The sequence below is a fragment of the Actinomadura coerulea genome (assembly GCF_014208105.1).
GTDB lineage: Bacteria > Actinomycetota > Actinomycetes > Streptosporangiales > Streptosporangiaceae > Spirillospora > Spirillospora coerulea.
This window is the reverse complement of the sequence record NZ_JACHMQ010000001.1, coordinates 842,494-1,757,051: the sequence shown is the minus strand read 5'-3', so window position 1 is coordinate 1,757,051 and position 914,558 is coordinate 842,494. Positions and strand designations below refer to the sequence as shown.

The window sequence follows — 914,558 nt, the reverse complement described above, 5'->3', positions numbered from 1 at the left end:
GCCGCAGCTCAGCTCCTGCAACTTCTTCGACGTCGGCACGCACGGCGCGATGTCCGGGACGTACGCGCTGAAGGTCGCGACGCGACCGGTCGCCGGGCACACCGGCGTCGCGATCCGGCGGCTCACGATGGCCGGACGGGGGCGCGTGCAGTTCGAGGCGTACCTGACGTTCAAGACCGAGGCGGCCTCGGAGGAGAACCAGGCGGCGCACAAGGCGGGCGCCGGCGAGTGGGACGCGAACCTGCACCCGTCCGAGCAGCAGTTCGGCGCCTTCACCATCGCGACCGACATCTGCGACGGCGTCCGCTACCACTGCGTCGCCCGCTACCTGAACACCGACCTGGACAACCGGATGCGGCGCGAGTGGGTGTACCCGACGGTGCCCGAGCCGACCCCGCGCGAGCACTTCGAAGGCAAGCTCAAGCTGCCGCCGACGGCCGACTTCACCGCCCCGGACCCGGACGACTGGAAGCCGTTCGGCGGTCCCCAGGAACTCTGCTACAACGAAGTGCCCACGAAGGTGAACTGGCACTACGTGCGCTGGGTGATCGACACCAGCACGCGCTCGAACGTCGAACTGCAGGTCAACGACACCGTCTACGACATGCGCGACGTGCCGGTGCCGCCGTACGAGGAGGAGTACGGCTCCCTCGGAAACCTGCTGAACTTCTACGTCTCGGTCAGGACGCACACCGACGTGCGCAACTTCCTGTACCTGGACTCCGTCCTGATCTCGGTCGACTGGTGAGGAGCCCCCAGAGCATGCGCGAGTCGTTCACGGCGGTCCTGGAACGCAACCGCACCCTCGCGGGCGGTTTCGCCACGGAACCGTACGAGGTGGCGTGGGCCGCGGAGGCCCGCTGGTTCGTCCGGACGCTGGAGCGGACCGGGACGGGCGCCCTGATGAGGGTCACCACGCAGGTCTCCCCCGACGGCCTGCACTGGTGCGACCTCGACGCCGAGCGGGAGCTGACCGGCGACCTCGTCACCTGGGAGTCGTCCGGCTTCGGCGGCTGGCTGCGGCTGAAGGGCGCCGTCGAGGGCGAGGCCGGCGGCGAGGCGTCGGCGAAGGTCATGATCTACCTCGCGCTGAAGAGCTGAGAGAGGAGCCGTCATGGACGTGCGCAGGCGCGAGTTCCTCGCCCTGACCGGTCTGGCCGCCTCCGCCGTGGCGCTCGGCGGCTGCGCGGCGCCCGGTGCGGCGGCCGGGCCGGACGGGTCGCTGCGCGCCGCGTTCGGGCAGCCGGTCACCGACCTCGACCCCTACAACGCGGGGACGGCGGTCGACGAGGCGTCGCTGATCGTCAAGCGGCTGGTGTTCGACACGCTCGTCCGCTACGAGGGCGGGCGGCTCGCGCCCGGCCTGGCGACGTCGTGGCGGCGGACGGACGACACGACGTGGGTGTTCGACCTGCGCCCCGGCGTCCGCTTCCACGACGGGAGCCCGCTGACCGCGCGGGACGTCGTCGCCTGCGTGGAGCGCACCAAGGCCGTGAAGTCGGCGCAGTCCGCGCTGTGGGCCACGGTGAAGTCCGCGCGGGCGGACGGCGACCACCGCGTCACGTTCGTGACGGACGGCCCCATGGGCACCCTGCCGGTGAACCTGACGCTGCTGTTCATCGTGCCGGCCCGGCGCGTGGCCGACCCGGCGCAGAAGCGCCGACCCGTGGGATCGGGCCCGTTCCGCGTGACGGGGTTCACCCCGTCGACCAACGTGGAGCTGGCCCGGTTCGAGGGGTACTGGGGAGGCCGCGCCGGGCTGCCCGGCATCTCGATGCCGTTCATCGCCGAGACCTCCAGCGCGATCACGGCGCTGCGCAACGGGGACGTGGACCTGCTGTGGCCCGTCCCGTCCGACCAGCTCGGCGAGGTGCGGGGACGGCGCGGCGTCAGGGTCCAGACCGTGCCGAGCTGGACCTACTACCTCACGTGGTTCAACTGCGGCCGCAAGCCGTTCACCGATCCGCGGGTCCGGCGGGCGATGTGGCAGGCGCTCGACATGGAGGAGATCGTCGGGAAGCTGTTCGGCGCGGGCGCCGAGCGGATGCGGGCGCCGATTCCCTCGACCGTCTTCGGCTACGCCGAGCAGGCGCCCTACCGGTACGACCCGGCCGCGGCCCGCGCGGCGCTGCGCGCCGCCGGTCTCGGGGACGGCTTCGAGACCACGATGATGTGGTTCGACGCCACCGGTCCCCTCGCCCGGGAGCTGGCCCAGTCGATGATCTCGGCGTGGGCGCGGATCGGGGTCGAGGTCAGGCCGCAGAGCATCGAGAAGGCCCAGTGGCTGCAGCGCCTCAACTCCCTCGACTGGGACATGGAGCTGCAGACCAACACCGTGACGACCGGCGACGCCGCGTTCACCCTCGGCCGGCTCTACACCTCCAAGGCCAACCGGATGGGCTACCGCAACCCCGGGCTGGACGCGGTGCTCGCCGAGGCCGGGCAGGCCGCCGACCCCGGGCGGCGCGAGGAGCTGTACGCGCGGGCCTGCAAGACGATCTGGGACGACGCGGTCGGGGTCTTCCCGGCCGCGCTCACCACCGCCTACGGGCTGCGGACCGGGCTCTCCGGCTTCACCCCGGCGGCGAACAACCAGCCGGACCTGTCCGCGGTCAGGAGGAACCCATGACACCCCGCCGCAGGGCCACCCTGCGGGACATCGCCGCCGCCCTCGACCTGTCGGTCAACACGGTGTCCCGCGCCCTGGCCGGCAAGGACGCGGTCAGCCCCGAGACCCGCGAGCGGGTGCGGGCCGAGGCCGAGCGCCTCGGGTACGTGCCCAACACCATGGCGCGGTCCCTCGTCCAGGGCAACGCGATGACCCTCGGGCTGGTCATCACCAACCCGTCCAACCCCTTCTACACGCGTCTGATCAGTGCGATCGAGGAGCGCGGCCGGGTCCGCGGCTACTCGCTGATGCTGATGGTCACCGAGGACAGCGTCGACAACGAGCGGCGCGTCGTGGACGAGCTGATGCGCTGGGGCGTGGACGGCGTCCTGGCGGTGCCCGTCCAGCACGGGATCGACCACTGGGACCGGCTCCGCAAGTCCGGGACGCCCGTCGTCCTGGTGAACCGCGACCTGCCGGGGCTCGACACCGACCTCGTCGGCGTCGACTACTACGACAGCGCGCGGCGCGCCACCGAGCACCTCGTCTCCGAGGGGGCCCGCGACCTGTACCTGGTCGAGGAGGACCTGGACATCTCGCCGGTCGCGGAACGCGTCCGGGGGTTCCGGTCCGTGCTCGAGGAGCACGGCATCGCGGTCCGCGACGACCACATGGTGAAGGTGCCGACCCGGCGCCGGGAGGCCAGCTCGCAGCCGTGGGACCCGGTGGACTCCTACGAGATCGGGCGCGGGCTCGCCGCCCGCGTCGGGCCGGGCGCCGCCGTCCTGGCCGGCAACGACTACTTCGCGCTCGGCGTGTACCGGGCGCTCACCGAGCACGGGCTGAGCATCCCCGGCGACGTCCGCGTCGCGGGGCACGGCGACCACCCGTTCGCCGCCTACCTCGCGCCGCCGCTCACCACGGTGCGGCTGCCGGCCGCGGACGTCGGCGCCGCCGCGGTGGACCGGCTCCTCGAACGGATGTCGGGCGAGTCCGGCGCGGGCTCCCCGCGGCAGACCCTGCTGCCCGCGGAACTGGTCGTCCGCGCCTCGTCGCGGACCGCGAACGGAGGCGGCTGATGGGACGGTTCCTGCTGAGGCGCGCCGGTCAGGCCCTCATCGTGGCGTGGGGGGCCATCACGGTCGTTTTCCTCGTCGTGCGCGTCGTCCCCGGCGACCCCGCGACGCTGATCCTCGGGCCGGACGCCAGCCCGGCGCAGCTCGCCTCCGTCCGTGCCGACTTCGGGCTGGACGAGCCGCTGTGGCGGCAGTACCTCGCGCACATGGGCGAGATACTGCGCGGCGACTTCGGCGACTCGTGGCGGCTCGGCGGCGGCGCGATGGGCGCCGTCCTGGACCGGTTCCCCGCCACCCTGACGCTGGCCTCCCTCGCGCTGGTCATCACCCTCGCCGCCGGCTACCCGCTCGGCATGATGTGCGCGCGGCGGCCCGGCAGAATCCTCGACCTGCTGGTCTCCACGGGTTCGCTGGTCGGGCAGGCGGTGCCGTCGTTCTGGCTCGGCATCGTGCTGATCCTGCTGTTCGCCCGCCAGCTGAACTGGCTGCCGAGCACGGCCGGGGGCGGCCCGGAGGCGGTGATCCTGCCCTCGGTGACGCTGGCGCTGCCGTTCGTCGGATGGCTGGCCCGGCTCGTCCGCAACGGCGCGCTGGAGGAGAGCGGGAAGGACTACGTCCGCACCGCCCGCGCGAAGGGGACGGGCGAGGGCGCCGTGATGTACGTGCACGTGGCGCGCAACATCGCGCTGCCCGTCGTCACCGTCCTCGGGCTGCTGATGGGCAACTTCATCGCCAACGCGGTGATCATCGAGGTCGTGTTCTCCTGGCCGGGCATCGGCTCGCTGATGGTGGACGCGATCACCAACCGCGACTACGCCGTCGTCGAGGCCGCGATCGTGACGATCACCGTCTCCTACATCGCGCTGAACCTCCTCGTGGACGTCCTGTGCGTCGCCCTCGATCCACGACTCACTCCGGAGAACGCATGAGCGCAGCGAACCGGGGGGTGTGGGGGGTCGCCCCCCCACCCGGAGAACGCATGAGCGCAGCGAACCGGGGGGCGTGGGGGGTCGCCCCCCCACCCGGAGAACGCATGAGCGCAGCGAACCAGGGGGCGTGGGGGGTCGCCCCCCCACCCGGAGAACGCATGAGCGCAGCGAACCAGGGGGCGTGGGGGATCGTCCCCCACAAGGAGGAAGCATGAGTGCCATCGCTCCCGCCGCGGTCGCGGTCCCCGCGGCCCGGCGGCGCAGGAGGCTGCCCGCGCGGGCGTGGGCGGGCCTCGCAGTCGTCGGGCTGTTCGTCCTGGCGGCCGTGTTCGGGCCGCTGCTGATGCCCTACGACCCGGCCGCGACGGACCTGCCGCACCGGCTGCTGGCGCCGGGGGCCCGGCTCGGGGACGGGTCGGTCGCCTGGCTCGGCACCGACCAGGTCGGGCGCGACATGCTGTCGGCGCTGCTCGCCGGAAGCCGCGTGTCACTGCTGGTCGGCGCCGCCACCGTGCTCATCGGCGGCGCCGCGGGACTGGTGGCGGGGCTCGTGTCCGGCTACTTCGGCGGCTGGACCGACGCCGTCCTGTCCCGGTTCGGGGACGTGCAGCTGGCGTTCCCGTCGATCCTGCTCGCCATCCTCATCGCGGGCGTCCTCGGCCCGAGCGTCACCAACATCGTCATCACGCTGGCGGTGACCCGCTGGGTGATCTTCGCCCGGGTGGTGCGGGCGTCCGCGCTCGCGACCCGGGACCTGGAGTTCGTCGACTCGGCGCGGGTGCTCGGCGCGGGGCACGCGCGGATCCTGTTCCGGCACGTGCTGCCGTCGTGCTGGCAGCCGCTGCTGGTCGCCGCGACCGTGCAGATCGGCCTGGTCATGGTGGCGGAGGCGTCGCTGAGCTTCCTCGGCCTCGGCATCCCGCCGGACCAGGCGTCGTGGGGCGCGACCGTCTCGGCGGGCCGCGACTACCTCGGCTCGGCGTGGTGGATCTCCACGATGCCGGCGATCGCGCTGGCCGCCGTCGTCACCGGCGTCGGCCTCGTGGGCGACGCCTTCCGCGACCTGTCCGACCCGCGCTCGCAGATCTGATGGCGCACATCCCTTGGAGGCGCACATGACCGTTCAAGCCGTCGATCACGCGCACGCCCCGGCGTCCGGGGACGTGGCCGCGGAGCTGCGCGACGTGCACATCGGGTTCCGCTCCGGCCGGCACGTCACGCCGGTCGTGCGGGGCGTCGACCTGCGGCTGCGGCGCGGCCGCGTCCTCGCCCTGGTCGGCGAGTCGGGCAGCGGCAAGAGCCTGACCTCCCTCGCCCTCATCGGGCTGCTGCCGCCCGGCGCGCGCGTCACCTCCGGCGCCGTCGTCCTGGACGGCGAGGACACGGGCGGCTTCTCGGCCCGGCGCTGGCGCGAGACCCGCGGCAGCCGCGTCGCGATGATCTTCCAGGATCCGATGGCGGCGCTGAACCCCGGCTTCGCCGTCGGCCCGCAGATCGCCGAGCCCTTCCGGCGGCGCCTCGGCCTCGGCCGGCGGGAGGCCCGGGAGCGGGCGGTCGCGCTGATGCGCGAGGTCGGCATCGCCGGTGCCGAGTCACGCTACGGCGACCACCCGCACGAGTTCTCCGGCGGCATGCGGCAGCGCGCCGTGATCGCGATGGCGCTGGCGCTGGGCCCGTCGGTGCTGCTCGCCGACGAGCCCACCACCGCGCTCGACGTCACGGTGCAGGCGCAGATCCTGCGGCTGCTGGCACGGCGGCAGCGCGAGGCGGACCTCGCGACGCTGCTGGTCTCGCACGACCTCGGCGTCGTGGCGCGGGTCGCGCAGGACGTCGCGGTGATGTACGCCGGACGGATCGTGGAGCGGGGCCCGCTGGACGCCGTCTACACGCGTCCCGCCCACCCGTACACGCTCGGCCTGCTGGAGGCCATGCCGGACGCCGGGTCCGGCGGGCGCCTCAAGCCGATCGACGGCGTCCCGCCGGACCCGCGGAACCGTCCCGGCGGCTGCGCGTTCCACCCGCGCTGCCCGTTCGCGACCGACAGGTGCCGCACCGAGGACCCGCCGCTCACCGGGGACGGCGACCGCGCCGTCGCCTGCCACCACTCCGCGGAGGTCGTCGCCTCCCAGCACAGCGAGGAGCCCCGATGACGGCCACCGCGCAGGACACCGAGGTCGTGCTCAGGGTCAGCGGCCTGGAGGCGGGGTACGAGCGCCCCGGCCGCCACGGGTTCGGGCGGCGGCGGGTGCCCGTCGTCGCCGGGCTCGACCTGACCGTGCGGGCCGGGCGGACGCTCGGCGTCGTCGGCGAGTCGGGCTGCGGCAAGTCGACGCTCGCGCGGGCCGTGGTGGGGCTGCGCCCCGCGTTCGCGGGGTCGATCGAGTTCGCGGGCGCGGACCTGGCGTCCGTCCCGCCCCGCCGGCGCCGCCGCATGAGCCGCGACCTGCAGATGGTGTTCCAGGACCCCTACACGTCGCTGAACCCGAGGATGACCGTCGCCGACGTCGTCGCCGAGGGCTGGCGCGTCCATCCGGGGATCGTGCCGCGCGACCGGGAGGACGCCGAGGTGGCCCGGCTCCTCGACCTCGTGGGCCTCGGCCCCGAGCACGGCCCCCGGCACCTGCACCAGCTGTCGGGCGGCCAGTGCCAGCGCGTCGCGATCGCGCGCGCCCTGGCGCTGCGGCCGAAGCTGCTGGTGTGCGACGAGGCGGTGTCCGCGCTGGACGTGTCGGTCCGCGCGCAGATCCTCAACCTGCTGGCCGACCTGCAGTCCGAGCTGGGCGTGGCGTACCTGTTCATCTCCCACGACCTGGACGTCGTCCGGCACATCGCCCACGACGTCGCCGTCATGTACCTGGGCACGATCGTGGAGCAGGGGCCGGCCGCCGAGGTGTTCGGGGACCCGCAGCACCCCTACACGCGGGCGCTGCTGTCGGCGGCGCCGTCCGTCCACGACCGGCCCGGCGACGACGCGGGGGAGATCGTGCTGCGCGGGGAGGTGCCGTCGCCGGCCGAGCCGCCCGGCGGGTGCCGGTTCCGGACCCGCTGCTACATGGCCGCCGACGTCTGCGAGCGGGAGACGCCGGCGCTCGTCCCGCGGGACGGGCTGCCCCAGGCGGTGGCCTGCCACTTCGCCGACGGCGCCGGGACGACGGCCCCGCCCGCGGGGGGACGGGCGCCGGACGACGGCGCCCGCGGGGGTCAGGCGCGGCCGTAGGCGTCCTCGATGCGCTCGATGTCGTCCTCGTCGAACCGGCCGAAGGCGATCTCCATGACGCGCACGGCCGGGCCGTCGGAGCCGAGCCGGTGGGCGTCGCCGGCGCGGATCAGGACCCGCTCCCCCACCTCCGGGAGGATGCGGCGCCCGGCCACCTCGAACACCGCGCCGGGGTCGAGCGCGACCCACAGCTCGTCGCGGTCGCGGTGCCGCTGCAGGCTGAGCCGCTGCCCCGGCTCCACATGAATGATCTTCACGGTGGACGGCTCGTTGAGGGTGAAGCGCTCGAAGCGCCCCCAGGGCCGCCGCTCGGTCCGCACGGCCGGCTCGGGCCGCGGGCCGCCGCGGGCCTGGGTCTGCGCGCTGGTCTGCGCGCCGGTCGGCACGTCGGTCTGCACGGTCACCTCGGGGGTCGCGGGTCGTCGGGCGGCCGGAGACCGCGGGCTTCGGACGCGGCGGCGGGCAGCCCGCCGAGGACGAGGTCGACGAGGCCGTCGACGACGGCCTCGCGCGGCACGTCGTCGGCGTGGTCCAGCCACCAGTCGCCGGCCGTCTGCACCATGCCGACGATCGCGTGCCCCCACACGTAGGCGCGGGTGCGGTCCGCCATCTCCCCCTCGGCGATCATCACCTCGGCCAGCTCCCGGCTCACGTCCCGGATCATGGTGCTCATCGCGCTGTGGGTGGCCGTGTCCTCGGCGCTCGCCCGGTGCATGAGGAACCGGTAGAGGTTGAGGTTCTTGGAGATCGTCGCCAGGTAGGTGTCGATGGTGGTGCGGGTGCGGTCGCGGATCGGGTCGCCGCGGGAGAACTCGTCCCGGATGCCCTCGATCAGCTTGCGCGTGTGCCGCTCGGCCAGCGCCTGGTAGAGGCCGCTCTTGTCGCCGAAGTGGCGGTACAGGATCGGCTTGCTGATCCCCGCCTCCGCGGCGATCGCGGCCATGGACGCCTCGGGCCCCTCGCGCTGGATGACCCGGTCGGCCGCCTCCAGCAGGGCGCGGCGGCGGCCGGGGTCGCGCCGTGGTCCGGGCCGGCCCGCCGCACTCGTCATGACAGCACGGTATCCGGGGGTGTTACCCGGTGACAACACCGGCCGGCCCGCGGGCGGGGAGGCGCGCCCGCCGCGGGCCGGCCGCCCGCGGGCGGGTCAGCCGAAGTCGAGGTCAGAGCACTGGTAGAAGGCGTTGCCGGTGTCGGCGATGTCCCACACGGCGAGCATGAGGTGCCGTCCGTGCCTCTGCGGGAGCGTCCCGGTGTGGGTGGTCTGGCCGGAGGGCGGCCGCCCGTTGTAGTTCTGCTGGAGGAACGGCGTGAGTTCCAGAGCGTCCCGGGTCAGCGGCCTGGTGGCGTCCCACCCGTCCTTGGTGAGGAAGTAGCGGAAGGACGTGGTGGCGTGCGCCGCGGTGAACTGCCAGCTGATGGCGAACGACTGGCCGGCGGTCACCCTCGTCGCGGGCCACCCGGTACCGCCGCGCTGGTCGTCGAGCGGCGCCCAGCGCCCGTCGGCGCCGGCGCAGATCCTCCCGTCGCCCGGTCCGCGCTGGGGAACCCCTTCGGGCCCTCGACGCCGTCGGGGTCCCACTGGATCTGGCCGCAGTTGCGGACCTGGTGCGTCCCGCACAGGTAGCTGCGGCTCGGGGGCGAGGTGGTGTACCCGTGGGACCAGGCCGGCACGGCGAGCGCCAGCGGCAGCCCGGCGGTCACGGCGGCGGCCACGGCGAGGCTGGTCTTCCTTGGCATCCTGCTTCTCCTTGGCGGGGGAGGTACGGCGTACCTGGAGGCGGAGGGGAGCCGGCCCGGAGGCTAACTCTAAGGAAACCTTCCTTTTAGAAAATCGCGGCGCCCTCCCGCTCCGTCAACCGGACCGGTCGGGTCCCGGCACGCGGAGACAAGCCCCTGGCAGGCATCGCAAAGCCGCGGGCCTCCCCCGCCGCACACGGCGAGGCGGGGGGCGGACGCTCGCCGCCCCCCGCCTCGCCCGGCCGCTCCTACCGGGCGAACGCCTGGAGCTCGGCGGTCCGCACGATGCCCGCGCTCGGGCTCGCGGTGCCGCAGTCGGTGGCCGACCGCGGGTCGGCGTCCTGCTCCCCCGCGTAGGCCGGCGCGCCGGTGCACTGGCTGGAGACCACCTCGAGGCGCAGGTGCGTCGCGGTGACGTCCCGCAGGTCGAACGAGCGCATGATCAGGTCGGGCGCCGTGGGCCGCGGCCGGTCGGCCGGGAAGGCGTCGGACGGGCTGGTGTAGACGGTGCGGTACGAGGCGTTCTGAGCGCAGTCCCCCTTGGAGGCGTCGCAGGCCAGCAGCCGGAAGGCGCGCAGCGCCGTGAACCGGTTCTGCGTGCCGCCCGCGCCCTCCGGGTCGCCCGCCACCGCTGGCCGCAGCAGCGCGCTCACCTGCACCCGGCCGACCCTGACCGGGCGGTCGCCTGCCAGGTCCACGGTGACCTGGCGTCCGGCGACCGGAGCCGTCACCGACTGCCAGTTGGTCGCCTCCGTCTCGTCCAGCAGCGCGGCCTGCGACGCGCCGTCGCCGGCCGCCGTCGCGCCGTTGGCGCCCGCGGCCTCGTTGCGGGACATCGCCACCGGCAGGGTCCGCTGCGACGCGCCGATCGCGGCGGTGAACCTCCGGTGCCCGACGCCCGCGCCCACCGCGACGAAGGAGTACCGGCCCGGGGTGAGCGCGACGGTGTCGCCGAGCGGGGTCGCCGGGTCGGTGTCGGCGACCGGGACCGCGCGGGCCTCGTAGTCGCCCACGTACAGGCGCACCTTGCCGCCCTTGGCGTCCCCGAGGGGCGTGAGCCGGACCTGGGCGTTGCGCGACAGGGGCGAGGCGAAGCTCGGCGCCGGGTCGGCGTCGGCCGGGCCGTTGCTGGCGGCGTCCTTCCCGAGGCCGTGCTCGGCGAAGACCTTCCACATCATCTCGTGGTTTCGGCCGCCGAAGCGGAGGGTGTCGGCGGCCAGCAGGGCGTCGCGGTGGTCGACGTAGCTGACCGCGCCGCCGGCCATGAGCAGCAGCGCGTCGAACGACAGCTGCGCCCAGCGCCGGTTGCCCGGGCACTTCGCCACCGGCACCGTCCCGTCGGCGCACCCGCGCTGCGACGCGGCGCTGCCGTCGCCGTACCTCCGGACGAACGCCTGGCGCAGGTCGAACTGGGTGGCCGTCCAGATCTCGCCGTCGGCGTGGACCTGGGTGCCCACGAGGTCGTATCCGAGGTCGGCGTAGTTCAGCGGGCTCCGGCTCATGTCGTAGTTGCGGATCCCGGCGCGCCGGTCTCCGGTGACGTACCCGCCGATGACGTACGGCGTGCGGCCGGGCTGGCGCAGCCCGTACTCGTTGAGGTACTCCATGGCGAACAGGTCGGAGGTGCTCTCGTTCATGGCGCCCGCCTGCGGCCCGCTCCACCCGGCGTCCGGTCCGGCGATCATGCGGCCGGAGATGGCGTGGGTGTACTCGTGGCCGATGACGCTCATGTCGAAGTCGCCGTCGACGCACGGCGGGTAGAACGAGCCCGCGATCGGCTGCCACAGGTACATGTTGGTGATGGCGGGCGTCCCGTCCGGCGGGGTGATCTGGTTGGCGTTGTCGCGGACGGTCGGGAAGCGCGCCCCGGCCTGCGCGTTGCCCTGCTCGGGGTCGCCGCCGAGCCCGCCGCGCTCACCGTTGTCGGCCTGCATGTTCCAGGCCGACTCGGTGAACCCGAGCCGGTACGACCAGTCGTGCATCCGGTTGTGCTGGACGAACAGGTTGGACATGGCCGCTTCCAGGTCCGCCTCCTGCGGGCTGTCCAACGTCGCGGGGTCGCACTTGCCCGTGTGCCACTGGTTGGTCCACGGGTAGGTGTAGTTCCGGTCGGGCTTCGGCGCGCTGGTGCGGGTCCCCACCGTGAAGGGGTCGCTGCTCGCGCGGTTCTCGTACGACCTCGCCGCGTTGCCCACGGTCGTCGCGCTGGGCGCGCCGGTCGCGGGGTCGACGTCCCAGGGCCGTCCGCTGGAGGGGTCGCCGCCGACGGCGCGGCACCCCGCCGCGGGCGCGAAGCACCAGGTCTCCCGGGTGTCGCGGGAGGAGTAGTCGCCGGACGGGGTCGCGGGGAACACCGCCCAGCGCGGGTTGTCGCTGTCGTGGTCGACGAGGTTCTCCCGGACGAGCACCGAGCCGGTCCGGGCGTCGACGTAGGAGGTGACGGCCTTCGGCTCCGCCCCGGAGGCGTCCATCAGCGTGACCTGGTAGGCGCTGCGGACGCCCTCGGCCGTGGGCACCGCGACGAGCCGCGCCTTGCGGGGGTCGCCGGCCGAGGCGGAGATGCCCGCGTCCCGCCCGGCCGCGGCCACCGCGTCCTTCGGGGAGAGCACGGCGGGCGCCGGGGCGGCGCCGTCCCGGGAGAGGGTCGAGGTGACCGAGACGACCTCGCCGCCGGCCACCCCCACCGCCACCAGCCCGTCGTAGCCGGCGGGAAGGCCGCCGAACCGCTGGCGCAGCAGCACGGCCGCGCCGCCGCCGACCGGGTTGACGGCGACCTTCTCCAGGGCGCCGACGGCGGCGGCGTCGAGGCCGAACAGGTCCCGGTGCCCGGCCAGGTACGCGCGGGCGGCCTTCTCCGGATCCCCGGGCAGCCCGCCGGCCAGGGGCTCGGCATCGGTCACCGAGGCGGGGGTGCCGAGCCCGTTCCACCGCACGGTCACGCCGCGGGCGGCGCCCACCTGGCGGCTCGTCGGGGCCAGCCGCCCCGGCCGGGCGTCCTTGTCGGCCGGTTCGGTGCCCTCTCCCGGCGGGCGCGGGCGGGGAGGTGGCGGTTCGGCCCGTCCGGGAACCGCGAGGGCGGCGGTGAGGAGTGTTCCGGTGGCCGCCAGAGCGGTCACGGTGGTCCAGCGCTTCCTGGGCACCATTGCCTCCTGGAGGCGGGCCGAAGGGCCCGGTCTCGGGGGGATCGGCCGGGGGGACACCCGGCCGATCTAGAGACAAGCAGCGCTCACACCACTCACCTATGGCGAATCACCACATTTACGACGTGTCGCCGTGCGGCGGTCTTCGCCCTTGACACCGCCGTTTCCTCGAAAATCCCACGTCAGGCGCCTGGTCGCCCCCGGTCGGCCACGGCCGCCGCGACCGCCCGACCGGTTGACCGGGCCCGGCCACCGCTCGTCGCGACGCCGATGCCCCCTCACCGGGTCGAGAACAGACCCTGACCTGCCTGTGGTCTTCGCCCACCCGGCGCCGGGGAGGGAGCAGGATGATCGCCGCGTTCAACACGCCGCGCCGGAACCCGCGCGCGACGCGGCGCCGGGAGAACCATGAACTGGACACGATCGCGCCGGACGGCCGCGCTGGGGGTGCTCGCCGGATCGGTCGCCGTGGCCCCGGCGGCCGCGGGGCCCGCCCACGCCTCCCCGGTCGGGCCTCGACCGTCAGGCGACGCCGCGGCCGCGAAGGGGGCCGGCCCGCGCACGCCCCCGCCGCCTCGACTCCCGCGAGACTTCCACGGCACCGGCGAATGGATCGTCCGGGATCTCGGTATCACGGTCCCGTTCACCTGGGCGGGCAGGGACGGGAACAGCCAGATGATCGCGGGCGGCCCGGGATACCCGATCTGGTTCACGAACCTCATCTACGAGAACTCCCTCTACACCCTGACCTATAAATGGCCCGGCCTCAGCGACCACCGGTGCTCGCGGATCCCGGGATTCGACCTCGGCGTCCTCAACCGGAAACTCAGGACGGCGCGGTTCGTCGGGCGGGAGATCCTGCAGCGCAGGCCGCAGCGGTACGTCGACCACTGGCGGGTCGGTGTCGTCGCACCGCAACTGCCTCCGGGGAAGCACCTCAGGTTCCCGATCGCGCTCGGCGACGTCTACGTCGACCAACGCGATCCGACGACCTTCTGGCAGGTGCTGCAGTTCGGCCTCCAGAACCTGTACGACCCCGAACTGGACGAGTGGCTGGTGATGTCGAGCTTCGAGCACGGCCCGGGCAGGGTCGCGCTGCCCCGCCGCTGCCCGCCGCCCGCACCGTGACGCCGCCGGGCCCCGGCGCGGAGCCGGCGGGCTAGTCCCGGGCCGGGGCGACGGCCCGGATGATCAGGGCCGTCGACGGCAGGGCGAACGCGCCGCCGCTGGACCGGTAGGGCTTGGTGGCGTCGGCGAAGGCCTGCCAGGTGCCGGGGTCGTCCGCGGACCCGAAGCGCTCCGCGACCTTCCCCAGCAGCATCGGCGGCGTCACGGCCTTGGTGAACGCGACGCACTGCTCGACGGAGTCGAACGGGAACCGCACGGCGAACTCGGTCACCGACACGTCGGTGAACCCCGCCGCGGCGACCTCGGCGGTGAGGCGCTCCGGGTCGGCCATGCTGAACGGGCCCGGCATGCCCGGCGGCGGGGGCGGCAGTCCGAGCCGCTCGCTCAGCACCCGGAAGCCCAGCGAGATCGCCGGCGCGCTGGGCGCCTCGCTCCAGACCGCCGCGGCGAGCACGCCGCCGGGGACCAGGAGCCGGGCGAGGCCGCGGAAGGCGGCGACGCGGTCCACCGCGAACATCAGCCCCCAGCGGCTGAGCACGACGTCGAACGAGCCCGCGGGCAGGTCGATGGACTCCACGTCCGCCTCGGCGAACCCGATGTTGGGCGTGCCCTCGGCCCGGCGCCTGGCCAGGTCGAGCATCGCCGGGGAGATGTCCACCCCGGTCACCCTCCCGGTGGGCCCCACCCGCCGGGCCGCCGTCAGAGCGGGCTCCCCGTGGCCGGTCCCGACGTCGAGGACCGCGTGGCCCGCCCGCACGCCGCCGAGGTCGAGCAGCAGCCGCGTCACCGCGGCCGCCCCGAGCTCGAACCTGTCCTGCGCCGCCGCCCAGTTCGAGCTGAGGGCGTCCCAGGAGGCCCGCTGCCCCTGCTTGACGGCGGCCGGGTCGATGTCCGCGGCCGTCACGAGTTCACCTCCACGTCCCGCGGCACGTGCATCGTGAGCGGCTCCCACCACTCGCGGTTGTCCCGGTACCAGGCGACGGTCTCCGCGAGGCCGGCCCCGAGGTCCCGGCGCGGCCGGAACCCGAGCTCTTTGGCGATCTTCGTGCAGTCCATCGCGTACCGGCGGTCGTGCCCCTTGCGGTCCCGGACGTACGACACCGCGTCCCAGCCCGCGCCGCACTGGGCGAGCAGCCGGCCGGTCAGCTCGCGGTTGGTCAGCGGGACGCCGCCGACGTTGTAGACCTCGCCCGCCCGGCCCCTCGTCAGCGCCAGGTGCACGGCGCGGCAGTGGTCGTCGACGTGGAGCCACTCGCGGACGTGGAGCCCGTCGCCGTACAGCGGGACCTTCCCCCCGTCGAGCAGCTCGGTGACGAACAGCGGGACGATCTTCTCGGGGAACTGGTACGGGCCGTAGGTGTTGGAGCCCCGCGTGATCCGGACGTCCATCCCGAAGGTCCGGTGGCAGGCGAGCACGACGAGGTCGGCCGCGGCCTTGGACGCCGCGTACGGGTTCCCGGGCGACAGCGGGTCCCGCTCGCTCCAGCGCCCCGTCCCGATCGGCCCGTACACCTCGTCGGTCGACACGTGCACGAACGGGGCGGTGCCGTGGCGCCGCGCCGCCTCCAGCAGCGTCTGCGTGCCGAGGACGTTGGTGACGACGAAGTCCTGCGCGCACCGGATCGACCGGTCGACGTGGGACTCCGCGGCGAAGTGGACGATCGCGTCGTGGCCGGCGACGAGATCGTCGACCACCGCGGCGTCCGCGACGTCCCCGTGGACGAAGGCGAAGCCCGGCGCGCGGCGCACCGGGTCGAGGTTGGCCGGGTTGCCGGCGTAGGTGAGCTTGTCCAGGACGGTGACCTGGTGCGCGCCGCCTCCGGCCCGCCCCGGGCCGAGGAGCCGGCGCACGTAGTGGGACCCGACGAAGCCGGCGCCGCCGGTCACGAGGATCCTCATGAGCCGGTCCGCGCCCGGCCGGGGGCGCCGCGGACCCTCACCGCCCGCTCCGCGCCAGCCGGTCGCGGGCCGCGGCCAGATGCTCCGGCGTCGTGCCGCAGCAGCCGCCGACCACGTCCAGGGCGAACTCCGCGTCCCAGCGGGCGATCAGGTCGGCGAACTCGTCCGGCCCGAGCGCGGCGGGGACGTGCCGGTCGACGTGCGCCGAACGGGGGATGCCCGCGCGGTCCTCGATGTTGGGGTAGGCGCCGATCGGGCCGGAGCAGGCGTCCCGCAGCGCCCGCAGCGCCGTCTCGCTGCCCGCGGGAGCGGTGCAGTTGACGAGCACGGCCTCGGCGCCGTCCCGTTCGGCGGCGGCGGCCGCCTCGGCCAGCTTCTCCCCCGACAGCAGCCGGGCGTCGGCGTCGCACACGAAGCCGACCCAGGCGCGGGCGCCCGCCCGCCGCACCTCCTCCAGCGCGATGCGCGCCTCGCGCTCGGAGTTCATCGTCTCGATCAGCACGAGGTCCACGCCCACCCGCATCAGCTCCGTCGCCAGCCAGCGGTGCTCGGCGCGCAGCTCGTCGTCGGAGGGGACCAGGTCGGGCCGGTAGCAGTCCTCGACCGGCCCCACCGAACCCGCGACCAGCGGGCCGCCCGCGTCCCGCGGCCCGTCCGCCCGCCCGTCCTGGACGGCGCGCACCGCCGACTGGGCCACGCCGACGGCGGCGTGCACCATCCACGCCAGGCCGGCGTCGAAGAGGCCGAGGCGGGTGAGCGCCCGCAGGTTGCACCGGAAGGTGTTGGCGGTGATCACCTGCGCTCCGGCGTCCAGGTAGCCCTGGTGGATCCCGCGCAGCCGCGTGCGGTCGGCCTCGGTGTTCATGGCCCGGTTGGTCCACCAGGGGCCGTCGACGCTCATACCCGCGCGCTGCAGCTCGGTCGCGGTCGCGCCGTCCAGCCACAGGGGCCCGCCGCCTCCGGACCGGCGTCCGCCGGATAGCTCGTTCATGTGTCCGTCCCTCCGCAGTTCAGAGCGCGTCCATCAGGTCCCGCACCAGGTCGGCGGGGTCCTCGATGCCCGCCGACACCCGAATGAGGTCGTCCGAGATGCCCAGCCGCCCCCGGACCTCGCGGGGGACGGAGGCGTGGGTCATCATGGCGGGGCACTCGATGAGCGAGCGCACGCCGCCGAGGCTGACCGCGCACGCGTACAGCCGCACCCGGTCCAGGAGCTTCTCCGGATCGCCGAGGTACTCGAAGCTCAGGATCGACCCGGGCGCCGACATCTGCCGGGCCGCCACCTCGTGCTGCGGGTGCTCGGGCAGCCCCGGGTAGTGGAGGGCGCCCACCCGCGCGGACCCCCGCAGGGCCTCCGCGATCGCCTCCGCGTTGCCGACCTGCCGCGCCGTGCGGAGCGACAGCGTCTTGAGCCCGCGATGCACCAGGAAGCAGTCGAAGCCGCCGGGCACGCCGCCCGTGGTGGTGCGGTGGGACGACAGCTCGCGGTGCAGTTCCTCGTCGTCGTAGACCAGGGCGCCGCCGACGACGTCGGAGTGGCCGGCGATCGACTTGGTGGTGCTGTACAGGGTGATGTCGGCGCCGAACCGCAGCGGCCGCTGCAGCGCCGGCCCGGCGAGGGTGTTGTCCACCACCACGCGGGCGCCCGCCCGCCGGGCCCGCTCGCACACCACCGAGAGGTCGGCGACCTTGAGCAGCGGGTTGGTCGGCGCCTCCACCCAGATCATGTCCACGTCGTCGCCGAGCGCGGCGTCGAGGGCGCGCGCGTCGGTGAGGTCGACGTGGTCCACGGTGATGCCGTACCGGCCGAGCAGCGCGAACAGGGACCGGGTGCCGCCGTACACGTCGTCCGAGGCGATCAGCCTCCGGCCGGCGCGGAGCAGGGACAGCGCCGCGGTCCCCGCCGCCTGCCCCGAGCTGAAGGCGAGGGCGAAGCGCGCGTCCTCCAGCCCCGCCAGGCAGCGTTCGAGGGCCTCCCGCGTCGGGTTCTCGCCGCGCGAGTAGAAGTAGCGCAGCGGGTCCTGGACCCGCCGCTCGAACGTGGCCGCGACATGGACGGGCGGCACCACGTCTCCGGTGACGCCGTCGGGTTCCTGGCCGAGGTGGACCAGCCTGGTGTCGAAGCGCATGTCACAGGAACCGCGTGGTCGGGTGGTCGGTGGTCCAGGTGCCGGGCCGCACCGTGCGCAGTGCCTCCGCCACGACGTCGATCTCGTGAGCGGTGTTGTAGACGGCGAAGGACATCCGCACGGTCCCGAGCAGGCCCATCTCGTCCAGGAAGGTGCTGGCGCAGTGGACGCCGCTGCGCACGGCCACGCCGTGGCCGTCCAGATGCCCGCCGACGTCGTAGGGGTGGACGCCGTCGACGACGAACGACACGATCCCGCTGGGCTCCGCGGCGGGGTCGCCGACGACCCGCACGCCGCCGATCCGCCGCAGCGACTCGACCGCGTACCGCACCAGCGCCTCGTCGTGCCGCCGCACGGCGTCCCAGCCGAGATCGCGGACGTACCGCAGCGCGGCGGCCAGGCCGACGGCTCCGGCGACGTTCGGGGTACCCGCCTCGAAGCGGGCGGGCCCGGGGACGTAGCGGACGGGCTCGGTGTGGCTCACCCCCTTCACCGTCCCTCCGCCGACCTGGTAGGGCGGCAGCTCCGCGAGCAGGTCCCGCCTGCCGTACAGGGCGCCGGTGCCCATCGGGCCGTAGGCCTTGTGCCCCGAGAAGCAGTAGAAGTCGGCGTCGAGTTCGCGCACGTCCACCGGCGCGTGCGGCACCGCCTGGGCGCCGTCCACAACGACCGGGACACCGCGCCGGTGCGCCTCGGCGATCATCGCGCGCACCGGGTTGACGGTGCCCAGCACGTTGGACACGTGGGCGACGGCCGCGATCCGGACCCGGGGGCCGAGGACGGCGGCGAAGGCCGCGGCGTCGACGGCGCCCCGCTCGTCCACGGGGGCGACCACCAGTTCCGCCCCCGCCCGCTCGCAGAGCCGCCGCCACGGCAGCAGGTTGGAGTTGTGCTCCATGCCCGTGACGACGACCTGGTCCCCCCGGCCGACGAGCCGGGCGCCGAAGCCGTCCGCGACCAGGTTCACCGCGTCCGTGGTGCCCCGGGTGAACACGATCTCGTCGGCGTGCTCGGCGCCGAGCGCCTGCCGCACGGTCTCGCGCGCCTCCTCGTAGCGGTCGGTGGAGGCCATGCTCAGCCGGTAGTACCCGCGGCCCACGTTGCTGTTCGCCGTCGAGTAGTAGTCGACGAGCGCGTCGAGGACCGCCCGCGGCTTCTGCGCCGTCGCGGCGTTGTCGAGGTAGACGAGCGGCTCGCCGCCCTGCGCGGTCGCCAGGATCGGGAAGTCGTCCCTGATGGATCTGGGGAGGAACGCCTGCTCCGCGAGCCGTGCCGGAGATCCCCCTCCCTGCGGCATCACGTCAGTCATCCGGACTCCTCTCGGGCTGGAACAGGCTCGTGAACGCGTCGAGGAACCGCGCCGGGAACGCGAAGACCTTCTGCTCGGGGTACGGGCGGCGGGCCGGCGGCAGGTGGCCGGGGTCGCCGGGGGCCGGCAGCCGGCCCGCGCCGTCCAGGAGGTGCGGGCCGTAGAAGAACCAGCAGATCTGACCGATCTGCTCGGTGAACAGGATCGGGCGCACGTCCCGCGAGTACGTGTGCATGTGGCAGAAGGCCGCGAGGAACTCCCCCTTGGGGCCGAAGCCGTTGCCCAGCATCACGTGCCCGAAGATGTCGTGCACGGCGCGGAACAGGTCGTTGTGGCAGAACTCCACGCCGTCGACCACGACGCCCGACGGCCCGGACAGCGGGTGGTCGCCGGCGGCCGGGGACGGCCCGTGGCCCGCGCTGGTCAGGTAGACGTGGAGCCGTCCGGTCCGGTGCACGCTCTCGCGCAGGTGCCGCGACCCCTCGTACGGCTGCCCTTCCCCGAGCCACGGGGCGATCTCGATGCCGGCCTCCACGATCGACCGGAACTGCCGGAGGTTCTGGCGCTTCAACCGGTCGTAGCGCCGGCGCAGGCCCGCGTCGCCGCCCCGCATGGGCGCGCGGTCGTAGTACGCCGCCACGGCCCGGCAGTAGTCCTCGTCCAGCCGGACGGCGGTGCGGGCCAGCCGGGCGATCGAGGGGCCGTGCCCGCCCGCGGGGGCCCACTGGTCGGCATAGCGCTGCGCCAGCGAGGACAGGTCGACGCCGGCAGGGCGTTCCTCGGTCACCATCTCCCGTTCCGGAGGTCACGAGCGCGAGGTCACTCACTTAACTATCATATAGCAAGTGATCGGGCGACTCCAACGGCCATGTCGGGAAGCTCCCTCAAGGACGGGCAGTCGGCACCCGTGCGAGCGGCTGGCGTCGCAGGCCAGCCCGGGACAACATCACTTTACTAATATATTGTAACTAAGCCCGGCAGCGCCGAAGGCGCGGAGAACGACGAGGAAGGCGACCATGGAATTCTTGTCAGATTCTCCAAGCCCGCGGATCGCGATCCTGGGGTTCGGCTACATCGGCTCGTGCCTCGGGGTGGCGCTGGCGGGGCGCGGGATGAGCGTCGTCGGCATCGACAGCGACGCGGCGATGGTCGCCGAGCTGCGGGCCGGCCGCTGCGCGATCCCCGAGCCGGGGCTGGCCGAGGCGCTGGCCCCTCTCGTCGCGAGCGGGCGGCTGGCGTGCACGACCGACTACGGCGTCCTCGCGGACGCCGACGTCGTGCTCATCACGGTCGGCACGCCCGTCGACGGGAACGGCGCCCTGCTGACCGCGCAGCTGGAGGAGGTGTGCCGGCAGCTCGCGCTCCGGCTGCGGACCGGCCAGCTGGTCATCCTGAAGAGCACCGTCGCCCCCGGGACCACGCGCACGCTGGTGGTCCCGCTGCTGGAGAGCGGCGGACTGGTCGAGGGCCGGGACTTCGGCCTCGCCTACTGCCCGGAGCGGCTGGCCGAGGGGGACGCGCTCGCCCAGCTGCGCGAACTGGCGGTCGTCGTCGGCGGGTGCGGACCCGCCGGCACGGCGGCGGCGGCGCGGTTCTGGAAGGCGGCGCTGGGCGTGCCCGTCCGGATCGTGCCCACGGCCGACATCGCCGAGATCGTCAAGCTGGCCAACAACTGGTGGATCGACGCGAACGTCGCGATGGCCAACGAACTGGCCCGGTTCTGCGCGCTGTTCGAGGTCGACGTGATGGAGGTGATCGCGGCGGCGAACTCGCTGCCCAAGGGGGACGGACGGGTCAACATCCTGCGGCCCGGCGCGGGCGTCGGCGGACCGTGCCTGACCAAGGACCCGTGGATGACCTGGCGCACCGCCCGGGACCGCGGCGTCCGGCTGCGGACGGTGGAGACGGCGCGGCACGTCAACGACGCCATGCCCGGGTACGCCTACGAGGTCATCAGGGACGGCCTCGCCAAGATGGGCAAGGACCTGGCGTCGGCGAGGATCGCCGTTCTCGGCGCCGCCTTCAAGAACGACACCGGCGACCTGCGCAACACCCCCGCCAGGGGGGTGGTCCAGGCCCTCCAGGCGGCCGGGGCGGAGGTACGGGTCTTCGACCCGCTCGCCGACAGGGAGCGGATCCGGGCGGAGGTGGGCGGCTCCCCCGCCGACGACCTCGACCAGGCGGTGGAGGGCGCCGACTCCGTCGCCTTCCTCGCCGGGCACCGGCAGTTCCGCCGCATCGACCTTGAGAGGCTGCGGCGGCTGGTCGCGATGCCGTGCCTGGTCTTCGACGGGCGCATGCACTACCGGGCGGAGACGATCCAGCGGCTCCGCGACCTCGGGTTCGGCTACCGCGGGATCGGGCGGTGAGCCGTGACGCGGACGCCGCCCCAATGCTATGTTTTTATATAGTTTCTGCTCGATGAGAACCATCGTCTACGGGATGGCGCTGTGGCGGACCACGAGACGGCGTTGCGCGGCGGAGCGGAGACCGGGGAGTCGGTCCTCGTCGAAGGGGCGGCCTTCCGGCTCGGATCGCCGGAGTGGGTGCTCGACTGGCTGGCCGAGCAGGACCAGCCCTTCCCCACGCCCTGGTTCCGCGACGAGACACCGCAGGCGCTCGTGGAGGTCGCGCCCTTCGTGATCGACCGCCACCCGGTCACCTGCGGCCGGTACGCGGCCTTCGTGGAGGCCACCGGGTACCGGACGGTCGCCGAGCGCCGCGGCTGGAGCCTGGTCTACGGGGCCGACTACTGGCAGGCGGCTCCCGGCGCGTCCTGGCGCCGTCCGGCCGGGCGGGACACCGGTTACGTCCCGCCGGACGACCACCCCGCCGTCCACATCGCGGTCGAGGACGCCGAGGCCTTCGCCGCGTGGGCGGGCGGGCGGCTGCCGACGGAGGCGGAGTGGGAGCTCGCCGCGCGCGGCCCCGGGTACCGGCTGTGGCCGTGGGGCGACGAGTGGTCGCGCGAGCGGACCAACACCACCGAGCTGCGGCTGGGGGACGCCACCCGCAGCGCCGCCGAATGGCGCGCGTGGTGGAGGGAGCTCCAGGACGAGCGGGGCCCGGTCCCTTTGACCACCCCCGTCGGGAGTTTCAGCCCGCACGGCGACAGCCCCTACGGGGTGGCGGACATGGCGGGCAACGTCTACGAGTGGACGGCCTCGCCGAGCCGGCTCTACGGCCCGTCGCCCGACTGCGACGAGTCGCTGCTGAGCGTGATGGGCCGCTTCCGCGTCATCCGCGGCGGCTCCTGGATGAACCTGCGCTTCCAGGCCCGCACCAGCGAGCGCCTGCACGGCGACCCGACCGGATGGGCCTGCTTCGCCAGTGGTTTCCGATGCGTCCGCGACCCGTGAGGATGCCCCATGCCCCACCTCATCGTCCCCGGCAGCTGGCACAACGTGACCTCCGGCAAGGTGCGCTCGGAGCTGCCCGCGGCCACCCTGCGCGAGCTCCTGGAGACGTTCGTGCGCTCGCACCCGGAGGCCGGCTACCGGCTCTACTCCCCGGCCGGCGACCTGCTGCCCTACCACCTGTTCCTCGTCGACGGCGAGCAGGTGCCCCGCGCGACGCCGCCGGGCGACGTCGCGCTCGCGCCCGGCAGCCGCGTCGAGATCATCCCGCCGCTGGCGGGAGGCTAGGCCTCCCGCCGGGCCCGGCCCGCCGCGGCGGTCACCAGCCCGACCTGATCGTGTCCGCGATGTGGGCGCGCTCCTCCTCGGACAGCCACCAGCCGACGGGCACGTAGACCACGCGGTCGTGCACGCCGTCCAGGCCCGGCAGCTCCTCCCGGGCCGCGGCGACGCAGCTGTGGGCGTCGTTGCGCCGGGAGATGACGCTCGTCATGATCCCGGCGTCGGCCATCTTCCGCATGAAGGACGCGCGGTCGGCCACCTTCAGCGGGTACGCCCAGAACGAGGGCTCCCGGTCGTCGGCCCGCTCGGTGTGCTCGACGCCCGCGATCCCCGACAGCTCCTTGTCGTAGAAGGCGGCGTTCCGGCGCGTCCGTGCGAGCAGGCCGTCGACGATCTCCAGATTGGACAGCCCGATCGCGGCGGAGATGTCGTTCATCGGGAACCGGTAGCCCCACTCGGCGACGTCGTAGTCGCCGTGCACCCGGTCGGCCTGCCGCTCGATGCCGAGCCAGCGGCGCAGCCGGGCCCGCCGGTGCAGGTCGTCGTCGGGCAGCACGATCAGCCCGCCGCTTCCGGCGGTGAGGACCTTGATGGCGCCGAAGCTGTACACGCAGACGTTCCCGTGGTTGCCGAGCGGCGCCCCCCGGTAGGTGGCGCCCCAGGCCTGCGCGCAGTCCTCGATCACCACGGGACGGAACCCGTGGGCCTCCTCGGCCCGGTCGACGATCTCGCGCAGCCGGTTGAGGTCCACCGGATAGCCCAGCCAGTGGACGACGACGATCGCGCGGGTGGCCGGCGAGATCTTCGCGGCGAGGTCGTCGAGGTCGATCGTCAGCGTGGCCGGATCGACGTCGACCCAGCGCACGCGCAGCCCGTGGGCCAGGATCGGCCAGTTCGTGGCCTCGAAGGTCAGCGGCGTGCTCAGCACCTCGCCCGGCCCGCCGGCGCCGCCGGGTGGCTGGACGGTCGCGGGGAACCGGTCGGGGTCGGCCACCATGCTGAACGCGAGGTGGAGACCGGAGGTGCCGCAGTTGACGGCCAGGACGCGCGGGTTGCCGAGGCGCAGCGCCAGGGCCTTCTCGAACTCGACCACCTTGGGTCCGTGCTCCAGGCGGCCGCTGCCGAGCACCTCGGAGACGCGGCCGGGGGCGTCCGGCGCCATCGCGACCTTGAACAGCGGAATCATCGCGGACTCCCTCTCGTCGGGGCGACGCCCGGCCGATCTTAGTACCTTTTTTTAAAGTTACGGCGCGGCCTTCCTCCCGGTCAACGCTCCCGTGCGAGATAGGCCTCCAGCACATCGGCGGCGCGGGCGGCGCCGCCGGCCCGGACCGCGTTCTCCCGCATGCGGCGCACCCGTTCCCGCGTGGCCCGGTCGCCCGCCAGCTCCTCCACCGCCTCGCGCAGCCGCGCGCCGGTGAACTCCGACGCGGGGACCACCGTCCCCAGCCCGAGCTCCCCCACCCGCCGGGCCATCGGCTTGACGTCGAACGTGAACGGCACGACGACCATGGGCCGGCCCGCGGTCAGCGCGTCCATCACCGCTCCGATGCCCCCGTGGGTGACGAGCAGGCGCGCGTGTTCGAGCACGGCGGGGAGGGAGACCCACGGGTGCGCCTCGACGTTCGGGGGCAGGGGGCCGAGATCGCCCGTCTCGACCCGGTCCCCCAGGGCCATCACCACGTGCCACGGCGTGCCCGCGAACGCCTCCGCGCACTGCCGGTAGAAGTCGGGGTGGTCGTTGAAGGTCGTCCCCAGCGAGATCACCACCACCGGCGCGCCGTCCCGCGGGGGCCGCCACGTGCCGGGCCGCTCCTCCCGCGCGGCCGAGCGCCCGACGAACGCGAAGCGCTCGTCGAAGGTGTCCTGCGCGATCTGGAACTCGCGGGGCACGAGGACCAGGTTGAGGTCCTCGACGCGGTCGGCGAACTCCCCCGCCCGGTCCCCCAGGCCGTACTCGGCGAGCAGGCCGGCCAGCCTCGCGTCGACGACGCCCCGCGTGCGCTCGTCGACGCCGCCGGTCTCCTCGATCATCTCCCGGGAGTAGGAGTACGCGTGGTTGGAGGCGAAGCCCGGGTTGATCCGGCACGCGGGGCGCTTCCAGACGGCCGCCAGCGCCTGGCCGGCGATGATCGGCACTTCCCCGTACAGCACCAGGTCCGGCGCGTCCTCGCCGTAGTGCGCGTGCGCCGCCCGCAGGATCGCCTCGTTCTCGGCGAGGTACAGCAGGTGCGGCCGGGCGGGGTCGTCGTCCGCGAACGCCTCGGCCGCGCCGGAGGCCCCCGATTCGTAGGGGATGACCGCCGCACCGGTCCGCTCGACCAGTTCCGCGTACTCCGGCGATGTCACGTACCCGACCCCGTGCCCGCGCCGGACCAGCTCCGACACCACGGGAAGGGTGGGAAGCACGCTGCCGTGATTGGCGACGTTGGCAAGGACGATCCGGTAGGGCGCTGCGCTCCGCATGGCGGTAGCATCGAGCGACAACTATATCTAAGTCAAGTACTGAGGTCCGCTCTGGTCGGCGAACCCGCGCGGACGCCGACGAAGAGCCCGGGGCTGTTCGGGCGGCCGTCGGCCAGCGAGAAGCCGGGCACGAACTCGGCGGTGCAGCCGGCCCGCTCGAAGGCGGCCTCGTACTGCTCCCGGGTGAGCAGGTACTTGACGACGACGTCGCTGAACTCCCGGAACCCGGCCGAGTCCACGATCGTGAACCTGATCTCCACCCGGCTCCTGTCCCCGTGTCTCGCCGAGTGCGTCAGCCGGGAGACCACCCGCCCGTCCTCCCTGAACAGATGCCCTGCGGCGTGCCCGTCGAGGAAGTTGTCGGGGAAGTACCACGGTTCGACGATGAGGACCCCGCCCGGGGCGAGGTGCGCCGACATCCTGGCGACCGAGCCGGCCACCTGCTCGGGCGACTCCGCCTCGGCGAGGCCGCTGCCCATGCAGACGACCACGTCGAAGGTCCGGTCGAGCTCGAAGTCCCGCATGTCGCCGGCGTGCACCGCGACGCCGGGCAGCCGTCCGCGCGCGACGTCCCGCATGGCGGGCGAGTGGTCGAGCCCTTCCACGTGCTCGAAGTGCTCGGCGAGCCTCTCCAGATGGGCGCCGGTGCCGCACGCGACGTCGAGCAGGGACCGCGCTCCCGGAAACCGGGAGCGGACCAGGCGGTTCAGCCCCTCGGCCTCCGCCTCGAAGTCCTTCCCGCGGCTGCGGAACACGGAATCGTAGAGTTCGGCGTGCGCCGCTCCGTAGCTCATCGGCGGGCCTCCCGGCGTCAACCTTGATCCACCCCCCGTTGCATGCACCCCAAAGTACTTTATATTCATAGAGTAACTCTCCGGCCGGGCCGGACCACGGCGGGCTGCCGCCGGAAGGGAGCAGGGGCCGATGGACGCGCAGCAGTCCGCGCTCTTCCTCTTCGAGGAGGCGATGGGGTTCACCTACTCGGCCGCGCTGCGCGCGGCGGCCGAACTCGGAGTGGCCGACCACCTGGCCGACGGCCCGCGCACGACGGCCGAGCTCGCCGCCGCAACCGGGACGGCGCAGGGCGCGCTGTACCGGATCCTGCGCCTGCTCGCCGCACGGGACGTGGTGCGCGAGGAGGAGCCCAGGCGGTTCCGGCTGACCGCCAGGGGCGACGCGCTGCGCGCCGGAGCGCCGATGTCCGCCCGCGCGGGGATCCTGATGTTCACCGACCGGATGTTCTGGACCGTCGCCCACGAGGCCGCGACCGTCGCCCGGGACGAGGCGACGACGTTCGAGCAGCTCTTCGGCACGACGATCGGCGGGTACTTCGCGGAGAACGCCGACACCGAGGCGCTCTTCTACGACGGCATGGCGACGGTCTCCGAGGCCGAGAACGCCCTCGTCGCCGGAAGCTACGCGTTCCCCTCGACCGGCACGGTCGTCGACGTCGGCGGCGGGAAGGGCGGGTTCCTGCGCGCCGTGCTGCGCGAGAACCCGGGGCTGCACGGGGTCCTCCTCGACCGGGAGGAGCACGTGCTCGGCCACCACCTGCTGGGCGGCGACGACATCGCCGGCCGCTGGCAGATCGCCGACGGGGACTTCTTCTCCTCCGTCCCCGCCGCGGACGTCTACCTGATCAAGCGGATCCTGCACAACTGGGACGACGAGAAGTGCGTGTCGATCCTGCGCAACTGCCGCCGGGCGATGAAGCCGGACGGGCGGGTCCTCGCCGTCGACGCGATCATCCCGGCCGGCAACGGGGCCCACCAGAGCAAGCCGATGGACTTCATGATGCTCGCGGCGCGCACCGGGCAGGAGCGCACCGAGGCGGAACTGCACCCGCTCTTCGAGGCCGCCGGCCTGCGGCTCGCCCGCGTCGTGCCCACCGCCTCGGTCATGTCGATCGCCGAGGGCGTGCCGCGCTGACCGCCGCCCGGGCGGGCGGGCCGGTCAGTCGGGCGGGTCGAGCCAGATGCAGGCCGCGTCGAGCCAGCGGTCCACCTGCGGCAGCGGCAGGCCGTTGCGCACGCGCGCGCTGGTCATGTGGGGGATGGTCGGCTCGCAGGCCAGGACGGGCACGATCGCGGCGTCCTCGATGACCTGCCGGTCGATCCGGTGCCACAGCTCCTCCGCCCGCACCGGGTCCTGTTCGGACAGGGCCTCCTCGATGAGCCGGTCGACCTCGGGGTTGCGGTACCCGCCGTAGTTGCTGGTGCCGGCGGCGAAGTTGGACTGGAACATCGGCTGGACGTAGGCGCGGCCGTTGTTCCCGAACCAGTCGGGCGTCCACGCCGCCGCCGTGATGTCCCACTCGCCCGCCTCGGCCATGGCCGGGTTCTGCAGGAACCGGTAGTACTCGTCGGGCTGGCTGATCAACCGCAGCTCGACCGTGAACCCCGCCTTCTCCAGGTCGGCGGCGTAGTACCGCGCGATGTCGGCGTGGGGGGCGTCGGCACGGTAGAGGGCCTTGAGGGTGAGCCCGTCGGGGTACCCGGCCTCGGCGAGCAGCGCCCGCGCCCTCGCCGGGTCGCCGTGGTCGCCCGGCGTCGGATAGCGGTCGTACTCGCGGTGCCCGAAGTTTCCCGGCGGGATCGCCGTGTGCGCCGTCCGGGTCACCGTCCCGAGGTCCATGTCGTCGAGCAGCCTGACCATGGACGCCTTGTCGACGGCGTACGCGACGGCTCTGCGCACCCTGACGTCGCGCAGCGCCCCGCCCTCGTTCGGGCTCCTCATGTTGAACACCAGATAGGGGTTCATCGCGTACCCGAGATGCCGGTCCGCGTCCGGGGGGCGGCGGTCCTCGCTGATGACCGGCGCGCCCCACGAGAGATCGGCCTCGCCGCTCCGGATCGCCTCCCGCACCCGGTCGTCGTCGACGCGCGCCATCCGCACGTCCAGGCCGTCGACGTACTGGTGCCGCAGCGGATCGGTGTCCTGCCGCCACACCGGGTTCCGCTCCATCGTCAGGAAGCGGCCGTTCTCGTAGCCGGTGAGGCGGTAGGGGCCGTTGGAGCGGATGTTCGCGACGAACTCGGCGCTGTCCGGAACGAACGCGTCGTACTCGCGCGGCGCGGCGGACGCGAACATCATCGACAGGAGGTTCAGCAGGTCGTTGGCGGGCCGCACCAGCTCGACGACCAGGGTGCGGTCGCCGTCGGCGCGCAGTCCGGAGATGTCGTGCGCGTTCTGGTAGCCGGCCAGGTCGGCGGCCGAGGGAATGCGTCCGGCGAACTCCCGCCGGTAGCCCTCGGCGAACTCGGCCATCCCCTTGATCGTGCTCGTGTAGTAGGCGATCGCTCCCGCGCCGGCCACCGGATTGCACATCCGCTTGAAGCCGCGCACGAAGTCCTCCGCCGCCACCTCGCGCGGCGGGTCGGTGTCCCACATGACGCCCTCGCGCAGGCGGATGCGGTACACGAGCCCGTCCGGGCTCTTGCCGCCGTTGGCGACCGTCGGGGACTCCGCGGCGACGTCGGGGACCGGGGTCAGGGCGCTCTCGTCCACCGCCGTCGGGTAGCCGAACAACTGCCGGGCGAACAGCCTGATGATCTGATGCGAAAAGGCGTAATAGGCGCACGCGGGATCGACATGGTCCATTCCGCCCGGTCCGAAGTAGCGGAGTACACCGCCGTAACGAGGCTCCACACCGATCCCCTTCCCGCACGTCGCCGGGCCCCGCGGCAGCCGGCGCCCCACCTGTCCCACGCCGGAGATTACCATCGTTTCTTAAAGCTCCATAGGGACGCCGTGCCCCTGCCGGCCCAGCCCGCGACTCCCCCGCGGACAGGCAGGTCGCCCTTCCCGGCAGCCGCCGGCCACCGCGCACACCTCGGCCCATGGCAGCGGACCGCCCGTCGGGCGGGGCCCCGTGCACGGTTCCGGCGTCGGCGGCCGGAATGCCCTCATCCGGGACCCAATGGCCAAGTAACTTCAAAAACATATTGTATTGTGAGGGGGACTGGTCATCCGCACGTGGAGGGGGTCACTCGTGACACAGTCCGTGAAGCCCGGCGAGCGCAGCGTCCCGGGCCCGGCCGCGACGGCGAACGGCGGATCGCCGCGGCGGCTCCGCGACGCGCCATGGGAGAGCATCCGCGAGCTGTTCGCGCTGGATCCGACCACGACCCACCTCAACACCGGCACCGTGGGCGCGATGCCCTACGAGGTGCTCGACACGATGGACCGGGTGACCCGCGAGTGGACCGGCGGGCTCGCCGACGTCTACAAGCCGTCCGGCTACTACGAGCACCGCGCCCTCATCGGCCGGGCGTTCGGCGTCGACCAGGACGAGATCGTGATCTGCCACAACGCCACCGAGGGCGTCGCCCGCATCATCCAGGGGCTCGACCTGCACGAGGGCGACGAGGTGGTCACCACGAGCCACGAGTGCTACTCGGTGCTCTCGAACTTCAACCTCGTCCGGAACCGGTACGGCCTGACGATCAAGACGCTGACCATGCCGACCGGCTACGACGTCACGGCCGACGAGATCGTCGAGCTCTTCGAGGCGGCCATCACCCCCCGCACCAAGGTGCTCGCGTTCGCCGGGATCACCCTGTTCACCGGCACGATGATGCCGATGCGCAGGCTGTGCGAGCTGGCGCAGCGGCACGGCCTCACCACAGTGATCGACGGCGCGCTGCTCCCCGGCCTCGTGAACCTGGACATGCGGGCGCTCGGCGCCGACTTCATCGCGTGCTCGGGGTCGAAGTTCCAGTGCGGCCCGCTGGGCACCGGCATCCTCTACCTCCGCAACAAGGTCTTCCCCGAGTACAACCCGCTACCGCTGCCGACGTTCTGGCCGGTGATCTCCACCTGGTACCCGATGATCGGCAGTCCCCCACCGCGGACGAGGACGTCGGTCGAGAGCGACGACACCGCCCTGTACGTGCAGAGCGCCGGCAGCGCGAGCATCGCCAGGGGCGCCGCGCTGGCGCGGGCCTGCGAGATCTGGGACGAGATCGGCCGGGACCGCATCGAGAGGCGCGCGATGGAGCTCGGCGACCACGCCCGGGGGCGCCTCGTCGAGGCCTTCGGCAAGGAATCGATCTTCTCGCCCGGGGAGGATCCGCTGCTGAAGTCCCCCCTCATCGCCTTCAACCCGTTCCGCGACCCCGAGGCCGCCTGGAACATCAAGAAGTTCACCGCGTTCACCGACCGGCTGGAGCGCGAGCACCGCATCTGGATCCGGTGGACCGAGTTCGACGTCCCGGGCTCGCCGCACCAGCACTACGCGGCCCGGGTCTGCACCCACCTGTTCAACACCCGCGAGGAGATCGACCAGGCGATCGGCATCATGGCCCGCCTCGGCGAGGAGATGTCATGACCGTCTCCGACCGCCCCCAGGCCGCCCTCCGGAGCCAGGACGGGCCGCGGGTCGGCGGAACGCTCCGCCTCCGCGGCCCGGCCCCCGTGCACCGCCTCGACCCCTCGGCCTCCCACCAGGCGCCCGCCGACCAGGTCATCAGGCTTTTCGCCCGGCAGCTGTTCGGCTACGCGCCCGCGCCCGACCTGCGCGACTGGCGGGCCATCGCCCCGGCGCCCGACCTCGCGACCGACGTCCCGTCCACCTACAACACCGGGATGGGCGCGCGGCACACGAACTACGTGGTCCACCTGCGCCGCGGCGTGTTCTGGGACACCGAGCCCGCCCGGGAGGTCACGGCCCACGACGTCGTGCGCGGGCTGAAGCGGCTGGCCAACCCGCTCACGAGGCCCGCCGCCCTGCCCTACTTCACCAGCACGATCAGGGGCATGGCGCAATACTGCGAGGACTACGCCGCGGCGATCCGCCGCGACGACCCGACCGCCGAGGAACTCGCCGCCTTCCAGAACTCCCACGACATCCCCGGCGTCCTCGTCCTGGACGACGAGTCGCTGGTCATCGAGCTCGTGCGGCCCGCCATCGACTTCGCCGCCATCATGGCCCTGCCGTGCGCATCGCCCGCCCCGGTCGAGTACGACGCGTTCTTGCCCGGCAGCCCGGAGCTGCACCGCAACCTCCGGAGCAACGGGCCGTACCGGCCGGTCCGCCTGGTTCCGGGCCGTGAGCTGCGGCTCGAACCCAATCCCGTCTGGCGGCAGGAGTCCGATCCGCTCCGGCACCGGTACCTGGACGGCATCGAGGTCGCCGTCGAGGACGCGGCGCCCGAGCACGTCGCCGCGCGGGTCGCGTCGGGCGCGGCCGACCTGCCGTGGGGCGTGCGGGTCGCCGAGCCGCACGGCGCCGAGCCGGCCGATCCGGGCGACGGCCTCGGCCTCTCCCTCGACCCCTACCTCGTCTTCAACCTGCGGAGTCCCGCCGCGGGCGGCGCGCTGGCCGACGTCAGGGTGCGCCGGGCGCTGTCGTACGCGATCGACAAGGCGGCGATCGCCGACCTGTACCGGCGGTCCGGCCGCGGCGCGCTGGTGCGGACCGCGGGCTCCGTCGTGCCGCCGGGCAACGACGCGCACCAGGAGCTCGACCTCTACGCGACACCCGGGAGCCGCGGAGACGCGTCCAGGTGCCGGGCGCTGCTCGCCGAGGCGGGCCACGGGAGCGGCCTGGCGCTCACCGCGGTCCATCTCGACACCGGCCTGGACGCCGCGGTCGCGCGCTCGTACGCGTCCGACCTGGAGAAGGCGGGCGTCGCCGTCCGGCTCGTGGCGCTCGACCACGACGCCCGCGACGCTCTCCTCGGGGATCCGCGCCGGGCGGCGGCGGGCGAGTGGGACGTCGCGGCCGCGGCGTGGTCGCCGGACTGGTACCCGGCCAACGGCCGGGTCTTCCTCCAGCCGATGTTCCAGTCGAGCGACTCCCGCAACTCCGCGAACCGCGGCCGCTACCGCCGTCCGGAGGTCGACAGCCTCATCGAGCGGGCGCTCGCCACGATCGAGGAGCCGGCGCGGTCGACCGCGGCGTGGAACGAGGCCGAGCGGACGGTGCTGGAGGACGCCGCGGTCGTGCCCGTGCTGTTCCAGCGGCCGGCCGTCCCGGGCCTGCGCGGCCCGCGGGTTCGGGGCGCGGTCCCGATGCCCGCGCTCGGCCATGCCTACGACCTCGCCGGCGTCTGGCTCGACCCGCCGGACGACCCGCCGGACGACCCCGCGGAGTGACGGCGGCGGACCGAACGGCGGCGACCAGGGAGCACGGAATGCGTGAAGAGGTGGTGACCGAGTACCTCAGCCTCGGGCTGCGGTTCGGCAGGCTCGCCGACGGGTTCGTCGACTCCTGGTACGGCGACCCCGAGCTGTCGCGCCGGGTGGACGCCGAACCGAGGCCGGACGCGTCCGGGCTGGCCGCGCAGTCGGCCGACCTGCTGGCCGCACTCGCGGACAGCGGTCTGGCCGAGCCGCGGCGCCGGTTCCTGTCCGCGCAGCTCGCCGCGCTGAACTGCGCGGCCCGCCGGATGGCCGGGGAGGAGATCCCGTTCCGGGACGAGGTCCGGACCTACTTCGAGGTCGACATCGAACCGGGCGAACCCGACCGCTACGCGGAGATCCACGACGCGATCGGCGCGCTGCTGCCGGGGCCGGGCGACTTGCGCGCCCGGACCGCGGCGTTCTACGAGCGCAACGCCGTCCCCCCGGAGCGGCTGGCGCGGGCCGTCCAGGCGGTGTCCGACGAACTGCGCGCCATGACCCGCACGGTGTTCGGCCTGCCGGAGCGGGAGAGCGTCGAATACGTGGTGGTGCGCGACAAGCCCTGGAACGCCTACAACCGCTACCTCGGCGGTTTCCGCTCCAGGGTGGAGCTCAACGCGGAGGCGGGGCGCACCATCGCCGCCCTGCCGCTGCTGGCGATCCACGAGGCCTACCCCGGCCACCACACCGAGCACTGCCGCAAGGAGGCCGGGCTCGTCGACGGCGCGGGCCACGGGGAGCACCTGATCTCGCTGGTCAACACCCCGCAGTGCCTCATGGCCGAGGGGACGGCCGAGATGGCCGACGCGGCGGTGCCGGGCCCGGGCTGGGGCCGCTGGACGGCCGGCATCCTGGCCGACGCGGGCGTCCGGGTCGAGGGAGAGCTCGTGGAGGAGGTCCTGCGGCTGATCCGGCTGCTGATGCCCGCCCGCCAGGACGCGGCCCTCATGCTCCACGACCGCGGAGCAGACCCCGACGAGGTCACCGGGTATCTGGAACGGTGGCTCCTGGTGCCTCCCGACCACGCCCGGCGGATGACGCGGTTCCTCACCGACCCGCTCTGGCGCGCCTACTCGGTGACGTACATCGAGGGCCCGCGGCTCGTGGGCGCGTGGCTCGACGCCGGGACGGGCGGCACCTCCCTCGTCGAGCGGTACCGGAGGCTCCTGGACGAACCGCTGCTGCCGTCCGATCTGCGCGCCGACCTGGAGGCCGCGGACCCCCCGGGCGTCAGAACAGGTGCTCGATGATGCGCTGAACGGTCGCGGCGGGGGTGGGCAGCGCCGCCATCTCCTGCCGTACCTCCGCCGTGGCGGCGCGTACGCCCTCGTCGGTCATCAGCCGGGTCAGCAGGGCGGAGTCGACGTCCTCGCGTTCGCTGACGAACCCGATGCCCCGCTTCCGCACCGCCTCCAGGGTCGTGTGCTGGAACAGGTCCCTGGGGTCGGGGGTGATGAGCTGCGGGATGCCGGCGTCGATCGCGGTCAGGGCCGTTCCGCCGCCGCCGTGGTGGACGATGGCGGTGCACGTGCCCAGCAGGAAGTGCAGCGGGATCCAGCCGACGGAGCTGACGTTGTCCGGCAGCGGGCCGAGCGAGGCGATGTCGACCCCGCCGAGCGCCAGCACGAACTCCGCGTCGACGCCGGCGGCCGCGTCGATGATCGTGCGCATGGTCCCGGTGCCGAGCATCTGCAACTCGACCGTGCCCATGCTCACGGCGACGCGCGGCCGCTCCGGGCGGCGGAGCAGCCGGTCTCCGACGACCGACCCCCCGCTGTGCGGCAGCCAGCGCATGAACCAGCCCTCCGGCTGCTCCCCCGCGAGCATGCTGGGCGGGAACTCCTCGATGGTGACGGCGGGCTTGGAGATGGACACGCCGTACCGCTCGCAGACGTCGGGCAGGTAGGCCGCGGCCGCCTCGTGCATGCCCCGGGTGCGCCAGGCGCTCACGTTCCGCTGAACGGCGGGCGCCCCGGCGCGCGCCGCCGCGAACAGGCCGGCGGTGGTGCCCTGGTCGTAGACCACCAGGTCCGGGCCCCAGTCGTCGGTCAACGCCATGATCCCGTCGATCAGAGGCCGGTTGATCGCGGCGAACCCGGGCCCCCACTCGTCGAGGTCGATCGCCGGCTTGGTCGCGACCGTCCGGACGAACTCCGGGTGCTCGCGGGCCAGCCGCTCGTTGACGGCCTCCATGCTGAAGCCGGGCGCGGCGTCGACGATCTCCACACCGGAGCCCGCCGCGCCCTCGGTGGGCCCCGCGATCGTGGCGATCACCTCGTGGCCCGCCGTACGGAACGCCCAGGCGAGGTGGACGAGCGGGAAGAAGTGACCGAGACCTGGGTGAGAACAGAACATCACGCGCATATTCGGAAGATCCCTTCTGCCCCGTGCCCCCGCCCCCGACGGGACCGGACGGCGCCCGGGTACCGTGGCAACGCGGACTTACTACATGAATTTAAACTACGATCTTCCTCGGTTCAATATCCGCGGCGGCACGGGGGCCGCTCACCAGGTGACCGGGAGCTCGCGCACCCCGTAGATGTTCGCCTTCTCCTTGAACGACAGCGCGCCGAACGGCACCGCCGGCCGCAGGCCCGGCAGGCGCCGGAAGAGGGCGTCGAAGACGATCTGCAGCTCCATCCTCGCCAGGCGGTGCCCGAGGCACCGGTGCCGGCCGACGCCGAACGCCAGGTGCCGCCCGCCGCCGCGCCCGGGGTCGAACTCGTCGGGGCGCTCGAACACCTCCGGGTCTCGGTTGGCGGCCGGGCCGACCACGACCACGCCCTCCCCCGCCCGCACCGTGACGCCGCCCACCTCGACGTCCGCCAGCGCCGTGCGCGCGGTCGAGGCGTTGACGACCGTCAGGTACCGCAGCAGCTCGTCGACGGCGAGCGGCGTCCTGGCGGGGTCGGCGAGCATCCACGCGAGCTGGTCCGGATGCTCCAGCAGGGTCAGGGCGCCGAGCGCGATCATGTCGGCGGTGGTGGAGTGCCCGGCGACGAGCAGCACGAACGCCATGCTCACGACCGCCTCGCGGTCGGGCGCGCCCTCCCGTCGCCCCCGGAGGATGAGGCGGCCGAGGAGGTCGTCGGGCGGATCGCGCTCCTTGTCGGCCACCAGCTCGGCCAGCAGCGACCGTATCTCGTGCGCCGCCCGGGTGCGCTCCGCGGCCGGGGTGGCGTGGCTGAACATCCGCCCGGTGCGCTCCTCGAAGTGGCCGTGCACGCGGTAGGGCAGCCCGAGAAGCTCGCAGATCACCAGCGACGGCACCGGGACCGCGAGTTCGCGCACCAGGTCGACCGGGCGCGGGGCGGCCGCCATCAGCTCCAGCCGCCGGTCGACGATCTCCTGGACGCGCGGGCGCAGCGCCTCCGTCCGCCCGGGCGAGAACTCGGCGCGGACGGACCGCCGGGCGGCCGTGTGCTCGGGCGGGTCCATCCAGTTCATCGGCGGCCGGAAGTCCTGGAAGGACGCCTGCCGCTCCTCCTCGGTGACGGGGGCGAACCGGGGGAAGCCCTCGCGGCGGCGGTCGACGCTCATCCTCGGGTCGGCGAGGACCCGCCGCGCGTCCTCGTGCCGCGCGACCAGCCACGCCGAGTTCCCCCCGGCCATGCGGACGCGGACCGCGCGCCCGTGCGATCGCAGCCGCTCGTACTCCGGCGGCAGGTTGAACGGGCACGCGCGCGGGACGGGGAAGACGCCGCCGGCGGCCGCGGGCTCGGTCGTCATCGGAACCCCCGATCGACTCGGTACTATGAAAATATATACCGAGTGGGCTCCGGAGTCGGGTGCGGAACCCGATCGACCGTGCGGAGAGGTCGGGCTCAGTCGCGCCCGGCGTAGGCGTTTCCGGCGTACCAGTCGCCGCGTCCGCCGGGAAGCAGGTCGAGCACGTTCCAGACCGGGGAGAGCAGGTCGATGCCGCGCTGGGCGCCGTCGAGGAAGTCGGCCGGAAGCGTGTAGAAGTGGCGGACCTCCCCGTCCTCGCGGGCCAGGACGCTGATCATGGGCCGCTGCGCGCCGTCCGGGCGCTCGGCCTGCATGTCGGCGTTGAACGACGTGCCGTGGCTGGACAGGACGCGCACGTCGCCCCACCCCCTCCGCCGGGCCCAGGCGCGCAGCTTCGGCAGGGGCGCCTTGCCGATGACGGCGAAGGCGGTGTGCTGCGCCAGGTGCGCGGCGACGCCGTTGAATCCGTCCACCCACATCGAGCACATCGGGCAGGCGGCCTCGTCGTCGGGGTGGTACATGAGGTGGTAGACGACCAGGGTCTCGTGGTCGCCGAACAGGTCGCGGAGGGACACCGGCTCGGCCGGCTCGTCCTTCTCGAGGTCCGCAGGGCCCTCGGTGAGGGTGTAGTCGCCGAGCACGGCGCCCCGGGGCATCCGGCGCCGCGCGGCGGCGACCTCCTCGACCCGGTCGCGCAGCAGCCTTTCGGCTCTCGCCAGTTCGACCCGCGCGTCGATGTACTCCCGGCTCGTCCCGACCGGCCACATCGGCGCGATCTCCGGCTCGTCGTCGCTCATCACTGGCCCCTTCGAGTCCGTCGGCGGCAAGGGTCAATTCGACATCGGACTCTACGATAATGAGCCCGCCGGCGCGCGCGGTTCCGTCCCATCCGGCGGCGAGGCGGCCGAGCGGAACACGCCGCCCCGGCCGCCCCGGCGCGGCTAATACAGGACAGGATCCGCCGATACGCCGCGAACTGCGACAAAGCAACTGGTTCGCATAACCACCACGGAATGCCTCTCGGCAGGGCCCGGGAGAGTTGAAGGGAAACGCACTGGATGTTAAGCTCGCTATTACGACAATTGTCGACTAAGCCAATATTCTCAGACGCCCGAATGCGAGGCACAGGAGGCGGGGATGGCCGGGACCGCGGTGGCCGAGGTGATGGCCGAGCTGGCCGGACTGGAGGACCCCAAGGCGCGCGAGGTGAACGAGAAGCGCGGCGACGACCACGCCGTGAACCTCGGCAAGCTGCGCGCGCTCGCGAAACGGCTGAAGACGCAGCAGGACCTCGCGCGCGAGCTCTGGAAGACCGATGACAGTTCGGCGAGGCTGCTGGCGACCCTGGTCTGCCGCCCCAAGGAGTTCGAGCGCGACGAGCTGGACGCCATGCTGCGCGAGTCGCGCACCCCCAAGGTGCAGGACTGGCTCGTGAACTACGTGGTGAAGAAGAGCCCGCACGCCGAGGAGCTGCGCCTGGCGTGGCTCGACGACGCGGATCCGGTGGTCGCGAGCGCCGGCTGGGCGCTGACCACCGAGCGCGTGATGCGCAGGCCCGACGGCCTCGACCTCGGCAAGCTGCTCGACGTCATCGAGGCGGAGATGAAGGACGCCCCGGACCGCCTGCAGTGGGCGATGAACGACTGCCTGGGCAACATCGGGATCAAGCACGAGGAGCACCGCGCCCGCGCGATCGAGATCGGCGAGCGCCTGGAGGTGCTCAAGGACTACCCCACTCCCCCGAACTGCACGTCTCCCTTCGTGCCCATCTGGATCAACGAAGTGGTGGGCAGGAAGAAGGGGAAGTAGGAGGTCCGCGCCTCCGGGCCCCGCTCAGGCGGCGAGGACCGCCGACAGCTCCAGGGGACGGATCGCGCGCGCGGGGAAGTCGCAGTACCAGAGACGGCGGCCGTCCCACGTCAGCCCGGTGGGGCGGCCGGGGACGGGCAGGGCCCCCAGATGCTCCCCCGTCTTCGGGTCCATGGCGCGGAGCACGGCGTCGTCGAAGTCGCCGTAGACGACCACCCCGTCGGCGTACGTGAGGCCGGAAGGCGACTCCCCGCCCGCCGGGAACTCCCGCAGAACGGTCATGGTGTCGCGGTCGCGGACCTGCACCACGGTCGGACCGCGCAGGCACATGTACACGCCCTCCGGCCCGTACTCGATCCCGGTCAGCCTGCCGCTCGCGGGGAGCACCTCCTTCTCCCCGGTGATCCGGCCGTCCTCGGGGTCGATCAGGACGATCCGCTTGGGGCGGCCGCCGACCTGGCACAGGCGGGCGCCGTCGTAGGCCAGGTCCGCCCGCACCCTCTCGCACGCGAACGTCCTGCGCACCCCGCCGGTCGCCGGGTCGATCGCGAAGATCTTCTCCGCGTCCTGGTCGGAGTGCCACAGCAGGGCGCCGTCCCAGGTCAGCCCGCACATGTAGGCGGCAGGGGCGGGCAGGGCGCCGGTGCCCGCGGCCGTCGCCGCCGTCTCACCCGATGTCATGTCCCCTCGCTTTCCGGCCGTCCGCGGCCGTCGTGACGCCTGTGGGTACCAGCGACCGCCGGGGCGCGCCCGCGACGGCGTCCAGCCACCACGGGCTCTCCCTCGCCCACGCGATCGTCCTGCCGAGGCCGGCCCGCAGCGGGGTGCGGCTGCGCCAGCCGAGCAGCTCCCCGGCCTTCCCGACGTCCGGGACGCGCCGGGGGATGTCCTCGTAGGCGCTGCCCAGCGCCGAGTCCGTGCTCACGCGGATCGGGGCGAACTCCGTCCCGGCCAGCCGGGTCACCAGCCGGACGGCGTCGGCCACGGAGGTCTCCCGGTCGCTGCCGACGTTGAAGCACTCGCCGTCGGCGATCTCGGCGGCGCCCACCCGCAGCGTGGCGTCCACCGCGTCCTCGACGTAGGTGAAGCAGCGCGTCTGGGCGCCGTCGTCGTACAGCAGCGGCGGCAGCCCGCGCAGCACCCGGTGCACGGTCTTGCTGATCACGTAGGCCGGGCGCTGCCGCGGCCCGTAGACGTTGAAGTACCGCACGACCGAGGCGCGCAGGCCCCGGTGGCGGGCGTAGGCGACGACCATGTGCTCGGCGACGGACTTGCTCGCGGAGTAGGACCATCGGTCGGCGGTGACGCTGCCCAGCACCCGGTCCGCGTCCTCCGCCCAGGGGACGTCGGGGTTCTTGCCGTAGATCTCGCTGGTGCTGGAGACCACGACCTTCACGCCGGCGTCCGCCGCCGCGCGCAGCACGTTGCGGGTGCCGGAGACGGCGACGTCGATCACTTCGAGCGGGTCGTCGAGGTACTGGTCCACCCCGACCATCGCGCTGAGGTGGTAGACGGTGCGCACGTCCGGGCCGATGGCGCCGGCGAGCGCCCGCTCGTCGCGGATGTCGGCCCTGATGTGGCGGACGGGGGTCTCGCCGCAGTCCAGGTCGGGCGGCAGGGCCGCGGGGTCGTAGACGACGACGTCCTCACCCTGGCGCGCGAGGCGCTCCACGAGGTGGCTGCCGATGAAGCCACAGCCGCCGGTGACCACGACCGCCATCGGTCATCCGCCCTTCGCTACGGCCGCCCCGGAACGGGGCGGCCACCGTCCTGTCAGCGGACGGCGCCGAACGCGCCGCCCGGCCGGGACCCGGCCCGCCGCGCGTACGAGTCGATCGCCTCCGCGGCCCGGGCGGCGCCTCCGGCGTCGCGGGCCTCGTCGCGCATCCGCGAGATCCGCCGCCGGACGGCGTCGTCGGCGACCAGGTCCTCCACCGCCGAAACGAGGCCGCCGCCGTCGACCTGCTCGGGCCGGAGCACATGGCCGAGGCCGAGTTCGACGGACCGCTCGGCGAACGGCCTGGCCTCGACCGCGTACTCGGTGAAGAAGAGCATCGGGCGGCCCCAGTGGACCGCCTCCATGGTGGCGCCGAGGGTGCCCTGGAAAATGAACGCCTTCGCGTGGCGAAGGACCTCCATGAACGAGATGTACTGGTGCGCCTCGACGTTGGGAGGCAGTGGCTCCAGCGCTTTCGGGTCGGTGCCGCTGCCCGTCGCGATGACGACATGCCAGGGGGTGCCCGCGAACGCCCGCGCGCAGCTGCGGAAGAATTCCGGATGCCCGTTGAACGTCGAGCCCAGCGAAATGAGCAGGACGTCGCCGTCCTCGCTGGGAGGACTCCATCCCGGCCGGAGCCGCCCTTGCGAGAAACTCGGCCCGACGAAGACGAAACGGTCGTCGAATGTCTCGTTCTTCACCTGGAACGATCGCGGCAGGAAGATGACGTTCAGATCCTCGATCGCGTTCCAGAACTCCGCCGGGGACCGGTCGATGCCGTATTCCGGGAGGAGTTCGGACATCATCCGCTGGAAGGTCTCGGTCTCGACTATCGGCCGGTGCCCGTGCACCGCGCTGAGCGCCTCCCACACCGAGTAGTGCTCGTTCGAGGCGAAGCCCCCGTTGATGCACACGGCCGGGCGCTGCCACCGGGCGGCCAGCAGGCGCCCGGCGATCAGGGGGAAGATGTCGTAGACGACCAGGTCCGGCGGGTCGTCGTCCAGTGCGCTCTCCGCCGCCCTGAGCATCGCGAGGTTCTCGTTGATGAACGCGCTCACCGTCAGCGCCTCGGCGTCCTCCTGCTCGACGATCTCCGGCAGGTCGACGCCGTCCTCGAATATCGACCGGTGCCGGATCTGCCGGGCCCCGACCTCGGCGAGGTCGTCGACGTAGTCGCCGGAGGTCACAAAACTGATCCGGTGTCCCCGGGCGGAGAGTTCGTCGAGAACGCCGTAGGTCGGGCGGATGTGCCCGGACCCGCCGGTGACGGCGAAAAGAATGTGGTGTGGTCGCATCACGATTCCCCGGACCGAGCGAGATGAGCCATGGAAACGGACACTACTATGGCTTTTTCAAGTTGACAAGGGAGTGATCATCAGCGCGCAGCCGCCGCCCGGCGCGCTAGGGGCGCCTCTCGCGCCGCCCCCGCCGGACGAGGTCCTTAGGCATTGACTTATATAAGCTGCTGCTTTAGGATGAGCTTGATCTTCTGGTGGCGACGGGAGGCATAACCGTGGGATCGAATTCGACCCTCGCTGTCGAGACGTCCGGGCTGGTCAGGACCTTCGGCGAGACCCGGGCGGTGGACGGTGTCGACCTGGCCGTCCCCACCGGCATCGTCCACAGCCTGCTGGGGCCGAACGGCGCCGGCAAGACCACGCTCCTCCGGATCCTGACGACGCTGCTGCGTCCGACGGAGGGCACGGCCAGGGTGCTCGGCCACGACGTGGTGCGGGAGGCCGACGCGGTGCGGTCGCGCGTGAGCGTCACGGGGCAGTCCACCTCCATCGACGAGGACCTCACCGGCAGGGAGAACCTCGCGATGGTGGGGCGGCTGCTCGGGCACCGCGGGGCCGCGGCGCGGCGGCGGGCCGACGACCTGGTGGACGCCTTCGAGCTGTCGGAGGTGGCGGACCGCCCGGTGAAGACCTGCTCCGGCGGCGAGCGGCGCCGGATCGACATCGCCGCGAGCATCATCGTCACCCCGGATCTGCTCTTCCTCGACGAGCCGACCACGGGCCTCGACCCGCGTGCGCGGAACCAGGTGTGGGACATCATCCGCACACTGGTGGCCGGGGGCACGACCGTGCTGCTCACGACGCAGTACCTCGACGAGGCCGACCGGCTCTCCGACCGGGTCGCGGTCCTGGACCACGGCAGGGTCATCGCGGAGGACGCGCCCGGGAAGCTCAAGTCCCAGGTCGGCACCGGCGCGCTGAAGCTGCGGCTCCAGGACCCCGGGCAGCGCGCCGTGGCGGCGGAGACGCTCTCCCGCGAACTGACCGTGGAGCCGGGCGCGGACTCCGATCCGCACAGGCTGTCGGTGCGGGTCTCCGACGCCCAGCAGGCGGCGCGGGCCGTCACCGCGCTGGCCGACGCCGGGATCGCCCTCGACGACTTCTCGATGGCCCAGTCGAGCCTGGACGACGTCTTCCTCGCCCTGACCGGCCACCCGGTGGCGGACGACGGGCGAGCGGCGAAGGACGGGGCCGAGGACGGGGCCGAGGACGACCAGCCGCAGACGGTCAAGTGAGGAGGCGGGCGAGATGACGACGTCCCAGCCCATGACTCGCGCGCGGGGGCCGCTGGCGGCGCCCGGCGAGCGTCCCCCGAGGGCCGGCGCGCTGTCGGCGTCGATGACGTTCGGGTGGCGCGCGCTGCTGAAGATCAAGCACTCACCGAACCAGCTGGTGGATGCCCTGATGCTCCCGGTCATCTTCACGCTCTCGTTCACCTATCTGGTGGGCGGCGCGATCGCCGGGTCGCCCGGCCGCTACCTGCACTTCTTCCTGCCCGGCGTCATGGTCATGGCGGTGGCCCTGACGACGGCGTACACCGGGATCGTGCTGAACCAGGACGTCGACCAGGGGGTGTTCGACCGGGTGCGGTCGCTGCCGGTGTGGCAGTCGTCGGTGCTGGTCGGGGCGATGCTGGGGGACGTGGTCCGGTACGCGGTGGCGTCGGTCGTGCCTCTGCTGCTGGGGCTGGCGCTGGGGTTCCGCCCGGACGGCGGCGTGGGCGGCGTGGTGCTGGCGCTGCTGTTCCTCCAGCTGTTCGCCTTCTGCCTCGCCTGGATCGGAACCTTCGTCGGGGTCAGCGTGCGGACGCCGACCGCGGCGCAGACGCTGAGCTGGACGCTCCTGTTCATCCTCGTCGTCGCCAGCAACGTCATGGTGCCGCAGCAGACGATGCCGGGCTGGCTGGAGGGGCTGATCAAGGTCAATCCGATCAGCGTCGCGACGACCGCCATGCGGGGGCTGATGGACGGCACCGCGACCGCCGGCCAGATGGGCTGGGCGTTCCTGGCCTGCGCCGTCCTCGTCGCGGTCTTCGCGCCCCTGACCATGTACCGGTACGGCCGCGGCCGGCACTGAGCGCCCTCACATCGCGTGCAGGCAGAGCAGCAGGCTGCGGGCCTCGATGTTGACCTGGTAGCTCTGGCGGGCCAGCGCCATCGCCTGGGGCACCGTGAGCCAGCAGAAGTCGGGAGGCGGCTGGAGCGGGAAGCCGCCGCCGACCTCGACCACGAGGTGGCGGGTCAGGGCCCGCCGGAACCGGCCGCCCTCCTCTGACTGCACCACGTCGTACTTCACCTGGACGGCCCTGGAGAGGACGAGGTCGAGATACCGGGGGCGCCGCTCGGCGGGCGCCTCCGCGTAGTTCTCGGGGGTGCACTGCACGGTGGGGCCGAGCTCCACGGTGTCGCGGCATCCCGGGCGCAGGTCGGCGCGGGCGAGAAGGTGCCGGACGCCGTGGATGCGGCGGACGACGAGGGCGGCCAGCCCGGTACCGCAGGGTTCGAGCAGCGGCTGGCACCAGTCCGACACCTCCCGGTTGCCCGCGTGGACCTCCACCCCGACGACGCTGAAGTACCTGCCGTCGGGACGGCGGATCGCCTCGGCGCCCCGCTCCCATCCGTCCACGGAGTCGAGGGGGACCGCGCGCGTCGTGAGCGTGTACGCGGACTTGCGCTCGGTGAGCCAGCTCCTCACCTGCGCCGGCGAGAGGAGGGGGTCGCCGCCGGAGGCGTACGCCTCCGCGAAGACGGCCGAGGCTCCGTCGTCCGGCCGCGCGCCCATGGACGGGGCCGCGGACAGCAGGCAGGCCAGGACGGTCCTGGAGTCCATGTTCACGATGTTGGGGTGGTGCAGGAGGTCGAGGATCTGGCCGAGCGTCATCCAGGCGAAGTCCTCGTGCGGCTCCACCTCGCCGGTGACCTCCATGACGACGTTCCGGTTGCGCTTGGCCCAGAACCACGCCCCCTGCTCGGACTGCAGGACGTCGACCAGCACCCGGGCCCGCCCGGGCTCGGTGAAGTACTCGACGAACCGGGACCGGGCGCCGCGGTGCGTGCGCAGGTAGTTGCTCGACGTGGACTGGACGGTGGGAGACAGCTGCACCGTGTTCACGTTCCCGGGCTCGATCTTGGCCTGCATCAGGAAGTGCAGGACGCCGTCGATCTCCTTGGCGAGGATGCCCACGATCGCGACGTCCTGCTGGTAGATGATCGGCTGCCGCCACTCGGGGGTGGCGCCGTAGTCGGTGCGGGCGTGGATGCCGCCCACGGTGAAGAAGCGGCCGCTCTCGTGCACGAGGTCGCCCGACTCCGGGGCGAACGACCATCCGGCCATGCGCTCGAACGGGATGCGCGTCACCTGGACCGGGACGCGGCGGCGGCGCTCGTCCAGCCATTCGAGGACGTCCTCGGCCGGGCGGTGCCGGCATTCGGCCGACGCCGCGAGCCGCCGGCCCAGCTCGGACTCCTCGCTCGGCGCCGCCCTCAGCGCAGAGCCCGCGTTCGCACCCGCCATGCCCGCCTCCGTCCGCGGCCGCCTGATCCGGCTGCCGTTCACGCCCGGCTGTATCATCTACTTAAATTACATATAGCATTAGCAGCCGGGAAGGGAGACCCCGTGTCCGCCTCGGAGCGCGACGCCGCCTTCGGCCCGAAGCACGCCGAGGTCTACGAGCTGACGTACCGGCACCGCGGCAAGGACTGGGGCGAGGAGGCGGCGGCGGTCGCGCGGCGCATCCGGGCGCGCCGCCCCGGCGCGCGGTCCCTCCTCGACGTCGCCTGCGGCACCGGGGCCCACCTGGAGGCGTTCCGGGCGGGCTTCGACCACGTCGAGGGCCTGGAGCTCTCGCCCGCGATGCGCGAGCGCGCCGTGCGGCGGCTGCCGGGAGTGGCCGTCCACGGCGGCGACATGCGGGACTTCGCCCTCGGCCGCGCCTTCGACGCCGTGACGTGCCTCTACACCGCGATCGCCTATCTGCCGACCGTCGCCGCCATGCGCGCCGCGGTCAGGACCATGGCGGGCCATCTCCTCCCCGGCGGGGTGCTCGTCGTCGAACCCTGGTGGCCGCCGGAGAGGTTCATCGAGGGGTACGTCGGGGCCGACCTGGTACGAGACGGCGACACCGTGGTCGCGCGGGTCTCCCACTCGACCCGGCGGGACCGCGCGGCGCTGATGGACGTGCGCTGGCTGGTGGGACGCCCCGCGGGCGTCAGCGAGTTCCGCACCCTGGAGGCCTTCACCATGTTCACCGCGGACGAGTTCACCGCGGCGTTCGAGGACGCCGGATGCGGCGTCGAGCACGAGGAGGCCGGCCTGAACGGCTACGGCCTGTTCGTCGGGGTCCGCCGCGGCTGACCCGCGGCCGGGCGCCGGGGGGCGCTACTCGCCCCAGCGCAGGTACGTGACGGGCGGCTCCCGGCCGGGAAGGGTGCGCAGCGTCACCGCGTCGAGGCCGACGGCCTCGCGCAGCGCGGCCGTCTCCCCCGGCCACTTGGAATAGGCGATCTCGTCGAAGGCGAGCACGCTGCCCTTGGTCAGGTAGGGCCGGATCGCCTCCAGCGCGGCGCGGGTCGGCGCGTGGAGGTCGAGGTCGAAATAGGCCAGCGCGATCACGGTCTCCGGGTTGTCGGCGAGGTAGCGCGGCAGGGTCTCGCGGACGTCGCCCTCGACCACCGCGGTCCGCCGGACGTGCGCGAAGGGTTCTCCCGACTCGTGCGCGTCGAGCACCTCGCGCAGGTGGTCGGGGTACCCCTCGCCCACCGCGAACCGGCCGGCCACCGCGTTCGGCCCGGCCCGGTCGACGTCGGCGACGTCGGGGAAGCCGGTGAAGGTGTCGAACCCGATGACCCTCCGCACCGAGGTGTAGGGCTCGTGGCAGCCGCGCAGCGCGGTCAGCGTGGCCAGGTGCCGCCCGTGCAGCACGCCGAACTCCATGATCACGCCGGGGACGTCGAGGATCATGCGGTAGAGCGCGTCCATGCACAGCAGATCGGTGAGCTGGTGGCGCCGCAGGTACAGGGCCAGGTTGTCGATCAGGTACTCGGGCGGGATGGGGGTGTCGCGCAGCAGCCGCGTGAGCCGCTCGCGCACGTCGCGCTCCTGGTCCGACTCGCGTGCCAGCGAGCGCGGGTCCCTGTGGTTCGTCGAGGTCACCTGTCTCGTCCTCCAGCGGCAGAGATCGCGTCCAGACGGGGGGTCAGCTCATCCACGCGGCGGGCGCCGGTCCGCCCCGGCCGACGGGCGGGAAGAGGACGTCCAGCCGGTCGGTCTCCTCCTCGGTCAGGGGCTTTTCCAGGGCCCGGACCGCGCCGTCGACGTGGGCCGGGGTGCGCGGGCCGATGAGGACTCCGGTCACCCCCGGCCTGGACAGCGTCCAGGCGAGGCCGACCTCGGCGGGGTCCCGCCCGATGTCCGCGCAGAACCGCTCGTACTCGGCGATGGCCGCCGCGTGCTCCTGCAGCGCCTCGACCGCGCGCCCCTGGGCGGACTTGACCGCGGTTCCCTCCGCCTTCTTGCGCAGTACGCCGCCGAGCAGGCCGCCGTGCAGCGGCGACCAGACCAGCACCCCGAGCCCGAGGGCCGTCGCCGCGGGGATCACCTCGAGCTCCGCGTGCCGGGTGACGAGGTTGTAGACGCACTGCTCCGAGGCGAGCCCAGGAACGCGGCGGCGGGCGGCGGTCTCCTGGGCGAGGGCGATGTCCCAGCCGGCGAAGTTGGAGGAGCCGACGTGGCGGATCTTCCCCTGGCCGAGCAGCAGTTCCATGGCCAGCCAGATCTCGTCCCAGGGGACCGACCGGTCCACCTGGTGCATCTGGTACAGGTCGATCCGGTCGGTGTTCAGCCGGCGCAGGGAGGCCTCGCACGCCGCGACGATGTGCCGCGCCGACAGGCCGCGGTCGCCCGGGTCGTCGCTCATCGGGCCCCCGACCTTGGTGGCCACGACGACCTCGTCCCGGCGGTCCGGACGCGCCGCGAGCCAGTTCCCGATCACCTCTTCGGTGTGCCCCTTGTAGACGCGCCAGCCGTAGATGTCCGCGGTGTCGACGAGGTTGATCCCGCTCGCCAGCGCGTGGTCCATGAGGCGGCGGGCGTCCGCCCCGTCGACGCGGCCGCCGAAGTTCACGGTGCCGAGGCCGAGGCGGCCGATCCGCAGATCGGTGGAACCCAGCGGTACGCGGAACTCTCCGGGATGGGGCATCGACCGCCTCCTCAGGCTCTCGAACGGCTTTCACGATACTAGTTATTCAAGTCAGATTCCCCTATGTCCCCTACTATCGCGTCCTGCGACGTCAATGCTATCGTTTTCTCAAGTGTAGGACCTTTGGCGGGTAAAGGTGGTCCACATGGCCCCGAGGGCGGTACCGCATCGGCGCGGGACGGCGATCCGGTCCACGGCGGACGACCCGCCGAGCGTGTCCGGCGACAGATCCTCGGTGACCCCGCCGAGGAAACCGGGGGGTGGGGATCGTCAATGACTCCGACGGCAACCCACGCGTGACGACAGCACGGTGACGGGGAGCGCGCGGCCGTTCCCGGCGGCGCCGGCCTTCTGATCGTCCCCGCGCGCCGCCGGACCGCGCCCGACATCCGCCGGTGCGAGACCGCGGCCGGCCTCGACGGACCGTCCGACCCGATCCGCTCTTCGCTTCGACCCGACGATCCAGGGTCGTGCGAGATGGGAGAAACGCCCATGGTAACGAAGGCATCCAGCGGGGATGCTGTGGGAGCCGCCGCACCCGATCCGGCATCGGACCGGCCTCGGAAGTTCATCCCGGAGCTCGAAGGACTGCGCGGCGCCGTCGTGCTGCTCGTCGTCCTCGGCCACACCGGAGTGGCGACCAGCGTGCAGGGCTGGAGCTACATGCACTCCACGGGGAACGGCATCTGGGCCATCATGCTGAACCGGGTGGCCGTCGCCTTCCCGATCTGGTTCGTGATGACCGGCTACCTGCTGTACCGCGCGTTCGCGCTGTACACGCTCACCGGTGAGCGCAGGCCGAACGTCAAGCGCTACTTCTGGCGCCGGGCGCTGCGGATCCTGCCCGCCTACTGGGTACTGACGATCACCGCTCTCCTCGTGCTCAACCGGGACAGCATCCACGGCGCCTGGGAAGTGATCCGCCCGCTGCTCCTGCTCCAGATCTGGGAGCACGGCGCCATTCCCATGGGGATGATGCACACCTGGAGCAACGCCAACGACTTCCTGTTCTACCTGGCCATGCCGGTGTTCGCCTGGCTCCTCCACCGGTACGCGCGGCGCGCCGAGACGCACGAGGCCCGCATACGGCGGCTGCTCGTGCCGCTGGCCGTCCCGGTGTTCATCGGCTTCGGCTTCTTCACCTGGCTCCATTTCCCGCAGTTCCGGGACGACCCGATGAAGCTGTGGCCGACGCAGTACTTCTGGCCGATGAGCTACATGGGCTGGCTCTCCGTCGGCATGATGCTGGCCGTGCTGTCCGCCGCCGCGGAGACGCGCCCCGACGCGGTGCCGCGGGTGTACCGCCTGATCGGCCGGCATCCGGGCAAGCTCTGGCTGGGGGCCCTCGGCATCTTCGTCCTGGCCTGCCTCTCCCCGCTCGCGGACTACCGCCTGGTGGACTACGTGCCGGCGCCGGCCGCGGCCGCCGACTACTGGCTCTTCCTCGCGTTCTCGGTGGCCGTCTTCGCGCCGCTGACCGTGCCGGGCGTCCGCTTCAAGGTGGCGGGCGCCATGCTGGACAACTCGCTGCTGCGGTTCTTCGGCCGGATCTCCTACAGCGTCTACCTCTGGCACATCTTCGTGTACGCCAAGTTCGTCGGGCCGCTGTTCGCACCCGAGATCGGCGGCTACTGGGAAGTCCTGGGCGTCGAACTGGCGCTGTGCGTGATGGTCGGCTACGCGAGCTACATCGTGGTCGAGAAGCCGTTCCACATGCTCCGGCCGCGGCTGGGCAAGGCGCCGGTCGAGTTGAGCGTCGCCGTCAGCACGCCCGCCGAGGCGCGCGCCGCGGCGCCCGCCGAGGCGGGCGCGGTGCGCGCCCCCCGGGACGCGCAAGCCTGACCGACGCCCGCGGCGGGTGAGACGGCGCCCCGGCCCGTCCCGCCCGCCGCGGGCGCGCAGACCACCAGGGAACGCCGAGGAGGCGGGGCGATGAGACTCCTGGTCACCGGGGGCGCCGGGTTCATCGGCTCGGAGTTCGTGCGGGCGACGCTGCGCGGCGAGCTGCCGGGCACGGCGGGCGCGCACGTCACCGTGCTGGACGCGCTCACGTACTCGGGGAACCCGCAGAACCTGGCCCCGGTCGCCGGGCACCCCCGCTACCAGTTCGTGCACGGCGACACCTGCGATCCGGACGCGGTCGACGCGGCCGTGGCCGGTCAGGACGCGATCGTCCATCTCGCCGCCGAATCGCACGTGGACCGCTCGATCGACACCGCCACGCCCTTCGTGCGGACCAATGTGCTGGGCACGCAGAACATGCTGGAGGCGGCCCAGCGGCACGGCGTCGGCAGGTTCGTGCACGTGTCCACCGACGAGGTCTACGGCTCGATAGCCCAGGGGTCGTGGACGGAGGACGCCCCGCTGCTGCCCAACGGGCCCTACGCGTCGGCCAAGGCCGGGTCGGACCTGCTGGCGCTGGCCTGGCACCGGACCCGCGGCCTTGAGGTCGTGGTCACGCGGTGCACCAACAACTACGGCCACCACCAGTTCCCGGAGAAGGTGATCCCGCTGTTCGTGACCAACCTGCTCGACGGCCGGCGGGTGCCGCTGTACGGCGACGGGCGCCACCGGCGCGGCTGGCTGCACGTGTCGGACCACTGCCGCGCGCTCGACCTGGTGCTGCGGTCCGGCCGTCCGGGCGAGGTGTACCACGTCGGCGGCGGCAAGGAACTGTCCAACGAGGACCTGACGTCCCTGCTGCTGGAGGCGTGCGGCGCCGGATGGGAGATGGTCGACCACGTCCCCGACCGGCAGGGCCACGACCGCCGGTACGCGCTCGACACCACCAAGATCGAGGAACGGCTCGGCTTTGCTCCGCGCGTGCGCTTCGAGGACGGGCTGGAGGCGACCGTCGAGTGGTACCGCGCGAACCGCGCCTGGTGGGAACCGCTGAAAGCCGGTCTCCGGAAGACGCCGGGGCCGATGCTCAGGTCGCCTCGCTGACCGCCGACATCGTGAAGCCGTCCACCCGGAGAGCGGGCATGGCGGTCCGGGGGGTGGAGTCGTCCCGTTCCCTGGGCAGGGCGGGTTCGGTGCGGCCGATCTCCGCCACCCGGCCCAGCACGCCGACCGGGCTCTCGTCGAAGCGGAAGTTGTTCGCCTCCCCCACCACTTCGCCGTCCTCCACCAGGTAGACGCCGTCGCGGGTGAGCCCGGTGAGCAGCAGCGTCCGGGGGTCGACGTCGCGGACGTACCACAGCGACGTGACCAGGAGCCCGCGCCTGGTGGCCGCGACGAGGTCGGCGAGTGCCCGGCCCTCCCCCGGGCCCTCCAGCACCAGGTTGCCGACCTGCGGCGTGACCGGCAGCCCGGTGAGCTCGGCGGAGTGGCGCGTCTGGACCAGGCCGGTGAGGACGCCGTCGCGGATCCACTCGGTCGGCCGGAGCGGCAACCCGTTGTCGAACACCGAGACGGTGTCCGCGAACACCTGCGCGACGTCCGCGGAGCCCCGGGCGGCGACGAAGGGCGCGCAGCGCAGGCCCGGCTCCCCCGGGTCGCTGCGCAGCGTGAGCGGCGCGCCGGTCAGGCGCTCGCCGATCCGGGTCCCGCCGTCAGGGCCGCGGAACACGGTGCGCGCGTCGACGGCGTCCTTCGCCCCGGCCGCGCGGTACAGCCGCAGCATGAGATCGGCGACGCACGACGGGGACAGCAGCACCTCGTAGCGTCCGGCGGGGAGCTCGACGCGCCTGCGCGCCCAGCCGAGACGCTCGCCCAGGCCCTCGTACGCGGCGAGTGGATCGATCCCGCCGAGGTCGGCCGCCCCGGTGCCGCTCCACGTCGAGGCGACGCCGTCCTCGGACTTGGCGGTCAGGTCCACCAGGCCCGCGGTCTGGACGTGGCGCAGCCGCAGTCCGGTGGAGGACGCCAGCCAGGTCGTGTGCTGCCGCTGCTCGGCGTAGCCGTACAGCAGGCGGCGTTCCGCGCGGGCCCGCTCGAACGTCGCGGCGAGGCCGCCGGCGAACCGGGCGAGGCCGCCGGCCGACTCCGCGGGCGCCGGCGCGGGCTCACCCCAGTCCGGGGAGGGCGGCACGGCGTCGCCGGTCAGCAGGGGACGGGCGTCGGCGGCGGGCGTCGCCGTGCGCGCGGCCCGTTCGGCCGCCGCCACGACGGCCCGCACCGCGTCCTCGTCCACCGCGCCGCGGTGCGTGACGACGCCGGCCGCGGTGCCGCTCCCGTCCGAGGTCACAGCGATCACCGTCAGCCTCGTGTCGGCGGTGAGGCCGCTCGACGTCAGCGCGTTGCCCGCCCACCGCGCGTGCGCCGTGGCGGCCTCGTCGACGACCGCCACGTAGGCGTCGGCGTCCTTCCCGGCCTCCACGGCCAGCTCCGCGAGCCTCACGACAGCCCCTCCGCGCCGGTGTCGACGACCTCGATCCCCTCGAACACGGCCGCGGGGCAGCCGTGGCTGGCCGCGGCCACCTGCATCGGCTGGCCCTTGCCGCACAGGTCGGCGCCGAAGAGCCGGTAGGTGTCCTCGCCGCCGAGCGCGGTCAGCGCCGACCAGAACTCCGTCGTGGAGGCCCGGTAGGCGACCCCGCTCAGCTGGCCGTCCAGCCTGCCGTTGCGGATCCGGTGGCACCGCTGGGCGGTCATCTGGAAGTTCTGGCGCCGCATGTCGATCGACCAGCTGTCGGAGCCGGCGAGGTAGATCCCGTCCTCGATCCCCGCGATGAGGTCGCCGGTGGACGGTCCGCCGGGCGCGGGCCGGAGCCCGACGTTGGGCATCCGCGGCAGCGGCACGTGCATCGCGGACTCGGCGAACGAGCAGCCGTTGGAGCGCCCCAGGCCCGCCAGCCCCGCGGTGCGCCGGTCGTGCTGGAAGCCGGTGAGCACCCCGTCCCGCACGAGGCTCCAGGACTGCGCCGCGACGCCCTCGTCGTCGAAGCCCACCGTCGCGAGGCCGTGCTCGGCCGTGCGGTCCGCGGTGACGTTCATCAGCGGCGAGCCGTACCGGTGGGAGCCGAGCCCGTCCGGGGTGAGGAACGTCGTGCCGGTCGAGGACGCCTCGTGGCCCAGCGCGCGGTCCATCTCCGTGGTGTGGCCGACCGACTCGTGCACGGTCAGCCAGAGGTTGGACGGGTCGATGACCAGGTCGTAGCGGCCCGGCCGGACCGGGCGGGCGCGGAGCTTGGCGGCCAGGTGCGCGGGCAGCTCGGCCAGCTCGCGCTCCCAGTCCCAGCCGTCGCCGCCCAGGTACTCCCAGCCCCGGGCCGTCGGTGGTCCGAGGGTGCGCAGCGTCGCCGTCCCGCCGCCGCGCGGGTCCGCGCCCTGGACGAAGAACAGCGGGTGGACCCGGACCCGCTGCTGGGCGGTCACCGTGCCCGCGAGATCGGCGTAGAACTTGTTCTCCCGGACGAGGGTGAGGAAGGCCAGCACGTGCTCGACGCCGGGCGCGGCCAGCAGCCGCCGGCTCCAGTCGGCCAGCAGCGCGATGCGGTCCCGCTCGGGCACCTCGAAGGGATCGACCCGGTACGAGGAGATCCACGCGGTGTCGCGGTGCACCGGCTCGCCGACCGGCTCACCGGAGCCGCCGCCGACCGCCGAGCACGCGCGCGCGACGGCCACGGCCTGCTCGGCGGCCCCGGCGGCGGCGCGCGGCGTCAGCTCGGGGGCGGCGGCGAAGCCGGGCACGCCGCGGTGCCACAGCCGCACGGCCAGGCCCGTCTCCGTGGTGTCCTGCCCGCCGCCGAGGACGCCGTCGCGCAGCAGCAGCCGCGCCGTGCGGACGCGGTCGAGGCGGAAGGACGCGTGCCCGGCCCCCAGCCCGGCCGCGCGGCCGAGCGCCGCGTCGGCCAGGGATTCCAGCGGGAGGGCGGAGAACGAGGCGTCCATTCCACGTCGCACGCTGCCTCACTTTCCACGCCGGGCACGTCCTACTAGAAAAACATATTGCCTCGCGGTGGAAAAGGTCGGCCGCGGACTCCGATTCACGCGCCTGCTCGGGGAACTCAATCCGCCGATCTGGGCGATAACTATAGTTTTTGATAGCATTAGTGTCGACGGCGTCCGGTGCGGAGGGAACCAGGTCCGCCACGGGACGACCGGGACCGGTGCGACGCCGAGGGGACGCGATGGACGATGCCGCGGCTGCTGCCGTGGGGGGCAAGGTCTGCGACGCGGCGACCGCCGCCGCCCTCGTCGAGGACGGGCAGGCCGTCGCCAGCACCGGCGTCATCGGGTGGATCACGCCGGACGCGGTCCTGCGCGCCGTCGGCGAGCGCTTCGAGCGGTCCGGCTCCCCCCGCGACCTGACCTTCTTCTTCCCGTGCGCCACCGGCGACGCCATGGACATCCGCGGCATGGACGGCGTGGCGCGCGAGGGGCTGATGCGCCGCGTCGTCGCGGGCTCCTACATCAATCCGCGGCATCCGCGCACCGGCGCCCGCCCCGCGCTCACCGGACTGATCCGCGACGATCTCGTCGAGGCCTACAGCTGGCCGATCGGCGCCGCCATGCACTGGCTGCGGGAGGTCGCGCGGCGGAGCCCGGGCTACCTCACCCGCATCGGCCTCGGCACCTTCGCCGACCCGCGCCACGGCGGCGGCCGCCTCACCGGGCGGGCCAAGGAGGACCTGGTGGAGGTGGTCGAGCTCCGCGGCGAGGAGCTCCTGCTCTACCCCACCTGGCCGCTGGACGTGGGGGTCATCCGGGCCAGCAGCTCCGACGCCCAGGGCAACCTGTCCTTCGAGGACCTGCCGATCACCTCCGCCGCCCTCGCCCTCGCCCTCGCCGTCAAGGCGAGCGGCGGCACCGTGATCGCCCAGGTGTCGCGGATCGTGCCGCGCGGCTCCCGCCCCGCGCGCGACGTGCAGGTCCCCGGAGTGCTCGTCGACCGCGTCGTGGTCGCCCCGAGCGAGCTGGTCGGGACGGAGGTGCGCGACGATCCCGGCTACCTGCGGCCGGTGGCGGACCCGGTCGGGCGCCTGCCGCGCCTGCGGCCCGGGCCGGGAAAGGTCATCGCGCGCCGGGTCGCGCGGGAGATCCGCCCCGGCGAGACCACGATCCTCGGGTTCGGCGCGGCGTCCAGCGCGATCCTGGCCATGGCGGAGGACGGCGCCTTCCAGGACGGCCGGCTGGGCGACTACACCTTCACCACCGAGCACGGCTCCTTCGGCGGCGTCGTCATGGGCGGCTGGCAGTTCTCGGCCAACTACTCACCCGAGGCGCTGGTCGACGGCACCTACCAGTTCGACTTCATCGACGGCGGCGGCTGCGCCCTCGCCGCGCTGTCCTTCGCCCAGCTCGACGCCGCGGGGAACGTCAACGTCAGCCGGTTCGCGGGCACGAGCCCGGGCGGCGGCGGGTTCGTCGACATCGCGCACAACGCGCGGCGGATCGTCCTCGGAGGCACCCTCACCACCGGGGGGCTCGAGGTCTCCTGCGACGACGGCAGGCTGGACATCCTGCGCGAAGGCGAGATCCAGAAGTTCGTGCCCGAGGCCGACCACGTCACCTACGCGGTCCGCTCCGGTCTGCAACGCGGCCAGCGCGCCGTCGTCGTCACCGAGCGCGCCGTGTTCGAGATGACCTCCGAGGGACTCGTGCTGACGGAGGTGGCGCCCGGCGTCGACGTCCGGCGGGACGTCCTCGGGCAGATCGGCTTCCCGGTGCGTACCGCCGCCGGCGTCACCACCATGGCCGCCGAACTTTTCCGTCCGTAGCCGCGCACCGGGGAGACCGATGAACCGAATGGCCGAGTCCGACGAGCCGCACGGCCGCCGCTCCCGGGGCCCCGCCCGACCGCGCCACGACGCGGGACTCGTGTCGGCGGCGGCGGACGACGCCGTCCCCGCGCTGTGGGCGATGGCGCAGCTCGCGACCCCGATGGCGGTGCGGGCGGCGGCGACCCTGCGCGTCGCCGACCACATCGCGTCCGGGCTGCGGACCGTGCCCGAACTGGCGGAGGCGACCGGCGCCGACGCCGACGGGCTCGCCCGCCTGCTGCGCTACCTCGCGGTGCGCGGGGTGCTGCGCCGGGACGGCTCCGACCGGTACGGGCTGACCGCGCTGGGCGAGGCGCTGCGCGACGACCACCCGGGCGGTCTGCGCGCCTGCCTCGACGTCGAGGAGGGCGGCCGGGCCGAGCTCTGCTACGTCGAGCTGCTGCACAGCGTCCGCACGGGCGGGCCCGCCTACCCGCGGCGCTTCGGCCTCTCCTTCTGGGACGACCTGGCCGCCGAGCCCCGGCACGAGGCCGCCTTCCGCGCGATGCTCCGCCCGGGCGGAGTGGACCGGGCGCGCCGGATCGCGTCGGCGTACGACTGGGCGTCCCTCGGCAGCGTGGTGGACGTCGGCGGCGGGGAGGGCACACTCCTCGCCGCGCTTCTCACCGCGCATCCGGACCTCCGGGGCGTGCTCGTCGAACGGCCTCCCGCCACCGACGCGGCGCGCAAGGCGCTGGCCGCGGCGGGCGTCGCCGACCGCGCCCAGGTCGAGACGGGCGACATGTTCGGCCCGCTCCCGCCGGGGGCCGGAGGCTACGTGCTGTCCCTGGTCGTCCACAACTGGGGCGACGACCCGGCACGCGCCATCCTGGCGCGCTGCGCGGAGGCCGCGGGCGCGGCCGGCTCGGTCCTCGTCGTGGAGAACGTCGGCCCGGACGGCGCCGGGCCGACCGGGCTCGACCTGCGGATGCTCGCGTACTGCGGGGGGAAGGTGCGGTCGCTGCCGGAGCTGTCGGCGCTCGCCGCCGAGGCCGGGCTCGGCGTCGCCTCCGTCCACCCCGCGGGAGCGGTGTCGATCGTCGAGCTACACCCCGGCGGGTGACCACCGGCGGAACGCGGCGGGCCGCGGCGGGCAGAAGAGCCCCGCGCAGCGGCGACCACGAGGAATATCGCGGAAGGGACGAGGCGATGGCCACGGGGACGATGCAGCCGCGCGAGGCGCTCGCGGCGCTGGTGGGCGAGGGACTCCGGGATCCGTATCCCCTGTACGAGGAGATACGGGCGCACGGCGACCTCGTCAGGATCAAACCGGGGGTGATGGCCGCCGTCGGGTACGACGAGTGCGACCGGGTGCTCCGGGATCCGCGGCTGCGCGTCCAGGACGGTGACAGCTTCGACCTCTTCTACCCGCAGTGGCGGGCGCACTCCTCGCTGCGCGCCTACACCGACTCCATGCTCTACAGCAATCCGCCGGCGCACACCCGGCTGCGGCGGCTGCTGCGGGGCGAGTTCACGCCCCGGCGGGTGGCGGGCTACGAGACGGCGATCGAGCAGATCACCGACCGGCTCCTGGACTCGCTGGCGGAGGCCGGCGCGGGCGGCGCGGCGGTCGACTTCATCGCCGAGTTCGCCTCGCGGCTGCCGATCGCGGTGATCAGCGGGCTGCTCGGGGTGCCCGAGCGCGACCAGGCGTGGTTCCGGGCCATCGCGGCGGACGTGACGACGGCACTGGAGGGGATCACGAACGCCTCCCGGCTCGCCCCGGCGGACGCGGCCATGGACGACCTGGCGGTGTACTTCGACGAGCTGATCGAGCGGCGCCGCCGCTGCCCCGAGGCGGACCTGGTCAGCTCGCTGGTGGGGGTGCACGACGGCGGAGGCGGGCTCGGCCGCGACGAGCTGGTCGGCAACATGATGCTGCTGCTGACCGCCGGGTTCGAGACGACGAACTTCTTCATGGCGCACGCGCTCCTGCTGTCCTTCGAGCATCCCGGCCTCGCCGACCGCCTCCGCGCCGAGCCCGGCTTCGCCTCCGCCTACGCCGAGGAGGTGCTGCGGTTCGAGCCGCCGGTGCAGGCGACGAGCCGCTGGGCCGGGGCGGACGTGGAGCTCCTCGGGACGACGATCCCGGCGGGCACGAAGGTCGTCGCCATCCTGGCCGCCGGCAACCGCGACCCCCGCCGCTACCGCGAGCCCGGCCGCTTCGACCCGGACCGCCCCTACACCGCGCCGCTCACCTTCGGGGCCGGCGGCCACTTCTGCCTCGGGGCGCCGCTGTCGCGCCTGGAGGCCCGGATCGCGCTTCCCCGGCTGCTGCGCCGCTTCCCCCGCATCCGGCCCGCCGGGGAGCCCGTCCGCCGCGACTCGTGGGTGGGCCGCGGCATCGACCACTTCCCCATCGCGGTCGACTAGCCCCGCGCCCGCCCCGGCTCTCGGCCCTCCGCCGGGACTAAGGCGTCGTCCAGGTGCTCTCGCACGCGGTGAGGCGGAGCAGCCGGAACCCCACGGCGTCACCGAGGCCGGGCTGCTTCTCCAGGCGCATGAGCAGCCGGGCCAGGGCCTCGATCCAGCGGCTGGCGGGAAGGCCGCCCGCGTCGGCGACGTCGAGCCCGGCGGGCTCGATGATCGACCGGACCGCCTGCTTGGCGCGGGGGTCGTCTCCGGCGATGGGGACCGTCAGCGAGAGGCCGTCGCGCGCCACGCCGGCGAGCTGCCGCGCGGAGACGCAGTTGAGCGCCTTGACCACGGCGCCGCCGGGCAGCAGGCGGGCGACCAGCTCGGCGGCGGAGCCGTGGCCGAGCAGGTCGTGCCCGCACGGGTTGGACATGTCGATGATCGGCTTGCCGGCCACATGGGCGCGGATGCGCGGTGCGATCTCGGCGTGGACGGCGTCCAGGGGGCTGGCCAGGGCCACGATGTCGGCCTCGCGCGCCACCCGCTCCAGGGTGGCGGCGCGGGCGTCCGGCAGCCGTTTCGCGAGGCCGCTCGCGGAACGGCCGCCCCGGCTGGCCAGCAGCACCGGCCGTCGCTGCGCCGCGAGGGCCTCCGCGAGCGCCGTGCCCATCCGCCCGCAGCCGACGACGCCGACCACCGGCGCGCGGGCCCGCCCGCCCGCGGCGGGTTCGCCCGGCCTCATCGCGGCGGCGTCTCCGGTCGCGGCGGGAGGGCCCCGTCCGGGTCCGGCGCGTAGGCGTCGAGGGCCGTCCGGAGTTCGCCGGGGACCTCGACGGGGGTCAGGCCGCCGTTCTCCTCCCGCAGCGTGCAGGAGACGGTCTGCTCGCCGCGCGCCACGAGCCGCGCCGGCCCGTCGGTCACCCGGTAGTACTCGAAGCCCATGGTGATCTGATGGAAGTCGATTCCGGCCAGGGACATCCGCACGGACACGGTGTCGAGCGCATAGAGCTCGGAGAAGAACTCGCACGAGCACGACGAGGTGACGAGCGCGAGGTCGTCGTTCAGGCGCGCCACGGTCTTCGGTGCCTTCTCCGCGAGAAAGCGCTCCCGGCAGGCGCCCTGCCACGACAGGTAGTTCGTGAAGTAGACGTTCCCCACGAGGTTGGTGTCGGCGAACGTGACGAGGTGCCGGTATTCGAAGTACGCCCTCACGATGCCCCCTTGACGGGGATCGCCATCGCCGTCGGCCCGGCTTCCCCGTCGACGGAGAGGACCACGGAGACGATGTCCGATCCCCCGGCCTGGAGGACCACCCATCCGTTCTCGTAAACGCCCTGGACGGCGAGCCCGGGCGGGCCCGGCGGCCCGGACAGGCATGCGCCGACCGCCCGCAGCCGCGTCCGGACCAGCCGGTCCGGCTCACCGACGAGGCGGCCGAGCCGGTCGGCGAGGCCGGTCCAGTGCGTGGGCGGCTCCGGCGCCGGATCAGAGGTCCGCGCGCAGGCGACGGGCTCCCCCTCCACCAGGACGGCCCAGGGTCTGCCGTTCGCCCGGCCGCCGGAGGCGAGGCCGTCGCCGGGCCCGCCGGCCTCGACGGTCAACCGGATGTCGCGCTCCGGGAGCAGGGCGGTGAGGGTGCGCTGCAGGTAGGGCCCGACGAGCACCGGGTGCAGGGTCGTGACCGGCAGCGGGCCCACGTCGCGAAGGCGGAGGCCGCTCCAGCTCACGACCGGCCGGCCGGAGCCGTCCCGCACGGCGACGTCGTAGGTGTAGTCGGCGCCGGAGTGCTCGCGTTCGACCGCGGCGAGCGTCAGCTCGCCCTCCCCGGCCCCACCCTGGTGGACGGTGAACCGCGCGCACCCGACCGGCAGCAGCCGCCGGTGGGGGACGCACGCCTGGAGGACGTGGATCGAGGCGTCGTTGCGGGCGGGGTCACCGAACAGGAGGTTCGCCGGGAGGCCGTCCCCGAAGCGCCAGTGCCGGTCCCCGTCCAGCACGGCCGTGCACGCGGTGGCCTCCAGGTGCGTGTAGCCGCGGAGTCTGCGGAAGCGCCGGCCGTGGAAGAACAGCGGCCCGTACATGTCGTCCCCGGTGTGGGCCGGTATCCGCGCCGTCGCGGCCGGGTTCTCCGGGGGCTCGGCGTCCGCCGAGGTGACGGTCCCGGTGAAGTGGTCGACCGCGAAGCCAGTCTCGTCACTGCGCACCGCGACGTCCACGTCCCCGTCCTCGCGGACGAGCGCGCACACCCGGACGGTACGGGTCCCGTGCTCGGGGACCACCACGGGGCGGTCGAAGCGGGAGTCCGCCACCCCCGCCGCGGGCCGGCCGGTCAGCGCGGACGCCGCCTGGGCCATCGCCTCGAGCACGCACACCGCGGGCAGCACGGCCACACCGTCGATGCGGTGGTCGTCCAGGTACGGATCGCCGGACAGGCTCAGCTCGGCCTCGGCCACCAGTTCGACGCCCGGGGTCCACGCGCGCACCCGGCGCAGGAAGCGGTGCCCGTCCAGGACCGGCTCCCCCGCGCGGCCGAGCTGCGGCAGCCGCCCGCTGATCACCATGGAGTGCGACGGCGGCCGCGCCTCGGCCGCCTGGGCGAGCAGCTCGGTCCCGCGGTCGGCGGGCACCGGTGACACGCCCGCGCGGGCGAGGTCGTCGAGCACCTTGAGGCGCTCCCCCATGCCGGCACCCGACCAGACCGTCCAGTCGAGGTTGGCGACGCGGCAGTCCGGCAGGTCGCGGGCGAGGATCCGGACCAGCTCCCGCATGCGGCCGTTGGCCAGGGCGTAGTGCGCCTCCCCGGCGAGGCCGAACCGGCCGATCACGGAGCCGAAGGTGAGGACCAGCCGCAGTCCCTCCGCGCCGGCGGCGTCCAGCAGCGCGCGGAGCCCGTGGTGCTTCGGCGCCGCGTGCTCGGCGTAGGCGTCACCGATCTCGCTGAACCGCGCCGGGCGGTTCAGGCCGCTGGCGTGGATCACTCCTCTGACCGGTCCGAGCCGGCCGGCGATCGCGGCGACGCCGTGGTGGAGCGACTCCGGATCGGTGACGTCCGCGGCCTGGTAGCAGAAGTCGACGCCGGCCTCCCGCAGCCGGGAGAGGTTGTCCCGCAGCTCGGCGTCGGTGTCCGGCGCGCTGCGTCCGATCAGTCCCAGCCGCACCCCCCAGCGCCGTGCCAGGAAGTGGGCGCTCGCGAAGCCGATGCCTTTCCCGCCTCCGGTCACCACGAGCACTTCGCCGGGAGACAGCGGGGGCTCGGCGGTGTCCGGAGCCCTGCCGGACGTGCCCAGGCCGGCGGCCCGGTAGGCGGGGACGCGGGTGCGGCCCTCCTCGTCCACGACGAGCTCGGCATGCCCGTCCCACGAGGCCGTGAGCACGTCGCCGACCGCGTCCGGGGGGGCGTCCGCCAGCACCCGGACCCAGCGGACCGGCAGGGAGGGGTACTCGGCGGCGATCGTCCCGACGAAGCCCGACGCCGTGTCGCCGGAGTCCACGACGGTGAAGGGCGCGTCGGTGTCCACCGCGAGGCGGGCGGCTTCGATCAGCGCGTCGACCGCCCGGTCGTCCGGGTCCTCGGGGAGGAACGCGACGACCGCCGGGCGCGCCTCCCCCTCGGGCGGAGGGGTCAGGCGCGGCTCGACAAGCGCGCGGAACCGCCCGCCGCCGAAGACGTGCCAGGCGCGGGACGCGGCTTCGGCGGCCGGCTCGACCGGGCGGGCGTATTCGACCAGCACGCGATGCCATTCGCGGACGCCCTCCGGCGGCCCGTGCGAACCGGCCCCGCCCTCGGCGGCGGGCAGCTCCTCGATCGCCTGGGCGAACGAGGCGACCGTGGCCTCGGCGAAGATCGGCGGGGCGGCCGGTACGGCCCGCCGGGTCCGTTCGGCGGCCTCGGCGGCGAGCTGGACGACCCGGAGCGAGTTGAGATGGAGGTCGCCGAGGAGCCGGTCTCCGTCGCCGATCACGTCGGGCGGCAGCTCCAGGGCTTCGGCGATGAGCCCGCGCACCACGGCGGGCACGTCGGAGTCCGCCTCGGGCCGCGGCTCCGCCGCGGGCGCCGGGGCCCCGGCGGGAGCGGCCGGGGCCGCGGCGGCCGCCGCGGCACGGCCGAGCCGATCGTCGAGGACACCCGCCGGGGCGCTCTCGCAGGGGCTGGCGAGGAACTCCGGATCCCGCCAGAGGTCGAACGGGCGGTGGAACCGCTCGGCGGACAGGGCCGTGAGATCGCAGACGGCGCCGACGGCGAACAGCGCGGCGGTGGCGTCGCCGAGGGCGGCGGCCGACTCCGCGCCCGCGTCCAGCGTGCGGACCGGCACGCCCGTGACCGACTGGGCCATCGCCGTGAGGGTGTGGCCGGGGCCGGCCTCGACGAGCAGGTCGCAGTCCGCGGCGAGGAGCTCCAGCGCCTCGCGGAAGCGCACGGGCGCGGTGAGCTGCCGGGCGAGCAGCGCGCGGACGTCGTCGGCGGCGGTCAGCTCCCGGCCGGCGACCGTGGAGTACACGCGCCCGGCGGGGGCCGCCACCGCGAGGTCGCCGAGGTGGCGCGCGAGCACCGGCTCGGCCGCGGCGACAGCCGGGGAGTGGAAGGCGTGGCTGACCCTCAGCCTGCCCGCGGTGATCCCCTTCGCGCGGGCCCTCTTGACGACGCGGTCGACCTCGGTGAGGGGGCCGGCGACGACCTGGACGGCGCCGTTGTCGGCGGCGATCACCAGGTCGGCGTCGTCGATGAGGCCGGCGACGGCGGCGGCCGGCGCGGCGAGGGAGGCCATCCCGGTCCCCGCCTCGCAGTTGTCGGCCATGATGCGCCCGCGCCTGGTCACCAGGTGCAGGGCGTCCGGGCGGCTCAGCGCGCCGGCCCAGTGCAGGGCGGTGATCTCGCCGAGGCTGTGCCCGACCGCCGCGGCCGCCGTGACGCCGAGCCGGTCGAGCCAGCGCAGCGCCGCCGCGGAGGCGCGGAAGACGGCGGGCTGGGCGACGGCGGTGTCGACCGGGTCCGCCGCGAGCCCCTCCTCGAAGTACTCCCCCGCCTCCGGGAGGACCACGCCGAGGGCACCGGCGCGCTCCCGCACGGGGGCGCCCTGCCCCGGGAACAGCAGCCCGACCCGGCCCGGAGCGCCGCGGCCGACGTAGACGCCGGGCCGGGCGGCGAACCCGGACGCGCCGAGCCCGGCGAGGAGCTCGCCCGCCCGTTCCGCGCGCGCGGCAAGCTCCGCGGGGTCGCGGGCGACGATGGCCGCCCGCACCGGCGCGTCACCGTGAGCGCGCTCCGCCAGGGCGGCCGCCAGGTCGGCGTGCTCGGCGAGCGACATCGTCCTCGCCCGCACGGCCACGCGTTCCAGGACGGCGGCGAGGTCGGCGTCCGTGCCGGCGGAGAGCGCGAAGACCTCGCAGTCGAGCGGCTCCCGCGCCGCCCGGCGGTCCCGGGCCGCCAGCCGCGCCGTGGTGCGGCGGACGCTCGCGGCCTCCAGGACGACGTGGGTGTTGATGCCGCCGAACCCCATCGCGCTGACGCCGGCCCGCAGCGGGGCGTCCGGCCAGGGCTCGGCCTCGCGGACGATGCGCAGCGGCGCGCCCGGGTCGCGCAGGAGCGGGTGGGGCTCGTCGCAGCCGGTGGTCGGCGGGATGACCTGCCGCCGCAGCGCCAGCACCGCTTTGATCAGCCCGGCGGCGCCGGCGGCCGCCTTCGTGTGCCCGATGTTGGCCTTGATGGATCCGAGCGCCGCCGGGCGCTGCCTGCGCCGTCCCTCATGGACCTCGGCGAGCGCGTGCAGTTCGGTGCGGTCGCCGACCTCGGTGCCGGTGCCGTGGCCCTCGAACAGCGCCACGGTCTCCGGTCCGAAGCCCGCGCGCGCGTAGGCGCGCTCCAGAGCGAGCCGCTGCCCGGAGACGTCCGGCCGGGTCAGCCCGCCGTTGCCGTCCGAGGACATGCCCCAGCCCCTGATCAGGGCGATCGGCCGCCGCCCCGCGGCGACGGCGTCCCGGGCGCGCATCAGGGCGACCATCGAGCAGCCCTCACCGGGCAGGAAGCCGGTGGGCCGCGCATCGTACACCCGCATCGCCGAGCCGGCCAGCGCGCCGAGCCGGGAGAACCCCACCAGCTCGAACGGGTCGAGGCTGAGGTCGACGCCGCCCGCGAGCGCGAAGTCGAGGTCGCCGTCGCGCAGGTAGGTGCAGGCCGTGATGACGGCGAGCAGGGACGACGAGCAGGCGCCGTCGACCGTGTAGCCCGCGCCGCGGAAGTCGAAGTGGTTGCACACCCGGCCCGCGATGGCGTTGGCCAGACCGCCGACGAGGCTCTCGTCGTTGGGTTCGGCGAACGGCTCCTTGTAGGACTCCTCGACCTCCCGCAGCAGGCCGCCCAGCTCCTCGGCCTCCCAGCCTCGCGCGGCGAGGGCGGCCACCAGGTTCCTGCGGACGTAGGGCCAGCGCAGCCGCATCAGCGCGGCGCGGCTGAACTCGCCCGTCAGCGTGTTCCCGAGGATCACGCCGGCGCGCCGCCGGTCCAGCCCGTGCCCCTCGGCGAAGCCGGCGGCGGCCAGCGTGTCGCCGGCGACGTCCAGGGCGAGCCAGTGCGCGAGGTCGGTCACCCGGTACGCCGGTCCGGGCACCCGGTAGCGCGAGCGGTCGAAGGACCAGCCGTCGAGGACCGCCGCGTAGCGCAGGTCGGTCGCGTCGGGGCCCGCCGCCGGGTCTCCGTAGTCGGCGAGGTCGAGGCGCTCGCGCGGGAGCGGCCGGAAGGCGCGCCGCCGCGCCAGGACCGTCTCCCACAACTGCTCGGGCGTGGAGGCGTCGGGATGGCGGCATCCGAGGCCGACGACGGCGATCGCGTCGCTCGCGACGGTCACTTCGCCTCCTCGCCGGTCGCCAGCACGCCGCCGCGGGCGGGCGCCGGGCGGGGCACGGCCTTGGGCTCGGCCAGGGGCACCGTCCGCGCGGCGGCGCGCTGCCGGACGTCCATGACCGCCAGGGCGGCGCCGCGCAGCACGCACACGATGACGAGCGCGAAGAACAGGCCGTACACCACGTGGAGGTGGACCAGGAGCGCGTACACGAGGGCGGTCGACGCGCCGAAGAGGAACTGGTTGCGCGGCCGCACCGGCGTGGTCCCCGGGTCAGTGATCATGTAGTTGGTGAACAGGACGAACGCCACGCCGCTCATGGCCAGCAGCGCGCTGAGCGTCGCCGTCCCCTCGATGGGGGTCCGGACCAGCGCCTGGAGAGCGAACACGCCGATCCAGCCGAGGATCAGGGGCATCTTCTTGGTGAGCTTGGCGTTCAGCATCGTCCCCGCGGCGAGGATGAGCGCCGGGATCGCCAGGTCGAGCGGTGTGCCCACCCACTCGGTGAACTGGTAGGGAGGCGCGATCCCGACCCAGGGGAACAGCACGAGGACGACCGCGATGCCGAAGTTGGAGGGGTTCAGCACGTGCCGCGGGCGCCCGCCGATCCGGACCCTGATCAGGTACTTCGAGGCGACGGCCACGATGACCGCGAAGATGACCGGCCCCAGCCGCGCGTTGGCGTACAGGAGCATCGCGCAGGCCAGCGCGGTGATGTGGGCGGGCATGAGGAAGTTCACCAGCGCGGCCGGGCCGCCCGCGTACTTGACCGGCCGTCGCGTCGCCCAGGCGTCCAGGGTCTCCAGCCCCAGCTCCATCACGTACGCGACGGCCATCGCGGCAAGGGGGGTCGCCCATGACGGCTCGAACCCGAGGACCGTGTGCCCGAGGATGTTGAAGACCGTGATCGAGATCGCGAACCGGCGCAGCGCGATGATCCGCGGATCCTTGGCGGGCCTGTCCGGGGCGGCGGACGCCGGGTTGGTCGTGGATTCCACGTTCGCCGAGTTCACGAGCCCATCTCCCTGATCGAACCGTCGGCGCCGAGCAGCATGCTGTGCCAGCCCGGAGTCGCCTGGACCTTGCCGGTGTGCCGGCGTCCGCAGGAGTCGCGCCAGGTGACCGTGACGGGGACCGGCGCCGCGGCCCCGTCCAGCGCGAACAGCAGCTCGGGCGAGGAGACGCCGGCATGGCCGTTGGCCGGGTAGACCTGGCCCGTCCGCTGGCCCTTGGCTCCGGAGTCCACGACGGCCTTCGCGCCGATCGCCGGTACTCCGCCGGCCGCCGGCCGCGCCGCGCCGGCATCGCCGGGCCGCGCACCGCAGCCCTCCGGCGAGCGGAGGAGCCTCAGCCCGAGGTAGGGCCGCTGCGCGCTGCGGACGTTGCGGTAGAAGGACGACTGCCCCCACTGGTTCGCGACGGCGAAGTCGAGCCGCCCGTCGTGGTCCACGTCGGCGAGCGCGATGCCCCGCGACACTCCGCGGTCGCCGACACCGAGCCGGCCCGCGACGTCGTGGTACCGGCCGTCCGAGCCGCGGACGAAGAACCGGTTGGGGTTGTTGCCCGAAATATCATCCTTCTTCTGCACGTTGGGCCACAGGCGCGGGTGCGCCAGGACCTCGTCGTTGGACATCGCGAGCTCCTGCAACTGGGCCCAGCGGTTGTCCTTGCCCTCGACGAACCCGGTGGCCTGGATGATCTGGTCGCGCCCCTCGCCCGCGAAGTCGCCGGCCTTGATGTCCCAGCCCCAGCCCGACCGGGACAGCCCCAGCCGCTCGCTGTGGTCGTCGTAGTAGGCGCGCCCGTCGGGCCCCACGACCTTCTTGCGGGTGCTCACCCAGGCGAAGTTGCTCTCCAGGAGCCCGTACTCCTGGGTGATGTTGCTGACCACGATGTCGGGCACGCCGTCGACGTTGATGTCGGTGAACCCCACGCCCATGCCCTTGAAGGAGTCCCTGCCCAGCTGCATCGACTTGGGCGTCGTGAGGTGGCGCACGCCCTTGAGCAGGCGGAGCTTGATCTTCCCGGGGCGGGACTCGTTGTAGAGCAGGCGGTCGGGGCCGAAGTCGTTGGCGAAGTACAGTTCCGGCAGCCCGTCGCCGTCGAGGTCCTGCGCCCCGGTCGCCAGCGTCCAGCCCTTGGCGACCTGGTCGGAGAAGGGCCGGAGCTCCTCGCCGTAGACCGCCGAGGGACGGGAGCCGCCCTGCGCGGACCGGAACCGCAGGACCCGGTTGACGCCGCCGTTGTACCCCGCGGACATCGAACTCTGCATCTGCAGTTCGCTCTGGCTCGCCGTCGGGTCGAGGACCCGCGCCCGGTCCGGGAAGTAGTTCCCGACCACGATGTCGGTGTGGCCGTCGCCGTCCAGGTCGGCGAGCGACACGGCGTTGCTGTTCCACACCTTGTACGGACGGACCAGCTCCTGCGGAGCGAAGGCGTCGTTCCTGCCGAGAGCCGCCGGAGTGCGCAGGAAGAGCACCGGCGAACGGCCCCAGTAGTAGACGAGGACGTCCATGCGGCCGTCCTCGTTGTAGTCGCCGGGCACGCACCCCATCGGCGCCATCGTCCTGTCGTACGGGAGTCCGTGCGGAGCCAGGCTCGTCGCCGGGAACCGCGCCCCGGTGCCCGGCGCCGGGCTCAGCATGACGCTGTCGTCGCGCGGATCGACCAGGCAGACGTCGTCCGCACGGCCGCCGCCGTCGATGTCGGCCAGCGCCACCGCGGCGCCGACCGAGGAGATCCAGTGGTCGATTCCCTTGTAGGCGGGGGCGACCGTGCGTATGTCGCGCGGCGAGGCCGTACCGTTCAGCGGCTGCCGCTGGAACGCGAACCCGCTCGCCAGGCGCTCGTTCTCCGCCTGCGCCACCGACGGAAGCCGGGCGTTGTACCAGCCCGCCACGATGAGCAGCGCCGCGCAGATCGGGGCCAGCAGCACCCGAATCCTCCTGGTCATGCCCTCACCCCTCGTTGTGCTTCCGCCACGCCTGGCGCACCCTCGCGCGCCACACCTCGTAACCCTCAGGACCGCTGCCGCAGCGCTCGGCGGTCACGGCCGCCTCGTCCGTCCACGCCGCGGCGACCGCGGGAGCGGCTCCGGTCAGAACCTCGATCGCGGCCGCCGACCGCTCCGGCACCTCCTGCGACACCACGTGCGCCTTCGCCGCGAACGCGGCGCCCTGGGCGATGTGCTCCTCGAAGCCCGCGCCCCGGTCCAGCAGCTCGCCCAACCGCTCCGGGGGCAGCGCACCGGTGTACGCGGCGGCCAGCCCGATGCCCGCCCACACGTCCGACCGCCGGGCGGCCGGAAAGGCGCCGATCCTCTCGGCCACCCCGGCCGGGTCGCCGCCGGCGTAGAACCACAGCGCCCGCCCGACGCCCTGGTCCCGGATCGTGCGCACGTTCCCGCGCGCCGGCCGCTCGACCCAGTGCCGGACCAGGACCCGCTGGGACTTGAAAAAAGCTTGGTGGAATCCCCAGCCGTCCCACGCGAGCCAGCGCAGCAGCGGCCGCCCGAAGCGAATGCCCGTCCACGGGTGCACGTGCGTGCGCGCGTACGCCCACCCCACCCCGACATGGATCAGGTGGACGTACCGTGCGCCGGCCCCCTCGGCCAGCGCGCGCACTCGGCGGCCTCCGGAGAAGGTGGCCAGGTCGACCAGGGCCACGCCCATGGCCGCGCCCTCGAAGGCGAACCCGCGTAACTCGTGCGGCAGCGTCCCGAAATCCAGGCTCGCCGGATCCGCGCCAAGAGCGGTATTGAAACCGGTAGCGAAGCTCTGGACCACGTCCGCCAGCAGGGCGCGAGCCCGCGGGTCGCCCGGCGGGAAGCCCAGGCGATCGACGTCGAGGGTTTTGGGATCGATTTCCAGAAAGCCGCGCAACGGCGGCGTCAGCAGATTTCCTACAGCGGCCATTCCAACCCCACAGTGGCAATACCGACCGGTGGCGTTCAGCCAATGACTTTCTTTCGTACCAGCGAGGACCGTCATGGCCTTCGGCCAATGCGGTGCGTGGCGCTTCGCGGTCGAAAGTCGACCGGCCGACGCCCTCTCGCCTACTGCGCAGTGCGCGTGAGGGGCCTTACGCCCCTTCTACTCATACACTCGGCCCGGCGAAAAGTCACGCCTCTTCTTCGTTCCCCGTGACGTCCCCGGCGGCCTGGCCCGCAGCCTGGTCGAGAATGACCACGATCCATTCCGCCAGGCTGAGCTCCGCCGCTTCGGCGGCCTCCTGCCAGCGGCGTTGTCGCTCAGCGAGCACATCGATGCGGACGGTGGCCTCATCGGGCTTCCTGTCTTCGCCGCCGTTACGGATTTCCCGCAGGCGCTTTCTGAGCTCTCTTCTCGTCCATCCCAGTTCTGCCGCCTGGCGCAGCCAGTGCTCCTGCTCGGACGGCGGGAGGGCGGCCACCTCGGCGTGGTGCTGGAGACTGAGTTGGTCCCGCCGGCGGGACCTCGGAATGCGGCGCGCGATCCAAGCGTAGTTCTTGAGTGTCTGGTAGTCGAGCGAGGTGGCCTCTATGGCCATCCGGTACCGGTTCGGGTAATGCCGCTCCCCGTAGATGAGCCAGTCGCCGAGCCACCAGCGCGAGCAGTCCGAAATAAGGGATATCTGGCGTCCGATCCGCTGCCATGTCTCGAAGGGGAGTCGAGGGGGCAGCTCCAAACCGCTCCGCCGCGGCCTCGCCGACTGGTCGAGCACCATTCTTGCCGCGGAGACCCGATTCGCCTCTTCAATCGGGGACCGATGAGGCGAGGTGTAATGCTGCCCATTCTCGGAGCCGGACACGAATATCCTCCCGAACCGTCGCGAGACGCTGAGTTATGCCGAATCAAGTCACTGGGTGGAGATGGGTCTTCCGACCACGGCCTGCGCGGATCTCCCGGGCCGTGGCGATGCGAATTCTCCGACAGAATTGATTTCGGCCCCCTCGGATCGCCCGCCACCGCCGGCCGCCCCCCTTCGATCCGCCTTACGCCCGTCGGCCGCCCGCCTGCGATCGTCTCCAGCCGTCGGAGTGAGCGGCAATGATGGTCATCGTCAAACTATTTCAGCAGGTTGTCAATAGGGCGTATCGGTTATTAACGCCTTGCCGGGGTGATCTCACCGAGATGCGCCCCGGACATTGACCTTTCAAGCGTGTCTCATGTGGAAGATACGTTCTCCCACGCGGACGGCGGCGGTCAGGTCGCCGCTTCTCCGGCGCGGGCCATGGCGGCCGAAACGATCGCGGACGCCCAGGCGAGCTGCCCGCTCGCCCCGGGCTCCGCCAGGACGGCGCCGTGCAGGCGCGGCCACAGCCCCGCCCTGGTCCACGCCGCGAAACGCCGATGGGCGGTGGGCACGCTGACGCCGAACCCGGCCGGCAGGTGCCGCCAGGCGCACCCGCTGGTCAGCACGTACACGATCGCGGTGAACACCGTCCGATCGTCCACCGGCGCGGTCCCCCCGCCCTGCCGCCGCGGCGCGAACTCCGGGATCAGGGGGCCGACGATCTCCCACAGCTCATCCGGCACCAGCCGGATCGAAAGGTCCGAGGACACGAACACCGATCATGCCCCATCCGCAGCCGATCCACATGAGACATGCTCTTAGTAGTCTCGAACAGGGTGGCCCGGGAAGCGGCGCGGGCGGTTCACGTCGGCTCGAACAGCGCGAAGCCACGCTATGAAGTTGCTTCACCACAAAAGATCAGCTCAATGGCGTTCGGCTCTGCGTGATCCCGCTCATCGCGCCCATGCGCGATCTCCCCCGAGAACTCGTGCGCTCCGGAGCCCGGCCCGGCGCGGTCGGCACCGCCGGGCCGGCCTTCGGGCCGGCCGCCGGGGCGCGGACCTGCCCCGGCGGCCGATGCCGGTGTCGCGCCAGACCCATGGCGGCGGGCCGCGGGCCGCCTCGGGACGGACCACGAATTCCTCCGCCGGACCACCTGGTTCCGCTCAAAGGGCGGCCTCGCCCGGGAGAGAATGCGCACCGCCGCCAATGCCCGCCGCCGCACCTACCGTGACCGGCGATCCGCGAACATAAAGTGGGTGAGATGACGCCGCAGTGGCATGCCATTCACGACCGGACCCGTGCGGCCCGCGCGACGCGGAAGGGCCCTGGACGGCCACCAGCGGGTTCTCACCCCGCGTGCGCCCGCCGCGACGGCCGCCTCAGCCGGTCGCGCCGCTCGTCACGAGGAGGCCGTGCATCACGAAAGGCGCGGCCTCCAATTGGAAGTCCATCATCGGATGGTGACGCTTGACCAATCCCTGCAATGTGAGCAGGCTGAGCATGGGGAAGATGAACTCGGGCTCGGCATAGAGGCGGTGTTTCCGCTGGAGGTCGAACAGGTCCAGGCAGAACGCGGGGAGATCGAAATCCCGGGCAACCATTCCAACATTTCGCACGACCAGCTCGGACACCTCGGAGCGAAAGGCCGCGACATCCGTTTCCGGTTCCCTGCGCCGCACCGTTGACAGCAGGATGTCGGCGCACGCCTCCCCGTCCCCCTGGATCATGCCGGCGAAGAACCCGGTGAACCTCTCCCGGGCCTCCCGGCTCATGCGGAAGACCAGGCCGGCGTCCAGGATCACCACGGTGCCGTCGGGCATGAAATAGGTGTTCCCCTGATGCAGGTCGACGTGGACGAAGCCCTCGACGAACAGCATCCGGTAGACGGCCTGCACGAGCGAGGTGACCTGCTCCTCGCGGACCCGCGCGGGGACGGCCTCGATCGCGCCGCGATCGAGGCCCTCGATGAACTCCATGGCGATGACCCCGTCCCCGCTCAGTTCGGGGACGGGCCTCGGAACGACGACGTCCGGAAGGTCGGCCAGGTCGTCGTGCAGGCGCCGCAGGTTCTCCGCCTCCGCGCCGAAGTCGAGCTGGGCCATGAGGCAGTCGCCGACCTGGTCGACGATCTCCGTCAACGGCACCCGGCGGAGCGCCGGGATCCGTGCGGCGACGCCGGCGGCGAACCGCAGCACGGCCAGGTCCGCCGCGATCGCGGCGCCCGCGCCGGGGCGGCGCACCTTCACCGCCACCGCCCGGCCCCCGACCTGCGCGCGGTACACGCAGGCGATCGACCCGCCGGCCACCGACGGCCCCCCGACCGCCCTCACGAACTCGGGCGGGATCGGGCCGAGCCCGGCGCGGATGGTCCGCAGCGCCTCCGCGGGGGTCATCGGCTCCACGCTGTCGTGCAGCCTGCCGAGCGCGGTCGCGACCGTCTCCCCCACGAGGTCCACGCGGGTTCCGAGAATCTGCCCGGCTTTCACGAAGGCCCCGCCCAGCCGTTCCAGGAGGCGCGCGAGCTCGGCTGCCAGCCGCACCCCGCGGGCGCCTCCGGGAGACGTCGCGGCGATGGCCGCCATGCGGACCGCGGCCGTTCCTCCCAACGCGCCCATCCGGAAGGTCCGGGTCGCCAGGGACAGCGCAGTGGCACGATCCACCACGGTCAGGCCGCCTTTCCGGAAAGCCCTCGCTCGAGGGTCTCCCTCAGTCGCGCGGGCCCGGCGTCGAAGGCCTCCTGCGGGACGGGGACCGGCTCCCCGACACGGCGGAAGTCCGTCCAGCCGCCGTTGCGCACGCGGGAGGCCCGGACCCGCTCGGGCAGCCCGCCCACCTCCGGACCGCCCATCTCCACGACCTCCCAGCGGCGAAGCGGTTGGCGGAGACGCTCGACGGCACGCGCGACGACCATGCCGGTCTCGTGGTCGACCGCCTCGGTGACGGTGAGGCCGGGCGTGGTGACCGGCCCCAGATAGCACCGCGGCTCGGCCGCCGGCCACCGGCTCCAGGACATGTCGACCTCGACGTCCTCGGGTGTGGCGCCCAGTCCGGGATAGCGCCAGGCCATGAGATCCAGATATCCGATGTCGGTCAGCGGAAGGCAGTCGAACAGATAGCGTTCGACCAGGCGTACCGAATTCCTCATCGTCGGTATGTGTGTTTCCACATCGCATTCCCGCCGAGCGGAGTCTTCGGTTATCCACACATGACTTCCGGCAAGTATCTGCGGTTGGAGAACAAATAGAGCCGTCACTGCCGAGTGGTCGATAAAGCGGCGGCCGACCAGATAGCGCATGGGCCTGCGACCGATCGCGGCCTGGATGGCGAAGCCGTATGAGGTCAGGGCGCCCGCACCGAGGTTCGGACGAACCGGCCTGGTCATGCGCGCATGCTCCACTGATGGCACCTTCCCGATGACGGCCGCGTCCGCGCTCTTCACTTTCTGTCCCATCGGCGCTCAGAATCGGCTGGCGGTTTCATGTCGATGGCGATCACGTAGTGGTCTCATCACTCTGTGCCGGTGCAACGCCCTCGTCATGCCGTCACGGAATTAGAGGCGCCCGCCGCCAGTAAAAGCTATCGCCGCGACGGCGTCAAGATAGGACGTCCAAGTCCGGCGCGCGGCAGGCGGCGCGCCGGCGTAAGATCCGCCGTAGAACGCGGCAACGAGGACCGGGTCTCCGGTCGCAGGCGTTATTACCGGCACTGGGTGCGGGCTATCGAGATCTGCCTTTGGAGAGCGGAGCGCGGCCGCCGGCGTCCCGGGGAGGGTGCTCTCTCAGGCCACCAGGCCGAGCAGGCGCGAGCAGCGGATGATCGCGTCCTCGTCGCCCTCCATGACGATGCGCTTGGTGAGCGTCGCCTCCAGCGGGTCCAGGCGCCCGGCACCGATGTCGACGAAGGTCACGGCGTCCGTGTGGACCACGAGCGCCGGTTCGGCGGTCGCCTTCCCATGGGCGACCGAGACCTTGCCCTCCAGCACCGTGATGTGGAAGACGTCGTCGTCGATGCGGAACTCGTACTGCTCGTCGGGGCCGTCCACGGTCGGGGCCGCCATCGCCTCCACCGCGAGCACCGCCCACCGGGGGCGCACGATGTACTCGGCCTTGGGCTCGGTGAGCACGCCGAGGCCCCAGCGCGCGAGCACGAGCACCGCCTCGCGCAGGCCCTGCCCCTGCTCCGTGAGCTCGTACACCCGGACTTTCGAACCCTCGCGAGCCCGCTGTCGAATGATCCCGACCTCGGTGAGAAACTTCAACCGGTCCGCCAGCAGGTTCGTCCCGAGGCCGGGCAGGTTGGCCAGAAGCTCGTTGTAGCGGCAGGGGCCGGTGAGCAGTTCCCGGATGATCAGCAGCGTCCAGCGCTCGCCGACGATGTCCAGCGCACCGGCGAGGCCGCAGTACTGCCCGTAGTTCCGACGCTGATTCACGTGCCCGTACCGCCTCCCAGGTTCACTTTAGAAGTGTATACCCAGTTGGCCGCGCGTCGCGGAACCTCGGCCGGGCGGGGGCGGCGCCTCTCCGCCGCCGCCCCGCCCACGGCGGACCACCGGGCGGCCGGCACCGCGCGAGGCCCGTCAGCTCTCCGTCGCGGCCCACGCCTTCTTCGCGTTCTTCCACGTCGGGGAGTTGACCTCCTCCCACGCCCGGCCGCGCAACTCCTCGAGGACGTGCGCCGGCACGACCGTTCCCGACATGTTCGCGCGGTAGATGTTCATCGTGTCCGGATCGAAGTCGCTCCGGAGATGCCCCTCGGAAATCGCGGTGTCGAACAGCGGCGTCCCCGGAAGCGGGACCACGATGAAGAAGTTCGCGGCGTCCAGACCGAAGGAGACGTGGTCGCGGGCCATCCTGATCGTGGTCTCGATCTCTTCCAGGGTCTCGTCCGGGTAACCCATCATGTAGTTGCCGAAGATCTTGAAACCGTAGTCCTTCAACGCCACGATCAGCGATTCGATGTCGGCCATCTCGATGTTCAGCTTGTTGCTCGCGTACTTGCGCAGGATCCGGAGATTGCCCGACTCGAAGGGAAGGTTGAGCTGGGTGAAGCCCGCCTCGGCCAAAGCCTCCAGCACCTCGTGGTCGGGTTTCCACCGCTTGAGAAGGTGGATGATGTTGATGCCGTTCAGATCGCAGATGTCGACTCCGGCGCCCTGGATCTTCTTCAGCAGCCGCAGAGCGCGCTTCTTGTTCCCCAGGAGCGAGTCGTCCTCGATCATCACGTGCTCCACGCCCAGCCCCGTGAGGACGTCCAGCTCCCGCAGCACGCGATCGTCCGACTTGGTGCGGTAGCGCCCGATCGGGCCGCTCATGCTCCCTTCCTGCTCCCCCGCTATGTGGCAGTAGGCGCAGTGAAAGGGGCAGCCGAGCGAGGTCATCATGTCCGCGTAGCGCAGCTCAACGCCGGACTCCCACACCCCCGAGTGCGGCCGGGCGAGGGTCCAGTACCGCTCGTTCGGCAGCAGGTCCCAGGCCGGCATGGGAAGGGCGTCCAGATCCCAGACGACGTCGTCCGGTCGCGCGGGGTTGACGCGGATCCCGCCGGAGTCCTGGAACGCGACGCCCCCGATCCCCGAGAAGTCCGGCCTGGCCGACCTGCGCACCTCGTCGACGATCTTCGTGATCGTCCCCTCGGCCTCGGAGAGGCAGACGACGTCGAAGCCGGCCCGGAAGAACTGCGGCAGCCGCGACCGGGCGTTCACCCCTCCCGAGACGAGGATCTTCTCCGGGAAGGCCGCCCTGAGCAGCCGCGCGCAGTGCAGGACCATCGTCTCCTGGTCGGTGAAGATCGAGGTGATCCCCACGATGTCGTACGCCGCCGCCTCCTCCAGGATGCGCTGGTCGCTGACGCCCGTGCGGAGGAACCCGCTCGGCAGCTGGGCGGGCCGGCCGAATATCCCCTCCAGCTCGTCGGAGTCGTCGCCGACGCACGCGTCGAACACGCGCACGTCGACGCCGTGGTCGCGCAGGGCGCCGCCGAGGTTGGGGTAGGCGAGCGACCCGTTCGGCTTGCACACCGTCCCCGGGGCGCTCTGGTTCGGCGGGTACAGAAGCAGGACACGTACATCACGCAAGGCCATGTGTGACTCCTCAACCGACGGCGTCCCGTGCGTCCCGCGCTCCGCCGGCGGACTCACCGCCGCCGCCCGCCGCGGACGCGGCCCTGGGGACCGCCCGGGCCCGCCAAGGCACCTCACTGTACTATATGCTTCTAAAGTTAACAGCGCGGTGGTGTCCGTCTTCTCTGGAGGTACGTCGATGTCCCACGGGTCCTCCCCCGCCTCGCGGGGCCCCGCCCTGACCGAGATCGACCGGTCCGCCGCCCCGGTGTACGTCAGGTGGGAGCGACAGCTCCCGGGACTGATGGACCGGCTCGGCGTCGCACCGGTGGGAGTGGTGCAGGTCGGGGCGCATGTCGGACAGGAAGTCCCCGCGCTCGTCCGGTGCGGTTTCCGGCGGCTCGTCATGGTCGAGCCCAATCGCGACCACTCCGCGGCGCTCGCCCGCGAGCTCGGGCGCCACCTGGCCGGCCGGCCGGAGCCGGAGGGGGGCCGGCCCTCCCAGGAGGTCGTCATGGCCGCGGCGGGGCGGGAGCGCGGAACGGCCACCCTGCACGTCACGGAGTACGACCAGCAGGCCAGCCTGCTCGCGCCGCTGCCGCCGATGACGGTGACCCGGCTGGACACCACCGAGGTCATCCCGGTGCGCGAGGTCCAGGACGGCTGCAACGTGCTCGTGGTGGACGCCCAGGGCGCGGAACTGGACGTGCTGGCGGGCGCGGACCTGGACCGGCTGGACCTGGCCGTGATCGAGGGCAGCGCGGAGGCCCGCTACCGCCGCGGGGCGACCCGGCAGGCCGTGGCGGCCTTCATGCAGGCCCGCGGCTGGCGGCTGGTGGCGAACTGGACCCACGCGCGCGCCAACGTCGCCGACATGGCCTGGCTGGCCCCCACGACCACCCTGCGTGCGGCGTACCGCGCCGACCGGAGCTGAGGACGGCCCCGCCATGCGACTGCCACGATCGGCGCACCATGCGCGTCAGTGAGACGGCCGTTCCCGGGGCCTACCTCTTCACGTCCGACCACAACTCGGACCGGCGGGGCGGCTTCTTCGAGGCCATGCGCGCCGACGTCCTGGAGGCCGCGCTGGGGCGCCCCTTCGTCCCGCGTCAGATCAACTGTTCCACGTCGCGGCGCAACACGCTCCGCGGCATCCGCGGCGTGGCCGTCCCGCCCGGGCAGGCCAAATACGTCACCTGCGTCAGCGGCGCGGTACGCGACATCGTGGTCGATCTGCGGATCGGCTCCCCCGCCTTCGGGCACCACGCGGTCAACGAGCTGTACGCCGGATCGGGCCGGAGCGTCTACATCCCCGAAGGCGCCGGTCACGCCTTCCTGGCACTCGCCGACGACACATGCGTCTGCTACGCGCTGTCCAGCACCTACGCGCCCGAAGCCCAGATCTCCATCGACCCGCTGGACCCCGATCTCGCGCTGCCCTGGGGCATCACGGAGCCCCCGCTGCTCTCCGACGGGGACGCGGCGGCGCCCACCCTGGCCGAAACCGTCTCCGCCGGCCTCCTGTCCCCTTGGCGGGAGGCCGGCGCTCCTTCTACGCGCCTGTGAGGAAGCAACCGATGAAAGCTCTGGTGCTGTCGGGTGGATCGGGAATGCGGCTGCGTCCGTTCAGCCACTCCATGGCCAAGCAGCTGATGCCGATCGCCAACAGGCCGGTCCTGGAGTACGTCCTCGCCAACATCCGCGCCCTCGGCGTCACGGAGATCGGCATCATCGTCGGCGACCGCGCCCAGGAGATCATCGATTTCGCGGGTGACGGCTCCCGTTTCGGCGCGCGGGTGACCTACATCCACCAGGAGAGGCCGCTGGGTCTGGCGCACTGCGTACTTCTGGCCCGCCCGTTCCTGGGCGACGACGACTTCGTGATGTACCTGGGCGACAACATGCTGCCCCAGGGCGTCGCCGACATCGCCGAGGACTTCGCCGCGCGGCGGCCCGACGCCCAGGTGCTGGTGCACAAGGTGGCGGACCCGCGCGCCTTCGGGGTGGTGGAGCTGGACGTCGAGGGCCGGGTCGAGCGGCTGGTGGAGAAGCCGGAGGAGCCCCGCAGCGACCTCGGACTGATCGGGGTGTACTTCTTCACCCCGGCCGTCCACGAGGCGGTGGCGTCGATCGAGCCGAGCGCGCGGGGGGAGCTCGAGATCACGGACGCCGTCCAGTGGCTGGTGGCCCGGGGCGCGGACGTGCGGGCCAGCGAGTACGGAGGCTACTGGAAGGACACCGGCCGCGCGGAGGACGTCCTGGACTGCAACCGCCGGCTCCTGGAGTCGCTGGAGCCCCGGATCGCCGGTGAGGTCGGCGCGGACTGCGTGGTCGACGGCGCGGTCGTCGTCGAGGCCGGAGCGCGGGTCGTGCGCTCCCGCATCGAGGGCCCCGTGATCGTCGGCGCGGACTCGATCATCGAGGACAGCCACATCGGCCCCCGCACGTCGATCGGCCGGGGCTGCGTCCTGCGGCGCGCCGGCGTGGCCGGCTCCATCGTCCTCGACAACGCGTCCGTCTCCGGCCTCGCCGGGCTGCACGACTCGATCATCGGCCGCAACGCCAGCGTGAGCGCCTCGGCCCGCCCCAGGCTGGTGATCGGCGACGACGCGCGCGTCGAGATTCCGGCCTAGCCCGGCCGACGCGCGCTGGGCCGGGCCGGTGTTCGCGGGCTCGGGCCGTGCTCTCAGGCCCGGGCGGCGGACCGCCGGGCCCTCGCCTCGAGCCAGGCCTCGTGGGCGCCCCGGACCTTCTCCCACAACGCGGTCCGCTCCCGCGGGCCAACATCCGCCAGCGGGAGACCGAAGACCTCGGCGAGCGCCTCGTACCACTCCTCGGAGGTACCGAGCTCCCTGGTCGTCGTGCCGGAGTCGTCGACGTGCCGCAGCATGCATCCCGTGAGGCCGTCGACGCTCACCGCGTCGCGCCGCATGACCGCGACCGTCCGCACCAGGCGCGACTCGGGGTCGGTCGCCAGGTAGGGGTGCCACTCGGCGAAGTCCGCCGGGCCGGCGGGCGCCGTGGAGAAGTCGAGCCCGGCGATCGCGCCGCCGCGGTCGTGGTCGAAGCGCCAGCCGCCGGACTCGAACCGCGAGGGGCTCAGGTGGAAGGTGAACGGCCCCTGGCGGTACGCCCCCGGGCGCAGCGGCAGCGGCTCGTGCAGGCCGTCGCCGAGGCCGACGTCCACCATCCAGTCCTCGCCGCCGATGCTGACGGTGAGAACCAGGTGCGGAGCCGGTTCGGCCGGGCCGACCGGCGGCAGCTTCCGGGCGGCGTGCACGCCGGCCCGGTGCCAGGTGACGTCGTATCCGAGCGCGCCCAGCAGAGTGGAGAACGCGCCGTTGAGCTGCACGCAGTACCCGCCGCGTCCCTTCAGCACCTGACCGGCCGCGTAACGCGGGTCGGCGGTGGTCGGCCGCCCCAGCTGGATCTCCAGCACTTCGTAGGGCACCCGCTCGACGTGGGCCCGGTGCAGTGCGAAGAGTCCGCCGAGCGAGGGCTCGCCCGGGTCGCCGATGCCGAGGCGCTCCAGGTAGGCGGCGACGTACCGGGGCCCGCCGGGCTCCTCGGTGACGGGCGCGGAATCCGATGTGTGCTCGCCGGCCATGACCCTCCGTCCGCAACCGGGTGCGGTCGCGCCACCGCTCCACCGAGATCACTTTAAATTAAAGTAGCATAAGCCCGCCGACGCTAGCCGCGGCCGCGCCGCGCGTACGCGTACGCCGTGAGCGGCGCGAAGACCGCGACGAGGATCGCGCAGGCCAGGAACGCCCGGCCCATCTGGCCCGCGGTCTCGGTGCCCTGCATCAGCCCGCGCACGGCCGTCGCCGCGTGCGTGATCGGGTTGAACCCGATGACGGTCTGCAGCCACGACGGCATGGTCTCGCGCGGGGCGATGATGTTGCTGCCGAACAGCAGGACCGAGTCCAGCGTGATGATGAGCATCTGCGCCGACGCCGCCGTCCGCACCGCGACGCCGACCAGGGCCCAGATCCAGGCGAGGCTGAAGGCGAACAGCTGGAGGAACAGCAGCGCCAGCACCACGCCGCCCACGCCGCCGTCCGGGCGGAACCCCAGCGCCAGCCCCAGCATCAGAGGCACGACCGACGCCACCGCGTACCGGACCACGTCCCCCAGCATCGCCCCGACCAGCACCGACGACTGCCACACCGGCAGCGACCGCACCCGGTCGAACACCCCCTGGTCGATGTCCACGTTCAGCACGAACCCGGTGTTCATGCTCGCGAGCACGACCGCGATGACCGAGACCCCGGGCAGGAAGAAGTCCAGGTACTCACCGGGCGACCCCGCGATCGCCCCGCCGAACAAGTAGGTGAAGAGCAGGGTGAACATGACCGCCTGGAGCAGGGCGCCGAACAGCCCCTCGGGGGCCCGCTTGATCTTCAGGAGCGAGCGGGACGCGAAGGTCAGCGACGCCGAGAGCACGCCCGCCCTCGGCGGGCGCTCGCCGGGCGCCAGCAGGGGTCCGCGCACTCTCTCGCCCGCCACCGGCTGGGACGTCGTCATCTCGCCCGCCTCCTCACTCCGCGCTCGAGCAGTCAGGGCAAATAATAAACCCGCAACTTATATAAGGCAAGTCTAATGACCTGCCCCGCCCCGCGGACCCGCCGCCGGACCGGTCAGGCGCCGTCCCGGTCAGGCGCCGTCCCGGTCAGGCGCCGTCCCGGTCAGGCGCCGTCCCGGTGGTAGAAGTCCTCGATGTACTTCACGAAGGGGTCCCTGTCGAGGTAGCCGTCCCCGTCCTCGTCGAGCCGCTGGAACCCCTCCAGGCTCTCCATCTGCGGGTAGCCCGTCGCCGAATGGGTCGTCATCCACACCTGGAGGGACACTCGCCTGTCGGCGTCCGCGCCCATGTCGAACACCGCGACGCCCCAGGGGATGGCGACGTCCTCGATGAAGCCCGGCTGCTCGTGGGAGTCGACCCACTCCCGCCTGGTCACCTTCTTGTCCCCGGGCTCGTCGACGGTCCCCTCCAACCGCTGCCACAGCCTGTTGGACGGCCGCGTTATCGCCAGCCACTGGGGCGAGCCGGGCGGTACGTGCAGCGCGCGGCACCACCGCTGCACGAGCAGGTCGACGTCGGCCTGTTCGATGACGCCGTCGCCGTCGTGGTCGAAAGCTTTGAAGAGCGCCTCGTACTCTTCTGCAGTGGCCATGCGGAACACTCCTCGGATCGGGGACGCGCGGCGCGCGTCGCCACCGGTCAGGCCCGCCCCTCCCGCAGCACGGGATCGAGGCGGTTCAGGAGAATCGATCTCCACGCGGTCTCGTGCTCTTCCCTCGTCCTGTCGTCCGGGAAGCCCGCGTGCGTCAGGTGCAGCAGGGTGCCGCCGGGGCGCGGTGCCAGCTCGACGGTCAGCACCGTCTCGACCCCGCGGGTACCCGCCTCGTTGAGCCAGGTGAGTTCGATCAGCCGGTCCGGGACGACCCTCAGGAACCGGCCGTAGTGCGGATGCCTCCGCCCCTCGTGGAACGTCTGGAAGAAGTAGGGCTCGTCGACCTCGGCCCTCATCACGATCTCACCCGGCTCGGCGAACCACCGGTCGAACCGCTCCGTCCAGGCGCGGAACACCGCGCCGGCGGGCGCGTCCGCGGCATGGTCCACGATCGCGCGGTACGGCCTGGCCGACAGGTCGGGCGGGCAGATCGGCGGCGTCACGAACCCCTCCAGCTCGCTAGACACTTGAACTATATATAGTAATCTCCTGCAGGAGTAGACCGGGGAACGCCTCGCCGGCGCTCGGTCCCTGCCCTCGGGAGGATCCCACCATGCGCGTGCTGTTCATCTCCGTTCCCGCGGCCGGCCACGTCTTCACGCTCGTGCCCCTGGCATGGGCCTTCCGCTCCGCGGGCCACGAGGTGCTCGTGGCGCTCGCGGAGCGCCCCGAGTGGGCGGCCGGGGCAGGGCTGCCCGTGGTCGACGTGGCGCCGGGCTACAGCGCCGTGACGATCGCGCAGAAGGTACTCGAGGACGATCCCGGGTTCGCGGAGACGTGGTTCCGGAGCGTCGGGCCGGACAGGGACATCTCCCCCCGGGCGCCCATGTTCGCCGGGTTCAACCGGCCGCTGGTCCCCGGGACCATGGAGGTGGTCGACCAGTGGCGCCCGGACCTCGTCGTCTACGAGCAGACGACCACGGTCGGGGCGATGGCGGCGGCCAGGCTCGGCGTCCCGGCCGTCCAGCGGAACCTGGGGCCCTTCACCACCGGGCGGACCCACCAGCTGACGGCCGGACTGCTGTCGGACCTGTGCGAGGAGTACGGGGTTCCGGCCATCCCGCGGCCCGCGATGATCCTGGAGCGGCTGCCGCCGAGCATGCTGCACGCCAGGCCCGAGGGCGGGTTCATGGGCGGGCACTCCTACGACGGCGGCGGCGTCCTCGGCGGGCTGTGGCGGGAGCGGCCGCAGCGGCCGAGAGTCGTGCTCTCGCTCGGCGGCGGCTTCTCGGCCAGGTTCTTCGGCCTCGGCACCCTGCCGCCGGTCATCGAGGCCGCGTCGAAGGTCGACGCCGACTTCGTGCTCGCGCTCGGCAACGTCGACACCTCCGCCCTGGGGACGCTGCCGCCGAACGTCCGGCCCGCCGACGGCTGGGTCCCCTTCGGCGAGCTGTTCCGGACGTGCTCGGCGGTCGTGCACCACGGCGGCGCCAACACCGTCATGTCCGCGGTCGAGGCCGGCATCCCCCAGATGGTCGCCCTGGACCCGCAGGACGTGGCCTCGGAAGCCATCGGGCAGGACGTGCGCGACCGGGGCATCGGCCTCACGGCGCCCGCGGAGGAGATCACCGCGACGATGCTGGAGCGCCTGCTGGAGGACGGGACGCTGCGGACGGCGACCGCCGAGGTCCACACCGAGGTCGCGGGCCTGCCGTCGCCCACGGCGGTCGCCGCCGAGCTGTCCGGCCTGGTCGCGCGCCTGTAGCCCGTCCGCTCGCCCGCCCGTCGCCGGCCCCGGAACGGGCGGGCGGGCGGTCCGGCGGTTTCACGCCTTTCGCGGCGCCTGGTCCCCCACCGTGCCGCGGGCCTCGCGCCGGCCCCTGGCGACCTCCGTGGCCAGGGCGTCGAGGGGCTGGGACCAGAACCGGCGGAACTGCTCCAGCCACGTGTCGACCTCGCGCAGGGGCGCGGGGTCGATCGCGTAGAGCCGCCTCGTCCCCTCGGCCCGGACCGAGGCGAACCCGTGGTCGCGCAGCACCTTCAGGTGCTGCGACACCGCCGGCTGGGAGATCCCGAACTCGTCCTGGATGACGGCGCAGATCTCCCCGGAGGAGTGTCCGCCACCGGACAGCAGCTCCAGGATGCGGCGGCGGACCGGATCGCCGAGAACATCGAACGCGTGCACGAATTAATAATAGCAAACTTATATAACTCGGCCTCGGCCGCGTGCCGGCGACCGGGCGCGCGCCCGGGCCTGACACCAACCTCATGACCCAGTACAGCTAGCGGGCGCCGAACAGGCCGCGGTTCAGGACGGGCTTCGCGGTCTCCTGGAAGTCGATCTCCGGATCGAGTTCGCGGATCGTCCCCTCGATGACGAGCAGGGACAGCAGCGGGAAGATCAGCTCGGGCGCCGCGTGGATGCCGAACCGGCGCTGCAGGTCGAACATCTCGGTGGCGAAGGCGATCAGGCTGAACTCCTTGGCCGGCAGTCCGTGGCTGCGCTCGACCAGGTCGGCCATCCGGACGATGAAGCCGTCGAGGTCTGCGTCGTCGCGCACCCCCGCCGAGCTCTGGATGACGATCTCGGCGCAGCGGCGGCCCCGGCCGGTGGACATGTTCATGAAGAACTCGGCGAACAGGCGGCGCAATCGCTCGGTCAGCCGCACGCTGAACCCGGCGTCGAGCACGACGACCTGCCCCTGGCGGGTGAAGTAGAGGTTCCCCGGGTGCATGTCGCAGTGCACGAAGCCGTCGACGAACAGCATCTGGTAGATCGCCGTCAGCGCCGACACCGCGAACCGCCTGCGCATCGCCGGCGGGCATTTCGCCGCGGCGCCCACGTCCAGGTCCGGGATGAACTCCATGACGATGCAGCGCGGCCGCGACTCGGCCTGGTGCACCTGCGGAACCCACACCCTGGGCACGGGCGCCAGGTTGTCGCGCAGCCGCGTCAGGCTGTCGGCCTCGCGGGCGAAGTCCAGCTGCCCGAGGACGGCGGCGCACATGCTGTCCACTACGGCGGTGACCGGCACGCCGCGGAACACCGGCAGGCGGGCGGCCAGCGCGGCGCCCGCCCTCATCAGCGCGAGGTCCTGCCTCATCACCCGGTCGATGCCGGGCCGGCGCAGCTTGATCGCCACCTGGCCGCCGGACTCGAGCGTGCCCCGGTAGACGGACGCGACGCTCCCGCTGGCGACCGGCCGCTCCTCGACGTGCGCGAAGCGCCCTTCGGCCGCCCGCATGCCGTAGGCCTCCGCGAAGGCGCGGCGGGTCTCGGCGCGGTTCAGCGGCGCCACCGAGTCCTGGAGGACGGACAACTCGTCGCAGAGGGCCGCGGGAAGCACGTCCCGCCGGGTGCCGAGCACCTGGCCGGCCTTGATGAAGGTGGGGCCGAGCCTCATCAGCAGGACGGCCGTCCGCCGGTAGAGGTACCGGCGTCCCTCCGCGCGGCCGCGCAGCACCGTCCGGACGAGTCCGGCGATCCCGGCCGGCACCAGGGTCACGGCGACGATCGCAGCCACGCGCGCGCCCCGGCCCGCGAGCGCGAGCGGGGCGGGGGCCTCACGTCCGGCGGGGGTCGAGCGGATCCGCCGCTCAGCGCCTGTCGTCGTCATCGGTCTGCCTGCCTCCGGTGATTCCGGGTACCTCGATCGCCCGCAGCTGGAGGGTCGCGTGGTCGCAGTACCAGATCAGCTGGCCGTCCCAGGCGATCCCGGTGGGACTGCCGTTGACCGTGATCGACGCCACCTCGCGCCCCTGGTTCAGATCGACCAGGTTGATGGAGCATCCGCGGTAGTCGGCGTACGCCAGGTAGTCGTCGGAGACGGTGACCCCGGCGACCGGCCGGTGCACCGGGTAGCTGGCGATCAGCCGCAGGTCCTCGACGCTTCGCAGGTCGACGACCTGGAGGTCTTCGTATCCGGTCCACACGCCCTGGCTCGTGGCCTCCAGCCCGCACAGCTGCCGGCCGGGCCGCGGGTTGGGCAGTTCGCCGACGACGTCCCCGGACTCGGGGTCGATGACGCGCAGGGTCCGCCGCTCGCCCACCACCTGGACGAGGCTGCCGCCGAGCGTGGTCAGGTCCGTGCGGACGCCGGGGCACGGGATCCTCCGCACCACCTCTCCGGTCCGGGGGTCCATCGCCGCGATCTGGTTCTGCACGGCTTCGGAGTACCAGAGGTACTGCCCGGTCCAGGTGAGCCCGCACAGTTTCAGGCCGCCGCGAACCGGTATGTCGCGCACCGACCCCGCCGCGTAAGGCATCAGCGCCCTCCCTTCCTGCTGAGGCCGCACTCAAGCCGCCAGTCGGTGGCCACCCGTACGTCTTCGGGCCGGTGCATCCGGACGTGCAGCACGTCTCCCGCCGACACCGCGGTGTGCCGCAGCGGCCAGATCCAGACCGCCCAGTTGCAGCCCGGGTACGAGGGGAGGTTCGACAGCGTCACGCCGGGTGCGAGGGTGGCGGTGAAGTATCCGGCGATGGCATGCAGCCGGCCGGCCCGGTTGATGGTCAGCCGCCGGCTCGGCCGCTGCTGCTCCCCCTTGGCGCCGCGCTGGTCGGCGATGGCCGCCGGCTCGCTGAGCATCGCGGGCGGGCGCTGGAAGAAGTGCAGCTGGGCGGCGGGGGCTACGCATTCCTGAACCGCGTCCAGCCGGTAGCCGAGGAAGTCCTCGTCCCAGATCCCCCAGCCCTCGCCGTCGAACTCGATGGCCGCCAGCCGGGTGACCAGCCGCTCCGGGACGATCCTTCCGCCGGGAGCGAGGTTGCGCCGCGCGAAGGAGCCGAGGACCTCCATCATCTGCTCCTCCGGCCCGAGGTTGCCCATCATCTCCGAGACCACGACGTCCGCCTTGACCGGCAGCCGGACCCGGCGGGCGTCGCCGTGGACGAGGGTGAGCCTGCCCTTGAGGTCGTTCTGCTCGGCGATCCTGGCCGCGACCTGGGCCATCTCAGGGTCGGCCTCGACGGCGTAGACGTGCTCGGCGCCGCACCGCAGCGCGAGCATGGACAGCGCCAGCGCGCCGGCCCCGATGTCGGCCACGACGCCGCCGGGCGGGATCGCGTCCTCGAGCGCCCGCTCGTAGGCCTCCAGCCGGGGCCGGTCGGCGAGCATGGCCTGGTGCATCAGCAGCAGTCGCTGGTCCACGACGCCTCCCCCTTCGCAGGTACCCGGAACGGCCGGCGGGGCGGGCCGCAGGCACGTCCCGGCGGGACCGGAACTAGTGGAATTTCCATCAGATCCAGTCCCGCCGGTCGCGTCAAGAGGCTCGCGGGAAACCTCAGATGTTGACCGCCGCCGTCTCGCCGACGTGGGCGTCGCGCATCGCCAGCCGGACGCCGGTCAGCCGTGCCTTGACCGTGCCGTCGGTGGTGACGAGCGGCGAGTCCGCGCCGACCATGCGCAGCTCGCTGCCGGTGGCCTCGAGGTCCCTGAGCTTGCCGGACACGTGGGCCGGCCTGGCCGCGTACAGGTTGCCGTGCGGCGTCACGAGCTCGAACTCGGCGTCGATGTTCAGCTCACTCGGGAACCTGACCCGGCTGAGGCTGTCCTCGGTGCCGTCGCCCAGCGTGCCGCCCGACGGCCGCGGCCAGCTCGCCCGCAGCATCACGCGGCCGCCGAGGGCCTCGTTGTGGCCGACCATGGCGACCCGCGCCATCTGCGCGAGCACGCCCTGGCCCTCGTCGTGCTTGTCGGGGCCGAACAGGAGGATCTCCGTGCCGGCGGCCTTGCGGTAGTCGCCCTCCAGCTCGATGACCTCGGTCTTGCCGTTGACCTCGACCTCGATCTGCCCCTCCAGGGAGACCTGCATGATCATGGAGGGGTCGACCAGCATCGACATGCAGGGGCCAGCGCTCGCGGCGAAGAACACCGTGGGCGTCAGGCCGACCGGCTCGTTCTGGTCGTTGGCCGGGTACCAGGCCTCGGGCAGGGTGGTCCCGCGGACCACGTTGGGGGCCTGCACCACGTCGAACGGGCCGTCGCCGCGCGGGCTGCCCAGGTACGGGCCGGTCAGCGGCTTCTTGTAGGGCGGGATGCTGTCCACCACGCCGTAGATGTCGATGACGTTGCGGTGGGCCAGCCGCAGGGTGCTGGTCTCCAGGATGCCGAAGCGCCGGATGTAGAACTCGGCCGGGAAGTTCTTGCCCGGGACGATCTGGCGCACGTGGCCGGAGTTGGGGAGGAACGGGTTGGACAGGACCTGGATGCGGTCGTCCAGCTCGTAGCTGTACCCCTTGATGCCGACCTCGGGCGCGCTGATCAGTTCGGTCTCCAGCTCGGCGTGGCCCTTCTCGTCCACCCGGTGCTCGAAGCCCGGCATCGGCCACTTGTTCAGCTGGACGAAGCCGGACAGGTTGATGGTCTCCCGCCGGCCGGCGTAGTAGTCGTCGCCGAAGACGACGGTGGCCGCGGCGAGGATGTGCGGACGAATCGGCTTGGGTTCGAGGTTGAGGGACTCGTACGTCTCACGGAGAGAGCTCAAACCAGACACCTCCAGCGTCTGTCGAGAACGTGTGGTGGGCCACTGCCTGGTCCGCGGATCGATGACGGGGCCCTGTCGCTGAAGTTTTATATAGCGATTCGCCACCGTCAACCCCTCCTCCGCGCACCTCTCCGAGCCTCGGGACGGCCGAGGATTTCAGTGGCCACTTAACTGACCAGCTCAAAGCAAGCAAGACGAAGAGGCGGAGGCCGTGCGGACGCCTTGGAAATGAGAAGGATGTTGCTACAATTTATTAAAGTTTCTGGGAGCATCACGGAGAGGCCGGTGCCATGTGCGCGCTCAAGACCACGCCGGTGACGGCGGAACTGTACGACTACCTCACCGCTCACAGCCTCCCGGCGGACGACGCGCAGCGCCGCCTCATGGAGCGGACCGCCCGGCTCGGCCCGGTGGCGCGGATGCAGATCGGCCCGGACGAGGGAGCCTTCCTGACCCTGCTGGCCAGGCTCATGGGCGCCCGCCGGGCGATCGAGATCGGCACTTTCACCGGCTACTCGTCGCTGTGCATCGCCCGCGGGCTCGCCCCCGGCGGCCACCTCCTGTGCTGCGACGTCGACCAGGAGTGGGGCCGCATCGCCCGCGAGGCATGGGCGCAGGCAGGCGTGGCGGACCGGATCGAGCTGCGGCTCGGCCCGGCGCTGGAGACGCTGCGGGCGCTCGCCCCGGACCCGGTCGTCGATCTCGCCTTCATCGACGCCGACAAGGAGAACTACGTCGCCTACTACGAGGAACTGCTCCCGCGCATGCGTCCGGGCGGCGCCGTCCTGGCCGACAACGTCCTGTGGCGCGGCCACGTCGTCGACCCCGTCGTCGACGCTCCCCCCGCGGAGCTCTCCGCGACCAGGCGCGCGAGGGACGCCGACACCCGGGCGATCCGCGAGTTCAACGCCCATGTCGCCGCAGACGGCCGGGTCGAGGCGGTCATCCTGTCGATCGGGGACGGCGTCACGCTGATCCGCAAACGGGACTGACCGCGCTCGGGACGCTCATGCCCGGCGCCCACCCGGCGCCGAGGGAGGACGGGGCCGCGCGGCGGCCCCGGTCGCGGGGCGACCGCGACGCCGCCGGGCGGAGCCCCGGCCGGCTCCGCCGGTACTCGTGCGGGCCGTCGGGCCGATCGGCGGGCCCCGGAACCAGCGCGTCGACCATGGGGTGGTTTTCGAGAGACATGGGTCCCTTCCAGGTCGGGGCCGGCATGCGGACGGCCGGCCGGACCGGGGCCTCCCCGGCTCTTACGCCCATTGCGAACAGCCGCCGATCCTCGCCAATTCACTTTAGAATCTGATAGTAACCGGCACCCCCGGGAGGAGCGAGGAGATGTTCGAGAGGTTCACCGACCGCGCGCGGCGGGTTGTCGTTCTGGCTCAGGAAGAGGCCAGGATGCTCAACCACAACTACATCGGCACCGAGCACATCCTCCTGGGTCTGATCCACGAGGGTGAGGGTGTTGCGGCCAAGGCTCTGGAGAGTCTGGGGATCAGTCTTGAGGCCGTGCGTCAGCAGGTCGAGGAGATCATTGGTCAGGGGCAGCAGGCTCCCTCTGGTCATATCCCGTTCACTCCGCGGGCGAAGAAGGTTTTGGAGCTGTCGCTGCGTGAGGCGTTGCAGCTGGGTCACAACTACATCGGTACCGAGCACATTCTTCTGGGGTTGATCCGGGAGGGTGAGGGTGTCGCGGCGCAGGTGCTGGTGAAGTTGGGTGCGGATCTGAACCGGGTGCGGCAGCAGGTGATCCAGTTGCTGCACGGGTACCAGGGCAAGGAGCCGGCGGCTTCGGGTGGTCCGTCGGAGGCGGCTCCGTCGACGTCGTTGGTGCTGGATCAGTTCGGTCGGAATCTGACGCAGGCGGCGCGTGAGGGCAAGCTCGACCCGGTGATCGGCCGGGACAAGGAGATCGAGCGGGTCATGCAGGTGCTGTCGCGGCGTACCAAGAACAATCCGGTGCTGGTGGGTGAGCCGGGTGTGGGTAAGACCGCGGTGGTGGAGGGGCTGGCGCAGAAGATCGTCAAGGGTGAGGTGCCCGAGACGCTCAAGGACAAGCAGCTCTACACCCTGGATCTGGGTGCTTTGGTGGCGGGTTCGCGGTATCGGGGTGATTTCGAGGAGCGTCTGAAGAAGGTGCTCAAGGAGATCCGGACCCGCGGTGACATCATCTTGTTCATCGATGAGCTGCACACGTTGGTGGGTGCGGGTGCGGCGGAGGGCGCGATCGACGCGGCGTCGATCCTGAAGCCGATGCTGGCGCGTGGTGAGCTGCAGACGATCGGCGCGACGACGCTGGATGAGTACCGCAAGCATCTGGAGAAGGACGCGGCGCTGGAGCGGCGGTTCCAGCCGATTCAGGTGGCCGAGCCGTCGTTGTCGCACACGATCGAGATCTTGAAGGGGTTGCGGGACCGGTACGAGGCGCATCACCGGGTGTCGATCACCGACAGTGCGCTGGTGGCCGCGGCGCAGTTGGCCGACCGCTACATCTCCGATCGGTTCCTGCCGGACAAGGCGATCGATCTGATCGATGAGGCGGGGTCGCGGATGCGGATCCGGCGGATGACGGCGCCGCCGGACCTGCGCGAGTACGACGAGAAGATCGCTGATGTGCGTCGTGACAAGGAGTCGGCGATCGACGCGCAGGACTTCGAGAAGGCGGCGGCGCTGCGTGATTCGGAGAAGCAGCTGCTGGGGCAGAAGGCGCAGCGGGAGAAGGAGTGGAAGGCCGGCGACATGGACGTGGTGGCCGAGGTCACCGACGAGCTGATCGCCGAGGTGCTGGCCACCGCGACGGGGATCCCGGTGTTCAAGCTGACCGAGGAGGAGTCGACCCGGCTGCTGCGGATGGAGGACGAGCTCCACAAGCGGGTGATCGGGCAGGAGGACGCGATCCGGGCGCTGTCGCAGTCGATCCGGCGGACGCGTGCGGGGTTGAAGGACCCCAAGCGGCCGGGTGGGTCGTTCATCTTCGCGGGGCCGTCGGGGGTGGGCAAGACCGAGTTGTCCAAGACGCTGGCGGAGTTCCTGTTCGGTGACGAGGACGCGCTGATCCAGCTGGACATGTCGGAGTTCATGGAGAAGCACACGGTGTCGCGGCTGTTCGGTTCTCCGCCCGGCTATGTCGGGTATGAGGAGGGCGGTCAGCTGACCGAGAAGGTGCGGCGCAAGCCGTTCTCGGTGGTGCTGTTCGACGAGATCGAGAAGGCCCACCAGGACATCTTCAACTCGCTGCTGCAGATCCTGGAGGACGGCCGGCTCACCGACGCCCAGGGCCGGGTGGTGGACTTCAAGAACACCGTCATCATCATGACGACCAACCTTGGGTCCAAGGACATCTCCAAGGGCGTGTCGATGGGGTTCGCGCGGCAGAACGACGAGCAGGGCTCCTACGAGCGGATGAAGGCCAAGGTGTCGGAGGAGCTCAAGCAGCACTTCCGGCCCGAGTTCCTCAACCGTGTCGATGACACGGTGGTGTTCCACCAGCTCACGCCCAAGGAGATCATCCAGATCGTGGATCTGATGATCGCCAAGGTCGACCAGCGGCTCCACGACCGCGACATGGGCATCGAGCTGCGGCAGGAGGCCAAGGACCTGCTCGCGATCCGCGGCTACGACCCGGTGCTGGGCGCCCGGCCGCTGCGCCGCACCATCCAGCGCGAGATCGAGGACAACCTGTCGGAGAAGATCCTCTACAACGAGCTCAAGCCCGGCCAGATCGTCATCGTCGGCACCGAGGGCTTCGACCCCGACAACACCGACTCGGCCGAGAACGCCAAGTTCACCTTCAAGGGCGTGCCCGAGTCCACGTCAGTGCCCGACGCGCCGCCCCCGGGCGCGGTCGCGCGTTAGCCCGCACGGTGCAGGACCAGGAAGGGAACCCGCGGCGGGCGCTCGTGATCGGGGGGCTGGGAGCGATCGGCGGCGCCGTGGTCCGGCGGTTGGGGAGCGACGGCTGGGAGTGCCTGTCGGCGTCCCGGTCGCCGCGCGCCGACATCGTCCTCGACATCGGGGACGAGGCGTCGGTCGTGGCGGCGTCGGCGGCGTGCCCGCCGCTGGACGCGCTCGTCATCGCCACCAATCTGGAGCCGAGCGCATCGCTCTCGGAGCTGACCGGCCGGCACGCGGCGGCGATGTTCGCCACGCATGTCACCGGACCGCTCCTGTTCATCCGGAGTGCGCGTCATCTGCTGGCGAAGGGGTCGAGCATCGTCTTCCTCTCGTCCCCGGCCGCCTGCCGCGGAAGCTACGACCCGTGCTACGCGGCGGCGAAAGGGGCCACGAACGCTCTCGCCCGGACGCTGGCGAAGGAGCTCGCACCGGACGTGCGCGTCAACGCGCTGTCCCCCAGCATCGTCGAGGACTCACCCGTGGCCCGGCGCATGACACCCGACTTCCGCGCCCGCCACCGCGACGCCTCCCTTCTGGAGCGGACCCTCTCGATGGACGAGTGCGCGGAAGCCGTCTCCTTCCTCGTCTCCCACCCGCACGTGACCGGGGCGATCCTGCATCTCAACGGCGGCGAGTTCCTCGGCGCGTAGCGGGTTCACTTGTCCTCGAACTCCGCGCCCAGCGCGTCCAGGTGCTGGGTCCAGAACCTGCGGAAGCGCTCCAGCCACGTGTCGATCTCCCGCAGGGTCGCGGAGTCCACGGCGTAGAGGCGGTGCGCGCCCCTCGCCCGGACCGTCGCGAGCCCGCTCTCCCGCAGGACGCGCAGGTGCTGGGACACCCCCGGCTGGGAGATCCCGAACTCCGCCTGGATGACCGCGGCGATGGCTCCGGAGGTCTGCTCGCCGTCGGCGAGCAGCTCCAGGATCCGGCGCCTCACCGGGTCCCCCAGGACATCGAACACGTGCATCACGCCATTATTTCGACGTGACTTATATAAGTCAATGCCTAAACAACGCGCCGCCCCTCGCCCCGCGGCCGGGCCGGAGGCCGGTAGCGGCCAGGGCCGGCGGCACGGGACACCGCGGGCCGGGGCGCGGGTCACTACCACCACATGCCCGGGTGCAGCTATATTTTTTTGTAGCGCACTCTCTGACCGCGCTCATTCCAGCGCGATACCTCCGGCACACCGGCCGGAGCGTTCGCCCGCCTTGGATGGAGAGGTGGCCCGATGGAGCTCAGCGCCTCCGCGCACGTCGACACGTTCTGCCGCGACAACCTGCCTCCCCACGACGAATGGCCCGAGTTCGACCTCGCGCTTCCGGAGGTCGCCTACCCCGAGCGGCTCAACTGCGCGCACGTCCTGCTGGACGAGACGGCGAAGGCGGTGGGCGCCGACCGGCCCTGCCTGCGCACACCCGGCGGCCTCCTGTGGACCTATGGCGACGTGCTGCGGCGGGCGAACCAGGTGGCCAGGGTGCTGGTCGACGACCTCGGGCTGGTGCCCGGCAACCGGGTGCTGCTGCGCGGGCCGAACAACCCGTGGCTCGCCGCGGCCTGGCTCGGCGTGCTGAAGGCGGGCGGCGTGGTGGTCACGACCATGCCGATGCTGCGGGCCCGGGAGCTGACCGCCATCGCCGAGCTGGCCGAGCCGAGCCTGGCGCTGTGCGACCACCGCTACCTGGAGGACCTGGCGGCGGCGCGGACCCCCGGAATGCGGACCGTGCCCTACGGCTCGGACGACGCCGGCGACCTGGTGTCCCGGGCGGCGGGCAAGGACGGCGTCTTCGAGGACGTCGACACCGCGGCCGACGACGTCGCGCTGCTGGCGTTCACCTCCGGCACCACCGGACGCCCCAAGGCCACGATGCACTTCCACCGCGACGTGCTGGCGATCGCCGACACCTTCTCCCGGCACCTCCTCAGGCCCGTTCCGGACGACGTCTTCGCCGCGTCGCCGCCGCTGGGGTTCACCTACGGGCTGGGCGGGCTGCTGGTGTTCCCGCTCCGCGCCGGCGCCTCCGCCCTGCTGATCGAGAAGGCGACCCCGGCCGAACTCGCCGAGATAGCGGCCGGGCACGGCGTGACGGTGCTGTCCACCGCGCCGACGACCTACCGCGCGATCCTGGCCGCCGGGCTGGCCGGGCGGCTGGCCGGGGTGCGGCGCTGCGTCTCGGCGGGCGAGCACCTTCCGGCCGCGGTGTGGAGGGCGTTCCACGAGCAGACGGGAGTGCGGATCATCGACGGGATCGGCTCGACGGAGATGCTGCACATCTTCGTCGCGGCCGCCGACGACGACATCAGGCCGGGCGCGACGGGCGTCCCGGTCCCCGGCTACCGGGCGGCCGTGGTCGACGCCGCCGGCCGGCCGGTGCCGGACGGGACCCCCGGGCAGCTCGCGGTCCGCGGCCCGACGGGCTGCCGCTACCTCGCCGACGCCCGGCAGAAGACCTACGTCCAGGACGGGTGGAACATCACCGGCGACACCTACGTCCGCGACGCCGACGGCTACTTCTGGTACCAGGCCCGCAGCGACGACATGATCATCTCGTCCGGCTACAACATCGCCGGTCCCGAGGTCGAGCAGGCGCTGATCGAGCATCCGGACGTGCTCGAATGCGGCGTGGTCGGCGCCCCCGACCCCGACCGCGGAGCCGTGGTGACGGCGTTCGTGGTGCTGCGCGAGGGGGTCGAGGGCGACGCGGACAAGGCCGCCGAGCTGCAGTCCTTCACCAAGCGGACGATCGCCCCGTACAAGTACCCGAGGTCGGTCCGGTTCGTCCGGGCACTCCCCCGCACCACCACCGGCAAGCTGCAGCGCTTCCCCCTGCGCGAGATCGCCGGAGGCGCCCGGTAGCGGCCGGCGCGGCGCACGCCGGGGCCCGCATCCGGTCATCCGCCCACCCGGCTGCGCGGTCTCCATGTCGCCCTGGCTGCGGATCAGCCTGCTGCCGTCGGCCTCCTCGGGCCGGGCCGGGCGTGTCCGGCCCGGCCCGGCCCGAAGGCTCCTACAGGCCCCGGCTGCGGCGGTAGTCGGCCACGACCAGGTCGGTCAGCTCCTGGAGAGAGGTCTCCGACGTGGGCTTGTCGAAGGAGATCCGGCCGTGCTGCAGCAGGTTGACCCGGTCGCAGACGTCCAGGACCTGGGCGTAGTTGTGCGCGATGATGATGATCGAGACCTCGCCTCGCTCCTTGAGGTCGCGGACCAGGTCGAGGATCATCGTGCCCTCCTTGGCGCCCATCGCCGCCAGCGGCTCGTCGAGCAGCAGGATGCGGGCGTCGGAGTACACCGAGCGGGCGACCGCGATGGCCTGCCGCTGGCCGCCGGACAGCTTGGCGACCTCGACGTCCACCGACGGGATCCGCACCCCCATGTCCGCGAGGTGCTCGGCGGCACGCCGGCGCATCGCGCGGTTGCTGAGCAGCGGCCAGCGCACCAGCTCCCGGTTGAGGAACATGTTGTGGTAGACGCTGAGCTCGTTGACCAGGGCGAGGTCCTGGTAGACGGTGTCGACGCCGAGCGAGCGGGCGTGGTCCACCGAGCGCGGGCTCACCTCGGCGCCGTCGATGAGGATGCGTCCGGAGTCCGGCCGCTGGAAGCCGCTGATGATCTTTATGAGCGTGGACTTCCCGGCGCCGTTGTCGCCGATGAGGCCGAGCACCTCGCCCTTGCCGAGGCGCAGCGTGACGTCGGCGAGGGCCTCCACGCCGCCGAAGCGCTTGCTGATGCCCTCCACCCGCAGAGCCTCGCTCATGAGCGCCCCGCCCTTCGCAACCGGGCCAGGTGGACGTTCAGCACCATCGAGATGATGATCGCCGACCCGAGGATGATGTTGAACGGGTTGGCGCTGATCCCGATGAGGTTGAAGCCGTTCTGCATCTCGGCCAGCACCAGCGCTCCGAGCAGCGCGCCGACGACGGTCCCCGAGCCCCCGGCCAGGGCGGTGCCGCCGATGACCGCCGCCGACACCGCGAAGAACATCGCGTTCGACCCGCCCGAGCTCGGGTCGATGGAGCCGACCCGGAAGGCCTCCAGGATGCCGGCGAACGCGCCGAGCGCTCCGGTCAGCATGAAGTTGCCGATCTTGATCCGGCCGGTGCGGATGCCCGCCTCCGCGGCACCGAGCGGGTTGCCGCCGGTCGCGACCGTGTGCAGTCCCCACCGGGTGCGGGTGAGCACCAGGTGGAAGAAGACCACGATCACCAGGCACCACGTCAGCTCCGCCCAGGGGGCGCGCCCGAACCAGCCGGCCAGGCCGTCCGCCGCCTCGGGGGTCTGCGCCGGGTAGGCGTGGGAGGTGGTCAGCATGATGCCCTGCACCAGGAACATCGAGCCCAGTGTGGCGACGAACGACGGCACCCGCAGCACGACGGTCACCAGTCCGTTGCCGAGCCCGATGAGCGCGCCGGCCAGGACCGACAGCACGATCGCGATGATCGGATAGACGCCGGAGAAGTCGACCATGTAGTGCATGAGGAAGGGCGCCAGCGCGAAGACCATCCCGACCGACAGGTCGATCTCGCCGCTGACGAGCAGGAACACCTCGCCGACCGCGATGATGGCGTACGGCGCCGTGCCCTGCGAGACGTTGACCAGGTTGTCGTGGGACAGGAAGACCGACTTGGCGGTCTGGAAGTAGATCAGCAGTCCGAGCGCCACCAGGAGGATCGTCGCCTCCCGGCGGCGCAGGAACGCGTCGGTGGCGAGGCCGGGCAGCCCCCGGGCACGCCGCGGTGGCGTGCCGGGGGTTGCCGCCTTGTCCCGTACGGTGCTTTCGCTCACTCCGCTCCTCCTCGTCAGACGTGAGCGATGGCGCCGGACCGCGGCACCAGCTGCTGGGCCGGGCTGGAGCCCTCGTACCGGGTCTTGGTCGTGAGGTACGGGCCGACGGTCTGCTTGTTGACGAAGGTCAGGCCGGTGTTGGTCACCGGGGGGAAGACCAGGCCGCCGGACAGCTTGTAGAACCAGAGGGCCATCACGGGCAGGAACCCCTGGAGGTAGGGCTGCTGGTCGATGGTGAAGTCAAGGTCGCCGGACTTGACGGCGCCGAGCGTGCCCGGGGTGAGGTCGAACCCGCCCGCGGCCACGCCCTTGCCCTTGAGGCCGTACTTCTGGATGACCTTGCCGATGGCCTCGGTGGAGCCCGCGTCCACCGCGAACATGCCCTTGACGTCCTTGTGGCCCTGGGCGTAGGCGTCGACGGTCGAGAGTTCCTTGGGCACCTCGGCGCCGGTCGCCACCGACGTGAACTTGATCGGCTTGCCGGAGGCCTTGATGGCGTCCTGCGCGCCGTCGATGCGCGGCTGGATGTTGAGCGAGCCCGGCGTGGCGATGAAGCCGACCGCGTCTCCCCCGGTCATCAGCGCCGCGATCTTGGCGCCGAGCTGGTAGCCGGAGGTGTACAGGTCCTGGCCGATGTAGGCGAGCCGGTTGGTGCCGGGGTCGTCCTTGGCGCCGTCGGCGTTGTAGGAGACCACGGGGATCCCGGCGTCCAGCGCCTTGTCCACCGGCTGCCGGAAGGCGGTCTTGTCCACCACGGCGACCGCGAGCCCGTCGGCCTTGCCGGAGATGGCCGCGTTGGCGGCGCTGACCATCTCGGGCACCGCCGAGTTCTGCGAGCCCGTCCACTGGAACGAGCAGCCCAGCAGGGCGCAGGCGTCCTGCGCGCCGTACTGCGTCGGCGTGAAGAACGGGTTCGTGGTGACGTGGTTGACGAACACGAACTTCCAGTTCGGCGTCTTCGGGAAGTGCCCGGGCCCGCCCTTGGCCGAGGACGTGCTCTTGTTGTCCGAGGAGCAGGCGGCCAGCAGCGCGGACGCGGCCGCCGTCGCGCTGACCAGGCCGGCGCCGCTGAGCAGCCGGCGCCGGGTGGGCTCGCTCAGGCCGAGAGTGTCGACGGCCTCTTCGACCGCCGGATCGATGCGCTCCATGTCAGGCTCCGAACTGGTAGACGGTCGTGGAGTGGTAGGTCCGGCCGGGGTCCAGCTCCGTCGAGGGGAAGTCCGCGTGGTTCGGCGAGTCGGGGAAGTGCTGGGTCTCCAGTGCGAACCCGTCGCCCTGCCGGTAGACGCGGCCGCCGGTTCCGACCAGGGTCCCGTCGAGGAAGTTGCCCGAGTAGAACTGGAGCCCGGGCTGGTCGGTGGAGATGGCGAGGGTGCGGCCGCTGGCGGGGTCATGGACGCGCGCGGCGACCTTCCAGCCGGAGCCGTCGAGGGCGAAGTTGTGGTCGTAGCCCTGGCCGTAGAGCAGCTGGTCGAAGCCGGTGCGGATGCGGGCGCCGATCGCGGCGGGCCGGGTGAAGTCGAGCGGGGTGCCGCGCACCGGGGCGATCCGGCCGGTCGGGATCAGCTCCGACGAGCCGACGGGGGTGTACCGGGAGCCGTTGATCTGGAGCCGGTGGTCGTAGACCGTGCCGCTGCCCTCGCCCGACAGGTTGAAGTAGGAGTGGTTGGTGAGGTTGACGACGGTCGGCTTGTCGGTGGTGGCGCCGTAGTCGAACCGGATGGCGTTGTGCCGCGTGACGGAGATGGTCACGTCGGTCTTGAGGGTGCCGGGGAAGCCCTGGTCGCCGTCCGGGCTGGTGTGGGACAGCCGGAGCGCGACGCCGCCGCCGCCCGTGATCGGGGTCGCGGACCAGACGCGCTGGTCGAAGCCGGTCGTGCCGCCGTGCAGGGTGTTCCCGTTGTTGTTGGTGGTCAGCTGGTACTCGTGCCCGTCGAGCGCGAACCGGCCCTTGGCGATGCGGTTGCCGTACCGGCCGATGAGCGCCCCGAAGTACGTGCTGTTCTTGGTGAGGTAGTCGGACAGGGTCGGGAAGCCCAGCGTGACGTTGGCGAGCCTGCCGTGCCGGTCGGGCGTCTCGATGGTCTGGATGATGCCGCCGTAGGTGATCACCCGGACGCGCATCGAGCCGTTGGTCAGGGTGTAGCGCCAGACCTTGGTGCCGTCGGGCATCGTGCCGAACAGGTCCTTGCCGACCCCGGGCTTCAGGGGACGGCCGGACGCCGTGGAGGAGGGGGCGAATCCGCCGATCGCGGCGCCGGCGAGCACGGCCAGCGCGACCAGCCTTACTGCGAAGCGTGATCTGGTCATGGGACGGGTTTCCTCACAGATCTCGGGGGTGGGGTGTCCTGGCGGCTAGAAGCCTTGCGCCAGGCGGTGGTACGCCTGGTTCCAGCGCATCTCGCGGCGGAACCGGGCGACCTCGGTGTCGCCGTCGATGACGAGCAGTTCCACGCCCGTCATCTCGGCGAGGTCGGCCAGGATCTCGGTGGTGACCGCCTGGGACAGCACCGTGTGGTGCGGTCCCCCGGCCGACAGCCATGCCTCGGTGGAGGTACGGAAGTCCGGGCGGGGCGCCCATACGGCCCGGGCCACCGGCAGCCGGGGCAGCGGTTCGGGGGGCGCCACCAGGTCGATCTCGTTGGCGACCAGCCGGAACCGGTCGCCGAGGTCGGCCAGTCCGACGACGAGACCCGGTCCCGGCGCCGCGTCGAACACGAGCCGGACCGGGTCCTGCCGTCCCCCGATGGACAGCGGGTGCACCTCGCAGCGGGGCACGCCGGCGGCGATGGAGGGGCAGACCTCCAGCATGTGGGCGCCCAGGATGAGCTCCCGGCCCGGGACGAGGTGGTAGGTGTAGTCCTCCATGAAGGAGGTGCCGCCGGGCAGTCCCGCGGCGGCGCTCTTGAGGGCCCGCAGCAGCAGGGCCGTCTTCCAGTCGCCCTCCGCGCCGAAGCCGTGGCCGTCGGCCATCAGGCGCTGGACGGCGATGCCCGGCAGCTGCGTCAGCCCGCCGAGATCCTCGAAGTTGGTGGTGAACGCCTGGTAGGACCCGGCGGCGAGGAAGTCGCGCAGCCCGAGCTCGATGCGCGCGGCGTCGCGCAGCGCCGGATGCCGTTCGCCGCCGGACCGCAGCTCCGGCACGACGGAGTACGTCTGCTCGTACTCCTCGGCGAGCTCGCCGACCCGGTGGTCCGGCACCGCGCCGACGGCCGCGGCGAGGTCGTTCACGCCGAAGGCGCTGACCGAGGCGCCGAACCGGATCTGCGCCTCGACCTTGTCGCCCTCGGTGACGGCGACGTCCCGCATGTTGTCTCCGAACCGGGCGAGCCGCAGCGTCCGCAGCTCGGCGCGACCGCGGGCGGCCCTGACCCACGAGGCGATCCGCGCGCGTACCGCGGGATCGGTGGTGTGCCCGGCCACCGTGGTGCGCGCCATGCCGAGCCGGGTCTGGAGGTGGGCGTGTTCGCGGTCCCCATGCGCGGCCTGGTTGAGGTTCATGAAGTCCATGTCGATGCTCGCCCACGGCAGCGCCACGTTCTCCTGGGTGTGCAGGTGCAGCAGCGGCTTGAGCAGGGCGTTCAACCCGGCGATCCACATCTTGGCGGGCGAGAACGTGTGCATCCAGGTGATGACCCCGACGCAGTCGTCGTCCGCGCCCGCCTGGAGCATCGTCCGCCGGATGGCCTCGGCATCGGTGAGCACCGGGCGCCACCGCACTGCCGCCGGGATGCCCGGATCCTCGTCCAGGGCCCGGGCGATCCGCCGTGACTGCTCGGCGACCTGGCGGAGCGTGTCCTCGCCGTACAAGGACTGGCTTCCGGTGAGGAACCAGATGGTCGGTGCCATCGCGGGGCTGCTCCCTTCGCGGGTCACGGACGCTGTCCGTAGGCGTTCTGGTAGCGCTGGTACAGGCGGTCGACGTCCTCGGGCCGCAGCGGGACGGGGTCGCCGAGCTGGCGGGCGAGGTGCACCGCCCGCGCCGCGTCCTCGCACATCACCGCCGCCTTGACCGCGGCCCGCGCGTCCGCGCCGATGGTGAAGACGCCGTGGTTGCGCATGATCACCGCGGGCGAGCGGTGGCCGCGGAGCGTGCCGACGATGCCGCGCCCGATCGAGTCGTCGCCGATCGGCGCGAACGGGCCGAGGGGGATCTCCGCGCCGAACTCGTCGGCCATGGCCGTCAGGACGCAGGGCACCGGCTCCCCGCGGGCGGCCCAGGCGCAGGCGTAGGCGGAGTGCGTGTGCACCACTCCGCCGACCTCGGGCATGTGCCGGTAGACGTAGGCGTGCGCGGCGGTGTCGCTCGAAGGACGCAGGCCGCCCTCGACGACCGTCCCTTCGAGGTCGCAGACCACCATCGCCTCCGGGGACAGCTCGTCGTAGGACACGCCACTGGGTTTGATCACCATCAGGTCGCGGCCGGGCACCCGGGCGGAGATGTTGCCCGCCGTCCACACGACCAGCCCGTACCTGACGAGCTCGGCGTGCAGGTCGCTGACGGTCCGCCGCAGCGCGCGGACCCGCTCGTCGGTCGTGCCGGGCATCACAGGCTCCCTTCCGAGCCGAGCGCGTCGTTGCGCAGCCGGCGCAGCCGGTGCAGGACCTCGCTGCTCGCGCCGCCCCGGGCCGCGAAGTGGTCGTGCAGTTCGCGGTACTCCGCGTAGAGGAGGTCATAGGTGTCAGCCCGGGCCGGATCCGGCACGTAGGCGGCGGTGACCACCCGGCCCATCGCCGCCGCGGCCTCCGGCACGTCTGGGTGGGCGCCCGCCGCGACGGCGGCGTGGATGGCGGCGCCGAGCGCCGGAGCCTGGTCGGAGGCGGCGATGGAGACCGGCCGGCGCAGGACGTCGGCGTAGGTCCGCATCAGCGCCGCGTTGCGTTTCAGCCCGCCGGCGACGACGAACTCCTCGACCGGGACCCCGGCCGCCTCGAAGGCCTCGACGATGATCCGGGTCCCGTAGGCCGTCGCCTCCATGAGCGCGCGGTAGACCTCCTCCGGCCGGGTGGCCAGGGTCATCCCGGCGATCACGCCCGACAGGTGGTGGTCGACCAGGACCGAGCGGTTGCCGCCCATCCAGTCCAGGGCCACCAGCCCGTGCGAGCCGACGGGCGCGTCCGCCGATCCCGCCGCCAGTTCGTCGTGGTCCCGTCCGGTCATGCGCGTCCACCAGGCGAAGACGTCGCCGACCGCGCTCTGCCCGGCCTCGTAGCCGTAGGCCCCGGCGGTGATGCCGCCGTCCACGACGCCGCAGATCCCCGGCACCTCGGCGAGGACCGCGCTGTTGACCACGTGGCAGGTCGACGTCCCCATGATCGCCAGCAGCCGGCCGTGCCCGACCGCGCGGGCGGCCGGCGCGGTCACATGGGCGTCGACGTTGCCGGCGGCCACCGCGATGCCCTCCGGCAGGCCGGTCCGGCGGGCCGCCTCGGCGGTCAGCGCCCCGGCCCGCGACCCCAGCGGGGAGAGCGGATGGGCCAGCCGCGTGGCCGCGAAGTCGGCGAAGCCGGGGTGCAGCGCGGCCAGGTAGCCGGCGGAGGGGTAGCCGCCGTCCTGGTGGAGGCCCTTGTAGCCGGCCGTGCAGGCGTTGCGCGTCTCGCGGCCGGTCAGCTGCCAGACGATCCAGTCCGCCGCCTCGATCCAGCGCTCCGAGCGCCGGTAGGTGTCCGGGTCCTCCTCCAGGACCTGCAGCGCCTTCGCGAACTGCCATTCCGAGGAGACCCGCCCGCCGTACCGCTTGATCCACTTCTCTCCGCGCTCGTGCGCCAGCGCGGTGATGCGGTCGGCCTGCGGCTGCGCCGCATGGTGCTTCCACAGCTTCGGCCAGGCGTGCGGCCGGGCGGCCCCCTCCGGGAGCTCGCACAGGGGGGTGCCGTCCGACCGGACGGGAAGCACCGTGCAGGACGTGAAGTCGGTGCCGATCCCGACGATCCGGGCCGGATCCACCCCGGCCTCGGCGAGGGCCGCGGGAACGGCGGTGCGCAGCACCTCCCGCCAGTCCGCGGGGTTCTGCAGCGCCCAGTCGGGCGGGAGCGGCTCCCCCGTGCCGGGCAGGGCCCGCTCGATCACCGCGTCGGCGTAGTCGTGGACGGCGCCGCCGAGCTCGGCGCCGTCGGCGACCCGGACGACGACCGCCCGGCCCGACAGCGTGCCGAAGTCGACGCCGACGACGCAGGCGTCCCGGTCGATGTTAGCGCTCACAATTTCCTCATCGCTGGGATACGGGGGCATCGGAAGGTCAGGAGCGCGGGGCCGGCCGGGCGCTGGACCTGACCACCAGCTCCGGCGGGATCAGCACATTCCCCGGCGGCCCCGGGGATCCGCCCAGGCGCTGCACCAGCAGCTCCAGCGAGCGGCGGCCGAGCTCGCCGAAGTCCTGGCGCACCGTGGACAACGGCGGGACGAAGTAGGCGGCCTCCGGGATGTCGTCGAAGCCGACCAGGCCGACGTCCTCGGGGACCCGGCGGCCGGCCTCGTGCAGGGCGCGCAGGACGCCCAGGGCCATGTGGTCGTTGGCGCAGAACACCGCCGTGACCGCGGGGTCCTCCGCGAGCCGTCGGCCGGCCTCGTACCCCGATCGGGCGCTCCAGTCACCGGTGAGCATCTCCGGAACCGCCGCCCCGGCCTCGGCCAGGGTCGCGCGCCACCCGTCGGCCCGGCCGACCGCGTCGAGCCAGGTCGCGGGCCCCGCGACGTGGTGGACGGTGCGGTGCCCGAGGTCGAGCAGGTGGCGGGTGGCCGCCACGGCGCCGGCGCGCTGGTCGATGGCCGCCATCGGAACCCCCGCGGTCAGGCCGCACCCGGCCCCCACCAGCGGTACGAGCCGGCCGGCCTGGGCCAGCACGTCGTTGGTCGAGGTGTGCGGGGCGATCACCACGACGCCCTCGACGGCCTGCTCGGCCAGCCGTCCGACCGCGTCCAGCAGGGCGCGCTGCGTGATCGCCCGCAGGCTGACGATGCTGACGAAGAAGTCGGCGTTCCGGGCGGCCTGCTCGATGCCGTGCAGCATCGACGCCGGGCCGTAGAGCGTGGACTCGAAGCTGACCACGCCGAGTGTCCTGGAGCGCCGGGTCACCAGGGTCCGGGCCGCCGAGTTCGGCCGGTAGCCGAGCTCGGCGATCGCCGCCAGCACGCGGGCGCGGGTCCGCGCCGAGACGTTCGGATGGTCGTTGACCACCCGCGACACCGTCTGGTGCGACACCCCCGCCAGCTGGGCGACGTCGGCCATGATCGGCGGATTCGACGAGCCGTGGTCCGCCACCGTCTCCTCCTCCGCGCTCGCGCCGGTGCCCGGCTTGATGCGTACGGCCGATTGTGAGCGCGAACATTTCACCCGTCAAGACCCCGGACGCGACGAGCCTCAAGGCTCATCAGGAGTTCCCGCCTCCGCCGCCCGCCGGCGCGCCGCCCGCGCGACCGCCCGCGGCCGGGAAGAGGCCTCGTCCGAACCGGACTAATAGCACGAAATCGGGTACATCTCAGACATACGCATCATGGACACCCGTGACGTCCGAGGACGGGGGCGACGAGCACGGGCCGCCGTTCCGGACGCCTGCGAGCCGACTCTCTATGAGGGGAGAGGACGTGGCGGACACCAACCGAGGCGTCGTGTACCAGGGACCGGGCGAGGTCACGGTCGAGGACCTCGACTTCCCCAAGCTCGAACTGGCCGAACAGGGCGGGCGCAAGCTGGAGCACGGCGTCATCCTGAAGGTACTGGCCACCAACATCTGCGGTTCCGACCAGCACATGGTGCGCGGCCGGACGACCGCGCCCGCCGGGCTCACGCTCGGCCACGAGATCACCGGCGAGGTGATCGAGACGGGCAGGGACGTCGAGTTCATCAAAAAGGGCGACCTCGTCAGCGTCCCGTTCAACATCGCGTGCGGCCGCTGCCGCAACTGCAAGGAGCGCCACACCGGCGTGTGCGAGAACGTCAACCGGGAACGGCCGGGCGCGGCCTACGGGTACGTCGACATGGGCGGCTGGCACGGCGGCCAGGCCGCGTACGCGGTCGTCCCGTACGCCGACTTCAACCTGCTGAAGTTCCCGGCCGACCGCGACACCGTGATGGAGAAGCTGCCCGACCTGGCCATGCTGTCGGACATCTTCCCGACCGGCTACCACGGCGCCTACACCGCGGGCGTCACGACCGGGTCGACCGTGTACGTGGCGGGCGCGGGACCGGTCGGCCTCGCGAGCGCGAGCGCGAGCCTGCTGCTCGGCGCCGCCGTCGTGATCGTCGGCGACATGAACGCGCAGCGGCTGGAGCAGGCCCGCGGCTTCGGCTGCGAGACCATCGACCTGTCGGAGCACGCCGACGTCGCCGCGCAGATCGAGCAGATCCTCGGCGTACCCGAGGTGGACGCCTCCGTCGACTGCGTCGGGTTCGAGGCGCGCGGCCAGGGGCACGAGGGGGCGAGGACGGAGCAGCCCGCGACCGTCCTCAACACGCTCATGGACGTCACCCGCACCGCCGCCGGGCTCGGCATCCCCGGCCTGTACGTCACCGGCGACCCGGGCGCGGCGGACGAGAACGCGAAGGAGGGGCAGCTCGGGCTGCGGATCGGCCTCGGCTGGGCCAAGTCGCAGTACCTCGTCACGGGCCAGTGCCCGGTCATGAGGTACAACCGGCAGCTGATGATGGCGATCCTGCACGACCGGACCCAGATCGCCCAGAACGTCAACGCGTCGGTCATCCCGCTCGAGCGGGCGCCGCAGGGCTACGCCGAGTTCGACCGGGGCGCGGCGCGCAAGTACATCCTCGACCCGCACGGCACGCTGGGGGCGGCGGCCTGAGCCGGGCACCCCGCTCTCAGAGATCTGCTCGGCGCACTCCGGGCGACGACCGGCCGCCGGCCGTCGCCCGAACCCCGCCCGGTGCACCGGGGACCGTCCCGCCGGCCGGGTACTACCGCACCGGCAGGCCCGTGACGGTGCGGCCGATCACCAGGCGCTGGATCTCCGAGGTGCCCTCGAAGATCGTGAAGATCTTGGAGTCGCGGTGCATGCGCTCCACGGGGTACTCGCGGGTGTAGCCGTTGCCGCCGAGGATCTGGATGGCCTCCTCGGTGACGTTGACCGACATCTCGCTGGCCATCAGCTTGGCCATCGAGCCCTCGGCGTTCTCGAAGTCCTTGCCGGTGCGGGCCATCCAGGCGGCCCGCCACACCATGAGGCGGGCGGCGTCCAGGCGGCACTTCATGTCGGCCAGCTTGAAGGCGACGGCCTGGAAGTCGCCGATCTTCCTGCCGAACTGCTCGCGCTCCCGCGCGTACTGGAGGGCGTAGTCGTAGGCGGCGCGGCCGACGCCGAGGGCCATCGCCCCGACGGCCGGGCGGGTCGTCTCGAAGGTCTTCATCGCGGCCTGGCCCTTGGAGCTCTTGCCCTCGCGGCTGCGCGCGATGCGCTCGTCGAACCGGTCCTTGCCGCCGACGACCAGGTGGGACGGGATCCGGACGTCCTCCAGGATCACCTCGGCGGTGTGCGAGGCGCGGATGCCGTGCTTCCTGAACTTCTGGCCCTGCCGCAGGCCCGGGGTGTTCGGCGGGACGATGAAGCTGGCCTGGCCGCGGCTGCCGAGGTCGGGGTGGACCGAGGCGACGATCACGTGGACGTCGGCGATGCCGCCGTTGGTCGCCCAGGTCTTGGTGCCGTTCAGCACCCACTCGTCCTTGGCCTCGTCGAACACGGCGCGGGTGCGGATGGAGCCGACGTCGCTGCCGGCGTCGGGCTCGGAGGCGCAGAAGGCGCCGAGCTTGATGTCGTCGGTGGTGCCGAACATCTGCGGCACCCACTCGCTGACCTGCTCCGGCGTGCCCACGGCGGCGACGGACGCGGCGGCGAGGCCGGTCCCCACGATCGACAGGGCGATGCCCGCGTCGCCCCAGAAGAGCTCCTCGAACGCCACCGGGATGCCGAGCCCCGTCGGCTCCAGCCACTGGGTGGCGAAGAAGTCGAGGGAGTAGATGCCGACCTTGGACGCCTCCTGGATCAGCGGCCAGGGGGTCTCCTCGCGCTCGTCCCACTCCTCCGCGGCGGGACGGATGACGTCCTTGGCGAACTCGTGCACCCAGTCCCTGACCTCGCGAACGTCCTCGCTGGGCTCCAGCGAGAACGGCGTCTGCTCCGCGCTCGTCATGATTAATTGACCCTCTCTCCAATATCGCGTGTTACCAACGGTAGCACCATCCGGAGTTACCACAGGTAACACGCGGGGCGGCGTTCGCGGCGGCCGGCGCCGCGAACACCGCCGTCCAGGGGAGGGACGCGCGGGCACGGCCCGTCATTCGGCGGCGTGCCGGTCCAGGAACTCGTAGACGTCGGCCTCGTCGACGCCGGGGAACGCTCCCGGCGGAAGCACCGACAGGACGTGCGAATGGGCGCGCGCCGACGGCCACGCCATCCCCTCCCACCGGTCCGACAGCGCCTTCGGGGGCCGCTGGCAGCAGTCGCCGTCCGGGCATGCCGACCTCACCCGCCGGGTCGTCTCCCGGCCGCGGAACCAGCGGGAGTCCTCGAACCGGACTCCCAGCGTGATCGCGAAGTCGCGCTCGTGGCTGGGGTCGATGTGCGACAGGCACCAGTAGGTCCCGTTGGGGGTGTCGGTGTACTGGTAGTAGACGGAGAAGCGGTCCGCGGCGCCGAACACGTGCCGCCCGGCCCACTCCCGGCACATCCGCTGGCCCTCGATCGCGCCGTCCTCGTCCTGCGGGAAGGCCAGGCCGTCGTTGGCGTACGCCTTGTAGATCGTGCCGTTCTCGTCGTTCTTGGTGAAGTGCAGCTGCAGGTCGAGGTGGTGGGTCGCGACGTTGGTGAAGCGGTGCGCGGCCATCTCGTAGGAGACGGAGAAGACGTCGGCCAGGTCCTCCACCGACAGCTCGCGGGCGGCCTTGGCCTCCTGCAGGAACGGGACGACGCTGCGCTCGGGCATCAGGATCGCCGCGCCGAAGTAGTTGGCCTCGACGCGCTGGCGCAGGAAGTCGGCGAAGTCGCGCGGCTGGTCGTGGTCGAGGGCGATGTGCCCGAGGGTCTGCAGCAGGATCGTCCGCGGCGTGTGCATGCCGAGCTGCTCGCGCTCCAGGTAGATCCGCCGGTTGCGCAGGTCGGTGATCGACCGGACCGAGCGCGGCAGGTCCTGGACGTACTGGAGGCTGAAGCCGAAGTGCCCGACCAGCGTCATCAGCAGCCCCTGCGAGACCGCGCCGCGACGGTAGCCGACGGCGTCGAGGGTCTGGGACGCGACGTGCTCGATCTCGGCGAAGTGGTTGCCGCGCTCGTGCATCTGGCGGCGCAGCTCGGCGTTGGCCTTGCGGGCCTCCTCGGGACTCGCGGTGGGCTTGGTGCGGCTGCGCCTGAGCTCCCCGTACAGCGCGAGGATGTGCTCGATGACCTCGTTCGGCATCCGCTTGCCGACCTTCAGGTGCGACAGGCCGAGCGTCCGGTACAGCGGGTCGCGCTGCGCCTCCTCCAGCTGGATCTCCAGCTGGGCGCGCCGGCTGGGGGGCTGGCGGCGCAGGAGCTCCTCCACCGGGCATTCCAGCGCGCCGGCGAGGGCCTGCAGCAGCGACAGCTTGGGCTCGCGCCGCCCGTTCTCCAGCAGGGAGAGCTGGGAGGGGGCGCGGCCCACGCGCTCGCCGAGCTCCGACAGCGTCAGGCCGCGGGCGCGCCGCAGATGGCGGAGCCGCTGCCCGAACGTGACGAGGTCCACGTCAGTCGTCAAGTTAAGGGGTTCTTCTGCCCGCAAGGTCGTCACGGCTTCATCGTAGCGGAAATTTCGCACTTCTTCTGTTACTCGTCAGTTCATAACCGGCTTGCCCCGGGGGCATAGTCGTGAACAAGCACCCAGGGGACGACACGGAAGGGCGAGATGATGAGTGACAGTCGCCTCAAGGGCGCAGCCGAGGAGCTGCAGCGGCAGTGGGAGTCCGACCCGCGCTGGAATGGCGTCGAGCGGACCTACACGGCCGAGGACGTCGTCCGGATCCGCGGATCCGTCCAGGAGGAGCACACCCTCGCGCGCCTCGGCGCCGAGCGGCTCTGGACCCTCCTGCACGAGGAGGACTACGTCCACTCGCTCGGCGCGCTGACCGGCTTGCAGGCCGTCCAGCAGGTCAAGGCGGGCCTGAAGGCCATCTACCTGTCCGGCTGGCAGGTCGCTGCCGACGCCAACCTGGCGGGCCAGACCTACCCCGACCAGAGCATCTACCCGGCGAACTCGGTCCCGGCCGTCGTGCGCCGGATCAACAACGCGCTGCTGCGCGCCGACCAGGTGCAGTGGGCCGAGGGCGAGGGCGACACGCACTTCCTCGCCCCGATCGTGGCCGACGCCGAGGCCGGCTTCGGCGGCGTGCTGAACGCCTTCGAGCTGATGAAGGGCATGATCGCCGCGGGCGCCGCGGGCGTGCACTGGGAGGACCAGCTGGCCTCCGAGAAGAAGTGCGGCCACCTCGGCGGCAAGGTCCTCATCCCGACCTCGCAGCACATCAAGACCCTCAACACCGCCCGCCTCGCCGCGGACATCTCGAACGTGCCGTCTCTGATCATCGCGCGGACCGACGCCGAGGCCGCGACCCTGATCACGACGGACGTGGACGAGCGCGACCGCGAGTTCACCACCGGCGAGCGCACCGCGGAGGGCTTCTACCGCGTCCGCAACGGCATCGAGCCCTGCATCGCCCGCGCCAAGGCCTACGCGCCGTACTCCGACCTCATCTGGATGGAGACCGGCACCCCGGACCTGGAGCAGGCGCGCAGGTTCGCCGAGGCCGTGAAGGCCGAGTACCCGGACCAGATGCTGGCCTACAACTGCTCGCCCTCCTTCAACTGGAAGGCGCACCTGGACGACGCGACCATCGCCAAGTTCCAGCGCGAACTCGGCCACATGGGCTTCAAGTTCCAGTTCATTACCCTGGCCGGGTTCCACGCGCTCAACTACGGGATGTTCGACCTGGCGCACGGCTACGCCCGCGAGGGCATGACGGCCTACGTCGAGCTGCAGGAGCGCGAGTTCGCGGCGGCCGAGAGGGGCTTCACCGCGGTCAAGCACCAGCGCGAGGCCGGCACCGGCTACTTCGACATGGTCAGCACCGCGATCAACCCCGACTCCTCCACCACCGCCCTGAAGGGCTCGACGGAAGAGGGCCAGTTCCACTGACCCGCGCCGGCCGGCGCCGCCGGCCCCGCTCTCCGGCCTGATCCCCAGGACCCCTAAGGCCCCCGCGTCCCTACACCCGCGGGGGCCTTACGGCGTCCCGGCACACCCCGCGCCGCCCCTCCCACCTCCCTCGTCCGCCCCTCACGTTCCGGCCACATTTGGCAATGGATCTCGACAAACGCCGCCGGAGGGGCGCATCGTGAGCCCGCTAGTCGATCTCTGCGAGAGAGGACCCCTGATGGCGCGTCACCCCCGGTTCATCCGGTCCCGGGCGATCCCCGGCCGGATGCTGCCGCTCGCCGTCGCCGCGGTGAGCGTCGTCGCGCTCGCGCCCGCCGCCTCGGCGGACGGGCAGGACCACGGGCGCTTCACCCCCGGCGCCCCCGGTGTCGGCGACCCCTACTTCCCGCTCGAGGGCAACGGCGGCTACGACGTCCGCCACTACTCGCTGAACCTGAGCTACGACCCCGACTTCGACCAGCTCGACGGCACCGTGACCGTCACCGCGCGTGCCACCCAGAACCTGTCGCGGTTCAACCTCGACCTGTCCGGGATGGACGTCGACAAGGTCTGGGTCGACCGGCGCCAGGCCGGCTACCAGCGGCGCGGCCAGGAGCTGGTCATCACGCCGCGGCAGGGGCTGCGCAAGGGCCGGACCTTCACCGCGGTCATCAGGTACGGCGGCGTGCCGCAGACCATCGTGGGCTCGCCGATCGTCTTCGGGTCCCCCTACGGCTTCCTGCACACCCCCGACGGCGCGTTCGTCGGCGGCGAGCCGAACGGTGCCAGCACCTGGTTCCCCGTCAACGACCACCCGAGCGACAAGGCCACCTACGACTACACGATCACGGTGCCGAAGGGCCTGACGGCCGTCGCCAACGGCCGCCCGGCGGGGCACCGCTCCGCCGTCGCGAACTTCAGCCGCCGCGCGTCCAAGACCCGCGCCGAGGTGTTCAGGTGGCGCGAGGACAGCCCGATGGCCAGCTACCTCACCACGATCGACATCGGCAAGTGGGACGTGAAGCAGGGCAGGACGCCGCGCGGCGTCCTCAACTACACGGCCGTCGACCCCGAGCTGCTCGCCGCCCAGCCGGACGCGGTGAGCTTCTTCTACGACACCACCAGCGAGGTCACCGACCTCTGGTCGAAGACGTTCGGGGAGTACGCGTTCGGCAGCACCGGCGCGATCGCCGACGACGCCCGCTTCAACGGCCAGCCGCTCGGGTTCTCCCTGGAGACGCAGAGCAAACCCGTCTACTCGGCCGTGCGCAGCACCGGCACGATCGCGCACGAGCTGGCGCACCAGTGGTACGGCGACGCGGTCTCGCCCGCGCAGTGGAAGGACGTGTGGCTGAACGAGAGCTTCGCCACCTGGGCCGCGTGGTACTACACCGAGGTGCACGGCGGCCGCTCCGTGCACGACGCGGCCCGCGCCACCTACGCCGCCCGCCCGTTCCCCGACCGTGAGGGCCGCCCGTACTGGTCGGTGCTGACCGCCGACCCGCAGCGCGACACCATGTTCAACGACCGCGTGTACAGCGGCGGCGGCATGATGCTGCAGTTCCTCCGGGAGAAGATCGGTGACGACAGGTTCTTCACCCTCCTCCGGACGTGGTACGCGCAGCACAAGTACGGCAACGCCAGGACCGACCAGTTCACGGCGCTGGCGCAGCGGACCGCCGGGCAGGACCTGAGCGGGTTCTTCAAGGACTGGCTCTACTCCCCCGTCAAGCCCGACATCCCCCAGGACTGAGCTCGTCCCGCACACGGCCGGGCCCCCGGTGCGACCCGCCGGGGGCCGCCTGTGTGCGAAAGTACGTGGTCGCAGGCGGGCCGCAGGTCTAGGCTTCCGGCGAGTGGGCGTTCTTCCGTGGGTGTGGTGGTACGGGTTCCGCCGCCACACCGCCTATCCGTTCGGATCCCTGACCGAGTCGCTCACGAACACGATCTTCGGCTTCCTGCGCGCCTACGTCCTGCTGGCGCTCTGGGACGTCCGGCCGTCGCTCGGCGGGTACGCGGCCGCCGACGCCGTGACGTTCTGCTTCGTCACCCAGGCACTGATCGGCCCGGTGCAGATCTTCGGCGGGATGGAGCTGACCGAGCGCATCCGCAACGGGGACGTCGCGATCGACCTGCACCGGCCCGCCGGGCTGCAGAGCTGGTGGCTGGCCCACGACCTCGGCCGCGCGGCGAGCTCGCTGGTGCTGCGCGCGGGACCGCCGCTGCTGGCCGGCGCCCTGGCGTTCCCCTTCCGGTGGCCGGCCCCGGCGCACCTGGCGGCGTTCGCGGTGGCGCTGGTCCTCGCGGCGGTGGTGAGCTTCGGGCTGCGCTACCTGGTGGCGATGGGCATGTTCTGGCTGCACGACGACCGGGGCCTCAGCGCCGTCACGCTCGTGATGTCGCTGTTCTTCTCCGGGATGATCCTTCCGCTCGTCGTGTTCCCCGGACGGCTCGGCCGGGCCGCCGAGCTCCTGCCGTGGGCGGCGCAGATCCAGGTGCCGGCGGACGTGTTCCTCGGCCGGTACGGCGGCGCCGGCCTGGCCGGCGCGCTGGCGTTCCAGGCGGGGTGGGCGGCCGTCCTGCTCGGGGCGGGCGCGCTGGCCACGCGGGCGGCCCGGCGCAGGCTGGTGGTGCACGGTGGCTGAGCCCGCGGCGCCCGGCGCGCTGCGCGTGTACGGGTTGCTCGCCTGGACGTGGATCCGGGCGGCGGCGCAGTACCCGGTGTCGATGGTGCTGCTCGGCCTGGCCACGGCGGTCGTCTCCGTCCTGGACGCGGTCGCCATCATGGTGCTGTTCTCGCGGGCGCCGCGCATCGCCGGGTTCGGCGTGTCCGAGGTCCTGTTCCTCTACGGCACCTCGGCCCTGTCCTTCGCGCTCTCCGACATCGTCCTCGGGTCCACCGAGCGGCTCGGGGCGCACGTGCGGGAGGGGACGCTGGACGCGATGCTGGTGCGCCCGGTGAGCCCGCTGGTCCAGATCGCGACGGAGGGCTTCACGCCGCGCCGGCTCGGCAAGCTCGTCCCGGCGGTGCTGGTGCTCGGGTACGCGATCGGCCGGGTGGACGTCCACTGGACCGCGGGCCGGCTCGCGATGGTCCCCGTCATGGTGCTGTCCGGGGCCGCGATCTTCGGGGGGCTGTGGGTGCTGACGGCCGCGGTGCAGTTCGTGCTCGTCGACAGCCACGGGGCGAGCAAGTCGGTCACCTACGGCGGCGCGTTCCTCACCCAGTACCCGATGACCGTTTTCGCCCGCGACCTCGTCCGCGGGGTGACGTTCGCCGTACCGCTGGCGTTCGTCAACTGGCAGCCCGCGCTGTACGTCCTGGACCGTCCGGACCCGCTCGGGCTGCCGGGCGCGGCGCGGTTCGCCTCCCCGGCGGTCGCCGCGGCGCTGTGCGCGGCGGCGGCGGCCGCGTGGCGGGCCGGCCTGCGGCACTACCGATCGACAGGGAGCTGATGCCGGTGCCGATGATCGAGGCCGAGGACGTGGCCAAGACCTTCACCGTGCGGGCGCGCTCGGGCGTCCTGCGGCGGGCGCGCGTGCCGGTGCGCGCGGTGGACGGCGTGTCGTTCACGGTGGAGCGGGGCGAGTTCGTCGGCTACCTCGGCCCGAACGGGGCGGGGAAGTCGACGACGATCAAGATGCTGACCGGGATCCTCACCGCGTCCTCGGGCACCCTGCGGGTGTGCGGGCTGGACCCCTCGCGGCGCCGCACGGCGCTCGCCCGCCGCATCGGGGTGGTGTTCGGGCAGCGGACGACCCTGTGGTGGGACCTCCCGCTGCGCGCCAGCCTGGCGCTCGTCCGGCGGCTCTACCGGGTCGAGGCGTCCGCGCACCGGGCGCGCCTCGCGGAGCTGACCGCGCTGCTGGAGCTGGAGCCGTTCCTGGACACCCCGGTCCGGCAGCTCAGCCTCGGCCAGCGGATGCGGGGCGACCTCGCGGCGGCGCTGCTGCACGACCCGGAACTGCTCGTGCTGGACGAGCCGACGATCGGCCTGGACGTGGTGAGCAAGGCGACCGTCCGCGACTTCCTGGCACGCGTCAACGCCGAGCGCGGCACCACGATCCTGCTGACCACGCACGACCTCGGCGACATCGAGCGGCTCTGCCGCCGCGTCCTGATCATCGACCACGGCCGGCTCGCCTACGACGGCGGGCTGGAGGAGCTGCGCCGCACCGTGGACGCCGACCGGATGCTGGTCGTGGAGCTCGCGCGGCCGGCCCCGCCGATCACGCTGGACGGGATCGAGGCCGAGCGGGTGGAGGGGCCGCGGCAGTGGCTCCGGCTGCCGAACGCGGCGAACGCGGCCGCGGTGGTCGCCGCGCTGGCGCGCGACCACGACATCCGCGACATCTCGCTGCGGGAGGCGGGCATCGAGGACGTCCTCGCCGGCCTCTACCGGGGCGACCACGCGTACTGGTGCTCGGGGCGGCCCGTGGCGCCGTAGCGCAGCGTCACCACGACCCGCCCGGCCTCGGCGAGCGCCGCGAGGTAGCGCTGGGCGGTGGCGCGGGAGATGCCGACCTCGTCGGCGATCTCGGCCGCGGACCGCGGCGCGTCCGCCCGCCGCAGCGCGTCGCCGACCAGCCGCGTCGTCACCGGCGACCGGCCCTTGGGCGCGGGGGCGCCGGCGTGCAGCGGCGCGTACAGGGCTCGGACCGCGCCGTCGAGGTCCGCCTGGGACAGCTCGCTCCCGCCCGACAGCGCGTCCCGGTACCGGGCGTAGGCGGTGAGGCGCTCGTTCAGCGCGGCGGCGGTGAACGGCTTGATCAGGTAGTGCAGGGCGCCGTGCCGGAACGCCTCGCACACGGCGCGGGGGTCGGCGGCCGCCGTCGCCATGATGACGTCGGCGTCCAGCTCGGGCAGCAGGGTGAGGCCCGAGGCGTCCGGCAGGTAGACGTCCAGCAGGACGAGGGCGGGCCGCAGCTCGGCGGCCATGGACCTGGCCTCGCCGGCGGAGTGCGCGAGCCCGGCGACCGCGAACCCCCGCAGCGCCGCCACGAACCCGGCGTGGACCTGCGCCACGCGGAAGTCGTCGTCCACCACGAGCACGTCGATCATCGCATCGCCTCCGCGCCCAGCACCCCGGGGAGCCGGGCGACCGCCACGGCCCCGCAGCCCGCGGGACCGCCCGTCCCCGCGTCCACGAACGTCACGTCGCCGCCGCGGGCGCGGGCGGTGCGGCGCGCCAGGCCGAGCCCGAGGCCGCGCGAGCGGCCCCCCGCGGTGTCCCGGGTGGAGACGCCGTCGTCGAACACGGCGTCGCGCAGGCCGTCCGGCAGCCCGTCGCCGGAGTCGGTGACGGTGGCGTGCAGGTCGCGGCCGTCGCCGAGCAGCTCGACCTCGACGCGGGCGGGCCGCCGCCGCCCGAGCCGCGCGGCCTCGACGGCGTTGTCGACGAGGTTGCCGACGACGGTCGTCACGTCCAGGGCGTCGGCGACCCGGCCCGGCACGTAGCTGCCCGCGCCGATGTCGAGCCGGACGCCCTTCTCGGCGGCGACGGCGGACTTGGCCGACAGGAACGCGCGCAGGTACGGGTCCGACAGCGGGTCGGGCAGGGTGTCGGGGGCCGGCGCGCGGCGCGCGGCGTCCTCCATGAGGGTGCCGACGTAGTCGGCGGCTTCCTCGCTGTGGCCGAGCTGGAGCAGGCCCGACAGGGTGTGCAGCCGGTTGGCGTACTCGTGGCGCTGCGCGCGGAGGGCGTCGAAGAGGGTGCTGACCGAGTCCAGCTCGCGGGCGAGGGTCTCCAGGTCGGTGCGGTCGCGCAGCGTGACGACGGCGCCGAGGTCGCGGCGGTGCCTGCGGACCTCACGCCGGTTGACGACGAGGACGCGCTCCCCGGCCGTGACGAACAGGTTCGCGGCGTCGCGCCGTCCCGTGAGGACGTCGCGCAGCGTCCCCTCCGCGGCGAGGCCCCCGGCGGGGGCGCCGCGCTCCAGGGCGACGCCGAGCAGCCGGGCCGCCTCGTCGTTGCAGACCGCGATCCGGCCCGCGGCGTCGACGGCCACGACGCCCTCGCCGACGCCGTGCAGCACCGCCTCCCGCTCGTGGACGAGCTCCACCAGCTCGTACGGTTCGAGGCCGAGCGTCTGCCGCTTCAGCCTGCGGCCGATCGCCGCCGAGGCGACCACACCGAGCAGGACGGCGCCCGCGACGAACAGCGACATCTCGCGCAGCACGCGGCCGAGCTCCCGGTCGATGGCGCGGGCGTCGAACCCGACGCTGACCTCGCCGAGGATCCGCCCGTCCGGGCCGTACAGGGGCACCTTGCCGCGCGCGGACAGCCCGAGCGTGCCGCGCTCGACGCGGACGACCTCCCGCCCGGCCAGGGCGTCGGAGGGGTCGGTGCTCACGTGCCTGCCGAGCTCCAGCGGGTTCGGGTGGGACAGGCGCAGGCCGCGGTTGTCGGTCACCACGACGAACAGGGCCCCCGTCCGGGCCCGGACGCGTTCGGCGCGGTCCTGCACGAGCCCGCCGGGATCGTCGGCCGCGACCGCCGCCGCGACCCCCGGATCGGCGGCGACGCTGCGCGCCACCGTGAGGGCCCGCTGGCCGTACTGGTCGCGGAGCCGGCCGTCGAGCATCCAGGCGACCAGCCCGTATCCGAGGACCGCCACCACCACGACCACGCCGACCTGCAGGATCAGCACCTGGCGGGCGAAGGTGATGCGGGGCCGGACGGACATGACGTGCACCGTAGACCATGCCGGCCCGCCCGCCCAGGCCCCGTGCGAGCAGAACGCGCAGAACCCGGGGTATCGCGCTTAACGTGGGAATTCGCGGCTTGCGAGCACATCGCGGGCAAGGGTTCCGGTGACGCGCGCCACATCCGTACGGTGCCGCCGTGTCCACATCAGCATCACCCAAGCGAGACAGCGCCGGGCCGCCCGCCGGGCCCGTGATCGAACTGGACGGCGCCACCAAGCGCTTCCGGTCGGCGGGCGGCGTCCACACGGCGGTCAGGGACCTGCACATGACCGTGGGGCCGGGCGAGTTCGTCGCCGTGGTCGGCCCGACCGGCTGCGGCAAGTCGACCACCCTGTCCCTGGTCTCCGGACTGGAGCCGGCGTCCGCGGGCCGGGTCCTGGTCCACGGCCGGCCCGTGGAGGGGATCCCCGACGGGGTCGGCTACATGTTCCAGAACGACGCCGTCCTGCCGTGGCGGTCCGTCCTGGACAACGTCGCGGCGGGCCCCCGCTACCGGGGCGCCTCCAGGCGCGAGGCGCGCGACCGCGCCCGGGACTGGGTGGCGCGGGTCGGCCTCGCCGGATTCGAGGGCTACTACCCCCACCAGCTGTCGGGCGGGATGCGCAAGCGCGCCGCCCTGGCGCAGACCCTCGTCAACGAGCCCTCCGTGCTGCTCATGGACGAGCCCTTCTCCGCCCTGGACGTGCAGACCCGCGGCCTTATGCAGGACGAGTTGCTGCGCCTGTGGTCGGGGTCCGGCGCCGCCGTCGTGTTCGTCACGCACGACCTGGAGGAGGCGCTCGTGCTGTCCGACCGGGTCGTGGTCATGACCGCGGGGCCCGCGACGGTGAAGGGCGTGTTCGAGGTACCGCTGGAGCGGCCGCGCGACGCCGAGGAGGTCCGGCTCACCGGCGGGTTCCTCGACATCTACCGCGAGGTGTGGGAGTCGCTGCGCGAAGAGGTCCAGATCACCCGCGAGAGAGGAGCCGGCCATGCGGCGTGAGACGAGGACCCGCGAGGCGGAGACCGCCCCGGCCGCGGCCGGCCGGGCCCCGGCCGCGCCGGACGCCGCCGCGCCGGACCGGCGGGGCGACGACGGCGACCGGGCCGCGATCGCGCGGCTGCGCAGCGCCGGGCTGCGCCGCACCCTCGGCATCACCGCCGTCCGGGTCGCGCTCGTGGCGGTCTGGCTCGCGTCGTGGGAGCTGGCCGCGCGCACCTGGATCGACCCGTTCTACTACTCGATGCCGTCGAAGATCTGGGAGCGGCTCGTCGACTGGTTCACCGAGGGCACCTCGCAGGGGTCGATCTGGGAGCAGATCTCGGTCACGCTCCAGGAGGCGGTCGCGGGCTTCGCGCTCGGCGCCGCGGGCGGCGTCGTGCTCGGCATCGTGCTCGGCCGGAGCCGGTTCCTGTCGGACGTGTGCGCGCCGTTCATCAAGGCCGTCAACGCGATCCCGCGCATCATCCTCGCCTCGCTGTTCATCATCTGGTTCGGGCTCGGCATGCAGTCCAAGATCGCCACGGCGTTCGTGCTGGTGTTCTTCGCGGTCTTCTTCAACGCCTTCCAGGGCGCCCGGGAGGTCGACCGGAACCTCGTGAACAACGCGCGGATCCTCGGCGCGGGCCGGACGCAGGTGCTGTGGACGATCGTGGTGCCGAGCGCCGCCTCGTGGATCCTCGCCTCGCTGCACTCGGCGTTCGGGTTCGCCATCATCGGCGCGATCGTCGGCGAGTACACCGGCGCCGACAAGGGCCTCGGCCTGCTCATCAACCATTCCCAGGGCACCTTCGACGCCGCCGGGATCTACGCCGGGATGATCATCATCACCGTGCTCGCCCTGCTCGCCGAGTACCTGCTCACGCTGCTGGAGGGCCGGCTTCTGCGCTGGCGCCCCGCCGCGGCCGGGCACGACGTCCAGCTCTGACCCGCCCCGCCCGGTTCCCGCTCCCGGGCCTTCCCACCCCCACCAGCCCCACCAGGAGATCCGTCATGTCCAGTACCGCCGTCCGGGCGGGCGCCGCCGCGCTCGCCGCCCTCACCGCACTGTCGTCCCTGTCCGCCTGCCGCGACTCCCGTTCCGGGTCCGGGGCGGACGGCTCGGACGGGACAGTCAAGATCATGGTCGGCGGGATCGACAAGGTCATCTACCTGCCCGCCAAGCTGACCGAGCAGCTCGGGTACTTCAAGGAGCAGGGCCTGGACGTCCAGCTGCTCACCGAGCCCGCCGGGGCGCAGGCCGAGAACGTGCTCATCTCCGGGGACGTCCAGGGCGTCGTCGGCTTCTACGACCACGCCATCCACCTGCAGACCAAGGGCAAGTGCGTGCAGAGCGTCGTGCAGATGGCGGACGTGCCCGGCGAGGCGGAGATGGTCTCGGCGTCCAAGGCGGGCTCCCTGACCTCCCCGGCCGGATTCAAGGGCAAGAAGCTCGGCGTGACCAGCCCGGGGTCGTCCACCGACTTCATCACCCGCGCGCTGGCCGTGCGCAACGGCGTGAAGACGTCCGACTACACGACGGTGAAGGCGGGTGCGGGCCAGACGTTCATCTCCACGATGGAGAACGGCGGCATCGACGCCGGCATGACGACCGACCCGACCATCGCCAAGCTCGTGAGCACCGGCAAGGCCAAGGTCATGGTCGAGATGCGCACCGAGGAGGGCACCCGCCGGGCGCTCGGAGGGCTGTATCCGTCGAGTTCGCTCTACATGGACTGCGCGTACGTGAAGTCGCACGGCGAGACCGTGCAGAAGCTCGCCGACGCCTTCGTCAAGACGCTCGGGTGGATCCGGGCGCACAGGCCCGCGGAGATCGCGGCGAAGATGCCGAAGGACTACGCGGGCGGCGACCCGGCTCTGTACGAGAAGGCGGTCGGCGACTCGATCAGCATGTTCAACGGGGACGGGGTGATGAAGCCGGAGGCCGCCGAGAACGTCCTGAAGGTGCTGGCGCAGTTCTCCCCGGAGGTCGCGGAGAAGAAGGGGCAGATCGACCTGGCCGAGACCTACACCACGCGTTTCGCCGTCAACGCGAAGCAGGGCTGACCGGCCCTGCCGCACCCGGCCGGACGCGGTGACGCGGGCCGGGCCCCGCGCGGAGGCCCGGCCCGTCAGCGTCCCGCGATGGAGGAGAAGTCCGCGTCGGCCGGGTCCTCCCGGCGGCCCGAGCCCCAGCGCCGCGGCGTCCAGGCGGGCACCAGCAGCGCGAGCCCCATCATCCCGTACACGCCGGACCCGAGCAGCATGCGCAGGCCGATGTCCATCTCGCCCGCGGGCGGCACGCTGCCGGGCAGGTCGAGCGCGCGGCCGGGGTCGGCCAGGAAGTAGGCGGACGCGCCGAGCAGCGCCAGCGCCGGCACCAGCGAGACCAGCGGCGACGCCCACCGCGCGACGATGACCGCGCCCGTCACCAGGCCCACGGCCGCGAGCAGGGCGAACGCGCCGTAGATGCGCGTGCGGTCGGTGATCTCCTGCCCGGTGCCGTCGAAGGACCGGCCGGCCTGGACGTACCCCCAGGCGGCGCCGTACACCAGCGCGGGGGTGAGCAGGACGCCGAGGACGAGGCCGAACGCGTGGCGCACCGCGCATCACATCCATTCGAACGCGCCCGCCGCGGGGCGCGGGGTTCCGGTAGCGCCCCAATCAGAACACGGGGGCCGGGGACGCCGCAGGAAATCCGTACCGTTTTATGGTGGTTCGTTTTGAACGCCTTTGGCTGGGCATCGCGGTCTCATTCGATCCGACAGCAGTTGGAGGAAACAATGTCGACCGCGATTTGGGTCGTCGTCGCCCTGGTGGTCGTCGCCGTTCTCGCCGCGGCCGGGTACCTCGCCATGACCCGGTCCCGCACGGCGCGGCTCAGGCGGCGGTTCGGCCCCGAGTACGACCGGGTCCTGGAGCGCCAGGGCGGCCGCGCGGCCGCCGAGCGGGAGCTGCGCTCCCGCGAGGAGCGGCACCAGGAGCTGGAGCTGCGCGACCTCGATCCCCGGCGCCGCGAGGAGTACCGCGAGCAGTGGGTCCGCGTCCAGGAACGCTTCGTCGACGCCCCCGAGGCGGCGGTCGAGCAGGCCGACCAGCTCGTCACGGTGGTGATGGGCGAGCGCGGTTACCCGACGCACGGCTTCGAGGAGAAGGTCGCCCACCTGTCGGTCGAGCACGGCCGCACGCTGGACCACTACCGGCGGGCCCACACCATCAGCGGGAAGGCCGCCACCAAGGAGGCCTCCACCGAGGACCTGCGCCAGGCCATGGTCCACTACCGCGCCCTGTTCGAGGAGCTGCTCGCCCCGCACGGCGAGGCCCACCCCGGCAGGGGCGAGGAGCGCACCACGGGGAACCCCGCCAGGCACGCCGCTCCGCACACCGAGCGGCACGCCGCGGAGCGCACCGACGAACACGCCGCCGAGCACACCGCCGCGCCCGCCGGCCCGCCCGCCGGGCACCGCGGCGACGACCGAACCATGAGGAGCTGACCCGATGGAGCACAGGCGACCCGAGACCGGAGCGCCCGCGGCCGCCGGGCCGCTCACCGGCGAGCGCGCACGCGCCGCGGGGACGGCGGAACCCGGGACCACCGACGACCGGCACGTCGCCGGAGCCGCCCCGGCCGCCCCCGGCGGGCAGGCGCCGGAGACCGTGCCCGACACGGTCCCCGACGCGGTTCCGGCCCACCGCGGCACGGACCGCGCCAGGACCCCCGTCAAGGACGCGGGCGCGATCAAGACCCCGAGCCAGGAGGCCAACCAGGTCAAGGCCTCCAGCCGGGACACCGACCCCATCGGTACCCCCGTCCAGGGCGGGGAGCCCCGGCATGCCGCTCCGCAGCGGCAGGGCGCGGCCCCCGGCGCCCCCGGCACCGCGTCCGGCGGCGTTCAGGAGAAGCTGATCGCCTCGGCCGAGGCCGAGCGGTTCCGGGAGCGGTGGCACGAGGTCCAGGCCGCCTTCGTCGACGACCCCGGCGAGTCGGTGCGCAAGGCGGACGGCCTGGCCTCCGAGGCGGTCGACGCCCTCGGGCGCGCGCTGGCCGCGCACCGGCGGACGCTCACCGAGGCATTGGACGGCGGCGAGGCCGCCGACACCGAGCGCCTCCGGCTGGCGCTGCGCGGCTACCGCGACCTGCTGGACCGCATCTTCGCCGCCTGACCCCCTCGAAACGGGCGCCCCCGCGGGATCGCGGGGGCGCCCGTCGCCGTCCGGGGTCAGCCGTTCAGGAACCTGTAGACCGTCCCCGGGGGTCGCGGTGGTCGAGCGGAACCGGTCATGTCGCCGCCGCCGGTCCCGGGCCGCCCGCCCCGCCGGGGCACCCCGGCCGCTCTCGTCAGGAGGGCGCCGAGGGTGAATACTGAATCCCGTTCGGTAATCCCGTGAGCGGAGGATCCAGGTGTCGGAGAACTTCTCGATGACCATCGACGGCCGGGCCGTGGCGGCGCCCGGCACCTTCGGCGTGATCGATCCGGCGACCGGCGAGGTGGCCGAGCAGGCGCCGGACGCGTCCCGGGAGCAGCTCGACGCGGCGATGGCCTCGGCCCAGGCCGCCTTCACCGGATGGCGCCGCGACGAGGCCGCGCGCCGCAAGGCCCTGCTCGCGGCGGCCGAGGTCATGTTCGCCAGGTCCGAGGAGATCGGCCGGATCCTCACGCTGGAGCAGGGCAAGCCCCTGGCCGACGCGACCATGGAGGTCGTCGGCGCGGGCGTGTGGCTGAAGTACTTCGCCGACCTCGAACTGCCCCGCGAGGTCATCCAGGACGACGCCCATGCCCGGGTGGAGGTCGTGCGCCGCCCGATGGGCGTGGTCGCCGCGATCACACCGTGGAACTACCCGCTGCTCCTGGCGGTCTGGAAGCTGGCCCCGGCGCTGCTCGCGGGCAACACGATGGTGCTCAAGCCGTCCCCGTTCACCCCGCTGTCCAGCCTGAAGCTCGGCGAGGTGCTGCGCGACGTCCTGCCGCCGGGCGTGCTGAACGTCGTCACCGGCGGCGACGGGCTCGGCGCCTGGATGACCGGGCACCAGACCCCCCGCAAGATCAGCTTCACCGGCAGCGTCGCGACCGGCAAGCGGGTCGCGGCCGCGGCGGCGCCCGACCTCAAGCGCGTCACGCTGGAGCTCGGCGGCAACGACCCCGCGATCCTGCTCGACGACGCCGACCCGGCCGCGGTCGCCGACCGGCTGTTCGGCGCCGCGTTCCAGAACAACGGGCAGGTCTGCTCGGCGATCAAGCGCGTGTACGTCCCCGAGGCGCTCTACGGGGACGTGGTGGACGCCCTCGCAGAGCGGGCCCGGGCCGCGCGGGTCGGCAACGGGATGGACGAGGGCGTCCAGTACGGGCCGATCAACAACCGGCCGCAGTACGAGCGGGTCGGCGAGCTGGTCGCCGACGCGCTCGCGGGCGGCGCCCGCGCGGCGGCGGGCGGCGGGCCGATGGACGGGCCCGGCTACTTCTTCGAGCCGACGATCCTCGCCGACGTCCCCGACGGCGCCCGGATCGTGGACGAGGAGCAGTTCGGCCCCGCACTGCCGATCATCAAGTACACCGACCTGGAGGACGCCGTCGCGCGCGCCAACGGCACCCACTTCGGGCTGTCCGGATCGGTGTGGGGAGCCGACGCCGACCGCGCCGCGGAGGTCGCCGGGCGGCTGGAGTGCGGCACCGCGTGGGTCAACACCCACCTGGCCCTCGCCCCCCATCAGCCGTTCGGCGGCTTCAAGTGGAGCGGCGTCGGCGTGGAGAACGGCCCGTGGGGCCTGTACGGGTTCACCGAGCTCCAGGTGATCCACCGCTCGAAGGGCTGAGCACGTCCGGCGGGGGCCCGGCGGGCCTCCGCCGGACGTGGGACACTCTCCGGACGGGGGGCGTGGATCACCGCACCGACCCTGGAGGACCCGGATGCACACCTGGGACGTCATGCGGCAGGACGACCTCGGCAACGTCTTCCGCGTCGCGGCGCACGACTCCCGCGTCTCCGCACTGGCCCAGGCCATGGTCCTGGAGAGCGGCGCCCGGCACGGGCAGACGTACTGGGTGGACGGCCCGCCGGGCCCCGCCGTGCGCACCAACCGCGACCTGTACCTGGTGTTCCTCCAGCTGGGGCAGGAGGCGAGGGCGGCCTCCTGGTCGCTGTCGGCGTTCCTGCGCTCGCTGTGGAAGGTCGGCGCCGTGCTCGCCGACCGGGCGCGGCTGGAACCCGACGACGTGGCGGCGGTGTTCGCGGCGGCCGCCGCCACGCCGCCCGCCGCCTTCGATCCCGCCTGGAGCGGCAAGGACCTGTCGCTGCCCGGGGACCGGCCGGAGGGGTACGCCGACTGGGAGCGCGTCCTGCTCTCCCAGATCGCCGACCTGGAGGACTTCCTGGCCGCTCCCCCGGGCCCGCGGGCCCGGTTCGGCGTGGAGGCGCCCCGGCCGCCGGGCTCGGGCGCCCGCGCCACCCCGGCCCGCTGGTACAACTTCGACCCGGCGACCTACCTGGAGTGCGCCGTGGCGGGCAGCCTCGGCGGGTGGGACGCGGACGACGGCGCCCGCGTGCCGCTGCCGGCCGGCCCCGGCGAGCCGCCTGCGCGCTCCTATGTCCGCACGATCACCACGATGAGCTGGGCCGACCTGGCCCGCATCGCGGTCTGCGGGCAGATGTACGAGTAGTCCGTCCTGTCGGTGCCACGTGGTAGGACTGGCACCATGAGCGACAGGCCGGTCGAGTTCAGCGACCGGGGCGGCTGGTGCCTGGCGCGTGCCCGCCCCCACCCCGCGCTGCGCCCGTTCCTTCGCTCCTACGACGGCTACTGGGAGACGGAGGCGGTGCCGTCCCGGATGAGGACCCTCCCCGCCCGCACCACCGTGGTGATCCTCAACCTGGGCCCGCCGCTCCATCTGGAGGTCCCCGACCCGGGGGTACGCGACCGCGCGTACGGGTCGTTCGTCGCGGGGATGCACGACGGCCACGGCCTGTACCTCAGCCCCGGCGGGCAGCGCGGCATCCAGCTCGACGTGACGCCGCTCGGCGCCTACACGCTGCTCGGCGTCCCGATGGCGCGGCTCACCAACACCGCCGCCGACCTGCCCGACCTGCTGGGCCGGGAGGCGCGGACGCTGGTCGAGCGGCTCGCCGACGCGCGGACCTGGGGCGCGCGGTTCGCCGTCCTGGACGCCTTCCTGCTGCGCCGCCTCGGCACCGGCCCGGTCCCCGACCGGGAGGTGGCCCGGGCGTGGCGGCTGCTGGACGGGGATCCCGGCCTGTCGGTCGCCGACCTCGCCGCCGACGTCGGCTGGAGCCGCAAGCACCTGACCCACCGGTTCCGGGAGCAGGCCGGGCTGCCGCCCAAGGTGATGGCGCGGGTGCTGCGCTTCCAGCGCGCCGTCGGGCTGCTGCGCGGCGGCGCCGGGCTCGCCGAGGCCGCGTTCACCTGCGGCTACTACGACCAGGCCCATCTGAACCGCGACTTCCGCACCCTGGCGGGCTGCACGCCCACCGAGCTGGTCGGCGGACGGCCGCAGCGGCGGAGCGCCTCCGCGGCGGCCGGGGCCTCCGCCTGAGCGGCCCCCGGGTCAGCTCTGGTGCACGCCGCCGCCCAGGTTCATCACGACGACGCCGAGCACGATGATGACGGCGCCGGCGATGGTCACCGGTTTGACCGGCTCGTCGAACAGCAGGACGCCGCCCGCGAAGGCGCCGATCGTGCCGAGCGCGGACCAGATGGCGTAGACGGGCCCGACGTTCAGCGACGTCAGCGCCTTGGCCATGAAGACGAAGGAGATCAGGTACCCGGCCACCACGATCAGCGAGGGCGCGAGCCGGGTGAAGCCGTCGGAGGCGCGCATCGCCAGCGTCGCCGTGACCTCGAAGGCGATCGCCAGGCCGAGCAGGACGAACGGCATCAGCGGGCCTCGCCGTGCTCGGCGGCGATCGCCTCGAAGACCTTCATGTCCGCCTCGAACGGCGAGCCGGGGCGGGGCCAGTGCAGCGCGATCTCGGTGATGCCGAGTTCGGCGTAGCGGCCGGCCAGGTCGGCGAACGCGCCGGTCGACTCCAGCCAGGGCTCCTCGTTGAAGCCGGTCAGCAGAACGAGGTCGTCGACGCGGCGGCCCTCGGCGTCGCACGCGGCGCGCAGGGCCTCCAGCCGGGAGCGGACGATGCCGTACGGCTCGTCCCCCTCGCCGTGGGCGCTGGTCACCCAGCCGGTGCCGTACCGGGCGGCGAGCCGCATCCCGCGCGGCCCGTCCCCCGCGATGACGAACGGCACGCGGGGGCGCTGGACGCAGCCCGGTTCCTGCACGACCTCGCGCGCGGTGTAGTACTCGCCCTCGAAGGAGGTCTCGGGGTCGGTCAGCAGGCGGTCCAGCAGTTCCACCCACTCGGCGAAGCGGGAGGCGCGCTCGCCCGGGGTCCAGTCGCCGCCGAGGATCCCGGCGTCGGACGCGCGGCGCGTGCCGCCCGCCCCGACGCCGACGGTCAGGCGCCCGCCGCTCACGTGGTCGATGGTCTTGATGGCGTGCGCGGTCGGCACGGGATGCCGGAAGTTCGGCGAGGTCACCAGCGTGCCGATCCGGACGCGGGAGGTGACCGCCGCGGCGGCGGCGAGCGTGGTGTAGGCGTCGTACCAGGGCGTCGTGCCGCGCCAGGCGATGTGGTCGTACACCCACGCGTGCCGGAACCCGAGGTCCTCGGCACGCCGCCACGGCTCCCCGGCCTCCGGCCAGGACCGCATGGGCCACATCACGGCGCCGATCCTCGGTGCGGTCACCGGCTCCTCCGTTCTCTCCGGCGCCCCTCGCTGAACGCCTCCACCAATTGATACATGCCGCCGCGGCGCTTCACGCACCGGACTGCGCAAGCCACCGGTGCAGGGCCCACCACCAGTTCGCGGTCCGCGACACGGCCGCGCCCGCGCCGGGGTCGGACAGCGGCCGCCCGGTCAGCTCCTGGAAGCGGCGGATCCGGTACTTCACGGTGTTCCCGTGGACGTGCAGCGCCGCGGCCGTCGGCTCGATCCGGCCGCCGTGGTCGAGGTAGGCCAGCGCGGTCCCGGCCAGTTCCCGGTGGAACGGCTCTCCGGGGTCGAGGCCCGCCAGCAGCGCGCCGGCGAGCAGCCCGCCGAGCTCCGGCTCGGCCTCGGTGGCGGTGAGCAGCGCGAGGTCGGCCAGCTCCCGCATCCCGGCGAGCCCGGCGGCGGCGCCCGCCCGCAGCGCCCGCCGTCCGAGCGCGTACATCGGGGCGACCTCGCCGGGACGGGCGGGCGGGGCCGCCACCAGCAGCGGGCCGGAGGGCCCGGCGGCGGGCTCCCGCGGTCCGGGCAGCCGGGCGACGAGGGCCGCGAGCCGCCCGTCGACGAGCCCGCACAGGCCGGGCCCGGCGGCCGTCAGCGCCGCCTCCAGCCGTCCCGCCACGGCGGGGTCGCTGAGGTCGGAGACCACGCAGTGGTAGGCGGCGCGGGGGTCCAGCGGGGCGAGCACGGGGACGGACTCTCCGTGCAGCAACTGCCGGAGCATCTGGAGGCGCCCCTCGCGGACGGTCCGCGCCATCTCCAGCTCGGCGACCCGGTGCGCGTGGACCATCCGCCGCACCAGCGCGGTGGTGATCTCGTCGATGCGGGTCACGCCGTCGAGCAGCGCCGCGTCCGGGACGCCCCGGCGGCGGCCGTCGGCGACGAGCGCCCGGACGAGGTGGGCCCGGCCGGCCTGGAAGCCGTCCAGGAAGGCCGCGACGGGCACGCCCTGCCGGGCCCGGTCCGAGCCGAGCCGCTCCGCCGCCGCGAGCACCTCCTCGCTCGGCTCGCCGTCCTCCAGCGCGGCGAGCACCCCGTGGACCAGGGCGCGGGTGTGCCGCCTGGTCTCCTCCTCCGGGAGCGCGGCCACCAGCTCCGACCGGCCGCGGGCGGCGCGGACCGTCGCCTCCAGCAGCACCGGGTCGTCGGTGTGCTCGATCAGCAACCGCAGGAAGCGGTCGTCCGCGCTGGGCTCCATGCCTTCATTGTGCGGCCTCGTTGTCCGTTCCGGACAACCCGGCCCCTGGGCGTTGGGCGCCGCCGGTCTAGCCGGGAGGGCCGGCCCTGGTGTTCGGTGGTCGGGAGACGAGTCAAGGAGTACGCGATGTCCGACGAGGAAGAGTTCCTGGAGAAGCTGCCGACCGACCTGATCTTCCGGCTGCCGCCCACGTTCGACGACGTCGCGGACGAGCGCCGGCACCGCAAGGAGCGGCTCACCGCCGCGCTGCGCATCTTCGGCAAGTTCGGGTTCGAGGAGGGCGTGGCCGGGCACATCACCGCCCGCGACCCCGAGCGCACCGACCATTTCTGGGTGAACCCGTTCGGCATGTCGTTCAAGCACATCCGGGTCAGCGACCTGATCCTGGTGAACCACGAGGGCAAGGTCGTCGAGGGCCGCTACCCGGTCAACGAGGCGGCGTTCGCGATCCACTCGCAGGTGCACCAGGCGCGCCCGGACGTGGTCGCGGCCGCGCACAGCCACTCCACCTACGGGCGGGCGATCTCCGCGCTCGGGCAGAAACTGGAGCCGATCACGCAGGACGTGTGCGCCTTCTACCAGGACCACGGCCTGTTCGACGACTACACCGGCGTCGTCACCGACCTGGAGGAGGGCAAGCGCATCGCCGCCGCCCTCGGGGGCCACAAGGCCGTGATCCTGCGCAACCACGGCCTGCTCACCGTCGGCGACACCGTGGACGCCGCCGCGTGGTGGTTCATCACGATGGAGCGCTCCTGCCAGGTGCAGCTGCTGGCCAAGGCCGCGGGGCAGGTCGTCCCGATCGAGCACGACAACGCCGTCCTGACCCACGAGCAGATCGGCAACGACCTGGTCGGCTGGATCAACTACCAGCCCCTCTACGACCAGATCACCCGCGAGCAGCCCGACCTGTTCGAGTAGGCCGCTCCTCCCCCGGCCCCGGCGCGCTCGGCGGCGCCGGGGCCTTCGCGTGCCCCGGCCGCGCCCGCGGATCGTGGTGGGCGAGCAGGACGCGGGCGATGCGCTCGAGGGCGGCCCGGTCGTCCGGGGCGAGCGGCGCCAGCATCTCGGCGTCCAGCGCCGCCGCGCGGCGGGTGACCTCGTCCAGCTCCGCGCGGCCCTCGGCGGTCAGCTCGACCACGTAGCGGCGGCGGTCGGCCGGGTCGCGTTCGCGGCGGACGAGCCCGGCCCCCTCCAGCCGGCCCACGACCTCGACGAGGTCGCTCGGGTCGATGCGCAGCCGGACGCCCAGGTCGCGCTGCGAGGCGGGCGCGTCGTCGTCCAGCGCGGACAGGACGGCGAAGTGCCAGAGGCCGAGGCCGTGCTCGTCCATCATGCGGCCCATCCGCGCCCGTCCGGCCCGCCCCACCTGGGCGAGCACGAACGTGGTGATCCCGAGCAGGCGGGGCGGCAGCGGCCCGGCGGTGTCGTGCATCCGCCTATTGTAGGGTTGCCCCAATCATTGGTGAACACCCATGAATCGAGGACGGCATGGACGCGCTGTATCCGCGCCTTCTGGTGGACGACTTCGAAGCCTGCGCGGGCTTCTACGAGGCGGCGCTGCGCGCGCTGCTCGGGATCGAGCCGGTCAAGCTGGTCCCGGATGCCGCGTACGCGAACTGGGACCTGCGGGGCGAGGCCGCGCTGTCGGTGATGGGGCGCGCGCGGATGGCGGAGGCCGTCGGCACCGCCGATCTGCCCGCGCCGTCCGGGCAGGACGGCTCGATGCTCGTGCTGCGCGTGGACGACGTGGACGCGGCGGCCGGGACGCTCCGCGGGCTCGGCGCCGTCCAGGTCGCCGGGCCGCGGGACCGCCCCGAGTGGGGGCCGGGGCTGCGCACCGCCCATCTGCGCGACCCCGGCGGCAACCTGCTGGAGCTCCAGTCCTACTGAGCGGGCTCCTCTGCCGGCTCCTCGGCGGGCTCGGTGAGCGGGAGCAGGACCTGGAACCGGGTGTCGCCGGGCAGCGACTCCACCCGGATGTCGCCGCCGTGCCGGCCCGCGACGATGCGCCAGGAGATGTCGAGGCCGAGCCCCGTGCCCTGCCCCACCGGCTTCGTGGTGAAGAACGGCGTGAAGATGCGGTCGAGGTCCTCCTCGGGGATGCCGGTCCCGGTGTCGGCGATCTCCACCAGCGCGTAGTCGTTCTCGCGGGCGGTGCGGATCGTCAGCGTGCCGCTGCCCCGCATCGCCTGCAGCGCGTTCACGATCAGGTTCGTCCACACCTGGTTCAGCTCGGCCGCGTAGACCGGGACGGGCGGCAGCGTCTCGTCGTAGACGGTCTTCACCGTCACGCCGTCCCCGAACTTGCGCTTGAGCATGGTGAGCGTGCTGTCCAGGAGCTCGCGCAGGTCGGTGCGCTGGTAGGGCGCGCGGTCGAGCTGGGAGTACTGGCGGGCCGAGTCCAGCAGCGCGGTGATGCGGCCCATCGCCTCGGAGATCTCCGCCTGGAGCTGGGTCACCTCCAGCACTTCGGCCAGCCAGCGCACCGCGCCCGGCAGATGGCCGCCCGCCGCCCGCTCGACCTCCTCCGCCTGCTCGATGCCGATCCCGGCGGCCACCAGGCCGGGCGCGAGGTCCCAGGCGTCGTCGACGCCGTGCTCCTCCAGCCAGTCGCCCAGCTCGTCCTCGGCGTCGCTGACCTCCAGCGGGCTGCGGCGCCCGCCGGGCGCGGCGGGCAGCACCGGGCGCAGCGACACGAGCGCGCTCAGATGCGTGCAGTCGACGCCCTGCGCGGCGAGGCCGGCCAGGCTCTTCTGCGCGCCGATCAGCCGGTCGCCGAGTTCGGCGCTGGCCCGTGCCGCGGCGGCGGCCGGGTTGTTCAGCTCGTGGGTGAGGCCCGCGGTGATCGTGCCGAGCGCGGTAAGGCGCTCGCGCTGGTCGACGACGCGCCGCGCGTTGGTCATCCCGAAGAAGACGCCCTCCAGCAGGTGCGTGGCCATCGGGAACCACTTGCGGACCATCTTGCCGAACTTGTAGGCCGGCAGCACGAAGACCCGCGTGGGGCACGTCGCGCGCAGCGAGTGCTGGTACCTCTGATCGATCTTGTCGCCCAGGTACGCCTGCACGGCCCCGCCATAGGTGCCGGGACGGTCGGTCCGGCTGACCTGCGCCACGTGGCCCCGGACGTTCTGGGTCATCACCATCTCGCCGTCGAGGAGCACGTAGAGGAACTCGGCCGCGTCACCCTGCGCGCAGATCATCGCGTCCCGCGGGTACTCCGCGACCGTCCCGCAGGCAGACAGCCAGCCGAGCTTCTCGTCGTCGAGGTCCTCGAAGAGGAACAGCTCCCGCAGCTGCTCCGGTGACGCGGTGCTCATGACTGCTCCAGATACCGGTGGACCAACGCGACGGCCATGGCGCCGTCGCCGACCGCGGACGCCACCCGCTTCATCGACTCCGAGCGGACGTCGCCCGCCGCGAACACCCCGGGGACGCTGGTCTCCAGGTGGTAGGGCTGGCGGGCGAGCGGCCACCCGGCGGGGCGGCGGCCCCCGCCGACGAGGTCGGGCCCGGTCACGACGTACCCGCGCGCGTCGCGCTCGACGAAGCCGTCCAGCCACCCCGTGCCCGGTTCCGCGCCGATGAACACGAACAGCCAGTGCGCGTCGATGGTCTTCCTGCCGCCCGGCCACGCGAAGGTGAGCCGTTCCAGCCGGTCGGCGCCCTCCGCCGCGCACACCGTCTTGCCGGTGTGCACCTCGATGTTGGGCGTCGCCGCGATCTGCTCGACCAGGTAGTGCGACATCGACTTCTCCAGGCCGTCGGCCCGGACGATGATGTGCACCTTCTTCGCGTACTTGGCCAGGTGCACGGCCGCCTGGCCCGCGGAGTTGGCGCCGCCGACGACGGCGACCTCCTCGCCCGCGCAGGACGGCGCCTCGGTGAGCGCGGCGCCGTAGTACACGCCGCGCCCGACGAAGTCGTCCACGCCCTCCGCGTTGAGGCGCCGGTAGGAGACGCCGGTGGCGAGGATGACGGCGTGCGCGGCGATCTCGGTGCCGTCCGACAGCCGCGCCACCCGGGCCGTGCCCCGCGACTCCAGCGCGGTGACCTCGCCGGCCTGCAGCAGCTCGGCGCCGAACCGGTCGGCCTGGCGGCGGGCCCGGTCGGCGAGCTGGGCGCCGCTCACCCCGTCGGGGAAGCCGAGGTAGTTCTCGATGCGGGAGCTCTGCCCGGCCTGGCCGCCGAGGGCGCGGCGCTCCACGACCACCGTCTTCAGGCCCTCGGACGCCCCGTACACGGCCGCCCCGAGCCCGGACGGGCCGCCGCCGACGACGATCAGGTCGTAGAAGCCGGTGGACGGGGTGCTCGGCAGGCCGACCGCGGCGGCCAGCTCGGCGTCGGACGGGGCCGACAGCGTCCCCCCGTCCGCGGTCACGATCAGCGGCAGCTCCGGGCACGCGGCCGCCGCGACCAGCTCGGCGCCCTCGGGGTCGCCGTCCATCAGCCAGGTGTAGGGAACCTGGTGGCGGGCCAGGAAGTCGCGGACCTCGTAGCAGCGGGCCGACCAGCGGTGCCCCACCACCCGCAGCTCGCCCGGCGGGCGGCGGTCGACGCGCGCCCAGGCGTCCAGCTGCTCGTCGATCACCGGGTAGAACTTCTCCTCCGGCGGGTTCCACGGCTTCAGCATGTAGTGGTCGAGGTCGACGTCGTTGATGGCGCGGATCGCCGCGTCGGTGTCGGCGTAGGCGGTGAGGAGGATCCGGCGCGCGAACGGGAACAGGTCCATGGCGCGCTCCAGGAACTCCACGCCGTCCATCCCGGGCATCCGGTAGTCGGCGAGCAGCACGGCCGTGTCGTCGCCGCGCAGCCGCAGTTCGCCCAGCGCCTCCAGGGCCTGACCGCCCGACTCGGCGCGCACGATCCGGTACGCCTCGGCGTAGCGGCGGCGCAGGTCCCGCGCCACGGCCCGGGACACCCCCGGGTCGTCGTCGACCGTCAGCAGCACTGGTTTGGACAACATGTCCCCCTCGTTCCGGACCAACCCATACGAAAGCCTACGTGGATCCGGCCCCGGCCGCGCGGGGCCGGAACCGCCGATCGGGGCCCCGCCGCCCGGCCGCCGCCGCGCCATCGGTCATGATCGGGACATGGACCTGCGTGTTGCTCTGATCGGATACGGCACCGGCGGCTCGGTGTTCCACGCCCCGCTGATCTCGTCCGTGCCGGGGATGCGGCTGGCCGCGGTCGTCACCGGCGCCCCAGAGCGGCAGCGGGCCGTGCGCGAGCGGTACCCCGAGGCCGAGGTCCTCGACAGCGTGGACCGGCTGTGGGGGGCCTCGGGCGCCTGCGACCTGGTGGTGGTCACCGCCCCCAACCGGCAGCACGTGCCGCTGGCCCGGACCGCGCTGACCTCGGGCCTGCCCGTCGTCGTGGACAAGCCCGTCGCGGCCACCTCGGCCGACGCCCGCTCCCTCGCCGCGCTGAGCGCCGTCCGGGGCCTGCCGGTCTTCCCCTTCCACAACCGCCGCTGGGACGGCGACTTCCAGACGGTGCGGCGGCTGGCCTCCTCGGGCGCCCTCGGCGACGTCCTGCGCCTGGAGTCCCGCTTCGAGCGCTGGCGGCCGCGGGTCAGGGAGAGCTGGAAGGAGAGCGCCGACCCCCGCGACGCGGGCGGCATCCTGTTCGACCTCGGGTCGCATCTCGTCGACCAGGCCATCGCGCTGCTCGGCCCCCCGGACCGGGTCTACGCCGAGATCGACACCCGCCGCCCGGGAGCCACGGCCGCCGACGACGTGTTCGTGGCCCTGACCCACCCGGGCGGCGCCCGGTCGCATCTCTGGATGAGCGCCACCGCGGCCGCCCCCGGGCCGCGCTTCCGGGTGCTCGGCAGCGGCGCGGCGTACGCGGTCTCGGGCATGGACGTCCAGGAGGAGCAGCTCCGCGCGGGCCTCACCCCCAAGGACCCCGGCTACGGCATCGCCCCGCCCGGGTCCAGCGGCACGCTCGGCGCCCCCGGGCACGAGGCGCCGGAGCCCACGGCCGCCGGGGCGTACCACGACTTCTACGCCGGTGTCCTGCGCACCCTGCGGGACGGCGCGCCGCCCCCGGTCACCCTCGCCGAGGCGATCACCGGGCTGGAGGTCATCGAGGCCGCCGCCCGCTCCGCCCGCGAGTCCGCCGTCGTCGAACCCGGCGAGCGGCGAGAGTAGGGGCGGGCGGACGCGGACCCGTCAGAGCACGGAGACGTGGACGTGGTCGAAGTGGTTCTGGGTGACGCTGCCGCGGTCCTCCATCTGGCTCCAGCCGCCGCTGCCGCGCATGTCGTAGATGCGCTGCTTCCAGATGACGTACTTGATGCCGAGGCGGGACGCGTTGTCGATCACGTACTGGGCGACCCGGTCGCCGTGCGCCTGGGCCGACGCGCTCGGCATCTTGCCGCCGGTGCTCTCCATGAAGTCGCAGGCCCGGCCCGAGCCGTGGTCCTGCGGGTCGCCGGGGCGCGCGCAGCCGATGGTGGGGAAGGCGCCGAACTTGCCGTCGATCTCCAGTAGCGCGGTCCGCATCCGCGCGGTCATGGAGTTGCCGACGATCGGGGACTTGGTGCCGCTCGCCCCGTCCGGGCGTCCGCCGCCGGCGGGGGCGGTGGTGCGGGTCGTCTCCGGCTTGTACTTGGCGAGCAGCTTCTTGACGCGGGCGCGCTGGCCCTCCAGGTCGTCGATCTCCTTCTTGACCTCGTCCAGCTTCTTCCTGGCCGTCGCGTTCGACTGGACCGCCCTGGTGTTCAGGGCCTCCAGGTTCTGGATGCGGCGCCCGTTGTTGCGGGTGATGTGCTCGATCACGGCGGCGTCGCGGACGGCGGCGCCCGGCTCGGCCGAGGACATCATCGGGATGACGTCGAGGCGGCCGGTCATGTAGGTGGTGGACGCCAGGCGGGCCACGTCGACGCGGGCGGCGTCGTACTCGCGGCCGGCCCTCGTCGCGTCGGCGCCTGCGCGTTCGGCGGCCTTCTTCGCCTCCTCCAGGGAGACCAGTTCGCCCCGGTACTCCTTGGAGAGCTTCTCCGAGCGCGCCTTGAGCTTGGCGTACTCCTTCTTCAGGTCCTTCGGCTGCTGTGGGAGGGCCGCCGCGCTGCCCGACACCGGCGGCAGCGCCGCCGAGACGCCCGCCGCGAGCGCCAGCGCCGCGAGTCGCTTCGCCGTCCCGCGCCCGCGCGGGGGGCGGGGATTCCTGCCGGGGGGATCGAGGGCCGCCACAGATCTCTCCTAGATAACAAAGCTCAAGATTGGCGGCACATTACCACAATCGCCCTATTTACCTCACAAGCTTCACAAAACACGCACCGTCACACCCGCACTACCGGACGGCGCCGTCCGCCAGAGGCCGAGGGGCCGGACCGCCCCGCTGCGGTCCGGCCCCTCCCCCGCGCCCGCCGGGCGAACCCGGCGGGCGCGTCACGTCCCGACGAGCTCCTCCCAGCGCGGCACCCGCGGCGGCGACGGCAGCCGCAGCCCGGCCTCGGCGAGCGTCCGGTCGCCCTTGCGGTTGTTGCACCTGCCGCACGCCAGGACGGTGTTCTCCCAGGTGTCCGCGCCGCCGCGGGACTGCGGGTGGACGTGGTCGATCGTGTTGCCGCGCTTCCCGCAGTAGAGGCAGCGGCCCCCGTCGCGCAGGTACACGCCGCGCTTGCTCCACGGCGGGCGCCTGCCGTGCCTCCAGCGCATCGCGACGTAGCGGACGAGCCGCAGGACCCGCGGGACCGGGAAGCTGCCGAAGGTGCGCCCCTCCTCCGCCTCCTCAACCACGGCCACCTCGCGCACCAGCATGCGGATGGCGTGCCGCAGATCGACCCTCTGCATGGGTTCGTACGACGCGTTCAGGACGAGCACGTTCACCGGGTCACCTCCCTAGCCCGTGCCGCTCCCCCGCCAGGATTCGAACCTGGATATCCGCATTAACAGTGCGGCGTTCTGCCGTTGAACTACAAGGAAATGCTTCGGCAATTCTCCGCCTTCCGGGCATTTCCCGGAAGACCTCCATGAGAATGCCCAGCGGCGGGCCGCGGGGGCAACGTGTTTTCCGGTCAGCGACCGGAGGCGGGGAGAGCCGACACGGCGGCCTGGTACTCCAGGGACTCGCGCTCCAGGCGGAAGCCGAGCTCCTCGTTCACGGCGAGCATGTGGGCGTTGTCGCCGGAATTGTCCGTTTCGATTTCCCGGACGCCGGGGCACTCCTCCCCCAGCCAGCGCAGCATCGCCGCCTTCACCCAGATGCCGAGCCGCCTGCCGCGGTGCTCGGGCAGCACCGCCGTGTCGTACTGCGCCGCGCGCCCGGCGCACCCCGCCGGCACCACGACCTCGGTGAACCCGGCGATCACGCCTCCGGACAGCGCCGCCACCGTGTAGAGGTCGTCGCCGCGCTTGGCGACGATCTCGGCCATCTCGCGGACGCGGAGCGCGTCCCAGGGCGTCCCCTCGTACTCGGCGAAATCGGCCATGGCGTGCTTGGCGCGGGCCAGGGCGTCGGCGTGCTCGTCCGGCACCACGCCCCGCCAGCGCACGAGCCGGTACCCGGCGGGCGACTCGGCCAGCAGCCGCGCCACGCGCTCGGCGGGGACGTCGTCCAGCCGCAGCAGCATGCCGCGCAGGGTCAGCACGCACTCGAAGCCGTGCGACTCCAGGAACGGGACGGCCGGGGTGCCCGCGAGAACCTGGGCGATCACGCTGGAGCGGCCGTCGGCGCGCAGGCCCTCCGCGGCCGCGGCCAGGAGCCGGCCGCCGAGGCCGCGGCGCCGGTGCTCGGGGCGGACCTGGATGTCGACCTCGCCGGGACGCCCGGCGCCCGGCTCGCCGGGCAGCCGCAGCGCCGCCACCGCGACCAGGGCGCCGCCGGCCCCCGGCCCGCCGGCGGCCGCGGCCCACAGCCGCTGCCGCGCGCCCGCCTCCGCGCCGAGCAGCAGCCGCGCCGTCCGCTCCGGATCGGGCGCGGGCTCGCCGTCCGGTTCGGCGGCGTGGACGGCGGCGAGCACCGAGTGCCACTCCCGGATCTGCGCGTCCGTCGGATCATCGAGTGCGATGACGTCCATCCGACTTTTGTACCTGATCCCCGCGCGCCGTGACCGGGACCTGGGACAACCCAAGGTTTCGGGCATACGGGAACCCCGTTCAGCGGTCCCGCGAGAACGCCTCCAGGATGCGCTCGGCGGCCAGAGCGGGCGTCAGCGTCCCCTCCGCGACCTCCCGCTCCAGGCCGGGCGCCGCCGCCCGGACGCCGGGATGCCCGCGCAGGTCCGACAGCAGCCGGTCGCGGACCAGCTCCCACGTCCAGCCGACCTGCTGGCGGCGCCGGCGGGCCTCCAGTTCGCCGGACTCGCGGAGCCGGTCCTGGTGCTCGGCGAGCGCGCCCCACACCTCCTCCAGCCCGGTGCCCTCCCTGGCGCTGCACGTCAGGACCGGGGTGCCGCGGACGCGCTCGTCGCTGCGCAGCAGCCGCAGCGCGCCCGCCAGCTCGCGGGCGGCGCGCTCGGCCTCCCCGCGGTGCTCCCCGTCGGCCTTGTTCACCGCGATGACGTCGGCCAGCTCCAGCACGCCCTTCTTGATCCCCTGGAGCTGGTCGCCTGTGCGGGCGAGGGTGAGGAACAGGAAGGAGTCGACCATCTCGGCGACGGCCGTCTCGGACTGCCCGACGCCGACCGTCTCGACCAGGACGACGTCGTACCCGGCGGCCTCCATGACCACCATCGCCTCGCGGGTGGCCTTCGCGACGCCTCCGAGCGTCCCGGCGGTGGGCGAGGGGCGGATGAACGCGGCCGGGTCGGTGGCGAGGCGGTGCATGCGGGTCTTGTCGCCGAGGATGCTGCCGCCCGTCCGGGTGGAGGACGGGTCCACGGCGAGGACCGCGACCCGGTGGCCCTCCCCCGTCAGCCGGGTGCCGAGCGCGTCGATGAACGTCGACTTGCCGACCCCGGGCACGCCGGTGATCCCGACGCGGCGGGCGTTCCCGGCGTGCGGGGTCAGCTCGACCAGCAGTTTCTGCGCCAGCTCCCGGTGGTCCGGGCGCGCCGACTCCACGAGCGTGATCGCCCGCGCGATCCACGCCCGCGACCCGTCCCGCACCCCGGCCGCGTAGTCGTCGAGGCCCGGCGCGCTCACGGCGCCGTCCGCGCGCCCGCCGGGCGCCCCGCGGCGCCGTCTTCCCTCGTCATCCCGCGCCGCCCTCAGGCGCGCTCGGGCGCGCCGTGCCCGAGCGCGGCGGTGAGCTCCTCCAGCAGTCCGATCGCCGCGTCCGCCAGGACGGTGCCGGGCCCGAAGATCGCCGAGGCGCCGGCCGCGCGCAGCTCCTCGAAGTCGCCGGGCGGGATGACGCCGCCGACGACGATCATGATGTCGTCGCGGCCCAGCGCGGCCAGCTCCTCGCGCAGCGCGGGGACCAGCGTCAGGTGCCCGGCGGCGAGCGAGTTGACGCCGACGACGTGCACGTCGGCCTCGACGGCCTGCAGGGCCACCTCGCCGGGCGTCTGGAACAGCGGGCCCACGTCGACGTCGAAGCCGAGGTCGGCGAACCCGGTCGCGATCACCTTCTGGCCGCGGTCGTGCCCGTCCTGCCCCATCTTGGCCACGAGGATCCGGGGCCGGCGGCCCTCGGCCTCCTCGAACGCGGCGGCCGCGGCCCGCGCCTTCTCGATGCTCGCCACCCGCCCCGCCTCCTCCCGGTACACACCGGAGATCGTACGGATCTGCGCCGCGTGCCGCCCGTAGGCCCGCTCCAGGGCGTCGGAGATCTCGCCGACGGTCGCCTCGGCCCGGGCGGCGTCGATGGCGAGCGCGAGCAGGTTGTGCTCCAGGCCCCGCGGGCGGGTGCCGTCCTCGGCGGCCTCGGCGGCGCGGGTCAGCGCCTCCAGCGCGGCCCGCGTGGCGGTCTCGTCGCGCTCCTCGCGCAGCCGGCGCAGCTTGTCGATCTGCTGCGCGCGGACGGAGGCGTTGTCGACCTTCAGGACCTCGATCTCCTGCTCGACGTCGGGCCGGTACTTGTTGACGCCGATGACGGGCTGCCGCCCCGAGTCGATGCGGGCCTGGGTGCGGGCCGCGGCCTCCTCGATGCGCAGCTTGGGCAGCCCCTCGTCGATCGCCTTGGCCATGCCTCCGGCCCGCTCGACCTCGGTGATGTGGCCCCAGGCGCGGCGGGCGAGGTCGTAGGTGAGCCGCTCCACGTAGGCGCTGCCGCCCCAGGGGTCGATGGTCCGGGTGGTCCCGGACTCCTGCTGGAGGAGGAGCTGGGTGTTGCGGGCGATGCGGGCCGAGAAGTCCGTCGGCAGCGCGAGGGCCTCGTCCAGCGCGTTGGTGTGCAGGGACTGGGTGTGGCCCTGCGTGGCGGCCATGGCCTCGACGCAGGTGCGGGCGACGTTGTTGAACACGTCCTGCGCGGTCAGCGACCAGCCGGACGTCTGCGAGTGCGTCCGCAGCGACAGCGACTTGGGGTTGCGCGGCTCGAACGTCTTCACCAGCCGCGCCCACAGCAGCCGCGCGGCGCGGAGCTTGGCGACCTCCATGAAGAAGTTCATCCCGATCGCCCAGAAGAACGACAGGCGCGGCGCGAACGCGTCGATGTCGAGGCCCGCCTCGCGCCCGGCGCGGATGTACTCGACTCCGTCGGCGAGGGTGTAGGCGAGCTCCAGGTCGGCGGTGGCCCCGGCCTCCTGGATGTGGTAGCCGGAGATCGAGATGGAGTTGTACTTCGGCATCCGCTGCGAGGTGTACGCGAAGATGTCGGAGATGATCCGCATGGACGGCTGCGGCGGATAGATGTAGGTGTTGCGGACCATGAACTCCTTGAGGATGTCGTTCTGGATCGTCCCCGCGAGCGCCTCCGGCTCCACCCCCTGCTCCTGCGCGGCGGCGATGTAGAGCGCGAGGACGGGCAGGACGGCGCCGTTCATGGTCATCGACACGCTCATCCTGTCCAGCGGGATGCCGTCGAACAGCTGGCGCATGTCGTAGATGGAGTCGATCGCGACCCCGGCCATGCCGACGTCGCCGGCCACGCGCGGGTGGTCGGAGTCGTAGCCGCGGTGCGTGGCCAGGTCGAAGGCGACCGACAGGCCCTTCTGCCCGGCCGCGAGGTTGCGGCGGTAGAAGGCGTTGGACTCCTCCGCGGTGGAGAAGCCGGCGTACTGCCGGATCGTCCACGGCTGGGTCGCGTACATCGCGGGGTAGGGGCCGCGCAGGAACGGCGCGATGCCCGGATAGGTCCCGAGGAAGTCGAGCCCGGCGAGGTCGTCGCCGGTGTAGAGGGGTTTGACGCCGATGCCCTCCGGGGTGTCCCAGGTCTGGGCCTCGGGGTCGGCTCCGGTGGCGTCGGCGACCGCGGCGCGCCAACGCTTGGCGGCCTCGTCGGCGGGGGGCGCCGTCCCGAGGTCCACCTCGGTGAAGTCGGGGATCATTCGTTCACTCCCAGATCGTGGAGGGTGGTCTCCAGCACCTCGACCGCGTCGCATCCCGCGTGCACGCGGGCGTCGACCCCCTCGTAGGTTCCCTTACCCGCCAGCCAGACCTTCACCGCGCCCGCGTCGCGCAGGAGCCGTGCCGCCTCCGCGGCCTGCTCCTCGTAGAGGGCGTCGCTGGAGCAGACGCAGGCGACCGCGGCGCCGGACGCCCCGAACTCCTCCGGGGCGCCGGTGACCGTCTCGATGCCGCCCGCCTGGAAGAGGTTGGCGGCGAAGGACGCGCGCGCCGTGTGGACGGCGATCGGCCCGAGCGTCGCGAGGAAGACCTTCGGACGGGCTCCGGTGGCCTCGGCGTGGGCGTCGGAGCGGTCGCGGAGCGCCTCGAAGTCCTGGGCGTAGGCGACGACCGGGAGGCCGCCGCCGGGCGCGGGCGGCGCCGGGTCGCGGGCCGGCGGCGTCTCGGCGAGGTCGGGGTACTCGCTGACGCCGGTGAGCGGCGCCCTGCGGCGGGCGATGTCCTCGCGGCGCCGCTCCCAGGTGGCGGCGAGGCGGCGGGCGACCAGGCCCGAGTCGAGGGCGGCGGCCAGGCCCCCGGCCTTCTCGATCTCGGTGAACCACGCCCAGGCGGCCTGGGCGAGGCCCTCGGTGAGACTCTCGGCGTACCAGGAGCCGCCCGCCGGGTCGACGACGCGCGCCAGGCTCGACTCCTCCAGCAGCAGCGTCTGGGTGTTGCGGGCGATGCGCCGGGCGAAGCCGTCGGGCAGGCCGAGGCGGGCGTCGAACGGCTGGACGGTGACCGCGTCCGCGCCGCCGACCCCGGCGGCGAACGCCGCGACGGTGGTGCGCAGCATGTTCACCCACGGGTCGCGCCGCGTCATCATCGCCGAGGAGGTGACCGCGTGGACGCGCGCGGCGGTGCCCTCGGCGGCGCCGCAGACCTCCGCCACCCGCGCCCACAGGCGGCGCGCGGCGCGGAGCTTGGCGATCGAGGAGAACTGGTCGGCGTTGACGGCGAGGCGGAACTCGATCTGCCCGAACGCCTCGTCCACGCTCAGCCCGGCGCCGGTCAGGGCGCGCAGGTACGCGACGCCGGCGGCGACGGCGGCGCCCAGTTCCTCGGCGTCGCCGCCGCCCGCGTCGTGGTACGGGGTCCCGTCGGCGACGACCGCGCGCAGCCGGGGGAACCCGCGGACGCAGCGGACGGCGAGCTCGGCGGCCTCGTCCAGTGACCCGGGCGTGCCGGTGCGCGCCGCGAGGCCGAGCGGATCGGCGCCGAGGTTGCCGGACGCCTCGGCCGCGTTCCCGCGCTCGGCGACCAGGGCCAGGAACGCCTGGGCGGCCTCGCCCGCCGACGCGCCCGCGTCCAGCACCACCGGGGCCAGATCGAGCAGGACGCCGCGCAGCGCCTCGGGCAGCGCGGCCACCGGCGGACCGCCCTCGCCGAGCCGCAGCCAGACGGAGGTGGCCCCGTTCTCCAGGTCGGCGAGGATCGCCTCGCGGGTGACGGCCGGGTCGGGGTGGGCGTGCCGCTGGCGGACGTCCCATCCGGCGATGCCCTCGCCGTCGGGGCGCACCTCGCGCACGTAGGGGGCCAGCCCGGGACGTCCCGGCGGCGCGTCGTCGCGCGTGTAGAGCGCGGCGATCGGCACTCCGTCGTAGGACTCCCGGGTCAGCAGACCCTCGATCTCGCCGAGGGGGGTGTCCTCGCCCGCCGCGCCGGACCTGCGCAGCACCCCCTTCACCATCTCCCGCCACCGGTCGCGGTCGGCCGCGGGGAAGGCGGCGGCCAGTTCGAGTTCTTCAGGCGGCACCGTCATGTCCTGGATGGTAGGTGAGCGGCCGAATCCGGCTCGGAACCGGGTCCCGCTGACCAGTACGCGGCGCGGCGCGCGGGGCGCGGGTTAGCGGTGCGCCGTCCGGGAAGAGGGGTGGTCATGACCCTGGACCCACTCCCCGGCGACCTCTACCACATGCAGGAACTCCTCGACGGGCGGGAGAAGGAGATCCTCGGGAGGGTGCGCGGCTTCCTGGAGGCGAAGGTCGCGCCGATCGCGAACGACTGCTGGGCGCGGGCGGAGTTCCCGTTCGACCTGATCCCGCAGTACGGGGAGCTCGGAATCGCGGGCCTGGCCTACGACGAGTGCCCGGGCGACCGGCCGAGCAGCCTGCTCACCGGGTTCCTCGCGATGGACATGGCCCGGGTGGACCCGTCCATGGCGACGTTCTTCGGGGTGCACGCCGGGCTCGCGATGGGCAGCATCGGGCGGTGCGGGTCCCCGGAGCAGCGCGAGCGGTGGCTGCCCGCGATGGGGCGGATGGAGAAGATCGGCGCGTTCGCGCTGACCGAGCCGGACGGCGGCTCGGACGTCGCGCTGGGCCTGCGGACCACCGCGCGGCGCGACGGCGACCACTGGGTGCTGAACGGCGCCAAGCGCTGGATCGGCAACGCCACCTTCGCCGACCACACCGTCGTGTGGGCCAGGGACGAGGCCGACGACCAGGTGAAGGGGTTCGTCGTCGCGAAGGGCACGCCCGGGTTCAGCGCGACCCGGATCGAGAACAAGATCGCGCTGCGGACCGTGCAGAACGCCGACATCGTGCTGGAGGACTGCCGGGTCCCCGAGTCCGACCGGCTGGCCGGGGCGAACGGCTTCCGGGACACCGCCGCGATCCTGCGCCAGACGCGCAGCGGCGTCGCGTGGCAGGCCGTCGGGGTGATGCTCGCCGCCTACGAGATCGCCCGCGACTACGCGGTGGGCCGCGAGCAGTTCGGGCGGCCGATCGCCAAGTTCCAACTCGTCCAGGACCTCCTGGTCAGGATGCTCGGCAACGCCACCGCCTCGCTCGGCATGGTGGTGCGGCTCGCCCAGCTCCAGGACGAGGGCCTCTACCGCGACGAGCACTCCGCGCTCGCCAAGGCCTACTGCACCAGCCGCATGCGCGAGGCGGTCGGCTGGGCGCGCGAGCTGATGGCGGGCAACGGGATCGTCCTCGACTACGGCATCGGCCGGTTCGTCGCCGACGCCGAGGCGCTCTACTCCTACGAGGGCACACGGGAGATCAACACTCTGATCGTCGGACGCGCCGCGACCGGTATGGGGGCGTTCGTCTAATCCGTCCCCGCCTCGCGGCCGCCCTCCCCGGCCACGGCTGATCTTCGGGTACCCCCGAAGGCCCCGTGGCTAGGGGCGTTGCTAGAGTTCGGCGTCGTAGCCCCCAGCCCCCGAACCACGCAAGGGAAGACGAACGCATGTCGACTGGCAGCCACGCCGGGCGCCCCAAGTCCTGGGTCGCCGTGGCCATCATCTTCATCGGTTTCGCCATCGGCGGCGTCGGCATCACCCTGGGCCCCGACTGGGTCGTGTTCGGAGTGGGCGCCGCGCTCGTCGCGATCGGCGGCGTCATCGCGCTGGCCGTCGACATCATGACCGACGTCGTCGTCGACGAGCCCCGGGCGTAGCGGTGTTCGGCCGGCCTCCGATCGAGGAGCGGATCGCCGCGCGCCAGCGCGAGCGCGGACCCCTCAAGCCGGGGACCGTCTTCCCGCACGGCCCCGCCAAGATGCTGTTCTTCTTCGGCATCGGCGTGGTCGTCGTCACGCACATCATCGCGCTGTCGATGTACTTCGTGGACCCCGGTCCCTGAGGGCGGCCGGGGGTCCGCGCGGCACGCGCCGGCGGCCCGCCTCAGCGGCCGCGATCGGAGCCGTTGGGCGGGCCGTTCCGCTTGTCACCGAGGTAGAACAGCCCCGCCAGGACGAACACGGCGACGGCCACCAGGATGACGAGCACGCCGATCGGAGTCGAGCCAGGCACCGAGTCTCACCTCTTCCCTTCCACTGCGTCTCCCCGGACGGTGCCCGCTGCGCGGCGGGTCAAAAGAGGGTCAAGAAGATCCTTTACTACCCATTCGGGCCGTCCGGCAGGTGCGCGCGGCGCGGCGGCGACGTAGCTTCGAAGTCCCGAGCCCGAGGTGGTGGGATGGCCCTGCGATTCGGAATCGAGGAAGAGTACTTCGTCGTCGATCCCGTCTCCCGGGAGGTCGTCCCCCGTGCCGCCGCCGTGGTGCGCCGGGCGGGCGCTGCGCTGGGCGAGCGCGCCTCCACCGAACTCGTCGCCTACCTCGCCGAGGCCAAGACCTCGCCCTGCGACGACCTGGACAAGCTCGGCGAGCAGATCCGCTCGATGCGCGCGGTGATGGCCGCCGCCGCGGCGGCCGAGGGCGTCCGGCTCGCCGCGACCGGGACGCCCGTGCTGGGGGACCTCGTGCCCGCCCCGATCACCCGCGGCGCCCGCTACGCCGAGAGCCTCGCCTTCTACCGCGGCCTGGACGACGAGCAGAGCATCTGCTCGTGCCACGTCCACGTGGAGATGCCGGACCGCGAGCGCGCCGTCCAGGTCAGCAACCATCTGCGCCCCTGGCTGCCGACGCTGCTGGCCCTCGCGGCGAACTCGCCGTACTGGGTGGGACGCGACACAGGCCACGCCTGCTGGCGGGCGCTGGCCTGGGCCCGGTGGCCGGTGGCGGGGCCCCCGCCCTACTTCGCGTCCGCGGGCCACTACGACGACCTCGTCGGGGCGCTGCTCGAATGCGGGGCCCTGATGGACTCCGGAACGATCTTCTGGGACGTCCGGCCGTCGGCGCGGCTGCCCACGATCGAGGTCCGGCTCGCGGACGTCGCCCCGACGGCCGGGGAGGCGTCGGTGTTCGCCGCGCTGGTCCGGGCGCTGGTACAGATGTCGTCCGACGCCGTGGACGCCGGCGAGCGTGCGCCCGACCCGCCCCCGGAGATGCTGCGCGCGGCCTACTGGATGGCGGCGCGGCACGGCCTGGCCGGGCGGGGCCTGGACGTGCGCACGGGCCGGCCCGCGACCTTCGGCGCGCAGGCCGGGGACCTGCTCGCGCACGTGCGGCCCGCGCTGCGCGGCACCGGCGACCTGGACGCAGTCGCCCGCGGGGTCCGGCGCCTGGTCGCCGGGGGGACGGGCGCGGACCTCCAGCGCGGCGCCCACCGCAGGCGCGGGCGGCTGACCGATGTCGTGGACGCGGTCCTGCTGCCCGGCCAATGACCCCCCGGTCACCTGACGGCGGACGGGCGGCGCGAGGCTCTCGTCCCCAATTGGTCCGGATATTGTCTGTTTTCGGAGGGCGCCTCGCGGGTACCGCTGGTTCGGAACATCAGATCGGCTGACCTCGGGGGATGTCCGCATGGGCCTGCTCGTACGGCTTCCCTCCGGCGCGTATTCTCGATCGAATGCACGGGACAGCGGCACCGGACGGAGCGACCGAACGATGAGCCTCAGGCGCGGTGGAGGGGGCGAGGCACGCGAGGACGCGTTCGTCCACCCCGCGCTCTTCTACCGCGGCGACGAGGAGTACCTGGCGGGCACCCTGCCGTTCATCCGCGCCGGGCTCGACGCGAGGGAGCCGGTGGCCGTGGCGGTGCCCGGCGTGCGCGTGGCCCAGCTCAGCGACGCCCTGGGCGCGGCAGCCGACCGGGTGAGCTGGATCGACATGGCGAAGGCGGGCCGCAACCCCGGGCGCATCATCCCGGGAGTGCTGCGGCACTTCGCCGACCGGCACACCGGAGGCCGGGTGCGGATCATCGGCGAGCCGATCTGGCCCGGCCGCTCGGCGACCGAGTACCCGGCCTGCGCGCAGCACGAGGCCCTGATCAACCTTGCTTTCGCCGGGCGCGAGGCGACCATCCTGTGCCCCTACGACGTGGTCCGGCTCGACCCGGTGGCGATCGCCGACGCCCGCGCCACCCATCCGGTCGTGATCGACCGCTTCGGGGCGCACCCGAGCGGCGACTACGCCCCGCACCGCGTCATCGGCGACTACAACCTGCCGCTGCCCGAGCCGGCCGAGGCCGCCGGTGCGGTCGCGATCAGCTTCGACATCGACGCGCTCCCCCTCGTCCGCGAGTTCGCCTGCCACTGGGGGGCTCGGTTCGGCCTCGGCGCCGGCGCCGTCGGCGACCTGGAGCTCGCCGTGAACGAGCTGGCCGCCAACTCCTGCCTGCACGGCGGCGGCACGGGCACCGCGCGGCTCTGGGCGGAGAAGGAGCACGTGGTCTGCGAGGTCAGCGACGCGGGGACGATCAGCGACCCGCTCGCCGGGCGGCGCCCGGCGGACATGAGCCCGAACGGCGGCCGCGGCATCCTCATGGTCAACCACCTCGCCGACCTGGTCCGCGTCCACACCGGACCGGAGGGCACCACGATCCGCGTCTACATGCGCACCCTGAGCCCCGGCCTCAGCTGAGCGCCCGTCCGATCCCGGCGATCGCCTCGGCGGGCGCCACCTGCCCCCACTGCCGCCCGGCCGTGGCCGCCCCGCCCGGGGCAGGCGCCCGCCGGGCGCCTGCTCCCCGCGTGGTATCCCGCCTCCGCTCCGGCAGGCCGAGACTTGACCTGGCGATCAGATGAAGAGGCGAATCGGGGGGAATGATGCCCTTCGCCCGTCTTCCGATCGCTTTGGGGACACGATGCGTCTTCTTGCTCGCGCTCACCAGATGCCCGTCCGGCTGGCCGTCGGCGCGTTCGTCCTGAACTCGGGCCTGTCGAAGCTCCAGGGGCTGGACGAGGCGGCCGACGAGATCCACGGGACGGCCAAGACCGCCTACCCGTTCCTGGATTCGCAGGACCCGCGGGACTTCACCCGCAACCTCGGCAGGGCGGAGGTCGCCCTCGGCACCGTGCTGCTGGTGCCGCTGGTGCCCTCCCTCGTCGCGGGCGCGGCGCTCACCGCGTTCTCGGCCGGGCTGACCGGCCTGTACCTGCGGCTGCCCGGCACCCGGCAGGAGGGCGGGCTGCGCCCCTCCCCGCAGGGCATCCCGCTCGCCAAGGACACCTGGCTGGTCGGGATCGGCGCCTCGCTCGTGCTGGAGGAACTGGCCAGGTCGCGCGCCGAGCGCCGCGGCCGCAAGTGACCCGTCCTTGACGCGGGGCCGCGGCCCCGGTGAGGATCGGCGCGTCCCCCGAGGAGACCGCGCCATGACGTCCGAGCCCCGTCCGTCCCCCCTCGTCCGCGTGGCGGACGACGCCGACACCGCGCCGCTCGCGGGCGTGCTCGGGCGCGCCTTCGGCGACGACCCGGTCTGGCGCTGGCTCCTGCCCGACGACGCCTCCCGGGTGCGGCGGATGACCGCGCTGTTCGACATCCTGCTGCGGAGGGTGCACCTCCCCCACGGAGCGACCGAGACCACCGGGCGCGGGGACGGGGCGGAGGCCGCCGCGCTGTGGGACCCGCCCGGTCTGTGGAGCGTGCCGCTGCGGTTGCAGGCCGCGTACGCCGTGCCGCTGCTGCGCATCCTGGGCGCCAGGACGCCGGCCACCCTCCGCACGCTCAGCGCGATCGAGAAGCACCACCCGCGCGAGCCGCACTGGTACCTGGCCGTGCTCGGCACCGATCCCCCGGCCCAGGGCAACGGCCTGGGCGCGGCCCTGCTGCGGTCGCGGCTCGACCGCTGCGACGCCGAGGGCCTGCCCGCCTACCTGGAGTCGTCCAAGGAACAGAACGTGCCCTACTACGAGCGGTTCGGCTTCCGGGTGACGCGCGAACTGCCGCTGCCGGGCAGGGGGTGCCCGGCGGTCTGGCTCATGTGGCGCGACCCCGAGGGGTGACCCGCCTCCACCGGGAAACGGCGTCTTCGGTTAAGTGCTTGTCATGGCCGGAAAAGGCCAGTCGCAGGCCGGTGCCCGCGCGCGGGCGCGCCCGCGCCCCGGCGGTGCGTCGCAGTACCGGACGATGATGGGCCAAACCCGGCTGTCCCCATGCGGCCATGTGTCCGGCGGGTTTCGGACGGCCTACCGGACGCCGCCGTCTCCGGGCCCGCCGCGGCCGCCTACCGTCGTAAGCGAGCCATTGCACCGATCCCCTCTGGTGAAGGCGACAGGTGAAGCACCATGCCCATGGCCGGCACGAGGGCGCCGGAGACCACCCCTCTCGCCCTGCACAGGCCGGGTTCGGCGCGCGTCCAGGACTACCTCCTCGGCGGCAAGGACAACTACGCGTCCGACCGCGACCTCGCCCAGCGGATCCTGCGGGTCCTGCCGCAGGCGGCGGCGGCCGCCCGCGCCGCCCGCCGCTTCCTCGCCGCCTCGGCCGCGCTGCTCGCCGGACGCGGCGTGCGGCAGTTCGTCGACCTCGGCTGCGGCCTGCCGCGGACCGCCAACCTGCACCAGATGGCCGCGGGCCGCGACGGCGGCGCCCGCGTCGTCTACGTCGACCACGACCCGCTCGTCATCGCCCACGCCCGCGCGCTGCTCATCGACGGCGGCAACGTCGCGGCGCTGCGGGCCGACATCCGCGACCCGGCCGCCGTCATGGGCAGTCCCGAGGTGCGGCGGCTCATCGATCCGGCCGAACCGGTCGCGCTGGTGTTCTCCAGCGTCCTGCACTTCGTGGAGGGCGCCGGGGACCTCGTCGCCGACCTCGCGGCGGCCACCGCGCCCGGCAGCGCGCTGGTCGTCTCGCACGCCACGGCCGACTTCGCCCCCGGCTCCGTCACCGAGGCCGCGCGGCTCTACGGCGAGGCGACCTCGGTCCCGGTGCATCCGCGCGGCGGCGCCGAGATCGCGCGGCTCCTCGGGCCGTTCCGCCCGCTGCCGCCCGGCGTGACGCCGCTCACCGCCGGCGGACCCGCCGGCCCCGGCGACGCGCCGGTCATGTACGGAGCCGTCGGCGTCCGCTGACGCCGATGTGGGGTTGATCACATTTCTCCGATAAGCCGCGTTCCGGCGAGGTCCTCCGGTTCGCCGTGCCCGCCCTGGTCTCGCCGCTCATCCGGCGTCCGCGTCCCGTGACGCTGCGTCAGCCGACGGCTGGCGCTGTTAAGAGAAATCTCATTTGCCCGTTAGAAACGGTAACGGTTCGGCCCCTATCGTGGCCCGGATGCCGACGAACACCCTGACTCCGCCTGACACGACGATCGGCGCTCCCCCGGCGAAGGCACCGCGCATGGGGTGGCTGGACGCGCTGCGCGGCCTCGCCGCCCTGGTGGTGGTGTTCGAGCACTCCCTGGACGTGCTGCTGCCCGAGGTCCGCCAGGCGACCGGCCCGTGGTTCGACTTCGGCCGGTACGGGGTCTTCGTGTTCTTCCTCGTCAGCGGCTACGTCGTGCCGTTCTCCCTGGAGCGGCGCGGCAGCGTCCGGCAGTTCTGGCTGGGGCGGTTCTTCCGGCTGTACCCGGCGTGGGGCGTGTCGGTGGTCCTGGCGCTGCTGCTCGGCGCGGCCGGCCTGTCCTACGGCGTGCCCGCGGCGATCGGCGACCGGCCCTGGGCGTCCGCGCTGGCGCACCTGACGATGCTGCAGGACCTGCTGGGCGTCCCGAACGTCGTCAACGTCTTCTGGACGCTGTCCTACGAGATGGTCTTCTACCTGCTCGTGACCGCGATGTTCGTCGCCGGCGTGCACCGCGCCAGCGCCCGGGTCGCCCTCGGCTTCGGCGTGGGCGCCGCCATCCTCGGGGTCGCGCTGCCGTCCGGGCTGCTGGCCTCCCGGTGGCCGGGCGGGACGGTCCTCGCCGCCGCGCTGCTGCTCGCCGGCGGGCTGGCCGCCATGGTCAGCCGGAACCGCGGGCTGCGGCGGACGGGCGTCGCGGTGGCGGCCGCGCTGGCCCTCGTCCTGCTCGTGCTGAACAGCCGCATCGGCGCGATCGAGAGCCTGTGCATCATCGCCACCATGTTCGCCGGGACCGCGATCCGCGGCATCCAGGACGGGCGGCTCCGGCCCGGGCCCGCCGCGGCGATGGTGGCGATCGTCCCCGCCCTGACGCTGGCGGCGGGCCTGCGCGCGCCGACCAGCTGGGCGCTGCACGCCAACCCGAACCCCCTCGGCCTGGACTGGTCCATCGCCGTGGGCGCCGCATGGCTGACGTTCCTGGCCGGGCTCGCCCTGCGGAACCGCTCCATGCCGCGCGTGTTCGTGTGGCTGGGCCTGGTCAGCTACTCGGTCTACCTGCTGCACCCGCTGGTCATCCAGGCGATCTGGCACGCCGCCGGACGCGACACCTGGGGGCTGTCGGCGCCGGTCCGGGCGGTCTGGGGCGTGGTGCTGCTGGCGACCGTCCTCACCTCGGCGGCGCTGGCGCACCGCTACGTCGAGCGGCCCGCGCAGAACCTCGGCCGCCGCCTGACGGCCCGCCGACGCTCCTCCGCGGCCCCCGCGCCCTCCGCGGCCTCCGCACCGCAGCCCGCGCATCCCTGACCGCCCGGTCCGGGGGGTGATGACAGGGTTCGCTTTCTTGCCTAGGGTGATTCGCCCGAGCCCACCCCGCCGATCGGACAACGGATGACCGAAGGGCCGATGCCCGCCGAGGTGCCCGACGTTCTGCGGCAGCACCTCCAGGCCGCCGTGGACGAGATGGAGCGGGAGATCCGCGACCAGGTCCCCGAGTACGCGGGCGCCGACGGCGGCGAGTACGCCCGGAAGGTGGAGCGGACGGTCAGCGACACCGTCGCGTTCTTCGTGGACTCCGTCGACCATCCGACCGCGGACGCGCGCAAGATCACCGAGCTGTACATGCGGCTCGGCGAGGAGGAGGCGCGGCAGGGCGGGAGCCTGGCCGCGCTGCAGAACGCGATGCGCGTGAGCAGCCAGGTCGCCTGCCGCAGGTTCATCAAGGACGCCTACCGGCTCGGCTGGTCGCGCGAGACGCTCGGCCGGCTCACCGACTCGCTGTTCCTGCTGCTGGCGCGCGCCGCCGACGCCGCCGCGCAGGGGTACGCCCGCGAGCAGGGCCAGCTGGCGACCGAGCGGGAGCGCCGCCGCGACCGGCTCCGCGACCTGCTGGTCGCCGAGCCCCCGCCCGGGCACGAGGCGGTCGCCGAGCTGGCGGTCGCGGCCCGCTGGGAGCTGCCGAGGAGCATCGCGCTGGTGGCGCTGCCGGCGGGGGCGCCCGCCGGCGCCCGGATCCTGCCGCCCGCGGTGCTGGCCGACTGGGAGGCGCCGGTCCCCTTCCTCGTGGTGCCCGACCCGGAGGGCCCCGGCCAGGACCGGCTGTGGCCGGCGCTGCGCAGGCTCGGCACCTCGGCGCTCGGCCCGACCGTCCCGATCGGGCAGGGCGCGCTCTCGCTGCGCTGGGCCCGGCACGCCCTGACCCTGGCGGAACGGGGGCTGCTGCCGGGCGAGGGCCCGGTCCGGTGCGTGGACCACGTCGCGTCCCTGGCCACGCTCGCGGCGGACGAACTGGTCGGCGCGACCGCCGAGGCCCTCCTCGGGCCGCTGCTGGAGCTGCCCCCGGCGCGGCGGCAGCCGCTCGCCGAGACGCTGCTGACCTACCTGCAGTGCGGCGACAACGCGGTGATCGCCGCGGAGCGGCTGCACATCCACGAGCAGACCGTCCGGTACCGGCTGCGCCGCATCACGGAGCTGACGGGCGGCCGATTCACCGAGCCGGACGGCCGGCTCGACCTCATGCTGATGCTGAGCTGGCTGGTGCGGACGGGCCGCGCCGACCGGACGGGACGGGACGGGACGACGGCGTAGCCGCGGCTCACAGGAACGCCGCGACGCGGGCGGCGAACTCCTCCGGCGTGACGGTCTCGATGCCGAGCCGCTCGGCCTTGGCCTTCTTGGACCCGGCCTTCTCCCCCGCGACCAGCAGGGACGTGCGGGACGACACCGACGAGGACGCCGTGCCCCCGGCGCGTTCGATCAGCTCGTTCACCTGGCCGCGCGACAGGCCGTCGAGCGGGCCGGACATCGCTCCGGTGACGACGACGGACATCCCGGCGAGGGGCGGGTCGGCGGCGCCGGCCCCGGCGGCCTGCCCGGCCTCCCGCCCGGCGGGGACCCCGGCGCCCGGCTCGGTCATCGCGACCCCGGCGGCGGCGAGCTTGTCGATCAGGGGGGCCAGCTCGGCGATCTCCGCGACCAGGACCGCGGCGCGCTCCGGCCCGACGCCCTCGACCTCCTGGAGCGCCTCGGCGTCCGCGGCGCGGATCGCGTCCATCGTGCCGAAGTGGCGGGCGATGCGGCGCGACATCGACCGGCCGGTGCCGCGCACCCCGAGCGCGCAGAACACCTTGCTCAGCGGCTTGGCCTTGGCGCCCTCGATCGCGGCGAGAAGGGCGGTGGTGCTGGTCTCGCCCATCCGATCCAGGGCGATGACCTGGTCGTAGGTGAGGGTGAACAGGTCGGCGAAGTCGGTGATCAGCCCCTCGGCGATGAGCTGGTCGATGCGGCCCTCGCCGAGGCCCTCGATGTCGAACTGGTCGCGGGCCACCGCGTAGCGGACGGAGACGACGGCGTGGCAGGCGCGGCCCCGGACGCACCTCCAGCGCTGCTGGGAGGCATCGATGCCGTCGCCGCAGCGCGGGCAGGCCGCGGGGATCTCGACGGGCCGCTCCCGCCCGGTGCGCAGGTGCGTGACGGGCGCCTCCACGCGCGGGATGACGTCGCCCGCCTTGTAGACGGTGACGTGGTCGCCGATCATGAGTCCGCGCCGCTCGATGTCGGCGGCGTTGTGCAGGGTCGCGTAGGTGACGGTGGAGCCGTCCACCTCGACGGGCTCCAGGACGGCGCGGGGCGCGATGACCCCGGTGCGGCCGACGTTCCACTCGACGTCCAGCAGCCGGGTGATCTTCTCGACCGCGGGCAGCTTGTAGGCGACCGCCCAGCGCGGGGCGCGCGAGGACAGGCCGGCGTCGGCCTGGTCGGCCGCCGCGTCCGCCTTGATCACGATGCCGTCGATGCCGAAGTCGAGCCCGGCGCGCAGCGCGGCGATCTCCTCGACCCGCTCCAGCACCCGCTCCAGCGACGTCGCGGTGATCCCCGGGGCGGACGTCGCGGCCGTGGTGTTCGCGCCGAGGCCGGCGACCAGCTCCATGATCTGGCTGTGCGGCAGGCCGCGCAGGCGCGCGGCCGTCTCGCCGTCGGTGCCGTCCATCGGGAGCGCCCCGTAGGCGAAGAAGGTCATCTCCACCTCGTAGGGGTGGTCCCTGGTGCGCAGGGATCCGGCGGCGGCGCTGCGCGGGTTGGCGAACGTCGTTCCCACGGCGGCGGTGCGGGCGGCGTTGGCGGCCTCGAACTGGGCCCGCGTCATCAGCACCTCGCCGCGCAGCTCGACGGTGAGCGGGCGGGCGAGGCGACCCGGCAGGCCGAGGATCATGCCGGTGCAGTGCGACACGTCGTCCCCGGCGGCGCCGTCGCCCCGCGTCACCAGCTGGACGAGCCGCCCGCCCCGGTAGCGGGCGGAGATCGCCATGCCGTCCAGCTTCGGCTCCACGCTCCACGCCGCGACCTCGCGGCCGAGCCTGCGGGCCAGGCGCGCCGCCCACGTCCGCAGGCCCTCGGCGGAGAACACGTTGTCCAGGCTCAGCATCGGGACGGTGTGCGGGACGTCGCCGACCACCGCTCCCCCGGCGACCTTGCCCGTCGGGGACTCGGGCAGCACGTCGTCCGGATGGCCGGCCTCGTAGGCGGCGATGCCGCGCACCAGCCGGTCGTAGGCGTCGTCGTCGAGCGGCGAGTCGCCCTCGCCGTAGTAGGCGGCGGAGGCGGCGACCGCGGTCTGGACGGCGGCGGCGTAGGCCGCCCGGTCGCCGATCTCGGTGCTGGCCGGGGTGTCGCTCATGACGACATCATGCCTGGTCCCACCGACGTTCCCAGGCGGTCAGCCGGTGCCCAGGCGATGCCCGAGAAACGCCAGTTCGCGGCGGAGCTGCCGCCGCCAGAAGGCCGCGTCGTGGCATCCGCCCTCCAGCCCGCCCGCGGGCCGGACCCTGTCGCGGAACTCCCGCACCCGGTCGGCGAACGGGTCGCTCGTGCCGCAGTCGACGCGCAGCGGGACGCCCTTCAGCTCCTCCAGCGCGCCGAAGACGTCGTGGCGGTCGTAGTCCGCCGCGCCGTCGAACGAGCGGCGGTTGGCGGCGACCGCGTCCTCGTAGGAGGCGAACAGGGCCGGGGACGAGGCGACCACGGCGGCCGTGCGGGCGCGGCCGAGGCGGCGGGCCAGCACGAGGGCGCCGTAGCCGCCCATCGACCAGCCGATGGCGCCCACGCGGCCGGTGCGGGCGCCGCGGTCGCGCAGCCGCGGCAGCAGCTCGTCCACGATCATGCCGAGGGGGTCGTCGCCGGAGGCGCGGGGATGCCAGTAGGTGTCGGGCCCGCCGTCCACGCTCACCAGGGTGAACGGAGGGACGCCGCCGCGGGCGACGGCGTCGGGCAGGTAGTGGTCCAGGGCCAGTTTCCGCACGAGGGAGGCGCCGTCCTCACCGGTGCCGTGCAGCGCGACGACCACCGGCAGGCCGCGCGGCGGCCGGTCCGCGGCGGGTGGGACGACGGTCGCGGTGACGGTCGCGCGGCGGTGCGCGGAACGCCAGGTCATCGTCTCGGTCCGGACGGACGCGGGCGGCGGCGCGGGCACGTCCCCGCACCTGCCGAGCGCGCGGTCCAGCGGGACCTTGCCGGGGAGCACCTCGCTCTCCACCAGCGCGTAGCCGGTGCCGCCCGCGGCGGCGGCGGCGCCGATGCCGCCGAGCCCGCCGAGGACGAGGGCGCGTCGGGTGATCAAAGAGGGTCCTAATCAGTTCTGGGAGTAAGCCATCCGGCAGACTCCTGGGTTGGTGGACTGGCCAGAGCCCGGTTGCCTGAAAGGGGTGGCCGGTATGGCCCGGCTGCACGCGGTCCTTGGAGAGTTGGCGGGAGACGACGCCGACGAGGTCGAGGTGGTGGTCGGGATCGAGACCGACCGCGGGCCGTGGGTGGGGGCGCTGGTCGCGGCCGGCTACCGGGTGCTGGCGGTCAACCCGCTGCAGGCCGCCCGGTTCCGGGACCGGCTCGGGGTCTCCGGCGCCAAGAGCGACGCCGGAGACGCTCATGTGCTGGCCGATATGGTCCGTACCCATGCCCACCAGCTGCGGCCGGTCGCGGGCGACAGCGCCCTGGCCGAGGCGATCAAGGTCGTGGCCCGCACCCACAAGACACTGATCTGGGAACGGACCCGCCACACCCAGCGGCTGCGGCACGCGCTGCGCGACTACTTCCCCGCCGCGCTGACCGCGTTCGAGGACCTGGACGCCGCCGACACCCTGGAGCTGCTGGCCAAAGCCCCCTCCCCCGATCAGGCGGCCCGGCTGACCATCGGCCGGATCAGCGCCGCGCTCAGGCGGGCACACCGCCGCGACATCGCCGGCAAGGCCGCCGCCCTCCAATCGGCGCTGCGCACCGAGCACCTCGACCAACCCGAGGTCGTCACCGCCGCCTACGCCGCGTCCGTCCAGGCGCTCATCGCTGTCCTGACCGTCCTCAACCAGCAGATCAAGACCATGGAAAAGCAGGTCGAAGCTCATTTTGGGCAGCACCCGGCCGCTGAGATCATCCTGTCCCAGCCCGGGCTGGGACAGGTCCTGGGCGCCCGGGTACTCGCAGAATTCGGCGACGACCCCGACCGCTACACCTCGGCCAAGGCCCGTAAGAACTACGCCGGAACATCCCCCATCACCCGCGCGTCCGGGAAGAAGAAGACCGCCCTGGCCCGGTTCGTCCACAACGACCGGCTCATCGACGCCCTCCTCACCCAGGCCTACTGCGCCCTGCTCAGATCGCCCGGCGCACGCGCCTACTACGACCGGCAACGAGCCCGCGGCAGCAGCCACAACGCTGCCCTGCGCCAACTCGCCAACCGACTCGTCGGCATCCTTCACGGATGCCTTAAAACCGGTACGTCCTATGACGAGACGACCGCTTGGTCCCATCACACCGAGAACGTCGCAGCTTGACATCTACGCTCCTGGGATGTCTTTCAGGAGGGTCCGGGCACCGTATCGCCCTCGCGGGACGCGTGCGCGGACCGCGACAGCAGCGCGACTCCCCCGGTGAGCAGGAGCACGCTGAACGACAGGGCCGTCAGCGCCGCGGCCGTCCGGGGCGGCAGCGTCTGGAAGGCGAAGGCGGCCACCAGGTAGGACGCGATGGGGTTCGTCATCGTCATCGCGGTCATGGCGGCGGGCAGCGATCCGGCGGCGAACGCCCGCTGCTCGATGACCAGGCCGAGCAGCGTGCTGCCCGCCAGCGCGTAGCCGGGCCAGTCCACCGCGGTGGCCGCGACCCCGCGGTCGACCAGGTCGGCGGTGGTGAGCTTGATGAGCACGGCGGTCGCGGCGAAGCACAGGCCGGCGCAGACGCCGAGCAGCGCGGCCCGCACGGGCCCCTTGCGCAGCCATGCCGCCCGCGACAGGGCGACGATGACCGGCGCGGCGATGAGCCCGGCGAGCAGGATCCGCGGCCGGGACGGCTCCCCCTGGGGCGGGATCGCTCCCGGAACCGTGAACAGGACGGCGAGGCCGGCGGTCACGGCGATGCCGCCGAACAGGTCCAGCCGCGCGGGCCGGCGTCCCGTGCCGATCGTGCCGAGCACGATCGTGAAGACCAGCTGGGTGACCAGCAGCGGCTGGACGACGGCCGTCGAGCCGAAGTGCAGGGCGACGGCCTGCGCGCAGAACCCGCCGAGGTTGACCCCCCACCCGGTCAGCCACACGGGATCGCGGACCAGCCGGCGGGTCAGCCCGTGGGCGGCGGACGCGTCCGAGACGCCGTGCACGGCCCGTCTCGCGGCCCGGTACTGCAGGGCCGCCGCCGCGGCGAACAGGAACGCCGCGAGCAGGCTGAAGCAGACCGCCCAGGCCATCACACCGCCCCCTCACGCCGCCCGCCGCCCGCCGCCCGCCACAGATCATCCTTCCCGTGATCGGACGAGACGACCATGGCCGGCCGCCCGCCCGCGACCTGGACGCGAACTCGAACGGAAGGAGGCCGCAGGTGGCCGGGAGCGGTCGGCGCGTACCCGGCCGCCGTCCCGCGCCGGGGACGCGCGGGACGGCGGGACTCCTCAGCCCGCGGCGGGGATGCCGTTGGCGGGCGCCTGCGGCTGCGGGGTCGTGTAGGGCTGGATCGGGCCGTCGCCGTCGTCGGTGGTCAGCGGCTGCCCCTGGGGCACGACGTTCTGCCCCTTGACCGTGCCGATGACCGCTCCGGTGTACCCGGCGTGCGAATCCGCGCCGTAGGCGAACGGGACGACGCCCGGCCCGGTGAAGCGCGACTTCTCCAGCGCCTCGACGACGCCCTTGCGGGTCGGGTTCTTCCCGGCCGCCTGCAGCGCCTGCGCGAAGGTGTAGGCGACCGACATCCCGTAGACGATGTTGCCGTTGAACGGCAGCTTCGGGATGTACTGGGCATGGATCTTCTTGAACAGCGCCGTCCAGCTGTTGGAGGCGTCGCCCGGCGCGGCGAGGTAGCCGTCGGTCACCATGCCCTGGATGAGCGGGCTGCCCTCGACCTCGCTGCCGCCCTTCTTGGCGAAGCTCTCCAGCAGCCCCGTGAGGGTGATCGGATCGGACCCGACGTTGCTGACGACGAACGTCGGCTTGTAGTTCAGCTTCAGCGCGGCCAGGCGGAACAGCGCCGTGTAGGTGGGGATGCTGAACAGCACGACGACGTCGGCCTTGGACTGCGCGATCGCCTGAGCCTGCGCGCCGATGTCGGTGCTGCCCGGCTGGTAGGACTGCCGGGAGACGACCTGGTCCTTCGGGATGTACTTGTCGAGGCCCTTCACCCCGTCCTGCCCGAAGTCGTCGTTCTGGAAGAAGTAGGCGACCTTCCTGCCCGCGTAGGCCTTCTTGACGTGATCGCCGAGGATCTTGCCCTCGCGGATGTAGTCGACCTGCCAGCCGAACGTCTGCGGGTGCTTGCCCGGCTGGTCCCAGCAGCCGCAGCCGGACGCGACGAACAAGTCAGGGACGCGCTGGGCGTTCAGGTAGTCGACCACCTTGGAGTGCGTGGGCGTGCCCAGCCCGTTGAAGATCGCGAAGACCTTGTCCTGGAGGACGAGCTTCTGCGTCACGCTCACGGTCTGCGTCGGGTTGTAGGCGTCGTCCACGTACTTGTAGACGATCTTTCGTCCGTGCACGCCGCCGTTCGCGTTCACGTAGTCGAAGAACGCCTTGGAGGCCGCGGAGTTGGCGCTGTAGCCGGGCGCGGCCGGCCCGGTCAGCGGCTGGTGGCTGCCGATCGTGACGGTGGTGGCGGTCACGCCGGGCGCCGCCGACCCGCCGCCCCCTCCGTCACCGCCGCAGCCGCTCGCCGCGACCGCCAGCGTCGCCGCGGTCGTCAGGGCGAGCGCCCGCATCGTCCGGGGTCGCTTCATCTGCTCCTCCTGCGTGCGTTGTGGTGGGCCCCGATGTGTCGCTCGGCGCGGGCCCGCGCGACCCGGGAGCCCGGTCGCGCCTCCCGCGCGCCCGGCGCCGGACGGCGCCGCCGATGTCGCGCAGCCCACCCTGGACGCCGCGCGGGAAGGCCAGCGTCACCGCGATGAGCACGAGCCCGTAGACGGCGAGGGGCAGGTTCGACGCGATGTTGTGCGAGAGGCCGGACGAGGACGACAGGTCCGCCGCCCATGTCGGCACGTAGACCAGGATCAGCGCGCCCCACATGGCCCCCGCCAGGCTGCCGAGCCCGCCGATGACGATCGCGGCGATGAGCTGGAGGGACAGCGTGAGCGGGAACGCGCCCGGCGCGGCCAGCGTGGCGACCAGGGCGAGCAGCCCGCCGGCGAGCCCGGCGCAGGCCGCCGAGACGACGGTCGCGGCGATCCGCAGCCGGGCGACGCGGACCCCGCTCAGCGCCGCGGCGATCTCGTCGTCGCGGCTGGCGCGCAGCGTCCGCCCGAACCGGCCGCGGGTCAGGTTGGCGAGCAGGAACAGGGTGGCGACGGCGCCGAGGCAGCAGATCCACGCCTGCCAGCGCTCCAGCGGGAACGTCTCGCCGAGCGCGGCGGGCGGGACCGGCGGGACGATCGTCAGCCCGTTCTGGCCGCCGAGCACGCCGGTGAGCGGCTTGTAGTTGGCGAGGCCGGGCAGCCCGACGGCGAAGGCGAGGGTGGCGCCCGCCAGGTACGGGCCGTGCAGCCGGGCCGCTACGGCGCCGACCACCGCGCCCGCGAGGGCGGTGGCCCCGGCCGCCGCCGGCAGGACCGCCGCGAGCGGCCAGCCCCAGTGACCGATGACCAGCGCGGCGGTGTAGGCGCCGACGGCCATGAACGCGCCGTGCCCGAGGGAGATCTGCCCGCCGAGGCCCGTCAGCACCGTCAGGCCCGCGACCGCGCAGGTGAGGTAGGCGGCCTGCGCGATCTGCAGGTCCCGGTAGGGGCCCGCGGCCGTCGTCAGGACGTACAGCGCGGCGAGCGCGAGGACGGCGCCGGACGCGTGCCGGGCCAGGGTGGAGCGCTGCTGGACGCGTCGCGCGAAGGCGGTCACGGGGTCACACCCTCCGTCCGGTGCTCGCCGCGAACAGGCCGTTCGGTCTGACCATCAGGACGGCGATGAGGGCCGCGAGCGCTCCGAGGGCGACCAGCTCGGAGCCGAGGTAGCCGGACACGTAGCTGAGGGCGCAGCCGAGCAGGAGCCCGCCGGTCACGGCGCCCGCGGGGCTGTCCAGCCCGCCGATCACGGCGGCGGTGAACCCGAAGACGAGCATGGCGTCGAACTGCGCGGGCCCGACGAACACCGACGGGGCGATCAGCACCCCGGCGAGGGAGCCGACGAGCGCGGCGAGCGCCCAGCCGAGGGTCAGCATCCGGCCGACGCGGACGCCCTGCAGCCGGGCGATCTCCGGCGCGAACGCCGACGCCCGCAGCCGCAGCCCGAGGTCGGTGCGGACGAACAGCAGCGTCAGCAGCACCATGACCGCGGCGACGGCGCCGATGACGAACAGGTCGAACGGCGACAGCAGCAGCCGCGTCCCGCCGGCGGACAGGCCCTTGATCGTGAAGGCGGGCGGGTAGGAGTGCGGCGTGTCGCCCCAGATCATGCCCGCGGCGGCCTGGAGCAGCACCAGCAGGCCGAGGGTGACGATCACCGCGTTCAGCGGCGGCTTGTCCTCCACGGGGCGCACCACGACCCGCTCGACGACGGCGCCCAGCACCAGCCCGGACGCCAGGGCGGCGCCGAGCGCGAGCCAGTAGGAGCCGCCCGCGTCGATGACGCTCCAGGCGAGGAAGGTCGTGAACATCAGCATGCCGCCCTGCGCGAAGTTCACGACGCGGGTGGAGCGCCAGATCAGCACCAGGGCCAGCGCGACCGCCGCGAACACCGCCCCGGAGGTGATCCCGGCGAGCGTGAGATTGAGGAAGCGCACCATCAGAACCCCAGGTAGGCGTGGCGGAGACGGTCGTCGGCGGCGATGGCGGAGGCGGTCTCGTCCGCCACGACGCGGCCGAGGTCCAGGACGACGGCGCGGTCGGCGACCGACAGCGCGCTGCGCGCGTTCTGCTCCACGAGCAGCACGGTCCGGCCGTCCTCGTCGCACAGCCGCCGCAGCACGGCCATCAGCTGGGCGACCACCCGCGGCGCGAGGCCGAGGGACGGCTCGTCCACCAGCAGCAGCCGCGGCGCCCCGGTGAGCGCCCGGGCCAGCGCGAGCATCTGCCGCTCGCCGCCGGACAGGGTGGCGGCGGCGCGGGACCGGCGCTGCGCGAGCGGCGGGAACAGCTCGTACATCTCGGCGACGCGGCGCCCGAGCGCCGCCCGGTCGCGCCGCCACAGCCCGCCGAGCCGCAGGTTGTCCCGCACGGTCAGTTCGGTGATGACGCCGCCGCTCTGCGGGACGTGCGCGACGCCGAGCCGGACGATCTCCTCGACCGCCCGCCCGGTGATGTCCGCGCCGTCCAGCTCGACGCGTCCCGCGCGGGGCCGCAGGAGGCCCGAGACGGCGCGCAGGAGCGTGGTCTTCCCCGCGCCGTTCGCGCCGAGCACGGCGGTGAGCGAGCCCTCCTCGACCGCCAGATCGACGCCGCCGAGCGCGCGGACCGCGCCGTAGGAGACCGTGAGGTCCTTCACCTCAAGCACCGCCGACCTCCTCGCCGAGGTAGGCGTCGAGGACGGCCGGGTCGTCGCGCACGCGCTCCGGCGGGCCGCTCGCGATGACCCTGCCGAAGTCCAGCACGACGACCTGGTCGCAGACGCCCATGACGAGGTCCATGTGGTGCTCGACGAGGACGACGGCGGGCCCGCCGCGCAGCCCGCGGATCAGCCCGGCGAGCTCGTCGATCTCGGCCGCGGACAGCCCGGCGGCGGGCTCGTCCAGCAGCAGCAGGTCGGGCTCGGCCACGAGCGCGCGGGCCAGCGCGACCCGCTTCTGCACGCCGTAGGGCAGCTCCCCCGGCGGCCGCGCGGCCTCGCCGGCGACGCCCAGCTCCGCGAGCCGGGCCATGGCCCGCTCGCGCAGGGCCGCCTCGTCGCGGTCGGCGCGCGGCAGCGCGAACAGGCCGCTCCAGAACCCGGCCCTGGCGTGCGGGTCCGCGCCGACCATCACGTTCTCCAGCACGGTCAGCCCCGGGAACAGCCCGAGGCCCTGGAGGGTCCGGGCGATTCCCAGCCGCGTCAGGTCGTGGGGCCGGTGGCGGCCGAGGACCCGGCCCCGCCAGCGCACCTCACCGGACTCCGGCCGGACGAATCCGCACACGACGTTGAAGAGCGTCGTCTTGCCCGCGCCGTTCGGGCCGATCACGCCGGTGACCCGCCCTTGGGGCGCCGTGAGCGACACCCCGTCCAATGCGACCAGCCCGGCGAAGCGGACGGTCACTTCTCGAAGTTCCAGGATCGCGGAGGAGCCGGACATGTCGCCTCACCTCGCCGATGAATCAGCGCGAATCCCCCGAGGCCCAAATGCACATACCGACTGGTCGGATTAACCGAAGATAGAATCACCGGGCGCTCCGGTCAACAGCCGGATTCGCGCGCTCCCGGCGCGCACCGCGCCCGATCCCCGCCGGGAGGTAGGCTGATCGCCGATCTGCGGGCGGCCGCGCCGGGGCGGCACGGGACCGCGGGGGTCTCCCGGACGGAGGTGGAGTGATGGCGCGGGCGCCCGCGAGCCGGACCGCCGGCACCCTGCCCCTGCCCGACCGGCTGCTGGCCGTGGCGACGCGGATGTTCGCCGAGAAGGGCTTCGAGAACACCTCGGTGCAGGAGATCGTGAACGCCGCCGGGGTGACCAAGGGCGCCATGTACCACTACTTCGGCTCCAAGGACGACCTGCTCTACGAGATCTACCACCGGCTCCTCGGCCTGCAGACGTCCCGGCTGGAGCAGATCGCGGGCGGCCCCGGGACGGCCGCCGAGCGGCTCCGCGCCGCCGCCGTCGACGTCCTCAACACCTCGTTCCTCTACCTGGACGACTTCACCGTCTTCTTCCGCTCGACGCACCTGCTCTCCCGCGACCGCCGGGAGGCCGTCCGCGCCGAACGGCGCCGCTACCACGAGCGCTTCCGCGCCCTGGTCGAGGAGGGCCAGCGCGAGGGCACGTTCCGCACCGAGACGCCCGCCGACATCGCGGTCCACTTCTTCTTCGGCACCGTCCACCAGATCGGCGCCTGGTACCGCCCGGGCGGCCGCCTCAAGACGGCCGCCATCAGCGAGCACTACGTGGACCTGTTCCTCCACGGCCTGGAGAACTAGCGGCCGGCGGGCCGGCCGTCAGCGCTCCACGTGCTCGATCTCGAGCGCCGCGTCCCTGTGCCGGGCACGAAGGGGCTTCTTGTCGAACTTCCCGACCGTGGTCTTGGGGATCTCGTCCAGGAACGTCCAGTACTCGGGGACCTGCCAGCGGGCGACCTTGTCCGCGAGGAACGACGCCAGTTCCGCGGGGGCTGCGGACGCCTCCGGGCGCAGGACGACGCAGGCGAGGGGGCGCTCGTCCCAGCGGGCGTCGGGGACGCCGATGACGGCGGCCTCCGCCACGGCGGGATGGGCCATGAGGTGGTTCTCCAGCTCCACCGAGGAGATCCACTCGCCGCCCGACTTGATGACGTCCTTCGCGCGGTCGGTGATCTGGTAGAAGCCGCGGTCGTCGATCGTGCCGATGTCGCCGGTGCGCAGCCAGCCGTCGTCGAACTTCCCGGGCGCGGGGTCGCGGTGGTAGGCGCCGGTGATCCACGGGCCGCGCACCTCGATCTCGCCGACGGACTCGCCGTCCCACGGCAGCTCGGCCCCGGAGTCGTCCACGATGCGCATCTCGACGCCCGCGGCGACGCGGCCGGACTTCAGCCGCCAGTACATGTCCTCGTCGGTGCCGGGCTCGACGCCGGGCGGCGGGAACGCCATGCCGCCGAGCGGGCTCGTCTCCGTCATGCCCCAGCCCTGGATGATGCGCAGCCCGTACCGCCGCTCGAAGCGCTCCAGCAGGACGCGGGGCGCGGCGGCGCCGCCGGAGGTGCCCGCCCGCAGCGACGACAGGTCGATCTCCTCCCGCTCCCCGAGGGCCAGGATCCCGTTCCAGATCGTCGGGACGGCGGAGGCGAGCGTGCTCCGCTCGGCGGCGATGAACTTCGCGAGGTGCTCCGGCTGCATGAACGGCCCCGGCATGTGCAGCGTCGCCCCGGACAGGAACGCCCCGTACGGAAGGCCCCAGGCGTTGACGTGGAACATCGGCACGATGGTCAGGACCCGGTCGGCCTCGGTGATGCCCACCAGTGACGCCGACTGCACGGCCATCGCGTGCAGGAACGTGGAGCGGTGCGAGTACACCACGCCCTTGGGGTCGCCCGTGGTGCCGCTGGTGTAGCACATGGACGCGGCGGAGCGCTCGTCCACCTCCGGCCATGCGTAACCGGGCTCCTCCGCGGCGAGCAGCGTGTGGTAGCGCAGGACGGGCGCCCCGTTGGCGTTGGCCTCCAGGGCCGAGGCGTCGCCGTCCCCGACGACGACGAACGCCTCGACGGCGGGAAGTTCGTGCACGACGCGCGCCAGCAGCGGGACAAGGGTGTCGTCGACGATGACGACCTGGTCGTCGGCGTGGTTGATGATGTGCGACAGCTGCTCGGGGAACAGCCGGATGTTCAGCGTGTGCAGGACCGCCCCCATGGCGGGCACCGCGAAGTACGCCTCCAGGTGCTCCTGGTTGTTCCAGCAGAACGTCGCCACCCGGTCGCCGGGACGGACGCCCAGCCCGGCCAGGGCGGACGCGAGCCGCTCGGCGTTGCCGGCGATCTGCGCGAACGTCGCGCGCCGGGGCGCGCCGCCGCCCGTCCACGTCACGCACTCGCTGCGCCCGTAGACGCGCGCCCCGTGCCGCAGGATCGCGGCGACGGACAGCGGAAAGTCCTGCATCGTGCTGAGGATCATGGCATTTCTCCGAGAGGCCCGCGGCGGCGACAGGAACGGCCGGCCGCATGGAATTGTGCACATACCGACCGGTCGGTTCACCATATTTTCGACAACGCCCCGCAGTCAATGATCCATCGCGGGGCGGCCCGGGCGGCGCCGCGTTCCGCCCGCGGACGGGGCCCCGAGCCGGCCGCGGCGCGGGCCGCCGTGCGCGCCCGCCGCCAAAAAGGGCCGGACTTTTCTGCGCGCCGGTGCGTAGCCCGGCGGGGCGCGGCGGGCGTTAGATCACGCTATGAAGATCGCCGTGCGGGCGGCGATGATCGTGGCGCTCCTCGCGACGCTCATCGCCCACCCCCTGCCCGCCGGAGCGTCCGACGACGCCCCGGGAACGTCGAAGCACACCATTCCCATGGGCGACTGGAACCGCCCCTACCTGCTGCACGTCCCGCCGGGACGCGAGGGCGGCGCGCCGCCGCCGCTCATCGTGGCGCTGCACGGCGGCCTGAACGACTCCGAGTACGTCCGCAGGCAGAGCGGGCTCGACGAGGTCGCCGACCGCCACGGCTACGCCGTCGCCTACCCCGACGGGCTCCTCGGCACCTGGAACGCCGGGGCCTGCTGCTGGTTCGCCCGCTGGACCGGCGTCGACGACGTCGCGTTCCTCGACAAGCTGATCGACACGCTGGTGCGGCAGGGCGTCGCCGACCCCCGCCGGGTCTTCGTGACCGGTTTCTCCAACGGCGGCGGCATGGCGTACCGGTACGCGTGCGAACGGTCGGACAGGATCGCCGGGATAGCCGTGGTGTCCGGGGCGCTCGCGATCGGATGCACGCCGAGAAAGCCGGTGTCGGTACTGGCCTTCCACGGGACGTGGGACCCGTCCGTCCCCTATGAGGGCGGCGGGAACATGGACGCGGACGTCCATTTCCCCTTCATCCCGGTCAAGTTCCTCATGGAGTTCTGGAGGTGGGTGGACAGGCTTCCCGCGCTCTCGCAGCCGGTGCCGGACGGGCCGGACGACTGCGTCGGCACGGGACCGGGCCCCGTCGTCGTCGCGCTGTGCACCAGGCAGCGCGGCGGGCACGAATGGCCGGATTACGCCAGCGAGCTCATGGCCAGGTTCTTCGCGGACAGGCCGTCCCTGCCGAAGACCTGATCTCCGTTCAGTTCAAGTCGGCCCGCTGCAGAGCGCTGAACAACATCACCGCCGCCTCGGTCAGGGCCAACATCCTGGTCTCCATGGCGGAGGCGGCGGGCTCACGGCGCCTCGGCGGCCAGGCTCCGCGGGCGGATGTCCTTCCAGTTGTCCGTGACGTACCCGATGCAGCCGGACCGGGACTCGGGGCCGTGGACCGTCGTCCAGCCGGCGGGGACGTCGGCGAACGCGGGCCACAGGGAGTGCTGGCCCTCGGCGTTGGCGAGGACGAGGAACGTGCCGTCGGGGTCGTCGAACGGGTTGGTCGTCATGCTCTTTCCTTCCTCTAGACGCCGGGGGTGACGCGGGCGGACCGCCGCGCCATGGACCGGACGATCTCCCCGGTGCGCACGGCGGTCATGGACAGCAGCGAGGAGGCGATCCCGTGGCTGTGCTCGGTCGCCCCCTGCAGGTAGACGCCCCACTCGGGGCCGGGTTCGGTGGCGATGCGGTAGTCGCGCTCGACGACGGGGCGCCCGTCCGGGCCGGTGCGGCAGTGCGCGCCCGCCTCGCCGAGCAGGTCGAACGGGTCGCGTTCGCGGTATCCGGTGGCGTAGACGACGGCGTCGGCGTCCAGGTCCGCGACCTCTCCGGTCGGCAGGAACGCGACCCGGACCCGCGCCCCGCCGGCGCCGCCGCCGGCGACGTCCAGGACGCGGGAGACGTTGAGGATGCGCAGCCGCTCGGCGCCCGCGACCTTCTCGGCGTAGGCGCGCCGGTACAGCTCGTCGATGAGGTCGAGGTCCACCACGGAGTAGTTGGTGTTGCGCGAGTACTCGAACAGCATGCGCTTCACGTCGCCGGGCGCGGCGTAGTAGTGGTCGACCGCCTCGGGGTCGAAGATGCGGTTGGCGAACGCGCTGTCGTCGGCGGGCGAGTACCCGTACCGCGCGAAGACCGCGCACACCTCGGTGCGGGGGAAGGTGCGGTGCAGGTACTCGACGGCCTCGGCGGCGCTCTGCCCGGCGCCCACCACGACGACGCGGCGCGGGTCCCAGTCGCCGCGCTCGGCGAGCCGGGTGAGCAGGTCCTCGGTGTGCCAGATCCGCTCCCCCGCCTGGACGCCCTCCGGCAGGAAGGGTTCGAGCCCCGCGCCGATGACGACGTTGCGGGCGAGGTGCGTCTCCAGTTCGTCGCCGCGCCGCACGACGACCTCCAGGGCCTCGTCGTCGTGCGGGCGGAGCGCGACGACCTCCGTCCCGTAGCGGACGCGGTTCTCGAACGCGGCGGCGGCCCATTCGAGGTAGTCGTGGAACTCCAGCCGCGTCGGGAACATCGTCTTGTGGTTGACGAAGTCGACCAGGCGGCCCCGGGCGTGCAGGTAGGCCAGGAACGAGTACGGGCTGGCGGGGTTCCGCAGCGACGCGAGGTCCTTGAGGAAGTGCACCTGCATGGTGGCGCCGTCGATCAGCATGCCGCGGTGCCAGCCGAACGCGGGCTGCTTCTCGAAGAACACCGCGTCCGCGCCGCCGTGCTCCTCCTCCAGTGCGACGGCGAGCGCCAGGTTGGACGGGCCGAACCCGATGCCGACCACGTCGCGGACGGGGGTGTTCATGCGCTCCTCCGGCATCAGGCGGGCCCGGCCGCGCCCGCGGCCTTGGCGATCCGCGGGACGACCTGGTCGATCACGTAGGGGACGGCGAGCGGGGTGGGGGTGCGCAGCGGCCAGAACGACTTGAGGTCCAGCGGCACGTAGGAGCCGCGCTCGACGGCGCCGAGCCCGGCGAACAGCTTGTTCGCCTCGATCTTCCTCTGCGTGGCGGGGTCGTCGTTGTAGTGGCTGAGCAGGACGTCCACGTCCAGGACGGAGACCTTCTCCATGCTCAGCTCGGCGGCGAACCCGTCGCCGGGCAGCTTCTTCAGCGACTCGGGCAGCGTCATGCCGAACTGCTGGAGCAGCTTCACGCTCGTGTCGTCGCCGGACTTCATCACGGCGACGTTCCCGTTGGGGAAGACGCTGGTGAAGGCGAACTCCTTGCCGGCCAGCCCGGGGTGCTTCGCCTTCACCCCCGCGATCTTCGTCTCGACGTCGGCGACGAGCTTCCTGCCGTCGTCGGGACGGCCGATCGCGGTGGCGACCTGCTGGGTGATCTGCTGCCAGGAGTCCTCGGCGGGGCCGTTCTGGTAGGCGAGGGTCGGCGCGAGCTTGGAGAGCTTGTCGTACTCCTTGTCGATGGCGAAGTCGCCGGCGGCCAGGATCAGGTCGGGCCGCAGCGCGGCGATCTCCTCCAGGTTGAAGCCCGCCTCGTTCTCCTTGAGGAGCTTGGGCTTGCCCCCGGTCAGCTTCGGCGCGCTCCAAGGGGCCAGGCCGTCGGGCTGGACGCCGGTGAGCTCGGCCATGCCGACGGGCGTGACGCCGAGGGCGAGCAGCGCGTCCTGGTCGACCTCGCCGAGCGCGACGATCCGCTTCGGCGCGGACTTCACCTCGGCCGAGCCGAGCTTGTGGGCGACGGTGACCGGGAACGCCCCGGTCGTGCCGCCGGAGCCGCCGGAGCCGCCGGCGGGCTCGTCGTCGCCGCAGGCGGCGGCCGTGGCGAGTCCCAGGACGAGCGCGGCGGCGACGGTGAGGCGCCGCATCGTGGTGCGCATGGCGGACCTTCCATGGTTGGGGGGCGGGGAAGCCGGGGAGTGTTGATCAGGAATATTAGGTTAGCCTTGCCTAACTAGGCAATGGCCGGACGGGTATGAGCCGCCTCACTCGCGCGAAGCCGTCTCACTTCCACCGGCCGGGTCTCCCCCGCCGGCCGGTGCGAGCCGGGCGAGCAGGCCCGCCACGGTCGGCGCGGCCATCAGAGTCGCGATCTTCAGGTCGGCGCAGCCGGGCTCCCGGCGGAGCCGCCGCACCAGCCGCATCGCGAGCAGCGAGTGCCCGCCGAGGTCGAAGAAGTCGTCGTCCGGGCCGGCCTCGGGCACCCCGAGCTCCTCGGCGAAGATCCGGCACAGGGCCGCCTCCCGGTCGTCGTCCCGGCGCGCCGGCTCCGGGGAGGCCTCGGCGGTCACCGCTCGGGCGGTCAGGACGGCCGGCAGCGCGCCGACCCTGACGCCGGGGTCGTCGGCGACGTCGGCGAGCAGCTCGATCAGGCCTTCCGCCAGCGCGGCGACCGTCGCGCGGTCGAACAGGTCGGCGGAGTAGTCGACGACGAGCCGCAGCCCGTCCGGGCCCTCCCGGAAGATGAAGTCCAGGTCGAACTTCGCCGCGCCCGGCCCGAACAGCGCCTCCCGCTGCTCCAGGCCGGGGAACCGCACGTCGCCGACGCCCTGGTTCTCGTACCCGACCATCACCTGGAACAACGGGTTGCGGCCCGGCACGCGGCGCGGGCGCAGCGCCTCCACGACCGCCTCGAACGGCAGGTCCTGGTGGGCGAGCCCGGCGAGGACGGCCTCCCGGACGCGGGCGAGCAGCTCGGCGAACGCCGGGTCGCCGGACACGTCGGCGCGCAGGACGAGCGTGTTCACGAAGAAGCCGACGAGGTCCCGCGCGGCCTCCTCGGCGCGTCCCGCGACGGGGCTGCCGAGGGGGATGTCGTCGCCCGCGCCCGTGCGGTGCAGCAGCGCCGCGACGGCGGCCTGGCAGACCATGAACATGCTGGCGTTCGCGTCCCGCGCGAGGCGCCCGAGCCGGCCGGTGAGGCCGGGCGGCAGGTCGGCGGCGAAGGTGCCGCCGCGCTGCCCGACCGAGCCGGGCCGCGGCCGGTCCACCGGCAGGGGGATCTCCTCGGGCAGGCCCGCGAGGACCCGCGCCCAGTGGGCGAGCTGCCGGGCGTGGACGCTGCCGGGGTCGGCCGGGTCGCCGAGCAGCTCCCGCTGCCACAGGGCGTGGTCGGCGTACTGGACGGGCGGCGGCTCCCAGGCGGGCGCCTCGCCGTCCAGCCGCGCCGCGTACGCCTCGGCCACGTCTCGGGCGAACGGCCCGAACGACCACTCGTCGAACGCGATGTGGTGGAAGACGGCGAGGAGCAGGTGCTCCCGCTCGCCCTCCGGGAAGACGGCGACCCGCAGGGGGATCTGTTCGGCGAGGTCGAACGGCCTGGCGATGACGTCCTCGGGCGCGCAGGCCGCCACTTCCAGGACGGGCCGCGCCTCGTCCGGGTCGAGGATCCGCTGGCAGGGCACCCCGTCGTGCTCGGCGAAGACCGTCCGGAGGCTCTCGTGCCGGGCGGTGACGTCGCCGATCGCCGCCTCCAGCGCCGCGAGGTCGAGGTCGCCTCGCAGGCGGACCGCGAGCGGCAGGTGGTAGGCGTCGCGGGGCCCGTCGTCCTCGCGCAGAAGCTGGTCGAGCATCCACAGCCGCCGCTGGGCGGACGACAGCGGCACCCGCTCGGGCCGGTCCCTCGGTTCCAGGCGGGGCCGGGCCCGCGCCTCGGCGCCGCGGTGCAGGCGCCCGGCCAGTTCCGCGACGGTCGGCGCCTCGAACAGGTCGCGGATGGCGAGCTCGGCGCCGAGCACCGCCCGCGCCCTGCCGACGAGCCTCGTCGCGAGCAGCGAGTGGCCGCCGAGGTCGAAGAAGTCGTCGTCGATCCCGGCGCCCGGCGCGTCCAGGACCTCGGCGAACAGCGTGCACAGCAGGCGCTCCACGGGGGTGCGCGGGGCGCGCCCCGTGCGGCGCGTTCCGTCCTGCCCGGGATCGGGCAGGGCGCGCCGGTCGAGCTTGCCGTTCACCGTGAGCGGCAGCGCGTCCAGCGTCATGATCGCGCTCGGCACCATGTACCCGGGCAGGCGCGCCTTCAGGCTCTCGCGGACCCGCGCGGCCAGCACGCCGTGGTCGCGCGCGGCGACCGGATCGTTCGCGTACGAGGCGGGCGCGCGTCCGGGCTCGGCTGGCGGGCACGCCGCTCCCCCGCCGAACACGGCGTCGTAGCGGCCGGACCGGTCGGACGGCGTGAGCACGACGTCCGGGAACAGCTCGTGCAGCGTCTCGGGCTCGATGCCCTCCGGGGCCGAGGCCAGCGCCGCGCGCGCCTCGTCCGCCGAGGCCCCCGCGCGCAGTGCCCGCAGCGCCGCGGCCTCGCCCGACGACCTCGGGTCGGGGATGCCCCGGACGCGCAGCGGTCCCGCCGGCCTGCTCCTGAGATCGTCGAGGGTGGTCCAGTCGACGGCGGGGGTCGGCGGGGCGGAGGCGGCCCCCTTGCGCAGGACGACGTCGTAGCGGTGGCGGGTCAGCTCGTTGTGGCGGGTGCCGCGCTTGATGAGGACGTCCACGCGGGCGGGGACGTCCAGCGCGGCGAAGAAGGCGGGGTCGAGGAGGAGCTCCTTCTCCAGGCGGACGGCGCGCTCGATCGCGTCCAGGTCGCCGCCGCCGCGTCCGAGCTGCACCGCGGCGTGCAGGAGGCGGACCGTGCGCAGGTCGCGGACGTCCCCGACGAACAGCGCGCCGCCGGGGGCGAGCAGGCGCATCGCCTTGGCGACGACGTCCTCCAGGTAGGCGGCGCCGGGGAAGTACTGCACCACCGAGTTGATCACGATGGTGTCGAAGTGGCCTTCGGGCAGGCCGCCGGTGTCGTGGGCGGGCCGGCAGCTCAGGCGGACGGGCGAGCCGGGGCCCACCGCCTGCCAGTCCCGGGGCGCGGGCTCCGCGGCGCCGCCGCCGAGGTCCGCGCGGAGCTTGGCGATGACCGGCTCGGAGAAGTCGCTCCCCCAGTACTCCTCGCTGCCGGGCGCGAGGCGGGTGAGGAGGAGGCCCGCGCCGACGCCGATCTCCAGGACGCGGCGGGGCCGGAGCGCGCGGATGCGCTCGACCGTGGTCTCCCGCCACTCGCGCATGTCGTCGAGCGGGATGGGGGCGCCGTCGTAGCTGCTGTCCCAGCCCGCGAACTCCTCGGCGTGGACGACCGTGCCGACCTCGGTGTACTCGGTGTCGTAGATCTGCCGCCATTCGGCGAGCTGCTCTGCGGCGGCGCCCTCGCGGGAGCCGTCCGGGACGACGTAGCCGATGAGGCGCCTCACGCCGGGGACATCGGTCTCGGCCGCGACGACGGCGGCCTGGCCGACGCCGGGCTCGGCGGCGAGCGCGGACTCGACCTCTTCCAGCTCGACCCGGTAGCCGCGGATCTTCACCTGGTCGTCGGTGCGGCCGAGGAAGTCGATGTTCCCGTCGCCGCGGACGCGCACGAGGTCGCCCGTCCGGTACATGCGGGATCCGGGCGGGCCGGACGGGTCGGCGACGAAGCGCTCGGCGGTCAGGTCGGCACGGCCGAGGTAGCCGCGCGCCAGCCCGTCGCCCGCGATGTACAGCTCGCCGGGCGCGCCAGGCGGGACGGGGCGCAGCCAGGCGTCCAGGACGTACCCGCGGGTGTTCCAGATCGGCTTGCCGACGGTCGGGGTCGCGCTGTCCTCCGTCCCGCCGCCGAGGGTGTTGATCGTGTACTCGGTCGGGCCGTAGAGGTTGTAGCCGAGGACGCCGTCGGCGCGCGCGAGCCGCTCCCACACCGCCGTCGGGACGGCCTCGCCGCCGAGGAGGACGAGGGACGGCCGGTGCCCGCCGTCGAGGAGTCCCTCCTCCAGGAGCTGCTGGGCGTAGGTCGGCGTCACGTTGATGACGTCGATCTCGTGCCGCCGCAGGTAGGCGGTGAGGGCCTGGGCGTCGCGGCGGAGGTCCTCGTCGCAGACGTGCACCTCGTGGCCCTCGATGAGCCAGAGCAGCTCCTCCCACGACATGTCGAAGGAGAAGGAGACGGTGTGGGCGATGCGGAGGCGCCGTCCCGCCGACGCGACCACCGGGTCGAAGATGTTGGCGCGATGGTTGAACTGCATGTTGGTGAGGCCCCGGTAGGGCGTCACCACGCCCTTGGGCCGTCCGGTGGAGCCCGACGTGTAGATGACGTAGGCGGGGTGGTCGAGCCTGCCGGGCGTGCCGGGCGCGAAGCCCGGAGCCTCGCCTGGTTCCAGGTCGTGGGCGGGCTGCGCGGCGAGGGCCGTCGCGGTCGCCGGGTCGTCCAGCGCCAGGGTGGTCCCGGAGTGGGTGAGGCCGGCGGCGATGTCGCGGTGCGAGACGAGGCAGACCGGTGCCGCGTCCTGGAGCATGTAGTCGAGCCGGTCGGCCGGGTAGTCGAGTTCCAGCGGCAGGTAGGCGGCGCCCGTGCGCAGGACGGCGAACAGCGCGACGACCATCCGCGCCGTGCGCGGCAGGGCGAGCGCGACGACCTTCTCGGGACCGGCGCCGTTGGCCAGCAGGAGCCGCGCGAGCCGGTTGACCTCGGCGTTCAGCTCGCCGTAGGTCAGGCGGACGTCCGGGAGCGAGACGAGCGCGGGGGCGCCGGGCCGCTCGGCCGCGCGCTCGGCGAGCAGTTCCGCGACCGTCAGCTCCGGCACGGGGTGCCGTGCCTCGTCCCAGTCGCGCCGGAGCCGGTCGTGCTCCTGCGGGAGGAGAAGGCCGAGGCGGTTGCAGGGGGTTTCGGGCGCCTGGGCGAGCCGCCCGAGGACCTGGACGTAGCGGTCGGTGACGCGCTCGGCCTCGGCCTCGGTGAACGCGTCGCCCCGGTACATGACGCGCAGCCCGGCGTCCGGCTCGACGACCATCGTGATCGGGTAGTGGGTGGCGTCGCGGACCTCGCGCCCGAGGACCCGCAGGTCGCCGTCCGGGCCGAAGGCGCCGCCGGTCGGCATGCCGGGGAAGTTCTGGAAGACGAACAGCGTGTCGAAGAGGGTGCCGAGCCCGGTGGCGCGCTGGACGTCGGCGAGCGCGACGAAGGAGTGGTCGAACAGGTCGGACTGCGCCGCCTGGACCCGGTCGAGGACCGCGGCGAGGGCGTCCGCCGGGCCCGCCTGGACGCGGACGGGGACGGTGTTGAACAGCAGGCCGACCATCGACTCGACGCCGTCCACGTCGGGGTGGCGTCCGGAGACCGAGGCGCCGAAGACGACGTCGTCGCGTCCGGTCAGGCCCATGAGGACCAGGCCCCACGCGGTCTGGCAGAGGGTTCCGGGTGTGACGCCCCGGTCCCGTGCGACCTCGTCCAGGCGTTCGGCGAGCCCGGCGGGCAGCGCCCGGTGCACCTCTCCGGCGCCCGCGAGGTCGGCGGGCGCGCCGGCCAGGCCCGGCCGCACGAGGGCGGGCTCGTCGAAGCCGTCGAGCGCGCGGCGCCAGGCGTCCGCCGCGGCGTCCCTGTCGCGGCCGTTCACCCAGTCGAGGAACGCGCGGAAGGGCGGGACGGGGCGGCGGGCCTCGGCGGCGGCGTCGGTGTAGGCGCCGAGCAGCGAGGTGACGAGCAGGCCGCCGGACCAGCCGTCCAGCAGGATCAGCTCGGAGGTGAGGACGAGCCGGTGGTCGTCCTCGGCCAGCCGGGCGAGCGCGAACCGGATCAGCGGCGGCGCGGCGGGGTCGAACGGCGCGGCGCGCTGGGCGTCGACGAACGCCTCCAGGTCCCGCGGGGCCACGTCGGCGTGCGTCCATGGCGTCTCGAAGTCGTCCGGGACGAACTGGACCGCGCGGTCGCCGTCCGTCCGGAACCCGGCGCGGAGGTTGGGGAACTTCTCCAGCGTGGCGCGCACCGCCCGCGCCATCCGCTCGGGGTCGACCGGGCCGGACAGCGTCACCACGGCCTGCTGGACGTAGACGTCGCGGCCCTCGCCGGCCAGCATCAGGTGGTAGAGCAGGCCTTCCTGGAGCGGCGAGAGCGGGAGCCCGCCGGCGGAGTCCGGCGTCTCGGCGGAGTCCCTCTCCTCGGAGGGCGCCGCGGTGCGGGCGAGGGCTTCGACGGTCCGCAGCCGGAAGACGTCCCGGACGGTGAACGACAGGCCGGCGCGGCGTGCGCGGGCGACGAGGAGCGCCGCGCTGATGCTGTCGCCTCCGGTGCGGAAGAAGTCGTCGCCGGCGCCCACGGCCTCGCGGCCGAGGACGGTCGCGGCGAGGCGGGCGAGGACGCGTTCGGGCCCGGTGGCGGGGGCCCGCCCGCCCGCCGGGAGCCCGGGCGCGGGAAGGGCGCGCCGGTCGACCTTCCCGTTGGGACTGAGGGGGAGCTCGTCCAGCACCACCAGTTCGGCGGGGACGAGATAGTCGGGCAGCAGCGCGCGCAGCGCGGTGCCGAGCGCCTCCGGTTCGACGTCGCCCGTGACGTAGCCGACGAGGCGGGATCCGTGCGCGGCGACGGCGGCGCGCCGCACCCCGGGCTGGGCGGCGAGCGCGGACTCGACCTCCCCCGGCTCGATCCGGAAGCCGCGGATCTTGAGCTGCTCGTCGGCGCGGCCGAGGAAGTCCAGCCCGCCGTCCGGGCGGCGCCGGACGCGGTCCCCGGTGCGGTAGAGGCGGGAGCCGGGCGGGCCGAACGGGTTCGCGACGAAACGCTCGGCCGTGCGGGCCGGGTCGCCGAGGTACCCGCGCGCCAGCCCGTCGCCCGCGAGGTACAGCTCCCCGACGGGGACCTCGCGGAGCGCGGCGTCCAGGACGTGGGCGCGGGTGTTGGCGACGGGCCGCAGCCCGCCCTCCTCGGCGACGAGGCTGTCCCCGGCGGCCTCCGAGCACCCGTACAGGTCGACCAGCCGCGCCGGCACCCGGTCGGCGAGCGCGCCGGGCAGCGCCTCGCCGCTGCTGATCCACGTGGTGACCGAGGGGGGCAGGCCGTTGTCGGCGAGGACCGCCAGCAGGCTCGGGACCAGGGTGACGGTGCCGATGCCGTGGCGGTCGATGAAGTCGGCGAGCGCGACGGCGTCGGCGGCGGTCTCGGCGTCGGCGATGACGACCGTGTCGCCCGCGACGAGGCCGCCGAGCAGTTCGGTCGTCCCGTCGATGAACGCGGGCGAGCTCTTGGCGGCGCGGATGCCGGGCGCGGCGAGCCCGGCGCCCCACGCGAGCCGGTTGGCCAGGGCGCGCTGGGTGCCGGCGACGGCCTTCGGCGTGCCTGTCGAGCCGGAGGTGAAGACGACGTAGGACGTTTGGTCGGGGTGGACGGCCGGGCGTTCGCGGCGGGGCGCGTCCGGCGGCGGCTCGTCGCGTCCGAGCACCAGCAGCGGCCGGACGGCGTCGAGCATCGCGGCGATGCGGGCGGGCGGGTAGGACAGGTCGATCGGCAGGTAGGCGGCGCCCGTCTTGAGCACGGCGTACAGCGCCACGGCGAACTCGTCCGAGCGCGGCAGCGCGAGCGCCACGACCTGCTCGGGGCCCGCCCCGGCGGCGGCGAGCCGGTCGGCGAGGGCCTCGGCGCGCCGGTCGAGGTCGGCATAGGTGAGGGCGGTGTCGCCGAACATCACGGCGGTCCGGTTCGGGGTCCGCGCCACCTGCGCCTCGATGAGCCCGGCGGCCGTCCGGACGGGGAGCTCTCGCGCGGTGTCGGGGTGCTCGACGGGCGCGCCGAGGGAGGACAACCGGAGGCCGGGATCGGCGGTGACCCGGGCGAGCAGCGCGCCGAGGTCGTCCACCAGCCGCTCCACGGTCGACGCGTCGAACAGGTCGGCGGCGAACGCGGCGAATCCCTCGACCTCGTCGCCGCCCTCCGCGAAGTAGAGGTCGAGGTCGAACTTCACGCCGCCGGTCTCCGGCAGGAACGGCTCCGCGCGCACGCCGGGCAGCGCGAGCCGCACGTCGTCCAGCCGCTGGTGGACGATCATCACCTGGAACAGCGGGCTGCGGGCGAGGGAGCGTTCGGGGGCGAGCCGGTCCACGACCCGCTCGAACGGGACGCCGGCGTGGGAGAACGCGGCGAGGTCGGCGGCCCGGACGCGCCGGAGCAGCTCGGCGAACGTCGGGTCGCCGGACAGGTCGGTGCGCAGCACCAGCGGGTTGACGAAGACGCCGACCAGGTCGGCGAGGTCCTCGTCGGTGCGTCCGGCGATCGGGGAGCCGAGGGCGATGTCGTCGCCCGCGCCGGACCGCTGGAGCAGCGCGGCGACGGCGGCGTGCAGCACCATGAACACACTGGCGCCGGTGTCGCGGGCGAGGCGCCGCGCCCCGGCCGCCGGAAGCCGGAACGGCACCAGCCCGCCGCGCCGGCTCGCCTCGGCGGTGCGGGGCCGGTCGAACGGCAGGACCGTCTCCTCGGGAAGCCCGGCGAGCGTCTCCTCCCAGAAGTCGAGCTGCGGCGCCGTGCCGGGGGCCGCCTCGCGCTGCCAGGCCGCGTATTCGGCGTACTGGACGGGCAGCGGCTCCCAGCCGGGGGCCTGTCCGTCCCGGCGGGCCTCGTAGGCGCGGGCGAGGTCGGCCAGCAGCGGCGTGAACGACCATTCGTCGGCGGCGGCGTGGTGCAGGAGCAGGATCAGCGACCACTCGGCGTCGCCCGTCCGGACGAGGGTGCCGCGGACGGGGAGGTCGCGTCCGATGTCGAAGACGTGCGCCGTGGCCGCCTTCTCGATGGCCGCGCGCCCCTCCGGTGTCTCCTCTCGCGCGTCGACGACGGCGAGGCGGACGGGGACGTCCGGGGCGAGGACGCGCTGGACGGGCAGGCCGTCGGGTCCCTCGACGAGGAGCGTGCGCAGCGCCTCGTGCCGGGCGACGACGTCGGCGAACGCCCGGTCGAGGGCCGCCTCGTCGACCGGGCCGCGCAGGCGGATCCCGAGCGGCAGCGAGTAGGAGGCGGACGGGCCGCGGAGCCGCTCCTCCAGCCAGAGGCCGCGCTGCGCCGCCGACGCCGGGACGACCTCGGGCCGCGCGACGTCGCGGACGCGGACGGCGTCGGTCGCGGCCAGGCGGGGCGCGAGCGCGGCGACGGTCGGCGCCTCGAAGACGTCCGCGATGGAGGGCTCCGCGCCGAGGACGGTACGGGCCTTGGCCGCGAGGCGCGCCGCCAGCAGAGAGTGCCCGCCGAGCGCGAAGAAGTCGTCGTCGATGCCGACCCCCTCGACGCCGAGCAGCTCGGCGAAGATCGCGCAGAGGGCCGCCTCGCGGGCGTCGCGCGGCGCCCGTCCCGACACCCCGGCCTCGGGCGCGGGCAGCGCGGCGCGGTCGAGCTTGCCGTTGACCGTCCGGGGCAGTTCCTCCAGGGCGATGAGGGCGGACGGAACCATGTACTCGGGCAGTGCCTGGGCGAGCGCGTCGCGCAGGGCCGCGTCGTCCAGGTCTTCGGCGGGGACGTAGTAGCCGACCAGCCCGGGGTCGCCGGGGCGGTCCTCGCGGACGACGACCGCGGCCTGCGCCACGCCGGGCTGCGCGGACAGCACGGCCTGCGCCTCGGCGGGCTCGATCCGGAACCCGCGGATCTTCACCTGGTCGTCGGTGCGGCCGAGGTACTCGATGGACCCGTCGCGGGCGCGCCGCGCGAGGTCGCCCGTCCTGTACATGCGGGACCCGGGCGGGCCGGAGGGGTCGGCGACGAAGCGCTCGGCGGTCAGGTCGGGGCGGCCGACGTAGCCGCGGGCGAGCTGCGCGCCCGCCAGGTACAGCTCGCCCGGGACACCTGGCGGGACCGGGCGGAGGGCGGCGTCCAGGATGTGGGCGCGCGTGTTCCAGAAGGGGGTGCCGATGCCGTCCGCGGGAAGGTCGGTGGACGTCGCCCAGATCGTCGCCTCGGTCGGCCCGTACATGTTGGTCGCGAGCGACGCCGACTCCGCGAGCGACGCGGCGAGGGCGGGTGGCAGCGCCTCACCGCCGACCAGGACGCGCAGGCCCTTCAGCGCCCGCGGGTCGAGGGTGCCGAGCAGCGACGGGGTGCCTTGGACGATCGTCGCGTCCGCCAGGAGCCCGGCGAGGGCGGCCGGGTCGCGGACCGCGGCGCGGCCGGCGAGGACGACCGTCGCGCCGCTGGTCAGCGGGACCAGCAGCTCCAGGGCGGCGATGTCGAACGCGACGGTCGTGACGGCGACGAGCCGGTCGCCGGTACCGAGGCCCAGCCGGGCGCGCGTGGTGAGCAGGAAGTTCGTGAGCGCGCCGTGCGGGATCGCCACGCCCTTGGGGCGGCCGGTGGACCCGGAGGTGTAGATGACGTAGGCGAGGTCGTCCGGGCGCGGGGGCACCGTGCGGATGCTTCCGCCGTCGCGCCGGACGTCGTCGAGGATGAGGCGCTCGACGTTCTCGGGGATCAGCGGCGCGGTGTCGCGGGTGACGATCGCGCAGAGCGGCCGGGCGTCGTCCAGCATGGAGGCGAGCCGGCCGGCGGGGTGGTCGAGGTCCAGCGGCAGGTAGGCGGCACCCGCCTTGAGGACGCCGAGGAGAGCGGCGACGAGATCGGGAGTCCGCGGCAGCGCCAGCGCGACGACGCTCTCCGGCCCCGCGCCACGGGCCCGCAGCTCTGCCGCCAGCGCCGACGCGCGCCCGTCGAGCTCGGCGTAGGTGAGGGCGGCGCCGCCCGCCTCCACCGCCTTGGCGTCCGGCGTCCGGGCCGCCTGCTCCTCGAACAGCGCGACGACGTCGGTCGGCGCGAGGGCGCGGTCGGTGGCGTTCGCCTGACCGATCAGGGCGCGCTCGTCCGCGGTCATGACCTCCAGGGCGCCGATGGGCCGGTCGGGGTCGGCCAGCGCCTCGCGGAGAAGCGTCTCCAGGTGGGCCAGCAGCGCGTCGATGCGCTCGTGCTCGAACAGCTCGCGCCGGAACGTCGCCTCGACCGTCATCCCATGCGGCCGGACGAACGCCTCCAGCGACAGGTCGAAGTGCGTGGTGCCGTTGTGGACGTGCGTCCAGCCCGACGCGACGCCCGGCAGGTCCAGCTCGCCGATCTCCTGGGCGAGGAACAGCAGCATCGTGTCGAAGAACGCCGAGCGCCCCCGTCCGCGCGGGGGCCTCAGCTCCTGGACGAGCCGGTCGTACGGCAGCGCCTGGTGCGCGAAGGCCTCGGTGACCGTGCGGCCCACCCGGCGCAGCGCCTCCCGGAACGTCGGCGTCCCGGACAGGTCGGCGCGCAGCACGAGCGTGTTGCCGAAGTTTCCGACGAGCCGCTCCACCTCGGCGTGCTCGCGGTTCATCACCGACGAGCCGATCGCCACGTCGCCGGAGCCGGTGTAGCGGTGCAGCAGGACCGCGTACGCGGCCGTCATCACCATGTACGGGGTGAGGTTCTCCTCGGCGGCGAGCTTCCGCATGCCCTCGGTCACGTCGTCTCCGAAGCGGCGCGCCCGCCGTCCACCGCGCTCGGACACGACCGCGCCGCGCGGACGGTCCGCGGGCAGGTCGAGCGGGGCGGGGGGCGGATCGAGGCGCTTCCGCCAGTACTCCAGGTCGTCCTCTGCGACGGGCCGCCGCTGCTCCCACTCGGCGTAGTCGGCGTACTGGACGCCGAGCGGTGGCAGCCCGTCCGGGGCACCGGTGAGGGCGGCGCGGTAGAGCGCGGAGAGGTCGCGCGAGAGCGAACCCCAGGTCATACCGTCCCAGGCGATGTGATGCACGACGAGCACCAGTGCGTGCTCGTCCTCGGCGAGCCTGAGCAGCTCCAGCCGGACGGGCCGCTCGGCGCGCAGGTCGAACGGGAGCGCCGCCAACTCCGCCGCCCGCGCGTCGGCGTCCGCGCACCGGACCGGCGCCAGGTCGAGCGAGTCGTCCTCCGTGACGATCTGCACGGCCCGCTGGCCGGGCCCGTCCGCGTAGACGGTGCGGAGGACGGCGTGCCGCCGGATCAGCGCCCGCAGCGCCTCGCGGAGGGCCTCGGCGTCGAGCGGGCCGGACATGCGTACGAGCAGGCAGACGTTGTAGGCGGGGCTGTCCGGGAAGGCGCGGTGGTGCAGCCACATGCTCTGCTGCGCGTAGGACAGGGGAGCCGGTCCGTCCGATCCTCGGGGGGCGAGCCGGGCGGCGTCCGCGCCCAGTCCGGCCTCGGCCATCATCCGCCGCATCAGTTCGCGCCGCCGCGCCGCCGTCGTCTGCTCCACGCTCAACTCTTTCGTCGTCGGCTTCGCCACCGCGAGTTAGGTTAGCCTTGCCTATAAAAATCATGCAAGGTTAGCCTTACCTAAGTTTGACCTTCCGGCCGCGAAAGGGAGCTGCCTTGTCCACTGGTCTGCGCACCGATGCGAACCCCGTCGAGCTGGTCGTCGAGCATGCCTCGGCGCCGCTCGCCCTCATGGCCCGCCTGGCCGGATCGGGCCTTTTCGGCGACTACGTCGTCTATGAGCGGCCCGGCTCATGGACGTTCGCGGGGGGCGTGCTGGCCGAGGTCGTCCTCGACGCCGGCGCCGTCCGCGCCCACTGGCCGGGCCAGGCTCCGGTCACCCGCCCCTGGACGGGACGCCCCGCCGACGCGCTCCGCCGCGCGTTCGCCGACGCGCCCCTGCCCGCCTGGAACGCCTACGGCTGGATCGCCTTCGAGTGCGCCGCGGCCCGCCCCTCCGGACGTCTCGCGCACCTGGTCGTCCCCCGCACCGAGGTGCGGGCCGAGAACGGCCGCGTCACCGTCACCGGGACAGACGAAACGGACATCGAGCAGGTCGCCGAACTCCTGGCCAAGCCCGGCGGCCACCCCGTCGGCGAGCCCTCGCCGGTCGACGTCAGCGTCGGCGGCGCCCCCTACCGGGCGCGCGTCGCCGAGGCCGTGGCCGAGATCCACGCGGGCCTCTACCAGAAGGTCATCGTGTCGCGCCGCCTGGACGTCCCCCACCCGGTCGACGTCGTCTCGACCTACGTCCGGGGCCGCGAGGCCAACACCCCGGCCCGCTCGTTCCTGCTCGACCTGGGCGGATTCGAGGCCACCGGATTCAGCCCCGAGGTGCTCGCCAGCGTCGACTCCGCAGGGCGCGTCATGACCCAGCCCCTGGCCGGCACCCGCGCCTTCGGCCTCGGCCCCGACACCGACGCACGCACCCGCCACGACCTGGAGACCGACCCCAAGGAGATCTACGAGCACGCCGTCTCCGTCAGGACGTCCCAGGAGGAGCTTTACCGGGTCTGCGAACAGGACAGCGTCCGCGTGACCGGCTTCATGACGGTGAAGGAGCGAGGCAGCGTCCAGCACCTGGGTTCCAGCGTCAGCGGCACCCTCTCCCCCGGCCGCACCGCGTGGGACGCCTTGGACGCACTCTTCCCCGGCGTCACCGCGTCCGGCATCCCGAAGCCCGAGGCGATCGACGCCATCACCCGCCTGGAGGAGCGCCGCGGCCTCTACTCGGGGGCCGTCGTCACCGTCTCCCACGACGGCGCACTGGACTCCGCCCTCGTCCTCCGCGCCCTCTACGCCGAGAACGGCCGGGCATGGCTGCGCGCCGGCGCGGGAATCGTCAGCGCCTCGACCCCCGACCGCGAATACGAGGAGACCTGCGAGAAGCTCTCCAGCATCGCGCCGCACGTCGTCCCGCGAACCTGAGGCACCGGCGGGTAAGGACCCGCCATGCCCGAACTTCCCGACGTCGAAGGCTTCCGCCGGGTGCTCGCCGAGCACACCGGCGAGCCGGTCGCCTCAGTGTCGGTGCTCGACCCCGGCGTCCTGCGCGGAGTCACCGCCCGGCGCCTGAGCACAGCGCTGCGAGGCCACCGCTTCGAACAGCCGCACCGCCGCGGCAAGTGGCTCCTCGCCCCGGCGCACGGCCCGGTCGTCCTGCTGCACTTCGGCATGACGGGCTCGCTCACCTGGCACGACCCGGACGAGCCGCGCCATCGCCACGACCGTGTCGTCTGGGAACTCCCCGACGGCGAACTCCGCTTCCGCGACATGCGCAAACTCCAGGGCGTCCACCTGGCCGCCGACCGCGAGGAGGCGGACGAGACCCTCCGAGACCTCGGCCCGGACGCCCTGGACCTCTCCCGCGACGACCTGGCCGCCACCCTCGGCGCCCACCGAGGCCGTCTCAAGACGACCCTCACCGACCAAACGGTCATCGCCGGCCTGGGCAACCTCCTGGCAGACGAGATCTGCTGGCGAGCCCGTATCAACCCCCTGCGCCCGGCCCGCGACCTGACGGCTTCCGAGCTCACCACCCTCCACCGAGCGATGCACCGCGTCCTCCGCGCGTCCATCAAGGCAGAGCGCGTCCCACCCAGAAAAACCTGGCTAACCGGAGCCCGAGACACGCAGACCCCTACCTGCCCCCGCTGCGGCACCCCCCTAGAAGCCCACCGCCTCTCCGCCCGCCGAACGCTCTGGTGCCCGACGTGCCAACCCAACTGATCTCTTCAGGGCATCCGGCTGTGGGCCGGTTCGCAGTCGATCCCGTCCTGATCTCGATCGGTGTACCAGTGGTATTCAGGATCGGTTCCCTTCACGTACGGGCCGTAGCCGTGGGCGTTGGCCTCCTTGCAGGTGCCGAACCGGGGATCGAGATCCGAGTCCGGCTGCTTGCTTGGCTGCGGCTCTTCACTGGGCGTCTCCTCGCCCGACGACCCCCCGGCTCGTGGGCCTTCCGCTGGCGGCGTCTCCGTTGGACTCGGTTCTTGAGTGACCGGTGGCTCTTCAGTCGTGGGGCGCGGTGAAGCCACCTTGCGGGACGTGCGCGGCCCCTCGGGCGCGGTCGATGCTGAACTGGTAGAAGGGACGGTGGCCTTCCTTTTCGGCTGCGGCAGACCACTGGGAGCGGCGCTCGTCGGAGACTCACCTTGCGATCCAGACGAAGCAGCAGAGGGAGTTTGACCCTGGTGCTGCGCTCGCTGGGACGGCGATGTGAGCAAGGGAGCGATGATGAGCGCTGCGAGAAGCAGGGTCAGCGCTCCGAGTAGCACAGCCCGCAAAGCCCGACGGTGAGCGGAATGGGTAGGAGGACCGAGATACACACGTTCGACGGCCCGTACCGGTCTGAATCGTCCAGGCATCGCGAATGACCCTTCGCAGAGGCCTCTGCCGCATCGCTCTCTTCCACCACACCGCCGAATGGGTCATACGGAAATAGAGGAGGACTCGAAAGTGGGCAAATACTTCGCCAGGTCGCGTGGGCGCAGGCCTACGTGCCCCGGGCGATCAACTGTCCTCAACCTGTAGAAGTTGGTCAATCCGCACCCAAGAGCGCCTCCCTGGTAGTCGCGGGACTTGGTCGCGAGCGTGCCGGTGTCCAGCGGGGGCCACTCGGTGCGCTCGCATGGGTTGCGGCATCCCGGAGGCGCGGCTTCCCCTCCCGCCTTGCAAGCAGACACATCCGTTTCTCGGATCATTTACTCGCCGACATATGGAGACAGGCCATGGCCGTGACCTATGAGCAGGCTCGCGAACTCATCCTTGCGCATTTCGAGCCCGGGTGGACACACGGGACATTCTGTCTCGACGATCGCCTGATAGTCGAGAATGATGAATTCTATGTTTTCGGCGTCGGGGCGCGTGAGTTCATTATTGGCGGGGACATCTCGTACGCGATCGCAGGGGGCGTTCCCGTCGTGTTCAAGGAGGATGGCCGTCTGGGGTCTCGTCCCTCTGTCCTGGTCGCCACGGACCCTTCGATCAGAAGCAGGCCTAACCCGAACGCGACGTTGACGTGACCGCTGGCGGTCAGCGGTCTCGATCGCGACCGCCTCGCCGTCGAGGGGCGTGATCCGGGGGAGGCGATGAACGCCGCCGCTGCCTGGGTGGCAGCGGTGGCGGGCGCGTTGGAAGCCACGCCGGCGCTGGTGGCCTATCCGCTCGGCTTCGACTGGATGTTCCTGTACTGGTACTGGACGAGATTCGCCCAGGGCGGGGCTCCGTTCGGGCACTCCCGGCACCTGGATCTCAAGAGCATGTACGCCACCAAGGCCGGCGCTCCGATCACCCGGTCGACCAAACGCCAGATGCCCGCCGCGCTGCTGTCCGATCGACCGCACACGCACAACGCGCTGGACGATGCGATCGAGCAGGCAGAACTGTTCCACAACCTGGTCGGCTGGGCCGGGCACCCGCGCGAGTAGTGCCACCGATATTCAGGTGCGGAGGGCCCCGGGGCAGGTTAGGTTCTGATCAGCGCGTCGGGTTCGGTGCGCGCACGGGTCGAAGGCCATCGGTTATCTCTTTCGAATAGATGCGACCCGGTGGTCGTCTCCACATCCGTGCGAGTACCCGGCCCTACGGGTCGAGCTGGACGCTCAGGGGAAGGGCGGGTCGAAGCCCGTCGGTTATCCGGATCCAAAGGTCGCAGGTTCGATTCCTGCCCAGCCGACATAGTCGGGTGGTAGCGCAGCCAGGTAGCGCATTGGACAAAAAGCCCGGTTGGCACAACCACATCCGCCCTTCCCCGGGCGCGCCGGCCGCTCCCCTCACATCCGCCCCAGCGGCGGGTCGATATTCCTGGAGGCCCTCGATGGCCCGTGACCCTCTTGCCGCGGTGTCCAGCATTCGGACGCCGCAGAGCCGACCGATTCCCGGCCGTGAGACCGAGCAGGTCCGCAACAACGCCGGCGGCTACGGGTTCGCCAAGGACCTGTGGGCCCGGCTGGAGGACTTCCTTATCCTCGGCACGACCGGCGGCACCTACTACGTCGGTGAAGACACGCTCACCGCGGACAACGCACAGGTCGTGTTCGAGGCGGTCGCCGCGGACGGCGTCCGGGCGGTCAAGCTCGCGACGGACGTCTCCACGGCGCGTCCGCCGCGCGCTCCGAAGAACCGTCCCGCGCTGTTCGTCCTGGCCGCCGCTGCGGCGCATGGCGACGCCGAGACGCGGCAGGCCGTGAAGGCGTCGCTGGCACAGGTCGCGCGGACCACGGACCATCTCGCGTCGTTCTTCGGATACTGGAAGAACCTCGGCGGCAAGGCCACCGCCAGGGGGACCGCGCCGGTGATCGGGCGGGCGATGCGGACCGCGCTCGCGTCATGGTTCCTCAACGGCGACGTCGACCAGGTCGCGTGGCGGGTCTGCAAGGCCCGGCAGCGCAGGACCCCGGCCGGGGAGGCGTTCGCGCTGCGGGACGCGCTCCGCGTCGCGCACCCCAAGGCCGACTCGCCCGCGCGGCGCGCCCTCTTCGGGTGGATCGCCGGGAATGTCTCCGATGATGCCGCCCGCGCGCAGGTGCCCGCGGTCGACGCGTTCCTCACCGCGCGGGCCGTCACCGGCCCGGCCGACGCGATCGGCGTGGTGCGAGATCGAGGCGTGCCGTGGGAGTTCCTCCCGGACGCGGTACTCACCGAGCCGGGCGTGTGGGACGAGCTCGTCGACACGATCGGCATGACCGCGCTGCTCCGGAACCTGTCCCGGATGACCCGGATCGGGACGCTGACGCCGATGGGTGACGCGACCCGGCGCGCCGCGGCGCGGCTCACGGACGCGGGCGCGCTCGCGAAGGCGCGGGTCCACCCGATGGACCTGTTCCTCGCCCTGCGCGTGTACGGGTCCGGTCGCGCGCAGCCGCACCCGCGCGCCGACCCGCAGCACTGGTCGCCGGTCCCGGCCATCGCCGACGCGCTCGAGGAGGCGTACGAGCTGTCGTTCGGGCACATGGAGCCGTCCGGCCGGCGCCTGCTGGTGGCGGTCGACTCCTCGGGGTCCATGAGTTTCCGCCACGTCACCTCGGGTGGTGCGCCGCTCGGATCCTGCTACGAGGTCGCGAACGCGATGGCGGTCATCCTCAAGCGGATCGAGCGCGGCAACTGCCACGTCATCGACGTCGACACCCAGGTCCACGCGTCCCAGGTGACGGCGCGCACGAACCTGCGGGAGATCTCCCGGTGGCGGCCCTCGGGCGGCGGCACGGATCTGTCGCTGCCGTTCCAGTGGGCGCAGCGGCAGGGGCTCGCGGTGGACGGGACGGTGGTGCTCACCGACAACGAGACGTGGGCTGGACGCCGGCACCCGTCGCAGGCGCTCGCCGCCTACCGCCAGGCGGTGAACGGCGACGTGCGGGTCGTGCTCGCGGCGATGGCCGCGAACGGGCACACCGTCGGCGACCCCCGCGACGAGGGCGTGCTGAACATGGCGGGCCTGGACGCGTCGCTGCCGATGGTCGTGAACGGCTACATCCGCTGAATCCGACCTGATCCAGAGCCAGAAACATTCGCATTCTGCGATCAGCGACCTTGATCCCCCGATATGACATTTGATATAGGCCTGAATCTTCTCTGGTAGGATAATGGCGAAACCTTCAAACTGAAGAGCCGTCCCGGCTCTTGAGTTGCTCCGCATAGCGGGCGCAACCGAGGACCGGGGCGAACACCTCGAGATCCTTTGGTGCGCCCCACAGACCAAGGGGATCTCGTGAATAACAAGAAAGGGCGCCTGCGAGTCTCGCTCGCGGCGCTCCGCGCGCGTGGGCGGTCGCTGAGAAGCGATCTCCGCGGCGCGGACGGAAAAGTGCTCAGGATGGCGGTCTTCGCCAATTCGGTGGGCGCTGTCAACGGCTATCTGCTGGTGGCCGTCGGCGTGACCGAGCATGTCGGACCGACGACGGCGGCGCTTGTGATGTCCATTTCCGGGACGATGGTCTCCTGGTATTTCTTCAGGCCGTCGTTGTGGAGTCGCTGGGCCATCTGGAAGCAGGCCATCCTGCTGGGCGCCGCTCTGGGAGCGAACGGCATGACCTTCCAGTTCGTTCTCCGATGGGTTCGGCTGGAGGTCGTGCAACCGCTCTCGTTCTTGTTCAGCGCGGCTTTCACGCTCGGTGGCGTGGTCTACCGGGACATCCGGGAGAAGACCTACTCGACCGCCTTGTGGCCGGTTCTCGCCGTGCTGGGAACCTGGATCCTCGCGAGGGACACGACCGGCGGCTGGGGTGGAGGGTTCTTCTCGGACTCCATCCCGCGGTTCCGTGTCCTGGGGCAGCGGATTCCCGGCTGGATCCCGGGTTTCGGCGTCCTGACCGCCACGGCGGCCACGTACGCCTTCTTGCAGAAGCGAATGGAGGTGCTCGATGAGGGGATCAAGGCAAAGGCGAACACCCTTTCCGGGATTCCCTCTTTCGGCATCCTCGCAGTGGGCGCGTGGACCCTGGAAGGTGGTTGGGACGGCATGACCGCCGGCCGTTGGCCGTATCTGCTGCTCTGCGCGGCCGGCGGGATCATCGGTGCGCTGTTCAGCGGCGTCGTTCTGGTGAAGGCCTATGAGCAGGGGCTCCTTGCCTCCACGAACGCGATGCTCCTACCGCTGCGGAACCTCCTCGGGACCGCGGTGGGAATGCTCGTGGCGCTAACGGCCCCCGGCCCCTTCGGGTTGGCGGCGATCAGCCTGATCCTCATCGCCTCCTGCGGGACGGTGAGCATCCAGAACCGGAAGTCCGGCTCTGCGTGACCTGGCGGCGGGGAGGCCCCCTCCCCGCCGTTCGATCGTCTCCGAAGCGGACGGCGGTCAGTCACCGCGGGCGACGCCGGGGTCGGGGGCGGTCATGTCGCCCGTCGCGGGGGTGCCGTCGGCCAAGCCGTAGCGCAGGTGGACGGTGCCGTTCGGGGCGGCCGACGGTGGTTCCAGGAGTGTGAGGTTCGTGGGGACCTCGCCGCCGTCGAAGACCTTCTTGCCGACGCCGAGCACGATCGGGTGCACCCACAGGTCGAGGCGGTCGAAGAGCTTCTCGCGCAGAAGCGTCTGCACGAGGTTCAGGCTCCCGACGACCTTCACGTGCTCGTGCCGGTCACGGACCTCGCGCACCGCGGCGGCCAGGTCCCGGCCGAGCCGCGTGGACCCGGCCCAGGAGAGTTCGGGCCTGCCGCGCGAGGCCACGTACTTCGGGACGCGGTTGAAGATCGCGGCGATCTCGTCGTCCCCGCCGCCCTGCTGGTGCGGCCAGTAGGCGGCGAAGATGTCGTAGGTCCGCCTGCCGAGCAGGAGGGCGTCCGTGCCCTCGTACGCGGCGCCCACCTGCGCGCCGGTGACCTCGTCCAGCAGGGGCGCCTGCCAGCCGCCGAACGGGAACCCCGCCGGGTCCTCGTCGGGCCCGCCGGGCGACTGCCCGACGAGGTCCAGGGTCGCGAACAGCTCTATGTGGATGAGGCCCATGTAGTGCTCCCGAAGATCGGCCGAGTGGTGGTGCGGGTCGGGAGGTAGACCTGCGGGCGCCGGCGGACTCATCGCCGGGCGTCCCCAGCCGTCTCTACCCGCACGCGCCCTGGTCATCCGGGGCTCAGTGGGGGCAGGTGGGGCGGTAGTCGAGGGTGGGGAGGTTCTGGTTCCACTCCTTCTCCGTCAGGCCGCCGCCGGTGTTCTGGCAGAGGGCCGCCCTGGTGAGGGCGGGGGCGAGGTCGTGGGTGAGGATGGTGCCGCCTTCGGCGGCGCTGGTGAGGGTCTTTCCGTCCGGGGAGAACGCCAGAGCGCCGATCTCGGTCTGGTGGCCGGTCAGGGGCAGGGCGTAGGGGCGGCCGGATTCGACCTCCCACAGGCGGATCTGTCCCAGCGCGTCGCCGGTGGCGAGGAGGGTGCCGTCCGGAGAGAGGGCGGCGGTCCTGACGTAGCTCTTGTGGCCCCGCAGGATCAGGCCGCGCGAGCGGAGCGTCCTGCCGTCGGTGAGGAGGACTTTCTGATCCGCCTCGGTTCCCTCGGCGCTCACGATCGTGCGTCCGTCCCGGCTCGTGGTGAGAACGGTGGTGAGAAAGGTGTCGTCGGTTCTGGCGAGGACCCGGCCGGACGGGTACTCGATCAGACCGGACCTGCCGTCCGTTATCAGCGCCTTGCCGTCCGGGCGGAAGACGATGCGTTTGACGAAGGTGCCGGCGGACGATGGCAGCGCGCGGATCTGCCGGAACGTCTTCGCGTCCCAGAACTGGAGTTCCGCAGCGGTGCCACGACGCACCAGGAGGGCCAGGCCGCGGCCGTCCGGTGACATGGCCATGGCCTGGATCCTGTCGGCGGGTTGGGGCAGCGTCACGTCGCCGAGCTTCGTGAACTTCTCGGCGTCGGTGATGGTGACCGTGCGGGGGTCCTTGTAGACGGCGAGGCGCCCGCCGTCCGCGCTGAGGGCGAGATCGTTGCCGTTGCCGGAGTACAGGTAGCCGGACGAGAGGCCGAAGCCCCGGTTGACGGCGCGCTTGCGCCGGACGTCCCAGAAGTGCACCGAGCCTCCGCCGCGGTACGCCATGGTCGAGGCGTCCGCCGAGATGGTCGTGTTCTGGACCAGGCCGCTTCCCTGGATGACCTGGGTGCTCAGGAAGGTGCTGATGTCGAGGGACGACACTTGGCCGGTCGCCGGTTCGATGCAGCGCAGGGCCCGCTTCTCCACGAATCGGACCAGGGCGCAGTCCGCGTTCGGCGCGTAGCGGATCACGGGTTCGGCGGGGGTGGACTGGGTGGTGCCGCCGTCCTTGAGCCGCCACATGGTCCTGGACTGCGCAAGGAAGCGGCCGTCCTGGCTGAAGGCGAGGGCGGAGTAGGCGTTCGCGGGCGCGAGCCTGAGGAACTGCTCGTCCGCGCCCAGCTTCCAGAGCAGGATCTCTGCCTTCCTGCCCGTGGCCGGGGTGGCCGCGACGGCGAGCAGCGATCCGTCCGGGCTCATCTTCGCCGCGCTGACGTATCTTCCCTTGAGCGCCTTGTTGAGGTGGGGCAGCGCGATCGTCGTCTTGGCCGCGAGCTGGTCGACGTGCACCGCTCCCTCGGGCGTGACGCCCGCGATGAGCTGGTCGCCCGCGTCGGTCGCCAGGATCTCGACGCCGTCCTTGGGGCGCGTCCAGCTCAGCGGTACCTGCCGGAGGGTCCGCAGGTCCCAGACGGTGCGGGCGTCGCGGTTGCCGGCGAGCAGGAGGTGCCCGGACGGGCTCAGGTCGATCCCGTCGAAGACGGTCGCGTTGGGACCGGCCTTGCCGATGGGGAGCCTGCCGCGTTCCTTGCCGGACGCGGTGTCCCAGACGCGGGCCGTCCCGTCGTCCGCCCAGGTGACCATGGTGCGGGCGTCGTCGGTGACGACGAGATCGATGGTGCCGGCGCCGGTGATGCCGAAGGCGTGCAGTCTCGCGTGGGTGTCGATGTTCCAGACGCTGGCCTTTCCTCCGTCCACGACGGCGAGGACGCGGCCGTCCGGCGACGGCTGGCGCCGGGTCGTCGCGCTCACGCCGGGCGGCATGAAGACGTCGCTCTCCCACTGGTACCGCAGCGCGACCAGCGCCTCCCTGGTCTCCCTGGTGTCGGAGAGGGCACCGGCGGCGATGGCCAGCCGGCGGGCGGTCCTCGGATCGCTCTTGCGGACGGCCGTCGCCACGGCCGCCAGGCGCCGCGCCTCCGCGTCGTCGCGCTGCCGCGCGACCGTGCGGCCCTGCTGGTAGACGAGCACGCCCGCCAGGAGCGTCGCCAGCAGCAGGACGGCGAGCACACCGGAGACCACCGTCCGCAGGGTGGAGCGGCGGCGGACGGACGCGCGCCCGGCGTCCAGGAACGCCTGCTCCAGCGTGTTCGGCCGCAGCGCGCGGCCGCCGCCGACGGCCCAGGTCATCGCGCGTTCGAGCCGGGTCCCCTGGAGGAGGTCGCCGGTCCTGCGGCCGTGCGCGTCCCACAGCCGCGCCCCTTCGGCGAGTTCCTGGTGGACGTCCAGGCCCGGACTTTCCGCGGCGGCCCAGTCGCGCAGCCGGGGCCAGGCGCGCAGCAGCGCCGGTGAGGCGAGGATGGCGCGCCGCCCGTCCCAGGCGAGCAGCCCCGCTCCCGTGAACGCCGACAGGACGGCGTCGATCACGGGCTCCGGTGTGCGGCCGTCGCTGAACTCGGCGCGCGCCGCCGGGCGGACGAGGTCGTCTCCGGCCGCCACCATCCGCAGCAGGATCTGCGGGACGGCCTGCCGCGCCTCCGGATCGAGGCTCCGCAACACCGCTTCGGCGCGCTCGCCCAGCGGCGGGGACGCGGCCTCGGGCGCCCGGACGGCGCCGGCCTCCCGCTCCCCCTGCTCCAGGAGGTCCGCGTCGGGCGGCCCGCCGAGCAGGTCGAGCAGCAGTTCCGGCGCGTCGGGACGCCGCCCCGGGTCCTTGGACAGCGCGGCCTCGACCATCGGCCTCAGCCGCTCGGGCACCATCGAGGTGTCCGGTTCGGTGTTCAGCACGGCGTGCATCAGCTTGGGCAGGGACTCGCCGTCGAACGGTGTGCGGCCGGACGCGGCGAACAGGATCGTGGCGCCCCAGGCCCAGACGTCCACGGCGGGCCCGGGGGTCTTCCCCCGGAACACCTCGGGCGCCATGTACCGGGGCGTCCCCTTCATCCCGGTCGCACTCTGCGACATGTCCTCGGTACGGGCGATGCCGAAGTCGATGACGCGGGGGCCGTCCGGGCCCAGCAGCACGTTCGCGGGTTTCAGGTCGCGGTGGACGACGCCGGCCCGGTGGACGGTGGTCAGCGCGGTCGCGATCCCGACCGCCAGCCGGTAGAGGTCGTCCGGCTTGTGGGGGCCGTCCGCGTCGACCGCCTGCTGGAGGTTCGGACCCGCGACGTACTCGCTGACCACGTACGGGAGCGGACCGTCCAGGTCGACGGCGAGGACGCGCGCCGTGCAGAACTGCGCGACGCGCCGCACCGCCTCGACCTCGCGGGCGAACAGGTCGCGGTGCAGGGCGGAGTAGTCGCCGTGGAGGGCCTTGACCGCGACCCGCGCGCCGTCCGGCCCGTACCCTTCGTACACGACCCCCTGGCCGCCGGCGCCGAGCCGCCCCGCGAGGAGGTAGTCGCCGAGCCTCGTCGGATCACCGGGTCCCAGCGGATCGGGTGCCACAGACGTCTCCCCCACCTAATAGACATAATTGTCTATTAGGATGCCGATTCCTCCGGCGGTGTTCGCGTGAAACGGTGAACACCGGGCGACGAGCCGGCGACGGCCTCAGGGGAGGCGGGCGGCGAGCGCCTTCTTGCTGATCTTGCCGACCGGGGTCCGGGGGAACGCGGCGGCCGTCTCCAGCCGGTCGGGGTGCTTGTAGGCGGCGACGCCCCGCACGCGGAGGAAGTCCTTCACCTCGCGCAGGCCGGGGGTCTTCTCGCCCTTTCTGATGATCAGGAAGGCGCAGGTGCGCTCGCCCATGACCGCGTCGGGGACACCGACCACGGCCGCGTCGTGGACCGCCGGGTGGGCCAGGAGGTGGTTCTCCAGCTCCTCGGCGGAGATCTTGTCACCGCCCCGGTTGATCTGGTCCTTCTCGCGGCCCTCGACGATGAGGTGGCCTGAGGGCAGTCGCCTGACCAGGTCGCCCGTGCGGTAGAAGCCGTCGGGGGTGAAGGAGCGGGCGTTGTGCTCGGGGGCCCGGTAGTAGCCGCGCAGGGTGTACGGGCCCCGGGTGAGGAGTTCGCCCACGTCGCCCGGAGCCACCTGCTTGCCGTCCTCGTCCACGACACGGATCTCGTCGGCCGGGGACAGGGGGCGGCCCTGGGTGCGTTCGACCAGGTCGCGCGGGTCGTCCAGGCGGGTGTAGTTCAGGAGGCCCTCGGCCATGCCGAAGACCTGCTGGACCTGGCAGCCCAGGGCGTCCGGGATCTCGGCGGCGCGTTCGGCGGCGAGTTTCGCACCGCCGACCTGGAGGAGCCCGAGGGAGGAGATGTCCTCGTCCGACCAGGTCACCGCGTCCAGCCAGAGGAGGGCGATCGGGGGGACGACCGCGCAGACGGTGGCGCGCTCGCGTTCGATGAGGGGGAACGCCTCGTCCGGGGAACCGGAGGGCGCGAGGACGACCGTGCCGCCGGTGGCGAAGACGCCGAGGATCCCGGGGCAGGCCAGGGCGAAGTTGTGCGCGGCCGGGAGGACGACCAGGTAGACGGTGTCGCGGTCGAAGCCGCACAGTCCGGCGCTGGCCTCCAGGTTGTAGACGTAGTCGCGCTGCGTCCGGGGTATCAGTTTCGGGAGGCCGGTGGTCCCGCCGGACAGGAGGAAGACGCCCACGTCGGAGGGATCGGGGCGGGGGGCCGCCACCGGATCGGCCTCGACGGAGGCCAACGGGGTGAACTCCTCGGCCTCGCCTTCGACGATCACGTGCTCTACGGGGAGTGTCCGGGCCAGCTCGCGGTAGTCGAAGTCGCCGTCGCGGTCGGCGCAGATGTAGGCCCGGGCCTCGGAGAGCTCGCAGAGGTAGCGGATCTCGCTCTCCCGGTGCGCGGGCAGCGCCAGCACGGGCGCGGCGCCGATGCGGACGAGGGCGAGGAACGCGACGACGAAGCCCGTGGTGTTCGGGAGCTGGACGACCGCGCGGTCGCCGCGGCGGAGGCCGAGGGCGAGCAGGCCGGCGGCGGTGCGGGAGGCGCGGGCGTCCAGGTCGGCGTAGGTGAGGCGGTCGCCGCCCGCGACGAGGGCGAGGTCGGACGGGTCGCCGCGCAGGACGCCGCCGAGGAGGCGGTCGGTCCAGTAGCCCTCGGCCTGGTAGCGGGCTTCGAGGTCGGCGGGCCAGGGGGTGAGGCCGTCCACGGTCACCGCCCCGCGAGCTGGGCGGGGGCGCCGGGCACCGGCTCGGACGGGTCGGAGCCGAGGGCGACGACGCGGTTCGCGGCGTCGACGTGGACGACGCGGGGCTCGTGCCGGGAGGGGTCCTCCACGCCCGCGTAGGTGATGATGATCACCAGGTCGCCGGGCTGGACGAGGCGGGCCGCCGCGCCGTTGACGCCGATGACGCCGCTGCCCGCCTCGCCGGTGATGGCGTAGGTGACGAGCCGGGCGCCGTTGTCGATGTCGACGAGGTGGACCTGCTCGCCCTCCACGATGTCGGCCGCGGCCATCAGGTCGGCGTCGATCGTCAGCGAGCCCACGTAGTGCAGGTCCGCCTGGGTGACGGTCGCCCGGTGGATCTTCCCGTTCATCAGCGTCCGCTGCACGGCTCCCCTTTTCTCACGATCAACTAAGGCTAGGCTAACCTTAGCTACTCGATCGGCAGAGGAGAACCCCGAGGATGCTCCGGCGACTGGTCATCGACGTCGGGCCGCTGCGCGACAGCAGGCCGTTCCGCAACGTGTTCATCGCCCGCACCGTCTCGGTCTTCGGGATCGGCATGCTGGCCGTGGCCCTCCCGGTGCAGGTGTACGGCCTCACCCGCTCCACCGTGCACGTGGGCGGGGTCTCGGCCGCCGAGGGGTTCGCGCTCCTCGCCGGGTTCCTGTGGGGCGGCGTGCTGGCCGACCGGCACGACCGGCGCCGCCTGATGCTGCGGGCGCGCGCGGCGGCCGGGATCGGGTTCGTCCTGCTGGCGCTCAACGCGTTCCTGCCCTCCCCCTCGCTGGCCGCCCTGTACGCGCTGGCGGCATGGGACGGGCTGATGACCGGCGTCAGCATCACCGCGCTGCTGGCCGCGACGCCCGCGCTGGTCGCACCCGACAAGCTCGTCGCCGCGGGGGCGCTCAACGCGCTGACCGTCCGGCTCGGGTCGATGGCCTCCCCCGCGCTCGGCGGGCTCGTGGTGTCGGCGTTCGGCGTCGGCTGGAACTACGCGGCCGCGGCCGCGGGGACGCTCGGCACGCTCGCGCTGCTGACCGGGTTGCCGCAGCTCAGGCCCGCCGCCACGGAGGAGACGGACGCCGGTCCGCTGAAGGCCGTCTGGGACGGGTTCCGCTTCGTCGCCTCGCACCGGGTCGTCGGTTCGCTGATGCTCCTCGGCCTGCTGTTCATGGTCGCGGGCGGCATCCCCGTCCTGATGCCGGCGTTCGCGAACCGGAGCCTGGACGGAGGCGCCACCACGGTCGGGCTGCTGTTCGCGGCGCCCGCCTGCGGCGCGGTGCTGGCCTCCCTGACCAGCGGCTGGGCCGGGCAGGCCCGGGCGCCGGGCCTGGCGCTGCTCGCCGCGTCCGTCTCCGGGTTCGCGGCGCTCGCGTGCCTCGGTCTCGCCCGCCATCCCGCGCTCGCCGTCGCGATCCTGTTCGTGTACGGGTTCGTCCAGTCGATCGAGGAGATCCTGCGGTACGGGCTCATCCAGTCCCACACGCCCGACTCGCACCTCGGACGGGTGAACGCGCTGTGGTCGGCGCAGGAGACGGGCGGCGGCGCCATCGGCTCGCTCGGCGCCGGCGCGCTCGGCCGGTACCTCGCCCCGGGCGCCGCGATCGTCCTGTACGGGACGGTCAGCGCCGTCCTCGCCCTGGCGCTGGCCCTCACCCTCACCGGGCTCCGGACCGCGACGCTGCGGCCGGAGCCCGAGCCCGGCTGACCCGCCTCACCCGAGGCGCGCCGTCAGCTCCTCTTCCGTCAGGGCCTCGACCTCCAGCCGGATGGCGGCGACGGCCTCCAGGCGTCCCGGCGTCTCCTCCAGCTCGGTGAGGCGGCGGCAGATCCGCGCGACCGTCCGTTCGGCGAACAGGACGCGGACGGGCAGCGCCGCCGTGTCGAGCGCCTCGCGCAGCCGCGCGATCACCGTGGTGGCGAGAACGGAGTCGCCGCCGAGGGCGAAGAAGTCGGCGTCCGCGCCGACGCGCTCCCTCCCCAGCACCTCGGCGACGATCCGGGCCAGCACCTTCTCCAGGGACGTTCCGGGCTCGGCGTCGTCGGCGGCCGCCTCGCCGGCCTCGGCGGCGGCGAGGGCCGTGAGCGCCCTGCGGTCGACCTTGCCGTTCGCGGTGAGCGGCAGCTCGTCCACGCGCACGAGCAGCTCCGGGACCATGTGCGGCGGCAGCAGGTCGCGGACGCGGGCGAGCACGGCGTCCCGGTCGGTCCCCGCGGGCGCCGCCACGGCGGCGGCGAGCCGGCCGTCGGCGAGGAGCGCGACCGCGCGCTCCACCGCGGGATGGTCGCGCAGCGCGGCCTCGACCTCGCCGAGCTCGATGCGGAAACCGCGCACCTTGACCTGGTGGTCGCGGCGGCCCAGGAACTCGATCGTCCCGCCCGGGCGGTAGCGGGCCAGGTCGCCGGTCCGGTACCAGCGCGTGCCATCCCGGACGACGAACCGGTCGGCGGTCCGGGAGGGGTCGCCGACGTAGCCGTCCGCGACGCCGGCACCGCCGATCCACAGCTCTCCCGTCGCCCAGTCGGGGCGGTCGCGGCCCCGCTCGTCCACCACCCGGCACGCGACCCCGCGCAGCGGCACCCCGTACGGGACGGCGTGCCAGTCGGCCGGGACGTCGCCCGCGACCTCCTGCACCGTCGAGTGGATCGCCGTCTCGGTCGTGCCGCCGAGCGCCGCGAAGCGGCAGCCCGGGGCGCGCTCGCGGAGCAGGCCGGGCAGGTGCGTCCCCACCCAGTCGCCGCCGAGCAGGACGAGCCGCAGGCTCTCGGCCCGGCCCGCGCGCAGAAGCATCTCCAGGACGGACGGGACGCAGTTCAGCACGGTCACCGACCAGCGCCGCACCAGCTCGCTCCACCGTGCGGCGTCGCGCCGCTCGTCCTCGTCCGGGACGACGGCCGCGCCGCCCGCGTGCCAGGCGGCGAACAGGTCGAACACCGACAGGTCGAAGTCGAGCGCCGACACGGCGAACGTGACGTCGTCCTCCCCGATCGCGAACCGCTCGACGAGGTCGCCGATGGTGTTCATCGCCGCCCCGTGCGAGACCTCCACGCCCTTCGGCTCGCCCGTCGAACCGGACGTGAACAGCACGTAGGCGGCCTGGTCGGGACGCACCGGGACCGGTCCGGGCAGCGGGTCGGCCTCGGCGACGCCGTCCGGGGTGAGCGAGGCGGCGACGCCGGCGATCGCGCGGATCCTCGCGCGCCGCGCCTCCGGCTGCTCGGGGCCGATCGGGACGTAGGCGGCGCCGGCCGCCAGCACCCCGAGCGCGGCGGCGGCCTGGCCGGGGCCCTTCGGAAGTTCGATCGAGACCCGGTCGCCGGGGCGGACGCCTCCGGCCGCCAGCGCCGACGCGATCCGCAGGGCGCGGCCGGCGAGCTCGCCGTAGGTCATCGTCCCGTCGCCGCCCCAGTGCAGGGCCGGGGCCCCGGGGCGGCGCGCGGCGTGCGCGAAGAAGCCCTCGGTCAGCGTGCGCGGCGGCGGCGCGGGCGTGGCGTTCAGCCCGTGCCTGACGCGGAGCTGGGCGGGTGTGGCGGCGATGGCGAGGGGCGCGTCCCAGTCGGCGCCGGGCGCGCCGAGACGGGCGATCGCGGCGGTGTAGGCGCCGAACATCGCCTCCGCGACGCCGTCCGGGAAGGCGGGCAGGCGCACGTCCCAGTTCAGCAGCAGGCCGCCGGACACCTCGGTCACCTGGGCGTCCAGCAGCACCTGCGGACCCTGCGAGATGATCCATCCGGGCTCGCCGAACAACTCGCGGACGCGGTCGCCGAACAGCTCGCCGAGGTTGAGGGCGCTGGTGTAGACGATCGGGGCGAGCACCTGCTCCCCGCGCAGCCGCGACAGGTCCCGCAGCACCTCGAGCCCCGAGTAGTCGCTGTGCGCGCCGGCCGTGTGCAGGTTCGCCTGGAGCGCGCGGGCGCGCTCGGCGAACGGGAGGTCCTCGGTGAGGTCGGCCTCCAGCATGAGGGACCCGGTGAAGTCGCCGACGACCTTGTCGACGTCGGGGTGGACGGGCTCGCGGTGGAACAGCGGCAGGTTGAGCAGGAACCGCGGCGTCGCCGACCAGGCTCCGACCACCTCGGCGAACACCGCCGCGAGCGCCATGGCAGGGGTGACGCCCTCGGCGTGGGCGCGGGCGATGAGCCGGTCCTTGCCGTCCGGCGGCAGCCAGTGGTGCCTGCGCTCGACGCGGTTCCCCGGCCGCGGGACGACCGGCAGCTCGGGCGGTCCTGGGAGGTCGGCGAGCCGCTCGGCCCACCAGCGGCGGTCCTCGGCGCGGGCCCCCGCGCGGGGGTCGTCGGCGAGGTAGCGGGCGTAGCCGTAGCGGATCGGCGCGAGGGTCTCGCCCTCGTACAGCGCGGCGAGGTCGGCCAGCATGACGCGGTAGCTCATCGCGTCGGCGGCGACCATGTCGACGTCGAGGTGGAGGCGCGCGGCTCCGTCCGGGAGGAGGCTGAGCCGGGCGTCGAAGACGCGGCCGTCTGCGATGGGGAGCCGCTGCCGCGACATCTCGTCCCGGAGGCGCTCCAGCTCGGCGTCCGGGTCGTCCGACGAGCGCAGGTCGTGGACGGTGACGAGCGGACCGGGACGCTCGGGCAGGATCCGCTGCGTCCCGTCGTCGCGGACGGCCGCGCGCAGCATCGGATGCCGCCGCACCAGCGCGCCCACGGCCGACTCGAAGCGGGACGGGTCGATCGCGCGCCCGTCCAGTTCGACGTACAGGTGGGCGGCGACGAAGCCGAGCTCCTGGCCGGAGTCGCGGCCGATCCAGTACGCGTGCTGCATCAGCCCGAGCGCGAAGGGCCCGTCCGGTTCGGCGGTGGCCTCGCCGTTCTCCAGGCCCGTCTCCGCGCCCGTCTCCGGGGCGGGCCCGGCCGAAGCCTCCACCTGGCCCTTCTCGGCGAGCAGCTCCCACCACCCGGCGAGCGTCGGACGTTCGGCCAGCTCGGCGAAGCGGATCTCGATTCCCCTGCGCCGGAGCCGGCCGGTGAGCTGCATGAGCCGGATCGAGTCCATGCCCAGCTCGATGAGGTTGTCGTCCGCCTCCGCGCGCTCGCCCAGCACCTCGGTCAGCGCGGCGTGGAGCTCATCCCAGGTCAGCACGGAACTCCTCTCAACTTAGGTAAGGCTAACCTAATTGCGATGATCCGCTCCGTCAACGCCGCCCGGAGACCGACAGCAGCCACGCCAGGTACACCCCGCCGAGGACTCCGGTGACGACGCCGACCGGCACCGCGACCGGCAGGTGCAGGGCGACGAGGTCCGCGCTCGCCAGCAGGGCCGCGCCGGTCAGCGCGGCGGGCAGCAGCTGCGCGCCGGGGCGCCTGGTCAGCCGCCGCGCGAGCTGCGGCGCGGCGAGCGCCACGAACGGGACGGGCCCGGCCGCCGCGGTCGCCGCCGCGACGAGGCCCACCCCGGCGACCGTCAGCAGCGCCCGCGTGCGCTGGACGGGAACGCCGAGCGCCCGCGCGGCGTCGTCGCCGAGCTCGCCCATGCCGAGGGGCCGGGCCAGCAGCAGCGCCGCGGGGACGAGCACGGCCAGCGCGAGCGCCAGCGGGACGGCCTGGTCCCAGTCCCGCCCGTTCAGGCTGCCGGTCAGCCAGAACGCGGCCTCGTAGGCCTCGCGCAGTTCGGCGCGGGTGATGAGATAGGAGTTGAGCGCCTCCAGCATCGCCGCCGCGGCGACGCCGATCAGCACCAGCCGGACGCCGTGCACACCGCCGCCCCGGCGGTAGGCGACCAGGTAGACCGCGAGGGCGGTCAGCACCGCGCCCGCGACCGAGCTGGCGGTGATCGCGACCGCGCCGCCGCCGAACACCAGGATCTGCAGCAGCGCGCCGGTCGCCGAGCCGGTGGTGAAGCCGATGAGGTCGGGGCTGCCGAGCGGGTTGCGGGAGACGCTCTGGAAGACGGCCCCGGAAAGACCGAGCGCCAGGCCGGCGAGCAGTCCGGTGACGGCGCGGGGCAGGCGCAGGGTCGTGACGATGAACTCGGTGGCCTGGTCGCCCCTGCCGAGCAGGACGCGCACCACGTCCGGCGGCGCGATGGGGAACTCCCCCGAGCCGACCACGAGGACGGCGGAGCACACCGCGACCACCGCCAGCGCCCCGCACACCGCCGCCGCGCGCGGCTCCCATCGCAGCGACATCCCGGCCGCACGGACGACTCTCATAGGTCGCGCGTCCTCCCCCTCCGGACCATCACCGCGAACAGCGGCGCACCGAGGAACGCGGTGACGATGCCGGTCTCCAGCTCTCCGGGCGCGACGACGCGGCCGAGGATGTCCGCGCCGAGCAGCAGGACGGGCGCGAGCAGCAGCGAGTAGGGCAGGACGAGCCTCTGGTCCGGGCCGACCGCCGTCCGGACGATGAAGGGGACGGCCAGCCCGAGGAACGTGATGGGCCCGGCCGCCGCCGTCGCGGCCCCGCACAGCAGCACCACCGCGAGCGCCCCGAGCGCCCGCGTCCGGCCGGGGCGGGAGCCGAGGGCGCGGCCCGCGTCGTCGCCGAGGCCGAGGGCGTTCAGCGGGCGGGCGAGCGCCAGCGCGAGCAGCGTCCCGGCGACGACGAACGGCAGCACGCGCAGGAAGACCTGCACGTCCCGGCCGCCGAGCGAGCCGACCTGCCAGAACCGGAAGCCGCCGAAGGTGCGCGGGGTGAACAGCATCACGCCGGCCGTCATAGCGCTGAAGACGGCGTTGACGGCCGCGCCCGCGAGCACCAGCCGCGCCGGGGAGGCGCCGCCGCGCCCCCGGGCGCCGATCAGGTAGACCAGGGCCGCCGCGCCCGCCGCTCCGAGGAAGGCCGCCCACACGTAGACGAGCAGGTCGTCCACACGGAACGCGCCGATGACCAGGACGACCGCGAGGGCCGCGCCGCCGTTCACGCCCAGCAGGCCCGGCTCGGCGAGCGGGTTGCGGGTGAGCGCCTGCATCACGGCGCCCGCCAGTCCGAGCGCCGTGCCGACGGCGAGGCCGAGGAGCGTGCGGGGCAGCCGCAGCTCGTGGACGATCAGCTGCGCCCGGGAGCCGTCGTCCGGGGAGAGGACGCCGGGAAGCACGTCCCCGAAAGGGACATCTCCGGCGCCGATCGCGAGGCTCGCCCCGACCGTCAGCAGGAGCACCGCCGCGAGCAGGGCGAGCCACCACGGATGCGCGCCGCGCGGCAGCCCCCGCCGTTCCGGGGATCTCGGCGGGCGTTCTCGCGCGAGGGGAAGCACCAGGTAAGGCTAGCCTAAGCTAACTCACCCGCTCAACGGCCTCGCCCACCTCTCTTCCGCCCAGCGACAATACAAGCGTATGCTATACATCCATATTGGAAATTGGACGCTTGTATTGGAGCCTTGCATGGCGAGGACCGGCCGGGCCGCGGGCCCGGCATCCGAGGACCTGACGGCGCGGGCCAAGATCCGGGACGCGGCGCTGCTGCAGTTCGCCGAGCACGGCACGAAGGGCGCGACGTTCCGCGGGATCGCCGAGGCCGCCGGGGTCTCGGTGGGGCTCGTCCAGCACCACTTCGGCTCGAAGGAGGAACTGCGCGAGGCCTGCGACGCCTACGCGCTCGACACGGTCCGCCGGCTCAGCTCGACGGCCGCCGGAGAGGCGATGGGCGACCCCGGTTTCCTGGCCGCGGCCGTCCAGGCCGACCTGCCCGTCCGGCGCTACCTGGCCCGCGCGCTCGTCGACGGCTCGGCGGCGGCGGCCCGCATGTTCGACGACCTGGTCGCCGTGACCGAGCGGTACATGGCGGACCCGCCGCCCGGAACCCTCCCGCCCACCACCCGCGACGCCCGGGCCTACGCCGCCGCGACCGTCGCGATGACAACGGGGATCGAGGTGCTGCACCAGCACCTCAGCCGCGTCCTCGGCGTCGACACCTTCACCCCCGAGGGGTCGCTGCGGCTGCGCCGCGCGGTCCTGGAGATCTTCGACGACCGGCTGCTCGACCGGGAGACCGTCGCGCGCGCCCACGCGGCGATGGACCGGTACGAGACCGGTCTCAAGGGAGACGACGATGAATGACGTGGTCCGGGCCGAGGGCCTGGTCAAGACGTTCGGCCCGACGCGCGCGCTCGACGGCCTCGACCTGCGCGTGGCGCCCGGCGAGGTGCACGGGTTCCTCGGCCCCAACGGCGCCGGGAAGTCCACCGCCATCCGCATCCTGCTCGGGCTGATGCGCGCCGACTCCGGCGCCGCGCGCCTGCTCGGCGGCGACCCGTGGCGCGACGCCACCGCCCTGCACCGCCGCATCGCCTACGTCCCCGGCGACGTCACGCTGTGGCCGAACCTGTCCGGCGGCGAGGTCATCGACCTGCTCGGACGGCTGCGCGGCGGGCTCGACGGGAACCGGCGCGACGAACTGCTCGGCCGCTTCGAGCTCGACCCGAAGAAGAAGGGCCGCGCCTACTCCAAGGGCAACCGGCAGAAGGTCGCCCTCGTCGCGGCGTTCGCGTCCGACGCGGAACTGCTCATCCTGGACGAGCCCACCTCCGGCCTCGACCCGCTCATGGAGGAGGTGTTCCAGGAGTGCGTCCGGGAGGAGCGGCGCGGCGGGCGCACCGTCCTGCTGTCGAGCCACATCCTCAGTGAGGTCGAGGTGCTCTGCGACCGCGTCACGATCATCCGCAAGGGCCGGACGGTCGAGACCGGCACGCTCGACGAACTGCGGCACCTGACCCGCACGTCCATCCACGCCGAACTCGCCGCCGCCCCGGACGGCGTCCCGCTGCCCGGGGCGCACGACGTCCGTATCGACGGCACCACCATCACGTTCGAGGTGGAGACCCCCGAGCTGGACTCCGCGCTCAAGGAGCTCACGAGGATCGGGGTGCGGACCCTGACCAGCAGGCCTCCCACGCTCGAAGAGCTGTTCCTGCGCCACTACGAGGACGACCTCGCCGGGGAGACCGCGTCATGACCGCCACGACCCTGCGCGCCCCGGCGCGCGCCGCCGGACGCGGCGTCGGCCTCGCGGGCACCGGCACGCTGATGAGGATCTGGCTGCGCCGCGACCGCGTCATGATGCCGGCGTGGATCTACGGGCTGACCGCGCTCGTCTCCAGCACCGTCTACAGCTTCGAGCACGAGTACGACACGCCCTCGGCGCTCGCGGGCTTCGCGCGCGGCATCAACGGCAACCCGTCCACGCGGGCGCTCTACGGACCCGTCCTGAACGACGGCAGCGTCGCGGGGCTCAGCGCGTGGCGCATCGGCGCGACCGGCGCCGCGCTCACCTCGGTGATGTGCGTCCTGCTGGTCGTCCGGCACACCCGCGCCGAGGAGGAGGCCGGCCGGCTGGAGCTGGTCGGCGCCGCCGCCGTCGGGCGCCGCGCGCCGCTCACCGCGGCGCTGCTGACCGCCGCGACCGCCGCCGGGACCCTCGCGGCCGCGGCCGCGCTCGTCATGATCCTCTTCGGGATGCCGGCGGCCGGTTCGGTCGCGTTCGGGCTGTCCTGGTTCGGCGCCGGGCTGGTGTTCTCCGGCGTCGCGGCGCTCACCGCCCAGCTCGCCGAGACCTCGCGGCTGGCCAACGGCCTGGCGTTCGCCGTCCTCGGCGCGTCCTACCTCCTGCGCGGCGTCGCCGACGCCGGCTCGGCGCACTGGCTGTCGTGGCTGTCGCCGATCGGCTGGGCGCAGCGCGTCCGGCCGTGCGCGGACGAGCAGTGGGCCGTCCTGCTGCTCCCCCTCCTCGCGTCCGCCGTGCTGGTCGCCGCCGCCCACCTGCTGACCGGGCGCCGCGACCTCGGCGCCGGGATCATCGCCCCCTCCCTCGGCCCCGCACACGCCCCGCCGTCCCTGCGCGGCCCCTTCACCCTGTGGTGGCGGCTGCAGCGCGGGACGACGCTCGGCTGGTCCGCCGGGTTCCTGGTGTACGGGCTGGCGATCGGCGGCGTCGCGGACGGCGTCGGGGATCTCGTCAACGGCAGCGACGCCGTGCTGAACGACATCCGCAAGATGGGCGGCCAGCAGGACATCGCGGACGCGTTCCTCGCCACCGCCATGGGCCTCATGGCGCTGTTCACCGCGGCCTACGCGGTGCAGAGCGTCCTGCGGCTGCGCGCCGAGGAGAGCGGCGGGCGCCTGGAGCCCGTCCTCGCGACCGCCGTCGGCCGCACGCGCTGGGCCGTCGCCGCCCTGGCGAACACCGTCGCGGGGACGGTGGTCATGCTCACCGCCACCGGCCTGGCCGTCGGCCTGGTCCACGGAGCACGCTCGGACGACCTGGCCGGTCAGCTGCCTCGCCAGCTCGGCGCGGCACTGGCCCAGCTCCCGTCGGTCTGGGTCGTCGCCGCCACCACGGTGCTCCTGTTCGGCGCGCTCCCCCGCGCGGCGTCCGCCGGGTGGGGCGTCCTCGCCGTCTTCCTGCTCCTCGGCCAGGTGGGACCGCTGCTGGGCCTCCCGCAGGCGGTGATGGACCTGTCCCCCTTCACCCACACCCCGAAGCTGCCCGGCGGTGACGCCGACCCGCTCCCCCTCCTCGTGCTCACCGCGGCGGCGGCCGCGCTCGCCGCGGCCGGGCTGGCCGCCTTCCGCCGCCGCGACACCCCCTGATCCGCGCCCTGCCAGGGGTTCCCGGGCGGGCGCCTGCGGGCCCGCCCGGGAACCCGCATGACCTCCCCTTTCACGGGTACTCCGCAACCTTGCGACTACGGGAGGTGATCGTCATGTCCATCGGAGCCGGCCAGACGCCGGAGGGAACCCCCATCGATCCGCTGCGGGTCCGCAGCGACGTCCGCGGCCCCTGCCTGCTGGTGGAGGCGGAGGGGGAGCTCACGATCCTCACCGCCGACGCGCTGCGCGAGCACGTCCTGGCCGACATGCGGGCGATGAGCCGGCCACCGCTGATCGTCCTGGACGTCGGGGAGGTGAGCTTCTGCGACTCCTCGGGGCTGAACGCGATGATCACTCTCTGGAAGGCCGCCCATGCGGCCGGGGGCGAGTTCGTCCTCGCCCGTCCGGAGCGCCGGTTCCGCACGATCATCGAACGCAGCGGCCTGGACCGCCACCTCATCGCCCACCCGACCACCGAGCAGGCCCTCGACGCGCTCTCCGCACGCTGAACCCGCCGGCCGAGCCAAGGCCCCCACTCCCGCTCCCGCTCCTCGCAGCCTGCCCACCGGCGGCTCTCCGCCAGCAGCCGCCGCCCCCTCCTGACCGCGCGGCCCACGACCGCGGAGTCAGGCGCCCTCTCCGGACGGCAGGACGATGCGCACCGAGGTGCCCTCACCGGGCGGGCTGTCGACGGTGACCCGGCCCCGCAGCGCGCGGACGCGGTCGGTGAGGCCCGCCAGGCCGCCGCCCGGGTCCGGGGCGGCGCCGCCGACGCCGTCGTCGCGGACCTCGGCGGCGATCCCGTCGGGCCCCGGGCTGACGCTCAGGTGGATCGCGTCCGCCCGGGCGTGCTTGACGGCGTTGGTGAGCGCCTCGCAGAGCGCGAAGTAGAGCGTCGACTCGATCTCGGGCGGGAACCGGCCCGCGGGCATGTCGAGATGGACGGGCACGGGCGTGCGGGTGGCGACCAGCCGCATCGCCGGGGCCAGCCCGGCGTCGGCGAGGATCGCCGGGTGCATGCCGCGGGCCAGCGCCTCCAGCTCGGCGACCGCCTCGGCCAGCTCGCGGCGGCAGGTCCGGGCCTGCTCGCGGGCCCGCGGGTCCGCCGCCGCGGCCTCCAGCCGGGCGAGCATCTCCTCCAGCGCGTGGAGCCGCCGCTGCGCGCTGTACTTCAGGTCGGCGGCGAGCCGCTCGCGCTCGGCCGCCTGGATCCGCACCAGCCGCTCGCGCGCCTCGCGGGCCCGTTCCAGGTTGGCCTGCGCGGCGGCCTGGAGCCGCACGGTCTCCAGCGCGCGGCCGCCCGCGACCAGCGCCGCCTCGACGAGCGGCTCGTGGCCCCGGAGCGCGGCGGCGAGGTCGACGGTGGCGAGGGGCTCGCCGCCGGACGCGCGGACCTGGTGCCGCCAGCGGTCCGCCGCGCCTCCGGGCGCGTCGCGCACGCGGCGGCCGTCCACGTCGACGTAGCCGCCGTCCGCCCACATCCACAGGTCCAGCGCGGTGTCGCCCAGGACGGTGCGGAGCGCGTCGCGGACGCGCGCCACCGAGACCGGGGCGACCAGCAGGCGCTGCATCCGCTCGGCGACGGTCAGCTCGGCCAGCCGGGCGCGCAGCGCGGTGCCGAGGAACGCCAGCGGCAGCACCGTCGCGAAGACGCCCTGGAAGAGGTAGACGTCCAGCACGTCCGCGAGGTCCGCGTCGCTGCCGATGAGCGTGCTCTGGACCGCCAGGGCGCCGGAGACGCCGAACGCCACGGCGACGGCCACGGGGACGATGAGCGCACGGTCCAGCCGCCCCGTGCGCGGCAGCCGGGCCACCAGGATCACCACCAGGGCGCCGGCCAGCACCGTCATCGCGCCGGCCAGGCCCCGCTGGACGCCGTGGAACACCTCGTGCTCGGCGCGCAGCACCGGCCACGCCGCCGACGCCGCGAAGCCGTTCCAGGCCGGACGGGAGACGGCGCACAGCAGCGCCTGCCCGCCGACCATGATCACAACGGCGGCGGCGGTCCACAGCCTCGCGGCGGCGCCCTCCAGCCGCCCGGCCGGGTACAGCAGCACGCCGACGCCGACGGCGAGGAAGAACACCGACTGGGCGAACACCGACACCAGCGGTGCCGCGCCGGTGTTCCAGGCCGCCGCCCAGGTGACGGCCCACGCCGCGGCGGCGGCGACGAACGCCGCGCCGGTGCGCCGGGCGGTCCGCCCCGCCGCGAACAGCCCGCCCGCGACGGCGAATCCGCCGCAGCAGACGAGGGTGACGGCGGCGGCGGCGGGCTGGTCGCGCCAGTGCGGCCAGCCGAAGGCCAGCGCCGCGGCCGCGACCGCCGCGCCCGCGGCCAGGGCGCGGCGGACCCGCGCGCCGAGCCACGGCGGCCACCGGGGAACGGGCCTCACCGCGATCCTTCCGTGTCGTCCCGGGAAACCACCGTCCGGGCCGGGGGTTTTCCCGGATGCGCGCGCAGGGCGGCGCAGGGAGCATGGGACCGTGCCGGGAACGGCCGCGTCACGAGCCCGCGGACGGGCCCGGGGCGCCTCGCGGTGGCGTGCGGGGGCCACCACCGGGTCACCTGACGCGACCGGACTCGCACAGGCAGTTTTCCCCACCGCCGCCGTGCGGCGCGAGGGTCCGTTACCCGATCGATGCGCGGGACGAGGCGCACGCGAGGACCGCGGGCCGCGGCGCCCGGTCGTGGTCAGCGGGTCTCGGCGGCGCGCAGCCAGGTCAGGACGGCGAGCACGCGCTTGTTGCTGTCCTGGGGGCCGGGCGGCCCGCCGGGCGTGGTGATCTTGAGCTTGGCGAAGATGGCCCGCACATGGTCCTCGACCGTCCGGGCCGACAGGTGCAGCCGCTTGCCGATGCCGGCGTTGGAGTGCCCCTCCGCCATCAGCGCCAGGACCTCCCGCTCGCGCCCCGACAGCCGGGACAGCTCCTGCTCGCGGTGCCGCGCCTCGACCAGCCTGGTCACCACGTCGGGGTCGATGACGACCTCGCCGCGGCCGACCCGCTCCAGCGCCGAGCGCAGGTTCTCCACGTCCGTGACGTGGTCCTTCAGCAGGTACCCGACGCCGCGCGGACGGCCGCGGAACAGCTCCATCGCCTGCGGGGTCTCGTTGAAGGCCGACAGGACCAGCACGCCGAGGCCGGGGTGGCGCTCCAGGAGCCGCCGCGCCGCGACGACGCCCTCGTTGGTGAACGTGGGCGGCATGTGCAGGTCGAGGATGGCGACGTCGGGCGGGTCGTCCGCGACGCGGGCCACCAGCTCCTCGCCCGAGCCGGCGGACGCCACCACGTCGATCCCGACCGTGGTGAGGAGGGTGACCAGAGCCTGCCGGAAGATCCCGCTGTCCTCCGCCACGGCTACTCGCATGGCAGGTCCATCCTTACCGTCAGGCCCGCGCGGGGGCCGCCGCCGACTTCCATCTCACCGCGCAGCGCCCTGATCCGGCCGGACGGACCGGCCAGATCGGCGGCGGGATCCGCGGCGGGGGCACCGGGGCGGGCGCCGTCGAGCCCGACCTCGGCGACCACCCGTCCGCCCTCCTCGCCGACCCGCACGAGGATCCGGGTGGCACGCGCGCCCTCGACAGCGTACGACAGCGTCTCGCACAGCGCGGAGTAAAGCGTGGACTCGATCTCGCGGGAGAAGCGGCGCGACGTGATGTCGAGCGCGACCCGGGTGCCGAGCCGTTCGGCGACGACCTCCAGCGCCGGGCCGAGGCCGTCCTGGACGAGCAGCGCCGGCTGCACCTCCCGGGCCAGCGCCCGCAGCTGGGCGAGGGCCTCCTTCAGCTCGGCGCGGCAGGCGCGGGCGTGCTCCTTGACCGCCGGGTCGCCGGTGACGGCCTCCAGCGTGCCGAGCATCGCGCCGAGCGCGAGCAGCCGCTGCTGCGCGCCGTCGTGCAGGTCGCGGGCGAGGCGCTCGCGCTCGGCGGCCTCGGCCCGCACGAGGCGCCGGTAGGCGGCCCTGACCTGTTCGAGGCCCGCCTGCACGCCGACCTGGAGCCGCGCGGTCTCCAGCGCCCGGCCGCCCGCGACGAGCGCGGCCTCCACGAGGGAGCCGTGGTCGCGCAGCGCGCCGCCGAGCTCGACCACGGCGAGCGGCTCCCCGGACGCGCCGCGCACCCGGTGCCGCCAGCGCCCGCCCTCCCCCGCGGGACCGTCCGGCGCCGCCTCGTCCGCGCCGCCGGTCTCCGGGCCGAGGTCGACGGGGCGCCCGCAGGTGTCGACGTAGCCGCCCTCCGCCGGCGCCCAGAACCAGAGCTCGAGGGTCGGGTCGTGCAGAACGTCGCGCAGGGCGTCGCGGATCCTCTCCACCGACACCGGGGCGGTCAGCCGGAGCATCCGCCCCGCGACGGTCAGCTCGGCGATGCGGACCCGCAGCCCGGACGCCAGCAGCGTCAGCGGGACCAGGACGACGACCGCGCCCTGGATCACGTAGACATGCAGCAGGTCGTCCAGCGGTATCGACGCCTCCATGATCGGCTTCTGGGTGAACGCCGCCGAGACGCCGACGAACCCGATCGCGACCGTCACGGGCAGGGCGAGCACGCGCCGCAGCCGGCCCATCCGCGGCAGCCGCAGCAGGAGGACGACGGCGAACGACAGGGCGAGGAGGAGGTACAGCGCGGCGGACACCTGAAGGACGGCCTTGAAGACCTCCAGGTCGGGGTAGAGGGCGGGCCACCACACCGACTCGCCCCGGAACGCCGCCCATTCCGGCTCGGAGGTGACCCACAGCGCTGTGGGGCAGCCCCACAGGACCAGGCACGCCATGCCCGTCCAGATCCGGTCGCCCAGATATTCGAGTCGCCCGCCCGGGTAGAGCAGGACTCCGACGGCGAGGGCGAGGTAGAAGTCGGCCTGGGCGTAGGGCGACATGATGGGTCCGATGGTCGCGTCCCAGCTCGCGGCCCAGTTGACCGCCCAGAACACCGACGCGGCCGCGAACAGCAGCCCGGTGCGGCGGGTGCGGGGCCCGGTCGCGAGCAGCACGCCCACCACGGCGATGGCGGCGCAGCTGGCCATCGTGGCGGCGGCCGCGGCCGGGTGGTCGCGCCAGTACGGCCAGCCCGCGAGGAGCGCCAGCCCCGCGACCGCCGCGCCGGCGACGAGGGCGCGCCTCGTCTCCGTCCCGAACCACGGCGGCGACCTGCGCCTGCGTGGCGCGGAAATCACCACGACCATCCTTTCCATGCTGGGGCCCCGGCCCGCTCACCGCCACCGCGAACCCACGGGACGCGACCCCGTGCTTTCCCGGGCCGCGGCGGCCGCGCGCCCGTCGGCGGACGCACCGGCATCCTCCCGACGCGGGGCGCTCCCCCGCACCGGCGTTATCCGATCGATGCGCGAGGCCTTCCGGTGACCGCCGCGGGATCCGGCGAGACGGGGCGCGCTGTGCCTGCGCGGCACCGACGAGCTGACCCACCACTCCCTCGTCCTGCGGTCCGGGCCCGTCGCCGCCCTGGACCACATCGCCTACCGGGTGCGGACGGCCTCGGGATCGTCGAGCCGTCCTGACCGCGCGGCCGGGACGGCTCAGTCGGGCGGCAGCGGTGCCGAGACGCCCTGGTCGCGGCCGAGCAGCACGGCGCGGGTGATGGCCGAGGAGCCGAACCGGTCCCGGACGTCGTCGACGGCGCCGTCCACCGCCATCGCCTGGTCGAACGGCAGGGTGAGCTGGACGGCGCCGTCGTCGTGCAGGTTGCCGAGCGAGAGGCCGATCAGCGTGAGCCCGCGCTCGTCGATCACCGGCCCGGCGGCGGCGAGCAGGCCCCGCGCCGCCGCCAGGACCACCGGGGTCTCGGCGGTGGCCTGGGCCAGCGTGTGCGAGCGCGTGGCCCGGGCGTAGTCGCCGAACCGGAGCCGGAGGGTGACCGTCCGGCAGACGCGGCGGGCCTTGCGCAGCCGCCCGCCGAGCCGGTCGACCAGCCCGACGAGCATCGCGTCGAGCTCCGCCGCCGACCGGGGGCGGCGGCCGAGCGCCCGCTGCGCCCCCATCGACCGCCGCCGCACGCCCGTCCGCACGGGGCGCGGGTCGCGGTTGTGCGCCAGCGCGTACAGGTGGCGGCCCGCCCCCGGGCCGAGCACCGACACCAGCGTCGACTCCGGCATGCCGGCCACGTCCCCGACCGTCCTCACGCCGAACCCGGCGAGCCTCGCGGCGGTCGCGGGCCCCACGCCCCACAGCCGCCGCACCGGCAGCGGGCGCAGGAACTCGAGCTCCCCGTCCGGCGGCACCACCAGCAGCCCGTCGGGCTTGGCGACGCCGCTGGCGACCTTGGCGAGGAACTTGGTGCGCGCGACCCCGACCGTGATCGGCAGCCCGACCTCCTCGGCGATCTCGCGCCGCAGCCGGGCGGCCACCTCCGCCGGCGGGCGGCGCAGCCCGTGCGCGTCGAGGAACGCCTCGTCGATCGAGAGCCCCTCCACCAGCGGCGTCGTGGCCCGGAACACCGCGAAGACCGCCTTGCTCGCCGCGCTGTAGGCGCTCATCCGCGGCCGGACGACGACCGCCCGCGGGCACAGCCGGCGGGCCTGCCCGCCGCTCATCGCCGTCCGCACGCCGCAGGCCTTGGCCTCGTAGCTCGCGGCCAGCACCACGCCCGTCCCGACGATCACCGGCCGCCCCCGCAGGGCGGGGTCGTCCCGCTGCTCGACCGACGCGTAGAACGCGTCCAGGTCGGCATGCAGGATCGTCGCACCGGCGGACACGAACATATGTTCGCATACACGGGGGTCGCTCCTGGTGGCGGGCCCCGCGGACGCGCGGAGGGCCCGCCGCGGCAGACGTCGCGACGGGCCCTCGGGCGGGTGGGTCACTCGTTGAAGAGGCGGCCGTAGTCGGCCATGGCCAGGGCTATGTCTGCCTGGGCCCAGAAGCGGTGGTAGGTGAACACCGGCGCCGTCGAACTCTGGCCGCTGGCGTACGCCCACGCACGCGCGTAATCGGGGTCGCTCTTGTAGAAGGAGCGGATGGACATGAAGGTCGAGCTGGAGTTGATCGGGTCGCCGTTCGGCATCTTGCCGCTCCAGCCGGAGGGGACGTAGACCGGGTCGGCGAGGCGCTTGTAGTCGGACCTGGTCTCCTGGACCGAGACGCCCTTGGCGTCGGTGTGCTTCCAGATGGCGTCGAGCAGGTCCTTCGCGGCCTGCTTGGCGCCGGCGTCACCGGACTTGGCGGCGTAGTACGTCAGGGTCTTGGCGTACGCGGCGGCCACGCCGACGTCGTCGGTGTAGTCCTGCACGGAGACGTGCAGACCGGTGTTGGCGGGCGGCATCCCGGTGGCGGTCGCCCAGTTCGCGTCCGGCTGCCCCGTCCACTTGAGGGTGGAGGGGATCCTGATCCCGCCCGTGGAGGGGTCGACCGTCGTCTGCGACAGCGCCCAGGCGACCCACTTGTCGAGGATCGCCTTGGCGGACGCGTCGCCGGTGACCTGGTAGTACTCGGCCACGCGCTCCATCGACCACGCCTGGAAGCCGAACCACTGGTTGCTCGGCGGGTCGTGGTAGACGGGCTGCCAGTCGTAGGCCATGCCGAAGAACTCGGTCAGGCCGGCCGGGGGCGTGCTGTAGCTGCCCTCCCAGCTGTTGGTGACGCCTCCGGCGATCGCGCCCTCGGCGGACTGGAGCCACTTGTAGAGCTGGAGCTGCCGGGTGAGGCTCTTGCCCCAGTCGGCCTTGGCCGTCGCGCCCTTGGGCGCGAGCGCGGCGTCGTTGACCAGCGCGTAGGCGGCCAGGGGGTTCTGGTAGCCGAAGTGCGAGGCGCCGTCGCCGATGCGCCACGCCCAGCCGGCGTTGGTGTCGTTCGCGCCGCCCCACGCGTAGTACCAGGACAGCAGGTAGTGCTCGCTGTCCTTGCCCGTCCCGGCCGGGCAGGACGAGGGCGAGTGGCAGTCGCCGATCTTCTTGAAGTACTTGTCGAAGAACGAGTAGCGCAGGTAGTCGCCCATCTTGCCCGCCTTGGCCACGGTGGCCGAGACGTCGCCGGACCTGCCCTGGTCCTTGGCCCAGGCGTTCGCCCAGTACGCGGCCTGGATGGCGCGCGCGTCGGCGTCCGGAGCGTCGGTGAACTTCCACTGCTTGGCGTAGGAGGAGTCCTTGATGAACAGGTCGAGGTAGCCGTTGGTGCCGCCGAAGGCGAACTTGTCGCACGTCGGCTGCGGGACGGTCTCGAACACCGACTCCTGGGAACCGCGCTGGTAGGTGTTGATGTAGGAGGGGCCGTCCGCGCCCGGACCCTGCTCGCAGCCGCCGCCGGGCGTGTTGCCGTACCCGTAGACGTTGTCCACGTCCTGCAGCCAGTGCATGCCGTAGATGTCGTCGGTCCCGTAGGCGGACTTCAGCTCGCTCGCGATCGGGTCCTGGCCGACCGGGACGCTCCCGTCGATCAGCGACGGGTAGTCGCTCACCGCGGGGTGCTCGGCGGCGTAGGTGGCGGGCTTGGACGCGTTGTAGAAGGAGTTCGTCGGCTGGTCCGCGTGCGTCGGGATCATGTACTTCTCCATCAGCGCCCAGGAGGCGTTGAAGGGGGCCCAGTTCTGCGTGACCTTGCCGTACATGGCCTCCAGCCAGATGAGGTAGCTGTAGGCCTCCGACGTCGTCTCGTGCCCGTGGTCGGGGGCCTCGACCATGAACGTCTCCACCGAGTGGTACGGGATGCCCTCGGGGCTGAAGTAGCCGTTCGCCGGGTCCTTGATCTTGTTGTACTGGTCGAGGAACCGCTGGGTGTAGGCGTCCCCGGAGGTGGCCACCTCGGTCGCGGTGACCTTGGCCGCCGCGTAGCCGGGCGCGGCGGAGGTGAAGGTCGCCTGGCCCGTCCCGGACGCGTCCGCGCTGATCGTCACGTTCTGGGCGGTGGACCAGTTCTGCGGCGTGAAGGTCAGCGTGCCGCCGCCCGTCACCGACAGCCCGGAGTTGCCCGCGGTGCGGGTCGTCGTCACGGTCACCGTCGCGGACGGGGCCTGCGACAGCTTCACCGCGTACGTCGCCTTGGCGCCCTGCGCGACGGTCAGCGCGGCCGGGCTCGCCACGACGCTCGCCGCCGCCGTCACCGTCACGCCCACCGGCGCGGACTCGGCCGTCGCGCCGGTGCTGTCGGTCACCCTGGCGTAGACCGAGTACGACCCGGCCGCGGCGGGGGTCCAGGTCAGCCCGTACGGGGCGGTGGTGTCCGCGGCGCCGAGCGACCCGTCCTGGTCGAAGAACTCGACCTTGGAGACGGTCGCGCCGGAGCCGGCCGCCGCGGTGGCGGCGATCGGCACCGCGGCGCCCACCGAGTACGTCGCGCCGGCGGACGGGCTCGTCAGCGCCACCGTCGGGGCGGACGAGCTCCGGTTGCACGGCGTGCCGTTGAGGCTGAACGCGGTGGGGTCGGTGTTCGTCCCGCTGTAGGTGAACTGCGCGCCGACGTTGACCGAGGCACCGGACGCGAGCGTCCTGTTCCAGCTCTCGTTCTCGACGGTGACCTGCCGGCCCGACTGCGACCACTTCCCCGACCAGCCGCTCGCCAGCTTCTGGTCGCCCGAGTACGAGTAGGTCAGCTTCCAGCCGTCGAGCGCGTCACCCTGGTTGGTGATGTCGATGCTCGCGGTGAAGCCGCTGCCCCAGTCGTTCTTCTTGTAGACGACCTTGCACGCCGCCGCTGCGGCGTGCGCCGGGGCCATCACGCCCAGGCCGCCGCATAGGAGGGCCAGCGTCGCGCCCACTGCCGTTAAGCCGCGCCATCGTTGCTGTCTTCTCACCTGTGTTCCTTCCTGTCGCGCCCGATGTCCGGGCATGGCGGTCTCCACCACCGGCGGAGCACGGCGGTGGTGACGGGGAGGGCGGGGGCCGCGCCGGCCCCGGTCCGTCAGCCGGACTCCCGAATGATCAACTTGGTGCGCAGCACGACGCCGCGCTCGGTGTTGGGCCTGCCTCCGGTGCAGGCGCGCAGTTCGCGCGCCAGGCGGGCGCCGAGGTCCTCGGCGGGCTGCCGGACGGTCGTCAGCCGGGGGCGGACCTGCTGGGCCACCGGAGCGTCGTCGAACCCGACGACCGCGACGTCGTCGGGGACGCGGCGTCCCGCCCGGCGCAGCGCGCTCAGCGCGCCGACCGCCATCTGGTCGGACGCGGCGAGCACGGCGTCGACGTCCGGCCGGCGCTCCAGCAGGCGGTGCATCGCCCGCTCGCCGGACAGCCGGCCGAAGTCGCCCTGGCAGACCAGCCCGTTGACGCCGATCCCGGCCTCGCGCGCCGCGAGCCGGTAGCCGGCGAGCCGGTCCACGGCGGCGCCCATGTCGGCGGGCCCGGCGATGGTGCCGATCCGGCGGCGGCCCGAGGCCAGCAGGTGCCGGACGGCGGCGTGCGCGCCGCCCCGGTTGTCGACGTCGACGTACGGCAGCGCCACCTCGTCGAGGGGGCGCCCGGCGAGCACCACGGGAGCACCGGCGGCGGCCTGCACGAGCGGGGCGACCTGGTCGCGGCGGGCGCCGACGAGCAGCACGCCCTCGGCCCGCCCGCCGCGCAGGTAGCCGGTGGTCGCCCGCCACTCGTCGGCCCGGCCGGCCATGAGGACGACGAGCGGCGCGCGGCCGCGGAGCTCGCGGCGCACGCCCCACAGCAGGCGCGCGAAGAACGGGTCGCCGAGGACGCGGCAGCCGTCCTCGCAGACGACGGTGGCGACGGTGCCGGACGACTCCCGGTCGGGAGGGCCGCTGCGGCGCCGGACGTAGCCGAGCCGCTCGACCGCCGCCTCGACCTGGAGGCGGGCCGCCCTGCTGACGCGCGCCGACCCGTTCAGCACGCGGGACACCGTGGCCGGCGACACGCCGGCCAGCTGCGCGACGTGGGCGAGGGTGGGCGGTCGGTCGGGGAGGGCGGGGTCGTGCGGGGGGTGGGTGACGGTCACGCTTGCGGCACTCCCTTCGGGGGTTCCCGGCCTTTCGAGGGGGCGGACCGGGTCGGGAGTAGTGGGAGCGCTCCCAAGAATCTGATCGGACGCGCATCGTGTCAAGGGTCGCGGCGAAACCGAATTCGGGGCGGCCCCCACCCGCCGCTCACCGCGCGCGCAAGGCGCCGTGAAAGTTCGTGAAAGGAATGGAACAAGGCTTCCCTCCCGCGTCCGAGGCGTTCTACGTTCACCGCAGTCCAGGAGTGGGAGCGCTCCCAAGCCCAATCTTCCGACGTGAAGGCGGAGATCCATGAGATCGCTTTCCCCGCGCACCGCAGCGGTGGCCGCGCTGACCGGCGCGATCTGCGCCGCGGGCTCGCTCGCCGCGGGCACCGGGACCGTGTTCGGCGCGCCGCCGGCCCGCGCCGCCGTCGCCTGCGAGGTCGGCTACACCACCAACGACTGGGGCACCGGCTTCACCGCCGCCGTCACGATCACCAACCGGGGCCCCGCCGTGAACGGCTGGACGCTGACCTACTCCTACACAGGGAACCAGCAGCTCACCAACGGCTGGAACGGCCGGTGGACGCAGTCGGGCAAGACCGTCACCGTCACCGGCGAGAGCTGGAACGCGGCCCTCGCCACGGGCGCGTCCGTGCAGGCCGGGGCGCAGTTCGCCTACAGCGGCACGAACGCCGCGCCGACCGCCTTCACGCTCAACGGGACGGCCTGCAACGGCGGCGGCGAGCCCACCACCGAGCCCCCGACGACTCCCCCGCCCGGAGGCCCGGCGCCCACGCTGAAGGTCTCCGGCAACAGGTTCGTGGACGCCGCCGGCGCGGCGGTGCGCCTGCGCGGGGTGAACCGATCCGGCGGCGAGTTCGCCTGCGTGCAGGGAAACGGCATCTGGGACGGCCCGATGGACGCCGCCTCCGTGGCCGCGATCAAGAAATGGAATGTCAACGCCGTACGCGTCCCGCTCAACTCCGACTGCTGGCTGGGCTTGGACAACGTCGATCCCGCCTACCGCGGAACCGCCTACCGGAACGCCGTCAAGAATTACGTCGGGCTGCTCGAGGAGAACGGCATCACGCCCATTCTGGAACTGCACTGGAGCCGCGGATCGTGGACCGGCTACGACAGCCATTGCCAGACCGCGGCCGCGGAATGCCAGAAACCGATGCCGGACGCCCAGTACGCGCCGGAATTCTGGAAGCAGCTCGCCACCGCCTACAAGGGCGACACGGCGGTCGTGTTCGACCTGTTCAACGAGCCGTACCCGAACAACCTCCAGGTCATGGACTACGCACAGTCGTGGAAGTGCTGGCGTGACGGCGGCCCGGCCTGCACGGGCCTCACCTACGAGGCGGCCGGGATGCAGGACCTCCTCGACGCCGTCCGCTCGACCGGCGCGCAGAACGTCGTCATGGTCGCGGGCAGCAGCTACTCCAACGACCTCGGGCAGTGGCTCGCGCAGAAGCCGTCCGACCCCACCGGGAACCTGGCGGCCGCATGGCACTCCTACAACTTCAACTACTGCAAGGACGCGTCCTGCTGGGACCAGCAGATCGCACCCGTCGCCGCGCAGGTCCCGCTCGTCGCGGGCGAGATCGGTGAGAACACCTGCGGCCACTCCTACGTGGACTCGCTCATGACCTGGCTGGACGCCCGCGGAGCGTCCTACCTCGGCTGGACGTGGAACACCTGGGACTGCTCCAGCGGTCCGTCGCTCATCAGCTCCTACGACGGCACCCCGACCGCGTACGGCGCCGGACTGCGCGACCACCTGCGCTCCGCTCCCTGACCCCCCGCGAGAAGCCCACCCCAACCAGATGGAGGAATCCGGATGAAACACCCCCCCGCGCGCAGCGGCCGCGGCGCCCGGCGCCGCGGCGCGGCCGCCGCCTCGGCGGCCGTGCTGCTCGCCTCAGGCATGGTCGCGCTGGCCCAGGCCCAGGCCAGCGCGGCCGCCGGCTGCAAGGTCGACTACACAACCAATGACTGGGGCACGGGGTTCACCGCGTCCGTGACGGTCACCAACCTCGGCGACCCGATCAGCGGCGGCTGGACGCTGGAGTGGGACTTCGCCGGTGACCAGCAGGTGACCTCGGGCTGGAACGGGACGTTCTCCCAGTCCGGCAAGCACGTCACCGTGAAGAGCCCGAGCTGGGCCCAGACGCTGGCGACCAACGCGACGGCCAACCCCGGCTTCCAGGGAACCTACTCCGGCACCAACCAGAAACCCGCCCAGTTCAAGCTGAACGGGACCGTCTGCACCGGGTCGGCGGGACCGACCGACCCGCCCACGGACCCGCCCACCGATCCGCCTCCGGGCAACCGCGTCGACAACCCCTACGCCGGGGTGAAGGCGTACGTGAACCCCGAGTGGTCGGCCAAGGCCGCCGCCGAGCCCGGCGGCGGCGCGGTCTCCAACCAGCCGACCGGAGTGTGGCTGGACAGGATCGCCGCGATCCAGGGAGCGAACGGCTCCATGGGCCTGCGCGCCCACCTCGACAAGGCCCTCGAACAGGGCGCCGGCGTGGTCCAGCTCGTCGTCTACGACCTGCCCGGCCGCGACTGCTCCGCGCTGGCGTCCAACGGCGAGCTCGGGCCGGACGACCTCGACAAGTACAAGGCGCAGTTCATCGACCCGATCGCGCAGATCCTCGGCGACGCCAAGTACGCCGGCCTGCGCATCGTCACGGTCGTGGAGATCGACTCGCTGCCGAACCTCATCACCAACGCCGGGGGCCGGCCGACCGCCACCCCGGACTGCGACACGATGAAGGCCAACGGCAACTACGAGAAGGGCATCGCGTACGCGCTGCAGAAGCTCGGCGCCATCTCCAACGTCTACAACTACCTCGACGTCGGCCACCACGGCTGGATCGGCTGGGACGACAACTTCGCCCCGACCGCCCAGTTGCTCGCCACCGTCGCGCAGGCGTCCGGCTCGAAGAACAACGTCGCCGGGTTCATCACCAACACCGCCAACTACGGGGCCTTGCAGGAGCCCTACTTCACCATCAACGACACCGTGAACGGCACGTCCGTCCGGCAGTCCAAGTGGGTCGACTGGAACCGGTACGTCGACGAGCTGTCCTACGCGCAGGCGTTCCGCCAGGAACTCATCAAGGACGGATTCGACTCGGGCATCGGCATGCTCGTCGACACGAGCCGCAACGGCTGGGGCGGCGCGGACCGCCCGACGGGTCCCGGCCCGAAGACCGGCGTGGACGCCTACGTGGACGGCAGCCGGACCGACCGGCGCATCCACCTCGGCAACTGGTGCAACCAGGCGGGTGCGGGCCTCGGCGAGCGGCCCAAGGCGGCCCCCGCGGCGGGCATCGACGCCTACGTGTGGATGAAGCCCCCGGGTGAGTCGGACGGCGCCAGCAAGGAGATCCCGAACGACGAGGGCAAGGGCTTCGACCGGATGTGCGACCCCACGTACACCGGCAACCCGCGCAACAACAACAACATGAGCGGCGCGCTGGCGGACGCCCCGCTGTCCGGGCACTGGTTCTCCGCCCAGTTCCAGGAGCTGCTCAAGAACGCCAACCCGCCCGTCCGGTAACCGGCCACCACGGAAACGGCCCCGTGACCCGCTCCGGTCACGGGGCCTCTTCCCGTCCTGGCGGCGGAGGCGCGGAAAGAGCGCGGCCCGCGGCGTCCCCTGTCGGACGCCGCGGGCCGCGTGCTGCTCGGGCCTCAGGAGGTCATGCAGTGCGGTGCGAGTGCGGTGGGCGAGCCCGGCGCCTTCACCGTGAACCCGAACGTGGTCGACGCGCCCACGGCGAGGGCGCCGTTGTAGTTCGCGTTCTTGACCGTGACGTCCGGGCCGGACTGCGTGTAGCCGCCGTTCCACAGGCTGTCGACCGTCTCACCGTTGGCGAAGGTGAAGTGGGCCATCCAGCCGGCGAGCGGAAGCGTCCCGGTGTTGGTGACGGTGATCTCGCCCTGGTAGCCGCCGTTCCAGCTGCCGACGGAGCGGTACCCGGCCTTGCAGACCTTGCCCGGGTCGCCGGGCGGGTCGGTCGGCGGGGCGGTCGGGCCGCCGCCGTCCTCGCCGATGCCCGTCACCTCGCCGTTGCCGCCGTCGAAGACCACGTCGGAGCAGCCGTAGAACGTCTCGCTGCTGTCCGAGCGCTGCCACACGGTGTACAGGAGGTGGCGGCCGCTCTTGCCGGACGGCAGCTTCGCGTTCCAGTGGTAGTAGGCGTCCTCGCTTCCCGGCGAGCCGACGCTCGGCGGGTCGGTGACGCTGTAGAAGGGCTGGTCCTCCAGGTCGTCCCAGCTGAGGGGCCTGGTCGGGCTCCAGCCGTCCTTCGTGACGTAGGTGCGGAACGTTCCGGGGTGGGCCGCCCACTTGTTGTACCGGAACTCGATGTCGGCGCCGGAGGTCAGGTGCGTGACCGGCCAGTCGTCGCGGGCGAGGTCGTAGCCGCCGAAGTCGTAGACGACCGCGCCGCCGCTGCACAGCTTCCCGTCGGGGATGAAGCCGCGGGTGCGGCCGGCCCCGTCCGAGCGCAGGACGGCGAACCAGTTGTAGAGCGAGTTGGGGCCGCTCTGCGCGACCGCCGCCGCGCAGGCCGGGTTGTGCGGGACGATCTGCCCGGTCGGGCTCAGGCCGTCCTTCCAGCACAGGTAGGTGCGGCTGCCGGGCACCATCATCGCGCCGTGCGCGGACGCCGGCGCGGCCGTCAGCAGCGCACCGGCGATCATCGCGGGGCCGAGCACCGCCCCCGCGGCCAGTGCCCGTCGCCTTCGCTCGCCCATGTTCCTCCCGTCACCGGTCCGAGGAGAGTGCTTTCCAGCGGAAGCTAACTCCGCCGCGGACGGCTCGTGAACGGGCCTTTCAGGCTTTCATCGGCCGCCGGGGCGGAGGGGCGCGGGCGCGGGCGGCGGGCACGGGCGAGGGGTTCAGCCCTTCGTCGCGCCCGCGGTGAGGCCTCCGATCAGCTGGCGCTCGGCCACCGCGTAGAAGGCGATGGCGGGGACCATCGCCAGCACGATGTAGGCGATGACGAGCGCGTAGTTCGTCGAGTACTGCCCCTGGAACTGCTGGATCCCCACGGGGATCGTCTGCCATTTCGGATCGGCCAGCACCAGCAGCGGGAGGAAGAAGTTGTTCCAGCTCGTCACGATCGCCAGGACCGACACGGTGCCGAGGGCCGGCCTCGCCATCGGCAGCAGGATGCGCCAGAAGAACCCGAACCGGCTGCAGCCGTCCATGATGGCGGCCTCCTCCAGCTCTGCCGGGATCGTCCGGAAGAACGATCGCAGGATGATGATCGTGATGGGCAGCGCGAACGCGGCCTGCGGCAGGATCACGCCGAGCGGGTGATCCAGCAGGCCGAACGAGCGCAGGAGGACGAACAGCGGCAGCACGGCCACGGCCGGGGGGAACATCAGCCCGGCTGCGAACAGCGTGAAGAAGAACTCCCGGCCCCGGAAGGCGTAGCGGGCGAACGCGAACGCCGCGAGCGCCGACGCCGCGACGGTGAGCAGCGTGGTGGCGACCGCGATCATCACGCTGTTGCCGATCTGCCGCCAGAAGTCGCCGGACGACAGGATGCCGGTGTAGTTCGACACCTTCCACGGCGAGGGCAGCCCGACCGGGTCGGTGGTGAGGGCGCCCGTGGTCTTGAAGCCGGAGACGACCGCGTACAGCAGCGGGACGACGATGAAGGAGCCGAGCGCCCACACCAGCGCGTGCCGGGACGCGCTCCGCGCGAGGCCCGCCCTCATCGGCGGCCTCCCGCGGAGGTGACGGCGCCCTGGAGGTCGCGGCGCAGGGCGTAGCGCTGGTAGAGCAGGGAGAAGACCATGCTGATGAGGAACATGGCCACGCTGATCGCGCCCGCGTAGCCCATCTGGTACCGCTTGAACCCGAACTGGAACATGGTGACGGCCATCGTCTCCGTGGAATTCGTCGGCCCGCCGGTCGTGGTGACCCACACGAGGTCGAACAGCTGGATCGCGCCGATGACGGACAGGAACACGCTGATCCGCAGCGTCGGCGCGAGCAGCGGCAGCGTGACGCCGCGGAACCGCCGCCACGGCCCGGCCCCGTCGATCGAGGCCGCCTCCAGCACCTCGGCGGGGATGCCCTGCAGCCCGGCGAGGTAGATCATCATGTGGAAGCCGAAGTACTTCCAGGTCATGACGGCGAACAGGGTGGGCAGCGCGGTGCTCGGGTCGGAGAACCACTTCCCGGCGAGGCCGCCGACGAGCGGCAGGTCCCCGACGAGCGTGTCGGCGAGCCCGGTGCCCGGCAGGAAGATGATGCCGAACAGGACACCGGCGATCACCTCGGACAGGATGTAGGGCGCGAAGAAGACCGCCCGGTAGACCGCGCGGCCGCGCATCCGCTGGTTCAGCAGGACGGCCGTTCCGAGCGCGACCGGCAGCTGGACGGCGATCGACAGCACGACGAGGACCAGGCCGCGCCACAGGTCGCCGCGGAAGACGGGGTCGCCCGCCAGCTTCCGGTAGTTGTCCAGGCCGGCGAAGTCCTCGGGCCGGCCGAAGCCGCCCCAGGTGAAGAGGCTCGTGTAGAACGCGACGAAGATCGGGACCAGGACGAAGAAGAGGAACAGCAGCAGCGCCGGGAGCAGGAACCAGGTGGCGGACATCCAGCCGCGCAGCCGCCGCCCCGCCGGCGCGCCGCGGGCCCGCCCCCGCGGGGCCCTCACGGCGGGCCGCGGCCGGTCGTCGGTCGTGGCGGACAGCGTCATTGGCTCTTGGCCGCCTTGGTCACCTGCTGGGCGACCTCTTCCGGGGTGCCCTTGCCGCCGACGAGGGCCGCGACGCTGTCGTTGACCTGCTGCCCGACGGCGGGCGGGAAGGCCTGGTCCAGGTAGAGCTGGAATCCGCTGGAGCCGTCCAGCGCCTGGGCGACCTGCTTGCGGTTCGGGTCGTCGAGCGCGCTCTCGGCGCCCTTGACGACCGGCATGAAGGCCCCCGAGGAGACGAGCCTGCGCTCGTTCTCGTCGTTCATCAGGAACCTGAGGAAGTCCAGCGCCTCCTTGGGGGCGTTCTTGCTGAGCGAGTGGCCGTTGCCGCCGCCGAACACGTCGGTGATGGTGCCCTGGCCTCCGTCGACGGTCGGGAAGGGGAACCAGCCGAGGTCGTCGCCGATGCCCTTGCCGGAGGCGTCCTTCTCCACCGAGGGGGCCCACTGCCCCATCAGCTCCATGCCGGCCTTCCCCGCGCCCATGGTCGCGGCTTGGCCTCCCGGCGCGTCATAGCCGGCGTTCTGGAAGCCGCTCTGGAAGGGCTGGAGGTCGACCAGTTCCTTGAGGTGCTGTCCGGCCTGGACGAAAGCCGGGGTGGTGAAGTCGTCGGACTTGGCGGCCTGCTCCATCGCGGGCATGCCGCCGACGCGCATCGCCAGATAGGCCCAGTAGTAGTGGCCTGGCCACTTGTCCTTGCCGCCCAGAGCGATGGGAGTGACCCCGGCGCCCTTGAGCTTGCGGACGGCGTCCAGGAACTCCGCCCAGGTCTTCGGGGTGTCCTTGATCCCGGCCTTGGTGAAGTGCCGCTTGTTGTACCAGAAGCCCACCATGCCCATGTCGTACGGGATGGCGTAGGTCTTGCCGTCGAACTGGTACGCCTTCTGCGACACCGGTGTGATCGTGCCGAGCAGGCTCGACCCGTCGGAGGTGAGGTCCTTCACCAGCCCCGCGTCGACCTGCTGCTTGAGCACGCCGCCGCCCCAGGTCACGAAGACGTCCGGCAGCTTCCCGGAGGCGACCAGCGCCGTCATCTTCGACTTGTAGGCCTCGTTCTCCAGGTTGGTGAGCTTGATCCTGACGTTGGGGTGCGCCGCCTCGTAGGCCTTGGCGATCTGCGGATAGAGCGTCTTGGACGGCTCGGTGGTCGCGATGTCCATCCACTCGACGGTCACCCTCCCTCCCGAGCCGGAGTCGCCGTCGCCGCAGGCGGCGAGCAGGGGCGCGGCGGCGGCCAGCGCGGTGCCCGCGGAGACCGCGGTGAGGAGGGAACGGCGCGACAGCGGTGGGATGCCCATGATGGCCTCCTGGATCGGGGGGTGGGCTCGGCCTGGAGCGGCGGGGCGGGACCGCTCCTCTCGAAACATTTCGAAATTCTTCGGGCTTGCCGTTGCCGTGGAACTCTAAGAAAGGGCCCCTTCACGGTCAAGACTTCTGCCGCGAGTGACCTAAATGAAACGGCCGGGAGGCCATGGACGGGGACTAGGACCTAGCGAAACATTGCGATACTGTTCGCAATCGTTTCCTCGGGGAGGAGAGAAGCGTGCCCGTGCGCACCACCGACGAGATGCCGGACCCGCCGTCCCGGCCGACCCTGGCGCTGATCGCCTCCGAGGCGGGGGTCTCCCCCGCCACGGTCTCCAAGGTCCTCAACGGCCGCACCGACGTGGCCGCCGCGACCCGCGAGCGCGTGGAGGCGCTGCTGCGCACCCACAACTACCCGGGCCCCGGCGGGTCCCGGCGCGCCCGCAGGTCCGGCCTGATCGACCTGGTCCTGGCCGGGCTGGACAGCCCGTGGGCGGTGGAGATCCTGCGCGGGGTGGAGGCCGAGTGCGCCGAGCACGGCACCGGCGTCGTCGTCTCGCTGGTGCGCGAGGACGACGCCCGCCCGCCGAGCTGGCAGAACCTGCCCGCGCTGCACCACAGCGACGGGGTCATCCTGGTGACGTCCCGGATGACGCGGCGCCAGCGCGAGCAGCTGGAGCGGGCCGGCGTCGGGCTCGTCCTGGTCGACCCGGTGAACCTGCCTGACGCCGAGATCGCCAGCGTCGGCGCCACCAACTGGGCGGGCGGGCTCGCCGCGACCGAGCACCTCATCGGGCTCGGCCACCGCCGCATCGCGATGATCGGCGGCCCCGCCGACATGCTCTGCACGCAGGCCCGGGTGGACGGCTACCGGACCGCGCTGGAGCGCGCCGGGATCGAGGTCGACCGCGACCTCGTCCGGTACGGCGACTTCCACCACCGGGGCGGGTACGCCCGCACCCGCGAGCTGCTGGCGCTGCCCGAGCCGCCCACCGCGGTCTTCGCGGGGAGCGACGAGCAGGCCATGGGCGCCTACCAGGCGGCCCGGCTCGCCGGGCTGCGCATCCCCGAGGACCTGAGCGTCGTCGGCTTCGACGACCTGCCGACCTGCGAGTGGCTGTCACCTCCGCTGACGACCGTCCGGCAGCCGCTGGAGGAGATGGGCCGCGTCGCGGCCCGCACCCTGCTCCAGTTGCTGGACGGACGGCCGCCGCTGACCCCCCGCGTGGAACTGGCCACCGACCTGCGCGTGCGCGCCTCCACCGCGCCGCCGCCCACGACCCCGCCGTCCCGCACCTCGCCGTCCCCCACGGAGGAGCGATGACCGAAGCCGTTCCGGCCCCGAGCGCGATCCGCGGGCCCTGGCAGGACCCCGGGCTGCCGGTCGCCGAGCGGGTCGCCGACCTGCTGTCCCGGATGACGCCCGAGGAGAAGGCGGGGCAGCTCGCCGGCTTCTGGGCGATGCCGGCCGAGCCGGGCGAGCCCGTGGCCCCGATGGAGGACGACTCCCGCGAGTCCGCCCCGCGCCTGGAGGAGATCCTGGACCGCGGCCTCGGCCAGCTCACCCGCGTGTTCGGCACCCTGCCGGTGACGGCGCCCGAGGGAGCCGCCCGGCTCCGCGAGCTGCAGCGCCGCGTCGCCGCCGGCAACCGGTTCGGCGTCCCGGCGATCGCGCACGAGGAGTGCCTCAACGGCTTCATGACGTGGGGCGCCACCGTGTTCCCCAGCCCGCCCGCGTGGGGCGCCACCTTCGACCCCGAGCTGGTCGGCGAGATGGCCGCCGCGATCGGCGCGAGCCTGCGGGCGGCGGGCGTCCACCAGGGGCTCGCGCCGGTGCTGGACGTCGTCCGCGACGCCCGCTGGGGCCGCACGGAGGAGTGCATCGGCGAGGACCCGTACCTCGTCGGGGTCCTGGGCACGGCCTACGTGAGGGCCTTGGAGGAATCCGGCGTCGTCGCCACGCTCAAGCACTTCGCCGGCTACTCCGCCTCACGCGCCGGCCGGAACATGGCGCCGACGCCGATCGGCCCGCGCGAGTTCGCCGACATCGTGCTGGAGCCGTTCGTGATGGCGCTGCGCGACGGCGGGGCCCGCTCGGTCATGCACTCCTACACCGACGTGGACGGGATGCCCGCCGCCGCCGACGAGCGCCTGCTGACCGGCCTGCTGCGCGAGGAGCTCGGCTTCGCGGGCGTCGTCGTCGCCGACTACTTCGGCATCTCGTTCCTGGAGAGCCGGCACCGCGTCGCCGGGTCGCGCGGCGAGGCCGCCGCGCTGGCGCTGCGCGCCGGGATCGACATGGAGCTGCCGACCGTCCGCTGCTACGGCGCACCGCTGATCGAGATGATCCTGCGGGGGGACGTGCCCGGGGAACTGCTCGACCGCGCCGCCGGCCGCGTCCTGACGCTGAAGGCCGAGCTCGGCCTGCTGGACGGCACGCCCGCCGGGAGCGAGGGGGCGGAGCCGGACTTCGACCCGCCGGAGCACAGGGCGCTGGCGCGGCGGCTGGCCGAGGAGTCGGTCGTCCTGCTGGCGAACGACGGCGTGCTTCCGCTGCGCTCCGGCGACGGCGTCGTGCTGGCCGGGCCTCTGGCGGACGACCCGTTCGCGATGCTGGGCTGCTACACGTTCCCGAGCCATGTGGGCCGCCGGCATCCGGAGATGCCGCTCGGCGTGCCGATCCCGACGCTGGCGGACGCGCTGCGCGCCGAGCTTCCCGGCGTGCGGGTCGCGGGCTCCCGCGACGTGCTCGTCGACGAGGACTCCGACATCGAGGCCGCCGTCGCGGCGGCGCGCGAGGCCGGGGTGTGCGTGCTCGCCCTCGGCGACCGGGCGGGGCTCTTCGGCCGCGGCACGTCCGGCGAGGGCTGCGACGCCGAGACGCTCGCGCTGCCGGGACGGCAGGCCGAGCTGGCCGCGGCCGTCCTGGACACCGGCACCCCCACGGTCATCGTGATGCTGACCGGGCGCCCGTACGCGATCGAGTCCCTCGCCGACCGGGCCGCCGCCGTCGTGCAGGCGTTCTTCCCCGGCGAGGAGGGCGGCGGGGCCGTCGCGGGGGTCCTGTCGGGCCGCGTCGAGCCGTCGGGGCGGATGCCGGTCAGCGTGCCGCGCCGCGCGTCCGGGCCGCCGGTCACCTACCTGCGGTCGCTGATGGACGGCGGGCACGACTGGAGCGTGGTCGACCCCGTCCCGCTCTACCCGTTCGGCCACGGCCTGACCTGGACGTCGTTCGAGTACGAGGACCTGCGTGCGGACGAGCGGGCGGCGACCGACGGGACGGTGACGGTCAGCGCGGTCGTCCGCAACACCGGGGAACACGCCGGAACGGAGGTGGCGCAGCTGTACCTGTCCGACCCGGTCGCCTCGGTGGTGCGGCCCGCCCGCTGGCTCGCCGGGTGGGCCAGGGTCCGGCTGGAGCCGGGCGAGGCGGCGCGGGTCGCGTTCCGGGTGCACGCCGACCGGACCTCCTTCACTGGCCCGGACCTGCGGCGCATCGTCGAGCCGGGCGTCGTCGAGGTCTCCGTGGGGCGGTCGAGCGCCGACCTGCCGCTGCGCGGCGCGTTCACGCTCGACGGGCCCGTCCGCGAGCTCGGCCCGGACCGGGTCCTCACCGTCCCGGTGGGGGTCACGCCGCTGTGACCGCGTTCCGCAATCCCGTGCTGCCGGGCTGCCACCCCGACCCGTCGGTCTGCCGCGTGGGCGGCGACTTCTACCTCGTGGCCTCGACCTTCGAGTGGTTCCCCGGGCTGCCGGTGTTCCACAGCCGCGACCTCGTGCACTGGCGCCAGGTCGGGCACGCGCTGGACCGGGCCGGCCAGCTGCCGCTGGACGGCGTCCCGGCCTCCGGCGGCCTGTACGCGCCGACCCTGCGCCACCACGGCGGCACCTTCTACCTGGTCTGCACGCTGGTGGACGGGACGCGGTGGTCCGGGCACTTCGTGATGACCGCGTCCGATCCCGCCGGGCCGTGGTCGGACGCGCACCGGCTGGACGGCGACGGCATCGACCCGTCCCTGTTCTTCGACGACGACGGCCGCGCGTGGTGCACCGGCACCCGGCCGACGGGGCGCTACGAGGGCCACACCGAGATCTGGCTGCGCGAGTTCGACCCGTCCGCCCTCGCCCTGACCGGCGAGGAGCACGTGATCTGGGACGGGGCGGTGAAGGGCGCGATCTGGTCGGAGGGCTCCCACCTCTACAAGATCGACGGCCGGTACGTGCTGCTCACGGCCGAGGGCGGGACCGCCCACGACCATGCGGTGATGGTCGCCCGCGCCGGCGCCGTCACGGGCCCCTACGAGGGGAACCCGCGCAACCCCGTGCTCACCCACCGCAACCTCGGGGCCGGGCACCCGGTCGTCGGCGCCGGGCACGCCGACCTCGTCGACACGCCCGACGGCGAGTGTTGGATGGTGCTGCTCGCGATGCGCCCGCATCACCTCGACCGGTGCGTACTCGGGCGGGAGACGTTCCTGGCACCGGTCGCCTGGGAGGACGGCTGGCCGGTGACCGGCGGGCGGATCGAGCCGGTCCATCCCGCCCCGTCGCCGCCGCCGCACCCGTGGCCCGCCGCCCCGGCGTGCGACCACTTCGACGGGCCCGATCTGGACCCGGCGTGGAACATGCTTCGGACGCCGCGCGAACGCTGGTGGAGCCTGACGGAGCGCCCCGGGCACCTGCGGCTGCGCGCCCGTCCGGAGACCCTCGCGGACGTGGCGAACCCGTCGTTCCTCGGGCGGCGCCAGCAGCACCCGGACTTCGCCGCGTTCACCTCGCTCGACTTCGCACCGGCCGACGAGGAGTGGGCCGGGCTCGCCCTCGTGCAGAACAACGACTTCCACGTCCTGCTCGTGTCGACGGGCCAAGGGCTGCAACTGGTCAAACGCGAGCAGGGGGTCGAGACCGTGCTCGCCGCGGTCCCCGCCGTCTCGGGGCCCGTCAGGCTGGGCTTCGAGGCGCACGGGCGCTGGTACCAGGCGTACCACGGGTCTGCGCCGGGCGAATGGACGCCGCTCGGCGGCCCGGTGGACGGCGACGTCCTCAGCAGCCAGGTCGCGGGCGGTTTCACCGGCGTCTACGTCGGCCTCTACGCCACGTCCAACGGCCGGGCGGGCGGCGGCCACGCCGACTTCGCCTGGTTCGAGTACCGCCCGCTCTAGAGGAGCAGCGCGGGGTCGGCGATCACGCGTTCCACGACGAGGCCCGCGGCGCCGAGGACGGCGGCGCCCTCCGCCAGGCCGGAGACCTCGACCGGCGGCACGCCGCGCCGCAGCGAGCCCGGCCCCTCCGCGAGGACGCCTTCCAGCGGGGGCCGGATCCAGGCGGCCAGCGGGGAGAACACGCCGCCGAGCACGATGGTGTCCGGGTCGATCAGGTTGACGGCCGAGGCCAGCGCGCCGCCGAGCGCCCGGCCCGCCCGGGCCACCGCGTCGAGCGCCGCCGCGTCGCCGGCGCTGAGCCGTTCGACCAGCCTGCCCACCGAGCCCTCGGGCCCGGCGGCCGGCCGCGTCACCGGCAGGCCCGCCGCGCGCAGCATCGCCTCCTGGCCGGCGATCTGCTCCAGGCAGCCGCGCCCGCCGCAGGAGCAGGCGGGGCCGGACGGGTCGGCGACCAGGTGCCCGAGTTCGCCCGCGAAGCCGTGGGCGCCGCGGAAGACCCGTCCGTCCACGACGATCCCGGCACCGATCCCGATCTCGCCCGAGACGTGCACGAAGTCGCCGAACCGGGCGCCGCCGCCGAACCACAGCTCGCCGAGGGCGGCGAGGTTGGCCTCGTTGTCGTATTCGGCGGGCAGCGCCGCGGCGAGGCCGGGGGCCCCCGTGACGGGGACGTCCGTCCAGCCGAGGTTCGGCGCGTGCCGCACCACCCCGTTCTCGCGGTCGAGCAGGCCGGGCAGGGCGACCGCGGCGCCGGCGACGGTCAGGCCCTGCCCGGCGGCCGCGGCGACCGCCTCGCCCGCGAGCGCGGACAGCGCGGCGAGCACGGCGCCGGGCTCGCGTCCGCGGTTGTCGGAGCTGACGACGTGCCGGTAGCGGACCTGCTTGGCGAGGTCGAGGACGCAGGCGGCGAGGTAGTCGACGTTGACCTCCAGCCCGAGCCCGGCTGCGCCGTCGCCGTGGACGGACACGCCCACGCCTGGACGTCCGCGCTCCCCCTCGCGCACCGGCGCGCCGTCCCGCACCAGGCCCGCGCCCTCCAGCAGGGAGACGAGGTTGGACACCGTCGTCTTGGTGAAGCCGGTGAGCTCGGCCAGCCGCGCCCGCGTCACGGGCTGGTGGCGGGCCACGTGCTCCAGGACGACGGCGAGGTTCCGCTCGCGCATCGTCGCGTGCCGGACGGGGGCGTTGGCGGAGTTCGTCATGGAAGAACCCTAAATGAATCACGTGTATAGGCAGGGCGGAAGCCCTCTGCTAGGTTAATTAGTCCAAGCTCTTTACGAAAGGCGGGACGCGGATGCCCGAGAGCCTGGTCGCGGGCGTCGACTCCTCGACGCAGTCGACGAAGGTCGTGCTGTGCCGCGCCGGAGACGGCGCCGTGGTCGCGACCGCCTCCGCCCCGCATCCGGACGGCACCGAATGCCACCCCGACCACTGGTGGCACGCGCTGGGGCAGGTCCGGGACCTGCTCGAACGCGCCGACGCGGTGGCGGTCGCCGCCCAGCAGCACGGCATGGTCGCGCTCGACGCCGCCGGCGAGCCCGTCCGGCCCGCCCTGCTCTGGAACGACACGCGCTCGGCGCCGCAGGCCCGCGCCCTCGTCGAGGAGCTCGGAGGCGCGGAGGCCTGGGCGAAGCGGACCGGGAGCGTCCCGCTGGCGTCGTTCACGGTGACCAAGCTCCGCTGGATGGCCGAGAACGAGCCCGGCCACGCGCGCCGCACCGAGCAGGTCGTGCTCCCCCACGACTGGCTGACGCTGCGGCTCGGCGCGTCCGAGCCGGTGACCGACCGCGGCGACGCGTCCGGAACCGGCTACTGGTCCCCCGCGACCGGCGCTTACCTGCCGGACCTGCTGCGCGCGGCGCTCGGCCACGACGCCGCGACGCCCCGCGTCGCCGCGCCCGGGGAGCGCGTCGGCGAGACGGCCTGGGGCGCCGCGCTCGGCCCCGGCACCGGCGACAACATGGGCGCCGCGCTCGGACTCGGGCTGGGGCCCGGCGACGTCGTCGTGTCGATCGGCACCTCGGGGACGGCCTTCGCGGTCGCCGGGGAGCCCGCGGCCGACGCCTCCGGGCTGGTCGCGGGGTTCGCCGACGCGACCGGCCGGTTCCTGCCCCTGGTCTGCACGCTGAACGCCGCCCGGATCCTGTCTGCCGCCGCGGCGATGACCGGCGCCTCGCTGGAGGAGCTGTCCGCGCTGGCCCTCGCCGCCGAACCCGGCGCGGGCGGCCTGACGCTGCTCCCCTACCTCGACGGCGAGCGCACCCCCGACCGGCCGGGAGCCAGCGGCGTGCTCGCGGGGCTCACCACGTCCAACGCGACGCGGGAGAACCTCGCGCGGGCCGCCGTGGAGGCGCTGCTGTGCTCGCTCGCCGACGCCGTCGACCACCTCGCCGCGCAGGGCGTCCGGCCGCGCCGCGTCCTGCTGATCGGCGGCGGCGCCCGCGCCGGGGCCGTCCGCGCCCTCGCCCCCGCGATCCTCGGGACGCCGGTGACCGTCCCCGAGCCCGCCGAGTACGTCGCGCTCGGCGCCGCCCGCCAGGCGGCCTGGGCCCTGGCCGGGACGCCGGAGCCGCCCGCCTGGCCGGCGCCGCCCGCGACCGAGCACACCGCCGACCGCACCGATGCCGGGGTCCGCGCACGCTACGCGGCGCTGCGCGACACCGCCCCGGAGATCTGAGGAGGAACCCATGAGCGACTACACGCCCACGCCCGAGGACCGCTTCTCGTTCGGCGTCTGGACGGTCGGCTGGCAGGGCGTCGACGTGTTCGGCCCCGGCACCCGGCCGCCGATGCCCGCCGACCGCGCCGTCCGCGAGCTCGCCGAGATCGGCGCCTACGGCGTCAACTTCCACGACAACGACGTGTTCGACTTCGACGCCACGCCCGCCGAGAGGCAGGGGGCGATCGACGCGTTCCGCAAGGCCCTGGACGAGACGGGCCTGGTCGTCACCACCGCCACCACGAACCTGTTCGGCCACCCGGTCTTCAAGGACGGGGCCTTCACCGCCAACGACCGCGACGTCCGCCGGTTCGCGCTGCGCAAGGTCATGGACAACCTGGACCTGGCCGCCGAACTGGGCGCCCGCACCTACGTGTGCTGGGGCGGGCGGGAGGGCGCCGAGTCCGGGGCGGCCAAGGACGTCCAGGCGGCGCTGGACCGCTACAAGGAGGCGTTCGACGTCCTCGGCGCCTACGTCGCCGACCAGGGCTACGACCTGCGCTTCGCGATCGAGCCGAAGCCGAACGAGCCGCGCGGCGACATCCTGCTCCCCACGATCGGCCACGCGCTCGCGTTCATCCAGACCCTGGAGCGCCCCGACACCGTCGGCCTGAACCCCGAGGTCGGGCATGAGGAGATGGCCGGGCTGAACTACGCGCACGGCCTGGCCCAGGCGCTGTGGCAGGGCAAGCTGTTCCACATCGACCTCAACGGGCAGCACGGCCCCCGCTACGACCAGGACCTGCGCTTCGGCGCCGGCAACGCGCGCGGCGCCTTCTGGGTCGTCGACCTGATCGACCAGAGCGACTACGACGGCCCCGTCCACTTCGACTTCAAGCCGCCCCGCACCGAGGACGACCGGGGCGTGTGGGAGTCGGCGGCCGCGTGCATGCGCAACTGGCTGATCCTGCGCGAGAAGGCCCGCGCGTTCCGCGCCGACCCCGACGTCCAGGACGCCCTGCGCGAGGCCAAGCTGGAGGAGCTCGCCCAGCCGACCCTGGCCGACGGCGAGGACTGGCGCTCCGTCCGCGACACCACCGTCGACGCCGAAGCCCTCGGCGCCCGCCGCACCGCCTTCGAGCATCTCGACCAGCTCGCCCTGGAGCACCTCTACGGCGTGCGGTAGGCGTGTCCTCCCAGGGGCCGTCCCTGGGAGGACAGCTGCCTCCTCACTGCCCTACGGGGCCGCCAGTGCTTCGGTGGGGGCCAGGCGGGCTGCGCGTAGGGCGGGGTACAGGCCCGCGACGCCGCCTATGAGGAGAGTGGCGAGGATGCCGCCCGCCATCGCCCAGACCGGGACGACGGTCGGCCAGCCCTGGATCACGGCGAAGACGGCGGTGACCGCGATGCCCGCCGCCACGCCGCCGACGCCGCCCAGCACGGCCAGCATCTGCGACTCGGCGAGGAACTGGAGCCGGATCTGGCCCCGGGTCGCGCCGAGGCTGCGGCGCAGGCCGATCTCGGCGCGGCGCTCCAGCACGGAGATCACCATCGTGTTGGCGACGCCGACGCCGCCGACCAGCAGCGCGACGCCGCCGAGGCCGAGGAGCAGGCCGGTGAACGCCCGGTCGCCGGCCTGCCGCGCGGCCAGCGCGTCCGAGGGCCGGCTGACCTCGACCTCGTTCGGCGCCCGCGGGTTCGCGGTCGCGGCGAGCAGGTCCCGCACCTTCGCCACGGCGTCCTCGCGGGCCCGCGTGTAGACGGTGGTCGGGTGGCCGTCGAAGCCGAGGCGGGACGCGGCGGCGTCCCAGCCGACGAGCGCGGCCGAGTCCAGCTCCGGCGCCAGCCCGTTCGGTTCCAGGACGCCCACGACGGTGAACCACTGGGAGCCGAGCCACACCTGCGCGTTCGGCGTCGAGACGCCGAGCCGGTCGGCCGCCGCCGACCCCAGGACGACGGCCGGGTACTTCGCCGTGCCCGCGTTCAGCCAGGTGCCGGAGGCCATGGTGAGGCCGACGGTCCGCGGCAGGTCCAGGCGGGCCGCCAGGACGCTGATGCCGCCGCTCTCCCCCTCCGGGATGTGGTCGTTGCGGTAGACGGCGGTGTCCTCCAGCTTCGCCGTCGCCGACGCCGACCGCACGTCCGGCATCCGCGCCACCATCGCGACGGACTCCTCGGGCAGCTCGGCGTCCCCGCCGAACAGGTCGCGGCCCGGTCCGACCGTGAGCAGGTTCGTGCCGAGCCGGTCGAGGGCGGCCTGCAGCTGCGCCCGGCTCGACGTCGAGATGCCGACCACGCCGACCATCGCGGCGATGCCGATCGCGATGCCGAGGGCGGACAGGAACACCCGCGTCGGCCGCGACCGCAGGCCGGCGGCACCGACGCGCAGCACGTCGCCGGGGCCGAGCCTCGCCGCGGCGTCCAGGGACGCGTTCCTCCCGCTCACGGCGCCCCCACCCGTGCGTCGTCGTGCACGATCCGGCCGTCGCGCATCCGCACCTGCCGGGGCAGCAGCGCGGCGATGTCCCGGTCGTGCGTGATCAGGACGACGGTCGTGCCGCCGCCGGACAGCTCGCGCAGCAGGTCGAGGACGCCCGCGCCCGACGCCGAGTCCAGCGCGCCGGTCGGCTCGTCGGCCAGCAGCAGCGCGGGCTCCCCGACCACGGCGCGGGCGATCGCGACGCGCTGCCGCTCGCCGCCCGACAGCTGGTGCGGCCGGTGGCCGAGGCGGTGCCCGAGCCCGACGCGCTCCAGCGCGCGGCGGGCCAGGCGGCGCCGCTGCGGCAGCGGCACGCCCCCGTACAGGAGCCCGTCGGCGACGTTGTCGAGCGCGCTGACGCCCGCCGCGAGGTGGAACTGCTGGAACACGAAGCCGATCCGCCGGGCGCGCAGCGCGGACAGGCGCCGGTCCGTGAGCCGCGACACGTCCCCGCCCTCGACGAGGACGGTCCCGGCGCTCGGCCGGTCGAGGGTGCCGAGCAGGTGCAGCATCGTCGACTTCCCCGATCCGGACGGCCCGACGATCGCGAGGAGCTCGCGCTCCCCGACGGTCAGCGACACTCCGTCCAGCGCGGTGACCCCGCCCGGGTAGGTCTTGGTGACCTCCCTGAGCTCCACTACCGGGCTCATGACGGCACCCCGACCTTCATGCCCTCCGCGAGGCCCGGGCCGGAGACCTCGACCCGGCCCTCGGTGAACACGCCGGTCTCCACCGGCACCGTGCGGACCCGCCCGTCCTGGACGACCTGGACGGCGTAGCCGCCGTCGCCCCGGGCGAGCAGCGCGCCGACCGGCACGGCGAGGACGTCGGGATGCCGGTTCGCGGTGAGGCATACCACGACGGGCGCCTTGTCGTAGGAGCCGAGCTTTACGCGCCCGGCGACCGCGATCTCGACCTCCACGGTGGTCGGCTGATCCTGCGCCCCCTCCTTGGCGACCTTCCCGACCGAGGAGACCCGCCCGGTGGCGGTGTCGCCGGATGGCAGCTCGATCTCCACTCGCGCACCCTTCTTCGCCAGCCGCTGGTACTCGACGTCCAGGTCGACGGACACGACCCGGGTCGTGCCGGTGTAGGTGAGGACAGGGCCGCCGGCGCGGTCCCCGACGTTCGCCTTGCGCTCGGCGACCCGGATGCGGCCGGACGCGACGACGGCCGCGCCGGGAGCGACCCGGCCGGTCTCGTCGACGCCGAGCGCGTCCTGCCAGCGCCGCACGGCCGCGGCGGTGGCGGCGTCGTAGGTCCTGTCGACGGTGAAACCGGTATAGCCGAGGGCTCGCAGGTTGCGTTCCAGCTGCAGGGCGTCGGCGCCCTTCGTCCCCTCGGCGAGCGTCCTGTACAGCGGAAGGCTGCCGTACAGCAGCGGTACCGGCCTGTCGTCGACCCGGTACACCGCCCTGCCCCTGGAGACGACCGCCCCGGGCCCGGCGAGCCAGGTGATGGTGCCGCGCCCGGCGCCGGCGACGGTGCGGGTCCCGCCGTAGCCGAGCGTGCCGTCCACGTCCTGCGTCTCGGTGAGCGTGGTGCGCTCGACCGCCGCCGTCGCGGGCGGCAGGGCTCCGCGTGCGGCGGCGGGATCGGCGCCGCCGCCGAGCCCGACCGTCGCGAGCCCCGCGCCGCCGGCCACGGCGACCCCGGCCGCGCCGAGGACGACGGTGCGCGTCCTGGCCACTAGTCGCCGCCCCGGGTCGTCGCCGCGAAGCCTCCGCCGCCGGGCGAGAGCTTGGCACAGGCCTTCTGGGCGCTCTTGAACGTCCGGCTCTCCGGGTCCGGCCCCGTGCCCTTCCCCTCCTTGATCTTGATGCCGCCGTCCGGCTCGGGGTCGGGGAACGCGCCGACACCGTGGTCGCGCATGCACTTGGCGAACGCGCGCATCTTCGCCAGTTCCTCGGGCTTGGGCTTGGGCGGCTTCCCGCCGTTCGGCATCAGGTGCGCGCACTTCTTCTGCGCCGCCTGGACACCGCCGTCGGCCTCCGGTCCATCCTTGCCGGGGCCGCCCGGCTTGGCGGACGCCCGGATCTCGATCCGGCCGTTCTTCGGGTCCGGCATGTCCACCCCGTTGGCGCGCATGCAGCGGGCGAACTCCCGCATCTTCTGGTCGTCGCTGGCGGCCTTGGCGGTGCCGCCCCCGCCGGCGCCCTCGTCCCCGCAGCCCTGCAGGCCGAGGGCCAGGGCAGGGGCGAGCGCCAGCACGGCGAGCGTACGTCGTCGCATCGGGTCGTCTCCTCGTCGTCCCCGCCGGACGGTGCTCCGGCGGCGACCGCAAGTCCAGCCGTCGGCCGGTAACCCCGGCGTAACCGGATCGCGTTATGCCGGCGTTACGCCCGTTCCCCGAAGCTGGGGCGGCGGGACGCGCAGGAGGGCGGGTCCCGCGGGAGCGGCAGGGGTGGGGCACGTGCGTGTACTGGTCGCCGAGGACGAGCGGATGCTCGCCGACTCGATCGCCGAGGGGCTGCGGGCGGAGGCCCTCGCCGTGGACGTGGTCTACGACGGGGACGCCGCGCTGGAGCGGCTCGGCGTGCACGACTACGACGTGGTCGTCCTGGACCGGGACCTGCCGGTCGTGCACGGCGACGACGTGTGCCGCGCGGTGGTGGAGTCCGGCGCGCTCGTGCGGGTGCTGATGCTCACCGCCGCCGTCACCGTCCCGGCCCGGGTCGACGGGCTGCGCCTCGGCGCCGACGACTACCTCACCAAGCCGTTCGCGTTCGAGGAGCTGGTGGCGCGGATCCTCGCGCTCGGTCGGCGGGCCCGCCCGGCGGCGCCGCCGGCACTGGAGCGCGCCGGGATCCGGGCCGACCCGTCCCGCCAGGAGGTGTACCGCGACGGGCGGTACGTGCACCTGGCGCGCAAGGAGTTCGGGCTGCTGGCCGAGCTGCTGCGCGCGGACGGGACGATCGTGTCCGCCGAGCGGCTGCTGGAGAAGGTGTGGGACGAGCACACCGACCCGTTCACCAACACCGTCCGGGTGACGCTGATGAAGCTGCGCCGCAAACTCGGCGATCCCCCGGTCATCGAGACCGTCCCGGGAGTGGGGTACCGGATCCCATGAGCGCTGCGAGGACCGCGGGGTTCGCCGGCCGGCTGCGGCCGACGATCCGGCTGCGGCTGACCATCCTCTACACGGGCCTGTTCCTCGGCGCGGGCATCGTGCTGCTCGGCCTGACCTATCTCCTCGTCCAGAACAACCTGCAGAGGCAGGGAGAACCCGCGGACGACCGCGTCTTCACAGCCGCGGGACCCGCGTTGAAGGGGACGGCGCCGATGCCCGGCGAGGCGTCGGAGCTCACCGTGCAGCGGGTGCAGGGCGCGCTGATCAAGGGCCGCGAGGACTACCGGCGGAAGACCCTCAACGCGCTGCTCACCCAGGGCGGGATCGCGCTCGGGCTGGTGGGCGCGGCGGGGCTCGGCTTCGGCTGGCTGCTCGCCGACCGGGCGCTGCGCCCCGTGCACGCGATCACCGAGACGGCGCGCCGCGTCGCGCGCAGCCACGACCTCACCGAGCGGATCGCCTACGAGGGCCCGCGCGACGACGTCAAGGAGCTGGCCGACACCTTCGACACCATGCTCGGCCGGCTGGCGCGGGCGTTCGACGGGCAGCGCCGGTTCGTCGCGAACGCCTCGCACGAGCTGCGCACCCCCCTCGCCATCAACCGGACGCTGGTGGACGTGGCGGTGCGGCGGCCGGACGCCACCGACGACGTCAAGCGGCTCGGCGAGTCGCTGCTGGTCGTCAACGGCAGGCACGAGCGGCTCATCGACGGGCTGCTCACCCTCGCCGGGACCGAGAACGCCGTGGTCGACGCCGGACCGCTCGACCTGGCGGACGTCGCCGGGCACGTCCTGCGGCAGGCCGCCGCCGAGGCGGAGGCCCGCGGCGTGACCGCGGACCGCCTGCTCGGCCCGGCCCCCGCCTCCGGCGATCCGGTGCTGGTGGAGCGGCTCGTGCAGAACCTGGTGGAGAACGCGATCCGGCACAACCGCGACGGCGGCGAGGTGCGCGTCGCGACCCGGGGCCGGGACGGCTGGGCCGAGCTCACCGTCGCCAACACCGGTCCCCCGGTCCCCGCCTACGAGATCGAGACGATCTTCGAGCCGTTCCGGAGGCTCGGCAACGACCGGGTGCGCTCCGACCGCGGCTCGGGTCTCGGGCTGTCGATCGTCCGGGCGACCGCGACGGCCCACGGCGGCACGGTGACCGCGGCGCCGCGCCCGGGAGGCGGCCTCGTGGTGACCGTCCGCCTGCCGGCGTCAGCCTCCCCGGGCTGAGGCGGTCGCCTCGGCCGGGGCGGTCGTGCGCGGGCGCAGCGCGGACACCGCCAGGGCGACGGCCGCCCCGGCGAGGGCCCACCCGGCCAGCACCCACAGCGCGTGCGCCGTGGCGTTGCCGGAGAAGTAGACGGTGTTGCGCACGGCCGTCGTCGCCGCGCCCGTCGGCAGCCAGCCGCCGATCGAGCGCCAGAACGACGGCAGCAGCGCGACCGGGTAGGCGCCGCCGGCGCTGGGGTTGCCGAGCACGACGAACAGCAGGATCGCCAGACCGATCCCGATGAGCCCGAACAGGGTCTGGAGCGCGGCCGTGGCGGCCGCCGCGGCGAAGACCACGAGCGCGCCGATCCCCCACACCGGGAAGAAGTGGCCCGGCAGCGCGCCGAGGAGCGGACCGGCGATGAGGGCGCCGCCGAGCCCCGACACGACCGCGTACAGGGCGAGCGCGCCCAGCCGGACGACCGTGCGGCGCGCGTTGGCCGGGCGGGCGCCGCCCGCGACCGCGAGGATCGCGGCGGCCAGGTAGCCGCCCACGACCCAGCCGATGACGAGGTAGAAGGAGGACAGGCCCCGGCCGTCCTTGGGGCCCGGCGGCCGGATGTCGACGACCCTCACCTGCCGGCCCTGGGCGGTCTCCAGACGGTGCGCCACGTCGGTCGCGGTGCCGGCGAGCGCGGGGCCGGCGGCGGAGGCGACCAGGAGCGTGTCGGTGCCGCCGCGCGGGTCGACGATGATCGCCGCGTCGACGTCGCGGCGCAGGATGTCCCGGCGGGCCTGCTGCGCGCCGGGCGACGTGCGCGCCTTCAGCGGTGCGCCCTCCAGCGCGTTCACCCGCGCGACGACCTGTCCCGCGACCGCGGGCGGCGCGACCACCGCGACGGGGACGCGGTGCGGGGCCGGCGAGTGGAACGCGCCGATGTAGGAAAGGATGAACCCGAACTGCAGCAGCATGACCCCGGTGATCAGGGCGAACGCGCGCAGCGTCACCGCGTCTCGGAGTTCGGCCGCGAACCCGCGGTCGGGCGGACGCCGGTCGGGCGCGCGAGTGCTCATGCCGGTCGCCTACCCAATCGGCGGCCCGCCAACTGCGCGGGGGCCGGGCTCAGGCACCGGCGCCGCCGTCGTCGTCGCTGGAGTAGACGCAGCCTTGGTGCACGAACGCGGAGCCGTCCACCCCCGGTCCCCCTCTTCCAACGGCACCGGTGCGTGCCGTTACGCCGTGGCCCGCGGGCACGCCCCGGGGGGCGGGGCGTCGCCGCGGCGGATGACCTGCCGATCGACTACAGTCAGGATCGTATCGATCACAGGGAGTATCAAGCCGAACATCGAAACACCCTTCCCGTCGCGTCCGGATGCGGAGGCGCGGGGGCCTGAAACCCGGGCCGGACCAAGGTAGCGTCGGACCAATGACCAGTGCTGAACTGCTCACCGACGCGTTCGACCGGATCCGCGACGTCGTCCACGGGGCGGTCGGCGGCCTCAGCGGGCCGCAGCTCGCCCGCCGGCCCGCCGAGGGCGCCAACTCGATCGCGTGGCTCGTCTGGCACCTCACCCGCATCCAGGACGACCACGTCGCCGGGGCCGCCGGCACCGACCAGGTGTGGACGCGGGACGGCTGGGCCGACCGGTTCGCCCTTCCGTTCGACGCCTCCGACACCGGGTACGGCCACACTCCGGACGACGTCGCCGCCGTCCGGGTGGACTCGGCGGACCTGCTCACGGGCTATCACGACGCCGTCCACGCCAGTACCGTCCGGTACGTGTCCGCGCTGACCGACGCCGACCTCTCCCGGATCGTCGACCGGGCGTGGGATCCGCCGGTCACGCTGGCGGTACGGCTGGTCAGCGTGGTCTCCGACGACCTCCAGCACGCGGGGCAGGCCGCCTACGTGCGCGGCCTGCTCAGGGACTGACCTCGGCCGGCCGGGCCCGTTCCGGGGGCGGGCCCGCGGGGACGAGATCGCGGATCAGGCGGGACCACCGGGGGCCGATGCGGTCCAGGTCATGGGCCCGCGCGGACAGCAGGGCCGCCTCGCCCAGCCGGTCCCGCAGGCCGGGGTCCGCGATCACCGCGCGGAGCGCCGCGGTCAGGGCGTCCACGTCCCCGGCGGTGACGAGGAGCCCGTCACGGCCGTGGGCGATCATCTCGGCCGGCCCGGTGGGGCAGTCGAACGCCACGACCGCCAGCCCCATGCCCATGGCCTCGATCACGACCATGGGCATGCCCTCGCGGCGCGACGACAGCGCGTAGACCGACGCCCGCCCCATCTCCGCGTGCAGGTCGCGGGTGCGGGGGCACAGCTCGGCCCGCCCGCCGAGGCCGAGGTCGTCGATCAGCGCGCGGAGCCGGTCGCGCCGGGGCCCGCCTCCGAAGACCCGCAGGGTCCAGTCGGGGTGCTCGGCGGCGATCGGCGCGAACGCGCGCAGGAGCAGGTCGAAGCCCTTGGCGTGCACGAGCCTCCCGGCGGCCACGACGACCTTGTGCGCGCGCCGGGACGGCCGCTCCGGCAGCGCCGGCGCGGCGTTCGGGATGCGGACGACGCGCACGGGGGATCCCGCCAGCGCGGCCTCGTACTCGGCGCGGTCGGCCTCGGTGAGCGTGGTGACGACGTCGAGCCGGCGGTAGGCGCGGACGATCTGCCGCCGGAGCGCGGGCCGGTAGGCCCCGAGGTGCATGTGGTCCTGGCCGATCGTCGCGACCCCGGCCGGCGCCAGCTCGGCCGCCAGGAGGTTGAGGGACGGCCTGGACCCGATGAGCACGTCGGGCGGCGCCGCACGCCAGACCGCGCGGCGCAGCAGGCACACGTCCGTCCAGAGGCTCATGTGGCGGAACGACGCCTCGTCCGCGGGCGTCAGGAGGCTCGGCAGCCCGGCCAGCAGGCGGGCCGAGCGCCCCTTGGGAGCCAGGCGGTCGTCGGCGTAGGTGACCGTGACCCCGGCGGGGAGGGCGAAGAACGGCCTCCTGCTCCGCTTCAGCACGCTGACGATCTCGACGTCGTGATCGCGGGCCAGATGGCCGCACAGGTTCAGGACCGTGCGGATCGTCCCGCCCGTCCCGTGCGCGTTCTGCAGCAGGACGCGGACGCGGAGCCGGTCACCGGGCGGCGGGACGCGCCGTCGCCGCAGCGGGCGCAGCGCCGTGAGCGCCGTCCGGCGCAGGACGCGGTGCGCCCTGCGCCGGACGCGGCGCCGCAGTCGCAGCGGGTGAGCTGGCTCGTTCACCGGGTCCCCGTTCGCCGACGGCCGTGTCCGGGCCGTTCCCGGAGCGGGACCCGGTCATGGTCAGCCGGTGGTCACGGTTCGGTTGAGGGCGCCGCCCTTGACCCACCGGTCCCACGACATCTGGTAGTAGCTCCAGCCGTTGAGCGGGTCCAGCTTCCGCTTGCTGCCGGTGATGACCACCGGGTCGCCGCGGTAGGACCACTCGTAGTACCAGCGGGCGTCGGCGGGCGGGGAGTTCACGCAGCCGTGGCTGACGTTCTGGCGGCCCTGCGCCCAGGTGGTGGCGGCCATCGAGTGGATGTACTCGCCGCTGTTGGAGATCCGCACCGCGTGCGGGATGACCTCCTTGTAGCCGCCGTTCTTCTTGTCGTCGGGCTTGACCCCCATCCACTCCGACGTCATGATCGCCGGATTCTCCTTGCCCATGGTCAGGTGGATGCCGCTGGTGGTGAGGTAGGTGTCGACGCCGTTGACGACGCGGCCGCCGCGGCCCGCGCTGATCGGCCAGCTGCGGACCTTCTTGCCGTTCTTGGTGACGACCAGCTTGTGCTTCTTGGTGCTGACCGTGACCATGTGCGCGTCGCCGATGCGGAACCCGCGGGTGTAGTCCGTCACGCCGTAGGTCTTCTTGCCCGACCTCACGCCGGCCAGCTTGGCGGTGAACATCACCTTCTGGTTGGGCCCCCACCAGGTGCCGTTCTTCGTACGGAAGATCACCGTGGTGTCGTTCAGCCAGTACCAGGCGCCGGTGGCGGGCGTGGTCGACTTGACCTCGAGGGCGCCCTCGACGGCCTTCTTGTCGGCCACCGGGCGGTTGAAGACCACCTGGATCGGCATGCCGACGCCGACCTTCTCGTTCTTGCTCGGCGTGATGTCGACGATGCTGAGCTCGCTGGCGGCCCTGAGCGTGGCGAACGCGGCGTTGACGGTGGCCGTCTTGCCCTTGGGGCTCTTGGCGACCGCCGTGACCTGGTACTTGGCCCCGGGACGCAGCGTGCGCGACTTCCAGCTGGTCTTGTCGGCGGCCATCGCGCCGTCGACGGGCTTGCCCTTGAGCGTGACCGAGACCTGTTCGAGCGTCCCGCCCGCGGCGGTGACGACGACGCCGTCCTCGGGCTTGGCCTTGGTGTTGCCGTTGCCCGGGTTGATCGTCACCTGCGGGGCGCTCGCGTCGCCCTTCTCTCCGACGGTGACGCCGGAGTCCTTCTCTCCTCCGCTGCAGGCCGTCGTGAAGAGGAGGACGACCCCCGCCATTCCCGCGCCAGCCCGAACCCCTGCGGAAAGCCTCCGCTGCACCGTTGACCTCCAGAACCCCGCCGTCTACCAGAGCGACATTAGCGACAAAAGTCGACGATCATGCCATGTCCCGGGGTTTTTGCAGGTGCCTGAGATCAAAGCGTTGCAAGACGGAGGTTTCGTCGCCCCTCCCCCGCCCCCGGCAGCCGTCTCAGCGGAGAGCGCTGCCCTCCCGCCACTTGTCGAAGGAGAGCTGCCAGACGCTCCAGCCGTTGTCCCACTCGACCTCGCGGTCGGTCCCGGTCAGGTCGATCACGTCGCCGCGCTGCATGACGTCGTAGAACCACTTGGCGTTGGCCGGGCTGACGTTCAGGCAGCCGTGGCTGACGTTCGTCGAGCCCTGCGAGCCGACCGACCACGGCGCCGAGTGCACGTACTCGCCGCTGTTGGAGAAGCGGACCGCGTAGTTCACGACCGTCTTGTAGTAGCCCGGGTCCCCCTCCTTGCGCCCGGGGGACGTCATCGTGACCGGGTTGCCCTTCTCCATCAGGAGGTGCACGCCGCTGGTGGTGGTGAACTCCCGCGTCTGGCCGTTGCCGGCGCTGAACGGGACGGTGCGCAGCTTCTTGCCGTCCCGCGTCACCGTCATGTGGTGGTCGCCGATGTCGCCGGTGGTGATCTGCGCGGCGCCGATGCTGATGGTCGCCTGCGCGTCCTTGGCCCCGTACACGCCGCCGCCCGCGTTCACCCCGGCGAGGTCCGCCTGGAAGCGGACGGTCTGGTGCGGCTGCCAGTACGTCTTCGTCCGGTAGATGACCTGGTCGGATCCGACCCAGCGCCACGCGCCCTCGACCGGCTTCTCCGGGGTGACGCGCAGCGTCCGCTCCACCGCGGCCTTGTCGGTGACCGGCCGGTTGAACCGGACGAAGATCGGCATGCCGACGCCGACCTTCTCCCCGGTGACGTTCGGCGTGACGTCCGCGATCGACAGCGTCTGGGCGGGCTTCAGCGTCGTGAACGAGCTGGTGGCCGTGCGGGTCTTGCCGCCGTCGCCGGCCTGCGCCGTGACCGTGTAGGACGTCCCGGGGGTCAGGGTGCGGGTGGACCGCCACGTCTTGCGGCCGTCCCCGTAGCTCCCGGAGATCGCCGCGCCCCCGCCCTGGACGGTGACGTCGCGCAGCTTCGCGCCGGAGGCCTTGACCTCGATCGTGCCGTCCGGCTTGACCTGGGCGGTCCCGTTCGCCGGCGTGATCGTCACGGTCGTGTCCGACCCGCCCGAGGCGAGCTTGCCCTCGCCCCCGATCGAGCAGCCGGTCACGAGCAGCGCCAGCGCTCCCGTCCCGCCGGCCACCACAGGTCCCAACCGACCCTTTGTCACCACTGACTCCCCCAACCTCAAACATTCACCCCGTATAGGTGAAATCTATCTAAGGATGGAGACGCCCTGAATCACGCCCAAGTTCGGACATCAGCGAAGATTCGCTGCTCAGAGAGGGTCAGAGGAGGGCAGAGGGGACGAACGGGGGTCAAGGCCTGGCAGTTCAGACGCCGGCGGCGGGGGCGGGGGCCGTCGCGGGCTCGCGGTTGACGTGCCCCACCACGCGCTTGAAGCCCCAGACCGAGATCGCGATGCCGATCGCTCCGAGGCCCGCGACGATGCCGGTGCGGATCCACAGGTACATGCTGATCGACTCGTTGAAGAGCATCCAGAGGCTGACGGCCACGTTGGTGAGCAGCACCGCCGACCACAGCAGCGAGATGCGCAGGAAGAACTGGTGGACCCGGGCGTTCTTGTAGAACGCGTCGGGGATCGGCGCCATGTCCTTGGCGAGCTTCATCGCGAGCGGCCGCCGGAGCGGTACCGAGGCGAGGAAGGCGATGCTGACGGCGAGCGTGCCGAGGGTCGGCTGGAGGAAGTAGATGACGGCGCTGTGCGTCGCGGCGGCGAGGGCCGCGCGGACGGTGACGCCGACCGCGGCGAGCATGAGCATCCCCGAGACCGGGTGCCCGCGCACGTACCGGTAGACGATCCCGCCGTACACCCAGGCGACGGCGGCGACGAGCGCGCCGTTCAGACCGAGGATCATGAGGGCGGCGTAGAAGACCGCGACGGGGGCGATGACACCCTCGATGAAGCGTGGGAGCGCGTGCATCAGCAACGCGGTCACCCGCGGCAGTTCGAAGATGTGGTGGCCGCCCGCGTGCTGGCCGTCCTGCGGCTTCGGTGCCCGCACCAGGCCTGGCGGTTCTTCCGCGTTCATGGTCCCCGGTCGTTCCATCGAGCGCTGCGCTCCCCGATCGGTGTTCATGGTCTCGGATGTGCTCACGATTCGCCCCACCGTACGTGATGATCCGCGCGCGTCCGTCTGGTTTAGACGGATTCGTCCCCGCACGGCCGTTCCCCTGTTAGTTCGGCCCCGACGCCCGTGTGGTGCGCCTCAAGGCCGCATGCGGCCAGGTCCGAATCCCGTCTCCTCGGCTTATTGCCGAGTTTCCGCAGAGGTCACAACGGGACGCTTCCGGGTATCCCCAAACCCTTTTCAGGACTCGGGCGCGGTGATCTGGACCTCTTTCGCGGCTGCGTAGATCGCGCGTAGCGTGACCGCCACGGACGGCCTGCGTACGCTGGCGGTGCGAGTCACGGCGTAGACCTCTCGGGCCAGCGTGCATTCGGGGATGCGCCGGACCGCCACTCCCTGGTCGCCGGCGGCGAGCGCCAGCGCCGGCACCGCGGTGATACCGATGCCGCGGGCCACGAGGCTCAGGATCGTGTGGAGGCCTTCGAACTCCCAGGGTACAGGACGGGCGCCGCCGACCGTGTCCAGAAGCCGCTCCACGGCCTGCCGCGACGGCTCCCCGGCCGGCGCCGCCATCCACGGCTCGTCCCGCAGCCGCTGCAGTTCCACCGGCCGGTCCGGCCGGGCCATGGGGTGGGTGTCCGGGACGACCAGGACGAGGGGGTCGCGGCGCAGGTGGAAGAACTCCAGCGCAGCGGGCGACTGGTCCGGGACCTTGCCCGTCCAGTCGTCGATCAGCGCGATGTCGACCTCGCCGTTCTGCACCTGGCGGATACCGGTGCCGGGGGCGGTCTGGCGCAGCACGAACGTGAGCCCGGGATGGTCGCCGAGGCTCTGCGCCAGCGCGGGGGCGAACGCGACGGCCGCGGTCGGGAACGCGGTCACCACGACCCGGCCCATGGGGGCGTCGGCCTGGGCGGACAGCTCCGCCTCGGCCGTCTCCACAAGACCGAGGATCTCCTCGGCGCGCTCGGCGAGGCGGCGCCCGGCGTCGGTCAGCTCCGCGCTGCGCGCCGTCCGGTCCAGCAGCGGGACGCGGGCCTCCCGTTCGAGGGCGGCCAGTTGCTGGGAGACGGCCGAGGGCGTATAGCCGAGGGCGGCGGCGGTGGCCGCGATGCTCCCGCGGCGGGAGAACTCGGCGAGAAGCCGCAGGCGGCGCAGCTCTAGCATCAGCCCATCTTACGGTCAGCATCGGCGAGACTCGCTTGTAATGATGCTCGATGGGGGCAAGAGTTAGTCGAACCCGGCCGGGTCGCAACACACGGGGATTCCACGATCACCCTCCGTGATTCAGCCATGCCCTTTTGGAGTGCTCATGCCCCAGAACCTGCCCTCAGCCGTCCGGCCGCTGTCGTTCGAGCCGCGCCCCATCCCCCTGTCCGCAACGCTCGCGGTCAACGAGGCCCTGGCGGCCAAACGCAGGCGGGGTGAGCGCGTGCTTCCCCTCGGCTTCGGAGAGGCCGGTATACCGATACATCCCGCCCTGACCCGCGAGCTCGGCGCGGCCGCGGGCCGGGGCGGCTACGGGCCGGTGGCCGGAAGCGCCGCGCTGCGCGCCGCCGCGGCCGGGTACTGGGCCCGCCGCGGGCTGCCCACCGACCCCGCCGCGGTCGTCGCCGGCCCCGGCAGCAAGCCGCTGCTGTTCGCCCTGCTGACCGCGCTGGGCGGCGACGTCGTCGTGGCGGCCCCGAGCTGGGTGAGCTACGCGGCGCAGGCGTCGCTGGCGGGCGTGGACCCGATCCGGGTGGCGACGCCTCCGGGCGAGGGGGGCGTCCCGAGCCCGGCGCTGCTGGCCGACGCGGTGGTCCGGGCCCGCGCGCGGGGCCGCGACGTGCGGGCCGTCGTGGTGACGCTGCCGGACAACCCGACGGGGACCATCGCCTCCGAGGCCACCGTGCGGCGGCTGTGCGCGGTCGCGCGCGAGCAGGACCTGGTCGTCATCTCCGACGAGATCTACCGCGACCTGGTGCACGCGCCGGGCGTGACGGTGCCGAGCCCGGCGCGGTACGCGCCCGAGCGGACCGTCGTGACGACCGCGCTGAGCAAGAGCCTGGCCGCCGGCGGGTGGCGGATCGGGGTGGCGCGGCTGCCGGAGGGCCCGTTCGGACGGGCACTGCGCGACAGCCTGCTGGGCGTGGCCAGCGAGATCTGGTCCAGCGCCCCGGCCCCGATGCAGCACGCCGCCGCGTTCGCGTTCGCCGAGCCCCCCGAGCTGGTCGAGCACGTCGACCGCAGCAGGCGCCTGCACGGCGCCGTCGCCGGCGCGGTCGCCGACCGGTTCGCCGCGGCCGGCGCGCGGGTGGTGCGGCCGGAAGCGGCCTTCTACCTCTACCCCGACTTCGGCCCGATGCGGGACGAACTGGAGGCGGCGCACGGCATCCGCACGGGCGCCGACCTCACGCACCTCCTTCTGGAACGGTACGGAATGGGCGTGCTGCCCGGCAGCTCGTTCGGCGACGCCCCGGCGGCGCTGCGCATGCGGGTGGCGCCGAGCCTGCTCTACGGGGAGGACGACGAGCAGCGCCTCGCCGCGCTGGCCTCCCCCGCCCCGGCCACCCTGCCGTGGATCGCGGAGTCCCTGGACCGGCTGAGCGAAGTGCTCGCAGACCTGTCGGCGAGCGCCACGGTGGGTGAGCCGGCGCTCGTCTGAGGGGGGAGCACGGTCCGCGGGCCGCCCGGTCGCCGGGCGGCCCGCGGACCGCTGCGTGAGGCGCCGGGCGCGCACCGTCACGGCGCCTCGTCCGGGGCGGGAAAAGGATCAGCGCCCGGCCCGACCGGCGCGTATAAGCGTGGTGTAAGGTCCAACGACGCACGGGGCGAACGTCGCGAATCGACCAGCGGCAGGCCATCGGGGGTCCTGTCCGCCTCGCCCGTGGTAAACCCAGGACGAGCGCGAAGTCACGCGGTGATGGAAGAAGGCGAGGGGGCCCGCCATGAGGCATGCACGGGACGGGGCTGCCGCGGCGATGAGCGCCGCTTCCAGGATTCTGGTCGCGCGGGGCAAGAACGAGCCCCAGGAGATGGAGAACCCCGACGTCGCCTGGGGGCAGCGCGCCCGTGACGGAGTGTGGGTGCCGACCAGGGACGGGCAGCGGATCCACCTCGGAATCGACGTCGCCGCGGCCGACACCGTCGCCCAGGTGCTGCGCCCGAGCCTGCGGGTGTTCGTCGGAGTGGACGTCGACACCGACATCGTCGCGCAGACGACGGCCGGCGGGGTGCGCCTGCTCACCGTGATCCACGGCCCCGACGCGCCCACCGAGTTCCGGTTCGCGGTCTCCCTCGCCGACGGGCTCGCGCTGGAGTCGATGCCGTCCGGCGGCTACGACGTCGTGCACCTGCGGTACGGCGCCACGGTGGGGCGCCTCTACAACCCGTGGGCGAGCGACTCGATGTTCCGCCAGGTGAAGGCCGACTACGCGCTTGACGGCTCGGCGGTCACGATGCGCATCCAGCACACCGACGCCTACTACCCCGTCGTCGCCGACCCCCACTACGAGCGCTGACGCCCGGCGGGGGCGGCGTAACGGATCTCAGGAGGGCGGCCTCCTCACCGCCACGGGGTCCTCGAAGTCGAGCTCCCTGCCGATCTCGCGGAGCGTCTCGGCCCCGATCCTGCCCTTGCGGTAGAGCACCTGGAGCCTGGCGCGCTGCGCCCTGACCAGCTCGCTGCGGACGCGGCCGCTGTCGGGCGGGCGCCGCCCCTCCCCGCCCTCCCGGTCCAGGAAGTACCGGACGCGTTCGAGCCGCAGTTCGAGCATCTGCCGGAAGGCCTCGGCGGTCTGCTCGTCGACGTCCTCCTCCTCCGCGAGCTCGTCCAGCCGGGCCAGGGCCGCCTGGAGCCCCGCCTTGCGGGCGAGCATCGACTCCGTGCGCCGCCGCTCCGGCTCGATCAGCCCGAGCCGGAGCAGCAGGAGCGGCAGCAGCGGCGCCTGCCCGACCAGCGTCACCAGCACGACGAGCGCGGCGAGCAGGACCAGCAGCCCGCGCTCGTTCCCGAGGCCGACGGGCAGCGACAGCGCGATGGCCAGCGAGATCGCGCCGCGCATGCCGCCGAGGCCGATGACCAGCCGCTCCCGCGGGCCGAGGTCCGCCCGGCTGCGCCGGCCGCCGGGCACCAGCCGGGCGAGCGGCCCGTTGCCGAGCTGCCAGAGCAGCCGGACGCCGATCGCCACGGCCGACACCGCGAGCGCGACCGCCACCACCGTCCCCCACGTCCGGCCGCCCGGGGCGCGGACGATCTCCCGGATCTCCAGGCCGAGCAGGACGAACAGCGCCGACTCCAGCAGGAAGGTGAGGATCCGCCAGAAGGTGGTGCCGGCGAGCCGCGAGGCGGGCTGCAGGAAGCCCTCCCCGTGCGTGCCGATGGAGAACCCCGCGACGACCGTCGCGAGCACTCCGGACGCGCCGAACCGGTCCGCGGGGATGAACGCGACGTAGGGCGTGACGAGGGAGACGATGATCTGGCTGACGGGGTCGCCGATCCAGCGCCGGATCCGGCGGACGACGATGCCGACGACCAGCCCGTAGGCCACGCCGCCGAGCACGATCTGCGCCACCCGGGCCGCGCCGTGCGCCACGGTGAAGTCGGTGCCGAGCGCCTCCACCGCCAGCCCGAAGATCGTCAGCGCGGCGCCGTCGTTGATCAGGCTCTCGCCCTCCAGGATGGTGACCATCCGCGGGGGCGCGCCCAGCCGCTGCATCACCGCCGTCGCCGCCACCGGGTCGGTGGGCGACACCGCGGCGCCGAACGCCAGCGCGGCGGTCCAGCCGACGTCCGGCACCAGGACGTGCAGCGTCGCGGCCACCGCGACGGTCGTGACGGTGGTCAGTCCGAACGCCAGGGCGAAGATGGGGACGGCGTCGTCGCGGGCCTCGCGCGGGGCGGTGAAGAACGCCGCGTGGTAGAGCAGCGGCGGCAGGAACCCGAGCAGCACCACCTCGGGCGGGACGACGACCGCGGGCAGCGCCGGCACGAACCCGGCCGCCAGGCCCAGCAGGACGAGCACGATGGCGTCCGGCACGCGCAGCCGCCCGGCCAGCCCGCGGGCCAGCAGGACCACGACGGCGACGGCCAGGAAGACGATGAAGAGCCGGTCCTCCTCCACGGCGGTGGTCCTTGCCGGAAAGCGGCGGGGTAGTCGCGGGAGCGGCCCACGGTATGGAACGTTCCGCTCGGATGCGGGCGCCGTGGGCGCCAGCGTGTCCTGGCGGGGTGGGCGCCGACGTGCGCCGTTCCCGTCATATGGTGGGGGCCACGGGCCGCGTTCCGGCCCCGGCGACGCCGCCGGGCACCCGACCGCCCGGGTCCCCCGAGACTGGAGTCATCGTGATCTTCACTCATGACACCGAGCACGCGCTCGCCGTCGTCGTCGACCTGATCAACACGAGCGAGGCGGCGTCCGGCGCGGAGGAGCTCGGCGGGCTGCCCGGCCTGCGAGAGTTCGTGGAACGCAACTCGTTCAGCGACGTGGGCGAGCTCACCGCCGCCGACCTCGCCCGCGTCCTGGACCTGCGCGGCCGCTTCCACGCGGTGTTCCGCTCCGGGGACGTCCCCTCCGCCGTGCGGCGGATCAACGAGATCGTCGGCGAGGTCCGCCCGACGCCGCACCTGACCGACCACGACGGCTACCACTGGCACGTGCACTTCTTCGCGCCGGGCGCGCCCCTCGGCGAGCATCTGGCCGCCGACTGCGGCATGGCGCTGGCCTACGTCGTCGCGGCGGGCGAACTCGACCGGCTGCGCACCTGCGAGGCGCCGGACTGCTCACGCGTCCTGGTGGACCTGTCCCGCAACCGCTGCCGCCGCTACTGCGACAGCCGCACCTGCGGCAACCGCATGCACGTCGCCGCCTACCGCGCCCGCCAACGCGAGGCGGGTTGAATCGATCGCTGCATCGCTCCGGCTCGCCCGCAGGGCTCGCTTCGCGAAGAGGGGAAGGGTCGCCGCACGAGGTCCTTGTTGGACGCTGTGACCAGTACCGGTCGGGCGGGGACGGGCGGACCAGAAGGGAATTCGGTTCAAACGGTGCCCTCCCTCGTCATGAACGTGGCCTGGTCGGTAACCTCATAAATCACGCTCGTTGCGGGTTTCGGCCCGTGGTGGGCCCGCGTCGGACCTATTTCAGCCATGGAGGATCCGCTGTCCAGGCGAGCACTCATCACCGGCATCACCGGACAGGACGGCTCGTATCTGGCCGAGCATCTGCTTGAGCTGGGATACGAGGTCTGGGGCCTGGTGCGGGGGCAGGCGAACCCCCATGTGTCGCGACTGCGCAAGCACATCGGCGACGTGCAGATCACCACCGGGGACCTGCTGGATCAGGGCAGCCTGATCTCGGCGGTGGAGCGGGTGCGGCCCGACGAGGTCTACAACCTGGGCGCGATCTCCTACGTGCCGATGTCGTGGCAGCAGGCGGAGCTGACCGCCGAGGTCACCGGGATGGGCGTGCTGCGCATGCTGGAGGCCATCCGGGTGGTGTCGGGGATCAGCCCGTCCCGCACGCCGGGCGACGGGCAGATCCGCTTCTACCAGGCGTCGTCCTCGGAGATGTTCGGGATGGTGCGCGAGACGCCGCAGAACGAGAAGACCCCGTTCCACCCGCGCAGCCCCTACGGGGTGGCGAAGAGCTACGGCCACTACATCACGCAGAACTACCGCGAGTCCTACGGGATGTTCGCGGTGAGCGGGATCCTGTTCAACCACGAGTCGCCGCGCAGGGGCGCGGAGTTCGTGACGCGGAAGGTGTCGCTGGGCGCCGCCCGCATCAAGCTGGGCCTGGCCACCGAACTGCGCCTCGGCAACCTGGAGGCCCGCCGCGACTGGGGCTACGCGGGCGACTACGCCCGCGCGATGCGGATGATGCTGGCGCAGGACTCCCCGGAGGACTATGTCATCGGGACGGGCCAGACCCAGTCGGTGCGGGAGCTGGTGGAGTTCGCCTTCCGCACCGCGGGCCTGGACTGGCAGGAACACGTCGTCCTGGACGCCAGGTACACGCGCCCGGCCGAGGTCGACCTGCTGTGCGCCGACCCGAAGAAGGCCCGCGAGCAGCTCGGCTGGGAGCCCGAGGTGACCTTCGAGGGGCTGGTGACCATGATGGTCGAGTCGGACCTGCGGCTGCTGTCGCGGTCCGCGCGCCCCGAGGACGAGCCGTTCAGCCCCGACCATTGGTAATCCGCTTACGGCGGCCGTGGCACGATTCAGGTATGGCCACATGTGAGCACGTGCAGTCCCTCCCGGTGGAGGACCCCTCCCCCAACACACCGCAGGGGTGTGAGGACTGCCTCCGAGAGGGCACACGCTGGGTCCACCTGCGGCTCTGCCTGGGCTGCGGGCATGTCGGATGCTGCGACTCCTCGCCCAGACGGCACGCCAGCGCGCACTTCGACAAGGAGCGGCACCCGGTCGTCCGGTCGTTCGAGCCGGGCGAGGACTGGCGCTGGTGCTTCGTCGACCAGCTGATCGTCTGATGCCGGACGTCCGGCTGGGCACCGGCCCAGGGCGCTGGATCCTGCTGGCGACGGTGCTCGGGTCGAGCGTGGCGTTCCTCGACTCCACCGTCGTGAACGTGGCGCTGCCCAGGCTGGCCCGCGACCTGAACGCCGACATGGCCGACCTGCAGTGGACGGTGAACGCCTACACGCTGACGCTCGCGGGGTTCATCCTTCTGGGCGGCTCCCTCGGGGACCGGTTCGGGCGCCGCCGGATCTTCCTCGTCGGCGTGGTGTGGTTCGCGGTCGCCTCGGTGCTGTGCGGCGCGGCGCCGAACGTCGAGACGCTGGTCATGGCGCGGGCGCTGCAGGGCGTGGGCGGGGCGCTGCTCACCCCGGGCTCGCTGGCGATCATCCAGGCGTCGTTCGCGGCCGACGACCGCCCCCGCGCCGTCGGCGCCTGGTCGGGCCTCGGCGGCGTCGCCGGCGCGATCGGCCCGTTCGTGGGCGGCTGGCTGGTGGAGGCGGCCGGATGGCGGTGGGTGTTCCTGCTGAACGTGCCGCTCGCCGCCGTCGTGGTGCTGGTCGCGGTCCGGCACGTCCCGGAGAGCGTCGACCCGCAGGCCCACGGACGCTTCGACGTGTCCGGCGCGGCCCTCGCGGCGCTGGCCCTGGCGGGGACGACGTACGCGCTGACCGAGGCGCCGGGCGGGGGCGCACCCGCGCCCGTCATCGCCGCCGCCGCGATCGGGGGCCTGGCGGCTGCCGTCGCGTTCGTGCTGCTCGAACGCCTGCGCGGGCGGCCGCGCAGGCGGGCCGGCCGGGAGGCGCCGCAGCCGATGCTGCCGCTGGACGTGTTCTCCTCGCGGCAGTTCTCGGCCGTCAACGTCGTCACGTTCATCATGTACGGCGGGATGGGCGTGATGTTCTTCCTGTTCGTCCTGAACCTCCAGGTCGTCACCGGGTTCTCGCCCATCGCGGCCGGGACGGCGCTGCTGCCGGTCACCGTGCTGATGCTGCTGCTCTCGGCCCGGGCGGGCGCGCTCGCGCAGAAGATCGGCCCTCGGCTGCCGATGACCGTGGGCCTGCTCGTGGCGGCCCTCGGCATGCTCCTGGTGGGCCGGATCGGTGCGGACGCCTCCTACGTCCGGGACGTCCTGCCGGCCGTGGTGGTGTTCGGGCTGGGGCTGGCGGCGGTGGTCGCGCCGCTGACCGCCACGGTCCTGGCCACCGCCGACGTCCGCCACGCGGGGGTGGCCAGCGGCGTCAACAACGCGGTGGCGCGGGCCGCCGGGCTGCTGGCGGTGGCGGCGATCCCGCCGCTGGCGGGGCTGACGGGCGACGCGTTCAACAACCCCGCGGACTTCTCGCACGGGTTCCGGCTCGCGATGATCACATGTGCCGCGCTCCTGGCGGCGGGGGCCGTGCTGTCCTTCCTCACCGTCGGCGACGACGCGCTGCGGACGCCGTCCGGGGCGGCGGTCGAGCCGGAGTGCCGGCGCCAGTGCGGGGTGGGCGCGCCGCAGTTGCAGCCCGAGCCGGAGACCGTTCCGGCCGAGCGCGCCGGGAGGGCTCCGGGCGAGTCCGGAGCCTGACCGCCGGACCGGTCCGCTGATTCCCGGTCCTAATCCGGCTATGTCCAGGACCGGAGCGGTTCGTTGGCATACGGTCGGTGCATGAATCTGCGGCAGCTGCGCTATGTCGTGGCGACCGCCGACCATGGCACGATGACGTCGGCGGCACAAGCCCTCTACGTGGCCCAGCCCGCGCTTTCGCGGGCCGTGCGCGAACTGGAGCGCGAGCTCGGCCTGGAGCTGTTCGCGCGGTCCGGCCGGGGGGTCGTCCTCACCCCCGCCGGGGAGCAGGTCGTCCGGCAGGCCAGGGTCGCCCTGGACGCCGTCGACGCCATCGAGGGGCTGGCGGTCACGCGCGCCGACGGGCGCGGCGCGGAGCTGCGCATCGCGGTCACCGCGTCGCTGGAGCCGGAGCTGACCGGTGGGCTCATCCCCCGCTTCGCGCGCGACCAGCCCACCGTGCGGGTCCGGGTGGTGCGCTGCGCGGCCCGCGAGCAGATCGCCGCGGTGCTGCGCGCGGGCCGCGCCGACCTGGCGCTGACCGACCTCCCCGTCCCCGGCGACATGACCGCGCACCCGTTCGAGCAGCGCGAGGTGGTGCTGATCTCCCCGCCCGCGCTGAAGGTCCGCGAACCGGTGCCGCCCGCCGCGCTGGACGGGATGCGGCTCGTGCTGCCCGCCCGCGGCGGCGCCCGGCGCGCGGAGATCGACACGATGCTGCGGCGGATCGGCGCGCGGCCGGTCGCCGCGGTGGAGTCCGACGAGCGCGGCGCCTGGCTCGGCTGGGTCCGCGCCGGACGGGGCTCCTTACTCTGGTACCGCAACCAGATCGACGACACCGAAGGGGTGACGGTCCGCTCGTTCATGCCGCCGCTCACCCGCATGATCGGCCTCGTGCACGCGCACCGCCGGCTGCCGCCCGCCGCCCGCGACTTCCTGACCTTCGCCAAGCAGGCGCCGCCCCGCGACGACCACCCCCGCTGACCGCGCCCCGGACCGGCCGCGCGACGCCCGTCCTGCCCGGTCATGCCATGATTCGGCGGTGGGAACGACGCACGCACTCTGGCTGCTGGCCGTACCGGTCGGCGCCCTGATGGTGGCCGCGGCGGCGCGGCGCCTCGGCCTGTCGGCACCGCTGGTCCTGGTGATCGCGGGGCTCGCCTTCTCCTTCGTCCCGGGGGTACCGGAGTTCGAGCTCGAACCCGAGTTCGTGCTGTTCGTGTTCCTGCCGCCGCTGCTGTTCTCCGCGGCGTGGAACAGCTCGTTCACCAACCTCCGGCAGAACGGCTGGTCCATCGGCCTGCTGTCGGTGGGGCTGGTGCTGTTCACGACGTTCGCCGTCGGATACGTGGCGCACCTGATCGTCCCCGACCTGCCGCTGGCGGCGGCGTTCGTGCTCGGCGCGATCGTGGCGCCGCCCGACGCGGTGGCGGCGGTGAGCATCGCGCAGCGCCTCGGCCTGCCGCGCCGCACGGTGACGGTCCTGGTCGGGGAGAGCCTGTTCAACGACGCGACCGCGCTGACCGCGTTCCGGGTGGCGCTGATCGCGGCGACGGGCGCCGGGTTCACCCTCCTGGACGGCGTGGGCCGCTTCCTGTTCGCCGCCGTCGTGGGCGCGGCGGTCGGGCTGCTGCTCGGACCGCCGCTGCACTGGCTGCGGACCCGGCTGAACGACCCCCTGGTGGAGAACGGCGTCGCGCTGGTGGCACCGTTCGCCGCCTACCTCATCGCCGAGAGCGTGCACGCCTCCGGGGTGATCGCCGTGGTGGTCAGCGGCCTGTACCTGGGGAACCGGGAGACCGAGTCTGCGGCGGTGACCCGTCTGATCGGGCACTCCTTCTGGAAGGTCATGGTCTTCCTCCTGGAGTCGGTGGTCTTCCTGCTCATCGGCCTCCAGCTGCCCCCGATCGTGCACGAGATGTCGGGACGGAGCTGGCAGGAGCTGGCCTGGTGGTCGACCGCCGTGTTCGCCGTCACGGTCGCGGCCCGGTTCGTGTGGGTGTTCCCCGCCTCGCAGGTTCCGCGGCTGCTGTCGCGGCGGGAGCGGGCGCTGCCGAACGTCGGCTGGCGCGGGCTGGTCGTGGTGTCGTGGGCCGGGATGCGCGGGGTGGTCTCGCTCGCGGCCGCGTTCGCGGTCCCGTTCGTCGCCTCGGGCGACAGGCCGTTCCCGGGGCGCGACCTGATCCTGTTCCTGACGTTCACCACCGTGCTCGGGACGCTGCTGGTGCAGGGGCTGACGTTCCCGGCTCTGATCCGCGCGCTCGGCATCGGCGGGGACCAGGAGCGCTACGCCGACACCGTCGCTCTGGCGGGCGCGCAGCACGCCGCCGCGCAGGCCGCGCTGGAGCGGCTGGAGGAGCTGAACGCCGAGGAGCGGCTCGACGCGTCGGTGGTGGAGCGGCTCCGGCAGCTCGCCGAGCACCGGCAGCTGCGCGCCTGGGAGCGGCTCGGAGGCGGGACGGGCCCGGAGGGCGAGGAGGTGCCGACGGCGACGTACCGGCGCCTGCGGCGGGAGATGCTGATGGCCGAGCGCCGGGTGTTCGTGCGGATGCGGGACGAGCGCCGCATCGACGACGAGGTCCTGGCCCGCGTCATGCACGAGCTGGACCTGGAAGAGGTCGCCCTCAGCCGCGACTAGCGGGCGCCGCGCCCCGGCCACGGTCGTGCCGTGGCCGGGGAGCGAGCCGCGTTCAGACCGCCCCGTTGAGGGGCTGCTCGGGCAGTTGGACGGCGTAGGACTCCTTCACCACGTCGAGGTGGTGCCAGGACTCCCGTACCGTCACCCCGGACACCGACCGGATGGCGTCGAACACGGCCACCAGCTCGGCGCGGGAGGCCGCCTCGACCTGCCCGACGATGTCGTAGCGGCCGAAGCCGGTCGCCAGGTAGCGGACGCCGTCCTGGGCGGCGACCGCGTCGGCGACCTTGCGCAGCCCGCCCGTCACCACCAGCCCGAACCCGCCGAGCTCCGCGGCGCCGAGCGCCAGGGGGTCGGCGAGCCCGGTCACCTGGATGACGCCCGTGCGCATGAGCCTGACCACCCGGGCCCGGGTGGCGGCCTGCGAGAGGCCGATGACGTGCGCGAGCCGGGTGTAGGGGGCGCGGCCGTCGCGCTGCAGCTCGTGCAGCAGCCGCCAGTCGATGTCGTCGAGGGTGACCTCGCCGAGCTCGCGCACCACCGCGTGCGTGTCGCGCACGGTGGACACCGACCGGAACACCTCGGCCGCGCGGACGCCGGCGACGGACCTGATGTGGTCCACCTCGGCCGCGAGCGCGGCGTCGTCGCGGGTGCGCACCTGGGCGACCAGGTCGTACGGGCCCGCGGTCAGCGCGGTGAAGCTGACCGCGGCGCGTTCGGCGACGGTCTCGGCCACCTCCCTCGCCGAACCGGCCACGGTGACCGAGACGTGCCCGATCGCCTCCGCGCCGACGACGGCGGCGTGCACGATGCCGACGACGCGGACGACCTGGGTTTCGAGAAGGTGCTGCACCCGTGCCCGCACAGCCGTGCGGGAAAGCCCGACGCGATCGGCCAGCGCCTGGAACGTCGCCCTGCCATCCCGCTGGAGCTCGCGGACGAGCACGGCGTCGACCGCATCCAGCACGGCTCTCCTCCTCGACATGTGATGAATCGTTTTGCCAGCAACTGCAAGATCATTCCATTTCAGGACGGTATGACGTCAAATATTGATCTTGCTCGTGTTCGCCATGCCCGACGACCGTCGAAGCGTCGGTGACCGGTTCCGGGCGGCGACGTTTTAAATGCCGCAGAAACCGGTACGAAAGCGCAACGCTGCCGAGCCCGCGCCGCGCGCGCGGCGCGGCGCGGCGCGGGCGGTGGACGCGCCGGACGGCCGTGACCGCTCCGGCGATCGCCGCCCGGCCGGGGCGGCCGACGGCGCGGGCGGGCATGGCCGACCGGGACGACGTGCGTGACCTGCATGCGCTTCTCCCGGTGTTCTTCTGACCCACCCCCTACGGCGGATCCGCCGTCCGCGCGAGGCACATGTAAGAAAAGTGCATCGGGGGCGCAGTTACGTCAAGAGGTAACTTTACAGAGAGCCAAGCCTCACGTTGCACCGTTTTGCATCAGGTGCACGCGCTCACTTTCGTTATCCCTGGAAGGAGGGGGGAAGACGAGCGGAGACGACACTCGACGCCCTCCCGGGACACAGTGTCATCACCCCTGGTCACGGGCTCTGCCCGCGGCGACGGGGCGGTCCGGGCGTCCGGCCGCCGGCCATGGCGGGAGCACGGCCGGGTATCGCCGAGAATGTACGGTGGCCCAGCCACTGCGAACGCGATTGGTGTGTAGTACTGCCGTGCACCTGCTGAACGGTGAGCGTTCCGCTCACGACCTCACCTACAACGACGTCTTCATGGTCCCCCGCCGTTCCTCCGTCGGGTCGCGCCTCGAGGTCGACCTGGCCACCGCGGACGGCAGCGGGACGACCATCCCGCTCGTGGTGGCCAACATGACGGCCGTGTCCGGCCGCCGGATGGCCGAGACCGCCGCCCGGCGCGGCGGCGTCGCGGTGCTCCCGCAGGACATCCCGGTCGACGTCGTCGCCGAGGTCATCGAGTGGGTCAAGGGCCGCGACCTGGTGGTGGACACCGCGATCCGGCTCGACCCCTCCAGCACGGCCGGGGACGCGCTGGCGCTGCTGCCGAAACGCGCGCACAACGCCGTGATCGTCGTCGAGGACGACCGTCCGGTGGGCGTCGTCACCGAGGCCGACTGCATGGGCGTGGACCGGTTCGCCCAGCTCCGCGACATCATGTCCCGCGACCTGGTCACGCTGCCCGCCGGCGTCGACCCGCGGGAGGCGTTCAACCGGCTGCACGAGCGCGGCCACCGGCTCGCGCCCGTCGTGGACGCCGAGGGCCGCCTCGCCGGCGTCCTCACCCGCACCGGCGCGCTGCGCGCCACGCTCTACCGCCCGGCCGTGGACGCCGCCGGCCGGCTGCGCGTCGCCGCGGCGGTCGGCGTGAACGGCGACGTCGCGGGCAAGGCCAAGGCGCTGCTGGAGGCGGGCGCCGACCTGCTCGTCGTCGACACCGCGCACGGCCACCAGGACAAGATGATCAGCGCGCTCGCCGCGGTCCGGGCGCTCGACCCCGCCGTCCCGGTCGTCGCCGGGAACGTGGTGACCGCCGAGGGCACCCGCGAGCTCATCGAGGCGGGCGCCGACATCGTCAAGGTCGGGGTGGGCCCCGGCGCGATGTGCACCACCCGGATGATGACCGGCGTCGGCCGCCCGCAGTTCTCCGCGGTGCTGGAGTGCGCCGCCGAGGCGCGCCGGCTCGGCCGCCACGTGTGGGCGGACGGCGGCGTCCGGCACCCGCGCGACGTCGCGCTGGCGCTCGCGGCCGGCGCCGCGAACGTGATGGTGGGCTCGTGGTTCGCCGGCACCTACGAGTCGCCGGGCGACCTGCAGCGCGCCGCGGACGGGCGGCTCTACAAGGAGAGCTTCGGCATGGCCTCTGCCCGAGCGGTGCGGCTGCGCACCGCCGAGGACTCCCCCTTCGACCGCGCCCGCAAGGCCCTGTTCGAGGAGGGCATCTCCACCTCCCGGATGTTCCTGGACCCGCAGCGGCCCGGCGTGGAGGACCTGATCGACTCGATCGTGGCGGGGCTGCGCAGCTCGTGCACCTACGCGGGCGCGCGGACCCTGGAGGAGTTCCACGAGCGCGCCCTGGTGGGAATCCAGAGCCCGTCCGGCTACGCCGAGGGCAAGCCGCTGTCCAGCAGCTGGTAAAGCGCGCCTCCTCCACAGCGCCAGGCGTCGCCGCATTTCGCGACACGCCGCCGCCTTCGCCCCCCGTTCAGCCCGCTGACCTGCACTCTCTTACGTCGGGAACGGAGAGGGGTCTCCGTCCCCCGAAGGGGGCGCAGCATGGTCGACGGCGGGCCGACCGGGGCCGGGACGCGGCCGCCGGCGGAGGGCGCGACGGGTCCGGCGGCCCGGGACCGCGAACGGGGCCGCCGGGCGCGGAAGGCGGCGCTGCGGGAGCTGGCCGAGGCGCTGGTGATCGCCGCGGTCTCCCCGGCCCTGCCGGGCATCGCGCACCTGCGGTCCGGACGCGTCCGGCTCGGGGCGGCGCTGCTGACCGTCCAGGCGCTGGCGCTGACCGCGGCGGCCCTCGCCGCCGGGTACGGGCGCCCGCTCCTGCTGGAGGCGGCGGCGCGGCCCGCGTGGCCCGCGGCGATGGCGGCCGGCTGCGTGGTCGTCGCGGCCCTGTGGGCGGGTCTGATCGTCCACTCCTACGCCGTGCTGCTCCCGGCCGGGCTGGCGCCGCTGTGGCGGCTCGCGGGCGGCACCACGGTGTCGGTCCTCTGCCTGCTGGTGATCGTCCCGCCGCTGTCGGCCGCCCACGCGCTGGCGCCCTGCCCGCTACGTGATCATCCGTACGGGCCCCCGGACGGCGGCGGATTCACTATCCTGACGATCTGCACCAAAGGCCACACCCGCTCGCATGCGATCGACTCTTACGCAACCTTTGCCCGGTTCGACGCGTCCATAATGTGAGCCGAGGCTTAATTCACTGTGGGTGGGAATCGGAGCGTACATGGGTCGGTCGCCGAGTGGGCGTACCCGGAACAGGGACGATGCGGGTACCTCCGGCGGAGCCGGGGGCCTTCCCCGCGCGCTGGCGCTGACGCTCGCGTCCGCCCTGGTCTGGGGCGTCGCGCATTTCGTCACGGGCCGCCGGGTCGCCGGCGGGCTGCTGCTCGCGCTGTACGTGGCGATCGTCGCCGCCCTCGCGGGCGCCGCCACGCTCTACCGCTCCGACCTCGTCCACTACGCCGTCCAGCCCGCGGTGCTCCAGCGGACCTCCGCCGCGATCATCGCGCTCGGCGTGCTGTGGATCCTCGTCGTCGTCCGCTCCTACCTGCTGCTGCGCCCGGTCCGCCTCGCCGCGGGCGCCCGGACGCTCGGCGCGGCCGCCGTCGCGGTGATGTGCTTCGCCGTCGCGGTGCCGGTGGCATGGTCGGCGCACAGCACCTACGTGTACCGGGACGCGCTGACCAGCATCTTCCGCACCGGCAGTGAGAACGGCAAGCCCGTCGACGCCAAGGACCCCTTCAACGGCGAGTCGCGCGTCAACATCCTGCTGCTCGGCGGCGACTCCGCCGCCGACCGCACCGGCGTGCGCACCGACAGCGTGACGCTCGCCAGCGTCGACACCAAGACGGGCGACACGGTGCTGCTGAGCCTGCCGCGGAACCTGGAGCGGTTCCCGATGCCTCCCGGCCCGGCCCGCGACCGGTTCCCCTACGGCTTCACCGGCGACGGACCGCAGAACCCGGGCCTGCTCAACGAGGTCTACGAGTACGCCGAGAACCACCCCGACGTGGTGCCCGGCGTCGCCAAGAAGCGCCGCGGCCCCGAACTCCTGAAGGCCACCGTCGCCGGAGTCCTCGGCCTGCGCGTGGACTACTACATCCTCGTCGACATGTTCGGCTTCGCCGACATCGTCGACGCCATGGGCGGCGTCAAGCTCAAGATCACCGAGCCGATCCCGTACGGCCTGCAGGGGGGCGTCCTGCAGCCCGGGGACCGCACGCTGAAGGGCAAGGAGGCCCTCTGGTACGGGCGGTCCCGCACCAACAGCAGCGACTACGTGCGGATGAGCCGGCAGAAGTGCCTGATGCGGGCGATCGCCGAGCAGGCCGACCCGCAGACCGTGCTCACCAGCTTCGACAAGCTCGCCGCGGCGGCCAAGCGGACGCTGTCGACCGACATCCCGCAGGAGCTGCTGCCCGCGCTGATGAAGCTGTCGAACCGGGTCAAGAACGGCGCGCAGATCAGGAGCCTGCAGTTCGTCCCGCCGCTGATCTACACCGGGAACCCGGACTTCGACAAGATCCGCAGCCTGGCGGCCGACGCCGTCAACAGCGAGCCGCGCCAGGTCAGCGCCAAGCCGAGCGGCACCCCGACCGCCTCGCCCACCGCCTCGCCCACCGAGTCGCCCGACGGGCAGGACGGCGGCGAGCCGTCCAAGCCGAGCTCCAAGCCGGTGTCACTGGAGAGCAGCTGCCCCTGACGGGGCGGCCACGCCCGCGGCCGGCGTCCGTCCCGCCGCGGCGGCCCTGGCCCGCGTGGTTTGTCCTCCCTGCTCCGGGGAGGGGGGATCATTGAGGAACGACCCCTACTGGGAAGGGCTGGTGCGGTGCCTCGGATCCACGGCTGCGACGCCTTCCGCGTGACGATGCCGCGCGGGCGGCGGCCGGAGAGCGTCCTCGTCCGCCTGGCCGGCGGCGACGCCGTCGGCTGGGGCGAGATGGCCGTCCGGAACGGGGCCGGCGACCCCGGCGCGGCATGGGCGGACATCGAGACGCGCATGGGGCCGGCCCTCATCGGGCTCGACTGGGACCGCCCCGAGGACGTGTCCGCCGCCGCCGACCTCGGCGCGCGCGAGGCCGCGGCGGCCGTCGACACGGCCTGCTGGGACCTGTGGTGCCGGACGCGGGGGCTGCCGCTCGCGCACGCGCTCGGCGGCACCCGCACCTCGATCGTGACGGGGGCGCGGATCTCCCCCGAGCCCGCGATCGACACGGTCACGGCCCGGGTCAACAAGGCCGTTGGAGCGGGCCACACCCGTGTCACGCTGGACGTACGGCCGGGATGGGACGTCGAGCCCGTCCGGGCGATCCGGCAGGCCTACCCGGCGCTGGCGCTCGTCGCCGACGCGGGCCACTCCTACACCGAGTCGCCGGAGCACCTGGCGGTGCTGGAGGCCCTGGACTCCTACGGCCTGGCGGCGATCGAACGGCCGTTCCCCGGTGGCGACCTGGCCGCGCACGCCCGGCTCCAGGCGCGGGTGGGCACCGCCGTGGCCCCGGACGTGGGCGATCTGGAGACGCTGGACGCGGCCCTGTCGCTGGAGGCGGGCCGCGCGCTGCACCTGCGCCTCGACCGGCTCGGCGGGCTGACCGCGGCCCGCAGCGCCCACGACCTCGCCTACGCGGCGGGATGGGACGTGTGGTGCAGCGGCTCCGGCGCGTTCGGCATCGGGCAGGCCGCGGCGGTGGCGCTCGCGGCCCTGCCGGGGTGCACGCTGCCCAGCGACGTGTCCGACCCGGCCGGCGGCCCGGTGTTCGTGACGCCGCCGGTGCGCTCGTCCGGCGGCGTCGTCGGCGTCCCGCTCACGCAGCCGGGCCTCGGACACGAGATCGACGAGGCGCGCATCGAGCGGCTGGCGACCCGCCGCCTGCGCCTGTCGACGTGACGCCCGCCCCGGCCTGGGTGGTGGCGGGGCCGCCCGGCTCCGGCAAGACCACGGTCTCGGACCTGCTGCTGCGGCGGCTGCGTCCCGTGCCGGCGCTGCTGGACAAGGACACGATGTTCGGGCCGTTCGTGGAGGCGACGCTCGCGGCGTCCTCCCGCGATCCGGGCGAGCGCGAGGGCCCCTGGTACGACGAGCACGTCAAGCCGTACGAGTACGCGGGGATGACCGCCACGGCGCGGGAGATCCGGTCGCACGGCTGCCCGGTGCTGCTGAGCGGCCCGTTCACCGGCCACATCCGGGACGTGGCGCGCTGGACCGAGTGGGTCGCGAGCCTGGGCGGGCCGCCGGTGCGTCTCGTCTGGATCCGGACGGACCCCGAGACTCTCCGGCACCGGCTGGAGCGGCGGGGCTCGCCCCGCGACACCGGCAAACTGGCGGCGTTCGACGCCTTCGTCGCCCGGATGCTGCCCGGCACGCCGCCCCCGGTGCCCCACACGGCCGTGGACAACCGCCTCGGCGCGCCCGTGCCGCTGGAGGCGCAGTTGGACGCCCTGGCCGAGTGACGGTCTGGCGGAGACCGCGCGGTCTCCGCCAGATGGCCGCCCGGCGGAGGACCGCCGGACGGGAACGGCCGTCAGCCGTTGATGTTGATGTTCACGTTCTTGTTGACGTTGTGCTCACAGCAGCAGTGGTGGTCGTGGCCCTTCATCGGCTCGCCGGACGCCGTGGCGGCCGACGCCGTGGCGGACAGGCCGGTCATCCCGGCCACCGTCGTCCCGGCGGCGAGAACCAGAACCGCTAGACACCTCTTCATGATCATCCCTTTCGCTCCGGCATCCGGTACTTGCGTAGCGATACTCCCCGCCACTTGCCCTATGTAACGTAATGACTGCTAACAGTGAGCAAAGGACGGAGTTGGGTGATTCAGTAGGACTTCGGCAGTTCCGGGGCCCTCGGTGACTACTGCTGCGGCGGCATGTACTGCGGCGGCGGCTCGTACCGGCCAGGCTGGCCGGGCTGGATGTGCTGGCCGGGCGGAATGTACTGCCCGGGCTGCGCGTAGGGGTCGTAGTGGGGTGCGGGCGGCGGGAGCGCGGGCTGCTCCTGCGGTGGAGGCAGCGGCTGCCGGCGGGCGGCCCGGCGATCCTGGTAGGCGTTCCTGAGCCGTCCTCCGACGCGCTTGCCCGCGTCGCCGACCTGCTGCGCCCGTTCGCTCTGCATCGCGTCCTGCATGCGGGCGGCGGACCGCCGGCCGAGCTCCTGCATCTGCCGGGCACGCTCCGACTGGAGGGCACGCTGCATCGATTCGGCCTGCGCGATGCGGGCGGCGTTGTCACGGACGGCCTGTCCCGCGATCTGGCCGGCCGCGTGCGTGCCGTCCCAGGCCATGACGGCGCCCGTCCGCGCGGCCTCGGCGGCGCGGCGGTAGCCGTCCGCGCGGACGAGGGACGTCCCCGCCAGGAGGTCGGCGAGGGCCCGGCGGCGGGCGCCGACGAGGGTCGGCGCGCTGTTGGCCAGGAACACCGCGACGGCGGCCAGCCACGTGACGAGGGACAGGAGGAAGAGCCCGTGCAGGAGAAGGATCCACGCGGTGCAGTACAGGCCGGTGCCGCCCGCCGTGGTCACCAGGGAACGGCGCAGCGCCCTGGACTTGGCGGACCTGGCGTTCTCCACGCGCAGGTCGAGCACGGCCTTGCCGACGGTCCGGCCGGCGAAGGCCTGCCCCGCGAACTGGTGCAGGAACTCGATCAGGATGAGCAGGAGCAGCGCCTGCTCGACGGCGCTGACGGCCGTGTTCCAGATGCCCGTGCCGAAGTTCTCGGCGGCCTGCCGGACGTCGCCGCCGGACAGCAGGAGCCCGCCCGCCGCCGACAGCGCGTCGCCCCAGAGGCCGTCCCCGAGGAGGCCGTTCAGCCGTCCCCACGTCATCATGCCGAGCAGGATCGCGGCGCCGGCGAGGAGGGCGGTGTCGATGCCCCAGGCCGCCAGGCGGCGGCCGCGCGGGGCGGCGGCGGGCGGCGGCGCGGACGGGACGGGCTCGGCGGCGGGCGGTGGAACGGGCGGCGGACCGTACACGTGAGTCCCTCTGGTCGCGATCTTCATTTTTGATCAAAGCGCGGGAACGGCAGGAGTCTAGGCCGCCCGGCCCCGCCGCCGCCACCGGACCGGTCAGTAGGACTTGGGCAGCCCCAGGGAGTGCTGCGCGACGTAGTTCAGGATCATCTCGCGGCTGACCGGGGCGATGCGCATGAGCCGGACGACCCCCGCGAGCATCCCGACGCCGTACTCGGTGGTGAGGCCGTTGCCGCCGTGGGTCTGGATGGCCTGGTCGACGCAGTGGATCGCGGCCTCGGCGGTGGCGTACTTGGCCATGTTCGCGGCCTCGCCGGCGCCGGTGTCGTCGCCCTCGTCGTAGAGCCAGGCGGCCTTCTGCCCCATCAGCCGGGCCAGCTCCAGCTCGATCTTGGCGGCGGCGAGCGGGTGCGCGATGCCCTGGTGCGCGCCGATCGGCGTCCTGAACACCTGCCGGGACCCGGCGTAGCCGATCGCCTTGCCGAGCGCGAGGCGGCCGATCCCGGCGCCCATCGCGGCGGCCATGATGCGCTCGGGGTTGAGGCCCGCGAACAGCTGGAGGAGGCCGCCGTCCTCGTCGCCGACGAGCGCGTCGTAGGGCAGCCGGACGTCGTCGAGGTGGCAGACGAACTGCTTCTCCGGCGACACGATCTCCATGTCGATGGGGGTGAAGGTGAAGCCGGGCGCGGTGGTCGGGACGATGAACAGCGACGGCCGCAGGTTGCCCTTCTGGTCCTGCGTGCGGGAGACGAACAGCACGGCGTCCGACTCGTCCACGCCGGAGATGAACGTCTTCTGCCCGTTCAGCACCCACCCGTCGCCGTCGCGGCGCGCCGTGGTGGTGATGCGGTGCGCGTTGGAGCCGGCGTCGGGCTCGGTGATGGCGAACGCCATCTTCACCGAGCCGTCGGCGAAGCGCGGCAGCCAGTGCTTCTTCTGGTCCCCGGTGCCGGACCGGGCGATGATCGTCGCGCAGATCGCCGGGGACACGACCATGAGCAGCAGCGGGCAGCCCGCGGCGGCCAGCTCCTCGCACACGGCGGCGAGGTCGCCGATGCCCCCGCCTCCGCCGCCGTACTCCTCCGGCACGTTGACGCCCAGGTAGCCGAGCCGCCCGGCATCGGCCCACAGCTCGTCGGTCTTCTCCCCGGACCTGGCCTTCTCCACGTAGTAGGAGGAGCCGTACTTGCCGCCCAGTTCGGCGACCGCGGCGCGCAGGGCCCGCCGCTCCTCGGTCTCGACGAAGCTCATTCGGGGGTCCCTTCGATGACGGCGAGGACGGCGCCGGACTCGACCTGCTGCCCCGCGGTGACGTTCAGTTCGGCGACCGTCCCGGCGGACGGCGCGGCGATGCGGTGCTCCATCTTCATCGCCTCCAGGACGACGAGGGTCCGCCCTTCGGCGACCTCCGCGCCCGGCTCGGTCTCGACGCGGACGACGGTGCCGGGCATGGGGGCCAGGAGGGAGCCCGGGGCGATCCGCCCGCTCGGGTCGGCGAACCGCGGGACGGCGACGAGCGTGACCGGGCCGAGGCGGGAGTCGACGTGCACCGCGTCCCCGGCGGCGGTCACGGTGAAGGTCTCGCGGAGGCCGTCGTGGTCGAGGACGACGCCGTCCGGCGCGGCGGACAGCAGCGACGTTCCCGGGCACAGCTCGGAGGTCAGGCCGTTCCTGTCCAGCCGGTAGTCGACGTCCACCGGGCCGCCGGGCCCCTGGAACGTCCGGCGCTGCGGCTGGGACCGCACGTTGCGCCAGCCCGACGGGAGCCCGCCGAGCACCGCGGCGCCCGCCCGGCTCGCGGCCGCCTGCGCGAGCGCGGCCGCCAGCGCGCTGACCCGGACCGCCGCCTCGTCCGCCAGCGGCGCGGCCAGGGTGTCCAGGCCGACGCGGTCGAGGTATCCGGTGTCGGTGGCGCCGTCCAGGAAGCCCGGCTCCTCCAGGATCCGGACGAGCAGGTCGCGGTTGGTGGTGAGGCCGTGGATGCGGGCGCCGCGCAGCGCCGCCGCCAGCCGGCGCGCGGCGGCCGCCCGGGACGGCGCCCACGCGATCACCTTGGCGAGCATCGGGTCGTAGTGGACGCCGACCTCGGAGCCGCTCTCCACGCCGCTGTCCAGCCGCAGCCCGTACGCCGCCGGAACGGCGAACTCGGCGTCGGCATCCGGCACCTCGAAGGTGTGCAGCGTCCCGCTGGCGGGCCGCCAGTCCTGTGCGGGGTCCTCGGCGTAGAGGCGCACCTCGACGGCGTGGCCGCGCGGTTCCGGCGGCGCGGCCGGAAGGCGGGCGCCCTCGGCGACCTCGATCTGCAGCCGGACGAGGTCCACCCCGTACACGCACTCGGTGACCGGGTGCTCGACCTGGAGCCGGGTGTTGACCTCCAGGAAGTAGAAGCGGCCGTCGCGCGCCAGCATGAACTCGACCGTGCCCGCGCCGGCGTACCCGATGGCGCGGGCGGCGCTCGCCGCCGCCCCGCACAGCCGCGCGCGCAGCTCGGGGCCGACGGCAGGGGACGGCGCCTCCTCGATGATCTTCTGGTGGCGGCGCTGGATCGAGCACTCGCGCTCGCCGAGCGTCCAGACCGTCCCGTGCGCGTCGGCGAGGATCTGCACCTCGATGTGGCGGGCGTCCTCCAGCAGCGGCTCGCAGAACACGGTTGGGTCGCCGAACGCCGACTCCGCCTCCCGGCGCGCCCCCGCGACGGCGTCCCGCAGCTCCTCGGGCGTCCGGACGACGCGCATGCCGCGCCCGCCGCCGCCCGCGGACGCCTTGACCAGCAGCGGCAGGTCGGCGTCCCCGACCCGGGCGGGATCGATCTCGGGCAGCACCGGGACGTCGGCCGCGGCCATCAGCTTCTTCGCCTCGATCTTGGAACCCATCGCGGCGATCGCCTCGGGGGGCGGGCCGATCCAGGTCAGGCCGGCGTCGGCGACCGCCCGCGCGAAGTCCGCGTTCTCCGACAGGAACCCGTAGCCCGGGTGGACGGCGTCGGCCCCGGCGCGCTTCGCCACGGCGAGGAGCCGCTCCACCGACAGGTAGGTCTCCGCCGGGGACGCGCCGGGCAGCCGCCCGGCGACGTCCGCCTCCCGGACGTGCGGCGCGGCGGCGTCGGGGTCGGAGTGGACGGCGACCGTCCCGACGCCGAGGTCCCGGCAGGCCCGCAGGACGCGGCGGGCGATCTCGCCGCGGTTGGCGACCAGTACTCTGTTGATCATTGTTCGACACTCACATCCGGAAGACGCCGAAGCCCTCGGCGCCGCGCACGGGCGCGTTGTGGACGACGGACAGGCACAGGCCGAGGACGGTCCGGGTGTCGCGGGGGTCGATCACCCCGTCGTCGTAGAGCCGCCCGGACAGGAAGAACGGCAGCGACTCGGCCTCGATCTGCGCCTCGACCATCTCCCGCATCGCGCGGTCCTGGTCCTCGTCGTAGGCCTGCCCGCGCGCCTGCGTCGCCTGGCGCGCGACGATGGACAGCACTCCCGCGAGCTGCTGCGGCCCCATCACCGCCGACTTGGCGCTCGGCCACGAGAACAGGAACCGCGGGTCGTAGGCGCGGCCGCACATGCCGTAGTTGCCCGCCCCGTACGAGGCGCCCATGACGATCGAGATGTGCGGGACCCCGCTGTTGGCCACCGCGTTGATCATCAGCGCGCCGTGCTTGATGATCCCCGCCTGCTCGTACTCCCTGCCGACCATGTAGCCGGTCGTGTTGTGCAGGAAGAGCAGCGGGGTGTCGCTCTGGTTGGCGAGCTGGATGAACTGCGCCGCCTTCTGCGCCTCGTCCCCGAACAGGACGCCCTGGGCGTTGGCGAGGATCCCGATCGGGTAGCCGTGGACGCGCGTCCAGCCGGTGACCAGGCTCGTCCCGTACAGCGGCTTGAACTCGTCGAACCGCGACCCGTCGGCGATCCGCGCGATGACCTCGCGCGGATCGAAGGGGACCTTCAGGTCCTCGGGAACGATCCCGGCCAGCTCCTCGGCGTCGTACAGCGGTTCCTCGACCGGGCCCGGCGCGGGGCCGAGCCTGCGGTGGTTGAGGTTCGCGACGATCTGGCGCCCGAGGCGCAGCGCGTCCGCCTCGTCCGCGGCCATGTAGTCGGCGAGGCCGGAGGCGCGCGCGTGCATCTCGGCGCCGCCGAGCTCCTCGTCGCCCGCCTCCTCGCCGGTCGCCATCTTCACCAGCGGCGGCCCCCCGAGGAACACCTTCGCGCGCTCCTTGACCATGACGACGTGGTCGCACATGCCCGGAATGTAGGCGCCGCCCGCAGTGGAGTTGCCGAACACGAGCGCGATCGTGGGGATCCCCGCGGCCGACAGCCGGGTGAGGTCGCGGAACATGCGGCCGCCCGGGATGAAGATCTCCTTCTGCGTCGGCAGGTCAGCGCCGCCCGACTCGACCAGGTTGATGACGGGCAGCCGGTTCTCCAGCGCGATGTCGGACGCCCGGAAGCTCTTCTTCACCGTCCACGGGTTGCTGGACCCGCCCCGCACCGTCGGGTCGTTCGCCACGATCATGCACTCGACGCCCTCGACGACGCCGATGCCGGTGACGACGCTCGCGCCGACCGGGAAGTCGCTGCCCCACGCGGCGAGCGGGCTCAGTTCGAGGAACGGCGAATCCGGGTCGAGCAGCAGCTCGATCCGCTCGCGCGCCAGCAGCTTGCCGCGCCGGCGGTGCCGCTCGACGTACTTCTCGCCGCCTCCCTCCAGCGCCCTGGCGTGCTCGGCGTCCAGGGCCGCCAGCTTCTCCAGCATGGCCGCGCGGCGCTCCCGGTACTCCGGGCTCCGCGTGTCCAGCGTGCTCCTCAGGGTCACAGGACTGCCTCCGGGATGTCGACGAGGCGGGACCGCAGCCACTCCCCCAGGGCCTTGCCCTGCGGGTCGAACCGGGTCGAGGCGGACACACCCTCCTGCAGCAGCCCTTCGATCACGAAGTTCACCGCACGGAGGTTCGGCAGGACATGCCGGCGGACGGTGTGCTCGCGGGTCTCCGGCAGCAGCTCGCGAAGCCTTTCGGTGGTCAGGAAGGGCTCCAGCCAGTGCCACTGCGCGGCGGTCCGGGCCCACACGCCGATGTTGGCGTCCCCGCCCTTGTCCCCGCTCCGCGCCCCGGCGACACGGCCGAGCGGTGCGCGAACGGCGGCGCCCGGCGGAACTCCCCCGGCAGGTGGAGACTCGCCGGGGGTGTCGAGTTCGCATACGAGAGGCGCGGCCGGGATGGTCACGCGCTCGCCCTCGTGGGTCACCGCGACGTGCTCGACGGCCTCGTTCGGGACGTAAGCGGGCGTGTAGACGCCGTAGGGGCCGCCCTTCCCCGGCGGGGAGGTCATGGTGAAGCCCGGATAGCCGGCGAGGGCGAGTTCCACGACGGCGCCGCTGAACGCGCGGCCGACCTTCTCCGGGTCCGGGTCGAGGACGGCGCAGCGGAGCAGGGCGGTGGCCTCCCCCTGCGTGGCCGGGTCCGGCCGGGGGGCGCCGATGAGCGTCCATTCGACGCGGGACGGCCGGGCGTCCGCGAAGGCTGCCTCCAGCTGCGCCTTCGCAAGCTCCGCCTTGGCCTCGATGTCCAGTCCGGTGAGAACGAAGGTCATCTCGTTGCGGTGGCCGCCGAGGTGGTTCAGGCACACCTTGGTGGTCGGCGGCGGCGGGAGGCCCCGGACGCCGCTGATCCGCACCCGGTCGGGCCCGTCCTGCGCCAGGGCGATCGTGTCGAACCGCGTCGTCACGTCGGGTCCGGCGTAGGACGGCGCGCCGATCTCGTACAGGAGCTGGGCCGTCACGGTCTCGGCCGTTACGGCGCCGCCCGTTCCGTCGTGCTTGGTGATCACGCTGGACCCGTCGGCACGGATCTCGGCGATCGGAAAGCCCGGCGCCTTTACATTGTAGATTTCTTGGAAGAAGGCGTAGTTGCCGCCGGTCGCCTGCGCGCCGCACTCGAGGACGTGCCCGGCGACCGTCGCGCCCGCGAGCGCGTCCCAGTCGTCGCGCGCCCAGCCGAAGTGCGCGGCGGCGGGGCCCACGACCAGGGAAGCATCGGTGACGCGGCCGGTCACCACCACGTCCGCACCGGCCCGCAGGCACTCGGCGATCCCCCAGGCGCCCAGGTAGGCGTTGGCGGTGAGCGGCCCTCCGCGGCGGCCGTCGGCCAGGCCGAGCTCCTTCGCCCTGGGCAGCAGGTCGTCGCCCTCCACGTGGGCGATCCGCACGTCGATCCCGAGCCGGGCGGCCAGCTCGCGCAGCCGGTCCGCCAGCCCCCGCGGGTTGAGCCCGCCGGCGTTCGCGACGATCGCGGTGCCGCGCTCCGCGGCCAGGCCGAGGGACTCCTCCATCTGCCGCAGGAACGTCGCGGCGTACCCGGCGTCCGGGTCCTTCATCCTCCCGCGCCCGAGGATCAGCATCGTCAGCTCGGCGAGGTAGTCGCCGGTGAGGACGTCCAGCGGCCCGCCCTCCAGCATCTCCCGCACCGCGGAGAAGCGGTCGCCGTAGAAGCCCGAGGCGTTACCGACCCGCAGCGGTTGGCTCATGGCCAGAACCCTGCCAGCCCGCCTCTAAAAAATCAATCGTGCATGATTGTTTCTTCGCCTGATCGTTTGGTTGACTGGAGGGCCACCGACTTCGAGGACCTCATGACCGCCCAGGCAGTCCCCCGCGAACCGCAGCAGGACCGCAGCCGCGCCACGCGGCGGCGCCTCCTGGAGGCCGCCATCGGCTGCCTGGCCTCCGTTGGCTGGGCGGGCACGACGGTGGCGGTGGTCGCCGAGCGAGCGGGCGTCTCCCGGGGCGCCGCCCAGCACCATTTCCGCACGCGCGAGGAACTGGTGACGGCGGCGGTCGAGTACGGCTCGGACGTGCGGATGGCGCAGATGCGCGAACGCCTGGACGCGCTCGCCGACCGCCGCCCCTCCACCCTGGACGTCGTCACGCTGCTCGGCGAGATGTACACGACCCCGCTCTTCCGTGCCGCGCTCCAGCTGTGGGTCGCGGCCAGTTCGGACGAGCAGCTCCGCGCACAGGTCGTCCCCCTGGAGGCGCGGGTCGGGCGCGAGGCCCACCGCCTCACCGTGGAGGCCCTGGGCGCGGACGAGTCGGTACCCGGTGTCCGGGAAACGGTCCAGGCGACGCTCGACCTGGTCCGCGGTCTGGGACTGGCCGATCTCCTCACCGACGACTCGGCACGCCGCGCCCGTCTGCTCGGCCAGTGGGCCGCCACGCTCGACCGGGCGCTCGGCCGCTGATCCGCCCCCTCCCCGAAGTCAGGGGGTGATCTCCCGCAGGGGGTCGCCTCCGTCGATGAAGACGCGGCCGCCGGGACCGAGGACCGCGGCGATGCGCCGCAGGGCGTCGCGGCCGGCTCGGGGATGGCGGCCGTCGAGCGCCCCCACCCGGACGGCGAAGACGAGGTCGAAGGGTGCTTCGCCGGCGTCGAGCGTGAAATCCTCGACGGCGGCCTGCCGGACGCTCATCCGCCCTGCAAGGATCTCTCCGGCCGAGGCCGCCTCCGCCTGGGCGACCGCCCTGGGCGAGCGGTCGATCGCGACGATGTGCCCGCCGTCGAGGCGGGCGGCGACGGCACGCGCGGCCGCGCCCGGTCCGCATCCGATCTCCAGCACCCTCATGCCGGCCGCGAGCGGCAACGCGTCCACGATCTCGGCAAGCCGGGGTGAGAGCGACGCCATCCACCGAGCCTAGCCATCGGCCTCAGGCGACATGTGCCCGATGCGGTTTCTCCCCCGTTCGGGCAGAACACCCGCCGCTACGGCCTCGCCGACGAGTCCCGGGCGAGGAGGCTCGGCTACAGCACGCCGGAGATCAGCAAGCGTCCGGCGAGGCCCGGCCTGCCGGCGAAGGCACGGCAGGCCGCCTGGGGAGAGGGCCCCGCCAGACTTCACGGGCGTGACGTGCCAGACGGCGGGTGCGTGGCCGAAGCGGCCCGGACGCTCCGCTCCGCGCCCAGACGAGCGGGAATCTCGCCGATCGGCTCGCTCACGACCCTGGAGATGTCGGCGAAGGACCGCCGCGTCGGCGCCGCGTTCGCGCGGTGGAGCGCCTGTATGAAGCGCGCCGGCCGCTTCTACGCGAATCCGAGAGATGCCACCCGTGACCGGCGCTTCCTGGACAGACCCGAACACCGGGTCGGCCCTCTTGAGACGGCGACGGCCGTGGCCGATGTGCACTGCGAACGCGAGGTGCGCCTCGTGGACGTCTGGGCCGGCGTGGAGGCCGCTCACCAGAAACGCGCCATCGCGCGGAACAGGCCGGCGCTCGACGCCGAGCGCCAAGCCCGCGACGCACCCCTGAAGAAGGCCACCGAGGTGCCGGCTCGCCCGGGACGATAAGGAACCGCGGAAATGAGAAAGGCCCCGCCGTGACGGCGGGGCCTTTCTGCAATATGTGTCCGGCGGTGTCCTACTCTCCCACACGGTCTCCCATGCAGTACCATCGGCGCTGAAGGGCTTAACTTCCGGGTTCGGGATGGGACCGGGTGTTTCCCCCTCGCCAAAACCACCGAACGTCTTAACGCACCACCCCCCACAAAACCAAGGGGGCGTGCAAATCCACGTCCGAACCATTCGGCTCAGAATTCACTTATCAAAACAGCGGTCACCCAGTTGTTTCCTGGGAACCACACAGGGACGCGAACATCGTCTCGCAGCGACTCACTCTGAACGTTCAGTGTGTTCAAGCCACTCGGCCTATTAGTACCGGTCGACTCCACACGTTACCGCGCTTCCATCTCCGGCCTATCAACCCGGTCGTCTACCGGGGGCCTTACACCCACAAAGGGGTGGGAGAACTCATCTCGAGGAAGGCTTCCCGCTTAGATGCTTTCAGCGGTTATCCCGACCGAACGTAGCCAACCAGCCGTGCCCCTGGCGGGACAACTGGCACACCAGAGGTTCGTCCGTCCCGGTCCTCTCGTACTAGGGACAGACCCTCACAATTCTCCTACGCGCACAGCGGATAGGGACCGAACTGTCTCGCGACGTTCTAAACCCAGCTCGCGTGCCGCTTTAATGGGCGAACAGCCCAACCCTTGGGACCTACTCCAGCCCCAGGATGCGACGAGCCGACATCGAGGTGCCAAACCATCCCGTCGATATGGACTCTTGGGGAAGATCAGCCTGTTATCCCCGGGGTACCTTTTAGCCGTTGAGCGACACCACTTCCACACGTAGGTGCCGGATCACTAGGCCCTGCTTTCGCACCTGCTCGACACGTCCGTCTCACAGTCAAGCTCCCTTGTGCCCTTGCACTCGCCACCTGATTGCCAACCAGGCTGAGGGAACCTTTGGGCGCCTCCGTTACATTTTGGGAGGCAACCGCCCCAGTTAAACTACCCACCAGGCACTGTCCCCCACCCGGATACACGGGTGCGGGTTAGACGCTCAAAACGACCAGAGTGGTATTTCACCAACGACTCCACCCAGACTGGCGTCTGAGCTTCACAGTCTCCCACCTATCCTACACAAGACGCTCCAAGCGCCAATGCCAAGCTATAGTGAAGGTCCCGGGGTCTTTCCGTCCTGCTGCGCGAAACGAGCATCTTTACTCGTACTGCAATTTCGCCGGGCCTGTGGTTGAGACAGCGGGGAAGTCGTTACGCCATTCGTGCAGGTCGGAACTTACCCGACAAGGAATTTCGCTACCTTAGGATGGTTATAGTTACCACCGCCGTTTACCGGCGCTTAGATTCTCAGCTTCGAAGGAACAAGTCCCCCTAACCGGTCCTCTTAACGTTCCGGCACCGGGCAGGCGTCAGTCCGTATACAGCGTCTTACGACTTCGCACGGACCTGTGTTTTTAGTAAACAGTCGCTTCCCCCTGGCCTCTGCGACCCCACCCAGCTCAGGCAGCAAGTGCCATCACCGAGCGAGGTCCCCCTTCTCCCAAAGTTACGGGGGCAATTTGCCGAGTTCCTTAACCACAGTTCACCCGATCGCCTTGGTATTCTCTACCTGACCACCTGAGTCGGTTTGGGGTACGGGCCGCCGGTACACTCGCTAGAGGCTTTTCTCGGCAGCATGGGATCACTCACTTCACCTAAAACGGCTCGGCATCAGCTCTCAGGATACGCGAGAGACGGATTTACCTGTCTCTCTCCCTACAGCCTTACCCCGGGACAACCATCGCCCGGGCTGAGCTACCCTCCTGCGTCACCCCATCACTCACCTACTACCCCCTCGGGTCCCACGCTCCCCATCCAACAGGCCCGAAGGCCTCAAGAATGGTTCGGGTGGTTAGCATCAGAGGATTCAGCGTTGGCGCATACCAGCGGGTACGGGAATATCAACCCGTTGTCCATCGACTACGCCTGTCGGCCTCGCCTTAGGTCCCGACTTACCCTGGGCGGATTAGCCTGCCCCAGGAACCCTTGGTCATCCGGCGCACACGTTTCTCACGTGTGATTCGCTACTCATGCCTGCATTCTCACTCCCGCACCCTCCACCCCTGGGTCACCCCGAGGCTTCACCGGATACAGGACGCTCCCCTACCCATCAACACTTACGTGTCAATGCCACGGCTTCGGCGGTGTGCTTGAGCCCCGCTACATTGTCGGCGCGGAATCACTTGACCAGTGAGCTATTACGCACTCTTTCAAGGGTGGCTGCTTCTAAGCCAACCTCCTGGTTGTCACAGCAACTCCACATCCTTTCCCACTTAGCACACGCTTAGGGGCCTTAGCCGATGATCTGGGCTGTTTCCCTCTCGACTACGAAGCTTATCCCCCGCAGTCTCACTGCCGCGCTCTCACTTACCGGCATTCGGAGTTTGGCTGACGTCAGTAACCTGGTAGGGCCCATCAGCCATCCAGTAGCTCTACCTCCGGCAAGAAACACGCGACGCTGCACCTAAATGCATTTCGGGGAGAACCAGCTATCACGGAGTTTGATTGGCCTTTCACCCCTAACCACAGGTCATCCCCCAGGTTTTCAACCCTGGTGGGTTCGGGCCTCCACACCGTCTTACCGGCGCTTCACCCTGCCCATGGCTAGATCACTCCGCTTCGGGTCTACAGCATGCGACTAAAAACGCCCTATTCAGACTCGCTTTCGCTACGGCTACCCGCCACCGGTTAACCTCGCCACACACCATAACTCGCAGGCTCATTCTTCAAAAGGCACGCCATCACCAACAGAAACCCCGAAAGGTAACTGAGGAGGCTCTGACGGCTTGTAGGCACACGGTTTCAGGTACTATTTCACGACCCCTCACCGGGGCACTTTTCACCTTTCCCTCACGGTACTGGTCCGCTATCGGTCATCAGGAAGTATTCAGCCTTACCACGTGGTCGTGGCAGATTCACACGGGATTTCACGGGCCCCGTGCTACTCGGGAACACACCCAGAAGCCACTGAAATTTCGTCTACCGGACTCTCACCGTCTACGGTCGGCCATCCCAAGCCATTCGACTATCCCAGCGGTTTATAACTCCTCGGCCCAGCGGCAGCTGGACCAGGGTGGTCCCACAACCCCGCACACGCAACGCCTGCCGGCTATCACACGCGCACGGTTTAGGCTCCTCCGCTTTCGCTCACCACTACTCACGGAATCACTATTGTTTTCTCTTCCTGCGGGTACTGAGATGTTTCACTTCCCCGCGTTCCCACCAACCTGCCTATACATTCAGCAGGCGGCGACACCCCATGACGGGTGCCAGGTTTCCCCATTCGGAAATCCCCGGATCAAAGTCTGGTTGCCGACTCCCCGAGGCATATCGCAGGCTCCCACGTCCTTCATCGGCTCCTGATGCCAAGGCATCCACCGTATGCCCTTAAAAACTTGAACACACAAAACGATCAGAACAAATCGCAGATAAACAACAAGACCAACCCGAAGACACCCTCCCGAAGAAGGGTCCCTTCAAAGCGGCTCTCATCGTTCACCAGAGATGCTCGCGTCCACTGTGCAGTTCTCAAAAAACAACCGGGCCCACCAAAACCACACCACCTTCCGGTGATGCGGTCCTGGTCCCGCAGTCCGAGGTCACCCGGGCTCGCGCCCGTTCCCTCAGGACTCAACAGCGTGTCCAACCCCCCGCCTGCCTGAAACCGCCGTTCCCCTTCCTCCAGCCGAAGCCGCAGGACGGTACTTGCCGGCTCACACACGCGGTGAGCTGAGTAGCCAGTGCTCCACATCTATGAGCAGCCACCTGACAGACATTCGCTGTCAACGGCAGCCACCGACCACGATCCCTCTTGCGAGGCGATCCCGGCCAGTTGGTGCTCCTTAGAAAGGAGGTGATCCAGCCGCACCTTCCGGTACGGCTACCTTGTTACGACTTCGTCCCAATCGCCGGCCCCACCTTCGACCGCTCCCCCCACACAAGGTGGTTGGGCCACGGGCTTCGGGTGTTGCCGACTTTCGTGACGTGACGGGCGGTGTGTACAAGGCCCGGGAACGTATTCACCGCAGCGTTGCTGATCTGCGATTACTAGCGACTCCGACTTCACGAAGTCGAGTTGCAGACTTCGATCCGAACTGAGACCGGCTTTAAGGGATTCGCTCCACCTCACGGTATCGCAGCCCTCTGTACCGGCCATTGTAGCATGTTTGCAGCCCAAGACATAAGGGGCATGATGACTTGACGTCATCCCCACCTTCCTCCGAGTTGACCCCGGCGGTCTCCCATGAGTCCCCACCCGAAGTGCTGGCAACATGGAACGAGGGTTGCGCTCGTTGCGGGACTTAACCCAACATCTCACGACACGAGCTGACGACAGCCATGCACCACCTGTCACCGGCCCAAAAGGACCCACCATCTCTGATGGTTTTCCGGCGATGTCAAGCCTTGGTAAGGTTCTTCGCGTTGCGTCGAATTAAGCAACATGCTCCGCCGCTTGTGCGGGCCCCCGTCAATTCCTTTGAGTTTTAGCCTTGCGGCCGTACTCCCCAGGCGGGGCGCTTAATGCGTTAGCTGCGGCGCGGAATCCGTGGAAGGACCCCACACCTAGCGCCCAACGTTTACGGCGTGGACTACCAGGGTATCTAATCCTGTTCGCTCCCCACGCTTTCGCTCCTCAGCGTCAGTACAGGCCCAGAGAACCGCCTTCGCCACCGGTGTTCCTCCCGATATCTGCGCATTTCACCGCTACACCGGGAATTCCATTCTCCCCTACCTGCCTCTAGTCTGCCCGTATCCACCGCAGACCCACGGTTAAGCCGTGGGCTTTCACGACAGACGCGACAAACCGCCTACGAGCTCTTTACGCCCAATAATTCCGGACAACGCTTGCGCCCTACGTATTACCGCGGCTGCTGGCACGTAGTTAGCCGGCGCTTCTTCTGCAGGTACCGTCACGTTAGCTTCGTCCCTGCTGAAAGAGGTTTACAACCCGAAGGCCGTCATCCCTCACGCGGCGTCGCTGCGTCAGGCTTCCGCCCATTGCGCAATATTCCCCACTGCTGCCTCCCGTAGGAGTCTGGGCCGTGTCTCAGTCCCAGTGTGACCGGTCGCCCTCTCAGGCCGGTTACCCGTCGTCGCCTTGGTAGGCCATCACCCCACCAACAAGCTGATAGGCCGCGAGCCCATCCCCAACCGAAAAACTTTCCACCACACGATCATGCGACCAGTGGTCATATCCGGTATTAGACCCAGTTTCCCGGGCTTATCCCAGAGTCAGGGGCAGGTTGCTCACGTGTTACTCACCCGTTCGCCGCTCGAGTACCCCCGAAGGGGCCTTTCCGCTCGACTTGCATGTGTTAAGCACGCCGCCAGCGTTCGTCCTGAGCCAGGATCAAACTCTCCATCAAGGTCCAACGACCAACCAGGGGGCGAACCCCAGCCGGCCAAACCTCAGGAAACAATCCCGGCATCACCATCCCCAAGGGGATGGCATTGCCTCAAAGAAATCCCCACCACCCCACAAAGTGGAGCGGCACGGGGCGACCCGGCCAAAACATGGCCGAGCCGATAAAGGCACTGGCTTTTAACACGCTGTTGAGTTCTCAAGAAACGGACACCCACCGCGCCGGACCCGCTCTCGCGGTCCCCGGCTCCGGGGCAACCCCTCCAGCTTACCCGATCCATCCCGGTTTAACCAACTTCGGGCGGTTCGGCCTCGCTAGTCCCTTTTGCGCACAACGTAGTGCACCCATCCGGGTCTGTGGAGGTTTCCCCTCGGGGCCGGCCGCCTCTCGGCGTCCCGCTCCCCCGTGGGGCGTGTAGAACACTAGGTCCCGCCGCCAGGACCGTCAAATCAGCCGGGGCGGGGCATGAATCCGCAGGTCATCTGCTGTTTTCAGTCCTCCCACCATGCCCGGTCACCGGCCGTCGTAACCGCACTGTGACGTGTATCTACCGAAGTTTGCCGTCCTCATGACGACCGCCCGCCCGGAAGGGTCCGGGCGGGCGGTCGGAAGGCGCTTCAGGACGCGGTCACCTCGACGCCGCCCACGTTGCGCTTGCCGCGCCGCAGGACGAGGAAGCGGCCGTGGAGCAGGTCGGCGGACGCCGGTACCGCCTCCTCCGACTCGACCTTGGCGTTGTTGAGGTAGGCGCCGCCCTGGGCGATGGCACGGCGGGCCTCCGACTTGCTCTTGCACAGGCCGGAAGCCGTCAGCAGGTCCACCACGGAAGGCAGCTCTCCCACGGGCACCTCCGCGCGGGGCACCTCGGAGAGGGCCGCGTGCAGCGTCCGCTCGTCCAGTTCCTCCAGCGAGCCCTGCCCGAACAGGGCGCGGGAGGCCGCGATGACCCGGGCGGTCTCGTCCGCCCCGTGCACGAGCGTGGTCATCTCCTCGGCGAGCGCCCGCTGCGGGGCCCGCGCGGCCGGGCGGTCGGCGCCCTGCTTGGCGAGGTCCTCGATCTCCTCGCGGGAACGGAAGCTGAAGAACTTCAGGAACTTCTCCACGTCCCGGTCGTCGGCGTTGATCCAGAACTGGTAGAACGCGTAGGGCGACGTCAGCTCGGGGTCGAGCCAGTAGGTCTCGCCGCCCGCGGTCTTGCCGAACTTGGACCCGTCCGCCTTGGTCAGCAGCGGCGTGGTCAGCGCGTGCGCGCTTCCCCCCTCCACGCGGCGGATCAGGTCGACGCCCGCGGTGAGGTTGCCCCACTGGTCGCTTCCGCCGGTCTGAAGCCGGCACCCGTGGCGCCGGTACAGCTCAAGGAAGTCCATGGACTGGAGCAGGACGTAGCTGAACTCCGTGTAGCTCATCCCGGTGGAGTCGAGCCGGGCCCTGACGGTCTCGCGGGCCAGCATCCGGTTGACCGGGAAGTGCTTGCCGATGTCGCGCAGGAACTCGATGGCCGACATGGGGCCGGTCCAGTCGAGGTTGCTGACCATCGTCGCGGCGGTCGGGCCCTCGTCGAAGTCGAGGAACGCCGACACCTGGCCGCGGACCCGCTCGACCCAGCCGGCGACGGTCTCCTCGGAGTTCAGCACGCGTTCGGCGCTCTTGCCGCTCGGGTCGCCGATCAGGCCCGTGGCGCCGCCGACCAGGCCGATCGGCCGGTGCCCGGCCTTCTGGAAGCGGCGCAGCGTGAGGATCTGGATGAGGTTGCCGAGATGCAGCGAGGGCGCCGTCGGGTCGAAGCCGCAATAGAGGGTGACCGGTCCCGCGGCGAGCATGGCCCGCAGTTCGTCCAGGTCGGTGGACTGCGCGATCAGGCCGCGCCACGCGAGATCATCCAAAATGTCGGTCACGGTCTCCCTCGTCTCCGGCTTGCTTTCGGTGTACGCCCCCAGGCTGCACTGGCGGGCGGCTGTCACGCCAACGATATTCAACGTCCGCCGTGGCGGGGCGGCTACCGGCCGACCAGGGTGGCCGCGGCGGGTCAGCCCTCGGCGGTGATCTTCCCGCGCCGCCTCGGGACGTGCGGGCGGTAGGGGGAGACGGTGGGGTCGCCGTCGATCCAGAACCGCCACGGGACCTCCTTGGCGCCGTTGACGCCGGTCCGGGGACCGTTGCGGATCAGCGCGGGGTCGGCGGGCTCGCCTCTCCGGACCGTCATCGGTCCCCCCGGCGCGCACACGTCCAGGCCGTTCTGCTCGCGGGCGACGCCGAGGGCCTGGCAGAGCCGGGCCGGGCCGCGGGCCAGGTCGCGGACGGTCGAGCGCGGGCGGCGCGCCCGGGCGACATCCTCCCCCGCGATGATCTCACCGGCGCGGAGCAGCACCGCCATGGACGTCCCGTCCGGCCCGCACACGAGGTTCATGCAGAAGTGCATGCCGTAGGTGAAGTAGACGTAGACGTGCCCGGGCGGCCCGAACATGACCTCGTTGCGCCGCGTCCGGCCCCGGTAGGCGTGCGAGGCCGGGTCGAGCGGGCCCGCGTAGGCCTCCACCTCGGTCAGCCGGGCCGCCACCTCCCCCTCCGGGGTGCGGTGGCTGATCACGTGCCCGAGCAGCGCGGGCGCGACCTCCTCCACCGGGCCGTCGAAGAACGCCCGGGGCAGCAACGCTCCGTCCATCGCCTCACCGTGGTCTAGGGGACAGCTCCGCCGGTCGACCAGCCTAGGGGGCGGCCCGCACCGCGGCGGCCGCCCCCGTCCCGCCGGGTCAGGAGTCCGAGCCGGCGGCCCACGCGGCGTGGCCGTTGACGAGCGTGCGCAGCGCGCCGATCTGCTCGCGGACGCGGTCGGGCGCCGTCCCCCCGTAGGCCTTGCGGGACGCGAGGGCGCCCTGGACGTTCAGCACCTCGCGGACGTCCGGCGTCAGGTGCGGCGACACCTTGCCGAGCTCCTCGTCGGTGAGGTCGTCGAAGTCCTTGTCGTTGACCTGGCACCAGACGACGAGGTGCCCGACGACCTCGTGGGCGTCGCGGAACGCCACGCCGCGGCGGACCAGCAGCTCGGCGAGGTCGGTGGCGAGGGCGAAGCCGTCCGGGGCGAGGGCCTCCAGCCGCTCGGTGTTGACCCGCATCGTCGCGATGAGCCCGGACACGGCGGGCAGCACGAGCAGCAGCGTCTCGACGGCGTCGAACGCGCCCTCCTTGTCCTCCTGGAGGTCGCGGTTGTAGGTGAGCGGGAGGCCCTTGAGGGTCGTGAGCAGGCCGACCAGGTGCCCGATGAGGCGGCCGGCCTTGCCGCGCGCCAGCTCGGCGACGTCGGGGTTCTTCTTCTGCGGCATGATCGACGACCCGGTGGCGTAGGTGTCGTCCATCTCGATCCAGCGGAACTCCTGGGAGGCCCAGAGGCACACCTCCTCGCCGAGGCGGGACAGGTGCACGCCGATCAGCGCGGCCGCGAAGAGGAACTCGGCGACGAAGTCGCGGTCGGCGACGGCGTCCATGGAGTTGGGCGCGGCGGAGTCGAAGCCGAGCTCGGCGGCGGTGGCCTGCGGGTCCAGCGGCAGGGAGGAGCCGGCGAGGGCACCGGAGCCGAGCGGGGAGACCGCGGCGCGCCGGTCCCAGTCGCGCAGCCGGTCGATGTCGCGGGTGAGCGGCTGGACGTGCGCGAGGAGCTGGTGGGAGAACAGCACGGGCTGGGCGTGCTGCAGGTGGGTCATGCCGGGCGCGGCGACGCCGAGGTTGTGCTCGGCCTGCGCGATCAGCGCGGTCTCCAGCTCGACCAGCCGGGACACGATCTGGCGGACGTGGTCGCGCAGGTACAGGCGCAGGTCGGTGGCGACCTGGTCGTTGCGGCTGCGGCCGGCGCGCAGCTTGCCGCCGAGGGCGCCGAGGCGCTCCAGCAGGCCCCGCTCAAGGGCGGTGTGGACGTCCTCATCGGCGACCGTGGGGCGGAACTCGCCGCTGCGGCACGCCTCCTCGAGGTCGTCCAGGGCACCGATCATGCGCTCCAGCTCGTCGTCGGTGAGCAGGCCCGCCCGGTTGAGGACGCGGGCGTGCGCGCGCGATCCCATCAGGTCGTACGGGGCGAGCCGCCAGTCGAACTGGACGCTCACCGACAGCCTCGCGAGCGCGTCCGACGGGCCGCCTTCGAACCGGCCGCCCCACAGCCGCGTCGGTGCCTTGGTCACGGAGAATCCTCTACTTCCCACCACTGGTCGTTCGGTCAACTGCCATCTCACCATGCCGCCCTCTGCCGGGCACGGCACGGACGCCCCCGCGGGGGGAACACGGCGGTGCCGTCGTCCGCAACAGCGTACGGCGGATCCGCCTCGTCCCGCGGATCAGGACGGGTCGGGGTCGGGGCCGCCCGGCGGCCCCTGGGTTCGTCGCTCGCGCGTGCCGGCCAGCCGCAGCAGCGCCTGGGCGAGGTCCTCCCCGCCGTGCGGGTCGCGGGCGATGACCAGGATCGAGTCGTCGCCCGCGACGGTGCCGAGGACGGACGCCCATTCGGCGTGGTCGATCGCCGAGGCCAGGTACTGGGCGGCGCCCGGCGGGGTGCGCACCATGACCAGGTTCGCCGACGCCTCGGCCGACACGAGCAGTTCGGCGGCGAGCCGGGACAGCCGGCCGGTGAAGGTCTCGGCGGCGCCGGTGCGGGCGCGGCGGATCCGCTCGCCGCCCTCGCCGGGGACGGCGTAGATCAGGCTGCCGTCGTCGGCGCGCAGCTTCACCGCGCCGATCTCGACCAGGTCGCGGGAGAGCGTGGCCTGGGTGACCTCGACGCCCTCGTCGCCGAGGAGCTTGGCGAGCTCGCCCTGCGAGTGCACGGGGTGCCGGGTCAGCAGGTCGATCACCCGGGCGTGCCGCGCGGCCTTGGTCATGGGGGTGGTCACCGGGCGCGCTCCAGCAGCCACACGAGCAGCGCCTTCTGGGCGTGCAGCCGGTTCTCGGCCTCGTCCCACACGCGGCTGCGCGGGCCGTCGAGGACGGACGCGGCGATCTCCTTGCCGCGGTAGGCGGGCAGGCAGTGCAGGACGACCGCCTCGGGATCGGCGAGGGCCAGCAGGTCCTCGGTCACCGAGTACGGCTCGTACAGCGAGGTGTCCTTGCCGTCCTGGCCCATCGACACCCACGTGTCGGTGGCGAGGACGTCGGCTCCGGCGGCGGCTCCGGCGGCGTCGGCGGTGACCGTCACGGACCCGCCGGTGGCGGCGGCGATCTCCTCCGCGCGCCCGACGACCGCGGGGTCGGGCGGCTGGGAGGCGGGGGCGCCGATCCGGACGTGCATCCCCGCGGTGGCGCAGCCGAGCAGGTAGGAGTGCGCCATGTTGTTCGCGCCGTCGCCGAAGTAGGCGAGGGTGGCGCCGGCGAGGCCGCCCTTCTCCTCCCGGACGGTCTGCAGGTCGGCGAGGATCTGGCAGGGGTGGAACTCGTCGGTGAGCGCGTTGACGACCGGGACCGCGGTGCCGGCGGCCATCTCCTCGATGCGCTCCTGCCCGCCCGTCCGCCACACGATGGCGCTGACCTGGCGTTCGAGGACGCGGGCGGTGTCGGCGATGGTCTCGCCGCGGCCGAGCTGGCTGGTGCCCGCGTCCATCACCAGGGGGTTGCCGCCGAGCTCGGCGATGCCGGCGGCGAACGACAGCCGGGTCCGGGTGGAGGGCTTGTCGAACAGCACGGCCACCGAGCGGGGGCCCTCCAGCGGCCGGTGGCCGAAGCGGTCCTTCTTCACCCGCGCGGCGAGGTCGAGGACCTCTGCCTGCTCGCCGGGGCTGAGGTCGTCGTCCCGCAGAAAGTGCCTGGTCACGGTCAGTTCTCCTGCTCGGGGGAGGCGGCGTCGAGGATACCGGGGAACGCTTCGGCGAACGAGCCCGCCTGCTCGGCGGTCAGGATCAGCGGGGGCGCGATGCGCAGCGCGTCCGGCTGGACCGCGTTGACGAGGAACCCGGCGTCGCGTGCGGCGGCCTCCACGGCGGCCGCGTGCGGCCCGGTCAGCACGGCGCCCCGCCACAGGCCGCGGCCCCGCACGCCCGCGAACAGCGGGTGGTCGACGGCGTCGAGCCCGGCGGCCAGGGCCTCCCCCACGGAGGCGGCGTTGGCGAGCAGGCCGTCCTTCTCGATGGTGGTGAGGACCGCGAGGGCCGCCGCCGCGGCGACCGGGTTGCCGCCGAACGTGCTGCCGTGGTCGCCCTTGGCGAACAGGCGGCCGTGCGGGCCGAACGCGACGCACGCCCCGACCGGCAGGCCGCCGCCGAGGCCCTTGGCGAGGGTGATGACGTCGGGCCTGGCGTTCTCGTGCTCGAACGCGAACCAGGTGCCGGTGCGGCCGATGGCGGACTGGATCTCGTCGGCGACGAACAGCGCGCCCGCCGCGTCGCAGATCCGGCGGACGGCGGCGAAGTACCCGTCCGGTGGCGGGACGACCCCGGCCTCGCCCTGCGTGGGCTCCAGGAACACCGCCGCGCAGTGCTCGTCCACCGCGGCGTCGAGCGCGTCCGCGTCCCCGTACGGGACGAACCGGACGTCGATCGCGAAGGGCCCGAACGGCTCCCGGATCGCGGCCTTGCCCGTCAGGCTCAGGGCACCGAGCGTGCGGCCGTGGAAGCCGTTCTCGGCCGCGACGAAGTACGGGCGCCCGTTCGCCTTCCCGTACTTGAGGGCGAGTTTGAGCGCGCACTCGTTCGCCTCGGCGCCGCTGTTGGCGAGGAAGACCTTCCCGTCGCCGCCCAGCAGTTCCCGCAGCCGCTCGGCGAGCAGCACCTCCGGCTCGTTCAGGAACAGGTTGGACGTGTGCGCGAGGGCGGCGGCCTGGGACGAGACCGCCTCGACGAGCGCGGGGTGGGCGTGCCCGAGCGAGCTGACCGCGATCCCCGCGATGAGGTCGAGGTACTCGCGGCCGCCGGTGTCCCACACCCGGCAGCCCTCGCCGCGCGCGAGCGCCACGGGCGGGACGCCGTAGTTCGGCATGAACGCCGCCTCGAACCGCTCTCCGAGACCGCTCATGAGACTTCCTCCCTGTGGGGGGCGCCCGTCCGCGACCCCCTGGTCCGCCGCGCTCATTTCTCCTCCGCCGGGGCTCCGGGGAGGCTGGGCAGCACCATCGTTCCGATTCCCTCGTCGGTGAAGATCTCCAGCAGCAGCGAGTGCAGGACCCGGCCGTCCAGGACGTGGGCCTGCGGGACGCCGCCGCGCACGGCCGCCAGGCAGGCCTCCATCTTGGGCACCATCCCCGCCGACAGGCCGGGCAGCAGGACGGCCAGCTCGTCGGTGGTGAGCCGGTCGATGACGTCGTCGCTTTCCGGCCAGTCCGCGTACAGGCCCTCGACGTCGGTGAGGACGACGAGCTTCGCCGCGTCCAGCGCCACGGCCAGCGCGGCCGCGGCGGTGTCGGCGTTGACGTTGTAGACCTCGCCGTCGTCGCCGCGGGCGACGCTGGAGATGACGGGGATGCGGCCGTCGTCCAGCAGCGCCCGCACGGCCCCGACCTGCACCTCGACGATCTCGCCGACCTGGCCGATGTCGACGGGCGCGCCGTCCACGACCGCGTGCTTGCGCTCGGCGGTGAACAGGTGCGCGTCCTCGCCGGACATGCCGAGCGCGAACGGGCCGTGCCGGTTGATCAGGCCGACCACGTCGCGCTGGACCTGCCCGGTCAGCACCATCCGGACGACCTCCATGGCCTCCGGGGTGGTGACCCGCAGCCCGGCGGTGAACGTCGAGTCGATGCCGTTGCGGGCCAGCGCCGCGTTGATCTGCGGGCCGCCGCCGTGCACGACGACCGGCCTCAGCCCGGCGTAGCGCAGGAACACCACGTCCTCGGCGAAGGAGTGCCGCAGCCGCTCGTCGGTCATCGCGTGCCCGCCGTACTTGATCACGACGGTCGTGCCGTGGAAGCGCTCCAGCCACGGCAGCGCCTTGATCAGGGTCTCGGCCTTGCCCATCACGCCCTGCCGGTTCTTGCGCATCTGCGCGCCCGGGGTGACGGCGCTCATGTGGAGTACGCCGAGTTCTCGTGGACGTACTCGGCCGTGAGGTCGGTCGTCCAGACGGTGGCGCTGTGCGGCCCGGCGGACAGGTCCACGGTGATCGTCACGTCGCGGGGGCGCAGGTCGACCTTGTCGCGGTCGTCGCCGAACGAGCCGTTCCGGCACACCCACACGCCGTTGATGGCGACGTTGAGGTGGTCGGGCTCGAACACCGCGTCGGTGGTGCCGACGGCCGATAGCACCCGCCCCCAGTTGGGGTCCTCGCCGTGGATGGCGCACTTGAGCAGGTTGTTGCGGGCGACGGAGCGGCCGACCGTGACCGCGTCGTCCTCGGAGGCGGCGCCGACGACCTCGATCGCGATGGCCTTGGAGGCGCCCTCGGCGTCCACGAGCAGCTGCCGGGTGAGGTCGCCGCACACCTCGGTGAGCAGCGCCGTGAACTCCTCCTCGTCCGGGACGACCTCGGCGGCGCCGGAGGCGAGCAGCAGCACGGTGTCGTTGGTGGACATGCACCCGTCGGCGTCGAGCCGGTCGAGGGTGGTGCCGGTGGCCGCGCGCAGCGCCCGGTCCAGCGCGTCGGCGGGCAGGTCGGCGTCGGTGGTGACGACGCACAGCATGGTGGCCAGCGACGGGGCGAGCATGCCCGCGCCCTTGGCCATCGCGCCGATCATGTAGCCGCCGGCGCCCTGCCGGAAGGAGATCTTGGCGACGGTGTCGGTGGTGCGGATGGCGTCGGCCGCGGCGAGCCCGCCGTCCCCGCGCGACAGCTCGGCGGCGGCCTTGTCGACGCCGGACAGCAGCAGGTCCATCGGCAGCCGCTCGCCGATCAGCCCGGTGGAGCAGACGGCGATCTCGCCCGCCGAGTCCTCCAGCACCTCGGCGGCCTTCTCTGCGGTGGCGTGGGTGTCCTGGAAGCCGGCGGCGCCGGTGCAGGCGTTGGCGCCGCCCGCGTTCAGCACGACGGCGCGGACGCGGGCTCCCTTGAGGACCTGCTCGGACCACAGCACGGGCGCGGCCCGCACGCGGTTGCGGGTGAAGACGCCGGCGGCCGCGCGGGACGGCCCGTCGTTGACGACGAGGGCCAGGTCGCGGTTGCCGCTGTCCTTCAGCCCGGCGACGACGCCGGCGGCGCGGAAACCCCGGGGGGCGGTGACGCTCAAGGGGACACTCCGATCGTGGTCAGCCCGAGTTCTTCCGGGAGGCCGAGGGCGAGGTTGGCGCTCTGCACCGCGCCGCCCGCGGTGCCCTTGGTGAGGTTGTCGACGGCGGCGACCACGACGACGCGGCCGGCCGCCTCGTCCAGTGCGACCTGGACGAGGACGGTGTTCGCGCCGAGGGTCATGGACGTGGCGGGCCACTGCCCCTCCGGCAGCAGCCCGAGGAACGGCTCGCCCGCGTACGCCTGCGCGTAGGCGGCGCGCAGCGAGGCGGCGGTGACGCCGGGACGCGCCTTCGCCGAGCAGGTGGCGAGGATTCCGCGGCTCATCGGCGCGAGCGTCGGGGTGAAGGAGACCGAGACCGGCTCCCCCGCCGCCGCGCTGAGGTTCTGGATCATCTCGGGCGTATGCCTATGCGTGCCGCCGACGGCGTAGGCGGACACCGAGCCCATCACCTCGCTGCCCAGCAGGTGCGGTTTGAGGGCCCGCCCCGCGCCGGAGGTGCCCGAGGCCGCCACCACGACGACGTCGGGTTCGGCGAGGCCCGCGGCGAGCGCGGGGAACATCGCGAGCGAGACCGCCGTCGGGTAGCAGCCCGGGACCGCCACGCGCCTCGCGGAGCGCAGCGCGTCGCGCCGGCCGGGCAGTTCGGGCAGGCCGTAGGGCCAAGTGCCCGCGTGGGGGGTGCCGTAGAACCGCTCCCAGTCGCCGGGGTCGGCGAGGCGGTGGTCGGCGCCGCAGTCGATGACCAGGACGTCCCCGCCCAGCTGCTCGGCGAGCGGCCCGGACCGGCCGTGCGGCAGCGCCAGGAACACCACGTCGTGGCCGGAGAGCGTGCCGGGGGTGGTCTCCTCCAGGACGCGTCCGGCCAGGGATCGCAGGTGGGGCTGGTGCGCGCCGAGCTCGGTGCCCGCGTTGGAGCCCGCCGTGAGCGCGCCGATCTCGAACTCTGGATGCCCCGCCAGGATGCGCAGCACCTCGCCGCCCGCGTAACCGCTGGCGCCGGCGACCGCCGTCCGGATTCCCATGTCCACTCTGCCCTTCGCTGACGTCAAGCAAGAGTATGCATGAGGCTGGATGTCTATTCAACGACGGGTAACGTCTTTCACACCGTTGAGACGAGCGCCACAGTGAGAGGTAGTTAGGTATCTAATGATTTGCTATCTAAACATCAGGGCCCTAACATCGCTCGCATGGAGAACCCCGGCCTCGACGACCTGAAGACGTTCGGTCCCGTGGAGGAGTGGCCGATCGGGCGGCTCTTCGGCGCCGCCTCACGGCTGTCGGGCCCCATCGTGTGGCGCATCATCGAGCGGCACGGCATCAGCCCGGCGGGCTTCTTCCTGCTCCGCCTGCTCATCGTCGAGGACGGCCTGCGCCCCGGGGAGGTCGCCAAGCGCCTGATGGTCACCCCCGCCACGGTCACCTCGGTCGTCGACACGCTGGAGCGCAACGGCCACGTCCGGCGCGAGCGCTCCTACCGTGACCGGCGCGGCGTGATGCTGCTCATCACCGACTCCGGCCGCCGGTTCCTCGCCGAGAAGTCCGGCCCCATCGGCCGCGACCTCTCCGGCCTCTACGACGTCGTCGGCGAGGACGACGAGGCGGCCGTCCGCCGGTTCCTGCTCAAGCTGATCCACAAGTTCGAGAACTACTCCCCCGACGAAGAAGGAAAGGGAGACGGCGCGTGACCAATCCCCCCGAAACCGCCGTTCGCACAGTCGACCTGAAGAAGACCTATCCCGCGTCCGGCCCGCGTCCGGCGGTGCCCGCCGTCCAGGGCATCGACCTGGAGGTCCCGCGCGGCGAGTTCTTCGGCCTGCTCGGCCCGAACGGCGCGGGCAAGTCGACCACCATCGGCATGCTCACCACGCTCGTCGTCCCGACCGGCGGCACCGCCAGCGTGTCCGGCCTGGACGTGGTCCGCGACGCGGTCGAGATCAAGCGCCGCATCGGCGTCGTCTCGCAGAACAACACGCTCGACAGCGACCTCACCGTCGCCGAGAACCTGGAGTTCCGCGGCCGGTACTTCGGGCTCGGCGCGCGGGACGCCCGCAAGCGCGCCGCCGAGCTGCTGGAGCTGTTCGGGCTGACCGAGCAGCGCGGCGGCAACCCGTTCGAGATCTCCGGCGGGCAGGCCAAGCGCGTGATGATCTGCCGCGCCCTCATGCACGGCCCCGAGGTGCTGTTCCTGGACGAGCCGACCGCCGGGCTCGACCCGCAGACCCGCACCAACCTCTGGGACGTTCTGCGGGGGCTCCAGGCGGGCGGGCAGACGATCCTGCTCACCACCCACTACATGGAGGAGGCCGAGGCGCTCTGCGACCGGGTCGCCGTCGTCGACCACGGCAAGGTCCTCGCCAGCGGCACGGTGGACCAGCTGAAGTCCAGCGCCGGCGCGGACACGGTCATCACCGTGGCCTACGACTCCCCCGCCCCCGACGGGATCAAGGCCCTCGCCGACCGGGAGGGCATCAGCAAGGTCGAGGTCAACGACGGCCAGGTGCGCGTGTTCGCCGCCGAGCCCGAGGGGATCCTCGGCGAGCTCGTGGAAATCGGGTCCGTGGCCGGCGTCGGAGTCACCGACGCCAGCCAACTGCGTCCCAGTCTGGAGACCGTCTTCCTCTCCCTCACCGGAAGGGACTACCGCGATTGACCCCGTCCCTGCCCAAGCAACGGGTTTCAACCCAGCCCAGCGGTAGACCCGGTCGGTTCAGTTCTCACCGACCGGGCGTCACCAGAAGCATCACTCCTGCCACGATTCGTGGCCGCGATGGAGGAAAGCAATGAGCGTCACCGTTCTGGCACCGCCGCCGCCGGCGCGGGCCACCGTCCCCCGCACGTTCGCCGCGATGATGGCGCGCGAGGCGCGGGTGATGCGCAAGAACTTCCTGTCCACGTTCGTCCGGGTGCTGGTGCAGCCGGTCATGTTCGTGTTCGTGTTCGCCTACGTGCTGCCGAAGCTCGGCGGCGGCGCCATGGCGGGCGGGCCTGGCGGGCCCACGTTCTCCACCATCCTGCTGCCCGGGCTCGTCGGGTCGTCGATCATCATGCAGGCGATGATGGCGGTGATCTTCCCGCTGATGATGGAGCTGAACTGGCAGAAGTCGATCACCGACCGTGCGCTGGCGCCGGTCCCGGTGCCGCTGCTGGCCGTCCAGAAGATCATCGCGGCGGCGGTGCAGGGCCTGATCGGCGGGCTGCTGGTGTTCCCCGCGGTGCTGTTCATCCACGCCGACGGGCAGTCGCCCGAGGTGCACGTGGACAACTGGCCGGTGCTGATCGCCGTGATGGTGGTCGGGGCGCTGATGTCGGCGTCCGGCGGGCTGCTCCTCGGAACGCTGATGAACCCGCAGAAGGTCCAGATGCTGTTCGCGATGGTCCTGCTGCCGATGACGATGCTCGGCTGCGTCTACTACCCCTGGTCGGCGCTGGACAACATCCGCTGGCTCCAGATCCTCAGCCTGTTCAACCCGCTCGTGTACGTGAGCGAGGGGCTGCGCAGCGCGCTCACGCCGGAGATCCCGCACATGCCGGTGTGGGCGTTCATGCTCGCCATCGTCGGCGGGACGGTCCTGCTGACGTGGGGGGCGACCCGCACCTTCACCAAGCGCGTGCTGACCTGACCGGCACCGCGGCGGCCCCCGCGCGGAACCCTCCGCGCGGGGGCCGCCGTGTGCGCTACATCGGCTCGACCTCCGTGAGGCCGCACGAGCGGTCCATCCGCAACCAGCGGGTGATGCCGAGAGTGCGCAGGAACGGCACGTCGTGGCTGACCACGATCAGAGCCCCCTCGTAGGCCGCGAGCGCCTGCCCGAGCTGCGCGGCGCTGGCCATGTCGAGGTTGTTCGTCGGCTCGTCCAGCAGGAGCAGCTGCGGGGCCGGCTCGGCGAGCAGCAGCGACGCCAGCACGGCGCGGAACCGCTCGCCGCCCGACAGGGTCCCGGCCGGCTGGTCGGCCCGCGCGCCGCGGAACAGGAACCGCGCCAGCCCCGCCCGGATCCGCGCCGGCGGCGCGGACGGCGCCTGCGCCCGGACGTTCTCGGCCACGCTGAGGTCACCGTCCAGGACGTCCAGCCGCTGCGGCAGATACCGCACCCCGTCCACCCCGATCTTCACGGCCGCGCCCTCGGGGACGCCGTCGCCGACGAGCATCCGCAGGAACGTGGTCTTGCCCGAGCCGTTGGGCCCGACCAGCGCGATCCGCTCCGGTCCCCGGACGATCAGCTCCTCCAGCGTGCCGGGTTCCGGCTCGGGGGCGGCGAGACCCGTGACGGTGAGCACCGTCCGCCCCGCCGGGACGCGGGTGGCGGGCAACTCGACGCGGATCTCGGCGTCCTCGCGGACGGCCCCCTCGGCCTCGGTGAGCCGCGTGCGGGCGCCGGCGAGCCGCTCCTCGTGCATGATGCGGTGCTTGCCGGCCGAGACCTGCGCCTGCCGCTTGCGCTCGCCCATCACGATCTTCGGCTCGCGCTTGCTCTCCTGCATCTTGTTGCCGTAGCGCTTACGGCGGGCAAGCTTGACCTGCGCCTCCTCCAGCTCGCGCTTCTGGCGGCGCAGGTCGGTCTCGGCGGCCCGGACCGTCCGCTCCGCGGCCTCCCGCTCCACCGCGAGCAGGTCCTCGTAGCCCGACAGGTTGCCGCCGAAGGACCGGACGGAGCCCTCCCGCAGGTCGGCGATCTCGTCGACCCGGTCGAGCAGCTCCCGGTCGTGGCTGACGACGACGAGCACGCCCGTCCAGGTCTCCACCGCCTCGTACAGGCGGTCGCGCGCGTCCAGGTCCAGGTTGTTGGTCGGCTCGTCGAGCAGCAGGACGTCGGGGCGGGCCAGGAACCGCGCGGCCAGCCCGACCATCACGGCCTCACCGCCCGACAGCGTGGGGACCGTGCGGTCGAGCCCCAGGTGGCCGAGGCCGAGCCGGTCGAGCTCGGCGGCGGCGCGCTCCTCGACGTCCCAGTCGTCCCCGACGGCGGCGAAGTTCTCCTCGGTGGCCTCGCCGCGCTCGATCGCGTGCAGGGCCGCGCGGGTCGCGGTGACGCCGAGCAGGTCCGAGACCGTGGCGGTGTCGTCGAGGACGAGGTTCTGCGGCAGGTAGCCGGTCTCCCCGTCGACGCTGACGGTGCCCGACCCGGCGCGCAGCTCGCCGGCGATGATCCTCAGCAGGGTCGACTTGCCGGAGCCGTTGACGCCGATCAGGCCGGTCCTGCCGGTGCCGAACGCGGCGTCCAGCCCGTCCAGCACGACGGTGCCGTCCTCCCACGCGAACGACAGGTCCGAGCACACGATGGCGAATGACATTGGGCGGCCTCCATGGTGGTGAAAAAGATGCGGAACGCATGGAGACACCGCGGAACGCGCGACGCGCCGGCGGGCATGGCAAAGCCCGGCGGGGAAGAGTCCGCACTGAGGTCACGTGCGCGGGCCGGAGAGCGGCCACTGCGCGGTGTCGGACCTCAGATCCTCAATGGACTCCCCTACCGGGCGGCGATGTGACGCGGTCGAGACTACCCGACGGCCTATCGCAACACAAGTAGCGTTAGGACTTGGTCTCGGCCGGGACGCGAGCGTGCCCCGGACCCCGCGCGAGGATCCGGGGCACGCCCGCGTTCCGTCAGGCGCCGCGCAGGGCGGCTCCGGTCCGCTCGGAGGCGGCGGCCACGGCGGAGTCGCGGGCCTGCGACGCCTCCTCGGCCGTCAGCGTCCGGTCCGGGGCGCGGAACCGCAGCGAGTACGCCAGCGACTTGCGGCCCTCGCCCACCTGCTCGCCCGTGTAGACGTCGAACAGCCGGATCGCCTCCAGGAGCCCGCCCGCCCCGTCGCGCAGGGCCGCCTCGACCTCCGCGGCCGGCACCGCGGAGTCCACGACCAGCGCGACGTCCTGCATCGCGACCGGGTAGGACGACACGTGCGGCGCGCGGACGGTCGCCGGCTCGCCGAGGCGGCGCAGCTCCAGCTCCATCGCGCACGACCGCGCGGGCAGCCCGTACGCCTTCGTGACGCGCGGGTGCAGCTCGCCGGCGTGCCCGACGAGGGTGTCGCCCGCGTACAGCGCGGCGCAGCGGCCGGGATGCCAGGGCGCGTGCTGGTCGGCCTTCACCGCCAGCTCGACGCCGACCTCGCGGGCCACCGTGCGGGCGGCCTCCACCGCGTCCGCCCACAGCGCCGGACGGCCCCCGCCCCACCAGCCCGACGGCTCGCGGTCGCCCGACAGCACCACCGCGACGCGGTACGGCTGGTCGGGCAGCGCGGCCTCCAGCCCGGCGACCTCCTCGGCCGTCGGGCCGCGGTCCACGGCGAGCCGAGGCGCCCGCTCCGGGGCGTCCGGGCGCGGGCGGAACACCACACCGATCTCGAACAGGGCGGTGTCGCCGAAGCCGCGCCCCGTGTTGAGCGCCAGCACCTTGAGCAGGCCCGGCAGCAGCGTGGTGCGCAGCAGCGGCTCCTCCTCCGACATCGGGTTCGCGAGCCGCAGCGTCCGACGCCGCGCGTCGTCCGCCGGGAGCTGGAGGCCGTCCAGGTCCTTCTCGGCGACGAACGGGAAGGCGAGCGCCTCCACGTACCCGGCGCCGGCGAGCGCGCGGCCGACCCGGCGGCGCAGCCGCTGCTCGGCGGTCAGGCCCTTGCCCGCCGCCGGGCGCGGCGCCCGGGCCGGGATGTCCTCGTACCCCTCGAGGCGGATGACCTCCTCGGCGAGGTCGTTGGGCGCGGTGAGGTCGGGACGCCAGGACGGCGGCGTCACCGTCAGCACGTCGTCGCCGGACACCGCGCAGCCGACCTGCTCCAGGCGCCGGACGACCGCGTCGCGGCCGTAGACCACGCCCGCCACCCGGTCGGGGTGCCCGGCCGGCATCGTCACCACGGGCCGCTCGACCGGCGCCTCGGCGTGCGTGACACCGGCCACGATCTTCGCGCCGCCCAGCTCGGCGAGCATCCGCACCGCCCGGTACGAGGCGTACAGCGGCAGCTCGCGGTCGACGCCGCGCTCGAACCGGTGGGACGCCTCGCTGTGCAGCCGGTGCCGGCGGCTCATCCGGGCGGTGCCCATGGCGTCGAAGTGCGCGGCCTCGACGACCATGTCGGTCGACCGGTCGTCGATCTCGGTGGCGAGGCCGCCCATCGTCCCGGCCATCGAGATCGGCCCCGACGCGTCGGTGATGAGGATGTCGTCGGGGTCGAGGGTCCGCTTGACGTGGTCCAGCGTCTCCAGCCGCTCGCCGGGTTCGGCGCGCCGCACGACGATCGGGCCGGTCAGCTTGTTCCGGTCGAACGCGTGCAGCGGCTGCCCGAGCTCCAGCATCAGGTAGTTGGTGATGTCGACCGCCAGCGACACCGGCCGCATCCCCGCGCGGTACAGGCGCACCTGCATCCACACCGGGGTCCGCGCGTCCGGGTCGAAGCCGCTGACCTCGCGCAGGACGAACCGGTCGCACACGGACGGGTCGCCGATGCTCGCCGGGTAGCTCGGCGCGTCCTCGGGGGGCGGTTCCACGGCCGCCGGGTCCTTGAACGGCACGCCGTAGGCGATGGCCGCCTCGCGGGCGATGCCGCGGATGGACAGCGCGTAGCCGCGGTCGGGCGTCACGGCGATGTCGAGGACGTCGTCGCGCAGCCCGAGCAGCTCGATCGCGTCCGTGCCGACGGGGGTGTCCGGCGGCAGGACGAGGATCCCGCCGTGGTCTTCGCCGATCCCGAGTTCGTCCACCGAGCAGATCATGCCCGCCGACATCCGGCCGTAGGTCTTGCGGGCGCCGATCTCGAAACCGCCGGGCAGCACGCCCCCCGGCAGGATGACCACGACGCGGTCGCCGACCGAGAAGTTGACGGCGCCGCAGACGATGCTCTGCGGCTCCCCCGTGCCGTTGGCGTCGCCGACGTCCACCTGGCAGTGCCGGATCGGCTTCTTGAAGCCGGTCAGCTCCTCGATCGCCAGGACCTCGCCGACCACGAGCGGGCCGGCGATGTCGGCGCCGGGCGACTCGACCGTCTCGACCTCCAGGCCCGCCGCGATCAGCTCGGCGGCCAGCGCGCGGCCCGTGACGTCGGCCGGAAGCTCGACGTGCTCGCGCAGCCAGGAAAGCGGGGCCCGCATCAGATCTCCGTCCCGAACGGGAGGGTGAACCGGACGTCACCCTCCACCATGTCGTACATGTCCTCCACGCCGTGCCGGAACATCAGCGTCCGCTCGACGCCCAGCCCGAACGCCCAGCCGCTGTAGCGGTCCGGGTCGACCCCGCAGGCCACCAGCACCCGCGGGTTGACCATGCCGCAGCCGCCGAGCTCGATCCAGCCCTCCGAACCGCAGGTGCGGCACGGGTCGCCGCCCGGCTCCGCGGACGCGCCCCGGCACACGAAGCACTGCATGTCCACCTCGGCGGACGGCTCGGTGAACGGGAAGAACGACGGCCTGAACCGCGTCTTCAGCCCCTCGCCGAACATCCCGGTGACGAACGCGTCGATGCCGCCCCGCAGGTCGGCCATCGTCAGCCCCTCGTCGACGGCGAGGCCCTCCAGCTGGTGGAACACCGGGCTGTGCGTGGCGTCGAGCTCGTCGGTGCGGAACGTGCGGCCCGGCGCCACCACGTACACCGGCAGCGGCCGCGACAGCAGCGACCTGATCTGCATCGGCGAGGTGTGGGTGCGCATCACCAGCCCGGAGTCCTCCGACTCGACGAAGAAGGTGTCCTGCATGGTGCGGGCCGGGTGGTCGGGCAGGAAGTTCAGGGCGTCGAAGTTGAACCACTCCGCCTCGACCTCGGGCCCCTCGGAGACCTCGAAGCCCATCGAGACGAAGACGTCGGCCATCCGCTCCTGCATCGTGGTCAGCGGGTGGCGGGCGCCGCGCGGAGCGCGGTCCCACGGGAGGGTGACGTCGACGGTCTCCTCGACGAGGACGCGGCGGTCGCGCTCGTCCTCCAGCTCGGCCTGGCGCTCCTTGAGCGCCTTCGCCACCGCCCCCCGGGCGGCGCCGATGCGCTTGCCGGCCTCGGCCCGTGCCGCGGGCGGCAGCGCGCCGATCTCGCGGTTGGCCAGGGCCAGCGGGGAGCGGTCGCCGGCGTGCGCCAGCCGGACCTGCTTCAGTGCGTCGAGGTCGGCGGCCGCGGCGATCGCCGCGAGCGCCTCGGCGCGGGCCCGCTCCAGCTCATCGGGCTGCAGCGCGGACACCTCGACGGGGTCATAGGACTTGTTGGGTGCAGACATGTGGTGTGATCGACTCCGGTCGGCGTGGGACGCCCGCAGTCTAGTGCGCGGGCGGAGAACATCCGGAAAGCGTGCGCGTGACGCGCTGGCCCGACCAGGGGCCCGATGCCGTGCCGCGGCGTGGACCGCGGGTCAGCCGGCGTAGTCGGGGGCCCCTGCGGGCACGGTAAATCGGAACTCGGCGCCGCCGCCGGGCGCCCGCCGCACGGTGATCACACCGCCGTGCGCCTCGACCAGCCCCTTGACGATGTAGAGCCCGAGCCCGGTGCCGCCGCGGCGGCTGCCGCCGGGGCCGCGCCAGAACTGCCGGAAGACGCGCTGGACGGCCTCGGGCGGAATGCCCTCGCCCTCGTCGCGCACCGACACGGCCGCCCCCTCCTTGTGTGCGTCCGGCTCCACCACAATGGTGACAGTGCCCGCCCCGTGGCGCACCGCGTTTTCGACGAGGTTGCCGAGGATTTGATCCATCTTGTCGGGATCGAGCCACATCTCGGGCAGCTCGCCGCGCGTCTCGAAGCGGAAGCGGTCCTCCGGCTCCCCGGCCGCGACGCGGCCCGCGATGACCTTGCGGACCTCGTCGGGGAGATCGACGACCTGGCGGCGCATCTCCAGCCGCCCCGACTCGATGCGGGACACGTCCAGCAGCTCGGTGATCAGCCGGGTGACCCGGTCGGCGTCGGCGTTGACGGTCTCCAGCATCACCCGCTTCTGGTCGTCGTTGAAGCGGTGCCACTTGGCCAGCAGCGTCGCGGTGAACCCCTTGACGCTGGTGAGCGGGGAGCGCAGCTCGTGGGCGACGGTGGAGACGAGGTCGGCGCGGTCGCGCTCCTGCCGGGCGCGGTGCAGGGCGTCGCGCAGGCACACGGTGAAGCGTTCCACACGGCGGTCGGCGTCGCGCCGGTACGCCGCGGTCACGAGCACCTCGGTGCCGCCGGGGAGGAACAGCACGCGCTCGGGATGGCGCGTCCGGGTGGACAGGCCGTCGTAGGGGGCCAGGCACTTCCACCAGTCGCGGCCCTCGGCGTCGTGCAGGGGCAGGACGTCGCGGAAGTCGCGGCCCACCGCCGATCCGGCGGGAACCCCGGTGATCCGCGCGGCGGCGGCGTTGAACACGATGACGCGGGCGTCCCGGCCGGCGACCATCAGCCCGTCGGGCAGGTCGTCCGGGCCGCCCCCCTCGAGGCCCGGCCCGGACCCCGTCCCGGGTCCGCGCGCGGCCACGAGAGGGGATTCCTCTCCGCCCACAGCGGCCTCCAGACACCGATGGGAACGCGGCCTGTCGGAAAGAGACTCTAGCCGGAGTCGGGCCCCTAACGGGACCCGGAAACCGCCTCGCGGCAAGGCATGTGTAGCCTCCCGGCCGGGTGTCGCCGTCTCCCCCGGAGGGCCTCATCAGCGGTTCGCGCCCTCATCCGGACCTCGTGGGCGAGTCATGACCGGACAGCGCGGCCTCGACGTCGCGGTGGATCGCGAACAGCCGGTGCAGGCCGGTGATCCTCAGCAGCCGCAGCTGGGCGGGCCGCACACCGGCGAGCGCGATCTCGCCGCCGTCGGCGGAGATCTGGTTGTGCGCGGCGACCAGCGCGCCGAGCCCGGCCGCGTCGCAGAACGGGACGGCGGCGAAGTCGGCCACCAGGCGGCGCGGCCCCGTCCCCGGCAGCCGCCCGTGCGTCTCGACGAGCCGGTCGCGCAGCGGGCCGGCCGTGCGCAGGTCGATCTCCCCCGCCACCGCGACGACGGCCGTGCCGGCCGCGACCCGGGAGGTCTCGATGCGGAGCCCGTCGCCGGCGTGCGCGCCGGAAACGCCGGGGGCGGCGTCCGGGACGGCGGAGGCCCGGACCGCTCCGGCCCGGCACCGCACCGCCGGTGGACGCCGGCCCGCCCTTCCGGCCCGCCTGCTGTCCTCGGTCATACGCTCGCCCCCACTCTGTGCGGCCCCATCGCCGCCCTGGTCAACCCACTGATCAACACGTTAGGCGCGGTTCCGCGACGGCGTGATCCCCCGCCGGTCGCGGTTCTCGCTCCTACCCGCGGACGAGCCCCGCGCGGCGGCGGGCCCCCGTGCCCCCGCGTCCACGCGGAGACCATCTTCCCAGCTCACCTGTCACGAGGCGGCGCCAATGGCGACCGCATGCGGCCATTCGATCACAGAATGCAGTGAAACACCGCGACCTCGCCGTGCGTCACGTACGGCGCGGGCCCTCACCCTGGGAGCCGCGCTGGGCGCGGGCGGACGCGTAGAGGCATACGGCCGCGGCCGTCGCGAGGTTCAGGCTCTCGGCATGCCCGTAGATCGGCACGCGGACGACCTCGTCCACATGCCGCAGGATCTCCTCGGGCAGCCCCCACGCCTCGTTCCCGAACACCCAGGCGGTGGGGCGCGCGAGCACCCCCTCGTCGATCGCCTCGTCGAGGGTGCGGTCGCCCGCGCCGTCGGCGGCGAGGACCGTCAGGCCCGCGCCCTTCAGCTCGGGGATCAGCGTGTCGAACCGGGGGCCGACGACGACCGGCAGGTGGAACAGACTGCCCGCGGAGGCGCGGACGCACTTGCCGTTGTAGGGGTCGACGGACGCGTCGGTGAACACGACCGTCTCCGAGCCCGCGGCGTCGGCGGTGCGCAGGACGGTTCCCGCGTTGCCGGGGTCGCGGACGTGCGCCAGCACGGTCACCAGCCGCGGGCCGTTCTCCAGCGCCCGCTCCAGCGGGACGTCGACGAACTCGCAGACCGCCAGCAGCCCCTGCGGGGTGACGGTCTGGGCGAGTTCCGCCATGATCTCGCCGCTGACGCGCAGCACCGGCGCGCCGGCGCGCTCGGCGGCGAGCACCAGCTCGGGGTGGCGGGCCTCCGCCTCGGCCGTGGTGAAAAGCTCGGCGAGCCCGCCGGGGATCCGCAGCGCCTCCCGCACCGCCTGCGGCCCCTCGGCGAGGAACCGGTTCTCACGGCGCCGGAACGCGCGTTTGGCGAGCCGCCGAGCGGCCTTCACCCGTGGTGATCGGAGAGAGGTCAGCTCGCGGCCCGCCATGTCGCTGTGATCGCCCGTGTGCCGGCCCCCCGGCTCAGGCCGCCTCCGAACCCTCGGCCGGCAGCGCGTCCTTGGCCACCTTGACCAGGGCGGCGAAAGCCGGGGCGTCGTTGACGGCGAGCTCGGCGAGCATGCGCCGGTCGACCTCGACCTCGGCGGCCTTCAGGCCCTGGATGAACCGGTTGTAGGTGATGCCGTTGGCGCGGGCCGCGGCGTTGATCCGCTGGATCCACAGCCGGCGGAACTGGCCCTTGCGGTCCTTGCGGTCCCGGAAGGCGTAGGTCATCGAGTGGAGCTGCTGCTCCTTGGCCTTGCGGTACAGGCGCGAGCGCTGCCCGCGGTAGCCGCTCGACCGCTCCAGGACGACCCGACGCTTCTTGGCGGCGTTGACCGCCCGCTTCACGCGTGCCACGTGCTGACTCCTTCGTGGGGGCCGGGGCCGTGCTGGCCTCGGCCGGTCGGCTGATGTTCCTGGTCGAGTGCTACTTGCGCAGCAGCTTCTTGATGTTCTTGGCGTCGGCGTCGGCCACCACGGCGGGGCCGGACAGCCGGCGCGTCCGCTTGGTCGGCTTGTGCTCGAGCAGGTGGTTCTTGTTGGCGCGGCGGCGCATCACCTTGCCGGAGCCGGTCAGCTTGAAGCGCTTCTTGGCACCGCTGTGGGTCTTGGTCTTCGGCATGGTCGCCGTCGTCTCCCTCTTTCCGGCCTCCGTGCCGACCGGCACGGAGGCGCGCCTGATCGGCGCATCGCACGACGATGCGTGGACGCGCCAGGTCAGGCTTCAATGTACGTACGCCGCGACTTCGCTCGACCGCGAGGCCGCGATGGGGACCGCCGCGAGGCCGGCCCCGGAAACGGCCGTCAGACGGTGGTCTCCGACTCCTGCCCGCGGGCCGTCTTCTTCTTGTGCGGACCGAGCACCATGATCATGTTTCGGCCGTCCTGCTTGGGCCGCGACTCGACGAAGCCGAGCTCCTCGACATCGTCGGCGAGCCGCTGCAGCAGCCGGAAACCGAGCTCGGGACGGGACTGCTCACGACCACGGAACATGATCGTGACCTTCACCTTGTCCCCGGCCTTCAGGAACCGCACCACGTGACCCTTCTTGGTCTCGTAGTCGTGCGGGTCGATCTTCGGGCGGAGCTTGATCTCCTTGATGACCGTGTGCGCCTGGTTCTTCCGCGCCTCACGCGCCTTCATCGCGGACTCGTACTTGAACTTGCCGTAGTCCATGAGCTTCGCGACGGGCGGACGCGCGGTGGGCGCCACCTCGACGAGGTCGAGGTCCGACTCACGCGCGAGTTCAAGGGCCTTGGCGATGGGCACGATGCCCACCTGTTCGCCGTTCGGGCCGACGAGCCGGACCTCGGGCACGCGAATGCGGTCGTTGATACGCGGTTCGGCGCTGATGGGACCTCCTAGGGGCCGTTCGCAAGTTCATTGGACCGGTCGTACCCCGAGGCTTCCACGAGAAAAGCCCCGCACGACTCACGCACGGGGCCACCTTCGGTCTCCCGGGACGGACACGCCGCCCGGAAACGACGACGGGACGGGCTCAGCGCCCGTTCGCCGGACCGAGACCCACCGGCCTTGCAGCCGGTCAGGTGGGAGGTGGCCTCCGCTTGAGCGCCCGGCACGCGCCACCATCTGGTCGCGCGCACAAGGCCGGTCGACCACCAAGAATACCACCCAGTGGGGCCGGGTGCGTCATGCCGGACGCTCTCCCGCCGCATACCGCGCGAGAGCCCGGATGAGGGTACGCCTTCCGGTACAACAGGCAGGGAGGCGGCGCCATTCCCGGTGCCCGCGGCCCGCGGACAAGTGAGAGTGTTCTGGCCGGGCGGGCGTCTCGGCGCGCGGGCCGCCGATTGTTACGGTAGAGCCGAGACGGCCCGGTGGGGCCGGCACCAGGGAGGTTTCCCCGCGATGCCCTCGGTCGACGCCGGCGCCGCCGGCCCGCTCACCGCCACGCCGCCGGCCCGGCTCCAGTTCGCGCAGAAGGCGTTCATCGTCTCGGGCGGGCGGCTGCTGCTGGTCCGCAAGGCCGCCACGGACCCGTTCCACCCCGGCCGCTGGGAGGTGCCCGGCGGGCGGCTGGAGGAGGAGGCCGACCTCGATCTCGACGACCACATCCGCCGCGAGGTCTGGGAGGAGGTCGGTCTGAAGATCGATCCGGGGCCGCCGTTCCACCTGTGGCAGTGGTTCATGCCCGACCGCGGGCATCCCGGCGGGCAGATCCGGGTGGTGGCGGCGGCGCGCCGCTGCCGGCCCGTGACCCTGGACGCCACCCTGGAGAACCAGGACGTCAGCGACCATCTGGACCGGTGCGCCTGGGTGCCGCTGCGCGAGGCCGGCGGGTACGACCTCATCCCGAGCCTGCGCCCGGTGATGCGGGCCTTCCTGCTTCCGATCGGCTGAGCCGGGTGACGGCGCCGTTCCGATCGCCCCTCGAATGGCCGGGTCTCGACGGCGCCGCCGAGCGCCGCTTCGCGCTCTTCGTCATCGGGGACGCGGTGATCGAGGTGCGCGCGAGCCTGTCGGGCGTCCGCTTCGCCGAACTCGACGCCGACCGGCTCTGCTACGCGCCGGCCCGCGTGCTCGCCGCGGGGACCGCGGTCAACCTCGCCCGCTGCGCGGTGCGCCACTTCCGCCGGGTCGGCGTGCTGGCCAAGGTCGGCGACGACGACTACACGGAGGCGATCCGCCGCGAACTGGGCCGGATCGGCGCGGCCCACCGCCTGGTCGTCGAGCCCGGCGTCCCGAACGGCGTGTCGGTGATGCTGCTCGACGGCTCCGCCGCGGACGGCGGCGGACCCGGCGTCCGGCTGCTGGTCGTCCAGGACGAGCCGCCCGCCCGGCGGCTCACCGCGGCGGACGTGCGCGCGGCCGCGGACGGGATCGAGGACGCCGACGTGCTGGCCGTGGACGGATACTCGCTGCTGGCCCCCGGGTCCCGGGAGGCGGTCCACGAGGCGGTGCGCACGGCGCGCGCGGCGGGCACGCGGGTCGCGTTCGACGTCGTCCCCCACGACATGGACGCGCGGGTCCCGGCGTCCTGCGTACTGCCGGTCCTGCGGCGGGCCGATCTCGTCGTCTCGGAGGCGCACACCCTCGCGCGCCTGCTCGGGCAGCCGCCGCCGGAGGGCGGCCGGGAACCGCGGGATCTGCTGCCGGTCCTCGACCGCGCCGTCCCCGGAGGCCCCCTGTGGCTGCTGCGGTTCGGTCCGACGTCCCTGGAACGGGTGCTCGCCCACCAGCGGGGACGGCCGCCGGTGGTGTACTCCACCGGCTACGGAGACGGGGCGCCGCGGGCGGGGTACGGGGACCGGCTGACCTCGTGCGAGCTCTACTGGTGGCTGTCGGGAGGCTGATCCGTGCCGGACGGGGCGGCCGCCGCCCGCATCGCCCGCAGCGTGCGCAGGAAGCGTCGCCTGGTGGTGGGCAGCCCGAAGGTCTCCTGCCACCGCCAGGCCCGGCCCGGGTCGGCCGACGCCACGGCCCAGCGCAGGAACTGGCTCGGCACGCCGTCGCCCGGGTGGACGGTCGCGACGCCGTCCTCCTCGATCAGCAGGTAGGAGCGACCGGCGCGGTAGCGGGCCCGGAGAGCCGCATGATCAGCCGGAACACCCGGGTGCCCCTGCCCCTCCACGACCGCGCGTACGCCCGTCATGCCGGGGAGGAAGTGCCAGTGCGCGTGGTCGATGCACGCGCCGCCGCCCTGGGAGCTCGCCGGTCCGTGCTCCAACAGCAGCAGGCCACCGGATCCGTACGCCTCCCGGTAGAGGCGGGCCACGCGGTCGCGCCACCCCAGCGCGCGCTCCCACATCGGCCCGGAGAAGTCTCCGGCGCACTGGTGGTGCTCGCGCGTCACCAGCAGGAGGTGCCCGTCGGCGAGCGGCGCGACGTCCGGGATCAGGAAGAAGTCGCGGTCACCGGCGATGACGCCCGCCTCGCCGGGCAGGCCGGCCATGGCGTTGAAGCGGAACCGCAGCGGGGGGCACAGGACGCAGTCGTGATCGGGCTCGTTCTGGACGGTCGGTTCGGCCAAGCCACCTCCAGCATCGCGGAACGTGGGAGCGGTCTTCCTCAAGCGTGCCCGGTACCGCACCCCCGCGCTCGCTGCGGCGGCGGATACAGACGCGGAACGGGCGAGGTACAAATCCTGGCCCGCCGGGAATAACAAGAGCAGAAGGCAAGAACGTGAACCAGACACCCCCGCTCCCTTCCCGTGCGCCCCGTGCGCCCCGCGCCGCCCGCTCCGCCGCCTGGCGCCGCGGCGCCGACGCCCCGGGCATCGACCTGGCCGTCCTCGACGCCCGCCTGAACGAGTCCCTGGACGTCCTGCGCGACACCTACGCCCCCGCGCTCGGCGCCGGCGGGGGCTGGTACCACGAGCTCGCCCGGCCGGAGCCCGGCACCACCGCCACCGCCCTCGGACTGATGGCGTTCGCCGAGGCGGGACGGCCGTTCGAGCACTTCGACGACGGCCTGGAACTCCTCGCCGCCCGGCAGACCCGGTCCGACGACCCGCTGCGCGACGGCGGCTGGGCCACCAAGACCAGCCTCGGCATGCCGGTGGTCGAGGCCACCGGCTGGATCGCGCGCTTCCTCGCCCGCGCCCGCTGCGGCCTGCGCGAGGACGCTCCCGACCTGGAGCGCGCCTACCGGTGGCTGCTGTACAACCAGAACCCCGACGGCGGATGGGGCTCGCTGCACGGCTGCCCGTCCCGGGTGTGGCTGACCTGCCTGGCGCTGCGCGCGCTCAGCGCGCTCAACCCCTACGACCCCGCCGTCGACCGCGGCGTGGAGTGGCTGACGGCGGACCGGACCGCGCACCGTCCCGCCTGGGGCCCGACGCAGGCGTCCCGGCCCACCGTCACGCACACCGCGTTCGCGCTGGTGACGCTGGCCGAGGCGCGCCCGGACCTGAGGACCGAGCGGCTGATGGACGCCTACGACTGGCTGCTGAGGAACCTCGACCCCGACGACGACCACACCTGGATAGAGACCTACGGCGTCTCGCCGAGCACCCTGTCGGGACGCGGCGCCGGGCCGGAGCCGGTGTGGCGGCTCGCCCTGTGGCACTACGGGCTGCCGATCGCGCTCACCGCGCTGCTGCGGGACCCGCGCGGACCGCACGGGCCGACCGTCGCCCGCGCGTTCCGGACGCTGGTGCGCGGCGAGGTCGCCGACCCGCGCTGGAACGGCTACCCGGGCAGCGGGCTCACGTCGCTGTGGACGCTGTGGTGGCGGCTGGAGACGCTGGTCGCGCTCTCCCGGGTCCCGCTCGCCGGGAACGCCGACGTCCTGCACTGGCTTCCGGACGCGATGGTCGTGCAGCGCGCCCACGCCCGGGAGCGTCCGCTGGCCGACCTGCTCCCGCACCGCCCCATCGTCGACCCGGTCGGGATGGTCCAGCGGCACTGGGCGGCGTGCCTGCTGAGCCTGGTGTGCGCCGGCAGCGCGCTCGGCGTCGCCGCCGGCGTGTGGGGCTGGAAGGACTTCTGGCTCAGCGTGATCCTGCCCATCGTCCTCACCAGCATCGACGAGTCGGTGAAGCGGCGCCGTGCCCAGCGCGCCCCGCCCTGAGGCGGGTCAGGCGCGGCGGGCGAGCTCCGCCTCGCCCGCGGCGCGCATCGCCTCCACCGGCACGTCGTCGCGGCCGGTCATCAGGGCCACCTGCCGGACGGCCTGGTGCAGGAGCATCGCGAACCCGCCGACGACCGTGCCGCCCGCTCGCTCGACGGCCACCGCGAGCGCCGTCGGCCACGGCGCGTACACGACGTCGAAGACGGCCGCGCCGGACTCGGCGACCGGGGCGGCGAACGCGTCGGCGGCCCGCCCGGGCAGCGTCGACACCACGAGCTCCGCCGGGAGGTGCGCCGGCGCCTCGTCGAGCTTCACGACCCGGACCGCGAGCCCGAACCGCTCCCCCACCCCGGCCGCGCCCGCGGCGCGCTCCGGGGTGCGCGCCGCGAGGACCGCCTCGCGCGTGCCGAGCCGGGCGAGCGCCGCCAGCGCGGACGCGGCCGTCGCGCCGCCGCCCAGCACCAGCGCCGTGGCCGGAGCCTTCAGCCCCGCCTCGGCGAGCGCGGTCTCGATGCCGTGCACGTCGGTGTTGTCGCCGTGCCGCCGCCCGTCCCGAAGAACGATCGTGTTCGCGCCCCCGACCTTCACCGCGAGGTCCGAGACCGTGTCCACGAGGCCGAGCGCGACGCGCTTGAGCGGCATGGTCAGCGACAGGCCCGCCCATTCGGGCCCGAGCCCCTCCAGCACCGCGGCCAGGCCGTCCTCGCCGCACTCGACCGCGTCGTAGGACCAGTCGTCCAGCCCCATCGCCGCGTACGCCGCCCGGTGCAGCACCGGCGACAGCGAATGGGCGATCGGCGACCCCAGCACCGCCGCGCGGCGGCCCGCCCCGCCGGTCACTGGCCCGGGTGCGCCTTCTGCCATGCCCGGAACTCCTTCTCGATCGCCAGCCGCTGCTGCTCCGTCGTGGCGAACTTGGTGACCTTGTTCGTCGGGTCGGTGGCGATGAAGTACAGCCACGTCCCCTCCTCCGGGGCCAGCGCCGCCTCGATCGCGTCCGGGCCCGGATTGGAGATCGGGCCGGGCGGCAGACCCGCGTGCAGGTAGGTGTTGTAGGGCGAGGGGGTCAGCAGGTCCTTCTCGGTGACGGTGAGCCGACGCTCGTTCAGCGCGTACAGGACCGTGGTGTCGAACTGCAGCTTCATGCCCTTCTCCACCCGGTTGTAGATGACCCGGGAGATCTTCGGCAGGTCGCTGGGCTTGCCGCCCTCGGCCTGGACCAGGCTGGCGAGCGTGATGACCGTCGCCGGGTTCATGTTCGCCTTGCGCGCCTCGGCGACGAGGTCGACGCCGGCGGCCTCCTTGTTGAAGCGCCCCACCATCTCCTTGAGGATCTGCTCCGCGGTGCCGTTCGGGTCAAGGTCGTAGCGCCCCGGGTACAGGTACCCCTCGACCTTGCCCCGCGCGTAGGCGGGCAGCCCGAGGCTCTTCGGCCGCTTCGCCACCGCCTGGAACTCCTTGACGGAGATGCCGGTCTTCTTCGCCAGCAGCTCGTAGACCTCGACGGCCCGGCGGCCCTCGGGGATCACGACCTGGTTCCCGGCCCGCGACTTCGGGTCCAGCAGCAGCGCCACCGCCGCGGCCGACGACATCCGCAGCCGCATCTGGTAGAAGCCCGGCTGGATGCTGGAGGCGCGCGTCTCCTTGTTGTAGGTCTTCACGAACGCCTCGGAGCTCTTGACCACCTGGTGCTGCTCCAGCGTCGTCCCGATCACCGACCCGGTCGCGCCGTCCTTGATCTGGACGGTGACCTTGCCGGACCCCGCGCCGTCGTAGTCCGGCGGATGCCACTTGTTGTCGAGCCACGCGTACCCGAGGACGCCGCCGGTACCGAACACGGCCACGAGGAACGCCATCGCGAACAGCGCGGCGGCGCGCCCGCTGCGCTTGCGGCGCTTCTGGCGCTTGCGCCGCCGCCGCTGGTCCCGCCTGCCGCGCGGCTCCTCGGACGGAGGCCCGTCGCCGTACGGGTCGGAGAAGAGGTCCAAGTCGTTCATGGGCTCCCCTGGACGATCTCGCCCGGGGGGCGTCCGGTCAACCGCTCGGCGTCGAGGGCCGCCTGGAGCAGGACCGCCGCGGCGGCCTGGTCGACCACCTTGCGCCGGGCCTGGCCGTGCACGCCGCCGGCCCGCAGGCCGCTCTCGGCGGTGACGGTGGTGAGCCGCTCGTCGTGCAGCCGCACGGTCTCCGGGGGGAGGCGGTCGGCGAGCCTGGCCGCGAACCTGCGGGCCGACCGCGCCGCGGGCCCCTCCCGGCCCGACAGCGACGTCGGCAGCCCCACGACGACCTCGATCGCCCCGTGCTCGGCGACCAGGTCGACGAGCCGGTCGACGTCGCCCTTGCCGCTCTTCACGGTCTCCAGGGGAGAAGCGAGGATCCCGCCCGGATCGCACCGGGCGACCCCGACGCGCACGCTCCCGACATCGACCCCCAGTCGCACGCCCTGCCTCATCGCCTCGCCTCCGCTCGGCGGCTCGGAGCGCAACCCGGCACCGGCTTCCCTCGTCGCGTGCTCACTCCTCCGTCGCTCCGCGCGCTCCTCAGTCCACCCGGCGCCGCGCTCCTCACGGGCCTCATCGCCTCGCCTCCGCTCGGCGGCTCGGAGCGCAACCCGGCACCGGCTTCCCTCGTCGCGTGCTCACTCCTCCGTCGCTCCGCGCGCTCCTCAGTCCACCCGGCGCCGCGCTCCTCACGGGCCTCATCGCCTCGCCTCCGCTCGGCGGCGAGACTCGTTTCTCCTGTCCCGTCGTGCCGGGCTCACGCCGCCCCTACCGCCTGCTCGACGGCGGCGAGGGCGTCGCCGATCGCGGCGGGGTTGGCGCCGCCCCCCTGGGCCAGGTCGTCCTTGCCGCCGCCGCCCCCGCCGAGCGCCTTGGCGGCCAGGCCGACGAGGGCGCCGGCCTTGAGGCCGCGGTCGCGCGCGCCCTGGGTGACGGCGACGACCACGACGGGGCGGTCCTTCGGCACGCCCGCGACCATCACGACCGCGGGGCGCGAGGTGAGGCGGCCGCGGATGTCGACGGCGAGCTTGCGCAGGTCGTCGGCGCCGGTGCCGTCGGGGGCGCGGTGCCCCACGAACGCGGTGCCCGCCACGTCCTTGGCGCCCTCGGCGAGGGACCCGGCGATCGCGAGGACCTGCTGGGAGCGGAGCTTCTCCAGCTCCTTCTCGGCGTCCCGCAGCCGGGCGACCACGCCGGAGACGCGCTCGGGCAGCTCCTCCTTGCGGGTCTTCATCTGCTCGGCGAGCTGCGCCACGAGGACGCTCTCGCGGGCCAGGAAGCGGAAGGCGTCGATGCCGACGAGCGCCTCGACGCGGCGGACGCCGGCGCCGATGGACGACTCGCCCAGCACCTTGACCAGGCCGAGCTGCCCGCTGCGGGCGACGTGGGTGCCGCCGCACAGCTCGCGGGAGTAGTCGCCGACCTCGACGACCCGGACCTCGTCGCCGTACTTCTCGCCGAACAGCGCGAGCGCGCCCATCGCGCGGGCCTCGTCGATCGAGGTGTGGAAGGCGCGCACGTCCAGATCGCCGACCAGGACCTCGTTGACCTCGTCCTCGACGTCGCGCAGCACGCTCGCGGGGACGGCGCCGGACGCGGTGAAGTCGAACCGGAACCGGCCGGGCGAGTTCTCCGACCCGGCCTGCGCGGCGGACTCGCCGAGCGCGCGGCGGAACCCGGCGTGCACCAGGTGGGTCGCGGTGTGCGAGCGGGAGATCGCCCGGCGCCGCTCCACGTCGACCTCGGCGTAGGCGGTGTCGCCGGCCTGCGCCTCGCCGCTGCGGACCCGCCCGCGGTGCACGATGAGCCCGGCGAGGGGCGCCTGCACGTCGGTCACCTCGACCACGGCGCCGTTGCCGAACCTGATCAGGCCGTGGTCGGCGAGCTGGCCGCCGCCCTCGGCGTAGAACGGGGTGCGGTCGAGGACGACCTCGACGTCGGTTCCCTCGCCGGCGGCGGGCGCGTTGGCGCCGTTCACCAGCAGCCCCACGAGGCGGGCGTCGCCGGCCAGGCTGCCGTAGCCGGTGAAGTCGACCCTGCCGCCGGCGCCGGTGAGCAGCTCGTCCAGGACGGAGACGTCGAGGTTGCCGGTCTTCTTGTCGCGGGCGTCCTTCTTCGCGCGGTCCCGCTGCTCCTTCATGAGCCGGCGGAAGCCCTCCTCGTCCACCTGGAGGCCCTGCTCGGACGCCATCTCCAGGGTGAGGTCGATCGGGAAGCCGTAGGTGTCGTGCAGCTTGAACGCCTGCTCGCCCGCCAGGGTCGCGCCGCCGGAGCGCTTGGTGTCGTCGACGGCGGTGTCGAAGATCGCGGTGCCGGTGCGCAGGGTCTGGAGGAAGGACTCCTCCTCCGCGTCGATGACGGTGTGGATGTTCGCGGCGGTGCGCACCAGCTCCGGGTACTGCTCGCCCATCGCCTGGATCGAGACGGCGGTCAGCTCGTGCATGAGCCCGGCGTCCTGCCCGCCGAGCAGGCGCAGGTTGCGGATGGAGCGGCGCAGGATGCGGCGCAGCACGTAGCCGCGGCCCTCGTTGCCGGGCCGGATGCCGTCGGCGACCATCATCGTGCCGCTGCGGACGTGGTCGGCGACGACGCGCAGCGACACGTCCGCGCGGTGGTCGCGGCCGTAGGAGGTGCCGGTGAGCCCGGCGGCGCGGTCGAGGACCCGCCAGAGGGTGTCGGTCTCGTAGATGTTGTCGACACCCTGCAGGATCGCCGCCATGCGCTCCAGGCCCATGCCGGTGTCGATGTTCTTGGCCGGCAGGTCGCCGAGGATCGGGAAGTCGGTCTTGCTCTCCCCGGGGCCCCGCTCGAACTGCATGAAGACGAGGTTCCAGACCTCCAGGTACCGGTCCTCGTCGGCGACCGGGCCACCCTCGCGGCCGTACTCGGGGCCGCGGTCGTAGTAGATCTCCGAGCAGGGGCCGCACGGGCCGGGCACGCCCATCGACCAGAAGTTGTCCTCCATGCCGCGCCGCTGGATGCGGTCGAGGGGGACGCCGACCTTCTCGTGCCAGATGCCGCGGGCCTCGTCGTCGTCCTTGAAGACGGTGACCCAGAGCTTCTCCTCGGGGAACCCGAAGCCGCCGTCCTCCCGCGACCGGGTCAGCAGCTCCCAGGCGAAGGGGATCGCCTGCTCCTTGAAGTAGTCGCCGATGGAGAAGTTGCCCAGCATCTGGAAGAAGGTGGCGTGCCGGGTGGTCTTGCCGACCTCCTCGATGTCGGGCGTGCGCACGCACTTCTGCGCGCTCGTCATCCGCTGGGAGGGAGGGGTGCGCTGGCCGAGGAAGTACGGCTTGAAGGGGACCATGCCGGCGTTGACCAGCAGCAGGGTCGGGTCCTCGGCGACCAGGCTGGCCGAGGGCACCACCGTGTGCCCGCGCTCCTCGAAGAACCCGAGGAAGCGGCGTGCGACCTCTGCCGACTCCATATCAGTGGCCATCCTTGTCGTTCTCGATGATCGTGTATCTCGCCTTGAGCACGCGGCGGGCCTGCGGCCCCCCGCCGTCCGGCGGGGCCTGGTCCATGCGGACGGCCTCGCGCAGCTCCTCCTCGCGGGCCCGCATCTCGGTACGGACGTCGGAGGCGAAAAGCCTCAGCCGCTCGCCGGCGCTCTGCCCGCTCGACACCGCCCGCGCGGCGACGCTCTCGGGCGACAGGGCGCGGGTGAAGCGCTCCACGCGCCGCTTGACGCGGTGCGTGGCGTAGACGCCGGCGCCCGCACCGACGGAGATCCAGAACAGCCGCCTCATCTGCGCCCCCTACCCGGGGAGCGGGCCGGAAGCTCCGGGCGTCCGGACGCGGCGCGCTCCTCCCCGTCGCGGTTTCCGAGGGCCTTGCGGACGCCGTAGGAGAAGGCGGCGGCCTTCACCAGCGGCCCGCCGACCACCGACGTCATCACGGTGGTGACGGCCGAGACGTTCTGGGTGACGCCGGCGACCTGCCGGGTGATGACGTCGGTGCGGCCGAGCTGCTCGTTGGCGCGCTTGACCGTCCGGGTCATGTCCTCCATCAGCGGGCCGGCCTGCTCGCCGATGTCGCGGACGAGCTCGCCGGCCTCGTCGAGCAGTTTGGAGAGCTTCAGCAGGGTGAGCGCGACGAACGAGACGAGCACCGCCCAGAACACGGCCACGATGAGGCCTGCTAGCTGTCCACCACTAAGCATCAGGGCTTTCCGTTCGCGTGAGGTCGGCACGGGGCCGGGCATGGCCTGACAGACCTTACCGGTCCACCACGCCGCTTGGCGGGAGCAACGGCCGGCGAAGAACGATCACCGCCGGTCCGCGGTGCCGCGCAGGACGGATCGGATCCGCGCGAGCACCTCGGTGAACCGGGCTTCCGCGCCGTGCCTGGTCGGGCGATAGTACTCCCGTCCGTCGACCGCGTCGGGCGCGTACTGCTGGCGGACCACGCCGCCGGGGTGGTCGTGCGCGTACCTGTAGCCCTGCCCGTGGCCGATCTTCGCGGCGCCCTGGTAGTGGGCATCGCGCAGGTGGCCCGGCACAGGCCCGGCGAGCCCCTTGCGGACGTCGCCGAGCGCGCCGTCCACCGCCGTGATCACCGCGTTGGACTTCGGCGCGAGGGAGAGATGGATCACCGCCTGGGCCAGGTTGATGCGGGCCTCGGGCAGGCCGACGAACTCCACCGCCTGCGCGGCGGCGACCGCGGTCTGCAGCGCGGTCGGGTCGGCCATGCCGACGTCCTCGCTGGCGTGCACGATCAGCCGCCGGGCGATGAACCGGGCGTCCTCGCCGGCCTCGATCATGCGGGCGAGGTAGTGCAGCGCGGCGTCGACGTCGCTGCCGCGGATGCTCTTGATGAACGCGCTGATGACGTCGTAGTGCTGGTCGCCCTCGCGGTCGTAGCGGACGGCGGCCCGGTCGACGGCCTTCTCCAGCACGTCGGCGTCGATCACCCCGCCGTCGTCGACGACGAGCGCGGCCGCCTCCAGGTAGGTGAGGGTGCGGCGGGCGTCGCCGCCGGCCAGCCGGATGAGGTGGTCCTCGGCGGCGGGGTCGAGGGTGACCGCCCCGTTCAGCCCGCGCTCCTCGGTGAGGGCGCGGCGGACGACCTCGCGCAGGTCGTCCTCGCCGAGCGGCTCCAGGGTGAGCAGCAGCGACCGCGACAGCAGCGGGCTGATGACGGAGAAGAACGGGTTCTCGGTGGTGGCGCCGATGAAGGACACCCAGCGGTTCTCCACGGCGGGCAGCAGGGCGTCCTGCTGGGCCTTGTTGAAGCGGTGCACCTCGTCGACGAACAGGACCGTCTGCCGGCCCGTCATGCCGAGCTCCCGGCGCGCCAGGTCGATCTCGGCGCGGACGCGCTTGACGCCGTCGCTGACCGCGGAGACCTCCACGAACCGGCGGGAGGTGACGTGGCTGACGACGGTGGCGAGGGTGGTCTTGCCCGTGCCCGGCGGCCCCCACAGCACGAGCGACATCGGCACGTCGCGGTCGACGAGCTGCCGGATCGGCGTGCCGGGGCCGAGCAGGTGCCCCTGCCCGACGACCTCGTCGAGGGCGCGGGGACGCATGCGGACCGCGAGGGGCTGCTCCGCGCCGCCCCGGGCCGGCGCCGCCGGCGGCTCCGCCCGCACGTCCGCCGGGGCCGCACCGTCCCGCTCCGGAGCGTCGAAAAGGCCCTCCGGCTCGTCCGATTCCACCCTGCTGGCCACGCTCCGACACTATCTCGCGGCGCTGACAGCCCCGGACGGCCCCGCAGGCCCGCGCGGGCGGGAACCCGCGGGGCGGCTGCGGCGTTGGACCACCCCGGAAGACATGACCAGGAGCGTGACGGTGTCCGGTACGGCCCCCCGTCGACGCCACGGGCTGGCAGGGCTGCTCGTGGCGCTGTTCGTCGTGGGCGGGCTGGTGTTCAGCTACGGGCTGGGCCACGCACCCCCGCCGCGCGTGTGCACCCAGCACGCCGTGAGCGTTCCCGTCGGCGCCGTGGCTGCGTCCACGGGCCACGAACAGCCGGACGCCGGGGCCGCGCCGCTCAGCGGCTCTCACGGCCCCGCGCAGGGCGCGCCGGCCGCATCCCTGATGCCGGCCGCCTCCCCGACGAAGGCGCCCGCGCACGTCCCCATGGACGCGTGCCTGTGCCTGGCCGTTCTGTTCACCCTCGTCCTGCTGGGCCTGGCCGCCGTGCCGCGCCGGCCCGTCTCGCGCCTGCCCGCCCGTCTCGGCTGGACGTTCGCCCCTCCGCCCTGCACCCGGCTCGCCCCCGGGTCCTCGCCCTCCCTCCAGGTTCTCCGGCTGTAGAAGGACCGGCCCTCCGGCCGTCCGCACCGCCCGCGTCCACACCGAAGCCGGATGCGGCGCTGCCCTGTCCGTTCTGACCTACAGCACCTGAGAGGACGCCCGCATGTCCAAGAGCGCCCGCAACAAGAACGCCCGGAACGTGAACCCGCGCGGCAAGGCCGCCACGAAGAACGCGCTGACGCGGCGCGAGGTCCCATGGGGAGGCATCGCGTTCTTCGCCGTGATCGGCCTGGTGGCGGTCGTCGCCATCGGCTTCACGTTCATGCAGACCAGGTCGTCGTCCGCCGACGGCTCCGCCTCCATCCGCGGCCTCGTGACCAAGGACGGCCTCGGCCGCGGCCACGTCGGCGGCAGCGTCAAGTACGACGCCGGCCCGCCGATGGGCGGCGACCACAACCCCGTGTGGCAGAACTGCGACGGCCGCGTCTACGAGACGCCGCTGCTGAACGAGCACGCCGTCCATTCCCTGGAGCACGGCGCCGTCTGGATCACCTACCGGCCCGGCCTTCCCGCGGACCAGCTCGACGCGCTCAAGGGAAAGGTCGCCGCGACCGACTACACCCTGCTCAGCCCCTACCCGGACCAGGACTCTCCGGTCATCCTCACCGCATGGGGCAGGCAGGTGAATCTCCAGCAGGCCGCCGACGCGCGGGTGGACCAGTTCCTGCGGGCCTTCGTGAAGGGCCCGCAGACCCCCGAGCCGGGCGCGGCCTGCTCCGGCGGCAAGGACACCCCGTGAGCGAGGGCCCCGCGGCGCCGCGGGGGCGGCGGGCCACCGCCGTCCTCGCGGCCCTGGTCCTGGTCGCGGGAGCCGTCCTGGTCGCGCTCGCCATCTCCCGCTCGGAACGGCCCGGCACGGACGGTCCGGAGGCGGGCTTCGCCCGCGACATGAGCGTCCACCACGCCCAGGCGGTGCGGATGTCGTTCATCGTCAGGGACCGCACGGACGATCCCGAGACCCGGCTGCTGGCCTACGACATCATCAACACCCAGTCCGCCCAGATCGGCATGATGACGGCCTGGCTGGACGAGTGGGGCCTGCCGAAGGCCGACCCGTCCGGCCGCATGCGCTGGATGTCCGGGCACGGCGGCCACCGCGGCGAGGGGGCCCCGATGCCGGGGATGGCGACCCGCGGGCAGCTCTCCGACCTGGAGAAGGCGTCCGGCCGCGCCGCCGAGGTGCTGTTCCTCAAGCTGATGATCGCGCATCATCGCGGCGGCGTCGGCATGGCGCGGGCGGTGCTGGAGCGCACCCGGCACGACCGGGTGCGGCGGCTGGCCCGCACGATGGCGGAAGGGCAGCAGTCCGAGATCGCGCAGATGAACGCGATGCTCCGGCAGCGCGGCTCCCCCGCCGTGTGAGCCGGTCCCCGCGAGGTTCCCGATAGCGCTTGACAGCGCCGCCGGATCGCGCGTCACTGACCACCATGGCTCACAACCTCAGCGGCTACCACCGGGCCCTCGACCTCTTCGAGGGCCTGGTGGCCGGCGTCCACCGCGACGGGTGGGACGCGCCGTCGCCCTGCGCGGGGTGGACCGCCCGGGACGTCGCCGGCCATGTGACCGGCGGCCAGTTCCTGGTCCGGGCGCTGGCCTCGGGACAGCCCGAGCCGGACGTCAACGCCGACCCCGCGCGGTTCGTCGCGGGGGACGTCCTGATGAGCTGGCGGGCGGCCCGCAAGGAGTGCGCGGCCGCGCTCACCCCCGACGCACTCGACCGCCTCATCCCCTTCGACGGGCTGGGCGAGCTGCCGCTGGGCGACTTCCTGGAGGGCTACATCCTGGAGCCGCTGGTGCACGCCTGGGACCTGGCCCGGGCGACCGGGCAGCCGTCGCGCCTCGACCCGGACCTCGTCCACCACGCGTTCGCCACGGCCCAGGTGGTCGCCGCCTCACTGCGGTCCGAGGGGCATCTGGCGCCGCCCCTGCCCGCTCCGCGCGGCGCCGACGAGCAGACCCGCATGCTCGCCTTCCTGGGCCGTTCGGCCTGAGAGCCGCGGGTCAGGAGAACTCGGCGAGCGTGCGCTCGGCCTCTTCCAGCCACGCGCGGCGGGCGCTGAGGGCCTCCTCGGCCTCCTTGACGTCCTTCTGGCGACCGGCCTCGCGGGCCTTGCCGAGCCGCTTCTCCAACTGCTCGATGGAGCTGCGCAGCTGCCCCACCGTGGCCTCGGCGCGGGCGCGCGCCTCGGGGTTGGTGCGGCGCCACTCGTTCTCCTCGGCTGAGCGCACGGCCTCCTCGACCTTGCGGAGCCGCCCCTCGAGGCGGTCGCGCTGGTCGCGCGGCACCATCCCGGCGGCCTCCCAGCGCTCCTGGATCGCGCGCAGGGACTGGCGGGCCTGCCGGACGTCCCGCACCGGCAGCAGCCGCTCGGCCTCGGCGAGGATCTTCTCCTTCTCCTCGGCGTTGCCGCGGAACTCGGCGTCGCGCTCGGCGAACGCCGCGCTGCGGGCCTGGAAGAAGGTGTCCTGGGCGCCCTTGAAGCGGGCCCACAGGTCCTCCTCGACGTCCCGGGAGGCGCGCCCGGCGAGCTTCCAGCGGCGCATCAGGTCGCGGTAGGCGGCCGCGGTGTCGCCCCAGTCGGTGGAACCCGACATCGCCTCGGCCTCGGCGACGAGGCGCTCCTTCTCCCGCCGGGCCTCATCGCGCTGGTCGTCGAGGGTGGCGAAGTAGGCCTTGCGGCGCTTGGTGAAGGCGTTGCGGGCGGCCGACAGCCGCTTCCACAGCGCGGTCTCGGTGGGCCGGTCGATGCGGTCGGCGGCCTTCCACTCCTCGACCAGCAGGCGCAGGCGCTCGCCGCCGTTCTTCCAGTGCGTCTCCTCGACGGCGATGCGCTCGGCCTCGGCGACGATGCGCTCCTTGGTGTCGCGGGCCTCGTGCCGGTGCTGCTCGCGCTGGGCCTTGACCTCCTCGCGGCGCCGCCCGACCCGCTCCGACAGGCCGTCCAGGCGGCGCAGCAGGGCGTCGAGGTCGCCGACCGCGTGCGCGTCGGTGACGGCCTCGCGCAGCCGGTCGATGCCCTGCTGCGCCTGGGCCGGCTGCAGGTCGGTGGTGCGGACCCGCTGCTCGAGCAGGCCGATCTCGGTGACGAGCGCGTCGTACTTGCGCTTGAAGTAGGCCAGGGCCTCTTCGGGCGCCCCGGCCTGCCAGGACCCGACGACCCGCTCGCCGTCGGCCGTCCTGACATAGACGGTGCCGTCCTCGTCCACCCGGCCCCAGGGATCGGTCGCGCTGGACACCCTTGCCTCCTGAATCGCGGGTCCGGACGCGCTCACGGCGACCGGACCCTCCACACCTTAGTGTCCCGTTCGCCTATTTCCCGGCGATCGTGACGTCCTGGATCTCTACCTTCTTCTTGGGCTTGCCGTCGCCCTTCGGGTCCGAGCCCGCGTCGGCGATCTTCTTCAGCACGTCCAGCCCCTTGGTGATCTTTCCGAACACCGTGTAGTCCGGCGGGAGCTGGGAGTCCTTGTAGACCATGAAGAACTGGCTGCCGTTGGAGTCCGGCAGGCTGCTGTGCGCCATGGCGAGCGTGCCCTCGGTGTACATGGCGCCGTCGGTGTTCTCGTTCGCGAACTGGTAGCCCGGCCCGCCGGTGCCCTTCGCGGTCGGGTCGCCGCACTGCAGGACGTTGAGCCCGCCGCTCGTCAACCGGTGGCACGAGGTCTTGTCGAAGAAGTTCTTCTGCGCCAGGTACGCGAAGGAGTTCACCGTGCACGGCGCCTTGCCACCGTACAGCTGCACCTCCACGTCGCCCTGGTTGGTCTTCATCGTCGTCTGGACGACGTCCGTGTAGGCGGGCTTGCCCGGAGGGGTGCCGACGCCCTTGGGCGCACCGTCCTGCTGGGCCGCCTTGTAGGTGCACTGCGGCCCGGCGGCGGTGGACTTGTCGTCCTTGGTGAGCACCATGAACGCGGCGCCGCCGACGACGATGACCGCCACCACCGCCGCGGCAGTGATGATCTTGAGTCGGCGCGCCCGCGCCGCCTCCTGCGCCTGCCGCTGCCGCTGCCGCTCGTAGCGCTGCCGCGCGAGCTGCTTCTTGCGGTCCTTCGCCGCCACGTGCCTCGCCTTCCGGTGTGATCAGGTGAACGTGCAGCGCATAGTAGCGGTACCCGGGAGTAAAAGCGCCTCCGCGTTCAGGGAGCGCGTTCCCGCCCGGCCGCGCCCCGGCGGGCCGCGCCCCGCGACACGTCGGCCGCGCCAACTCGTTCGCGGTGGCCGCGGCCGCGCCGGTACCCTCGGACACGCCCACCGAGATGGTTCTAAGGAAGGACGACCGTGCTCGTCGCCGGGTTCCCCGCTGGATCGTTCGCCGCGAACTGCTATGTCGTGGCGCCCGCCGCCGGTGAGGAGTGCGTGATCATCGATCCCGGCCAGGACGCCGAGGGCGGGATCGAGGAGATCCTGCGCGAGCACCGGCTGAAGCCGGTCGCGGTGCTGCTGACGCACGGCCATCTCGACCACGTCTGGTCGGTGGCCCCGGTCTGCGGCGCCAAGGACGTCCCGGCCTACGTCCACCCGGACGACCGCGACCTGCTGACCGATCCGGCCAAGGGGCTGTCCCTGGGCGCCGGGCAGCAGCTGTTCGGGGGCCTGGAGCTGTCCGAGCCCGACGACGTGCGGGAACTGGCCGACGGGGCGGTGCTGGAGCTGGCCGGGCTGAGCTTCACCGTCGACCACGCGCCGGGCCATACGCCCGGGTCGGTGACGTTCCGGACGCCGAAGGCCCAGCAGGTCCCGGACGTGATGTTCAGCGGCGACCTGCTGTTCGCCGGCTCCATCGGGCGCACCGACCTGCCGGGCGGATCGTACGAGGAGATCCTCGCCAGCCTGTCCCGCGTGTGCCTCACGATGCCCGACGAGACGGCCGTCCTGCCCGGCCACGGCGAGCAGACCACAATCGGCCGCGAGCGCGCGACCAATCCGTTCCTCTCGGAACTGGTCCCCGCGGACGGACCTGACAAGGGATTCTGATCTAAAAGACCATGAGTTCGAGTTTCCGGGCCCCGAAGGGGGTCAGCGAATACGTTCCGCCGCGCGCGGACCTCTTCTACGCCATCCGGGAGGCCTTCGCCGAGCAGGCGAGGCTGGCCGGTTACGGCTACCTGGAACTGGCGGTGTTCGAGGACACCAACCTGTTCCGGCGCGGCGTCGGCGAGTCCACCGACGTGGTGTCCAAGGAGATGTACACCTTCGAGGACAGGGGCGGCAGGTCGCTGACGCTGCGCCCCGAGTTCACCGCGTCGGTGCTGCGCTCCGTCCTGGAGAACAACCTGCACAAGGGCCCGCTGCCGGTCAAGGTGTGGACGACCGGGGCCGCGTTCCGGGCCGAGCGCCCGCAGCAGGGCCGCTACCGGCAGTTCTACCAGCTCGACCTGGAGGCGATCGGCAGCGAGGACCCGCAGGTCGACGCCGAGACCATCGCGATCGCGTGGAACTGGTACCGGTCCCTCGGCCTGACCCGGGTGCGGCTGCTGCTGAACTCGCTCGGCTGCAAGGAGTGCCGCCCCGCCTACCGGGCCCTGCTGCAGGACTTCCTGCGCGGCCTCGACCTGGACGAGGACACCCGGGCCCGCGTCGAGATCAACCCGCTGCGGGTGCTGGACGACAAGCGCCCCAAGGTCCGCGAGCAGCTCGCGGGCGCCCCGCTGATGGCCGACCACCTGTGCCCGGCGTGCAAGGCGCACCACGACCGCGTCCGGGAGCTGCTCGGCGACCTCGGCATCGCGTGGGAGGACACCCCGACCCTCGTCCGCGGCCTGGACTACTACACCCGCACCACCTACGAGTTCGACCACCCGCTGCTCGGCGCCCAGTCCGGCATCGGCGGCGGCGGCCGCTACGACGGGCTGTCGGAGGACATCGGCGGCCCCCCGCTGCCCGGCATCGGGTTCGGGCTCGGGCTCGACCGCACGATCCTCGCCCTGGAGGCCGAGTCTTCGGGCGGGCAGGGCCCCGCGTTCGCCGCCAAGCCGCGCTGCGAGGCGTTCGGCGTGCCGCTCGGCGACACCGCCGAGCGGCGCCTGTTCGCGCTCGTCGCCGAGCTGCGCCGCGCCGGGATCGCCGCCGACATGGCGTTCGGCGGCAAGAAGCTGAAGGGCGCCATGAAGGACGCGGACCGCTCGGGCGCCCGGTACGCCGTGATCCTCGGGGAGCGAGATATCGCGGACGGCGTCGCCCAGGTCAAGGACCTGGCCGAGGGCGAGCAGACCGCCGTCCCGCTCACCGACCTCACCACGACGTTGAAGGAAAGGCTCTCGAAATGATCCGCACCCACGAGGCGGGGACGCTCCGCAAGGAGCACGCCGGGCAGCAGGTGACGCTGGCCGGCTGGGTCGGCCGGCGCCGCGACCACGGCGGCGTCACGTTCATCGACCTGCGCGACGCCTCCGGCACCGCGCAGGTCGTCTTCCGCGAGGAGGACACCGCGCACGACCTGCGCGCCGAGTACTGCGTCAAGGTCGTCGGCGAGGTCCGCGTCCGGCCGGAGGGCAACGAGAACCCCGAGCTTCCGACCGGCGAGGTCGAGGTCGCCGCCGCCCGCATCGAGGTCCTCTCCGACGCCGCGCCGCTGCCGTTCCCCATCGAGGGCGACGTCAACGTCAACGAGGAGATCCGCCTCAAGTACCGCTACCTCGACCTGCGCCGCGAGAGCGTCGCGCGGGCGATGAAGGTCCGGTCGGAGGCCTCGTTCCTGACGCACGAGGTGATGCGGGCGCACGGCTTCGTGAACGTCGAGACGCCCACCCTCACCCGGTCCACCCCGGAGGGCGCCCGCGACTTCCTCGTCCCCGTCCGGCTCCAGCCCGGCCACTGGTACGCGCTCCCGCAGTCGCCGCAGCTGTTCAAGCAGCTGCTCATGGTCGGCGGCCTCGAACGCTACTACCAGATCGCCCGCTGCTACCGCGACGAGGACTTCCGCGCCGACCGGCAGCCCGAGTTCACCCAGATCGACATCGAGATGTCGTTCGTCGAGCAGGACGACGTCCTGTCGGTCGGCGAGGCCCTCGTGGCGCGCCTGTGGAAGGAGATCGCCGGGTACGAGATCCCCCTCCCGATCCCCCACATCACCTACGCCGACGCGCTGGCCCGCTACGGCTCCGACAAGCCCGACCTGCGGTTCGGCAACGAGCTGACCGACATGACCGAGTACTTCGCCGGCACGTCGTTCCGCGTGTTCCAGGCCCCGTACGTCGGCGCGGTCGTCATGCCCGGCGGCGCGTCCCAGACCCGCAAGGAGCTCGACGGCTGGCAGGACTGGGCGAAGGCCCGCGGCGCCCGCGGCCTCGCCTACGTGCTCGTCCAGGAGGACGGCACCCTCGGCGGCCCGGTCGCCAAGAACCTCTCCGACGCCGAGAAGGAGGGCCTCGCCGCCAAGACCGGCGCCTCCCCCGGCGACGCGGTCTTCTTCGGCGCCGGCAAGCGGCACTCCACGCAGGAGCTCCTCGGCGCCGCCCGCCTGGAGATCGGCCGCCGCCGCAGCCTGATCGACGAGTCCGCCTGGAAGTTCGTCTGGGTCGTGGACGCGCCGATCTTCGAGCCCGTCGAGGACGACAAGGGCGAGCAGATCGGCTGGACGTCGGTGCACCACCCGTTCACCGCGCCCAAGCCCGAGTACGCCGACACCTTCCAGGACGACCCCGGCACCGCCCTCGCCGACGCCTACGACCTCGTCCTGAACGGCAACGAGATCGGCGGCGGGTCCATCCGTATCCACCGCGCCGAGATGCAGCAGCGCGTCTTCGACGTGCTGGGCCTGTCGAAGCAGGAGGCGGAGTCCAAGTTCGGCTTCCTGCTGGAGGCGTTCAAGTTCGGCCCGCCCCCGCACGGCGGCATCGCGTTCGGCTGGGACCGGGTGGTCATGCTCCTCGCCCGCCAGGAGTCGATCCGCGACGTGATCGCCTTCCCGAAGGCCGCCTCCGGCTACGACCCCCTGACCGCCGCGCCGACCCCCATCACCCCCGAGCAGCGCGCGGAGGCCGGGGTCGACTTCGTCCCCGAGGACGAGCCCGCCGACAGCTGACCCGCACGCGAAAGGGCGGCCGCGCCCGCGGCCGCCCTTTCGCGTGCGTGCCCCTACTTGGTGGCGCCGCTGGTCACCCGGTAGACGTCGTAGACGCCGTCGATGGAGCGGACGGCCTTCAGGACGTGCCCGAGATGCTTCGGGTCGCCCATCTCGAAGGTGAAGCGGCTGACGGCGACGCGGTCGCGGGTCGTGGTGACCGACGCCGACAGGATGTTGACGTGCTGGTCGGACAGGACGCGGGTCACGTCCGACAGCAGGCGGGGACGGTCGAGCGCCTCCACCTGGATCGCGACGAGGAAGACCGAGTCCTCGCCCGGGGACCACTTGACGTCGATCAGGCGGTCGGGCTGCGACCTCAGGCTCTCGACGTTGGCGCAGTCGGAGCGGTGGACGGAGACGCCGTGGCCGCGGGTCACGAAGCCGACGATGTCGTCGCCGGGCACCGGGGTGCAGCAGCGCGACAGCCGGACCCACACGTCGGGGTCGTCGGCGACGACGACGCCCGGGTCGCCGGCGGGGCGGCTGCGCTTGCGGCGCGTCGGCAGCGCGATCTCGGCGAGGTCCTCCTCGGCGCTCTCCACACCGCCGAGGGCGTCCACGAGGCGCTGCACGACGTGCTGCGCGGAGACCTGGCTCTCGCCCACCGCCGCGTACAGGGACGACACGTCCGGGTAGCGCATGTCACGGGCGAGGGCGAGGAGGGCCTCGCCGGACATCATCCGCTGCAGCGGCATGTTCTGCTTGCGCATCGCGCGGGCGATGGCGTCCTTGCCGGACTCGATCGCGGTGTCGCGGCGCTCCTTGGAGAACCAGTGCTTGATCTTGTTGCGGGCGCGGGCGCTCTTGACGAAGCCGAGCCAGTCGCGGCTCGGGCCCGCGTCCTGCGACTTGGAGGTGAAGACCTCGACAGTGTCGCCGTTGTCGAGGGTCGATTCGAGGGGGACGAGGCGCCCGTTGACGCGGGCGCCGATACATCGGTGCCCGACCTCGGTGTGGATCGCGTACGCGAAGTCGACGGGCGTGGCGCCCTGCGGCAGCGCGATCACGTCGCCCTTCGGCGTGAACACGAACACCTCGGAGACCGACAGGTCGAAGCGCAGCGACTCCAGGAACTCGGCCGGGTCGGCGGTCTCCTTCTGCCAGTCGAGGAGCTGGCGCAGCCACTGCATGTCGCCGGCCTTGCGGCCGCCGACCGTCTCCTCCTTGTACTTCCAGTGCGCGGCGACGCCGTACTCGGCGCGGCGGTGCATGCCCCAGGTGCGGATCTGCAGCTCGACGGGCTTGCCCTCCGGGCCGATCACCGTCGTGTGCAGCGACTGGTACATGTTGAACTTCGGCATCGCGATGTAGTCCTTGAACCGGCCGGGGACCGGGTTCCATCGCGCGTGGATCGAGCCGAGGGCGGCGTAGCAGTCGCGGACGCTGTCGACGAGGACCCGGATGCCGACCAGGTCGTAGATGTCGTCGAAGCTGACGTCCCGCGCGATCATCTTCTGGTAGATCGAGTAGTAGTGCTTGGGCCGGCCCGTCACGGTGGCCTTGATCCGGGCCTCGCGCAGGTCGGTGGAGACGTTCTCGATCACTTCCTGCAGGTAGACGTCGCGGCGCGGGGCGCGCTCGGACACCAGGCGGGCGATCTCGTCGAACCGCTTGGGGTACAGCGTGGCGAACGCGAGGTCCTCCAGCTCCCACTTCAGCGTGTTCATCCCGAGGCGGTGCGCGAGCGGCGCGAACACCTCCAGGGTCTCGCGGGCCTTCTTCTCCTGCTTGTGCCGCGGCATGTAGCGCAGCGTGCGCATGTTGTGCAGCCGGTCACCGAGCTTGATCACCAGGACGCGGATGTCGCGGGACATGGCCACGACCATCTTGCGGACGGTCTCGGCCTCCGCGGCCTCCCCGTACTTGACCTTGTCGAGCTTGGTGACTCCGTCGACCAGGGCGGCGATCTCGTCGCCGAACTCGGCGCTCAGCTGGTCGAGGGTGTAGGGGGTGTCCTCGACGGTGTCGTGCAGCAGCGCGGCGCAGAGCGTCTCGGTGTTCATGCCGAGCTCGGCGAGGATCGTGGCGACCGCGAGCGGATGGGTGATGTACGGGTCGCCGCTCTTGCGCTTCTGGTGCCGGTGGTAGTGCGCGGCCACGTCGTAGGCGCGCTCGATGAGCCGGAGGTCCGCCTTGGGATGCGTGTTGCGGACCGTCTTGATCAGTGGTTCGAGTACCGGGTTCATAGCGGGACCGCGCTGGGCGCCCAGCCTGGCGAGCCTGCGGCGCACCCGGGCGGCGGACGGCGGAATCGTGGCCTGCGTGGGCCTGGACGGGGCGGCGGACCCGGACGCGTCATCGTCGTCCGGGGCGCCGGGGCCTGGGTCTGGGGCTGGGGGAACATCGGATCCCGACGAGGGCTGGGCGGGCGGGGCGGACGCGGGCGTCCGCACGGCGGGCTCGTCGGGCTCGGGCGGCCGGACGTCGGGCGGTGGAGGCGCGCGCCGTTCCTCGGCGGCGGTGTTCACCGCGTCGGTCGATACCACCTCACCTGGCACCCAGCCTCCCTAGTCCACCCGGGCGCCGCACCGCTCGTTCGCGCGGGCCGCGCCCGTTCCCGCCGGACCCTGATGGCGTCAGTGTATCCGGCCCTATTTCGTACTAGACCGTAACCAGGGAGTGAACGTCCAGATTCCCCAGCTTGTCGCGTCCGTGCAGGAACGACAGCTCAAGGAGGACCGACAGCCCGACGACTTCTCCGCCGCCCCGCCGGACGAGTTCGGCGGCGGCCCTGGCCGTGCCCCCGGTGGCCAGGACGTCGTCGACGATCAGTACCCGGTCGCCGGGGTCGAAGGCGTCGAGGTGGATCTCGATCGTCTCGCTCCCGTACTCGAGATCATAGGTCTCCGCGTCCGTCGCCGAGGGCAGTTTCCCCTTCTTGCGCACCGGGACGAAGCCCGCCCCGAAGTGGTAGGCGACGGGCGCGGCGAGGATGAACCCGCGGGCCTCGATACCGACGATCTTGTCGATGGTGCCGCGGCCGTGGTGGTTCACCACGGCGTCGACCACCCCGGCGAACGCCACATGGTCGGCCAGCAGGGGGGTGATGTCCTTGAACATCACCCCCTGCTTGGGATAGTCGGGGATGTCGCGGATCCGCTCCTGGATCAGCTTGCCGAGGTCCACTGCGTCCCCGCCCTACTTGCCGCCGCGGCGCTGCTGCCGCGACCCGCGCTTCGGCTGCTGCCGCGACCCGCTCTGCACGACCTTCCGCACGGTGACCGTGCTGCGGATCTCGGGGGTGCCCTGCTGGTCTCCGCCGCCGTCGTCGTCGGACGGGCCGTTCTCCCCCGCGCTGGGCGAGGAGGCGCCGGCCCCGGCGCTGACCTTGGCCTTCGACGTCCGCTTGGAGCTCTGCTCGCGCCGGGCGATGTTCTGCCGGATCTGCTTGTACTTCGGCTCGCGCTCCTTGAACTGGACGAGCAGCGGCGTCGCCACGCAGATCGAGGAGTACGTTCCGACGATCATGCCGACGAACAGGGCCAGCGACAGGTCCTTCAGCGTGCCGGCGCCGAACAGCGTCGTGCCGATGAACAGGATCGCGCCGACGGGCAGGATCGCCACCAGCGAGGTGTTCAGCGACCGGACCAGCGTGCTGCTGAGCGCCTGGTTGGCCGCCTCGCTGTAGGTCGTCCTGGAGGTCGGGCCGAGCGGCTTGGTGACCTCCTTGATCATGTCGAAGACGACGACCGCGTCGTACAGCGAGTAGCCGAGGATCGTCAGGAAGCCGAGCAGCGTGGCCGGGGTCACCTCGAAGCCGGACCAGGCGTAGATGCCCGCCGTGATCACCAGGTCGTGGACGAGCGCCACGACCGCGGCCACGGCCATCCGCCACTCGAACGCCACCGACAGGTAGGCGATGATCAGGACCATGAAGACCAGCAGCGCCTGCCAGGCCTTCTTCTGGATCTCACCGCCCCACGAGGCGCCGACGACCTGCGTGCTGACCTTGTCGGCGGGGACGGTCAGCTCTTTGGAGACGCTCGTCTTGACCTCGGTGACCTGGTCGGAGGACAGGCTCTCGGTCGTGACCCGCCAGTCGCCGCCCGCCTTCTGCACGATCACCTGGTGGGCGCCGCCGTCGGTGACGGCGCCGCGCACCTGCTCGATCGAGGCGCTCGGCGCCTTGAAGGTGAAGACGGAGCCGCCCTTGAACTCCACGCCGAAGTTCAGGCCCTGCACCAGCAGGCCCGCGATCGACAGCGCCAGCAGCAGCCCGGAGATCGTGTACCAGATCTTCGGCCGGCCGACGATGTCCGCGCTGATCTCGCCCCGGTAGATCCGGGAGATGGCCGCACGCGTTCCCATGCTCAGGCCTCCTGGCTCGTCGTGCGGGCGGCTGGGGCGGAGGTGTCCTGCGGCTTGTGCAGGCGCCTCGGATCGAGTCCGGACATCGGATGCCCGCGTCCGAAGAAGCTCGTGCGCGCCAGCAGCGCGACCATCGGCTTGGTGAAGAAGAACACCACGACGACGTCGATGAGCGTGGTGAGGCCCATCGCGAACGCGAACCCGGCCACGCCGCCGACCGCGAGGAAGTACAGCACCAGCGCCGCGAGGAAGGTGACGGCGTCGGCGACGAGGATCGTGCGCCGCGCCCGCTTCCAGGCGTTCTCCACCGACGAGCGCAGCTTGCGCCCGGCCCGCAGCTCGTCCCTCAGCCGCTCGAAGTAGACGATGAACGAGTCGGCGGTGATGCCGATGGACACGATCAGGCCGATGATGTGCGGCAGGGAGAGCCGGAAGCCCATCCCCTCACCGAGGATCACCACCGCCTCGTAGGTGATGACCGACGCCACGACCAGGCTGGTGACCGCCACCACGCCGAGGCCCCGGTAGTAGAACAGGCAGTAGAGCACCACCAGGCCGAGCCCGATCGCGCCGGCGATCAGCCCGCCGGTCAGCTGGTCGGAGCCCAGCGTGGACGACACCTCGTCGATGGAGCTCTGCTTGAACTCCAGCGGCAGCGCCCCGTACTTGAGCACGTTGGCGAGGTCGGTGGCGTACTGCTCGTTGAAGCTGTCGGGCGGACCGTCGATGCTGGCGGTGCCGCCGGTGATGGCGCCCTCGCGGATGCTGGGCGCGGAGACGACCTGGCCGTCCAGCACGATCGCGACCTGCGCCTGCGGGGAGGACGGGTTCTGCTGGTAGGCCTGGGACGCGGCGGTGGTGACCTCGCCGAACTGGCGGGCGCCCGTGCCGTTGAACTTCAGCGAGACCGACCAGCTGGCCTGGCCCTGCTGCGCGTTCGGCGGCATCGCGCTCGCCGAGGAGACGCTCTCGCCCAGGACCCGGACCGGGCCGAGGATGTACTTGGCGGCCTGGCCGCTCTCCTCGTCCTGGTCGCAGGCGGCGACGAACTTGCGGTTCGGGTCGTTGGACCCCGGGGCCCGCCGGTCGCCGCCGTAGCAGTTCAGCGCCTCGAACTGGCTGATCACGGCCTTGTCGGTGACGCCCGGGTACTCCTGCGTGGGAGCCGTGGGCCGGCCGGACGGCTGGCCCAGCGGCGACGACGCCGACGGCGCGGCGGACGGCGCGGCCGACCCGGACGGCTTGGGCGTCGGGGCCGTCATCGCCCCCGACAGGGCCCTGCCGCGCGGAGTTGACGACGCCGACGGCGACGCGCCCCCCGAGGGGGAGGCCGACGCGGACGGCGACGGGCTCTTGCTCCCGTCCTTCTTCTCCCCCGCGCTCTTCGACGGGCTGGGGGACGGGGCGGGCGCCGCCCCGGTCGACGGCTTCCCGTCGGCCACCGCGAACACCTGGCGGAACTGCAGCTTGGCCGTCGTCCCGATCAGGTTGACGACGCGGCCCTGCCCCTCACCGGGGACGTTCACCACGATGTTGTTGCTGCCCTGCTTGGCGACCTCGGCGTCGGACACCCCCAGACCATTGACGCGCTTCGTCATGATCTTGACGGCCTGGTCCATCTGGTTCGCCGGGGGGTTCTTGCCGTTCACGGTCTTGGCCGTGAGCGTCACGGTCGTCCCGCCGGCGAGGTCCAGGCCCAGCTTGGGCTTCGTCTGCCCCTGCCAGACCGCCAGACCGGCCATGACCACCATGATCGCGAAGAGCGCGAGGAGCGTGCGCCCGGGCTTGGGAGCATTCTTGGGCGGAGCCACTTGTCGTCGTACTTCCCGTCGTAATCGTCGCCGTGAGAGGGGTCAGGCGGGCTTGTCGCCCGCCTCGACCTTCGCCTTCCCCTTCGGCTTGGACTCGGGCTCGCCGTCCTCGCCCGCGGTGTCCGCGGCCTCGTCGTCGCCGTCCTTGGACAGGTCGACCTCGGAGCCGTCCTTGGACAGGTCGACCTCGGAGCCGTCCTTGGACAGGTCGACGCGGTCGCCGTCCTCCTCCTCGGCGGGCTCGTCGTCGCCGTCGTGCTCGTCGTCGAGCTCCTCGGGCTCGTCGTCCTTGAGGACCTGCATCACGGCCTGCTTGACGAACCGGACCTCGACGCCGTCGGCGATCTCCAGAACGATGCCGTCGTCGTCGACCGACACGACGGTCGCGCGGATGCCGCTGGTCGTGAGGACGCGAGCGCCCGGTTCCATGGCGTTCTGCATCTGCATCTGCTCTTTCCGGCGCCTGCTCTGCGGCCGGATCAGCAGGAAGTAGAAGACCAGTGGCACGGCGAGGAGCAGGAGCAGGTTGAAAGCCCCGCTACCGCCGGAGTTCGCCGCGAGAATCATGTCGCTGCCCATTACTGGGGCATCCTTCCGATGTCGATTGCCCAGCCTGTGACCAGACCGGTCACGTGCAACGGGACCGCCGGCTGGAGACGGTGAACCAAGTCCCGGAGTCTAGAGAGTACGCGAGACCCCGGCAACGAGGCGACGATCGGTGACGCCGGGAAGTTCCCAACCCGTTATCAGATGATCACTATTCCGTCCGGCCGGCGTCCCTGTCCAGGTCGAACAGGGTGCCCGCCATCGGCGCCGTCGGCGGCTGGGGAAGCCCCAGGTGCGCCCACGCCGCCGCGGTGGCGACCCTTCCGCGCGGGGTCCTGGCGAGCAGCCCCTGCCGGACGAGGAACGGCTCCGCGACGACCTCGACGGTCTCGGGCTCCTCCCCCACTGACACGGCCAGCGTCGACAGGCCCACCGGCCCGCCGCCGAACTTGCGCATCAGCGACTCCAGGACGGAACGGTCGAGCCGGTCAAGGCCCCGTTCGTCCACCTCGTACAACGCCAGGGCCGCGCGGGCCGATTCCCGCGTGACCACGCCGTCGGCGCGGACCTCGGCATAGTCGCGGACGCGGCGCAGCAGCCGGTTGGCGATGCGGGGCGTGCCGCGCGAGCGCCCGGCGACCTCGGCGGCGGCGTCATCGGCGATCTCCACGTCCAGCAGCCGGGCCGACCGGCGGACGATGATCTCCAGCTCGGCGGGCTCGTAGAAGTCCATGTGCGCGACGAAGCCGAACCGGTCGCGCAGCGGGCCGGGCAGCATGCCCGCCCGCGTCGTGGCCCCCACCAGCGTGAAAGGCGCGATGTCGAGCGGGATCGCCGTCGCCCCGGGGCCCTTGCCCACGACGACGTCGACGCGGAAGTCCTCCATCGCCATGTAGAGCATCTCCTCGGCGGGCCGCGCCAGCCGGTGGATCTCGTCCAGGAACAGCACCTCGCCCTCGGCGAGGGTCGACAGCACGGCCGCGAGGTCGCCGGCCCGCTCGATCGCCGGACCCGAGGAGATCCGCAGCGGCTGCCCCAGCTCCGTGGCGATGATCATGGCGAGGGTGGTCTTGCCGAGCCCGGGCCCGCCCGAGAGCAGCACGTGGTCGGGGGTCCGGCCGCGCCCCAGTGCGCCGTGCAGCACCAGCGAGAGCTGCTCGCGGACCCGCTCCTGCCCGACGAAGTCGTCCAGCTTCTTCGGCCGCAGCGCGGCCTCGATCTGCTGCTCCTCGACCCCGTCGGCGTCCGCCGACACCAGCCGCCCTGTCTCGTCGGGCCCGCTCATCCCCGCTCCCCGCGCCTCCCCGGGATCCATCACTGCTTGCTCAGCTTCTTCAGAGCCGACCTCAGCAGGGCCGCGACCGGGGGCGTCTCGCCGCCGTCGAGCTCGGCCGCGACCGCGTCCACGGCGGAGTCGGCGTCCTTGGCCGACCAGCCGAGGTTGACCAGGCCCATCTGCACCTGCTGGCGCCACGGCTCGGCGCGCGCGGGCGCGCGCAGGTCGCCGCCGTCGTCGCCGACCGGGCCGCCGAGGCGGTCCCGCAGTTCCAGGACGATGCGCTGCGCGCCCTTCTTGCCGATGCCGGGCACCTTGGTGAGCGCCGTCACGTCCTCGGTGGACACGGCGCGGCGCAGCGCGTTCGGCGAGTGGACCGCCAGCATCGCCAGGGCGAGGCGGGGCCCGACGCCGCTGGCGGTCTGGAGCAGCTCGAAGACGGTGCGCTCGTCGTCGTCGGCGAAGCCGAACAGCGTGAGGGAGTCCTCGCGGACGACGAGGGAGGTCGGCACCCGCGCCTGCTCCCCGACCCGCAGGCCGGCCAGCGTGGCGGGGCTGCACTGCAGCGAGAGGCCGACGCCGTGCACGTCGATCACCGCCCCGTCGGGACCGGCCGCGGCCACCCGGCCGCTGACGAAGGCGATCACTGGACGTTTCCTCCTCTGCTCCGGGCGGCGAGCCGCTCCCGTTCGGCCCTGGCCGCCTCCTCGACGCGCGACACCTGCGCGTGCGCGAGCCGCCGCTGCGCTCCCCCACGCCAGACGTGGCAGATCGCCAGGGCGAGCGCGTCCGCGGCGTCCGCCGGCTTCGGCGCCGTCTCCAGGGACAGCAGCCGGGTCACCATCCTGGTCACCTGCGCCTTGTCGGCGCGGCCGTTCCCGGTGACGGCGGCCTTGGCCTCACTGGGCGTGTGCAGCGCGACGGGCAGGCCCCGCCGGGCGGCCAGCAGCATGGCGATCCCGGCGGCCTGGGCCGTGCCCATCACGGTCCGCACGTTGTGCTGGGAGAACACGCGCTCGACGGCGACGGCGTCGGGGCGCAGCTCGTCCATGACGGCCGCGATGCCCGTCTCGACGCCCAGCAGGCGCAGGGCATGGTCCTCGTCGGGGGCGGTCCGCACGACCGACACGTGCACCAGGTGCAGCCGCTTCCCCGGGGCGCCCTCGACGACCCCGACCCCGCACCGGGTGAGCCCGGGGTCCACCCCCATCACCCGCACGGCCGCTCCTTCGATCATCTGTTCGGCCGCCAACGCTATCAATCCGCGCGGCCGGTCAGAAGTAATCCAGTGAGAACGGCGTGGCCGCGAAGGCGGCCCCGAGCGCCTCCGCGTCGCCGCCCTCCAGCAGCCCGGCGCGGCGCAGGGTCGGCACCGGGATCCCGCAGTAGAGGGCCGACAGGCCGCGCGGTCCGAGGCGCACGGCGCCGGAGCCGGCGGCGGAGCGCTCCAGCCGTCCCCGTCCGTCCTCGATCTCCAGGCGCCAGTGGCCCGAGTTGGCCGGACGCTGGGGATCGTCTATCTCCAGCGGCACGCCGGCGGCCACCCCGGCCGGGTAGCCGCGCGCCGCGATCGCCGCGGGCGCGTCGACCACCCGCAGCATCCACTGGGAGCGGTGGACGGCCTCGCGCTCGCGCTCGCGCGGCAGCCACAGCACCGGGTCCATCGGCGACACGCAGGCCCGCACCGACTCGGCGGTGGACGAACCGGACCCGACGATGGCCCACAGGGCCCTCAGCGTCCTCTCGGACGAGGCGACGAGTCGCGAGACCTCCAGCCCGGCGTTGCCCTCCGCCCAGCGGTAGGAGAGGAACCCGTCCTCGGCCAGGTAGTGGTAGGCGTCCGGGTCGTCCAGAAGCACGCGCCACCTCGCCTCGGGCCAGCCGACCGGGCCGGAGTCGAGCGCGGTCCGGTGCGTGCCGCCGACCACGGCGGCCACCTCCGCGGCGTCGCCGGGCCCGGCCCTGCGGACGGGGACCCGCTCGGCCGCGATCGTGCGCAGGGCCTCGGTGGACAGGTCGACGTGGTGCCAGCCCCCCGCGTGCTCCCAGCCGAGCGACCGGTAGAGCCGCGTCGTGGCCGGATAGAGCATGGCGAGCGGGTGGCCGAGATCGGCGCACCGCTCCAGCAGGTCCGACATCAGGCGTCGGCCGAGCCCCCGGCCGCGCTCCTCGGGGGCCACCGTGATCGCGCTGACGCCGGCCGCCGGGACCGCCCGCCCGTGCCACCACTGCGTCATGTCGAGCAGGGCCCCCGTGGCGACGACCGCGCCGCCGTCGAGGCCGGCGAACTGCCTCCCCGCCTCCGCCGACTGCCGGACCAGGCGGGACCGCCGCGCCCACACCTCGTCGGGCAGCGGCCCGAAGGCGCGGGCCCGGATGTCGCGGACGGTGTCCGCCTCGTCAGGTGCGAGAGCGCGAATCTCCATGATCCAGACCGTATGCGACGGCGCCGACGGGAACGCCGCCGCACCCGGGCGGGCGGCGGCGGCGTTCGCGGTGCGACGGCGCGTCAGGCGTCGATGGAGGCCATGACCTCGTCGCTCACGTCGAAGTTGGCGTAGACCTCCTGGACGTCGTCGGAGTCCTCCAGGGCGTCCAGCAGCCGGAACACCTTCTTGGCGTTGTCCTCGTCGAGCGGGACGGTGACGCTCGGCAGGAACTTGCTCTCCGCCGACTCGTAGTCGATCCCGGCGTCCACCAGCGCCGAGCGGACCGCGACCAGGTCGCCGGCCTCGCTCACGACCTCGAAGTTCTCCTCGTCGAGGTCGTTGACCTCCTCGGCTCCGGCGTCCAGGACGGCCATCATCACGTCGTCCTCGCTGGTGCCCGCCTTGGGGACGATCACGACGCCCTTGCGGTTGAACATGTAGGAGACCGAGCCCGGGTCGGCGAGGGAGCCGCCGTTGCGGGTCAGGGCGACCCGGACCTCGGAGGCGGCCCGGTTGCGGTTGTCGGTCAGGCACTCGATGAGCACGGCGACACCGCCCGGGGCGTAGCCCTCGTAGGTGATGTTCTGCCAGTCGGCGCCCCCGGCCTCCTCACCGGCGCCCCGCTTGCGGGCGCGCTCGATGTTGTCGTTCGGGACCGAGTTCTTCTTCGCCTTGTAGATGGCGTCGTAGAGGGTGGGGTTCGCGTCGGGGTCGCCGCCGCCCGTGCGGGCCGCCACCTCGATGTTCTTGATCAGCTTGGCGAAGAGCTTGCCCCGCTTGGCGTCGAGGGCCGCCTTCTTGTGCTTGGTCGTCGCCCATTTGGAATGGCCGGACATCTGTCAATCCTCCTCTGTCGTCCGGCGCACCAGATCGGCGAAGTAGTGGTGCACGCGGAAATCGCCTGTCAACTCCGGATGGAACGCGGTCGCCATGAGGCGCCCCTGGCGGACGGCGACGATCCTACCGGCGTTCGGCCCGCTCTCCGCGCGTCCGAGGATCTCGACGGCGTCGCCGACGGACTCCACCCAGGGTGCGCGGATGAAAACGGCGTGGTACGGCGTGTCACCCATACCGGTCAGCGGGACGGCGGCCTCGAACGAGTCGACCTGCCGGCCGAACGCGTTGCGCCGCACGGTCATGTCGATCCCGCCGACGGTCTCCTGGCCCGCCGCGCCGCCGCGGATCCGGTCCGCGAGCATGATCATGCCCGCGCAGGAGCCGTAGGCGGGCATGCCCGCCTCGATGCGCTTGCGCAGCGGTTCGAGCAGCTCGAACGAGCGCGCCAGCCGCCACATGGTGGTGGACTCCCCGCCGGGCAGGACCAGCCCGTCGACCCGTTCCAGTTCGTCGGGGCGGCGCACCTTCACGGTGCGCGCCCCGGCCTCCTCCAACGCGCGCGCATGCTCGCGCACGTCGCCCTGCAGGGCGAGGACACCGATCGTGGGCACAGCAGTCACGTGGAAACCTTCCGGGGGCACAGGAGACGTCTCAACCCTAGACGCTCCTTACAACGCCCCACGACCTGGCTGATCTTCCCAGACCCCGCCGCGCTCGGGGCGGGGTGAGAGTCAGGCATGCCGGAAACGGCGGACCGGGAGTTCCAGGGGGAGGAAGCCGTCCTTGCCCCGGTCGGCGATGCCGCGGCCGAACATGTACTCCTCGGCGAGGGCGAGGCCGAACTCCTCCGGGTCGAACGGGAGCGGCACGTCCGGGGCGCCCGCGTCTACGGCGCGCCAGAAGGGCCGCTCGGCGGCCAGCCGCTCGCCCTGGTCGACGACCACGCCGTCCTCGGCGGTGACGTACACGTCGCGGAGCAGCACGCCCGCCTCGTACCAGCGGAACCAGCAGCTGCGGATCACGTTGTGCAGGACGAGGACGCCGCAGCGGGAGCCTGGGAGCGCCGCCGCGGCGGTGTCGGCGATGCGGCGGGCGTCGTCGTCAAGGCAGAACAGCCGCCGATCGCACAGCAGCAGCGCCCGCTCGAAGGCGCCGACGAACAGCTCGTCGTCGTAGGGCCAGAGCGCGAAGTCCAGGACCGTGTCGCCGGTCTCGGTGAGGGTGGCCGCCGGATAGAGGCGGCGCGCGATCTTCGCGGCGGCGTCCGGATCGGGCACCAGGCCCGGCCGGAACACCTCGGCGGGTTCACCCGCGCTCGCGCATGCCAGCGCGACCGACCAAGCCATGCTCTTCCCTCCCGCGGCCGGGCGCCGGCCAGGGCTCGCCCCTCCGGCCGCGCCGTCAGCGTAAACCCTTTCGGCGGCCCGTGTGGAGGGGGTACCCGCCGATCCGCCCGGCCACCCGGGCCGGGCGGACGCACCCGTGCTACCAGCCGCGGCCGGCGAACTTCTGGTCCTCGCCGAGGGAGGCGGCGCTGATGCCGACCATGGCCTCGCCGAGGCCGCGGGACACCTTGGCGATCACGTCGGGGTCGTCGTGGAAGGTGGTGGCCTTCACGATCGCCTCGGCGCGCTGGGCCGGATTCCCGGACTTGAAGATCCCGGAGCCGACGAAGACGCCCTCGGCGCCGAGCTGCATCATCATCGCGGCGTCGGCGGGGGTCGCGATGCCGCCCGCGGTGAACAGCACGACGGGCAGCTTGCCCGCCCGCGCGACCTCCTTGACCAGCTCGTAGGGGGCCTGGAGCTCCTTGGCCGCGACGTAGAGCTCGTCCTCGGGCAGGTTCTGCAGGCGGCGGATCTCCTGCCGGATCTTGCGCATGTGCGTGGTGGCGTTGGAGACGTCGCCGGTGCCGGCCTCGCCCTTGGAGCGGATCATCGCCGCGCCCTCGGTGATGCGGCGCAGCGCCTCGCCCAGGCTGGTGGCCCCGCAGACGAACGGGACGGTGAACGCCCACTTGTCGATGTGGTTGTCGTAGTCGGCGGGCGTGAGCACCTCGGACTCGTCGATGTAGTCGACGCCGAGGGCCTGCAGCACCTGCGCCTCGACGAAGTGGCCGATGCGGGCCTTGGCCATGACGGGGATGGAGACCGCGGCGATGATCCCGTCGATCATGTCGGGGTCGCTCATCCGGGAGATGCCGCCCTCGGCGCGGATGTCGGCGGGCACCCGCTCCAGGGCCATGACGGCGACCGCGCCCGCGTCTTCGGCGATCTTCGCCTGCTCGGGCGTGACGACGTCCATGATCACGCCGCCCTTGAGCATCTCCGCCATGCCGCGCTTGACGCGGGCTGTCCCGGTCTCGGGCGCGGCGTTGTCAGGGGCGGGAGTGGAAGTGGACACGGGCATTCCTCACGTGGACGGACGACAGGTCTTATCCCATGATATTGCCTGCTCGTACGACCTCTCGACCCGGCAGAGTGTCAGCAGGGGGCGCCGGCCGCTTACGGAGTGACGGGCGCGGCCCGCCGGGCGCGCCCGTCTAGGGGGTGTAGGGCTTTCCGTCGTTGACGAGCACGACCCAGACCTGGCCGCGGGCGAAGTTCATCGGCTTGCCGTCGGCGGTGGTGTAGGCGGTGCCGCCGCTCTCGGAGGGGCGCGACCACTTGGCGCTGTAGGCCTTGCCGTCGCGCAGGACGACCGCGCGCCCGGTGCCGGTGGTGTGGATCAGCGGGGTGTAGCTGCCGAGGAAGTCGTGGAACTTCGAGCGGGTCGTCTTGGCGTACTGGACGACGACGGTCCGGCCCCCGAGGATCCCGCCCTCGGCGGCGCGGTCGGGGCTGCCGCCCCAGCTGGCGAGCCACCGCTTCTGCTTGGCCGACCACGTGAACCCCATGGTGGCGGCGGGCCACCGGGCGGTGAACGACCGGATGGGCTTGCCGCCCTCGGGGGCGTCCCCGAAGCGGAATCCGATGTCGCGCGGCTTCGCGGCCTTGGGCGCCCGCTTCAGCAGACTCCTGGGATCGGCGTAGAGGTTGTAGGGGATGCGCCTGTCGCCGGAGCGGAAGTACGCGGCGCCCGCGCTCTCCTGGGAGATGTCGTACACCGGCGCCTTGCGGATGTACTTCTTCATCTTGCTCTGGACGCCGGAGAACGCGAAGGCGGGGCGGCCGAACTGCGGAAGGATGTGCAGGTCGGAGATGCGGGCGCTGCGGACGGGCCCGACCTTCTTCGGCAGCCTGGAGGAGTAGACCGCCATCAGCCGGGTCTCGCCGCCCTCGACCTGCTCGACGTAGACGATGTCGGCGGCCGAGACGCCGCTCTGCGGGAGCGCGGGCCGGGTGTTCTCGATCTTGACCGCGAGGACGGGGTTGGCCAGGCCCTTGGCGCCGCCGGTGAACGGATGCGTCGCGGGGGTCGGCGTCACGCCGGCCTGGGGCGCGTCCGTGCCGCGCGACGGCGGCGGCGCCGGCTTCGCGCCGTCCGAGCCCGAGCAGGCCGACAGCGCGGCGCCGAGAACGACGACGCCCATCCCCGCGGCCGCGCGCCCCCGGACGGTGGTGTCCCAGACAGATCGCACGATCTACCCCTCCTTTGGACGATCTGCCCGAGGGTAGCGAACGCGGTCCGGTGCGCTCGCCCGCCCGGTGGTACGGCCGCGCGGGACTCCGCGGATCGACGCGGACGCGGCCGATCGCGGCCGTCAGATCCCGGGCGGGTCGTCGTCGATCTCGAAGAAGTCCGGGAGCGGGGCCCTCCCGGCGAGCGGGAGCACGCGGATGAGCAGCTTGCGGCGCGCGATCCGGGCCTGGGAGACGGCGTCGTTGTAGAAGCGGCGGGCGTAGGCGACCTTCGCGGCGGCGGAGGACAGCTCCTCCAGGACCGCCCTGCCGTCGCCGTCGCCGCGGGCGTCGAGCGCGTCGACGAACCCGGGCTGGTCGACGGCGGCGCGCAGCGCCCGCGACAGGTCGCTCTCCGCGAACTCGCGGCCCTCGGCGTCGGCGGTGCGGGCCTCGTGGGCAGCGGTGGCCAGCACCAGGCTCGTGGCCGGGTCCAGGAACCGGGACGCGGCCAGCTCCAGCGTGGCGGCGGCCCGCCTGACGAGCGCGGCGTCGAGCGCGGCGCGGGCGGTCTCGACCCGCACGTGCAGCCGGTCGAGCCGGGTGGCGCGCCACGACACGTACACCGCGATCAGGAAGACGATGGCGACCCAGAACAGGACGTCGATGACCCAGTCGTAGGACATGCCGCCCCTACGCCCCGAGCCCGGACTCGACCACGCGGGCGCGGCCGCCGGTGACGGTCTCGTACACCCGCAGCACGTCGCGGGCCACCGACGACCAGTCGTAGGTCCGCACGGCCGCGCGCGCCTCCGCCGACAGCTGCTTGCGGCGGGGCGGGTCGTCGAGCAGGTCCCCGGCCGCCGCGGCGAGCGCCTCGTGGTCGCCGACCGGGAACAGCACCCCGGCCCGGCCGCCGCGCAGGACGCGGTCGAACGCCTCGATGCCGCTGGCGATGATGGGCGCGCCCGCCGCCATGGCCTCGGCGAGGACGATGCCGAAGCTCTCGCCGCCGAGGTTGGGCGCGACGAACACGTCCACCGAGTGGTAGGCGCGGACCTTGTCGGCCTCGCTCACCAGGCCGAGCACCACGACGCGGTCGCGGAGGTCGGCCGGGACCCGGGCCAGCACGTCGCCGGCGTCACCGGGCCCGGCGAGCAGCAGCCGCAGCCCGGGGCGCGCCCGGCCGAGGATCTCGAAGGCGCGCAGCAGCACCTGCAGGCCCTTGCGCGGCTCGTCCATCCGGCCGAGGAAGCCGAGCGCTCCGCCGTCGCCGCCCCCGGGCGGCGCGTCCGTGCGGCCGCGCCAGCCGGGCAGCGGCTCCGCCATCGCGTAGCGCTCGGTCGCGACGCCGTTGGGGATCAGCACGGCGTCGCCGCCGAGGTGCTCGACGAGGGTGGTGCGGGCCGCCTCCGACACCGCGATACGGCCGGTGATCTTCTCCAGGGCGCTCTGCAGGATCGGCGCGGTGGCCGACAGCGCCCGCGACCTCTCGTAGGACGCGTGGAAGGTCCCGACGATGGGCCCGTCGGCCGCCCAGCAGGCGAGCAGCCCGAGCGAGGGCGCGGCGGGCTCGTGGACGTGCAGGACGTCGAACCCGCCCTCGCGGATCCAGCGCCGGACCCGGCCGGCCGACAGGAAACCGAACGCCAGCCGCGCGACCGAGCCGTTGTAGGGGACGGGGACGGCGCGCCCGGCCGACACGACGTAGGGCGGCAGGTCGGCGTCGTCGTCGGCGGGCGTGATGACCGACACCTCGTGGCCGAGCGCGATCAGCGCCTCGGCGAGGTCGCCGATGTGCTGCTGGACGCCGCCGGGCACGTCCCAGGTGTAGGGGCAGACGAGTCCCACCTTCATCGGGCGGCCCTCATCTTCGGCCGTCCGCGAGGTCGTCCACCCAGACCTTCTGCAGCATGTGCCAGTCTTCGGGGTGGGCGGCGATGCCCTCCTCGAAGGCGCGCGCGAGGTCCTGGGTCATGGCCTGGATCTTCTCCTGTCTGGTGCCCCCGTCCGGGACGGGGATCTCCTCGTGGACCCGCGCCGCCCAGTACTCGCCCTCATACCAGAGTGTCACGGGAATGAGGGCGGCGCCCGTCTGGAGGGCCAGGGCGGCCGACACGGCGGGCATCCGGGCGGTGGCGCCGAAGAACCGGACGTCCACGCCGGTCTCGGTCAGGTCGCGGTCGACGACCAGGCACACCGGCCGCCCGGCGCGCAGCCGCTGCGCCATCCGCCCGTAGGCGGCGGCGCCCTTGTGCGCGAGCACCTCCATCCCGAGGCTCTCGCGGAACTCGACGAACCGGTCGAACAGCGACGCGGGTTCGAGCCGTTCGGCGACGGTGGTGAAGGGATGGCCGTTGTGCACCAGCCAAGCGCCGGCGTGCTCGTAGTTGCCCATATGGGGCAGCGCCAGGATGACGCCGCGCCCGGAGTCGAGGTTGGTGAAGATCTTCTTCTCGCCGGTGACCCGCATCCGGCCGAGGATCCGCGCCCGGTCGTACTCGGGCAGCCGGAAGACCTCCAGCCAGTAGCGGAAGTAGGAGCGCAGGACCTTCTTGCTGAGGATGCGGACCTCGTCGTCCACGGCGTCCTTGCCGAGGACGCGGCACAGGTTCTTCTCGAGCTGCCGGACCCCGCCGCCGTGGCGGTGCCAGGTGCGGTCGGCGAGCGCGGCGAACACCACGCGCGCCGCGCTCTCCGGCATCTTGCGGACGACCGTCCAGCCCAGGGCGTAGACGGCGTCGGTCACCTCGTCACGTAGCGACGGCGGCGCCACCGCGCGGCGGGGCGTGGTCATGGACGAGGCTCCGGCGTCTTCTCGGCCCCGTTCTGCGCGCCGTTCCCGGCCCCGGCGCCCGCGCCGGCGCTCGCCTGGGCGTACACCGCGGCGAACCGCTGCCCGACCGTGATGGTGCTCAGCACGGCGAGGCCCCACAGGGCGACGGCGAGGATGTAGGGGACGCCGAGCCCGTCGAACCCGGCCGCGACCAGGGCGACGATGAGGCGCTCGGCGCGCTCGGCGATGCCGACGTTGCAGGTGTAGCCGAGGCCCTCCGCGCGGGCCTTGGCGTAGGAGACCACGACCCCGGAGACCAGGCAGTACAGGGCGACCGCGGCGAGCGGCTCCTGGCCGGCCCGGTACAGCCCGATCATCAGCCCGGCGAAGATCGCGGCATCGGCGACGCGGTCCATGGTGGAGTCCAGGAACGCGCCGAACGCGGAGATCTTCCCGGTGACCCGGGCGACCGCGCCGTCGAGCATGTCGAACAGGACGAACGCGGTGATGACCATCGTCCCCCAGAAGAACTCCCCGCGGGGGAACAGCACGAGCGCGCCGGCGGCGACGCCGATCGTCCCGATGACGGTGATGGCGTTCGGCGAGACCCCGGTCCGCGCGACCGCCTGTCCGACGGGGGTGAGGACTCGCCCCAGCGCGGGCCTGATCTTGTTGAGCATCGACGTCCGTTCTCGTGATCATCGGGAGTCGCGGCCACCGGGAGTCTGCCTCACCGGGAGCGGCCCCGCCGCGGGCGACCGGCGCCCGCGCGGCGCGCCCATCGTAGTGCGCACGCCGCGGACGCGCGGCCGGGCGCCCGGCCCGCCGCCGCGCAGTCCGGACGGATCGCGGTTGTTTGCCGTTCACCCCTTGTGATCCCGGCCCTCACGGGAAAGGCTGTTGACACGGGTGTGACGTCGGTCACGCGCGTTGGACGAGGTCGGACGCCGCACTCGGACGTCAGGGCCGGGCCCGTGGGGCCGGGCCCCAGCCGCACGCGGGCCTCCGCGAGAGGCCCGTCCGAGGAGGTAGTCATGGCGGACAAGGGAGGCCACCCGGGAGCCCCCGGCAGGGCACCGGAGGCCGGCGGGTGCGACAGGGTGCGCAACGTCGCGCTGGTCGGCCATTCGGGGGCCGGCAAGACCACGCTCGTCGAGGCGCTGCTCGCCGCCACGGGCACGCTGCAGCGGGCGGGGAAGGTCGAGGACGGCACCACCGTCAGCGACTTCGACGACATCGAGATGCGCCAGCAGCGCTCGGTCAACCTCGCGCTCGCACCGCTGACGCACGGCGACATCAAGGTCAATCTCATCGACACCCCCGGCTACGCCGACTTCGTCGGCGACCTGCGGGCCGGGCTGCGCGCCGCCGACGCGGCACTGTTCGTGATCTCGGCGGTGGACGGCATCGACGGGCTCACCCGGATGATCTGGGAGGAGTGCGCGGCGGTGCGGATGCCCCGCGCGGTCGTCATCACCAAGATCGACCAGCAGCGCGGCGACTACGACGACGTGGTCCTGACCTGCCAGGACGTCTTCGGCGAGGGCGTCGCGCCGCTGTACTTCCCGGCCCAGGGCGACGGCGGCCTCAAGGGCCTGATCGGGCTGCTGTCGCAGCGCTGCCTCGACTACTCGACCGGGAAGCGCACCGAGTGCGACCCCGATCCCCGGTACCTGGACCAGATCTCCGAGCAGCGCGCCTCGCTCATCGAGGGGATCATCCAGGAGAGCGAGGACGAGACCCTCATGGACCGCTACCTGTCCGGCGAGGAGATCGACGTCAAGGCGCTCATCGAGGACCTGGAGACCGCGGTGGCGCGCGGCAGCTTCTACCCCGTCCTCGCGACCTCGGTGCCGCACGGCGACCACCCCGGCCCGGTCGTCGGCATGCTGGAACTCCTGGAGGTCATCACCCAGGCCTTCCCCTCCCCCCTGGAGCACGGCATCCCGCCGGTGACCCCGGTGGCGGGCGGGCCCCCGAAGGAGATCTCCTGCGATCCGGACGGGCCGCTGGTCGCCGAGGTCGTCAAGACCACGTCCGACCCCTACGTCGGGCGGATCTCGCTGGTCCGCGTCTTCTCCGGGACGCTGCGCCCCGACACGACCGTGCACGTCTCCGGGCACGGCATGGAGGACCGCGGCCACGAGGACCACGACGTCGACGAGCGCGTCGGCGCGCTCACCTCGCCGCTGGGCAAGACGCAGCGCACCGTGTCGTCGTGCGGGGCGGGCGACATCTGCGCGGTGGCCAAGCTCAGCCGCGCCGAGACCGGCGACACGCTGTCGGATCCGGGCGCTCCCATGGTGATGGCCCCCTGGTCCATGCCGGACCCGCTGCTGCCGGTCGCGATCCGCGCGAAGTCCAAGGCCGACGAGGACAAGCTGAGCCAGGCGCTCGGCCGGCTCGTCGCCGAGGACCCGACGCTGCGGCTGGAGAACAACGCCGAGACGCGCCAGCTGGTGCTGTGGTGCATGGGCGAGGCCCACGCCGACGTGCTGATCGACCGGCTGCGCGCCCGGTACGGCGTCGAGGTCGAGCGGGTGGACCTGCGCGTCCCGCTGCGGGAGACCTTCGGCGGGACGGCGAAGGGCCTCGGCCGGCACGTCAAGCAGAGCGGCGGGCACGGCCAGTACGGCATCTGCCACATCGACGTGGAGCCGCTGCCCTCCGGCGAGGGCTTCGAGTTCGTCGACAAGATCGTCGGCGGGGTCGTCCCGCGCCAGTTCATCCCGTCGGTCGAGAAGGGCGTCCGGCAGCAGATGGAGCGCGGCGTTTCGGCCGGTTACCCGATGGTCGACATCAAGGTCACGCTGCACGACGGCAAGGCGCACTCGGTCGACTCCTCCGACATGGCGTTCCAGGCCGCCGGGGCGCTCGCGCTGAAGGACGCGGCGGGCCAGGTGCCGGTCCTGCTGCTGGAGCCGGTCGACGAGGTGGAGGTGCTGATCGCCGACGAGTACGTGGGGCCGATCATGTCCGACCTCACCTCGCGGCGCGGCCGGGTGCTCGGCTCCCAGGCGGTGCCCGGCGGACGCACGATGATCAAGGCCGAGGTACCGCAGCTGGAGATCGTCCGGTACGCGATCGACCTGCGGTCGATGTCGCAGGGCACCGGCACGTTCACCCGCGGCTTCCTGCGGTACGAGCCGCTTCCGCCGCACCTCGCCGACAAGGTCGCCGCCGACGCCAAGGACGGCTGACCGCGCGCGCCCGCGGGCGGGGTCCGGCGCGGGCCGGGCCCCGCCCCGTCTCCCACCTCCGCCGCGGTGACTTCCGGCACCCGCGGACGGGACCTCGGGGGGAGCCGGGCTCATCCCGCAGGGTGACCCGCGATTCGGCCGCAGGGCCGATGATCAGGCCTGGTCCGCGGTGGCATCGTGGTCGCACAATGACAAACGTGGACGACCCCCGGCATCCGGCCGCCCCCGGACGCCGGGCGTTCATCAAGGGGTTCGGCCTGGCGGCCGCCGGAGCGGTCACGCTGGGCGCGGGGGCGGAGGCGGTCGGCGCCGTGGTCGGTTCCGGGAACCCGCCCTCGTCGGCGATGGCGGTGCCCATCGCCGGTCCGTGGCGGCCCGGGAGCGCGCACGTCGACGTGGTCTGGGGCGTCGACACCGCCCAGAAGCTCGTCGCCCTGACCTTCGACGACGGCCCGATGCCCAACTGGACGCCCATGGTGCACGACATCCTGGACGCCGAGCGGGTCAAGGCCACGTTCTTCCTCGTCGGAGAGCGGCTCGTCCGGCACGCGCGGCTCGTGCACGGGCGGATGGACCGGCACGAGGCCGGGAACCACACCTGGCAGCACAAGGACCTGTCGCGCCTGTCCGACGAGCGCGCCCTGGAGCAGCTGCGGCGCGCCCACAACGCCATCGGGCGGATCGTCGGGAAGGAGCCCCGGTTCCTGCGGCCCCCCTTCGGCCATCTGGGCGGGACCACGCTGAGCGCCGCCTGCCGGTTCGAGTACGACATCGCGCTGTGGTCGATCAAGATGCTGGAGAAGACCTACGAGGACGACCCGCCGGCGCTGGTGGACTACATCGTCGGCAACACCGGGCCCGGCACGATCCTGCTCGCCCATGACACCGGCAACCACGACCGCCTGGTCGCGCTGCGCAACCTCGCCCCCATGATCCGCGGCCTGCGCGCCAAGGGCTTCGAGTTCGTCACGATGTCGGAGCTGGTGAGCGTCTCGCAGGCCCCGCCGCGCGCGCCGGGCGACGGGGGCCTGCGGCGGGCCGTGCCCCCCGCCTAGGACGGGCGGCGCCGGTCCGCCGGCACCGCGCCGGAAGGTCAGGCGTGCGGCCAGGCGTCGGCGAGCATCTGGCGGGTGTCGCGCAGCAGCTGCGGCAGCACCTTGGTGTGCCCGACGACGGGCATGAAGTTGGTGTCGCCGCCCCAGCGCGGGACGACGTGCTGGTGCAGGTGGGCCGCGATGCCGGCGCCGGCGACGAGGCCAAGGTTCATGCCGACGTTGAAGCCCTGCGCGCCGCTCGCCTTGCGCAGCGCCGTCAGGGACCGCTGCGTGAACGTCGCCAGCTCCACGTACTCCGGCTCTTCGAGGTCGGCGTAGTCGGCGACATGCCGGTACGGGACGACCATCAGGTGCCCCGAGTTGTAGGGGTAGAGGTTCAGCACCGTGAAGACCGACTCCCCGCGGGCCACGATGAGCCCGTCCTCGTCGGTCATCTTCGGGATCTCGCAGAACGGGCAGCCGTCGCCCGAGCCCGCGCCCGTGGGCTTGTTCTCGCCCTTGATGTAGGCCATCCGGTGCGGGGTCCAGAGCCGCTGGAAGTTGTCGGGCGTGCCGGCGCCGCCCCTCTCCTCCTCGAAGCGGGGCGTGCGCTCGTTCCCGGCGCCGGCCCCGGGCGCGTCCTCGCGCCCCTGCTGCACCACGGACTCCTCCGGCTCTGCGGTCAAGGCGGCGGTCTCCTTTTGTTCACGGCCTGACCAGCAGCATAGAGAGAGACGCCCCCGGGGCTGTAGCCGGGATCCCCTAGCATGGCCCGTCGGCGGGTCTTCGGACGCGCCCGCGATCCGGTGCCTGCGTGACGTTCCGCGCGTCGCTCCGACACCATGGTCACCCGACCGAACCGCAGGGAGCGATCATGACCGGGCTCGACAAGCGCCAGACCGGGAACGCCGAGCAGGGGCCGGGGGCCGGGCCCGGACCGCGGTTCCCCGGGGCGCCCGCCGGCCGCCCGGAGACGGACCCTCCCCCCGTCACGCCGTCGCAGGGCACGGGGTCCCCGGTCGCGCCGTCCCAGAGTCTGCCGTCCCAGGGCCCGCCCCTTCCGGGGATGCCGCAGGGGGCGCCGCTGTCCGCGCCTCCCGCGACCGCGGCCCAGCAGTCGGTCCCGCCCCCGCGGGGGGTGCTGTCGTCCGGGCCGAACGCGGTGCCGATGACGATGCACGGATCGTCCGGCGACCTCAGCGCGCCGGTCGACGGCCGCATCACGATCGGCAACGCGGTGATCGGGAAGATCGCGGCGTTCGCCGCGCTGGAGGTGGAGGGCGTCGCCGGCCTCACCGTCCGGGACGAGCCCGCCGCCACGGGCGTGCGCGTCGTCCAGAACGACGACGAGGTCACGCTGGACGTCGCCATCGCCGTCGAGTACGGCCTCGTGATCAAGGACGTGGCGACGAAGGTGAAGGCGAACGTGGCGCGGGTCGCGGGCATGATGCTGGGGACGCGGGTCGCCGCCGTCAACGTGTCGGTCGAGGACGTCCGTCAGGCGGGGCGGGCGTAGCAGTTCTCCATGCCGCCCCCCACCGAGATCGTGGTGACCTTGACGCGCTCGACCAGCTGAGGCGCGACGCCCGTGAAGTGGAACGTCTGAGGCCCGCCGCTGCGCACGGTCCGCTGCTGGGCGGTGGGCTCCCGCCCCCGCAGTGAGAGCTCCGCCCGGATCGCGCCGCTGGCGGACACCGCGACGACGACGTCCACGCCCGTGGGGGTGGCCCGGTAGGACGCCGTCCCCTTCGGGCAGGCGCCGACGCCGCCGCTCGATCCGTTCTGCGGAGGGATCTGCGGTCCGCCGCTCTGGCCGCCGGACCCGCCGGACCCGGGATAGGGCTGGCCGCTCCGGTTCTGCTGCGGGGCGGGATCGGTCGGGGTGACGGGCAGGCCCACGCCTCCGGGGAGGCCCGTCACCCCTCCCGGCGCGGACGGCGCCGCCGTCCCGCCGAAGCCGGCGGCGCCCTTCGTGCCCTCGTCCATCAGGGGCATGAGGAGCACGATGACGGCGGCCGCGACGAGCGCCAGGGTGCCGGTGTAACCGGCGATCCGGAGCCAGAGCGACCGCCCCCGCCGCCCCGGCCTCCTGCCCTTCATCTCCGCTGTCTCCCCGGTCCTCGAACGTGATCGATGAGGGTACCGGCTCAGACCTGCGCGCGGGTCCGCACGGCCTCGACGATCTCCTCGACCGCCTCGTCGACCGGGACGCCGTTCTTCTGCTCGCCGCTGCGGTACCGGAACGACACCGCGTCCTTGGCGACGTCGTCGTCGCCCGCGATCAGCATGTACGGGACCTTCTGCTTCTGCGCGTTGCGGATCTTCTTCTGCATCCGGTCGGAGGAGGCGTCCACCTCGACGCGCAGGCCGCGCTCGCGCAGCCGCGCGGCGAGCTTCTCCAGGTGCGGGACGTGGACGTCGCCGATCGGGATGCCGACCGCCTGCACCGGCGCCAGCCACGGCGGCATCGCGCCCGCGTAGTGCTCCAGCAGCACGCCGAAGAACCGCTCGATCGACCCGAACAGCGCCCGGTGCAGCATCATGGGCCGCTGCCGGGTGCCGTCGGCCGCCTGGTACTCCAGGCCGAACCGCTCGGGCTGGTTGGGGTCGACCTGGATGGTCGACAGCTGCCAGGTGCGCCCGATCGCGTCCTTGGCCTGCACGGAGATCTTGGGGCCGTAGAACGCCGCGCCGCCCGGGTCGGGGACGAGGTCGAGCCCGGTGGACTCGGCGGCCTCGCGGAGGGCGGCGGTGGCCTTCTCCCACATCTCGTCCGAGCCGATGAACTTGTCGGACTCGTCGCGGGTGGACAGCTCCAGGTAGAACTCGTTCAGGCCGTAGTCGCGCAGCAGGCCGAGGACGAAGTCGAGGAGGCGCTTGATCTCCTCGCCCATCTGCTCCTCGGTGCAGTAGATGTGCGCGTCGTCCTGGGTCATGCCCCGCACGCGGGTGAGGCCGTGCACGACGCCCGACTTCTCGTACCGGTACACCGACCCGAACTCGAACAGCCGCAGCGGCAGCTCCCGGTAGGACCGGCCGCGCGCCCGGAAGATCAGGTTGTGCATCGGGCAGTTCATCGGCTTGAGGTAGTAGTCGCCGCCGTCGACCTCCATGGCGGGGAACATGTCGTCCTTGTACCAGCCGAGGTGCCCGGAGGTCTCGAACAGGTGGCCCTTGGTGATGTGCGGGGTGTTGACGAACTCGTACCCCTCCTCCTCGTGCCGGCGGCGCGAGTAGTCCTCCATCACCTTGCGGACGGCGCCGCCCTTCGGGTGGAAGACGGCGAGGCCGCTGCCGATCTCGTTCGGGAAGGAGAACAGGTCGAGCTCGGCGCCGAGGCGGCGGTGGTCGCGCTTCTCGGCCTCCTCCAGGAACCTCAGGTACTCGTCCTGCTTCTCGCGCGACTCCCAGGCGGTGCCGTAGATCCGCTGGAGCTGCGGGTTCTTCTCGCTGCCGCGCCAGTACGCGCCGCCCGAGCGCATCAGCTTGAAGGCGGGGATGACCCGGGTGGACGGCAGGTGCGGGCCGCGGCACAGGTCCTTCCAGCGCGGCTCGCCGGACTTGGCGTCCAGGTTGTCGTAGATGGTCAGCTCGCCGCCGCCCACCTCGACCTCGGCGCCGTCGGCCGCGTCCGGGCCGGAGCCCTTCAGCCCGATCAGCTCCAGTTTGTAGGGCTCGCCGGCCAGCTCGGCGCGCGCGTCCTCGTCGGAGACGGGGCGGCGGGAGAACCGCTGCCCCTGCTTGACGATCTCGCGCATCCGCTTCTCGACGCGCTTGAGGTCGTCGGGGGTGAACGGCTCGGCGACGTCGAAGTCGTAGTAGAAGCCGTTCTCCACCGGCGGGCCGATGCCCAGCTTCGCCTCGGGGAACAGCTCCTGGACGGCCTGCGCCATCACGTGCGCGGCGGAGTGCCGCATGATCGCCCGGCCGTCGTCCGAGCCGATCTCGACCGGCTCGACGGCGTCGCCGTCGCGCAGTTCGCCGGCGAGGTCGCGCAGCTCGCCGTTGACGCGGGCGGCGATCACGGTGCGGCCGTCGGCCTCCAGCGCCTGGCCCGCGGTGGTGCCCGCCGGCACCGCCCGCTCGCTCCCGTCGAGGGTGATGCGCAGCTCGGACACGGTGGACACGGGTACTCCTCGCGATGATGGGTCGGGGTGAACGGGTTTCGATGCTATCGACTCGGGGTGTCCCCCGGACGCGTCCGGCTCCATCGGCCGCTCCTCTCGGTCGGCGGAGGGCCCGCGGCGTCCCCGGACGGCGGAAGGGCCCCGGGGATCGCTCCCGGGGCCCTTCCGCGTGCAATGTCAGTACATGCCGCAGTCGCGCCGGGAGTGACCCGGCGTCGTCGTCTCTGCGAACACGTGCGGCATGGATCCACTCTAGCCGATGGGCGGACGCGCGGCCCGTCCTTTCGCGCGCGCTGCCCGCGGGGCCGTGAGGTCGTCCATGTCCTCCAGTTCGCGGCCCTTCGTCTCGGGGACGGCGCGCAGCACGAACAGGAACGCCAGGATCGAGAACAGCGTGTAGAGGCCGTAGGCCAGTCCCAGGGAGAAGCCGGAGATGCCGGGGAACGTCGTGGTGACCACCCAGTTGGCGAGCCACTGGGCGGCGGCGGCGACGGCCAGCGCGGACGCCCGGATGAAGTTGTTGAACATCTCGCCGAGCATCACCCACACGACGGGCCCCCACGTGGCGGCGAAGGAGGCGACGAACACGTTCGCCGCGACGAGCGCCACGGGGCCGGCGACGCCGCCGAGGTTCGGTGCTCCGTCCACCACGGGGGCGGTCGCGAAGCAGACCGTGAGGGTGCCGAGGGAGACCGCCATGCCGGCGGCTCCGGCCAGCAGCAGCGGGCGCCGCCCGATCCGGTCGACGAGCGCGATCGCGACCAGCGTGAACGCGACGTTGACGATCGAGTTGATCACCGAGGTGAGCATCGCGTCGTTCTCGGAGAACCCGACGGCCTGCCACAGCGAGGAGGAGTAGTAGAAGATCACGTTGATGCCGACGAACTGCTGGAACACCGACAGCAGGATCCCGGCCCACACGATCGGCATCAGGCCGAGCCTGCCGCCGCGCAGGTCCCCGAGCCGGACGGGCCGGTCCGAGGCGATGGACCGCGTGATCTCGGTGATCTTCACGTCCACGTCGCCGCGGCCCATCACGCGCCGCAGCACCTGCCGCGCGCGGGCCGTCTCGTGCTTCTTGACCAGGTAGCGGGGCGACTCGGGGATCGTGGTGGCGATCACGCCGTACATCACGGCCGGGACGACGGCGCTGGCGAACATCCACCGCCACGCGCCGCCGCCCCAGGGGAACGTTCCGGTGGCGCCGCCGTCGGACACCCGCGCGATGACGTAGTCGACCACGAGGGCGGCGAAGATGCCGAGCACGATCGCCATCTGCTGCAGCGATCCGAGCCGGCCGCGCAGCTCGGCCGGGGCGATCTCGGCGATGTAGGCGGGCGCGATCACCGACGCGGCGCCGATGGCGAGGCCGCCGACCAGCCGCCAGACGGTGAGGTCCACCGCGCTGAAGGCCAGCGCGGAGCCGAGCGAGCTGACCAGGAACAGCCCGGCGGCGATGAGCATCACCCGCACCCGGCCGATCCGGTCGCTGAGCGGCCCCGCGAACCAGGCCCCGGCCGCGCAGCCGAGCAGCGCGGAGGAGACCACGAAGCCGACCGCGAAGCCGCCGAGGCCGAACTCCCGCTTGAGCGCGTCGACCGTCCCGTTGATCACCGAGGAGTCGTAGCCGAACAGGAACCCGCCGAGGGCGGCCGCTCCCGCCAGCAGCGCCGCCACCGCCGCGGAGTGCGACGTCCCCTCGTCGCGGTGCTCGTCCGCCTGCCTCGGTCCGCTGCCCGCTGCCGTCATGGACCCCGATCTTCCCCGGGAGCCGGACCTTATGCGGGCGCGTCCGGTCAGTCGCGCACGGCGGTTCCCAGCACGTGCGGCGAGGCCGGGTTGGCCCGGCTCGGCTCGGGGAACTCGAACCGCCGCTCGCCGCGCACGGTGAACCCGCTGCCGGCGATCCACTCGCCCGTCGGGCGGGTGACGTGGCAGCCGGCGGCGAAGAACGGCCAGAGCAGGTCGGCGTAGCGCTGGAACCGCACCTTGCCGGGGGTGTCGCCCCGCACGTGCTCGTAGTAGCGCAGTTCGCCGCCCGGCTTGAGGACGCGCCGCAGCTCGGCCAGCGCCCGGATGGGGTCCCGGACCGAGCACAGCACGAGCGACGCCACCGCCACGTCGAACGACGCGTCGTCGAGGTCGAGGTCCTCGGCGAGCCCGGGGCGCACCGTGACCGGGACCGGCGCGCTGCGCGCGGCGTGGGCGGCCTTCGCGCGCAGCCGCGGCTCGGGTTCGACGGCGACGACCTCGGTGACCTCGGGCGGGTAGTGCGGGAAGTTGGCGCCGTATCCGGCGCCCACCTCCACCACGCGGCCGGACGCCCCGGCCAGCAGCTCCGCGCGGCACGCGTCACCGCCCGCCTTGGCGCAGCCGGCGTCCAGCCGCGGATAGAGGCGGGCGAAGATCGGATGGCTCAGGTCGGTCATTCCCGCAGTCTCCGCCGCCCCGGCGATCACCGCAAGATCGGCGGACCGGGGCGGGCGGGCCTCACCAGTCGGCGGCGGACTCGTCGGCGAGCCGGACCAGGGCGCCGCCCGCGTCCACGTCGTACCGGCGCATCGCGCTGAGCGGGGGCGAGTAGACGTGGACGCTCACGGCGGGCGCGTCCGAGGTGTTGCGCACGTCGTGGACGTAGCCCGGCCCGAAGGAGTGGGCCTGCCCGGCGCCGACGCCGCGGGCGGTCCCGATCCGGCGCGCGGCGTTGACGCGCTGCTCCTCCAGGGTCCCGAGGGCGACCGCGAACGCGCCCGCGGAGCGGCCGTGGTCGTGGAAGCCGGTCGACTGTCCGGGCAGCCAGCTGATCAGCCATATCTCGTGGTCGGCGTCCTGGTGGACGCGCTCGTACCAGCGTCCTCGCGGGTCGAGCCGGACCCGGAGCAGCCACTCCCCCGGGTCGGCGGCGAGGCCCCGCGCCCGCTCGGCGAGGCTTCGGGGCGTGAAGGGTGCGCCTTCGGGCGCGGGGACGGTGAGGCCGGTCGTGGTGGCGGTCATGCGGTCGCTCTCCTAGCGGTGTGCTGCCATTCCTCGTCGCGTTCGGCGGGACGGGCGGCGACACAGCGCGCTGGCCTGGCGGCGCAGGTCGACGTGCAGGCGCTCGTGGCGGAGTCCGGTGATCGGCACGGGGACCAGCGTGGCCCAGATTCCCTATAAAGTCAATCGGAAATAGCTGTTTACTGCCCCTCCCCGTCCGCGGAAGGCGCTGCCCAGGGCTGATACCCAGGGGCTGGATCGGATCTCCCTCCCCGGGGTCAGGCCGCCGGGGGGCCGGGCGTTCTAGGCTCGCAGCCAAATGAACGATCCAGACCGCCCCGCGACCGCGGGCCGCACCCGGCTGGCCGCCGGCGTCCGCGCCGCCCTCGTGCCCGGCCACGACGAGCCGGCCGTCACGCTGCTGCCCGGCCACCCCGCGCTGCGCATCCCGATCCTGCTCGTCCTGACGCTGATGGCCGTCGGCTTCACCGCCGGGACCATCGCCATCTCCATCACGCAGTACCGGGTCAACGCCCAGCTGGCCTGGCCCCTCGGCGCGCTGCAGGCGATGCCGCTGCTGTTCGCGGCCCGCTGGCCCCTGGCCGCCTGGCGGGTCGCGGCGGCCGGGCTGCTGCTGACGGTCTTCGTCCGGCACGGCGAGGGCTTCATGCCGTGGCCGGTGACGGCGATCCTCGCCCTGATCGTCATCCTGTTCTTCGTCGGCGTCGGCGCCGCCCGGCAGACCACCGTCGGCGTCGGCGCGGTGACCATCGCGGGCGTGCTGGCGTCCGCCGTGCTGTTCGGGATGCCCGGCTGGTTCGGCATGATCCTCGCCGCCATCGCGGCGGTCACGCTGACCTTCGGCGACGCGGTCGGCGGGCGCCACTCGGCCGTGGAGGAGCTGCGGTGGCGCGAGGAGCAGCACCGGCGCGACCTCGCCCGGCAGGCGGTGCTGGAGGAGCGGGCCCGCATCGCCCGCGAGCTGCATGACGTCGTCGCCCACCACATGTCGGTGATCGCGATGCAGGCGGAGGCCGCCCCCTACAAGATCCCCGAGCTGCCGGACGCGGCGCGGCAGACGTTCGAGGTCGTCCGGGACGCGGCCCGCGAGGCCCTCACCGAGACGCGCCGGGTCGTCGGGCTGCTGCGCTCCGACGACGAGGGCGCCGAGCGCGCTCCGCAGCCCGGCCTGGAACGGCTGGACGACCTGGTCGGCGCGGCCCGCCGCTCCGGGCTGTCGGTCGCGAGCGCCGTCGTCGGGATGCCGCGCCCCCTGCACGCCGGGGTCGACCTGTCGGCGTACCGGATCGTGCAGGAGTCGCTGAGCAACGCCTCCCGGTACGCGCCGGGCTCCCGGGTGCACGTCGAGGTGCGGTACGGCGCCGACACCCTGACGGTGTCGGTCACCGACGACGGCGCCCGCAGCACCCCGGAGGAGTCGCACGGCGGCGGCCACGGGCTGGTCGGCATGCGCGAGCGCGCCACGATGCTCGGCGGCAGCCTCGACGCCGGTCCGCGCGAGGACGCCGGCTGGTCGGTCGTCGCCGAGCTCCCCTATGGCGACGCGGACTAGCCCGGCGCGGGCGGATCGCCCGGCCCGTAGGGTTGTGCCGTGACGATTCGGGTGCTGATCGCCGATGACCAGGTGATGATCCGCGACGGGCTCGCGGCGCTGCTGTCCTCCGATCCGGGGATCGAGGTGATCGGGCAGGCGGGCAACGGCCGCGAGGCGGTGGAGATGGCCCGCCGGCTTGACCCGGACGTGGTCGTCATGGACATCCGGATGCCGGAGATGGACGGCCTGGCCGCCACCGCCGAGCTGGCCGGCTCCCCCGACCCGGACGCGGACCCGGCCGGCGCGAGGCCGAAGGTGCTCATGCTGACCACCTTCGACCTCGACGAGTACGTCTACGAGGCGCTCGGCGCGGGTGCCAGCGGCTTCCTGCTGAAGGACGCCTCGGCGGCCGACCTGGTGAACGGCGTGCGGGTGGTGGCGGCGGGCGACGCGCTGCTCGCCCCGTCCATCACCCGCCGGCTGATCGGCGACTTCGCGCGCCGGCGCCGCCACCAGCGGCCGAGCCCGAAGGCGACCGCGGGCCTGACGCCGCGCGAGCTGGACGTGCTGCGGCTCATGGCGCGCGGCCTGTCCAACGCCGAGATCGCCGCCGAGCTGGTGCTGGCCGAGCAGACGGTGAAGACGCACGTCGGGCACGTGCTGACCAAACTCGGGCTGCGCGACCGCACCCAGGCCGTCGTCTACGCCTACGAGAACGGGCTCGTCGGCTAGCGGCGGCCGCCGCTCAGCGCGACGGGTCGAGGACGAGCTTGCCGGTGGTGCGGCGGGCGCGCAGGTCCTCGTGGGCCCGCCGCACCTCGGTCAGCCCGTACTCGCCGCCCGCGACGACGCGGATCCCGCCGTCCGCGGCGAGGGCGAACAGCTCGTCCAGCGCCCGGCGCATCACGTTGCCGGGGAGCTGGAAGACGTGCGCCAGCCACATGCCGGAGATCGTGGTGGAGTGCGACATGAGCGTGGCGGGCCGGACGGGCGAGGGCTCCTTGCGCGACGCCATGCCGTAGAAGGCGAGGCGGCCGAACGGGGCCAGGGCGCGCAGGCTCTGGTCGGTCACCGTCCCGCCGGTCATCTCCAGGACGGTGTCGACGCGCCTGCCCTCGTTGGCGTCGATCAGTGCCCGGGTGAGGTCGGGCACGCCCGCGTCGATCGCGACGTCGGCCCCGAGGTCGAGGGCGAGCTGGCGCTTGCGCTCGGAGGAGGCCGTGGCGATGACCCGGCCGGCGCCCCAGGCCTTGGCGAGCTGCACGGCGATCGTCCCGACGCCGCCCGCGGAGGCGTGCACGACGACGGACTCGCCGGGCTCCAGATGGACGCTGCGGCGCAGCAGCACCCACGCCGACGCCCCCTGGACGATCATGCCGAGGGCGGTGAGGTCGTCGATCGCGTCCGGAACGTCCCAGGCCAGCGCCTCGGGCGCGACGGCCTTCTCCGCGTAGCCGCCGGTGCCGACGAGCGCGACGACGCGGCGGCCGTCGGGCGTGGTGCCCACGACCTCGCCGCCCGGCACCATCGGCAGCGTCGACTCCGAGAGGTAGCTGTTCTCGGCCTGGTGGGTGTCGGCGTAGTTGACGCCGGCCCGCGAGACGTCGATGAGCAGGTGCCCCGGCCCGGCGGCCGGATCGGGAAGGTCGGCGACGGTCAGGACCTCGGGACCGCCGAACTCGGTGATCTGTATCGCGCGCATGACTCTCCTCAGAAGCTCTCGGATGCTCAGCGGGGCCCGGGGACGCCGCGGAAGCGGAACGGCTCGGACGGGCGCCCCGGCACCACGTACCAGGCCTCGCCGGCGCCGTCGGCGTCCAGGATCCGCATGAACGCCTCGACCACGTCCCCCACCTCCAGGATCGGGAAGCCGGTCTCCTGGAGGTGCCCCTTCAACGGGGTGAGGATGTCGGTGTCGGCGAAAGAGGGGCACAGCGCGTTCACGCGGATGCCCTCCTCGGCGAACGCGGGGCCGAGGGCGCGGACCAGTCCGACCACGGCCGCCTTGTTGGCGCCGTAGACCGGGTCGAACGGCGTCGCGGTGAGCGCGGCCATGCTCGCCGTGGCCACGATGTCGCCGCCGCCCCGGGCGCGGAGCGCGGGCAGCGCGGCGTGCGCGCCGAACACGACGCCGTCGAGGTTGATCCCCATGGCCCGCCGGTACGCCGCGAGGTCGAAGTCGTCGCCGACGCCCCCGCCGCCCGCCACCCCGGCGTTGAGGAACGCCACGTCCAGGCCCCCGAAGCGGTCGACGGCGGCCGCGACGGCGGCCTCGCTGTCGGCGGGGTCGCGCACGTCGCAGCGGACGAACGCGCCGTCCAGCTCCTTCGCGAGCGCGTCCCCGGCCGCCGCGTCGACGTCGGCGAGCACGACGCGCGCGCCCTCGCGGGCGAGGCGGCGGGCCACCGCGGCCCCGATGCCGTTGGATCCGCCCGTGATCAGTGCGACCTTGCCGGTGCCGTCGAAGGGTGCCATGGGGGACTCCTCCCGAAGTAACTGACTCGTCAGTTACTCTAGCGGAATGGACTTCGGTTTGAGCGAGCGGGCCCGGGACCACCTCGGCCGCCTCCAGGACTTCATGGACTCCCACGTCTACCCGGCCGAGCCGGTCTACGCGGCCCAGCGGGCCGAGCTGCGCGCGGCGGGCCGCGAGCACCACGTCCCGCAGGTCGTCGAGGACCTCAAGACGGAGGCGCGCGGGCGCGGCCTCTGGAACCTGTTCCTTCCCGACTGCGAGGACCCCGCCCACGGCCTGTCGGTCACCGACTACGCCTCCCTCGCCGAGGTGACGGGGCGCTCCCCCAACCTCGCGCCGGAGGCCATCAACTGCGCGGCGCCCGACACCGGCAACATGGAGGTCCTGCACCTGTTCGGCACGCCCGAGCAGAAGGAGCGCTGGCTCGCACCGCTGCTGAACGGCGAGATCCGCAGCGCGTTCGCGATGACCGAGCCGGACGTGGCGAGCTCGGACGCCACGAACATCTCCACCCGCATCGAGCGGGACGGCGACCACTACGTCGTCAACGGCCGCAAGTGGTGGATCAGCGGCTCCGCGGACCCGCGCTGCAAGATCATGATCGTGATGGGCAAGACGGACCCGGAGGGGCACCCGTACCGGCAGCAGTCGATGGTGCTCGTGCCGCTCGACGCCCCCGGGGTGGAGGTCGTCCGGCCGCTGCCCGTGTTCGGCTACCAGGACCAGCACGGCCACTGCGAGATCACCCTTACCGACGTCCGCGTCCCGGTGGAGAACCTGGTCGGCGAGGAGGGCGGCGGCTTCGCCATCGCGCAGGCCCGCCTCGGTCCCGGCCGCATCCACCACTGCATGCGCGCGATCGGGATGGCCGAGCGGGCGCTGGAGCTGATGTGCGAGCGCGCGGTGTCGCGCGTCGCCTTCGGCGGGCCGCTGGCCAAGCAGGGCGTGGTGCGCCAGCAGATCGCCGAGTCGCGGATGGCGATCGAGCAGGCCCGGCTGCTCACCCTCAAGACCGCCTGGCTGATCGACAAGCAGGGCGTGCAGGCCGCCCGCTCCGAGGTCGCGGCGATCAAGGTGATCGCGCCGCGCGTCGCGCTGGAGGTGGTCGACCGGGCGATCCAGGTGCACGGCGGCGCCGGCGTCAGCGACGACACCCCGCTCGCCGCGATGTGGGCGGGGCTGCGCACGCTGCGCCTCGCGGACGGCCCGGACGAGGTCCACGTGCGCAGCGTGGCCCGCGCCGAGCTCGGACGGTACCTCGGCACATGACGGACGGCACGGGGGAGGCGGCGCCGGGCGCGCGGCGGCGCATGCCGCACGCCCGGCGGCGCGAGCAGCTGCTGCAGGCGGCGCTGGCGGAGTTCGGCCGGCGCGGCTACCACCTGACCCAGATGGAGCACGTGGCGTCGGAGGCGCAGGTGTCCAAAGCGCTGCTGTACCAGCACTTCACCTCCAAGGAGGAGCTGTTCGCCGAGGTCACCGAGGCGATCGTGGCCGAGATCACCGGTCGGCTGAACCGGGCCGTGCTCGCCGCGCACGGCTCGGCGGACGGCATCCGGGCGATGATCCGGGTGCTGTTCGACTACGCCACCGAGGAGCCGGACGCGTGGGCCCTCGTGGTCCGGCACCTCGACAAGCCCGAGGTGGGCCTGGAGCTCCGGGAGCTGCGGGACCGGCTCGGCACCGCGTTCGCCGACCTGCTGCTGCGCCGCCGCCGCGCCGACCCGGCGCTGTCCCCGGCGGCGCTCGCGGTGAACGAGCGGCGGGCGCGGCTGCTCGTCCCGCTGATGTACGGGTCGATGCTGTCGATGGTGTCGTGGTGGCTGGAGCATCCCGACACGCCGCGCGAGCGCGCCGAGCAGATGGCCGTGGAGTTCATCTGGCTCGGCCTGGACCGGCTCCGGGCCGGCGAGCGCCTGCCGAAGGAGTAGGGGCCCGCCCGGGCGCCCTCCCGCCGTCGGGCCTCTAGCCGAAGACGTCGTCGCGGACGAGGTCGAGGGCGGTCAGCACCGCGCCGCGCAGCACGGCGTCGCCCTCGACGCGGCCGGGCCGCACCTCGGTGGCGGCCGGGCTGAGGCGGCCGAGGTGCGCGGCGACCAGGCCGGCGAGCCGGTCGCCGCCCGCGCGGCCGAGCGTCCCGCCGAGCACGACGAGCCCGGGGTCCAGGACGGCGACGAGCACGAACACCGCCTCGGCGATGCGCCCGGCCACCACCTCCTCGTCCAGCCCCGCGACGGCCGCCTCGTCGAGCAGGGCGCAGAAGTCCGTGCCGCCGACCTTCAGCAGGCCCACCTCGCCCGCGCCGCCCGACGCGCCGCGCCGCAGCCGTCCGTCCAGCACCAGCGCTCCGCCGACGCCGTCGTCCAGCCAGAGGAGCGCGAAGTCGTCGCGGCCCGCCGCCGCGCCCTCCCGGTGCTCGGCGATGGCGCCGAGGTTGACCTCGTTCTCCAGCCGCACCGGAGTGCCGAGCCGGTCGCGCAGGGCCGCGCCGAGGTCGGGCCGGCCGCCGGGGACGCCGCTGTCGGTGGCGCGCCCGGTGCGCGGGTCGATCAGCCCGGGGGTTCCCAGCACGACCGTGTGCAGGGCGCGGCCGCCCGCCGCCTCGGTCACCGCGTCGGCGACGAGGGCGCACAGGTCGGAGGACGGGGGCAGGGGCCGGGACGCCGATCCCGCCGGGTTCCCCGCGATGTCGGCGACGCTGACGTGCACGGCGTCGCGGCGCAGGTCCACCCCGGCGACGTGGGCGCGGTCGGCGACCAGGCCGTAGAGGCCGACGCGGGCCGTGCTGGCCATCGGCGTCGTCGGCTTCTGCGCCACGTTCGCCGAGGGCGCCAGCGCCGACTGGACGGCCGTCTACCTGACCGAGGTGACGGACGCGGGCCCAGGACTGGCCGCCGCCGCCTACACCGTCTTCATGTCGTGCATGGCGGGCACGCGGCTTCTCGGCGACCGGCTGGTGCGGCGGCTCGGCCCGGCCCGGGTGGTCCGGTGCGGCGGCGTGGTGGCGGTGCTCGGCGGCGCGCTCGTCGTGGCGTCCCGCGCACCCGGGCCGGCCATCGCGGGGTTCGCGCTGCTCGGCGTCGGCGTGGCGACGGTCGTGCCTCTGGTGTTCGCGGCGGCCGGCGACGCCGGCGCCACCCCGGGCGAGGGCGTCGCGGGCGTCGCGACGATCACCTATCTATCGGGGCTGACCGCGCCCGCCGTCACCGGCTGGACGGCCGGGGCGCTGTCCTACCCGGCCGCGTTCGCGCTCATCACGTGCGTGGTCGCGGTCATGACCGTGACGGCCGGGGCCCTCAACCCGCGCGGCGGCGGCGCGGCCGGGCGACCCGCGGCCGAGACCTCCGGCCGCGTGGAGAAGGCGGTGCCCCAGGCGGGCGCACGGCCGGTGGACGTGCGAAAGGCCGGGAACGCGCGAGCGCTCCCGGCCTCAGCTGAGATCCGGCAGGACCTTAGAGCGGGTAGACGCCCTCGGCCTGCGGGCCCTTCTGGCCCTGGGTGATCTCGAACCCGACGCGCTGGTTCTCGTCGAGGCTGCGGTAGCCGTTGGTCGTGATCGCCGAGTAGTGGACGAACACGTCGGGGCCGCCGCCGTCGGGCGCGATGAACCCGAAGCCCTTCTCAGCGTTGAACCACTTCACGGTGCCTTCGGCCATGGTCTTTCCCTTCCGGGTAAAACGTCTCCGGCCCGCCGGTCGACGGGGCCGGGCTGCAAGCGGACTCACTCACGCCCGCCGGTCACCCGGAGAAAACGCTTCGAGACTGCTTGGCGCCGGCCGGCCGGGCCGGTGCCATCGTGCAACGCAGACGAACTTACCCGATGCCGGGCGAGCCCATGCACCGACACACCTAAAGAAGATCCGCAAGGGCCGCGGCGGCGCGATGGCAGTCGTGGAAGGTGCAGTACAGCGGCACGGGCGCCAGCCGGACGACATCGGGCTCGCGCGCGTCGGCGACGACGCCGTGGGCCTCGGCGAGCCTCCGGACGAGCCCGCCCGCGTCCGCCACCCGCACCGACAGCTGGGCGCCGCGCTCCGCGGGGTCGGACGGCGTGACGACCTCGGCGCCGATCCCGGCGAGCCGGTCCGCCAGGTAGCCGGTCAGGCGCCCGCTCTTGGCGCGCAGCGCGTCCATCCCCACCCGGTCGAAGATCTCCAGGGAGGCCAGCACCGGCGCCAGCGCCATGATCGGCGGGTTGGACAGCTGCCAGGCGTCGGCGGAGGCGGGCGGCGCGATGTCGGGGTCCATCCGGAACCGGACGGCGGGGTCGGTGCCCCACCAGCCCGCCAGCTTCGGAACGGCGGAGTCCCGGACGTGCCGCTCGTGGACGAAGCATCCCGCGACGGCGCCGGGACCGCCGTTGAGGTACTTGTAGGTGCACCAGGCGGCGAAGTCCACGTCCCAGTCGTGCAGCCGCAGGGGGACGTTCCCGGCGGCGTGGGCGAGGTCCCACCCGACGACGGCGCCGGCGGCCCGGCCCGCCCTGGTGATCGCCTCCATGTCCATCAGCTGTCCGGTCAGGTAGTTGACCCCGCCGAGCAGGACGAGCGCGACCGTGCCGCCCTCGCGGTCGAGGAACGCCAGGACGTCCTCGGTGCGCAGGGCGTCCTCGCCGTCGCGGGGCCTGAGCCGCACGACCGTCGCTGCCGGGTCGAGCCCGTGGTGGACGACCTGGCTCGCCACCGCGTAGGAGTCGGACGGGAACGCCGCGTCCTCGATGACGATGCGGGTGCGCGTCCCGGCGGGCCGGTAGAAGCTCGCCATCATCAGGTGCAGGTTGACCGTCAGCGAGTTCATCGCGACGACCTCGTGCGGGAGCGCGCCCACGAGGCGGGCGGCGGGCTCGCGGAGCAGCTCGTGGTACGCCACCCAGGGACGGCGCCCCTGGGTGTGGGCCTCGACCGCGAGCCGCGCCCAGTCGTCAAGCTCCTCGCGGAGCAGCACGGCCGCGCTCCTCGGCTGGAGCCCGAGGGAGTTGCCCGCGAAGTAGGCCGCCTCCGCGTGGGGCCCGCCCGGCGCGGGCGGGACGAGGAACTCCCCGCGCAGCGTGGGCAGCGGATCGGTCTCGTCGAGGCGCCGGGCCTCGTCCTCCAGGGTCACTGCGTCATTCCTTCGGTGGTCACCAGATCGAGGGCGGGCGCGAAGAACGCCTCCGCGTTGCCGCCGAGCAGCAGGGCGCGCTCGGCGTCGTCCAGGCCGGGGCAGGCCCGGATCGTCGCGCCGGGGTCCTTCTCGCCGAGCGGGAACGGGTAGTCGGTGCCGAGCATGACCCGTTCGGGGCCCATCACGTCCACCAGCAGGCGCAGCGCGCGAGGATCGAACACGGCCGAGTCGACGTGGAACCGGCCGACGTACTCCGACGGGGGGCGCGGCGAGTCGGCGCGCACGATGTCGCGGCGGTGCCAGGCGTTGTCGGCCCGCCCGAGCAGGAAGGCGAAGCTGCCGCCGCCGTGGCAGAAGCACAGCCGCAGGGACTCCGGGAGCCGCTCGAACGCGCCCGACAGCATCAGCCCGAGGATGCTCAACTGCGTCTCGGCGGGCATGCCCGCCAGCCACGGCAGCATGTGGCCGCGCATCCGGTCGGCGCCGAGCATGTCCCACGGGTGCGCCAGGACGGGCAGGCCGAGTTCCGCGCAGTGCGCGAGGAACGCCGTGATCCCCTCGTCGTCGAGGTTGCGGTCGCCGACATGGTTGCCGATGTGAACGCCGCGGTGCCCCGCGGCGGCCGCCCGCTTGGCGACCTCGCAGGCGAGCTGCGGGTCCTGGAGCGGCACCTGGCAGAGCGGCAGGAGCCGGTCGGGGGCGTCCGAGCAGAACGCCAGGATGCGGTCGTTCACGAAGTCGCACCAGTCGGCGGCGCGGGACGGCTCGGCCGCGTACCCGAACATCAGCGGCGTGGAGGAGACGGCCTGCCGGTCGACGCCGGCGGCGTCCATGTCGGCCACGCGGCGCGCGGCGTCCCAGAGCGCCTCCCCGACGGGGCGGTACTCCGCGTCGCCGCACATCATCATGCCGGCGCCGCCGCCGTCGACGCGCAGCCACGGCTGGCCCTCGTCGGCGAGGATCCGCCCCTCGTCGCGACCGATCACCGGGAAGACGTGCGTGTGGACGTCGAAGACCGTCACCGAGGCCCCGTCAGACACGGGGCGCCGTCGTCGGGGTCATGGACCGCGGCCACCGCCGGCCCGGATGCACCGCGCCGCAGTTCGGGCATTTCCTGTCGCTGCCGTAGAAGCCCTCGAAGGCGGGCGGCAGGTCGTCCACGATCGAGCGGACCTGGAGCTCGGCGCGGTGGACGAGGTGGTGGCACTCGGTGCAGTACCACTCGAACGCCTCCGTGAGGCCCTCGGGGCGAGGGATCTCCACGACGAGGCCGATCGAGCCGGGCTCGGGCCGCTGCGGCGAGTGCCGGACGTGCGCGGGCAGCAGGAACACGTCGCCCTCGTTGATCTGAAGGTCGGTGGGCGGGCGGCCCTCCTCCTCCATGACCCGCAGCACCATGTTGCCCTTGAGCTGGTAGAAGAACTCCTCGGTCGGGTCGTCGTGGAAGTCGGTGCGCTGGTTGGGCCCGCCGACCACCATGATGATCAACCCGGCGTCCTCGAACACCTGGACGTTGCCGACCGGCGGCTTCAGCAGGTCGCGGTGCTCCTCGATCCAGGCGTCGAAGTTGAACGGCCGTCCGAACGACAGCTGGGGCAGGGTCATGCTCCGCCCTCCTTTCCGGTCCGCGTCGCCCGCGGGATGTGCGCGACGCACGAGATCTCGATGAGCAGGTGCGGGTGCGGGAGCTGGTGGACGGCGACGGTCGTGCGGGCGGGCCCCGTCTCGTCGAAGTACTCGCCGTAGACCTCGTTGTAGCCGCCGAAGTCGTTCATGCTCACCAGGTAGGTGGTGACGCTGACGACGTCGGACAGGCCGCCGCCGGCCGCCTCCAGCAGGTCGCGGATGTTCTCGATGACGGCGCGGGTCTGCTCCCGGACGTCGAGGTCGGTGACCCCCATCGCGTCCGCGCTCGCCCCGGCGAACGTCCCGTCCGGGCGGCGCGAGCTCGTCCCGGACACGAACACCAGGTCGCCGGCCCGCCGCAGGTGCGGGAACCGGCCTCGGGGCGCGGCCTTGCCCTCGACGAGGATCGCGTCGTTCATCAGGTCGTCACCTCCACGGCGCCCAGGCCCGCGCCGACGACCCGGACGTGGGCGTCCTTCGGAAGCGGGACCGCCGCCGTCGCGGCGCCGGCGAGGACGATCCAGCCCGGCTCCAGCGTCATCCCGGCGCCGAGCGCGAGCCGGGCCGCCGCCCGCAGCGACCGCGCCGGGTCCCCGAGGATCGCGGCGGACGAGCCCGTCTGCACCGGCCTCCCGTCGATCTCCAGCAGCAGCCCGGCGTTGGACAGGTCGCGGGGCGCGTGCCAGGCGCCGACGCCGAACCGCGCCGCCGAGGCGTTGTCGGCGATGACGTCCGGCAGCGTGAACGCGAAGTCCTCGTAGCGGGAGTCGAGCACCTCGAACCCGACGGCGACGCCGGCCACGGCGGACTCGACCTCGGCGGCGGAGCGGACCTCCCGCCCGATCAGGTAGGCGATCTCGGGCTCGATCCGCGGGTGGACGAGCCGGGACACGTCCACCGACGGCCCGGCCGCCATGCCGTCGGTCAGCAGGCCCCAGATGACGTCGTCCACGCCCATCTGGACCATCTTGGCGCGGCTGGTGAACCCCATCTTCACCCCGGCGAGCCGCTCGCCCCTGCGGCGCCGCCGCTCGATCCCGGCGCGCTGCACCGCGTACGCCGTCGCGACGTCCAGCGGCGTCCGGCCGGTCAGCTTCGGGATCGCCCGGACGTCCCTGGTGGCCTCGTCGAGCGCCGCCGCGAGCGCGTGCACGTCCGCCATCAGGACTCCTCCTTGCCGAACGCGACGCGGACGTCGCCGAGTCCGTCGATGCGCGCCTCGAACACGTCGCCCGGACCGGCCGGGACCACCGGGCCGAGCGCGCCGGTCAGGACGGTGTCGCCGGCCCGCAGCGGGCGTCCGACGCGGACGAGCGTGTCGGCGAGCCAGAGCGCGGCGTTCAGCGGGTGCCCGAGGCAGGCGGCGCCGTTGCCGGTCGAGACCTGCTCGCCGCGCCGCTCCATCACCATCCCGCACAGGCGCAGGTCGACGTCCGCGAGCGGGACGGGGCGGTTGCCCAGCGCGTACATGCCGGAGGAGGCGTTGTCGGCGACCGTGTCGGCGAGCGTGATGTCCCAGTCGCGGACGCGGCTGCCGACCACCTCGATGGCGGGCAGCGCGAACGCCGTCGCGCGGATCACGTCGGCGGCGGTGTGCCGCTCGTGGGTCAGGTCGCGCTCCAGCACGAGTGCGACCTCCGCCTCGGCGCGCGGCTGCAGCACGGCGCCGGCGGGGATCTCCTCCCCGTCCGGGACTGCCATGTCGGCGAACAGCATTCCGAAGTCGGGGCTGTCCACCCCGATCTGCGCCTGGACGGCGCGCGACGTCAGGCCGATCTTGCGGCCGGCGAGGCGGCGGCCCTCCCCCAGCCAGCGGTCGGTCAGCAGTTCCTGGACGGCGTAGGCCTCGTCCGCCGTGGTGATCAGGTCGCGGACGGGCGCGCACGGCGCGCCGCCGGCGTGGGCGCCGAGCAGCCGCTCGGCGGCGGCCTCGATGTTCGTGGTCACTGGGCTCGCTCTCAGATCTGGACGCAGACGTTGACGGGTTCGGAGAAGAAGTCCAGGGAGTACTCTCCCCCCTCCCTGCCGATCCCGGACGCCTTCACGCCGCCGAACGGGGTGCGCAGGTCGCGCAGGTTCCAGCAGTTCACCCAGACGATCCCGGTCTCGACGCGCGGCGCGACCCGGTGCGCGCGCGACAGGTCCCGCGTCCACACCGTGGCGGCGAGCCCGTAGCGGCTGTCGTTGGCGAGCGCGAGGGCCTCGTCCTCGGTGTCGAAGGGCGCGACGTGGCAGACCGGCCCGAAGATCTCCTCCCGCACGGCCCTGGCGGTCTCGGGGAGCCCGGTGAGGACGGTCGGCTCGACGTGGAAGCCGCCGTCCCGGGCGTCCCCGAACCGCGGGGCGCCGCCGCCGGCGACGATCTCGGCGCCCTCCTCGCGGGCGAGCCGGAGGTGGGACAGGACCTTGTCGCGGTGCCCGGCCGAGATCATCGGCCCGTAGCCGTCCAGCGCGCGGGCCCGCTCGCCGAGCCTCGCGACGAACTCCTCGAAGACGGGGCGCTCCACGTAGACGCGCTCGGTGCACAGGCAGATCTGCCCGGAGTGGGTGAAGGAGGAGCGGACCGTCCCGTCGACGGCGGCCTCCAGGTCGGCGTCGGAGAAGACGAGCGCGGGGTTCTTGCCGCCCAGCTCGAAGGAGACGGGGGTGACGTGGTCGGCGGCGTTGCGCATGATCGCGGCGCCGGTGGCCGACTCGCCGGTGAACGCGATCGCGTCCACCCCGGGGTGCCCGGTGAGGAACTCCCCGGCCGCGCCGGGGCCGTGCCCGTGCACGACGTTGAAGACCCCGGCGGGCAGGCCCGCCTCGTCGATCACCCGGGCCAGCAGCGTCGCGGTCGAGGGCGTCTCCTCCGAGGGCTTGGCCACCACGGCGTTCCCGCACGCGAGCGCGGGCGCGATCTTCCAGGTCGACAGCAGCAGCGGCAGGTTCCACGGCGAGACGACCGCCACCACCCCGAGCGGCCGGCGCACCGTGTAGTTGAGCGCCTCGCCCGTCCCGGAGCTCCACCCCGGGACCCGCGTGGTGTAGGCGCGTTCGGGTCGCCCGTACAGCAGGTCGGCGTAGGCGCGGAAGTTGCCGACGGCGCGCGGCACGTCGACGGTCTCGGCGAACGCGCGCGGCCTGCCGGTGTCGGCGACCTCGGCGTCAACGAACTCCTCGAACCGCGCCTGGATCCCGTCGGCGACGCGCCGCAGCGCCGCGGCGCGCTCCTCGGCGGACGTCGCGCCCCAGGGGCCCTTCAGCGCGGATCGGGCCGCGGCCACGGCGTCGTCGACGACCTCCCGCGTGGCCTCGGGCACGGTGCCCAGCTCCGTGCCGTCCGCGGGGGCGATGAGAGGGAAGGCCGGACCGTCCGAACGGAACATCCCGCCGACGTAGTGCTCAGCCTTCATCCGGTCCCCTCCCGCGTGGCTCGACACCCCGATACTCTGCCCGCGAAGCTATGCCTGGCAAATACCAAATTCCCCGGCTGCTATGACGGAACGGCTATGCCACACCCCGCCGCCCCTGGCCGGATACGAACAGGACCGCGGCTTGCCGAGCCCGTGATCCATGTCACTTTGATCTTGTGATCGCCGGTGATCTCCGGGAGGCCCGCTGTCATGACCCGCGGCACCGGCCCGCTGGACCCGCCCCCCTTCCTCCGTCTCGACCCGGCCCCCATACCCGGGCGGTGACCCCGGAAGCCGCCAGATATGACCGATCTGTGATACCAAGTCGTCATGCGCGCGATCGACCTGCTCAACGGACGGCTCAAGCTGCGGCACCTGGTGCTCGTCGTCGCCGTCGCCGACCACGGCAGCGTCCTGCGCGCGGCCGAGCACCTGCGCCTCGCGCAGCCCGCGGTGACGCGCAGCCTGCGCGAGGTGGAGGGCCTCCTCGGCGTCGAGCTGTTCACCCGCGGCCCGCGCGGCATGACCCCGACGATGTTCGGCGACGCGTTCGTCGAGCACGCGCGCGCCGTCCTGGCCGAGCTGCGCCGCGCCGGCGAGCGCATCAGCGGCCTGGCCGACGGGGAGGTCGGCACGGTCACGATCGGAACCCTGCTCGCCGGCTCCAGCGTCCTGCTCCCCCGGGCGATCGCGGCGCTGAAGCGGGACCGCCCCGGCGTCACCGTGATCGTCCAGGAGGCCACCTTCGACGCGCAGGTCCCCCGCCTGCTGGACGGCGAGATCGACCTGATCCTCGGCCGCCTCAACCCGATCGGGGACCTGCGCGGCCTGCGCCAGATCACCCTGTACGGCGAGCCGGTCCGCCTCGTCGCCCGCCAGGGCCATCCCGCGCGCTCCGTCGCGGGCCTCGGCCTGGCCGACCTGCTCGCCTACCCCTGGGTGCTGCCCCTGGAGCAGACGGCGCTCCGGTCGGAGCTGGAGCAGGTCTTCCGCGCCGCCGGCCTGGAACCGCCCGGCAACCTGGTCGAGTGCACCTCGGTGCTGACCGTCCGTACCCTCGTCCGCGACACCGACATGATCGCCGCCCTTCCCGAGCTGGTCGCGCGGGCCGACGCCGAGATCGCGCCGCTCCCGGTGCCGCTGGAGACCGTCCGCCGCCAGGTGGGCGTGACCCTGCCCGCGCGGCGCGCCCCGACGCCGTCCGCCCGGCTGATGCTGGAGCACCTCCGCCGCGCGGCCGCCGAGATCACCGCCGGCTGATCACACCGCGCGGACCAGGCCGACGAGCGCCCGGCCCACCGCTGAGTCCGGATCCGCGAGGTCGAGGACCACGTCGAAGTGGTCGCGGCCGGGCACGACCATCAGGTCCCCGGCGTCCCAGCGCGGATGGAACAGCCGGGACTGCGTGAGGAACCCCTCCCCGTCGTCCTCCGCGACGGCGATGACGGCCGGGCAGCGGTACGGCGCCGGCAGCAGCGCCGGGCTCAGCGCCGCGGCCCGCGCCAGGTCCAGCCGCACGGCCTCGTTGACGTAGACGCGGGTGATCGGGCGGATGTCGAACAGCCCGCTGAACGGCATCGCGGCCTTGACGACGTCGGCGGGCAGCCCGAGCGGCTCCTGCCATCCGCCGACCATCGTCATCCCGGTCAGGTGCCCGCCCGCCGAACTGCCGCCCACCACGATCCGCTCGGGGTCGAGGCCGTGCTCGCGCCCGTGCCGGTGCACCCAGGCCACGGTCGCCCGCACCTGCCGGACGATCTCCTCCAGCGACGCCTTCGGCGCCAGCGTGTAGTCGGGCACCACGGTCGCGACGCCCTGCTCGTAAAGCATCCTCGCCATGAACGACGACACGTCCCGCGACAGGGCCATCCAGTAGCCGCCGTGCAGGAAGACGAACACCGGCCGCAGCCCCTCACCGGTGCCCCAGACGTCGAGCCGCTCCCCGCTCGCCTCGTCGTAGACGATCCCCGGGTGCCCCGGCAGCCCCTCGACGGCCGCCTCCGACATGGCCCGGTACCGGGCCATGTACCGGTCGAACAGCTCGGGCCCGGCCTTCCTCCGCACGTTGTAGGCGACGTCGAGCTCCTCGTCGCTCAGCCGACTGCCCGGCCAGTCGTCCAGAGAGTCCACGAACGCACCTCCGCTTCGTGGCAAGCCTCGCGCCCGCCCGGGAGAGGATCAAATACCCTTCCCGGCCTCGCGGTATCACGCCTTCGCCATACCGGCCGGCGGCCTTCGCGGTCTCGCCGGCGGCACGGCCGTCAGGGAACGAGGCCGGGGAGGTCGCCGGCGTGGTCGCCCAGGTAGGCGGTGAGCGTCTCCGGGACGAGGTCCAGGTTCCCGAGGGCGGCGGGCGTGCACGGGAAGCGGTCGACGTCGTAGCGGCCCTTGGAGGGGTCGTCGAACTCGGGGCCGTGCCGGCGCGAGAGGTCCATCGTCACCAGGCGGCAGACGTAGAAGGTGTTGAGCCGGTGCGGCCCGGGGCCCTGCTCCGCGCACGCGAAGACCTGCCGGACCGGCCCCGCGGTCGCGCCGAGCTCCTCGTCCAGCTCGCGGCGCAGGGCGGCCTCGGCGGAGGCGTCGGTGGGCTCGATCCTGCCGCCCGGGGTCGTCCAATAGACGGGACGGCCGGGCACGGTGCGGCGCAGCAGGACGAGCGCGTCGCCGTCCAGCAGGAGGGCGCGGGCGCCCCGGCGGACCCTCACGAGTTCAGATAGGCCAGGACCGCGAGCACGCGGCGGTGCCCGCTGTCGGTGGGCGGGAGGCCGAGCTTGGCGAACACGGCACCGATGTGCTTGCTCACCGACCGCTCGGTGATGACGAGGGTCGCGGCGATCGTGGCGTTGTCCAGGCCCTGCGCCATCAGCCCGAGGACCTCGCGCTCGCGCGGCGTGAGCTCCTGGAGCGGGTCGTGCCGGGACGTCATCAGCTGGGACACGACCTCGGGGTCCAGGGCGGTGCCGCCGGCGGCGACGCGGTCGAGGGCGTCGAGGAACTCGTCGACGCGGCCGACCCGGTCCTTGAGCAGGTAGCCGACGCCGCCGGCGCCGCCGGCGAGCAGTTCGGCGGCGTAGGTCTGCTCGACGTACTGCGACAGGACCAGCACCGGCAGGCCCGGCAGCCGCCGGCGCGCCTCGATCGCCGCGCGCAGGCCCTCGTCGCGGAACCCGGGCGGCAGCCGCACGTCGAGGACGGCGGCGTCCGGGCGGTGCTCCAGCAGGGCGGGCAGCACGTCGGGGCCGCTGCCCGCGGCGGCGACCACCTCGTGGCCGCCCGCGTCCAGCAGCATGGCCAGGCCCTCGCGGAGCAGGACGCTGTCCTCCGCGATCACGATCCGCACGGCAGCTCCACCTGAAGCGTCGTCCCTTCCCCGTCGGGGCTGTGGAGGCGGGTCGTCCCGTCGAGCGCCGCCACCCGGCGGCGGATGCCCGCCAGGCCGCTGCCCCGGTCCGGGTCGGCCCCGCCCTTGCCATCATCCCGCACGTTGATCGTGAGGCGGGCGGGTTCGCGCCGGAGCGCGACCCACCCGTGCCGGGCGCCGCTGTGCCTGGCGATGTTGGTGAGGGCCTCGGCCACGACGAAGTAGGCGGCGGCCTCGACGGCGGCGGGCGCCCTGCCGTCCTCGACGTCCAGCTCGACGGGGATCGGCTGCCCGGCGGCGAGCGCCCGCAGCGCCCCGGCCAGGCCGCGGTCGGACAGGATCGGCGGATAGATGCCGCGGATCACCGTCCGCAGCTGCGTGAGCGCCTCCTCGACGCCCTCCCTGGCCTCCAGGAACAGCGTCCGGGCCGCGCCGGGATCGGCGTCGAAGCGGCGGTCGGCGAGGCCGAGCCGCAGGGCGGCGGCGACGAGCTGGGCCTGCGTCCCGTCATGCAGGTCGCGCTCGATGCGGCGCAGCTCGGCGCCGTGCGCCTCCAGGGCCTCGGCACGGGTCTCGGCCAGCTCCTCGACCCGCTCGGCGAGGCTCGTGCGGCGGGTGGGCGACAGCAGGGCCTCGGCGAGCCCGGCCTGCCAGCGCCGGAGCCGCGGCACCAGCCACAGCAGGATGCCCAGGTCGAGCGCCCCCTGGAGGAACGGCATCGTCAGAGCCTTGGGCCAGCTGTCCAGGGTGATGAACGCCGCCTGGGAGCCCTCGGGCGCCGCCCACCACCACAGCGGCAGCGAGAGCGTGAACGGGATGGCCGGCCACACCGCGACCGCGACCGCGGCGGCCGCGAGCGCGGTGAGCCCGTGCGCCGCCATCCAGGCCGCGTCCCGCCAGGTGGAGGGCGACCGCAGCAGGCGCAGCGCCTCGCCGAACCCCTCGCCGGAGGGCGGCCGGTACGGCTCGGGGATCTCACGGCCGAGGACGCGTCCGGCCCGCCGCCGTTCGGCGTTCGCGAGCGCCCGCAGGGGCTTGACGGCCGACGGAAGCCACGGCAGCAGGAGGAACGACAGGACCAGCCCCGCCGCGAGCGGGACGAGCCCGGCCATCGCGGGCAGGCCCGTGCGCAGGGCGCCCACCAGCTCGGCGGTCGCCTCCGCGCTGCGTCTCAGCAGTCTGTTCATCTCACCTCGCAGCACACCGTAAGCGACGTCGGCACCCCGCGCACCCGGGTGCGCCCCCAGGCCGGTGGTGTAGCCCGCTACACCACCGTTTAGGGAGTGCGCGCCCATGTGCCCGGACCCCCGCGGAACCTAGGTTCGTCCAGGTGAGAGGCGGCATTCCACGGAGGGGAACCATGACCACGATGACGGCCGAGGCGACCGCGGAGGCGGTGGGCCTGGACGCGGTCACCAAGTCCTACGGGGCCGTGCGGGCCCTGGACGGCGTCACCTGGACGTTCCGCCGCGGCGGGTTCACCGCGGTGATGGGGCCGTCCGGGTCGGGCAAGAGCACGTTCCTCCATTGCGCGTCCGGACTCGACCGCCCGAGCGGCGGCACGGTCCGGATCGGCGGCGTGGACATCGGCGGGCTCGGCGAGGCGAAGCGGACGCGGCTCCGCCGGGAGCGGATCGGGTTCGTGTTCCAGGCGTTCAACCTGGTCCCGTCCATGGACGTCGAGCAGAACATCACGCTCCCGCTGCGGCTCGGCGGCGCGGAGCCCGACCCGGCCCGGCTGGAGGAGATCGTCCGTCGGGTGGGCCTTGCGGACCGGCTGCGGCACCGCCCCGCCGAGCTGTCGGGCGGGCAGCAGCAGCGCGCCGCCCTCGCCCGCGCCCTGATCACCCGCCCCGAGGTCGTCTTCGCCGACGAGCCGACCGGCGCCCTCGACCCGCGCACGGCACGCGACGTCCTGCGGATGCTGCGCGAGGCCGCCGACCTGACCGGCCAGACGGTCGTCCTGGTCACCCACGACCCGATGGCCGCCGTGTGGGCCGACTCGGTGCTGTTCCTCAGCCGCGGCCGCATCGTCGACGAGCTGGCCTCCCCGACCGCGTCCGCGGTCATGTCCCGCTGGGAGACGCTGTGAAGCGCGGAGCAGGGAAGGGCGGAGGGGCGTTCGCCGGGATCTTCGTGGCGCTGGCGTTCGCGGCGACGCTCGTGGGGGCGTGCGGGGTGCTGCTGGAGTCGGCGCTGCGGGCGCACGCGCCGGTCGAGCGGTTCGGCGCCGCCGCGGCGGTCGTGACCGGCCCGCGGAGCGTCACGGACCGGTTGGGGAGGTTCGCGGACGAGCCGGAGGAGCAGAGCCGGCCCCTGACCGAGCCCGCCCCCGTGCCGGTCGCGGCCGCGGCGAGGCTGCGGGCCGTTCCGGGCGTGCGGGACGTGGTCGCGGACGTGTCCTTCCCCGCCGTGCTCTCCTCGGGGCGGCCGGTGGCGGGCCACGGCTGGGAGTCCGCCGCGCTGCGGCCCTACCGGCTGAGCGCGGGCCGCGCTCCGCGTGCGCCGGACGAGGTCGTGCTGAGCCGGTCGTCGGGCGCCGCGCCCGGGGCGGTGGTCCGCGTCCAGGTCGACGGGCCGGCCCGTCCCTACCGGGTGTCCGGGCTGGTCGCCGAGGGCCCCGACGCCGCGTTCTTCACGGGGGCGACGGCGGCGGCCCTCGACGGGCGCCCAGGCTTCGCCGACGCCCTCGCGGTGCTCGGCGACCCCGACGAGGACGCGCTCCGCGGGGCCGTTCCCGGGCTCGCCGTCTCCTCCGGCGCGGCGCGCGGTGACGCCGAGGACCCGGCCGTCGCCGCCGCGCGCCCCGACATCGTGGAGCTGTCCGCCTCGCTCGGCGGCGTCGCCGTGCTGACCGCGCTCGTGGTCGTCGGCGGCCTGATCGTGCTGTCGGTGCGGGAGCGGGCGCGCGAGTTCGCGCTGCTGCGGGCGGTCGGCGCGACGCCGGGGCAGGTGCGGGGGCGCCTCCTGCGCGAGACGCTGCGGGTCGGGGCGCCGGCCGCGCTGACCGGCGGCGCGCTGTCCCTCGGGGCGGGCGCCGCGATGCACGCCGCGATGGTCCGCGAGGGCGTCCTGCCGGACGGCTTCGGGCTCGCGCTCGGACCGCTGCCCGTCCTCGCGGCGGTCGCGGTCACGCTGGTCGCCGCCACCGCGACCGCGTTCCTCGCCTCCCTGCGGCAGTCGCGGATCCGGCCCGTGCAGGCGCTCGGCGAGGCCGCCGCCGAGAACCCGCGCCTGCCCCGCTGGCGCGTCGTCACCGGCGCCGCCTTCCTCGTCGCCGGCCTCAACGCGCTCGGCTTCTCGGCGGGCGCCACGGGCGCCGCCGCGAACGCCTCGATCGGCGGCCTGGTCATCTCGCTGGTCGTCGCCACGGCCTTCCTCGGGCCGCTGGTGGCGCGGGCCGGGAACCGGGTGCTCGGCCGCGCCGCCCGGGCCGCCTCGCCGGTGGCCGGGAGGATGGCCCAGCACGCGGCCGGCGCCGCCGCCCTGCGCGCCGGATCGCTGATCACCCCGGTCGCCCTGGCCGTCGCGTTCGCGGGCGTCCAGCTCTTCGCGCAGTCCACCGTCGCCCACGCGGCGCGGACGCAGGCGCAGGACGGGAACCGCGCCGACCAGATCGTCGTGGCGGCGGGCCCCGGGCTCCCGTCCGGCGTCGCCGAGGCGGCGCGCCGCGTCCCCGGCGTGACGGCCGCGACGCCGGTCAAGCGCACCACCGTCGTCATGGCGGTCAAGGAGCTGGGCGAGAAGAACCTCCGCTCACTGAACGGCAGCGGCGTCGGCGCGGACGCCGCCGCCGCGCTGGACCCGGGGGTGTCGTCCGGCCGCCTGGGCGACCTGCGCGGCGACGCCGTCGCGCTCAGCCGGGACGTCGCCGGCGGCCTGCGCGTCGGCGCGACCGCGTCGCTGTGGCTCGCGGACGGGACGCGGATCCGGGCCCGCGTCGTGGCCGTCTACGACCGCGGCCTCGGCTTCGGCGACGTGCTGCTCCCCCGCGACCTCGTGGCGGCGCACTCCGCCTCGCCGCTCGACGACCGCGTCCTCGTCCGCGGACGGGCGGACCTGAGCGCGGTCACCGCCGCCTACGCCGGGGCCACGGTTCTCAGCCCCGACGCCTTCCAGGCGGGCCTCTCCCAGGAGATCAGGCTCCAGGGCTTCGTCAGCCTGCTGGTGGTCGCGGCGATCACGGGCTTCATCCTCATCGGCCTCGTCACGACGCTGGCGCTGGCGACGGCGGCGCGGCGCCGCGAGTTCGCGCTGCTGCGGCTGGTGGGCGCCACCCGCCGCCAGGTCCTCCGGATGCTCCGCTTCGAGGCCGCGATCGTGCTCGGCACCGGGATCACGGCCGGCGCCCTCATCGCGGCGGTGACCCTGACGGCGTTCGCGGCCCGCGTGACCGGCCTCCCCCTGCCCTCGGTCCCGCCCGTGACGTGCGCGGTGATCCTCCTCGGCGTGGCCGGATCCGGCGCCGCCGCGATCCTCCTCCCGGCGCGCGCCGTGCTGCGCCGGCGCACCCCCTCCCTCCCTCACCTGAAAGGCGCCTCCCGTGAGCAACTCCACCCGCTGGACCCTGATCTGCATCCTCATCGGCGTGAACGTCCTGTCGAACCCGGTCCTCGGGGACGGCTGGATCCAGATCGCCGTCAGCGCCGTCACCGGCCTCGCCGCCGTGGCCGTCCTGATCGACCTGCTGCTCCGCGGCCGCCGCGAGCCCTGACCCCCACGGGGCCGCCCGGCCCGACGGCCGAACCGCACGGCTCACCTCCCGGGCGGCCCCCGCCGCCGTTACGATCGCCACTGGCATGCTCTGTACCGGAACGGCGTGAAATGGATGATGTGGAGGTCCGGCACCTGCCGGGCGATCTGCCGCAGCTGTTCGACGGCGGCGCCGGGGACGGCGCGCCCGTCCGGACGCTGTCGGTTCCGCTGCCCGACGGGGATCTGGTCTGGCCCGATCCCGGGTACCCGCAACGGCAGGTCCTCCTGCGGCCCGCGTTCTGGCTGAGCGACGAGCCCGCCGGCGGCGAGACGTGGGCGCGGTTCCGCGCCGAGCACCCCCGCTCCGGCCTGTGGCCGCTGCTCATGGACGAGTCCGACCAGCCCTGGGCGGCCGGCCAGATCGCCCCCGAGCCGGTCGCCGAGATCGGCAACTACCACCCCCACGCGTTCATGTACGAGGTGTGGGCGGACTGGGCCGAGCAGGCCGCCGACGACGACCACGACGACCTCGCCCCCTACGGGCGGCACTGCCCCGGCCCCGCGCCCGCCGGCGTCCCGCTCGACGACCCCGGCGCCATGGCCGACCGGCACGCCCGCGCCCTGGCCGCCCGCGGCCTGTCGCTCGGCCTGGTCGCGGTGGAACGCGGCGCCGACGCGCTCGCCGCCGTCGGCTGGCAGGGCGCCCTGAACCACAACGAGTGGACGGCGCCGCTCTCGGCCGTCCTGCGCAGCTGGGAGGACCGCTTCGGCGCCCGCGTCGTCGCGCTCGGCTTCAACACCCTGGAGCTCAGCGTGGCCGCGCCGCCCGTGAGCACCCGGCACGCCGTGCACGTCGCGGCCGAGCACTGGGCCTTCTGCCCCGACATCCTGTTCCAGGGGCCCGGCACCCTCGCCGGGTACGCCGAGGAGATCCGCGGCAAGACCAACTGGTCGTTCTGGTGGGACTGACCGGAGACGGGGGCGGGAACGGATGCGACGCAGTGGCGGGGCGCTCTCCGCGGTCATCGCGGCCGGGATCGTGCTCACCCTCGCGGCCGACGTCACCGTGCTCGCGCGGGACCGGACCGCCGGCGGGCCCCGCCGGCCCGGGAACCTGGTGTCGGTCCCCGAAGCGCCGCGGACGCCGTCCGTCGCGCCGCTGACCCGCCGCTACACACCGCACCTGCTGGTCGCCGGGACGTCCTCGCTGCCGCCCCAGGCCGTCGAGCGGGCGAAGGGGCTGAAGGGCGTCGCCGGGGTCGCGGTCGTGGACGCCGCGCGGGCGAGGGTCGGCGGCCGCCGCATGGGCCTGCTCGGCGTCGACCCGTCGGGGTTCCGCGCGTTCGCGCCCGAGCCCACCGCCGGTTCCGACCAGCTCTGGCAGACCGTCGCGTCGGGCGGTCTGGCGGTGTCGTTCGAGCAGGGCCGCGACGGGGCGCTGCCGCTCGGCGCGGTGGTCCCGGCGGGACGCAGTGCCGACCCGGCGCGAATCCGCGTCGGCGCCTACGCCTCCATGGGCATCGGCGACGTCGACGCCGTCGTGTCCCGCGCCCAGGCCCGCGCGCTGGGGCTGCCGGAGGGGAACGGCCTCGTCATCAGCGCCCCGAAGGCCGACACCGCGGCGCTGGCGAGACGCCTGAGGAAGATCCTCCCGCGCGGCACGAAGGTGGCGGCGCTGGCGGCGCCGAAGACCACCGGCCGTGCGCCGCGCAAGAGCCCCCCGCGGGTGACCGGGCGGCCGGACGGCGCGTCCGGCGACCGCTCCCCCATCACCGGCAACGCGATGACGCCCACGATGCGGACCGCGCTGCTGGAGATCGCCGGGATGTTCGGGCCCTTCCCCGTGATCGGCTGCCACCGCTCCACCGGCGATCCGCAGGACCACGGCGACGGCCGCGCCTGCGACTTCATGGAGAGCACCGGCGGCCGGGCGCCGAGCGCCGGCGCCCAGCGGCACGGCGACCAGGTCGCCCGGTACGCCGTCGCGAACGCCCGGCGGCTCGGGATCTCCTACGTCATCTGGAAGCAGCACATCTGGAACGTCCGTGGCGGCGGATGGCGGCCGATGGAGGACCGGGGAAGCATCACCCAGAACCACTACGACCACGTCCACATCTCGGTGCTGCGCTAGCCGCCCCTCAGGGAAGCGGCTGCTCGCACCACACCACCTTGCCGTTCTTGGTGCGGCGCACGCCCCAGCGCTGCGCGAGCCGCCCCACGACGTGCAGGCCACGGCCCGACTCGCTCGCCTCGTCCTCCTCGTCGTGGTGCCGGATCCGGGGGCGCCCGTCGGAGGAGTCGAACACCTCGCAGACCAGCCCGCCCTCGCGCACCAGCCGCAACCCGATGCGGCCGCCCGCGTGCCGGATGGCGTTGGTGATCAGCTCCGAGGCCAGCAGGGTGGTGGTGTAGGCCATGTCCTCCAGGCCCCAGCGGGCGAGCCGGTCGCGGATGAGGCCGCGCGCCCGGCGCACGGCGGCCGGCTCGGCGGGCAGCTCCCAGGAGGCGTGCCGGTCGGCCGGGATCCGCGCCAGCCGCGCCACCAGCATGGCGATGTCGTCGCGGTGCTGGTCGTCGTAGACGCCGTCGAGGGCCGCCTGGCACAGGTCCTCCAGGGGGCGGGCGGCTGCGCCGGGCCCGAAGGTGGCGCGCAGCCGGGCCAGGCCGTCGTCGATGTCGCGGGCCCGGTTCTCCACCAGCCCGTCGGTGTACAGGAACAGCAGCGTCCCGTCCTCGACGGTGAACTCGCGGCTGACGATGGGTCCCTGGCCGCCGACGCCAAGCGGCGGCGCGGGCGGGACCGGCAGGTACTCCGAGGCGGTGCCGGGCGGGACCAGCAGCGGCGGCAGGTGCCCGGCGCTCGCCACCTCGCACCGGCCGCTGACCGCGTCGTAGACGACGTACGCGCAGGTGGCGAAGTGGGGTTCGCGCTCGCCGAGCGTCCGCATCAGGGAGTCGAGCCGCTCCAGCGCCTCGGCGGGCGGCAGCTCCAGCCCGGCGAGGGTGTGGATGGCGGTGCGGAGCCGCCCCATCGTGACGGCGGCCTTCACGCCGTGCCCGGCCACGTCCCCGACCACCAGCGCGACCCGCGCCCCCGGCAGCGCGATCGACTCGTACCAGTCGCCGCCGACCTCGATGAGCCGGCTGCCCGGCAGGTACCGGTGGTGCACCTCCACCGGCGACGGCGCCGACAGCCCGGTCGGCAGGAGGCTGCGCTGCAGGGTCAGCGCGGTGGCCCGCTCCCGCGAGTACTGCCGGGCGCTCTCGACGAAGATGGCCGCCCGGCTGGCGAACTCCATCCCGATCTCGACGTCGTAGGCGTCGAAGGGGCGGTGCGCGACGTTGCGGGTGCAGACGAAGAAGCCGAGGACGCCCACCGCCGAGGTGATCGGCAGAAGCAGCATGGAGGCGCCCTTGAGCAGTTCGGCGACCGGGGGACGGCGCCACGAGGAGGCGAGCCGCGCCGCGCCCTCCCCGCCGAGCGCGCGCAGCACCGGCTCGCCGGACTCCAGGCACAGCGCGTGCGGGGTCCCCTCCGGGTAGACGAGGGACTCGCCGGTCGGGAACGTCGCGTCCCAGGCCGGGTCCCGGTCGTCGAACCCGATCGCCATCCGGCGCAGCTGCGGGCCGTCGGGGCCCTGCGGCCCCTCGTCGGCGTCGATGTGGCTCTCCAGCAGCATCAGCGCGCCGGAATTGCAGAAGTGCGGGACGAGCACGTCCATCAGTCCGCGCGCCAGCAATTCGAGGTCGAGCGTGGAGCCGATACGCGGGAGCGCGTCGTCCAGCAGGGCTCGGCGGATGACGGCCGGGTCGACGAACCGGTCCGCGAGCGGAACCGGCACCTTCACCACGGCCAGCGCCGCGATCTCGGGCGCGCTGCCGCTCATCGGGTGGACGGTCACGACCGCGTCGAGCATGCCGCCGACCGGGGACTCCACGGCGAGCATGGCGGTGCGCTCCCGCCCGGCCCTCAGCGCCTCCAGCAGCGGCCTGCGCGCGCCGGGGATCACCTCGTCCAGCCTGGCGCCCAGCAGGGCGTCCCCATTCGGGCACAGAACCGCGGCGGCGTTGCGGTCGAACTGGAGAATTATCCCCGACGAATCCATGCCGAGAATGAGAATTCGGGTGGACGACTCCATCGCTCGATTATGGGACATGGCGGGGCCCGATGAGGCCGATACGGGCCGGGAATCCGTCCCTTACCGTTGCGTATCGGTCTCGGTCAGGAACTGATGCCAGGTCCGCTTCCCCACGGCGCGGTCCGGCACGAGGTGATGGCCTTCCCGGAAGCCCCGCGCGGCCCGGCCCGGAAGCGGAACCGGCACCCGGACGGGACGCCGCAGCCCCCGCGCCCTCAGGTAGTCCCGCATCATCTCCTCGACCGTGAGCACCTCCGGGCCGCCCATGTCGTCGACGCGCCGGGCGGGCCCGGCGGCCAGGGCCAGTTCGGCCAGCCGCCCGGCGACCTCGCCGACGTCGACGGGCTGGTCCCGCAGCCCTCTCGGCAGCAGCACCACGCCCGGGATTTTCGTGAGCGCCGCGAAGACCGCGGCCGGCAGGGTGTGGAACTGCGTGGCCCGCAGGATCGTGTACGGCAGGCCCGATTCCTCGATCGCCCGCTCCACCGCGTACTTGATCCGGTAATACCTGTAAGGGATCTTGTCGACGCCGACGATCGAGATATAGAGCAGATGCGGCGCGCCCTGCCGCCGCGCGGCCTCGATCAGGGTCCGCGCGGCGGGCAGGTCCCGCTTGGCGTGCAGCGGGTCGCTGGCGCAGTGCACGATCGTCTCGACGCCGGCGAGAGCGTCCTCGACGCCCTCACCGGTCACCAGGTCGCCCTTGCACCAGGTCACCGCGGCCTCCGGTTCCCTGGCGCGGCGGCTGAGCGCGCGCACGTCCGCGCCGGCCTCGGCCAGCAGGCGGGTGACGGGCCGGCCGAGCGTGCCGCTCGCCCCGGTCACGAGGATCATCGTTGCTCCTTGTCGGTCGTCGGGTCCGGGGGCCGCGCTCGGTCAGGACCTCCCGAAGACCTGCGGCGGCGGGACGGGCGCGACGATCTCCTCGCCGTCGCGCAGCGGCGCGGCGCCGGCGCAGAACGCCGCGAGGTCGCCGCCGTCCAGCACGCGGGCGCGCACGCCGCCGCCCGCGGCGCGGCGCGTGAGCTCGGCCGCGGGGAGCGGCTCCCGGGACGCGGCCACGATCAGGTTCCCGAAGCGGCGGCCCCGCAGCACGCCCGGGTCGCCCATCAGCAGCGCGTGCCGGAACACCGACCGGACCGTCGCGGTCACCCTGCGGGCGAACGGCAGCCGGAAGCCGTCGGCGACGTTGGCCAGGTAGACGCCGCCGGGGCGCAGCACGCGCGCGGCGTCCAGGACGAACTCGCGGGTCGCCAGTTCCGGCGGCATCGACGCCCCGGCGAAGGCGTCCATCACGACCAGGTCGTCGGCCTCGTCCGCCAGGGCCGCGATCCCCGAGCGCCCGTCGGTGATCCGGATCCGCAGGCCGGGGACGTTCTTGACCGGCAGCTGCTCCCGGACGACCTGCACCAGCTCCGCGTCCGGTTCCAGCACCACCTGCCGCGAGCCCGGCCGGGTCGCGGCGATGTAGCGGGGCAGCGTGCACCCGGCGCCGCCGACGTGGACCGCGTCGAACGCCTCCCCGGCCAGGCCGAGCGAGTCGACCACGTCGCCCATCAGGCGCATGTACTCGAAGTCGAGGTAGGTGGGGTCGGACAGGTCCACGTACGACTGGGGGACGCCGTCGACGAGCAGCATCCAGCCGCCGTCGCGGTCGGCGTCGCGCAGCAGCTCGGCCTCCCCGCCGGCGATCTCGTAGGTTCGCGGACGGGGGCCGTGCCTGCCCTTGCGTGCCATGGCCCCCACCCTACGGACTCCGGCACGCGCGGCCGGCGACACCTCAGGCCTGCTCCGTCAGGTCCGTCAGGGCGGCCTCCGCCGCGAAGTGGCAGGCGCTGGGGTGGGCGGAGCCGTCCCGCTCCTCCAGGGCGGGCACCTGCTCCGCGCAGACGTCGCGCGCCTTCCAGCAGCGGGTGCGGAACCGGCAGCCGGACGGCGGGTCCAGCGGCGACGGCGGCTCGCCCTCCAGCCTGATCTGCTCCGCCCAGCCGGGCGCGTCCGGGTCGGGCACCGGGACGGCCGACAGCAGCGCCTGCGTGTACGGGTGGGTGGGGTGCTCGTAGATCTGCGCCTCGTCGCCGGTCTCGACGACCTTGCCCAGGTACATCACGGCGATCCGGTCGGAGATGTGGCGGACGGCGGCCAGGTCGTGCGCGATGAACACGTACGCCAGACCGAGCTCGCGCTGCAGCTCGGCGAGCAGGTTCATCACCTGCGCCTGGACCGACACGTCCAGCGCCGACACCGGCTCGTCGCACACGATGACGTCGGGCCGCAGCGCCAGGGCGCGGGCGATGCCGACGCGCTGGCGCTGCCCGCCGGAGAACTGGTGCGGGTAGCGGTTGACGTGCTCGGGGTCGAGGCCGACGAGCTCGAGCAGCTCCCGCACGCGGCCGCGCCGCTCGCCCTTCGGCGCGACCTCGGGATGGACGGCGAACGGCTCCCCCACGATGTCGCCGACCGTCATCCGCGGGTTGAGCGACGAGTAGGGGTCCTGCATCACCATCTGGACGCGGCGGCGCAGCGCCCTTAGTTCCGGCTTCGGCAGCGCGAAGATGTCGCGGCCGTCGAAGCGGACCGTCCCGGCGGTGGGGCGCTCGGCCGCGAGCAGAAGCTTGGCCAGCGTCGACTTCCCGCAGCCGGACTCGCCGACGATCCCGAGGGTCTCGCCGCGCCGCAGCTCCAGGTCCACCCCGTCCACGGCCCTGATCTGGCCGACCGCGCGCTTGACCACGACGCCGCGGGTCACGGGGTAGTGCTTGACGAGCCCCTCCACCCGCAGGATCGGGTCCTCACTCGGCTCCGGCACCGTGCACCTCCTCGGCGAAGTGGCAGGCGGCCTCGTGCCCGGGCGCGACGGTGACGAGCGGCGGCCGTTCCGCCGCGCAGAGCGCCTCGGCGCGGGGGCAGCGCGGCTGGAAGGGGCAGCCCGGCGGGAGCGCGGCCGGGTTCGGCGGCGCCCCCTTGATCGGCACGAGCGGGCCACCGCGCCGGTCCAGCCGCGGGACCGAGGCCAGCAGGCCCCGGGTGTAGGGGTGGGCGGGCCGCGCGTACAGCTCCCGGGCGGGCGCCTGCTCGGCGACCGACCCCGCGTACATGACGACGATCCGGTCGGCGACGCCGGCGACGACGCCGAGGTCGTGGGTGATCAGCACCATGCCCATGCGCAGCTCGTCCTGGAGCCCGGCCAGCAGCCGCATGATCTGGGCCTGCACGGTCACGTCGAGCGCGGTGGTCGGCTCGTCGGCGATCAGCACATCCGGCTCCAGCGCCAGCGCCATCGCGATCATGATGCGCTGCCGCATGCCGCCGGAGAACTGGTGCGGGTAGTCGCCGAGCCGCTCGGCGGCCGAGGGGATCCGCACCCGCTCCATCAGCTCGACGGCCCTGCCCGTGGCCTCCTTGCGGCCGAGGCCCCGGTGCACCCGGAACATCTCGCGGAGCTGGTCGCCGACCGTGAAGACCGGGTTCAGCGCGGTCAGCGCGTCCTGGAAGATCATCGAGATGCGGTCGCCGCGGTAGGCGCGGCGCCGCCGCTCGGGCAGGCCGAGCAGCTCCTCGCCGCGCAGGCGGACCGACCCGCGCTCGACGCGCGCGGGCGGAACGTCCAGGATGCCCATCACGGCCTGCGCCGCGACGCTCTTTCCCGACCCCGACTCGCCGAGGATCGCGAGCGTCTCCCCCTCGGCGAGGGTGTACGACAGCCCGTTCACCGCGTGCACGTCCTGGTCCCGCACGCGGAACCGGACGTGCAGGTCCTCGACGCTCAGCAGGGGCGGCTGCGGCTCCGGAGCGGGAACCGGGTCGTCCTTCAGGTCCGTGGTCATGTCTCGGTCACCGCAGCTTGGGGTCGAGGGCGTCGCGGACGGCGTCGCCGAGCATCAGGAAGCTCAGCACCGTCGCCGACAGGAACACCGCGGGGAAGATCAGCAGGTGCGGGTGGTCGACGAAGGAGTCCTTCGCCTGGTTGAGCTGGAGCCCCCAGGAGACCTCGGGGTACTGCAGGCCGACGCCGAGGAAGTCCAGCGTCGCCTCGCCGACGATCACGTGGCCCACGTTGAGGGTGGCCACCACGATCACCGGGGCGATCGCGTTCGGCAGGATGTGCCGCAGCATGATCCGCCGGTCGGACGCGCCGAGCAGCCGCGCCGCCTGCACGTAGTCCGCGTCGCGGACGGAGATCACCTGCCCCCGCATGATGCGGATCATCGTCGTCCAGCCGAGCAGGACCAGCACCAGCGTCATCGCCCACACGCCGTGCGAGGGGAACGCGACAAGGATCACGGTGGCGCCGAGCACGAACGGCAGCCCGAAGAAGACGTCGGTCAGCCGGGCGATCAGCGCGTCGACGATCCCGCCGTAGTACCCGGCGAGCAGCCCGAACAGCAGCGCGATCAGCAGCGCGAACACGGTGACGGCGACGCCGATCAGCAGCGTCGGGCGGGCGCCGTGCACGACGTGCGCGTAGTAGTCGCAGCCCGCGAGGTCGGTGCCGAACCAGTGGCCGCCGGACGGCCCGAGCTTGGCATCGTTGGGGTCGCAGCCCTCGTTGACCGCCGTGGCGGTGAACAGCCGCGGCGCCACGGCCATGACCGTCACGAGCGCGAGGACCGCCACCGATCCCCAGAAGAGCCAGCGGCGCCGCAGCTCGTGCCACGCGTCGTCCCACAGCGAGGCCCTGCCGATGGCCCCGCCGGCGACGGCGACCGCGGCGGCGCTCGTCCCCGGGGCCCCGGGGCCGGGCACCGGCTCCGGCTCCGCGCCCGGCGGCCCCGCGTCCGGCTGCTTGATGGTCATGCGCTCCTCACTCGTACCTGATCCGCGGGTCGAGCACCCCGTACAGAAGGTCCACGACCAGGTTGACCAGCAGGAAGATCAGCACCAGCAGGGTGACCGCGCCGACCACGACGGGGCCCTCCTTCAGCTGGATCGACTCGAACACCTGCCCCCCGATGCCCGGCAGGTTGAAGATGCCCTCGGTCACGACCGCGCCGGCCATCATGTTCCCGAAGTCGACGCCGAGATAGGTCACCACGGGGATCAGCGAGTTGCGCAGGGCGTGCCGCCCGACCACCCGCGCCCGCGACAGCCCCTTGGCGTTCGCGGTGCGCACGTAGTCGGCCCGCAGGTTCTCCGACAGGCTCGTCCGGGTCAGCCGCGCCACGTACGACAGGCCGAGGGAGCCGAGCACCATCCCGGGCAGCAGGTAGCTCATCGGCCAGCCGTCGTCCGTCCCGGCCGTGGGGAAGATCTGCCAGTGCAGCCCGAACACGAGCTGCGCGGCGTAGCCGAGCACGAACACCGGCACCGCGATCACCAGCGTGGTCCCGCTGAGGACGAGGGTGTCGGCGAACCGGCCGCGGCGCAGCCCCGCCCAGATGCCGAGCAGGATCCCGAGGACCAGCTCGAAGACCCAGGCGGTGACGGCGAGCTGCGCCGTCACCGCCCAGCGCCCGCTGAGCATCTCCGACACGCTCTGGCCCGTGTAGTTCTCGCCGAGGTCGCCCTGGAAGAGGCCCCACATGTACTTCGCGTACTGCACCAGCAGCGGGTCGTTCAGGTTGTAGCGGTCGCGGAGGGTCTCCAGGACGTTGTCCGGGACCGGCTTGTCCCCGGCGAGCGCCTGGATCGGATCGCCCGGCAGCGCGAACACCATCGCGTAGATGAGCAGCGTGGTGCCGATGAAGACCGGGATCGCCTGCAGGAGCCGCCGGAGGACGTAGCGCCACATCGCCGGCTACTTCACCGTCACTTCGGTGGCGATCAGGCCCGTCGAGAACGGGGTGATCGTGACGTTGTCCACCCGCTTGGAGCGGCCGCCCTCGCCCGCCCACGTCCACAGCGGGATCATCGGCATCTCGCGGATGGCGACGTCCTCGGCCTGGTTGTAGAGCGCGTTGGCCTGCGCCTGGTCCGGCGACTTGTTGGCCTTGGCGATGAGGTCGTCGAACTCGGTGCTCTTCCAGCCCATGCGGTTGCCCGCCGAGCCCCACATGTTCTCCAGGTAGTTCTGGGGGCTCGGGTAGTCGGCCTCCCAGTTCTGCCGGTAGGGGCCCTTCTCCTTGCGGTCGCTCAGCAGGGAGAAGTAGTCGGACGCGGGAACCTGCCGGAACTGGATGTCCTTGATGCCGAGGTTGTCGCGCAGGGAGTTGGCGACGATCCGCATCCACTGGGCGTAGGTCGGCTGCGCGTTGGAGAAGTACAGCTCCAGCGTCCCGGAGAATCCGCCGGCCTTGTCGAACAGCTGCCGGGCCTTGGCGGGGTCATAGGTGCACAGCTCGCCGCAGGCGTTGGCACGGTGCCCGGGGATGATCGACGGGATCAGCGAGTCGGCGGGGAAGTACGAGCCGTTGAAGACCGCCTTGTTGACGCCCTGGCGGTCGATGGCCATCGAGATGGCCTTGCGCAGGTCGGGGTTGGCGAACCGCTTGTCGAACAACGGGAGGCCGAGGTAGTCGGTCGTGCTCATCTTGCGGGCCAGGAACCGGTCGCCGAGGAGCCGCTTGGCCTCGGGGACCTTGGCCGAGGGGATGGTCTGCAGCACGTCGATCCGGCCCGCACGCAGGTCGGTGTAGGCGGTGTCCGCGCTGGAGTAGCTCTTCCAGGTGACGCCCTTGTTCTTCGCCTTGCGCGTCCCGGTGTAGCCGGGGAACGCGACGAGCTTGACCTGCTTGTTGCGCTCCCAGTTGCCGTCCATCATGTACGGGCCGTTGCCGATCGGGTGGTCGTCGAACGCCTTCGGGTCCTTGAGCCCGGCCTTGGGCATCGGCGCGTACGCCGGGTAGGTCAGCAGCAGCGGGAACTGGCTGAACGGGTCGTTCAGCGTGACCTTGAGGGTGTTCTGGTCGACGACCTCGATGCCGGAGAGCTTGTCGGCCTTCGGCTTGGCGTTCTCGTCCTCGGGGTTCAGGTCCGCGTACCCCTTGATGGACGAGAAGTAGTCGTTGGCGCCCATCGCGTTCGGCCCGTAGGCGGCGTTGTTCCACGCGTCGGCGAAGCTCTGCGCCGTCACCGGCTCGCCGTTGTGGAACTTCTGGCCGGCCCTGACCTTGATCGTCCAGACCTTCTGGTCGTCGGAGGTGACCGACTCGGCCGCCAGCGGGACGGCCTTGCCGTCCTTGGTCAGGTCCATCAGGTTGTCGAACAGCTCGGTGATCACGTCGAAGGCGTAGCTGCCGGTCGTGTTGGCCGGCATCAGGTGGTCCGGCTCGGAGTGGCCCACGGTGAACGTACCGTCGCTCGCCTTGGCGTCGTCCCCGCCGCAGGCCGACAGGCCGAGCGACGCGGCCAGCGCCACCGCCGCGAGACCCGCGGCGTTCAAGCGGAGACCCCTTCCGGCACCCCTCAGGCTGGTCATGCTCCTCCTCGGCCGTGTCGTTCGGCGGACGGGCGCTTCGCCGCCCGCCGTCCCTGGAACGTTCGCAGCGTCGTACTCAGCGTGGCAGTTCTGATACGGCGCTGACCGAGTCGCAACCGGATCGAGACGAACTTGATCATTCGTTGACACGGGTCGGCGAGGGAGCAGAATGAAGCCTCGTCGCGGAAGGCGAGCGGGGGGGCAGCGGTGCGGTTCGATCAGGCGGGCGGGACGGCCGGCGGCACGGTGGACGACACGGCCGGCGGCGACACGGCGGGCGGCGGGACCGGCGGAGGCCGCGCCGGCGCCGAGGCGGCGGCGATCTGCGCCGACCTCATCAGGTTCGCCACCGTGAACCGGGGCGAGGGGGTGGCCGAGCCGGAGCGGCCGGCCGCCGAGCACGTCGCCGGGCTGCTGGACGAGGTGGGCGTCCAGGCGACGATCGTGGAGTCGGCGCCGGGCCGGGCGAGCGTGCTCGCCCGCCTCCCCGGCACCGACCCGTCCCATCCGGCGTTCCTGGTCCACGGCCATCTGGACGTGGTCCCCGCCGATCCGGCGGAGTGGACCGTTCCGCCGTTCTCCGGCGAGGTGCGGGACGGGTACGTGTGGGGGCGCGGCGCCGTCGACATGAAGGGCAGCCTCGCCATGACGCTCGCGACCGTGCGGGCGCGGCTGCGCGAGGGGCGGCGCACGCGCGGCGACCTGGTCCTGGCGTTCCTGGCCGACGAGGAGTCCACCGGCGATCTCGGATCCCGGTACGTGGCGCGCGAGCACCGCGGGTTCTTCGAGGGATGCACGGAGGCGATCAGCGAGTCCGGCGGGTTCAGCGTGGACGCCGGCGGGGCGCGGATCTACCCGATCGCGACCGGCGAGCGCGGCACGACCTGGATGCGGCTGACGGCGCGCGGGACCGCCGGGCACGGGTCCAAGCCGGCGCCCGACAACGCGGTCGCCGAGATCGCGCACGCGGTCTCCCGGCTGGCCTCCCACGAGTGGCCCGTCCGGCTGACGCCGGGCGTGCGGGCGCTGCTGGACGCGCTCGCGGACGCCCTCGGCACGTCCATCGACCACGACCGCCTCGACGCGGAGGCGGCCCGGCTCGGCCGCGCCGGGCACCTGTTCGCCGGGACGATCCGCAACTCGGCGAACCCGACCCGGCTCGACGCCGGCTACAAGGTCAACGTCGTGCCGGGCACGGCGACCGCGCAGGTCGACGGCCGCTACCTGCCCGGCACGGGCGAGGAGTTCCTCGCCACGGTCGACCGGCTGCTCGGCCCGAAGGTGACCCGCGAGTTCATCAACTACGAGGAGGCCCCCGCCGCCGACCCGGCGGGCCCCACCTTCGCCGCGCTCGCGGGCGCGCTCCGCGCCGAGGACCCGCTCGCCCGCCCCGTCCCGTACGTGATGGCCGGGGGCACCGACGCGAAGTCGTTCCACCGCATCGGCATCACGAGCTTCGGTTTCGCGCCGCTGCTTCTCGGCCCCGAACTCGACTACTTCGGGATGTTCCACGGCGTGGACGAGCGGGTCCCGCTGGACGGTCTCGCCTTCGGGACCCGCGTCCTGGACCGCTTCCTCGACACCCGCTAGCGCGGGCGGGGGCTCCGGTGCGTGCGCGCCGCCGGAACCCCCTCGGGCCTCTCCCCTGTCACCGGGACTTCTGGTAGCTCCGAAGCGAGTGGACCGCGAGCCCGACCGCGGCCGCGGTCAGCACGAGGAGCCATCCGGCGTGCGCCGCGACGGCGGCCCAGTCGGGATCGTCGGCGAGCGCGCCGCGCGACGCGTCCAGGGCCCAGCTCACCGGGTTGCCGGCCGCCACGTGCCGCATCCAGGACGGCATCAGGCCCTCGGCCATGAACGCCGACGACAGGAACGTCAGCGGCAGCAGGAGCATCACGTTCAGGCCGATGATGGTGTTGCGGTCGCGCACGAGCAGCGCGAGCGTGTTGGACAGCGCGGCGAGGACCACGCCGATCAGCACCGACGCGGCGACCAGCACCGCCACGCCCGCGGCGCCGCCCGGATAGTGCGCGCCCGCCGCCCCGCCCAGAGCGATGATCACGATCGACTGGAACGCCGTGCTGAGAGCCTGCTCGACGACGCCCGCGTTAGCGATCGCGCCGCGCCGCACCGGCGTCACGAGAAACCGGTCGAGGGTGCCGCGCTCGATCTCGTCCATGGTCGCCATCCCGGCGAAGGAGTTCAGCGACACCGCGTTCATGACCACCACGCCGGGCACGATGTAGTCGAGGTAGGACTGCGCGCCGAAGCCGGGCAGCTCGGCCACCTTCCTGAACAGCTGGCCGAACAGGAACAGCCAGATCATCGGCTGCGTCAGCGTCATGACGACGACGGCCGGGTTGCGCAGCAGCGCGGTCAGCCGGCGGTGCGTCATCCACCAGGTCCCGGTCACGAGCGCGGTCATCGGGCACCTCCGGCGGCGGTCTCGGCGCGGTCGGGGACGCCGGCCCCGGCGAACCGCCGTCCGGCGTGGCGCAGGTACACATCGTCCAAGGACGGCCGCGCGACGGTCGCCGCCGACGCGGGGACGCCCGCCTGGTCGAGGGCGGCCAGGACGGCGGGCACGGCCGCCGCGCCGTCGTCGGCGCGGGCGCTCAGGCGCGGCCCGTCCAGGACGACCTCGCGCACGCCGGGCAGGCGGCCGAGCGCCTCCCGCACCGCCGGCTCGGACGGCGCCTCCCGCCACTCCACGTGGACGGCGTCCCCGCGCAGCTCGCCCTTGAGCGAGTCGGGGGTGCCCTCCACCACGACGCGGCCGCGGTCGACGATCGCCAGCCGCCGCGCGAGCCGGTCGGCCTCCTCCAGGTAGTGGGTGGTCAGCAGGATCGCGAGCGCGTCGTCGCCCGCCAGCCGCGCGATCTCGGCCCACATGGACGCGCGGGCCTCCGGGTCGAGGCCGGTGGTGGGCTCGTCGAGGAACAGCACGCGCGGCCGGTGGACGAGGCCGAGCGCGACGTCGAGCCGCCGCCGCATCCCGCCGGAGTAGGTCTTCACCTTCCTGCCCGCCGCGTCCTCCAGCCCGAACCGGGCGAGCAGCTCGGCCGCGCGGCCGCGCACCCGGGTCCCGCCCATCCCGTGGAGGCGGCCCTGCAGGACGAGGTTGTCGCGGCCGCTGGCCTCGGGGTCGGCGCCGGACCGCTGCGACACCACGCCGATGGCGCGGCGGACCCGGTCGGGCCTGCGCAGCACGTCGTGCCCGGCCACGGCCGCGGTGCCCGCGTCCGGCCGGATGAGCGTGGTAAGGATCTTGACGGTGGTGGACTTGCCCGCCCCGTTGGGGCCGAGCAGCCCGAGGATCTCGCCCGGCCCGACCGTGACCGACAGGCCGTCCAGGGCCCGGACGTCACCGGGGTAGTTCTTCACGAGGCCCTCGGCCTCGATGGCGTTCGCCATGTTCTCCTCCGTGCCAGGAAACGTTCCGCACGAAGGGCCCCGGATAGGCTGGTGTCGCGTCACGCCGCCAGGGCCCGCCTCGCGCGGGTTCTCGGTGGTGGGTCCCGGCCCGGCGGAGGTGTTGCAGCACCGCCGCCGGGCCTTCCGCTCGCTAGTCCTCCGGGGCTCCCCTCTCCGCCAGCTCGGCGATCTCGGGCGGCATCTCGCCGGTCGCGTGGAAGGAGCGCCACAGGTCCAGGTGCGGCAGCGTGCCGTCCTCGATCTCGGTGAGGAGGCCGCGCACCCACGCGGCCTCGGCGCGCCGCATCGCGAGGTCGTACTCGGCCTCCAGCAGGAACAGGCGCGGCACCTCCTTCTCGCCGTCCAGGGCGGCCTGGTCCGCGGCGATCTCCCGGTCCATGGAGTCGAGGCGGCCGCGCAGCAGCGCCGCCACCTCGTCGGGGCCGAGCGCGCCGAGGACCGAGAGCCCCGCCTCGAAGCGCGGCCGCTCGCGCTCGGGCACCCCGATCAGCTCCCGGACCCAGTCGGCCAGCTCGTCGCGTCCCGCGTCGGTGATGCGGTAGACGGTGCGCTCGGGCCGCGCCCCTTCTCTGACGCTCCCCTCGACGGCCAGGAACCCGTGCTTCTCCAGGTTGCCGACCACGGTGTAGAGCGAGCCCCACTTGATGTCCATGTCGCGGTCCTTGCCGCGGGCGCGCATCAGCGACGCCATCTCGTAGGGGTGCATCGGCCTGGCGGTGACGGTCGACAGCACGGCGAGCCCCAGCAGGTTGCCCACCTTGCGCCGCTTGGCCACCTCAGCCTCCTCGTGAACGAGTATTCGCGGACGAGTATGACAGCCGCCACCACCTCCGTCCACCCCCGATGCACGCGCACGCGGTGCGGGTAGAGATCGGACGTGGACTTCTCCAGCGCGGCCGACGACCTGTACGGCGTCCTGCCCGCCGACTTCGTGGAGACCCGGAAGCGCCTCGCCCAGGAGGCCAAGAGGGAGGGCGACGCCGCGCTCGCGAAGCGGATCGGGGCGCTGCGGCGCCCCACGCTCTCGGCATGGGCGGTGAACCTTCTCGCGCGCTCGGCCGCGGACGAGCTCGCCGGCCTGCTGGACGTCGGCGAGGAGATGCGGGCGGCCTGGGGCTCCGGCCGCGGCCTGGGGGACCTGGAGCGCCGCCGCGCCGGGCTCGTCGGATCGCTGGTGCGGACCGCCGGCCGGCTCGCCGAGGACGCGGGGAACACGCTGCGCGAGCAGGCCGTCCGCGAGGTGGAGGACACCCTCCAGGCCGCCACCGTGGACGCCGGTGTCGCCGAGGAGGTCCGCGAGGGACGGCTGTCGCAGCCCCGCAGCCACTCCGGCTTCGTCCCCGCCGGGTTCTCCATGGCGCCCGCGGAGCGCGAGGAGCCCGCGGACCGCGAAGAACCCGCAGATCGCAGAGAGCCCGCGGACCGCAGAGAGCCCGCGGAAGCCAAGCCCGCGGACGAGCCCCCCGAGCGCAAGCCGCCGCCCGGGAAGAAGGCGGAGCCGGCGAGGTCGAACGTCACGCGCACGAGCGCAGCCCGCGCCAAACGGGCGGAGACGCTGCGCAAGCGCGCCGAGCAGGCCGAGGACAAGCTGGCCGAACGCGAGGAGCGCGCCGGCGCGGCCCGGCGCGAACTGCGGGAGGCGTCCGCCAGAGTGGGGCATCTCCGGCACGAACTGGAACGGGCGATCGCCGAGCGGGATGCCGCCTCCAGAAGGGCGGACCGCGCCGAGGACAACCGCGCCCGCGCGGAGGAGGCCGTTCGCGAGGCGCGCGACGCCGCCGCCGAGGCCCGCCGCGCGGCCGCCCGCGATCCCCACCAAGGGCGGCCCGCGACGGGGGTGGGGCGGGGATAAAGGGGATGTCCGGGATGAAGTAGGTTCGTCCCGAACGAGATTCGACAATAGAGGGGGCACGCGGTGGCGGCACCGGTCGTGGAGCAGCCGACTGACTGGACCGAGCCGGGCGCTCACCCGGTGGCGCCGGGGGTCCACCGGGTCCCCCTGGCGCTGCCGATCCCCTCGCTGCACGCCGTCAACGTCTACGTCATCGAGGACGCCGAAGGCCTCGTGGTCGTGGACTCCGGCTGGGCCATGCCCGACACGGAGTCCTCTCTCGAAGGGGCCCTCGCCACCCTCGGGCACCGGCTGGACGACGTGGCGCAGTTCCTCGTCACCCACGCCCACTGGGACCACTACTCGCAGGCCCTGGCGCTGCGCGAGTCGTTCGGGACGCGGGTGCGGATCGGGCGGGGCGAGCGGCCGTCGATCGAGGCGTTCGACACCCGCCGGGGGCTGCACCCCCGGCAGGTGGAGCTGCTGCGCCGGTGCGGCGCGGACGCGATCGCCGACGAGATCGCGGGCCGGCCCGTGGAGCGTTCCGAACGGGACGTCCCGCACACCATGCCGGACGCGTGGCTGGACGACGGGGAGCGCGTCGCCCTGGCCGGGCGGGGCCTGGACGTGTTCGCCACCCCCGGGCACACGCGCGGCCACATCGTCCTGCGCGACGCGGCGGCCGGCCTGCTGTTCGCGGGCGACCACATCCTGCCGCACATCACGCCGTCGATCGGGCTGGAGACCGAGCCGGAGCCGAAGCCGCTGCGCAGCTACCTGGAGTCGCTGCGACTGGTCCGCGACATGCCGGACACCGTGCTGCTGCCCGCGCACGGCCCCGTGCGGCCGAGCGTGCACACCCGGATCGACGAGCTGTTGGAGCACCACGCCGAGCGGCTGGACGCCGCCGCCGCGCAGGTGCGCGCCGGGCGCGCGACGGCCTTCGAGGTGGCGGCCGCGATGCCGTGGACGCGCCGCAGGCGCAGCCTCGGCGACCTGGACGCGTTCAGCCGGATGCTGGCCGTGCTGGAGATCGAGGCGCACCTGGACGTCCTCGCCGACCGCGGCGTCCTCGACGCCCACGAGGAGGGCGGCGTCCGCCGCTACGCCGCGCGGCGCTGACTCCCCCGCCCGGACGGGTACACCCCTCGCGGACCGCCGCCACCGCCGCCGGAGGACCGGAACCTCCCGGGTTACGCTGATCTTCGGATTCTCCGGCGGAAGGAGCGGCGATGACGGTCGCCCCCGAGTTCACAGCGATCACCTCCGCGGCGGAGCTGCGCGAACTCCTCGGCACACCGATGCGGCGGGCGGTCGACAAGGAGCGGGTCGCGCTGCACGACTGGGACCGCGAGTGGCTCGCCCGGTCCCCGCTCTGCCTGATCGCCACCAGTGACGCCGCCGGGAACTGCGACGTCTCCCCCAAGGGCGACCCCCCGGGCTTCGTGCACGTGATCGACGACACGACGATCGCCGTCCCGGACCGCCCCGGCAACCGCCGCGCGGACGGGTTCATGAACGTGCTGAGCAACCCGCACGTCGGCCTGATCTTCCTCGTGCCGGGGCGCACCGAGACCCTGCGGATCAACGGCCGGGCCACGCTGGTCCGGGACGCGCCGTTCTTCGGCGAGATGGTCGTCAAGGGCCACCGGCCGGCCCTCGCGCTCGTCGTGGAGATCGAGCAGATCTTCTTCCACTGCGCGAAGGCGCTCATGCGCTCCCGACTGTGGTTGCCGGAGTCGTGGGAGCCGGAGGCGCTGCCGCCGCACGCCCGGATCGTCAAGGACGTCCAGTACACCGAGGAGAGCGTCGAGGAGCTCCGGGAGTACTACAGCGAGGCGAACTACAGCAAGAAGCTCTACCAGGCCTGATACGGCGGCGCCCGGGGGAGGGCGAGGAACGGAACGACCCCCGCGCGATCCGCGCGGGGGTCCTTCGGTGGTGCGGCCGGATCAGCCGCTCTTGCGGCGGAACTGCCGCTGGTGGTCGGCGCGCTCGTGGGTGCCGCGCACCTTCGAGCCGCTCCGGCCGCCTGCGCCGGCGTTCTTGCTCTCCGCGCCGCGCTTGCGCTCCAGGGCCTCCCGGAACCTGCGCTTCACCTCGTCCTCGCCGTCTTCGGGCGCTCCTGCGGAGTCGGCCATGCGGACCTCCAGCTCTTGTATGGGCACCCCTAGCGTCACACACCCCGCGGTGGCCGCGGGCCCGTGCACGCCGAAAGATCGCCGTGGGAGATTCCAGCATAAACCGGCCATCGACAATCGTTCTCTCCTAGGGTTTGTGCACGTGGAGCCCCAGACGCCGCAGGCCGAACCCGCCCCCGCCCATCCGCCGCTGGAGGCGATCGCCGTCCAGCCGCTGCTGAACCGCGACTACGAGACCCGTCCCGCGGCGTTCTACGAGCGGCTGCGGGCGGAGTACGGTCCGGTCGCGCCGGTGGACGTCCTCGGGGTCCCGGCCTGGCTCGTCATCGGCTACGCCCAGACGCTCGACATCCTGCGCGACCACCGCGGGAACTGGAGCCGGAGGGTCGGCACCTGGCGCGCGTACCGGGAGGGAGCGGTCCCGGCCGACTGGCCGATGCTGCCGGTGGTCGAGTCGGACAACTGCGGTTTCCGCGACGGCGCCGACTCCACCCGGCTGCGCGGCGCCTGGAGCGAGGGCCTGCGGCCGTTCCAGGACCGGAGCAGGCCCGAGGCGAAGGCGCTGGAGCTCGCCGTCCGGCGGTACGCCGACGAGCTGCTCACGCTGATCGCCGAGAGCGGCGGCCGGTCCGGGGAGGCGGACCTGTCGGCGCGGTACGCGCGGCCGCTGCCGCTGATGGTGATCGGCCGGCTTCTCGGATCGGGCGCCGACGACGGCGACGAGCTGATCCTCGACCTGTGGCGGGTGATGGACGCGGGCCCGGACGCCCAGGAGGCGTCGGCCCGGCTGATCGCACGGGTCGCGGACCTGTGCGCGGCGCGGGTCGCGGCCCCCGCCGAGGACCTGCCGTCCTTCATGCTCGCCGCCGTGCCCGACCTGACCGCCGAGGAGCTCACCGCCGAGATGGCGATGATGACCGGCCTCGTCGGCGACGTGACCGCGACGCTGATCAGCAACACCATCAGCGAGGTGCTGATCGGGGAGACCGGCGCCGGCGACAGCCTGTCGGCCGGGATGCTCCAGGAGGCGATCAACCGCGCCGCGGCCGCCAACCCGCCGATGGCGAACCTGGCGTTCCGGTGGGCGAAGGCCGACGTGCGCCTCGGCCGGTTCCAGATCGCGGCGGGCGACCCGGTCATGGTCTCGCCCGCCGCCGCGCACCAGGACCCGGCGTTCGCGGCGGGCGGCGGGCCCGACTCGATCTACAGTTCGCGCGCCCATCTGGCGTGGGGCGCCGGCCCGCACGCCTGCCTCGGCCGCGACCTCGCCACCACCATCACCACGATCGCGGTGGAGCGGCTCTTCGAGCGTTTCTCCGGGCTGCGGCTCGCGCTGCCCGCCGACCAGCTCGTGTGGCGCTCGTCCCCGCTGATACGCGGCCTGCGGTCGCTGCCGGTCACCTACGAGCTGGCCGGTGACCCGCCCGAGCCGCGGCCCTCCCCCGCCGCCGAGGAGGCGGCCGGGCAGGAGGACCCGGACGAGGGCGGGCAGACCTCGCTGGTGCGGCGCGTCCTGCGGATGATGCGGCTGTCGCAGTCCTGACCGGCCGCACCGTCCGCGGAAAGCGCCGGCTCACCCGGCGGCGGCCTCCCCGATGCCGTCCACCTCGACGGTCCACACGCCGTCCATGACCTCGGTCAGGGTGAGCCGCAGCGCCAGCGCGGAGCGTCCCTCCTGCGCGGTCCACAGGGGGAGCGCCACGCGGAAGGCGCGCTCGCCGTCCGCCACCTGCTCGACCGCGGTCACCTCCAGGTCCGCGAAGGCGCCGTCGGGCGGGCTGATCAGTTCGCGCCCGGACGCGGTCACCGCGCCGGCCATCTGCGAGGCGCTCAATCTGCGTCCCTCGGTGAGGGTCTCGAGCTCCTCGTAGTCGCCGCGGACCAGCAGCCCGACCACGACCCGGACCGCGTTCACGCCCTCTTCCGGCAGCATGCGCCACACCGTACCGCGCCGCCGCCGCGCGACCGCCCGCATGTTTGGACACGCGCGCCTGGGAACGTTCCGTCCGGTAGACGGCAGGGAGGAAGAGATGCCAGACAAGAGCGACAAGCACGGCCCGAAGCTGGACGAGGAGATCGGCCGCGAGACCCAGGGCATGGTCAGCGGCGGCCACCCCACCCACGCCGAGGAGTTCAAGGAGACCGAGCCGTTCTCCGACGACTACCCCGCCGACCCGGCGGGGGCCACCGCCGGGGACCGCGAGGGCTCCCCGCCCGGGATGAGCGCGCGGGACGTGGAGGGCCGCAGCGCCCTGGCCCGGATGCTCAGCGGCGTCCGCTACCCGGCCCGCCCGAACGAGCTGGTCCGGCACGCGGCCGAGGGCGGCGCCCCGGACGGGGCGCTCGACCAGCTGCGCACGCTGCCGAAACGCGAGTACGAGAACGTCGCCGACGTGGCCGAGGAGCTCGGCTACGGCCGCGAGGAGCGGCGCTACTGACCGCCTCTAACGGTCGGCGCCGCTGACCTCGGCGCCGGGCCCGCACCACCGGACCAGCGCGTCGCGGATCGCCGCGGCGCGCTGGTCCGGGGCCGTCTCGTCGGTCGCCCAGGCGATGTATCCGTCCGGGCGCACCAGGGCGGTGGTGCGCGTGGCGCCGCCGGCGAGGGCGCAGTGCACGCGCCCGGCCCACCGCTTGGTCGCCAGGTAGGTCACCGCGGGGTCGTTGGCGGCGACGACCAGCACGAACCTCCCGTCCCCCAGCAGCCGGTAGAGCCTGCCGGCGCCGCCCGCGAGCGGAACGTCCGGGGCGCGCCGCCCGGTCAGCGGGTGCGACCCGCGCGGTGCCGGGTAGGCGATGTCGATACCGGAGACCGCGGCCGCGACCCGCCGCGCGGCGGGCGGGACGCGGGTCGCCGCGAACGCCGCCGCGGCGCGGGCCGCCCGCACCGCGCGGGGCTCGGCGAGCGTGAACCGCAGCAGCGCGCCGCTCCTGCGCAGGACGAGCCTCCCGACGGGATGCCGCTCCTCGTGGTAGCTGTCGAGCAGCCAGGACGGCGCCCACCCGCGCAGTTCGGCGGCCAGCTTCCACCCGAGGTTCGCCGCGTCCTGCATCCCGGTGTTCATGCCCTGGCCGCCCGCCGGCGAGTGGACGTGCGCGGCGTCCCCGGCGAGGAAGACCCGTCCCACGCGGTAGCGCGGGACCTGCCGCTCGTCGCTGTGGAACCGGGACGTCCAGCGCGCGTCCCGCATGCCGTGGTCGGTCCCGAGGGCGCGCCGGGTCACCGTGCGCAGCTCCTCCAGGTCGACCGGTTCGGAGTCGGGCGCCTGGTGGCGGCGGTTCCACGCGATCACCCGGTACCAGCCCTCCCCGAAGGGGGCCACGAACGCGAACGCGTCGCCGACGGCTCCCGCGGTGAGCGCGTCCGCGGGCGCGTCGTCCAGCCGGACGTCGGCGAGCATCACCGACCGCACCACCGCGCGGCCGGGGAACGGAAGCCCGAGCGCCCGCCGGACGGTGCTGCGGACGCCGTCGGCGCCGACGGCGTAGGACGCGCGGAACGTCCGCGCCCCACCGCCGGCGATCCGCGCGTCGACGTCGACGCCCGCCGCGTCCTGGCGGAGCCCCACGGCCTCGGCACCGTGCACGATCTCCGCGCCGGCGGCCACGGCCCGCTCCTTCAGGACGCGTTCGGTCTCGTACTGCGGCGTGACGAGGACGTACGGGAAGCGGCCCGGTAGCCGGGACATGTCGAGGTCGGTGGAACCGAGCAGCCGCAGCCGCCCGGCCCGCGTCCCCGTCGCGACCAGCTCGTCGGCGACGCCGCGCGCGTCCAGCAGCTCCAGGGTGCGGGCGTGCACGGCGAACGCCCGCGTCAGGCCGGTCGTCTCCTCGGCCCGGCTCTCCAGCACCGTGCACCCGACCCCGGCGGCAGCCAGGTCCCCCGCCAGCAGGAGGCCCGTCGGGCCCGCCCCCACGATCAGCACGTTCCCGGTCGGTCCGTCTGTGGGCGGCATCATGCTCCCCTCTCGCTCGCACCCGGAGGCCCGGATGCCCGGCGCACAGGACACTTCCCGCGAACCGCCGCGCCTCACACGGCGGCAGCCCTTGCGGTGGCAGGGTTCTCAGCCCTGGACGCGGCGGTCGTGCCCCGCCCACTCCCGCTCGCGGAGCTGGAACTTCTGGATCTTGCCGGTGGACGTCTTGGGCAGCTCGGCCACGAACTCCACCGTGTCGGGCGCCTTGTAGCGGGCGAGGCTCGCCCGGACGTGCTCGACCAGTTCGGCCTCGGTGGCGGTGCGCCCGTCGCGCAGGACCACGAACGCCTTGGGGCGTTCCCCCCACCTGTCGTCCGGCACCGCGACGACGGCGACCTCCAGCACCGCCGGGTGCGAGTCGATCGCCCGCTCGACCTCGACCGTGGAGATGTTCTCCCCGCCGGAGACGATGATGTCCTTGGACCGGTCGCGCAGTTCGACGTACCCGTCGGGGTGCCGGACGCCGAGGTCGCCGGAGTGGAACCAGCCGCCGCGGAACGCGCGCGCGGTGGCCTCCTCGTCCCGGTGGTAGCCCTTCATGACGTTGTTGCCGCGCATGACGATCTCACCGAGCGTCGTCCCGTCGGCCGGAACGTCGTTCATGCCGTCGTCGACGACCCGCAGCCCGTCGGTCTGGACCATGCCGACGCCCTGCCTGGCCAGCAGCCGGGCCCGGTCCCCGGCGGGCAGCGCCGCCCAGCCGGGCTGCGGCTCGCACACCGAGTACGGCCCGTAGGTCTCCGTCAGCCCGTACACGTGCACGATGGCCGCGCCGAGCCCCTCCATCTGCCCGATGATCGTCGGGCTCGGGGGCGCGCCCGCCGTCGTGACGGTCAGCGGCCGCTCCAGCGGGTGCGCCTCCGCCGCGTTCGCGATCGCCACGAGCACGGTCGGGGCGCCGTTGAGGTGGGTGACGCCCTCGGTGTCGACGAGCCGCCAGATCTCTGCGGCGACGACGGCGCGCAGGCACACCTGCGTCCCGCCGATCGCGGCGAGCGCCCACGGCGTGCACCAGCCGTTGCAGTGGAACATCGGCAGCGTCCACAGGTAGACGCTCTCGGGCGTGTGCCGGGAGTGCACGACCTCGCCGAGCGCGTTGAGGTAGGCGCCGCGGTGCGTGTAGACGACGCCCTTGGGCCGTCCCGTGGTGCCGGACGTGTAGTTGATCGAGATGGCGGCGTCCTCGTCCCTGACGGCCCAGGGCAGCGGGTCGTCCGAGCCGCGCGCCATCAGCTCCGCGTAGCCGATGCCGCCGACCGCCGGGTCGGGGTCGGCGCCGTCCGCGGGGATGGTGACCAGCAGCGGCAGGCCGCCCGCGAGCGGCGCCACCGACGGATACAGCCCCGCGTCCACGACCAGCGCCTTCGCGCCCGAATGGTCGAGGATGTAGCGGATCTCGTCCGGCGCCAGCCGCGTGTTGATCGCGACGAGCACGGCCCCGGCGAGCGGCACCGCGAAGTGCGCTGCGAGGAGCTCGGGGATGTTGGGCGCCAGGTAGGCGACCCGGTCCCCGGGCTCGACTCCCGAGGCGCGCAGCGCGTTCGCCAGCCGGGTCGTCTCGGCGGCGAACTCGGCGTAGGTGGCGCGCCGGTCCCCGTAGGCGTAGGCGGTCTTGCCGGGGAACACCTGCGCCGACCGTTCGAGGAACGCGAGCGGGGTGAGCGCCGTGTGACCCGGGCCGTTGTCCATCGGGAGCCTCCGGTGCCGTCGGATGTGGCCTGCCTCCCCAGGATCCCACGCGCACCCGCCCCGCACCGGGGCGGCGGCTACCGCTCGGCGTTGCGCGTCAGGACCGAGACGGCCCTGACGGTGGCGTACCCGCGCCACTCCAGTTCGGCGGCGGGCGAGTAGGACGCGAAGTCGACGCGCCATCCGCCGTCGTCCTCCTGCATGCCGTCGAGCCGCCGGAGCTCGGCGGCCACGACGTCCGGCTTGAAGAGGGACCGGGCGGGGCGCCCCGGGAAAGGCGCGAAGTCGAGCGGGCGCAGCGTCTCGTCCTCGAGGCCGCCCTCCACGTGCACGAGGCCGTCGTCCGGGATGTGCCCGCCGAGCAGGGCGACGGCCTCGGTGTCCTCGACGGCGTCGGCCAGCCACATGGCGAACTGCGCCTCCAGGGCGTGCAGCGTGTCCTTGCCGCGGAGCGAGTCGAGGCAGTAGCGGGTGGCGCGGTCGAGCCAGGGATGCTCCGCGACCGCCGGGTCGTGGACGGCGACGCGCTGAGCCGTGGCGGCGACCACAGAGGTGATCTGCAGAGAGGACGTCCCGGGGTCCGCGCCAGCCCAGAACGGCGCACAGCCCGCGGGGTCGGGGATGCGCAGGGCGAACGGAAGACCGCCGTCGGGCAGCGTCACCGATTCCAGCCAGTCGCAGAGCGCGGCCGCCTCCGGTGCCGTCACCGGCGCCAGCTCCTCGAAGACCTCGAACGCGTGCAGCGCGGGGCCCGGCTGGCTCGTCCGCGACCGCAGGTCGGGCTCAAGGCCGTGGCCGTATCCGCCGTCGGGGTTCCGGTAGGCGTTGAGCGCGGCGAGCAGCGCGTCCCGGTCGCCCTCCCCGGTCAGCAGATCGAAGCGGCGACGGTCCAGGGGACGCGCGTGCAGGGCCATGAAGTCGGAGGCTTTGGTCAGGTCCATGCCCCAAGCCTGGCCGCGGCGGGCGCGCCCGTCTTGTAGGTTTCGGCCATCACCAGGTAAGGAACAGCTCCCTGGGCGAGCGGTGGATCAGGCTCGGCAGCATCTCCACCGGCTCCTCCACGCGCAGGCCCGGCAGCCGCGCGGTCAGCTCCTCCAGCGTCACGCGGACCTGCTCCCGGGCGAGCTGCGAGCCGGGGCAGGCATGGACTCCGTGCCCGAAGGCCAGGTGCCGCGCCGGCGCGCGGGTGATGTCGAACTCGTCGGGACGTTCGTGAGCCTCGGGGTCGCGCCCGGCGGACGCGAAGGCGACGAAGACCTCGGCGCCCGCCGGCAGGTCGGTACCCGCCACCCGCACCGGCCTGGTCGTGACCCGGCGGAACCCCTGGATGGCCGTGTCGAAGCGCGCGGCCTCCTCGACGGCCGCCGGGACCAGGTCGGGCCGGGCGCACAGCAGCTCCCACTGCTCCCGGTTCCGCAGCAGGTGCAGCACCGCCGTCCCGATGAGCGCCGTCGTCGTCAGGTGCCCGGCCAGCAGCAGGTTCTGCAGGTTGGAGATCAGCGTGCCGTGCGGCTCGATCGCGCGCACCATCTCGCCGCACAGGTCGTCCCCCGGCTCCCGGCCCCTCACGTGCGCGTCCAGCACCCGCTTCATCCCCGCGACCCGCTCGGCGGCGGCGACCTGCTCGTCCGTGGTCATCGGCCGGAAGACCAGATCCTCCGCCCGGTAGCTGCCCTCGACGAGGGCGGGCACCTCGCCCGGGTCGATGCCGAGCATGTGCCCGATCACCTCGCCCGGCAGGACGCGCGCGTACCGCCCCATCAGCTCGACGCGGTGGTCGCCGGCGAAGGACGCGACCAGTTCCCGGGCCCGGCGGGTGATGAACGGGAGGGCCGCGGCGACGCGCCTCGGCGACAGGCCGCGCGTCAGCGGCTCGCGCACCCGCCGGTGGTCGTCGCCGTCCGCCGTGAGCACGACGGGGCGGCCCTGCGGCAGCGGCCGCAGCACGGCGACGGCCTCGGGCCCCGGCACCACGTCCGGCCGCAGCGCGTTCGCCGAGGAGAACGTCTCCGGATCGCGCAGCACCGCCCGCGCGTCGGCGTTCCGGGCGACGAGCCACGCGTCCAGTTCGGGGACGAAGGTCAGCCCCTCGGCCTCGCGCGCCCGGGCGTAGAACGGGTACGGATCGGTCCGGTCGAACTCCACGGCACCCCCTCCAGCGTCTGATCACCACCGTAGGAAAAGAAAATGCGGCGCGGGAGGGCTCCGGCCTAGCCTGGCCGGATGGACGTGAGCTTCGAGCGGACGGGTGAGCGCCGGTACGCGACCGTCGTCAGCCTCCCGGGCCGGCAACCGCGCCGGATGGACCCTGCCCCCGGTTACGACGACCACATCCCGCATGATCTCGTCCACTACCTGGTCGAGGCGGAGATGGGCCTCACGTCCGGCGTGTTCGGACGTGCCGCGGCGGGGGGCGGCGAAGGCTTCAACGAGACGGTCGAGGCGCCCGGCGACGCGCGGCGGCGGGCCAGGGAGCAGCGCCGGCTGAAGAGGCGGGAGGCCTTCCTCAACCGGTCCGACCCCGGCGACATGGGAAGGTCGGAGTACCTCGCGGGCCTGTGCGACCTCGCCTGGCGCCGCCGCGCCGGCGCCCGGACCCCCGCGTGGGCCGAGCGCCGGCCGATCCCGCCTGAGGACAGGCCCGCGGTCGACCGCGTCCTGGCCCGGCTGGAGGAGCTGGCGCCGCTCTGGCACCACCTGCCCGTCGGCGGGTCGCTCACCTTCACCTGGCCCCGGACGGCTCCGGCCTCCGGCGGCCCGTCCTAGCCCGCCCGCAGCGACAGGCCCAGCGCCCGGAACTGCTCGACCGGACGGTGGTAGCCGCGCTCGATGTGGTGCACGCCCCGCAGCGTGGACGGACCCTCCGCGACCGCCGCGGCCAGGACCGCCGAGAACCCGGCCCGGATGTCGGGCATGGTCACGTCGCCGCCGCGGAGCTTGGTCACCCCGCGCACCACCGCCGAGTGCAGCGCCGCCGTGTCGTGGTACCGGCAGGCGGGGCCGCCCAGGCACGTGTCGTAGACCTCGATCTCCGCGCCCATGCTCTGCAGCGCCGGGACGTAGGCGAGCCGGTTCTCGTACACGGTCTCGTGCAGCACCGACATGCCGTCCGCCTGGGTGAACAGCACCATCAGCGGCGTCTGCCAGTCCGTCGCGAACCCGGGGTGGGTGTCGGTCTGCACCGCCGCGGGACGCAGGCCGCCGGGCGCGGACGCCATGATCCAGTCGTCGGTGATCTCGAACTCGGCGCCCATCCTGGTCAGCGTCGTGATGGCGGTGACGAGCCGGTCCTGCGGGCAGCCGTGCACCCGCACCTCGCCCCCCGTCACCAGGCCCGCGACCAGGTAGGAGAACGCCTCGATCCGGTCGCCGCCGAGCCGCGTCTGCGCGCCGCTCAGCCGCTCGACGCCCTCCACGACGATGCGCCGGTCGGGGGCGAAGGAGATCCGCGCGCCCATCCGCTGCAGGAACAGCGCCAGCTCGGTGATCTCCGGCTCGGTCGCCGCGTTGCGGATGACGGTCTTGCCCTCGGCCCGAACCGCCGCCAGCAGCACCGTCTCGGTGGCGCCGACGCTCGGGTACGGCAGTTCGATGCGCGTCCCGACGAGCCGCGTGGCGTGCGCGTGGATCCCGTCGGCCGCGAGCGACACCTCCGCCCCGAAGGCCCTCAGCGCCTCGACATGGAAGTCGACCGGCCGCCGCCCGATCGGGTCGCCCCCGACCAGCGGCACGAACGCCTCGCCCGCCTGGTGCAGCAGCGGGCCCAGCATCAGGATCGGGATGCGGTTCAGCCCGGTGAACGCCTTGCCGACGCTCGGGTCCGACACCGGTCCCGGCACGACGGTCACGTCGCCGCCGGACCGCTCCACGGTCATCCCGACGTGCTCCAGCATCCCCGCCGTGATGCCGACCTCGCCGACGTCCGGCGCGTTGCCGATCGTGCTCGGCCCGTCCCCGAGCATCGCGGCGACCATGTGCTTGCTGACCGCGTTCTTCGCCCCGCGCACGGTGACGTCCCCGCGAAGCGGGCCCGACGGCTCGATGTGCCACAACTTCTCAGTCACCCGAGCAGCCTACGGCGTCCAGGACGGCGGCCCCCCAGAATTCGCCGCAACCCCGGCGCGCTCCGGTCCTTGCGGACGACCTCCGCCCACACGCAGGTGCCGCCGCCCGCGCGCCGCACGCCCCACCGCTCGGCCACCGCCGTGACGATCATCAGCCCGCGCCCGCTCTCCTCCTCGTCCCCGGGCGCCCGCACCCGCGGCCTCCCTCCTCCGCCGTCCGTGAGCTCCACCCGGACCCGCGCCGCCCGCGACTCCAAGGACCCGGAGGGGCCCGTCCTCCAGTTCGGCGCCCACGACTGGGCGGCCTTCCTCGCCCGTATCAAGCGGGGCACCGGCCGCTAGAAGGTGCGGGCCGCGTCGACCAGAAGACGGCTCGCCCGCTTCCATGCTCGGCTGGCGTTGCGCGTTGTGACGCCGACTCCGGATGCGGCGACGCGCTGGTGAGCGCGGAGTGCCTGTCCGGCGAGGAGCTGCGCGAACGCCACACGGTCTGGACCGCCTCTCCCGGGCTTCGCCAAGCTGACCGGCCGTTAAGAGCCCACCTGGGCTCCCGCATGATGGCGTTCGCCGTGACGGTCACCCCGGTCAGGGCCGGTCGGCCAGCAGGTTCGCGGCGAAGCCGAGGAAGGCCACCCCGCTCAACCGCTCCATCCGCCGCCGGAACGACGGACGCCGGAGCCGCTCCCCCATCGCCGCGGCCGCGCCCGACACGAGCCAGAACCAGACCGCCAGTTCGACCACGTCGATCGCGGTGAACAGGACCGTCGTGCCGAACACCGGCGCGCCCCGCGGCATGAACTGCGGGACGAGGCTCATGTAGAAGACGCCCGCCTTGGGGTTCAGCAGGTTGGTCGCGAGCCCCGCGCGGAAGGCCGCACGCCGTCCCGCGGCCACGGAGGGCTCCGGGGGCTCGGCCTCGGTCTTCCCTCTGCCGCGCCACAGAGCCGTCGCGCCGAGCCAGACCAGGTAGGCGGCGCCGCAGACGCGCACCGCGGTGTACGCGACGTGCGAGGCGGTCAGAAGGGCGGTCAGGCCGACCGCCGTGGCGAGGCCCCACACCGCGCATCCGGCCATGACGCCGAGCGCCGCGGCCAGCCCGCAGCCGCGTCCCCCCGCGACGGAGGTCCGCAGCACCAGGAACGTGTCGAGTCCCGGCACCACGTTGACGATCATCGCGGCGACGGCGAAGGCGAGCGCGGCCGTGATCATGAGCGAATGCTACGACGCCCCTGACGGCCGCGCCACGCCCCCGACGATCATGCGGTCACAGGATGCCCCGCGCGGCGAACGCGTCCGTCGCGGCCCGCGCGGCCGTCGCCCCGTACAGGCGCTGCGCCGCCGCGACGGTCGCCTCGGCGGCGGCCTTGAACGAGGTGTCCGGCGCGAACGCGAACTGCGCCTCGACGATCAGCGTGCTCGCCCGGGCGTCGCCGAGCGCCTGCCGGATGTCCCACAGGGCTCGCGACCAGATCTCGCCGTCGGCGTGGACCTCACCGCGGACGTCCTCCGGGTAGTGCTTCGTCCCGTCCAGCCTCCGCAGGCAGTGCGTGGGCCCGGACGTGTAGGAGACCGAGTCCCAGTCGGCGACGCACGGCTCCGGGGTCTTCGCCGGTGTGCCGGTCGCCCAGCTCGTGACCGCCACCGCCAGGTAGTCGCCGAACGCCTCCCCGATCGCGCCCGACTCCAGGTTCGTGCCGAATCCGGTGACCTGCCCGTCCTGAACGGAGTGACCGTACTCGTGGACGATCACCTCGGCGTCCTCGGCGTCGTCCACCCCGCCCTTGCCGAGCGTGATGTTCGCCTTGTCAGGGCGGAAGAAGGAGTTGTCACCGCCGTACTGGTTGATCCGCAGCTCGATCTGCCGCTGGTTCACCGGGCGCAGACCGGACCCGAACCCGAGGTGCTGCAGGTACCGCTGCGCGGTCGTCACCCAGTAGTAGCCCATCACCTGCTCGAACTGGTCGGAGTCGCGGTGGTAGGCGGGCAGGGCGCCGCCGTCGATCCGTGCGGCCTTGCCGGTGTCGCTCTTGACCCGGACGTACCGGCCGGTGAGCGAGCCGGACCCGTCGAGATCGGTGAGGGTCGACTGCCGGTAGGCGGGCGCGAGGGCGGCGTAGTCGGCGTCCTTCGCGTCGGTGAGGGACTGGTCGCCGAGCTGCTGGACGGGATTGGGGGAGAAGGCGGTCCCGGTGGCGGTCGCACCGAAGTCCGCGGCGGACGCCGCCGGCAGCGCGGCCATGAGGGGAAACGCGGCCACGGCCGCCAGGGCCAAACGTCGTGTGTTACGCATGGGCGGACGGTATGGCCAGGTCCTGTCCGGGAACAGGTCCAATCCATGCCGTGTCCAAGTCTGTCGGGCATCGCCCGTTCGCGGACCCGCACACTGGCGAGGTTTGTGCTGGTGCCGGTGCCATTCCGTTCCAGGCGCGGCGGCAGATCAGGACGTCGAGGCGGGGCGCTCGGTCCAGGAGTCGGCGAGCGCGCACAGTTCCTCAAGCGCCGCCTCGACGCGCTCCCGGTCGCCGGTGGTGAGGAAGTCGGCCTGCAGACCGGAGTAGGCGCCGTTGAGGAACGTCGCCTTGACGCGGGCCGGGCCAAGGGCGAGGCCGCGGGCGGTGAGGGCTCCGGCGACGAAATCGGCACGATCCGCCAGGAACGCCGGAACCCTGTCGCCGAGACGGCCGGCCGCCGCGAGTCCTTCGATCTCGAGCACGAGCCGGGTCCGCGCGATGTTCTCCGGGGCGAGGTGGCGGTCCCAGGAGTCGCGGACGACGGCTCCGATTCCGCGTGCGGTGTCGTCCCAGCCCTCGGTCGCGTGGAGCTGCTCGTGCTGGACCTCGTCCAGGCGTGACAGCAGGGCGGCGAGGAGCGCGTCCTTGTCGGCGAAGTGGTGGGTCAGGACGCGCGTGCTCTGCCCGAGGGCCTGGGCGATCGGACGCATGGACAGGCCGGACATCCCGTGCTCGGCGAGGTGGTCGAGCACCGCGTCGAGGATCTCGGTGCGGCGGTGGGGGTCGCGCGGCCTCGGCACTGGCGGTTCCCTTCCGTGGTCGGGGCGTCCAGCCTATAGGGTAACGAGTGTTACCTTAATCGCATGCCCTTCATCCGACGCCCTCGCGGCGGGCTCCGGCTCGCCGCGCTCGCGCTGACCGCCTTCGCCCTCCAGACCGACGACTTCGTGATCGTGGGCGTGCTGCCGTCCATCGCGCACGACCTGTCGGTAGGCGAGGCCGAGGCCGGGCAGCTCGTGACCGTCTTCTCCGTCATCTGCGCCGTGATCGCGCCCGTCGCGGCCGTGGCCACGGCGTCCTGGTCGCGGCGCCGCCTGCTGACCGGCGGGATGCTGGTGTTCTGCGCCGCCAACCTCGCCGTCCCGTTCGCCGCGTCGTATCCGGCGCTGATGGCGCTGCGGGTCCTGGCCGCGCTCGCCGCCGCGGTCGTCCTGCCCACGGTCTTCGCGGTCACCGCCGCCCTCTCCGCACCGGAACGCCAGGGCCGCGACCTGGCCACCGTCATGGCCGGGCTGACCGGCGCCGTCGTCGCAGGCGTCCCGCTCGGAACGTGGGTCGGCGCGGCGCTCGGCTGGCGGGCCACGTTCGTGACGGGCGGGCTCCTCGGCCTCGCCGCGCTGGCCTTCCTGCGTGCCGCCGTGCCGGACACGGCACCGCCGCCCTCGGCCGGCCTGGGCGAACGCCTCAGTCCCCTGGCCCGCCCCGCCGTCCTGTGCGTGCTGCTCGCCGCCGTCGCCGCGGTCCTCGGCAACCTGATGATCCAGACGTACCTGGCGCCGTTCCTGGACGGCGTCGCGGGCGTGACCCCCTCCGGCCTCGGCGGTCTCCTGGTCCTCACCGGCATCGCGGGAATCGCGGGCGGGCGGCTCAGCGGCTCCCTGGTCGACCGCTTCGGCCCGGTGCGGACGTTCGCGCTCGCCGTCGCCGCCTTCACCGCGGCGATGGCGGGGCTGGCGGTGGCCTGGTCGCTGCGCCCGGCGCACCTGGCGTTCGTCCTCCCCCTGCTCCTGGTGTGGTCGGCGGCGGCTTGGGCGGTGCCCCCGCCCGTCCAGACGCGCGTTCTGGCGCTGGCCGGCGCGGAGACAGGCCCGCAAGCGCTGGCGCTCAGCAGCAGCGCGGTCTACGTGGGCGCCTCGCTGGGCGCGGGCCTCGGCGGCTGGCTGCTCGGCACTGCGGGGCCGGGCTCCCTACCGGTCGCCGCGGCGGCCTGCGCACTGGGAGCACTGGGAATGTTCGGACTCGCCGGGCGCGGCACGTCGAGATCCGTCCCGGAGAACGGGCTCGGTGCCGCCAGGAACCGCGGTGCGAACGTCTGACCTGCGGCCCGGCGGCCGCGCCGGTACGAGAGGTGTGGGTTGGCACCGGCGCGACCCCGATTCCGGCCGTGGCCGGACAGTCCAATCCTGCCGCATCCCACGTTGCACACGAGTTGCGAGTGACTCCAATGTCACTATCGCCACACCGATCTCCTCCCGGGCTCCTCTCCATGAGCGTCGGAAACGCCGTCCGCCCGGCAGAGCGGCCTGGAGGAGCCGGCACTCCGGGCCACGCTCAGGCTCGCCCTCGCCCCCCGCGGCTCGGAACCGGTGACCGTATCCTGACGACCATGATCGACCCTGTGCCCGAATGGGAACGGCGCATGGCGGGCCTCTGGGACGCCTTCGACGACCATGAGCCCGCCGACTTCCTCGCGAAGGTCCGGGCCCTGACCGCCGAGCTTCCGCCCGGCGACGCCGTCGGCGAGTACGAGCTGGCGTCCGCGCACGACTCGATCGGCAACGAGGCCGAGGCCGCCGACCACTACCGGCGGGCCTTCGCCGCCGGGCTCCCCGAGGGGCGGCGCCGGCAGGCCGTGATCCAGTACGCCAGCACGCTCCGCAATCTCGGCCGGGCCGAGGAGAGCGTCGCGCTGCTGACCGCGGAACGCGAGGCCGGCTCGGACGAGCTCGACGACGCCGTCACCGCGTTCCTCGCCCTCGCGCTCACCGACGTCGGACGCGAGCGGGAGGCGGCCGGGCTCGCGCTGGGCGCCCTGTCCCGCCACCTCCCCCGATACAACCGCTCGCTCTCCAACTACGCGAATGCCCTGACACAGGACGGCCCCGGCCGGCGCCCTTAGTACGGCGGCCCCTCACGCTTCGCGCGGACGTCCCGCCGGGCCCGCGCCAGCAGCCGCTCGGCGTCGGGCGCGTAGCCCCATGCGCGTTCGGGCGGGCTGGTGCGGCCGACCTGGCTGAGATGGCGCCGGGCCCGGTCGTGGTCGCCCGCCCGGTAGAACACCGCACCGAAGACGTGGTGGGCCTCCAGGTTCCTCGGATGCCGCCGGTCCCCGGCGAGCCACCGGTCGGCGGCCGCCACGAGCGCGGCGTGCACCGAGGGCCGGGCCAGGTAGCGGTTCAGATCGTCCCAGGTGCCGATCTCACCACCGATCTCCAGGTGCGCCACCGCCAGCACCGCGGTGACCGGGTCGCCCGGCTCGGCCGCGGCGACGGCCGCCTCGGCGAAGTCCAGCACCTCGGCCTCCGAACCCCACCACTTCTTGCACAGGGCCTGGGCACGTGAGATGTGGCCCGCGTAGAGGAACGGGTCGCGCTCCGTCAGTTCCCGCCAGATCCGGTCCAGTTCGTCCCGCCCGAGCTGCATGCCGATGCCGTACCACTGGAGGCTGTTCCAGGGGACGGGGTCCGCGGGCAGCAGCTCGGCGGCACGGTAGAGCGGCGGGCCCGCGAGGGCGAGCAGCCGCCAGAACCGGCCGAACCGTTCCGCCTCGACATACTCCGCGCGTTGGGCGCTGCGCGCCTCCCACGCCTCGCCGACACGGGTCGCTCCGAGCCACAGGCACAGGTCCGGGTCTGCGGGATCGTCCGCGTGCAGTCGCGTGAGCCGCTTGGCCTGCCCGAGCGCGGCGTCGGTGAGGTTATCCAGGTAGAGGGCGCGGGTCTCGGCGTCGTCCCGGGTGCGTGCCAGCAGTTCCAGGCCCGCGCGCAGGTCCCCGCGGCGCACCTTCGGCAGCGCCGCCGCCAGCGCCTCGTCCCGCCAGGCCGGCCGTCGCCGCCGCGACCTGATCTTGCCGGGCAGCCCGGAGAGGGCGGCCACCACGCCGGCCGATGCCGTCCCGGCCTCCTCCGGATCGGCCGAGGAGGCGTCGTCGCCCGGAGACGGGATGCGGTCATCGGGGCGGGCCGGCTTGCGGACGACCGACTCGGCGGAGGCGTACCGATCGATCTCCGCGACGGCGGCCGCGCCGGAGCGCCAGAGGTTCGGCTCGACACCGACCGTCACGCCGTCCAGGCCGATCAGTGCGCGGGCCCCGTCCGGCCAGGCGAACACCGCGGCGCACTGGTCGAAGCGGACGGTCGCCATGTTCGGGCCGGTCAGCAAGGTGACCCCCTCGCGGCCGACGATCAGCCCTTGCTGGACGTCGCCGGTCCGGGTGTGGACACGGCCCTCGACCGCGACCATGGAACGGGTCGGGGCCGGGGCGAAACGCGCCCCTTGCGGCTCCTCACCGTGCGGAAGCATCAGGAGTGCGGTGTCCACGACGGCGCGGCCGACCTCCTGGACGTCCTCGGGCCGCACCGCGTCCAGTTCGGCCAGGGCCTCGTCCGTCGTCCGCGGCGGGGCCCCCAGCAGTTCGGCAAGGCACCGCCTCATCGGCTGCGAGGCGCGGGCCTCGTCGGAGCCCGTGCGGGCGCGCCGCGCCGCGACGACCTCCGCGAGTTCGGCCGCGCCGACCGGCTCCGCGGCGATGCGCCCGATCTCCCCGCAGAACCGCTCCGCCAGTTCCGGACGCACCTCCGCCAGCCCGTCCGCGAACGCGAGCAGCTCCACGCCGTCCCCGGCGCTCCATGAGAAGTCGACGCTCGTCGTGTAGCTCAGCGCGTTGTCCCTCCGCAGCACCCGGTGAAGGCGGCGGCCGAGGACGTCGGCGTAGACCCGGCCGGCGGAGGAGCGCGGCACGATCGCGCTCATCGCGACACCGTTGACGTCGGCGTTGAAGTAGGCGGGTGTCCGAGGCAGGGCGCTCGTCGGTTCCGGGACCGGCCGCCGTTCGCCCTCGGAAAGCGGCAGCGCCAGCCCCTCGGGCGGAGGGCCACCGACGATCGCCAGCGCTGCGTTGTTCTTGGTGAACCAGCGCGCCGCCCACTCCTGGACGTCCTCGGGGGTTAAGGCGGTGAGACCGTGCTCGTCGTAGGCGGGCAGGCCATAGGTGGCCGCTCCGTAACGCCACAGGAGCAGCTGGCCTTGCAGCCCGGCGTCGCGCCCCTCTGCCTCGGTCCGCAGGATGTTCTTCTCCGCCTCCAGGCGATCCATGGGAAGCGCGCACAGCGATTCGCACACGGCCGTCAGAAATGAAGCGATCTCCGCAGGCTCGCCATGGGTGACGAACATGGTGGTCACGGCGTTCACAACGCCGTTGTGGTGATAGTCGGCATCGCCGACCGCGTGCAGCGCCAGATGCTCCACCAGGTGGGTGAGCCCGCCCCTTGCCAGGGTCTCGTCGGCCCGTCCCACCCGGAACACCAGCGCCGCTCGATGCTCGTCATCGCCCGGCGCGCCCTTGCTCCAGAACACGGGAACGCCGTCGATGTCGGTACGCGTAACGTCCAAATGATCTCCCCCTCCAGGCCGCAAGATCGTACAATTCGCGGGTGGCGAAAAAGGTTTCATATCGGTATCAGGTGCCGTTCGCCCCGTCCTGGCGCACGTATCTGATCCCGGCTTGTCCCGTGGTCCTGCTCGCCTTGCTCACCGCGCTCTTCTGGGGGACGCACCACGCACTCCTCACCGCGAGCACGGTCGACGCCGTCCGGTCCGGAAACGTCCCGAGCGACAGCCGCCCGGTGCTCTGGGTGGACGAGGGTCTGCGCTACCGCGTCCACGTCGTCGGAAGCGCCGCCGATCCGGGATCGTGCGCGCTGGCCGGGCAGAACCGCACCTATCCGCTGACCCTGGACCGCGTCCGGCACTCCGGCGACTCCGCGGAGATCAAGGGATACCGATGGGTCGGGGCTTTCCGGGCCCCCGCCACCGACTACGTCGCGGTCTCCTGCGACCGGTCCAACGAGGCGCTGCGAATCAAGGTGGACGCGCCCGGAACCAGCCTGCTCGTAGGGCTGCTGGTCCTCTGGCCGGCGCTGCTCATCTGGGCGTTGGCCAGGATTTGGCGGATCCGGCGGCGGAGCACTCGACGCGCGCTCACCCGGCGCCCACCGGAACCGCCGGCCATCGTGTCCGAGGCCGCCCTGGCGTTCGGCGACAAGGCCCAGACCATGGTCTACTTCCGCAACGGCACCTTCGTCCCCGCCGGAACCCGCGAGGCCGACTCGGCGACCGGCTTCGCCAAGGAAAGATTGGCGGCCCCGCGCGACGCGCGCGATTTCCGAACCGCCCCAGCCGGCGACGGCGGATGGCTGGTCACCTTCCCGGACCTGACCGTCTACCTGACCCACGACGAGACCAAGCACTCCAGGACGGCCGATCTCGGCCGCCACGCCCTTGCGAAGATCCGTCTGGACACCCGCACTCCCGAGGTGGCGCGCATCCGCAAGGCCGAGACCCCCGCCCCCCGAACCTGAAGCGCGGTTGCTCAGGACCAGAGAAGTTCAATTCGGTGGGTGGTGCCCTCCGGTGGATCGAGACCGTGCAGTCATACCAGGGCGATCACAAGGGGCGGAAGGTGGTGGAGGATGATCCCGCCGCCGTTCACCACCGCCCGATAGCCCCACAGCGCGAGTGGTCGGACGGTCCCGCGCTCCGAGCCCAGGGACGCTACGGACGGACCGGGGGAGTTCGGTGACCGCCCATTCCGGCCGTAGGACGGGCATGGCCGGGCGATACGGAAGACGCGGCAGCGGCGGGTGACCTGCGGGGCGAGGCACTTGGACGCAGCGACATCGGCCCCTTCCGGAATGAAGCCCAATATGGACCTCGGGGCAGCAGGTAAGCCTACGAGGGCCCCCCGGCCGGAGGGGGCGGGGAAGGCGGGCGAGGCTAGGGTCCATGAGCTGTCCGAGGGGTCGCAACCCGATCGCGGTGGGGACGAGTCCGGCAGCGAGGAACGCGGGGGCGCGACGGTCGCAGCGGCCGTCGTCTTCGGCCTCAGCATGATGTGGGCCCGCGAGGCCGCTAGGGACCAGTGGGCCGAAGAGGCCAGGAACCCGGCCATCGAGGACACCGCCCAGGTGACCCCCGCACTGAAGAGCGGACGGTACCCGGTCGGCCTCGTCGGCCGCGACAGCGACTACGTCGCGGTGTCGACCGACGGCGGTTGGTCGCGGCCGGCGGCGGCCTCGGTCTGGACGCGGACATGGGAGAGCCAGCTTGGCGGGGGTTGGCGCCTGCGGTCGGCTGGAGCGTCCAGAAGGTGCGGTTCCCACATGCGGAGAACGGCGTGAGCAACATCCGAAGGTTCGTCGTCGGCACCACCGACGTCCTGTCCCCAGCCCGGCTCGGAAAGGTCACCGGCCTGGACGTGCGGAACGCGCAGCAGCTGACCGTCTACAGGCTCGACCGGATCGAACAGGCCCTGCTGCGCCGACAGCGGTCGGTTCGTCGCGAACGCCTCCCACCAGCTGCGCTCACCACTCGCCGCGCTTCGCGGCACCCTGGAGATACAGCTGACGCAACCAGAGCAAGCCGCCTGGCCCGCGGTTGCCCACCGGCCATCCTTGGTGCGTGGCGGGTCTTCGAGAAGGTCTCCATCTCAAGGGTGTTGTATCTCAAGCCCGGGCACCGGCACGGCCTGTTGTACCGGACGCTGGTCTGGACCTGGTAACCGCCCTCGCACGGATCCCCATCCAGTTCCGCCGACATTCGAACCCCCGCCTTCACGGCGAGGTCAGCGAGGACGGGCAGCACGCCACCGCGCGGCCGGCCTCCGTACCTCATGGGTTCGTTCTTACCGCAATGATTCTCGAGAATCGATCTCGAAATATGCGGTCAGGTTCAATGCTGGTGAAATGAGAAAGGCCCCGCCGTGACGGCGGGGCCTTTCTGCAATATGTGTCCGGCGGTGTCCTACTCTCCCACACGGTCTCCCATGCAGTACCATCGGCGCTGAAGGGCTTAACTTCCGGGTTCGGGATGGGACCGGGTGTTTCCCCCTCGCCAAAACCACCGAACGTCTCAACGCACCACCCCCACAAACACCAGGAGGGCGTGCAAATCCACGTCCGAACCATTCGGCTCAGAATTCACTTATCAAAACAGCGGTCACCCAGTTGTTTCCTGGGAACCACACAGGGACGCGAACATCGTCTCGCAGCGACTCACTCTGAACGTTCAGTGTGTTCAAGCCACTCGGCCTATTAGTACCGGTCGACTCCACACGTTACCGCGCTTCCATCTCCGGCCTATCAACCCGGTCGTCTACCGGGGGCCTTACACCCACAAAGGGGTGGGAGAACTCATCTCGAGGAAGGCTTCCCGCTTAGATGCTTTCAGCGGTTATCCCGACCGAACGTAGCCAACCAGCCGTGCCCCTGGCGGGACAACTGGCACACCAGAGGTTCGTCCGTCCCGGTCCTCTCGTACTAGGGACAGACCCTCACAATTCTCCTACGCGCACAGCGGATAGGGACCGAACTGTCTCGCGACGTTCTAAACCCAGCTCGCGTGCCGCTTTAATGGGCGAACAGCCCAACCCTTGGGACCTACTCCAGCCCCAGGATGCGACGAGCCGACATCGAGGTGCCAAACCATCCCGTCGATATGGACTCTTGGGGAAGATCAGCCTGTTATCCCCGGGGTACCTTTTAGCCGTTGAGCGACACCACTTCCACACGTAGGTGCCGGATCACTAGGCCCTGCTTTCGCACCTGCTCGACACGTCCGTCTCACAGTCAAGCTCCCTTGTGCCCTTGCACTCGCCACCTGATTGCCAACCAGGCTGAGGGAACCTTTGGGCGCCTCCGTTACATTTTGGGAGGCAACCGCCCCAGTTAAACTACCCACCAGGCACTGTCCCCCACCCGGATACACGGGTGCGGGTTAGACGCTCAAAACGACCAGAGTGGTATTTCACCAACGACTCCACCCAGACTGGCGTCTGAGCTTCACAGTCTCCCACCTATCCTACACAAGACGCTCCAAGCGCCAATGCCAAGCTATAGTGAAGGTCCCGGGGTCTTTCCGTCCTGCTGCGCGAAACGAGCATCTTTACTCGTACTGCAATTTCGCCGGGCCTGTGGTTGAGACAGCGGGGAAGTCGTTACGCCATTCGTGCAGGTCGGAACTTACCCGACAAGGAATTTCGCTACCTTAGGATGGTTATAGTTACCACCGCCGTTTACCGGCGCTTAGATTCTCAGCTTCGAAGGAACAAGTCCCCCTAACCGGTCCTCTTAACGTTCCGGCACCGGGCAGGCGTCAGTCCGTATACAGCGTCTTACGACTTCGCACGGACCTGTGTTTTTAGTAAACAGTCGCTTCCCCCTGGCCTCTGCGACCCCACCCAGCTCAGGCAGCAAGTGCCATCACCGAGCGAGGTCCCCCTTCTCCCAAAGTTACGGGGGCAATTTGCCGAGTTCCTTAACCACAGTTCACCCGATCGCCTTGGTATTCTCTACCTGACCACCTGAGTCGGTTTGGGGTACGGGCCGCCGGTACACTCGCTAGAGGCTTTTCTCGGCAGCATGGGATCACTCACTTCACCTAAAACGGCTCGGCATCAGCTCTCAGGATACGCGAGAGACGGATTTACCTGTCTCTCTCCCTACAGCCTTACCCCGGGACAACCATCGCCCGGGCTGAGCTACCCTCCTGCGTCACCCCATCACTCACCTACTACCCCCTCGGGTCCCACGCTCCCCATCCAACAGGCCCGAAGGCCTCAAGAATGGTTCGGGTGGTTAGCATCAGAGGATTCAGCGTTGGCGCATACCAGCGGGTACGGGAATATCAACCCGTTGTCCATCGACTACGCCTGTCGGCCTCGCCTTAGGTCCCGACTTACCCTGGGCGGATTAGCCTGCCCCAGGAACCCTTGGTCATCCGGCGCACACGTTTCTCACGTGTGATTCGCTACTCATGCCTGCATTCTCACTCCCGCACCCTCCACCCCTGGGTCACCCCGAGGCTTCACCGGATACAGGACGCTCCCCTACCCATCAACACTTACGTGTCAATGCCACGGCTTCGGCGGTGTGCTTGAGCCCCGCTACATTGTCGGCGCGGAATCACTTGACCAGTGAGCTATTACGCACTCTTTCAAGGGTGGCTGCTTCTAAGCCAACCTCCTGGTTGTCACAGCAACTCCACATCCTTTCCCACTTAGCACACGCTTAGGGGCCTTAGCCGATGATCTGGGCTGTTTCCCTCTCGACTACGAAGCTTATCCCCCGCAGTCTCACTGCCGCGCTCTCACTTACCGGCATTCGGAGTTTGGCTGACGTCAGTAACCTGGTAGGGCCCATCAGCCATCCAGTAGCTCTACCTCCGGCAAGAAACACGCGACGCTGCACCTAAATGCATTTCGGGGAGAACCAGCTATCACGGAGTTTGATTGGCCTTTCACCCCTAACCACAGGTCATCCCCCAGGTTTTCAACCCTGGTGGGTTCGGGCCTCCACACCGTCTTACCGGCGCTTCACCCTGCCCATGGCTAGATCACTCCGCTTCGGGTCTACAGCATGCGACTAAAAACGCCCTATTCAGACTCGCTTTCGCTACGGCTACCCGCCACCGGTTAACCTCGCCACACACCATAACTCGCAGGCTCATTCTTCAAAAGGCACGCCATCACCAACAGAAACCCCGAAAGGTAACTGAGGAGGCTCTGACGGCTTGTAGGCACACGGTTTCAGGTACTATTTCACGACCCCTCACCGGGGCACTTTTCACCTTTCCCTCACGGTACTGGTCCGCTATCGGTCATCAGGAAGTATTCAGCCTTACCACGTGGTCGTGGCAGATTCACACGGGATTTCACGGGCCCCGTGCTACTCGGGAACACACCCAGAAGCCACTGAAATTTCGTCTACCGGACTCTCACCGTCTACGGTCGGCCATCCCAAGCCATTCGACTATCCCAGCGGTTTATAACTCCTCGCCGTCTCGGCAGAGACGACCGGGTGATCCCACAACCCCGCACACGCAACGCCTGCCGGCTATCACACGCGCACGGTTTAGGCTCCTCCGCTTTCGCTCACCACTACTCACGGAATCACTATTGTTTTCTCTTCCTGCGGGTACTGAGATGTTTCACTTCCCCGCGTTCCCACCAACCTGCCTATACATTCAGCAGGCGGCGACACCCCATGACGGGTGCCAGGTTTCCCCATTCGGAAATCCCCGGATCAAAGTCTGGTTGCCGACTCCCCGAGGCATATCGCAGGCTCCCACGTCCTTCATCGGCTCCTGATGCCAAGGCATCCACCGTATGCCCTTAAAAACTTGAACACACAAAACGATCAGAACAAATCGCAGATAAACAACAAGACCAACCCGAAGACACCCTCCCGAAGAAGGGTCCCTTCAAAGCGGCTCTCATCGTTCACCAGAGATGCTCGCGTCCACTGTGCAGTTCTCAAAAAACAACCGGGCCCACCAAAACCCCACCACCTTCCGGTGATGCGGTCCTGGTCCCGCAGTCCGAGGTCACCCGGGCTCGCGCCCGTTCCCTCAGGACTCAACAGCGTGTTCAGCCTCCCAACCGCCCGGAGCTCACCTTTCCCACTCCCCGAGGTCACCCTCGAAGCGGTACTAGCTGAGCCGCACGGCCAGCAGACTGAGTAGCCAGTGCTCCACATCTATGAGCAGCCACCTGACAGACATTCGCTGTCAACGGCAGCCACCGACCTGAGCCTTCCCCGAGAGGAAGCAGCTCCGGCCAGTTGGTGCTCCTTAGAAAGGAGGTGATCCAGCCGCACCTTCCGGTACGGCTACCTTGTTACGACTTCGTCCCAATCGCCGGCCCCACCTTCGACCGCTCCCCCCACACAAGGTGGTTGGGCCACGGGCTTCGGGTGTTGCCGACTTTCGTGACGTGACGGGCGGTGTGTACAAGGCCCGGGAACGTATTCACCGCAGCGTTGCTGATCTGCGATTACTAGCGACTCCGACTTCACGAAGTCGAGTTGCAGACTTCGATCCGAACTGAGACCGGCTTTAAGGGATTCGCTCCACCTCACGGTATCGCAGCCCTCTGTACCGGCCATTGTAGCATGTTTGCAGCCCAAGACATAAGGGGCATGATGACTTGACGTCATCCCCACCTTCCTCCGAGTTGACCCCGGCGGTCTCCCATGAGTCCCCACCCGAAGTGCTGGCAACATGGAACGAGGGTTGCGCTCGTTGCGGGACTTAACCCAACATCTCACGACACGAGCTGACGACAGCCATGCACCACCTGTCACCGGCCCAAAAGGACCCACCATCTCTGATGGTTTTCCGGCGATGTCAAGCCTTGGTAAGGTTCTTCGCGTTGCGTCGAATTAAGCAACATGCTCCGCCGCTTGTGCGGGCCCCCGTCAATTCCTTTGAGTTTTAGCCTTGCGGCCGTACTCCCCAGGCGGGGCGCTTAATGCGTTAGCTGCGGCGCGGAATCCGTGGAAGGACCCCACACCTAGCGCCCAACGTTTACGGCGTGGACTACCAGGGTATCTAATCCTGTTCGCTCCCCACGCTTTCGCTCCTCAGCGTCAGTACAGGCCCAGAGAACCGCCTTCGCCACCGGTGTTCCTCCCGATATCTGCGCATTTCACCGCTACACCGGGAATTCCATTCTCCCCTACCTGCCTCTAGTCTGCCCGTATCCACCGCAGACCCACGGTTAAGCCGTGGGCTTTCACGACAGACGCGACAAACCGCCTACGAGCCCTTTACGCCCAATAATTCCGGACAACGCTTGCGCCCTACGTATTACCGCGGCTGCTGGCACGTAGTTAGCCGGCGCTTCTTCTGCAGGTACCGTCACGTTAGCTTCGTCCCTGCTGAAAGAGGTTTACAACCCGAAGGCCGTCATCCCTCACGCGGCGTCGCTGCGTCAGGCTTCCGCCCATTGCGCAATATTCCCCACTGCTGCCTCCCGTAGGAGTCTGGGCCGTGTCTCAGTCCCAGTGTGACCGGTCGCCCTCTCAGGCCGGTTACCCGTCGTCGCCTTGGTAGGCCATCACCCCACCAACAAGCTGATAGGCCGCGAGCCCATCCCCAACCGAAAAACTTTCCACCACACGATCATGCGACCAGTGGTCATATCCGGTATTAGACCCAGTTTCCCGGGCTTATCCCAGAGTCAGGGGCAGGTTGCTCACGTGTTACTCACCCGTTCGCCGCTCGAGTACCCCCGAAGGGGCCTTTCCGCTCGACTTGCATGTGTTAAGCACGCCGCCAGCGTTCGTCCTGAGCCAGGATCAAACTCTCCATCAAGGTCCAACGACCAACCAGGGGGCGAACCCCAGCCGGCCAAACCTCAGGAAACAATCCCGGCATCACCATCCCCAACGGGATGGCATTGCCTCAAAGAAATCCCCACCACCCCACAAAGTGGAGCGGCACGGGGCGACCCGGCCAAAACATGGCCGAGCCGATAAAGGCACTGGCTTTTAACACGCTGTTGAGTTCTCAAGAAACGGACACCCACCGCGCCGGACCCCGCTCTCGCGGTCCCCGGCTCCGGGGCAACCCTGCTAACTTACCAGACTCATCTTCGCTGTCAAGCCGATCCGCGAAGATCTTTTTGACGAGTCGAAGGTCTGCCTACCCCCCCGCGACGACACCGCACCAAGCCGAAGACTCGGAGAGATCGTTCTGCGGGAGGCGCCCTGCGGGCCGGCCACCTCTCGGCGTCCTGCATCCCGTTCTAGGCTGTGCAGCCCATCGTACACCGGTCCGAGTGGCGCTCGAACCATTTTCAGCGGCTGCTCCCCAGGGCCGGCCGCCTCTCGGCGTCCCGCGTCTCCTTGGGGCGAGGAAGACATTAAGACGCCCCGCCAGAGCCGTCAAATCGCGGGCCCGCGAACCCGGCCCGCCTTGTCGTCCGCCCACCCGATCAGGTGCGCTGACCTCGCTGTTCACGTACTACGTGCGTCGGGTCACAGTGGGGTACGGTGCCCTCACCGCTCTCCCCCGGGGAAACGTCCTCTGGGCGGGTGGTGGCTCCCGGGTCGGCTGTCGCCCGAGGTCAGGAGGAACCCCGTGAACGTGCACGCCGCCACTCGCGCATCGGCGGAGCGTCTCGTGGTCGCCGCGACGATGGGGCCCACGGTCCATGACGTGCACGCCTGGCGGTTCAAGGTCGTCTCCGGCCTGATCGAGGTGCACGCGGACCCTGACAGGTACCGGCCGAAGCACGATCCCGCGGGCCGGGGCCTCCACCTCAGCAGCGGGGCCGCGCTCGTGAACCTGCGCCTGGCCGCCACGCAACTCGGTCACGAAGCCATCGTTCGGTTGCTTCCCGATGCGGGACGTCCATCCGTCCTCGCCTCCGTACGCCTGGCCGGGCGGCACCGCACATCCCGGGAGGAGCGGCTTCTCTACGCCGCCACGCTCCGGCCGTTCCGTGCCGGCCGCACCATCGCGACGAGCGCCTGCCCTCCCCCGTCCGTCGTCGACGAGCTGGCCGGGGAGGCGAGGCTGGAAGGAGCCGTGCTTCGGAGACTCCCCCCGGCGCCTCACTCGGCGGGACAGCGCGCGGTGCTGACCACGCGAGGCGACTCGCCCGCCGAATGGCTCCGCGCCGGACAGGCTCTCCAGCGTCTCCTCCTGGGAGCGGCGGGCCGCTCGCTCGCCGCGTCGTTCGGCTACGAGACGCTCGACATGCCGGGTGCCGAAGAGGTGACGGAGCCCGGCGAGACCCCGCAGGTGCTGCTGGAGATCACGCAGGCCGGGTCCGCGCCTACTCCAGCCGCCGGTAGGTGGACAGGACGAACGACAGCGGGGCGGTCAGCGGCTCGGGCAGCTTCGCCAGCCGTTCCCTGAGCGGCTCCGGCGGGACGTGGTGCGCGCTCGGGCCCATGCCGACGAGCGTGAACACCTCGCCGTGCGTCAGGACGGCCTCGGCTTCGAGTTCCTCGCGCGAGTCCAGCTTGAAGTAGCCGGAGAGCGCGGTGTCCATGCGCTCGGTCTTGTGCTTGTCGATCGAGAGCAGGCCCAGGGGCTCCACGAGTGTGCCGAGGTGCCGGGGTGACGGAGTCACCGTGAGCAGCAGCCCGTCGTCTCGGAGCACGCGGTGGAACTCGGTCGCGTTGCGCGGGGCGAAGACGTTGACCACGACGTCGGCCGCGCTGTCGCGCAGCGGGAACGGGCGCCAGAGGTCCGCGACCACGGCGCCACAGCGCGGGTGCGCCTTCGCGGCGCGCCGGGCGGCGTGCTTGGAGATGTCCAGGGCGAGGCCGACGGCGTCCGGCGCTCGGTCGAGGATGCGGCTGAGGTAGTGCCCCGTCCCGGCGCCCGCGTCCAGGACGACGGACGGATCGGCGCGCGAGACGCTCCGGGCGAGCCTGTCCGCGAGAGCCGCGAAGTGGCCGGCCGTCAGGAACTCGTCCCTCGCGCGGACCATCTCCGGAGTGTCGGCCGTTCCCGGACGGGCGTTGCCCGGCAGGAGGTTCGCATATCCCTGTCGCGCGACGTCGAAGGCATGCCCGCCCGGGCAGACCAGGCGGCGGTCGGCCAGTTCGAGGTCGGCTCCGCACACGGGGCACACCAGGTATCGGACGACATCGGCGAGCATCCGTCCATCATCGACCATGCCGACCGGTGAAGGGGCGGTGGCGTCCGCTTCTTTGCCCGCGCGCCTCCCCGGCGCCCGCCGCGCGTCTCGTCCGCGCAACCCGGCGGCGCTGAAGGTCAGGCCTTCGCGCGCCGGCGGACGTCCTCCATGTCGAGGCCGCGGACCTGCTCGATCACGTTCTCCAGCACCGACTCGGGCAGCGCGCCCGGCTCCGCGAACACGATCATGCCGTCGCGAATCGCCATCAGCGTGGGGATGGACCGGATGCCGAACCGCTCCGACAGCTCGGCCTCGGCGTCGGTGTCCACCTTGCCGAAGACGATGTCCTCGTGCTTGTCCGCCGACCGTTCGAACACGGGCGCGAACCGCTTGCACGGGCCGCACCACTCGGCCCAGAAGTCGACCAGCACGATGCCGTCGCCCTGAGCCACCTCGTCGAAGTTCTCAGCGGTCAGTGTGACCGTCGCCATGTCGGTTTCTCCTCAGTCGGGGTATCACGACGTAGAGCGGCTTACAGCCTCGCAGTATTCCCCACGTGGGAATCACAGAGCGGTAATTGGCGTTGTCCTCCTAGGGAGATCGCACCGGAGAAGGGTCAGGATGGCTGGAACCCGTACCAAGGGCGACAGGGTCGAAGTCCCCGACAAGGATCTTGTCGGGGCGTACCTCGACCGGATCGGCCGTACTCCCCTGCTCGACGCGCAGGAGGAGGTCGATCTGGCCAAGGCGATCGAAGGGGGCCTGTACGCCGAACAGCTGCTCGACGAGGGGGCGGTGCCCGAGGGCGCGTCCCGCGAGGAGCTGGAGGAGCTGGCCGCGGCGGGGCTGCGCGCGAAGCAGCGCTTCGTCGAGGCCAATCTGCGGCTGGTCGTCTCGATCGCCCGGAAGTACCCGACCGACTCGTTGCCCCTCATCGACCTCATCCAGGAGGGGAACCTGGGGCTGATGCGTGCGGTGGAGAAGTTCGACTACCGCCGCGGCTTCAAGTTCTCCACCTACGCCACCTGGTGGATCCGGCAGGCGATCGGCCGCGGGCTGAGCCACACCGCCCGCACGATCCGCCTGCCCGTCCACGTCGAGGAGGAGTTGTCCCGGCTGCGGCGCGCGGAGCGCCAGCTCAGCCGCGAACTCGGCAGGGAGCCGACCCGCGAGGAGCTCGCGGGCGCCGTCGGCGCCGCCGCCGAGCATGTCGACGAACTGCTGAGATGGCGGCGCGACCCGGCGAGCCTGGACGCGACCGTCGACGACGCCGGCGAGACGCCGATGGGCGACCTGCTGGAGGATCCCGACGCCGTCACCCCGGAGGCGGAGATCCTCGCGCTGGACGACATCGAGGGCCTCGGACGGCTGCTGGACCGGCTTCCCGAACGCGAGTCCGCGATCCTGCGGGCCCGGTTCGGGATGGACAGCGGGCAGCCGCTGTCGTACGCGCAGATCGGCGCCCGGTACGGGCTGAGCCACAACCGCGTCCGGCAGATCACCGACCGTTCGCTGCGGCGGCTGCGGCAGCTGGCCGGCGAGGCGGACCTGAGCGGCCGCCGGGCGCTCGGCCACGACCACGGCCACGGCAACGGCACGGCGCCCGAACCGGCCGCCGCGGGGTTCAGGGCGGCCTGACCGGGCGCCTGAAGCGGCGTCCCGCCGAACGACCGGCTAACGGGCGGTCCCGGAAACGGGGCCGCCCGTTCGCGTCGGGGACGTGGACCCCGGCGCGCTTGGCATTCCGTTCACGCAGGGCGGGCCGTGCCATAGCCTTTCAGGGTGAGTAATTCCGCCGTCATCGGGGACCTCGACGCGTGGCGCGCCCTCCCCGCTCTCCAGCAGCCCGATTGGGACGATCCGGCCGAGCTCGGCGAAGTGGCCGCCGAGCTGGCCGCCCAGCCGCCGCTCGTCTTCGCCGGCGAATGCGACCAGTTGAAGGCGCAGCTCGCGGACGTCGCCCGCGGTGAGGCGTTCGTCCTTCAGGGCGGTGACTGCGCCGAGACGTTCGAGGGATCGAACGCCGACGCGGTCAAGAACAAGCTGAAGACGCTGCTGCAGATGGCGGTCGTCCTCACCTACGCAGCCAGCGTTCCCGTCGTGAAGATCGGCCGGATGGCGGGCCAGTACGCCAAGCCGCGCTCCAAGCCCGTGGAGACCCGCGGCGGCGTGGAGCTGCCCGCATACCGGGGCGACGCGGTGAACGGGTTCGCCTTCGACGCCGCCTCCCGGCGCAACGACCCGCATCGCCTGCTGAAGGCCTACCACTGCTCGGCGGTCACGCTGAACCTGTGCCGGGCGTTCACCAAGGGCGGCTACGCCGACCTGCGCCAGGTGCACGCCTGGAACCAGGACTTCGTCGCGCAGAGCCCGGCGGGCCGCCGCTACGAGCAGCTGGCGGGCGAGATCGACCGGGCGCTGACGTTCATGAAGGCGTGCGGGGCGAACCCGGACGAGTTCCACGGGGTGGAGTTCTACTCAAGCCACGAGGCGCTGCTGCTGGAGTACGAGCGCGCGCTGACCCGCATCGACCATCTGAGCGGCCGGCCCTACGACGTGTCCGCGCACTTCCTGTGGATCGGCGAGCGGACCCGGCAGCTGGACGGGGCGCACGTGGAGTTCCTGCGCCACATCCGCAACCCGATCGGGGTGAAGCTAGGCCCGACGACCTCCGCCGACGACGCCCTGGCCCTGATGGAGCGGCTGAACCCGGAGCGGGAGCCCGGCCGGCTCACCTTCATCACCCGCATGGGCGCCGACCGCATCCGCGACGCGCTGCCCCCGCTGATCGAGAAGGTGCACCAGAGCGGGGCCCCGGTCGCGTGGATCTGCGACCCCATGCACGGCAACACGTTCGAGGCGCCGAGCGGGCACAAGACCCGGCGGCTGGACGACGTGCTGGACGAGGTCGCCGGGTTCTTCGAGGTCCACCGGGCCCTCGGAACCCACCCGGGCGGCATCCACATCGAGTTCACCGGCGACGACGTGACCGAGTGCGTCGGCGGCGGCCAGGGGCTCGCCGAGGCCGACCTGCACCAGCGCTACGAGACGGCCTGCGACCCCCGGCTCAACCGCGGCCAGTCGCTGGACCTGGCCTTCATGGTCGCGGAGCTCTACCGCAAGTCGGTCTGATCAGATCCCTCTGATCCGCTCGGCCCGATCGGCGCGCGCGCCCCCCCACCGTGTGCGGAGGGCGCGCGCCGCCGGTCGGAGCCCCGCACAGGAGCGCGAACCGGGCGAGAGCGCATGTCAGCCGTCGGCCCTCAAATGCCGACCTCTCTCAGAGCTCGACCGCTCAGAGATCCATGGCTCAGAGACCGACCTCTGGAAGGTCGATCTCTCAGAAGTCGACCGCTCAGATGTCGACCTCGGCCCAGACGACCTTTCCGCCGGTCACCGGGTCGGCGCCCCAGGAGTTGGCGAAGCGGTCGACGATGAACAGGCCGCGGTGCGACTCGTCCAGGGGGCCGGGGACGGTCAGCCGGGGCAGCTGGGCCGCGCGGTCGCGGACTTCGACACGGATACGGCCGCTGCCGCGCAGCAGCCGCAGCTCCAGGGCCGTCCCGGCGTGCCGGACGGCGTTGGCGACGAGCTCGGCCACGATGGCCGTCACGAGCTCCTCGCGGTCCATGAGCGCCCAGGTGCGCATGGTCCGGGCCGCGAGCCGCCTGGCGTACTCGACCGCCTCGGTCTGGGGCGCCGCGCGCAGCGTGGTCTCGGTCATCGGGTCGGTCACTCCGCCCGCTCGCCGTTCTTCATCGTGTCCCTTCACCGCCCATCGGCCGGAGCCTCCTCCGCCGGGTCCTCCATGAGGAAGCGGTCGAGCCCGGTCGTGCGCAGCACGTTCTCGACGCGGCCGTAAGCTCCGGTGACGGTGAGCGTGGCGTTCTGCGCGCGCGCGTGCTTGTACGCGCGGACGAGGACGTTCAGGCCGGAGGAGTCACAGAAGTCGACCGCCGCGAGGTCGACGACGACCGACCGCTCGCCCGCGTCCACGAGCTCGGTCAGCCGAGCGCGCAGCTCGTCGGAGGAGTGCAGGTCTATTGAGCCGCGCGCGGCGATCGTCGCACGGCCTTCCTGTCGTGTCGTGTGCAAGGCAAGCCCCACGCCACCCCACCTTACCGATTGTTGGTCTCCATCATGACGCCCGCAGAACGATGAGGGCAACGTCGTCGTTCGACGGCTCCGGGCCGAAGTCCCGGACGGCGCGCTGGATGCGCGCCGCCACCGCCCCGGCGCTCAGTCCGGTGCAGTCGGCGAGAAGCCGCTCCAGTCCGTGCCCGTCGCCGAGCAGCCGGTTGCCGGAGCGCCGCTCGGTGACGCCGTCGGTCACGCAGAGCAGTACCTCTCCGCGCCGCAGCTCGACGGTGTCGGTGTGGAACTCCACGCCGTCGAAGACTCCCAGCAGCGGCTGGGGCGAGGCGGCCTCGCGGACGCCGCCCTCCGGGTCGAGCACCAGCGGGGGCGGGTGCCCCGCGCTCGTCAGCTTGATCGTCACGCCGTCGCGGCGCCGGCGGGCCGCGATCTCGCCGTGCAGCAGGGTGAGCAGCCGCCCGCGCTCGCCCTCGCCGAGGATGAGCCGGTTGAGCCGGGCGAGGACGGCGGGGACGGACAGGTCCTCGGCGGCGAGGATGCGCAGCGCGTGCCGGGCCAGGCCGGTGACGGCGGCGGCCTCGGGGCCGGTGCCGCACACGTCGCCGATGGCGAACCGCCAGCGGGACGCGGGGGCCGGGCCGCCGGGCCGGGTCCCGCTCGCGAAGACGTCGTAGAAGTCGCCGCCGACCTCGCTGCCCTCCCCGGCGGGCTCGTAGACCACCGCCACCTCCAGGCCGGGGATCTCGGGGATTCCGGGCGGCAGCAGGCTGCGCTGCAGAGCGCTGCTCATGGCGGTCTGGGCGGAGAACAGGCGCGCGTTGTCGACGGCGAGGGCGGCGCGGCGGCTCAACTCCTCGGCCAGCTCGATCGCGCTGCGCGGGAAGCGGTCCCCCGCCGGGCGGCCGATCACGATGGTGCCGATGCGCCGGCCGCGGGCGATCAGCGGGAAGGCGTAGACCTGGTCGGTGGCGGTGTCTCCGACGGCGGCGCGGACGTCCTCGGGCGCGGTGGCGAGGCCGTTCCAGGCCCCGGGGGCGTCGGTGGGCGGGGCGGCGCCCGCGTGTTCGAGCAGCTCGCGCAGGCCGTCGGAGCGCTCCTCGTCGGCGTGCCACACGTAGGCGAGCCGGTCGGGCTCGGCCTCGGTGACGGTGTAGACGGCGCACCAGGTGGCCAGGCGCGGCACGACGAGCTGGGCGACCAGCGCCATCGTGCGCTCCTGGTCGAGGGTGCCGGCGAGCAGGTCGCTGGCCTCGGCGACGAAGCTCAGCCAGCCGCGCCAGGATCGTTCCAACTCGCCCACCCTGGCCTTCTCCAGGGAGAGCGACATCTCGTCGGCGAGCCGGCCGAGGCGGGCTCCGTCGGCCTCGTCGAAACGGCCGGACAGGGACGAGACGGCCACGATGAGGCCCGTCAGGCGGCCCTGCGACTCCAGCGGGGCGGCGGCCAGGGAGGAGGCCCGCAGCGCCGCCGCGGTCGGGTCGGAGGTGTCCGCGGCGACCCAGGCGGAACCGGCGCGGGCGGCGGGGGTGAGAGAGGCGACCGACAGCTCGCCGAGCGGCATCTCGGCCGCCGTCCCGGCCGCCGACCCCATGATCAGCCGTCCGTCGCGCTCGGTCAGCAGGACGGCGGCGCCCTCGGCGCCGAGCACCTCCCGGGCGGTGGCGACGCCGTCCTCCATGGCCTCCACGGCCGCCGGGGAACGCAGGAGCCGGTCGCCGGCCACGGGCAGCTCGCCCGCGCCCCCGGCGAGCTCGCCCTCCCGGCCCTGACCGCCGGCGCCGGAGGCGTCCCGCACCGGCTCGGCCGCGTCGCGGGCCCGGGCGCCGAGTTCGCCCCGCACGGAACCGCTCCCGGCGATGTCGGCGGTGAAGGCGGCCTCCGTGCCGTCCGCCGCGGCGCCCTCGGCCGGGGCCGCGGCCCCGGTGGCGCCGGGCCGGGGCAGCCGGAACCAGACGCCCTTGGTGCGGCGGTCGTAGGAGACGCCCCAGGAGTCGGCGAGGCGGGCGATCGACGGGAGGCCGCGCCCGCTGGAGGCGGTGACGCCCGGCATCTCGATGCCCCGGGTGGGGTGGCGGTCGCGGACCTCGATCTCGACGTCGCCGCCGGCCAGGCGGCAGGAGACCTCGAACGAGGTCCCCGCGTAGGCGATCGCGTTGGTGGCGAGCTCGCTCGTGGCGAGGACGGCGTCGTCGGCCACCTCGTCCAAGCCCCAGTCGGCCAGCACCTTGCGGACGAACCGGCGCGCGTCCGCCACCGCCGCCGCGGCGGACGGGAAGGTCGCCGTCGCCGTCTGCCGATCCAACTGTCGTCCCTCGTTCGAAGCGTTTTCCACCCGGGCCTGGCTATCGTGGCAGACTGCTCGGCCGCCCGGCACCGAGAGCCGTGAACCCGCCCGGTAATGCGTCCGGCCTGGGCCTTCACGATCCCGCCACAACACGACAGACCGTAACACGAAGGCTACGAGGGCGGACGCGCGCCCACTCCCGCCCGGGCGGCGGAACCACGCGGAAGAAAGTCCGCCGCCGCGCGGCGACGTAGAGTACAGGTGCGGCCGATGAGGCCCCCAGAGCAGCCAGGAGTCCGTGGTATCCGGATAACCGACGAATCGCGGGCCAGGAGGATGAACAGCATGCCGCGTACCGCGTCACGTGCCCGCCCCAGTGGCGGGTACCGCGACACCACCCCGCGTTACAGCGACGCGGACCTCGAACCGCTCCTGAAGGCGCTGGTCGCCGTGCGGGACGGCAAGGCGAGGTCGGAGCTGAACGTGCCGGGCGAGGGGGCCGTGGCGGAGGCCGCCGCCGTCCTGGAGGAGATCCGGGAGAACGGCATGGAGCTCGCCTCGGGCCTGAGCCGCGTCCGGAAGGAGATCGGCCGGGAGGGGCAGCTGCGGGGCCGCCTGACGCCGGGGACGCTGCGGGGCACCTGGGCGGGCGCGGTGGAGGACGCCAACGCGATCATCGACAAGCTCACCGACCTCGCCACCGGCATGAGCCAGGTGGTGGAGGCGGTGGCCGCCGGCGACCTGAGCCAGCGGGTGGAGCTGCGGGTGCGGGGCAGGCCGATGCGCGGGGAGCTGCTGCGCATGGCCAGGTCGGTCAACGGCATGGTCGAGCTGCTCGACCAGTTCACCTGGGAGGTCACCCAGTTCGCCCGCGAGGTCGGCACCGAGGGGCGGCTCGGCGGCCAGGCTCCCGCGCGCGGTATGACCGGCCGCTGGCGGGACGTGACCGCGTCGGTGAACGTGATGGCGTCGCGGCTGACCTCGCAGGTCCGCGACATCGCGGAGGTCACCACGGCGGTGGCGCGCGGCGACCTGACCCGCAAGGTCACGGTCGAGGCGACCGGTGAGCTGCAGGAGCTGAAGCTCACCGTGAACACGATGGTCGACCAGCTGTCGGCGTTCGCCGGCGAGGTCACCCGCGTGGCCCGCGAGGTCGGCACGGAGGGGCAGCTGGGCGGTCAGGCGAACGTGCCGGGCGTCAGCGGCGTCTGGAAGAACCTGACCGACAACGTCAACGCGATGGCCAACAACCTGACCTACCAGGTCCGCAACATCGCGCAGGTCACCACCGCGGTCGCCGAGGGCGACCTCGGCAAGAAGATCACGGTCGACGCGCAGGGCGAGATCCTGCAGCTCAAGAACACCGTGAACACGATGGTCGACACCCTTTCGGCGTTCGCCGACGAGGTCACCCGCGTCGCCCGCGAGGTCGGCACCGAGGGCCGCCTCGGCGGCCAGGCCCGGGTGCCCGGCGTGAGCGGCGTGTGGAAGGACCTGACCAACAACGTCAACGGCATGGCGTCCAACCTGACCTACCAGGTCCGCAACATCGCGCAGGTCACCACCGCGGTCGCCGAGGGCGACCTCGGCAAGAAGATCACGGTCGACGCGCAGGGCGAGATCCTGGAGCTCAAGGACACCGTGAACGCGATGGTCGACACGCTGTCGGCCTTCGCCTCCGAGGTGACCCGCGTCGCGCGGGAGGTCGGCACGGAGGGGCGGCTCGGCGGCCAGGCGATCGTGCCCGGCGCGGGCGGGGTCTGGCTCGACCTGACCGACAACGTCAACTCGATGGCGAACAATCTCACCAACCAGGTGCGCGGAATCGCGCAGGTCACCACGGCTGTGGCGCAGGGCGACCTGACCCGCAAGATCGAGGTCGACGCGCAGGGCGAGATCCTGCAGTTGAAGACCACCCTCAACACGATGGTCGACACGCTGTCGGCGTTCGCCGACGAGGTCAGCCGCGTCGCCCGCGAGGTCGGCACCGAGGGCCGCCTCGGCGGCCAGGCCCGGGTGCCCGGCGCGGGCGGCATGTGGAAGGACCTGACCGACAACGTCAACGGCATGGCGTCCAACCTGACCTACCAGGTCCGCAACATCGCGCAGGTCGCGACCGCGGTCGCGCACGGCGACCTGACGCGGCGCATCGACGTGGACGCCCAGGGCGAGATCCTGGAGCTGAAGACCACGCTGAACACGATGGTCGACACGCTGTCGTCGTTCGCGTCCGAGGTCACCCGCGTTGCGCGGGAGGTCGGCATCGAGGGCCGTCTCGGCGGCCAGGCCGAGGTCGAGGGCGTCTCGGGCACCTGGAAGCGGCTCACCGAGAGCGTCAACGAGCTGGCCGGCAACCTGACCACGCAGGTCCGCGCGATCGGCGAGGTCGCGAGCGCGGTCGCCACCGGCGACCTGACCCGGACGATCACCGTCGAGGCGCGCGGCGAGGTCGCCGAGCTGAGCGACAACGTCAACCTGATGGTCGCGACGCTGCGCGAGACGACCCGCGCCAACGAGGAGCAGGACTGGCTCAAGACCAACCTGGCGCGGATCGGCGGGCTCATGCAGGGCCACCGCGACCTCCAGCAGGTCGCCGACCTGATCATGCGTGAGCTGACGCCGACCGCCAGCGCCCAGTACGGCGCGTTCTACCTGGCCGAGAACGCGGGCGAGGACACCGACCTCGTGCTGATCGCCGGGTACGGGACGCGGCGGCACCGCGGCGGCGCCGTCCGGTTCGGTCTGGGCGAGGGCCTCGTCGGGCAGGCGGCGCAGGAGCGCCGGCCGCTGCTGATCGCCGACGCCCCCGCCGACTACGTCAAGATCGGATCGGGTCTCGGCGAGGCGTCCCCGGTCAACATCATCGTCCTGCCGATCGTGTTCGAGGACGAGGTGCTCGGCGCGATCGAGCTCGCCTCGTTCGGCCGGTTCACCGACGTCCACCTGGCGTTCTTCAGCCAGCTGATCGAGACGATCGGGGTCACGCTCAACGCGATCCGGGCCAACACCCGCACCGAGGCGCTGCTCGGCGAGTCGCAGCGGCTCGCGCAGGAGCTGCAGGAGCGCTCGGACGAGCTGCAGCGCCAGCAGGGCGAGCTCCGGCACTCCAACACCGAGCTGGAGGAGAAGGCGGCGCTGCTGGCCCAGCAGAACCGCGCGATCGAGATCCAGAACTTCCAGATCGAGCAGGCCAGGCGGACGCTGGAGGAGCGCGCCGAGCAGCTGGCGATCTCCTCCCGGTACAAGTCGGAGTTCCTGGCGAACATGTCGCACGAGTTGCGCACGCCGCTGAACAGCCTGCTGGTGCTGGCCAAGCTGCTGTCGGAGAACCAGGACGGCAACCTCACCGACAAGCAGGTGGAGTTCGCCCGGACGATCCACGAGTCCGGCACCGACCTGCTGGAGCTGATCAACGACATCCTGGACCTGGCGAAGGTCGAGGCCGGGAAGATGGAGGCGCACCCGCAGCGGCTCTCGGTGTCGGCGCTGGTCGACTACGTGGACGCCACGTTCCGCCCGCTGTCGGTCGACAAGGGCCTGCAGTTCGGGGTGGAGGTCGCGCCGGACGTCCCGGCCGCCCTCAACACCGACGAGCAGCGGTTGCAGCAGGTGCTGCGGAACCTGCTGTCGAACGCGGTGAAGTTCACCGCCGAGGGCGAGGTGCGGCTCCTGATCGAACGGGCCGGCGACATCGACTTCACGCTGCCCGCGCTGTGGAACACCCCCGACGTGATCGCGTTCCGGGTGATCGACACCGGGATCGGCGTGAGCGCCGACAAGCTCCAGGAGATCTTCGAGCCGTTCCAGCAGGCGGACGGGACCACGAGCCGCCGCTACGGCGGCACCGGGCTCGGCCTGTCGATCAGCCGGAACATCGCGCGGCTGCTGGGCGGCGAGATCCACGCCGAGAGCCAGCCGGGCCGCGGCAGCGTGTTCACGCTCTACCTGCCCGCCCAGTACAGCGACCGCGACGGCCGGCGCCGCTCGGCGCTGCCGGAGGAGGCGGTCGGCGCGGAGGCGGAGGCCGCGCCCGGGGCGGTCTCCGGCGGCCCGCACGGGAACGGCGGTGCCGGGGCCCCGGTCGCGGAGGGCGCGCTTCCGGTGGAGCGGCGCCGGTCCGGCGGGCGGCGCGCAGGCAAGTCCGAGCAGGCCCTGAACGGGATGCTGCAGGAGCCGCCCACGGACTTCCTCGACACGGTGCTGTCAGGCCGCAAGGTCCTGATCGTCGACGACGACGTGCGGAACGTGTTCGCGCTCACCAGCGTGCTGGAGGGCTACGGCATGGAGGTCCTCTACGCGGAGGACGGGCAGGCCGGGATCGACGTCCTGCACCGCAACCCGGATGTGGCGGTCGTGCTGATGGACATCATGATGCCCGGCCTGGACGGCTACGCCACCACGGCCGCGATCAGGGAGATGCCGCAGTTCGCCGAGTTGCCGATCATCGTCATCACCGCCAAGGTGATGAAGGAGGACCGGGAGAAGAGCCTTGCCTCGGGCGCGTCGGACTATGTGCCGAAGCCCGTGGACGTGGACCATCTCCTAGATGTCATGAGGAACTGGCTGCAGCCCTCCATCGTCCGCTGAGGAGAGGAGCCGGACAGTAGGGTCGCCGTGGGGGTGCGGCGCTGGCGGGGACCGGGATCGGAGAAACGCGCGTGGACGACAAGGCCAAGATCCTGCTCGTGGACGACCGCGAGGAGAACCTGATCGCGCTGGAGGCCATCCTCAGCTCGCTCGATCAGGACCTGGTCCGGGCGCGGTCCGGCGAGGACGCGCTGAAGGCGCTTCTCACCGAGGAGTACGCGGTCATCCTGCTGGACGTCGTCATGCCGGGCATGGACGGCTTCGAGACGGCCCGCGACATCAAGCGCCGCAAGAAGACCCGCGATCTGCCGATCATCTTCCTCACGGCGGTGAACAGCGACCCCGACTACGCCTTCCGCGGTTACGCGGCGGGCGCGGTCGACTTCATCTCCAAGCCGTTCGACCCGTGGGTCCTGCGGGCCAAGGTCTCGGTGTTCGTGGAGCTGCACAACAAGAACAAGCAGCTCCGCGACCAGACGGCGCTGCTGCGCGAGCAGGCGGCCCTGCTGAGGGACCAGACGGCCTTGCTGAAGGCGCGTCCGGCGGGGGCGCCGCAGGAGGCGCCCGCCGGCGATTCCGCGGGCGATTCCGCGGGCGACCGGCTGGCCTCGGTGGAGGAGCAGGCGGAGGTGCTCGGCAAGCACGTCCCGGCCACGCTGCGCGACGAGTACGAGGAGCTCAGCCGCAGGATCCTCCTCCTCCGCGAGGCCCTGGACGGGCGGGCGCCCGCCGCGGACTGACCGCTCCGGGCGCCCGCGCGGGCGGCTAGGCGCCGGCCTCCAGCCGGGCGCGGGCGGCGGCGATGCGGGCGAGGGTGCGGTCGCGGCCCAGGATCTCCAGCGACTCGAACAGCGGCAGCCCCACCGTGCGGCCGGTGACGGCGACGCGGACGGGCGCCTGGGTCTTGCCGAGCTTGAGCCCGTGCTCGGCGCCGACCCGCTCCAGCCGGTCCTTCAGCTCGGCGGCGTTCCACGGCGCGTCCTGGTAGGCGGCCTCGGCGGCGGCGAGGATGGCGGCGGCGGGCTCCTTCATGGCCTTGTTCCAGGACTGCTCGTCGGACGGCGGCTCGTCCAGGAACGCGAAGTCGATCATCTGGACGATCTCCGACAGCAGCGCGACGCGGGTCTGCGCGAGCGGAGCCAGCTCGGCGAACACCGCGACGTCGACGTCGAACGGCGCCTCCTGCAGGAACGGCAGGCACTCGGCGATGAACTTCTCGGGCGCCAGGGCCCGGATGTACTCGCCGTTGATGGCGCGGAGCTTCTTGACGTCGAAGAACGCGGGCGAGGTGTTGACGTCCTCGATGCGGAACTCGTCGACCATCACGTCCCAGGGGACGATCTCGCGGTCGTCGGACGGCGCCCAGCCGAGCAGCATCAGGTAGTTGCGCATGGCCTCGGCGAGGTAGCCCTCGGCGCGGTAGTCCTCCAGGGCGACCTTGTCGCGGCGCTTGGACAGCTTCTGCCGCTTCTCGTTCACGATGACGGGCACGTGCGCCCACACCGGCGGCTCGGCGCCGAGCGCCTCCCACAGCAGCTGCTGCTTGGGCGCGTTGGACAGGTGCTCCTCGCCGCGCACCACGTGGGTGATGCCCTGGCTCATGTCGTCGACCGCGTTGGCCAACAGGAACGTGACGGACCCGTCGGCGCGGGCGATGACGAAGTCCTCGAGGACGGCGTTCTCGAAGACCGGCTTGCCGCGCAGGAGGTCGACCACGGTGGTCTGCCCCTCGTCCGGGGTGCGGAAGCGGAGGGCGCGTCCGGGGCCGGACTCCAGACCGCGGTCGCGGCAGAAGCCGTCGTAGCCCTTGTGCTGGTCGCCGGTCCGGGCGATCACGGCCTCGCGGGAGCAGTCGCAGTAGTAGGCGCGCCCGGCGTCCTTCAGCGTGTGGACGGCCTCGGCGTGCTTGTCGGCGTTGGCGGACTGGAAGTAGGGGCCCTCGTACTGCCCGCCGTCCATCCCGAGCCACGCCAGGGCGCGGATGATGCCCTCGGTCCATTCGGGGCTGTTGCGGGAGGCGTCGGTGTCCTCGATCCGCAGCACGAGCGTCCCGCCGGACTGGGCGGCCATCGCCCAGTTGAACAGCGCCGAGCGGGCGCCGCCGACATGGAACATGCCGGTCGGTGACGGGGCGAAGCGTACGCGGATCGAAGAGGTCGAAGACATGCCTACCAGCGTAGAGCGCGCGGGCCCCCGCTCGCGCCGGGACCCGCGCGCGGGCCAGGGTTTCAGGGCTTCCAGTACGGGTCGCGGCCGGACATCCCGAGGAGGCGGTCGAGCAGCGGCGCGTCCTCGGGCACGGCCACCTCCGGGCCGAGCGCGCCGTACTGGCGACTGATCTCCGCCGTCGAGACGACCTGCTCCCAGGCGGCCCGGAGCACCGGCTCCGGGAAGGCGGGCTCGCGGCCGGCGGCGACGGCGAGGTCCCAGCCGTGCAGGACGCACTCGCCGAGCACGATCCCGCCGATGAACCCGGCGGGCATGCCCTCCTTGTTGCCGGTGAGGCTGGTGTTCCCCTCCCAGGCGGCGGGGTCCTGCCAGGCCTCGGCGGTCCGGCGGGCCTGCTCCGCGAACCGCTCGGCCCAGCCGGGCTCGGCGGTGAAGTCGTGGTCCTCCGCCGGTCCGGCGGGCGGCGCCTTGCGCGCGGCGCTCTCGCCCCGCGAGGTCCAGAAGATCAGGTGGTTGAGAAGCGCCCGCACGTCCCAGTCCGGGCAGGGTGTGGGGGCGTCCATCTTCTCTTCGGGGATCTCCAGGACGATCCGCGCCGCGGCCTCCGCGGCGGGCGTCATCTGGCTCCGGATCTCCATGGCCTCTTCCTCGCTCATCCGTTCGAACACACTTGCACGGTAGAACGGCGCCGCGGCGCCGGTCTTGAAAAAACGCGACACCGGTTAGCCTGAGCCGGTGGAACGATCCCTACCCGAGGGGACGCGGGGCATCCTGCACGCGCGGACGGGGCTGGAGCGCTTCCGGATCGAGCGGCTCGAACCTCCCGCCGCGCTCGCTCCCTTCGTCGCGGACTTCTGGGTCCTGCGCTGGGACCTGCGGGGGCGTCCACCGCACCGCCAGCGGGTCCTCACGCGGCCGTCGGTCCACATGACGTTCACCAGCTACCTGACCACCCGGACGACGCGGGCGCGGATCGCGGGCGTCGTGCGGGACGACTTCGTCGAGGAGATCCACGGCGAGGGGCGCGTGGTGGGGGCCGCCTTCCGGCCGGGCGGGTTCAGGCCGTTCATGGACGCGCCGGTCTCCACGCTGACCGGCCGGTTCCCGGGGGTTGACGAGGTCTTCGGCGAGGAGGGCCTGGGCCTCGCCGGGGAGGTGTTCGCGACCGCCGACGCGCACGAGGCGATCGGCCGGCTCGCGGCGTTCCTGTCCGCCCGGCACCCCGAGCCCGACCCGTCCGCCGAGAAGGCCGCCGCGGTCGTCGAGCGGATCGCGGCCTGGCCGGGCCTGGTGCGGGTCGGCGACCTGGCCGAGGACGTCGGGCTGAGCGCGCGCGGCCTGCAGCGCCTGTTCCACGAGTACGTGGGCATCGGCCCGAAGTGGGTGATCCGGCGGTTCCGGATGCAGGAGGCCGCCGAGCGTGCCGCGTCCGGGACGGGGGTCGACTGGGCGGAGCTGGCGGCCGAGCTGGGCTACGCCGACCAGGCGCACTTCACCCGCGACTTCACCGCGGCCGTGGGGACCTCGCCGGGGCGGTACGCGCGGGAGTCGGAGCAGGAGGCGGAGGCGGAGCCTGGCAGGATCGAGACATGAGCGCCCCCTCCGCCGGCCCCTTCGACGACCTCGCCGCGTTCCGGGCGCTCGCCGCCGGACGGCTCGGCTCGTTCGAGCACACGAGCGTTCCGGACACGCCCGGCCTGCGCCGCGCCGGGGTGGTGCTGTGCGCGGTCGAGCACGAGGGCGTCCCGTCGGTCATCCTCATCAAGCGCGCCGACCGGGGCCGCAACGCGGGCCAGTGGGGGCTGCCGGGCGGCCGCCTGGAGGACGGCGAGACCTCCGAGCAGGCGGCGCTGCGCGAGCTGCACGAGGAGATCGGCCTGGCCGCCGGTCCCGCCGACGTCCTCGGCAGGCTCGACGACTTCCCCGCCGCCTCGGGCTTCGCGATCACGCCGGTCGTGGTGGCGCTGGACGCCCCGGGCCCCCTCGCGCCGAGCCCGGACGAGGTCCACTCCGTCCATCACACGAGCCTGCGCAGACTCGCCGCCGACGACACCCCCGTCTGGGTCCCCCAGCCGGGCGGCGGGCGCATGCTGCAGATGCGACTGGGCCCCCAGTGGCGCGTCCACGCCCCGACCGGCGCGATGCTGTGGCAGTTCCGCGAGGTGGTGCTGTTCGGCCGGTCCGCCAGGGTCGCCGACTTCACCCAGCCCGACTGGACGCGCCACTGAGCGTCAGAACGTCCCGCCGTCCACGACGACGCGCTGCCCGGTCACATAGGACGCCGCGTCCGAAACGAGGAACCGCACCACGTCGGCGACCTCTTCGGGCGTGCACACGTGCCCGTAGGGGGACACGGCGTCCTGCTGCCGGATGTCCTCGACGCCGGCCGTCGCGCGGACCAGCCGGCGCCCCATCTCGGTGTCCACCAGGCCGGGCGCGACGACGTTGACGTGCATGCCGTTGCCGCGCTCCTCCTTGGCGACCACCTGGGCGAGCGCCTCCATGGCCGCCTTGCCCATCGCGTAGGGCCCGCCGAAGGGCGGCATCATGTCCGTGGCGACGCTCGACACGAACACCATGTCGCTGCGCTCGGCGCGCCGCATCAGCGGGATCAGCGCCTGGCTGAGGTGGTGCGGGCCGAACGCGTGCACGCGCATCACCCGCTCCAGCTCGGCGGGATCGGTGTCGGCGACGCTGTTGCCGCGGCTGGCGATCCCGGCGCTGTGCACGAGGATGTCCAGCCCGCCCAGCTCCGCCTCCACCTGCGCTGCGAGGGAACGGCACTGGTCGAGGTCGTCGACCGAGGCGCGGAAAGCGCTGCCCCGCGACCCGGCGGCCTCGATGTCGGCGACCGTCTTGCGCGCCGCCTCGTCGTCGCGCCGGTAGGCGACGGCGACCCGGGCGCCGTCCGCCGCCAGCGCCAGGGCGATGGCCCGGCCGATCCCCCGGCTTCCTCCGGTGACCAGGGCCGTACGGCCGTGGAGAGAACTCACGCGACACTCCTTCGTCGGGCTGTTTGCGGCGCTCCCATCCTGCCCGGCCGCGCGCCCCCGCCGTAAGTGGCCCCTGACGCAGGCTAGTCCGCGATCTCCGCCTCGATGACGTGGTAGGCGGTCTCCCGCAGTGGCCCGGTCAGCGAGACGGCCCCGAGCCCCGCGCCGTCCAGCAGCTCCCGGAACTCGGCCTCGGTGCGTTCCCGCCCGCCGGTCGCCACGAGCATGTTGAGGTCGTTGCGGACGATGCCCGCCGACTCCGGCGCGACCATCTCCGGCATGACCTGCTCCAGAAGCAGAACTCGGTCGTCCGGGCCCATCGCGGCGCGGCAGTTCCGGAGGATCGCGGTGGCCTTCTCGTCGTCCCAGTCGTGGACGACGCTCTTGAGTACGTAGGCGTCGGGGCCCGCGGGGACGGCCTCGAAGAAGTCGCCCGGCACGATCTCGGCCCGGTCGGCGACGTCGGCCAGGGGCCCGGACGCGTCGGCCAGTCCCGTCGGCAGGTCGAACAGGACACCGCGCAGGCCGGGGTGGGCCCGCAGGATCGCGGCGAGCAGCGTGCCGTCCCCGCCGCCGAGGTCGGCGACCGTCCCGTAGCGGGCGAAGTCGTGCGCCTCGACGAACGCCGGCGCGACGTCGCGGGTGTGCTCGGCCATCGCCCGGTTGAACGTCGCCGACAGCTCGGCGTCCGAGGCGAAGTACTCGAACGGCGTACTGCCCGTGACCCGCTCCCACGCGTACTCGCCCGTGCGGACCGTCTCGGCCATGTCACCCCACGTCCGCCACACCTGCGGGCCGCAGAACAGCCTGATCAGCGAGCGGATCGAGTCGGGGGCGTCCGCGCGCAGCCGCCTCCCCTCCTCCGTCAGCGCGAACAGGTCCGGCTCCTTCTGCTCCACCACGCCGAGGCCGGCGAGGCCGCGCAGCAGCCGGCGCAGGGACGGCGCGTGGGCGCCGGTCGCCTCCGCCAGCTCGGTGCTAGTGCTCGGCCCGCCGTCGGTGAAGGCGTCCGCCACCCCGATCTCGGTGGCAACGTGGATCATCTGGGCCGGCATGAACCCGAAGGCCAGGTCCATCAGCGGTGATCTGGGCATGGTCAGTCCCCTTCCTTGTCCCCCACGACGCTAGGAGGCCCCCGGAAGCGGTGTATTGGACGTTTGGCACCTCGGGCCGTCCGCGCCCGCCGATCACCCGGAGCGGGCGCGCAGCCAGGCCGCGGCGACCTCGACGTGGTCACCGGTCAGGCCGGTCAGCGGGTCGACCTCCACGAGCAGGTGGTCGGCGACGTCCGGCTCCCCCGCGATGCACTCGGTGGCGTCCGGCTCGTCCTCGAACCAGACGAACGGCCGGCCCTCCGCCCACGCGGCCACGTGCCGGGCCTTCCAGGCGCCGAGCGTGCGGCCCTCCGTGATGCCGGGGAACCGCGGGATCGGCACGAACGGCAGGTCCGGAAGCCCGATGCGGGGCGCGATCCACTCGTTGGCGCTGTCGCACCAGTAGCTCGCCCACGCCAGCTCGGCGCCCGTGGACTCGGCCAGATCGAGAAGCGCCGCGCCGTGCCCGGGATAGAGCCACAGCTTGTAGGTCATGCCGTTCGGGGAGCACTCGTGCCGCTGGAAGCCGCGGTGCGGCCGCTCGAACGGGTTGAGCACTCCGTCAACGTCCAGCAGAACCACCGGCGACCCCATACACGGACCGTACGGCATCCGGGGCCGCCCGTCGAAGGCCATTTGCCGCGCGGAGTCTTAGGCCGCCGCCAGGCGGGCATCGTCCCTGCATGTGCCGCCTGTTCGGGATGACCACGGGAGGACCCCGAGTCCGCGCCACCTTCTGGCTGCTGGACGCTCCGGACAGCCTTCGCTCGCAGAGCCGCCGGATGCCCGACGGGACGGGCCTCGGCTGGTTCTCGCTCGGCGGGGAGCCCGTCCGCGACCGCGCCCCCGTCGCCGCGTTCCAGGACGCCGACTTCAACTCCGAGGCGCGGCACGTCGTGTCGCACACCTTCATCTCGCATGTCCGGTACGCCTCGACCGGCGCTCCCGACGTCCACAACTCCCACCCCTTCGTCATGGACGACCGGCTGTTCGCCCACAACGGGGTGGTCCGGGGCGTCGACGTCCTCGACTCCTGGCTCACGGACGTGGACCGGGCGCCGATCCAGGGGCAGACCGACTCGGAGTTCGTGTTCGCCTACATCACGGCGGAGATCCGGCGGCAGGGCGACACGGCGTCCGGGCTGATCGCGGCCGTCCGGCGCATCGCGGCCGAGTTGCCGATCTTCGCGTTGAACATCCTGCTGGCCGAGTCGGGGCGCCTCTGGGCGCTGCGCTACCCGGACACCCACGAGCTGTGGGTGATCGCGCCGCACCTGACCGAGCCGGGCGCGGAACGCCACCTCGGCGCGGGACGCGAGCAGGGCCAGGTGAAGGTGGCCCGGCACCGCGAGTCGACGCCCGCGTGCGTCCTCGCCAGCGAGCGCCTGGACGACGACCCCGGCTGGCGGCTCCTCGACCCCGGCGAGCTGCTCGTGCTGGACGGCATGGAGGCGTCCTCGGTGTTCCCCTTCGACGCGCCCGCGCACCCGCTGACGGCCGCCGACCTGTCGGGAGCCGAGTCCACCTCGCAGGCATGATCGACTGTCACACCCGCGACATAGAGTGGACGGCCGAACCTGCCGAGGAGCCCCGAATGACACGAGAACTGACGCTGATGGCCGTCCACGCCCACCCCGACGACGAGGTGCTGGGGACCGGCGGCCTGCTCGCCCGCAGCGCGGGCGAGGGCGTTCACACGGTCCTGGTCACCTGCACGAACGGTGAGCAGGGCGATGGCGCCGGCGGAGTGAAGCCCGGTGAGCCCGGGCACGACGCCGAAGAGGTGGCGCGGCGCCGCCTCGGCGAACTGCGCGAGTCTGCCTCCCTGCTCGGCATCGGCCATCTGGAGCTGCTGGGCTACCGCGACTCCGGCATGGACGGCTGGTCGACCAACGACGACCCGGCGGCGTTCGCGAACGTCCCGCTGGAGGAGTCCGCCGGGCGCCTCGCCGCGCTGATGGAGCGCTACCGGCCGCAGGTGGTCGTCACCTACGACGAGAACGGCGGCTACGGGCACCCCGACCACATCCAGGCCCACCGGATCGCGCTCGCCGCCGCCGAGCAGACCGGCATTCCCGACAAGCTCTACTACACGGCCATTCCGCGGTCGGGCATCAGGCAGATGTTCGAGGCCGCCCGGGCCGCCGGCATGGACCTCGGCTTCGACCCGCCCGAGGACTTCGGCACCCCCGACGAGCTGATCACCAGCACGCTGGAGGTCTCCGCCCATTTCGAGGCCAAGCGCGACGCGCTGCTGGCGCACGCCAGCCAGGGCGAGAACATCTTCCTGCTGAAGCTGCCGGAGGAGATGCAGAAGGCGGCGTTCTCGTCGGAGGCGTTCGTCCGCCGCTTCAGCCGGATCGAGGCGCCGAGCCGGGAGGACGACCTCTTCGCGGGCCTGAGGTAGCGCGGCGCTGCGCCCGGAAGTGGTCGAGGACGTCCTGGCGCAGCAGGTAGCCGAAGCCGGCCCGTTCGAGGCGCAGCGCCAGGCCCGCGGGGTCGGCGCCGAGAGCGGCGGCGGTGGCGTCCAGCCGCCAGTCGTGCTCGGCCAGCCGCCTGAGCAGGTACCCGCGCCTGACCTGCGCCTCCGAGAGCCGGAACGTCTTGAGGTAGGCGACCTCGCCGTCCCCGCCGGTGATGATCTCCCCGATGTGGTTCTCCCTGCCCAGCGCGAACGAGGGCAGGAACCGCGTCAGCTCGAACCCGTGCAGCGACTGGACCGCCTGGCGCGACCCGGCCTCGTCGAAGAGCCGCCCCGCCATGACCTCGTCGTGGAAGGCGGCCCACTCCGCCTCGCGCGTCTCCGCCGCGGCGCGCAGGTCGCCGAGCGTCCTGACGCCGGCGGGGTCGATCGGCGCGGACAGGTCGCGCGCGGGCGCTCCCAGCAGGCCGTACATGTAGATCAGCTCGCCGAAGAGATCCTCGACCAGCGTCGGGTGCAGCGCCCGGTAGTCGTCGGAATGCGGCACGACGAACGCGCTGGCCAGAGTGTCGGCGACGTACACCAGCACGCCGCACTGGCCGGGATGGATCTCGAAGATGCGCAGCGCGTCCTCCAGGCCGCGCACCTGCCGGCCGAGGTAGGACTCCTCGCAGCGCGGCGACAGCCCGTGCGCGACCGCCCTGCGCGACCACTCCTCCCAGGCGATCTCCGGGCCGCCGAAGTGCAGCGCCAGGTAGCCCTCGACGGCCAGGTGCAGAGGGAGGAACCGGAGCCGGTCCTTGCCGACCTTCCTGGCCATCCGACGCGTGAACCGCACGGGCATGCGCGGCGGGGCCGCCCGGGTGTCGCGCTCGAGAAGGCGGGCCCCGTACGAGGCCGCCTGCGCCTGGTCGTCGTCGCTCCACGTCGCGACGAAGGCGTGGGGGATGAACGAGACGTAGGCGGCGTCGCCCACGTCCACGACCGTCACCGGCTCCTCGAACGCCCTGCGGTGCAGCCGCAGGCGGGGCACGGGCTCGTCCCGGACGAGGGGGACGAGCCGGATCGAGCCCCACGCCTGCGCGGGCCTGGTCTCCAGCCCCTCCAGGGTGGTCGTCATGCGGGCTCCCCGAGGAAGCGGGCGGTCCGGTCGGACAGGTGCGCCCGCAGCTTCGGCAGGCCGACCCGCCCCTCGGCGAACCGGGCGAACTCGACCAGCGTCGGCAGGTCCTCGGCGTCCCGGACGCCCGCGGTCGGCACGCCCGGCGCCAGCCGCCGCACGTCGAAGCCGTCCGCGTCGTACACCGGGTTCAGGTGCACGATCATGACCCGCTGCCCGGGGGCGCGCCGGTGCCCGGGGTCCAGGCGCGTCCGCCAGACGCGCAGGACGTCGGCGGCCAGCCCCGGCGGCGCGTTGTCCCACCCGTCGGAGACGATGAGGAGCCGCTCGGGCCCCGTCTCCAGCGCGTCGATGATCCGGTGGCCGAGCGGCGTCGGGCCGGACGGGTAGACCAGCAGCTCGTCGGTGCGTCCCGACGTCCACAGAGGCGTGTACTCCTTCGCGAGCGCCTCCAGCAGGTAGTGCGCGGCGAGCGCGACCGCCAGCGGGCGCCTGCGCTTCTCCCCCGAGCCGAGCGTGGAGTAGCTGTCGTCCAGCACGGCGGTGACCCGTCCCCACGAGCCGCGCGCGGCCCCGGCCACGCGCCGTGCGGCGGTGCGCAGCGCCAGGGTGAGCTCGGCCCGCCGCCGGGCCCGGTCGTCCAGCGGCAGGGCCAGCACGTACGAGGCGAGCCTCGTCAGCGGCATCTCGCCCAGGTCGGCCCGCACGGCCTCGACCTTCGCCTCCCGCGCGCTCTCCTGCATGCGCAGCCGCTCCAGCCGCGTCATGCGGTGCTGGATCCGCTCCAGGAAGACCTCGCGCGGGATCTTGTGCTTGGCGGCGAAGCCCTCCGCGACCGTGTAGGGCAGCTCGTAGATCGCGGCCTGCTCGTAGTGGGCCCGCCGCCACTGCTCGTAGAGGGGCGTCTGGAACGCCTTGACACCGGACGGAGCGAACAGGAACGACGGCTGCTCGCCGTGGAGCCGCAGATGCGCGTGCCGCACCGCGTCCTTCACCGCCGTCCGGTACTTGACGGAGTCGAACGCCGGGTCCCGGCGCCCGGCCATCCAGTCGCGGATGACGGCGCGCGTCCGCCGGTTGTTCACGCCGAGCCGCCGCAGGTCGCGGAACAGCCGGTACACCCGCTGCGGCGGCATCCTCTCCAGACGACGGGCGATCAGGCGCCCCTCCTCGCGGCGCCGCTCGACCCCCACGTCGCCCGCGCGCACCAGCAGGTTGCGGATCATGATCGCGGCGTTGTGGTCGTTGACGTCCAGCGCGAGGACCGCCGCGTACATGTCGCGGTAGTTCTCCAGCATGTACTCGTGGAGGAACTCCAGGCTGAGCCGCTGCTCCCCCGAGCCGTGGTGGAACTCCCGCTGCCCGGTGGACGTGATCGCCGCGTTCACGAACATCAGCACGTCCTCGCACGCGACGAGGTCGGCGAACGTCTCGCTCATCACTCCCCCGGTCGGTCGAAGGCGCCGGCCGGGGAATGGGGGCACGAGCAGCGAAGCATCGCTTAATAGGCAAGTTCCGGAAGTCGCACCGAAGTCCCGCGGCCGGCTCCCGCACGGTAGCACCGCCTTCCTCGCGAAGCCCCCCATTAATCGCCAGAATGCCCGGCCGGAGCGACCCGCGTTTCCGGCCGCCCTTCGAGGGGTCAGGGGCGGTAGGTGCCGAAGTACCACTCGTTGCCGTCGGGGTCGCGGGCCGCGTAGTCGCGAGAGCCGTAGTCCTGGTCTGTCGGCTCGCGGAAGATATCGGCCCCGGCGGCCTTCGCGCGGGCGTGGTGGGCGTCGGGGTCGTCGACGGCGACATAGACGGCGGCCCTGGCGGTCGAGGCGGGCCCGAACATGATGAGGCCCGTGTCGTAGCGCATCTCGGCGTGCACGATGGCGCCCTTGTCGTCCCTGTGCACGTCGACGGGTTCGAAGCCGAACGCCTTCTCCAGCCATTCGAGCGTCCTGGCCGGGTCGACCGCCCGGATCAACGGGTAGAAGGTGCGGCGGATCTCGCTGGTCATATCGTCCCTCCCTGAGGTCTGGGATGCCCAGTCTGCGGGAGGCCGATCCAGCCGTCTTGGACGAACGTGACCTGGGCTTCCGGCGATCAGCGCCGGGCGGCGTCGCGTTCGGCGGCGAGGCGGCGGGTCTCCGGGGAGACGGGGGCGCCGAGGATCGCCGCGACGACGTCGACCAGGTAGCTGGTGAACAGGCGGTCGTCGGTGCGGGGGCCGGAGCGGGCGCGGCGTGCCAGCTCGATCGCGGCGTACAGGATGGCGGTGAAGCGGCGGTGCAGCCGGGCCGCGTCCTCCTCCAGCAGGGGTTCCACCAGGGTGCGCCAGCGGCACAGGCTGTCGCGGGGGTCGTCCAGGACCGCCACGGGGACGAGGGGGTCGGGACGGTTCAGCACGTCCGCCCAGATCTGCAGGTAGGCGCGGCCCGACGCGTCGGAGAGGCGTGCGGCCATGGGCCTCACCAGGGCGGCGGCCAGGGGGCGGACGCCCCGCTCGCCGTCCTCGTAGGCGTCGAGCAGGGCGTGCCGGCGGGCCTCGACCTCGGGCGCGTGCCGGGCGAAGATCGCGCGCAGGATTCCGGCGCGGTCCCCGAAGTGGTACTGGACGGCCGTGGCGTTGCGGGCGCCGGCCTCCTGGAGGATCTCCCGGAGGCTGACGGCGTCCACGCCGCGGGCGGCGTAGAGGGTCTCGGCGGCGTCCAGCAGTCGTTCCCGTGTGTCACTCATTGCCGATCGCATGCTCCAGGGCCTCGGCGAACCGCTCGCGGGCCGCCTCCCGGCGGGTGGGCAGGTGGCCGGACGGCCACAGGCCCTCGACGGGCTCGACGTCGCGCAGCAGCTGCCGGGCCACGGTGATCTTGTGGACCTCGGTGGGGCCGTCGGCGATGCCCATCGCCTCGGCCCCCATCATCATGGCGGCGAACGGCATCTCGTTCGACACGCCGAGCGCGCCGTGCAGGTGCATCGCGCGCTGCACGACGTCGTGGTACACCTTCGGCATCGCGGCCTTCACCGCGGCGATGTCCTTGCGGACGACCCGGTAGTCCCGGTGCTTGTCGATCAGCCAGGCGGTGCGCAGCACGAGCAGCCGGAACTGCTCGATCTCGATCCAGCTGTCGGCGATCTTCTCCTGGGTCATCTGCATCTTCGCCAGCGGCCCGAAGCGCGTCCGCCGGGAGACCGCGCGCTCGCACATCATGTCGAACGCCTTGCGGACCTGCGCGATCGTCCGCATGGCGTGGTGGATCCGGCCCCCGCCGAGGCGCGTCTGGGCGATGGCGAACGCGCCGCCCTCGTCGCCGAGGAGGTTCTCCGCCGGCACCCGGACGTCCTCGTAGCGCAGGTAGCCGTGGGAGCCCTCGCGCTCGCCGCCGACGCCCACGTTCCGGACCGTGACCAGGCCGGGCGCGTCGGCCGGCACGATGAACATCGACATGCCCTCGTAGGCGGAGACGTCGGGGTTCGTCACGGCCATCACGATCAGGAAGGTCGCGTGGCGGGCGTTGGAGGAGAACCACTTCTCGCCGTTGAGGACCCAGCCGTCGCCGTCGCGGACGGCGCGCGTGGTGAACAGGGTCGGGTCGGCTCCCCCGTGCGGCTCGGTCATCGAGTACGAGGAGGAGATCTCGCCGTCCAGGAGGGGGCGCAGGTAGCGCTCCTTCTGCTCGGGGGTGCCGAAATGGGCGATGATCTCGGCGTTGCCGGAGTCGGGCGCCTGGCAGCCGAACACCGACGGCGCCCAGCGGGAGCGGCCCAGGATCTCGTTCAGCAGCGCGAGCCTCACCTGCCCGTACCCCTGGCCGCCCAGTTCCGGCCCCAGGTGGCACGCCCACAGGCCCTTCTCGCGCACCTGGTCCTGGAGGGGGCGCACGAGCCGCTTGTGGCGGGGGTCGGCCTTGTCGTAGGGGTCGCCGAGCACCAGGTCCAAGGGTTCGACCTCGTCCCGGACGAAGGCGTCCGCCCAGTCGAGAAGTTCCTGGTAGGCGGGGTCGGTCTCGAAGTCCCAAGCCATGGCGAGCCTCCTCGGTCGTGTCCCCCGATAATCGGCTCACCTGAGTATGTAATGCAAGTGCATGACTGTTACTCTCCGGTACATCGAGCGACGGAAAGGGACCGCCGTGCAGCCTGAGCAGATCGACCGCGCCCTCGTGGACTTCGACGTCCTGGCCGGGTGGATGGAAGGCCGCGGCCTGCCGGGCGGCCCGTTCGAGGACGTCGAGCGGCTGGCGGGCGGCACCCAGAACACGCTGGTCCGGTTCCGGCGCGGCGGCCGCGACTACGTGCTCAGGCGCGGCCCGGGCCACCTGCGCGCGAGGACGAACGAGGTCCTGCGGCGCGAGGCCCGCGTGCTGGGGGCGCTCGACGGGACCGACGTCCCCGCGCCGCGCCTCATCGCGGCCTGCCCCGACGAGACCGTCATGGGCGGCGCCGTCTTCTACCTGATGACCCCGGTGGACGGCTTCAACGCGTCGGTCACGCTGCCCGAGCTGCACGCGCGTGACGCGTCCGTCCGGCGCGAGATGGGCCTGAACGCGGCGAGGGCGCTCTCCGCGCTGGGTGCCGTGGACCACGAGGCGGCCGGTCTCGGCGACTTCGGCAAGCCCGAGGGCTTCCTGGAGCGCCAGGTGGGCCGCTGGATGTCCGAGCTCGACTCCTACAGCACGCTGGACGGCTATCCCGGACCGGACATCCCCGGCCTCGGTGACGTCGCGCGGTGGCTGGAGGAGCGCCGTCCCAAGGCGTGGCGCCCGGGGATCATGCACGGCGACTACCACCTGGCCAACCTGATGTACTCCTTCGACGGCCCGCAGGTCGCCGCGATCGTCGACTGGGAGATGTGCACGATCGGCGACCCGCTGCTCGACCTCGGCTGGCTGCTGGCCACCTGGCCCGACCGCGCCGACCAGAGCGCCGCCCTGGCCGGACCGCTCGGCGCCGCGGGCGGCCTTCCCACCGCCGAGGAGCTGGTCGAGGTCTACGCCGAGCGCGCGGACGCCGTCGACGGGCGCGACCTGGCGTCCATCACCTGGTACGCGGTCCTGGCGTGCTTCAAGCTCGGCATCGTCCTGGAGGGCACGCACGCCCGCGCGTTCGCGGGCAAGGCCCCCAGGGAGACCGGCGACCTCCTCCACTCGATCACCCTCGGCCTCTTCACCCGCGCGCACGGCTTCATCGGCTCCTGAGCCCTCGCCCCGGTGACCGGGAACTGCCAGGATCTCCCTCACGAGGAGGTGCGATGGAGATCCGCAAGGGCGGGCCCGGCGACGCGCCGATGATGCTGGCGATGCTGGACGGGGCGGTCGCGTGGCTCGCCGCCAACGGCCGCACGGGGCAGTGGGGCAGCGAGCCGTGGTCGAGGGATCCGCGCCGCGTCGAGCGCGTCTCGGGCATCGCCCGCGACGACGAGATCTGGGTGGCGCGGGTCGGCGGGCGGCCCGCGGGCGTCATGGCGGTCGCGACCGGGCCCCCGCACTACGTCGAGCCGGCCGGCGAGCCGGAGCTGTACATCACCCTCCTGGTCACCGACCGCGCGTTCAGCGGGCACGGGGTGGGCGGCGCGCTGATCGCCAAGGCGAGGGACGAGGCCGGGGCGACGGGCGTGGGCCTGCTGCGCGTCGACTGCTACGCCGGCGACGACGGGCGGCTGGTGGAGTACTACCGGAGCAACGGTTTCGAGACGGACGCCGCCTTCACCGTGGGCGACTGGCCGGGACGGGTCCTGTCCCAGCGTGTCGGCGGGTAGGCGGCCCGCTGCTTGAAAATCCGCGCCGCGCGTCGCAGCCTGGAAGTGACCGGCGCGAACGGGGCAGTCGGTGACGCCCTTACGCCGCACGGACGGCGACCGAGCCGCTCGCCTCGTTCCGCCGGTCGACACCTCATGTCGCATTCCTGCCAGCCCCGCGGTCCTGCCACGGGGCACGCTGGGGAGATGCACAGGAACTTTCGCTTCGGCGTGGTGGGCGAGTCGATCCGCTCGGGCGCGGAACTCGCCGCCACGGCCCGCCGCGCCGAAGAGCTGGGATACGACGTCCTGACCTTGCGGGACCACTTCGTCGCCGAGCCGTTCGGCGACCAGCTCGCCCCCATGCTGGCGCTGGCGTCCGCCGCGTCCGCGACGAGCGCGCTGCGGCTGGGCACGATGGTGCTGTCCAACGACTTCCGGCACCCGGTCATGCTCGCCAAGGAGGCCGCGACCCTCGACCACCTGTCGGGCGGGCGGTTCGAGCTGGGCCTCGGCGCGGGCTGGCTGCGCGAGGAGTACGAGGCCGCCGGGATGCCGTTCGACCGGCCCGGCGCGCGGGTCGGGCGGCTGGCGGAGTCGCTGCAGATCCTGCGCGGCCTGCTGGGCGGCGAGAAGACCTCGTTCACCGGCGAGCACTACGCGATCGACGGCCTGACGGTCTTCCCCCGCCCGGAGCGGCGCCCGCCGCTCGTCGTCGGCGCGGGAAGCCGGCGCATGCTCGGCATCGCCGGGCGGTACGCCGACACCGTCGGGATCCTCCCCCGCGCCCTGCCCGAGGGCACGATCTCGGACGAAGTGTCCGAGCGCCTCCCCGACACCATCGCCCGCAAGGTCGACTGGGTCCGCGAGGCCGCCGGGAACCGGGACGTGGAGCTGAGCATGATGGTGACGCCCACGTTCGGTCCCGACCCCCTCCGCGCCGCCGCGAAGGTCGCGGTGACGCGCGGCTGGGGCACCTCGTCGACCGAGCTCGTCCTCGGCATGCCGTCCCAGTTCGTGGGGCCTCCCGAGCACGTCGCCGACCAGATGCTGGCCCGCCGCGACCGCTTCGGCTTCACCTACTACCAGGTCCCGGACGCGGCGATGGAGGCGTTCGCCCCCGTCATCCCCCTCCTGGCCTCCTAGAGGGTCATCGGAAGGAAGCGGAGGCCGGGGTCTCCGCCGTGGCGCCCGTCCTCGCGGCGGGTGCTGGCGTGGAAGCCGGCGAGAGGGAACGCGGGCACGCTGAAAATGGGGATTCCCCGGTGATCTTTCGATACCGGGGAATCCCCGTTTTCCATGCACCGGCAGCCCTGCGCCGGGGTCTGGGAGAGGCCCTGCGAACCAGGCGTGAGTGGGCTCACATTCGCGCTGTGAGCCGTTTCACGAATGGTCCGCCGGCCTCATGTCATGAGCCGAAAGGCCTGGGCATGCCCTTCTTCCCGGCACCGGAGCCCCAGGACAGGACCTCCCACTTGACGCCCTTCAGGTGGCCCTCGCCGGAGCCGGCGTTGTACTTGCTCTGCGGCTTCTTGCCGTCCAGCAGGTACCGGAAGGTGTAGGTGTCGAGGTCGAGCATCACGCCCCGGTGGGACGGCTCGCCCGGCCCGCGGTCGCCGACGAAGCCGGTGATGCTGCGGCCCTTGTAGGTCACCTTGACCTTGGTGTGCATGGGCCAGCTCGGGCTGGCGAACAGGCCCTTCTGCATCGGCTTGCCACCGGCGGGGGCGCCGGTGTCGCCGTTCACTCCGGACCCGTCGTCCCAGAAGTAGGACGCGGTCGTCTTGCCGCTGAGCAGGGCCTTCGGGCCCTTCTTCACGGGCTTGGCGGCCTTCTTGGGCTGAGCCTTGGAGTCGGCCTTGGCGTCGGCCTCGCTCTTCGCGGTGGCCTTCGGCGCGGTGAACCCGCCCAGCGCGCCCTTGTCGGCGAGCCGCTCGGGGGACTTGTGCTCCTGCGCGGCCACGGCCTGCTGCGGCAGGAACTGCTTCTTGGGAGCGGAGTCATCGCTCGCGGCGGCGACACCGGCCACCATCATGCCCGCGAGGGCGGTGCCGGTGACGCCGGTCAAGATGACGTTGATCGCTCGCTGCTGCATGGGGATCCTTCGTTCGGGGTACAGGGCTGCCGTTCCGCACGGAAGGACACGCAGGTCACGCGCCTGTTTCCGGGCAGGGGTGAACGGCTCCGAGACTCGACACTCGGGAGATGCCGCCGCGGGAGCGACCCGCTTTGGAACGGTCCACGGGCATGGTGGACCGCACCCGCGTTCAGCCGCGCACGACCGGTCTCGGACGTGCGTGGTGACACAGGCTCGGGTGAAGCGGGAAGGATGCCGACCGGGGGCTCACGGGCCCAGCACGGTGCGCGGCCGCTGCATGGTACGGCTGCGTTCGGCGAAAGTGATCCCGCCTGGCGGGCGGGAAGCGGCGGTTATGCGATTGGCCAGGTCAACGGTTCTTTGACCCTGACCTGGGGATGACTATATACGGCATTACCGTGCTTTCGCCAAACGGGGGATTTCTTTACCTTTGACAAGGTAGATCTTTTTACCCCGAACTGGGGCGGAGCGCCTTTCCCGTCGGGGCTGAGGGCCAGTCGCCGGGTGCCGTACCCGCACCAAGAAAGATCTTTACTTCGATGGGCTCGGCTCCCGTTCCGGCCCGCCTGCCCTCTCGGGCGCGGGCACGGGAACAGCCCTGGGGCGCATGGCGCTGGCACCGGGTGGCGGCACACGCACACGCTGGAACCGTCACAGCGTAAGCGTGAACGCAAGAGGGAGGGCGACCCGCATGATCGGGCCGCACAGCGCAGCACACCGGCACGGTGCAGCCGCGTACCCGCACGGCCGTGCGCCGCGCGGGGGACGTCGTCGTCAGCCGGTCAGTGCGTCGGGTAGACCGAGGGCACGAGGGGCGTCGGGCCGGTACCGCCGGTGAACACGGCGGGGCTCGGCTGCGGCGGAACGTAGGGCGACTCCGCGTACGGCGACTCCGCGTAAGGAGCCCCCGCATAGGGAGCCCCCGCGTACGGCGACTCCGCGTACGGGGCCTCCGCATACGGGCCTTCCACATAGGGGGCTTCCGCATACGGGGCCTGCCCATAGGCGGGCTCACCGTAGGGCAGGGCCGCCACCACGGGCCCTTGCGCCGCCGGAACGGCCTGGGCCGCTGGCGGCGGAACGGGCGGCGGGACGTGCGAGCCGTCCGCCCGGCGCTGCTCCGCCGCCGCGCCGCGACGCTCGGCCAGCACGGCCATGAGGGCGCGGGCCGTCTCGGCGTCCATCCTCAGCAGGACGCTCGGCATCCCGCCCTGATCGACGAAGGGGGATACCGAGGGCGGGGCAGGCGAGTGCGGCAGAGCCGCCCGCATCTCCTCGCGGAGATCCTGGGCAAGCCGCAGCGCCTGTCGGTCACTGTCGTTCAAGTGTGCGGTCATCGCGATCTCCGGGGAGTTCACGTGCGGGGGTCCGGGGCAATCCTGCTAGGGATGGCGTGCAGGTGCAAGAGCTGATGCACGTGCATTTCAAGAAAAATCACGCCGTAACTCCCGGGTCGGTCGATCGTTATCGATCACGCGATCACGTCCCCGCCGGGCGTCGGCAGTGGCTTGACCAGCACCGATCCGCGCGGTCGGCCCGCTACTCCACCGGAGGCCCGCAGGGCGTCCTGCACGGTGCGTGCTCTCCTCGCCACGCAGGCGCACCCCGGCTCATGGAGAAGATTCAGGGACGGAGATCTCAATCACACCGCGCGCCGGCCGGCCCGCCGCAGTGAGCGACCCCGTCCGGCTCGCCTCCCCGTGTTGTCGCTTGGCCGGAGCTCTCCACGCGGGACGCGGTCACGGCATCCTGGACGGATGACAGAAACCCTGAGCGTTCGGGCCCTCAATCGGGCCACCCTGGCACGGCAGATGCTGCTCGCACGGGAAGCGATCCCCGTTTCCGAAGCGGTGGGAAGGCTGTGCGGGATGCAGGCCCAGGAACCTAAGCCGCCGTTCCTGGGGTTGTGGACCCGTCTCGAAGGGTTCCAGGCATCCGACCTGGGCTCCGCCTTGCACGATCGATCGCTGGTCCGCGCCACCATGATGCGCGCCACGCTGCACCTGGTGACGAGCGCGGACTACACGGCGTTCCGCACGGCGATGCAACCGATGCTGGACGGTGGTCTGCGTGTGCTGGGTGACCGCGCCAAGGGACTCGATCTGGAGAAGGTGGTCCCCGCCGCACGTTCTCTCCTGGAGACGGGACCGCTGACGTTCAACGAGATACGCGCGCTACTCCAGCAGCAGTTCCCCGACGTCAATGACCGTGCTCTCGGCTACGCCGTCCGACTGTGCGTACCGCTGGTCATGGTGCCCACCGAGGACAGGTGGGGCTTCGCGCGCACGTCGCGCTTCGCTCTGGCCGACACGTGGCTGGGGTCGGGACCGAACGCCGAGAACGCCGTCGACGAGTTGATGTTGCGCTACCTCGCCGCCTACGGGCCGGCGTCCGCCGCGGACGCTCAGACGTGGTCCGGCCTGTCTTCGACCGGTGAGGCTCTGGAACGCCTTCGCCCAAGCCTGCGCACCTTCACCGACGACAAGGGCCGAGAACTGTTCGACCTACCGGATGCGCCACGCCCTGGGGAGGACGGCCCCGCCCCCGCGCGGTTCTTGCCCGAGTTCGACAGCCTCGTCCTCGCACACGCCGACCGCAGGCGCATCATCGCCGACGAGCACCGCCCCATGCTCACGACCAAGAACCTGCGTGTCCGCGCCGTCTTCCTTTGGGACGGGTTCGCGCGCGGCATCTGGGAGACCGAGTACAAACGCAAGGTCGCCACGCTCCGGATGCGCCCGTTCGAGGCTCTCCCCCGGACGGCCGTCAAGGAGCTGAGCACCGAGGGCGAAGCGATGCTGCGCTTCATGGAGCCGGACGCCAAGGAAACGGTCGTCACCGTCGAGGACTGATGAAGCGTCTCCGGCCGCGCATGCGACGGCCCCCGGACGATGCCGGGGGCCGTCGGAGAGACCGCTGCTAGCCCGCGCCGTCCTGCCCGCGCATCTCCTCGACCACGACGCTCTGGTAAGCGCGGGAGGTGTCCGGGACGTAGCTCAGCCGCGCCAGTGCCTTGCCCTCGTGGTCCCTGATCTCGAAGTGGTAGCCCTCTCCGGTCTCGCTCAGGTGCGCCGCGGCCTGGTCATGCCTGAGCCGGCACATGGTGTCGACCTTCTCCAGTGCGACCTTCAGGCTCCCCGCGTCACTGATGAGCCGCGCGGGCTCACTCGTCTCCCAGATCTCGAACATCAGTCGTGTCCTGTCGGCGGTCGGTCGGAAGGAACGGGCGGGGCATTCCAGACGTCGGGGACAGCTTGCGCCTCTCTCGTGGATCTTTCAATCAATCAAGATATCGGATTGATCACTATTCGAAGTTGTCCACGCTCGTAGTGTCATGTCCGCATGTGGCGGCGGTCCATCCTCTCGTTGTCCACGTCCGGTCCGCCGCGGTCGCCGACTGAAACCGAACTTAATTCGGACGAGTTCGCCCGTCGCGCGGCCGGAGCGGCTCGCCGGGGCCTTCGCTTCTCCCGGCGCGGCGGCGAGCCTCGTCACCGCCGGATGAGAGGATCGTCCCCGGACGACGGCGGACGGCGGGAGTGGCGGTGCGGAAGACCGGGCGGCGCGGCCGGGCGTTCGACGCCTCGGCCGCCCTCGCCGCGGACGAGGCGGTGCGATCGCTCGCTCGCGGTGACCGCGCCGCGTTCCGGCGGCTCGTGGCCGAGCTGGCCGGCGATCGCGACACCCCCGGCCGGACGGTCGCCGTCGACCGCTGCCTCACCGACCGGCTGCGGCACGGAATCACGTCCGCCTGGCAGCGCGGCTGGCAACCGGCCGACCTGGTGCGCTTCGCGACCCGCCGGTACACGGCCCGCCACGCACGCCTGGCCACCGACGCGATCGCCGATGAGGCGCGCACCTACTCCCCCGGCGCGGTCGACGATCGCTGGCGCGAACGGCTGGCCGCCATCCGGGCCGACGTGTGGTGGCCGGACGGCTCCCAGCCGTCCCACTGGTGCCGCCGCGAAGGCACCGAACGCGCGACTTACGTCACCTGCGCCGTCGAACTCATCCATCTCCTGGAGGCCCTCCCCAAGCTTCCTTCCATCACCCCGCCCCCTGGTACCGGTAAGCCTGGCGAAGGGGCCTCCAGCAAGAGCCGTTCCGGCCCAGGCGCGTCCGATGCCCGGGGTTCCACGAGGACGTCCCGGCCTGAAACGGAGAGTGGGTCACCCAGGGAGTCCAGTGTCGGCGGCGACGGGCGAGCGGAGGCTGATCAGCGCATTCTGGGACGGGTCCGGGCCCTTCTGGCAAAGGCCGAGTCGACCGAGTTCCCCGAGGAGGCGGAGGCGCTCAGCGCGCGCGCCCAGGAGCTGATGGCGCGGCACAGCATCGACCACGCCCTGCTCGCCGCGGAGACAGGTGACATGAGCGGCCCGGACGGGCGCCGTATCGCGGTGGACAGTCCTTACGAGGCGCCGAAGGCGGTCCTGCTGACGGTGGTGGCCGAGGCCAACCACTGCCGCGCGATCTGGCATCGGGAGCTGGGGTTCTCCACCGTCCTGGGGTTCCCGGCCGACCTGGCCGCGGTGGAGATCTTGTTCACGTCCCTGCTGGTCCAGGCGACGTCCGCCATGGTGCACGCGGGGCCCAGACGCGACGCGCGGGGACGGTCACGGACGCGTTCGTTCCGCCACGCGTTCCTCAACGCCTACGCCGTCCGCATCGGGGAGCGGCTGCGGGGGGCGGCGGACAGGGCGGCCGCGGGCGCCGGCGGGAAGGATCTGCTTCCCGTCCTGGCGGCGCGCGACCAGGCCGTCGATCATGCCGTCGACACGATGTTCCCCGACCTCGCCAAGGGCCGGGCGGGCTCGGTGTCCAACTATGAGGGCTGGGTGGCCGGGCGGGCGGCCGCCGACCTCGCCAGCCTGAACGGGCGCCTCGAGGTCGCCGTGGCGTTCCGCGGTCCGTAGCGCGCGGGGTCCCCCCGGGGGGCGAGGGGGACGTCCGGCCATGTGCTCGCTTCTTCCTTGTCTCGCTGGGCTCGGGAGCGGGTCAGTCCTTCTTGCGCCGGGTGTTGCCGCCCCGGCCGCGCAGCGGCACTCCCGCCTCCTTCAGGACGTTGTAGATGAACCCGTACGACCGGCCGGTCTCGGCGGCCAGGTCGCGGATGCTCTCGCCCGCCGCGTACCGCGGAGCGAGTTCGGCGGCGAGCCTGGTGCGTTCGGCACCGGTGACACGGGTGCCCCTCGACAGTGTTCGAGCCACGGGGACCTCCTGATTCCGAGGCTGGGCGGCGGGGCCCGTCCCCGCAGCTCACAGCAGTGTTGATCTCCCCAACGTACACATTCCCCCCGATTGCGCCGTCGATGCCGCCCGAATCACCGCGAATTCGGCCGAAGCTGGTCTTTTCCCTGGCGAACGGCGTGTCGAAGCTAGACAGACGTGTCTGTGACCCCCACCTCCCGGCCGATCCACCGGATCACCCGCTCCGGTGGCCCCAAGACCGGAACCTCGCCTCCCCCACGGGGCCGGTCCGCTTCACCGCACACGCCGGACACCCCTCTCCCAGCCGCCCCAGACGGTCGGGTTATCCACAGAACCCGGTTCTACTGCCGCCCGCCCGGACGGCCACGCAAGCTGGGCGCATCCCGAAAAGCGAGGAGGAGCCTCATGGCCACGATCACGTTCCAAGTCCCGTCCACCACCACGTCACGGTTCGCCGTGGCCGCCACCACCATCCCGGACGCCCCCGTCGAGCTTCTGAAAACCGGCGACGGCCCCTACCTCGCCCACATCGCGGGGCGCCTGGGCACACGTCAGCTCCAGGTCGCCCGCGAAGATCTCGCCCGCCTCCGCTGGGACCCGGGGCAGATCAAAGCTGCCCGCCCCGAGGACAGGCAGCTCGCACGCGCCTTCAACGACGCCGAGCAGTTCGCCGTCATCACCGCGTTCGCCCCGATCACCGACCAGCCCCGAGCGGTCCAGGTCGCCCGCGCCACCGCGTACGCCATCGCCGAAGCCACCGGAGGGATAGTCGCCGATCTGGTCACGGGCCACGTCCTGACGCCGTCCGCCCGGGAGAGGACGCGCTTCGTCCTGGCCGACCGGTGGCTGGGCGACGTCCTGCCGCCGTTCCGCGCCAACGGCCGCTGCACCGCCGTCGACCCCGGCGTCGACCCAGAGGGCGTCAACGGCTGCGCCTGCCTCCGGCTGCGCACCCGCGGCCTGCGCCGCTTCGGCCTACCCGAACTCCAGATCACCGACGTGGCCTGCCCGCACGACCTCACCGCCCTCAACGTCCTGCGCGCCACCGCCCGCCGCCTCCTGACCGACCACTGGTCCTGGCTGGCGACCGGCCCGGCCGTCCGCGACCGCACGATCCCCGATGTCCTCGACCTGACCCAAGGCGACTTCAACGACTTCTGGGGCACCACCCGCCGCGTCCCCCTGACCCCACCGTCGCCCTTCCAAGTCCACCTCTCCCCCATGACCTCCCGCCTCATCGCCGTAGGCCCGCCCGCCCACTTCGAAGGCACGATCAACGACTGGCTCTGGGGCGACACCCTCCCCCTCGGCCTGCACGACACCCAGGAAACCCCCACACCCCGCCCCCTCCCCACAGCCGCCTAACCGCGGCACGGGGCGGCACGGCACGGGGCGGCACGGCACGGGGCGGCACGGTGCCCCTGTTACGCCGTGAGCGCGTCCGCGTCCGCCAGAGGCGGGATCAAAGACGTGCCGTTCGGTGGCCTCCGCCCCTCGGCCCTGCTCGCTGCGCTTGCGCGGGTGCCGGCGCTGTGCGCGTGTGGTCGGCTGGGTGTGGGGGCCGGCGCGCCATCGGCGGTCTGGTGGGGGCTGTGGTGGGAAAGCGAACAAAGTGCGGCGCCGAGTCGATCACGGTGAAGGTTGCCCGGGCCGCCGGTTCAGCCTGGCGAGCGATCGAATTCGCGCGGCTCCGTCTTTCTCTGAGGGGCAGGCTCTTGGCGTTCCTGGGCGGGTCAGGAAGGTGGGGCAACTCGGAGAGTTTGGCCGTTGACCTCAGTGACAGCGAGTGACAGTTTTGGGACCACCTCGTCACCCGAGCGTGCCACTTCGGGGGCTCCTCAGAGAGTCCGATCCCGTACTGATCACGCGGGTTTCGGAGCTTGGGGATGTCCTATCACCGATCCCCCTCCTCGCACATCCCTTTGGATTCACGGGAATTCAGCACTTTGACAACCCAGCGCACGGCCTGACGAGGCCGCTGAGCGATATTCCAGGATGATCCGGGACATGCCTTACATATCAGTCACCGGCGTCGCGGCACCGACTCGCCCTGATCACGGGAGCCGACTGTGGGCATTGTTCAACGCTCCGTAGCCAAAGTGGCTACGATCGGCATTCACACGGTGACCGACGCGATCCCCCGGGGCGAAGATGAACCGTTTCCTGGCAAATCCCAGACTCGCCGTCGCCTTCGGCGAATGGCTCCGCTGCACCTGCGGGTTCCTGGGGTGTACCGCCATGGCCGGCGCCATCAGTATCGGTGCGGCGGCTCCGTCCGACGCGGCCGCCGGGACCGGGCCGGAGCCGCGCAGACCCGTCCCGCCCGTCTGCCGCCACGCCGTCGGCGACCGGTACGCCGCGCACAAGTGCAAGGAGGCATGGGTGGCGATGCACGAGAGGTCTCGGAGACGTTCGGGACACGGCCGAGATCTTCCTCGCTGGGGCGACCGGAACGACCGGAAACCCAAGAAGGAACACACGGTGCTATCGCCGCACCCGCGCGAGAACACCACCCCCCGTCCAGCTCCGCCGCCCCGTCCGAGAAGCGCGCCACCACTTCCAACCCCTTCCCAGAGCACCCCCACACGCACATCCACGACCTCCGCCCCAGTACAAGCGCGCGAACAGGCCGACGAGGTCGATTCACGTCCTTCCTCGCTGCAACCGGTACTGCTCTTTGGCCTGCTGCTCCCCGTCGCAGCGGCGATGTGCTATCCGTTCCGGCATCGCATCTACACCGCCGCCACCGCCGGGCTGTCCCCCGTTCCCGCGCCCAGCGCCCAGGGCCCCGAGGCCGTGCGATTCGTCTACCGCCCTGCGCTCAACCCGTTCGCCACGCCGACCGCGGGCCTGACGGGCCCGGGCGCAACGTCCACCGCGCGGGTACTGGCGCTGACCGCGCTCGACGTGCACGGTGACGACTCGCTGGTCGTGGTTCCGCGGCCCGACGCCATCACCCTCTTCGGGCTGGCCGAGGATGAGCTCCTCGACGACAACACGGCCGGGCTCTTCATCCCCGGGAACCTCGACGCGGCGCTCGCCTACCTGGAGACCGAACTCGCCATCCGCGAGAAGGGCGGCGTCACCGAGGGGCGCCGCCTCTTGCTGGTGGCCGACTGCACCCAGGAGGCTGAGCGGATCGCGGCACTCCTCACCCACCACCCGGACGCCGTGTTCGCGGTCCTGCTCGGCCACTGGACGGGCGACCAGGCCACGATCGACGACGAGGGGCTGGTCGAGGCGCCTCCCGCCGTGGCGTCCAACTTCCCTTCCCGCCTTCCGGCGATGTCCCGCATGGAAGCCCGTGACCGCCTCCTGAGGTTTCTGGCCCAGCAGAAGGACACCCAGAAGCCATCGACCCGCCGCCGATCGACCTCCCGACGCGGTTAGACAGACTTCTACATCGCACGTCAATCTTCTCGGCTGCGACTTTCGAGGGCGGACACACCGAGCGACGCTTCCGAGCCGCCATAGCTTTGCCCTCGACCCGTCCGGGCGCCCTCTGCTGCGGCGGAGCCTCTGGTCGGGCCCTAGGGCATGGGGTTTACCTGTTTCGCCATATCGGCTCTGATCGTCGTGAGGCTTCTCAGCGCTCGCCCCAAAGGGGCGGTGTCCGGAGGCTGGTCGGCATCGCCGTCCAGGAAGGCGGAGCACCGCAGGATCCAGGCGCGGATCACGTCTTCGGCGCGGGTCTCGGACCGGCGTGTTCGAGCAAGGGCCAGGTTCCGCCGCTCCTCCCCCACCTGACGGGCCAGCTGCTCGTCCGCGCTCAGTGCCCGGACATCGGAGAGTGCGAAGCGGCCGAGCCTGTCGGTCTCCAGGCCGCGTTCGCCCGCGATCCGGTCGAAGGTCTTGCGGTGCCAACCGAGGATGGTCGCCGCGCCGCCGGCGTCGACGGTGTCGGTCAGCGGGCCCTTCCTGGCGGCGACCACTCGGCGCACGGAGTCGGAATCGAGCCGGTCCAGGTCGCGGAGCAGGTAGACGGGAAATCCGCGGAAGGTGCTGATGACGTCGAGGTCGCCCTGGGCCACCAGAACCTCGACGTCCCCGCGCTCGACGTCGAGGCCCACCCGGGACGCCAGCCGGGCGGCGGCCCTCGCCGAGCCGACAGGGGGCTCGTCGCCGAACCGGGCGACGACCCCCTCGCCCCGGCCGCGGGCCCCCTCGGCGAGCGCTGCGGACCACCGGTCACCCGCCAGGTCGGGTTTCGGGAGCAGCCCGTGCTCCAGGCCGAGGCGCAACTGCCAACGTGCGAGACCGAGAAGTGCGGCGAGCTGGTTGGCACCGTGATCGGCGCGCGTCATCTCAGGCATGGCCGGGCCTTTCTTGTCGCGTTGGTGTGGACGCGACTCAGCCTCAGGCACGGATGCCGCCACGGCGGCTAGAACACGGTTCTGTGGATAACCGAGGCTTCGGGGCAGACGGGACCTATGGCAGGCCGACGCCCGCCGATGGCGTCAGAACGCGCAGGGCAGGGACTTGATCCCGTTGATGAAGCTCGCCCTCTGACGGACGGGCGGCGCGGTGGCGTGCAACGTCGGCAGTCGCGTGTACAACTCGCGGAGCAGGACCGTGATCTCGCGACGGGCCAGGTGCGCGCCGAGGCAGAAGTGCGGTCCGGGGGCCCCGAAACCGAAGTGCGGGTTGGGCGATCGCGCGACGTCGAACGCGTGCGGGTCCTTGAAGACGCTCTCGTCCCTGTTCGCCGAGTTGTAGTAGAGGATCACCCGGTCGCCGGCGCGGTAGACGTGGCCGCCCAGTTCGTGGTCGCGGGTCAGCGTCCGGCGCATCCACGTCACCGGAGTGGAGTAGCGGACGATCTCCTCGACGGCGGCCGGGAGCCGGACGTCCAGGTTCCCCAGGAGGACGTCCCGCTGCCCAGGGTTGTCGGTGAGCAGGGTCAGGGCGTGCGACAGCGCGTTGCGCGTCGTCTCGTTCCCCGCCACGACCAGCAGCGAGAAGAAGCGGCCCAGGTCGAGGTCGTCGAGGGCCTCCCCGTCGACGTTCGCACGTGTCAGCGCGGTGACAAGGTCGTCGGCGGGGTTCTCCCGGCGCAGTCGGCCGAGGTCGGCCATGAGCGCGTGCAGGAAGGAGAACTTCTCGGTGAGGACCGCCGCCCTGTCGGCTCCGTCAGGGCTGACGTAGTCGGGGTCGCCGATGGCGATGATGACGTTCGTGGCGTCGATGACGTCGTCGTACGCGGATTCCGGGATGCCCATCATCGAGCAGATGATCTGCAGGGGCATCGGCATGGCGACGTGCTCGACGAAGTCGCACGGGCCGCGCTCGGCCAGTCCGTCCACGATGTGCCGGGCCAGGACGGCGACGTCCCCCGCGACACGCTGGACGAGGCGCGGCGTGAACGAGCGGGAGACGATCCGGCGCAGCCGCGCGTGCCGCGGATCGTCGATGCTGATCATGGACCCGCTGTAGGGGGCCACCTGAGGAGGCGGGTCGACCAGGCTGACCGCGGTGGGCTGCGAACTGAACACCTGGGGGTTCCGGCTGGCCTCGGCGACCTCCTCGTAGCGGGCGATCGCGTAGAACCCCGGCTCGTCCGGTACGGGGCAGAACAGCGGCCCTTCCGCTGCCCGCAGTGAGGCGAACAACTGGTCGCGTTCGTCCTGCGGCTTCGACCAGAAGTCCAGGCTGACGAGGCTGCTCGCGGCGATGGAGGGCATGGGTGGGAGCGCCTTCCGCTGGGGAGTCGTCGCCCACAGGCTAACCCCGCGGCCTCCCCAAAGATGATCATGCGGCGGGCGGGGTGGAGACCCCGCCCGCCGCACACGCGTGCCCGCCGTCCCGGGGCCGCGCCCCGGAAACCGCCGCTAGCGCGCGGAAAGCTCTACGAAGTGGCGCTCGCCCGGGCCCACGTAAACCTGGCGCGGACGCCCGATCTTTGTGGACGGATCGTTCATCATCTCGCGCCACTGGGCGATCCAGCCGGGGAGCCGGCCCAGGGCGAACAGGACCGTGAAGGCGTTCGTCGGGAACCCCATCGCCTTGTAGATGACGCCGGTGTAGAAGTCCACGTTCGGGTACAGCTTGCGCTCGATGAAGTAGTCGTCGCTGAGGGCGACCTCTTCGAGGCGCATGGCCAGGTCCAGCAGCGGGTCGGACTTGCCGAGGGCGTCCAGGACCTTGCCCGTCGCCTTCTTCACGACGGCGGCGCGCGGGTCGTAGTTGCGGTAGACGCGGTGCCCGAAGCCCATGAGCTTGACGCCGGGCTCCTTCTTCTTGACGCGCTCAACGAACGAGTCGATGTCGTCGCCGTTGTTGTGGATCCGCTCCAGCATCTCCAGGACGGCCTGGTTGGCGCCACCGTGCAGCGGGCCGAACAGAGCGTCGACGCCCGCGGAGACCGAGGAGAACAGGTTCGCCTGGCTGGAGCCCACCAGCCGCACCGTGGAGGTGGAGCAGTTCTGTTCGTGGTCGGCGTGCAGGACGAACAGCATGTCCAGCACGCGCGCGATCTCCGGGTCGATCTCGTACGGCTGCGTGGGCAGGCCGAACATCATGCGCAGGAAGTTCTCCACGTACCCGAGCGAGTTGTCCGGGTAGAGCAGCGGCTGGCCGTTGGACGTCTTGTAGGCGTAGGCCGCGATGGTCGGGAGCTTCGCGATGAGCCGGATGCTCGACCGGTCGACCTGCTCCGGGTCGAACGGGTCGAGGCTGTCCTGGTAGAACGTCGACAGGGCGCTGACCGCGGACGACAGCACGGCCATGGGGTGCGCGCGGCGCGGGAAGGCGGAGAAGAACGCGCGGAACTTCTCGTCCAGCAGCGTGTGGTGGCGCACGCTGTCGGTGAACGAGCTCAGCTCGTCGGCGGACGGCAGCTCGCCGTAGATCAGCAGGTAGGCGACTTCGAGGAAGGACGATTTCTCCGCCAGCTCCTCGATGGGGTAGCCCCGGTAGCGCAGGATCCCCGCCTCACCGTCGATGTAGGTGATGGCCGACGTGGTGGAGGCCGTGTTGGTGAAACCCGGATCGAGCGTGACATGGCCCGTCTCCTTGAGGAGGCTGCCGACGACCAGCCCCGAGGGGCCCTCGGTCGCCTCGCTGACCTCCAGAGGCATGCGGCCGCCCGCGTGGTCGAGCTCGAAATCCGACATACTCGCTCACTCCCAACTGCGTCCACACCTGCGTAGACGTTCCGGTTTCATCGTATCCACGTGATCACAGGGGCTGATCCGGGCCGTCTCCGTTGACGGCGGACCCACCGGTCGCGCGGGCGCGCGAGCCGTTCTCACTCGTCATGCCCGCTCCACCGGTACGCGCGGACGCGGCGACCCGATCCGTTTCCCCCGTCTACGAAAACAGGACGATTCGACCCGAAGCGCCTGGTCCGGCTTACCTGGGCAGAAAGCTGGACGGTCAGCAGCGATCGACCAGAATTTCGCCCTCCCCACCGGTCTCTCCCCGGCCGGTCGGCAGGGGAGCTTCTCATGATCTCGCGCAACGGAAGCGGATGCCACGGCGGCCGCTCCGTACCGCGCCGGCGAGGCCGGGGAAAGTGAGAAGAATCTCAGCCCGTTCCGCATGGCCAACCGGTCATATCGGCCCCTGCACACCCTCTTGGTGCGGCTCTCGCAGTGTCGGCTGCTCCGCCGTCAACTCGACCAGTGTCCGTTCCCGGACATCGATCAATTGCTCGACGTCCATGGGAGGCCACTCCTCGCCGTAGTGCGCATCCAGCAACGTGCTCAGGGCGACAAGGATCTGCTCGGGTGTCGGACGTTCGCCCGGGTCCTTTTCCAGGCAGCGCGTGACGAGCCCCAGCATGGGAGCCGGCAGGAGTGCGAGGTCGGGTTCGCCGTAGACGATCCGTCCGCGGACCTTGCGCCCGCCACCGAACGGCGCCGCACCGGTCGCCGCGTAGACGAGCGTCGAACCGAGGGAGAACACGTCGCTTTCCGGATGGACGGGATCGCCGAGAGCCTGTTCCGGTGACATGTACGCGGGGGTCCCCAGAATCTCCGTGCGCGAGAGCGGCAGCGCGTCCAGGGGCCGGGCGATGCCGAAGTCGATGACCCGCGGACCGTCCGAGGCGAGCAGCACGTTGGACGGCTTCAGGTCGCGATGGACGATCCCCACCCCATGGATCGCTATCAGTGCCTCCGCCAATCCGGCTCCTAGCCGGCAGGCCGTCTGCTCCTGGAGCGGCCCATTCTCCTGGACCACCGCCGAGAGACTCACCCCGCGGATGTACTGCGTCGCCAGCCACGGCTGCGGCGCGTCCGGGTCGGCGTCGACGACGGGTGCCGTGTAGAAGCCGCTCACGGAGCGAGCCGAGGTGACCTCGCGGCGGAACCGCTCCCTCCACCTGGGGTCGTCAAGCAGCTCCGACCTGATGACCTTCACGGCGACCAGCCGCCTGGAGGGCGACGCCCCGAGGAACACCTCTCCCATGCCACCGGAACCGAGCCGCGCGACCACGCGGTACGGGCCGATCATCTGGGGAGGTTCGGGCTGCGGGGACACGGCTATCCGATCATGGTGGGGCGTGCTCAAATCGTGCCACGGCACGCGGGTTCTTCCGACCGCTCACGTCCAGGAAAGCGCGCTCCGTTCGGCCCAGTAGCGTTCCGCCGGGACGTTCAGCCCCGCCAGTTCCTCCAGGTCGCCTTCATCGAGTCGCACCTCCGTCGCCGCGAGGTTGGCCTGCAACTGGGGAGGGCTCACCGCACCGATGAGGACGGTGTCGGCCCAAGGCCTGCTGAGCGCCGCCGCCAGAGCCACAGCGTCCGGACCCGCATGGTGCTTGGACGCGAGGTCTTGCACCTCCGAGGGCGGCCGGACAGCGAGCCTGCCGTTGGCCAGGACTTCCTTGAGAAGGACATGCAGTCCGTCCTCGTGGGCCTCGCGTAGCGCGTCCCCAGCTGAGGTCTCCAGGACATTCCACGTCGACTGGACTGTGCTGAACAGTCTCTGACCGGCCACCTCCAACCCCATGGCATGTCTGATCGTGTCCGCCTGCCGTGGCCCCGACGTAGAGAACCCAACGCGAACACCCTCACCGGCCAACTGAGCTAGAGCCTCCTGTAGGCGGAGGTCCTGAAACAGCGGACTCTCGTCGGTGAGTGAATGCACCTGATAGACCGCCAGGTGCACGCCCAGAAGGTTGCGCGTCTCCTCATACTGGGTCTTGAAACGGGCGAGGCTGTGCTCCTTGACCTCGTGGACCTTCGCGTCGGTCTTCCACTCGGCCACGTAGGCATAGCCCCACTTGCTCGACACACGGACCCCTTCGGGGGCACGTGCCGCCAGCCAGCCGCCAAGGAACTCTTCTGCCCTGCCGTAGGAACGCGCAGCGTCCACCCACCGAACGCCTGCCGCATACGCAGAGTCGAGGACGCTCCAGGTCGCCTCGCGCATCGCCTCCACGCTCCGTCCGGGCGGCAGTTCCCCGGCGCTTCCCACATTGATGTAGGCCGGCCGCCCCAGCGCGGCGAGCCCGACTCCGAGCCGGCGTATCGCGTCCATTCCCCCAGCCTTCCACGCCGGAGCTCGGCCGCCCTTTATCCACAGAATCCCGTTCGCCTCGGCCCGCCCGGCGGCCTCCCCGAGGCTGGACCTCGCACGCCGGTCCACCGGCCACGAGGAGGCTGCAATGCGCGTCACCATCACGGTCCCCGAAGAGACCACCGCCGATTTCGTCGTCGCGACCGACAGGGACCCCGGCGACCTGTCGGCGGCGATTCTTCAGAGATTCTCGGGCTCCTTCGCCGCGGCGATCTCGGAGAGGCTCGGCTCTCCCCGGCTCGCGCTCGCCTGCCACCCCGCCGCGAACTCGCCGTGGGGCCTCTCCGGCATCACCGGCCAAGACGCCGACGACACCGAGAGGCTCCGCCAAGCAACGCAGCACATCGGCGTCACATCGGTCCTGCCGGCCGGTGATCTGCCGTTAGGGCCTCACCTCGCGCGCGCCGCGGCGAAGGCGGTCGCCGAATCCGTCTGCGGCGTCCTGGTGGACCCCGTCTCGAGGCAGGTCCTGCCCGTCGTTCCCTTCGGGAGGTTCGACGAGTTCGCCCTCGCCGACGACTGGCTCGGCGCCGCCCTGCCGCCCTACCGGAACTCCGGCCACTGCACCGCCGACGAGGACGACATCGACGGCTGCTCCTGCGTCCACCTCACGACCCGGGGGCTGTGCCGGTTCGGCCTGCCCGAATTGCAGATCACCAGCGTCGCCTGCCCGCACGACCTGGCCGCGCTCAACGTCCTGCGCACCGCCGCCCAACGGCTGCTGCCACTCGGCAGACATCCGGGAGAGCACGCCCTGCCCGCGGAGTTGCTGCTCACGAGCTCCGACTTCTCCGCGTACTGGGGCAACCGCGACCCCATGTGGGACGACGGCCCTCTCGCCGTCCGCCTCATCGAGGTGACACCTCGCCGCCTGGCAGTACGCCCGCCCGCGGACTTTCCGGGCACGCTGAACGAATGGCTGTGGGACGAACTCCCACCCATCCTGCACGAACTGCTCAGCTGCGAACCGGACCACGCCATGGCCGGCCATCCGAGTGGCTAACGTCGTCGAGCATGGAGACCGAGCAGGCACCGGGATCGCTCGCGAGGGCACTGGCGGATGTGGCGGCAGAACGCGAAGCCCAAGACCGGAAGTGGGGCGTCCAGGAGTTCCCTGACGGGACCGGCCCGGGTTTCACCGCTCGCGCCGAAGAGGCGAAACAGGAGTGCGCCGCGGCATGGTCACGCGGCGAGCTGACATGGCGTCACATTCTCACCGAGGAGTTCTACGAGGCGCTGGCCGAATCCGATCCGCTAAGCCTCCGCAACGAACTGATCCAGACGGCGGCGGTCGCCCTCAAGTGGGTCCAGTCCCTGGACCGGCGCCACGGCGGGACCGTGCACCGGACCGGGGACGGACGCCGATCCGAGAAACTCGTCCGCGACCGGATCCCCGAAATCATCCGGGACGCGGGCGGTTCCCCGGAGACACGGACCGCGGCCCCTGGGGAGCAAGGGGCGCTGCTTCGCAACAAGCTCTACGAGGAGGCCGGCGAGTACATCGCGACCGACGATCCCGCGGAGCTCTCCGACCTTCTGGAGGTACTCCACGCCCTCGCCGCCCTCCACGGCCTCTCACCCGAGCAACTGGAGGAGCAACGCGCCGCCAAAGCGGCGGAACGAGGAGGCTTCTCCGCTCGCCTGGTCCTTCGCCTCCCCCGCTGACCTCCGCGCAATCAGGACCGCCCAGCAACGCCGGTGGACGCGCCGGGGCACGCCGGTGGACGCGGCGGGGCGGGGCGGGAGGCAAGGTGTCGCCGAGGACGGACAGGGTCAGGCGTTGGGGGGAAGAGTGGTCCCGGCTCCGCGGCGGCGTACCGTCACCAGGTCGGCTCGGGGAGGCTGGGGAGTTCGTGGGAGGTGGGCGGCGCCGTCGCCGTGGCCGTGTCCTCCGTCGGGTTCGTCATCGGACGTGAAGGTCTGCGGCCGCCTCCGGTGTTCGGGCAGCGTGGTGGTGGCCGTGTCCTCGACCTCGAAGCCCGCGTCGGCGATCATGTCGAGGTCGGCCTTGCCTGCCTGCCCCTCGCTGGTCAGGTAGTCGCCCAGGAAGATCGAATTGACCACGTGCAGAGCGAGGGGCTGAAGCGTCCGCAGATGGATCTCCCGCCCGCCGGCGAGACGCACCTCCACGTCCGGGCAGACGAAACGCACCATCGCCAGTATCCGCAGGCAGCGCTGCGGGGTGAGGGCCCACTTCCCGGCCATCGGGGTCCCCTCGAACGGGATCAGGAAGTTCACCGGGACCGAGTCCACGTCCAGGTCACGCAGCGCGAACACCACGTCCACCAGGTCCGCGTCGCTCTCCCCCATGCCGGCGATCAGCCCCGAGCAGGCCGACAGGCCTGCCGCCTTACTCTGCCGCACGGTGTCGACCCGGTCGCCGAACTCGTGCGTGGTGCAGATGTCCGCGTACGCGGCTTCGGCGGTGTTCAGATTGTGGCTGTAGGCGTCGACGCCGGCCTCCTGCAGCCGCCCCGCCTGCGTGCCGGACAGCAGTCCGAGACAGGCGCAGATCTCCACCTCCTCGTCGCGTTCCTTGATCGCCGAGATGATGCCGGCGACCCGCTCGACGTCCCGGTCGGTCGGGCCGCGACCGCTGGCCACCAGGCACACGCGCTTGGCGCCGCCGGCCACGCCCGCTTCCGCAGCCGCGGCCGCCTCGTCGGGCTTCAGCCAGGTGTAGGTGAGGACCCCCGCCTTCGACCCCAGCCGCTGCGAGCAGTACGAGCAGTCCTCAGGGCAGAGCCCCGACTTCAGGTTGACCAGGTAGTTCAGCTTGACCCGGCGCCCGAACCAGTGCCGGCGTACCTTGCCGGCGGCGGCCACCACGTCGAGCAGCTCGTCATCGGGGGTTTCCAGCACCGCGTGCGCCTCGGCCCGGGACAGCGGCTCACGGCGCAATCCCTTGCCGACCAGAGTCTCCAGCAGGTCCATGGCGCCGATCCTCGCCTCCTGCGCTCGCCGCGCCAAGGCCCGGTTCGTACAAGAAGGTCGACCAAGATCTGTCGATCACGGCAGCGCGAGGCCAGCAGAGGCAGCACCTGTCGGCGTGGCGACGGCCGATGCCACGGCCGTTCGCGGCCTGGTCTGCCCGCGCCCCTGCCCCCCGGCCGGCCCCGCCGCCCGGCACTCGAAGTCCGAGTCGAAGTGGCCAGGTTGAGGGCCGACGAGGAGCAGACGGTATACGCACGTTTACCTAGTTCTGACCTGACGGCTGAGAGGGATTGGGTTATTGCGCTGAACTGCCGCGGACTGTCCTTGGCGGCAAGCGCGATCTCGGATGGCGCTGGTCGCGCCTTGGGGTGGTGCTTGTGCGGAGGGGTGTCGGGCGGCGTGCTGGGGTTCGTCGGTTAGGGCCATACCTGGTGGAGAGTCCAGGGGCCGGGCTTGTGTGGGGCGATGACCTCGGCGATGGCGGGGCCGTCCGGGGTCGCCACCTGGAGGCGGTAGAACCTCGCCTGGCCCGGGGCCTGCCATTCTTCGAGGACACGGCGCACGTCGTAGCGGCCTCGGGGGCCGGTGATGTGGCAGGGGCGGCCCGTGGGCGTGGTCTCGGCCGAGACCGGTTCATCGATCAGCACGAGACGACAAGCTAATACGAACACACGTTCGAAGCGAGCGACGCGCCGGGGCGGTCTCCGCATTCGGGCGTCCGATCAGGACTTCGCGGGAAGGGAATGTCGGTGTGGCTCGCTAGTGTCGCTGCCGCCGCACTACGGAGGTCGATGAACATGGCGACGTACACACTCATCCCGGGCGCGGGCGGACAGGCCTGGTTCTGGCACCGCCTGGTGCCGGAGCTGCGCGCGCGAGGGCACGATGCCATCGCGGTCGAGCTTCCGGCCGGGGATGACGCCGCGGGCCTTTCTGAGTACGCCGACACGGTCGTGGAGGCGATCGGGGACCGGAAGGACGTCATCCTGGTGGCGCAGTCGATGGGCGGCCTCACAGCACCGCTCGTCTGCGAGCGGCTACCGGTCGACCTGCTGGTGCTGCTCAACGCCATGGTCCCGTCGCCGGGCGAGACGGGTGGTGATTGGTGGCGGAACACCGGGCAGGCGAAGGCGATGTCCGACCAGGCGGTCCGAGAGGGACGGACGCCGTCCGCGGAGTTCGACGTCGAGGAGTGCTTCTTCCACGATGTCCCGGACGACGTGACGGCCATGGCGTTGTCGCAGGAGTCCGCGCAGTCGTCCACCCCGTTCGCGGAGCCATGGCCACTCCACAAGTGGCCCAGCACTCCGACCGTGTTCCTGCAAGCACGCGACGACCGCCTGTTTCCCCTGGAGTTCCAGCGGCGGGTGGTCGGCGAACGGCTCGGCATCAGCGTGGACGAGATGCCTGGGGGGCACTGTGTCGCGCTGAGCCGGCCTGGGGAACTGGCCGACCGCCTGGAGGCTTATCGCACGCGGTGACGCGGAGCGCCTGCCGCTGGCCGGCATGTCTTGGGCGTTGGCATTGAGGCGCTTCGGCCGGTGCACCGTTGAACGTTGCCCGGTCTTGGCTGCCGGCCCGGGGGCTGTCGCGGCTTGGCTTATGCGCGAGGTGGGGACGTCGGCTGCTGGGACGCGGCTAGGCGGTCGGCCAAGGCAGGTGTGAGGGGATAGAGGCGTTCCGTGGGGAGCAGGGCTCGGGCTTGCGGAAGCCGCCCGGCCTTGCGGAGTCCGTTGATCCTGCGGACCAGCGGGGTGAGGTCGTCGATGCCGAGGACCCAGTCGTCGACATAGCGGTCGACGATGTGGCGGCTGAGGCCTATCTGGATGCTGCGCGTTTCGAGTTTCCGGCCGTCGAGTGAGCGTTCAGGGTCCCATTGGACGTGCACGACCGCCTCCGCGAACCGGCGGCGCCACTCCTCGGAACTCCGGAAGACGCGGCGGTCCGGATCGGTCGGGACGGCCAGCCCCAGCGCCTCCTCCCAGCCGGTCCGGCTGATCCGGACGGCGAGGATCGTCTCCTGGCCGGGTCTGCGCCCCCAGTCGCTGCGGGCCATGAGCCACAGGAACGACGGTTTGATCCAGGTCATACGGTTGCGGGAGAACGGCGGGACGAACGTGCCGGCCTTGGCCGCCGGAACGCCGATCTCCGGTGCGTACGCCTGGTAGACGGTGATCGAGTCGCGGTCGTAACGGGCCCGGATCTCGCGTGTGCGCATGATCTGGCCAGCGTGGCGCGGAGGCGCGCCGCGCCTCAAGCGGTTTTCCGGCGGCGGTGCGCCTTCTGGCGGCAGGCGGTGCCGCAGAACCGGGCGGGGCGTCCCGTCGGCGCCGAGGTGAGCGGCTTGCCGCACACCTCGCAGCGCCTTTCGTTACGCTCCACGGGCACTGTTTCGTCGCCTTTCGTTACGGGGCGGAGGGCGTCGCAGGTGAGCGCCGTCATCCGGCCGGGACCGCCCTCGGGGCGCTGCCGGCGTTCCATCAACATGGCCCCGACCATGAGGGTGCGGACGTCGTGCACGTCCACGTCCGGGCGGACCTCGCCGGCGGCCTGCGCCCGCCGCAGAAGCTCGTCCAGAGCCGAGGCGAACTGCTCGTCCAGGTCGTGGGCGTCGAGCGTTCGCAGGTCAGCGGCCAACGCGTCGCACAGGGCGTGGTTGAACATCGCGCGCTCCACGACCCACATGAGGAAGCCGTAGAAGGCCTCTCCCGGCTCCTCCGATCGGACCAGGGCCTGCGCCTCGTCCACGATGCGCTCGATGCGGTCCGTGACGACCGCCTGGAACAGGGCCTCCTTGGTCGGGAAGTGCCGATAGACGGTCCCTGCGCCGACGCCCGCGCGGCGGGCGATCTCGTCGAGCGGGGCGAGGCGGCCGTCCGCGGCGAAGGCCTCGAAGGCGGCTTCGAGGATGCGCTGGCGGTTCCGGCGCGCGTCGGCGCGCTGGGGACGTCCGCTCATCCGGGGCCTCCTTGGTCGGTTGACAAGCGGGGCGGACGTTCCGGTAGCGTCCTAAGCGGGTTACTCGTTCCGATTATAGGAGGACCGATGACGGCGGTGGACGCGGCGCGAGCCGGGCTCGGCAGGATCGGCGTCGGGTTCGTGACGCCCATCGCGCCGGCCGGCGAATGGCGGCATGCGGCGCAGCGCGTGGAGCAGGCGGGCTACGGAGCGATATGGGTGAACGAGGCCATCGGCGGCCGGGAGGTGTTCACGCAGCTGAGCGTGATGCTCGCCGCGACGGAGCGGATCGTCGCGGGCTCGGCGGTCGCGAACCTGTGGGCGCGGCATCCCGCCGCCATGCAGGGCGCCGCGTCGGTCCTGGCCGACGCCTACCCCGAACGCCTCGCACTCGGCGTGGGCGTCAGCATGGGGGCGATCGTGGAGCAGAGCGGGCAGAAGTGGACCAGCCCGCTGAACCGGATGCGGGAGTACCTCGACGGCATGGACGCCGCCGTCGAAGCGGCACCGGTGCCCGAGAAGCCTTTCCCGCGCCTGCTGGCGGCCCTGGGTCCGAAGATGCAGGAGCTGGCCCGGGACCGCGCGGACGGAGCGCTCCCGGCGGCGATGCCCGTCGAGCACACCAGGCAGGCCCGGGAGAGGCTCGGCGCCGACAAGCTGCTCGTCGTCATGCAGACCGCCATTCTTGAGACGGATCCGGTGAAGGCGCGCGCACTCGCGAGAGGGACCCGGATGCTGAATCTCCCGGAGTCCCCCTACGTCCGCTCTCTCAAGACGCTCGGGTACGACGACGGCGCCGTCTCCGGCGGCGGCTCCGACGAGGTCATCGACGCCTGCTTCAGCTGGGGCGACGAGACCGCCATAGCCGAGCAGATCCGGGGGCACCTCGACGCGGGAGCCGACCACGTCTGCGTCACGGTGTTCGCCCCCGACCTGGCCTCGGCCGCCGACCAGTACGAACGCCTGGCCCCGGCTCTCCTCTGACCACCACGCGGCGCGATCACGGCTTCAGGTCGGCAGGACGACGACGATCGGCGGCCGCTCCGCTCGGGCGGGCGCGATGCCGATGACCGGCCTGACTCCACATCGTGGCGCCTGGGGGCCGATCGGTGAGCCGTCCCGTGCCTCGGGTGGACTTCCGTCCACCGCCCCGGGCGAAGGTCAGCGGGGGCGGACGAGGCCGGTCTCGTAGGCGGCGATGACCAGCTGGGCCCGGTCGCGGGCGTGCAGTTTGGCGAGCAGGTGGCCGATATGGGTCTTCACGGTGGCGGGGCTCAGGTGCAGGTGCTCGGCGAGTTCGGTGTTGGACAGCCCGCGGGCGATGAGCGTCAGGACCTCGCGCTCGCGGTCGGTGAGGGCGTCCAGGCCGGCCGGCGGGGGCTGCGCCGGACCGGGCCGGCGGACGAACTCGGCGATCAGCCGCCGGGTCACCGACGGCGACAGCAGCGACTCGCCGGCCGCGACGACGCGGATCGCCGACAGCAGGTCGGCGGGCGGGGTGTCCTTCAGCAGGAAGCCGCTCGCCCCGGCCCGCAGCGCCGAGTACACGTAGGTGTCCAGGTCGAAGGTCGTGAGGATCAGGACGCGGACGCCCGGGAGGCCGGCGCAGATGCGCTGGGTGGCCTCGATGCCGTCCATCTCGGGCATGCGGACGTCCATGAGGACGACGTCGGGGCGTTCCCGGGCGGCCAGTTCGACGGCCTCCGCACCGGTGCCGGCCTCGCCGACGGTCCGCAGGCCGGGCGCGGTGTCGATCAGGACGCGGAAGCTGCCGCGCAGCAGGGCCTGGTCGTCGACGACGAGGACGCTCAGATCCAACGGGGTTCCTAGGACTCGTACGGGAAGGCGGCGGACACGGCGAAGCCGCCTTCGGGGCGCGGCCCGGCGGTGAACTCGCCGCCGTACATCATGACGCGTTCGCGCATGCCGATGAGACCGTGCCCACCGCCGCCCGGCAGGACGCGGGCGCCGGGCCCGTCGTCGGTGACGTCGATGCGCAGGCGGAGTCCGTCGGCTCTGACGCGGACGCGGCAGCGCGCGGGGGCCGCGTGCTTGACGACGTTGGTGACCGCCTCCTGGACGATGCGGTAGGCGGAGAGCGCGACGCCGTCGGGGAGTTCCGCGGCGTCGACGTCCAAGTCGACGCGGACGCCGGCCATGGCGGCGCGTTCGGCGAGGCCGGCCAGGTCGGCGAGGCCCGGGGACGGAGTGAGGTCGGCGTCGGCGGCGCCGGTGCGCAGGACGCCGAGGAGGTGGCGCATCTCGGCGAGCGTCCCGCGGCTGGTGGTCTCGATGACCCGGAGGGCGTCGAGGGCCTCCTCGGGGCGGGCCTCGGCGACGTGGACGGCGACGCCGGCCTTGACGGCGATGAGGCTCATGCTGTGCGCGACGACGTCGTGGAGTTCGCGGGCGATGCGGAGCCGCTCGCCGGAGACGGCCTGGTCGGCGAGGCGGCGGGCGGCGTGCGCGGCGTGGGCGCGGCGTTCGCGGACGACGCGGCCGAGCGTCCAGGACGCGCCGAGGACGGAGGCGCCGAGCAGCACCCTCCCGAGGATCTCGGCCTGTGCTCCGACGGGGCCGGCGACGGCCCCGCCGAAGATGAACACGGCGCTGACGACGCCGATGAACAGAGTGGGGACCCAGCGGCGGCGGCGCCGGGTGAGCGCGACCTGGTAGAGGGCGAACCCCGCGGCGGCGTAGGTGTCCCAGGGCAGGCCGAGGAGGAGCGAGGCGGTCGAGGCGGACAGGACGGCGGCGAAGACCGGGACGGGCCACAGGCGCCGCACCGCGAGGGGCAGGCCCGCCGCGGCGACGAGCGGGAGGACGAGGAGCGGCGGGGCGCCGGTGTCCGCCGGCAGCATCAGGAGCACGAGGGCGTAGAGGAGCGCGGCCCCGGCGTCGAGGCCGATGAGGCCGCGCCGGCTGAGCCGCGGGAGCGGGGAGCGCAGCTCGGATTCGTCCACGTGGGGAAAGGTAGCGGCACGGCCGGTGCCCGCGCCTCGGGCCGGGGGCCGTCATACCTGGGGCGGAGGCGGCGCGGTGTTCTCGGAGCACGGTCGCACGCGCGGTTCCCGCCCGGGTTCCGATGTGCGCGGGGGTGGCCGCGTACGACCCTCGACCGCATGATCGAGGTACGCGAGCTGACGAAGCGCTACGGCGGCACGACCGCGGTGGACCGCCTGTCCTTCACGGTGAGGCCGGGGTCGGTGACGGGCTTCCTCGGCCCGAACGGGGCCGGAAAGTCGACGACGATGCGGATCGTGCTGGGGCTGGACCGTCCGGCGTCCGGTGAGGCGCTGGTCAACGGGCGGTCCTACACGGCGCTCAAGCGGCCGATGCGCGAGGTGGGGGCGCTGCTGGACGCGGGGGCGGTGCAGGGCGGGCGCCGGGCGTTCGACCATCTCGGCTGGCTGGCGCGCAGCAACGGGATCGGGACGCGGCGGGTGGCGGAGGTCCTGGAGCAGGTGGGACTCGCCGGGGTCGCGCGCAAACGGGTCGCCGGCTTCTCACTCGGGATGCGGCAGCGGCTCGGGATCGCCGCGGCGCTGCTGGGCGATCCGGGCGTGCTGATGTTCGATGAGCCGGTGAACGGCCTGGACCCCGACGGCGTCCGCTGGATCCGCGAGCTCATGCGGGCGCTGGCGGCCGAGGGCCGGACCGTCCTGGTCTCCAGCCATCTGATGAGCGAGATGGAGCTGACGGCCGACCGGCTGGTCATCATCGGGCGCGGGCGCCTGATCGCGGACACGTCGGTGCGGGAGCTGGCGGACCGGTTCCGCCGCGGGGTGCTGGTCCGCTCGCCCCGTCCGGCGGAGTTGACCGCCGTGCTCGCCGCGGCGGGGGGCCTCGTCGAGTCCGCGCCGGGCGGGGCGCTCACGGTCACCGGGATGGACGTGGCCGCCATCGGCGACACCGCCGCGGCGCACGGGATCCCGCTGTACGAGGTCGCGTCGCTCAGTGCCTCCCTGGAGGAGGCCTACATGGAGCTGACGGCGGAGAGCACCGAGTTCGGGGCGGTGGCGCGGTGATCGACGCCCTCGCCGCGGAGTGGTACAAGCTCCGGACCATCCGCTCGACCTTCGCCCTGCTCGGGACGGTCGCGGCGTTCATGCTGCTCTGTGTCGTGTGGTCCTGGTACGTGACCCGCTACTGGGACGGTCTGCCGGCCGCGAGGAAGGCGACGGCGACGGCGGCCCCGGCGGAGCAGCCCCTGGCCGTCGCTCTGCCGGTGTGCGCGGTCCTGCTGGGGGCGCTGACGGTCACGTCGGAGTACGCGCACGGCATGGTCCGGACGACGCTCGCCGTCCTGCCGAACCGCCTGGCCCTGTACGCGGCGAAGGGCGGGGTGGCGGCGGCGACGGTGCTCGCCGCGTCGCTGACGGCGCTCGCCGCCGGAACCGCCGCCGGGAACGCGATCGTGGGCGATCGTCCCGTGGCCACGTTCCAGGGATCTGTGCCGGACGTCGCGGTCCATCTGCTGTGGCTCGGCCTGACGACCTCGGCGATCACGGTCATCGCCTTCGGGTTGGGAGCCGTCCTCCGCTCCACGGCCACGACGCTCACCGCGGGCATGGCCGTGCTGTTCGTGGCGCCCGGCCTCGCCCAGTTGCTGCCGTCGCCGTGGGACGAGCGGATCTGGTCGGCGCTTCCCGGAAGCCTGTCCAACCAGATCGCGGCCGCGCCCGGCTCGCCGACCGACCACGGCGTGCTGGCACCGTCCGCCGCGATCGCGCTGCTGGCGGCGTACGCGGTGGTCGCGTTCGCGGGCGGCGCCCTCTCGTTCACTCGGAGGGACGCGTGATCGCCCATGCGGTCGCCGCGGAGTGGCGGAAGCTGAACTCGATCCGCTCGACCTACTGGGTGCTGGCCGCGACGGCGGCCTTCACAGGGTTCACCGTGCTTCTCGCGGTCCAGATGGCGCACGTGTGGGACGGTCTGTCCGCCGATCGCCGTGAAGAACTCCTGCTGCGCCCGCTGCAGGAGCTCAGCACGTGGGCGGCGTCGCTGTGCCTGGCGGTGCTCGGCGCGCTGTCCGTCACGTCCGAGTACCGAACGGGGATGATCCGCGCGAGCTTCACCGTGCTCCCGAGGCGCCCCGTGCTGCTGGCGGCCAAGGCGACAGTGGTGGGGACGGTCGCCCTTGTCGCCGGGGAGGCCGCGACGGTCGGCTCGTTCCTCGGCGTCCGGCTGGTCATCGGCGACCGCCCGTTCCCGGACCAGCACGCGTCCATCGCCCACGACCTGCCCGGCTTCCTCGTCGAGGGGACGGCGGTGCCGATGTTCGCGCTGCTCGGGCTGTCACTGGGCGTGCTGCTGCGCTCCACGGCGGGGACGCTCGTGTCGGTGGTGTTCCTGTGGCACGTCCTGCCGCTGCTCGTCTTCCACCTGCCGCGGCCGTGGAGCGAGCGCATCGGCTCGGTCATGCCCGGCGGCCTGCCCGCCCAGATGGCGGGGCTCAGCGCGGACAACTCCGTCTACGGCGACCTGCTGTCCCCCGGCGCGGCGACGGCCCTGCTGCTCGCGTACGCGCTCGTACCGCTCGGTCTGGCCGCCCTGGTCCTCGCCGGGCGAGACGCCTGAGACCCTGAGACCAGTGACGGCGGCGTCCCCGTGCGGGGCGCCGCCGTTCCTTCGGTTCGCGGGCTCGTCCGGAGGCTCAGCCGGCCTGAAGCGAGCTCGCCCGGATCGCCAGGCGCTCGCGGAGCATGTCGACGGCCTCGTCGATGCGGGGCGCGGCGGCCTGCGCGCGCACCCGCCGGCGGCCGAACTCGACGACGGCCTGGGCCAGGGCGGGGCGAGGCAGCGACCGGTCGGCCACCACGCTCAGCGTGACCTGGACGGACGTGACGCCGCCGGCGCCGGCCAGCGCGTCGCGGACGGCCCGCTCGGCCGCCGCGCGCTCGTGCGCCGAGACGTCGCCCGAGGTCAGGAACCGGATCTCCGGCCGTTCACGGGTCACGTTCATCTGTCCTCCCAGTTGCGCGAAGTGTGCTCACCTGTCCCGAGCCGGCGGCCGGGGCCGCCGCTCTGAAGTGTGAACGCCGCGGGAGTCCCGGATCGCGCCCGCGCGGGACGAGAGCTTCATCACTCGTCGCGCCGCCGGGGCGGCACGTACCCCGGGGAATGTTCGCCAAATAAGTGGTCAGGGACATTCACGGGGACGACGACAGTCCGCGAATTGGCCTGTCAGGATTGGTCACCCGCATTGCCGGAGAGCGATCCGCAATTCTGCGCCAACCCAGGGGCGCCGACACGGGGAAAAATGACCACCGGGCCGACTCAGATGCAACGAATCTGCAACGTTCCGCAGCCGCACCGCCACCGACAGCACTGGTCACGGGGACGTCACGGCGCCTTCGCGCACGTCAGCCGCCGTTCGGGCGCACCCGGGCCGCAAGGCGGTATTCCTGCTTCCCAAAAACGTCCGCGCATCCTCTAACATAGTGCGGTGCCGTTCCGCCCGCGAGCAGACCCGTCGACTGGCTGGTGACCCCTTGCCCCAGGATTCAGCTGCGCCAACACCTCCGTCCGAAGGTGATCCGGCCGGACGGCTGATCGATTATCCGCGCCGCGGCGGGCCCACGGTCCTGCGCATTCTCCTCGGCGCGCAGTTGCGGCGGATGCGCGAGTCGCGCGGCATCTCCACCGAGCAGGCGGGCTACGAGATCCGCGGCTCGCACTCCAAGATCAGCCGAATGGAACTGGGCAGGGTCGGTTTCAAGGAGCGCGACGTCGCCGACCTGCTCACCCTGTACGGGGTCTCCGACCCCGCGGAGCGCGCCCCGCTGCTGGCCCTCGCCAAGGAGGCCAACACCCCCGGCTGGTGGCACCGTTACGGCGACATCCTCCCGAGCTGGTTCGAGGTGTACCTGGGGCTGGAGGAGGCCGCCTCCCTCCTGCGCACCTACGAGTTGCAGTTCGTTCCCGGCCTCCTGCAGACCGAGGACTACGCGCGCGCCGTCATCCGGCTCGGGTACTCCGACGCCAGCGACGAGGAGGTCGAGCGCCGCGTCCAGATCCGCACCACCCGGCAGGAGCGGTTCACCTCGCCCGAGGCGCCGACGCTGTGGGCCGTACTGGACGAGGCGGTCGTGCGCCGCCCGCTGGGCGGCCGCGACGTGATGCGCGACCAGATCCGGCATCTGATCGAGGTGTCGGAACTGCCCAACGTCACCCTCCAGATCGTGCCGTTCGGCGCGGGAGGGCACGCCGCCGCGGGAGGCCCGTTCACCATCCTGCGCTTCGCCGAGCCCGGCCTGTCCGACGTCGTCTACCTGGAGCAGCTCACCAGCGCGCTCTACCTCGACAAGCCGACCGACGTCGACACCTACATGCGCGCGATGAACAACCTGTGCATCACCGCCGAACGTCCCGACGAGACGTCGCGCTACCTCACCCGGGTCCTGAACGAGTTGTGACCCGCGCGTCTCAGGGCGCGCCGCCGTCCAGGACGCGCTGGTCCCGGCTGCGGCTTCCGCCGCGGAACTCCGCGATGACCTCCCCGCCGGGGACGCGGCGCACCGTGACGTCGTAGACGCCGCTCCGCCCGTACCGGGTTCGTTCGACCGCTGTCGCCTCCAGGACGTCCCCGGCGCGCGCGCTCGCGACGAACACCACGTCGGCGGACGCCGCGACCGTCACGGAGTCGTAGGTGTTGCACGCGTAGGCGAAGGCCGAGTCGGCGAGCAGGAACAGGTAGCCGCCGTGGGCGATCCCGTGCCCGTTCACCATGGTTCCGGCCACCGTCATCCGCAGCCGCGCCCGCCCCGGCGCGATCTCGGTGATCCGCATGCCGAGGTCCTGCGCCACCTTGTCCTGCGCGTACATCGTCTCGGCGCACCGCCGCGCCACCTCCGCCGCATCATCCACCACGCCAGGGTAGTGATCCCGGGAAGGGCGGCCCCGACCCGCGGGTTACAGAAGGGCGCCCATATGGCCAGGGCAAAGTGAGGAGAAAACCATGCTGTACGGCAAGGAACACGTCGAGCGGTACCAGGCGACCGACGGCGCGGAGGGACACGACTGGCAGGGCACCGTCACCCTCCTGCTCACCACCACCGGGCGGCGCAGCGGCAAGGAGCACACGACACCGCTCATCTACCAGACGGAAGGCGACGCCTACCTCGTCGTGGCGTCCAAGGGCGGGGCGGACGAGCCGCCGCTCTGGTACCGCAACCTGGAGGACAGGCCCGAGGTGAAGGTGCAGGTGAAGGGCGACAAGTTCACCGCGCGGGCCCGCACGGCGACGCCCGAGGAGAAGCCCGCACTCTGGCGGAAGATGACCGCCACCTGGCCGGACTACGACGAGTACCAGAAGAAGACGGACCGCGACATCCCCGTCGTCGTCCTCGAACGCGTCTGAGGCGCCGGACGGCGCTGTCCGCTTCCGCGCCGCGGCCGGGACGTGTAGCGTCGGCGTAGAACACCCATTCGACCGCCGTCCGTCCGAAGCAGCCGAGGTGCCGAGGTGCCGACGTCCGAGAGTGCCGACGCCAGAGACAGGGCTGACACCGAACACCGGGCCGACGGCGGCGGGCAGGCGGCGGACGACGCGCCACCGCTCCCGCCGCGGCTGCTGAAGCGCTGGGAGATCGGCGCGCCGGACGCGGTGGCCCCGCTGGCCGCGGGCCCGGGCGACCGGAGCTGGCGCGTCGACGCGGCGGGCGGAGCGTTCTTCCTCAGGGAGCACACCGGCGCCGACCGGCGCCGCGTGCTGTTCCAGCACGGCGTCACGGCCGCGCTCGACGCGGCCGGCCTTCCGGTGCTCGCGCCCGTGCCGGCGCGGGGCGGCCGCACGCTGGTCACCGCCGCCGGCCGCGGATACGTCCTGTACCCGTGGGTCGGCGGCCGCGGCCGCGGCGGGCTGGAGCTGACGTTCACCCAGTGCGAGGCCCTCGGCGAGCTGCTCGGACGGCTGCACGCCGCGCTCGACGAGCTCACGCCGCCCGTCCAGCAGAGCATGCTCGTGCCGACCGCGCGAGCCGCCGACGCGGCCGCCGCCGTCGAGGCGATGCTGCGCGACGTCCCGGACGGCGGGGACGGCACCGACTTCGACGCGCTGACCGCGCGCCGCCTGCGGGAGCGCCGCGCCCTGCTCACCGAGTTCGCCGGGCACCAGCCGCCCGACATCGAGGTCAGCACGGTCGGGCACCTGCACGGCTCCTTCCACGCCGAGCACCTCCGCTACGGCGGGTCGGGCAACGTCACCGCCGTGCTCGGCTGGGGCGGCCTCACCACGGGCCCGGTCGCGGGGGAGGTCGTGCGCTCGGCGGCACGGCTGTTCGCCTGCGAGGACGAGCGCGGCCTCGACCTCGACCGCGTCCAGGCGTTCGTGCGGGGGCACCGCTCCGCCTTCCCGCTGGACGCCGGGCAGATCCAGTCGGCCGTGCACCGGGAATGGTGGGAGCGGCTCTGCGACGTCGCGCCGCTGCGGCACCGCTACCTGGGCGAGGACGGCGCGGGCGAGCGCGGCCCCGCGACGCTCGTGGGCTGGTGGTCGGCTCATCTCGACCGCACCCTCGACGCCTTCGCCGTGCCCTACACCGCCGGTTACGCCGACGCGCCCGGCGACAGCCCCGCCTACGGCTGACCGGCCGCCCCGCCGATCCGGCGGCGCATCCCGGCCCCGCGGCGGGTAAGGACCCTGCGGATGCGGATCAGACCGCGATGTGCGAAGGTCGTCCCCGCACAAATATGTATCAAACGGTCCAAAAGGAGGGGCAGATGACTCAGGTCGCAGTGCTCGGCACAGGGATCATGGGCGCCGCGATGGCCCGCAACCTGCTGCGGAAGGGCCACGGGGTCGCCGCCTGGAACCGCACGGCCGCCCGCGCGGAACCGCTCGCCGCCGACGGCGCCGCCGTCGCGGCCTCCCCCGCCGAGGCCGTCCGGGGCGCCGACGTCGTCATCACCATGCTGAACGACGCGGAGACCGCCCTGGAGGTGATGGAGGACGCCGGCCCAGCGCTGAGCGCCGGGCAGATCTGGGCGCAGATGGGCACGGTCGGCGTCGCGGACGTGCCCCGGCTGGCCCGGTTCGCCGCCGGCCACGGGCTGACGTTCGTCGACTCCCCCGTGCAGGGCACCAAGCAGCCCGCCGAGCAGGGGAGGCTCATCATCCTCGCGGCCGGGCCGCAGGACGCGCGCAAGGCCCTGGAGCCGGTCTTCGGCGCGGTCGGCGGCAAGACGGTGTGGCTGGACGAGGACGGCGCGGGCGGCGCGGGCACCCGGCTCAAGCTGGCCGCCGTGAGCTACGCCATCTCGCTGACCTCGGTCGTCGCCGAGTCGGTGGCGCTGGCGAAGGGCCTCGGGCTCGACCCGTCCCTGCTCGGCGAGGTCCTCACCGGCGGCCCGCTCGACAGCCCCTACCTCCAGGCCAAGATGAAGGCGATGCTCGACGGCGACTTCGAGCCGAGCTTCGCGGTCCGCAACGCCGAGAAGAACACCCGGCTCATCCACGACTCGGCCGAGGCCGCGGGCGTGCGCGTCGACGTGAACGACGCGGCGGGCGAGCGCTTCCGGCGCGCCATCGAGCAGGGGCACGGCGACGAGGACATGGCCGCCACCTACCGCGCGAGCTTCGCGGACTGACCCGGGCGGACACCGGGCCGACACGCGCTCGCAGCGGGCGCGCCGGTGCGGGCGCCGGGGTCAGGATGGTGCCATGGACGTACTGAGCAGCCGCATCCTGCTTCGCCCCGCCGATCCGGCGCGCACCCGGCGCTTCTACCGCGACGTGCTCGGCCTCGCCGTGTACCGGGAGTTCGGCCCGGCCGACTCCCCCGGCGTGGTGTTCTTCCTCGGTCCGGGATTCCTGGAGGTGTCGGGGCACGGCGGCGGCCGCACCGGGTCGTCGCCGATGCTCTGGCTCCAGGTCCGCGACGTCCGGGCCGAGCACGAACGGCTCGCGGCCGCCGGCGCCCGCGTCACGCGGGAGCCGCGCGAGGAACTCTGGGGACTGGTCGAGATGTGGATCGAGGACCCGGACGGCGTCAAGATCGTTATTGTGGAGGTGCCGGAGGGGCACCCCCTCCGCCGCGACCCGCGCTCCTGACCCGGTGGTGACGATGACCGGCGACTACTGGAACCACAACACGCACTACCACGGCGTCGTGCTGCGCAACGTGCCGCGGGGATGCGGTGAGGCGCTGGACGTCGGCTGCGGGGACGGCCTGCTGGTGCGCCGCCTCGCGCCCCGCGCGGCGCACGTCACCGGGCTCGACCGGTCGCCGGACATGGTCGCCGAGGCGGCGCGGTCGAGCGGGGGCGTCGGCAACGTCGACTTCGTCGAGGCGGGCCTCCTCGAATACGACCTGCCGGAGGACTTCTACGACTTCGTCTGCAGCGTCGCCGCCATCCACCACATGGACTTCGCCAAGGGCCTGACGGCGATGCGCGGCGCCGTCAGGCCCGGCGGCACCCTGGTGGTCATCGGGCTGGCGAACAACGGGGGGCCGCGTGACCGGGCGCACGCCGCGGCCGGCCTGCCGGCGCACTACTTCCACCGGCTCCGCAACCGCCGGCGCGCGGGCGATCCCGACGCCCCGGTCATGGACCCCGACATGACGTGGGGCGAGGTGCGGGACGAGGCGCTGCGGCTGCTTCCCGGCGCCGCGTTCCGCAAGCACCTGCTGTGGCGCTACTCCCTCGTGTGGCGCAAGCCGCGCTGACCCCGCCCGGACCGCACAAAACTGGAAAACACTGGAAGTGTCGGGAAGCACCTGTACTGTCTGCCGCATGTCCCGGTCCCCCGGCGTCCCGACCCCCGACGAGCTGGAGACGCGCATCGCCGAGCTGCGCGCCGCCGTGCGCCGGGCCATGGCCTCCGGCGACCGGGCGCGGGCCCGCGAGCTGCGCGGCGAACTGCGCCGGGCCGAGGCCGCGTGGGACGACGCCGTCCTCGGCGACACCGCCGGGCCCGGCGCCCGCCGCGACGAGGAGGGCCCGCGCGCTCTGCTGCCCGTCCGGGAGCAGGTCCACCAGGCGCTCACCCTGCTCGGGGCGCCCGCCGCGCCGAAGCTGATCGGGTCGGTGTACGCGGCGTTCTTCCCCGGCGAGATCCCGGGGAGCCGGCTGACGAGCCTGCGCCGCGACGAGGAGCGCTCCTTCCGCACCGCGCCGTACGCGCGCCCCTACTACCTGTGCGCCGCGCTGACCGCCGACCTGCTCGCGCCCGCGCGCGGGCTCCTCACCGTGAGCACGTGGCCGCTGGAGCAGCGCGTCGTCGGGCCGCTCAGCCCGCGCACCGACTTCCTCACCTGCGCGCTGCGCCTGGCCGAGCACGCCGGGCGCGGGACGCCGTCGCCGGACGTGCAGCGGCTGCTGTGGCGTTTCGCGTCCAACATTCCCGGTGCGGTCACCGGTACGGTCGGTACAGTCGATCCGGCCGTGCTCGCCGAGGCCGCCCGGGCCGAGCTGGACGTGCACCGCGCCCCGGACCGGCGGCGGCGCGAGTCGGCCGCGGCACGCGCCCGGGAGCGGCTCGACGACGCCGAACGGCTGTTCGGCAGCCGGCTGCGGGCCCTGCGGGATCCCGGCCGGCGCCCCGCCATCAACGGAGAGACGGACCGATGACCGACACCGCGCCGGACCTGGACCGGCTGCGCGGCGACGCGCCCCCGCGCAACCACGACGCCCGCACGATCGCCGCGCTCACGTCCAATCCGGGCTGCGCCCGCCGCGGGGTGATGGACGCGGCGGGGGTCGACAAGGACGCGGTGGCGCGGGCCCTCGGGTTCCCCGCGCCGTTCGGCCAGTCCCAGTTCGCGATCACGCGCGGGAACGCGTTCGAGGCGCAGGTGAAGGCGGACGGCTGCGCGGAGCTGCTGACCCTGCTGCGCGAGCGGCTCGGCCTCGCCGTCCCCGAGGTCGCCTACGACGACCTGGAGGTGGTCGCGGGCAACGAGGGCCGGGAGCTGCGGCACTCGCGCACGCGGCGGCTGGTCGCCCGCGCGCTGGAGACCGGCGAGGGGACGCTGTTCGACCACCCGCTGCTGCGGCTGGAGATCGCCGGACGGCCCGCCTACCTGGAGCCGGACGTGATCGCGTTCCAGCTCGAGGGCCGGATGCACGTCATCGAGATCAAGTCGTTCGCGGTCGTGGACGGGCAGGCCGAGCCGGAGCAGGTCGCGGCGGCGGCGCGCCAGTCGGCGGTGTACGTGCTGGCGCTGCGGCGGCTGGCGGCCGAGCTCGGGCACGACCCGGCGCGCGTCTCGCACGAGGTGTTCCTCGTCTGCCCGGAGAACTTCTCCAACCGGCCTACCGCGACGCCGCTGGACGTGCGTCCCCAGCTCGCCGTCCTGGAACGGCAGCTCGCGCGCCTCACCCGCGTCGACGACATCCTCGCCGAGCTGCCGGACGACCTGACGTTCGAGCCCGGGGACGCGCTCGCGGAGTCCGTGCGGGCCGTCGAGGCGCGGTACGCGCCCGAGTGCATGGCGGGCTGCGAGATGGCGCTGTTCTGCCGGGACGAGGCGCGGGCGTGCGGCTCGACGGGCGCGCTCGGCCGGTCCGTCCGCGACGACCTCGGCGGCGTCGACACGATCGGCGCCGCGCTCGCGCTGGCGGAGGGGTCGCTGCGTCCCTCCGACGACCTGGCCGAGACGGCCGAGCAGCTGCGCGCCGCGGCCCGGCTGCGCGACGAGGCGCTGCACGGGGCCGCGTGATCCGCCCATGAGCGCGCTGTCCTCGCTCGCGCGGTTGCAGGCGGCGGCCGCCGGGATCGCGCAGCCGCTCGCCACCGTGCGGCACTGCCACGTCTCCGCCGACCCGCTCGTGCTCGTCCCGCTGAAGCTCGCCGGCGAGGCGGCGGCGCCTCTGGCCGTGATGCTCGGCAGCGCGCCGGACGACGCGACCCTGCTCGTGGTCCCGCAGCCGCGCAACCGCGACCTGCGGTTCGCCTTCGCGGCGAGCCTCGCCAAGCTCGTCCTGAACCACATCGAGACGAGCCGGGGCCCGGTGGAGGAGCTGCCGCCCGGCAAGGACGGCGATGAGCGGATCCGGTACGGGGACGCGCCGCAGCTGCTCGTACCGAACCGGGGCGGCGTCGCGTTCCTGCGGATGGTGGGCCGGTCGACGCGGTTCCGCAGCACCGAGGGCCCGTACGCGGTGGACCCGGCGGTGCCGGTGCTCGGCCGGTGGCTGACGTGGTTCGCCGACCGCCACGACCATCCGGGCTCGTCCCTGCTCGGGGCGGTGACCGAGCTGCTGCGGCTGCACTGGGCGACCGGGCAGAGCTCTCTCGAGGACGGCAACCTCGCCGCCCTGCTGGGCTGGATCGCCCCTCCGGACGGCCTCGACGGGCCGGCCGCCGCGGCCCGCGCCGAGGACCCCGTCGTCTGCCCGCCCGCGGGCCCGACGACCGACCCGACGTTCGACAACGAGGTCCTCGCGCCCGCGATCGCCGGCTACGACCGGTCGGGCGGGGCCCCCGCCGCCGAGGAGCGGCTGCGCGCCGCGGTCGCGAGCCAGCTCACCCCGACCTGGGAGCTGATGTGGCGCGCCGTCGGGCTGCTGCGGGCGCTGCCGGAGGGCGCGAGCGTCCCGCGCCGCTGGGAGCGCGACCGGGACGCCTTCACCTATTACCACCAGACGTTCGGCGAGGCGTATCCTCAGGCGCGCCGCGACCCGCCCGTCCGGGCGGCGCGGCGGCTGCACGACCTCGAACGCGCGCAGGACGCCTACGACGCGCAGCGGGCGTTCGACGACCCCCTGGTGATGGCCGAGCACCGGCTGGCCGGCCAGGCGTTCGGCGGGACGGTCACCGAGTGCGACCCCGCCCGGCTGGACGAGACGGGCAAGCGGCCGAAGCTGCGCCCGCTGCTGCGGGTCGGCACGCGGGACCCGGTGCGGCTCGACGTCGGCGCGACCGTGTGCAGCGCGGCCAGACCGGCCCTCAAGGGGAGGATCGTGGAGTTGGACGACGGCGGCGTGCTGCTGGAGCTGACCGGCGGGATGGGCCGCAAGCTCACCCCCGAGGCGGGCGCCGTCCCCGAGGTCGGCGACCGGGTGTGCTTCACCTCGCTGACGGAGGGCTCGTTCGGCATGGCGAGGTTCCCCGACCGGGAGGACACGCCGTGGACGCACGGCGGGCCGCCCGTCGAGTACGTGCCGACCGACGAGGACGCCGAAGAGGAATGGTCGTGACCGGACAGGCGGGCCGTCATCTGTCGCCGGTGGCGACGATGGACCCGGAGCCGTCCCTCGATCCCGGCGACGCCGCGGCGCGGGTCGTCGACGCGGTCCTGGCCGACCTCGGCGGCGGGCACCGCGGCGTGGTGGTCGACTCCCCGCCGGGCGCGGGCAAGTCGACGCTGGTGGTCCGCGCGGCCGCGCACCTGGCCGAGGCCGGCGAGCGGCTGATGATCGTGGCGCAGACCAACGAGCAGGTCGACGACCTCATCGACCGGATCGCCGCGAAGCACCCCGGCATCACGCTGGGGCGGCTGTCGGCGTCGGGCTACGTGCCGTCCGAGCGGGTCATGGCGCATCCGTCCGTGCGGGTGGCGCAGAAGGCCGACGACCTCGCCGAGCGCACCGTCGTCATCGCGACGGGCGCGAAGTGGGCCACGCTCTCGGACGGGTCCTGGCCGTGGGCGATCGTCGACGAGGCGTACCAGATGCGCTCGGACCTGCTCCTGCGCATCGCCGGGCGGTTCGAGCGGGCGCTGTTCGTCGGCGACCCCGGCCAGCTCGACCCGTTCTCCACCGTCGAGGTCGAACGCTGGGCGGGCCTCACCTGGGACCCGATGCGCAGCGCCGTGTCGGTCCTGCTCGCGCACAACCCGCAGCTTCCCGTCCACCGGCTGCCGGTGTCCTGGCGGCTGCCCGCGTCGGCGGCGCCGGTGGTGTCGGAGGCGTTCTACCCGTTCACCGGGTTCCGCGCCGGGACGGGGCCGGGCGACCGGACGCTGGAGTTCGCCGCGCGCGGCATGGGGACCACCTACGACCACGCGCTCGAAGAGGCGGCGGCGACCGGGTGGGCCTTCTACGAGCTGCCCGCCCGGCACACGCTGCGCACCGACTCCGAAGCCGTCCGCGCGACGGCGGCGCTCGCCGTCCGGCTGCTGCAGCGCGGCCCCGTCGCGCACTCCGAACGGGGCTCGGAGCCGGTGGACGCCGCGCGCGTCGCGATCGGCGCGGCCCACCGCGACCAGGTCACCGCGATCCGCGCCGCGCTCGGCCCGCACGGCGAGGGCATCACCGTCGACACCGCCAACCGGCTCCAGGGCCGCGAGTACGACGTGACGGTCATGCTGCACCCGCTGTCGGGGCGCCGCGACGCGACCGCGTTCCACCTGGAGTCGGGGCGGCTGTGCGTGCTGGCGTCGCGGCACCGGCACGCGTGCGTCGTGGTGGCGCGCGCGGGCATCCCCGAGCTGCTGGACGCGCATCCGTCCGCCGAGCCGGTGCACCTCGGCGTGCCGGTCAAGTTCCCGGACGGGTGGGAGGCGAACCAGGCGGTCCTGGCGCATCTGGCCCGGCACCGCGTCGCCGGCGGCTAGCCGGGCCCTCGGAGCGCGGGACGGGCGGTCAGATCCGTCCGGCTGTCGCGGCCCAGCGCCCGTTGCTTCGGCTGATGGTGATCGGATGGTCGAAGCACGCGCTGACCAGCTCGGTCGTGAGCACCTCGCCGGCCGGTCCGGAGGCGAGTACGCGGCCCTCGCGCAGCAGCAGCGCGTGGCTGGTGCTGAGCGGCAGCTCCTCCAGGTGGTGCGTGACGAGCACGGTGGTCAGGCCGGGGCGCTCGGCGCGCAGCCGGTCGAGGGCGGCGAGCAGCCGCTCCCGGGCGGCGACGTCCAGGCCCGTGGCGGGCTCGTCGAGCAGGAGCAGCGGCGGGTCGGGCATCAGCGCCCGCGCGATCAGCGCGCGGCCCCGCTCCCCCTGCGACAGGTTCGGCCAGCGCGCGTCCGTGCGGGGCGTGAGGCCCATCAGCGCGATCAGTTCGTCCGCGCGGCGCAGGTCCGCCTCGGCCGGCGTCCAGCGCGGGACGAGCTCGATGGTGCCCGTCACGCCGGTCAGGACGATCTCGCGGACCGTCCGCGCCGACTCCAGGGGGTGGCGCGGGTTGACCTGCCCGATCAGCCTGCGCAGCTCCTGCACGTCCACGCGGCCGAGCCGGCGCCCGAGGATCTCCGCCGTGCCGCGCGTCGGATGGGTGTAGGCGCCGAGGACGCCGAGCAGCGTGCTCTTGCCGGCGCCGTTCGGGCCGATCAGCGCCCAGTGCTCGCCGCGCAGCACCGTCAGCGTGACGCGGTCGAGCAGCGACCGCCGCTCGCGGACCAGATCGATCTTGTCGGCGTTCAGCACGACGTCGGGCACGGGACCTCCCGTTCGAAAGCACGGAATGCGGGCACGCGGGGGGATGTGCGGCGTGCGGACGCGGGAGACCGGGGTCGCCGGGGCGGTTGCGTCGGTGAAGGACCCTCAACGTACCCGAACGCCGCGGCCTGGTACGAGCGAGGCGTCCGGCCGGATAATGTGAGAGCCGGTGCCTCAGCGATCGGGGAGGGACATGGAGGACCTCGGCTTCATGTGCGCCCGCTGCGGCGGCGAGGTGCACGACGTGACGCACAACCGCGAGGGCTCGCTCGACGGGGTCGGCTACCGCCACAACCGGCGGGTGGAGCCGTGGGACCACGAGCTCGAGCTCGCGGTCGGCGAGCCCGCCCCGCTCGACCAGGTATGCGACTTCTGCGGCGTGGCCGCGCCGCAGTGGCTCTACTACCCGACGCTCGACCCCGACGACACCGACATGTTCGAGGTCGAGCTCGACACCACGCACCTGTCGGACGACGACACCGCCGTGGCCGTCCTCAACATGCTCTACCCCTGGTACGGGTGCGACACGTGCTCGGTCCTCGTCGCCGACCGCAACGTCGACCTGCTCATCGCCCGCGCGCTCGACCGGACCCCCGTCCCCGCCGACGGCCCCGTCGACGAGGAGACCGTCCGGGCGCGCCTGCGCGGCTCCCTCTCGGTCTTCTTCACCACCCGTCCGGGCAGGCCGCAGCCCTCCCGGGCCGTGTAGCGCGCGCGGCGCCCGGCTACCCCCGGGGGGTGGGTTGTCGTCGGGGCTCAATATGATCGGTCCCGTTTTGGTTTGGCGTACGTGAGCACGGGGGACATAGAAATGATCATCGAGAGGCGGTTCCACGGGCCGGAGGGGTCCGGGAACGGCGGATACGTGGCGGGACGCCTGGCGGGGAGGGTCCCGATCGACACGGTGACCGTGACGCTGCGGCGGCCGCCGCCGCTGGAGACCGAGCTCGCCGTCACGGTGGAGGACGAGCGCGGGCACAGCGCGCGGCTGTGGGACGGCGAGCGGCTCATCGCCGAGGCGCTGGCGGGGGCGATCGTGGTGCCGCCCATCGCGGCCGTCCCGTTCGAGGAGGCGCTCAAGGCGGCGGAGAAGTACCGGGCGGCGGAGAACCACCCGTTCCCCGGCTGCTTCGTGTGCGGGCCGGACCGCGAGCCCGGCGACGGGCTGCGGCTCGAACCGGGCCCCGTCACCGAGGGCACCGTCGCGGCGCCGTGGGTCCCCGAGCGGGTGCCCGAGCGTGAGCTGGTGTGGGCGGCGCTCGACTGCCCCGGCGGCTGGTCGTTCGACGTGGCGGGCCGCCCGGCGGTCCTCGGCACGATGACGGCGCAGGTCATGGACGTTCCGCGGGCCGGTGAGCGGTGTGTGGTGATGGGGTTCGCGCGCAGCCGCGAGGGCCGCAAGATGCACGCGGCGACCGCCCTGTACGGGGCGGGCGGGCGGCTGCTGGGCCGCGCCGAGCAGATATGGATCGAGGTCGATCCCGAGACGTTCGGGCGCTGACCGTCCGGCCGACGTTCCGACGGCGGAGCCGCCGGAGTTTGCCTGTTTCGGCGCATTGTGTCGTCCGACACTGTCACTCGCGCCGGATCCGCTGTTCAATCTGAGCTTCCGCGGAAAACGGGAGGCGGATCGATGCGCGGAGACGGATTACTCATCGTGGGGCTGGCGGCGCTGGCCCTGTACACGGGGGCTTACTGGGAGAACGCCCGCCGCGCCGCGGTGGACATGGCGCGGGGCCATCGGAGGGTCCTCACGCCGCGGCGCACCGCGGCGAGGGAGCGCGCCCGGGTCCTGATGTCCGCCTCGGTGGCGGCGCTGGCACTGGCGCTGGTCCTGGTGGCCGGCCTCGGCTGAGCCCGGACGGCGTGGCCGCCCGGGCCTCGGCGGTCAGGGGCCGGTGAACAGGGGGTCCTCCCGGTCCGCGCCGTTGAGGGGGCGGCCGTGGTTCGGGGGGTGGCCGCCCGGCGCGGGGTGGCCGCCGGTGGCCGAGGCCGGCGTCCCGTTCGGGACGGGAGCCGGGCTCGGGACGGGGAGCCCGAGGGGGGCCGGCGCGCCCGGACGGGCGGGGGATCCGCCCGGGAAGGGGCCGCCGATCGGGGGCGGGCCCGGCGGCATGCCGGGAGCCGGGGCGGGGCCGGGTGCTCCGGCGGGCGGCGCGCCGGGCGGGGGCCCGGGGTGGCCGCCGCCGGACATCCGGCCGCCGGGCGGGAAGTTCGACGACAGCGTGTTGTGGGTGAGCTGGTCGATCTGGCGGCGGGCGCGGTCGGCCTCGGCGCGGGCGGCGTCGCGCTCCTCGGCGAGGGCGGTGAGCGCCGCCTGCTGCTCGGCGACCGACTGCGACAGCTGCCCTAGCTGCACCGCCTGGTCGTTGACCTTGGTGTTCAGCTCGTCCCGCTCGGACGTCGCGGCCGCGGCCTGCGCCAGCGCGGCGTCGCGCTCCTTGGCGGCCTCGTCGGCGCGGGCGTTGGCGCGGACGACCTCCGCCTCGGCCTCGGACTGCGCGCGCATGGCGGTGGTGCGCTCGGCCTCGGCCTTGCTGGCGGCCTGCATGGCGCGCTGCCGCTGGGCCTCGGTGTCGCGCATGGCGTTGCGCAGGTCCTCGGCGCCCTGCTTGGCGACCGCGGCCTCCACGCGCTGCGCCTCGGCGGCGCCCTCCGCCTCGGCGAGCTTGGCGTGCAGGCCGACGAGCTCGGCCCGCGCGGCCTCCAGCGCGGCGAGCAGCTCGCTCTCCCGGGCCGCGACCCGGTCGCGCTCGCTCTCAGCGGCGAGCTTGGCCGTCATGGACTGCTGCGCGATCTGGTGGGCCTCCTCCCACGCCTGCTGCGCGGCGTCGCGCTTGGCGGTGGCGAGCCTGGCCTCCTCGCGGGCGCGGCCGGCCTCCCCCTCGGCCGCCTCGGCGCGCTTGCGGGACGAGACGGCCTCGTGCCACGCCTCCTCGGCCTTGCGCTGGGAGGCGTCGCGCTCGCTCTGCGCGATGGCGAGCTCGCGGGCGGCCTCGGCCCGCACCTCGGCGACGCGGCGCTCCACGCCGGCGACGCTCAGCTCGGAGGTCAGCGAGTCGGCGAGCGCGTCGGCGGCCCGCTCCATCCGCTCGACGATCTCCCACGCCGACGCGACCTGCCCGGTGAGGCCCGGCGCGTCCCGGCCGCGGTCGCGGCGCTCGCGCGCCTCGCGGGCGCAGGCCCCGTCGTTGTCCTGGCAGTAGCGGACGGTGCGGGCGGCGCCGACCGGCTGCGGGACGGGACGCCCGCAGTTGGCGCACGGCCAGACCGTGACCGGGTCGCCCATGCGCGCGACCGCGGTCTCGACGGGCGCCCCGGACCCCGTGCCCTCGTACACCGCGCTCTCGTACGTTGTGCCCTCGTACGCCGAGCCCTCGGAGACCGCGCCCTGGGGAGCCGCGGCCGTCTCCTCCGGGCCGCTATTGTCGCGCTCTTCGCTGTTAGGCATGGAATGAACCTTACGCACCCCCGCCCGTCACTGCAGTGACTTGGGTGGTACATGTGGGGGCGCCCACTTCGCGGGAAAGTGAGCGGCGAAGGCGTCGGTGGCCTCGATCAGGCGGTCGCGCGTGCCGGGCTCGCCGCCGCCGTGCCCGGCGTCCTCGACGATGTGGAATTCCGCCTCCGGCCACGCGCGGTGCAGGTCCCACGCCTGCTCCAGCGGCGTCTTCACGTCGTACCGCCCGTTCACGATCACGGCGGGGATGTGCCGGATCCGGTCCACGCCCGCGAGAAGGCCCCCGGGCGGGAGGAAGCCCCCGTTCGCGATGTAGTGGTTCATGATGCGGGCGAAGGCCACCATCACCGCGACGTCCAGCTCCGGCGGCGGGACGGGCAGGAGCGTGTTGGCCGCCAGCTCCCACGCGGCCCAGGCACGGGCGGCCGGAACGTGGACGGCCGGGTCCGGGTGGCCGACCCGGCGGCCGTAGGCGGACAGCAGGTCGCCCTGCTCGGCGGGCGGGATCGCGTCCCGGAAGGCCGCCCACTCGGCCGGGAACAGGCGCGCCGCGCCGGTCGGGGCCAGCCCCCACGCCTCGTCCCAGGGGCGGACGAGGTAGATGCCGCGCAGCACCATCGCGCCGACCCGGTCGGGGTGCGCCTGCGCGTACGCGAGCGCGAGGGTGCTCCCCCAGCTGCCGCCGTACACGAGCCAGCGTTCGATCGACAGGTGCTCGCGCAGGCGCTCCATGTCGGCCACCAGGTGCGGTGTGGTGTTGCGGTCGAGCGGCACCGCAGGGTCGCCGGCGCAGGGCAGGCTCCGGCCGCAGTTGCGCTGGTCGAACAGGACGATGCGGTACCGGGCCGGGTCGAAGAACCGCCGCTGGTCGGGCAGCAGTCCCCCTCCGGGCCCGCCGTGCAGGAACACCGCGGGCAGTCCGTCGGGATTGCCGCAGGTCTCCCAGTAGACGCGGTCGCCGTCGCCGACGTCCAGCAGCCCGGAGTCGTACGGCTCGATCGGTGGGTAGTACTCCCGCAAGGCCATGGCCCAGTATCACCCGTATTCGATCAACCAGGACCGCCGCTCTCTCGCCCGCGTGACCCGCTAATCTCCCCGCATGACCCAGCCGACGTGCACGCAATGCGAGGGCGACGACCTCGAACAGGGCTTCATCGAGGACGCGGGCGAGCACTCCAAGGGCTACGCCCGCTGGATCCTCGGCCCGCTGGAAAAGGGCTTGCTCGGCGGCGCGAAGCGCATGGGCCGGCCTCGCTGGCAGATCGACGCCCTGCGGTGCCGCCGGTGCGGGCACCTGGAGCTGTTCGCGCGCACGCCCGGCTAGAGCTGGGCCATCGCCTTGCGGATGCGCTTGTCGGAGACGGGGAAGCGGGTGCCGAGCTGCTGGGCGAAGAGGCTGACCCGCAGCTCCTCCAGCATCCAGCGGATCTGCCGGGCCGGCTCCTCCTCCCGCCGGGCGGGGTGGAGCCGGCGCAGGGTCTGGTCGTACTCCTGCGCCAGGACCTCGACCTGGTGCGCGAGCATGCGGTCGCGCCCCGGGTTCTCGGGGAGCTTGTCGAGCCTCACCTGCAGGGCGCGCAGGTAGCGCGGCAGATCCGGCAGCCGGGCCCAGCCGGTCGCGGTGACGAACCCCGGCCGCACGAGCGTGCCGAGATGGCCGCGGACGTCGGTGAGCGCGGGCACGAGGGTGAGGCTCGCCGTGCCGCGCAGCCGCCGGTCGATCTCGTGCGCCTCGGCGAGGATCCGCTCGACCAGGCCGACGATCTGGGCGGTCGCGTCGTGCAGGCCGGCGCGGACCCGGTCGTACAGGGCGCGGAAGCCGTCCTCGTCCCACGCGGGCCCGCCCGCCTCGGCGATGAGCCGGTCGGCGGCGGCGGTGACGCAGTCGTCGAACAGCGCCGCGACCGATCCGTGTGGGTTGTGGCTGAGCGCCAGCTTGCCCTGGTTGGTCAGGCGGCCCTGGATGAGCTTCACCGGCGACGGCGCGTTCAGCAGGATCAGCCGCCGCGTGCCGAGCCACATCGCGCGGCGCTGCTCGGCCTCCGTCTCGTACATGCGGACGGCCACGGTGCCGCCCTCGTCGGTGAGCGCGGGATAGGCCTTGACGTCGTAGCCGGCCTGGTTGCGCTCGTAGGTGCGGGGCAGCTCGCCGATCGTCCACTCGGTGAGCCCGGACCGCTCGATCGTGGACGCGGCCTTGGACAGCGTCCCGCGCACCTTCCCGGCGAGGCGGCGTTTCAGCTCGTCCAGGTCGGTGCCCTCGCCGAGGGTCCGGCCCGCGGCGTCGAGGACGCGGAACGTGATGCGCAGGTGGGCGGGCAGCCGGGACGGGTCCCACGCCTCCCGCGCGACAGGCACGCTCGTCATCGCGGTCAGCTCGCGCTCCAGGGCGTCCAGCAGGGGCTCGGTGCGCGGCGCCACGCGGTCGAGGATCTTGCGGGCGTAGTCGGGCGCCGGGACGAAGTTCACGCGCAGCTGCTTCGGCAGCGACCGGATCAGCTCGGTGACCAGTTCGGTGCGCAGGCCCGGCACCTGCCAGTCGAAGCCGGCGGGCCGCACCTGGTTGAGGACCTGGACGGGGATGTGCACGGTGACGCCGTCGGCGTCGGTGCCCGGCTCGAACTGGTAGGTGAGCTTCAGCCGCAGCGCGCCCTGCTGCCACACGTCCGGGTAGTCGGCCTCGCTGACGCCGCCCGCGGACTCGTTGATGAGCATCGACTTCTCGAACCCGAGCAGGTCGGGGTCGGCGCGCTGGGCCTTCTTCCACCAGGCGTCGAAGTGCCGCCCGGAGACGACGTCCTCGGGGATCCGCGCGTCGTAGAAGTCGAAGAGGGTCTCGTCGTCGACGAGGATGTCGCGGCGCCGGGCGCGGTGCTCCAGTTCCTCCACCTCGTCCAGCAGGGCGCGGTTGTCGTGGAAGAACGAGTGGTGGGTCTCCCAGTCGCCCTCGACGAGCGCGTGCCGGATGAACAGCTCGCGCGACAGGGCCGGGTCGATGGCGCCGTAGTTGACGCGGCGGTCGGCGACGATCGGGACCCCGTAGAGGGTGACCTTCTCGCGCGCCATGACGGCCGCCTGCTTCTTCGACCAGTGCGGCTCGCTGTAGTTGCGCTTCACCAGGTGCTGCGCGAGGGGTTCGACCCACTCGGGCTCGATCCTGGCGTTGATCCGCCCCCACAGCCGGGACGTCTCGACCAGCTCCGCCGACATCACCCAGCGCGGCGGCTTCTTGAAAAGCGACGACCCTGGGAACACCGCGAACTTCGCGCCCCGGGCGCCGAGGTACTCCTGCCCGCGGCGCTGCTTCTCCTTCTTGTCGACGTCCATCAGGCCGATGTGGGACAGCAGGCCGGCGAGCAGCGAGGTGTGGATGCGGTCGGGCGGCGCGTCGGCGGTGTTCAGCGTGACGCCGAGGGACTTGGCGACCTGCTTGAGCTGGCCGTGCAGGTCCTGCCACTCGCGGATGCGCAGGTAGTGCAGGAACTCGTTCTTGCACATGCGGCGGAACGCGCTGCCCGACAGCTCCGCCTGCCGCTCGCGCAGGTAGTTCCACAGGTTCAGGTAGGCGAGGAAGTCGGAGCCGGGGTCGGCGAAGCGGCGGTGCCGCTCGTCGGCGGCCTGCTGGTTCTCGGCGGGGCGCTCGCGCGGGTCCTGGATGGACAGCGCCGCCGCGATGATCAGCACCTCGCGGACGCAGCCGCCCCGGTCGGCCTCCAGGATCATGCGCCCGAGGCGGGGGTCGACGGGCAGCTGGGCCAGCCGGCGGCCGAGCGGGGTGAGGCGCTTGCGCGGGTCCTTCTCGGCCGGGTCGATCGCGCCGAGCTCGTGGAGGAGGTCCACGCCGGCCTTGACGTTGCGGCGGTCGGGCGGCTCCACGAACGGGAACGCGGCGATGTCGCCGAGGCCGAGCGCGGTCATCTGCAGGATGACCGACGCGAGGTTGGTCCGCAGGATCTCCGGCTCGGTGAACTCCGGGCGGGACTCGAAGTCCTCCTCGGAGTACAGCCGGATGCACACGCCCTCGGAGACGCGGCCGCAGCGGCCCTTGCGCTGGTTCGCCGAGGCCTGCGACACCGGCTCGATCGGGAGCCGCTGCACCTTCAGCCGGTGGCTGTAGCGGGAGATGCGCGCGGTGCCGGGGTCGACGACGTACTTGATGCCGGGGACGGTCAGCGACGTCTCCGCGACGTTGGTGGCGAGCACGACCCGCCGCCCGCGGTGCGCCTGGAACACCCGGTGCTGCTCTGCCGACGACAGCCGGGCGTACAGCGGCAGGACCTCGGTCGTCCCCCGCTGCCGGGTGAAGTGCTTGGTGAGCGCGTCGGCGGTGTCGCGGATCTCCCGCTCGCCGCTGAGGAACACCAGGACGTCGCCGGGCCCCTCGCGGCCGAGCTCGTCGACCGCGTCGACGATCGCCTGGACCTGGTCGCGGTCGGGGTCGGCGGACGGGTCGTCCGGGTCGGTGACGGGCCGGTACCGGACCTCGACCGGATAGGTGCGCCCGGACACCTCCACGATCGGCGCGTCCCCGAAGTGCGCGGAGAACCGCTCCGGGTCGATCGTCGCGGAGGTGATGATCACCTTGAGGTCGGGGCGGCGGGGCAGGATCTCCCTGACGTAGCCGAGGAGGAAGTCGATGTTCAGGCTGCGCTCGTGCGCCTCGTCGATGATGAGCGTGTCGTACTGGCGCAGCAGCCGGTCGGTCTGGATCTCCGCGAGGAGGATGCCGTCGGTCATCAGCTTCACGAGCGTGTCGTCGCTCGACCGGTCGGTGAAGCGCACCTTGTAGCCGACGGTCTGGCCGAGTTCGGTGCCGAGCTCCTCGGCGATGCGGTCGCCGACCGTCCGCGCGGCGAGCCGCCGCGGCTGGGTGTGGCCGATGGAGCCGAGCACGCCCCTGCCGAGTTCGAGGCAGATCTTGGGAATCTGGGTGGTCTTGCCGGAGCCGGTCTCGCCCGCGACGATCACGACCTGGTGGTCGCGGATCGCGGCGAGGATGTCGTCCTTCTTCTGCGACACCGGCAGCTGCGCCGGATAGGTGATCTCGGGCACGGCGAGGCGCCGCCGCTCGACGCGCCGCTCGGCGGCCTCGACGTCGGCGGCGATCTCCTCGGCGACCCTCGCCCGGCGCGCGGCGTCGCGCGTCTTCTGGGCGCCGTCGATCCTGCGGCGCAGCCGGTGCTGGTCGCGCAGCATCAACTGCGGCAGGCGCGCGCGCAGGCCGGCGAGCGGCGATTCCACACTCGTCCCCATAACCATCGACAAGGATAGGGTTCCAGGCCCCCAGGGCCCCGCTCACCCCACAACCTTCGCACCGTAGCCGGAACGACCCGGTCGGGGCGATCCATTATCCGGTCTTACAACGCCGTGCCGGGAAGGCGCATTCCTCCCGCCCCGGCCACGATCCGCACCTGATCCTTCACCGAAAGCCACTGCGCGGGCACCGGCCCGTCATTCATGATTGGGAGACGTGGAGACCCCGATCGCCGCCGGACGCTACCGGATCGACAGCCACCTCGGATCCGGCGGCTTCGCCTCGGTCTGGCTGGGGCACGATCCCGACCTCGACTCCCCCGTCGCGATCAAGGTCCTGGCCGGGCACTGGACGCTGCGCACCGACGTGCGGGACCGGTTCGTCCAGGAGGCGCGGCTGCTGCGCCGCGCCGACTCGCACCGGCTGGTGCAGGTCTTCGACATCGGGGAGTTGCCGGACGGCCGGCCCTACTTCGTGATGACCTACGCCGACCGCGGCACGCTGGCCGAGCGGCTCGCCGGCGGGCCGCTCCCGCCGGACGAGGCGCTGCGCACCGCGCAGGAGATCATCCGGGGCGTGCAGGAACTGCACGACCTCGGCATCGTGCACCGCGACCTGAAGCCGTCCAACGTGCTGCTGAGGTCGGCGGCCGGCGGCGGCGAGCGCATCATGATCGCCGACCTCGGTATCGCGCGCACCGGGGAGCACCTGTCGAGGCTGACGCTCCCCGCGGGCTCGCCCGGCTACATGGCGCCCGAGCAGACGCAGGTGGACGGCGCGCCCGACCGCCGCGCGGACGTCTACGGGCTCGGCGCGCTGACCCACCACCTGCTGACCGGCGAGCCGCCGGCCGTGCCGCCGCGCCCGCTCGGGCAGACCCGGGCCGCGATCCCGTCCGGGGTCGGCGCGGCCGTGACGCGTGCGCTCGACCCCGACCGCGACAGGCGCTGGGCGTCGGCGGCGGACTTCGGGGAGGCGCTGGCGCGGGCCTCCGAGGAGACGCGCACCGGCGCGCCCGCGCGGAGGAGGCGTCCACCGGGCGAGCGCCCGCGCGGCCGGCGGCGGGCGGTCGCGGCGGCCGGAGCGGCCACCGCGGTGGCCGTGGCCGCCGTGGCGTTCGCGGGGCTCCCCCACCGGGGCGACGGCGGCGCCCCGCCGCAGGAGCGGAACCGGCAGTGGCTGCGGGCGGGATCCGACGTCCCCGCCCGCTACCGCGACCTGATCGTCCAGGCCGGGACGTGGTGCGAGCTGCGCGGGCTGAGCCCGGCGCTGATCGCGGCGATGCTGAAGGCGGAGAGCGGCTTCGACCCGCGCCTGGCCGACCCGGCGAGCGACGAGTACGGCATCGCCCGGTGGACCCCGCGCGTGCTGGCGTTCTGGCAGCCCGGCGGCCTCGACAACCCTGAGCCGAGGCCCGCCCAGATCACCCCTGAGCTGTCGATCCCCGCGATGGGCCGGTTCCTGTGCTACTGGGGGAAGGATCTGAAGAGCGTGCCGGGCGACCCGGCGCTGAACCTGGCGGCCGCCTACCGCACCTCCGCCACGACGGTCGTGAAGACGGGCGGCGTCCCGGCCAGGGTCCGGCCCTACGCCGAGAAGGTGCGCCGGTACATGGACGACTACCGGCCGCGCTGACGAGCGCCCGGCGCGCCGAGGCGCGGGTGCCGGTCAGCCCGCTCCGTACACCGGTTCTGGAGCGGGAGCCTTCGCCAGGAGGTTCTTGACGACGTCGCCGACCTCGGCCGGGTCCCACCTCGCGCCCTTGTCCGCGGCGGGGCCGTGGCGGAAGGCGTCCATCACGCAGATCTTGCCGCCCTCTGCCTCGAAGACCCGCCCGGTGACGTCGCGCGACTGCGCGGAACCGAGCCAGACGACGAGCGGCGAGACGTTCTCGGGCGCCATGGCGTCGAACTCGCCCTCGGCGGGGGCGGCCATCGTCTGCGCGAAGACCTCCTCGGTCATCCGGGTGCGGGCGGCGGGCGCGATCGCGTTGACCGTCACGCCGTACCGGCCGAGTTCGGCGGACGCCACGAGGGTCAGCCCGACGATGCCCGCCTTGGCGGCGGAGTAGTTGCCCTGGCCGACGCTGCCGAGCAGGCCGGCGCCGGAGGAGGTGTTGACGACGCGCGCGTCCACGGCGCGGCCGGCCTTGCTCTCGGCCCGCCAGTACCGCCCGGCGTGCTTGAGCGGCAGGAAGTGGCCCTTGAGGTGCACGCGCATGACGGCGTCCCACTCGTCCTCACCGAGGTTGACCAGCATCCGGTCGCGCAGGAACCCGGCGTTGTTGACCAGGGTGTCCAGCCGCCCGAACGCGCCGGTCGCCGCGGCGACCAGCGCGGCGGCGCCCTCGTCGGTGGCGATGTCGTCGGTGCTGGCGACCGCCCGCCCCCCGAGCGCCTCGATCTCCCGCGCGACGTCGTGGGCGGGGCCCTCGGAGGCGTCGCCGGTGCCGTCGCGCGCGACGCCGAGGTCGTTGACGACGACGAGGGCGCCCTGCCGGGCGAACTCCAGCGCGTGCGCGCGGCCGAGGCCGCGTCCGGCGCCGGTGACGGCGACCACCCGGTCCTTGCAGATCATCGCGTTTCCTCCTTGTTGACGGTGGCGGCGTCCAGGAAGGCGGGCCGCTCTCCCCCGCCGTGCACCTGCATCGACGAGCCGGTCACGTAGGACGCCAGGTCGGACGCCAGGAACACGCAGGCGGCGCCGATGTCGTAGGGGTCGGCGAGCCGCCCCAGCGGGACGGTCGCCGCCACCGCGGCGACGCCGTTCTCGTCTCCGTAGTGCAGGTGCGCCAGTTCGGTGCGGACCATGCCGAGGACGAGCGTGTTGACCCGGATGTGCGGCGCCCACTCGACGGCCAGGGACTGGGTGAGGTTGTGCAGCCCCGCCTTGGCGGCGCCGTAGGCGGCGGTTCCCGGCGACGGGCGCACCCCGCTGACGCTGCCGATGTTGATCACCGAGCCGCCCCCGGCCTCCATGATCCGCGGACGCAGCGCGCGGGCCATGATCAGCGGCGCCGTCAGGTTCAGCTCCATGATCTTGACGTGGGTGCGCAGGGCGCCGTCGGCCACCGGCAGGTACGGGGCGCCGCCCGCGTTGTTGACGAGCACGTCCACGCGGTCGAGGCCGTCCGCGAACTCCTGCACGGCGTCGGGGTCGCGCACGTCCAGCGAGACGAACCGCGCGGTTCGTCCTTCTGCCTCGGGCACCGCCTCCGGTTCGCGGCGGGCGACCGCGACCACCTCGGCTCCGGCCTCCAGGAAGGCGCGGCTGATCCCGGCGCCCACCCCCCGGACGCCCCCCGTCACCACGACGGTCCTGCCCCCCAGGTCGAGCGTCAGTGACATGCCGCCTCCGGCTCCGATGACATTCCGCCTCCTCCGGACGGCTCTGCTACCGTCTGTTCTAACAAATGTTTGGTGGAAAGGTAGCGCATGGGAGTCTCCACCACGACCCTGGACGGGGTCGCCGAGATCGTCGTGGACGCGCCGCCGGTCAACGCCCTGACCGTCGCGGGCTGGTACGAGCTGGCCGACGCGGTGCTCGCGGCGGGCCGCGACCCCGGGGTCGGCGCCGTCGTGCTCCGCGCCGAGGGCCGGGGCTTCAACGCGGGCGTCGACATCAAGGAGATGCAGAGCACCGAGGGCCACGCCGCGCTGGTCGGCGCCAACCGCGGCTGCTTCGCGGCGTTCGCGGCCGTCTACGACTGCGAGGTCCCGGTCGTGGCCGCCGTGCACGGCTTCTGCCTCGGCGGCGGCGTCGGCCTGGCGGGCAACGCCGACATCGTGATCGCCTCGCGGGACGCCTACTTCGGGCTGCCCGAGGTGGACCGGGGCGCGCTCGGCGCCGCCACCCACCTGGCCCGGCTCGTCCCGCAGCACCTGATGCGCGCGATGGTCTACACGTGCCGCAACGTCACGGCCGAGGAGCTGCGCCACCACGGCTCGGTGCTGGAGGTCGTCCCCGCCGAGGAGCTGCGCGCCAAGGCGATGGAGGTCGCCGCGGGCATCGCCGCCAAGGACCGGTACGTGATCCGGCGCGCCAAGGAGTCGCTCAACGGCATCGACCCGGTCGACGTCAAACGCAGCTACCGCTACGAGCAGGGGTTCACGTTCGAGCTGAACCTCGTCGGCGCGGGCGACGAGCACCGCGACGCCTTCGTCGCCAAGGGGGCACGATGAGTTCCAAGGTCATGTCCGTCGAGGAGGTCGCGGGCTCGCTGGAGAGCGGCATGACGATCGGGATCGGCGGCTGGGGCTCGCGGCGCAAGCCGATGGCGCTGGTGCGGGCGATCCTGCGCTCCCCGGTCACCGACCTCACCATCGTCGCCTACGGGGGGCCGGACGTGGGGCTGCTGTGCGCGGCGGGCAAGGTCCGCCGGCTGGTCACCGCGTTCGTGACGATGGACTCGATCCCGCTGGAGCCGCACTTCCGGCAGGCGCGCCAGTCCGGGGCCATCGAGCTGACCGAGTACGACGAGGGCATGTTCATGTTCGGGCTGTACGCGGCGGCGCACCGGCTGCCGTTCCTGCCCACCCCGGTCGGCCTCGGCTCCGACGTGATGAGGGTCAACCCGGAACTGCGGACGGTCCGGTCGCCCTACGAGGACGGGCAGGAGCTCGTCGCCGTCCCCGCGCTGCGGATGGACGCGGCGCTGGTGCACATGAACCGCGCCGACGCGCGCGGCAACGCCCAGTACCTCGGCCCCGACCCGTACATGGACGACCTGTTCGCCAAGGCGGCCGACCGGACGTACGTGTCGTGCGAGCGGCTCGTCGACACCGCCGACTTCGCGAAGGAGGGGCCGGTGCAGTCGCTGCTGATCAGCCGGTCGCAGGTGGCGGGCGTGGTCGAGACGCCGAACGGCGCGCACTTCACCGACTGCCTGCCCGACTTCGGCCGGGACGAGGCGTTCCAGAAGCTGTACGCGCAGTCGGCGGCCGATCCCGACCGGTGGTCGGCCTTCAGCGAGCGGTTCCTTTCCGGCGACGAGGCCGCCTACCAGGACGCGGTCCGGGTCTGGCGGGAGGAGGCGCGATGAGCGAGGCGACGAGGGCCGAGGTGTGCGCGGCCGCGTGCGCGGACCTGTTCCGGGGCGACGGGGAGATCGTCGCGGCGGCGGTGGCGGGGTTCGTCCCGATGCTGGGGTCCCGGCTGGCGCGCGCGACGTTCGCGCCCGACCTGCTGACCACCGACGGCGGGCCGTCGCTGAGCGCCGAGCCCGTCCCGCTCGGCGCGCCGGCCGGGACGGTCGAGGGCTGGCTGCCCTTCCGCGACCACCTGTGGCTCGTCCTGAACGGGCGGCGGCACGTGGTGATGGGGCCGAGCCAGATCGACGCGCACGGCAACACCAACATCTCCTGCATCGGCGACTGGAAGCAGCCCTCCCGGCAGCTCCTCGGCGTGCGCGGCGGGCCGGGCAACACGCTGCTGAACACGACGAGCTACTGGGTGCCGAAGCACTCCACCCGCGTGTTCACCGAGAAGGTCGACATGGTGAGCGGCGTCGGCTGGGACCGCGGCGCGCACGAGATCCGCGCCGTGGTGACCAACCTGGCGGTGCTCGACTTCGAGACCCCGGAGAGGCGGATGCGGCTGCGCTCGGTCCACCCCGGCGTGCGCGTCGAGGACGTGGTCGAGGCGACCGGCTTCGAACTCGCCGTCCCGGACGAGGTGCCCGAGACGCGGCGGCCGGACGCCGAGGAACTGCGGATCATGCGCGACGTCCTGGACCCCAAGGGCCTGCGCGAGCGCGAGGTCCCAGCATGAGCGAAGCGGGCCGGGGGGTGCGGGGGGTCGCCCCCTCGCAAGGAGCAGGCATGAGCGAAGCGGGCCGGGGGGTGCGGGGGGTCGCCCCCTCGCAAGGAGCAGGCATGAGCGAAGCGGGCAACGGGCAGGTGCTCGACACGCCGCTGACCCGCCTGACGGGCGTGCGGCACCCGGTCGTCCAGACGGGAATGGGCTGGGTCGCCGGCCCGCGGCTCGTCACGGCCGTGGCGAACGCGGGCGGGCTCGGCGTGCTGGCGTCGGCGACGATGACGCTCGACCAGCTCGCCGACGCGATCCACGAGGTCAAGGAGCGCACGGACGCCCCGTTCGGCGTCAACCTGCGGGCCGACGCCGGGGACGCGGGCGACCGCATCGACCTGCTCATCAAGGAGGGCGTGAGGGTCGCCTCGTTCGCGCTCGCGCCCAAGCGGGAGCTGATCGCCAAGCTGAAGGACGCCGGGCTCGTGGTGATCCCGTCGGTCGGCGCGCGGCGGCACGCGGAGAAGGTCGCGGGCTGGGGGGCCGACGCCGTCCTGGTGCAGGGCGGCGAGGGCGGCGGGCACACCGGCCCCGTCGCCACCACGCTGCTGCTCCCCCAGGTCGTGGACGCCGTCGACATCCCGGTGATCGCGGCCGGCGGCTTCTTCGACGGGCGGGGCCTCGCCGCCGCGCTCGCCTACGGCGCGGCGGGCGTCGCGATGGGCACCCGGTTCCTGCTGACGTCCGACAGCTCGGTTCCGGACGCGGTCAAGCGGGTCTACCTCCAGACCGGCGAGACCGTGGTGACGCGCCAGGTGGACGGCATGCCGCACCGCGTGCTGCGCAGCGGGCTGGTCGACGCGCTGGAGGACTCCGGCCGCGTCGGCGGGCTCGTCCGGGCGCTGCGCAACGGCGCCCGGTTCAAGAAGCTCTCCGGCATGTCGTGGCGGGAGATGATCGCCGACGGGAAGGCGATGAAGCACGGCAAGGACCTGTCGTGGTCGCAGGTCCTGATGGCCGCCAACACGCCCATGCTGCTGAAGGCCGCCATGGTGGACGGCCGCCCCGACCTCGGCGTGATGGCGTCGGGGCAGGTCGTCGGCGTGATCGACGACCTGCCGGACTGCGCCGACCTGATCGGCTCCATCGTGCGGCAGGCGGCCGAGGCCATCGCCGCGCAGCAGTCGTACCTGGCGGGCGGCCGGGCCCCGAGAGGCTAGGACGCGCCTTCGCCCAGACCGCGCAGTACGGCCGCCAGGCCCCCGCGGAACTCCTCGTCGGGGCCGATCCGGCGGCCGTGCCGCGCGGTCCGCGTCAGATGGGGGAACTCGTCGGCGGGCAGCGCGGCGATGACCGCGGTCCCCTCCCCGTCGAGCCCGCCCAGGTGCTCCAGCTGGATCGCGCCGACGATGTAGGCGATCAGCGCGCGGAGCGCGATCGCCGCGCGCGGGCCGGTGAAGCCCGCGTCTGTGAGGATTCCGGCGACCGTCTCGCCCCAGCACAGCGATCCCGCCGAGGCGTGCCTTCGGGTGAGCGTCAGCGGCATGATCGCGGCGTGCGCGCCGAACGCGTCCCGCAGCCGCAGGGCCATGGCCTCGATCCGCGCCTCCCAGGGGCCGGCGGGCGGCGGCGCCGGATCGACCTCGGCGTACACCATGTCGACGACCAGCCCTTCCAGTTCCTCGCGGTCGCGCACGTACCGGTAGAGCGCCATGGTGCTCATGCCCAGCTCCTGGGCGACGGCGCGCATGGACAGCCCGGCGAGGCCGTCCCGGTCGATGACGGCGAGCGCGGCTCCCGCGAGCCGCTCGGTGCTGAGCGAGCGTGGTCGAGGCATGGCGCCTGACAGCGTACGGCATACACTTACAGTGGTAGGCGTACGACATACTCCAAAAGGACCGCCCCATGCGACTGGCACCTGGTTCCGACGTCCCCGCGCGGCAGCTGACCCCCGTCATCGGGCCGCCGGTTCCCGTCCCCGACCCCGGCCACCTCGTCCACCTGCAGTTCCGCCGGTTCGCCGGCTGCCCGATCTGCAATCTGCACCTGCGCTCGATCGTGCGGCGGCACGACGAGATCGAGGCCGCCGGGATCCGCGAGGTCGTGGTCTTCCACTCCTCCGCCGAGGAACTGCGCGAGCACGTCGACGGCCTGCCGTTCCCCGTGGTCGGCGACCCGAGGAAGCGGCTGTACGCCGAGTTCGGCGTCGAGTCGGCGCGGCGCGCGCTGCTCGCCCCGCGCGCGTGGGGGACGGTCCTGCGCGCCGTCACCCGCGGCACCTGGGACATCCTGCGGCGACGGGAGCGAGCCCCCAGACTGTTGCCCGACGGCGGCCGCTTCGGCCTGCCCGCCGACTTCCTGATCGGTTCCGACGGCAGGATCGTCGCGGCCGGGTACGGCGAGCACGCCTACGACCAGTGGACGGTCGACGAGCTGCTGGCCCTGGCCGCCCAGGCCCCGGCCCCGGGCCGGAAGGCGGCGAGATGACCGCCTTCCGGCCGGGGGCCGCCTCCTGAGGTCATCCCCCGACCGCCAGGACGAGCTTGCCGGTGGTGGCTCCCGACTCGATGCGCTCGTGCGCCTCGGCGGCCTGCTCCAGGGGCAGTTCCTCGACCTGGACCCGCAGGTCGCCGGACGCGGCGGCGGCGACCGCGCGGCGCAGGGCGCGTCCGGCGTCGGCCGGCGCGACCCCCGCGAACGCCGCGAGGTTGAACCCCGACACCGTCTTGTTGGTGAACCACAGCTCGTTCGCCGACACGCCCACGTCGTCGGCGCCGGACGCGTTGCCCATCACGACCATCCGGCCCATCGGGGCGAGGGCGTCCAGGCTCGCGCGCCGGGCGGGGCCGCCCACCATGTCCACGACGATGTCGAACCCGCGTCCCGCGGTGAGGCCCGCGACCTCGCCCGGCAGCGCGTCGCGCAGGACCACGTCGTCGTAGCCGAACCCGCGCGCGGTCTCGATCTTGGCGGGGCCGCCGACCGTGCCGGCCACCCGGCCCGCGCCGAGCAGCCGGGCGGCCTGGCCGAGCTGGCTCCCGACACCCCCGGCGGCCGCATGCACCAGGACGGTCTCGCCCGGCTCGATGCGCGCGACCCGGTCCAGGACGAGGAACGCGGTGGCCCCGTTGGACGGGACGGCCGCCGCGACGTCCAGCCCGAGGCCGAGGCCGTCGAGCGGTGCGACGAGGTCGGCGGAGGTGACCACGACGTCCGCGTAGCCGCCGCTGTCCACGATCGTCAGGGCGGCGACGGGCTGGCCCCTGCGCAGCCCCTCCACGTCCGGCCCGACCGCCCGGACGTGCCCGGACACCTCGATGCCGGGGACGAACGGCAGCGGCACGTCCACGACGCCCCGCCGGTAGAGGACCTCGGCGAAGTTCGCGCCCGCGTACGCGACGTCGATGGACACCTGCCCCGGCCCGGGCTCGGGGACATCCACCTCGGCCTGGCGCAGCACGTCCGCGCCGCCGAACTCGGGGATCGTGACGGCCCGCATCAGTAACGCCCCCCGACGGCCGCGGGGACGCCGTCCAGCTGCGCGAGGTCGGCCTCGGTGAGGTCCAGGCCGGCGGCGCCGGCGTTGTCACGCAGGTACTTCGGCTTCTTGGTACCGGGGATCGGGATCACGTGCTCGCCCTGCGCCAGCGTCCAGGCGATGGCGACCTGGGCCGGCGTGGCGCCGTGCCGCGCGGCGACCGCCTTGACCACCTCGACGATGCGCAGGTTGGCCTTCAGCGCCTCCTCCTGGAAGCGCGGGTTGCCGCCGCGGAAGTCGGTGTCCTCGAAGTCGGCCGACGTGAGCGTCCCGGTGAGGAAGCCGCGGCCGAGCGGCGAGAACGGCACGAACGCCGCGCCGTTGGCGGCGCACCAGCCGACCACGTCGCCCGGCCCGTCCCCGGTCCCGGTGGAGTCGCCCGGCATGGTGCCGGCCATCCCCCCGGGCTCGCCCATGGCGTCGCGGGTCCACAGCGACAGCTCCGACTGGACGGCGGCGACCGGGTGGATCGCGTGCGCCTCGGCGGCCTGCGCGACGCTGACCTCCGACAGGCCCAGCCTGCGGACCTTGCCCTCGGCCACCAGTTCGGCCATCGCGCCCCACGTTTCAGCGAGGGGCACCCGCGGGTCGACCCGGTGCAGGTAGTACAGGTCGATCGCGTCCGTGCCGAGGCGGCGCAGGCTGTCCTCGGCGGACGCCTTGACGTGCTCCGGCGTTCCGTTCCGGACGAGCTTCCGGGTGGCCGGAGACTCCACGACCAGGCCCGTCTTGGTGGCCACGACCGCCCCGTCCCGGCGTCCCGCCAGCGCCCGCCCGACGAGGGCCTCGTTGTGGCCGTCGCCGTAGGGCTGCGCGGTGTCCAGGAACGTCACGCCGAGGTCGAGCGCCTCCCGGATCAGCGCCACCGAGGCGTCGTCGTCGCGCTCCGACTCGCTGTAGGCCCAGCTCATGCCCATGCACCCGAGCCCGACGGCGCCCACCGGCGTACCGGCGAAGTCCCGCGTCCTCATGATGTCTCCTTCGTTCCTCATGTGGACGATCGTGCTGGACGGGCCGCAGGGTAAACAGACTCCGCTCATCCTGGGTGTGGCACCACCACCCTGGGCCCGGGGGTCGGCGGCGGGGAGGCCGCGTCAGCCGGCGGCGGCGAGGGCGCGGCGCGCCATCAGCCGTTCGAGGCGCTCCTGCGTGCCGGTCCCGGGGCGCGGGTTGTGCAGCACCAGGTGGTGGCCCGGACGGTCGGCGAGCGGCAGCAGCGTGCCCTCGAAGACCAGCTCGCCGGCGTCCGGGTGCCTGATGCCCTTGACCGCCTGGGCGCCCGCGCTCACCTCGTGGCGCGGCCACAGCTCGGCGAACTCGGGGCTGACCGCCAGCAGGTCCGCGGTGATCCGGCCGAACTCCGGGTCGTCGGGGTAGCGGGCGGCGTCGGCGCGGAACCGCGCCACGACGTCGGGCGCGGCGGCGGCCCAGTGGGTGTGCATCGACCGGTACCGGACGTTGGTGAAGTAGGTGACCAGGCAGTTGTGGTCGGTGTCGCCGTACCCGAACACCTCGCGGGCCGCGTCGTTGATGGCGACGAAGTTCCAGTGCCGGTCGCGGACGTAGGCGGGGCGCGGGGACCACGCGTCCAGCACCCGGCGCAGCTCGGGCGTGATCGGCAGGGCGGGACCCGCCTCCGCCTGCGGCGGGTTCAGCCCGGCGAGCAGGTACAGGTGCTCGCGCTCCGCGCGATCCAGCCGCAGGGCCCGGACGATCGCGTCGAGGACGTCCCCGGACACCTTGATGTCGCGTCCCTGCTCCAGCCACGTGTACCAGGACACCCCGACCCCCGCGAGGACGGCGACCTCCTCCCGGCGCAGGCCCGGCGTCCGGCGCCGCCCCCCGTCGGGCATGCCGACGTCGGCGGGGGCGAGGCGGGCGCGGCGGGTGCGCAGGAAGTCGCGCAGTTCCTCCCTGCGGCGGCCGGGGACTGAGGCGGGGGTCTGGCTGGCCATGCCGCCACGATATCCGCCGGCCCGGGGGCGGCGCCGCCGGCGGTCGCGGTGGTCAGGCGACCGCGCCGGAGGAGCGCAGCGCCTCGATGGTGGCGTCGTCGCGACCGAGCTCGCGCAGCACGGCGTCGGTGTGCTCGCCGAGCGCCGGGATCGGGTCCATGCGCGGCTCGGCGCCGGCGAACGTGATCGGCGGCAGGAGGGCCCGGATGCCGCCGACCGGCGAGCCCACCTCCCGCCACCGGTCCCGCTCGGCGAGCTGCGGGTGGGCGACGAGGCCGTGCCCGTCGTTCAGGGACGCGTTCGGCACGCCCGCCTCGTCGAGCCGCCGCAGCAGTTCCTCCCGTCCCATGCGGGACGTGACGCCCGCGACGAGCGCGTCCACCTCCTCCCGGTTGCGGACCCGCGCCCGGTTCGTCGCGTACTCGGGGTCGGTCACGAGGTCGGGCCGCTCCAGCACGCCGGTGGCCAGGGCCGCCCACCCGCGGTCGTTCTGGACGCCGATCACCACGTCCGCGCCGTCGGCCGTCGGGTAGGCGTCGTACGGAGCGATCACGGGATGGCTCAGCCGCGTGCGCGGCGGCGGGGAGCCGGTGTAGAGCGTCGTGTACATCGCCTGGCCCATCCACTCGGCGACCGCGTCGAACATCGTGATCTCGATGGTCGCGCCCTCACCGGTGGCGCCGCGCCGCACGAGCGCGGCGAGCGTCCCGGAGAAGGCGTACATCCCGGCCGCGATGTCGGCCAGCGGCGACCCGGCCTTTACGGGGGTCTCGGGCGTGCCGGTGACCGAGACCAGTCCCGCCTCGGCCTGGACGAGCATGTCGTAGGCGCGCTTGTCCCGGTACGGTCCCCGCGTCCCGTAGCCGGACATCTCGACCACGATCAGCCGGGGGTCGCGGGCGCGCAGCTCCCCGGCGCCGAACCCGAGTCGCGCGGCCGCGCCGGGCGCCAGGTTCTGCAGGAACACGTCGGCGCGCGCGACCAGGTCGGCGAGGACCGCGCGGCCCTCGTCCCGCTTGAGGTCGAGCGCGACGGACTCCTTGGACCGGTTGAGCCACGCGAAGTGCGTGCCGAGCCCGCCGCGCACGCCCGTGTCGTAGGCGCGGGCGAAGTCGCCGCCGTCCACGCGCTCGACCTTGATGACGCGGGCGCCCTGGTCGGCCAGCTGCCGCGTGGCGAACGGCGCCGCGACCGCCTGCTCCAGGGCGACGACGGTGATCCCCTCCAGCGGCAGCCCGCCGCCCGCACCGGTCACCGCTCCTCCAGCAGCCTTCGGCCGATGATCATTTTCTGGATGTCGGCGGTGCCCTCGCCGATCAGCAGCATCGGGGCCTCCCGGTACAGGCGCTCGATCTCGTACTCCGTGGAGTAGGCGTAGCCGCCGTGGATGCGGAACGCGTCCTCCACGACCTCCTTGCAGTACTCGCCGGCCAGGTACTTGGCCATCCCCGCCTCCAGGTCGTTGCGCTCGCCGGAGTCCTTGCGGCGCGCCGCCATCACCGTCATCTGGTGCGCCGCCTCGACCTTGGTGGCCATCTCGGCCAGGCGGAACAGGACGGCCTGGTGCTCGGCGATCGGCCTGCCGAACGTCTCGCGCCGCCGCGCGTAGTCCAGGGCGAGCTCGTAGGCGCGGCGGGCCACGCCGCAGCCGCGCGCCGCCACGTTGACGCGGCCGACCTCGACGCCGTCCATCATCTGGTAGAAGCCGCGTCCGGGCGTCCCGCCCAGGACCTGCGCGGACGGGATCCGGTAGGAGTCGAAGATCAGCTCGGTGGTGTCGACGCCCTTGTAGCCCATCTTGTCGATCTTGCCGGGGACGGTGAGGCCGGGCGCGACCTCGCCGAAGCCGGGCTCCTTGTCGACCAGGAACGCGGTCATGCCGCGGTGGCCCGCGGCGGGGTCGGTCTTCACCAGCGTCGCCACCAGGTTCGCCGAGCCGCCGTTGGTCAGCCACATCTTCCGGCCGTCGATCACGTAGTCGTCCCCGTCCGGGACGGCGCGTGTCCTGATGGCCGAGACGTCCGACCCGCAGTCCGGTTCCGACATCGAGAACGCGCCCCTGATCTCGCCGGCGGCCATCCTCGGCAGGTAGTGCGCCCGCTGCTCGGCGGTGCCGTGCTGGGCGATCATCCAGGCGACGATGAAGTGCGTGTTGACGATGCCCGACACGCTCATCCAGCCGCGCGACAGCTCCTCCACGACCAGCGCGTAGGTCAGCAGCGACTCCCCGAGCCCGCCGTACTCCTCGCCGATCGTCAGGCCGAAGAGCCCGAGCCCTCTCATGCCGTCCACGATCGCCTGGGGGTAGGCGTCGGCGTGCTCCAGCCCGGTCGCGACCGGGAGGATCTCCTTGTCGACGAACGCCCGGACGGTCGCGATGATCTCCCGCTGCTCGTCCGTCAACCCGTGGGTCTGCTGCAGCCTGCTCACGTCCCGGTCCTCCCTAGCGGCCCTCGAAGCGCGGCGGGCGGCGCTCGGCGAACGCCGCCCGGCCCTCGGCGAAGTCGGCGCTGCCGAACAGCGCGGTCTGCTCCTCCCGCTCCGCCTCCAGCAGGCGGTCGAGGCTCCGGCCGGTCCCGGCCAGGAGGCGCTTGGCGGCGGCGACCGACAGCGGGGCGAGCGCGGCGGCCTCGGCGGCGCGCTCCAGCGCGGCGTCCAGCGCCGCACCGGGCGGTGCAAGGGAGTCGGCCAGCCCGATCTCGTAGGCGCGAGGGGCGGGCACGGTCCGGCCGAAGACCAGCATCTCCTTGGCGCGGCCCATGCCCACGCGCTGCGGGAGGGTCCAGAGCAGCCCGCCGTCCGCGACGAGGCCGACCTTGCCGAACGCGGCGACGAACCGGGCGTCCTCGGCGGCGACGACGTGGTCGCAGGCGGCGGCGAGGGACACGCCGAGCCCGGCGGCGGCGCCCTCGACCGCCGCGATGAACGGGGTCCCGCAGGTCGCGATGAGCCGGACGGTCTCGTGCACGGGGTCGAGCCGAGCGCGGACGGCGTCCGGTCCGGCGCCCTCCATCGAGCGGACGTCGCCGCCCGCCGAGAACGTCCCCGCCGCGCCGGTCAGCACGACGGCCCGGACGCCCGGGTCGTCCGCGGCGCGCCGCACCTCCTCCGCGAGCAGCACGCGCATGGGGATGTCGATCGCGTTCCGGGCCTCGGGCCGGTTCAGCGTCAGCACCCGTGTCGCGCCGTGGTCGGCGGCGGCGACCACGGCCCCGCGCGCCGGTCCGGAGTCCCGGTCGTCCATCAGCCCTCCTGGAAATTTTTTATACGATATGCGAGCTCTCGGGCCGGGGAAAGGGACCCTGCGCCGTCAGCCGGGTTGCCCGTTCCAGAACCCCTGCGCCTCGAGATGCACGACGAGGAGCGTCCCCGCGTGCCGGATGTGGGCGCGCATCGCCTGCCGTGCCGCGTCGCCGTCCCCGGCCCGCAGCGCCGCGAGCACGAGATGGTGGTCGTCGACCGACGCCTGCGTCCAGCCCTCGATGCTGGAGTAGAAGCGGCGCGGCGCGTACCGCACCACGAGCTGGAGCAGCCAGGACGTCTTGGGCGAGTCCGCGCACAGGTTGACGGTCCGGTGGAACTGGTGGTTGGCGCGCTCGATGGTCGCCGAGTCGCGGGCCTTTGACGCCTCCTCCAGCAGCGCCTGCGTCCGGTCGAGCGACTCCAGTTCCGCCTCGGTGATCTTCCCGGCGGCGCGGGCGGCCAGCTCGCCGGCGAAGTACGCCTGCGCCTCGAACAGGTCCTGGACGTCCTGCCGGGTGAGCGGGGCCGGCATGAACCCGCGCCGCGGCTCCAGCGTGACGAAGCCCTCGCCGCGCAGCGACAGCAGGGCCTCCCGGACGGGGGTGACGCTGATCCCGAGGTCGTCGGCGATGCGCTCGAGGCGGAGGAACTCCCCGTGCCCGACCTGGCCCGACATGATGAGTTCGCGGACGTAGGCGGCGACCTCGTCGCTCAGCTGGCGGCGCCGGCCGAGGGCCCGGTCACCGGAGGGTGCCATTCTGATCGTCTCCCGTGCGCCTGGTGGTGGGTACCGGTATTTTCCTATCAAATATATGAGACTCAGGGGAGGAAGGGGGTGGAGCCGTGTTCACGCTGAGCGACGAGGAGCGCGCCATCGTCGAGGTCGTCGCGGACTTCGTCGACAAGGAGGTCCGCCCGGTCGCCCGCGACCTGGAGCACGCGGGAACCTATCCCGCCCACCTCATCGACCGCATGAAGGGGCTGGGCGTCTTCGGGCTCGCCGTGCCCGAACCGTACGGCGAGGCGAGCGTCTCCAAGGCCTGCTACGCCCTCGTCACCGAGGAGCTGGCACGCGGTTGGATGACGCTCGCGGGCGCGTTCGGCGGGCACACTGTCGTCTCCCACCTGCTCGCCGTGTACGGCACAGAGGAGCAGAAGGCCCGCTACCTGCCCCGGATGGCGACCGGAGAGCTGCGCGCCACGATGGCGCTCACCGAGCCGTCCGGCGGCTCCGACCTCCAGGCCATGAGCACGACCGCGCGCAGGGAGGGCGACCGGTACCGCGTCGACGGCGCCAAGATGTGGATCACCAACGCGCGCACGTCCGGTCTCATCGCGCTGATGTGCAAGACCGACCCCGCCGCCTCGCCCCGGCACCGGGGGATCAGCATCCTGCTGGCCGAGAAGGGCCCCGGTCTCACCGTCTCCCGCGACCTGCCGAAGCTCGGCTACAGAGGCGTGGAGAGCTGCGAGCTGTCCTTCGACGGATACGAGGCGCCGCTCGACGCCGTCCTCGGCGGCGACGAGGGGCGCGGCTTCGCCCAGATGATGCGCGGCCTCGAGGTCGGCCGCATCCAGGTCGCGGCGCGCGCTCTCGGCGTCGGCCGCGCCGCCCTGGAGGACTCCCTGCGCTACGCCCAGCAGCGCGAGGCCTTCGGGAAGCCGATCTGGCAGCACCAGTCCATCGGCAACTACCTGGCCGACATGGCCACCGAGCTGCGGGCGGCCCGGCTGCTCACCCTCGACGCCGCCGAGCGGCTGGACGCGGGCCGGCGCTGCGACATGGAGGCCGGGATGGCCAAGCTGTACGCCTCGGAGGCGGCGATGCGGATCGCGCTGAACGCGGTCCGCATCCACGGCGCGGCCGGCTACTCCACCGAGTTCGACGTCGAGCGCTACTTCCGGGACGCCCCGCTCATGATCGTCGGCGAGGGGACCAACGAGATCCAGCGCAACGTGATCGTCCGGCAGCTCGTCGAGCGCCACCGGGCCTAGGGCGCCGCGGCCGGGTCCTCCCCCGCGCGGATCCAGTCGAACGTGCGCTCCACGGCGCGCTTCCAGTTGTCGTACTCCGCGGCCCTCCGCGCGGGCTCCATCGCCGGGACCCAGCGGGCGGCGCGGTGCCAGTTGCGGCGCAGCCCCTCCAGCCCCGCCCAGTACCCGACGGCGAGCCCGGCGGCGTAGGCGGCGCCGAGCGACACCGTCTCCACCACCATCGGGCGCGCCACCGGCACGTTGAGCACGTCCGCGACCATCTGCATGACCAGGTTGTCCGAGGTCATGCCGCCGTCGGCCTTCAGCTCCCGCAGCGAGAGGCCGGAGTCTGCGTTCATCGCGTCCACGACCTCCCGGGTCTGCCAGGCCGTCGCCTCCAGCACGGCCCGCGCCAGGTGACCCTTGGTGATGTAGGAGGTCAGGCCGACGATGATTCCCCGGGCCTCGCTGCGCCAGTGCGGGGCGAACAGCCCGGAGAACGCCGGGACGATGTAGCAGCCGCCGTTGTCGCCGACGGTGCGGGCGAGCGTCTCGATCTCCGGCGCCGTGGTGATCAGCCCGAGGCCGTCCCGGAGCCACTGGACCAGCGCCCCGGTGATCGCGATCGAGCCCTCCAGCGCGTACACCGCGGGCTCGTCACCGATCTTGTAGCCGACGGTGGTGAGCAGCCCGTTGTCCGACTTCACCGGCATGGTGCCGGTGTTCATCAGCAGGAACGCGCCCGTCCCGTAGGTGCACTTGGTCTCGCCCGGGGAGAAGCACGCCTGCCCGAACAGCGCGGCCTGCTGGTCGCCGAGGGCGGCGCCGACGCGCACGCCGGGGAACACGCGGCGGGCCGTTCCGTAGGTCTCGGTGGACGACCGGATCTCCGGCAGCATCGCCTTCGGCACGCCGAAGAAGTCGAGCAGGCCGTCGTCCCAGGACAGCGTGTGCAGGTCCATCAGCAGCGTGCGGCTGGCGTTGGTCACGTCGGTGACGTGGACGCCGCCGTCGACGCCGCCGCTGAGGTTCCAGATCAGCCAGCTCTCCATCGTGCCGAACAGGACCTCGCCGCGCTCGGCGCGCTCCCGCAGGCCCGGCGTGTGGTCCAGCATCCAGCGCACCCGCGGGGCCGAGAAGTAGGTGGCCAGCGGCAGCCCGCTGCGCTCGGTGACCATCGCGGCGCCGGGGGCGCGGGCCAGCTCGTCCACGAGCGGGCCGGTCCGCATGTCCTGCCAGACGATGGCGCGGCCGATCGGGACGCCGGTCAGCCGGTCCCACAGGACGGTCGTCTCCCGCTGGTTCGCGATCCCGACCGCCGCGACCTGGCCGGGCGTCGCGCCCGCCTGGGCGAGCGCCTCCGGGGCGATCCGCTCCAGGTTGCGCCAGATCTCCATCGGGTCGTGCTCGACCCAGCCGGGCCTCGGGAAGTGCTGCCGGTGCTCGCGCTGCGCCACCGACACCAGGCGGCCGCCGTGGTCGAACAGGATGCACCGGGTGGACGTGGTGCCCTGGTCGATCGACATCACGTACCGTTCGGTCACCGTCGGCCCCCTCCCCCTGGACGCACCCGGCCGTGCCGCCGCGGCGGCGTCGGGACGGGCGGCGGGGCGTCACCAGCGCGAGCCGCCGAGGTCACGGGAGACGGCGCGGGCGGCGTCGCGCACGTAGGCCACGAGCCTCGGGTCGGGGACGCGGCGGGAGTCGCAGATCCGCTCGACCGCGCCGGAGATGCCGATGGCGCCGACGACGAGCCCCCCGTGCCCGCGGATCGGGGCGGCGATCCCGGCCTCGCCGATGGACAGCTCCTCGGTCTCGGCGGCCCAGCCGTTCTCCCGGACGCGGGTGGCGGCCCGTGCGAGCTCCTTGGGGTCGGTGATGGTGCGCCGGCAGTAGGACTCCAGGACGGTGTCGCGGATGGACGCCGCCGCGTTGGCGTCGTGCGCGAGCAGCGCCTTGCCGAGCGCGGTGGCGTGCAGCGGCAGCAGCGAGCCGACGTCCATGGCCTGGAGGGTGTCGTCCGGGCGGAACACGTGGTGGACGACCAGGACCTTGCCCTCCAGGAGCGTCCCGATCCGGACGGCCTCGCCGCTGCGCGAGGCGAGCGCGTCGGCCCAGTTGATGGCCCGGGACCGCAGCTCGTTGACGTCCAGGTAGCTGGTGCCGAGGTGCAGCAGCGCGGCGCCGAGCTGGTACTTGCCCGTACCGCCGTCCTGCTCGACGAAGCCGACGCGCTCCAGGGTGCGCAGGATGCCGTGCGCGGTGCCCCGGGCGAGGCCCAGCGAACTGGCGATCTCGCCGACCCCGAGCCGGCCCGAGCTCGCCGCCAGCAGGCGCAGGATCGCGGCCGCCCGCTCGATCGACTGCACAGGTCCGGGCATGGGGCCGATGGTAGGTCCACCGGCGACGTGCCGACAATGTCGGCAGCCGCCGCGATCATCGTCCCGTGTGCCCTGAACTGCCCGGATTCTGTGATCTGGTGCACAGGGTGGAGGGTAACCGCCGCCGGGCTGGGACGAAAGTGTTCGACATTGTCGGCAGGCTCCCGTTGTCAGGCGGTCCGTCCCGGCTTACCGTCCAGCCAGCCTCACGGGGCTCGCGTCCACCCCACCTGCCGAGGAGTACCCATGGCGGAACGCACCCGAATCCCCGCGCTGGCCGGTGAGCTCGCCGCCGAGTTCGCCGGCACCCTGATCCTCATCCTGTTCGGCGTCGGCGTCGTCGCCCAGGTCGCCGGGGCCGAGATCGGCGACCACGACAGCATCGCCTGGGCCTGGGGCCTCGGCGTCACGCTCGGCGTGTACGTCGCGGCCCGGATCAGCGGCGCCCACCTCAACCCCGCCGTCACCGTCGCGCTGGCCGCGTTCAGGGAGTTCTCCTGGCGCAAGACGGCGCCCTACATCGCCGCGCAGACCGCGGGGGCGTTCGTCGCGGCGCTGATCGTCCGCTGGAACTACAGCGAGGTGCTGGCCAAGGTCGACCCCGGCCACACCATCAAGACCCAGGGCGTGTTCTCCACCCTGCCGGGCAACGGCACGCTCCCGGTCGGCACCTGGGGCGCGTTCCGCGACCAGGTGATCGGCACCGCCATCCTGCTCTTCGTGATCAAAGCGCTCACCGACGTGCGCAACTCCCCGCCGCTGGCCAACCTCGCCCCGTTCATGATCGGTCTGCTGGTCGTCGCGATCGGCATGGCGTGGGGCACCGACGCCGGCTACGCGATCAACCCGGCCCGCGACTTCGGCCCCCGGCTCGCCTCGTTCCTGACCGGCTACGGCACCGCCTGGCGGGACCAGAACGGCGATCTCTACTTCTGGGTGCCGATCATCGGCCCGCTCATCGGCGGCGTGCTCGGCGTCGGGCTCTACAAGGTCCTGATCGGACGGTTCCTGCCCCCCACCGAGGAGGACCCGCAGGGGCTCACGAAACCCGAGCCCGAGTACGAGGCGGCGTGAACCGCCCCGTCCCGCCCACCACGACTCCAGGAGAACGCACGCATGGCTGACTTCGTCGGGGCCCTCGACCAGGGCACGACCAGCACCCGATTCATGATCTTCGACCACGGCGGCAACGAGATCGCCCGCCACCAGCTCGAGCACGAGCAGATCCTGCCCCGCGCCGGCTGGGTCGAGCACGATCCCACCGAGATCTGGGAGCGGACGCGCTCGGTCATCCAGTCCGCGCTGAACAAGGCGAACCTGTCGCACGGCGATCTGGCCGCGTTCGGGATCACCAACCAGCGCGAGACGACCGTGGTGTGGAACCGGCGCACCGGGCGCCCCTACTACAACGCGATCGTCTGGCAGGACACCCGCACCGACCGCATCGCCGCGGCCCTGGAGCGGGACGGCAAGGGCGACCTCATCCGCCGCAAGGCCGGCCTCCCCCCGGCCACGTACTTCTCCGGCGGGAAGATCCAGTGGATCCTGGAGAACGTCGACGGCGTCCGCGAGGCCGCCGAGAAAGGCGACGCGGTCTTCGGCACGACCGACTCGTGGGTGCTGTGGAACCTCACCGGCGGGACGGACGGCGGCGTGCACGTCACCGACCCCACCAACGCCAGCCGCACCATGCTGATGGACCTGGAGACCCTCTCCTGGGACGACGAACTCCTCGCTCTGTTCGGGATCCCGCGCTCGATGCTTCCGGAGATCAAGCCGTCCTCGGCGCCCGACGCCTACGGCACGACCCGCGCGAACGGCCCGCTCGGCGGGGAGGTGCCCCTGACCGCCGCGCTCGGAGACCAGCAGGCCGCCACGGTCGGGCAGGTGTGCTTCTCCCCCGGCGAGGCCAAGAACACCTACGGCACCGGCAACTTCCTCCTGCTGAACACCGGTGAGGAACTCGTCCGCTCGAAGAACGGGCTCCTGACGACCGTCTGCTACCAGTTCGGTTCCGAGAAGCCGGTGTACGCGCTGGAGGGGTCGATCGCGGTGACGGGGTCGGCGGTGCAGTGGCTGCGCGACCAGCTCGGCATCATCTCCGGCGCCGCGCAGAGCGAGGCGCTGGCCCGGCAGGTCGACGACAACGGCGGCGTCTACTTCGTCCCGGCCTTCTCCGGCCTGTTCGCCCCCTACTGGAGATCGGACGCCCGCGGCGCCATCGTCGGCCTGTCGCGCTACAACACCAACGCCCACCTGGCCCGCGCCACCCTCGAATCCATCTGCTACCAGTCCCGCGACGTCGTCGAAGCCATGCGCGAGGACTCCGGAGTCTCCCTGGACGTCCTCAAGGTCGACGGCGGCGTCACCGCCAACGAACTGTGCATGCAACTGCAGGCCGACATCCTCGGCGTCCCGGTCTCGCGCCCCGTCGTCGCCGAGACCACCGCCCTGGGCGCCGCCTACGCCGCCGGCCTGGCCGTCGGATTCTGGAACAACACCGACGAACTCCGCCAGAACTGGAACGAGGACAAACGCTGGCAGCCCACCTGGAACGACGACCAACGCCACCAGGGCTACGCAGGCTGGAAGAAGGCCGTCGAGCGGACCCTCGACTGGGTCGACCTGAACGACTGAGCGGGCCTTCGCCGGGATGCGGCGGGTTGTTGGCCGGGAGGTTCTCCGGGCGACGGCTCGCCGCAACCCGGCCGCACGACACTGGATCTGACCTCTCTTCGGGAGCATGCGGTGACATCTGTAGCCCTCGGCCCCCAGTACCGCGAGGAGACCCTGCGCGCACTGGCGGAGACCGAGTTCGACGTCGTGGTCGTCGGCGGCGGCGTCGTGGGCGCCGGCGCGGCGCTCGACGCCGTCTCGCGGGGGCTGTCCGTCGCCCTCGTGGAGGCGCGGGACTGGGCGGCCGGCACGTCCAGCCGGTCCAGCAAACTCATCCACGGCGGCCTGCGCTACCTCGAACAGCGCGACTTCGGGCTGGTCAGGGAGGCATTGCGGGAGCGCGGCCTGCTGCTGCAGCGGCTCGCTCCGCACCTGGTGCGTCCCGTCCGGTTCCTCTACCCGCTGCGCAACCGGGTCTGGGAGCGCGCGTACGTCAGCGCGGGCGTGACCCTGTACGACACGATGGGCGGCGCGCGGTCGCTGCCCCGGCACCGGCAGCTCACGCGGCGGGCCGCGCTGCGGGAGGCGCCCGCCCTGCGTGCGGACGCGCTGGTCGGCGCCGTCCAGTACTACGACGCGCAGGTCGAGGACGCGCGCTACACGATGATGGTCGCCCGCACCGCCGCTCAGTACGGCGCCGGCGTGGCCACTCGCGCCGAGGCGACGGGGTTCCTGCGCGAGGGCGAGCGGGTGACCGGCGTCCGCGTCCTGGACCTGGAGGGCGGCCGGGAGATCGCCGTGCGGGCCCGGCGCGTGGTGTGCGCGACCGGGGTGTGGACGGACGGCGCGCAGGCGATGACCGGGTCCCGGCCCGCGTTCGCCGTGCGGGCGTCCAAGGGCGTCCACCTGGTCGTCCCGCGCGACCGGATCCCGATGGCCACCGGGCTGATCACGCGGACGTCCAGGAGCGTCCTGTTCATCATCCCGTGGGGGCGGCACTGGCTCGTCGGCACCACCGACACCCCGCACGCCGACGGCCCCGACGATCCCGTCGCCGACCACACCGACATCGGCTACCTCCTCGACCAGGCGAACGCCGTCCTGCGGACGCCGCTCACGCACGACGACATCGAGGGCGTCTACGCGGGGCTGCGGCCGCTGCTGTCCGGCGAGATGGACGACACCACGCGGCTGTCGCGCGAGCACGCCGTCGCCGAGCCGGTGCCCGGCCTCGTCGTCGTGACCGGTGGGAAGTTCACCACCTACCGCGTGATGGCGCGGGACGCGGTCGACGTGGTCGCCGAAGGCCTCGACGACTCCGTCCCCGCGTCGGTCACCGGCCGACTGCCGATCCTCGGCGCCACCGGGTACGAGGTGCTGTGGAACGACCGGCGCCGGCTCGCCGCCGAGTCCGGTCTGCACGTCGCGCGGATCGAGCACCTGCTGCACCGGTACGGGTCGTGCGCCCGCGAGGTGCTGGCCATGGTCGCCGACGACCCGGCGCTCGGCGCCCCCATCCCCGGTGCGGGTGACTACCTGTGCGCCGAGGCCGTCTACGCGGTGACGCACGAGGGCGCGCTGCACCTGGAGGACGTCCTGGCGCGGCGGCTGCGCGTCTCGATCGAGGAATGGGACGGCGGCGCGGCCGCGGCGGCCCGCGTCGCCGAGCTCGTCGCGCCCTGGCTCGGCTGGGACGACGAGCGGGTCAGCGGCGAGACCAAGCGGTACGTCCAGCAGGTCGCGGCGGAGCGCCGCGGCGGCCCGGCCGTGCGGGAGGAGCCCGTCACCGCCGCCTAGGCGAGAACACCGGGGCCTACGCGAAGGTGGCGGTCATCGCCGTAACGTCGCCCGGGGCGTGGATCGAGAGGGTGCCGTCCGGGGACCCGGCCGCCACGAACGGCTGCCCCGCGTAGACGGGCCTGCGTGCGCGGAACGACAGTTCGCGCACCTTCAGGCCCGCCCGGCGCGGCAGCTCCAGGCAGAGGATCGCGAGCAGCGGACCGTGGACGACGAGCCCGGCGTGACCCTCGACCCCGGTCGCGTACGCCTCGTCGTAGTGGATGCGATGGGCGTTGTAGGTGAGGGCGCTGAACCGGAACAGCATGACCGGATCGGCGGTGGCCCTCAGCGTCCACGGGGCGTCCACGACGGGCGCCTGGAACGCCGCCCGCTCCGGACGGGACGCCGTGTCGCCGCTGCGGTAGACGAGATCCTGCTCCTCGACCGCGATCTCGGCGCCGTCCCGCGCGAACGTGTGCCGGACGGTCACGAAGAGCATCTCCCCACTGCGCCCCTGCTTCACCGCGCTGGAGGCGAGCTCCGTCCGGCGCGTGACGGCGTCCCCGGCACGCAGGGGCTCATGGATCCGGAACCGCCCGCCGGCGAACATGCGGCGCCGCTCGGGAAGCGGTGGGAGGAACCGTCCCTCGCGCGGATGCCCGTCCGGTCCGAGCTCGCGCTGCGCGGGCCTTTCCAGGAAGTGCAGCCAATGCCAGAGGGGCGGCAGCTCCTCCCCCGGCGGCTCGACGTCGAGCATCCCGGCCAGCGCCTCCGACGGCGCTGCGCCGACGACCTCGGTCGTCTCCCGCGGTTCCGGGGCCCACCCGGCGATGTCGATCACGGGCCCATCGTCGCAGGTGCTACGCGAACGCGTTCACCCCGGTCAGCTCCGCCGACAGTTCCCACAGCCGCCCGGCCTGCTCCGGGTCGGTCGCGTAGGAGCACACTCCGGTGGAGGGGTCGCCGGCCCGTCCTCGGCCGACGACCCGGCCCTCCGGGACCGGCTCGGCGATGTCGCAGTCCTCGCAGTACACGCCGCCCATGCCGTCCAGCCGCGGTGACGTGGCCGCCCACACCGCCGTCGCCGCGCCCTGTTCCGGCGTCTTGAACCCCTGGCCGATCTCGTTCCCGTCCTCGTCGATCCAGCCGTTCGCCACCTTCTCCTCCCGGGGGATGTGGCGCTGGAGGGGCGTCAGGATGCTCCCCGGGTGGAGCGAGAAGGCCCGCACAGCGTCCTTGGCGAGCGCGTCCAGGTGGACGGCGAAGAGCACGTTGGCCGTCTTCGCCTGCCCGTACGCCTCCCATTTGTCGTAGCCGCGCTCGAACTGCACGTCGTCCCACCGGATCGGGGAGAAGTGGTGTCCGCGCGACGACACCGCGACGACCCGGGCCCCGGGGCTGACGGCCGGCCACAGGCGGTTCACCAGCGCGAAGTGCCCGAGGTGGTTGGTGGCGAACTGCGCCTCCCAGCCGGGTCCGACGCGCGTCTCCGGGCAGGCCATGACCGCCGCGTTGTTGATCAGGATGTCGATGCCGCGCCCGGACGCGAGGAACCGGTCCGCGAACCCGCGCACGCTCTCCAGGTCCGCCAGGTCCAGCTCGTCCACCTCGGCGCCGTCGACGCCGCCGACGGCCTCCTTCGCGGCCTCCGGCCGCCGCGCGGGGACGACCACCCGCGCCCCCGCTCCCGCCAGCGCCCGCGTCGTCTCCAGACCGAGGCCCGAATAGCCGCCGGTGACGACGGCGAGCCTCCCCGAGAGGTCGATGCCCGCGAGGACGTCCCTCGCCGTGCTCGCGAAGCCGAACCCCGATCCGATCGTGTGCTGTGGAGTGGTCATGCCCGGAACGCTACGAGCTGGAGCGCGCTCCAGGTCAATCCCGTTCCGGGACGAGCGGGCAGTGGGTGCCCCGGTAGACCGTCGGGACGCAGCGGTTGCAGTGGACGCACAAGGACGGCGTGGACGGGTCGGCGGCGATCCGGTTCACGAGGTCGGGTTCGCGGAGGAGGGCGCGGGCCATGGCGACGAACTCGAAGCCCTCCGCCATCGCGGTGTCCATGGTCGCGCGGTCGGTGACGCCGCCCAGCAGGATCAGGGGCAGGTCGAGCTCGGCGCGGAACCTGCGGGCGTGCTCCAGCAGGTAGGTGTCCTGGTAGGGGTAGGTGCGCAGGAACCGCTTGCCGAACATCCGCAGGCCGATCCGCATGGGCAGCTTGTAGCTGGCCGCGAACTCGGGGATGGGCATCTCGCCGCGGAACAGGTACATCGGGTTGAGCAGCGAGCTGCCGGCGGTCAGCTCCAGCGCGTCGACGGTGCCCTCGTCCTGGAGCCCGCGGGCGACGTGGAGGCTGTCGTCGATCTCCAGCCCGCCGCGCACGCCGTCGCGCATGTTGAGCTTGGCGGTGATCGCGATGCGGTCGCCGACCTCGTCCCGGACGGCGCGGGCGATGCCGAGCGCGACCTTGGCCCGGTTCTCGATCGGGCCGCCGTAGCCGTCCTTGCGGTGGTTGAGGCGGGGGCTGAGGAAGGCGCTGGCCAGGTAGTTGTGCCCGAGGTGGATCTCGACGGCGTCGAAGCCGGACTCGACCGCCAGCCGCGCGGCCCCGGCGTGGGCGCGGGTGATGCGCTCGATGTCCTCGGCCGTGGCCACCTTGGTGAAGGCCATGCCGAGCGGGTTGAAGAACCGCCCGGCCGAGACGGCGGGCACCCGGTTGGAGCTCGCGTCGGCGACCGGGCCGGCGTGCCCGAGCTGCGCGGACGCCGCGGCGCCCTCCGCGTGGACCGCGTCGGTGAGGCGCCGCAGCCCGGGGACGGCCTCCGGCCGCATCCAGATCTGCCGCCGTTCGGTCCGCCCCTCGGGCGCGACCGCGCAGTAGGCGACGGTGGTCATGCCCACGCCCCCGGCGGCCGGCCGCCGGTGGTATTCGATCAGGTCGTCGGTCACCAGGGCGTCGGGCGTCATCCCCTCGGACGTGGCCGCCTTGATCACGCGGTTCCGCAGCGTCAGCGGCCCGAGCCGCGCCGGTTCGAAGACCTCCACGTTCCGCCTCCTCGCCGTCCCGGTCAGCCCAGCCGCTCGATGATGGTGACGTTGGCCTGGCCGCCGCCTTCGCACATGGTCTGGAGGCCGTAGCGGCCGCCGGTGCGGTCGAGTTCGTGCAGGAGGGTGGTCATCAGGCGGGCGCCGGTCGCGCCGAGGGGGTGGCCGAGGGCGATGGCGCCGCCGTTGGGGTTGGTCGTGGCCGGGTCGGCGCCGGTCTCCTTGAGCCAGGCGAGGACGACGGACGCGAACGCCTCGTTGATCTCGACGGCGTCGATGTCGCCGATCGTCATCCCGGTCTTCTTCAGCGCGTGCGCGGTGGCGGGGATGGGCGCCGACAGCATCCGGATGGGGTCCTCGCCGCGCGCCGACAGGTGGTGGACGCGGGCGCGCGGGGTGAGGCCGTGGTCCTTGACGGCCTGCTCGGAGGCGATGAGCAGCGCGGCGGCGCCGTCGGAGATCTGCGACGAGACGGCCGCGGTGAGGCGGCCGCCCTCCACCAGGGTCCTCAGGCCGGCCATCTTCTCCAGGGAGGTGTCGCGGCGCGGGCCCTCGTCGGCCGTGACGCCCTCGATGGGAGCGGTCTCGCGCTCGAAGCGGCCCTCGTCGATGGCGCGGATGGCGCGCTGGTGCGACTCGTAGGCGAACGCCTCCATCTCCTCGCGTGAGATGTCCCAGTCGCGGGCGATCATCTCGGCGCCGTTGAACTGCGACACCTCGGCGTCGCCGTAGCGGCGGGCCCAGCCCGCCGAGCCCGCGAAGGGGCCCTCGGTGAAGCCGAGCGGCGCCGCGGCGGTCATCGCCGAGCCGATCGGGATCTGCGACATGTTCTGCACGCCGCCCGCGACGACCAGGTCCGACGTCCCGGACAGGACGGCCTGGGCCGCGAAGTGCACGGCCTGCTGGGAGGAGCCGCACTGCCGGTCGACCGTGACGCCGGGGACCTCCTCGGGGAGCCCGGCGGCCAGCCAGCAGGTGCGGGCGATGTCGCCGGCCTGCGGGCCGAGGGTGTCGACGCAGCCGAAGACGACGTCCTCGACGGCGGCCGGGTCGATCTTCGTCCGGTCCATGAGGGCGGTCAGCACGTGCGCGCCGAGGTCGGCGGGGTGCACTCCGGCGAGCCCGCCGTTGCGGCGCCCGACCGGGGCGCGGACCGCGTCGACGATGTAAGCCTCGGCCATGGGGGTGTCTCCTTCTTACGGGGCCTGGCTCGCCTGGATCCCTTCGAGGAACATGGCGAGGTACTGCTTGGCGATGTCGTCGGCGGACAGCCGCCCGCCGTGCTGGTACCAGTTCGCCGCGACCCAGACGGTGTCGCGGATGAAGCGGTAGATGAGGGTCCGGTCGAGGTCGGCGCGGAAGGCGCCCTCCTCGACGCCGCGGTCCAGCAGGGACAGCCACATCTCCTCGAACCGCCGCTGGGAGTCCAGGAGGTAGTGGAACCGCTCGCTGGTCGCGAGGTGCTTGGACTCGTTCTGGTAGAGGACGACGGCGGGCCGGTGCTTGTCGATCGAGCGGAACGACTCGACGACGATGCCCTCCAGGGTGTCGCGCGCACTGAGCCCGGCGTCCAGGACGCGGCCGTAGGCGGTCCACATGTCGTCCAGGAAAGTCGACAGGATCTCGTCGGCCATCGACTCCTTGGAGTCGAAGTGGTAGTAGAGGCTGCCGCCGAGGATTCCCGCGGCGTCGGCCACCTTCCGGACCGTGGTGGCTGAGTAGCCCTGGGAGGCGAACACCTCGGCGGCCGTGGCGAGCAGTTCGGCCCGCCGCCCCGCGCGGGCGGCGGCGGTGCCCTCGGCGTCGCGCCGTCGTGGACTCATGCGCAGTTCCTCATGTACCGGTGTTCCTATGCGTGCTGGGAGGAGACGGAGACGACCTCGCCCGTCATGTACGACGAGTAGTCGCTGGCCAGGAAGACGATAACGTTGGCCACCTCCCACGGCTCGGCGTAGCGGCCGAACGCCTCCCGGCGCGTCAGCTCCTCCAGCAGCTCCTCGGACGTCACCTTGACCAGGTGCGGGTGCATGGCCAGGGACGGGGAGACGGCGTTGACCCGGACGCCGAAGTCGGCGGCCTCCAGCGCCGAGCAGCGGGTGAGCGCCATGACCCCGGCCTTGGCGGCGGCGTAGTGCGACTGGCCCTTCTGCGCCCGCCAGCCGATCACCGAGGCGTTGTTGACGACGACGCCGGAGCCCTGGTCCCGCATGAGGCGCAGGGCGGCGCGGGTGCAGCGCATCGTGCCGGTGAGGGTGATGTCGAGGACGCGGCCCCACTGCTCGTCGGTCATGTCGACGAGGTCGGCCGTCCCGCCGAGGCCGGCGTTGTTGACCGCGACGTCGATCCGCCCGAACCGCTCCACGGCCCGGTCGTAGAGGGCCCGGACCTGGTCCTCGGAGGTGACGTCGCAGGGCAGCGCCTCGACCCGGTCGGCGCCGAACTCCTTCTCCAGCTCCGCCGCGGTCGCGGCGAGCCGCCGCTCGTGCGCGTCGGAGACCAGGACGCGGGCGCCCTCCTCCAGGCAGCGGCGGGCGGTGGCGCCGCCGATGCCGGCTCCGGCCGCCGCGGTGATCACGACGGCGCGGCCGGCGAGCAGGCCGTGCCCGGGGACGTAGGGGGGCGGGGTCATCCGCGTGCCTTCCTGTCGGCGGCCGGTTCACGGGGCAGTCCGAGCACGCGCTCGGCGATGATGTTGCGCTGGATCTCGTTCGACCCGGCGTAGATCGTGTCGGAGCGGGAGAACAGGAACAGCCGCTGCCAGTCGTTCAGGTCGTAGGGCCGCGGCTGCGCGGTCCCGCCGTCGGGGCCGGCGCCCGGGGCCCCGTCGGCGACGAGGCCGGCGGCGCCGAGGACGTCCATGGCGAGCTCGCCGAGTTCGCGGTGCCAGGTGCCCCAGACGAGCTTGGAGATCGACGACTCGGGGCCGGGCGCGCCCGACGCGACGCCCGCCATGGTGCGCACGGCGTTCAGCCGCATGATCTCCAGGCCCATGTAGGACCGGGTCAGCCGGTCGCGCAGCAGGGGGTCGTCGATGGCGCCGGTGCGGCGGGCGAGGTCGGCGACGCCCTCGAACTCGCGCCGGAACCCCACCTGCTGGCCGAGCGTCGCGACGCCGCGCTCGAACCCGAGCGTCGCCATCGCGATCTTCCAGCCCTCGCCGGGCGCGCCGACGATGTTGCGCGCGTCGGTGCGGGCGCCGTCGAAGAACACCTCGTTGAACTCGGAGGTGCCGGTGAGCTGGACGATCGGCCGGATGTCCACGCCGTCCTGCCGCATCGGGACGAGCAGGTACGACAGGCCCTTGTGGCGGGACGACCCCGGCTCGGTGCGGCACACGACGAAGCACCAGTCGGCTTCGAGGGCCAGCGACGTCCAGACCTTCTGCCCGTCGACCAGCCAGTGGTCCCCGGCGAGGGCGGCGCGGGTCTGCACGTTGGCGAGGTCGGAGCCCGCGTTCGGCTCGGAGTACCCCTGGCACCACAGCTCCCGCGCCGCCACGATCGGCGGCAGGAAGCGGGCGCGCTGCTCGTCGGTGCCGAAGGCGATGATCGTGGGTCCGAGCAGGTTCTCGCCGATGTGGTTGACCCGGGCGGGCCCGTCGGCGAGCGCGTACTCCTCGTGGAAGATCACCTGCTGCTCGACGGTGGCGCCGCGTCCGCCGTACTCGCGGGGCCAGCCGACGCAGGTCCAGCCGGCGGCGGCCATGTGCCGCTCCCAGGCCAGGCGCTCCTCGAAGGCCTCGTGCTCGCGGCCGGGGCCGCCGAGCCCGCGGGCGTGCGCGAACTCGCCCGACAGGTTGCTCTGGAGCCAGTCGCGGACCTCGGCGCGGAAGGCCCGGTCCGCGGGGGACTCGTTCTGCTTCACACCCCGGACTCTACCAAACAGTTGTTAGAAAGAATCACCCCCCAGGGCGGGTTCGGCCTCCCGCGCGGCCACCCGCCCCGCGACGGGGGGCGCGGCGGGCGCCGCGGCCCGGACCGGCGCGGGGGCCGGCGCGGCCGCCACCCCCCGGTGGAGCAGGTCGAACAGGCGGTCCCACCGGGCGAGGACGGCGTCCGGGCGGAACCGCGAAACCGAGGCACGCGCCCCGGACCCGAGCAACCGGCGCAGCTCCGGTTCCTCGATCAGCCGGCCGAGCGCGGCGGCGAACGCGGTGACGTCGCCCGGTGGGGCCAGCAGACCGTCCCTGCCGTCCTCGATGAGCGCCCGGACGCCCGGCGCGCAGTCGAACGCCACCGTGGGCAGCCCGTACGCCATGGCCTCCAGCACCGACATCGGGAAGCCTTCGGCCCGCGACGGCAGGGCGAACACCGACGCCTCGACGAGCGCCTCCTCGACGTCGGACACCACGCCCCGGAACTCGACGGAGCCCGACAGCCCGGCGGCGTCCGCCCGCGCCCGCAGGTCCTGCTCGTCCGGACCGCCGCCGTAGACGTGCAGCCGCCACCCCGGATGCCGTCCGGCGACGCGCTCCCACGCCTCCAGCAGCAGGTCCACGCCCTTCTCGTAGGCCAGGCGGCCTACGCAGGCGACGACGGGCAGGTCGAGCGTGGGACGCACGCCGGGCGTGACGTGCAGCGCGTTCGGAATGTGGTCGGCGTTGGTCATGCCGTCCCTGGCCCAGGCGTCGGCGTCCTCGGCGGTGAGCACCAGCATCCGGTCCGCGCGGGCGTAGTGCTCCTTGACCCGCCGGTACCGCGAGGACGCGCGGGTCGCCTGGTAGGACTCGTGGCTCATGGCCACGACGCGCAGCCCGGAGGTGTCGGCGAGCCGCACCCACTCCATCGCCCACACCTGCGCCACGATGACGACGGCCCCCGGTCTCGCGGCGGCGAACAGCTCCGACAGGCGCGCGGCGCCGCGCCGCTGGGCGGCCGTCCGCCACAGGTCGCGGGCCCGCGCCGCCGGGTCGAGCCGCTGCAGAGCCCTGCGCGGGCGCCACGCCAACGCGGGCGGGCCCCACTCCCCGTGCAGCACCTCGACGGCGTAGGAGCCGTCGCGGCCGTGGTGGTACGGCTCCAGCCCGCGACTGATCCCGACGAGGGTGACGCGGTCGCCGCGCCCGGCCAGCAGCCGCGCCATGTGGTGCGCCCACCGCTGGAGGCCGCCCATGTCGTCGGCGTTGTTGCACACGATGAAGACGTCACGCGGCGTGGCCATGGCGTTTCCCCCTCCTGCTCGGCGCGGCCGGAAAGTAGCGGTCCACCACCCTGCGCGCGGCGGTGCCGCGTTCGTGCTCGCCGAAGCGCGCGGCGAACGCGCGGCGCCGCCCGGCGTGCTCGCCCTCGGCCGCGTCCAGGCCGGCGAGCGCGGCGACGAGCTCGTCCTCGGTGCGGGTGATCGGCCCGGGGGCGTGCCGCTCCAGGTCGAAGTAGCCGGTGGCCAGGTCCCTGCCGTCCGGGAGGTGCAGCACGATCGGCCGGTCGAGCAGGGCGAAGTCGAACATGATCGAGGAGTGGTCGGTGACGAGGGCGTCCGCCAGCAGCAGGAGCGGCGTCACGTCGGGCACCGCGCCGACGTCCCGCATCACGGCCCGGGCGCCCGGCGGCACGTTCGCCCGGCACAGGTAGTGGGGCCGGACGAGCAGGACGTACTCCTCCCCCAACTCCCGCGCGAAGACCGCCGGATCCACGGGCGGGTCCTGGAGCCGGACGGGACGCCCCCTCGGCCCGGTGACGTACGTGGGCGCGTACAGGACGGCGCGGCGCCCGTCGTCCAGACCGAGCGAGGCGCGCAGGGCCTCGACTTCGGCGGCGAGCTCCGGATCGCCGTCCACCCCGTTGACCAGTGGGTCGTTGCGGGGGTACCCCACCGGGAGCAGCTCGGAGCGCACGCCGAGGCCGCTGCAGAGCGTCTCGGTGTCGTGCCCGGAACGCACCAGGAAGCAGTCGAAGCGCTCCACCATCCGCCGCAGCCGCGCCTGGTCTCCCAGGGGGCCCGACTTCAGCCGCGGCTGGTCCAGCCCCATCAGCTTGAACGCCGACCCGTGCCAGGTCTGGATGTAGGTGGTCTCGGGACGCTTGCGCAGCCGGTCCGGGAAGCCCTGGTTGTCGATCCAGTACTGGGCCCGCGCGAGCGCCAGGTAGTACGCCCACGATCCGCGCTTGACGAGCCGGGCGTCGCCCGGGAACCCCTTGGGGGACGACGCGTACGACCACACCGCCGTCACCGGGCGGCCGGACCTGCGCAGCTCCCGGTAGATGTACTTCGGGTTGTCGGAGTAGTGGCGGCCGAGCTGGCTCTCGAATACCGCCAGGCCGGTCCGGACCGGCAGCCGGCTCAGCACCCGGTTGAACACGATGATCTTGGTGTTCCGGCCGGTCAGCGTCCGGCGCACGGCCCTGTCCAGCGCCCAGACCCAGTGCCGGGCCAGCCGGACCGGCCGGGACAGGGCGGCGCGGCGCGCGGCGGCGCGGGTGAGCCGCGCCCACGGGCCCTCCGTCTCCAGGGCGAACGCCAGGTGCCCGCCCTCGGTCACGTACGAGCGGAGCCGGTCCCCCGCGAACCGCGTCAGCCGCGGCCGGACGGGCAGCGAGACCCCGCCGAGCGACGGCGACCCGCGCCCCTCCCCGAGCCGGGTGACCACCTCCTCGCCGTCCACCCGGAGGCGCAGCCGGACGTCCCAGACCGGGTCGACGAACCCGAAAGGGCGGATCCTGCGGGCGGGGTCGAACTCGGCATGCCAGGTGAGCCGGTCGCCCTCGTGCCGCACGGCCGCCCGGACCCGCCCCTTCCGTGATCGGCGGCGCCGATCGCGGAATTCCAGCGTCCCGGCCAGCTCGGCTCCCCGCGGGATCCGCTCCAGCGGGTTCAGCACGTAGCCGGCCATGAGCACGCGGCCGCCGCGCGTCTCCAGCCGCGTGACGGTGTTCGCCGGGCGCAGCTCCCGCAGGGGCCGCACATGGAAGCCGAAGGACGTGACGTCCCGGACGCGGCGGCCGAGCGTCCCGCGCGGGCGCCCGGCCCCCCAGTAGACGCGCCCGTCCCGCTCCACCAGGCGGGCGCGCAGCTCGGGACGCTTCGCGGGGTCGTACTCGGCGGCGGCGAGCGCCCCCGCGTGGTCGCCCTCGCGGATCAGGTGCGCGGCGATCGCGGGCAGCGGGTTGGCCTGCTCGAAGACCCGCGGGTCCAGCTCGGCCAGGTAGCCGGCGGCCAGGTCGAGGAAGCGCGCCTGGTGGGCCGGGTCGCGGTCGCGCAGGTCGCGCAGGTACAGCACCAGGTCGTGGTTGACGAACTTGACGTCCTTGGCCCGCTGCAGGTCGTAGGCGCCGCGCAGCGCGAAGAGCATGTCGATGCGGCGGTGGATCTCCAGCCGGTCGGCGAAGTTGGCCAGCTCGGAGCGCCGGTTGGAGATCGACGGCGCCGGCGTCCGCTCCTTGACCAGCCAGTTGTAGACGCGGTGCGGGATCAGGGCGGTCCGTCCCGCCGCCAGGTAGGCCTCGGCGGTGAACAGCAGGTCCTCGTAGTGCAGCCCCTCGACGAACCGCAGGCCGTGCTCCTCCAGGAAGCCGCGCCGGTAGGCCTTGTTCGTCGAGAGGGTGTCGTAGAGGAGATCGGGGTTCTCGCTCAACGACCCGTAGACGGCGCTGTGCCGGTAGAGCCACGGGTACCAGGGCCGGACCCGCCCCTTGGCGCCCTCGGGCAGGTCGAGGAAGATCCGGTCGCAGAGCCCCGAGACCATGTCGGCGCCGGTGTCCTCGGCGGCGGCGAGGAGGTTGAGGCAGGCGTGCCGGTCCAGCAGGTCGTCGCTGTCGAGGAACATCACGTAGCGGCCGGTGGACGCCTCGATCCCGGTGTTGCGGGGACGGCCGCAGCCGCCGGAGTTGACCGGCAGGTGGACGGCCCGGATCCGCCCCGGGTGGGCCGCGGCGAGCCGGTCGGCCGCCTCGCCCGTCCCGTCGGTGCTCGCGTCGTCGACGATCACCGTCTCGACGCCGCCCAGCGACTGCGCCAGCGTCGAGGCCACCGCCCGTGGAAGCCTCCGGGCGTCGTTGTAAGCGATCACCACCACGCTGACATCCGGGCGCACCGCCATGGGCATCCCCCTCCGCAGACTCCGGCGTCCTGGATTCCTTTCCAGGAACTCCGCACTGAGGTCCAAGAGGGATCAAAGGCTGTCAACGCTTAGCATTACCCACCGTCAACGGAGGCATTGGGCACGGCACCCCGGATCGCCAGAAGGCGCCCGGCGGGAGCCGGGCGCCTTCGTGAAGCGTGCGCCTTCTCGGGCGGTGTCGGGTCAGCGGGCGTAGTCGGGGTAGCCGTAGCCGACGACCTGCGACTTCTCGCGGACCTTCTTCTGCACCGCATTGTCGGTGTTGCCCTCGATGGTGGTGATGCTGCCGTTGCCGTTGTCCTTGACGACGATGCCGACGTGGTCGATGTCACCGATGCCGGCCTTGGAACCGTCCTGCCAGTCGAAGAACACCACGGCACCGGGCTTGGCTGTGTGGCCCCAGCGGTCGGTCTGCTTGAACCAGCTCGCGTGCTGGACGGTATAGGCGTCCCAGCCCATGTTCTTGACGCCTGTCTGGGCGCCGAGCCAGGAGACGAACATGTTGCACCACTGGGCGCCGTTGTACTCCTTGACCGAGAAGCCGCCGTCGCGCTTGGCGGTGGCCTTGGCCTGCGGAGTCGAGACGAACCACTTGTGGTACTTGGTCTGGCCGCCCTTGCCCTCACGGACGCCGACCTGCTTCTCCGCCAGCTTGATCACTTCGGCGGGCTTGACCGCGTGCGGGGGGACCTTGAAGCCCTCGCGCCGCGCCTCGGCCGCGACGTTCTGGGCCTTCACCGTCTTGGCGTGGGAGGAGTTGGTGTGAACGGCGGTGCCCTTCTCAGCGACCACCGCCGCCTGGGCGGAGGAGGTGTCGGCGACCGCACGGCCGCCGGCGAGGGGGTTGACCACCGAGAGCCCCACCGCACCCGCCAGGACCGCGCCGACGGCGACGCCGACGGCCTTGTCCTCGGGCGAGAGGCGGTTGAGCGAAAGTCGATCGAAAAGACCGGACATGCAGGGAATCTCCTTGTCTTCCATGGCGCCTACCGGGTTAGCTGACGGATTCGGGCATGGAAGCAGCCCTACGGCGCGACTCTCGGGCGCGCCGATTCACCCCAGAAACGTGGGTCCCCGGCTCCGTTCCGGTCACCGACCGGACGGACTCGGCCTCGCACCGCGCGAGCGGTGCAGGTATACGGATGTTCTCTCTGGCAGATCTTGATGAGGGGGCGCGCGTCGATTGGCGCGCATCGCGTGCGGATACCGCTCCGCGATCCTCGGCCGCGCATGGTGCGGCCGGTGGCAACGCATGGGACGCGTTGCGTGATTCGGGATCGAAGGTACCAACCTTCTCAAGAAAAGCAAACCAGGCATAAAGTAAAGTCTTGCCTGCTCAAAGCCCTCTCAAGAGACTCCCAACACCGGGGCCCCTCCGCGTCTTCCCGATCTTTGCCGAAGTGCCCCTGAAGCCCTTGCCCGCCGTACTTACCGGGCCTTCGGGAAAAGGTAAAGAAGATCGAATTAGGGGCGGGCGGCGTTCTCCGCCCGGCCGGCCCGCCACTCGCCCGCCCCGCGGGGTGAGGCACACGTCACACTCGGCGATCTTCGCTGGCCGGGCGTGCCCTTCGTCACCGCGAGGCCCCGGCGGTCACTCCATGTAAAGGGCGAAGAGCGTGGTGTCGTCCGCCGCCCGGTCGTGCTCCATCCGCGCCAGCACCTCGTCCAGCACCCGCTCGGGACGCGAGGAGGAGTCACGCAGAATGTGGGTCAGGCGGACGATCCGCTCGTCCAGGTCCGCGTCGCGGCGCTCCACCAGGCCGTCGGTGTAGAGGAAGAGCATGTCGCCCGACTTGAGCCCGGTGGTGATCGTCGTGTACTCCCAGCCGGGCATGGCGCCGAGCATCGGGTCGCGGACCACCTCTAGCGGGGCCGCCCGCCCGTCCCGGACCAGGATCGGCGGCGGATGGCCCGCGCACGTCCACTCCAAGAGGTGCCGGGCCGGGTCGTAGTGGGCGACGATGGCGGTGCCCGTCGCCGGCGGGTCCATCGCGCCGATCAGCTCGTTCAGCCAGCCGACCAGCCGTCCCGGGCGCTCCCCCGTACAGGTGAGGCCCAGCAGGCCGTTCCGGGTCCGCGCCATCGCCGCCGCCGCCGGCAGCCCGTGCCCGGCCGCGTCCCCGATCGCGAACATCGCCCGCCCGTCCTGGAACGCTTTGGTCGCGAACCAGTCGCCGCCGATGCGGGCCGTGCTCTCCGCCGCCATGCTCCGGATCGAGGTGCACATGCCCGGCAGCTGCTCGAGCTCGTCCTCGTCCGGCAGGATGGCCCGCCGCAGGGTCACCGCCACGCGCCGCTCCTGCGCCGTCCGCGCCTGCTGGCGCAGCATCTGCCGCCGGGTCTCGGCCAGCGCGCGCTCCACCCCGCGCCGCCGCGTGATGTCCTGCGACACGATGTTGATCGAGACGGGCAGCCCGGACTCCCCGAGCACGGGCTCGGCGAAGACCCACAGGTGGCGGGGTGTTCCGTCGTGGCCGATCACGCGGTGCTCCGCCTCCACCGGCTCGCGGCGCGAGAACATCGTCTGGACGGCCTCCTCGACCAGGGGCAGGTCGTCGTCGGCCACGACCTTCGGCAGGTCGTGCGGCATCGGCGGCACCTCGTCGGGAGACAGGCCGTAGTTGGCCAGCATCTGGGGCGTCCAGTCCGCCTCACCGGTGGCCAGGTCCCACTCCCCGAACCCGATCAGCGCGAGCCGCTCGACCCGCTCCAGCCGCCGCGCGATGCGGTCCTCGGCCAGGTGGTACCGCCACGTCACGCAGACCCCGGTCGGCACCCGCACGCACCGCACGCTCATCCGCGACGAGCGGGACAGCCCGCGCTGCGCGGTCGAGTACTGGATCGAGGAACGTTCCAACCGCGTCCCGGTGTCCAGCACCCGGACGTAGTCGTCGAACAGCCCGCTGAGCACCGCCCCCGGATCCGTCCGCAGCAGCCGCAGCCCGGTCAGCTCCTCCCGGCCCCGCCCGAACATGTCCCTGGCGACGCCGTTGAGCTCCGCGAAGAGGAAGTCCGCCACGTTGCCGTCCGGCCCCCGCACCGGGACCAGGTGGGCCGCCGAGTCGAGCGCCCCCTCCAGCACCGCCGTCGCCGCCGGGTCGTCGGGCACCCTCACGAGGAGCTCCGCGTCCCCCCCGGTGTCCTCGGCCGTCACCCGGCGCAGCACGTCCTCGGCGTCCGACAGGACCGCCTGGCGCTTCGCGGGGACCTCCTCGGTGCGCGGCGCCCGGCGCCCCGCCACCACGGCCCCCACCGGCCCGCCGCCCCCGTCCTTGACCAGCAGCGACGCCGCCTCGGCCATCTCGATGTCCAGATCGCGCGCGAGCCAGATCAGGTGCTGCAGGGCCTCGCCCGGGGGGACGCCGAGACGCCGGGCCAGCACGACCCGCGCCTCCGCCAGCACCGCCCGGTCGTGCGCCGCGCCCCGGAGGTCCTCCATGTCCGCAACGTGCACCCCGGGCTGGGTGCCCTCCGCTTCCGCCAACCCGTCCCCCGTTCGGCGTCACCTGCCCCTGGGAGAAAAAAGCTACATACGTCAGCGAGGGACTATTCGCCCATGCCCATGCAAAGAGCCTAGATCTTTGCCCGGGTTTTCCCTCCACGCCCGAACTCGACCGCTTCCGGTGACCGTCTCAAGACGGACCCCTTCCTCGCCCTGTGACCTACGTCACCCGCGTCACCTGTCGCGTCAGCGAGGTGATCCGCGCCGCCGCCGTCCCGAACGGCGTCCCCGCCGGATGCAGCGTCAACACCGCCACGATCTTGTCCCCCACGACCCCCGTCGTGTGCAGCACGGGCCGCCCCAGCCCCAGATCGGGCCGCCACGCCGCCGGCCGCACACGGCACGGCTCCGACGGCGTCTCCCCGAACCCCGACCACCCTTGCTTGACGGCCCAAGGCCGCTTCACCGCCCGCGGGATCCCGAACGTCTGGTCGAACCCGTCCGTCCCGCAGGGCGTCGACCTCCGCAACTGCTGGAGCACGAACTCCCGCTGCCCCTCAGGCGCCCGTTCCAGCAGATACCGATACATCCGCACCACGTCCCGCGCACTGAGCGCCGTGTACCCCCAGAACCCGGGCTTCTCCGCGGGCGGCGGCGCGGTGTCCTCCAGCCCCATCCTGCGCACCATCCGCTCGATGATCTGCTTTCGCCCGCCCCGCCGCCAGAACTCCGTGGCGGCCCCGTCGTCACTCGACCGCAGCATCGGCACCAGCAACCGGCGATCGGCCGCCGACACCTCATGCCGGTCCATGTAGTCCAACGCGATGAGGATCTTCACGACCGAGGCCGACCGGAACGTCCGCCGCGCCGCCCGCGCGACCACCACCCGCCCCGCGGCCCGGTCGAACACCACGTACGAGGCCCGCACCCCCGCCGGCACCCGCACGACCGGCGCCTTGGACGGCACCTCCGAAACCCGCGGCACGGACCCCTCCGGCTCAGGACTCCCGCTCACCGACCGAGCTCCTCCGCCGTCCCCGCACCCGCACACCAGCCCAAGGCCCAGGACCCCGGCCAGCACCGCCCGCAAACGCACCATCAGGCCTGCCTACCAGAGATCCGCGCCCCCGCATCTCGGTACGCACGACCCCGCAGACTGCGCTACAGTAATCACGCCCGCTCAAACGGGCACCGGGACGTAGCGCAGTTTGGCAGCGCACTTGACTGGGGGTCAAGGGGTCGTGGGTTCAAATCCCGCCGTCCCGACAGAGCTCAGAGGCCGGATCCGATCCCACGGATCCGGCCTTTTCCCGTTCGTACAGCTACGAAGTACAGCCACAGCGCTTGATCGGTGGTCCCCCCCGCTGGTCCCCATCGGTGCCAGCCAGAGGCACAGCAAGCCGCTTGAGCGCCCCGGTGAAGCGCCCCGGGTCGGATGGAGGCTCGTTTCCCTGAGAGGATCGAGTCATGGCACGTCCGTCCCCCTATCCCCCTGAGCTGCGCAGGCGCGCGGTCCGCATGGTGGCCGAGGTCCGCCCGGACTACCCCAGTGAGTGGTCGGCGATGAAGGCCGTCGCGGCCAAGCTGGGAGTCACCTCGACCGAGACGGTGCGCAGCTGGGTGCGTCGGGCCGAGGTCGACGCCGGTGCCCGGCCGGGGACCACGACCGAGGAATCAGCCGAGCTGAAGCGGCTCAAGCGGGAGAACGCCGAGCTGCGGCGGGCGAACGAGATCCTGAAGGCGGCGGCGGGTTTCTTCGCGGCCGAGCTCGACCGGCCACCCAGGTACTGATCGCGTTCATCGACGCGTTCAAGAGGGTGTTCGGGGTCGAGCCGATCTGCCGGGTGCTGTCTGCGCACGGCACCAAGATCGCACCGTTCACCTACTACGCCGCCAGGTCGCGTCCGGCCTCGCCCCGGGCGGTCCGTGACGAGTGGCTCAAGACCGAGATCACCCGCATCTACACCGACAACTACCGGGTCTATGGCGCTCGCAAGATCTGGCGGCAGCTCCAGCGCGAGGGCCATGTCGTGGCCCGTTGCACGGTGGAACGGCTGATGCGCGAGCTGGGCCTGCACGGTGCCCGCCGCGGCCGCAAGATCCGTACCACCGTCCGCGACGACGGGCATGAGCGGGCCACCGACCTGCTGCGCCGCGACTTCACCGCCAGCAGCCCGAACCGCCGATGGGTGGCCGACTTCACCCACGTGACCACCTGGGCCGGCGTGGTCTACGTCGCGTTCGTGGTCGACATCTTCTCCCGCGCCATCGTCGGCTGGGCGGCGGCGACCACCAAGCGGACTCGGCTGGTGCTGGATGCGCTGGACATGGCGCTGTGGCGGCGCGACCGCGCCGGCCGCCCCGTCGGGCCCGGCCTGGTGCACCACAGCGACGCGGGGTCGCAATACACCTCTTTCCGGTTCACCACGCACCTGGTCGACGCCGGGATCGACGCCTCCATCGGCACCGTCGGCGACGCGCTCGACAACGCATTGATGGAGTCGGCGATCGGCTTGTACAAAACCGAGCTGATCAAACCTGGTGGGCCGTGGAAGAACCTGACCGGCGTCGAGCTGGCCACCGCCGAGTACGTGGACTGGTACAACACCACCCGGCTCCACGGTGAGATCGGCCACGTCCCACCCGACGAATACGAGGCCCTCTACTACCGCCAGAACCACACAGAACCACAGGTCACAGCCACAACCTAAAGCCTCTACCGAACCCGGGGCGCTTCACTCACAACGTCCCGTCCCCACCAGAGGCCTCACATGCTTTTGTACCGTGCTTCGCTGCCGTTGTCGCGCCGAACCCTGGCCTACGCCACCGGTGTCGTCCGCCGCCAGGTCAACGGGAGCAAGGGCCGGCGCCTACCTCCGGGCATGCAGGCTCTGATGACCTTGGTCTACTTGCGTAAGGGCGAGACCTACGCCGAACTGGGCGCCGGATTCGGTGTGTCGACCACCACCGCGTGGCGCTATGTCAACGAGACCGTCGACCTGCTCGCCGCCCGATCGCCCAAACTCGGCGCCGCCCTGGCCAAAGCGGTCAAAGCCGGGCTGCCGTACCTGGTGCTGGACGGCACCTTGATCTCGATCGACCGGGTCGCCGCCGACCGGCCCTACTACTCGGGAAAGCATCGTCGCCACGGCATGAACCTCCAGGTCATCGCCGCACCGGACGGGACACTGCTGTGGGTGTCGGGACCGCTGCGCGGCTCGGTCCACGACTTGACCGCGGCCCGGATCTGGGGTGTCATCCGGGCGCTGGCCGCCACCGGCCTGCTCGTGCTGGCCGACAAGGCCTACCAGGGCGCCGGCGCGCACATCCTCACGCCCTACAAGGGACGTGACAAGCCCGGGCCGCAGAAGGACGCCAACCGCGCACATGCCAAGCTCCGCGGACCCGGCGAACGCGCGAACGCGCAGCTCAAGTCATGGCGAATCCTGCGGAAGCTGCGCTGCTGACCCCACCGCGCCGGCCGCCTCGCCAAGGCCATCCACACCTTGCAACTCCGCGAGACCGCATCACGCTGAAAAAGGCTCAGTGATTGCCTGCCCTCAGCCCCCGACCGCCCTGTATGTACATCCGATGTCAGTCTTGGCGGCTACGCTCTATGCACGTTCTCCCACAGCGCCCAGGTCGGTCGGGGACGTCTTCGAACGACAGTGCGAGGAGTGGTGGTCGATGAGCAGAGCTTCCGAGCAGAACGACACCGAATCGGTCGGGGCAATCGTGCCGGAAGGCAGCTTGGAGCTCGCTAGTGCGGTGGAGGCTATCCGGGGTCAGCTCTCCGAGGCGATGGAGCGCGCCGAAGCTCATCGGCTTCAGTTCGAGCTCGGCGACATCGAGATTGAGTTCACCGTAACCTTGACTGACGAGGCCAAGATTGACGGTGGGGTTAAGGTCTGGGTCCTCAATGCTGGAGGTTCCACTGCGAGCTCCACCGCAGCCGCCCACCGAGTGAAGTTGACCCTTAAGCCCCGCGATATGCACACCGGCCGGTCGCCGCAAGTGTCTGACACCGTACGAGCAACGCCGCCCCGGTGACGTAGCACCGGTGGCAGGACCGAAGGCGTTGACGACTGGGGGACGGCTGCGGTGAGGATCGCGCACCGGGTGGTGGATGTGCTCCACGGATCCAGATTCGGGTCCGGTTTCCTGGTCACCGATCGACTCGTACTCACAGCCAAGCACGTTGTCCGTCCTGGGGAGGACGCCTACGTGCGTACTCTCTCCAACGGACGTCAACTGCGGGTCGAGCTCGTGTGGTGGGGATCTGATGTCGACGCCGCGTTGTTGCGGATCATCGACTCAACCTGGGTTCCGCCCGAGGGACTCACCCCCGTCCGTTGGGGTCGTCTCATCACGATGAAGTACTCGGTTCCATGCGAAGCGATCGGTTTTCCGTGGTCTCAGGAGCAACCGGATGGCAGGCGCGACACCGAGCACCTGCGCGGGGAAATCAACCTGGGGACCGGACTTCTTGACGGCCGTTATCAGATCTCTGTGTCCAGCGGTGCGCCGGACACGCCCGCAGCAGGCCTGGCCTGGGCTGGAATGTCCGGCGCCGCGGTGGTCTCTGGCGAGCATGTTGTTGGACTGATCGCCGACGAGACACCTAGGTTCGCACGCGACAGGCTAACCGCCGAACCCGTCACGCGGCTCCTGCCGGACGAAGGCTTCCGCGAGCTGTGGTCGGAAGAGACAGGCATGCCTCCGGTCGCCGAGTCAGTCGAACTCGCTGACTTGGGAACGCCTTACCGCCGGCCGAGTCGAAAGAGCTCCCCCGCGTCGTTGTTGCGGGCCGAAGCTGAGGTGGTGCGGTTCCGGGGTCGATCCGGCGAGCTCGAGACCCTTCTTGGATGGTGAGAAGGGGTAGGGCCGGGGATGCAGTTGCTCACCGGGCCGGGCGGACGAGGAAAGACCCGGCTGGCTCGCGAGCTGGCATCTCGGCTCCGCGCCCAAGGCTGGGAAACCATCTGGCTCCGGCAACGGGCCATCGATTCCTACGAGCCTCTCCGCGACAACGAGGAGCCGGTGCTTGTCGTGATCGACTATGCCGAGACGCGAACGGAGCAGCTCCGTAATGTTGTCTTGGCTGCAGTGGCGCATAGCGGACCAGCGCTTCGGATCCTGGCTCTTGCTCGGTCGGAAGGCGAATGGTGGCAACAGCTCAAGGATGATCTCGCCCCGGACGCAGGCATGTTCCTGGACGAGGTTCGTGTATTCCGGCTATCGGCCCTCGAGGAGACTGTGGAGGGGCGCCACGATGCCTTCCAGGAAGCTCTCTCCGATCTCAGAGATGCGCTCCCGAGCAAGCACCGGCCCGCAAAGTCTTTGCCGCCGCCCAGTGACCTATCCCATCCCAGGTACAAGTCACCGCTCGCGCTGCAGATCGCAGCCCTGGCCACCTTGTTGCAAGTGACGCAGCCGGTTGATCTACCCCCGTCTTCCCCCTACGAAGAGGTCCTACTCGAACACGAGCGACGCTACTGGATGACCGCAGCGTCACCCTACGGGGTCACCATCCACCGGGAGACGCTCGACCTCGCCATTGCAGCCGCCACCTTGTTCGGTGCGGCGAGCCGAAAGGAGGCCCTCGCCCTACTCACCTCCGTCCCAGGCCTATCCGATCAGCCGCATGATATGCGTCTCCGCGCCGCCAGCTGGTGGCGCGACCTCTATCCCTCGGTGGATGACCAGCAATGGGGCGGCCTGGAGCCCGACCTTCTGGGTGAGCATCACATCGCTCGCGTGCTGCGTCGGGATTCAGGCGTGCTGGGCTCACTCTTCACGTCCGCCTCGGCCGAGCAAGCCCAGTATGCGCTTACAGTCCTCTCCCGTACGTCGGTCCACCAAGATGACGTCGGAGAGCTCCTTCCACCGCTGCTGCTTGAGTTCCACCACCTCGCCCCACTCGCCATCCCCATCGTCGCCCAGAGCGAGGACCCAGCCGCCCTGGTGCGGGCGCTGACCGAGTTCATTAGATCCCCGGCCCCACCAACTGACGCCCTAATGGCGGTGGCAACAGCGATCCCCGATCACACTCAACGACTTGCCGAACAGGCGGTCGAAGTCTGGATCGACCTCGCGAGAGCCTTGGACGAAGTCGAAGAAAAATCTCCGTCCCACATGGAGGCTCTCGCGACGGCGAGGAACAATCTCGCCAACCGCCTGGCAGCCATCGGGCTCTACGAAGACGCTGCAGTGGTCGCTGGCCGTGCACTCGAGGAGCTCAATGCCCTATCCGATGCTCTGCCAGGTGGAGCTCGAGACCTCCGCGCACAGGTCCTGCACAACCTTGCTGCACACCTTAACGAGGCTGGCCAGCCCCGCGACGCCCTCCAGGCCCACGCCGAGGCGATCGAGGAGTACCGGGCAATGGCCCAGCACGATGCGAGCGCTCATCTTCCCGACCTCGCCATGGCGCTCAATTCGTACGCGATCAGTCTCGCCCAACTCAACTGCGGCGATGAAGCACTAGCTGCGTGTCAGGAAGCAGTGGCTATCCATCGCACCATCGAAGCCTCTGATCCCGGTACCCACCTTGATGGCCTCGCCCAGGCACTCAACACACTGGGCGCCCGCCTGAGCGAGAACGGACTTCACGACCATGCCGTTGCCGTCGGGGAAGAGGCCGTGACGGTCGCCCGGCGGCTCTCAGAGCACGACCGAGATGCCCATGTGTACTTGCTCGCAACGACGCTGAACAGTTACTCGGCCCATCTCCGGCGCGCTGGTCGTGACTCTCTCGGGGCGGCAGCTGAGGCGGTCCGTCTCTACCGCACGCTGGCCAAGACCAATCCTCGCGGCAACCTTCCCCGTGTGGCAGGTGCCCTGGCCAACCTCGCCGGGCATCTCGGCAGCGTCGGCAGGCATCAGGAGGCCCTGCGGTCTCTTCAGGAGGCCATGGAGATCTACGAGCAGCTTCCCGATGACGTTCGTAAAGGATTCCTCTCCCGAGAGGCTCAGACACTCAGCAATCTCGGAAACCGGTTGGCGGCCCTCCACCGTCCCGAGAAGGCGGCAGAGGCTTGTCGGCGGGCAGTAGAGCTGATGATTGCTCTCGCCGCCGAATCGGCGGTGCACCTCGCTGGCCTCGCCAGGTGTCGCGCGAACTATGCCGCCCGCCTTGCCACCCTCGGGCAATTCCACGACGCGGTCCGGGAAGCGACTGACGCGGTCCAAATCTATCGAGAGCTTGCCGATCTGCAGCCGGGACGCTACGAGCGCGAGTTCAGCGGAATGCTCGCGACCTTGGGCTCAGTTCAGGTCATGACCGAGGACTACCATGCTGCGGCCAGAACGCTTGCTGAGGCCATTCTCCGCGCTCCCGATGACGGCCCTGACCAGCACATCGACCTGGCGATCAACGCCCTGCGTCGGGCACACGCCCACGCACCTGCCGAGACGCGGACCGGCTGGCAGGCAGTGACCGGCATGTCTTTCCCCGAGTGGCTCCGCGACGAACGCCCCTGAGACCTCCACGTGGCCCCAGCCCTCGTTCAACCAGACTGATGTTGCCCCGGTTTCACGGACTCGCTGGTCAGGAGATCAGGTTCAGCGGGTGGGTGCTTTCGAACTGTATCGGGCTCATGTGGACCAGGGCGGAGTGTCGTCGGCGGCGGTTGTAGAACCCTTCGATGTATTCGAAGATCGCGTTGGCGAACTCGACGCGGGTCCGCCAGCGTTGCCGGTCGAGTAGCTCGGTTTGCATGCGTGCCCAGAACGATTCGGCCACGGCGTTGTCGTAGGGGTCGCCGACGGTGCCCAGGGAGGGTAGGAGTCCGGCTCGGCGTGCGCGTTCGGTGAAGGTCCATGAGGTGAACTGGGTGCCGTGATCTGCATGGATGATCGTGTCAGGGATCTGTCCGGCGGTGCCGCGGGAGTCAATTGCCATGCCGAGAGCGGAGGTGGCCAGGTCGGCTCGTTGCCGTGAATCGATGGCCCAGCCGACCACTCGGCGGGAGTAGGCGTCCAGGACCACGCAGCAGTAGAGCTTGCCCTCGCGGGTGGGGTGCTCGGTGATGTCGGTGACCCACAGCTGGTTGGGGCCATCGCGGTGGAAGTCGCGTTTCACCAGGTCGGTGACCGTTGCCGCGGCGGGGACCCGCTTGGCGCGACGCCGCAGGGGCAGCCCTGCCAGGCCGGCCCGCTGCATCAGCACCGCCACCGTCTTGCGCGAGACGGCCACGCCCTGGCCCTGGACGAGCTCGGCGCGCACTCGGGGCGATCCATAGGTCTGTCGTAATGCCTGGTGGATGGCAGTGATCTGGTCGGTCAGCCACGCTTGACGGATGGCGCGCGCCGAGGGGGGTCGGGTGCGGGCGTCGTAGAAGCCCGACCGGGACACTCCGAGCGCGAGACATGCCTGCTTGACCGGGACGCCCTCAACGGCCAGCTCGGCTACCAGGGCGAACCGGGCTTTTGGGGGCACCACCTGCTCGACCGCCGCGGCGGCCTTCCGCAGGATCTTGACCTCGTTCTCCAGCTCGGCGATCCGTGCCCGGGCCTGGGCCAGGGCAGCGGACTCGGCCTCTGCGGGGCTGAGCGGCTTCAGGCCACGCTCTATCAGGTCCCGCCGTTTCCAGCGGTGCAAGCACGACTCCGCGATGCCCAGCGCCGCGGCCACGTCCCGCACCGATCGTCCCGACTCCAGCAGATCCAGGGCACGCCGACGAAACTCTGGCGGGTAAGGCTTGGGCACGAAAACGATCTCCTTCACAAGATCGCCGAACCCTACCTCTCTCAACATCCGCGCCCGTCAAACGGGGGCAACATCACCCTCCTGCAATCCGTGGACCTGGTTCACGAAGAACCGCATTTCCGACGGTCGGCCATTCTCGGCGGTCAGGCGCCGGTGTGAATGTGCGCCGCCCACAGGCTCGGCCTCGTGGGATGGGCGTCGCGTACGGCACGTACGGCCTGGTGCAGGGCGTAGGCGGCCTGGGCGGGGTCGAGAGGGCCGCCCGCTGTGAGCGTGGCGTAGAAGGCGTCCGCGATTCCGGCGGCGACCATATCGTTCACGGCCCACAGAGTGGCGATGACGTGCGGATAGCCGGTGAGCTGGAAGGCGGAGGCGACGTGGACGGCCTCGTCGGCGAGCCTGATGCTGGCCGTGGCGGCGGTCTCGCAAGCCGACAGGTACGCCAGGCGGGCTCGGTGGAGATTCAGGGAACCCAGTAATGCCACGGTGAGCGGGGCGCTCTCGTGATCGTGCAGAAGCAGACGGCTGCGGGAGGGATTGGCGGCGTCGGTGATGCCGTGGCAGGCGAAGTGGACGACGGGATGGTCCGCCAGGTGGGCGATGACCGTGGACAGCGTGGGAGTCGCGTCCGAGTGCGACCCGGGTTCGGGCTCGGTCAGGCAGGTCGCCCCTTCCAGGCGATCGGCAAGCATCCGCGCCTCCTCGCGGACGAAGCCGAGCCGTCCGTGCCCGGGCAGGCCCGGAGTGGTGGGCATCGCGACGATCAGAGCTTCGGTTCCAGCGGGCTGGAGATGGGTGCGGCGGCGGGCATGGCGCAGTGCCGTCAGAGTCGGCGTGTGGGACGACACCACCCGGTCCAGGACCATTCGCCCGCCAGGACCGTCGGTGGGGTGGCCGGCGGCGTGCAGGGGCAGCAGGCTCATCAGCCCTCCGGGGACCCACCACAGCCGTGGCCGTTCCCCGCGGGCGGGAGGGCCGTCGTACCCGAGAGCGTCCAGGACCGGGCCGGCGGCGGCGTCCCAGAGCCATCGCAGGACCCCCGTGAGCCGCTCTTCCGCCTTCTTCTTCTCGTCCGGCGCCGTGCCCGGTGACGCGATCACGGCGAGCGCTTCGTGGAACGACACGACCTGATCTCGGACGGCATCGGGGGTCAGCCCGGGGAGGGGGAGGCTGGTGATGGCGTCCCGTGTGAGCAGGAGCGCGTCGCTGCGGAGAGGGCTGACGTTCAGTACCACGACCGGGCCGTGCCGGGCCTGCTCGCGCAGCTCCCGCACCGACGGCGGCAAGGCGAACGAGCCGAAGCCCTCCAGGGACCGGATCTCGTCCATGACGGCGGAGAGTTCCCTGGCCAGCCTCCGGCGGTCCACTCCTTCCCGTCCGCTCACGGTCCTGGCGGATTCGGCGGTCTCCAGAGGGGACGGGACGTCGTCGAGCCGATCGCGGAGGCAGACGAACCGGGCCGTCAGGCCGGGAGCCACCCGGGCCAGTTCCGTGAGGTCGTTGCGGACCTCTAGTGCCTGGCTGAGCAGGACACCGCGCCCGGCCTCCAGCAGGCGCAACGCCCGGGCCGGCCGTTCGTGGACGGGCACGGCCGGATCGGCGAGCGCGAGAGCCGCGGCGTCGGCGGCCAGCCCGGCGAACCCGCCCAGCTGATGCTGCTGGTCGCCGCGCGCCAGTTCGCGGGGCGCGACCGTGGGCAGCAGTTCCACCGCCTCCGCCAGCAACTCCGCGGCCCACGACGGCCGGGCCCCCGCCGAGCGCCGCGCGGCGCTCCAGGCGGCGCGGATGCGCGCGGACGGAGGCGCCTCGGCGAGCCGGGCTGCGGCCCCCCAGGCGTCGAGCGCCTCCTCGCGGCAGGACGGATCACCACTCCGCCTGGACTGGTCTTCGAGTGCGGCGGCGAGATCCCCCAACCGCCATACCCGTTCCCTGTGGTCGGCGGGCGTCAGGGCGAGCGCTTCGCGATGGAGGCGGAGCGCCTCGCCGAAGTCCGCCGCGTCGGCCCGCTCCTCGGACCGCAGTTGGAGAAAGGTGCCCAGGCCGGACATGGTGGCGGCCCGTTCGGCGGCGCTCTCGCCGCCGACCGCCAGCGCTTCGCGGAACAGCCGTATGGCCTCGTCGAGATCCTCCGGCCGTCCCGTCCGCTCGAACCGGGTGCCGAGGACGCGGCCGAGGACGGCGAGCCGGCGGGCCCGGCGCTGATGGCGGGCGGGCGTCAGGTCGAGCGCCTCCCGGTTGAGGCGTACCGCCTCCTCCAGGTCGGCGCCGTCGCCGGTCCGCGCGGAGCGGACGGCCAGGGCGGTACCGAGGTTGACCAGGTGCAGGGACCGGGACCAGTCGCCGGAGGCGTCGGCGGCCAGGGTCTCACGGTAGAGACGCACCGCGTCGTCCAGATCGGCTGACATCCCGGTGGCCTCGAAACGGCTTCGCAGGACATTGCCGAGGTCGGTGGTATGGACGATCCACTCCAGGCCACCCGTCGGGCAGGCGGCTGCGGCGCGTTCGAAGCAGGAGACCGCCTCGTCGAGGTCCGCCGGCGAGCCTGTCCGCTGGTAGCGGGCCTGGAGCGCGAAGCCCAGATCGGCGGAGTGCGAGGCGAACTTCGGATGGTCCCGGTGGGCGGTGGCCTCCCTGCCGAAGCGCACCGACTCGTCGAGATCGGGTAGGGCGTCCGTTCGTTCGAACCGCGCCAGCAGGGCCATGCTCACCGATGAGGAGTACCCGGCACGGTCGGGGCCGCCGGGAGTCGCGTCGACCATGCGCGCGAACTCGGTGACGGCCTCGTCCAGCCCGCTGGCGTCTCCCGTCCGTTCGAAACGCAGGTGCAGGAGGCCGTAGGAGGAGGCGAGACGGGACAGCGGGTGCGATTCGCCGTGTCGAAGGGCGGCCAGCACCTGCTCCGCCGCCTCCACCGCGAGGTCGAGGTCCCGCGTGGAGCGCGTCCACTCGAACCGCCTCCGCAAGGCGACGGAAACCTCGGATGCGACGAGGGCTCTCCTCGGATGACCGGGAGGCATCTCGGTCAGCGCCGCTCTCAGGTGACGAGTCGCGGCGTCGAGGTCGTCCGGCGCACCGCCGCGTTCGAACCGGTCCAGCAGGGCGCCGCCGAGGTTGAGGGAGAACAGGGCCCGGTCGGCGTGGTCGGAGTGAAGGGATCCCAGCAGCGCGGTGAGCCGGTCGACGGCACCATCGAGATCCGCGACCGTTCCGGTGCGGTCGAAGCGGAGCCGGACGGCGGTGGCCAGGTTCGACAGGACACCGGCGTGGTCGGGATGGCCGGGCGGGGCGGCGGCTCCGGCCTCCTCCAGAAGGAGGACGGCCTCGTCGAGTTCCGCGGTGGAGCCGGCCACCTGTGCCCGGGTCATCAGCGCCGCCGCGAGGTTGGACAGCAGCCCCGGTCTCCGGGGATCACCGGCCTGGGCGTGTCCGAGCGCTTCGCGGCTCCACCGCACCGCCTCCGCCGAGTCTGCCTCCGACCCCGTCTCCTGGGCCAGGATGCGCAGCGCGTTGCTGAGGGAGGACGCGTGGGCGGGCCAGTGCGGGGCGTCCGGGGAGGCCGCGGCGAGCGCGAGCCTGCCCACTCGCACCGCCCGTGCCAGATCCGCCTTCGTCCCGGTCTGTTCGTGGCGAATCCTGAGTACGTCGCAGAGGTTAGAGGCGAGCAGCGCCCGATGGGGGTGCCCCGGAGTGGCGGCCTCCAGCGCCTTCTCGGCCGCACGAACGGCCTCGTCGAAATCCTCGGTCGTCCCCGTGCGGGTAGCGCGTGCCACGAGTGCGCTGCCGAGGCAGGAGACGAAGACCGCCTGTTCGGGACGGTCGTCCGGGGTGGCCGCGATCATCCGCTCGAACAGCGTCGCGCAGGCCGTGATGAGGTCCAGGTCGCTGGAGGCGAGTGCTCGTTCGAGCCGCTCGACGGCGGTGGGAACGACCTCCCTGACGATCGCGGGCAGCAGCGGCTCCGGCAGTCGCTCCGGATCGATCCCGGCCAGGAGGCATGGCGCGAACATCGCCACCGCCGTGGGCAGGTCCGCCCAGGAAGGGACTTCGGGGGTGGCCTGGTACCGGTACGTGTGGAACCAGCCGAGCAGGAACCGGGCGTGCAGATCCTCCCCGGCCGCGGTGCCGACCGCTTCCGCCAGCCGGCGCGCCTGCGTTTCGGCCTCGGGCTCCAGCATCGGGGCCAGGGCCCGCGACTCGGTGACCCGGTCGAGCCGGGCAATGATCGCGGACTTCAGCGCATCCAGTTCGTTCTGCCCTTCGGTGAAGTCCGGGCGACCGGATCACGTTTGTCTGTTTTCACCGAGTTCCTCGATCGACCGGTCGACACGACGGCAAGAACTCCGCCGCCTTCAGCCCATTATGCTGAGATTCCTTCCCGGAAAGGTTCACGGCCCTTGCAGAATCCACCGCTTTCCGCACTCGCCACCGACGACTTCATTCTGGCCCTGAAGGACGACAATGCCGGTCCCGGCATCACGGTCAGGGTGGATTCCGAAGGGCGGCCGCAAACGGCCACCGGACCCTCGGGCGCCCTACCGCTGCACGTCCTCGCGGAGTCCGCCTCGCTCGCGGACGTGCGCGCCGATCCGCAGGTGACGCTGCGCGCGGCGGCCAAGCAGATACTCGTCGTGCTGGTGGACCAGGCGCAGAGGGTCAAGCACGTGGTCTCCCCCGACCACCTCGCGACGGCCCTGGTGGAGCTGGGCGCGGTCAGGAGCGACACGGAGATTCCCGGGCCGCACGAAGGCCGGGTCGGCCCGTCGGCCGTCCGGTGCGCCTCCTGCTCCAGGATCGAGCACTACGACGACGTCGAGCCCGGTGAGACAGCATGCGTTCACTGCGGCGACGTGCTCAGGCCGGAGTAGCGGGATGGCGGGACTCGTGGACGGCGCGGCCGGGCTGCTGAGCCGTCGCCTGGTCATCACGACATGGATCCCATTGTTCGTGCTGCTGGCGGTGCTGCTCGCGCTGGCGGCGGCCGGACTCGGCTGGACCACGGTCACCGACGCATGGGACTCGGTACCCGCCGACCTGCGTGTTCTGGCCGGGCTCGCTCTACTCGCGGCCACGACGATGCTGGCCCACCTGCTGAACGCCGTCCGCCCGCAGATCGTGCGCCTCTACGAGGGCTACTGGCCGGAACGGCTTGAGCGGCGTTACGTCCGGCACCACCTGCGCGTCCACGCACGCCTCAAGCTGGACACGGCCGGAGGGCCCTGGCCGCTCGACTACCCGCGCCTCGCGCGCAGAGTGCGCTCCACCCGTCTCGGGAACATCCTGCGCGCCGCTGAGGAACATCCACTGCGCCAGTACGGGCTGCCCGCCGCCATCGTCTGGCCGCGGCTGTACGGGACGCTCCCGGAAGCGTTCCGGGCGACCTTCGGCGCCGTCGCGGCGGACTTCGAACTGATGATCACCATCAGCGTCCTCGGCCTGGTTCTCGCGGTCACCGGCCCCGTCCTCGCCGCGCTCCTCCTCCCCTGGTACGTCGCGCCACTGGTCCTGCTGGCGGGCGCCGCCGTCTTCTGGCTCGGCTGCCTGGCCGCGACCCGCGCGGCGGTCCCCTACGCCAACCAGATACGCGCCGCCTTCGACGTGCATCGCTGGCGGCTGCTGGAGGCGGCGGGCCTGCGCCTGCCGACCAGCTACGACGAGGAACGGGCCCAGTGGACCCAGCTCCGCAAGCTGTGGGTCGGCGCCGGGCCGGACGCGGACCGCGGTGACTCCCTCCGGTACCCGTCGGATGAGCCGCCTCAGACGATCACGCTGGTCCATGCTCCGCCGGAATCTGGACCCGCACCGGAACGGCCGCCGGAGCCCGTCCCGCCTGCGAGCAGCACTCCGCCCGCCCCCGAGACCCGGATCGCTCCCGGAGCCCCGGCGTCCACCGGAACCGCCCCGCCGGCCGGTCGCCAGGCTCCCGATGGCACCGCGACGTCGGGCACCGAGCGGCTGCCCCGGCTCGGCCGGGACCTGGGGCTCGTGCTGGCCGTGGCGCTGCTGGTCACGGCGGCGGTGACCGGCACCTGGCAGAGCGTCCGCGCCGAGCCGGCCGAGACCAGCCGGGCACTGCCGCCGTTCCACCAGGTCACCGCCGACGACCTGAAGCGGGACCGCAGGGAGCTGACGCAGCGCTACACGCTGAAGGCGTTGCCTGAGGGAGCGGAGGTCGACAGGGGCTCGCTCGGGCCGAAGCTGCCTGCCGGTGCCCTCAGCGGCCGGCTCATCACCACGATCGCCTGCGCGAAGGGAAACCAGCTCCTCGTCCGGCAGGGCGACCGGGTCACGATCCGATGGACGCCGCCCGGGGCGGCAGCGGCCCGGCAGGTGAAGGACGCATTGATCCTGCAACTGCTCGCGGACGACAGAGCCGTCGTCGCCGTCCGTCTCGCCGACGTCACCCGCCTCCCCACGACCGTCACCGCCCAGCTCGTCAGACCGTGACACGCCGGCGCTCCCGCGCGCCGGCCGCCCTTCCCTCCGATTCGCCGGCCCTGGCGCAGCGAGGGCACGGAATCGGGCGGTGCGGTACGGGCCGGACCTCGTGGAAATGGTCGGTGACCTGCGAATCCGTGGCCGCGCTCACGCTGGTCGACAACGTCGATTTCCGGTCGGAATTCGGACCTTTATCGATCAGGTGCGGCGGGTGGTGAAAGAATGGACCGATGGGTCAGGTGAACGTTTCCCCCTATCAAGGTCTGGCGCCGTTCGAGCCCGAGCAGGCCGAGGTGTTCTTCGGGCGTGCGCAGGCCACCCGCGACCTTCTCGGCCGTCTGGGCCCGCGGCTGGAGGAACGCGGCACGATCCTGCTGGTCTCGGGCTCCTCCGGAGTCGGCACGTCATCGCTGCTGCGAGCGGGGCTGATGCCGGCCCTGGCGGAGGGGGCGCCGCCGCTCACCGGATCGGCACGCTGGCCGTGCCTGCTCATGACGCCGACGGCGGACCCGCTGCGAGCCCTGGCCGAGGTCTGGGTGCGGGCCTTCGGCGGCCAGGTCGAGGCGGTGCGTGAGCGGCTGTGCCGCGATCCCCGGGATCTGCCGTCCGAGCTCTCCGGTACCGACGCACCGGACGGGCGTTTCATCCTGGTGGTCGACCAGTTCGAGGAACTGTTCACCCTGGTGGACGACGAGCGGGAGCGCCAGGTGTTCGTCCACGCCCTGCACGCCATGGCCGACGGCCCACGCGGCGCGGGGGTGGTGATCGGCGTGCGCGCGGCCCACCGGGACCGGTGCGCCGCCTACCCGCAGTTCGCCGAGGCCCTCCAGGACGGTCACGTCATCGTCGAGCCGATGACGGGCTCGGACCTGCGGCTGGCCGTCACGGGTCCCGCGGCCGCGGCGGGGCTGGAGATCGAGCCCGGCCTGGTGGACCTCGCCCTGAGCGAGCTAGGCGAGGGCCGCGCGGCGGACGGCCGCTACGAGCCCGGAGCGCTGCCGTGGCTGTCGCGGGCGCTGCTCGGCACGTGGGAGAGGCGCGAGAACGGCCGGCTCACCATCCGCGGCTACGAGGAGTCGGGCCGGGTTCGCGACTCGGTGCGGCGGACGGCCGACGAGGTCCTCGCCGGATTACCGCCGGAGGACCGCAAGATGGCGCTCAGGGTCTTCCGGCGGCTGATGGTCCTCACGGCGGGCGGGCGGGCGGAGCGGCGCCGTGCCACCCTGGCGGAGATCCACGCCGCCGCGGCGGCGGGCTCGGCGGAGCGGCGGGAGCGGGTGGGGGCGCTGCTGTCGGTGCTCGCCGGGCGGCGGTTGCTCACGCTGGACGAGGACGGCGCCGAGATCGCCCATGACGCGCTGCTCTCCGGTTGGCCGCCCCTGCGCCAGTGGCTCGAACCCGACCTGACCGCGCAGGCGCTGTACGACGGGCTCGTCGAGGAGGCCGGACGGTGGGCCGACCACGGCCGCGACTCCGCGTTCCTCTACCGGGGCGCCCGGCTGCTGGCGGTCCAGGAAGCCGGGCCACGCTGGGAACGCGATCCCGACAGCTTCCCTACTCCCGGCCCCACCGTGATGGAGTTCGTCGCGGCCTCGGCGAAGGCCGCCCGGAAGGCGAAGCGCCGCCGCGGCCTCGTCATAGGAGGCATGGCGGTGCTGTTGGTCCTCGCCGTCACCGCCGCCATCCTCGCCGTCGCGGCGCGGCAAGACGCTCCTACGCCCGAGGCGCGGCCATATCCACGGTCATGCGGTTGACAGGGGGGCGGGACCGCTGATGGGTGGACGGACGAGGTTGTTCCTTATCGGCTTCCGGCGGCGGACCGGCATGTCCGCCCCGGAGCTGGTCACACTGTTCCGCTCGATCATCGCCGAGGGCAGGAAGGTGCACCCGGTCGCCGGCGACTTCCTGGAGCACTTCATGGACGGCGCCGGGGCCCCCAGGAGGATGTCCCTGCGCTGGCTGCGCTCGTTCAGGGCGATCCAGCGGGCCGAGCGCAAGAACCAGCGGCGGTTCGAGCGGCAGATCGAACGGGCGGCGAGGCGGCTGGGCGACGGCGCCTCGTCGTGGGTGCACGACCGCTGGGACGTGCGGATCAACGCGTTCATCGGCACCGAGCTGTTCTACGTCAGCAGGGTGAGCCTGCTGCGCTCGCGGGGCTCGTTCGTGGTGACCCGGACGGGGGCGCAGGTTCGGGTGTCGGGAACGGTCCGTCACCACTGGTTCGATCCCTATGACTGGGATCGCGGCCGATGGGTCTACATCCCCAAGCAGGGGTTCGCTCCCATCGCGGTCGGCCGCGACCTGGTCGAGGCCGACGAGGCGCGCAACTTCCTCATGGAGTCACACCACGTGCAGACGCTGGAGGGCACCCGCCGGGCCGGGCGCCGCCGCCTGCGGGGCGGCGGGACGAGGTTCGAGTGGTCGCTGGCAGGGGCAGAGCACCGATGACCGCGGCCCCCGGCCGGACCGAAAAACTCCGTCCGGTCGCCGGCCCTGCTGAGGCGATGGGCCGGTCACCGACTGCCTCCGCGGCGGCGACCTCCGTCGCTGATCACGCTGGGTTCCCGACGTTGCCCGCTGCTCTCTCCAGATCGCCCAGGAGGCACTCGGCCATGGCCTCCTCCGCGATCGCGACGTCGTGAGTGGCGAGAGACCGGGCGAGCTCGGTGTCCCAGGGACTGTCCGAGACACGGCCGGCCGGAGAGAAGGGCCCCGACGCGTCGGCCAGGGCGGTCAGGTAGTCCGCTACGGACATCCGCCAGGGCAGCGCGCCCGTCCTGGCCATGACATAAGCGGCGATGCGGAGGCCCTCACCGTCGAAATCCCCGTGGTACCGGAGCGTGTGGCCGGAGGCGGCGAGGCCTCGGAGGAGACGGACGGCAGCACTGTTGGGCCAGCCCGACGAACACACCATCGGCGGGCATCGCTCGCCCAGGCGTTCGACGGCAAGGGCGACGATCGTGGGGTTCTCCGTCACCCACACGGAAGATCCGACGCCCTCCAGGCCGGGTGCCTCGACGAGTTGCGCGAGCGTGACAACGGAGGCCTGTCCGGCATCCGCCCAGAGGTTCAGCGAGCGCGCGAGAGGACCCGAGCCGCTCGGGCGCAGTCCTGCGACGAGCACCGTGGTGGACAAGGAGTCACAGGCGACCCCGGCCCTTTCCCAAAGCGCCCGGCGTTCGGACGCGTCGCCGGGAGGGGCGATGCCGTACAGGGAGGCGAGCGCTTTCATGACGGCACCGGACACGCGACGGCCGGCGTCCAGCGCGTGCGGATCGCCGAGTGCGTCGTTCGCGAAGGCGGCGAGCGGGCGGCCGTCGGCGGGCAGCGCGACGAGCACCGAGAGGACCTGCTCCAGCATGCTACGGGTGTCTTCGAGGGAGCCCGCGACGAGGCCGCGGCGCCGGACGTCGGCGACCCAGTCGAGGAGCGCCGGCTCGGCGGCGACGACCGGATGTCCGGCCAGCCAACTCCAGAGTGCGGCGCGCTCCCGTTCCCGGTCACGGCGCTCGGCCGCCCGGTCTCCGATCGGTCCGATGATCGCCTCGGTGGCGGTCCGGGTGTCGCAGCCGGCGGCCTCGCCCAGCACGGCGTCCAGCCGGACGACCGCGATGGTCAGGGTGGACGGCGGGTACCTGTCCATGCCGAGCAGGTCCGCGAGCGCGGCACGGTGATGCTCGCCAAGCCCGCTGAGCGTGACTCTGCTCACCGCGGCGCCTGAGGAGAACCGCCGGTGCAGTTCCTTCCACAACGGGAGGAGGTCGGAGGAGCGCAGCCGATCAGGAATCGCCATCGAGGTCCTCGATCGGGAACAGGCCGTCGTCGGCGGGCAGGGTGCGGTGCCCGTCCCAGATGAAACGGGCGGTGGTGACCGCGTTGTCACCATCGCCGTCGGCGCCGGTGATGAGCTGGTGGATCGCGATGCCGTCGAGCTCCTGGTAGTCGCACCACTCGTGGTCCGAGGTCAGGACCAGGTCGAGGCCCAGGCTGACCAGGAGGTCGAACACCTGACCGCGGTTGGTGGTGTCCACGCCGACGAACACCTCGTCGAGCAGGATGAACCGCGGGCAGCGGGGGTCGGTCTGGTAATGGGCGGCCACGGCGGCGAAGAGCGGCAGGTGGAGCGCGATCGCCTTCTCTCCGCCGGAGAGCGCTCCGTGGAGTTTGCGGGTCAGGTCCTGCCAGCCTTTCCCATCGGCGCGTTCGAGACGCACGGTGAAACGATGCCAGGCGGTGTAGTCGAGCACCTGCATCAGCTGCTCTTCCCAGCTCGCGGCGGTGTTCGCTGCTCTCGCCTCTTCGACCCGGTCTCGAAAGAAACGGTACAGGGCCTCCTTGTCCTCGTTTCCCAGCCCGGCCGGGTCGCGGAGAAGGAGTTGCCGGGCCGTGCGTATACCGGCCGATTGCTGCGGGTCGACCTCCCAGACGAGTCGCACGGCGACCTGGGACGCGGTCCGCACGCGCGAGAGGCGGCGGTTCATACCGTCCACGAGGTCACCGGCCTGCCGGATCCGGTCGGCAAGATGGCGCCGGGTGTCACCTGCAAGGGTGCGGTCGAACAGGTCGCGTTCCTTGTCCGTGATGTCGGTGCGTCGCCGGTCTCGCTCCTCGGACAGGGCGGTGCTCAGCTCGGCCGCTCCGACGCGGACCCCGCTCATCGTCGCCGTGAGGATCTGAACGCCCTCGTCCGGTACTAGTTCCAGGTCGGCCTGGTCCGCCAGGACGTCCCGGGCATGGTGCATGGCCTCGGACAGGCGAGCTCCGGCATCTCTCACATGCTGGGGTTCGTGCGGCGTCCGCTCAAGCGTCGCCGCGACCGCGCGGGCGTTCTCCAAGGTCGCTTTGACACCACCGTCGGGCGACGGCTTCGCGCCGAGGCCGGCATCGGCGGCCAGGTGCCCTGCGGCGAGATGGCGGTAACGCGCGGCCGCCCGGTCCCTGGCGGCCACGGCGTCGTCGCGTGCCTGCTCCGCGGCGGTGACCGACTCCTTCAACACGCCGATGCGTTCGCGCAGGTCAGAGAGCTCGGTCCGGATGCTCTGGCAGGTGCGGCGGCATTCGCCGTGCTCCTGCCTGGTCATCGTGAGCCGTTCGAGGACCTGACGGTGCTCGACCCCTATCGACGCGTCGATCGTGGCGACCCGCTCGGCGAGCGCCTCGGCTCGTGCGGCCGTTTCCGCAGCCCTCTCGGCGGACTCGGCGGCTGTATGCGCGTAGTCGTCCGACGCTTGGGACGTGGAGCGTGCTCTGGCATCGGCGGTCAGCAGAGCCGTGCAGTGCTCGATCCAAACGGTGCCGCCCTCGCGCGCGTCGCGCACCGCGTCGGCGAGACCGTCGAGGACGCCGGCTTGGACGGGCAGATCGTGCTCCGCGCCCAGAAGGGCGAGTGCGTTCAGCGCCGACTTGAGGCACGCCTCCCGATCGCCGAGCCGTTCCTCATCTCGCTTGAGCTGGTCGCCATGGTCGGCGACTTTGCGTTCTTTCTCGGCCAACGCCCGGGCTGCTGTGTTGAGCGGCCGGTGGGAGGGCCTGTCGCCGAGCTCGGCGCCGAGCGCCGCCTTGGCCTCCTGCAGGCGCCCGAGGAGCCCGTCGATCTCGGTGATCCGCGCGGTCAGCTCCTCGATCTCGGCGTCGAGCTCCTGGATGCGGCGGCGCCGCGTCCGTTCCCGGGCGGTCGCCCCGATGAACGCGGGCTCGGGTTTGTTCCACCGGCCCGACGCGGGACCGAGCCGCCAGGACCCGTCCGTCCCCACGACGGCGGGGTGATCGATGTCCGGCGCACTGATCTCCAGGGCGACGGCGGAGAGTACGGTTCGCAACACCCTGGGTGCGACGGCGGTGTCCGGTTCGGCGACGAGTACGTCGGCGAGACTCATGCCGGGGGCGGGGGCAGCTGGACGGTCGGACAGGAACGTGTCCGGTTCGTCGGTCAGGACGGCACCGTCCGGCATCACCCATGCGTCCAGCAACCCTGAGGCCTCCAGGGCGGCCTCGATTCCGGCCTGGGCCGGCAGTGGAACCCCGTCGGCGAAGGCCACGAGCCGCCAGAGCGGACCGCCCTGCCTCGACATTCGGTCGGCGGTGTGCGTGTACCGGAGCTCAGGTGCGACCGCCGTGTGCCCCGCGAGAACGGCGCGGCGGTGAACACGGACGTCCAACTCCTTGGCCTCCTCGCCCCGTCGGGTTCGGAGCGCGTTCTCCTCCGCGGCCCTCCTTTCGATCGCGGACGCGCGGGCCGTGAAGATGATCTCGTCGCAGTCGCGTTCGTTCTCGACGGCGGACGCGAGCGCCTCGGGGTCGAGCGGGGCGAGGTGCCGGCAGGCGCTCGCCCACCGGGCCAGTTCGGCCGCCAGGGCCTTCCGGATCGCCGTGTACTCGCTTCGCGCCGTCTCGCGCGCCTCTACCGATCTCTCCAGCCGGGTCCCGCTCCGGTCGCGCTCGGCCTCGGCCTCGGCGCGGCGTTCGCGGGCGCGTTCGTGGGCCTCGATCGCCTTCCGCACTTCGGCGATCTGCTTCTCGCGGCTGGTCGTCGCCGCGCGCAGGAGTTCGCGTGCCCGGCTCGTCGCGCCTGCGGCATCGTCCGGATCAATGGTGGACGGCGAGCGTACGAGCGGAGCCAGACAGTCCGCCGCCTCCTGGTGCGCGGCGGCGAAGCCTGCGCGCTCCGCGGCGCGGGCGGCTTCTTCGCGGGCCTTCTCGGTCAGTGCCCGTCGGTGGGACGCATCGGATGCGGCCTGCTCGGCCTCTTCCCGCCTGCGTCGCGCGTCGGCGGCATGACGCTCAGCGATCTTGCGCGCCTCCCCGGCAGCGTCCTCGGCCTTGCGCGCGTTCTCCCGCAGCTCATCGAGCTCGTGACCGGCCTGGTAGGCCGGGCTCGCGAGGAGCCCCTCGATCCGGGCTCCGAGGGTTTGTTCCCGGTGCTCCTCCGTTTCCAGGCGTGCGCTGGAAGCGGCGTGCTCGGCGACGGCATGGGCCTGCTTTTCCTTGTCCACGCGGGCCGTGCCGGTGAGCCGGTCCATGGTCGTCGTCGCCGAGATGAGGGATGCGGCCGCGGCGCGCAGCACTCGCTGAGCGTAGGTTCGCTGCCGCGCTGCGAGCCGTCCGGCCTCCGCGACGTGCTCGTCGAGCCGGCGTAGCTCCTCCCGCTGGCGGTCCAGCCGCTCGAAGCCCTCGGCGATCTCGTGGATCTCGCCCTCGCCGAGCGGTGGCAGGGCACTGGACAGCAGCTGGGAGAGCAGGCCGGGATCGAGCCGTTCCGAGAGCTTGGGCGTGCGGAGCTGCCGCAGTGCCGTCAGCAATGCGTCGTAGCGCTGTTCGGTCAGCCCCCGGTAGAGGGTCCGACGCACCGCCGTCCGGTATTCGTCGGCCGCCCCGTGAACCGTTCCGAGGGTGCCGAGCGCTTCATCGAGCGCGGCTCGCGTGAGAGGCTGACCGTTCTCACCGGTGAGGCTCAGGCCGCCGTGGCCTCCGACCCGTTGCCCGCTGGTGAAATAGGCGGCGGTGACGCTCTTGGTGTTGACCGTCGCCTGCAGGCGGGCACCGCAGGTGAACCAGCGCGGCTCCTCCCCGTCGCCTCCTGGATGCGCGAATTCCAGCCAGACATACCCGACTCTCGTACTGCCGGTATGGCCGTCGCCCATGAGGTTCCAGTGCATGGTCCGTTCGCTGCCGCCGAACGTGGACAGCCGGTTGGGCTTGAGGCTGGCGTCCAGCAGGTAGGGCAGTAGCAGCTCCAGGACTTTGGACTTCCCGCTCCCGTTCGGGCCGCGCAGAAGCAGGCGCCCGCGGTGGAACTCGAAGACCTCGTCGTAGTAGCGCCAGACATTGAGGATGCCGGCCCGCGTGGGCTGCCATCGGGCGGGGCTCGCCTCGTCCTCCCCGGATACGGTAACGATCATGTCTCCTCGCGGTCGACGGTATAGCGGAGGGCCGCGGGCAGCAGCTGGACGGATCCGGTAGCCCCGCCCGAGTGGCGCGCCAGCCCGAAATCGCAGAGCACCGCGACCGCGTCGTCGGTGAGACGTCCGGCTCCCCCGTCCGACTGGTACGCCCTGGCCCACCTCGGGAAGCGCTCAAGGAGCCGGCCGGACTCCTCGACCAGGCCGTTGAACGCGCGGGTCCCGGACGAAGCCGCCAGTACGTCGAGCAGGAGCAGCGCGGCCACCTTGGCGTGGGCGCCCTCGTCGGGGAATTTGCCATCGGAGGCGAGTGCGTCCGGGTCGATCAGGAGGTAGCCCTCGGCCCGTTCTTCGAGTTCGAAGCCCGCCTCCTCGGCCGCGCGGCGGAGGATCTGCCGGCCGGTCAGTGAGCCTGCGTAGGCGAGCTGCGCGGCGGTCATGTCGGCCCGGTACACCACCGGGTCGTCGAGCAGCCTGCGCAGCAGTGAATGCCTGGCCCAGAGGTTGCGCTGGGTTTCCGAGGCTCCGTCGGCGAAACCGGGGGCCGCGGCGCTCCCGTACCTGCGTTCGACGGTCAGGTCCCGCAGGTCGGGCCAGGCCACGGGGTCGTCTGAGGACTCCGCCACAGCCGATGGTGCCACCGGCGCCGCGAGCAGGCGGAGCAGGCGGGTGGTGTCCACCCTGTACAGCACCTTGGCCTCGGCACTGTCGACGTAGGAGTCGGTGGCGCCGTCGACGGCCGTCACCGCCCCGTAGTGCTCGAGCAGCCGCAAGGCGTCCGCGAACGCCGCGCGTTCGTCACCTCGCACCGGATCGAACCCGGGGATGTGCTCATCGGCGGCCGCGGCCTGGACGACACGTTGCGCGAGCATCCCGATCGTGGTCACGGGTGCGGCGAGGGCCTCGCCCGCGATCAGGCAGAGCAGGGTGTAGCGGCGCCGGTCGAACGGGGCCCGGGTCGAGCGCCGTCGTCTGGCCGGACGGCTCGGGTCCGCCGTCTCCCTCACCTTGACCAGCCGCGCGTAGCCGAGGCGGGGTTCCACGAGCAGCCGCCATCCGCAGTAGTAGTCGAACCAGCGGGCGAGAGCCTGGTGGCGCCTGCGGATCAGGTCGAAGTCCTCGGGGTCGGTGTGCAGGGAGACCAGTGGCCGCCCGAGCAGGACCCGGATCGCCCTGGAAAGTTCCTCTTTCTCGGCTTTGACGAGCTGGTTCGCCAGAGTGCTCATGCGCGGGACGCCTCCCGTGCCGCTGCAGGGCCGCCACCGACGAAGCGGATCTCGACCGGGTAGTCCGGGGTGGTGAATCGTCCCCGCACGGTGTGCAGTTCGACGCCGGGACCGTCGGGAGCCGGCCAGAGCATGACCTCGATTCGTCCGTCTGTGGTGACGGCGCGGCGAAGGCCGCTCGCGTCGGGGCGTGCCGCCAGGGCCCGTCCGAGGAGATCGAGGAGCCGCCGGAAGGTGTCGTGCTCGAGCGTGCCAAATGCGGACAGCTTCACCCGCCCGCCGGTGGAGAGCCGCCGCCACGCCGTCTCGAGTTCCGCCCGTTCGCGGCGGGCGCGTTCCCTCCGCGCGGCGCGGACCGCGGCCACATCGCGCACCTTCGCGGTACGGCCGATGTGCTCGGTCCGGCCGCTCGTGCGCAGATGTGCGGAGACATGAACGGGCGCCGCCTCCGCCCACGGGGCGCCGGTGGGGATCAGTTCGGCGTCCTCGTGGGCGAGGTGGGCGTGCCGGGCCGGTGCCAGTCCGAAGGCCGTTCCCCACAACCGGTGCGCGTCCTGCTCCGACGGGGCGTTGGCGAACCAGCGGGCGAGCGCCCGGAAGTCCGCGGCCGCGCTGGACGAGCGCCGTCGCGACTCGGTGATGCGGTCGAGCACCTGGAGCAGCGAGACGATCGCCCGGCGTGCCACGTCGTGCAGTTGGCGGACGCGCGGGACGCCGTCGCCCTCGGGCAGGAACCACAGCCGCAGGCCGTCCCACTTGGCTCGGCGGGCGGTCAGCCACGGCACCGCCGGATCGGCTCCCGGACTGGGCGGCAGCTCGGCTCCGATGAGCGCCCTCTGGTGCAGGACGCTGACGCCCCGCAGCTCGACCTGGGCGAGAACGGCCCTGACCGCTTCGGCACGCGAGTCCAGGTTGATGACGAACTCCTGGAGGTAGACGATGGTCGCGCTCTTGACCTCGTGGAAGGTGGCGAGGTCGGCTCCCTCGGCCCGCATCAGCCGTTGCAGTTCTCCGTTGAACTGCTTGGTGTTGTTGCGCAGCGCGTCCAGGTGGCCCTCTAGTTCTTGGAGCGTCGTGAAGATCCGGCGGTTCATCGCGGCGTCGGCTGTACCGAGCAGCGTGTCGAGCTCGCCGAGCCGGTCGGCGATCGCGTCCAGGACGGCCGTCTGCAGGGCACCGGAGGACTCGAGGACGGTGAGGGCGTGCTGGACTCCTGCGAACGCCGCCTCTCCGCGGCGGGTCAGCGAGTACTGCAGGTTCTTGCGTTCGTACTCCTCGGCGGTGGCGTAGGCGCCAGCGTGGTTCTGCACCACGTCGAGGAGCTTCCATTGGACGAGCTGCCCGAGCGTCCGGTTCAGTCCGGCATCGTCCAACGGGGCGTACCAGCCGATCGCCCGCAACCGTTCGCGGACCTGGTCGAAGGTCAGGAAGGTCTCCAGACGCTCGTTGGCGTCTCCGAACGCGTACATGACAGCGGTGTGCAGATCGCTGCGTTCAGTAGTGGTGAACTGGAACATCTCCGCTGGGATGCGCGGCGGCGCCATCAGTTCCCCCTTCCGCCGATATGGCTCTTGTCAGCCTTCACCGGAACCGGCGCGCCCGGCCCGCTCAGACGCCACGGTGGGGTAGGAACGGGCTTGGTGCACCGGTATAGGAGACGTACAACGCGTCGCGTGCCCGGGTGGAGGCGACGCAGAACAAGCAGCGCTCCCGCTGGAGGTCGTGGGCGTGCGCCGTCGGATCCTCGTCCTTGTCGGTGAGCGCGGCTGCGGCGGGAAGGGCCTCGGCGTCTGCCCCGGTCACCGCGACGCGGCGGAACTCCAGTTCTTTCATGCGGTGCATCGTGCCGACCCGCACGCATCGTCGAGCCAGGACCTGACATGCTCCACCAGCGCGTCGACCATTCAAGCACTATCACCACGATACTTATCCGCAACCACTGAATAGCCCCCTAGAGAACGGCCTGGACCGTGGTGATGCCCGAATCGGTCAGGGGACCGATACGGAGCCGGTCCCGGGTGGCTTCCTTGAGCCGCTCCACCGGCATTTCGACGAGCATCCGCCGGACCTCACAGTTCCGCACGGCCTGACCGGCGGACAGGGCGGCGGCACGGTAACGGACCTCTTCCTGGAGCGCCTTCTCTATCTTCCTGATCGAGGCCGGGAGATCGGCGACGACCGCACTGGGGATGACCTCCGCCGCTCGTCCCAGATCGGCGACCCGCGCCCCGAAGCCGACCCAGTCGCTGAGGACATCGGCGACACCGACCTCGAACATCCTGTCGTTGTGGCTGGTCAGGTGGTGCAGAAGCTGTGGCAGTCCGGACGATACGCCCCACTCACGAAAATCGGCGACGAACTGCGCGGCGGCCTGGCCGGCGTCGCGCTTTGCGCGGCCGGCGAGGAAGCGCCGAGCACCGATCGCCGACCTGGCGTCGTGCAGCGATCTGGCGACCCGCGTGGTCAGGTGCCTCAGCGTGTGGTCCTCCGCGGGGGCGAGGGAGGGCAGGTGCGCACGCCTCGCGACCTGCCCCAGGAGCCGGCCGTCTCCGGGGCTCAGCGGCATCGCGCCCCCCAGTCGACCGTGCCGTCTCGCCGGAGAGCGACGACGGCACGACGCAGTGACTCGACGGCCTCGTCGGCCCCCCTCGTGACCTCGTCACGGTGCGCCAGCGCGAACTGGGCCTGATCGACCCAGCCAGTGACCTCGTCGGTGATGTTACGTAACTGCTGTCGTTCGTGTCGTTCCATGGGCCTGACGGTCGGTCGGGGGTTGCTGCAAAGATTAACCCGGAGCACCGACACTGGGGTCGGGAACCGACATGTCGGTTCCGAAGAGAGATAGGTGCGCTGCGGATCAGGAGGTCGTCAGTGCTGCTCGGCTTGGGCGGTGCGAGCGGCGAGTTGGAGTGCGGCGGCGCACAGACGGTTGTCATCGATGTCGCCGCTGCGATCGTCGTAGCGGCACTCCAGCCGGTCCAGGAGTCCGAAGCGGCGTGTGAACTGCCGATCCACCTGCAGGCGCCCGCGGACGACCCGGAGCGCCTCCTCGTGTCGCAAGCAGTCAAGGCGCAGGCCATGGCGGAGGAGCCTGTCGCATTCCGGTCAAACGGTCTTCCCCGGGCACGTCCAGCGGAATGGTGTACCAACTCCCCGTGTGATCCACGGCTGGGCGACCCACGTCCTCCATATCCATTCCGCGCCGCTGCGCGGACGTACTTCTCGGCAAGCACAGGGCGGCGCCGGTCGCGCGGGTTCGGTGCGGCTCCTCCGCCCCGGAGGGCGGAAGAGCCGTGACCTGCTGGGAACCGGTCTATCCGAGCACCGGGTAGTTGGCGCGGAACACGTTATGCGGGTCGCGGGCCCGCTTGATCTCTCGCAGGCGCGCGAGCGCGCCGCCGGAGAAGGACTCGGCCGCCGTCTCACCGGGAGACAGCAAGGTGTACGGCTTGCGGCCGCTGATGCGGGCCTTCAGGTCCGCCACGACCTCGGCCTGCTTGGCACGCGTCGCGTCGGCCATGTGCGGCAGGCCGAGCCCCACCAGGCTCAGCAGGTACGGCTCAGCCACCGCGCCGCTCGCCCCGGCTCCGACGCCCGGCTCGGCGAGCGCCCCGCCCAGGTTCCTGATCTGCAGGTTGATGAGCGGTTCGACCGGTTTGGACAGCAGGAGCTCCCCCGCGTCGGCGCCCAGGCCCGTGAGGAGCTCCACGCGGCTGATGGAGGGGGTCGGGTCGATGGGCTCGGGAGAGATGGCACCCAGGCCGGCGACCGGGACGACACCACGGCTGTCGGAGACCGCGCCCTCGATCTTGTCGAGGCGCACCAGCAGGTCCTTCGCCGGAGCCGCCTCACCCAGGTAGGCCAGATCCAGCGTGACCATCGGCGGTGCGCCAGGCGGCTGGAACCGGTTGAACCAGACGCTGAGCTCACGCGGTGCCTCGGCGGTGATCTCCAGGAACGCGTCGTACACCTCACTGGTCCGGTGCTCGGGCCAGGCGACGCGCCCGCCGTACATGGTGGGCACCGGATACAACTCGAGTTCGAGGGCGGTCACCATCGCGAAGTCCCCGCCCCCGCCGCGCAGCGCCCAGAACAGCTCGGGATCGGACTCGGCGGTCACCCGGCCGGGCTCGCCGTCGGCGTCCACGATGTCGATGGCCCGCACACTGCCGGAGGCGAGGCCGTACTTGCGGCTGAACCAGCCGACCCCGCCGCCCAGGGTGTAGCCGGTCACACCGACCCCCGGCGCGCTGCCCGACAGGCCGGCCAGCCCCAGCGGACCGGCCGCCGCCTGCACCTGCCCCCATCGCACGCCCGCGCCCACCCGGACCACTCGCTTCTCCGCGCGTACCACCACCTCGTTCAGCAGACCGGTACGCAGCAGGATCAGGCCTTCCACATCGCCCGAGGCGCCATGCCCGGTCGGCTGCGCGGCCACCGTCAAACCCGCCCGCCGGGCGTAACGTACGAGCGCCACCACGTCGTCGGCGTCCGCGGCCTCCACGACCGCCGCGACCGGCTGCCTGACCGTGAGGTTCCACGCGGTGGCCGCCTGCTCGAAGCCGTCGTCATCAGGCAGGAGCACGCGCCCTTTGAGCACGCCGCGCACATCGTTGATCGTCATTGTCGTCTTCCTCTTCGATTTCTCAGTGCGTATTGGAGAGGGTCTTGGTGCAGTTGTCAGAGGGACGTCTTAGTGGGTGGTTCCGCGGATGCGGGCGAGTGCGGCGCTGAATTCCTGCTCGCTGAGCATGAACGCGTAGTGGTGCGGCTCGAAGTCGTCCAACCGGTCGTAGTCCAGGGTGGCCTGGTTGGCCAGCGTGACCGGCGTGAAGTGCGCCACCGGCGGCTCGATGCTCAGGCCGAGGATGTCGGCCAGTAACTGCGCCGAAACTTGCGGATCACGGGCGGGGACGATGGTGTGAATCAGCTCCACGGTCATGGTGGCTCCCTTTCAGGGACGGGACTGGGCGTGGTGGGCGACGTGCAGGCGTCAGACGGAGTGCGCGGCGGGCACCGGCACGACGGCCTCGGGGACCGCGGCGCTCTCGGGGACCTTGCGGGCCTTGCCGGTCTCGCGGAGGATCAACAGGCCGGTGGTCGCGATCAGTGCCGAGGTCAGGCCGTGGATGCCGAACGCGGCGGACGTGGAGCCGTGGTGGGCCAGGACGGTGATCATGTCGCTGAACGGGGCGACGGCCACCATCAACAGGACCTGGCCGAGGGCACGGCGGTGACCGGTCACCAGCAGGATGCCCATGGCCAGGCCCATCGCGTTCTCGCGGTTGCCCTTCACGACGAGGAAGCCGCCGCCGTCGCCGGAAGGCCAGCTCGGCAGGCCGAAGCCCGGCGCCTGCGTTTCGGGGGACAGGAGGAAGGACACCCCGAGGTAGAAGGTGAACAGGACGACGGCGATGGCCAGGACGGTGTTGATGCGCTTCAGTGACATCGTTCTTCTCCTTTGATGTTCGGACGGGCCTCGCCACCGGCCGCACCCGGCCGGTGGCGAGGTGTCCAGGCTGCTCCCGAGCGTTTGGAGGGGACTTGGAGCCGGCTTGGAGCGGTCCCCGTACGATGTGCGGGTCATGGTCTTCATCCGGGTGCTGGGCGCGTTCGCGACCGAGGTGAACGGTGAGTCCGTCCACCTCGGCGGCCCGCGGCAGCGGGGCGTGCTGGCCCTGCTGGTGGCGGCTCGCGGGCAGGTCGTGCCGGTCGACCGGATGATCGAGGATCTGTGGCGGGGGGAGCCGCCCGCGCGGGCGCTGATGTCCTTGCAGGCCTACGTGTCCAACCTCCGCCGGCTGCTGGAGCCCGGACGTCCGCCGCGCACACCGGCCCGGTTGCTGGTGAGCGCCGCACCCGGGTACGCGCTGCGGCTTCCCCCGGAGTCGGTGGACGCATGGCGGTTCGAGGGTCTACTCGACCGTGCCCGGACCGACACCGACCCGCGCACCGCGAAGGCCCGGCTCGCCGAGGCGCTGGGGCTGTGGCGGGGACCGGCGTTCGCCGAGGTCGCCGACGAGCCGTGGGCCGCCGCCGAGACGGCCCGGCTGAACGAGCTGCGACTGACCGCCACCGAGCTGCACGTCGCGGCGGGTCTGCGCATCGGCGACCCCACCGCGATGGTTCCCGAGGCCGAGCGGCTCACCCGCGACGAGCCGCTGCGCGAGGAGGGCTGGCGGCTGCACGCCCTGGCACTGTGGAGCAGCGGCCGCCAGGCCGACGCGCTGGCGACTCTCCGCCGCGCCCGCGGTGTCCTGGCCGAGGAGCTCGGGCTCGACCCCGGCCCGGACCTTACGGCGTTGGAAAAGGCGATCCTCACCCAGCGCACCGACGTCCTGCGCGCGATCGTGCCCCGGACACCGCCGGCGCCCACACCACCGCTCGCCGCCCCGCTGCCGCGGACGGCCCCTCCCCCGGAGCCGGCACCGATCGGCGAGGCTCCGTTCGTCGGACGCCAGGCACAGCTGTCGGCGCTGGTCACGGCTGCCGCGCAGGCCGTCACCGACGGCGCCCGCGTCGCCCTCGTCACCGGCGAGGCCGGGCTCGGCAAGTCGACGCTGCTGGAGCACCTGGGCAAGCGGCTCGAACGGGAGGGGTGGCTGGTCGCCGCCGGCCGCTGCCTCGAGGTCGACAGCGCGCCGCCCGCGTGGGCCTGGACCGAGGCGCTGAGAGCCGTCGCCGCGACCACGGCCCCGGGCGAGTTCGCCGACGACCTCTCGCCGCTGCTCACCGACACCGGACCGGTGAACGCCGACGCCACCGCCGGACGGTTCCGCCTGCGCCAGGCCATATGGAAGTGGCTCGCGGAGGTCGCCGCGGAACGCCCGGTCGCCGTCGTGCTGGACGACCTGCACTGGGCCGACGCCGCGACGCTGGAGCTGCTCGGCGGCGGCCTCGGCCTGCGGGCCCCGATCCTGGTCGTCGCCGCGTACCGCGCGGACGAGAGCGGGCACCTCACCGAAATGCTGGCCTCGCTCGCGCGTGCCGCACCGCTCCGCCTGGCGCTGCCGGGTCTGAGCGACGAGGCCGTCGCGGAGCTCGTGCGGACCGAATGCGAAGCGGACGAGGAGACCATCGCCGGGATCGCCGAGCGCACCGGCGGCAACCCCTTCTACGTGCGCGAAAGCGCCCGGCTGCTGAACGGCGAAGGGGCGCTGGTCGCCCTCTCCGAGGTCCCCGAAGGCGTGCGGGACGTCCTCCGCCGCCGGCTCGCGCGCCTGCCCGAGGGAGCCGTGTCCATCCTCCGGCTCGCCGCGGTCGCCGGCCGGGAGAGCCCGGTGGACGTCCTCGTCAAGGCCGCCGACACCGACGAGGACGGCGTGCTGGACGCGCTCGACGCGGGCGTCATCTCCGGGCTCCTCGACGAGCCCCGCCCAGGCCTCGTCCGCTTCGTCCACGCCCTCGTCAGGGACACGCTCGTCGCCGACCTCAGCCGCCTCCGCGCAGCCCGGATGCACTCCCGGATCGCCGCCGCTCTCGAAGGCACCGACGACATCGCGGCGCTGGCCCACCACTACGCGCGCGCCGGCTCGCCCAAGGCCGTCGGCTACTGCGTCCAAGCCGCCGAACTCGCCGAGGCCCGCTACGCCCACGACGTGGCGGCCTGCCTCCTCAGCGACGCCGTCGCCAACTCGACCGGACCGGACGAACACGTCGGACTGCTCGGCAGGCTCCTGCGCGCGCAGATCAGGGCGGGAGCGATCGCGGCCGCCCGCGAGACACGCCGTGAAGCCGTGGAGTACGCGGAGTCCTTGGGCCGCGACGACCTGATGATCGCCGCATTCACCGCGTGGACGGAGCCGACCCCTTGGCAGGCCCGTACGTACGGAACGGTGGACCGGCCCATCGTCGACCGCCTGAGCCGCCTGCTCGAGCGCGAACTGGCCCCGTCGGTGCGGTCCCGCCTCCTGACGGCGTACGCGAACGAGCTGATCGGCGAGGACGACCCGACCGTTCTGGAGGCGGCGCAGGAGGCCCTCGACCTCGCCACCGGCCCCCACCTGCGGGCCGCGGCACTCGAGATCCTGGCCGAAGTCCAGGGCGACGCCGAGCTCTCCCAGGAGCTCGTGGAGATCGGCACGGAGCACGACCTGCCGGTGTACCGCGTCACCGGGCGGCTCAACCATGCCGCCGTCGCCGCCGCCGCCAACGACCCGGTGACCATGCGCCGGGTGACCGCCGAGGCCCTGGAGCTCGCACACACCTACCGGATGCCCGAGGCGATCGCCGTCGCCGAGATCACGCTGGCGGCCCTGGCGGTCATCGAAGGCCGGTTCGCCGACGCCGCACACCTCTACAACAAGGCCGGCGAGGGCATGCGGCGCACCGGATCGGTGCACGCCGCGGGCTTTCTCCAGCTCGCCCTGGCCGTCATCTGGCTGAACGACGGCACGCTCGGAGCGCATCTGGACGACGTGCGCGCCGTCCACGCCGTGCTCGACCCCATGACCACCGACCTGCTCGCCCTCGCCCTGCACGCCAACGGCCTGGACACCGAAGCCCGCGAGGTCCGCGCGTCATCCGGCCCGATCCGCCCCGACTTCTTCTTCACCTTCCTCACAACGCTGCGCGCGATGGCGATCGTCGCCCTGAACGACCGCGACGCGGCCGAGGACGTCTACGCGACGCTGCTTCCACACCGCAACGGTCCCCCCGCGGGCGCCGAGAGCACGGCGGTGGCGCTGCGACCGGTCGCCCACACCCTCGGCGAGCTGGCCGTCCTCCTCGGCCGCGACCACGAGGCCGCCGACCACTTCGCCCAGGCCGCCGCCATCGCCGACCAATGGAACGCACCCCACTGGGCCGCCGAAGCCCGCTCGCGAGCGACCGCCTGACTCTGCCCGCCGCCGCCGCACATCCACAGCGTCCGGCGCCCAGATCAGGGCTGAGGCCGGGCCGGCGGGGATTCGCGGGGCGGAGCGGCCCGCTGTTCGCTCACCAGTTGTTCGGAGTCTCGCCTGGACGCGGGATCATTGCTGTCACCAGGACGAGCGCGGCAGCACCCCCGCGCACGCAGACGAGCGGCCCTACGAAGCCCGCGCATGCCGAAAGACTCCGTCCACGCAGCTCAGGTCGGGTCGCTGGAGATGAAGCCATAAGGTCGTCGACGGTCAGTGTCGGCTCGTTGTCGGCTGAGCGGTTCCGAAACGAAGTGTCACGCGCTGGCGTAGGGCAGCAGGGCAAAGAGGCCCGCTTTCCCTAGGTAGGCGCTGACCGGGCTTGGCGGGCATTCGAGCAGCGAGATGCCATGCGCCGGACCATAGCTCGTCCAGGCCTCCAGGCTGCGGCCTGTCAGGAACGGAGCAACACCAGCGCAAGCCCGCCGCCAGGTGCCTGGGGACGCCTGTTTCATCGCGCCCTAACAGGCCACCTGGAAGCAGGGCAAATCCGCTGTAAACCGGAGTATTCACTCACGCGTCCTGCTTTCTGTACGTTGATCATTTGGGCTTCTTTCCCCCGATGAGGTGATGGCGTGAAAAGTCGTGCCAGCATTACCGTCTCGGTCACATTGACCCTGGTGGTGAACACGTTGGCGGCCGTTTCCGGAGCGAGTCCGGCCGTCGCGGGAACGACCTCCACGGACCGTACGCCGCGACCGTACGAAGTGACCTCCGAACGTTCGAAGGCCCCGTTCACGGTCGCTCCGCGTCGCATGGTCGTCCCGTTGACCTGGTCCGGAACCACGGTCGAGCCGGTCAGCCGGGCCATCACCTACCGCAACAACACACGCAGTACCCTAAGAATCCGATTGAGGATCGCGCTGCGAGACCGTTCCGGACACGCGGCCCCTGCCGCGCTGGCGAAGTTGTCGGCGGGTTCCGTGACCGTGCGCGCCGGTCGAGAGGCCAGGACGAACCTGGAACTGCGCGGCCACGGGGTCAAACCCGGCGCGTATCACGGCACCGTCCAGGTCACCTCCGCCGCAGGTCAGCCGTTGGGCTCCACGGCGGTATCGGTCGACCTCCATGGCCCCGCCCCCGCCCCCGCTCCTCCGGTCGGGTCCGTCACCGCCTCCGCCGACTCCGTCAACGCCGACCTGGCCTCGCCCGGCATCCCCGACCTGACACGGCGCCACACCCTCACCTACCGCAACACCGGGACCACAGCTGTCAGACTGCGGTTGTCCGCCACCCTGAACGGTCCCGACGGGGAAGCGACCAAGGCCCCCGCCGGGCTCTTCGAGGTGCCTGACCATGTAACCGTTCCCGCCCAGGGAAGCGCGCAGGTGACACTGACCTTTCGGGGTGCCGGGATTCCCCAAGGCCGCTATCTCGGGGCGCTGGTGGCCACGGGGACCGACGGCGCAACAAAGGTGACCACCACGCTTGTGGCCGAGGTCGGCCAGGAGCAATACAACGTTGCGGTCAATCTGATCGACCGCAACGGCACCGCTCCAACGCGTCCGACCTGGGTTTACGCCTGGAGCATTTCGGACGGCGGCCGCTGGGAGCGCAAGGTCGAGAACGGCAGCGGCGTCTTCGAGCTGCCGCCCGGTACCTACGACGTCACCACCGCCATCGCCACCGGTGCGGGCCAGACCCTGATCAACCACCGGATCACGGTCGATGACCGAGACTTCGACCTGAGGATGGACGCCCGCGAGGGCGAGCCGGTCGAGCTCAGTCCGCAGGGCATCGGCGTTCCCGGCATGGTCGAGGCCTGGTACGACACCCCGTGGTACCGGTTCACCGCCGAGGGCCCCGAAGGCTCGGTCTTCGCCGTCTGGCACGGTCCCGACGAGGTCGAGGAGAACGTCGGCTTCCAGGTCACGGGGTGGGGCAAGCGTGACGCGACCGATGGGCCGGGCGCGGCCTACATCTTGAGCCGGTACTTCGCGGGCCGTATACCGCCGGCCACGGTGTGGCACCCGAGCCCGGGCGAGCTGAGTGTCACCCGCAATCACTTCCGCTCGGTGAATCTCTCCAGGTCCGGCGGCCTCAACGTGACGGGCGGTTACGTCGACGAGATGCGAATGAACGTGACCTTCCCGCAGACGGTCACCACCTACATCGAGCCCGGACTGAGTTACAGCCGAGAGTTGGGCTACGGAATCGGCTACGGGAACTGGGCGCAGATCGCCGACTACCGGACCGCCGCACAACAGGGGGAACGCGACGACGTCTGGAACGGCGCGGTCCTCACCACGGGTGACTTCGGCGTGGGAGCGGAACCGCGGCGCACCTCTGGCGGCCAGCTCTCGGTGATCGCCCCAGGAGGGTACGTCGACTCGTCCGGGCGGACCGGTTCGATGGACCGCACGACCAACGAGCTCACCCTCGCCGCCGACGGCCAGACGATCGCCACCGGTACAGGGCAGCTGCATGCCGACCTTCCGCCCGAGTCCAAGCGTTACACCCTCACCTGGGACCGCACCGCCAACACCGAGATCGCCAAGTTCTCCACCGCGACCAAGACCGAGTGGTCGTTCGAGTCGCACCACATCGACTGGGAGGAGCAGACCCTTCCGCTGCACCTGCTGCGGCTCGCGATCGCCGGTCTGAACGACGCGAATGCCGCCGCGCCGGGTTCCCAACTGCGGATCCCCGTGAAGGTGCAGCCGGTTCAAGACCTGCCGACGCCCGAGATCACTTCGATGTCGGTCGAGACGTCCGACGACGACGGCAACACCTGGCAGACGGCCTCGTCCGCCGAAGAGGACGGCACCTGGACCGCGACCGTGAGCAACCCGGACGCCCCCGGGTTCGTCTCCCTGCGGATCAAGGCGACCGATGCCGACGGCAACACCGTGACCCAGACGTTCATTCGCGCCTACGAGGTGAAGTCCTGATGCGGTGATTCGCCATCTTCACGGCGTTCGGCTCTGACCGGGGTCTCCACCCCCACCGAACCGTCATCGGCGTCAGACGCAGAAATGTCATATCGAGTGCCCGCTGCTTTTCCTCGGTCGACCCGCCCCATGCCATTGCCGTGCTGACGTGGCGCGGCGAGTCGCACTGCGGGTGTCTCCGGCTTGTGATCAAGCCACCCCTCATCGACCGCTCTCAGCCCGGAGCTTGGCGCCGCCTCCGAGCGTCCTGGATACGGGGGACCAGATGTGCAGGGCTCGACTAGCGTGGGCGCGAGGCGGGGAGGCCGAATGGGAGCAGGAGAAGACCTGGAACGGCTGCGGGCTTTCCTGCACCGACCGACCAGGGACCTTCGCCCGGCGCTGGAGAGACTTCCGTCCCCGCCCAGTCCTGGGACCACGCGGGATCCTGGACAGGGTCGTCGAAGTCACCTCGCGCAGCGCATGAGGCGGTCCTGGCGATGCCGCTCACCGCGCTATGCCCATCCGCCGCATGCCCATCCGCCGCGTGAGAGGACGGCGAGCGCAAAGTCGGGGAGGCTTGCCATGCACCACGCCGAAGGCAGCGTCGCCGTTCTCGATGTGAGCGGTCTGAACTGGGCATCGGAACAGAACGTCGTCGTGTCGGTCTTGGGACGCCTTTCGTCTCCCAAACCGCCACGGTCGCGTTCGACCCGGCGCGCACCTCGCTGACCGAACTCAGGCGCTGGGTGACCGAAGAAACGCGGGGAGGCGGATCTGGCCCGGGGTCCGCCTCCCCGCCTGGTCATGCGGGAGCGGGCTGGTCGGCGCCGGCCGCGATCATGCCGCGGAGGCGGTTCAGTTCCTTGGGGTAGTTGACGGTCGCCGCACCCACGAGGACGCCGTCCCGTGAGAACGCGACCGCGAATTTCGATTCCTCGACCGAGCCGGCGACGATCGTGCCCTGGTCGGCGAGGCTCGGGAAGCCGGCCCATTGGACGCGCTTGCCGTGCACGCGCGTGCCGAGTCCGGCCACCTCGACGAACGGTTCCGCGCCGGCCGGCCCGCGCAGCAGGTTGCGCGCGGCCGAGGCTCCCTGCTCGTTGGCGTTCGCCCAGTGCTCGACCCGGACCGGCTCGTCGCCGAAGATCCGATGAGGCCAGCGGGCGACGTCACCCGCGGCGACGATGTCCGGGAAGCCGAGCGCGAACAGTTTGTCGTCGGTGAGGACGCCGTCCTGAACCTGCACGTCGCTGCCGTCCAGCCACTCGGTGTTGGGTTCGACCCCCAGGCCGGCGATGAGCAGGTCGGCCGGAATCGACCGTCCGTCGCTCAACTGGACGGCCGCGATCCGGCCGTCGGGACCGCCTTCCAGCCGGTTCGCCCGGACCCCGGTCACCAGATCGACGCCGTTCCGGCGATGGTGCTCGGCGAGCCACTCCGCGACCTCCCGGCCGACGACTCCGATCATGGGGAGCGGCCCGCTCTCGATGAGCGTCACGTCCATGCCCTGGGCACGTACCGCGGAAGCCACCTCGCCGCCGATGAAGCCGCCCCCGATGACGACGACCTGCCGGGGGTCGCGCGCGAGAGCGGCCCGGAGCGCCTTGGCGTCATCGATGGTGCGCAGGACGTGGACTCCGGTCAGGGCCATCTGGTCCTCGGGCAACCGCCGCGGCCGAGCCCCGGTCGCTATGACCAGGCCGTCGTAGGCGAGCTCGGAGCCGTCGTCCAGGACGACCGCCCGGCCCGTGGTGTCCAGCCGGACCGCGCGGCGACCGCCCAGCCATGCGGCGTCGAACTGGTCGCCGCCGGGAAGGGCGACGTCATCATCACCGGTGAGAACGTTCTTGGACAGCGGCGGCCGGTTGTACGGAAGGTGGGGTTCGGCCCCGACCAGGCTGAGTTCACCGGCATACCCCTCGCTGCGGAGAGTCTGGACGGCGCGGATTCCCGCCAGCGAGGCCCCTACGACAACGATCCGAGTGTGGTCACCCATGGCTGCGCTCCTCTCAAAAAATGCCCTACCCCCCTACGGTATATGGAGATCTTCGGCGCCTGGCAACCCGAAGACGCCGAGCGAGGCTGCGAGGGCGAGTCCGGGCGCCAGGGTCCTTCAGCCCGGCCAGACGACCCGGGAGTTCCTGGACGCCGACCGCGAGCGCCAGCGAGCGGAACTGGTCAGTGGCTGAACGCTTCGGCGTTGCCGCGTGCCCATTCGCCGAAGGTGAGCGCGGGGCGCCCGAGGAGCTCTTCGACGGTCTTGGTGGTCGGGCCCGGGACGTCGGCGTAGTCGGCCAGCGAGCCCAGGAGCCGGGAGGGGACCTCGTCGGGCAGCCCTTGTGCGAGCATGGCTTCGCGGATCCGTTCGGCCGGCAGTTCCTGGAAGCTGAGGTCCCGTCCGATGGCCTCACCGATCATCTCGACCTTCGCGGGCTGGTCGAGGGACTGCGGCCCCGTGAGGGTATAGGTGGCCCCTGAATGTTCGGACGTCCGCAGCGCCTGTACGGCCACCGCCGCGATGTCGTGCTCGTGAACGGGGGAGGTGGCGGCCCGGCCGAAGGCGCCTCTCACCGTTCCGGTGGCTTGGATCTGCGGCGCCCAGGCCAGCGCATTGGCGGCGAAGTCGGCCAGCCGCAGCACCGTCCACTCCAGGCCCGAGCCCGTCACGAGATCCTCGGCGTGCATGAACTGGTCGGCGAACCGCGGTTCCCCTGCCGGGTACGCGACGGTGGTGGCGGACAGCAGCACCGCCCGCCGCACGCCGTGCCCGGCGGCCAGCCGCAGGAGTTCCCGCAGCCCTGACCCGGTGGCGCGCGGACTGATCAGCATCGCCTCCACCCCCGGCAGCGCCGCGCTGAGTGTGTGCGGACGCGACGGGTCGCCGTCCACCGTCCGTGCACCGGCGGGCAGCGCGGCCGTGGAAGGCGCGCGGGTGACCGCCACGACGTCGGCGCCGTCCCCGAGCAGCAGGTCCACCGTCGGGCGCCCGACGACGCCGGTCGCTCCGGTAATCAAGATCATGGTGCGTTCTCCCTAGAGTCCGTGGATCCGGTCACCCCTAAGAGAGATCGCCGCTCGCCTTCTGTGACCTCTGCGGTTGTGACGTGCACCACGTCCGGACGACAGACGATTCTGCCCGGAGGCCTTGTCGCAGGTGAGCTTGCGGTTCCACCGCTGGAACGCGCGGGCCTGCGGGATGAGGAAGTCCTGCAGGATGTCGCCGTCCTCGGTCAGCGCGTGCACGCGCGGGTCGAAGGGCGTGCGGGTTGCGGCCGTCATGAGCCGGTCACCTCCAGGACGTGGTCGGCGCCCCGGCTGTCCGCGCCGTCCGGGTCGGTCACGTCGAAGTGCTCCTCCTCCCCTTGCGACGCCACCACGTGCACGGCGCCGCCGGCGGTCTCCACGAACTGCGGCCCTTGGCCGCTCGCGGCTGCGGCGGCCAGGAGTCACTGGGCTCGGGCCTGCGCGTCGCCCGAACGGACGGAGAGGGGCTGGTGGAAGAGGCGGCGGAGGCTTGGGCGCTGATGCAGGCTGCGGCTACCGGCTGGGCAAGAGGGGCGCAGCTGTGCCGGCGGCACTTCGAACCGTGCCCTTGCAGGCCTGGGGCCGGATTCCTGTGGTGCAGGTCACAATCCCGAGTGTCACGTTCTCCTGAGGCGTCCTGTCCCATGGCCGTCCCGAACGAACGAGCCCCATGGGAGCGAGCGATGAACGCAAGCACCGCCCATCAGATCGTCGTCCTCGGCGCCGGCTATACCGGCCTGATCGCGACAGCTCGGCTGGCCCGCTACACGCGGAGGCTGAACGCCCGCATCACTTTGGTGAACCCCTCGCCTCGCTTCACCGAGCGTCTGCGCATGCACCAGGTCGCCGCGGGCCAGGAACTGACCGACTTCCAGATCCCGGACCTGCTGAAGGGCACCGGCGTGCGATTCCACCAGGCCGCCGCGACCACCATCGGTACCGCTGACCGGACCGTCGCCCTCGACGATGGCGCTCTCCTTCACTACGACACGCTGGTCTACGCCCTCGGCAGCGCCACCGACACGAGCATCGTCCCAGGTGCGGCGGACCACGCCTGGACTCTCAACGACCCCCATCTGGCGCACCGCCTGTCGCGGCAGCTGCCCGGGATCGCCGCTGCGGGCGGCACGGTCACCGTCTGCGGTGGCGGGCTCACCGGCATCGAGGCGGCCGCCGAGATCGCCGAGGCGCACCCGGCGCTGACCGTCAACCTGGTCTGTGCCACCGAACCCGGGTCCATGATGGGCGAGAAGGCCCGAGCCCACCTCAACCGCGTCCTGAACCGCTTGGGCGTGGTGCGCATGGTCGGGGTGAAGGTCACCAAAGTGCTGCCCGACGCGGTGAGTCTGGACACCGGTGAGCTCGTCTCCTCGGATCTGACCCTGTGGACCACCGGTGTGCGGGTGCCGCAGCTCGCTGCCCAGGCCGGAATCGCCACCGACGGGAGGGGGCTCATCGTCACCGACTCCACCCTGCGCTCGGTTTCGCACCCGGAGATCCATGCCATCGGAGACGCCGCCCTGGTGCGGCAGTCCTGGGGACAGCTCCACGGCACATGCCAGAGCGGGGTGGTCACCGCCGACTACACCGCCGACGTCATCGCCCGGCTGCTGCGAGGGAAGCCGGTGAAGCCTCTGCGGTTCGGCTACTTCCACCAGCCGGTGAGCCTGGGCCGCAAGGACGCGGTCGTCCAGTTCACCAAAGCCGATGACACCCCGAGGCGGTGGTACCTCAAGGGCAAGGCCGCGGTCATCTACAAGGAGCAGGTCAGCGGCACCCCGCCGGTGGCCGCCAAGATGTCCCGCTACGTGAAGATACCGGTGCAGCTGTCAAAGGGCGGCCGCGCCACCCGTAAGGCCGCATGATGTTCCAGGACTCGGGTCGGCATTCACCAGGTCCCCCGGCCGGCTGGACTCCCGACCTTCCGACCGCTAGGCATGGTTCCGATGAATGATCACGAGACCGGCCGGCCGGCCCCGGTGCCCGACCCGCGAAAGGCGGCGACCGATCCGTTCGTCGAACACCGCCGGTTGTTGTTCGGCACGGCCTATCACATGCTGGGCAGCGTCGTCGACGCCGAGGACATCCTCCAGGACGCCTGGTTGAAATGGCATGCGGTGGACCAGGAGTTGGTCGAGCATCCCAAGGCCTACCTGGTGCGCACCGTCACCAACCTGGCATTGAACCGTCTCACCTCCGCCCGGGCCGTCCGTGAGACCTATGTGGGCCCCTGGCTTCCCGAACCGCTGATCACCCCATCGAACGCCGTGGAGGAGACCGAAATGGCCGAGACGGTGTCGACGGCCATGCTGGTCGTCCTCGAAACCCTCAACCCCACCGAGCGGGTCGTCTTCGTGCTGCGCGATGTCTTCGGCTATTCCTACGCCGAGATCGGCGGCTTCCTCGATCGCCCCGCGGCCACCGTGCGCCAGATCTCGCGCCGCGCCCGTTCGCACGTGCAGGCCCGCCGCCCCCGCTTCGAAGCGGACGACGAGGCGCGACAGGAGGTCACCGAGAGGTTCATGGCCGCCTGCCACGGCGGTGACCTCAACGCCCTCATGGAACTGCTCGCCCCGGAAGTGACGCTGTGGAACGACGGCGGCGGCATCGTCACCGCCGCCCGCCGACCGCTGCACGGCCCTGACCATGTGGCGCGCTGGATCCTGGGCGTCATGGCCAAACCGCTCTCCGCCGGCATCCGCCTCGAACCGGCGGTCGTCAACGGCGAGCTGAGCGTCGTCGGCATGATGGGCGACGACCTCGTCGGCGCACTCACCTACGACATCCACGATGGCCGCATCGAGAACATCCGCTTCCAGGTCAACCCCCGGAAACTGAATGGTATTCAAGCGGCGGGCGCCACCGACAGTCCTACCCCCAACACCAAAGGGCCACGGTGACGACGACAACGGCGGTTGGCCGGGCGCATGTCGCACCAGGTGAAGTCGGCGAACGACACTTGCGAATCTCTGGCAACGTTTGGGCTCTGACGCCTGGAGAATCGCTGCCATGGAACCTGTCGCTGGGTGTCTCGCGTGTGACCTTCTTGTCGGAGTCCGCCCTCTTCCCGGAGGTCGTCTGGCGGAGTCACCGGGTTGGGTCGTCGAGCACTCGGTGGGCCCGCTCGGCCTGGGGACGTTGGTGGTCAAACCGGTGCGGCACGTCGTCCATGTCGCCGAGTTGACAGAGGCCGAGAGTGCGGCGTTGGGTCCGTTGCTGCAGCGGGTGGCCGCAGCGGTGACGAAGGTTGTCCAGCCGGAGCAGGTCTACGTATGCCTCTGGTCCCATGCGAATGCTGTACCTGGCCACCTGCATTTCGTGGTCCAGCCCGCAGTGAAGTCTGACATGACCCGGTTCGACGCGTTCGGCCCGGCACTGCAGATGGCGATGTTCCGGGAAGGAGCAATGCCAGGCGAGACCGAAGTCGAGGCGTTGTCCGAACAACTTCGAGCGGCCTTGTCTCTCTCGTCTTTTGGACCATGAGATGGGCCCGCCTCCCAAGTGACGCACCCGGCGGTACGCGAGGCCTCGCGTCCATGCCAAGGCGGCGTTTCCACCTGACCACCGGACGGCAAGTCGCTGGTCCCGACACCAGCTCCCTGCCTGATGCGACGCGCGAGGCCTATGAACGACTGAGGGGCCACCGTCCCGATGGCCGGTGCTTCGCCGCTGCTACGTCGTGCTGAAACATCCCAGCCGTCGAATTCGCGAAGTACTCCCCGACGACGCGACTGCTGAGTACGACCGCGCGCCGGTCCGGGAGGCGCTGGGTTCCGCCCGGCGACGTTTGAGGACGAGGAGCGGCTGACCGCACGACTGGTCGCGGAGGTGTGCCCGGTCGAGCTCGTGGAGGACCGGCAGCGGAGGCCCCGCTGGTCGAGTGCCAGGTGAGGGTTATCGGCCTCCGGGCCTCATCCGAATCGAGAAGGTGCTGGTCAGGGCCCGCGACCGGTGGGCGAAGGCGTTCTCCGCGCGGACAGTCGAGCGCTTGGGCGAGGTCGGAGTCGTCCAACACGTCCGATGTCGCAATTCTCACTCTGCCGGCCGGCCTCTTGCTTGGCCGTGTGCCGGCCGGACGGTCCTCCCGTGGCGCTCTCAGGGCGCCACGGCAAGACCACACAAACGAAAGGAACAACGATGTCCGACATCTCGGGCGCAGGTGGAGCCGATTCCGCCAGGGAGGGCCCGCCGAGCAGCGATCCTGAAGCCGCTCAGCAGGACCTCAAGCTGTTCCGCTCACTGCGGAACCACCGCAACTACCGGCTGCTCATGCCGGCTCAGGGCGTCTCCAGTATCGGCGCTTGGATGCAGATGACTGCCCAGGACTGGCTGGTGCTGGACCTGACGCACGGCAGCGGCGCCGCGGTCGGCATCACGGCCGGCTTGCAGATACTGCCGGCGCTGCTGTTCAGCCTTTACGGCAGCGTCCTGGCCGACCGGTACCCCAAGCGACGCATCCTCATGGTCAGCCAGGCGGTGATGGGCACGCTTGCGCTGGTGCTCGGCCTGCTTACCGTAACTGGGACCGTCACCGTGTGGAATGTGTACGCCCTGGCGTTCGGCCTCGGCCTGACCGTGACACTGGACACCCCGGCCCGGATGGCGTTCACCTTCGAGGTGGTGGGGCCGCGTGACGTGTCCAATGCCATCGGCCTGAACAACGCGCTGTTCAACACGACGATGATCCTCGGGCCGGCCGTCGCCGGCGTACTGATCGCCGCCGTCGGCACCGGTCCGGTCTTTCTCATCAACGCCGTGTCGTTCGGCGCTATGGAACTCGGGCTCTACCTCATGCGTGAGGACGAGCTGCATGTCAGAGAACCGGTGCGGCGGACCAAGGGCCAGCTGCGCGCGGGCCTGCGCTATGTCCGGGAGCGCCGCGATCTGGTCATGCTGATGACGGTCATGCTGTTGGTCTCCGCGTTCGGTATGAACTTCGCGGTGACCGATGCCCTGATGAGCCGACAGGTCTTCCATACCGGAGCCTCGTCCTTCGGCGTCGTCACGGCGATGATGGCCGTGGGCGGGCTGGTCGGCTCGCTGTTCTCCGCCCGACGGAGGCAGCCGAGCATTCGGGACATGCTGGTCGCAGCGGCGGCCTTCGGGGCGCTCGTGACCGCGAGCGGACTCATGCCGGCCTACTGGGCGTTCGCGGCCATGCAGCTGCCGACCGGCATGGCGATGATGACGTTCACCACGGCGGCCTACTCGATCACGCAGCTGAGCGCCCCGGAGGAGATGCGCGGCCGCGTCATGGGCCTCTACCTGCTGGTGATCACCGGGAGCTCCCTCATCGGCTATCCCCTGGTCGGCTGGCTGGCCGAGACCTTCGGGCCACGCTCGACCCTGGTCATCGGCGGCCTCGCGTCCCTGGCCTCAGTGGTGGGCACCCTCGTCTTCATGACGCCGGTGGCCACAGGACTGCTCGCACGCGGAACAACACCGCGGGCCTGAACGACACCGTCGGCACGCTGCCGACTCAGCACACAACCAACAAGGAATCCGACCAAGGGCCCGGCGTCAGCCGGGCCCTGCCCATATGAGCAGACTCGCCCCGAACACGGCACGCGTACGCGGGAATGATTCCTCAGCGCGTACTTGGTGCGGCGTGCCCATGGCGTCGGTGGTGGCGGCGTTGGCCGGACGGCTGCCGGGCCGTTGCCGCGGGCGTGGTTGTAAAAGCACGTTCTGTTGGCGTGGGAGCCGGTTCAGGCGGCCGCTGCCGAAGCCGGCGACCCGGCGATGGTTCGTCTGAGTAGAGCCCGGGTCGTCTCAAGGGGGTAGCTGGGTTCGGGGGCGCGGGGTGGGGTCGCATCGGGGTCGTGGTGTTGGGGAAGGTAGGCCCAGAGGGCGGGGTCCGTTCGGCCTGACGAGGGGAGGCTGTGATGGGGATCGTTTCGCCCGGGTTCCATGGGCGGCGGCGCGAGTCCGCGGTCCAGTTGCCGCCCGGGCAGTACCTGACCGAGGACTTTCCCGTGCTGTCGGCCGGTCCGACGCCGCGGATCCCGGAGGAGGAGTGGGAGTTCACGGTGACCACGGAGACGGGGCGGCAGCACCGGTGGACGTGGCGGGAGCTGCTGGATCTGCCGTTCGAGACGCCGAGGGTGGACATCCACTGCGTCACCAAGTGGTCCAAGCTCGGCACGGACTGGCAGGGGGTGTCGCTGGACGTTCTGCTGGCCGACGTGGAGACCGCGGCCGATTTCGCGCTCGTGTCCTCCTACGGCGGGTACACCACCAACCTGCCGCTTGAGGATCTGCTCGACGGCAAGGCATGGATCGTCTACCGCTATGGCGGTGAGGAGCTGGCGCCGGAGCACGGTGGGCCGGTGCGGCTTCTGGTACCGCACCTGTACTTCTGGAAGTCGGCGAAATGGTTGCGGGGCATCGACCTGCTGACCGAGAACGAGCCGGGCTTCTGGGAGACCGCCGGTTATCACGACTACGGGGACCCATGGCGCGAGCAGCGGTACCAGGGCGACTAGCGTGGCGCGTGGCGCGGCTGGCCGAGACCCGCCGGGAGACGGGGACGGCCCGCACGCTCGTCTTCGATGTGCCGGGCTGGCCGGGGCATCTGGCCGGTCAGCACGTCGACGTGCGGCTGACCGCGCCGGACGGCTATGCCGCGCAGCGCAGCTACTCGCTCTCCGCGCCCGACCGGGTCGAGCTCACCGTGCAGCGGATCCCGGACGGGGAGGTCTCCCCGTATCTCACCGATGTGCTCGGCGTCGGCGATCCGGTCGAGATCCGGGGCCCGGTGGGCGGCTGGTTCGTGTGGCGGCCCGGTGCGGGACCGGACGTCCTGCTGATCGCGGGCGGTTCCGGGATCGCGCCGCTGATGGCCATGGTCCGCGCCCGCCGCCTGGCCGGGAGCGGGACGCGGTTCCGGCTGGTCTATTCCACGCGCACGCCCGGAGACGTGTTCTATGCAGATGAGCTGCGGCGTCCCGAACCTGGGCTGGATGTCACGCACGTCTACACCCGGGCGGCCCCTGACGGCTGGCCCCGCCCGCCCGGTCGGCTGACGGTGGACGATCTCGGGGACGGCCCGCCCGACCGTGACTGCTTCGTCTGCGGGCCGACGGGATTCGTGGAGTCGGCCGCCGACATGCTGCTCGCCCGCGGCCACGACCCGCGGCGCATCAAGACCGAACGGTTCGGCTGAACGGAGGCTCAGCGAAATGAACGTGCCTCATCGGGAGGGCGCCCCGGGGCGGCGTCCCATGGATCACGTGGACGGCAACGCCCTGGCGGGACCGCTGAGCGAGCTGTTCGCCGTGGATATCACGGCGGCCACCGGCCGCTGCGTCAACTGCGGGCTCACCGGCCCGGTCGCCGAGTTGCGGGTGTACGACCGGGCGCCCGGTCTGGTCGCCCGCTGCCCCGGTTGCGGCCACGTCCTCCTGCGCTACGTCCGGACGCCGGACTCGGCCTGGATCGACCTGACCGGGACGGTCTCCCTGCGCGTCCGGCTGCCGGACGGGGACGAGGAGGGGCGCGGATGAGCGTCCAGCGATGACGGAGCGCCGAGCGGGCCCGCCTTCCGGATCGTTCGCCGACCGGACCGCGTGGGCGCGCAACCTGCGGACGCCGCTGCGGGAGTTCATGCGCACCGAGACGGGCGGCGCCGTGGTCCTGCTGGCCGCGACGCTCGCCGCGCTGGTCTGGGCGAACGCGGACGCGTCCTCCTACGAGCGGGTATGGGAGACGCAGGTGTCCGTCCGGTTCGGCGGCGCCGGCCTCTCCCAGGGGCTGCGGGAGTGGGTCAACAGCGGCCTGATGACGGTGTTCTTCTTCGTGGTCGGGCTCGAAGCGCGCCGCGAGTTCGACATGGGAGAGCTCCGCGACCGGCGGCGGTTCGCGCTGCCGCTGGCCGCCGGGGTCGGCGGGATGGTCGTGCCCGTGGCCGTCTACCTCGCCTTCAACGCGGGCGGTCCGGCCGCCCACGGCTGGGGCATCGCGATGTCGACCGACACCGCTTTCGCGCTGGGCGTGCTCGCGCTGGTCGGACGGAACTTCCCCGCGCGTCTGCGCACGTACCTGCTCACGGCCACCGTCGTGGACGACGTCATCGCGCTCGCGGTGATCGCGACCGTCTACAGCGGCGACGTGGCGCTGCCTCCGCTGCTGCTGGCGGCCGGCATCCTCGCGGTGACCGTGCTGGTGCGCGCCCTCGGGGTGCGGCAGATCCCGGTGTACGTCGTGCTGGGCGTCGCCGCGTGGGCGGCGGTCCAGTCCGCCGGGGTGGAGCCGGTGGTCGTCGGCCTGGTCATGGGACTGCTGACGTACGCCCACCCGGCGGCGCGCGACGACCTGGAGCGCGCCACCGAGGTCTTCCGGCTGTTCCGGGAGCAGCCCACCCCGGAGTTCGCCCGGTCGGCGCGGACCGGGGTGGCTGCGGCGATCTCCCCGAACGAGCGGCTCCAGCTGCTGATCCACCCGTGGACGAGCTATGCGGTCGTGCCGCTGTTCGCGCTGGCCAACGCGGGCGTCACGATCACCGCCGGGTTCCTCGGCCGCGCCTTCACCTCGACGCTGACGCTCGGCATCGTGATCGGCTATGTGGCCGGCAAGCCGCTCGGCATCCTCGGGTCCTCGTGGCTGGTGACCCGGGCGAGCCGGGGCCGGCTGCGTCCGCCGGTCGGCTGGGCCGCGGTCGGCGGCGGCGGCGCGATCGCCGGCATCGGCTTCACGGTGGCCCTGCTGATCGCGACGCTGTCCTTCACCGGTGCGCGGCTGGAGGAGGCCAAGATCGGCGTGCTGTCCGCGGCGCTGGGCGCCACGGTCGTGACCTGGGTCGTCGTCCGCGCGACCGCGCTGCTGCCGCCGCGCAGGCGGTTGCGCGCGCTGCTCGGGACGGCGGAGAGCATCATCGACCTCGCCGCGCCGGTCGAGCCCGAGCGCGACCATGTCCGCGGTCCCGCGAACGCGCCGGTCACCGTGGTCGAGTACGGGGACTTCGAGTGCCCGTACTGCGGACGGGCGGAGTCCGTCGTCCGGGAACTGCTCGCCGACCACGGGGACGTCCGGTACGTGTGGCGCCACCTGCCGCTCAACGACATCCACCCCCAGGCGCAACTCGCGGCCGAGGCCGCCGAGGCGGCCGCCGCGCAGGGCCGGTTCTGGGAGATGCACGACCTGCTGCTCGACCGCCAGGACGCGCTGAGACCCCGGGACCTGGTCCGCTACGCCGGCGACCTCGGCCTCGACGTCGACCGTTTCCGTGCCGACCTGCGCCGGCACACCGGTGCCGGGCGGATCGCCGAAGACGTCGACTCGGCCGACCTGAGCGGCGTCTCCGGAACCCCGACCTTCTTCGTCAACGGACGGCGCCACGTCGGCGCCTACGACATCGCCACCCTCTCCGCGGCGGTCCGGGGCGCCCGCAAACGCGCGGCGGTCGGCTCCTGACACGAGCGCGCCCAGGGGGATGTAGAGGTCCACGTCGACACCGGCTGCCTTCTCGGCCCGAGGCCTAATGGGCGTGCGGGCCCACGGTCATCTGCGGCTTGCCCGGCGGGACCAGCCAGAGGGACACGAGGGCGGCGGCCGCCGCGGTGACGGCGAACACGGTGAACGCGGTGGTGAAGCCGTCGATGGAGGGGACGTCCGCGAGGCCCGTCGCGGCGATGGTGGACGCCACCGCCACGCCGATCGCCGCGCCCAGCTCATGGAAGGTGTTGATCACGCCGGAGGCGAGGCCGGCCTCCGAGTGCTCGACGTGGGCCAGGGCGGAGGTGCTCGCCGCGACGAAGACCGGCCCCACGCCCGCGGCCGCGATCACGATGCCCGGTAGCAGTTCCAGGCCGACTCGGCCGTCCGCCGACAGGCCGGTCAGCAGGCCGGCGCCAGCGGCGACCAGGGCCAGGCCCGCCGCGGCGACGGGGCGCGTGCCGAGGGAACCCACGAGCCGTCCGGCGACATGCGCTCCGACACCGGTCCCGAGTGCGGCCGGCAGGAACAGCAGGCCCGTCTCCAGGGCGCTGATGTCGCGCGCGTGCTGCAGATACTGCGAGCCGAGGAAGAACAGGGAGATGAGCAGTCCGGACGCGACGAGCATGAGGAAGGCTCCGGCGGCCACCGGACGGCGGGCCAGCATGGTCACGTGCATCAGCGGGGCCTTCACCGCGCGCTCGATCCAGCCGAAGGCCCCGTACAGCAGGACGGCGGCGGCCAGCGGGACGAGGGTCCCGGCGGCGGACCAGCCGTCGTCACCGGCGTTGATCATTCCGTAGATGAACGCGGCCGTGGCGGCGGTGACCGTGCCGGCGCCGAGCAGGTCGAGCCGCTGCCCGGAGGGGCGTGCGGAGTGGCCGCGCACCACCATCGGCAGTGTTCCCAGCAGGACGAGCCCGACGGGGACGTTGACGAAGAACACCCATCGCCAGCCGGGTCCGGCGGTGAGGACGCCGCCCAGCAGCACGCCCGAGGCGAAGCCCGCTCCCCCGAGCGCGCCCCAGATGCCGAGAGCCTTGTTGCGTTCAGATCCGTGGAAGGTGGTGGCGACGGTGGACAGCGCCGCCGGCGACAGCAGTGCCGCGCCGACACCCTGCGCGATCCGGCCACCGAGCAGCAGCGCCTCGTTCTGGGCGAGGCCCGTGGCGAGGGAGGCGGTGGTGAAGACGGACAGGCCGACCAACATCGTGCGCCGGGCGCCGAAGGTGTCGGCGAGCCGTCCGCCGAGCAGCATCAGGCCTCCGAAGAACAGCGTGTAGGCCGTGACCGCCCACGTCAGGCCGGTGCGGCTGAGCGCCAGGTCGGTGCCGATGTCGGGGAGCGCCACGTTCACCACCGTGACGTCCAGGATCAGCATGAACTGCGCGACGCTGATCAGCGCGAGCGCGGTCCAGCGTCGCGGATCCGGTGGCGCCGCGGAAGCCGGGGCGTGGTGATGGGTGGACGAACCGTGAGCCATGAGGGGCCTCCAGGCCCGGCGGGCGCCAGGGCGCCGCCGATAAACCGAACAGCTATGTTCGGGTTAACGTATACCCGCCCGGACCTAAAGTGAACGGCGGTGTTCGATTTGACGTAGGCTGTCGGTCATGGGAGGCAGGACGGGCGGCCGGGCGAGGGCGGAGTCGGAGACCGGCGGACGCCGCCGGGCGGACGCCGAACGCAACAGCGCCGCGATCATCACGGCCGCGACGGACCTCTTCGCCCGCGACCCGGACGCGAGCATGACCGACATCGCCCGCGCCGCCGGCGTCGGCAGGGTCACCCTCTACGCGCACTTCTCGTCCAGGGAGGACGTCATCCGGGCCGTCCTCCGGCAGGTGATCGACCAGAGCACGGAGATCCTCGAAGGCGCGCGGAGCGCCGAGGAGCCTCCGGCGGACGCCTTCGCCCACCTCATCCGCACGGCCTGGCCGCTCATCGGCCGTTTCGGCCGCCTGTACAACGCCGCGCGGCGGACGCTTCCGGCCGAGGAGGTCCGGCAGCTGCACGATCCGCCGATGGCGCACGTCCGGGAGCTGATCCTCCAAGGGCGGGAGACCGGAGTGTTCCGCACCGATCTGCCCGTGGAGTGGCTCGTCAGCACCGTCTACGCACTGCTGCACGCCGCGATGGAGGAGGTCTCCGCGCGACGCTTCGACCAGGTCGAGGCCGGCGAGGCCCTCGTGCAGACCCTGCTGGGCGCCCTGCGCGCCGACTAGGTGTTCTCGGCCGCCGCAGAGACCTCGGGGGCGAGGAGTTGCCAGCCGCCTCGCGCTGCCGGCGTTCGTGGGCTCGGCCAAGCCCTGCGGGCCCCGGACAGAACAGTGGCCAAGTCAGGCGAAGCGGCCGGACTCTCCGCCTCCTCGGCAAGGGCGGGGCGGGCGTGGCGGCCCGGACGCTGTCTCCGTACTGAGCACGGATGTGCGCTCTGCCGGTCCCCTGTCAGATGGAGGGCAAGGACACCCGAGCGTTCGAGGTGAGGCAATGAGCAGTTCCGTCCGGCAATTGGTGACCCGCGCACGAGACGAGGTGTGCAACATGTCGGTGCCGGAGGTCGCCGGCGCGCTGGAAGGCGGCGGGGTGACGCTCGTCGATCTCCGTGAGCCCGATGAGGTCCGGCGCGAGGGCGCCATCCCGGGCGCGGTACCGGCGCCCCGCGGAATGCTGGAGTTCTGGGCGGACCCCGCCAGTCCGTACCACCGCGAGGAGTTCGTCCCCTCCGCGCGGACGATCCGGGCGGCAGGTCGGCGCTGGCCGCGCAGACGCTGCAGGCGCTCGGCTACACCGACGTCGCACACCTCGACGGCGGACTGGCCGCGTGGAAGGAGCAGGGGCGGCCAGTCACCTTCGCGGCGGAAGGGCCATGAACGGGAGCGGATTCCTCGCCGCCCCTCCCCTGACCGGCGAGGCGCAGGGCATGTTCGACGAGGACATCGCCGCTTCCGGTCACGTCATGAACACCTCCAGGCTGTGGGGCCACCGGCCCGACCTCTACGCCCGGCTCTTCGAGCTGCTCCGGGAGGCCGGCACGGCGGCCGGGCTGGGCTTCCGCGAACGCGGCGTCCTCATCGCCGCGTGCGCTTCGGCCGCCGGCGACTCCTACTGCGCACTGGCCTGGGGGTCCCGGCTGGCCGAGGCGAGCGACGCGGACACGGCTGCCGCCGTGCTCCGCCGCGCCGACGCCGGGCCGACCGCCCGGTCCGTTCCGACACGTGCAGGGCATCGGCGATCTCCTGGTTGTGCAGTCGGTCCCCGACGAGCCAGAAGACCTCCAGCTCACGGGGCGTCACCCCCGCCGCCCGCAGTTCGTCCGGATCCGATCCCACCCTCGGAGCATCCCGTCATCAGCGGCCGAGTCCACACGGGTCACCGCGGCCGTACGGGCACCAGGGACCCGAGAGCCGTCAGCGGTCGGTGACGATGAGCAGGCGCGGGCTCTGGTTCAGGCGGCGGGCTCCGATGTCGGTGCAGACGACGACGTCCTCGATCCGCGCGCCGTACAGCCCCGGAAGGTAGATGGCGGGCTGGACGGACATGGTCATGCCGGGCTCGATGACGGTCCGGTCCGCCGAGGTCAGGTAGGGCGGTTCGAACTGGTCGAGGCCGACGCCGTGGCCCGTCCGGTGGACGAAGAAGTCCCCGTACCCGCTGGCCGCGATGGCGGTGCGGCAGACCTCGTCGATCTCTGCGGCGGTGACGCCGGGGCGCACCGCCTCGCAGGCGGCGCTGTGGACGGCGAGCACGACGGAGTACATGGCCTCGAAGTCCTCGGGCGGCTCCGCCACGACGAACATCCGGGTGATGTCGGAGCAGTAGCCCTCGTGCCGTCCGCCGATGTTGACCAGGACCGCGTCGCCCGGGTTGATCACCCGTTCGGTGGGCCGGTGGTACGGGGCGGCGGAGTGCTCCCCCGCCGCGACGGTGACGAGCGTGACCTCGTCGTGGCCGGTCTCCAGCAGCAGCACGCGCAGCAGCCGCGCCATCTCCCGTTCGGTGGTGCCGGACCAGCGCAGTTCGGCGGCCATCGCCACGGCCCGGTCGGCGGCGACGGCCGCGCGCTCCATGGCCGCGATCTCCGCGTCGGACTTGCGCATCCGGAGCGGCGCGAGGAGCGGCTCCGCCGAGGCGAACAGGGTCTGCGGGCCGAGCCGCTCCTGGATCGACAGCAGTTCGCGCGCCGGCATCTGGGGGTCGATGGCGACCCGCGCGCCCTTCGGGATGAGGGGCGACGCGTCGCGGACGTGCTCGGGCGGCCCGTCCGGCGTGATGACGAGGAAGCCGTGCCGCGCCGAGTCGGCCAGGTACCGCAGGTTCGAGGAGGGCCGCAGGACGAGGACGTCCACCCCGTGCTCGATCATGCGGGCCCGCACCCGCTCCATGCGATCGTCGCTCATTCCGGCGCCGAGTCGTAGAGCCAGCAGGCCACCCCGCGCTCCTGTACCGGTTCGCGCTTCGAGCAGACGTCCATGGCGTGGGGACAGCGCGGGTGGAACCGGCAGCCGGACGGCGGCGCCGCGGGGTCCGGCACGTCGCCGGGCAGCTCGGCGGGAAGCGTGCCCGCACCGTCCGGCGAGGGGATGGCCGCCAGCAGGGCCCGGGTGTAGGGGTGCTGCGGGTCGGCCCAGACCTCGGCGGTACGGCCGATCTCGACGATCTTGCCCAGGTACATGACCGCGATCCGGTCCGCGATCATCCGGACGACCGACAGGTCATGGCTGATGAAGAGCAGCCCCGCCCCCGACTCGACGGTCAGCGACCGCATCAGCCCCGCGACCTGCGCCTGGGCGGAGGCGTCCAGCGCGGAGATCGGCTCGTCGCCGATCAGCAGGGAGGGGCGGGCGGCCAGGGCGCGGGCGATGGCGATGCGCTGCCGCTGCCCGCCGGAGAACTCGTGCGGGTAGCGGGCGGCCATGTCGGCCGACAGCCCGACCCGTTCCAGCAGCTCGCCCGGGGTCGGGCCGCCGCGCCGGCCGTCGGCGATCTGGCCGCCGACCCGGCGGCGCGGGTTCAGCGACGCGAACGGGTCCTGGAACACCATCTGGATGCGGGTCAGCGCGGGATCGCGGCGGCGCAGGCCGAGCGGCGTCACCGGGCGCCCCTCGAACCCGATGGAGCCGCTGGACGGCCGGACGATCCCGCAGATGGCGCGGGCCAGCGTGGACTTCCCGCAGCCCGACTCGCCGACCAGGCCGACGACCTCCCCGGGCGCGACGGACAGGTCGACGCCCGCCACCGCCCGGACGGGGGGCCGGTCCGGGCTGCGATGGTCCACCACCAGGTTCTCGACGGCCAGCAGCGATGAGGCGGGCGCCGGCTCGGCGCCGTCCAGCAGTTTCATGAGGTGCTCCGCTCCGGCAGCGCGTCCAGCAGCATTCGGGTGTACTGGTCGGCGGGCTCGCGCATGACCTGGGCACGCGCGCCGGTCTCGACCAGCAGGCCCGCCCGCATCACGCTGATCGTGTCGGCCACCGCGGACATGACGCCCAGGTCGTGGGTGACCAGCAGGACGGCGAGTCCGAGCTCGTCGCACAGGCCGCGCAGCAGGCGCAGCACGCCGGCCTGGACGGTCACGTCGAGCGCGGTGGTCGGCTCGTCCGCGATCAGGACCTTGGGGTCGCAGGCCAGTGCGGCCGCGATCGCGATGCGCTGGCGCATGCCGCCCGAGAACTGGTGGGGGTACCGCCGCAGCGCGCCGTCGGCGTCCGGGATGCGCACCCTCGTCAGCAGTTCGACCGCACGGCGGCGCGCCTCGGCCTTGTCCAGCTCCAGGTGGTGGCGCATGTGGTCGGTGAGCTGGTGGCCGATCGAGAGCATGGGGTGCAGGCTCGTCGACTGGTCCTGGAACACCATGCCGATCTCGCTGCCGCGCAGCGCGTTCATCTTCTTGGACGGGAGGGACAGCAGGTCGGTCCCGTCGAAGAGGATTCGCCCGCCGGTACGCGCGCCGTGCGGGAGCAGTCCCATGACGGCCAGCCCGGTCATGGTCTTCCCGGAGCCGCTCTCGCCCGCCAGCCCGTGGATCCGCCCCGGTTCCAGTGCGAGGTCGATCCTCCGGATGATCTCCCGTCCCCCGAGCTCGACGGTGAGCCCCTCGATGTCCAGTACGGTCACAGCGCCCGCTCCTTGATCGCCCGTGCGGTGCGCGGGTCGAGCGCGTCCCGCATCGTGTCACCGAGGAAGTTGAAGGCCAGCACCACCGTCAGGATGGCCAGGCCGGGGAACACGCCGACCCACCACTTGTCGAACACGTGCGTGGCCGACGCCACCATGGAGCCCCACTCGGCGGTGGGCGGCTTGGCGCCGAGCCCCAGGAACGACAGTCCCGACAGCAGCAGGAGCTGGGTGCCGATGTCGAGGGTGGCCAGCACCAGGACCGGGCCGGTCACGTTCGGCAGCACGTCGGTGCGCAGCGAGCGCCACGCGGAGAACCCGAGCAGCCGCCCGCTGATCACGAACTCGCGGGACCGGACGCCGAGCACCAGTCCGCGGGTGACCCGGGCGTACGCGGGCCAGGACACGACGAGGACGGCCAGCACCGCGTTGCGCAGGCTCGCGCCGAGCGAGGCGGCCACGGCCATCGCGAGGATGACGGTCGGGAACGCGAACACCAGGTCCGCCACCCGCATGATCGTCTCGTCCAGCCAGCGGCCGAAGTAGCCGGCGCACGCCCCCAGCAGCCCGCCGATGACGACGGACATCACGACCAGCAGCAGGGTGAGGGGGATGGACAGGCGCGCGCCGTACAGCACCCGGCTGAGGACGTCGCGGCCGAGTTCGTCGGTGCCGAACCAGTGCGCTCCGCTCGGCGCCTGGAGCCGCGGGAAGGCCTGGCTCAGCGGGTCGTGCGGCGCGAGCAGCGGCGCGGCGAGCACCACGACCAGCCATGCCGCCGCGATGACGAGGCCGACGACGGCGAGCGGCTTGCGCCACGCCTCCGGCACCCTGCGGCTCACGTGTGCCTCACTCTTGGGTCGATGACGCCGTACAGCATGTCCACCACCAGGTTGACCACCACGTAGATCACGCCGACCACGAGACCGACGCCCATTACCGCGGGCAGGTCGAGGGTGGTCGCGCTCTTGTACGCGTACTCGCCGATGCCGGGCCAGGCGTAGATCGCCTCGACGAGCACCGTGCCGGACAGCAGGCTTCCGAAGGCCAGCCCCGCCACCGTGATGACCGGCACCAGCGCGGCGCGCAGCGTGTACCGGAAGAGGACGGTGCGGCCGGGCAGACCCTTGGCTCTGGCGGCCCGCACGTAGTCCTGGCCGAGCACCTCCAGCACGGCCGACCGCGTGAACCTCGTGAGCAGGCCGATCGTGTACGCGGCGAGCACCAGCGCGGGCAGCACGAGGTGGCCGGCGGCGCTGGCGAAGACGTCCCACTGGCCGGCGAGCGCCGCGTCCACCGTGTACAGGCCGGTGGTCCGCGGAGGAGGCGACATCGTCGGGGAGAGCCTGCCGGAGCCCGGCGCGAGCCCGAACTTGAAGAAGAACAGGTAGAAGGCCAGCAGCGCCAGCCAGAACGTCGGCACCGAGACGCCGGCCAGGCTGGTCACCCGCAGGAACTGGTCCACGAGCCGGTCCCGGCGCAGCGCGGCGATCACTCCGAACGCGACGCCGACCAGCAGCGACACCAGCAGCGCCGTGCCGGCCAGCTCGAACGTCGCGGGGACGAACTCCCGCAGGTCGTCGGCGACCGGCCGGTGGCTCTGCTGCGACTCGCCGAGGTCCCCGCGGACGAGGTCGCCCATGTAGGTCGCGTACTGCACCGGCAGCGGCTTGTCGAGGCCGTGCTCCTCCCGGAACTGCTGGACGATCGCCGGGTTGGAGAGCGCCTGCTGGCCGAGGTTCGCGGTGGCCGGGTCACCGGGCACCATGTTGGTCAGGACGAAGGTGACCAGGGTGACGCCGACGGCGAGCAGTACGGAGACCGCCAGGCGCCGGGCCAGGAATCGCATCAGCGGATGCCGCGACCACCACCGGGCGCCGGGTGGCCGGCGGCCTTCGGGCGTCCGCTCGTCCGACGGGTGAGGGGACTTCATTTGCTGCCGAGCGCCGCGATCTCGAAGGTCCACACCGGGTTGACCGCCAGGCCGGTCAGCGATCCGGCGGTGACCAGGCGCTGGCTCGGCTGCATCAGCGGCACGATCGGGCCGCGCGCGTTCAGCTGGGTCTGGATCTGGTGGTACTGGGCGAACCGGTCATCGCCGATGGTGCTCGCGGCCTTGGCGCCGGCGTCCTCCAGTGCCTTGTCCGAGCCCTTCTTCCAGCCGGCGCGCTCGCCGATCAGGCCGCCGGGCAGGAAGGCGAGGTAGTTGCTGGCGTCCGGGTAGTCGGGGCTCCACCACCACAGGCCCATCTCCTCCTTGCCGTCGCGGTAGCTCTCCAGCGCGGTCGCGATCGGCGCGGGGGCGAGGTCGACGGTGATGCCGACCTCCTTCAGGTTGGCCTGGATGCGCTCGGCCAGCGGCTGGAAGGACAGGCCGTTGAGCGTGAAGTCGCTGGGGAACTCCAGCTTGACCCTGGGGTTCGTGATCCCGCCGGCGGCGAGCGCCGCCTTGGCGCCGGCGACGTCGCGCCTGGGCGCCTGCGCCGCGGGCAGCGAGCCGTTGATCATGGACGGGACGATGCCGGCCGCCTGGACCGAGCCCTCGCCGGCGAGTTCCAGGAGCCCCGGGTAGTCCACGCCCTTGCTGACGGCCTCGGTGAACCGGGGATTGGAGGTGATCTTGCTGACGGACGGGTTCCGGTTGGTCAGCAGGAAGAACACGTTGGCGGACGCGCCCTTGACGGTCTGCGTGCCGCCGCCGATGCCCTGGGCCTGGTCGGCCGTCAGGTCCACCGCGATCTGGCTGTCCCCGCGCTGGACGTTCAGCTTCTGGGTCTGCGACTGGACGTTGCGCAGCACGACGCGCTTGTAGACCGGCTTGGTGGCGCCCCAGTACTTGGGGTTGGCCTTGAGCACGACCTGCGTGGCGGCGTTGAAGGACTCCAGCATGTACGGGCCGGATCCGGCCGACTGGCCGTTCAGGTACTTCTCCGCCTTGTCGGCGGGGCTCGCGGCACCGCCGTTGGCCTTGACGACCTTGGAGTTCAGGATGCCGAGCGCCGGGTTCGGCAGGATGAACGGCAGCGACGGGTTGGGCTTGGCCGACACCAGGGTGATGGTCTTGTCGTCGGTCTTCTCGACCGTCACGCCTTCGAGCAGGAACGACGGGTTGCCCTTGAGGTCGCGGACCCGGTCGAGCGAGAACACCACGTCGTCGGCGGTCACGGGGCTGCCGTCGGAGAAGACCGCGTCCTGGCGCAGCTTGAGGGTGAGCTTCTTGCCGTCCTTGGACAGCTCGTACGACTCCGCCAGCGCCGGCACCGGCGTGCTGACGTCGGAGCCCTTGAAGCTGAGCAGCGTGTCGTAGAGGGCCCGGTCGACGAGCAGGCCGGTCTGCTCGTACATCCGTCCCGGGTCCGCGGTCTTGAGGTTGAACGAGGTGTCGATGACCAGGGCCTTGCCGGCCCCGGACGACGAGGACGTCCCGTCCCCGCCCGAGCAGGCGGTCAGGCTGAGTGCTGCGGCCACGAGGACGGGCAACGCCGCCCACCGTGTGGTTCCACTCGTGATCGGCATCGTGGCCTCCGGGGCTCCGTCAGGTCGGTTCTCTGCGTCTGGACGACGAAGTCCGATAGTGCGAGACTTCCGGCGGAACGTCTACGCAACCAGTGAAAGTCAAGATAAAGCGAGAGAAGGACACGGATTCATGGTCAAACCGTCGCACGGACCACCTCAAAGGGGGGCCGAACCTGGACAGATCCGCACCGAGCTGGACTCGATCAACCTGAAGATGCTGGAGGTCCTGCGCCAGGACGGCCGGATCTCCATCGCGGCCCTCGCCCAGCGGGTCGGCATCTCCCGGGCCAACGCCTACATGCGCTTCGAGGCGCTCCGCGCCAGCGGCGTGATCAGCCGGTTCACCGTGCAGGTCGACCCGGTCCGCACCGGCCTCGGCATCTGCGCACTGATCTTCGTCACCGTCCGGCAGCAGATGTGGCCGCAGTTCCGCGCCCAGCTGTCGCTGATGCCCGAGGTCGAGTACTGCGCGATCACCACCGGCCAGCACGACGCGATGATCCAGGTCCGGGCCACCGATGTCGCCGCCGTGCACCGCCTGGTCTCCGAGAGGCTGGCCGGCATCCCGGCCGTGAAGGCCACCGAGACGGTCCTCATCCTCGACGAGGTGATCCGCCGTCCGTTCGTGCTGCCGTCCGACTACGCCCCGGCGAAGCCGGAGGCCGAGCCCGGCCCCGGCCCGGTCGCCCTGGGACGGATGCGCTTCATCCGCGCGGACGCCGGGCGGGCCGAGCTCAAAGACCTTCCCTGACGATCTCCTCGCAGACGCTGACCTGGGGCGTGTCGTCCCCGTCGAACCGGAACTCCTCCACCAGCCGGATCCGGCCGTCCTGCAGCAGTTCGATCCGGTTCGTGCTGGAGCCGGCGACCGGATCCGCGCTCCGCTTGGTCAGATGCACGTAGTTCAGCCGGACCTCGGCTCCGCGCCGGGCCCCCACGAACCGTCCGTGGACCACGGTGTCGCCCTCGTAACTGCCCCACACCACGCCGTCGGCCTCCGTGTAGGCGAACAGCGTGGGCGCGTCAGGGTCCACACGGCTCGCGGTGGAGCTGACCATCGCGAACCGGCGGCCATCCAGATCAAAGAGATCATTCTCGTTCACGCTGTCATCGTGCCCGGTTCCGCGGCTCGCGCAATCGCGCCTGAACGCATCGTCGCGGAACCGCGCACCCGATGGACGAACCGTCCGCGATACCCGGCCGTCACGCCAATCCGTCTCGGACCGTCGCGTCCGGGCCGCGCCGCCGCGCCGCCCGCGGACACGTCCCGGACATCCGCGGTGACCTGACCACTGGCCGAGGACCTGGCCAGACCCAGTCGCCGGTGCGGACCGGCCACCGCATGTCGACCAGGCCCGGGGCAACCGCTCACCGGTCAGAGGTCTGCGCACCATGGCTCCATTCTAACCCCTGTAGCTGCTTTGACAGGTTAGATTCTCTATGCCATCTTTCTAACCGTTAAAAGTCGGCGAGTCGGTTAGGGGACAGAGATGCGGCGAGATCGCGTGGTGTGGGCGGTGCTCGCGGGGCAGGCGGTCTCCTTCGGCCTGAACTTCTCGGCAGGCGTCTTCTTCGCGCCGGCCGCCGCCTCCTACGGGCTGTCCGCCGCGACGCCGGCGATCGCCGCCGGAATCGCCATCGCGTTGACCGGCCTGGCGCAGCCGCTGGTGGGTTCGCTGCTCGACCGGGTGGGAGCGAGACCGGTCCTCCTGACCGGGCTGACTCTGATCTCCAGCGGCTACGTGGCGATGGCGGCCGTCCGGCAGGCCTGGCAGTTCGTCGCCGCCTACGTGGTCCTCGGCGGCCTGGGCTTCGCGGCCTCCTCCAGCCTGGCCGTCACCGCGCTGATCGCCCACCGGTACGGCGACAGGGCGGGTCCGGCCCTGGCCCGCGCCTCGGTGGGCATCAACCTCGGCCAACTGCTCGCCCCACTGGCCGCGACCATGCTCCTGGAGCCGGCCGGGGTACGGGCGACATACCTGGCGCTCGGCCTCACCGGCCTGGTGGTCACCGCCGCGCTGGCGACGGTCCTGCCCCGGGACGGCCGCGGACGGAACGGCCCCGCGCCGGTCGCCGCCACCGCCCTGCGCGGCAGAGGCCGCGTGCTGACGTCCTTCGGCCTGCACTCGGCATCGCTGTACATGCTGGTCCTTCTGCTGCCCAAGTACGCGACCGAACTGGGCTGGTCGGCCGCGCACGCCGGACGGCTGATCATGCTCAGCGCTCTTACCGCGGGGCTCACCTCACTGGCCACCGCTCGGCTGCTGGGCCCGTTCGGCCCCGAGCCGCTCCTGCGCACGCTGCACCTGGTCCGAGCCGTGGCGCTGGTGCTGGCGGCCACGGCCACCGAGCCCGCCGTCCTCATCGCGGTGGCGGTGATCTTCGGGACGGCATCCTTCACGGTGATCCCGCTGACCATGACGCTGCTGACCCGCGGTCTCGACCGGGCCCGGCTCGGTCGGACGCTGGCCCCGGCATGGCTGATCCACCAGCTCTCGGCCGGTGCCGCGCTCGCCGTGGCCGCCGCCGTCCACGCCCTGTCCGGCAGCTACCGGGGCGGCTTCGCCCTCGGTGTGCTGCTCAGCCTCGCCGCCGCGGCGCTGATCGCGCCCGCGGCCCCCAAGCCCGTGGCGACCGCCACGCAATCCCGCTGAACACCGCGAAAGGAAACAGCACAGTGACCACCCGGCACCACACCATCGGCATTCAGGGCCTCGACGTCTTCTACCGGGAGGCGGGCGACCCGGCGAACCCCACGCTGGTACTCCTGCACGGCTTTCCCAGCAGCTCGGCCATGTTCCGCAACCTCCTGCGCGACCTCGCCGACGACTACCACCTGATCGCCCCCGACCACATCGGCTTCGGCCAGTCGGCGACGCCCCCGGTCGACGAGTTCGACTACGGCTTCGAGAAGCTCACCGAGATCACACTGGAGCTGCTGGACACGCTGGGCCTGGACCGCTTCGCCCTCTACATCCAGGACTACGGCGCACCGATCGGGCTGCGCATCGCCAGTCGGCACCCGGAACGCATCACCGCGATCATCTCCCAGAGCGGCAACGCCTACATGGAGGGCTTCACCCCGTTCTGGGACGTCCTGTTCGCGCACGCCAAGGACCGCCGGACCAACGAACCCGCCGTCCGTGAACTGCTGGAGCCGGACGCCACCAGGTGGCAGTACACGCACGGGGTGCCCGCCGACCGGGCGGACCGGCTGTCCCCCGACACCTGGACCCTCGACCAGGCCTACCTCGACCGTCCCGGCAACAAGGAGATCCAACTCCAGCTTTTCTGGGACTACCAGTTCAACCTCGACGGCTACCCGGCCTTCCAGGAGTACTTCCGCACCCACCGCCCGCCGGTGCTGGTCACCTGGGGCGGCAACGATGAGATCTTCGGCCCCGACGGCGCCCGCGCCTACGCCCGGGACCTGCCCGACGCCGAGATCCACATCCTCGACGCGGGTCACTTCGCGCTCGAGACCCACGGCCCCGAGATCGCCTCCCGCATCCGCGACTTCCTCAGCCGCACCCTGCGCTGACACGGAGCCGATGACCTGGGCGAACCGACCGCCACCACTGCCGATAAAGGCCGCTCCCCCAACAAGGCAAGAGAACGGGGCCGCGCACCTAGGTGCGCGGACCCCATTCCGTGTTCTCACTCCAGGCGTCAAGCCCGGAGCGCGGTTAGGACTTCTTCCTCTTCTTGGCGACGGCACCGGAGAGCGCCGCCACGGCCACGACGAAGACGATGAAGCCGCCCCAGGAAGGGAAGATCCCCACGGCAGCGTTCCAGATCACGTCGAACCCGACCTCAGCGATCACGAGCAGGAAGAACCCGATCGCGGCGAACCGGAGGAACAGGTACAGGAAGGCGCGCACAAGTCCGAGCAAGAGCCGGACTCCTTTCATCTGGTTTTTTCCGAGGTGTGGCTCTGATGAGGCACCCCGCGAGACGCTCGGAACGAGACGATCTCACTGCTTGACCGTCCACAGGGGACCGCGAGAGGCAAGGAGTTCGCGGCCGCCGGTGACCGGAGCGAGCCCTGGCGCGCAGCCGTCGGCATCCGGGCGGGCCGACTCCTCGGACCGGGAGGCGGCGCGCTCACTCTCGGACCATTGCCTGGCGCCTCGGAGAACACGAGCGGCCCCGCCTCACTGGCGGGGCCGCTTTCCACTCCTGGGCCACCATCGTCCCGGCGCCCACCGGACCAGTCGCGCTCGAAACTGTTGAGGAACTGCTCCCCCACGCCGTTCGGGACGTGAGCTTTCTCGGTTGATGCTCAACGCCCTGTACAGCCAGCGTTACGCATCGCCAGTTACGGCGCAAGACGATTGCGGAACGTCCCGATTCTGCTTCTCGAACGGCTGGCCGTAGTCGCTCGGCGAGATTCGCCACGACCGCGGAAAATCCAGGAACGACATACGCACTGACCTCGGATGCGCGTCAGAGGAGACGTCTGATCTCGCCGTAGGTCCGGTAGAAGCCGCCCCGCCCGGACGTGCGGACGCCTTCGACCGCGTAGCGGGCGCCGGGTTGGCGGATCTCTTTGGGGAACTGCACGTTCCACCCTTGCTCGTAGCCCTCGCTGATGACCCGCACGCGGTACCGGGTGCCGTCCTGGTAGCACTCCAGGATGACGGCGTCACCGGGCTGGGAGGTGGTTTCGAGTACCGCCGCCGGCTCGGCCGTCGGCAGCGACGCGGCGACCTTCACATCAACGGGCTTGGGGACCGACCCCTGCTGGGCCGCGTGGATGGCCGTTTCGGAGGCGTCGATGCACACCAGCGAGCCGTCGGTGGTGACGATGTAGACCCGCTCGTCCAGGAACTGCATCGAGTAGGCGGAGCCGTGCCCCGTTCCGAGTTTCCACAGCCGGGTGCCGTCCTCGTCGAAGCAGTAGACGGAGGAGTGGTTGTCGCCGGCGAACACATAACGCCCGTCCGGCGAGGCCGCGCAGGAGAAAACGGCGGCGTCGCAGCGGTACACCGCTTCGACGTCACCGTTGCTTTTAGCCAGCCGGTAGACGTTGTTATTGCTGGTAGCTGCGTACACGGAACGGTTTTCCTGCCAGCCGAACAGGACGCTGCCGCCGACCGGCGCATTCCAGACCGGCCTGCCGTCGGCGGCCGAATAACAGGCCACACCGCGTGAATGGCCGTGGAAGACGGCGTTGCTTCCGGCATCGCACCGCACCATCCAGGCGGAGTCGCCGTCGACGTCGCGTGACCACTGGTACTCGTCTTCGTGGTCGACGGCGGTGACCCGGCCGTTGCGGTCGGACACTCCGAGGATGGCGTCGTCGATGTCCAGCCAGTAGATGTCGACGTCGGCGGAGATCTCGTACGCCACGTGCGGGACCTTGCCGCTCATGTCGTACACCCTGCCGTCGTCACAGCCGGCGTAGATCCAGAAGTCGTCGGCGACGATGCACTTCACCCCGGCGGGCAGGCGGTAGTGGCCGGTCACGGTGCCGTCGCCGGTGACGGTGTACACGTCGCCGTTCTGGTTGCCGACCCAGCACCGGTCCTGGTCGACGAAGATGCCGAACGCGGCGGCGCCGGTCGCCAACCGCCACAGCACCGGCGCCTGGCGCGCGGTCGACCTGCTGCTGACCATGGGGCGCCTGCTGACCGGGCGGGCCTGCCGTACGCCCCGCACCGCCGGCGCGTAGCCCTTCCTGGCCTTTTCCGCGATCTTCTTGGCGGCCGCCGCGTCGGCTTTGGCCTCGGTCGCGAAATCGGACACCTTCGTCTGGCCGGAACTGCCGATCCGTCCGTAGGTAATGGTGACTCGAGTGCCGGAACGGACCACCTCGTAGAACTTGTGCGCGGTGGCGTTGTCCTCGGACAACTCAAGGTACGTGCGGTGCTCCGCCATTCCAGCCTCTCGATCACCTGAAGTGCGAACCCGTTGGCCCGGATGTCGTTGACAGTACAGATCAGGACCGACATTTCCGCGAGGAGACCATCTGCGTTGGAAAGCGGGCGAAAGCAGTCCCGCCGCCAGGGCGAAGCCTCAACCAGCCCGACCGCTGCCGTGGAGCGGGTCCCAGGAATGCATAACGCGAGCTTTCCCAGAACCAATGAGCCTCCTTGCGCCCGGGGCCGAACGTGAGCGCGCCGGATGCTGCGCGCGGCCGCCCCGTTCGCGGGAGGCCGGTGCGCGCGCCGCGGTGCGGCCGGCAGGACGGCGCAGGGTTCGGCCGCGCAGTCATTACCGCGCGGCCGAACCGCGGCGGTGTGGCGGCCGGGCCGCCCTGGTCAGCCGGCTGCGGTCAGATGACGCCGGCTTCGGCGAGCCAGCGCCACAGTTCGTCCTGGCGGACGACGGTGACTCCGAGCTTTTCGGCCTTGCCGGTCTTGGCGGCGCCGACGTTGGCTCCGGCGAGCAGGTAGTCGGTGTTGGCCGAGACCGATGAGGCGGTCGTCGCGGCCGCCTGCTCGACCAGGCGCGTGACGTCCGGACGGCTGATCTTCGCGCCCGAGCGCGGGTCGGTGAACGCGCCGGTGATGACGACGGACCTTCCCTTGAGCGGCGAGTCGCCCGCGGCGGCCGTGTCGACCGGCCGGTCCTCGGCCAGGACGTCGAGGTTCACGCCGCGCTCGCGCAGCGCGGCGATCTCCTCCCGGACCTCCGGGCGGGCGAAGAAGGCCACGATGCTCTCGGCGGCCTTCGGCCCGATGTCGCGGATCGCCACCAGGTCTTCGGCGGTCGCCGCCGCGACGTCCTCGACGCGCTCGTAGCCGGCCAGGCACAGGCGCTTGGCCGTGCCCTCGGAGGCCATCGGGATCGCCAGGCCTATCAGCGCGCGGCGCAAGCCCACGTCCTTGGAGGACGCGATCGAGTCGACCATGTTCTGGGCGCTGACCTCGCCCATCCGCTCGTAGCCGAGCAGCTGCTCGGTCGTGAGGTCGTAGAAGTCGCTGCGGCGCTTGAGCACGCCGTCCTCGGCGAGCTTCTCGATCCAGACGTCGCCGACGCCCTCCATGTCGGCCGCCTGGCGCGAGGCCCAGTGCATCAGCCGGCGCGTCGCCTGCGCCGGGCACTGCAGGTTCACGCACCAGCGCTCCTCGCCGGTGCCGCGGACCTCCAGTTCGGACTCGCACGACGGGCAGTGCGTCGGCGGGACGATCTCGACCTCGCTCCCGTCGCGCATCTCCGGCAGCGAGCGGCCCGCGAAGGGGATCACGTCGCCGCGCCGCACGACCGCCACGGTGTCGCCGATCCGCAGATCGCGCTCGCGGATCAGCCGGGGGTTGTGCAGGGTGATGTTCTCCACCGTCACGCCGCCGACGAACACCGGCGCGACCTTCGCGCGCGGCGGGACGCGGCCGATCTTGCCGACCGGCCACTGGACCGCCAGCAGCGTCGTCAGCTTCTCCTCCGGCGGGTACTTGAACGCGATCGCCCCGCGCGGCTCGGCGCTGTTGAAACCCGCCGCGTCGAACGCCGCGGGCTCGTGCAGCCGCACGACCGCGCCGTCGATGTCGTAGTCGAGATCGTCGCGGCGGCCGCCGATCTCATGGATCGCGTCGATGACCTCTTCGGCGCCGGTGCCGACGTACTGGGCGACCGACTCGAAGCCCGCCGGGACATCGATCGCGTCGCCGCCGCGGTCGGCGCCGAACGCGAAGAACCGCAGCACCCGCTTGGCCTGCGCGGCCGCCTCCGGGTCCTTCAGCACCAGCGTCCCGGCGGCTCCCGAACGCGGATTGGTCAGGATCCGCTCCGGGTGCGCCTCGTTGTAGGCCGCCCACACCGACCTCAGCATCACCGCCTCGCCGCGGACCTCGACGCGCCCGGGCGCGTCGATCTCGGCCGGCAGGCCCGGGATTACGTGGCGGACCTTCTCGGTCACCAGCTCGCCGACGGTGCCGGTGCCGCGCGTGGCCACGTAGTCGAGCCTGCCGTCGGTGTAGACGACGCTGAGCGACAGCCCGTCGAGCTTCTCCGACACGCGGAAGACCTGGCCGCCGAACCGTTCGCAGAACGTGCGGATCTGCTCCTCGCTCGTCGCCTTGGCCAGCGAGAGCATCGGGCGGGCATGGCGCACGGTCGGGCCGGTCAGCTCCGCCGGCGCGTTGACCTTGCCGAGCGGGCTGTCGGCGGGCTCCAGCTCCGGATGCTCGGCGACGAGCGCCGCCAGCTCGTCCTTCAACGCGTCGTAGTCGGCGTCCGGCAGCGGGCTGTCGCCGGCGCCGTAGTACAGATCGTTCAGTCGCTTGACCTGTGCGGTCAGCTCGGCGATGCGCTCTCCAACGTCCACGCCTCGATTAAACGCGATGCCACCGACAGGCGGCCGCCCCCTCCCCCGCCCCGGGCGCGCTCTCCACGTCAGACGACGATCTCGGCGCAGAGGACGCCTCGCCGGAAGTCCCATGTCAGCGAACCGCGAGGGCATCTGCTCTTGTGGTAGCCGGTGAAGCGGAGGACGTGGGCGTATTCGTTCGGGAGGCCGCTCTTGCCGCATCTCCACGAGGTCATCAGACCGTAGCCGCTGATGGCCGCCGAGCCCGGCCTGCTGCCCCTCTTGCCCAGGAAGCACTCGCCCTTCCTGAACCGCCGCTCTACGCAGAGATAGTTCTTGCGGCCTTCGTGGGCGGGGGACTCCCAGTACGATTCGCCGTCGAGCGGCTTGGATCCGCACGCACTGCCCGTCTTCTCCACCCCGGTGACCCTCAGGTAGGCATCGCCGTTCCCGCAGGAGACCGCGCGGGGCATGTCCCCGAGCCACCCGCCGGGGTTCCAGGGGTTACCGGACGCGTTCAAGCAGTCGTTGACCGAGATGTCGTCGAACGCCTTCCAGGTCCGGTCGGGGGTCGGACTCGGCCGGTCGGCGATCTCCTCGCCCGTGATGCCGGTCGAGCGGCTCCTCGGTGAAGTCGACGCGGCGTCGCCGTTGTTCGATCCTTCTGAGCCTCCGTTGCCGGCGACGATGAGCAGGGCCATGAGCACGACGCCCGCGACCCCGGCCAGGACCACGGCGGCCGGCCTGGCCGGTGGACGCTCTTTCGGACGCCCTCCCCGTACCGGCGCCGGGCGCGGCGACGGCGGGCGCCGGTCCGCAGGTGGCTGGGCCTGCACGTCCTGCGGAGGGCTCGCCCCGTGTTCGCCCGTCCCGGCCTTCCCCGTGAAGACCTCGGTCTCGGCCACCCGCGAGGCGATCATGGTGGTGAACGTGTCCGGCAGGGGCATGCCCTCGTCCGCGACGAGCGCGGAGCAGCGGTCCAGGAACTCCCCGGTCGCCGGGCGGCGGCCCGGCTCCTTCTCCAGACCGGCCGCGATCAGGGGTCTCAACGACGCCGGGACGCCCGCCAGGTCGGGGTCCTGGTGGCGGACCCGGTAGCCGAGGGCCTCGGGCGGCCCCTCGCCGAAGGGGTGGCGGCCGGTCGCGGCGAAGGCCAGCACGGCCGCCAGGCAGAACACGTCGCTGGCCGGTTCGAGGTCGCCGCCCAGGAACTGCTCGGGCGACATGTACCCGGGCGTGCCCACCAGGGTCAGGCTCTGGGTGGGCGCGTCCATCGCCCGCGCTATGCCGAAGTCGATGATCCGCGGCCCGTCCTGGGCCAGCAGCACGTTCCCCGGCTTGAGGTCCCGGTGGATCACGTTCCGCTCGTGGACCGCCCGCAGCCCTTCGGCGAGCCCCGCGCCGAGCGCCGCCACCGAGATCTCGGGCAGCGCGCCGTTCTCGTCGACGGCGTCCTGCAGCGACGGCCCGGCTATGTACTCCGTGACCAGCCACGGCGGGTCGGCGTCGGAGTCGGCGTCGATCACCTGCGCCGTGTAGAAGCCCCTGATGCGGCGCGCCGCCGCGATCTCCTTCGTGAACCGGCGCCGGAACACCGCGTCGCCGGCGAAGTGGGGGTGGACGACCTTGACCGCCACCAGCCGCCGGCCCTGGGACCGGCCGAGATAGACCTGCCCCATCCCGCCCGCTCCCAGCCGCGCCAGCAGCCGGTACGGCCCCACCCGTTCCGGATCGGCGGCCCCGAGCGTCCTGAGTCCCGTGCCGGACATCCCACCTGCCCCAGATTCGTCAAGCGCCATCGTCTGTTCGAGGACGGGCCCTGCCCGAGGGTGATCGTCCGGTTGAAGCGCCGCAGCGCGACCCCTGCGTCCTCACCTGCCTGGGCCTTGGCCATTCTGCGCAGCGGCCATCATTGATCACAGGCGTTACACGAGGTCTTTGTAGACGGATCGCACGTTCCTGGCTCAGCGGGGTTCTCGATGAAGACCTCGCTACGCTTGGCGTCGATCCGTGATCTGCTGGAGTTGGGAGCGCATGACGTCGGCCGACGATCCCGTCCTCACCGCCATACGCTGCGCCGACGCGGACGGGCTCGCGGCCGTCCTCGATCCGCTGGAGTGCTCCCCCGCCGTACTGCGGCTTCTTGTCGGGCACGAGGATCCACGCCTGCGGGACCTGGGCCTCGTGTGCCTCGCCGAACGCCTTGAGGCGGGGCGAGACGAGGACCGTTCCGAGCTGGCCGAGTTCGCGGCGGCCCTGCCGGGCTCACCCGGTGGTTCACCGGAGGCGTCGTTGGCCTTGGCGCGCCTCCGTCTCCGCCTGCGCTCCCACGTGCGGTCCCGGTCCTGGCCGCGGTGGCGGGAGGCGGATCTTCCGGCCCGGGTACGGATCGCCTGGCTGACCGCCGAGATCGCCGACCGCCCGGAGACGGTGCGGGACGAGCCCCCGGGCGAACTGCTCTACCAGGCCGTCCGCGGGATCGGCGCGACCGACGTCGACGGACCCGAGAGCCTCGCCCGGGAGCTGCTGGGAGGGGCCGACCCCGTGTTGCGGTCGGAGGCTCTGCGAATCGCTCGCGAGGCCCTGCACGCCGGGCTGCTGGCACCGCGGCGAGCCCGGGCCCTCGTGGTGGAGCTCGCCGGGTCGATCGCCGGGGAACCCCCCACGACCGTGGCCGCGGCAGGCGTCGCCGCCGCGGCGCTGCGTGAGCTGTCCGAGCCCTGGGCGGCGCTGGATCCGCTGCCGCGGGAGCACCTCTGCCGCTTCCTCGAAGCCGGGCCTGGCGGTGCCGGCTCCGCGGTGGCCGCCGCGGCGATCGAGGCCGCGGCCCGCCATGGGCATCAGGACCTGCTCCTCGACGTGGCCGCCGATCGGGACCGGCCCCCGGGGCTCCGGCAACGGGCGCTGGAGCTGCTCGGAGACCTCGCGGGCCGCGACGACATCGCCGGTCTCGTGAGCGTCGCCGCCACCGACCCGCTCCTGCTCGCCGGGCCGGTCATCCGGTGCCTGCGCGGGCTGCACCGGCGCGGGCACTTCCCGGCGGGCGGCGCCGCCCCGGCGATCGTGCGCCTGGCCGTCGCCGACCACTCGGTGCCCGCGGACGAGGTCGCGACCATCCTGTTCACGTCCCGGCACGAGACACTCGAAGAGCTGATCGACGCGGCGCCGGACGATCCGCACTGGCCGCGGCGGCTGGAACTCCTGGTCGCTCTGGCCGCCCAGGGCACCGGGACTCTGCCGGTGGGTGAGAAGGTCACCGGCCTGCTGCGCTCCGCGCCGGACGCCCGGCCGTTCCTGCGGGCGATCCGCGCGCTGCGCCATACGGCCGCCGAAGAGGCCGTCATCGCCGCGCTGCCGCGGTCGCCCGCCGCGGCGGTCGAGGCCCTCGAAGCCGTGGGCGGAGCCCGGGCGGTCGCAGCCCTGCGAGACGGTCTGGGCCTGGACGTGCCCGACGGCGGCGGCGCTGTCGCGTCCTACCTGCGGCCCGTACGCCATCGGGCCCTGGAAGTGCTGTGGCATCTCACCGAGGACCCCGACCGGCGGAGGTCGATCCTGGTCCGGCTCGACCCGCGGGATCTGCCCCGCCGGATCGCCGCCGATCTCGGCGGACCGGACGAACGGGAACTGGCGCTGCTCCGCGCGGGCCTCGACCCGGACGCGCCCGCCGCCGCCCTGTGCAGGCTGGCGCGAAACGCCGGCTCCGGCACAGTTCCGGCCATCGCCGACCTTCTGCTGCGGGTCGTGTCCGATCTCGCGGCGTCCTGGGCGCCGGGCGCGTCCGGGGACGCCGGCGAACCGGCGGTGCCGCAGGAGGTCGTCGCGGCCCTCCGCGACCTCGGCCGCCGACTCCACGAGAGAGGAAGGATCAGGCCGCGCTGCCTTCTGGACGCCGCGGACGCGCGGGAGGCCGGCGACGCGCTCGTCGCCGGCATCACGCTCGATCTGCTGGACCGCCCTGACCTGGCGGCGGCTGAACAGATGGTCCTGCTCAGCCTCCTCCTGCAGACGTCCTACCGCGGAATCCGATCACGGGTGCATCCGCTGCTGCGCCACAGTGACCGCCATGTCCGCAAGCACGTGATCGCGCTACTCGCCCGCGACGCGGACGGCGGGGACGCCCAGGCGCTGTCGGCGAGCCTGATCCCGCTCGCCACCGCCCCCGATGCGCAGACCGCGCGGCAGGCGCTGCTCGCGCTCGGGCACGCGCGCGCGTGCTGGGCCGCGGCGGCGATCGCCGCCCGCCTCGACCACCCCAACATGAACGTCAAGAAGACCGCCGCGAACGCGCTGATCCACGCCGGGGCGCCCGCGGCGGTGCCGAAGCTGCTGTTCTGGCTCGGCAGGCACGACAACCCCGGCCTGCGCACCGCGCTCGTCGAGGCATTGCGGGCGATCCTCGGCGACGCCTACGCCGCCACCGTCGTCGCCGCGGCCGACCACGCCGCCGACGACCGCACCCGTGCCCTGCTGCTCGCCGGACTCGACCGCGCGCTGTCCGCCCGTGCCGTCGGCGCCCTCGCCGACCAGGGGTCGCCGGCCGGGCGGGCCCTGCTCTCGCTCGTCGCCGCCCGCCGGCTCACCCTCGGGGCGGGCGCGGTCGCGGAGCTGACGGACCGGATGGCGGCCCGCGGCATCACGCAGCCGAGCCGTCAAGGACGCCCGGCCGCCCGGACGGACGCCGAACTCGACGCCCTGGCGGACCGCGGCTGGAACCCCGAGATCGCACGGCGCCTCGCGGAGAGGTTCGATCGGGATTCCGGCGAGCCGACCGCCGAACGGCTGAGCCGGCTCCGGCCGATGCTGGAACGCTGGCTGGAACTGGCCGCCGACGAGCCGGAGCGGCGCGGCCGAGTCCTGCGGCTCACGTTGCGGCTCTGCCCACCGCCGTGGACGTCCGGTGAGACGGAGGCCTTCACCCGGTCGGCACGGACGCTGGTGGCGGGGCTGGCCGACGTCGGCGGCGCCCACCGCGGCCGTCTTCTCGCGCTCCTTGAGGACACGGTCGCGCGCCTGTCCCCCGCCGGCAGGGTCGACCTCACCGCGCGGATTCGCGCGCTTCCGCGCGAGGCCGCGGGAGGCCGATCCATGCTGGTGCTGCTGCGCCGGTGCGGCGCGGTGCTGACCCGCGCCGATCTCGGGCGGGCGCTGGCCGCCGCCCGAGCGGGGGCGAACCCGTGCCCGGCGGAGGCGGAGGTGTTGCGGGAGGCGTTCGGGCTGCCGGAACCGGTCACCGCCGCCGCACCGGGCGGCCGCGCCGAGACGTCCGGGCGTGCCGCCGTGGGCCGATGGCGGGACGATCTCGCCGCGGCCGCCCGCACGCCCGGCGCCCTCCGGCGGTTCCGCGTCGCGGACCGGTCCGGCGGCCTCGGCGACCACCCGATCGGTTCGCGGGACCGGCTCGACGCGCTGATCGGCGTTTTCGTCGGCGCCGACGCGGAGGTCCGCGAGCATCTGCTGGACTGGATGGTCGAGCTGCAGCCCCTCGACGCACCATCGTGGACGATCGCGGAGGACGCCCACCGGCCCGCGTCGAACGACCGCGCGTCCCGTCCCGGCGATCGCGGCCGGCCGCGTTCGGCGGCGTCGCTCGGGCGTCTCCTGAGGCTGCTGGAGGATCCCGCGCAGGATCAACGCGAAGCCGCGGCCCGCGCCCTGCTGAGCCGGCCCGAGCCCGAGTTCCGCCTCACGGTGCTGCGTGCCTTCCTCGACGGCCGGGTCGACCTCGCCGTCTCCACGGACCTCGCGCAGGCCCTGACGCTTGTGAGCGAGACCGAACTGCGCCAGGCCGGGGACCGCGGCTCTGACGGCGACGCGATGCGCGAACGGATCGCCCGCCTCGCCTCCCATCTGGACCCCTCGGACGTCGAACGGTTCGTCCCGTTGTTGTCGGCATGGTGGGAGCACGGCGGGTCCTCCCTTCACGCCTCAGCCGGTCGAGCCTTGCGCAGGGCGAATCCCGACGTTCTGGCCGAGGCCCTGTCCAGCCGTCTCGAAAACGGAGATTGGGGCCTGCTCGATCTCGTCTCCGGCGTCGCGTTGCTGCGCACCCCCACGTTGGTGCGGGCCCACCGGCGGCTACGCGAGCAGGGACGCCACGACCTCGCCACCAAGATCATTCTGGTGGACGGACCGCTGCGCGCCCCCGACGCGGCCGAACGGGACGACGCGGCCCTCTCGGCGCTTCGGAGCCGGACCCGGGTCCCGGAAGCCGCGCGGCCGTCCCGAGCGGAGCTGTTCCGACTGGCCCGCACGGGCGGGCCCGAGCAGATCCGCCGGGCGCTGACCCTGCTCGCCGAGCGTCACGAGGACGATCCCGCCCACATGCGCCGGCACGGCGCGGACCGGCTCTCACACCCCGATCTCGAGCTCAGGGAGCTGCTCGCCGAGTCTCTCGGCCATCCCGAGGCCAGAGTCCGGCTGCACGCCCACCGGATCTCCCGCAAGGTGATGGACCGCGAGGACTACCTCGACCACACCTTGCCGCTGCTGGACGACCGGCAACCCGACATCGTGCGCTCGGCGGTGAAGACCCTGTGCCACGCGGCGTGGAAGCCGGCCGTCCCGGCACTGGTCGGCCTGCTGGCGCACTCCCACCCGGCCGTCCGGAGGGCCGCCTCCGACGGGCTCGTCCTCCTCGGGGCGCCGGCGATCCCCGCCCTCAAGCACACCGCCGGAAGGGCGCGCCCCGACAAACGGCACCTCTACACCACCGTGCTCGAAAGAATCGCAACGGCAGAGGACGGGGCGGCCGGAGCGGCCGCCGGACATCCGGGGTGATGGCCGTGAACTCGTGGAACACCGCCGCGCCTCGCCCGGTCGCTACCGCTGCCGCATCCAGCGTTCGCTCTTGCGCCATCCCTCCCGGCAGGCGGCCAGGAAGGCGTCGCGTCCCGCCGGGAACGACCCGCCTCCCTCCACGCCCTGCCGGTAGGACTTCTCACAGAAGTCCGACGGAGCGTTCTCGCCCATGGTGACGCGCATGCCCGCGGCCATCTGCGCCATCGTCGTGAACGTGTAGCGCTTGCCGTCCGGGTCGATCATCACGATCTGCTTGCTGTTGGTGACCTTGGGGTCGGACGGCGTGGCCCGCGTCGGGGCCGGCTTGGCGCTTGTGGGCGGCGCCGCTGGGGGCGTCGCCGCCTGTGCGGTGCCCGCGGAGGGCGTGCCCGATGCGGGCGTGGACGAGGGGCCGGCCGCCGGGTTGTCGCCGTCGCCGTCGCACGCGGCGGCGCCGATGAGGAGCAGGCCGCTGACGGCCAGGCGGATCGCGATCGTCTTGGTCACGGGGAGCTCCGGGAAGAGGTGACAACGGACGGACACTGAAAAAACACGCGTCTGTCTGATTGCGCCCGAGCGTGAAAGGTTCGCACCGTCTCGATCGAGGTAGAGCCACTCCCCTCTTCGATCTGGAGGAGCCGGGTCGCCGCAAATTGTTGGCATAACCAACGAGTTCGGATACGATTGGGTCTACCAACGTTGGCATCGCCAACGATATGGCGAACCCGGGAGCACAGCATGATCAAGCCGTTCCGCATCGACGTCCCCCAGGCCGACCTCGACGACCTGGCCGACCGGCTCTCCCGCACCCGCTGGCCCAACGAGGTCGCCGACGCCGGGTGGGACTACGGCTTCCCGCTGGCGCGGCTCAGGGAACTGGCCGAGCACTGGCGCACCGGCTACGACTGGCGCGAGCACGAGGCGCGACTCAACGAGCTCCCGCACTTCACCACCGAGATCGAGGGGCAGAACATCCATTTCGTCCACGTCCGGTCGCCGAGGCCGGACGCGCTCGCGCTGGTCCTCACCCACGGCTGGCCCGGTTCGTTCCTGGAGTTCCTCGACGTGGTCGAGCCGCTGTCCCGCGACTTCCACCTGGTGATCCCGTCCATCCCCGGCTACGGCTTCTCCGGCCCGACCCACGAGCGCGGCTGGGACGTCGTCAGGATCGCGCGGGCCTGGGCCGAGCTGATGCGCCGCCTCGGCTACGAGCGCTACGGCGCGCAGGGCGGCGACTTCGGGTCGGGCGTCTCGCTGGCGCTCGGTACCGTGGAGCCCGAGCGGGTCGTCGGGGTCCACGTCAACTACCTGCCGACCCGCCCGGACCCGGACGCCGGCATCGAGCTGTCGGAGTCGGACGAGGCCCGGCTGGACAAGGTCAGGCGGCTGATGGCGAACCGTCCGCCCTTCCAGGCCCTCCAGGCCCTCACCCCGCAGACCATCGGCTACGCGCTGACGGACTCGCCGGTCGGCCAGCTGGCCTGGATCGCCGAGCGCTTCGCGGAGTGGACGGACCCCCGCTCGCAGATCAGCGACGACCGGATGCTCACCGACATCTCGCTGTACTGGCTCACCGCCACCGCGGCCTCCTCGGCGCGGCTGCACCACGACGCCCCGCGGCGGACCGAGCCGTGCCAGGCGCCCATGGGCGTGGCCGTCCTCCCGCACGACATCACGCAGTCGGTGCGGCCGCTGGCCGAGCGGCTGTACGACATCAGGCACTGGTCGGAGTTCGAACGCGGCGGCCACTTCGCGGCGATGGAGGTGCCCGAGCTGTTCGCCGAGGACGTCCGGGACTTCTTCCTCACCCTCGCCAAGGACGACCATCCTGTCGCCGCCCACTAGAAGGTCGCCGCCGACCGCGAACCCCGGTCCCGGAGGTTCGCGGCCGAGCGGCGGCCCGTACGCGTTAGGCCTCCCTGGTGGCCGTGCCCGCAGGTCGGGAGGACGGACTGAGGCGTTCGGTGAAGATGTGGTTGCGGTCCACGCGGCTGCCCGGGGTGCGGCCGCCGCCCCAGCCGACGATGCGCCGGTAGTCGCCGAACGCGTCGGCCAACGCGCCCTCGTCGGTGTGGCGGGAGCCCTCCGGGGCCGGGCCGGTGAACGGCGCGACGTAGAGGGCGTCCGTCGGGCAGTGGGCCTCGCACATGAAGCAGGTCTGGCAGTCGCTCTGCCGGGCGATGACCGGGACCCCGTCCGGGCCCCGCTCGAACACGTCCGTCGGGCACACCTTCACGCACACGTCGCACCGCACGCAGCGCGCCGCGCTCACCACCTCGATCATGCCGGCGCCTCCTCGGGCTCGACGGCCGTCCATGGCTCGTCCAGGCCGCCGACGAGGCGCCGGTGCTCGTACCGCGGCAGTTGCGGAAGGTTCTCCAGCCGGTGCATGCCCCGGGACTCGGGACGGGCCAGAGCGGCGCGGTAGCTCCACCGGGCGTGCGCCGTCATCGCCGCCGCCGACCTCGCGCGGAGGCGTTCGCGGCCGGTTCCGGCGATGCCCTGGGACGTGATCCGCTCCCATAGCGCGTCGAGGGAGGCCAGGGAGCCGCGAAGCCCGTCCCGTGTCCGGAAGAGGTTGCGGTCGAGCGGCAGCATCTCGTCCTGCACTGCCCGGATGACGGTCGCCGCGTCGAGCAGTCCGGGCCGCAGGCCGGCGCGCCCGGCGGGGACGGCGTGCGGACGCGCCCGCCCCACCGCGAACCCGGCCGCGCCGCGGCCGGCCCAGGTGCCCGATGAGATCGCCCATGCCCCGTTGTAGGCACCGCCCCCGCTGACCGCGCCGGACACCAGCTCCCGCGTCGCGACGTCACCGGCGGCGTACAGGCCGGGGACGGTCGTCGCGCAGTCGTCGCCGGTGATCCGCAGGCCGCCCGTCCCGCGGACCGTGCCCTCCAGCACCATGCGCAGCTCGTACCGGTCGCGGAAAGGGTCGATCCCCGCCTTGTCCAGTGGCAGGAAGTAGTTCGGCTGCGCGTGCCGCATCGCCTCGTGGAGCCGCGGGGGCGCCTTGTCCAGTCGCGCGTAGACCTTCTCCCCCGCCGCAAGCCGCTCCGCGACGCGGACCCTGGCGCCGAGCGGATCCGGCACGTCGATCGGGACGCCCTGTTCGGTGTAGTACGTCGCGAACTGCATCATCAGGCCCTTGGTGTGCGAACCGTGCGCCGGGGAGAACGCGTAGGCGCTGGAGAACTCCATGCCCGACAGCTCCGCGCCCAGCTCGGCGGCCATCAGGTGCCCGTCTCCGGTGTCGACGTTGGTACCGAACGCGCCGGACAGGAACGCGCAGCCGCCGGTGGCGAGGACCACCGCGCCCGCGCGGACGGTCCAGGTCTCCCCGCCCTTCTGGCGGGCGATGCCGGCCGCGCCGGCCGCGACGCCCCAGTCGTCGACGAGCAGCCGCAGAGCGGGGTGGTGGTCGAGGATCGTCACGCCCGATCTGTGCACCCGGCGCCGCATCCGCTTCATGTACTCGGGCCCCTGGAGGCTGGCCCGCCGCTCGACCCCGTCCTCGTCGACGGGGAACGGGTATCCGAAGGAGGCGAGGTCGTCGACCCGGCGGTACGTCTCGTCCAGGACGCGCGCCATGGTGCGGCGGTCGGCGAGCCGTCCGCCCTGCTCGAAGCGCTCGCCGACCGCGCGCGCCCGCGCCTCCGCGTCCGGCGGGACGTACCAGAGGTTGTTGCCGCCCGACGCGGTCGGCCCGCTGGTGCCGCAGTAGCCCTTGTCCGCGAGGACGACCCTGGCCCCGGCGCCGGCCGCGGCGAGGGCCGCCCACGCCGCGGCGGGCCCGCCGCCGAGGACGAGGACGTCGGTGTCCGGCCGGTTCACGGCCTGGCCCCGGGCGCCAGCCAGGAGTCGAGCGTGTAGTCCTTCTTGACGAGCGCCTGCTGGACGAGGAACGCCTTGGTCCCTTCGAGCAGCTTCAGCCCCTCCGCCGGGAAGGGCTCGTCGGGCAGCTGGTCCTTCAGCGTCGTCTTGATCGAGATGTCGGCGGCGTATCCGCCGGTCCTGGCCACGTACGCGGTGTAGCCGGGCCAGTCGGCCTTGGCGGCCCGCGCGGCCTCGGTCTCGGCCTTCTGCCACACCCGCACGATGTCCTTGTGTCCCGCCAGGTACTTCTCCGTCACGACGGTGACGGACGTGCCGAGCAGGTCCGGATGGTCCCGGGACGCGATGTCGATCGACGTGAAGCCCTTCTGCTCCTGCGCGACCTGGTCGGCGGAGACCAGGCCGCCCGCGTCGATCGAGTTCTTCTCCAGCGCCGCGATGATCGCCGGCGTGTACATGTGGATGATCTCCTTCGGCCTCACCCCGGCCTGCTCCAGCGCGCCGAGCAGGTAGCGGTGGATGTAGGAGCCGGTCTGGACGCCGATCCGCTTGCCCTCCAGGTCCTTGAGGGACGCGGGCCCGCCGTCCTTCCCGGCGACGATCGCGGCGTCCAGCCGGACGGAGTTGAGCGACAGCAGCCGGGTCGGCAGGCCCTGCCCCCGGCCGATCAGGGCGGGGGTGTCCCCGTACTGGCCGATGTCGAGGGAGCCGCCGGCGAGGGCCTGGTTCAGGTCGGGACCGTTCGGGAACGTCGCGACCTTGATCTTGGTGATGCCGGCGGCCCTCAGCTCCGGCAGCAGCCCGCCGCGCTGGTCGAGGAACCCGACGGCGCGGGTCAGCTTGTTGCCGGCCCCCGCCCCGATCACTCCGATCCGGAGCGTTCCGGAGCCGCTGTCGGCCTCGGAGGAGCCGCACGCCGTCGCGGCGAGGACGAGGAGGCCGGCGGCCAGAACTCGGGGGAATCTCACGTCGTTGCCTTTCATGGGGGTTTGTCGGGTCAGGGTCAGGAGGTGAGGGGGGCGCCCGCCGGGTTCAGCGACGGGCCGATCGCGCGGCCGGCGCCGGGCGTGCGTCCGCGGCCCCAGCCGATCTGCGCCCGGTAGGCGCCGAGCGTCCCGTCCGCGGCGAGCGCCGCCTCGTCCGGGGGCTCCGGCAGCGCGTGCGAGCGCGGGTCGACGAACAGGGCGTCGACCGGGCAGTACGCCTCGCACATGAAGCAGGTCTGGCAGTCGCTCTGCCGGGCGATGACCGGGACGCCGTCGGCGCCGCGGTCGAAGACGTTCGTCGGGCACACGTCCACGCACTTGTCGCAGGCGATGCACCGCCCCCGCGAGACGATCTCGATCACGACGCCACCGCCCCGGTCTCCGGACGCGTCCAGATCTCGTCGAGGCCGCCGGTGAGGAGCCGGCGGTGCTGCGCCGGGTCCTGGTCGGGCAGGTCCTGGCGCTTGTGCATGCCCCGCGTCTCGGTGCGGGTGAGCGCGGCGCGGTACATCCAGCGTGCGTGCGCGGTCATCGCCGCGGCCGACCGCGCCCGGACGACCCCGGCGCCCTCCTCGCGGAGCGTGCCGCGCAGGTCCCGCCACGTCCGGTCCAGGACGTCCAGGGCCGGGGCGAGGCGCCCGCCGTGCCGCAGCAGGTTCTTGTCGTAGGGCAGCACCTCGGCCTGGACGGCGGCGACGTAGTCGGCGTGGCCGCCGGCCGCCGGGCCCTCCGGGCGGACGCCCGCCTCGCCGAGGGCGTGCACGGTCCGCGCTCCGGCCCGTCCGCCCAGTCCGGCGGCGTACCGGGCCGCGCCCTGCCCGGCCCAGGTGCCGGACGACATCGCCCACGCGGCGTTGTGGCTCCCGCCGCCGGTGAAGCCGCCGCAGATCAGCTCGCGGGTGGCGGCGTCCCCCGCCGCGTACAGGCCGGGCACCGTGGTGGAGCAGTCGGCGCCGGTGATCCGGATTCCGCCGGTGCCGCGGACGGTCCCCTCGGCGAGCAGGGTGACGGGGAACAGGTCGGTGAACGGGTCGATGCCCTGCCGGTCGAACGGCAGGAAGAAGTTCGCCTGCGCCAGCCGCATCGCCCGCTGGTCCTCGGGCGTGGCCCGGTCGATACGGCACAGGACGGGTTCGCTGAGCAGCGTCCGGGCGATCACCGATCGTCCCCGCCGGCTGCCCGCACCTTCCAGGACCGTCCCGTCCGCGTGGTAGAAGGTGGCGAACGAGTAGAACGCCGTCTTGGTCACGGACGTGAAGGCCGGGGCGATCGCGTAGGCGTTGGAAAATTCCATGCCGGACAGCTCCGCGCCCGCCTCCGCCGCGAACAGGGCGCCGTCCCCGGTGTTGACGTCGCAGCCCAGCGCCCTGCTGAGGAAGGCGCACCCGCCGGTGGCGAGCACGACCGCGCCCGCCCGGACCCGGAACGGCCGGTCGTCCCGCAGGCGGTACCCGGCGGCGCCGGCGACCGCCCCGGCGCCGTCCGCGAGCAGCTCGGTGACGGGGCTGTGGTCGAGGACCCGCACCCCCGACCGGCGGACCCGCACGCGCATCCGCCGCATGTACTCGGGGCCCTGGAGGCCGCGGCGGATCTGGCGGCCGTCCCCGTCCACCGGGAACGGGTACCTGGAGACTTCGGCGAGTTCGTTCATGTTCGCGTACGTCTGGTCGAGGACGCGGGCCATCCACCCGCGGTCGGCGAGGTACCCGCCGAGCGCCTCGCGCCCGGCCATGGCCGCCTCCCGGGCAGCCGGCTCCGGCTCGACGTACCAGACCCCGGTGCCCGCCGACGCCGTCGCGCCGCTCGTGCCGAGGTAGCCCTTGTCTGCGAGGACGACGTCGGCGCCGGCCTCCGCCGCCTTGATCGCGGCCCACGCTCCGGCGGGGCCTCCGCCCGCGACGAGCACGTCGGCGGTCAGGTCGGTCATGATGCCTCCTTGGCGGTCAGACGGTCCGTCGAGCGGAGCTCGTCGGTTGAATGGCGGTGGGCGGGGGCTGGAGGACGGTCCGTCGAGCGGAGCTCGTCGGTTGAATGGCGGCGGGTGGGGGCTGGAGGACGGTTCGCACTCCGAGCCCGTCGAGCAGGTCGCGCCGCAGCGCGATGAACCTCGGATCGTCCAGCGACCGCGGCCGGGGAAGGTCCACGGCGTACTCCCGCGCGATCCGGCCGTCCGCGAGCAGCAGCGCGCGGTCGGCGAGCAGGAGCGCCTCCTCGACGTCGTGGGTGACCAGCAGCACCGCCGGCCGGTGCTCGGCCCACAGGTCGGCGACGAGCGCCTGGGCGTTGAGCCTGGTGAGCGCGTCCAGGGCCCCGAACGGCTCGTCGAGCAGGAGCAGGTCGGGCGTCCGCACCAGCGCCCGCGCCAGCGCGACGCGCTGGGACTCGCCGCCGGACAGGGTGAGCGGCCACGCGTCGGCGCGGGCCGTCAGCCCGACCTCGGCCAGGGCCGCTTCGGCCCGCGTGCGCAGGTCGCGCCCTCGCAGGCCCAGGACGACGTTGTCCCACACCCGGCTCCAGGGCAGCAGACGGTGCTCCTGGTAGACGACGGCGCGCCGGCCGGGGACGTCGATCTCGCCGCCCCCCTCGCCGTCCAGCCCGGCCAGCGCGCGCAGCATCGTGCTCTTCCCGGAGCCGCTCGCGCCGAGGAGGGCGACGAACTCGCCGGGCGCGATGTCGAGGTCCACGCCGTCCAGGACGGCGCGCTCGCCGAACACCCGCCGCAGCCCGCGGACGCGGACGCCGCCCGCAACCGTCGCCGTCATCGCGCCACCAGCCCCCTCCGCCACGCCAGGGCGCGCCGCTCGACGAGCCGCACCAGCAGGTCCGTCGACACGCCGAGCAGCGCGTACACCACGAGCACCAGGAAGACCGTCTCCATCTGCAGGAACTGGGTGGCCTGGTTGATGACGAAGCCGATGCCGCTGGCCGTCGCGGACTGCTCCACGACGACGAGCGTCAGCCAGGCGACGCCGAGCGACAGGCGCAGGCCGACGAGGATCTGCGGGAGCGCCCCGGGCAGGATGACCTTCCGGATGAGGCCGAGGCGGCCGAGCCCGCAGGTGCGGGCCGACTCCACCAGCCGCTCGTCCACGCCCCGGATGCCGTGGAACACGTTGATGTAGAGCGGGAACACGACGCCGACCGCGATCAGGCCGACCTTGGACGTCTCGCCGATCCCGAACCAGATGATGAACAGCGGGACCAGCGCGAGGTGCGGAAGCATCCGGACCGCCTGGACCGGGGCGTCGATGACGTCCTCGCTGATCCTGAACAGCCCGGACAGCAGGCCGAGGACGAGCCCCGCGGGCAGCCCGACCGCCAGGCCCTTCAGAACCCGCGCCAGCGAGACCCCGAGGTTCTGGAACAGCTCGCCCGACGAGGCCATCTCCCAGCCGCGGACGGCGACGTCGCTGAGCGGCGGGGTCGTGCTGCCGAGCCAGCCCGCCCGGGCGCCCGCCTCCCACAGGGCGAGGACGACGACGAGCCCGCTGACCTTGCGGGCCCGGCGCAGCAGGGACAGCAGCACGGCCCCGGAACGGGCGGCGGCCGCGGGCCGCGCCGCTTCGGGAATCGCGGAGCGGGGCGGATCGAGCAGATGGGTGGACACGGGGCACCTCCGGAAGAGGGGAACGGAAGGACGGCGGCAGGGGGCTCGGCCGCGGGAGGGCAGCCGGTGTGAGAGGGGGGGTCGCCGGTCAGTGGCGTCGGAGCACGAAAGAGCGGCTCAACAGGACGCGCTGCACACGCGAAGGAGGTCGACGTGGCGCCTCGCCACCAGGACCTTCGCTGCGTTCATGCCCACAGCATGCACTCGGCATCCGCCCCTGTGAAGCCCCCAAGAAGCCGCCTCCACCTGCGAAGACGCCCACACGAGGCCAACTTTCCGACAAAACCTACCGTTTTACCTGGGAATACTCCGGAGACGCCGCCGACCGCGAACCGCCGCAACGGTTACGCAGATCACACCGGTGGAGCGGTCACACCTCTCCGGAGGCACGCCCGACGGGCCGGACCGGCAGATGCGCGCACCCGCGGCCGGCATGCCCGAGCACGCCCCGCCGACCAGGGCGCCTGAACACCCCGACCGAGAAATGCAACTTCGCTCACCGTTTGCCTTTTAGTCTAAATGCTGACTATAGGCCCTTTGTCAGATATAGCCGTTATTGTGCGCTCTTGAATTCGAACTCGGATCGACGAGAATACTCGATCCATGCGGTAGATTAATTCCTACCAGGTGTCATGGGGAACGCCCATGCGCACTTCCTGGCGGCGTCGAAAACAGTTCACAAGGAGCATTCACTCATGACTCACACTAATGCGTCCGCGCCGGTCTGGAGGAAGAGCAGCCGGAGCAGCGACCCCGACCTCGCGGTATGCGTGGAAGTGGCGTCCATCGGCAGCGTCCGCGCCATCCGCGACTCCAAGGACCCTGAGGGCCCGCGGCTGTCACTGTCCATGGACTCCTGGCGCACGTTCATGGACGCGGTCAAGTCAGACGGCTTCCAGGCCTGAGCAGACGCAAGGGGGCGCGGATCCCGCAGCGGGCCGCGCGAGCGGCACCCGTGGCCGCCGCGCCTCCGACCAGTGCCGCCGTCACATCACCGCAGGTCGAACGCTCCACTCTTGATCTCTTCCAGCATCCTGCGCAAGACGGACTTGGGGAGGACGATGGTCGTCCGGCGAGGGTTCTTGGTGTCCCGGATGGCTCCGCACGAGGCGGAGACCGCAATGGAGACGCATCCCGTCCCATCCGAGCCAGATCGCCTGCTCTTGCGCCAAGACGCCTTGTTCCAGTCTCCTTGACCGCCCATTACCTCTTCCGTCCTGCAGAGCATCGCAGCGGTTCTCAGCGAGAGAGGACGGCGGTGTCCGCGAGCCCGATCCCTCGGCGGCCGGATCGGCTGGATTCCCGCGACGCTCACGTGGTCGCCGACAATTACCGAAGATAAACAATCCGTGCGGGCACAGAAATTCGCTCCCCTACTATACGTGGGGAGCTTACCTGTGTCTAGATCAAGAACTAAATGTCTCGGCACCAGGAAAGACTGACCACCGGCCTTTATCCCTACCCAACTTGACCGGCATTGAAACAGGTTCCGGTAAGAGGCCGTCCGCCGCGAGGCCGCCGCTTTCCCGGGCACCCGTTCGGTTTCCGATCAGACCGGAATCGGATAGATATCGCAGTCGGCGCGGGCCCCCTCCTGCGCGGCGATGGTGGCCGGATGCTGCGGTCCGTGCACCCTGCGCATGCCGTCGATGGCCCGCGCCGTCAACGCGTCGGCCTCCTGCTCCTCGCCCAAGGCGCGCAGATCGAGCCCGAGGTTGAACAAGCATGCGAGCGCGGTGGGATGCTCCTCTCCGAGAACGCGGTGTGCCCGTTCCAGCGTGTTCCGGTCCCTCTCCATGGCCTCGTGGAAATTGCCGATCGCGTAGTGGTCGCTCGCCAGGTTGATCGCGCAGACGATGCTGCGCGGGTGATCGACATCGAGAACCCGGGTCAGGACCTCCAGCGCCGCCTCGTCCAGCTTCTTGGCCTCTTCGAGCTGCCCGTTCAACCGCAGCGCGACCGCGAGATTGACGTTGGCGCTCGGCGTGTTGGGGTGGTCGGGGCCGAACATCCGCATGAAGTTCTGCGCCGTCACGCGCGCGAGGTGGATCGAGTCGCCGAGCCTGCCGACCTGGCGCAGATTCACCGCGTGGTTCAGCGCCGCGGAGATCGAGCCGGGGTGGTAGCCCCCGTACCGCTCGTTGTAGCGTTCGAGCGCCTCGGTGGAGAGGTCGAGCGCACGTTCGTGGTCACCGGCCTTGCGCTCCATGACGGAGAACGACGTCAGGCTCTCGGCGAGGCCGGCGAAGCTGCTGCCGAAAGCGGACTCGAGACGCTGCGCGTGCTGCCGGGTGAGCTCCCTGGCCACGTCGAAGTGACCCAGCTCCATCTCGTCCACGGCGATCGCCGCCAGCGACGACAGGGTCCGGCCGTGGTTCTCCCCGAAGATATTGATCAGGTGCCGATAGGTCTGCCGGTCGAGATCGCACGCCGCCTGGAAAGCGCCGTTGAGCCGAAGACTGATCGCGTAGAGGTGCGCCTGCTGCAGCGTGATCGGGTCGTCCTCGCCGTACATGCGGCGCAGTGCCTCGAAGGAGCGCTTGTCGTCAGCGAGAGCTTGCTGAAACTGCCCCAGATAACGCAGGTCGACCGTCACGAAGCGCTGCGCCTCGATCGTGCGTTCGTCATCCACACCGTGCGCTTCAGCTCGCAGGTCGCGAACTCGGAGATGATGGCTGTACGCCTCCTCGAACCGCCCGTGCAGGCGCAGGGCGCGGCCGAGGTGGAGCATGGCCTCCTGTGTCTGCTCGTCGCCCTCGCCCAGCGTCTCCGTCCAGGTCTTGACCGCGGACTCCGCCAGTTCGAGGAAACCTCGGTGGTCGCCCCACTGGAAGAGAAAGTCGATCTCGTTGAGGACGAGCCGGCGCGTCCAGGGGTCGTCGAAGCCGACGATGCCCGAGTAGTGGACGTGCGGCAGCAGGTCGGCGTAGCGCCGCCAGTTGGCCGGCAGCGCCGGGTCGCGCGGATCGAAGTTGGCCATCAACTGGTAACCGCATCGGCGCAGTTCCTCGGCCTCCTCCGGAGGGATCTGCCCGACGAGGACCCGCTGCACCAGGCGGTGCAGCATGATCGTGTTGTGCTTGTGGCTGATCTTGGCCAGCGCGTAGCGGTTGATCGCGCGGATCGCGCGCCCTCGTCTGACCGGGTCCCCCAGGGCCTCGATCAGCTCGCGGGGACCGTCGACGTTGCGCGCGCCCGACAGCATCCGCAGCGAGATGGGCTCCGGTGCGAAGAACGCGCAGACCTGGAGCAGCTGCAGCGCCGCGGGGTCGCTCGTCCGCAGCCGGTCCAGCGAGACGTTCCAGGCCGCGGCGACCGGCAGCTCGTTGGCCATCAGCGCGGCGTCCGCCAGCAGCTCGGTCGCCTTCTCGTGCTTTTCCCGGAAGAGCTGCAGGTACTCGTCGACCGGCATGCCGGTCTCGGCGAGCCAGACCCCGGCCTGGGCGATCGCCAGGGGAAGGTCGCCCAGCACCTCGGCGAGCTCGTCCGCCTCGGGGTCGGCGAGTTCGGGCCCCCGGAGGCGGAGGAGCGCCTTGCTCTCCTCCCGGGCGAAGACGTCGACCTCCAGTGAGTTGGCGACCTTGGTCCACTCCTGGTTGCGGGAGGTGACGAGGATCTTGCCCGGGCCGTTGGTCGGGAAGAAGTCGCGGACGTCCTGCAGTTCCTCGGCGTTGTCGAAGACCAGCAGCCAGTTGCGGTAGGGGCGGCCGAGGCGCAGCGCCTCGCGGACGGCCGGCACCGCGACGTTCACCTCCTGGCTGACCGGCAGGTCGAGCTCGGCGGCCAGCTCGGCGAGGTCCTGCTGGATCTGACCGGGCCGTTCCGATCTGACCCACCAAATAACGTCATAATCCGCCATATGGCGGTAAACATATTCAATGGCTATCTGGGACTTGCCGACCCCGCCCATTCCATGCAGCGCCTGGGGCAGGACAGCCGTCGTTCCCTGGGAAAGCCGCTCATGCAATTGCTCCAGCAGCTCTTCCCGCCCGGTGAAACTGATGTTCTGGGGAGGCACGTTTCCCCAGACAGGCGGCGGCTCGTCCGCCTTGCGCCCGACTTTCTCCGGGATATCTCGAACTGTCACACCAACTCCAAGGTGGGGGGCCTTGACAATGTCTCCAGGTGTGGTGAGCGCGTCGAGAGCGGCGATGTCCAGCGACTGCATGGAGCCAGTCCTTCCCGCATCCCGCACGGCTCTATCCTGTGTACGTTCATAGAAGTGGTCAACCCGGCCGCGGAGCTCGGCGTCCAGCGCCTTCGCCGGCCTGAGATAGGGGCCCGCGAGGGCCTGGAAAACATGAAGGACCGGAACGGCGAACGGCACGAGCTCAGCGGTCAATTCCGGTATTTCACCCCGCTCAGGGGCGGTGACCAATCCGGCCAGATCGCGGAGCCCGGCGACGCGGTCGCCCAGGTGCCGGGCCACCGTCGTCAGCACCCGGGTCGTGTCGGAACGGCGTCCCCCGGCGAGGAGTTCGTCGCGGACTCCCGGAGCGAAGTCGAAGACGACCTCGTCCCGCGCGTCGGCCGCCGGCCCCGGCTCGGGCCCGACCCGGTGCAGCAGCCCGCTGCCGACCAGTTCGACCAGGTCCGAGGGCCGCGACTCCGGGAGCATGGTGCGCTGCACGAGCCGCATGACGGGAGCGTTCAAGGGCGCCGCGGCCAGGTGCACCGCCAGCGCGTACACGGTCGGGCTGACCGCGGCGCGGAACCGCCGGACCCTCTCGGACGCCGACGCCTCCGAGGGCGGGGCCTCCTCGATGTCCGCTGTGTCCGGCGCCCAGGAGGGCTCCGGGGGCGCTCCGCAGACGGCGACCGCGCCGTACCAGTCACCACGGCGCGCCGCCGCGAAGCCCGCCCAGCCGGCGAGCTGCCCCGGATCCAGCTCGATCACGGGCACATGGACGTGCGATCGATCCGCGCGCCGGGGCTCGGCGGCGGGGTCGCCGAGAAGCGGTGCGGCGGGGTAGCGCGCTCGGTAGAGGCGGTTGGCGATCGCGGGTCGCGCCGCGTAGAGCTTGGCGGGCCGGGTGGTGAGGCCCGTGCGCCGCCACTGGCGCCGGGCGAGCAGATTGATCACCACGATCGGGGCCTGCCGACCCCACCGGGCCAGCAGTCGCTGGGCGGCGCCCGAGTGCCAGGCGTCTCCGATCCCGTCCGTCAGCACGAAGATGAGCCGCCGGTCGCGGCCCCCCCGGGAGGTGAGCCCCTCGGCCGGGCGCGCGGCGGCCAGCGGACCCGGCTCGCGCAAGGCCAGCGGCCCGCTCTCGCCGGTCTCGGTGTCGGTGTCGGTGTCGAGCAGGTGCGTACGGATCATCCCGAAGGCGCCGACGGCCCCGAGGCAGTCGATGAACCGGTCGGTCGTCGGCCGGTTGAGCGCGGCCAGGCGCCCGTCGTCCACGACGACGTCGAGATCGAGCCACCGTTCGGGGACCGGACGCGTCTGGGGCAGCCAGAGTCCGTCCTGGGCGGCGCGGATCGCCGTCGCCTCGTCGTCCAGTTCCACATCGCCCCGGCGAGACTCGACCGCCCGTTTGAAAGGGCGGAGCGCCTGTTCGAGGCGGCGGCGATCGGTCAGGGGCCGCACTCCGGCGAAGGGGTCGCTCCGCACGGGGAAGAGGAGGCGAGTGGGCGCGGCGTGTCCGTTCAGCCCGGCCGCCCGGTGCTGCGGCGGATCCGGTGGGCTTTCGCCTCCGGGCGTCTCGAGACCCGACGCCGGCGCCGTCCCGGCCGCACTGGGCGGCGACGCCTGCCCCGCACCGGTCGAGGAGTCGCGCGAGACGCCGTCCGGGCCGTCGCCCTCTGGAGGCTCGGCGCGATCGGCGGCGGTGGAGGCACCGGTCGCGGACCGCCGGTGCTCCGTCCGGGGTACGCGCGCCTCGGCAGGCTCGCCCGCGCGGCCCGCCGCCTGGGCGGCCGCGTTCATCTGCGCGGCCAACCAGATGGCGTCGGAGACCTGGTACCAAACGGGAGGACCGGCCGGGGCGTCGGAACGTCCCGCGCCTCGCGCCGGTGGGTCTCCGGTCCGCTCGCTCACTCAGGCGCCACTTCCAACCGCTGCCAGATGAGATCCAGCAGCCGTTCCCAGCCGGTGTCGGGATCCCGCGCGCCGGAGGTGGCGAGGTAGACGGCGTTGAGCAGCTGGTCCGCAGCGAGCCCGCGGTGGTTGCTGCGGTGCTCCAGGAAACTGCGGACCAGCCGCCGGGTCCGTTCGTCGGACCGCTCGGCGAAATGCGCCGCCACCATGTCGGCGAGCCGCGTCTCGTCGGGCTCTCCCATCGAGAACTGCAGGCACCGGCGCAGGAACGCGGGCGGGAACTCCCGCTCGCCGTTGCTGGTGATCACCACGATGGGGAACGCCCGGCACCGCACTCTTCCCCGCACGATGTCGGCCGTGCCGTCAGGATCGGCGGTGTGGACCTTCACCACGGGTTCGCGGGCACTCACGCGGAACAGTTCGGTGATTCCGTATTCGCCCTCCTCTAAGACGTCGAGAAGGTCGTTCGGTAGGTCTATGTCGCTTTTGTCGAGTTCATCGACGAGCAGGACCCGCGGCAGCTCATAGGGCAGCAGCGCGGTGCCCAGCGGGCCGAGCCGGAGGTAGTGCCCCACTCCGGCGTCGGACAACGCGGCGACGTCCGGATCGCCCTCGACCGGCGCCTCCGGTAACCCCCCCGCCTGGCGCGCGAGCGTCCTGCGGCCGGTCGCGGCGTCCTGCGCCCGTCCGATCGCGTCGTATTCGTAGAGCCCGTCGCGCAGCGTGCTCCGGCTGCCGATGGGCCAGCGCAGCACCCGGCCGAGGCCCAGTTCGCGGGTGATCCGGTAGGCGAGGGTCGACTTCCCGACGCCCGGATCCCCGGTGACCAGAAGCGGCCGTCGCAGGAACAGCGCCGCGTTGACGGCGTCGACCTCCGCGGGGTCTGCCGGGCGCGGCCGCGCGCTGACGGGACCGAGCCTGCGGACGAGGTCGCGCTCGTCGCCGGGCGGTGGTGGGAGCGTCGGACCCCCGTCGAAGGCGCGCCACGGGGGCGGCGGGGGCAGCTCCTCGGCGAACCGTCCGTCCGGCAGGGGGCGCCCGGTGCCGCGATAGATCCACCATGCGGCGCGAGCGTCCGGGGCGACGTCCCCCGGATCGGCGGACATGGGCGCGTCACGAGGGTAAGGGACCTCGGGCGGCTCGTCAGCGGCCATCGACGACGTCCCCTTCTGGTGTGGCTATAGGTTCTTGCGATGGAAGATCGAACTCGGGCAGAACCGGTGAGGGCCACCTTAGGTCGAGCATCCCCTTCGGGGCGAGGATTCGCAAGACTCGCTGGGTCCGCGAACGACGTTGTGGCCCTACCAGTCACATCGCGTCAAACGTCACATCCGCGATGCAGGAGCCCGAAGTGCACTGGCATCGTCCAGGAAGTGATTCGGGTCATCCCATAGGAGGGTTAGTTCCAGCGCGGAGCGACCATTGCGGTCATCGGACGGCGTGTTTCCACGGAGCCGTCTGATCTCGGTCGGCAGGGCTCTGATGTCGGGACGGTCGACGACCTGCCGCACCGCCTCCCGCATTTCCGGGGCGAGCCGTTCCGCCCTGTGCCAGAGCACCACGGGCACCCCCGCGCGCAGCGCCTTCCAGAGTTCGCTGCGGCCGGGCTCGCGATCGGGCGGACCGCTCAGCACGCACGCGACGATCTCGCGGCGGCTCAGGAGCCGATCGCCCATCGGACGCGGATGGGCGGGCTCCCCCGGAGCGGCCCAGTAGGTGAGGCCGTCGACGGCGTCGACGAGCACCTGCCAGCGCTGGCGCCAGGCGCGGTGGAAACCGAACGCGCGCAGCCTCTCCTGGCTCCGGACGAGGATCTCGTACTCCGCGCCGAGCGGCGGCGGATCCGGCATCTCCGACGCATCGCGTGTCCACTGGTCCACATCGAGGTTGATCATGTCGAGCGGCAGCACGAACTCCAGCACCAGGGAGTCGTCGAGGTCGTAGGCCCAGCCGCGCTCGGCCTCGTGGATCAGGGCACCGACGCGCTCACGCACCGAACTCATGGGGACCAACTCGTCCTCCCCCGGCTCAGGGCGCCATTCGAGCGGGTGAATCTGCCGCCAATGCGAGAGCCGGAACACGACCTCGTCCTCGACGAGATCCGGGAGCGGTTCGAGCTGGATGATGAGGTAGATGGGCTTGTCGGCACGCGTCGCAAGCACCCCGGAACGGTCGCGCATACGATCGAGGTAATCGGCCTGGGCGACGTCTCCCGCGCCGCGCAACTGCTCGGTCTGCAGGGCCAGCCACTCGCGCAGCCTTTTGAGCCGCCACGCCTCCTCGGTCCCCGCGCTTCCCGCGGTCTGGCGCGTCTGCATCGTCTGGAGCAGCATCGCGACGAATATCAGGTGCGGAGAGGGCTTCCCGGAGGCGGTGTTGTGGTCGAGCAGCGCCGAGAACGCGTCCCAGGCGTCGGTGAGTCGGAACGGGACGGTGGCGATGCTGTTTCCGGTGGCGGCCACGTAGAGGCGAGTGAGGGACGGTATCCGCAGGCCGGTCAGCAGGTCCTCGATCTGGGTCTCGACGACCGGCTCCAGGTGGGCGCGGACCGGGCTCAGCATGCGCTTCAGGTGCGCCACGGCCGCGGTCGGGCCGGCCACGAACTCGATCGCGCGGACCAGCAACTGGAGCCCGTCGGGTATTTCCCGGCAGGCGAGCACGAGGTGGTAGAGGTAATACCTCGGCTGCGGCAGATCCGGCAGCAGCACCGGTGCGCGCACGTGCTCGCTGATGTAATGCAGGACGATGGAGCGGGCGGTGGCCTCCCGCATATCCGGTATGTCCAAGAGCAGCGCGACGATGTCGGCGGTGGTCTGCTCCGCGAGGACCTGCTCCTGCGCGTGCCCCAGCGACAGCGGAGCCGACGGCACCAGGGCGGGCCACCTCGACTCCTCGTCCGCCATGCTCCGTCACCGCCTCCCCGCCCCCGGCCGTTCCGCCAGTCAATGTAGGCCGCGACCGCCCGGTCGTTCTGCGTCGCCGGACACAATGGGATTTACCACACCCCCACAAGGGGCGCCCATTCGCTGGAGCGGTCGATCGGAACCCTACTTGCCGGAGTGAGCACCATGCGTGCACCCTTGGGGGCAATCTAATCGTTCAAGGGGCATCAGAGGTCATGCGGAACGGCTCCGGCGAAGCGGGGACAGGCTGGACCCCGACCGGTCATTGCACGCTCTTCGTCTGCGACATCATCAGTTTCAGCAAACGCGCTGACCACGTGCAAAGCCATCTGCGAACCGTCTTATACGAGGCTCTCCGGAGCTGTTTCGAGGCGTCGGGCATCCCCCTCGAAGGCTGTTACCAGGAGGACCGCGGCGACGGTGTCATCGTCGTGCTGCCGCCGTCCTACGACCCGTCCCGCCTGGCCCATCCGCTGCCCGACCACCTGCGCGGCGCTCTGCGCAGGCACAACGGGCTGGCCGCCGAACACGCCCGGATGCGGCTGCGGATCGCGCTGCACGGCGGGCCGCTCGAATCGGACGCCGAGGGGATCGTCGGCACCTCCGTCAACCACGTCAACCGGCTCCTGGACGCGCCGTCCTTCAAGGAGGCGCTCGCCGCGGTGCCGGTCGACCTGGGGGTCCTGGCGTCCGACGAGTTCTACCGCACGGTGATCCAGGAGGGCCGCGGCGCCGTCGACCCCACGGAGTTCCGGCCGATCGAGGTGCGTCTCAAGGAGACCGACACGACCGCCTGGCTCTGCATCCGCGGCGCGCGCCCGGCGGCACCGGCGGGGGACGCCGCCAATTCCCCCGCTCAGGTGGGGCCGCTTCCGGCCAGCGGCACCGAACCGCGTGCCCCGGGCTCGGACGCGCGCCTCCCACCGGATCAGGAGCAGTCCGCCGGTCTCCCCGCCCTCTTCGAGATCGTCGACCGGCTCATGGACATTCCGCTGCTGACGACGGCCGAGGGCCGGCAGCAGATCGTGGACGCCCTGCGCAAGGAGATCGCGATTCGCGTGCCGCGCCGCGCGCAGCCCCATCTGGACGTCCATTCGATCGTCCGCACGTGCTCGGAGTTCCCCGGCGGCCTCCAGGAGTTCCTCTCGCTGGTCCACGCCTACGCCGGCGAGTCGTCGCAGGTCCGGGCACTGGACGACACGGTCGCGAGGCTGACCGGGCGCGCCCCCTGACCCCGCCGCGCGAGCCGTCTCCGCGCACCGGGCGGGCCACCGGGTCACCAGGTCACGGGCAGCTCCACGGGGCCGTGGAAGAGTGAGTCCGTCCGCCACCGGACGGCTTCCGGGGGGACGGCCAGACGCAGGTCGGGGAAGCGACGTGTCAGGGCGGCGAGCGCCGTCCGCAGTTCGGTCCGGGCGAGCTGTGCGCCGACGCAGAAGTGGGGGCCGTAACCGAACGTCAGGTGCCTGTTCTCGGTGCGGCCGAGGTCCGTCACCTCCGGGTCGGTGAACAGGGCGGGATCGCGGTTGGCCGCGAGCGACGACACCGCGACCGTGCTTCCGGCGGGTATCGGCACACCGCCGATCTCCACGTCCCGGAGGGCCAGGCGCGGGGTGGCGACCGGCACCGACGGCACCGTCCGCAGCAGTTCCTCCACCGCCGTCGTCACCAGCTCCGGGTCGCGGTGCAGCGCGGCGTACATCTCCGGGCGCGTCAGGAGGGCGTACACGCTCCGGGCGAGCTGGTTCATCGTGGGCCCGTGCCCGGCGATCAGGAGTGTGATCGCGAGCCTGACCAGCTCCGCCTCGGTGATCCGCTCCTCCCGGTCGCGGGCCGTCAGCAGTTCGCTGACCAGGTCGTCGGCCGGGTCGGCGCGTCTGGCCGCGACCAGGTCGGCGAAGTAGCGCTGGATCGCGGCCCGGGCCCGGTCGATCTCCCGCGGGGAGTGGCCGCGCAGCGCCATGATCGTCTCGGCCCAGCCGCGGAAGGAGTAGCGGTCCTCGCGCGGCACGCCGAGCAGCTCGCAGATGTCGGTGAGCGGCAGCGGCGCGCACAGGGTCTGGACCAGGTCGGCCGGCGGACCCGCCGCGGCCGTCTCGTCCAGCAGCCCGTCGACGACCTCCTCGATCCCCGCCCCCATGGCCTCGACGCGGCGGCGGTTGAACGCCTGGGCGACCGCACGGCGGAGCCGGGTGTGCTCGGGCGGGTCCATCTCGAACAGGACCCTGCTGGAGCCGACCGGCTCCCGCGGCTCCGCGGGCGCGCGGGGCAGGAACGTCGCGGCGCTGCTGAAGGCCGGGTCGCACAGCACGTGCTGCGCCTCGGCCGCCCGGGTCACCGCGTAGCCGACGTCGCCCGACAGCATCCGCGCGCGCACGACCGGGCCGGGTGTGCGGACGTCGTTGATCGGCGGCGGCGCCGGCGAGGGGCCGCCGGCCTCGTCCGTGCCGGTCGGCTCGCTCATCGCCGCCTCCCGGTCTCGGACGGCTCTGCGGTCCGGTCGTCCTCGGCCGGGCCGGCGTGGTGGGCGCTGACGCGCGTGCGGGTCGCGCGGACCTTGGCGTCCAGGCCGCGGAGCGCGGCGGCGAGGGCCCGGTGCCCGGACGAGGCGAGGAAGCGCTCGTGGGCGTCCTCGTCGGTCCAGTCGCTGACCAGATGGAAGGTGCCGGGGTCGGCGAGGTCGCGCGACAGCGACTGGGCGACGTGCCCGGGATGGCGGGCCGCGACGGCGGCCATCTGGCGCCAGGTCCGTTCGAACTCCGCGCCGCGCGCCTCGTCCACGCTGATCTCCAGCAGCAGCCGGTACGTCGCCTGCGGCCGGTCGTCCGACCAGTGGTAGAACTCCTCCGCCTGGGCCTGGCGCATGGCCGGCCGGTTCCTGTCGTAGGGGACGAGGAGCGTCGCGAGCCTGGCGTTGATGTCGCGGAACCCGGGGTCGTCGCCGGCCGCGTACAGGGCCTTCTCGAACGAGGCGTCACCTTCGACCAGGTGGATGTACAGGTCGTGGAAGGTCAGCAGGGTGCGGCGGGTGACGCCGATGCGGCGGGGCAGGTCGGTGCGGTCGTGCTCGCGGAACACCGCCGCGACGGCGTCCCGGTCGCCGGGCGCGATCCTCCGGATCATGACCGCCCGGTGGGTCGGCGGCGGGGCTTGGGGAAGCATGCTCGTCCTCCTTGACATCGGGATCGGCGGGCCCGGGTCACCGGCGCCCGGTCACGCGGCCTCCACGGGGCGGCATTCCAGAACTGTCCAGTGGCCCTCCCGGGGGCGGTCGACCAGCGCGAACCCGCATCGCGCGAGAAGCCGCCGCCACTCGCGCGGGCCCCGCTCGCGGCCGCCGAACAGCACGAGCATGTCGAGGTCGAGGAACTTGGCGTGGTCCCACCCGTTCCCCTCCGCCACCACGTGCTCGACGACGAAGAGCCGCGCCTCGCGGCGGTCCCCGATCGCCCCGCGCACGGCGGTCAGCAGCTCGGCGGCCGGCTCGTCCGGCCAGTTGTGCAGGACGGCCTTGAGCACGTAGGCGTCGCAGTCGTCCGGCAGCGGGTCGGTGAAGAAGTCGCCGGCGATCCGGGTGACGCGCTCGGCGACCCCCTGCGCTTCGAGCACCTCCCCCGCGGCCTTGACGGCGCACGGCCGCTCGAACAGAACGCCCGTCGCGTCCGGCGCGCGCCGCAGCGCCGCCGCGAGGAAGTGGCCCTGCCCGCCGCCGAGGTCGGCGATCCGGCCGAACCGCTCCGGCCCGACGACGTCCAGGTGCCGCTCCGTCTCCCAGCGCCCCAGCGTCGTCATGGTGCGGTCGAAGCGGGCACCGTCCTCGGGGTTGTCCTCGAAATAGCGCCAGATGTCGGTACCCAGCGTCGGGACCGTGGCGGGCTCGCCGGTGCGGACGCTGTGCGCCAGCGCCCCGAACGGCTTCGTCACGAACGACCGCGCGCTGTGCTCGACCAGGGGCAGCAGGCTGTAGGGGTCGTCGGCGCGCAACCCGTCGCCCAGCGGTGTGCTCGCGAACCGTCCGTCCGGCTGCTCCTCCAGGATTCCGACGGAGGCGGCGCAGCGCAGGAGGCGGTAGAGCGCGTCCGGCACGGTGCCGGTGGCCGCGGCCAGTTCGGTGACGGAGCGCGGCGCGGTCGCGGCCAGATCCGCCACGCCCAGTTCCGCCAGCGTGCCCACCACCGCGGCCAGCCGCATCCCGCATGTCAGGTACAGCAGGCGCTGCGCGTGGAGGCCGCCGGGCCCGTACCCGCCGGAACCTTCGCCGCCGGAGGCCTTGCGGGCACGTTCCTCCAGGACGGACTTGATGTGCGCCATCTGCTCGACGGTGCCGCGGTTGATCCGGTCGCGCATCGCGTCCTCGCTGATCGGCGAGTCCGGCTTCATCGCGAACTCCTGCGTCCACCGCATCAGCACGCCCGCCTCCTGCCGGCGGTACTCCCAGCAGATGTTCATGAACGCGAACGGCCCGGTCTCCACCCGGTGGGCGCGAACGGTGCGGGTCTCGGGATCGGGGGTGCGCCGCGACACCCACGACCAGACGTCGCCCTGCTCGTCCGGGTGGGTGGTGAGCCGGAACGTCACCGAGGGGCCGTCCCGGTCGATGATCTCCACGGCGGCGTACTCGGTGAACAGGTCCGGCCAGCCCGCCACGTCGTTGGTGTGCTCCCACACCAGCTCCATGGGCGCGTCGACCAGGATCTGGTTGTCGGTGCTCGCGGTCACGACCGGACCTCCCCGTCCCCGGCCGCGGCCTGGTTGAGGCAGCGGAGCATCTCGGCGGGGGTGCCCAGCTCGAACAGCCGGGCCTCGTCGAGCCGCAGGCCGAAGCGCTCGACCATCCGCGCGGAGACCTCCATCATCGCGACGGAGTCGTAGCCGAGGTCGGTGAAGGCGCGGTCGGCGATGTCGCCGCCGAGGTCGACGCCGTCGTCCTCGCCGGCGCAGTCGCGGAGGACGGCGACCAGGTCGGTCAGGGTTATCGGGCCGTCTTGGGCCATGTCAGCTCCTCGGGTCGTTTCCGGTAAGGGCGCGGGGAGCCCGTTCATCAGGTGGTCCGGCCGCGGGCGGGGACTCGCGGGGGCAGGCGGCCAGGACGAGGGCGCTGTTGAACCCGCCCTCGCCGCGCGCCAGGATCAGCGCATGGCCGATGCGGGCGGGCCGGGGCCGTCCGGTGACGAGGTCGAGCCCGTAGGACGGGTCGGGCCGGACGTCGGCGGTCGGCGGGATCATCCCGTCGCGCATGGCCAGCAGGCAGGTCGCGACGTCGACGGCGGCGCCGCCCGCCGACATCCGCCCGGTCATCGCCTTGGGCGCGGTCACCGGCACGCCCCCGGCGCCGAACAGCCCGGTGAGAGCCTCCGCCTCGGCGCGGTCGCGCATCGTGGCGCCCGCGGCGTCCGCGAACACCACGTCGATCCGCTCCGGGGCGAGGCCGGCGTCGGCGAGGGCGAGCGCGGCGGCGTTGCGCAGCGTCGCCGGGCGGCTCGACCCCGGCGGCGGGTCCATCGTGGCGGCGTACCCGGCGACCCGCCCGTACCTGTGCCTCGCGCCGCGGGCGCGGGCATGGCCCTCGCGCTCCAGGACGAGGATCGCGCCGCCCTCGGCGATCACATGGCCGGACGCGTCGGCGGCGAAGGGGCGGTAGGCGGTCGCCGGGTCGTCGCCGGCGGACAGCCGCGGAGCGGTCGGCGCGTCCCGTCCGGCCGACATCGCGGTCACCCCCCACGAGCACACCGGGGCCTCGAACCCCCCGGTCAGCACGGCTTCGGCGCCCTTGCGCAGCACGCGGCACGCCTGCCCGATCGCGTCCAGCCCCCCGGCCTGGCCGCTGACGAGGACCCCGCACGGGCCGCGCAGCCCGTGCCGGATGGAGATCTGGCCGGTGTTGACCGCGTAGAACCAGGCGTACGACTGGTACGCGCTGACCTTCTTCGGGCCCATCGACCACAGCTTGCGCAGCTCGTTCTCACCGAACTCGAAACCGCCGGCCGAGTTGGCCAGCACCACGCCGTACCGCAGCGACTCCTCGGGGGACGGCGACAGCCCGGCGTCGGTGATCGCCCATTCGGCGGCGGTCAGCGCCAGCTGGGTGAGGCGGTCGGTCTGCGGCAGCAGCCGCCCCGGCAGGTGGTCGCGCGGGACGAATCCCGGCACCTCGCCGGAGAGACGCGCCGGGTAGCCGGTCGGGTCGAACCGGGTGATGGGACCGATCGCGACGCGGCCGGTGAGGGTCGCCTCCCAGTGCCGCTCGGCGCCCAGGCCGCTCGGCGACACCACGCCGATCCCGGTGATGACCGCCTGGTCGTCCTCGGCGGCCGCCGCGGCCCCCGTCATCCCGGCCACCTTCCCGGGGCGCTGAGCACCATCGCGCTCTGGAAGCCGCCGAACCCGCTGCCGACCGTGAGCACCGTGTCGACCCGCTGCTCGCGTGCCGTCCCCGGGACGTAGTCGAGGTCGCATTCGGGGTCGCGTTCCCGCAGGTTCGCGGTGGGCGGGACGAGGTCGTGCTCGATCGCCAGCGCGCTCGCCGCCACCTCGATCGCGCCGATCGCCCCGAGCGAGTGGCCCACCACCGACTTGATGGAGCTGACCGGCAGCCGGTAGGCGTGCTCAGGACCGAGCGCGAGTTTGAAGGCGGCCGTCTCGTGCCGGTCGTTCTGCCTGGTGCCCGACCCGTGCGCGTTGACGTAGTCGACGCCTTCGGCGGGGATCTCCGCCTCGTCCAGCGCCGATCTGATCGCGGCGGCCATCTCGGCCCCGTCGGGCCGCAGCCCGGTCATGTGGTAGGCGTTGCTCCGGGACGCGAACCCGCGGATCTCCGCGTGCACGCGCGCACCCCGCGCGCGGGCCGCCGCGGCATCCTCCAGCACCAGCATCGCCGCGCCCTCGCCGAGCACGAACCCCGCCCGGGTGGCGTCGAAGGGGCGGCAGGCCCGCTCGGGATCGTCGTTGTCCGGGGACGTCGCCCGGATCGCGTCGAAGCAGGCCACCGTGATCGGGGAGATGGGGGCCTCGCACGCCCCCGCCAGCACCACGTCCGCGGCGCCCTCGCGGATGATCTCGACACCGTGCGCGACGGCGTCCAGGCCGGAGGTGCATCCGGTCGACACCACGCAGGCGGGCCCCTCCGCGCCGATGTCCCAGGCGACCTCGCGGACCAGGGACGTCGGAACGAGGTAGTCGGGAAGGTGCGGAGAGCCGTAGGACGGATCCACCACCGCCAGGCGGCCGCTGTCGCTGACCACGCTGTACTCGCGTTCGAGCGAGACGGTGCAGCCGACCGCGCTGCCGACGACCACGCCCGTGCGGGCCGGGTCGAGGTCGCCGGGCCGGAGCCCGCAGCCGGCCATGGCCTCCCGCGCGGTGACGACGGCGAACTGGGCGGCGCGGTCCATCCGGCGCCGCTGGCGGGGCGTCAGCCCGTGCCTTCCGGCGTCGAAGTCGATCTCCGCCGCCATCCGGGACCGGTACGGCCCCGGATCGAACACGGTGATCGTGCGGAAGGTGGGCTTGCCGCCGGTGACGGTCTCCCAGAAGCCGCTCGTCCCGGGAGCGCCCGGCGTCAGGACCCCGATCCCGGTGATCGCCACGGGGCGGGCGGGCCGCCCGCTCATGCCGGCTCCCGCGCGTCCGCGGCCGCGGACGGCCGCACGTCCACCGACGGCGGTGGCCCGCCGCCGGGCGGCTCCGCGGTCTCCACATGCCCCATGTCGGGGCTCGGGGCCAGCGGCCCGAGAAACAGCACGGCCGTCACCGGCCGGTCGCTCCGGTTCTCGTAGCGGTGCCGGGCACCGCGCCGGATCAGCACCGACTCCCGGGCGTCCACGGTCTGCTCGGCGCCGTTGACCGCGAGGACGAGGCGCCCGTCGGAGACGTAGACGTGCTCGTCGGTGTACGGATGGTAGTGCTCGCTCACGCACTCCCCCGGCTGGAGTTCGAGCAGCGCCATGAGGCCGGCCGTCGACCGGGCCGTGCCCGGCGACAGGAGCATCCGGATGCTGCCGCCGAGCCGGTGGTTCGGTTCGACCTCGCGGGCGCGGACCTTGACGGCTTCGAGGGCGGTCACGTTCCCTGGCCCCGCTTTCCGGCCGCTGTCGGCCCGTCCGGAGCGGGCGGCGCGGCCGACTCGGCCCGCGGCCGGCCACGGACAGGGGCGACGCGCCGCCCGGCGCCGTGCGCCCCGAGGAGCATGGGGATACGGGTCATAGGGGGTTGTGTCCTTCCTGGTGGGCGGCGGCCTCGCCTCCCTCGCCTCGCTCGGCTGCCGGAAGTGGCCGTCACGCCTCTGGAAATCGGTGGTGAGCGACGCGTCGGGGCCTCCCCGGCCGGGAAGGCGCGTGCGCAAGATCCGGCTTCGCTCCTTTCCGAGAACCGCGCGGACTCTCTTCTATATAGCCAATAGAAACCGATCAATGACAGGCCACAGGTAGATTCTTGCGAGATCCTCGGGGTGCAGTTCTCTGAAATCCGGACCGAGTGCGCCTTCGCGGCACCCCGCCCCTGAATGTGTGTTCAATTTGCGTCGTTCGCTCTTCTTGTCCCGGCTGGACGTCTCGCCAGACGAGTCGACCATGCCGGTTTTGCGGCCACGCAACCGTTGATCGCGATGACAAGGATCATCACCTCTGACCTGGCAAGAGGATGCGATGTCGCGTGCGGGGCGCGGGTGAGGCACGAGACGATCCAGGCGTCCCCGCATGACCGACGGCATTCACGGAAGCCCGAGTGCACAAGGTCAGAAAATCGAAAGAATTGCTCCCCCGAGCAAGAATCACTGCGACACTGCATGCAATGACGAGGATGGCCGCGAGTCCGCGATGGCGAAAATGACCGAGGACCAGGTGGACCTGAATACCGGGATCCCCCATTCCGCCAGGGTCTACGACCACATTCTCGGCGACAAGGACAACTATCCGGCGGACCGCGAGGCCGCGGCGGACATCGTCGCCGACTGGCCCCACCTGCCGAAGTCCATGCGCGCCAACCGGAATTCATGGCGCGGACGGCCCGTCGTCTCACCGCCGAGTTCGGCGTCCGCCAGTTCCTCGACATCGGCACGGGCCTGCCCACCTCGCCCACCCTGCACAGGTGGCCCAGTCCGTCGCGCCGGAGTCGCGGATCGTCTACGAAGGCAGGACCACCTACCTGGACGCCGCCCTCCTCGACCCCGACCGCGCGGCGTCCGAAGTCCCGGACGCCCACGTCCACGTGTACGGCGGCATAGGCCCCAAACGCTGAGCAGAGTCCGTTGGGCGCGGGGATAATCACCTGGACCCGCTACCCCATGGAGAGCGAAAGGGACATCCCACAATGGAGCTTTGGGAGTGGCCTCTTTCCAGCCTCGCATCGATCATCGCCGTGGACATGGTGGGTTACGCCCGCCTGGACGCGGGCGAGCATCGGACCGTGCGGTCTGCGATGGAAGGCGTCCTCCTCGAGGCCTTGACTTCCGCGGGCATCCCCCTTGAGGAATGCCGCCGGGAGGACCGCGGAGACGGCGCACTGGTGATCGCACCCGCGCACTTCAACGGTGAAGTGCTCCTCCGGCGGCTACCCGAACTGCTGTGGGCCGGTATCCGGGGCAACGGCCCGCGGACCAGTTCCCTAGGGAAACTGCAACTGCGGGTGGCAGTGGACAAAGGTGAGGTCGCACACGACCAGCACGGCGTGGTCGGGAGCATGGTGAACTCCGTCTTCCGGATGATCGACTCCGCGCCGGTCAAGACCGCGTCCCGGGACCGCGGGGCCGACCTCGTCCTGGTCACCTCCGATGCTCTCTTCCAAGAGGTGGAAGCGGACCTCGACACCCGCGGCTTCGAACGGATCGCGGTCCGGGTGAAGGAGAACAACAGCACCGCCTGGATGCGCGTCTACGGAGAAGAGCGCGGCGCCACGGCCGGCTCCGCGGTGGCGAGCGACATGCATGTCGGTGTCGGTGACATCAACGTCTACGCCCAACAGGCCGGTCCCCAGGTGCCTGTGCCCTTTCAACTGCCGGCCCCGACTCCTGACTTCGTAGGGCGCGAGAAAGCTCTGGCCGGTCTCGACGCGGCGCTCGCCCAGGTCCTGGACGGGCAACCGGCGACCGTGGTGATCGAGGGGATGGCGGGAGTCGGCAAGACCGCACTGGCCCTCCGATGGGCCCACCAGGTGCGCGACCGGTTTCCTGACGGTCAGTTATGGGCCGACCTCGGCGGTACTGCGTCGGATGCGGAGACCGCCGACTCCGAACAGGTTCTCGGGGACTTTCTGATGGCCTTGGGCGTGGCCAGAGAGGCCGTCCCCGAAGGCCTTGAGGCACGGGCCCGCCTGTACCGGACGATGCTGCATCGCAAGCGCGTGCTGGTCATCCTCGACAATGCCGGCGACGATGCGCAGGTCCACGCGCTTCTGCCGGGCGAATCGTCGTCGGTCACCATCGTGACCACCCGGAACAGCCTGCGCGGTCTGCTGGTCCGGAGCGGAGCCCAGGTGATACGGCTGGGGGTGCTCGGTCTCGACGAGGGCGTGGCCCTGCTGGAGTCGATCCTGGGTCGGGGCCGGGTGGAAGCCGATGCGGAGGCGGCCGCCGAACTCGTCCGCCGGTGCGGATACCTGCCTCTGGCGCTCCGCATCGCCGCCGCCAATCTGCAGCTGTACCAGGGCGACCGGATCTCCGATGCCGTCCGCGCGCTCATCGAGGAGGAGGCCGGCGGCGACCGCGACGGGGAGAACACCGTACGGTCCGCGTTCGGCGTCTCCTATCGCAGTCTGGACGACGACGTCCGCCGGGCCTTCCGGCTGCTCAGCCTCGTCGAGGGACTCGACTTCACGCGCGAGGCCACCGCGGCGCTGCTCGGGAGAGGGGTGGCGGAGGCCGAACGCCTGCTGGACGATCTGGCCAAGTCCAACCTCATCGAGTCGGTCAACCCCGGGCGCTACCGGATGCACCCGCTCCTGTTGAGCTACGCCAAGGACGAGGTGCGCGCCGAGGAGGGCGAGGCGTCACGGCGAGCGGCCGTCCACCGGTACGTGGAGTTCGTCCGCCGGGACGCCATGCCGGAGGCGTTCGTCACCCGGGACTTCTGGACCACCGACGACCGGCTCGCGTACCGCCCGTACGCGGATGCGATCGCCGCCTTCATCCGCCACGCCGACACCCGCCCCCCACTGACGATCGGCGTCAAGGCCCCGTGGGGCGCGGGCAAGACCTCGCTGATGAGGATGGTCCAGCAGAACCTCGACCCCGGCGCAGGCGCCGACCCGATCGATATCCGGCTCACCCCGGAGTCGCGGCGCATGGTCGGGACCCTCCGGCGGGGCCGCCGGAGGAGGTCCGCGAAGGCGTCCGAGGCGCGGGTGACCAACCGCGAGGTGCTCGACCGGGCGGCCGGACCGGACGAGGACGCCCCGTCCCCCGAAACGGCGCGGCCCGGCACCGGCGAGGCCGGGGCGCCGGGAGGCGCCGACGAGGCCCTGCGGGCCGAAGCGGCGCCCAGCGACCGGATCGCCGAGCGGCAGTGGCGGCCCACGGTCTGGTTCAACCCGTGGATCTACCAGAACGGCGAGCAGGTCTGGGCCGGGCTGGCGCACGAGATCATCACACAGGTCAGTTCCCGCATGGCCGTCGGCGACCGCGAACGCTTCTGGCTGCGGCTCAATCTCCGCCGCGTGGATCGCGAGGCCGTGCGCCGCCGCTGCCACCGTGTCCTGTTCGAGCGGCTTCTCCCGCTGCTGGCCGTCTGGGCGATCGGTGTGGTGGTCGGGGTCTGCGGCCTGCTCCTGGCACCGGTCCTGCCGGGCATCGAGGAGGCGGTGCGGTTCGCGTCCGGGAGCGTGCTCGGCGGCGGGACCCTTCTGCTCATCGGTATGGCCGCCGCCAAAGTGGCCGGATTCCTGCGGAGCGCGGTGGCCGGGCCGGCGGCCAGGCTCGTCAAGGAACCCGATCTGCTCGCCGGAGGCCACAAGCTGCTGTCGGCCGAGCTCAGCGGCTCGTTCGACAAGCTGGTGCCCGAACCCGGCTACGCGTCCAGGCTGGGCTTCCTGCACCTGGTCCAGACGGACATGAAGCGCGTCCTCGACCTGGTGGCCACACCGCAGCGGCCGCTGGTCGTCTTCGTCGACGACCTGGACCGCTGCTCTCCGGGCACGGTCGCCCAGGTGATCGAGGCCATCAACCTGTTCCTCGCGGGGGAGTTCCCCAACTGCGTCTTCGTGCTCGGGATGGAACCCGGAGCCGTGGCCGCCCATGTGGAGGTGGCCTATCAGGATCTGGCCGGCGCCCATCAGCAGGGACGGCTGCCCGGTGACTGGTCCACGCTCGGCTGGCGGTTCCTGGAGAAGATCGTTCAGCTGTCGGTCAGCCTTCCGGCCCCCCGCGAGGACGCGGAGCTTCCGCGGTACGTCCGCACCCTGCTCAAGCTGGGAGCCGAGGACCCGCCACCCCGGAGCGCCGCCGGACCGGGCTTCGTACCGTCAGGAACGGATGACGGCCCGCCCGTCCCGGACGCGGCCCCCGCGGCGTCGCCGTCCGCGGCCGAACCGAGCGGCTCCGTGTCCGCCGGGGCCGGGCCCCAGCAGAGTGCCGCCCGGGAGCGGGGCGGCGACGGTCGCGGAGCCCGGCCTTCCACGCCGTCGCGATCCGATGCCGGGCCGGGCCTCACGACCGCGGAGGCGGCGCGGCTGACCCGGGCGATACGCGATCGAGCGCCGACTCCCGGCACGCTGCGGGAGGCCGCGATCGAGGCGCAACGCGAGGTCACCGGAGTCGGCGAGCCGCTGCTGCCGGACACCCTCTCGGCCGCCGAGGAGATCTTCGCCGAGCTCTACAGCGACGCGGCCGCGCACGAGGCCATCACCTCCGCGCTGTCGGTCCTGGCCACCCGCAACCCGCGTGAGATCAAGCGCTTCATCAACCTCTTCCGCTTCTACACCTTCATCAACGAACTCCGTCGCCTGCACGGTGAGCCGGCGGCCTCCGGCGAGCAGGTCGCGAAGCTGGCCGCGTTCGCGATCCGCTGGCCTCACCTGATCGCTCTGCTCGGCAACGCCGAGTCGGCGCGCCGCCCGCACCCGCTGGCCGAGCTGGAGAGCAGCGCTCGCACGCAGAGCCAGCGGGACTGGGCCGCGGCGTTGCGCCGCCTGCTGCCGACCCTCGTCCCCGCCAACCCCACGCCATCCTGGTGCCACGACCTGCAGACCTTCCTCGTCACAGGCCCCGAGATCGGTGAGGTCGCCGCGCCGTTGCTGTGATCGCCGGTGCACGGCTCTGTCGCCTCAGGGATCTGGTGCCCGCCCCGGGGACGGGTCAGTGCGGGACCACTGAACGCTTCAGAGGTTCAGGGCTGCCCTCGACCAGGCAGATGACGAATCGGCGCCCGTAACCCCAGGATTGCTCGGTCGGGGCCACGTAGGCGGTGTCGTCGATGTCATTGGGGGGATTCGCCCCCCAGACTTTGCGGGCACGCTTGGTGCAGCCTTCGCTCACCTTTTCTTCCACGGCCTCCTCCCCCGGGTACTCGTCGCCGTGCATCGTGTAGACGGCGAACACCTCGTACTGATGCACCCTGTTGCAGGGGACGAGGGGATGGATGCCGTAGTCTTCCCATTTCCTGATGCAGTCACCCGGCAAGAGCTCGGAAGTGTCTTTCGATCTCGTTTCCAGGGTCTGGTCGAGGGACGTCGGAAGCCGCCCAGAGCCCGCGTAGAGCATGACGCATTTCGCGGCCCGCCTTCCGTTCTTCCATGCGTTCTCGTCCGGTGGCGCGACATGGAGCTTCAGATCAGGGCCGTACTGGCTTCCCAGTAGAAAGTCGGTGCGCTCCTGACAGACCGTCAACGCCCCTGCGGCCACTTCCTTCTCCCCCGGATACGGGATGTTCGGCAGCTCCCCCTCAGCGCCGACTTCTCCCTGATGAGGCGTGGAGCAGGGTGACCGCCGCACGAACATGCCGGCAGGTCCCTCCTCGAACTCGTTGAAGCACTCACCGGGCCGCATGGCGATGACCGCCACCTTTCCGTCCTCGCGTACGGACGATTCGTTCACGTCCGCGGGCAGCAGGGCGAGCGTCAGGGCGACGGCGGCGGCCCAGGCGACGGAGGCGACGAGTCCGCCGATGGCGAGGCCCTTGCCCTTCTCGCCGCGGCGGCCCGTCTGGACGAGCGCGGCGATGACGAAGCCGACCGCGACCGGGGCCAGGCCGAGCAGCCCCGTGGCCAGCGCGATGACCGCGAACCGGTTCGTCCGGCGCCCGGCGGGGGCGGGCGGGACCACGTCCGGCGCAGGGGCGGGCGGAATGATCGGGGATGCGGCGGCATCGGGCGGAGCCCAGGCGGGGGACGGCTCCGAGTCGTTCGGAACGTCGTCAGAGGGAGGTGGCGTGGTCACGGCGGAACCGTAAAGCCCGAATACTCAATGAAACCGGCATTTCCGGCAGTCGTCGCCGAGTCGTGATCATGGAGGGCGGGCCCCCGGTCAGACGGGCGTCGCCAGCGCGGGGACGCCCGGTCCGGAGAGATCGTTCATCGCCGCGCGGCGGCCGGAGATCGCCAGGAGCAGGGAGAGCGCGGCTCCGCTCGCTTCCGGGCCGTCACCGATCGAGAGACCGGCGTCCGTCGCGGTCAGGCGGAGGCGGGCCGTCAACTCCTTGGCTCCGCCGAACGACACCGGTGTGCGGGCCTGGTAGCGGAGCGATCTGACGACGGCCTCCAGCGGATAGGCGTGGATGATGCCCAAGGGCCGGCGGATGTCCTCGCCGTGGACGACCTCTTCGACGAGCCGGCTGTCAATGGGCGCCGGAGGGGGTCGACGTCCGCGAGGCCACAATGAGGACTCTCGGCCCGGCGGGAACCCAGCGCGACGCCTTCGGGTACCGCTGGCCTGCGGGTTCGCGGCCGGTTCACGCCGGGCGGGACGGACGTTGTGGCGCTTGACACATCGGATCGGGCCCGCCTAACCTCCCGTCAACCGACAGGCACAGACGAAGACACCCCTGTCAGTGGTCTTCGTCTGTGCCTTTTGTCATTCCCGGACCGCTGGCAAGGGTTTCAACCCCCGAAAGGCGGCGGGCATGAACGACGGCCCTGCGAGCACGAGAACGGCGGTCATCCGCAACGCGGCGGACGCGGCCGGTCTCATCGACACCCTCACCGGTCTGCGCGGCCGGGCGAACTGGATCTGGTTCCTGGCCCTGTCGGGCCTGTTCCTGGACGCCTACTCCAACGCGGCGCTGGGCGCGGGGCTGTCCCCCATGGTCGAGCAGCTGGACCTGTCGCCCACGCAGGTCAGCGTGCTCACCGCGATGGCCCCGGCCATCGCGATCGTCTCCAATCCCTTCGGCGGCTGGCTCGCCGCCCGGATCGGCCGGATCCGGCCCCTGCTGATGACGAAGGTCATCTTCGGGGTCGGCGCGGTCCTGACCGCGGTCGGCTCGGACTTCCAGACCGTCTTCGCCGGGCGGGCCCTGGTGGGCGTCGCCTACGGCATCGACTTCGCCGTGGCGATGGCGCTGCTCGCCGAGTACACCCCGTCCTCGCTCAAGGGCAGGCTCAACTTCTGGCAGGGCGTCTGGTACATGGCGACGACCACCAACCTCGCGCTCACGCTGGTGTTCTACAAGCTGGACGTCGGCTCCGACATCTGGCGGTGGTCGGTGGGGTCGGCGGTCGTCTTCGCGACCGCGCTGCTCGTCCTCCAGATGGCCTTCCTGGTGGAGAGCCCGACCTGGCTGGCGTCCAAGGGCCGGCTGCGGGAGAGCGCCGCGAACCTGCGCCGCATGTACGGGATGCGGGCGGAGGAGGGCCCGCCGGAGACGCCGCAGGTCCGGGAGGCGCGGCACCAGGTCGGCATCCGGGACGCCGGGGTCCTGTTCCGCGGCGCGTACCTGCCCCGGACCGTGCTGTCGACGGTGATCTCCCTGACCCAGTCCATGCAGTACTTCGCCGTCGGCTGGTACCTGCCGGTGATCAGCCTGGAGCTGTTCGGCCGGGAGTTCGAGAAGGCGACCGCGGGCTCGATGGCGTTCAACGCGGTCGGCATCGCCGGCGGATGCCTGTCGGCCTACTTCGGCCGCCGGCTCGGCCTGCGGGTGAGCTCGGCGGCGGGGTACGCCGTGGTGTTCGTGGCGCTGCTGGTCATGGGCGCGACGTTCAAGCAGCTCCCGATCGCGCTGGCCGCGGCGCTGCCGGTGCTGTTCATCTTCTTCCACTCCGCCGGCCCCGGCCCGAACGGCAAGTCGATCGCGGCGCTGTCGTACCGCAGCGACATCCGCACCCTCGGCACCGGCGTCACCGGGATGCTCGGCAGCTTCGGCTCCGTCGCGGGCCTGTACGTGTTCCCGCAGCTCCAGGCCGCTTTCGGGGTAGGCGCCAGCCTGATGGTGCTGTCGGCCGTGCCGCTGCTCGGCCTGGTCACCTGCGTGATCGTCAAGTGGGACCCGACGCGCGCCGCGGTGAACCTGGAGGAGGAGCCGATCCGGCTGGAGCGGCGCGAGACGGTGCCGGCCTGAGCGCGCGCTGACGAGAGGAATGTTCAACAGATGATCAGAGAGCGCCGGCGCGGCGTGCTGAGCATCGACGAGGGCACCACCGGTACCCGCGCCGCCGTCGTCCTCGACGACGGCGGCGCGGCACCGGCCGCGTACCTGCCGATCTCGGTGCGCTCCCCCGACCACCTGCGCGTGGAGCAGGACGGGGCGGAGATCTGGGCGAACACCGTCCGGGTCTGCCGGACGGCCCTGGAGCGGGCGGCCGCGGACCGGGTGGAGATCACGGGGGTGTCGGTCTCCACCCAGCGCGCGACCGTGCTGCTGTGGGACGCGGTGACCGGGGAGCCGCTCAGTCCCGCCGTGGTGTGGCAGGACCGCCGCTACGCCGAACGGCTGCGGGAGTGGGAGCCGGACTGGGACGAGCGCCTCGCCGAGGGCACCGGGCGGCCGGTCGGGTCCCGCGCCCCGCTGCTGTGGGCGGCGGAGGAGGTCGCCCGGAACCGGGAGGCGCGGCGGGCGCACGAGCGCGGCCGGCTGGTGTTCGGGTCGATCGACACCTGGCTGGTCTGGAAGCTCACCCGCGGCGCCCGGCACGTCATGTCCGCGACGAACGCGGTCGCCGCCGGCGCCTACGACCTGCGGACCGGCGGCTGGTACGGGCCCTGGGCGGACTTCCTCGGGTGCCCGCCCGACATCCTGCCGTCCGTCGTGGACGAGGACGGGGACTTCGGTTTCACCGACCCGTCCGTCCTCGGGGTGCGGCTGCCGATCCTGTCGGTCATGGGCGACCAGCACGCGGCGATGGTCGCGCTCGGCGCGCACCGGCCCGGCCAGGCGATGTGCGTGCACGGCACGGGCACCTTCCTGGACGCGGTCGCGGGCGACCGGCCGCCCGGCCACCGCGACCGGGTGCCCGGCGTGCTCACGCTGGTCGCCTGGCGCTCGCGGGGCGTGCCGCTGTTCAGCCTGGAGGGGTACGCCGCGACGACCGGCTCCGCCGTGCGCTGGCTCTGCGAGGAGATCGGGTTGTTCGAGTCGCCCCGGCGGCTGGCCGAACTGGCCGCGGAGCACTCGGGGCCGTCCCGCGTGCGGTTCGTGCCCGCGCTCGCGGGACTGCGCACGCCGGTCTGGGCGCCGGAGGCCACCGGGCTCCTCGCCGGGCTGAGCCTGTCCACCACCCGGGCGGAGCTCGCGCGGGGCGTCCTCGACGGATTCGCGCACTCGGTGTGCGACCTGCTGGAAGGCGTGGAGGAGGCCATGGGGCGGCCCGTCACCGACCTCGTCTGCGGCGGCGGTCTCGCGGCCAGCGACGTCCTGATGTCCGCCCAGGCGGACCTGATCGGGCGGCCGGTGCGCCGCGCCCTCGCCCACGAGACCGCCAGCCTGCGCGGCGCCGCCTACCTCGGCGGCGTGCGCGCGGGACTGTGGCCCGATCTCGCCTCGGCGGTCGCCGGGCTCGGCACCGCTCCGGTGTTCGAGCCCTCGCTCCCCGACGGCGACCGCCGGGAGGCCCGCGCCGCGTGGCGCGACCTGCTGGCCCGCCATATCCCCGACCACTCAACGAAGGAATCGACGTCGTGATCCGGCTTACCGAACGCAAGGCGAGGTCAGAGACGAGGAACGCGATCCGCCGCACTCCGCTGGCGCTGGACCGCGGCACGCAGGCCGAACGGCTCGCCGCCCAGCGGTTCGACGTGCTCGTCGTCGGCGGCGGCGTCACCGGCTGCTACACGGCGCTGGACGCCGTCAGCCGGGGGCTGCGGGTCGCTCTCGTGGAACGGGACGACTTCGCCTCGGGCACGTCCTCCAAGTCCTCGAAGATGGTGCACGGCGGCCTGCGCTACATCGAGCAGGGCAACCTGCCGCTGGTGCGGCGCTCCCTGCTGGAGCGGCAGCGGCTGCGCCGCAACGCCCCCCATCTGGTGCAGCGGCTCCCCTTCGTGTTCCCGGTGCTCACCCAGGACGGCGTTTTCGACCCGCGGGTCGCGAAGGCGTTCGAGGGTCTGCTGTGGACCTACGACCTGGCGGGCGGGTGGCGCATCGGGCGGCTCCACCGGCGGCTCACGGTGCCGGAGGTCCTCGTCCGCGCCCCCCGGCTGCGCGCCGACCGGCTCAGGGGCGGCCTGCTCTACTACGACAGCCGCACCGACGACGCCCGCCTCACCCTGACCATCGCGCGGACCGCCGCGCACTTCGGCGCGACCGTCCTCAACGGCGCCGCCTGCCGCGCCCTGATCCGCGAGGACGGGCGCGTGCGCGGCGCCACCGTCCGGATCGACGGCCGCGACGTCGACGTGCGCGCCGGGGTGGTCGTCAACGCGACGGGGGTCTGGTCCGACACGCTCGACGCGCTGTCGGATTCCGGCCACCGGCCGCGCGTCCGCCCCGCCAAGGGCGTGCACATCGTGGTGCCGTGGAAGCGGCTGCCGATCGACGGGACCGTGACGGTGCCCGTCCCCGGGCGGGCCCGCCGCGCCACGTGCACCCGCTGGGGCGACGTGGTCGTGGTCGGCACGACCGACACCGACTACGACGGGCCGCTGGACGAGGTGCTGTGCACGCGGGAGGAGATGCAGTACCTCCTCGACGGCGCCAACACCGCGTTCGACGCCGGACTGGGCGCGGACGACGTCGTCGGATCGATCGCCGGGCTGCGCCCGCTCGTCGGCGGCAAGGAGGGCGCCACCCTCGACATGAGCCGCGACCACCGGATCGCCACCGACGCCCACGGGCTGGTCACCGTCACCGGCGGCAAGCTCACCACCAGCCGGCACATGGGCGAGCTGGTCGTGGACGAGGCGCTGAGGGAGCTCGGCCGCAGGGCGCGCTGCCGGACCGTCCACCTCCCGCTGCTCGGCGGGGCGGGCTACGACGCGGAGGCCACGTCGGCGACCGGCGGGCTGGGCGCGCACCTCGGCGAGCGGTACGGCACCGAGGCCCGCTTCGTCGCCGATCTCATCGCCGAGGACCCCTCCCTGGCCGAGCCGGTCGTCGAGGGGGGCGGCCACCTGCGGGCCGAGGTGGTGTACGCGGCCCGGTGCGAGCTGGCGCGGACCGTCGACGACGTGCTGTCGCGCCGCACCCGGATGCGGCTGTTCGCCCGTGACCTGTCGGTCAAGGCGGCCCCGGAGGTCGCGCGGCTGCTGCAGCGGGAGCTGGGGCTGTCCGACGAGGAGGCCGGGCGGCAGATCGAGGACTACGTCTCCGGCGTCGAGCGGGAGCGGACCGTACTGATGGAGGAGAACAGTTGATCAGCAGGCAGACCATCACCCACCCCTTCAACCGCGGGGACTACGTCGTCGGGGCGCCCACGCCGCCGCGCTGGGCGGCCGACTGCCCGCCCGGCGGCGGCGAGGCGAGCCTCCAGGAGGGCGCGGTCCCGGTGCCCGAGGCGGTCCTCGCCGAGCTGCGCGCGGCCGCGACCGCCGTGCACACCGGCCGGGACGAGGTGGTCCGGCGGACCCGCGACTGGTGGGCGGGCACGTCCATCGGCGAGACCGACGGCCGCCCGGCCACCCCCGACGCGGTGGTCGTCGAGGCGGCCGACGAGGAGCAGGTGGCCGCCGTGGTCCGGATCTGCGCCGCGCACCGCGTCCCGCTGACGGTGTCGGCGGGACGCAGCAACGTCCTCGGCGCGGCGCTCCCGGTGTTCGGCGGGGTCGTGCTGGACGTCTGCCGGCTCGACCGGATCCTGTCCTTCGACGCCGAATCGATGATCGTCGAGGTGCAGGCGGGGATGTTCGGCGACCTGTTCGAGAAGGAGCTCCAGGAGGTCCACGGCGCCACCGCGGGGCACTGGCCGTCGGCGTTCGCGATCTCCACGGTCGGCGGCTGGGCGGCCTGCCGCGGCGCGGGCCAGCTCTCCACCCGGTACGGCAAGATCGAGGACATGGTCGTGGGGCTGGACGTGGTCCTGCCCGACGGCTCGTCCGCGAGCTTCGGGACCCATCCCCGGGCGGCGGTGGGTCCCGACCTGCGGCAGCTGTTCATCGGCTCGGAGGGCACGCTCGGCGTGATCACCCGGCTGCGGCTGCGGACGCACCGGCTGCCGGCGTACGCGTCGGGCCTGGCGTACGGGTTCGCCACCTTCTCCGACGGGCTGGACGCCTGCCGGGAGATCCTCCAGCGCGGCGCGACCCCGGCGGTGCTGCGCCTGTACGACGCGCACGAGAGCGGCACCCACTTCGGTGAGCCGGACACCAACCTGCTGCTGATCGCCGATGAGGGCGACCCGGCGCTGGTGGACGCGGCGATGGCCGTGGCCGAGGAGGTCTGCGCGGGCCGCGCCCCGGTGACGCTGGACGGCGACGCCGTCCTGGCGCGCTGGCTGGACGAGCGGATGATCGTGGGCAAGTCGGGCGACGGGTTCGCCAAGGGGCCCGGCTTCGTCGCCGACACCTGCGAGATCGCGGCGCCGTGGTCGTCGCTCACGGCCCTCTACGACGAGGTGATCGCGGCCGTGGAGTCCGTTCCGGGGACGCTGCGCGCCTCGGCGCACCAGTCCCACGCCTACACCGACGGGGCCTGCCTGTACTTCTCCCTGCGCGGCGACGTGGAACGCTCCCGCCGGCGGGAGTGGTACCGGGCCGCCTGGGACGCCGCCAACGACGTGCTCATCCGGCACGGGGCCGCGATCAGCCACCACCACGGCGTGGGCCTGCTCCGGTCCCCCTACGTGCGGCCCGCGCTGGGCAGCGGCTTCGGCACCCTGGCGGCGGTCAAGCGGGCCCTCGACCCGAACGGGATCATGAACCCGGGGAAGCTGGGCCTGCCCGGGTTCTCCGAGGACCTCTGAGCGTAAATAGGGTGAGTTAATGGGTCTTCGTCCTAAACGTCCCGTTGATCGGCGGCTGCTGGCCGCGCTGGCCGAGCACCCGGTGATGGCCTCGATCGTCGGGGTGGCCATGGCCGGCCGGTTCGCCTCCCGGTCGGCGCCGCTCGGCATCCTCGCGTCCGTCCCGCTCGGGGAGCTGGAGGCCACGGTGGCGGCGACGCTCGCCGCGCGCAAGATCGTCTTCGTGAACATGGACTCGACGCCGGGCCTCGGGCACGATCCGGGCGCCCTGACCTACCTCAAGGGGATCGGGGCGATCGGCGTCTGCTCCACCCGCGCGGCGATCATCGAGCGCGCGGGCGGGCTGGGCCTGCTGACCATGCAGAAGGTCTTCGTCACGGACCGGTCGAACCTGCACCGCAGCGTGCAGTCCATCGGACGGTCCCACCCGGACCTCGTCCAGCTCATGCCGGCGGTCATGCTGCGCTACGTGGAGCGCGAGGCCCGGGAGCTCGGCGTCCCGTACCTCGCCGCCGGCTTCGTCCAGGAGGAGGCGGACGTCACCGAGGCGCTGCGCCACGGCGCCGCGGGCGTCTGCACCTCCGACGACGCCCTGTGGGATCTGCGCAGGTCCGCCCTGCGCGCGTCCTGACCCCTCTCCCTCCGGCCGACGCGCCGGCCCGCCCACCCGCGCCGCCATGCGGCGGGGCGGGCCGGTCGCGCCTGCCCGCTTCGCAACGGAAGGACCCTCGATGAAGCCGGGGACGCCCGCCCCTCCCCCGCCGACCGGCGCTCGCGAGCCCGCCGCCCCCGCCCCGGACAGGGGCGGCCGCCGCGGGACGCGGGCGGGCGCGGTGCTCGCGCCCGCGATGTTCACCGTTCTGTGGAGCAGCGCGTTCGTCGCGGGCGTCCCCGGCGTCGGGGCGGCCCCGCCCCTGCTCCTGATGTTCGCGCGGTTCGCCGTCGCCGGGGCGCTGCTCGCCGCGTACGCCCTCCTCGCGGGGGCCCGATGGCCGCGCGGGCGGGCGCTGGCGCACGTCGCCGTCACGGGGCTGCTCGTCCAGGCGGTGCAGTTCGGCTGCTTCTACACCGCCCTCGCCCTGCACTACCCGGCGGCCGTGATCTCGCTCGTCCAGGGCCTCAACCCGGTGGTGATCGCGTTGGCGGCCCGGCTGCTGGGCGAGACCGTCACCCGGCGGCAGGCCCTGGGCTTCGCCCTCGGCGCGGCGGGGGTGGTGCTCGCGGTCGCCGACCGGGTCAGCCTGTCGGCCTGGGGCATCCCGCTGTGCCTGGCGGGCCTCGGCGGACTCAGCCTCGGGACCCTCTACCAGAAGCGCTTCGTCCCCGTGATGGACGTCAGAACCGGGACCGCCACGCAGGTCCTCGTCGGCGCGGCGGCCGTGGGACCGCTCAGCCTGGTCCTGGAGACCCCGCGCGTGTCGGACTGGACGGCGTTCGGCGGGTCGGTGGCGTGGATGGTCCTCGTCAACTCCATCGCGGCGTTCCTGCTGCTCAACTGGATGCTGTCGCGCTCGTCGGCGACCCGGGTGAGCACGGTGTTCTTCCTCACCCCCTCGGTGACGGCCGTGCTGGCCTGGCTGGTCACCGGCCAGGCGCTGCACCCCCTGGTGATCGGCGGCCTCGCGCTCGGCGGTGCCGGAGTCCTGCTCGCCGCCGGGCGGCCCGCCGAGCCGCGGGCCGCCGTTCCTCTCAGCCGCGCTGGGAGCGGACGGTGACGCGGCGGATGAGCTGCACGTCGGTGAGCGGACCCGTGGACGCGGCGAAGCCGAACCTGACGGTGTTCGGGACGGGCGCGGGAGGGGTGAACTTCAGCACCCGCTTGAAGCCGGCGCCGTCCCGGAAGTCGATGTCGACCGTCGCCACCGGATTCGATCCGGGCGACACCGCCACGCGGACGACTCGCTTCACCGGTTCGAGCAGCCTCTCGGCCCGGCTCGGCGTGACGTCGGCGGGCATCTTCTTGAGGTCGCCGTGGAGCCGTCCCGGAAGCGACGACCGCCAGGGGCCCCTGGTCGTCTTGTTCTTGGTCGTCGCGGCGAGCAGGCAGTATCCGGTCGTGCCGTTCCCCGGGCCGCGCGCCGTCACGACGTTGGGGCCGGGGGCGGGCGGACGGAACGCCGTCCCGGCCGGGGAGCGCCGCTCGCAGCCGCTTCCGCGCCCTTCACCGTCGCCGAAGTAGTCCCCGAGCACGTCGAGCCCGATGCCGAGGTACCCGCCGTCGACTCCGGGGACGAACTGCCCGCCGGCCCTGCCGCCCGGGAGTTTCTGGGCGTAGCCGAGGCTTCCTCCGAACGCGCCCGGCGTGGTGAGGCTCCGGGCGCCGTCGGTCAGGAAGAACGAGATCCCGTCGGCCGGAGCCCGCGTGGTGTTGCCGTACTGCCATTGTTCGAAGGTGATCTCCAGGCCGCCTCGCGCGGGAATCGGCGAGTCGAACAGCGCGGCGCCGGTCGCTTCGACATGGGCGTCGGTGAGCTGGAGATATCCGCGCGGCGCGGCGCCGCCCGGCGGCACGGGGCCGACCGGGTCCCGGCGGCAGCCCGCGAGCGGATGGTTCGCGGCCTCCGCCGGGGGGTTCCCTCGCGGCGCGCCCGTCAGGCAGGCCGCCCCGTACCCGATGAAGCGCGAGTCCGCGGTGGCCCCGGTGAACGATTCGCGGACCAGCAGCGGTCCCGGACGACGGTCCGCCGCCGACGCGTGCCCGAACGACGCGACGGCCGCGGCGACACCGACCGCCGCCGTGACGCAAGCTCCCCGATGCCTCATGCCGTTGACTCCTCACGCAGGTCCGAAGCGATCTCTCTTCCGCGTTCATCTGAACACACGATCACGTCGGGCCCCCCGCATTGCCGGTACCCCGGCGATATGCGAGTCCATTCTTTAATGAAATGCATGGCATCCCATGAGATGGCCACATTTTCGCCCGCGAGGAGCAGGGGCGGGGCCGTCCCGCGGATGACGCGGCGGTTCAGGGCTTGCGGGCCAGTCCTCCTGAGCAGGACACCTCGGGGACGTCCTCCTGGCCGGGGTCGGGCCGCCAGCGCGTCACCGGCACGACGCCGGGCTCCAGCAGCTCCAGGCCGTCGAAGTAGCCGGCGATCTGCTCCTGCGCGCGGGGGATGTAGGAGACGGCGCCGCTGGCGGAGTTGTAGGTCCGGATGGCCGCGGTGTAGGCGGGGTCGCTGTCGGTGCCGTCGTAGACGGCCAGGTAGCTGCCGGACGGCAGGGCCGCCATGAGCCTGTCGACGATCGAACGGGCCTCGTCGTAGTCGCTCACCAGCCCGAGGATGCCCATGAGCATGAGCGCGACCGGCTGGTCGTAGTCGAGGGTGCGGGCGGCTTCGGCGAGGATGGCCTCGGGCTCGCGGACGTCGGCCTCGATGTAGTCGGTGGCGCCTTCGGACGTGCTGGTCAGCAGCTTCCGGGCGTGCGTCAGCACCAGCGGGTCGTTGTCGACGTAGACGATCCGGGAGGCCGGCGCGAGCCGCTGGGCGATCTCGTGGGTGTTGTCCATGGTGGGCAGCCCGGTCCCGATGTCCAGGAACTGGCGGACGCCCGCCTCCCCCGCCAGGTGGCGCACGACCCGCCGCAGCATCCGCCGGGACTGCCGGGCCATGGCGACCATCCCGGGGAAGACCGCGAAGATCCTTTCTCCGGCCTGCCGGTCGACGGGGTAGTTGTCGGTACCGCCCAGCAGGAAGTTCCAGATCCTGGCCGAATGCGGCACGGTGGTGTCGATTTCGGATGGTGAGCTCATCGCAGACGGCCCCTGGGGTCTCGTGTTCCTTGCCTGCTCTCCTACCCATCACAGCCCCGCTGAGCGTGTTCCGGAGGCCGGGACACGTATTAGCGCTGTTATATTAGCGCTGTGACATCTTCGGACCCGACCGCCGCACCGGGGCGGTGGCATGCGCTGCACACCCTGCTGGCCGGCCTGGACGCCCAGATCGAGTCCCTGTACACCGAGCGAGGCATCCGGGGGGTCCGCCCCCGCTTCGCCTACCCCCTGATCCGGCTCGCGCACACCGGCCCGCTGACGATCCGCGAACTGGCCGCCTCGCTGGACCGCTCCCACTCGGCGATGAGCCAGACGATCGCCGCCATGCGCCGAGAGGGGCTGGTGGATTCCGAGCCGGGCGCCGACGCGCGCACACGGCGCGTCACCCTGACCGACCGCGGCCGCGCCCTGGTGCCGTTCCTGGAGGCCGAGTGGCGCGCGACCGAGGCGGCGGTCGCCGAACTCGACGACGAGGTGCCGCATCCGCTCAGCGCCGTCGTCACCGAACTGGAGCGCGCGCTGGCCCGGCGGCCGATGAAGGACCGGATCCTCTCCCACCTCGACGCCGCGCCTCCCGATTCCGCCGCCCGGGCGCATGACGCCCCCGCCGAGCCGTAGCCGTGGCCCTACGGGAAGGGCTCATCGACGTCCGCCCGCTGCGCGGGAGCCGGCCGTTCCGCGACCTGTGGGTCGGGTCGTCGCTCGCCTCGATCGGCCGTCAGATCGCCGTCGTCGCCGTCCTGCAGCAGGTCTGGGAACTGACCCGCAGCCCGCTGTGGACCGGGGCCATCGGGCTGGCCACGGGTGTGCCGATGCTCGTCCTCGGCCTGGTCGGCGGATCGCTGGCCGACGCCGTCGACCGCCGGAGCCTCGTCCGCGCGGCCACCGGAGGCCAGGCGCTGGCGGCCCTGGGCCTGATGGCGCAGGCCGCCGCCGGGGCCCGGTCGGTGCCGCTGCTGCTGGCCCTGGTCGCCGCCGAGTCCGGGTGCGCGGCGCTCGGCGCGCCCGCCCGGCGCACCTTCCCCGTCCGCCTGCTGCCCTCCGACCAGGTCGCCGCTGGGCTCGTCCTGCAGAGCGTCGCGTTCCAGGCGTCCCTGCTGATCGGACCGGCCGTCGCCGGGCTCGTGCTCGCGCGGTGGGGCCACCCCGCCGCGTACGCGGTCCAGGCCCTGGCCACCGCCGCGTCGCTGGTCGCCGTGATCCGGTTGCCCGCGGTGCCCGTGCGGCGCGGCGAGGATCAGCGGCCGGCGGGAGAAGAGCGCCGCGGGCCGCTCCCCGGAGGCTGGCGGATCGTCCTGCGGCACCCGCTCCTGTGGGGGTCCTTCGGCGTCGACCTCGCCGCCACCGTCCTGGCCATGCCCGTCGCGACCTTCCCCATGGTCAACGAGCTCCGGTTCGGCGGCGATCCCCGGACGCTGGGACTGTTCCTGTCCGCGATCGCGGTCGGCGGGCTCGGCGCCGGCCTGTTCTCGGGGACGGTCACCCGGCTCCGCCGCCGCGCCGCGGTCCAGCTCGTCGCGGCCGCGGCCTGGGGCCTGGCCCTCGCCGGCTTCGGCCTGGCCGGGCCTCTCTGGCTCGCGCTGTCCTGCCTGGCGGCGGCCGGGGCGGCCGACACCGTGGCCGTGATCACCCGCGGCGCCCTGATCCAGGTCGAGACCCCCGACCGGTTCCGGGGGCGGGTCTCCTCGGTCGAGCACGTCATCGGCGTCGCCGGCCCCGAGATCGGCAACTTCCGCGGAGGGCTGCTCGCGTCCGCGACCTCCGCGCCCCTGGCCCTCCTGGCGGGCGGCCTGGCCGCGGCGGCCGCGGTCGTCTCCGTCGGCCTCCTCAACCCCGCTCTGCGCCGGCACCGGACGCAGGTCGGGCAGTAGTGCCCTCGCGCCCGCCGGCAGCGCCCCCGCGGGTGCGCTCACATGGGTGGGTTTCGCCTAGGGTCGTGTTCCGGTCGGTTTTGAAATCGTGTCCAAAACCCCAAGGACGGCGATCAAGGACGGCCGGGGCCGGCACGCGGGCATGCCGGGGCGCGCTTCGGGCGGCCGAGAAGATCATGGAGAAGGCGGGAGAGGGTCATGGACGTCGAGCGGACATCGCTGCCGGGGATCGGGCTGCGGCACGTGTTCACCACCGGGCGCGGGCGCCAGATCGGAGTGGTGTCGCACCGCACGGGCCGCCGCGACCTGGTCATCTACGACAAGGACGACCCCGACACCTGCGTGGTGTCGGTGGCGCTGGCGGACGAGGAGGCCAACGCCCTGGCCGAGCTGCTCGGCACCGGCCGGGTGGTGGAGCGGCTGGCCGAGCTCAACCGGCAGGTCGAGGGGCTGGTCACCGAGCAGATCCTGCTGACCGCCGCCTCGCCGTTCGCGGGCCGCCGGCTGGGCGACACCCGGGCCCGCACCCGCTCCGGCGCCTCGATCGTGGCGGTGGTGCGCGACGGCGAGGTCATCGCCAGCCCGCGCCCCGACTTTCAGTTCCGCGCCGAGGACGTCGTGGTGGTGGTCGGCACCGACGAGGGCACCGCCGCCGTCGCGACCATCCTGCACGGCGGGTGAGAGGACCATGCACGCTGCCACACAACTGATCGAACTAGGGGCGATCGTCCTGGCGCTGGGCCTGCTGGGCGCGGTGGCGGTCCGCTTCTCCATCTCGCCGATCCCCCTGTACCTGGTGGCCGGGCTGGCCTTCGGTTCGGGCGGCATCCTGCCGTTCGGCGCCAGCGAGGAGTTCGTCTCGCTCGGCGCCGAGGTGGGGGTCATCCTGCTCCTGTTCACCCTCGGGCTGGAGTACACCGCGGGCGAACTGGTCGGAACGCTGCGCACCTCGGCCCCGGCAGGACTTGCGGACCTGGTGCTGAACGCCGCTCCGGGTGTGGCGGTGGCGCTGATCCTGGACTGGGGGCCGGTGGCCGCGGTGGCGCTCGGCGGCATCACCTACGTCACCTCGTCCGGGATCACCGCGAAGGTCATGGGCGACCTCGGGTGGCTGGGCAACCGGGAGACCCCGGCGGTGCTGTCGATCCTCGTCTTCGAGGACCTCGCGATGGCCGCCTACCTGCCGATCCTCACCGCGCTTCTCGCCGGGGCCTCGCTGGTCGCCGGGGCGACCACGCTCGGCATCGCCGCCGCCACCATCACCCTGATCCTGTTCATCGCGCTGCGGCACGGCCGGCTGGTGGAGCGGTTCGTGGCCAGCCCGACCGACGAGGTGCTGCTGCTGAAGGTGCTGGGCCTGACCCTGCTGGTCGCCGGCCTGGCCCAGCAGCTGCAGGTGTCGGCGGCGGTCGGGGCGTTCCTGGTCGGCATCGCCCTGTCGGGCCCGCTGGCCCACACAGCGCGCGAGCTGCTGGCCCCGCTGCGGGACCTGTTCGCCGCGGTGTTCTTCGTGTTCTTCGGCCTGCACACCGATCCCGGCCAGCTGCCTCCCGTGCTGGGCGTGGCCGCGCTGCTCGCCGTGGCCGGGATCGCCACCAAGCTCGCCTCGGGCTGGCTGGCCGCCCGCCGGGCGGGCGTGGCCTCCCGCGGGCGCCTGCGCGCCGGAGCGGCGCTGGTCCCGCGCGGCGAGTTCAACATCGTCATCGCCGGGCTGGCGGTGTCGGACGGCATCAATCCCCGGCTCGGGCCGCTGGCCGCCGCCTACGTGCTGATGCTGGCCATCGCCGGGCCGCTGATCGCCCGCGGCGTCGAACCCTTCATCCGCTGGCGCGGCATCCGGCCGTCCCGCACCCGGCCGGGCGCACGCCGGAAGCAGGAGGTCCCGGCGCCCGCCGGCCCCGCCGACTCCCGGGAAGACGGGCGGGACGAGGTGGAGCGCCCAGGGCGGCCGCCCGTGCCCGGCCAGCACTGAACCGCGCACCGGCCTTTCAGCGCGTGGTCCGCGGAGGGGTGAAGGTGCAGGGCAGGCGCTTGTAGCCGTTGATGAAGCCGGACATGAGCCGGTCGGGCTCTCCCGCGGCGATGTCGGGCAGGCGGGTGAACAGCTCGCGGAACATCACGGTGATCTCTCGCCGTGCCAGGTTGGCGCCCAGGCAGAAGTGCGGGCCGGGGCCGCCGAACCCGACGTGCGGGTTGGGCGAGCGCGTGATGTCGAAGCGGTCGGGGTCGGCGAAGACCGCCTCGTCGCGGTTGGCGGACCAGTAGAACAGCGTCACCCGGTCGCCCTCGCGGAAGGTGTGGCCGTTCATCTCGTGGTCGCGGGTGAGGTTGCGCCGCATGAAGATGACCGGGCTGCTGAAGCGAACGATCTCCTCGACGGCCCCGGCGATGCGTCCGTCGAAGTCGGCCAGCAGCAGTTCGCGCTGGTCGGGATGCTCGGTGAACAGCTTCAGGCCGTGCGCGATCGCGTTGCGGGTGGTCTCGTTCCCGGCCACCACCAGCAGCAGGAAGAACGTGGCGAACTCGCGCGGGGTCAGCCGTTCGCCGTCGACGTTGGCGTTCACCAGCGCCGAGGTCAGGTCGCCGGTGGGGACCGCCCTGCGCTCCCGTCCGAGCCGGGCCGCCAGCCGGTGCAGCCGCCACCCCGCCGACGCCACCGTGCCCAGCATGCGCAGCGTGCCGAGCCGGCCCGGTTTCGCGGCGCCGTCCCTGTACTCGATGGTGGCGCCCACGTACTCGGGGTCGCTGTAGCCGACGATGATGTTGGTCAGCTCCACGACCCGCCGGTGGTGCCGGGCGGGGATGCCCAGCATGTCGCAGATGACCTCGACCGGCAGCCGCGCCGCCGCCCCGGACACGAAGTCGCCGCCGCCGGCCTCGACCAGCTCGTCCACGATCCGGGCGGCCCGCCGGGCGATGTCGTCCTCGGCCTTGGCGAGCATCCTGGGGCTGAACGCCCGGGAGACGATCCGGCGGATCTTGGCGTGCCGCGGATCGTCCATGTCGATCATCGAGTTGAAGTAGCCGTCCATCCAGCGCGGCATGTCGGCCGGGCTGGTGGCGCTCGGCTCGCTGCTGAACACCTCCGGGTGGCGGCTGGCCTCCGTCACGTCGGCGTGGTGGACCAGCGCCCAGGACCCCGGGCTCTGCCGGAGGAAGGGGAGCTTGGGCAGGGTGAAGAACACCGGACCCGGCTGGGCGCGCAGCAGCGCGAACGCCCGCGCCCGCTCCTCCAGCGGGCGGGCCCAGAACCGCAGGTCGCTCAGGTCGATGTCCGCCAGTGCCGGCTGCGGGGGGATCTCCGTGGCCACCGGCCTCACGCTCCCGTCTCGTCGTGACCGAGTTTCTGGTGAAGTCGCGCACCAGAAATATCTGGTGTGTACGGTCTCCAGATTTGCGGAGGAAGTCAAGGGATGCGGCACAATCGGGGCTGTGACGTCCCGGAACCCCCGCGCGCGCCCCTACGGCGGCGTGCCCGCAGACGAGCGCCGGGCCCGCCGCCGGGCCGCGCTGCTGGCCGCCGGGCTGGAACTGCTGGGCACCCAGGGATGGGCCGCCACGACCGTGCGGAAGGTGTGCGCCGAGGCCGGCCTCAACGACCGCTACTTCTACGAGAACTTCACGGACCGCGACACCCTCCTCCTCGCGATCGTCGACGACCAGGTCGCCCAGGGCACCGACGTGATCCTGTCCGCCGCCCGCCGGGCGCCCCGCCATCCGCAGGCCCGCACCCGCGCCGTGGTCACCGCCGTCTTCGACTTCCTGACCACCGACCCGCGCCGGGCCCACATCCTCACCCACGCCTTCCCGTCCTCCCCCCTGCTCCAGCGCCGGCGGATCGAGATCATCCGGACCATGGCCGCGATCTTCGCCGTCCAGACCCACGAGACCCTCGACCAGGTCCCGCTCTCCGACGCCGACGTGGAGCTGACCGGCCTGACGCTCACGGCCGGGCTCTGGGAGCTGTTCACCACCTGGTTCCGCGGCGGCCTGGACGTCGATCGCGACCACCTGATCGACTACACCGTCGCGCTGACGCTGAGCACGGCCGAACTCGCCGCGCCCCTCCACCACCGCCTCCACTGACGGTCGCGCCGGCGGCGCCGCCGGCGGGCGCGCGGCAAGGGCGGCCTGGTGCGGATCGGCTGGGACGAGGCCCTGGTGATCGCGGCGGCCGCGCACGTGCGCACGATCGCCGCGCTCTGCCCGGTCGCCGAGCGCGACGGCATGACGTCCAAGGGCGTGAACGACGGGTACCTGGCCAGGCCGTATATCGTGTACCGCTCGCGGGGCATGCGGCACACGCACCCCGCCGCGCGTCCGGCGTCCGGTTCCGGGCAGCCCGTCCGCTGAGGCGGCCGCACGCGCGGCTGTGACGGAGCACACGCGCGCCCGTGTCACGGACGGGCCGCCCGCGGTGTCCTGTGGACGACCCGCGCGGGAAAGGATGAATCCGTGAGCGACCACGCCGCCGATCCGGCGACCGAGGACTTCGTCACCCACCGCAACCTGCTGTTCACCGTCGCCTACGAGATGCTCGGTTCCGCCGCCGACGCCGAGGACGTCCTCCAGGAGACCTGGCTGCGGTGGGTGAAGGTCGACCTGGGGCAGGTGCGCGACCGGCGCGCCTACCTGGTCCGTATCACGACCCGGCAGGCGCTCAACCGGTTGCGCACGATGACGCGCCGCAAGGAGTCCTACGTGGGCCCCTGGCTGCCCGAGCCGCTGCTCACCTCGCCCGACGTGGCCGAGGACGTCGAGCTCGCCGAGAACATGTCGATGGCGCTGATGCTCGTCCTGGAGACGCTGGCGCCCACCGAACGCGCCGTCTTCGTGCTGCGCGAGGTCTTCGACGTCGGCTACGGGGAGATCGCGGCCGCGGTCGGCAAGAGCCCCGCGGCCGTCCGACAGATCGCCCACCGCGCCCGCCGGCACGTCGACGCCCGCCGTCCCCGCGAGGCGGTCTCGCAGAGCGAGACCCGGGCGGTCCTGGAGTCGTTCCGGCGCGCGCTCGACACCGGCGACCTCCAGGGGCTCCTCGACGTGCTCGCCCCCGACGTCGTGATGGTGGGCGACGGCGGCGGCCTCAAGCAGGCGGCGCTCCGGCCGGTCACCGGGGCCGGGAAGGTGGCCCGCTACATCATCGGCGGCACCGGAAGGGTGCCGAACACGGTCACCGTCGACCAGACCATGGTCAACGGCAACCCGGCGCTCCTCATGCGGCTGGACGGCGAGCTCGACGGCGTTCTGGCGGTCAGTGTCGAAGGCGCCCGCATCACCGGCCTCTACTACGTCCGCAATCCCGAGAAGCTGACCCGCGTCGAGTCCGAGACCCCGCTCACCCTGCGCTGAGCACCGGCGCGGAGCCGCCGGCGGGGGCTCGGCGGCTCAGCCCGGCGGCCGGTCGGGCAGGAGCCGGTCGAGGAGGTGGGCGACGGTGATGACGCCGATCATCGGCGCGTCGGTGCGGTCGGCCTCGCCGCTCACCGCGACGACGGGGCTGCGGTCGGCCGCCATGACGCTGGCGATCTCCATGACGGTGGCGTCGGCGTCGACGACGGGCAGCGCCTTGCGATCCTCGCCGAGCAGGTCGGCGACGCTCTTCTCACCGAGCCTGGCGCACAGCATGTCGGCGTGCCGCTCGTCGTAGACCCGGGCCAGGGCGGGGTCGTCGCGGACGTGCGGCGGGATGATGGACCGCAGCAGCTGCGAAGCGGGGATCACCGCGACGGGCCGGCGCCCGGGGTCGACCACGATCAGCCCGGCGAGCCGGTGCTCGGCCACCAGCCGGGCCGCGTCCAGCGCATCGCTGTCCGGCGTGACGGTCGGGTACTCGACGGCGAGGTCTCGTGCGCGCACCGCTCCAACGTAACCGACCGCCGGGCGGGCGCGGGCTCAGCGGTCGGGGGCGCCCTGGTCCCGGGCGGCGGCGTGCAGGTCGAAGACGACACGGCGCAGGTCGTCGATGGCGTCGTCCATCCCGGTCAGAGCCGCCAGAACGCGCTCGGCCGCATGGGGATCCTGGATCCGGGCCAGGGCGCCGTGCAGTTCCAGGCCGATGCCGAACAGTCGGCGTGTGATCTGGTCGGCCAGGTCGTGGGCGATGCACTGCGCATCACGCGCTCCTTGCTCGCGCCTGAGCGCAGGTGACGGATGGGTCATCCCTCTGCCCTCTGCACGGGGAGCCAACGGTACAAACGGAACCATTCCCCGGACCGCGCCTCGATCCACGCCCGCGAGGCGCGGATTTGCAGGCATTTTGTCGGTTCTGTTCGCATTTGTGAGGCCGGTCGGAGGGACCTTCGGCCCTGGAACCAGGGACAGCGGCCCCTGCCCGCGCCTCTCCGCCCGAGGGAGGCTGAACTCACCGACAGGGGGAGGGATCGGCCATGAACGATCATGAGAGGACTGGGACCGTCCTGGTCGGATACGACGGGTCGCCCGTCGCGGACGACGCGCTCCGCTGGGGGGTTCGGGAGGCCCGGCTCCGGCGCCTGCCCCTCACCGTCTGCCATGCCTGGCACTGGCCCTATCCGCTGCGCCAGCCGGACAACGACACGCTGGAGGTCCTGCGCGGGGCGGGCGCGATCGTGGCGGACGAGGGCGTGCGCAAGGCCCACGGCCTCGCCGAGGGCCTGGAGGTCCGCTGGCGCCTGGAGCGGGGGTGGGCCTCGGCCGTGCTGCTGGAGGCGTCGCGCGACGCCTCCCTGGTCGTGCTCGGCTCGCGTGGGCACGGCGGGTTCGAGGGCCTGTCGGTCGGGTCCACCGCGGTCCAGGTGGCGTCCCACGCCGACCGCCCGGTCGTCGTCGTCCGCCCGGACCCGCCGTCCTCCCCCCGCGGTCGCGAGCGGCTCGTGGTGGGCGTGGACGGCTCCACGGGCGGCGAGTCGGCCATCGGCTTCGCCTTCGAGGAGGCCGCGCTGCGCGGCGCGTCGGTGACGGCCGTGTGCAGCTGGTGGGACCCGGCCGCGTTCCGCGGGCCGGACCGCGTCCCCTTCAGCGATCCCGAGATGATCCGGCGCGAGGCGATGGCGCGGTTCGAGGAGGACGTCGCCCCCTGGCGCAGCCGGTACCCGCGGGTGTCGCTGGAGACCGAGTTCGTGGTCGACACTCCGCGGCAGGCCCTGATCGGCGCGGCCCGAGGCGCGGCGCTGCTGGTGCTGGGCGCGCGCGGAATCGGCTCGGGGCCCCAGACGCTGCTGGGGCCCGTGACCCAGGCCGCGCTGCAGGAGGCGCCCTCCCCGGTGGTGGTGGTGCCCGCCCACGGCGCCGGGCGGCGCGGGCCGGCCGAGACCGCGGGGGCCTCGGCGCGCGGCGGCACGGGCTGAGGAGGGCGCGGGCGTCCGGGCACCCGTCCGGACGGCTGGAACCATCGATCCAACGGGGAGGGAACATGCTGGTCAGCAACGTTTACCGGCCGACGGTCTTCGCCTGCCGGGCCGACGAGCCGCTCGCCGACGTCGCGCGGCGCATGATCGAGAGGAAGGTCGGCGCGCTGGCGGTGCTCGACGGCGACAGGGTCGCCGGGATCATCACCGAGCGCGACCTCGCCGGGGCCCTCGCCTCGTCGCCCGACCCGGCCGCGGAGGAGGCGGCGGGCTACGCCTCGGCGCGCGTGGAGACCGCCGCGCTGGACGAGGACGCGGGGGACGTCGCGCGCCGGATGCTGGAGGCGGGCATCCGCCACCTGCCGGTGGACGACCACGGCCGGCTGGTGGGCATGGTGTCGATGCGCGACCTGCTCGCGCTGGAGACCTGGGCGGCGTGAGGCCCGCGAGGCCCGCCCCGCCGGGCGGCCGTCAGGCGGGCCGCGCGATGAGCACCGGGCAGCGGCACCGGTGGATGACCGTATAGGTCACCGACACCAGCGGCCCCGCTGCCGGAGCGGAACGCGCTCACGCGGTGCGCTCGGACGCCCGTTCGAGCAGCCCGCCGGCCTCGACCTCGGAGACCGGCGGGAAGTCCAGGTAGAAGTCGCTCGCGGTGACGAAGAACGTCGGCGAGAGCGGGCACACCACTTCCTCGGCGACGGTCCACAGATGGTCGACCGTGGCGGGCGACGCCGCGGGCACGGCGAAGACGACCCGGCCGGCGCCCCGGGCCCGGGCGTCGCGGCACGCGGCCTCGGCGGCGAGGCGGCCGGCCACGCCGTCGTCGACGACGATGACGTCGCGGCCGGCCAGCGGGAGGCCGGGCCGCCGCCCGCGCAGCCGGAGCCCGAGCGCCCGCGCCTCGACGCGGGCGTCCCGCTCCAGCTCCTCCAGCCGCGCGTCCCCGGCACCGGCGCGCCGGGCGGCCTCCTCGTCCAGGACAAGCGCCGGCCCCTCCGCCACCGCGCCCACCAGGACGCGGGGAGGCCCCGGGACGACGAGCTCGCGCACGACGAGCACGTCCAGCGCGCATCCGAGCCGTGCGGCGGCCTCGGCCGCCACCGGGACTCCGCCCCCGTGCAGGCCCAGGACCCGGGCGTCCCCACCCGTGCACCGCCTCAGGTTGGCGACGAGTTGCCGTCCCGCGTCCTGCCGATCGGAGTACATAGCCCCACCTCGCTCGCGCCTCGTCCCAGCCGAAGCGCTCGTAGACCTTCTCGTAGTCGTCCAGGTTCGGCGGGAGGCCCCGGCGCCCGGCCTTGGTGATGTGATCCCAGCCCATGCGGCTCACCTCGTCGGAGAAGAGCGTGATCCGCGACGTTCACGAACGTCCCGCGAACTGGGCGATGTCCTTGTCGGCGACACCGTGGAGCCGGCCGGCCAGATCGGCGAGCGCCCGGCTCACGGCGAGCTCGTCGCCGATCTCCGGAACCTCGCGGTCGGCCGGGTTGCGGCGCGCGTGCCCGCGCCCGGTGGTCCTCTTCTCTCCGCCCGTGGACAGGACCGCGTGCGCGACGGTGTCCATGCCCTCCTCGGTGATGTAGAGCTCGACGCTCCACTCCTTGGCCCTCATGACGATCCTCCTTCGCTCGGCCGTTCACCCCCCATCGTCGGAACCCGGCCGGGGCGCCCCTAGGGGCGGAAGTCCCGAACCCGCTGATCGGACGGCCCTTGAGGACGTCCGGCAGTCCACGGTGGCCACCAAGGCCGCACGCTGCGTGCGGGCCGCCGCAGGTGCGCGGCCGGATCCGGCCCGCGCCCTACCGGGGCGCGGGGACGACGGCCACCGGGCACTCGGCGTGGTGGATCACCCCGTGGCCGACGGAGCCGAGCCGGAACAGCCCCCAGCGGTGGGGGTGCGCGCCGACGACGACGAGAGCCGCCGTCCGCGACATCCTGGTCAGTTCGGAGACGGGGTGCCCGACCAGGACGTCGTTGGCCACATCGACCAGCGGATACCTCTCGTGGAGCGGGGCGTAGGCCTCGATGACCCGCGCCCGCCGCTCGTCGTTGAGGCGCTCCTCGTCGATGGCGTAGCCGGCCTCGGCCAGGTCCACGGAAAGCCGCCACGCGTGCACGACCCGCAGCCGCGCGCCGCGGACGGCGGCCGCCTCGAAGGCGTACCTGAGCGCCTCCCCCGGTTCCTCGGCGACGTCGTACCCCACCACGACCTCGCCGCCGCCGGGAGCGCCGCGCACGATCACCAGCGGGACGGCGGTCCGCCCCGCCATGCGCAGGCCGACCGAGCCGAGCCGGAGCCCGGCGAAGCCGCCGTGGCCGCGGTGCCCGAGCACCAGCTCGAACGCCTTGTCCGCCTCGTCGCGCAGCGCGTCCGCCGTCGCGTTGACGGCCAGGGCGGTCGTCACCCGCAGGTCCGGCCGGCGTTCCAGGACGCGGCTCTCGGCCTCCAGCAGCACGGCGTGCCCGGCCGGTGAGGAGCGCCCTGCCTCGTCCGGCGGGTCGAAACGGCGGACCTGGTAGGGCCAGATCTCCGCCGCGTGGACGATGCGCAGCGGCCGGTGCCGCAGCGCCGCCTCGCCCGCCGCCCAGTCGACGGCCCGGTCCGCGGCGGCGGACCCGTCGGTCCCCACGACGATCGGTGCGGACATGGCTCCTCCGGCGATCACGTCATCCCACGGCCTCCTTCCAGCCTTCGCGGGCGTGGCCGGCGCGGGCCAGGGACCTTGGTCCGCCGCGCCGGGGACCTTCGGCGCCCCGGCCCGATCCTGATCTTGACCGTTCCCACGGGTATGCGCCGGCCGCCGCAGGGGCAGGTCACGGCGGGTGGAGGTACGGAAGGCGTCACGCCCGAGACGCTGGCCGGCGGACCTGCGGCTCGGCTACGACCTGACCCTGCGGTTCGCCGCCGGAGAGGGCCCCGGTGCAGCCGCCCCGGGAGGCCCAAAGGCCCACAATTAGGGGAATTTCGCCCCTGAGCGTCGGACGGTTCCCCGCGCGAGCCTGGTGGTATCGGTAGGAGGCTCGCGATGAAGCAGACGTTCAGATTCGGCACCTTCCGGGGGATCCCCGTCGGGATGCACTGGTCGGTTCTGGTGATCATGCTGGTGATCGCCGAGATCCTCGCGCGCTCGGTGCTGCCCACCGCCGACCCGGGCGCGTCCCCCGGCGCGCGCTGGACGGCGGCCGTGCTGGCCGCGGTGCTGTTCATGGGCTCGCTGGCCGCGCACGAGTTCGCGCACGCGCTCGTCGCCCGCCGCCACGGCGTGCGGGTCGGCTCGATCACGCTGTGGGCGCTGGGCGGCCTCGCGGAGCTGGACGGCGAACCCGGCACCGCCCGCGCCGATCTCCAGATCGCCGGGGTCGGCCCGCTGGCCAGCGCGTTGGCCGGAGGAGTGTTCGCCGGGGCCTGGGCGGCCGGGCACGCGCTCGGCGCCCCCGTCATCGTCACCGCCTCGCTGAGCTGGCTGGCGGCGACCAACGTCCTGATCGCGGTGTTCAACCTGCTTCCGGGAGCGCCGCTGGACGGCGGGCGGATCCTGCGCGCGCTGCTGTGGGGCCGCGGCGGGGACCGGGCGAGCGCGACCCGCAGCGCCCAGCGCGCCGGGATGGTGCTCGGCCAGGTCATGATCGGCGCGGGTCTGCTGACGCTGCTGCTGTGGAGCTGGTTCAACGGGCTGTGGCTGGCCGTGGTCGGCTGGTTCATCGCCGGCTCGGCGCGGGCGGAGGCGCGCTTCACCGACCTGCGCGAGGCCGCGAAGGACCTGCGGGTCGCCGACGTCATGACGCGCGACCCCGACCACGGCTGGGCATGGCAGCCCGCGGCCGCGTTCGTCCAGGACGTGGCCGTGCGGTCCCGCCAGACGGTGTTCCCGGTCGTGGGCGTGGCGGGCGACCCCGTCGGCGCCGTCACGCTGGACCGGCTGGCCCGCGTCCCGGAGCGGGAGACCGGCGCCACCCTCGGCGACCTGAGCGTCCCGCTCGGATCCGACCGGATCGTCGACCCGGAGCAGCCCGTGGACGTCCTGCTCCAGATGGCCCCCGTGGCGGGCGGCCTCGTCGCGGCCGTCGCCGCCGACCACCACCTGCTCGGGATCGTCACCACCGACGACCTCCAGCGGATGATGCGCCAGACCCGGCTCCGCCGCGGCAGCCCCGCCCCCGCCTGAGCCCCGGGCCCTCACCCGGAAGCGCCGATCCCGCCGGCCGCATGAGGCGCCGGCGGGATCGGCAGGGGCGGGTCAGTGGGCGGGAACGACGGCGACGGCGCACTGCGCTTGGTGGATGGCCCCGTGGCAGGTCGACCCGAGCTGGGGAGCGCTCCAGCGCCGGTCGTGGGCGCCGACCACCAGCAGGCGGGCGCTCCGCGAGGCGTCGGCCAGCGCGGTCACCGGGTGCTCGAGGACGATCTCGTCGGCGACGTCGACCCCCGGATGCGTGCGCCGGACGGGCTGGTAGGCCGCGACGACCTCCTTGCGCAGGTCGTCCTCGATCTGGTCGGCGTCCACGGCGTAGCCCGCCTCGATCAGCGTCGCGAACGTCTGCCACGCGTGGACGACGCGGAGCCGGGCGCCGTGGAGCGCGGCGGCCTCGAAGGCGTAGTCGAGGACCGGGTCCATCTGCCTGGCCAGGTCGATCCCCACGACGACCTCGCCGCGGTCGGCGCCCCCGCCGCGCACGATCACGACCGGCACCGCGGAGTGGCCGGCCAGGCGCAGGCTGGTGGACCCCAGCAGCAGGCTGGAGAACCCACCCCGGCCGCGGCTGGCCACCACCAGCTCGAACGCCTTCTCCGACTGCGCCCGCAGGGCCTGCCACGCCTCCTCGGCCACCAGCTCGGTGGCGATCTCCAGGTCCGGCCACCGCTCCTGGACCCGCTCGCGCGCCGCCGCCAGCAGCGTGCGCCCCGCGCGGGTCATGCGCTCGGCGGTCTCGGGCGGCGCGAAGAGCGGCGTCTTGTAGGGCCAGCTCTCCACAGCGTGGACGATGTGCAGGGGGCGCTCACGCGTGGCTGCTTCGGCGGCGGCCCAGTCGAGGGCGCCCGCCGCCTCGTCGGAACCATCGGTCCCGACGACGATCGGCTCGGACATCGGATCTCCTCCCGGCTCAGCGGCTGCCGCCTCCTTCCACGCGACCCGCGCGCAGAACGGCACGGCCGCTCCTGTCCACGCTCCATCGCAGGTCACGCGTGTCCCTAGGGACGAAGGTCCCGATCTCAGGCACACCCCCTCGTCCCGCCGACGTGGCGGCGATCCGCGGGCACACCGAGATCGCCGGGCTGGCGCGCCGGATCGGCGCGCTGACAGCGGAACTGCGCACCGCGCCGGGGGCGCCGGAGCCCGCGGACGACCTGCGGCGGACCGCGCAGGAGCTCTACGCCGTGCTCCGGCTCCACTTCGGCCCAGGAGGAGGAGAACTACTTCGTCCTCGCCGACGTCCACGACCCCGGTGTCCCCGGTGAGGCCGCGCGCTCGAACCACCGGAGGCCCGGCGGACCTTGGCGGGGCGGGGCGGGGACCTAGGTCCCTGGCGGCGGGCCGCCCGGCGAAGGAGCCTTGAGGCATCGGGGAAAGGCCTGGAGGCAAGGCATGGGTACGCAGGGGATCCGATTCGAGGCGTTCGGGGAGCTCGTGACGTCGGTCGACGACGATGACGGCGAGGTGGCGCGCGTGACGGCGCGCGGCGAGCTGGACATCGCCTCGTCCGCCGCTTTCGGCATCGAGCTGGCGAGGCTGATCGGTGAGCGGGGGCCCGACGTCGTGGTCGACGTCTCCGGCCTGACCTTCTGCGACGCGCGGGGCCTCGCGGCGCTCGTCGCCGCCGACGACCTCGCGCGCCGCCACGGCGGGGCCGTCACCCTGGCCTCGCCCCGTCCGCAGATGGCGAAGATCCTGCGGCTCACCGGCCTCGACCACCGGTTCGCGCCGGCCCGCACGCCCGTCCGCTGAGGCGGCCCCGCGGGGCCCCGGACGTTCAAGGGGCAGCCACAGGTACCCGTACCCCGTATTGACGAACGCACCGACCGCACGGACGGTGCGGCACGTCACGTCACGCTACGGAACACACCTCCAGGTCTTGCGGTTTCGCATATACCCCCCTAGGGTAAGCCGGATTCGAAGATACCCCCTAGGGGTAAAAATGGAGGGGTCATGTCCGCTCGTTCCGTGCCGCCCGCCACCCGCCGGTGGTGGGCGCTGGCACTCATCGCGACCGCCCAGTTCATGGTGATCATGGACACGTCGATCATCGGGGTGGCGCTGCCCCGCATCCAGGACGACCTGGACTTCTCCCAGGAGAGCCTGTCCTGGGTGTTCAACGCCTATGTCGTCGCCTTCGGCGGCCTGCTCCTGCTCGGCGGCCGGCTGTCGGACCTGTTCGGGGCCCGCCGGCTGTTCTCGGCCGGCTGGGTGGTCCTGCTCGCCGGCTCCGCGGTGGCCGGGGCCGCCGGCACCGTCGCCGTCGAGCTGACCGGCCGCGCCCTGCAGGGCGTCGGCGCCGCGCTCATCGCACCCGCCGCGCTCACCCTGCTGATGATGCTGTTCGGCTCCGAGCCCCGCGAGCTGACCAAGGCGCTGTCGCTCTACGGCGCCGCGGCTCCCGCCGGGGGCACCGCCGGGGTGTTCCTCGGAGGCGTCATCACCGAGTACGCGGCCTGGCCGTGGGTCTTCTACATCAACATCCCCATCGCCGTGCTGGCGCTGGCCGCCGCGCCGGCGCTGATGCCCGGCGGCGGCGGGGGCGCCCGCGGCTCGGTGGACGTGGTCGGCGCGCTCAGCGTGACCGCCGGGCTCGGCGCCCTCGTCTTCGCCGTCGTCCGCGCTCCCGAGGTCGGCTGGAGCGCCCCGGCGACCTGGGCCGTGCTGGCCGCGGGGCTCGTCCTGCTCGGCGCGTTCCTCGCCGTCCAGGCGTCCCGCCGCACCCCGCTGATGCCGCTGTCGATCTTCCGTGCGCCGAACCTGGGCGCCGCGAACCTCGCCCAGCTCCTGCTCGGCGGCGCCTGGATCCCGATGTGGTTCTTCCTGAACCTCTACCTGCAGCGGGTCCTCGGCTACAGCGCCTTCCCCGCGGGGGCCGCGCTGGTCCCGATGACCGCGCTGATCATGCTCGGGATGATCGTCCTGGCGCCGCGGGCCATCGGGCGCCTCGGTCCCAAGGGCGCCGTCGTCACCGGGCTGCTGGTGCTGGCCGCCGGCATGGGCTGGCTGGCGCTGATCCGCCCGGACGGGAACTACTGGGTGGACGTCCTGCCCGCCTCGCTGGTGGCCGCGCTGGGCATGTCGCTGGCCTTCATCCCCTCCCTGGGCACCGCGCTCTCGGCCGCCCGTCCGGAGGAGGGCGGCCTGGCGTCCGGCATCGTCAACACCAGCTACCAGGTCGGCTCGGCCCTGGGCCTGGCCGCGATGACCGCCATCGCCGCCTCCTTCGGCGCCGACCGGGTCGGCGACCTGCCCGCGCTCACCGACGGCTTCTCGGCGGCGTTCACCGGCGCGGCGCTGGTCGCCCTCGCCGGTGCGGCTTTGGCCGCCGTGACCCTGCGCACCCCGCGCCCCGAGCGCACGCCCGCGCCCGCGCCGCGGTCGGAGCACGAGAAAGCCCCGGGGCACTGACCGGGACACATCCGCGGGGCCGCCGCAGGCGGCCCCGCGGAGCCCGTCCGGAAGGCCGGGCCGGGACGCCCGCCCCCGCTCAGGTCGCGTGCACGACCGCGACCGGGCAGGGCGCGTGGTGAACCAGGGCATGGCTGACCGAGCCGAGCAGCAGGCCGCGGAAGCCTCCGAGGCCCCGCGAGCCGACGACCAGCAGGCGGGCCTCCTCCGCGGCGCTCAGCAGGACCTCGCGCGGCGCCCCGGTCACGATGTCGACCTGGACCTTCACGTCGGGGTGGAGCTCGCGCGCCGGGATCATCAGCCGGGCCATCCTGGCCGCGGCCGCGTCCCGCATCCCCGCCTCGTCCACCAGCGGGGGGACCTCCTTCTCCGGCACCGCCTCCCAGGCGACCACCGCGCGCACGTCCCAGCCGTGCGCGCCGGCCTCGGCGAAGCCCAGCGCCAGCGCCTCGCGGGACGCCGGCGAGCCGTCCACGCCCACGACGACGTGCCCGTGCACCTGCTCCGGCGGCGGGACGAGCTCGCCCCGGACGATCACGACCGGGCAGGGGGCGTGCGCGGCCACCTGCGCGCCGACGGAGCCGAGCACCAGCCCGACGAACCCGCCGAGCCCCCGCGGGCCGAGCACGATCATGTCGGCGCCGTGCCCCGCCTCGATCAGCCGGGCGGCCGCCTGCCCCCGGGCCAGCACCCCACGCACGCTCAGTTCCGGCGCCGCCTTCCGGACGTGCGCGACCCCGTTGTTGAGGTTGTCCTCCGCGATGGTCCGCAGGTCGACGACCGGCATCGCGATCGGGCCGCCCCCGACGTAGACGTCCCACACGTGGAGGACGGTCAGGGGCAGCTTCCGGGTGCGGGCCTCGGCGGCGGCCCATTCCAGGGCCTGCACACCGCTCGTGGAGCCGTCGTAGCCAACGACCACACCGGTGATCGGCTCATCGTTCATGGAGAACTCCCCTTCAGGGTTCCTGCCTGGTCGACCCCAGCTTGGCCTGCCGGAACACCGGGCAGGAGGGGCGAGGGTCCGCAGGAACAGGGACCTTCGGCCCTCTCGTCAACCGCCCGGTCATCGGGCGGGCGGCACCACGGCGATCGGGCAGACCGCGTTGTACAGCAGCCACTGCGCGACCGAGCCGAACGCGGGATGCGCGGCCCCGACCACCAGGAGGCGCGCCTCCTGCGCGGCCTCCCGCAGCGCTTCGGGCGGAGGCGCGAGCGGGTTCTCCGGATGCGTCAGGACGTCCGGGCGCCGCTCCTGTACCACCGCCGCGGCCCGCTCCACCGGATCGCGGGCCGAGGAGCGCCCGAGCACCGCACCCGGCGCCTCCTCGCCCTCGGCTCCCGGATAGACGATCTTCAGGGGCAGCTGCCGCAGCTCCGCCTCGCGCGCGGCGAACGAGAGCGCGCTCTGAGCCGCCGGCGAGGCGTCCACCACGGCCACGACCGGCGTCGCCTCCGCCGGGCGGGGCAGCGCGCCGGCGCCCCTGACCACGATGACCGGACATCGCGCGTGCATGGCGACGTGCGCGGCGACCGAGCCGACCGGCACCCGCGCGAGCCGTCCGAGCCCACGGGACCCGAGCACCAGGAGCTCGGCGCCGGCCGACAGCTCCGTGAGCCGCTCCGCCGCCGATCCCTCCTGCGACTCCGGCCTGACCGCGACCCCTGCCGTGCGCTGCCGGGCGCACTCGGCGCCGTGGGCCAGCACGTGCTGCGCCGCCTCGTGCAGCGACCGCCGGCCCGCCTCCTCCAGCTCGGGGGCGACCCCCTGGTAGGGCCACTGCCACGCGTGGCACAGCACCAGCGGCGACCCGCGCAGCTCCGCCTCGTCCAGCGCCCAGTCCAGCGCCTGCATGGCGTGGACCGATCCGTCGAAACCGACGACCACTTCGCACGCGCCGCTCTCGTCAGCCATCGCGAACCTCCGTCCCCGACCCGGTGCGTCCGCGCGAGGCGTTCCCGGCCAACGGCCGGGAAACGGCCTCCGCGGAACGTGAACGGGGCGGGAGAAGCCCTCCGCCGCTTAGGCAGCGTTTCGAGATGGACGGTGCGTGGTCTCCCACTTCTCCGTCCCTTTCCGCTCGACTTCTCTCGCCCGATTCCATTCCACCTCGCCGCCGGCGCCTGGGGCAGGGACGAAGGTCCCTCGGTCCCTCAGGCCCGGGACGGGTGCGCGGGGTGCCGTCCCGCCCGTGCACCTCGACGATCACCGGAGGAGCCGGAGGTCCCCGCGGCGGCCCCGGGCGGGCTCCGCGCCCTCCACCCCGGCGAGACCGCGCCGGGCGACGCGGCGGCGAAGCTCGCGGAACTGCCTGTGCTGCATGATGAAGTGCGCCGGCTCACCGAGGACCCAGGTGAACAGGCGGTCCGGCACCGAAGGCACCCCGCGGCCGCGCGTCCGCACGATCAGACGCGTGCACCCGTCGGGCAGCCGGTGGAGGTGGAAGGCCCAGATCCCGTCCGCGTACGCCCGCGGCCTCGGTCCGCGCGGGTCGAACGACCGTCCGGACGGCAGCATGACGTCGCTCCGCAGCACCAGGGTCCTGCCCGGGTCGAGGACCTCGACACGGAAGTAGGTCGTCCCGCCCGGGACCGTGGGCACGCGGTCGCCCACCGCCAGGTCCTGCCATTCCGGAACGATGCGGTCGGTGCTCGGCCGCCCGCCGTTGTCGAGCAGGTCCCAGCTGTACCAGCCGCCCCGCCCCCACCCCATCTGCACCAGCCACGGCCAGACCGCCTCCGGCGGCGCGGGCAGCGACACCGCCATCGTGGACTGGCTCGTCGCGTCCTCGATGAGCCCGTCGCTCGGATACGAGGCGGCCGCCTCCGTGTCCGTGGCCCCCCAGGACAGCAGCGCGGGGCGGATCGCGGCCGCGTAGGCCGCGGCCGCGCCGCAGGCGAGCGCGGCGCCGCGAACGCTCATGCTCATGACGAGTCCTCCCCTGTCGATGACCGCTCGGTTCCACGCTCGCGAGCGTGGAACCGGTGCCGTAGAGGCCTTCGCCACGTCGGCAAGGGACCTTCGTCCCCTCTGCCCGGACGCGCCGTCGGCCGACCGGAAAAGGGACCTTCGGGTAGCGACGGCGGGGACATCCGTCCGTGGCGCCCGGCGCGTCCCCGGGCAAGGCTGGAGGTATGAGCCTTCCGGGCGACTTCCGAAGTCGTTCGGTCATCGACCCGGGGAGGAGGCATGAAGCAGCCGGACGCCAGGACACGCGCGGACCGCCTGCGGCGCCGCTGCGGGTTCGACGGCAACGGCCTGCGCCGGAGAGTGGACCGGATCCAGTGGCGCGCGGGGCTGCTCCTGCTCCTGCTCTTCCTGGTCATCGCCCCGATCGCCTGCGCCCACGTCGTCTGGTCGGTCCATACGGCGGGAGTCCGCGCCGAACGGTCCGAGGCCGCGACACGCCACCGGGTCGACGCGACGGTGGTGGGGGTGACGCCGCTGGAGTCGGGGCGCGAGGTCAACGTGATCTGGACCGGCGCCGACGGCGCTCCGCACACCGGCCGGTACACCAGCTGGCGCGCGACCGCGATCGGCGAGCACCGCGTGCTCTGGACGGGACCCCACCACAGCCTGGGAGAGATGGGCCCGCGCAAGCACGCCCGGACCGTCGGCGACGACGTCTCGGCCGGCGTGGCGGTTCTGGCGGTGACGGGCCTGCCGCTGCTCACCGTGTACCTCATGGTCCGCTTGGGCTGCGACAGGCGCCGGTACCGGCAGTGGGACGAGGAGTGGGCCGACTTCGACCGCCGCTCCCGTTCGCCATAGGACCCGAGACCGCACGCCGGGTGCAGGATGCGGCGGATGAACGCGCTGGACGCCGGGATGTTCTTCGCCGAGAACGACACGACCCCGCTCCAGATCGGCACGGTGACCGTGTTCGAGGGCCCCGCGCCCGGCCACGCGGAGCTGGTGCGGGAGATCTTCGCCAGGCTCCGGTTCGCGCCCCGCTGCCGCCAGCGCGTCCGGACGGTCCCGCTCCACCTCGCGCACCCGGTCTGGACGGCGAGCCGGTCGCCGCGCAGGGCGACGGCGGTCATCGCCCGCGTCAGCTCGGCCGGCGGCGGCTCGCCGGACGCCGTGGCCAGGCCGCCGTCCAGTACGCCTGGAGCCGCATCCGGTTCCGGGTGAGGGTGCCGGTCTTGTCGGTGCGGATGACTCCCAAGGTCACCGGTCATCGGGACCTTCGTCCCCCGGCCCGGCGGGGCCCGCCGGGTAGGGCAGAGGGGGAACACCGGTTCCACCACACCGAGGAGCGGCGCTCTCGTGGACCTCAACTCGCCCGGCCGCACACTGCGGATCGGCGGCCGCCCCCTCCCGGTCGTCGGGCCCGCCCGCATGTACGTGTGCGGGATCACCCCGTACGACGCGACCCACCTCGGTCATGCCCGCACGTTCGTCTGGGCCGACGTCGCCGCCCGGGTCATGCGGCACGCCGGCGGCGAGGTGCGCGTGTGCCGGAACGTCACCGACGTCGACGACGTGCTGGACCAGGCGGCGCACCGCGCGGGCAGCCCGTACGACAGCTTCGCCGCCGTCCAGCAGTTCTACTTCGAACGCGACCTGGAGGCTCTCGGCGTCCACGCCGTCGACCACCAGCCCCGCGCGCACAACCATGTCGGAGAGGTCGTCGCGCTCGCCCAGGGCCTTCTCGCCTCCGGCCACGCCTACGTGCGGGGCGGCGCGGTCCACTTCCGCGGCGGCGGGGTCCCGCGGCGCGCCGGCCTCGACGCCGGGCGGGCACGCGCGCTCCTCGCCGAGTACGGCGACGCGCCCGAGGACCCCGGCAGGGAGGACCCGTTCGACGTCGCGCTCTGGCGGCCGTCGCGGCCGGGCGAGCCGGCCTGGCCGAGTCCCTGGAGCGCGGGGCGGCCCGGCTGGCACGCCGAGTGCGCCGCGATGGCGATGACGACCTTCGGCCCGGCGCTGGACCTGCACGCCGGCGGCGTCGACCTGCGGTTCCCCCACCACGCCTACGAGGCGGCCATGGCCGAGGCGCTGACCGGCGTGCGGCCGTTCTCCCGGGCCTGGCTGCACGTCGGGACGGTCCGCCGGGACGGCGCCAAGATGGCCAAGTCCACCGGCAACCTGGTGCTGGTCTCCGACCTGGTCCAGGACCATCCGGCCTCGGCCGTCCGGTTCATGCTCCTCGCCGAGCCCTGGGCGCGGGAGTGGGAGTACACCCCCGGCGCCCTCGACCGCGCCGCGGCGGACTTGGACCGCCTCCTCACGGCGGCGGGCGGCGGCCGCTCCTCCCCCGCGGCGGAGGCCGCCGTGACGGGGGCGCTCCTCGACGACCTCGACGTGCGGACGGCACTCGAGGTGGCGGAGCAGGAGGGCGGCCGGACCGCTCGCCTGGTGGCGCGGATCCTGGCCCTCGGCTGAGCCCGGCGCCCGGAGGCCGCTGCCGGGCGGGCGGCACGCCGGCTCAGTGCGGCAGGGTCACGCGGAACAGCGTGTGCTCGCCCTCGACGAGTTCGGCGCGGCCCCCGTGGGCGGCGGCCACCGCCTGGACGATGGCCAGTCCGAGGCCCGTGCCGCCCGCGCTGCGGGACCGGCTCTGGTCGGCGCGGACGAACCGCTGGAAGATCTCCTCGCGCAGGCCGTCCGGGATGCCGGGCCCGTCGTCCTCCACGTCGAGGAGGACGGCGTCCGCCCGGACCGCGAGCCGCACGGTGACGTGGGTGCCGGGGGGCGTGTGGGCGCGCGCGTTGGCGAGCAGGTTGGCGACCAGCTGGTGGAGGCGGCGGGCGTCGCCCGTGACGGTCACCGGTTCCTCCGGGAGCACCAGTTCCCAGCGGTGCCGCGGGCCGGCGGCGCGGGCGTCGGCGGTGGCGTCCAGCACGATGCGGGTCAGGTCCACCCGGTCCGTCTCCAGCGGGCGGCCGGCGTCCAGGCGGGCGAGCAGGAGCAGGTCGTCGACCAGTTCGGACATCCGGACCGACTCGGCCTCGATCCGCCCGAGGGCGTGCCGCACCCCCGCCGGAACGGGCTCGGCCGTGCGCAGGGCGAGCTCGGCGTGGCCACGGATCGCGGCGACGGGGGTGCGCAGCTCGTGGCTCGCGTCCGCGGCGAACCGGCGGAGCCGCTCCTCGCTGGCGTGCCGGCGGGCCAGCGCGTTCTCGACGTGGCCGAGCATCCGGTTCAGCGCGGCGCCGACCTGCCCGACCTCGGTGCGGGGGTCGGTGTCGGGGACGCGCTCGGGCATCGCCACCTCCCCGCTGGCCAGCGGCAGCTCGGTGACCCGGGACGCGGTCGCGGCGACCCGCCGCAGCGGGCGCAGCGCCAGCCCGACCCAGGCCGCCGCCGCGATCCCGGCGGCGGCGAGCACGGCCGCGAAGACGATCGCCTCCACCAGGATGACGCGGTGCAGCGTCTCCTCGGCGGGCCGCAGCGGCAGCCCGGTGACCAGGACGTCCCCGTCGTCGCCGCGCAGCGCCATCACCCGGTACTCCTCCAGCGCCGACAGGTCGAGGGACCGCGCCCGGCCGTCGGGCGGGAGGGCGGCGAGGGCGCGCCCGTCGGCGGCGTCGAGCGGCACGGGCACGTCGGAGCTGTCGCGCACGACCGCGGCCTCCGTCACCGTCCGGCCGAACAGCCGCGCGCCGAACGTCCCCGGCGCCTGCCCTCGGGTGTCGGGACGGTCGTCGGCGTCATGGCGCCGCTCGTGCTCCAGGCTCGCCGGGAACCGCCCGCCGGACGCGGTCAGCTGCTCGTCCAGCCGCCCCACGAGGAAGCGGTCGAGCGCCGTCGCGGTGGCGATGCCCACGGCGAGGCAGCTCAGCGCCAGCAGGACGAGCAGCCCGGCGGTGAGCCGGGCCCGCAGCGTCCGCGGGCCCCTCACGGGGTCCCCGGTTTCAGCACGTACCCGACGCCGCGCACCGTGTGGATCATCGGTGACCGGCCGGCGTCGATCTTCTTGCGCAGGTAGCTGATGTACAGCTCGACGACGTGGGCCTGCCCGCCGAAGTCGTAGTCCCAGACGCGGTCGAGGATCTGGGCCTTGCTGAGGACCCGGCGCGGGTTGCGCATGAGGAACCGCAGCAGCTCGAACTCGGTCGGGGTCAGCTCCACGACCTCGCCGTCGCGGGTCACCTCGCGGGCGTCCTCGTCCATGGTCAGCGCGCCCGCGGTGAGCAGCCGGCCCGTGTCTGCCGGCCGCGCCATGCCCGCCCGGCGCAGCAGCCCGCGCAGCCGCGCCAGCACCTCCTCCAGGCTGAACGGCTTGGTCACGTAGTCGTCGCCGCCCGCGGTGATGCCGGCGATGCGGTCCTCGACGGCGTCCTTGGCGGTCAGGAACAGCACGCACACGTCGGGAGAGCCGGCGCGCAGCCGCCGCAGCACCTGGAGGCCGTCGATGTCGGGGAGCATCACGTCCAGCACGACGGCGTCGGGGCGGAAGTCGCGCGCGGCGGCGAGCGCGCCCGCGCCGTCCCCGGCCGTCCGCACCGCCCAGCCCTCCGAGGCCAGCACGCGCGACAGCACCTCCGCCAGGTCCGGTTCGTCGTCGACGACGAGGACCCGCACGGGCGTCCCGTCGGCCCGCCGCAGGCCCGCCACCGCGGGTTCGTCCTTTGTCATGGTCGGCCCAGCATCCCTCCCCAACTTCTGCCTTCCCTCTGAAAAGGCTCTGAGAGGCGCCTTTCCCCATGCTGTCAGAGGGAACTCAGAAACTGCGTTGGCAGGGTGGCTGCCATGACGACGACCAGGTACGACATCATGCGGCCGGCCCCGAGGGTCAGGCGGCCGTCGTGGCGCGTCCCGCACTGGTGGCCGCAAGTGCTGATCTACGCCGGCGCGGTCGCGGTGCTGGCCCTGTGGTGGCGCACCACCGACTCGATCACCGGCCTGGACGGCTGGCTGACCGAGGCCGGGCGCGTCACCGGGCTGCTGGCGGGCTACGGCTGCGCCGTCCTGCTGGCCCTGATGGCCCGCGTGCCGGCGCTCGAACGGGGCGTGGGCACCGACCGGCTGGCCCGCTGGCACGCGATGGGCGGGCGGTACACCGTCTGCCTCGTGCTGGCGCACGCCCTACTGATCATCTGGGGGTACGCGGTGACGGCCCGCACCGACGTCGTCCACGAGACGGCGACGGTGGTCGTCGACTACCCCGAGATGCTCAAGGGCACGGCCGGGTTCCTGGTGCTCCTCGGCGTCGGGATCACGTCCGCGCGGGCGGCGCGGCGGCGGATGCGCTACGAGACCTGGCACTACCTGCACTTCGCGACCTACCTGGCCATCTTCCTGGCGTTCTCGCACCAGCTCGCCAGCGGCGCCCAGTTCGCCGGATCGCCCTGGGCGAAGGCGGCCTGGTACACCCTGTACATCGGCGTCGCCGTCACCCTCGCCTGGTTCCGGTTCCTGATGCCCGCCGTGCGCGGGATCCGGCACGGGCTGCGGGTCACCGCCGTCCACGCCGAGGCGCCCGGGGTCGTGTCGGTCTACATGAGCGGCCGCCACCTGGACGAGCTGCGCGCCGAGCCGGGCCAGTTCTTCCGCTGGCGGTTCCTCGCCCCGGGCTTCTGGTGGACGGCCAACCCCTACTCGCTGTCCGAGCCGCCCCGCGGGCACCGGCTCCGCATCACCGTCAAGGAGGCCGGGGACCACAGCCGGGCGCTGGCCCGGCTCCGCCCCGGGACGCGGGTCTGGGCCGAGGGGCCCTACGGCGGGTTCACCGGGGCGCGGCCGCACCACGACCGGGCCCTGCTGATCGCCGGCGGCGTCGGCATCACCCCGCTGCGGACGCTGTTCGAGACCCTGCCCGGCGACGTCGCCCTCGTCTATCTCGCCCGCCGGCCCGAGGACCTGGCCCTGCGCGGCGAACTGGACGACATCGCCCGCGTCCGGGGGGCGCGCGTCCACTACTTCGTCGACGAGCCGTCCCACTACTCCCTGTCGCTGGACGGCCGGGCGCTGCGCGACCTCGTCCCCGACATCCGGCACCGGGACGTCTACCTGTGCGGGCCTCCCGGCATGATGGCCGCCGCCCAGGGCGCGCTCAAGCAGGCCGGCGTGCGACGCCGCCACGTCCGATCCGAATCCTTCGAGTTCTGAGAGGACCGCACCACATGCGCCGAGCCGTGTTCACCACGAGCGCGACGATCGCGGGAGTCGTGCTGCTGCTGTCGTTGAAACCGCACCAGCACGACACCGCCGTGCCGCCCCCCTCCACCGCGGGCGGCGGGACCGGCGACGGGACGAGCGGAGCCGCGGGCAGCGGAGCGAACCCGGTGAGCAGGACGTACCGGGGCCAGAGCGTCGACACCCGCTACGGGCCCGTCCAGGTCGAGATCACGATGTCGGGCGGCCACCTCACCGCCGTCCGCGTCCTGCGCTCTCCATCGGAGAACGGCCGCGACCGCGAGATCGCCTCCATCGCCCTCCCCAAGCTCACCAAGAAGGCCCTCGCGGCGGGCAGCGCGCGCATCGACACCGTGTCCGGGGCCACCTACACCAGCGAGGGGTACATCACGTCCCTTCAGAGCGCCCTGGACAGTGCCCGTGCCTGAGGGGATCCGCCACGTGGAGCACGCGATGGGGACGGTGTTCTCCTTCGACGTCCGCACGGCGCGCTCGCCGTCCATCGCCGCGGCCCTCGCGCAGGCCGTCGCCTGGCTGCACCACGTCGACCGCGTCTTCTCCCCCTACCGCCCCGACAGCCAGGTGTCGCGCCTGGCGGACGGCCGCGCCGCGCTCGGCGAGTGCGGTCCCGAGGTCGCCGAGGTCCTGCGCCTCGGCGCGGAACTCGAACAATCCACCGGCGGCGCGTTCACCTGCGAGCCGGGGGGCTGGCTCGATCCCAGCGGGGTGGTCAAGGGCTGGGCGATCGAGCGGGCGTCGACGATCCTGCACGACGCCGGCGCGCACGACCACTGCGTGAACGGCGGCGGCGACGTCCAGGCGCGCGGCGAGACCGGGCCCGGTGAACCGTGGCGGATCGGCATCGCCGACCCCCGCGACCGCGGCGGGCTCGTCGCCGTCGTGTCCGGGCGCGACATCGCCGTCGCCACCTCGGGCACCGCCGAGCGCGGCGAGCACATCCTCGACCCCCGCACCGGGCGTCCCGCCGCGGGCCTGGCCTCCGTGACGCTGGTCGGGCGCCACCTCACCGACGTCGACGCGCTCGCCACCGCGGCCTTCGCCATGGGCGGCGCGGCCCGCGCCTGGGCGGAGGCCCGGCCGGATATCGAGGCGCTCGGCGTGACGCCCGAAGGCGGCCTGTGGTGGACGCCCGGCTTCGAGGACCTCGCCCTGCTCCCCTCCGGCCGCATCTGAGGTCCGCTCCCGGACGAGAGGACCGTCGCCGATCGAGGCGGGGACGAAGGTCCCTACAGACGGGAAGGCGCGCGGACGACGCTTGAGTCGGCACCGTGGCCGCCACCGGGGCGGCTCGCCGAGCTTTAAGGAGCTTCGCGAGGGCGAGGCAGATCTCCCATGGTTCGTCCGTCCCGGCTCTGGAACATCGCGTCGCGGTGCTGGAGCGGCAGGTGGCCGCGCTCGCCGAGGCGGCCCGGCTGCTGGCCGCCGCCCTGGAGGGCGCCCCCCTGGACACCGGCCACGGCGAAGCGGCGCCGACGGCGCGGCAGGCGCAGGAACTCCTCCTGCTCCCGCCGCTGACGCCCGCCGCCGGGCGCTGACCCCCGATCCCCTCAGGAGAAGCACATGTCCACGCAGCGAACGGCGATCCTGGTCGGAACCGACGGGTCCGCCCACTCCGACCGCGCCATCGGCTGGGCGGCCGACGAGGCCGCGCGCCACGGCAAGGAACTGCACATCCTCCACGTCCTGGAGACCCCCACGAAGACCGCGCCCGGCAACACGGGCGGCGACGCCGCGTCACTGGTGGACGCCTGGAACCCGGTGCTGCGCGCCGGACGGGACGCGGCCCTGCGGCGGCACCCCCGCCTCAAGGTCGAGACGATGCTCGTCCACGACCGGACGGTGGCGGGCGGCCTGCGGCACTACACCGGCGAGGCCGCCGAGGTCGTCGTCGGCCATCGCGGCCGGGGCGGCTTCGCCTCGCTGCTGCTCGGCTCCACCGGCCTGCACCTGGCCGGGCACTACCCGGGCCCCGTGGTCATCGTCCGCGGCCACTCGGACACCCCCATCGGGGAGGTCGTGGTCGGACTGGACCTGGCCGAGGACCCCGCCCCCGCGCTCGACCACGCGTTCGCCGCGGCCGCCGCGCGGGGCGCCCGGCTCCGCGTGCTGCACGCCTGGCGGCCCGCCGCCGGCTCGGGGGCCGACGTCCAGCTCGCCACCAACGGCCGCTGCGACCGCCTGGCCGCGGTCCTGGCGCCGTGGCGCGGGCGCGACCCGGACCTCAAGGTCGGCGAGGACGTGGTCATCGGCCACCCGGTGCAGACGCTCGCGCGGGCCTCCGCGGAGGCCGACCTGGTCGTGGTCGGGTCCCGGGGCCGGTCGTTCCCGCTCGGATCGGTCGGCCACGGCGTCATCCACCACGCCCACTGCCCCGTCGCCGTCGTCCGCCCCCGCGACTGACCCCGCGACTGACCCCGCGGCGCGGCGAGGTCGTCACCATCCCCGGCGGCCGACGCCGGGGCGGCCCCCGGTGCATGAGCCGCCCGCTCCAGCGCGACGAGGTGGCCGCCTGACCGGCCCGAAGGGTCACACCGCGCGGCCCAGGGAGCCGGGGGCGGCATCGGCCAGCCGGGTCCGGGCCGCCTCCAGGCGGCCCACGACCTGCTCGGCGAGGCGGCGCGTCAGCTCGTAGCCGAGCGACGGGTCGACGGCGCTCAGCGTCCGCACCAGCCGGCCGTCGAACTCGATCGCCTGGACGGGTGTGCTCGCGACCGCGCCGAACCGCCAGCGGTGCGGACGGAACAGCCACGACCAGCCCACCACCGATCCGGGCCCGAAGGTGTCGACGACGAGGGTCCCGCCTTCGGGGAGGTTCATGTCGACGGCCACGCTCCCGTCGAGGAGGAGCCAGAACCGCTCCGCCGCGGCGGACTCGGCGAAGATGCGCCGCCCCGCGGGGATGTCGGTGTGCCGGGCCGCCTTCGCCAGCCTGGTCAGATCCAGGCTCCGCATACCGTCGAAGAACGGCTCGCGGGCCAGATCGGCTGCGGTCACCATGCTCACTTGGCTCGCCTACCTTCGGTGCTCTGCGCCGTCCGGGGTCATCCGACCCGCCGCGGGACGATCGTGGTCGTGCAGGGCGCGTGCTTGAGCAGCGCGTCGCTCGTCGCGCCCACCGACAGCGGCCCGACGGCGCCGGCGCCGCGCGAGCCCACCACCGTCAGCGTCGCGCCCTCCGCCGCTTCCAGCAGGACCTCGCGGGGCGGCCTGAGCACCAGCGAGGTCACCGCCTGGACGAAGGGGTACTTGACCAGCCAGGGCGCGACCGCCCGTTCGAGCACGCATCCGCACACGTGGCGGAGCTTGTCCTCGTCGCCGAACAGCGACAGGTCGCCGTCGGGGGCGGCGCCGGGCTCCCAGCATCCGTACACCGCGCGCAGCCGCCAGCCGCGCAGCGCCGCCTCCTCGAAGGCGAACGCCAGTGCCGCGTCGGCGCCCGGGGAGCCGTCCACGCCCACGACCACCAGTCCGTCGCGAGAGGGGCCCGAGCGCACGACCGCGACCGGGATGTCGGCCCGGGCCGCCACCCGCAGCACCGTGGACCCGACGGACATCTCCTCCGGCGGGTGCGAGCCGACGACGATGAGCTCCGCGTCCGGCCCCTGGTTCAGCAGCGCCAGGTAGGGCCCCCCGGTGTCCAGCCGCTTGAGCACCTTCAGGCCGGGTGCCAGCTCGCGCGCCAGCGCCACGCCCTGGTCGAGCATGTGCTCCCCCATCCGGCGGACGATGGCCACGCCCTCGCGGTCGATGAATTCGATCGGATACGGCCACTGCCACGCGTGGCACACCGTCAGCGGCAGCCGCCGGAGCCGGGCCTCCTCCACCGCCCAGCGCAGGGCGCGCTCGCTCTCGCTCGTTCCGTCGTAGCCGACGACCACGTGGCTCATGACGCCCTCCTCCTCGGTCCGCCTCCATTCCACCGCCCGGGGCGCCCGCTCCCCAGGGCCGAACGGCCCTCGGCGCCGGGACCTCCGGCGCCGCTCAGGCGGCCGTGACCTCGCTCTCCAGGCGCACGCCGACGCGCGGCGCGGCGAGGATCGAGTTGTGGACCGTGCAGGCCATGACGGCCGCCATCAGTCCCCCCACGTCCCGGTCGGGCAGCCGGACGGGAGGGCGCAGGCGCAGGTCGATGCGCGACACCCGGGCGGGGCCCTCCGGGCTCATCGCGTAGTCGGCGGCGACCTCCAGCCCGTTCGCGGGCAGGCAGCGCGCCTTCAGGTAGCGCCGGGCGTAGTGCGCGGTGCACGCGGCGAGGGACGCCACGAACAGCTCGACCGGCGTCGGGCCGGCGTCCATGCCTCCCCCCGCGTACGGCTGGTCCACGTGGATCACGTGGTCGCGGACGATGACCGCGAAGGCGTCGTCCTCCCGGTGGACGACCAGCATCTCGCTCATCGGTGCCACCTCCTCTGCTGCCGGTTCCTCGCTTGCCCCAAGTCTTGGATTCGGGAGTCTTCGCAGGTAGAGCCGAAGGTCCTACCGGAAGTCCCGGGGCGGGGTGAGGCACCTCACGCGCGAACGGATACCCCAGGGGGTATGGTGGGCGCCGGAGGTGGACGATGGAGGAGCATCTGGAGATGGACGCGACCGCCCTGGCGGACGCGCTGACCCGGCTCCGGCGGGCGCACGGCCAGCTGGGCGGGGTGATCTCGATGATCGAGAACGCCGACGACTGCGAGCGGGTGCTGACCCAGCTGGCGGCGGTGTCCAAGGCGATCGACCGGGCCGGATTCAAGATCATTTCGACCGGCCTGCGGCACTGCCAGGCGGCGGCCGACCGGGGCGAGAAGCCGCCGATCAGCGCCGAGCGCCTGGAGAAGCTCTTCCTCGCCCTTTCCTGAGGGCCGCGGCGGACCCTCCCCTCATCGGTCGACGAGGGGACACGACCATGGCCGCGATCTGACCGACGCATACCCCCCGGGGTATAAGGAGTGAACGCAGATGGCACATGTCCAGGTAGTCGAGACCTCGTCCCTGGGCGACCGCAGCTACCTCGCCCACGACGGGCGGGTGGCGCTGGTCGTCGATCCGCAGCGCGACATCGACCGCTTCCTGGCCCTGGCCGGGCGGCTGGACGTCCGCATCACGCACGTGGCCGAGACCCACCTGCACAACGACTACGTCTCCGGCGGACTGGCCCTGGCCCGGGCGACCGGGGCGGCGTACCTGCTCTCGGCCGACGAGGACGTCGCCTTCGAGCGGACCGCCCTTGCGGACGGCGACGAGATCGCCGTCTCCGACGCGCTGCGCATCCGCGCCGTCGCCACCCCGGGGCACACCTTCCACCACCTGTCCTACGTCCTGTCCGGCCCCGGCGGGCCCGAAGGCGTCTTCACCGGCGGATCGCTGCTGTTCGGCACCACCGGCCGCACCGACCTCCTCGGTTCCGAGCACGCCCACCTTCTGGCCCAGCGGCAGCACGCGTCGGCGCGGCGGCTGGCCGACCTGCTGCCCGACGGCGCGCACGTCTGGCCCACGCACGGGTTCGGCAGCTTCTGCTCGGCGAGCCAGTCCGACGCCGAGTCCTCGACCATCGGCCAGGAGCGGCGAGCCAACCCGGCGCTGCGGCTGGAGGCCGACGACTTCGTCACCGAGACCCTGGACGGGCTCGACGCCTACCCCGCCTACTACGCGCACATGGGCGTCCGCAACAGCGCCGGAGCCGACCTGCTCGACCTCACCCCCGCCCGGACCGCCGACCCCGCCGAGCTGCGCGACCGCATCGCCGCCGGGGAGTGGGTCGTCGACCTGCGCTCCCGCAAGGCCTTCGCCCAGCGGCACCTGGCCGGCACCCTCAGCTTCGGCCTGGACGGCGCGATGTCGACGTGGCTCGGCTGGCTGGCGCCGTGGGGCGCGCCCCTCACCCTGCTCGGCGACAGCCCCGAGCAGATCGCCGCCGCCCAGCGGGAGCTGGCGCGGATCGGCATCGACCGCCCGGCCGCGGCGTCCTCCGGGGAGCCCGAGCGGTGGGCCGGCGGCGACGCCGACCGGCTGCGCGAGACCCTCGTCGCGACGTTCGCCGACCTGGCCGCCGCCCGCTCCGGCCGCGTCCCCCGGCACCTGCCCGCGCCGGACGCCGTGCTGGACGTGCGCATGACCAACGAGTGGAGGGACGGGCACGTCGAGGGCGCCGTCCACATCCCCCTCCCCGAGCTGACCGGCCGGCTGGACGAACTGCCCGCCGGGACCGTCTGGGTGCACTGCGGCTCGGGCTACCGGGCCGCCGCCGCCACCAGCCTGCTCCAGCGGGCCGGAGTGCGGGCCGTGCACATCGACGACGCCTACTCCGAGGCCGCGCCCGCGGGCCTCACCATCACCGACCGCTGACCCGGACCGACCGGACCGGCGACCCACCACCACGACAGGGAGAAGACCCAGTGACCACCCCGCCCACCGCGTCCACCGTGGACGTCCCCGCCCTGCGCGAACTCCTGGAGTCCGACGACCGGCCGCGGCTCATCGACGTCCGGACGCCCGGCGAGTTCGAGACCGGGCACATCCCCGGCTCCTACAACGTGCCGCTCGACCTGCTGCGCGAGCACCGCGCCGAACTGCGCGCCCACCTCGACGAGCAGGTGGTGCTCGTCTGCCGGTCCGGGCAGCGGGCCGGCCAGGCCTCCCAGGCGCTGGCGGGCGCGGGCCTGCCGAACCTGCGCGTCCTGCACGGCGGCATCGGCGCCTGGCAGGCCGCGGGCGAACCGGTCGCCGCGGGACGCCCCCGCTGGGACCTGGAGCGCCAGGTCCGCCTGGTCGCGGGCTCGGTCGTGCTCGGCTCGGTCCTGGCGAGCACGGCCGTCCCGCGCGCCAAGTGGCTCGCGGCGGCCATCGGCGGCGGCCTCACCTTCGCCGCCCTGTCCAACACCTGCGCCATGGGGATGGCCCTGTCCAAGCTGCCCTACAACCGCGGCCCGAAATGCGACATGGCCGCCGTCCTGGGCGCCCTGGCCTCGGACCGCCCATGACGCGCCGCCCACGTCCGCCCTGGAGGTGAGGACATGCTGACCGCACTCGTCCTCGGCGCCCTCATCGGCGTCCTGCTCGGGCTGCTCGGCGGCGGCGGCTCCATCCTCGCCGTCCCCGCCCTCGTCTACGGCGCGGGCCTGCCGCTGGCCTCGGCGGTTCCCGCGTCCCTGCTGGTCGTGGGCATCTCCTCGGCCACGGCCGCGCTGCCCCGCGTCCACGCCGGGCAGGTGCGCTGGCGGATCGCCGGCGTCTTCGGCGCCGCCGGGGCGGCGGCCGCCTTCGGCGGGGCCGCCCTGAACCGCCTCATGCCCGACCAGGCCGTGCTGCTCGGCTTCGCGGCGCTCATGGTGGCGGCCGGCTGGCGGATGCTGGCCGGCGGCGACCGGCTGGGCGGGGCGTGCGCCCTTCCCGGCGGCGGCGTCGACTGGCGCTCCTGCCTGCCCAAGTCGATCGGCGCGGGCGCGGCCGTCGGCGTGCTGACCGGGCTGTTCGGCGTCGGCGGCGGCTTCCTGATCATCCCGGCCCTGGTCGTCGGGCTGGGCCTGCCGATGGCCGCCGCGGTCGGCACCTCCCTGGTCATCGTGGTGGTCAACTCGGTCGCCGGCTTCGCCGCGCACGCCGGGGACGCGACGCTGGACTACGGCGTCATCGCGGCGTTCACCCTGGCGGCCGTCGCCGGATCGCTCGCCGCCGCCCGCCTCGCCCGGCGCCTGGACGCCGACCGGCTGCGGCGCTGGTTCGCCTACCTCGTCTTCGCCGTCGCGGCCTTCGTCGCCGCGCAGGCCGTCCTCCACCCGGGGGCGACCGGATGACCCGGCGGCGCCCCCTCCCGACGGACGCCCGGATCGGGCCGAAAGTCCCGATTCGGGGGGACGCTCGGCACTGACCCGCGGAACGCCCCGGGCGGGAAGGTGGAGGTGACTGAGGGAGGTCGCTGATGTGGGTCGTGCCCGAGCAACGGTCCGTCGTCGTCGGGGTGGACGGTTCCCCCAACTCCATGGCCGCGCTGCGCCGCGCCGCCCGCGAGGCCTCCGAACGCCACGCGCGGCTCGACGTGGTCCGCGTCATGGAGGCCGGCGAGGGCCCCGCGCGGCGCCCGTTCCAGGCGGTCAAGGAGTGGCTGCGGCTGCGCCGCCTGGTCGCCCGTGTGATCCCCCGATCCCGGCACATGACCACCCGGCTGCGCGTCCTGCACGGCGAGCCGGGCGTGGTGCTGGCCGAGGCGGCGGGGCGCGCCGAACTGCTGGTGGTCGGCGCCCGGTCGCACTCCGAGCACGGCAATCCGCTCGGCGGCGACACCGTCCCGGTCGTGCGGGAGCGGGCGCGCTGCGAGGTCGTGATCTGCGCGGACCAGAGGGCCGCCGCCGGCGACAGCCTCTGAGGCCCGCGGCGGACCGGGGAGGAGAGCCATGAAGCGCCGCACGGTCGGGGACGTCATGACCAGGAACTGGCAGGACCCCGCCGAGGTGCACGTCCGTGTCCAGGAGGGGGTCGTCCACCTCACCGGGCGCGTGGAGCGCAAGAGCCTGGTCCCGGTCGTCGTGCGCATGACCGCCGCCACGGAAGGCGTCGTCGACGTCGTCCAGAACCTCGGCTACGACTACGCCGACACCAGCGCCGCCCCCCACCCGGGGGTCTGAGGCCCGTGGAGGCCGCGGCCGTCGCCGAGACCCACATCGGCGTGGTCTTCTTCGCCGGGGACCGCGCCTACAAGCTGAAGAAGCCGGTGGACCTGGGGTTCCTGGACTTCAGCACCCGTGAGCTGCGCGAGCGCGCGTGCCACGAGGAGGTCCGGCTGAACCGGCGGTTCGCCCCCGACGTGTACCTCGGCGTCGCCGACGTGCACGGGCCCGGCGGCGACGTCTGCGACCATCTGGTCGTGATGCGGCGGATGCCCGCCGACCGGCGCCTGTCCACCCTGGTCAGGGCGGGCGCGCCGGTGCGGGACGCGCTGCGCGACACCGCCCGGATCCTGGCCGCCTGGCACTCCAGGGCGCCGCGCGGTCCCCGCGTCGCGGCCGAGGAGACCCGCGACGCCGTCCGGGGCCGCTGGCACGACAGTTTCGAGCAGACCGGGCCGTTCCGCGGCGCCGTCCTGGACGCCGCGGCCGCCGCCGAGACCGAGGCCCTCGCGGACGAGTTCCTCGCCGGCCGCGAGCCCCTGTTCGACGCCCGCATCGCCGACGGGCGCGTGGTCGACGGGCACGGCGACCTGCTGGCCGGCGACGTCTTCTGCCTGGACGACGGCCCGCGGATCCTCGACTGCCTGGAGTTCGACGACCGGCTCCGCTTCCTGGACGGTCTCGACGACGCCGCGTTCCTGGCGATGGACCTCGAACGCCTGGGCGCCCCGGACCTCGCCGAGCGCTTCCTCGGCTGGTACGCCGAGTACGCCGCCGACCCGGCCCCGTCCTCGCTGCGCCACCACTACGTGGCCTACCGCGCCTTCGTCCGCGCCAAGGTGGCGTGCCTGCGCCACGGCCAGGGCGCCCCGGACGCGGCCGCCGACGCCCGCGCCTACGCCGACGTCGCGCTGCGCCATCTGCGCGCCGGCCGCGTCGGCCTGATCATGGTGGGCGGGCTCCCGGGCACCGGGAAGACCTCCCTGGCCGGCGCGCTGGCCGACCGGCTCGGCTGCACGGTGCTCAGCAGCGACCGGATCCGCAAGGAGCTCGCCGGGCTGGCGCCCGCCGACCCGGCGGGCGCCCCCTACGGCTCCGGCATCTACACGCCGGAATGGGGCCGGCGCACCCACCGCGAGATGGCCGCGCGCGCCGCGAGCCTGCTCCGGATGGGCGAGACGGTCGTCCTGGACGCCTCCTGGACGTCCGAGGCCAACCGGGAACTCCTCGCCGCCGTCGCCGAGCAGGAGCACGCGCACCTGACGCCGCTGCGCTGCGAGGCGCCGGAGGCCGTCTGCGCCGAGCGGATGCGGACCCGCCCCCGGGGCGCCTCCGACGCCGACGCGGACATCGCCGCCGCCATGCGCGCGGACTCCGCGCCCTGGCCCGGATCGGCGACCGTCGACACCAGTGGGCCCCTCCCCCGCGCCGTCGACCAGGCCCTCGCCGCCATGGACCCCGCGGGTCCGCCGGACCGTTCTCCCGCACCCCGTCCTGCCTGACCGCCAGGCCGCCCGGCCGCGCGGGCCCGTCCTGCCGTCCGTCCTTCCCGCCGTCCGTCCTCCCGCCGGACACGCGTACGAGGGGCGCTCTCGGGGAGCGCCCCTCGTGTCGCGGATCAGGTCACTTGAGGAAGGGGAGGCGCTTGACCAGGCGGGTACCGCCCCACCAGCGGCCGAGGCCCAGGGTGTCACCGGCGCTGACCAGGGCCAGCCCGATGACCAGGATCGCGTAGACCAGGTGGTCGTCCATGAAGGGGTTGTTCTCCGGGGGGAGGACCGCCGACCACATCATCACCAGCAGGGCGGCTCCCGCCGCGGCGGCGACCCGCATGCCCACGCCCAGGACGAGGGCGGCGCCGATGCCGGCCAGCCCGAGCATGAACAGCCAGTCGGCCCAGGCCGCTCCCGCGATGTCGTGGTAGAAGCCGGCGAGCGGTCCGGCGGTCGCGTGCGCCATGAACCCGTCGGTCGGGCTGCCGCCGTCGATCCACGCCTTGGCCGCGGGGGTCTCGTGGCCCAGCCCGAAGGTCTTGTCCAGGAACGCCCACAGGAAGATCCAGCCGAGCGCGAGGCGGGCGGCGGCCCACGCGTAACGGGCGGCGTGCGACTCGGTCAGCGGCTTGGGGGTCACCACCCGGATCAGAGTGTCCCGGCCCATGTGGGTCTTGTGCTCGGAGAGTGCCATCGCCACTCACCTTCCATCGCATCGATGATCTCGTCACCCATGACTCAACCGTGGATCGGCATTGGCCTGTAGGTACGTTCGGCGCATGATCGGCGGGACCAAGGTCCCGTGTTCCGGGGGAAGGAGGGCCCGGGAGGGTCCCTCCCGCGAGGGGCTTCCGCCTCTGCAGCCGTCCAGGGCCGGTGCGTAGCGTCGTGGTGGAAGAAAGGTGAAGGGACGGCGTCATGGGAGCGACGACCATGCGAGCACGGACCGGACGCGTGACAGCACGGATCGACCGTTGGCGTCGCGGTTGCGGTTTCGACCGCAACGACCTGCGGCGCAACGTGGACCGGGTCCAGTGGCGGCTCGGACTCCTCCTGCTCATCGTCTTCATGAGCGCGGCGCCGCCGCTGCTCGCCCATGCCGTCCAGTCCGCCTACGGCTCAGGCGTCAGGGCCGAGCGGCAGCAGGCCGCCACCCGGCACCGCGTCGAGGCCACCATCGTGAAGGTGCGCGATCCGGGAGGCCGGCGCACGGTCACGGTCGCCTGGACCGACCCCGACGGGACGCGGCGGACCGGCGACTACACGACGTGGCGGGGAGCCGGCGTCGGGGAGCGCCTCGTCCTGTGGGCGGGGCCGGACGGCGTCTCGATCACACCGCCCCGCCGGCACGCGCAGACGGTCGTCCACACCGCGGTCGCCGGGACGGGCGTCGTCCTCGCCACGGGACTGCCCGTGCTCTGCCTCTACTGGCTCGTCCGGGCGCGGTGCGACCGGTGCCGGTTCCGGTCGTGGGACGCCGAGTGGGCGCGCCTCGACAACCACCGCATCGGCCCCTGACCCCGGTGGAGCCGGTTCGGGCGGAAGATCAGGCGGGCTTGAGTGGAACGCACCAGACCAGCACCGTGCCGCCCTCCGGGCGCCGTTCGGCGGAGCACGTGCCGCCCAGGCCCCCGGCACGGGCCTCCATGTTCCGGAGCCCGCTGCGGCGGCCGCCTTCGGTGATGCCGACGCCGTTGTCCTCCACCCGCACCGTGACGTCGTCCCCGACCTCGATGTTCAGCGCCGCCTCGGTGGCGTGCGCGTGCCGGGCGACGTTCGACAGGGCCTCCCGCACGACCGCGAGGAGCTGCTCGCCAATCTCCTCGTCGACCGAGGTGTCCAGCAGCCCGTCGAGCCGCACCGAGGGCGCGAACCCCAGATGCTCGGCCGCCCTGTCGGCCAGGGCGTGCACCCGGCTGCGCAGGGACGCCTCGTCGGTCTCGGGGCCCTGCAGCGCGAAGATGGACGAGCGGATCTGCCGGATGGTGTCGTCCAGGTCGTCCACCGCCCGCTGCACCCGGACGGCGACCTCCCGCTTCTGTGTGATCTTCATCGCCGCCATCAGCCCCATCGCGGTCGCGAACAACCGCTGGATGACGGTGTCGTGCAGGTCCTTGGCGATCCGGTCGCGGTCCTCCAGCAGCGCCAGCCGCTCGGCGTCCCGGCGGCGCTCGGCCAGCTCCAGGGCCACCGCCGCCTGCCCCGCGAACGCCTCCAGCAACCGCTGGGTCCCCTCCGAGAACAGTGCCCCGCCGGGCGGGTTGACCACCGAGATCACGCCGCGGGCCGCCGACCCGAGCCCCAGCGGCACGACCAGCAGCGGACCGATCGGCACCCGCGTGGGCACGTTCGCCTCGCGCGCCGCCTTCTCCCCGTCGGACAGCCGCAGGGCGGTCCCCTCGGTGAACACCGGCCCGGCCACCGAGTGCTCCAGCGGCACCCGCAGACCCTCCAGCCGCTCGGCGCCCTCCCCGCGGGCGGCCTCGACCACGAAGTGCGAGTCGCCCTCCTCCACCAGCGCCACGGCAGCGAGGTCGGCCTCGGCGATCTCCTGTGCCCGCTGCGCCACCAGCGTGGTCACCTCGTGCGGGTCGGTCCCCGACAGCAGCGCCGTCGAGATCTCGGCCGACGCCTCCAGCCACCGCTCGCGCCGGCGCGTCTCCTGGTACAGGCGGGCGTTCTCGATCGCGACGCCGGCGGCCGTGGCCAGCGCGATCACCACGACCTCGTCCTCCTCCTCGAACTGGCCGCCACCGACCTTCTCGGTCAGGTAGAGGTTGCCGAACACCTCGTCCCGCACGCGGATCGGGACGCCCAGGAACGTCCGCATCGGCGGGTGGTTGGCGGGGAAGCCGCTGGAGGCGGGATGGTCCCCGAGGTCCGGGAGCCGCAGCGAGCGCGGATCCCGGATCAGCAGGCCGAGGATCCCGTGCCCGTGCGGCCAGTGGCCGATCGCCTCGATCTCCTCGTCACCGACGCCCACGGTGACGAACTGCACCAGGTGCTCGCCCTCCTCGTCGATGACGCCGAGCGCGCCGTAGCGGGCGTCGACGAGGGTGGTGGCCGCCTCGGTGATCCGCCGCAGCACCGACTCCAGGTCGAGTTCGCTGCCGATCGAGACCACGGCCTCCAGCAGCGCGTGCACCCGGTCGCGGGTGGACCGCGCCGCCTCCAGCCTCGACTGCAGCTCAGACAGCAGATCGTCCAACTGCAACTGCGGCAGGATCAGCCGTGCCCGGTCATGGCCGGCCCCCGAATCATGAGCCACAGGTCCAGTATTACCCGGTCCGGGGAGAGAAGTCAGGTCAGGGACCTTAGACCCTGATGCTCCGGGCCGCCGATGCCCGACCCTGAGGGCATGCATCTCGACCAGAGCGGCATGGAGATCCTCGACGACGGGGAATGCCGGGCCCTGCTCCGCCGATCGACGATCGGCCGGATCGTCTTCACCCTCCAGGCGCTCCCCACCGTGCAACCGGTCAACTTCGTCCTCGACGGCGAGCTCATCGTGGTGAAGACGTCCTCGGCCTCCCGGCTGGCCACCGCCGCCTCCGACACGATCGTCGCCTTCGAGGTCGACGACATCGACGCCGACGCCGGCCGGGGCTGGTCGGTGGTCACCGTGGGCCCCGCCCGGCGCGTCACCGAGCCCGACGAGATCGCCCGGCTCTCCGCGCTCCCGCTGCGCAGCTGGGCGCCGGGCGAGCGCGACCAGTTCATCGTCGTCCGGCCCCGGCTCATCACCGGCCGCCGCAGCCCCGACCGCGTCCCGCTCAGGGCTCCACGATCATGACGTCGGCGACGGGCCGGCGGACGGTCTCCAGCGCCTCCCCCTCCGGCGCCCCGATGCGCAGGAGCATCTGCGGGTAGGCGTCCCGGCAGAAGTGGGTGCGGACGAAGGCGCGCAGCTCCGGAACTTCGAGTGCCTGGGTGTGGAAGGCCGCCGCCAGGTCGCTCTCGGCCGCCCTCAGCAGCGCCCGCTGCAGCGCCTGGCCGGTGCGCAGCCAGTCGGCGGGGCCGTCGCCGTCGGAGACCAGGAGCAGCGCCACTCCGGCCGCGGCCTTCCCCTCCGGGTGCGCGGGCTCGGCGCCCCATCCCTGGCCGCGCGCGAAGTCGCGGGCGGGGAAGTTCGGGCTGGTCTCGGGAGTCTGCCTGGGGTAGGCGCCCTCCTGGACGCCGTCCCTGCGGGCCGTCCTGGGCGAGGGCGCCCAGCGGCCGATCTCCGTGGAGTAGGCGGGGGTGCGGCGCTGGATGTGCTCGGCCGCGTCGGTCAGGGCGGCCAAGGCCCCCTTGACGTGCGGGTCGACCGCCTCGATCAGCCGGGCGCCCTCGCGCTCGACGTCGTAGCGCATGGCCGACAGGACCCCGGCGGGGACGGTCTCGGGGCGGAACGCGCCCCGGTGGCTGCGCCGGCGCCGGATCTGCTCGTGTTCCCGCAGGGTCTGCCGGTCCGCCGGGTCGCCGGGCTCCAGGACCACGTCGGCGAGCAGGTGCGGGCGGTCCGGATCGGGCAGCAGCCGCACGAGCGGGTCGTAGCCCTGGGCCCGCAGCGACAGCCGGAGGTCGTACAGGGCGGCGCCGCAGCTGATCAGCATCTCCCGGCCCATCGGGTCCGCGATGCCCAGGCGGCGGTCCGGGTCGGCGCGCAGGCTGACGCGCGGGCCGCGCACGCCGAAGCGCCACGGCTGGGTGTTGTGGACCGACGGCGCCCACAGGGCGTCCTCGACGGCACGCCCTATGTCGTCCGCGATGTCCGCAGAAGTCCTGTACCTGGTTTGCATGGGTCGCTCCTTCCCTCACCCTTCACCTCACCAGCCGCCCCCGCACCCGCGGCAGGGCCGAAGGTCCGTCCCGAAGGGGCGCAGGGACGTGTTCCGAGTCGGGACGTAGGTCCCGGGGGCGGGGGACCTCCGCTGACTGGGGACAGGTCCGGGGTCGGGGTAACGTCCAATCCGTCACCACTGGACCGAGGGAAACGAGAGCCATGACCGCCCAGACGCCAGGGAACGCGGGGACGATCCGGGTCTTTCTGATGGACGACCACGAGGTCGTCCGCCGCGGAGTCGCCGCGCTGCTGTCCGCCGAGGACGACATCGAGGTCATCGGCGAGGCCGGCACCGCGGCCGAGGCGCTGGCGCGGATTCCGGCCGTGCGGCCCGACGTGGCCGTCCTCGACGTCCGCCTGCCCGACGGGGACGGCGTGAGCGTCTGCCGCGAGCTGCGCTCCCAGCTGCCGGAGCTGGCGTGCCTGATGCTGACCTCCTTCGACGACGACGACGCCCTGTTCGAAGCGGTCATGGCGGGGGCGTCCGGCTACGTCCTCAAGCAGATCCACGGCTCGGACCTGGTCGGCGCCGTCCGCACCGTCGCCACCGGGCAGTCCCTCCTCGACCCCCGGAGCACGGCCCGCATGCTCGAACGGCTCCGCACCCGCCAGGAGAAGAGCGACCCGCTCAAGGGCCTGACCGAGCAGGAGCGCCACATCCTGGAGCTCATCGGCGAGGGCCTGACCAACCGGCAGATCGGCGAGCGCCTCTTCCTGGCCGAGAAGACGGTCAAGAACTACATCTCGAACATCTTCGCCAAGCTCGGCATGAGCCGCCGCACCCAGGCGGCCGCCCTGGCCGCGCAGCTCAAGGCCGACGGCGCCCGGGCCAGGCAGGGGCGCGACTGAGCCCTGGCCCGGCCGGGTCCTTGGGGGGGCGGCCGGGCCAGGCTTGCGCCACCGGTCACCTCCAGGCCGGGAACGCGGTCGCGGGCGCGGGCCACGGCGAGCTCGACGATGTCCCGGCCGCCGTCCAGCAGCCGCTCGCGCACGCGGGCGGCGCCCGGATCGGCCGGGACGTCGAACAGCCACGGCGTGACCACGTACACGACGTGCAGAGACATTCGGCGATCTCGGCGGTTCCTCCGCGCTCGGAGGCGTACGCCACCAGTACCCGGATCATGACGGCTCCTTCGCGTGGGGGTCGCGGTCGTGGACGACCGCGACCGGTCCCGGCGCCTCGTGCAGCACGAACCTCGCGACGGCGCCGAGCAGGGTCTTGGGGGACGAGCCGATGCCGCGGTCGCCGACCACGAGCAGCCGTGCGTCCCGGGCCTCGTCGGCGAGGGCGCGACCGGCCCGCTCCAGGACGAACCGCCGTTCGACGGCGACCTGCGGGTGCGCGGCGAGCAGGGGCGCGACCGCCGCGGCGAACCGCGCCCTGGCCTGCTCCTCGAGCCCCTGCGGATCGCTGAACGGCAGCCGGTCCGGGGCCGGGAGCGAGGCGGGGTCCCACCACGCGCACACCAGCGTCACCGGGGCTTGCCACAGCGCGGCCTCGCACAGGGCGAACCTCAGCGCGGCCTGGCTCGCGGGCGACCCGTCGATGCCGACGACGATCCTCTTGCCGGCGGGCGCCGGCTCGTGGGAGGGCACGACGACGACGGGGCGGTCGGCGTGCGCCGGCACGTGGACGGCGGTCGAGCCCAGCGGCAGCCGGTCGAACCCGCCGGCCCCGCGGGCGCCGACCACGATCAGTTCGGCGTCCCGCGACGCCGCCAGCAGCGCGGCGGGCGGCGTGCCCTTGGACAGCAGCGGCCGCACGTCCAGACCGGGCGCGGTCTCCCGCGCGATCCGGAGCCCCTCCTCCAGGGCGATGGTGCCCATGCCGCGGACGATCTCCAGTGCCTCGTCGCCCTCCGGCCCCGCGGGGTAGGGCCAGTTCCAGGCGTGGCAGACCCGCAGGGGCACGGCCCGCAGGGCCGCCTCCGCCGCCGCCCAGCGCAGGGCGCGCCCGGCGGCGGGGGAACCGTCGAACCCGACCAGGACATGTGGTCCGTCCATCGTCTTCCACCTCCAGGCTCCCCAGCCTCACAACCCGGGCGCGAGGCTGTCAGGGGCGTGGGTCCGCCGACGCAGGGACCTTCGGCCCTGATCTTCGCCGCGGCGCCGGGCCAAGCTGGTGGCGGCAGGAGGTGCGACGATGGACGTTCGCTGCGACCCCGCGGTCGCCGACCCCGGCGGCCGGGGGCGCGGGCCGCGATGACGACGGCTCCGGCGCCCTACCGCAGGACGGCCGAAGAGGTCGTGCGCGAGTTCGGAGGCGACGCCTCCCACGGGCTCGCCTCCGGCGAGGCGGCGCGACGGCTGGAGCGCGACGGGCCCAACACGCTGCCCGCCGCGCGCGGACGCGGCCCCGTCGTGCGCTTCCTCCTCCAGTTCAACAGCCCGCTGATCTACGTGCTGCTGGCGTCGGCGGCGGTGACCGGGCTGCTCGGCGAGCACGTCGACGCGCTGGTGATCCTCGGTGTGGTGGTCGTCAACGCCGTCGTCGGCTTCGTCCAGGAGTCGCGCGCGGAGAAGGCGCTGGGCGCCCTGGCCGCCATGGCCCAGACGGCGGCGCTGGTCGTCCGCGACGGCGCGGCCCGGCGCGTGCCGTCGGCCGAACTGGTGCGCGGCGACCTGGTCAGGCTGGAGGCGGGCGACAAGGTCCCGGCCGACCTGAGGCTGCTGCGCGCCGACGAGTTCGCCGTGGACGAGTCGGCGCTCACCGGCGAGTCGGTGCCCGTCGCCAAGGGCACCGCGGCGCAGGACGAGGCCGCCCTCGCCGACCGCGCCGGCATGGCCTTCTCCGGCACGCTGGCGACGGCCGGAAGCGCCGCGGGCCTGGTGGTGGCGACCGGCGCGGACACCGAGCTCGGCGGCATCAACCGGCTGGTGCAGGGCACCGGCGCGGTGCGGACGCCCCTCACCCGCAAGATCACCCACTTCAGCAAGATCGTGACGGTGGCGATCCTGGCGCTGGCCGCGCTGACCTTCCTCATCGGCGTGCTCCGCGGGCGCGGCGCGACCGAGATGCTCACCGCCGCGGTCGCCCTCGCGGTCGGCGCGATCCCCGAGGGCCTGCCCGCGGTCGTCACGATCACCCTCGCGCTCGGCGTCTCGCGCATGGTGCGCCGCGGCGCCATCGTCCGGCACCTGCCCGCCGTCGAGACGCTCGGCAGCACCACCGTCATCTGCACCGACAAGACCGGCACGCTCACCCAGAACCAGATGACCGTCACCGCCGTCACCGCCGGCGGGCGCGACTACACCGTCACCGGCACCGGCTACGCGCCCACCGGGACGATCCGGCGGGACGGCCGCGACGTCGACGCCGCCGCCCACCCCGCGCTCAGGGAGACCCTGCTGGCCGGTCTCGGCTGCAACGACGCGCAGCTGCACCGGCGGGACGGCTGGCACATCACCGGGGACCCGACCGAAGGCGCCCTGCTGACCAGCGCGGCCAAGGCCGGCCTCGACGGCGTGCCGGACCGCGTCGCCACCCTGCCGTTCACCGCCGAGCGCCGCTACATGGCCACCCTGCACCAGGACGGCGCCGTCTACGTCAAGGGCCCCGTCGAGCGGATCCTGGAGCTGTGCGAGGACGCCGCCGGCCCGGACGGCGCGCCCGTCCCGCTCGACCGCGCGGCGGTCACCGCGCGCGCCGAGGCCTACGGCGGCCAGGCACTGCGCGTGCTCGCCTTCGCCCGGGGACGCGCGGGCGGCTCCGGCCTGGACGAACCGCCCCCGCTGACCTTCCTCGGCCTGCAGGCCATGCTCGACCCGCCCCGCGAGGACGCCGCGCGGGCCGTCCGGACCTGCCACGACGCCGGCGTCCAGGTCAAAATGATCACTGGTGACCACGCCGCCACCGCGCGCGCCGTCGGAGCCCGCGTCGGGCTGCACGGCGAGGTGATGACCGGCGCCGAGCTCACCGCCGGTGTCTCCGCCGACCGCGTCCAGGCCACCACCGTCTTCGCCCGCGTCTCCCCCGAGCAGAAGCTCCGCCTCGTCCAGATCCTTCAGGACCGCGGGCACGTCATCGCGATGACCGGGGACGGGGTCAACGACGCGCCCGCGCTGAAGCAGGCCGACATCGGCGTCGCCATGGGACGCGCCGGCACCGACGCCGCCAAGGAGTCGGCCGACATGGTCCTGACCGGCGACGACTTCGCCTCGATCGAGAAGGCCGTCGAGGAGGGGCGCGGCGTCTTCGACAACCTCGTGAAGTTCATCGTCTGGGCGCTGCCGTCCAACATCGGGCTCGGGCTCGTGCTGGTCGCCGCGATCGTCGCGGGCACGGCGCTGCCCGTCCTGCCGCTGCAGGTCCTCTGGCTGAACATGACCGCGGTGCTCGTGCTGGGCCTGCCGTTCTCCGTCGAGCCCAAGGACGAGCACATCATGAGCCGCCCGCCCCGCGACCCGTCCCTGCCGCTGCTCACCCGCGCGATGACGCTGCGCATCCTGGCGGTCTCGGCGATCCTGCTCGCCGGGGCGTTCGGCCTCCAGCACTGGGAACGCGCCCACGGCGCCACACCGCAGGTGGCGCAGACCATCGTCGTCAACGTCTTCGCGCTGACGCTGCTCACCTACCTCTTCAACTGCCTGTCGCTGGACCGCCCGCTGCTGTGGCGCGGCGTCCGCCGCAACCCCTGGGTCGGCGCCAGCGTCCTGGCCCTCGTCGCCATCCAGGCGCTCTACACCTACGCGCCCTTCATGAACGGCCTGTTCCACTCCGCCCCGCTCGGCGCCGGCGCCTGGGCGCGGATCGTCGTCATCGCCGCCGTCTCCTACGTGGTGATCGAGATCTTGAAGTACGTCCAGTGGCGCGCCGATCCGGCCCTCCGGCAACCGAGCGGGGGACGTTCGCCCCTGCCCGCGGCCGGCGCCCAAGAGGAGTCTGGAGCCGGAGGCAAGCCGTCCAGCCCGGAGGAGGAGCCATGACGTCGAGCCCACCGCTGGAGCAGCGCGCCGTCGCCGAGCTGATGAGCCGCGACCTGCTCACCATCGCCGCGGACGAGTCCGTGCTCATGGCCTGGGAGCTGATGTGCCGGGCCGAGATCCACCACCTGCCGGTCACCGACGTCGAGGGCGGGTTCCTCGGCGTCCTGGACGCCCAGACCCTCACCTCCACCTGGAACGCCGCCGTCCCCCGCGAGGCCCGCCGCCCCGTCACGGCCCTCCTGCCCCCTCAGGCGCCCGCGACGGTGCGCCCGTCGGACACGGTCGCCGAAGCGGCGCTGGCCATGCTGGAGTCGGACCGGGACTACGTGGCGGTGACGGACGAGCACGGCGCCCTGGCGGGCCTCGTCACCGCGCGGGACCTGGTCTGCGCCCTCGCCGGAGTGCACCGCGAGATCCCTGCGCGGACCGGGGGCATGCCGTCGCTGTACCGGATCGAGCCCGTGCTCCCCCGCGAGACCCCGGCCCCTCACCCGGGCCGCAGCAACATCCCCCCTGACTGAAAAACGGCGGGCGGGGCCCCTCTCAGGCGACGCTCTGGGCGGCGTACCGGGGCGCCGGGACGATCGCCACCGAGCAGGGGGCGTGGTGCAGCATCGCCGAGCTGGTCGCCCCCAGCAGCAGCGGATCCAGGCTTCCGGTGCCGCGGTCGCCCACCACGAGCAGGTCGGCGCCGTCGGCGGCGTTCAGCAGCGTCTCCCGGGGACGCTCCAGCAGCAGCGAGACGTCCACGTGGACCTTCGGGTACCGCCGCCGCCAGGGGTGGACGACCCGCTCCAGCATCGCGGCCCGCGCCTGGAACAGCCTGGCCTTGTCGGCGAACAGCGGCAGGTCGCTCTGGGGGACGGCGCCCGGCTCCCACGCCCCGTGCACGACCCGCAGGTCGCACTCGCGCAGCGCGGCCTCTTCAATGGCGAAGCCGATCGTCGCGTCCGCGCCCTCCGACGCGTCGACTCCGGCCACGATGAGACCGTGACCGCCGTCCGCGCCGTGGCCGCCGCCCGCGCCGCGGACGGCCACCACGGGACGGCGGGTCCGCGCCGGGAGCTCCATCGCCGTCGAGCCCGCGGGCAGCCGGTGCCGCTCGTGCGAGCCGACCACGATCAGCTCCGCGTCGTCGGACTCGTACACCAGCGTGTCGCAGGCGGGCTCCCGCCTCAGCAGCGTCCGCACCTTCCCCCCGCCCAGATCGCGTGCGCGGCGCGCCCCCTTGCGCAGGAGGTTCTCTCCCGCCCGCTGGAGCACCGCCTGCACGCCGGGGTCCACGTGACCGCTCGGGTACGGCCAGTGCCAGCAGTGGCACAGCATCAGGTCGAGCCCGCGCAGCCGCGCCTCCTCCACCGCCCAGCGCAGTGCGGGGTCGTTCTCCTTGGTCCCGTCGTAGCCGAACAAGACGTTCGACCTCTGGGCCTTCGTCAGCGCGGCCATCCGTCCGCCCCCTCATCGTGCAGAGGTCCCGCCTCCAGTTTCGGCCGGTCGGAACACGCGGGGCACGGGCCGAAGGTCCCGCCGCGCCGGGTCGTCCGGTACTGCCGGGAGGCGAGGGGCCGATGGCAGCGTGGCTGGCGGGAGTGCCCAAGCGAGGGCCCGGAGCGGCCTCCCCCGTCCGCATCTCCTACGGCGCCGAGAACGTCGAGATCCAGCCCGGCGCGTCCTGGGAGAGCCCCCTGGCGGCCGGAAGCCCCCCGCCGGCGGGGGGCTGAGCCGGACCATTCGAAAGGCCCGGCCGGAACGGGACGGACGGCGTCCGGCGAGGTGACCTTGGCCCTCTCCCGCCCGCCGCGGCCGAGACGGAGCATGGAGTCATGAGGGAGGAGACCATGGGGAGCGCGGAGGAGGCGGCGGGCCTCACGCGAGCGGAGTGCCTGCGCCTCATGAGCACGGCCGCCGTCGGGCGGATCGTCTTCACCGAGCAGGCGCTGCCCGCCGTGGCGCCGGTCGGTTTCGTCGTCGACGGCGAGGACGTCGTCATCCCGGTGCCGCCCGGTTCCAGGCTGCTCGCCGCGACCCGAGGGGCGATCGTTGCCTTCCAGGCCGACGATCTGGACGCCGCCGGCCGCAGCGGGTGGTCGGTCACCGTCGTCGGACGGGCCCGGGTCGTCCGCGATCCCGGGGAGAGCGCCCGCGAGGCCCTCCGGCCCTGGACGGGCGCGGAGTTCATCCTGGTCTCCTGCGGGCGGGTCACCGGCCAGCGCGTCGGGGCCGTCCCGGTCGGCGACCGCGAGACCGCGGCCTGAACGGCGCGGCGGCCCACGCCGCCCGTTCGTCCCCGTTCCCATCGCGGAAGGCCCGGCGGTTCGCCGGGCCTTCCGCGGTGCGGCGACCATGTCCGGTGCCCGCTCACGGCGCGGGGGGCTCCGCGGCGGGGACGACGGCGACCGGGCAGTGCGCGTGGTGCAGGAGGCCGTGCGTCACCGCGCGGCTGCGCGGAACGGTCAGACCCTCGCGGGGATGCGAGCCGGCGATCACCAGATCGACGTCGCGGGACGCGGCGACGAGCGCGGCGGCGGGGTTGTCCCGCACGATGTCCTCCACGACCTCCACCCCCGGGAAGCTCTTGCGCAGGGGCGCGTGGGCCTCGATGACGCGCCACCGGGCCCGCTCCTCGACGCGGCGGAGGTCGAGGCCCGCTCCGGCCTCGTCCAGGGCCGCGGGGAACGGCCAGGCGTGCACGACGCGCAGCCTCGCCTCCCGCACGACGGCGGCCCGGAAGGCGTACCCCAGCACGGCGGAGTCGTCGCCGAGACCGATGCCCACGGCGATCTCGCGGCGTTCGGCGGCCGGTTCGCCGCGCACCACCACGACCGGGCAGGCGGAGTGGCGGACCGCGCCCAGCCCGACCGAGCCGAGGATCAGACCGGCGAACCCGCCGAGTCCGCGGCACCCCACCACCAGCTCGAACGCCTCCTCGGAGTGCTCGGCCAAGGCCCGGACGGTGCGCGCGGACGCCAGTTCAAGGCTCACCGGCACCTCCGGCCGCCGGGCGTGCGCGACGCGCTCGGCCGCGGCCAGCACCTCCTCGCCCCGCAGCGACAGCGACACCACCTCGCCGGGGGCGGTGTTGAGCGGGACGTCGAACCCCCACCGCTCCACCGCGTGCAGGATCTTCAGGGCGCGCCCGTACCGGGCGGCCTCGTCCGCCGCCCAGGCCACGGCCCGTTCGGAGGGCACGGAGCCGTCGGCTCCGACGATGATCGGATCGGACATGGTCAACTCCTCTTCGCTTCTCCCCGCCGGACGTCCCGCCGGGGCGGCGCCGGTCACCGGTCGATGGGCACCACGACCACGGGGCAGTGCGCGTGGTGCAGCACCGCGTGGTTGACCCGGCCCAGCGCCATGCCGATCCGGCCCGTCCGGCGGGCGGCTCCGACCACCACCAGGGCGGCCGTCCGCGACGCCTCGACGAGGGCGTCGGCGACCGCGCGGTCCGAGACGAGCTGCTCGACCCGGACGTCCGGATGGTGCTCGCCGAGTCCGGCCAGGGCCTCCGACAGTTCCAGATCCTCCATCACCCGCCGCCGGGGGGACCCGAACTCGCCGCCCACGGCGTGCAGCGCCAGGATCCCGGCGCCGCGCGAGGCGGCCTCCTCGAAGGCCCAGCCCGCCATGGCGCTCTCGCCGGGCCGGTCCTCGACCCCGACCACGATCCGCGCCGGGGCCTCGGCGGGGTAGGGCGCCTCGCGCGGCACCACCAGGACCGGGCAGCGGGCGTGCGCGGCGGTGTACAGCCCGACCGACCCGAACAGCAGTCCCTCGAACCCTCCCAGGCCGCGCGAGCCGACGGCCACGAGCGCCGCGTGCTCGCTGCCCTCCACCAGCGCGCCGCCCGGGTCCGTCCGGTCCAGCCGCGTCGCGACGTCGAGACCGGGATGCACCTTCAGCGCGTACTGCCGCGCTTCGGCGAGCAGGTCCTCCCGCTCGGCGACCAGCCGGCCCAGCGCGTCCTTCGGGATCACCCCGTCGTCCACCAGCGCGCGGGACGCGTGCACCAGCTCCAGGGGCCGGCCGTGCCGGACGGCGTAGTCCGCGGCCCAGTCGAGGGCCCGCCAGGCGTGGGCGGAGCCGTCGACGCCCACGATGATCTGGGTCGGCATGGCCTCTCCTTTCCGGGTCGTCTCGCCGCTCGCCGGGACGGCGCGGCGGTCGCGGACGACCGCGCGCGTTCAGCGGGTCAGGACGACTTTGAGGGCGCCGGTGCGGGCGGCGTCGGAGAAGACGTCGTAGGCCTTCGGGAACTCGTCCAGCGAGAAGTGGTGGGTGACGAACCGGCCGGCGTCCAGCTGGCGCCCGGCGACGAGCCGGAGCAGGGTCGGCGTGGAGAAGGTGTCCACGAGCCCGGTGGTGATGGTGATGTCCCGGATCCACTGCTCTTCCAGGTGCAGCGAGGCCGGAGCGCCGTGCACGCCGATGTTGGCGATGTGCCCGCCGGGGCGGGCCAGCGCGACGGTCAGCTCGAAGGCCTCCGGGACGCCGACGGCCTCGATGGCCACGTCGGCGCCGAGGCCGCCGGTCATGTCGCGGACCGCCGCAAGGGCGTCCTGCCGGGAGTTGTTGACCGTGGCGTCGGCGCCGAACTGCTTGGCCGCCTCCAGCCGGCTGTCCGCCAGGTCGATGGCGACGACGTGGCTCGGGCTGAACAGCCGCGCCCCCATGATCGCCGCGAGCCCGATCGGGCCGGCGCCCACCACCGCCACGACGTCGCCGGGGCGGACGGCGCCGTTGAGCACGCCGACCTCGTAGCCGGTCGGCAGGATGTCGGCCAGCATCAGCACGTCCTGAGCTGGCACGCCGGCCGGCAGCGGGTGCACGGAGGTGTCGGCGAACGGCACCCGGACGTACTCGGCCTGCGTCCCGTCGATCTTGTGGCCGAGGATCCATCCGCCCCCGCCCAGGCACTGCCCGTAGCGGGCCTCGCGGCAGAACCGGCACGTCCCGCACGCGGTGATGCACGACACCAGCACCTGGTCGCCGGGCTTGACCGTCCGGACGCCCGAACCCGCGGCCTCGACCGTGCCGACCGCCTCGTGCCCGAGGATCCGCCCGTCGGTCACCGCCGGGACGTCTCCCTTGAGGATGTGCAGGTCCGTGCCGCAGATGGTCACCGCGTCCACCCGCACCACCGCGTCCCCGTCCGCGAGGATCTCGGGCTTGGGCACGTCCTCCCAGGACTTGCGGCCGGGCCCGTGGTACACCAGCGCTCGCATGGCGAGCCTCCCTCATCGGTCCTCAGGTTCGCTACCAGAGTCGATCTCGGGGAGACGCCGTCGGCAGGGCCTAACGTCCCGGGGCGGGGGCCTAACGTCCCGGCGCGCCGGGCGGCTCGGGCGCCGCGGGGACCGGCGCGGCGCCGGGCTCCGCCTCGCCCATGTCCAGCCGGAACGGCGGGTACCGGTCGGTCATCAGGAAGGCGTAGCCGGCCACCCGCAGGACCCACCGGTCCATCCCCATCACGAACGGGAAGACGCCCCGCAGGTAGCCGCCGGTGAACAGCAGCGCGACCGCGGCGACGAGCACCAGCAGGCCGACCACGCCCGGCGAGTTCCAGTTCTCCCCGCCCATGCCGCCGCCGGTGAAGAGCGAGACCACCAGGTAGTGCGGGATCGCCAGCAGCCACCACTTCACCAGCACCAGCCCCCGCGACAGACGCTCGGGATAGCCGATGTCCAGGCGGGCCGGGTAGTCCGGGACGTCCTTGAGGGTGAACGGCGGGTACCGGTCGGTGCCCAGGGCGCCGTATCCGTAGAAGGCCACCCGCCACGCCCAGCGCAGCACCCCGACGTCGAACTCGAAGATCGACCGCGGGTAGCGGCCGGTCACCAGGATCGCGAAGAAGGCGATCACGGTGAGCACGGTGAACGCGATCCCGAGGAAGAACAGCACGACGTAGTGCGGGATCAGCAGCAGCCACTTCACCAGCCAGAGCCACCGCGACAACGGCTCCTCCAGCCGTCCCTCCACGTGGACCGGCATGTCTCGGCCGTCCATCTCGCCCTCCCCTGAGCCGAGCGCCCGGCGGCCCGGTGCCACCGGGCGTCTCCTAGAACCACGGTCGGCTTCCGCGCGGCGGCGGCGTAGGGAGGAACGTCCGCACCCCTCAGGGACCAAGGTCGGGGTCCCGATCGCTCAGGGGCGCGCGTTCAGCGGCACATCGCGTCGATGTGGTCCGAGAAGTGCGGGAACTCCGCGCGCGCGGCGGTCACGATGTCGGTGGGGGAACGACGGCCGGGGGCGTGGCGTTCGGCGATCGCCCGGAAGGCGTCGTTCGGCTCCTCGGGGGACTCGGGGTCCTCGAACGCCTCCCCGGGCCCGAGGCCGGCGGCGAACAGCCACAGCAGGTCGCCGAGATCGCGCGCGATCACGCCGCGGTCACCCTCGGAACCGATGTAGACCACGGGCTGGCCGGTGACCGGTACGCCGGGCCGCACCAGCCAGAAGCCGGCGTAGTCGCCCGCCCCCGTCGAGCCGAAGAAGCGGAACACGCCGCCGTCCGCGTCCGGGTTGCCGGTCCAGAGGCGGAACCACCACGTCGTCTTCGCGGGGTCCTCCAAGCGGTCGTACATCTCGAAGTCGCAGCCGCGCGCCTCGTCGGTCTCGTCGTCCCATTCCCATTCGAAGCCGATCGCGGCCACCTCGGCGAGAGCGGTGGGCAGCGCGAGTTCCTCAGGCATGTCCGTCACCCCGGCAGGCTAGGCGATCTTCGCCCGTACCGGGGCGGAAGCCGCGGATCAGCGCGCGGGCGGGGCCGTGCGGCCGGCGCCGACCCGGAAGCGGTCCGGGGCCGGGCGCTCGTCCGACGCCGCCTCGGCGACGATGCGGCCGAGCAGCGGCGCGAACTTGGCGCCGTGCCCGGAGCACGGCGAGGCGACCGTGATCCCGCCGGCGCCGTCGACCACGAAGTCCTCGGTGGGGGTGTTGGTGAACAGGCAGGTCGTCTCCGCGTACGGTTCGGGGACGACGCCGGGCAGGGCCCGCCGGGCGTAGGCGACGATCCGTTCGCGGTTGGCCGGGTCGATCGCACCGGTCCGCGCGGCCGCGCTCCGGATCGGCCGTCCGCCGTTGAACTCGGCGACCTTCTGGCCGCTCCGGCCGCCGGGGAGGGCGGCGTCGCGGCCGCCGGGCAGGCCGTAGACGAGCGCGTCGGACTCCTTGTGGATGAACGTCGGCCACGCTCCGCCCGGATCGTCGCGGTACGGGAAGTGGTAGGCGTTCTCCTGCATCACCTGGAGCGGCGGGAACGCGGCCAGGAGCGAGTCCGGCAGCCCGATGCCGCCGAGCAGGTCGGGCAGCCAGCCGCCCGCGGCGACGACGACCTTCTCGGCCTCCTCCACCCGCCCGTCCACGCCCACCACCCGGTGGCGGGTGCCCACCCGCTCGACCGACGCCACCGGGCGGCCGGTCTCGACCCGGGCGCCCTCGTCCCGCGCCAACCGCAGCATGGCCGACACCGCGGCCTCCGCGTCGACCACGCCGGCGTCCGGGTGCCACAGCACCTCGCCTCCGCCGTCACCGAAGCGGAACTGCGGCCAGCGCGCGGCCGCCTCGGCGGCGCCGAGCAGCTCGTGCTCGACGCCGACCCTCGCGAGCACCGCGGCCAGCGCCGCGGGATCCCGCGCCGCCCCGGCGTCCAGGGAACCCGTGCGGATGACGAGCCGCTCGCCGGACAGCCGCTCCAGCTCCCGCCATTCTCGCCGTGCGTCGACGACCATCTGGGCGTAGAACGGGTCGGCGTAGGCGTAGCGGAGGATCCGCGCGGACCCGTGCGAGCTGCCCTCGGCGTTGGCCGGCGTGCGACGCTCCAGCACCGTCACCTCATGCCCTCGCCGGGCCAGCTGCCAGGCGGTCGCGGCCCCGACGAGGCCCGCCCCGACGACGACGTACGTGCCCATCGTGATGATTCCCTTCCGCCTTGGACTGGTTCATCACCGTAGGCTGGCGCGGTGGACAGCGATAGGTTCGTCGCCGGATTCGACTACCCGATGTTCGTGGTGACCGCCGCCGATCCCGGCACGGGGACGCGGGCGGGCTGCCTGGTCGGATTCACCACGCAGACCAGCATCGAGCCGTTCCGGTTCCTGGTGTGCCTGTCCCGCCGCAACCGGACCTACCGCGCGGCGCAGGCGGCGGCGGTCCTGGCCGTGCACGTCCTCGGACGCGGTGAGGACCAGCGGGAACTGGCGGCCCTGTTCGGAGAGCGGACCGGCGACGAGATCGACAAGTTCGCCCGCTGCGCCTGGCGGCCGGGCCCCGAGGGCGTGCCCCTGCTCACCGGCGCCCCCCGCCGCATGGTCGGCCGGATCGTGGAGCGCGCCGAGCTCGGGGACCACGCCGGGTTCCTCCTGGCTCCGATCGACGTGACGGTCCAGGCGGAGGCGGCCCCGCTCACCTTCCGGACCCTGCCGGACCTGGAACCGGGCCACGAGGCCGGCTGACGGTCCGCTTCAGTCCGGGACGGCCAGCAGATCGCGTTCACCGGCCTGCGGGGCGGGCGACGGCGGCGCGGTCCGGCGGAGCACGGCGAGGGCGACGAGGACGGCGGCCGCCAGGAGCGCGGCGCCGAGGCCGAGGCCGAGCGCGTAACCCTCGTTGAGGGCCCGGGGCGTGGAGGCGCCGCCGGTGCGGTGCTGCGCGGCGGTGCCGAGGGCGGCCAGGCCGAGAGAGGCGCCGATCTGGCGCGAGCTGTTGAGCAGCGCCGATGCCGTGCCGGTCTCCCGCGCCGCGACGCCCGCGGTGGCGATGGAGACCAGCGGCGCCAGGCAGAGCCCGAAGCCCACGCTGGCGACGATCGAGGGCCCGAGCACGTCGGTCGCGAACGAGCCGTCCGAGCTGATCATGCCGAACCAGGCGAACCCGGCCGCCGTCAGCAGCCCGCCGGCGACCAGCAGGGTCCGCGGGGCCAGCCGGTAGCCGAGCTTCACGGCCAGGACCGATCCGGCGACCACTCCCAGCGCGAACGGCAGGAACATGGTCCCGGTCAGCGCCGCTCCGTGCCCGAGGACCCGTTGCAGGTAGAGGGACATGAAGTAGAAGGACGAGGTCATCGCGGCGCCGACCAGGAGGTTGAAGGCGTTGGCCCCGGCCACCGACCGGTTGGAGAACAGGCCCAGCCTGATCAGCGGGTCGCGTGAGGTGGTCCGCTCCAGATAGAGGAACGCTGCCAGCAGGACGGCGGCGACGGCCAGGGTCGCCAGGGTGGCGGGCGAGTTCCACCCGTGCCGGTCCGTGCGGACGACCCCGAACACCAGCAGGCTCATGCCCGCGGTGGCCAGGACGGCGCCGAGGACGTCCGGGCGGCCGCTGCGGTCCGGGGGCGGGCCGGCGGGGACCCCGCGCCAGGCCAGTGCCAGCGCGCCGGCGGCCATCGGCACGTTCACCAGCATCACCCAGCGCCAGCCGGCGTACTCGGTGAGCACTCCCCCGATCAGGACGCCGAGCGCGCCTCCGGCGGCGTTCGTCGCGCTCCAGATCCCGAAGGCCCGGACCCGATCCCGGCCCGAGGGGAACGTCGCGGTCAGCAGCGCCAGCGCCGCCGGGGCCAGCGCCGCCGCGCCGACGCCCTGGGCGGCGCGGGCGGCGACGAGATGGCCGGGTTCCTGGGCCAGGCCGCCGGCGAGGGACGCCAGGCCGAACAGGCCGAGCCCGAGCAGGAGGACGGGTTTGCGGCCGTACCGGTCGGCGGCCTTGCCCCCCAGCAGGAGCAGCCCGCCGAAGGAGAGCGCGTAGGCGTGGATGACCCAGGTCAGCCCGGCCGCGCTGAACCCGAGGCCCGCGGCGATCCGCGGGAGCCCGACGTTCACCACCGACAGGTCCAGCGACACCATGAACTGCACGACGGCCACCGCGGCGAGCGTGCGCCCGGGGCCGATCCCGCCTCTGTCTTCGATCGTGTGCATGCCTGACATCGTGATGTTCGAGCAGGTCGGCGCACATCGCGCCGAGGATGCCCTTTTTCGCTGACGCCCCGGGCGTACGATCACTGCCACTACACCGCGAGATGTAGCGATTTCTCCGCCGTTCCGCCGAGGAATCCCGGTGGAAACGGCCCTAATCTGCACGGATGAGCTCCATGAACCGGTGGCGGCCGCTCGTCCAGGACGGCCTGCTCGCCGTGGCGATGGCCCTCTTCCTGTCGGTCGTCGTGGCCATCACCCCGCACGCGGGGGCGCTCGACCTCGCCGCCGCCCTGGCCGGCTCCCTCGCGCTCGTCGCCTGGCGGCGGGCGCCCCTGGCGGCCCTGGTCGTCAGCGCGGGCTGCATGCTCGCGCTCGCCGCCCACGTCCGGCCGGGCCCCTCGGCCGCCTTTCCCGTCATCGTGGCCGTGTTCGCCGCGTTCAGGGCGGGCCACCGGCTCGCGACGGCGCTGGTGGGCACGGCCTTCCTGGGCGCCGGCCTGATGGTGCGGCTGCCGAGCGCCGACGGGGCCCTGCGCGATCTCCAGAGCCTCTCGCTGCTGGTCGGGTGGTTCGTGGCGGCCGGGGTGACCGCGACGGTGACCCGGCACCGGCAGGCCTACCTGGAGGAGGCCGAGCGGCGGGCCGCCGAGGCCGAGCGCACCCGCGAGGAGGCCGCCCGGCGCCGCGCCGGCGAGGAGCGCCTGCGCATCGCCAGGGAGCTGCACGACTCCCTCACGCACAGCATCTCGATCATCAAGGTCCAGGCGGGGGTGGCGGTCCACCTGGCGCGCAGGCGCGGCGAGGACGTCCCGCCCGCCCTGCTGGCCATCCAGGAGGCCAGCGGCGACGCCATGCGCGAGCTGCGCGCCACGCTGGAGGTGCTGCGCGACGCCGACCACGCCGAGGGCGAGTCCCTAGCCAGCGGCCTCGACCGGCTCGACGACCTGGTGGAGCGGGCCCGCTCCATCGGGCTGCCGGCCACGGTGACGATCTCCGGCACGCGGCGCGACCTGCCCTCCGAAGTGGACCGGGCGGCCTACCGGATCGTCCAGGAGGCGCTGACGAACGTCTCCAGGCACGCGGGCGGTGCTTCCGCGGCGGTGCGCGTCGACTACGCGGGCGGGGAGCTGGTCGTGCAGGTCGACGACGACGGCGGGGCCGACCCGGACGCGCCGCCGGTGCCCGGCACGGGCCTGCTCGGCATGCGCGAGCGCGTCGCGGCGCTCGGCGGGCGGCTGCGTGCCGAGCCCCGCCCCGAGGGGGGCTTCACCGTGCGCGCCGAACTCCCCCTGGGCGGCCCCTCATGATCCGCGTGCTGCTCGTGGACGACCAGGCGCTCATCCGCGGCGGCTTCCGGGCCCTGCTGGAGATCGAGGACGACATCGAGGTGGTGGCCGAGGCCGCGAACGGCGAGCTGGGCGTCGCGCTCGCCGCCGAGCACCGGCCCGACGTCGCCCTCGTCGACATCCAGATGCCGGTGATGGACGGCATCGAGGCGACCCGGCTGATCGCCGCCGATCCCCGGCTGAGCGGCGTCCACGTCGTGATCCTCACCAACTACGGCCTCGACGAGTACGTCTTCAACGCGCTGCGCGCCGGGGCCTGCGGGTTCATGGTCAAGGACACCGAGCCGGAGGACCTGGTGCGGGGCGTCCGGGTCGCGGCCCGCGGCGACGCGCTGCTGTCCCCCGCGATCACCCGCCGCCTGATCGGCGAGTACGTGGCGCGCCGCCCCGACCCCGCCCCCGAGGGGCTCGACACGCTCACCAGGAGGGAGCGGGAGGTCGCCGTCCTGGTCGCCAGGGGCCTGTCCAACGACGAGATCGCCGCCCACATGGTGATCAGTCCGGCCACCGCGAAGACGCACGTCAGCAGGGTGCTGGCCAAGCTGCACGTCAGGGACCGCGCCCAGCTCGTCGTGTTCGCCTACGAGTCCGGCCTCGTCACCCCGCGGCGCGGCTGACGCCGTCCGGCGGCCTCACGCCTCGCGCAGCGACTTGACGGCCTCTTCGGCGGTGGGGTGGAAGGCGAAGACCTGGTCGAGCCCGGTGATCTCGAAGACCCGGGTGAGGTCGGGGTTCAGCCCGGCGAGCACGATCCTGCTCTGGGCCGCCTGGGCCCGGCGGTACCCGGCGATGAGCACGGTGATGCCGGTGGAGTCGCAGTAGTTCAGCTCCGTCACGTCGAGCACGGCGCCGCCGCCCGGGGCCAGCGTCAGCGCCTCAAGGGCCTCCCGCAGGCGGGGGGCGGTGTGGTAGTCGAGGTCCCCCGCGACCCGCAGGACGGGGACCTCGGCCTCCTCGGACGGGAGGTTGACGGTGAAGGTGGGCTCGGTCACCGAGAAGGCTCCTGTCCGGACGGTTCGGGTCGGCGGGGCACGGAGAAGGCCAGCAGCGCCGTGTCGTCGCTGACCCCCGCGCCCAGTTCCGTGAGCAGTTTATGGACGTTCGCCAGCAGATTATCCGCTCCTTCGAAGGGCGTGCTGGTCAGATGTGCGGTGAGGCCCTCGTCGCCGAGCATCGTCCCGTCCGGAGCGCGCGCCTCGGTGAGGCCGTCGGTGTACAGCAGGAGGGCGTCGCCGGGGGCGAGACGCACGTCCGCCTGCGCGAAGCGCGGTTCGGGCAGTATCCCGATGAGCTGCCCGCCCGGTGTCTCCACGGCCTCGACCGTGCCGTCCGCGCGGACCGCCAGGGCGGGCGGATGGCCGCCCCCGGCCAGCGTGACGGCGAAGGAACCGTCCGGTTCCGGAGCGAGGACGCCGACCAGGGCGGTGCAGAAACGGGGGTCGCTCTGGTACTCCCCCTTGAGGACGGCGTCGAGGTTGCCGAGCACCGCGCAGGGGTCGGGCTCGTAGATGGCGGCGGCGCGCAGGGTGTAGCGGGTGAGCGAGGTCAGGGCGGCGGCCTCGGCGCCCTTGCCGCACACGTCGCCGAGGAAGAACGCCCAGCGGCCGTCGTCCAGGGGGAACAGGTCGTAGAAGTCGCCGCCGACCTCGTCCGGGGAGACCGGGTGGTACGCGGCGGCGGCGTCGAGACCGGGCACCTTCGGCAGGGCGGGCGGGAGCAGGGTGCGCTGCAGGGTGCGCACCAGACGCTCGGCGCCGGTGCGCATGGTCCGCTCCGCCGTGATGGTGCAGATCGACGACAGCCGCCGCTCCAGCTCCTGGGCGACCAAGGCCGCCAGGTCGGCCAGGATGGCCAGCTGCTCCTCGGACACGTCACGGGGACGGGTGTCCAGCACGTTGACGGTGCCGAGGCGGTGCCCGTCCGCGGTCGTGATGGGCGCGGCCGCGTAGAAGCGCACACCGAGCCCGCCGTGGACGAGAGGGTTGGCGGCCGTCCTCGGGTCAGTGAGCGCGTCGGTGACGACATACGGGGTGTCGCGCAGGATGGCGGAGGCGCACAGCCCGGGCTCCCGGTCGATCTGCGACACGCCTTCCAGGCCGTGGGTCGCCTTGAACCAGATACGGTCGCCGTCGACGATGGCCACCGTGGCGATCGGCGCGTCGCAGCTGCGGGCGGCCAGGGAGGCGATGGTGTCGAACGTGGCGTCGGGCGGGGTGTCGAGGATCCGGTAGCGGCGGACGGCCGCGAGCCGCTCCCGTTCGGCGTCGGGGGCGGGCACGGCTTCGAGGTGGCGGGCGGGCTCCGTCACCGTCACCTCCTCTGGTCGGGATCGGGCGGCGGCAGTCCCGCCAGAAAGAGGGCTTTACCCTGTTTGTACTGCTTATCACGTGACCATGACCTGAATGCGCGACGGTGAAGGGTGGCGGCGCACCGCGGAATGGCGGCCGCCCAGGTCCTGTGGAACCGCTTGTTGCGTCCCGGTCATCCGGGGTAAAGCCAGGGCCGTGCGGGGCGCGGACGCGTCAAGCGTCTCCCGGATGCGGTGAGTGATCGCCTGAGTGGAAGAGGGGTGCGGTGGCGCTTTCGGAGGACGCCGAGCGTTCTGAGGAGGCCGGACGCGAGCCGCGGGCGGGGGCCGGCGTGTTCTCCGCCGACGGGGAGGTCGGGCCCGATCTCGCCGCGGTGGACTGGACGGCGACGCCGCTCGGCCACCCCGACGCCTGGCCGCAGAATCTGCGGACGGCAGTCGACATCCTGCTGTCCTCCCGGTTCTCGATGTGGATGGCCTGGGGCCCCGAGCTGACGTTCTTCTGCAACGCCTCCTACCGCCGCGACACGCTCGGCCGCAAGTACCCGTGGGCCCTCGGCCGGCCCGCGAGCGAGGTGTGGGCCGAGGCGTGGAACGACGTCTCCCACAGGATCGAGACCGTGCTCAGCACGGGAGAGGCGACCTGGGACGAGGGGCTGCTGCTGTTCCTCGAACGGTCCGGATACCCGGAGGAGACCTACCACACCTTCTCCTACAGCCCGCTGCGCGACGACAACGGCGACGTGGTCGGCATGCTGTGCGTGGTCAACGAGGACACCGAGCGGGTCATCGGCGAGCGGCGCATGACGACGCTGCGCGACCTGGGGTCCGACCCGAGCATGATCCGGACGGAGGAGGAGACGCTCGCCTTCGCCGACCGGCAGCTCGGCCGCAACCGCAAGGACCTCCCCTTCACGCTGACCTACCTGTTCGAGGGCTGGACGGCACGGCTCGCCGGGACGACCGGCGTCTCCCCCGGCCATCCGGCCGCCCCCGCCGAGCTGGCGGCGGACGGACGCGACGGAATCTGGCCCGCGGCGGCGCTCGCGCGGGGAGAATCGGTGCTGATGCGGCTCGATGATCCTCAGTTCGGGGTCCTTCCCACCGGGGACTGGCCCCAGCCCCCCGACCAGGCGCTGGTGGTGCCGCTGCTGCGGCAGGGCAGCGCGCCGTACGGGTTCCTGGTGGCCGGGCTGAACCCGTACCGCCGGCTGGACGAGGCCTACCGGGGCTTCGTGGAGCTGGCCGCCGGGCACGTCGCGGCCGGCATCGGCAGCGCCCGCGGCTACCAGGCCCAGCGGCGGCGCGCCGAGGAGCTCGCCGAGCTCGACCGCGCCAAGACGACGTTCTTCTCCAACATCAGCCACGAGTTCCGCACCCCGCTGACCCTGATCATGGGCCCGGTGCAGGAGCTGCGCGCGACCCTGGAGGGCGCCGGCGAGCGGGTGCACCGGGAACTGGACGTCATCCACCGCAACGGGCTGCGCCTCGGCAGGCTCGTCAACTCCCTGCTGGACTTCTCCCGCATCGAGGCCGGCCGGATGCAGGCGCGCTACGAGCCGGTCGACCTGCCCGAGGTCACCGCCGAGCTGGCCAGCGTCTTCCGCTCCGCCGTGGACAGGGCCGGCCTGGCCTTCGTCGTCGAGTGCGAGCCGCTCCCCGAGCCGGTGTACGTCGACCGCGACATGTGGGAGAAGGTGATCCTCAACCTGCTCAGCAACGCGCTGAAGTTCACCTTCGACGGGGCGATCCACGTCCGGGTCGGTGTCGAGGACGGCCGGGCGCTGGTGACGGTGGCCGACACCGGGGTCGGGGTCGCCGAGGACGAGGTGCCGCGGCTGTTCGAGAGGTTCCACCGCGTCGAGAACACCCGCGCCCGGTCCAACGAGGGCAGCGGGATCGGCCTGGCCCTGGTCAAGGAGCTCGTCGGCCTGCACGGCGGGACCATCGAGGCCGCGAGCAGCGAGAGCGAGGGCACGCGCTTCACCGTCCGGCTGCCGTTCGGGAGCGACCACCTGCCCGCCGACGCGGTCGCCCCGCCGCGCTCCTCCACGGCGGCGTCGGTCACCGCCGACCCCTACGTGCAGGAGGCGCTGCGCTGGCTGCCCGCCGAGCATCCCGGAGGGGACCCGAACTCGACCGACCCGACGCCGGCCGAGCCGGTCCCGGTCCCCGCGCCCGAGGTCCCGGCGCGGCTGCTGGTCGCCGACGACAACGCCGACATGCGCGAGTACCTCACCCGGCTGCTGCGCGGCGCCGGCTACGAGGTGGACGCCGTCGCCGACGGCCGGGCGGCCCTGGAGGCGGTCCGCGAGGGCGGGGTCGACATGGTGGTCAGCGACGTCATGATGCCGTACGTGGACGGTCTGGAGCTGGTCGCCGCGCTGCGCGGCGACCAGCGCACCGCCGCCCTGCCGGTGCTGCTGCTGTCGGCACGCGCCGGCCAGGAGGCCTCGATCGAGGGCCTTCGGGCGGGCGCCGACGACTACCTGCTCAAGCCCTTCGCCGCCGCCGACCTCCTGGCCCGCGTGCGGGCGAACGTGGAGCTGGCCCGGCTGCGCGGGCACCACGCCAGGTGGCGGACCGCGCTGGTCGACTCCCTGCAGGAGGCGTTCTTCGTCTGCGACGAGGACGGCTTCGTCGTCGAGTTCAACACCGCCTTCACCGACATCCTCGGCTACGACGCCGCCGGGCTGCCCTACCCCCCGAATCCGCCCTGGTGGCCGGACGAGAAGACCGACCCGCAGGCGCGCCGGCAGGTCGCCGAGGCCTTCGAGGGCATGCTCGCGCGGGAGCGCGGCACCTTCGACGTCCCCGTCCGGCACCGTGACGGCCATCGCGTCTGGGTCAGCGTCGCCTTCAACCACGTCCACGCCCCCGAGACCGGGCGGCGGGTCATCGTCGGCACCTTCCGGGACGTCACCGCCGACCACTACGCCATCCAGCGCGAGAGCGCCCTCGCGGCCCTCAGCATGCGCCTCACCGAGGCCGTGAACCTGCCCGACACCCTGGCCGGCGCTCTGGAGGAGCTGCGGGACCTCTGGCACGCCGAGCGGGTGCTGGCGGCCGTCTTCGGCGCCGGGCCGCCGGAGCTGACCTCGACCGAGCCGGGGCAGACCTGGCAGGACCTGTCCGAGGAGCACCGGGGGGAGCTGGCCGCGCTGCGCGAGCACCCGACGCTCTCCCCCGTCGCCGACCACGCCACCGCGATCACGCTCGAACACCCCCGCGGGACCCTCGTCCTGTGGATCGACCTGGCCGAGCGGCGCCCGTTCACCGAGCAGGACCGGCTGCTGCTGTCCCTGCTCGCCGGGCGCCTCTCCCAGGGGCTGTCCCGCGCCAACCTGATCGACAAGCAGCGCGAGACCGCCCTGGCCCTGCAGCGCGCCATCCTCGGTCCTTCCGAGCTGCCCGACGGGTTCGCCGTCCGGTACGAGCCGGCGGCGCGACCGCTGGAGGTCGGGGGCGACTGGTACGACATCTTCGCCCTTCCCGACGGCCGCATCGGCATCATCGTGGGCGACTGCGTCGGCCGCGGGCTGGAGGCGGCCACCGTGATGGGGCAGCTGCGCAGCGCCTGCCGGGCGCTCCTGCTCCAGGACGCGGGCCCCGCGGGGACCCTCACGGCCCTGGACCGCTTCGCCGCCGGCATCCCGGGGGCCCGGTGCTCCACCGTGTTCTGCGGCGTCCTCGACCCCGCGACCGGCGACTTCACCTATTCGAGCGCCGGGCATCCGCCCGCCATCCTCGCCCGGGCCGACGGCACCACCCAGCTGCTCGAAGGCGGCAGGTCCGTCCCGATCGGCGTCGGCTCCCCGCGGCCCCGCCCGGACGCCGCGACCACCATCCCCGCGCGGGCCACCGTGCTGCTGTACACCGACGGCCTCGTCGAACGCCGCCGCCGCTCCCTGAACGAGGGCATCGCGCGGGTCGGGCGCGCCGTCAAGGACGGCGGCGAGCGGGGGGTCGACGAGCTCGCCACCCACATCATGACGAGTCTGGCCCCGCCGGACGGCTACGACGACGACGTCGCGCTGATGCTGTACCGGCACCCCGCGCCGCTGGACGTGAGCTTCCCCGCCGAGTCCTCGCAGCTCGCCCCGCTCCGGGAGGCGCTGCGCGGCTGGCTCGCCCAGTGCCAGCTCCCCCGCCGCACCGCCCAGGGCGTCCTGGTCGCAGCCGGCGAGGCCTGCGCGAACGCCGTCGAGCACGGCCGGGCCGGCACCGGCGTGCACACCGTGCGGCTGAGGGCCGAGGCCTACGTCGACCAGCTGCACCTGACCATCGCCGACACCGGCCGGTGGAAGCCGCCCGGCGGGGCCGGCGCCGACCTCAACCGCGGGCGCGGCACCGCCCTGATGCGCGCGCTGATGAGCAAGCTCACGATCACGCCCGGCCCGGACGGCACCACCGTCCACATGCACACCAGGATTGGCTCATGAGCACACCCCTGACCCTGACGTCCGCCCGGCGCCCGGACGGGAGGGCGCTCGTGACGGCCGTCGGCGAGATCGACATGAGCAACAGCGGGGCACTCGCCACCGCGCTGGACACGGCGCGCGAGGGCGGTGGCGGACTCGTCCTGGACCTCACCGCGGTCGAGTACCTTGACAGCGCGGGGCTGAGCGTCCTGTTCGCCCATGCCGACCATCTCGAACTGATCGCTCCGCACCTCCTGGAACCGGTGCTGACCCTCTCCGGGCTCCCGGAGCTGGCCACCGTCCGCCTCGCCCCGCCCGGCGCCGCACGGCCCGGCACCGACCACACCTGACGTCCCCGGCGCCCCGGCGGCGCGGGACCCCGACCCACAGAAAGCGGAACGACGTGGAGGCAACGCCATGGCCGAGGTGACCGGGCGCGCGCGGAACGGCCGGACAGTGATCACGATGACCGGGGACCTGGCACTGGACACCGCGCAGCAGGCCGAGCAGCGGATGCGCCGGCTGCGCAGCGAGCACGGCGAGCACCTGGTGCTCGACCTGAGCGGCCTGCGGTACCTGGACTCGGTGGGCCTCAGCCTGCTGATGCGGTTCTACCTGGCGGCCGAGGGACGCGGCGGCAGCGCCGTGCTGGCCGGCCCGCTGCAGGACGCGGTCCGGCGCGTCCTGCAGATCACGCATGTCGACGAGCGCCTGACGATCCACCCGACCCTGGAGGCCGCGCTGGCCGAGTCGCCGCCGCCGGGCCCCGCCCCGCGGAACGGCTGAGCCCGCGAGGCGGGCCGGGAACCGCGGCGTGCCTGCCTGTTTCAGGAAATATTATTCCGCAAAGATTTCTCGTATGATGACGCTCTGAGCACGGCCCTCCCCCTCCCGGGCGGCCGGTCCCCCCGACCGGCGCCACCGCGCTCCCGCGGCGGGGAAGGCGGACGCGGGAAGGCGAGGCGGGCGGATGGAGAGTGCACCGAGGCGGCGCGACGACAAGCCGTGGACGTTCCTGACCAACCACGCGCGGGTTCTGATCGCCATCGCGCGCGACCCCGGGCTGCGGGTCCGCGACGTCGCCCAGGCCATCGGCATCACCGAGCGCGCGGCCCAGCTGATCATCACGGATCTGGAGGAGGCGGGGTATCTCACCCGCACCCGGATCGGACGCCGCAACCGCTACACCGTCAACGCCGACCGGCCGTTCCGGCACCCCGCCGAAGCCGACCACGACGTCCAGGCCCTCATCGGGCTGTTCGCGGGCGATGGCGCATCGCCCGGCGCGGCCCGGCCTCCGCGCGGCGCGACCGGCGCTCCCGCGCCGGCGCGGAGCCGGTAGAAGGTGCGCCGCGGGAGAGGGCCCGGCCGGACGTGGCACGGGCGCCGGTGCGTTACGGTCGCGGTCGGGCAGGTCACGCGGGACCCGGATGCGCCGCGGGGCGGTGCGCCGCGGATGCATATTTGCCATAAGGCAACTACTATCGGCGCGGCACCGGCGGGTCGGAGGGGGGAAGGGCGGTGGACGGACTGATGTCGCAGGATCTCGGCGCGGCCGGTCTCGGCGCGGCCTCCTCCGCCCCGCCCGGACCGCGCGTGCCGATCGCGATCACCGGCGCCGCCGACGGCGGGCCGGAGCTCGGGCCGCTGCGGGTGCTGCTGGTGGAGGACGACTCGGCCGACGCGCTCCTCGTGGAGGACACGCTCGCCGACACCGGGCTGCGGGCGTCGCTGCAGTGGGTCCGCTCGCTCCCCGAAGCGCGGGGCCCGTTGTCGGCGAACCCCATGCCCGACTGCGTGCTCCTGGACCTGCACCTGGGCGAGTCGCAGGGCCTGGCGGTGCTCCGGCAGGTGCTGGAGTGGGCGCCGGGCGCCGCGGTGGTCGTGCTGACCGGGCTCGCGGAGTCGCAGGCGGGCACCGCGGCGATGGCCGCGGGCGCGCAGGACTACCTGTCCAAGGACCAGCTGGAGGCGGATCGGCTCGGGCGGGCGATCCGGTACGCGGTGCAGCGGCGCCAGGTCCAGCAGGCGGTCGCGGCGCTGCAGGTCCAGCAGATGCGGGCCGCGGAGAACGCCCGGCTGGAGCGCGGGCTGCTGCCCCGTCCGAGGGTGTCCAACCCGCGCCTGCGGGTCGTCTCGCGGTACCGGCCCGGACGCGCGCACTCCCTGCTGGGCGGAGACTTCTACGACGTGGTGGAGACCGGCGACGGCCTCGTGCACGCGGTGATCGGGGACGTGGCCGGACACGGTCCCGCCTCAGCGGCCCTGGGCGTCAGCCTGCGGGTGGCGTGGCGGTCGTTCGTGCTGGCCGGAACCCGTGGAGCGCACGTCGTCGAACTCCTGGAGGAACTGCTGGCCGGAGAGCACGGCGGCTCCGAGATGTTCGTCACCCTCATCACGGCGACGCTGTACCCCGACCGCCCCGTGGCGCGGGTGGTGCGCGCCGGGCACCACGGATTCCTGATGCACGGCAACGGCGAGGTGCGGCTCGTCGAGCCGCCGGGCGGGCTGGGCGTGGGCATGGTGCCCGGGCTGGCCGGCTGGCGCGAGCAGGAGATCCCGCTGCCGCCGGGGGCCTCGCTCGTCCTGTTCACCGACGGCCTGTTCGAGGGCCAGATCGACGCCGAAGGCCGGCGCCTCGACCTGACCGGCCTGCTCCGGCTCGCCCAGGGCCACCGCGCGCTTCCCCCCGGCGACTTCGTCGACACACTCATCACCGACGTCGAGGCGGCCTCGCTCCAGCACGGCGGCCTGGCCGACGACGTCGCCGTCATACATCTTGGATGGGCGCCCACATGAGCACACCGCCCCTGACGGTGCGGGACGCCGAGACGGCCGAGGCCGCCGGTCCCGCCGCGCCGCCGCCGGCGAGCGGTCCCCCGCCGCGGCGGGGACTGACCGTCCGAACATGGTTCATGCTGGCCGCGCTGCTGATCGTCGCGCTCACCGTCACCGGCGCCGCGGTGGTCCACAGCCTGCTGGAGGAGACCGCCCGGGCCTCGGACCGGCTGGTGGACAGGATCGCGCCGGCGCAGGTCGAGGCGAGCCGGATGCAGGTGGCCATGCTCAACCAGGAGACCGGCGTGCGGGGCTACGCCCTGGCGGGAGACCGGCAGTTCCTCCAGCCCTACACCGACGGGCTGGCCACCGAGCAGGAGTCCTCCGCGCGGCTGCGGCGGCTGCTGGCCGACGAGCCCCGGCTGCGCGCCGACCTCGACGCGACCCTGCGGGCGGTCGGCGCGTGGCGCCGCGACTACGGCGCCGTCGTCATCGACCAGGTCCGCGAGAAGGGGCCCGGCGGCGAGGCGGCCGCGACCGCGGCCCGGGGCAAGCCCGCCTTCGACGAGGTCCGCGCCACCTGGGCGACCCAGAACCGCCACCTGAGCCAGGTCCGCGCCGAGAGCCGCACGGACCTGCGCCACACCCGCACGATGCGCGACTGGACGCTGACCGCCCTGTTCATCGCCCTGCTGGTGACCGCGGCACTGCTGGCGATCCTGCTGCACTACGCCGTGGACCGTCCGCTGCGCATGCTCCGCTCCGCTTCACGCCGGGTCGCCGACGGCGACTTCACCCATGTCATCGGCGCGCACGGCCCCGCCGACGTGCGCGACGTGGCCCACGCCGTGGAGGCGATGCGCGGCCGGATCACGATGGCTCTGGAGCAGTCCACCGAGCGCGAGCGCCTGCTCCAGAGCCGGACCGCCGAACTGGACGCGCAGACAGTGGAACTACGCCGGTCCAACGCCGAACTGGAGCAGTTCGCCTACGTCGCCAGCCACGACCTGCAGGAGCCGCTGCGCAAGGTCGCCTCCTTCTGCCAGATGCTGGAGCGCCGCTGCTCCGACCAGCTCGACGACCGCGGCCGCCAGTACATCGCCTTCGCGGTGGACGGCGCCAAGCGCATGCAGGTGCTGATCAACGATCTGCTGACCTTCTCCCGGGTCGGCCGCCTGCACCAGCACCAGCGGACGCTCTCGCTGGGCGAACCGCTCGACGAGGCGCTGGCCAACCTCGACGGCCCCCTCACGGAGTCCGGCGCCAGCGTCGAGCGGCCGGACGACCTGCCGGAGCTCACCGCGGACCCCACGCTCATGGTGATGCTGTGGCAGAACCTGATCGGCAACGCGGTCAAGTTCCGCTCCCCCGACCGCGAGGCGGTCATCCGCGTCACCTGCGAGCGGGAGGACGGCCACTGGCACCTGACCGTCACCGACAACGGGATCGGCATCCCCGCCGAGTACGCCGACAAGATCTTCGTCATCTTCCAGCGGCTGCACAGCCGCGACGCCTACGCCGGCACCGGCATCGGCCTGGCGCTGTGCAAGAAGATCGTCGAGTACCACGGCGGGCGGATCTGGCTCGACCCCGACCGCGAGGAGGGCTCCCGGTTCCACTTCACCCTCGCGGCCGACGACCGGCCCGCCGCGCCCTCCGGCGCGGCGGCCTCCGATGACGCCCCGGACGGCCGGACCGCGGACGGCGCCGAAGCGTCCGCCGGCGGCGCGCCCGGCGGCGACGTTCCCTCCCCGACCGACGACCTCCAAGGAGCCAGTTCGTGACCAGCACCGCCGTCCAGCCCATCACCGTCCTGCTGGTCGAAGACGACCCCGGTGACGAACTGATGACCCGCGAGGCCTTCGAGCACAACAAGGTCGGCAACACCCTGCAGGTCGTCCGCGACGGCGCGGAGGCCCTGGACTTCCTGTACAAGCGGGGGGAGCACGCCGACGCGCCCCGGCCCGACCTGGTCCTGCTCGACCTCAACCTGCCCAAGCGCGACGGCCGCGAGGTCCTCGAAGAGATCAAGTCCGACCCGGAGCTGGCCTCCATCCCGGTGGTGGTGCTGACCACGTCGTCGGCGGAGGAGGACATCCTGCGCAGCTACAAGCTGCACGCCAACGCCTACGTCACCAAGCCCGTCGACTTCGACCAGTTCATCAAGGCCATCCGGCAGATCGACGACTTCTTCGTCACCGTCGTCCGCCTCCCCACCCGCCGCTGACCCGTGTTCTTCGACGGCTTCGCTCTCGACCACGTCGACGTCGGCGAGGTCACCCTGAGGGTGCGGCACGGCGGGACGGGACCGCCCGTCCTGCTGCTGCACGGCCATCCCCGGACGCACGCCACCTGGCACAAGGTCGCGCCGCTCCTCGCGGACCGGTTCACTGTGGTGTGCCCGGACCTGCGCGGATACGGGAAGTCGTCCAAGCCGCCGACCGACGCCGACCACTCGCCCTACTCCAAGCGCGCGATGGCCGGGGACATGGTCGCCCTGATGCGGGCGCTCGGCCACGAGGCGTTCGCCGTCGCGGGGCATGACCGCGGAGCCCTCGTGGCGTTCCGGACGGCGATGGACCATCCCGCCGCCGTCACCGCGCTGGTCCCCATGGACGGGCTGCCGGTGGTGGAGCACCTGGAGCGCTGCGACGCCCGCTTCGCGGCGCGGTGGTGGCACTGGTGGTTCTTCGGGCAGACGGACAAACCGGCGGAGCGGATCATCAGCGCCGACCCCGACGCCTGGTACGCCACGACCGGCGAGCACATGGCCCCGGAGGCCTGGGCCGACTTCCGCGAGGCCGTCCACGACCCGGCGACCGTGCACGGCATGCTGGAGGAGTACCGGGCCGGTCTGGGCGTCGACCGGAGGCACGACGAGGACGACCGCCGTGCCGGGCGCCGCGTCCGGTGCCCGGTGCTGGTGCTGTGGTCGGCCCGCGACGACCTGGAGGACATCTACGGCGATCCGGTGGAGATCTGGCGGGCGTGGGCCGACGACGTCCGCGGCGGCCCCATCGACTCCGGCCACCACATGGCCGAGGAGGCCCCCGAGCCCGTGGCCCGGGCGATCGGCGCCTTCCTCGACCGTCACATCCGCTAGCGCCGGACGCGGACCGGCCCCCTCGACAGGTGCCCGACGTGCCGTGTGAGCCCGGCGTGACGGGGTAAGCACGCCACCGACAGATTATTGCCTAGTGCAAAGATCAGGGCGGTCGCGCGGGGCGTCTCCCCCGTCCGAGGGCGGCTTGCGGGCCGTGCGCCGTGCGCCGCAAGGGGGAGGCGACCCTTGGCGGACGACAGGCAGCGATCGATCGACCGGCGCACCCATGTCCTCCTGGAGCGGCTGCACGGCCTGACCCCGGACGACCCCGACCGCGAGCGGCTCCGCGCGGAGATCGTGACGCTCAACACCGCCCTCGTGCGCAGCGTCGCGCGCCGCTACGCCGGCCGCGGAGAACCGGTGGAGGACCTGGAGCAGGCCGCCTACGTGGGCCTGGTCTCCGCGATCAACCGGTTCGACCCGACCCGGGGCATCCGGTTCCTGGCCTACGCCTACCCGGTGGTGACCGGGGAGGTCCGCCGGCACTTCCGCGACCGCACCTGGGGGGTCAGGGTCTCGCGCCGCATGCAGGAGCTGCGCCCGCGGCTGCGCCGGGCCATGACCGACTTCACCGTCGCGCACGGCCGCTCCCCCACGCCCGCGGAACTCGCCGGACGGCTCGGCCTCGACCTGGAGGAGACGGTCGACGCGCTGCTGGCGGGCGAGGCCTACCGCCCCCTGTCCCTGGACGCCCCCGCGGGCGGCTCCGAGGAGGAGGACGTCGGCACACTGGGCGACAGCCTGGGCGCCGACGACCCCGACCTGGAGGGCATCGTCGACGCCCAGGCGCTCCGTCCGCTGCTGGACGGCCTCCCCGAACGGGAGCGCACCATCGTGCTGCTGCGGTTCTTCGGCAACAAGACCCAGTCCCAGATCGCCGTGCAGCTCGGCATCTCCCAGATGCACGTCTCGCGCCTCCTGGCCCAGACTCTGGAGCGCCTCCGCAGGGGCCTGCTGACCGGCGCATGAGGCAGGCGGGCGATCGCCGTCCGCCCGGGAGCGCCGTCGCGGGCGCATTGCGATGCCCTTGCGGCCCGCGGGCGAGACCGGTCAGGAATCGAGAAGCGCGCGTGAAGAAGCCGCGGCTAGCGTGAGCGGCATGGACATCACCATCCACACGAGCTTCCTCCCGCACGACGACCCGGACGCCTCGCTGGCCTTCTACCGGGACGCGCTCGGCTTCGAGGTCCGCAACGACGTGGGCGGCGGCAGGATGCGCTGGATCACGGTCGGGCCGCCCAAGCAGCCCGACACCTCGATCCTGCTCGCGCCGCCGGCCACCGATCCCGGCATCACCGACGACGAGCGCCGCACCATCGCCGAGATGATGGCCAAGGGGACCTACGGCTGGATCCTGCTCGCCTCCCCCGACCTCGACGACACCTTCGACAGGGTGCAGGCCGCGGGGGCCGAGGTCGTCCAGGAGCCGATCGAGCAGCCGTACGGGGTGCGCGACTGCGCGTTCCGCGATCCCGCGGGCAACCTGATCCGCATCCAGGAGCTGCGCTGACCCTGGCGAACCACGGCCTCGGACCCGCGTGCCGTCCGGTCAAGGACACTAAGTCCCAGTTGTGGCGTCAGATCCTGTTCATAGAAACTTGACGGCTTTGTATCGACTACGCCCATCCGCAAGGTCATCATGGCGGCTGGTCGCCCTCGATCCGGGCGCGGTCCGGGTCCAGGGAAGCGTCCCCTTCGGGACGCACTCGTTCGTAGGAGGTACCTGTGCTCAGGCAGCGCTCCCGGCCGTCCTGGACGAAACGAGCCGCCGTCACCCTGGTGGCCGCGACGTGCGCGACAGGCGTCACCGCCACCGTCCCGGCAGGCGCCGCGGTCCACGGCTCCTGCACGATCTCACGCTGCTCCGACGGCCGGTACGCCGCCTCGGTGTGGGCCGGCAAGGGCTGGCCGTCCAGCTCGGGCTGGTACTCCTGGCCGGACGGCCTGTACAACTACACCGGCGGCGTCTACCACAACTACGACGGCCAACTCCCGGCCGGCGTGTCCTACCACGAGTACGACGTCTACTCGCGGACGAAGGGCGCCTCGCGCGACGCCTACCGGATCGTCCACAGCAGCACCGGCACCGTCTACTTCTCGCCGGACCACTACTCCAACTTCTACAAGCTCTCCTAGGAACGGACCCGTCCGATGACCTCGCCGCCGCACTGGCTGACACTGACCAGCGATCCGGTGCCCGGGGCCGTCGACGGGCACGCGTGCCGCACCCGCGCCGCCTTCTTCCATGAGGCGGCGCGGGCCCTGGACCTCCCGGACTACTTCGGACACAACTGGGACGCGTTGCTCGACTGCCTGCGCGACCTCGACCAGCCCGCCCTGACCGTGGCCCGCGCCGACGAACTCCTGGCGGAGGAGGACCCGCGGGACCTCGCGATCCTCCTCGAGATCCTGGCCGAGCGGGAGGTCCCCACGACCTTCGCCGCCGCCCCGGAACGCATGCCCGTCCTGCGCACCCGCCTGGCCGCCGCCCTCCCCTGAACTCCCCGCCGCCGAACGGCTATGGTTCCTCACTGCTTCTCCCCGGCTGTCGAAATGGTTGGAGCGTCGGTGGTGCGAACGCGTCTGCTCGCACAGGTGCGGGAGCGGGTCGACCGGTTCAACGCCGAGGGTGATGCGACTCTGGTCCTGGCCCCCGGGGCCGTCGCCGACGCGGTGGACCTGATCTGCACCGCGGCGGGCCGCTGGCGCGCCTCGGCCGCATGCTCTACCGGGAAGCGCTCGCTTCGCGGGACGCCGGCGACCTGGACCGGGCCGTCGAGCTGTTCCGGCTGGCGGCCGGCGCCACCGGGCCGGGCCACGCCGAGTACGGCCGCTGCCGGACCAACCTCAGCAGCGCGCTGCTGACCCGGTTCGAGCGGACGGGAGCACCGTCCGACCTGGAGGAGTCGATCACGTTCGGCCGGGCGGCGGTGGCGGCCGCCGGGCCGGGCGACCCCGAGGGCGCCCTCTGCCTGTCCAACCTCGGCAACACCCTGCTGACCCGGTTCGAGTACCTCGGCGGCGAACCGGACCTCGACGCCGCGATCGAGGCCGGGCGGACCGCGGTCGAAGGCTGGCCCGACACCCCGACCGCGCCGCCATGGAGTCCGACCTCGACCTCGCCCTGCGGACGAGGGAGGCGCTGCTCCACCGGATCACCGGACGGGGGGAAGGTCCGTCTCGCGGGGGGATCTCGTCCCACGGACGGGAGGGTGAGCGCGCGGCTCCCGCGATTCCGTGGCGGCCCGGACCCCGTCCGCCGGCGTTCCCCAGCGGTCCGCCGGCCCGGCGGCCGAAGAGTCTGGGGGGACCCCTCGGCCGCCGGCCCTGGAGTACCGCCGCGAGCACGGGCGCCCGCGCTCCGGGGCCGGGATCCAGGGGCCTCGATCACCGGTAGCGTCGGGGCATGCGGCTTCATGTGGGGTGCGCGATGTGGACTCACGCGCGGTGGCAGGGGCGGTTCGTCGCGCCGTCGCTGCCTCCGGGCGAGCGGCTGCGCGCCTATGCGAGCTGGTGCAACGCGGTGGAGGGCAACACCACCTTCTACGCGACGCCCGCGCGGAGCACCGTGGAGTCGTGGGCGGAGCAGACCGGGCCCGGCTTCCGGTTCGTGCTCAAACTCCCTAAAACGATCACACACGAGCGGCGGCTCGCCGGGGGCGGGGAGGAACTGCGGGCCTTCCTGCACGCGATCGAGCCGCTCCGGTCGCGGGCGCACGCACTGTGGGTGCAGCTCCCCGGCTCTTTCGCCCCCGGCGACCTCGGAACACTGGCGGCGTTCCTGCGCGGGCTGCCCCCGGCGCACAGGTACGCCGTCGAGGTGCGTCACCGCGCGTTCTTCGAGGACGCGGGATCCGTGCGCGACCTTGAGCGGGTCCTGTCCCAGGCCGGGGCCGAGTGGGTCCCGTTCGACACGACCGCGTTCTTCCAGAGCCGGCCGACCAGCGACGCCGAGCGCGACGCCTGGACGAAGAAGCCGCGGGTGCCCCGCAGGGCGGAGGCGCTCACGGACCGTCCGATCGTCCGCTACCTGGGGCGGGACGACACCGAGCGCACCGTCGAGGGCTGGCGCTTCTGGGTCGGCCGCGTCGCCGGATGGCTGGCCGAGGGACGCTCGCCGACCGTGTTCGTCCACACGCCGGACAACGCCGACGCGCCCGAGCTCGCCCGGCGCTTCCACGACGAGGTCAGGGCCCGCGTGCCCGGACTGGAGCCGCTGCCCGAGCCCGTCCCGGCGGAGCCTCCGACGCTGTTCTGACCGCCCGGCCGGGCTCCGGCATCACCGCCCAGCGCGCCTGCCATCACGTTGCCGGGCGCCTCCAGAAGCGTCCGGCGGGAGCCGCCGTCGACACCGGCTCGACGCGGCTTCTGGCAGGTCACGGAGATTTCGGGCTCGGTGTCGGGCAGAACATCAGGACGTGGTCTTTGATGGAGGCCGTGATCTCGGTGTGCGGCCTCGTGTTCGTCCTCCTACTGAACCTGGTGGTGTAGCCATGACCTATCCCGATGCCCGCTACTTCGGCGACGGCGGCGAGAGCAGCGCGACGCTCCGCCCCGGCGGGGCGGAGCCCGACCTGCTCATCGGCGCGGCCGACACCGACGGCGTCCACCGCGGGACGCGGGTGCACTACCTGGGCACCGGCGGCTCGACGAACGGCGCGTTCGGCCTCTACCGCTGGGAGATGGGGCCGAGGCCCTCCGGTCCGATGCCGCACTACCACCGGACGATCACCGAGTCGTTCTACATCCTGTCCGGGACGGTCCGGCTGCACGACGGGACGGGCTGGAAGGACACCTCGGCCGGCGACTTCCTCTTCGTCCCCGAGGGCGGCGTGCACGGGTTCCGCAACGAGTCGGGCGAGCCGGCGGCGATGCTCCTGCTCTTCACTCCGGGCGCTCCCCGCGAGGCCTACTTCGAGGAGCTCGCCGAGATCGCCGCGACGGGCCGGCGGCTCGGCGACGAGGAGTGGACGGACCTGTACCGGCGCCACGACCAGTACATGGTGTGACGCCGGGCGGCTACCCGCCGATGAAGCCCTTCGACTTCAGCCACGTCTCGGCGACCCTGGAGGGCTGCTCGCCCTTGATGTCGACCTCGCCGTTGAGCTCCCGCAGGACCGCGTCGGTGAGCGCCGCGGCGATCGGCTTCACGATCTTCTCGACGGCGGGGTCGTCCCTGTAGACCGACTCCCGGACGGTGAGGGCCGGGTTGTAGACGGGGAAGAACTTCTTGTCGTCCGGTACCGGGGTCAGGCCGAGCGCCTTGATGCGCCCGTCGGTGGTGGCGACCTCGCCGAACGCGCACGGCTTGCCCTTCCCGACGGCGTCGTAGATGGCGCCCTCGGCCAGGGTCGCCACGTCGGACTTCGGAAGGCTGAACCCGTAGGCCTTCTGCAGGCCTGGCCACCCGTCGCTGCGTCCCGCGAACTCGCTCGCCACGCACGTGGACGCCTTCGACGGGTCGCTCTTCGCCAGCCGCGCGTAGCCCGACAGGTCCGCGATCCCGAGCCGCCGCATGGTCGTCGTCTTCACCGCGAGGGCGTAGGTGTTGTTGGCGGGCGCCGGGGCCAGCCACTTCACCTTGTTCTTCGCGAGGTCCTGTTCCGCGACGGCGGCGTACTGCCGGGCCGGGTCGCCGATCGGCTCGGTCTGCTTGAGGTAGTTGACCCACGCGGTGCCCGTGTACTCCCAGTACATGTCGATGCTGCCGGACGTCAGCGCGGCCCGCGTGGTGTTGCTGCCCTGGAGCCCGCACTTCTCCTTGACGGTCGCTCCCGCCGAGCGCAGCGCGAGGGCGGTGACCTGGCAGAGGACGAGCTGCTCGGTGAACTCCTTGGACCCGACGGTGAGGGTGACGCCCTTCAGGGAGTTGCCCTCGGCCAGGCTCCCGGCCTTGGCGTCGGTGCCGGTGGAGCTGAAGCAGCCCGCGGTCAGGGCGACGGCGGCGAGGGAAGCGGCGGCGGAAAGCTTGCGCATGGTGACTCTCCTCGGGTGTTCAGAGGCCGCGGGGGCGCAGGACGAGCTCGACGATGCCGATCAGCCAGTCGGCCGCCATCGCGAGCACGGCGGTCAGGACGCTTCCGGTGAGCAGGATCGGGGTCCGGTTGAGGGAGATGCCGGTGTTGATGAGGTCGCCGAGACCGCCCGCGTTGGTGAACGCGGCCAGCGTCGCGCTGCCCACGTTGAGGATCACCGCGACCCGGACGCTGGCGAGGATCACCGGGACGGCGAGGGGCAGCTCGACGCGGAACAGGACCGCCGCCCTGGACAGGCCGATGCCGCGCCCCGCCTCGATGAGCGACCGGTCGACGCCGCGGAGGCCGACCATCGTGTTGCGCAGGACCGGCAGGGCGGACACCAGGATGAGCGCGACCACCGCCTTCTGGAAGCCGATGCCGACCGTGACGGCGAGCAGGACCAGCACCCCGATGGACGGGACGGCCTGCCCCACGTTGGCGAGCGCGAGGAACGGCGCCGACAGCCGGTCCAGCGGCGGCCGGGTCAGCAGCACGCCGAGCGGGACCGCGATCGCGAGGACCAGCGCCGTGGACACCGCGACCAGCCTGACGTGCTGGAGGAACTGGTGGGTGATCTCGGACCGGCCGAGGGACCTGCGCTCGATCGCGTCGAGGTCCAGGCCGCGCACGTAGAGGTAGAGCGCCGCCGACACCGCGGCGAGGAACACGGGGGTGACGAGGAGCCCGGCGAGGGAGCGCCCGGCGGTCTCGTCGCCGGTCCGCTCCGGCACCGCCGTGACGGTCACGGCCTCGGCTCCGGGGTCTGCCGGACGATCGCCGACCACGAGACCGCGCCCGCGGGGCGGCCGTCCTCGTCCAGGACGGTGGCGGTCTCCGCCCCGGCGCGGAGCATCGCGTCGAGGGCCTCGTACAGGGACTGGCCGGCGCGGACGGTCGCGGCCGGGGCCCCCTCCCCGGCGGGCAGCAACCCGATCGAGCCGACCTCCACCAGCCGCAGCCGCCGCATCGCGGCGCCCGCTCCGACGAACTCCGCGACGAACCCGTCGGCCGGCTCGGCGAGGATCGCCGCGGGCGTGTCGTACTGCACGAGTCTCGCCCCCTGCCCGAGGATCGCGATCCGGTCGCCGAGCTTCAGCGCCTCGTCGAGGTCGTGCGTGACCAGCACGATCGTCTTGCCGATCCGGGCCTGGAGCTCCAGGAAGTGGTCCTGGAGCCGCTCCCGCGTGACGGGGTCGAGTGCGCCGAACGGCTCGTCCATCAGCATCGCGGGCGGGTCGGCGGCGAGGGCGCGGGCGACCCCGACGCGCTGCTGCTGCCCGCCCGACAGCTCCTTCGGGTACCGGCCGCGGTAGGTGCCGGGATCGAGCCCGACCATGTCGAGCAGCTCGTCGACGCGGGCGCGGACGCGCCCGCCGTCCCAGCCGAGCGTCCGCGGGATGACCCCGACGTTCGCGGCGATCGTCATGTGCGGGAACAGCCCGACCTGCTGGATCACGTAGCCGATGCGGCGGCGCAGCCGGTCGGGGTCGGCCCGGGTGACGTCCTCCCCGTCGAGCAGGATGCGGCCCGAGGTCGGTTCGATCAGCCGGTTGATCAGGCGCAGCGTGGTCGTCTTGCCGCAGCCGGACGGGCCCAGCAGCACGACGATCTCCCCGTCCCGGACGCTGAGCGTGAGATCGCCGACGGCCGGGGCGTCCTGCCCGGGATACCGCTTGGTGACGCCCTCCAGCCGGATCATCTCCCGTCCGGCCGGGGCGGCGCGCGTGGTCTCGGTCGCGGCGGGTTCGGTCATCGCAGCCCCCTGGAGGTCGTGAGCCGGGACAGCAGGACGAACAGCGCGTCCAGGGCGAGCGCCAGGACGGCGACGCCGAGCGTTCCGGCGAGGGTGTCGTTCAGCGCGTTGGCGCCGCCGATGCGCGACAGCCCCCCGAAGATCAGCTCGCCCAGCCCCGGCCCGGCCACGGCGGCGGCGATCGCCGCGATCGCCACCGTCATGATCGTGGCGACCCGGACGCCGGTGAGCACGACCGGCCAGGCCAGCGGCAGCCTGACCCGCACCATCCGGCTCAGCGGGCTCATCCCCATCCCCCGCGCCGCCTCCTCCACCGCGCCCGGCACACCGTCCAGCCCGGTGATGGTGTTGCGCAGGATCGGGAACACCGCGTACAGCGCCAACGCGGTGATCGTGGGGGCCAGGCCCAGCCCGAACAGCGGGATGAGCAGCCCGAACAGCGCGAGCGACGGGACGGTCAGCATGGTGCCGGTGACGCCGAGCGCCAGCCCCCTCGCCCTCGGCCGCCCCTCGACCGCGACGCCGAGCCCGATCCCGACCACCGCCGCGACGGCGACGGCGATCAGGACCACCTCGGCGTGCTCGCCCATCATCCGGGCGATCTCGGGCCAGCGTTCGGAGAGGTACTCGGAAAAGCTCATCGCCGCCTCCCGTCACCGCGCGCGGCGGCGGGAGCCCGGGCAAGGACGGTGGGGTTCGCGTCTCCCATACCTCAGAGGCTGCCTACGGATGATCAGTCTGGCAATAACGGATCGGTGAGACCGGTGCTCGGAAGCCGGCTGGGCAGGAGGCGCGAATCGTCCGACACTGGTGGCGCCCCTGCCGAAAGGAGCCCCGAGGTGCCCTACGCCTACGATCCGGACCTCCTCCCGTGGATGGCACGGATCCCGCGCCTCTCGATCGTCGACATCGAGCAGACCCGCCGGGACGAGAAGGACCTGTTCGCCGGTACGCCGGAATACGTCCCTCCCGCACCAGTCGAGACCCGCGACCTCACCATTCCCGGGCCGCGGAACGCACCGGACATCGCGCTTCGCGTCTACGCGCCGGCGAACCGGACCGGCGTCCTCCCCGGGCTCGTCCACATCCACGGGGGCGGATTCGTCCTGGGCGGCATCGACATGTCCTCCGACGAGGCGACCGCTCTCGCTGCAGAGGTCGGCGCCGTGGTGGTCTCCGTCGAGTACCGCCTCGCTCCCGAACACCCCTTCCCGGCCGGACTCGAAGACTGCTATGCCGCCCTCACCTGGACCGCCGCGAACACCGCCGGCCTCGGGATCGACCCGGACCGGCTGGCGGTGGGCGGCGAGAGCGCGGGCGGCGGACTGTCCGCGGCCGTCGCCCTCCTCGCCCGCGACCGGGGCGGCCCTCCGCTGCGCTTCCAGTTCCTCGGCGTCCCGGAACTGGACGACCGGCTCGACACCCCGTCCATGCGCGCCTTCACCGACACACCGATCTGGCACCGCCCCAACGCCGAGCTCAGCTGGGACTACTACCTGGGCAAGGGCGTCCGGGGCACCGACGGCGTCTCCCCCTACGCGGCCCCCGCCCGCGCCGAGGACCTGTCAGGGCTGCCGCCCGCCTACGTCACGACCTGCGAGTTCGACCCGCTGCGCGACGAGGGCCTGGCCTACGCGCAGAGCCTGATCCAGGCGGGCGTCCCGACCGAACTGCACCACTACCCCGGCACCTTCCACGGCTCCACCATGATCACAGAAGCCCCCATCACCCAACGCATGACCGCCGACCGCACCGCCGCCCTCCACCAAGCCCTACACCCCACTCCGTAACACCCAAACGCCCCCACAAACCACCCACAACCCCCACCCACATGCCAACCGCGGACGCCAAGGGGGCGCGCCAAGCGCGCACGCCCGTTGAGACGCCGTGCACGCCCAGGGGAGCGAACCTGGCCTCAGGCCATCAACGCGTTCTCTCGGAACCTTGCGAGCAGTTTGGTTCAGAAGTCTCCTTCCGCAGAGTGGAAGGACTGGGCTCTGCCGTATTGCCGGGGCGGTGAGGATCCGGTGAGGAGCAGGCTTCGGCGCCGCCGGAGTGGACGCCCTCCGCTTCCCAGGGCCGCGTCCATCACCGGACATGCCAGCGCTTTCGCCCTCTTCGCGGCGTCACACCCTGCGGCTAGCCTCTGGGGATGGCATCGCGCTTCTCTCACCTGGTCATCGACCCTCGTGAGCCGTCGGCGCCCGCCGGGTTCTGGGCGGCCGTCCTCAACCAGCCGGTCCTCTACCGATCGGACGACGAGGTCATCGGCGGCGCGGACCCGCACGCCTATCCCGGGTTGTGCTTCATCCGGGACGACGGCACGAAGACCCGCGAAGAACCGCTTGCACATAGACCTCGACCCGGACGACCAAGAGGCAGAGGTGCGGCGCATCCTCGCCCTCGGTGCCCGCCGCGCCGACATCGGCCCGTCCGCCGACGTGCCGTGGATCGTGCTCGCGGAGCCGAAAGGAACGAGTTCTGTGTGCTGCGGCGTCACGCCTGCCTCATCGAGCAGCCGCCCCGCGGTCATGTCGCCTGGAGAAGGAGGAATCGGCGATGAACGACTTTGACGCCGTGACCAGGATTCGAGAGATCTGCATGTCGTTGCCGGAGGTGACGGAGAAGCCTTTCGGCGGTCACACGGCTCCCTCCTTCCGTGTTCGCGACAAGCTGTTCGCGATGACCTCCGAGGACGGCCTGTCCTTGACGTTCAAGGCCGGGGCAGGCGTGCAGGAGGCTCTGGGCGCGGAGGCGCCCGAGCGCTTCTTCGTCCCGAAGTACGTGGGCGCGAAGGGCTGGGTCGGCGCACGGCTCGACGTCGACCACGACTGGGATGAGATGGCCGAGCTGATCGAGGACAGTTACCGGCTCATCGCCCCCAAGCGGCTGGTCCATCTCCTCGACGACGGAGAACCGTCCGACATCGGAGACTCTTGACGTTCAGTGCGGGCGGCGTTCGAGGTGCGCCAGGCGGGCGGCCATGTGCTCCATCGTGGCGTTGTCGGGTCGCCAGCCGCGCTGGTGCAGCGCCGTCAGGAGGGCCCCCAGGTAGGGGGCGGGGCGGGTCAAGAAGTTCTTGGTGATGGGGATGACCTCCCAGCCCATCTCCTTGGCGAGCCAGTCTCGGCGGTGCGCGTCGTGGGCCCTGGCCTCTCGGCCGGTGTGGTGGCGTTCGCCGTCGTATTCGAGACCCACGCGGAACTCGCGGTAGCCGGTCCGGGCCATCGCGGTGAGTTCGCCGGCGTCGACGTCTCGCCGCAGGAACTGGTCGAGGGCCGCGACCGCCTCGTAGCGGGGGAGCCAGCGGGCGCAGTCGAGTGCGGTGCGGACCGGGCACGTGAGGCGTACATCGGATTCCTTCACTACATGGTCGGGCGGCAGTTCGACGTTGTCGGCGGTGACCGGGACGGGGGCCGGCGGCCCCTCGCGGGCTCGTGAACTGATGAGATCGACGTCCCAGTCGAGCTCGTTCACTCCCGGGGGCAATACGTCCAGACCCCAAATCCATGCGGCCGTACGCCGAGCGATGACGACTTCCGGGGGAAGGACGCCGCTCAACGCCGCGGCGCGTGCGGCAAGCCCGGCGCCTCTGACGGGGACGAAGTAGGCGTCCGGTCCGATGGGAATGATCGTGCCGGCGGCCGTTCGCTTCCAGGTGAGGGTGAATCCGTCCATGGAATGGATGATGCCTCGCCCGGCGGTTCCGGGGCGGGCGGCCCCGAGAATGTGGATAACTTCGAGTTTTCCCAGGTGAAACGCTAGTCGCGAGTTCGGCGCTCGGGCGGTTCACCAGTCGGGACCGGCGGAGCCGGCATTGCGGAGACCGCCTTCGCCGCCCATACGGCCATGCGGTTGATCAGGTCAGGAGCGGCCGCGACCTCGGCGTGGCCGAAGGACGGTTCTATCCACAGTTCCTTCGGGTCGGACGCCGCCTCGTAAAGCTGCTGGCCGTGTTCGACGGGGAAGAACGCGTCCGAGGCCCCGTGGACGACCAGCAGCGGCACCGGGGCGATCCGTCCGGCGACCTCGTGCGGTGCCTCCGGTACGGGATCCCAGCCCTTGGGCGCGATCCGCGTGCCGCGCGCCAGGCGGACCGCCATCCGCCCCGCACGCCGTTCGATCACCCAGTGCACGCGCCGCATCGGCACCGTTCCGCGGTAGTACCAGCGTGCGGGCGCGCTGACCGAGATCACGGCGTCCACCCCGCCGTGCAACGCCGCGTGCCTGACGACGACGGCGCCGCCCATGGAGAACCCCGTCGTGACGATCCGCTCGTATCCCCGCCGGCGGGCCGCCGCGACCGCCGCGTCGACGTCGAGCACCTCGCGGTCTCCGACCGTGGAGTGGCCGCCCGACCGGCCGTGCCCGCGGAGGTCGAGCCCGATCACTCCGCCGTGCCGGCCGAGGGCCGCGGCGATCCGGCGCAGCGCGGGCTGGCGCCACGAGCAGGTGAAGCCGTGCGCCAGGACGAAGCAGACCTCGCCGTCGAAAGGCGTGTGGCCCGCGTCGATCCGGACACCGTCGGCGGTGTAGAGGGTGAGCGGTTCGGGAGTCACCACGCTTCAATGATCGCTCATCGGCTGCGATGTCCGGAGGAGCACCCTCCCGGACGCGTCGGCGAAGCCGACCGCGGACCGGCTCCATGGTCACGGACGGCCAAGGAGGCCACTGTTTCCCGGCCGGAAATGACGCCCGCACCAAAGACGACTCCCTTCCTTCCCAGCTCAAGGTCACAAAGATGCCGCGAACGTCAACACTTTTACTGCCGCCCCCTCGACCCGTCTTTCGTCCGGCACGTTGTCCCGGACCTCCGTGCCCCCATGGCCGTCCATAGGGAAATGACGGATTAGGTATGTGTCCCCCGGAGTGGGCTGAAAGGACATGGTGCCGGGTAGAAGACAAGCGTGTCTGGTGGGCTGGTTGGTCGACGGGCTTTGTCGTCGGATTGGCTGGTATGGACAGCGAAGACCGCACGCTTGGGGTGAAGGCGCGCCGTGCGCGGCGAGCCGGCGAACGCGGCGCGGCGACGCGGCTGCCGGACGGTCCCGAAGCCTCCGCGTCGGCCTCGGAGTGCAGGCGCGAGGCCGAGGAGTACGCGCAGCAGGCGATGGTCTCGTCGGCGCGGGCCCACGACCGCGCCGCGTTGCTCCTGGAGGAGATGGCCACCGTCCACCCCGAAGAGGCGGAACTGCACCTCCAGTCAGCCGCCCGCCATCGCAGGTGGGCCGACAACGACCGGAAACTGGCCCGGGAACACGCCCCCCACGCCGGCGACCCCGAAGGCAGCTGAACACAGGCTGCGAAGGCGGTGCCCTGGCAGTGCCGACAGCACCCGGTAGACGGCACGACGCATGCGCATTGTGCGCGCCAGTTGCAGTAGAGCAATGGAAGCTTGGACGGGCCGTCCCTCCAGTCACGCCCCGCCCCGGCGGCGGGGACTGGATCGGCACGGCCGAGAGCGGCGCCGGAGAGGTGAAGACCACCGTCCTGCGGGTCGAGGTCGCCGACCGCCTTCCCGCCCGGTCCTGACAGCGGGCCGGAAGCCCGGCACCTCCCGGGTGCCGGGCTTCCGGCCTGCCGGGTGTCCCGCTTGTGGCGGCCGGGGCGGGGCGCTTAGGTAGGGAGAAGGTCGTGTAAGGGTCTGGTTATCTCTCTGGGAGGTCCTGGTGCGGGTCGGTGTGCTGCTCAACGAGCGGGGCGGGGTCGAGGCGCTGGGGAAGCTGGCGGACGACGTGCGGCGCGCGGCGGACGACGGGTTCTCCTCGGCGTGGATGTCGCAGATCTTCGGGGTGGACGCGCTGACCGCGCTGGCCGTGGCGGGGAGCGGGGTGTCCGGGATCGAGCTGGGGACGGCGGTGGTGCCGACGTATCCGCGGCATCCGGCCGTGCTGGCGCAGCAGGCGAGGACGACCGCGCTGGCGCTGCGGGGACGGTTCACCCTCGGCGTCGGGCTGTCCCACAAGATCGTCATCGAGGACATGTACGGGTACGACTTCGGCAGGCCGCTGCGGCACATGGACGAGTACCTCTCGGTGCTGGCGCCGCTGCTCGAAGGGGAGAACGCCTCCTTCACGGGCGAGACGCTGAGCGGCAACATCGGGTTGAGCGTGCCGAACGAGGGGCGGGTGCCGCTGCTGCTGGCCGCGCTCGGCCCGAAGATGCTGAAGCTGGCGGCGGAGCGGGCGGACGGGACGGTGCTGTGGATGACCGGCCCCGTCACCGTCCGCGAGCACATCGTGCCGACCATCACGGCGGCGGCCGAGGCGGCCGGACGGGACGCGCCGCGCGTCGTGTGCGTCCTGCCCGTGTGCGTCACCGGTGACGTGGAGCGCGCGCGGGAGCAGGCCGGGGAGACCTTCGAGGTGTACGGGGTGCTGCCGTCCTACCGGGCGATGATGGACCGGGAAGGCGTGGAGGGGCCGAAGGACATGGCCGTCGTCGGGGACGAGGACGCGGTGGCGGCGAGGCTGGCGGAGCTGTCCGAGGCGGGCGTCACCGATTTCGTCGCCGCCGAGTACATGCCGGGCGACCGGCGCACGCGGGCGTTCCTGAAGACGGTCACGGCGAGATGAGCTCGTAGAGGTTGCCGCTGGAGTCGGAGAAGTACAGGCCGCGGCCGCCGAGCGGGTGGTTCTCGGCGACGCGGCCGCTGTCGGCGTGGGCGGGGTCGTCGCCGTAGGGGATCTCGCGGGCGTCGAGGCGGTCCACGACCGCGTCGAAGGTGGCCGCGTCCACGTCGAAGGCGAGGTGGTGGCCCTGCGGGTAGGCGACGGTCATGAAGTCGAGGGTGAGCCCCTCGTTCACGCGGATCGGGACGAAGTGCCGCGCGTGCGGGTGCGGGCCGGTGTACTCCAGGCCCATGACGGCGGCGAAGAAGCGGGCCGCCTCGTCGTTGTCGGCGGCCGTCACGCTCGCGTGGTTCAGGGTGATCGTCATGCGGCGGTTCCTTCCTTGAGAGCGCCGTGCAGGAAGACGTCCAGGTACTCCTCGACGGACAGGGGCGGCGCGTCGGGGCCGGCGGCGGGCCGGGCCCGGCTGAACACGAAGCCCATGAACAGGCCCGCGATCTGCTCGACGGGCAGGCGCAGCCGGTCGCGTTCGGGTTCGAACAGCTCGGCCAGCGCCTCGCGGGTGCGGGTCATGGCGGCCGCGCGGTCGGGGCCCGGCTCGCCGTCGCCGGGCTCGCGGCGCGCGCGCCGTCCGGAGGCGTGCAGGGCGCCGATCACCAGGCCCATGCGGGCGAGGTAGGCGTCGATCGCGGCGGCGGCCTCGGCGAGCCGCGCGGGCAGCGGCTGGTCGAGCGGGATCGCGCCGATCTCCGCGAGGACGTGGTCGGTCCGCAGCGCCTCGGCGACGCAGGCGTCCAGCAGCTCGTCCTTGTCGGCGAAGACGCGGAAGATCGTCGCCTCGCCGATGCCGGCCGTGCGGGCGATCTGTGCGGTGGTGACGGACATGCCGTGCTCGGCGACGAGCGGCAGCGCCGTCCGGATGATCATTTCGCGGCGCTGCTCCGGGCTCATTCCGGGGGCGCGGCGGCGGCTTCTGTCCTCCATGGCCGCCACGGTACGGAGTGAGTACTCACTCCGTCAAGACCGAAGTGAGTGCTCACTCCGCACAATCCGACAGATCAGCATTCGGTGGCTGATACCGTTGCGATGCTGCGCGCCAGGAGCGAAGTCCGGTGGAAAATCCGGCGCTGTCCCGCAACTGTGGTGCCCCTCTCGAAGTGGCCGAGCCAGGTCGCCTCCTCGCGCGCCGACGATTGTCGACCTCGTGGAAGGGCGATCCGTCATGACGGGCCGCGGCTTCCCTGCACCAGCCAGGAGGCTCCTTTGAGACCCGTACGCACCTTGGGCGCGGTGATGGCGATCGGCATCGTCACGTTCGCCACCGCATGCGGCGGCGACGACGGCGGGTCCGGCGCCGAGCCGGACGCGAAGACCGTCACCGTCCAGGCCGCCAACGGGGCGGTGTCCGTCCCGGCCGCGCCGAAGCGCATCGTCTCCCTGTCCCCCACGCACACCGAGACGCTCTTCGCCATCGGCGCCGGGCCGCAGGTGGTCGCGGTGGACGCCTACTCCAACCACCCCGCCGCCGCCCCGCGGACCAAGCTGTCGGGCTTCAAGCCGAACGCCGAGGCGATCATCGCCTACAAGCCGGACCTCGTCGTGCTGTCGGACGACATGGACGGCATCGTCAAGGCGCTGGAGAAGGTGAAGGTCCCGGTCCTGCTGGAGCCGGCGGCGAAGAACCTCGACGAGGCCTACGACGAGATCGGGGACCTCGGGCAGGCCACCGGGCACCAGGCCGAGGCGAAGAAGGTCACCGACGGCATGCGCGCGGACATCCAGAAGACGGTGGCCGCGTCGTCCAAGGCCAAGAGCCTCACGTACTACCACGAGCTGGACAACCAGCTCCACTCGGTGTCGTCCAAGACCTTCGTCGGCCAGGTGTACGGGATGTTCGGCCTGCAGAACATCGCCGACAAGGCCGACAAGGCGTCCGGCGGCTACCCGCAGCTGTCCCGCGAGTACCTGCTCAAGCAGGACCCCGACCTGATCTTCCTGGCCGACACCAAGTGCTGCGGGCAGAACGCCGCCGCCCTCACCAAGCGCCCCGGCTGGTCGGACCTGGACGCGGTCGGGCACGGCGGCGTGGTGGAGCTCGACGACGACATCGCCTCCCGCTGGGGGCCGCGCCTGGCGGAGTTCGTCAAGGCGATCGGCGACGCGGTGCAGAAGGTTCAGTGACCGCTGCCGCCGAGGACGCCCGCCCGTGAGCAGGCGTCGACCGCACACCGGGGACGTCCCGGCCGCCACCGAGGACGCGGCCGGGACGTCCCCGGACGTCCGCACGCGTCCCGAAGACGTCTCCGGGCGTGAGCAGGCGCCCGAGGTCGCAGGCGGACGCGACGACGCGCCCTCCGAGGCGGGAAGGCGCTCCGGCGATCTCGCAGGTTCGGGCCTTGACGGCGCACCGCCCGGCCCGGGGAGCCAGGCCAGGCTGCGCCCGCTGCCGCTGGCGGTGGCGGTCGGGCTGCTGCTCGCCGCGCTGCTGGCGGGGGTGCTGGTGGGCTCGGCCGGGCTGCCCGTCGGCGGGGTCCTGAAGGCGCTGGCCGACCGGATCCCGTTCGTGCACGCCGACAGCGGGCTCGGCGTCATCGACGAGAACGTGCTGTTCCAGCTGCGGGTGCCGAGGGCGCTGATGGCGGCGCTGGTCGGCGGGATGCTCGCCGTCGCGGGCGCCGGATACCAGGGGGTCTTCCGCAACCCCCTCGCCGACCCGTACCTGCTGGGCGCGGCTGCGGGCGCGGGGGTCGGGGCGACGCTGGTCATCGCGCTGGTGCCGGGCGACCCCGGTTACGGGGTGCCGCTGGCGGCGTTCGCCGGCGCGATCTGCGGGGTGGCCCTCGCCTACCTGCTGGGCAGCGCGGCGACGGGGCGAGGGAACGGGACGGCGACGCTCGTGCTGGCCGGCGTCGCGGTGTCGTCCTTCCTCGCCGCGGTGCAGACGTTGATCCAGCAGATGAAGGCGGAGGAGCTGCAGCGGATCTACTCGTGGATCCTCGGCGGGGTCGGGTCGGCCGACTGGCACCAGCTGGCGCTCGTCTTCCCGTACGCGCTGGTCTCCACCGTGGTGCTGCTCGCCCACGGCCGGCTCCTGGACGTGCTGAGCGTCGGCGACGAGGAGGCGGCCTCGCTCGGCCTGTCGGCGGCGCGGGTCCGGCTGACGGTGCTGGTGGCGGCGTCGCTGGCGACCGCGTCGGCGGTCGCGGTGAGCGGGCTGATCGCGTTCGTCGGCATCGTCGTCCCGCACCTGGTGCGGCGGCTGGCGGGCGGGTCGTACCGGATCGTGCTGCCGCTGTCGCTGCTGGGCGGCGCGGCCTTCCTGGAGGTGGCCGACCTCGTGGCGCGGACGCTGATCAGGCCCGGGGAGCTCCCGCTGGGCGTGGTGACGGCGTTCGTCGGCGGGCCGTTCTTCGTCGCGGTGCTGCGCGCGTCCCGCCGGCAGGTGGAGACGTGACCGTCGCGGTGCGGGGCCTGGACGTCGCGCTCGGCGGGCGGCCGGTGCTGAGGGGCGTCTCGCTGGAGGTCCCGGCCGGGTCGTGGACGGCGGTCATCGGGCCGAACGGCGCGGGGAAGTCGACGCTGCTGCGCGCGGTCCTCGGCCTCGTCCCGTCCCGTGGCGAGATCACCCTCGCGGACGCGGACCTGCAGTCGCTGAAGCCGAGGCAGCGCGCCCGGCTCGTCGCCTACGCCCCGCAGAGCCCGAACCTTCCGGTGGGCATGACGGTGTACGACTACACCCTGCTGGGACGCTCCCCCTACGTCCCGCATCTGGGCCGGGAGAGCTCCCGCGACCGGGCCATCACCGGAGAGGTCCTCGACCGGCTGGGCCTCACCCCCTTCGCGGCCCGGCCCCTGGACCACCTGTCCGGCGGTGAGCGGCAGCGCGTCGTGCTGGCCCGCGCGCTCGCGCAGCAGACCTCGGTGCTGCTGCTGGACGAGCCGACGACCGCGCTCGACATCGGCCACCAGCAGCAGGTGATGGAGCTGATCGACCGGCTGCGGCTGTCGGACGGGCTGACGGTGGTGACCACGATCCACGACCTGACGCTCGCCGGGCAGTACGCCGACGGGCTCGTCCTCCTCTCCGGCGGACGGGTCGCGGCGTCGGGCCCGCCGGATCTCGTCCTCACCCGCGACGCCGTCGAGGAGCACTTCGGCGCCCGCGTGAGCGTCGCCCCCGGGCCGGGCGGCCGGCCGATCCTGTCGCTGGAGCGTCCGTGAACCTCGAGACGGTGTGGCGGGTGGAGGACGGCAGGCGGCTCGCCTCGACGGTGTGGCGGGCCGGCCCCGGCCATCGGATGATCTCCTCGGCGATGCTGGGCGGCGGCATCGGCCCGGCCCGCTGGGTGCTGAACGCCCAGGTGCCCGGCGCCTACGCGCGCACCGACCCGGTCGCGCACCTCGCCGAGCTCGCGGCGGCGAACGGGCTGGAGGGCCCCGGCGTCGGGATGCTCACGGCGGCGTCGGTGGCGCGCACGGTACGGCGGGACGGCGAGGGCGTGAGCGTGTCGGCGACGGTCGGGCTGCGCGTCCCGACCTGGGCGGCCGCGCCCGCCGGGACGCCCGATCCCGAGCTGGCCCCGCTGGAGGGGGACCGAACCCCCGCCCGGAGGCCCGGGACGATCAACATCGTGGTCGCCGTCCCCGTCGGGATGAGCGACGCGGCGCTGGTGAACGCGGTCGTCACCGCGACCGAGGCCAAGACGCAGGCGCTGCTCGAAGCGGGCTTCCCGTGCACGGGCACGGCGTCCGACGCGATCTGCGTCGCGGCGGCGACCGGGGGGACGCCGGAGGTCTTCGCCGGGCCCCGCTCCACCTGGGGTGCGCGCATCGCGCGGACGGTGCACGCCGCCGTCCGCGCCGGGGCCCTGGACTACGCCGCCCGGCTGGAGGCACGCGGCTAGCCGGCCGCCGTACCACCCCGGTGCGGTACGACGGCCGGCCTCAGGGCCAGTGCAGTGCGGGGTCGTGCCTCACCTCCTTCACGTGCGTCGTGCGGCCGGCATGACGGTCAGCCGGCGTGGGGAAGGCGATGTCCGTTGTGTCCGCCGCCGCCGGTGCGGCGCAGGGGATCGGTGGCGAGCGGGTCGCCGCCGTCCAGCAGGGAACCGTTCACCGGCGGCAGGGAGTGCACCCCGGTCGGCGGTTCCCGGTCGACGACCGGCCGCGGACCGGCCGGGCCCGGATCCGCGCGCCCCTCCGACAGGGCGGTGAGCGCGTCGACGCGGCGGCGCGCGCGCTCGGCCTCGGCACGCGCGGCGTCCCGCTCGGCGGTCAGCGCCCGCACCCCGGCGCGCAGCTCCTCGGCGGCGCGGGCGAGCTGCCAGTTGTGCCGCTCCAGCTCGCGGGCCCGCGCCTGGACCTGGTCGAGGTCGGCGACGGCCTGCCCCCGCTTGGCCTCGGCGTCGCGGACGGCCGAGCGCAGGTCCTCGGCGGCGCGGGTGGCGGCGGCGGCCTCGACGCGCTGCCCCTCGACGAGGGTCTCGGCCTCCGACAGCCGCCCGTGCAGGGCGACGAGTTCGGCGCGGGCGCTCTCCAGGGAGGCCAGGAGCTCGCCCTCCCGCGCGGCCACCCGGTCGCGTTCGCGCTCGGCGGCGAGGCGGGCGGCGCCCGCGCCGTCGGCGTCGTCCCTGGCCTCCCGGCGCTCCCGCCGCGCGGCGTCCCGCTCGGCCGCGAGCCGCTCGGCCTCGGCACGGGCGGACGCCGCCTCCTGCTCGGCGGCCTCGGCGCGGGCGCGGGCGGTGGCCGTCTCGCGCCACGCCGCCTCGGCCTGCCGCTGGGACGCGTCGCGCTCCCGCTGCGCGATCGCGACGAGCCCGGCGGCGTCGGCGCGGGCCTCGGCGATCCGCCGCTCGACGCCGGCGACGCTCAGCTCGGAGGCCAGCGATCCGGCGAGCCGGTCGGCGAGGCCCTCCAGCCGGTCGACCACCTCCCACGTCCAGGCGACCTGGCCGGTGAGGCCGGGCGACTCCAGCCCGCGCTCCCGGCTCTCGCGCGCGGCCCGCTCGCACGCGCCGTCGCCGTCGCGGCAGTAGCGGACGGTGCGGGCGCCGCGCGCCGGCTGCGGCACGGGCCGTCCGCAGCCGGCGCACGGCCAGACCGCGACCGGGTCACCGAGGCGTGCGGTCCCGGCACGGTCGTCTTCGGGGTCCGGCATCTCCCCTGGGCCGGTCGGCGGAACGTCCGGCAGCGCGCCGGAGGGCCCGCGCGGGTCCGCCGGGTCGCCGCCTCCGGCATAGGCGGCGGGGTCGGTGACGACGGGAAGGTCGATCTGCGTCGGAGCGGCGGGGGGCGGGGCGACGTTGTCGAACGGGGCGACCTTCTGGTCTTCCATGTGCCGTTGTACGCGTGGGGGCCAGGAGGCGTTCGACGTTCGCGGCGACGAATCGCGGCCGTCCGTCCCGGCGGCGTCAGTCCGCGTGTTCGCGCAGGTAGTCGTCCCGTACGCGGCGGCGGCTGAGTTTGCCGGACGGCGTTCGCGGCAGCGATTCGCGGAACTCCACGCGCCGGGGGTGCTTCAGTTTCGCCAGCCTGGGCTCGCAGTGCGCGAGCAGTTCCGCGGCGAGCCCCTCCCCCGGGCCGGCGTCCTCGGCGGGCTCGACGAGCGCGACGACGCGCTGCCCCCAGTCGTCGTCCGGGACGCCGATGACGGCGACGTCGGCGACCGCCGGGTGCTGGAGGAGCACGGACTCGATCTCGGCGGGATAGACGTTGACGCCGCCGGAGATGATGAGGTCGGTGCGGCGGTCGCTCATGTAGAGCCAGCCGTCCTCGTCGAGGCGGCCCAGGTCGCCGGGGGTGTAGTAGTCGCCCCGCATGGCGGCGGCGGTCTTGGCCGGGTCGCCGTGGTACTCGAACCCCGGCTGCCCCGAGGCGTAGATGAGGCCGGTCTCCCCCGGCGGCAGTTCGGCGCCCTCCGGGTCGAGGATCCTGATCCGCACGCCGTCGACCGCGCGTCCCACCGTCCCGGGACGGGCGAGCCACTCGTGCGGGGTCGCGACGACGACCGGGCCGCTCTCGGTGGAGCCGTAGTACTCGTAGAGGACCGGCCCCCACCACTGCATCATCTTCTGCTTCGTCTCCACGGGGACGGGCGCGGCGCTGTGGTACACCTGCCGCAGCGTCGACAGGTCGTACCGGGCGCGGACGCCGTCCGGCAGGGCCAGCATCCGGTGGAACATCGTCGGCACCATGAACGTGTTGGTGACGCCGTGCCGCTGGATCAGTTCCAGGGTGTGCTCGGGGTGGAACCGCGGGGCGACGACGACGGCGTGGCCGAGGTTCAGCGCCATCATCGCGTGGACGCATGGCGCGGAGTGGTAGAGCGGCCCGACGGCGAGGTGCACCTCGTCGCCGGGCTCCAGCCCGAGGTGCCGCCCCAGCGTCCGCCGCATGATGTCGATCAGCACCTCGGGCGCGATGTCGAGCATCGGCCGCCGGACGCCCTTCGGCCGTCCCGTCGTCCCGGAGGTGTAGAGCATCACCGAGCCCATCCGCCGTTCGGCGGGCGGCTCCGCGCTGCCCGTCGCGCAGAGCGCGGCCATCGACCGGTACCCGTCGCCGCCGTCGACGCTCACCCGTCCCCCGGCCGGGACGCCCGCCTCGTCGGCCGCGCCGGACACCGCCTCCGCCAGGACGCTCTCGGTGATGACGGCCTTGGCGCCGCTGTCGGCCAGGATGTAGCCGATCTCGGGCGCGGTCAGGTGGCGGCTCACCGGGACCAGGTACAGGCCCGACTGGACCGCGGCGAGCAGGACGGTGAGGAACTCGGGACGGTTGCCGAGCACGGTCGCCAGCGTGTCTCCGGGACGCACCCCGATCCCTGCCAGTGCGCCGGAGAGCCGGTTCACCTCGGCGTGCAGCTCGCCGTAGGACATCGGCACGCCGGGGGCGAGCACGGCGGGACGGTCCGGGTCGTTGCGCGCGATCTCGTAGAAGCCGACACCCTCGACGCCCATGCGGCTCTCCTCTGGTCCGGACCCGCCGACCGAATGGTCTTCGGTTCCATCTGACCGGCCCTCCGGCGCCCCCGTCAAGGCCGTCCCGGGGACGCCGGCGACGGTCCACCAAGATCGGCCGACCTCGGTCAGTCACTTCCCATGACGCCCCGCATCGCGCTGCGTATCATGAGGTCGCGATTGCCGGGGGGCGACAAGTCAATACCTGCGCGGCGATGGGGCACGAATGAGCGGACCGGACGACGGTGACGGGTCCCGGAATCCCGAGCGCCGGGACGAGACGCAGGAGTGGCCCGAGCGGATACTCCAGGGCCTGCTGATCGACTTATGCTGCACCCTCCTCATCAGCGGCGGCCTGAGGATCTTCGACGCGTTCTCCTGGTGGAACGCCCTCGCGGCGATGGCCACGGTGATGCTCACGACCGTCCTGCTGCTCGTGGCCTTTCCCGGCACGATGCACGGCGTCCTCGAATGGACGTGGAAGGCGCTGCGCCTGGGTGCGACCGCGACCGCGTGGACGCTCGCCGGGGCGGCCACGATGTCCCTGGTCCTTCTCGCGGGCTACGGCGCGTACAGCCTGTGGGACGGCGCGCAGCCGTGCGGCCAGCCGCTGGAACTGCGCATGCTGACCGCCCAGGACGCGCTGACCCCGCTGCGCGGGGCGGCCGAGGAGTTCGAGTCCGACACGGGAAAGCGGGGCTGCCGCAAGTACAGCGTGACCGTCATCCCGGAACCGGGCCCACTCGCGCTCTCCGAAGGATTCGCCCGCCTGTGGCGAAGCAGCGAATCGAGGGAGAACGAGCGGCTGTTCGGCCCGCAGCCCGATATCTGGATCCCGTCATCGACGGCCGAATACGAATACGTCGCGCACGCCGCCGTCTCCGAGAGGCGACGCCTGACCCAGTCCTGTCCGCCTACGGCGAAGCAGTCCGATGACGATACCCACAGCCTGGAACTCTGCGGTTCGCTCGGAACGTCGCCGCTGGTGCTCGCGCTGTTCCCCAAGGCCAACGCGCCCGTCGCCGACCCGCGTACGGATTCCACCAGGTCTTCGACGGAAGTACTGCTGAAGCGCATCGCGGATGCCGGCGTCCGGCTCCGCAACATCGCCCGCCCCGTCCCGGAGACCTCGGGAGCCGCCCTGGCGGTGACGCCCGTGCTGTACGGTCCGAGACGTCCAGGGGACGCGAGGGCCGCGGAGGCCGAGCGGTTCGCCGAGCCCGCGGACCTCGTCACGCCGGACGCGGTGTCGCTGCTGTGCCGCTTCCGGCTCCAGACGGCCGCGTCCGGCGACGGGCCCCCGGACGACGTCGCGGTGCTCGCCCCCGAGCAGGTTCTCTACGACTACAACATGGGCCTCGCGCTCGGAGATGACGACCGTTGCCACAGGGTCGACCACATCGATCGGGTTCCGGAGTACAGGAAATGGCAGCTGTACCCGCACTACTCAAGTGACCTGCCGCTGCTCGACTACCCCTTCGTCAAGGTCCGTTGGCAGGGGCAGGACTCGAAGGAGCGGAACTCCGCCGTCAACGAGTTCCGGCGCTGGCTGAAGGACAATCCCCTGACCATGCGCGGGTTCAGGGACCGCTTCGGTGAACTGCCCTCGGCGCCCGCGGAGGACAGGGAACACGACTTCCTGCCCCGTCTTCGGACCTTCCTGGAAGACGGTGAGCTGCCGGAGCGAGTGCCGTCCCCCGGACGGACGGGATTCCAGGAGACCCTGGATCGGATCAAAGACGCGCGTCCCAAGAGCTCGATCCATCTCATGGTGGACGCGTCCACATCGATGGGCAGCGCCTCCGGCGGGAACGGCGGCTCGCGGCTCGGTCGCGGGGCGGCCGTCCTGCAGAGCCTGGTGTCGCAGCTCCAGTCGACCGACCGTGTGGACCTTCGGTTCTCGGCCGCGTCCCCCTCGATCAGGCTCGGCGACTTCCGGGTCGAGCAGGACGCCGCCTCCGCGAACAAGGAAACGGTGATGAGGAACCTGCAGGCGATGTCGGCGACCGGCAGGGACGAGCCGCTCGACGAGATCGTCGAGGCGGCCGATCTCGACAGGGGGCAGCAGGACATCGTCCTGCTCACCGACGGCCAGGCCCCGAAGAGGCCCCCGGGCCTCGACTCCCGCACGGCCCGCCTGTCCGACTTCTTCCGCCGGCAGGGTCCGGACGGGCGGCTGCGGCTGACCGTGGTGCTCACGGGCCCGGCGACGTGCGAGGACACCCCCGTCCGCGAGATCGTCGCCTCGCTCCGCCCGCACCGGGCGGGGGCCTGCGTCGAGCTCGACGACACGCCGGAGGAGACCCAGGCCGCGAGAATCCTGTCGGACCTCAGATGGGGAAGGCGGGCATGAGGGGGGCACGACCATGACCTCCTGGCCGCGCTTCCGCGTCCGGCCGCACGACCGCCCCTCCTGGATCTTCTTCACCGTCGGGGCGGTGGTCGCGCTGATCATCGGAGCCGCGGCACTCCTCGACCCGGTCTCCTCCTACACTCCGCTCCCCGCGAAGTGCGAGCACAGCGAACTGTTCGTCGTGGGCGGCACCGACATCAGCCTCAACTACCAGAGGCGCGCGCTCATCACGGAATGGAACAAGTCGCATCGGCACGCCACGCTCGTCGAGGTGTCGGACTCCACCGACCTGCAGCACAGCCAGATCAAGGCCATGGAGGAGTCCGGCGGCTGCGCCTACGACGTCCTGATCATGGACAACACCTGGACGGCGCAGTTCGCCGAAAGCGGATACCTGCGTCGCCTCGACGATCTCAAGGGTCTGAAGGACTTCTTCCCCAACGCGCTCCAGACCGGTATGTGGCACGGCGATCTCTACGCCGTCCCGTTCAACGTGGACGTCGGGCTGCTCTACCGCCGCACCGACATGCGGACGAACACGGCACGGCCTCGCTCATGGGCTCGTCTCATCGACTCTCCGGTCATCATGCAACTCGCCGACTACGAAGGCCTGACCGTGAACGCGCTCGAAAGTGTGTGGAACAGCGGAGGCGACGGTTTCATGGGAGAGGGCGGCCGGGACGAGGGGTATCTCATCGAGAACGTCTACCAGCCGCTGAAGGAATTCGCCACGAGGGTCAGGGGGCTCCGTCCCGACCCGCGGGAGTATCACGAGCGAGAGAGCATCGACGCGTTCTCCTCCAGTACGCAGAAGGGCGGCTCCCCGACTGAGCGCCTGATGCGCAACTGGCCCTACGCGTTCTCGACGCTCGCCGCCGAGCCGCAGATGCAGCGGGACGGGGGCCTGAGATTCGAGGTGAGCGCCCTGCCCGGCCGCACCGTCCTCGGCGGGCAGAACCTCGCCGTCGCGAAGCGCTCCCCCCACGCCGCCGACGCCGAGAAGCTGGTCGAGTTCCTCACCGAAGAGAAGAGCCAGCAGGAGCTCTTCGCGTGCGGCGGGCTCGCCCCCGCCCGCTACTCGGCGCTCCGCCTGCGCCCCGGCCAGGCGGTGCCCGAGAACTGGCAGATCGCCAAATGCTCGGAACTCGACGAGAAGAAGACCGGCCTGGATGAGACGAATGTCCTCGACCACGACCAGCTTCGGGAGCTCGGCCAGGCGATCGTGACCGCTCTGCCGAACGCGTCACCGCGGCCGGTGACGGCGCACTACAGCACGTTCAGCCGCACGTTCCGCGGCTGCGTCGTCAAGATGATCAACAATGAGGACGTCGGCGCCCGGACGTTCGCCCGCGCGGTGCGCCGCTCATTGGACGGCCAGACGGCCTCCTGCTAGCCCCGGCCGGCGGGCCGGGTCTCCTCAGACACGCTCTCCGGACCGGCGTCCGGAGAGGTGTCGTCCGGGAGGGGAGAGTCCGCGGCGGCGCCGTCGAGGGCGGCGCGGGCCATGCCGTGCAGGAGGGCGGCCATGGCGGCGCGGTCCAGGCCCTGCGCGGCGCTGCGCGGGGTGGAGTTGAGAAGGCCGAAGCAGGCGTGGACCGCGGCGCGGGCGCGCTCGTCCGGCGGCCGGGGGTCGAGGCGGCGCAGGACGGCGACCCACTCCTCGACGTAGGCGCGCTGGAGCCGGCGGATGCGGTGGCGCTGCGGCTCGGGGACGTTGTCCAGTTCCCGCTCGTGCACGGTGATCAGCGCGGGGTTGTCGAGGGCGAACGCGATGTGCCAGTTCAGCAGCGCGTCGAGGGCGCGCCCGGGGTCGGGGCCGGCGGCGCGGCACCGGCCCTCGGCGAGGAGCCGCTCGCTGATGTCGAGGAGCATCTCGGCGAGCACGGCCTCCTTGCCGCTGAAGTGGCGGTAGAGGGCGGGGCCGGTGAGCCCCACGGCCCGGCCGAGGTCGCCGATCGACGCCCCGTGGTAGCCGCGGCGCGCGAACAGCTCGGCGGCGGCGCCGAGGATCTCGGCCCGGCGCGGGTTGGGCGGGCCCGGCGGCGCCTCGGCGGGGTGGGACGTCATGCGGCCCAGTCTAGACTAGAGTTGTTAACGACCGTTAACATCAGCATTGTTAATGAACGTTAACCGGGAAGGGGGGTCATGAGCGGACCCGAGATCGGCTCGCGCGCCGACGTCGCGGGCGAGGCGTTCAAGGCGAGCGCCGCGCACAACGAGGCGCTCGTCGCGGAGCTGCGCGACCGCGTCGACCGGGCGGGCCGCGGCGGACCCGAGCGCGCCCGCGAGCGGCACGCGGCGCGCGGCAAGCTGCTGCCCCGCGACCGGGTCGACACGCTCCTGGACCCCGGCTCGCCCTTCCTGGAGCTGTCGCCGCTGGCCGCGAACGGCATGTACGGGGACGAGGCGCCGGGCGCGGGGATCATCACCGGCGTCGGGCGGGTCTCCGGACGCGAATGCGTCATCGTGGCGAACGACGCCACCGTCAAGGGCGGCACGTACTACCCGGTCACGGTGAAGAAGCACCTGCGGGCGCAGGAGGTGGCGCTGCACAACCGCCTCCCCTGCCTCTACCTGGTCGACTCCGGCGGCGCGTTCCTGCCCCGCCAGGACGAGGTGTTCCCCGACCGCGAGCACTTCGGCCGCATCTTCTACAATCAGGCCACGATGTCCGGCCGCGGCATCCCGCAGATCGCGGCCGTCCTGGGGTCGTGCACGGCGGGCGGCGCCTACGTCCCGGCGATGAGCGACGAGGCCGTCATCGTCCGCGGCCAGGGGACGATCTTCCTCGGCGGGCCGCCGCTGGTGAAGGCCGCCACCGGCGAGGTCGTGACGGCGGAGGAGCTCGGCGGCGGCGAGCTGCACTCGCGCACGTCCGGCGTGACCGACCACCTCGCCGAGGACGACGCGCACGCCCTGCGGATCGTGCGCGACATCGTCGCCACGCTGGGCCCGCGCGAGCCGCGCCCGTGGGAGGTCGCCCCGCCCGAGGAGCCCGCCGCCGACCCGTCGGAGCTGTACGGGATCGTCCCGCCGGACTCGCGCACCCCCTACGACGTGCGCGAGGTGATCGCCCGCATCGTCGACGGCAGCCGCTTCCAGGAGTTCAAGAAGGAGTACGGCGCGACGCTCGTCACCGGCTTCGCGCGCATCCACGGGCACCCGGTCGGGATCGTCGCCAACAACGGCATCCTGTTCGGCGAGTCGGCGCAGAAGGGCGCGCACTTCATCGAGCTGTGCGACCGGCGCAGCGTCCCGCTGGTGTTCCTGCAGAACATCACCGGGTTCATGGTCGGGCGCGAGTACGAGGCCGGCGGCATCGCCAAGCACGGCGCGAAGATGGTGACCGCCGTCGCCTGCGCCCGCGTCCCGAAGTTCACGGTCGTGATCGGCGGCTCGTTCGGCGCCGGCAACTACGCGATGTGCGGCCGGGCGTACTCGCCGCGCTTCCTGTGGATGTGGCCGAACGCCCGCATCTCGGTCATGGGCGGCGAGCAGGCGGCGAGCGTCCTCGCCACCGTCCGCCGCGACCAGATGGAGGCGCGCGGCGAGGAGTGGCCCGCCGAGGACGAGGAAGGGTTCAAGGCGCCGATCCGCGAGCAGTACGAGGCGCAGGGCAACCCGTACTACTCGACGGCGCGGCTGTGGGACGACGGCGTGATCGACCCGCTCGACACCCGGCGCGTGCTCGGGCTCGGGCTGTCGGTCGCGGCCAACGCACCGCTGGAGCCGGTCGGCTACGGCGTCTTCCGGATGTGAGGGTGTTGATGTTCGACAGCGTCCTGGTCGCCAACCGCGGGGAGATCGCCGTCCGCGTCTTCCGCACGCTGCGGCGGCTCGGCATCCGGTCCGTGGCCGTCCACACCCGGGCCGACGCCCTGGGGCGCCATGTGCGGGAGGCGGACGAGGCCCTGCTGATCCCGTCGTACCTGGACATCGAGGCGGTCGTCGAGGCCGCCCGCGGCGCCGGCGCGTCCGCCGTCCACCCCGGCTACGGGTTCCTCGCCGAGAACACGGCGTTCGCGCGGGCCTGCGGCGAGGCGGGGCTGGTGTTCGTCGGCCCGCCGGCCGGGGCGATCGAGGCGATGGGCGACAAGATCCGCGCGAAGCGGACCGTCGCGGCCGCCGGCGTCCCGGTGGTCCCCGGGCGCGACGAGCCCGGCCTGTCCGACGCCGAGCTGGAGGCCGCGGCGCTGGAGGTCGGGCTGCCGGTGCTGCTCAAGCCGTCCGCGGGCGGCGGCGGGAAGGGCATGCGGCTCGTCCGGGACGCCGCGGACCTGCCGGAGGCGATCGCGTCCGCCCGGCGGGAGGCGCGTGGCTCGTTCGGCGACGACACGCTGCTCGCGGAGCGGTTCGTCGAGAACCCGCGGCACATCGAGATCCAGGTCTTCGCCGACGCGCACGGCGGCGCCGTCCACCTCGGCGAGCGCGAGTGCAGCCTCCAACGCCGGCACCAGAAGATCGTCGAGGAGGCGCCGTCCCCGCTGCTGGACGCCGCCGCGCGCGAGCGGATGGGCGCCGCCGCCGTCGCCGCCGCGCAGGCCGTCGGGTACGTGGGCGCCGGGACGGTCGAGTACATCGTCTCGGCCGACCGCCCCGACGAGTTCTTCTTCATGGAGATGAACACCCGGCTCCAGGTCGAGCACCCCGTGACCGAACTCGTCACGGGACTCGACCTGGTCGAGCTCCAGCTCCGGGTGGCGGCGGGAGAGCCGCTGCCGTTCACGCAGGACGGGGTGCGCCTGGACGGCCACTCCATCGAGGCCCGCGTCTACGCCGAGGACCCGGCGCGCGGATTCCTGCCCACCGGCGGGCGCGTGCTCGCCCTCGACGAGCCCGCGACCGCGCGGGTCGACTCCGGGCTCGACGTCGGGACGGAGGTCGGCGGCTCCTACGACCCCATGCTCGCCAAGGTCATCGTCCACGGCGCCGACCGCGCCGAGGCGCTGCGCAGGCTCGACCGCGCGCTCGCGTCCTACACGCTGCTCGGCGTCCCCACGAACGTCGCGTTCCTGCGCGCGCTGCTGCGGCACCCCTCGGTCGTGTCGGGCGATCTCGACACCGGCCTGGTCGAGCGCTCCCTGGACGACCTCGTCGCGGGCGCGTCCGTGCCGCCCGAGGTGCTCGCCGCCGCCGCGCTGGAGCGGATGCTCGACCTGGAGTCCGGCGACGACCCGTGGGACGTCCCGGACGGCTGGCGCCCCGGCGCCCACGCCTGGGCGCCGTGGATCATCACCCCGTCCGGCGGCGACCCGGTGGAGGTCCGCGTCCAGGGCAGGGCGGCGTCCGCGCGCGTCGCCGTCGGCGGTGAGCCTCCGGTCGCCGCGTCGCTCACCAGGCCGTTCACCCTGACCTACGGGGGAAGGACGACCTCGTTCGCCGGCGCCCGGGACGGGCGCACCCTGTGGCTCGGGCGCGACGGGCACGCGTGGGCGCTGAGCGAGCACGTCCGCGCCGAGGGCGGCGCCGACGCCGCGGCCGCGGGCGACGGCGTGCTGCGCAGCCCGATGCCCGGGACGGTGCTGGCGGTCAAGGCGGCCGAGGGCGACCGCGTCGAGGCCGGGCAGCCTCTCGTGGTCGTCGAGGCGATGAAGATGGAGCACACCGTCACCGCGCCGCTCGCCGGCGTCGTGGCGAAGCTGCCGGTCCGCGCGGGCGCGCAGGTCGCCCTGGACGCGGTGCTGGCCATGATCGAGGAGGCATGACGGTGCCGGTACCCCTTTCCGGCCTTCCCGGGCGGGTCACGATCTACGAGGTCGGGCCGCGGGACGGGCTGCAGAACGAGCAGGCGGTCGTCCCCGCCGAGGTCAAGGCGGAGTTCGTGACCCGGCTGGCGGACGCGGGGCTGCGCACGATCGAGACGACCAGCTTCGTCCACCCCAGGTGGGTGCCGCAGCTCGCCGACGCCGAGCAGCTCCTCGACATCCTGCCGCGCTCCCCCGAGCTGCGGTATCCCGTCCTGGTGCCGAACGAGCGGGGCCTGGACCGGGCGCTCGCCAACGGCGTCACCGAGATCGCGATCTTCGGCAGCGCCACCGAGACGTTCGCCCGCCGCAACCTCAACCGCACCGTGGACGAGTCCCTCGCGATGTTCGCCCCGGTCGTGGAACGCGCGCGCGCCGAGGGGCTCTGGGTGCGCGCCTACGTGTCGATGGTGTGCGGCGACCCGTGGGAGGGCGACGTCCCCGTCGAGCAGGTCGTGTCCGTCGCGTCCCGCATGATGGACATGGGCTGCTCCCAGCTCAGCCTCGGCGACACCATCGGCGTCGGCACTCCAGGCCAGGTCACCGCGCTCATCGAGGCGCTGGCCGGGGCGGGCATCGGCACCGACCGCCTCGCCGTCCACTTCCACGACACCTACGGGCAGGCGCTGGCCAACACCCTCGCCGCGCTCCGCGCGGGCGTCACCGTCGTGGACTCCTCGGCCGGCGGACTCGGCGGCTGCCCGTACGCCGAGAGCGCCACCGGAAACCTGGCCACCGAGGACCTCGTCTGGATGCTGAACGGCCTCGGCGTCGAGACGGGCGTCGACCTCGACGGGCTCGCGGCCACGAGCCGCTGGATGGCGGACCGGCTGGGCCGTCCCAGCCCGTCCCGCGTAGTGCAGGCCCTGTCACCTGGATCGGAGTAGCAAATGATCGACTTCACGCTCGGCGAGGAGCAGGAGGAGCTGCGGCGCACGGTCGAGCGGTTCGCCCGCGAGAGCGTCGCCCCGGTGATCGGGGACCTGTACGAGCGCGGGGAGTTCCCCTACGAGATCGTCGCCGCGATGGGCAAGATGGGCCTGTTCGGGCTGCCGTTCCCGGAGGAGCACGGCGGCATGGGCGGCGACTACTTCACGCTCTGCCTCGCCCTGGAGGAGCTGGCGCGCGTCGACTCGTCCGTCGCGATCACCCTGGAGGCCGGGGTGTCGCTGGGCGCGATGCCGATCTACCGGTTCGGGTCCGCCGAGCAGAAGGAGCGGTGGCTGCCGCGGCTCACCTCGGGCGAGCGCCTCGCGGGCTTCGGGCTGACCGAGCCGGGCGGCGGGTCCGACGTCCCCGGCGGCATGCGCACCACGGCCCGGCTGGACGGCGACTCCTGGGTGATCAACGGGTCCAAGTCGTTCATCACCAACGCCGGCACCGACATCACCGCGTTCGTGACCGTGACCGCCTTCACCGGCGACGGCGAGATCTCCACGATCCTCGTCCCGACCGGGACCCCGGGTTTCACGGTCGGGCGCAAGTACTCCAAGGTCGGCTGGTCGGCGTCCGACACGCGGGAGCTGTCGTTCGACGACGTCCGCGTCCCGGCCGAGAACCTCGTCGGCGAGCGCGGCCGGGGGTACGCCCAGTTCCTGAGGATCCTGGACGAGGGGCGCATCGCGATCGCCGCGCTGTCGGTCGGGCTCGCCCAGGGCTGCGTGGACGAGTGCCTGCGCTACGTCCGCGAGCGGGAGGCGTTCGGCAGGGAGATCGGCCGCTACCAGGCGATCCAGTTCAAGATCGCCGACATGGAGACCCGGACGCACACGGCCCGGCTCGCCTACTACGCGGCGGCCGCGCGGATGCTGGCCGGCGAGCCGTTCAAGAAGGAGGCCGCGATCGCCAAGCTGGTGGCCTCCAACGCCGCGATGGACAACGCCCGCGACGCCACGCAGGTCTTCGGCGGCTACGGCTTCATGAACGAGTACGCCGTCGGCCGGTTCTACCGCGACGCCAAGATCCTGGAAGTGGGCGAGGGCACCTCGGAGGTGCAGCGCATGCTGATCGCCCGCGCCCTCGGCCTCCCGCCGTCCTGACGCCCGCCCGGCCCGGCGGCCCCCGCCGCCCGCCGCCGGGCGCCGGGCGCGAGCGTGTCGCCGAGCGGGGCGCCGGGTCCCCGCCGGGCGCGAAGCCCGGCGCGGTAAGGTCGGCGAATGCTGCTGCGCGCCTACGGGATCGCTCGCTCACTGGTCATGTACCACGGGATTCCGGGCAGGCACCGGCGCGCGTCCCGCCTCTACGGGGAGTTCCTCGGGCCCGGCGACCTGGCGTTCGACATCGGCGCGCACGTGGGCGGCCGGGTGCGCGTGTGGCGGGGGCTGGGAGCGCGCGTCGTCGCGGTGGAGCCGCAGCCCGACTGCCTGCGCGTCCTGCGCCTGTTCTTCGGCCGCGACCGCGGCGTCACGCTCGTGCCGGGCGCCGCGGGCGCCGAGCCCGGGCGGGCGCACCTGGCCCTGTCCACCGCGACGCCGACGGTGTCCTCGATGTCTCCCGGCTGGATCAGGGCGGTGACGACGGACCGCGGCTTCGCCCGCGTCCGCTGGGACCGCTCGATCGGCGTCGACGTGACCACGCTGGACGAGCTCATCGCCCTGCACGGCGTGCCGGCCTTCTGCAAGATCGACGTCGAGGGCTTCGAGGCGGAGGTGCTGGCGGGGCTGTCCCGGCCGCTGCCCGCCCTGTCGTTCGAGTACGTGCCGTCGGCGCACGACGCCTCACTGGAGGCACTGGACCTCGTCGACCGGCTGGGCGGCTACGTCTACAACTACTCCCCCATCGAGACGATGCGGCTGGCCAGTCCCCGCTGGCTCGACGCGGCCGAGCTGCGGCGGCGGCTGGAGCGGATCCGTCCGCGCGGGCGGTCCGGCGACATCTACGCCCGTCTCGGGGCATCCGGCCGGTAACGCCGGGAAAATCGCTGGGTGCCAGGCAAGGACCACTACGCCGCCGACCGGGCCACCGCCGAAGAGGTCGTCAGGGCCGCCCCGTACATGCGCACCTCCGTGGGGGCCGACCGCGACTTCATGGTCCGGGTCGCCCTTGCACCGCTGGCGCCCGGACGCCGGGGCCCGCGCGATCGACGACTCCCTGGTGTCGATGTACGGAGGCCTGGCCCGCAAGCCCTGACCGGGGTCAGTCCGCGGGGGCCTGCTCGCCGGGCAGCCAGTCGCGGGCCGGGTCGTACTCCAGCCAGCGGTGCCGCCGCCCGTGCTCGGCGAACCTTTTGACCAGCGCGGGGATCATCGGGTGCGGCGACTGCCGCGGCCACATCAGCGACCAGGCGTAGAGCGGGACCGGGTCGACGAGGGGGATCGCCCGGACTTCCGGCGTGCCGGGCAGCCGGGCGTCGGCGGGGAACAACGTGATCCGTCCCGGCTCCGCGAGCAGGCCGGCCGGCAGGTGCTCCACACCGAGGTTGGCGCCGCCGGACACGGCGCGGGCGCCGAACTCGTCGCAGAACCGGCTGATGAAGTCGAGCCGGTCGACGGCCGCGGGGAACCACAGGTCGCGTCCGGCGAGGTCGGACGGGCGGACGCTGGACGCGGCGGCGAGCGGATGCCCGGCGGCGACGAGGACGTCCACGGGTTCGAGCCGGACGAGGCGGTGCGCCACCCCGTCCGGCAGCGGCGGGTGCACGCGCCCGAACGCGGCGTCGATGTCGCCGCGCAGCAGTGCCGCCGCAGCGGCGGGGAGGTCGCGGCTCATGCCGAGTTCGACGTCGAGCTCCGGTCGTGCGCCGATCACCGGGGCGACCGTCCGGGCCGGGCCGTACAGGTGGCCCCAGAGGTCGATCCGCAGCGGCCGGCCGACGGCGTGGACGGCGCCGGCCGCGGCGTCCGCGGCCCGCAGCAGCTCCCGCGCCGGCTCCAGGAAACGGCGCCCCGCGCCGGTGGGCTCCACGTTCCCGCGGGTGAGGAGCGGGACCCCGAGCGCCGCCTCCAGCCTGGCCAGCCGCTTGGACACCGCCTGCTGGCTGATCGCCAGCTCCTCGGCGGCCCGCCCGAAGTGCAGGTGGTCGGCGACGGCGACGAACGCGCGCACCTGGCCGAGGTCGAGGTCCATGCCTCCCATCGTGGGCGACAACCGATGGTTGTCAACATCGCCCGGCGGCTGTTGGACCGGACTGCCGCTCGCCCGGTTTCCTGCGGTGCGTGAAAGCACTCTTTCCCGAAGCGGGATCGGTGTCGTTCGGCGAGGCCGACGAGCCGGTCCCCGCTCCCGACGAGGCGCTGGTGAAGGTCGCGGCGTTCTCGGTGAACCGGGGCGAGACGTTCCAGCTGGAGTCCGACCGGCCCGGCTGGCGGCCCGGCAAGGACGTCGCGGGCCTCGTGGTCCAGGCGGCGGCCGACGGGTCGGGGCCCCCGGCCGGCAGCCGGGTCGTGGGGCATCCGCCGTCGGCGGGCTGGGCGGAGTACGCCGCCGTCCCCACCGCGTCGCTCGCCGAGATCCCCGGCTCCGTGCCCGTGCGGTCGGCCGCCGCGCTGCCGCTGGCCGGGCTCACCGCGCTGCGCCTGCTGCGCGCGTCCGGCGCCACGGCCGGGACCCGCGTCCTGCTGACGGGCGCGTCCGGCGGAGTCGGGCACTGCTTCGTCGAGCTCGCGGCCGCCGCGGGAGCCGAGGTCACCGCCGTCACGGCCACTCCCGAGCGCGGGCGGCGGCTCGCCGAGCTGGGCGCCACGGTCGTGCACGGCGTGCGGGACGCGGCCGGCCCGTTCGACGTCGCCCTGGAGTCCACGGGCGGGGACGACCTGCCGCTCGCGCTGGCGCGCGTGGCGCCCGGCGGCACGCTGATCTGGTTCGGGCAGGCGAGCCGCCGGCCCGTCACGCTGGACTTCTTCGACTTCTTCGACGGCCCCGAGTCCGCGTCCATCAGGCACTTCCACTACGCGGGCGCCCCGTACGGGGAGGACCTCGCCACGCTCGTCCGGCTGACGGCGGCCGGGCGCCTCCACCCCGAACTCGGCCGCGTCGCCGACTGGAGCGAGACCGCCGCCGTCCTCACCGACCTCCGCGAACGCCGCGTGCGCGGCAACGCCGTCCTCACCCTGGAGCAGAACCGATGACCGCCTTCTTCGACGAGCCCGTCGCCCCCTTCGCCGCCGTCAACCGGTCCCGTGCCATTGCCGCAGGCGTCGACCCCTGCCAGTACGACGCGGTCACCGCCGGCCTGGACTCCCTGCGCGAGTGGACGGACGCGTTCACGCGGACCGGGCGGGAGCATCTCGCCCGCGCCGGGAAGGCACGGCTGCCGCGCTCGGCGGGCGAGGCGTTCCGCGACGCCGCGCTGTGGTTCCATTTCGCCACGGTGCTGCCGAACCCCGACCTCGCCGGGCACGGGCGGGCCGCCGCCGCGTCCGCCGACGCCCTGCGCCGCTCGCTCGCCCGCCTCGCGCCGGACGCCGAGCACCTCACGGCCCCTGATCTCACCGGCGTCCTGCGGCGTCCGTCCCCGGAGGCCCCCCTGGTCGTCCTGGTGCCGGGCATGAACTCCGGCAAGGTCGAGTTCATGCCGATCGCCGAGGCCCTCCTGCACCGCGGACTGGCCGTGCTCGCCATCGACGGACCCGGTCAGGGAGAGCTCGCCGTCCGCGGCCCCTGGACCCCGGACTACCACCGGATCGTGAGGCAGGCCCTCGACGCCGTGGACGGCCTGCCGGCCCGCATCGGACTGGTCGGGCTGAGCATGGGCGGCTTCCTCGCCTCCGTCGCCGCGCGGCACGAACCCCGGATCGACGCCGTCGTCACCGTCAGCGGGCCCACCGCCCTCACCTGGGACGAGCTCCCGCCGTACGTGACGGAGTCGTTCGTACTGCGCATGGGCGGGGAGGCGGCCGCCCGCGCGTTCGCCGGCCGGGTGACCGCTCCCCCGGTTCCGCAGCCGCTGCGCGTCCTGGACGGCGGGCTGGACGTCATCCCGGGCGTCGCCAACGGCGCGGAGCTGGCCCGCCGGGCGGCGGACGGCGAGTACGTCCTGCTGCCCGAGGGCAACCATCTCCTGGAGAACTGCCGCTGGGCCTGGCTTCCCGACACGCTCGACTGGCTCGCCGCCCGGCTGGGTCACGACCCGGCATCCGCCGTCACCCGCCAGGTCGGGACGGGAACGCCTACGACCCCCTCCGGCTCTTAGCCGGCGAAGGCCGCGAGCCGTGCCTCCACGTCGCCGGGGGCCAGCTCGCGGAGGCTGACCCGCGATTCCAGCGCCTCGTGCAGGACCGGATACATGTTCGCGGGAGACCACTGGGCGCTGATGGACTTCTCGTCCAGGAACAGGGTGGGCAGGCCGTCGAACACGGGGACCGCCTCGAAAGGAGCGGAACCGGGGAAGAACAGCGCCGGCTTCGCGTCGGCGCCCGGGTAGTGGAACCCGATCCGCTGGTGATCGATCAGCTCCGCCGCCCGCTGGTGCTCCTGCGGGGTCAGGCCCCGGTTCCGCGCGTACCGGACGACGGCGGGGTCGGCCGGCTCGGCTCCGAGATAACCGGGGCCCGCGTGGCGTTCGAGAGCGTCCTGGGCGAGGGCGAAGAAGTGGTACATCCGGTCCTGGACCCCGGTCAGCCCGAGGACGAAGCCGCGCCGCCCGCGCGGGTCGAGCAGCAGGATCTCCCGGCCGTCGAGGAGGGCGAGCACCTCGCGGATGTAGTAGAGCGTCTCGTAGTGGTCTTCCAGTTCGTCCACCAGCGGCGCGACGTGGGGCCGGGCGCGCAGGCGCCGCCGCGCGCCCTCGTCGCGGCTGAGCATCGTCATGGCCGCCAGGAGCACGAAGGGCAGGACGTGGTGGGCCCGGACGAGGTCGGGGGACTCCCGGAACAGCTCGTCCTGCGCGCCCGCCCCGCCCCGCGCCGTGAACTCCTTCGCCAGGTGCAGGTAGCGCTCGGTCACCTGCATGACCGCGTCGACCGGGACCGCCACCGAGCCGCCGCGCTCGACGAGCACCCCGCACACGAAGGCCATCATCCCCGCGCGGAAGACGTCACCGGCCTCCAGCGAGGCGGCCAGCTTCGCCATCGCGGCATCGACGTCGGTGATGGACCCCAGGAACGCCTGCACCTCGTCCCGGCCGATCAGGTCCGTTCCGCCCTGGCATTCGCCCAGGTCACTCGACTCCCGGACGAACTGCGCGATCCCCACCGTCTGCGACATCCGATCATGCTAGCGGCGCGCGGCTCCCCGGCGCGGCGCCCTTTTCGGGACCCGTTCTCCTGCGCCACCGCTGACAAGCGGCCGGTCGTCGCGGGCAGGGGCGGGGAAGATCTGCGGGGACCGGAAGAGAGAAGATGGGGTGGTGACCTACGACGAGCGATTGGCCGAGCGCGTGGAGGATCTCCTCGGGGTGAGGCGGGACGCGACCCCGAAGCGGATGTTCGGCGGCATCGCCTGGATGGTGAACGGCAACATGGCCGTGGTGGTGAGGGGCAAGGGCGGACTGATGGTCCGGGTCTCCCCGGACGACCACGACGCGCTGCTCGCCGAGCCGGGCGCCGCCACGACGGCCATGCGCGGTCATCCGATGAGGGGATGGATCACGGTCTCGCCGGAAGCCTGCACCGAGCCCTCCGACGTCGCCGCGTGGGTGGACCGAGGGCTCGCGTACGCTCTGTCCCTGCCCTCGAAGTAGCGGCGAGACACCGGACCCCGGAGCGGTTCCGTTCAGGGGCGTGCGGCCGAGGGAACGTTCGGGTGTCGCGTCTGTCACACTTGGTCGGCCTCGGGCGCGATGGACCCGGAAGGTCGGACGGCGCGGAGCAGGGCGGATTTGTCGGACCCCGCTGGAATACTCCCGGAGCGCTCGAAGTTTAATCGTTCGCGAAAGTGTCAGTCACTGCAGTATTTTTGCGGCAGTACCCAGGCGAGCTCCTGAGCGAGCCCTGACATCCCCCTGAGCAACGTGACCACGGCCCCCGCGTGCCCACATGCGGGCCTGACGATTGGAAGAGAGTTGACCGCTCCCGCATCTCCCAAGGTGGCGGACGGCCCGCTGGAGGAACCCGGCACCGGAGGAGGCCTGGACCGCGGTGTGCTCGCCACGGCCATGGTGGTCGTCCTCGGGGCGATCATGTCCATCCTGGACGTGACGGTCGTCAATGTCGCGATCAACGACCTGGCGAAGGAGTTCGAGACCTCGCTGGCGACGATCCAGTGGGTCGCGACCGGCTACACCCTGGCGCTCGCCACCGTGATCCCCATCACGGGTTGGGCCTCGGCCCGGTTCGGCACCAAGCGCCTCTACATGATCTCCATCGGGCTGTTCGTCGCCGGTTCGATGCTGGCGGGCCTGGCCTGGTCCGCCGAGTCGCTGATCGCCTTCCGGGTGCTGCAGGGCCTGGGCGGCGGCATGATCATGCCGGCCGGCATGACGATCCTGACCCAGGCGGCGGGGCCGCAGCGGGTCGGCCAGGTGATGAGCATCGTCGGCGTGCCGATGCTGCTCGGCCCGATCCTCGGCCCGATCATCGGCGGCTACCTCGTCGACGACGTGTCGTGGCGCTGGATCTTCTTCATCAACCTGCCGATCGGCATCATCGCGCTGACGCTGGCCGCGCGGATCCTCAAGAAGGACGAGCCTAAGCCGGCCGAGCGCCTCGACTTCATCGGGCTCCTCCTGCTCTCCCCCGGCCTCGCCTCGCTGATCTACGGTGTGGCCAAGGGCGCCGAGATGAAGGACTTCCTGAAGACCGGATCGCTGGCCTTCTGGGCGGTCGGCGCCGTGCTGATGCTCGGCTTCGTGGTCCGCGCGCTGAAGGCCGAGAACCCGCTGATCGACCTGAGGCTGCTCAAGCGGCGCTCGGTGGCGGCCGCCTCCGGCACGATGGTGCTGTTCATGGCCGCGTTCATGGGCGCGATGCTGCTGCTGCCGCTGTACTACCAGACCGTGCGCGGCGAGGGCGCCCTCCAGTCCGGCCTGCTGCTGGCCCCGCAGGGCCTCGGCGCGATGATCACGATGCCGATCGGCGGCAAGCTGACCGACCGGATCGGCCCCGGCCGGGTCGTGCTGGTCGGCATGGTCGTCGTGGTGCTGTCGGTGTCGGGCTTCGCCTCGATCCTAGAGGCCGACACCTCCTACTGGGCCCTCGGCGGGACGCTGTTCGTGATGGGCCTCGGCATGGGCATGACGATGATGCCGACCATGGCGGCGGCCATCCAGACGCTCGTCCACGACGAGGTGCCGCGGGCGAGCACGATGCTGAACATCATCCAGCAGGTGTCCGCGTCCATCGGCACCGCGCTGATCTCCGTCCTGCTGGCCAACCGGCTGGTCTCGGAGCTCGGCGGCGGGGCCGGCGGCGAGATCGGCAGCGCCGAGAAGGTGCCGCCTGCGATCATGCAGAAGATCGCCGGACCGATGGCGGACGCGTTCCAGCACACCTACTGGTACTCGGCCGGGCTGCTGCTGCTGGCCTTCCTGCCGGCGCTGCTGCTGCCGCGCAAGAAGCCGCAGACCCCCATGGTCGACGCGCCGATGCCGATGCACTAGAACACCTCTGGCGCGTTCCAAACCCCGGCCGACCCCTCAAGGGGCCCCGGCCGGGGTTTGGCCGTTCAGGGACGTCTCAGGCCGTGGCAGAGCGCTTGTCCGCCCAGTACTCGTCCTTCAGCAGCCGCTTGTAGAGCTTGCCGGTGGGGTGCCGGGGCAGCTCGCCACGGAAGTCGACCGAGCGCGGGCACTTGTAGTGGGCGAGCCGGTCGCGGCAGTACGCGATCAGCTCCGCCTCCAGCCCGGGGCCCGCGTCGTCCATCGACAGCGGCTGGACGACGGCCTTGACCGCCTCCCCCATCTCGGCGTCCGGGACGCCGAACACCGCGACGTCGGCGACCTTCGGATGCACCGCGAGGACGTTCTCGGCCTCCTGCGGGTAGATGTTCACCCCGCCACTGATGATCAGGTAGGCGCGGCGGTCGGTGAGGTAGAGGAAGCCGTCATCGTCCACGTGGCCGACGTCGCCGAGGGTGGTCCAGCCGTGGCCCCGGGGGTCGCGGGAGGCGGCGGTCTTGGCCTCGTCCGCGTGGTACTCGAACTCGGGGCCGCCGCCGAAGTAGAGCGTGCCGGACTCCCCCGGCGGCAGTTCCCGGCCGTCCTCGTCGCAGACGTGGACCTCGCCGAGGATGGGACGGCCGACGGTGCCCTTGTGGGCCAGCCAGTCCTCGGAGTTCGTGTAGACGAAGCAGTTGCCCTCGGTGCCGGCGTAGTACTCGTGCAGAATCGGCCCCCACCAGGCGATCATCTGCTCCTTGACCGGGACGGGGCAGGGCGCGGCGGCGTGCACGGCGCAGCGCAGCGACGACACGTCGTAGCGGGCGCGGGTCTCCTCCGGGAGCTTGAGCATCCGGATGAACATGGTCGGCACCCACTGGCTGTGCGTGACGCGGTACTTCTCGACGGCGGCGAGGGCCTGCTCGGGGTCGAACTTCTCCATCACGACGACGGTGGCGCCGAACCGGTGGAAGTTGAGCGAGTACCGCAGCGGCGCGGCATGGTAGAGCGGGGCCGGCGAGAGGTAGACCGAGTCGGCGTCGGGCTGGAAGAGGAACGCCAGGAGCTGGTACAGCGTCCCGCCCTCGCCCATCGGGGCCTTGGACAGGGCCGGCTTCACGCCCTTGGGGCGGCCGGTCGTGCCGGAGGAGTAGAGCATGTCCGCGCCCTCGCACTCGTCCTCGATCGGCGTGGGCGGGTGCTGGGCGACGCGCTCCTCGTAGGAGGCGTAGCCGGGGGCCGTGCCGCCGAGCATCAGGCGCAGCGGCACGTCCGGCGGAGACTGCGCGGCGGTCTCCATGGAGGCGCTGGTGATGAAGACCTTCGCCTCGCAGTTGCCCGCGATGTAGGCGAGCTCGTCGGCCTGGAGGCGCGAGCCGATGGCGGTGTAGTACAGCCCGGACCGCTGCGCGGCCCAGGCGATGGCCAGGTAGAACGGATGGTTCTCCAGCATGAACGCGATGTGGTCCCCCGGGCGCAGCCCCTCCGAGCGGAGAAGCTGCGCGAGCCGGTTGGACTCCTCGTTCAGTTCCCGGAAGGTGACGACCCGCCCGGAGCCCGCCATGACCACGGCGGGCTTGTCGGGCGTCCGAGCAGCGATCTGCCCCAGGTGCATGGCCGCAACCTACCTGGCCGGACCGGTAAATGGAATCCCGTTCGGTTTGCCGCGGGGTCAGATGAGGATGTGGTCGAAGTCACCGTCCTTGGCTCCCCCGACGAACGCCTCCACCTCCTCGCGCGTGTAGACGAGGATCGCTCCCTCGGGGTCCCTGGAGTTGCGCACGGCGATCTCCCCGGTGGGGAGTTCCGCCATCTCGACGCAGTTGCCGGACGGGTTGCTTCGCCGGCTCTTCTGCCAGACGAGCCCGCCGCACCGGACGTCCGACATCTGGTGGCCGTCCATCATCGCCCCCTTTAGGCGTCTCGGTCCCCTGTCCCGGAGGACCGCGATCTCGCCCCACCCCACACCATGGTACGAGATGCACGTGCATTCGTTCTTGCATTGGTTCATGCAGACGGTCTTGCATCTGCACGGCTTGGGGAGCAAGATAGCGAACGCTCGCCGGTGACCAACCCGCACGCCTCTGAGGTTTGACCATGACCGTTGACCAGGCAGACGACGTCGCAGCCCCCGCCGCCATGGGGAGCGGGCGGCCTCGGCACTTCTCGGCCGTCCGCACGCCCTGGCCGGACGCTCCGCCGATGACGCTCGGCCCGAACGCCCCCGGGGAGGCCGCGCGCGGCCCGGCCCCGGCCCCCGGACTCGCCGGGCTCTGGCCGGCCCCGCACGCGGGCACGCCGCGCACGGCCCGCCGGGTGCTCCCGGCGGAGATCACCGCACCCCGGTCCGCACGCGAGTTCACCCAGGTCACACTGGACGCGTGGGGTCTGGCCGGCGACGCCGGCGACGTGGTCGTCGCCGTGTCGGAGCTGGTGACCAACGCGCTGCGGCACGGCCTGGAGGGCCTTTCCCAGCCGTTGCCGCTGTGCCCCATCCAGCTCGTTCTGATCGGTCACCCGAGGCGGCTCGTGGTGTCGGTGACCGACCCGGGCGCACGCGCGCCCGAGCCGGTGCCGACCGAGCCCGACCGCTGCGCGGAGGGCGGCCGGGGCCTCGTCGTCGTCGGCGCGGTCAGCGACTCCTGGGGCTGGGCGCGCCTGGCGACCGGAGGAAAGGCGGTCTGGGCCGCCTTCGACCTGCGGTTCAGCTCTCCAGTCCGCTAGGAGCCTGCTCCACGGCGGACGGGCGCGCCGGATTCTCCAGCTCGCTGAGGAACTCCTGGGCCCACCGGTCCACGTCGTGCTCGATGACGCGGCGGCGCATGACGCGCATGCGCCGCGCCTGCTCGGCGGGCTCGGCGTTCAGCGCGGCCATCAGCGTCCCCTTCAGGCCGTCGATGTCGTAGGGGTTGACCTGGAAGGCGCCGCGCTTGAGCTCGGCGGCGGCCCCGGTGAACTCGCTGAGCACGAGCGCGCCCCGCAGGTCCTTGCGGCAGGCCACGTACTCCTTGGCGACCAGGTTCATGCCGTCGCGCAGCGGGGTCACCACCATCACGTCCGCGGCGAGGTACAGCGCGGCCAGCTCGGCGCGGTCGTAGGAGCTGTGCAGGTAGTGGATGACCGGAAACCCGATCTCGCCGTGCTCCCCGTTGATCCGCCCGACCAGCTGCTCGATCTCCTCACGGAGCAGCTGGTACTGCTCGACGCGCTCCCGGCTCGGCGTCGCGATCTGCACGAACACCGCCTGCCCCGGCTTGATGTGGCCCTCTTCGACCAGCTCACCGAAGGCCTGGAGCCGCTGCGTGATTCCCTTGGTGTAGTCGAGCCGGTCGACGCCGAGCAGCACGGTGGCGTCACCGAGGTCGGTGCGGATCTCCTGCGCCCGCTCCAGGACGTCCTCGCGCCCGACCAGGTCGTTCAGCTCGCCCACGTCCACGGAGATGGGGAAGGCGCGGGCTCGCACGACGCGGTCGTCCCAGAACACGTCCTGCTTGGAGAATCGGGCGTCCAGAAGCCGCCGGCAGAGCCGCACGAAGTTCGCCGCGGCCCCGGGGAGCTGGAAGCCGACCAGGTCGGCGCCGAGCAGCCCCTCGAGGATCCGGCGCCGCCACGGCAGCTGCCAGAACAGCTCCACCGGCGGGAACGGGATGTGCAGGAAGAAGCCGATCCGCAGGTCGGGACGCAGCTCGCGGAGCATCTGCGGCACGAGCTGGAGCTGGTAGTCCTGCACCCAGACGATGGCGTTCTTGGAGGCGACCTTCGCCGCCGCCTCGGCGAAGCGCCGGTTGACGCGGACGTAGGCGTCCCACATCGCCCGGTCGTAGACGGGGGTGGCGACGACGTCGTGGTAGAGCGGCCACAGCGTGGCGTTCGAGAAGCCCTCGTAGTAGAGCTCCACCTCCTGCGCGGACTGCGCGATGGGGTGGAGCGACATGCCGTCCTCCTCGAACGGCTCCAGCTGCTCGTCCGGCGCGCCCGTCCAGCCGATCCACGTGCCCTTCCTGCGCCTCATCACCGGGGCGATCGCGCTGACCAGTCCGCCCGGACTGCGCCGCCAGCGCGGGACGCCGTCGGCTCCGACATTCCGGTCCACCGGCAACCGGTTGGCCACCACAACGAACTCACTACCGCGCGACACTCTGCGACCCGCCTCTCCAGGAAACTCTCAGCGCTCACTCATGCCCACATACGGTCAACGAGAACATCTTGTCATTTCGACGCAAAGGACCCCACGCCCGCAAAGGGGGATGTCAGGCGGGCGGGGCGGCCCGGAGGAGGGATTGGATCGGGCCATATTCCTTTCCCGGCAGGTGACCCCTGTTGATCCGCGGGTCACACGGCCCGCACGGCGCGTCGCAGAAGTGACCCAGATCACACTGCCCCTCCGGGGCGCCGCGGCGCCCCGGGTGAGCCCTCCTCGACTTCGAGGAAATCTAGAATCACCGCGTGACGGCTGCGGCGGGCTGACGTCACCGGAGGCGGAGACCGCCAGTGGAGGGCATCGCATTGCGTGACTTCGGGGGGATCGTCGAACGCTCGCCCGCGCGGGTCGTCCGGCCGGCGTCGGCGCCGGAGGCCGCGGCGGCGGTTCGCGGGGCCGTCGCGCGGGGCCTGGAGGCGGTGCCGCGCGGCCTCGGGCACTCCACCTACGGGCAGTCCCTGACCGCCGGCGTCTCGCTCGACCTCGGCGGGCTGGCGGGCGTGCGCGAGGTGGGCCCGGACCGCGCGGTCGCCGGCGCGGGGACGAGCTGGCGCGCGGTCCTCGCCGCGACGCTGCCGCTCGGGCTGACGCCGCCCGTGCTGACCGACCACCTCGACGTCACGGTCGGCGGGACGATCTCCGCGGGCGGGATCGGCGGGACGTCCCACCGGCACGGGGTCCAGGCCGAGAACGTCCTCGCGCTGGAGGCCGTGGTGGACGGGGAACTCGTCACCTGCTCCCCCGACGTCCGCCCCGACGTCTTCGACACGGTCCGCGGCGGGCTGGGGCGGCACGGCGTCATCACCGCGGCAACGCTGCGGCTCGTCCCGGCGCCGGGGCGGGTGCTGAGCTGCACGGTCCCGTGCCGGGACGCCGCCGACCTCCTGCGCGTCCAGCGCGAGACGCCCGCCGAGCACATCTCGGGCCAGGTCAAGCCATCGGAGGAGGGCTGGGCGTACGAGGCCAAGGCCGTGCTGTACGGCCAGGGCGAGCCCCCTCCCGGCACCGCGGAGACCGAGGAGCTCTCCTACGCCGACTTCGCCGACCGGATGCGGCCCGACGTCGAGGAGCTGATCGCGCTCGGCGAGTGGGCGCGCCCGCACCCGTGGGGCATCGTCCTGCTGCCCGGCCGCGCGGCCGCGCCGGTGATCGCGTCGACGGTCGCCGGCATGACCGCGGCGGACATCGGCCTCGGCGGCGTCATCGTGGTCAAGGCTCTGCGCGTCGGCCACGTCCCGATGCTGCGGGCGCCGGACGACCCCGTCCTGTTCGGGGTGCTGCGCACCGCCTCACCGGGGTGCGCGTCCGTCGCGGAGATGCTCGCGGCCAACCGGCGGCTGCTCGACCGCGCCGAGGCGGTCGGCGGCGTCCGCTACGCGGTCGACTCCGTCCCGCCGGCCACGGGGTAGGCGACTGGAACAGCACGTGGCCCGGCGTCTCACCGTGCGAGCGCGATGACCTCCGCTCCGGGGAGCCCGGCGAGGGCCCTGCCCGGAAGGAGGATCTTCGATCTGCGCAGGCCGCTGCCGATGACGACGTGCGGGGCGGCGGCGACGGCCTCGTCCACGAGGACCGGCCAGCCCGCGGGGAGGCCGACCGGGGTGATGCCGCCGTACTCCATGCCGGTCAGGGACGTGGCGTCGGCCATCGGCGCGAAGGAGGCCTTCCGGGCGCCCAGGTGCTTGCGGACCACGCCGTTGACGTCGGCGCGGCCGGTCGCGAGGACCATGCACGCGGCGTGGGCGACCTCGCCGCCGCGCTTGGCGGCGACGACCACGCAGTTGGCGCTGGCGTCGAGGGGGACGCCGTAGCGCTCGCAGAACGCCGCCGTGTCGGCGAGGTCCGGGTCGATCTCGGCGGCCTCGGCGCCCGGAAGGCCGCCGATCGCCGCGGCCACCGGGTCCGCCAGCAGGTCGCGCCGTTCGTTCGCGGGTCCCCAGTCGAGCGTGCCGGCCATGTCCCCATCCCCTCTCGTGATGCCCCCACCCTGCCACGGTCTTGACGGCAGGGCCGCCGTCGTGGTCCAGTGGCTCATCCACTCATCCTCTGGAGGTCACCGGTGCCGTCGTCCCCCATCCCCCGCGACACGGTCGTCGACGCGCTCGTCGACCGGCTGCGCGACGACGTGCTCGGCGGCCGCTACCCGCCCGGCTCCTACCTGCCGCCGGAGCGGGACCTCGCCGCCGGCTACGCCGTCACCCGGACGTCGCTCAAGCACGCGATCGTCCGGCTCGCGCAGGCCGGCCTGCTGGAGACGCGCCACGGCGTGGGGACGCGTGTGCGCGACTACGAGCGGCTGGGCGGGCCCGAACTGCTGCCGATGCTGGTCAGCACCGTCGGCACGGCCTGGATGGCGGAGATCTTCGAGGTGCGGCGCGAGGTCGGCGCACAGGTCGCGGCCAAGGCGGCGATCCACGCGACCGCCGAGCAGCGGGCCCGGCTGCGGGAGCTGGCCGCGCGGGTCAGGAACGCGGCCGGAGCCGACGAGGCCCAGCTGGCCGAGTGCGAGGTCCACCGGGTCATCGCGGCGGCCACCGGCAACCGGGTCTACGGGTTCATGGTCAACGCCCTGCTGAACGCCTACCTCGCCGTCCGGGAGGGCTTCACGCACGCCTTCGCCGACCCCGTGGCGGCCGCGGACCGGCTCGCGCCCCTGGTCGACGCCCTGTGCGACGGCGACGCCGCGCGGGCGCGCGAGGCGGCGGGCGCCTACTTCACCGAGACCGAGTCGGTCATGCGGGGCACGCGGTGAGCGCGCGGCGCACGGTCTTCACCGAGGTGATGGAGGGGACGCTGCGGCTCGCCGGGGAGGACCGCGACCGCCCGATGCGGCTGGAGCTGGCCGCCGACCTGCCGGGCGTGCTGCGTCCCTGGGGCGATGCGGAGGGGGCGCTGACCGGGCGGGTCCGCGTACCGGGCTGGGCGGACGACCCGGCGGCGTCCGGGCGGCTGCGGGTGGCTCCGCTCGCGGCGCGCCGGATCCGCTACACGCTCGCCTTCACCGCCGGCGACGGACGGCGGCTGCGCCTGGACGGATGGAAGACCGCCAGCCCGCGGCGCCCCGTCCGGTCGATGACGTTCCTGCCGCTCACGGTGACCGGCGAGGACGGGGCCGTGGCGGGTGAGGCGCGGCTGCGCTTCGACCTCCGCCGCGACCTCGCCCGCTTCCTCGGCGGCTTCCGTTTCCCCGGGCCCGACCCCCTGCGGTCGCGCTGGCGCGGGCAGGCGGGGCGGCTGGAGGTCTGGTACACGACCCTGACCGACCCGGCGACCGGGACCGGCGTCTGGATCCACCACGAGCTGGTCGCGCCGGCCGAAGGCGCGGCGGACGCGGGAGCGGCGCGGGCGCACGGCTGGGCCGCCGTCTTCCCGCCCGGCGAGGCGCCGGTGCTCGCGCGGTTCGGCCCGGAGACGTGGAGCCCCCCGCGGGACGCCGCGTTCGCCGCCGGGTCCGTCGCGCAGGCCGGCGGGCGGCTCACCGGCGAGGCCGGAGCCCTCGCCTGGGACCTGCGCGAGTCAGGCGGCGGCCGGCCCCTCTACACGTTCCCGCGCTGGGCGTGGGAGTCGGAGCTGCTGCCCGCCGCGCAGATCGTCCCGAGGCCCGCCGCGTTGTACGACGGCGTGGTGCGGTTCGGCGACGGGGTCCTCGACCTGGCCGCCGCGCCCGGCGCGTCCGCCCGCGTCTACGGGCACGGGAACGCGCGGCGCTGGGCGTGGCTGCACGCCGACCTCGGCGGCGGTGACGTGTGCGAGATCGTGGCGGCGGTCTCGACGCGCCCGGGAATGGACCGCCTTCCCCCGCTGCCGTTCGTCCGGTTCCGGATCGACGGCGCCGACCTGACCTCCGGCGACCCGCTGCTCGCTGCGCTGCGGTTGCGCGCCCGCATCGGCCTCCCGGTCTGGACGGTCCACGGCCGGATCGGCGACCGGCGCGTCCACGTGCGGGTGTCGCTGCCGCCCGGGGAGACCGTCGCGGTCGACTACACCGACCCGGACGGCGCCCCGGCCGTCTGCCACAACTCCGAGCGCGCCGACGTCCGGATCGCCCTGGCCAGGCGTGCGGGACGCGGCTGGGAGACCGAGCGCGAATGGCGCCTGGACGGCACCGGCCACGCGGAGGTGGGGCTGCGGTGAGCGCGATGACCGGAACGGTCGCCGCGCTGCTCGGCATCGAGGACGCCGGCGACCTGGCGCGGGTGTCCGCCCGGGCGGAGGCCATCGGCCGGGCGCTCCCGGCGCCCGCGCGGCTCGGCCTGCGCGCCGGCGCGGGAACGCTGGACGCGCTGTCCCGGCTCGCCACCGGGCACCCGCTGGACGGCCTGGACCCCGACCGCCGCGAGGCGTTCTGCGCCCTGCTGACCTCCCGCGAGCCGGCGGCGCGGCTCGTGGAGGCGCTGAAGATCCCCCTGCTCCTCGCCGCCGGCACCGAGCTGCTGCCGCCGCCCAGAACCTCCGGCGACCCGCGCCCCGACGCACCCCTGGACTGCACGCCGTCGGACGGGTGGCCCGCGTGCTCGACCGCCGACGCCGTCGTGATCGGATCGGGCGCGGGCGGCGCGATGGCGGCGCGGACCCTCGCCCGGCGCGGTATGTCGGTGGTGGTCCTGGAGGAGGGGCGGCGGTTCACCGTCGCCGAGTTCCGCGACCGGCCGCCGCTCGACCGGTTCCTCGACCTGTACCGCGACGGCGGCTCCACCGTCGCGCTCGGCCGCCCGCCGGTGCTGCTGCCCCAGGGCCGCGCGGTCGGCGGGACGACCGTCGTCAACAGCGGTACCTGCTACCGGACGCCGGAGCGCGTCCTGCGGCGGTGGGCGGACCTCGGCGCCCCGGTCGGGGACTTCGGCGACCGCCTCGACGAGGTCGAGGCCACGCTGCGGGTCGCGCGGCAGCCGATCGGACCCCTCGGCCGCAACGGGCTGATCGCGCTGGAGGGCGCCGAGCGGCTCGGCTGGCGCGCCGGGCCGCTGCGCCGCAACGCGCCCGACTGCGTGGGCAGCGGCCAGTGCGCCGCGGGCTGCCCGCACAACGCCAAGTACGGCGTCCATCTGAACGCGCTCCCCCAGGCGTGCGAGGCGGGGGCGCGGATCGTCTCGCTGGCCCGGGTCGAACGCGTCCTCGTCGAGCGCGGCACGGCCACCGGCGTGCGCGCGCGCCGCCCGGACGGCACGGCCTTCGAGATCCTCTCGCCCCGCGTCGTCGTCGCGGCCGGCGCCCTGGAGACGCCGCTGCTGCTGAGGCGGTCGGGCATCGGCGCGCATCCCGGGCTGGGACGCGGCATGGCCGTCCACCCCGCGACGAACATCGCCGGGCGGTTCGCCGAGCCGGTCGTGTCCTGGTCGGGGGTGATGCAGAGCGTCGGCGTCGAGGAACTGCACGGCGACGGGATCCTCATCGAGGCGACCGCGAGCCCGCCCGGCATGAGCTCGTTCCCGCTGCCGGGCGCGGGACGGGAGCTGCGCCGCGCGCTGCGGGGCGCCGACCGCCTCGCCGTGCTCGGCGCGATGATCGCCGACGCCCCCTCGGGCCGCGTGCACGGCGCCCGGCACCGCCCGCTCGTCCGCTACGGGCTGGCCCGCGAGGACGCGGCCCGGCTGCGGCGGGCGCTCGTCGCGATGGGCCGGATCCTGTTCGCGGCCGGTGCCGAGGAGGTCCTCACCGGCCTGCCCCGCCGCCCGGTCGCCCGCGACGAGGCCGAGCTCACGCGCGCCGCGGCGACGGCGTCCGGCGGCGACCTGCACCTGGCCGGGTTCCACCCGACCGGGACGGCGAAGCTCGGCGCCGACGCCGCGAGGGCGCCGGTCGACCCGTCCGGGCGGCTGCGCGGCGTGCGGGGCGTGCACGTGGCCGACGCGTCGGTCCTGCCGACCTGCCCCGAGGTGAACCCGCAGCTCACCATCATGGCGATGGCGCTGCGGATCGCCGACGGGATCGGGTAGGCGCCGCCGTCAGGAGCCCAGGTACCGCAGGACGGCCAGGACGCGGCGGCTGTACCCGGTCGCGTGCGACAGGTCGAGCTTGTCGAAGATCGCGTTGACGTGCTTCTCTACGGCGCTCTGCGAGATGTGCAGGTGGGCGGCGATCGAGGCGTTGGTGTGCCCCTGCGCCATCGTGTCGAGGACGTCCCGCTCGCGCGGGGTGAGGCGCGCCAGCGGGTCGCCCTGCGCGCCGTGCGCGGCCAGCAGCCGGCGCACCACCTCCGGGTCGAACGCGGCGCCGCCCGCGCCGACCCGCTCCAGGGCGTCGAGGAACTCGTCGACCTGCGCGACCCGGTCCTTCAGCAGGTAGCCGACGCCCGCGGTGTCCGCGGTGATCAGCTCGGCGGCGTAGCGCTTCTCCACGTACTGCGACAGCACGAGCACCCCGACGCCCGGCCAGCGCCGCCGGATCTCCAGGGCGGCGCGCAGCCCCTCGTCGGTGTGGCTGGGCGGCATCCGGACGTCGACGACCACGACGTCGGGCGGTCCCGCGGCCACCGCCGCGATCAGCGCGTCGCCGTCGCCGACCGCCGCCTCCACCCGATGGCCCTCCTCGGCGAGCAGCCGCACCAGGCCCTCGCGCAGCAGCGTGGAGTCCTCGGCCAGCATCACCCGCATGGCAGCTCCGCGGTGATCACGGTCGGGCCGCCGCGCGGGCTGTCCACGGCGAACGTCCCGTCCAGCGCGGCGACCCGGCGGGCCAGCCCGGCGAGCCCGCCGCCGCCCGGGTCGGCTCCCCCGTCCCCGTCGTCCTCGATGCGCACGCCGATCATTGTCGCCGATCCCGCCACGGCCACCCGCACGGACGCGGCCCCGGAGTGCTTGGCGGCGTTCGTGACGGCCTCGCAGACGACGAAGTAGGCCGCCGTCTCGACCGCGTGCGGAGGCCGGCCGGGCACGTCGTACTCGATCGCCACCGGCAGCGCGGACCGCTCGGCCACGGTCTCCAGCGCCGCCCGCAGCCCCTCGCCGTCCAGCGCTGCGGGGTAGACCCGCCAGGTGACCTCCCGCAGGTCCGCGAGCGCCCGCTGCGACTCCTCGTGGGCCTGCCTCAGCAGCTCGGCCGCCCGCTCCCCGTCGCCGGCGCGACGGGCCCGCCCGATCAGCATGCCGAGCGCCACGAGCCGCTGCTGGACGCCGTCGTGCAGGTCGCGCTCGATGCGGCGCCGCTCGTCGTCCACCGCGTCCACCACCTGCGCCCGCGTCACCGACAGCTGCGCGATGCGGCGCTCGTACTCCTCCAGCGGGCTCGGCCCGAGGCAGCGCCTGGCCACGCTCCGCTCCATCGCCGCGACCCCGACCAGGCCCTGCACCGCGAGGAAGAGCAACACCACGCCCGCGACGGCCGTGTACAGGACGATCCACCAGGCCGGCGGGATGCCGTCCATGTAGTCGCCCGTGATCCACCAGCCCACCGCCAGCCGGACCGACGCCGCGGCCCCGTAGGCCAGCAGCAGCAGGATCACACCGCCGAGCAGGCCCACCGGCACCCGCAGCACGAGGTAGGCGAGCGCCTTCAACGGGCCGTACCGGACGGCCCGGTCCTCGCCGAGGAACGCCCGGAGCCTCCAGAGCTCCAGCTCGGCCAGGAGCTCGGCGCCGTCCGCGACGGCTCCGGGGACCTTCCGGCGCCCGCGCGAGAACGCCATCGAGTACGCCATCAGCAGCGCCGCCACCGCCAGCAGCACCAGCTCAGCCCCGGCCGTCAGCGCGCCGAGCAGCAGGCCCGCGGCGGCGCGCGCCACCGCGCGCGGCCCGCCGCGCGGCCCGCCGCGCGGCACCTCAAAAGTCGCGATCACGTGTGAGCTCTCTCGCCTCCGCTCGATGGCCTCCGCCCGCCTCCGCCCGATGGGCCCCCGGCCCGGGCCGCCGCCCCGACCGGCGGGACTTCACGATACGTACGGAGACGAACGCCAGCGCCGCCAGCCCGACCAGCGCGACCACGGCCTTGGAGTAGACGCCGACGTACTCCTCCACCGTCCGCCAGTTGTCCCCGAGCCCGTACCCGGCCAGCACGAACACCGTGTTCCACAGCAGGCTGCCGAGGGCGGTGTAGAGCAGGAACGTCGCCATCCTCATCCGCTCCACCCCGGCCGGCACGGAGATCAGGCTGCGGAAGATCGGGATCATCCGGCCGAAGAACACGGCCTTGGCGCCGTGCCGGACGAACCACGCCTCCGTCCTGTCCAGGTCGTCGAGCTTGACCAGCGGCAGCCGGGCCACCATCGCGCGGATCCGGTCCCGCCCGATCAGCGCGCCGATCCCGTACAGGGCCAGGGCCCCGGCCACGCTGCCGGCCGTCGTCCACGCGAGCGCCGCCACCAGGCTCATCCGGCCCTGCGCGGAGGCGAACCCCGCCAGGGGCAGGATCACCTCGCTCGGCAGCGGCGGGAACAGGTTCTCCAGCGCGATCGCCAGCCCCGCCCCCGGCGCGCCGAGCTTGTCCATCAGGTCCGTCGCCCACCCCGCGACGCCTCCCGAGGGCTCGGTCCCGGCCGCCGCGTACATCGTTTCGATCATTTCAACGACGCTAGGAACCCGAGCGCCCCCGCCGCCATGGAGCGCACCGCCGATCCGTCCGGCCGCGCACCGCACCCCGGCCCCTGCGGAAAACCGCACCCCGGCCGCGCCGAAAACCCGGACGGAAGCGGGGATCCGGCCTACTGTTGGATCACCGCCGTCGCCCGTTCACGGGATCAGGGCGCACAACAGAAGGAGCCGCGCGCGTGGCCGACGACCTCCCCGAGAACGCACCTCCGGGCATCGACCCCACCACGCCCACCTTCGCGCGCGTGTACGACTACTTCCTCGGCGGCAAGGACAACTTCGCCGCCGACCGCGAGGTGGCCGACATGGTGATGCAGCTCGTGCCGGAGGCCCCCGTCGTGGCCCAGGGCAACCGGGTCGCCATCGAGCGGGCGGTGACCTACATGGCCCGCGACCTCGGGATCGACCAGTTCGTCGACATCGGGTCGGGGCTGCCCACGTCGTCCAACGTGCACCAGTTCGCCCGGGCCGCCAACCCGGACGCGCGGGTGGTGTACGTCGACAACGACCCGATCGTGCTGGCGCACGGGCGGGCGCTGCTGACCGAGACCGGCGTCGCGACGTTCATCCAGGGCGACCTGTACGAGCCCGAGAAGATCTTCACCGACCCGGCGCTGACCCGGCTGCTCGACCTCTCGCGCCCGGTGGGCGTCGTGCTGGCCGCGATCATCCACCACGTGCCGGACGAGCGCGACCCGGCCGGGGTCGTCCGATCGCTGCTCCCGTTCCTGGCGCGCGGCAGCCACGTCGTGCTCACCCACCTGCACGACTCGGGGGACGACCCGCGCGTCGAGGAGGCCAAGCGCATCCTGCAGTCGGGGCTCGGCGGTTCCTACTTCCGGCACTCCTCCGAGGTCGAGCGGTTCATGGAGGGCCTCACGATCCTGGAACCGGGGGTGGCCCACGTGACCGAGTGGCGGCCCGCCGGCCCCGCCGGGCCGCTGGAGCACCCGCTGCACACGCAGATGGTCGCGGTGCTCGGCAAGAAGGACTGATCGGCGGATTCAGCGGAGAGTGAAACCGGTTCCGCCGCCGGCCGGCTGAGGAGGAGCCTCGGAGGCCCGGTTCCCGCAGGCCGCGCGGTTACGGACGGCCTCGCCTCCCGGTTTCGGACCAGAGCCGGGTCATGATCCAGGCAAAGGATCTTTTTGATCGACTTTTCCGTTTAGAGCCTTTCTTGTAGCGTTCGCAGCGTTTTGTGAAGTGCATTCATGATCGGACTTTCCCGCCGCAAGATCATGTGAGGACGCCGCGATGCCCCTGGCGACAGGCCTGGCCGCGGCCGCGTTCGTGGGCCTGCTGACGCTCCTGGCCACCGCGCGGCGCGGCAGGCGCCCCGACCGCTCGGACGACGGGCACCCCGAGTCGCTGACGGCCGTCCTCGACCCGGGGGACGAGGAGTACCTCGCATGGCTGGCCGACCACCACTGGCCGGCGGACGAGTACCTCGACCTGGAGCACGAGTGGCGGATCGAGCTGGAGTTCGGCGAGCCGGCCGGCCACTACGAGTCGCCGCTGTGCCCCCGGTGCGACCTGCGCCGCGAGGACGTCTGGCCGTGCCCCGCCTGCGGCAGGCTCCTGCACTCCACCTGCGGCCACGGAATGCGGCGCCGCACGGTCGAGCGCCCCTACCGGACGCACGGCACCAACTCCGAGGCGGTCGTCGCGGAGTGGATCTGCACGGGCTGCACGGCCGTCGTCGGGCTGGACGTGGACCACGGCGGCGAACCCGACGGTGGCATCTTGTACTGAATCGCCCCTGATTGCCCGAGCTTGGACGTGTTCACACGCGGACGAGGGTAAAAAATTCGCCAGCCACTTGCATATTTCGGACGCGGCGCGGCAGGCTGCAATATGTCCTTAATCACGTGGGACACCCGTGGAGGAACCCTGTGACCGCCCAGCACGACACCATCTGCCAGCACCAGCCGTCCTGTCCGCTGCCGGACGACCTCGACCGCGAGGCCGCGCGGATCATCGCCGCCCACCCCGAGCAGGGGTGGAGCCTTCTGTGCAACGGCGTCGTCGTCTTCGACGACACCGGCGAACTCCTTCCCGACGGCCGGATCATCGCCCCGCACCGCCCCACCACCGCCGCCTAGAGCCGCCGCCCCGTCCCGGCACGATCGTCCGTCGCGTGCCGGTCGTTCCCGACGCCGGGCCCGCTCCCGCGGCCCGGGACACTGCGGGCGCCCCATCGCGGCTTCCGCGCAGCACGCTCCCCCGGACACGGCCATCCGCCGCAGGTCCCCCGCGTGAGTCCTTGAACCGGCGCTCGTCCTCGAACGCGCCGGCCCGCGCCCCGGCCACCGAGACCCTCCACTCGCCCCGGGCCGCCGCCACCGCGCTCTGATCGTCATGGCTCCACGACCCACCGTGGAAAGGCCGCGACGCCGCGCGAAGCCGCGCCTCTCCGGCAGCCCCCGCCGCCCGGTGCCGTTCTCCCGGCTCCGGCCCATGCCGAGGCCACTTTTCAGCGCCTTCGTGAGGCGACCACCACCGGACTCCAACCCGCGAGCCAAACCCTGGCAGCGTGCGACGAAAGCCCGCGTGTCGTGGCGCCCCCGGGCGAGCATCGCGCTCAGCCTTGGAGAGGAGACCGGCCAGGGGCGGGGCGAACCCAGGTGGACCCCGCCCGTTCGCGTGCGTCCGCATGAGACGCCACGCGCTGTCCGTCTCTGCAGATCCGCATGTCGGGCTCCCATCCGACGGGCGATCCCGGTAGCGTTCAACTGTTTTGCTACTTACGCAACAATCATGCGGAACTCGACCGCGAAAGGACGGTGTGGGTGTGGTCACAGTCCTGGTCCTCGCGTCCCTGGTCGCCCTGTTCGGCCTCTTCCTGCCGAACCTCCTCCACCCCATGCCGTCGCGACGCGCCCCGGAACCGCCTCGGCCCGCCCCGGAGCCGCGGCATCCCGCCTCCGAGGCGCCGCACGCCGTCCCGCCCCCCGCCGCCGGTCCCCCGGGCCACCCGGAGTCCATGACCGCCGAGCTGGACCCGGGCGACGAGGAGTACCTCGCCTTCGTGGCCGACGAACTCTGGCCCGACGACGAGTACCTGGAGCTGGAGCACACCACCGACGGCGAAGAGGAGTCCGGCGGCAGCAGCATGCGCATGTGACCGGGCACGCGGTGGTGGATCGTTCCGAAGCGCGCGGCCGGCTACGTGGTGGGGAGGGGAGCGCCCGTCTCCAGGAGGGTCTTGAGGCCGGACAGGACGTGCGGCCAGCCGTGCCGGGACATGCTCAGCAGCGTCTCGCCGCCCTCGTGGACGACGGTCAGCCGCACCGTCTCCCCGACGGGTTCGAGCTCGCAGGTCACCGTGGAGCGGGGCTCCCGCAGGAGCCGGGCGCGGGTCCCCTCGTCCACGCCGGCCGACCGCGCCCACTCCGGCGTGAAGGTGTGCCAGGTGTAGGAGAGGCGCCGCCCCGGGACGGCCTCGAGCACGACCTGCTCGGGGTCGGACGTCGTCGCGCCCTCCTCGTGCCAGGTGACGGCCGACCCGGGCCGCCAGTCGGTCTCGAAGGCGACGCCCCAGTAGCGGCGCGTGAAGGCCGGGTCGGTGAGCGCCTCCCAGAGCCCCTCGGGCGTGCTCTTGATGTAGATCGTGTAGACGAACTCGTTCCCGGTCATCGCGTCCTGCTCCAGGGGGCCTGAGGGGCTAGGGCTTGCGGCCTACGGCGCCGTAGGCGTCCACGGCCTCCGGCTCGGCCGAGTCCGGCCGCCAGTGCGTCACCGGGACGATGCCCGGCTCCACGAGTTCCAGCCCGTCGAAGAAGCGCCCGATCTCCTCGGGCGTCCGCAGGACGAGGGACGCGTTGCCCGAGGCGTTCCAGACGTCCACGATCCGGTCGGACGCCTCTCCGTGCACGACGTTCGTCCCGTCGTACATGGCGAAGTAGCTGCCGGAGGGGACCGCGTCCATGAGCCGCCGCACGATCCCGTACACCTGGTCGTCGTCCGTCACGAACTCCAGGATGCCCATCAGCGTGAACGCGATCGGACGGCCGAAGTCGAGCGTCTCGGCGGCGCCCTCCAGGATCGCGTCCGGGTCGCGCACGTCCGCGTGGATGTAGGCGGTGCTCCCCTCCGGCGTGCTGGTGAGAAGGCTCTTCGCGTGCTCCAGGACCGAGGGGTCGTTGTCGACGTAGACGATCCTCGACTCGGGGGCGGCGCGCTGGGCGACCTCGTGGGTGTTGTCCACCGTGGGCAGCCCCGTGCCGATGTCGATGAACTGGCGGATCCCGGCCTCGGCGGCCAGGTGCCACACCACCCGGTTCAGGAAGAGCCGGGAGGCCCGTGCCAGCCGCGCGACGTCCGGCAGCATCCCGAGGATCTGGTCCCCGACCTCGCGGTCCACGGGATAGTTGTCCTTGCCGCCGAGCCAGTAGTTCCAGATGCGCGCCACATGCGGGACGCTCGTGTCGATGCCGGGCCCGGGCCTCTGGTCGCTCATGGGCCACCCCCTCGGCCGAACCCTTCCCGCTACGGGGGGAGGTCAGTCATCGTCGTCCGTCACCTCGGCGACCACCTTGCCGGTCGCGGCGTCCACGGTGACCTCGTGCTCGCTGCCGCCGGCACCGGTGACGTCGACCTCCCAGACGCTCGTGCCGTGCTCGCCGTCCAGCTCGATCTCCTGGACCTTCCCGGGTACGGCCTTCAGCGCCGCGTCCGCGGCCTGCGCCAGCGAGACGGCCGTCCTCGCCGGCGTCCCGCCGGAGGGCGAGTCGCCGTCGCCGCCGTCCGCGGCGGCGATCGCGGCCGTGGCCCCTCCCGCCGCGAGCGCGCCCGCGGCGACCACCGTGACCAGCAGGCCGCGGCCCGCGACCATGCGCCGTGCGTCGAACCTCATCGCAACTCCCGTCTCCGGGTGCGTGCCGGCCTCTCCGGCCGCACCTTCCGCCCTGGACGATGCCGGGCGTTCCTGTAGCGCCGCTGAAGCAACCTGAAGCCTTCTTCAGGTGCGGTTTGGCAGGCTGTGGGGATGCGCCTGCTGATCGTCGAGGACGAGAGACGCCTGGCCGCCTCGCTCGCGCGGGGCCTGACGGCCGAGGGGTTCGTGGCCGAGGCCGTCCACGACGGCGCCGAGGGGCTGCACCGGGCACTCGGCGGCGGGTACGACCTGATCATCCTCGACATCATGCTGCCCGGGATGAACGGCTACCGGGTGTGCGCGGCGCTGCGCGCGGCGGGCGACGAGACGCCGATCCTCATGCTGACCGCCAAGGACGGAGAGTACGACGAGGCGGAGGGCCTGGACACCGGCGCGGACGACTACCTCACCAAGCCGTTCTCCTACGTGGTGCTCGTGGCCCGCGTCCGCGCGCTGCTGCGCCGCCGGACGCGGGGCGCGGCGCCCGCCATCGTGCTCGGCGACCTCACCGTCGACCCGGCGGCGCGGCGCGTGTACCGGGGCGAGGCCGAGGTGGAGCTGACCGCCAAGGAGTTCGCGGTGCTGGAGCACCTGGCGTCGAACGCGGGGCGCGTCGTGTCGAAGGCTCAGATCATCGAGGCGGTCTGGGACTTCGCCTACGACGGGGACCCCAACATCGTCGAGGTGTACGTGAGCGCGCTGCGCCGCAAGCTCGACGTCCCCTTCGGCCGCCGGTCGATCACGACGGTGCGCGGCGCCGGGTACCGGCTGGCCCGGGACGGGGGCGCCTGACATGGCCCGCCGCCCGGCGTCCGTCCGCGCCAGGACGACCCTGGGCGCGACCGCCGTGGTGGCCGTCGCGCTCGTCGCCGCCGGGCTCGCGGTGGTGCTGCTGCTGCGCTCGAACCTCGGCGGGCAGGCCGACCTGAGGGCCGAGGTGGCGGCCCGCGAGGTGGCCTCGCAGCTCGCCGCCGGCATCCCGTTCGCGGCGCTCGACCTGCCGGACGGGGAGGACCACCCCGTGCAGGTCGTGGACGAGGACGGCCGGGTGCGGGCGGCCAGCGAGGACCTGCGGCGGATCCACGGGACCGGCTCCCCCGGCGTGCGGGCCGGGCAGCCCCCGCCGCGCGGCGACGATGACGACGGCGGTGACGACGATCCGGCGCGCGGCGAGGTGTCGGGCGGCGACCCGGAATTCTCCACCGGCCGTGCCACCGTCGACGACCGCACGGCCGACTACCGGTTCGCGGCCGTCGAGGTGACCACGCCGCGGGACGAGACCGTGACCGTCTACGCGGGCGCCGACCTCGCCGCCGCCCGGGACGCGGTCGGGACCGCCGTCCGGGCGATGCTCGCCGGGCTGCCGCCGCTCCTCGCCGTCGTCGCGGGGGTGACATGGCTGGTCACGCGGCGCGCGCTGCGCCCGGTGGAGGCGGTCCGGGCGGAGCTGGCCGAGATCACCTCCTCCGGCGACCTGGCCCGGCGGGTACCGGTGCCGGGCGCGCGGGACGAGATCGCCGGGCTGGCCGCCACCACGAACGCGACGCTCGCCGCGCTGGAGGAGTCGGTGGCGCGGCAGCGCGGGTTCGTCGCGGACGCCTCGCACGAGCTGCGCAGCCCCATCGCCTCGCTGCGCACCCAGCTGGAGGTCGCCGCCGCGCATCCGGAGCTGCTGGACGTCGGCGGTCTGACCGAGGACGTCCTGCGGCTCCAGCGGCTCGCCGCCGACCTGCTGCTGCTCGCCCGCATCGACGCCGGGGACCGTCCACCGGCCAGGCCCGTCCCGCTCGGCGGGCTCGTCCTGGACGAGCTGGAGCGCCGCGCCCCCGGCGACCGGATCGCGGTGCGGGCGTCGATCGAGGCCGATCCGCGCGTCATGGGGGTGCCGGGGCGGCTGTCGCGGGTCGTCGGCAACCTGCTCGACAACGCCCAGCGCCACGCGCGCTCCGCGGTCCGCCTGTCGGTGGCCGAGGAGGCGGGCACGGCGGTGGTGCGGGTCGCCGACGACGGGCCGGGGGTGCCGCCCGCCGACCGCGAGCGGATCTTCGAGCGGTTCGTGCGGCTTGACGACGCGCGCAGCCGGGACGAGGGCGGCGCGGGCCTCGGGCTCGCCATCGTCCGCGACCTGGTGCTGGCGCACGGCGGGGACCTCGCCGTGCGCGAGGCCCCCGGCGGCGGCGCGCTGTTCGAGGTGCGGCTGCCGGCCGTCTGAACCGGCTCCCCGGCGGCCCCGCTATTTCAGGAGCTGGCGGGCCATGACCATGCGCTGGATCTGGTTGGTGCCCTCGTAGATCTGGGTGATCTTGGCGTCGCGCATCATCCGCTCCACCGGGAAGTCCCGCGTGTACCCGTACCCGCCCAGCAACTGCACCGCGTCGGTCGTCACGTCCATCGCCACATCCGAGGCCAGCGCCTTGCACGCCGACGACACGAACGTCAGGTCCGGCACCCGCTCCCCCGCCATCGCCCGCTCGGACTTGACCGCCGCGTGATACGTCAACTGCCGCGCCCCCTCCAGCCGCATCGCCATGTCCGCCAGCATGAACCGCACACCCTGGAAATCAGCGATCGCCTTGCCGAACTGCCGCCGCTGCTTCACATACCCCACCGCGAAGTCCAGCGCCCCCTGCGCGATCCCCAGCGCCTGCGCCGCGATCGTGATCCGCGTATGGTCCAACGTCGCCAGCGCCGTCTTGAACCCCGTCCCCTCCGCACCGATCATCCGATCCGCCGGAACCCGCACACCCTCCAGCACCACCTGACGCGTCGGCGACCCCTTGATCCCCAGCTTGCGCTCCTTGGGCCCGAACGACACCCCCGCGTCCTGCTCGGAGTCCACCACGAACGCCGAGATCCCCCGCGCCCCCGCCGAAGGATCGGTCACCGCCATCACCGTGTAGAACCGCGACACCCCCGCATTGGTGATCCACATCTTGGTCCCGTTCAGAACCCACCCATCACCCTCACGCACCGCACGCGTCTTCATCCCCGCCGCGTCCGACCCCGCCTCGGCCTCCGACAACGCATACGAGAACATCGCCTCCCCACGCGCCACCGGCCCCAGAAACCGCTCCTTCAACCCCTCCGACCCCGCCAGCAGAACCGGCACCGTCCCCAGCTTGTTCACCGCCGGAATCAACGAAGAAGAAGCGCACACCCGCGCCACCTCCTCGATCACCACCACCGTCGCCAGCGCATCGGCCCCCGCACCCCCGTACGATTCGGGCACGTGCACCGCATGCAGATCGCCGGCCACCAACGCGTCCAACGCCTCCTGCGGGAACCGCGACTCCTCATCCACCTCCGCCGCGAAAGGAGCGATCTTGGCCTCGGCCAGCTCACGCACCGAGCTCCGCAGCAGCTCATGCTCCTCAGACGGCGCGTACGCGGGGAAGTCGCTCATCGTTCCTCCAGGATGGCGGGGATCCGGGCCGATATTTTGACGGCCAATATTTGGACGCCAAAATAAGCGAGCCCGCGGACGCCGTCAAGGCGTCGCAGGTGGTCACAGGTGGCGCAGCAGCAGGCCAGCGCCGGGTCGTCGTTGCCGCGCCGCCAGGCCGGGCTCAGTTCCACGGGCGCCGGGTCCGGCAGGTCGACGGGCCGGAACACCACGCCCGCGTAGCGGGAGCCGGCCGACCGGCCCCGTCCGCCCGCCGCGCCGCCGCACGAGCTGCTGGAGCAGGGGTCGAACCTGCATGACGTGATCCAGAGTCACGCATCCTGCCATTGGATGATCCAGCACGGGTGCCCGCCGGCGGGCGGTGGCGTCCGCCCGCCCGTGGGCACGGGCAGGACCGGCCGGGGGTCGTTACTCCCGCCGGTCCAGTCCAGAACCGCACCCGGGAATCGAACCCGGTTCCGCTGATTGGAAGTCAGCCGCCTCACCATTCAGGCCTGTGCGGCGCGCGGAGCCGGGAAGGCTCCACTCGAAGGCCGTGGATCGGGCCGGATTCGAACCGGCATCCTCCCGCTTGCAAGGCGGACGCTCTCCCAATTGAGCTACTGACCCCGAAGAAAACGAAAGGCCGCGGGGATCTCTCCCCGGCGGCCTCCGGCTGAGCCTGACGGCCCTATCCAGAGGCGTTTCCGATAAAGGCGGGACCCTGACCCGCACGGGCCCCGAGGGGCTGCCGGGCCTGCCGGACGATGGTCGTGACCATGGCCGCCGCTCCTTCCCGTTCGTTTCCGATCAGTGCCTTGCTCCTATGGTGCGGGTCGCCGGCCGGACTCGCAACGCCTTTTCCATGCGACCGCCCCGGGCCGTTCGGGGAGAACGGCCCGGGGCGAGTCGGAAATGCGTCACGCCGCCCCGCGGCGGCTACGGCCGCGACCGGGGGTCAGCAGCCGCCCCAGAACGCGGAACGGAAGGGTCACGACGCTGACGATCGTCCCGACAATGGCGCTGATCGCTGCGCTGATGCGGCGCATCTGGCTTCACTCCTTCGGTTCGGTCCTGACCGACCGATACCCGCCTGTGGAGTTTTACACCGGCTTTGCGCCGACGATGACGGTGGCATAGAACTCCTCGGACGTCGCGACCGAGGCCGCGAGGCCGCCGCCCTCCACGGCGGCGACGGCCGCGGCGACCTGCCGCTCACTCGTCTCGAACAGCAGGCGGCCGCCCGGGGCGAGCCAGTGCGACGCCTCCGCGGTGACGCGGCGCAGCACGTCGAGGCCGTCCGGGCCTCCGTCGAGCGCCGAGCGCGGCTCGTGGTCGCGCGCCTCCGCCGGCATCAGCGCTACGTCCCCGGTAGGGACGTAGGGGACGTTGGCGAGAAGCACGTCGATCCGTCCGCGAAGCTCGGCGGGCACGGGCTCGAAGAGGTCGCCCTCGTGGGCCGTGCCGCCGTACGGCGCGATGTTGCCGCGGGCGCAGCGCACCGCCGCGGGTTCGATGTCGGCGGCGTGCAGGACGCACTCGTCCATGCCGGAGGCGAGCGCGGCCCCGAGCGCGCCCGAACCGCAGCACAGGTCGAGGACCACCGGGCGGGGAGGCGCGAGGGCGTGCGCCCGCCGGACGAGGAACTCGGTGCGGGGCCTGGGTACGAAGACCCCGGGTTCGACGGCGATCCGCAGACCGCAGAACATCGCCCAGCCGAGGACGTGTTCGAGCGGCTCGCCGTTCGCGCGCCGCTCCACCATGGCGGCGGCGGCGTCCGGGGTGCGGACCGCGGAGAGGATGAGACGCGCCTCGTCCTCCGCGAAGACGCAGCCCGCGGCGCGGAGCCTGGAGACGATGGCGGGCTCGGTGAGGGGTGCTGTCATAAGAGTCCGCAACTGTATCCGGCACCGCGCCGTACCGGATGTTCAGGGCACGGCCGACCCGGCGCGACAATGGAGCGTCGTCCACGAGCCGGGGGTCGGGGAGTGTCGGACAGATCGGATCTGAGGGCCGACTGCGCCAGTTGCTTCGGGCTGTGCTGCGTCGCGCTGCCGTTCGCCAGGTCCACCGACTTCGCCATGGACAAGGACGCGGGCGAGCCCTGCCGCAACCTCCTGGCCGACTTCCGCTGCGGCATCCACACCGACCTCCGGCGGCGCGGCTTTCCGGGCTGCACGGTCTTCGACTGCTTCGGCGCCGGCCAGAAGGTGTCGCGCGAGACCTTCTCCGGCGAGGACTGGCGCGGGCATCCGGACGTCGCGAGCCGCATGTTCGCGGTGTTCCCCGTCATGCGGCAGCTCCACGAGCTGCTCTGGTACCTGGACCAGGCCGCGGCGATGCCGTCCTCCGGCCCGGTCCGCGACGAGCTGCGGCGGGCGTCCGACGAGGTCGACCGCCTCACCGGGGGCGGCCCGGCCGAACTCGCCGAGGTGGACGTCCGGGCCGTCCGGGAGAGGGTGAACGGCCTGCTGTCGCGGGCGGGAGAGCTCGCCAGGGCCGGTGTCCCCGGACGGAAGAACCGCCGGGGCGCGGACCTGATGGGGGCGAGGCTCAGGGGGGCCGACCTGCGCGGCGCCGATCTGCGCGGCGCGTACCTGATCGCCGCCGACCTGCGGGGGGCGGACCTGCGGCTCGCGGACCTGACCGGCGCGGACCTGCGGGACGCCGACCTGCGCGGCGCCGACCTCACCGGGTGCCTCTTCCTGACCCAGGCGCAGCTCGACTCCGCGCGCGGCGACGCGGCGACGCGGCCGCCCGCGGCGCTCTCCCGGCCCGCGCACTGGGCGCCCCCCGCGCCCTGATCTTGTTTAGCCGCTCCGGCAAGGGGCATTTTCGCCTGTCAAAGGGCATTTCCGCAGCGCACGTCGGGGGGTCGCGTGGTGCGGGTCACATGGTGGGGAACGGGCGTCGTGGCGCTCGTGCTGCTGGTCCTCGGTGCCGGGCTTCCCTTGTTCGACCGGGCCCTCGGGACACGCGGGCGGCCGCTGGAACCGGGCACGGTGGTATCGGTCGGGACGGAGCGCGGCGGCGTCCGCCCGGTGACGTTCTCGGTCACCTCCCCCGGCTGGGCCCTGAACCCGGGTGCCACCTCCCTCGCCAGCGGCGCCGAGCTGCTCAGCGGCGACGTGGTCTTCGACCTCAGCGTGGTGGTCCCGCTGGGATCGGCGGACGCGCGGGCGCTGTGGGGCGGCCTCGGGCGGATCGTCGCCGCGGGCGGGCGCACGCGCCTCGGGACCGGGCCCGTCCCGTTCACGACCGCGCAGGGCCTGACCGGGCTGACCGGGCGGCTCGCCGGGCGGGAGCGCGTCGGCACGGCCACCGTCTTCGCCAAGGGGACGCTCGGCGCGGCGGTCACGGCGACGGGGCCGCCGCGTGCCTACGGGGACGCGGCCCCGCAGATCGAGGCGATGGTGCGGACGATCAGGATCACCGCGCCATGGCGGTGAACCGCGGCGGCCCGGCGCCGCGTCCCGCGTTCTGGCTGTGGGCGGCGGCGTGCCTGCTCGGCGCCTGGATCGCGCTGCGCGGGATCGGCGCGCACGTCGAGGCGTTCCCCGGCGGCGCGATCGCCGGGGCCGTGCTGCTCGCACCGGCGCTGGCCGGCGGAGTGTGGCTGCTGCGGCGGCTGCACCCCGTCCGCTCGCCGCCGCTCGGCTACGCCCTGATCGCGGTGGCGTGGGGCGGGCTGGCCGCGTTCGGGACGGCGCTGCCCGCCAACGCCGCGTTCCAGGCGATCGTCGGGAAGACGGCGGGGCCGGAGTTCAACGCGGCGTGGGGCGCGTCGATCGCCGCGCCGGTCAACGAGGAGATCCTGAAGCTGCTCGGCGTCGCGGCCCTGGCGCTGATGGCGCCGGCCGCGGTCCGCGGGCCGCTCGACGGGTGGGGCTACGGCGCGCTGTCGGGACTGGGCTTCCAGTTCGCGGAGAACTTCCTGTACGTCCTGAACACGATCGTCCTGACGGGCGCCACGCACGACGCGAACGCGGCGTTCTTCTCGTTCGGCACCCGGGTGGTCTGCGGGGCCTGGTGGAGCCACTGGGCGATGACCGCGGTCGGCGGCGCGGGCCTCGGCCTTCTGATCGGACGCGCCTCCAAGGCGCACCTCACCGTCGCGGTGGGCGCGTTCGTCCTGGCGATGGCGCTGCACTCGTGGTGGGACGCGCCCGTCCTTTCCGGGCTGGTGCTGATGCCGGTGAAGGGCGCGCCGATCCTGCTGGCGGCGGTCGTCGCCTACCGCCTGGCCAGGCGCCGCTACCTCTCCCACTTCCGGCGCACCGTGCACGCCGAGACGCGGGGCGGCGTCCTCGTGCCGGGCGAGGGCCACGTGCTCGCCTTCCGCAAGTGGCGCAGGAAGGAGCAGTGGAGCGTGCCGGCCGGGGAGACGCGCCGGCTGCTCGACCGGCTCCGGGCCGCCGAGCTCGCCCTCATCGAGGACGGCCTCGGCGGCCTGGAACCCGACCCGCTGGCCGCCGAGCGGCTGCGCACCGACATCCGCGCGCTGCGCGGCGACCTCAAGGCGTCCGGCGCGAACGTGCGCGTGGCGTAGCGGCCAGGACGCACGCGCAGACGGCGGCGGCCGCGAACAGCGCGTAGGCGGGGTCGCGGGGGCCGCCCCCGGCGCCGACCGGCGCGAACGCCCCCATGATCGCGACACCGAGGGTGGCGCCGAGCTGGCGGACGGCGTTCAGCAGGCCGCCCGCCGCGCCCGCCGTCCCCTCGGGGGCCGCGGCGACGACCATCGTCGCGAGGGCGGGCAGCGCGAACGACACGCCGAACCCGGTGCACAGCAGGCCCGCGACGAGCGGCGGATAGGACGCGCCGTGCAGGAGCACGGCACCGAACAGCACTCCCCCGGCGCTCAGCAGGGCCAGGCCCGCCAGGACGGGACGGCGGGGACCGGTCCGCGCGACGATGCGCCCGGTGAGCAGCGGGTTGAAGGCGAACGGCAGGGTCATCGGCAGGAACGCCAGGCCGGTCTGGAACGGCGTCAGGCCGAGGGCCTGCCGGAACACCAGCGGCAGCACGAACAGCACCCCGGTCATGACGAAGTTGACCGCGGCGCCGGCGGCCAGTGCGGCGCCCATCCCCGGCGCCCGGAGCACCGCCGGGAGCAGGACCGGCGCCCGGCTCCCGCGCTCGCGGACCGCGAACGCCGCGCCCGCCGCGACCGCTCCGGCCGCCGAGGCGGCCGCGTGGACGCCGGAGCCGCCGCCCACGGCGATGAGGGCGTCGGTCAGCAGTCCGAGCGCGGCGCACGCGAGGATCTGCGCCACCGGGTCGATGCGCCGGGTCCCGCGCGGGCAGCGCACGGACCGTCCCGCCGCGAGCGCGAGGACGGCGGCGGCGAGCGGGACGTTGATCAGGAAGATCGCGCGCCAGCCGGCGAGGCCGACCAGGGCGCCGCCCGCGACGGGGCCGGCCGCGAGGGCGGCGCCGCTGGTCGCCGCCCATGCCGCCACGGCCCGGGCGCGCTCGGCCGGCGCGGGGTACAGCCGGACGATCATCGCCATGGACGCGGGCACGCAGGCCGCGGCGGCGGCGCCGAGGACGGCGCGCAGCGCGGTGAGCGTCCACAGGTCCGGCGCGGCGGCGCACAGCAGCGACCCGGCGCCGAAGGCCGCGACGCCCGCGCGGAAGACGCGGTGCGCGCCGAACCGGTCGGCGACGGCGCCCGCCGACAGCAGCAGCGCCCCGAACACGACGGTGTAGCCGGTGACGGCCCACTGGAGTCCCGCGACCGTCCCGTGCAGGGAGTCGGCCAGGTCGGGTTCGGCCACCGACAGGACGGTCGTGTCGAGCAGCACCATGAAGTAGCCGAGTGAGATGCCGAGCAGGGCGAGGCCGCGCCTCCTGGGGGGCGTCTGCGCCGGAGAGGGTGAGAGAACCGGGGTCATGGCGCCCCAGTCTGGGAATCCGCGGCGCAGGGCTCCACCGGCGGGGCCGCACGCCGCGTTCGGAATATCCGAACGCGCGGCCGGGGTTGCCACCGGCATGGAACTGCGCCAACTGCGGACGTTCGAGGCCGTCGTCGCCCACCGGACCGTCACCGACGCCGCCAACGCGCTCGGCCTCGCGCCGTCGTCGGTGTCGGAGCAGATCCGCGCGCTGGAGGCGTCGCTCGGCGTCCCGCTGTTCCACCGCGGCCCGAAGGGCATGCGGCCGACCGAGGCGGGCGAGCGGATGCGCGAATGGGCGCGGCTCCTGCTGCGGCAGGCCGAGGAGGCCCGCCGCGAGGTGACCGGGGAGCAGCCGGTGCTGCGGCTCGGCGCGCTGGAGTCGATCGCCGCCACGCACGTCCCCCGCGTCCTCGCCAGGCTGTCCGGGCGGCGGCCCGGGCTGCGGGTCGAGGTCCGGTCGGACGCGGCCCGCGACCGGCTCCTGGACGCGGTCGCCGCCGGGGACCTGGAGGCCGCGCTGCTGCTGGACGCCGGTGAGGACGTGGGCGGCCTCGGCTTCCCGCCCCCGGCGGCGCCGCTGGACTTCGTCGACGTCGAGCCGGTGCCGCTCGCCCTCGTCGCCGCGCCGGACCACCGGCTCGCCGGGGCGCCGCGCCTGGCCGCCGGCGACCTGCGCGGCGAGAGGCTGCTGGTCAACGTGCCGGCGTGCTCGTTCTGGATGGCCGGCGAGCGGCTCCTCGGCTCCGCGGTCGAGCGGGTCAGGGCGGGCAGCGTCACCGTGATGGCGTCCTGGGCCGAGCAGGGCCTCGGCATCGCGCTGCTCCCCGAGTTCGCCGTCCGCGACCGGCTGGCGGCCGGAACCCTCGCCCGGCTCGCGTTCGACGCCCCCGACCTCGGCCTCCGCCTCGTCTGGCGCGCCGACCGGGAGGCCCTCCCCGGCATGCGGGAGGTGCTCTACGCGGCCGGCGCCTGACCCGTTCGCGCCGCCGATGCGGAGCGTTTGCCCCTACCCGCCCCGGGTAGCCGCCCAAGGGACACCACTGCTCGGCAGGGGAGAACGCTATGGCAGGGCAAAACGGCAGCGGCACCGCGAAGGCCGAGCGGGTGCAGAAGCTCTTCTGGGGGGTCAACGACCGGCTCGGGTCCACCGAGTTCCTGGACAAGAACCTCCGCAAGGCGTTCCCCAAGCACTGGTCGTTCCTGCTCGGCGAGATCGCGCTCTACTCGTTCGTCGTCCTCCTGCTCACCGGCGTCTACCTGACGCTCTTCTTCCACCCGAGCGGCAGAGAGATCGTCTACGACGGCTCGTACGGCCCGCTCAAGGGCGTCAGGGTGAGCGAGGCGTACGCCTCCACCCTGCACCTGTCGTTCGACGTGCGGGGCGGGCTGCTGATGCGGCAGATCCACCACTGGGCGGCGAACGTCTTCGTCGCGGCGATCTCCGTCCACCTGCTGCGGGTCTTCTTCACCGGCGCGTTCCGCAAGCCGCGGGAGATCAACTGGGTGATCGGCACGACGCTGTTCGCACTTGCCGTCGCCGAGGGGTTCGCCGGGTACTCGCTGCCGGACGACCTGCTGTCGGGCACCGGCCTGCGGATCTTCCAGGGCATCCTGCTGTCGGTCCCGCTCGTCGGGACGTACGCGGCCCTGTGGGCCTTCGGCGGGCAGTTCCCCTCCGCCGAGGAGTTCATCCCGCGGCTGTTCACCGTGCACATCCTGCTCATCCCCGGCATCCTGCTGGCCCTCATCACGGCGCACCTGATGATCCTGTGGCACCAGACCCACACGATCTTTCCGGGGAGGGGGCGGCGGGAGCGGGCGGTGACCGGCGAGCCGACCTTCCCGCACTTCGCCACGCAGAGCACGGCCTACTTCCTCTTCACGTTCGGCGTCCTGGCCGCGCTGGCGGCGTTCTTCCAGATCAACCCGGTCTGGCTGTACGGCCCCTACGATCCGGACCAGGTGTCGTTCGGCTCCCAGCCCGACTGGTACGTCGGGTTCCTCGAAGGCTCGCTGCGCATCATGCCGCGCCTGTCCACGACCGTGGCCGGGCACACGGTCTCCTGGAGCGTGCTGGTCCCGGCCGTCATCCTGCCGGGTCTGTTCTTCACGCTCATCGGCCTGTACCCCTTCGTGGAGCGCTGGGCGACGGGGGACGAGCGCCTGCACCACCTGCTGGACCGGCCGCGCAACGCCGCGACCAGGACCGCGATCGGGGCCGCCGTCATCGCCTGGTACGGCAACCTGCTGGCGGCCGGCGGCAACGACTACATCTCCGCGGTCTTCAAGATCCCGCTGTTCTGGACGACCTGGTTCTTCCGCGCCGGCTTCTTCGTCTTCCCGATCGCGGCCTTCGCCGTCACCCGCCGGGTCTGCCTGAGCCTGCAGCGCCGCGACCTGCGCACGCGCGAGGAGGGCGTCGAGAGCGGCCTGGTCTCGCTGACGCCGGACGGGGGGTTCCGGGAGCGGCACGAGCAGCCGTCCGAGGACGCGGTGGCGCTGATGGAGGTGCGGCGGCCCGGCGAGCTGGTCGCGCCCTACCCGCACCACCTGATCCCGCTGCCGACGCCGGACCGGGCCCGCACGCAGGTCCGGACCCGCGTCAACCGGTTCTATCTCAACTACCAGGCGGAGTCGCACGGGGGCGGCCAGGGCGACCTGCGGGAGGGCTCCCCGGACGACGGCCAGGGCGGGTGAGCGCGCCCGGTCAGCCGGGCGACCCCGGCGGCGGCAGCGCCGGCTCGGCCTCCTGGGGCGGCTCCTTCGGCGGGTAGTGGAGGTCGAACGCCGGGCGCGAGGAGCGGATTCGCGGCATCGAGGTGAAGTTGTGGCGGGGCGGCGGGCACGAGGTCGCCCATTCCAGCGAGGCGCCGGCGCCCCACGGGTCGTCCGTCTCGACGCGTTCGGCGTGCCGCCAGGACCACAGCACGTTCCAGAGGAACGCGAACGTCGAGGCGCCCAGGACGAACGAGCCGATCGACGAGACGAGGTTCAGGGTCGCGAACTGCTCGGGGTAGTCGGCGTAGCGGCGCGGCATGCCTTCGGCGCCCAGCCAGTGCTGGACGAGGAAGGTGGTGTGGAAGCCGACGAACAGCGACCAGAAGTGGATCCTCCCCCAGGTCTCGTTCAGCATCCGGCCGGTCATCTTCGGCCACCAGAAGTAGAACCCGCCGAACATCGCGAACACCACGGTGCCGAACAGGACGTAGTGCAGGTGGGCGACGACGAAGAAGGAGTCGGTGAGGTGGAAGTCCATGGGGGGTGAGGCGAGGATGACCCCCGTCAGACCGCCGAACAGGAACGTCACCAGGAACCCGAGCGCGAACAGCATCGGCGTCTCGAAGGTCAGGTGCCCCTTCCAGAGCGTCCCCACCCAGTTGAAGAACTTCAGGCCGGTCGGCACGGCGATCATGAAGGAGGTGATGGAGAAGAAGGGCAGCAGCACGCCGCCGGTGGCGAACATGTGGTGCGCCCAGACCGTCATCGACAGCCCGGTGATCGCGATGGTGGCGCCGACCATGCCGAGGTAGCCGAACAGCGGCTTGCGGCTGAACACCGGGAGGATCTCGGTGATGATCCCGAAGAACGGCAGCGCGGCGATGTAGACCTCGGGATGGCCGAAGAACCAGAACAGGTGCTGCCAGAGCAGCGCGCCGCCGTTGGAGGGGTCGTAGATGTGGGCGCCGAGCCTGCGGTCGGCCTCCAGCGCGAACAGCGCCGCGGTGAGGACCGGGAAGGCGATGAGCACCATCAGACTCGTCAGCAGCACGTTCCAGGTGAAGATCGGCAGCCGGAACATCACCATCCCCGGGGCGCGCATCGCGATGATCGTGGCGATCATGTTCACCGAGGTCAGGATCGTCCCGAATCCCGACAGGATCAGTCCCATGGCCCACATGTCGCCGCCCTGGTTCGGCGTGTAGGTCTGGGTGGACAGGGGCGTGTAGGCGAACCAGCCGAAGCCGGGGGCGCCGCCCGGCATGATGAACGAGGCCAGCACCATGAGCGCGCCGAACAGGAACAGGTAGTAGGTGAGGGCGTTCATCCGCGGGAAGGCCACGTCCGGCGCCCCGATCTGCAGCGGGACGAGCACGTTGGCGAACCCGGCGAACAGCGGGGTGGCGAACAGCAGCATCATGATCGTGCCGTGGATGGTGAACATCTCGTTGTAGGTGTGGTTGCTCACCACCTGCTTGCCGGGCTCCAGCAGTTCGGCCCGCATCACCATGGCCATCAGCCCGGCGGCCAGGAACATCGCGAACGACGTCCCGAGATAGAGGTAGCCGACCATCTTGTGGTCGGTCGTCGCCAGCACATGGCCGACCCTCGTCCCCTTGCGGTGCCGCGCGAGCGCGTCGGCGACGCTTGTGTCCTCCCGCCCCTGCACGGTCGTCATCCCGGCCCTCCCCTCCCCCCGCCGACCCCACTCGGCCACTTGCCGCGCACGCCGGTTTCAAACGCGGCGGGAAGGGGCCGGAGGCGGCCTGCAATCCGACATTTCCTCCAAAAAGCCTCTATGTCGTTGACCTGCGGCTCGTGCGGGGGATGAAGGCGCGAACTTCGGGAAAGCGCCGGAGAAGGCACTATCGAAGGAGCCCCCCGTGCGAGACGAGAAGCTCACCCCCCGGGCCCGCGAGCCCGCCGAACCCGCCCGCCCGCAGCACGTCGACGGGCAGGCCGGTGTCGCGGCCGCGCGCGACGAGGCCGCACGCGCGCTCGACCGGCTGGACGCCGCGCGCAGGAGGACGGCGCGGGCGCGCCGCGAGACCGGCGCCGGCGCGCCGCCGCCCGCCGAGGAGCGGCGGCTGGCGGAGGCCGCGCACGCCCTGGCGGAGGCCGCACGCGAACTCGCCCGGCTCGTCCGCGACTCCGGCCGGCGCGCCGCCGCCGGCGCCGGCACCCGGGAAAGGACCAGGCGCCCCGGCGGCGGCGAGCCGCTCGTGACGCTCGACCTGGCCCACCGCGTCGGGCCCGGCTGGCGGCTGTACCAGTTCACGACCGCGGACCGGGACGCCCACCGCTGGCATCTGCGGCACGACGGGCACGCCGCAGGCATCGTGACGCACGTGCTGAACCTGCGCGGCCGCAGGACGGGCTGGGAGGCCTACGACGCACGCGGGTTCCGGCTGCGCCCCGAACCGGGGCCGGACGCGTACCCGCCCGCCATGCCCTCCCTCTGGTCGACCCGGACCGCGGCGGTGCGGGCCGTCGCGCGGGCCCACCGCTGCCCCTGACGGCGGGCGCGGACGTTTCGCCCCGGCCGCCCGGGTAGGGCCGCCTGGGACGGAGCCCGTCCCACCGGAGGAGCACGATGAAGGCTGTCACCTGGCACGGCAAGCGCGACGTCCGCGTCGAGGAGGTCCCCGACCCGAAGATCAAGGAGCCGAACGACGCGGTCATCCGGGTCACCTCGTCCGGCATCTGCGGTTCGGACCTGCACCTGTACGAGGTGCTCGGGCCGTTCATGAGCGAGGGCGACGTCCTCGGCCACGAGCCGATCGGCGTCGTCGAGGAGACCGGGCCCGACGTCACCCACGTCAAGCCCGGCGACCGCGTGGTCATCCCGTTCAACATCGCGTGCGGGCACTGCCACATGTGCGGCATGGAACTGTACGCGCAGTGCGAGACGACGCAGGTTCGCGAGCAGGGCACCGGCGCGGCCCTGTTCGGCTACACGCGGCTGTACGGCCAGGTGCCCGGGGGGCAGGCCGAGTACCTGCGGGTGCCGCAGGCCCAGTTCGGGCCGATCAAGGTGCCGGACGGGCCGCCGGACGAGCGGTTCCTCTACCTGTCGGACGTGCTCCCCACGTCCTGGCAGGCGGTGGCCTTCGCCGACATCCCCGAGGGCGGCTCGGTCACCGTGCTCGGGCTCGGCCCCATCGGGCAGATGTCGGCCCGCGTGGCCCGCCACCTCGGCCACCGCGTCATCGCGGTCGACCTCGTCCCGGAGCGGCTGGAGATGGCGCGCCGGCACGGCGTCGAGGTGATCGACGCCTCCGACACCGACGACGTGCCGGACGCGGTCCGGCAGCTCACCGGCGGGCGCGGCACCGACTCGGTGATCGACGCGGTCGGCATGGAGGCGCACGGCTCCCCCGGCGCCAAGCTGGCGCAGACCCTCACCGGGCTCATGCCGGGGAACTCCGCCGCGCCGCTGATGTCGCGCGTCGGGATGGACCGGCTCGCGGCGCTCACCACGGCCATCGAGGTCGTCCGGCGGAGCGGGACGATCTCCCTCAGCGGCGTGTACGGAGGCATGACGGACCCGCTGCCGATGATGCAGATGTTCGACAAGGGCATCACCCTGCGCATGGGCCAGGCCCACGTCAGGCGCTGGATCGACGACGTGATGCCGCTCGTCGCCGACGACGCCGACCCGCTCGGCGTGATGGACCTCGCCACGCACCGCTGGCCGCTGGAGAAGGCGCCGCAGGCCTACGAGATGTTCCAGAAGAAGCAGGACGGCGCCATCAAGGTGCTGCTGCAGCCCGGCACGTGACGCCGCCCGCGGGGTGATCGCGGACCGGGGCCGCCCGCTCTAGGCTTTCCGGCACGTCTTCGGGCGTGCCGAGAACCGTGGCTCTGGAGGTGGACCCGATGCACCCGTTCCGCGCCGCCGCCGAGAAGGGCGACCTGGACGCCCTCCCGGCGCTGCTGGCCGAGGACGTCACGTTCCTCAGCCCGGTGGCGTTCGCGCCGTACGAGGGACGTGCGACGGTCACCGCGATCCTCCGCGCGGTGACCCGGGTCTTCGAGGACTTCCGCTACGTCCGGGAGATCGGCGGCGGGCGGGACCACGCGCTGGTCTTCAAGGCGCGGATCGGCGACCGCGAGGTGCACGGCTGCGACTTCCTGCACCACGACGACGCCGGGCTCATCGACGAGTTCTGCGTCATGGTCCGGCCGCTTTCGGGCGCGCAGGCGCTCTCGGACGCGATGGCGGTGCAGTTCGAGGCCGTCAGGCGCGAGATGGGCCTCGCCTAGCTCACCGCCAGCGGAAGCCCGGGCGGGTGGCCGGCGGTCCCGTCGACCACCCGGTGCAGCTCCCGGACGAAGCCCGGATGCTCGCCGGCCGCGCGGGAAACGGCGCCGACCGCCCTTCCGGGAAGGGCGGACCAGCCGACCGGACGGCCGTCATCTTGCTACATGAATGCGAATTTCTGAACCGCGCCCCCCGGGCCGTCCGGGGCGCGCCAGGCCGCCCGGTCCGGCGACCGGCGCGACGCGGACACGCTCCGCGACAGGCACCGGCGCCTCGGAAACCGCATGTCAGCGTCCGCTTGCGGGGAGGGGGCGGCCGCGACGGCACGGATCTCGCACGTCACCCGGGCACCGGCGGGCCGGACCCCGCGCGTTTCCGTCCGAGCGGCGCCGCGCACTTTCGCGGAAATCGCACAAGGTATATTTTCAAATTATTATTCAATTGACCGGACGGCCGCACTCCTGTGACCTTGCCCACAAATGATTGGCAGAATGCGGCCAGTGCGGCGGGGCCCGGCGCGGCGGCTCCTGTGAGCGTCCGCCGCGCCGGGCCCCGTCCCCCGATCCGTCCCGCCCGCGGGCGGGACGCCGGCCCCCGGCCGCGCGTCAGGCCGGCACGTGCGCCTTCTTGCGCGTCCAGTGCCGGTGCGCCGCGACCGCCTCGACCAGCTCGGCGGGGAAGCCGCCGCCCGCCCCGCGCCCGGTGACGACGCCGGCGTCGCTGACGGTGTCGCCGTCGGAGAACCGCACGCCGTCGATGCCGGCACGCTCCAGAAGGCCGATGCCGGCGTCGAGCGCGCCGATCGCCTTGCAGTGCACGAAGGCCTCCGCGACGAAGTGCACGGCGTCGCCGTCCCCCGCCAGCGCCTGCGCGCTCTGCTCGCCGCCCGGCACGAACACCGCGTCGTAGAGGACGGAGGCGACCGTCGACATGGCTCGGGTCACCTCGATCTGGCCCCCGTTGGCCGCCTGGACGAAGCCGTCCTTCGCGGCGAGGATCTCGACCACCGCCCCGGCCTCGGTGAGCGCGTCGCCGACCGCCGCGACGGCCGCCGAGTCGGCCCCGTCCGCCACCAGCACGGCGATCTTGCGGCCCTGGACGGAGTCCGCGCGGGCGTTCGCCTGGCTCAGCGCGGGCGACGTGCGGCCGTGGTTGGCCGTCGCCGCCTTCCGCGGCGGCTCCACCCCGACGCCCTCGGCGACCTGGACGGCGAGGTCGTGGTCGACGCGGTCGAGCTGCTCGACGACGCCCTCCCGGATGTGCCGGTGGTCGCACTTGCCGAGCTCGAACCGGAACGCGCCGACGATGTGCTCCTTCTCCCAGTCGGACATGCTGTTCCAGAACAGCGTCGCCTGGGAGTAGTGGTCGGCGAAGCTCTCGCTCCGCTTGCGGATCTTGTGGCCGTCCACCCGCTCCTGGTAGTGGGTGTAGGAGCCCTCGCCGCCGACCGCCGGGCAGCCGCCCGACAGCGAGTTCTTGTGGTAGCTCGCCCGCCCCTGGTGGAGGTCCGTCTGGTGGTAGCCGTCGCGGTGGTGGTTGCGGACCGGCGCGACGGGCCGGTTCACCGGGAGCTGCGGGAAGTTCGGGCCGCCGAGCCGGATCAGCTGCGTGTCCAGGTAGGAGAACAGCCGCGCCTGCAGCAGCGGGTCGTTGGTGAAGTCGATGCCGGGCACGACGTTGCCGAGATGGAAGGCGACCTGCTCGGTCTCGGCGAAGAAGTTGTCGGGGTTGCGGTCGAGCACCAGCGTGCCGACCCGCCGCACCGGCACCTGCTCCTCCGGAATGATCTTGGTCGGGTCGAGCAGGTCGAAGTCGAACGCGTGCTCGTCCTCCTCCGGGACGAGCTGGACCCCGAACTCGTACTCGGGGAAGACGCCGGACTCGATCCGCTCCCACAGGTCGGCCCTGTTGAAGTCGGGGTTCTTCCCCGCGATCTTCTGGGTCTCGTCCCAGGCGAGCGAGTGGGTTCCGAGCCTCGGCTTCCAGTGGAACTTCACGAACGTCGCGCGCCCCTGGGCGTTCACGAGCCGGAAAGTATGGACGCCGAAGCCCTCCATCATCGCGTAACTGCGCGGCAGCGCCCGGTCCGACATGAGCCACATCATCATGTGCATGGTCTCGGGCTGGAGTTGCACGAAGTCCCAGAGGGTGTCGTGCGCGGAGGACGCCTGCGGGATCTCGCTCGCCGGCTCGGGCTTCACCGCGTGCACGAAGTCGGGGAACTTGATGCCGTCCTGGATGAAGAAGACCGGCATGTTGTTGCCGACGAGGTCGAAATTGCCCTGCCGCGTGTAGAACTTCGTGGCGAAGCCGCGGACGTCCCGGACCGTGTCGGCGGAGCCGCGGGACCCGGCGACGGTGGAGAACCGCACGAACACCGGCGTCGTCAGCGAGGTGTCCGTCAGGAATTCGGCCGTCGTGTACTCGGCGAGGGACTCGTGCAGCCTGAAATGGCCGTAGGCTCCCGACCCGCGCGCGTGCACGACCCGCTCGGGAATCCGCTCGTGGTCGAAATGGGTGATCTTCTCGCGCAGATGGAAATCCTCCATCAGCGAGGGCCCGCGCTCCCCGGCGGACAGCGAGTTGTCGGTGTCGTCGACCCGGAGCCCCTGGTCGGTGGTGAGCCTCGCCCCTTCCGGGCTCACCCGCCGATGGTCCAGCTGCTGCTGCTTCCGGTCGTCGCCGCCGGTGCGGTCGCCCATGCTCTGGCTCCTCAGGTCATGACTTCGGTGGTGGTGGTGGCTGCGCCCGTGATGTGGCGGCTACCCCGGGAACTCCGCGGCATGCGCTGTTTGACCGGAACTTGGGTCCCGTCCGCCCCTCCCCCGGTCACCGGTCCCTGGACCGGCCTCGGCGCGAGGCCGGCGGGACGACACCCGGCGGCGCACCGCGGCGGCGCCGACTTCCGTGCTCCCCGCGCGTCCCGCCACCATGTCCGCCCCCGGAATCCGCTACGGTCAAGGTCGCCGCGTCGGCGAGGGGAAGGAAGACACAGAACACATGGCCGAGAAGGTCATTCGGGTGGACGACATCGACGGCTCCGAAGGAGCCGATGTCGCAAAGCGGGACTTCGAAGTCCTGGACCGGACGTTCACGATCGACTTGAACGATGACAACTACAAGCGGCTGAACGAGATGCTGGACGCCCTCGCGCCCTTCATCGAGAACGCCGCCGAGGTGAAGCAGGCCGGGAAGGGCCGCAAGTCGCGCACCGCGAAGATCAAGGGCTACACGAACGGCGATGTCCGGGCGTGGGCATTGCGTGAGGACATCGAAGTCTCCGAACGTGGCAAGATATCGGATGAGGTCTATGCTGCATTCATCGAGGCACATCCGGACGCCAAGCCGGACGCATAGCTAGAGGGAGTCCCCGCATGGCACAGAAGGTCGAAGTCCTTCTCGTGGACGACATCGACGGCGGAGAGGCCGACGAGACCGTCAGCTTTTCCATCGACGGCACGTCTTATGAGATCGACCTGAGCAAGAAGAACGCCGCCAAGCTCCGCAGCGGCCTGGAGCCGTTCGTGGCCGGCGCCCGCAAGGCGCGCAAGGCCGCGGGCCGGGGCGGCCGCGGGACGCGCACCGCGGGCAGCCGCGAGCGCTCCGCCGAGATTCGCGAGTGGGCGAAGAACCGCGGCATCAAGGTCAATGAGCGGGGCCGTATCCCCGCCAATGTGATCGAGCAGTACGAAGCCGCGCACTAGCGGACGCCGCGCGGCCGGCGGTGTTCCGGCGCGCGGCGAGGGGCCGGGGCGGATTTATCCGCGTCCCGGCCCCTCTTGCGTGCGCATCGGGCAAATCCTCCCCCCATTGCGGGAGAGAATGCCAGTAATGGCGCGAGACAACACAATAAGCTGGCGCCGGGGGCGACGGCGGAGGGGGCGGCCCGTTGACACGCGTGACGCGGCGGGACAGGGTCCGGTACTGGTTCGACCGGACGATGTCGAAAGGGACGCCCGCCCTCATCGGCTGGCTCGGGCTCGCGTCCGGGGCGCTGGTGCTGGTGGTGGCGACCGCGGCGGTCGTGATCGCGCCCGGCGACAGCGAGTCCAACGGCCACTGGCCCGGCATGGTCTGGCGCAGCCTGCTGCGCACGCTCGATCCCGGGACGATGGGGGACGACACCGGCACCGCGCCGTACCTCGGCCTGATGCTGGTCTCGACCATCGGCGGGATCTTCATCGTCAGCTCGCTCATCGGCGTGCTCACCACCGGCCTCGAATCGAAGATCACCGAGCTGCGCAAGGGCCGGTCGCGGATCGTCGAGCACGACCACACGGTGCTGCTCGGCTGGTCCGAGCAGGTCTTCACCGTGGTGGCGGAGCTGGTGGAGGCCAACCAGAGCCGGCGCAGGTCGTGCGTCGCGATCCTCGCCGACCGCGACAAGGTCGAGATGGAGGACGCGATCCGCGCGAGGGTCGGCGACCTCGGCCGCACCAGGATCGTGTGCCGGACCGGCGACCCGCTGAAGGTCGCGGACGTGGAGCTGGTCAGCCCCGGCACCGCGCGGTCCATCATGGTGGTCACGCCCGAGGTCGACGAGGCCGACGCCCGCATCATCAAGGTGCTGCTGTCGCTCGGCGCCCGTTCCTGGGGGCGGCGCCGCCCGCACGTGGTCGCCGCCGTGCACGACTCGGCCAACCTGCCCGCCGCGCGGCTCGCGGGCGGCCCCTCCGCGCACGTCATCGACGCCGACGACGTGGCGATCCGGCTGATCGTCCAGTCGCACCGCCAGTCGGGGCTGTCGCAGGTCTGCACCGAGCTGCTGGACTTCGTCGGCCACGAGTTCTACATGCGCGCCGAACCGGCACTCGCGGGCATGACGTTCGGGGAGTCGCTGTCGGCCTACGACCTCGGCGTCCCGTCCGGACTGCGGCGGGCGGACGGGGCCGTCCTGCTGAACCCGCCGATGGACACCGTGATCCGCGCCGACGACGAGATCATCCTCCTGGCGGAGGACGACCTGCTGATCCGGCTGGCCACCGGACCCGCGCCGCCCGTCCGGGAGGCGGCGATCACGACGGCGACCCCGCGGCCCCTGGTGCCCGAGCGCACGCTGATGCTCGGCTGGAACCACCGCGCACCGAAGATCATCGAGCTGCTGGACGAGTTCCTCGCCCCGGACTCGGCGCTGGTGGTCGCCGCGCCGCGCGAGGACCCCACCGGGGCGCTGCCCCCGGCGACCAATCTCAAGATCGACTTCATCCGGGCGGAGCCGACCGAGCGGCCGGCGCTGGAGTCCCTCGACCTCGGCTCGTTCCAGCGCGTCATCGTGCTGTCGGACGCCCGGCGCGACCGGGAGCACGCCGACGCCCGCACCCTCGTCACGCTGCTGCACCTGCGCGACATCGAGGACGGGCTCGGCGATCCCTTCGCGATCGTCAGCGAGATCAACGATGACGCCAACCGGGAGATCGCGCAGGTCACCAAGGCCGACGACTTCGTGGTCAGCGAGAAGCTGATCAGCCTGATGCTGACCCAGCTGAGCGAGAACCGGCACCTGTACGAGGTGTTCGCCGACCTGCTCGACCCGGCCGGCTCGGAGATCTACCTCAAGCCGGCCTGCGACTACCTGGCGCCGGGCGCCGAGGCCGACTTCGCGACGCTCATCGAGGCCGCGCGGCGGCGCGGCGAGGTCGCGCTCGGCTACCGCCTGACGGAGCGGTTCCACGAGCCGCCCGGCTACGGGGTGGTGCTGAACCCGGAGAAGACGGCGCCGCTGACGCTCTCGGCCGACGACCGCGTCATCGTGCTCGCCGAGAGCTGAGCGGGATCAGGCGGGCGGCGCGCCGAGCTCGTGCCCGGCCCGCACGGCGCCGGCGACGCGCTCGCGCAGCGCCAGCTCGGCCCGGCGGGCGTCCTCGGCCATCCCGCGGATCTCCTCGCCCGCCATCGCGTCCCCGACGGTGCTCGCGAGCAGGTCCCGGTAGCGGGCGTTCTGCTCGGGCAGCCCCTGCAGGACGCCGGCCTCGTGGTAGGCGTCGTCGGCCTCGCCCGCCCGGCGGGCGTAGGCCTCCAGCGCCTCGATCCGCCCGGTGACCGAGCGGACCGACAGTTCCAGGGCGCGGTCCTGCGGTTCCAGCAGGGCCCGGACGCGCGCCGAGAGGCGTTCCGGCCGCTGGGCGCGGCGCTCCCGGCGCAGCCGCGTGTGCTCGGCGAGGGCGCCCGCGATCGCCCACTCCTGGCGCGGCAGGACGACCGAGTTGTTGATGTCGTCGAGCAGCCCGGCGCCGTGCGCCCGCGACCCGAGCACGGCGTCCACCGCATGCTGGGCGCGGACGAGCAGCCCGCGGGAGGCCTGGTCGAAGTCGGCCGGCAGCAGGTAGCGGCCGTGGTGCTCGCGCGCGGCGCGGGCGGCGGCGGGCTCCCGGACGTAGCGCAGCGCCCCGGCGACCCAGGCGGCGAAGCTCGCGGCCGCGAGGGCGAGGGCGGCCTCCACCTGGCCGAGCAGCAGCAGGAGGACCTGCACGGCCGGGGTGAGCATCATCGCGAGCACGGGAAGCCGCCCCCAGCGCACCGCGCCGCCCACCAGTTCGTCGTCGTCCAGCGAGCCGACGAAGCACACGCGCAGCCATCCGCCCGGCAGGACGCCGTAGAACAGCGCGAACGCGGGGATCCATACCAGCCGCGCCGCGACCGTGGCGGTGCGCAGCCGCGGGGGCGCCGGGGCGGGCAGGCAGGCAGGGACGAGCCGCTCGGGCGCGGCGGCCAGCAGGGCGCGCTCCTCGTCGCCGATGCCGGGATCGAACACCGGGCGGGGACGGTATCGCTCGGTCATCGCCACTCCCCTCCGCGTCGGGAACCCTGTGCCGGGCGGTTACGAGCCTTCCACGCGGGCCCGGCCCTCTCGGCTTCGTCACGAGATCCGGACTTTCCTGCCGTCGCTGGGCATCCCTCCCCTGGTACCGGCTAGTCCTGCAGCTCCGCCCAGACCTCGCGGTCGCGCTCGACGGTCCAGATGCGGGGGCGTTCGACGCCGTCCAGCTCGTCCCAGAGGCGGGAGACGTCGAAGGGCAGGCAGTGCTCGAAGATCGGCCAGCCGCCGTAGGCGGGGGCGAGCGCCGCGTGGACGGCGGCGAACGCGTCCCTGAGCGCGCCGCCCTCCCGCCGGACCCGTTCGACCTCGCCGATCATCGTGGTGAGGAAGTCGCGGGTCTGCCCGACGGCGGCCCGCACGGCGTCGCGGCCGTGCGCGACGGCGCCGCGCCCGCCGACGAGGGTCTCGGCCCCGAAGGAGTGGACGTGGTCGAGCGTGCCGGACGCCCACTCGCGGTGGAACGCGTCGCCGGTGTAGAGCGCGGCCTGGGTCTCCACCAGGTCGCCGGCGAACAGGATCCGGTGCCGGGGCAGCCACGCCACGATGTCGCCCTCGGTGTGGCCGCGCCCGCAGTAGGCGAGGTCGAGGTCGCCGCGGTCGCCGCCGAGGTCGATGGTGAGGGTGCCGGAGAACGTCGCGGTCGGCCAGGTGAGCCCCGGAATGCCGTCCGGGTCCTTGAACAACCGCGGCATCCGGCCGTACTCCGACTCCCAGTCCTGCTTGCCGCGCTCGGCGATGAGCGCGCGCGTCAGGTCGTGCGCGACGACCACCGGGGCTCCGAACGCGCTCGCGCCCAGCGTCCGCACGGCGTGGTAGTGGGAGAGCACGAGGTAGCGGATGGGCTTGTCGGTGTGCTCGCGCAGCACGGCGAGCCAGTCGCGCGCTGCGGCGGGCGTGGCGAGGGCCTCGAAGCAGACGAGGAAGTCCTCGCCCTCGACCGCTCCCACGTTCGGGTCGCCCTCGGCCGTCAGCGCGTACACCCCGTCGGCGAGGACCTCCAGCGTCTGCGTCTTGCCGCTGAGGTCCGCGGACGACGCGAACGGTCTCGGCATGGGCGCCCCCTCGCGGTCGTGGCCCCGGCCTCTTCGCCTGCACTGTGGTTCGGCCTGCACTGTGATTCGCCTGCACTGTGGTTCATTCCACACAGAGCGGTCGATAACCGTCCCGCGCCCCGGGGAGGGACGGCCCGGGCGGGGGTAGGAGGGACCTCGAAGACGCCGCGCGTGAGGAGGATTCCCGGTTGAACGCCGCGCTCGGACTGCTGGCCGTCCTCGTGCTGACCGCCGCGACCGGCTACTTCGTGGCGCAGGAGTTCGCGTTCGTCACCGCGGACCGCCCGGCGCTCGACCAGCGGGCGGCCGAGGGCGACCGGGCCGCGGGGCGCGCGGTCCGGGTGATGGGGCGGCTCTCGTTCATGCTGTCGGGCGCGCAGCTCGGCATCACGGTCACCGCGCTGGTGGTGGGCTTCATCGCCAAACCGGCCCTGGCCGACCTGCTCGCGCCTGTGCTGCGCGCGGGCGGGGTCCCGGACGCGGCGTCCGGCGGGGTGGCGGTCGCGCTCGGGTTCGTGCTGGCCACCGTGATCCAGATGCTGCTGGGCGAGCTGTTCCCCAAGAACCTCGCGCTGGCGCGGGCGGAGCGGCTGGCCCGCGCGCTGGCCGGGTCCACCCTGGTCTACCTGACCGCGGCGGGCCCGCTGATCAGGCTGTTCGACGTGTCCGCGAACCGGCTCGTCCGCGCGGTGGGCATCGAGCCGGTGGAGGAGCTGCGGCACGGCGCGACGCTGGAGGAGCTCGGGCACATGATCGGCGAGTCCGGGGAGCAGCTCCAGGCGGGCCACGCCGACCTGCTGGAGCGGGCCCTGGCGTTCTCCGAGCGGGACGCCGAGGAGGTCATGGTGCCCCGCGTCGACGTGGTGACCGTGCCGGCCGCGGCGCGCGCCGCCGAGCTGGGCGACGTGATCGCGGCGAGCGGGCACACCCGCTACCCCGTCCTCGGCGAGGGGGTCGACGACGTGGTCGGGGTCGTCGGGCTGAAGGAGCTGGTCGCGCTCGGCCCGGACGCCGCCGCCCGCACCGAGGTCCGCGCGCTCGCCCGGCCGGCGCTGCTGCTGCCCTCGTCGCTGTCGCTGCCGGAGGTGGTACTGCGGCTGCGGGGCGCCGGCGAGCCCCTCGCCTGCGTGGTGGACGAGTACGGCGGCTTCGCCGGCATTCTCACCTGGGAGGACGTCGCCGAGGAACTGGTCGGGGAGATCGCCGACGAGAACGAGCCGGGCGAGGACCTCGCGATCCGCAGCGGCGAGTGGTGGACGACGGACGCGGGGCTGCGGATGGACGAGGTCGCCCACGAGACCGGCATCGCGCTGCCCGAGGGCGACTACGAGACCGTCGCGGGGCTGCTGATGAAGCGGCTCGGCCGGGTCGCGCGCCCGGGCGACGTCGTCCGGGTGGGGCTGGCGCCGACCCGGCTGGACGAACCGGCCCGCACCGCCGTGGTGGAGGTCCTGACCATCCACCGGCACGTGCCGGAGCTGATCCGCATCCGCACCGTGGAGGAGGACGGGTGAACCTCGGGCTGGGCGCACCGGTCACGCTGGCGCTGCTGGCGGGCAACGGGTTCTTCGTCGCCACCGAGTTCGCGCTGGTGGCGGCGCGGAGGCCGCGGCTGGAGCGGGCCGCCGCGCGCGGCGGGCGGGGCGCGGGCGCGGCGGTCGCGGGGATCGACGAGCTGTCGCTGACCCTCGCGGGCGCGCAGCTCGGCATCACGATGTGCTCGCTCGGCCTCGGCCTGGTGTCCGAGCCGGTGTTCGCGGGGACCCTCACGCCGCTGTTCCACGCCGCCGGGCTGCCGGAGGGGGCGGCGCACGCCGTCGCGTTCGTGCTGGCCCTGGCGCTCGTGACGTTCCTGCACATGGTCGTCGGCGAGATGGCGCCGAAGTCGTGGGCGATCGCCGACCCGGAGCGCTCGGCGAGCGTGCTCGGCCTGCCCTTCCGCGCGTTCGCCACCGTGGTGCGGCCGGTGCTGGCGGCGCTGAACGGCGCCACGAACCTGCTGCTGCGGCTGGTGGGCGTCCGCCCCGCCGACTCGCGCGAGGTGTCGCGCACCCCCGAGCAGCTGCGCAGCATCGCCCAGGAGTCGCGGCGGCTGGGGCTGATCGGCCAGAGCGAGCTGACGCTGCTCACCGCCGCCCTCGACGCGCCGCGCGCCCCGCTGGCAGGCCTGGTCGTGCCGGTATCCGACATCGTGTCGGTCCCGCCGTCCGCGACGCCGCAGGAGGTCATCGACGCCTCCGCCCGAACCGGCCACATCCGGCTCATGCTGCGGGGCGCCGGGCGGCCCGGGCAGGCCCGCATGGTGCACGTCCGGGACGCCTTCGTGGCCCGCGCGCGGGGCCGCGCCACCCCCGCCGGGGACCTGGCGCACCCCGTTCCGGCGCTGCCGGTCGGCACACCCGTCGGCGAGGCGGTCGCCGTCCTGAAGGCGAGCCACAGCCACCTCGGCCTCGCCGTCGCGTCGGACGGCCGCGTCGCCGGCCTGGTGAGCCTGGACGACCTGCTCACCACGCTGCTGGCCGTGCGCTGACCCTCGAAGGCGTCAACATTGGTTGACACGATCCCAGTGTCAACCTACATTGACAGCATGAGCGATGGAGTGACGCTCGCCCAGGAGGCGAGCAGCCGGGATCCGGCGGTGGGGCTGCGGGCGGTGCGCGCGCTGCGCGAGCTGGCCGAGAGGCTGGAGGCGCTGCAGGTCGCCAGCGCCCGCGACCAGGGCTGGTCCTGGCAGGAGATCGCGGTCTGCCTCGGCGTGAGCCGGCAGGCCGTCCACAAGAAGCACGGCTCCGGCCGCCGCCTACTCAAGAAGGAGCAGTAGAGGATGTTCGAGCGTTTCACCGCGGACGCGCGGCAGGCGGTCACCGGGGCCCAGGCGGAGGCGCGGGCGCTGCGCGACCGCCACATCGGCACCGAGCACGTCCTGCTCGTCCTGGCGGGCGCCGAGGACGCCACGGGACGCGTGCTGCGCGAGCACGGGCTCGCCCCGGACGACCTGCGCGCCCGGATCGTCCGCGCCAACCGGGCGGGCGGCGACGTCCTCGACTCCGACGCCCTGCGCAGCATCGGGATCGACCTGGACGCCGTCCGCGAGGCCACCGAGCAGAGCTTCGGCGAGGGCGCCCTCGACGTGCCGGCCGGAAAGAGCGACCGGTTCCGCCGGGGGCACATCCCCTTCACGCCCCAGGCCAAGAAGGCGCTGGAACTGAGCCTGCGGCACGCGATCCGGCTCGGCCAGAAGGAGATCCGCAGCGGGCACCTCCTGCTCGGCGTCCTGCACGACGGTGGCTTCCTGTCGGCGCGGCTCGCCACCGAGGCCGGGGTGGACGTCGAGGAACTGCGCGCCGAGGTGCGCCGCCTGCTGACCGCGAAGGCGGCCTGACCCGGCGGTCAGCCGAACGCGCCGGTCAGGGCGCCGACGCAGGCGGCGCCCCGGGCCGGATCGTAGGGGAAGCGCCGCTTGCACTCGCCCGAGACCCACGAGGGCGCGTGGCGGGCCCGCGGCGGTTTGCGCGCCGCGGGCCGGTGGTGCCGCCGCACGGGGCGGTGGTGCCGGCGCGGCGAGACGGCGGCGTGCTCGCGGCGGTGGGCCCGCTTCTTCTTCCCGGCGTGGTGGCGGGACGGATTGACGCGGGGCTCGGCCACGTCCCGCCCCGGCGGCGGCGAGGAGGCGGGCGCGGCACTGGCGGACGGTGCCGGAGTGGAGACGCCGTCCGCCGGGCGGGCCGGCGCGACCCGCGTCGTCCCGTAGGCGATGACGAGGAAGAGCCCCGCGACGAGGGCGAGCGCCGCGGCGACCACCGACAGGCGGCTCGGACGGCGGACGGGCGGCCGGGGCTCGCCGCGGGTGAACCCGGCGGGCGGAAGGCTGGAGGAAAGGCGCACCCCATGATAGTCACGCTGTGCGGCCGTCCGGACACGGAGACGCGCCGCAACCGTTGCCACCTCGATACCTTGGCTAGAGGCTTCGCCGCGCGAGCGGAGCGATGTTCTCGACGAACGCGGAGAAGGCCGACACCCGCCGCCCGCGGCCGCGCCGGAGGTCTCGCGATCACGCCGGGCCTCGCGGCGAGGTTCCTCAGCCTCCGGCCGGGGCGACCGTGAAGCGGCGCAGGTCGAGCGCCGGGTTCTTCGCGCGGACGGCCTTGACGCGCTCGGGCGAGACGTCCCCGGACACGACCCCGGTCCCCTCCCCCAGCGCGGCCACGACGACGCCCATCGGGTCGACGACCATGCTGTTGCCCGCGCCGGTCGGGGCGCACTGGTCGGCGGCCGCCACGTAGATCGTGTTCTCGATCGCGCGGGCCCGCACCAGCGTCCGCCAGTGGTCCTCCTTGAGCGGCCCGGGCACCCATTCGGCGGGCAGCGCCAGGACGTCGGCGCCCGCGTCCACGATCCGCCGCGTCACCTCGGGGAACCGGACGTCGTAGCAGGTCTGCATGCCGAACGTGACGCCGTCGACGGCGAAGGTCCGCGGCTCGCCGATCTCCCCCGGCCGCACCAGCGCCGACTCCTCGTACCCGAACGCGTCGTACAGGTGGATCTTGCGGTACTCGGCGACGACGCCCCCGCCGGGGGCGACGGCGACGAGCGTGTTGGAGATGCGGTCCGGCTCGTCCAGCCGCTCGTCCAGCCGCTCGTTCAGGCCCGCGACGACGTGGACGCCGTGGCGGCGAGCCAGCTCGCCGAGCCCTGCCGCGAAGGGGCCGTCCAAGGGCTCGGCCGAGTCGACGAAGCGCCGGTCCATCCTCGGCGCGGTGAACATGGCGAACTCGGGCAGTACCACGACCCGCGCGCCCTGCCCGGCCGCCTCGGCGACCAGGCCGCCGATCGCCGCCAGGTTCGCGTCCTTGTCGGTTCCGGGCGCGAACTGCGCCACCGCGACCCGCACCATACGTCCCTCCTACATCCTGTCGACGCCGGTCACCCGGAGGACGGCCTCGCCCTCCTGGTCGGAGCCCGCGAGGTCGACCTCGGCGGTGACACCCCAGTCGTGATGCCCCTCAGGGTCGTCGAAGACCTGCCGGACACGCCACAGCGCGTCCTCCGGGACCTCCTCGATCTGCAGCAGCTTCGGCCCCCGCGCGTCGGGCCCGGTGAGCAGCTCGTCGTGCTCCTCGAAGTAGCGGTCCATGGCCTGCGCCCACCCGTCGGCGCCGAAGTCGGGGTCCAGCGCGCCGAGCTCGCCGTAGCGCTCCAGCGCCGCCAGCTCCACCCGGCGGAACATCGCGTTGCGCACCAGTACCCGGAACGCCCGCGCGTTCGCGGTGACCCTGGTGACGCGCTCCTCGATCGGCTCGTCCAGGTCCTCGGCGGCGGGGTTGGCGAGCTGCTCCCACTCGTCCAGCAGGCTGGAGTCGACCTGCCGGACCAGCTCGCCCAGCCACTCGATCAGGTCGATCAGGTCGTCGGTCTTGATCGACTCCGGGACGGTCTGCTGCAGCGCCTTGTAGGCCCCCGACAGGTACCGCAGAACGAGCCCCTCGCCCCGCGCCAGCTCGTAGTAGCCGATGTACTCGGTGAACGTCATCGCCCGCTCGTACATGTCGCGCACGACCGACTTCGGGCGCAGGGGGTGGTCGCCGACCCAGGGGTGCCCGGCCCGGTACACCTCGTAGGCGGCGCCGAGCACGTCCTCCAGCGGCTTCGGGTGGTCGACGTCCTGGAGGAGCTCCATCCGCTCCTCGTACTCGATGCCCTCGGCCTTCATCTCCTGGACGGCCTCGCCCCGCGCCCGGTTGACCTGCGCGGCCAGGATCTGCCGCGGGTCCTCCAGCGTCGCCTCGATCACCGAGAGCACGTCCAGCGCGTACGACGGCGACGCGGGGTCGAGGATCTCGAAGGTCGCGAGCGCGAACGTCGACAGCGCCTGGTTGAGCGCGAAGTCCTCCTGGAGGTCGACGGTGATGCGCGCGTACCGGCCGGCGTCGTCCGGCTCCGGCAGCAGCTCGACGACACCGCCCGCGAGCAGCGACCGGTAGATCGCGATGGCGCGGGAGATGTGCCTGCGCCGCGCCGCGGGCTCCTCGTGGTTGTCGGTCAGCAGCCGCTTCATGGCCTGGAACGCGTTGCCCGGCCGCGCGATCACCGACAGCAGCATCGCGTGGCTGACCTGGAACCGGGACCGGAGCATCTCCGGCTCGGCCTCCTGGAGCTTGTTGAAGACGTCCTCGTCCCAGCCGACGAACCCCTCCGGCGGCTTCTTGCGCTGGACCTTCCGCCGCTTCTTCGGGTCGTCGCCGGCCTTGGCCAGCGCCTTCTCGTTCTCCACCACGTGCTCGGGCGCCTGCGCGACGACGAACCCGACCGTGTCGAACCCGGCCCGTCCCGCCCGTCCGGCGATCTGGTGGAACTCCCGCGCCCTGAGCCGCCGCACCCGGTGCCCGTCGTACTTGCTGAGCGCGGTGAACACGACCGTCCGGATGGGGACGTTCACCCCCACCCCGAGGGTGTCGGTCCCGCAGATGACCTTCAGCAGGCCCGCCTGCGCGAGACGCTCCACCAGCCGCCGGTACTTCGGCAGCATCCCGGCGTGGTGCACCCCGATGCCGTGCCGGACGAACCGCGACAGGTTGCGCCCGAACTTCGTGGTGAACCGGAAGTTGCCGATCAGCTCGGCGATCCGCGCCTTCTCCGCCTTGGTGCACACGTTGATGCTCATCAGCGCCTGCGCCCGCTCGATCGCCGCCGCCTGCGTGAAGTGCACCAGGTAGATCGGCGCCTTCTGCTCGGCCAGCAGCTCCTCGATCGTCTCGTGCAGCGGCGTCACCCGGTAGTCGTAGATGAGGGGCACCGGCCGCTCCGCCGACGTCACCAGGGCCGTCGGCCGTCCCGTCCGCCGCGTCAGGTCCTTCTGGAAGAACGAGACGTCCCCGAGGGTGGCCGACATGAGGAGGAACTGGGTCTGCGGCAGTTCGAGGAGCGGGATCTGCCACGCCCAGCCCCGCTCGGGCTCGGCGTAGAAGTGGAACTCGTCCATCACGACCACGCCGATGTCGGCGTCCGCGCCGTCCCTGAGCGCGATGTTCGCCAGCACCTCGGCCGTGCAGCAGATGATCGGCGCGTCCGCGTTCACGCTGGCGTCGCCGGTCATCATCCCGACGTTGTCGCGCCCGAACATCTCGCACAGGTCGAAGAACTTCTCCGAGACCAGCGCCTTGATCGGCGCGGTGTAGAACCCGACCTGGTCCCGGCCGAGCCCGGCGAACAGCGCTCCCGCCGCCACCAGGCTCTTGCCCGACCCGGTCGGCGTGGAGAGGATCACGTTCGCGCCGGACACCACCTCGATGAGCGCCTCCTCCTGGGCGGGGTACAGCGTGATCCCGCGCCCCGACACCCACCGTTCGAACGCCTCGAACAGCGAGTCGGCGTCGGTGTCGTTTCCGGAGGGAAGCTCATCGATAAGGCTCACCCCTCCATCCTGCCCCCGATCACCCACTGCCCGCGCCGGACGCCGACCCCGTCCTAGGCCAGCGCGTGGCCGTACTTCTCCATGAGGGGCCCGAGGTCGGGCTCGCCGAAGGACTCCCGCATCGCCTCGAACACGGAGACCTTCTCCTCCCCGAACCGCCGGACGCGGCCGGCGTAGGCCGCGGCGGACACGAAGGTCGGCGGATCGGTCTTGCTGTGGAACTTGTCGGCGTACATGACGAGCCGCTCCTCGCCGGTCACGGCCACGTAGTCGCCGGCGGGCACGGGGAGTCGCTGCCGGACGATGTCGTCCCTGGTCAGCCCCACCCCGGTGTGGCACGAGCAGAACCGGCAGATCTCCTCTGGGAACCCCTCGTCCCGGAGGATCTCGTGACCGAGCACACCGTGCCGGACGTAGCGGCTGTAGTCGATCGTCCCGGACGGGCCGTACAGCCGGTAGACGCCGAGGTCGTGCAGCAGGCACCCGGCCCGCACGAGGTCCGCGTCGACCGCGAGCCCCGCCCCGTCCATGATCCGCTCGGCGATCTCGCTCACGATGACGCAGTGCGTCCACACGGCCTCGAACGCGGCCTCCCCCGGCGCGTACCGCTCGTGCAGCGCCCGGATCTCGTCGTCCCCCGGTATCTCCACCCCACGACCTTAGAGGCCGGAGCGCCCGCGGGTGATTAGGGACGGAGCGTGCGGCAACAAAGGGCTGGACGAATCGAGGAACGCGAGAGGAGCCGAGCGGATGGACAAGAAGGAGCCGCAGGACCGGGGCCCGGGAGCCAGTTCCGGGCTGGAGGACCAGCCGCACGAGCGGGTCGTCCCGGGCAGCGAGAGCGCCGATGAGGGATACGAGGGGGACGCCGAGAGCGGGACCCGCGGCGGCGACCCGATCGCCGGGGTGGAGCTGGACCCGGACGAGGAGCCGTGAGCTACGACCGCGTCGCCGTCGTCACGGGGGCCGACTCGGGGATCGGGAAGGCGACCGCGGTCGCTCTGGCCCGCAGGGGGTTCGACGTCGGCATCACCTACCGGTCCGACCGGGAGGGGGCGGCGGGGACGGCGCGGGAGGTCGAGGGCGAGGGGCGGCGGGCGGCCGTCCGGCGGCACGACCTGACCGACCCGGTGCGGGCGGCCGGCGCCGTCGACGAGCTGGCCGACGAGCTCGGCGGGCTCGGGGTGCTGGTCAACAACGCCGGGACGGGCAGCATGCGGCACCTGCTCGACATGGGCTTCGAGGAGTGGCGCGAGGTGGTCTCGGTCGACCTCGACGGGGCGTTCCTGTGCTCGCAGCGGGCCGCCCGGCGGATGGCGGACCGGGGCGAGGGCGGCCGCATCGTCAACGTCACCAGCGTCCACGAGGAGTACCCGCGGGTCGGGGCCGGGCCGTACTGCGCCGCCAAGGGCGGTCTGAAGATGCTCGCCCGGGTCCTGGCCCTGGAGCTGTCCGAGCACGGGATCACCGTCAACACGGTGGCGCCCGGAGAGATCGCGACGCCGATGACCGGGCAGCACGAGCGGCCGCCCGAGCCGGAGAGCCGGGCGGGGTACCCGCTGGCGCGGCCCGGGCACGCCCGGGAGGTCGCGGAGGCGATCGCGTTCCTGGCGGGCCCGGAGTCGTCCTACGTGACGGGCGCGTCGCTGTTCGTCGACGGCGGCCTCGGGCTCATGGGGCCGCAGGCCGCGGGGGCCCTGGAATCCCCGGAGTGGCGGAAGGGCTGACCGTCAGGCGCCCGCCTCGGTGCGGTCGCCGCCCCAGAGGGTGTGGAAGGAGCCGTCGCGGTCCGTGCGGCGGTAGGTGTGGGCGCCGAAGAAGTCGCGCTGCCCCTGGGTGAGCGCGGCCGGCAGGCGGTCGGCGCGCAGCGAGTCGTAGTAGGCCAGGGCGGTGGAGAAGCCGGGCGCGGGGACGCCGATGCGCGCGGCGGCGGCGACCACCTCGCGCCAGGCGCCCTGGGCGTCGCCCACGGCCTCGGCGAAGTGGTCGTCGGTCAGCAGCGTCGGCGTCTCCGGGTCGGCCTCGTAGGCGGCGCGGATGCGGTCCAGGAAGCGGGCCCGGATGATGCAGCCGCCGCGCCAGATGGTGGCCATCGCGCCGAGGTCGATGTTCCATCCGTACTCGGCGCTGCCCGCCTGGATCTCGTGGAACCCCTGCGCGTACGCCACGATCTTGGATGCGTAGAGGGCCTTCTCCACGGCGTCGGCGAAGCCGGAGCCGGCCATGACCGTGCGCGACGGCCCGGGCAGGCCGCGGGCGGCCTCGCGCAGCGCGGCGTGGCCGGAGACGGACCGGGCGAACACGGCCTCGGCGATGCCGCCGACGGGGACACCGAGGTCGAGGGCGGTCTGCACGGTCCAGCGGCCGGTGCCCTTCTGCTCGGCCTGGTCCAGGACGACGTCCACGAACGGCTTGCCGGTCGAGGCGTCGGTGTGCGCGAGGACCTCGGCGGTGATCTCGATCAGGTAGGACTCCAGGCGGCCGGTGTTCCAGGTGCGGAACACCTCGGCGATCTCGGCGGGCGCGAGCCCGGCGGCGTGCCGCAGCAGGTCGTAGGCCTCGGCGATCAACTGCATGTCGGCGTACTCGATGCCGTTGTGCACCATCTTCACGAAGTGCCCGGCGCCGTCGGGGCCGACGTGCACGCAGCAGGGCGTCCCGTCGACCTTGGCGGAGATGTCCTCCAGCAGCGGGCCGAGCGCCTCGTAGGACTCCGCGGAGCCGCCCGGCATGATGCTCGGGCCGAGCAGCGCGCCCTCCTCGCCGCCGGAGACGCCGGTGCCGACGAAGTGGATCCCGCGCTCGCGCAGCGCGGCCTCGCGGCGGCGGGTGTCGGCGAAGTTCGCGTTGCCACCGTCGACGATCATGTCGCCGGGCTCCAGCAGCGGGGCGAACTCGTCGATGACCGCGTCGGTCGGGCCGCCCGCCTTCACCATGACGACCAGCCGCCGGGGCCGCTCCAGCGACTCCACGAACCGCTCCGGCGTCTCCGCGGGCAGGAACGTCCCCTCGCCGCCGAACTCCTCCACCAGCGCCTTGGTCCTGGCGGACGTGCGGTTGTGCACGGCCACGGGATGCCCGTGCCGGGCGAGGTTGCGGGCCAGGTTCCGCCCCATCACCGCCAGTCCGGTGACACCGATTCGCGCCTTCTGCATTGGCTCACTCCTCCTCGTGTGCGACCCTGACCAAGGGGTTGTACGCGACTCATGATCCCCCCGTTCGAGCGCCCGGCCCCGCATGTCCGCGCTCGCCGCGGGAACGGGCCGCGCGTTGAGGATCACTATCGATAGTGCCATCTACCTGGGGGTGCGATGCTGGGACTGCCGGACGAGGCGGCCGCGTGTCTCTTCGATCTCGACGGGGTGCTGACCCGGACCGCGGCCGTTCACGCGGCGGCGTGGAAGGAGATGTTCGACGGCTACCTGCGCGGGCGGGCGGAGCGGACCGGTGAGGCGTTCACCGAGTTCGACCCCGTGCGCGACTACGGCCGCTACGTCGACGGCAAGAGACGCGAGGACGGGACGCGCTCGTTCCTGGAGTCGCGCGGCATCTCCCTGCCCGAGGGCGAACCTGACGACCCGCCCGAGAAGGAGACCGTCAGGGGCCTCGGGAACCGCAAGAACGCCCTCGTCCTGAAGCTCATCGAGGAGAAGGGCGTCGAGACCTTCGACGGGTCGATCGACTACGTCCGCAAGGCGCGGGAGGCGGGGCTGAAGACGGCCGTGGTCTCCTCCAGCGCCAACACCGTCCAGGTCCTGCGGACGGCCGGCATCACCGACCTGTTCGACGCGCGCGTCGACGGCGTCGTCGCGGCGGAGCGGAACCTGCCCGGCAAGCCCGCCCCCGACACCTTCCTCGCGGGGGCCGAGGAGCTGGGCGTCCCGGCGGACAAGGCCGTGGTGTTCGAGGACGCCCTCGCCGGCGTCCAGGCCGGGCGTGCCGGGGCGTTCGCCTACGTCGTCGGCGTCAACCGGGTCGGCGACGAGCACGCGAAGGCGCTCGCCGAGCAGGGCGCCGACGTGGTGGTCGACGACCTGTCCGAGCTGCTGGAGGCGCCGTGAGCACGCACGACGGCCAGGCGGGCGCCGACCGGCCCGTGTTCTCGGTGGAGCCGTGGTGCGTGCGGGAGCCGGAGCTGCGGCTGGACCGGCTGGCGCAGACCGAGTCGGTGTTCGCCCTCTCCAACGGGCACGTCGGCATGCGCGGCAACCTCGACGAGGGCGAGCCCCACGGTCTCCCCGGCACCTACCTGAACTCCTTCTACGAGCAGCGTCCCCTGCCGCACGCCGAGACCGCCTACGGCTACCCCGAGATGGGCCAGACGGTCATCAACGTCACCAACGGGAAGGTGATCCGGCTGCTCGTCGACGACGAGCCGCTCGACGTGCGCTACGGCCGCCTGCACCACCACGAGCGGATCCTCGACATGCGCGCGGGGACGCTCACCCGGCACGTGGAGTGGACCTCCCCGGCCGACCGGACGATCAAGGTGACCTCGGTCCGGATGGTGTCGCTGACCCAGCGGGCCGTCGCGGCGATCTGCTACGAGGTCGAGCCGGTGGACGAGGCGGTCCGGGTCGTCGCCCAGTCGGAGCTGGTGGCCAACGAGGCCCTGCCCGGCGGCGGCAAGGACCCGCGCGAGTCGGCGATCCTGAGCAGCCCGCTCGTCGGCGAGGAGCACGTCGCCAACGGCACCAAGGTGCTGCTGCTGCACCGGACGCGGCAGAGCGGCCTGCGGATGGCCGCCGGGATGTCGCACGACATCGAGGGCCCGGAGTCGATGGCGATCGACACCGAGAGCTCCAAGGACGTCGGGCGGCTGACGGTCGCGACGCGGCTGGAGCCCGGGCAGCGGCTGCGCATCGTCAAGTACATCTCCTACGGCTGGTCGAGCCGGCGGTCGCGTCCCGCGCTGCACGACCAGGTGGTCGGGGCGCTGGCGGGCGCGCGGCAGACCGGCTGGCAGGGCCTGCTGGACGAGCAGCGCGCGTACCTCGACGAGTTCTGGGAGGGCGCGGACGTCGAGGTCGACGGGGACGCGGAGATCCAGCAGGCGGTCAGGTTCGGGCTGTTCCACGTCCTGCAGGCCGGCGCCCGCGCGGAGCGCCGCATGATCCCGGCCAAGGGGCTGACCGGGCCGGGCTACGACGGGCACACGTTCTGGGACACCGAGACGTTCGTGCTGCCGGTCCTCACCTACACCTCCCCCGGCGCCGCGGCGGACGCCCTCGGCTGGCGGCACATGACGCTGCCGCTGGCCCGGGACCGTGCCAACCAGCTCGGCCTGGAGGGCGCGACGTTCCCGTGGCGGACGATCCGGGGGCACGAGTGCTCGGGCTACTGGCCCGCCGGCACCGCCGCGTTCCACATCAACGCCGACATCTCCGACGCCGTCGTCCGGTACGTGGACGCCACGCAGGACGAGCAGTTCGAGCGGGAGATCGGCCTGGACATCCTGGTCCACACGGCCCGGCTGTGGCGGAGCCTCGGCCACCACGACGTGGGCGGGGTGTTCCGCATCGACGGGGTCACCGGCCCCGACGAGTACAGCGCGGTGGTCGACAACAACGTCTACACCAACCTGATGGCGCGCCGGAACCTCCAGGAGGCCGCGGAGACGGCGATGCGCCACCCGGACGTGGCCGACCGGCTCGGCGTGAACGCCGAGGAGGCGGCGTCGTGGCGGGACGCGGCGGCGGCGATGCTCATCCCCTACGACGAGCGGCTCGGCGTCCATCCGCAGAGCGAGAGCTTCACCAACCACGCCCGCTGGGACTTCTCGGCCACCAAACCCGACCACTATCCCCTGCTGCTGAACTACCCCTACTTCGACCTCTACCGCAAGCAGGTGGTCAAGCAGGCGGACCTGGTGCTCGCGCTGCACCTGTGCGGCGACGCGTTCACCGACGAGCAGAAGGAGCGCGACTTCGCCTACTACGAGGGCCTGACCGTCCGCGACTCCTCGCTGTCGGCACAGACGCAGGCGGTCGTCGCCGCCGAGGTCGGGCAGCTGGAGCTGGCGCACGACTACCTCGGCGAGACCGCGCTGATGGACCTGCACGACCTGAACCACAACACCCGCGACGGGCTGCACATCGCCTCGATGGCGGGCGCGTGGAGCGGCCTGGTCGCCGGGTTCGGCGGGATGCGGGCGGGCAGGGGCACGCTGCGGTTCGCGCCGCGGCTGCCCGGCGGGATCAGCCGGCTGGCGTTCCGGATGCGGTACCGGGGCAACCGGATCAAGGTCAGCATGACCGGTGAGGCGGCCCGCTACGAGCTGCTGGACGGCCGGGGCCTCACGCTGTGGCACCACGGCGAGCGGTTCACCCTCGCCGACGAGCCCGTCGAGCTGCCGATCGAGCAGATCCCGGTGCGCCCGCCGGTGACGCAGCCGGCGGGGCGGGAGCCGGCCCCGCGGCGCATCGACCCGCACGGGCGCGTTCCCCGCCGCCGCTAGATCGTTGATGGGAAATATCGGTGCTGGTCAGTGGTCGTAGGCGATCAGGGAGCGTTTGACGGGTGCGTCGATGAGCCAGTTGTGCCAGATGGCGGCGTTGAGGGCGCAGATGCGCTGGCAGACGCGTGTCCACAGGCCTTCGGGGGTGCGGGCGGCGTGGCGTTCCAGGCCGAGCTGGTTCTTCAGTGTCCAGATGACCGCCTCGATGCGCTGGCGCAGCCAGCCGGGGAACACCGCCACCGGGGGATGGGGCTCGTCGGCGCGTGGTGGCCGGATCAGCACATGGCCCAGGTCGGCGGCGGCCATTTCCACTCCGGCGCCGGCGAACCCCTTGTCGCACACGATCGGGCATGGTCCTGGTGCGGGCGGCTGGACGTGCAGCAGGTGGATCGCCTGCAGCCGTTCGTCCAGTTCCTTGGGGTGGGCCAGGCTGAAGGCGCACACCGCGCCCTCGGCGGTGGTGACCAGCATCAGCTTGGCGCCCCAGTAGAAGGCGTGGTGGGACTTGTCCATGCCGTAGCCGGCGATCTCGCCCAGGCCCGAGCGGTGCACGGTGGTGCGCGAGGCGCCGCAGCGCACCGGGGTGCCGTCCATCAGCCGCAGCCGCTCATGCCAGGAGGGCGTCTGACGGACCAGCCACGCCGCCGCGGCCAGCAGCAGCGGGGCGGCACCGCGCAGATGCCGGTTGTATTCGGACTGGCAGGGAAGACGCGGGAACAGGTGACCGATCCGGGCCGGGGCCAGGCGCAGCCACCGGTGCTCGGCATCGCATCCCAGCAGGACCTGCGCGACGGCCACGCAGACCAGCTCGGCATCGCTCAGCAGCCGGGCACGGCCCCGCCGCCGCTGTCGCCGCGAAGGCAGGACGTGATCGTCCAGATGAACGTAGAGTGCGGTCAGAAGGGCGTCCAAGTCAGTCTTCACACACCGACCATGGGCGCCCTTCGCCGTGTCCGTACCCAGTTCAACGATTTCCCATCAACGATCTAGGCGGGGTCGCTCCCCGGAGCGCAGGCGCGGACGCAGCCGTCCGCCTCGGAGGCCCGCGTCCCGCCCGCCGGGCGGGGCGCGGGTTCCCCGGCGCCGGCCGGCACGAGCAGACGGCGCGGCCCCGGCCCCTCGTCGCCGAGCCGGTCGTAGGGGTTGGCGAGCGCGCATTTGTTGATCGACAGGCAGCCGCAGCCGATGCAGTCGGTGAGGTCGTCGCGCAGCCGCTCGAGCTGCCGGATGCGCGCGTCGAGGTCGCCGCGCCATCTCTCCGAAAGGCGCGCCCAGTCCGCCACCGTGGGGGTGCGCTCCTCCGGGAGGGTGGCGAGCGCGTCGCGGATCTCGCCGAGCGGGATCCCGACGCGCTGCGAGACCTTGATGAACGAGACCCGGCGGAGCGTGTCCCGGCTGAACCGCCGCTGGTTGCCCGCCGTGCGCCGGCTCTTGATCAGCCCCTTGGCCTCGTAGAAGTGCAGCGCCGAGACGGCCACCCCGCTCCGCTCGGCGAGCTGCCCGACGGTCAGTTCGTGCACCCGGTGCTCCAGCCGCGTCATGCACCGGATCCTACGCGTTCCTCAACCGCGCTTGAGGTCGCGCCGGACGGCCCGGGCCCCGGTCAGTAGTGGGGGCCCGGCCGGTAGTGGGCGGCCGGGCTCGGCCCGCCGGGGCGCTCGGCCGCCTGCCCGAGCCGGCGCAGCCGGAACGCCGCGCCGATCATGGCGGCGCCGGTCAGGACGGCCAGCAGCCCGATCAGCCAGACGATGGCGATCGCGCCGGAGACGGGCCACGCGAACAGCATGATCCCGAAGATCAGCGAGACGGCGCCGGTGAGCACGTACGCCCACTCGCCCTTCAGCTCCTTGCGCATCGCGAGCGCGACGCCGATCTCCAGCACGCCGGTGGCGACCGCCCAGGCGGCGATCAGCATGAGCAGGACGAACGCGGTGATGCCCGGCCACACCAGGGCGGCGATGCCGAGCGCGACCCCCGCGGCCCCCGACAGGGCCAGCAGGCCGCGCGGCCCGCCGGACGTGCCGCGGATCGCCTGCGCCACCGCGAACACGCCGTCCACGAGGGCGTACGCGCCGAACAGCACCACCAGAGCCCAGACGGTGATGCCCGGCCACACCCAGGCGACGATGCCGAAGATGATCGCGAACGTGCCGCGCAGCGCGAGCACCCACCAGTGGCGGGTCATCAGGTCGAACATGCCGGCCTCCCGGGGACGGAACCTCCTCCAGTGTCCGTCTCCGTCCCCTGCGGGAAACGCAAAGGCCGGTCGCGAACTTCGCAAAGTTCGCGACCGGCCGCGGGTCCGGGCGGCGGCAGGCGCCGCCCGCGCGTCAGTGCTCCAGGCGGCGCACCAGGTCGTGGTACTCGTCCCACAGCGCCTTCGGCGTGTGCTCACCGAACTTCTCGAAGAACTCCGGCACGAGGGCGGCCTCCTGCTTCCACACCTCGGTGTCGACCGACAGGAGCGTCTCCAGGTCGGCGTCGTCCAGGTCGAGGCCCTCGGTGTCGAGCGCCTCCCTCGTCGGCAGGTGCCCGATCGGGGACTTGACGGCGTCGGCCTTGCCGTTGAGGCGCTCGACGATCCACTTCAGGACGCGGCTGTTCTCGCCGAAGCCGGGCCAGATGAACTCGCCGTCGGCGTTCTTGCGGAACCAGTTGACGTAGTAGATCCGCGGGAGCTTCTCCGGGTCGGTCGCCTTGCCGATCTCCAGCCAGTGGCCGAAGTAGTCGCCCATGTTGTAGCCGCAGAACGGCAGCATCGCGAACGGGTCGCGGCGCAGCTCGCCGACGGCGCCCTCGGCGGCGGCGGTCTTCTCGGACGCGACGTTGGCGCCGAGGAACACGCCCTGCTGCCAGTCGAACGACTCGGTGACCAGCGGGACGGCGGAGGCGCGGCGGCCGCCGAACAGGATCGCCGAGATCGGGACGCCCTTCGGGTCCTCCCACTCGTCGGCGATGATCGGGCACTGGCCGGCCGGGGTTGTGAAGCGGGCGTTCGGGTGGGCGGCCGGGCTCTCGGAGTCCGGCGTCCAGTCGTTGCCCTTCCAGTCGGTCAGGTGCGCGGGCGGCTCGTCGGTGAGGCCCTCCCACCACACGTCGCCGTCGTCGGTGAGGGCCACGTTCGTGAAGATGCTGTTGCCCCACAGCGTCTTCACCGCGTTGGCGTTGGTGCTCTCGCCCGTGCCGGGCGCGACGCCGAAGAAGCCGGCCTCGGGGTTGATGGCGTAGAGGCGGCCGTCGTCGCCGAAGCGCATCCAGGCGATGTCGTCGCCGATCGTCTCGACCTTCCATCCGGGGATGGTCGGCTCCAGCATGGCGAGGTTGGTCTTGCCGCACGCCGAGGGGAACGCGGCGGCGACGTAGCGGGTCTCACCGGTGGGCGGCGTCAGCTTCAGCACGAGCATGTGCTCGGCCATCCAGCCCTCGTCGCGGGCCATCGTCGAGGCGATGCGCAGCGCGTAGCACTTCTTGCCGAGCAGCGCGTTGCCGCCGTACCCGGACCCGTAGGACCAGATCTCCCGGGTCTCGGGGAAGTGCGTGATGTACTTGGTGGAGTTGCACGGCCACTTGACGTCCTCCTGGCCCGGCTCCAGGGGGGCGCCGACGGAGTGGACGGCCCTGACGAACGACCCGCGCTCCTCGATGAGGCGCAGCGCGCCCTCGCCCATCCGCGTCATGATCCGCATGGACACGGCGACGTAGGCGGAGTCGGTGATCTCAACGCCCAGCTGCGAGATGTTGCCTCCCAGCGGGCCCATGCAGAACGGCACCACGTACATGGTGCGGCCCTTCATGCAGCCCTCGAAGAGGCCGCCCAGGGTCTCGCGCATCTCGGCGGGCGCGATCCAGTTGTTGGTGGGACCGGCGTCCTCCTGCTTCTCGGAGCAGATGAACGTCCGGTCCTCGACGCGGGCGACGTCGGTGGGGTCGGAGGCCGCGTGGAAGCTGTTGGGCCGTTTGGCGGGGTCGAGCCGCGTCAGGGTGCCCTGCTCGACGAGGAGGCCGGTGAGCCGCTCCCACTCCTCCTCCGAGCCGTCACACCACTCGACCCGCTCGGGCCCGGTCAGCTCGGCGATCCCGCGTACCCACTCAATCAGTTCGGTGTGGCCGGTAGGGGCCTGGTCGAGGCCGGGGACCTGGTTGGACACGGGCGTCTCCTTCAGCTGTTCGCAGGATCTTTGCATGATGAACAAGACCCGTCGTTTTTGCCATTTGGTCTGGACCAATCACGTCCGCTTTTGGGGGATGATGCCCGGTTTTGTGAGGGATATCACTGGTCGGCGGCACCGACCGCCCGCGACCGCCCGCCGCCCGGCGAGGAGGCGTTCAAGCTGGGTAAACGTGGGTCTCGGTGGCCTTCACGGCCGCCCATACGGGGCTGCCCTCCGACAATTGGAGCTCCGCGACCGCCGCCGGAGTGACGTCCGCTACGGCGTCGAAAGGCGGGCCCGGAAGCCGCACCCGGACGCGGTCCCCGTGCCGTTCGATCGCGCCGACGCGCGTGCGCCACAGGTTGCGCGGGCTTCCGTCGGGACGGCTCCGGTACAGCGCCACCGAGGATGGCGCGAAGGCGAGAAACACCTCACCTTCGAGTGGGTCGACAGTGTCGAGGGTCGCGGCACCGTCCCCCAGGGCGACCGTGCCCGCCTCGGCCTTGCCCCGGTACAGGTTCAGGCCGACCAACCGCGCGACGTAGTCGGTGCGGGGGCGGCGCGCGACGTCGGCGGGGGTCCCCTGCTGGACGAGCCGGCCGCCCTCCACGACGACGAGGCGGTCGGCGAGCACCATGGCGTCCAGCGGGTCGTGGGTGACGAGCACGGCGGCGCCCCCGAAGCCGGCGAGGTGGCGGCGCAGCGCGGCCCTGATCTCCAGCCGGGTGTGGGCGTCGAGCGCCGCGAGCGGCTCGTCCAGCAGCAGCAGGCGCGGGTCGACGGCCAGCGCGCGGGCGAGGGCCACCCGCTGCGCCTGCCCGCCCGACAGGGCCCGCGGGCGCGCGGACGCGTGCTCGGCGAGGCCCACCCGCTCCAGCCAGTCCGCGGCGGTCCGCCGGGCGGCGCGGCGCCCGGCGCCCTGGCAGCGCGGCCCGAACGCGACGTTCTCCAGCGCCGTGAGGTGCGGGAACAGCAGGTAGTCCTGGAAGACCATGCCGATGCCGCGGCGGTCGGGCGGCAGCGGCCGCAGGTCCGCGCCGTCCACCCGCACGTGCCCGCCCGCCATCGGCACGAGCCCGGCCAGGGCGCGCAGCGCGGTGCTCTTGCCCGCGCCGTTCGGGCCGAGCAGGGCCACCACCTCGCCCGGCCCCGCGGTGAGCGCGAGATCGAGGTCGAACGCGGCCCGGCGGACGACGAGCCGCGCGTCCAGGCCCCGGGGACCGCTCATCGCGCGCCGCCCACCCAGCGGTCCCGGAGCGCGGCGAGGACGGCGACCGAGACGGCGAGCAGGACGAGGCTGAGCACGATCGCCGCCTGCGGGTCGGTCTCCAGCGCCAGGTACACCGCGAGCGGCATCGTCTGCGTCCGTCCGGGGAAGTTGCCCGCGAAGGTGATCGTCGCCCCGAACTCGCCGAGCGCCCGCGCCCAGCACAGGATCGCCCCGGCCGCGACGCCCGGCGCGACCAGCGGCAGCGTGACCCGCCGGAAGACCGTCCAGCGGCCGGCGCCGAGCGTGGCGGCGGCCTCCTCGTAGCGCAGGTCGGCGGCGCGCAGCGCGCCCTCCACGCTGATCACCAGGAACGGCATCGCCACGAACGCCTCGGCGAGCACGACGCCGGCGGTGGTGAAGGGGAACGTGAGCCCGAAGGCGCGGTCCAGCCACCCGCCGACCAGCCCGCGGCGTCCGAGCACGAGCAGCAGCGCGACGCCGCCGACGACCGGCGGCAGCACCAGCGGCACGGTCACCAGGGCCCGGACGAGCCGGACGCCGGGGAACCGGACCCGGGCGAGCGTCCAGGCGAGCGGGACGCCGAGCAGCAGGCACAGGCCGGTGGCGAGGGTGGCGGTGAGCAGCGAGAGCCGGAGCGCCTCCATGACCTGCGCCTGAAGCAGGCGCGTGCCGAGCGTGGACCACGGCGCCCTGACGAGCAGGCCGAGCAGCGGCAGCACCAGGAAGGCGAGCCCGAGCAGCGCGGGCGCGAGCAGGACCCACGGCGGCCCGCCCGGCAGCCGGTCCGCCTCCCGCGACGCCCTCCGCGGTCGCCTCACGGCCCCTCGAAGCCCGCCCGGCTCAGCACCGACCTGCCCTGCTCGCCGACCACCAGCCGGATGAACTCCCTGGCGAGCGCGCTGTGCGGCGCCCGGGCGACCTCGACGATCGGGTAGTCGTTGATCGCCTTGGCCGCCTCCGGGAACCCGATGCCCGCGACCCTGCCGCCGGCGGCCTTCACGTCGGTGCGGTAGACGAGCCCGGCGTCGGCCTCCCCCAGCCCCACCTTCGTCAGGACGGCCTTGACGTCCTTCTCCCGCGACACCGGCTCGACCTTCACCCCGGCCGCGGCCAGAGCCGTCTCGGCCGCGGCGCCGCACGGCACCTGCACCGCGCACAGCACGACCTTCAGCCCCGGCCTGCCGAGGTCGCCCACCTTCGCGACCTTGCCGGGGTCCCCCTTCGGGACGGCGATGACCAGGCGGTTGCGGGTGAACACCCGCGGCGGCCCCGACGCGTCCCCGGCGGCGGTCACCGTCTTCATGGTGGCGGGGCTCGCGGCCGCGAACACGTCGGCGGGCGCCCCCTGCGTGATCTGCTGGGCCAGCGTCGAGCTGCCGCCGAACTGGAACCTGACCCTCACGCCGGGATGCGCGCTCTCGAACGTCTTCCCGAGCGAGGTGAACGCCTCGGTGAGCGAGGCCGCCGCGAACACCGTCAGGGTCGCGCCGTCGCCCGCCCTCCCCGTCCCGGAGGAGCCCTCGCCGGCGACGTCGCCGCAGCCGGCCAGAACGGTGAGCGACAGCGCCGCCACGGCCGCGGTGCGCTTCATCACGGTGCCTCCCTCAGCCCTGGTCCGGCACTTCGACGACGACGTTGGTGGACTTGACGACGGCGTCGGCGACCACGCCCGCCTCCAGGCCGAGTTCGTCGGCCGCCTCGCGGCTCATCAGCGACACGACGCGGAACGGCCCCGCCTGGATCTCGACCTGCGCCATCACCCCGTCCCGGATGACCTCGGTGACGATCCCCCGCATGCGGTTGCGCGCCGAGGAGAAGCGTTCGGCCTGGTCGGAGGCTCCGCTGCCACGCGCCTGGCCGCGCACGAAGGCGGCCAGCGCGGCCCCCGGCACCCGCCGGTGCCCGTGCTCGTCCCGGGACGCCGGGAGCCGGCCGCCGTCCACCCACCGGCGGACGGTGTCCGCGCTGACCCCGAGGAGCGCGGCGGCCTCGCTGATCCTGAACGTCGTCACCCTGCAAAGCCTAGACAGTCGCATATGCAAGGGGAAGGGCGACAAGTAACTCGATATGGCGACACCTTTTCCTCGTATCCCCTCGCAGCTGCGGTGAGCAGCGCCCCGCCTTCCCCGCCGCACGCCGCGGATGTCACCATCTACTTACATCCCCCGAGGCGAGGAGGACCCGTGACGGCACAAGGCCCCGCGACCCTGGTGATCGAACGGCACGGGACGGCGAGCCTGCGCTCCCGGGCGGTCTCGGCGGGCGTGCGGCGGCTGGTCCGGCCCGGCCTCGCCCGGCTCGCGGGCCGGCCGTTCGACGAGCGGGCGCTGCGCCGCGCCGCCCTCCTCGACCGGCTCGCGGCACGGGCCGGGACGCCGCGGCGCATCCGGGTGGAGAAGGTCGGCTTCGACGGCTTCGGCGCCGAGTGGGTGTCCGCGCCCGGCGCCGCGCCGCCGCGCGACAAGGCGATCCTCTACCTGCACGGCGGCGGCTGGATCTCCTGCGGCCTCAACACGCACCGCCGGATGGTCGCCTCGTTCGCGGCCGCGTCCGGCGCCACGGCGCTGTCGGTGGACTACCGGATGATCCCGGCGGTTCCGTTCGAGCGGGAGGTCGAGGACTGCGTCACCGCCTACCGGTGGCTGCTGGAGGAGCGGGGGATCGACCCCGGGCGCATCGTGGTCATGGGCGACTCGGCGGGCGGGCACCTCACGTTCGCCACGGCGCTGCGCGTCCGCGAGGAGGGGCTGCCCATGCCCGCGGCGCTCGCGGCCCTGTCCCCCATGCTCGACATGGACCTGGCCGGCAAGCTCGCGCACGCCAACATGGGCCTCGACCCCTCCGACCCCGGGGCGCTCCTGGAACGCCTCGTCGAGGGGTTCCTCGGCCATCTCGACCTCGCCGACCCCGCGGTCTCCCCCGTCCGCGCCGACCTCGCGGGACTGCCGCCCGTCCTGCTCACCGCCGGGTCCACCGAGCTGCTGTACTGCGACTCCGAGCTGATGGCGCGGCGGCTCGCCGAGGCCGGGGTGCCGGTGACGCTCCAGGTGTGGGACCGGCAGCTGCACGTGTTCCAGATGTTCGGGCCCTACCTGCCCGAGTCGCGCGCCGCGATCGCCGCGCTCGGCGCGTTCGTCCGCGACGCCCTGGACGGCTGAGTCAGCGCGCCTCCAGCAGCGCCTCGGCGATCATTCCGAGGTTGGCGGCGTCCACGAGCCCCTCCCGCCTGATCCGCCCGAACGGGGCCACCACGACGTGGGTGCGCTCGCCGGCCTCCGCCACCCCGTGCGGTCCCGACCCCCGGATCCGCTCCAGCTCGCCGGCGGTGACCTCGGCGGAGAACAGGTGCGCGCGGTGCGCCGACAGGGTCGCGTTCACCTGCCGGGAGCGGTGCTCGCGCAGCCGGCCGGGCTCCAGCGCCAGCCCCGTCTCCTCGGCGACCTCCGCGACCGCCACCTCGCGGGGGCCGCCCGGCCCGGAGCCGCCCGGCAGCTCGTGGACGGCCCCGTCCGCGCCCGCGCTCCGGAACTCCCGGACGAGCACGACCTGCGTCTCGTCGAGCACCGCCCCGGGCCGGTACAGCACGACCGCCGAGATGTCCGGCCGCCCGATGACGATCTCGTTGTCCTTGACCCGGCCCTCCGCGGCCACGCGGACCCGGACGTGCAGGCCCCAGCACACCCCGAAGCGGAACACCACCCGCGCCCCGAGCAGCTCGTTGCCCGCGCCCCGCTGGCCCGCGTACCAGCGCTGGAACGCCGCGTCCCGCCACAGCAGCAGCGGGACCTCGCGCTCCCCGCCGGCCCGGGGCGCGCCGGCGCCGATCCGGCGCAGCGCCGCCGCGACCGTCTCCGGCAGGCCGGGGGCCGTCGGCACCGCGGACTTCTCCGCGTAGTGCAGCAGGTAGCCGTTCCTCGGCGCCTCCGGCGGCGCGCCGAACACCACCCGGCCGCTGTCGTGCCACATCCCCCACTCCACGTTCGTGGTGAAGGCGGGCATGGCCTCCAGGTCGCGCGGCACCCAGAAGACGACCTCGTCGGCCAGGTGCAGGCAGCGCTCCTCCCACTCGATCTGGCCGTCGTAGTCGTCGTAGCGGCCCTCCCGGTGCTCGGGGTCGAACACCACGAGCCGCCCGCCGCCGCGCCAGCGGGCCCGCAGCTCGGCGTGGGCGTCCGGCCGCCACGAGGCGACGCCGGGCGCCCGGGGCGTGGGGCCCGCGAGGAACACCGCCGCGTCCCAGCGGGCCGGTGGCTCCTCCCACGCGTGGACGAGGGTGACGCCGTCGTCCATGCGGCGCCTCCTTTCCAGTCGTGTGGACCGCCTACTAACGGGTAAACGCTGCTGATAACAGAATCACACTCCCGGTCAGGAGGAATCGATCATGGCTGGGACCATGCGAGTTCCGCGCACCCGAGGCGTCCTCAGCGGAATCCTGCTGATCCTGCTGGGGCTGTGGGGCGCGCTGCTGCCCCTCGTCGGCCCCTACTTCCACTTCGGATTCACGCCGGACGACACCTGGGTCTACAACACCGACCGCCTGCAGCTCAGCATCGCCCCCGGAGCCGCCGCCGCGCTGGGCGGGCTGATCCTGCTGTTCAGCGCCAACCGCGTCGTCGGGATGTTCGGCGGCTGGCTGGCCGCGCTCGCCGGCGCCTGGTTCGCCGTCGGGCCGACCCTCGCCACGCTGTGGAACGTACCGGGCGTCGGCGCCCCGCTCGGCGCGAGCGAAGGGCGGCGCATCGCCGAGCAGCTCGCCGGCTTCACCGGCCTCGGCGTCGTGATCGTGTTCCTCGCCGCGCTCGCGCTCGGCAGGTTCGCGGTGGTCGGCGTCCGCGAACGGCGGCTGGACGAACCCGAGCCGCCCGGGTCGAACACCACGCAACCGCTCGTCTACGGGCGCTACGCGCGGGAGAACCAGCCCGGCCAGGGCCCGCCGCCGACCGGGGACCAGCACGTCGCGGGCGACACGCGCTGGGAGCGCTAGCTAGCGGCCCCGCCGGCGCATGTTCCGGACCGACTTGGTGGTCTCGTAGCTGCCGCGCTCGTCGTCGAGCCGCACGTCGTCGCGGTCGGTGAACATGGCGACGAAGGCGACCAGCAGGCCGACGCCGCCGATCCACGGCTCCCGCCATGCGAAGCTGAGCGCCACGCAGGCGACGGCGACGGCGATGAGCACCAAGAGCTTCACGTCACACCCCTCGACCGCGTCCCGGCGACGGAGGACCCGGCCGCCCGGACGTGCGAACGCGTCCGACGCGGGATCAGCGAGTAATGGAAGACTTACTCATCCCGCAGGTGCATCCTGCCACGAGGCGGCCCGGCGGGGGAAGCTCTCCGGCGGGCCGCGCGCGGCGTTCCGGCTACTTCCTGCCCTTGCCGCGCTTCTCGCGGATCTTCATCGTGATGTCGAGGGGCGTCCCGTCGAACCCGAACTCCTCCCGCAGCCGCCGCTCGATGAACCGCCGGTAGCCCTCCTCCAGGAAGCCCGACGTGAACAGCACGAACCGCGGCGGCCGCACCCCCGCCTGGGTCGCGAACAGCACGCGCGGCTGCTTGCCGCCCCGCACCGGGTGCGGATGCGAGTTCACCAGGTCGGCGAAGAACTGGTTCAGCTTGGACGTCGGGACGCGGGTGCCCCAGCCCTCCAGCGCCGTCTCGATGGCCGGCACCAGCTTCTCCATGTGCCGGCCGGTCTTGGCGGAGATGTTCGCCCGCGGCGCCCACCGCGCGTTGTGCAGCTGCCGGTCGATCTCGCGTTCGAGGTAGTGGCGGCGCTCCTCGTCCAGCAGGTCCCACTTGTTGTAGGCGATGACCAGCGACCGGCCCGACTCGATCACCATGGAGATGATCCGCAGGTCCTGCTCGGCGAGCGGCTGGTCGGCGTCCACCAGCACGACCGCGACCTCGGCGCGCTCCAGCGCCGACCGCGTGCGCAGCGTCGCGTAGAAGTCGGCGCCCTGGTTCTCGCGGTGCCGGCGCCGGATCCCGGCGGTGTCGATGAACCGCCACGTCTTACCGCCCAGCTCGATCAGCTCGTCGACCGGGTCGCGGGTCGTGCCCGCCACCGAGTCCACGACGGCGCGGGTCTCCCCCGCCAGCTTGTTGAGCAGGCTCGACTTGCCGACGTTCGGGCGGCCGAGCAGCGCGACCCGGCGCGGCCCCCCGGCCTCGCCGAACGTCTCCGCCGGAGGCTCCTCGGGCAGCGCGTCCAGCACCGCGTCGAGCAGGTCGCCGCTGCCGCGCCCGTGCAGGGCGCTGACCGGGTGCGGCTCGCCGATGCCGAGCGACCACAGCAGCGCCGCGTCGGACTCGGCGCCCACGCCGTCGACCTTGTTGGCGACCAGCACCACCGGCTTGCCGGACCGGCGCAGGATCTCCACCACGGCCTCGTCCACGTCCGTGGCGCCCACGGTCGCGTCCACCACGAACATCACCACGTCGGCCAGGTCGACCGCCAGCCGCGCCTGCTCGGCGATCGCCGCGGCCAGGCCGGAGGAGTCCGGCAGCCAGCCGCCGGTGTCGACGACGGTGAACCGGCGCCCGCTCCACGTCGCGTCGTAGGCGACCCGGTCGCGGGTCACGCCCGGGACGTCCTCGACGACGGCCTCGCGGCGGCCGATGATCCGGTTGACCAGGGTGGACTTGCCGACGTTCGGCCGCCCCACCACGGCCACGACCGGCGCCAGGCCCGCGTCCTGGTCGACGTCCTGGTCGACGTCCTCGACGGCGTCCACCGTTTCGATCTCGAAATCGCTCACTGTCACATTCCCCGGCGGGAGCCGTCAGGCCGCCCGCTCACTCATGCTCTTTGGCGAGGCGGACGACCGCCTCGATGACCTCGTCCAGGCTCAGCCCGGTCGAGTCGATCTCGTGCGCGCCCGCCGCCTTGGCCAGCGGCGAGGCCTTGCGCGTCGAGTCCAGCCGGTCCCGCCGCTCCTGCTCGGCCCGCGTGACCGTCACCGACGCGCCCGGGTCGGCGGCCAGGTCCTTGGCGCGGCGCGCCGCGCGGACCTCGGCGCTCGCCGTCAGGAACACCTTGACCGGCGCCTCCGGCGCGACGGCCGTCCCGATGTCGCGCCCCTCCACCACGATCCCGCCGGCCCCGATGATCTCGCGCTGGAGCTCCACGAGCCGGGCGCGCACCGCCGGGACGGAGCTGACGGCGCTGACCGCGTTCGTCACCGCGCGGGTGCGGATCGGACCGGACACGTCCGTCCCGTCCACCATGATCGTCGGCGCCGCCGGGTCGGTGCCGGACTCGATCACCGGGTCCTGCGCGCGGGCCGCGACCGCGGCGCCGTCCTCGACCGGCACGCCGTTCTCCAGCATCCACCACGTCATGGCGCGGTACATGGCGCCCGTGTCCAGGTAGCGCAGCCCGAGCGTCCGCGCGACGCCCTTGGACGCGCTGGACTTCCCCGACCCGGACGGACCGTCCATGGCGATGACGAGCGGCACGATCGCTCCTTCTCTGTCGTCGTGAAGCGGGCGGCGCGCGTCGCCGCGCCGGCGTGCGGAGGTCCCCCGGAACAAGTATTCGGCGCCCCAGGTTACCGGCCTCCCGGTACCACTGCGGCCTAGCCGGGCACCGACCAGCCGCGGGCGCGCAGCTCCTCCGCCAGCCGCTCGGCCGCCTCCGGGACGACCGACAGCTCCAGGACGCCGAGCGGCCGGCCCGGGGAGTGCTCGATGGTCACATCCTCGATGTTGACCCCCGCGATCCCCGCCGCCTGGAAGATCATCGCCAGCTCTCCCGGCCGGTCGGGGATGACCACCTGGACCGTCGCGTAGGCGGGCTGGTCGCCGCCGTGCTTGCCGGGGATGCGGGACCGGCCCGCGTTCCCGCGCAGCAGCAGGTCGGCGACGTGCGTGGCGGCCTCCTCGCTGCCGTCGCGCAGCAGCGAGGCCGCCACCGCGAGATCGGTGGCGACGGCCTCAAGCACGTCGGCGACGGGCGCGGAGTTGGCCGACAGGATCCCGATCCACAGCCGGGGGTCGCTCGCCGCGATCCGGGTGACGTCCCGGACGCCCTGCCCCGACAGGCCGAGCGCCACGTCGTCGGCGCCCGTCAGGCGGGCGGCGACCGCGGCCGACACCACGTGCGGGGCGTGGGAGACGAGCGCGACGGCCCGGTCGTGCTCGGCGGCGTCCACCTGGACCGGCATCGCGCCGCACGCCTGCGCCAGGCCCGTGACGACCTCGACCGTCTCCGGCGTCGCCTCCGGCGTCGCGCACAGCGCCCACGGGCGGCCGAGGAACAGATCGGGCCGCGCCGCGCTCGGCCCGGACCGCTCGCTCCCGGCGAGGGGGTGGCCCGCCACGAACGTGGTCAGGTCGCAGCCGAGCTCGGCCGCCTGGGCCAGCGGCAGCGCCTTCACGCTGGCCACGTCGGTGTAGGCGGTCGCCAGACCGCGCTTCTGCGCGTCCAGCAACGTCACCGCCACCGCCGCCGGCGGCACCGCGAGGACCGCCAGGTCGGCGGGCTCCCGCCGCGCCCCGTCCGGCAGCGCCTCGCCCGCGCCCAGCTCCACGGCCAGGGCCAGGGCCGCCGGGTCCCGGTCGGTCAGCAGCACCTCGGCGCCGCGCTCCCGCATCGCCAGGGCGATCGACGTCCCGATCAGGCCCGTCCCGACCACGACGATCCGCCGCGCCACCACGTCCTCGCTCACGTCCGAAACCCTACTGTGCGATGTCCAGCCGGAGCGCCGTGGCGCCGCGCAGGTACACGTGCTGGACGTCGGAGCGGGGACGGTCCGTCGCGATGTGCGCCATCAGCCGGATGACCCGCGGCAGCGCGCCGGGGACGCCGATCTCGGTGGCGCACAGCAGCGGCACCTCGTGGAACCCGAGCTTGCGGGCGGCGAGCGCCGGGAACTCGGCCGTCAGGTCCGGGGTCACCGTGAAGATGACGCTGATGACGTCGTCGGTGGTCAGCTCGTTGCGGGCCATGACCTCGGAGACGAGCTCGGTCGTCGCCTCCAGGATCTGGTCCCGGTCGTCCGCGTCGATCTGCGTCGCGCCACGGACCGCGCGTACCGTCACAGTCGTATCCCCTCGTCGTGTCCCGTGTCCTCGTCGTGTCCGGTCGTACCCGCCGTGTGCGGCGCCTCTACAGCCCCACGGCCTTGTACAGCTCGCCGACCTCGTGGACGGTGAGCGCCCGCATGCCGCCCGGCTTCAGCTGGCCCAGCTTGATCGGCCCGAACTCGACGCGGGCGAGCTGCTGGACGGGGAAGCCGACCTCCTTCAGCAGCCGCCGGACGATGTGCTTGCGCCCCTCGTGCAGGGTGATCTCGACCAGCACGCGCCGGCCGACCTGGTCGAAGATGCGGAACTTGTCGGCCTTCGCGGGTCCGTCGTCCAGGGTGACCCCGGCCCTGAGCCGCTTGCCCAGGTCGCGCGGGATCGGACCGTGGATCTCCGCCAGGTAGGTCTTGAACACCCCGTAGGAAGGGTGGGTCAGCCGGTGCGACAGCTCACCGTCGTTGGTGAGCAGGATCAGGCCCTCGGTGTCGGTGTCGAGCCGCCCGACGTGGAACAGCCGCTCGGGCACCTCCACGTAGTCGGCCAAGGACTTGCGGCCCCGCTCGTCCGCCATGGTCGACACCACGCCGCGCGGCTTGTTGATGGCGTAGTAGCGCATCTCGGACCGGGTCTCGACCCGCTTGCCGTCCACATGGATGACGGCGCTCCGCGGGTCGACGCGCTCACCGAAGCGGAACACCTTGTGCCCGTTGACGGTGACGCGGCCCTCGCCGATCAGCTCCTCGCAGTGGCGGCGGCTGCCGATCCCGGCCTCGGCCAGGACCTTCTGCAGGCGTACGCCCTCGTTCTCGCTCACGCGTCCTCAACTATCTCGTCTGGAAGGTCATCGGGAAGGTAGGGGGCGAGCTCGGGCAGCTCGTCGAGGTCGCGCAGCCCCAGCCTCTCCAGGAAGTACCCGGTGGTCCGGTAGAGGTGGGCCTGCGACTCAGGGTCCTGCCCGGCGTCCTCGATGAGGCCGCGCAGGGTCAGCGTCCGCATGACGCCGTCGCTGTTGACGCCGCGGATCGCCGACACGCGGGCCCGGCTCACCGGCTGCCGGTAGGCGACGACGGCGAGCGTCTCCAGGGCGGCCTGGGTGAGCCGCGCCTGCTGCCCGTCGGTGACGAACCGCTCCACCACCGGGGCGCAGACGTCCCGGGTGTAGAACCGCCAGCCGCCGGCGACCTCCCTGAGATCGAACCCCCGGCCCTGCTCGGTGTATTCCGCGGCCAGCTCCCGCAGCGTCCCGGCGACCTCGCCGCGGGGCCGCTCCAGCAGCTGCGCGAGCGTCATCTCGGTGACCGGCTCGTCCACCACGAGCAGGATCGCCTCGATCGAGGCGCGAAGCCCCGGAAGCTCCGGCGCGTCCGCGCCGGATTCCTCACTCATCGTCTTTCTCGTCCTTCCGGCTCTTCTCGTCGGGTGCGGCGGCGTCGCCGGCGGCGCCCTCCGCGGGGTCCTTCCCCGGGGCGCCCTCGTAGTCGTCGCCGACCTCCACGTCGCCGTCGTCGGCGCCGGTCCAGGTGACGTGGAGCTCACCGAGGGGCTCGTGCTGCTCGAACGTGACCGCCTGCTCCCGGTACAGCTCCAGCAGGGCCAGGAACCGGGCGACCACCTCGTAGGTGCCCTCGGCGTCGGCCGCCAGGACGCGGAACGTGGTCCGGCGCAGCTTGCGGAGCAGCTCCACGACGATCGCGGCCTGCTCCTTGACGCTGGCCTTCGGCTGGTACATGTGCTCGACCGACACCGACGGCGGCGCCTTCGGCGCGAGCGCCTTGGCGGCGAGCCGGGCGAACTCCTGCGGGCCGAGGCCGAGCAGCACCTCCGGCAGCAGGCCCGCGAACTTCGGCTCCATCGGGACCAGGCGCGGGAACCGGCGGCTCGCGTCGGCGACCCGCGCGGCGATCACCCGCGCGACCTCCTTGTACGCCCGGTACTGCAGCAGCCGCGCGAACAGCAGGTCGCGGGCCTCCAGCAGCGCCAGGTCCTCCTCGTCGTCGACCTCGCCGGACGGCAGCAGCCGCGCGGCCTTGAGGTCGAGCAGGGTCGCGGCGACCAGCAGGAAGTGGCTGGCCTGGTCGAGGTCCCACTCCGCGCCGTGCGAGCGGATGTGGGCGATGAAGTCGTCGGTGACCTTGTGCAGCGACACCTCGGTGATGTCGAGCTTGTGCTTGGAGATCAGCCCGAGCAGCAGGTCGAAGGGGCCCTCGAAGTTGTCCAGGCGGACGCGGAACCCCTGCTCCTCCTCGGTCTCGCGCCCCGGCTCGGGCGACGTCGCGTCCACGTCGCTCACGGTAGCGGAGAGCTCCTCGTGCGCTGTGCTCACCGGCCCCATCGTCCCATGCCCCGGCGCGCGCTCGCACCAGCCGCGGTCACCGGCGGTGACGCGGCCGCGGGCGGCGCTACCGCCCCGTCATCCGCCGGACGACGCCTTCCGCGTAGGCGCGGGTGAAGGTGGCGGCCGGCCCGTTGATCTCCACTTCGCCGCCGGTGATGGCCTGCATCACCTGCGCGGGCTCCGACACGAGGGCCCCTCCGACGAGCATCGCCATCCGCCCGCCGGGCTCCCGGGCGGCGAAGGCCGCGGCGGCCCCGCGGGTCAGCTCGGCGAAGCGGGGCGTGTCCGCCGAGGTCAGCGTCAGCGCGACGGACCATCCGGGGCTGCCGCGCGCCGGGTCGGGCGGGACGGCCTCGACCTTCTCCAGCCGGCGCACCGCCAGGGCGTCCGGACCCAGCGTGTAGCACTCGGAGGCGCCCGCGACGGTGACGGCGCCGCCCGCGCACGGCGGAGCGGACACGCTCGCCACGAGCCGGAACGTCAGCGGCACGCGCAGGTCGACCGGGCCGGACGAGGCGGCGGCCGAGGAGCCGCCGTCCTCGCGCAGGACCAGATAGGCCCCGAGGCCGCAGACCGCGACCAGCACCACGGCGGTCACAGCGATCAGCACGATGACCAGCGGGCCCCGCCCCCGGGAGGGCGGGGGCGGCGGGAGGGCGCCGGGCGGCGGCCCGTACGGCGCGGGCGGGGGGTGGCCCATGGTGCGCTCCCTCGGGGTCAGCGGCGGCCGGGCGGCCTCACTCGAACTCGGCCCACCGGAGGAGGACCTCCCGGGCCAGGCTGCGGTAGGCGTTCGCGCCCATCGAGCTGGGGTCGAAGAAGGTGATCGGCTCTCCCGCGACGGTGGCGTCGGGGAACCGCACCGTCCGGTTGATCACGGTGTGGAACACCTTGTCGCCGAACGCCTCGACGATGCGCCCGAGGACCTCCCGGGTGTGCAGCGTCCGCGAGTCGTACATCGTGCCGAGGACGCCGTCGATCACCAGGCCCGGGTTGATCCGGCCCTGCACCTTCTCGATCGTCTCCATCAGCAGCGCGACGCCGCGCATCGCGAAGTACTCGCACTCCAGCGGGATCAGCACGCCCTCGCTGGCGGCCAGCGCGTTCACCGTGAGCAGGCCGAGCGAGGGCTGGCAGTCGATGAGGATGTAGTCGTAGTGGTCGACCGCCGACTTCAGCGCGCCCTGCAGGATGTACTCGCGGCCGACCTCGTGGACGAGCTGGACCTCGGCGCCGGACAGGTCGATGTTGCTCGGCAGCAGGTCCATCCCGTCGACGCCGGTCTCGATGACGACGTCCTCCCACTCGGTGTCGCGTTCGAGCAGCAGGTTGTGGATCGTCACCTCGAGCTGGCGCGGGTCTCCCTTTCCGAGGCCCACCGACAGGGCGCCCTGCGGGTCGAAGTCGACGAGCAGGACGCGGCGGCCGTACTCGGCGAGCGCGGCGCCCAGGTTGATCGTCGTGGTGGTCTTGCCGACGCCGCCCTTCTGGTTGCACACGGCCACGATCCGCGCGGGCCCGTGCTCGGCCAGCGGCTCCGGCTCCGGGAACACCGGCACGGGTCGCTGAGTGGGCCCGAGGGCTCGGCTCGGGTCGGTCTCTATGGTGGCGGAGGAGAGGACTCCATCCGCACTGTTAGTGCTGGTCACCAGATCCCTCCCCGGCGGCCTGGAAATGCCATCCAGAACGGGGACTCTAGGGCCGTCGACCCCGTCGCTCAAGCCGACGCGCAACGAACGTCGCGATTTGTCGATGTGCCGGATAGCCCGATTCGTCCCTTCATGCGTGTCCGTTGCGCCCTCGGGGCGGGTCAGTTCCGCGCCCTCGGATGCGAGGTCGCGTAGACCTCGCGCAGCAACTGGACGGTGACGAGCGTGTAGACCTGGGTCGTGGTGACCGAGGCGTGCCCCAGCAGCTCCTGGACGACTCGGACGTCGGCTCCGCCGTCCAGCAGGTGTGTGGCGAACGAGTGCCGCAGCGTGTGCGGGGACACCTCCGACAGCTGCGCCCGGTCGGCGGCGGCGCGCAGCACCATCCACGCGCCCTGCCGCGACAGCCGGCCGCCGCGCGCGTTCAGGAACAGCGCCGGACCGCCCCGCCCGGCCCCGGCCAGCTCCGGGCGGGCCCGCACCAGGTAGGCGTCCACGGCCTCGCGGGCGTAGTCGCCGATGGGCACGACCCGCGCCTTGCCCCCCTTGCCGGCCACGCGGGCGAACCCGTCCCGCAGGTCGAGGTCGTCGACGTCCAGGCCGACGGCCTCGGAGATGCGCGCGCCCGACCCGTAGAGCAGCTCCAGCAGCGCGCGGTCGCGCAGGCCGCGCGCGGTGCCGGGGTCGCCGGACGGGCCCGCCGCCGCGGCCAGCAGCCGCTCGACGTCCTCCAGCGAGATCGCCTTCGGCAGCCGGCGCGGCGGCGTGGGCGGCTTGACGTCGTGGGCCGGGTCACCGGCGGCGAGGCCCTCGCGCAGCGCGAACCGGTGCAGCCCCCGGACCGCCACCAGCGCCCGCGCCGCCGAACCCGCCGACAGCGGCGGATGGTCCCCGTCGCCCTCGCGCAGCCCCGCCAGGAACGCGCGGACGTCCTCCTCGGCGATCTCCCCGACCGCCTCCCGGCCCCGCCCCGCCTGCACCCGCGCGTAGCGGCGCAGGTCGCGGCGGTAGGAGCTGAGCGTGTTGGCGGCGAGCCCGCGCTCGACGGCCAGGTGCCCCAGGTAGGCGCGCACGGCCGAGTCGAGCGCGGACCCCGCGCCGGCGTCGCCTGCGGGGCGCCTCTCGGTGCTCCGGGAGGACGGGCTCGGGGACAGGGCGGCACCTCTTCCGGCCGTGGGCTCCGGGGACCCGCCCATCATGCCCCCTCCGGCGACCGGAGGGGGGCCTCATCCGGCTCAGTCCTCCGGCGCGTCGACGGGGCGCAGGCCCGCGAAACCCGAGTCGCGTGCGGCGCGCACCGCGAGGATCCCCATGCACGCGATCATGTTGTGCAGCTCACCGGCGAACACCTTGCGGACCGCCTCCTCCAGCGGCACCCACACGACCGGCATGTCGGCCTCCTCGTGGACGCGCTCGAAGTCGATCTGGTCGGCCGGGACCTCGGTGAGGCCGCGCGCCAGGAAGATCCGGATGCGCTCGTCGGCCATGCCGGGCGAGGGGAACACGTCGATCAGGGTGTCCCAGCGCTCGGCGCGGTACCCGGCCTCCTCCAGCAGCTCCCGCTCGGCGAGCTTGTGCAGGGGCTCGCCCTCCACGTCCCGCAGCCCGGCGGGCGCCTCCCACAGCCGCCGCGCCACCGGGTGCCGGTACTGCCGCAGCAGCAGCACCCGGTCGCGGTCGTCGACGGCGATGACGCCGACCGAGCCGGTGTGCTCGATGACGTCGCGCGTCACGGCCTCGGTGCCGTCGCCGCGCGGCATCTCGACCCGGTCGCTGCGGACCTTGAAGACGCGCCCGTGGAAGGGCGTGGAGGACTCCACGACCTTCCAGCGGTCGGGACCGTCGCGGACGTCGTCCGGGCCCAGCTCCTCGCCGCTCACGTGGCGGCCCCCTCGTCCGCGCGGGCCTCCGCGTAGGCGAGGGCGGCCGACACCAGGCCGGTGAACAGCGGATGCGGGCGGGTCGGGCGGGACCGGAACTCCGGGTGCGCCTGGGTCCCGACGAAGAACGGGTGCTGCTCGCGGGGCAGCTCGACGTACTCGACCAGGCGGCCGTCGGGCGACAGGCCCGAGAACCGCAGCCCGGCCCGCTCCAGCCGGTCGCGGTAGGAGTTGTTGACCTCGTAGCGGTGCCGGTGCCGCTCGGACACCTTCGCCTCCCCGTACAGCTCCCGGACGACCGACCCGTCGGCCAGGTCGGCCGGGTAGAGCCCGAGCCGCATCGTGCCGCCCATGTCCCGCTCCCCGGCGACGACGTCGAGCTGGTCGGCCATGGTGGCGACCACCGGGTGGGCCGTGGTGGCGTCGAACTCGGAGCTGCCGGCGTCGGCGAGCCCGCCGAGGGTCCGCGCGGCCTCGATGACCATGCACTGCAACCCGAGGCAGATCCCGAGCAGCGGGACGCGGTTCTCGCGGGCGTGGCGGATGGCGCCGAGCTTGCCCTCGATGCCGCGGACGCCGAAACCGCCGGGGACGAGGACGCCGTCGACGCCGTCCAGCTCCCGCTTGGCGCCCTCCGGCGTCTCGCAGTCGTCGCTCTTCACCCAGCGGATGTGCACCTTGGCGTCGTTGCCGAACCCGCCGTGCCGCAGCGCCTCCGTGACCGACAGGTACGCGTCGGGCAGGTCGATGTACTTGCCGACCAGCGCGATCGTGACCTCGCGGGCGGGCTTGTGGACGCGGCGCAGCAACTCGTCCCAGGCGCCCCAGTCGACGTCGCGGAACGGCAGGTCCAGGCGGCGCACCACGTAGGCGTCCAGGCCCTCGGAGTGCAGCACCTTCGGGATGTCGTAGATGCTCGCGGCGTCCACCGCGGACACCACGGCCTCGCGGTCGACGTCGCACATCAGGCTGATCTTGTGCTTGAGCCCGTCGGTGATCGGCCGGTCCGACCGGCACACGATCGCGTCGGGCTGGATGCCGATGGAGCGCAGCGCGGCGACCGAGTGCTGCGTCGGCTTGGTCTTCAGCTCACCGGACGGGCCGATGTAGGGCAGCAGCGACACGTGCAGGAAGAAGCAGTTCTCCCGGCCGATCTCGTGCCGGATCTGCCGGACCGACTCCAGGAACGGCAGCGACTCGATGTCGCCGACCGTCCCTCCCACCTCGGTGATGACGATGTCGACGTCGCCGTCGTCGGCCATCCCGCGGATCCGGTCCTTGATCTCGTTGGTGATGTGCGGGATCACCTGCACGGTGTCGCCGAGGTACTCCCCGCGCCGCTCCTTGGCGATCACGTTGGAGTAGACCTGGCCGGTGGTGACGTTCGCCGACCCGTGCAGTTCGGTGTCGAGGAACCGTTCGTAGTGGCCGATGTCCAGGTCGGTCTCGGCGCCGTCGTCGGTGACGAAGACCTCGCCGTGCTGGAACGGGTTCATCGTGCCGGGGTCGACGTTGAGGTAGGGGTCGAGTTTCTGCATGGTGACCCGGAGGCCGCGGAGGGCGAGAAGCCGCCCGAGGCTCGACGCCGTCAGACCCTTGCCGAGGCTTGAGGCGACACCGCCGGTGACGAAGAGATGCTTGGTAGGACGTGACCTACCCGTGGTTGCCGAAGGCAAGAAGGCGCTCCCGTGGTCGTTACGAGGCGGACGGTACCGCACTGTCCACGGGGTTCTAGCTTATTGCATTTCTCTCCTCCTTCGGCCCGGGGGGCCTCCATCGTCGAGAAACGCGGCGATCGCCGGCATCGCTCCGTCTCGCCTGGCGGCTCGCTGCGCGATCAGGGACTTCTTCGCTCGTCCCTGCCTTCGGACGCGATCGCAACCTTCCGGTCGTCGCGTGGTTGCGCCGCCGGCCGATGTCAGCGCGCCGGCCCCATCGGTCGGCGCGTCCGTCGACGCGGTGGCGCGCCCTTCGGTGACGCGATCGCCTCATCCCCCGGCGTGGCAGCCACGGCGGCAGGATCCCGGCCGCCCCGTCCGGCGACACCCCCATCCGCCCCTCGCCACGTCCGCCGGCGTGACCGTCACTGCCGCTGGGCGGTCGGGGCCGCTGAGGCCACCCACGTCTGGGGGTGCCTCGCCTCACTTGTGGGCGTGGGCGTCACGGGCGGTGGCGCCTCGTCGCCTTTGGTGGGCGCGCCGTCTGTTGGGGCGGGGCGCCCCCGCCTTAGAGGCGGGGGGTGGCGGCGGTGGGCATGATGGTGCGTAGCTGGCGGGTCAGCTCGTCGATCAGCGAGCGGGCCTGGTCGGCGGCCTGCCGGGCGGCGTCGCGCTCCTGGGACAGTTCGGCGATCTGGGCGCGCTGCTCCGTGACGGCCTGCGCGAGCTGGTCGACCCACTGGTCGCGCTCGGCGAGCTTCTCGGCGACGGCGTCGCGCTCGGCGGCCAGCTGCCGCATCGCCGCGACGGTCTGGTCGCGCTCGCGGCCGGCCTGGTCGGCGCGGCCTCGGGCCAGGGTGAGCTCGGACTCGGCGCGCGCCTGCGCCTGGACGGCCCCCTCACGGGCCCGCTCGGCCGCCTCGCGCGCCTTGGCGTTGCCGTCGCGCTCCCGCTCGGCCTTCTTGGCGGCCTCCAGCGACTGGGCGGCCGTGTCGAGCGCCTGCTGCCGCTCGCCCTCGGCGACGTCGGCCCGGCCGGCGGCCTCCTGGGCGCGGCGCTCGGCGTCCTGCATCCGCCGCTCGGCGTCCTGCACGCGACGCTCGGCCTCCTGGGCGCGACGCTCGGAGTCCTGTGCGCGGCGCTCGTTCTCCTGTGCGCGGCGCTCGGCGACCTCGGCGCGGCGACGGGACTCGTCGGCCTCCTTGCCCGCCGCGACGACGGCGTGCTGCAGGTTCTGCGCGGTCATCTCGGCGTCGGTGACCTTGGCGCGCAGCCCCGCCAGCTCGGCGTGCGCGGTCTCCAGCGCGCGGGACAGCTCCCCGGCCTGCTCGGCGACGCGGTCGCGCTCGGCCTCGGCGGCGCGGCGGCCGCCGACGGCGTCCTCGACGGCGCGCAGGGCGTCGTCGCGGGCCTCGCTCATGGCGTCGCGCTGCTGGATGGCCTGCCGGACGGTCGCCTCGGCCTCGACCACGCGCCGCTCGGCCTGCTCGGCCTGGGCCTGGAACTGCTCCATCTGCGCGCGGGCCTGCTCGGCCTGCGCGCGGGCCTGGTCGGCCTGGACGCGCGCCTGCTCGGCCTGGCCGCGGGCCTGGTCGGCCTGCACGCGGCCCTGCTGGGCCTGGTTCCAGGCGGCGGCCGCGTCGCGCTGGGCGTTCTCCTTCTCGGTCTGGAGCGCCGCGATCTGCGTGACGGCCTCGTTCTGCACCTCGGCGGCGCGGCGCTCGGCGTCGGCGACCTGGCGCTCGGCCTCCACGGCGCGGCGGTCGGCCTGCTCGGCCTGGCCGCGGGCGCGCTGCACCTCGCCCCAGGCGGCGGCCGCGTCGCGCTGCGCCGACTCCTTCTCCGCCTGGACGGCCGCGACCTGCGCCGCGGTCTCGGCCTGCGCCTCGTTGACCCGGCGCTCGGCCTCCACCGCGCGGCGGTCGGCCTGCTCGGCCTGGCCGCGGGCGCGCTGCACCTCGCCCCAGGCGGCGGCCGCGTCGCGCTGCGCCGACTCCTTCTCCGCCTGGACGGCCGCGATCTGCGCCGCGGTCTCGGTCTGCGCCTCGTTGACCTTGCGCTCGCCGGCGGCGAGCGCGTCGCCGATGAGGTCGGCCATCTGGCGGAGGCGCTCGACGATGTCCCAGGGCTGGGCCTCGGCCTGCTCGACGTCGGGGCGCACGATCTCCCCCGTCTGCCCGTGGCGGCCCTGCTGCGCGGCCTGACCCGGCTGCGCGGGCTTGGACATCTGGATGGGCTGCTGGGCGGACGGCAGCGACTGCTGCCCGCCCGGGTCGCGTCCCATGGCGGGCCAGGGAGTCGCCGCGTCGGGGACTCCTCGGGAACCGCCGGATCCGTTCAGCTCGCTCACCGGTCTCCTCGCCTCCCGGACGGGAGCGGACCGACCGGCGGCACGCCGCTCGCCCTGCTCGCAGCGTTCCCGGCCCGACGGCTCGTCACTTCGCTCACGTGTCTCCTCGCCCGGCGGCGCGCGGCCGCGTTCGCGGGGGTCGTTGTGCACATCTCGCTCGCTCCGCTGCCGGCCCTGTGGCTCCTCGCTTCGCTCACTAGGAGCACTCTAGTCCCGACCAGCGGAACGTTTGCCCAGTTTGGGGTTTGCCCTCTCGCCACCCGCCCGGCGTTCGCGCACGCAGGACCCCTGATCGCCCTCCGCGCGGCCCGTCCGCGAGGTGCCGTGGGTCACATCCGGCCCGGGCGCGGGCCGGATGGAACAATCGCGCACCATGGAGCTTCGCACGCTGTACCCGCCGATCGAGCCCTACGACTCCGGGCTGCTCGACGTCGGCGACGGAAACCGTATCTACTGGGAGGTCTGCGGGAACCCGGACGGCAAGCCCGCGGTGATGCTGCACGGCGGGCCGGGCGGCGGGTGCAGCCCCGCGCACCGCCGGCAGTTCGACCCGGAGGCGTACCGGATCGTCCTGTTCGACCAGCGCAACTGCGGCCGCAGCCTGCCGCACGCGAAGGACCCGGAGGTGTCGCTGGAGAGCAACACCACCTGGAACCTGGTGGCCGACATGGAGCGCCTCCGCGAGCACCTCGGCATCGAGCGCTGGCTCGTGTTCGGCGGGAGCTGGGGCAGCGCCCTGTCGCTGGCGTACGCGCAGACGCACCCCGACCGGGTGACCGAGCTGGTGCTGCGCGGCATCTTCACCCTGCGGCCGTTCGAGCTGTACTGGTTCTACCAGGAGGGCGCGTCGCTGATCTTCCCCGACCTGTGGGAGAAGTACGTCGAGCCGATCCCCGAGGACGAGCGCGAGGACCTCATCTCGGCGTTCCGCGAGCGGCTCGAGTCGCCGGACCCGCAGGTGCGGATCACGGCCGCGAAGGCGTGGGCGACGTGGGAGGGCTCGACGCTCACCCTGCGGCCGGACCCGGAGATGGCGGGCGGCTTCGGCGAGCCGGAGTACGCCGTGGCGTTCGCCCGCATCGAGAACCACTACTTCAGCAACGAGGGTTTCCTGGAGGAGGACCAGCTGATCCGGGACGTGGACAGGATCCGCCACATCCCCGCCGTGATCGTGCAGGGCCGCTACGACGTGTGCACGCCGGTCGCGACGGCGTGGGACCTGCACCGCGCGTGGCCCGAGGCGGACTTCCACATCGTCGACGACGCGGGGCACGCCTACAGTGAGCCGGGGATCCTGCACCGTCTGATCGAGGCGACCGACCGCTTCGCCGGGAAGACGTGACCCTTCGTCACCGCTTGATAGCATCGCGTCATCGAGCGGTGGGCGGCCGGATCTGAATCGGCCTGGCCGACATCGAGCTTCAACCTGTCCGTAACCGGGTCGGGGTCCGGTTCGCCCGCCCGGCCCCCGCCACCCGGAAGCGGACCAAAATCCACATTCTCTAACCCGTTAGCAAGCCGAGCCTTACCCCTTTGGACAGCACACCTGCCCCCAGGGGGCAGTACAGACGGCCTCGTGGAGCGCTTGGACCCACAACCGCCCCACCCCGCCCGCGCCCGGCACGACCTCCCGTGATGCGGAGTGACGCCCGCCGCACCCGCCCCGTTGACACCCGGTCTGTGTGACTTACCTCACACAACCGATACCAAAAAGCGCTCCCGACCACGCGGCGAAACGTTAAGGTCGCATTCAGGAAGCATGCCGGCAACATCTCCGGCGCACCCGGAAGTACCTCCTGCGTATACCGGGGAAAAGCGGATCGCGGCCCGCAAGAAGACCGCCCGAATTGCACCCGAATCGCGAAAGCCTTCAATCATACCCACCCGCGGCCGGGCTAAACATCTCGTCGATAACATCTATCTGCGATCACCGCGCGAGATTCGCTAAATTGCCTGGACATGGCAGCGCAACCCCTGGAATCACCGACCCGACGCCCCGGGAAGAACGAGACGAACGCGGAAGTGCAACTCCAGGAGCCGAGCCTCGCCGACGGACCCGCACTTTGGCGGCTCGCCCGGGACTCACGGGTGCTGGACGTCAACTCGCCGTACAGCTACACGCTCTGGTGCCGCGATTTCGCGGACACTTCCGTCGTGGCGCGTGACGGCGCGGGCCCGTGCGGCTTCATCACCGGTTACGTCCGCCCGTCCCGTCCGGACACGTTCTTCGTGTGGCAGGTCGCGGTCGACCGCGACCACCGCGGCCAGGGCCTCGCCCGCCGCATGCTCGACAGCCTGGCCGACCGCCTCGGCCCCCGCGGGCTGCGGTACATGGAGGCCACGGTCACGCCGGACAACGCCGCGTCCACCGCCATGTTCGAATCCTTCGCCAGGGCACGCGGGTGCGAGCTCGCCCGCAGCCCGCTGTTCGCCGCGGAGCACTTCCCCGAGGGGGGACACGAGCCCGAGGTGCTCTTCAGGATCGGCCCGATCGCCGCCGCGAACTGACCTACGCTCCACGCCCTCATCCGCTCCTCTCCGACCCTGCCTGGAGGCAGACATGGACGTTTTCGACCGCATGGAATCGGAAGTCCGCGGCTACTGCAGAAGCTGGCCGACGGTGTTCACCACCGCGCAGGGCAGCCACATGACCGACGAGAACGGCAAGCGCTACCTCGATTTCTTCGCCGGCGCCGGAACCCTCAACTACGGGCACAACAACCCGGAGCTGAAACGCCGGCTGATGGACTACCTCGCCAGTGACGCGGTCGTGCACGGGCTCGACATGTACACCACGGCCAAGCGGGAGTTCCTGGAACGCTTCAACGAGTACGTCCTGGCGCCCCGCGACCTCGACTACAAGGTCCAGTTCCCCGGCCCCGCGGGGAACAACGCGGTCGAGGCGGCGCTGAAGCTGGCGCGCAAGTACACCGGCCGGGAGACCATCGTCAGCTTCACCAACGCCTTCCACGGGATGACGCTCGGCGCGCTCGCCGTCACCGGCAACTCGATGAAGCGCACCGGCGCGGGCGTGCCGCTCGGGCACGGCGTGGCGATGCCCTACGACAACTACCTCGACGGCAGGACGCCCGACTTCCTGCTCTTCGAGACGATGCTGGACGACAGCGGCAGCGGCCTCGACAAGCCCGCCGCCGTCATCGTGGAGACCGTGCAGGGCGAGGGCGGCATCAACGTGGCCACCGCCGAGTGGCTGCGCGGCCTGCAGGACCTGTGCCACCGGCAGGACATCCTGCTCATCGTCGACGACGTGCAGATGGGGTGCGGCCGCACGGGGCCGTTCTTCAGCTTCGAGGAGGCCGGGATCACCCCGGACATCGTCTGCCTGTCCAAGTCCCTGAGCGGCTACGGGCTGCCCTTCGCGGTCACGCTGATGAAGCGCGAGCTGGACGTGTGGGAGCCGGGCGAGCACAACGGCACCTTCCGCGGCTTCAACCCCGCGTTCGTCACCGCCGTCGCCGCGCTGGAGGACTACTGGACCGGCGACGACTTCGAGAAGCAGACCCTCGCCAAGGGGCAGCAGGTCCAGGCGGCGCTGAACGAGATCGCGATCGCGCACGCCGGCGCCATCGGCACCGTCCGCGGCCGCGGCCTGGCGTGGGGCCTGGTGATGAAGGACCCGGAGGCGGCGACGCAGGTGTGCGGCGAGGCGTTCGCCCGCGGGCTGCTGATGGAGACCTCCGGCCCCGAGGGCGAGGTCGTCAAGCTGCTGCCGCCGCTCACCACGACCGAGTCCGAGCTGGCCACCGGCCTGGAGATCATCGCCGACTCGGTGGAGGCCGTCCGCCAGAAGGTCACCGCCTGAGCCCGCCCGGCACCGACACAGCAGAGGAGTTTCAATGATCGTTCGTTCCCTCGGAGAGATCATAGGCACGGAGCGCGACGTGCAGGCGCCGACCTGGTGCAGCCGCCGCCTCGTGCTGGCCAAAGAGGGCGTCGGGTTCTCGCTGCACGAGACGATCCTGTACGCGGGCACCGAGACGAGGATGTGGTACGCCAACCACATCGAGGCCGTGTACTGCGTCGAGGGCCAGGGCGAGCTGACCAACGACGAGACGGGCGAGAAGCACAAGATCGAGCCGGGCGTGATGTACCTGCTCGACGGCCACGAGCACCACACCCTGCGCGCCCACACCGACGTGCGGACCGTCTGCGTGTTCAACCCGCCCTGCACCGGCCGGGAGGTCCATGACGAGAACGGTGTCTACCCCCTGCTGACCGAGGAGGACGCATGAGCATCATCGAGTCCCATCCGACGATCGACGACGCCTACCCCACCCGGAAGGCCTCCGAGGCCGCGCTGCTGTACCGCCAGGACCCGGTCGTGCACGGCGGGGCGGCGGACGGGCCCATCGACGGTGCGACCCTCGACTCCTACGAGGCCAACGGGTTCCTGTCGGTCGAGGAGCTGCTCGCGCCGGAGGAGGTCGAGGACTTCCGGGCCGAGCTGCGCCGGCTGTCGTCCGACCCGCAGGTCCTGGCCGACGAGCGCACGGTGACCGAGCGCGGCTCGGACGAGGTCCGCTCCATCTTCGAGGTGCACAAGATCAGCGAGGTGTTCGCCGGACTCGTCCGCGATCCCCGCGTCGTCGGCCGGGCCAGGCAGATCCTCGGCTCGGATGTTTACGTGCACCAGAGCCGGGTCAACTACAAGCCAGGCTTCACTGGCAAGGACTTCTACTGGCACTCGGACTTCGAGACCTGGCACGCGGAGGACGGTATGCCCCGGATGCGCGCGGTGAGCATTTCCATCGCGCTCACCGAGAATTTCGTGCACAATGGCGGGCTAATGATCATGCCTGGCTCGCACAAGACCTTCGTGGCGTGCGTCGGGGAGACCCCGGACGACCACTACAAGGAGTCCCTGCGCGGACAGGAGATCGGTACGCCCGACCCCAACAGCCTGTCGATTCTGGCCGACAAGCACGGGATCGAGCTGTTCACCGGTCCCGCGGGCTCGGCGACCATGTTCGACTGCAACTGCATGCACGGCTCGAACGGGAACATCACCCCGTTCCCGCGCTCCAACGTGTTCATCGTGTTCAACAGCGTGGAGAACACGTGCGTCGAGCCGTTCTCCGCTCCCGCGCCCCGTCCTTCGTTCATCGGCGCCCGTGACTTCACTCCCGTCGGAGCCGACACCTCCGCGGAGGGGACCGCAGGCGCCTGAGACCGAGCCCCATAACTCGATAACCCGATCCACCCCGCTCCGCGCCCGCAAGGGGGCCGTCCGGCCTCCCTGCGGGCGCGGAGCTCACCCATCACCAGGAGTTCGACGATGACTTCCTCGAGACGCGACTTCCTCCGCACCGCCGTGCTGCTGTCCGCCGCGGCGCCGCTGGCCGCGGCGGGCTGCTCCACGACGGATCCGGAGAAGGAGAAGGCCGGCGGCGGCACGCTGCAGAAGGCCAAGGACTCCGGGACGATCACGGTCGGGTTCGCCAACGAGGCGCCCTACGGCTACACCGACAAGTCCGGGAAGCTGACCGGCGAGGCGCCCGAGCTCGCGCGCGCCATCTTCAAGAACCTCGGCATCGACGAGATCAAGGGCGTCCAGGTCGACTTCGGAGGGCTCATCGGCGGGCTCAACGCCAAGCGCTTCGACGCGATCGCCGCCGGCATGTTCATCACGCCCGAGCGGTGCGCCTCCGCGGCGTTCGCCAACCCCGAGTACGTCGCCAAGAGCGCCTTCATGGTGCCCGAGGGCAACCCGAAGGGCCTCAAGGCCGCCGAGGACCCGGGCAAGAAGGGCGTCAAGGTCGGCGTGCTCACCGGCGCCGTCGAGGCCGAGTACGCCGAGAAGACCGGCGTCAAGAAGGGCGACATCAAGACGTTCGCCGACCAGGCGAGCGCCTACGAGGGCCTGAAGGCCGGGCGCATCGACTGCATCTGGCTGACCCGCATCTCGCTGGCCGACCTGCTGACCAAGCACAAGGGCGAGGGCTTCGAGGTCACCGACGCGTTCACCCCCGTCATCGACGGCAAGGAGCAGCTCGGCGCCGGCGCGTTCGCCTTCCGCAAGGCCGACACGGACCTGGTGAACGCCTGGAACGGCGAGCTCGCCAAGCTCCAGCAGGGCGGCAAGCTGCTGCCGATCCTGCAGCCGTTCGGCTTCACCCAGGCGGAGATGCCCGGCCCGGACGACACCGCCGCCAAGTTCTGCCAGGGCTGACCCGTGTCCGAGGTCCTCGACAGCTATCCCCAGTGGCTGGACGGGGCGTGGGTCACCATCAGGCTCACCCTCCTCGGCGGCGCGCTGGCGCTCGTGCTCGCGCTGGTCTTCGGGATGGCGGGCACGTCGCGCCACGCGTGGGTGCGCGGGCTGAACCGCGTGTACGTGGAGTTCTTCCGCGGCAACGCCACGCTGGTGCTGCTCTACTGGTTCTTCTACGCCCTTCCTCTGATCGGTCTGCGGTTCTCCACGATGTTCGCGGCCGTGCTGGCCCTCGGCCTGAACGTCGGCGCCTACGGCGCCGAGGTGGTGCGCGGATCGATCAACGCCGTCCCGAAGGCGCAGTACGAGGCGACGATCGCGCTGAACTTCACCCCGTTCCAGCGCATGCGGCGCGTGCTCCTGCCGCAGGCGTTCGCGCTGATGCTGCCTCCGTTCGGCAACCTGATCATCGAGCTGATGAAGGGCACCGCCATCGTGTCCCTGGTGGGCCTGGTCGACCTGACCCGCGTCTCCAAGAACATCCAGGGCAGCACCGGCCAGACCGTCGCCGCGTTCACGGTCGTGCTCGTCCTGTACTTCGTGATCGCGCAGGTTCTGCAGCTGTTCGTCCGCTACGCCGAGCGGCGCGTGGACCGGATGCTGGGCCGGAGGCTGCCCGCTGAGCCGTCCCTCGGGACGATCGCGGCCGGCGCGCCCGGCGCGGGGGTGGGCTGATGAGCTGGGACTGGCACTACTCCGGTGAGATCCTCCCCGACCTGCTGGACGGGCTGCGCTACACGCTGACCGCGACGCTGCTGGGCTATGTGATCGCCCTGGTCCTCGGGCTGGTGTGGACGCTGCTGCGCCGCTCCCCGAGCCGGGTCTTCAACCAGGTGGTCCGGTGGGTGACCGAGTTCATCAGGTCGACGCCGCTGATTCCGCAGCTTTACTTCGTGTTCTTCGTGCTGCCCGCCTGGGGCGTGACCATCGGGTCCCTCACCGCGGGCACCATCACGCTCGGGGTCCACTACTCGACCTACACGGCCGAGGTGTACCGGGCCGGCATCGCCGACGTCCCGAAGGGGCAGTGGGAGGCGTGCACCGCGCTGAACCTGCCGCGTTCGCGGGTGTGGCTGGACGTCGTCCTGCCGCAGGCGATCCGGCGGGTGATCCCGACGCTCGGCAACTACCTCATCGCGATGTTCAAGGATTCGCCGCTGCTGCTGGCGATCAACGTCGCGGAGCTGCTGTTCTCCGCGTACCAGGTCGGGTCCAAGACCCTGCAGTTCCTGGAGCCGATCACCATGGTCGGCCTGTTGTTCGTCTTGGTCAGCGTCATATCCTCGATACTCGTCCGCCGCTTGGAGAGGCGTTATGCCACCAATTGACACCGACGCAGTCGACCCCGGGGGCGAGGCGGACCGCCCGCCCTCGGAAGGCGCCAACGCGGCGCAGGACCCCGCCCCCGGCGAGGCGGCCGCCGACGCGGGCGTCTCCACGCGGAAGGGCACCGCCACGAAGGCCGACCCGGCCGCGGCGCTGCCGCGCGGCGAGGCGCCGGGCATCCGCTTCGAGAAGGTGGTGAAGCGGTTCGGCTCCAACGTCGTGCTCCGCGAGCTCGACTTCACCGTGGCGCCCGGCGAGCGGGTGACCCTCATCGGGCCGAGCGGGTCGGGCAAGACCACGATCCTGCGGCTGCTGATGACGCTGGAGAAGCTCGACGAGGGGCTGATCTGGATCGGCGACGAGACGCTGTGGCACATGGACCGCGGCGGCAAGCGCGTCCCGGCGAACCAGAAGCACCTGCACGAGATGCGCAAGCAGGTCGGCATGGTGTTCCAGCAGTTCAACCTGTTCCCGAACATGAACGTGCTGCGCAACCTCACCGAGGGGCCGGTGCGCGTGCTCGGGGTGTCCAAGGACGAGGCGGTCGAGCGGGCCCGCGGCCTGCTGGACATGGTCGGCCTGGCCGACAAGGAGAACGCGCACCCCACCCAGCTGTCGGGCGGCCAGCAGCAGCGGGTGGCGATCGCGCGGGCGCTGGCCATGCAGCCGAGGGTGCTGCTGCTGGACGAGGTCACCTCGGCGCTCGACCCCGAGCTCGTGGTCGGCGTCCAGGACCTGCTGCGCGACATCGCCCGGCAGAGCGACCTGACCATGCTCTGCGTCACCCACGAGATGGCCTTCGCCAAGGACATCTCGAACCGGGTCCTGATGTTCGACCAGGGCCAGATCGTCGAGGAGGGGCCCCCGGACAAGATCTTCGGCGAGCCGGCCGAGCAGCGCACCCGCGACTTCCTGCAGGCCGTCCTCGCCTCCTGACCGGTCCGGGCCCGCCGGCCGTGACCGCGTCCCCCGCGTCGCCCGCGTCCCCGTCGCCCCGGGGACGCGGGCGACTCCTTTTCCGGGGCCGTCCGCGCGGGGCGGCGTCCGGGCGTGCGATCACCCCGCCGCTCCCCTACCGAACGTGATTCGGTACCGTGGCGCCGACGGATGAGGAGAGCGAGGCGATGGGCACTTCGATCGTGGGGCTCGGCATGACCGAGCTCGGCAGGGTGTACGGGCGCAGCCCGCGCAGGCTCGCCGCCGACGCGGTGCGGCTGGCCGCCGCCGACGCGGGCCTGGCGCTCGCCGACCTGGACGGCCTGCTGGTCAGCCACGGCCTGGGCGGCTCGCCGGGGATCGAGCTGGCCGACACGCTCGGCCTGCGCGACCTGCGGATGCTGTCCCTGGTCAACTCCTTCGGCGCGACGGCCGGGGCGATGGTGTCGTACGCGGCGATGTCGGTGCTGAACGGGTCGGCGACCACGGTCGCGTGCGTGTTCGCGGACGCGCCGCTGAAGCCGAGGCAGTCGGCGGGCTCGGCCTACGACCGCGGCGCCCGCGGGGGAACCGGGGGCGCTCCCGGGAAAGCGGAGTGGTACGGGTTCGGGGGGATGACGGCGGCGCTCGGCCTGCGCAGCGTGAACTCGCACTACGCCCTCGCCGCCCAGCGGCACATGGCCCGCTACGGCACGACGAGCGAGCAGCTCGGCGCGATCGCGGTGGCGACCCGGAAGTGGGCCGCCGGCAACCCGCTCGCCCAGATGCGCGAGCCGATCACGATCGAGGACCACCAGCGCTCCCGCTGGGTGTCCGAGCCGCTGCACCTGCTGGACTGCTGCCTGGTGTCCAACGGCGCCGTCGCCGTCATCGTGACCAGCGCCGACCGGGCCCGCGACCTGGCGCGCCCGCCCGTGCACCTGTGGGGCTGGGGGCAGGGGCACCCGGGAGACCGCAAGGAGCGCGGCAGCGACTTCGGCCTGACGACGGGCGCCGCGGCGTCCGGCGCGGCGGCGATGAAGATGGCCGGCGTCACCCCCGCCGACGTGGACGTGTGCGAGCTTTACGACTGCTACACCTACACGGTCCTGGTGACGCTGGAGGACTACGGGTTCTGCGCCAAGGGCGAGGGCGGCGCGTTCGCCGCGTCCGGCGCGCTCGGGCCCGGCGGGTCGCTGCCGACCAACACCGGCGGCGGGCAGCTGTCGGCGTACTACATGTGGGGCATGACACCGCTGTCGGAGGCCGTGATCCAGGCGCGGGGGGACGGCGGGGAGCGGCAGGCGCCCTCCACCGACGTGATCCTCGTCAGCGGGAACGGCGGGATCCTCGACCACCACTCCACGCTGGTCGTCAGCCCGCACGAGAAGGGGGCCTAGCCATGGACGTCGGTGTTCTGCGGCGGGACGGCCGCACCGACCCGTTCTTCGACGGCACCGCCGCCGGCCGGCTCGTCGTCCGGCGCTGCGAGGCGTGCGACCGGTGGTTCGCGCCGGACGCGAGCGGCTGCCCCGGCTGCGGCGAGGAGGACCTCGGCTGGGCCGAGGCGAGCGGCGCGGCGACCCTGGTGACCTGGACGGTCCTGCCCAAGGAGCCCCCCGTGTTCCTGGCGCTGGTCGAGCTGGCCGAGGGTCCGTGGCTGCACGCCCGCCTGGACGGCGTGGAGCGCGCGGACCTGCGCGAGGGGCTCGCGCTGCGCGCGGAGTTCGAGCATCCGGACGAGGGCGAGTCGTACGTCCTGTTCCGCCCCTGGACCGAACGCGGTTCGGTCCGTTAGCGTCGGGGCCCATGAACACCGAGGTCTGCGCACGGTTCGGCATCGAGTTCCCACTGTTCGCCTTCAGCCACTGCCGCGACGTCGTCGCCGCCGTCACCAACGCCGGCGGCTTCGGCGTCCTCGGCGCCGTCGCGTACACCCCGGACCGGCTCGAAGAGGAGCTGCGCTGGATCGACGACCATGTGGGCGGCCGCCCCTACGGCGTCGACGTGCTCGTCCCCGGCAGGATCGACAAGGCGGCGGAGGGCGGCGGCGGCCTGGACACCCTGCTCGCCGCCGTCCCCGACGAGCACTGGAGCTTCCTCGTCGGCCTGTTCGCCAGGTACGACGTCCCGCTGCCCGACTTCGAGAAGGCGAAGCGGTCCAACGCGCGCGGCGGCGCGCAGGTCACCAGGGAGGGCGCGACCGAGCTGATCGACGTGTCGCTCGCCCACCCCATCGGCCTCATCGCCAGCGCCCTCGGCACCCCGCCGCCGCTGATGGTGGACAAGGCCAAGGCCGCCGGGATCCCCGTCGCCGCCCTTGTCGGGACGTCCGAGCACGCCCGCCGCCAGGTCGCCGCCGGCGTCGACCTCGTCGTCGCGCAGGGCGGGGAGGCCGGCGGGCACACCGGCGAGATCTCCACGATGGTGCTCGTCCCCGAGGTGGTCGACACGGTCGCGCCGGTGCCCGTCCTCGCCGCGGGCGGGATCGCCACCGGGCGCCAGATGGCCGCGGCCCTGGCGCTCGGCGCGTCCGGCGTGTGGTGCGGCTCGGTGTGGCTCACCACCGAGGAGGCCGAGACGTCCCCGCCGGTCAAGGAGAAGCTGCTCGCCGCCACGTCCCGCGACACGATCCGGTCGCGGTCGCGGACCGGCAAGCCCGCCCGGCAGCTGCGGTCCGCGTGGACGCAGGAGTGGGAGGGCCCGGACAGCCCCGGCGCGCTCGGCATGCCGCTCCAGATGATCGTTGCGGAGGGCGCCATGCGGCAGATCACCAAGGTGGCCGAGTCCGGCAATCCGGGCGCCCGCGCCCTGGCGAACTACTTCGTCGGCCAGTGCGTCGGCCTGATGAACACCGTCAAGCCCGCCCGCCAGGTCGTCTACGACATGGTCGCCGACTTCGCCGAAGCCGTGGACCGCCTCAACCGCGTCACCGGCGAGGAGCCGGCCGGCCGGCCCTGAGGCGCCGCATCCGCATCGCCGTCCGCAGCGCCCGGTCAGCGCTTCGCTTCCGCGTCCCAGATCGCGCTGCGGAGGTCGGTCCCCCTGATCACCTGGACGCGCCAGGGCTCCAGCCGCAGGACGTGCAGTTCCGGATCCTCCGGCCCACCGCGCCAGAACCGGCCCAGGTCGTACCCTGCCCCCTCCGGACTCGTCCGCCGGTAGAGGTCCCAGACGCGGCGCTTGGTCTCCGGGTCTCCGTCCCAGGCGGCGACGGCGTCGATGCTCACCGCGTTCTGCCTCGGCGTCCAGTACGAGAACGTGGTGTGCGGGTTACCGGCCAGATGCGCGGCCTTCACGGGCGTCCGGTAGGTGGCGAGCCAGCCCAGCGGGCGGCCGTCGACGGTCTCCCAGACGGGGATGAGCACGCGCGCCCGGGGCCGGCCCTTCGCATCGACGGTGGTCATGGTCGCGTACACGATGTCGCCGATGTAGGCGTCGAACTGGTCCTTGATGTCGGTGAACGACTTCACCTTCGTGGCCATTGTCGTCTCCCTTCCAGATCAGATGGCGGTCTTGGCGGGCTCGGCGGCCGGGGTCGCCTTCGTGACCGCGTCATCCGGGGCCGCACCGTCCGGGGCCGCGGGCGCGCGGAGGCCGAACGCGATCACGACCGCGCCCAGCGCCGCCGCCGCGACCGGGACGGCGAGGGCGGTGCGCAGGCCGTCCAGGCCCGTTCCGGCGGCGACGCTGACGGCGGTGACGGCCGACAGCCCGAGCGCCGTCCCGAACTGCATGGCCGTGTACAGCAGGCCGCCCGCCACGCCGTGCTCGTCCTCCTCGATGCCCTCGGTCGCCGCCATCGTCAGCGGCCCGTACGCCAGCGAGAAGGCGAGGCCGAGCAGGACCAGCGACGGCAGCATGGCGGCGTAGGTCCAGTCCGCCCCGACGGGCAGGAACAGCGCGTACGCGGCCGCCGCGAGCAGCATCCCGCCGAACAGCACGCGGATGTTGCCGAAGCGCTCCACCAGGCGGGGCGTCAGCGTGGGCGCCAGCACGGTGTCGACGCCGATCACCAGCATGGCGAGGCCGGTCTGCATCGTGCTCCAGCCGCGCACCTCCTGGAAGTACAGGGTGGCCAGGAACTGGAAGCCCGCGAACGCGCTCAGGAACAGCAGCGCGGCCGCGTTCACGCGCACCAGCGGGACCGTCCGCAGGAGGCCGAGCCGCACCAGCGGCGACCTCGACCGCCGCTCGACCGCGGCGAACAGCCCGAGCAGCGCCAGGCCCGCGGCGAACACGCCGGCGGTCAGGAGGGAGCCCTCGCCGAGGTCCTCCAGCCGGACGACCCCGTACGCCAGCAGCAGCATCGCCCCCGTGACGGCCAGTGCCCCCGCGACGTCGAAACCGCCCGGGCTCCGCACCGCGCCCGTCCCGGGGAGGAGGGCCAGCGCCGCCACCAGGATCAGCGCCGCCATGATGACCGGCGCGAAGAACACCCACCTCCAGCCGAAGGACGCGAGCACGCCCCCGGCCACCAGGCCCAGCGAGAACCCGCCCGCCGCGGTACCCGCGTACACGCCCAGTGCCCGGGTGCGCGCCGGCCCCTCCGGGAAGGCGGAGGTGACCAGCGCCAGGCCGGCGGGCGCCATGAACGCGGCCGCGACGCCCGTGAGGAAGCGCGCGGTCAGCAGCATCCAGCCCCCGGTGGCGAATCCGCCGACGCCGGAGAAGACCAGGAAGACCGACAGCCACAGGACGAACATCCGCCGGTGCCCCAGCAGGTCGGCGGCCCGGCCGCCCAGCAGCATGAACCCGCCGTAGCCGAGCACGTACGCGCTCACCACGCCGCCGAGCATCCCGGTGGACAGGCCGAGGTCGGCGCGGATCGACGGCAGCGCGACGTTCAGCATCGCGACGTCGATCCCCTCCAGGAAGATCGCGCCGCAGAGCACCATCAGGACGCCCCATGCGCGCCCGTTCGTTCGTTCGCTCGAATCGGACATCGTCGCCCGCCTCCTTCGACGGGAACCGGGCGGGGCGGTTCCCCTTGTGAGTGCCGGTTCCCTCTTGTAACCGGCAACATCGTCTGGCACTGTCGGTGAGCATGGAAGACGGCACTTTCGAGTCCCTCGGTTACTGCGCGGATACCGGCATCGACGAGGACGTTCTCCAGTGGGACCAGCGCGCCGACTGCGAGGTGCGGCAGATCCTCGACCGCGTCGCCGACAAGTGGTCGCTCCTGGTGATCGCGCTGCTCGACAAGCGGAGCCTCCGCTTCACCGAACTGCGCCGCGCGATCGACGGCGTCAGCCAGCGGATGCTGACCCGAACGCTCCGGCATCTGGAACGTGACGGCCTGGTGAGCCGCACGGTGCACGCGACCGTCCCCCCGCGCGTGGACTACCGGTTGACGCCCATGGGCGCGACCCTGCACAGCACCATTCGCGCCCTGGTCGTCTGGACGGAGGAGCACCAGAACGCCATCGCCGCCGCCCGCGCCGCGTACGACGAGCGCACGGCCGCCGAACGGCAGGCCGCCGAACGCGAAGAGGCCGAACGCGACGCCGTCGCCCGCGCCGTGCTCCCGGCCCGGAACTAGGCCGTCTTTCACAGTCCCGGCCCACTCCGCTCGCCCGGCGGCTCGCGACGCGACCGGACCTGGGCTCCGCGCGCCGCCGGTCCGCGGGCCCCTCCCGTCCTCGGACGGCGGACCGCCCGCATCCCGGGGACATGATCAACAGTGTGGGACGATGGCGCGGTGCCCGTTCCCCAGCCGATCGCGGCCGATCCGCCTGGCGCGGTCCCCAGGCCGTGGCTCACGCAGTGGTGGCGTGACCTCGCGTTCATCCACTGGGCCGTGGAGCCGAAGCGGGTGGCGCCGCTGCTGCCGAAAGGCGTTGTGCCCGACACACTGCACGGGGCCACCTATGTCGGGCTTATCCCATTCTGGATGGACCGGGTCGGGTGGTTCCGGCTACCCGGGGTCCCGTACCTGGGGACGTTCCCGGAGACCAACGTGCGGCTGTACTCGGTGGACGCGCAGGGACGGCGCGGTGTGGTCTTCCGGTCGCTGGACGCCTCGCGGCTGCTGCCCGTGGTGATCGCACGGGCGGGGCTCCGACTGCCGTACCAGTGGTCCCGCATGGCCATCCGGGCCCGGGGCGACGTGATCAGTTACGCCGGTTCGCGACGCTGGCCGGGCCCGCGCGGCGCCCACAGCCGGATCACCGTGCGGATCGGCGAACGGGTGGAGGAGCCTTCGGAACTGGAGCACTTCCTGACCGCCCGCTGGGGCATGCACAACGCCTTTCTCGGCCGTGTCGCGTTCCTGCCGAACGTCCATCCGCGGTGGGCGCTGCACCGCGCGTCGCTCCTGCGCTGCGAGGAGAACCTCGTGGCGGCGGCGGGTCTGCCGGGGCCGCTCGGAGAGCCGGCGAGCGTACTGTACTCGCCGGGCGTGCCGGTACGGTTCGGCCGTCAGGGCGATTGATCACTCCGGTGCCCGGGCCCCCTCACCGGGTGCCCGCGGCCGGCCGGGAGCAGGACCAGCGGTTCCCGCTACAGGACGAGGGGGCTGCGGCGTTCGAGGAGGACGACGTCGCGCCAGCGGCCGTGGAGTCGGCCCAGGCGCTCGCGGACGCCCACGGCGCGGAACCCGGCCTTGGCGTGGAGCCGCAGGCTGGAGGCGTTCTCGGGGAAGACGCCCGACTGGATCGTCCAGATGCCCTCCTCCTCGGTGGAGGCGATGAGAGCGGCCAGTAGCGCGGCGCCCACGCCCCGGCCCTGCGCACGAGGGCTGACGTAGACGCTGTGCTCGACCACGCCGCTGTAGCAGCAGCGGCCGGAGACGGATCCGGCGGCGATCCAGCCGAGGACCTCGCCTGACGGGGTCGCGTCGGCGGCCACGTACCGGTGGCGCTCCAGCTTGGCGGCGTCGAACGCCGCCCAGGTCGGGGCCGTGGTCTCGAAGCTGGCCTCGCCGGTGTCCAGGCCCTCCTGGTAGATCGCCAGCACCCGGTCGGCATCGTCCGGGCGCATGGCCCTGACGGCGATGCCGGGGTCCTCGGTCGGCTTGTTCATGCGCGTCCTTCCGGGCCGCGGATGTCAGTCCCATCCGCGAGACTTCTGTCCCATGAGCCTGCCAGAGAATCTGGACGAGTTGGCACGGTCCGTCATCGACGAGAACCGGTACATGACCCTCGGGACGAGCGAGGCCGATCACCGGCCCCGCCTGTCGCCGGTGTACTTCACGCATGCCGGCTACCGCACGTTCTACTGGGTGTCCTCCCCGGACGCGCGGCACTCGGGCAACGTCGCCGCGCGCCCGGAGGTCGCGATCGTCATCTACGACACGTCCGTGGAGATCGGGCAGGGTCGCGCCGTCTACGTCGACGCCGTGGCCTCCCTCGTTACGGACGAGGATCTGCCGCGGCGCTGCGCCGAGGCGTTCGCCCAGGCCGGTCCGGACGGCGTGGCCTTCCGGCCGGACGAGCTCAGCGGCGAGGCCCCGCTGCGCCTCTACCACGCCGACGCGACCGGATACGAGGTTCACCTGCCGGGCCGGGACCCGCGCAACGCCACCGGGATCGACACCCGGGTCCGCGTGGACCCGGTCGAGCAGACCTGACCTGACCGCAGGCGCGAGAGGCCGCGCGTCACCCCTGGCCGGTGTCGCGCAACGCGGTGACGGCCATGGTGGCGTAGGGCATGACGAAGGCGCCCCCCATGGCGTCGACGGCCTCGCCGACGCCCTCCAGCACCTGGGCCCGCTCGGCGTCCGAGAGCCTGGTGAGCGTGCCGTGGGTGGGCATCTGGTCCAGCCACTCGTCGCGGGTGTAGGTGTGCTCCCAGTCGAACCGCCACTGCTCCGGCTCGCCGAAGCCGCCGGCGGCCCGGATACCGTCGGCGGCCTTGGCGAACATCATCTGGTAGATGTCCATGGCCTGCTTGTCCGCGTGGACGTTGAACGGCGAGTCGGGCACGACCCGCCGGTAGACGGCGGCGAACGCGTCCGCCACGCGCGGCGGGAGCTGGAACACGTGCCAGAACGCCGCCAGCCGTCCGGCCGGCCGCAGCACCCGCGCCGCCTTGGCCGCTCCGGCGACCGGGTCCACCCAGTGCCAGGCCGTCCCGGCGACCACGGCGTCGAAGTCCCGGCCCGAGGGGTCCCATGCCTCGAACGTCGCGACCTCGACCTCCAGGCCGCCGCGCCGCGCGAACCCGGCCATCCGCGCGTCGGGCTCGACGCCGAGCACGGTGCAGCCGGCCGCCTGGAACTGGCGGGCCTCGATGCCCGTGCCGCAGCCGACGTCCAGGACGTCGGGGCCGGGGCACGCGGCGACGACCCGCTCCACGAGAGCCTCGGGGTAGCGGGGCCGGGCGCGGTCGTAGCGTTCGGGGTCCGTGCCGAAGGACTCCGCCACCTCGCGGGCGCGGTGCGGCTCGGGGGGAGGGTCGGTCGCTATAATGGGCATGCGCCCACTATGAATGGGCGCTTGCCCACTCGTCAAGGGAGATCCTTCGTGCCGACCGGGGTCGCCATGCGCGACGTGCGCGGGCAGCTGTTCGACGCCGCCGAGCGCGTCCTGCTGAGGGAGGGGCCGAGCGCGCTGACCAGCCGGGCCGTCACCGCGGAGGCGGACTGCGCCAAGGGCGTCCTGCACCGCCACTTCGCCGACTTCGACGCCTTCCTCGCCGAGTTCGTGCTGGACCGCGTGGGCCGGATGGACGCCGAGGCCGCCGCCCTGCGCGGCGCCGCCGGGACCGGCACCGTCACCGGCAACCTCTCCGCGGCCCTGACGTCCGTCTTCACGTCGGTCGCCGTCGCGATCGTCCCCCTCATCACCTTCCGGGACGAGCTGCGCGCCCGGCTGCGGCGGACCTGGCCGGCCGGCGTACCCGTGCTGACCGAGGCCGTCGAGATGATCGCCTCCTACCTCGCCGCCGAGCGCGGACTCGGCCGCGTCGCGGCGGACGCCGAGGTCGACCTGCTCGCCCCCACCCTGGTCGGCACCGCCCACCTGCTGTTCGCCGACCGGACCGCCGCGCCGCCGGACGACGAGGCCGTGCGCAGGGCGGTGACCGGGGTCGTCGCGGCCGTGCTGCGCTGATGCCCCCTACAGCCGTTCGACGACGAGCCGGCCGTCCCGGACGGTCACCGGCGTGTCGAAGGCGGCGCAGGCCTTGGCGAAGCGGTCGATGATCCAGGCGCGGTCGTCGCCGTCCGCCAGGCGGGTGCGGCAGAAGTCCAGCCGGATCGGCACCGCCTCGATCCGCGACGGCCCGGCGGCGCCCAGCGTCACCAGGAACAGCAGCCCGAGGTCGTTGCGCAGCAGCGCGTCGACGGCGTAGTCGTCGACGAAGTCGCCCATGTCGAACACGACCGGCCACACCACGGGGTGGAAGACGTGCGCGGAACTCCCGGCGACGAGCGTCGCGCCCGCGTCCACCAGCCTCCCCGCCGCACGCCGCACGTACGGCAGCGGCGCCGGGATCATGTTCGGGCCCCAGTGCGGCATGACCAGGACGGCGTCGTGCCCGCCGCGGAGCCGCCGGATCTCCTCCAGCAGGAACCCGGGGACGCCGTCCTCCAGGTCGGCGTGGGCGACACCCGGCCGGTCCGGCCCCGCGGCGAAGTCGGCCGGATGGTCGGTGACGCCGACGACCGCGACCCGCACTCCCCCGGCCTCCAGGACGGCGGGCTCCCGCGCCCGCCGGGCGTCCTCGCCGGCGCCGACGGTCCGGACGCCCGCCCGCCGCAGGAGGTCGAGCGTGTCCGCCAGCGCGTCCGGCCCGTAGTCCAAGGCGTGGTTGTTGGCGAGCGTCACGCAGTCCACGCCGAGGTCGGCGAGGGCTTCGGCCGCGGCCGGCGGCGCGCGGAAGTGGAACGGCTTGCCGGGCGCGTCCCACCGCCGGCCGCGCCCGGACACGCAGCACTCCAGGTTCACCAGGGCGAGGTCCGCCTCGCGGAAGACCTCGCGCACCCCGTCGGAGAACAGCCCGTGCGGACCGAACGCGGCGATCTCCTCCGCCACGCCGCGTCCCAGCATCGTGTCCCCCGCGAGCGCGATCGTGATGGCCATCGCAGAACCCCCAGGACAGTCGTGCCCTGTCCGGGGACCGCTCTCACCGGTCGCGGCGAGATCAGACGGCGCGGTCAGGAGAGCGCGCGGCCCGGGCCCTTCTTGATCTGGTCGACGAAGAGCCGGGCGAGCGCCTGCTGCCCCGCGGCCGTCGGGTGGTAGCTGCGCGGCTCCGCTTCGAGCGCCGACAGGTTCAGCGTCAGGCCGTTCATGTAGGCGTCGCGGCTGCCGACCTCGTGGCCGGCGAACGCGCCGTAGGCGTCCACGAACTCGACGCTGCCGGGCCGGTGCCCGGCCGCCTTGCGCGCGTCGGCCTCCGTCACCGACTGCCGGATCACCCCGTCCAGCTCGTAGGCCCGCGCGTTCAGCCAGCGCTGGTCCGGCAGGGTGATGTTGTCCCCGTCCACGCCACTGATCTCGGAGAACGCCTTGGGGTAGGACATCACGACCACCCGCGCGTACGGCGCCCGCGCGGTGATCTCGGCCAGCAGGGCGGGCAGGCTCCGCCGGAGCTCGGCCATCCGCTTGGCGATCTCCTCGCCCTGCGCCGAGCAGCCCCGGCCCCACGGCAGCTTGACCACGCAGCCGGCGAGCACCCGCGAGAACCCGACGTCGTTGCCGCCGATGCTGATGGTGACCAGGCTGGTGTCCCGCCCGACGCGGCCGATCTGCGGGGGTTCGCCGCCTCGTCCGTCCAGGACGTCGGCGGTGGTCGCGCCGGAGCACGCCCAGAACTCCGTGCCCTTCGCGAAGCGGAACGTCCGCGAGACCTCGTGGTAGTACGCCTTCGACGTCCGGTGGCACCGGTCGAGCGGGTTCTGGTCGCCCACGGTCGCCTCCGCCCCGACGCCCGCCGAGTACGAGTCCCCCAGCGCGACGTAGGCGCCCCGCGTCGCCACCTCGACGGGGGTGATCGTCCGGGTGGCCGCGGCGACGGGGTCCGAGCGCTGCTCGGGGTCCGGAGTGCGGCACCCGCTCCCGAACACCTCGCACCGCGCCGCCGGCATCGCCACCAGCGGGACGACCGCCAGCGCCAGCAGCAGCGCCAGGAGCGCCAGCGCGGTGCCCCGCTCGCCGAGACGGCCCCGCACCCATGCGACCGGGCTGATCATCGTTCTCCTTCGTGCACGCGCCGGACGTCCATGGGCCAGACGTCCGGACGGCGCCCCGGGTTCCCGCCTTTACATTGTAGATTTTTAACTGGGCCGTCCGAGCGGCGCCCACATGACCAGCCGGGGGCCCAGCCCGTGCAGGCCGGCCTCGATCTCGGCGTCCCAGTAGGCCGCGATCCCCGGCCCCCACCGCTCCCGCGGCAGTTCCGCGAATCCGTGCCGGGCGTACCAGGGGCCGTTCCACGGGACGTCCCGGAACGTCAGGAGGCTGACCCCGGGCCACCCGGCCGCGGCGGCCCGCGCCTTCACCTCGTCCAGCAGCAGGACGCCGAGCCCCCGCCCCACCAGGTCGCCGCGCACCGAGATCTGCTCCAGGTGCGCGGCCCCGTCGACCTCCTCGACGGCGGCGAACCCGACCGGCGGGTCCCCGGCCACCACGATGTCCGCGCCCTTGCCGATCATCTGCTCGACCACGGTCGGACCGGGCGGGAACACGATGCCGATCCTCTGGAACATCGCGTCGCCCGAGTTCTCGATCTCCGCCAGCCCGGCCAGGTCCTCCCCCCGCGCCGTACGGACCTCATGCTCCATGCCGCGATCGTAGGCGCTCCCCCGGGCCCCGTCCTCCGGTTATCCGGCCCCCGCTCAGGCGTAGAAGCGCAGGTGCCAGTCCATCGGCGGCTCGCCGTAGGAGTCGGCGGGCGGGTTCGGGCCGAACTCGACGGCGCTGCCCTCGGCGAGGACGGCGATGGCGCCGGCGGCCTCCACGCCCGCGCGCCAGTGCTCGGGGACGGCCCGCGAGCCGTACCGGGCGCCGAGGAGGTTCCCGCAGATGGCGCCGGTGGAGTCGCTGTCGCCGGAGTGGTTGACGGCCAGCAGCATCCCGCGCGGAACGATCTCCAGCGGGTACCCGCCCTCGGCCTCCGCGGCCAGCGCGGCGTGGACGGCGACGGCGAGGGCCTCCGGAGCGGTGAATCCGCCGCCGAGGCTCTCCAGCCGCTCGGGCGCCGGGCCTCCGCGCGGCAGTGCCAGCGCCTTCTCCAGGGCCGCCGCCGTCTCCTCGTGCCCTTCATGCTCGCGCAGTTCCGCCATGGCGCGCTCCAGCGCGCCGGCGAGGGTGGCGCCATGCACGAGCGCCGACACCGCCACGGCGAGCGCGCCGGCGGGGAGGCGGCCGGACGGGTGGCCGTGCGTGAGCGCCGCCGCGCCCTGCCCCCGGGTGAAGACGGCCCCGGGATCGGGATACCCGAAGCCGCACGGCGCGGCCCGGACCGTCCCGGCGCAGCCCTTGGAGTCGTTGACGGGCTCGTCCACCGTGCCGAGCGGCCACCCCGGTTTTCCGCGCTCGGCCGCCATGCGCAGCGCGGCGAGGGTGGTGCGGCCGGCGCCGCGCCGGGCCGTCACCGCCGGATCGCGCAGCGCCGGACCGCTCACCAGCGAGTCCTGCTCCGGGATCCGCTCGCCCTGGGCGCGCAGCCACGCGAGGTAGTTCGCCTGCACCAGCCCGAAGTACGCGCCGCCGATCCCCCTCGCCCGGGCCCGGATGGACGCCTGGACGCCCGCCTGCGCGGTGAGCAGGCTCAGCTGCGTCGCCTCGCCGATCTCCGCGCGGCCGGGAAGCCCCGTCACGCCCGCGGGCCCGTACGCCGCGCGGATCTCGCTGATCGACATTCCCTCCACCGGACGTCCGAGCGCCTCCCCCACCGCCCCGCCGAACAGGCACCCCAGCATCCGATCGCCTGTCATGTCCGCCATGCGGGAAACGGTACCGCCGTCGCACCGCCCGCAGCCGGGCCTCGTCCTCCCCGGCGGTCCTCTAACGGCAGGGTGGCCGCTCCCTCCCGGAGGGGAGCCGGATCACGCGCGGGAGGGAGGTTCCCCGGCGGGCCCAGGCACTTCACTGGCCGTGCAGGCGACCGCACGATCGAAAGGGCGAACATGCTGAGGAACGCAAGGGCGGTGGTACGCCGGACGCACGGCCATACCGTCGCGGACGCACCGCGGTGGGCGGTCGTCTCCGCCTACGCCGCGAGCCTGGTGGTGCTGCCGTCCTGCCTCTGGCGGATCGCGCTCGGCTTCGGCGCTCCGATCGGCCCGCTCCGCGGGGACATGAGCGACGCGCGCGGCGACGTCCCCGCCTGGGTCCCGATGTGGGGGTACACGATCTTCCTCAGCGTCCTCAGCGAAGCCCTGGCCTTCCTCGCCGTCGGCCTCGTCTCCCGGTGGGGCGAGGTGGTCCCGCGCTGGGTCCCGGGCCTCGCCGGACGCAGGATCCCCGTCCTGGCCGCCGCCGCCCCGGCGGGCATGGGCGCCGCCGCCCTCACCGTCGGAACGCTCACGGCCCTCCCCGGCTTCAACGACTTCACCGCGCCGGACGGGACCGCGGTGCGGCTCGAAGGCTGGAGGCTCATCCTCTTCGCCGTCTCCTACGGCCCCCTCATCGCCTGGGGCCCGCTCCTCGCCGCCGCGACCGTCGCCTACTGCCTCCGCCGCAGGCAGCGCCCGTCCCCGACCGCCCTGACCGCACCGTGAACATGCGGCGCCGGACCGAGACCACCGTCCGGCCACCCGAGCCGCAGGCACACCACCCCGGGCGGTCCAAAGGCCAGGGGCCTCCGACCCCGGGGCTACTTGACGCCGGCCTCCTTCATGTCGCGGAGTTCGCGCTTGAGCTCCTTGATCTCGTCACGGAGTCGGGCGGCGAGTTCGAACTGCAGGTCGGTGGCGGCCTGGTGCATCTGGGCGGTCATCTGCTCGATGAGGCCCTCCAGCTCCTCGCGGGGGCGCTCGCCGACCAGGTCGGCGGCGTGCCGGCCGGCCTCCCTGGTGCGGGAGGCGAGGCCGGGGACGGGCGCCTTGCCGCGGCTCTGCTGGCGGCCGGCGCCGCCGATCAGGGTCTCGGTGTCGGCGTCCTCGCGGGCGAGGGAGTCGAGGATGTCGGCGATGCGCTTGCGCAGCGCCCGCGGCTCGATGCCGTGCTCCTCGTTGTAGGCGCGCTGCTTGGCGCGGCGCCGGGTGGTCTCGTCGATCGCCCGCTCCATGGACGGGGTGACGGTGTCGGCGTACATGTGGACCTGGCCCGACACGTTGCGGGCCGCGCGGCCGATCGTCTGGATGAGGGACGTCTCCGAGCGCAGGAAGCCCTCCTTGTCGGCGTCCAGGATCGCCACGAGGGAGACCTCGGGCAGGTCGAGGCCCTCGCGGAGCAGGTTGATGCCGACGAGGACGTCGAAGTCGCCGGCGCGCAGCTCGCGCAGCAGCTCGATGCGGCGCAGGGTGTCGACCTCGCTGTGCAGGTAGCGGACCTGGATGCCGAGTTCGAGGAGGTAGTCGGTGAGGTCCTCGGACATCTTCTTGGTGAGGGTGGTGACGAGGACGCGCTCGTCGCGCTCGGTGCGCTCGCGGATCTCGTGGATGAGGTCGTCGATCTGGCCCTTGGTCGGCTTCACGACGATCTCGGGGTCGATCAGGCCGGTGGGGCGGATGACCTGCTCGACGACGTCGCCCTTGACGCGGTTCATCTCGTAGGTGCCGGGCGTCGCCGACAGGTAGACGGTCTGGCCGATCCGGTCGAGGAACTCCTCCCATTTCAGCGGGCGGTTGTCCATGGCGGACGGCAGCCGGAACCCGTGCTCGACCAGCATCCGCTTGCGGGACGCGTCGCCCTCGTACATGGCGCCGATCTGCGGGACCGTCTGGTGGGACTCGTCGACGACGAGGAGGAAGTCCTCGGGGAAGTAGTCCAGGAGGGTGTTGGGGGCGGTGCCGGGGCCGCGGCCGTCGATGTGCCGGGAGTAGTTCTCGATGCCGGAGCAGGTGCCGACCTGCCGCATCATCTCGATGTCGTAGGTGGTGCGCATGCGCAGGCGCTGCGCCTCCAGCATCTTGCCCTGCCGCTCCATCACGGCGAGGGTCTCCCCCAGCTCGGCCTCGATCTGGCCGATGGCCCGCTCCATGCGCTCGGGGCCGGCGACGTAGTGGGAGGCGGGGAAGACGTACAGCTCCTCGTCCTCGGTGATCAGTTCGCCGGTGAGCGGGTGCAGGGTGGCGAGCTTCTCGATCTCGTCGCCGAACATCTCGATCCGGACGGCGAGCTCCTCGTACTGCGGGATGATCTCGACGGTGTCGCCGCGGACGCGGAAGGTGCCGCGGGTGAAGGCGAGGTCGTTGCGGGTGTACTGCATGCCGACGAGCTGCCGGAGCAGGTCGTCGCGGTCGATCTCCTGGCCGACCTTCAGCCGGACCATCCGGTCGACGTACTCCTGCGGGGTGCCCAGGCCGTAGATGCAGGACACGGACGCGACGACGACGGTGTCGCGGCGGGTGAGCAGCGAGTTGGTCGCCGAGTGCCGCAGCCGGTCGACCTCGTCGTTGATCGAGGAGTCCTTCTCGATGTAGGTGTCGGTCTGCGGGATGTACGCCTCGGGCTGGTAGTAGTCGTAGTACGACACGAAGTACTCGACGGCGTTGTTCGGCAGCATCTCGCGCAGCTCGTTGGCGAACTGGGCGGCGAGGGTCTTGTTCGGCTGCATGACGAGGACGGGCCGCTGCAGCTTCTCCACCAGCCACGCGATGGTGGCGGTCTTGCCGGTGCCGGTCGCGCCGAGAAGCACGGTGTCCTTCTCGCCGTTCGACACCCGGGCGGCGAGCTCGGCGATCGCCTGCGGCTGGTCGCCCGACGGCGTCATCTCGGTGACGACCTCGAACGGCGCCACCCGGCGCCGCAGGTCCGTGACTGGGCGCATCGACACTCCCCTGGATCCGGCGTACTCCCTGCTCTCCAACTGTATGCAGGGCCTCCGACATTCCGCGGCCGCGCGGGCGGCGCGGCCCCGGCTCAGGAGGCGGGCAGGGGGAGCCGGGCCCGGACGGCGTAGCCGCCGCCGCGGGGGCCGGCGTCGAAGCTGCCGCCGAGGGCGGTGACGCGCTCGCGCAGCCCCACCAGGCCGTTCCCGCCGGAGGGCAGCCGGTGCTCGGGCCCGGCCGTGGGCGGCTCGTTGGCGATCTCCACTTCGACGGCCTCCGGGAGGAGGCCGAGGTCAACGCGGGTGTCGGCGGCGCCGGCGTGCTTGTGGACGTTGGTGAGGGCCTCCTGCACGAGCCGGTAGACCGTCCGGCCGACGGCGGCGGGCATGGGGCGCTCCTCACCGCGGATCGTCAGGTCCACGCGCAGGCCCGCGGCGCCGGACTGGCCGACCAGCTCGCGGAGGTGGGCCAGCGTCACGACCTGCTGCGGGAGGGCCTCCTCCCCCTGCCTGAGCACCCCGACGACGTGGCGGAGCTCCTCCAGCGCCTGCCGCCCCATGTCGCCGATGACCGAGGCCGTCTCGGCGGCCCGCGCCGGGTCGCGGACGGCGATCGCCTTCAGCGCGCCCGCGTGGACGACCATCACGCTGATGCGGTTGGCGACCACGTCGTGCATCTCCCGCGCGATGCGGGTGCGTTCCTCTCCCCGCGCGCGCTCCGCGAGCAGGTGCTGCTCGCGTTCGAGTCTCGCCGCGCGTTCCTGGAGCGAGGCCAGGAGCTGCTTGCGCGCGCCCATGTAGAGACCCAGCAGGACGGGGACCCCGACGAACGCGATCCCGAAGATCGACTGGGCGAGGAAGGACTCCGTCGCCGCGGTCGGGGCCGGGAAGACGAGGCTGGCGACGTAGCAGCCTACGGCGATGGCCACGACCGTGCGGCGGGACGCGGTGTAGGCGGCGAGCGAGTACAGGACGATGAGGGTGCTGAACGCTCCGGCGCCCGTGACGGTGCCGAACACCACCGCGAACACGCCCAGCGCCACCGGATGGGTGCGCCGCACGATCAGGGCCAGGCCGAGCACGACGCTGCAGGCGGAGACGACGGGCGGGGGCAGCCAGAACTTCTGGTCGGCGAACCACATGAAAACGCCGTCGAGCCCCGCGAACGACACGGCGATCGCGACGTCGAAGGCACGGGAACGCCGGGTGGGCCATGCCCCCGACCACCAGCCCCGTACGCGCATGGCGACGAGCCTATAGCGACCGGAAGGGCACCTGTCGCACACCTGAGCGAAGCCCTTACCTGCAGGGCTTTCAAAGCGAATGGACGCTGTGGTTACGATGACCGCGCCGGTCGTGCCGTTCGAGGGGACGGGCCCACAGCGTCCCCAGGGCCCCGGCGCCGACTAGGACGGGGAAACCGCACCATGGCCCGATTCGCCGACTGGTTCGGGAAGAACGCCGACGCAGTGATCGCGCTGGTCCTGGCGATCGTGGTGGCGGTGCTCGGCCTAGGGGTGAACCTGCCGAACGAGACCGAGATCACCAACAGCGGCATCCTCGCGGTGATCGGCCTGCTGGCGACGTCGGTGCTGCGCGACCGCGGGCGGCGGATCCCGGTCGAGGCCGAGGTGCGCGACACGCTGCGCGCCTCGTCGACCACGCTCAGTGAACTCGACGCCAAGCTGACCCACATCGAGGGGTTCGCGGGCGTCCTGGCCGACACCAAGCGCACGCTGGACGAGACCACGGTCGTGCGGGTCATCAGCGGGGCGCAGGTGGCGCAGGTCCTGGCGGAGGCCCGCCGCGACACCGACCGGTGGTTCTTCAAGGGCGGGACGGGCACCTACATCCGCGCGCGCACGCTGCCCGAGTGCGTGGCCGCCGCGCGCCGCGAACGGCGGACGCTGCTGTTCCGCCTGGAGATCCTCGACCCCACGAACGTGGAGGTGTGCGAGGCCTACGCGCGCCACCGCCGCTCGGTGTCGGACGGCCCGGACGCCACGGGCGAGCCGTGGACGCTGGAGCGCACCCGCAAGGAGGCCTACGCCACGATCCTGGCGGCGTGCTGGCACAAGCAGCGGTTCGCGATGCTCGACATCGACATCGGCCTCGCGCAGACGATGACGACGCTGCGCTACGACCTCGCCTCCTCGCGCGTGGTGGTCACCCGCGACGACCCGCGCGGCGAGGCCCTGGTCGTCGACAGCGCCAAGTTCTACTACAGCTGGGTGAGCGCGGAGCTGCAGACCAGCCTGGACCAGGCGCGACGCGTCCCGGTCGAGCAGGCCAGGCTGGCGCCCCTGGACGACGAGCCGACCGTGGAGGAAGCGCGCAAGCTCTTCGAGGTCATCGGAATCGACCTCGCGCAGGGCTATACCGACCGCGACGTCATCGAGATCATACGAAAGGCCCTGCGGGCCAAGGACCCCTACGAATGACCCCGGACGCGATGGGGCGGGGCCCGGAAGACGGGGCTGGGGAAGAAGGGTGTCGGCGAAGGTGAGGCCGCCGGAGTGAAGTACGAGGAGATCCGCGAGGAGATCCGCGCCGGTACCGCGGCGCGGACGCTGCCGCCGTGGGCGGGGCGGATCCTCGGCGGAGTCCTGGAGGAGGCGGCGGCGGGCCGCTCCTCCGTGCCCGCGGTACGGCATCCGCTGGGCTTTCTGTGCCTTCCCCTGGAGCGCAGCAGCGACCTCGGGGTGTGCCTGCACATCTGGACGCCGGAGGTGCGCCCGGCGCCGTCCACCACGTCGCCGGTCCACTGCCACAGCTGGGAGCTGCTCAGCTTCGTCCTGTACGGGACGGTCCGGAACGTGCGGATGGACGTCAGCGAGGCCGCCGCCACGGGGACGCACCAGGTCTTCGAGGTCGTGAGCCGGGGCGACCTGGACGAGCTGAGGGCGACCGGGCGGGCCGTCCACTGCGCCCCGGCCAAGTCCAGCACGCACCGGACCGGGGAGTCCTACACCCTGCCCGCCGGTGTCTTCCACAGCACGCTCATAGAGGACGGCCTGGACGCCGCCACGGTCGCCCTGGGCCGGCAGACGCCGGGCGGGGGCGACCTGTCCCTCGGCCCTCTGGACGTCCCCAGCCACAAGGTGCGCCGCTCGCGTTCCGACCACGCCGACACCCTGCGGGCCCTGCGGCGCTCGGCCCGCAGGATCGCCGCCGCCCACTGCTCACCGCGCCGGTAGCCGGACGCCGGATCCCCCTGGAGAGGCCCGATGAGACCCACGACCCCGTCAGCGGCCCTTCCGGTCGATCTCTCCGAGGCCCGCCGCGTGGCGGTGGGGGCGGCGGAGGCGGCGGGCGCGCTGCTCAGCGCCCGTGTGGACGGCCCCCTCGGAGTGCGGCCGAAGGGCGCGGGCGGGGACGTGGTGACCGAGCTGGACACCGCCGCCGAGGACCTGATCGTCGGGCGGCTGCGGGCCGCGTACCCGGGGCACAGGATCATCGCCGAGGAGTCCGGGATCCTCGACGGCGCGCCCGGCGAGGACATGGTCTGGCTGGTCGACCCGCTGGACGGCACCAACAACGTGGCGATCGGCATGCCGGTGTACGCGGTCGGGCTCGCGCTGTGCGCGCGCGCCGAGCCGGTCTTGGGCGTCGTGCACGATCCGGTGAGCGGCCGGACGTGGTCGGCGGTGCGGGGGCGGGGCGCCCTCGGCCCGGACGGGAGTCCCCTGACGCTGGCCGACCACCCCCGGCCGGGGCGGGAGCGGAACCCGCTGCTGGCCTGGACGCAGGGCCACCAGGTCGGTGCGGGCGATCCGGTGGCGTTCGCCATGCGCTCGGCCCTGGAGCTGCGTTGCGCGCGCATGCTGCAACTGTGGGCGCCGCTGGTGGCGTGGACGATGCTGGCGCGCGGCGACATCGACGGCATCGTCGGCTACCTGCCCGAGATCGTGGACCTGCCCGCCGGGATGCTGGTGGCGGCCGAGGCGGGTGCTGAGTTGCGCCGCCTGGACGGCGCCCCGTACGAGCTGGGCATCGACCGCCCGGCGTCCGAGCTGGGGTTCGTGGCGGCGCGTCCGGAACTGCTCGACCGGCTGCTGGAGACCACGGCGAAGATCGACCCGCGGGACGGGCGCGCCTCTTTCGCCCGCTGAGCCCTCTGCACGGGAGGCTCAGCCGGTCAGCAGGAGGGCTCCGACGGCGGCGGCCGAGCCGGTCACGGCCAGAACCGTCCCCGCCAGGACGAACGTGCGCATCGGGACGCGCACGTCCCATCGCCGGCACCACTCGAACCACAGGAGCGTGGCCAGCGACCCCCAGGGCGTGATGACAGGCCCCACGTTCGTCCCGACGAGCAGTGAGAGCAGCTGGTCCTGGTTGGAGGCCGGCACGGCCGATTCCCCGGCGACGTAGGCGGGGAGGTTGTTGAGGACGTTCGACAGCCCCGCCCCCGAGAACGCCGCCCGCACCGCCCCGGCCGTGCCGCCGTCGTCGCCGATCAGTGCGCGCATGGCGTCGGCCAGCCCGAACCGTTCCAGGGTGGGGACGACGAGGAACAGCCCGGTGACGAACACCATCAGCTGCCAGGGGATGAGCGCGGGACGCAGCACCGACCGGTCGCGCACGGCGAAGGCGGCCACGGCCACGACGGCGGCGACGGTCGCGGCGACGCCCAGCTGGATCCCGGTGTGCACGCCGGCGAGGATCGCCCCGATGAACAGCAGGCACGCGGCGCCGGTGGCGGAGAACAGCACCCAGTCCTGGACGGGCACCGGAGCGGGCGGGTCGTAGGTCTCCTCCCCGCGCATCCGCCGCCGCCAGTAGAAGACCCACAGCAGCACCATGGTCACGGCCAGGACCGCCAACTGCGGCACCCACATGCGCGCAGCGAACGCCCGGGTCTCCAGCGCCACGCGGTCGGCGGCGAGCAGGTTGGTCAGGTTGGACACCGGGAGGAGCAGGCTCGCGGTGTTGGCCAGCCACACCGTCGTCATGGCCAGTGGAAGGGTCGCGATCCGCGCGCGAGCCGCCAGAGCCAGCATGACGGGGGTCAGCAGTACCGCGGTCGTGTCCAGGTTGAGGAAGACGGTGGTGAGCGACGCGAACGCCACGCACAGCAGGAACAGCGCGGCGTAGTTGCCGCGTCCGGCCTGGGCCATCCGCTGCGCGATCGCGTCGAAGACCCCCGCCTCCTTGGTCAGCTCCGCGAGGATGATGACGCTGAACAGGAAGAGCAGCAGAGGCGCGATCCGCCCGACGCTGGAGCGGGCCGTGTCGGCGGGCAGCAGACCGGTGGCGACGAACACCGCGCCGAGCCCCAGGACGGCGATGCGGATCCAGTCGAGAACGCCCAAGGAGCCGGCGGCACGGCGCAGGGCCTCGGTCGGAGGGGGCGGCACGCGCGTCATGATTCCACAGGCGGCCGAGGCCCTGCGTCGCGGCCGCGCTCCGCGCGATACTGGCGCCATGACGACCCCCGGCCACCCCCAGGAGCGCCCGACCGACTTCTTCATCAGCTACTCGCCGGCCGACGAACGGTGGGCGTCCTGGATCGCCTGGCAGCTGGAGGCCGCCGGGCACCGCACGATGATGCAGGCGTGGGACTTCGTGCCCGGGACCAACTTCATCGACTACATGGACCGGGGCCTGTCGGAGGCCAAGGTGGTGGTGGCGGTGCTGTCGCGCAACTACCTGCGCTCGCGTTACGGGCGGCTGGAGTGGATGGCGGCGCTGCGTGCCGACCCGGACGACCCGGCGCGCAAGCTGGTCACCGTCCGCATCGAGGACTGCCCGATCGACGGCCTGCTCTCCACGATCACCTACGTGGACCTGGTCGGGGTGGACGACCCGGACGACGCGCGGCGGCTGCTGATGCGCCGCATCCAGGAGGCCCTCGCCGGACACGCGCGCCCCCTCGACGGCCCTGGCTTCCCCGGAGCGGGGCAGAACCGCCCCGGGCCGCTTCCCGGTGGCCGGGAACCGCTGATAGGGCGTCTGGAGGAGGCTGACGGGCCCGGAGGCGGGAGCGGCAGGCCGGGGCCCGCCGGAGAGCGGCCCGCCCGGCGGGCGCCCGTCGCCGCGCCGGCGTTCCCCGCGGCGGACGCCGGGCACGAGCCGCGCGAGCACCTCACCGTCCTGCACGTCTCCGGCCCCCGGTTCGGGCGGACGCTGGCCGAGCCCGGCGAGCCGACGACCGCGGTGGAGCTGCAGGACCGGATCTGGAGCGACGTGACCCGGCTGGCCGACGCCGGCGTGCCGCGCCCCGACCTGCTCGTCGTCACCGGGAACATCACCCACTCGGGCAGCCGCAAGGAGTTCGCCGAGGCGCTGTCGTTCCTGACGAGCCTGCGCGCGCTCCTGGGCCTGGAGGCGCAGCGCGTCGTCGTGGTGCCCGGCACCCACGACGTCACCCGCGCGGCCTGCCAGGCCTACTTCTCCAGCTGCGAGGCCGACGACATCGAGCCGCAGCCGCCCTACTGGCCCAAATGGCGGCACTACGCGGGCCTGTTCAAGGAGTTCTACCAGGGCATCGACGCGCTCGTCTTCGACAGCGCCCAGCCGTGGACGCTGTTCCCCGTCCCCGACCTGAAGGTCGTGGTGGCCGGGCTCAACTCGACGCTGCCGCAGTCCCACCGGGAGGAGGACCGCTACGGGCGCGTCGGCCAGGCGCAGGCCGCCTGGTTCAACCAGCGGCTGCGGCACTTCGAGGACGAGGGCTGGCTGCGCCTCGGCGCCGTCGAGCACACGCCCATCGCGGGCGAGCCCGGCGCCATGCGCGACCCCGAGACGGTGGAGACGCTCCTCGCCGCCCACATCAACGTGTTCTTCCAGGGGACCGAGTCGGACTACGGCGCCGTCCCCGTACTGGCCGGCGGCGACGTCCCCTGCGTCCCGGCGCTCGGTCCCGGCCGGCACCAGCTCGTCGTCGTGCGCGGGGACGGGCTGGAGCGCTGGATCCCCGAGGACGCCGCCAGGCGCGGCCCGGAACGCCTCGAACGGTCCTGGACGGCCGTGGGCGGAACGTTCCCGCCTGCCCTCGCGCAGACCCCTCCGGCCCCTCCGTCCCCGGAACTCGGCCCCGGCGGGGACGGCACCGCCGACCCCGTCCCCGACCCCACGGGGCGCCTGCTGGACCGCCTGACGGAGGCGTGCGAGACGCGGTTCGAGCGCGCCACGATCCGGCGCGTCGTCCCGCCCGCGCGCGAGGACGGCCGCGCCGACCCGCCGCACCTGCTGCTCACCCACCTTGAGGACGGCTTCGTCCGCCAGTACCGCATCGGCGCCCACGTGGGGCAGGTGACCGAGGCTGACGTGGACGCGTTCGTCCGGCACGTCCACGCCGACGGCACCGACCACGGCTCCGAACTGGTGTACCTGGGGCCGGCCCCGGCGCGGTCGGTGCGCGACGACGCGCTGCGCCGCGGCATCCGGGTGCGCAGCCTCACCGAGTTCCAGGGCCTGGTCGACCTGTCGGAGTACGTGGCGGCCCAGACGGGGCGGCTGTCCGCCGGCGGGCTCTACCCGCCGTCCCTGTACGTCCCCCAGCGCTACCGGGAGCTCGACCGGTTCCTCCCGGAGAGCGGCTCCGGCGACGGGCGGCGGCCGGGCGCGGACGTCCACGACGACGTCGTCGGCGAGATGCTGCGGCTGCTGGCCGCCGACCACGGGCGGTTCCTGCTGCTGCTCGGCGACTTCGGCCGCGGCAAGACCTTCGCGCTGCGGGAGCTGGCCCGCCGCATCCCGCAGGAGCTGCCGCACGTCGTCCCGATCCTCATCGAGCTGCGGGCGCTCGACAAGGCGCACTCGGTGGACGGCCTGGTCGCCGCGCACCTGGCCAACCACGGCGAGGAGCTCATCGACCTCAAGGCGTTCCACTACATGCTCCGCCAGGGCCGCATCGTCCTGCTCTTCGACGGGTTCGACGAGCTGGTCACGCGGATGACCTACGACCGGGCCGCCGACCACCTCGACACGCTGCTCCAAGCCGCCCAGGACAAGGCGAAGATCGTGGTGGCGAGCCGGACGCAGCACTTCAAGTCGCAGGCGCAGGTGCTGACCGCCCTCGGCGAGAAGGTCGGCGTGCTGCCGCACCGGCGCGTCCTCTCCCTGGAGGAGTTCACGCCCCCGCAGGTCCGCTCGTACCTGGTGAACCGGTACGGCGACGAGGACGCGGCCGAGGACCGGCTGAGCCTGCTCGCCGGGATCGAGGAGCTGCTGGCGCTGACGTCCAACCCGCGGATGCTGTCGTTCATCGCCGACCTGCCCGAGGAGCGGCTGCGCGCGGTGGCGCGGGCGCGCCGCGCCGTCAGCCCCGCCGACCTCTACCAGGAGATCCTGTCGTCCTGGCTCGCGTACGAGGCCGAGCGGGTCGGCGGCGCGGGAGGCCCGTCCGGGCTGGAGGCCGACGACATGTGGCAGGCCGTGGGCACGCTCGCGCTGCGGCTGTGGGAGGGCAACGAGCAGTTCCTGCGGCTCGCCGAGCTCGCCGACGTCGCCGACGCCCTCACCGGGCTCGCCGGGGGCCGGATGTCGACGCACCAGGTGACCCACGCCGTCGGCGCCGGGAGCCTGCTCGTGCGGACCCCCGAAGGGCTGTTCGGCTTCATCCACACGTCCGTCATGGAGTGGCTCGTCGCCCGGCACATCGCGGACGAGTTCGCCGAGGGCGCGGCACCGGCCGCCCTCGGCCGCCGCGCCCTGACCCAGCTCGCCGTCGACTTCCTGTGCGACCTCGCCGACACGCGCGCCTGCCAGGAATGGACGGCCCGGGTGCTCGCCGACCCCGAGGCCGACGACATCTCCCGCGCCAACGCGATCCGCATCACGACGCGGCTGCGCACCCCCGCGCACACCGACCTGCGCGGCGCCCGGCTGCAGGGCGAGGACCTGTCCTACCGCGACCTCCAGGAGGTCGACCTCACCGGCGCCGACCTCACCGACGCCCAGCTCGTGGGCGCGAACCTCTCGCGCGCCGTCCTGCGGGACGCCTCCCTCGCCGGGGCGCGCCTGGACGAGGCCACCCTCACGGGGGCCGACCTGCGCGGCGCCGACCTGTCCCGGGCCCGCCTGGCCCGCGCCGACCTGCGGGACGTCGCGGTGGAGGGCAGCCGCTGGACCCGCGCCGCCCTCGTCGACGCCGCGCTCCCCGACCGCGTCGCGGCCGCCCCCGAACTGCGCGAGGCGGCCATCGCGCCGGGCCGCCCGATCGACATCCAGGTCGCGCCGGCCGCGGTGGGCGTCCCCTACGGCTTCCATTTCCAGACCAGCCGCCTCCCCCAGCCGCTCGCCTACAGCCCCGGAGGCTCCGTCCTCGCCATCGGCAGCGAGGACGGAGGCGTCCTGGTCTGCGACGCCGTCACCGGCACGCCCCTGCGCAACCTCCAGGGCCACACCGACCGCGCCTACGCGGTCGCCTTCGACGGCGCGGGGGGCCTCCTGGCGAGCGGGTCCGCCGACGGCTCCGTCCGGCTGTGGGACCTCGCCACCGGCCACACCACGCACACCTTCGCCGTCCACCCCGACGGCGTGTGGCCCCTGGTGGTCGGGGGCCGCTCCCCCTCCGGCGGCGACCTCGTCGCCGCCGGAGCCGCCGACGGGACCATCAGGGTGTGGGACACCGTGTCCGGCCTGCTCCTGCACGAGCTGCCCGGGCACACCGCCCCCGTCTACACCGCCGTGTTCGACCCGGCCGGCTCGCTCATGGTCACCGGCGACGCGGGCGGCACGCTCCGCGTCTGGGACCTCGCCACCGGTGCGCTGCGCCGCGAGCTGGCCGGCCACCACGGCGCGGTGTTCCGCGCCGTGTTCCACCCGGACGGCTCCCTGCTCGCCGCCGGGGACGAGGCGGGCGTCGTCCGGCTCTGGGACATCCGCACCGGCGACATCCGCCAGGAACTCCTCGGCCACACCGGCCGCGTCTACGCCATCGCGTTCCACCCCGACGGGGGCCTCCTTGTCACCGGCGACACCGACGGGTCCGTCCGCCTCTGGGAGGACGGGCGGCAGCGCGGCGCCCTCACCGGCCACAGCGGGGGCATCTACCAGGCCGGCTTCAGCCCGGACGGCGGCCGCCTCGCCACCGCCGACAGCGCCGGGTCCGTCCGCCTGTGGGACCCGGTCACCGGCCGGCAGCGCCTCGAACTCGCCGGGCACCGCGGCGCCGTGTGGCCGTTCGCGTTCCGCCCGGACGGCGCCCAGCTCGCCACCAGCAGCAACGACGGCACGGCCCGGCTGTGGGACGCCGAGACCGGGCAGTGCCGCGCCGTGCTCCGCGGCCACGGCCGCCGCGTCACCGGCGTCGCGTTCAGCCCCGACGGCGGCCTGCTCGCCGCCAGCGGCAACGACGGCCTCGTGCGGCTCTGGGACCCGCGCTCCGGCCGGATGATCCGCGAGCTGCGCGGCGTCGCCGACAACCTCACCTCCGCCGTGTTCAGCCCCGGCAACTCCCAGCTCGCCACCGCCACCAACGACGGCGGCGTCCACCTGTGGCAGGCCGGCACGGGCACGTTCGAACGCGAACTCAACGTCGAGACCGACCACGTCTGGGCGCAGGCGTTCGCACCGTCCGGCGACGTCCTCGCCACCGCCAACGACGACGACTCCGTCCGCCTCTGGTACTGGACGACCGGCCGCGAGACCGTCAACCTCGCCGACCACCGGGGCCGCGTCCGCTCCATCGACTTCCAGCCCGGCGGCGCCCTGGTCGCCACCGGCTGCGACGACGGCGTCGTCCGCCTCTGGGACCCCGCCACGGGCGAACTCGCCGCCGCGCTGCGGGGCCACGGCGACCGCGTGTACCAGGTGTCGTTCTCACCGTCCGGGGACACGCTCGCCAGCGCGAGCAACGACGGGACCGTCCGCCTCTGGGACCCGTCCACGGACGATCTCCTGCACACCCTCACCGAGCACACCGGGCGCCTGTGGACGACCGCGTTCCACCCGTCCGGGGAGATGCTCGCCAGCGCCGGCGACGACCTGGTCGTGCGCCTCTGGGACCCGTCCGACGGGCGGCTGCTGCACACCCTCACCGGCCACACCCGCCGCGTCTGGTCCGCCGCGTTCAGCCCGGACGGCTCCCTGCTCGCCACCGCGGGCGACGACGGCGCCGTCATCCTGTGGGACGTCACCGACCGCACCGCCCCCGAACGCCGCGCCACCCTCCTCGGCCTGGCCGAGGGCTGGGCCGCCCTGGCCCCCGACGGCCGCTACAAGTGGGAGGGCAACGCCACCGCCGAGTTCTGGTACGCCGTGGGCATGTGCCGCTTCGAGCCGGGCGAACTCGACGCCTACCTCCCCGAGGTCCACCGCCTCCCCCTCGACGCCCCCTTCTAGGAGGCGCGGCGGGTGAGGGAGGCCCAGAGGGCGTCGATCTGGGTCTTCAGGTCGGCGAGGGTGCCGGAGTTGTCGATGACGTGGGTGGCGACGGCGCGGCGGTCGGCGCGTGACGCCTGGTTGGCCATGCGGGCGCGGGCGTCCTCCTCGGTCATGCCGCGGCGGGCGACGAGGCGGTCCAGCTGCGTCTCCTCGGGGGCGTCCACGACGACGACCTCGTCGTACATGCCGGCCAGGCCGTTCTCCGCCAGGAGGGGCACGTCGTAGACGACGACCGCGTCCGCGGGGGCGGCGTCCATCAGCTCCTGCATCCGCTCGCCCACCAGCGGGTGGACGATCGCGTTCAGGGCGGCGAGCCGGTCCGGGTCGGCGAACACGATGCGGCCGACCTTCTCCCGGTCGAGGGCGCCGGACGGCAGCAGGACGTCCCGGCCGAACTCCGCCACCACGGCGGCGAGGCCCGGGGTGCCGGGCTCCACCACCTCGCGGGCGATCCTGTCGGCGTCGATGACGACGGCGCCGTGCTCGCGCAGCCGCCTCGAAACCTCGCTCTTGCCCGAACCGATCCCGCCGGTGAGTCCCACTTTCAGCACGGGACTCACCCTAGCGGCGCGGCTACTGGGCGGATCCGGCGGGGACGAGGGCCTTGCGCATGTGCACGAGGGTGAGGTGCGCGGCGACGCGCTCCCGGTGCGTCTCGGCGTAGCCGAGCCGCCGGTACAGGCGCAGGTTCGCCTCGCTGAGGTGCCCGGTGAACAGCACGCACGCGTCGGCGCGCCCGGCGATCTGGCCCTCCAGCTCCGTCAGCAGGCGCCGCCCGATGCCGCGGCGCTGCAGATCGGGGACGACGACGAGCCGCCCGACCAGGCACGTGCGGTCGCTGAACTGGGCGCGGACGGCGCCGACGAGGCGGCCGCCCATGACCGCCTTCAGCACCACGGCGTCGCCGGCCAGCACCTTGCGCAGCTGCTCGTCCGACTCCACCAGCGGGGGGATGAACGGGTCGCCGTACAGCTGGGCCTCCGCGACGTAGGCGGCCCGCTGCACGGTCATCATCTCCCCGGCGTCCCCGGGAGCCGCTCGCTCGATCTCGACCGTCTCATCGCTCATGCGCAGTCACCTCGCGGGATGCGACCCCCGCACCCCCCGGTTCGCTCCGCTCATTTGGGGACCCTAGCGTCGGGCGCCGCCGGCGTCCGCTCACCGCCCGATCCGGACGGTCACCGCGACGGGGTAGTGGTCGGAGGCGTCGGACACGGGCACGTCGTAGTCGGTGACGAGCACGCCGTCCGACCCGAAGACCCAGTCGGTGCTGGTGCCGTCGGACCTGGTCGGGTACTGCTCGCCGCCGATCGCGGTGTTGCGCAGGTCGGTGCCGTCGGTCATCGCGGTCAGCTCCGGGCTGCCGGGGCCCGCGTTGAAGTCGCCGCCGATGATCGTGCGGGGCGCGCCGCCCCAGGCCCGCAGCAGCGCCGCGATCTCCCGGGCCCGCTCGCGGCCCCGGTCGTCGCCGCCCTCCAGGTGCGTCGACCACACGTCCACCGTGGTCCGGCCGACGGCGAGCCGCGCCCACACGTAGCCGCGGATCTGCGACCAGTCGCCCTTCGGCATTCGGCCCGTCCCGGAGCTGCGCACCGGCAGCGACGTCAGGATCGCGTTGCCGAACTGGCCGTCGGCGGCGGGCCCCCAGATCAGCTGCATGCCGAGGCGCCGCGACAGCCACACGGCGACGTCGGTGGTACCGGACAGCAGCGACCCGCGCCCGGCCTCCTGCAGCAGGACGACCTGCGCGCGCTGCCCCTCGATGACGCGGGCGACGCCCTCCGGGTCGAGGCGGCCGGACTGGTTGACCGCGTCGTGGATGTTGTAGCTGAGCACCCGCACCTGCCCCGGGGCGGGCGCCGCCGAGGCCTCGCCGTCCGGCGCGGCCACGGTGAACACGAGGGTGCCGGCGAGCAGCACCAGCGCGGCGGCCCCGGCGGTGAGGGCCCGCAGCGGGGCGCGGGCGGGCAGCGGGCCGCCGCGCGCCGCGGCGATCGCCGCGAGCGCGCCGAGCAGGATGCCGGCGAGGCCGGGCAGCAGGTTGTTGGGGACCGGCAGCGGCGAGACCGCGCTGACCTGGTACGGGATGAGGATCACGGCGATGAGCAGCCCGCCGACGGCGGCGCCGGCGTCCACCCGCCAGACGGGCCCGCCGGTCCCGGCGCGGCGCAGCGGCGCACGGCAGGCCACGGCCAGCAGCCACGCCGACAGCACCTGCCCGACGATCACGATGGGGACGACCTCGATGCCGGAGACCGCGTACGTCCCGGCGACGGCGCCCGCGCCGACGCCGAGGACCGTCCCGCCGAGCACGCACACGCCGCCCGGCACGGCCCGCACGGCGAGCCCGGAGGCCAGGAACGCCAGCGCGAGGCCCTGCCCGATCACGATCGCGACGTGCGCGCCGGTCAGCGACTGCCACCCCGACGACGCCACGAAGGCGGGGCTGGCGAGGACGAGGATCTGCAGCGCGAGGAACGGCCCGAACGCCGCGGCGCCGAGCGCGTCCCGCCAGGACACGCCGGGCGCGGTGACGGGGCCGGACGCGAGCTCGCGGTACAGCGCGGCGGCGCCGACCCCGACGAACGCCAGGCACGCCAGCCAGGGGCCGAGGCCGTCGCGCCACACCGGGTCCCAGGTGGCGAAGCACATCCGGACGGCGCCGTCGATGGACAGGCCCGCGACGGTGGCGGTGGCGAAGCCGACGCCGGACAGGCCGCGGGCGCCCTCGTACAGCGCCGCGACGGCGATCATGCCGATGGCGGTGCCGGCGAACGCGAGCCCGGTGCGCGGGTCGAGCGCCTGCGCGAGGAGCCGGACGGCGAACAGCCCGCCGACGCCGGCGAGCAGCAGCCCGCGCGGGCCGGCGAAGCGGCGGATCAGCGGGGCGGTGAACCCGGCGAGGTAGACCGCGAGCACCGCGCCGCCGGCGGCCGCGGTCCCGGCCTGGTCGGCGAAGTGGTCGAGCTGCGGCAGCGAGAACCGCAGCGTCTGCGCGAGCACCGCGACGGTCACGGCGATCAGCGCGAGTCTGGCGGGGCCCTGCGGGACGATCGGGGGGCCGGCCGCGGCCGGGCCGCCGGTCCTGGTGCCTACGTCTGTGCTGGCCAATTGAACGACTGCTCCCGGGGGACGAGCGGACCTTCGGGACGTGCGGATGCTGCGGCGCGCCGCGGACCGGCGCGAGCCTTCAAGGTCATGGTGGCGCAACCGCAGCACGGCCGGAGGCCGATCTCGAAAGATCGTTCTCCGGCCGTGTTCAGGGTCTCACCGGCCGCCGCGCGGGCCGCCGGGGCGGCCGCGCGCGGACGGCGCGTCGGCTGGGCGTCACTGCCCGCCGGAGAGCTTCTCCCGCAGTGCGGCGAGCGCCTCGTCGGTGGCCAGGGCGCCACCGCCGGACTCGCTCTCGCCGCCGCCGGAGTAGGAGGTCTCGGCAGCGCCGCCGCCCGTGGGCTCGGCACCGGCCTCCGCCTCGGCCTTGCGGGCCTCCTCGATCTGCTTGCGGTGGGCGTCGAAGCGGGTGCGGGCCTCGGCGTACTGCCGCTCCCAGGTCTCGCGCTGCTCGTCGAAGCCCTCGAGCCACTCGCCGGTGTCGGCGTCGAAGCCCTCGGGGTACTTGTAGTTCCCCTGGTCGTCGTACTCGGCCGGCATGCCGTACAGGGTCGGGTCGAAGTCCTCTTCCTCGATCCCTGCGGCGCTCTCGTTGGCCTGCTTGAGCGACAGGCTGATCCGGCGCCGGTCGAGGTCGATGTCGATGATCTTCACGAAGATCTCGTCGCCGACCTGGACGACCTGCTCGGGGATCTCCACGTGCCGCTCGGCCAGCTCGGAGATGTGCACCAGGCCCTCGATGCCCTCCTCGACGCGGACGAACGCGCCGAACGGCACCAGCTTGGTGACCCGGCCCGGGACGACCTGCCCGATCTGGTGGGTCCGGGCGAACTGCTGCCACGGGTCTTCCTGGGTCGCCTTGAGCGACAGGGAGACGCGCTCGCGCTCCATGTCGACGTCCAGGACCTCGACCGTGACCTCCTGGCCGACCTCGACGACCTCGGAGGGGTGGTCGATGTGCTTCCAGGACAGCTCGGAGACGTGCACCAGACCGTCGACGCCGCCGAGGTCGACGAACGCGCCGAAGTTGACGATCGAGGACACGACGCCCTTGCGGACCTGGCCCTTCTGCAGCGTGTTGAGGAAGGTCTGGCGGACCTCGCTCTGCGTCTGCTCCAGCCAGGCGCGGCGGGACAGGACCACGTTGTTGCGGTTCTTGTCCAGCTCGATGATCTTGGCCTCGAGCTCGCGCCCGACGTAGGGCTGCAGGTCGCGGACCCGGCGCATCTCGACCAGCGAGGCCGGCAGGAAGCCGCGCAGCCCGATGTCGAGGATGAGACCGCCCTTGACGACCTCGATGACCGTGCCGGTGACGATGCCGTCCTCGTCCTTGATCTTCTCGATCGTGCCCCAGGCGCGCTCGTACTGGGCGCGCTTCTTGGACAGGATCAGCCGGCCCTCCTTGTCCTCCTTCTGGAGGACGAGGGCCTCGACGTGGTCTCCGGTGGAGACGACCTCGTTCGGGTCCACGTCGTGCTTGATGGACAGCTCACGCGAGGGGATGACGCCCTCGGTCTTGTAGCCGATGTCGAGGAGGACCTCGTCACGATCGACCTTGACGACAGTGCCTTCGACAATGTCGCCGTCGTTGAAGTACTTGATGGTCTCATCGATCGCCGCGAGGAAGGCTTCCTCGGACCCGATGTCGTTGACCGCTACCTGCGGGGTGGTCGAGGTGGCCTCGGTGCTGCTCGTCATGTGTCGGCTGGCTCCGGTACGGACATGGAAGTCGTGATGGGCAATGCGCGGAGGGCCGTTATCCGCCCTGCCGAAGACCGGAAGGGAACGCGGGCAAACGCCGCGCAAAAGAACCGAACCGATGTCGCCGACCTGACCGAGCGCGAGCCTGCTCCGTCCGAAGCGCGCGCAGGCCCACAGCGCAGCGATCAGGATATGGGACCGAAGTCCCGTGGTCAATCCGCCCGGCGGCGCCGCGATCAGTACGTCCGCGCGTAGGCCCGGTACGGCTTGGCGATCCGGTCCTCGGCCGCCTTGGGAAACGTCACCGTGTTCGGATCTCCGTCGGAGGTGTACCGCTCGTCGGGGTTCTTGTCCAGGTACTCCAGCCACGCCGTGGAGCAGTACTTGGCGCAGTCGTTCTCCTTGATCTTTCCCTCGGAGCGCACCCGGTCGATGTTCCACCGGTCGAAGCCGGTGTCGAAGGGCGAGACCGACGGCCGCCACCCGGCCAGGAAGATCCCCTGGAAGGCGTACCGGCCGTCCTGCTTCTCGGCCCACGCCTTCTTCTTCGGGACGGCCCCGAACGGGTACGCGAACGTGGTCGCGTGCGCCCCGGTGAGCCGGACGATCCGGTCCTCCATGTCCCCGATCTCGTTGTGCACGCCCTTCTCGGACATGCCGGACAGGCTCGGGTGGGACACGGTGTGGTTGCCGAGCTCGAACCCGTGCTGCCGGAGCCATGTCAGCCCGGCGGCGGCCCGCGTCTCGTCCATCCCGAACAGCTCCTTGTTCAGGTAGAACGTCGCGACCGGCCGGAACCCCGGGTTCTCCCGCGCGACCTGCTCGATCACCGCCACGGCCGTGTCGGGCACGGGGTTGCCCTGCGGGTCCAGGCCGAAATGCCCGGGCGTGCTGTCGTCGAACGTGAGGACCACGGGATGCCTGCCCGCCGGGACGTCGATCCGCCCGCTGACGAACTCCGCCGCCGTGATCGGGTAGTAGCCGTCCTTGGCGAGCCCGGTCAGCTCGTCGTACAGCTCCTTGCTCGACCGGTCCAGCGACAGCTCCGCCTTCTTCATGATCCGGTGGTACATCAGCACCGGGATCTGCCCCAGCTCGTTCGCCTTGGCCGCGGCCGCCCCGGGCGCCGCCGCGGGAATGGGCGCGGACGCCGTCACCGTGGGCGTGGCGCTCCCAGAAGCCCCCGGCAGGGGCGCGACCCCGGCCTTGGCCGCCCGCGCGGCGTGCGTCGCCTCGGACGCCGCCCCGGCCTGCCGAGCCACGTTCTCCTTGCGATGTTCCTTCCGCCCCCCGGGAAGCGTCAGCCCCAGGACCACGGCACAGACGACCACAACTCCAGCGATCTTGTGAAGGAGAGGCACAGTACCCCCGCCGGTAGACCCGAACAGGACCAGGGGGACAGCGTACGACCCCCCGGACATCTACGGACACCAACCGACGTACCCATATGACCCTCCCCCACCACCCCCGCCTCGCCCGACATCAACCAAAGTCCGAAAACCCCCGGTAAAACCCGCCCACCTCCGAAAAGCACCGCCTGAGAAATCCCGGCTCCTCGGCCCGCGAATGGCGGCGGCGAAACAGCGCACATCAGCAGGAGAAAGGGCGATGAAAGCCGCAAATAGGCAGAAATCACCTCGGCCGGGCAGGAAACGTCCAACCGGTCGACGTGGCGCCCGACTCCGGAGCGAGGCGGCCGGCCGTGGCCGGTTAGGTTAGGCTTCCCTCACTCATCGGTCGATGTCGGAGGAAAGCAGTGCCAACCGTGCTCGGCAGGCGCGAATGAGCGCGGTCACGAGGACGCCGCCCGCGTCGCGTCCCGGGTCCGGCGCCGCGGCGGCGCGCAGGAGTCGCCTCGCGGGGGTGGGCGTACTCGTCGCGGTGCTCGCGGCGGCGGGGGCGGCGTCGCTCGCCGTCGGCGCGCGGGCGCTGAGCCCCGGCGAGGTCTGGGACGGGCTGTTCGCCGGGCCGGACTCCGATCAGCGGCTCACCCAGATCAGGCTCATCGTGCGGACGGTGCGGGTGCCCCGGACGGTGCTCGCGATCGTGGCGGGCGCCGCCCTGGGGGTCGGCGGGGCGCTGATCCAGGGGTGCACGCGCAACCCGATCGCCGACACGGGCCTGCTGGGGGTGAACTCCGGGGCCTCGTTCGCCGTGGTGTCGGCGGTGTCGGTCTTCGGGTTCACCAACCCGTTCCAGTACGTCTGGTTCGCCTTCCTCGGGGCGGGGATCGCCGGGGGCGTGGTGTTCGGGCTGGCGAGCATCGGGCGGGGGGCCGGCAACCCGCTGACGCTCGCCCTGGCCGGGCAGGGCGTCACGGTCTTCCTGGCGGCGATGACCACGGCGGTCGCCCTGTCGGACCGGCAGTCGCTGAACGCGCTGCGCTTCTGGAACGCGGGGTCGGTGGCCGGTGTGAAGTTCCCTGTCATCTGGCCGGTGGCCGGGTTCGTCGCGGTCGGGCTCGTCCTGGCGCTGACCACGCTGCCCGCCCTGAACCTCCTCAGCATGGGCGACGACGTCGCGCGGGCCGTGGGGGTGAACACCGCTCTCACCCGGACGGTCGGCATCGTCGCCGTCACCCTGCTGGCGGGCGCGGCGACGGCCGCGTGCGGCCCCATCGCCTTCCTCGGGCTCATGGTGGCCCATGTGGCGCGGTACGCGACCGGCCCGGACTACCGCTGGCTGGTTCCGTACGCGGGGCTGCTCGGCGCCGCCGTCCTCCTGGTCTGCGACATCGCGGGCCGCCTGGTCGCGCGGCCGGGCGAGCTGGACGCGGGCATCGTCGTCGCGCTGGTCGGCGCCCCGTTCTTCGCGGCCCTGGTGTGGCGCGGAAAGCTCAGGAACGCATGAGCGGGACGGACCTGGAGCGGCCGGTGGCGCCGGGCGTGCGGCTCGGCCGGGTGTCGTTCGTCTGGCGGCCCTGGCCCGTCCTGGTCACGCTGCTGCTGGCGGCGGCGGCGTTCCTGGTGTTCTGCCTGTCCGTCGGCGCCGGCGACTTCCCCATCGGCCTGCCCCGGGTCGTCGCGACGATCGCCGGCCGCGGGGAGCGGTTCGACACCTTCGTGATCATGGATCTGCGGCTGCCGCGCGCCCTGGCCGGGCTGGTGGCGGGGGTCGCGCTCGGGGTCTCGGGCGCGATCACGCAGTCCGTCGCGCGCAACCCGCTGGCCAGCCCGGACGTCCTCGGGATCACCCAGGGCGCCGGCGCGGTCGCGGTGCTGCTGCTGACGGCGTCGGGCGGGGCCGCCGCGGCGGTCACCGGGGCCGTGGGGCTCCCCGCGGCGGCACTCGCGGGCGGTCTCGGCACCGGTCTGCTGGTGTACCTCCTCGCGTGGCGCCGCGGTGTCGACGGTTTCCGGCTCGTCCTCATCGGCGTCTCGGTGAGCGCGGTGATGCAGGCGGTCACGACCTGGCTGCTGGTCACGGCGGACATCACCGACGTGGCCCGGGCCCAGGTGTGGCTGGTCGGCTCGCTGGACGGCCGGTCGCCGGGCCATGCCTGGACCGCGCTCGGCTGCGCGCTCGCGCTCCTGGCCGTCGTGGCGGGCGCGGCGTTCCAGTTCAGGCCGCTGCACTTCGGCGACGAGGTCGCCGCCGGTCTGGGCGTCAGGTACCCGGTGGTGCGGGCGGTCATGCTGCTGTGCGCGGTGCTGCTGGCGGGCGTGGCGGTGAGCGCGGCGGGCCCGGTCCCGTTCGTCGCGCTGGTGGCGCCGCAGGCGGCGATGCGGCTGGCGAGGTGCCCGACGCCGCCGCTGGCGGCCTCCGGCCTGGTGGGGGCGTCGCTGCTGACCGGCGCGGACCTGGCGGCGCGCACCGCGCTTCCGGTGGCGCTGCCGGTCGGTGTGGTGACCGCCGCGATCGGCGGCCCCTTCCTGGTCTATCTGCTGGTGCGGGCGAATCTGAGGAAGGCGGCATGATGGCGCGGCGGAGCAGAGGCGAACCGGATCTCGCGGCCGGCCGGCCGGACGGGCCCGGCGACGGCGCGGCGCGGCTCGCCGCCAGCGGCGTCGCCGTCGGGTACGGCGGGCGGACGGTCATCGACGGGCTCGACGTGCGGATCCCGTCCGGAGTGATCACCACGATCATCGGGCCCAACGGCTGCGGCAAGTCGACCCTGCTGCGGACCTTGGCGCGGCTGCTCAGGCCGGCCAGGGGCACGGTCGTGCTGGACGGCGCCGACATCGCCGGGCTCCGGACGAGGGACGTGGCGAGAAGGCTCGGCCTGCTGCCGCAGGCGCCGGTCGCGCCGGAGGGGCTGACGGTGGCCGACCTGGTCGCCAGGGGCCGCCACCCGCACCAGAGCTGGCTGCGGCAGTGGTCGTCGGACGACGCCGGCATCGTGGAGCGCGCGCTGGCCATGACCGGGGTGTCGGATCTGGCGGACCGCCCGGTGGACACGCTGTCGGGCGGGCAGCGCCAGCGCGTCTGGATCTCGATGATCCTGGCGCAGGGCACCGACCTCCTGCTGCTGGACGAGCCGACCACGTACCTGGACCTGGCGTACGCGATCGACGTCCTGGACCTGGTGGACGACCTGCACGAGGCGGGGCGCACCGTGGTCATGGTGCTCCACGACCTCAACCTGGCCGCGCGCTACAGCGACAACCTCATCGTGATGCGGGCGGGGTCGATCCTGGCGCAGGGGCATCCGAGGGACGTGATCACCGCCGGGCTGCTGGACGAGGCGTTCGGGCTGCGCGCCGAGGTGATCGACGACCCGGTGGGCGACCGGCCGCTCATCGTCCCGATCGGCCGCGCCCACGCCCGGCCGGGACCCGGCGGTCCACCGGCCCGAACAGTAAGTTAGGTTAGCCTTTCCTTACCTACCCACGTCACGACCGGCCCCCCGCACCAGGTCGTGCCGGAAAGCGCACAAGCGAGGATTTCGCATGACCCCCCATCGAACGACGTTCACGAGTTCCCGGCGGCGGCTGGCGGCGGCGCTGTGCGCCGCGGTCCTCGGCGCCGGCCTGCTCGCCGGATGCGGTTCCGACTCGGCCGAGCCTGGCGGGGACGCCCAGGCCGCCGCGGGCGGCGTGTTCCCGGTCACCGTGGAGCACGCCTTCGGCTCCACGGAGATCACCAAGGCCCCGCGGCGGGTCGTCTCCGTCGGCTACACCGACGACCAGACCATCCTGGAGTTCGGTGTCAGGCCGGTCGGCATGGTCGACCAGTACCCCAACCCGCCGGGCCGGTCCCCCGACATCAACACCCAGTGGCCCTGGGTGAAGGACAAGTGGGGCGGCGCCCGCCCCGAGGTCGTCATGAACAACGGCGACTCCGGACCGAACTTCGAGAAGATCGCCGCCCTGCGGCCGGACCTGATCATCGCGGTCTACTCCGAGATCGACAGGGCCGCCTACGACAAGCTCTCCAAGATCGCCCCGACGGTGGGCCGGACCAAGGCCGAGAAGGAGCCGTTCAGCGCGCCGTGGCAGGACAACGCGGTGCACATCGCCAAGGCCCTCGGCAGGGAGGCCGAGGGCAGGACGAAGGTCGCCGGCATCCAGGCCAAGCTCGACGCCGCCCGCAAGGCGAACCCGGGGTTCGGGAGCCAGACCGCCGTCGTGCTGTCCTGGTACAAGAACTCGGTCGCCCCCTTCACCACCACCGACGTGCGCGGGCAGCTGGTGTCCGGCATCGGATTCAAGGGCGCCACCGAGATCGACAAGATCGCGGACGGCAAGTTCTTCACCGTGCTGTCCCCCGAGCGCGTCGACCTCGTCGACGTCGACCGGATCTTCGTCATCAACGACAGGGCCGACCAGGAGGCGCTGAAGAAGTTCGAGCTGTTCGCCAACCTCTCCGCCGTCAAGGGCGGGAAGGTCTCCTACCTGCTGGACAGCGAGGGACCCGCGGTCGGCGCCGCCCTCTCCCAGAGCACCCTGCCGTCCCTGCCGTACGCGATCGACGCGATCGTCGAGTCGGCCGGCTGACCGCGTGACCGCCACGGGCACCCGCCCCGACCCGGCCGCCCTGCGCACGGCGACCGGGCGCGAGGCCACCCGATGGGTCGCGGCGCGCTGCCGCGAGGCGCCGTGGATGACGGCCGCGGCCGTCCTCACCACGGTGGCCGGCGCGGCGCTGCAGGTGCTGCCCGTGCTCCTGCTCGGCCGGGTGGTCGACGAGGCCGCCGGCGGCGGATCGGAATCCACCCTGATCACCATCGGGGTGCTGATGGCGGTCGGCGCACCGCTCGCCGCGGCGGCCTCCGCGGCGTCGACGCACCTGATCGGACGGCTCGGCGCGGACCTGCTCGCGCGGCTGCGGGAGGGCGCCGTCCGGGCGGTGCTCGCCATGCCGAGCGCGCGGATCGAGCAGGCCGGTCGGGGCGACGTGCTCTCCCGGGTCGGCGACGACGTCGCCGTCCTGTCGAAGGGCATCCGCACGGCCGTCCCCACGGTCTTCTCGGCGGGGGTGCTGGTCGCCATCGCCACCGCGGGGATGTTCGGCCTCGACTGGCGGCTCGGCCTGGCGGGCCTCGGCGCGCTGCCCGCGTACGCGCTGGCGCTGCGCTGGTACCTGCCGAGGTCGGCCCCGCTCTACACGAGGCAGCGGGCGGCCCAGGCCGACCGGGCGCAGGAGCTGATCAGCGGCCTGGACGGGATCGGCACAGTCCGGGCGTACCGCCTGGAGAACGCCTTCCAGGCGAAGGTCGCCCGCGAGTCGTGGCGGGTGCGCGAGATCGGCATCGAGGTGTTCCGCCTCTTCGGCCGGTTCGTCGGCAGGGAGAACCGCGCCGAGTTCATCGGGCTGGTCCTGATCCTCGCGGTGGGGTACGCCCTGCTGGAGGCCGGCGCCGCCGGCCTGGGCGAGGTGGCGGCGGCCCCCCTGCTGTTCCACCGCCTGTTCAACCCCCTGGGCGCCATCCTGTTCACCTTCGACGAGGCCCAGAAGTCGGGCGCGAGCCTGACCCGGCTGGTCGGGGTGCTCGGGGAGGCCGGGGACGGGCGGCTGGTGGGCTCCGCCGAGCCGGCTGACGCCGCCGCCTACCCGGTGGTGGTCGAGGGGCTGACGTTCGCCTATCCCGGAACCGGCGAGCCGGTCCTGCGGGACGTCGACCTGGCGATCCCCGCGGGCGGCTCGCTCGCGCTGGTGGGCGCGACCGGCGCGGGAAAGTCGACCCTGGCCGCGCTCGTCGCGGGCATCGGGACCCCGCAGGCCGGATCGGTGCGCATCGGGCGGACGGACCTCGCCGGCCTGGACGAGGCCGGAGCGCGCGCACTGGTGAGCATCCTGACGCAGGAGACGCACGTCTTCTCCGGCCCGCTCCGCGCCGACCTGCGGCTGGCCGCGCCGGAGGCGACGGACGCCGAACTGGTGGACGCGCTCCGCACGGTCGGCGCGGACGGATGGGTGGACGCGCTGCCCGGCGGGCTGGACACCCTGGTCGGCGAGGGCGGCGAGCGCCTCGACGCCACCCGGGTCACCCAGGTGGCCCTGGCCCGGCTGGTCCTGAGCAGATCCCCGGTCGTGGTGCTGGACGAGTCGACCGCGGAGGCGGGCAGCCAGGGGGCCGCCGAGCTGGAGCGGGCCGTGCTCGCCGCATGCCGGGGCCGCACGACGCTGCTCGTGGCGCACCGGCTGACCCAGGCGCGGATGGCCGACCGGATCGCCGTGCTGGACGGCGGCCGCGTCGTGGAGCAGGGCACGCACGAGGAACTGGTGGCCCGGGGCGGCGGGTACGCGCGGCTGTGGCGGGCCTGGCGGGCGGGAGGCTGAGCTCACGATGACGACCCCGGACGGGCCCCGCACGGGGGCCGGGATCCTCCGGTCCGCGCTGCGCCGCAACGCCCGCGCCATGGCCGGGGGCACCGTCCTCATGGGCATGTACCAGGCGGGCGAGACCGCCTTCCCCATCGCGCTCGGCCTGATCGTCGACCACGCGCTCCGGGACCGGAGCCTCGGCGCGCTCGGCCTGTCCTTCGCCGCGCTCGCCGCGATCATCACGACCGTGTCGTTCTCGTGGCGGTTCGGGATGCGCGTCCTGCAGAGGGCCAACACGACCGAGGCGCACCGGTGGCGGGTGCGGGTCGCGGCCTGCGGGCTCCAGCCGGTGGCCAGGGACGTCGACCTCAAGTCGGGCGAGGTGCTGGCGATCGCCACCGAGGACGCCGACCAGACCGCCGACATCATCGAGGTGGTGCCGCTGCTGGTCAGCTCCCTCGTCGCGGTGCTGGTCGCGGCGGTCGCGCTCGGCACGGCCAGCGCCGGCCTCGGCCTGCTGGTGATCGTGGGGACCGTCGGGATCCTGTCGGTGCTGAGCGTGCTGTCCAGGCGCATCGGCTCCCGCACCCGCGAGCAGCAGGCCCGGGTGGCGCGGGCGGGCGCGAAGGTCGCCGACCTGATCGCCGGCCTGCGCCCGCTGCACGGCTTCGGCGGCAACCGCGCGGCGCTCCGGTCCTACCGCGGGGTCAGCGGGGAGGCGAGGGACCAGGCGATCGCCGTCGCCAGGGCGAACGGCGCCTACGCGGGCACGGCGGTCGCCCTCAACCTGCTCCTCGCCACCGCCGTGACGCTGCTGGCCGGCCGGCTCGCGTTCCAAGGCCGGATCACCACCGGAGAACTCGTCATGGCCGTCGGCCTGGCGCAGTTCGTCATGGAGCCGCTCAAGCTCTTCTCGGAGATGCCGAAGTACGTCATGGTCGCTCGCGCGTCCGCCGAGCGGATGGCCCTGGTGCTGGCCGCGCCGCCGGTGGCGGTCCCGGGCTCTGACCGTCCCGCCGCGGACGGCGGCCTGGAGGTCGACCGCGTCCAGTACGGCTCCCTGCGGAAGCTGCAATTCCACGTACCCGCCGGCCGGCTCGTCGCCGTCGCCGCCTACGGGCAGCGCTCGGTGGCCGACCTGGTGGCGGTCCTGGCCGGCGACGCCCCGCCGAGCGCGTTCGACGGGGCGGTGCGGGTCGGCGGGCGTGAGACGGCGCACCTGGAGGTCGGCGCGCTCCGCGAGCACCTGCTGGTGAACCCGTCCCACGCGGAGATCTTCGCGGGGACCCTCCGCTCGAACATCGACCCGTCGGGCACCGCCCGCCTGGTCTCCGAGGCCGTCGAGGCCTCCCTGCTGACCGATGTCGTGGCCCTCCACCGCGATGGCCTCGACCACCCCGTCCGCGACCGCGGCGCGAACCTCTCCGGCGGGCAGCGCCAGCGCCTGTCCCTCGCCCGCGCCCTGGCCGCCGACGCCCCCGTCCTGGTGCTGCACGACCCCACCACCGCCGTGGACGCCGTCACCGAGCAGCTCATAGCGCGCAACATCGCCGCCCTGCGCCGGGGCCGCACCACCCTGCTGATCACCAGCAGCCCCGCCCTCCTGGACGCCGCCGACCAGGTCCTGGTCCTGGACGAAGGCGTCATCACCAGGGAGGGCACCCACCGCGACCTCCTGGCCACCGACGCCACCTACCGCCAAGCAGTGGCCCGCTGACCCACCCCGGCAAACGACCTCGCACCCACTACTGCGCCCACCTCAGCCGCCGCAGCACCCCGCGACAAGCTGGGGCTCGCGATCGCGTCCGAAGGCAGATTCAAGCGAAGCAAGAATCTGATCGCGCAGCGAGTCGAAGCGATGCCAGCGATCGCCCGCGTTTATCGACGATGGAGGGCCGCCAGGCCCGAAGGAGGAGAAAAACGCAATTCAATGAGCAGCGTCCTGCCAGGTGCGGCCGGTGCCCATGGAGACGCTGAGGGGGGCGCGTAGTTCGTAGGCGGCGGCCATCTGGGTGCTGACGAGGGTTTTCAGGTCGTCGAGTTCGCCGGGGGCGACTTCGAAGACGAGTTCGTCGTGGACCTGGAGGAGTATCCGGGAGGTGAGGCCGGCGTCGCGGAGGGCGCGGTCGACGTTGAGGCTGGCGACCTTGACGATGTCGGCGGCCGAACCCTGGATGGGGGCGTTGAGGGCCATGCGTTCGGCCATCTCGCGGCGCTGGCGGTTGTCGGAGTTGAGGTCGGGCAGGTAGCGGCGGCGGCCGAGGATGGTCTCGGTGTAGCCCTCCTGGCGGGCCTTGGCGACGATGTCGCGCAGGTAGTCGCGGACGCCGCCGAACTGCTCGAAGTACTCCTCCATGAGGCCGCGCGCCTCGTCGGGGGAGATCCGCAGCTGCTGGGAGAGGCCGTAGGCGGACAGGCCGTAGGCGAGGCCGTAGTTCATGGCCTTGATGCGCGCGCGCAGTTCGGAGTCGATCTGCTCGGGCGGGAGGCCGAAGACGCGGGAGGCGGTGATGGTGTGGAAGTCGGCGCCGGTGCCGAAGGCCTCCAGCAGCGCCTCGTCCTCCGACAGGTGCGCCATGATGCGCAGTTCGATCTGGGAGTAGTCGGCGGTGAGGAGGGACTCGTAACCGTCGCCGACGACGAACGCCTCGCGGATCTGGCGGCCTTCGGCGGTGCGGATGGGGATGTTCTGCAGGTTGGGGTCGGTGGAGGAGAGCCGGCCGGTGGCGGCGATCATCTGGTTGAACGTGGTGTGGATGCGGCCGGCGTCGTCGGCCATGGGGATCAGGGAGTCGACGATGCTCTTGAGCTTGGCGACCTCCCGCCACCGCAGGATGTGCTCCAGGACGGGGTGGCCGTCCTTCTCCAGGAGGGTCGTGAGGGCTTCGGAGTCGGTGGTGTAGCCGGTCTTGGTGCGCTTGGTCTTGGGCAGGTTCAGCTCGTCGAACAGGACCTGCTGGACCTGCTTGGGCGAGCCGAGGTTGAACTCGCGTCCGACGGCGGCGTGGGCCAGCTGCTCCTGCTCCTTGACCTGGCCGCCCAGGGAAGCCGACAGGCCGGCCAGGTGGTCGGCGTCGACGGCGATGCCGGCGCGCTCCATGGCGGCGAGGACGCCGACCAGGGGCAGCTCGACCTCGTGCAGGAGGCGGGTGGCGCCGCGCTTGTCGAGGTCCTTGTCGAGGACGTCGGCGAGCTCGGTGACGGCGCGCGCGCGGACGGCGAGGGCTTCGGCGGCCTCTTCCTCACCGGAGCCGTCCAGGGTGAGCTGGCCGGTGTCCTCGGTCTCGCTGCGCAGCTCGCGGTGCAGGTAGCGCAGGACGAGGTCGGCGAGGTCGAACGTGCGCTGTCCGGGGAGCGCGAGGTAGGCGGCGAGCGCGGTGTCGCTGGTGACGCCCTCCAGCCGCATGCCGCGCGCGGCGAGCGCCAGCATCGGGCCCTTGGCCTCGTGGATCGCCTTGGGGCGGGCGGGGTCGGCGAGGTAGGCGGCGAGGGCGCGCTCGTCGTCCTCGATCAGCCCGGCCGGGTCGAGGTGGACGGCGGGGCCCTTGGCGGACGCCAGCGCCAGCGCGGTGATCTCACCGGTGCCGCGGCCCCAGGTGCCGGTGACGGCGACGCCGATCCGCTCGGCGGTGTTGGCGTCGAGCCAGGCGCCGAGCGCGCCGGGTTCGAGCGCCTCCACCTCGACGTCGAAGCCCTCCTCGGCCTCGGGCTCGGCCGCCGAGATCGAGGAGTACAGCCGTTCGCGCAGGACGCGGAACTGCAGCGAGTCGAACAGGGTGTGGATCTCCTCGCGGTCCCACTGGCCCATCGTCAGCTGCGGAGGCGTCAGCTCCAGGCCGACCTCGCAGTCGAGCTTGTTGATCTGCTGGTTGCGCAGGACGCCGGACAGGTGCTCGCGCAGGCTGTCGCCGGCCTTGCCCTTGATCTCGTCGACCCGGTTCACGAGGGTGTCGAGGTCGCCGTACTTGGTGAGCCACTTGGCGGCGGTCTTCGGGCCGACGCCGGGGACGCCGGGCAGGTTGTCGCTGCTCTCCCCCACGAGGGCTGCGAGCTCGCGGTACCGCTCGGGCGGGACGCCGTACTTGGCCTCGACGGCCGCCGGGTCCATCCGGGCGAGCTCCGACACGCCGCGGACCGGGTACAGGATCGTCACCGAGTCGTCGACCAGCTGGAACGCGTCGCGGTCGCCGGTGACGATGAGGGTCTGCATCCCCGCGCGGGTGGCCTGGACGGACAGTGTGGCGATGATGTCGTCGGCCTCGAACCCGGCGACCGACATCCGCGGGATGCGCAGCGCGTCCAGCACCTCGAAGATCAGGCTGACCTGGCTGCGGAACTCGTCGGGCGTCTTCTGCCGGCCCGCCTTGTACTCCACGTACTGCTCGTGCCGGAACGTCGGCTCGGAGCGGTCGAACGCCACCGCGATGTGGGACGGCTGCTCGTCGCGCAGCACGTTGATGAGCATCGAGGTGAAGCCGTACACGGCGTTGGTCGGCTGCCCGTCGGTCGTCGAGAAGTTCTCCACGGGCAATGCGAAGAACGCCCGGTAGGCCAGGGAGTGGCCGTCGAGCAGCAGAAGCCGGTCGCGCTTGTCAGGGGTCGTCGGTGAGGTCGCCACACCAGGACTCTAGTCTGCGCGTACGACAGTTTTGTGGAGGCGTAAGTGACTGACACCGACGGCGCGAGCCCGGAGGACCTGGGCGCGAAGATCCTCGCGGGGGAGGAGTTCGACCCGCACGGCGACCTGGCGAAGACCATGGGCGTCGAGTACCTGGAGGCCTCGGCCGAGCGCGTCGTGGGGCGCATGCCGGTCAAGGGCAACACCCAGCCGTACGGGCTGCTGCACGGCGGCGCGTCCTGCGTGCTGGCCGAGTCCCTCGGCTCGGTCGGCTCGGCCCTGCACGCGGGCCCGGGCCGCATCGCCGTCGGCATCGAGATCAACGCCACCCACCACCGGTCCGCGACCGAGGGGTACGTCACGGGCGTGGCGACCCGCGCGCACGGGGGCCGCACCCTCGCCACCTACGACATCGTCATCACCGACGACCAGGACCGGCGGGTCTGCACCGCGCGCCTCACCTGCATGCTGCGCGACGCCCCTCCCGGCCGGCCGGGAGGGCGCTGACACGGCGTGACCCGCGCTTTCTTTGCGATGGGCGCCCTCGGGTCTGTAGCGTGGATCAACCGGCCCGGGGTCACCGAGTAGACAACGTACGCGCCTGGGCAAGGTTCGTACGGCCCCAAAGGTGACCCCGGGTCAACGCATGTCCGGGGACGGCCGCCCCGCCCCGACACCGGCGTAGGTTCATCACCGGTTGCGGTTGCGTTGCGAAACGATCCCGCCCGTTCACCCGCCCCGGGCGCCGGACGTACCGTCCGAGCATGCGCCACGCTGACACGCGCACCCCCGGCCCGCGCACCCGGCACCGCGCGGGCACCGCCCGTGCGGGCACCGCCCGTGCGGGCACCGCCCTCGCGGGCACCGCCCTCGCGGGCGCCGCGCTCGCCCTCGCCGCGGCCCTCACGGCCGCGGGCTGCTCCGGCTCCGGGCAGGACACCTCGCTCCCCGACTACAAGATCCCGGCCGAGAAGGCGCGGGAGGGCGAGGCCGTCCCCGAGGGCAGGACCGGCAAGAGCGCCGACATGCGGTTCACCGTCGTCGGCTTCCGCGAGGCCATGACCGACGTCATGGGCACCCACGCCTCGATGAACGCCAAGGGCGCCTTCACCCGCGTGCGCGTCCTCGCCGTCAACACCGGACGCGACATCCAGGTCTTCGACACCTGGCAGCAGCGGCTCGTCACCACCGACGGCAGGACCTACTCCCCCGACGTCAACGCCACCATGATCAAAAGGCAGCCGGAGCGGCTCTCGGTCGGGGCGTCCATGCGCGTCGAGTTCGACCTGTGGTTCGACGTCCCCCGCGGCGCGAGGACCAAGGCCGTCCGGCTGTACGGCTCGCCGCCGGTCGGCGCCACGACCGACCCCGCCCCGGCCGAGATCGCACTGCCGTGACCCCCGACACGCGCGAGGCCCGCCCGCCCCGGACGAACCGGGCCGAGCGGGCCTGACACGCGCCGACGCGCCCCTACTTCGCGGTCTCCTCGCCGGAGCCGCCACCGGAACCCTCGGCCGAGCCCTCGGCCGCCGGGCCGGCGTCCCCGGCCGCCGGAGCGGCGCCGTCGCCCAGCTCGCCGCCCAGGTAGGCGGCCCGGACCTCCGGGTCGTCCAGCAGGTCCGCCGCCGCCGCCGACTTGACCACCCGGCCGGTCTCCAGCACGTACGCCCGGTGCGCGATCTGCAGCGCCTGCTGCGCGTTCTGCTCCACCAGCAGCACCGTCGTCCCGCGCCGGTTGATCTCCTGGATGATCGAGAAGATCTGCTGGACGAGCATGGGCGCCAGACCCATCGACGGCTCGTCCAGCAGCAGCACCTTCGGCTTGGCCATCAGCGCCCGCCCGATCGCGAGCATCTGCTGCTCGCCGCCCGACATCGTGCCGCCCAGCTGCTTGCGGCGCTCGGCCAGCCGCGGGAACAGCTCGAACGCCTCCGCCAGCTCCTTGGCGGGGTCGTCCTTGCGGGCGTAGGCGCCCATCAGCAGGTTCTCCTCCACCGTCATGCCGGGGAAGATCCCCCGGCCCTCCGGCGCCTGCCCGATGCCGACCAGCACCCGCTTGTGCCCGGGCATCCTGCTGATGTCCTCGCCGTCGAACCGGATCGCGCCCGACGACAGCCCGCGCAGCCCCGAGATGGTCTTCAGGGTCGTCGTCTTCCCGGCGCCGTTCGCGCCGATCAGCGTGACGATCTCCCCCTGGCCGACCTCCGCGGTGATGCCCTTCAGCGCCGCGATCTTCCCGTAGTGGACGTGGATGTCACTGATCTCAAGAAGCATCGGCCGGAGCCCCCAGATACGCCTCGATGACCCGCGGGTCGTTCTGCACCTCGGCCGGCAGGCCGTCCGCGATCTTCTGACCGAAGTCCAGCACCGCGACCCGGTCGCTGATGCCCATGACCAGGCTCATGTCGTGCTCGATCAGCAGCACCGTCACCCCGGTGTCCCGGATGTCGCGGATCAGCTGCTGCAGCGCCACCTTCTCCGCCGGGTTCATGCCCGCCGCGGGCTCGTCCAGCAGCAGCAGCTTCGGCTCGGTGGCCAGCGCCCGGGCGATCTCCAGCCGCCGCTGGTCGCCGTACGGCAGGTTCTTCGCCGCCTCCTCGCCGCGGTGCGGAATCCCCACCAGCTCCAGCAGCTCCCGCGCCCGCTCACGCCCGCGGCGCTCCTCGCGGCGATGCCACGGAAGCCCGAGCGCCGCCCCGACGAACCCCGTCCGGTGGTGCGCGTCCGCGCCCACCATGACGTTCTCCAGCGCCGTCATGTTGTGGAACAGCCGCACGTTCTGGAACGTGCGCGCCACCCCCAGCTTCGTCACGACGTAGCGCTTCTTGCCGTCGATGCGCTTCCCGCGGAACACCACCTGCCCCTCCGTCGGCCGGTAGACGCCGGTGGTCACGTTGAACACCGTCGTCTTCCCCGCCCCGTTCGGGCCGATCAGCGCGAAGATCTCGCCCTCGCGGATCGTGATGTCCACCTTGTTGAGCGCGACCACGCCGCCGAACCGCATGACGACGTCCCGCAGCTCCAGGACGGGCGACGCGCCCTTAGCCTCGCTCACTTGCCCTCCTCCACGGCGGCCGCGTCCGACTGGCCCGGACCGGCCACCTCGGCGCCCATGCTGCCCATGCCGCCGGTGCCCTCGGCCAGCTCCGCCTTCCGCTGCCGCGACGGCCACAGGCCCTCCGGACGGAAGATCATCATGACCACCAGCGCGGCACCGAAGATCAGCATCCGGTAGTCGTGCAGGAACCGGAACCGCTCCGGCAGCCACGCCAGCACCGCCGCGCCCAGCATCACGCCCGGAAGGTTGCCCGACCCGCCCAGCACCACGCCGGCCAGGATCAGCGCCGAGACCAGGAACTCGAAGTTCTGCGGATTGATCGAGGTGATCTGCCCCGCGAACACCACGCCGCCGCTGCCGCCGATCGCCGCGCCGATCGCGAACGCCGCCAGCTTGAACTTGAACGTCGGCACGCCCATCAGCTCCGCCGCGTCCTCGTCCTCCCGGATCGACGCCCACGCGCGGCCCACCCGCGACCGCTCCAGCCGCTTCACGAAAACGATCGCGACGATGATGAACAGGACCAGCAGGTAGTAGTACGGCCGCGCGTCCAGCAGCCCGTACTTCAGCGGCTGGACGCCCAGGATCTCGAACTCCGACAGCGACGGCGGGTGCGGGATCCCCTGCACGCCGCGCGGGCCGTTCACGTACGAGCTGTTGTTCGCCGTCCGCTTGACGATCTCACCGAAGCCGAGCGTCACGATCGCCAGGTAGTCGCCGCGCAGCCGCAGCGTCGGCGCACCGAGGATGACCCCCGCGAGCGCCGAGAACCCGATCGCCAGCCCCAGCGACTCCCAGAAGTTCCACTCGTAGCGCGTCGCGAAGATGGCCATCGTGTAGCCGCCGACCGCGTAGAACGCCACATATCCGAGGTCGAGGAGGCCGGCCATGCCGACCACCACGTTCAGCCCGATCGCCAGCAGCACGTAGATCGCGATCTGGCTGCTCAGCATCGACGGCCAGTCGCTGCCGCTCGGCGCCATGAACGAGCCGATCGCCTCGCTCGGCAGCAGCAGCGCCCCGACGATCAGCAGGAGGTAGACCACCCACCGCACCGCGCCGGGAGCCGACGCCCACCAGTCGCGGAGCGGGTCCAGGGAGAACTTGTCACGCGCCGAGCGGATGCCGCCCGCGCCGCCGTTTCCGTTTGCGTTCTTCGTGAGGTTCATGCGCGCGCCCGCTGGAGGGACTCACCGAGAATGCCGGTGGGACGGAACATCAGGACCAGGATCAGCACCGAGAACGCGACCACGTCGCGCCACTGGGAACCGAAGAAGCTCGAACCGTACATCTCCAGCAACCCGAGGGTGAACCCGCCGACCAGGGCGCCCCGGAGGTTGCCGATGCCGCCGAGCACCGCCGCCGTGAACGCCTTGATGCCGAGCAGGAAGCCGACGAAGTAGTTCGTGCTCTCGAAGCGCAGGAAGTACAGCGCCGCGGCCACGCCGGCCATGACCCCGCCGACCAGGAACGTCACCTGCACGACCCGGTCGATGTTCACGCCCATCAGCACCGCCGTCTCCGGGTCCTGCGCCGTCGAGCGGATGCCCCGGCCGAGCTTCGTGCGGTTCACGAACTGGTCCAGCGCGACCATCATGACCACCGCGCCCACGAACACGATCAACTGGTCGTTGCGGATCAGGATCGGCCCGACGTCCACGACGTCCGAGAGCTTCTTGAAGTGCTCGTTGACGTCGAGCTTGCCGCCCTCCTTCGACGTCCCGAACACCTTGTGGATCAGCACCGTGCCCATCAGCTGCTGAATGAAGATCGACGCGCCGATCGCCGAGATCAGCGCCGCCAGTCTCGACGCGCCCCGTTTGCGCAGCGGCCTGTAGGCCGCCACCTCCAGCAGCATCGCGCCGCCGCCCGCGACCGCGCCGCCGACGACCGCCATGAGCGCCACCACGCCGATCAGCGCGACGCCGCCCACCGCGGACACGTCCAGGGTCCGCACCGTCCACAGCGCCGCGAACGTGCCGACCATGAAGATGTCGGCGTGCGCGAAGTTGATCAGCCGGAGAACGCCGTAGACCATCGTGTAGCCCAGCGCCAGCAGCGCGTAGATCGCGCCCAGCGCCAGCCCGTCGACGGTCGACGGCCAGAATTGATTGATGAAGTCGTCGAGCACCTTCGGTCGCCTTCGTCAAAAGGAGCGGGAGCGCTGTAGCGCTCCCGCTCCCGCGCCATCAGGGGCCCCCGGGAAGGGGGCGGTCGGTCCGGGGCGTGGTGACGCCTACGAGACCTTCGCTTCGTTGCTGTTGCCGAGCAGCGGCAGCTTGTTGTCCTTCACCTCGTAGATGAAGATGTCCTTCGCCGCCAGCTCGCCGTTCTCGGCGAACTTGATCTGCTTGCCGACGCCCTGGATGTCCTCGGTCTTCAGGAAGCTGTTGATGTCCTCCGGCTCGGTCTTGCCGGCCTTGACCGCCTCGATGAACGCCGTCGCCGCGTCGAAGCCCTCGGTCGAGTAGATGGCGACCTCGGAGTTGAACTTCGCCTTGTAGTCGTCGGCGAACTTCTTGGCCTTCGGGTTCGTCTTGCCCTCGGCGTCGATCAGGCAGCCGCAGCTCAGCAGCGCGCCCTGCGCGTTGGCCTGGCCGGCGCCCTCGATCAGGCCGGTCGCCAGCGAGCCGTCGCCGGACATCATCTTGCCCTTGTAGCCCGCCTCGCGGAGCTGCTTGAACAGCCGGCCCGCCACCGCGTAGTAGCCGCCGAAGTAGACCGCGTCCGGCTTGAACTGGTTGATCTTGTTGACGGTCGAGGAGTAGTCCGTCGCCTTGTCGTCGACCGCGTCGGTCTGGGTCTGCACGCCCTTGGCGCCGGCGGCCTTGCCGATCGCGTCGGCGAGACCCTTGCCGTAGTCCTGGTTGTCCGACACCGTGAAGAGCTTCTTCGCCTTCACCGAGTTCACCAGGAAGTTCGCGGCGCCGTCGCTCTGCACGGCGTCGTCGGCCACCACCCGGTGCCAGTACTTCCAGCCCTTCTCGCCGAGCGTGATGTTGGTCGCCGACGGCGACACGCTCGGGACCTTGGCCTCTTCGAGGATCGGGGCGACGCTCTGCGACTCACCGGAGAACGCGGGGCCGATGAGGCCGACGATCTTGTCGTTCTTGATCGCGCCCTGCGCCAGCGTCGTCGCCTGCTCCGGCTTGCCCTGGCTGTCGTAGGTCTTGAACTTGATCTTGACCTTCGGGTTCGTGGCGTTGTACTGCTCGATGGCCAGCTGCGCGCCCTGCTTGGGCGGGATCACCAGGCCCGAGTTCTCACCGGTCAGGTCACCCATGAACCCGATCGTGACCTCGTTGCCGTTGCCGGAGTCGCTATCGCCGTCACCACACGCCACGGCGCTGAGCGCGAGCGCCGCGCTCACCGCAACCGCGCCGGTGATCCTCATCATGTTGCGCCGCAAGGTGCCCAACCTTTCCATCCGGATCCGGGTGGATCGGGTACGAGTGAAGCCCCGACGCCGACCCCTCCAAAGGAGGAAACCGGTCACTCGGGGACCAGGTATGTCGTACACCGTCGACCCACCCCAGAACAGGACCCCCGGATCGAAGGGTTACTCGTTCGTTACTCCCCTGTGCCCATCTGATACCGGGCGTTGCCTGGGACGATTACGAAACGTGACGTCAACGGCCCGGTCCGGTACCTGCGCTTTGGACCTTGACAACCGGGGGTTCGACCGCGCTGAGGAGTCAGCCCGCGGCGGACTCGTCAGGGCCTCCGGAGGCGCCCGCCACGACCGCCTCGGCGACCGCCCGCATCGTGAGCCGCCGGTCCATCGAGGTCTTCTGGATCCACCGGAACGCCTCGGGCTCGGACCACCCGTGGGCCTTCTGAAGCAGCCCCTTGGCGCGGTCGACCACCTTGCGCGTGTCGAGCCGCTCCTGCAGCCCCGCGACCTCCGCCTCCAGCGCACGGAGCTCGGTGTACCGGCTCACCGCCATCTCGATCGCCGGCGTGAGGTCGGTCTTGGAGAACGGCTTGACGAGGTAGGCCATCGCGCCCGCGTCCGTCGCCCGCTGGACGAGCTCGCGCTGGGAGAACGCGGTGAGGATCACCACCGGCGCGATCCGCTCAGCGGAGATCCGCTCGGCCGCCGAGATGCCGTCCAGCACCGGCATCTTCACGTCGAGGATCACGAGGTCGGGCTTCAGCTCCCCGGCGAGCCGGACGGCCGTCTCACCGTCACCGGCCTCCCCGACCACCTCGTAGCCGTCCTCCTGAAGCATCTCCTTCAGGTCCAGCCTGATCAGGGCTTCGTCTTCCGCGATCACAACCCGCCGAGCGCTCTCCACGCCCACGAGCCTACCGAAACCCGCTACCCTGGTCCCCGTCGCCCCGCCTCATGCAGGGCGATACGGACACCAAGGGACATGTCCGGATAAATATGCCGGGATGGCGAAATAGGCAGACGCGAATCCCTCAAAAGGATTTGTCCGAAAGGGCGTGCGGGTTCGAGTCCCGCTCCCGGCACTTTTGATTATCCCTTCTTCATCAAGCGTCGCGCGTCGCGCATTGCAGCAGAGATCTCCTCCTGGGACCGGCAATGCCTTCACACTCGTCAGTGAGGCGCTGTACTGGTGAATACGTCACCCCACGCCAGGGAAATCGCTGAACCCCTTTTGAACACGGCCTCAAGGTCAGCGGCAGTCAGCGAGATGCCTCACAAAGAGTGATCATGTGCGAACCGTCAGCAGCGGTCGCCAGACTGTGGGCATGTACGATCCGCGACAGCGCCCACTGGCGTTACGACTGCTGGCGGCGGGATTCACGATCGCTGAAGTCCACCGCCAGACCGGCATCCCGACATCCACACTGGGCAACTGGAAGAAACATCCCGAAAAGGCCGCGAGCCACACTCCCCCGTCATGCCCGCGTTGCCACGACCGGGTACTCGATCCCGCGGCCTACTCCTACCTTCTCGGTCTCTACCTCGGCGATGGACATCTCGCTCGGCAGCCCAACGGCGTCTACCGCCTGGAGATCGCCTGTTCGGACACCTGGCCCGGTCTGATCGACGCCGCCGCCGAGGCGGTCGGCGCGGTCCTGTCGTCCCGTGTCGGACGCCGCCAGAAGCCCGGCTGCACGATGGTGGGGTCGTACTCCGCCCACTGGCCCTGCCTGTTCCCCCAGCACGGGCCGGGGATGAAGCACACACGCACGATCGAGTTGGCGGGGTGGCAGCAGGACATCGTCGAGGAGCGAACAGAGGAGTTCGTCCGCGGGCTGATCCACTCGGACGGATGCCGGGTCACGAACCGCGTGCGCAAACGCCTCCGAGACGGGGACCGCTGGTACGAATACCCCCGCTACAACTTCGCGAACGTCTCGCTGGACATCCAGAGGTTGTTCACCGATGCGCTGGATCGGCTCGGGGTCGCGTGGACGCAGATGAACGCGAAGAACATCTCGGTCGCGAAAAGGGAGGCGGTGGCGCGGCTGGACGCGTTCGTCGGGCCCAAGTACTAGGGCGCGGCAGGTTTCCGGAGCGTCGCGGAATTGAGACCGGGCGGTGATTGGGGCGCGCAAGCGCGAGGGCCGCCGGGTTCGGCCGTGGAAGGGGGGAAGAAGGAGCCGGGCACCGCGCGGGGTGCGGGTCGCGCGGTGCCCGGCAGGGGTGGTGGTCAGTGGGGGATGGCGATGGCGTCGCCGAGGCTGTGCACGCGCAGGGCGTTCGTCGAGCCGGCGGTGCCGGGGGGCGAACCGGCGACGACGACGATCTTGTCGCCCTTCTGGAAGCGGCCGAGTTCGAGGAGGGCCTGCTCGACCTGGCGGACCATGGTGTCGGTGTGGTCGACCTGGGGGACGATGAAGGTCTCGACGCCCCAGACGTGGGCGAGCCGGCCGCGGACGGCGGGCACGGAGGTGAAGGCGAGCAGGGGGATCGGCGAGCGGTAGCGCGACAGGCGCCGGGCGGTCTCGCCGGACATGGTGAAGGCGGCGAGGGCCTCGGCGCCGACGATCGCGCCGACCTCGGCGGCGGCGCGGGCGATGGCGCCGCCGACGGTCTCGGGCATCCGCTCCAGGGTGTGGGTGGCCTGGAGGGAGGCCTGCTCGGCGGTCTGCACGATGCGGCTCATCGTGAGGACGGACTCGATGGGGTACTGGCCGACGCTGGTCTCGCCGGAGAGCATGACGGCGTCGGCGCCCTCGAAGACGGCGTTGGCGACGTCGGAGGTCTCGGCGCGGGTGGGGCGCGGCGCGGAGATCATGGATTCGAGCATCTGGGTGGCGACGATGACCGGGCGGGCCTTCTCGCGGCACAGCTCGATGGCGCGCTTCTGGACGATCGGCACCTGTTCGAGGGGCAGTTCGACGCCGAGGTCGCCGCGGGCGACCATGATGCCGTCGAAGGCGGCGACGATCTCGGGGAGGCGCTCGACGGCCTGCGGCTTCTCGATCTTGCCGATGAGGGGGACGCGGACGCCCTCCTCCTCCATGATCTGGTAGCAGATGTCGGCGTCGGCGGGGGTGCGGACGAAGGACAGGGCGACGAGGTCGACGCCGAGGCGCAGGGCCCAGCGCAGGTCGCGCTCGTCCTTCTCGGTGAGGGCGGGGACGCTGACCGGGACGCCGGGCAGGTTGAGGCCCTTGTTGTCGGAGACCATGCCGCCGACGGTGACCGTGGTGTGGACGCGGGTGCCCTCGACGGAGGTGACCTTGAGGGCGACGCGGCCGTCGTCGATGAGGACGCTGTCGCCGGGGCTGACGTCGCCTGGCAGCCCCTGGTAGGTGGTGGACACCTCGCGGCGGGTGCCGGGGACGTCGTCGGTGGTGATGGTGAACTCGTCGCCGAGGGTGAGCCGTACGGGGCCGTCGGGGAAGCGCCCGATTCGGATCTTGGGGCCCTGCAGGTCCGCGAGGATGCCGACGCCGCGTCCGGTGGCGTCGGCGGCGGCTCGGATCCGGTGGTAGACCTCTTCGTGGACGGCGTAGTCGCCATGGCTCATGTTGAGGCGGGCGACGTCGATGCCGGCTTCGACGAGGGCGTTGATCTGCTCGCTGCTGGAGCAGGCCGGACCGATGGTGCTGACGATCTTCGCTCGACGGGTCACGTCAACAACCGTACTTAGTTACTTGTCGGTACGGATATTCGTGCAGGATATGGTCCCCCGGGGTTCACCCAGTGGTCTAGGTCAGAGGTCTAGACCACATGTGGCCGCGTCACCGTTTGAACGCCTCCACGGCGGCCTGGCAGAACGCCTTGAGGTCGTCGGGCTTGCGGCTGCTGACCAGGACGTTGGGGCCGTCCTCGCAGATCTTGACCTCCTCGTCCACCCAGGTGGCCCCCGCGTTGCGCAGGTCGGTCTGCAGGCTCGGCCAGGACGTCACGGTCCGCCCCCGGACGACGTCGGCCTCGATGAGGGTCCACGGGCCGTGGCAGATGACGGCGACGGGCTTGCCCGCGTCGAAGAACGCGCGGGCGAACGCGACGGCGGCGGGCTCGGTGCGCAGGAAGTCGGGGTTGGCGACGCCGCCCGGCAGGACGAGGCCGTCGAACTCGGTGTGGTCGGAGGCGTCGACGGTGGTGTCGACGGGGAAGGTGTCGCCCTTGTCCAGGTGGTTGAACGCCTGGAGCCGGCCGGACTGCGTGGAGACCAGGCGCGGGGTGGCGCCGGCCTGCTCCACGGCCTTCCACGGCTCGGTCAGTTCGACCTGCTCGGTGCCCTCCGGGGCGCACAGGAACGCGATGGTCTTGCCCTGAAGATCGTTGTTCGGCATCGGTCTCCTCCGTTGGTCGGTGTTCTGGGACCCCTGCCCGTGAACTCGGGTGGTATGCAGGAAGGGTGAATCCGACGGGCTACCGCGAGTACCGGACGCCGGGGCTGGCCTGCTCTTGGACGGCGGCGCTGCCGCCTGGCGCCGAGCCGTACGTGCAGCGCGTGCTTCCGGACGGCTGCGTGGACGTCATCTGGGCGGGCGGCGGGATCGTGGTGGCGGGTCCGGACACGGGTCCGATGCCGGCGGTCATGCGGCCGGGCGAGGAGATCGCGGCGGTGCGGTTCGCTCCGGGGGCGGCGCCGCCGGTGCTGGGCGTCCCGGCGGACGCGCTGCGGGACGGGCGGGTGCCGTTGCGGGAGCTGTGGGGCGGGGAGGCCGACCGGCTGGCGGAGGCCGTGGCGGCGGCGGACGACCGCCGCGCGGCGCTGGTGGCGGCCTTGCGGGCGCGGATGGGTCCCGCGGATCCGCTCGTCGCGGCGATGGCGGGGGGTCTGGCGGAGGGCTCGGTCCGTGATGTGGCGGACGCGCTCGGGATGGGTGAGAGGCAGTTGCGGCGCCGGTCGGTGGCGGCGTTCGGGTACGGGCCGAAGACGCTGCAGCGGGTGCTGCGGTTCCAGCGGGCGCTGGGCCTGGCGCGGGCGGGCGGGCCGCTGGCGGAGGTCGCGTATGCGGCGGGGTACGCCGACCAGGCCCATTTCGCGCATGAGGTGAGGGCGCTGGCGGGTGAGCCCGTCCGGAACCTGCTGTGACCGCCTCCGGGCCGGTCAGGGCTTGAGGCGTCCGTAGGCGCGCAGGGTCCTGAGGCATTCGACGGTGATGTGGCCGCGCCATTCGGGGCCGGTGACGGGTGTCCAGATGGGGAAGGCGACGTCCCAGCCGCCGTCGTCGGCCTGCTCGTCGATGAGGGCGTCGAGGCGGGCGTCGATGTCGGCGGCGTCGAAGAGCCGGTGGCCGTAGCCGCCGGGGGCGGGCGCGAAGTCGAGCGGTCCCTGGTGGTCGCTGGCGGCGTGGGCGGCGAGGGTGTCGCGGACGCGGGCGAAGGCGGTCTCGGCGCGGTCGCGGTCGGGGACGTGGTCGAGGAAGGTGAGGACGGCGAGGACGTCGTAGGGGCCGGGTTCGGCGCCGGGGGTCTCCAGGTAGCGCCAGCAGAAGTCGGTGGCGGGTCCGAGCCAGGGATGGTCGGCGCCGGCCCTGTGGAGCATGCCGGCGAGGGTGGCGGTGGGGTTGATCGCTCCGGGCGGGTCGTCGGGTGTCCGCCACCAGGGGCCGTGGGGGGCGTCGCGGACGGTCGGCAGGACGAACGGCACTCCCCCGCCGTCCGCGGTGATGGACGCCAGGTAGCCCGCGATGCGTTCGACGGCGGGGTCGTCGTCGGCTCCCGCCTCGTGCAGGATCTGGAGGGCGTGCTGGGCGGGGACGGGCTGGCTGTCCTCGCCGCGCAGGTCGGGTTCGAGGGCGTGCCCGTATCCGCCGTCGGGGTTCTCGTAGGGCCGGAGGGCGGCGAGGACGGGTGCGGCGGGGCCTGCGCGGAAGTGGAGGGCGAAGCGGTGCCGGTCGATGAGGCGCCCGTTGAGGCGCAGGAACTCCGCGGCGCGTGGGAGGCCGGTTCGGTGCAGGACCTTCATGGCTCTCACGCTAGGGCGCGGGCGGTCGGGCGTCTTGTAGGAATCGGACGCGGGCGCGGGGACCGGCGCGGTGGGCCCGGCCACCCCAGCGGTGGGTGGCCGGGCCCCTGAGGTCCCGCGTCGCGGTGTGCGGGAGCGGGCGGTCCTCGGTGGCGGCCGCGGGCGCAGCGGTGGCAGCCGGCGCGGGCCGTCGCAGGACGAACCCAGGCGGGACCGTAGCCGACCAGCACGAAGACCACAAGTTACCTTCTTTCTCATGTTTCCCGGCGTTCCCCCTGGCGCCGCCGTTGTGATCTCCTTGCGCCATGAGCGATCCGCTTGGGGAACGTGACATCGCCGGTGCCCCGCTCGCGGTGGTGGCGCGGGCGGCGGAGCCGTATCTGGCGAGCCTGCGGGACCGTCCCGTCCACGACCGGGCGCAGGACCCGCTCCTGGACGAGCTGGACGGGCCGCTTCCGGACACGGGGGACGGCGCGGTGGCGGCGGTCGAGCGGCTGGTGCGGATCGGCACCCGGGCGGCGACGCACTCGTCCGGGCCGCGGTTCTTCCACTTCGTGGTGGGCGGGTCGACGCCCGCGGCGATGGCGGGCGACTGGGCGGCGTCGCTGCTCGACCAGGCGGCCGGGCTGTGGCTGACGTCGCCGCTGGCGGCGCGGGCGGAGACGGTGGTCCTGCGGTGGCTGAAGGAGCTGTTCGGCCTGCCCGCGGGTTTCGGCGGCGTGCTGACGCCCAGCGCCACGTTCGCGCACGTGGCGGGCCTCGCGGCGGCGCGGCACTGGTGGGCGGCCGGGCACGGGGTGGACGTCGCGTCGCGGGGCCTGGCGGGGCTGCCGGAGATGCCGGTGTTCACCAGCGGGCTCGTGCACGTCAGCACCCGCAAGGCGCTGCAGATCCTCGGCTGCGGCCGCGACACCCTGCGGACGTTCGCCCGCGACGACGCCGGGCGGGTCGATCTGGAGGCGATGGACGCCGCGCTGGCCGCGGCGGGCGGGCCGGCGGTGATCGTGGCGAACCTCGGCGAGGTGAACACGGGCGACAGCGACCCGGTCGCCGAGATGGCGGAGCTCGCGGAGCGGCACGGGGCCTGGCTGCACGTGGACGGCGCGTTCGGGCTGTTCGCGGCCCTCAGCCCGCGGACGGCCCATCTCGCGCGGGGCGTCGAGCGGGCGGACTCGGTGACGGCGGACGGCCACAAGTGGCTGAACGTGCCGTACGAGAGCGGGTTCTCCTTCGTGCGCGATCCGGCGTCGCTGAGCCGGGCGTTCGGGGCGTGGGGTGCCGCGTACCTGCCGGACGCCGACGAGGAGCGGGTCAACTACAACATGCTCGGCCCGGAGTCGTCGCGCCGGGCGCGGGCGCTGCCGATCTGGGCGACGCTGCGGGCGTACGGGCGGGACGGGTACCGGGAGATGGTGGAGCGCCACCTCGACGTGGCGGCCCATCTGGGCGGGCTCGTCGAGGCGGCGCCCGACCTGGAGTTGCTCGCTCCGGTGCGGCTCTGCGTCGCGTGCTTCCGGTACCGCCCGGACGGCGTCCCGGAGGAGGACCTGGACGAGCTGAACGCGCGCCTGGGCGCGGCGCTGCTGGCGGACGGCCGCGTCTACGCGGGCACCAGCACCTACCGTGGCATGACGGTGTTCCGTCCGGCGCCGCTCAACTGGCGGACGACGAGGGCCGACGTGGAGCGGCTGGTGGACGTGCTGCGCGAGCTCGGCGCCCGCCTGACCGGTTGATCCGCTCCCCCGAGTCCGCTCAGCCGTTCCAGGGCACGCTCTCGTCGAGCTCGTCGAAGGTCTGGGTGAGGCTGTACCAGCAGCCGGAGTCGTCCCGGAAGATCGCCTCGATTCCGTAGGGGCGCTTCTGGGGCGGGTGGACGAACTCGACGCCCCGGGCCGACAGGCGCTCGTACTCGGCCTGGCAGTCGTCGGTGTTGAAGGCGCCGGCGCCGAGGACGCCCTTGGCGATGAGCGCCCTCATCTGGGCGGCGGAGTCGGGGTCCATGGTGGGCGGGCCGGGGATCATGAGGGCGAGGCTGAGCTCGGGCTGGTCCTTGGCGCCGACGGTGATCCAGCGCATCCCGCCCTCGCCGAGCGTCATGTCGTCGCGGACCTCCAGGCCGAGCTTGCCGGTGAAGAACTCCTTGGCCGAGTCCTGGTCGAGGACCCAGACGGTGGCCAGCCCGAGGTTGGTGATCATGCCGGTGTCTCCTTCGGTGAACGGGGTCGGTGCGTTCACGCTAGGGCGCGGCGATCCGCTCGGGCTTCTCCGTTATTGCTGCTTGCGGAAGCCGCCCGCCCAGAACATCACGAAGCATCCGGGGATGGCGGAGGTGGCGCCGGCGCGGGCGCGCCTGCGGAACTCGGTGGGCGTCGCCCCGGTCTGCTGCTTGAAACGGGTGCAGAACGTGCCGAGGCTGGTGAAGCCGACCTGCACGCAGATCTCGGTGACGGTCAGGTTGGCGGTGCGCAGCAGGTCCTGCGCGCGTTCGATGCGGCGGCGGGTGAGGTAGGCGCCGGGCGTCTCCCCGTAGACCTCGTGGAACAGCCGGACGAAGTGGTAGCGGGAGTACCCGGCGCGGGCGGCGACGGCGGAGACGTCGAGCGGCTCGGCCCACTCGCGGTCCATGGCGTCGCGGGCGAGCCTCATCCGGCGCAGGACACCGGTGTCCAGGGTGGGCGGCGTGCCCGTCCGAACGTTTCCCATGGCCCGATGCTGGCACACCGCTCCGACAGGAGGCCGGGCCGCCGGGCCGCGTTCCCGCGCAGCGGCGGGGCCCTGGAGAAGAACCTCCAGGGCCCCGCTTCCGCGCTGTACGGGTCAGGCCATCGGGCGCGCCGTCGGCGGGATCGGGTACGGCAGGTCCGTCCGGCCGCCGAGGTAGGCGTCGACACCGTGCGCGGCGGCGCGGCCCTCGGCGATCGCCCAGACGATCAGGGACTGGCCGCGGCCCATGTCGCCCGCGGCGAACACGCCGTCCACGGACGTGCGGTAGTCGCCGTCGCGGACCACGTTGCCGCGCTGGTCCAGCTCGACGCCGAGCTGCTCCAGCAGCCCCTCGCGCTGCGGGCCGAGGAAGCCCATGGCCAGCGTGACCAGCTCGGCGGGGATCTCCCGCTCGGTGCCCTCGACGGGCGCGAACCCCGTCTGCGGGCCGCCGACCTCCACCAGCCTCAGCGCGCGGACGTTGCCGTCCTCGTCGCCGAGGAACTCGGTGGTGGACACGGCGTACACGCGGTCGCCGCCCATGTCGGCGAGCTCCTCATGGGCGCTCTCCACCTTGAACAGGATCGGGTACGTCGGCCACGGCTGGCCGTCGGGGCGCGCCTGCGGCGGCCGCGGCATGATCTCCAGCTGGGTGACCGACGCGGCGCCCTGCCGGATCGCGGTGCCGATGCAGTCGGCGCCGGTGTCGCCGCCGCCGATGACGACGACGTGCTTGCCCTCGGCGGAGATCGGCGACACGTCGTAGTCGCCCTCCTGCGCCTTGTTCGAGGGCGGCAGGTACTCCATCGCCTGGTAGACGCCCTTGAGCTCCCGTCCCGGGACGGGCAGGTCGCGCCACGCGGTGGCGCCGCCCGCCAGCACCACGGCGTCGTGCGAGGCGCGCAGGTCCTCCGCGGTGATGTCCACGCCCACGTCCACCGAGGTCCGGAAGGCGGTGCCCTCGGCGCTCATCTGGGCGAGGCGCCGGTCGAGGTGCCGCTTCTCCATCTTGAACTCGGGGATGCCGTAGCGCAGCAGGCCGCCGATCCGGTCGGCGCGCTCGTACACCGTGACGTCGTGGCCGGCGCGGGTGAGCTGCTGGGCGGCGGCGAGGCCCGCGGGCCCCGACCCGACCACCGCGACCTTCCGGCCGGTCTGGACGGACGGCGGCTGCGGCCGCACCCAGCCCTCCGCGAACGCCCGGTCGATGATCTCGACCTCGACCCGCTTGATCGTGACCGGGTCCTGGTTGATGCCGAGGACGCAGGCGCTCTCGCACGGCGCCGGGCACAGCCTCCCGGTGAACTCCGGGAAGTTGTTGGTGGCGTGCAGCCGCTCCACGGCCTCCTGCCAGTCCTTGCGGTACACGAGGTCGTTCCACTCGGGGATGAGGTTGCCGAGCGGGCAGCCCTGGTGGCAGAACGGGATGCCGCAGTCCATGCAGCGGCTCGCCTGCTTCTCCAGCCGGTCCTTGCCGAAGTCCTCGTAGACCTCCGACCAGCTCCTGATCCGCACGTCGACCGGGCGGCGCTTCGGGAGCTCCCGCCGGACGGTGAGGAAACCCTTCGGGTCAGCCATGTTGGAAGTCCCCCTCTCTCAGCTCTGCGCCGCGGCCATGACGGCCTCGTCGACGTCGCGTCCCTCGGCCTCCGCCTTGGCCATCGCGTCCAGGACCCGCCGGTAGTCACGCGGCATGATCTTGGTGAAGCGGGCGGCGGCGGCGTCCCAGTCGTCCAGTAGCCGCCGGGCCACCGCCGAGCCGGTCTCGGCCAGGTGCCGCTCGGTCAGCGCCCGGACGGACTCCGCGTCCGCGGCGTCCAGCGGCTCCAGGTCGACCATCTCGCCGTTGACCCGCTCGGGCACCAGGTCCAGGACGTAGGCGATGCCGCCGGACATGCCGGCCGCGAGGTTGCGGCCCGTCCGGCCGAGGATCACCGCGCGGCCCCCGGTCATGTACTCGCAGGCGTGGTCGCCGACGCCCTCGACGACGGCGGTGGCGCCGGAGTTGCGGACGCAGAACCGCTCGCCGACGACCCCGCGGGCGAACAGCTCGCCCGACGTGGCGCCGTAGAGGATCACGTTGCCGCCGATGATCTGCTCTTCGGCGGCGAACCCGGCGTCCCGCGGGGGGCGCAGCGTGACGCGCCCGCCCGACAGGCCCTTGCCGACGTAGTCGTTGGCGTCGCCGACCAGCCGCAGCGTGACGCCGCGCGGCAGGAACGCGCCGAAGGAGTTGCCCGCCGAACCGGTGAAGGTGACGTCGATGGTGTCGTCGGGCAGCCCGCCGCCGCCCCACTTCTTGGTCACCTCGTGGCCGAGCATGGTCCCGACCGTCCGGTTGACGTTGCGGATCGGCAGTTCCAGCCGCACCGGGTCGCCGAACGAGACCGCGCCCTCGGCGAGCTGGATCAGCGTGTTGTCCAGGGCCTTCTCCAGCCCGTGGTCCTGCTCGACCATCCGGTGCAGGGCCGCGCCCTCCGCCCGCGCCGGGGCGTGCAGGACCGGCGCCAGGTCCAGGCCGGCGGCCTTCCAGTGCTCGACCGCCTCCCGGGTGTCGATCATCTCGACGTGGCCGATCGCCTCGTCCAGCGACCGGAACCCGAGGGCCGCCAGGTACTCGCGGACCTCCTCGGCGACGAACTCGAAGAAGTTCACCACGAACTCGGGCTTGCCGGAGAACCGCTGCCGCAGCACCGGGTTCTGGGTGGCGACGCCGACCGGGCAGGTGTCCAGGTGGCAGACCCGCATCATGATGCAGCCCGACACCACCAGCGGCGCGGTCGCGAAACCGTACTCCTCGGCGCCGAGCAGCGCCGCGACGACGACGTCGCGGCCGGTCTTCATCTGCCCGTCGGTCTGCACGACGATGCGGTCGCGCAGCCCGTTCAGCAGCAGCGTCTGCTGGGTCTCGGCGAGGCCGAGCTCCCACGGCGCGCCGGCGTGCTTCAGCGACGTCAGCGGGGACGCGCCCGTGCCGCCGTCGTGCCCGGAGATGAGCACCACGTCGGCGTGCGCCTTGGACACCCCGGCCGCGACCGTGCCGACCCCGACCTCGGAGACGAGCTTGACGTGCACGCGCGCCGCCGGGTTGGCGTTCTTCAGGTCGTGGATGAGCTGCGCCAGGTCCTCGATCGAGTAGATGTCGTGGTGCGGCGGCGGCGAGATGAGGCCGACGCCCGGGGTGGAGTGCCGCGTCTTGGCGATCCACGGGTAGACCTTGTGGCCGGGCAGCTGGCCGCCCTCGCCGGGCTTGGCGCCCTGCGCCATCTTGATCTGGATGTCGTCGGCGTTGGTGAGGTACTCCGAGGTCACGCCGAACCGGCCGGACGCCACCTGCTTGATCGCGCTGCGCCGCAGGTCGCCGTTCTCGTCCGGGACGAACCGCGCCGGGTCCTCGCCGCCCTCGCCGGTGTTGGACTTGGCGCCGAGGCGGTTCATCGCGATCGCGAGGGTCTCGTGCGCCTCCGCCGAGATGGAGCCGTAGGACATCGCGCCGGTGGAGAACCGCTTGACGATCTCCGAGACCGGCTCGACCTCCTCGATCGGCACCGGCTGCCGGTCGCCCTCGCGGAGCCGGAACAGCCCGCGGAGCGTCATCAGCTTCTCGGCCTGCGAGTCGACCTTGGAGGTGTACTCCTTGAAGATCTCGTAGCGGCGGGTGCGGGTGGCGTGCTGCAGCTTGAACACCGTGTCCGGGTTGAACAGGTGCGGCTCGCCCTCGCGGCGCCACTGGTACTCGCCGCCGACCTCCAGGGTGCGGTGCGCCAGGTCGTTGCCGCCCGGCGGGTAGGCGCGCGCGTGCCGCTCGGCGACCTCGCGGGCCAGCACGTCGAAGCCGACGCCGCCGAGCCGCGAGGTGGTGCCGGTGAAGCACCGCGCCACCACGTCCGCGCCGAGCCCGATCGCCTCGAAGATCTGCGCGCCGGTGTAGGACGCGACCGTGGACACGCCCATCTTCGACATGACCTTCAGGACGCCCTTGCCGTAGGCCTTCACCAGGTTCCGGGCGGCCTTGGCCGGGTCCGGCCCCTCGATCGCGCCGCCGCGCACGAGGTCCTCGACGGTCTCGATCGCCAGGTACGGGTTGATCGCGGACGCGCCGTACCCGATGAGCAGCGCCATGTGGTGGCACTCGCGGGCCTCGCCCGTCTCGACCACCAGGCCGACCTGGGTGCGGGTCTTCTCCCGGATCAGGTGGTGGTGCACGGCGCCGGTCAGCAGCAGCGACGGGATCGCGGCACGGGCCGAGTCGGCGCCGCGGTCCGACAGCACGATGATCCGCGCGCCGGCCTCGATGGCCCGGCTGACCTCGGAGTCGATCTCCTCCAGGCGGGCCTGGAGGGCCTCTCCCCCGCCGGCGACGTCGTACAGGCCGTGCACGACGTACGCGGCCAGGTGCGGCAGCGACCCCTCGTCATCGATGTGGATGATCTTGGAGAGCTCGTCGTTGTCCAGGATCGGGGTCGGCAGCACCAGGCGGCGGCACGACTCCGGGCCGGGCTCCAGCAGGTTGCCCTCCGGGCCGAGCGTGGACTGCAGCGAGGTGACGAGCTCCTCGCGGATCGCGTCCAGCGGCGGATTCGTGACCTGCGCGAACAGCTGCTTGAAGTAGTCGAACAGCAGCCGCGGGCGCTCCGACAGCACCGCGATCGGGGTGTCGGTGCCCATCGACCCGATCGGCTCCGCGCCCGTCTGCGCCATCGGCGTCAGGATGATCCGCTGCTCTTCGAGCGTGTAGCCGAACGTCTGCTGCCGCCGGACGAGCGTCTCGTGGGTCGGGATCTCCCGCTCGCGCTGCGGCAGCTCCTCGAACCGGACCAGGCCCTCGTGCAGCCACTCCCCGTAGGGGTGCTCGGCGGCCAGCTCGGCCTTGACCTCGTCGTCCTCGACGATCCGCCCGGCGGCGGTGTCGACGAGGAAGATCTTGCCGGGCTGGAGGCGGCCCTTGCGGACGACCTTGGCGGCGGGGATGTCGAGCACGCCGGCCTCGCTGGCCAGCACGACCAGGCCGTCGTCGGTCACCCAGTACCGGCCCGGGCGCAGCCCGTTGCGGTCCAGGACCGCGCCGACGACGGTGCCGTCGGTGAAGCTGACGCTGGCGGGGCCGTCCCACGCCTCCATCAGCGTGGAGTGGAACTCGTAGAACGCCCGGCGCTCGGCGTCCATCTCGGTGTGGTTCTCCCACGCCTCCGGGATCATCATCAGCACCGCGTGCGGCAGCGACCGGCCGCCCAGGTGCAGCAGCTCCAGGCACTCGTCGAACGACGCGGTGTCGGACGCCTCGATGTCGATCACCGGGAAGATCCGGGAGATGTCGCCGGGCAGCAGGTCGGACTTCAGCAGCGCCTCGCGGGCCCGCATCCAGTTCCGGTTGCCCTTCACCGTGTTGATCTCGCCGTTGTGGGCGATGAACCGGTACGGGTGCGCCAGCTCCCAGGCCGGGAAGGTGTTGGTCGAGAACCGCGAGTGCACCAGCGCGATCGCGCTGGTGAAGCGGCGGTCCGACAGGTCGGGGAAGAACGGCTCCAGCTGCGGGGTCGTCAGCATCCCCTTGTAGACGATCGTGCGGCTGGACAGGCTCGGGAAGTAGACCCGCACGTCCTGCTCGGCGCGCTCGCGCATGCAGAACACCGCGCGGTCCAGCTCCAGGCCGGTCCTGCCCTCGTGCGGGCCGCCCGCCGCGGGGGCGACGAACAGCTGCGCGAAGTGCGGCATGACCCGGCGGGCGGCCGGGCCGGTGAAGCGGGGGTCGTGCGGGAGCTCGCGCCAGCCGAGGACCGTCAGGCCCTCCTCCACGCACAGCGTCTCGATGTGGGCGACCGCGGCGGCGCGCTCGTCGCCGTCCGCGGGCAGGAACGCGACGCCGGCCGCGTAGCCGCCGGCCTCGGGGAGCGGGAAGTCGCAGACCTCGCGGAAGAACGCGTCCGGGATCTGGACGAGGATGCCGACGCCGTCGCCGTCGTCCGGCTCCGCGCCGACGGCCCCGCGGTGGTCGAGGTTCTTCAGGACGTCCAGGGCGTTCTGGACGATGTCGTGGCTCTTGCGTCCATGCAGGTCGGCGACCATGCCGACGCCGCAGGCGTCATGCTCGTTGGCCGGGTCGTACAGACCCTGCGCCTGGGGGCGGCCCGGTACACGGCCATCAGGTGTGAGGGCAGCAGAAGCCATCAACCCTCCCGTCGTCGTGTCACTGTTCGATGTCAGTGCGGCACGGGACGACGTTGGCCCTGCTGCGGTGAGATGACATTACATCACTGCCGGGATCATGCCCGACTGCACCGGATCGCGAAACTTCTTCGGACGAATCGGGTGCGCGTCATCTCAGATTGGTTTAGACCAGGTTACCGGCTGGGTCCGGAAGCGGAGCGCCGTGACCTCGGTGAAACTCATCACCGGTACGCGATGTTTACGGCAACACGCCGAAGACCTACCGAAACAGGCCCTCGCCCAGACCCGGGGCGGACCCAGGGCGGACGGGCCTCGCCGGAACCGGACGCGACCGGCCCGAATCCGGGCGGATGCGGCTCAGCCGTAGGCGGCTCGACCGGACGGGTGTCAGCCGGAGGAGTGTCAGCCGGTCCCGCGGGCCGCGCGGCCGAGCACCGCCGGGGACTTTCCGCCCTCGATCAGCAGCGACAGCAGGGTCTCGTCCTTCTCGTCGCCCTTGCCGTCCAGGCGCTGCGCCCACGACACCACCGCGAAGTGCCCCATCGCGAGGCCCCGCGCCATTCCGAAGCCCCGCCCGAACCGGTCCAGCGGGGCGGGCGCCTCCAGAGGCCGGACGAAACCCGCGCCGATCGTGGTCTCCAGCCTGGCGACGAACCGGTCGGCGTCCGCCGAGCCGGCGAGGTTGAACACGGCGACGGCCAGCGCGTAGCCGTGCTCGGTGTCGGAGTAGATCCCGCGCGCCGCCTGCGTGCAGCCGCCCTTGGCGAGCTCCTCGCCGACGGATCCGCCCCACACGGCGGCGGCGCAGTCGCCGTCCAGCCGCTTGGCGCGCAGCTTCACCGAGACCGTCCCGTCCGGAAGGGGCAGCTTCGCCGCCGAGGACGGGAACGCCTCGCCCTCCGTGAGTGCCTGGGGGTCCGTACCGCGGGCCGCGATCCCGGCGTAGGCGGCGCTGGACGGCGAGCTGGAGTAGGAGGTCGGCGACGGGCCCGTCCCGGCGGGCCGTCCGATCTTCGCGCCGGTCGCGCTCGGGGGCTTCGGGTCGGAGTCGCCGCCGGTCAGGACGACGACGCCGAGGCCCAGCAGCACCAGCACGCCCAGGACGGCCGCCGCACCGAAGTACAGCTTCGGGCCCGGCCCGCCCGCGCCGCGTGCCGCGGCCGGCCCGCGCTCCGGCGCGCTTGGACGTCCCGAGGGCCTCCCCGGGTTCTTCGCCGGCCCGCGCTCGCCCTTGCCGCCAGCCTTAACACCGGTCTTGCCACCGGTCTTGCCGCTGCCCTTCCCGCGCTTGTCCGGCCGCCTGGAGCGGCCCCGGCCGCCGGTGCGGCCCTCAGCCGGGAGGTCGGTACGGCCATCCTCCGACGCGAACGCGTCGTCCTGGACACCGTCCCCGTACGGGGCGTCCCCGTACTGGGAGCCCCCGTACTGGGAGTCGCCGTACTGCGGGTCCCCGTACTGCGAATTTCCGTACTGCGGATCGCCGTATTGGGCGTCCCCGTACTGGGCGTCGTCCTGGGGTGGCCTCGGTGGCGGCGGGGAGGGGCGTTCGCGGCGCGCCGCGGAGCGGCGGGGCGGCGGGGTCCGGCGCGTGCCGCCCGACCGGGACTGCGCGGTCCGGCGCGAAGCGGGCTGCTGCCGGCGGCCCGGGCGGCTCACCGGAGGCCGCCCCGAGCCGCCGCGGCGGTGCTCATCGGGGTCCACGACCGCGCAGACTACTCGCCGCGGGCGGGCGGCGCGCCCGTACCCGGCCCGGTCACTGCCCGGTCTTCCCGCCGGAGACCAGGTCGAGGCGCCCGTACAGGAAGTCGGCGGCGTTCTCGATGGCCAGGCTCACATCGATCATCTCGTTCAGCGAGGCGGGCTGCGCGCCGCCGGCCCGCTCCACCCAGGTGACCACGGCGTAGTGGCCGTAGGTCTTGGTGTAGGCGGCGGTGAAGCCGGGCCCGAACGCGGGGGTGCCCTTCGGCTGCAGCGGGGACACCCAGCCGGCGGCGGTCGCCGGCTCCAGGTCGCGGAGGATCTGCTTGACGCCCTCCTCGCTCACGAGGTTGATCACGGCGAACTGGCCGACGTGCTTGCTGTCGGCGCTGACGTAGGCCGCGCGGGCGATCTGGCTGCACTGGTACTTGGCGAGGTCGCCCTGCAGCCGGCCGCCCCAGGTGGCGGCCTTGCAGTCGGAGCTCAGCTGGGACTCGGCCAGCGTGAAGGTGTACTTGCCCGACTTGAGCGTCTTGGCGGAGAACGCCTCGCCCTCGGTGATCGGACGGGGGTCGTTCGAGCGGGAGGCGAGCTTGGCGAAGCCCTCGCCGAGGTAGTCCGGCGCGTAGGCGGTCGGCACCGCGCGCCGCTGCGGCTTCGCCTCGTCGCCGCCGCCGGTCAGCATGACCACCGCGACCACCGCGACGACCACCGCGACCAGCGCGGCGGCCGCGCCCAGCAGCAGCTTCGGACTGGGGAGCCTGCGGCCGGACTTGTCCTCCGGCCAGAAGTCCCGCCGGCGGCCCTCGGCGGCCTCGGCGGAACCGGTGTCAGAAGCCTCGATCACAGCCCCGGAGCTTAGCGGTCCCGGTCCCCCTCGCGCGGCCAAAAGGGTGTTTCGCCCAGATTCCTTGGTCTACAGCCCGTTACTGCCGATCAGCGCGCCGAACCCGTAGGTGATCAACGCCGCGGCGGCGCCGAACAGCAGCTGCCGCGATCCGCCGAACCACCACGCCCTGGCCGTGATGCGCGACACCAGCGCGCCGGCGAAGAACAGGCCGAGCGCCGCGATGCCCGCCGCCGGCCACAGGCTGGTCGCGCCGAGCAGGTACGGCAGCACCGGCAGCAGCGCGCCGACCGCGAACGACAGGAACGACGAGCCCGCCGCCAGGACCGGCGAGGGCAGGTCGCCGGGCGTCACCCCGAGCTCCTCCCGGGTGTGCACCTCCAGCGCCTCCTCGGGGTCGCGGGACAGCTGCCGCGCGACCTCGGCGGCCGTCTCGGGGTCGACGCCGCGCGCCTCGAAGACCTCGGCCAGCTCCCGCTGCTCGGCCACCGGGTGGCGGGCCAGCTCCAGCCGCTCCACCTCGATCTCCGCCTGCGCCAGCTCCGACTGGGAGGCGACCGAGATGTACTCCCCCGCCGCCATCGAGAACGCGCCCGCCGCCAGGCCGGCGAGGCCCGCCAGTAGCACGACCTTCTGGGTCGCCTGGCCGCCCGCGACCCCGGCGATCAGGGCGAAGTTGGAGACCAGCCCGTCCATCGCGCCGAACACCGCCGGCCGCAGCCAGCCGCCGGTGACGTCGCGGTGCTGGTGATGCTGCTCCGGCCGCACGCCGTGCTTCTCGTCTGTGTCGGACACAGTCGCCGTTTCCTACTTCCCGTCCTTGACGGGCTCCCCCTTCTCCACCTGGTCGTGGCCGGCGGCACCGTCAACCTCATTCTCCCCGGCCGAGTCCGCCGCCTCGGCGCCGGGGGTCTCGACCTCGGGCTCCGGATCGGTCTCGCTTCCGGGCTCCGCCACCCCGCCCGCCTCCGCCTCCGGTGCGGGAGCCTCCTCAGCGGCCTCGGGGGCGGACTCGGGTTCACCGGCGGGCCTTGCCTCCGGCTCCCCGGCCGCCACCGCAGGCTCCCCGGTCTCCGGGGCCTCGGCCTCGGTCACCGCGTCCTGCGCGGGCTCGTCCTGCGCGGGCTCGTCCTGCGCGGGCTCGTCCGGCACAGGGGGCTCCCCGGCCGGTTCCCCGTCCGTGTGGTCCGCGGCGGCTACGGCGGCGGTGTCGTCCGGCGCCTCCGTTTTCGCCTCGGGCTCCACCGCGGCGGGGACGGCGGCGGACGGCGCGTCCGCGGGGGCGCCGACGTTCTCCGGGCCGGTGCGCCCGCGCGCAAGGTACAGGTAGGCGACCGCGCCGACGAAGACGACGATGGACGTCCAGTCGTTGAGCCGCAGCCCGAGGACGTGGTGGGCGTCGTCGATGCGCAGCGCCTCGATCCAGCCGCGCCCGACGGTGTAGGCGGCGACGTAGAGGGCGAACGCGCGCCCGTGCGTGAGCTTGTAGCGGCGGTCGGCCCAGATCACCAGGATCGCGACGCCGACGCACCACAGCGACTCGTACAGGAACGTCGGGTGGTAGGTCGCGACGTCGGCGTACTTGGGGTCGAGGCCGGGGCCGCCGTCCAGCATCGGCCGGTGGTTCTCATCGATCTTCAGCGCCCAGAAGGTGTCCAGCGGGCGGCCGTACAGCTCCTGGTTCCAGTAGTTGCCCCAGCGGCCGATCGCCTGCGCGAGCGCGATGCCCGGGGCCACCGCGTCGCCGAGCGCCAGCACCGAGATCCCCCGCCGCCGGCAGCCGATGACCGCCCCGACCGCGCCGAGCGCGACGGCCCCCCAGATGCCGAGGCCGCCCTTCCAGATCTCCAGCGCCCGGATCGGGTCGCCGTTCTCCCCGAAGTAGCGCTGGTAGTCGGTGACCACGTGGTAGAGCCGCCCGCCGACCAGGCCGAACGGCACCGCCCACACGGCCACGTCGATGATCACGCCGGGGGTGCCGCCCTTGGCGGCCCAGCGGCGCTCGCCCAGCCAGACCGCGGCGACGATGCCGAGGATGATCATGATGGCGTAGGCGCGCAGCGGCACGGGGCCGAGGTGCCAGACGCCCTGCGAGGGACTCGGTATGTAGGCGACCGGGTGCATGACCGTTGACGTTACCGCCTCCGGGGCACAGCGCGCGCCTCCTCTAGGACCGCGACGAGATCGTCATCTTCGCGGCCGCCGCGCCGGAGCCGCCCGCCGTGCCGCTGGACTGCGTGCTCCCCGGCACGGGCGCGCCGCCGCCGGCCTCCGCGACGGCCTTCTTGAGGTCGTTCGGCGAGGCCAGGGCGTCGTTGCCGACCTTCTTGCCGTTCAGCGCGAGGTACGGGGTCGCGTCGACGCCCGCCCGGCCGGCCTGGGCGCTCGCCTGGTTCACCGTCCCGATCTTCTGGTCGCCGCGGACGCAGGCGGCGAAGGAGGGGTCGGTGACCCCGAGCCGCTCGCCCCACCTGACGAGGTCACCGGTGGAGAAGCCGGTGTCGCCCTCGGGCGGCTGCTCGGCGTAGAGCTTGTCGTGGTAGGCGACCCAGTGTTCGGCGGGCATGCAGGCGGCGGCGTTCGCGGCGCGCCGCGAGTTGGACATCAGCGGGTCCTGCTGGAAGAGCTGGAACGGCCGGTAGACGACCTTGACCCTGCCCTGCGCGGCGAGTTCCTTCATCGTCGCGCCGACCCGCTCCTCCATCGCCTTGCAGGCGGGGCACTGGAAGTCCTCCCACACGTCCAGGACCGGCGAGGA

Annotated in this window: 800 protein-coding genes, 6 tRNA genes, 6 rRNA genes, 6 pseudogenes and 1 riboswitch (2 of these 819 only partly in view); of the genes and pseudogenes, 358 read left to right on the top strand and 460 right to left on the bottom strand. The window is 72.8% G+C overall.

The window, feature by feature from the left end; genetic code table 11:
* From BKA00_RS08055 to BKA00_RS08020, 8 genes are all read left to right on the top strand, one after another.
* On the top strand, positions 1-748 hold the 3' portion of the coding sequence (locus BKA00_RS08055) for a DUF6772 family protein (RefSeq protein WP_185024318.1). Its footprint begins 203 nt before the window's first position; the window shows 748 of its 951 coding nt (coding positions 204-951); the start codon falls outside the window, past its left edge; its stop codon occupies positions 746-748.
* Positions 749-762: 14 nt separating this feature from the next.
* Positions 763-1,101, top strand: coding sequence for a hypothetical protein (locus BKA00_RS08050; protein WP_185024317.1), 339 nt, complete (start codon positions 763-765; stop codon positions 1,099-1,101).
* 13 nt (positions 1,102-1,114) lie between these two features.
* Positions 1,115-2,629, top strand: coding sequence for an ABC transporter substrate-binding protein (locus BKA00_RS08045; RefSeq protein WP_185024316.1), 1,515 nt, complete (start codon positions 1,115-1,117; stop codon positions 2,627-2,629).
* A complete protein-coding gene (locus BKA00_RS08040; protein ID WP_185024315.1) occupies positions 2,626-3,687 on the top strand; it encodes a LacI family DNA-binding transcriptional regulator in 1,062 nt (353 codons plus the stop codon). Before BKA00_RS08045 ends, BKA00_RS08040 begins: the two co-directional genes overlap by 4 nt.
* Positions 3,687-4,613, top strand: coding sequence for an ABC transporter permease (locus BKA00_RS08035; protein WP_185024314.1), 927 nt, complete (start codon positions 3,687-3,689; stop codon positions 4,611-4,613). Before BKA00_RS08040 ends, BKA00_RS08035 begins: the two co-directional genes overlap by 1 nt.
* Before the next feature lie 211 nt (positions 4,614-4,824).
* On the top strand, positions 4,825-5,703 hold the full coding sequence (locus BKA00_RS08030) for an ABC transporter permease (protein ID WP_185024313.1): 879 nt from the start codon (positions 4,825-4,827) through the stop codon (positions 5,701-5,703).
* 25 nt (positions 5,704-5,728) lie between these two features.
* Positions 5,729-6,763, top strand: coding sequence for an ABC transporter ATP-binding protein (locus BKA00_RS08025; RefSeq protein WP_185024312.1), 1,035 nt, complete (start codon positions 5,729-5,731; stop codon positions 6,761-6,763).
* A complete protein-coding gene (locus BKA00_RS08020; RefSeq protein WP_185024311.1) occupies positions 6,760-7,830 on the top strand; it encodes an ABC transporter ATP-binding protein in 1,071 nt (356 codons plus the stop codon). Before BKA00_RS08025 ends, BKA00_RS08020 begins: the two co-directional genes overlap by 4 nt.
* Here BKA00_RS08020 and BKA00_RS08015 read toward each other — a convergent pair.
* From BKA00_RS08015 to BKA00_RS08000, 4 genes and pseudogenes are all read right to left on the bottom strand, one after another.
* Positions 7,815-8,228 carry a phosphomannose isomerase type II C-terminal cupin domain gene (locus BKA00_RS08015; protein WP_230299181.1) on the bottom strand — a complete coding sequence of 138 codons (414 nt, stop codon included), beginning with the start codon at positions 8,226-8,228 and terminating at the stop codon, positions 7,815-7,817. The two genes, BKA00_RS08020 and BKA00_RS08015, sit on opposite strands and share 16 nt — an antisense overlap.
* A gap of 2 nt (positions 8,229-8,230) precedes the next feature.
* Complete coding sequence (locus BKA00_RS08010; protein ID WP_185024310.1) at positions 8,231-8,881, bottom strand: TetR family transcriptional regulator; 651 nt, start codon at positions 8,879-8,881, stop codon at positions 8,231-8,233.
* A gap of 96 nt (positions 8,882-8,977) precedes the next feature.
* A pseudogene (locus BKA00_RS08005) lies at positions 8,978-9,570 on the bottom strand (lytic polysaccharide monooxygenase auxiliary activity family 9 protein).
* Positions 9,571-9,818: 248 nt separating this feature from the next.
* Positions 9,819-12,713, bottom strand: a complete 2,895-nt coding sequence (locus tag BKA00_RS08000) for a M36 family metallopeptidase (RefSeq protein WP_185024309.1) — start codon at positions 12,711-12,713, stop codon at positions 9,819-9,821.
* A 405-nt stretch (positions 12,714-13,118) separates the two neighbouring features.
* Between BKA00_RS08000 and BKA00_RS07995 the strand changes: the two genes are divergently transcribed.
* Entirely contained in the window at positions 13,119-13,838 is a 720-nt protein-coding gene (locus BKA00_RS07995; protein ID WP_185024308.1) for a hypothetical protein, read from the top strand.
* A 31-nt stretch (positions 13,839-13,869) separates the two neighbouring features.
* Here the strand turns inward: BKA00_RS07995 and BKA00_RS07990 are convergent, their stop codons facing one another.
* Genes BKA00_RS07990 through BKA00_RS07965 form a run of 6 tightly spaced genes read right to left on the bottom strand, consistent with a single transcriptional unit; the run spans position 13,870 to position 19,965 of the window.
* On the bottom strand, positions 13,870-14,742 hold the full coding sequence (locus tag BKA00_RS07990) for a class I SAM-dependent methyltransferase (protein WP_185024307.1): 873 nt from the start codon (positions 14,740-14,742) through the stop codon (positions 13,870-13,872).
* Positions 14,739-15,737 (bottom strand): dTDP-glucose 4,6-dehydratase, encoded by a 999-nt coding sequence (gene rfbB / locus BKA00_RS07985; protein WP_185024306.1) that lies wholly within the window; start codon positions 15,735-15,737, stop codon positions 14,739-14,741. Before rfbB (BKA00_RS07985) ends, BKA00_RS07990 begins: the two co-directional genes overlap by 4 nt.
* Before the next feature lie 37 nt (positions 15,738-15,774).
* Entirely contained in the window at positions 15,775-16,728 is a 954-nt protein-coding gene (locus BKA00_RS07980) for a homocysteine S-methyltransferase family protein (RefSeq protein ID WP_185024305.1), read from the bottom strand.
* A gap of 19 nt (positions 16,729-16,747) precedes the next feature.
* Positions 16,748-17,866, bottom strand: a complete 1,119-nt coding sequence (locus tag BKA00_RS07975) for a trans-sulfuration enzyme family protein (protein WP_185024304.1) — start codon at positions 17,864-17,866, stop codon at positions 16,748-16,750.
* A gap of 1 nt (position 17,867) precedes the next feature.
* Positions 17,868-19,175, bottom strand: a complete 1,308-nt coding sequence (locus tag BKA00_RS07970) for an aminotransferase class V-fold PLP-dependent enzyme (RefSeq protein ID WP_185024303.1) — start codon at positions 19,173-19,175, stop codon at positions 17,868-17,870.
* Entirely contained in the window at positions 19,168-19,965 is a 798-nt protein-coding gene (locus BKA00_RS07965; protein ID WP_185024302.1) for a hypothetical protein, read from the bottom strand. The genes BKA00_RS07970 and BKA00_RS07965 overlap by 8 nt, the downstream gene beginning before the upstream one ends.
* A gap of 226 nt (positions 19,966-20,191) precedes the next feature.
* Here BKA00_RS07965 and BKA00_RS07960 point away from each other — a divergent pair, with 226 nt between their 5' ends.
* The 3 genes from BKA00_RS07960 to BKA00_RS07950 all read left to right on the top strand — a co-directional run bounded on the left by BKA00_RS07960 (position 20,192) and on the right by BKA00_RS07950 (position 22,819).
* Positions 20,192-21,544 (top strand): nucleotide sugar dehydrogenase, encoded by a 1,353-nt coding sequence (locus tag BKA00_RS07960; RefSeq protein WP_185024301.1) that lies wholly within the window; start codon positions 20,192-20,194, stop codon positions 21,542-21,544.
* Between the two features lie 81 nt (positions 21,545-21,625).
* The gene (locus BKA00_RS07955; protein ID WP_221493059.1) at positions 21,626-22,534 is read left to right on the top strand and encodes a formylglycine-generating enzyme family protein; all 909 of its coding nucleotides are present in this window, start codon (positions 21,626-21,628) and stop codon (positions 22,532-22,534) included.
* Between the two features lie 9 nt (positions 22,535-22,543).
* A complete protein-coding gene (locus tag BKA00_RS07950; RefSeq protein ID WP_185024300.1) occupies positions 22,544-22,819 on the top strand; it encodes a MoaD/ThiS family protein in 276 nt (91 codons plus the stop codon).
* A gap of 31 nt (positions 22,820-22,850) precedes the next feature.
* Here BKA00_RS07950 and BKA00_RS07945 read toward each other — a convergent pair whose 3' ends face one another.
* From BKA00_RS07945 to BKA00_RS07935, 3 genes are all read right to left on the bottom strand, one after another.
* The gene (locus tag BKA00_RS07945) at positions 22,851-23,999 is read right to left on the bottom strand and encodes a DegT/DnrJ/EryC1/StrS family aminotransferase (protein WP_185024299.1); all 1,149 of its coding nucleotides are present in this window, start codon (positions 23,997-23,999) and stop codon (positions 22,851-22,853) included.
* Positions 24,000-24,079: 80 nt separating this feature from the next.
* Positions 24,080-25,279, bottom strand: coding sequence for a macrolide family glycosyltransferase (locus BKA00_RS07940; RefSeq protein ID WP_185024298.1), 1,200 nt, complete (start codon positions 25,277-25,279; stop codon positions 24,080-24,082).
* A gap of 32 nt (positions 25,280-25,311) precedes the next feature.
* Entirely contained in the window at positions 25,312-26,073 is a 762-nt protein-coding gene (locus tag BKA00_RS07935; RefSeq protein ID WP_185024297.1) for a class I SAM-dependent methyltransferase, read from the bottom strand.
* A gap of 130 nt (positions 26,074-26,203) precedes the next feature.
* Here BKA00_RS07935 and BKA00_RS07930 point away from each other — a divergent pair, with 130 nt between their 5' ends.
* Positions 26,204-27,208: a methyltransferase gene (locus tag BKA00_RS07930; protein WP_185024296.1), complete on the top strand. Its 1,005-nt coding sequence runs from the start codon at positions 26,204-26,206 to the stop codon at positions 27,206-27,208.
* Between the two features lie 24 nt (positions 27,209-27,232).
* Here BKA00_RS07930 and BKA00_RS07925 read toward each other — a convergent pair whose 3' ends face one another.
* A complete protein-coding gene (locus BKA00_RS07925; RefSeq protein WP_221493058.1) occupies positions 27,233-28,927 on the bottom strand; it encodes an ABC transporter substrate-binding protein in 1,695 nt (564 codons plus the stop codon).
* A gap of 343 nt (positions 28,928-29,270) precedes the next feature.
* Here BKA00_RS07925 and BKA00_RS07920 point away from each other — a divergent pair, with 343 nt between their 5' ends.
* From BKA00_RS07920 to BKA00_RS07910, 3 genes are read left to right on the top strand one after another with little or no spacing between them, the layout of a single operon-like run.
* A complete protein-coding gene (locus BKA00_RS07920) occupies positions 29,271-30,608 on the top strand; it encodes an aminotransferase class V-fold PLP-dependent enzyme (protein WP_221493057.1) in 1,338 nt (445 codons plus the stop codon).
* Complete coding sequence (locus BKA00_RS07915; protein ID WP_185024294.1) at positions 30,605-32,377, top strand: ABC transporter substrate-binding protein; 1,773 nt, start codon at positions 30,605-30,607, stop codon at positions 32,375-32,377. The genes BKA00_RS07920 and BKA00_RS07915 overlap by 4 nt, the downstream gene beginning before the upstream one ends.
* A 38-nt stretch (positions 32,378-32,415) precedes the next feature.
* Positions 32,416-33,654, top strand: a complete 1,239-nt coding sequence (locus tag BKA00_RS07910) for a DUF885 domain-containing protein (protein ID WP_185024293.1) — start codon at positions 32,416-32,418, stop codon at positions 33,652-33,654.
* Here the strand turns inward: BKA00_RS07910 and BKA00_RS07905 are convergent.
* From BKA00_RS07905 to BKA00_RS07895, 3 genes are all read right to left on the bottom strand, one after another.
* The gene (locus tag BKA00_RS07905; protein WP_221493056.1) at positions 33,635-34,759 is read right to left on the bottom strand and encodes a nucleotide disphospho-sugar-binding domain-containing protein; all 1,125 of its coding nucleotides are present in this window, start codon (positions 34,757-34,759) and stop codon (positions 33,635-33,637) included. The two genes, BKA00_RS07910 and BKA00_RS07905, sit on opposite strands and share 20 nt — an antisense overlap.
* Positions 34,760-34,909: 150 nt before the next feature.
* Complete coding sequence (locus BKA00_RS07900; RefSeq protein WP_185024291.1) at positions 34,910-36,133, bottom strand: cytochrome P450; 1,224 nt, start codon at positions 36,131-36,133, stop codon at positions 34,910-34,912.
* A gap of 95 nt (positions 36,134-36,228) precedes the next feature.
* Complete coding sequence (locus BKA00_RS07895) at positions 36,229-36,930, bottom strand: DUF899 family protein (RefSeq protein WP_185024290.1); 702 nt, start codon at positions 36,928-36,930, stop codon at positions 36,229-36,231.
* A 340-nt stretch (positions 36,931-37,270) separates the two neighbouring features.
* Between BKA00_RS07895 and BKA00_RS07890 the strand changes: the two genes are divergently transcribed.
* Positions 37,271-37,942 (top strand): DNA alkylation repair protein, encoded by a 672-nt coding sequence (locus tag BKA00_RS07890; RefSeq protein ID WP_185024289.1) that lies wholly within the window; start codon positions 37,271-37,273, stop codon positions 37,940-37,942.
* A 24-nt stretch (positions 37,943-37,966) separates the two neighbouring features.
* On the opposite strand, the gene BKA00_RS07885 is transcribed toward BKA00_RS07890, so the two are convergent.
* From BKA00_RS07885 to BKA00_RS07875, 3 genes are read right to left on the bottom strand one after another with little or no spacing between them, the layout of a single operon-like run.
* Complete coding sequence (locus BKA00_RS07885) at positions 37,967-38,623, bottom strand: NHL repeat-containing protein (RefSeq protein ID WP_185024288.1); 657 nt, start codon at positions 38,621-38,623, stop codon at positions 37,967-37,969.
* Positions 38,610-39,662, bottom strand: coding sequence for an NAD-dependent epimerase/dehydratase family protein (locus tag BKA00_RS07880; RefSeq protein ID WP_185024287.1), 1,053 nt, complete (start codon positions 39,660-39,662; stop codon positions 38,610-38,612). Before BKA00_RS07880 ends, BKA00_RS07885 begins: the two co-directional genes overlap by 14 nt.
* Before the next feature lie 53 nt (positions 39,663-39,715).
* Positions 39,716-40,954 (bottom strand): macrolide family glycosyltransferase, encoded by a 1,239-nt coding sequence (locus BKA00_RS07875; protein WP_185024286.1) that lies wholly within the window; start codon positions 40,952-40,954, stop codon positions 39,716-39,718.
* A 218-nt stretch (positions 40,955-41,172) separates the two neighbouring features.
* Here BKA00_RS07875 and BKA00_RS07870 point away from each other — a divergent pair, with 218 nt between their 5' ends.
* On the top strand, positions 41,173-42,192 hold the full coding sequence (locus BKA00_RS07870) for an ATP-binding cassette domain-containing protein (RefSeq protein ID WP_230299179.1): 1,020 nt from the start codon (positions 41,173-41,175) through the stop codon (positions 42,190-42,192).
* A 13-nt stretch (positions 42,193-42,205) separates the two neighbouring features.
* Complete coding sequence (locus BKA00_RS07865; protein ID WP_185024285.1) at positions 42,206-43,033, top strand: ABC transporter permease; 828 nt, start codon at positions 42,206-42,208, stop codon at positions 43,031-43,033.
* Between the two features lie 6 nt (positions 43,034-43,039).
* On the opposite strand, the gene BKA00_RS07860 is transcribed toward BKA00_RS07865, so the two are convergent.
* The gene (locus BKA00_RS07860; RefSeq protein ID WP_230299178.1) at positions 43,040-44,527 is read right to left on the bottom strand and encodes an NDP-hexose 2,3-dehydratase family protein; all 1,488 of its coding nucleotides are present in this window, start codon (positions 44,525-44,527) and stop codon (positions 43,040-43,042) included.
* A gap of 45 nt (positions 44,528-44,572) precedes the next feature.
* On the opposite strand from BKA00_RS07860, the gene BKA00_RS07855 reads away from it, so the two are divergent.
* The gene (locus BKA00_RS07855) at positions 44,573-45,310 is read left to right on the top strand and encodes a class I SAM-dependent methyltransferase (RefSeq protein ID WP_185024284.1); all 738 of its coding nucleotides are present in this window, start codon (positions 44,573-44,575) and stop codon (positions 45,308-45,310) included.
* Positions 45,311-45,334: 24 nt separating this feature from the next.
* Here the strand turns inward: BKA00_RS07855 and BKA00_RS07850 are convergent, their stop codons facing one another.
* Positions 45,335-46,108 (bottom strand): class I SAM-dependent methyltransferase, encoded by a 774-nt coding sequence (locus BKA00_RS07850; protein ID WP_185024283.1) that lies wholly within the window; start codon positions 46,106-46,108, stop codon positions 45,335-45,337.
* 43 nt (positions 46,109-46,151) lie between these two features.
* Positions 46,152-47,153, bottom strand: coding sequence for an aldo/keto reductase (locus BKA00_RS07845; RefSeq protein WP_185024282.1), 1,002 nt, complete (start codon positions 47,151-47,153; stop codon positions 46,152-46,154).
* A gap of 522 nt (positions 47,154-47,675) precedes the next feature.
* On the opposite strand from BKA00_RS07845, the gene BKA00_RS07840 reads away from it, so the two are divergent.
* Both BKA00_RS07840 and rfbB (BKA00_RS07835) read left to right on the top strand, forming a co-directional pair.
* On the top strand, positions 47,676-48,995 hold the full coding sequence (locus BKA00_RS07840; protein WP_185024281.1) for an acyltransferase family protein: 1,320 nt from the start codon (positions 47,676-47,678) through the stop codon (positions 48,993-48,995).
* 90 nt (positions 48,996-49,085) lie between these two features.
* On the top strand, positions 49,086-50,099 hold the full coding sequence (rfbB, locus tag BKA00_RS07835) for a dTDP-glucose 4,6-dehydratase (RefSeq protein WP_185024280.1): 1,014 nt from the start codon (positions 49,086-49,088) through the stop codon (positions 50,097-50,099).
* Here the strand turns inward: rfbB (BKA00_RS07835) and BKA00_RS07830 are convergent.
* Both BKA00_RS07830 and BKA00_RS07825 read right to left on the bottom strand, forming a co-directional pair.
* Positions 50,083-51,495, bottom strand: coding sequence for a metallopeptidase TldD-related protein (locus tag BKA00_RS07830; protein ID WP_185024279.1), 1,413 nt, complete (start codon positions 51,493-51,495; stop codon positions 50,083-50,085). The genes rfbB (BKA00_RS07835) and BKA00_RS07830 overlap by 17 nt on opposite strands.
* Entirely contained in the window at positions 51,492-53,000 is a 1,509-nt protein-coding gene (locus BKA00_RS07825; RefSeq protein ID WP_185024278.1) for a metallopeptidase TldD-related protein, read from the bottom strand. The genes BKA00_RS07830 and BKA00_RS07825 overlap by 4 nt, the downstream gene beginning before the upstream one ends.
* A gap of 227 nt (positions 53,001-53,227) precedes the next feature.
* Here BKA00_RS07825 and BKA00_RS07820 point away from each other — a divergent pair, with 227 nt between their 5' ends.
* The 3 genes from BKA00_RS07820 (at position 53,228) to BKA00_RS07810 (ending at position 57,232) form a co-directional block, all read left to right on the top strand.
* Complete coding sequence (locus BKA00_RS07820; protein WP_185024277.1) at positions 53,228-54,817, top strand: CoA-transferase; 1,590 nt, start codon at positions 53,228-53,230, stop codon at positions 54,815-54,817.
* A 19-nt stretch (positions 54,818-54,836) separates the two neighbouring features.
* Entirely contained in the window at positions 54,837-55,922 is a 1,086-nt protein-coding gene (locus BKA00_RS07815) for a methyltransferase (RefSeq protein ID WP_230299177.1), read from the top strand.
* Positions 55,923-56,008: 86 nt separating this feature from the next.
* Positions 56,009-57,232: a cytochrome P450 gene (locus BKA00_RS07810; RefSeq protein WP_185024276.1), complete on the top strand. Its 1,224-nt coding sequence runs from the start codon at positions 56,009-56,011 to the stop codon at positions 57,230-57,232.
* Between the two features lie 37 nt (positions 57,233-57,269).
* On the opposite strand, the gene BKA00_RS07805 is transcribed toward BKA00_RS07810, so the two are convergent.
* The 12 genes from BKA00_RS07805 to BKA00_RS07750 all read right to left on the bottom strand — a co-directional run bounded on the left by BKA00_RS07805 (position 57,270) and on the right by BKA00_RS07750 (position 74,905).
* Positions 57,270-57,956 carry an NADPH-dependent F420 reductase gene (locus BKA00_RS07805; RefSeq protein ID WP_185024275.1) on the bottom strand — a complete coding sequence of 229 codons (687 nt, stop codon included), beginning with the start codon at positions 57,954-57,956 and terminating at the stop codon, positions 57,270-57,272.
* The gene (locus BKA00_RS07800) at positions 57,953-58,426 is read right to left on the bottom strand and encodes an acyl-CoA thioesterase (protein WP_185024274.1); all 474 of its coding nucleotides are present in this window, start codon (positions 58,424-58,426) and stop codon (positions 57,953-57,955) included. Before BKA00_RS07800 ends, BKA00_RS07805 begins: the two co-directional genes overlap by 4 nt.
* Positions 58,423-64,056 carry a type I polyketide synthase gene (locus BKA00_RS07795; RefSeq protein WP_185024273.1) on the bottom strand — a complete coding sequence of 1,878 codons (5,634 nt, stop codon included), beginning with the start codon at positions 64,054-64,056 and terminating at the stop codon, positions 58,423-58,425. The genes BKA00_RS07800 and BKA00_RS07795 overlap by 4 nt, the downstream gene beginning before the upstream one ends.
* Entirely contained in the window at positions 64,053-65,063 is a 1,011-nt protein-coding gene (locus tag BKA00_RS07790) for an RnfABCDGE type electron transport complex subunit D (RefSeq protein WP_185024272.1), read from the bottom strand. Before BKA00_RS07790 ends, BKA00_RS07795 begins: the two co-directional genes overlap by 4 nt.
* On the bottom strand, positions 65,060-67,003 hold the full coding sequence (locus BKA00_RS07785) for an FG-GAP repeat domain-containing protein (protein ID WP_185024271.1): 1,944 nt from the start codon (positions 67,001-67,003) through the stop codon (positions 65,060-65,062). The genes BKA00_RS07790 and BKA00_RS07785 overlap by 4 nt, the downstream gene beginning before the upstream one ends.
* 4 nt (positions 67,004-67,007) lie before the next feature.
* Positions 67,008-67,964: a DUF1702 family protein gene (locus BKA00_RS07780; RefSeq protein ID WP_185024270.1), complete on the bottom strand. Its 957-nt coding sequence runs from the start codon at positions 67,962-67,964 to the stop codon at positions 67,008-67,010.
* Between the two features lie 205 nt (positions 67,965-68,169).
* Positions 68,170-68,838, bottom strand: a complete 669-nt coding sequence (locus tag BKA00_RS07775; protein WP_338072103.1) for an LmbU family transcriptional regulator — start codon at positions 68,836-68,838, stop codon at positions 68,170-68,172.
* A gap of 395 nt (positions 68,839-69,233) precedes the next feature.
* Positions 69,234-69,593, bottom strand: a complete 360-nt coding sequence (locus BKA00_RS07770; RefSeq protein WP_185024269.1) for a transposase — start codon at positions 69,591-69,593, stop codon at positions 69,234-69,236.
* 612 nt (positions 69,594-70,205) lie between these two features.
* The gene (locus tag BKA00_RS07765; protein WP_185024268.1) at positions 70,206-71,486 is read right to left on the bottom strand and encodes an AarF/UbiB family protein; all 1,281 of its coding nucleotides are present in this window, start codon (positions 71,484-71,486) and stop codon (positions 70,206-70,208) included.
* A gap of 5 nt (positions 71,487-71,491) precedes the next feature.
* Complete coding sequence (locus tag BKA00_RS07760; protein WP_185024267.1) at positions 71,492-72,277, bottom strand: hypothetical protein; 786 nt, start codon at positions 72,275-72,277, stop codon at positions 71,492-71,494.
* Positions 72,278-72,604: 327 nt separating this feature from the next.
* The gene (locus tag BKA00_RS07755; RefSeq protein WP_185024266.1) at positions 72,605-73,255 is read right to left on the bottom strand and encodes a winged helix-turn-helix transcriptional regulator; all 651 of its coding nucleotides are present in this window, start codon (positions 73,253-73,255) and stop codon (positions 72,605-72,607) included.
* A gap of 147 nt (positions 73,256-73,402) precedes the next feature.
* Positions 73,403-74,905 carry a B12-binding domain-containing radical SAM protein gene (locus BKA00_RS07750; RefSeq protein ID WP_185024265.1) on the bottom strand — a complete coding sequence of 501 codons (1,503 nt, stop codon included), beginning with the start codon at positions 74,903-74,905 and terminating at the stop codon, positions 73,403-73,405.
* Between the two features lie 178 nt (positions 74,906-75,083).
* Between BKA00_RS07750 and BKA00_RS07745 the strand changes: the two genes are divergently transcribed.
* Genes BKA00_RS07745 through BKA00_RS07735 form a run of 3 tightly spaced genes read left to right on the top strand, consistent with a single transcriptional unit; the run spans position 75,084 to position 77,517 of the window.
* Entirely contained in the window at positions 75,084-75,818 is a 735-nt protein-coding gene (locus BKA00_RS07745; RefSeq protein ID WP_185024264.1) for an FkbM family methyltransferase, read from the top strand.
* A 38-nt stretch (positions 75,819-75,856) separates the two neighbouring features.
* Positions 75,857-76,450: a dTDP-4-dehydrorhamnose 3,5-epimerase family protein gene (locus BKA00_RS07740; protein WP_185024263.1), complete on the top strand. Its 594-nt coding sequence runs from the start codon at positions 75,857-75,859 to the stop codon at positions 76,448-76,450.
* A gap of 11 nt (positions 76,451-76,461) precedes the next feature.
* Complete coding sequence (locus BKA00_RS07735; protein ID WP_185024262.1) at positions 76,462-77,517, top strand: glucose-1-phosphate thymidylyltransferase; 1,056 nt, start codon at positions 76,462-76,464, stop codon at positions 77,515-77,517.
* Between the two features lie 53 nt (positions 77,518-77,570).
* Here BKA00_RS07735 and BKA00_RS07730 read toward each other — a convergent pair whose 3' ends face one another.
* The 4 genes from BKA00_RS07730 to BKA00_RS07715 all read right to left on the bottom strand — a co-directional run bounded on the left by BKA00_RS07730 (position 77,571) and on the right by BKA00_RS07715 (position 80,588).
* Positions 77,571-78,491, bottom strand: coding sequence for an arylamine N-acetyltransferase family protein (locus BKA00_RS07730; RefSeq protein WP_185024261.1), 921 nt, complete (start codon positions 78,489-78,491; stop codon positions 77,571-77,573).
* An 83-nt stretch (positions 78,492-78,574) separates the two neighbouring features.
* Positions 78,575-79,411 carry an ABC transporter permease gene (locus BKA00_RS07725; protein ID WP_185024260.1) on the bottom strand — a complete coding sequence of 279 codons (837 nt, stop codon included), beginning with the start codon at positions 79,409-79,411 and terminating at the stop codon, positions 78,575-78,577.
* Between the two features lie 161 nt (positions 79,412-79,572).
* Positions 79,573-80,061 (bottom strand): EF-hand domain-containing protein, encoded by a 489-nt coding sequence (locus tag BKA00_RS07720; protein WP_185024259.1) that lies wholly within the window; start codon positions 80,059-80,061, stop codon positions 79,573-79,575.
* 47 nt (positions 80,062-80,108) lie between these two features.
* On the bottom strand, positions 80,109-80,588 hold the full coding sequence (locus tag BKA00_RS07715; protein ID WP_221493055.1) for an SRPBCC domain-containing protein: 480 nt from the start codon (positions 80,586-80,588) through the stop codon (positions 80,109-80,111).
* 86 nt (positions 80,589-80,674) lie between these two features.
* Between BKA00_RS07715 and BKA00_RS07710 the strand changes: the two genes are divergently transcribed.
* Complete coding sequence (locus BKA00_RS07710) at positions 80,675-81,826, top strand: nucleotide disphospho-sugar-binding domain-containing protein (protein WP_185024258.1); 1,152 nt, start codon at positions 80,675-80,677, stop codon at positions 81,824-81,826.
* Positions 81,827-81,886: 60 nt separating this feature from the next.
* Here BKA00_RS07710 and BKA00_RS07705 read toward each other — a convergent pair whose 3' ends face one another.
* From BKA00_RS07705 to BKA00_RS07685, 5 genes are all read right to left on the bottom strand, one after another.
* Complete coding sequence (locus BKA00_RS07705) at positions 81,887-82,246, bottom strand: ArsR/SmtB family transcription factor (protein WP_185024257.1); 360 nt, start codon at positions 82,244-82,246, stop codon at positions 81,887-81,889.
* Positions 82,247-82,343: 97 nt separating this feature from the next.
* Positions 82,344-83,678 (bottom strand): ABC1 kinase family protein, encoded by a 1,335-nt coding sequence (locus BKA00_RS07700; protein ID WP_185024256.1) that lies wholly within the window; start codon positions 83,676-83,678, stop codon positions 82,344-82,346.
* Complete coding sequence (locus BKA00_RS07695; RefSeq protein WP_185024255.1) at positions 83,659-84,327, bottom strand: NHL repeat-containing protein; 669 nt, start codon at positions 84,325-84,327, stop codon at positions 83,659-83,661. Before BKA00_RS07695 ends, BKA00_RS07700 begins: the two co-directional genes overlap by 20 nt.
* A complete protein-coding gene (locus BKA00_RS07690) occupies positions 84,327-85,211 on the bottom strand; it encodes a class I SAM-dependent methyltransferase (protein WP_185024254.1) in 885 nt (294 codons plus the stop codon). Before BKA00_RS07690 ends, BKA00_RS07695 begins: the two co-directional genes overlap by 1 nt.
* Positions 85,212-85,344: 133 nt before the next feature.
* Entirely contained in the window at positions 85,345-86,547 is a 1,203-nt protein-coding gene (locus tag BKA00_RS07685) for a DUF6004 family protein (protein WP_185024253.1), read from the bottom strand.
* Between the two features lie 290 nt (positions 86,548-86,837).
* On the opposite strand from BKA00_RS07685, the gene BKA00_RS07680 reads away from it, so the two are divergent.
* From BKA00_RS07680 to BKA00_RS07670, 3 genes are all read left to right on the top strand, one after another.
* Positions 86,838-87,539, top strand: coding sequence for an O-methyltransferase (locus tag BKA00_RS07680; RefSeq protein ID WP_185024252.1), 702 nt, complete (start codon positions 86,838-86,840; stop codon positions 87,537-87,539).
* Positions 87,540-87,885: 346 nt separating this feature from the next.
* On the top strand, positions 87,886-90,405 hold the full coding sequence (locus BKA00_RS07675; protein ID WP_185024251.1) for an ATP-dependent Clp protease ATP-binding subunit: 2,520 nt from the start codon (positions 87,886-87,888) through the stop codon (positions 90,403-90,405).
* An 8-nt stretch (positions 90,406-90,413) separates the two neighbouring features.
* Positions 90,414-91,094 carry an SDR family NAD(P)-dependent oxidoreductase gene (locus BKA00_RS07670; RefSeq protein WP_185024250.1) on the top strand — a complete coding sequence of 227 codons (681 nt, stop codon included), beginning with the start codon at positions 90,414-90,416 and terminating at the stop codon, positions 91,092-91,094.
* Positions 91,095-91,099: 5 nt separating this feature from the next.
* On the opposite strand, the gene BKA00_RS07665 is transcribed toward BKA00_RS07670, so the two are convergent.
* The gene (locus BKA00_RS07665) at positions 91,100-91,411 is read right to left on the bottom strand and encodes an ArsR/SmtB family transcription factor (protein WP_179834659.1); all 312 of its coding nucleotides are present in this window, start codon (positions 91,409-91,411) and stop codon (positions 91,100-91,102) included.
* A 261-nt stretch (positions 91,412-91,672) separates the two neighbouring features.
* Between BKA00_RS07665 and BKA00_RS07660 the strand changes: the two genes are divergently transcribed.
* Positions 91,673-93,298 carry an AMP-binding protein gene (locus tag BKA00_RS07660; protein WP_185024249.1) on the top strand — a complete coding sequence of 542 codons (1,626 nt, stop codon included), beginning with the start codon at positions 91,673-91,675 and terminating at the stop codon, positions 93,296-93,298.
* Positions 93,299-93,449: 151 nt separating this feature from the next.
* Here the strand turns inward: BKA00_RS07660 and BKA00_RS07655 are convergent, their stop codons facing one another.
* The 8 genes from BKA00_RS07655 to BKA00_RS07620 are packed head-to-tail and all read right to left on the bottom strand — an operon-like array spanning position 93,450 to position 102,453.
* Positions 93,450-94,196 carry an ATP-binding cassette domain-containing protein gene (locus BKA00_RS07655; protein ID WP_185024248.1) on the bottom strand — a complete coding sequence of 249 codons (747 nt, stop codon included), beginning with the start codon at positions 94,194-94,196 and terminating at the stop codon, positions 93,450-93,452.
* A complete protein-coding gene (locus tag BKA00_RS07650) occupies positions 94,193-95,224 on the bottom strand; it encodes an ABC transporter permease (protein WP_221493054.1) in 1,032 nt (343 codons plus the stop codon). Before BKA00_RS07650 ends, BKA00_RS07655 begins: the two co-directional genes overlap by 4 nt.
* 14 nt (positions 95,225-95,238) lie before the next feature.
* Complete coding sequence (locus BKA00_RS07645; protein ID WP_185024247.1) at positions 95,239-96,372, bottom strand: sugar ABC transporter substrate-binding protein; 1,134 nt, start codon at positions 96,370-96,372, stop codon at positions 95,239-95,241.
* Position 96,373: 1 nt separating this feature from the next.
* Positions 96,374-97,534, bottom strand: a complete 1,161-nt coding sequence (locus BKA00_RS07640; protein WP_185024246.1) for an aldose epimerase family protein — start codon at positions 97,532-97,534, stop codon at positions 96,374-96,376.
* A 45-nt stretch (positions 97,535-97,579) separates the two neighbouring features.
* A complete protein-coding gene (gene araA / locus BKA00_RS07635) occupies positions 97,580-99,073 on the bottom strand; it encodes an L-arabinose isomerase (RefSeq protein WP_185024245.1) in 1,494 nt (497 codons plus the stop codon).
* 23 nt (positions 99,074-99,096) lie between these two features.
* Positions 99,097-99,771: an L-ribulose-5-phosphate 4-epimerase gene (locus BKA00_RS07630; RefSeq protein ID WP_185024244.1), complete on the bottom strand. Its 675-nt coding sequence runs from the start codon at positions 99,769-99,771 to the stop codon at positions 99,097-99,099.
* Positions 99,771-101,426: a ribulokinase gene (locus BKA00_RS07625; RefSeq protein ID WP_420829665.1), complete on the bottom strand. Its 1,656-nt coding sequence runs from the start codon at positions 101,424-101,426 to the stop codon at positions 99,771-99,773. The genes BKA00_RS07630 and BKA00_RS07625 overlap by 1 nt, the downstream gene beginning before the upstream one ends.
* Before the next feature lie 37 nt (positions 101,427-101,463).
* A complete protein-coding gene (locus BKA00_RS07620) occupies positions 101,464-102,453 on the bottom strand; it encodes a LacI family DNA-binding transcriptional regulator (protein ID WP_185033857.1) in 990 nt (329 codons plus the stop codon).
* A 356-nt stretch (positions 102,454-102,809) separates the two neighbouring features.
* On the opposite strand from BKA00_RS07620, the gene fdhA reads away from it, so the two are divergent.
* Complete coding sequence (gene fdhA / locus BKA00_RS07615; RefSeq protein ID WP_230299072.1) at positions 102,810-104,024, top strand: formaldehyde dehydrogenase, glutathione-independent; 1,215 nt, start codon at positions 102,810-102,812, stop codon at positions 104,022-104,024.
* 112 nt (positions 104,025-104,136) lie between these two features.
* On the opposite strand, the gene BKA00_RS07610 is transcribed toward fdhA, so the two are convergent.
* Positions 104,137-105,366 carry an acyl-CoA dehydrogenase family protein gene (locus BKA00_RS07610; protein ID WP_185024242.1) on the bottom strand — a complete coding sequence of 410 codons (1,230 nt, stop codon included), beginning with the start codon at positions 105,364-105,366 and terminating at the stop codon, positions 104,137-104,139.
* Between the two features lie 144 nt (positions 105,367-105,510).
* Positions 105,511-106,947, bottom strand: coding sequence for a helix-turn-helix domain-containing protein (locus BKA00_RS07605; protein WP_185024241.1), 1,437 nt, complete (start codon positions 106,945-106,947; stop codon positions 105,511-105,513).
* 150 nt (positions 106,948-107,097) lie between these two features.
* On the opposite strand from BKA00_RS07605, the gene aceA reads away from it, so the two are divergent.
* The 5 genes from aceA (at position 107,098) to BKA00_RS07580 (ending at position 112,829) form a co-directional block, all read left to right on the top strand.
* On the top strand, positions 107,098-108,381 hold the full coding sequence (gene aceA / locus BKA00_RS07600; protein ID WP_185033853.1) for an isocitrate lyase: 1,284 nt from the start codon (positions 107,098-107,100) through the stop codon (positions 108,379-108,381).
* A gap of 238 nt (positions 108,382-108,619) precedes the next feature.
* A complete protein-coding gene (locus tag BKA00_RS07595; RefSeq protein WP_185024240.1) occupies positions 108,620-110,134 on the top strand; it encodes a M1 family metallopeptidase in 1,515 nt (504 codons plus the stop codon).
* A gap of 103 nt (positions 110,135-110,237) precedes the next feature.
* The gene (locus BKA00_RS07590) at positions 110,238-111,026 is read left to right on the top strand and encodes an ABC-2 family transporter protein (protein ID WP_185024239.1); all 789 of its coding nucleotides are present in this window, start codon (positions 110,238-110,240) and stop codon (positions 111,024-111,026) included.
* Positions 111,019-111,837 (top strand): ABC transporter permease, encoded by an 819-nt coding sequence (locus tag BKA00_RS07585; RefSeq protein WP_230299071.1) that lies wholly within the window; start codon positions 111,019-111,021, stop codon positions 111,835-111,837. Before BKA00_RS07590 ends, BKA00_RS07585 begins: the two co-directional genes overlap by 8 nt.
* Positions 111,837-112,829, top strand: coding sequence for an ABC transporter ATP-binding protein (locus BKA00_RS07580; RefSeq protein ID WP_230299070.1), 993 nt, complete (start codon positions 111,837-111,839; stop codon positions 112,827-112,829). The genes BKA00_RS07585 and BKA00_RS07580 overlap by 1 nt, the downstream gene beginning before the upstream one ends.
* Here the strand turns inward: BKA00_RS07580 and BKA00_RS07575 are convergent.
* Together BKA00_RS07575 and BKA00_RS07570 are read right to left on the bottom strand one after the other, a co-directional pair.
* Positions 112,778-113,443, bottom strand: coding sequence for a response regulator (locus BKA00_RS07575; RefSeq protein ID WP_185024238.1), 666 nt, complete (start codon positions 113,441-113,443; stop codon positions 112,778-112,780). The two genes, BKA00_RS07580 and BKA00_RS07575, sit on opposite strands and share 52 nt — an antisense overlap.
* Complete coding sequence (locus BKA00_RS07570; RefSeq protein ID WP_185024237.1) at positions 113,440-115,068, bottom strand: sensor histidine kinase; 1,629 nt, start codon at positions 115,066-115,068, stop codon at positions 113,440-113,442. The genes BKA00_RS07575 and BKA00_RS07570 overlap by 4 nt, the downstream gene beginning before the upstream one ends.
* A gap of 158 nt (positions 115,069-115,226) precedes the next feature.
* Here BKA00_RS07570 and BKA00_RS07565 point away from each other — a divergent pair, with 158 nt between their 5' ends.
* The 3 genes from BKA00_RS07565 (at position 115,227) to BKA00_RS07555 (ending at position 118,115) form a co-directional block, all read left to right on the top strand.
* Positions 115,227-116,072, top strand: coding sequence for an ATP-binding cassette domain-containing protein (locus BKA00_RS07565; protein ID WP_221493052.1), 846 nt, complete (start codon positions 115,227-115,229; stop codon positions 116,070-116,072).
* Positions 116,062-116,997: an ABC transporter permease gene (locus BKA00_RS07560; protein ID WP_185024236.1), complete on the top strand. Its 936-nt coding sequence runs from the start codon at positions 116,062-116,064 to the stop codon at positions 116,995-116,997. Before BKA00_RS07565 ends, BKA00_RS07560 begins: the two co-directional genes overlap by 11 nt.
* A 65-nt stretch (positions 116,998-117,062) precedes the next feature.
* Positions 117,063-118,115: an ABC transporter substrate-binding protein gene (locus tag BKA00_RS07555; RefSeq protein ID WP_185024235.1), complete on the top strand. Its 1,053-nt coding sequence runs from the start codon at positions 117,063-117,065 to the stop codon at positions 118,113-118,115.
* 65 nt (positions 118,116-118,180) lie between these two features.
* Here the strand turns inward: BKA00_RS07555 and BKA00_RS07550 are convergent, their stop codons facing one another.
* Positions 118,181-118,651: a hypothetical protein gene (locus BKA00_RS07550; protein WP_185024234.1), complete on the bottom strand. Its 471-nt coding sequence runs from the start codon at positions 118,649-118,651 to the stop codon at positions 118,181-118,183.
* Positions 118,652-118,831: 180 nt separating this feature from the next.
* On the opposite strand from BKA00_RS07550, the gene BKA00_RS07545 reads away from it, so the two are divergent.
* The 5 genes from BKA00_RS07545 (at position 118,832) to BKA00_RS07525 (ending at position 123,595) form a co-directional block, all read left to right on the top strand.
* Entirely contained in the window at positions 118,832-119,542 is a 711-nt protein-coding gene (locus BKA00_RS07545; RefSeq protein ID WP_221493051.1) for a hypothetical protein, read from the top strand.
* 4 nt (positions 119,543-119,546) lie between these two features.
* Positions 119,547-120,212 (top strand): hypothetical protein, encoded by a 666-nt coding sequence (locus tag BKA00_RS07540; protein ID WP_185024233.1) that lies wholly within the window; start codon positions 119,547-119,549, stop codon positions 120,210-120,212.
* A gap of 238 nt (positions 120,213-120,450) precedes the next feature.
* On the top strand, positions 120,451-121,860 hold the full coding sequence (locus BKA00_RS07535; RefSeq protein ID WP_230299069.1) for an aldehyde dehydrogenase family protein: 1,410 nt from the start codon (positions 120,451-120,453) through the stop codon (positions 121,858-121,860).
* A gap of 94 nt (positions 121,861-121,954) precedes the next feature.
* Positions 121,955-122,704 (top strand): hypothetical protein, encoded by a 750-nt coding sequence (locus tag BKA00_RS07530; RefSeq protein WP_185024232.1) that lies wholly within the window; start codon positions 121,955-121,957, stop codon positions 122,702-122,704.
* A gap of 36 nt (positions 122,705-122,740) precedes the next feature.
* The gene (locus BKA00_RS07525; RefSeq protein WP_185024231.1) at positions 122,741-123,595 is read left to right on the top strand and encodes a helix-turn-helix domain-containing protein; all 855 of its coding nucleotides are present in this window, start codon (positions 122,741-122,743) and stop codon (positions 123,593-123,595) included.
* 12 nt (positions 123,596-123,607) lie between these two features.
* On the opposite strand, the gene BKA00_RS07520 is transcribed toward BKA00_RS07525, so the two are convergent.
* From BKA00_RS07520 to BKA00_RS07510, 3 genes are all read right to left on the bottom strand, one after another.
* Positions 123,608-123,937 (bottom strand): DMT family transporter, encoded by a 330-nt coding sequence (locus BKA00_RS07520; RefSeq protein ID WP_185024230.1) that lies wholly within the window; start codon positions 123,935-123,937, stop codon positions 123,608-123,610.
* On the bottom strand, positions 123,937-124,803 hold the full coding sequence (locus BKA00_RS07515; RefSeq protein ID WP_230299068.1) for an LLM class flavin-dependent oxidoreductase: 867 nt from the start codon (positions 124,801-124,803) through the stop codon (positions 123,937-123,939). The genes BKA00_RS07520 and BKA00_RS07515 overlap by 1 nt, the downstream gene beginning before the upstream one ends.
* A gap of 70 nt (positions 124,804-124,873) precedes the next feature.
* Positions 124,874-126,022: a helix-turn-helix domain-containing protein gene (locus BKA00_RS07510; RefSeq protein WP_185024229.1), complete on the bottom strand. Its 1,149-nt coding sequence runs from the start codon at positions 126,020-126,022 to the stop codon at positions 124,874-124,876.
* Positions 126,023-126,148: 126 nt separating this feature from the next.
* Between BKA00_RS07510 and BKA00_RS07505 the strand changes: the two genes are divergently transcribed.
* Positions 126,149-126,943 (top strand): class II aldolase/adducin family protein, encoded by a 795-nt coding sequence (locus BKA00_RS07505; RefSeq protein ID WP_185024228.1) that lies wholly within the window; start codon positions 126,149-126,151, stop codon positions 126,941-126,943.
* On the opposite strand, the gene BKA00_RS07500 is transcribed toward BKA00_RS07505, so the two are convergent.
* Positions 126,912-127,457 (bottom strand): MarR family winged helix-turn-helix transcriptional regulator, encoded by a 546-nt coding sequence (locus tag BKA00_RS07500; protein WP_185024227.1) that lies wholly within the window; start codon positions 127,455-127,457, stop codon positions 126,912-126,914. The genes BKA00_RS07505 and BKA00_RS07500 overlap by 32 nt on opposite strands.
* Positions 127,458-127,513: 56 nt before the next feature.
* Between BKA00_RS07500 and BKA00_RS07495 the strand changes: the two genes are divergently transcribed.
* The gene (locus BKA00_RS07495) at positions 127,514-127,915 is read left to right on the top strand and encodes a VOC family protein (RefSeq protein ID WP_185024226.1); all 402 of its coding nucleotides are present in this window, start codon (positions 127,514-127,516) and stop codon (positions 127,913-127,915) included.
* Here the strand turns inward: BKA00_RS07495 and BKA00_RS07490 are convergent.
* The gene (locus tag BKA00_RS07490; RefSeq protein ID WP_185024225.1) at positions 127,909-129,342 is read right to left on the bottom strand and encodes an ATP-binding protein; all 1,434 of its coding nucleotides are present in this window, start codon (positions 129,340-129,342) and stop codon (positions 127,909-127,911) included. The genes BKA00_RS07495 and BKA00_RS07490 overlap by 7 nt on opposite strands.
* Positions 129,339-130,988, bottom strand: a complete 1,650-nt coding sequence (locus BKA00_RS07485) for an NAD(P)/FAD-dependent oxidoreductase (RefSeq protein ID WP_185024224.1) — start codon at positions 130,986-130,988, stop codon at positions 129,339-129,341. Before BKA00_RS07485 ends, BKA00_RS07490 begins: the two co-directional genes overlap by 4 nt.
* Positions 130,989-131,115: 127 nt before the next feature.
* Here BKA00_RS07485 and BKA00_RS07480 point away from each other — a divergent pair, with 127 nt between their 5' ends.
* Positions 131,116-132,177 carry a Gfo/Idh/MocA family protein gene (locus BKA00_RS07480; protein WP_185024223.1) on the top strand — a complete coding sequence of 354 codons (1,062 nt, stop codon included), beginning with the start codon at positions 131,116-131,118 and terminating at the stop codon, positions 132,175-132,177.
* Positions 132,178-132,198: 21 nt separating this feature from the next.
* Here BKA00_RS07480 and BKA00_RS07475 read toward each other — a convergent pair whose 3' ends face one another.
* The 7 genes from BKA00_RS07475 to BKA00_RS07445 all read right to left on the bottom strand — a co-directional run bounded on the left by BKA00_RS07475 (position 132,199) and on the right by BKA00_RS07445 (position 140,224).
* Positions 132,199-133,221 carry a coiled-coil domain-containing protein gene (locus BKA00_RS07475; RefSeq protein WP_230299067.1) on the bottom strand — a complete coding sequence of 341 codons (1,023 nt, stop codon included), beginning with the start codon at positions 133,219-133,221 and terminating at the stop codon, positions 132,199-132,201.
* Positions 133,222-133,419: 198 nt separating this feature from the next.
* On the bottom strand, positions 133,420-133,860 hold the full coding sequence (locus tag BKA00_RS07470; protein ID WP_185024222.1) for an HNH endonuclease: 441 nt from the start codon (positions 133,858-133,860) through the stop codon (positions 133,420-133,422).
* A 25-nt stretch (positions 133,861-133,885) separates the two neighbouring features.
* A tRNA-Asn gene (locus BKA00_RS07465) sits at positions 133,886-133,956 on the bottom strand.
* Positions 133,957-134,048: 92 nt separating this feature from the next.
* Positions 134,049-135,050: a GNAT family N-acetyltransferase gene (locus BKA00_RS07460; protein ID WP_185024221.1), complete on the bottom strand. Its 1,002-nt coding sequence runs from the start codon at positions 135,048-135,050 to the stop codon at positions 134,049-134,051.
* Between the two features lie 79 nt (positions 135,051-135,129).
* Entirely contained in the window at positions 135,130-136,116 is a 987-nt protein-coding gene (meaB, locus tag BKA00_RS07455; protein ID WP_185024220.1) for a methylmalonyl Co-A mutase-associated GTPase MeaB, read from the bottom strand.
* 65 nt (positions 136,117-136,181) lie between these two features.
* On the bottom strand, positions 136,182-138,404 hold the full coding sequence (gene scpA, locus BKA00_RS07450) for a methylmalonyl-CoA mutase (protein ID WP_185024219.1): 2,223 nt from the start codon (positions 138,402-138,404) through the stop codon (positions 136,182-136,184).
* Positions 138,401-140,224: a methylmalonyl-CoA mutase subunit beta gene (locus BKA00_RS07445; RefSeq protein WP_185024218.1), complete on the bottom strand. Its 1,824-nt coding sequence runs from the start codon at positions 140,222-140,224 to the stop codon at positions 138,401-138,403. The genes scpA and BKA00_RS07445 overlap by 4 nt, the downstream gene beginning before the upstream one ends.
* A 117-nt stretch (positions 140,225-140,341) precedes the next feature.
* Here BKA00_RS07445 and BKA00_RS07440 point away from each other — a divergent pair, with 117 nt between their 5' ends.
* From BKA00_RS07440 to BKA00_RS07430, 3 genes are all read left to right on the top strand, one after another.
* Positions 140,342-141,520: an acyl-CoA dehydrogenase family protein gene (locus BKA00_RS07440; RefSeq protein WP_185024217.1), complete on the top strand. Its 1,179-nt coding sequence runs from the start codon at positions 140,342-140,344 to the stop codon at positions 141,518-141,520.
* 137 nt (positions 141,521-141,657) lie between these two features.
* A complete protein-coding gene (locus BKA00_RS07435) occupies positions 141,658-141,867 on the top strand; it encodes an HGxxPAAW family protein (protein ID WP_185024216.1) in 210 nt (69 codons plus the stop codon).
* Between the two features lie 2 nt (positions 141,868-141,869).
* Entirely contained in the window at positions 141,870-142,052 is a 183-nt protein-coding gene (locus BKA00_RS07430; protein WP_173394381.1) for a hypothetical protein, read from the top strand.
* 41 nt (positions 142,053-142,093) lie between these two features.
* On the opposite strand, the gene BKA00_RS39740 is transcribed toward BKA00_RS07430, so the two are convergent.
* Positions 142,094-142,222 (bottom strand): hypothetical protein, encoded by a 129-nt coding sequence (locus BKA00_RS39740; RefSeq protein ID WP_268248239.1) that lies wholly within the window; start codon positions 142,220-142,222, stop codon positions 142,094-142,096.
* Between the two features lie 165 nt (positions 142,223-142,387).
* Between BKA00_RS39740 and BKA00_RS07425 the strand changes: the two genes are divergently transcribed.
* The 7 genes from BKA00_RS07425 to BKA00_RS07395 all read left to right on the top strand — a co-directional run bounded on the left by BKA00_RS07425 (position 142,388) and on the right by BKA00_RS07395 (position 149,900).
* Complete coding sequence (locus BKA00_RS07425) at positions 142,388-143,476, top strand: carboxylate-amine ligase (RefSeq protein ID WP_185024215.1); 1,089 nt, start codon at positions 142,388-142,390, stop codon at positions 143,474-143,476.
* 223 nt (positions 143,477-143,699) lie between these two features.
* Complete coding sequence (locus BKA00_RS07420) at positions 143,700-144,674, top strand: sensor histidine kinase (protein WP_185024214.1); 975 nt, start codon at positions 143,700-143,702, stop codon at positions 144,672-144,674.
* 223 nt (positions 144,675-144,897) lie between these two features.
* On the top strand, positions 144,898-145,341 hold the full coding sequence (locus tag BKA00_RS07415) for a hypothetical protein (protein ID WP_185024213.1): 444 nt from the start codon (positions 144,898-144,900) through the stop codon (positions 145,339-145,341).
* A gap of 64 nt (positions 145,342-145,405) precedes the next feature.
* Positions 145,406-146,035, top strand: coding sequence for a GNAT family N-acetyltransferase (locus BKA00_RS07410; protein WP_185024212.1), 630 nt, complete (start codon positions 145,406-145,408; stop codon positions 146,033-146,035).
* A gap of 288 nt (positions 146,036-146,323) precedes the next feature.
* Positions 146,324-147,106 carry an SAM-dependent methyltransferase gene (locus BKA00_RS07405; protein WP_185024211.1) on the top strand — a complete coding sequence of 261 codons (783 nt, stop codon included), beginning with the start codon at positions 146,324-146,326 and terminating at the stop codon, positions 147,104-147,106.
* A gap of 199 nt (positions 147,107-147,305) precedes the next feature.
* A complete protein-coding gene (locus BKA00_RS07400) occupies positions 147,306-148,619 on the top strand; it encodes an acyltransferase family protein (RefSeq protein WP_185024210.1) in 1,314 nt (437 codons plus the stop codon).
* Between the two features lie 84 nt (positions 148,620-148,703).
* Complete coding sequence (locus BKA00_RS07395) at positions 148,704-149,900, top strand: helix-turn-helix domain-containing protein (RefSeq protein ID WP_185024209.1); 1,197 nt, start codon at positions 148,704-148,706, stop codon at positions 149,898-149,900.
* A gap of 7 nt (positions 149,901-149,907) precedes the next feature.
* Here BKA00_RS07395 and ligA (BKA00_RS07390) read toward each other — a convergent pair whose 3' ends face one another.
* Together ligA (BKA00_RS07390) and BKA00_RS07385 are read right to left on the bottom strand one after the other, a co-directional pair.
* A complete protein-coding gene (gene ligA, locus BKA00_RS07390; protein ID WP_185024208.1) occupies positions 149,908-151,989 on the bottom strand; it encodes an NAD-dependent DNA ligase LigA in 2,082 nt (693 codons plus the stop codon).
* Positions 151,990-152,028: 39 nt separating this feature from the next.
* Positions 152,029-152,928 carry an alpha/beta hydrolase gene (locus tag BKA00_RS07385; protein ID WP_221493050.1) on the bottom strand — a complete coding sequence of 300 codons (900 nt, stop codon included), beginning with the start codon at positions 152,926-152,928 and terminating at the stop codon, positions 152,029-152,031.
* A gap of 18 nt (positions 152,929-152,946) precedes the next feature.
* On the opposite strand from BKA00_RS07385, the pseudogene BKA00_RS07380 reads away from it, so the two are divergent.
* Positions 152,947-154,135: pseudogene (locus tag BKA00_RS07380) on the top strand (IS110 family RNA-guided transposase).
* A 23-nt stretch (positions 154,136-154,158) separates the two neighbouring features.
* Here BKA00_RS07380 and BKA00_RS07375 read toward each other — a convergent pair.
* From BKA00_RS07375 to BKA00_RS07350, 6 genes are all read right to left on the bottom strand, one after another.
* Positions 154,159-155,043: a DMT family transporter gene (locus tag BKA00_RS07375; RefSeq protein WP_185024206.1), complete on the bottom strand. Its 885-nt coding sequence runs from the start codon at positions 155,041-155,043 to the stop codon at positions 154,159-154,161.
* Between the two features lie 201 nt (positions 155,044-155,244).
* Complete coding sequence (locus BKA00_RS07370) at positions 155,245-156,558, bottom strand: ABC transporter substrate-binding protein (protein WP_221493049.1); 1,314 nt, start codon at positions 156,556-156,558, stop codon at positions 155,245-155,247.
* Positions 156,476-157,666: a branched-chain amino acid ABC transporter permease gene (locus BKA00_RS07365; RefSeq protein WP_185024205.1), complete on the bottom strand. Its 1,191-nt coding sequence runs from the start codon at positions 157,664-157,666 to the stop codon at positions 156,476-156,478. Before BKA00_RS07365 ends, BKA00_RS07370 begins: the two co-directional genes overlap by 83 nt.
* A 4-nt stretch (positions 157,667-157,670) precedes the next feature.
* Entirely contained in the window at positions 157,671-158,549 is an 879-nt protein-coding gene (locus BKA00_RS07360; protein ID WP_185024204.1) for a branched-chain amino acid ABC transporter permease, read from the bottom strand.
* A complete protein-coding gene (locus BKA00_RS07355; RefSeq protein ID WP_185024203.1) occupies positions 158,549-159,256 on the bottom strand; it encodes an ABC transporter ATP-binding protein in 708 nt (235 codons plus the stop codon). Before BKA00_RS07355 ends, BKA00_RS07360 begins: the two co-directional genes overlap by 1 nt.
* Positions 159,249-160,028: an ABC transporter ATP-binding protein gene (locus BKA00_RS07350; protein ID WP_185024202.1), complete on the bottom strand. Its 780-nt coding sequence runs from the start codon at positions 160,026-160,028 to the stop codon at positions 159,249-159,251. The genes BKA00_RS07355 and BKA00_RS07350 overlap by 8 nt, the downstream gene beginning before the upstream one ends.
* A gap of 236 nt (positions 160,029-160,264) precedes the next feature.
* On the opposite strand from BKA00_RS07350, the gene BKA00_RS07345 reads away from it, so the two are divergent.
* Positions 160,265-160,867, top strand: a complete 603-nt coding sequence (locus BKA00_RS07345) for a TetR/AcrR family transcriptional regulator (protein ID WP_185024201.1) — start codon at positions 160,265-160,267, stop codon at positions 160,865-160,867.
* A gap of 18 nt (positions 160,868-160,885) precedes the next feature.
* On the opposite strand, the gene BKA00_RS07340 is transcribed toward BKA00_RS07345, so the two are convergent.
* Positions 160,886-162,532, bottom strand: a complete 1,647-nt coding sequence (locus BKA00_RS07340) for a long-chain fatty acid--CoA ligase (RefSeq protein WP_221493048.1) — start codon at positions 162,530-162,532, stop codon at positions 160,886-160,888.
* A 274-nt stretch (positions 162,533-162,806) separates the two neighbouring features.
* Here BKA00_RS07340 and BKA00_RS07335 point away from each other — a divergent pair, with 274 nt between their 5' ends.
* A complete protein-coding gene (locus BKA00_RS07335; RefSeq protein ID WP_185024200.1) occupies positions 162,807-163,670 on the top strand; it encodes a CE1 family esterase in 864 nt (287 codons plus the stop codon).
* 101 nt (positions 163,671-163,771) lie between these two features.
* On the opposite strand, the gene BKA00_RS07330 is transcribed toward BKA00_RS07335, so the two are convergent.
* The 4 genes from BKA00_RS07330 to BKA00_RS07315 all read right to left on the bottom strand — a co-directional run bounded on the left by BKA00_RS07330 (position 163,772) and on the right by BKA00_RS07315 (position 178,430).
* On the bottom strand, positions 163,772-163,981 hold the full coding sequence (locus tag BKA00_RS07330; protein ID WP_185024199.1) for an MbtH family protein: 210 nt from the start codon (positions 163,979-163,981) through the stop codon (positions 163,772-163,774).
* 14 nt (positions 163,982-163,995) lie between these two features.
* Complete coding sequence (locus BKA00_RS07325; RefSeq protein ID WP_221493047.1) at positions 163,996-165,264, bottom strand: lysine N(6)-hydroxylase/L-ornithine N(5)-oxygenase family protein; 1,269 nt, start codon at positions 165,262-165,264, stop codon at positions 163,996-163,998.
* Positions 165,265-165,278: 14 nt separating this feature from the next.
* Positions 165,279-166,298: an iron-siderophore ABC transporter substrate-binding protein gene (locus BKA00_RS07320; protein ID WP_221493046.1), complete on the bottom strand. Its 1,020-nt coding sequence runs from the start codon at positions 166,296-166,298 to the stop codon at positions 165,279-165,281.
* Positions 166,299-166,403: 105 nt separating this feature from the next.
* The gene (locus BKA00_RS07315) at positions 166,404-178,430 is read right to left on the bottom strand and encodes a non-ribosomal peptide synthetase (protein WP_185024197.1); all 12,027 of its coding nucleotides are present in this window, start codon (positions 178,428-178,430) and stop codon (positions 166,404-166,406) included.
* Between the two features lie 116 nt (positions 178,431-178,546).
* Between BKA00_RS07315 and BKA00_RS07310 the strand changes: the two genes are divergently transcribed.
* Positions 178,547-179,857 carry a salicylate synthase gene (locus BKA00_RS07310; protein WP_230299066.1) on the top strand — a complete coding sequence of 437 codons (1,311 nt, stop codon included), beginning with the start codon at positions 178,547-178,549 and terminating at the stop codon, positions 179,855-179,857.
* Positions 179,858-179,881: 24 nt separating this feature from the next.
* The gene (locus BKA00_RS07305; protein WP_185024196.1) at positions 179,882-180,658 is read left to right on the top strand and encodes an Fpg/Nei family DNA glycosylase; all 777 of its coding nucleotides are present in this window, start codon (positions 179,882-179,884) and stop codon (positions 180,656-180,658) included.
* A gap of 5 nt (positions 180,659-180,663) precedes the next feature.
* Here BKA00_RS07305 and BKA00_RS40785 read toward each other — a convergent pair whose 3' ends face one another.
* Positions 180,664-181,296: an excalibur calcium-binding domain-containing protein gene (locus tag BKA00_RS40785; RefSeq protein ID WP_185024195.1), complete on the bottom strand. Its 633-nt coding sequence runs from the start codon at positions 181,294-181,296 to the stop codon at positions 180,664-180,666.
* Positions 181,297-181,659: 363 nt separating this feature from the next.
* Between BKA00_RS40785 and BKA00_RS07295 the strand changes: the two genes are divergently transcribed.
* The 4 genes from BKA00_RS07295 (at position 181,660) to BKA00_RS07280 (ending at position 185,666) form a co-directional block, all read left to right on the top strand.
* Complete coding sequence (locus BKA00_RS07295; RefSeq protein WP_185024194.1) at positions 181,660-181,953, top strand: hypothetical protein; 294 nt, start codon at positions 181,660-181,662, stop codon at positions 181,951-181,953.
* 66 nt (positions 181,954-182,019) lie between these two features.
* Positions 182,020-182,358 (top strand): 3'-5' exonuclease family protein, encoded by a 339-nt coding sequence (locus BKA00_RS07290; RefSeq protein WP_185024193.1) that lies wholly within the window; start codon positions 182,020-182,022, stop codon positions 182,356-182,358.
* Positions 182,359-182,771: 413 nt separating this feature from the next.
* On the top strand, positions 182,772-184,409 hold the full coding sequence (locus tag BKA00_RS07285) for a TROVE domain-containing protein (RefSeq protein ID WP_185024192.1): 1,638 nt from the start codon (positions 182,772-182,774) through the stop codon (positions 184,407-184,409).
* Positions 184,410-184,637: 228 nt separating this feature from the next.
* On the top strand, positions 184,638-185,666 hold the full coding sequence (locus tag BKA00_RS07280; RefSeq protein WP_185024191.1) for a hypothetical protein: 1,029 nt from the start codon (positions 184,638-184,640) through the stop codon (positions 185,664-185,666).
* Positions 185,667-185,723: 57 nt separating this feature from the next.
* Here the strand turns inward: BKA00_RS07280 and BKA00_RS07275 are convergent, their stop codons facing one another.
* The 4 genes from BKA00_RS07275 to panD all read right to left on the bottom strand — a co-directional run bounded on the left by BKA00_RS07275 (position 185,724) and on the right by panD (position 192,125).
* Positions 185,724-186,368, bottom strand: coding sequence for a dihydrofolate reductase family protein (locus tag BKA00_RS07275; RefSeq protein WP_185024190.1), 645 nt, complete (start codon positions 186,366-186,368; stop codon positions 185,724-185,726).
* A 124-nt stretch (positions 186,369-186,492) separates the two neighbouring features.
* Entirely contained in the window at positions 186,493-190,047 is a 3,555-nt protein-coding gene (locus tag BKA00_RS07270) for a serine/threonine-protein kinase (protein WP_185024189.1), read from the bottom strand.
* A 105-nt stretch (positions 190,048-190,152) separates the two neighbouring features.
* A complete protein-coding gene (locus BKA00_RS07265; RefSeq protein WP_185033820.1) occupies positions 190,153-191,721 on the bottom strand; it encodes a (2,3-dihydroxybenzoyl)adenylate synthase in 1,569 nt (522 codons plus the stop codon).
* 2 nt (positions 191,722-191,723) lie between these two features.
* Positions 191,724-192,125 (bottom strand): aspartate 1-decarboxylase, encoded by a 402-nt coding sequence (gene panD / locus BKA00_RS07260; RefSeq protein ID WP_185024188.1) that lies wholly within the window; start codon positions 192,123-192,125, stop codon positions 191,724-191,726.
* Positions 192,126-192,199: 74 nt separating this feature from the next.
* On the opposite strand from panD, the gene entS reads away from it, so the two are divergent.
* Positions 192,200-193,447: an enterobactin transporter EntS gene (gene entS / locus BKA00_RS07255; protein WP_185024187.1), complete on the top strand. Its 1,248-nt coding sequence runs from the start codon at positions 192,200-192,202 to the stop codon at positions 193,445-193,447.
* Positions 193,448-193,453: 6 nt separating this feature from the next.
* Here the strand turns inward: entS and BKA00_RS07250 are convergent, their stop codons facing one another.
* From BKA00_RS07250 to BKA00_RS07240, 3 genes are read right to left on the bottom strand one after another with little or no spacing between them, the layout of a single operon-like run.
* Positions 193,454-196,840, bottom strand: coding sequence for a non-ribosomal peptide synthetase (locus BKA00_RS07250; protein WP_185024186.1), 3,387 nt, complete (start codon positions 196,838-196,840; stop codon positions 193,454-193,456).
* Positions 196,841-196,892: 52 nt separating this feature from the next.
* Positions 196,893-197,909, bottom strand: coding sequence for a FecCD family ABC transporter permease (locus tag BKA00_RS07245; protein ID WP_185024185.1), 1,017 nt, complete (start codon positions 197,907-197,909; stop codon positions 196,893-196,895).
* Positions 197,906-198,955 carry a FecCD family ABC transporter permease gene (locus tag BKA00_RS07240; RefSeq protein WP_185024184.1) on the bottom strand — a complete coding sequence of 350 codons (1,050 nt, stop codon included), beginning with the start codon at positions 198,953-198,955 and terminating at the stop codon, positions 197,906-197,908. The genes BKA00_RS07245 and BKA00_RS07240 overlap by 4 nt, the downstream gene beginning before the upstream one ends.
* A 127-nt stretch (positions 198,956-199,082) precedes the next feature.
* Here BKA00_RS07240 and BKA00_RS07235 point away from each other — a divergent pair, with 127 nt between their 5' ends.
* The 4 genes from BKA00_RS07235 to BKA00_RS07220 all read left to right on the top strand — a co-directional run bounded on the left by BKA00_RS07235 (position 199,083) and on the right by BKA00_RS07220 (position 202,795).
* A complete protein-coding gene (locus tag BKA00_RS07235; protein ID WP_185024183.1) occupies positions 199,083-199,757 on the top strand; it encodes a TetR/AcrR family transcriptional regulator in 675 nt (224 codons plus the stop codon).
* Positions 199,750-200,652, top strand: coding sequence for an ABC transporter ATP-binding protein (locus BKA00_RS07230; RefSeq protein ID WP_185024182.1), 903 nt, complete (start codon positions 199,750-199,752; stop codon positions 200,650-200,652). Before BKA00_RS07235 ends, BKA00_RS07230 begins: the two co-directional genes overlap by 8 nt.
* Entirely contained in the window at positions 200,649-202,286 is a 1,638-nt protein-coding gene (locus BKA00_RS07225; RefSeq protein WP_185024181.1) for an ABC transporter permease, read from the top strand. Before BKA00_RS07230 ends, BKA00_RS07225 begins: the two co-directional genes overlap by 4 nt.
* Before the next feature lie 113 nt (positions 202,287-202,399).
* A complete protein-coding gene (locus BKA00_RS07220) occupies positions 202,400-202,795 on the top strand; it encodes an STAS domain-containing protein (RefSeq protein WP_185024180.1) in 396 nt (131 codons plus the stop codon).
* A gap of 117 nt (positions 202,796-202,912) precedes the next feature.
* On the opposite strand, the gene BKA00_RS07215 is transcribed toward BKA00_RS07220, so the two are convergent.
* From BKA00_RS07215 to BKA00_RS07190, 6 genes are all read right to left on the bottom strand, one after another.
* Positions 202,913-204,679, bottom strand: coding sequence for a sensor histidine kinase (locus BKA00_RS07215; RefSeq protein WP_185024179.1), 1,767 nt, complete (start codon positions 204,677-204,679; stop codon positions 202,913-202,915).
* 299 nt (positions 204,680-204,978) lie between these two features.
* The gene (locus BKA00_RS07210) at positions 204,979-205,653 is read right to left on the bottom strand and encodes a response regulator transcription factor (protein WP_185024178.1); all 675 of its coding nucleotides are present in this window, start codon (positions 205,651-205,653) and stop codon (positions 204,979-204,981) included.
* Entirely contained in the window at positions 205,644-207,461 is a 1,818-nt protein-coding gene (locus BKA00_RS40320; RefSeq protein ID WP_185024177.1) for a histidine kinase, read from the bottom strand. Before BKA00_RS40320 ends, BKA00_RS07210 begins: the two co-directional genes overlap by 10 nt.
* 360 nt (positions 207,462-207,821) lie before the next feature.
* On the bottom strand, positions 207,822-208,997 hold the full coding sequence (dinB, locus tag BKA00_RS07200) for a DNA polymerase IV (RefSeq protein WP_221493044.1): 1,176 nt from the start codon (positions 208,995-208,997) through the stop codon (positions 207,822-207,824).
* A gap of 104 nt (positions 208,998-209,101) precedes the next feature.
* The gene (locus tag BKA00_RS07195) at positions 209,102-211,990 is read right to left on the bottom strand and encodes a glycoside hydrolase family 48 protein (protein ID WP_230299064.1); all 2,889 of its coding nucleotides are present in this window, start codon (positions 211,988-211,990) and stop codon (positions 209,102-209,104) included.
* A 143-nt stretch (positions 211,991-212,133) separates the two neighbouring features.
* Entirely contained in the window at positions 212,134-213,171 is a 1,038-nt protein-coding gene (locus tag BKA00_RS07190) for a LacI family DNA-binding transcriptional regulator (RefSeq protein WP_230299063.1), read from the bottom strand.
* Positions 213,172-213,463: 292 nt separating this feature from the next.
* On the opposite strand from BKA00_RS07190, the gene BKA00_RS07185 reads away from it, so the two are divergent.
* Together BKA00_RS07185 and BKA00_RS07180 are read left to right on the top strand one after the other, a co-directional pair.
* Entirely contained in the window at positions 213,464-214,957 is a 1,494-nt protein-coding gene (locus BKA00_RS07185) for a cellulase family glycosylhydrolase (protein ID WP_185024173.1), read from the top strand.
* Between the two features lie 42 nt (positions 214,958-214,999).
* A complete protein-coding gene (locus BKA00_RS07180; RefSeq protein WP_221493043.1) occupies positions 215,000-216,730 on the top strand; it encodes a glycoside hydrolase family 6 protein in 1,731 nt (576 codons plus the stop codon).
* 134 nt (positions 216,731-216,864) lie between these two features.
* Here the strand turns inward: BKA00_RS07180 and BKA00_RS07175 are convergent, their stop codons facing one another.
* The 4 genes from BKA00_RS07175 to BKA00_RS07160 all read right to left on the bottom strand — a co-directional run bounded on the left by BKA00_RS07175 (position 216,865) and on the right by BKA00_RS07160 (position 221,188).
* On the bottom strand, positions 216,865-217,932 hold the full coding sequence (locus BKA00_RS07175) for a lytic polysaccharide monooxygenase (RefSeq protein ID WP_185024172.1): 1,068 nt from the start codon (positions 217,930-217,932) through the stop codon (positions 216,865-216,867).
* Positions 217,933-218,076: 144 nt separating this feature from the next.
* Complete coding sequence (locus BKA00_RS07170) at positions 218,077-218,904, bottom strand: carbohydrate ABC transporter permease (RefSeq protein ID WP_185024171.1); 828 nt, start codon at positions 218,902-218,904, stop codon at positions 218,077-218,079.
* Complete coding sequence (locus tag BKA00_RS07165; protein ID WP_185024170.1) at positions 218,901-219,893, bottom strand: carbohydrate ABC transporter permease; 993 nt, start codon at positions 219,891-219,893, stop codon at positions 218,901-218,903. Before BKA00_RS07165 ends, BKA00_RS07170 begins: the two co-directional genes overlap by 4 nt.
* Complete coding sequence (locus tag BKA00_RS07160) at positions 219,890-221,188, bottom strand: extracellular solute-binding protein (protein ID WP_185024169.1); 1,299 nt, start codon at positions 221,186-221,188, stop codon at positions 219,890-219,892. Before BKA00_RS07160 ends, BKA00_RS07165 begins: the two co-directional genes overlap by 4 nt.
* Before the next feature lie 269 nt (positions 221,189-221,457).
* Between BKA00_RS07160 and BKA00_RS07155 the strand changes: the two genes are divergently transcribed.
* From BKA00_RS07155 to BKA00_RS40315, 3 genes are read left to right on the top strand one after another with little or no spacing between them, the layout of a single operon-like run.
* Positions 221,458-222,519 carry a LacI family DNA-binding transcriptional regulator gene (locus BKA00_RS07155; protein ID WP_185033816.1) on the top strand — a complete coding sequence of 354 codons (1,062 nt, stop codon included), beginning with the start codon at positions 221,458-221,460 and terminating at the stop codon, positions 222,517-222,519.
* Positions 222,516-224,837 carry a beta-xylosidase/alpha-l-arabinosidase gene (locus BKA00_RS07150; protein ID WP_185024168.1) on the top strand — a complete coding sequence of 774 codons (2,322 nt, stop codon included), beginning with the start codon at positions 222,516-222,518 and terminating at the stop codon, positions 224,835-224,837. The genes BKA00_RS07155 and BKA00_RS07150 overlap by 4 nt, the downstream gene beginning before the upstream one ends.
* Positions 224,834-226,357 carry a glycoside hydrolase family 43 protein gene (locus BKA00_RS40315; protein WP_185024167.1) on the top strand — a complete coding sequence of 508 codons (1,524 nt, stop codon included), beginning with the start codon at positions 224,834-224,836 and terminating at the stop codon, positions 226,355-226,357. Before BKA00_RS07150 ends, BKA00_RS40315 begins: the two co-directional genes overlap by 4 nt.
* Here BKA00_RS40315 and BKA00_RS07140 read toward each other — a convergent pair.
* The gene (locus BKA00_RS07140; RefSeq protein WP_185024166.1) at positions 226,354-227,559 is read right to left on the bottom strand and encodes an ROK family transcriptional regulator; all 1,206 of its coding nucleotides are present in this window, start codon (positions 227,557-227,559) and stop codon (positions 226,354-226,356) included. The genes BKA00_RS40315 and BKA00_RS07140 overlap by 4 nt on opposite strands.
* A 92-nt stretch (positions 227,560-227,651) precedes the next feature.
* Between BKA00_RS07140 and xylB the strand changes: the two genes are divergently transcribed.
* Positions 227,652-229,034, top strand: a complete 1,383-nt coding sequence (xylB, locus tag BKA00_RS07135; RefSeq protein ID WP_185024165.1) for a xylulokinase — start codon at positions 227,652-227,654, stop codon at positions 229,032-229,034.
* 10 nt (positions 229,035-229,044) lie between these two features.
* Complete coding sequence (gene xylA / locus BKA00_RS07130; RefSeq protein WP_185024164.1) at positions 229,045-230,202, top strand: xylose isomerase; 1,158 nt, start codon at positions 229,045-229,047, stop codon at positions 230,200-230,202.
* A gap of 51 nt (positions 230,203-230,253) precedes the next feature.
* Here the strand turns inward: xylA and BKA00_RS07125 are convergent, their stop codons facing one another.
* The 4 genes from BKA00_RS07125 to BKA00_RS07110 are packed head-to-tail and all read right to left on the bottom strand — an operon-like array spanning position 230,254 to position 233,727.
* Entirely contained in the window at positions 230,254-231,462 is a 1,209-nt protein-coding gene (locus tag BKA00_RS07125) for an ABC transporter permease (RefSeq protein WP_230299062.1), read from the bottom strand.
* The gene (locus BKA00_RS07120) at positions 231,459-232,145 is read right to left on the bottom strand and encodes an ABC transporter ATP-binding protein (protein ID WP_185024163.1); all 687 of its coding nucleotides are present in this window, start codon (positions 232,143-232,145) and stop codon (positions 231,459-231,461) included. Before BKA00_RS07120 ends, BKA00_RS07125 begins: the two co-directional genes overlap by 4 nt.
* Positions 232,142-233,185 carry an efflux RND transporter periplasmic adaptor subunit gene (locus tag BKA00_RS40310; protein ID WP_185024162.1) on the bottom strand — a complete coding sequence of 348 codons (1,044 nt, stop codon included), beginning with the start codon at positions 233,183-233,185 and terminating at the stop codon, positions 232,142-232,144. Before BKA00_RS40310 ends, BKA00_RS07120 begins: the two co-directional genes overlap by 4 nt.
* A complete protein-coding gene (locus BKA00_RS07110) occupies positions 233,185-233,727 on the bottom strand; it encodes a hypothetical protein (RefSeq protein ID WP_185024161.1) in 543 nt (180 codons plus the stop codon). The genes BKA00_RS40310 and BKA00_RS07110 overlap by 1 nt, the downstream gene beginning before the upstream one ends.
* A gap of 181 nt (positions 233,728-233,908) precedes the next feature.
* Between BKA00_RS07110 and BKA00_RS38695 the strand changes: the two genes are divergently transcribed.
* Together BKA00_RS38695 and BKA00_RS07100 are read left to right on the top strand one after the other, a co-directional pair.
* On the top strand, positions 233,909-234,565 hold the full coding sequence (locus BKA00_RS38695; RefSeq protein ID WP_185024160.1) for a response regulator: 657 nt from the start codon (positions 233,909-233,911) through the stop codon (positions 234,563-234,565).
* Positions 234,562-235,782, top strand: coding sequence for a sensor histidine kinase (locus BKA00_RS07100; protein ID WP_185024159.1), 1,221 nt, complete (start codon positions 234,562-234,564; stop codon positions 235,780-235,782). Before BKA00_RS38695 ends, BKA00_RS07100 begins: the two co-directional genes overlap by 4 nt.
* On the opposite strand, the gene BKA00_RS07095 is transcribed toward BKA00_RS07100, so the two are convergent.
* Positions 235,765-236,835, bottom strand: a complete 1,071-nt coding sequence (locus BKA00_RS07095) for an ABC-2 transporter permease (protein ID WP_185024158.1) — start codon at positions 236,833-236,835, stop codon at positions 235,765-235,767. The genes BKA00_RS07100 and BKA00_RS07095 overlap by 18 nt on opposite strands.
* A 353-nt stretch (positions 236,836-237,188) precedes the next feature.
* On the opposite strand from BKA00_RS07095, the gene BKA00_RS07090 reads away from it, so the two are divergent.
* Positions 237,189-237,695 (top strand): mycothiol transferase, encoded by a 507-nt coding sequence (locus BKA00_RS07090; protein WP_185024157.1) that lies wholly within the window; start codon positions 237,189-237,191, stop codon positions 237,693-237,695.
* On the opposite strand, the gene BKA00_RS39725 is transcribed toward BKA00_RS07090, so the two are convergent.
* The 5 genes from BKA00_RS39725 to BKA00_RS07065 form a co-directional block, all read right to left on the bottom strand.
* Positions 237,685-239,004 carry a glycosyltransferase family 4 protein gene (locus tag BKA00_RS39725; protein WP_185024156.1) on the bottom strand — a complete coding sequence of 440 codons (1,320 nt, stop codon included), beginning with the start codon at positions 239,002-239,004 and terminating at the stop codon, positions 237,685-237,687. The two genes, BKA00_RS07090 and BKA00_RS39725, sit on opposite strands and share 11 nt — an antisense overlap.
* A gap of 60 nt (positions 239,005-239,064) precedes the next feature.
* The gene (locus BKA00_RS07080) at positions 239,065-240,258 is read right to left on the bottom strand and encodes a L,D-transpeptidase (RefSeq protein WP_185024155.1); all 1,194 of its coding nucleotides are present in this window, start codon (positions 240,256-240,258) and stop codon (positions 239,065-239,067) included.
* A gap of 193 nt (positions 240,259-240,451) precedes the next feature.
* A complete protein-coding gene (locus BKA00_RS07075; protein ID WP_230299075.1) occupies positions 240,452-241,594 on the bottom strand; it encodes a L,D-transpeptidase in 1,143 nt (380 codons plus the stop codon).
* A gap of 187 nt (positions 241,595-241,781) precedes the next feature.
* Positions 241,782-242,501, bottom strand: coding sequence for a VC0807 family protein (locus tag BKA00_RS07070; protein WP_244993775.1), 720 nt, complete (start codon positions 242,499-242,501; stop codon positions 241,782-241,784).
* A 279-nt stretch (positions 242,502-242,780) separates the two neighbouring features.
* Positions 242,781-243,707, bottom strand: a complete 927-nt coding sequence (locus BKA00_RS07065; RefSeq protein ID WP_185024153.1) for a LysR family transcriptional regulator — start codon at positions 243,705-243,707, stop codon at positions 242,781-242,783.
* A 145-nt stretch (positions 243,708-243,852) separates the two neighbouring features.
* Here BKA00_RS07065 and BKA00_RS07060 point away from each other — a divergent pair, with 145 nt between their 5' ends.
* Together BKA00_RS07060 and BKA00_RS07055 are read left to right on the top strand one after the other, a co-directional pair.
* A complete protein-coding gene (locus BKA00_RS07060; RefSeq protein WP_185024152.1) occupies positions 243,853-245,187 on the top strand; it encodes a pyridoxal phosphate-dependent aminotransferase in 1,335 nt (444 codons plus the stop codon).
* A gap of 283 nt (positions 245,188-245,470) precedes the next feature.
* Positions 245,471-246,043, top strand: coding sequence for a hypothetical protein (locus BKA00_RS07055; RefSeq protein ID WP_185024151.1), 573 nt, complete (start codon positions 245,471-245,473; stop codon positions 246,041-246,043).
* A gap of 27 nt (positions 246,044-246,070) precedes the next feature.
* Here BKA00_RS07055 and BKA00_RS07050 read toward each other — a convergent pair whose 3' ends face one another.
* Positions 246,071-247,645, bottom strand: coding sequence for a Na+/H+ antiporter (locus tag BKA00_RS07050; protein ID WP_185024150.1), 1,575 nt, complete (start codon positions 247,643-247,645; stop codon positions 246,071-246,073).
* Between the two features lie 221 nt (positions 247,646-247,866).
* Here BKA00_RS07050 and BKA00_RS07045 point away from each other — a divergent pair, with 221 nt between their 5' ends.
* From BKA00_RS07045 to BKA00_RS07020, 6 genes are all read left to right on the top strand, one after another.
* Positions 247,867-248,421 (top strand): CGNR zinc finger domain-containing protein, encoded by a 555-nt coding sequence (locus BKA00_RS07045; protein WP_185024149.1) that lies wholly within the window; start codon positions 247,867-247,869, stop codon positions 248,419-248,421.
* Positions 248,422-248,679: 258 nt separating this feature from the next.
* Positions 248,680-249,714: a GDP-mannose 4,6-dehydratase gene (locus tag BKA00_RS07040; RefSeq protein WP_185033810.1), complete on the top strand. Its 1,035-nt coding sequence runs from the start codon at positions 248,680-248,682 to the stop codon at positions 249,712-249,714.
* Positions 249,715-249,746: 32 nt separating this feature from the next.
* The gene (locus BKA00_RS07035) at positions 249,747-250,010 is read left to right on the top strand and encodes a ubiquitin carboxyl-terminal hydrolase 14 (RefSeq protein WP_185024148.1); all 264 of its coding nucleotides are present in this window, start codon (positions 249,747-249,749) and stop codon (positions 250,008-250,010) included.
* On the top strand, positions 250,010-251,566 hold the full coding sequence (locus BKA00_RS07030; RefSeq protein ID WP_185033808.1) for an MFS transporter: 1,557 nt from the start codon (positions 250,010-250,012) through the stop codon (positions 251,564-251,566). The genes BKA00_RS07035 and BKA00_RS07030 overlap by 1 nt, the downstream gene beginning before the upstream one ends.
* 81 nt (positions 251,567-251,647) lie before the next feature.
* Positions 251,648-252,529, top strand: coding sequence for a LysR family transcriptional regulator (locus BKA00_RS07025; RefSeq protein ID WP_185024147.1), 882 nt, complete (start codon positions 251,648-251,650; stop codon positions 252,527-252,529).
* A 58-nt stretch (positions 252,530-252,587) separates the two neighbouring features.
* A complete protein-coding gene (locus BKA00_RS07020; RefSeq protein ID WP_230299059.1) occupies positions 252,588-254,183 on the top strand; it encodes a Na+/H+ antiporter in 1,596 nt (531 codons plus the stop codon).
* 52 nt (positions 254,184-254,235) lie between these two features.
* On the opposite strand, the gene BKA00_RS07015 is transcribed toward BKA00_RS07020, so the two are convergent.
* On the bottom strand, positions 254,236-255,150 hold the full coding sequence (locus BKA00_RS07015) for an Lrp/AsnC family transcriptional regulator (RefSeq protein WP_185024146.1): 915 nt from the start codon (positions 255,148-255,150) through the stop codon (positions 254,236-254,238).
* 717 nt (positions 255,151-255,867) lie between these two features.
* Here BKA00_RS07015 and BKA00_RS07010 point away from each other — a divergent pair.
* The 5 genes from BKA00_RS07010 (at position 255,868) to BKA00_RS38680 (ending at position 261,342) form a co-directional block, all read left to right on the top strand.
* A complete protein-coding gene (locus BKA00_RS07010) occupies positions 255,868-257,304 on the top strand; it encodes a GuaB1 family IMP dehydrogenase-related protein (protein WP_185024145.1) in 1,437 nt (478 codons plus the stop codon).
* A 138-nt stretch (positions 257,305-257,442) separates the two neighbouring features.
* The gene (locus tag BKA00_RS07005; protein ID WP_185024144.1) at positions 257,443-258,075 is read left to right on the top strand and encodes a hypothetical protein; all 633 of its coding nucleotides are present in this window, start codon (positions 257,443-257,445) and stop codon (positions 258,073-258,075) included.
* Positions 258,076-258,115: 40 nt separating this feature from the next.
* On the top strand, positions 258,116-259,594 hold the full coding sequence (locus BKA00_RS07000; protein ID WP_185024143.1) for an LCP family glycopolymer transferase: 1,479 nt from the start codon (positions 258,116-258,118) through the stop codon (positions 259,592-259,594).
* A 126-nt stretch (positions 259,595-259,720) separates the two neighbouring features.
* Complete coding sequence (locus BKA00_RS38685; protein WP_185024142.1) at positions 259,721-260,779, top strand: enolase C-terminal domain-like protein; 1,059 nt, start codon at positions 259,721-259,723, stop codon at positions 260,777-260,779.
* On the top strand, positions 260,776-261,342 hold the full coding sequence (locus BKA00_RS38680; RefSeq protein WP_185024141.1) for a P-loop nucleotide/nucleoside kinase family protein: 567 nt from the start codon (positions 260,776-260,778) through the stop codon (positions 261,340-261,342). Before BKA00_RS38685 ends, BKA00_RS38680 begins: the two co-directional genes overlap by 4 nt.
* Positions 261,343-261,413: 71 nt before the next feature.
* Here BKA00_RS38680 and BKA00_RS06985 read toward each other — a convergent pair whose 3' ends face one another.
* From BKA00_RS06985 to BKA00_RS06960, 6 genes are all read right to left on the bottom strand, one after another.
* Positions 261,414-261,593 carry a hypothetical protein gene (locus BKA00_RS06985; RefSeq protein ID WP_185024140.1) on the bottom strand — a complete coding sequence of 60 codons (180 nt, stop codon included), beginning with the start codon at positions 261,591-261,593 and terminating at the stop codon, positions 261,414-261,416.
* Between the two features lie 146 nt (positions 261,594-261,739).
* Complete coding sequence (locus BKA00_RS06980) at positions 261,740-262,855, bottom strand: RDD family protein (RefSeq protein ID WP_185024139.1); 1,116 nt, start codon at positions 262,853-262,855, stop codon at positions 261,740-261,742.
* Between the two features lie 93 nt (positions 262,856-262,948).
* Positions 262,949-264,103 carry an acyl-CoA dehydrogenase family protein gene (locus tag BKA00_RS06975; RefSeq protein ID WP_185024138.1) on the bottom strand — a complete coding sequence of 385 codons (1,155 nt, stop codon included), beginning with the start codon at positions 264,101-264,103 and terminating at the stop codon, positions 262,949-262,951.
* The gene (locus BKA00_RS06970; protein ID WP_185024137.1) at positions 264,100-266,061 is read right to left on the bottom strand and encodes an acetyl/propionyl/methylcrotonyl-CoA carboxylase subunit alpha; all 1,962 of its coding nucleotides are present in this window, start codon (positions 266,059-266,061) and stop codon (positions 264,100-264,102) included. The genes BKA00_RS06975 and BKA00_RS06970 overlap by 4 nt, the downstream gene beginning before the upstream one ends.
* A gap of 10 nt (positions 266,062-266,071) precedes the next feature.
* The gene (locus tag BKA00_RS06965) at positions 266,072-267,604 is read right to left on the bottom strand and encodes an acyl-CoA carboxylase subunit beta (RefSeq protein ID WP_230299073.1); all 1,533 of its coding nucleotides are present in this window, start codon (positions 267,602-267,604) and stop codon (positions 266,072-266,074) included.
* A gap of 56 nt (positions 267,605-267,660) precedes the next feature.
* A complete protein-coding gene (locus BKA00_RS06960) occupies positions 267,661-269,373 on the bottom strand; it encodes an acyclic terpene utilization AtuA family protein (RefSeq protein ID WP_185024135.1) in 1,713 nt (570 codons plus the stop codon).
* Between the two features lie 102 nt (positions 269,374-269,475).
* Here BKA00_RS06960 and BKA00_RS06955 point away from each other — a divergent pair, with 102 nt between their 5' ends.
* Positions 269,476-270,084, top strand: coding sequence for a TetR/AcrR family transcriptional regulator (locus BKA00_RS06955; RefSeq protein ID WP_185024134.1), 609 nt, complete (start codon positions 269,476-269,478; stop codon positions 270,082-270,084).
* A gap of 18 nt (positions 270,085-270,102) precedes the next feature.
* Here BKA00_RS06955 and BKA00_RS06950 read toward each other — a convergent pair whose 3' ends face one another.
* Positions 270,103-270,525: an SAM-dependent methyltransferase gene (locus tag BKA00_RS06950; protein WP_185024133.1), complete on the bottom strand. Its 423-nt coding sequence runs from the start codon at positions 270,523-270,525 to the stop codon at positions 270,103-270,105.
* A gap of 240 nt (positions 270,526-270,765) precedes the next feature.
* Here BKA00_RS06950 and BKA00_RS06945 point away from each other — a divergent pair, with 240 nt between their 5' ends.
* Positions 270,766-271,185 carry a hypothetical protein gene (locus BKA00_RS06945; RefSeq protein ID WP_185024132.1) on the top strand — a complete coding sequence of 140 codons (420 nt, stop codon included), beginning with the start codon at positions 270,766-270,768 and terminating at the stop codon, positions 271,183-271,185.
* Positions 271,186-271,242: 57 nt separating this feature from the next.
* On the opposite strand, the gene rrf (BKA00_RS06940) is transcribed toward BKA00_RS06945, so the two are convergent.
* The 12 genes from rrf (BKA00_RS06940) to argC form a co-directional block, all read right to left on the bottom strand.
* Positions 271,243-271,359 (bottom strand): 5S ribosomal RNA (gene rrf, locus BKA00_RS06940).
* A gap of 165 nt (positions 271,360-271,524) precedes the next feature.
* A 23S ribosomal RNA gene (locus BKA00_RS06935) occupies positions 271,525-274,636 on the bottom strand.
* A gap of 445 nt (positions 274,637-275,081) precedes the next feature.
* Positions 275,082-276,601, bottom strand: a 16S ribosomal RNA gene (locus BKA00_RS06930).
* The 16S, 23S and 5S rRNA genes sit together here, the layout of an rRNA operon.
* 614 nt (positions 276,602-277,215) lie before the next feature.
* A complete protein-coding gene (gene tyrS, locus BKA00_RS06925) occupies positions 277,216-278,493 on the bottom strand; it encodes a tyrosine--tRNA ligase (protein ID WP_185024131.1) in 1,278 nt (425 codons plus the stop codon).
* 131 nt (positions 278,494-278,624) lie between these two features.
* Positions 278,625-279,260 (bottom strand): DNA-3-methyladenine glycosylase, encoded by a 636-nt coding sequence (locus tag BKA00_RS06920; RefSeq protein ID WP_185024130.1) that lies wholly within the window; start codon positions 279,258-279,260, stop codon positions 278,625-278,627.
* Positions 279,261-279,348: 88 nt separating this feature from the next.
* On the bottom strand, positions 279,349-280,767 hold the full coding sequence (argH, locus tag BKA00_RS06915) for an argininosuccinate lyase (protein ID WP_185024129.1): 1,419 nt from the start codon (positions 280,765-280,767) through the stop codon (positions 279,349-279,351).
* A gap of 153 nt (positions 280,768-280,920) precedes the next feature.
* Positions 280,921-281,460 carry an arginine repressor gene (locus BKA00_RS06910; RefSeq protein WP_185033804.1) on the bottom strand — a complete coding sequence of 180 codons (540 nt, stop codon included), beginning with the start codon at positions 281,458-281,460 and terminating at the stop codon, positions 280,921-280,923.
* Between the two features lie 8 nt (positions 281,461-281,468).
* Positions 281,469-282,386 carry an ornithine carbamoyltransferase gene (gene argF / locus BKA00_RS06905; protein ID WP_185024128.1) on the bottom strand — a complete coding sequence of 306 codons (918 nt, stop codon included), beginning with the start codon at positions 282,384-282,386 and terminating at the stop codon, positions 281,469-281,471.
* 2 nt (positions 282,387-282,388) lie between these two features.
* Complete coding sequence (locus BKA00_RS06900) at positions 282,389-283,582, bottom strand: acetylornithine transaminase (protein ID WP_185024127.1); 1,194 nt, start codon at positions 283,580-283,582, stop codon at positions 282,389-282,391.
* Positions 283,583-283,635: 53 nt separating this feature from the next.
* Positions 283,636-284,544 carry an acetylglutamate kinase gene (argB, locus tag BKA00_RS06895; protein ID WP_420829712.1) on the bottom strand — a complete coding sequence of 303 codons (909 nt, stop codon included), beginning with the start codon at positions 284,542-284,544 and terminating at the stop codon, positions 283,636-283,638.
* Between the two features lie 23 nt (positions 284,545-284,567).
* On the bottom strand, positions 284,568-285,725 hold the full coding sequence (gene argJ, locus BKA00_RS06890) for a bifunctional glutamate N-acetyltransferase/amino-acid acetyltransferase ArgJ (protein WP_185024125.1): 1,158 nt from the start codon (positions 285,723-285,725) through the stop codon (positions 284,568-284,570).
* Positions 285,722-286,750, bottom strand: coding sequence for an N-acetyl-gamma-glutamyl-phosphate reductase (argC, locus tag BKA00_RS06885; protein ID WP_185024124.1), 1,029 nt, complete (start codon positions 286,748-286,750; stop codon positions 285,722-285,724). The genes argJ and argC overlap by 4 nt, the downstream gene beginning before the upstream one ends.
* 165 nt (positions 286,751-286,915) lie before the next feature.
* Between argC and BKA00_RS06880 the strand changes: the two genes are divergently transcribed.
* The 3 genes from BKA00_RS06880 (at position 286,916) to BKA00_RS06870 (ending at position 289,348) form a co-directional block, all read left to right on the top strand.
* On the top strand, positions 286,916-287,413 hold the full coding sequence (locus BKA00_RS06880; protein ID WP_185024123.1) for a MarR family winged helix-turn-helix transcriptional regulator: 498 nt from the start codon (positions 286,916-286,918) through the stop codon (positions 287,411-287,413).
* Positions 287,410-288,378, top strand: a complete 969-nt coding sequence (locus tag BKA00_RS06875; protein ID WP_185024122.1) for an ABC transporter ATP-binding protein — start codon at positions 287,410-287,412, stop codon at positions 288,376-288,378. The genes BKA00_RS06880 and BKA00_RS06875 overlap by 4 nt, the downstream gene beginning before the upstream one ends.
* Positions 288,379-288,508: 130 nt before the next feature.
* Positions 288,509-289,348: an ABC transporter permease gene (locus tag BKA00_RS06870; RefSeq protein ID WP_185024121.1), complete on the top strand. Its 840-nt coding sequence runs from the start codon at positions 288,509-288,511 to the stop codon at positions 289,346-289,348.
* 55 nt (positions 289,349-289,403) lie between these two features.
* Here BKA00_RS06870 and BKA00_RS06865 read toward each other — a convergent pair whose 3' ends face one another.
* From BKA00_RS06865 to infC, 9 genes are all read right to left on the bottom strand, one after another.
* Positions 289,404-291,020 carry an ABC-F family ATP-binding cassette domain-containing protein gene (locus BKA00_RS06865; RefSeq protein WP_185024120.1) on the bottom strand — a complete coding sequence of 539 codons (1,617 nt, stop codon included), beginning with the start codon at positions 291,018-291,020 and terminating at the stop codon, positions 289,404-289,406.
* Positions 291,021-291,333: 313 nt separating this feature from the next.
* The gene (gene pheT, locus BKA00_RS06860; RefSeq protein WP_185024119.1) at positions 291,334-293,811 is read right to left on the bottom strand and encodes a phenylalanine--tRNA ligase subunit beta; all 2,478 of its coding nucleotides are present in this window, start codon (positions 293,809-293,811) and stop codon (positions 291,334-291,336) included.
* Positions 293,811-294,920 (bottom strand): phenylalanine--tRNA ligase subunit alpha, encoded by a 1,110-nt coding sequence (gene pheS, locus BKA00_RS06855; protein ID WP_185024118.1) that lies wholly within the window; start codon positions 294,918-294,920, stop codon positions 293,811-293,813. The genes pheT and pheS overlap by 1 nt, the downstream gene beginning before the upstream one ends.
* Before the next feature lie 132 nt (positions 294,921-295,052).
* Positions 295,053-296,141, bottom strand: a complete 1,089-nt coding sequence (locus BKA00_RS06850; protein ID WP_268248252.1) for an ATP-binding protein — start codon at positions 296,139-296,141, stop codon at positions 295,053-295,055.
* A 187-nt stretch (positions 296,142-296,328) separates the two neighbouring features.
* Positions 296,329-296,832, bottom strand: coding sequence for an STAS domain-containing protein (locus tag BKA00_RS06845; protein WP_185024116.1), 504 nt, complete (start codon positions 296,830-296,832; stop codon positions 296,329-296,331).
* Positions 296,833-297,103: 271 nt separating this feature from the next.
* Positions 297,104-297,943, bottom strand: a complete 840-nt coding sequence (locus tag BKA00_RS06840; protein ID WP_185024115.1) for a TrmH family RNA methyltransferase — start codon at positions 297,941-297,943, stop codon at positions 297,104-297,106.
* Positions 297,944-297,977: 34 nt separating this feature from the next.
* Positions 297,978-298,355, bottom strand: a complete 378-nt coding sequence (gene rplT, locus BKA00_RS06835; RefSeq protein ID WP_021597478.1) for a 50S ribosomal protein L20 — start codon at positions 298,353-298,355, stop codon at positions 297,978-297,980.
* 70 nt (positions 298,356-298,425) lie between these two features.
* Complete coding sequence (rpmI, locus tag BKA00_RS06830; RefSeq protein ID WP_067468638.1) at positions 298,426-298,620, bottom strand: 50S ribosomal protein L35; 195 nt, start codon at positions 298,618-298,620, stop codon at positions 298,426-298,428.
* 182 nt (positions 298,621-298,802) lie between these two features.
* Entirely contained in the window at positions 298,803-299,333 is a 531-nt protein-coding gene (infC, locus tag BKA00_RS06825) for a translation initiation factor IF-3 (RefSeq protein ID WP_258943360.1), read from the bottom strand.
* Between the two features lie 534 nt (positions 299,334-299,867).
* Between infC and BKA00_RS06820 the strand changes: the two genes are divergently transcribed.
* Positions 299,868-300,359, top strand: coding sequence for an NUDIX domain-containing protein (locus BKA00_RS06820; protein ID WP_185024114.1), 492 nt, complete (start codon positions 299,868-299,870; stop codon positions 300,357-300,359).
* Between the two features lie 5 nt (positions 300,360-300,364).
* Positions 300,365-301,312: a carbohydrate kinase family protein gene (locus BKA00_RS06815; RefSeq protein ID WP_185024113.1), complete on the top strand. Its 948-nt coding sequence runs from the start codon at positions 300,365-300,367 to the stop codon at positions 301,310-301,312.
* Here the strand turns inward: BKA00_RS06815 and BKA00_RS06810 are convergent.
* Positions 301,288-301,989, bottom strand: a complete 702-nt coding sequence (locus tag BKA00_RS06810) for an HIT family protein (RefSeq protein WP_185024112.1) — start codon at positions 301,987-301,989, stop codon at positions 301,288-301,290. The two genes, BKA00_RS06815 and BKA00_RS06810, sit on opposite strands and share 25 nt — an antisense overlap.
* 152 nt (positions 301,990-302,141) lie before the next feature.
* Between BKA00_RS06810 and BKA00_RS06805 the strand changes: the two genes are divergently transcribed.
* Positions 302,142-303,530, top strand: coding sequence for a prenyltransferase/squalene oxidase repeat-containing protein (locus BKA00_RS06805; RefSeq protein ID WP_185024111.1), 1,389 nt, complete (start codon positions 302,142-302,144; stop codon positions 303,528-303,530).
* 6 nt (positions 303,531-303,536) lie between these two features.
* Here the strand turns inward: BKA00_RS06805 and BKA00_RS06800 are convergent, their stop codons facing one another.
* The 7 genes from BKA00_RS06800 to BKA00_RS06770 form a co-directional block, all read right to left on the bottom strand.
* Positions 303,537-304,394 carry a shikimate dehydrogenase gene (locus tag BKA00_RS06800; RefSeq protein WP_185024110.1) on the bottom strand — a complete coding sequence of 286 codons (858 nt, stop codon included), beginning with the start codon at positions 304,392-304,394 and terminating at the stop codon, positions 303,537-303,539.
* Positions 304,367-305,527 carry an endolytic transglycosylase MltG gene (gene mltG / locus BKA00_RS06795; protein WP_185024109.1) on the bottom strand — a complete coding sequence of 387 codons (1,161 nt, stop codon included), beginning with the start codon at positions 305,525-305,527 and terminating at the stop codon, positions 304,367-304,369. The genes BKA00_RS06800 and mltG overlap by 28 nt, the downstream gene beginning before the upstream one ends.
* Positions 305,524-305,982: a Holliday junction resolvase RuvX gene (gene ruvX / locus BKA00_RS06790; RefSeq protein WP_185024108.1), complete on the bottom strand. Its 459-nt coding sequence runs from the start codon at positions 305,980-305,982 to the stop codon at positions 305,524-305,526. The genes mltG and ruvX overlap by 4 nt, the downstream gene beginning before the upstream one ends.
* A 305-nt stretch (positions 305,983-306,287) precedes the next feature.
* The gene (alaS, locus tag BKA00_RS06785) at positions 306,288-308,957 is read right to left on the bottom strand and encodes an alanine--tRNA ligase (RefSeq protein WP_185024107.1); all 2,670 of its coding nucleotides are present in this window, start codon (positions 308,955-308,957) and stop codon (positions 306,288-306,290) included.
* 1 nt (position 308,958) lies between these two features.
* On the bottom strand, positions 308,959-309,279 hold the full coding sequence (locus BKA00_RS06780; RefSeq protein ID WP_185024106.1) for a hypothetical protein: 321 nt from the start codon (positions 309,277-309,279) through the stop codon (positions 308,959-308,961).
* Positions 309,276-309,659, bottom strand: coding sequence for a DUF948 domain-containing protein (locus BKA00_RS06775; protein WP_230299252.1), 384 nt, complete (start codon positions 309,657-309,659; stop codon positions 309,276-309,278). The genes BKA00_RS06780 and BKA00_RS06775 overlap by 4 nt, the downstream gene beginning before the upstream one ends.
* 138 nt (positions 309,660-309,797) lie before the next feature.
* Positions 309,798-311,060, bottom strand: coding sequence for a replication-associated recombination protein A (locus BKA00_RS06770; RefSeq protein ID WP_221493671.1), 1,263 nt, complete (start codon positions 311,058-311,060; stop codon positions 309,798-309,800).
* Positions 311,061-311,304: 244 nt separating this feature from the next.
* Here BKA00_RS06770 and BKA00_RS06765 point away from each other — a divergent pair, with 244 nt between their 5' ends.
* The 4 genes from BKA00_RS06765 (at position 311,305) to BKA00_RS06755 (ending at position 313,781) form a co-directional block, all read left to right on the top strand.
* The gene (locus tag BKA00_RS06765) at positions 311,305-311,790 is read left to right on the top strand and encodes a hypothetical protein (RefSeq protein WP_185024104.1); all 486 of its coding nucleotides are present in this window, start codon (positions 311,305-311,307) and stop codon (positions 311,788-311,790) included.
* A gap of 103 nt (positions 311,791-311,893) precedes the next feature.
* Complete coding sequence (locus tag BKA00_RS38160) at positions 311,894-312,529, top strand: DUF3105 domain-containing protein (protein WP_221493036.1); 636 nt, start codon at positions 311,894-311,896, stop codon at positions 312,527-312,529.
* A complete protein-coding gene (locus BKA00_RS06760) occupies positions 312,526-313,152 on the top strand; it encodes a DUF305 domain-containing protein (protein WP_230299253.1) in 627 nt (208 codons plus the stop codon). The genes BKA00_RS38160 and BKA00_RS06760 overlap by 4 nt, the downstream gene beginning before the upstream one ends.
* Positions 313,153-313,217: 65 nt before the next feature.
* Positions 313,218-313,781 (top strand): TIGR03086 family metal-binding protein, encoded by a 564-nt coding sequence (locus tag BKA00_RS06755; protein ID WP_185024102.1) that lies wholly within the window; start codon positions 313,218-313,220, stop codon positions 313,779-313,781.
* Positions 313,782-313,791: 10 nt separating this feature from the next.
* Here BKA00_RS06755 and BKA00_RS06750 read toward each other — a convergent pair whose 3' ends face one another.
* Positions 313,792-315,027 (bottom strand): DUF349 domain-containing protein, encoded by a 1,236-nt coding sequence (locus BKA00_RS06750; RefSeq protein WP_185024101.1) that lies wholly within the window; start codon positions 315,025-315,027, stop codon positions 313,792-313,794.
* A gap of 73 nt (positions 315,028-315,100) precedes the next feature.
* Positions 315,101-315,850: a peptidylprolyl isomerase gene (locus tag BKA00_RS06745; protein WP_185024100.1), complete on the bottom strand. Its 750-nt coding sequence runs from the start codon at positions 315,848-315,850 to the stop codon at positions 315,101-315,103.
* Between the two features lie 219 nt (positions 315,851-316,069).
* On the opposite strand from BKA00_RS06745, the gene BKA00_RS06740 reads away from it, so the two are divergent.
* From BKA00_RS06740 to aspS, 3 genes are read left to right on the top strand one after another with little or no spacing between them, the layout of a single operon-like run.
* The gene (locus BKA00_RS06740; protein ID WP_185024099.1) at positions 316,070-316,765 is read left to right on the top strand and encodes an MBL fold metallo-hydrolase; all 696 of its coding nucleotides are present in this window, start codon (positions 316,070-316,072) and stop codon (positions 316,763-316,765) included.
* Between the two features lie 11 nt (positions 316,766-316,776).
* On the top strand, positions 316,777-318,057 hold the full coding sequence (gene hisS / locus BKA00_RS06735; RefSeq protein ID WP_185024098.1) for a histidine--tRNA ligase: 1,281 nt from the start codon (positions 316,777-316,779) through the stop codon (positions 318,055-318,057).
* Entirely contained in the window at positions 318,054-319,814 is a 1,761-nt protein-coding gene (gene aspS, locus BKA00_RS06730; protein ID WP_185024097.1) for an aspartate--tRNA ligase, read from the top strand. The genes hisS and aspS overlap by 4 nt, the downstream gene beginning before the upstream one ends.
* Positions 319,815-319,867: 53 nt before the next feature.
* Here the strand turns inward: aspS and BKA00_RS06725 are convergent, their stop codons facing one another.
* From BKA00_RS06725 to pgsA, 18 genes are all read right to left on the bottom strand, one after another.
* Entirely contained in the window at positions 319,868-322,354 is a 2,487-nt protein-coding gene (locus tag BKA00_RS06725; protein ID WP_185024096.1) for a RelA/SpoT family protein, read from the bottom strand.
* 103 nt (positions 322,355-322,457) lie between these two features.
* Positions 322,458-322,982, bottom strand: coding sequence for an adenine phosphoribosyltransferase (locus tag BKA00_RS06720; protein WP_185024095.1), 525 nt, complete (start codon positions 322,980-322,982; stop codon positions 322,458-322,460).
* 12 nt (positions 322,983-322,994) lie between these two features.
* Positions 322,995-324,164 carry a protein translocase subunit SecF gene (secF, locus tag BKA00_RS06715; RefSeq protein WP_185024094.1) on the bottom strand — a complete coding sequence of 390 codons (1,170 nt, stop codon included), beginning with the start codon at positions 324,162-324,164 and terminating at the stop codon, positions 322,995-322,997.
* Positions 324,165-324,166: 2 nt separating this feature from the next.
* Positions 324,167-325,975 carry a protein translocase subunit SecD gene (secD, locus tag BKA00_RS06710; RefSeq protein WP_338072101.1) on the bottom strand — a complete coding sequence of 603 codons (1,809 nt, stop codon included), beginning with the start codon at positions 325,973-325,975 and terminating at the stop codon, positions 324,167-324,169.
* A gap of 42 nt (positions 325,976-326,017) precedes the next feature.
* Positions 326,018-326,554, bottom strand: coding sequence for a preprotein translocase subunit YajC (gene yajC / locus BKA00_RS06705; protein WP_185024093.1), 537 nt, complete (start codon positions 326,552-326,554; stop codon positions 326,018-326,020).
* 178 nt (positions 326,555-326,732) lie between these two features.
* Positions 326,733-327,806, bottom strand: a complete 1,074-nt coding sequence (gene ruvB, locus BKA00_RS06700) for a Holliday junction branch migration DNA helicase RuvB (protein WP_185024092.1) — start codon at positions 327,804-327,806, stop codon at positions 326,733-326,735.
* A gap of 29 nt (positions 327,807-327,835) precedes the next feature.
* On the bottom strand, positions 327,836-328,444 hold the full coding sequence (ruvA, locus tag BKA00_RS06695) for a Holliday junction branch migration protein RuvA (RefSeq protein WP_185024091.1): 609 nt from the start codon (positions 328,442-328,444) through the stop codon (positions 327,836-327,838).
* Positions 328,441-329,034, bottom strand: a complete 594-nt coding sequence (gene ruvC / locus BKA00_RS06690; protein WP_244993772.1) for a crossover junction endodeoxyribonuclease RuvC — start codon at positions 329,032-329,034, stop codon at positions 328,441-328,443. The genes ruvA and ruvC overlap by 4 nt, the downstream gene beginning before the upstream one ends.
* 37 nt (positions 329,035-329,071) lie before the next feature.
* Positions 329,072-330,223, bottom strand: coding sequence for a GNAT family N-acetyltransferase (locus BKA00_RS06685; protein ID WP_185024090.1), 1,152 nt, complete (start codon positions 330,221-330,223; stop codon positions 329,072-329,074).
* Positions 330,224-330,306: 83 nt separating this feature from the next.
* On the bottom strand, positions 330,307-331,062 hold the full coding sequence (locus BKA00_RS06680; RefSeq protein WP_185024089.1) for a YebC/PmpR family DNA-binding transcriptional regulator: 756 nt from the start codon (positions 331,060-331,062) through the stop codon (positions 330,307-330,309).
* 3 nt (positions 331,063-331,065) lie between these two features.
* On the bottom strand, positions 331,066-331,683 hold the full coding sequence (pdxT, locus tag BKA00_RS06675; protein ID WP_276530161.1) for a pyridoxal 5'-phosphate synthase glutaminase subunit PdxT: 618 nt from the start codon (positions 331,681-331,683) through the stop codon (positions 331,066-331,068).
* 111 nt (positions 331,684-331,794) lie between these two features.
* Positions 331,795-332,409 (bottom strand): DUF6928 family protein, encoded by a 615-nt coding sequence (locus tag BKA00_RS06670; RefSeq protein ID WP_185024088.1) that lies wholly within the window; start codon positions 332,407-332,409, stop codon positions 331,795-331,797.
* Positions 332,410-332,548: 139 nt separating this feature from the next.
* A complete protein-coding gene (gene pdxS, locus BKA00_RS06665; RefSeq protein ID WP_185024087.1) occupies positions 332,549-333,472 on the bottom strand; it encodes a pyridoxal 5'-phosphate synthase lyase subunit PdxS in 924 nt (307 codons plus the stop codon).
* A gap of 133 nt (positions 333,473-333,605) precedes the next feature.
* Positions 333,606-334,643, bottom strand: coding sequence for a DUF3048 domain-containing protein (locus BKA00_RS06660; RefSeq protein WP_230299254.1), 1,038 nt, complete (start codon positions 334,641-334,643; stop codon positions 333,606-333,608).
* Between the two features lie 123 nt (positions 334,644-334,766).
* Entirely contained in the window at positions 334,767-335,309 is a 543-nt protein-coding gene (locus BKA00_RS06655) for a LemA family protein (protein WP_185024086.1), read from the bottom strand.
* A 7-nt stretch (positions 335,310-335,316) separates the two neighbouring features.
* The gene (locus BKA00_RS06650; protein ID WP_185024085.1) at positions 335,317-336,480 is read right to left on the bottom strand and encodes a glycosyltransferase family 4 protein; all 1,164 of its coding nucleotides are present in this window, start codon (positions 336,478-336,480) and stop codon (positions 335,317-335,319) included.
* 10 nt (positions 336,481-336,490) lie between these two features.
* On the bottom strand, positions 336,491-337,420 hold the full coding sequence (locus BKA00_RS06645; protein WP_185024084.1) for a phosphatidylinositol mannoside acyltransferase: 930 nt from the start codon (positions 337,418-337,420) through the stop codon (positions 336,491-336,493).
* Entirely contained in the window at positions 337,417-338,079 is a 663-nt protein-coding gene (gene pgsA / locus BKA00_RS06640; protein ID WP_185024083.1) for a phosphatidylinositol phosphate synthase, read from the bottom strand. Before pgsA ends, BKA00_RS06645 begins: the two co-directional genes overlap by 4 nt.
* A 354-nt stretch (positions 338,080-338,433) precedes the next feature.
* Between pgsA and BKA00_RS06635 the strand changes: the two genes are divergently transcribed.
* Both BKA00_RS06635 and BKA00_RS06630 read left to right on the top strand, forming a co-directional pair.
* Positions 338,434-340,599, top strand: a complete 2,166-nt coding sequence (locus tag BKA00_RS06635; RefSeq protein WP_185024082.1) for an elongation factor G-like protein EF-G2 — start codon at positions 338,434-338,436, stop codon at positions 340,597-340,599.
* 197 nt (positions 340,600-340,796) lie between these two features.
* On the top strand, positions 340,797-341,654 hold the full coding sequence (locus tag BKA00_RS06630; RefSeq protein ID WP_185024081.1) for a polysaccharide deacetylase family protein: 858 nt from the start codon (positions 340,797-340,799) through the stop codon (positions 341,652-341,654).
* A 38-nt stretch (positions 341,655-341,692) separates the two neighbouring features.
* Here the strand turns inward: BKA00_RS06630 and BKA00_RS06625 are convergent, their stop codons facing one another.
* Complete coding sequence (locus BKA00_RS06625; RefSeq protein WP_230299255.1) at positions 341,693-342,319, bottom strand: HIT family protein; 627 nt, start codon at positions 342,317-342,319, stop codon at positions 341,693-341,695.
* Positions 342,320-342,507: 188 nt separating this feature from the next.
* Between BKA00_RS06625 and BKA00_RS06620 the strand changes: the two genes are divergently transcribed.
* Positions 342,508-343,149, top strand: a complete 642-nt coding sequence (locus BKA00_RS06620; protein ID WP_185024080.1) for an Asp23/Gls24 family envelope stress response protein — start codon at positions 342,508-342,510, stop codon at positions 343,147-343,149.
* Here BKA00_RS06620 and BKA00_RS06615 read toward each other — a convergent pair.
* The 6 genes from BKA00_RS06615 to BKA00_RS40780 all read right to left on the bottom strand — a co-directional run bounded on the left by BKA00_RS06615 (position 343,131) and on the right by BKA00_RS40780 (position 348,883).
* Positions 343,131-343,733: a hypothetical protein gene (locus tag BKA00_RS06615; protein ID WP_185024079.1), complete on the bottom strand. Its 603-nt coding sequence runs from the start codon at positions 343,731-343,733 to the stop codon at positions 343,131-343,133. The two genes, BKA00_RS06620 and BKA00_RS06615, sit on opposite strands and share 19 nt — an antisense overlap.
* Before the next feature lie 47 nt (positions 343,734-343,780).
* On the bottom strand, positions 343,781-345,760 hold the full coding sequence (gene thrS / locus BKA00_RS06610; RefSeq protein WP_185024078.1) for a threonine--tRNA ligase: 1,980 nt from the start codon (positions 345,758-345,760) through the stop codon (positions 343,781-343,783).
* A gap of 252 nt (positions 345,761-346,012) precedes the next feature.
* Positions 346,013-347,509 carry a sugar porter family MFS transporter gene (locus BKA00_RS06605; protein WP_185024077.1) on the bottom strand — a complete coding sequence of 499 codons (1,497 nt, stop codon included), beginning with the start codon at positions 347,507-347,509 and terminating at the stop codon, positions 346,013-346,015.
* 47 nt (positions 347,510-347,556) lie between these two features.
* On the bottom strand, positions 347,557-348,189 hold the full coding sequence (locus BKA00_RS06600) for a class I SAM-dependent methyltransferase (RefSeq protein WP_185024075.1): 633 nt from the start codon (positions 348,187-348,189) through the stop codon (positions 347,557-347,559).
* A 61-nt stretch (positions 348,190-348,250) separates the two neighbouring features.
* Positions 348,251-348,754: a cysteine dioxygenase gene (locus BKA00_RS06595; RefSeq protein WP_185024073.1), complete on the bottom strand. Its 504-nt coding sequence runs from the start codon at positions 348,752-348,754 to the stop codon at positions 348,251-348,253.
* Positions 348,755-348,766: 12 nt separating this feature from the next.
* Positions 348,767-348,883 carry a putative leader peptide gene (locus BKA00_RS40780; RefSeq protein ID WP_364423274.1) on the bottom strand — a complete coding sequence of 39 codons (117 nt, stop codon included), beginning with the start codon at positions 348,881-348,883 and terminating at the stop codon, positions 348,767-348,769.
* Between the two features lie 169 nt (positions 348,884-349,052).
* On the opposite strand from BKA00_RS40780, the gene BKA00_RS06590 reads away from it, so the two are divergent.
* Both BKA00_RS06590 and BKA00_RS06585 read left to right on the top strand, forming a co-directional pair.
* Positions 349,053-350,306, top strand: coding sequence for a sensor histidine kinase (locus BKA00_RS06590; RefSeq protein WP_185024071.1), 1,254 nt, complete (start codon positions 349,053-349,055; stop codon positions 350,304-350,306).
* Positions 350,307-350,345: 39 nt separating this feature from the next.
* Positions 350,346-351,020, top strand: coding sequence for a response regulator (locus BKA00_RS06585; RefSeq protein WP_179834470.1), 675 nt, complete (start codon positions 350,346-350,348; stop codon positions 351,018-351,020).
* A 13-nt stretch (positions 351,021-351,033) separates the two neighbouring features.
* On the opposite strand, the gene BKA00_RS06580 is transcribed toward BKA00_RS06585, so the two are convergent.
* Together BKA00_RS06580 and BKA00_RS06575 are read right to left on the bottom strand one after the other, a co-directional pair.
* Positions 351,034-351,990, bottom strand: a complete 957-nt coding sequence (locus tag BKA00_RS06580) for a quinone oxidoreductase family protein (protein WP_185024069.1) — start codon at positions 351,988-351,990, stop codon at positions 351,034-351,036.
* 26 nt (positions 351,991-352,016) lie between these two features.
* Complete coding sequence (locus BKA00_RS06575; RefSeq protein WP_185024067.1) at positions 352,017-352,763, bottom strand: SDR family oxidoreductase; 747 nt, start codon at positions 352,761-352,763, stop codon at positions 352,017-352,019.
* 46 nt (positions 352,764-352,809) lie between these two features.
* Between BKA00_RS06575 and BKA00_RS06570 the strand changes: the two genes are divergently transcribed.
* Both BKA00_RS06570 and BKA00_RS06565 read left to right on the top strand, forming a co-directional pair.
* On the top strand, positions 352,810-354,033 hold the full coding sequence (locus BKA00_RS06570) for an acyl-CoA dehydrogenase family protein (RefSeq protein WP_185024065.1): 1,224 nt from the start codon (positions 352,810-352,812) through the stop codon (positions 354,031-354,033).
* Entirely contained in the window at positions 354,030-354,695 is a 666-nt protein-coding gene (locus tag BKA00_RS06565; protein WP_185024064.1) for a TetR/AcrR family transcriptional regulator, read from the top strand. Before BKA00_RS06570 ends, BKA00_RS06565 begins: the two co-directional genes overlap by 4 nt.
* 34 nt (positions 354,696-354,729) lie before the next feature.
* On the opposite strand, the gene BKA00_RS06560 is transcribed toward BKA00_RS06565, so the two are convergent.
* Entirely contained in the window at positions 354,730-355,557 is an 828-nt protein-coding gene (locus BKA00_RS06560; protein WP_185024062.1) for an ROK family protein, read from the bottom strand.
* Here BKA00_RS06560 and BKA00_RS06555 point away from each other — a divergent pair.
* Positions 355,547-356,266 carry an MFS transporter gene (locus BKA00_RS06555; RefSeq protein ID WP_185024061.1) on the top strand — a complete coding sequence of 240 codons (720 nt, stop codon included), beginning with the start codon at positions 355,547-355,549 and terminating at the stop codon, positions 356,264-356,266. The genes BKA00_RS06560 and BKA00_RS06555 overlap by 11 nt on opposite strands.
* On the opposite strand, the gene BKA00_RS06550 is transcribed toward BKA00_RS06555, so the two are convergent.
* The 8 genes from BKA00_RS06550 to BKA00_RS06515 form a co-directional block, all read right to left on the bottom strand.
* A complete protein-coding gene (locus BKA00_RS06550; protein ID WP_067639228.1) occupies positions 356,217-356,420 on the bottom strand; it encodes a cold-shock protein in 204 nt (67 codons plus the stop codon). The two genes, BKA00_RS06555 and BKA00_RS06550, sit on opposite strands and share 50 nt — an antisense overlap.
* 193 nt (positions 356,421-356,613) lie before the next feature.
* Positions 356,614-357,864, bottom strand: a complete 1,251-nt coding sequence (gene kynU, locus BKA00_RS06545; RefSeq protein ID WP_230299256.1) for a kynureninase — start codon at positions 357,862-357,864, stop codon at positions 356,614-356,616.
* On the bottom strand, positions 357,861-358,907 hold the full coding sequence (locus tag BKA00_RS06540; protein ID WP_230299257.1) for an amidohydrolase family protein: 1,047 nt from the start codon (positions 358,905-358,907) through the stop codon (positions 357,861-357,863). The genes kynU and BKA00_RS06540 overlap by 4 nt, the downstream gene beginning before the upstream one ends.
* Positions 358,900-359,472, bottom strand: a complete 573-nt coding sequence (locus BKA00_RS06535; RefSeq protein WP_185024059.1) for a 3-hydroxyanthranilate 3,4-dioxygenase — start codon at positions 359,470-359,472, stop codon at positions 358,900-358,902. The genes BKA00_RS06540 and BKA00_RS06535 overlap by 8 nt, the downstream gene beginning before the upstream one ends.
* A complete protein-coding gene (locus BKA00_RS06530) occupies positions 359,469-359,912 on the bottom strand; it encodes a RidA family protein (protein ID WP_185024058.1) in 444 nt (147 codons plus the stop codon). The genes BKA00_RS06535 and BKA00_RS06530 overlap by 4 nt, the downstream gene beginning before the upstream one ends.
* Entirely contained in the window at positions 359,912-360,655 is a 744-nt protein-coding gene (locus BKA00_RS06525; protein WP_185024056.1) for a 2-keto-4-pentenoate hydratase, read from the bottom strand. Before BKA00_RS06525 ends, BKA00_RS06530 begins: the two co-directional genes overlap by 1 nt.
* The gene (locus BKA00_RS06520) at positions 360,655-361,440 is read right to left on the bottom strand and encodes a 2-keto-4-pentenoate hydratase (protein WP_276530162.1); all 786 of its coding nucleotides are present in this window, start codon (positions 361,438-361,440) and stop codon (positions 360,655-360,657) included. Before BKA00_RS06520 ends, BKA00_RS06525 begins: the two co-directional genes overlap by 1 nt.
* An 11-nt stretch (positions 361,441-361,451) precedes the next feature.
* Complete coding sequence (locus BKA00_RS06515) at positions 361,452-362,888, bottom strand: 2-hydroxymuconic semialdehyde dehydrogenase (protein WP_185024051.1); 1,437 nt, start codon at positions 362,886-362,888, stop codon at positions 361,452-361,454.
* A 330-nt stretch (positions 362,889-363,218) separates the two neighbouring features.
* Here BKA00_RS06515 and BKA00_RS06510 point away from each other — a divergent pair, with 330 nt between their 5' ends.
* Positions 363,219-364,148: a LysR substrate-binding domain-containing protein gene (locus BKA00_RS06510; protein ID WP_185024050.1), complete on the top strand. Its 930-nt coding sequence runs from the start codon at positions 363,219-363,221 to the stop codon at positions 364,146-364,148.
* Here BKA00_RS06510 and BKA00_RS06505 read toward each other — a convergent pair whose 3' ends face one another.
* The 4 genes from BKA00_RS06505 to BKA00_RS06490 form a co-directional block, all read right to left on the bottom strand.
* Positions 364,149-365,018: an alpha/beta hydrolase gene (locus BKA00_RS06505; protein WP_230299258.1), complete on the bottom strand. Its 870-nt coding sequence runs from the start codon at positions 365,016-365,018 to the stop codon at positions 364,149-364,151. It abuts the gene before it with no gap.
* A 131-nt stretch (positions 365,019-365,149) separates the two neighbouring features.
* A complete protein-coding gene (locus BKA00_RS06500) occupies positions 365,150-365,593 on the bottom strand; it encodes an NUDIX hydrolase (protein ID WP_185024049.1) in 444 nt (147 codons plus the stop codon).
* Complete coding sequence (locus tag BKA00_RS06495; RefSeq protein WP_185024047.1) at positions 365,590-366,228, bottom strand: response regulator transcription factor; 639 nt, start codon at positions 366,226-366,228, stop codon at positions 365,590-365,592. The genes BKA00_RS06500 and BKA00_RS06495 overlap by 4 nt, the downstream gene beginning before the upstream one ends.
* On the bottom strand, positions 366,216-367,436 hold the full coding sequence (locus BKA00_RS06490; RefSeq protein WP_185024046.1) for a sensor histidine kinase: 1,221 nt from the start codon (positions 367,434-367,436) through the stop codon (positions 366,216-366,218). The genes BKA00_RS06495 and BKA00_RS06490 overlap by 13 nt, the downstream gene beginning before the upstream one ends.
* Positions 367,437-367,609: 173 nt before the next feature.
* On the opposite strand from BKA00_RS06490, the gene BKA00_RS06485 reads away from it, so the two are divergent.
* From BKA00_RS06485 to BKA00_RS06475, 3 genes are read left to right on the top strand one after another with little or no spacing between them, the layout of a single operon-like run.
* On the top strand, positions 367,610-368,341 hold the full coding sequence (locus tag BKA00_RS06485) for an ABC transporter ATP-binding protein (protein WP_221493034.1): 732 nt from the start codon (positions 367,610-367,612) through the stop codon (positions 368,339-368,341).
* Entirely contained in the window at positions 368,338-371,913 is a 3,576-nt protein-coding gene (locus BKA00_RS06480; protein WP_185024045.1) for a DUF4253 domain-containing protein, read from the top strand. Before BKA00_RS06485 ends, BKA00_RS06480 begins: the two co-directional genes overlap by 4 nt.
* Positions 371,914-371,935: 22 nt before the next feature.
* Positions 371,936-373,075, top strand: a complete 1,140-nt coding sequence (locus tag BKA00_RS06475; protein ID WP_185024044.1) for a VldE C-terminal domain-containing protein — start codon at positions 371,936-371,938, stop codon at positions 373,073-373,075.
* A 7-nt stretch (positions 373,076-373,082) separates the two neighbouring features.
* On the opposite strand, the gene BKA00_RS06470 is transcribed toward BKA00_RS06475, so the two are convergent.
* The 8 genes from BKA00_RS06470 to BKA00_RS06435 all read right to left on the bottom strand — a co-directional run bounded on the left by BKA00_RS06470 (position 373,083) and on the right by BKA00_RS06435 (position 382,404).
* Complete coding sequence (locus BKA00_RS06470; protein ID WP_185024043.1) at positions 373,083-375,050, bottom strand: ATP-binding SpoIIE family protein phosphatase; 1,968 nt, start codon at positions 375,048-375,050, stop codon at positions 373,083-373,085.
* Between the two features lie 93 nt (positions 375,051-375,143).
* Positions 375,144-375,917: an SDR family oxidoreductase gene (locus BKA00_RS06465; RefSeq protein ID WP_185024042.1), complete on the bottom strand. Its 774-nt coding sequence runs from the start codon at positions 375,915-375,917 to the stop codon at positions 375,144-375,146.
* A 42-nt stretch (positions 375,918-375,959) separates the two neighbouring features.
* Positions 375,960-376,820, bottom strand: a complete 861-nt coding sequence (locus tag BKA00_RS06460; protein ID WP_185024041.1) for a spermidine synthase — start codon at positions 376,818-376,820, stop codon at positions 375,960-375,962.
* A 43-nt stretch (positions 376,821-376,863) separates the two neighbouring features.
* Positions 376,864-377,892: an ABC transporter ATP-binding protein gene (locus tag BKA00_RS06455; protein WP_185024040.1), complete on the bottom strand. Its 1,029-nt coding sequence runs from the start codon at positions 377,890-377,892 to the stop codon at positions 376,864-376,866.
* The gene (locus BKA00_RS06450; protein ID WP_185024039.1) at positions 377,876-378,910 is read right to left on the bottom strand and encodes an ABC transporter ATP-binding protein; all 1,035 of its coding nucleotides are present in this window, start codon (positions 378,908-378,910) and stop codon (positions 377,876-377,878) included. Before BKA00_RS06450 ends, BKA00_RS06455 begins: the two co-directional genes overlap by 17 nt.
* 7 nt (positions 378,911-378,917) lie before the next feature.
* On the bottom strand, positions 378,918-379,880 hold the full coding sequence (locus BKA00_RS06445) for an ABC transporter permease (RefSeq protein WP_185024038.1): 963 nt from the start codon (positions 379,878-379,880) through the stop codon (positions 378,918-378,920).
* 7 nt (positions 379,881-379,887) lie between these two features.
* A complete protein-coding gene (locus BKA00_RS06440) occupies positions 379,888-380,814 on the bottom strand; it encodes an ABC transporter permease (protein ID WP_185024037.1) in 927 nt (308 codons plus the stop codon).
* A 6-nt stretch (positions 380,815-380,820) separates the two neighbouring features.
* A complete protein-coding gene (locus BKA00_RS06435) occupies positions 380,821-382,404 on the bottom strand; it encodes a peptide ABC transporter substrate-binding protein (protein WP_185024036.1) in 1,584 nt (527 codons plus the stop codon).
* A gap of 243 nt (positions 382,405-382,647) precedes the next feature.
* On the opposite strand from BKA00_RS06435, the gene BKA00_RS06430 reads away from it, so the two are divergent.
* The gene (locus BKA00_RS06430) at positions 382,648-384,030 is read left to right on the top strand and encodes a M20/M25/M40 family metallo-hydrolase (RefSeq protein WP_268248254.1); all 1,383 of its coding nucleotides are present in this window, start codon (positions 382,648-382,650) and stop codon (positions 384,028-384,030) included.
* Between the two features lie 58 nt (positions 384,031-384,088).
* On the opposite strand, the gene BKA00_RS06425 is transcribed toward BKA00_RS06430, so the two are convergent.
* From BKA00_RS06425 to BKA00_RS38675, 3 genes are all read right to left on the bottom strand, one after another.
* Positions 384,089-384,865: an ABC transporter permease gene (locus BKA00_RS06425; RefSeq protein ID WP_185024035.1), complete on the bottom strand. Its 777-nt coding sequence runs from the start codon at positions 384,863-384,865 to the stop codon at positions 384,089-384,091.
* Positions 384,862-385,854 (bottom strand): ABC transporter ATP-binding protein, encoded by a 993-nt coding sequence (locus tag BKA00_RS06420; RefSeq protein WP_185024034.1) that lies wholly within the window; start codon positions 385,852-385,854, stop codon positions 384,862-384,864. Before BKA00_RS06420 ends, BKA00_RS06425 begins: the two co-directional genes overlap by 4 nt.
* 151 nt (positions 385,855-386,005) lie before the next feature.
* Positions 386,006-386,650 carry a PadR family transcriptional regulator gene (locus BKA00_RS38675; RefSeq protein ID WP_185024033.1) on the bottom strand — a complete coding sequence of 215 codons (645 nt, stop codon included), beginning with the start codon at positions 386,648-386,650 and terminating at the stop codon, positions 386,006-386,008.
* A 102-nt stretch (positions 386,651-386,752) separates the two neighbouring features.
* Here BKA00_RS38675 and BKA00_RS38670 point away from each other — a divergent pair, with 102 nt between their 5' ends.
* From BKA00_RS38670 to BKA00_RS06400, 3 genes are all read left to right on the top strand, one after another.
* Positions 386,753-387,727 (top strand): hypothetical protein, encoded by a 975-nt coding sequence (locus BKA00_RS38670; RefSeq protein ID WP_185024032.1) that lies wholly within the window; start codon positions 386,753-386,755, stop codon positions 387,725-387,727.
* Between the two features lie 63 nt (positions 387,728-387,790).
* Positions 387,791-388,828, top strand: a complete 1,038-nt coding sequence (locus BKA00_RS06405) for an MBL fold metallo-hydrolase (RefSeq protein ID WP_185024031.1) — start codon at positions 387,791-387,793, stop codon at positions 388,826-388,828.
* 110 nt (positions 388,829-388,938) lie between these two features.
* Positions 388,939-389,577, top strand: coding sequence for a pyridoxamine 5'-phosphate oxidase family protein (locus BKA00_RS06400; protein WP_185024030.1), 639 nt, complete (start codon positions 388,939-388,941; stop codon positions 389,575-389,577).
* 81 nt (positions 389,578-389,658) lie between these two features.
* On the opposite strand, the gene BKA00_RS06395 is transcribed toward BKA00_RS06400, so the two are convergent.
* Positions 389,659-389,847, bottom strand: a complete 189-nt coding sequence (locus BKA00_RS06395; protein WP_185024029.1) for a DUF5302 domain-containing protein — start codon at positions 389,845-389,847, stop codon at positions 389,659-389,661.
* A gap of 142 nt (positions 389,848-389,989) precedes the next feature.
* Between BKA00_RS06395 and BKA00_RS06390 the strand changes: the two genes are divergently transcribed.
* Complete coding sequence (locus BKA00_RS06390) at positions 389,990-391,390, top strand: cytochrome P450 (RefSeq protein WP_185024028.1); 1,401 nt, start codon at positions 389,990-389,992, stop codon at positions 391,388-391,390.
* A 30-nt stretch (positions 391,391-391,420) separates the two neighbouring features.
* On the opposite strand, the gene BKA00_RS06385 is transcribed toward BKA00_RS06390, so the two are convergent.
* A complete protein-coding gene (locus BKA00_RS06385) occupies positions 391,421-391,780 on the bottom strand; it encodes a DUF7668 domain-containing protein (protein ID WP_185024027.1) in 360 nt (119 codons plus the stop codon).
* Positions 391,781-391,877: 97 nt separating this feature from the next.
* On the opposite strand from BKA00_RS06385, the gene BKA00_RS06380 reads away from it, so the two are divergent.
* Positions 391,878-392,285, top strand: a complete 408-nt coding sequence (locus BKA00_RS06380) for a DUF2795 domain-containing protein (RefSeq protein WP_185024026.1) — start codon at positions 391,878-391,880, stop codon at positions 392,283-392,285.
* A 6-nt stretch (positions 392,286-392,291) separates the two neighbouring features.
* On the opposite strand, the gene BKA00_RS06375 is transcribed toward BKA00_RS06380, so the two are convergent.
* The 4 genes from BKA00_RS06375 to BKA00_RS06360 all read right to left on the bottom strand — a co-directional run bounded on the left by BKA00_RS06375 (position 392,292) and on the right by BKA00_RS06360 (position 397,658).
* Complete coding sequence (locus BKA00_RS06375; RefSeq protein WP_230299259.1) at positions 392,292-393,806, bottom strand: FAD-dependent monooxygenase; 1,515 nt, start codon at positions 393,804-393,806, stop codon at positions 392,292-392,294.
* Between the two features lie 105 nt (positions 393,807-393,911).
* On the bottom strand, positions 393,912-395,513 hold the full coding sequence (locus BKA00_RS06370) for an acyl--CoA ligase family protein (protein ID WP_185024025.1): 1,602 nt from the start codon (positions 395,511-395,513) through the stop codon (positions 393,912-393,914).
* A 77-nt stretch (positions 395,514-395,590) separates the two neighbouring features.
* Positions 395,591-396,454, bottom strand: coding sequence for a hypothetical protein (locus BKA00_RS06365; RefSeq protein WP_185024024.1), 864 nt, complete (start codon positions 396,452-396,454; stop codon positions 395,591-395,593).
* 49 nt (positions 396,455-396,503) lie between these two features.
* Positions 396,504-397,658 carry a cytochrome P450 gene (locus BKA00_RS06360; protein ID WP_185024023.1) on the bottom strand — a complete coding sequence of 385 codons (1,155 nt, stop codon included), beginning with the start codon at positions 397,656-397,658 and terminating at the stop codon, positions 396,504-396,506.
* 78 nt (positions 397,659-397,736) lie between these two features.
* On the opposite strand from BKA00_RS06360, the gene BKA00_RS06355 reads away from it, so the two are divergent.
* Entirely contained in the window at positions 397,737-398,279 is a 543-nt protein-coding gene (locus BKA00_RS06355) for a hypothetical protein (protein WP_185024022.1), read from the top strand.
* On the opposite strand, the gene murA is transcribed toward BKA00_RS06355, so the two are convergent.
* Both murA and BKA00_RS40305 read right to left on the bottom strand, forming a co-directional pair.
* Positions 398,276-399,577, bottom strand: coding sequence for a UDP-N-acetylglucosamine 1-carboxyvinyltransferase (gene murA, locus BKA00_RS06350; protein ID WP_185024021.1), 1,302 nt, complete (start codon positions 399,575-399,577; stop codon positions 398,276-398,278). The two genes, BKA00_RS06355 and murA, sit on opposite strands and share 4 nt — an antisense overlap.
* Positions 399,574-399,771: an ATP-binding protein gene (locus BKA00_RS40305; RefSeq protein WP_185035377.1), complete on the bottom strand. Its 198-nt coding sequence runs from the start codon at positions 399,769-399,771 to the stop codon at positions 399,574-399,576. Before BKA00_RS40305 ends, murA begins: the two co-directional genes overlap by 4 nt.
* 25 nt (positions 399,772-399,796) lie before the next feature.
* Here BKA00_RS40305 and BKA00_RS40300 point away from each other — a divergent pair, with 25 nt between their 5' ends.
* Positions 399,797-399,919 (top strand): DUF397 domain-containing protein, encoded by a 123-nt coding sequence (locus tag BKA00_RS40300; RefSeq protein WP_230299260.1) that lies wholly within the window; start codon positions 399,797-399,799, stop codon positions 399,917-399,919.
* A 243-nt stretch (positions 399,920-400,162) separates the two neighbouring features.
* Here BKA00_RS40300 and BKA00_RS06335 read toward each other — a convergent pair whose 3' ends face one another.
* The 3 genes from BKA00_RS06335 to BKA00_RS06325 form a co-directional block, all read right to left on the bottom strand.
* Positions 400,163-400,786 (bottom strand): LysE family translocator, encoded by a 624-nt coding sequence (locus tag BKA00_RS06335; RefSeq protein WP_185024020.1) that lies wholly within the window; start codon positions 400,784-400,786, stop codon positions 400,163-400,165.
* Between the two features lie 55 nt (positions 400,787-400,841).
* Positions 400,842-401,867 (bottom strand): M4 family metallopeptidase, encoded by a 1,026-nt coding sequence (locus tag BKA00_RS06330; protein ID WP_185024019.1) that lies wholly within the window; start codon positions 401,865-401,867, stop codon positions 400,842-400,844.
* A 147-nt stretch (positions 401,868-402,014) separates the two neighbouring features.
* On the bottom strand, positions 402,015-402,608 hold the full coding sequence (locus BKA00_RS06325) for a TetR/AcrR family transcriptional regulator (RefSeq protein ID WP_185024017.1): 594 nt from the start codon (positions 402,606-402,608) through the stop codon (positions 402,015-402,017).
* A gap of 63 nt (positions 402,609-402,671) precedes the next feature.
* Between BKA00_RS06325 and BKA00_RS06320 the strand changes: the two genes are divergently transcribed.
* Together BKA00_RS06320 and BKA00_RS06315 are read left to right on the top strand one after the other, a co-directional pair.
* Complete coding sequence (locus tag BKA00_RS06320) at positions 402,672-403,904, top strand: MFS transporter (protein ID WP_185024015.1); 1,233 nt, start codon at positions 402,672-402,674, stop codon at positions 403,902-403,904.
* 290 nt (positions 403,905-404,194) lie between these two features.
* A complete protein-coding gene (locus BKA00_RS06315) occupies positions 404,195-404,707 on the top strand; it encodes a tetratricopeptide repeat protein (RefSeq protein WP_185024013.1) in 513 nt (170 codons plus the stop codon).
* On the opposite strand, the gene BKA00_RS06310 is transcribed toward BKA00_RS06315, so the two are convergent.
* Positions 404,704-407,199 (bottom strand): insulinase family protein, encoded by a 2,496-nt coding sequence (locus BKA00_RS06310; protein ID WP_185024012.1) that lies wholly within the window; start codon positions 407,197-407,199, stop codon positions 404,704-404,706. The genes BKA00_RS06315 and BKA00_RS06310 overlap by 4 nt on opposite strands.
* A 41-nt stretch (positions 407,200-407,240) precedes the next feature.
* On the opposite strand from BKA00_RS06310, the gene BKA00_RS06305 reads away from it, so the two are divergent.
* Positions 407,241-408,167, top strand: a complete 927-nt coding sequence (locus BKA00_RS06305) for a hypothetical protein (protein ID WP_185024011.1) — start codon at positions 407,241-407,243, stop codon at positions 408,165-408,167.
* Between the two features lie 996 nt (positions 408,168-409,163).
* The gene (locus tag BKA00_RS40775; RefSeq protein WP_230299263.1) at positions 409,164-409,571 is read left to right on the top strand and encodes a hypothetical protein; all 408 of its coding nucleotides are present in this window, start codon (positions 409,164-409,166) and stop codon (positions 409,569-409,571) included.
* Positions 409,572-409,595: 24 nt separating this feature from the next.
* On the opposite strand, the gene rrf (BKA00_RS06295) is transcribed toward BKA00_RS40775, so the two are convergent.
* The 3 genes from rrf (BKA00_RS06295) to BKA00_RS06285 form a co-directional block, all read right to left on the bottom strand.
* Positions 409,596-409,712 (bottom strand): 5S ribosomal RNA (gene rrf / locus BKA00_RS06295).
* Positions 409,713-409,877: 165 nt separating this feature from the next.
* Positions 409,878-412,989: ribosomal RNA gene (locus tag BKA00_RS06290) — 23S ribosomal RNA — on the bottom strand.
* A 448-nt stretch (positions 412,990-413,437) separates the two neighbouring features.
* Positions 413,438-414,957, bottom strand: a 16S ribosomal RNA gene (locus BKA00_RS06285).
* A gap of 768 nt (positions 414,958-415,725) precedes the next feature.
* On the opposite strand from BKA00_RS06285, the gene BKA00_RS06280 reads away from it, so the two are divergent.
* Positions 415,726-416,508 carry a hypothetical protein gene (locus tag BKA00_RS06280; protein WP_185024009.1) on the top strand — a complete coding sequence of 261 codons (783 nt, stop codon included), beginning with the start codon at positions 415,726-415,728 and terminating at the stop codon, positions 416,506-416,508.
* Here BKA00_RS06280 and BKA00_RS06275 read toward each other — a convergent pair.
* Positions 416,426-417,259, bottom strand: a complete 834-nt coding sequence (locus tag BKA00_RS06275) for a putative RNA methyltransferase (protein WP_185024008.1) — start codon at positions 417,257-417,259, stop codon at positions 416,426-416,428. The genes BKA00_RS06280 and BKA00_RS06275 overlap by 83 nt on opposite strands.
* Positions 417,260-417,375: 116 nt before the next feature.
* Positions 417,376-417,729: a thioredoxin gene (gene trxA / locus BKA00_RS06270; protein WP_179848403.1), complete on the bottom strand. Its 354-nt coding sequence runs from the start codon at positions 417,727-417,729 to the stop codon at positions 417,376-417,378.
* 130 nt (positions 417,730-417,859) lie between these two features.
* Here trxA and BKA00_RS06265 point away from each other — a divergent pair, with 130 nt between their 5' ends.
* Together BKA00_RS06265 and BKA00_RS06260 are read left to right on the top strand one after the other, a co-directional pair.
* The gene (locus BKA00_RS06265) at positions 417,860-418,876 is read left to right on the top strand and encodes a sigma-70 family RNA polymerase sigma factor (RefSeq protein ID WP_230299285.1); all 1,017 of its coding nucleotides are present in this window, start codon (positions 417,860-417,862) and stop codon (positions 418,874-418,876) included.
* Between the two features lie 144 nt (positions 418,877-419,020).
* Positions 419,021-420,370 carry a class II 3-deoxy-7-phosphoheptulonate synthase gene (locus BKA00_RS06260; protein ID WP_230299284.1) on the top strand — a complete coding sequence of 450 codons (1,350 nt, stop codon included), beginning with the start codon at positions 419,021-419,023 and terminating at the stop codon, positions 420,368-420,370.
* Between the two features lie 223 nt (positions 420,371-420,593).
* Here BKA00_RS06260 and BKA00_RS06255 read toward each other — a convergent pair whose 3' ends face one another.
* From BKA00_RS06255 to BKA00_RS06245, 3 genes are read right to left on the bottom strand one after another with little or no spacing between them, the layout of a single operon-like run.
* Positions 420,594-420,962: an ATP-binding protein gene (locus BKA00_RS06255; protein WP_217919851.1), complete on the bottom strand. Its 369-nt coding sequence runs from the start codon at positions 420,960-420,962 to the stop codon at positions 420,594-420,596.
* Between the two features lie 44 nt (positions 420,963-421,006).
* Complete coding sequence (locus BKA00_RS06250) at positions 421,007-421,333, bottom strand: STAS domain-containing protein (RefSeq protein ID WP_230299283.1); 327 nt, start codon at positions 421,331-421,333, stop codon at positions 421,007-421,009.
* Positions 421,334-421,376: 43 nt separating this feature from the next.
* Positions 421,377-423,635, bottom strand: coding sequence for a SpoIIE family protein phosphatase (locus BKA00_RS06245; protein WP_185024005.1), 2,259 nt, complete (start codon positions 423,633-423,635; stop codon positions 421,377-421,379).
* A 327-nt stretch (positions 423,636-423,962) separates the two neighbouring features.
* On the opposite strand from BKA00_RS06245, the gene BKA00_RS06240 reads away from it, so the two are divergent.
* Together BKA00_RS06240 and BKA00_RS06235 are read left to right on the top strand one after the other, a co-directional pair.
* Positions 423,963-428,204: a hybrid sensor histidine kinase/response regulator gene (locus tag BKA00_RS06240; RefSeq protein ID WP_221493031.1), complete on the top strand. Its 4,242-nt coding sequence runs from the start codon at positions 423,963-423,965 to the stop codon at positions 428,202-428,204.
* A 71-nt stretch (positions 428,205-428,275) separates the two neighbouring features.
* Entirely contained in the window at positions 428,276-428,944 is a 669-nt protein-coding gene (locus BKA00_RS06235; protein ID WP_185024003.1) for a response regulator, read from the top strand.
* 25 nt (positions 428,945-428,969) lie between these two features.
* On the opposite strand, the gene gltX is transcribed toward BKA00_RS06235, so the two are convergent.
* Together gltX and BKA00_RS06225 are read right to left on the bottom strand one after the other, a co-directional pair.
* Entirely contained in the window at positions 428,970-430,370 is a 1,401-nt protein-coding gene (gene gltX / locus BKA00_RS06230; protein WP_185024002.1) for a glutamate--tRNA ligase, read from the bottom strand.
* 62 nt (positions 430,371-430,432) lie between these two features.
* Complete coding sequence (locus BKA00_RS06225; RefSeq protein ID WP_244993770.1) at positions 430,433-431,029, bottom strand: TIGR03086 family metal-binding protein; 597 nt, start codon at positions 431,027-431,029, stop codon at positions 430,433-430,435.
* Between the two features lie 79 nt (positions 431,030-431,108).
* On the opposite strand from BKA00_RS06225, the gene BKA00_RS40295 reads away from it, so the two are divergent.
* Both BKA00_RS40295 and BKA00_RS06215 read left to right on the top strand, forming a co-directional pair.
* Entirely contained in the window at positions 431,109-431,966 is an 858-nt protein-coding gene (locus BKA00_RS40295; RefSeq protein WP_221493030.1) for a helix-turn-helix domain-containing protein, read from the top strand.
* Positions 431,963-432,601 (top strand): NUDIX hydrolase, encoded by a 639-nt coding sequence (locus BKA00_RS06215; RefSeq protein WP_185024001.1) that lies wholly within the window; start codon positions 431,963-431,965, stop codon positions 432,599-432,601. Before BKA00_RS40295 ends, BKA00_RS06215 begins: the two co-directional genes overlap by 4 nt.
* Before the next feature lie 3 nt (positions 432,602-432,604).
* Here the strand turns inward: BKA00_RS06215 and BKA00_RS06210 are convergent, their stop codons facing one another.
* The 3 genes from BKA00_RS06210 to BKA00_RS06200 form a co-directional block, all read right to left on the bottom strand.
* Entirely contained in the window at positions 432,605-433,366 is a 762-nt protein-coding gene (locus tag BKA00_RS06210; protein ID WP_185024000.1) for an SDR family NAD(P)-dependent oxidoreductase, read from the bottom strand.
* Between the two features lie 83 nt (positions 433,367-433,449).
* Positions 433,450-434,460, bottom strand: coding sequence for a methyltransferase (locus tag BKA00_RS06205; RefSeq protein ID WP_185023999.1), 1,011 nt, complete (start codon positions 434,458-434,460; stop codon positions 433,450-433,452).
* A gap of 93 nt (positions 434,461-434,553) precedes the next feature.
* Entirely contained in the window at positions 434,554-435,054 is a 501-nt protein-coding gene (locus BKA00_RS06200; protein WP_185023998.1) for an HAD domain-containing protein, read from the bottom strand.
* Positions 435,055-435,143: 89 nt separating this feature from the next.
* Here BKA00_RS06200 and BKA00_RS06195 point away from each other — a divergent pair, with 89 nt between their 5' ends.
* Both BKA00_RS06195 and BKA00_RS06190 read left to right on the top strand, forming a co-directional pair.
* The gene (locus BKA00_RS06195; protein WP_185023997.1) at positions 435,144-435,998 is read left to right on the top strand and encodes a class II glutamine amidotransferase; all 855 of its coding nucleotides are present in this window, start codon (positions 435,144-435,146) and stop codon (positions 435,996-435,998) included.
* A gap of 56 nt (positions 435,999-436,054) precedes the next feature.
* Positions 436,055-436,867 carry a PIG-L family deacetylase gene (locus BKA00_RS06190; RefSeq protein WP_185023996.1) on the top strand — a complete coding sequence of 271 codons (813 nt, stop codon included), beginning with the start codon at positions 436,055-436,057 and terminating at the stop codon, positions 436,865-436,867.
* Here the strand turns inward: BKA00_RS06190 and BKA00_RS06185 are convergent.
* From BKA00_RS06185 to BKA00_RS06165, 5 genes are all read right to left on the bottom strand, one after another.
* Positions 436,812-438,002, bottom strand: a complete 1,191-nt coding sequence (locus BKA00_RS06185; protein ID WP_185023995.1) for an ARPP-2 domain-containing protein — start codon at positions 438,000-438,002, stop codon at positions 436,812-436,814. The genes BKA00_RS06190 and BKA00_RS06185 overlap by 56 nt on opposite strands.
* The gene (locus tag BKA00_RS06180) at positions 437,999-439,441 is read right to left on the bottom strand and encodes a hypothetical protein (RefSeq protein ID WP_185023994.1); all 1,443 of its coding nucleotides are present in this window, start codon (positions 439,439-439,441) and stop codon (positions 437,999-438,001) included. The genes BKA00_RS06185 and BKA00_RS06180 overlap by 4 nt, the downstream gene beginning before the upstream one ends.
* Before the next feature lie 203 nt (positions 439,442-439,644).
* The gene (locus tag BKA00_RS06175) at positions 439,645-440,007 is read right to left on the bottom strand and encodes a VOC family protein (protein ID WP_185023993.1); all 363 of its coding nucleotides are present in this window, start codon (positions 440,005-440,007) and stop codon (positions 439,645-439,647) included.
* Between the two features lie 86 nt (positions 440,008-440,093).
* A complete protein-coding gene (locus BKA00_RS06170) occupies positions 440,094-440,726 on the bottom strand; it encodes a TetR/AcrR family transcriptional regulator (RefSeq protein ID WP_230299280.1) in 633 nt (210 codons plus the stop codon).
* On the bottom strand, positions 440,719-442,011 hold the full coding sequence (locus BKA00_RS06165; protein ID WP_185023991.1) for an acyl-CoA dehydrogenase family protein: 1,293 nt from the start codon (positions 442,009-442,011) through the stop codon (positions 440,719-440,721). Before BKA00_RS06165 ends, BKA00_RS06170 begins: the two co-directional genes overlap by 8 nt.
* 106 nt (positions 442,012-442,117) lie before the next feature.
* Between BKA00_RS06165 and BKA00_RS06160 the strand changes: the two genes are divergently transcribed.
* The 3 genes from BKA00_RS06160 to BKA00_RS06150 all read left to right on the top strand — a co-directional run bounded on the left by BKA00_RS06160 (position 442,118) and on the right by BKA00_RS06150 (position 444,867).
* Positions 442,118-443,182, top strand: a complete 1,065-nt coding sequence (locus BKA00_RS06160) for a phosphotransferase family protein (RefSeq protein ID WP_338072100.1) — start codon at positions 442,118-442,120, stop codon at positions 443,180-443,182.
* A gap of 53 nt (positions 443,183-443,235) precedes the next feature.
* Positions 443,236-443,742 (top strand): GNAT family N-acetyltransferase, encoded by a 507-nt coding sequence (locus BKA00_RS06155; protein ID WP_185023989.1) that lies wholly within the window; start codon positions 443,236-443,238, stop codon positions 443,740-443,742.
* Between the two features lie 186 nt (positions 443,743-443,928).
* Positions 443,929-444,867 carry a TIGR03621 family F420-dependent LLM class oxidoreductase gene (locus BKA00_RS06150; RefSeq protein WP_185023988.1) on the top strand — a complete coding sequence of 313 codons (939 nt, stop codon included), beginning with the start codon at positions 443,929-443,931 and terminating at the stop codon, positions 444,865-444,867.
* 262 nt (positions 444,868-445,129) lie between these two features.
* Here the strand turns inward: BKA00_RS06150 and BKA00_RS06145 are convergent, their stop codons facing one another.
* Positions 445,130-445,816: an RlpA-like double-psi beta-barrel domain-containing protein gene (locus BKA00_RS06145; RefSeq protein WP_185023987.1), complete on the bottom strand. Its 687-nt coding sequence runs from the start codon at positions 445,814-445,816 to the stop codon at positions 445,130-445,132.
* Positions 445,817-446,601: 785 nt separating this feature from the next.
* Complete coding sequence (locus BKA00_RS06140) at positions 446,602-447,156, bottom strand: hypothetical protein (protein WP_185023986.1); 555 nt, start codon at positions 447,154-447,156, stop codon at positions 446,602-446,604.
* 420 nt (positions 447,157-447,576) lie between these two features.
* On the opposite strand from BKA00_RS06140, the gene BKA00_RS06135 reads away from it, so the two are divergent.
* Positions 447,577-448,671, top strand: coding sequence for a winged helix DNA-binding domain-containing protein (locus BKA00_RS06135; RefSeq protein WP_185023985.1), 1,095 nt, complete (start codon positions 447,577-447,579; stop codon positions 448,669-448,671).
* A 67-nt stretch (positions 448,672-448,738) separates the two neighbouring features.
* Here the strand turns inward: BKA00_RS06135 and BKA00_RS06130 are convergent, their stop codons facing one another.
* Positions 448,739-449,008 (bottom strand): hypothetical protein, encoded by a 270-nt coding sequence (locus tag BKA00_RS06130; RefSeq protein ID WP_185023984.1) that lies wholly within the window; start codon positions 449,006-449,008, stop codon positions 448,739-448,741.
* 356 nt (positions 449,009-449,364) lie between these two features.
* Here BKA00_RS06130 and BKA00_RS06125 point away from each other — a divergent pair, with 356 nt between their 5' ends.
* Positions 449,365-450,732 carry a DUF2786 domain-containing protein gene (locus tag BKA00_RS06125; RefSeq protein WP_230299279.1) on the top strand — a complete coding sequence of 456 codons (1,368 nt, stop codon included), beginning with the start codon at positions 449,365-449,367 and terminating at the stop codon, positions 450,730-450,732.
* Positions 450,733-450,814: 82 nt separating this feature from the next.
* On the opposite strand, the gene BKA00_RS06120 is transcribed toward BKA00_RS06125, so the two are convergent.
* Positions 450,815-451,027: a helix-turn-helix domain-containing protein gene (locus BKA00_RS06120; RefSeq protein ID WP_021594883.1), complete on the bottom strand. Its 213-nt coding sequence runs from the start codon at positions 451,025-451,027 to the stop codon at positions 450,815-450,817.
* A gap of 405 nt (positions 451,028-451,432) precedes the next feature.
* Between BKA00_RS06120 and BKA00_RS06115 the strand changes: the two genes are divergently transcribed.
* Positions 451,433-452,392 carry a hypothetical protein gene (locus tag BKA00_RS06115; RefSeq protein WP_185023983.1) on the top strand — a complete coding sequence of 320 codons (960 nt, stop codon included), beginning with the start codon at positions 451,433-451,435 and terminating at the stop codon, positions 452,390-452,392.
* 1,341 nt (positions 452,393-453,733) lie between these two features.
* Positions 453,734-454,417: a hypothetical protein gene (locus tag BKA00_RS06110; protein ID WP_185023982.1), complete on the top strand. Its 684-nt coding sequence runs from the start codon at positions 453,734-453,736 to the stop codon at positions 454,415-454,417.
* Positions 454,418-454,557: 140 nt separating this feature from the next.
* Here the strand turns inward: BKA00_RS06110 and BKA00_RS06105 are convergent, their stop codons facing one another.
* The 5 genes from BKA00_RS06105 to BKA00_RS06085 all read right to left on the bottom strand — a co-directional run bounded on the left by BKA00_RS06105 (position 454,558) and on the right by BKA00_RS06085 (position 460,510).
* On the bottom strand, positions 454,558-455,403 hold the full coding sequence (locus tag BKA00_RS06105) for a hypothetical protein (protein WP_185023981.1): 846 nt from the start codon (positions 455,401-455,403) through the stop codon (positions 454,558-454,560).
* An 81-nt stretch (positions 455,404-455,484) separates the two neighbouring features.
* Complete coding sequence (locus tag BKA00_RS06100) at positions 455,485-456,708, bottom strand: cytochrome P450 (RefSeq protein WP_185023980.1); 1,224 nt, start codon at positions 456,706-456,708, stop codon at positions 455,485-455,487.
* Positions 456,709-456,855: 147 nt separating this feature from the next.
* Positions 456,856-458,139, bottom strand: coding sequence for a citrate synthase (locus BKA00_RS06095; protein ID WP_185023979.1), 1,284 nt, complete (start codon positions 458,137-458,139; stop codon positions 456,856-456,858).
* Positions 458,140-458,578: 439 nt separating this feature from the next.
* Complete coding sequence (locus tag BKA00_RS06090; protein WP_185023978.1) at positions 458,579-459,481, bottom strand: serine/threonine-protein kinase; 903 nt, start codon at positions 459,479-459,481, stop codon at positions 458,579-458,581.
* Positions 459,482-459,571: 90 nt separating this feature from the next.
* Positions 459,572-460,510 (bottom strand): aldo/keto reductase, encoded by a 939-nt coding sequence (locus BKA00_RS06085; protein ID WP_185023977.1) that lies wholly within the window; start codon positions 460,508-460,510, stop codon positions 459,572-459,574.
* A 127-nt stretch (positions 460,511-460,637) separates the two neighbouring features.
* Here BKA00_RS06085 and BKA00_RS06080 point away from each other — a divergent pair, with 127 nt between their 5' ends.
* On the top strand, positions 460,638-461,552 hold the full coding sequence (locus BKA00_RS06080; RefSeq protein WP_185023976.1) for a hypothetical protein: 915 nt from the start codon (positions 460,638-460,640) through the stop codon (positions 461,550-461,552).
* A gap of 11 nt (positions 461,553-461,563) precedes the next feature.
* A complete protein-coding gene (locus BKA00_RS38655) occupies positions 461,564-462,214 on the top strand; it encodes a nucleoside triphosphate pyrophosphohydrolase (protein ID WP_230299278.1) in 651 nt (216 codons plus the stop codon).
* 108 nt (positions 462,215-462,322) lie between these two features.
* Here the strand turns inward: BKA00_RS38655 and bioB are convergent, their stop codons facing one another.
* Positions 462,323-463,483, bottom strand: coding sequence for a biotin synthase BioB (bioB, locus tag BKA00_RS06070; protein WP_185023975.1), 1,161 nt, complete (start codon positions 463,481-463,483; stop codon positions 462,323-462,325).
* Positions 463,484-463,899: 416 nt separating this feature from the next.
* Positions 463,900-464,130: a hypothetical protein gene (locus tag BKA00_RS06065; protein WP_185023974.1), complete on the bottom strand. Its 231-nt coding sequence runs from the start codon at positions 464,128-464,130 to the stop codon at positions 463,900-463,902.
* A 150-nt stretch (positions 464,131-464,280) separates the two neighbouring features.
* Between BKA00_RS06065 and BKA00_RS06060 the strand changes: the two genes are divergently transcribed.
* Entirely contained in the window at positions 464,281-464,964 is a 684-nt protein-coding gene (locus tag BKA00_RS06060; RefSeq protein ID WP_185023973.1) for an alpha/beta fold hydrolase, read from the top strand.
* A gap of 119 nt (positions 464,965-465,083) precedes the next feature.
* Here BKA00_RS06060 and BKA00_RS06055 read toward each other — a convergent pair whose 3' ends face one another.
* The gene (locus tag BKA00_RS06055) at positions 465,084-465,701 is read right to left on the bottom strand and encodes a DUF4291 domain-containing protein (protein WP_185023972.1); all 618 of its coding nucleotides are present in this window, start codon (positions 465,699-465,701) and stop codon (positions 465,084-465,086) included.
* Between the two features lie 35 nt (positions 465,702-465,736).
* Positions 465,737-466,441, bottom strand: coding sequence for a TetR/AcrR family transcriptional regulator (locus tag BKA00_RS06050; protein WP_185023971.1), 705 nt, complete (start codon positions 466,439-466,441; stop codon positions 465,737-465,739).
* An 87-nt stretch (positions 466,442-466,528) separates the two neighbouring features.
* On the opposite strand from BKA00_RS06050, the gene BKA00_RS06045 reads away from it, so the two are divergent.
* A complete protein-coding gene (locus tag BKA00_RS06045) occupies positions 466,529-467,425 on the top strand; it encodes a TIGR03620 family F420-dependent LLM class oxidoreductase (protein WP_185023970.1) in 897 nt (298 codons plus the stop codon).
* Between the two features lie 177 nt (positions 467,426-467,602).
* On the opposite strand, the gene BKA00_RS06040 is transcribed toward BKA00_RS06045, so the two are convergent.
* Entirely contained in the window at positions 467,603-468,259 is a 657-nt protein-coding gene (locus BKA00_RS06040) for a response regulator (RefSeq protein WP_185023969.1), read from the bottom strand.
* Positions 468,260-468,267: 8 nt separating this feature from the next.
* Positions 468,268-469,404: a sensor histidine kinase gene (locus BKA00_RS39720; protein ID WP_221493029.1), complete on the bottom strand. Its 1,137-nt coding sequence runs from the start codon at positions 469,402-469,404 to the stop codon at positions 468,268-468,270.
* Between the two features lie 159 nt (positions 469,405-469,563).
* Between BKA00_RS39720 and BKA00_RS06030 the strand changes: the two genes are divergently transcribed.
* From BKA00_RS06030 to BKA00_RS06020, 3 genes are read left to right on the top strand one after another with little or no spacing between them, the layout of a single operon-like run.
* Complete coding sequence (locus BKA00_RS06030) at positions 469,564-470,469, top strand: ABC transporter ATP-binding protein (RefSeq protein WP_185023968.1); 906 nt, start codon at positions 469,564-469,566, stop codon at positions 470,467-470,469.
* A complete protein-coding gene (locus BKA00_RS06025; protein ID WP_185023967.1) occupies positions 470,466-471,242 on the top strand; it encodes an ABC transporter permease subunit in 777 nt (258 codons plus the stop codon). Before BKA00_RS06030 ends, BKA00_RS06025 begins: the two co-directional genes overlap by 4 nt.
* The gene (locus BKA00_RS06020) at positions 471,239-472,021 is read left to right on the top strand and encodes an ABC transporter permease (protein WP_185023966.1); all 783 of its coding nucleotides are present in this window, start codon (positions 471,239-471,241) and stop codon (positions 472,019-472,021) included. Before BKA00_RS06025 ends, BKA00_RS06020 begins: the two co-directional genes overlap by 4 nt.
* Before the next feature lie 76 nt (positions 472,022-472,097).
* Here the strand turns inward: BKA00_RS06020 and BKA00_RS06015 are convergent, their stop codons facing one another.
* The gene (locus BKA00_RS06015) at positions 472,098-472,406 is read right to left on the bottom strand and encodes a hypothetical protein (RefSeq protein WP_221493028.1); all 309 of its coding nucleotides are present in this window, start codon (positions 472,404-472,406) and stop codon (positions 472,098-472,100) included.
* A 655-nt stretch (positions 472,407-473,061) separates the two neighbouring features.
* Here BKA00_RS06015 and BKA00_RS06010 point away from each other — a divergent pair.
* On the top strand, positions 473,062-473,859 hold the full coding sequence (locus tag BKA00_RS06010) for a helix-turn-helix domain-containing protein (protein ID WP_230299277.1): 798 nt from the start codon (positions 473,062-473,064) through the stop codon (positions 473,857-473,859).
* Between the two features lie 10 nt (positions 473,860-473,869).
* On the opposite strand, the gene paaI is transcribed toward BKA00_RS06010, so the two are convergent.
* A complete protein-coding gene (gene paaI / locus BKA00_RS06005) occupies positions 473,870-474,310 on the bottom strand; it encodes a hydroxyphenylacetyl-CoA thioesterase PaaI (RefSeq protein WP_420829664.1) in 441 nt (146 codons plus the stop codon).
* A gap of 91 nt (positions 474,311-474,401) precedes the next feature.
* Between paaI and BKA00_RS06000 the strand changes: the two genes are divergently transcribed.
* From BKA00_RS06000 to BKA00_RS05960, 9 genes are all read left to right on the top strand, one after another.
* Positions 474,402-474,803: a nitroreductase family deazaflavin-dependent oxidoreductase gene (locus tag BKA00_RS06000; protein ID WP_185023965.1), complete on the top strand. Its 402-nt coding sequence runs from the start codon at positions 474,402-474,404 to the stop codon at positions 474,801-474,803.
* Between the two features lie 105 nt (positions 474,804-474,908).
* Positions 474,909-476,030, top strand: a complete 1,122-nt coding sequence (locus BKA00_RS05995) for a phosphotransferase enzyme family protein (protein WP_230299276.1) — start codon at positions 474,909-474,911, stop codon at positions 476,028-476,030.
* A gap of 134 nt (positions 476,031-476,164) precedes the next feature.
* Positions 476,165-477,031, top strand: coding sequence for an NAD(P)-dependent oxidoreductase (locus BKA00_RS05990; RefSeq protein WP_185023964.1), 867 nt, complete (start codon positions 476,165-476,167; stop codon positions 477,029-477,031).
* A 73-nt stretch (positions 477,032-477,104) separates the two neighbouring features.
* Positions 477,105-477,494, top strand: coding sequence for a VOC family protein (locus BKA00_RS05985; RefSeq protein WP_185023963.1), 390 nt, complete (start codon positions 477,105-477,107; stop codon positions 477,492-477,494).
* A gap of 13 nt (positions 477,495-477,507) precedes the next feature.
* A complete protein-coding gene (locus BKA00_RS05980; protein ID WP_185033745.1) occupies positions 477,508-478,110 on the top strand; it encodes a class I SAM-dependent methyltransferase in 603 nt (200 codons plus the stop codon).
* A 67-nt stretch (positions 478,111-478,177) separates the two neighbouring features.
* On the top strand, positions 478,178-479,014 hold the full coding sequence (locus tag BKA00_RS05975) for a hypothetical protein (RefSeq protein ID WP_185023962.1): 837 nt from the start codon (positions 478,178-478,180) through the stop codon (positions 479,012-479,014).
* Complete coding sequence (locus BKA00_RS05970; RefSeq protein WP_185023961.1) at positions 479,011-480,105, top strand: hypothetical protein; 1,095 nt, start codon at positions 479,011-479,013, stop codon at positions 480,103-480,105. The genes BKA00_RS05975 and BKA00_RS05970 overlap by 4 nt, the downstream gene beginning before the upstream one ends.
* 7 nt (positions 480,106-480,112) lie before the next feature.
* A complete protein-coding gene (locus tag BKA00_RS05965; protein WP_185023960.1) occupies positions 480,113-481,585 on the top strand; it encodes a hypothetical protein in 1,473 nt (490 codons plus the stop codon).
* Positions 481,582-482,943, top strand: a complete 1,362-nt coding sequence (locus BKA00_RS05960; RefSeq protein WP_230299275.1) for an AAA family ATPase — start codon at positions 481,582-481,584, stop codon at positions 482,941-482,943. Before BKA00_RS05965 ends, BKA00_RS05960 begins: the two co-directional genes overlap by 4 nt.
* 28 nt (positions 482,944-482,971) lie before the next feature.
* Here BKA00_RS05960 and BKA00_RS05955 read toward each other — a convergent pair whose 3' ends face one another.
* Entirely contained in the window at positions 482,972-483,760 is a 789-nt protein-coding gene (locus BKA00_RS05955; RefSeq protein WP_185023959.1) for an ABC transporter ATP-binding protein, read from the bottom strand.
* A gap of 193 nt (positions 483,761-483,953) precedes the next feature.
* Between BKA00_RS05955 and BKA00_RS05950 the strand changes: the two genes are divergently transcribed.
* The 3 genes from BKA00_RS05950 to BKA00_RS05940 all read left to right on the top strand — a co-directional run bounded on the left by BKA00_RS05950 (position 483,954) and on the right by BKA00_RS05940 (position 485,615).
* Positions 483,954-484,469 (top strand): hypothetical protein, encoded by a 516-nt coding sequence (locus BKA00_RS05950; protein WP_185023958.1) that lies wholly within the window; start codon positions 483,954-483,956, stop codon positions 484,467-484,469.
* 102 nt (positions 484,470-484,571) lie between these two features.
* On the top strand, positions 484,572-485,261 hold the full coding sequence (locus BKA00_RS05945) for a hypothetical protein (protein ID WP_185023957.1): 690 nt from the start codon (positions 484,572-484,574) through the stop codon (positions 485,259-485,261).
* A 132-nt stretch (positions 485,262-485,393) separates the two neighbouring features.
* Complete coding sequence (locus tag BKA00_RS05940; RefSeq protein WP_185023956.1) at positions 485,394-485,615, top strand: hypothetical protein; 222 nt, start codon at positions 485,394-485,396, stop codon at positions 485,613-485,615.
* A 33-nt stretch (positions 485,616-485,648) separates the two neighbouring features.
* Here the strand turns inward: BKA00_RS05940 and BKA00_RS05935 are convergent, their stop codons facing one another.
* Positions 485,649-487,211 (bottom strand): coiled-coil domain-containing protein, encoded by a 1,563-nt coding sequence (locus BKA00_RS05935; protein ID WP_185023955.1) that lies wholly within the window; start codon positions 487,209-487,211, stop codon positions 485,649-485,651.
* 27 nt (positions 487,212-487,238) lie between these two features.
* Positions 487,239-488,240 (bottom strand): prolyl aminopeptidase, encoded by a 1,002-nt coding sequence (gene pip / locus BKA00_RS05930; protein WP_221493652.1) that lies wholly within the window; start codon positions 488,238-488,240, stop codon positions 487,239-487,241.
* A 79-nt stretch (positions 488,241-488,319) separates the two neighbouring features.
* Between pip (BKA00_RS05930) and BKA00_RS05925 the strand changes: the two genes are divergently transcribed.
* Entirely contained in the window at positions 488,320-488,544 is a 225-nt protein-coding gene (locus tag BKA00_RS05925) for a hypothetical protein (protein ID WP_185023953.1), read from the top strand.
* On the opposite strand, the gene hrpA is transcribed toward BKA00_RS05925, so the two are convergent.
* Positions 488,541-492,473, bottom strand: a complete 3,933-nt coding sequence (gene hrpA / locus BKA00_RS05920; protein WP_185023952.1) for an ATP-dependent RNA helicase HrpA — start codon at positions 492,471-492,473, stop codon at positions 488,541-488,543. The genes BKA00_RS05925 and hrpA overlap by 4 nt on opposite strands.
* Positions 492,474-492,690: 217 nt before the next feature.
* Here hrpA and BKA00_RS38150 point away from each other — a divergent pair, with 217 nt between their 5' ends.
* On the top strand, positions 492,691-494,109 hold the full coding sequence (locus BKA00_RS38150; RefSeq protein WP_230299274.1) for a protein kinase domain-containing protein: 1,419 nt from the start codon (positions 492,691-492,693) through the stop codon (positions 494,107-494,109).
* Between the two features lie 33 nt (positions 494,110-494,142).
* On the opposite strand, the gene BKA00_RS05910 is transcribed toward BKA00_RS38150, so the two are convergent.
* Complete coding sequence (locus tag BKA00_RS05910) at positions 494,143-495,051, bottom strand: SDR family oxidoreductase (RefSeq protein ID WP_185023951.1); 909 nt, start codon at positions 495,049-495,051, stop codon at positions 494,143-494,145.
* Positions 495,048-495,821, bottom strand: a complete 774-nt coding sequence (locus BKA00_RS05905; RefSeq protein ID WP_185023950.1) for an SDR family oxidoreductase — start codon at positions 495,819-495,821, stop codon at positions 495,048-495,050. The genes BKA00_RS05910 and BKA00_RS05905 overlap by 4 nt, the downstream gene beginning before the upstream one ends.
* 87 nt (positions 495,822-495,908) lie before the next feature.
* On the opposite strand from BKA00_RS05905, the gene BKA00_RS05900 reads away from it, so the two are divergent.
* The 4 genes from BKA00_RS05900 to BKA00_RS05885 all read left to right on the top strand — a co-directional run bounded on the left by BKA00_RS05900 (position 495,909) and on the right by BKA00_RS05885 (position 499,442).
* Positions 495,909-496,655, top strand: coding sequence for an enoyl-CoA hydratase family protein (locus BKA00_RS05900; RefSeq protein WP_185023949.1), 747 nt, complete (start codon positions 495,909-495,911; stop codon positions 496,653-496,655).
* A complete protein-coding gene (locus BKA00_RS05895; protein WP_185023948.1) occupies positions 496,652-497,515 on the top strand; it encodes a CoA transferase subunit A in 864 nt (287 codons plus the stop codon). The genes BKA00_RS05900 and BKA00_RS05895 overlap by 4 nt, the downstream gene beginning before the upstream one ends.
* Entirely contained in the window at positions 497,512-498,243 is a 732-nt protein-coding gene (locus BKA00_RS05890; protein ID WP_185023947.1) for a CoA-transferase subunit beta, read from the top strand. The genes BKA00_RS05895 and BKA00_RS05890 overlap by 4 nt, the downstream gene beginning before the upstream one ends.
* A 104-nt stretch (positions 498,244-498,347) precedes the next feature.
* The gene (locus BKA00_RS05885; RefSeq protein WP_185023946.1) at positions 498,348-499,442 is read left to right on the top strand and encodes an NAD(P)H-dependent flavin oxidoreductase; all 1,095 of its coding nucleotides are present in this window, start codon (positions 498,348-498,350) and stop codon (positions 499,440-499,442) included.
* Here BKA00_RS05885 and BKA00_RS05880 read toward each other — a convergent pair.
* Entirely contained in the window at positions 499,439-500,059 is a 621-nt protein-coding gene (locus BKA00_RS05880; RefSeq protein WP_185023945.1) for a TetR/AcrR family transcriptional regulator, read from the bottom strand. The two genes, BKA00_RS05885 and BKA00_RS05880, sit on opposite strands and share 4 nt — an antisense overlap.
* A gap of 68 nt (positions 500,060-500,127) precedes the next feature.
* On the opposite strand from BKA00_RS05880, the gene BKA00_RS05875 reads away from it, so the two are divergent.
* Positions 500,128-500,709 (top strand): peroxiredoxin-like family protein, encoded by a 582-nt coding sequence (locus tag BKA00_RS05875; RefSeq protein WP_185023944.1) that lies wholly within the window; start codon positions 500,128-500,130, stop codon positions 500,707-500,709.
* A gap of 31 nt (positions 500,710-500,740) precedes the next feature.
* Here BKA00_RS05875 and BKA00_RS05870 read toward each other — a convergent pair whose 3' ends face one another.
* From BKA00_RS05870 to BKA00_RS05840, 7 genes are all read right to left on the bottom strand, one after another.
* Positions 500,741-501,721: a quinone oxidoreductase family protein gene (locus BKA00_RS05870; RefSeq protein ID WP_185023943.1), complete on the bottom strand. Its 981-nt coding sequence runs from the start codon at positions 501,719-501,721 to the stop codon at positions 500,741-500,743.
* The gene (locus BKA00_RS05865) at positions 501,721-502,731 is read right to left on the bottom strand and encodes an aldo/keto reductase (RefSeq protein WP_185023942.1); all 1,011 of its coding nucleotides are present in this window, start codon (positions 502,729-502,731) and stop codon (positions 501,721-501,723) included. Before BKA00_RS05865 ends, BKA00_RS05870 begins: the two co-directional genes overlap by 1 nt.
* 123 nt (positions 502,732-502,854) lie before the next feature.
* Positions 502,855-503,715 carry a helix-turn-helix transcriptional regulator gene (locus tag BKA00_RS05860; RefSeq protein ID WP_185023941.1) on the bottom strand — a complete coding sequence of 287 codons (861 nt, stop codon included), beginning with the start codon at positions 503,713-503,715 and terminating at the stop codon, positions 502,855-502,857.
* 52 nt (positions 503,716-503,767) lie between these two features.
* On the bottom strand, positions 503,768-504,970 hold the full coding sequence (locus BKA00_RS05855) for a CaiB/BaiF CoA transferase family protein (protein ID WP_185023940.1): 1,203 nt from the start codon (positions 504,968-504,970) through the stop codon (positions 503,768-503,770).
* A complete protein-coding gene (locus BKA00_RS05850; RefSeq protein ID WP_185023939.1) occupies positions 504,967-506,145 on the bottom strand; it encodes an acyl-CoA dehydrogenase family protein in 1,179 nt (392 codons plus the stop codon). The genes BKA00_RS05855 and BKA00_RS05850 overlap by 4 nt, the downstream gene beginning before the upstream one ends.
* Positions 506,146-506,158: 13 nt before the next feature.
* Positions 506,159-506,959, bottom strand: coding sequence for an enoyl-CoA hydratase/isomerase family protein (locus tag BKA00_RS05845; protein ID WP_185023938.1), 801 nt, complete (start codon positions 506,957-506,959; stop codon positions 506,159-506,161).
* Between the two features lie 66 nt (positions 506,960-507,025).
* Positions 507,026-507,715, bottom strand: a complete 690-nt coding sequence (locus BKA00_RS05840) for a GntR family transcriptional regulator (RefSeq protein ID WP_185023937.1) — start codon at positions 507,713-507,715, stop codon at positions 507,026-507,028.
* A gap of 86 nt (positions 507,716-507,801) precedes the next feature.
* Between BKA00_RS05840 and BKA00_RS05835 the strand changes: the two genes are divergently transcribed.
* Positions 507,802-508,953, top strand: coding sequence for an acyl-CoA dehydrogenase family protein (locus BKA00_RS05835; RefSeq protein ID WP_185023936.1), 1,152 nt, complete (start codon positions 507,802-507,804; stop codon positions 508,951-508,953).
* On the opposite strand, the gene glpK (BKA00_RS05830) is transcribed toward BKA00_RS05835, so the two are convergent.
* Positions 508,950-510,476, bottom strand: a complete 1,527-nt coding sequence (gene glpK / locus BKA00_RS05830) for a glycerol kinase GlpK (RefSeq protein WP_185023935.1) — start codon at positions 510,474-510,476, stop codon at positions 508,950-508,952. The genes BKA00_RS05835 and glpK (BKA00_RS05830) overlap by 4 nt on opposite strands.
* 69 nt (positions 510,477-510,545) lie before the next feature.
* A complete protein-coding gene (locus BKA00_RS05825) occupies positions 510,546-511,313 on the bottom strand; it encodes an IclR family transcriptional regulator (protein WP_185023934.1) in 768 nt (255 codons plus the stop codon).
* A 246-nt stretch (positions 511,314-511,559) separates the two neighbouring features.
* Here BKA00_RS05825 and BKA00_RS05820 point away from each other — a divergent pair, with 246 nt between their 5' ends.
* From BKA00_RS05820 to BKA00_RS05810, 3 genes are all read left to right on the top strand, one after another.
* Complete coding sequence (locus BKA00_RS05820; protein WP_185023933.1) at positions 511,560-512,387, top strand: MIP/aquaporin family protein; 828 nt, start codon at positions 511,560-511,562, stop codon at positions 512,385-512,387.
* Positions 512,388-512,429: 42 nt separating this feature from the next.
* A complete protein-coding gene (gene glpK / locus BKA00_RS05815; protein WP_185023932.1) occupies positions 512,430-513,950 on the top strand; it encodes a glycerol kinase GlpK in 1,521 nt (506 codons plus the stop codon).
* A 111-nt stretch (positions 513,951-514,061) separates the two neighbouring features.
* Positions 514,062-515,726: a glycerol-3-phosphate dehydrogenase/oxidase gene (locus BKA00_RS05810; RefSeq protein ID WP_185023931.1), complete on the top strand. Its 1,665-nt coding sequence runs from the start codon at positions 514,062-514,064 to the stop codon at positions 515,724-515,726.
* 16 nt (positions 515,727-515,742) lie between these two features.
* Here the strand turns inward: BKA00_RS05810 and BKA00_RS05805 are convergent, their stop codons facing one another.
* From BKA00_RS05805 to BKA00_RS05750, 12 genes are all read right to left on the bottom strand, one after another.
* Positions 515,743-516,549: an HTD2 family dehydratase gene (locus BKA00_RS05805; RefSeq protein ID WP_185023930.1), complete on the bottom strand. Its 807-nt coding sequence runs from the start codon at positions 516,547-516,549 to the stop codon at positions 515,743-515,745.
* A 19-nt stretch (positions 516,550-516,568) separates the two neighbouring features.
* On the bottom strand, positions 516,569-517,546 hold the full coding sequence (locus BKA00_RS05800) for an SDR family NAD(P)-dependent oxidoreductase (protein ID WP_185023929.1): 978 nt from the start codon (positions 517,544-517,546) through the stop codon (positions 516,569-516,571).
* 34 nt (positions 517,547-517,580) lie between these two features.
* Positions 517,581-518,747, bottom strand: coding sequence for an NADH:flavin oxidoreductase (locus tag BKA00_RS05795; RefSeq protein WP_185023928.1), 1,167 nt, complete (start codon positions 518,745-518,747; stop codon positions 517,581-517,583).
* Positions 518,748-518,770: 23 nt separating this feature from the next.
* Positions 518,771-519,928, bottom strand: a complete 1,158-nt coding sequence (locus BKA00_RS05790) for an acetyl-CoA C-acetyltransferase (RefSeq protein ID WP_185023927.1) — start codon at positions 519,926-519,928, stop codon at positions 518,771-518,773.
* 15 nt (positions 519,929-519,943) lie between these two features.
* Positions 519,944-520,570 (bottom strand): TetR/AcrR family transcriptional regulator, encoded by a 627-nt coding sequence (locus BKA00_RS05785; RefSeq protein ID WP_185023926.1) that lies wholly within the window; start codon positions 520,568-520,570, stop codon positions 519,944-519,946.
* A 26-nt stretch (positions 520,571-520,596) separates the two neighbouring features.
* Positions 520,597-521,376 carry an SDR family oxidoreductase gene (locus tag BKA00_RS05780; RefSeq protein WP_185023925.1) on the bottom strand — a complete coding sequence of 260 codons (780 nt, stop codon included), beginning with the start codon at positions 521,374-521,376 and terminating at the stop codon, positions 520,597-520,599.
* Complete coding sequence (locus BKA00_RS05775; protein WP_185023924.1) at positions 521,373-522,611, bottom strand: acyl-CoA dehydrogenase family protein; 1,239 nt, start codon at positions 522,609-522,611, stop codon at positions 521,373-521,375. Before BKA00_RS05775 ends, BKA00_RS05780 begins: the two co-directional genes overlap by 4 nt.
* 24 nt (positions 522,612-522,635) lie before the next feature.
* Complete coding sequence (locus tag BKA00_RS05770) at positions 522,636-523,907, bottom strand: glycosyltransferase (RefSeq protein WP_185023923.1); 1,272 nt, start codon at positions 523,905-523,907, stop codon at positions 522,636-522,638.
* Entirely contained in the window at positions 523,891-526,782 is a 2,892-nt protein-coding gene (locus tag BKA00_RS05765; RefSeq protein WP_185023922.1) for a bifunctional glycosyltransferase/CDP-glycerol:glycerophosphate glycerophosphotransferase, read from the bottom strand. Before BKA00_RS05765 ends, BKA00_RS05770 begins: the two co-directional genes overlap by 17 nt.
* Before the next feature lie 204 nt (positions 526,783-526,986).
* Positions 526,987-527,760 (bottom strand): CHAP domain-containing protein, encoded by a 774-nt coding sequence (locus BKA00_RS05760; RefSeq protein ID WP_185023921.1) that lies wholly within the window; start codon positions 527,758-527,760, stop codon positions 526,987-526,989.
* A gap of 11 nt (positions 527,761-527,771) precedes the next feature.
* A riboswitch (cyclic di-AMP (ydaO/yuaA leader) is annotated at positions 527,772-527,925 on the bottom strand.
* Positions 527,926-528,394: 469 nt separating this feature from the next.
* Entirely contained in the window at positions 528,395-530,242 is a 1,848-nt protein-coding gene (locus tag BKA00_RS05755; RefSeq protein ID WP_185023920.1) for a SpoIIE family protein phosphatase, read from the bottom strand.
* A 223-nt stretch (positions 530,243-530,465) separates the two neighbouring features.
* Complete coding sequence (locus BKA00_RS05750; RefSeq protein ID WP_185023919.1) at positions 530,466-531,260, bottom strand: serine hydrolase family protein; 795 nt, start codon at positions 531,258-531,260, stop codon at positions 530,466-530,468.
* A 177-nt stretch (positions 531,261-531,437) separates the two neighbouring features.
* Here BKA00_RS05750 and BKA00_RS05745 point away from each other — a divergent pair.
* From BKA00_RS05745 to BKA00_RS05720, 6 genes and pseudogenes are all read left to right on the top strand, one after another.
* A tRNA-Pro gene (locus BKA00_RS05745) sits at positions 531,438-531,511 on the top strand.
* A 201-nt stretch (positions 531,512-531,712) separates the two neighbouring features.
* Positions 531,713-532,956 (top strand): IS3 family transposase gene (locus tag BKA00_RS05740; RefSeq protein WP_244993769.1). Its coding sequence is split into 2 segments (ribosomal slippage): positions 531,713-531,995 and positions 531,995-532,956, totalling 1,245 coding nucleotides; the frame shifts between segments, so codons are not numbered across the junction.
* 60 nt (positions 532,957-533,016) lie between these two features.
* Positions 533,017-533,781, top strand: a pseudogene (locus BKA00_RS05735) (transposase family protein).
* A 151-nt stretch (positions 533,782-533,932) separates the two neighbouring features.
* Positions 533,933-534,295, top strand: coding sequence for a trypco2 family protein (locus tag BKA00_RS05730; protein ID WP_185023918.1), 363 nt, complete (start codon positions 533,933-533,935; stop codon positions 534,293-534,295).
* Between the two features lie 51 nt (positions 534,296-534,346).
* Entirely contained in the window at positions 534,347-535,117 is a 771-nt protein-coding gene (locus BKA00_RS05725; RefSeq protein WP_185023917.1) for a trypsin-like peptidase domain-containing protein, read from the top strand.
* An 18-nt stretch (positions 535,118-535,135) separates the two neighbouring features.
* Positions 535,136-537,727 (top strand): tetratricopeptide repeat protein, encoded by a 2,592-nt coding sequence (locus BKA00_RS05720; RefSeq protein WP_185023916.1) that lies wholly within the window; start codon positions 535,136-535,138, stop codon positions 537,725-537,727.
* Positions 537,728-537,794: 67 nt separating this feature from the next.
* Here BKA00_RS05720 and BKA00_RS05715 read toward each other — a convergent pair whose 3' ends face one another.
* Together BKA00_RS05715 and BKA00_RS05710 are read right to left on the bottom strand one after the other, a co-directional pair.
* Positions 537,795-538,955 (bottom strand): IS3 family transposase, encoded by a 1,161-nt coding sequence (locus tag BKA00_RS05715; RefSeq protein WP_185033740.1) that lies wholly within the window; start codon positions 538,953-538,955, stop codon positions 537,795-537,797.
* Between the two features lie 143 nt (positions 538,956-539,098).
* Positions 539,099-543,130: a CHAT domain-containing protein gene (locus tag BKA00_RS05710; RefSeq protein WP_185023915.1), complete on the bottom strand. Its 4,032-nt coding sequence runs from the start codon at positions 543,128-543,130 to the stop codon at positions 539,099-539,101.
* On the opposite strand from BKA00_RS05710, the gene BKA00_RS05705 reads away from it, so the two are divergent.
* The 4 genes from BKA00_RS05705 to BKA00_RS05690 all read left to right on the top strand — a co-directional run bounded on the left by BKA00_RS05705 (position 543,053) and on the right by BKA00_RS05690 (position 547,838).
* Positions 543,053-543,820, top strand: coding sequence for a hypothetical protein (locus tag BKA00_RS05705; RefSeq protein ID WP_185023914.1), 768 nt, complete (start codon positions 543,053-543,055; stop codon positions 543,818-543,820). The two genes, BKA00_RS05710 and BKA00_RS05705, sit on opposite strands and share 78 nt — an antisense overlap.
* A gap of 4 nt (positions 543,821-543,824) precedes the next feature.
* Positions 543,825-545,399, top strand: coding sequence for a hypothetical protein (locus BKA00_RS05700; RefSeq protein ID WP_185023913.1), 1,575 nt, complete (start codon positions 543,825-543,827; stop codon positions 545,397-545,399).
* 221 nt (positions 545,400-545,620) lie between these two features.
* A complete protein-coding gene (locus tag BKA00_RS05695; RefSeq protein ID WP_185023912.1) occupies positions 545,621-547,144 on the top strand; it encodes an nSTAND1 domain-containing NTPase in 1,524 nt (507 codons plus the stop codon).
* Positions 547,145-547,214: 70 nt separating this feature from the next.
* On the top strand, positions 547,215-547,838 hold the full coding sequence (locus BKA00_RS05690) for a hypothetical protein (RefSeq protein ID WP_185023911.1): 624 nt from the start codon (positions 547,215-547,217) through the stop codon (positions 547,836-547,838).
* A 103-nt stretch (positions 547,839-547,941) separates the two neighbouring features.
* Here the strand turns inward: BKA00_RS05690 and BKA00_RS05685 are convergent, their stop codons facing one another.
* The 11 genes and pseudogenes from BKA00_RS05685 to BKA00_RS05635 all read right to left on the bottom strand — a co-directional run bounded on the left by BKA00_RS05685 (position 547,942) and on the right by BKA00_RS05635 (position 559,963).
* The gene (locus tag BKA00_RS05685) at positions 547,942-549,183 is read right to left on the bottom strand and encodes a TIGR02679 family protein (protein WP_185023910.1); all 1,242 of its coding nucleotides are present in this window, start codon (positions 549,181-549,183) and stop codon (positions 547,942-547,944) included.
* Positions 549,170-553,288 (bottom strand): TIGR02680 family protein, encoded by a 4,119-nt coding sequence (locus tag BKA00_RS05680; RefSeq protein WP_185023909.1) that lies wholly within the window; start codon positions 553,286-553,288, stop codon positions 549,170-549,172. Before BKA00_RS05680 ends, BKA00_RS05685 begins: the two co-directional genes overlap by 14 nt.
* Positions 553,285-554,514 carry a TIGR02678 family protein gene (locus BKA00_RS05675; RefSeq protein WP_185023908.1) on the bottom strand — a complete coding sequence of 410 codons (1,230 nt, stop codon included), beginning with the start codon at positions 554,512-554,514 and terminating at the stop codon, positions 553,285-553,287. The genes BKA00_RS05680 and BKA00_RS05675 overlap by 4 nt, the downstream gene beginning before the upstream one ends.
* Positions 554,511-556,058, bottom strand: coding sequence for a TIGR02677 family protein (locus BKA00_RS05670; RefSeq protein WP_185023907.1), 1,548 nt, complete (start codon positions 556,056-556,058; stop codon positions 554,511-554,513). Before BKA00_RS05670 ends, BKA00_RS05675 begins: the two co-directional genes overlap by 4 nt.
* A 64-nt stretch (positions 556,059-556,122) precedes the next feature.
* A pseudogene (locus tag BKA00_RS05665) lies at positions 556,123-556,383 on the bottom strand (3'-5' exonuclease); the annotation flags it as partial.
* A gap of 82 nt (positions 556,384-556,465) precedes the next feature.
* Positions 556,466-557,080: a hypothetical protein gene (locus BKA00_RS05660; RefSeq protein ID WP_185023906.1), complete on the bottom strand. Its 615-nt coding sequence runs from the start codon at positions 557,078-557,080 to the stop codon at positions 556,466-556,468.
* Positions 557,071-557,265, bottom strand: a complete 195-nt coding sequence (locus tag BKA00_RS05655; RefSeq protein ID WP_185023905.1) for a hypothetical protein — start codon at positions 557,263-557,265, stop codon at positions 557,071-557,073. Before BKA00_RS05655 ends, BKA00_RS05660 begins: the two co-directional genes overlap by 10 nt.
* A gap of 117 nt (positions 557,266-557,382) precedes the next feature.
* A pseudogene (locus BKA00_RS05650) lies at positions 557,383-557,601 on the bottom strand (5-methylcytosine restriction system specificity protein McrC); the annotation flags it as partial.
* 226 nt (positions 557,602-557,827) lie between these two features.
* Positions 557,828-559,138: an FAD-binding oxidoreductase gene (locus BKA00_RS05645; protein WP_185023903.1), complete on the bottom strand. Its 1,311-nt coding sequence runs from the start codon at positions 559,136-559,138 to the stop codon at positions 557,828-557,830.
* A gap of 69 nt (positions 559,139-559,207) precedes the next feature.
* Positions 559,208-559,456, bottom strand: coding sequence for a VOC family protein (locus BKA00_RS05640; protein WP_185023902.1), 249 nt, complete (start codon positions 559,454-559,456; stop codon positions 559,208-559,210).
* 51 nt (positions 559,457-559,507) lie between these two features.
* Positions 559,508-559,963: a DUF4267 domain-containing protein gene (locus BKA00_RS05635; RefSeq protein WP_185023901.1), complete on the bottom strand. Its 456-nt coding sequence runs from the start codon at positions 559,961-559,963 to the stop codon at positions 559,508-559,510.
* A gap of 136 nt (positions 559,964-560,099) precedes the next feature.
* On the opposite strand from BKA00_RS05635, the gene BKA00_RS05630 reads away from it, so the two are divergent.
* A complete protein-coding gene (locus BKA00_RS05630) occupies positions 560,100-563,351 on the top strand; it encodes an ATP-binding protein (RefSeq protein WP_185023900.1) in 3,252 nt (1,083 codons plus the stop codon).
* A gap of 638 nt (positions 563,352-563,989) precedes the next feature.
* Positions 563,990-566,305: a hypothetical protein gene (locus BKA00_RS05625; protein WP_185023899.1), complete on the top strand. Its 2,316-nt coding sequence runs from the start codon at positions 563,990-563,992 to the stop codon at positions 566,303-566,305.
* 784 nt (positions 566,306-567,089) lie between these two features.
* On the opposite strand, the gene BKA00_RS05620 is transcribed toward BKA00_RS05625, so the two are convergent.
* The 4 genes from BKA00_RS05620 to BKA00_RS39715 all read right to left on the bottom strand — a co-directional run bounded on the left by BKA00_RS05620 (position 567,090) and on the right by BKA00_RS39715 (position 569,691).
* Positions 567,090-568,283 carry an NAD(P)/FAD-dependent oxidoreductase gene (locus tag BKA00_RS05620; protein ID WP_185023898.1) on the bottom strand — a complete coding sequence of 398 codons (1,194 nt, stop codon included), beginning with the start codon at positions 568,281-568,283 and terminating at the stop codon, positions 567,090-567,092.
* Positions 568,284-568,465: 182 nt separating this feature from the next.
* Entirely contained in the window at positions 568,466-569,308 is an 843-nt protein-coding gene (locus tag BKA00_RS05615) for an NAD(P)H-binding protein (protein WP_185023897.1), read from the bottom strand.
* A gap of 12 nt (positions 569,309-569,320) precedes the next feature.
* The gene (locus BKA00_RS05610) at positions 569,321-569,566 is read right to left on the bottom strand and encodes a hypothetical protein (protein WP_185023896.1); all 246 of its coding nucleotides are present in this window, start codon (positions 569,564-569,566) and stop codon (positions 569,321-569,323) included.
* Complete coding sequence (locus BKA00_RS39715; protein ID WP_268248230.1) at positions 569,563-569,691, bottom strand: hypothetical protein; 129 nt, start codon at positions 569,689-569,691, stop codon at positions 569,563-569,565. The genes BKA00_RS05610 and BKA00_RS39715 overlap by 4 nt, the downstream gene beginning before the upstream one ends.
* Before the next feature lie 303 nt (positions 569,692-569,994).
* On the opposite strand from BKA00_RS39715, the gene BKA00_RS05605 reads away from it, so the two are divergent.
* From BKA00_RS05605 to nhaA, 8 genes are all read left to right on the top strand, one after another.
* Entirely contained in the window at positions 569,995-571,176 is a 1,182-nt protein-coding gene (locus tag BKA00_RS05605; RefSeq protein WP_185023895.1) for an NAD(P)/FAD-dependent oxidoreductase, read from the top strand.
* A gap of 81 nt (positions 571,177-571,257) precedes the next feature.
* The gene (locus tag BKA00_RS05600) at positions 571,258-572,211 is read left to right on the top strand and encodes an RNA polymerase sigma-70 factor (RefSeq protein ID WP_185023894.1); all 954 of its coding nucleotides are present in this window, start codon (positions 571,258-571,260) and stop codon (positions 572,209-572,211) included.
* 241 nt (positions 572,212-572,452) lie between these two features.
* Complete coding sequence (locus tag BKA00_RS05595; RefSeq protein WP_221493024.1) at positions 572,453-572,794, top strand: HIT family protein; 342 nt, start codon at positions 572,453-572,455, stop codon at positions 572,792-572,794.
* A 654-nt stretch (positions 572,795-573,448) separates the two neighbouring features.
* Positions 573,449-574,765: an MFS transporter gene (locus BKA00_RS05590; RefSeq protein ID WP_185023892.1), complete on the top strand. Its 1,317-nt coding sequence runs from the start codon at positions 573,449-573,451 to the stop codon at positions 574,763-574,765.
* Positions 574,766-575,196: 431 nt separating this feature from the next.
* Positions 575,197-575,796: a sulfite oxidase-like oxidoreductase gene (locus tag BKA00_RS05585; RefSeq protein ID WP_185023891.1), complete on the top strand. Its 600-nt coding sequence runs from the start codon at positions 575,197-575,199 to the stop codon at positions 575,794-575,796.
* A gap of 8 nt (positions 575,797-575,804) precedes the next feature.
* Complete coding sequence (locus BKA00_RS05580; protein ID WP_230298949.1) at positions 575,805-576,476, top strand: ferredoxin reductase; 672 nt, start codon at positions 575,805-575,807, stop codon at positions 576,474-576,476.
* Between the two features lie 58 nt (positions 576,477-576,534).
* A complete protein-coding gene (locus BKA00_RS05575; RefSeq protein WP_185023889.1) occupies positions 576,535-576,816 on the top strand; it encodes a DUF6510 family protein in 282 nt (93 codons plus the stop codon).
* A 10-nt stretch (positions 576,817-576,826) separates the two neighbouring features.
* Positions 576,827-578,722: a Na+/H+ antiporter NhaA gene (gene nhaA, locus BKA00_RS05570; protein ID WP_185023888.1), complete on the top strand. Its 1,896-nt coding sequence runs from the start codon at positions 576,827-576,829 to the stop codon at positions 578,720-578,722.
* Positions 578,723-578,786: 64 nt separating this feature from the next.
* Here nhaA and BKA00_RS05565 read toward each other — a convergent pair whose 3' ends face one another.
* The gene (locus tag BKA00_RS05565) at positions 578,787-580,226 is read right to left on the bottom strand and encodes an MFS transporter (RefSeq protein WP_185023887.1); all 1,440 of its coding nucleotides are present in this window, start codon (positions 580,224-580,226) and stop codon (positions 578,787-578,789) included.
* Between the two features lie 127 nt (positions 580,227-580,353).
* Between BKA00_RS05565 and BKA00_RS05560 the strand changes: the two genes are divergently transcribed.
* Together BKA00_RS05560 and BKA00_RS40770 are read left to right on the top strand one after the other, a co-directional pair.
* Positions 580,354-580,965 (top strand): TetR/AcrR family transcriptional regulator, encoded by a 612-nt coding sequence (locus BKA00_RS05560; RefSeq protein ID WP_185023886.1) that lies wholly within the window; start codon positions 580,354-580,356, stop codon positions 580,963-580,965.
* 453 nt (positions 580,966-581,418) lie between these two features.
* Entirely contained in the window at positions 581,419-581,613 is a 195-nt protein-coding gene (locus tag BKA00_RS40770; protein ID WP_221493642.1) for a rhodanese-like domain-containing protein, read from the top strand.
* Between the two features lie 537 nt (positions 581,614-582,150).
* Here BKA00_RS40770 and BKA00_RS05550 read toward each other — a convergent pair.
* From BKA00_RS05550 to BKA00_RS05525, 6 genes are all read right to left on the bottom strand, one after another.
* Entirely contained in the window at positions 582,151-583,140 is a 990-nt protein-coding gene (locus tag BKA00_RS05550) for a M24 family metallopeptidase (protein ID WP_230298948.1), read from the bottom strand.
* Positions 583,137-584,084 (bottom strand): ABC transporter ATP-binding protein, encoded by a 948-nt coding sequence (locus tag BKA00_RS05545; protein ID WP_185023885.1) that lies wholly within the window; start codon positions 584,082-584,084, stop codon positions 583,137-583,139. Before BKA00_RS05545 ends, BKA00_RS05550 begins: the two co-directional genes overlap by 4 nt.
* A complete protein-coding gene (locus tag BKA00_RS05540) occupies positions 584,081-584,857 on the bottom strand; it encodes an ABC transporter ATP-binding protein (RefSeq protein ID WP_185023884.1) in 777 nt (258 codons plus the stop codon). Before BKA00_RS05540 ends, BKA00_RS05545 begins: the two co-directional genes overlap by 4 nt.
* On the bottom strand, positions 584,854-585,699 hold the full coding sequence (locus BKA00_RS05535; protein ID WP_179835542.1) for an ABC transporter permease: 846 nt from the start codon (positions 585,697-585,699) through the stop codon (positions 584,854-584,856). The genes BKA00_RS05540 and BKA00_RS05535 overlap by 4 nt, the downstream gene beginning before the upstream one ends.
* On the bottom strand, positions 585,696-586,706 hold the full coding sequence (locus BKA00_RS05530; protein WP_230298947.1) for an ABC transporter permease: 1,011 nt from the start codon (positions 586,704-586,706) through the stop codon (positions 585,696-585,698). Before BKA00_RS05530 ends, BKA00_RS05535 begins: the two co-directional genes overlap by 4 nt.
* 80 nt (positions 586,707-586,786) lie before the next feature.
* Positions 586,787-588,373 carry an ABC transporter substrate-binding protein gene (locus BKA00_RS05525; RefSeq protein ID WP_185023882.1) on the bottom strand — a complete coding sequence of 529 codons (1,587 nt, stop codon included), beginning with the start codon at positions 588,371-588,373 and terminating at the stop codon, positions 586,787-586,789.
* Positions 588,374-588,503: 130 nt separating this feature from the next.
* Here BKA00_RS05525 and BKA00_RS05520 point away from each other — a divergent pair, with 130 nt between their 5' ends.
* Entirely contained in the window at positions 588,504-589,124 is a 621-nt protein-coding gene (locus BKA00_RS05520) for an Lrp/AsnC family transcriptional regulator (RefSeq protein ID WP_185023881.1), read from the top strand.
* Here the strand turns inward: BKA00_RS05520 and BKA00_RS05515 are convergent.
* Entirely contained in the window at positions 589,108-589,476 is a 369-nt protein-coding gene (locus tag BKA00_RS05515; RefSeq protein ID WP_230298946.1) for an avidin-fold protein, read from the bottom strand. The genes BKA00_RS05520 and BKA00_RS05515 overlap by 17 nt on opposite strands.
* A gap of 387 nt (positions 589,477-589,863) precedes the next feature.
* On the opposite strand from BKA00_RS05515, the gene BKA00_RS05510 reads away from it, so the two are divergent.
* On the top strand, positions 589,864-591,027 hold the full coding sequence (locus tag BKA00_RS05510) for an MFS transporter (protein ID WP_185023880.1): 1,164 nt from the start codon (positions 589,864-589,866) through the stop codon (positions 591,025-591,027).
* Positions 591,028-591,050: 23 nt separating this feature from the next.
* Positions 591,051-591,914, top strand: coding sequence for an alpha/beta fold hydrolase (locus BKA00_RS05505; RefSeq protein ID WP_185023879.1), 864 nt, complete (start codon positions 591,051-591,053; stop codon positions 591,912-591,914).
* 145 nt (positions 591,915-592,059) lie between these two features.
* Here BKA00_RS05505 and BKA00_RS05500 read toward each other — a convergent pair whose 3' ends face one another.
* The 4 genes from BKA00_RS05500 to BKA00_RS38140 all read right to left on the bottom strand — a co-directional run bounded on the left by BKA00_RS05500 (position 592,060) and on the right by BKA00_RS38140 (position 598,393).
* Positions 592,060-592,266, bottom strand: a complete 207-nt coding sequence (locus BKA00_RS05500; RefSeq protein WP_185023878.1) for a hypothetical protein — start codon at positions 592,264-592,266, stop codon at positions 592,060-592,062.
* A 553-nt stretch (positions 592,267-592,819) separates the two neighbouring features.
* On the bottom strand, positions 592,820-594,253 hold the full coding sequence (locus BKA00_RS05495; protein ID WP_185023877.1) for a WGR domain-containing protein: 1,434 nt from the start codon (positions 594,251-594,253) through the stop codon (positions 592,820-592,822).
* 397 nt (positions 594,254-594,650) lie between these two features.
* The gene (gene ligA / locus BKA00_RS05490; protein WP_185023876.1) at positions 594,651-596,642 is read right to left on the bottom strand and encodes an NAD-dependent DNA ligase LigA; all 1,992 of its coding nucleotides are present in this window, start codon (positions 596,640-596,642) and stop codon (positions 594,651-594,653) included.
* Between the two features lie 68 nt (positions 596,643-596,710).
* The gene (locus BKA00_RS38140) at positions 596,711-598,393 is read right to left on the bottom strand and encodes a serine/threonine-protein kinase (protein WP_221493023.1); all 1,683 of its coding nucleotides are present in this window, start codon (positions 598,391-598,393) and stop codon (positions 596,711-596,713) included.
* 241 nt (positions 598,394-598,634) lie between these two features.
* Here BKA00_RS38140 and BKA00_RS40290 point away from each other — a divergent pair, with 241 nt between their 5' ends.
* Entirely contained in the window at positions 598,635-603,401 is a 4,767-nt protein-coding gene (locus BKA00_RS40290) for a HEAT repeat domain-containing protein (RefSeq protein ID WP_221493022.1), read from the top strand.
* 42 nt (positions 603,402-603,443) lie between these two features.
* Here the strand turns inward: BKA00_RS40290 and BKA00_RS05475 are convergent, their stop codons facing one another.
* Positions 603,444-603,908, bottom strand: a complete 465-nt coding sequence (locus BKA00_RS05475; RefSeq protein WP_185023875.1) for a hypothetical protein — start codon at positions 603,906-603,908, stop codon at positions 603,444-603,446.
* A gap of 231 nt (positions 603,909-604,139) precedes the next feature.
* Between BKA00_RS05475 and BKA00_RS05470 the strand changes: the two genes are divergently transcribed.
* Positions 604,140-605,246, top strand: a complete 1,107-nt coding sequence (locus tag BKA00_RS05470) for an epoxide hydrolase family protein (RefSeq protein WP_185023874.1) — start codon at positions 604,140-604,142, stop codon at positions 605,244-605,246.
* Between the two features lie 64 nt (positions 605,247-605,310).
* On the opposite strand, the gene BKA00_RS05465 is transcribed toward BKA00_RS05470, so the two are convergent.
* The 7 genes from BKA00_RS05465 to BKA00_RS05435 are packed head-to-tail and all read right to left on the bottom strand — an operon-like array spanning position 605,311 to position 611,825.
* Positions 605,311-605,685: a 4Fe-4S dicluster domain-containing protein gene (locus tag BKA00_RS05465; protein ID WP_185023873.1), complete on the bottom strand. Its 375-nt coding sequence runs from the start codon at positions 605,683-605,685 to the stop codon at positions 605,311-605,313.
* Positions 605,682-607,232 carry an FAD-binding protein gene (locus BKA00_RS05460; protein WP_185023872.1) on the bottom strand — a complete coding sequence of 517 codons (1,551 nt, stop codon included), beginning with the start codon at positions 607,230-607,232 and terminating at the stop codon, positions 605,682-605,684. The genes BKA00_RS05465 and BKA00_RS05460 overlap by 4 nt, the downstream gene beginning before the upstream one ends.
* The gene (locus BKA00_RS05455; RefSeq protein WP_185023871.1) at positions 607,229-608,200 is read right to left on the bottom strand and encodes an ABC transporter substrate-binding protein; all 972 of its coding nucleotides are present in this window, start codon (positions 608,198-608,200) and stop codon (positions 607,229-607,231) included. Before BKA00_RS05455 ends, BKA00_RS05460 begins: the two co-directional genes overlap by 4 nt.
* Before the next feature lie 35 nt (positions 608,201-608,235).
* Complete coding sequence (locus BKA00_RS05450) at positions 608,236-608,580, bottom strand: 4Fe-4S dicluster domain-containing protein (RefSeq protein WP_185023870.1); 345 nt, start codon at positions 608,578-608,580, stop codon at positions 608,236-608,238.
* Positions 608,577-610,145 carry an FAD-binding protein gene (locus tag BKA00_RS05445; protein WP_185023869.1) on the bottom strand — a complete coding sequence of 523 codons (1,569 nt, stop codon included), beginning with the start codon at positions 610,143-610,145 and terminating at the stop codon, positions 608,577-608,579. Before BKA00_RS05445 ends, BKA00_RS05450 begins: the two co-directional genes overlap by 4 nt.
* A gap of 16 nt (positions 610,146-610,161) precedes the next feature.
* Positions 610,162-610,980 (bottom strand): ABC transporter ATP-binding protein, encoded by an 819-nt coding sequence (locus tag BKA00_RS05440; protein ID WP_230298945.1) that lies wholly within the window; start codon positions 610,978-610,980, stop codon positions 610,162-610,164.
* Positions 610,977-611,825: an ABC transporter permease gene (locus BKA00_RS05435; protein WP_230298944.1), complete on the bottom strand. Its 849-nt coding sequence runs from the start codon at positions 611,823-611,825 to the stop codon at positions 610,977-610,979. The genes BKA00_RS05440 and BKA00_RS05435 overlap by 4 nt, the downstream gene beginning before the upstream one ends.
* A gap of 695 nt (positions 611,826-612,520) precedes the next feature.
* Here BKA00_RS05435 and BKA00_RS05430 point away from each other — a divergent pair.
* Positions 612,521-612,730, top strand: a complete 210-nt coding sequence (locus BKA00_RS05430; protein WP_185023868.1) for a DUF397 domain-containing protein — start codon at positions 612,521-612,523, stop codon at positions 612,728-612,730.
* An 86-nt stretch (positions 612,731-612,816) separates the two neighbouring features.
* On the opposite strand, the gene BKA00_RS40765 is transcribed toward BKA00_RS05430, so the two are convergent.
* The 4 genes from BKA00_RS40765 to BKA00_RS05410 all read right to left on the bottom strand — a co-directional run bounded on the left by BKA00_RS40765 (position 612,817) and on the right by BKA00_RS05410 (position 620,768).
* Positions 612,817-613,029 (bottom strand): DUF397 domain-containing protein, encoded by a 213-nt coding sequence (locus tag BKA00_RS40765; protein ID WP_420829711.1) that lies wholly within the window; start codon positions 613,027-613,029, stop codon positions 612,817-612,819.
* Between the two features lie 345 nt (positions 613,030-613,374).
* On the bottom strand, positions 613,375-617,865 hold the full coding sequence (gene fxsT, locus BKA00_RS40285) for an FxSxx-COOH system tetratricopeptide repeat protein (RefSeq protein WP_268248229.1): 4,491 nt from the start codon (positions 617,863-617,865) through the stop codon (positions 613,375-613,377).
* Positions 617,862-618,971: an AAA family ATPase gene (locus BKA00_RS05415; protein WP_185023865.1), complete on the bottom strand. Its 1,110-nt coding sequence runs from the start codon at positions 618,969-618,971 to the stop codon at positions 617,862-617,864. The genes fxsT and BKA00_RS05415 overlap by 4 nt, the downstream gene beginning before the upstream one ends.
* Before the next feature lie 219 nt (positions 618,972-619,190).
* Entirely contained in the window at positions 619,191-620,768 is a 1,578-nt protein-coding gene (locus BKA00_RS05410) for a VMAP-C domain-containing protein (RefSeq protein WP_185023864.1), read from the bottom strand.
* A 317-nt stretch (positions 620,769-621,085) separates the two neighbouring features.
* Between BKA00_RS05410 and BKA00_RS40280 the strand changes: the two genes are divergently transcribed.
* On the top strand, positions 621,086-622,000 hold the full coding sequence (locus BKA00_RS40280) for an effector-associated domain 2-containing protein (RefSeq protein ID WP_185023863.1): 915 nt from the start codon (positions 621,086-621,088) through the stop codon (positions 621,998-622,000).
* Positions 622,001-622,044: 44 nt separating this feature from the next.
* On the opposite strand, the gene BKA00_RS05400 is transcribed toward BKA00_RS40280, so the two are convergent.
* From BKA00_RS05400 to BKA00_RS05370, 7 genes are read right to left on the bottom strand one after another with little or no spacing between them, the layout of a single operon-like run.
* Entirely contained in the window at positions 622,045-623,232 is a 1,188-nt protein-coding gene (locus BKA00_RS05400; protein ID WP_185023862.1) for a cytochrome P450, read from the bottom strand.
* Positions 623,229-623,930 carry a TcmI family type II polyketide cyclase gene (locus BKA00_RS05395; protein WP_185023861.1) on the bottom strand — a complete coding sequence of 234 codons (702 nt, stop codon included), beginning with the start codon at positions 623,928-623,930 and terminating at the stop codon, positions 623,229-623,231. The genes BKA00_RS05400 and BKA00_RS05395 overlap by 4 nt, the downstream gene beginning before the upstream one ends.
* 51 nt (positions 623,931-623,981) lie before the next feature.
* Positions 623,982-625,487, bottom strand: a complete 1,506-nt coding sequence (locus BKA00_RS05390; protein WP_185023860.1) for a methyltransferase — start codon at positions 625,485-625,487, stop codon at positions 623,982-623,984.
* The gene (locus BKA00_RS05385) at positions 625,484-625,762 is read right to left on the bottom strand and encodes an acyl carrier protein (RefSeq protein ID WP_185023859.1); all 279 of its coding nucleotides are present in this window, start codon (positions 625,760-625,762) and stop codon (positions 625,484-625,486) included. Before BKA00_RS05385 ends, BKA00_RS05390 begins: the two co-directional genes overlap by 4 nt.
* A gap of 1 nt (position 625,763) precedes the next feature.
* Positions 625,764-627,098, bottom strand: coding sequence for a ketosynthase chain-length factor (locus BKA00_RS05380; RefSeq protein ID WP_185023858.1), 1,335 nt, complete (start codon positions 627,096-627,098; stop codon positions 625,764-625,766).
* Positions 627,095-628,378 carry a beta-ketoacyl-[acyl-carrier-protein] synthase family protein gene (locus BKA00_RS05375; protein WP_185023857.1) on the bottom strand — a complete coding sequence of 428 codons (1,284 nt, stop codon included), beginning with the start codon at positions 628,376-628,378 and terminating at the stop codon, positions 627,095-627,097. The genes BKA00_RS05380 and BKA00_RS05375 overlap by 4 nt, the downstream gene beginning before the upstream one ends.
* Entirely contained in the window at positions 628,375-628,830 is a 456-nt protein-coding gene (locus BKA00_RS05370) for a cupin domain-containing protein (RefSeq protein WP_230298943.1), read from the bottom strand. The genes BKA00_RS05375 and BKA00_RS05370 overlap by 4 nt, the downstream gene beginning before the upstream one ends.
* A 631-nt stretch (positions 628,831-629,461) precedes the next feature.
* On the opposite strand from BKA00_RS05370, the pseudogene BKA00_RS40760 reads away from it, so the two are divergent.
* The 3 genes and pseudogenes from BKA00_RS40760 to BKA00_RS05360 form a co-directional block, all read left to right on the top strand.
* Positions 629,462-629,793: pseudogene (locus BKA00_RS40760) on the top strand (SAM-dependent methyltransferase); the annotation flags it as partial.
* 59 nt (positions 629,794-629,852) lie between these two features.
* Entirely contained in the window at positions 629,853-630,002 is a 150-nt protein-coding gene (locus BKA00_RS38635; RefSeq protein WP_230298942.1) for a hypothetical protein, read from the top strand.
* Positions 630,003-630,389: 387 nt separating this feature from the next.
* Positions 630,390-633,995, top strand: coding sequence for a P-loop NTPase fold protein (locus BKA00_RS05360; RefSeq protein ID WP_185023856.1), 3,606 nt, complete (start codon positions 630,390-630,392; stop codon positions 633,993-633,995).
* Between the two features lie 55 nt (positions 633,996-634,050).
* Here the strand turns inward: BKA00_RS05360 and BKA00_RS40275 are convergent, their stop codons facing one another.
* Positions 634,051-635,130, bottom strand: a complete 1,080-nt coding sequence (locus BKA00_RS40275; protein ID WP_185023855.1) for a DUF4190 domain-containing protein — start codon at positions 635,128-635,130, stop codon at positions 634,051-634,053.
* 87 nt (positions 635,131-635,217) lie between these two features.
* Positions 635,218-635,478, bottom strand: coding sequence for a hypothetical protein (locus tag BKA00_RS05350; protein ID WP_221493020.1), 261 nt, complete (start codon positions 635,476-635,478; stop codon positions 635,218-635,220).
* A 334-nt stretch (positions 635,479-635,812) separates the two neighbouring features.
* On the opposite strand from BKA00_RS05350, the gene BKA00_RS05345 reads away from it, so the two are divergent.
* The 6 genes from BKA00_RS05345 to BKA00_RS05320 all read left to right on the top strand — a co-directional run bounded on the left by BKA00_RS05345 (position 635,813) and on the right by BKA00_RS05320 (position 643,738).
* Positions 635,813-637,249, top strand: coding sequence for an MFS transporter (locus tag BKA00_RS05345; protein WP_185023854.1), 1,437 nt, complete (start codon positions 635,813-635,815; stop codon positions 637,247-637,249).
* A gap of 30 nt (positions 637,250-637,279) precedes the next feature.
* Positions 637,280-638,809, top strand: a complete 1,530-nt coding sequence (locus BKA00_RS05340; protein ID WP_185023853.1) for an FGGY family carbohydrate kinase — start codon at positions 637,280-637,282, stop codon at positions 638,807-638,809.
* Positions 638,806-640,479, top strand: coding sequence for a glycerol-3-phosphate dehydrogenase/oxidase (locus BKA00_RS05335; protein WP_185023852.1), 1,674 nt, complete (start codon positions 638,806-638,808; stop codon positions 640,477-640,479). The genes BKA00_RS05340 and BKA00_RS05335 overlap by 4 nt, the downstream gene beginning before the upstream one ends.
* On the top strand, positions 640,476-642,023 hold the full coding sequence (locus BKA00_RS05330; RefSeq protein ID WP_185023851.1) for an FAD-binding oxidoreductase: 1,548 nt from the start codon (positions 640,476-640,478) through the stop codon (positions 642,021-642,023). The genes BKA00_RS05335 and BKA00_RS05330 overlap by 4 nt, the downstream gene beginning before the upstream one ends.
* A 19-nt stretch (positions 642,024-642,042) precedes the next feature.
* Positions 642,043-642,654, top strand: coding sequence for a glycerol-3-phosphate responsive antiterminator (locus BKA00_RS05325; RefSeq protein WP_185023850.1), 612 nt, complete (start codon positions 642,043-642,045; stop codon positions 642,652-642,654).
* A gap of 100 nt (positions 642,655-642,754) precedes the next feature.
* Complete coding sequence (locus BKA00_RS05320) at positions 642,755-643,738, top strand: DMT family transporter (protein WP_185023849.1); 984 nt, start codon at positions 642,755-642,757, stop codon at positions 643,736-643,738.
* Here BKA00_RS05320 and BKA00_RS05315 read toward each other — a convergent pair.
* Together BKA00_RS05315 and BKA00_RS05310 are read right to left on the bottom strand one after the other, a co-directional pair.
* Complete coding sequence (locus BKA00_RS05315; protein ID WP_185023848.1) at positions 643,713-644,786, bottom strand: L-type lectin family protein; 1,074 nt, start codon at positions 644,784-644,786, stop codon at positions 643,713-643,715. The genes BKA00_RS05320 and BKA00_RS05315 overlap by 26 nt on opposite strands.
* A gap of 202 nt (positions 644,787-644,988) precedes the next feature.
* Entirely contained in the window at positions 644,989-645,777 is a 789-nt protein-coding gene (locus BKA00_RS05310) for an SAM-dependent methyltransferase (protein WP_185023847.1), read from the bottom strand.
* A gap of 111 nt (positions 645,778-645,888) precedes the next feature.
* Between BKA00_RS05310 and BKA00_RS05305 the strand changes: the two genes are divergently transcribed.
* The 4 genes from BKA00_RS05305 to BKA00_RS05290 all read left to right on the top strand — a co-directional run bounded on the left by BKA00_RS05305 (position 645,889) and on the right by BKA00_RS05290 (position 649,641).
* Entirely contained in the window at positions 645,889-646,416 is a 528-nt protein-coding gene (locus tag BKA00_RS05305) for a MarR family winged helix-turn-helix transcriptional regulator (RefSeq protein ID WP_185023846.1), read from the top strand.
* Positions 646,417-646,418: 2 nt separating this feature from the next.
* Positions 646,419-647,669 (top strand): MFS transporter, encoded by a 1,251-nt coding sequence (locus BKA00_RS05300; RefSeq protein ID WP_185023845.1) that lies wholly within the window; start codon positions 646,419-646,421, stop codon positions 647,667-647,669.
* A gap of 198 nt (positions 647,670-647,867) precedes the next feature.
* Positions 647,868-648,350, top strand: a complete 483-nt coding sequence (locus tag BKA00_RS05295) for a cation:proton antiporter regulatory subunit (protein WP_185023844.1) — start codon at positions 647,868-647,870, stop codon at positions 648,348-648,350.
* 7 nt (positions 648,351-648,357) lie between these two features.
* The gene (locus BKA00_RS05290; RefSeq protein WP_185023843.1) at positions 648,358-649,641 is read left to right on the top strand and encodes a cation:proton antiporter; all 1,284 of its coding nucleotides are present in this window, start codon (positions 648,358-648,360) and stop codon (positions 649,639-649,641) included.
* A 16-nt stretch (positions 649,642-649,657) separates the two neighbouring features.
* On the opposite strand, the gene BKA00_RS05285 is transcribed toward BKA00_RS05290, so the two are convergent.
* Positions 649,658-650,980: a cytochrome P450 gene (locus tag BKA00_RS05285; protein ID WP_230298941.1), complete on the bottom strand. Its 1,323-nt coding sequence runs from the start codon at positions 650,978-650,980 to the stop codon at positions 649,658-649,660.
* A 121-nt stretch (positions 650,981-651,101) separates the two neighbouring features.
* Here BKA00_RS05285 and BKA00_RS05280 point away from each other — a divergent pair, with 121 nt between their 5' ends.
* The 3 genes from BKA00_RS05280 (at position 651,102) to BKA00_RS05270 (ending at position 653,021) form a co-directional block, all read left to right on the top strand.
* A complete protein-coding gene (locus BKA00_RS05280; protein WP_185023842.1) occupies positions 651,102-651,755 on the top strand; it encodes a TetR/AcrR family transcriptional regulator in 654 nt (217 codons plus the stop codon).
* 48 nt (positions 651,756-651,803) lie between these two features.
* Entirely contained in the window at positions 651,804-652,022 is a 219-nt protein-coding gene (locus tag BKA00_RS05275; RefSeq protein ID WP_185023841.1) for a hypothetical protein, read from the top strand.
* Positions 652,023-652,124: 102 nt separating this feature from the next.
* Entirely contained in the window at positions 652,125-653,021 is an 897-nt protein-coding gene (locus BKA00_RS05270; RefSeq protein WP_185023840.1) for an RNA polymerase sigma-70 factor, read from the top strand.
* Between the two features lie 36 nt (positions 653,022-653,057).
* Here BKA00_RS05270 and BKA00_RS40270 read toward each other — a convergent pair whose 3' ends face one another.
* Together BKA00_RS40270 and BKA00_RS05260 are read right to left on the bottom strand one after the other, a co-directional pair.
* Entirely contained in the window at positions 653,058-653,528 is a 471-nt protein-coding gene (locus BKA00_RS40270) for a CBS domain-containing protein (protein WP_185023839.1), read from the bottom strand.
* A gap of 36 nt (positions 653,529-653,564) precedes the next feature.
* Positions 653,565-653,831: a histidine kinase gene (locus tag BKA00_RS05260; protein WP_185023838.1), complete on the bottom strand. Its 267-nt coding sequence runs from the start codon at positions 653,829-653,831 to the stop codon at positions 653,565-653,567.
* 227 nt (positions 653,832-654,058) lie between these two features.
* Between BKA00_RS05260 and BKA00_RS05255 the strand changes: the two genes are divergently transcribed.
* Positions 654,059-654,997, top strand: coding sequence for a universal stress protein (locus BKA00_RS05255; protein WP_185023837.1), 939 nt, complete (start codon positions 654,059-654,061; stop codon positions 654,995-654,997).
* Between the two features lie 65 nt (positions 654,998-655,062).
* Positions 655,063-655,437, top strand: a complete 375-nt coding sequence (locus BKA00_RS05250) for a CBS domain-containing protein (protein ID WP_185023836.1) — start codon at positions 655,063-655,065, stop codon at positions 655,435-655,437.
* 127 nt (positions 655,438-655,564) lie between these two features.
* Here BKA00_RS05250 and BKA00_RS05245 read toward each other — a convergent pair whose 3' ends face one another.
* From BKA00_RS05245 to BKA00_RS05235, 3 genes are all read right to left on the bottom strand, one after another.
* A complete protein-coding gene (locus BKA00_RS05245) occupies positions 655,565-656,206 on the bottom strand; it encodes a phosphoribosyltransferase (protein ID WP_185023835.1) in 642 nt (213 codons plus the stop codon).
* Positions 656,207-656,360: 154 nt separating this feature from the next.
* Positions 656,361-656,612 (bottom strand): DUF1876 domain-containing protein, encoded by a 252-nt coding sequence (locus tag BKA00_RS05240; protein WP_185023834.1) that lies wholly within the window; start codon positions 656,610-656,612, stop codon positions 656,361-656,363.
* 187 nt (positions 656,613-656,799) lie between these two features.
* The gene (locus tag BKA00_RS05235; protein WP_185023833.1) at positions 656,800-657,648 is read right to left on the bottom strand and encodes a universal stress protein; all 849 of its coding nucleotides are present in this window, start codon (positions 657,646-657,648) and stop codon (positions 656,800-656,802) included.
* A gap of 378 nt (positions 657,649-658,026) precedes the next feature.
* Between BKA00_RS05235 and BKA00_RS05230 the strand changes: the two genes are divergently transcribed.
* Positions 658,027-659,166, top strand: a complete 1,140-nt coding sequence (locus tag BKA00_RS05230) for a site-2 protease family protein (protein ID WP_185023832.1) — start codon at positions 658,027-658,029, stop codon at positions 659,164-659,166.
* 72 nt (positions 659,167-659,238) lie between these two features.
* Here the strand turns inward: BKA00_RS05230 and BKA00_RS05225 are convergent, their stop codons facing one another.
* Entirely contained in the window at positions 659,239-660,087 is an 849-nt protein-coding gene (locus BKA00_RS05225; RefSeq protein WP_185023831.1) for a universal stress protein, read from the bottom strand.
* Positions 660,088-660,585: 498 nt separating this feature from the next.
* Between BKA00_RS05225 and BKA00_RS05220 the strand changes: the two genes are divergently transcribed.
* Positions 660,586-660,945: an STAS domain-containing protein gene (locus BKA00_RS05220; protein WP_185023830.1), complete on the top strand. Its 360-nt coding sequence runs from the start codon at positions 660,586-660,588 to the stop codon at positions 660,943-660,945.
* Between the two features lie 201 nt (positions 660,946-661,146).
* Positions 661,147-662,604 carry an MFS transporter gene (locus BKA00_RS05215; RefSeq protein WP_185023829.1) on the top strand — a complete coding sequence of 486 codons (1,458 nt, stop codon included), beginning with the start codon at positions 661,147-661,149 and terminating at the stop codon, positions 662,602-662,604.
* A 79-nt stretch (positions 662,605-662,683) separates the two neighbouring features.
* Here BKA00_RS05215 and BKA00_RS05210 read toward each other — a convergent pair whose 3' ends face one another.
* The 3 genes from BKA00_RS05210 to BKA00_RS05200 all read right to left on the bottom strand — a co-directional run bounded on the left by BKA00_RS05210 (position 662,684) and on the right by BKA00_RS05200 (position 665,533).
* Positions 662,684-663,550: a universal stress protein gene (locus tag BKA00_RS05210; protein ID WP_185023828.1), complete on the bottom strand. Its 867-nt coding sequence runs from the start codon at positions 663,548-663,550 to the stop codon at positions 662,684-662,686.
* A 120-nt stretch (positions 663,551-663,670) separates the two neighbouring features.
* Positions 663,671-664,519 carry a universal stress protein gene (locus BKA00_RS05205; RefSeq protein ID WP_185023827.1) on the bottom strand — a complete coding sequence of 283 codons (849 nt, stop codon included), beginning with the start codon at positions 664,517-664,519 and terminating at the stop codon, positions 663,671-663,673.
* 291 nt (positions 664,520-664,810) lie between these two features.
* Positions 664,811-665,533, bottom strand: coding sequence for a hypothetical protein (locus tag BKA00_RS05200; protein ID WP_185023826.1), 723 nt, complete (start codon positions 665,531-665,533; stop codon positions 664,811-664,813).
* Between the two features lie 261 nt (positions 665,534-665,794).
* Here BKA00_RS05200 and BKA00_RS05195 point away from each other — a divergent pair, with 261 nt between their 5' ends.
* From BKA00_RS05195 to BKA00_RS05185, 3 genes are all read left to right on the top strand, one after another.
* Positions 665,795-666,376, top strand: coding sequence for an Rv1733c family protein (locus BKA00_RS05195; protein ID WP_185023825.1), 582 nt, complete (start codon positions 665,795-665,797; stop codon positions 666,374-666,376).
* Positions 666,377-666,412: 36 nt separating this feature from the next.
* A complete protein-coding gene (locus BKA00_RS05190; protein ID WP_185023824.1) occupies positions 666,413-666,739 on the top strand; it encodes a wax ester/triacylglycerol synthase domain-containing protein in 327 nt (108 codons plus the stop codon).
* 135 nt (positions 666,740-666,874) lie between these two features.
* Positions 666,875-667,993, top strand: coding sequence for a class I tRNA ligase family protein (locus BKA00_RS05185; RefSeq protein WP_230298940.1), 1,119 nt, complete (start codon positions 666,875-666,877; stop codon positions 667,991-667,993).
* Between the two features lie 43 nt (positions 667,994-668,036).
* Here the strand turns inward: BKA00_RS05185 and BKA00_RS05180 are convergent, their stop codons facing one another.
* Positions 668,037-669,452 (bottom strand): sensor histidine kinase, encoded by a 1,416-nt coding sequence (locus BKA00_RS05180; protein ID WP_185023823.1) that lies wholly within the window; start codon positions 669,450-669,452, stop codon positions 668,037-668,039.
* The gene (locus BKA00_RS05175) at positions 669,449-670,189 is read right to left on the bottom strand and encodes a response regulator transcription factor (protein WP_185023822.1); all 741 of its coding nucleotides are present in this window, start codon (positions 670,187-670,189) and stop codon (positions 669,449-669,451) included. Before BKA00_RS05175 ends, BKA00_RS05180 begins: the two co-directional genes overlap by 4 nt.
* Positions 670,190-670,303: 114 nt before the next feature.
* On the opposite strand from BKA00_RS05175, the gene BKA00_RS05170 reads away from it, so the two are divergent.
* The 5 genes from BKA00_RS05170 to BKA00_RS05150 all read left to right on the top strand — a co-directional run bounded on the left by BKA00_RS05170 (position 670,304) and on the right by BKA00_RS05150 (position 674,110).
* On the top strand, positions 670,304-671,662 hold the full coding sequence (locus BKA00_RS05170; protein WP_185023821.1) for a ferredoxin reductase family protein: 1,359 nt from the start codon (positions 670,304-670,306) through the stop codon (positions 671,660-671,662).
* Between the two features lie 14 nt (positions 671,663-671,676).
* Positions 671,677-672,117, top strand: coding sequence for an FMN-binding protein (locus tag BKA00_RS05165; RefSeq protein ID WP_185023820.1), 441 nt, complete (start codon positions 671,677-671,679; stop codon positions 672,115-672,117).
* Positions 672,110-672,883, top strand: coding sequence for an FAD:protein FMN transferase (locus tag BKA00_RS05160; protein WP_230298939.1), 774 nt, complete (start codon positions 672,110-672,112; stop codon positions 672,881-672,883). Before BKA00_RS05165 ends, BKA00_RS05160 begins: the two co-directional genes overlap by 8 nt.
* A 197-nt stretch (positions 672,884-673,080) precedes the next feature.
* Positions 673,081-673,245, top strand: a complete 165-nt coding sequence (locus BKA00_RS05155; protein WP_185023819.1) for a hypothetical protein — start codon at positions 673,081-673,083, stop codon at positions 673,243-673,245.
* A gap of 25 nt (positions 673,246-673,270) precedes the next feature.
* Positions 673,271-674,110 (top strand): universal stress protein, encoded by an 840-nt coding sequence (locus BKA00_RS05150; protein ID WP_185023818.1) that lies wholly within the window; start codon positions 673,271-673,273, stop codon positions 674,108-674,110.
* Between the two features lie 126 nt (positions 674,111-674,236).
* Here BKA00_RS05150 and BKA00_RS05145 read toward each other — a convergent pair whose 3' ends face one another.
* From BKA00_RS05145 to BKA00_RS05135, 3 genes are all read right to left on the bottom strand, one after another.
* Positions 674,237-674,707 (bottom strand): cyclic nucleotide-binding domain-containing protein, encoded by a 471-nt coding sequence (locus tag BKA00_RS05145; RefSeq protein WP_230298950.1) that lies wholly within the window; start codon positions 674,705-674,707, stop codon positions 674,237-674,239.
* 44 nt (positions 674,708-674,751) lie between these two features.
* The gene (locus tag BKA00_RS05140) at positions 674,752-675,597 is read right to left on the bottom strand and encodes a universal stress protein (RefSeq protein ID WP_185023817.1); all 846 of its coding nucleotides are present in this window, start codon (positions 675,595-675,597) and stop codon (positions 674,752-674,754) included.
* Between the two features lie 94 nt (positions 675,598-675,691).
* A complete protein-coding gene (locus BKA00_RS05135; protein WP_185023816.1) occupies positions 675,692-676,105 on the bottom strand; it encodes an OsmC family protein in 414 nt (137 codons plus the stop codon).
* A 164-nt stretch (positions 676,106-676,269) separates the two neighbouring features.
* On the opposite strand from BKA00_RS05135, the gene BKA00_RS05130 reads away from it, so the two are divergent.
* From BKA00_RS05130 to BKA00_RS40265, 7 genes are all read left to right on the top strand, one after another.
* Entirely contained in the window at positions 676,270-676,551 is a 282-nt protein-coding gene (locus tag BKA00_RS05130) for a metal-sensitive transcriptional regulator (protein WP_230298938.1), read from the top strand.
* Between the two features lie 100 nt (positions 676,552-676,651).
* Entirely contained in the window at positions 676,652-678,037 is a 1,386-nt protein-coding gene (locus tag BKA00_RS05125) for an MBL fold metallo-hydrolase (protein WP_185023815.1), read from the top strand.
* A 50-nt stretch (positions 678,038-678,087) separates the two neighbouring features.
* A complete protein-coding gene (locus tag BKA00_RS05120; protein ID WP_185023814.1) occupies positions 678,088-678,672 on the top strand; it encodes a rhodanese-like domain-containing protein in 585 nt (194 codons plus the stop codon).
* 33 nt (positions 678,673-678,705) lie between these two features.
* A complete protein-coding gene (locus BKA00_RS05115) occupies positions 678,706-679,485 on the top strand; it encodes a sulfite exporter TauE/SafE family protein (protein WP_185023813.1) in 780 nt (259 codons plus the stop codon).
* 125 nt (positions 679,486-679,610) lie between these two features.
* The gene (locus tag BKA00_RS05110) at positions 679,611-680,054 is read left to right on the top strand and encodes a universal stress protein (RefSeq protein WP_185023812.1); all 444 of its coding nucleotides are present in this window, start codon (positions 679,611-679,613) and stop codon (positions 680,052-680,054) included.
* Between the two features lie 28 nt (positions 680,055-680,082).
* Positions 680,083-680,313 (top strand): BON domain-containing protein, encoded by a 231-nt coding sequence (locus tag BKA00_RS05105; protein ID WP_185023811.1) that lies wholly within the window; start codon positions 680,083-680,085, stop codon positions 680,311-680,313.
* A 5-nt stretch (positions 680,314-680,318) separates the two neighbouring features.
* Entirely contained in the window at positions 680,319-681,797 is a 1,479-nt protein-coding gene (locus tag BKA00_RS40265) for a bifunctional aminoglycoside phosphotransferase/ATP-binding protein (RefSeq protein ID WP_230298937.1), read from the top strand.
* A 121-nt stretch (positions 681,798-681,918) separates the two neighbouring features.
* Here the strand turns inward: BKA00_RS40265 and BKA00_RS05095 are convergent, their stop codons facing one another.
* Positions 681,919-682,455, bottom strand: coding sequence for a DoxX family membrane protein (locus tag BKA00_RS05095; RefSeq protein ID WP_221493630.1), 537 nt, complete (start codon positions 682,453-682,455; stop codon positions 681,919-681,921).
* 287 nt (positions 682,456-682,742) lie between these two features.
* Between BKA00_RS05095 and BKA00_RS05090 the strand changes: the two genes are divergently transcribed.
* On the top strand, positions 682,743-683,306 hold the full coding sequence (locus tag BKA00_RS05090) for an Rv1733c family protein (protein ID WP_185023809.1): 564 nt from the start codon (positions 682,743-682,745) through the stop codon (positions 683,304-683,306).
* Between the two features lie 28 nt (positions 683,307-683,334).
* Here BKA00_RS05090 and BKA00_RS05085 read toward each other — a convergent pair whose 3' ends face one another.
* Complete coding sequence (locus BKA00_RS05085; protein WP_230298936.1) at positions 683,335-685,056, bottom strand: sensor histidine kinase; 1,722 nt, start codon at positions 685,054-685,056, stop codon at positions 683,335-683,337.
* 90 nt (positions 685,057-685,146) lie between these two features.
* On the opposite strand from BKA00_RS05085, the gene BKA00_RS05080 reads away from it, so the two are divergent.
* The gene (locus tag BKA00_RS05080) at positions 685,147-685,581 is read left to right on the top strand and encodes a pyridoxamine 5'-phosphate oxidase family protein (RefSeq protein ID WP_185023807.1); all 435 of its coding nucleotides are present in this window, start codon (positions 685,147-685,149) and stop codon (positions 685,579-685,581) included.
* Here the strand turns inward: BKA00_RS05080 and BKA00_RS05075 are convergent.
* Positions 685,562-686,569: an Acg family FMN-binding oxidoreductase gene (locus BKA00_RS05075; protein ID WP_185023806.1), complete on the bottom strand. Its 1,008-nt coding sequence runs from the start codon at positions 686,567-686,569 to the stop codon at positions 685,562-685,564. The genes BKA00_RS05080 and BKA00_RS05075 overlap by 20 nt on opposite strands.
* Before the next feature lie 203 nt (positions 686,570-686,772).
* Between BKA00_RS05075 and BKA00_RS05070 the strand changes: the two genes are divergently transcribed.
* On the top strand, positions 686,773-687,462 hold the full coding sequence (locus tag BKA00_RS05070) for a response regulator transcription factor (RefSeq protein ID WP_185023805.1): 690 nt from the start codon (positions 686,773-686,775) through the stop codon (positions 687,460-687,462).
* A gap of 270 nt (positions 687,463-687,732) precedes the next feature.
* Here BKA00_RS05070 and BKA00_RS05065 read toward each other — a convergent pair whose 3' ends face one another.
* Positions 687,733-688,617: a universal stress protein gene (locus BKA00_RS05065; protein WP_185023804.1), complete on the bottom strand. Its 885-nt coding sequence runs from the start codon at positions 688,615-688,617 to the stop codon at positions 687,733-687,735.
* A 198-nt stretch (positions 688,618-688,815) separates the two neighbouring features.
* On the opposite strand from BKA00_RS05065, the gene BKA00_RS05060 reads away from it, so the two are divergent.
* Entirely contained in the window at positions 688,816-691,539 is a 2,724-nt protein-coding gene (locus BKA00_RS05060; protein ID WP_185023803.1) for a cation-translocating P-type ATPase, read from the top strand.
* Entirely contained in the window at positions 691,536-692,060 is a 525-nt protein-coding gene (locus BKA00_RS05055) for a CBS domain-containing protein (protein WP_185023802.1), read from the top strand. Before BKA00_RS05060 ends, BKA00_RS05055 begins: the two co-directional genes overlap by 4 nt.
* Positions 692,061-692,082: 22 nt before the next feature.
* Here the strand turns inward: BKA00_RS05055 and BKA00_RS05050 are convergent, their stop codons facing one another.
* Positions 692,083-692,985 carry a universal stress protein gene (locus BKA00_RS05050; RefSeq protein WP_185023801.1) on the bottom strand — a complete coding sequence of 301 codons (903 nt, stop codon included), beginning with the start codon at positions 692,983-692,985 and terminating at the stop codon, positions 692,083-692,085.
* 122 nt (positions 692,986-693,107) lie between these two features.
* On the opposite strand from BKA00_RS05050, the gene BKA00_RS05045 reads away from it, so the two are divergent.
* Positions 693,108-693,260, top strand: a complete 153-nt coding sequence (locus BKA00_RS05045) for a hypothetical protein (RefSeq protein WP_185023800.1) — start codon at positions 693,108-693,110, stop codon at positions 693,258-693,260.
* 102 nt (positions 693,261-693,362) lie between these two features.
* Positions 693,363-693,794 (top strand): pyridoxamine 5'-phosphate oxidase family protein, encoded by a 432-nt coding sequence (locus BKA00_RS05040; RefSeq protein ID WP_230298935.1) that lies wholly within the window; start codon positions 693,363-693,365, stop codon positions 693,792-693,794.
* Between the two features lie 103 nt (positions 693,795-693,897).
* Here BKA00_RS05040 and BKA00_RS05035 read toward each other — a convergent pair whose 3' ends face one another.
* The 6 genes from BKA00_RS05035 to BKA00_RS05010 all read right to left on the bottom strand — a co-directional run bounded on the left by BKA00_RS05035 (position 693,898) and on the right by BKA00_RS05010 (position 699,443).
* Positions 693,898-694,764, bottom strand: a complete 867-nt coding sequence (locus BKA00_RS05035) for a universal stress protein (protein WP_185023799.1) — start codon at positions 694,762-694,764, stop codon at positions 693,898-693,900.
* Positions 694,765-694,817: 53 nt separating this feature from the next.
* Positions 694,818-695,651: a universal stress protein gene (locus tag BKA00_RS05030; protein WP_185023798.1), complete on the bottom strand. Its 834-nt coding sequence runs from the start codon at positions 695,649-695,651 to the stop codon at positions 694,818-694,820.
* 69 nt (positions 695,652-695,720) lie between these two features.
* A complete protein-coding gene (locus BKA00_RS05025; RefSeq protein WP_185023797.1) occupies positions 695,721-696,761 on the bottom strand; it encodes a zinc-dependent alcohol dehydrogenase family protein in 1,041 nt (346 codons plus the stop codon).
* A gap of 91 nt (positions 696,762-696,852) precedes the next feature.
* Positions 696,853-697,542, bottom strand: coding sequence for a DUF4389 domain-containing protein (locus BKA00_RS05020; protein ID WP_185023796.1), 690 nt, complete (start codon positions 697,540-697,542; stop codon positions 696,853-696,855).
* A gap of 152 nt (positions 697,543-697,694) precedes the next feature.
* On the bottom strand, positions 697,695-698,225 hold the full coding sequence (locus BKA00_RS05015) for an SMI1/KNR4 family protein (RefSeq protein ID WP_185033714.1): 531 nt from the start codon (positions 698,223-698,225) through the stop codon (positions 697,695-697,697).
* 57 nt (positions 698,226-698,282) lie between these two features.
* Complete coding sequence (locus BKA00_RS05010) at positions 698,283-699,443, bottom strand: FAD-dependent oxidoreductase (protein ID WP_185023795.1); 1,161 nt, start codon at positions 699,441-699,443, stop codon at positions 698,283-698,285.
* Positions 699,444-699,494: 51 nt separating this feature from the next.
* Between BKA00_RS05010 and BKA00_RS05005 the strand changes: the two genes are divergently transcribed.
* Positions 699,495-699,986, top strand: coding sequence for a flavin reductase family protein (locus BKA00_RS05005; RefSeq protein WP_221493018.1), 492 nt, complete (start codon positions 699,495-699,497; stop codon positions 699,984-699,986).
* Between the two features lie 9 nt (positions 699,987-699,995).
* On the opposite strand, the gene BKA00_RS05000 is transcribed toward BKA00_RS05005, so the two are convergent.
* Positions 699,996-701,447 carry an MFS transporter gene (locus BKA00_RS05000; protein ID WP_230298934.1) on the bottom strand — a complete coding sequence of 484 codons (1,452 nt, stop codon included), beginning with the start codon at positions 701,445-701,447 and terminating at the stop codon, positions 699,996-699,998.
* A gap of 164 nt (positions 701,448-701,611) precedes the next feature.
* On the opposite strand from BKA00_RS05000, the gene BKA00_RS04995 reads away from it, so the two are divergent.
* A complete protein-coding gene (locus BKA00_RS04995) occupies positions 701,612-702,754 on the top strand; it encodes a sensor histidine kinase (protein ID WP_185023793.1) in 1,143 nt (380 codons plus the stop codon).
* Entirely contained in the window at positions 702,751-703,410 is a 660-nt protein-coding gene (locus BKA00_RS04990) for a response regulator (protein ID WP_185023792.1), read from the top strand. The genes BKA00_RS04995 and BKA00_RS04990 overlap by 4 nt, the downstream gene beginning before the upstream one ends.
* Positions 703,411-703,425: 15 nt before the next feature.
* Here BKA00_RS04990 and BKA00_RS04985 read toward each other — a convergent pair whose 3' ends face one another.
* Positions 703,426-703,785: an STAS domain-containing protein gene (locus BKA00_RS04985; RefSeq protein WP_185023791.1), complete on the bottom strand. Its 360-nt coding sequence runs from the start codon at positions 703,783-703,785 to the stop codon at positions 703,426-703,428.
* Complete coding sequence (locus tag BKA00_RS40260) at positions 703,782-705,101, bottom strand: PP2C family protein-serine/threonine phosphatase (protein WP_221493017.1); 1,320 nt, start codon at positions 705,099-705,101, stop codon at positions 703,782-703,784. The genes BKA00_RS04985 and BKA00_RS40260 overlap by 4 nt, the downstream gene beginning before the upstream one ends.
* A 266-nt stretch (positions 705,102-705,367) precedes the next feature.
* Here BKA00_RS40260 and BKA00_RS04975 point away from each other — a divergent pair, with 266 nt between their 5' ends.
* From BKA00_RS04975 to BKA00_RS04910, 14 genes are all read left to right on the top strand, one after another.
* Positions 705,368-709,543: a SpoIIE family protein phosphatase gene (locus BKA00_RS04975; RefSeq protein WP_230298933.1), complete on the top strand. Its 4,176-nt coding sequence runs from the start codon at positions 705,368-705,370 to the stop codon at positions 709,541-709,543.
* Positions 709,540-709,872, top strand: a complete 333-nt coding sequence (locus BKA00_RS04970) for an STAS domain-containing protein (RefSeq protein WP_185023789.1) — start codon at positions 709,540-709,542, stop codon at positions 709,870-709,872. The genes BKA00_RS04975 and BKA00_RS04970 overlap by 4 nt, the downstream gene beginning before the upstream one ends.
* A gap of 67 nt (positions 709,873-709,939) precedes the next feature.
* Positions 709,940-710,308 carry an STAS domain-containing protein gene (locus BKA00_RS04965; RefSeq protein ID WP_185023788.1) on the top strand — a complete coding sequence of 123 codons (369 nt, stop codon included), beginning with the start codon at positions 709,940-709,942 and terminating at the stop codon, positions 710,306-710,308.
* A 184-nt stretch (positions 710,309-710,492) separates the two neighbouring features.
* Positions 710,493-710,864, top strand: coding sequence for a helix-turn-helix transcriptional regulator (locus BKA00_RS04960; protein WP_185023787.1), 372 nt, complete (start codon positions 710,493-710,495; stop codon positions 710,862-710,864).
* Between the two features lie 179 nt (positions 710,865-711,043).
* On the top strand, positions 711,044-712,321 hold the full coding sequence (locus BKA00_RS04955) for a PP2C family protein-serine/threonine phosphatase (RefSeq protein WP_230298932.1): 1,278 nt from the start codon (positions 711,044-711,046) through the stop codon (positions 712,319-712,321).
* Complete coding sequence (locus tag BKA00_RS04950) at positions 712,318-714,084, top strand: sensor histidine kinase (RefSeq protein WP_185023786.1); 1,767 nt, start codon at positions 712,318-712,320, stop codon at positions 714,082-714,084. Before BKA00_RS04955 ends, BKA00_RS04950 begins: the two co-directional genes overlap by 4 nt.
* On the top strand, positions 714,081-714,527 hold the full coding sequence (locus BKA00_RS04945; RefSeq protein ID WP_185023785.1) for a response regulator: 447 nt from the start codon (positions 714,081-714,083) through the stop codon (positions 714,525-714,527). The genes BKA00_RS04950 and BKA00_RS04945 overlap by 4 nt, the downstream gene beginning before the upstream one ends.
* Before the next feature lie 3 nt (positions 714,528-714,530).
* Positions 714,531-715,403 carry an alpha/beta fold hydrolase gene (locus tag BKA00_RS04940; protein ID WP_185023784.1) on the top strand — a complete coding sequence of 291 codons (873 nt, stop codon included), beginning with the start codon at positions 714,531-714,533 and terminating at the stop codon, positions 715,401-715,403.
* Positions 715,404-715,589: 186 nt separating this feature from the next.
* The gene (locus tag BKA00_RS04935; protein ID WP_185023783.1) at positions 715,590-716,372 is read left to right on the top strand and encodes a SigB/SigF/SigG family RNA polymerase sigma factor; all 783 of its coding nucleotides are present in this window, start codon (positions 715,590-715,592) and stop codon (positions 716,370-716,372) included.
* Positions 716,373-716,502: 130 nt separating this feature from the next.
* The gene (locus BKA00_RS04930; protein WP_185023782.1) at positions 716,503-716,913 is read left to right on the top strand and encodes a VOC family protein; all 411 of its coding nucleotides are present in this window, start codon (positions 716,503-716,505) and stop codon (positions 716,911-716,913) included.
* A gap of 215 nt (positions 716,914-717,128) precedes the next feature.
* Positions 717,129-717,539 (top strand): ribonuclease domain-containing protein, encoded by a 411-nt coding sequence (locus BKA00_RS39685; RefSeq protein WP_185023781.1) that lies wholly within the window; start codon positions 717,129-717,131, stop codon positions 717,537-717,539.
* A gap of 15 nt (positions 717,540-717,554) precedes the next feature.
* The gene (locus BKA00_RS04920) at positions 717,555-717,902 is read left to right on the top strand and encodes a barstar family protein (RefSeq protein WP_185023780.1); all 348 of its coding nucleotides are present in this window, start codon (positions 717,555-717,557) and stop codon (positions 717,900-717,902) included.
* Positions 717,903-718,809: 907 nt separating this feature from the next.
* Positions 718,810-719,661 carry a DUF72 domain-containing protein gene (locus tag BKA00_RS04915; RefSeq protein ID WP_185023779.1) on the top strand — a complete coding sequence of 284 codons (852 nt, stop codon included), beginning with the start codon at positions 718,810-718,812 and terminating at the stop codon, positions 719,659-719,661.
* A 235-nt stretch (positions 719,662-719,896) separates the two neighbouring features.
* Entirely contained in the window at positions 719,897-720,412 is a 516-nt protein-coding gene (locus BKA00_RS04910; protein ID WP_185023778.1) for a cupin domain-containing protein, read from the top strand.
* A 10-nt stretch (positions 720,413-720,422) separates the two neighbouring features.
* Here the strand turns inward: BKA00_RS04910 and BKA00_RS04905 are convergent, their stop codons facing one another.
* The 4 genes from BKA00_RS04905 to BKA00_RS04890 are packed head-to-tail and all read right to left on the bottom strand — an operon-like array spanning position 720,423 to position 723,814.
* The gene (locus BKA00_RS04905) at positions 720,423-721,379 is read right to left on the bottom strand and encodes a glycine betaine ABC transporter substrate-binding protein (RefSeq protein ID WP_185023777.1); all 957 of its coding nucleotides are present in this window, start codon (positions 721,377-721,379) and stop codon (positions 720,423-720,425) included.
* 19 nt (positions 721,380-721,398) lie between these two features.
* A complete protein-coding gene (locus BKA00_RS04900) occupies positions 721,399-722,166 on the bottom strand; it encodes an ABC transporter permease (RefSeq protein ID WP_185023776.1) in 768 nt (255 codons plus the stop codon).
* Positions 722,163-723,173 carry an ABC transporter ATP-binding protein gene (locus tag BKA00_RS04895; RefSeq protein ID WP_230298931.1) on the bottom strand — a complete coding sequence of 337 codons (1,011 nt, stop codon included), beginning with the start codon at positions 723,171-723,173 and terminating at the stop codon, positions 722,163-722,165. Before BKA00_RS04895 ends, BKA00_RS04900 begins: the two co-directional genes overlap by 4 nt.
* Positions 723,170-723,814, bottom strand: a complete 645-nt coding sequence (locus BKA00_RS04890; RefSeq protein ID WP_185023775.1) for an ABC transporter permease — start codon at positions 723,812-723,814, stop codon at positions 723,170-723,172. Before BKA00_RS04890 ends, BKA00_RS04895 begins: the two co-directional genes overlap by 4 nt.
* 198 nt (positions 723,815-724,012) lie before the next feature.
* On the opposite strand from BKA00_RS04890, the gene BKA00_RS04885 reads away from it, so the two are divergent.
* From BKA00_RS04885 to BKA00_RS04875, 3 genes are all read left to right on the top strand, one after another.
* The gene (locus BKA00_RS04885; RefSeq protein WP_185023774.1) at positions 724,013-724,963 is read left to right on the top strand and encodes an alpha/beta hydrolase; all 951 of its coding nucleotides are present in this window, start codon (positions 724,013-724,015) and stop codon (positions 724,961-724,963) included.
* A gap of 237 nt (positions 724,964-725,200) precedes the next feature.
* Positions 725,201-725,746, top strand: coding sequence for a VOC family protein (locus BKA00_RS40255; RefSeq protein ID WP_185023773.1), 546 nt, complete (start codon positions 725,201-725,203; stop codon positions 725,744-725,746).
* Positions 725,733-726,113 (top strand): MmcQ/YjbR family DNA-binding protein, encoded by a 381-nt coding sequence (locus tag BKA00_RS04875; RefSeq protein WP_185023772.1) that lies wholly within the window; start codon positions 725,733-725,735, stop codon positions 726,111-726,113. The genes BKA00_RS40255 and BKA00_RS04875 overlap by 14 nt, the downstream gene beginning before the upstream one ends.
* Before the next feature lie 3 nt (positions 726,114-726,116).
* Here the strand turns inward: BKA00_RS04875 and BKA00_RS04870 are convergent, their stop codons facing one another.
* Positions 726,117-726,650 carry a hypothetical protein gene (locus BKA00_RS04870; RefSeq protein WP_185023771.1) on the bottom strand — a complete coding sequence of 178 codons (534 nt, stop codon included), beginning with the start codon at positions 726,648-726,650 and terminating at the stop codon, positions 726,117-726,119.
* Between the two features lie 284 nt (positions 726,651-726,934).
* Complete coding sequence (locus BKA00_RS04865) at positions 726,935-727,735, bottom strand: alpha/beta hydrolase (protein ID WP_185023770.1); 801 nt, start codon at positions 727,733-727,735, stop codon at positions 726,935-726,937.
* A 395-nt stretch (positions 727,736-728,130) separates the two neighbouring features.
* Between BKA00_RS04865 and BKA00_RS04860 the strand changes: the two genes are divergently transcribed.
* Positions 728,131-728,466: a hypothetical protein gene (locus BKA00_RS04860; protein ID WP_185023769.1), complete on the top strand. Its 336-nt coding sequence runs from the start codon at positions 728,131-728,133 to the stop codon at positions 728,464-728,466.
* A gap of 376 nt (positions 728,467-728,842) precedes the next feature.
* Complete coding sequence (locus tag BKA00_RS04855) at positions 728,843-729,748, top strand: LLM class F420-dependent oxidoreductase (RefSeq protein WP_185023768.1); 906 nt, start codon at positions 728,843-728,845, stop codon at positions 729,746-729,748.
* Here BKA00_RS04855 and BKA00_RS04850 read toward each other — a convergent pair.
* Positions 729,735-730,112 (bottom strand): VOC family protein, encoded by a 378-nt coding sequence (locus BKA00_RS04850; RefSeq protein ID WP_185023767.1) that lies wholly within the window; start codon positions 730,110-730,112, stop codon positions 729,735-729,737. The genes BKA00_RS04855 and BKA00_RS04850 overlap by 14 nt on opposite strands.
* Positions 730,109-730,729 carry a TetR/AcrR family transcriptional regulator gene (locus tag BKA00_RS04845; RefSeq protein WP_230298930.1) on the bottom strand — a complete coding sequence of 207 codons (621 nt, stop codon included), beginning with the start codon at positions 730,727-730,729 and terminating at the stop codon, positions 730,109-730,111. Before BKA00_RS04845 ends, BKA00_RS04850 begins: the two co-directional genes overlap by 4 nt.
* 279 nt (positions 730,730-731,008) lie before the next feature.
* On the opposite strand from BKA00_RS04845, the gene BKA00_RS04840 reads away from it, so the two are divergent.
* The 4 genes from BKA00_RS04840 (at position 731,009) to BKA00_RS04825 (ending at position 734,649) form a co-directional block, all read left to right on the top strand.
* The gene (locus BKA00_RS04840; RefSeq protein ID WP_230298929.1) at positions 731,009-731,926 is read left to right on the top strand and encodes an ABC transporter substrate-binding protein; all 918 of its coding nucleotides are present in this window, start codon (positions 731,009-731,011) and stop codon (positions 731,924-731,926) included.
* A gap of 253 nt (positions 731,927-732,179) precedes the next feature.
* Complete coding sequence (locus tag BKA00_RS04835) at positions 732,180-733,199, top strand: FecCD family ABC transporter permease (RefSeq protein WP_185033700.1); 1,020 nt, start codon at positions 732,180-732,182, stop codon at positions 733,197-733,199.
* A complete protein-coding gene (locus BKA00_RS04830; protein ID WP_185023766.1) occupies positions 733,196-733,966 on the top strand; it encodes an ABC transporter ATP-binding protein in 771 nt (256 codons plus the stop codon). Before BKA00_RS04835 ends, BKA00_RS04830 begins: the two co-directional genes overlap by 4 nt.
* Positions 733,963-734,649 (top strand): adenosylcobinamide amidohydrolase, encoded by a 687-nt coding sequence (locus tag BKA00_RS04825; protein ID WP_230298928.1) that lies wholly within the window; start codon positions 733,963-733,965, stop codon positions 734,647-734,649. The genes BKA00_RS04830 and BKA00_RS04825 overlap by 4 nt, the downstream gene beginning before the upstream one ends.
* 107 nt (positions 734,650-734,756) lie before the next feature.
* Here BKA00_RS04825 and BKA00_RS04820 read toward each other — a convergent pair whose 3' ends face one another.
* Both BKA00_RS04820 and BKA00_RS04815 read right to left on the bottom strand, forming a co-directional pair.
* A complete protein-coding gene (locus BKA00_RS04820; RefSeq protein ID WP_185023765.1) occupies positions 734,757-736,079 on the bottom strand; it encodes a coiled-coil domain-containing protein in 1,323 nt (440 codons plus the stop codon).
* Positions 736,080-736,155: 76 nt separating this feature from the next.
* Positions 736,156-737,703 (bottom strand): AMP-binding protein, encoded by a 1,548-nt coding sequence (locus tag BKA00_RS04815; protein WP_185023764.1) that lies wholly within the window; start codon positions 737,701-737,703, stop codon positions 736,156-736,158.
* Between the two features lie 226 nt (positions 737,704-737,929).
* Between BKA00_RS04815 and BKA00_RS04810 the strand changes: the two genes are divergently transcribed.
* Entirely contained in the window at positions 737,930-740,056 is a 2,127-nt protein-coding gene (locus BKA00_RS04810; protein ID WP_185023763.1) for a hypothetical protein, read from the top strand.
* Positions 740,057-740,069: 13 nt separating this feature from the next.
* The gene (locus BKA00_RS04805; protein WP_185023762.1) at positions 740,070-741,449 is read left to right on the top strand and encodes an extracellular solute-binding protein; all 1,380 of its coding nucleotides are present in this window, start codon (positions 740,070-740,072) and stop codon (positions 741,447-741,449) included.
* Here the strand turns inward: BKA00_RS04805 and BKA00_RS04800 are convergent.
* A complete protein-coding gene (locus tag BKA00_RS04800) occupies positions 741,446-742,123 on the bottom strand; it encodes an SACE_7040 family transcriptional regulator (protein WP_185023761.1) in 678 nt (225 codons plus the stop codon). The two genes, BKA00_RS04805 and BKA00_RS04800, sit on opposite strands and share 4 nt — an antisense overlap.
* Positions 742,124-742,201: 78 nt before the next feature.
* On the opposite strand from BKA00_RS04800, the gene BKA00_RS04795 reads away from it, so the two are divergent.
* The 5 genes from BKA00_RS04795 to BKA00_RS04775 all read left to right on the top strand — a co-directional run bounded on the left by BKA00_RS04795 (position 742,202) and on the right by BKA00_RS04775 (position 748,706).
* Positions 742,202-743,815: a carboxyl transferase domain-containing protein gene (locus tag BKA00_RS04795; protein ID WP_185023760.1), complete on the top strand. Its 1,614-nt coding sequence runs from the start codon at positions 742,202-742,204 to the stop codon at positions 743,813-743,815.
* 8 nt (positions 743,816-743,823) lie between these two features.
* A complete protein-coding gene (locus BKA00_RS04790) occupies positions 743,824-745,761 on the top strand; it encodes an ATP-binding protein (protein ID WP_185023759.1) in 1,938 nt (645 codons plus the stop codon).
* 2 nt (positions 745,762-745,763) lie between these two features.
* Entirely contained in the window at positions 745,764-746,687 is a 924-nt protein-coding gene (locus tag BKA00_RS04785) for a hydroxymethylglutaryl-CoA lyase (protein ID WP_230298927.1), read from the top strand.
* A gap of 3 nt (positions 746,688-746,690) precedes the next feature.
* Positions 746,691-747,839 (top strand): acyl-CoA dehydrogenase family protein, encoded by a 1,149-nt coding sequence (locus BKA00_RS04780; RefSeq protein ID WP_185023757.1) that lies wholly within the window; start codon positions 746,691-746,693, stop codon positions 747,837-747,839.
* Positions 747,840-747,956: 117 nt separating this feature from the next.
* Positions 747,957-748,706 carry an FkbM family methyltransferase gene (locus BKA00_RS04775; protein ID WP_185023756.1) on the top strand — a complete coding sequence of 250 codons (750 nt, stop codon included), beginning with the start codon at positions 747,957-747,959 and terminating at the stop codon, positions 748,704-748,706.
* Positions 748,707-748,935: 229 nt separating this feature from the next.
* On the opposite strand, the gene BKA00_RS04765 is transcribed toward BKA00_RS04775, so the two are convergent.
* Positions 748,936-749,865 (bottom strand): LysR family transcriptional regulator, encoded by a 930-nt coding sequence (locus tag BKA00_RS04765; protein WP_185023754.1) that lies wholly within the window; start codon positions 749,863-749,865, stop codon positions 748,936-748,938.
* A gap of 89 nt (positions 749,866-749,954) precedes the next feature.
* Between BKA00_RS04765 and BKA00_RS40250 the strand changes: the two genes are divergently transcribed.
* Together BKA00_RS40250 and BKA00_RS04755 are read left to right on the top strand one after the other, a co-directional pair.
* The gene (locus tag BKA00_RS40250) at positions 749,955-750,866 is read left to right on the top strand and encodes a zinc-binding dehydrogenase (RefSeq protein ID WP_185023753.1); all 912 of its coding nucleotides are present in this window, start codon (positions 749,955-749,957) and stop codon (positions 750,864-750,866) included.
* The gene (locus BKA00_RS04755; RefSeq protein ID WP_185023752.1) at positions 750,863-751,930 is read left to right on the top strand and encodes an alpha/beta hydrolase; all 1,068 of its coding nucleotides are present in this window, start codon (positions 750,863-750,865) and stop codon (positions 751,928-751,930) included. Before BKA00_RS40250 ends, BKA00_RS04755 begins: the two co-directional genes overlap by 4 nt.
* Here BKA00_RS04755 and BKA00_RS04750 read toward each other — a convergent pair.
* Positions 751,927-752,943 (bottom strand): hypothetical protein, encoded by a 1,017-nt coding sequence (locus BKA00_RS04750; RefSeq protein ID WP_185023751.1) that lies wholly within the window; start codon positions 752,941-752,943, stop codon positions 751,927-751,929. The genes BKA00_RS04755 and BKA00_RS04750 overlap by 4 nt on opposite strands.
* 142 nt (positions 752,944-753,085) lie before the next feature.
* Between BKA00_RS04750 and BKA00_RS04745 the strand changes: the two genes are divergently transcribed.
* Together BKA00_RS04745 and BKA00_RS04740 are read left to right on the top strand one after the other, a co-directional pair.
* On the top strand, positions 753,086-753,418 hold the full coding sequence (locus BKA00_RS04745) for a TfoX/Sxy family protein (protein ID WP_185023750.1): 333 nt from the start codon (positions 753,086-753,088) through the stop codon (positions 753,416-753,418).
* Positions 753,419-753,739: 321 nt separating this feature from the next.
* Positions 753,740-755,275 (top strand): DHA2 family efflux MFS transporter permease subunit, encoded by a 1,536-nt coding sequence (locus tag BKA00_RS04740; protein ID WP_230298926.1) that lies wholly within the window; start codon positions 753,740-753,742, stop codon positions 755,273-755,275.
* Between the two features lie 76 nt (positions 755,276-755,351).
* Here BKA00_RS04740 and BKA00_RS04735 read toward each other — a convergent pair whose 3' ends face one another.
* Both BKA00_RS04735 and BKA00_RS04730 read right to left on the bottom strand, forming a co-directional pair.
* Positions 755,352-756,887, bottom strand: coding sequence for an acyl-CoA synthetase (locus BKA00_RS04735; protein ID WP_185023749.1), 1,536 nt, complete (start codon positions 756,885-756,887; stop codon positions 755,352-755,354).
* Positions 756,888-756,944: 57 nt separating this feature from the next.
* The gene (locus BKA00_RS04730) at positions 756,945-757,175 is read right to left on the bottom strand and encodes a DUF397 domain-containing protein (RefSeq protein WP_185023748.1); all 231 of its coding nucleotides are present in this window, start codon (positions 757,173-757,175) and stop codon (positions 756,945-756,947) included.
* Between the two features lie 194 nt (positions 757,176-757,369).
* Between BKA00_RS04730 and BKA00_RS04725 the strand changes: the two genes are divergently transcribed.
* Positions 757,370-757,996 (top strand): ATP-binding protein, encoded by a 627-nt coding sequence (locus tag BKA00_RS04725; protein WP_185023747.1) that lies wholly within the window; start codon positions 757,370-757,372, stop codon positions 757,994-757,996.
* Here BKA00_RS04725 and BKA00_RS04720 read toward each other — a convergent pair.
* The gene (locus BKA00_RS04720; protein ID WP_420829663.1) at positions 757,977-759,383 is read right to left on the bottom strand and encodes an alpha,alpha-trehalose-phosphate synthase (UDP-forming); all 1,407 of its coding nucleotides are present in this window, start codon (positions 759,381-759,383) and stop codon (positions 757,977-757,979) included. The two genes, BKA00_RS04725 and BKA00_RS04720, sit on opposite strands and share 20 nt — an antisense overlap.
* 380 nt (positions 759,384-759,763) lie before the next feature.
* Here BKA00_RS04720 and BKA00_RS04715 point away from each other — a divergent pair, with 380 nt between their 5' ends.
* Entirely contained in the window at positions 759,764-760,882 is a 1,119-nt protein-coding gene (locus BKA00_RS04715) for an FAD-binding protein (RefSeq protein ID WP_185023745.1), read from the top strand.
* A 29-nt stretch (positions 760,883-760,911) separates the two neighbouring features.
* Here the strand turns inward: BKA00_RS04715 and BKA00_RS04710 are convergent, their stop codons facing one another.
* Entirely contained in the window at positions 760,912-761,430 is a 519-nt protein-coding gene (locus BKA00_RS04710; RefSeq protein WP_185023744.1) for a YbaK/EbsC family protein, read from the bottom strand.
* Between the two features lie 102 nt (positions 761,431-761,532).
* On the opposite strand from BKA00_RS04710, the gene BKA00_RS40245 reads away from it, so the two are divergent.
* The 3 genes from BKA00_RS40245 to BKA00_RS04695 are packed head-to-tail and all read left to right on the top strand — an operon-like array spanning position 761,533 to position 765,409.
* The gene (locus BKA00_RS40245; RefSeq protein WP_185023743.1) at positions 761,533-762,225 is read left to right on the top strand and encodes a FadR/GntR family transcriptional regulator; all 693 of its coding nucleotides are present in this window, start codon (positions 761,533-761,535) and stop codon (positions 762,223-762,225) included.
* On the top strand, positions 762,222-763,607 hold the full coding sequence (locus BKA00_RS04700; RefSeq protein WP_221493016.1) for a hypothetical protein: 1,386 nt from the start codon (positions 762,222-762,224) through the stop codon (positions 763,605-763,607). The genes BKA00_RS40245 and BKA00_RS04700 overlap by 4 nt, the downstream gene beginning before the upstream one ends.
* Positions 763,608-763,612: 5 nt before the next feature.
* Positions 763,613-765,409, top strand: coding sequence for a GMC family oxidoreductase (locus BKA00_RS04695; protein ID WP_185033692.1), 1,797 nt, complete (start codon positions 763,613-763,615; stop codon positions 765,407-765,409).
* A gap of 9 nt (positions 765,410-765,418) precedes the next feature.
* Here BKA00_RS04695 and BKA00_RS04690 read toward each other — a convergent pair whose 3' ends face one another.
* Genes BKA00_RS04690 through BKA00_RS04680 form a run of 3 tightly spaced genes read right to left on the bottom strand, consistent with a single transcriptional unit; the run spans position 765,419 to position 767,968 of the window.
* The gene (locus BKA00_RS04690) at positions 765,419-766,066 is read right to left on the bottom strand and encodes a response regulator (protein ID WP_185023742.1); all 648 of its coding nucleotides are present in this window, start codon (positions 766,064-766,066) and stop codon (positions 765,419-765,421) included.
* Complete coding sequence (locus BKA00_RS04685; protein WP_230298925.1) at positions 766,057-767,247, bottom strand: sensor histidine kinase; 1,191 nt, start codon at positions 767,245-767,247, stop codon at positions 766,057-766,059. The genes BKA00_RS04690 and BKA00_RS04685 overlap by 10 nt, the downstream gene beginning before the upstream one ends.
* Positions 767,231-767,968, bottom strand: coding sequence for a DedA family protein (locus BKA00_RS04680; RefSeq protein ID WP_185023741.1), 738 nt, complete (start codon positions 767,966-767,968; stop codon positions 767,231-767,233). Before BKA00_RS04680 ends, BKA00_RS04685 begins: the two co-directional genes overlap by 17 nt.
* A gap of 206 nt (positions 767,969-768,174) precedes the next feature.
* On the opposite strand from BKA00_RS04680, the gene BKA00_RS04675 reads away from it, so the two are divergent.
* From BKA00_RS04675 to BKA00_RS04660, 4 genes are all read left to right on the top strand, one after another.
* Complete coding sequence (locus BKA00_RS04675) at positions 768,175-768,990, top strand: SAM-dependent methyltransferase (protein WP_185023740.1); 816 nt, start codon at positions 768,175-768,177, stop codon at positions 768,988-768,990.
* Positions 768,991-769,249: 259 nt separating this feature from the next.
* The gene (locus tag BKA00_RS04670; RefSeq protein ID WP_185023739.1) at positions 769,250-769,747 is read left to right on the top strand and encodes a hypothetical protein; all 498 of its coding nucleotides are present in this window, start codon (positions 769,250-769,252) and stop codon (positions 769,745-769,747) included.
* A 161-nt stretch (positions 769,748-769,908) separates the two neighbouring features.
* Positions 769,909-770,097, top strand: coding sequence for a DUF5999 family protein (locus BKA00_RS38610; RefSeq protein ID WP_185033687.1), 189 nt, complete (start codon positions 769,909-769,911; stop codon positions 770,095-770,097).
* A 689-nt stretch (positions 770,098-770,786) separates the two neighbouring features.
* Positions 770,787-771,119: a hypothetical protein gene (locus tag BKA00_RS04660; RefSeq protein WP_185035375.1), complete on the top strand. Its 333-nt coding sequence runs from the start codon at positions 770,787-770,789 to the stop codon at positions 771,117-771,119.
* A gap of 41 nt (positions 771,120-771,160) precedes the next feature.
* On the opposite strand, the gene BKA00_RS04655 is transcribed toward BKA00_RS04660, so the two are convergent.
* From BKA00_RS04655 to BKA00_RS04645, 3 genes are read right to left on the bottom strand one after another with little or no spacing between them, the layout of a single operon-like run.
* A complete protein-coding gene (locus tag BKA00_RS04655; protein ID WP_185023738.1) occupies positions 771,161-771,631 on the bottom strand; it encodes an SRPBCC family protein in 471 nt (156 codons plus the stop codon).
* Between the two features lie 28 nt (positions 771,632-771,659).
* Entirely contained in the window at positions 771,660-772,454 is a 795-nt protein-coding gene (locus BKA00_RS04650; protein ID WP_185023737.1) for an SAM-dependent methyltransferase, read from the bottom strand.
* Positions 772,455-772,496: 42 nt separating this feature from the next.
* Positions 772,497-772,850, bottom strand: a complete 354-nt coding sequence (locus BKA00_RS04645) for a PepSY domain-containing protein (RefSeq protein WP_185023736.1) — start codon at positions 772,848-772,850, stop codon at positions 772,497-772,499.
* 132 nt (positions 772,851-772,982) lie between these two features.
* Here BKA00_RS04645 and BKA00_RS04640 point away from each other — a divergent pair, with 132 nt between their 5' ends.
* Together BKA00_RS04640 and BKA00_RS04635 are read left to right on the top strand one after the other, a co-directional pair.
* Positions 772,983-773,663 (top strand): response regulator, encoded by a 681-nt coding sequence (locus BKA00_RS04640; RefSeq protein ID WP_185023735.1) that lies wholly within the window; start codon positions 772,983-772,985, stop codon positions 773,661-773,663.
* A gap of 1 nt (position 773,664) precedes the next feature.
* Entirely contained in the window at positions 773,665-775,083 is a 1,419-nt protein-coding gene (locus tag BKA00_RS04635) for a sensor histidine kinase (RefSeq protein ID WP_185023734.1), read from the top strand.
* A gap of 21 nt (positions 775,084-775,104) precedes the next feature.
* Here BKA00_RS04635 and BKA00_RS04630 read toward each other — a convergent pair whose 3' ends face one another.
* From BKA00_RS04630 to BKA00_RS04610, 6 genes are all read right to left on the bottom strand, one after another.
* Positions 775,105-776,274, bottom strand: coding sequence for an acyl-CoA dehydrogenase family protein (locus BKA00_RS04630; RefSeq protein WP_185023733.1), 1,170 nt, complete (start codon positions 776,272-776,274; stop codon positions 775,105-775,107).
* 270 nt (positions 776,275-776,544) lie between these two features.
* A tRNA-Gln gene (locus tag BKA00_RS04625) sits at positions 776,545-776,615 on the bottom strand.
* Between the two features lie 90 nt (positions 776,616-776,705).
* Positions 776,706-776,777, bottom strand: a tRNA-Gly gene (locus BKA00_RS04620).
* A gap of 33 nt (positions 776,778-776,810) precedes the next feature.
* Positions 776,811-776,883: transfer RNA gene (locus BKA00_RS04615), tRNA-Ala, on the bottom strand.
* A gap of 290 nt (positions 776,884-777,173) precedes the next feature.
* The gene (locus tag BKA00_RS39675) at positions 777,174-777,302 is read right to left on the bottom strand and encodes an LPFR motif small protein (RefSeq protein WP_268248260.1); all 129 of its coding nucleotides are present in this window, start codon (positions 777,300-777,302) and stop codon (positions 777,174-777,176) included.
* Positions 777,303-777,356: 54 nt separating this feature from the next.
* Positions 777,357-778,139 carry a putative protein N(5)-glutamine methyltransferase gene (locus BKA00_RS04610; protein ID WP_185023732.1) on the bottom strand — a complete coding sequence of 261 codons (783 nt, stop codon included), beginning with the start codon at positions 778,137-778,139 and terminating at the stop codon, positions 777,357-777,359.
* A 69-nt stretch (positions 778,140-778,208) separates the two neighbouring features.
* Between BKA00_RS04610 and BKA00_RS04605 the strand changes: the two genes are divergently transcribed.
* The 3 genes from BKA00_RS04605 to BKA00_RS04595 all read left to right on the top strand — a co-directional run bounded on the left by BKA00_RS04605 (position 778,209) and on the right by BKA00_RS04595 (position 780,802).
* Positions 778,209-779,057 carry a pentapeptide repeat-containing protein gene (locus BKA00_RS04605; RefSeq protein ID WP_185023731.1) on the top strand — a complete coding sequence of 283 codons (849 nt, stop codon included), beginning with the start codon at positions 778,209-778,211 and terminating at the stop codon, positions 779,055-779,057.
* A 75-nt stretch (positions 779,058-779,132) separates the two neighbouring features.
* On the top strand, positions 779,133-779,702 hold the full coding sequence (locus tag BKA00_RS04600) for a hypothetical protein (protein ID WP_185023730.1): 570 nt from the start codon (positions 779,133-779,135) through the stop codon (positions 779,700-779,702).
* Positions 779,693-780,802 carry a PrsW family intramembrane metalloprotease gene (locus BKA00_RS04595; RefSeq protein WP_185023729.1) on the top strand — a complete coding sequence of 370 codons (1,110 nt, stop codon included), beginning with the start codon at positions 779,693-779,695 and terminating at the stop codon, positions 780,800-780,802. The genes BKA00_RS04600 and BKA00_RS04595 overlap by 10 nt, the downstream gene beginning before the upstream one ends.
* Here the strand turns inward: BKA00_RS04595 and BKA00_RS04590 are convergent.
* Complete coding sequence (locus tag BKA00_RS04590) at positions 780,768-782,150, bottom strand: MFS transporter (RefSeq protein WP_221493013.1); 1,383 nt, start codon at positions 782,148-782,150, stop codon at positions 780,768-780,770. The genes BKA00_RS04595 and BKA00_RS04590 overlap by 35 nt on opposite strands.
* Positions 782,151-782,247: 97 nt before the next feature.
* On the opposite strand from BKA00_RS04590, the gene BKA00_RS04585 reads away from it, so the two are divergent.
* Together BKA00_RS04585 and qcrB are read left to right on the top strand one after the other, a co-directional pair.
* On the top strand, positions 782,248-783,126 hold the full coding sequence (locus BKA00_RS04585; RefSeq protein WP_185023728.1) for a LysR family transcriptional regulator: 879 nt from the start codon (positions 782,248-782,250) through the stop codon (positions 783,124-783,126).
* 89 nt (positions 783,127-783,215) lie between these two features.
* Entirely contained in the window at positions 783,216-784,850 is a 1,635-nt protein-coding gene (gene qcrB, locus BKA00_RS04580; RefSeq protein WP_185023727.1) for a cytochrome bc1 complex cytochrome b subunit, read from the top strand.
* Positions 784,851-784,860: 10 nt separating this feature from the next.
* Here qcrB and ctaD read toward each other — a convergent pair whose 3' ends face one another.
* The gene (ctaD, locus tag BKA00_RS04575) at positions 784,861-786,549 is read right to left on the bottom strand and encodes an aa3-type cytochrome oxidase subunit I (RefSeq protein ID WP_185023726.1); all 1,689 of its coding nucleotides are present in this window, start codon (positions 786,547-786,549) and stop codon (positions 784,861-784,863) included.
* Positions 786,550-786,754: 205 nt separating this feature from the next.
* Here ctaD and BKA00_RS04570 point away from each other — a divergent pair, with 205 nt between their 5' ends.
* From BKA00_RS04570 to BKA00_RS04560, 3 genes are all read left to right on the top strand, one after another.
* The gene (locus BKA00_RS04570) at positions 786,755-787,387 is read left to right on the top strand and encodes a hypothetical protein (protein ID WP_185023725.1); all 633 of its coding nucleotides are present in this window, start codon (positions 786,755-786,757) and stop codon (positions 787,385-787,387) included.
* 77 nt (positions 787,388-787,464) lie between these two features.
* On the top strand, positions 787,465-788,652 hold the full coding sequence (locus tag BKA00_RS04565; protein WP_185023724.1) for a zinc-dependent alcohol dehydrogenase: 1,188 nt from the start codon (positions 787,465-787,467) through the stop codon (positions 788,650-788,652).
* A 98-nt stretch (positions 788,653-788,750) separates the two neighbouring features.
* Entirely contained in the window at positions 788,751-789,137 is a 387-nt protein-coding gene (locus tag BKA00_RS04560) for a nuclear transport factor 2 family protein (protein WP_185033683.1), read from the top strand.
* Between the two features lie 603 nt (positions 789,138-789,740).
* Here BKA00_RS04560 and BKA00_RS04555 read toward each other — a convergent pair.
* Positions 789,741-791,837, bottom strand: coding sequence for a catalase (locus BKA00_RS04555; protein WP_185023723.1), 2,097 nt, complete (start codon positions 791,835-791,837; stop codon positions 789,741-789,743).
* A gap of 298 nt (positions 791,838-792,135) precedes the next feature.
* Here BKA00_RS04555 and BKA00_RS04550 point away from each other — a divergent pair, with 298 nt between their 5' ends.
* The 3 genes from BKA00_RS04550 (at position 792,136) to BKA00_RS04540 (ending at position 794,902) form a co-directional block, all read left to right on the top strand.
* A complete protein-coding gene (locus tag BKA00_RS04550) occupies positions 792,136-792,492 on the top strand; it encodes a histone-like nucleoid-structuring protein Lsr2 (RefSeq protein ID WP_185023722.1) in 357 nt (118 codons plus the stop codon).
* Positions 792,493-792,509: 17 nt separating this feature from the next.
* Positions 792,510-792,839: a histone-like nucleoid-structuring protein Lsr2 gene (locus BKA00_RS04545; protein WP_179842640.1), complete on the top strand. Its 330-nt coding sequence runs from the start codon at positions 792,510-792,512 to the stop codon at positions 792,837-792,839.
* 185 nt (positions 792,840-793,024) lie between these two features.
* The gene (locus tag BKA00_RS04540) at positions 793,025-794,902 is read left to right on the top strand and encodes a CASTOR/POLLUX-related putative ion channel (protein WP_221493012.1); all 1,878 of its coding nucleotides are present in this window, start codon (positions 793,025-793,027) and stop codon (positions 794,900-794,902) included.
* 6 nt (positions 794,903-794,908) lie between these two features.
* Here the strand turns inward: BKA00_RS04540 and BKA00_RS04535 are convergent, their stop codons facing one another.
* Together BKA00_RS04535 and BKA00_RS04530 are read right to left on the bottom strand one after the other, a co-directional pair.
* Complete coding sequence (locus tag BKA00_RS04535) at positions 794,909-795,913, bottom strand: hypothetical protein (protein ID WP_185023721.1); 1,005 nt, start codon at positions 795,911-795,913, stop codon at positions 794,909-794,911.
* Between the two features lie 131 nt (positions 795,914-796,044).
* Positions 796,045-797,004, bottom strand: coding sequence for an MBL fold metallo-hydrolase (locus BKA00_RS04530; protein WP_185023720.1), 960 nt, complete (start codon positions 797,002-797,004; stop codon positions 796,045-796,047).
* Between the two features lie 188 nt (positions 797,005-797,192).
* Between BKA00_RS04530 and BKA00_RS04525 the strand changes: the two genes are divergently transcribed.
* Genes BKA00_RS04525 through BKA00_RS04510 form a run of 4 tightly spaced genes read left to right on the top strand, consistent with a single transcriptional unit; the run spans position 797,193 to position 800,386 of the window.
* Positions 797,193-798,518 (top strand): hemolysin family protein, encoded by a 1,326-nt coding sequence (locus BKA00_RS04525; RefSeq protein ID WP_185023719.1) that lies wholly within the window; start codon positions 797,193-797,195, stop codon positions 798,516-798,518.
* Entirely contained in the window at positions 798,515-799,534 is a 1,020-nt protein-coding gene (locus BKA00_RS04520) for a hemolysin family protein (protein WP_185023718.1), read from the top strand. The genes BKA00_RS04525 and BKA00_RS04520 overlap by 4 nt, the downstream gene beginning before the upstream one ends.
* 57 nt (positions 799,535-799,591) lie before the next feature.
* Positions 799,592-799,825: a helix-turn-helix domain-containing protein gene (locus BKA00_RS04515; RefSeq protein ID WP_179278852.1), complete on the top strand. Its 234-nt coding sequence runs from the start codon at positions 799,592-799,594 to the stop codon at positions 799,823-799,825.
* Between the two features lie 3 nt (positions 799,826-799,828).
* Positions 799,829-800,386, top strand: coding sequence for a Clp protease N-terminal domain-containing protein (locus tag BKA00_RS04510; RefSeq protein ID WP_185023717.1), 558 nt, complete (start codon positions 799,829-799,831; stop codon positions 800,384-800,386).
* A gap of 8 nt (positions 800,387-800,394) precedes the next feature.
* Here the strand turns inward: BKA00_RS04510 and BKA00_RS04505 are convergent, their stop codons facing one another.
* The 4 genes from BKA00_RS04505 to BKA00_RS04490 all read right to left on the bottom strand — a co-directional run bounded on the left by BKA00_RS04505 (position 800,395) and on the right by BKA00_RS04490 (position 805,065).
* Complete coding sequence (locus BKA00_RS04505; RefSeq protein WP_185023716.1) at positions 800,395-800,889, bottom strand: hypothetical protein; 495 nt, start codon at positions 800,887-800,889, stop codon at positions 800,395-800,397.
* 193 nt (positions 800,890-801,082) lie between these two features.
* Positions 801,083-801,898 carry a carbon-nitrogen hydrolase family protein gene (locus BKA00_RS04500; protein WP_185023715.1) on the bottom strand — a complete coding sequence of 272 codons (816 nt, stop codon included), beginning with the start codon at positions 801,896-801,898 and terminating at the stop codon, positions 801,083-801,085.
* Positions 801,899-801,907: 9 nt separating this feature from the next.
* Positions 801,908-804,415: a DEAD/DEAH box helicase gene (locus BKA00_RS04495; protein ID WP_185023714.1), complete on the bottom strand. Its 2,508-nt coding sequence runs from the start codon at positions 804,413-804,415 to the stop codon at positions 801,908-801,910.
* Between the two features lie 53 nt (positions 804,416-804,468).
* A complete protein-coding gene (locus tag BKA00_RS04490) occupies positions 804,469-805,065 on the bottom strand; it encodes an HD domain-containing protein (protein ID WP_185023713.1) in 597 nt (198 codons plus the stop codon).
* A gap of 100 nt (positions 805,066-805,165) precedes the next feature.
* Between BKA00_RS04490 and BKA00_RS04485 the strand changes: the two genes are divergently transcribed.
* Both BKA00_RS04485 and BKA00_RS04480 read left to right on the top strand, forming a co-directional pair.
* Positions 805,166-805,351, top strand: coding sequence for a hypothetical protein (locus tag BKA00_RS04485; protein ID WP_185023712.1), 186 nt, complete (start codon positions 805,166-805,168; stop codon positions 805,349-805,351).
* Entirely contained in the window at positions 805,348-806,142 is a 795-nt protein-coding gene (locus BKA00_RS04480) for an SDR family oxidoreductase (RefSeq protein ID WP_185023711.1), read from the top strand. Before BKA00_RS04485 ends, BKA00_RS04480 begins: the two co-directional genes overlap by 4 nt.
* Positions 806,143-806,145: 3 nt before the next feature.
* Here the strand turns inward: BKA00_RS04480 and gndA are convergent, their stop codons facing one another.
* Positions 806,146-807,570 (bottom strand): NADP-dependent phosphogluconate dehydrogenase, encoded by a 1,425-nt coding sequence (gndA, locus tag BKA00_RS04475; RefSeq protein ID WP_185023710.1) that lies wholly within the window; start codon positions 807,568-807,570, stop codon positions 806,146-806,148.
* Positions 807,571-807,726: 156 nt separating this feature from the next.
* Here gndA and BKA00_RS04470 point away from each other — a divergent pair, with 156 nt between their 5' ends.
* Both BKA00_RS04470 and BKA00_RS04465 read left to right on the top strand, forming a co-directional pair.
* Positions 807,727-808,476, top strand: coding sequence for an HAD family hydrolase (locus BKA00_RS04470; protein ID WP_185023709.1), 750 nt, complete (start codon positions 807,727-807,729; stop codon positions 808,474-808,476).
* The gene (locus BKA00_RS04465; RefSeq protein WP_185023708.1) at positions 808,473-810,872 is read left to right on the top strand and encodes a glycoside hydrolase family 65 protein; all 2,400 of its coding nucleotides are present in this window, start codon (positions 808,473-808,475) and stop codon (positions 810,870-810,872) included. Before BKA00_RS04470 ends, BKA00_RS04465 begins: the two co-directional genes overlap by 4 nt.
* 27 nt (positions 810,873-810,899) lie before the next feature.
* Here the strand turns inward: BKA00_RS04465 and BKA00_RS04460 are convergent, their stop codons facing one another.
* The 8 genes from BKA00_RS04460 to BKA00_RS04425 all read right to left on the bottom strand — a co-directional run bounded on the left by BKA00_RS04460 (position 810,900) and on the right by BKA00_RS04425 (position 818,266).
* Positions 810,900-811,796, bottom strand: a complete 897-nt coding sequence (locus BKA00_RS04460; RefSeq protein WP_185023707.1) for a hypothetical protein — start codon at positions 811,794-811,796, stop codon at positions 810,900-810,902.
* Between the two features lie 62 nt (positions 811,797-811,858).
* The gene (gene soxR, locus BKA00_RS04455) at positions 811,859-812,413 is read right to left on the bottom strand and encodes a redox-sensitive transcriptional activator SoxR (RefSeq protein WP_185023706.1); all 555 of its coding nucleotides are present in this window, start codon (positions 812,411-812,413) and stop codon (positions 811,859-811,861) included.
* 62 nt (positions 812,414-812,475) lie between these two features.
* A complete protein-coding gene (locus BKA00_RS04450; protein ID WP_185023705.1) occupies positions 812,476-813,069 on the bottom strand; it encodes an HdeD family acid-resistance protein in 594 nt (197 codons plus the stop codon).
* Positions 813,070-813,202: 133 nt separating this feature from the next.
* Positions 813,203-815,020, bottom strand: a complete 1,818-nt coding sequence (locus tag BKA00_RS04445) for a phosphoenolpyruvate carboxykinase (GTP) (protein WP_230298466.1) — start codon at positions 815,018-815,020, stop codon at positions 813,203-813,205.
* A gap of 178 nt (positions 815,021-815,198) precedes the next feature.
* Positions 815,199-816,251 (bottom strand): ABC transporter ATP-binding protein, encoded by a 1,053-nt coding sequence (locus BKA00_RS04440; protein WP_185023703.1) that lies wholly within the window; start codon positions 816,249-816,251, stop codon positions 815,199-815,201.
* On the bottom strand, positions 816,248-817,072 hold the full coding sequence (modB, locus tag BKA00_RS04435; RefSeq protein WP_185023702.1) for a molybdate ABC transporter permease subunit: 825 nt from the start codon (positions 817,070-817,072) through the stop codon (positions 816,248-816,250). The genes BKA00_RS04440 and modB overlap by 4 nt, the downstream gene beginning before the upstream one ends.
* Positions 817,069-817,845: a molybdate ABC transporter substrate-binding protein gene (modA, locus tag BKA00_RS04430; protein ID WP_185023701.1), complete on the bottom strand. Its 777-nt coding sequence runs from the start codon at positions 817,843-817,845 to the stop codon at positions 817,069-817,071. The genes modB and modA overlap by 4 nt, the downstream gene beginning before the upstream one ends.
* A gap of 13 nt (positions 817,846-817,858) precedes the next feature.
* Positions 817,859-818,266, bottom strand: coding sequence for a helix-turn-helix domain-containing protein (locus tag BKA00_RS04425; RefSeq protein WP_185023700.1), 408 nt, complete (start codon positions 818,264-818,266; stop codon positions 817,859-817,861).
* Positions 818,267-818,437: 171 nt separating this feature from the next.
* On the opposite strand from BKA00_RS04425, the gene BKA00_RS04420 reads away from it, so the two are divergent.
* Positions 818,438-819,412, top strand: coding sequence for an alpha/beta hydrolase (locus BKA00_RS04420; RefSeq protein WP_185023699.1), 975 nt, complete (start codon positions 818,438-818,440; stop codon positions 819,410-819,412).
* Between the two features lies 1 nt (position 819,413).
* Here the strand turns inward: BKA00_RS04420 and BKA00_RS04415 are convergent, their stop codons facing one another.
* On the bottom strand, positions 819,414-820,544 hold the full coding sequence (locus BKA00_RS04415; protein ID WP_185023698.1) for a nucleoside 2-deoxyribosyltransferase domain-containing protein: 1,131 nt from the start codon (positions 820,542-820,544) through the stop codon (positions 819,414-819,416).
* 91 nt (positions 820,545-820,635) lie between these two features.
* Between BKA00_RS04415 and BKA00_RS04410 the strand changes: the two genes are divergently transcribed.
* Entirely contained in the window at positions 820,636-821,238 is a 603-nt protein-coding gene (locus BKA00_RS04410; RefSeq protein ID WP_185023697.1) for a hypothetical protein, read from the top strand.
* On the opposite strand, the gene BKA00_RS04405 is transcribed toward BKA00_RS04410, so the two are convergent.
* The 14 genes from BKA00_RS04405 to BKA00_RS04340 all read right to left on the bottom strand — a co-directional run bounded on the left by BKA00_RS04405 (position 821,239) and on the right by BKA00_RS04340 (position 835,153).
* Positions 821,239-821,442, bottom strand: a complete 204-nt coding sequence (locus BKA00_RS04405) for a hypothetical protein (protein ID WP_185023696.1) — start codon at positions 821,440-821,442, stop codon at positions 821,239-821,241. It lies immediately after the preceding gene.
* 172 nt (positions 821,443-821,614) lie between these two features.
* The gene (der, locus tag BKA00_RS04400; RefSeq protein ID WP_420829662.1) at positions 821,615-823,012 is read right to left on the bottom strand and encodes a ribosome biogenesis GTPase Der; all 1,398 of its coding nucleotides are present in this window, start codon (positions 823,010-823,012) and stop codon (positions 821,615-821,617) included.
* A gap of 37 nt (positions 823,013-823,049) precedes the next feature.
* Positions 823,050-823,712 carry a (d)CMP kinase gene (gene cmk, locus BKA00_RS04395; RefSeq protein ID WP_230298467.1) on the bottom strand — a complete coding sequence of 221 codons (663 nt, stop codon included), beginning with the start codon at positions 823,710-823,712 and terminating at the stop codon, positions 823,050-823,052.
* 119 nt (positions 823,713-823,831) lie between these two features.
* Complete coding sequence (locus BKA00_RS04390; RefSeq protein WP_230298468.1) at positions 823,832-824,923, bottom strand: prephenate dehydrogenase; 1,092 nt, start codon at positions 824,921-824,923, stop codon at positions 823,832-823,834.
* A gap of 10 nt (positions 824,924-824,933) precedes the next feature.
* Positions 824,934-825,296 carry a chorismate mutase gene (gene aroH, locus BKA00_RS04385; RefSeq protein WP_185023695.1) on the bottom strand — a complete coding sequence of 121 codons (363 nt, stop codon included), beginning with the start codon at positions 825,294-825,296 and terminating at the stop codon, positions 824,934-824,936.
* Between the two features lie 67 nt (positions 825,297-825,363).
* Positions 825,364-826,095, bottom strand: coding sequence for a pseudouridine synthase (locus BKA00_RS04380; protein ID WP_185023694.1), 732 nt, complete (start codon positions 826,093-826,095; stop codon positions 825,364-825,366).
* Positions 826,092-826,667: an SMC-Scp complex subunit ScpB gene (scpB, locus tag BKA00_RS04375; protein ID WP_185023693.1), complete on the bottom strand. Its 576-nt coding sequence runs from the start codon at positions 826,665-826,667 to the stop codon at positions 826,092-826,094. The genes BKA00_RS04380 and scpB overlap by 4 nt, the downstream gene beginning before the upstream one ends.
* Positions 826,660-827,562, bottom strand: coding sequence for a segregation and condensation protein A (locus BKA00_RS04370; RefSeq protein ID WP_230298525.1), 903 nt, complete (start codon positions 827,560-827,562; stop codon positions 826,660-826,662). The genes scpB and BKA00_RS04370 overlap by 8 nt, the downstream gene beginning before the upstream one ends.
* A gap of 118 nt (positions 827,563-827,680) precedes the next feature.
* A complete protein-coding gene (locus BKA00_RS04365; protein WP_185023691.1) occupies positions 827,681-828,316 on the bottom strand; it encodes a hypothetical protein in 636 nt (211 codons plus the stop codon).
* 37 nt (positions 828,317-828,353) lie between these two features.
* On the bottom strand, positions 828,354-829,220 hold the full coding sequence (locus tag BKA00_RS04360; protein ID WP_230298526.1) for a ParA family protein: 867 nt from the start codon (positions 829,218-829,220) through the stop codon (positions 828,354-828,356).
* A gap of 206 nt (positions 829,221-829,426) precedes the next feature.
* A complete protein-coding gene (locus BKA00_RS04355) occupies positions 829,427-830,464 on the bottom strand; it encodes a site-specific tyrosine recombinase XerD (protein WP_230298469.1) in 1,038 nt (345 codons plus the stop codon).
* Between the two features lie 36 nt (positions 830,465-830,500).
* Positions 830,501-831,145, bottom strand: a complete 645-nt coding sequence (locus tag BKA00_RS04350) for an NUDIX domain-containing protein (protein ID WP_276530147.1) — start codon at positions 831,143-831,145, stop codon at positions 830,501-830,503.
* On the bottom strand, positions 831,142-832,821 hold the full coding sequence (locus BKA00_RS04345) for a CTP synthase (RefSeq protein WP_185023689.1): 1,680 nt from the start codon (positions 832,819-832,821) through the stop codon (positions 831,142-831,144). The genes BKA00_RS04350 and BKA00_RS04345 overlap by 4 nt, the downstream gene beginning before the upstream one ends.
* A gap of 550 nt (positions 832,822-833,371) precedes the next feature.
* Positions 833,372-835,153, bottom strand: coding sequence for a coiled-coil domain-containing protein (locus tag BKA00_RS04340; RefSeq protein WP_185023688.1), 1,782 nt, complete (start codon positions 835,151-835,153; stop codon positions 833,372-833,374).
* A 373-nt stretch (positions 835,154-835,526) separates the two neighbouring features.
* Here BKA00_RS04340 and pip (BKA00_RS04335) point away from each other — a divergent pair, with 373 nt between their 5' ends.
* The 12 genes from pip (BKA00_RS04335) (at position 835,527) to BKA00_RS04280 (ending at position 846,587) form a co-directional block, all read left to right on the top strand.
* Complete coding sequence (gene pip, locus BKA00_RS04335; protein WP_185023687.1) at positions 835,527-836,495, top strand: prolyl aminopeptidase; 969 nt, start codon at positions 835,527-835,529, stop codon at positions 836,493-836,495.
* A 617-nt stretch (positions 836,496-837,112) separates the two neighbouring features.
* Entirely contained in the window at positions 837,113-837,661 is a 549-nt protein-coding gene (gene ectA / locus BKA00_RS04330) for a diaminobutyrate acetyltransferase (RefSeq protein WP_185023686.1), read from the top strand.
* 52 nt (positions 837,662-837,713) lie between these two features.
* Positions 837,714-838,976: a diaminobutyrate--2-oxoglutarate transaminase gene (gene ectB, locus BKA00_RS04325; RefSeq protein ID WP_185023685.1), complete on the top strand. Its 1,263-nt coding sequence runs from the start codon at positions 837,714-837,716 to the stop codon at positions 838,974-838,976.
* Between the two features lie 34 nt (positions 838,977-839,010).
* Complete coding sequence (locus BKA00_RS04320; protein WP_185023684.1) at positions 839,011-839,406, top strand: ectoine synthase; 396 nt, start codon at positions 839,011-839,013, stop codon at positions 839,404-839,406.
* Entirely contained in the window at positions 839,403-840,341 is a 939-nt protein-coding gene (gene thpD, locus BKA00_RS04315) for an ectoine hydroxylase (protein WP_185023683.1), read from the top strand. Before BKA00_RS04320 ends, thpD begins: the two co-directional genes overlap by 4 nt.
* A 108-nt stretch (positions 840,342-840,449) precedes the next feature.
* Positions 840,450-841,343: an ectoine/hydroxyectoine ABC transporter substrate-binding protein EhuB gene (ehuB, locus tag BKA00_RS04310; protein WP_185023682.1), complete on the top strand. Its 894-nt coding sequence runs from the start codon at positions 840,450-840,452 to the stop codon at positions 841,341-841,343.
* A 3-nt stretch (positions 841,344-841,346) separates the two neighbouring features.
* Positions 841,347-842,060 (top strand): ectoine/hydroxyectoine ABC transporter permease subunit EhuC, encoded by a 714-nt coding sequence (ehuC, locus tag BKA00_RS04305; RefSeq protein WP_185023681.1) that lies wholly within the window; start codon positions 841,347-841,349, stop codon positions 842,058-842,060.
* Positions 842,060-842,713 carry an ectoine/hydroxyectoine ABC transporter permease subunit EhuD gene (gene ehuD, locus BKA00_RS04300; RefSeq protein WP_185023680.1) on the top strand — a complete coding sequence of 218 codons (654 nt, stop codon included), beginning with the start codon at positions 842,060-842,062 and terminating at the stop codon, positions 842,711-842,713. The genes ehuC and ehuD overlap by 1 nt, the downstream gene beginning before the upstream one ends.
* Complete coding sequence (gene ehuA / locus BKA00_RS04295) at positions 842,700-843,647, top strand: ectoine/hydroxyectoine ABC transporter ATP-binding protein EhuA (protein WP_230298470.1); 948 nt, start codon at positions 842,700-842,702, stop codon at positions 843,645-843,647. Before ehuD ends, ehuA begins: the two co-directional genes overlap by 14 nt.
* A 188-nt stretch (positions 843,648-843,835) precedes the next feature.
* Complete coding sequence (locus BKA00_RS04290) at positions 843,836-845,026, top strand: thiolase family protein (RefSeq protein WP_185023679.1); 1,191 nt, start codon at positions 843,836-843,838, stop codon at positions 845,024-845,026.
* A gap of 2 nt (positions 845,027-845,028) precedes the next feature.
* Entirely contained in the window at positions 845,029-845,424 is a 396-nt protein-coding gene (locus BKA00_RS04285) for a Zn-ribbon domain-containing OB-fold protein (protein ID WP_185023678.1), read from the top strand.
* 11 nt (positions 845,425-845,435) lie between these two features.
* The gene (locus BKA00_RS04280; RefSeq protein ID WP_185023677.1) at positions 845,436-846,587 is read left to right on the top strand and encodes an NAD(P)H-dependent flavin oxidoreductase; all 1,152 of its coding nucleotides are present in this window, start codon (positions 845,436-845,438) and stop codon (positions 846,585-846,587) included.
* 35 nt (positions 846,588-846,622) lie between these two features.
* Here BKA00_RS04280 and BKA00_RS04275 read toward each other — a convergent pair whose 3' ends face one another.
* On the bottom strand, positions 846,623-847,111 hold the full coding sequence (locus tag BKA00_RS04275) for a pyridoxamine 5'-phosphate oxidase family protein (protein WP_185023676.1): 489 nt from the start codon (positions 847,109-847,111) through the stop codon (positions 846,623-846,625).
* An 18-nt stretch (positions 847,112-847,129) separates the two neighbouring features.
* Complete coding sequence (locus BKA00_RS04270) at positions 847,130-848,572, bottom strand: MFS transporter (RefSeq protein WP_185023675.1); 1,443 nt, start codon at positions 848,570-848,572, stop codon at positions 847,130-847,132.
* Between the two features lie 101 nt (positions 848,573-848,673).
* Between BKA00_RS04270 and BKA00_RS04265 the strand changes: the two genes are divergently transcribed.
* Together BKA00_RS04265 and BKA00_RS04260 are read left to right on the top strand one after the other, a co-directional pair.
* Positions 848,674-849,168 carry a winged helix-turn-helix transcriptional regulator gene (locus BKA00_RS04265; protein WP_185023674.1) on the top strand — a complete coding sequence of 165 codons (495 nt, stop codon included), beginning with the start codon at positions 848,674-848,676 and terminating at the stop codon, positions 849,166-849,168.
* Between the two features lie 159 nt (positions 849,169-849,327).
* The gene (locus BKA00_RS04260) at positions 849,328-850,059 is read left to right on the top strand and encodes a DUF2071 domain-containing protein (RefSeq protein WP_185023673.1); all 732 of its coding nucleotides are present in this window, start codon (positions 849,328-849,330) and stop codon (positions 850,057-850,059) included.
* A gap of 68 nt (positions 850,060-850,127) precedes the next feature.
* On the opposite strand, the gene BKA00_RS04255 is transcribed toward BKA00_RS04260, so the two are convergent.
* Positions 850,128-850,649, bottom strand: coding sequence for a GNAT family N-acetyltransferase (locus BKA00_RS04255; RefSeq protein ID WP_185023672.1), 522 nt, complete (start codon positions 850,647-850,649; stop codon positions 850,128-850,130).
* Positions 850,650-850,701: 52 nt separating this feature from the next.
* Here BKA00_RS04255 and BKA00_RS04250 point away from each other — a divergent pair, with 52 nt between their 5' ends.
* The gene (locus BKA00_RS04250; protein ID WP_185023671.1) at positions 850,702-851,196 is read left to right on the top strand and encodes a pyridoxamine 5'-phosphate oxidase family protein; all 495 of its coding nucleotides are present in this window, start codon (positions 850,702-850,704) and stop codon (positions 851,194-851,196) included.
* Positions 851,197-851,224: 28 nt separating this feature from the next.
* Here BKA00_RS04250 and BKA00_RS04245 read toward each other — a convergent pair whose 3' ends face one another.
* Positions 851,225-852,043 carry a class I SAM-dependent methyltransferase gene (locus BKA00_RS04245; RefSeq protein WP_185023670.1) on the bottom strand — a complete coding sequence of 273 codons (819 nt, stop codon included), beginning with the start codon at positions 852,041-852,043 and terminating at the stop codon, positions 851,225-851,227.
* Between the two features lie 48 nt (positions 852,044-852,091).
* On the opposite strand from BKA00_RS04245, the gene BKA00_RS04240 reads away from it, so the two are divergent.
* The gene (locus BKA00_RS04240) at positions 852,092-852,679 is read left to right on the top strand and encodes a TetR/AcrR family transcriptional regulator (RefSeq protein ID WP_185023669.1); all 588 of its coding nucleotides are present in this window, start codon (positions 852,092-852,094) and stop codon (positions 852,677-852,679) included.
* A 6-nt stretch (positions 852,680-852,685) separates the two neighbouring features.
* On the opposite strand, the gene BKA00_RS04235 is transcribed toward BKA00_RS04240, so the two are convergent.
* From BKA00_RS04235 to BKA00_RS04220, 4 genes are all read right to left on the bottom strand, one after another.
* Positions 852,686-853,651, bottom strand: a complete 966-nt coding sequence (locus BKA00_RS04235; RefSeq protein ID WP_185023668.1) for a CapA family protein — start codon at positions 853,649-853,651, stop codon at positions 852,686-852,688.
* Between the two features lie 74 nt (positions 853,652-853,725).
* Positions 853,726-854,763, bottom strand: a complete 1,038-nt coding sequence (locus tag BKA00_RS04230; RefSeq protein ID WP_185023667.1) for an SGNH/GDSL hydrolase family protein — start codon at positions 854,761-854,763, stop codon at positions 853,726-853,728.
* An 84-nt stretch (positions 854,764-854,847) separates the two neighbouring features.
* Positions 854,848-855,354, bottom strand: coding sequence for a GNAT family N-acetyltransferase (locus tag BKA00_RS04225; protein ID WP_185023666.1), 507 nt, complete (start codon positions 855,352-855,354; stop codon positions 854,848-854,850).
* 54 nt (positions 855,355-855,408) lie between these two features.
* A complete protein-coding gene (locus BKA00_RS04220; RefSeq protein ID WP_230298471.1) occupies positions 855,409-856,518 on the bottom strand; it encodes an ADP-ribosylglycohydrolase family protein in 1,110 nt (369 codons plus the stop codon).
* 183 nt (positions 856,519-856,701) lie between these two features.
* On the opposite strand from BKA00_RS04220, the gene BKA00_RS04215 reads away from it, so the two are divergent.
* On the top strand, positions 856,702-857,295 hold the full coding sequence (locus BKA00_RS04215; protein ID WP_185023665.1) for a hypothetical protein: 594 nt from the start codon (positions 856,702-856,704) through the stop codon (positions 857,293-857,295).
* Between the two features lie 95 nt (positions 857,296-857,390).
* Here the strand turns inward: BKA00_RS04215 and uvrB are convergent, their stop codons facing one another.
* Entirely contained in the window at positions 857,391-859,508 is a 2,118-nt protein-coding gene (uvrB, locus tag BKA00_RS04210) for an excinuclease ABC subunit UvrB (RefSeq protein WP_185023664.1), read from the bottom strand.
* Positions 859,509-859,600: 92 nt separating this feature from the next.
* Positions 859,601-860,752, bottom strand: a complete 1,152-nt coding sequence (locus BKA00_RS04205; RefSeq protein ID WP_185023663.1) for a sensor histidine kinase — start codon at positions 860,750-860,752, stop codon at positions 859,601-859,603.
* Positions 860,753-860,935: 183 nt separating this feature from the next.
* Here BKA00_RS04205 and BKA00_RS04200 point away from each other — a divergent pair, with 183 nt between their 5' ends.
* The 3 genes from BKA00_RS04200 (at position 860,936) to BKA00_RS04190 (ending at position 863,620) form a co-directional block, all read left to right on the top strand.
* The gene (locus BKA00_RS04200; RefSeq protein WP_185023662.1) at positions 860,936-861,949 is read left to right on the top strand and encodes a hypothetical protein; all 1,014 of its coding nucleotides are present in this window, start codon (positions 860,936-860,938) and stop codon (positions 861,947-861,949) included.
* Positions 861,950-862,024: 75 nt separating this feature from the next.
* Positions 862,025-862,705, top strand: coding sequence for a hypothetical protein (locus BKA00_RS04195; protein WP_185023661.1), 681 nt, complete (start codon positions 862,025-862,027; stop codon positions 862,703-862,705).
* Positions 862,706-862,735: 30 nt separating this feature from the next.
* Entirely contained in the window at positions 862,736-863,620 is an 885-nt protein-coding gene (locus BKA00_RS04190) for an inositol monophosphatase family protein (protein WP_185023660.1), read from the top strand.
* Positions 863,621-863,638: 18 nt separating this feature from the next.
* Here the strand turns inward: BKA00_RS04190 and BKA00_RS04185 are convergent, their stop codons facing one another.
* Positions 863,639-864,865, bottom strand: a complete 1,227-nt coding sequence (locus BKA00_RS04185) for an SLC13 family permease (RefSeq protein ID WP_230298472.1) — start codon at positions 864,863-864,865, stop codon at positions 863,639-863,641.
* A gap of 67 nt (positions 864,866-864,932) precedes the next feature.
* On the opposite strand from BKA00_RS04185, the gene BKA00_RS39670 reads away from it, so the two are divergent.
* Positions 864,933-870,797: a WD40 domain-containing protein gene (locus tag BKA00_RS39670; RefSeq protein ID WP_185023658.1), complete on the top strand. Its 5,865-nt coding sequence runs from the start codon at positions 864,933-864,935 to the stop codon at positions 870,795-870,797.
* On the opposite strand, the gene coaE is transcribed toward BKA00_RS39670, so the two are convergent.
* From coaE to rpsA, 4 genes are all read right to left on the bottom strand, one after another.
* On the bottom strand, positions 870,794-871,390 hold the full coding sequence (gene coaE, locus BKA00_RS04175) for a dephospho-CoA kinase (protein ID WP_185023657.1): 597 nt from the start codon (positions 871,388-871,390) through the stop codon (positions 870,794-870,796). The genes BKA00_RS39670 and coaE overlap by 4 nt on opposite strands.
* Before the next feature lie 22 nt (positions 871,391-871,412).
* Entirely contained in the window at positions 871,413-871,907 is a 495-nt protein-coding gene (locus BKA00_RS04170) for a GNAT family N-acetyltransferase (protein WP_185023656.1), read from the bottom strand.
* A gap of 90 nt (positions 871,908-871,997) precedes the next feature.
* Positions 871,998-873,950, bottom strand: a complete 1,953-nt coding sequence (locus tag BKA00_RS04165) for an endonuclease/exonuclease/phosphatase family protein (RefSeq protein WP_185023655.1) — start codon at positions 873,948-873,950, stop codon at positions 871,998-872,000.
* 216 nt (positions 873,951-874,166) lie between these two features.
* Positions 874,167-875,648: a 30S ribosomal protein S1 gene (rpsA, locus tag BKA00_RS04160; RefSeq protein ID WP_185023654.1), complete on the bottom strand. Its 1,482-nt coding sequence runs from the start codon at positions 875,646-875,648 to the stop codon at positions 874,167-874,169.
* A gap of 24 nt (positions 875,649-875,672) precedes the next feature.
* Here rpsA and BKA00_RS04155 point away from each other — a divergent pair, with 24 nt between their 5' ends.
* Positions 875,673-875,906 carry a hypothetical protein gene (locus BKA00_RS04155; protein ID WP_185023653.1) on the top strand — a complete coding sequence of 78 codons (234 nt, stop codon included), beginning with the start codon at positions 875,673-875,675 and terminating at the stop codon, positions 875,904-875,906.
* Here the strand turns inward: BKA00_RS04155 and BKA00_RS04150 are convergent.
* The gene (locus BKA00_RS04150) at positions 875,888-876,913 is read right to left on the bottom strand and encodes a polysaccharide deacetylase family protein (protein ID WP_230298473.1); all 1,026 of its coding nucleotides are present in this window, start codon (positions 876,911-876,913) and stop codon (positions 875,888-875,890) included. The two genes, BKA00_RS04155 and BKA00_RS04150, sit on opposite strands and share 19 nt — an antisense overlap.
* A gap of 601 nt (positions 876,914-877,514) precedes the next feature.
* Here BKA00_RS04150 and BKA00_RS04145 point away from each other — a divergent pair.
* From BKA00_RS04145 to BKA00_RS04120, 6 genes are all read left to right on the top strand, one after another.
* Positions 877,515-878,501, top strand: coding sequence for a FecCD family ABC transporter permease (locus BKA00_RS04145; RefSeq protein WP_338072099.1), 987 nt, complete (start codon positions 877,515-877,517; stop codon positions 878,499-878,501).
* Positions 878,498-879,568, top strand: coding sequence for a FecCD family ABC transporter permease (locus tag BKA00_RS04140; protein WP_185023650.1), 1,071 nt, complete (start codon positions 878,498-878,500; stop codon positions 879,566-879,568). Before BKA00_RS04145 ends, BKA00_RS04140 begins: the two co-directional genes overlap by 4 nt.
* Positions 879,565-880,458, top strand: a complete 894-nt coding sequence (locus BKA00_RS04135; RefSeq protein WP_420829660.1) for an ABC transporter ATP-binding protein — start codon at positions 879,565-879,567, stop codon at positions 880,456-880,458. The genes BKA00_RS04140 and BKA00_RS04135 overlap by 4 nt, the downstream gene beginning before the upstream one ends.
* Before the next feature lie 82 nt (positions 880,459-880,540).
* Entirely contained in the window at positions 880,541-881,587 is a 1,047-nt protein-coding gene (locus BKA00_RS04130; protein ID WP_185023649.1) for an iron-siderophore ABC transporter substrate-binding protein, read from the top strand.
* 4 nt (positions 881,588-881,591) lie between these two features.
* Entirely contained in the window at positions 881,592-883,373 is a 1,782-nt protein-coding gene (locus tag BKA00_RS04125) for an ABC transporter ATP-binding protein (protein ID WP_185023648.1), read from the top strand.
* 7 nt (positions 883,374-883,380) lie between these two features.
* Positions 883,381-885,075 (top strand): ABC transporter ATP-binding protein, encoded by a 1,695-nt coding sequence (locus tag BKA00_RS04120; RefSeq protein ID WP_185023647.1) that lies wholly within the window; start codon positions 883,381-883,383, stop codon positions 885,073-885,075.
* Between the two features lie 210 nt (positions 885,076-885,285).
* On the opposite strand, the gene polA is transcribed toward BKA00_RS04120, so the two are convergent.
* Positions 885,286-887,976, bottom strand: coding sequence for a DNA polymerase I (gene polA / locus BKA00_RS04115; protein ID WP_185023646.1), 2,691 nt, complete (start codon positions 887,974-887,976; stop codon positions 885,286-885,288).
* A gap of 78 nt (positions 887,977-888,054) precedes the next feature.
* Here polA and BKA00_RS04110 point away from each other — a divergent pair, with 78 nt between their 5' ends.
* Together BKA00_RS04110 and BKA00_RS04105 are read left to right on the top strand one after the other, a co-directional pair.
* On the top strand, positions 888,055-888,483 hold the full coding sequence (locus BKA00_RS04110; protein ID WP_185033665.1) for a PaaI family thioesterase: 429 nt from the start codon (positions 888,055-888,057) through the stop codon (positions 888,481-888,483).
* Positions 888,484-888,740: 257 nt separating this feature from the next.
* Entirely contained in the window at positions 888,741-889,373 is a 633-nt protein-coding gene (locus tag BKA00_RS04105; protein WP_185023645.1) for a DUF4352 domain-containing protein, read from the top strand.
* A 73-nt stretch (positions 889,374-889,446) separates the two neighbouring features.
* On the opposite strand, the gene BKA00_RS04100 is transcribed toward BKA00_RS04105, so the two are convergent.
* The 6 genes from BKA00_RS04100 to BKA00_RS04075 all read right to left on the bottom strand — a co-directional run bounded on the left by BKA00_RS04100 (position 889,447) and on the right by BKA00_RS04075 (position 895,332).
* Positions 889,447-890,250, bottom strand: a complete 804-nt coding sequence (locus tag BKA00_RS04100; RefSeq protein WP_185023644.1) for an ABC transporter ATP-binding protein — start codon at positions 890,248-890,250, stop codon at positions 889,447-889,449.
* Positions 890,240-890,980 carry an ABC transporter ATP-binding protein gene (locus BKA00_RS04095; protein ID WP_185033662.1) on the bottom strand — a complete coding sequence of 247 codons (741 nt, stop codon included), beginning with the start codon at positions 890,978-890,980 and terminating at the stop codon, positions 890,240-890,242. Before BKA00_RS04095 ends, BKA00_RS04100 begins: the two co-directional genes overlap by 11 nt.
* 47 nt (positions 890,981-891,027) lie before the next feature.
* A complete protein-coding gene (locus BKA00_RS04090; RefSeq protein ID WP_185023643.1) occupies positions 891,028-892,203 on the bottom strand; it encodes a branched-chain amino acid ABC transporter permease in 1,176 nt (391 codons plus the stop codon).
* The gene (locus tag BKA00_RS04085; RefSeq protein ID WP_185023642.1) at positions 892,200-893,165 is read right to left on the bottom strand and encodes a branched-chain amino acid ABC transporter permease; all 966 of its coding nucleotides are present in this window, start codon (positions 893,163-893,165) and stop codon (positions 892,200-892,202) included. Before BKA00_RS04085 ends, BKA00_RS04090 begins: the two co-directional genes overlap by 4 nt.
* A gap of 105 nt (positions 893,166-893,270) precedes the next feature.
* Entirely contained in the window at positions 893,271-894,443 is a 1,173-nt protein-coding gene (locus BKA00_RS04080) for a branched-chain amino acid ABC transporter substrate-binding protein (protein WP_221493008.1), read from the bottom strand.
* A 286-nt stretch (positions 894,444-894,729) separates the two neighbouring features.
* On the bottom strand, positions 894,730-895,332 hold the full coding sequence (locus BKA00_RS04075; protein ID WP_268248185.1) for a response regulator: 603 nt from the start codon (positions 895,330-895,332) through the stop codon (positions 894,730-894,732).
* 94 nt (positions 895,333-895,426) lie between these two features.
* Here BKA00_RS04075 and BKA00_RS04070 point away from each other — a divergent pair.
* A tRNA-Leu gene (locus BKA00_RS04070) sits at positions 895,427-895,510 on the top strand.
* A gap of 243 nt (positions 895,511-895,753) precedes the next feature.
* Positions 895,754-896,506 (top strand): helix-turn-helix domain-containing protein, encoded by a 753-nt coding sequence (locus BKA00_RS04065; protein ID WP_185023641.1) that lies wholly within the window; start codon positions 895,754-895,756, stop codon positions 896,504-896,506.
* Positions 896,507-896,661: 155 nt separating this feature from the next.
* Here the strand turns inward: BKA00_RS04065 and pyk are convergent, their stop codons facing one another.
* Entirely contained in the window at positions 896,662-898,092 is a 1,431-nt protein-coding gene (pyk, locus tag BKA00_RS04060; RefSeq protein ID WP_185023640.1) for a pyruvate kinase, read from the bottom strand.
* A 109-nt stretch (positions 898,093-898,201) separates the two neighbouring features.
* Complete coding sequence (locus tag BKA00_RS04055; RefSeq protein WP_185023639.1) at positions 898,202-898,759, bottom strand: type 1 glutamine amidotransferase domain-containing protein; 558 nt, start codon at positions 898,757-898,759, stop codon at positions 898,202-898,204.
* 65 nt (positions 898,760-898,824) lie between these two features.
* Here BKA00_RS04055 and BKA00_RS04050 point away from each other — a divergent pair, with 65 nt between their 5' ends.
* Positions 898,825-899,508, top strand: coding sequence for a helix-turn-helix transcriptional regulator (locus BKA00_RS04050; RefSeq protein WP_185023638.1), 684 nt, complete (start codon positions 898,825-898,827; stop codon positions 899,506-899,508).
* A gap of 15 nt (positions 899,509-899,523) precedes the next feature.
* Here BKA00_RS04050 and BKA00_RS04045 read toward each other — a convergent pair whose 3' ends face one another.
* Positions 899,524-900,384, bottom strand: coding sequence for a hypothetical protein (locus BKA00_RS04045; RefSeq protein WP_185023637.1), 861 nt, complete (start codon positions 900,382-900,384; stop codon positions 899,524-899,526).
* A 305-nt stretch (positions 900,385-900,689) separates the two neighbouring features.
* Here BKA00_RS04045 and BKA00_RS04040 point away from each other — a divergent pair, with 305 nt between their 5' ends.
* A complete protein-coding gene (locus BKA00_RS04040) occupies positions 900,690-902,117 on the top strand; it encodes a pyridoxal phosphate-dependent decarboxylase family protein (RefSeq protein ID WP_185023636.1) in 1,428 nt (475 codons plus the stop codon).
* A gap of 19 nt (positions 902,118-902,136) precedes the next feature.
* On the opposite strand, the gene BKA00_RS04035 is transcribed toward BKA00_RS04040, so the two are convergent.
* The 9 genes from BKA00_RS04035 to BKA00_RS03995 all read right to left on the bottom strand — a co-directional run.
* Positions 902,137-902,580 carry a VOC family protein gene (locus BKA00_RS04035; RefSeq protein ID WP_185023635.1) on the bottom strand — a complete coding sequence of 148 codons (444 nt, stop codon included), beginning with the start codon at positions 902,578-902,580 and terminating at the stop codon, positions 902,137-902,139.
* Positions 902,581-902,652: 72 nt separating this feature from the next.
* Positions 902,653-903,087 carry a helix-turn-helix transcriptional regulator gene (locus BKA00_RS04030; protein WP_221493007.1) on the bottom strand — a complete coding sequence of 145 codons (435 nt, stop codon included), beginning with the start codon at positions 903,085-903,087 and terminating at the stop codon, positions 902,653-902,655.
* A gap of 114 nt (positions 903,088-903,201) precedes the next feature.
* On the bottom strand, positions 903,202-904,665 hold the full coding sequence (locus BKA00_RS04025; RefSeq protein ID WP_185023634.1) for a glutamate synthase subunit beta: 1,464 nt from the start codon (positions 904,663-904,665) through the stop codon (positions 903,202-903,204).
* Positions 904,666-904,683: 18 nt separating this feature from the next.
* Positions 904,684-909,255, bottom strand: a complete 4,572-nt coding sequence (gltB, locus tag BKA00_RS04020; RefSeq protein WP_185023633.1) for a glutamate synthase large subunit — start codon at positions 909,253-909,255, stop codon at positions 904,684-904,686.
* 402 nt (positions 909,256-909,657) lie between these two features.
* Positions 909,658-910,956, bottom strand: a complete 1,299-nt coding sequence (locus tag BKA00_RS04015) for a hypothetical protein (protein WP_185023632.1) — start codon at positions 910,954-910,956, stop codon at positions 909,658-909,660.
* Between the two features lie 52 nt (positions 910,957-911,008).
* Complete coding sequence (locus BKA00_RS04010; protein WP_185023631.1) at positions 911,009-911,800, bottom strand: hypothetical protein; 792 nt, start codon at positions 911,798-911,800, stop codon at positions 911,009-911,011.
* 69 nt (positions 911,801-911,869) lie between these two features.
* Positions 911,870-912,595: a VIT1/CCC1 transporter family protein gene (locus tag BKA00_RS04005; protein ID WP_230298474.1), complete on the bottom strand. Its 726-nt coding sequence runs from the start codon at positions 912,593-912,595 to the stop codon at positions 911,870-911,872.
* Between the two features lie 12 nt (positions 912,596-912,607).
* On the bottom strand, positions 912,608-913,924 hold the full coding sequence (lgt, locus tag BKA00_RS04000) for a prolipoprotein diacylglyceryl transferase (protein WP_185023630.1): 1,317 nt from the start codon (positions 913,922-913,924) through the stop codon (positions 912,608-912,610).
* A 43-nt stretch (positions 913,925-913,967) separates the two neighbouring features.
* Positions 913,968-914,558, bottom strand: partial view of a DsbA family protein gene (locus BKA00_RS03995; RefSeq protein WP_185023629.1) — the 3' portion only. It continues 258 nt past the right edge of the window; only the last 591 of its 849 coding nucleotides appear in the window; its start codon lies beyond the right edge, outside the window — the gene reads right to left on this strand; its stop codon occupies positions 913,968-913,970.

What these genes read in the sequence shown, in the direction of transcription:
- BKA00_RS08050 (WP_185024317.1), top strand. Translation starts at nt 763, where the DNA reads ATGCGCGAGTCGTTCACGGCGGTCCTGGAACGCAACCGCACCCTCGCG.
- BKA00_RS08045 (WP_185024316.1), top strand. Translation starts at nt 1,115, where the DNA reads ATGGACGTGCGCAGGCGCGAGTTCCTCGCCCTGACCGGTCTGGCCGCC.
- BKA00_RS08040 (WP_185024315.1), top strand. Translation starts at nt 2,626, where the DNA reads ATGACACCCCGCCGCAGGGCCACCCTGCGGGACATCGCCGCCGCCCTC.
- BKA00_RS08035 (WP_185024314.1), top strand. Translation starts at nt 3,687, where the DNA reads ATGGGACGGTTCCTGCTGAGGCGCGCCGGTCAGGCCCTCATCGTGGCG.
- BKA00_RS08030 (WP_185024313.1), top strand. Translation starts at nt 4,825, where the DNA reads ATGAGTGCCATCGCTCCCGCCGCGGTCGCGGTCCCCGCGGCCCGGCGG.
- BKA00_RS08025 (WP_185024312.1), top strand. Translation starts at nt 5,729, where the DNA reads ATGACCGTTCAAGCCGTCGATCACGCGCACGCCCCGGCGTCCGGGGAC.
- BKA00_RS08020 (WP_185024311.1), top strand. Translation starts at nt 6,760, where the DNA reads ATGACGGCCACCGCGCAGGACACCGAGGTCGTGCTCAGGGTCAGCGGC.
- BKA00_RS08010 (WP_185024310.1), bottom strand. Translation starts at nt 8,881, where the DNA reads ATGACGAGTGCGGCGGGCCGGCCCGGACCACGGCGCGACCCCGGCCGC.
- BKA00_RS08000 (WP_185024309.1), bottom strand. Translation starts at nt 12,713, where the DNA reads ATGGTGCCCAGGAAGCGCTGGACCACCGTGACCGCTCTGGCGGCCACC.
- BKA00_RS07995 (WP_185024308.1), top strand. Translation starts at nt 13,119, where the DNA reads ATGAACTGGACACGATCGCGCCGGACGGCCGCGCTGGGGGTGCTCGCC.
- rfbB (WP_185024306.1), bottom strand. Translation starts at nt 15,737, where the DNA reads ATGAGGATCCTCGTGACCGGCGGCGCCGGCTTCGTCGGGTCCCACTAC.
- BKA00_RS07980 (WP_185024305.1), bottom strand. Translation starts at nt 16,728, where the DNA reads ATGAACGAGCTATCCGGCGGACGCCGGTCCGGAGGCGGCGGGCCCCTG.
- BKA00_RS07975 (WP_185024304.1), bottom strand. Translation starts at nt 17,866, where the DNA reads ATGCGCTTCGACACCAGGCTGGTCCACCTCGGCCAGGAACCCGACGGC.
- BKA00_RS07970 (WP_185024303.1), bottom strand. Translation starts at nt 19,175, where the DNA reads ATGACTGACGTGATGCCGCAGGGAGGGGGATCTCCGGCACGGCTCGCG.
- BKA00_RS07965 (WP_185024302.1), bottom strand. Translation starts at nt 19,965, where the DNA reads ATGGTGACCGAGGAACGCCCTGCCGGCGTCGACCTGTCCTCGCTGGCG.
- BKA00_RS07960 (WP_185024301.1), top strand. Translation starts at nt 20,192, where the DNA reads ATGGAATTCTTGTCAGATTCTCCAAGCCCGCGGATCGCGATCCTGGGG.
- BKA00_RS07950 (WP_185024300.1), top strand. Translation starts at nt 22,544, where the DNA reads ATGCCCCACCTCATCGTCCCCGGCAGCTGGCACAACGTGACCTCCGGC.
- BKA00_RS07945 (WP_185024299.1), bottom strand. Translation starts at nt 23,999, where the DNA reads ATGATTCCGCTGTTCAAGGTCGCGATGGCGCCGGACGCCCCCGGCCGC.
- BKA00_RS07940 (WP_185024298.1), bottom strand. Translation starts at nt 25,279, where the DNA reads ATGCGGAGCGCAGCGCCCTACCGGATCGTCCTTGCCAACGTCGCCAAT.
- BKA00_RS07935 (WP_185024297.1), bottom strand. Translation starts at nt 26,073, where the DNA reads ATGAGCTACGGAGCGGCGCACGCCGAACTCTACGATTCCGTGTTCCGC.
- BKA00_RS07930 (WP_185024296.1), top strand. Translation starts at nt 26,204, where the DNA reads ATGGACGCGCAGCAGTCCGCGCTCTTCCTCTTCGAGGAGGCGATGGGG.
- BKA00_RS07915 (WP_185024294.1), top strand. Translation starts at nt 30,605, where the DNA reads ATGACCGTCTCCGACCGCCCCCAGGCCGCCCTCCGGAGCCAGGACGGG.
- BKA00_RS07910 (WP_185024293.1), top strand. Translation starts at nt 32,416, where the DNA reads ATGCGTGAAGAGGTGGTGACCGAGTACCTCAGCCTCGGGCTGCGGTTC.
- BKA00_RS07905 (WP_221493056.1), bottom strand. Translation starts at nt 34,759, where the DNA reads ATGTTCTGTTCTCACCCAGGTCTCGGTCACTTCTTCCCGCTCGTCCAC.
- BKA00_RS07900 (WP_185024291.1), bottom strand. Translation starts at nt 36,133, where the DNA reads ATGACGACCGAGCCCGCGGCCGCCGGCGGCGTCTTCCCCGTCCCGCGC.
- BKA00_RS07895 (WP_185024290.1), bottom strand. Translation starts at nt 36,930, where the DNA reads ATGAGCGACGACGAGCCGGAGATCGCGCCGATGTGGCCGGTCGGGACG.
- BKA00_RS07890 (WP_185024289.1), top strand. Translation starts at nt 37,271, where the DNA reads ATGGCCGGGACCGCGGTGGCCGAGGTGATGGCCGAGCTGGCCGGACTG.
- BKA00_RS07885 (WP_185024288.1), bottom strand. Translation starts at nt 38,623, where the DNA reads ATGACATCGGGTGAGACGGCGGCGACGGCCGCGGGCACCGGCGCCCTG.
- BKA00_RS07880 (WP_185024287.1), bottom strand. Translation starts at nt 39,662, where the DNA reads ATGGCGGTCGTGGTCACCGGCGGCTGTGGCTTCATCGGCAGCCACCTC.
- BKA00_RS07875 (WP_185024286.1), bottom strand. Translation starts at nt 40,954, where the DNA reads ATGCGACCACACCACATTCTTTTCGCCGTCACCGGCGGGTCCGGGCAC.
- BKA00_RS07865 (WP_185024285.1), top strand. Translation starts at nt 42,206, where the DNA reads ATGACGACGTCCCAGCCCATGACTCGCGCGCGGGGGCCGCTGGCGGCG.
- BKA00_RS07860 (WP_230299178.1), bottom strand. Translation starts at nt 44,527, where the DNA reads ATGATACAGCCGGGCGTGAACGGCAGCCGGATCAGGCGGCCGCGGACG.
- BKA00_RS07845 (WP_185024282.1), bottom strand. Translation starts at nt 47,153, where the DNA reads ATGCCCCATCCCGGAGAGTTCCGCGTACCGCTGGGTTCCACCGATCTG.
- rfbB (WP_185024280.1), top strand. Translation starts at nt 49,086, where the DNA reads ATGAGACTCCTGGTCACCGGGGGCGCCGGGTTCATCGGCTCGGAGTTC.
- BKA00_RS07820 (WP_185024277.1), top strand. Translation starts at nt 53,228, where the DNA reads ATGGACGATGCCGCGGCTGCTGCCGTGGGGGGCAAGGTCTGCGACGCG.
- BKA00_RS07815 (WP_230299177.1), top strand. Translation starts at nt 54,837, where the DNA reads ATGAACCGAATGGCCGAGTCCGACGAGCCGCACGGCCGCCGCTCCCGG.
- BKA00_RS07810 (WP_185024276.1), top strand. Translation starts at nt 56,009, where the DNA reads ATGGCCACGGGGACGATGCAGCCGCGCGAGGCGCTCGCGGCGCTGGTG.
- BKA00_RS07805 (WP_185024275.1), bottom strand. Translation starts at nt 57,956, where the DNA reads ATGAGGCCGGGCGAACCCGCCGCGGGCGGGCGGGCCCGCGCGCCGGTG.
- BKA00_RS07785 (WP_185024271.1), bottom strand. Translation starts at nt 67,003, where the DNA reads ATGACCAGGAGGATTCGGGTGCTGCTGGCCCCGATCTGCGCGGCGCTG.
- BKA00_RS07780 (WP_185024270.1), bottom strand. Translation starts at nt 67,964, where the DNA reads ATGGCCGCTGTAGGAAATCTGCTGACGCCGCCGTTGCGCGGCTTTCTG.
- BKA00_RS07760 (WP_185024267.1), bottom strand. Translation starts at nt 72,277, where the DNA reads ATGGGACAGAAAGTGAAGAGCGCGGACGCGGCCGTCATCGGGAAGGTG.
- BKA00_RS07750 (WP_185024265.1), bottom strand. Translation starts at nt 74,905, where the DNA reads ATGGCCTTGCGTGATGTACGTGTCCTGCTTCTGTACCCGCCGAACCAG.
- BKA00_RS07745 (WP_185024264.1), top strand. Translation starts at nt 75,084, where the DNA reads ATGTCCCACGGGTCCTCCCCCGCCTCGCGGGGCCCCGCCCTGACCGAG.
- BKA00_RS07740 (WP_185024263.1), top strand. Translation starts at nt 75,857, where the DNA reads ATGCGCGTCAGTGAGACGGCCGTTCCCGGGGCCTACCTCTTCACGTCC.
- BKA00_RS07735 (WP_185024262.1), top strand. Translation starts at nt 76,462, where the DNA reads ATGAAAGCTCTGGTGCTGTCGGGTGGATCGGGAATGCGGCTGCGTCCG.
- BKA00_RS07730 (WP_185024261.1), bottom strand. Translation starts at nt 78,491, where the DNA reads ATGGCCGGCGAGCACACATCGGATTCCGCGCCCGTCACCGAGGAGCCC.
- BKA00_RS07725 (WP_185024260.1), bottom strand. Translation starts at nt 79,411, where the DNA reads ATGACGACGTCCCAGCCGGTGGCGGGCGAGAGAGTGCGCGGACCCCTG.
- BKA00_RS07720 (WP_185024259.1), bottom strand. Translation starts at nt 80,061, where the DNA reads ATGGCCACTGCAGAAGAGTACGAGGCGCTCTTCAAAGCTTTCGACCAC.
- BKA00_RS07710 (WP_185024258.1), top strand. Translation starts at nt 80,675, where the DNA reads ATGCGCGTGCTGTTCATCTCCGTTCCCGCGGCCGGCCACGTCTTCACG.
- BKA00_RS07700 (WP_185024256.1), bottom strand. Translation starts at nt 83,678, where the DNA reads ATGACGACGACAGGCGCTGAGCGGCGGATCCGCTCGACCCCCGCCGGA.
- BKA00_RS07695 (WP_185024255.1), bottom strand. Translation starts at nt 84,327, where the DNA reads ATGCCTTACGCGGCGGGGTCGGTGCGCGACATACCGGTTCGCGGCGGC.
- BKA00_RS07680 (WP_185024252.1), top strand. Translation starts at nt 86,838, where the DNA reads ATGTGCGCGCTCAAGACCACGCCGGTGACGGCGGAACTGTACGACTAC.
- BKA00_RS07675 (WP_185024251.1), top strand. Translation starts at nt 87,886, where the DNA reads ATGTTCGAGAGGTTCACCGACCGCGCGCGGCGGGTTGTCGTTCTGGCT.
- BKA00_RS07665 (WP_179834659.1), bottom strand. Translation starts at nt 91,411, where the DNA reads ATGCACGTGTTCGATGTCCTGGGGGACCCGGTGAGGCGCCGGATCCTG.
- BKA00_RS07660 (WP_185024249.1), top strand. Translation starts at nt 91,673, where the DNA reads ATGGAGCTCAGCGCCTCCGCGCACGTCGACACGTTCTGCCGCGACAAC.
- BKA00_RS07655 (WP_185024248.1), bottom strand. Translation starts at nt 94,196, where the DNA reads ATGAGCGAGGCTCTGCGGGTGGAGGGCATCAGCAAGCGCTTCGGCGGC.
- BKA00_RS07645 (WP_185024247.1), bottom strand. Translation starts at nt 96,372, where the DNA reads ATGGAGCGCATCGATCCGGCGGTCGAAGAGGCCGTCGACACTCTCGGC.
- BKA00_RS07640 (WP_185024246.1), bottom strand. Translation starts at nt 97,534, where the DNA reads ATGACCAGATCACGCTTCGCAGTAAGGCTGGTCGCGCTGGCCGTGCTC.
- araA (WP_185024245.1), bottom strand. Translation starts at nt 99,073, where the DNA reads ATGGCACCGACCATCTGGTTCCTCACCGGAAGCCAGTCCTTGTACGGC.
- BKA00_RS07630 (WP_185024244.1), bottom strand. Translation starts at nt 99,771, where the DNA reads ATGCCCGGCACGACCGACGAGCGGGTCCGCGCGCTGCGGCGGACCGTC.
- BKA00_RS07620 (WP_185033857.1), bottom strand. Translation starts at nt 102,453, where the DNA reads ATGGCCGACGTCGCCCAGCTGGCGGGGGTGTCGCACCAGACGGTGTCG.
- BKA00_RS07610 (WP_185024242.1), bottom strand. Translation starts at nt 105,366, where the DNA reads ATGACGAGCGCGGAGCAGACGCCGTTCTCGCTGGAGCCCAGCGAGGAC.
- aceA (WP_185033853.1), top strand. Translation starts at nt 107,098, where the DNA reads ATGAGTGACAGTCGCCTCAAGGGCGCAGCCGAGGAGCTGCAGCGGCAG.
- BKA00_RS07595 (WP_185024240.1), top strand. Translation starts at nt 108,620, where the DNA reads ATGGCGCGTCACCCCCGGTTCATCCGGTCCCGGGCGATCCCCGGCCGG.
- BKA00_RS07580 (WP_230299070.1), top strand. Translation starts at nt 111,837, where the DNA reads ATGCCGGTGCCGATGATCGAGGCCGAGGACGTGGCCAAGACCTTCACC.
- BKA00_RS07575 (WP_185024238.1), bottom strand. Translation starts at nt 113,443, where the DNA reads ATGATCGACGTGCTCGTGGTGGACGACGACTTCCGCGTGGCGCAGGTC.
- BKA00_RS07570 (WP_185024237.1), bottom strand. Translation starts at nt 115,068, where the DNA reads ATGTCCGTCCGGCCCCGCATCACCTTCGCCCGCCAGGTGCTGATCCTG.
- BKA00_RS07560 (WP_185024236.1), top strand. Translation starts at nt 116,062, where the DNA reads ATGCGGCGTGAGACGAGGACCCGCGAGGCGGAGACCGCCCCGGCCGCG.
- BKA00_RS07555 (WP_185024235.1), top strand. Translation starts at nt 117,063, where the DNA reads ATGTCCAGTACCGCCGTCCGGGCGGGCGCCGCCGCGCTCGCCGCCCTC.
- BKA00_RS07545 (WP_221493051.1), top strand. Translation starts at nt 118,832, where the DNA reads ATGTCGACCGCGATTTGGGTCGTCGTCGCCCTGGTGGTCGTCGCCGTT.
- BKA00_RS07540 (WP_185024233.1), top strand. Translation starts at nt 119,547, where the DNA reads ATGGAGCACAGGCGACCCGAGACCGGAGCGCCCGCGGCCGCCGGGCCG.
- BKA00_RS07530 (WP_185024232.1), top strand. Translation starts at nt 121,955, where the DNA reads ATGCACACCTGGGACGTCATGCGGCAGGACGACCTCGGCAACGTCTTC.
- BKA00_RS07525 (WP_185024231.1), top strand. Translation starts at nt 122,741, where the DNA reads ATGAGCGACAGGCCGGTCGAGTTCAGCGACCGGGGCGGCTGGTGCCTG.
- BKA00_RS07520 (WP_185024230.1), bottom strand. Translation starts at nt 123,937, where the DNA reads ATGCCGTTCGTCCTGCTCGGCCTGGCGATCGCCTTCGAGGTCACGGCG.
- BKA00_RS07510 (WP_185024229.1), bottom strand. Translation starts at nt 126,022, where the DNA reads ATGGAGCCCAGCGCGGACGACCGCTTCCTGCGGTTGCTGATCGAGCAC.
- BKA00_RS07505 (WP_185024228.1), top strand. Translation starts at nt 126,149, where the DNA reads ATGTCCGACGAGGAAGAGTTCCTGGAGAAGCTGCCGACCGACCTGATC.
- BKA00_RS07500 (WP_185024227.1), bottom strand. Translation starts at nt 127,457, where the DNA reads ATGCACGACACCGCCGGGCCGCTGCCGCCCCGCCTGCTCGGGATCACC.
- BKA00_RS07495 (WP_185024226.1), top strand. Translation starts at nt 127,514, where the DNA reads ATGGACGCGCTGTATCCGCGCCTTCTGGTGGACGACTTCGAAGCCTGC.
- BKA00_RS07490 (WP_185024225.1), bottom strand. Translation starts at nt 129,342, where the DNA reads ATGAGCACCGCGTCACCGGAGCAGCTGCGGGAGCTGTTCCTCTTCGAG.
- BKA00_RS07485 (WP_185024224.1), bottom strand. Translation starts at nt 130,988, where the DNA reads ATGTTGTCCAAACCAGTGCTGCTGACGGTCGACGACGACCCGGGGGTG.
- BKA00_RS07480 (WP_185024223.1), top strand. Translation starts at nt 131,116, where the DNA reads ATGGACCTGCGTGTTGCTCTGATCGGATACGGCACCGGCGGCTCGGTG.
- BKA00_RS07460 (WP_185024221.1), bottom strand. Translation starts at nt 135,050, where the DNA reads ATGGACGTCATCGCACTCGATGATCCGACGGACGCGCAGATCCGGGAG.
- scpA (WP_185024219.1), bottom strand. Translation starts at nt 138,404, where the DNA reads ATGATCCCCGACTTCACCGAGGTGGACCTCGGGACGGCGCCCCCCGCC.
- BKA00_RS07445 (WP_185024218.1), bottom strand. Translation starts at nt 140,224, where the DNA reads ATGACGGTGCCGCCTGAAGAACTCGAACTGGCCGCCGCCTTCCCCGCG.
- BKA00_RS07440 (WP_185024217.1), top strand. Translation starts at nt 140,342, where the DNA reads ATGACCCTGGACCCACTCCCCGGCGACCTCTACCACATGCAGGAACTC.
- BKA00_RS07435 (WP_185024216.1), top strand. Translation starts at nt 141,658, where the DNA reads ATGTCGACTGGCAGCCACGCCGGGCGCCCCAAGTCCTGGGTCGCCGTG.
- BKA00_RS07425 (WP_185024215.1), top strand. Translation starts at nt 142,388, where the DNA reads ATGGCCCTGCGATTCGGAATCGAGGAAGAGTACTTCGTCGTCGATCCC.
- BKA00_RS07420 (WP_185024214.1), top strand. Translation starts at nt 143,700, where the DNA reads ATGAGCCTCAGGCGCGGTGGAGGGGGCGAGGCACGCGAGGACGCGTTC.
- BKA00_RS07415 (WP_185024213.1), top strand. Translation starts at nt 144,898, where the DNA reads ATGCGTCTTCTTGCTCGCGCTCACCAGATGCCCGTCCGGCTGGCCGTC.
- BKA00_RS07410 (WP_185024212.1), top strand. Translation starts at nt 145,406, where the DNA reads ATGACGTCCGAGCCCCGTCCGTCCCCCCTCGTCCGCGTGGCGGACGAC.
- BKA00_RS07405 (WP_185024211.1), top strand. Translation starts at nt 146,324, where the DNA reads ATGGCCGGCACGAGGGCGCCGGAGACCACCCCTCTCGCCCTGCACAGG.
- BKA00_RS07400 (WP_185024210.1), top strand. Translation starts at nt 147,306, where the DNA reads ATGCCGACGAACACCCTGACTCCGCCTGACACGACGATCGGCGCTCCC.
- BKA00_RS07395 (WP_185024209.1), top strand. Translation starts at nt 148,704, where the DNA reads ATGACCGAAGGGCCGATGCCCGCCGAGGTGCCCGACGTTCTGCGGCAG.
- ligA (WP_185024208.1), bottom strand. Translation starts at nt 151,989, where the DNA reads ATGAGCGACACCCCGGCCAGCACCGAGATCGGCGACCGGGCGGCCTAC.
- BKA00_RS07375 (WP_185024206.1), bottom strand. Translation starts at nt 155,043, where the DNA reads ATGGCCTGGGCGGTCTGCTTCAGCCTGCTCGCGGCGTTCCTGTTCGCC.
- BKA00_RS07370 (WP_221493049.1), bottom strand. Translation starts at nt 156,558, where the DNA reads ATGAAGCGACCCCGGACGATGCGGGCGCTCGCCCTGACGACCGCGGCG.
- BKA00_RS07360 (WP_185024204.1), bottom strand. Translation starts at nt 158,549, where the DNA reads ATGGTGCGCTTCCTCAATCTCACGCTCGCCGGGATCACCTCCGGGGCG.
- BKA00_RS07350 (WP_185024202.1), bottom strand. Translation starts at nt 160,028, where the DNA reads ATGTCCGGCTCCTCCGCGATCCTGGAACTTCGAGAAGTGACCGTCCGC.
- BKA00_RS07345 (WP_185024201.1), top strand. Translation starts at nt 160,265, where the DNA reads ATGGCGCGGGCGCCCGCGAGCCGGACCGCCGGCACCCTGCCCCTGCCC.
- BKA00_RS07340 (WP_221493048.1), bottom strand. Translation starts at nt 162,532, where the DNA reads ATGATCCTCAGCACGATGCAGGACTTTCCGCTGTCCGTCGCCGCGATC.
- BKA00_RS07335 (WP_185024200.1), top strand. Translation starts at nt 162,807, where the DNA reads ATGAAGATCGCCGTGCGGGCGGCGATGATCGTGGCGCTCCTCGCGACG.
- BKA00_RS07330 (WP_185024199.1), bottom strand. Translation starts at nt 163,981, where the DNA reads ATGACGACCAACCCGTTCGACGACCCCGACGGCACGTTCCTCGTCCTC.
- BKA00_RS07325 (WP_221493047.1), bottom strand. Translation starts at nt 165,264, where the DNA reads ATGAACACCCCCGTCCGCGACGTGGTCGGCATCGGGTTCGGCCCGTCC.
- BKA00_RS07320 (WP_221493046.1), bottom strand. Translation starts at nt 166,298, where the DNA reads ATGCGCACCACGATGCGGCGCCTCACCGTCGCCGCCGCGCTCGTCCTG.
- BKA00_RS07305 (WP_185024196.1), top strand. Translation starts at nt 179,882, where the DNA reads ATGCCCGAACTTCCCGACGTCGAAGGCTTCCGCCGGGTGCTCGCCGAG.
- BKA00_RS40785 (WP_185024195.1), bottom strand. Translation starts at nt 181,296, where the DNA reads ATGCCTGGACGATTCAGACCGGTACGGGCCGTCGAACGTGTGTATCTC.
- BKA00_RS07295 (WP_185024194.1), top strand. Translation starts at nt 181,660, where the DNA reads ATGGCCGTGACCTATGAGCAGGCTCGCGAACTCATCCTTGCGCATTTC.
- BKA00_RS07290 (WP_185024193.1), top strand. Translation starts at nt 182,020, where the DNA reads ATGAACGCCGCCGCTGCCTGGGTGGCAGCGGTGGCGGGCGCGTTGGAA.
- BKA00_RS07275 (WP_185024190.1), bottom strand. Translation starts at nt 186,368, where the DNA reads ATGGGCCTCATCCACATAGAGCTGTTCGCGACCCTGGACCTCGTCGGG.
- entS (WP_185024187.1), top strand. Translation starts at nt 192,200, where the DNA reads ATGCTCCGGCGACTGGTCATCGACGTCGGGCCGCTGCGCGACAGCAGG.
- BKA00_RS07245 (WP_185024185.1), bottom strand. Translation starts at nt 197,909, where the DNA reads ATGAGAGTCGTCCGTGCGGCCGGGATGTCGCTGCGATGGGAGCCGCGC.
- BKA00_RS07235 (WP_185024183.1), top strand. Translation starts at nt 199,083, where the DNA reads ATGGCGAGGACCGGCCGGGCCGCGGGCCCGGCATCCGAGGACCTGACG.
- BKA00_RS07230 (WP_185024182.1), top strand. Translation starts at nt 199,750, where the DNA reads ATGAATGACGTGGTCCGGGCCGAGGGCCTGGTCAAGACGTTCGGCCCG.
- BKA00_RS07225 (WP_185024181.1), top strand. Translation starts at nt 200,649, where the DNA reads ATGACCGCCACGACCCTGCGCGCCCCGGCGCGCGCCGCCGGACGCGGC.
- BKA00_RS07220 (WP_185024180.1), top strand. Translation starts at nt 202,400, where the DNA reads ATGTCCATCGGAGCCGGCCAGACGCCGGAGGGAACCCCCATCGATCCG.
- BKA00_RS07210 (WP_185024178.1), bottom strand. Translation starts at nt 205,653, where the DNA reads ATGCGAGTAGCCGTGGCGGAGGACAGCGGGATCTTCCGGCAGGCTCTG.
- BKA00_RS07185 (WP_185024173.1), top strand. Translation starts at nt 213,464, where the DNA reads ATGAGATCGCTTTCCCCGCGCACCGCAGCGGTGGCCGCGCTGACCGGC.
- BKA00_RS07180 (WP_221493043.1), top strand. Translation starts at nt 215,000, where the DNA reads ATGAAACACCCCCCCGCGCGCAGCGGCCGCGGCGCCCGGCGCCGCGGC.
- BKA00_RS07175 (WP_185024172.1), bottom strand. Translation starts at nt 217,932, where the DNA reads ATGGGCGAGCGAAGGCGACGGGCACTGGCCGCGGGGGCGGTGCTCGGC.
- BKA00_RS07170 (WP_185024171.1), bottom strand. Translation starts at nt 218,904, where the DNA reads ATGAGGGCGGGCCTCGCGCGGAGCGCGTCCCGGCACGCGCTGGTGTGG.
- BKA00_RS07165 (WP_185024170.1), bottom strand. Translation starts at nt 219,893, where the DNA reads ATGACGCTGTCCGCCACGACCGACGACCGGCCGCGGCCCGCCGTGAGG.
- BKA00_RS07160 (WP_185024169.1), bottom strand. Translation starts at nt 221,188, where the DNA reads ATGGGCATCCCACCGCTGTCGCGCCGTTCCCTCCTCACCGCGGTCTCC.
- BKA00_RS07155 (WP_185033816.1), top strand. Translation starts at nt 221,458, where the DNA reads ATGCCGGACCCGCCGTCCCGGCCGACCCTGGCGCTGATCGCCTCCGAG.
- BKA00_RS07150 (WP_185024168.1), top strand. Translation starts at nt 222,516, where the DNA reads ATGACCGAAGCCGTTCCGGCCCCGAGCGCGATCCGCGGGCCCTGGCAG.
- BKA00_RS07140 (WP_185024166.1), bottom strand. Translation starts at nt 227,559, where the DNA reads ATGACGAACTCCGCCAACGCCCCCGTCCGGCACGCGACGATGCGCGAG.
- xylB (WP_185024165.1), top strand. Translation starts at nt 227,652, where the DNA reads ATGCCCGAGAGCCTGGTCGCGGGCGTCGACTCCTCGACGCAGTCGACG.
- xylA (WP_185024164.1), top strand. Translation starts at nt 229,045, where the DNA reads ATGAGCGACTACACGCCCACGCCCGAGGACCGCTTCTCGTTCGGCGTC.
- BKA00_RS07120 (WP_185024163.1), bottom strand. Translation starts at nt 232,145, where the DNA reads ATGAGCCCGGTAGTGGAGCTCAGGGAGGTCACCAAGACCTACCCGGGC.
- BKA00_RS07110 (WP_185024161.1), bottom strand. Translation starts at nt 233,727, where the DNA reads ATGCGACGACGTACGCTCGCCGTGCTGGCGCTCGCCCCTGCCCTGGCC.
- BKA00_RS07100 (WP_185024159.1), top strand. Translation starts at nt 234,562, where the DNA reads ATGAGCGCTGCGAGGACCGCGGGGTTCGCCGGCCGGCTGCGGCCGACG.
- BKA00_RS07095 (WP_185024158.1), bottom strand. Translation starts at nt 236,835, where the DNA reads ATGAGCACTCGCGCGCCCGACCGGCGTCCGCCCGACCGCGGGTTCGCG.
- BKA00_RS07090 (WP_185024157.1), top strand. Translation starts at nt 237,189, where the DNA reads ATGACCAGTGCTGAACTGCTCACCGACGCGTTCGACCGGATCCGCGAC.
- BKA00_RS07080 (WP_185024155.1), bottom strand. Translation starts at nt 240,258, where the DNA reads ATGGCGGGGGTCGTCCTCCTCTTCACGACGGCCTGCAGCGGAGGAGAG.
- BKA00_RS07070 (WP_244993775.1), bottom strand. Translation starts at nt 242,501, where the DNA reads ATGAACGCGGAAGAACCGCCAGGCCTGGTGCGGGCACCGAAGCCGCAG.
- BKA00_RS07065 (WP_185024153.1), bottom strand. Translation starts at nt 243,707, where the DNA reads ATGCTAGAGCTGCGCCGCCTGCGGCTTCTCGCCGAGTTCTCCCGCCGC.
- BKA00_RS07060 (WP_185024152.1), top strand. Translation starts at nt 243,853, where the DNA reads ATGCCCCAGAACCTGCCCTCAGCCGTCCGGCCGCTGTCGTTCGAGCCG.
- BKA00_RS07055 (WP_185024151.1), top strand. Translation starts at nt 245,471, where the DNA reads ATGAGGCATGCACGGGACGGGGCTGCCGCGGCGATGAGCGCCGCTTCC.
- BKA00_RS07035 (WP_185024148.1), top strand. Translation starts at nt 249,747, where the DNA reads ATGGCCACATGTGAGCACGTGCAGTCCCTCCCGGTGGAGGACCCCTCC.
- BKA00_RS07030 (WP_185033808.1), top strand. Translation starts at nt 250,010, where the DNA reads ATGCCGGACGTCCGGCTGGGCACCGGCCCAGGGCGCTGGATCCTGCTG.
- BKA00_RS07025 (WP_185024147.1), top strand. Translation starts at nt 251,648, where the DNA reads ATGAATCTGCGGCAGCTGCGCTATGTCGTGGCGACCGCCGACCATGGC.
- BKA00_RS07005 (WP_185024144.1), top strand. Translation starts at nt 257,443, where the DNA reads ATGGTCGACGGCGGGCCGACCGGGGCCGGGACGCGGCCGCCGGCGGAG.
- BKA00_RS07000 (WP_185024143.1), top strand. Translation starts at nt 258,116, where the DNA reads ATGGGTCGGTCGCCGAGTGGGCGTACCCGGAACAGGGACGATGCGGGT.
- BKA00_RS06985 (WP_185024140.1), bottom strand. Translation starts at nt 261,593, where the DNA reads ATGAAGAGGTGTCTAGCGGTTCTGGTTCTCGCCGCCGGGACGACGGTG.
- BKA00_RS06975 (WP_185024138.1), bottom strand. Translation starts at nt 264,103, where the DNA reads ATGAGCTTCGTCGAGACCGAGGAGCGGCGGGCCCTGCGCGCCGCGGTC.
- BKA00_RS06970 (WP_185024137.1), bottom strand. Translation starts at nt 266,061, where the DNA reads ATGATCAACAGAGTACTGGTCGCCAACCGCGGCGAGATCGCCCGCCGC.
- BKA00_RS06965 (WP_230299073.1), bottom strand. Translation starts at nt 267,604, where the DNA reads ATGCTGGAGAAGCTGGCGGCCCTGGACGCCGAGCACGCCAGGGCGCTG.
- BKA00_RS06960 (WP_185024135.1), bottom strand. Translation starts at nt 269,373, where the DNA reads ATGAGCCAACCGCTGCGGGTCGGTAACGCCTCGGGCTTCTACGGCGAC.
- BKA00_RS06955 (WP_185024134.1), top strand. Translation starts at nt 269,476, where the DNA reads ATGACCGCCCAGGCAGTCCCCCGCGAACCGCAGCAGGACCGCAGCCGC.
- BKA00_RS06950 (WP_185024133.1), bottom strand. Translation starts at nt 270,525, where the DNA reads ATGGCGTCGCTCTCACCCCGGCTTGCCGAGATCGTGGACGCGTTGCCG.
- BKA00_RS06920 (WP_185024130.1), bottom strand. Translation starts at nt 279,260, where the DNA reads ATGGACGGAGCGTTGCTGCCCCGGGCGTTCTTCGACGGCCCGGTGGAG.
- BKA00_RS06910 (WP_185033804.1), bottom strand. Translation starts at nt 281,460, where the DNA reads ATGACCAAGGCCGCGCGGCACGCCCGGGTGATCGACCTGCTGACCCGG.
- BKA00_RS06900 (WP_185024127.1), bottom strand. Translation starts at nt 283,582, where the DNA reads ATGAGCGGTCTCGGAGAGCGGTTCGAGGCGGCGTTCATGCCGAACTAC.
- argB (WP_420829712.1), bottom strand. Translation starts at nt 284,544, where the DNA reads ATGCGCAAGAACCGGCAGGGCGTGATGGGCAAGGCCGAGACCCTGATC.
- argC (WP_185024124.1), bottom strand. Translation starts at nt 286,750, where the DNA reads ATGGGAATCCGGACGGCGGTCGCCGGCGCCAGCGGTTACGCGGGCGGC.
- BKA00_RS06880 (WP_185024123.1), top strand. Translation starts at nt 286,916, where the DNA reads ATGGAGAACCCCGGCCTCGACGACCTGAAGACGTTCGGTCCCGTGGAG.
- BKA00_RS06870 (WP_185024121.1), top strand. Translation starts at nt 288,509, where the DNA reads ATGAGCGTCACCGTTCTGGCACCGCCGCCGCCGGCGCGGGCCACCGTC.
- BKA00_RS06865 (WP_185024120.1), bottom strand. Translation starts at nt 291,020, where the DNA reads ATGTCATTCGCCATCGTGTGCTCGGACCTGTCGTTCGCGTGGGAGGAC.
- pheT (WP_185024119.1), bottom strand. Translation starts at nt 293,811, where the DNA reads ATGCGGGCCCCGCTTTCCTGGCTGCGCGAGCACGTCGAGCTTCCGGCC.
- pheS (WP_185024118.1), bottom strand. Translation starts at nt 294,920, where the DNA reads ATGTCTGCACCCAACAAGTCCTATGACCCCGTCGAGGTGTCCGCGCTG.
- BKA00_RS06845 (WP_185024116.1), bottom strand. Translation starts at nt 296,832, where the DNA reads ATGACCGAGGACAGCAGGCGGGCCGGAAGGGCGGGCCGGCGTCCACCG.
- BKA00_RS06840 (WP_185024115.1), bottom strand. Translation starts at nt 297,943, where the DNA reads ATGGCGGGCCGCGAGCTGACCTCTCTCCGATCACCACGGGTGAAGGCC.
- rpmI (WP_067468638.1), bottom strand. Translation starts at nt 298,620, where the DNA reads ATGCCGAAGACCAAGACCCACAGCGGTGCCAAGAAGCGCTTCAAGCTG.
- BKA00_RS06820 (WP_185024114.1), top strand. Translation starts at nt 299,868, where the DNA reads ATGCCCTCGGTCGACGCCGGCGCCGCCGGCCCGCTCACCGCCACGCCG.
- BKA00_RS06800 (WP_185024110.1), bottom strand. Translation starts at nt 304,394, where the DNA reads ATGGCAGAAGGCGCACCCGGGCCAGTGACCGGCGGGGCGGGCCGCCGC.
- mltG (WP_185024109.1), bottom strand. Translation starts at nt 305,527, where the DNA reads ATGAACGACTTGGACCTCTTCTCCGACCCGTACGGCGACGGGCCTCCG.
- ruvX (WP_185024108.1), bottom strand. Translation starts at nt 305,982, where the DNA reads ATGAGGCAGGGCGTGCGACTGGGGGTCGATGTCGGGAGCGTGCGCGTC.
- alaS (WP_185024107.1), bottom strand. Translation starts at nt 308,957, where the DNA reads ATGGAGTCGGCAGAGGTCGCACGCCGCTTCCTCGGGTTCTTCGAGGAG.
- BKA00_RS06780 (WP_185024106.1), bottom strand. Translation starts at nt 309,279, where the DNA reads ATGAGGCGGCTGTTCTGGATCTCCGTCGGTGCGGGCGCCGGCGTCTAC.
- BKA00_RS06770 (WP_221493671.1), bottom strand. Translation starts at nt 311,060, where the DNA reads ATGCGTCCCCGCGCCCTCGACGAGGTCGTCGGGCAGGGGCACCTGCTC.
- BKA00_RS06765 (WP_185024104.1), top strand. Translation starts at nt 311,305, where the DNA reads ATGACCAGGAGCGTGACGGTGTCCGGTACGGCCCCCCGTCGACGCCAC.
- BKA00_RS38160 (WP_221493036.1), top strand. Translation starts at nt 311,894, where the DNA reads ATGTCCAAGAGCGCCCGCAACAAGAACGCCCGGAACGTGAACCCGCGC.
- BKA00_RS06755 (WP_185024102.1), top strand. Translation starts at nt 313,218, where the DNA reads ATGGCTCACAACCTCAGCGGCTACCACCGGGCCCTCGACCTCTTCGAG.
- hisS (WP_185024098.1), top strand. Translation starts at nt 316,777, where the DNA reads ATGAGTTCGAGTTTCCGGGCCCCGAAGGGGGTCAGCGAATACGTTCCG.
- aspS (WP_185024097.1), top strand. Translation starts at nt 318,054, where the DNA reads ATGATCCGCACCCACGAGGCGGGGACGCTCCGCAAGGAGCACGCCGGG.
- secF (WP_185024094.1), bottom strand. Translation starts at nt 324,164, where the DNA reads ATGGGAACGCGTGCGGCCATCTCCCGGATCTACCGGGGCGAGATCAGC.
- yajC (WP_185024093.1), bottom strand. Translation starts at nt 326,554, where the DNA reads ATGGGCAGCGACATGATTCTCGCGGCGAACTCCGGCGGTAGCGGGGCT.
- ruvB (WP_185024092.1), bottom strand. Translation starts at nt 327,806, where the DNA reads ATGAGCGGGCCCGACGAGACAGGGCGGCTGGTGTCGGCGGACGCCGAC.
- ruvC (WP_244993772.1), bottom strand. Translation starts at nt 329,034, where the DNA reads ATGATCGAAGGAGCGGCCGTGCGGGTGATGGGGGTGGACCCCGGGCTC.
- BKA00_RS06685 (WP_185024090.1), bottom strand. Translation starts at nt 330,223, where the DNA reads ATGGAGATTCGCGCTCTCGCACCTGACGAGGCGGACACCGTCCGCGAC.
- BKA00_RS06680 (WP_185024089.1), bottom strand. Translation starts at nt 331,062, where the DNA reads ATGTCCGGCCATTCCAAATGGGCGACGACCAAGCACAAGAAGGCGGCC.
- BKA00_RS06670 (WP_185024088.1), bottom strand. Translation starts at nt 332,409, where the DNA reads ATGGCTTGGTCGGTCGCGCTGGCATGCGCGAGCGCGGGTGAACCCGCC.
- pdxS (WP_185024087.1), bottom strand. Translation starts at nt 333,472, where the DNA reads ATGCCCGTGTCCACTTCCACTCCCGCCCCTGACAACGCCGCGCCCGAG.
- BKA00_RS06655 (WP_185024086.1), bottom strand. Translation starts at nt 335,309, where the DNA reads ATGTCCTACGACTGGGTCATCGACGTCCTGTTCTGGGTCGCCATCGTC.
- BKA00_RS06650 (WP_185024085.1), bottom strand. Translation starts at nt 336,480, where the DNA reads ATGAAGGTGGGACTCGTCTGCCCCTACACCTGGGACGTGCCCGGCGGC.
- BKA00_RS06645 (WP_185024084.1), bottom strand. Translation starts at nt 337,420, where the DNA reads ATGACCACGCCCCGCCGCGCGGTGGCGCCGCCGTCGCTACGTGACGAG.
- pgsA (WP_185024083.1), bottom strand. Translation starts at nt 338,079, where the DNA reads ATGCTCAACAAGATCAGGCCCGCGCTGGGGCGAGTCCTCACCCCCGTC.
- BKA00_RS06635 (WP_185024082.1), top strand. Translation starts at nt 338,434, where the DNA reads ATGGCGGACAAGGGAGGCCACCCGGGAGCCCCCGGCAGGGCACCGGAG.
- BKA00_RS06620 (WP_185024080.1), top strand. Translation starts at nt 342,508, where the DNA reads ATGACCGGGCTCGACAAGCGCCAGACCGGGAACGCCGAGCAGGGGCCG.
- BKA00_RS06615 (WP_185024079.1), bottom strand. Translation starts at nt 343,733, where the DNA reads ATGAAGGGCAGGAGGCCGGGGCGGCGGGGGCGGTCGCTCTGGCTCCGG.
- BKA00_RS06605 (WP_185024077.1), bottom strand. Translation starts at nt 347,509, where the DNA reads ATGACGGCAGCGGGCAGCGGACCGAGGCAGGCGGACGAGCACCGCGAC.
- BKA00_RS06600 (WP_185024075.1), bottom strand. Translation starts at nt 348,189, where the DNA reads ATGACCGACCTGAGCCATCCGATCTTCGCCCGCCTCTATCCGCGGCTG.
- BKA00_RS06595 (WP_185024073.1), bottom strand. Translation starts at nt 348,754, where the DNA reads ATGACCGCCACCACGACCGGCCTCACCGTCCCCGCGCCCGAAGGCGCA.
- BKA00_RS06590 (WP_185024071.1), top strand. Translation starts at nt 349,053, where the DNA reads ATGAACGATCCAGACCGCCCCGCGACCGCGGGCCGCACCCGGCTGGCC.
- BKA00_RS06580 (WP_185024069.1), bottom strand. Translation starts at nt 351,990, where the DNA reads ATGCGCGCGATACAGATCACCGAGTTCGGCGGTCCCGAGGTCCTGACC.
- BKA00_RS06575 (WP_185024067.1), bottom strand. Translation starts at nt 352,763, where the DNA reads ATGGCACCCTTCGACGGCACCGGCAAGGTCGCACTGATCACGGGCGGA.
- BKA00_RS06570 (WP_185024065.1), top strand. Translation starts at nt 352,810, where the DNA reads ATGGACTTCGGTTTGAGCGAGCGGGCCCGGGACCACCTCGGCCGCCTC.
- BKA00_RS06565 (WP_185024064.1), top strand. Translation starts at nt 354,030, where the DNA reads ATGACGGACGGCACGGGGGAGGCGGCGCCGGGCGCGCGGCGGCGCATG.
- BKA00_RS06560 (WP_185024062.1), bottom strand. Translation starts at nt 355,557, where the DNA reads ATGGCCAGCACGGCCCGCGTCGGCCTCTACGGCCTGGTCGCCGACCGC.
- BKA00_RS06550 (WP_067639228.1), bottom strand. Translation starts at nt 356,420, where the DNA reads ATGGCCGAAGGCACCGTGAAGTGGTTCAACGCTGAGAAGGGCTTCGGG.
- BKA00_RS06535 (WP_185024059.1), bottom strand. Translation starts at nt 359,472, where the DNA reads ATGACCCTGCCCCAGCTGTCGTTCGGACGGCCGTTCAACTTCGACGCC.
- BKA00_RS06530 (WP_185024058.1), bottom strand. Translation starts at nt 359,912, where the DNA reads ATGAACGACGCGATCCTCGTCGAGGGCAAGGCCGCGCCCCGAGGCCGG.
- BKA00_RS06525 (WP_185024056.1), bottom strand. Translation starts at nt 360,655, where the DNA reads ATGGCGGACGTGCACGCGCTCGCGGCGGCGCTCGACGAGGCCACCAGG.
- BKA00_RS06515 (WP_185024051.1), bottom strand. Translation starts at nt 362,888, where the DNA reads ATGAAGGCTGAGCACTACGTCGGCGGGATGTTCCGTTCGGACGGTCCG.
- BKA00_RS06510 (WP_185024050.1), top strand. Translation starts at nt 363,219, where the DNA reads ATGCGCGCGATCGACCTGCTCAACGGACGGCTCAAGCTGCGGCACCTG.
- BKA00_RS06490 (WP_185024046.1), bottom strand. Translation starts at nt 367,436, where the DNA reads ATGAACAGACTGCTGAGACGCAGCGCGGAGGCGACCGCCGAGCTGGTG.
- BKA00_RS06485 (WP_221493034.1), top strand. Translation starts at nt 367,610, where the DNA reads ATGACCACGATGACGGCCGAGGCGACCGCGGAGGCGGTGGGCCTGGAC.
- BKA00_RS06475 (WP_185024044.1), top strand. Translation starts at nt 371,936, where the DNA reads ATGCGACGCAGTGGCGGGGCGCTCTCCGCGGTCATCGCGGCCGGGATC.
- BKA00_RS06470 (WP_185024043.1), bottom strand. Translation starts at nt 375,050, where the DNA reads ATGGATTCGTCGGGGATAATTCTCCAGTTCGACCGCAACGCCGCCGCG.
- BKA00_RS06465 (WP_185024042.1), bottom strand. Translation starts at nt 375,917, where the DNA reads ATGATCCTCGTGACCGGGGCGAGCGGCACGCTCGGCCGGCCCGTCACC.
- BKA00_RS06460 (WP_185024041.1), bottom strand. Translation starts at nt 376,820, where the DNA reads ATGGCACGCAAGGGCAGGCACGGCCCCCGTCCGCGAACCTACGAGATC.
- BKA00_RS06450 (WP_185024039.1), bottom strand. Translation starts at nt 378,910, where the DNA reads ATGACCACGGACCTGAAGGACGACCCGGTTCCCGCTCCGGAGCCGCAG.
- BKA00_RS06445 (WP_185024038.1), bottom strand. Translation starts at nt 379,880, where the DNA reads ATGACCATCAAGCAGCCGGACGCGGGGCCGCCGGGCGCGGAGCCGGAG.
- BKA00_RS06440 (WP_185024037.1), bottom strand. Translation starts at nt 380,814, where the DNA reads ATGTGGCGCTACGTCCTCCGGCGGCTCCTGCAGGCGATCCCGGTCTTC.
- BKA00_RS06425 (WP_185024035.1), bottom strand. Translation starts at nt 384,865, where the DNA reads ATGACCGCGCTCGTGACCGGGACCTGGTGGATGACGCACCGCCGGCTG.
- BKA00_RS06420 (WP_185024034.1), bottom strand. Translation starts at nt 385,854, where the DNA reads ATGGCGAACGCCATCGAGGCCGAGGGCCTCGTGAAGAACTACCCCGGT.
- BKA00_RS06400 (WP_185024030.1), top strand. Translation starts at nt 388,939, where the DNA reads ATGACGGTCGCCCCCGAGTTCACAGCGATCACCTCCGCGGCGGAGCTG.
- BKA00_RS06395 (WP_185024029.1), bottom strand. Translation starts at nt 389,847, where the DNA reads ATGGCCGACTCCGCAGGAGCGCCCGAAGACGGCGAGGACGAGGTGAAG.
- BKA00_RS06385 (WP_185024027.1), bottom strand. Translation starts at nt 391,780, where the DNA reads ATGCTGCCGGAAGAGGGCGTGAACGCGGTCCGGGTCGTGGTCGGGCTG.
- BKA00_RS06380 (WP_185024026.1), top strand. Translation starts at nt 391,878, where the DNA reads ATGCCAGACAAGAGCGACAAGCACGGCCCGAAGCTGGACGAGGAGATC.
- BKA00_RS06375 (WP_230299259.1), bottom strand. Translation starts at nt 393,806, where the DNA reads ATGATGCCGCCCACAGACGGACCGACCGGGAACGTGCTGATCGTGGGG.
- BKA00_RS06370 (WP_185024025.1), bottom strand. Translation starts at nt 395,513, where the DNA reads ATGGACAACGGCCCGGGTCACACGGCGCTCACCCCGCTCGCGTTCCTC.
- BKA00_RS06365 (WP_185024024.1), bottom strand. Translation starts at nt 396,454, where the DNA reads ATGGACCTGACCAAAGCCTCCGACTTCATGGCCCTGCACGCGCGTCCC.
- BKA00_RS06355 (WP_185024022.1), top strand. Translation starts at nt 397,737, where the DNA reads ATGGACGTGAGCTTCGAGCGGACGGGTGAGCGCCGGTACGCGACCGTC.
- BKA00_RS06335 (WP_185024020.1), bottom strand. Translation starts at nt 400,786, where the DNA reads ATGATCACGGCCGCGCTCGCCTTCGCCGTCGCCGCGATGATCGTCAAC.
- BKA00_RS06330 (WP_185024019.1), bottom strand. Translation starts at nt 401,867, where the DNA reads ATGCGTAACACACGACGTTTGGCCCTGGCGGCCGTGGCCGCGTTTCCC.
- BKA00_RS06320 (WP_185024015.1), top strand. Translation starts at nt 402,672, where the DNA reads ATGCCCTTCATCCGACGCCCTCGCGGCGGGCTCCGGCTCGCCGCGCTC.
- BKA00_RS06315 (WP_185024013.1), top strand. Translation starts at nt 404,195, where the DNA reads ATGATCGACCCTGTGCCCGAATGGGAACGGCGCATGGCGGGCCTCTGG.
- BKA00_RS06275 (WP_185024008.1), bottom strand. Translation starts at nt 417,259, where the DNA reads ATGCTCGCCGATGTCGTCCGATACCTGGTGTGCCCCGTGTGCGGAGCC.
- trxA (WP_179848403.1), bottom strand. Translation starts at nt 417,729, where the DNA reads ATGGCGACGGTCACACTGACCGCTGAGAACTTCGACGAGGTGGCTCAG.
- BKA00_RS06265 (WP_230299285.1), top strand. Translation starts at nt 417,860, where the DNA reads ATGGCTGGAACCCGTACCAAGGGCGACAGGGTCGAAGTCCCCGACAAG.
- BKA00_RS06255 (WP_217919851.1), bottom strand. Translation starts at nt 420,962, where the DNA reads ATGACCGAGACCACGCTGCGCGCGGCGCCCCAGACCGAGGCGGTCGAG.
- BKA00_RS06240 (WP_221493031.1), top strand. Translation starts at nt 423,963, where the DNA reads ATGCCGCGTACCGCGTCACGTGCCCGCCCCAGTGGCGGGTACCGCGAC.
- gltX (WP_185024002.1), bottom strand. Translation starts at nt 430,370, where the DNA reads ATGTCTTCGACCTCTTCGATCCGCGTACGCTTCGCCCCGTCACCGACC.
- BKA00_RS06225 (WP_244993770.1), bottom strand. Translation starts at nt 431,029, where the DNA reads ATGAGCGAGGAAGAGGCCATGGAGATCCGGAGCCAGATGACGCCCGCC.
- BKA00_RS06215 (WP_185024001.1), top strand. Translation starts at nt 431,963, where the DNA reads ATGAGCGCCCCCTCCGCCGGCCCCTTCGACGACCTCGCCGCGTTCCGG.
- BKA00_RS06205 (WP_185023999.1), bottom strand. Translation starts at nt 434,460, where the DNA reads ATGCCCAGATCACCGCTGATGGACCTGGCCTTCGGGTTCATGCCGGCC.
- BKA00_RS06200 (WP_185023998.1), bottom strand. Translation starts at nt 435,054, where the DNA reads ATGGGGTCGCCGGTGGTTCTGCTGGACGTTGACGGAGTGCTCAACCCG.
- BKA00_RS06195 (WP_185023997.1), top strand. Translation starts at nt 435,144, where the DNA reads ATGTGCCGCCTGTTCGGGATGACCACGGGAGGACCCCGAGTCCGCGCC.
- BKA00_RS06190 (WP_185023996.1), top strand. Translation starts at nt 436,055, where the DNA reads ATGACACGAGAACTGACGCTGATGGCCGTCCACGCCCACCCCGACGAC.
- BKA00_RS06185 (WP_185023995.1), bottom strand. Translation starts at nt 438,002, where the DNA reads ATGACGACCACCCTGGAGGGGCTGGAGACCAGGCCCGCGCAGGCGTGG.
- BKA00_RS06180 (WP_185023994.1), bottom strand. Translation starts at nt 439,441, where the DNA reads ATGAGCGAGACGTTCGCCGACCTCGTCGCGTGCGAGGACGTGCTGATG.
- BKA00_RS06175 (WP_185023993.1), bottom strand. Translation starts at nt 440,007, where the DNA reads ATGACCAGCGAGATCCGCCGCACCTTCTACCCGTTGATCCGGGCGGTC.
- BKA00_RS06170 (WP_230299280.1), bottom strand. Translation starts at nt 440,726, where the DNA reads ATGAGTGACACACGGGAACGACTGCTGGACGCCGCCGAGACCCTCTAC.
- BKA00_RS06165 (WP_185023991.1), bottom strand. Translation starts at nt 442,011, where the DNA reads ATGGCTTGGGACTTCGAGACCGACCCCGCCTACCAGGAACTTCTCGAC.
- BKA00_RS06155 (WP_185023989.1), top strand. Translation starts at nt 443,236, where the DNA reads ATGGAGATCCGCAAGGGCGGGCCCGGCGACGCGCCGATGATGCTGGCG.
- BKA00_RS06150 (WP_185023988.1), top strand. Translation starts at nt 443,929, where the DNA reads ATGCACAGGAACTTTCGCTTCGGCGTGGTGGGCGAGTCGATCCGCTCG.
- BKA00_RS06145 (WP_185023987.1), bottom strand. Translation starts at nt 445,816, where the DNA reads ATGCAGCAGCGAGCGATCAACGTCATCTTGACCGGCGTCACCGGCACC.
- BKA00_RS06140 (WP_185023986.1), bottom strand. Translation starts at nt 447,156, where the DNA reads ATGACCGCACACTTGAACGACAGTGACCGACAGGCGCTGCGGCTTGCC.
- BKA00_RS06135 (WP_185023985.1), top strand. Translation starts at nt 447,577, where the DNA reads ATGACAGAAACCCTGAGCGTTCGGGCCCTCAATCGGGCCACCCTGGCA.
- BKA00_RS06130 (WP_185023984.1), bottom strand. Translation starts at nt 449,008, where the DNA reads ATGTTCGAGATCTGGGAGACGAGTGAGCCCGCGCGGCTCATCAGTGAC.
- BKA00_RS06115 (WP_185023983.1), top strand. Translation starts at nt 451,433, where the DNA reads ATGGCCACGATCACGTTCCAAGTCCCGTCCACCACCACGTCACGGTTC.
- BKA00_RS06110 (WP_185023982.1), top strand. Translation starts at nt 453,734, where the DNA reads ATGTGCTATCCGTTCCGGCATCGCATCTACACCGCCGCCACCGCCGGG.
- BKA00_RS06100 (WP_185023980.1), bottom strand. Translation starts at nt 456,708, where the DNA reads ATGCCCTCCATCGCCGCGAGCAGCCTCGTCAGCCTGGACTTCTGGTCG.
- BKA00_RS06095 (WP_185023979.1), bottom strand. Translation starts at nt 458,139, where the DNA reads ATGTCGGATTTCGAGCTCGACCACGCGGGCGGCCGCATGCCTCTGGAG.
- BKA00_RS06090 (WP_185023978.1), bottom strand. Translation starts at nt 459,481, where the DNA reads ATGATCGGCCCGTACCGCGTGGTCGCGCGGCTCGGTTCCGGTGGCATG.
- BKA00_RS06085 (WP_185023977.1), bottom strand. Translation starts at nt 460,510, where the DNA reads ATGGACGCGATACGCCGGCTCGGAGTCGGGCTCGCCGCGCTGGGGCGG.
- BKA00_RS06080 (WP_185023976.1), top strand. Translation starts at nt 460,638, where the DNA reads ATGCGCGTCACCATCACGGTCCCCGAAGAGACCACCGCCGATTTCGTC.
- BKA00_RS38655 (WP_230299278.1), top strand. Translation starts at nt 461,564, where the DNA reads ATGGAGACCGAGCAGGCACCGGGATCGCTCGCGAGGGCACTGGCGGAT.
- bioB (WP_185023975.1), bottom strand. Translation starts at nt 463,483, where the DNA reads ATGGACCTGCTGGAGACTCTGGTCGGCAAGGGATTGCGCCGTGAGCCG.
- BKA00_RS06060 (WP_185023973.1), top strand. Translation starts at nt 464,281, where the DNA reads ATGGCGACGTACACACTCATCCCGGGCGCGGGCGGACAGGCCTGGTTC.
- BKA00_RS06055 (WP_185023972.1), bottom strand. Translation starts at nt 465,701, where the DNA reads ATGCGCACACGCGAGATCCGGGCCCGTTACGACCGCGACTCGATCACC.
- BKA00_RS06050 (WP_185023971.1), bottom strand. Translation starts at nt 466,441, where the DNA reads ATGAGCGGACGTCCCCAGCGCGCCGACGCGCGCCGGAACCGCCAGCGC.
- BKA00_RS06045 (WP_185023970.1), top strand. Translation starts at nt 466,529, where the DNA reads ATGACGGCGGTGGACGCGGCGCGAGCCGGGCTCGGCAGGATCGGCGTC.
- BKA00_RS06030 (WP_185023968.1), top strand. Translation starts at nt 469,564, where the DNA reads ATGATCGAGGTACGCGAGCTGACGAAGCGCTACGGCGGCACGACCGCG.
- BKA00_RS06015 (WP_221493028.1), bottom strand. Translation starts at nt 472,406, where the DNA reads ATGAACGTGACCCGTGAACGGCCGGAGATCCGGTTCCTGACCTCGGGC.
- BKA00_RS06010 (WP_230299277.1), top strand. Translation starts at nt 473,062, where the DNA reads ATGCGCGAGTCGCGCGGCATCTCCACCGAGCAGGCGGGCTACGAGATC.
- BKA00_RS06000 (WP_185023965.1), top strand. Translation starts at nt 474,402, where the DNA reads ATGCTGTACGGCAAGGAACACGTCGAGCGGTACCAGGCGACCGACGGC.
- BKA00_RS05990 (WP_185023964.1), top strand. Translation starts at nt 476,165, where the DNA reads ATGACTCAGGTCGCAGTGCTCGGCACAGGGATCATGGGCGCCGCGATG.
- BKA00_RS05985 (WP_185023963.1), top strand. Translation starts at nt 477,105, where the DNA reads ATGGACGTACTGAGCAGCCGCATCCTGCTTCGCCCCGCCGATCCGGCG.
- BKA00_RS05980 (WP_185033745.1), top strand. Translation starts at nt 477,508, where the DNA reads ATGACCGGCGACTACTGGAACCACAACACGCACTACCACGGCGTCGTG.
- BKA00_RS05975 (WP_185023962.1), top strand. Translation starts at nt 478,178, where the DNA reads ATGTCCCGGTCCCCCGGCGTCCCGACCCCCGACGAGCTGGAGACGCGC.
- BKA00_RS05970 (WP_185023961.1), top strand. Translation starts at nt 479,011, where the DNA reads ATGACCGACACCGCGCCGGACCTGGACCGGCTGCGCGGCGACGCGCCC.
- BKA00_RS05965 (WP_185023960.1), top strand. Translation starts at nt 480,113, where the DNA reads ATGAGCGCGCTGTCCTCGCTCGCGCGGTTGCAGGCGGCGGCCGCCGGG.
- BKA00_RS05950 (WP_185023958.1), top strand. Translation starts at nt 483,954, where the DNA reads ATGGAGGACCTCGGCTTCATGTGCGCCCGCTGCGGCGGCGAGGTGCAC.
- BKA00_RS05945 (WP_185023957.1), top strand. Translation starts at nt 484,572, where the DNA reads ATGATCATCGAGAGGCGGTTCCACGGGCCGGAGGGGTCCGGGAACGGC.
- BKA00_RS05940 (WP_185023956.1), top strand. Translation starts at nt 485,394, where the DNA reads ATGCGCGGAGACGGATTACTCATCGTGGGGCTGGCGGCGCTGGCCCTG.
- BKA00_RS05935 (WP_185023955.1), bottom strand. Translation starts at nt 487,211, where the DNA reads ATGCCTAACAGCGAAGAGCGCGACAATAGCGGCCCGGAGGAGACGGCC.
- BKA00_RS05925 (WP_185023953.1), top strand. Translation starts at nt 488,320, where the DNA reads ATGACCCAGCCGACGTGCACGCAATGCGAGGGCGACGACCTCGAACAG.
- hrpA (WP_185023952.1), bottom strand. Translation starts at nt 492,473, where the DNA reads ATGGGGACGAGTGTGGAATCGCCGCTCGCCGGCCTGCGCGCGCGCCTG.
- BKA00_RS05910 (WP_185023951.1), bottom strand. Translation starts at nt 495,051, where the DNA reads ATGATCTGCAAGGACCGGGTGGTCGCCGTCACCGGCGCCGGACGCGGC.
- BKA00_RS05905 (WP_185023950.1), bottom strand. Translation starts at nt 495,821, where the DNA reads ATGTCACTGACGCTCGACCTGGGGGGCAGGACCGTCGTGGTGACGGGG.
- BKA00_RS05900 (WP_185023949.1), top strand. Translation starts at nt 495,909, where the DNA reads ATGGGAGTCTCCACCACGACCCTGGACGGGGTCGCCGAGATCGTCGTG.
- BKA00_RS05895 (WP_185023948.1), top strand. Translation starts at nt 496,652, where the DNA reads ATGAGTTCCAAGGTCATGTCCGTCGAGGAGGTCGCGGGCTCGCTGGAG.
- BKA00_RS05890 (WP_185023947.1), top strand. Translation starts at nt 497,512, where the DNA reads ATGAGCGAGGCGACGAGGGCCGAGGTGTGCGCGGCCGCGTGCGCGGAC.
- BKA00_RS05885 (WP_185023946.1), top strand. Translation starts at nt 498,348, where the DNA reads ATGAGCGAAGCGGGCAACGGGCAGGTGCTCGACACGCCGCTGACCCGC.
- BKA00_RS05880 (WP_185023945.1), bottom strand. Translation starts at nt 500,059, where the DNA reads ATGCCTCGACCACGCTCGCTCAGCACCGAGCGGCTCGCGGGAGCCGCG.
- BKA00_RS05875 (WP_185023944.1), top strand. Translation starts at nt 500,128, where the DNA reads ATGCGACTGGCACCTGGTTCCGACGTCCCCGCGCGGCAGCTGACCCCC.
- BKA00_RS05870 (WP_185023943.1), bottom strand. Translation starts at nt 501,721, where the DNA reads ATGCGGGCCGTCACGATCCCCGAGTTCGGCGGCGCGGACGTGCTGCGC.
- BKA00_RS05865 (WP_185023942.1), bottom strand. Translation starts at nt 502,731, where the DNA reads ATGAGGACGCGGGACTTCGCCGGTACGCCGGTGGGCGCCGTCGGGCTC.
- BKA00_RS05860 (WP_185023941.1), bottom strand. Translation starts at nt 503,715, where the DNA reads ATGGCCAGCCAGACCCCCGCCTCAGTCCCCGGCCGCCGCAGGGAGGAA.
- BKA00_RS05845 (WP_185023938.1), bottom strand. Translation starts at nt 506,959, where the DNA reads ATGGACGACCGGGACTCCGGACCGGCGCGCGGGGCCGTGGTCGCCGCC.
- BKA00_RS05840 (WP_185023937.1), bottom strand. Translation starts at nt 507,715, where the DNA reads ATGGCACCCTCCGGTGACCGGGCCCTCGGCCGGCGCCGCCAGCTGAGC.
- BKA00_RS05825 (WP_185023934.1), bottom strand. Translation starts at nt 511,313, where the DNA reads ATGCCCGGACCTGTGCAGTCGATCGAGCGGGCGGCCGCGATCCTGCGC.
- BKA00_RS05820 (WP_185023933.1), top strand. Translation starts at nt 511,560, where the DNA reads ATGGCGGAACGCACCCGAATCCCCGCGCTGGCCGGTGAGCTCGCCGCC.
- glpK (WP_185023932.1), top strand. Translation starts at nt 512,430, where the DNA reads ATGGCTGACTTCGTCGGGGCCCTCGACCAGGGCACGACCAGCACCCGA.
- BKA00_RS05800 (WP_185023929.1), bottom strand. Translation starts at nt 517,546, where the DNA reads ATGACCACTCCACAGCACACGATCGGATCGGGGTTCGGCTTCGCGAGC.
- BKA00_RS05790 (WP_185023927.1), bottom strand. Translation starts at nt 519,928, where the DNA reads ATGGCCGAGGCTTACATCGTCGACGCGGTCCGCGCCCCGGTCGGGCGC.
- BKA00_RS05785 (WP_185023926.1), bottom strand. Translation starts at nt 520,570, where the DNA reads ATGAGTCCACGACGGCGCGACGCCGAGGGCACCGCCGCCGCCCGCGCG.
- BKA00_RS05780 (WP_185023925.1), bottom strand. Translation starts at nt 521,376, where the DNA reads ATGACCCCGCCCCCCTACGTCCCCGGGCACGGCCTGCTCGCCGGCCGC.
- BKA00_RS05770 (WP_185023923.1), bottom strand. Translation starts at nt 523,907, where the DNA reads ATGGCCACGCCGCGTGACGTCTTCATCGTGTGCAACAACGCCGACGAC.
- BKA00_RS05765 (WP_185023922.1), bottom strand. Translation starts at nt 526,782, where the DNA reads ATGGCGGTGCGCCCGGATGTCAGCGTGGTGGTGATCGCTTACAACGAC.
- BKA00_RS05760 (WP_185023921.1), bottom strand. Translation starts at nt 527,760, where the DNA reads ATGTCCGGTCTTTTCGATCGACTTTCGCTCAACCGCCTCTCGCCCGAG.
- BKA00_RS05755 (WP_185023920.1), bottom strand. Translation starts at nt 530,242, where the DNA reads ATGGAGGACCTCCGGGGCGCGGCGCACGACCGGGCGGTGCTGGCGGAG.
- BKA00_RS05730 (WP_185023918.1), top strand. Translation starts at nt 533,933, where the DNA reads ATGAGCAGAGCTTCCGAGCAGAACGACACCGAATCGGTCGGGGCAATC.
- BKA00_RS05720 (WP_185023916.1), top strand. Translation starts at nt 535,136, where the DNA reads ATGCAGTTGCTCACCGGGCCGGGCGGACGAGGAAAGACCCGGCTGGCT.
- BKA00_RS05710 (WP_185023915.1), bottom strand. Translation starts at nt 543,130, where the DNA reads ATGCTGGAGCCCGAGGCCGAAACGCAGGCGCGCCGGCTGGCGGAAGCG.
- BKA00_RS05700 (WP_185023913.1), top strand. Translation starts at nt 543,825, where the DNA reads ATGGCGGGACTCGTGGACGGCGCGGCCGGGCTGCTGAGCCGTCGCCTG.
- BKA00_RS05695 (WP_185023912.1), top strand. Translation starts at nt 545,621, where the DNA reads ATGGGTCAGGTGAACGTTTCCCCCTATCAAGGTCTGGCGCCGTTCGAG.
- BKA00_RS05690 (WP_185023911.1), top strand. Translation starts at nt 547,215, where the DNA reads ATGTCCGCCCCGGAGCTGGTCACACTGTTCCGCTCGATCATCGCCGAG.
- BKA00_RS05685 (WP_185023910.1), bottom strand. Translation starts at nt 549,183, where the DNA reads ATGGCGATTCCTGATCGGCTGCGCTCCTCCGACCTCCTCCCGTTGTGG.
- BKA00_RS05680 (WP_185023909.1), bottom strand. Translation starts at nt 553,288, where the DNA reads ATGATCGTTACCGTATCCGGGGAGGACGAGGCGAGCCCCGCCCGATGG.
- BKA00_RS05675 (WP_185023908.1), bottom strand. Translation starts at nt 554,514, where the DNA reads ATGAGCACTCTGGCGAACCAGCTCGTCAAAGCCGAGAAAGAGGAACTT.
- BKA00_RS05670 (WP_185023907.1), bottom strand. Translation starts at nt 556,058, where the DNA reads ATGGCGCCGCCGCGCATCCCAGCGGAGATGTTCCAGTTCACCACTACT.
- BKA00_RS05660 (WP_185023906.1), bottom strand. Translation starts at nt 557,080, where the DNA reads ATGCCGCTGAGCCCCGGAGACGGCCGGCTCCTGGGGCAGGTCGCGAGG.
- BKA00_RS05655 (WP_185023905.1), bottom strand. Translation starts at nt 557,265, where the DNA reads ATGGAACGACACGAACGACAGCAGTTACGTAACATCACCGACGAGGTC.
- BKA00_RS05645 (WP_185023903.1), bottom strand. Translation starts at nt 559,138, where the DNA reads ATGACGATCAACGATGTGCGCGGCGTGCTCAAAGGGCGCGTGCTCCTG.
- BKA00_RS05640 (WP_185023902.1), bottom strand. Translation starts at nt 559,456, where the DNA reads ATGACCGTGGAGCTGATTCACACCATCGTCCCCGCCCGTGATCCGCAA.
- BKA00_RS05635 (WP_185023901.1), bottom strand. Translation starts at nt 559,963, where the DNA reads ATGTCACTGAAGCGCATCAACACCGTCCTGGCCATCGCCGTCGTCCTG.
- BKA00_RS05630 (WP_185023900.1), top strand. Translation starts at nt 560,100, where the DNA reads ATGGTCTTCATCCGGGTGCTGGGCGCGTTCGCGACCGAGGTGAACGGT.
- BKA00_RS05620 (WP_185023898.1), bottom strand. Translation starts at nt 568,283, where the DNA reads ATGGGTGACCACACTCGGATCGTTGTCGTAGGGGCCTCGCTGGCGGGA.
- BKA00_RS05615 (WP_185023897.1), bottom strand. Translation starts at nt 569,308, where the DNA reads ATGATCTTGATTACCGGAGCGACCGGCGTCGTCGGGCGCCCGACGGTG.
- BKA00_RS05610 (WP_185023896.1), bottom strand. Translation starts at nt 569,566, where the DNA reads ATGACGGCCGCAACCCGCACGCCCTTCGACCCGCGCGTGCACGCGCTG.
- BKA00_RS05605 (WP_185023895.1), top strand. Translation starts at nt 569,995, where the DNA reads ATGAACGCAAGCACCGCCCATCAGATCGTCGTCCTCGGCGCCGGCTAT.
- BKA00_RS05600 (WP_185023894.1), top strand. Translation starts at nt 571,258, where the DNA reads ATGAATGATCACGAGACCGGCCGGCCGGCCCCGGTGCCCGACCCGCGA.
- BKA00_RS05590 (WP_185023892.1), top strand. Translation starts at nt 573,449, where the DNA reads ATGTCCGACATCTCGGGCGCAGGTGGAGCCGATTCCGCCAGGGAGGGC.
- BKA00_RS05585 (WP_185023891.1), top strand. Translation starts at nt 575,197, where the DNA reads ATGGGGATCGTTTCGCCCGGGTTCCATGGGCGGCGGCGCGAGTCCGCG.
- BKA00_RS05575 (WP_185023889.1), top strand. Translation starts at nt 576,535, where the DNA reads ATGGATCACGTGGACGGCAACGCCCTGGCGGGACCGCTGAGCGAGCTG.
- nhaA (WP_185023888.1), top strand. Translation starts at nt 576,827, where the DNA reads ATGACGGAGCGCCGAGCGGGCCCGCCTTCCGGATCGTTCGCCGACCGG.
- BKA00_RS05565 (WP_185023887.1), bottom strand. Translation starts at nt 580,226, where the DNA reads ATGGCTCACGGTTCGTCCACCCATCACCACGCCCCGGCTTCCGCGGCG.
- BKA00_RS05560 (WP_185023886.1), top strand. Translation starts at nt 580,354, where the DNA reads ATGGGAGGCAGGACGGGCGGCCGGGCGAGGGCGGAGTCGGAGACCGGC.
- BKA00_RS05550 (WP_230298948.1), bottom strand. Translation starts at nt 583,140, where the DNA reads ATGAGCGACGATCGCATGGAGCGGGTGCGGGCCCGCATGATCGAGCAC.
- BKA00_RS05545 (WP_185023885.1), bottom strand. Translation starts at nt 584,084, where the DNA reads ATGAAACTGCTGGACGGCGCCGAGCCGGCGCCCGCCTCATCGCTGCTG.
- BKA00_RS05530 (WP_230298947.1), bottom strand. Translation starts at nt 586,706, where the DNA reads ATGCGATTCCTGGCCCGGCGCCTGGCGGTCTCCGTACTGCTCGCCGTC.
- BKA00_RS05525 (WP_185023882.1), bottom strand. Translation starts at nt 588,373, where the DNA reads ATGCCGATCACGAGTGGAACCACACGGTGGGCGGCGTTGCCCGTCCTC.
- BKA00_RS05520 (WP_185023881.1), top strand. Translation starts at nt 588,504, where the DNA reads ATGGTCAAACCGTCGCACGGACCACCTCAAAGGGGGGCCGAACCTGGA.
- BKA00_RS05510 (WP_185023880.1), top strand. Translation starts at nt 589,864, where the DNA reads ATGCGGCGAGATCGCGTGGTGTGGGCGGTGCTCGCGGGGCAGGCGGTC.
- BKA00_RS05495 (WP_185023877.1), bottom strand. Translation starts at nt 594,253, where the DNA reads ATGGCGGAGCACCGCACGTACCTTGAGTTGTCCGAGGACAACGCCACC.
- BKA00_RS38140 (WP_221493023.1), bottom strand. Translation starts at nt 598,393, where the DNA reads ATGTCCGGCACGGGACTCAGGACGCTCGGGGCCGCCGATCCGGAACGG.
- BKA00_RS05470 (WP_185023874.1), top strand. Translation starts at nt 604,140, where the DNA reads ATGATCAAGCCGTTCCGCATCGACGTCCCCCAGGCCGACCTCGACGAC.
- BKA00_RS05465 (WP_185023873.1), bottom strand. Translation starts at nt 605,685, where the DNA reads ATGATCGAGGTGGTGAGCGCGGCGCGCTGCGTGCGGTGCGACGTGTGC.
- BKA00_RS05445 (WP_185023869.1), bottom strand. Translation starts at nt 610,145, where the DNA reads ATGACCGACCTGACCGCCGACGTGCTCGTCGCGGGCGGAGGCCCCGCC.
- BKA00_RS05440 (WP_230298945.1), bottom strand. Translation starts at nt 610,980, where the DNA reads ATGACGGCGACGGTTGCGGGCGGCGTCCGCGTCCGCGGGCTGCGGCGG.
- BKA00_RS05430 (WP_185023868.1), top strand. Translation starts at nt 612,521, where the DNA reads ATGACTCACACTAATGCGTCCGCGCCGGTCTGGAGGAAGAGCAGCCGG.
- BKA00_RS40765 (WP_420829711.1), bottom strand. Translation starts at nt 613,029, where the DNA reads ATGGGCGGTCAAGGAGACTGGAACAAGGCGTCTTGGCGCAAGAGCAGG.
- BKA00_RS05415 (WP_185023865.1), bottom strand. Translation starts at nt 618,971, where the DNA reads ATGTCCGCCGATCCGGGGGACGTCGCCCCGGACGCTCGCGCCGCATGG.
- BKA00_RS05410 (WP_185023864.1), bottom strand. Translation starts at nt 620,768, where the DNA reads ATGGCGGACGAGGAGTCGAGGTGGCCCGCCCTGGTGCCGTCGGCTCCG.
- BKA00_RS05400 (WP_185023862.1), bottom strand. Translation starts at nt 623,232, where the DNA reads ATGAGCGAGCCGACCGGCACGGACGAGGCCGGCGGCCCCTCGCCGGCG.
- BKA00_RS05395 (WP_185023861.1), bottom strand. Translation starts at nt 623,930, where the DNA reads ATGCTTCCCCAAGCCCCGCCGCCGACCCACCGGGCGGTCATGATCCGG.
- BKA00_RS05385 (WP_185023859.1), bottom strand. Translation starts at nt 625,762, where the DNA reads ATGGCCCAAGACGGCCCGATAACCCTGACCGACCTGGTCGCCGTCCTC.
- BKA00_RS05380 (WP_185023858.1), bottom strand. Translation starts at nt 627,098, where the DNA reads ATGACGGGGGCCGCGGCGGCCGCCGAGGACGACCAGGCGGTCATCACC.
- BKA00_RS05375 (WP_185023857.1), bottom strand. Translation starts at nt 628,378, where the DNA reads ATGAGCGGGCGGCCCGCCCGCCCCGTGGCGATCACCGGGATCGGGGTC.
- BKA00_RS05345 (WP_185023854.1), top strand. Translation starts at nt 635,813, where the DNA reads ATGAACGACGGCCCTGCGAGCACGAGAACGGCGGTCATCCGCAACGCG.
- BKA00_RS05340 (WP_185023853.1), top strand. Translation starts at nt 637,280, where the DNA reads ATGATCAGAGAGCGCCGGCGCGGCGTGCTGAGCATCGACGAGGGCACC.
- BKA00_RS05325 (WP_185023850.1), top strand. Translation starts at nt 642,043, where the DNA reads ATGGGTCTTCGTCCTAAACGTCCCGTTGATCGGCGGCTGCTGGCCGCG.
- BKA00_RS05320 (WP_185023849.1), top strand. Translation starts at nt 642,755, where the DNA reads ATGAAGCCGGGGACGCCCGCCCCTCCCCCGCCGACCGGCGCTCGCGAG.
- BKA00_RS05315 (WP_185023848.1), bottom strand. Translation starts at nt 644,786, where the DNA reads ATGAGGCATCGGGGAGCTTGCGTCACGGCGGCGGTCGGTGTCGCCGCG.
- BKA00_RS05310 (WP_185023847.1), bottom strand. Translation starts at nt 645,777, where the DNA reads ATGAGCTCACCATCCGAAATCGACACCACCGTGCCGCATTCGGCCAGG.
- BKA00_RS05295 (WP_185023844.1), top strand. Translation starts at nt 647,868, where the DNA reads ATGGACGTCGAGCGGACATCGCTGCCGGGGATCGGGCTGCGGCACGTG.
- BKA00_RS05290 (WP_185023843.1), top strand. Translation starts at nt 648,358, where the DNA reads ATGCACGCTGCCACACAACTGATCGAACTAGGGGCGATCGTCCTGGCG.
- BKA00_RS05260 (WP_185023838.1), bottom strand. Translation starts at nt 653,831, where the DNA reads ATGACCCATCCGTCACCTGCGCTCAGGCGCGAGCAAGGAGCGCGTGAT.
- BKA00_RS05255 (WP_185023837.1), top strand. Translation starts at nt 654,059, where the DNA reads ATGAACGATCATGAGAGGACTGGGACCGTCCTGGTCGGATACGACGGG.
- BKA00_RS05250 (WP_185023836.1), top strand. Translation starts at nt 655,063, where the DNA reads ATGCTGGTCAGCAACGTTTACCGGCCGACGGTCTTCGCCTGCCGGGCC.
- BKA00_RS05245 (WP_185023835.1), bottom strand. Translation starts at nt 656,206, where the DNA reads ATGTACTCCGATCGGCAGGACGCGGGACGGCAACTCGTCGCCAACCTG.
- BKA00_RS05240 (WP_185023834.1), bottom strand. Translation starts at nt 656,612, where the DNA reads ATGAGGGCCAAGGAGTGGAGCGTCGAGCTCTACATCACCGAGGAGGGC.
- BKA00_RS05235 (WP_185023833.1), bottom strand. Translation starts at nt 657,648, where the DNA reads ATGTCCGCACCGATCGTCGTGGGGACCGACGGGTCCGCCGCCGCGGAC.
- BKA00_RS05230 (WP_185023832.1), top strand. Translation starts at nt 658,027, where the DNA reads ATGAAGCAGACGTTCAGATTCGGCACCTTCCGGGGGATCCCCGTCGGG.
- BKA00_RS05225 (WP_185023831.1), bottom strand. Translation starts at nt 660,087, where the DNA reads ATGTCCGAGCCGATCGTCGTCGGGACCGATGGTTCCGACGAGGCGGCG.
- BKA00_RS05220 (WP_185023830.1), top strand. Translation starts at nt 660,586, where the DNA reads ATGGGTACGCAGGGGATCCGATTCGAGGCGTTCGGGGAGCTCGTGACG.
- BKA00_RS05215 (WP_185023829.1), top strand. Translation starts at nt 661,147, where the DNA reads ATGTCCGCTCGTTCCGTGCCGCCCGCCACCCGCCGGTGGTGGGCGCTG.
- BKA00_RS05210 (WP_185023828.1), bottom strand. Translation starts at nt 663,550, where the DNA reads ATGAACGATGAGCCGATCACCGGTGTGGTCGTTGGCTACGACGGCTCC.
- BKA00_RS05205 (WP_185023827.1), bottom strand. Translation starts at nt 664,519, where the DNA reads ATGGCTGACGAGAGCGGCGCGTGCGAAGTGGTCGTCGGTTTCGACGGA.
- BKA00_RS05200 (WP_185023826.1), bottom strand. Translation starts at nt 665,533, where the DNA reads ATGAGCATGAGCGTTCGCGGCGCCGCGCTCGCCTGCGGCGCGGCCGCG.
- BKA00_RS05195 (WP_185023825.1), top strand. Translation starts at nt 665,795, where the DNA reads ATGAAGCAGCCGGACGCCAGGACACGCGCGGACCGCCTGCGGCGCCGC.
- BKA00_RS05190 (WP_185023824.1), top strand. Translation starts at nt 666,413, where the DNA reads ATGAACGCGCTGGACGCCGGGATGTTCTTCGCCGAGAACGACACGACC.
- BKA00_RS05175 (WP_185023822.1), bottom strand. Translation starts at nt 670,189, where the DNA reads ATGACAAAGGACGAACCCGCGGTGGCGGGCCTGCGGCGGGCCGACGGG.
- BKA00_RS05170 (WP_185023821.1), top strand. Translation starts at nt 670,304, where the DNA reads ATGACGACGACCAGGTACGACATCATGCGGCCGGCCCCGAGGGTCAGG.
- BKA00_RS05165 (WP_185023820.1), top strand. Translation starts at nt 671,677, where the DNA reads ATGCGCCGAGCCGTGTTCACCACGAGCGCGACGATCGCGGGAGTCGTG.
- BKA00_RS05150 (WP_185023818.1), top strand. Translation starts at nt 673,271, where the DNA reads ATGTCCACGCAGCGAACGGCGATCCTGGTCGGAACCGACGGGTCCGCC.
- BKA00_RS05145 (WP_230298950.1), bottom strand. Translation starts at nt 674,707, where the DNA reads ATGGTGACCGCAGCCGATCTGGCCCGCGAGCCGTTCTTCGACGGTATG.
- BKA00_RS05140 (WP_185023817.1), bottom strand. Translation starts at nt 675,597, where the DNA reads ATGAGCCACGTGGTCGTCGGCTACGACGGAACGAGCGAGAGCGAGCGC.
- BKA00_RS05135 (WP_185023816.1), bottom strand. Translation starts at nt 676,105, where the DNA reads ATGAGCGAGATGCTGGTCGTCCACCGGGAGGACGACGCCTTCGCGGTC.
- BKA00_RS05130 (WP_230298938.1), top strand. Translation starts at nt 676,270, where the DNA reads ATGGAGGAGCATCTGGAGATGGACGCGACCGCCCTGGCGGACGCGCTG.
- BKA00_RS05125 (WP_185023815.1), top strand. Translation starts at nt 676,652, where the DNA reads ATGGCACATGTCCAGGTAGTCGAGACCTCGTCCCTGGGCGACCGCAGC.
- BKA00_RS05115 (WP_185023813.1), top strand. Translation starts at nt 678,706, where the DNA reads ATGCTGACCGCACTCGTCCTCGGCGCCCTCATCGGCGTCCTGCTCGGG.
- BKA00_RS05110 (WP_185023812.1), top strand. Translation starts at nt 679,611, where the DNA reads ATGTGGGTCGTGCCCGAGCAACGGTCCGTCGTCGTCGGGGTGGACGGT.
- BKA00_RS05105 (WP_185023811.1), top strand. Translation starts at nt 680,083, where the DNA reads ATGAAGCGCCGCACGGTCGGGGACGTCATGACCAGGAACTGGCAGGAC.
- BKA00_RS05095 (WP_221493630.1), bottom strand. Translation starts at nt 682,455, where the DNA reads ATGGGCCGGGACACTCTGATCCGGGTGGTGACCCCCAAGCCGCTGACC.
- BKA00_RS05080 (WP_185023807.1), top strand. Translation starts at nt 685,147, where the DNA reads ATGCATCTCGACCAGAGCGGCATGGAGATCCTCGACGACGGGGAATGC.
- BKA00_RS05075 (WP_185023806.1), bottom strand. Translation starts at nt 686,569, where the DNA reads ATGCAAACCAGGTACAGGACTTCTGCGGACATCGCGGACGACATAGGG.
- BKA00_RS05070 (WP_185023805.1), top strand. Translation starts at nt 686,773, where the DNA reads ATGACCGCCCAGACGCCAGGGAACGCGGGGACGATCCGGGTCTTTCTG.
- BKA00_RS05065 (WP_185023804.1), bottom strand. Translation starts at nt 688,617, where the DNA reads ATGGACGGACCACATGTCCTGGTCGGGTTCGACGGTTCCCCCGCCGCC.
- BKA00_RS05060 (WP_185023803.1), top strand. Translation starts at nt 688,816, where the DNA reads ATGACGACGGCTCCGGCGCCCTACCGCAGGACGGCCGAAGAGGTCGTG.
- BKA00_RS05055 (WP_185023802.1), top strand. Translation starts at nt 691,536, where the DNA reads ATGACGTCGAGCCCACCGCTGGAGCAGCGCGCCGTCGCCGAGCTGATG.
- BKA00_RS05050 (WP_185023801.1), bottom strand. Translation starts at nt 692,985, where the DNA reads ATGGCCGCGCTGACGAAGGCCCAGAGGTCGAACGTCTTGTTCGGCTAC.
- BKA00_RS05045 (WP_185023800.1), top strand. Translation starts at nt 693,108, where the DNA reads ATGGCAGCGTGGCTGGCGGGAGTGCCCAAGCGAGGGCCCGGAGCGGCC.
- BKA00_RS05040 (WP_230298935.1), top strand. Translation starts at nt 693,363, where the DNA reads ATGAGGGAGGAGACCATGGGGAGCGCGGAGGAGGCGGCGGGCCTCACG.
- BKA00_RS05035 (WP_185023799.1), bottom strand. Translation starts at nt 694,764, where the DNA reads ATGTCCGATCCGATCATCGTCGGAGCCGACGGCTCCGTGCCCTCCGAA.
- BKA00_RS05030 (WP_185023798.1), bottom strand. Translation starts at nt 695,651, where the DNA reads ATGCCGACCCAGATCATCGTGGGCGTCGACGGCTCCGCCCACGCCTGG.
- BKA00_RS05025 (WP_185023797.1), bottom strand. Translation starts at nt 696,761, where the DNA reads ATGCGAGCGCTGGTGTACCACGGGCCCGGCCGCAAGTCCTGGGAGGAC.
- BKA00_RS05020 (WP_185023796.1), bottom strand. Translation starts at nt 697,542, where the DNA reads ATGGACGGCCGAGACATGCCGGTCCACGTGGAGGGACGGCTGGAGGAG.
- BKA00_RS05015 (WP_185033714.1), bottom strand. Translation starts at nt 698,225, where the DNA reads ATGCCTGAGGAACTCGCGCTGCCCACCGCTCTCGCCGAGGTGGCCGCG.
- BKA00_RS05010 (WP_185023795.1), bottom strand. Translation starts at nt 699,443, where the DNA reads ATGGGCACGTACGTCGTCGTCGGGGCGGGCCTCGTCGGGGCCGCGACC.
- BKA00_RS05000 (WP_230298934.1), bottom strand. Translation starts at nt 701,447, where the DNA reads ATGCACACGATCGAAGACAGAGGCGGGATCGGCCCCGGGCGCACGCTC.
- BKA00_RS04995 (WP_185023793.1), top strand. Translation starts at nt 701,612, where the DNA reads ATGAGCTCCATGAACCGGTGGCGGCCGCTCGTCCAGGACGGCCTGCTC.
- BKA00_RS04990 (WP_185023792.1), top strand. Translation starts at nt 702,751, where the DNA reads ATGATCCGCGTGCTGCTCGTGGACGACCAGGCGCTCATCCGCGGCGGC.
- BKA00_RS04970 (WP_185023789.1), top strand. Translation starts at nt 709,540, where the DNA reads ATGAGCACACCCCTGACCCTGACGTCCGCCCGGCGCCCGGACGGGAGG.
- BKA00_RS04965 (WP_185023788.1), top strand. Translation starts at nt 709,940, where the DNA reads ATGGCCGAGGTGACCGGGCGCGCGCGGAACGGCCGGACAGTGATCACG.
- BKA00_RS04960 (WP_185023787.1), top strand. Translation starts at nt 710,493, where the DNA reads ATGGAGAGTGCACCGAGGCGGCGCGACGACAAGCCGTGGACGTTCCTG.
- BKA00_RS04950 (WP_185023786.1), top strand. Translation starts at nt 712,318, where the DNA reads ATGAGCACACCGCCCCTGACGGTGCGGGACGCCGAGACGGCCGAGGCC.
- BKA00_RS04930 (WP_185023782.1), top strand. Translation starts at nt 716,503, where the DNA reads ATGGACATCACCATCCACACGAGCTTCCTCCCGCACGACGACCCGGAC.
- BKA00_RS04920 (WP_185023780.1), top strand. Translation starts at nt 717,555, where the DNA reads ATGACCTCGCCGCCGCACTGGCTGACACTGACCAGCGATCCGGTGCCC.
- BKA00_RS04915 (WP_185023779.1), top strand. Translation starts at nt 718,810, where the DNA reads ATGCGGCTTCATGTGGGGTGCGCGATGTGGACTCACGCGCGGTGGCAG.
- BKA00_RS04910 (WP_185023778.1), top strand. Translation starts at nt 719,897, where the DNA reads ATGACCTATCCCGATGCCCGCTACTTCGGCGACGGCGGCGAGAGCAGC.
- BKA00_RS04905 (WP_185023777.1), bottom strand. Translation starts at nt 721,379, where the DNA reads ATGCGCAAGCTTTCCGCCGCCGCTTCCCTCGCCGCCGTCGCCCTGACC.
- BKA00_RS04895 (WP_230298931.1), bottom strand. Translation starts at nt 723,173, where the DNA reads ATGACCGAACCCGCCGCGACCGAGACCACGCGCGCCGCCCCGGCCGGA.
- BKA00_RS04890 (WP_185023775.1), bottom strand. Translation starts at nt 723,814, where the DNA reads ATGAGCTTTTCCGAGTACCTCTCCGAACGCTGGCCCGAGATCGCCCGG.
- BKA00_RS04875 (WP_185023772.1), top strand. Translation starts at nt 725,733, where the DNA reads ATGAACGACTTTGACGCCGTGACCAGGATTCGAGAGATCTGCATGTCG.
- BKA00_RS04860 (WP_185023769.1), top strand. Translation starts at nt 728,131, where the DNA reads ATGGACAGCGAAGACCGCACGCTTGGGGTGAAGGCGCGCCGTGCGCGG.
- BKA00_RS04850 (WP_185023767.1), bottom strand. Translation starts at nt 730,112, where the DNA reads ATGACGATCACCCTGAACCACGCGAGCGTGACGGCCGCCGACAACGAC.
- BKA00_RS04845 (WP_230298930.1), bottom strand. Translation starts at nt 730,729, where the DNA reads ATGGAGGACAGAAGCCGCCGCCGCGCCCCCGGAATGAGCCCGGAGCAG.
- BKA00_RS04820 (WP_185023765.1), bottom strand. Translation starts at nt 736,079, where the DNA reads ATGGAAGACCAGAAGGTCGCCCCGTTCGACAACGTCGCCCCGCCCCCC.
- BKA00_RS04815 (WP_185023764.1), bottom strand. Translation starts at nt 737,703, where the DNA reads ATGGGCGTCGAGGGTGTCGGCTTCTACGAGATCGCGCGCAACGACCCG.
- BKA00_RS04810 (WP_185023763.1), top strand. Translation starts at nt 737,930, where the DNA reads ATGAGCGGACCGGACGACGGTGACGGGTCCCGGAATCCCGAGCGCCGG.
- BKA00_RS04805 (WP_185023762.1), top strand. Translation starts at nt 740,070, where the DNA reads ATGACCTCCTGGCCGCGCTTCCGCGTCCGGCCGCACGACCGCCCCTCC.
- BKA00_RS04800 (WP_185023761.1), bottom strand. Translation starts at nt 742,123, where the DNA reads ATGACGTCCCACCCCGCCGAGGCGCCGCCGGGCCCGCCCAACCCGCGC.
- BKA00_RS04795 (WP_185023760.1), top strand. Translation starts at nt 742,202, where the DNA reads ATGAGCGGACCCGAGATCGGCTCGCGCGCCGACGTCGCGGGCGAGGCG.
- BKA00_RS04790 (WP_185023759.1), top strand. Translation starts at nt 743,824, where the DNA reads ATGTTCGACAGCGTCCTGGTCGCCAACCGCGGGGAGATCGCCGTCCGC.
- BKA00_RS04780 (WP_185023757.1), top strand. Translation starts at nt 746,691, where the DNA reads ATGATCGACTTCACGCTCGGCGAGGAGCAGGAGGAGCTGCGGCGCACG.
- BKA00_RS04775 (WP_185023756.1), top strand. Translation starts at nt 747,957, where the DNA reads ATGCTGCTGCGCGCCTACGGGATCGCTCGCTCACTGGTCATGTACCAC.
- BKA00_RS04765 (WP_185023754.1), bottom strand. Translation starts at nt 749,865, where the DNA reads ATGGACCTCGACCTCGGCCAGGTGCGCGCGTTCGTCGCCGTCGCCGAC.
- BKA00_RS04755 (WP_185023752.1), top strand. Translation starts at nt 750,863, where the DNA reads ATGACCGCCTTCTTCGACGAGCCCGTCGCCCCCTTCGCCGCCGTCAAC.
- BKA00_RS04750 (WP_185023751.1), bottom strand. Translation starts at nt 752,943, where the DNA reads ATGTCGCAGACGGTGGGGATCGCGCAGTTCGTCCGGGAGTCGAGTGAC.
- BKA00_RS04735 (WP_185023749.1), bottom strand. Translation starts at nt 756,887, where the DNA reads ATGCACCTGGGGCAGATCGCTGCTCGGACGCCCGACAAGCCCGCCGTG.
- BKA00_RS04730 (WP_185023748.1), bottom strand. Translation starts at nt 757,175, where the DNA reads ATGGACGGCCACCAGATGTCGGACGTCCGGTGCGGCGGGCTCGTCTGG.
- BKA00_RS04725 (WP_185023747.1), top strand. Translation starts at nt 757,370, where the DNA reads ATGACCGTTGACCAGGCAGACGACGTCGCAGCCCCCGCCGCCATGGGG.
- BKA00_RS04710 (WP_185023744.1), bottom strand. Translation starts at nt 761,430, where the DNA reads ATGGCCGGCACGCTCGACTGGGGACCCGCGAACGAACGGCGCGACCTG.
- BKA00_RS04695 (WP_185033692.1), top strand. Translation starts at nt 763,613, where the DNA reads ATGACCGGAACGGTCGCCGCGCTGCTCGGCATCGAGGACGCCGGCGAC.
- BKA00_RS04690 (WP_185023742.1), bottom strand. Translation starts at nt 766,066, where the DNA reads ATGCGGGTGATGCTGGCCGAGGACTCCACGCTGCTGCGCGAGGGCCTG.
- BKA00_RS04680 (WP_185023741.1), bottom strand. Translation starts at nt 767,968, where the DNA reads ATGATCGAAACGATGTACGCGGCGGCCGGGACCGAGCCCTCGGGAGGC.
- BKA00_RS04670 (WP_185023739.1), top strand. Translation starts at nt 769,250, where the DNA reads ATGCCCCTGGCGACAGGCCTGGCCGCGGCCGCGTTCGTGGGCCTGCTG.
- BKA00_RS04655 (WP_185023738.1), bottom strand. Translation starts at nt 771,631, where the DNA reads ATGACCGGGAACGAGTTCGTCTACACGATCTACATCAAGAGCACGCCC.
- BKA00_RS04650 (WP_185023737.1), bottom strand. Translation starts at nt 772,454, where the DNA reads ATGAGCGACCAGAGGCCCGGGCCCGGCATCGACACGAGCGTCCCGCAT.
- BKA00_RS04645 (WP_185023736.1), bottom strand. Translation starts at nt 772,850, where the DNA reads ATGAGGTTCGACGCACGGCGCATGGTCGCGGGCCGCGGCCTGCTGGTC.
- BKA00_RS04640 (WP_185023735.1), top strand. Translation starts at nt 772,983, where the DNA reads ATGCGCCTGCTGATCGTCGAGGACGAGAGACGCCTGGCCGCCTCGCTC.
- BKA00_RS04635 (WP_185023734.1), top strand. Translation starts at nt 773,665, where the DNA reads ATGGCCCGCCGCCCGGCGTCCGTCCGCGCCAGGACGACCCTGGGCGCG.
- BKA00_RS04630 (WP_185023733.1), bottom strand. Translation starts at nt 776,274, where the DNA reads ATGAGCGACTTCCCCGCGTACGCGCCGTCTGAGGAGCATGAGCTGCTG.
- BKA00_RS39675 (WP_268248260.1), bottom strand. Translation starts at nt 777,302, where the DNA reads ATGCGCCGCATCAGCGCAGCGATCAGCGCCATTGTCGGGACGATCGTC.
- BKA00_RS04610 (WP_185023732.1), bottom strand. Translation starts at nt 778,139, where the DNA reads ATGACAGCACCCCTCACCGAGCCCGCCATCGTCTCCAGGCTCCGCGCC.
- BKA00_RS04605 (WP_185023731.1), top strand. Translation starts at nt 778,209, where the DNA reads ATGGAGCGTCGTCCACGAGCCGGGGGTCGGGGAGTGTCGGACAGATCG.
- BKA00_RS04595 (WP_185023729.1), top strand. Translation starts at nt 779,693, where the DNA reads ATGGCGGTGAACCGCGGCGGCCCGGCGCCGCGTCCCGCGTTCTGGCTG.
- BKA00_RS04590 (WP_221493013.1), bottom strand. Translation starts at nt 782,150, where the DNA reads ATGACCCCGGTTCTCTCACCCTCTCCGGCGCAGACGCCCCCCAGGAGG.
- BKA00_RS04585 (WP_185023728.1), top strand. Translation starts at nt 782,248, where the DNA reads ATGGAACTGCGCCAACTGCGGACGTTCGAGGCCGTCGTCGCCCACCGG.
- qcrB (WP_185023727.1), top strand. Translation starts at nt 783,216, where the DNA reads ATGGCAGGGCAAAACGGCAGCGGCACCGCGAAGGCCGAGCGGGTGCAG.
- ctaD (WP_185023726.1), bottom strand. Translation starts at nt 786,549, where the DNA reads ATGACGACCGTGCAGGGGCGGGAGGACACAAGCGTCGCCGACGCGCTC.
- BKA00_RS04565 (WP_185023724.1), top strand. Translation starts at nt 787,465, where the DNA reads ATGAAGGCTGTCACCTGGCACGGCAAGCGCGACGTCCGCGTCGAGGAG.
- BKA00_RS04560 (WP_185033683.1), top strand. Translation starts at nt 788,751, where the DNA reads ATGCACCCGTTCCGCGCCGCCGCCGAGAAGGGCGACCTGGACGCCCTC.
- BKA00_RS04555 (WP_185023723.1), bottom strand. Translation starts at nt 791,837, where the DNA reads ATGGGCGACCGCACCGGCGGCGACGACCGGAAGCAGCAGCAGCTGGAC.
- BKA00_RS04550 (WP_185023722.1), top strand. Translation starts at nt 792,136, where the DNA reads ATGGCCGAGAAGGTCATTCGGGTGGACGACATCGACGGCTCCGAAGGA.
- BKA00_RS04545 (WP_179842640.1), top strand. Translation starts at nt 792,510, where the DNA reads ATGGCACAGAAGGTCGAAGTCCTTCTCGTGGACGACATCGACGGCGGA.
- BKA00_RS04535 (WP_185023721.1), bottom strand. Translation starts at nt 795,913, where the DNA reads ATGACCGAGCGATACCGTCCCCGCCCGGTGTTCGATCCCGGCATCGGC.
- BKA00_RS04530 (WP_185023720.1), bottom strand. Translation starts at nt 797,004, where the DNA reads ATGCCGAGACCGTTCGCGTCGTCCGCGGACCTCAGCGGCAAGACGCAG.
- BKA00_RS04515 (WP_179278852.1), top strand. Translation starts at nt 799,592, where the DNA reads ATGAGCGATGGAGTGACGCTCGCCCAGGAGGCGAGCAGCCGGGATCCG.
- BKA00_RS04510 (WP_185023717.1), top strand. Translation starts at nt 799,829, where the DNA reads ATGTTCGAGCGTTTCACCGCGGACGCGCGGCAGGCGGTCACCGGGGCC.
- BKA00_RS04500 (WP_185023715.1), bottom strand. Translation starts at nt 801,898, where the DNA reads ATGGTGCGGGTCGCGGTGGCGCAGTTCGCGCCCGGAACCGACAAGGAC.
- BKA00_RS04485 (WP_185023712.1), top strand. Translation starts at nt 805,166, where the DNA reads ATGGACAAGAAGGAGCCGCAGGACCGGGGCCCGGGAGCCAGTTCCGGG.
- gndA (WP_185023710.1), bottom strand. Translation starts at nt 807,570, where the DNA reads ATGCAGAAGGCGCGAATCGGTGTCACCGGACTGGCGGTGATGGGGCGG.
- BKA00_RS04470 (WP_185023709.1), top strand. Translation starts at nt 807,727, where the DNA reads ATGCTGGGACTGCCGGACGAGGCGGCCGCGTGTCTCTTCGATCTCGAC.
- soxR (WP_185023706.1), bottom strand. Translation starts at nt 812,413, where the DNA reads ATGACGCGGCTGGAGCACCGGGTGCACGAACTGACCGTCGGGCAGCTC.
- BKA00_RS04450 (WP_185023705.1), bottom strand. Translation starts at nt 813,069, where the DNA reads ATGTTCGACCTGATGACCCGCCACTGGTGGGTGCTCGCGCTGCGCGGC.
- BKA00_RS04440 (WP_185023703.1), bottom strand. Translation starts at nt 816,251, where the DNA reads ATGAGCGGTCCCCGGGGCCTGGACGCGCGGCTCGTCGTCCGCCGGGCC.
- modA (WP_185023701.1), bottom strand. Translation starts at nt 817,845, where the DNA reads ATGAAGCGCACCGCGGCCGTGGCGGCGCTGTCGCTCACCGTTCTGGCC.
- BKA00_RS04415 (WP_185023698.1), bottom strand. Translation starts at nt 820,544, where the DNA reads ATGGACGACGGCGTCACCCTCGTCCACGCGTGGGAGGAGCCACCGGCC.
- BKA00_RS04410 (WP_185023697.1), top strand. Translation starts at nt 820,636, where the DNA reads ATGGCTGGGACCATGCGAGTTCCGCGCACCCGAGGCGTCCTCAGCGGA.
- scpB (WP_185023693.1), bottom strand. Translation starts at nt 826,667, where the DNA reads ATGAGTGAGGAATCCGGCGCGGACGCGCCGGAGCTTCCGGGGCTTCGC.
- BKA00_RS04365 (WP_185023691.1), bottom strand. Translation starts at nt 828,316, where the DNA reads ATGGGCCACCCCCCGCCCGCGCCGTACGGGCCGCCGCCCGGCGCCCTC.
- BKA00_RS04355 (WP_230298469.1), bottom strand. Translation starts at nt 830,464, where the DNA reads ATGATGGGCGGGTCCCCGGAGCCCACGGCCGGAAGAGGTGCCGCCCTG.
- pip (WP_185023687.1), top strand. Translation starts at nt 835,527, where the DNA reads ATGGAGCTTCGCACGCTGTACCCGCCGATCGAGCCCTACGACTCCGGG.
- ectA (WP_185023686.1), top strand. Translation starts at nt 837,113, where the DNA reads ATGGCAGCGCAACCCCTGGAATCACCGACCCGACGCCCCGGGAAGAAC.
- ectB (WP_185023685.1), top strand. Translation starts at nt 837,714, where the DNA reads ATGGACGTTTTCGACCGCATGGAATCGGAAGTCCGCGGCTACTGCAGA.
- BKA00_RS04320 (WP_185023684.1), top strand. Translation starts at nt 839,011, where the DNA reads ATGATCGTTCGTTCCCTCGGAGAGATCATAGGCACGGAGCGCGACGTG.
- thpD (WP_185023683.1), top strand. Translation starts at nt 839,403, where the DNA reads ATGAGCATCATCGAGTCCCATCCGACGATCGACGACGCCTACCCCACC.
- ehuB (WP_185023682.1), top strand. Translation starts at nt 840,450, where the DNA reads ATGACTTCCTCGAGACGCGACTTCCTCCGCACCGCCGTGCTGCTGTCC.
- ehuD (WP_185023680.1), top strand. Translation starts at nt 842,060, where the DNA reads ATGAGCTGGGACTGGCACTACTCCGGTGAGATCCTCCCCGACCTGCTG.
- ehuA (WP_230298470.1), top strand. Translation starts at nt 842,700, where the DNA reads ATGCCACCAATTGACACCGACGCAGTCGACCCCGGGGGCGAGGCGGAC.
- BKA00_RS04290 (WP_185023679.1), top strand. Translation starts at nt 843,836, where the DNA reads ATGGGCACTTCGATCGTGGGGCTCGGCATGACCGAGCTCGGCAGGGTG.
- BKA00_RS04285 (WP_185023678.1), top strand. Translation starts at nt 845,029, where the DNA reads ATGGACGTCGGTGTTCTGCGGCGGGACGGCCGCACCGACCCGTTCTTC.
- BKA00_RS04280 (WP_185023677.1), top strand. Translation starts at nt 845,436, where the DNA reads ATGAACACCGAGGTCTGCGCACGGTTCGGCATCGAGTTCCCACTGTTC.
- BKA00_RS04275 (WP_185023676.1), bottom strand. Translation starts at nt 847,111, where the DNA reads ATGGCCACGAAGGTGAAGTCGTTCACCGACATCAAGGACCAGTTCGAC.
- BKA00_RS04270 (WP_185023675.1), bottom strand. Translation starts at nt 848,572, where the DNA reads ATGTCCGATTCGAGCGAACGAACGAACGGGCGCGCATGGGGCGTCCTG.
- BKA00_RS04265 (WP_185023674.1), top strand. Translation starts at nt 848,674, where the DNA reads ATGGAAGACGGCACTTTCGAGTCCCTCGGTTACTGCGCGGATACCGGC.
- BKA00_RS04255 (WP_185023672.1), bottom strand. Translation starts at nt 850,649, where the DNA reads ATGAACAAGCCGACCGAGGACCCCGGCATCGCCGTCAGGGCCATGCGC.
- BKA00_RS04250 (WP_185023671.1), top strand. Translation starts at nt 850,702, where the DNA reads ATGAGCCTGCCAGAGAATCTGGACGAGTTGGCACGGTCCGTCATCGAC.
- BKA00_RS04245 (WP_185023670.1), bottom strand. Translation starts at nt 852,043, where the DNA reads ATGCCCATTATAGCGACCGACCCTCCCCCCGAGCCGCACCGCGCCCGC.
- BKA00_RS04235 (WP_185023668.1), bottom strand. Translation starts at nt 853,651, where the DNA reads ATGGCCATCACGATCGCGCTCGCGGGGGACACGATGCTGGGACGCGGC.
- BKA00_RS04230 (WP_185023667.1), bottom strand. Translation starts at nt 854,763, where the DNA reads ATGATCAGCCCGGTCGCATGGGTGCGGGGCCGTCTCGGCGAGCGGGGC.
- BKA00_RS04225 (WP_185023666.1), bottom strand. Translation starts at nt 855,354, where the DNA reads ATGGAGCATGAGGTCCGTACGGCGCGGGGGGAGGACCTGGCCGGGCTG.
- BKA00_RS04220 (WP_230298471.1), bottom strand. Translation starts at nt 856,518, where the DNA reads ATGGCGGACATGACAGGCGATCGGATGCTGGGGTGCCTGTTCGGCGGG.
- BKA00_RS04215 (WP_185023665.1), top strand. Translation starts at nt 856,702, where the DNA reads ATGCTGAGGAACGCAAGGGCGGTGGTACGCCGGACGCACGGCCATACC.
- uvrB (WP_185023664.1), bottom strand. Translation starts at nt 859,508, where the DNA reads ATGCGCCCAGTCACGGACCTGCGGCGCCGGGTGGCGCCGTTCGAGGTC.
- BKA00_RS04205 (WP_185023663.1), bottom strand. Translation starts at nt 860,752, where the DNA reads ATGCGCGTACGGGGCTGGTGGTCGGGGGCATGGCCCACCCGGCGTTCC.
- BKA00_RS04200 (WP_185023662.1), top strand. Translation starts at nt 860,936, where the DNA reads ATGGCCCGATTCGCCGACTGGTTCGGGAAGAACGCCGACGCAGTGATC.
- BKA00_RS04190 (WP_185023660.1), top strand. Translation starts at nt 862,736, where the DNA reads ATGAGACCCACGACCCCGTCAGCGGCCCTTCCGGTCGATCTCTCCGAG.
- BKA00_RS39670 (WP_185023658.1), top strand. Translation starts at nt 864,933, where the DNA reads ATGACGACCCCCGGCCACCCCCAGGAGCGCCCGACCGACTTCTTCATC.
- BKA00_RS04170 (WP_185023656.1), bottom strand. Translation starts at nt 871,907, where the DNA reads ATGAGCGATGAGACGGTCGAGATCGAGCGAGCGGCTCCCGGGGACGCC.
- rpsA (WP_185023654.1), bottom strand. Translation starts at nt 875,648, where the DNA reads ATGACGAGCAGCACCGAGGCCACCTCGACCACCCCGCAGGTAGCGGTC.
- BKA00_RS04155 (WP_185023653.1), top strand. Translation starts at nt 875,673, where the DNA reads ATGGAAGTCGTGATGGGCAATGCGCGGAGGGCCGTTATCCGCCCTGCC.
- BKA00_RS04140 (WP_185023650.1), top strand. Translation starts at nt 878,498, where the DNA reads ATGAGCGGGACGGACCTGGAGCGGCCGGTGGCGCCGGGCGTGCGGCTC.
- BKA00_RS04135 (WP_420829660.1), top strand. Translation starts at nt 879,565, where the DNA reads ATGATGGCGCGGCGGAGCAGAGGCGAACCGGATCTCGCGGCCGGCCGG.
- BKA00_RS04130 (WP_185023649.1), top strand. Translation starts at nt 880,541, where the DNA reads ATGACCCCCCATCGAACGACGTTCACGAGTTCCCGGCGGCGGCTGGCG.
- BKA00_RS04120 (WP_185023647.1), top strand. Translation starts at nt 883,381, where the DNA reads ATGACGACCCCGGACGGGCCCCGCACGGGGGCCGGGATCCTCCGGTCC.
- BKA00_RS04105 (WP_185023645.1), top strand. Translation starts at nt 888,741, where the DNA reads ATGCGCCACGCTGACACGCGCACCCCCGGCCCGCGCACCCGGCACCGC.
- BKA00_RS04100 (WP_185023644.1), bottom strand. Translation starts at nt 890,250, where the DNA reads ATGCTTCTTGAGATCAGTGACATCCACGTCCACTACGGGAAGATCGCG.
- BKA00_RS04095 (WP_185033662.1), bottom strand. Translation starts at nt 890,980, where the DNA reads ATGCGGTTCGGCGGCGTGGTCGCGCTCAACAAGGTGGACATCACGATC.
- BKA00_RS04090 (WP_185023643.1), bottom strand. Translation starts at nt 892,203, where the DNA reads ATGAACCTCACGAAGAACGCAAACGGAAACGGCGGCGCGGGCGGCATC.
- BKA00_RS04065 (WP_185023641.1), top strand. Translation starts at nt 895,754, where the DNA reads ATGTACGATCCGCGACAGCGCCCACTGGCGTTACGACTGCTGGCGGCG.
- BKA00_RS04055 (WP_185023639.1), bottom strand. Translation starts at nt 898,759, where the DNA reads ATGCCGAACAACGATCTTCAGGGCAAGACCATCGCGTTCCTGTGCGCC.
- BKA00_RS04045 (WP_185023637.1), bottom strand. Translation starts at nt 900,384, where the DNA reads ATGAAGGTCCTGCACCGAACCGGCCTCCCACGCGCCGCGGAGTTCCTG.
- BKA00_RS04040 (WP_185023636.1), top strand. Translation starts at nt 900,690, where the DNA reads ATGAGCGATCCGCTTGGGGAACGTGACATCGCCGGTGCCCCGCTCGCG.
- BKA00_RS04035 (WP_185023635.1), bottom strand. Translation starts at nt 902,580, where the DNA reads ATGATCACCAACCTCGGGCTGGCCACCGTCTGGGTCCTCGACCAGGAC.
- BKA00_RS04030 (WP_221493007.1), bottom strand. Translation starts at nt 903,087, where the DNA reads ATGGGAAACGTTCGGACGGGCACGCCGCCCACCCTGGACACCGGTGTC.
- BKA00_RS04025 (WP_185023634.1), bottom strand. Translation starts at nt 904,665, where the DNA reads ATGGCTGACCCGAAGGGTTTCCTCACCGTCCGGCGGGAGCTCCCGAAG.
- gltB (WP_185023633.1), bottom strand. Translation starts at nt 909,255, where the DNA reads ATGGCTTCTGCTGCCCTCACACCTGATGGCCGTGTACCGGGCCGCCCC.
- lgt (WP_185023630.1), bottom strand. Translation starts at nt 913,924, where the DNA reads ATGCACCCGGTCGCCTACATACCGAGTCCCTCGCAGGGCGTCTGGCAC.